Here is a 922,746-nt window from a genome sequence, read left to right as displayed (position 1 = left end):
CCTTTGCTGCGGACATCGATGACCACTGCCAGCCGGGGAATCGACTGCGGGGCGTGGGAGACGAGTTCGGCGAGCGTGCCAAGCATCTGCGGCGGCAGGTTCTCCACGACATACCAGCCGTGGTCCTCCAGCGCGTCCGCGGCGGTGCTTCGTCCGGCGCCGGACATTCCGGTGACCACCAGCAGTTCCGCTTCGAGCGGCTTGACGGGCTCCAGCCCGTCGTGGCCTGCTCCGGATTCCGCCGTCGTGTCTGCCATGAAGCCTGCCCCGTTTCCTCGTTGTCCTGCCGGGCCCCGCGATGGCAGGTCCCGCCCTTTACCCTAGCTAAGTTTCAATGATTTCGCCGGTCGCCATGTTGATGGCGGGCACGGTTACCGCCTCGGGACCCTCTGCGGCAAAGTGGTTGACGATGGCCCCGGCCAGGGCGGGGCCAATGCCCTTCGCCTCGGCGAGCTCTTCCACGGTGGCCGCCTTCACTCCCTTGACCGATCCGAAGTGTGCCAGCAGGGCTTTGCGCTTGGAGGCGCCCAGGCCTGGAACGGCGTCCAGCGCGGACACCGTCATGGCCTTGCCGCGCTTCTGCCGGTGGAACGTAATGGCGAAGCGGTGTGCCTCGTCACGGATCCGCTGCAGCAGGTAAAGGCCCTGTGATGTGCGGGGCAGGATCACCGGGAAGTCGCTGTCGGGAAGCCACACTTCTTCAAGCCGCTTGGCCAGACCCACCACGTACACGTCATCGATGCCCAGGTCCTTCAGGGCGCGGGCAGCGGCGTTGACCTGTGGCTGGCCGCCATCCACCACCACCAGGTTGGGCGGGTAGGCGAACTTGGCCTTGGGCGCAGGAGTGGTGGTGTCCAGGGCAGCGGTGTCCGGTGCCGGGTCCTGGCCGTCCGCTGCCAGCACCGATTCGTCCACCTGAGCCGATTTGTCCTGGAGGTAGTGGCGGAACCTGCGGGTCAGGACGTCATGCATGGCGGCAGTGTCATCGGCGGCCGCGGCGCCGGTGATGGAGAACTTGCGGTAGTCGGACTTCTTCGGGAGCCCGTCCTCCACCACCACCATGGAGGCCACCACGTTGGTGCCCTGGACGTGCGAGACGTCGAAACACTCGATCCGGAGCAGGGGAACGGGGAGGTCCAGGGCTTCCTGCAGCTCCTGCAGGGCCTGCGACCTGACGGTGATGTCCCCTGCGCGGCGTGTCTTGTGGAGTTTGAGCGCGTGTTCGGCGTTTTCGCGGACGGTGGACATCAGCGCCGCCTTGTCCCCGCGCTGGGGCACCCGGATGTCCACTTTTGCGCCGCGGATCCCGCCCAGCCATTTGGCCAGGTCTTCCGGGTTGCTCGGCGCGACCGGAACCAGGACTTCGCGGGGCAGCCGGCCGTGCGTGTCGCCGTCCTCACCGTAGACCTGCTGCAGCAGGTGCTCCACCAGGTCCGGAGTGGTGAAGTCTTCCACCTTTTCCACCACCCATCCGCGCTGGCCGCGGATCCTGCCACCGCGGACGTGGAACACCTGGACGGCCGCCTCCAGCTCATCCTCGTGCAGGGCGAAGACATCGGCGTCGGTGTCCTCGGACAGCACCACGGCATTGCGTTCGAATACCTTCCGCAAGGCGGTGATGTCGTCACGCAGCCGGGCGGCGTGCTCGTAGTCGAGCTTCGCGACGGCGCCTGCCATCTGCTTTTCCAGCTTGTTGATGAATCTCTTGGCTTCACCGCCCATGAAGGAACAGAAATCGTCGGCCAGGGCCCGGTGGTCCTCGGGGCTGATACGGCCCACGCAGGGTGCTGAGCATTTGTCGATGTATCCCAGCAGGCATGGCCGGCCGCTGGCCTGGGCGCGTTTGAAGACGCCGGCGCTGCAGCTTCGGACGGGGAAGACCCGAAGCAGGGTGTCCATGGTTTCCCGGATGGCACCGGCGGTGTAGGGGCCGAAGTAGCGGGTTCCCTTTCGCTTGTCCCCCCGCATGACCTGCACCCGGGGGTATTTCTCGCTCATGGTCACGGCAAGGTAGGGATAGGTCTTGTCGTCCCGGAACACCACGTTGAAGCGCGGCTTGAATTCCTTGATCCAGGTGTATTCGAGCTGCAGCGACTCAAGCTCGCTGCCCACCACGGTCCACTCCACGCTGCTGGCCGCATGGACCATCGCATAGGTTTTCGGCAGCAGACCGGCCGGATTGGCGAAGTAGGAGTTCAGCCGGGACCGGAGGCTTTTGGCCTTGCCCACGTAGATAACCCGGCCGTGCGGATCACGGAACCGGTACACGCCCGGGTTGGTGGGGATTTCACCAGTCTTGGGCCGGTAACTTGCTGGATTTGCCACCTATCAAGTCTACTGAGTCCAGCCGGGTGTCCTTGCCGGCCGGCGCTTCCGCACCGGCCGGGCAGCCCCGGAGCGCCGGACTACTCTGCTGACTTGCTCTGGTTGTAGCTGGCGGACCTCTCCTGGCCGCTGAGGGCGGCAATCGCGTCCATGATGCGGTCCGTCACTTCGCGGCGGGCCGGCAGTGAGTGGTCCGGTCCCGTCTTGTCGAAGTACAGCGGCTCCCCCACCTTCATGGTGAAGTGCTGGGGCCGGACGCCCTTTTCGCCGGCGCGCTGGAGCTTCTCGGTCCCGATCAGGCCGACGGGAATCACGGGTGCCCCGGTGGTGAGCGCGAGCCAGCCGACACCGGTGCGGCCACGGTACAGGATGCCGTCCCGGGAACGGGTCCCTTCCGGGTAGATACCGATGCCACGGCCGGACTCGAGGATGTCCAGCAGGGTTTTGAGCGCCTGGACGCTGGCGGCCTGTTCACCGCGCTCCACGGGAATGGAGCCCACGGACTCGAAGAAGGCTTTCATGACCCTGCCCTTGACTCCGCCCGTGGTGAAGTATTCGGCCTTGGCGAAGAATGCCACGGGGCGGGGCATCAGCGCCTGGACAATCACGCTGTCGAAGAAGGACAGGTGGTTGGGCGCCACGATGAAGGGGCCGTCGGACGGGACGTTTTCGAGTCCGACGACGGTGGGCCGGCAGGTGCCGCCGATCAGGTTGCGCGTGGTCCAGCGGACGGCATCAAACATTTCCATCGTTGCTCACCCCGCTCATGGCCGCGGTGTGGACAGACTGGAGCCGCTCAATGACCGCCACCAGCTCATCCCCCGTGCTGACGACGGCGACGGATCCGGCTTCCTCCAGCTCCCCGTCCGGGGCAAATCCCCAGGCAACGCCAATGCAGTCAAGCCCGTTGGCGATGGCTCCGGACACGTCCTGGGCGCGGTCGCCCACCATGATGGCGTGCTGCGTATCAAGGTCGCGCAGGGCGGTGGCGATGATCTGGGTCTTGCCCAGCGGAACGCCTTCCATTGCCGTTTCGTCATCAGCCGAGCCATGGATGCCGTGGAAGAAGCCGTCGATGCCGTGGTGCGCCAGCAATTTGCGCGCCAGCCGCTGGGGCTTTTGGGTTGCCACCGCCACGGGCCGGCCTGCCTCCGCAAAGGACTCGAGGATCCCGCGGATGCCCGGGTACAGCCTGCTCTGGGCGATGCCCTTGGCGACGTAGTGCTCGCGGTAGAGCCGGACAACCTCTTCAAGGTGTTCGGCCGGGACGTTGGCCACGTTAAGCAGGGAGTCGCTCAACTTGGGGCCGATCATCGCATCGAGCAGGTCCTGGCCGGGAACCGGAAGCCCCAGCCCGCGGAGGGCTGAGGCAATCCCCTCGGTTATTCCACCGGCGGGATCGACAAGAGTGCCGTCCAGGTCAAAGATCACGGGCACTGTTGTTGAAGTCACCGGGCTAGTTTCTCACGACAGCAGGAGTGCCTGAAACTCGCATTCCCGTTGAGGAATACTTCGCTGTGGTTTCGTCCTGTCAGCCCAGTATTTCGGCCAGGAATTTGCCGGTGTGGCTGGTGGCGGACTTGGCCACCTGCTCCGGCGTTCCTGCCGCAACGATCTGGCCGCCGCCGGAACCGCCGTCCGGCCCCAGGTCAACGAGCCAGTCGGCGCTCTTGATGACATCGAGGTTGTGTTCGATGGTGATCACCGTGTTGCCCTTGTCCACCAGCCCCTGCAAAACCATGAGCAGCTTCCGGATGTCCTCGAAGTGCAGGCCGGTGGTGGGCTCGTCCAGGACGTAGATGCTGCGCCCGTTGGACCGCTTCTGCAGTTCAGCCGCGAGCTTCACCCGCTGTGCCTCACCGCCGGAGAGGGTGGTGGCCGGCTGGCCCAGGCGGACGTAGCCCAGGCCCACATCCACCAGGGTGTTCAGGTGGCGTGCGATGGGTGAGAACGCGGCGAAGAATTCGGCCCCCTCCTCGATGGGCATGTTGAGGACATCGGCGATGGTCTTGCCCTTGTAGTGAACTTCCAGGGTTTCCCGGTTGTACCGGGCTCCGTGGCACACCTCGCACGGGACATACACGTCCGGCAGGAAGTTCATCTCGATCTTCAGAGTGCCGTCACCCGAGCACGCCTCGCAGCGGCCGCCCTTGACGTTGAACGAGAAACGGCCCGGAAGGTAGCCGCGTACCTTTGCCTCGGTGGTCTCGGCGAAAAGCTTACGGATGTTGTCAAAAACGCCGGTGTACGTGGCCGGGTTGGAGCGCGGGGTGCGGCCGATGGGGCTCTGGTCCACGTGGACCACCTTGTCCAGGTGTTCCAGGCCCTGGACCGTCTTGTGCCGGCCGGCCACCTGCTTGGCACCGTTCAGCTTGTTCGCCAGCACCTTGTAGAGGATCTCGTTGACCAGGGTTGACTTACCCGAACCGCTCACGCCCGTCACCGCAGTGAACAGTCCGAGCGGGAAGGCGGCGTCGACGTTGACAAGGTTGTTCTCCCGCGCGCCTACGACCTTGATCTCGCGCTTCTTGTCGTACTTCCGGCGCTTCTTCGGTACCTCGATGGCCTTGCGGCCGGACAGGTAATCGCCGGTCAGCGATTCCCGGTTGTCCAGCAGCTCTTTGTAGGTTCCGGAGTGGACCACCTGGCCGCCGTGTTCGCCGGCACCGGGTCCGATGTCGACGATCCAGTCGGCCACATGGATGGTGTCTTCGTCGTGCTCGACGACGATGAGGGTGTTGCCCATGTCGCGGAGCCGGGTGAGGGTTTCGATGAGGCGGCGGTTGTCACGCTGGTGCAGGCCGATGGAGGGCTCGTCGAGAACGTAGAGCACGCCCACCAGTCCCGAGCCGATCTGGGTGGCGAGCCTGATGCGCTGGGCCTCGCCGCCGGAGAGGGTGGCGGAGGGACGCTCAAGGTTGAGGTATTCCAGGCCGACGTCCAGGAGGAAGGTCAGGCGGGCCTGGATCTCCTTGAGGACCTGGTGGGCGATCTGGGCTTCGCGTCCGGTCAGCACCAGGTTGTTCAGGAACTCCGCGCAGTCCCGCATGGGGAGGGCGGCGACCTCGGCGATGGACTTGCCGTTGATCAATACTGACAGTGATGCCGGGTTGAGGCGTGCGCCGTTGCAGGCTGGGCAGGGAACCTGCCGCATGTATTCCTCGTACCGGTCGCGGGCCCAGTCCGAGTCCGTCTCGCCGTGCTTGCGGTGGACGTACTGGATGGCGCCTTCGAAGCCGGTGCTGTACTTGCGTTCGCGGCCAAAGCGGTTGCGGTACTGCACTACCACCTTGTGGTCCTTGCCGTGCAGGACGGTCTGGCGCACGTCCTTGCCCAGCTTCTCCCACGGCGTGGTCATGGAGAAGCCGACTTCCTTCGCCAGGCCTTCCAGGAGGCGGTTCCAGTATTCGGTGGTGGCAGTGCCCAGCGACCACGGGGCGATGGCACCCTCCGACAGCGACAGTTCCGGGTTGGGAACGATGAGTTCCTCATCCACTTCCAGCCGGGTGCCGATTCCGCTGCAGGCGGCACAGGCGCCGAACGGGTTGTTGAACGAGAAGGAGCGGGGCTCGATCTCGTCGATCGCGAGGGGGTGCTCATTGGGGCAGGCAAGATTTTCCGAGAATGCCCGGATACGTTCCGGCGCGTCTGCTTCGACGTCCACGAATTCGGCGAGGACGCGGCCTTCGGCCAGGCCCAGGGCGGTCTCGATGGAATCGGTGAGCCGCTGGCTGATGCCGTCCTTGACCACGAGCCGGTCCACCACCACCTCGATGGTGTGCTTGAACTGCTTGCCCAGCTTGGGAGGATCACTCAACTGGACCAGGTTTCCGTCCACGCGTGCGCGGGAATAGCCCTTGGCGCTGAGTTCCTTGAAGAGGTCCACGAACTCGCCCTTGCGTCCGCGTACCACCGGCGCCAGGACCTGGAAGCGGGTGCCCTCGTCGAGTTCCAGGAGCTGGTCCACGATCTGCTGCGGGGTCTGCTTGGATACCGGCTCACCGCAGACGGGACAATGCGGCCTGCCGACACGGGCCCACAGCAGGCGCATGTAGTCGTAGATCTCAGTGATGGTGCCCACCGTGGACCGCGGGTTCTTGCTGGTGGATTTCTGGTCGATCGACACTGCCGGGGACAGGCCTTCGATGAAATCGACATCGGGCTTGTCCACCTGGCCAAGGAACTGGCGTGCGTAGGCGGACAACGATTCGACGTAGCGCCGCTGGCCCTCCGCGAAGATGGTGTCGAACGCCAGCGAGGACTTGCCGGATCCGGAGAGGCCGGTGAACACGATCATGGCGTCGCGGGGCAGGTCGAGGTCCACGTTGCGCAGGTTGTGCTCCCGCGCGCCCTTCACCACGAGGCGGGAGAGGTCCGGCCGCTGCGGGGCAGCGGAAGGGACGGCGAGGGAAGTGGAGGGGGCAGGGGTTTCTTCAGCTAAGGCTTTAGGCACCCCATAATGCTAATCGAAAACTTTTTCGAACACTGACGGTTCCGCCCTCAGGGAACATCGTAAGCGGCGGCCAGCAGCTTCACGGCTTCGGCGAAGCTGGCACCTTGGGATTTGGCGACGGCGGCGTACGCGGCGGCCGCTTCCGAGAGGCCTCCCAGCCGCTCATCCCGGGCCGAAACCACTGTCCCGTTCCGGCCCCGGGTGGCAACGACACCGGCAGCCTCCAGTTCCTTGTATGCCCTGGCGACCGTGTGCGGGGCGACGTCGAGTTTCTCTGCGAGGGCGCGGACGGCGGGGAGCCTGGTGCCGGGCGCCAGCGCACCGTTGTCCGCCAGGTGGATCACCTGGAGACGCAGTTGTTCGAACAGCGCCACGCTGCTGGCAGGGTTGGGGCGCCAGGTTCCAGGAAACCCGTCCGGGGCGGTCACAGGCCGCCCTCCAGGACCTCATTGCGGCCGTCCCGTTCGGCGAACTGGGCGTCGTAAAGCTTCGCGTAGTAACTGTCGGCGCCGAGCAGGCTTTCGTGCGTGCCTTGTTCGACGATGCGTCCGTGGTCCATGACGAGAATTAGATCAGCGTTCCGGATGGTGGACAAACGGTGGGCGATCATGAAGCTGGTCCGTCCGTGGCGCAGCCGCTGCATTGCTTGGCGGATGAGCAGTTCCGTCCTGGAGTCAACGGAACTGGTTGCCTCGTCCAGCACGAGGACGGCGCGCCCGGCCAGCTGCGCCCTGGCGATCGTAAGGAGTTGCCGCTGCCCCTGACTCAGGGGCTCCCCTCCGTTTTCCAGCATCGTGGCATAGCCGTGGGGCAGGGACCTGATGAAGCGGTCGGCATGAGTGGCTTCCGCGGCCGCGACAATCGCTGCGCCCGGCGCCCCGGGCAGTCCGTAGGCAATGTTTTCCCGGATGCTGCCGTCGAAGAGCCAGGAATCCTGGAGAACCACCCCGAACTGGGCCCGCAACTGGTCGCGCGGTATTGCCGCGATGTCCCGGCCCCCCATGGTGATGGTGCCGGATGCAGGTTCCAGGAAACGCATCAGGAGGTTCACCACGGTGCTCTTGCCTGCACCGGTGTGTCCCACGATGGCTACCGTCTGGCCCGGCTCCACGGCGAAGGTGAGGTTGCGCACGGCGGGCACGGCCCCGGGGTAGCCGAACGTGACGTCGTCGAAAACGATGCGCCCGCCGGCCAGCCCGCCGGTGCCATGGCTGCCCTGCTCCGGCGGGTCCTCGCCCGCGTCCAGGAGCACGAAAACCCTTGCGGCCGATGCTGCGCAGGACTGCATCACGTTGAGCAGCCCGCCGACCTGTCCCACGGGCTGGCTGAACAACCGGCTGAACTGGATGAACGCCTGGACCCCGCCGATGGTCATGGCTCCAGCGATAATCTGGAGGGCTCCCACCACCGCGACCAGGATGTAGTTGAGGTTGGACATGAGCACCATCAGCGGCTGGACCACCCCGGCCGCATACTGCGCCTTGGTGGCCGCCCGCGCCAGGCGTCCGTTGCTGCGGCTGAAGACGTCCGCCGCGTATTCCTGGCGGCCGAAGGCTTTGATGACTTCATGGCCGCTGATGAATTCCTCGACGTGGCTGTTCAGTTCGCCGGTCTCTGTCCACTGCCGGGCGAAGTGCTCCTGGGACCGCCGGGCCACCAGGACGGTGATCAGCGTGGAGACGGGGACGGTGGCGATGGCGATCGCCGCCAGCAGCGGCGAAATCCACAGCATCATGGCCAGCGAGCCGCACAGCATCAGGACGGACACGATGAGCTGCGTCAGGACCTGGTTCAGTGCTTGGGCGATGTTGTCGATGTCGTTGGTGGCACGGCTCAGCACATCCCCGCGGGACCGGCCCCGGAAGTAGGTGGACGGGAGGCGGTGCAGCTTATCCTCCACAGACGCGCGCAGCCGATACATGAGCCCCTGCACCGCACGCGCAGTCAACGCCCCCTGTATCCAGTTGAACAGGGATGCGAATACGTACATCAGGGCAACCGCTGCCAGCAGGGCTCCGAGTCGTTGGTCGAGGCTGCCCTGCATGACGCCGGCCACCACTTCGTCGGTGGCGTCTCCCAAGTACTTTGGGGCTGCCACGTTGAGGACAGCGAAGGCGCAGGTGGCTCCAATGGCCCCGAACATCTGGAGCCGGAAGGGCACCAGGAGGCCGAGGAGCCTGCGCGCAGTGGGCCAGAACCTGTACTCCTTGTCCTTGGCTTCTCCCTCCCCTGCCGTCACAGGGTGCCGTCCAGCGCGAGCTGTGATTCGGCAATTTCCCGGTAGGTTGCCGACGTTTCCAGCAGCTCGCGGTGCGTGCCCCGGGCAACGAGGCGGCCGTCGTCGAGCACGAGGATGAGGTCTGCGCCTGCCACGGCTGAGATGCGTTCGGACACCATGATGACCGTTGCATCGGCAAGCGCCTCATCCAGCGCGAGCCGCAACCTGGTGTCTGTGTCGTAGTCCAGGGCCGAGAAGCTGTCGTCGAAAAGGTAGACGGGTGCCTTCCGCACCAGGGCCCTGGCGATGCACAGCCGTTGCCGCTGGCCGCCCGAAAGGCTGGCTCCACCCTGTCCGACGGGGGTGGCGAGCCCCAGTGGAAGGTCTCCCATGAACCGCATGGTCTGCGCCGACTCCAGTGCCGCCCAGAGCGCGTGGTCGGGGGCTGTGGGTGCTGCCATCCTCAGGTTGTCGGCGATTGTCCCGGTAAACAGATGGGAATGCTGGGGCACCACGGCCGTGGCTGCGCGGAGCTGCTCCAGCGACAGGTTCCGGACGTCATGGCCGGCCAGGGTGACGCTGCCCTCGGTTGGGTCGAGGAAACGGGGGATGAGGTTCAGCAGCGTTGTCTTGCCACTTCCGGTGGAGCCGACAATTGCGGTGGTGGTGCCGGCAGCGGCGGTAAAACTGATATCCGCGAGCACCGGCGCCTCAGCTCCCGGGTAGGCGAAGCCGACACCCTGGAAAGTTACGGCTGCCGGCCGCGTAGTGTCCACCCGGAGCTGCCCCCCGGCCGCGGCTGGGCTGCTGACAGACGGCTCCGTATCCAGCACCGCCTGGATGCGTTCGGCACAAACGGAGGCCCGCGGCGCCGTCATCAGCACATACATTGACATCATGATGGCCAGCAGTATCTGCATGATGTAGGCGATGAATGCCGTGAGCGCGCCGAGGTTCATCAACCCCGCCTGGATGCGGTGGCCGCCGAACCACACCACGGCCACCGAGCTGATGTTGACCACCAGCATGATCATGGGCAGCATCCCGGCCACCAGGAGTGCCGAACGCAGGTTGTTGGCGGTCAGCCGGGCGTTGGTGGCCGCGAACCGCCGCATTTCATGGCCCTGGCGGACAAAGGACCGGATCACATCTGTACCGATGATCTGTTCGCGCAGGATGCCGCCCGACCGGTCCAGCAGCTCCTGCCCTTCCCGGTAGAGCGGGATGAGGCGCCGGACGATCGAGTACATGACCAGCAGGAGCAGCGGGACAATGACGATTACCACCGCGGACAGGGCCACATCCTGCTGGACGGCCAGGACGATCCCGCCGATGCCCATGGCCGGCCCGGCGAAGAGCATGGTGAAGACAAGCAGGGCGAACGCCTGGATCTGCTGGACGTCGTTCGTGGCGCGCGTGGTCAGGCTGTGGGTTCCGAACAGGGCCACATCCTGTGAGGAGAAGGACTGGATCCGGTTGAAGACGTCCGCCCGCAGCCGGTGCCCGATCTTCATCGCAACAAGCGCGCCGACATAGCACGCAGCAATGGCGGACGCCGCCTGCACCACCGCGATGGCTGCCATGAGCACACCGAGCCGGGAGATCACCCGGGGTTGGCCAGCCACGATTCCGTCATCAATGATGGCTGCGTTCACGGTGGGCAGCAGCAGGTTTGCCGCTGCCTGGACCAGTTGGAGGACGATGATCGCCCATACGTGCCCGCGTTGGCCGGCAAGCTGCCGCCTCATTAGTCCGACCAGCAAAATACCCCCTGTACATGCCTACGGCCGACCAGGGGCCAGCGGCTTGACCCCTCAACTACAGAGGCCATTGTAAGCCAGATCACTTTCAGCTGCTGTCACACGCTGTGACTGGTCCGAAAACAGGTTGGGAGGGCGGCGCTAACCCGTCTTCCGGCCCACGGCGAAGATCCGCCTGAAGGGAAACACCGTGCCATGGGGCCCGCCCGGATAGGCCTCCCGCAGGGCCGCCGCGTACTCGGATTCAAAGCGCTTGGCATCCTCGCTCCCAAGGGCGCCCATCACCGGCCGCAGTGCGGTGCCGCGGACCCACTCCAGCACGGGGTCCGGCCCCTGCAGGACGTGCTGGTAACTGGTTTCCCAGGCATCCGCGGCCCAGCCGGCGTCGAGCAGGATGCCCAGGTAGTCCCGCGGCTCCCCCACGGTTTCCCCGCCCCGCAGCACGCCGCCCAGCCTGCCTGACCAACGTTCGGACGCTGCGAGCTCCCGCATCAGGGAATGGGACGGGGCGTTGAAGTTTCCGGGCACCTGGAAGGCAAACCAGGCCCCGGGCGGGAGGACATCGAGCCACCGGCGCATCAGGTCCTGGTGGCCGGGGACCCACTGGAGCGCCGCGTTACTCACCACGACGTCCGTCCCCGCCGGAGGCATCCACGTTGCGATGTCCGCCTGTTCAAACGACAGTCCCGGAACGTCCTTTGCCAGCGGGGCTGCGCGTGCCAGCATCTCGGCGGACGAGTCCAGGCCAACCACCCGGGCTTCGGGCCACCGTTCGGCCAGCGAGGCGGTCAGGTTCCCCGGACCGCAGCCGAGGTCGACGACCCGTGCCGGACGGTCGGCATGGATCCGTCCGGTGAGATCGAAGAACGGCCTGTTCCGGTGGTCATCGAACTGGACGTACTTTGCGGGGTCCCATTTCATGAATTCTCCAGGTTCTAGCATGCACACGGGCAAGGCGAAGCCTAACCCGGCCGGGGCGCCCCTTCGGCCCGCAACGTGGCACTAAGGTTGAAGTCAATGAAACTCGTTGACCAGCTGAGCGATCTGTCCGTCCCCAACGCCGCCGCCGTCGACCCCGACGCCCTGTACAGCCGTTTTGTGGACTGGACCGAATCCCGGGGCCTGTCGCTGTACCCGGCACAGGACGAGGCCATCATGGAGCTGGCAACGGGGGCCAACGTCATCCTCGCCACCCCGACGGGATCCGGTAAGTCACTGGTGGCCATTGCCGCTCACTTCCAAGCCATGGCCCAGGACCGGCGAAGCTACTACACCGCGCCCATCAAGGCGCTGGTGTCCGAAAAGTTCTTTGCGCTCTGCGACATCTTCGGCGCGGAGAACGTCGGCATGATCACCGGTGATTCCGGGGTTAACCAGGATGCACCCATCATCTGCTGCACGGCCGAGATCCTGGCCAACATCGCCCTGCGGGAGGGCTCCGCGGCGGAGCTCGGAGCGGTGGTCATGGACGAGTTCCATTTCTACTCCGACCCGCAGCGCGGCTGGGCCTGGCAGGTGCCGCTCCTGGAGCTTCCGCAGGCACAGTTCCTCCTGATGTCCGCAACCCTGGGCGATGTCAGCCGGTTCGAAGAGGGGCTGTCTGCGCTCACGGGCCGCGCCACCACCACGGTGAGTTCTGCGGAGCGGCCCATTCCGCTGCATTACTACTACCACCAGACCCCGGTCCACGAAACGCTGGAGGAGCTTCTCTCCACCAGGCAGGTGCCGGTCTACGTGGTGCACTTCAGCCAGCTTGAGGCGATCGACCGCGCCCAGAACCTGATGAGCATCAACGTGTGCACCCGGGAGGAAAAGGACAAGATCGCGGACCTCATTGCCAATTTCCGGTTCGCCGCCGGTTTTGGCAAGACACTGAACCGGCTGGTCCGGCACGGAATCGGTGTACACCACGCCGGCATGCTGCCCAAGTACCGCCGGCTGGTGGAGCAGCTGGCCCAGGCCGGACTCCTTAAGGTGATCTGCGGGACGGACACGCTGGGCGTTGGCATCAACGTCCCCATCCGCACCGTGCTGCTCACCGCCCTGAGCAAGTACGACGGCGTCCGAACCAGGCTGCTCAACTCACGCGAGTTCCACCAGATTGCGGGCCGGGCCGGCAGGGCGGGTTACGACACCGCCGGGACGGTGGTGGTCCAGGCGCCCGAGCACGTGATTGAAAACGTCAAGGCCATGGCGAAGGCCACGGCAAAGTTCGGCGACGACCAGAAGAAGCTCCGCCAGGTGGTTAAGAAAAAGCCGCCCGAAGGTTTTGTGTCCTGGGGTGAGCCCACGTTCAAACGGCTGGTGGAATCCGTCCCGGACCCGCTGACGTCCAGCTTCACGGTGACGCACGCCATGCTGATGAACCTGATGGAACGGCCCGGCGATCCCTTCGCAGCCGCCAGGCGGCTGCTCACCGAAAACCATGAGCCGCGCTCCTCCCAGTTGCGGCTCATGAAGAAGGCGCTGGGAATCTACCGCGAACTCCTCGCCGCCGAAGTCATCGAGCGGATCCCGCCGCAGGAACAGGGCCCGGATGGCCGCACAGTGCGCCTGACGGTACACCTGCAGCCCAACTTCGCCCTGAACCAGCCGCTCTCCCCCTTCGCACTTGCCGCACTGGACCTCCTTGACCCGGAGTCGCCGTCGTACGCCCTGGACGTGGTGTCCGTCATCGAGGCGACCCTGGAGAAACCCCGGCAGATCCTCTCGGCGCAGCAGAAGAAGGCCCGCGGCGAAGCTGTGGCGGCCATGAAGGCCGACGGCATCGACTATGACCAGCGGATGGCCATGCTGGAGGACGTCACCTACCCGCAGCCGCTCGCGGAAATCCTTGGCGAGGCCTTCGAGGTGTACCGCAAGGCCGCGCCATGGGTGGGCGACTTCGAACTCGCCCCCAAGTCCGTGGTCCGGGATATGTACGAGCGGGCCATGAACTTCGGCGAATTCGTTCAGTTCTATGGGCTGGCCAGGTCCGAGGGCATCGTGCTGCGGTACCTGGCGGACGCCTTCAAGGCACTCCGGCAGACGGTGCCGCAGGACATGCTCCGTGAGGACCTGGCGGACCTGACCGCCTGGCTCGGTGAGCTGGTCCGGCAGGTGGACTCGAGCCTTCTGGACGAGTGGGAAGAGCTGGCATCCGGTGTGATGCCCACGCCGCACGACGCTCCACCACCCCCGCCGCCGTCGCTCACCTCCAACATCCGCGCCTTCCGGGTGATGGTGCGGAACGAAATGTTCCGCCGCGTGGAGCTGTTCGCCGACGAGGACGCCACGGCGTTGGGAGAGCTCGACGGCGCCGCCGGCTGGGGTGCCGGGCGCTGGGAGGATGCGCTGGATGACTACTTCGACGAACACGACGACATCGGGACGGGACCGGACGCGCGCGGCCCCGGTTTGCTGATCATCACCGAAGAACGCGGGACCTGGAAGGTGCGCCAGATCTTCGACGACCCTGCCGGCAACCACGACTGGGGCATCTCGGCGGAGGTGGACCTGGCGGACTCCGACGCGACCGGAACGGCCGTGGTGCGGGTGACGGATGTGAACCGGCTCTAATACGAAAGTAGGGTTCGTCAGGCTGCGGTGGCCGGGGTGATGGTGACGTTGAAGCCGAGGTTGTTGAGCTTTTTGATGGCGTTGTTTTTGGCTTTGATCGGGTCCAGGTGGGTGAAGTGGTCGGGCCCGGGGTCGGCGTAGCATTCGCCGTCGGCGAGCATGTGCCAAACGGCGGTGAGGATGGAGTGTTCCAGGGCCACGGTGGCTTTCATGGGTCCTCGGCGGGCGGCGATGCGCCAGTATTTTGCGGCCAGGTAGGTGTTCTTGCTTCGGGAAGCGGACAGGGCTGCGATGCCCAGGGCGCCTTTGAGGTATTTGTTGCCGGGCAGGATGTGGGCTGACTTGATCCGTCCGGCGGATTCGTTGGCGCCGGGGCAGACGCCTGTCCAGGAAGCGAGCCGGCCGGGTGTTTCGAAGCGGGACATGTCCGCGCCGGTTTCGGCGATGATCACGTCGGCGACTTTGAGTGAGACTCCGGGGATGGTGGCCAGGAATTCCCTGGCGGCACGAAAGGGCTCCATCGCTTCCTCGATTCGTCCGGTGAGGGCGTCGATGATGCGGGACTGGGCATCGATCTGGTCCAGATGCAGCCGGGCCATGAACGCGTGGTGGGCCTTGAAGCGGCCGGTGAGGGCCTCCACGAGCTCGGGGATTCTTGAGCGGAGGGTGCCTTTGGCGAGGCCGGCGAGGACCTCGGGGTCGCGTTCACCGCTGACAAGGGCCTCGAGCATCGCCCGGGATGAAACACCGGTGAGGTCCGAGACCACGGAGGAGAGCTTGATCCCGGAGCCTTCGAGGAACTTCTCCAGGCGCTGGATCTCGCGGGTCCGGTCACGGATGGCAATGGCCCGGGCCCGGGTCAGGTCCCGCAGTTCCCGGATTGGCTCGGGCGGAACGAACGAGGCCCGAAGCAGTCCATGCGCACCGAGCTGGGCGAGCCAGGCCGCGTCAGAGACATCGGTTTTGCGGCCCGGGATGTTCCGTGCGGCCTTGGCGTTGACCAGCATCACCGGAAGGGTTTCTTCGAGGAGATAGAAGAAGGGTTTCCAGTAATCGCTCGTGGCTTCCATGACGACCGTGGTGACGTGCTCGCCCTCCAGGAAGTCCCGCAGGGCGAGGATCTGGGCTGTGGTTGCGCCCCACGTTGTGACCGTGGAGGTGTAGGTTCCGGCCCGCTGCCCGGGCAGCCGGAGACAGACCTTCGCGTCGCGTTTGGAAATATCCATTCCCGCGGCTCGCTCGTGCACGATATCCATAACTGTTCCTCCTTGACACCCCGACTCGACCTTGGTGGCGTCTGCCGCGGGGAGGACAGGAAAATTCAGGAATCTAACACTCGTGCTCCAAAGGCAACAATCCACGGTTCCCGTGGAAGCCCTCCGCGCCACGCTAGCCCACAGGCTCAACCACGGCACCATAGACGGACCGGCGTCCACCACGGCAGACACCACCATGATCTGCCCAAAACCTCATCCGCGGCCAGAGCCGGCGGCGAGGCAACCGCATACTTTCTCCCACCACGGCGCGCCAGCGACGCTGGACCGCTAGCCCCGGGCTGGCCTGGCGCATCCCCTGCGGCGGGCGCGCCGGAGCCGGCGGTAAGCTCGGATAATGAGTGTAATCCGCCCCGCAAACCGGCAAGACGTACCCGCCATCCTCCGGATGATCCACGAGCTGGCACGTTACGAGAAGGAACCCGATGCTGTCCGGAACACCCCGGAAATGCTGGAGCGGGCCCTGTTCGGATCGAACCCGAGTGTCTTTGCCACCATGGCCGAGGACAGTGCAGGCGAGGTGCAGGGTTTTGCGTTGTGGTTCCTGAACTATTCCACCTGGGAGGGCGTGCACGGGATCTACCTGGAAGACCTGTACGTCAGCCCGGACGCCCGCGGCGAAGGGCACGGCAAGGCCCTCCTCCAGCACCTCGCGTCGACCGCCGTGGAGAACGGCTACGCGCGCGTGGAATGGAGCGTGCTGGACTGGAATGAGCCCTCCATCAACTTCTACCGCAGCCTCGGCGCCCGGCCCATGGACGGCTGGTCCACGTTCCGCCTGACGGGCGTGGAACTGGACCGTTTCGGCCAGGCAACCTCCCTTCCCGCTGCTGCCCGTGGCTGACGTGCGCCGGGCGGCGGCCCCCGCTGCGGGACACGAGGTCAGGGCCAGGCACGAATTCCGCGGGATGCGCACGGTGGAGCACTACTTCACCGTCCCTTTGGACCATGCCGCGCCCGCCGGCGAGGCCATCACGGTTTTCGCCCGTGAGTACGTATCTGCGGCCCACACCCCCGAGGCTGCCGCTCAACTTCCCTGGCTCCTCTTCCTGCAGGGCGGCCCGGGCGGGCGCGGCAACCGGTGGGGCTCCCTGGGCGGCTGGAGCAAGGCCGCAGCGCAGGACTTCCGCATCCTGATGCTGGACCAGCGCGGCACCGGCCTCTCCACTCCCCTTGACCGCAACACCCTTCCCGCCCGTGGGACCGCCGCTGAACAAGCCGCGTTCCTGGAGCACTTCCGCGCTGACTCGATCGTGGCGGACGCGGAGTTGATCCGCCACGCCCTGGATTCCCCTCCCTGGACCATTTATGGCCAAAGCTATGGCGGCTTCTGCGCCTTGACGTACCTGTCCTTGGCCCCGGAAGGATTGCGCGAAGCCCTCATCACGGGCGGCCTGGCCCCCCTCGCCGGCAGCGCGGACGACGTCTACCGGGCCACCTATCAGCGCGTGGCGGCACGGAACGACGAATACTTCGGCTGGTATCCGGAAGACCGGGAGACGGTGGAACGCATCGCCGGCCACCTGCGCCGCACCCCGGAGTTCCTGCCCGACGGCAGCCCGCTCACGGTGGGGCGGTTCCAGATGGCGGGCGCATTCCTGGGCGGCAACACCCGCGTGGACAGCCTGCATTACCTGCTGGAGGACGCGTTCGTGGAAACGTCCGGTGTTCCCCGGCTGTCGGACACGTTCCTGGAACAGATGCAGGCGGTGGTCTCACGACGATCAAACCCGCTGTATGCGCTGATGCACGAGTCCATCTACGGCCAGGACCAGGCCACCAACTGGTCAGCCTGGCGGATGCTCGGCGAGAACCCCTGGTTCAGGCCTGACGCCGAGCCACTGCTCCTGACCGGCGAAATGGTATACCCGTGGTACTTCGAACAGGACCCCGCGCTTGAGCCGCTGCGGGACGTGGCTGACCTGCTGGCGGCCAAGCAGGATTGGACGCCACTGTACGACCCCGCGGTGCTGGCGGCTAACACCGTTCCGGCGGCGGCGGCGGTGTACACGGATGACATCTACGTGGACCGGGATCTGTCCCTGCAGACGGCAACCGCCGTGAACGGGCTGCAGGTCTGGGAGACTGCCGACTTCCATCATGACGGGATCGCCGACGACGGTGAGCGGATTTTTGCTCGACTGCTGGGCATGGCACGCTCAGGCGGCCGCTGACCGCCGGCGTGATGTCCGGGTGACGACGGCGGCGCCCAGGAAGGCTGCTCCGACCAGTCCGCCGAGCAGGTTCAGGCCGAGGTAGCCGGCGTAGCCCAGGACGAGCCCGGACGCCGCCCCGCCTACGGCACCTGCGGCGCCCATCAGCATGTCGGACACGCCCTGCACGGCCACCCGGGCTTCCCTGCCGACGCTTTCGGCCAGCAGCGTGGAGCCGGAGATTGTCGCCGCAGACCAGCCCATGCCCAGCAGGACCAGCCCCACGGCCACCGCGCCGGTTGAGGACTCCCCCAGGCCGGCGACCGCGACGGCAGCGATCAGCAGCATGAAGCCAATCATGATGGTCTCCAGCCTCCCTGCCCTGTCGGTCAGCCATCCCATCAACGGAGACAGCGCAAACATCCCGGCGATGTGCAGGGAGATGGTGAACCCGATGAGCACCAGTACGTCCCCGGCGGTAATGTGGCCCGCGTGCTGGCCCGGCCCCTCCACCAGGTGCTGCAGGTGAAGAGGAGTCATGGACATGACGCCCACCATCACTGCGTGGGCTGCGACGACGGCGGAAACTGCGAGCAGCGCCGTCCGGGAACCGCGAATGGCCTGCAGGCCGCGGTGGAGCGACCCCCGGCCGTGTGGCGGGCTGCGGCCGGGCGTTCCCCTTCCCCAGGCACGGTGGGAACGGTGGATGCCGCTGCAAGTTGGCGTGCCAGCAGGAGCGGGTCCGGCCGCAGGCCCGCGAACAGGAGCACCGCGGCGATGAGGAGACCGGCCCCGGAAATCACGAATGGGCCAGCGATGGGGGGAAGGCCCAGGAGTGTTCCCACGACCGTTCCGGGCTGGATGAGGTTGGGTCCGGCGACGGCGCCAACCGTGACCGCCCAAACCACCGTGGACAGTGCCCGGCCGCGGTGTTCGGCGCCGGCCAGGTCCACGGCGGCAAACCTTGCCTGCAGGCTCGCTGCCGTGCCGACGCCAATGCCTGCCGAGCCGAGCACCAGCAGGACGAAAAGCCCGGACGCAACGGCCAGGACCATGAGGACAGCGCCGGCCAAGGCAGCCGAGAGGCCGGCCACCTGGCCAGCCCGCCGTCCACGGCGTTCCGCCAGCGAGGCCAGCGGCAGGGCCGCCGCGGCGGCGCCCAAGGTCATCACGGTGGCCACCGAACCCGCCCAGGCGCTGGAACCGGAGAGTTCCACGGCGAGGATGGAGCCGATGGACACGGTTGACCCGGTCCCGAGTCCACCAAACACCTGGGCCACGCTCAGCAGCAAAACGGTTCGCCGCTGCACACGGCGCGCGTCCGGATCCATCACAAGCGTGCGGCCCATGATCTGAGCATAGTCCTGCGTCCACGCGTCCCACAGGGGTGTGGACCGATGCGTCCTGCGGAGGCTTAAACAGGTAATCCCGGCCGCGTGGGCGGCCGGGATTACCTGTCGTGTTGACGCGGGCAGGTGCCTACTCGGCGTCGCTGTGGCTCTTCCGGGCGTCCTCTTCGAGCCGCGGATCGATCTTGGCGGCCTGGGCCTTGGAGCTGAGCAGGCTGGCGATAACGGCGACGATGATGGTGCCCACAATCACGGCGAGTGAGACGAAGGTGGGGATTTCGGGTGCCCACTCGATGTGGTGTCCGCCGTTGATGAAGGGAAGCTCGTTGACGTGCATGGCGTGCAGGACAAGCTTGACGCCGATGAACGCCAGGATGAAGGACAGGGCGTGCTTGAGGTAGATGAGCCGGTTCATCAGGCCGCCCAGCAGGAAGTAGAGCTGCCGCAGGCCCATCAGGGCGAACAGGTTGGCGGTGAACACGATGAAGGGGCTCTGGGTGAGGCCGAAGATCGCGGGGATCGAGTCCACGGCGAACAGCAGGTCAGTGAGGCCGATGGTGATGAAGACGATCACCATGGGGGTGAAGACCTTCCTGCCGTTGACGACGGTACGCAGCTTGCCGCCGTCGAACTTCTCCGACATCGGGATAACCTTGCGGATCTTCGCAATCAGCGGGTTCTCGCGGTCCTCTTCCTCTTCACCCTCGTCCTGGGCCTGCTTCCAGGCTGTCCACAGGAGGAAGGCGCCGAAGATGTAGAACACCCAGCTGAACTGTTCGATGACGATGGCACCCAGCGTGATGAAGATGCCGCGCAGGATGAGCGCAATGATGATGCCCACCATCAATACTTCCTGCTGGTATTTCCGGGGCACGGAGAACCTGGCCATGATGATGATGAAGACGAACAGGTTGTCGATGCTGAGGCTGTACTCGGTTACCCAGCCTGCGACGAACTGGCTGCCGAATTCGGGCCCGGTGAATGCGAACATGGCTCCGGCGAATGCCAGGGCAAGGGTGACGTAGAAGGTTACCCACAGGCCGGCTTCCTTCATGGACGGTTCGTGCGGGCGCCGCACCACCAGGAGAAGGTCAACCAAGAGAATCAGGCCGAGGACGGCAAATGAGCCAACCTCAAACCACACAGGCAAATCGAGCACGGGAAAGCCTTTCGCAGGGTACACAAAATGGTGTAAGTCTCTCCGGCCGGCGTTCGCACTGTGTGCTGATGTGGCGGCCCGCTACGCCCGGCAGGGCAGCTTTGCCCTGCGTGTTGACGATCGTAGCGCTTGGGATACTCCCCTACGTGCCTATAACTCTACCCCAGGCACTCGCGGGAGCGCTCCGGTCAGCACCCGCGGGATAACGTTTTCCAATTTTCATTGACGCCCGGCGAAGGCCCTTGCAATAATCGCTCGCAGCGAGAAAGCGGTTTCTCGTCCAACCTGGGTCACTTTCAGAAAGTCAGGGTCAATGAAGACTTCCCTTCGCTCCGGCATCGTGCTCAAAACGCTCGCCGCGGCCGCCACGGTCACCATGCTCGCCGCCGGCTGTACGCCCGCGTCATCGACCGACGGCGGCGGAAACGTCACGGTCCGCTTCACCTGGTGGGGCAACGACCTGCGGAACAAACAGACGCAGCAAGTGATCGACGCCTTCCAGGCCTCGCATCCCAACATCAAGATCCAGGCTGAACCCGGCGTGTGGAGCAGTTACTGGGACAAGCTCGCCACCACCACCGCCGCGAACGACTCTCCGGACGTAATCCAGATGGACCAGGCCTACATCGCTGAGTACGGCGGCCGGGGTGCACTCCTGGACCTGTCCAGGCAAAGCAACATCGACACGTCGAAGATCGACCAGGATGCTTTGAAGTCCGGTCAGGTGGGCGGCAAGCAGTACGGCCTGAGCACGGGGCAGAACGCCAAGGCGGTGATGATCAACACCAAAATGTTCCAGAATTACGGGGTGCCCGTCCCGGACGACAAGACCTGGACCTGGGATGACTACGCAAAGACTGCCGCCGCTGTGGCCGCTGCGGCGGCCAAGGCGGGCCAGACCAACTACGGCAGTTCCTACTCGCTGACGGACTCCGATCTGAACACCTGGGCCATGCAGCACGGCGAGTCGCTGTACTCGGCCGATGGCGGACTTGGCTTCAAGGAGGCCACGGCCACGTCCTTCTTCCAGAACGTGCTGAACCTGCGCAACAAGGGAGCTGCCCCTCCGGCCAACATCGCCACGGAGGACATCAGTGCGCCCGTGGAACAGACCCTGTTCGCCACCGGCAAGACGGCAATGTCCTGGTGGTGGACCAACCAGGTCAACGCCCTGCAGTCCGCGCTGAAGACCGACGTGAAGATCCTCCGCGCCCCCAGCTCCGCCGGCAGCGCCAAGGAGAACGGCATGTCCTACAAACCCTCAATGTTCTGGTCCGTTTCCTCGAGGAGCAAGCACCCGAAGGAGGCTTCAGAAGTTGTCAACTACATGCTCAACAACCTGGATTCGGCGAAAACGATCCTGACCGAGCGCGGCTTTCCCACGAACACGGATGTCCAGGCGGCCATCGACCCACAGCTGACGCCCGCGGATAAGGCCGCTGCGGCATTCCTGAAGGACATCAAACCGGAGCTCAAGAGCGGCCCTCCTGTCCCTCCCACCGGTTCTTCCGGAGTCCAGGCGTTGATCCAGCGCTACAGCACCGACGTCCTCTTCGACCGCAAGTCCCCCGCCGACGCTGCGAAGGGCCTGATGCAGGAAGCAAAGGCCATGATCGACTCGGCCAGGAAGTAAGTCAGGAAGCACATCGCCAACAAGAACGGCGGACACCCCACCAGCAGGGTGTCCGCCGTTCCCGGCTTTCAGGCCGGCGCGCTGGCGGCACAGGGTGCCCGGACCGCCAAGCTAGGCGTGGCCTGCCGCCTGCATCTGGCGCAGCTCCTTCTTCAGTTCGCTGACCTCATCGCGGATCCTTGCCGCCACCTCGAACTGCAGCTCCGCCGCGGCTCCATGCATCTGTTCGGTGAGCTGCCCGATCAGGCCCACCAGGTCCTCGGCCGGTGCGGCCGCCAGCCCGTCGGAACGGACCTGCGCAGCGCCCTTCTTGGCCCCGGGCTTGTTAGCCCCCGTGATGCCACGTTTGCCCTTGCCGTAGTCGAAGCTGCCCAGCAGCGCATCGGTATCGGCGTCTTCCTTGGCCAACTGGTCCGTAATGTCCGCGATCTTCTTCCGCAACGGCTGGGGATCGACGCCGTGTTCCTTGTTGTACGCAACCTGGATGGCGCGGCGCCGGTTGGTCTCATCGATGGCGTTGGCCATGGAGTCGGTAATCCGGTCCGCGTACATGTGCACCTGGCCGGAGACGTTGCGGGCGGCACGTCCGATGGTCTGGATCAGCGAGGTGGAGGAGCGCAGGAAGCCTTCCTTGTCCGCATCCAGGATGCTGACCAGGGACACCTCCGGAAGGTCCAGGCCTTCACGGAGGAGGTTGATGCCCACCAGGACATCGAAGGACCCCAGCCGCAGCTCACGCAGGAGCTCCACGCGCCGCAGGGTGTCGACGTCGGAGTGCAGGTATTCGACTTTCACGCCGTGGCCCAGCAGGTAGTCGGTGAGGTCCTCCGCCATGCGTTTGGTCAGCGTGGTCACCAGGACGCGCTCATCCTTCTCCACGCGGGTCTTGATCTCGCCCAGGAGGTCATCGATCTGCCCCTTGGTGGGCTTGACCACCACCTCGGGATCCACCAGGCCGGTGGGCCGGATGATCTGCTGGACGAAACCGTCCGCCTTGCCCAGCTCGTACTTGCCGGGGGTGGCGGAGAGGTAAACGGTCTGGCCCACGCGTTCCAGGAACTCGTCCCACTTCAGCGGCCGGTTGTCCATGGCAGAAGGTAACCGGAACCCGAAGTCCACCAGGTTCCGTTTGCGGGACATATCTCCTTCGTACATGGCGCCGATCTGGGGGATGGTCACATGGGACTCGTCCACCACCAGCAGGAAGTCGTCCGGGAAGTAGTCGATCAGGCAGTGCGGCGCGGTGCCGGGCCCGCGGCCGTCAATATGCGCCGAGTAGTTCTCGATGCCGTTGCAGAAACCCATCTGCTGCATCATTTCGAGGTCGTACGTGGTGCGCATCCGCAGCCGCTGGGCTTCGACGAGCTTGTTCTGGCTTTCCAGCACCTTGAGCCTGTCTGCCAGCTCATCCTCGATCCGCTTGATGGCCCGAGCCATCCGTTCCGGGCCGGCCACATAGTGGGAGGCCGGGAAGACGTACATCTCTTCCTCGTCGCGGATGACCTCGCCGGTGAGCGGGTGGAGGGTGTGGATGCTCTCGATCTCGTCGCCGAAGAACTCGATCCTGATGGCCAGTTCCTCGTACATGGGAATGATTTCCACGGTGTCACCGCGCACCCGGAAAGTGCCGCGGTGAAAGTCCATGTCGTTGCGGGCGTACTGCATGGAGACGAACTTGCGGAGGAGGTCGTCCCGATTCATCTCGGCGCCGCGGCGGAGGGTCACCATGCCGGAAATGTATTCCTCGGGGGTTCCCAGGCCGTAGATGCAGGACACCGTGGCCACCACGATCACATCGCGGCGGGTCAGCAGCGCGTTGGTGGCGGAGTGTCGGAGCCGTTCCACTTCCTCGTTGATGGAGGAATCCTTCTCGATAAAGGTGTCCGTCTGCGCCACGTACGCTTCGGGCTGATAGTAGTCGTAGTAGGAAACGAAGTATTCCACGGCGTTGTTGGGCAGCAGTTCGCGGAACTCGTTGGCGAGCTGCGCCGCAAGGGTCTTGTTCTGCACCATAACCAGGGTGGGCCGCTGCACCTGCTCAATAAGCCAGGCGGTGGTGGCGCTTTTGCCGGTGCCGGTGGCACCCAGCAGCACAACGTCCTTCTCGCCGTTGTTGATGCGCTCGGTCAGCTCCGCGATGGCGGCCGGCTGGTCGCCCGCGGGCTTGAACTCACTGATCACTTCGAAGGGCGCTACAACACGGTTGATCTCCTGCGCAAGGCTCATGAATCTAATTTACCGCCGGGCACCGACATGGAACGGCCCCGTCCGTTACCGGCGAACATCCGCCGGGCCTGGAGCGGGGTCAGGAACCGTACGACGGCGGTTCCCACCCGGTTGCCTCGGCCCAGGCGGCCATCAGTGGCCATGCGACGTCCGTGAACCACGGTTCCTTCGCCTCCGCGTAGGAGCTGGTGGTGCCCGAACCGGCGTGCGCCGCCGCAAGCTCCGCCTTGTGCGCTTCATAAAGGTTCCGCGCTGAGGCATCGCTCCGCAGCCAGTCGCGGAACATGAGCGCGTACCGCCATCCGGCCGAGCCGGCCGCCCGGACATGGACGTTGACGGCACGGCACGGGTCTGCGTTGGCGTGGAACCGCTTCAACCATTCAGCGGGGGCCGGGGCATTGGGCTTGGGGGTGTCGGCCTCGACGCCCCGTACCGCCGGAAAACCGGCGGCGGACAGCAGCGGTTCGATCGCAGCCGCGGCCGCAAGGTCCGGCACGGCCACCTGCAGGTCAATGACGTCCTTGGCGGACAGGCCGGGCACGGCGGTGGATCCGATGTGGTCCACCGCCAAAATCTGCTCCGGAGCGGCAGCCGAGAGCCGGGCCGCAACCCGGGCCGCCTGCTGCGCCCAGTCAGCCCGGTGCGGTTCCAGGACCGGGCCGCCATTCCGTGCGGCCCGCTGGCCCGCAGCCAGGTTGTGGGCGAAGGGGATCAGCCGCCTGTCCCAGAGCCGGTCCACCTGGTCCAGCAGGTGCTGCACCGTACCGGAATTGTCCAGCACCGCATCGGCAGCGGCCAGCCGGTCACTGCGCGTGGCCTGGGCGTCCATCCGGGCACGCGCTGCTTCCCCGGTCATTCCCCGGTGCTCGAGCATGCGCTGCAGCCGCACGTCGTCCGGTGCATCGACGACCACCACGAGGTTGAAGCTGCTGCCCTGGCCGGTCTCCACCAGGAGGGGAATGTCCTGGACCACCACGGCGTCACCGGGCGCCGCGGCCGTCATGGCTGCGGCGCGGGCGCGCACCAGCGGATGGACGATGCCGTTCAACGCGGCGAGGCGCCCCGGATTGCCGAAGACCGCCGCGCCGAGCCGGGCGCGGTCAAGCCGCCCGACGTCGTCGAGCATTCCTGCCCCGAACTCCTCCGCTATGCGCTGCAGCCCTTCGGTCCCGGGCTCCACAACTTCCCGGGCCAGCGCGTCCGCGTCAACCAGCACGGCGCCGCGTTCCTTCAGCCGCGCGGCCACCACCGACTTCCCCGAGGCGATCCCGCCCGTCAACCCGATTTTCAGCACACCCCCACCCTACTGATCCGCAGCTGCATCCGGTGCCAATGCGGATAGGCTGAAGGCATGACTGCAGGGGGTGCGGCAGTGGAGCCGCTGGTTCATATCGAGGATTTCCGGATGGATTTCGGTGACACCACCGTGGTCCGGAACCTCTCCTTCGATGTCCAGGCAGGTGAGACATTCGGTTTCCTCGGCAGCAACGGATCGGGAAAGACCACAACCCTCCGCGCCCTCCTGGGCATCTACCAGCCGACGTCCGGGATCCTCCACATCGACGGAAAGCCCTTCGAGCCCGGTGATGGGGCCCGGCTTGGGTACCTTCCGGAAGAACGGGGCCTCTACAAGAAGGAACACGTCCTGGATGTCATGGTGTATTTCGGCCGGCTGAAGGGCCTGGGCAAATCGCAGGCCCGCACCTGGTCGCTGGCATACCTGGAACGCGTCCAGCTGGCGGACAAGGCAACCATAAACCTGGACAAACTCTCCAGCGGCCAGCAGCAGAAGGTGCAGCTCGGCGTCACCATCATGAACGACCCCGAACTCCTGATCCTGGACGAGCCTACAAAGGGATTCGACCCGGTGAACCGACGCCTGCTGATGGACATCATCGAGGAACACAAGCGCGGCGGGGCAACGGTGATCATGGTTACCCACCAGATGGAGGAGGTGGAGCGCCTCTGCGACCGGGTGGTCCTCCTCAAGGACGGCACCTCACGCGCCTATGGGACGGTGGCTGACGTCCAGGACCAATTCGGCGGCACGGTCTACCGTCTTTCCTATGGGGGCGACCAGGTCCTGCCCGCCTCCACGCTGTACGACGTGGTCCGGCAGGGAGACGGCCGCGCGGAACTCGCCCCGCGCCCCGGCGGCAATGAGGCAGCAGTCCTTCGGGAGCTTGTTGCCGCGGGACTGCCGGTCACCGGTTTTACCACCTCCAGGGTCTCCCTCGAGGAGATCTTCATCCAGGTGTACGGCGACCAGCACGCGGAAGCAGGGGTTTGACCATGACGACGGCACCGGCCAGGAAACCCTCCCCCAACCGCCACAACCTCGGCACCGTAGTGGGCTTCGAGTTTTTCCGCACCACCAAAAAGCCGCGGTTTTGGATCGCAACCCTCGCGATTCCCGTGGTTATGGCCATCATCTTCGGGTTGATCTTCATCAGCAACAGCTCCACGAGCGCCTCCGCCAATGCGCAGAAAAACGCTGCCCTGGAATTCAGCTATACGGACAGGTCGGGAATCATTCCGGACCAGGTTGCCGCCGCGATGGGCGGCACCAAGGCGGTCAGCTCCACCGACGGGGCTCGCGAGGTGAAGGAGGGACGCATCGATGCGTTTTTCGCTTTCCCGGCCAACCCTGCCACGGAGGCAGTGCAGGTTTACGGCGCTGACAAGGGCGTATTTGAGAACGGCAAGTACGAGGCGGTGGCCAGGCAACTCCTGGTGATGTCAGCCCACGCACGGATCGGTTCGGCGGACATCGCGGCGGCCGCCGGAGGCAACATCAAGGTGGAGACCGAAACCTACCGGGACGGGCAAGTGGCAGGAGGGTTTGGTGCCGCGATACCACCCCTGATGTTCCTGGTGCTTTTCTACATCACGATCATCCTGCTCTCCAACCAAATGCTGAACAGCACCCTGGAAGAGAAGGAGAACCGGGTCACCGAGATGATCCTCACCACCCTGAATCCCACCACCCTCATCGTGGGCAAGATCATTTCACTGCTGCTGGTTGGCCTGGTACAGATTTCCGTGTTCCTGGCCCCAATCGTGCTTGGGTATGCCTTCTTCCGCGACAGGCTCTCGCTTCCGGCCATCGACCTCAGGGATGTCGTCTTCGAGCCGGGACCGCTGCTGGTGGGCGCCCTGCTCCTGCTGGGCGGCTTCACACTCTTCACCGCCGTGCTGGGTGCGATCGGTGCGGTGATGCCGAACGCCAAGGAAGCCGGGGTCATCTTCGGTCCGCTGATGGCCCTCATTTTTGTCCCCTTCTATGCCATCAGCCTCATCCTCAGCGACCCGCACTCCCCCATCGTCCAGGTGTTCACCTATTTCCCCTTGTCGGCTCCGGTAACCGCGATGCTCCGTAACGGCTTCGGCACGCTCAGCCCGGTTGAATCAGTGATCATCATTGCCGAGCTCTTCATCGTGGGAATCCTGGTCCTGCGCCTGGCCATTCATTTGTTCCGCTACGGCTCCATCCAGTACACCGGGAAGCTGTCCATCATTAGCACCTTCCATCGCCGTTCCGGCGACGCACCCCGCCAACCGGCGCCCCACTAGACTGGGCCGGATGCAAGAGCAAGAGAGCCGTGCCACCGCCTACACCACGCTGGCAGCCGGCGGGGACTTCCGGCACGAACTTGAGGTCAAGCGCTCCAGGTTCATCACGGTCGTCCGGAGGGCGGCCAGCGAAGACGCTGCCCGTGACCTTGTGGCAGGCCTCCGTCGCGAGTTCCACGATGCCCGCCACCACTGCTCGGCGTTCATCATTGGACCGGACCGGACCGTGCAACGTTCGAGTGACGACGGTGAACCTGCCGGGACTGCCGGCATCCCCATGCTCGAAGCGCTGTTGAAGAGGGAAACCGCACCCGGGGTGAGTGACCTGAGCGACGCCAGTGCCGTCGTCGTCCGCTACTTTGGCGGCGTCCTGCTCGGGGCGGGCGGACTGGTCCGGGCGTATTCCGAGTCAGTCTCGGCAGCACTGGACCTGGCGCCCCTGGTCCGCCGCAGCAGGCGCCGGATCTGTTCCACGGCCGTGCCGCACGCGGTTGCCGGGCGGTTGGAGAACGAGCTGCGCGCCGCGGGCATGGTGATGGCGGGCACCAGCTACCAGGACCGTTGCACAGTGCTGCGGATTGCCGTCGCAGACGACGCCGCCGCCATCGCTGCCGCATCCGGGCTCCTGCAGCAGCTGACAGCCGGGTCCACCGCGCTCACTCGCGAAGGAACGGAGTGGATCGATGAGCCTTTCAACTGACGTGGCCCTGGCGGACGTTGACGAAGCAATGGCGGACCGGCTGCTCCAATTGGCCAAGGGCGACGCCTCCCCCGACGAGGTGGCGCCCCCGCTCGGCGGCCCCGGCTGGAACCTTGAACGCACCGCCTGGTTCTTCGGATATCACCGGGCCGCAGCCGGCGGGCTGGACGGACCTGCGGCGGAAAAGTCATGGGCCGTGTTGAGGGGCCCAAACCTTGCCGGCTCCGTGCGGCTCAAGCGCGAACCCGGCGCAAAGATCCCTTCAGCGGAGACCGGCATCTGGCTTGGCCGGAGTTTCCGTTCCCAGGGAATTGGCGGCGCCGCGCTGGAATTGGTCCTGGCAGAAGCCCGCCGGGAAGGGTTGCAGCGCGTCACAGCACGAACCCTGGCCGGGAACCATGGCGCCCAGCGGCTGCTCACCGCAGCCGGCGCGGCATTGACGCACGACGACGACGGCACCGTCCACGCCGTCATCGACCTTTAGCCCCGGAAGCAAAGAATACGCCCACGGCGCGGGCCCGCTGCAGCCTCGCGCTTGCCGCTTAAACCACGACGGGCCCCCGCTTTCGCGGAGGCCCGTTGCGTTAGCCCGGGAAATCCGGGCCGGCGGCAATTAGTTGCCGGTCAGCTTCTCACGCAGGGCAGCAAGTGCCTCGTCCGAAGCCAGGGTGCCGGCACCGGAATCGGTGGCAGCAGGCTCGGAGGAGTAGCTGGTGGTGCCGGAATCGCTGTCACCGGACGTTGCAGCTGCAGCGTCGTCGGCAGCGTGCTGGGCAACCTGCTTCTTGTGTGCTTCCCAACGGGTCTGGGCGTCAGCGTACTGCTGCTCCCAGGCTGCACGCTGGTTCTCGTAGCCCTCGAGCCATTCGTTGGACTCGGGGTCGAAGCCCTCGGGGTACTTGTAGTTGCCCTCTTCGTCGTACTCTGCGGCCATGCCGTACAGAGCCGGATCGAATTCGGTGCTGTCGGCGTCGACGCCCTCGTTGGCCTGCTTGAGGGACAGCGAGATGCGGCGGCGTTCCAGGTCGATGTCGATGACCTTGACGAACAGTTCGTCGCCAACGGAGACAACCTGCTCGGCCAGCTCAACGTGGCGCACGGCGAGCTCGGAGATGTGGACCAGGCCTTCGATGCCGTCTTCGACGCGGACGAACGCACCGAACGGAACCAGCTTGGTGACCTTACCCGGAACAACCTGGCCAAGGGCGTGGGTGCGGGCGAAGGTCTGCCACGGATCTTCCTGCGTAGCCTTGAGCGACAGGGAGACGCGCTCGCGGTCCAGGTCGACCTCGAGAACCTCGACGGTGACTTCCTGGCCAACTTCGACAACCTCGGACGGGTGGTCGATGTGCTTCCAGGAGAGCTCGGAAACGTGGACGAGGCCGTCTACGCCGCCCAGGTCCACGAATGCACCGAAGTTGACGATGGAGGAAACGACGCCGGGACGGACCTGGCCCTTTTCCAGCTTGTTGAGGAACGTGGAGCGGACCTCGGACTGGGTCTGCTCGAGCCATGCACGGCGGGACAGGACCACGTTGTTGCGGTTCTTGTCCAGCTCGATGATCTTGGCTTCGATCTGCTGGCCGATGTACGGAGCAAGGTCGCGCACACGGCGCATCTCGACGAGGGACGCGGGCAGGAAGCCACGCAGGCCGATGTCGAGGATAAGACCACCCTTGACAACCTCGATGACGGTACCGGTGACAACACCGTCTTCTTCCTTGACCTTCTCGATGTCGCCCCAGGCGCGCTCGTACTGAGCACGCTTCTTGGAGAGGATCAGACGGCCTTCTTTGTCTTCCTTGGTGAGCACCAGGGCCTCGACCTGATCGCCAACGGAGACAACGTCCCCGGGATCAACGTCGTGCTTGATGGACAGCTCGCGGGAGGGGATGACACCTTCGGTCTTGTAACCGATGTCGAGCAGGACTTCATCGCGGTCGACCTTGACGACGGTACCTTCGACGAGGTCTCCGTCGTTGAAGTACTTGATGGTGGCGTCGACAGCTGCGAGGAAGTCCTCAGCGGTACCGATGTCGTTGATCGCGACTACGGGGGTACCGGGCTTCTCGGTGGAGGTGATGGTCATGTAGTAGGGGCTCCGTTGTGGATAGTTAGTCGGTCAGGCAAACCGGCGCGCCCGCGTTATGGAACGCAGGCGCGATTCTCGGGGAATCCGATGGATTCCCCGGGTCATCCTGATTTGTGGATTGCTTTCAATGCAGTCTTTAAGGGACCGCAAGCGCGTGCACGTGGTACACGCCCGTTCATTCTAGTCGCTGCCGGCAATGGGGGTCAAAGCGGGTGGGCAGCCGTACCGCCCGGCCTAGAAGTGGGTGAGGCAGTGCGTGGCCCGTTCCACCGCGAACATTTGCCGCGCCCGGAACGCAGCCCCCGGCGACGCTTCGACGAGGGTGCCGGCCGCCTTGAGCGTCACGGGGCAAACCCCGCCGAGATAGATGGAGGACAGGGCAGAGACGTCCAGGGCGAGGTCGGCAGGCGCGCCGTCGGGCAGGGGTTCGACGGCGGCCTGGCCGGCTTTGACCTCCAGGGCGAACGTTCCCCGCGCGAAGCCCAGGGAGTCGGCGACCTCGAACACCAGCCGGCCGTCGGCCGGGTAGTGCCGTGCCTCCAGGGCTTGCCGGACATCGAGGATCCGGAGCCAAAGCATGTCCCGGGGTTCGGAGGCTTCAACACAGCGGGAGTCCTCGAGCGCCCATGGCAGTGGATCATCGACCATTGCCTCTTCGCACGTGACACTTTCGACCAGGTCGATGGCGCCCAGGTACTGCCAGAGCTCCAGGTACGCATGGTCGGTGGCTGCCACCAGGTCCACCACCTCCATGGTGAACGGCCGGGTGTCCCAGCCGGCGAACTTATACGAGACGTAGCCGTCAACCACGCCATCGGGCCCGTAGTGCAGCGCCACTTTGACCTTGGGATCCTCGTCCTCGGCCCGGCTGATGGATCCGGACGCGAGCTGGCGGTAGAACTCGTGCCGGCCGATCGAACCGGGCGTGAGGCGGTGCAACTGCTCGAAGACCTTCGGCGCCAGGTCAAGGAGAACCTTGGGATCGGCCACGTCAACGCGGCCCGTGGCGTGGTGGTTGAGGACGAACCGGCGGCTGGTGTCCACCTTGATTGACTGCTCCCGCGTAGCCACTCCGAATCCGAACCTGGTGTAAATCGAGGCCTCCGACGCGGTCAACGCCGCCATCGCCAGCCCCTCCCGGCGGGCCAGTTCCAGCTCCTCCGCCATCATGCGGCGCAGCAGTCCCCTCCGCCGGTGCGACGTCCGGACTGTCACGGCGGTGACGAGGCGGGTGTCGAGCATCCGGCCAAAGCCGATGTTCATTGTCTTGTCGAAGGTACCGAAGGTTGCCACCGGGACGTTGGCTGCCAGGGCGTGGTCGGCCACTGGCCCAACCTGGTAGGCCCCCGTCATCACCCGCCCGTCCGCGCGCTGCATCCCGATGCCCCGGTCCACCCGTTCGTCGCTGCGGCGTGCGTCATGGAACCCGAAGGCAACGGCCCGCATCCAGTCGACGGTCTGCGGGTAGGCAGGATCTTCTCTGGCAGCCGGTTCAAAGCGCCGGATTTCGTAGTTTCCACTCAGATCACCCATTTGTCCGAGCCTAGTCAATGCATCCGGCGCCTGACCAGCATGAACGCATCCTTTATGGCGGGGTGCCGCCGCGTCAGGGCCTAGTGTCCGGCGTCGTACCAGCTGGGCCCGACGCCGATCTGGACTTCCAGCGGCACGCTGAGGTCCGCTGCGGCAGCCATCTGTTCGGTGACGAGCTTCTCGACGGCGGCACGTTCACCGGCGGCCACCTCAAGGACCAGTTCATCGTGGACCTGGAGCAGCATCCGCGATTTAAGCCCCTGCGACTGCAGTTCGGCGTGGACGCCCAGCATGGCACGTTTGATGATGTCGGCGGCGGAACCCTGGATGGGGCTGTTGAGCGCGATCCGCTCGGCGTTCTCGCGCAGCTGGCGGTCCGTGCTGGTGAGGTCCGGCAGGTAGCGGCGGCGGCCCTCAATGGTGGCGGTGTAGCCATCCACCCTGGCCTGGTCCACCACGCCCCGGAGGTAGTCACGGACTGCGCCGAAGCGGTCGAAGTAGTCCTTCATGAGGGTACGGGCCTCGTCGACGGAGATCTCGAGCTGCTTGGACAGGCCGAAGGACGTCAGGCCGTAGGCAAGGCCGTAGGACATGGCCTTGACCTTGGAACGCATGGCACTGGTGACCTGGTCCGTGGGGACGTGGAAGATATTGGAGCCGACGAACCGGTGCAGGTCCTCGCCGTCCTTGTAGGCCTGGATCAGGCCTGCATCGCCGGAGAGGTGGGCCATGATGCGCATCTCGATCTGCGAGTAGTCAGCGGACAGCAGGCACTCATACCCGTCGCTGACCACGAAGATACCGCGCACACGGCGGCCTTCCTCACTGCGGATGGGGATGTTCTGCAGGTTGGGGTTATTGGACGAGATGCGGCCGGTAGCTGCCACGTTCTGGGCGTAGGTGGTGTGGATCCGCCCGTCCTCCGCCACGGACTTCTTCAGCGACTCGATCATCTGCCGCAGCTTGGCAGCCTCACGGTGCGCCATGAGCTGGACCAGGAACTCATGCCCGGTCTTCTCCAGCAGGTTCTTCAGGGACGCGGCATCGGTGGTGTAGCCGGACTTGATCTTCTTGGTTTTGGGGAGCTGGAGTTCGTCGAACAGGACGGTCTGCAGCTGCTTGGGCGAGCCCAGGTTGACCTCGTGGCCAATCGCGGCAAACGCCTGTTCCTGGGCCTGGTCGATCACCCTCGCAAGGTCGGAAAGCTGGTCCTCCATCTTGTCCATGTCGATGGCAATGCCGGCGAGTTCCATGTCCGCCAGGACGCGGCTGACTGGCAGCTCCAGGGTGGACAGGAGTTCCTCGGCGCGGCGGTCCTTGAGTTCGTCCTCGAAGAAGCGGCTCAGGGCCAGCACCACGGCGCCTGCCTGGACCAGGGCGTCGGCTGCCGCCGTGTCGTCGCCGTCGAAGGACAGCTCCAGTTGACCAGCCTTGGCCGTGGCGGCCGGTATGCCCACGTTGAGGTGGTGCTGGGCGAGTTCAGCGAGTTCGTAGGTGCGCCGGTCAGGCTGGATCAGGTAGCCGGAGATGGAGGTGTCGTCCACCACGCCCTCCAGCTCCAGTCCACGGGCCGTCAGTGCCTTGAGCGCAGCCTTGAAACCGTGGATCACCTTGGGCGCCCCGGGATCGCGCAGCCAGGCGGCCAGCACGTTTTCGGTTTCAGCGTCCTGTCCGGAGAGCTCCACATAGACTGCGGCGTCACCGCGGACAATGGCCACTGCGTCAGCGTCCTCACCGATCCGGCCCGGCACGAGGTCCACGGCCAGTGCTGACCGCTGCCCGGCGCCGGCGGCCAGGAAGGCGGCCAGCTCCGCGGCACCGGCGGGGGTGCTGTAATTCGGGGTTTCGATGCTTTCACGCTCCGCAGCGGGGGTGTCGGCGTCGCCGTACAGGGCGAACAACCGGCCGCGGATGGCCTTGAACTCAAGCTGGTCGAAGAGGTCCTCGATGGCAGCCTGGTCCGGGCGCGGCTGGTAGAGGTCCTCCAAGGTTACGGGGAGGTCGAGGTCGGTGTGGAGCTGATTCAGCCGGCGGTTGCGCTTGACGGCGTCAACGTTCTCCCGCAGGGCATCGCCCACTTTGCCGCCGATCGAATCGACGTGCTCCAGGACGCCTTCGAGGCCGCCGTAGAGGTTGATCCACTTGGCTGCCGTCTTGGGTCCGACGCCGGGCACACCGGGAAGGTTGTCCGCCGTCTCCCCCACCAGGGCGGCGAGGTCGGAGTAGCGGCCAGGACTGACAAAGTACTTCGCCTCGATGGCGGCAGCATCCATCCGCGGGATGTCGCTGACACCCTTGCGCGGGTACAGCACGAAGACGTTGTCCGTGATGAGCTGGAACGCGTCCCGGTCTCCGGAGACGAGCAACACCTCGAACCCGGCTTTCTCGCCCATGGCAGCAAGGGTGGCCAGGATGTCGTCGGCCTCGTAGCCGGGCATCTTGATGGTCTTGATTCCCCAGGCCTCCATGACTTGGCCGATGAGGTCGATTTGGCCGCTCATTTCGCGCGGGGTTTCGTTCCGGCCGCCCTTGTACTCGCTGTACTCGGTCTTGCGGTGGGTGGATTCGTCGGAGACGTCGAACGCGACCGCGATGTGGGTGGGCTGCTGTTCCTTGATGAGGTTGATCAGCATGGAGGTGAAGCCGTGGATGGCGTTGGTGTGCTGGCCGTTGGAGGTGGAGAACTTGTCCGCCGGGAGCGCGAAGAAGGCACGGAAGGCCATCGAGTGGCCATCAAGGACCAGCAGCCGCGGCTGGCTGGTGATGGGAACCACCGGCGCTTCGGTGGCTGAAACGGACCCGCCGGCGGCGGGGGCGGCGCTCTTCACTGCAGGCTTCGGGGCGTCGGCGGGGCGCTGGCCGGCAGCGGCCTCATCGATGGCCTGGGACGGGAAGGGAGCCGGTTTGGTTGTTTCACTCACAGGTGCCAGCCTAGTTGCCATGACAGACAATTTCACGCCGGGCCCTTTCGCCGACGAGCTGGCAGCCGCCGGGATTCCCGGCCATATGCACGACTGGCTGGGCGCCTTCGGGGTCGGCGCGCTGGTGGTCAAGATGGGGATACATTTCCTGGAGATGAGCCCGGAGCGCACCGTTGCCACCATGCCGGTTGAGGGCAACACGCAAGTGGCCGGAATCCTGCACGGCGGCGCGCACGTGGTGCTCGCCGAAACCCTGGGCTCCTTCGCCTCGGGCATGCACGCGGGCCCGGGCCGCCACGCCGTCGGAATCGAAGTCAATGCCACGCATCACCGGTCGATCGCTATGGGCCTGGTCACGGGCACGTGCACCGCGGTCCATTTGGGCCGGACCCTGGCCACCCACGAAATCGTCATGACCGATGCCCAGGGGCGGCGCCTTTCAACGGCGCGGATCACCAACCTGCTGCGGGACAACGCCGGCTGACGCGGGCGGCCTCAGGACTGCCGGCCGGTCCCGGGCTGCAGAAGGTACCGCAACTCCACGATCCCCCTGCCCAAGGTGCGTGAGGCAGCCAACTCCAGTGGCGGCGTCGGGCCCTTCATGGGCAGCAACCGCTTCCCCTCCCCCAGCACCACGGGAATGACGGAGAGGATGATCTCGTCCAGCAGGCCGGCGTCCGCGAACTGGGCCGCCAGCTTGCCGCCGCCCACCACCCAGACGTTCCGGCCCCGGGCCGCCTGTCGGAAGTCGGCAGTGAATTCCTGCACGTCCCCGCGCACAAAGGTGATGTCTGCTCCGTCCGGTGCCCGGTGTTCGTGGTGGGTAAAGACGTAGCAGGGCGTACCGTCGTACGGCCAGGTACCGGGCTCATGCTCCATCAGCCAGGCGTAGGTTTCCCCGCCCATGACAATGCAGCCCACACCGGCCATGAAGTCGTTGTAACTGTCGGTCCCGCCGTCGAAACCGTCGAACTGCAGCAGCCAGGCGAGATCGTCCGTGGGTGTGGCGATGAAGCCGTCGAGGGACGCGGCCACAAAGTATTGGATGCGCGGCATGGCCCCAGCCTAGCCAGCAGGCTCCCCTTGGCCAATAGGTCGGCCAACGGTGTCCGCCAGCAGGCCCGGGCCGCTACTTGGTGAAGTACGGGATGATCAGGTAAAGCCCGAAAAGCACGGCCAACCCGCACAGGCCGAAGCACAGGTAGGCGATGGAGCGCTTGACCCCGGGGGACGCCTGCTGGGCATCGCCGGCGATGGCGGTGAACCGGACCCCAAGCGAGTAGAGGGTCACCACAATGGCCGCCGATACGAGCGTGGTGCCTGCAACGGTCAGGAGTTCCAACCACTTCATCGCTGATTCTCCTTGGATTCTTTGGCCTTGGCGTCAGCCTGCGCCTTGGCTTTTGCTTCGGCCCGGGCGCGGGCCAGGGCCTTCTTCTTGGCGAACCGGACGGCCTGGCCGGCTTCCTCGACCTCGACCGCGTTCTGGTGGCTCACGGACGACTTGCGGGAATAGAAGAACATGAACAGGACCGCCGCGGTGCCGGCGATCGCAGCGATCAGGACACCCACGGCGCCGGTACCCACCAGCAGCGCGGTCAGGGCACCGACGACGCCGGCGGCCGGCAGGGTGAAGAGCCACCCCAGCGCGATCTTGCCCACCATGTTCCAGCGGACGGTGGTGCCGCGGCGTCCCATCCCGGAGCCGATGACGGACCCCGAAGCCACCTGCGTGGTGGAGAGGGCGAAGCCGAGGTGCGAGGAGGCAAGGATGGCAGAGGCGGTGCTGGTTTCGGCAGCGAAACCCTGTGCGGGTTTGACCTCGGTCAGGCCCGACCCCATGGTGCGGATGATCCGCCAGCCGCCGGCATACGTTCCGACCGCGATGGCAAGGGCGCAGGAGGTGATCACCCAAAGCTGGGGGCCCGAGCCAGGTGCCTGGCTGTGGGCAGCGATCAGCACCAGGGTGATGATGCCCATGGTCTTTTGTGCGTCATTGGTGCCGTGGGCCAGCGCCACCAGGCTGGAGGTGAAGACCTGGCCGGTACGGAAGCCGCCGCGTTTCTGGGTGAGCTTGGACCCCGTCTCGGGATCCTGGCGCGCGGTGAGGGCGTAGGCCAGGCGGGTGCACACGTAGGCGGCAAGTCCGGCGATAACGGGGGCGAAGACAGCCGGCAGGATGACCTTCTGCAGCAGGCTCTCAAAGTTGACCGAGTTGAAGCCCGAGCCGACAACGGCGGCACCGATCAGTCCGCCGAAAAGGGCGTGGGAGGAACTGGAGGGCAGCCCCTTCAACCACGTGATCATGTTCCACAGAACGGCCCCCATCAGCCCGGCGAAGATGATTTCCGGAGTGATCTGCACCCCCTCGGACCCCTCGCGGATGATGCCGCCGGAGACGGTCTTGGCCACCTCCGTAGAGAGGAAGGCACCCACCAGGTTCAGGACGGCGGCCAGGGCCACCGCTGTCCGGGGCTTGATGGCACCCGTTGCGATGGGCGTTGCCATGGCGTTCGCGGTGTCGTGGAAGCCGTTCGTGAAGTCGAAAAATAGTGCCAGTCCAATGACCAGCGCCACCATGAAGGTGATATCCACCTGTTGCCCAATCTGCAGAGTCGACGTTCAGCAGTTTCTCGTACCAGGCTGCCGTGGACAGCATAGTTCACCGGCTGTTTGCGTGGAATGACTTGTGGTGTTGGCACAACCGGTGGGAAACCTTATCGATCGTACGCGTCCACGGCATGAGGTCAAAACACGGGTTGGGCCAGAAATGCGCGGATCCGGTCGAGTTCCGCGGGCGTGATTCCGAGCCGTGGATGGGGTGAGACGGTGAGGATGCGCCGCCCCAGGAAACCCGCCCATCGTTGCGCTTCGGCCTCGAACGCCAGCTGGTCGTCCACCCAGGCGACGGCCCTCGGCCCGGTCTCTTCGACGTCGTCCTGGATGGCACGGAGTTTCCACCAGCCGGTCCCGCCGGCTGCGCCGTCTGCGGCCAGGTACGGCCACCCGCCGCCCTTGAGGCCGACGGCGGGACACAGGTATTCGGCGGCCAGTTCTTCCCAACTGGTCAGCCAGACGCACCTCAGTCCCGGCATCCGGGCCAGGGAGTTCAGCCCGGCCACGAGCTCGGCCGCGAAGGCGACGGGCAGTAAGCCGGCATCGGCGCGCTGCCAGGGGGAGCCCCACCCGGTGGTCCCTTCGGGGCTGAACGGACAGATGACTCCGTCGACGTCCAGGTAGAGCGTGCACCCACCCGGGGCAGCTCCGGCCCCTGGTGGGTGCAGGCCCGGGACCCGCCGGGCGTCCGGCCGCCGGGAGGTCACGGCGCCGCGGTTGCCTGCCCTGAGTTGACGTTCACCAGCCAGGAGACACCGAAACGGTCCGTGCACATGCCAAAGACGTCACCCCACGGCGCCTGCTCCATGGGGACAGTCACCGTTCCCCCGTCGCCGCTGAGCTTTTCGTAGTAGCCACGGAGTTCCGCCTCGCTGTCGCCGCTCAGGGATACCGAAATGGCAGATCCTGCGTGGTACTCCATGCTGTTCGGGGTGTCGGCGCCCATGAGCACCAGGCCCTGGGTGGTGGTCAGCATGCCGTGCATGATCTTCTCCGCTTCCGCGGGATCCTCGCTGGCCTGGAAGTCGCCGAAAGTGCTGAGCGTCAGTTCGCCGCCGAAAACAGATTGGTAGAAGTTCATGGCATCGCGGGCATTGTCGCGGAAGCTCAGGTAGGGATTGAGGATCGTGGGCATGTCGGGATCTCCTTCACAGTGCCGGAAGTTGCTGGGCCCGAAACCCGGGCCCAGCAACATCCTGCCCGATCCGGGTGAAGACCGGTAGGGGGGAAACAGTCCCCTGTCGGGCCCTCTGTATGGTGCGGCGGGGCGCGGGGAACGTAGGCTCGGGGCATGGCCAGATTCTTCGATGTTCATCCGCACGACCCTCAGCCCCGCGCGATTGCCCAGGCGGTAAAAATCATCCGGGACGGCGGCCTGATCGCCTACCCCACGGACTCCTGCTACGCCCTGGGGGCACAGATGGGAAACCGGGAAGCCCTGGACCGGATCAGGAACATCCGGCACCTGGACGACAAACACCACTTCACGCTGGTGTGCCGGGATTTCGCGCAGTTGGGCCAGTTCGTGAACATCGGCAACGACGTCTTCCGCAGCATCAAGGCGGTGACACCCGGCAGCTACACGTTCATCCTGCCCGCCACGAAGGAGGTTCCCAAGCGGCTGCTGCACCCCAAGAAGAAGACGGTGGGCGTACGCATCCCGGACAACCGCGTGGTCCAGGCCCTGCTGGCCGAACTGGGCGAGCCGCTGCTCTCCAGCACGCTGCTCCTGCCGGACGAGGAGGAGCCGCTGACGGTGGGCTGGGAGATCAAGGAACGCCTGGACCATCAGGTCGATGCCGTGATTGATGCCGGGGACTGCGGCGCCGAGCCCACCACGGTGGTCGACTTCTCCAGCGGCGTGGCCGAGGTAGTGCGGCACGGGATGGGCGATCCGTCACGCTTCGAGTAACTCCCCCGGACCTTCTGCCGGTGCGCCCGGTCAGTCCTGCTTGCGTGCCCTGCTGGGCTGCACCCGCGGGGGCTCTCCGGGCATCTTGGGGTAATCGGGCGGGAAGGGCAACTCCCCGAGGCCCGCTTTGACGTCGCGGTCCCACCACTGCAGCAGGGTGTCGATGGTGCCGGGCGCGGCACTGAAGTCCGCCCACGGGTCGCCCACCGTCTTCAGCCGCTCCGGCACGGTAAGGATGGTGAAGTTCTTCGGATCCGCGGTTTCCAGTTCATCCCAGCCCAGCGGACAGGACACCGGGGCGTGTGGAAGGGCGCGCGGACTGTAAGCGCCGGCGATGGTACGGTCGCGGTTCGCCTGGTTGAAGTCCAGGAACACCCGCCGGCCACGCTCTTCCTTCCACCAGGCCGTGGTGACCTTGTCCGGGATGCGCCGTTCCACTTCCCGGGCTGCAGCGATGACCGCGTGGCGCACGTCGAGGAACTCGCGGGTGGGTTCGATGGGGGCGTAGACGTGGAGGCCCCGGTTCCCGGAGGTCTTTATGAAGCATGCCAGCCCGGCTTCGGCCAGGACGTCCTTCAGCACCAGGGCTGCGGGGATGGCGTCGTCGAAATCGGTGCCGGGCTGCGGGTCCAGGTCGATCCGCAGCTGGTCCGGGTTGTCGGTGTTTCCAGCACGCGACGGCCAGGGATGGAACACCACCGTGTTCATCTGGACGGCCCAGACGGCTGCGGCAGGCTCATCGAACACCAACTGGGGGTGGGACCTCGCACTGGGGTAGACCACCTTGACGGAGCGGATGAAGTCCGGCGTGCCCTTGGGCGGATTCTTGGAGAAGAACATGTCGCCGTCGATGTTGTCGGAGTACCGCTGGAGGGAGACTGGCCGGTCCCCGTTGGCGGCGATGAACGCCTCCCCCACATCGCAGATGTAGTTCGCCAGGTCCAGCTTGGTGAGGCCCAGGTCCGGCCACAGAACGCGGCTGGGGCTGGAAATGCGCATCTCGCGTGGTCCGTTGGGTCCTTGCACGGTGATGGTGGTCTGTTCACTCGCCATGGGGACAACGTACACCCCGCCGCCGGCCGGGATGGGCATATCCGTCCTGGCCTCCGGCATGATGGGTCCATGCCAGCATCCGATAAGCCGCTCACCCTGGCCGTGGGCGAAGCCTCTTTCTCCGCCGTCCATGCCCGCCCCGCGAATCCCACCGCCACCGTGGTGGTGGCGCATGGGGCCGGCGCCGGCATGGAGCACCCGTTCCTTCGCGGCTTCACCGATGCGCTCAACAGCCTGGGCTTGGCCACGCTCCGCTTCAATTTCCCCTACCGGGAGGCGGGACGGAAGTTCCCTGACCGTCCGCCGGCGGCGATCGCTGCCTGGCGGGCTGCCATGGCCGCCGCCCGCGCCCAGGCTGATGCCCACGGTGACGGCGGACCGCTGTGGGCGGCGGGCAAGTCGTTCGGGGGTCGGATGGCCTCCATGGCCGTCGCCGGGGGCATGGACGCCGCCGGGCTTGTATACCTGGGATATCCCCTGCATGCTCCCGGGAAACCGGAAAAACTCCGGGACGAACACTTGTACGGCCTGACGGTGCCCATGCTGTTCCTGCAGGGAACCAGGGACACGTTTGCCACGCCCGGCATCCTCGAGGATGTCGTCGCCCGGATCGGCCGCAACGCCGTCCTGCAGTGGGTAGAGGGCGGGGACCACTCGTTTGCGGTGGCGGGGCGGAAACGGGCCGCCGATGAAGTGGGCGCGTCCCTGGCCGCGCCGGCGGCTGAGTTCATCGCAGCACACACCTAGGAGACTGCTGAACTAAGTGCTTTGTAGGGCTGGTCCGTGGCGTTCGCTGTCGGGCCAGCCCTACCTTTTGTGGGTTGGGGTTTCTGGGGTTGAAGTATTTTGGGTGGTTCCGGGCTTTTGGTGCCTGTTGGCCGGGTAGGGGGTGTTGTTTTGGCTGGCTGTGAGAGGCCTGGTCCTGGTTTCCGGGTTCAAGCGATGGCCCAGGATCCCTGTTCCGCGGTGAGTCCGAGCTTCAGGAGGCGGCGGAGGTTCAGTCCCGCGATCCGTAGCTGGAGCCAGGCGTTGTTCCGGTTGATGCCGCGATGGGGAACGCGTCGGTTGCCGCGGGTGAGCCATGCGATGGACCGCTCGACCATGGGCCGGTGGGTGCGGTAGTCGTCCTGGAAGGCCGGGTTCTTGGCGCGTTGGCGGTGTTGCCGTTGCAGCGCGTCATGTTCGTGGAGAACGATTTTGCGTCCTCGCGGTGAGGCGGTGCATCGGTGCCGGAGGGGGCAGCCTGTGCAGGCGGCGCCGAACGTGACCCGTCGTTTGGTGGTGATGTTGCGGGTGAGTCCGTGCGGGCAGGTCATGGTGCCGGCTGCTTCGTCGACAGTGAAGTCATCGAGGGTGAATCCGCCTTCGACTGCTGGGCGGAGGGGCCAGGGTTTGATCACCGGGGTGTGGCCGGCACGGGTGAGGGCGGCGAGCATGTCCCCCGTGCCGTAGGCCGAGTCGGCCAGGACGTCCAGGCTTGTGCCGGCGATCGTGGAATCCATGCCGATCAGCCGGGCACCGACGGCCCCGTCGCTGTTTTCCGGGCCGGAGGCCTTGGTCAGTTCCGCGGCGGTGATCAGCCCGGTGTCGGGTTCGATCACGATGTGGGCCTTGTATCCGTCCTGCTGCCTGGACTGGGTCTTGTGCGCATGCCGGGTGTCGGGGTCAACGGTGGAGATCATCCGGTCCGGGGCGACCTTCCGGGCGATCCGCCATCGCCCGTCGGTCCCGTCGGAGTCCTCGGCCGGTTCCACGTCCTGCCCGGCGACCAGGGCCAGCAGAGCGTAGGCATCAGCAGCCTTTCCGTCCAGCGTTTCGGGGTCGACCGCGGCCAGCAACGCCAGGGCGTCGGTGACCAGCGCGGAGATCAGCCCGTCTTTGGCGTCCTGGTCATCCCAGGCGATGTCCGGCTTACCGGTGCGGATGTAGTCATAGCCCGTGGCGTGGGCGGTCACGAGTTCTTGTCCGCCCGGGATGTCCCGGCCGAAGCGGCGGACCGCGGCGATCAGCTGCGTGATCGTGTCCTGCCTGGCGACCGCGTCGTTAAGGACCGTTGAATCCACCGCTCTGCGGCGCTTGCCCGTCAAAGCCCCGGTTTCCGCGACGACTTTGGCGATGGCTTCCATGATCCGGTGCGGATCCGACGAGGCGGCCAGCCGCTTTCGCCAGTACGTCAGCGTGCTCGGATGGAACGCGGTATCGGTCAGCCCGTAGCCGCAAGCGGCCTTCCACCTCAGATCAAAAGTCAACGCCTCGGCGGTTTCCCGGTCAGAGAGGCCCTGCAATGCCTGCAGCACCAGCACCGACCCGATGACCGGCGCCGGAACCGACGGCCTGCCCCGCCGCGACGGAAACAAATCCTCCATCATCGAATCCGGAAACAACCGCCCCCGATGTTTGGCCAGAAAAGCGAAAACACTGCCCGGAGCCAACAACTCCCCGGCCAGTGCCTCCACATCCAAATACCCTCGTTGCGCGTCCTCGCGTCCCTGCATATGACAAGTCTTAACCACCAGACCCACCAGTCCAGTCGACGCGCCCCACATCCGCCGATTAGTTCAGCAGTCTCCTAGGGCATCCAGGCGCGGTCCTGGATCCCCGAGCAGCCATGGCGGCGGCCGGGGGCGGTTACTTGCGCTGCTTGGTGCGCGCAGTGGCTGGGGCCGACCACGGGTCCTCCGGCCACGGGTGCTTGGGGTAGCGGCCCCGCATTTCCGCACGCACCTGGCCGTAGGGGCCGGACCAGAATGAGGTCAGGTCATCCGTTACCGCGAGGGGCCGGCGGGCCGGGGAGAGCAAGTGGAACAGGACGGGGACACGGCCGTCCACCAGCCGCGGGGATTCGGCCAGGCCAAAACACTCCTGCAGTTTCACCGCGACGACAGGTGCCGCGCCGGCATCGCCCGGTTCCGGGTAATCGATCCGGACGCGGGATCCACTGGGGACGTCAAGGTTTTCGGGGGCGAGCACGTCCAGCCTGGCGGCTTCCGGCCAGGGCATCAGGCGGCGCAAGGGGTGGGCCAGGTCAATTGAGCCCAGCGGCTTACCGGCGGCAAGGTCTTCCAGTTCCGGCCCCAGCCATTCGTCCAGCCTCTCCAGCAGGGCCTCGTCCGACACATCCGGCCAGGGCTCTCCCGCCTGCCTGTGCAGGAAGGCAAGCCTGCGCCGCAGGGTGGCCGCCGCCGGCGACCAGTCCAGGGCTGTAAGCCCGTTGGACTGAAGCGCAGCCGCCACGGCCATCCTTCCCTGTTCGGCGGTAGGGCGCACCGGCGTCGTGGAGAGGACGATGGAGCCCAGCCGCCTGGTCCTGCGCGCGCTCAGCCGTCCCGCCACGAATTCGGCTTCCACCGTGTCGGCCAGCAGGTGCGAGGCCGCCGTTTCGGCCGTGGCGGCTGTCAGGGGTCCGGCAGCACGGATCACGGCGCCCGTGCCCGCCGCATCCCGGCCCGCGGCACGGGCAACTTCAGCTACCGCGAGCCATTCGTGGCCTGACAAGGTGCTCCCGGCGGGCAGGCCGGCCCGGGTGCCGGACGTCAACAGGTATTGCCCCGCGCCCCCGCTGCCCGACACGCGGCGGGCCACACGGTCCGGAAAAGCAAGGGCAACGACGGCGCCCACAGCTTCGGGGCCGTCGGCAGTGGCCGCAACGGCCGGGGCACCCGCGTCCCGCCGCCGCGCCATGGCAGCAAGCCGCCGGGATTCCTCCGCCCAGCGCCGTCCCAAGGGGCCTTTGTCCGCGCGAAGCTGGGCCAGCAGCCGGGGCAGGTCGCCACCCGGCGCACGGTAATCGCCGGTGAGCGCGGCGACCACTTCGCCGGCGAGCCGGCGTCCGGCGGAGGTGCCGCCGTCGTGCAAAGCCCGGGCCAGCCGTGGATCGGCGGGGATGGCGGCCAGGGCCCGGCCGGCGGCCGTCGCCTGCCCGTCTCCGGTCACGGCGCCGAGCTCCCGGAGTACCTCGACGGCGTCGTCCATGGCCAGGCGGGGCGGGGCGTCCGGCAGCGCCAGGCCCTTCCCGCCGGGCGCTCCCCAGCATGCCAGGGTGAGGGCGGCACCGGTCAGGTCCGCCACATTGATTTCCGGGGTGACGTGTGCGGGGGCCGCCCCGTAGGCCTGCTGCGAGTAGCAACGAACCACCCGCCCCGGGCCCTGCCGTGCGGCCCGGCCTGCCCTCTGGTCTGCTGACGCCCGGGAGCACGAGACCGTGACCAGCCCGCTCATGCCGCGGCCTGAGTCCCGCCGGGGCTCCCGGGCCAGTCCGGAGTCCACCACAAGCCGGACGCCGGGAACCGTCAGGGATGATTCAGCGAGATCGGTGGAGACAATGACCCGAGGGGGATCCCCGGGACGCCGGCCCGAGACGGCCCGGTCCTGTTCCGCGGCTGCCACCTGGCCGTGCAGTTCCAGCACGTCCATGCCGCTGCCCAGCCGGCCGCGGAGGGACGCCGCCACGCGGAAGACCTCCCTGGCGCCCGGCAGGAACACGAGCGCGTCCACGGCGCTGTCGGCGGCGAGGGCAGCGGCGTGGGCGTCCGCCGCGGCCGCGGCCACATGGTCAAGGAAGGCAGGCGCCACTCCCCTGGCGTCCAGCCGGGCGCCCGGTGCCGGGAGCCACTGGATCGCCAGCGGATAATTGACCGCCGGGCAGCCGACGACCGGCGCGGGGCCGCCGCCGTCGGGATCCCCGAGCAGCGCTGCGAACCGGGCTGCATCCAGTGTTGCGGACATCGCAACCAGCGTGAGGTCGCCGCGCAGGGCGCGGACCTCCGCCAGCATGCCGGCCAGCAGGTCGGTTTCAAGGCCCCGCTCGTGCACTTCGTCCAGGACGACGGCGGCTGTCCCGTCAAGGCCCGGATCCGCCAGCAGGCGGCGCAGCAGGATGCCCGGGGTGACGAATTCAACCAGGGTGGCGGGGCCGGCCTGGCGTTCCCCGCGGACCGTGTAGCCAACGCGGCCACCCAGGCCTGTCCCGTCAAGGGCGGCGAGGCGGCGGGCCGCGGACCGGGCGGCGACGCGCCGGGGCTGCGTGACGATGACGCGGCCGTCACGGGCATGCAAATTTGCGAGCAGCGGCGGGACTAGCGTGGTTTTGCCTGTACCGGGAGGCGCCTGGACAACAACAACGCCCCTCTCCGCGGCCCGCTGAAGTTCCGGCAGGGAGGCTTCGAAAGCGAGCCCGGCACCGATGGCGGCGAGTTCGAAAGCACCGGCGGCGGGGCTGCCGTCAGGAGGAATCATCCGTCCATTCTGCCTTGCCGCGGGCCTGATTTTCCGATCGGGTCAGGGCTTGGCCTGGCCCTTGGCCTTGCCCTTGGCTTCCTTGGCGGTGTCCGAACGCTGTGAACCGGGCGCGTCCTTGGCTGGTGCAGGTGCAGGTGCCGGTGCAACGGCTGGAACCACCGGTTCCGCGGCGGCGGGCCCGTCCTGGGCGGTGTCAGCCAGCGCCGGCGCGGCTGAGGTGTCCTCCGCCACGGCGGGAGGTGCCGTGGACGCCGCCGCAACCTGCGTGGCGATGTCAGCCCGGACGGCCGAAAGGGCATCCTCGATACCTCGGTAGCGTGCAGCCGAAATCCGGCCTGCCGAGGCGGCCTCGCCCAGGTCCTTCTCGAGTGCCTGCAGGGCGGCAAGCGCGCCGTCCATCCTGTTCTCCGATGCTGCCTGGCTGATGCTCAGCACGCGGATCTGGAATCCGCGCAGCACGCTGCTGTCCGTATCGCCCGACTGGACTCCTGCCGCTCCTGCGACGAGGCCGCACGCGACCACGGCGCAACAGAGGACCAACAGGGCGCGGACCCGGCGGCGGCGGGGTGCGGGAGTGGGCGCTCCGGCCGCCGCGGGCCCGGCCGGCTTCAGCTCAGGCGGCATGCCTGCCCCGCAGCGGGACGGAAGGTGCGGAACGTACGGGCAGGACCGTGACAGGGGCCGCGTCAACAGACGGCACGGTCGTACCGCGCGCCGGTGGGGTGGGCCGTGCCATGAGGACACGGGCGGCCATCCGGATGGCGGTGGCGATCAGCAGGCCAAGTCCTACTCCGAGCAGTACGTGGCCGGTGAGGTAGTGCCGGGCCGCCCCCGGGCCGCCCAGCGCCGCCACCGCCGCCCCGCCTACGGTCAGCATCAGTGACAGGGCCGTACCGAAAATTGCGCCCATGGCTACTGCTCCCATCCCCTTTTATCAGCAAGCTTACTAAGTATTGCTCAGTAAGCTTACTACCACGTGGTCGCGGCGCAAGGGCGCGGTTGTTGAGTCGGCCTCAGCCTGCGGCTTCGAGCAGGTGGCCGGACGGCTCGAGCCCTGCATAAGCGCCCCTGAAAAAGAGCAGTGGTTCGGCGTCCTGGCGGGCTTGGAGGTGCCGCACGGCTGCCACCACGATGGTGTGGTCGCCGCCGTCATGCTCTGCGTGCAAGTCGCAGTCGATCCAGGCGAGAGCATTGTCCAGCACCGGATTACCCAGCGGAGAGGATGCGTGTCCCACTCCGGCAAATTTGTCCGCCCCGGAGCGGGCGAACTGTCCGGCAAGGTGCCGGTGCTCCGCGGGGAGGATGTTGACGGCGAACGAACCGGCCTTCCGCAGCGCAGGCCAGGTGGTTGACGAGCGGGACGGACTGAACGTTACGAGCGCAGGGTCCAGGGACAGTGAGGCAAAGGACTGGCAGGTGAAGCCGGCCGGCCCGTCAGGGGTGGAACCGGTAACAACAGTGAGACCGCTGGCGAATGTTCCGAAGATATCCCGAAGCCGGCGGGGAGCAAGATCTGATGTGCCTGTCATGGAGGGCCCTCTCGTCTGGATCGTTACCCCACCAAACCATCACCAAACCGGGCCGCCCAAGCCCTCCGAAACACACCGACCCGCACCGCAATGAAAGGTCACGCCCGGACATCCGGAGTCATCGCCAATCCCTCCAGGGGCGGGGTCTACGCCCGCTGGTCCAGCGCGGCGAGGAGCCGGCGGACGGAACCGCCCAGGTTCCAGTCGATGGCCAGTTGCTCGAGTTCGGAGCGCCGGTCACCGGTCACCGGCTGCAGCAGCGCGCCCGCTTGTTCAAGGGTGGGCAGTTTGAGGTCCCGTACCAGGCGGACGACGGCGGGGGCTGCTTCGAGGTAGGCCGCGGCAGCGGAAAGTTTGGCCCGGACGGGACCGGACACCCCGCCGTCGTCCGCCTCCGCCGCCTCCAGCAGCCGTTCCAGGGTGCCGTACTTGAGCAGCAGCGAAGCGGCCGTCTTCTCACCGATCCCGGCCACGCCGGGCAGGCCGTCTGAGGCATCGCCGCGCAGCGTGGCATAGTCGGCGTACTGCTGCGGCAGGACTTTGTACTTGGCCACCACGGTCTCTTCCACGATGACCTCGAGGTTCTTCATGCCGCGGGCCGTGTAGATCACCCGCACCCCGCGGCCGTCGTCGCACACCTGGAAGAGATCACGGTCGCCCGTGACGACGTCCACCGGCAGGCTGGCGTGGCTGGCGTAGGTGCCCACGACGTCGTCGGCCTCGTGCCCGGCCGCGCCCACGATGGCGATGCCCGCCAGCTCCAGCACCCGGCGGATCATGGGCAGCTGCGCTTCCAGGCCCTCAGGCACCACTTCGACGTCCGTGCCGTCGGGTACAACCCGGGCCACCCGGTGCGCCTTGTAGGTGGGGACCAGGTCCACCCGCCATTGCGGCCGCCAGTCGTTGTCCCAACAGGCCACAAGATGGGAGGCCTGGTAGTCCGTGCTGAGGCGAGCGATCATGTCCAGCAACCCGCGAACGGCGTTGACCGGCGTCCCGTCGGGGCGGCGGATGGTGTCCGGGAGTCCGTAGAAGGCGCGGAAGTACAGGGAGGCAGTGTCGAGCAGCATGAGGCGCTGGGGCATACCTCGATCCTCACACGGAATTGCTCCGCAGCGCAGGAGCCTTGACTCCGGCCGTGGCGCCTAGAAGGACTGTGTGCTGAATCCCAGACCCAGCAGGCCCCGTCCCGACTGCTCCAGGATGGCGTCAATGCCCAGGGTGGGGTGGTTCAGGAGCACGCCCATGTCCCGCTGAATGCGCTGGAGCGGGTGTGAGAGCCGGTGCATGCTGCCGCCTGAGCCGCCCACCGCCAGCCGGACCGCTTCCTGGGAGGACTCGGCGCTGAGGGCCAGCGAGAGCCGGAACGAGGCGTGCTGCTCCTCAGCCAGGGCGGGAGCGGCCTGCCCTTCCGGGGGCAGCATGGACAGGGCCGCCTGCCACTGCAGTTGTGCCGCAGCCAAGGCCCCGGTCGCCCTGGCGTAGCGCGCCTGGGCGAGGGTTGAATCCGCCTGCCGCATTTCGATGCCGTTCTTTTGCCTTGGCGCCAGCAGCTGCTCCCGGAAAATTTCCACGGCGTACTCGGCCGAGCCCAGGGCCGCAGCGGGCGCCACCAGGTTCAGCAGCGTGGCCATGGGTGCGTGGATGAGCGGGTCCTGATGGATCAGGCTGCCGGGGTTCGCCGGGCTGCTGAGCAGTGCCCATTCCGCCACGCGGTGCTCCGGAACAAAGAGTCCGTCGGCGATGAGGTCGTTGCTGCCGGTTCCCCGCAGCCCGTCGGTGTGCCAGGCGTCCAGCAGTTCAAGATCGGCCACTGGAACCAGCGCCTGCAGCCGTGCACCATCGAGCTGAACGGCCAGCAGGGCCCACCGCGAGTGCATGACACCCGAAGCAAAACTCCAGTGGCCCGAGACGGCGTAGCCGCCCGGAACCTTCCGCGCCAGGCCCATGGGGGCACTTGTCGCGGCGGCCAGGGGTACCTGGCCGCCCGCAAAGACCTCCTCCTGCACCTCGCGGGGCCAGCGGGCCAGCATCCAGGCGTGTTCGGCGAGGTGGCCGGCAGTCCAGGCGGTGGAGGCGCATCCCCTGGCAAGGACCCTGACAACTTCAGCATAGGTTCGTGCGCCCAGCCCATACCCGCCCACGGCGGCGGGCGCCAGGATGCGGAAGACGCCGGCCTCCTGCAGCTCCTGCACCGTCAAGGCCGGCAGCCGGCGAAGCCGCTCAGTGTCTTCCGCGCGGGCACGCAGGCCCGGAACCAGCGCGGCGGCCCGGGCCGGCATGTCCGGCACGCCCGCCGCGGGCCCGGCGGCGGGCGGCAAGGGACGGTCGACGGCGGCCCGGCCGAGTTCCAGCGTATGGCCGGTGCGGTCGCGCTTGGCGGCAAGGTAGCGGGAGTTGGCATCGGACAGGTGGACGCCGGTGGGAACCTGCTGCTGGATGCCAATTCCCAGCGCCGCCAGCTGTTTGGCCTTGTCCGGGTTGTTGCTGAGCAGCCGCACCGTAGTGGCGCCAAGGGCGTTGAGCATCTGGGCTGCCGCCGTGTAGTCGCGCTCGTCCTCACCATGTCCCAGGGCGAGGTTCGCGTCATAGGTATCAAGGCCCTGGTCCTGCAGCGCGTAGGCATCGAGCTTGGAGTACAGGCCGACGCCCCGGCCTTCCTGCCGGAGGTAGAGCAGGAAACCCCCGGTGGAGGCAATCCTTTCGACGGCTTCCCGGAGTTGTGGCCCGCAGTCGCAGCGCTCGCTGCCAAAGACGTCCCCCGTCATGCACTCGCTGTGCAGCCGGACCAGCGGCGCAGTCCCGCCATCGAGCAGCGCCTGTTCCCACCCTCCCAGGGCCAGCAGGAGGTGTTCCCTACCATCGGCCAGTCCGTGGAACGTCATGACGTCGGCGGAGGCGCCGTAGCCGTCGGGGAAGCGCAGGGGAACGCTGACTTTCGTGCGGACGCTGGCCACGGGCAGTCCCGCCGGCAGGGGTACGGAATGGGCAACTGCGGTCATGGGGGCCTCGATGTTCGAAAGAAGATAGTTGAAGGTTAAAGTAACCGTACCTTTCCCTTAGTTCAACCTTCAAGCTTTTGACGTTTCTTTTCGAAGTCCCGCGGCAGGGGGTCATGCAATAAGGCGCGGAATGTACTCGAGCATCTGGAGCCGTCCGTCGAAGGTCCTGCTGTCCACCATCTCCAGCGCGACGTCCGGATAGCCGTCGAAAATCCGCTCACTCCCGGTGCGGCCGGTGATCAGTGGAAACACCACCAGCCGGAACCGGTCCACCAGGTCCGCAGCCACCAGGGAGCGGCAGAGGCTGAGGCTGCCGAGGGTGATCAACAGCCCAGCGTCTCCCTGTTTCAGCTGCCTGACGGCCTCGACGGCGTCCCCGGCCACGAGCTGGGAGTTCGGCCAGCGGAGGGGTGCCTTCAAGGTGGCGGAAAAGACCACCTTGGGAACGGCGGCGAGGCCGGTCAAGGATTCACTTTCGTCCGCCGAATATTCCGTTCCCGCGGCCGCGGCATCCTCCGACAACCCTGACATGAGGCGGTAGGTATTGGCCCCCATCAAGTAAGTACGCCCGTGACCGGCCTCCTGTTCCAGCCACGCGAGGTACTCCGGACCTTCCAGGCCCCACCAGCCCGGCCACCCCGCACCCGAGGCACACCCATCAAGGGTGATGATCAGGTCCACCATCAGCTGGCCCACGGCAATCAGAACCAGTCGCCGTCGGCGTAGGCGCTGCGGACGTGGGCACGCAGGTACTCCCCCACCACTGCCGCACCAAGGTCGCCCACCTCCGGGGCGACAACACGGCCCTCCACGCGCCGCGCCATACGCTGGATGAACCGCTCCAGGCCGGGATCGCTGCCCAGGCGGAAGAAGGTGGCCTGGACGCCGGCGCGGCCAAGGCGGTCCAGCTCGGCAACCGTTGCGCGGATGGTCTCTGCGTCCGGCGGCCAGTTGAACCAGGAGTCCCCGTCAGGCAGGAGGTGTGCCGTGGGCTCGCCGTCCGTGACCACCAGCAGGACCGGCTGCATGGACGGGTGCCGGCGGAAGAAACGCCCGGCCAGCAGCAGGCCGTGGTGCAGGTTGGTTCCCTGTTCGCGGAAGGCCGGCAGGGCCGTCAGTTCCCCAATGTCCATGGACTGGGCATAGCGGCCGAACGTGATGAGCTCGAGGCGGTCACCGCGGAAGCGGGTGGAGACGAGGTGGTACAGTGCCAGCGCGGTCCGCTTCATGGGAACCCACCGCCCTTCTGCAGCCATGGAGAAGGAGACGTCCACGAGCAGGGCAACTGCGGCCTGGGTCCTGGCCTCCGTCTCCGAGACTTCAATATCGCCCACCGCGAGGCGCAGGCCGCGCGCCGGGTCGCCGCCGTCGGCCATGGTGCGCCGGATGGCGTTGGTCATGGTGCGGGTGACGTCCCACGGTTCGGCGTCCCCGAACTCCCACTGCCGGCTGGAGCCCGTCTGCTCTCCGGCGGCACCGGCCATCCGGGTGTCACGGCTTCCCTGCCTGCCGGAAAGTTGCTTGGCGGCGTCGCGCAGCAACGATTTTCCGAGCCGCCGCATGGCTTGCGGGGACAGCCGGAGGTCACCGTCAGCGCCACGGCGAAGGTAGCCGCCCTCCTGCATTGCCCGTTCGATCTCCGCCAGGGTACGGGCGCTCACGGCGGCGCTTTCCCCCAGCTGCCGGGCCAGGGCGTCGAGGTCCAGGTCATCGAGCCGTGAACCGTTGTAGGACTGGGACAGTTGCTCCGACAGTTCGTCGAGTTCGGCGATGTCCTGCAGCACCCCGGTACCGTCGCCCAGTCCCAGGCCCTCCTGCCCCTCGAACCGTTCCGATCCGGACCAGTCCTCGCCCGGACGCAGGGCCTGGAGGCTGGCATCGAGTTCGCTGAGCTGGGCCGTCAGCTCGGGCGACCCAAAAGCCTGGGCGGAGAGCCGCATCAGCTCATCGCGCTGTTCCGGGGACATGGACTGCAGGAGGCGCTGGGCGGCGGCGGCCCGCTGGGCCAGGGCGTCCACGAGCTCCTCCACGGACTGGGGGTTCTCCGGAAAGTACTGGCCGTGCTTGGCCATGAATTCCTGGAAGTCCGCCTCCGTGTCCTCGCCGCGCCGGTGCTTGCCCAACAGCCCGTTGAGGTCCCGGAGCATGTCGTTCACGGCCTCCCGGTCCGCATCGGTGGCGCTCTCCAGCGCCTGCTTCATGCCCGCGAAGCGCTGTTCGAGGACTTCGCGGCCCAGCAGGTCCTTGATCCGGTCGTAGGCTTCCCGGGCTGCGCTTGACTGCCAGTCGTAGCACGCCAGGTCATTGACTGCCGCTGCCGTGGAGGACGGCAGGTTTTCCAGCTGCATCTCGCGGAAGGCGCGGTCCGTGTTATCCATCATGGCATCCCGGGCCAGTTGCTTGCGTTCCTCCAGCACGGCGGTGTCCAGGAGTTTCTTCACCTCGTCCAGGGTGCCGTCCAGCCGGTGCCGGCCCAGCAGATCGCGCCGCCGCTGCTGCACCCGCCGGGCAAGATCGTCCAGGCCATCGCGGTTGCGGCCGCCGCGCCGCAGGAATTCCTGCAGGGCGTGCCGCGGCGAGTAGCCTGCCATCACGTCCTCGGCGACGGCGTCCAACGCCTCGGCGAGGTCCACCGGCGGGGCGAGCGGGTCCGGACCGCCCGCATACCGGCCGTACCGGGCAGACCTCTTGTGGATGGCCATGGTGCCTCCTGTGCCTAGCCGTAGATGGTTTCCTCGTCGTCGGACTCCTTGGAGATCCGACGGCCGAGGTACAGCCCTTCCAGGGCGAGTTCGACGGCGGCGGCCCGCTGTCCGTCGTTGGCCGCACCCAGGCGATGGCCAATTTCGTCATAAAGGCCGGAGCCGTTCAGCGACGGGAGGTTGCCCAGGAACTCCCGTGCGGTGACCTGTTCGCCCGTGGTGACGGTGCGGTGTCCGTCCAGGGCAGCTACGAGCGGGCCCATGTCCAGGCCCTGGAAGTGGGCCCGGACAGCTTCAGCGGTGGCGGTCCGGAGGAGGTGGTCCAGGATCCCCTGTTCCCGCCCTTCCTCGCCGGATTCGAACTCGAGCTTGCCCGTCAGCACCTCCACGGCGGGCTCAAGGTCGATGATCCGGGCCACTGCCTGGTCCTCCCCCCGCAGGCTGGCCCGGCGCAGGGCCGCTGCGGCCACCGTTTCTGCCCCGGCAATGGCGAACCGTGCGGACACCCCCGAGGTCTGGTTGATGGCAGGGGACTGCCGCAGCGCCCGGGTGTAGCGGGCCAGGATTTCGAGGATGAACGGCGGGACGTCGGCCACCAGCCGCCCTTCCTGCCGGATGACGGCTACTTCGTCTTCCAGCTCAATCGGGTAATGGGTGCGGATCTCGGCGCCGAAGCGGTCCTTCAGCGGCGTGATGATCCGGCCACGGTTGGTGTAGTCCTCGGGGTTGGCAGACGCCACCACCAGCACGTCCAGCGGAAGCCGCAGGACGTAGCCGCGGATCTGGATGTCGCGTTCCTCCATGACGTTGAGCATGGCCACCTGGATGCGTTCAGCGAGATCGGGGAGCTCGTTGATGGCAATAATGCCGCGGTTGGAGCGTGGGATCAGCCCATAGTGGATGGTTTCGGGATCCCCCAGGCGGCGGCCCTCGGCCACCCGCATCGGGTCAACGTCGCCAATGAGGTCAGCCACCGACGTATCCGGTGTGGCGAGTTTCTCCACGTAACGCTCCGAACGGTGCCGCCACGCCACCCGCAACCGGTCGCCCTCCGTCAACGCCCGCGAGCGTGACTGTTCGGTGATGGGTTCAAAGGGGTGCTCGTTCAGCTCCGAATCCTCGATGACCGGCGACCACTCGTCCAGCAGCCCCGCCAGGGTGCGGAGGATGCGAGTCTTTCCCTGGCCGCGCTCCCCCAGGAGGACGACGTCGTGGCCGGCGAGCAGTGCCCGCTCGAGCTGCGGAACCACGGTCCGGCCGAAGCCGTACAAGCCCGGCCACGGGTCACGCCCCGCAGCCAGGGCGGCGAGGAGGTTGTCCCGGATTTCGTGCCTCAGGTCCTTGTGGACGTACCCAGCCGCACGCAGTTCACCAGCGGTGTAAATTTCGGGGCGATCAGTCACCCCTCTACGGTAATCCCCGGCCTGCCGCTAATCGAGGGATTCCGCCAGATTCCTGGCCGGCCGCGGTTACCGCTTACCGCTCCCCACGCCTCGCAAGCTCGGCACGGGGTCCCCTCGCGGCTACCGCTTGCCGCTCCCCACGCCTCGCAAGCTCGGCACGGGGTCCCCTCGCGGCTACGCTTAGACCCAATGACACAGAGCACATTGATCCTTTTGGTCCGCCATGGCGAGACGCCCACCACCGGCACCGTCCTGCCGGGCCGGGCTCCGGGCCTGCACCTTTCCGAACGCGGCCGGGCGCAGGCGGACGCCGCCGCCGAACGGCTCGCCGGCCTGCCCGTGGACGCCGTCTACTCGTCTCCCCTGGAACGGGCACGGGAAACTGCCGAACCCACGGCCGCCCGCACCGGACGGCCGGTCACGGACGAAGCCGGGCTCCTTGAATGCGACTTCGGTGATTGGACCGGCGCCGCGCTCGCCGGACTGGCGGCCCTCCCGGAGTGGCAGACCGTCCAGCACAATCCGTCGGCGTTCCGGTTTCCCAACGGCGAAGGCTTTTCCGGGATGCAGGCACGGATGGTGGCTACGCTGGACGACCTTCGGGCCGCCCACCGTGGTGGCGTCGTGGTCTGTTTCTCCCATGCCGACCCCATCAAAGCGGCCGTGGCCCACGCGCTGGGCACCCACCTGGACCTGTTCCAACGGATCATGATCAGCCCGGCGTCGGTCTCGGTGATCTCCTACACTGACGGGCAGGCTCCGGCCGTGCTGATGGTGAACTCGACGTCGGAACCCCTGAGCGGCCTGAGGTCGCCGTGAGCGGGCCGGGATGCGTATGGGGCATGCGGTGTCCGCGCGGGAGCTGACCCTCCTCACCGAGGGCCGGGTGGAGCTGCTGGGCCGCATCATGAGCGGCAGCAATGCCACGTTCCTCGCGGAGCTTTCCTGCGACGGCGATTCGGCATGGGCCGTCTACAAGCCGGAGGCGGGAGAACGGCCGCTGGCGGACTTCGACGCCGGCCTGTACCGCCGGGAGTGCGCCGCGTTCCTGCTGAGCGAGGCATTGGGCTGGGGTATGGTGCCGCCGACGGTCGTGCGCACGGACGCCCCGCTTGGGGTGGGGTCGCTCCAGTGGTTTGTTGAAGGGGACCAACAGGAACACTATTTCACCCTGTACGCCGACGCCCCGGAGACGCACAGCGAGCTGGCCCGGATGGCCGTGTTCGACTATGTGGCGAACAATACGGACCGGAAAAGCGGCCATGTGCTGCGCGGCAAGGACGGCCGGATCTGGGGCATCGACCACGGCCTGTGCTTCTCCGCCGCCTTCAAGCTGCGCACCGTGATCTGGGACTTCGCCGGCGACCCCATCCCGGACAACCTGCTGGAGGACATCCGTCCCCTGGCCGGCGCGGTTCCGGCCGGAGTGGCCGGGCTGCTCCACCCCGCCGAGGTGGCCGCCCTCCAGCGGAGGGTGCAGCGCCTGCTGCAGGACATGGTGCTTCCGGTCGACCACACGGGGATGCGCTACCCCTGGCCGCTGGTCTAGGCTCCCGCGGGATCCTAGGCGGCGGGCTTGTGCAGGTCCGGGCGGCCTTCCAGTGCAGCCTCTGCCGCCGGCGCAGCCTGCTCGAGGTACGCACCGATATGCTCCAGCAGGTAATGCTGGCCCAGCACGGTGGGGTGGTCGCCGTCGGGGCCGATCAGGTCGTCAAAATCGTCGCTGATCCAGCCTTCCGAGATTGGGTCAACGAATTCTGCGCCGGCCTTGGAAGTGGCGGTCCTGAGCTGGTCGCTGATATCGACCAGTCCGGGGTCGGGATTCGATGTGTACGACGGCGGCCCCACCACGATGATCCTGGCCTCCGGGGCAAGGGCCTCGGCCCTGTCCATCGCCGCCAGCGCAGCGTCGCCTACGTCCGAGGAGGCATAGCCAAGGTCATTCTCCGAGCCGAAGAAGACCACAATTCCGGTGTCCGGGGTGACGAAGTCGTCAACCTGGGTCCCGAAGGTTCCGTTGTAGTCGCCCAAGCTGACGTAGCCGCTGCCGTCCTCGGCCGCGTTGACTACTTCCAGCCCCGCCACGCCCGGATCCGTCCGCATGAGCGCCGGCCACGCCTCCTGCGGGGACGTTCCATGGCCGGTGCTCAGTGAATCCCCCACCACCACAACGCGGACCAGGGGCGCGGTGGCCGGTGGCCGGGTCTGGGCGGCGCTTCCCGACGTCACGGCCAGGAGGATGGCGGCCACCCCGGCGGTCACCAGCCGGGCGGGGTGCCCGTGCAGCAGCACGCTGTCCTGCATCGCACCTCCTCCTGCCTGGATTTACCGGGTGGCCGGGCAGGTGCCCGGCGGCCGTTCGTCTTGTTGTCTGTCCCATCGTAGGCAATTGTGGGATTACTGTAGGGCCAAAGGTGACCGGATCAACAGGATGCACAGCGACTGCACAGGAACGTTTAGGGCATTAGGTACCCCTGGCCGAGGTCCGGGGACCTAGAACTTCCCGTACCTTGCACGCCCCATGGAGTACACGCCGTAGCAGATCAGCCCTGCGGCGATGGCAGCAAGCAGGAACACGCCGTACGGCTGCGACCCGAGGGTCTTCAGCCCGCCGTCGAGGCCGGAGGATTTGGAGGGGTCCGCCGTTGCGGCGGCCACAATAATCAGGACTCCGACGACGGCGAGCACCACGCCCTTGGCGGCGTAGCCGATGGTGCCGATCCACTCCACGGCAGTCCGCGCGTTGCCCGGGTCCTGCAGGTCCTTCATGAACTTCCGGGTGACACCCCGGTACACATAGAAAACGCCCGCTCCGATGATGGCCAGCCCGACCACCACCAGGAGGACCACTCCGGCCGGCGCTCCCATCAACTTTGCGGTGAAATCGCTGGCCGCCTGGCTGGAATTCTTGCTGCCACCGGAGGCGAAGACTGCGAAGGTGAAAGCAAGGAACCCGAAGACCACTGCCTTCCCCGCTGCGCTGGCTGCGGCCTTCAGCTTCTTCTTGGAGTCGGACTCCGTGCGTGCCCCAAAGACCGCCTCGCTGACCATCCACAGGGCCAGGGCGGCACACGCCACGGCACCGGCCCACAGCAGGATCCCCCCCCCGCCGGGCTTGGAGGCCAGGGCACCGATCGCCCCGGACTGGTCCGCTTCTCCCCCCTGGCCCCGGGTCAGCTGCAATGCGATGGCCCCGATCAGGATGTGGACCAAACCGATAAATACGAATCCGGCGCGTGCCAGAATGCGCACTGCCGGGCTGCGGCCCGCAGACGCGGCCTCGGATACTGCCCTGTTAGCTCCCTGCGCCGCGTTGCCCATGGCCGGCCCTTCCACCTATGTAGTTGATCTTCTGTTTTCTGTCCGCTTCCCCTGCCTGCGCCGCGGAATGCTTCAGTGTAAATCCGTCTGCGCCGTCCGGACAGATCCCGGAAGGTTCGGGCCACGCACGGACGGCTACTAGAGTCGAAGCGGTGAATGCCAAACAGAACACCGGGACATTGACCGCGCTGAACACCTCCGCTCCCGCGGCGGACCACGCCGAAGACGGATTCGTCCGCGTGCGCGGTGCCCGTGAAAACAACCTGCGGAACATCAGCGTGGATGTTCCGCGGGATGCGATCGTGGCGTTCACAGGGGTCTCGGGTTCCGGCAAGTCGTCCCTGGCCTTCGGCACCATCTACGCGGAGGCGCAGCGCCGGTTCTTCGAATCGGTGGCGCCCTACGCCCGCCGGCTCATCCAGCAGGGCCACAACCCCAAGGTGGACCACATCACCGGGCTGCCGCCCGCCGTCGCCCTCCAGCAGCGCCGCGGAACCGCAACGTCCCGGTCCACCGTGGGAACGGTCACCACATTGTCCAATTCGCTCCGGATGCTGTTTTCCCGCGCGGGCAGCTACCCGGAGGGCGCGGCGCCGCTGGATTCGGACGCCTTCTCCCCCAACACTGCGGCCGGCGCCTGCCCGGAATGCCACGGGCTGGGTACCGCCCACACCGTGACGGAGGCGTCCCTGGTCCCGGACCCCACGCTGAGCATCCGCGACGGGGCAATCGCCGCGTGGCCCGGTGCCTGGCAGGGCAAGAACCTGCGCGACATCCTGACGCACCTGGGTTACGACGTGGACGTCCCGTGGCGGCAGTTGCCGCGGAAGCAGCGGGACTGGATCCTGTTCACCGAAGAGCAGCCAGTGGTGGAGGTGACGCCCCAGCGGGACCGCGTGGCCAAGCCCTACAAGGGCCGGTTCTGGAGTGCCAAAAGCTACGTCATGCATACGCTGCTCGATTCCAAGAGTCCCGCCATGCGGGAAAAGGTCCTGCGCTTCATGGAGACCGGGCCGTGCCCGCGGTGCGGCGGAACAGGACTCAGGCCCGAAGCCCTCGCGGTGACGTTTGCCGGCCACACGATCGCCGCGCTGAACGCGGTTCCCATGACCGAGCTCGCCGCGATCATCCGCCCCACCACCCTGCTGGCCGCGGCGGCGACAGCATCCCGTAAGCAGTCATCGGAGTCCAACGAAGTGGCCGTGGCCATCACCCGCGACTTGCTCCAGCGCATCACCGTGCTGCTGGAACTGGGCCTGGGTTACCTGGCGCTGGGACGGGCCACGCCGACGCTTTCGCCCGGGGAAATGCAGCGGCTGCGCATCGCCACGCAGCTCCGCTCGGGGCTGTTCGGTGTCATCTATGTGCTGGACGAACCATCTGCGGGCCTGCACCCCGCCGACGCAGAACCTCTCCTGGCCGTGCTGGACCAGCTCAAGTCGTCAGGAAATTCCGTCTTCGTGGTGGAACACAACATGGAGATGGTCCGCCGGGCGGACTGGCTGGTCGATGTGGGACCGCGGGCCGGCGAGGACGGCGGAAATGTGCTCTACAGCGGCCCCGTGCAGGGCCTCGATGAGGTGCCGGAGTCCGTGACCAGGCCGTACCTGTTCCCCGGCGTGCCGCAGGCGGGAGGGGACGACGACGGCGCCCGGCAGGGTGCCCGGCGCGAAGCAGCCGGGTGGCTGGAGCTGCGGGACGTCAGCCGGCACAACCTGCGGAACCTGGATGCGGCTTTTCCGCTCGGCGTGCTGACAGCGGTCACGGGGGTCTCCGGTTCCGGAAAGTCCACCCTGGTAAGCCGGGTCCTGGCCGATGTGGCCGGTGCCGTGCTGCAGGCCGGAGCCGGAACATCCGCCGAGGAGCCGGACGAGGACGCCGGGGAACAGGGCGGACCCGTTGCCGTGGGGCACGTGTCCGGCCTCGAGCGGATCGACCGCCTGGTAAAAGTGGACCAGAGGCCGATCGGCCGGACCCCGCGCTCCAATTTGGCAACCTACACGGGTTTGTTCGATGCGGTCCGCAAGGAATTCGCCGCCACTGAGGCTGCCCGGAGCCGGGGATTCGGGGCCGGCCGCTTTTCCTTCAACGTGGCAGGCGGCCGGTGCGAGACATGCCAGGGCGAAGGTTTCGTGGCCGTGGAGCTCCTGTTCCTTCCCGGCAGTTACGGTCCGTGTCCGGAATGCGACGGAACCCGGTACAACCCCGAAACCCTGGAGGTCACCTACCAGGGCAAAAACGTCGCCGAGGTGCTGGGCATGACGGTCAACGCCGCCTCTGGTTTCCTGGCCGGGGTGCCCGCCGCCGCCCGGTCCATCCAGACGCTCCAGGAGGTGGGCCTGGGCTACCTTCGTCTTGGCCAGCCCGCCACAGAACTTTCCGGTGGCGAGGCGCAGCGGATCAAGTTGGCCACGGAACTGCAGCGCGCGCGCCGCGGGCACACCCTGTACCTGCTGGATGAGCCCACCACCGGCCTGCACCCGGCCGACGTCCAGCTCCTCATGGCGCAGCTGAACCGCCTGGTGGACGCAGGAAATACGGTGATCGTCGTGGAACACGCCATGGATGTGGTGGCGGCCGCCGACTGGGTGATGGACCTGGGGCCCGCGGGTGGCGACGCCGGCGGCAGGATCGTCGCCGCCGGCGACCCGGCCGCCGTCGCGCGTTCCCGCAGCAGCCGCACTGCCCCCTATCTCGCGGCAGCGCTCCGGGCGGCTTCCCCCGGGATGGACCAGTAAGCCGGCACTCTTGCCGTCGCAGCTGCAGCGGCGTAAGACAAAGGGATGCGGATCCAACGGGGCGCGCTCTCCCAGGACATCCTTCGCGGCCGGGTAGCGGTGGTGACTGGCTCATCACGCGGGCTGGGGTTTGCCATGGCCCGCACGCTGGGCCTCCACGGCGCAACGGTGGTGCTGGCAGCCAGGTCCGGCGACGACGTCGCTGCCGCCGTCCGCCTCCTGCTCGATGAGGGGATCGCGGCATCCGGACGCCGCTGCGACACCGCCGAACCGGCGGACGTTGAGGCGCTTCGCGACGAGGCCCTTTCCCGGGGAACACTGGACATCTGGGTCAACAACGCCGGCACGTCGGGGATTTTCGGCCCCACGGCTTCAACGCCCGTTGACGACTTCACGCGCGTGGTGCGCACCAACATCCTGGGTACGTTCCACGGCTCCAGGGTTGCTTTGCCGGTATTCCTGGGCCAGGGGCACGGCGACCTGGTCAACCTCTATGGCCAGGGCGACCGGGGTCCGGTGGCGCTGCAGAACGCCTACGCCTCAAGCAAGCGGTGGGTCCGCCAGTTCACCGAGACACTCCGCCTGGAAACCAAGGGCACCGGCGTCCGGGTTCACGGTATGAACCCCGGACTCGTGGAAACTGCACTCCTGGCGCGGGTGCGGTCCCAGGCGGGCTACCAACAGCGCCTCAGCGGCCTGCAGGTGGTGGTGGGGCTGTGGGGACAAAACGCGGGCGAGGCAGCACTGCCCATCGTGGAACTTGTCACCTCGGACCATCCGGAATTCAGGTTCCTGACCAAGCGGCGGATGGTGGCTCACGGACTCCGCAGCGTGCTGGCCGGACGCCTGCGCAGCGTCAACCGGATGCCTTTGGACATCACGGTGGTGGAGCCGGCGGACCCGCCCCGGCCCGGCGGTGGAGAAAGCCCGTGACCCGGTCCGGGAACTCCACGGGATCCACCGCGGGGCCCTTTGGCGCGCGGCGGCCGGCCTCCGTCAGGAGGCGCAGGCCCTCGTCCACCGCCGCTTTCGATGCCTTCAAGGAAGCCGACGAGACACCCTTCCAGGGGTCGAGGACGGCCGCCAGGGCCGCGTCCGCGTCGTCGTCGGGGGCAAGGGTGGTGACCAGCCCGATGTCCCACGCCTCCCGGGCAGTGAGCATACGGCCCGTGTAGAGAAGGTCCTTGGCCCGGGACGGACCTACCCGGAGTGCCAAGCGGGCGGCGAAGGTGGGTGGAACCAGCAAGCCCAGGCGTGCCACAGGCATCCCCATTCGTGCCGTGGGGGTCAGGAGTTGCAGATCGCAGGCAAGGGCAAGCTGGCAGCCACCGCCGGCCGCAACCCCTTCGACCACCGCCAGGGTTGGGACGGGCAGGTCCTCAAGCGCCTGCAGGGCGGCTTCCAGCACGTCAAAGGTCCGGCCAACGTCCGCGCCCGACGTCCCGTCCCATTCGCGTATGTCGGAGCCGGCGCAAAACACTCCACCGCGGCCGCGCACCACGACCGCGCGCAGGGTCGGGTCGGAGGCCAGGCCGTGCACTGCGCACCGCAAATCCTCCCAGTCCCGCTCCCCCAGGGCATTGAGCCTCCCGCCGCTGCCGAAGGAAATCGTGGCAATGGACTCCGCCCCGTCAACACTGACCGTGGCCATCAGGAGCCTGCCTCCCGCGGGGTGAAAGAACCAGGCCACTGGGACGCGCGGATCCGCGGCAAGTGGCGGACGGGGCCAAGCATGCCCCACTCGTCCCCGCCCAGCCGTGACAGCGGATCAAGCCCGGCCACGTCCGGGTGGTCACCGCTGAGCACCTGGGAGGAGACAGCTGCGTGCACCACCAGGCCGAACACCAGGACGCAGTCACCCATGCGCAGGGTCTGGTGAAGCGAGCATTCCAGCACCGCCGGAGAGTCCTTGACCCGGGGCGGCCGGACCATGGCACTGGGCTCACGGGCCAGGCCGGCGGCATCGAATTCGCTGACGTCGGCACTGAAATTGGTGCCGGTGGCATTGACCTCCTGGATCAACGCTGCAGGCGCGAGGTTGACCACGAACTCCCCAGTCGCTTCGATGTTCCGCAGCGAATCCTTCTCGCCGACGGAGGTGAACTGGATGATCGGCGGGTCCACCGAGGCGACAGTGAAAAACGAGTGCGGCGCAAGATTGTCCACCCCTGCCGGGGAGGTGCTGGACACCCAGGCGATGGGCCGCGGAACCACCACCGACGTCAGTAGTTTGTAGAAAGCCCGCGGCCCCAGGTGTCCAGGCTGGAAGTCCGTCCGCATCCTGCCCTACAGGTTTCTTGGCATCGCGGCGGCAGCGGCATCCTTGGCCAGCGCCCCCTTGGCCCTGGGAAGGAGGATCAGGGCTGCCATGGCAATGACGCAGCAGAGGATGATGTACAGCGAAATTGACGTCGAGTTGCCGTAGCTTGCCAGCAGGGCGGCAGCAATGAGGGGCGCGGGGCCGCCGGCGATGACGCTGGCCAACTGGTAGCCCAGGCCGGCGCCCGTGTACCGGATGTCGGTGTCAAAGCTCTCGGCGATCAGGGCGGCCTGGGGGCCGTACTGGATGTCGTGCAGGATCAGGCTGACCACCACGGCAACGCCAACCCAGAGGGAATCGCGGGTGTTCAGCAGCCCAAAGTAGGGGAATGCGAACAGCGCTGTAAGCACGATCCCGGTTCCGTACACCCGCCGTCGCCCGAAGCGGTCGGAGAGGCGTCCGAACAGGGGGACACTGACGAGCCCGATCGCCGCCGCGATCAGCGTGTCATCCAGGATCGAGTTGCTGTCCAGCTTCAGCTGCTTGGTGGCGTAGGTGATCACGAAGGTGATGAACAAGTAGAAAGGCGCCTGCTCCGAGGTGCGCACCAGGGCCGAAAGGAGGATCTCCTTGGGCTGCCGGCGGATCACCTCGACGATCGGGGCACGCACCACCTTGTTGGACTTGCGGACTTCGTCGAACTCCGGGCTTTCGATGACGCGCAGCCGGACGAACAGGCCTACGCCAATCAGGATGATGCTCAGGATGAACGGGATCCGCCAGCCGTAGGCAGCAAACCCTTCAGTACCCGTTACGGCAGTTGTGATCCTGACGACGCCGGTGGACAGGACCAGCCCGAGCGGCACCCCGATCTGCGGCCAGGAAGCGGACAGGCCGCGGCGGTTCTGGTCGCCCCATTCCATGCTCAGCAGGACCGAACCGCCCCACTCGCCGCCGACGCCGATTCCCTGGATTATCCGGAGCAGGACCAGCAGGACCGGCGCGGCCACGCCGATGCTTTGGTAGGTGGGCAGGCAGCCGATCAGGACCGTCCCAAAGGCCATCAGGAAGAGCGTGGCCATGAGCGTTGTCTTGCGTCCGATCCGGTCGCCGAAGTGGCCGAAGATCGCCGCGCCGATAGGCCTGGCAACAAAGCCGACAAACTGGGTACCGAAAGCCGCCAGCACGCCGGCGAAGGCAACCTGGCCCGGGAAGAACAACTGGGGAAACACCAGGGCGGCGGCAGTCCCGTACAGGAAGAAGTCGTACCACTCGATGGTGGTACCCACCACGCTCGCCACCGTAGCACGCCGTACGGCCTGTTCCCGGGTCACTCCTTGAATACTCATCATCACTCCGTTGGTCAGATGCAGTAGAACGCCCGGCCTTATGGCAATAACAAGGGAAGAAAATGTCAATGCCTGGCGCTGGACCCGCATTGCGGTTCCATTTCCATCGTGCGAGCACTTGGTTGCCCGTGTCAACGGTTTCCCCCGCTGCCGGGCCCTTCCCGCGTACTGCGTGGCCCGCCGTCGTCCGTCTTTTATGGTTGCTGCAGGCAAATATCGGTGCGGCTATGGACTCTTGGGCGGGGCCCAACCAGACTGTCTACAACAGCTTGCCAAGTGAACCGGAATTGACCGCACTTTCATTCTTCGGATAAATGGACGGCTGCATTTACTGGGGCTTTACCGTGATGCCGTTCGCGGCATTGAAAGGATCTGGTTATGCCGGACTTCGCACCGTTCTTCCCGCTTATCGCCATTATTTTGGGGGTGCTTTTTGCCGTCGGCTTTATCTGGGTTGCCACGAAGCTGATGTGGAAAGTGGCTGAACCCAACGAGGCCCTGATCATTTCCGGCTTAACCCGTGGAACCCTTGAAACCCGGGAAGGAATGGATTTCAAAATTGTCACCGGAAAGGGCGCCTTGGTCCTTCCCGGCCTCCAGACGGTGCGGCCCCTCTCACTGACATTGAATGAAACCGAACTCAAAGTCTCCTGCGTTACCTCACAGGGCATCCAGGTGATAGTGGAGGGCGTCGTCATTTACAAGATTGGCGACGCACCGCCCTTTATCGCCAATGCCGCCCGCCGCTTCCTGGGCCAGCAGCCAAAGATGGAAAGCCAGGTTTACAACGTCTTTGAGGGCCACCTGCGCTCCATCATTGGCAGCATGACGATGGAGGAAATCATCCGCGAGCGGGACAAACTCGCCTCGCAGGTCCGCAGCGCCAGCGGTGTAGAGATGGAGAAGCTGGGCCTGGTGGTTGACTCGCTGCAGATCAAGGACCTGCAGGATCCCACCGGCTACATCCAGAACATCGCGAAACCTCATATTGCCCAGGTGAAGATGGAGGCCCGGATCGCCGAGGCCACCCGAAACCGGGAGGCGGCGGAAAAGGAAGCGGAAGCGGCAGCCCTGATCGCGGATGCGCAGAGCGTGTCCGCGATCCGCCAGTCGGTGGCTCAGGCCAATGCCGAACGCGCCCGGGCCAATGCCGCCCAGGCCGGGCCGCTGGCTGAGGCCACGGCGCGGCAGCAGGTGGTGGTCCAGGAAACCGAGGTTGCCAAGCTTGAGGCGGACCGGGAAGAGCAGAAGCTGCAGACGAGTATCCGGAAACCTGCCGACGCGAAGGCCTACGCCAAGCGCACGGATGCAGAAGGCCAGAAAGCTGCGGACATCAGTGCCGCCGAGGCACTGGCCCGCCGCACCGAGCTTGAGGCCCAGGCCAACGCCCGCCGGACCGAAGTGACGGCCCAGGCCAACGCCACGGCAGCGGCGGCCGCGGCCGGAGCCACCAAAGTTACGGGCGAAGCCGAAGCGGCCGCCACCAAGGCGAAGGGCGACGCTGCTGCCTCCGCGATCAAAGCCAAGGCCCTGGCCGAGGCGGACGGCATCAAGGCGCGTGCCGAGGCACTGGCCACCAACCAGGACGCGGTCATCTCCCAGCAGCTCGCCGAAAACATGCCGGCCATCATTGCCGCCGCCGCTGAGCCCTTCTCGCACGTGGGACAAATGACCGTCCTGAACGGCGGTGAGGGCGTCAACAAGATGCTCGGCGGAATCCTGGCCCAGGCCGGTGACTACCTGCCGGCCCTCCGGTCCGCGCTGAAGAACGGCAAGGACGCCAAGCAGCCACCCACCGCCTCCGGGGCGTAGGGATACCGTGCGCAAGGAGGTCGACCGGAGCCTGACCGGCAAGATCGGGCGGGTCACCGGCCGCATCGGCCCGGGCACCATCGGCGAAGTCATGCTGCCCTACCTTGGCGGCACCATGGCATTCCACGCCCATCCGTTCGACAAGACCAGCGACTTCCCGGTGGGCGCTGAGGTCTTGGTGATCTACTTCGACCCGCCGCAAACCGTATACGTGGAGGAGCTACCGGACGTACTCAAACACACCCGGTAAGGGCGGCCCCTGCTTACCCGCCGGCGTGGCGCTACCGTCCGCCCTCCATCTTGCGGCTGCGCTGTTCCTGGGCCATGGGCCCGTAGGGATAGACCCCCGCCTCGGGCCTGCTGGCCTGGGTCAGACGGGTGACCTCCTCAGCGCTGAGCTCCAGGTGGGCGGCCGCCAGGTTGTCGGCGAGCTGCTCCGTGGAGCGGGCGCCCAGGATCACGGACGTCACGGCCGGCCGGTGCGCCAGCCAGGCCAGTGCCACCTGGGCCGGGCTCACATTGTGGTGGGCCGCGATATCTTCGACGGCGTCGATGACCGTCCACGTGCGCGGGTTATCATTGCGTGCCTTCCAGGCTTCCATGCCGCGTTCGGGGTTCTCCCCCAGGCGGGTTGCCCCGGAGGGACGCTGGTCGCGGTGGTACTTGCCGGACAACCAGCCACCGCCCAGGGGCGACCACGGCAACAGGCCGATTCCTGCGTCAAGCGCGGCCGGCACGATCTCGTGTTCGATGTCCCTGACCAGGAGGCTGTATTGGGGCTGCAGGCTGACGGGCGGGTTCCAGCCCTGGCTGCGTGCAACATGGACAGCCTTGGTGAGCTGCCAGCCCAGGAAATTCGAGAACCCGTAGTAGGCGATCTTTCCGCGGCCCACGGCGTCGTCCAGGAACCGAAGGGTCTCCTCCAAGGGGGTGATGGGGTCCCACGCGTGCATCTGGTAAAGGTCGATCTGTTCCACTCCCAGGCGGCGGAGGGAATCATCAAGGGCGCGGGTCAAGTGCCGGCGGGATGTTCCGACGTCGTTCGGTGCCGTTCCCATGGGAAAACGGCCCTTGGTGGCAATCACCGCCTGGTCCCTCAGGCCCGGCCGCCCTGCCAGCCAGCGTCCAATAATCTCTTCGGACACTCCCGAGCTGTAGACGTCGGCGGTGTCGATGAAGTTGCCGCCCGCTTCGAAGTAGCTGTCCAGGATGGCGTGGGATGTTTCCTCGGTCGCTTCCGCGCCGAAGGTCATGGTGCCCAGCGCGAAGCTGGTGACGACGGCGCCGCTGTGGCCCAGGGTCCGGTGCTGCATGGTGTGTCCTCGCGTTCAGTTGCGGTTGGTGGGATGGTTGCGTGCGGCCGCGTCCGTGGTGGTGGTGCGGATCCGGTACAGGCTGGTGGTCGCGGTCAGGTAGAGGTCCTGCCCGTCGGGTCCGCCAAAGCACAGGTTGGAGACGGTCTCCGGCACGGTGATGGTGCCCAGGAGTTTGAAGGACGGTGAGTAGATCCGCACGGAGGGGCCGGCCGAGGTCCAGATCCGGCCCTCGACGTCCACCCGCAGCCCGTCGGCCGGGTGGCCGTCCTCCAACTCGAGCGTGCCGGTCCTGGCGCTGCAGTGGCCGTCACGCACGGCGTAGGCGGCGATCCGCAGCGGGACCCCGTGGGCGCTGCCGGCCGTGTCCGCGACGTAGAGGACAGATTCGTCCGGCGAGAAGGCCAATCCGTTGGGATGCACGAGGTCGGTCACCACGGGGGTCAACGTTCCGGAGGCGGGGTCGAAGCGGAACACATGGCAGCCCCCGTATTCCTGCTCTCCCTCATGCCCTTCTTTTGTTCCCGGAAGGATCCCGTAGGGCGGGTCCGTGAACCAGATGCCGGCGTCGCGGGCAATCACCACGTCGTTGGGTGAATTCAGCCGGCGGCCCTGGAAGGAGTCAACCAGGCCGGTGACGGTCCCATCCCGGTCGCGCTCCACCCGGCGCCGGCCGTGGCTGCACTGCACAACGCTGCCGTCGGCGTCGAGGGTACGGCCGTTGGTGAACTCCACGCCGGTCGCGTATTCCTGGGTCACCCCGGTGTCCGGGTGGAACTCGAGAATGCGGTCGTTGGGGATATCGCTCCACCGCACCGTCTGCGACGACGGCACCCACAATGGCCCCTCCGCCCACACCGTCCCGGTGTACAGGCGCTCCAGCACGCCGGCCGTCAATCCGTCACCCATGAGAAAGCCCCTTCGCCGTCCAGGTTGTTGCCTTAACCGCCTACGCCAGGTGCACGGCGTTCCATTCGAGCAGCTTAGGGTCCGCAAGGCCTTCGGTCACAAAGGGGTCACCGCCAATGAATCGTTCGGCTTCCCCGTACGACGTGAAGATCCCCATCGAGCTCAGGCCGGGCTCCGGAGACTGGAAGGGGCCCAGGGCGAGCAGTCCTCCCCCGGCGGCCCGGAAAGCCTCGTAGTACGCCCTGTGGCGGGGATAGACGTCCATGACTGTGGATCTGTCCACACCCTCGCGCAAGCTGTAGATCACGACACATTCCATGGGCCTGAACTTACCCTAGCCCTGGCCTTGGGTCTGCGGGACGCGTAGGCTGCCGTACCTCACTGCATAACGCACTGCGGTTTCCGTTCCGGCGTGGTGACGCAGGGACATGCTTTGGCTAGGATCAAGGTTCTACGGTCAGTCATTTGACGGCCTGGCGCCCGCCGTGGACGGCCCGGCGCCAGGTGAGCAGGGAGGCCACCATGGATGTCACCCAGTCCGCGCAATACCCGCTTGATCCCTTTCCGCAGTATGAACGCATGCGGGCAACGGCCCCCGTCTTCCAGGATGGCCAGTCGGGCAGCTGGCACGTGTTCCGGTACGACGACGTCCAGCGGGTGTTGTCGGAACACGCCACGTTTTCATCGCGGATGGGCGGGGACAATCCGTCCGGTACCGGGCAATTGTTCGCGGCGAGCCTGATCACCACCGATCCCCCGAGGCACCGCCAGTTGCGTTCCCTGGTCACCCAGGCGTTCACCCCCAAGGCCGTTGACGCGTTGGCTCCCCGCATCGCCGGGCTCACCAACGAGCTCCTTGACGGGATCGCAGCCGGCGGAAGCGCGGACCTGATCAGGGACCTGGCCTACCCCTTGCCGGTCATCGTCATTTCGGAGCTGTTGGGCATCCCCGCGGAGGACCGGGAGCGCTTCAAGCACTGGTCTGATGTCATCGTCAGCCAAACGCGGTCTGGTCCCGCGGGCGAACCCCAGGACACCACCACGTCGGAGATGGTGGAGTACTTCCTCGCCCTGATCGACCAGCGCAGGAGCCGTCCCGGCTCGGACCTCATCAGCAGCCTGCTGGCCGCGGAGATCGACGGCAAAAAACTGACAGTGCCCGAGCTGCTCGGTTTTTGTGCCCTGCTGCTGGTAGCCGGCAATGAGACCACCACCAATCTGATCGGCAACGCCGTTTTGTGCCTGGCCGAGTCGCCCGGCACCCTTGGCCGCCTCCTCGAGGAGCCGGGCCTGCTCCCCCAGGCGCTCGAAGAAGTCCTCCGCTTTCGTTCACCCGTCCAGTCCATGTACCGGGTGGCCGTCGCGGAAACTGTCCTCAGCGGCCAACGGGTTCCCGCCGGCGCTCCGATAGTGGCGTGGATCGGCTCGGCCAACCGCGACGGGCAACAGTTCCAGGCGGCGGCTGAGTTCGACATCGACCGCAGCCCCAACCGGCATCTGGCGTTCGGCCATGGCATCCACTTTTGTCTGGGTGCCCCACTGGCACGGCTCGAGGCCAGGATCGCCGTGCAAGCGCTGCTGACCCGTTTGCCGGGCTTGGCCCTGGCTCCCGGAGCGGAACTGGAACGCATGGAAAGCAGCATCGTTTACGGGCTGAAGGAGCTTCCCGTCATGTGGCAGCCCGCCTGACCGTCCCGGACGCCGTGAGCCCGCTGATTCGTCAGGCTCCCGTCATCGGACCGTGTCCGCTGCCGCTGCGTAGGCGGTGGCCTGGGAGCGCACCTGTCGGAGGTAGGCGTCGGACTGGTTGTAGGCGTGCACGGCAGCCGTCCAGCCCTGGGCAGTGGTGAGGTCACCGCCGTGGACACACAAATAGGTGGCCGCGCTTAGGGCGGCGTCGTCAATGTTGAACGGGTCCGCCGCCCCGTCCCCGTTTCCGTCCATACCGGCGATCCGCCACGTGGACGGGATGAACTGCATTGGGCCCACCGCGTGGTCCCAATGGGCGTCACCGTCCAAGGCGCCGCCGTCGGTATCAGGGATGGCGGCGAACCCCGCTCCGTTGAGGCTTGGGCCCACGATCGGGCCGCTGGCCTGGCCGGCAGAACCCAGGCTGCCGCCCCCGTACGTCCCATGGGCTGATTCGACGAAGCCGACAGCGGCCAAAGTGTTCCAGCCGATTCCACACGCGGGTGCGGCTTGGTTGGCGGTGACGGCGGCATTGACGTAGGCGCGCAGCGCCCGGACGGGGATTCCGGTGGCCGCGGCGGCGTTGCCAAGCCACCCGGCTTCCGGGACCGGTGTGACGTTGACGGCGGTGGCGAGCCCGCCGGCCGCGGCCTGGAGCCTGGCCGCGGCGCGGGGCGGGGCCGGCGTGGCGGCGTTGGCTCCGATACCTGGCTGGCCCATCACCCAGAACGAGAACACTGCGCTGGCACAGAGCACGAACAGGCTGAAGACCACAAAGCGTTTTACACGGAGCACTGACCAATCAAACCATCACAGCCCTCCCGTGCGCCGATACCATCAGGCATGGGCAGGAAGAATTACCTTGTCGAGGGCGGCTCCGGTACAGGTAAGACCGCTGTATGCCATGAACTGCGGCGGCGCGGCTACCAGTCCGTCAACGGAGACCGTGACCTCGCCTACCAGGGTGATCCGGAAACCGGTGACCCGGTTGCGGGGATCACGGGAACCGCTGTACACGGCCATCACCTCTGGCGGGTTGCCGACGTCCGGGCGCTGGCCGCAGACCAGCGGGAACCTGTGACATTCTTCTGCGGCGGCTCCCGGAACCTGGAGTCCTTCATTGACCTGTTCGATGCCGTCTTCGTCCTGGAGGTGGATGTCCAAACCCTGCGCCGGCGCCTTGACCAGCGGCCGCCGGACGAATGGGGCGGGCAGGCGGCGGAACGGCAGCTGATCGAACACCTGCACGAAACCCGGGAAGAAATCCCGCCCGGCGGCATCCCGATCGACGCCTCCGCGCCGCTCGCCCGCGTGGTGGACGAGATCCTGCGCCAGGTCCAGCACCGCCGACCCGGGTAGCCGGGCTTGGCACTTTTCCCGGCCGACGGCGGGTCAGCGCACCACGGTGCGGTGTCCGGCGTCGAGCCTCCTGGTCCAGCCGCGGGCATCAAGGTGTTCCAGCAACGGAACGGCGGTCCGGCGTGTCGTGCCGAGCGCCTGGCGCGCCTGGCTCGTGGTGAAGGGCTGGTCCAAACCGGCGAGGGTGCGCATGGCCAGTGCCGGTGCCGTGGGCAGCAGCACCACCCCGTCGCGGAGCCGCAGGATACGTCCGGTGCGCTCCGCCGCGGCGAGCTCGCGGGCACCCAGGCCCAAGGCCGCCAGCTCGTCGGCTTCGGGTGCGTGGAAGGCATCCACGCCGAGCCTGCCCTCCAGTGTGGCGATGGCCGCCTCGATAGGTCCAAGGTTGCCCTGGCTGCCGGGCAGCCGGACGTGCCCGGCGTCCTGTTCCAGGCCAGCCCCGCGGATGACGTGGGAAAGCAGCTTCTCATCGGGCAATTTGAGCAGGTCCCGCGCGGCGCCCATGGAAAGGCCCGGTGCCAGGGCATCCCGCTCCTGCAGCGACTGGACCGCGCCGCGCAGCTGGTGCTGCCACGCCTCAAAAACGGGAGCGTGCACCCACCAGTCATCAATGACCTGCACACCGGCAGGTGCCTCGGTGTCATGTCCGGACAGCAGTCCGAGCCGGCGCAGATGGCCTGACTGCACGGCCCGGCGGGCCGCCACCTCTCCCAGCACATCACCGGCGGGGTCCATGCCTGCAAGGCGCTCCGCCCAGTGGGCGCCGTCGCCGCGGCGCCGCAGGGCCGGGGGGTCGGCATCGAGGATTCGTGCACCGCCCAGCACGGAGCGGCTTCCTGGGTCCCGCAGCACCAGCCGGTCCCCCAGGACCAGGGGCAGGTGCCGGTCGAGGACCAGCCGGGCGTGGTCGGCCCCGAAGGGACGCAGCCGGGCCGGCACGGACGCGGTGCCAACGTGGACCATGAGTTGTTCCGGTACGTCGGTGTAGGCCACACCGGTGGTGCGGTGGATACCCACCACGGCTGTGGTGGGCCACGCGTCCGGGGAGACCAAGGCGTCTCCGCGCCGGATTTCCGTTGCTGCAATGTCGCGCAGGTTCAATGCCACACGGCTGACCGGCTCCACGGAAGGGTAGGAAGTATCACGGCTCTGCAGGCCACGGACCACCACGGTCCGGGTATCGGTGTGCCCGAGCAGTTCCAGCCGGTCGCCCTGGGTGAGCGTTCCAGCCGCCAGGGTTCCGGTCACCACGGTTCCGGAACCGGTGATGGTGAACGAGCGGTCCACCCACAACCTGACCCGCCCGGTGGTGACCGGCGCAGGCACCCTGGCCAGGACGTCGTCGAGCGTTGCCCGTAACTCCGGAAGGCCGCTCCCGTCAATGGCGGACACCACCACCGCGGGCGCATCCCGCAGCCCTGTCCCGGCCAGCTCTGCGCGGGTCCGCGCGAGCACGTCTGCCACCTGCTGCCCCGTAGCCCGGTCTGCCCGGCTCAGCACCACGACGCCGTGGTCGATGCCCAAGGCAGCGACGGCGTCCCGGTGGTCACTGGACTGGGCCTGCCAGCCTTCGTCTGCGGCAACCACGAAGCAGACCACCGGCGCCGGTCCAATGCCGGCCAGCATGTTGCCGAGGAACCGTTCGTGGCCCGGTACGTCGACAAACGCGACATCCTGCCCGGACGGCAGTGTGGTCCAGGCGTACCCAAGGTCGATGGTCAAGCCGCGGCGGCGTTCCTCCTCCCAACGGTCCGGTTCCATGCCGGTGAGGGCACGGACCAACGTGCTTTTACCGGAATCGACGTGTCCGGCTGTGGCAACGACGTGCACCGCTCAGCCCGCCCTGCCGGCGTCCGCGGCTTCGAGGCTTGCCAGGGCCGCCCGCACCGCCACCGCGATCCGGGCGTCGTCCCGTTCGGGGACGCACCGCAGGTCGACCAGGCAGAAGCCGTCGTGGACGCGTGGCAGCACGGCCGGGTCCCCGGTCCGCAGGAGCCGGGCGGCGCCTTCCGGGAGCCGGACTGCCCACCCGGCCAGGGGAACCCCAGGGGCACCCCCGCCGCCTACCCTGCCGTCATGCGGGACCACGGCTGCGCCAAGTTCCTGGGCCAGCCGGTCAGTTCGGCGGCGCAGTTGCCCCGCGTCGGCGTGCAGCGCCTGGACTACCGGCGGCGGGCCGCCTGCAACAGTCGCCTCCAGGGCGGCAAGCGCAAGTTTGTCGGCCCTGACCGCGCGGGCCAGCGGGTGGCGCGCCAGCCGCGCGATGACTTCCCTGCGGCCCAGCAGCAGGCCGGCCTGCGGGCCGCCCAGCAGTTTGTCGCCGCTGGCAATAACGACGTCGGCCCCGTCCGCCAAAGCGGTGGCGGCATCCGGTTCATCCGGCAGGAACGGGTCCGGTGCCAGCAGTCCGCTGCCGAGGTCGGCCACGAGGGGCACCCCGTTGTCCGTAGCCAGGCGGCTCAGCTCATCCACGGGAACGGCCGAGGTAAAGCCGTCGACGCGGAAGTTGCTGGGGTGGACCTTGAGGATACAGCCGGTATCCGGCCCGAGCGCCCCGGCGTAGTCATGGAGATGGGTCCGGTTGGTGGTGCCTACTTCGCGAAGCCGCGCGCCCGTGGATTCCATCAGGTCGGTGAGCCTGAACCCGGCACCGATTTCCACCAGTTCGCCCCGGCTCAGCACCACCTCGCGGCCGGCTGCCAGGGCCGTGGTGGCGAGCACCAGTGCCGCCGCTCCGTTGTTCACTACCAGCGCGTCCTCGGCCGCAGGACATGCAGCGAGGAGGGCAGCGCGGGCTCCGGCGCCGCGGCGGGAACGGCTGCCGTCCGAAAGGTCCAGCTCCACGTCCACGTAACCACTGGCCGCCACGAGAGCAGCAACCGCGCCTTCGGAAAGCGGCGCACGCCCCAGGTTGGTGTGGACAATGACACCGGTGGCGTTCAGGACCGGGCGCAGGGTTGTCGCCGTCCGGGCAGCGACGGCGGCCAGCAGGACAGGTTCCACCTGGCCGGCCGGGAGGCCGCCGCTCCGGGCCTGCTCCTGGACATCCCGGACGAGTTCGCGGATGATCCGCCCGTTCAGCCGGGTGCGGGCCTCGCGGACCGCCGGCAGTGCCAGCAGGTCATTCGTGCGGGGAATCAGGCGCCGGGGATCGACCTGGTCCACAGCCCTCCTCGTATCGCGGCATTCGTTGCCGAAAGTTGGCGGTGGCGGACGGGAATCGAACCCGCCAGGCCGAGATGCTCAGCCGCACCGGTTTTGAAGACCGGGGGGCCCACCAGGACCCGGACGCCACCGCGCCTCAATATAGCAGGGTTGCCTTGAAGGTACGCTGGGCAGATGAATGAGGCCCAGACATCAATGCAGCGACTCGATGAAGGTGCCGCCAGCGCAGTCCGGCTCACCGACTATGCCCACGGGGGTGGCTGCGCCTGCAAGATTCCTCCGGGCGAGCTCGAAGACGCGGTCCGTGGCCTGATCGGCCAGCCCGGAGCCGAGGTACTGGTGGGCCTTGACAGCGGCGACGACGCGGCGGCGGTCCTGGTGCGCGAGGACCTTGCCGTCCTGACCACGGCCGACTTTTTCACTCCCGTGGTTAACGACGCCTTCGACTGGGGCCGGATCGCCGCCGCCAATGCGCTCTCTGACATTTACGCCATGGGCGGCCGGCCAATCACTGCGATCAACCTCGTCGGCTGGCCCCGCGGCGTCCTCCCCATGGAGTTGATGACCGAAGTCCTGCGCGGCGGGCTCAGCGTGGCCTCGCAGGCGGGTTGCCCGGTGCTGGGGGGCCACTCCATTGATGACCCGGAGCCAAAGTACGGCATGGCAGTGACGGGCGTGGCCCATCCGGACCGTTTGCTGCGCAATGATGCCGCCCGCCCCGGCCTGCCCATCACGCTCACCAAGCCAATCGGCGTCGGACTTCTCAACAACCGGCACAAGCAGACCGGCGAGGTGTTCGCTGAAGCCGTGGAGACCATGGCTGCCCTGAACCGCGACGCGGCCCAAGCCGCAGTGGATGCCGGTGCCAGGGCGGCGACGGACGTGACCGGGTTCGGGCTTCTTGGACACCTCTACAAGATGGTCCGGGCCTCGAACGTCGGGGCAGTGATCGACCTGGCCTCGGTACCGGTAATCGAGGGAGCCCGTGAAGCGCTCCGGGACGGATTCGTCTCCGGCGGCACCCGGCGCAACCTGGACTGGGTCCGGCCGCATCTCAGCGCCGCCGCCGGTGTGAGTGACGACGACCTGCTGCTCCTGGCTGATGCCCAGACCTCAGGCGGCCTGCTGGTGGTGGGCGAGCTGCCGGGGCACCCCGTCATTGGCCACACCACCGCCGGGCAGGGCATCGAGGTCCGCTGAGCCCAAGTCCCTCCTGGGGAAGCCGGTCAGCTGCCGGTGGTAATTGAGTCGCCGGTGACCCCGGCGGCACGGCGGGCTGCGAGCCGGTTCTTCTGCGGTTCAATGGTGTACCGCGGATCCCTGGCCGAGGCGAGGCCCGCCTCGAACACCCCGAACCGGGTCAGCGCCGAAGCAGTAAGCAGCGCCAGTCCCGAAGCAGCTGCCACCACACGGTTCCGTCCGCCGAACAACGCACCGAGGCCGCCGGCGACGGCCAGCCGCTCACTCCATGTGAGCATTGCCCCTGCTTTGCCCTGGTGCAGCGGCTCGGCGGCGACCGGGTCCATCCGGCGCTCCATTACCTTCATGGCCGCAACGTCGCCCAGGACGCCCAGCACGGCGAGATTCCGTGCAGGACCTGTTTCGCGTACCGGCGTCGTGACCAGCGCCAGGCCGGCAGAGGCGAGGCAGGCGGAGCTTACGAAAACAAACGGCAGTTCCTCATGGGCGGCGTTCCATGTCGGTGTGGCAGTATCGCCCAGGAGGACCGCTGTGTAGGCAGCCAGGGGTCCGGCGAAAACGGCGGCTTCAATACCGGCTGGTCCTTCGACCGCCTGCAGCACCTTGCGCAGGGGACCCAATGGCAGCCGGTTTCCGCTCATCCGGTCAATTTCCGCCACGGCTGATACTCCGGCGCCGGCGCTGAAGGCGCTGAGGATCCACGAGCCGACGCTCATCGGCGAGGTCACCTTGAAAGTCCGCAGCATGTGCAGGAACCGCTCGGGCCGGCCCAGGTCCTTCACCAGGAAAACTGCGCCGGCGCCCACTGCCGCCAGGGCACCGAGCCGCGCATTTCTCCGCAGCACCGGGCGTCCGGTCAACTGGCCGCCGAGGCCAAGGAAAGCGGACCCCGCGGCCACGCCCCCGAGGAACAGGTAGATCGCGACGTCGTCTCCCCAGGGTGCGGGCTTAACCACCGCACGGCCGTAGTACGAAGTGAACTCAGGCTCCGGAACCATTGGCATTTCCCGGGAACCATCCCCGTTGTCCCGACGGCGTCCGGTTCCACGTTTGCCGCCCTCACGGCGACGGCGCGCAGGTTCGGATGGCCTGAAACTGTCGAACTCGGAAAGTGTCACGCGCGTCCTCCCAGGAAAGCCAGGGCAGCCGCCGCGGCCATTCCCGCCACCGCCAGGCCGGCCCGCCGGTACATCGTCGGCAGGTCAGCGGTGGGTACCCGTGGGTCCGGCGGAAGTCCATAGACCTCCGGTTCGTCCAGGAGGAGGAACACCGATCCGGTGCCGCCAACGCCGTCGTTCTCATTCGCCCCGTACAGCCTCGCCTCGGTCATTCCCTGTGCATGCAAGGCGTCAACCCGTTCCCGGGCAGTCTCCACCATGGCGTCATGGTCGCCGAACTTGATGGACGTCGTCGGGCACGCCTTTGCACACGCGGGCGTCTCGTCGGCCACCAGGCGGTCGTAGCACAGCGTGCACTTCTGGGCGATGCCCTCATTAGGGACGGCGGGATGCTTGGCGTGCTGATCCTCCCTGCTGGTTGCGACCTTGACGGTGCCGTTGCTGCGGCGCTCAATGACGCCGAACGGGCAACCGGCCACGCAGGTTCCGCAGCCGTTGCAGACGTCGTCCTGCACCACCACGGTGCCGAACTCGGTGCGGAACAGCGCGCCGGTGGGGCAGACGTCCAGGCACCCGGCGTGCGTGCAGTGCTTGCACACGTCCGAGGACATCAGCCAACGGAAGTCGGCGGTGTCCGGTGGCGTGGTATCAGCGTGGTCCATCGCAGCCGGCGCGGGGGGACCGATCCGGGGCATGCCCAGGCTGACCAGGGCCCGTCCCGATTCACGGGCCTCGACAATGCGTTCCTGGCCCTGCTCGATGAAGGCGACATGCCGCCACGTGCTGGCACCCAGCGAACCGGTGTTGTCGTAGGAGGACCCCAGCAGTTCGAGGTTGCCGTCCTGCGGGTTGTGGTTCCACTCTTTACAGGCCACTTCGCAGGCCTTGCAGCCGATACAGATCGAGGTGTCGGTGAAGAATCCCTTGCGCGGATGGTTGTGTTCCCAGTGGGCATCGGCAGTGGGGTCGGTCGGTCCGGACAGCTGGCCCATTCAGTTCTCCAACGTCGGGTCGATGCCCGGAACGCCGCACTGGTGCTGCGTCCCGGGCCGGGCAAGGTTTGTGTCGGCGGGGCCAAAGATGACTCTCATCATCGCGGGCCACCTTCGGCCGGGCCGTTTTCGTCCGCGGGTTCGATGCCCTCTGCGGCAGGGTCGGTGACCGCCTGGTTACCGGTCTGGGGAGTCAGCCCGGCCTTCGCCTGGTACTCGGCCACGAGAGCAAGCAAATCCTTGCCCCGCGGCCGGCGCCCCGGACGGATGTCGCAGGAGGCCACTTTCGATTCCTGGATCTGGACGTTGGGGTCCAGCGTCACACCCAGCAGGTCGTTGGCGGCGTCGCCGCTGACGACTGCATTGCTGCCGACGCCCCAGTGGTAGGGCAGCCCGATCTGGTGCACGGTGTGGCCGCCGACCTTCAGCGGCGCCATCCGGTCAGTGACGAGCACCTTCGCCTCGATCGCGGAGCGGGGCGAGATGATGGTGGCCCACCCATACGGCTCCAGGCCCCGTTCGGCTGCCAGTTCGGGCGAGACCTCGCAGAACATCTCCGGCTGCAGCTCCGACAGGTACGGGAGCCAGCGGCTCATTCCGCCGGCCGTGTGGTGCTCGGTGAGCCGGTACGTGGTGAAGACGTACGGGTAGATGTCCGCACCACGGGTGCCGGCGCTTGGCGCGCTGAGGTTGTCCGCACGGGGGAACACCAGCCTCGCCGGATTCTGCTGTTGCGGGTACAGCGCGTTGGCAACCGGCGATTCCTGCGCCTCGTAGTGCGTAGGAAGGGGCCCGTCCATCAGGCCCTTCGGCGCAAACAGCCAGCCCTTGCCGTCGGCCTGCATGATGAAGGGGTCGTCACCGCTGAGTGCCGCCGGACCGCCGACCGACGGATCGGGTTTGCTGTCCGGCGCCAGGTCGACCGGGAAATCGGGCACGTCGTCGCCCACCCACTTGCCCTGCTCCTGGTCCCACCAGATGTACTTCTTCCGCTCGCTCCAGGGTTTACCTGCAGGGTCGGCCGAGGCCCGGTTGTACAGGATGCGCCGGTTCGCGGGCCATGCCCAACCCCATTCGGGAGCCGCGGGGCCCTGCTCCCGGCCCGGCTTGCGGTTGGCAGCATGGTTGAAACCGTCGGCATAGACGCCGGTGTAGATCCAGCAGCCGGCAGTCGTGGAACCATCGGCGCGCAGTTCGGTGTAGGCGGAGAGGGGCTTGCCGGCGTCCGGACCAGACAGGTGGCGGCCGTTGATTTCGGCCAGCACTGCCTCGGCGTCGGGGTCGCCATGTTCATCCGTAGGGTAGTCCCACGTCAGGTCCAGCAGCGGACGGTCACGCTCGTCCTGCGAGCTGGCCAGCTTCTCCCGGATCCGCTGGCCCAGTTCGAAGAAGAACTGCAGTTCGCTCTGGCACTCCCCCGGCGGTGCCACAGCCTGGTGCCGCCACTGAAGCAGCCGCTGGGTCTGGGTGAATGAACCTGCCTTCTCCACGTGCGTTGCTGCCGGCAGGAAGAACACCTCGGTCTCGATGTCTTCGGTGCGCAGCTCGCCCGACTCGATCTCCGGGCCGTCTTTCCACCACGTGGCGGATTCGATCATGTTCAGGTCCCGCACCACCAGCCACTTCAGGTGCGACATGCCCAGCCGCTGCATCCGTCCGTGTGCCGAGCCCACGGCAGGATTTTGTCCCAGCAGGAAGTAGCCCTCCACCTGGTCTTCAAGCATCCCCATCACGGTCTCATAGGTCCCGTGGGCGCCGGTGAGCCTCGGAAGGTAGTCGTAGGCCCAGTCGTTCTCTGCCGTTGCTGCCTCGCCCCACCAGGCCTTGAGCAGGCTGATGGTGTAGGCGTCCGCGTCAGCCCAGAAGCCTTTTTGCTGCTTGGATCCCACAACGGACAAATACTCTTCCAAGGTGTCGTGGCGGCCGGCGCTGGGCATCGGCAGGTACCCCGGCAGCAGGTTGAACAGGGTTGGGATGTCCGTGGAGCCCTGGATGCTGGCGTGGCCGCGCAAGGCCATGATTCCGCTGCCCGGCCGTCCCACGTTCCCGAGCAGGAGCTGCAGGATGGCTGCGGCGCGGATGAACTGTGTTCCCAGGGAGTGCTGGGTCCATCCCACGGCGTAGGCGAAGCAGGTGGTCCGGTCGCGTCCTGAGTTTTCAGTGATGGTGCGCGCCAGGTAGTCGAAGTCCGCAACGCTGATGCCGCACATGTCCTGGACCATCTCGGGCGTGTAGCGGGCATAGTGCCGCTTCACGATCTGGAAGACGGTCCGGGGGTTCTGCAGGGTGTCGTCACGCTGCACTTCGGCGTGTTCCATGGGCGGACCACCGCTGCCGAATGTGTCGCCATGGGCGCGGGCCCCGGCGTCGGCGCCGTGTTCCGATCCGGAACCCGGGTCCTCGATTGCACCGTCTTCTTTTTCGGCATAGCCCCACGAGGATGTCTCGTAGGCCCCGCGCTCGGGGTCGAACCCGGAGAACAGGCCACCCAGGTCCTCGGCGTCCCGGTAGTCGTCATGGACCAGCGTGGCAGCGTTGGTGTAGGCGCTGACGTACTCCTTGAACCAGAGGTCGTTGGCGATCACGTTGTTGATGAGCGCACCAAGGAGCACGACGTCGGAGCCGGCGCGGATCGGGATGTGCTTATCCGAGACGGCCGACGTCCGCGTGAACCTGGGGTCGATGTGGATGACCTTCGCTCCGCGGGCTTTAGCCTCGGCAACCCACTGGAATCCCACCGGATGGCACTCGGCCATGTTGGAACCCTGGATGATGATGCAGTCGGCGTTGGCCATGTCCTGCAGTGACTGCGTAGCGCCACCGCGTCCAAACGAGGCTCCCAAACTGGGAACCGTTGCGGAGTGTCAAATACGCGCCTGGTTCTCGGTCTGCACCGCCCCGGCAGCCGTAAAGAGCTTTTTGATCAGGTAGTTCTCTTCGTTGTCCAGGGTCGCGCCGCCCAGCGAGGCGATGCCCATGGTCCTGCGCAGCAGCCGGCCGTGTTCGTCTTCCTGCTGCCACGTCCTGCGGCGGGTTTCGATGAACCGGTCCGCGACCATCTCGACGGCGGTGGCCAGGTCCAGGTGCTGCCATTCAGTGGATCGCGGCGCACGGTAAAGGACCTTGGTCTGCCTGCCTGGCGAATTAACCAGTTGCTCGCTGGCGGAACCCTTGGGGCAGAGCCGGCCGCGGGAAATGGGTGAATCCGGATCGCCTTCGATCTGGATGACTTTCTCGTCCTTGACGTAGACGCGCTGCCCGCACCCCACCGCGCAGTACGGGCACACACTTTGCACGACGCGGTCGGCAGTTGCGGTCCGGGGAGCGATTGCCTTCGTCCTGGCCGAGGTAACCGACGGTCCACGGCCCAAAAGGTCGCCCGTGGTCAGCTGACGGACGACCGGCCATTGAAGAAAACTTCGCGGTGCCATTTCTGGAGCATATCCCAGAGAGCGGCACGAGCAACAGGACAGGGCAAGGCGTGTCTCCCGGTCCTGCACGCGTCCAGCTGCAACACCAAGAAAGCCGTTGCAGGCCCGGTCATTCCGGTGCTGCAACGGCCAACGAACAGCCCGGCGGCCCCGGGCTGCATGGTTTGTTTACCGCTCGATGCTGACGCTCAGGTCGAGGTGGATGTTCTCGCTCGCGAGCCGCTCCTGGAGGTACTGGGCGAGGCTGGCATTGGTGGCCGTATGCGCACCCTTCGGAACTGCGCCGCGGAACACAGCCTGGGTGTTTGTTGACCTAAGTACATCCAGGGGCGTTGACCGGAGGTGTCCGTCGGTCAGCCGTTCGATGTCGGTGCGGAAGGTGCGTCGGTGGTCATGCTGCGCAGAGGCGTGCATGGTGAATGGAATGAAAGCTACGGGCAAGGGAGTCCTTTCGAGCGAGGCAGCCAGTGGTCCGGCACCTCACTTCTAACAAGGCAAAAGCGGGCCTAGGTATTCCCTCTGGGACCAATGGAGGCGGATATCACGGGCATGCCTGCATACTGCCCCACTGACCGGCAGAAGATATTCACAGCCCACTAATCATTGCGCAAACGCAACTAACGAACCAGACTGGCTATACGGACTGTCCACTTGAGGAGAGACGATGCATGCACTGACAGTGACACCGGGCTCAACAGACTCACTGCGCCTTCGCGATATCCCGGAACCGCCGGAAAACCAAGGCCAGGTGCTGGTGGAGGGATTGGCGGTGGGGCTCTGCGGAACCGACAGCGAGATCATCAAAGCTGAATACGGGCAAGCGCCCCCGGGCCAGGACTACCTGGTGCTTGGGCACGAGAACCTTGGCCGGGTAGCGGACGCTCCCCCGGCTTCCGGCCTGGAAAAGGGTGACCTGGTGGTGGGAATTGTCCGCCGGCCGGACCCGGAACCCTGCAAGGCCTGCGCCGCGGGTGAATGGGACATGTGCCTGAACGGAAACTACACCGAACATGGCATCAAAGGCCTTGACGGTTTCGCGCGCCAGCACTGGCGGGCGGACGCCGCTGCAATGGTCAAGCTCGACTCCGGGATGGAGGACGTTGGCGTCCTGCTCGAACCCACGACGATTGTTGCCAAGGCCTGGGAACAGATCAACAGAATCGGGCAGCGCGCATTCTTCGACCCCCATACGGCGGTGGTTACCGGGGCGGGGCCTGTTGGCCTGCTCGCGGCACTGCTGGGGGTCCAACAGGGCCTGGACGTCCACGTCTTCGACGTCGTCACGGACGGACCGAAGCCACAGCTTGTCCGCGACCTGGGGGCGACCTACCACAGCGAACCCCTCCCGGAATCAGGCCTGAAGCCCGACGTCCTGGTCGAATGCACAGGAGCCACCCCGGTGGTCCTTGATGCCCTCAAGTGCCGGGACCAGGACGCCATCACCTGCCTCACCGGCGTCTCGGGGACCGGGAAACAGACAAAAGTGGACGTCGGCGCCCTCAATCGGGAGGAGGTGCTCATGAACGGCGTGGTGTTTGGCAGCGTCAACGCCAACCGCCGCCACTACGACGCGGCCGCCCAGGCACTGGCCAAGGCAGACCGCGGCTGGTTGCGGCGCCTCATCAGCCGGCGGGTCCCCTTGGAGGACTTCGCTGACGCTTTCGAGCACCGGCCCGACGACGTCAAGGTAGTCCTCGACCTGCCCCGCTGAAGGAGGCCGCAACCATGACCGGGAAACCAGCCCGTCCCGACGCCCAAGTAGACCGCCGGCTCCCTTCGGGGCAGCAATACGCAATCGCCTCCGGCCGGCACGAGGTCCTCTTGACTGAGGTCGGAGGTGCCTTGCGGAGCTACCTGCACGACGGCCGGAACCTTCTGGATGCGTACGGGCCGGAGGATATGTGCACGGGCGCGCGCGGGCAGTCCCTCATTCCCTGGCCCAACCGGATCGGCAGCGGGCGCTACAACTGGGAAGGCCGGCCCCTTCAGCTTGACCTGAGCGAGCCGGACAAGGGCGGCGCCATCCACGGGCTGACGCGTTGGCGGAACTGGACCGTGCTGCACCATTCGGAGGACGCCATCGCCTTCACCTACACCCTGCACGCCTGCCAGGGCTGGCCCTGGGTGCTCGACTGCCGCCTGGAATACCGGCTTGGCGAAAGCGGGTTGAGCGTCCGAACCACGTCAGTGAACCGCAGCCTGGAAGCGTGCCCCTACGGCACTGGGGCGCATCCCTACCTCAGTACTGGCGTGGGCCGACCGGGTTCCATCGACTCCGCCTTGGTCCAGGTGCCCGGCCGCACCTTCCTGCCGGTGAATGGGCGGGGCATCCCCACCGGGCATGAACAGGTGGACGGCACCGCATATGACCTAAGGGAACTCCAACAGCTGGGTGGACGGCACATCGATGTCGCCTACACCGGACTGGTCCGTGACGGTGACGGCCGCGCCCGGGTCAAACTCCAGCGTCCGGACCATTCCGGAGGAGTCGAACTGTGGGTGGACGAGGCATACCCGTACCTGGAGATCTTCACCGGGGACACCCTCCCCGAGCCGGAGCGGCACCGCAGCGGGCTGGGTGTTGAACCGATGACATGCGCCCCTGACGCCTTCAACTCCGGCGAGGGCGTGACAACCCTCGAGCCGGGGCAATCCCACACGGCCGAATGGGGCATCAGGCCGCTCTAGCGGAACCACTCCGGGATCCGCGGCGCGGGCGCCACAAACCAACCGAGGACATACGACTAACTATTGCGCCAGCGCAAGTAAGGGAGTTCAATGAAATATGGCTTGCCGCAGCAGAAACGGGCCAATTCAGGTGCCGGCTCCCAAGGTAAAACGGCCGTCCGAAGTGCCTTGCCCGCCGGCGGCGGCCGCGAAGGCCTCCAAGGCCGCAGCCAGTGCCGGGCGGCGGCCTGACGGCATCCGCGAAATGACCTCCGCAATCGCCTGCCGTCGGTGGTCCAGCACAGAGTCCACCAAAGTCTTTCCCTTTACGCTGAGCTCCAGGCGAACGTACCGCCGGTCCTCCGGATCCTCCCTCCGCTCCAGCAGGCCTGCAGCGACCAGGCGGTCGCAGATGCGGGTGGCATTGGAGGCATGCACGCCCAGCTCGGCCGCCACCCCGCCAAGGTTCTGCGGTCCACGGGTGTGGATGAGGACCAGGACCCGCAGCTGCGGAGTATTCACGACATCCTCGACCTCGGCAACGGAGCGGGCCACGACGCGCAAAAGGGTGTCGGCTGCCAGCATCACCGCCTCAACTTCCCGGCTCGAAGGTTCCAGCGTGGGCTCAGGTCGACCAGCAGCATCCATGGGGACCAGTTTCCTCCGATAGTTGCTCCCCCGCAAAGTTTGAAGGTTCCACATGACCAGCACGGGACTTTCCGTCAAGGTAAGGAGAATCGTGGGAACACACCAGGCAGAAAAGGCCGTTGCAGGAACAGTCCACGGCATCGACAGGCTCATCATGGATGTGCAGACGGGCCGGTTTGAGCGGTCGTTGTCCGCGCTGACGGCGGTGGGCGCGCTGGTGACTGCCGCGGAGATCTTCCTTGAGCACGACAAAGCGAGTTTCGGCAACAAGTGGATGTGGGTACCCGTGGCTCTTGGCCCGGTAGGCGCGGCCGCGGGCGTTGCCGCGGTTTTCAGCCGCCGGATGGCCAAGACGGCACTCCCGCTGGCCAGCGCTGCCATCGTGGCGAACGGCTTGCAGGGTACGTGGCTGCACCTGCGTGGAATCAGGCAGAAACCAGGGGGCCTGTCCAACCTGCGCTACAACCTGGAGATGGGGCCGCCGCTGTTCGCACCGCTGCTTGTGACGATGGTAGGGGGCATGGGTGTCCTCGCCTCGGTCCTGAGGAGGGAGCCGTGAGCGCGCTCCCCTTGGGCGAAGACGACGGCGGCGTCCGGTACCCAGGCTTCAGCACCCTCGCCCAGGCGCGGCACTGGGATCCGGTGACGGCCGCCGTCGTGCAGTCCAGGACGGCGCTCCCTCCGGACGTGCGCTTCTTCACCCCGGCGGAGGAGGCCGCGGCCCGCGCCCTGTTCGACCAGCTGCTGGGGCAGCATGCGGAACCGCGGGTGCCGGTGGTGAACATGGTGGACGCGCGCCTGGCCGAGGAGCAAACGGACGGCTGGCACTACGGAAACATGCCGCGGGACGGCGAAGCCTGGCGGGCGTCGTTGGCCGGGCTCGACCAGGAGGCCCGGTCCCGGGAGGACTGCACCTTCGCCCTGCTCAGCCGCGAAGCGCAGGCCGGACTGCTGCAGGACATCTGTGACCTCGACCAGGACCTCTGGCACGGCCTCCCCGCGGACCGGGTCTGGAGCCTTTGGACCCGGTACGCGTGCACCGCGTTCTACTCCCATCCGCTGGCTTGGGACGAGATCGGCTTTGCGGGCCCCGCGTACCCCCGCGGCTACAAAAACCTGGGCGTGGACCGGCTGGAGCCATTCGAAGTGCGCGACGTCCGCCCTGGTGCGGACCCCACGCGAAGGACCGGCCAGTGAGCAGCCTGCGCGCGCGCAACGAGTCAGCGTGGCTGCTGCCCACCGGACCGGGCAGCAACCATCGCCTGCGCGCGGACATGCGCCGTTTCCGCGACGGGGACGAGGTGGACATTGTCATCGTGGGCTGCGGTGCCGGGGGCGCCACACTGCTCCAGCGCCTCGCGCGGGCCGGGTGGCGGGCCGTGGGCCTTGACGCTGGGCCGTTCTGGGAACCCGGGCAGGACTGGGTCAGCGACGAAGCCGGCTCCCACCACCTGTACTGGACCGAGCCGAGGGTCATCACTGGCAAGGATCCGGTTCCGCTGGGCTCGAACAATTCGGGCCGGGGCGTGGGTGGCTCCATGGTCCATTTCGCCGGCTACACGCCCCGGTTCCATCCGAGCGACTTCCACACCTGGAGCGTGGACGGGGTGGGCGCCGACTGGCCACTTGAATACGCCGAACTCCGGGAGTTCTACGAGGACATCGAAGCCGAACTGCCCGTCGCCGGCGAGCACTGGCCGTGGGGCGACCCCCACAGCTACCCCCACCGGCCGCACCCGGTGTCCGGCAACGGGGAGCTGTTCCTGAGAGGTGCGAACGCCTGCGGCATCACCGCAAAGGTGGGGCCGGTGGCCATCGCCAACGGCCGCTTCGGCAACCGTCCGCACTGCATCTACCGCGGCTTCTGCCTCCAGGGCTGCAAGGTCAATGCCAAGGCCTCTCCCCTGATCACCCATGTCCCGGACGCCCTGGCACACGGAGCCGAAATCCGGGCGGACTCCATGGCCACCCGCGTGGGGTTCGACGAGCACACAGGCCTGGCGACCGGCGTCGAATACCTCCACGGCGGCGTGCCCCGGTTCCAGCGCGCCCGGATGGTGGCCGTGGCCGGCTACTCGATCGAAACACCGCGGCTGCTGCTGAACTCCGCGTCGTCGCGCTTCCCGGACGGAATGTGCAACGACTTCGACCAGGTGGGCCGGTACCTCATGGTCCAGGGGGCGCCGCAGACCGCAGGAAGGTTCCAGGCGGAAGTCCGGATGTGGAAGGCCCCGCCCCCGGAAGTCAGCACCGAGGAGTTTTACGAAACAGACCCCGAAAAGCCGTACAAGCGTGGCTTCTCCATCCAGACCGTTTCGCCTCTTCCCATCACCTGGGCGGAACACGTTGCTGCGCAGGGCCACTGGGGGGCGGCGCTGCGCCGGTACATGAGCGACTACCCCCACTGGGCCTGCCTGGGCGCGCTCTGCGAGTTCCTGCCCCTTGCAGGAAACAGGGTGACGCTCGCGGAGGAAGCGGACCGCAATGGCATCCCCGTGGCCTGCTTCAGCTACGGCCAGTGCGACAACGACCGGCAGCTGATGTCCGCCGCGCAAAAGGTCATGGAACGGATCCTCACCGCTGCCGGAGCGGAGGAGGTGATCACCATCAACCGCTACGCGCACCTGGTGGGCGGGGCCCGCATGGCCGCCGGTGAGCGGGAGGGAGTGGTGGACCGCAACCTGCGCAGTTTTGCCGTACCAAACCTGCTGGTGACCGATGGCAGCGTGCTGCCCACCCAGGGCAGTGCCAACCCTGCCCTGACCATCATGGCGTTGGCGGCCCGCGCCGCCCGTGTCCTGGTCCAAGGCACCCGCAGGGGTGTCCCGCTAAGCACGAAGGAAGACTGATCATGGCAACTACAGTGGCTGACTACCTGCTCTCCCGCCTGGGCGAGTGGGGCGTGGACAAGGTCTTCGGCTTCCCCGGAGACGGCATCAACGGCATCCTGGCCGCGTTCCGCAAGGCGGGCAACCAGCCGAAATTCATCCAGGCCAGGCACGAGGAGATGGCCGCGTTTGAAGCTGTTGGCTACGCCAAGTTCGATGGACGCCCCGCCATCTGCATGGCCACCTCCGGCCCGGGCGCGATTCACCTGCTGAACGGGCTGTACGACGCCAAGCTGGACCATGTTCCCGTGGTGGCGATCGTAGGCCAAACGGCACGGAGCGCCATGGGCGGGTCCTACCAGCAGGAGGTGGACCTGCTGACGCTGTTCAAGGACGTGGCGTCCGACTACGTCCAAATGGTCACGGTGCCGCAGCAGCTGCCCAATGTCATCGACCGGGCCATCCGCATCGCGGAGGCACAGCGGGCGCCCACGGCCGTGATCATCCCGGCAGATGTCCAGGAACTCGAGTATTCCGCACCCACCCACGAATTCAAGATGGTGCCCTCCAGCCTCGGCATCCGCTGGCCGGACATCCACCCGGACAGCGACTCAATCCGTGGTGCCGCCCAGCTCCTGAATGAGGGCTCCAAGGTGGCCATTCTCCTGGGGCAGGGCGCGAGGGGCGCCGCCGCGGAGGTCCGGGAACTGGCAGAGCTGCTGGGAGCGGGAGTGGCCAAGGCCCTTCTGGGCAAGGACTCGCTGCCCGACGACCTGCCCTACGTTACGGGCTCGATCGGCCTGCTGGGCACCCGCCCCAGCTACGAAATGATGCGCGATTGCGACACACTGCTCACCATAGGCTCGAGCTTCCCCTACACCCAGTTCCTGCCCGAACCAGGCCAGGCCCGGGGCGTGCAGATCGACCTCGACCCGAAAATGATCGGGCTGCGGTACGCGAACGAATTCAACATCGTGGCCGACGCCGGCACCGCCCTGCGAGCGCTCATTCCGCACCTGGACCGGAAGAAGGACCGGTCCTGGCAGGAGGGCCTGGAAAAGTCCGTCAGCCGCTGGTGGGAAACCATGCACGACGAGGCTATGGTCAGCGCCGACCCCGTCAACCCCATGCGGCTGTTCGCGGAGCTCTCCAGCCGGCTCCCGGAAAACGCCATGCTCAGTGCTGATTCGGGCTCATCGGCCAACTGGTATGCCCGGCAGCTGAAGTTCCATGGCGGGGTCCGCGGCTCACTGTCAGGGAACCTGGCCACCATGGGCCCGGGTGTCCCGTATGCCATCGGGGCCAAGTTTGCGCACCCGGACCGGCCCGCCATTGCCTTTGCCGGCGACGGTGCCATGCAGATGAACGGACTCGCGGAGCTGATCACCGTCAAGCACTACTGGCAGGAATGGAGCGACCCCCGGTTGGTGGTGGCTGTCCTGCATAACAACGACCTGAACCAGGTCACTTGGGAAATGCGCGCCATGGGCGGCGTACCGGCCTTCCGCGAGTCCCAGGCCCTGCCCGACGTCGACTACGCAGGCTTCGCGGAAAGCCTGGGACTGCAGGGCATCCACGTGGATAATCCCGACGACGTAGGGCCGGCCTGGGAGAAGGCACTCGCCGCGGACAGGCCCACGGTCTTGGATGTCCGCACCGACCCTGATATTCCGCCCATTCCGCCGCACGCCACCTTGGAGCAAGCCCGCAAGACAGCCGAAGCCATGGTCAAGGGCGATGACAGTGCCTGGGGCGTGGTGAAGGAGGGGGTCAAGACCAAGATCCAGGAATTCCTGCCGCACAAGGAGGGCTGAGCCTTGGCTAATTCCGCTCCGGACCGTGCGGAGGCTCCTGTCACCGCCGTTAAGGCGGCGGCCTACACCGTTCCCACGGAGGGACCGGAAGCGGACGGCACATTCAGCTGGGACTCCACCACCCTGGTGCTGGTCCAGGCAGCCGCGGGCGGGAAGACGGGCCTGGGCTGGACCTACGCTCCCGCGGCAGCAGCAGCCCTGGTGGAGGACCTTCTCGGTCCTGCCGTGTGCGGCGTGGATGCACTCGACGTTCCCGCTTCCGCGGCAGCCATGGCCCATGTCGTACGCAACCCGGGAAGAACTGGCCTGGCGTCCTACGCCGTGTCCGCCGTCGACTGCGCCCTCTGGGACCTGAAGGCCCGGCTCCTGGACCTTCCGCTCCACAAGCTGCTGGGCGCCGTCAGGGACAAGGTGGCGGTCTACGGCAGCGGCGGTTTCACTACTTACACCGCAACCCAGCTGCGCGACCAGCTCGAAGGCTGGGCCCACGGCCAGCACATCCCGAGGGTAAAGATCAAGATTGGCGGGGACAACGGAAGGGACGTCCGGCGCGACCTGGAGCGCATCCGCCAGGCGCGCACCGCCGTCGGCCCTGGCGTGGAACTTTTCGTCGATGCCAACGGCGCCTACACCGCCAAGCAGGCCATCCGCGTGATGCGCGCGGTTTCCGGCGAGGACGTTTCCTGGTTCGAGGAGCCGGTCTCCAGCGACAACCTGCCGGGGCTGCGGGAGGTCAGGGACGCCGTGGACGCCGATGTTGCCGCCGGCGAATACGGGACCGGGCTCCCCTACTTCCAGCGGATGTGCGCCGCCGGCGCCGTCGACTGCCTCCAGGCGGACGTGAGCAGGTGCGGGGGCATCAGCGAATGGCTCCGTGTCGCCGCGGTCGCCGCTGCCCATGGCCTGGAGGTCTCCGGCCACTGCGCTCCCAACCTGAGCGCCGCCGTCGCTGCCGCCACCCCCAACTTCCGCCACCTGGAGTGGTTTGCGGACCACGTCCGCATCGAGAGCCTCTTCTTCGATGGAACGCTGGACCCCGACGGCGGGTGGCTCCGCCCCGGGGCCGGCAACGGCAACGGCCTCTCGCTGAGAACCGCGGAGGTCGACAGATACCGGGTGGGCTGACCAGCAGCCCAGGGCCGCCAACAGATCCCAACACGCCAGGAAGGACCCGTTCAATGGAGATATCCCACAGAGAACCGGCCGGTCGACCCGCACCAAGGGGTGCCTGATGGCGGAGATCAGCGACTATGCGATGGTGGGCGACCTGCACACGGCTGCCCTGGTTGGCCGCAGCGGGTCCATCGACTGGATGTGCCTGCCGAACTTCGATTCACCGGCCTGCTTTGCGGCACTCCTGGACTCCCCGGAGGCGGGACGCTGGCTCCTGGCACCCGCCGGTGCCGGCAACTGCACCCGGCGGCGCTACCGGCCCGGGACGCTGATCCTGGAGACGGAATGGGACACTGCGGACGGCAGCGTACGGGTGACGGACTTCATGCCTGCCCGCGATGACTCCGTCGACATGGTCCGCATCGTGGAGGGTCTCAACGGCAGCGTACCCATGAAGGGCGAACTGCTGCTCCGCTTCGACTACGGGCGCATCGTTCCCTGGGTCAGGCGCATGGATTACGGCATCCGCGCCGTCGCCGGTCCGGACGCCGCTTACCTCAGCACCCCGGCCCCCGTGAAGGGCCAGGACATGCGGACCGTCAGCGAATTCACCGTCAAGGCAGGTGAGCTGGTCCCGTTTGTCCTGCACTGGGCACCCAGCTGGAAGCCCGTTCCGGACCGGACGGACCCCCACCGGGCCCTGGCCTCCACGCAGGCTTTTTGGGATCAGTGGACCGGCCGCAACACCACTGCCGGTCCCTACCAGGACGCTGTCCAGCGGTCCCTCATCACCCTCAAGGCACTGACCTATGCCCCTACGGGCGGCATCGTGGCGGCCCCCACCACGTCCCTGCCCCGAGGACCCCGGCGGCAGCCGCAACTGGGACTACCGGTACTGCTGGCTCCGGGACGCCACCCTGACGCTGCAATCCCTGCTCGCCTGCGGTTATACCGAGGAAGCAAGTGCCTGGCGGGAATGGCTGCTGCGGGCCGTCGCCGGGGACCCCGCCGATCTGCAGATCATGTACGGGATCGATGGCACGCGCCGGCTCCCCGAGGCGGAACTTCCATGGCTCCAGGGCTTCAAAGGCTCGAAGCCGGTCCGGACGGGAAACGCAGCGGCACCCCAGCTTCAGCTCGACGTATGGGGCGAGGTACTCGATGGCTTAGCGCTCACCCGGGCCGCTGCCGCTGATGGGGTGGCTGATGATTCCTGGGACATCCAGGTGGCGCTCATGGAATACCTTGAGGGAGCCTGGGACCAGCCGGACAACGGGCTTTGGGAGATGCGCGGCCCACGCCGCAACTTCACCCATTCCAAGGTCATGGCCTGGGTGGCCGCCGACCGGATGGTCAAAGGAGTACAGCAGTACGGGCTGCCCGGTCCCCGGGAGCGATGGGCGGCGCTGCGGAAGCAAATCCACGATGACGTCATGGCCCACGGCTTCGACGAAAAACGCAACACTTTCGTCCAGTCCTACGGAAGTACCGAACTCGACGCCAGCCTGCTGCTCATCCCCCGTGTCGGGTTCCTGCCCCGCAACCATCCACGCGTCGTCGGCACCGTCGAAGCGGTCCAAAAAGACCTCACCCAGGACGGCTTCGTTCTGCGCTACCACCCGGAAGCGGCCAATGACGGGCTGCCCGGAACCGAAGGCGTTTTCCTGGCCTGCTCCTTCTGGCTCGTCGACGCGCTCCAGGGAATAGGGCGCCGGGAGCAGGCCACCGCCCTGTTCGAACGCTTGTTGGCGCTCCGTAACGACGTGGGCCTGCTCAGTGAAGAATGGGACCCGAAAAACCATCGCCAGCTCGGAAACACTCCCCAGGCCTTCAGTCACTTCCCTTTGATCCACTGCGCACTGCAGCTTGAACACGCACGCCCGGGCCCCGGGGCCGTGCCGGGCTCCGTACCCGCACGGGGGTTGGAAGCCCTGGGAAATCCCTCTGGAGCCGCCTAACTTCCTTGCGTTAACGCAATAGTTGCTATTGAATAAGAGAATAATTCGCGTGGGAGGGCTGCAGGCTAACTGACGGCTGCTGGACTCCACCGCCATGTGGCGCGGCCCCCGCACAAGTCCCGCTCCTTCCGTCCTGCACGGAAAGCTGGCCCTTCCGGGCCCGCGGGAGAGCGTCAGCATGCTGGGGTGCTATCTGATAAGCCATATTGCGAAGGAGCAATCCAATGGCCCGCAACGCCACGTCAGCAACCGCAGTGGGAAACGCCCGGTGGAAGAGGCTGATTCCCGTCGCAATCATCGTCTACATCATCTCGTTCATGGACCGGACCAACATCGGGTTCGCCCTTAACGGCCTCCACCAGGACCTGGGCATCGACGCCGCCCAGCAGGGGCTGGCTGCCGGTATTTTCTTTATTGGCTATCTGGTCCTGCAAATACCAGGCGGCCACCTCGCCGAGCACTGGAGTGCCAAGAAATTTGTCGGCATCATGGTACTCATTTGGGGCGTGTTGGCCGTCCTCTCCGGATTCATCCAGGACTTCACCCAACTGCTCGTGGTCCGCTTCTTCCTCGGCGTGGCCGAGGCCGGAATCTGGCCCGCGATCCTTGTCCTGATCAGCCACTGGTTCCCCGCCGCCGAACGCGCAAGGGCTTACGCGTTCTGGATGATGAACATCGCGATTGCGTCCATCATCACGGCCCCGCTGTCCGGGTGGATACTGTCCTTCTCGGACTGGCGGTGGTTGTTCATCATCGAGGGCATCTTCCCGTTCGTCATCGCCGCGCCGCTGTGGTGGGCCCTGATTGCCGATCACCCGCGGGAAGCGAAGTGGTGCTCCGTCGAGGAGCGCGAGTACATCGAAAATGGACTTGCTGCCGATGCGGCGGCCCATCCACAGCAGGAAAAGCTGGGCCTGCGCCACGTCATCTCCAACTCGGTGGTGTGGCGGCTGACCCTGGTGTACTTCCTCATCCAGATCGGCTTCTACGGCATCAATATCTGGCTCCCGCACGTGATCAAGACGATCACCTCCGGGTCCTCGATCGAGGTCGGCCTCATCACCGCCATCCCGTATGTACTGGCAATGGTGGGCCTCTGGTACAACGCCAAGGCCGCAGACCGCACCGGCCGCTACTCCACCCACGTGCTCCTCTCCATGGCCGTCGGTGCTGTCGCCCTGGTGCTCTCGGTGGCAACCGGGGATAACATTCCGTTCCTTGCAGTCACCCTGATCAGCATCGCCGTCGCCGGAGCCCTGGCCTACGACGGGCCGTTCTGGGCCTCCGCGTCACGCGCCATGCCGGTAGCGGTGGCCGGCACCGCCATGGGACTGATCAATGCGGTGGGGAATCTCGGCGGATTCGTGGGGCCTTACGTGGGCGGGTACCTGCAGGACGTGACGCACGGCAGCTTCCTGGCCACGTCCATCTTCCTGGCTTGCTGCCTGCTCGCCGCCGGCCTGGTGATGCTCAGCCTGCGCCGCGGCGGTGACAGGCCGGTACCGGGCGGACAAGCGGACGGACAGGAGTCCCGGCGCAGGCATGCCGGAAAGGTTAGCTAGTCCACGGAAGCGTCCGTGGCGGGTATTTCTCCGGCAGTTTCACTCAGCGGGCACTTCGTGGGACGGCATCACCTGCGGCACGAGGTGCCCGTGGATCCTCCACCCCTGGGCAGCCGTGAAGCCGGCTAAGGCCGGCCCCTCCCCAAACACACGGCTGTCAGCGGACGCGTGCCGCAGGACCGCGCTGATGCAGGGCAAGCCCATGAGGGCCCTCTGGGCGTACGCCAGCGCTTCATGCAGCGTGCCGCCATTGATGGCAGCCCGGCCCACGGTATGGCTAGTTACGTACTCCAGGAAGTACGGCATAAAACGCAGCTTTGCATATCGCGGAACGCGGTCGTAGAGGCCTTTGTCACGCCCGCGGGCGCACCGCTGCCTTCCTGGACCGTGCATGGATCCATGGCGTGGCGGGTCCGACGAGCGCCCCTCCGTCCATAATCTATAGAGGGCGACGGACTGGCTTCGCTTTATCGTGGAACCGCCGTCCAAGGGGAACGGGAAGTGCGAGGTAATCGGTGGAACAAGGTCATATTTCCGACAACGATGCTCCGATCACGGTGCACAACGATGATCCGGGCAGTCCAGCCGGGAGTCTTACGATCGACCAGTTGCTCCGGGAATGCCGGATCGGGCTGGACCGTGTCCAGCCTTCCGATCTTGAACGGGAAATGGCAGCGGGTGCGCTTGTTGTCGACACCAGGCCGGCCGATCAGCGGGACCGTGATGGAGAACTTCCCGGGGCCATCACCCTCGACCGGAACGTGCTCGAGTGGCGGCTCGACCCATCCAGCCCCCACCGGATCCCCGGCGCCGACGACTTCACCCGGAGGATCGTGGTGGTCTGCAATGAGGGGTACAGTTCCAGCCTCGCCGCCCATACCCTGCAACGGCTGGGGCTGGCTCGGGCCACCGACCTTGTCGGCGGTTTCCAGGCGTGGGCCGCGCTCCGGAAGCAGCCCGGCCAGATGCCCTAAGCCGCGGGACCGGTGGCCTTCCCGCATGGTCCGGACAGGCCCGAAGTCGGAGGGAGCATGAAGATCACAGGACCACGTGGAGACAGCGAAATCCCCGCGTACGTGCGCGCACTGGGCATACCGGGGTTGGCGGATATCCACGTCCATTTCCTCCCGGATCCCATGATGCGCAAAGTCTGGTCGTACTTTGACCATGCAGAGGAGAACTACGGGCGTCCGTGGCCCATCCGGTACCGCACCGATGAGCAAGCCCGGATTGCATCCCTGCGGGGCTTCGGCCTGAAAGCCATCCCGGCGTTGTCCTACGCACATAAACCCGGCATGGCCCAGTGGCTCAACGACTGGAGCCTGGATTTCTCCCGCCGGGTGCCGGATGCCCTCCACTGCGCGACGTTCTATCCCGAACCAGGTGTTGGCCAGTACGTCCGGGGCGCCATCGACGCCGGCGCGAAGCTGTTCAAAGTCCACGTCAAGGTAGGCGGCTTCGCACCCGAAGATCCGCTCCTCGACGACGCATGGGAAGCACTCCAGAGAGCGGGCATCCCTGTGGTAATCCATGCAGGATCGGCCCCACTGGCCGGGACCTTCACGGGCCCCGGGCACATCCAACGGCTGCTGTCCAGGTTTCCGTCGCTGGTGCTGGTGATCGCCCATATGGGCATGCCGGAGTATGACGCCTTCGCAGACCTCGCCACGGACTATCCTGGGGTCTTCCTCGACACCACCATGGTCGGCACCGATTTCACCAACACCTTCGCCCCCATGCCCGGCAGCTACCGGAACCGTCTTTCCGGCTTGCAGGATCGCATTATCCTCGGTTCCGATTTTCCGAACATTCCATACGCCTACGCCCATCAGCTCGAAGCCCTGGACCGGCTGGATCTCGGCGAAGACTGGCTGCGGGCCGTGTTATGGGAGAACGGCGCCCGCCTCCTCGGCCTGCCACGCTCCGGGCCCGCCCTTCCCGGCCCGGGTTAGCCGTCTGGTCGGCGGGACCTAGTCCTCGAGGAAGGCCGGCGTGAACAGCAGGGTCAGGCCTTCAGCCATGGTCGGGTGGGTGATGATTGCATCGCGAACCTTGGTGTAGTCCAGGTCAGCCAGCATTGCCATTTGCACCACGGCAATGGTTTCGCTGGCGTCAGCACCGTACATGGCGGCACCCAGGATCTTATCCGTGCTGCGGTCAACGACCGCTTTCCAGAAACCATCCAGGTGTCCGACCGTCCGGGCGCGGGGAATGGCGGCCACGGGCATCTTTGCGACGCGGACGTTGTACCCGGCATCCCTGGCCTGCTGTTCGCTGAGCCCTACCCGGCCAAGCTCCGGGGTGGTGAACACGCAATAGGGAATCAACCTGCCCTCGGTGCTGCGCGGCCGCCCGTCCCCGTTGGCAGCGGCAATGTTGGTTTTGAGTACGCGGTAGTCGTCATAGGAAGCGTGCGTGAACTGCGGGGTCCCGGCGGCGTCCCCGGCTGCCCACGTTCGGTCAGCAGAGGTGCGCAGCTGGTCATCCACCCTGATGAATCCGTTGTCGTCCAGGTCGACGCCGGCATTCTGGAGATTTGCGCCGTCGGTCACCGGCCTTCTCCCCACCGCCACCAGGACGTCCTCGGCGGTGACGGTCTCCCCTGAGGAGAGGGTGACGACGGCGTTTCCGTCCGCGGCCCTGGTGATTTCCTCGGCCCTCTCCCCCACGAGCACGGTGATGCCTGCTGCCGTGAACTTTTGCTCGACGGCAGCAGCAACGTCCGTGTCCTCCCGGGCGAGCAGTTGACCACGACTTTGGACGATAGTGACGTCGACGCCGATGGTGTTGAGGAGATCGGCGAATTCGCAGCCAATGTATCCGCCGCCCAGAATGACCATGCTCGAGGGCATCGACCGGAGCCCCAACAGGGTGTTGGAAGTCTGGACGCTGGATTCCGCCAGTCCCTTGATGGGCGGCAGGAGCGGCTCGGTGCCGAGGTTCAGCACGACGTCGGCCCCGCGCAGGGTGCGCGTGCCGCCGGCCTCCAGCCGTACCTCCACAGTCCGGGGAGCCACAAACGACGCCTCGCCAAGGATGAAGTCCATGCCCGAATCGGTGAAGGAGGATCGCTGGCCGGCGACCATGGTCTCCACGACGTCCTCTTTGCGGCGGCGCAGCATTTGGAGGTCCATGAGCGGTTGCCCGGTCCCGGAGACCCCGAATTCGGCGGCCCGGCGGACGGTAGCCAAAACCCGGCCGCTGTTAATGAGGGTCTTGGTGGGAATACACGCCACATTGATGCAGGTTCCGCCGACCATGGAGCGTTCGACCATAGCGACCGCCTTGCCGGCCCGGGCAGAGTCCATTGCCAGCGTTTTCCCTGCCTTTCCGCCGCCGATCACCAGCAGGTCCACGTCTTCGATGTCCATACCGTTCCTCCCCTGCCTTCGGTTCCAGCGGCCATAGCGCCCACCAGTACGGTACGCGCCCGCGGCCCGGCCTTACAGGGAACAGGCTCCCGAACGGCACGCAGTTGTGGCACAGGAATACCGCACGGTGCGGGCCCAGGGACATTCATCGCTCCACTGTGTCCCTTCAGGCCGGCCCCGCAGTGGCTTATCCTGCAGGGGATGCATCCGTTTCAGGCATGCTCCACGCAAAGGAACCCGCAAGATGAGCCTTCCCCCAGGAATCGATCCTTCCGCGCGGCCCAGCGGTACGGGCTGTGCAGAGTGCGACAACCAGGGCGGGTGGTGGTTCCACTTGCGCCGGTGCGCCCAATGCGGCCACATCGGCTGCTGTGACTCCTCGCCGTCCCAGCATGCCAGCGCGCACGCGGCCGCCACCGGCCACCCTTTTGTCTGTTCGTTTGAACCCGGCGAGGACTGGTTCTGGAATTACGCCACGGAGGAATACTACGAAGGGACGGTACTGGCGCCGCCCCAACACCGGCCGCTCAGCCAGCCCGTCCCGGGACCGGCAGGACGGGTGCCTTCGGACTGGGAGCGCCACCTGCACTGACGTGCCCATCCTCCGTTCCGCCCACCGCGTGGCCGGCGCCGAGGCCAGCAGGGGACTCCCCCGTGCTGGCGCGGTGGTAGCGAATCCACACCCTGCGTTTGGCGGCCAGCGCCGTGGCACTGGCCGCCTTCCATTACGCCCGGACCGCGGCAGCTCAGCGCACGTTGATCGGCCCCTCCAACCCCAACTGAGGGCACGGATACCAAGGGCCGGGGAAGTCGCCGTAACCGCGGGCGGGAAGAATTCCCGCCCGCGCGGTGCGGAGTTTCACCCGCGTCTGCCCGGCGTGCGGTCCTATGCTGTGGCCATGCACCCCTTAATGGCGATCGGCCTGGTGTTCCTCACCTGGTTTGCCTGGACGGGCACCATACTGACCTTGTTGGTGTCCCTCGCAAAAGCCCGACGGCGGACGTCCGCCCGCCCCGGACACAGTGCTGAAGCTGCCCGGGCCAGACCCGCTGACATGGCGCCAGTCAGGACATAGCAGCCCTTTGCCCGCTCCCCTTCGCCGTCACGGTTATTTGGCCCCGAGAAAGATCGGGTTGGTCAACGCAGCCATCGGGCCCAGCAAGAGCGCTACGCCCATGTTGGTACCGTTGCTGGCTGTTCCGTCGGCCATGGGGTGGCGCACTTCGGCCCTGACATAAGCGGAAAGCTGGGCCGTGGTGACCCAGGTGTGCGAGCCCTGGCCGGAGGCCGGGAGGGTGACTTGCTGGGTCTGCCCCTCGTCGGTGATGATCCGGATGACGCCGTTGGGGATCCCGCTGACTTTCACGCTGACGGTCACGGGAGCATCGGACTTAACGTCGAGCCTCTCCCCTACGCCTGCCTTACGGCCGCCCGCGGATACTTCGAAGTCCAGGGCGATGTCTGCGGATTCGGCTATCCAGCTGCGCCCATTGCGGATGCCGTCGAGGACGGCGTCGTGCGAAAGGGCCGCGGCGTTGACCACGTTGTGTGGCAGGCCGATGACCTGCGGCTCGCTGTGGGCATCGCTGTTGCCCATGGCCGGGATCCAGCGTCCGCCGGTGCGCACCGAATGGGCGAGCATCGAGTCCCATGTGTTGATGGCATACTCGTCGTCCACGGTCCACGGGCCGGTCCAGACTTCGACGGCGTCCGCATCGTCGTAGCCGAACTTCCAGCGGCAGGCGACATACGGGCAGTACGGGTGGGCGGGGACCACCAGGCCTCCGGCGGCGTGGATGTGCTGGGCCTCCTGCTCGAAGCCCTTGTCACGGGCGCGGTAGCGCCAGTCGATCCAGTCGCCTGGTTCGATGCCCAGTGCGAGGTAGTGGCCGTTGCGGGTGGTGACTTCCTCCCCGGTGAGGATGAGCAGGTCGTCACCGGCCAACGGGCCCCAGACTCCGTGGGAGGCAGGAGTGTTGTGGTCAGTGCTGATCATGAAGTCTAGTTTCGCTGCCCTCGCTCCGGCAGCGACTTCCGCAGGGGTGCGCTTGCCATCGGAGTAGATGGTGTGCAGATGGGCGTCTCCGCGGTACCAGCCAGGTCCGCGGCCGTTTACCTGCTTGGCCGGGTACTGGGGACGGAAAGGGGCGCCGTCCGGGCCGTAGGCGAGGGTGACGTTGACGGTATAGTCCATGCCCTGTTCGGCCACCTGGTACGGGCCAAGTGCGATATTCCAGGTGCCTTTGCCCACCGGTCCTGGCAGGTACCCTGGGGTGGCTTCGGCGGCGCTGATGAAGAACTCAGTACGGAAGCCGCCCGACCAGCCGCGGAATCCCTTTCCGGCAAGGCCGGTGCCCTTCTCGTCGAAGACTCCGATGTCGCAGGCGTTGGAAAGGAGTCCCGGAGTAACCGAGGGTTTGCTGTAGCTGTAGGAAACGCTGATCCTGTTCACGCCGGCCGGCACCTCAACTGGCAGGTACACGAAGTCAGCGGCACCAGGATCGAGGTGCCCGGTGATCGTCTTGGTCCTGCTGGCGCCGGTATCGGCAGCGGCAAAGGACATGGGTGCCAGGGTCACGGCGGCACCGGCCAGCGCAGCGGCAAGGAATCCGCGGCGGGAAGGGGACAGGAAGACACTTTCAGCCTCGTGGGCCTTACATGGTGAAGTCACCGCCCGAGTCTCACCATGCGGACTGAACGGCAGGCGACGAGCAGGCGACTACCGGGAGAACCGCTGTACTTAATTAGTAGTCGAGTAGCAGTTTTTGGACCGCCCGGTTTCCATCCGGCATGGTTGCCTCAGTGGGCGGCCACGACCACCATGGAATTGTGGCCATGAACGCCGTCCGGCACCGACTGGTTCTGTCCCTGTGCCTGCTGGTCCCACTGGCAGCAGCGGCGGGGTGCGCCTATGACTACCCGGACCCGGCCAACAGGACGCCGGCCGAACCCGGTGGTACTCCCGTACCCGGGTCCCCCGGGGGAACGGAGGCCGCCACCCCGACGCCGGACCCACTGATCCTTGAACGGGAGGTCCGGAACTACCAGGAGCTGGACGGAATACTTAAGTCCGTGCCGGGGCCGGTCCTTCTCTTTCAGGAAGGGCCGCTTGACGGCCCTGCCCGGGGTTTTGGCACAATCGAGCAGGTGCCTGCGGCCGGCCGATACACAGTGACGGCAGCCTGCGTTGGCGGCGCCAGCGCCAAGATCTTCATCCGGCAGGAAAATCCCAAGGTCACCCTCTGGCCTGTCGAGCTCACTGTGGACTGCCCGGGGGCAGCGTCACAGGTGATCACGCTCCAGGAAGGCTACGTCTCCGCGCACCTGTCCTTGCCGGGGCCCGCAGGGACACCGTGGACGGGCGCGGTCGGCGGAGTACGCGTGACCGGTTGAACCGCCCGGTGGAATAGGAACGTCCGCTGGCATGTTGGCTGTGGGTGTGAAGAGCATCGGATTTTTGTCCTTCGGCCATTGGACCGACCACCCGGAGTCCGGCACACGCAGCGCATCGGACGCGTTATTGCAGGCCATCGACCTGGCCGTCGCGGCAGAGGAACTGGGAGCAGACGGCGCGTACTTCCGCGTCCATCACTTCGCGCAGCAGTATGCATCCCCGTTCCCGCTGCTGGCCGCAATCGGGGCGCGCACGAACCGCATCGACATCGGTACCGGCGTGATCGACATGCGCTACGAGAATCCGCTTTATATGGCGGAGGACGCAGGCGCGGCCGACCTGATTTCCGGCGGCCGGCTGCAGCTTGGCATCAGCCGAGGTTCACCCGAGCAGGTCATCGACGGGTGGCGCTACTTCGGTTTCGCCCCGAATGAGGGGGAATCGGATGCGGACATGGGCCGCCGTCATACTGAGCGCCTGCTTGAGGTGCTCACGGGGAAGGACTTCGCGGCCCCGAGCCCCCGACCGATGTTCCCTAATCCTCCGGGTTTGCTGCGCATTGAGCCGTACTCGGAAGGGCTGCTTGACCGTATTTGGTGGGGTTCCGGCTCGAACGCAACGGCGGTCTGGGCCGCGAAGCTCGGCATGAACCTGCAGAGTTCCACTCTCAAGGATGACGAGAGCGGCAAGCCCTTCCACGTCCAGCAGGCCGAGCAGATCGAACTGTACCGGCAGGCCTGGAAGGAGGCCGGGCACCAACGGGAGCCCCGCGTCTCAGTCAGCCGCAGCATCTTCGCCCTGACGAACGACCTCGACTGGCGATACTTTGGCCGTGACCGCCGGAGTTCCGACCAGATCGGCAACATTGACGAGAAAACCAGGGCGATTTTTGGCCGCTCCTATGCTGGCGCCCCTGATGAGCTGGCTGCGATGTTGGCCAAAGATGAAGCGATCGCCGCGGCAGACACCCTGCTGCTGACTGTTCCCAACCAACTTGGTGTGGATTACAACGCACACGTCATTGAGTCGATCCTGAAGGAGGTGGCTCCGCAGCTCGGCTGGCGCTGAGCCGCCGCTGGTTCGGTCCCAGTCGGACGCCCGGTGCGGGGTTCCACCGGTCTGCATTCCGGTCCCGGACAGCGAGATGCGGACCGGCGTTCCGCCCGGTCCTTAACACGCACCCAATTGACGCGTAGAGGAGCCTCGGTTCCCGCCCGCTCCGGAATCGTTACGCGAATGGCAACCGCCACCGCCACCCTTGGGCACGATGGGTCCGCCACATACGACTTCGATATCCACTGGGACCTGCCACCAACAGCGCCGACCTGCTTCCCCAAAATCCTCCACACGGGTTCCATAGCCAGCTTCCTGAACCCAGGCGCCAAAGCTGTCAAAGCCCTGCTCGAACAAGCCCACGCGCAGTGCACCATCACCTACGATCCGAACATCAGGCCATCCCTGCTCGGCAGCCACGCTGAAACGAAGGCGACCTTCGAAGAACTTCTCTCCCTGACCGACGTCGTCAAGCTCAGCGACGAAGACGCCCATTGGCTCTATCCAGGAAAAACCCTCGACGACATCGCAACCCACATCCTCGAATTGGGCGCGGGCCTGGCGGTGATAACCAAGGGGGCTGCAGGCTCTCAATTCACTTCCCGAACGCAAAGGTCACGGTTCCGGCGGCAAAGGCCACAGTCAAGGACACCATCGGCGCCGGAGACTCCTACATGGCCGCCCTGATCATGGGCCTCTTAGCCCGCGGCACCGAAGGCTTCGCGCCCGCCGTTCTGGAGGAACTGGGACGCACCGCAGCCGCGGCCGCAGCCATCACGGTCCAGCGGGCGGGAGCGAATCCACCGACGCTCGAGGAACTGAGGGCTGCCGGCGAAGCACCCAGGTCGTGGGGTATCGGCTTGTGAGTTGAGGGTGCGGCCGGGTCCTTGTCGACAATCCCATTTCAGCTCGGTAGCACACGCGACTTACCCGAGTTAAGCAAGGGCCAATAGCCCCTGGCAGGTAGGGGCGCCCGCTCCTAAGGTACCCGCAGCGGGCAATGCTGCGGGCCGACGGTCTTCATTACGCATAAGGACGGCCTTCCCCAGCCGTACGATGAGCCCCTGGAACGGGGCACTTTATGTATGGAGAACAGGGCAGGCTCATTGGCTTTCCGCCGGCCACGAATCCAGCATCATATCGGACCGGGAACCCGTCCTCGCGCCCCGCTGCGAACATCTACGGGCTGACCCCGCCGCGGCGTGGCAGCTGCCTTCCTTTGCAGGTGGCTTGGAGAAAGCATCCAGGCACCAGGCGCTCACAGCTATTGGCGTCAAAGTACTGACTGTAAGGAGATCATCATGTATGAACGTACCTGCCGCGGAGTGGAACCTGCCATGCTTGGCCGCTCCCTTGCCTGCATCCTTCCCCCGGACCTATTGATCGAACTGGCCCGGAGCGCTGACCCGGACCATAGGGAGGTGCTGTTGTCCACGCTGGCCATCGATCAAGGACTCCGGGTCTCCCGGGCCGAGGTCGCAGCACGCACTCTCCCGCATCCCACGGCCCTTCAGCGCACGACGGCAGGGGGTGCCCCCAACCGCAGAATCTACGACCAAGCACATTCCAGTGACCAGACACCGGGGAGGCTTGTGCGCTCCGAAGGAGACCCGGCGAGCGCCGACCAATCCGTAAACCAGGCTTATGACAACTTCGGTTACACGTACGCCCTCTACTGGGACATCTTCCACCGTGACTCGATCGATGACCAGGGCATGCCACTCGAGGGATTTGTTCATTTCGGCACAGACTATGACAACGCTTTTTACGACGGAGCCGGGCACATGTACTTCGGTGACGGCGACGGGAAGACACTCACTGACACCACCAAAGGCACCGACGTCGTTGGCCACGAGCTCACGCACGGCGTGACACAGCACGAAGCGAACCTGACCTACTCCGGTCAGTCCGGTGCGCTCAACGAATCGTGCTCGGATGTTTTCGGCGTTCTGGTCAAGCAGTACCACCTCGGCCAATCAGCACAACAAGCGGACTGGCTTATCGGCGCCGACATTGTCGGGCCGCTTCTCTCCCCCGCCCTCCGCTCGATGAAGGCACCCGGTACCGCCAACCAGTACGACCACCAGCCTGCGACGATGGACGGTTACGTCCGGACTACCACCGACAATGGCGGCGTCCACACCAACTCCGGAATCCCAAACCATGCGTTCTATCTCGTTGCCACTGCGATTGGAGGAAACGCATGGGAAGCACCCGGACAGATCTGGTACGACACCCTTGCCGACCCTCGACTACATCCGAATGCAACCTTTAGCTCGTTCGCTGCCCTCACCCTCCGGTCCGCGCGCACCCGCTACGGTGCGGCAAGCGCCGAAGCAAACGCCGTCACGTCAGCGTGGGATGCTGTCAAAGTCCGGGTTCGCTGAAGGGCCTGGCGGGACCAGGCAATTGGAGACGTAGTACACGGCGTCAGTTCGGCTGAAACTCCGAACTCTGGACTTCTACCGTCAAGAGTCGTACCCTACGGGCACCAGCTGGGGAAGCCGCCAAGGAGGGGCATGTCCTCAGCGTTGGAAATTCTCGAGCTTCGCGTCCACGGGGTCCGTAACACCCCGCCCTATGAAATGTTGGGAGTAGACGCCGGCGATGTGGTCCCGTCGGACGCTGACGGCATCAAACTCGTTGACAAATTGGCTGGGTTCTACAAGGTTAGGCAGTCACCCTCAGGCACGACTTCGGTATCGGATTCGAAAACCCGTCTGGAAGCGTACAGCTGGGGCAAGCTGGACCGCTTCGCGCCGAACGGGTTTCTGGGCAAAACCCTCCGGGCGCTCTACAACCTTGGCTGGTTTTTAATTGCCCCGTTCGGTTTTGCCAACGCCGCCTACTGGGCCCGTGTCCTCAAGGCTGATGACCGACGCGGTGACGGTGTCGACCCAGGAACAGGGGCGGCGCTCGTACGTCTTTTCAGTCTGCTGTTGACGCTTTTGCTGGCTACTGCCGTCGCCACCGCCGCCATGGACTTTATCGCCGTCCAGTGCTACCGCGTCGCCGCAAACGGACAGCCCCAGGTCTGCAATGCATTGCCGCACTGGTTCGATGGGCTCCGGGGCTTGACGCGGGGCCAACGACTTGCAGCAGTCTCAACCTTTCCGATCCTCGCCGTGGCTCTAATGGCCGCCATCAGCCTGTCCAGCGATGTTCGTTTTCGCACCCGGTTCACGGATCAGAAACGCGTCCACCGCAATGCCCATCTCCCCAAAAAACGAGAACGCCGCAATACAGAAAACAGGTTGAAAGGCGCCCCCGTCCTCACTGCGCCACGGTTGTGGATCCGGCGGGTGAACTCGCCAACCGGAGTGGCGCACATTGCCGCCAGCGTCCTGCTTGTGACTTTCCTGCTCGCTGCCGACCTCAAAACAAGTTCCGTGGAAGACGCCGGCATCGCCACCACGTTAATAACTATTTCGTGCCTGCTCCTGGCAGTCGTAGCGGGCTCCGTCATGTACTGGGGATCGGAGAGCGTCCGTGCACCTTTGAGAGTCAAGTCCTCGCGGATGGCCTGGGCCGTAGCCCTCCTCCTTTCCAGCTTCGCCGTCTACCTTTATGCGATCGTGGCGATCTGCCAGGCCACCACTGCTGACCCAGCAGCCTCCTTCACCGTGGCCCAACTGGTGCCGACCGTGCTGGTTGCGCTGCTGGCAATACTTGCGACGTCAGGGTCCCTTATGCGCCTGGCCCCGAACGCCGCCGTCGCTTGGGGAACAGTGTTGTGGTGCTGCGCGCTCATCGGCGTCTTGCTCATCATCAGCCGCTGGAGTTCTTCACCTATGTCCGTGACTGCGGCCTTCGGCGTGTGTGCTGCCTGCCTGCTGGCCGTGGCAACATCCCTGATGAATCAGCGTGACAGGGCGCCCGAGCGGCCACTCGGTCGACAGGCTGAAGCGTGGCATGGTCTGGCTCCCGCCGTGATGATGTATCTCAGCCTCCTGCTTGCTGCCTTCTACTCAAGCGCCATCGTCGTAGGTGTCGGCAACTGGTTACAGTCTGGCGGCCTCCTTTGGCAACAGGATGCCACCCATCCGCTATTCCGCACGCTGCTAAAGGACGACGGGGCCGCCATCTCAATCCCTTTCCTCTATTGGGCAGCGGGCGGAGTGATGGTTCTCCTGGTCCTTGCAGCCATACTCATCCTGAGTACGCTCATGCTGAGCAGCCTCTGGATCGGTCAAGGAGTTGCAGATCCCTCGATCGATGACACCGAACGACCCTACGAATCGGAAATTATGGCTGTCCGCCGCAGAAGCGCCTTGCTCCAGCGCGGTGAGCGCGTGGTGGAGCTTGCAGCAGGAGCCACCATGCTCGGTGTCGTCGTGGTCCTGGCCCTGACGATTCTCCATGAGGACGGCGCAGGCCACCAGTGGCTACACCACCTGTGGTTCTGGAACACGCTCGCCCCTGCCGGCACCGGGATAGCCACAAGCGCACTGACAGCGGCGGGGGTGCTGATACTGGGCGTGGCAATCTCCAGCGCTGTCGTCGGAACAGGCAGGCCATTGGGCTTGCTCTGGGACCTGGTGGCCTGGCTGCCCCGGGCAGGCCACCCGTTTGGCCCCGCCTGCTACTCCGAACGCGTTGTACCCGAACTTGCAAACCGAATGCTCCAATGGCTCACCGACCAGAAAAAAGTGGATGATCCGGCGGTGCTCGATCAAGTGCAGCCCGCGCGTCGCATCCTCCTGGCCACACACAGTCTGGGAGCCGTTCTGGGCATCGCCGCGCTGTATCACCTCGCCGCCATAGTCCAACACAGGGAGTTCGAAGCTGCGGCAAACAACATCGATGCCAAAGCAGCCAAGGAGGCCACCAACATAAAGGTCCGGGAACTTCTATCCAGAATCAGGTTGCTTACATTCGGTGTCCAGCTCCGCCCCTACTTCGGCAGGTTCTTCCCCGACCTATGGGGGCCGGCTGTCCTGGGAACCCCCGGTATACAGGGGCCGAGATATTTCGGAAGCGATCCGTGGTCAGGCCGCTTTCTGCCCGCGCCGCCTCTACCGTCCGAAGGCCAGCTCTCGGGGCTGCTTGGCAGCGGCGCAACGGAACCAGGAGTCTGGTTGAATATCTGGCGCCGGACGGACTACCTGGGATTCCCTGTCTACTCGTATCCGCACGACACTTCAGATACGAACTCACTGGACGCCACAGCCTCTGAGATCGAACCTGACTCCTACCAGGCGCTAGTGGCAACCCATGGAAACTACTTCAAAACCAACAGGTATGCCCTCGCCCGCGAGTCGTTACTGGACCAATGGGAACTCTAAGGACACGGACAGCATCCACCATGGAGGCACCCGTGGCTACAGCTGAGACACGGGATGCAGCCGCTTATAGTTTCGTCACGCACGAAAAACACAGGTTGACGTGACTGCCAAATAGGTTTTATCACTCCCAAATCGTTGCGGTGCGGAGGACGTCATGAAGAAAGACCCAGGAACCCGTGAAGAACTTTCCGAGCTGAATGAGCAGCGGCGAGCGAGTATAAGGTCTTTTCTCCAACGGGCCCGGCCCCGTCGGAGCAGGTTAACCAACATGAGCGTCATAGGAAGCGCGCTGGCGGCGGCACTAACTGTCGGACCAGCGGCCGGCGGGACCAAATTTACTGAAGGTGCACAGGCCTGCTGTCATTAGAGGACGACTCGACCGTATGGCGCGTGCTATGCCTGCTGGCAGCACTTTCATCACTGACTGCAGCCGTGTCAACAGGTTTGGCCAACTCCCACGAGCTCGCGGCCCGTGTCAGCGCCGCAGAAGCCTGCAATGCAGAGTTGGCCGGCCTGGAAGGAGCACTCTCTTTCGGCCACCTTCGCCTCGAGGACGCCGTCCAGCTTTACCAGCAATACATCGCCAAGGTCCCCTTTGTCGACGACACACCCCTTCCTTCGTCGACCGGCGCTGGATAAGCGGGCCTCAGCAACCGCGCCCCGAGTCCGGCGGTTGTGCGGTTGTGCGGTTGAGCGCCCCCCTTCTATTCGAGTACACGCTACTCGTGCCATGGACCCCAGCCGGCGGGTAGTCTCCGTCGAGGACCACTTGGACCACCTGGCCCCGTATGAGGAATGAGAAAGAAGATGGGCTCCGTTTCCACATCTGAAGGGACCGCTCGAAACAATGCTGGGTCCCGAATGCGCCTGGCCGTCCTGCCACAGGTACGGCACTGGGTTTTGTGGCCTTTCATGATGGGCGTTGCCGTCCTCGTGCTTGGCTTCGGGATGAAGAACCTCCCGGGACCAACTTCATCGGAATTCACGGTGGACCAGTTCTTCAGCGCCCATCACACCCCCGCGCTCAACGCGGTGGCCCTAACCTTTGACACGGTCTTGGGGGACCTCATCGGCGCGGTTCTGCTCGCCGTCGTAAGCCTCTATTTGTTGGTTGTCCGCCGCGCCCCCGTAAACGCCGTCGCCTTCGGGGCCGTTACCGCAGTCGGTTGGCTTTCCTGCCACCTGGTCAAAGCTGCTGTGGCACGCCCCCGGCCCGATCAATCAATGCTGGCGGATCCGCTAATTGCCGCGCCAGACACCCACAGCTTCCCCAGCGGCCAAGTCTGTCTTGCCACCGCCGTAGCCTTCGCCCTGTACTACCTTGCACGGGGGACACGGTGGCAGAAGCCATCCCTTGGATTGGGAATCATATTCGTCCTGGTGGTGGCCTGGTCCCGGCTCTACCTTGGCGTCCACTACCCCACCGACGTCCTCGCTTCCGTCGCCACGACCACCGCTGCCATCCTTTTCTTCTCGGGCCTCTGGAACCGGTATGCGCGAGCCATCTTGAGCAGAATCAGGCCGCTCGAGTGGTTGGGCCCCATTCCACCCCGCACTGGTACAGCACCGAACCCATAGGCAGGGCGTTCCTCCCCAGCGGCGTGGCGGGCCCTTCGCTCGCGGGATCCGTGCGTGGAATCACGGCTCGAGCGCGACCGTCAGTAAATCACCGACCTGGCAGTCGAGCACTTCACGGATTGCCGTCAGGGTCGAAAACCGGATGGCCTTCGCACGGTCGTTCTTGAGCATAGACAGGTTTACCAGGCTGACCCCGACCCGCCTGCTGAGCTCTGTCAAGGCCATGCCGAGGTCCGTGAGCAGGTCATCCAGGTGGCAGTGGATGTTCGACGGCGCCTCGGAGGGCATCAGACCAGTCCCTCGGTGTCTTTCTGGAGCCGCCGGCCGTACTCGAAGACTCCCGCGATGAGGACCAAGGCAATGCCCACGATTATCGGGGTCAGGTTGATGTCTGCCGAGAAGATCCGGGCCTCCCCTGCAGCCCAGGCCTTCGCACCGATCATTTCGGCAAGCTGACTCCGCCCCGTGCCGTCAAGAACCTGACCGGCCATGCCTGACACAGCGAGCACAACTCCGGCCACACCTACGATGTGCGCAGACCGCGCCGTGAAAAGAGTTCTGCCCTGAAGCCTGTAGGCCAGCAGGAAAACAAGCGCCAAAAACGCCAAGACCCCCACCTGACTCAGCACACCCGCCCAGGCCAGGCTTACGGCAGGACCTGCAGGAAGAACCGGCATCGTCGCTTCCATCGAGATGAAGTGACCAGCCGCCCCCAGCGAAAGATCTGCGGCAGTCTGCTTTGAGCTGGCCACTGGAACGTCCAGCGTCACCGGCCCCGTAAACAGCCCGACGGTACTCGATACAGTCAGCCAAGTAGTCATAAGGGCTGCAACCACTGAACTGGCCGGCCGCCCGCCCCCCCCATTCCCAGGCAGAGGCTCCAGGGGTAGCCGACGGCGGCTCTCCGGAGCCATGATGGCACTATGACTGATCCCCAGCGGAAGCTGTCCGCCGCAGAGCTCTCCGAAGCGGGGCTCACGGGCTGGCGCATGACCGGCGAGACCCTCACCGCCGCCTTCAGGACCCGGAAGTTCTCCACCGGGCTGGAGTTCGTGAACCGCATCGGCGCCTCCGCCAAGGAGGCCAACCACCACCCTGACCTCACGCTCACCTACCCGCAGGTAACCGTCACGCTCTCGAGCCATGACGTCGGCGGGATCACCAGCCGCGACGTCGATCTCGCCCGCACCATCAGCGGCCATGCGGCCGACCTCGGCGTCGCCACCGCGGAGTGAGCCGGAGGGGAACGTCGAGGCGCTGCGCGATCTTTTACGGAATCCTTACTTTCGGCCTTTGAGATACGAATGGGACCCGCAAGAGTCGGAAATCGGCGTAAGGGCTCGCAGGATCTCGTCTGTGAATCGAATCCGAGAGGTTCCGTGCCTACACTCCTGCTATGACCATGGAAAGCGAACAGCAAGCCCGTGCGGAGCATCGCTGGCCAGCAGTCGTCGGCTTGCTGATCGCGTTGGCCCTGTATGCGACGCTGCCCACGACCTTCCTGCCGACTGTTCGCCTGGCTGTCGTCATCGTCGGCGTCGGTCTGCTGATCCCACTCGTTGCCTTGAATCCCCGGCGCCTTACCCGCGAAACGCGCTGGTCCCGGTATCTTTCCGTTGGCCAAGCGCTGCTGCTGGTCACGGCCAATGAGGCCGCCCTTGTTCAGCTGGTCATAGCGCTCACCAAGTCCGCCAGCAGCAACGGACCAACCCTCCTATTGGCTGCACTTCAGGTATGGGTCACGAACGTCATCGCCTTCGCCTTGGTCTACTGGGAGTTGGACCGTGGCGGCCCCGTCTCACGACGGCACACCCCGCGCCACGAACTACCTCGGGCGGACTTCCGCTTCCCACAGGACGAAGACCACGACGCCGTCAAGGAAGTAGCCGCCAGGTCGTCAGTCAAGACCGGCTGGACTGCTTCGTTCGTTGACTACGTTTACTTCTCGCTGTCCAATTCCATGGCCTTCAGCCCCACGGACACCATGCCTCTCTCTGCACGGGCGAAATCCCTCATGGGGCTGGAGGCCTTTGGAGGCTTCGTGCTGCTGGCGCTCGTCATCGCGCACGCAGTATCTCTGCTCGCCCAATAAAACCCTGCCCTGCCGCCAGCGGAACCGGCCGTGGCACATGAGCGGATTATTATGACATCCGGCGTCCACCAAACGATCCCTGCCCCTCTCCGCAGGCGGCCCATTGTCCTTTGCAGTGTCACAGCCGATCCAAAGGTTGATCGAGGCCTGGGCATAGGCTTCAAGCATATTTTGAGCCTGTGGATGTGAAAGAAGATCCCGCAAGCGAAGACGGACATGGCCGAGGGTCCTACCCCGAGCCTGGGAGAGACGCAGCCGGGGGCTGGCCGCACCTGAGCCGGCGCAGGTTCCTTCACGGCGCTTACCTTGTCGGCACGGGGGCCTTGGTGACCGCAGGTTTCTCAAAAGCCGGGTTACTCCCTGTTCTGGCCGCAGGCCAAGTCAGTCAAGCATCTCCCGGAGCTCCGGCCAGGCCCGCGCCCTTGCCAACTGCAGAAGTACTCTCCGCACCACCCGACCGGTCGTTCCTGAGCACCCACCTGACAGCGCCGCATGTGACCGCGTGGTCGACCGCCGCCCCAGCATCTGGGCTGCTTTTTACGGGCCCGATGGGGCATGGTTCCAACGGGCTGATCATGAATGATGCCGGCGAACCGGTGTGGATGGAGCCAACAGGGGCGGGCGTCATGGACCTCAGGGCGCAGACTTTCGAAGGCAAGCCTGTACTCACCTTTTGGACCGGCACCGGAATCGGAGGCCATGGGCTGGGCAAGGGCGTGATCATGGACAGCGCCTACCGCACAATCCACGAAGTCCAGACCGGAAACGGGATCCAGGCAGACCTCCACGAATTCACACTAATGCCCGCCGGGACAGCCCTGTTGACGTCCTACCCAACCATCCAGCAGGACCTGAGCGCGGTAGGTGGCCCCGCTGCCGGCTATATATACAACTGCCATGTACAGGAAGTGGAGGTACGCACCGGCGCTGTCCTGTTGGACTGGAACGCCCAGGACCATATACCGCTCACCGATTCCTACCTGCGACCACAGGATGACCCGAACAGCGACGGAACGAGCGCGGCGAAAGCCTACGACCCATACCACCTCAATTCCGTGGACGCGGACGGAAACTCGCTACTGATCTCCGCACGGCATACGCACACCCTCTATCTCGTTGACCGGACCACCGGAAATGTCAGGTGGCGCATGGGCGGGAAGCACCGCGACTTCAGCCTTGGACCGGACGCTCAATTTGCTTGGCAGCATGACGCGCGCCGGCAACCGGACGGCTCAATCAGCATGTTCGATAACCATTACGACGCCGGCGGCACAGGAATCTCCCGCGGCTTGGTTCTCGCCGTCAACGAAACAACGCGGACCGCCGTCACACAACGGCAGTTCACCCACGCCGGGCACCGCGGCAACGCGATGGGCAGTGTCCAACACCTGCCTAACGGAAACATCCTGGTGGGCTGGGGAACAGACCCCGCCGTCACAGAATTCACAGCAGACGGCACAGCAGTTTACGAGGCCACCAGGGTAGGCAGCGGATCTTACCCCGCCTACCGCAGCCCCTGGACTGCGCAACCCGAAACGCTCCCCGATCTGGCAGCAGTACCGGGAAATGGGTCCACGATGCAGGTCTACGCCAGCTGGAACGGGGCCACAGAAGTCACCAAATGGCGTTTCTTCACCGGAACCACCGCCGACGAACTCAGTGAGGCCGGAACCTTTCCGAAACGCGGCTTCGAAACATCAACAGCGGTCGCCGCCGCCCCCTACCTCGCAGTACAAGCGCTGGACAAGAACGGCGCCCCACTGGCCACCTCCACCACCATCGCCGTCTGACGTTTCACCGCGGCCCTAGACAATGATCCGCACCCCAGCGTCACGTTCCTGCTTAGCCGGCCATCACAAGAGGGTCCGAACAGTCTAAATTCCTGGACGTCACTGACGTGCCTTCACAGGGCCGACGTCTTCACAGGGACCGTGTATGTCATTGGCGAAGCGCCGGTCACAGAGAAGGTGACCGGTGCTTCGGTTCAACAGGCACCGCCGGCGGGGTCTACTTAGCCATACCCCTTTTACGCCCGTGTCACCGACGGAAAGCCGGCTTACACCCGTTGACACCTCCAAGTAACGCGGGTAACCTAGACGTCAGCACCTAGTAACGCGCGTTACTAAAATCGCAGCCCCGGAAGCGCCCCGCGGGCCGTCGCTCGAAAGCTGAAGGTCTTCTGGGAAAACCCGCCTACAAGGCACCCGCACATCAGTTTCCGAGCAGACGACGGCGGGACAGTCACGACTGGAGCGGCGTGAGCCGTAATACTGTCGCGCCCGGAGTGCTAGCAGAGAACATATTGCCGTCGCCCCAGCAGCAGGACAGTCGGTCACTGCCAACCAGCAGTTCATCGACTGCCTGCTGCTGGAACGCTCTTCGGCCAGACCGCGAAATCAACGTCGAAGAGCAATCCCCCACCCACCCTTCACCTTGCAAATGGAGACAGGAGAGAGACAACCATCATGACACAAGCTCCATTCTCAGGCCGCTCCAGCCATGCCCCCAGTTCCAGTTATCCGGAAAGCCCTTAACTGCGGCAGCAACTGCGGCGCGCTCGGGACCGATTCCGGGCTGCTCCACTGGACAAAAGCACTGCTCCTCGGGGGTCCGCGAACTTCCTTCGGCCATGAAACGAGAACAATTGAACAGCACTTCTTCCACCATCGACACCTATCGGCCGGTGATGCATTACGCCGCCAGGGATACGTGGCTCAATGACCCCAATGGGCTGGTCTTCCATGAGGGCACGTACCACCTTTATTACCAGAACAATCCCTTCGGAAACGTGCACGGCAACATGTCCTGGGGCCATGCGACCTCGACGGACCTGGTCAGTTGGAGCGAACAACCGGTCGCGATCCCGTGCGATCAGTCCGAGGAGATCTACTCCGGCAGCATTGTGGTTGATACCGGAAACACCAGCGGGTTCGGCACAGACGGGCACGACCCCTTGGTGGCCATCTACACCAGCGCGTACAAGCCGGGCTCCCTCCATCAAGGCACCCAGGCCCAGTCCATCGCGTGGAGCACGGACGGCGGCTACACCTGGACCAAGTACGCCGGCAACCCGGTCCTCACCCGAAAGTCACCGGAATTCCGGGACCCCAAGGTCTTCCGCTACACCGGCCCGGCGGGCAACTACTGGGTCATGGTGGCCGTGGAAGCACACGACTTCAGCGTCCTGCTTTACCGCTCCTACGACCTCAAGAACTGGGAGTACCTCAGCACCTTCGGCCCCGCCAACGCCACCGGCGGGATCTGGGAATGCCCGGACCTCTTTGAACTGCCCCTGGACAACGACGCGGCAGCAATGAAGTGGGTGCTGACGGTGAACATGAACCCCGGCGGCCCCAACGGCGGGTCCGCCGGGCAATACTTCGTGGGAGAGTTCGACGGCGTCACTTTCAGTTCCGAAACAACCCTCACCGAGGGGATGCAGGATCCGGAGCGCGTGCCCGACTACCAGTGGCTGGACTGGGGCCGGGACTACTACGCCGCCGTCTCGTTCAGCAACGTTCCGGACGGACGGCGGCTAATGATCGGCTGGATGAACAACTGGCAGTACGCCAACCAGATTCCCACGTCGCCCTGGCGCAGCCCCATGAGCCTGGTCCGGGACGTATCCCTCGTTACCGTGAACGGGCAACCGCGGCTCCAGCAGCACCCCGTGCCGGAGTTAAGGGCAACTTCGAGGCCCGGTCCCGTGCAACGGGTCACCGTAAACGGGCCGACGCCGGTTGGGGGCGGCACGGCAGTACAGCTTATGGACATCACCTTTTCCCCTGGCGACGCCGAGGAGTTCGGCCTCGTGGCCAGAGGGTCAGCGGACGGGGCGGTCGGGACACGGATCGGGATCCGCCCCCGCAGCGGGGACCTCATCGTAGACCGCAGCCGCTCCGGTGACACGGGCTTCCACGAAGCCTTCCCGTCCGCCAGCCGCGCCCCAATTGCGGCCGGCGGGGATGGCAACTACACCCTGCAGATCTTCATCGACCAGTGCTCGGTGGAAGTATTCGCGAACGACGGGCTCGTTTCCGTGACCGAATTGATCTTTCCCGAGGCCGGCCAAACATCCCTTGCCCTCTACTCCACCGGCGGTACAGCCAACGCTGTGCTTCAACTCACCAACTTCGGACAGGACGACTCTTAATGGAACACCGCAAACTGGGATCTTCCGGCATGTACATCAGCGAAATCGCCTACGGAAACTGGGTCACCCACGGTGAGCAGATCGACCAGGCCGCTGCGACGCAGTGCGTCAAGCAGGCACTGGAGTTAGGCATCACCACCTTCGACACCGCCGACGCCTACGCTGGAACCCGGGCCGAGGAAGCCCTGGGTGAGGCACTCAAAGGAACACGCCGTGAAAGCGTGGAGATCTTTACCAAGGCCTACTTCCCCACCGGAGATGGCCGGAACGACCGCGGCCTGTCCCGCAAGCACGTCATGGAGTCCATCGACGCATCGCTCCGCCGACTCCAGACTGACTACGTCGACCTCTACCAGGCGCACAGGTACGACTACGAGACCCCGCTGGAAGAGACCATGCAGGCCTTTGCCGATATCGTCAGGGCGGGGAAGGCGCACTATGTCGGGGTGTCAGAGTGGACGACGGACGAGATGCGCGCCGGTGTTGCCCTTGCCAAGGACCTTGGTGTCCAGCTCATATCCAACCAGCCGCAGTATTCCATGCTGTGGCGCGTCATCGAACAGGAAATCGTTCCCTTGAGCGAAGAACTGGGCATCGGCCAGATCTGCTGGTCCCCACTCGCCCAGGGAGTCCTCACGGGCAAGTACACCCCCGGTGCGGCGGCCCCGCAAGGCTCCCGCTTCCGAGGCGACAACGGCGAACTGAAAAATGACCACCGCTTCCTTGACGAGGACATCCTCACCCGTGTCCAACAACTGAAGCCCCTGGCAGAGGAGACCGGACTGTCCATGGCGGCCTTCGCGGTCGCATGGGTACTGCAAAACCCCAACGTCTCGGCAGCCATCGTGGGAGCATCCCGGCCCGAGCAACTCGTCGACAACGTCCGGGCCGCGGGAGTCAAACTCGACCCGGAACTGCTCCTGAGGGTTGATGACATCCTCGGCCCCGTCATCGAAAAAGATCCGGGGAAGGTCGAGTCCTTCAAGACCCGCCCGTAACCGCCACTGAAGAAATGTATTGACACCTCTTAGTAACGCGGGTAACTTAGATCACAGCCGAAGGTAACGCGAGTTACTAAGCGCAAATCACGACGTTACATCCGCATCAAAACTGGCACCCCCAGCTCAATGAAGACCTCTGGAGCATTCAATGGCGAAGACCACCTCCCCCGTCACAGCCGGCACCACCCGGCAGCGTGGCGTCACCATGAATGACGTAGCCAAGCATGCCGGAGTATCCCGGACGGCTGTTTCATTCGTGCTGAACAACCGCGAAGACGCCAGCATCTCGGAGGAGACACGGACCCGCATTGCTGACGCGGTTCAGGCATTGGGCTACCGCCCGAATGCCGGGGCGAGGGCGCTGGCATCCCAGCGCAGCGACTGGTACGGCATCGTTACGGAGATCGTCACCGCACCGTTCGCCGTAGACATCATCAAAGGTGCCCAGGACCAGGCCTGGATTGACCGCCGGTTTCTCCTGATCGCCCCGTCAGACCAGGGTGATACAGACGGAACCAACCAGGGAATGGAAGATGCTGCTGTTGAGAAGCTGCTGGAACAGCGGGTGGAAGGCCTGCTGTACGCCGCTACACACCACCGCGGCGTCCATGTGCCCCGCAGCGCACACGAAGTACCCTCCGTCCTCGTCAACTGCTTCGACCTGGACGGGAAGCTGCCCTCAATCGTCCCTGACGAACGCACGGGCGGACGGGTCGCCGTCGAACGCCTCCTCCACGCTGGCCACACCAGGATCGGTGTGATCAACCTGGATCCGGGAATCCCGGCAGCCGTCGGGCGACTGCAGGGCGTCCAGGAAGCCCTGGCCGGCGCGGGTCTTGACCTCGATCCGGAGCTGGTCGTAGCCGGGTATGCGACAGCAGACGGCGGCTACGACGCTGCCTGCCAGATCCTTGATCGATACCCGGCCAAGGACAGGCCAACCGCCCTTTTTTGCCTCAATGACCGCATGGCCATGGGCGCTTACGACGCCATCAAGGAACGTGGCCTGACCATCCCCGGCGACATCGCCGTGATCGGCTTCGACAACCAGGAACTCATCGCGGCCTACCTCAGGCCCAAGCTGACCACCGTTGCGTTGCCGTTCGAAAAGATGGGCGCTCTGGGAGTCCAGACGCTCGCCGCCCTTACAGCCGGACAGCCGATCACTGCCAACCAGCAGTTGGTCGACTGTCCGCTGCTAGAACGCTCTTCGGTCTGACCGCGAAATCAACGTCGAAGAGCACATCCCCCACCCACCCTTCACCTTGCTGATGAAGACAGGAAGAGATAACCCCATCATGACACAAACCAGGTTCTTCAAGTCCGCCCGCGTTGCCGCGGCCGGACTGGCTGTAGGCGCGATGCTGCTGACCGGCTGCGCCGCGACCGGCAACAAGTCCGGCGGCACCGACGCTGCGGCCAACGCCAGCGCGTTCCTCACTATCCCCCGCGAAGACATGGGCACATTCGTGCAGAACTTCAACCCGTTCGCACCGACCGTGAACCCCATGGTCCAGCAGTCGATTTACGAGTCCCTCCTGGTCTTCAACCCGGCCCAGGGAAACACGGTGCCGTGGCTCGCCACCGACTGGAGGGCAGCCGACGACGGCAAGTCCATCACCTTCACCTTGCGTGACGGTGTGAAGTGGTCCGACGGCCAGCCGTTCGTTGCCGACGACGTCGCCTACACATTCGAGCTTCAGAAAAAGCTGAAGGGCGGCTACGAGTACCTCGATAGCGTGACTGCCGAAGGCAGCAAGGTCACCTTCAACTTCAACAAACCCTGGTCTCCGGCCCTGTACGACGTCGGCCAGCTCAGCATCCTCCCCAAGCACATCTGGTCCGCACTGGCCGACCCGGAGAAGGACGCCAACGCCAAACCGGTGGGCACCGGACCTTACACCGAGGTGGACAACTTCCAGGCCCAGTCCTTCGTGCTGAAGAAGAACCCCAACTACTGGCAGCCGGAAAAGCAGAAGATCGCCGGCATCAAGATGCTTGCCTTCGCAGGGAACGACGGCGCCAACCTCGCCGCCGCCAACGGCGACGTGGACTGGGCCCCCCAGTACATACCGAACATCGAAAAGACGTTCGTCTCCAAGGACAAGGACCACCGGCACTACTGGTTCCCACCCACGGGCGCCATGATCAACTGGCAGCTCAACACCACCAAGGCGCCCTTCAACGATGTGGATGTGCGCAAGGCGCTGAGCATGGCCGTGGACAGGGACCAGGTCACCAAGATCGGCATGAGCGGCTACGCCCAGCCGGCCGACTGCACCGGCCTCTCCGGCAACTACGAGACCTGGAAGAACAGCCAGGTCAAGGACAACTGCACCTGGACCAACCACGACGTCCAGAAGGCCAATGACCTGTTGGACAAGGCCGGCTACCCGAAGGGTCCCGACGGCAAGCGCACGCTCAAGGACGGCAAGCCGTTCGAGTTCAGGATCTCCGTGGGTGCGACTTCGTCCGACTGGCTTTCGGTAGCCAACGTGATTTCCCAGAACCTCGCAGAAGTCGGAGTAACCGCAAAGGTGGACTCCCCGGACTGGGCCGCTGTGGTGTCAGGGTACGAAACGGGCGACTTTGACTCGGGCATCGTGTGGAGCGCCAACGATCCGAGCCCGTACAAGTACTTCAACGCCTCCATGGGCTCCTCAACGGTGAAGCCGGTGGGCACCAAGGCGTCGGATAACTACCACCGTTTCGGGGACCCCAAAGCCGATGCCCTGCTGGCACAGTTCGCTGCCACCACGGACCAGTCCACGCAGAAGGACATCGCCAACAAGCTCCAGGAAGAATACAACGACGTCGCACCACTGGTGCCGCTCTTCTCCGGCCCTGAGTGGGGTGCGTACAACGACACGCACTTCACCGGCTGGCCCACCCCGGACAACCCTTACGCCACCCTCTCGGTCCGCGCACCCTCTACGGTTCTCGTGCTGACCAGCCTGGAACCGCGCAAGTAGCGACCCACCGAGCCTGAGGCCCACCTGGCCCCGCGCCATTTGGCGCCCGACGGCCTGGCCTATGCCACCGGCCGGCCGTCGGGCGTACCCGACAATCTTGACCACTCCCGAATTGGAGGGAAACCGTGCGCTTCATCCTGCGCCGCCTGGGTTTCTACCTGATCGCCTTTTGGGCATCCATTACCCTGAATTTCCTGCTCCCGCGCTTCATGCCCGGGGACCCCGTCTCACGAATGTTTGCCCGCACCCAGGACAGAATGCAGCCCGAACAGCTCGAGGCACTGCGCAAGCTCCTCGGAGTGGACGACCGGCCAATTTGGGAGCAGTACGCCGGCTACCTCCAGAACGTCCTCACCGGGCAGATGGGCGTATCCATAACCCGATTCCCCACACCCGTCACCGAGGTCATCTCGTCCCAGATCGGCTGGACCCTGCTGCTCGGCGGGACAGCACTGGTGATAGCCGCCGTCGTGGGAAACCTGCTGGGCATCCTCGCAGCGTGGCGCCGCGGCGGCGCCGTCGACTCGGCGCTGCCTCCCCTACTGGTCTTCATCGGATCGTTCCCCTATTTCTGGCTCGCAATGGGCGCCCTGTACCTGTTCGGCGTGGTGCTGGGCTGGTTCCCCATCCGGCACGCGTTCACCGACGGCCTCGAGCCCGGCTTCACCACCGAGTTCATTGGCGACGTCGCCGCCCACCTGGTACTCCCGGCGCTCACAATCGTCCTGGTCTCCATCGGCGGATGGATGCTCGGCATGCGGAACACGATGATCGCCACCAACTCCGAGGACTACATCACCATGGCCGAAGCGAAGGGACTGCGCCCGGGACGCATCATGCTCCGCTACGCCGCCCGGAACGCCATGCTTCCCTCCGTCACCAGCTTCGGCATGGGACTGGGCTTCGTAGTGGGCGGCGCGCTTCTCACCGAGGTCGTGTTCGCCTACCCCGGCGTCGGCTACCAGCTCCTCAACGCCGTCCAGGGCCTGGACTACCCCCTCATGCAGGGCCTGTTCCTCACCATCACCGCCGCCGTGCTGCTGGCGAACTTCCTGGTGGACGTCCTCTACGTCCGCCTCGACCCCCGCGTGCGCAGCAACTGAGCCTTGCGTACCCAGTCACCAAGGAATCCATCATGACCAGCGTTATCCTCCAGCAGCCAACCGAAGAAAAAGCTGCCCGCAAGACCAACCGCGGCTTCGTACACGGACTCATCACCAACAAGAAAGCCATGACAGGCACGGCCATCATGCTCGTCTTCATCGTCCTGGCGCTGGCCTCGCCCGTGCTGTTCCCCGGAGACCCTTCCCGGATCACCGGGATGGCCTCACTGGAACCGGACAGCGAGCACTGGCTCGGAACGACTGCCAAGGGCCAGGACGTGCTCGCCCTGACCGTCCACGGCGCCAGAAGTTCCCTGCTTGTGGGCCTTACCGTCGGGTTTGCGTCCACCTTTATCGGGATCCTCGTTGGGCTCGCCTCGGCCTATTTCGGCAAATTCATCGACGAAGCCTTGTCGCTGCTGACCAACGTCTTCCTCCTCCTTCCCGGCCTGCCGCTGCTCGTCATCCTGGCCGCCTTCCTGCCCCCGGGACTGGGAACCGTGATCCTGGTACTCACGGTGACAGGATGGGCCGGATCGGCACGCGTTCTCCGGTCACAGGCCCTGTCCATCCGCTCCAAAGACTTCGTCGCTGCCGCCGTCGTCTCCGGTGAAAGCGCCGGCCGCATCATGTTCCGGGAGATCCTGCCAAACATGGCATCGATCGTGATGGGAACACTGCTTGCCTGCGTCATCTACGGCATTGGGGCCCAGGCAGGCCTGGAATTCCTTGGACTGGGTGATGTCAGCACCGTCTCCTGGGGCAACAACCTCTTCTGGGCCGGAAACGAAGGTGCCCTGCTCACCGGAAGCTGGTGGGTCTTCATCCCCTCCGGCCTGTGCATCGCCCTGGTGGCGTTCGCCCTGGCCCTCATCAACTACGCCGTCGACGAAGTAACCAACCCCCGGCTGCGGAAGATCCGCAAGCCCGCCACCACCGAAAGGAGCGCCCTCAAGTGACCGTTTCCCAAACCTCCTTCGGCTCCCACGAACCGGTTCTCGACGTCAGGAACCTCACCGTCAAGTACATCGGCGACACCCGCTCGACCACGGCTGTGGACGACGTCTCCTTCAGCATCGGCGCCGGGGAAGTTTTCGGGCTGGCCGGCGAATCCGGGTGCGGAAAATCAACCATCGCGAACTCAATCATGCGGCTGCTCAAGGACCCGGCGAACACCGCTGCCGGCAGCATCTCTTTCGGGGGCAAGGACGTGCTGGCCATGAACCAGGACGAACTGCGCCGTTTCCGCTGGCAGGACGTTGCCATGGTGTTCCAGTCCGCCATGAACTCGTTGAACCCGGTGCTGACCATCGGGGAGCAGATGGCAGACATCTTCACGACACATGCCGGCTACTCGCGTCAAGAATCTCTTCGACGCGCAGCACAGCTCCTGGAGCTCGTGCGGATCGATCCGACCCGCCTCAGGTCCTACCCGCATCAACTCTCCGGCGGAATGCGGCAGCGCGCCGTCATCGCCATGGCCGTGGCCCTGAAGCCATCACTGCTCATTCTGGACGAGCCCACCACCGCCCTGGACGTGGTGGTGCAGCAGGAAATTATGGCCCAGATCAAGGACCTCCAGCGTGAACTGGGCTTCTCTGTCCTTTTCATCACCCACGACATGTCGCTGATGGTGGAACTCTCACACCGCATGGCCGTCATGTACGGCGGCCGGATCGTGGAGACCGCCAAAGCCCACGACATCTACACCATGCCCAGGCACCCCTACACCCAGGCCCTCATGGGCGCGTTCCCGCCGCTTACCGGCCCGCGTGTCCCGCTGACGGGCCTGCCCGAAGGCGTCAAGTTCCAGAACATCCCGGACCTTGCCGAAGTGGCGCCCGGCCACTTCGTGGCCCCGTTTGCCGCCGACGCCGAAGCCGCCGTTTATGAAGGAGCAGCACAATGAGCCACGCCGTCCACTCCCCGGCACGCTCCGATGTGTCGGCCCAGACACCTGCACTCGAGGTGCGCGGACTGGGCAAGACATTCCACACCGGCGGCCTGTTTTCCAGCCAGGCAGTCCGCGCGCTGCACGGGGTCGACCTGACCATCGGCCGCGGCGAAATCGTCGCACTCGTCGGGGAATCCGGCTCGGGCAAAAGCACCCTGGCCCGGTGCGTCGCCCGGCTCGAGAAACCCAGCGAAGGCGCTATCCTGCTCGACGGCGTTGACGTTCTCAAACGCGACCGGTTCCAGGCCTCCCGGTCATTCCGCGCCCAGCTGCAGATGGTCTTCCAGGACCCGTTTGGCTCCCTTAACCCCGCCCACCGGATCGAGCACTTCCTCCGGCGGTCCCTCACTATCCACGGCAAGGGCGGCACCGGCCAAGGTTCCGAAGCGCAGACGAGGCGCCGCCTCGAAGAGCTCATGACCACCGTAGGGCTCCAGGCCGACATGCTCGACTCCTACCCCCACGAGCTCTCCGGCGGGCAGCGTCAACGGGTGGCGATCGCACGCGCCTTGGCCGTCGAACCACAAGTCATCCTCGCCGACGAACCGACGTCCATGCTGGACGTATCGGTCCGCATCGGCGTGCTTAACCTAATGCGGAAGCTGCGCGACGAGCAGGGCATTTCCATGCTCTACATCACCCACGACCTCGCCTCCGCCCGGTACCTCGCGGACCGGACGGCCGTCATGTTCGCCGGCGAAATCGTGGAAGAGGGCGAGTCCTTGGACCTGCTGGCCAACCCGGCCCACCCCTACACGCAATTGCTGGTCTCAGCCGTCCCGGACCCAGCCCGGGCCGGATCCTACGACCCCGTTCACCGCGCCAAACTAAGGCAGGCCGTCATGGCTTCCACCACCTGCGCCTTCGAGGACCATCCCGACCAACGCTGTTCAGCAGAGGAACTTGTTCGGCACCAGGTGGGCGACCCGCTGAACCGTCACTGGGTCCGCTGCCACCTCTACCGGCCAAGTGCCGGGGCCGGCGGCCACGCACTGGCGACGGAACCCTTGCCGGAACCTCAGCCTGCAGGCTGAAGTTCTTCTTTCCAGAACTTGCCCTTCCTGTCCCCTTAGCAGGACGCACAAAAGATTCGACCCAAACAGCGGCCCCTTCTGCGCTGCCCAAAAACATCAACATTCACGCACTGGCAGCGCCGAAGCTGCCCACCGAAAGGTCACTGATGGAAAACTCACAGGCCGTCTCCCGGCGTTCCCTCCTGACCGGAAGCGGGGCCGTCGCCCTCACCGGATCGCTCGCACTCTCAACGTCATTCGCCCAGTCAGCGACAGCGGCACCCCCAAACGCTCCTAACACCGCCCCGGCCAAGCCGCCCTTCAAAGGACCAACCCGCATGCGCCCGACCTATCACTTCAGCGTCCCCGACAACTGGAAGAACGACCCCCAGCGGCCCATCTTCATCGACGGCGAATACCACTACTACTACCTCTACAACGGCGATTACCTGCAGGGTGGTGGAGGCACATCGTGGCGGCGCGCGACCACCACCGACCACGTCTCCTTCCGCGACCGCGGCGTCGCCATTCCAAAGTTCAGCAACGACAACGGCGACTGCTGGTCAGGATGCCTTGTCATCGACGAACGAAACACCGCTGGATACGGCGAGAACGCCGTGATCGCCCTCGTAACGCAGGCACCCCAGGGCCGCCAGGCCCAATACCTCTGGTACTCCACGGACCGTGGGCGCTCGTTCCAACCCGGTGGGGCGGCCCCGGTCCTGCCGAACCCCGGAGTACAGGACTTCCGCGACCCGAAAGTGATCTGGGACGCCGACCGGGGTCAGTGGTTCATGGTCAACGCCGAAGGGCAAAAGCTCGGCTTCTATACATCCCCCAATCTGCGCTCCTGGCAGCGGGTCAGCGAATTCATCCGCACTGATCTGGGGCTGCTTGAGTGCCCCGACCTTTTCCGCATGACCGCCGACGACGGTACCTCGCACTGGATCCTCGGCACGAGCGCCAACGGCAAAGGCCGTGGCCTGCCGGCAACCTACGCCTACTGGACAGGGACCTTCGATGGCACGACGTTCGCTCCCGACCGTGCCGAACCGGAGTGGCTGGACTACGGCTATGACTTCTACGGAGCAGTGACCTATCCCCATCACGACCCGTCCGGAGCAGAGGATGCCACCCTGCGCAGGGCGCTCGGATGGGCGAACTTCTGGGACTACCCCCACAACACCCCGACCCTGGCGACTGACGCGTACAACGGCGACGACATGATTGTGCGTGATGTCCGGCTCAAGAAGGAAGGCGCCAGCTACCACCTCGTCTCAGCCCCGACAGCCGGCCTGAGCGACCACGTCAAACAAAGCCACCGCCTTGGTGACGTGACTGTCACGGGCACCCGGGACCTCGATATCAAGTCACTGGCCTACGACCTGAACTGTGAGCTGAGGTGGGATCCGGCCAGCCCGCCAACCAATGTTGGCCTTGAGATCTGTCGAGCAGACGGTGGGGGCCGGCACGTCGCCGCCGGGGCATTCCTCCCCGGCCCCTTCGCGTACGTCAACCGGAGACCCACCATCAACCCAACCGGCGGGGAAAGCCAGACGCCCCTCGACCCATCGGCAGGGCGGCTCACGCTCCGTATCCTCGTGGACCGGACAAGCGTCGAAATGTTCGTAGGAGACGGGCGGGTGGTGCACTCACACCGGGTGTTCCCCCTGGACGGGGACAACGGCATCCGTCTATATGCGCACGAGGGAACTGCCACCTTCGGCAACCTCACGATCAACGAAATCGGCGCGCTGTCCTAGCTGTACTCCCAGCCCAACGCATGACGCTGCGGGCAGGCCATTCCGGCATCGGCCACCGAAGTGCCTGCCCGCTCCCCTACCATCACCTGCCGGAGAGAAGATCATGGCACGCCCCAAAACATATCCCCATGACACCCAACGCTTCCTGGACGTCCTGGTTGTCGGAGAAGCACTCGTCGACGTGGTCACCACTCCGGACGGCCAGGTTGAGCATCCCGGTGGATCGCCGGCCAACGTCGCCTACGGCCTCGGGCTTTTGGGCGTCTCCACCGGACTGCTGACGGCCATCGCCCCGGACCCACGCGGCACACTGATAGAAGAGCACCTCCGCCAGGCAGGCGTGACTCTCCTGCCCGGATCAAAGCTTCTCGCGCGCACTGCAACAGCCGCAGCAATCCTTGGGCCTGACGGCTCTGCGGAGTACAGGTTCGACATCCACTGGGAACTGCCACCAGCAACGCCGGCCTACTTCCCGAGAATCCTCCACACGGGTTCCATAGCCACCTTCCTGGAACCGGGGGCGAGTGCGGTCAAAGCCCTGATCGAACAAGCGCACGCCCAGTGCACCGTCACCTACGATCCGAACATCCGTCCCTCGTTGCTGGGCAGCCATGCGGAAGCGAAAGGGATTTTCGAAGAACTCGTATCCCTGGCCGACGTCGTCAAACTCAGCGACGAAGACGCCCACTGGCTCTATCCCGAGAAGACCCTTGAGGAAACTGCCGACCATATCCTCCGGCTCGGCACCGGCCTGGCAGTCATAACAAAAGGGTCCGAAGGGTCCCAATTCACCTGCGCTGCCGCAGGCATCACAATTCCTGCGGTGAGGGCCACGGTCGTGGACACCATTGGCGCCGGCGACTCCTACATGGCCGCGCTCATCCTGGGCCTTCTCACCCGCGGGACCGAAGGCTTCGCCCCTGCCGTCCTGGAGCAGCTGGGACGCACCGCAGCCACAGCAGCGGCCATCACGGTTCAGCGGACCGGAGCAAACCCTCCCACCCTGAAGGAACTGCAATCCGCGGTCGAAGCACCTTGGCGTCGTCCCGAAGGGCGAGGTGATAGCTGCGAGGTTTCCGATCCGGCGGCCGGTTCACCAGTTGGGCTCCAGCCCCTCGGGCCAGCAACTGGGCTCGTCCATCAGAAGGCTTCTGTCCACCCAGCCGCTTCTCGTTGCAGGCGTTATCTTGATTAAAAAGCTGAGTGCGCTCATAATTGATTAGAGTCAATTAAGAGGAGTACCCGCCATGAAGGCGTTTGTCGTTAGCAAGTACAAGGCCGGGCTACGGATGGCCGAAGTCCCTGAGCCGACCGTTGGAGAGCACGATGTCCTGATCCGGGTCGAGGCAGCGGGGCTCAACCAGCTGGATGAGAAGATCAGGCTCGGCGAGTTCAAGCAGATCCTCCCCTACCCGCTGCCGCTGGTGCTGGGGCACGACCTGGCGGGAACGGTTCTCCAGGTTGGGATGAACGTGCGCGGCTTCAAACCAGGCGACGAGGTGTTCGCCAGGCCGCGCAAGGAACGGATCGGCACCTTTGCCGAACGCATTGCCGTCCACGAGGCGGACCTGGCGCTCAAGCCCGCGTCCCTGTCCATGGCCGAGGCGGGGTCCCTTCCGCTGGTGGCTTTGACGGCGTGGCAGGCCCTGGTGGAGCGCGGCAAGGTGGAGCCGGGGCAGAAAGTGCTCATTCATGCGGGCGCCGGCGGCGTTGGTTCCCTTGCCGTCCAGTTGGCAAAGCACTTGGGGGCGACGGTGGCTGCCACGGCCAGCGCCGCCAACGCGGAGTTCGTCCGAGGTCTTGGCGCCGACGTCGTCATCGACTATCGGAACGAAGACTTCGAGGAGATCCTCAGCGGCTACGACCTGGTTTTGGACAGCCTCGGTGGCCAAAACCTGGAGAAGTCGCTCCGCATCCTCAAGCCCGGCGGTGTGGCAATCGGAATCGCGGGTCCCCCGGACCCCGCCTTCGCCCGGGAACTGGGCCTCAACCCGTTGCTCCGGCTCGCCATCGCCGTCCTTAGCCTCAACGTCCGCCGCCAGGCACGCCGGCTCGGCGTGCGCTACGAATTCCTCTTCATGCACGCCAGCGGAGAGCAACTCCGGCGCATCGCAAGGCTGGTCGACGACGGCGTGCTGCGTGCCGTCGTCGGACGCAGCAGTGCGTTTGCCCAACTCCCGGAGGCCTTGCGGGCGCTGGGCAACGGAGGTTTGCGTGGCAAGGCGGTGGTCATGAATCCGCCTGGCGGGGAGGCCGGGGGCGAAACAGCCGACCAGCACGGTCTTGGGGACCGGGCATGAGCGCCGCGGCCTCTTCCTATGCCGCGGCGCCCACCCGCAGCATCACGGCTGGCGGCATCACCTACGCTTACCGTGAACTGGGGCCAATCGGCGGCGTTCCTGTGGTCTTCTTCCACCACCTGGCCGGCAACCTGGATAACTGGGATCCGCGGATCATCGACCCCATTGCCCAAGAACATCACGTCATCACCTTCAACAACCGTGGGCTGGCCGGCACCACCGGCAAGGTGCCGGCCACCGTCGAGGCAATGGCCGACGACGCAGCCACCTTCATCCACGCTTTGGGGCTGGACAGGGTCGATGTCTTCGCCTTTTCACTGGGCGGAATGGTGGCCCAGGCCCTTGTCGGGAAGCACCCCTCCCTGGTCCGGAAGCTCATCCTCGCCGGTACGGGCCCCAGGGGCGGGAAAGGCATGGACAAGGTTGCCCGGGTCACGTACTCAGACATCCTGCGGGCCACCCTGGTCCGGGCTGATCCCAAGGAGTTCCTGTTCTTCAACCGCAACTCGTCCGGCAAGCGGGCAGCAAAAGAGTTCATCGGACGTCTCCAGGAGCGGAGTGCGGGACGTGACCTTCCGGTACGGATCCAGGCGTTCCGGACGCAGCTAAAAGCTATCAGGAACTGGGGCCGCGCCGAGTCAGCGGACCTGTCCACCATCACGCAGCCAACCCTGATCGACAACGGCGACAACGACCGCATGGTTCCCTCGGTCCTGTCAGAGGACCTGCACCGCCGCATCACAGGTTCAGAGCTGGTCATGTACCCGGACTCCGGCCACGGCAGCATTTTCCAGTTCCACGAGCAGTTCGTTCCTGTTGCCGCCAAGTTCCTGCAGCGCTGACGGCCATGCGCGCCGTTGGCTACACTCGAAGTCAGCCCGTCACCACGACCGTCCCGGAGGACCTCCCTCAATGCATCTTGCTTCCCAGCCCGTCTCCCGGCGGGAGCGGAACAAGCAGGCCAAGCTTGACCGCATCACGGCGGCGGCCCGTGAACTCTTTGCCGAACATGGCATCGACGATGTCACCACCCAGCAAATTGCGGAGAAAGCCGACATCGGCGCGGGAACCCTGTTCCTCTACGCCAAGAGCAAGGGCGAACTGCTCCTGCTCGTCCAGAACTCCGCCTATGCTGATGCCCTCGCCAAGGGAACGGCCGGCGCCGCTGAGGCCCGCGCACCGCTGGACGCAGTCATGGCCATCGTCCGGCCCGTGGTGGAATGCAACCGGACCCAGATCCATAACGGACGCACCTACCTGCGCGAAATTGTCTTCGGCGACCCAAACGAGCCGCACCACCACGCCGCACTCACCCTCGCCGCGGGGACCGAGGCAGCCATCGCCGACGTGCTGCAGCGCGACGGCCGCACGTCCCCCAAAACTGCAGCCACTCTTGCCCGCACCGTCTCCGCCATCATGTTCCTCACCATGGCAGCGTCAACCAACACCTCCCGGGCCACCGACGACCTGATCCTGGACATCCGGGACCAGGTAGCAGCCATCATCCCTGCCTGACCGCCCTACTGAGCGCTGCCTTATGCGGCAGAACTCCTCAGTACCCGGGCACCCTCATAGAAAAGGCAACCAGCCATGACTTCCCTCAACAATGCAATCGTCCTCATCACCGGCGCAAACGGTGGGATCGGAACAGAGTTCGTCCGCGAAGCTCTCGCCCGCGGCGCCGCCAAGGTCTACGCCACCGCCCGCCACCCGCGCACCTGGGACGACGACCGCATCATCCCCCTCACCCTGGACGTCACAGACCCTGCCTCCATCGGGGCAGCGGTAGAAGCAGCACCGGATATTACGGTGCTCATCAACAACGCCGGCGCCTCCCCCGCCAGCGCCAGCCTGCTCACCCTGCCGGAAGACGACATCCGCTCCAACGTCGAAACCAACTTCTTCGGCCCGCTCCGCCTTGCCCGCGCCTTCGCACCCCTGCTCAAAGAACAGGAAGCAGCAGCGATGGTCAACATCCACTCGCTCCTAAGCTGGTACGCAACGGCTGGCGTCTACAGCGTCTCCAAAGCCGGCCTGTGGTCAGCCACAAACGCCCTGCGGCTCGAGCTCGCCCCCGAGGGCGTCCACGTCCTCGGGGTACACGTCGGATGGGTGGACACCGCGATGGCCGCGCACACGACCGACCCCAAGCTCCCGCCCGCAGTCCTGGTAAGCCGGGTCTTCGACGCCCTCGAAGCCGGCGAATACGAGGTGCTCGCCGACGAGGCATCAGCACGCGTCAAGGCCGGCCTCAGCGCCGGCATCGTGGAGCTCTACCCGCAACTCAAAACCCCCACCGCATAAAGGGGCGCGGTTCTGCGCTAACACTCACACGCACAGCCCAAGTCACTGCACTGGTGCTGCGGCGGACAGCGGTCCCAGTTCAGCGGCCTGGGGAGGGTTGGCTCCCGGCCGGGAGCAGGTGATCCCGGCGGCCCGGTTGGCATAGGTCGCCAGGGCACGGAGCTCGTCCGCGCCCAGTGTCTGCAGGCGGCGTCTTCCGGCTGCCCCAAGCGTTCCGAGCTGGGCAAGGCCGGCGATGACAGCAGCCATGAAAGAGTCGCCGGCGCCCACGGTGTCAGCCACGGTGACGGGTTCCGCTTGCATTTCAGCCCGCCACCGCCGGGTGATGATCACCGGGCCAGCGGCGCCCCGGGTCAAGGCTGCAACGGACGGTCCTAGTTCCAGCCAGGCTGCAAGGCTTTCCTCCGGGCTGCGGTTGGGGTACAGCCAGGCCAGGTCTTCGTCGCTGGCCTTGACGATGTCGCTGGCCGCCACGAACCGTTCCGCCCGGATACGGGCTGCGGCAACATCAGGGCTGATGGCCGGCCGGCAGTTGGGGTCGTAGCTGATCGTTGCCCGCTCCCCCGCCGCCTCGAGAAGGCCAAGGACGGCCTGGTCCCCTGGCGCCAGTAGAGCCCCAATTGATCCTGCGTGCACATGGGAGGAAGTCTCGACGGCGGCCAATGCAGGCAATGTTGCCCCCGCCAGGTCCCAGCTGATGTCGAACGCATAAGTGGCGGCACCGCCGGCACCTAACCTTGCGGTGGACGACGACGTCGGTGCGCTGCCGCCCCTGATCACCGTGACGCCGTTGGACTGGAGGTGCTCTTCGATCATGAGTCCGTACTCGTCATCGGCGTAGTGCGTCACCAAATTGCTGGCAAAGCCCAAACGTGCCACCCCGACTGCCACGTTGAGGGGACTCCCGCCCGGGTGTACCCGGGCCGGAGTTGTTCTTCCGGCTTCCCGGACGACATCGACGAGCGACTCACCAAGGACGGTGACGCTGACTCCCCGTTCAGCCGGCAGGCGCGCAGGTGTGGGTCCGGTATCGGTCATGGCTGCTTCCTCGCAGTTCTCTTCATCAGTCCCGGGAGCATGGATCTAGCGGCCCGGGTACACCACGGCTTTAAGCTGGCCACGCTGCTTGCCCGCCTTGAGTGCCTCTTCTGACTCGGCCAGGTTGAATTTGCCCGTGACCAGGACGTCCAGGTCCACTTTCCCGTCAGCAATCAGCTGGATGGCCAGCGGCCAGGTGTTGGTGTAGCGGAAAACGCCAGAAAGCCAGATCTCCCGGTTCTGGATGTAGGAGACGGGCAGCTCCACGTCGTCAGCTCCCAGCCCCACAAGGATGACGCGGCCGGCGGGTGCCACTGCCGTGATCCCGGCGCGGACTGCCTGGGGTGCGCCGGAGGCGTCAATGAACGCATCAACGTCGAGCCCTTCCACACTGTCGGTCTTCGCGTTGAGCGCGTGCGTGGCGCCGTGCTGGAGGGCGAAAGCGAGACGGTCCTCGGCGATATCGGAGATGTAGATTTCGGTGGCGCCGAAGGCGCGGGCGGCTTGGGCGGCGATAATGCCGATGGGCCCGGCTCCGGCGATCAGGACCCTGCTGCCGGGCTTGATCTCTGCGCGTCCGCAAGCCCAGAGGCCCACGGAGAGAGGTTCAATCAAGGCCGCGGCCTCGTCGCTGACGCTGTCAGGGATGTCATAGGCAAAGTCCGACTGGATGGTCACGTACTCGGCGAACGCGCCGTCGACCGGCGGGGTGGCGTAGAACTCGATGTCCGGGCACAGGTTGTAGCGGCCGGCCTTGCACTGCTTGCACGTACGGCAAGGCCGTTGGGGTTCGACGGCGACGCGCTGGCCGATGCGGGCGGGGTCAACGGAGCTGCCGACGGCGGCGATCCTGCCGGAGAGTTCGTGGCCCAGGATGAGCGGGTGGTCCACAATATAGGGGCCGATCCGGCCGTGCTCGTAGTAGTGGACGTCGCTGCCGCAGACGCCGACGGCGGCGACCTGGACCAGGACCTGGTCGGCGTCGAGCTGCGGGAGGGGCAGGGTTTCCATGGCCATGTCGCCCTGGCTTTTGAGGATGTTGGCGCGCATGGTCGCGGGCAGTTTCGCATGGGCATGTGGGCGGAGCCGGGTTGTGGGAGTTGTCATCGGAGCGATCCTTTCGAAGCGGTGTGCAGGTTACTTGACTGCGCCCAGGGAGAGGCCCTGGACGAGCTTGTCCTGGGCAGCGAAGCCGGCGAACAGCACCGGCAGGGAAATGACGACGGCGGCTGCGCAGACTTTGGCGAGGAAGAGGCCCTGGCCGGACACGAAGCCGGTAAGGAACACCGGGGCCGTGCCCGCCACCACGCCGGTGAGGACGCGGGCCAGGAGCAGTTCGTTCCAGCTGAAGATGAAGCAGATCAGTGCGGTGGCGGCGATGCCGGGCATCGCAACGGGTGCCACCACTTTGCGAAGCGTCAACAGTAGCCCGGCGCCGTCTATCTGGGCGGCTTCCAGCATTTCGACCGGCACTTCGGCGAGGAAAGACCGCATCATCCAGACTGCGATGGGCAGGTTCATGGAGGTGTACATCAGGATCAGGAACCAGATGTTGTCCAGGGCCCCCACGCTGCGGGCAAAGAGGTACAGCGGCAGGATCGCCGCGACCACGGGCATCATCTTGGTGGACAGGAAGAAGAACATCACGTCCGTCCACTTCTTCACCGGCCGGATGGACAGCGCGTAGGCGGCGGGGACGGCCAGGACCAGGACCAGGACGGTGGACAGGATGGAGGCCGTGGCGGAGTTGATCAGGGACGGCCACGGGCTGACGCCGGAGGTTTCGCCGAAGAACTCCCGGTAGGCGTCCAGGGTCAGGTTGGCGGCAACCGACGGCGGGTTGGTGGCCGCGTCAGTCTCCGAGTGGAAGGAGGTCAGGATCATCCACACCACAGGTGACGCGAACAGCAGGGCCAGGAGCCACGCAGCGATCCCAGCGGCGGTGCTGTTGCGGGTCGGATCCATGCGGGACTTTCCGCGGCGTGTCCCCGTGCTGCGCGGGCTGGTGCAGGTTGTGCTTTGGGATGCGGCGGGGGTGAGGGTACTCATCGTGCTGCCTCCTTCTTGAAGAGTGAAAAGACGGTCCGGAGGGCGAAGGTGGCGACGATGATGGTGCCGATGACCACCACGACGCCGGCGGCGGAGGCCAGGCCGTATTCGTTGGCGTAGTAGAACGTCTGGTAGATGGCATAGGGCAGGTTGGCGGTGCCCAGGCCGCCTGCGGTGAGGGTGAAGACGGAGTCGAAGTTCTGCACGATGTAGATCGCGCCGAGCAGGCCGCCGAGTTCCAGGTACTGGCGCAGGTGCGGCAGGGTCAGGTGCCGGAAGATGGCCCAGGGGGTGGCGCCGTCCATCTGGGCGGCCTCCACGGTGTCCATGGGGCGGGACTGCAGTCCTGCGAGCAGGATGAGCATCATGAACGGGGTCCACTGCCATACGAGGGAGACGACGACGGCGGCCAGGGGTGCCTGGGAGAGCAGGTCCAGCTGCGGCGGCGCGGTGCTGCCGAACAGGGACCAGAGCCAGGTCAGGAGGCCGTTGACCAGGCCATAAGCGGGGTTGAGCAGCGCGTGCTTCCAAATCAGTGCCGCGGCCACGGGGACCACCAGGAACGGCGCGATCAGCAGGGTTCGGGCCAGTCCGCGGCCGATGAACTTCTTGTCCAGCAGCAGCGCCAGGCCCAGCCCGATGAGGAGGCTGGCCAGGACCACGGAGACGGTGAGGACGATGGTAGTGAAGATGGCCTGGCGGAGGTCGGGGTCGGTGAGGACAATGACGTAGTTTTCCAGGCCGGCGAAGGCTGTCTTGTTCGGGCTCAGGCTGTTCCAGTTCAGGAACGAGATGATCAGCGTCACCACGAACGGAAGCTGGGTGACGACGATGAGGAAGATCAAGGCCGGGAGCAGCGGGGCACGCCGGGCCCAGGCCATGGCGCGTTCACGGGATGGCGCACGTCGTGTGGGTTTGGCTGCGGTGTGTCCCGGTCGGGAGATACGCGCCGTTGCGGTAGTCATGGGATTCTCCTGCGGTTCGGTTGGTGCTACTTGTACTTGTTGCCGATTTTTTGGGCGGCGTCCTGGCCCTTGGCCAAAGCGTCCGCCACCGTGCCCTGCCCCGCGATGGCGGAACTGACGCCCTGCGAAACGTTTGTGCCCAGGGCAGCGAACTCGGGGATGCCCACAAACTGGATTCCGACGGCGGGTCGCGGCTGGGTGCCGGGGTTCTTGGGATCGGCGTTCTCGATGGCGAACCGCTCCGCGGTGAAGAAGGGGGCAGCCTTCTGGAATTCCGCATTTTCATAGGTGGAGACGCGTTTGCCGGAGGGGACTTTGGCCCAGCCGAGCCTGGATGCCACGAGATGTTCGTAGTCCTTGGAGCTGGCCCAGGCTACGAACTTCCCGGCGGCATCCTGTTTCCTGGAGGCGGCCTGCATGGCCCAGGACCAGGTCCAGAGCCAGCCCGAGGACTTGGTCTCCTTAACGGGAGCCTGGGCGTAGCCGATTTTGCCTTTGACCGGAGAGGAGTCGGCTTCAAGGGCACCCGCGGCCGAGGTTGCGTCGTACCACATGGCCGTTTTGCCCTGGCTCATGTTGTTCAGGCACTCGGTGAAGCCTGCCTGGGCGGCTCCTGCTTCACCGTGTTGGCGGACCAGGTTGGTGTAGAACTCGGTGGCGGCGGTGAACTCCGGGCTGTTGACCTGGGCATTCCAGTCCTTGTCGAACCAGGTGCCGCCAAAGGTGTTCACCACTGTGGTCAGGGGCGCGAAGACCTGGCCCCAGCCGGGCTGGCCGCGCAGGCAGATGCCTTTCATGCCGGGTGCTGCGCCGTCTACTTTCGCCGCGATGTCGGCCACTTGGTCCCAGGTGGGTTTGTCCGGCATGGTGAGACCTTTGGCCTCGAGGATGTCCTTCCGGTACATCAGGAAGGACGATTCACCATAGAACGGTTCGCCGTAGAGCCTGCCGTCCGTACCGGTGAGGGAAGCAGTGTAGGCGGGGAGGATATCCGCCTGGTCGAAGCCGGGGTCCCTGGCCACGCTGTCCAGCGGTGCCAGCCAGCCGTTGGCGGAATAGAACGGGATTTCGTAGTTGGACAGCGATGCGACATCGTATTGACCGGCCTGGCTGGAGAACTCCTGGCTGATCTTGGCCCGGACGTCGTTCTCCGGCAGGATCGTGAAGTTGACGTTAATGCCGGTTTCTTTGGTGAAGTTGTCAGCGGTGAGTTTCTGCAGGTCCTCCATTTGGGGGTTGTTGACCATCAGGACGTTGATGCTGTTGGGGTTGCCGGCGGAATTACCTCCGCCGGCACCCGCGCAGGCCGTGGCGCCCAGAGCGATGCAGAGGGCTCCGGCGGACAGGACGGCAGCGCGCGTTTTCGGGCGCATTAAGGACTCCTTTGTTCTTCAGGAAGAATCAGGGCAGATGCACCCGACTGCTGCGTCAGGGTGCCGGTCTAGTGTGCGGCTGGCCTCCGGGATCCCGGTGCCGTGCTCTTGTTCCTCAACAGTAGGTGTGCGGGATGTGCCACAACTAGCGTCACCGTTGCCCGTTTCTGATACTTATTTTCCGATTCGATAAGCCTCAGCAGCCGGTACCCTGATTAGGGCGGAGGGGATGCCGTCCAGAATTCATAACCACCGGACGCGCGGAGACTGCCATGGCCACAGTGGATAATGCCGAGGAGGCGGCTGCCCGGCTGGCCGAAAGGCTTGTGGGCATGCGGGCCAACCGGGAGGTGATTCCCCCGGATCCCAACCACTCGGTTCGGTGGCACCAGCACAGCTACCCAAGCCCACTGGCGCGGTGGAACTACCATCCTGAATACGAGATCCACCTCATCCGCAAGGGCGCCGGAAAATTCATCGTCGGCGACCACATTGGCACCTTTGAGGCCGGCCACGTGTCGATCGTGGGTTCTGGCCTGCCGCACGACTGGGTCAGCGACCTGGAGCCGGGCGAAGTGCTGGAGAACCGGGACGCTGTCATCCAGTTCGACGGGAAGTGGGTGGAGCAGGCGTCGGCCTTGGTCCCCGAGTTGGCTGAGGTCCGTCCGTTGCTCGAACAGTCAGCGCGTGGCATCGAATTCCTGGGACAAACCGCAGTGGCGGCGGCGGAGGCCATTGAGGCCATGGGCCGGACCACCGGCCTGGAGCGCCTCCAGCACCTGTTTGAATTGTTCGCCCTCCTTGGCGCGGCGCCGGAAGGTGACCGCCGGTACCTTGCGGAACAATGGTTCAGGCCGCAGCTGGACAGCCAGGCCGCCGCCGTCGTCGACCTTGTCCTGGAGTACGTGTTCAGCAACCACTCCGGCAGCGTCCGGATGTCCGAGGCTGCTGCCTTGGTGGGGATGCCGGAGCCCACCTTTTCCAAGTACTTTAAGCGCGCCACCGGCCAGAACTTCAGTGACCTCGTCCGCAAACTGCGCCTGGCACATGCCCGGCGCCTGCTCGAGCGCAGCGATAAAGCGGTGTCAGACATTTGCTATGAAGTCGGTTTTACCAACCTCTCCAATTTCAACCGACACTTCCTCAACGACACCGGAGAAACCCCTCGGCACTACCGCCAACGCACGCAAAAGTGAGCGTCGGGGCCCGCTCCCCAGGACCTGCCCGCCGCCGGGAGTGCCGCCGGCTTGGTCGCCATCTCCCTCCCGCCTGTACTGGCAGGTCCGTGGAACGCATCCTTGCTAACTGATCCATGGGGGCGCACACGCTGCCGTGCCCTACACGCTTCTCCAACTCCGCACACGAGGCAGAGACCCGGCCCCTGTTGGCCGAAAAAAAGAGGGCAACGCAGGGGTCATATCCCCTCGACCGGGCCGGCAGGACGGGCCTAATCTTTTGCTCGCGGGACTCCGAACAACAAATGGACTCGGGAGCAGGTCATGGCGGTAGCAATCATCATGGAGTTCGACGAATCAACCCTCGAACAGTATGACGCGATCAACAAGAAGATGGGACTGACACCCGGAGGCCCTGGTCCCACGGGATCCATTTCCCACTGGGCAACGGCGACCGACAACGGCTTCCAGGTCACGGATGTCTGGGAAAGCCGGGAGCAGTTCGATGCCTTTGCCCGGGACACTATGGGACCACTGAGCATGGAATTGGGATTCGCCGCACCACCAAAGATGACCTTCCTCGACGTGCACAACTACTTCACTCCCAACGCCACAGGCTAAAAGCCTTCCGGGCTCTCTGCTTTGTAGGCCATGGAAAATGTCCAGTCAGCCGGGCAGGGTGAAGAAGCTGGCCGGGTTGTCAGCGCCCAGCAGGTCGTGGTGGAACGCGATGGCATCTACTGGCCGGGTGTCCACGAAGAGCACTGCAACGTCCAGGGAGTGAACCACGGTGTACCGCACGGGCCCGTGGAGCCAGGAGTGTATTCCGGTGAACTCTTCCACGAACAACCCTTGACCGAGCAAGCCGCGCTCAGCAAGCAGGTCATAGACAAGATTCCAGGCGAGATCCATCAACTCATGGATGGCTGCGTCCACTGTTGGAGCTGTCATGCCTCCATGGTCCTCCCGGGCACCGACAGGGTTGCGGACGATCCCGGGTGTGTCTTGTCAATGCTCAGGGTGACGACTTTTCCGCCCCGGTACTGCTGCGGAAATCGCATAGGACAGAAAGTCTTCTGAACCTGCTTCCAATCTGCAGGAATCTCGAACCGCCTGGCGCGGAAAGCCATGTCCGCAGAGCTCCGCTGACCATACGAGAAGACGGCGTTGTGCCTGCAAAATTGAGACCACCACGCATACTGTTGGCACCATGACGACCCTCCCTGAGCAGTTGGCCCATCAGAAGCAACTGTCAGCTCAGCAATTGGAGCAGCGCCGCACGATGAATGATGACCTGGCTGCACCACGGCCGGTGGATCACAGCGGCATATTCCCGGACAGGAAGTCAGCCGTTGCCGCCAGCGAGGAACTGGCCAACGCGGGATACGAGACGCAAATCGCGGACGATGGGGGAAACGTCCTCCTTGAAGCCCGAAAGGTCAGCGCCATCGACGGCGATACCGTAGACGGATTCACCAAAGAGGTACTGACCGTCTTCCAGCGGTTTGGCGGCGACTACGACGGGTGGGGCGGCCCGATCGTCACTTCGATGCCCCAGGCTCCCGCCTTGCACCGCTCCTGGATCGAACGGCTCATCCGTCCCCGGAAGTAAGGTGGCAGCCCAACGCAGACGGACACCCATACAGGGTTGCCGTGGACATGCGACCAGACGGCTGCAGCCAGATGTGCCACCCGGCCCGTACGATTCCGTAGGCGATCAGGACCGTCGAAGCGAGTGCAAGCAGGATCCAGACAACAGTTCTGGCCCATCGCCGAGCCGCCTACAGTCCTTCTAATGCCTACCTACTGCTGTTCCACTTCGCGGAAGCGGCGCTGCTCGCGACCGGCGTTACTGAAGGCTTTCGAACACCATGGTCGCCTGGATGCGGTCACCGCCGCCAAGTCCCTTGCTCCCGCTGCTGGACGTGGTGATCGTATGGAGCCGGTAGCCCTTGCGGCCTGAGCGTTGATTGTTTTCTCCAACTCGGTCAGGTTGCCTGAACCGGTTCCCCACAGCTTCTCTTTGAGGATCACCTGCAAAACCACGTAGTGCATGAACAGCTCCCTCCCATAACTGGCCAGTTGTCGGCAATGCTACTTCAAGCCTTACAGCAGCTGCGAAGGATCTGCCGGTGGCTTGAAAGACATCGCGCGTCGCCTGGAGAATAATCCGGCCACTTGTCAGCGAAAGCCCCCGGCCCAGCCGTAGAATCACCCGGAGATCAACACATTGGGGGACGCGTGATTTTTACCGGCAATCTGTCATGTCGAAGACACGGCAGCAAAGATGGCTGCAAAGGGCCTGGGTTTGTCCTCAGTGAGGCCCCGGCATGAATCACGACCAGCAGCAGCCGCCGTATCCCCCGCAGCCGAATCGCCCTCCGCTGACCTACACGGAGTCGGCTCCGTATCAGCACCATCCGTATTACGGTTCCCCGCAGGCCAGGTGGCAGGGGTCGCCACCGCAAAAGAAGAAAAGCAAAACAGGCTGGATCGTCGGTGGAATCGTACTGGTGGTAGCCCTGGCGTGCACTCTGGGTTTCACGGCCTGTAATGCCCTCGTGCAGGGCATCAACGGCGGTGGCGGCTCCCAGGCCGAGAAAGCCGCGGCGATGATGGCCCGGGCGGACAAGATTCCGCAGAAAGGCTGGGTCGAGGTCTACCGCCAGAACCCCCAAGTCGATCCCGGCTGTCTCTCCATCGACACCTCCTGCCTGCGGCTGACTGCCAGATGGACCGTGGACCACAAGGTCAGCCTTGATGAGGTGGCTGGGAGGTTCGGCATGAAGTCCGAAAAAGCCGGCCCGCTGTCGGGGCGGTACATGGGGTGCGTCAGGAAAGCGTTCGATGGCACGAGCGAAGAGTCGCTCTGCATCGACGAATCCGCCGAAGGATCAGACTCCTACGACGTCACCATTCAGATGCGGCGTGACTAGGCCCAGGATCAAGGTCATCTACACCGGCCAGTAATCCAGTGGACCCAAGGGTGAAGATTGGCACCGTCAGCAGCGGGCCGCCCGATGACTCCTCGGCGCGCAGCACTAAAGGTCCGCGGCTCAGTACTTGTAGAAGCCCTCCCCCGAGGCGACGCCCAGCTTGCCCTGGTCGATGTAGTGCTCCTTCAGGTACTGGGCGAATGCCTGGGAGCCGGCATCCGGCGAGGCCGAGGCGATGTTGTACGCGGTGGTGAGGCCGACGACGTCGTAGATCTGGAACGGTCCGCTCGGGGCCCCGGTGGAGATGCGCCAGGTCTTGTCAATGGTGTGCGGGTCAGCGACGCCCTGCAGCAGCAGGCCGGCGGCCGCGTTCAGCAGCGGAACCAGCAGCGAGTTCAGGACGTAGCCGGCCTTCTCCTTCTTGATCTCGATCGGTTCCAGTCCGCTGTTCCGGGCAAATTCGACGACGGCGGCGTACACCGCCGGGTCAGTCTCCGCGGTGCCCATGACCTCGGCGATGTTCTGCGCCCAAATGTTGTTGGCGTAATGGAGCGCGAGGAAGCGGTCCGGGCGTCCGGTGCAGTCTTTCAGGTCACTGGGCAGCAGGGTGGAGGAGTTGGTCGCGAAGATGGCCTTCGCCGGCGCCAGCTCCGCGAGCTTGCGGTAGACGTCCCGTTTGAGTTCCAGCAGTTCGGGAACGGCTTCGATCACGAGGTCCGCGTCGACGACGGCGTCCCCGAGGTCTGCGGTGAGGCGGAGGTTTGCCAGGGCTGCTTCGGTCTTGCTCCCGGAGGCGCCGGCTACTTGTGCCCGGTAGATGCCGGCGAGGCGGGTGAAACGGTCCCGCGCCTTGGAAAGCGCGTCCTCGTCGACGTCGTAGGCGGTGACCGCGAAACCGTGGAATGCCGCCTGGAAGGCGATCTGGGAGCCGAGTACACCGGTGCCGAGCACGGTGAGCGTCTTGATGGAGGGCATTGTGGTTTCCTTTCGGCGCGGGGCTTAGCGGCCGCCGGGGTTGTCGGACCCGTAAATACTGCGGATCCAGATGGTTGACAGGACGTCCAGGGCGGCAGTCTCCGCGATGGCGGGGCTCTCCCGGTTAAGGGCAGCAGTAATGACCCGTTCGTTCATCAGGTTCAGGCTCACCGCAAGGTCGTGCGCGTCGATGCCCGCCGGCGCGGCCCCGCGGGCCTGTTCGGCACGGATGACGTCGCTTGAGAAGTCGACCCAGGACTGCATCGATCTGGACCACAGCCCGCGCACCTCGTCGTTGCGGGCGCGCGCACCGATGGCGGCGGTCGACACAGCGCGGTGCGAGACAAATACCTCTACGAACATTCCGATGGAACGGGTCCACGCGCCCGAGGGGTCGCTCTCGAAATCGCGCGGCAGGTGCCCCACCCGGTGCTCGACCTCGGTGATGACCCGGTCCAGCAGGGCCAGCAGCACGGCGTCTTTCGAGGGGAAGTAAAAGTAGAACGTGGGGCGCGAAATGCCGGCACCCCGGGCCAGGTCCTCGATGGAGACGTCGTCAAAGGCACGGCTGGCCAGGAGGGCCTCCGCGGTCACCAGAATTGCGTCCTGCCGCTCATCCCCCGAAACCCTCGCGCTGCGTCTTCCTCTTTGAACCATGCGTCCAATCCTAGCCTCGGTTATCAACACAGTGTTGACTATCTCAACATTAAGTCGATAACTTGGCGGCATGAGCGTGCACGTAGATGTGTTGATTGTCGGCGCCGGGCTGAGCGGCGTGGGATTCGCCAGCCGGCTGAAGCGCGAGGTACCCGGAAAAACCTTCACCGTACTGGAGTCACGGAGCGCCGTCGGGGGGACCTGGGACCTGTTCCGGTACCCCGGGATCCGGTCCGACAGCGACATGTACACGCTCGGCTACTCCTTCCGGCCCTGGGCCGGCGCCAAGGCGATCGCGGACGGCGAGTCCATCCGCGAGTACATCGAGGCAACGGTCGCCGACGAGGACCTGGCACCGCGGATCCAACTGAACACCAGGGTCATTTCCGCCGCATGGTCCAGCGAAACCGCACTGTGGACCGTGACGGCGGTCCACACCTCCGGCGGCGAGTTCCGGTCCGGCGACACCGCCTCCTCCCGCGAGCCGGTCACCTTCACCTGCTCGTTCCTGTCCGTCTGTTCCGGCTACTACCGCTATGACGAGGGCTTCACCCCGGCTATCGAGGGGGCCGACACCTTTGCCGGAACCATCGTCCACCCGCAGCACTGGCCGGCAGACCTCGACTATGCGGGAAAGCAGGTGGTGATTATCGGCAGCGGCGCCACGGCCGTGACGCTGGTGCCGTCCATGGCAAAGTCGGCGGCCAAGGTAACGATGTTGCAGCGCTCCCCCACCTACATCGCCCCCGTGCCCGCGCGGGACCACCTGGCCGACCGCCTCCGGGGCAAGCTGCCCGCGCAACTGGCGTACGACGTCGTACGCTCCAAGAACATTCTCTTCTCCATGTTCACCTACCAGCTCAGCCGACGGCGGCCCGAGACGATGAAGGCGATCCTGCGCAAGTCGGCAGTAGCCAAACTGCCGGCGGGCTTCCCGGTGGACACACACCTGGCCCCGTCGTACCAGCCGTGGGACCAGCGGGTCTGCGCGATCCCCAACGGGGACCTGTACCGGGCCATCAGCGCCGGCACTGCCGGGATCGTGACCGACACGATCTCCCGGATCACCCCGGACGGGATCGACCTGGCCTCCGGCACATCGCTGCCTGCCGACGTCATTGTCACGGCCACGGGACTGAACTTGCTGGTGATCGGCGGTATCAAGCTCTCCGTCGACGGCGAGCCCGTGGATGTCGGCAGAACCCTCACTTACAAGGGCATGATGCTGGAGGGTGTGCCGAATTTCGCCCTCACCATCGGCTACACCAACGCGTCCTGGACCCTCAAGGCGGACCTGGTCGCCGGCTATATCTGCAGGCTGATCAAGCAGCTCGACCGCAGGAACCTCCAGTGGGTGGTACCCGTGGCACCCGCCGACGTCGCCAAGGGCACGCTGTCCTCACTGATCGACCTGAAGGCCGGCTACATTTTCCGCGGCGCCGACCAATTGCCCCGGCAGGGCGCAGGTTCGCCGTGGCGGCTGCACCAGAACTACTTCCGCGACTTCGCCCTGCTCCGGGCGGGCAGGCTGACCGACCACGTCCGGTTCGGCCGGCGCGGGCAGCCGGTGCGGGAAACCGTCCGGCAACCCGCGGCCCCGGCCAGGGATGCCCTCGCGCTGCCGGGAACGGGCCATGTCACCGTCGCGGGGACACGCCTGCGCTACCGGAGGACCGGCAGCGGGGATCCGGTCCTCCTGCTCCACGGCATCGGCCAGAGCCTCGAGGACTGGAACGAACAGCACGAGCGGCTCTCGGACCGCCACACGGTCTACAGCGTCGACCTTCCCGGCTTCGCGTACTCCGAACGGCTCCCCGGCACGACGACGCTCGCGAAGCTGGCCGGGATCCTGCCGGCCTTCCTGGACGCCGTCGGGGTTTCCGGGCCGCTGCCCGTGATGGGCAACTCACTCGGCGGTGCCGTAGCCATGAAGCTGGCCGCCGACCATCCGGACCGCGTCTCCGCGCTCGTGCTGGCCAACAGCGCCGGATTCGGCAAGGAAGTGGCACTGGTCCTTCGCCTCCTGTCGGTCCGCCCGCTCGCGGCCCTGCTTCTGCGGCCCCACGAGAAAGCATCACGCCGGACCGTCCAGTCGCTCTTCTACGACAAATCGCTGGTCACGGACGACCGCATCGGCCACGCGCTCGCCCTGTCGCAGCGGGAGGCGCACCGCCGGACGCTGCTCGACGTCGCCCGCGACCTGGGAACGGTCTCCGGTGTCCGGGCCGAGTGGCGCACCGCTCTGATCGGCGCGCTCGCCACGTCCGACGTTCCGGCGCTGGTGGTGTGGGGCGACCACGACCACATCCTGCCGTTCAGCCACCTTGAAGCGGCCGCCGCGGCGCTGCCCCGCGCCGAGTCGCACGTCTTCGCCAAGACCGGACACATGCCGCAGATCGAACGGCCTGACGAGTTCGCGGCCGTAGTCGAGGACTTCCTCACAAGGGTCTCCGCAGACCGTCAGGCGGCAAGCATCTAAGGGCGCTTCCCGACGTCGGTAAGGACTTCGGCCGCCACGTCCGCGCCGGCGCCGCTCCCACAAATCCAGCCCGGTCTGTATCGGTGTGGACACTGTACACACCCTCTTTGATAGGACAAAAGACGCAGGCCATCCTTTCCTGCGGTCCTCCAGACCGGCATGCGGCAGCGCCTAAAGCAGGTCCGGAACAGTCATGTTGTCCCGGCTCCCCCGGCTCATGAATAGGTGTAGGCCAATACCGGCCCACCCGGCAGAACCGAAACGAGGAAACGCAAGAACCCAGGAACAGGAAGCGGAAGGCCCACCAGCCAGGGTCCTGAACCCGCCACCCCGCACACCTGAATAGGCCCCCGCGGAGGCCCCGCTACAGCCCGCGAACCTAGCGTCAGAGCGCGACCACAAGCTTTGTACACACTTTAAAGCAGAACCCTTCTGACCTGAGGAAACACTGTGCCCGAGGTTGGACTCGAACTGTCTTCTAAACCTTGAAATGACCGTGAGCCCGCGAAAACATGCGGAATCCTGGCCAGACCGAAGGCTGTTTGGCCCAGTACGAGACGAAAAGCGTGGACTTTGTCCATACCCCCTTTCGGGGGCACTGGAGGACTACCGGGGCACCAGATGCCTGGAAATCTCGGCGGCAGAGTCCAGCAAGTCGATGGTGCCCGCGGCGACTCCGACGACTAGGTCGAAGCCTTCATCCGTGGTGAAGCCATGCCGGTAACCGTTGATCCACAGCAGCAGCACCATGAGCGTCCACGCCGTCCGTTTGTTCCCATCAATGAGTGGATGGAACCAGGCGACCGACTCCAACAAGGCTGCCGCCTTCACCGCCAGTTCCGGATCGATCAACGGGCAATCGCCGTCGTGTTGGGTGTGCCACTGCTTGAATAGGGCTTACGGACTGAACGATCGACTTAGGGGATCTGACGTGACACAAATGATAAAGGAATTACACGATTCCTGGGACCGGGGAAGGTGGCGCAACCCGCCCGTGCGTGTCGTCGCTGATGGTCGGACTCTGCGGGTAACCGCAGCCGAGAACAGTGACGCGTGGAGGCACACCTCGTACGGCTTCGTCCATGACAGTGCGCATGCCCTGTTGGCACCGCTGCCCGCTGAGGGGGCCGTGGAGGTTTCATTCCTTCTGAATTACACCGAGCAGTTCGACCAGGCGGGGATCTATCTTCACGTTTCGGAATTTTCTTGGATCAAGGCCGGCGTGGAGGTGTCCGACGGAGTCCCCCAGGTTGGGGCGGTCGTAACGCATGGGGTTTCCGACTGGTCGGTGGCACCTGTTCCTGAGTGGATCAATCGGGAAATCACAGTGCGGCTGAGCAGGGCTGGTAACGCCGTCACCATCAGGGCCCGCGCCGGGGATGAGTCTTTCCGGCTCATCCGCGTTGCTCCTCTGGATGAAACAGCAAGTGCCGAGGTCGGCCCATTTTGTGCCTCGCCCACTCGGGCTAACCTCACGACCACCTTCACCCGATGGGTTGAGACCGATGCAGATGCAACCCTGCACGCTGAACACGACTAAAGCCGCAGCACTATTCATCCGTGAGTCGTACTGGGAGCGGTGAAGGATCGGCAATCGGTGCCCCGTCTGAAACGATCTTCGGCCATTGGCTACAGTGATCCAGGTGACGCCTGAAAGGAAGCTGTCCTGCAGCCGATCTTTGGTGTGGCTGGCCTGCATAGCCGGTACTGTGCATGCCGGGTTCAGCTTGTACTGGGCCCTGGGTGGGCAGTGGCTCTTAGCCACGGTTGGTCAATGGGCAGTCCAGCTGTCCGTCGAAGCCCCCCTCGAGGCAGGACTAGGGCTCGGAGTTGTTGCGGTAGTGAAGTTGCTGGCAGCGACTATCCCCGTGGCCGTCGCGTATGGGCGAATGCCCCGGCAGAGGTTCTGGCGTGCCGTGAGCTGGGCCGGCGGACTGCTCCTTGTCGTCTACGGGGGCGTGAACACGTTAGTCAGCGGTGCAGTTCTTGGAGGTGTGGTTCGGCCTGCAGGTGGGTATGACCTCAACGCGATGATTGGCCACGCATGGTTGTGGGATCCCCTGTTCTTCCTTTGGGGTATAGCCCTATTGTTATCGCTCTGGTACTCGCGCAGGAGCTCAACGGCAGTTGCGTAAGCCGATCCCCTAACGGCACGGAGTCATTTCGCAGACTGCCTGTCATGCAAGAATCGCAATATGGATCAAGATGAGCGCCACAGGGAAGAATTGATGATCCTCGAAGCTTTGATGCAGGCGATGGATCGGCGCGACGAGGTCTTTCAGGTGATTGAGGATTCAGGGGACGTGGACGAAGCGATTCGTCGGGTGGGTCAACTGTTGGGCGTGGGAGCGGTGGACAGCCGGGCAGTCCTAGATATGCAGGCCAGAAGTTTCACCCGACGCCAGCGCCTGCGCAGCGCTTCTCGTGCAGAAGAACTCAGGTCGATGTTGCCCGATGGGCGTTGATCTGGTCGCGCGCGAGCCGCATAAGGTCGATCGTCATGGCATCGATCCGCATCTCTCCGCGCTATTTAGTGCGTCGTTAATTCAACGGGTCAGAGGTGCCCTTAAGCCGATCCCTCACCGGACAGTGTGTGCGACAAATAGCGCCGTGAACAAGCCGCAATTTTCGCCGAAAGTCACAACACCAGGGCGGCAACTAGTATCGAGGGAAATTCATCCGAACATCACTTTCAAAATTCCCCCCAACGATTCCGTTTACCGGTAAGGTCGCTCAAGCTCGCTGATCTGCCATTTGAAGCCAGCGCCACAAGGCGTCTGCCTCGTTCTCCCGGCCGCGGTGTCGTGAGGCGATTGCGTCCACTTCGATTGTCGTGCCACGGACCTCCACCGTGCAGTAAACCGGTACGGGACCCACGTTTCTCGGGATGATCTGGTCCGTGTCGACGTTGTTGCGTCTGAGCGGGGCTGCTTTGCCGTTAACTGTGGTCAGAGATTGGAGGCCATCAGGTCTTCTCTCCTTTGCGCTCTGGCTGTGGGGCTTGGGCGTTTTAGTCCGCGCGCGGATCTACGAGGACTATGTAGCCATCTGAGTGGTAATAAACCTGTCTGGCCCGCAAGGCGTCCGGGGGCAGCCAGAGGAATGCTCCATTTTTTGTAACGGCGTCGGCGGTGCCTTCGATGCGGTCCTTGTTTCGGGCAATGAGAACCACCGTGTCCCCAGCGATCAGTTCGCGCCAATTGGCGACTACGGTGCGCCTGAACCCGTATCGGGTCGGACTCATTTCTGCAGTTGTCGGGATACTGCCCGTGGTGGCGGCAGCGGAATCTTCGGCAGTCTCTACTGCCGTGGCCATGTTGGTTGTCATGTTGGGGCCGGACGTCAGGCAGGGCTTGAATGAGGTGTGGTCGTTCATTTCCCACCTTGTCTTGGAAAAGCTCTTGGATCGAACCCTGCCACTTCTGTCTTAGCGCAACGTTGACCCCGTCGGGTCCCGATCACTGCAAATTGCAGCGCGGAGTCTCTCGAGCCGGGACGACCGTAAGCCCAATCCCCGCCGCTTGGTCCAAGCACTCGGTGTGTCAGAAGGCGGAGCCCGTTCCTGGGCGTCGTAGTGGCCCGCTCCCCCACAATTTTGTGCGACCTGCAGCCAAGCCTGCTTCGCCTTTATCCTTCTGTTCTTCACTGGGCCGTTCCCCGCCGCAGTCAGGGCGCCACATGGGGCCCTTGATCCGACATGCCCTTCCGTGCTCCTAGCCAGCAGGGACTCTCATAAAGCAGACGTAAGTGTGGACACTGTCCACACCCAATTTGGCAGGACAAATCGAGCGCATACGGCTCCGGCGGCGGTTGCAAGGAGCCCTTCAAGAAAATTGCCGTACCAACGGCGGCTACGTCATGTTGTACCCGCCACCTCGGACCATGAATAGGTGTTGGACAACCACGCCCACCACACAGAACCGAAACGAGGAAGCATCTAACCGCACCACAGCAGGCGGAAGGCCCACCAGCCAGGGACTTGAACCCGCCACCCCACACACCTGAACAGGCCCCGCGGGGGCCAGGCCACAGCCCGCGACCCAACCCGTCAGATGACGCGACCGCAAGCTTTGTTAACACGTCAAAGCAAAATCGCCTCTGACGAGGGAATACACTGTGCCCGAGGTGGGACTCGAACTATCTTCCGGGCCTTGAAAACACTGGGAAACCGCGGAAACATGCGGAATTCGAAGCAATAAGCAGTCTCTACAAGGCAGTCCGAGACGCAAAGTGTGGACAATGTTCACACCCCCCCATTTTCGCCCCGTTGAAGCGTTCAACCTAAGAACCGCATCCCGAAAGGAAGGGATGCGGTTCTTCTTTGTCCTGACTGATTTGGCTCGCCGAGTAGGTCATGCCGCATGGCTCTTTGCCGTCGAGGGACAGGCAGAACTACGAACTGCTTGTCATTCTGCTATGTCCCATGATCGCTGGATGGGTCCTCCGCGCAACCAGGGCGCTACCGCGCCGACCCCGGAACCGAAAACTTCTGCATTGAAAGACCAACGCATTGGTCCCGGACGAAGTTTTCGCCCCGGCGCCGGTTCCCCAAGTTGCACTCCGGCCCCTCAACCCAGCGGGTGGTCCCCTACCAGAACGACGCCCAAAACCAACAACCGCAGAAAATCAAGGCAACACCAGGGTGAAGGGAAACAATGATCATGGAAAAGCTCACGATCACAACACCATCAGATGTCCTCAGCTTCATCGGCCACACCCTGGGCTTCTGGCCCCAGGAAAGCCTGGTCTGCATCACCCTGAACGAGAACAGCATCGGCGCGACCCTGCGCATCGACCTGCCCCGCCAACCCGGCCAGGAACTCCCCTACGCACGCACCGTCGCCCACTACCTCACCAGCGACACCACCGCCACATCCATCCTCTTCGCCGTCTACACCAGCGAAACCAATCAGCCCGGACAGGCCCGACCGTATGCCGGCACGATCGCGGCCCTGACCGGTGTGCTCGCGGAACAGGGCATCACTATTCGGGACGGACTGTTCGTCGGCGACGAAACCTTCTCCCCCTACGACGGCGAACCCGGCACCAGCCTTGCCCTGCCCGTCAGCTCCACCCAGACCAGCGCGATCAACGCCGAGTTCATCTACCGCGGCAGCATTGTTGAACCCAGCGACCGCATCACCCTGCCAACCACTGGTCAGGAAGCCGCCAAAGCGACCGCCGTCGAACGTTACATGGAAACCATTAGGTCGCAAGCGACCGACACCGCGCTCCAGCAAGGCCGAAAACTCTGGTCAGACATACTCGATTCCAAGTCCTTCCCGAACGACGACCACTGCCACGCCTTAGTGGCTAACCTGCAGTTTCCGGCCATCCGTGACCGATTGTTTGCAGACATCTCAGGAGTCGACGAACCCATGCAGCAAATTCTCTTCGCCCAAACCCAAACCGCCCCGAAATGTCACGCATCGAATGGGCACAACAACTGCTCCTGCACGCTTACACCCGCACGAGCGCAGAACATGCAGCACCGGTCCTTACGGCGATCGGCTACATCAACTGGTGGGAAGGCAGAGGCAGCAAAGCCCACCAATTCCTCCACTAGCCCTCGACACCGACCCCGCCTACCGCCTCGCCCGCCTCAGCGACCAAATGATCGGCTCCGGCCTCGTCGCCGGATGGAACATGAACAAAGACACCGCCTTTAAGGCACTGCCCTTCAACTGATCCTCGAAAGGACAAAGACTCAATAGCTCCGACCAGCGTGCCCTGAACTAGGATCCGCGAGAGGTTTACCGCGACGCGTCAACTCTAAAGGGCCACCCGATTGTCCAACAGGCTGTTGGACAATCGCGGTTGAGAAGCACCGGCTTCTTGTGCTTAGACTGCAGGACCATACGCCTTATCTAGCGCCCCTCGGCCACGCTATTTCGGACCTCCTGGTGCCGCCAGCAACTCCGCCTGCTGAATACAGCTTTATGGAATCTCCACTATCGGCGTTTCAAAAACCGTGAGGGAGTGGCTGAAAGAAGGTGCTGCTCTGCGTTTGGCGGCGCGGCCACAACGACCAATGCTGAGGAAATCCGCGAGTTCGCGCTGGCTTTGTCCCGGCCCACCGGAGCCGTCGTGGAAGGCTGGAGGGGAGAAATTGAAGGAATAGACCTCATGCTGCGCCTCTTCGAGGAGAAAATCCGGAATACCGACAACACCAGAGCCAAGACTGTGTACCTCGCAATGCCAGCGTTGCCTTGACTAAGAAAAATCCGTCAAAAATCGCTCAAGAAGTTTTCTCGACGCCGTGAAACCTTTTCGGGTTTCCCGGACACTAAGGGCATGGGGAACAAAGCCGGCCGTCCCACTTCCTTGCAGCTGGGACACCCCGCACGGAACAACCCTCGCTTATTCCTGGGATTCGTGGGAGTGCTTGGTTTTGCCGTCTAGTCTCGTTTGATCATGTCAAGTATTTTTGGCCCCACCATGGCGGCTATATGTGGCCCCACCTCGTAGAGGTTTCCGGTTAGCGGTGGTGGCGGGACCGGACGGTCTCACGGCATAGCACCCCTACCGGGGGGGTCAACGGGGAAGACACAGATGGAGTCGAGAGTGGAGCTATGCGCCCGGATGCCAGGATTAAGGGCTCATCGATCAGTCTCTTGCGAGGGAACACCGGGTCAAAGGGTCAGCGGCTTAAAGAACGCACCCAGCCATATTCCCCTTGGCGAGAAGCCAAGACAGAGGGATCAACGAAATTATGGTCGCCCAGCGATACCCGGCTCGATCCTCCAGCGGCCGCACTGGACGCCGTATCCACCCGAAGCATTGATAAATCCAAGCTATTTAGAATTGGCCAGTATTCACTATTGACCTTCCAGAAAGCTTGGATAAAGTTTGGGCTAGACCGCGTCTTTCGCGGGCTTAGCTTTGGGGGAAGCTACGTAATCCCCTGCGTAAGAGGGGGATTACATGCAGGCAAGATCCTTAAAGGCAAGAATACTTACCGCAATGATGACGGCAGCGATTCTTGTGGTTGGACCGGTCACGGCAGCGAATGCAGGTACCGGAGCGCCGACCGCGACATCTGAGTCCGTTACCGTCTACACGCCCATGGTCGTGGCTGGGTATGACGCTGAGGTGGCCGAGGCAAACGGCTTCAAGATCGTAACTCACGCCGATGGCTCTCAGGAGTCCGTACCGGTAACAGCCGCCGCCGCTGCCCAGCGCGAGCGGGCTGACCAGCTCCGCGCGGCCGACCAAAAAAGTGCCCGTACTTCAGCGGCATTGACGGTCTGTGGTGACTCCTGGCTCTCGGGCGCAAAGGTCGACAACAATGTAGTTGTATTCCAGACAGGCTTTATTGTCTACGGGGCCGCTTACCAACATAGCTGGACGGTATACGCCACAGGAGCGATAACCGGGAACTCCTGGTCCACCAGCGGCCCGGGCCCTGCCTCGGGTAACAAGAGCTGGGAAGGCGCCATAGGCAATGTCATTGGGCCGGGAATCGCAGGTGTTCCGTGGGGCTCAAACTCCGCTTCGGTCATCCTTGTCGATGGCACAGTGTGCTGGTCAGACGGACCCAATTTCGCCTTTGGGTAAATAGGCCAGATAGTGGGGCTGATTCCATCGAATCAGCCCCACAGTCATGCTCCCTCAAACTGCGCTCACCCGTCGTCCTCAGCCTCTGCGTGGAGTGAGGGGGGCGACCCGCCCTTCTGCGTACGCACGTCGCTTCGGGCTTGACCGTCCTCCACGAAAGTAATCCTGATTTGGCTCCCCCACCTAAGAACCGACCCTGGTGAATGATCCTGGGAGGTCACCCAGAACGGCCTCGGCCATGTACGCGTGCGAAGCCCCGGACCCGTCAGGGTCACCGGCTGCGAGACCAAACCCGATGTTCGCCGCACTCTCTTCTGCAATGTGCACAGGCTGCCCAACGAGATCGGGAACAGTCAGCGAATGACGTTCAACCATGTCTGCATCTCCTAGGGCAACTGATAGCCGCAACGGTGTAGTAAAACCCTATTTCACCAGAATAGGGCCGACGGCCGGATGAATCTTCGCCTGGACAATTGGGGGGGCCGAAACCCAATTCCCATTTACAGGTACCCTCGTGTGGTTCATAGTCGAGGTATGCGAGTGGCCGGAATTCTCCCCTCAGACGCTCCTGACCCGCGGGCCGGATGGGCCGAGCGCCTGAAGCTGATGCCCATTCCGGTGATGGGGCTCGCGCCTCAACCATCGTTGGAGGACACCGACAGCGTTGGTGTGACCTATGGCCAAGATGATCGTGGGTACAACGAGATGACGGCGAGCATCACCTATACGCTCTGGCGAAACCCGGATGACCGCTCAGACCCGGTAAACCTCGCGGACCTCAATGAGAAGACACGCAGATCGATCGAGGAAGTTCCGCCATGGCCGCGGCCCCCTTGGCTGATCGAGTACGTGGAGCGCCTGCGTTACCCGCAACTTGAGGAGGCCGTGCGAACCACCTGGCACCGCGATTCATCCGAGCGTTTTTCGGTTCGAAGCCTGTTGGTTGACCATGTCAACCACATCCTCATGAACCAATATCGGCAAGAGCTCTGGCCGGGCAGCAACCCGTGGGACCAGCACGCCCCCACAGTTACAGGCCGGATGGTCAACAGCCAGGCCAGGACCGTCATCAACGGAGTCGATATGCCCGGTGCAGAGGTCGATACGGACCCGTTCGTCTACGGTATCGGAGCCCAACTCGCAGGCGGCGGCGTGGTGACCGCTGTGCTTCCCCGCACTGAGCTCAAGCACATCCAAGTCCAATTCACGCCCCGGACCTAACGGTTCCATTCCAAACACAGCAACACCAAGCTTGACGTGGCCCCCTAGGGGAACCTCGTCCGTAAGCAACGTCTTCCTCATGGCACTCGTGCTGTTCGATATGTGCCGGCAACAGCAAAGCGGTCTTTCCCGGCGAATACCTTCCGGGGTGCTGGTAGGGCTCGCCGCAACCATAAAACTGACCCCTGCCTTGTTCATCGTCTGTTTGATCGTTTCCCGACAAAAACGAGCTGCTCTCGGGAGCTCACTGGCTGCCGTCGGGGCAACGCTCTTTGCGTTCCTGGTCTATCCCGACATGAGCTGGGACTTCATCACCCACGTTCTATGGAATCTCTCTGACAGGGTTTCATTGGACGGTTTCTTCGCGACATCGGGCAACAATTCGATCCATGGGGCGTTGGCGGCCGTGGGCAAATGGAGATCATTTCCGGCACTCCTGTTGGCGGTCTGCCTTGCCGCTCTCGGTCTATATGCTGCCGTTGGCGTTCACCGTCGCGGTAAAACCACCCAGGCAGTGATCCTGGTGGGCCTCACCGCCTGCGTGGTTTCACCCGTGAGCTGGATGCATCATTGGGTTTACCTGCTGCCCGCCATAATCATCCTCTGGAGGGAAGGCGGCCCGAAAACGCGTGCATTCTGCTACTCCAGCGGGGCCATACTCACAGCTACCGGGCCTAACCTCGGCGACGTTCTTCTCGACCTCGAACAGCCCCTACTGCTGCCTTTGGCCATCTAACTTCGTGAATCATTGCTCCTCACAGCCACAATCAGTGCAGTACTGCTCGCAAGAGGGAGTCAGCGCGAAACCATCCAATCGGGACGGTTGACTGTCACGTCGCGTTGATGGTTATGGATGTTGGGCGATGGTGTGGGCGAGTCGGTAGGAATCTGTGCCCGTTTCGATGATGGTGCCGTTGAAGGTGAGGCGGTCCACGATCGCGGCGCAGAGACGCGGGTCGGTAAACGTTTTGGTCCAGCCTGAGAATGACTCGTTAGAGGCGATCGCAATGGAGTTCTTTTCTTCCCGCTCAGTGAGGACTTGAAAAAGCAGCTCGGCACCACGGCGATCAAGCTCCATATAGCCCAGCTCGTCGATGCAAAGCAGGTCCACGCGGCCGTACCGGGCGATGGTCTTGGCCAGCATTTTTTCATCAGCGGCTTCGACGAGTTCGTTCACCAGGCGGGTGGCCAGGGCGTATTTAACCCGGTACCCCTTCTCTGCAGCAGCGGTGCCGAGGCCGATAAGCAGATGGGATTTGCCGGTCCCTGAGTCACCGATAAGGCATAAGGGAGCGCCTTTGCGGATCCAGTCGCCGGCCGCAAGAGTGTGGATCGTTGCGGGATTTATGTTTTGGTTCGCGTCAAAATCGAAGTCTCCAATCCACTTGTCCCTGGGAAGTTTGCTGCTTTGACGCGGCGGATCGAGGAACGTCGGTCACGGTCGTCGCATTCGGCCAGCAGCAGCTCAGCCAGGAACCCCTGATACGACAGCTGCTCTTTCCGGGCAACGCTCAGCGCTTCCTCCAGGACCGCCCTCACCGTGGGCAGCCGCAGGCGGCGGCAAGCTTGGTCCACGGCCGCGATTGCTGCTTGTTCGGTAAGGCCGCGCCTGCGGCGCAGCGTCGGGGTAATGGTGGCTGTCGGGGCTGTTGGACTCATGAGATGTTCTCCTTCGACGCTGTTCCCGCTTCGGTGGTGTGTTTACTGCGTTTGGCCAGCAATTCGTCATAGGCATTGACCGAGGGCAAGGGCCGGCTATCGTGTGGCAGGCCGGCGATCACCGCCGCGGGGTCTGTCAGCCGGCGCTGGGTCAGGCTGACAACTCGTTGCATTTTCACCTCACCGTGATCACCGTGATGACGGTCCGAGGTGGCCCCACCCGAGGAAACAGCTGCTGCGGCATGGCGTCGGGCTTCAACCGCAACAACGTCGGCGCTGACCGCTCCCACGCTGAGCGCAGCGATGATTCCTGCCTCAACGTCGAGAGGATCCATGCATCGGTGCAAGAGGAGGACGTCGATCAGTTCGCGCGTCCCGTCGGCATCACCATTGACCCTGCGGGATGCGGCCCAGAAGGCCTCATGGGCGGTCGTGAACGATCCCGACTCCCTCGCCCGTGCCAGAGCGGTGGACCCAGGCAACGCACCGGGTTTAGTCTTCAAGACCTCTAAATAGTGGTCCAACTGGACGGAGCATCCGGTCCGGGTTGCGATCCGTTGATGTCTGGCGACCATCAGGCGCCCGTCGAAGACCAAAACCTCAGAGGCGCGTAAGGACACCCGTAGCCTCCGGCCGATGAACCGTGCAGGGACGGAGTACTTCACCATCCTCACGGTGATCATTGATGACCGGTCGACCCTCGGGCTCAACGCTAGCCCAGGGTCAAACCCTTCCACCGGTAACGGATTCAGCCGGGAGCGTTCGGCTGCGAAGTCTTCGCCGATAGTGCGGATCCTGTCGTTGATCCGGCGGTTTTCATCGCGGGATTCCCAGTCCTTAATCCTCTCGTTGAGCTCGTTCAAGGAGGCCGCCACGGGCATCGGAGTGAGCCGGTTCCGGCGAAACCATCCCACTTCCCCTGTGTGTCAGGCTGTTGTGTGACAGTTTCGCTGTCGCTGCGGCCGGCGCTCAGGACGGGGAAGGTCCATCATGGATTTCGTTATGCCTGTCCGTGTCACGAATCGGAAGCACTTCACGACCGACCAGAAGCACGCGATTCTGGATGAGTACGACAAATGCCTGGAGTGGGGCTCTAAGGCCGCATTCATCCGGGCGGCCGGCATCACCGAAGGCACCATCAACACCTGGTGCCGGCAGAGGGAAGCCGGTCAGCTGAGGTCCAGATCCGACACGGTAAAGGAGGACCAGCGATTGAACGCAGGCGATAAGCAGTTGCTCAAACGGGTCTTGAAAGAAAACGAAATCCTCAAGGCCAAACTGGCACGGTCCGAGGCTGCCGTGGACATTCTGGGAAAAGCTTCCGCGCTCTTGGACGCGATGGCCAAGAGCGCGGCAGCGACGGATCCGAAACTGGAAGAACCGGAGCCGCAGCGGCCCGAGTGGCTGACGCCAAAATCTGGAAAGACATCGCCCTGACCTTTGCCGGGAAACTGATCACGGCCGGCTGGTCAGCGGTGAAGGCCTGCGCCCTGGTGGGCCTTCACCGCACGGCCTGGTACCGGCACTTGAGCCCGCCCACACCGCCCGGGATCCTGGTGCCCCATGTCCACCGGGCCTACCCGAACCGGATCAGCGACGCCGAAGCCGAGGCGTTCATGGAGCTGTTGAACTCCCGGGAATACGCCAACCTTTCCGTCACCCAGGCCTACTACCGGATGCTCGATGCCGGGCACTGCTTCTTCTCCATCGCCGCCGCCCATCGCATCGTGGCCCGGCACGGACAGAACGGCGACCGCCGCGAACAACGCACGGCAACCGGTCCCAAACGAGCCAAACCGGTCGTGCACGCCACCGCCCCGAATCAGCTGTGGAGCTGGGACATCACGATGCTCCACGGCCCGGGGAAACACACCTACCGGCTCTACACGATGTTGGACGTGTTCTCCCGCAAGGTCGTTGGGCACCGGGTCGAACACACCGAAACCGCGTCCCTGGCCGCGGCACTGATCACCGACGCGGTCACCGCGAACCGGCAGCGCCCAGAGGTGCTTCATGCCGATAACGGGGCACCCATGAGGGCCGGCAGCACCCTTCAGCTGGCCCAGTCCCTGGGCATCACTCTGTCCTACTCCCGGCCAAGGGTCTCGGACGACAATCCCTACTCCGAATCACTGTTCAAGACCGTGAAATACGACCTGGACTTTCCGCGCCGCTTCCGCGACATCCAGCACGCCCGGGACTACATGGCGGCTTTCTTCGCCAACTACAACGCCAACCACCGCCACAGCGGTTTGAACTACTACACCCCGGACCTCGTCCACAAAGGGCGCGGGAACCAAGCACGCCTACAACGGCAAGCCACCCTCGACGCGATCTATGCACGCCATCCGCAGAGATACCGCAACAAACCCACCGCACCAGCTGTGCCCTCCCAGGCCGGCATCAACCACAAAACCACCCCGCTGTCACAGACAGCTTGATATATACCGCTTCTCCTTCGACACCGCCCTTTTCATGAGCCCCGGCGATACCTGGTTGGCAGTAGAACGCATCAAACCCGTAATGGGAGCGGAATAGCACCCACCGGTCGTTTTCTTGCCTGTTCCGGCCCTGCCCGAACAACACCGAGGTAACTGCGCTGGTCAGGTTGTCGTATCGGATGTGTTTGACCGGGACTCCACCGATTTCATTGAAAGCCTCGATATGTCCCTCGAGAAATGCTTCTTGGGCCTGGGTCGGATAAACGCGGTGGATGGACTTACCAGAATGCGACAGTCGGAACACGAACATGTGGCACCTGGTCTTCACGCCATTGAGCACGACAAAGACCTCGCCGAAATCCACCTCAGCTTCAGCACCAGGGGCATGTTCCTGCGGGACGAAGACTTCGACTCGGCGGCCGGCTTCCACATCGATCTGCACCCTGCGGACCCTCACGTAATCCCGGACGGTTGAATACGAGAGCTCCGTCGCCCCGTTCTCCTCTATCAGCCGCTCTAGGATTCTGCGTGCCGTATGCCGCTGTTTACGTGGCGCAGCCGTATCGTCGACAAGCATCTGGTCGACCGCAGCTTTGAACGGCTCCAATCGCCACGCAACACCCCGCCGCGGTTTCCTCTCCGGAGGGGCAGCTGACTCCAACGCCTGACGCACGGTTCTTCGGTGGACCTTGTGCCTGGCCGCCAACGCACGGACCGACAAACCCTCAACACGGGCATCCCGTCGGATCCGCGCAAACAACTCCACTCTCGACTCCATCCGGACCAACCCTCCGTCGCACCCATCCACTGATGAATCCAACGTTGAAGGTGGGCCACATATAACCGTCACAAGAGCCCGGCGAGTCACGAAGTGGGGCCAAAAATAACCGTCCTACCGGGGCCATCCAAACCTGTCATAGCCACTCGTTCCATGTTGGTGCCATAGGGGATGTCGCTGCTTAGATTCACGGTGTACACGCCAGGTTCGTGACGGGTCACGAGTACCCCTTCCCAACCGTCTCTTTTGAGTGGGCGTGGGCCAATCTGACGGCGGTGGTTATGCTGTCCTCGATTTCTGTGGTGGTAAGCCCTGTGATGTGGAAGTAGCGGTCGGCTTCTATTGTGGTGATCATTGGACCTCCGTCGTGGCCGCTTGGTAGTCGACTTTAAACTTTGATGCCGCGGGTCCGCGTCACTGTGCGATGGTCGGCAGGCTCTGGCGGGGAAAGCTGGGTGGTGTTGCGCGCCTGAGGGCGGCCAACTCGGAGAATGGGCCGCCCTCAGGCTTCGCGCTGCTGTCCTCGTGGGGCAGCTGAGATTCTTTGGTTTACGCGTCAGCTGCCGGTTACCTGAAGTGTTTCTGTTTCATTGAGTGCTACTTCAAGTGGCTGGGCCTGACGGAACCGCCTTAGGACGTTCCCTGTCATCTTGGCGATGTTGTTGTCGTAGTTGTTGTGGGAGAGCGCGGCTGTGTAGGCGATGGAACCGACTGAGAAGAAGCCGCCGCCTCCTTCCAGGGGGCAGTAGACGATGTCTGACCGGACGCCTGGGTGTTCGGTGCCGCCAGTGCCGGGCAAGGATTCGTACACTTCTTCTGCGGCCAGGAGGTAAGCGTCCGACAGTGGGCCTGATGTTGCGAGGACGAGTGTTCCGGGGGGCGAGCCGAGACCGGGCTGGTAGCAGTCGACTTCGGCGCCGGCGGCGCCGCCTCCCATGATCCCGAACTCGCCGAGGCGCTCGTCTTCACCGATTCCGTCGAAGATGAATTCTGCGGCTGGGGTGTGACTGTCCTCAAGTCGTTCGTAGTAGGTGCAGCGGTCAAAGCCCTGCGCGGCGAACCCTACTCCGGCGAGCTTCTGCGGCGGTAGGCCTTTGTTCCTCCAGATGCCGGCGAGTTCCCCGGATGTGGCGTGGCGTTTGTCTCCGTACGGGGACTGGTGGGGGCGCGTGCCGCCGTCGGAGCGTCGGAGTTCCATCAGGTGTGGCTGGTCGGGGTCGAAGGAGACGGTGGCGTAGAAACCGTTCCCGCCCAGGTACATCAGCCTTCCGCCGTTGGCGGTGAATTCCTCCAGGGCGGTGAGTTCGTTGCGTGTGACGTATTCGGGGTGGCTGCCTGTTATGACTACCCGGTAGTCGCTGAGAAGGCTGTATCCCTCGCGGTCGAGGTCTTCATCAGTGATGGCGTCGTAGTCGCAGTTCTCGGTTTCGAGCCAGTGAACGATGCACAGGTCTGCGGGCAGCCCCCATACGCCTTCGGCTTGGAACCATGCCCGGTGTTTGGGCTGGAGGGTCAGGATGGGTTTGCGGACGCTGCCGAAGACAACTCCGGAGCCATCGTTGTGGATTTCATAGCAGGAGCGGCCGAATTCGGGGTGATCCTGGAGCGTGAGGTCTTCGCGGTCCAGGATGGGCGTCCGGCTGACGATGATCTCGGCTCCGTCTGCCTCGAAGGCAATGCGGTCGTTGGCGTACGCGAGATATGTTGCTGTGGAGAACAGCACGGCGACGTCGTTCTTCTTTTCGCCGGCCCGGACAAAGAAGGGAAGGTACTGTTCCGCGCCTTCGGCAGTGAGTTTGGCCGCGTATACGCCGCTTGGCAGGTCAGAGGGAACGTTCAAAGTGAACGCTGTTGGCCAGCCGGCGTCGGTGATGTCGTCGTCGTGGAAGTGGATTGCGTCGTATTCATCGGGGACAAGCCGGAAGTCATCCACCAGACCGGTGAAGGAGTGTCCTGCGACGGCTCGGGTTGGTGCGTTGTGACATGTTCCGTGGAGCTGGTTTGGTGATTCGTCGATGACGTCCCACAGGAGCAGTCCGTCATCACGGCTGCTGCGTCCAAAGTGCCAGTCAGCAACGGTCTCCGTTCTGGTGGGAGTGCGTCGCTGAATGGAGACATCGCCGATCTTGCCGTTGAAGCCGTTGGCTGCAAGCCATCGTTCGCCGTCTCGACGCGCTCCGGCGCCGATTCGGAACGGGGCTTCGGGTGCGCTGGCTGCAGGGATGGCGTCTGCGACGTTGTCTTCGGCTTCCAGGGGCAGTGCGTGGTCGGTGTACCGGTTCATGATGTTGGACAACGGTGCCTGCGTCAGATGGATCTGGCCATCTGCGGTGTTCACCTCGACCTGGAGGCTGTACCAATGATGTCCTTCCAGCGGGCTTTCAAGAGCCAGTGACTTCACGGTGCCCTGTTCGCTCCAGAGGAAGGTGGGTCGGCCGGCGTCCAGGACAAGTGCGTAGCCACTGGAGGACTCTTCGTCCCAGTTGCCCAGGATGACCTGCCGGTCGCTGCCTCCTCCGAATGAGTTCTGAGTGACGTGGTAGGCGCCGTAGTTACCGGAGCGGGAGCTCAGGGGCAACGTGGGGTACACCTTGGCTTTGATGACCAGTCCGTCCGGTTTCGTCATCAGCGAGGACGGGTCTGGCACCTCGACATAGGATCCGGGCTGGCATACGTATTGCGTGCCCTGTTTTTGACCATCGAATTCTGATGCAACCGGAGTTTCCAGGAAGCCCGGCCCGGCTTCGCCGGTGAACCCGTGCCGTAGGCGGACAAGTGAGGCTTGGTAAGCGGAGGGTCCCTCACAGCTGACGTGGAAGGAAATGCTTTCACCCGGGCGGGCGGCAAAACGGTCGGTGTAGCCGAAGATTTTCGGTTCGACGAGGATCTCGGATGAGGGGGCGGCTTGGGCAGTCATGGTTCAGCTCTCCAAAAAGTTCTTGCGACGCAGCGCGAACACTCCGCGTAGCGCGTTTTCATAGGTGTAGAAGGTTGAGGGCAGAAGAACCAGGTTTCCGGGTGCTCCTACGGTGATCCTGCCGATCGCCCAGGGACCGTTGGGGCCGAGGTTCAGGACGATCTCTTTGCCGTTGACCGAGGCGTTGCCCAGGGCCCGCAAGACGCGTGCGGTCTTGTCGTCATGAGGTCCCAGCGGGCAGCGGTCGTACGCCGCTGCTACTTCATCGGTGAAGTCGCGGCGAAGCCGGGCGGAGAACCGCTGTTCAAAAATGCTCAGGAGTTCGGATGAGCGGTCCGCGCTGGTACGCATCAGTTCGCTCCCCTCCGGCAACAATTTGCTTGGCCACTTGGTGGACTGGTCCGCGGATTCAAGAGGTTCTCGCTTTCATTCTGAGATGGGATTGCTGTGGAGCGGGCTGGTTCGGGGAACTCCCCCGTTACCTGCGCTGAAGCGTTTTGTGTTCTAGGTAACTTCAACGTTAGGGCCGGGGTGACGGGAAAAATATCGGTAGTTTTGCGTAGTCCAGAGCCTCCTATTGGAGAGTGGAGCCCTCTCCTGCCGGGAGCCTTGGGGCAAAAGACTTCCTGACACGCCACGAAAGCACCGGGCGCTGCTAAGGCGGCAGACCCGGTGCTTTCGCCCCGTCGGTGAACGGCAAGGGGCGCGTGGCTGTCTAGAGACCGTCCTCGCTTTCGAGGGTGCGGCCGGTGCGCTTCAGAACGAGCGCGACGATCGTTCCTATGACCAGCCAGGAGATGCCAATGACTTTGGCCAGAATGTTAGTGCTGTAGAGGGCGTATCCGAGCACGGCAATGCCGAGGATTGGCGAGATCCAGTGCATGAAGTACTTCTTGCTGGACTGCCGGATTCCAAAGTGAATGATGACGCTGACGTGCAGCAGGATGTACGCGGTGAGTGCGCCGAAGGTGACCATCGTGACGATGAGTTCGATCTGGCCTACGGCCAGGACGCCGATAACGGCGGTGAGGATGGTTACGACGATCATGGCAGCGGCCGGAACTTTGTGTTTCTGGGTGACCACTGCCAGACGTCGGGGCAGCTGCCCGTCGCGGGCCATTGCGAAGATCATCTTTGAGGTGGTCGCGTGGGATACCAGCACGTTGGCAAAGAGCGCTATCAAGGCCGTGATCAGGGTGAAGACGATTTTGAACCAAGGCGCCACCACGGTTTCACTGATGTAGTAGAAGGCGTTGTTCACGGCGTCACCGTCGGCGAAGGGTTCGTTGTTCGGAACGAAGAGAGCCGCGAAGTAGACCTGCGCGACAAACATGGCGATGACTAGCCAGAGCACGATCATGGTCGCTTTCGAGACCGCTTTTCCGCCGCCCTTGGCTTCTTCATTGAGCGTCGAGATCGCATCGAAGCCGATGTAGCTAAGGGCAGCGACCGGGATGGCCGTGAACACGAGCTCCCAGGAGAAGGATTCTGGCTGATAGAAGGGTGCGAGGCTGAACTGCGCCCGCCCTTGAGTAATTGCTACCAAGGCTCCGCCCACGAACACGACGAGCGCTGCTCCTTGAATGATCAAAAAAATCATGTTCATCCGTGCCGTGACCACGATTCCGCGGAGATTGATGAAGGCGACCACGGCGATAAAGCCAATGACCCACACCCAGCCTGGAACTTCAGGCATGAGTGCTCCCATGGCGGATGCGGCGAGGATGCACAGCAGCGCCGGCAGGAGGAGGTAGTCGAGGAGGATGGCCCATCCAGAAAGGAAGCCAACGAATTTGCTGGTCCCCAAGCGGACATAGGAGTACACGGACCCTGCCACGGGGTATTCCTTGGCCATCTCCTTGTAGCTGACGGCGCTGAAGAACATGGCGATACCGGCGACCAGGTAAACCAAGGCGGCCATGCCGTGGGAGAAGTTGAAGATGGTACCGAAAACGGGCACGGGGGCCAACGGCACCATGAAGATGAGCCCATAGACAACGACGTCCGTGAGGGTCATGGTGCGATTGAGCTCTTGCTTGTAGCCAAGAGCCCCTAGTTTCTGCTGCTCGACGTCGTTGATCCCGGCGTCACTGGCCGGGGTAGCGTGACTGTCAGTTTTCATGGGCTATCTGTGCCTCTCGGAAGAAATCCTAGCCGTGAATTCGGCTCAGCGGATTCTGTAGGTGGATCGGTGAAAACGAGCGATCGATGGGCGCTCTGTGCTGTGATGCGGCCTCGTGGGCGGACGTTAATGGGACTTGGGCTGTCTTTGCTGCAGTGGGTCGTCAGGTTCCGTTGCGGGTGAGACGACAAAGGGAACAAATTCCTCGACGTTTAAGGCCTTTAGTCGCACGGCGTAGAACCCTGCCTGCAGTGTTTGTGGTATAGGGAGGACGATCCGCGATTTCCATCTCTCTGGATCTGGACGGCGGTCGAGCAGGTGGATGGCACCGTAGCCTTCCGGGGTCGTTCCGATGCCGTCGGCTATGCAGCTGCGGTGACCAGGGACGGCTCTCATCGGGGCGTTAACGCAGTGGGCGGGAAACGAGCCAACGACATCCGGAACCTGGTTTGTGTGGATCCCGCCCTCGGAAAGCCCTTCAGAGAAATCCCACGCCGCTACGAGGTCCGGGGCCTGGAGTCGCCGGGCGTGTAGCCCCCACAGATCAGTTGCCGGCGTGGACTTCGCGATCACGTAAGGCGACTCGATAGTTCCCTTGAAGGACTCTTCTGCGGCCATCCACCCTGAGACGTATTTGGCACTGGTGCCGAGCATCATCGGAACGGCTGGCAGTTGCTCGAGTCTGCGATGTCCGGCCGTTGTTTGGCTGCCGCGAAGTTCCGAATGGACTGATGCGGTACGAGGCTTCAGGAAAATAACGCCGAGACCGGCTGCGAGGTCATACGACGCGGCGACTTCGTACCAGAGGCCAGGACGAAGTTCTTCAGGAAGACTGAGTTCCAACCTGGCGTGACCGTCCCCGACCAGAAGCGTCAGCTTGCGCTGCTGCAGGAAGAGCCCAATGCCGCTGTTGCTGCTTGTATCCCAGGCGGTCACAACACCTTGCCAAGAAGCCTCGGGCTCGTCTGGCCGTATCAACGCTCCCAAGGTGACACCCTGAACTCCGGTAAGCGCACCTTCGCTGCCTGGAACTTCCAGAAACGGGCGAAGACAGGTTGCGTGGACCCGGCGTTCCGTCACCGCGTCAATAGTGCTGGTAACTGGCATGGCATCCATGAAAGATGCGATCGCTTCGCCGCGGTATTTTTCGATCCGCAACAACTGAGACTGAAAGTTGGAAGTTCCGCGGCATACAACTGTGAAACAGATGTCCTCGAGCGGCCCGACGTTGAAACGGTCTGCCTGCCCGTGGATCTCAAGGGAGGACATTGGCTTGCTCCTTGGTGCCAGATGCGTCGCCGGAATCGCTTCTGTCGTTGCAGCCGGCTGGCCGCGTTGCCCTGCCAAAGGGGCACTTCGTCTCACACTTGGTGTGAGTTCCGAGAAGAAGTTTTGGCTCATTGCTTGTCACTTTGTGCTCTTTCACGACTCAGGTGACGCTCATCACTCCGTGTGATCAAGCCTAGGAATACAGAGGTCCTGGCAACATCGGTATTTGTACGTACGCCCTGACGAAACCGGACGGCTGCGGCCTGCCTAGGCGTCCGTCAGGCCCGATACGAAAGAGAGGGCCGTATAATTAGCCCGTACCCGGAGGTCAGGATCCTCCCGTCTTGGAGGCCATCATGGTCAGCGGAAAGTCCCAAATTCTCCTCAAGGCAGCTTTCGCTGCCGGCGCAGCCCAATACCAGCGCGACGGCGCCAACGAGATTCTGCACGTTCTGGCCGACGGAACCAGGCACGACGCCGCCGCACTGATTTTCTGGAACCGTGCGCTATCCAAACACGACGTGCTGGCCAACGATGGCTACCAGCCAGAAACCCTCACAGCACTGGGTGACCCCTACGCTTCAACCAAAGCCCATCGGAAGCTGCTTAAGCTTCATCAACCGTTACGCATCGATGACCTGAAGTACGACTACCGGGATACGGAGCTGTACCAGACGGCGCTGGCACCCGCAGGTTTCGCGGATGGCATGAGCGCCTGCCTCATCTCCGACGACGGCCAATACGCGGGAATGCTCCACCTTTCCGCCTCCCGTTTCCACAACTTCGACGATGATGCCCGCGACCTTATTGGCGCGCTGTCCCCGATCGTCGCAGAGCTGTGCCGAAGGCAATCTTCCGGCTACCCAATACTGCGACTTCGCGAAGACTGTAGAGCAGCGCTCTTCGATGGACAGGATTCGCCTAGGCCCGTCATTTCCAGGGAGATGAGCGGTGTCGTATTTGACTCCCGGTTCAGGGACTTCGTCTCGCGCTTTCTGGCCGGACCGGCAGCTTCCGTGTCCGGGCTTTGGACCTCCGAGAAGGGAAGCGTAGCGCTGGAGATCACCCGCACTGCCGGGGTGGCATCAGGCAAAGGTGACGTCGCTTTGATCGTTGAGACTCCAATGGAGCTTCCCTTCGGGCTGACAGCACGCGAAGCCGAGGTTACCGATCGCATTGCATTGGGGCGCTCTAACCAACAGATCGCATCTGAACTCGGCATTTCCATCCGCACCGTCACAACTCACGTGGAGAACATCCTCGTGAAGACGGCCCAGGAATCCCGAGCCGGTGTTGCTGCAGTAGCGATCAACGCCGGCCTTCGAAGACTCGACTCATACAGTACCTCCCTGTGAGGACCATCTGACCGCCGCAGATCATTAAGCACACGGAATCCGAGCCGCGAAGTGCACACACGGAAATCAGCAATGAAGGGGCGTGGGCTTATGTCCCACTTCCTTGGACGTGGAACAACCTCGTGGCGGAACACTCCCCGAGATCTATTGGTGGATGGCTCGGCGGAAAGCTTCGAAGCACCTGACGAACGCATGGGCCCATGTCACCAGCGGCCGCCAAACAGCCCTCGCGAACACTCCGGTCGTCTCCGCACGCCAGCCGGCAGACGCAGTTGTCATGATCAACCGCGAGACGCTGGCCGCGGACCTCACGGCCACAAAGGATGGCTCTACCGTCCGTGTCCGCCTTGAACCATTCGCGGGGCTCCACAACGACCGCTACACGGTCTACTGGCCAACCGGACCGGTCCCCGAGGTCCGGACCGCCGAACTCGCCATCATGGATGCAGATGCAGCGACATCGGAGGCCGTCACCGACGCCGTCACCGCCGGCGAACAGCAACCAGAAGCTGACCATTTCTTCGCTGGCGAAGGCACGCGCGCCGCTGGACAGGACGGCCTGCACTGGCGAACCGCAACAGGCTGGTTCTCCTGCATCCTCAAGGACCCCCACATTGAAGCAGCCTGCCTCAGGATCAAAAGCCGCAAAAATCCGGGACGTCGCCAGCGGCTCACCCGGCTCACCCTAAACGGTGCGCCTCTGACTAAGGTATTGCGTTCCGCAACGAATGATGGCCACGGGGTAATCGAGTACGCCATCCCGGCGGAAGCAAGAATTCAGGACTCGCAGACACTCGTGCTCGCGGTGCATGCGGAGGCAGGCTCCACCACCGAGGACTTGCTGTCGGTGGAACTGCGAAAAACAGATGACCACGGCTAACGAAGGCAACGATCGCATGCTCTCGAAGCGGGCCACCTACCCCACCCCTTGCTCATTGCATTTGTAGAGACTTAGGTTTGTTGCGAGCACGTGGAAGCCCCCGCAACGAACGTTTCTGACCAGGACGGGTCTCTGACCCGCATTCTGCAAGGTTGGTCGCGACACAGGTTTGCCCATTGCTGAGGAGCTTGGCGAAGGTCACCCGGTTCCCTCCGCTGCTGACAGCGAAGTACACCTGTTCCCCATCCGGAAGTCGTGGCCCATGTAGGCAATAGGTACCCATCTGCTCTATTTGATTGTGGTGTTCCCTGCGGCCCGGCGTCCACGTTGTGATCCCTGCGCTCCCGCGGGGAAGCCAATCGGCTGGAGGGGGCAATGCAGGTATTAGGGACACGCGAGCAGGTCCTGGGGCCAGCGCCGGGCGCGCAGCTCGATCGCAGCGAGGCCCACTTGCCGCGCGGATCTTCTTGACGTGTGGTCCCGCAGGAAGGTGGCGTGATGATTATTCGCCAACACCGGGAGAACGAGGACTAGGAAAGCTTGTCGAGTACAGTGGGACTGCTCGCGTAGTTAGCTGCAGAAAATCGCGTTTTGTTCCACACCCCCGCTACATTGCCTTCTCGTTGACACGGCTGACGGCAGCTATGGGCTCGGCACCTGATTGCCGGTGTGGATGGCTTCCCTGTAGGCGCTGATTTTCCGTTCCAGGGCACCGAGGTGCACATGTACTTCCGCGAGTCGGTCAAGAACCGCCTCGTGGTGCTGCTCAAGCAGGGCGAGCCGGTCTTCTGCAGAGGCCCCGGCCTGGTACGCAACGGCGTACTCACGCATCTGTTGGATATTCATGCCGGTACCGCGGAGCATGAGCACCCCAGCGAGCCAACTCACGGCCGAAGCATCGTATCTGCGCCACCCGCTCGGCCCTCTTCCCGGCGCGGGGGCGATGCCTTCCTTCTCGTAATAGCGGATGGTGTCCACGGTGGTGCCCAGAAGGTCTGCCGCTTCACTGATGGTGAGGCCGGGGTCGGGTCCGGCCGGTGTCAGGGGAGGCATGCTCCCCAGTCTCCCATTTGACATGGTGTGCACACCAGCACCGACGCTGGAAGCATCCGGACGCTCCGGACCTTGATGTGAAAGGGCAGCATATGAAACAGGTTCCACTGGGCTCGCAAGGCCTGACCACCTCCGTCATGGGCCTTGGTTGCATGGGTATGAGCGCTTTCTACGGCGGCGCCACCGAGGACGAATCGTTCAGGACCATCCGCCGGGCGCTGGACCTCGGAGTGACTATGTTCGACACCGCTGAGGCCTACGGGCCCTTCACCAATGAGCAACTGCTGGGGAAAGCGCTTGGCGGTGATCGCGATCGCGTGAGCATTGCCACGAAGTTCGCCATTGAGTTCGACGACGACGGGACGCCTCATGGGCCCAACGGTTCCCCTGAGTACGCACGCCGGGCCCTCGACCGGTCCCTTCGTCATCTGGGAACCGACTATATCGATCTCTGGTACCTGCACCGCGTCGACCCGGCAACACCGGTTGAGGAAACGATCGGGGCGATGGGGCAGGCGGTGGAGTCCGGCAAGGTCCGCTACATCGGCGTCTCCGAAACGTCAGCCCAAACACTGCGGAGAGCTCATGCCACGTTCCCGATCACAGCCATTCAGTCGGAGTACAGCCTGTTCGAGCGGGATGCGGAGCACAACGGAGTCCTTGATGCCGCCCGTGAACTGGGCATCGGGTTTGTTCCGTTCTCGCCGCTGGGCCGGGGCTTCCTCGGCGGCACGATCACCAGAAAGGATGATCTGCCGGAAGGTGATGCCCGCAGGAACCTGCCTCGATTCTCCGATTCAGCCATCGAGGCCAACCTCCGGATCCTGGACGTGCTGCGGACGATCTCGGAGCGAAGGGGCATCACACCAGCGCAGCTCGCACTTGCCTGGGTGATCCACAACGGCACAACCCCCATCCCAGGGACCACCAAGACCCATCGCGTGGAAGAGAACGCAGCCGCAGCCGACGTCGAGCTCACCACGGCGGACCTCGCCCAAATCGAGAAAGCCTCACCCCACGGAGCAGCAACCGGCACCCGGAACACCCAAGCAGCCATGGCGCGGGACCGAGGCTAGCACGACCAGGCGCCATCTTGGGATGTATGTGTCTAGTGGCCGGGTCAGGGCTCCTGCGAACTCCTACACCAAGGTCAGAACGTCGGCAGGCCGCGCCTGCTACAGCGGACATTCCCCTTTCCGTCGGAATAACAATCAGCGGTATGGCCGTGGCAATTCCTCCAGCGCTGCATTAGCACTTAGGAGTTAGCGCCGAAAGCAGTTCGGGATGAGAGGTGGCAAGGGGTGAGTCAGGGCCGCCGCCCGAAGGTGGCCGTCATCATGTATGTCGCATTACTTGTCTGGTATCCCGGATGGGCGGGTTTCCGTCTTGAGTGCCTCGTCTGCGGCTTTCAGGCCAGTTCGACGCGCACGGGCAGGGATTCCCAGGCCCGCAGGGTGTTGTTGTGGTGCCGACGGGTTGGGCCGTTGATTTCAAGGGATGTGATGCGTTTCGCCAGTGTGTTCAGGATGGTCGACGCCTCCAGCCGTGCGACGTGCTGGCCGACGCATTGGTGGATGCCGAAGCCGAACCCGACGTGGCCGGAAGGGTCCCGGTTCAGGTCGAAAATTTCGGGGTTTTCCCAGCGGCGTGGGTCGCGGTTGGCTGAGCCAAGGAACATCAGGATCTTTCTGCCCTCGGGAATGAGGGTTCCGCCCACTTCGATGTCGCGGGTCGTGGTCCGGAAGAACGTCTGCACGGGCGACTCGAACCGTACGGCCTCGTCAAACGCAGTACGCGACAGGGCAGGATTTTCGCGCAGCCGGGCCCACTGGTCTGGGTAGGTGGCGAACGCGGAAAGGACGGCAGCGAGACCGTTCACTGTTGTGTCGACGCCGGCAGTGAGCAGTGACCGCACAATCAAAGGTGCCTGGGCTTCAGTGATGTCTCCCCTGTCAGCCGCTGCCCAAATCTGCGCACCAAATCCATCCGGTGTCAAAACATCTCGGGCGCACTGAGCGGCAATGGACGCCGAAAGCTGGGCGACGCGCGGTGCTCCCTTGGCGACGAGTTCATTGGGAGGGCCGAACGCGTTGAAGACGTGGTCTCCGTAAGGCAGGAGGTTCTCCCGCCCCTCTTGGGGTATGCCGACGGCATCCGGAAAGATCCTGAGGGGGAACGCTGCGGCGAGGTCCGTGACAGCGTCAAACTCGGTGCCCTTCGCCAGTAGATCGTCCACAAGTTCCTCCGCGTCGGCTGCCCAAGACTCGGCCAGCAGGCGGAGCTCGCGGGGCCCAAGTATTTTGGAAAGGATTGCGCGGGGTGCATCGTGGTGAGGAGGGTCAGCTTCCAGGAGCAGGCTCGGCGGCCGCCACGGCTTTTCATAGCGGAAGTTGCTCAGCCCCACGCCGGCGGCAGATTGGAAGGTTTGCCAGTCAGTCAGGGCAGCATGAACTTCCGCGTAGCGGCCCATCGCATAAACATCGTACTTTTCCAGATACACAACAGGACCAGCCTCGCGGAGGGCGGCTTGGAACGGTAGGGGGTCCTCGAGTACGTCGTAGCTGAACGGGTCGACGTTGCTTACGGGGGTATCCGAGGTAATTGGTTGTGCAGTCATCGCGGGTCCTCTCTCAGGAAGCCGGGTTAGAGGTCAATAACTAAGCGGTCACTGCAGGAGCGTGAGACGCATGGAAGCATGCAGTGGCCCGCGGCCCGGTCAGCGTCGCCGAGAATGGAGTCGCGGTGGTCAGGCTCCCCCGCAAGGACGGTCACTTCGCAGGTTCCGCAGGTCCCTTCCCGGCAGGACGTCAAAACGTTTATTCCGGCCCCCTGAAGTGCGTCAAGAACGCTCTCGTCCGGGGAAACAGTAACGGAGAGGCCTGCCCGGGCAAGCTCGACTTCGAAGGCTGTGTCCCGCGCCGGGGCGCCCTGCGCCTTGGCCGCGAAGTGTTCCAGACGCAGCAAGCCTGTCGGCCATTGGGCGCAATGATGTTCGACGGCGGTCAGAAGGCGTTGCGGACCGCAGACGTAGACTTTCGTATCCATGGAGGGCCCGCCGATGAGCTCACCCAGGTGACACGGCCCGGTTTCGTCCTTGGGCATGACCACAACCCGCTCGCCGTAGGCAGCGAGCTCGTCCAGAAAGGCCATAGTGTTCCTTGACCGGCCAAGATAGAGCAGCTTCCAGTCAGCCCCAAGCATCTCTGCCTGCTGGATCATCGGAAGCATCGGGGTTATGCCGATACCGCCAGCGATGAACAGGTACTTTTCGGAAGGCACAAGAGGGAAATTGTTCCGGGGCCCGCCCAGCGCCACCATAGTCCCCTTCGTCAGCTCTTCGTGGATGTAGGCGGAGCCCCCGCGCCCGGTCCGCTCATGCAGGACAGCAATGCGGTAGCTGTAAGCGTCCCACCTGTCCCCGCAAAGCGAATACTGACGAATAATGCGGGAGGGAAGCACTACATCCACATGGGATCCTGGCGTCCAGTCAGGCAACCTCCGCCCATCAGGGCGGGCCAGGTTCAGGGCAACCACGTCTGTCGAAACCCTGATCTTCGCCGTCACGGTCAGCTGGATTTGCGACCCGTCGGCGACGGAATTCATTCCCGTTAACATCTCGGCTCCTTTGCTCGCAGCGTTCTACCCAAGGTTCAACCGAACGTGACCTACACCACTACGCGAGTCTCAATGATTGAGAGAATAAATCTTGGGGGGAGCTATGAAGGAGGGGGCGCCGGGTACTCCATCGCACGGGACACAGCGGAGGAAGCGGCTTGAAGTACGGCGATGCGAGACTTTGCGGCGGCGTCGTTCGGTACAACGATCGCCAAGGCGGCCACTACTTTTCCGGCCGGGTCCTTGACGGGCACGGCGACGCCGGTGGCATCGGGGTGTATGTGTCCGGGCAGGAAGGCATATCCCTGGCGACGCACCTCTGCCAGGGCTGCCCGCAGCTGTGAGGGGGTGCTGATGGTCTGTTCAGTGAACACTTCCAGCGGTTGCCCCAAGATGCGTTCCTGCTGCGCCGGCGGGGCGAATGCCAGGAGCAGCAGACCTGAGGATGAGGCGTGCAGGGGCAGGCGTCCTGCAACCCTCGTGATGTTGATGACGGCTCCGGGGGCTGTGAGACGCTCGACGAAAAGCACCTCGTCGCCTTCCATGACACCCAGTTGGATGTTCTGGCCAACAATCGCATGGAGGTCCTCCATGACAGGCATGGCGGCTTCCCTGAGGCTGAGGGTTGGCGAGGCGCGCGAAACCACTTCCCACATTCGAACCCCGATCCGCACGCGGCGGTCCTCGTCCCTTTGAAGCCACCCAAATCTACCGAGTTCTTCCACCAAGCGAGATGCGGTCGCGATGTGCAGCCCGGACCGCCGCGCAATTTCAGTGATTGTCAGGGCCGTATCACCGGGCCCGAAAGCCTCTACGATGCGGACTGCGCGCGAGAGGACCGATTCCCCTCTTTGAGTACGAGGCATGTTCTATAGCTTCCGGTACTGCCAAGGAAGTGTCGAGCCTGCTTAGACGATGGCGAACGTCAGTCTAGGCGAAGAATCCACCATCGACCGGAAGGCTGGTGCCGGTCACGAAGAGCGCACGGTCTGAGATCAGGAAGGCTGCAGCGTAACCGACCTCCCCTGGCTCTCCCATTCGTTTGATCGTCTGAGGGGCAATCAAACTTTCGATAACCTCCGGAGGCGCGGTCCCGGCAAGAGGTGTGCGAATCGCATTGGGGAGAATAGCGTTGACTTTAATACCGCGTCCCCCATACCCTGTAGCCGCGTTCTTGGTGACCCCATTACGCCGTGCTTGGTTGCGGGTTCTGCCACTCGATCATCTCCCCGCTGCCCTTCTCGGTGATGCGCGAGGTGGTGTCCTTGGAGCCGCTGGCGCCGAACACTTCGGCGAAGTGCGCCGCGATCTCCTCGGTCGTGAGCCCTTTCGGGCTCAGTGACAACACGATCTCTTCAACACCGGTCAGCCGCCGCTGCCGCTTGCGCACGATTGAGGATCGGAAATGGAGCCGGCGTCCCGCGGCGCATCGATCTCCACCGGCCCGATCTCAGTCAGCAGGGTTTTCGTGCGGGTGCCTTTGCCGGAGCTCCCGCTCCCCAGCCCGGCCACGTCGTGCTTTTCGTATCCGAGGTGTTCGTTCCTTTCCGCTTCCAAAGCGGTCTCCAATACGTTCTTCGTCAACGGTTCAACAGCCCGTCAGGGCCGACGAGGCCCATGCCCCGCTCCCTGGCCTGGGCCAGGAGCTGCTGCGCTAACTCTTCCTGATCCACATCAGTCACCATGGGATCCATGGTTACGCTCATGATCAGTCCTCCCCGCCAGATCAGCCAGCCATAGCCTGGGCAATCCGGGAAGGCCGACGGCCAAGGAGATCAGTGATGGTCTGGCCCGCCCGCACTACTGCGTCCAGGTCAACGCCTGTACTTATTCCCAGCCCGTGGAGGAGCCACAAGAGTTCCTCCATGGCCAAGTTGCCCGTCGCGCTTCCTGCGAAAGGGCATCCACCTATGCCGCCGGTAGATGCGTCGAAGCAGGTGATCCCGGCCTGGAGACCGGCCAGGACGTTGGAGAGCGCCTGCCCGTACGTATCGTGAAAATGCAGGGCAAGCCGCTCCAGCGGTACGCCGCCTTGGACGTGCTCATCTATTAGGGCTTTCACGTGCCCGGCGGTGGCGACGCCAATGGTGTCACCGAGGCTGATTTCGTAACAGCCCGCGTCCAGCAGTTGACGCGAAACTTCTGCCACCGTGTCTTTCCCCACCGGCCCTTCCCACGGGTCCCCGAAGCACATGGACACGTAACCGCGGGCTGTCATGCCTCTCTTGATGGCTTCAGCGACGACTTCCATCGCCGTCTCACAGGCTGAGGCGCGGCTCATGTTGAGGTTCTTCCGGGCGAACGTCTCGGTGGCGCTGACAAACACTGCCACGGACTTCGCCCCGCTCTCCCGGGCCCGTTCAAGTCCGCGCATGTTGGGGACCAGAACAGGATGGCTGGTGAGGTCGCCGAGTTCCGCGAGCACCTCCGCAGCGTCGGAAAGCTGGGGCACCCATTTCGGCGACACAAAGCTGGTCGCCTCCACGACTGGCAGGCCAGCCTCAGCAAGCTCTTTAATGAAGCGAACCTTTACATGCGTGGGTACGAGCGTAGCTTCTGCCTGAAGGCCGTCGCGGGGGCCCACCTCGTAGACCCTGACATCCGTGGGGAAGCCTGGAGTGCTGTAGACCGCTGGCCGCGGCCCCGTCACGCCCGGGCTCCGGCGCGGAATTCGGCGAGGACCTTCTCCGCAAAGTCGGTTCGGACGCTCTTCTCTGCAATCATCCGGGCGACGACGGCGTCCACCTCGTCCAGATGCGCTCCGACAGTGACTGCGATGTTGCGCGCGTGCAGGGACATGTGGCCCCGCTGGATGCCCTCTGTTGCCAAGGCACGGAGAGCCCCTGCGTTCTGGGCCAGACCGACGGCCAGGATGATCTCTGCCAGCTCGGTTGCGGTGCCCACACCCAGAACGGCAACATTCGCCTGCGCCACCGGGTGAACCTTGGTGGCGCCTCCGACCAGGCCGACCGGCATCGGCAATTCCAACGTTCCGACGAGGTTTCCCCTCGCTGTCCGTGGAACTGCGAAAAATCTAACGGTCTCGTAGGTAGCTGGCCTCATTAGGTCCGGAGAATCGGCGTCAAGAGCTATGTTTGCCAGGTCGGGCACACCTCAACCTGACGTCCGGCAGCAGTCCCGGATGCTTCTATGTTCGTCAAGCCGTCAACCACCCCCGATCCAAACTCGTACGCACTTCTGTCCGGGCAGCAGCGCGTCAATGCGTTCTGGGCCGATCGCACTTGCGAAGGTAGCCGGGTATGTCGGTCACTTCGCCATGGGTGCCTTGGCCGAGGAAGACCACGTTTCCGTAAAGATGTAGCTCAGCGGCAGGCCGGTTGTCACTCAATGAAAATGGTGATGTCCACTTGGTTCCCGATAGAGAATCCTAAGTCGGACAACTGGGGTTTGCCCTAAGAACTTTGAGGAATTCGACGATGCCATTTTTGACCGAGTGGGACCTTGCGGTAGGGAACTTTCCGCTGATCAGGGATGCGGTCCGCGGGGCCTTGCATGTAGAAGCTGTGGAAGATGGGATTAGCATTTCGCGCCTTCCTGGTTGGACGCGTGCTCAGGACGGTGGGGATCTGATGATCGGGCGAGCATCCTCAGAGAGTTCGGGAGTCCGGCTGGTATTGACGACCGCTGCCAGTTGGATCGAGTTGGAAATGACATTCACCCGAGTCTCGCTGGAGTGGCTCGGATTCCCCGCCCGGCCCGCGGCAGTTTGCCTCACGACCGGAGGCGGCCACGAGGAAAGTGTGTTCTTCGAGGAGGGCGATATTCTGCAGGTCGGTGATCGTGATCAGCCACCTGTCACGGTCCCGGGTTCGCGGAGCATTGTGCGGTTCGAACTACCTCCCGCTGATGGCGATCAGACTGTCGAGATTTGGCTGCCGCACAACTCCAGTATCCGACTTCACCGGCTGCGTGCTGATTCTGAGCTGCGGCCGGGAAATCGGACCGGTCCGCGTTGGATCCACTATGGAAGTTCTATCAGCCAGGCAGCCGCGGCCGACACACCTTTGGGTGTTTGGCCGGTGATCGCCGCGCGTGAATTGGGTTTGGATTTGCTCAACCTCGGGCTGGGCGGTTCGGCACATCTTGATCCGTTCGTTGCCAGATCCATCAGGAATGAACCGGCTGAACTCATCACGCTCAAACTCGGAATCAATGTGGTTAATGGAGCAACCTTTCGAAAGCGCACCTTTGGGCCAGCAGTTCACGGCTTTCTGGACACGATCCGTGAGGGCCAGCCAGAGACACCAGTCGTCATTATCGGCCCAATTTTCTGCCCGGCGCACGAAGAAACACCTGGACCGACGATGTCCGAAAACGGGACCGTTCGTGGCAGCGATATTCCTCGCCGACCCAATGACGGGCAGCTAACATTGGTCGAAATTCGAAAGATTCTTGCGTCCATCGTCGAGTCGAGGGCCGCAAATGACCCGAACCTCTATTTCCTCGACGGGCTCCGACTTTTCGGCGCCGGCGACGCCGAGTACCTGCCGGATGGTCTGCACCCTAATGCTGCGGGATACGAACTCATGGGCAAACGCTTCACAGCGATTACCCGCTCTGAACCGTGGCGCCCGGCCATTTCACCCTCGTAGTCCTGGCTGTGGCTCCAGCCGTAGCCAGCCAGCCTAATCGCTTTCGCGGGCCCCCAAGCCGCGGAAGAGCAGCATCCCTTTGCTGATGTATCTCGCGATGGAAGGCTGTGCTGGCTGACGTAATTACAAACTTCCGGAGGACGCGAGCCCATTAGCCGGCCTGGTCGGAGAGCACGCGACCGAACCTGCTTGTACGCCCAAAATTTACCGGCGTCAAGGTTTGTACACACTAAACAGCAAAAAAGCCTCTGACCCGCGGAAACACTGTGCCCGAGGTGGGACTCGAACTACATTCCAACCCTTGAAAACACTGGGAACCCGCGAAAACATGCGGAGTCCGGGTCAGTCCGAGGGCTGTTTGGCCCAGTACAAGACGGAAACTGTGGACAATGTCCACACTGCTTCTTTCCACTAATACCTGCCTGCTCAGGCTCACGGAAATCTGCGCCGTCAGCCATTCGGTTTGGTCCGCATTCTTACTGTTGCGGCAGTTGCCGCTTATTCGCGGCCTGGCGCAGCGTCCACCACAGGAACTCGCCTGCGTGTGGACCGTGCATGAAGCGATCGCCCACAAGCCCCATCAGCAGGTCGTTGCTCCACACGATCTGCTGACCGATCAGCGACTGGGACTGAGGCGGCAAGTCCAGTCCGAAAAGTGCTCTAGCCGCCATCGACTTGTGTTTATAAGTCAGGAGTGTCAGGAACCTCTCTTGATAAGCGACCGAAAGCACTTTCGAGAGCAGTACTTCCTTGAAGCCCGGGAATGAGAACGAGACGCGATCGTTAATTATGTCTGTGAGCCGATCCTCCAAGGGCTTGTCAGTCCCCCGCAGCAAATAGTTCACCACCTGACGGACCTGAGCTGCACCATACTCCGGGTTCTTGTCGAAAGCACGGAGGAATGCCCTTTGATCGCCTAGGTTGGACCCGCTGGTGTCGGTCCCGAACGCCCGCAGGTCTGCCGGATCTGCAGTGGAAAGGCATTCCTCGCTGAAGATGCGTTTGTACTTGGACCAGAAGCCCGGCACGCGAGGATCGATTCCTGCATCCTCCTGTCGCAGGAACTCGGCCTGGAGGCGCCTGGCGGCCGCTTTGGCCTCCGGGGTGACGTTCTCAGCCGTAGGTAGATCTCTCGGCGGCCACTGGGACGATCGAGGTCCGGGCGTGGGCCGAGCCGCGCCCTGCGCCCAGGCGTAGTCGCAGTCCGGGCACCAGGACCTTTTTCGCCCATCCGGCAGCACCTCGAGGACCTCGACGTCCTCGTGGCTGCCGTTCAGCGGACACATCACCAGTGCCATGGGAAGCTCCCTCAGTTTGTTAGTGGGCATCGCCGCACGTCGGAGACCTAGGGAGCCAGTTTATAACTCAGCTTGAAGCAGGCAGCGTCAGTACAACTAGAGCAGTCCTGCGGATTCTGTTTGGTCCAGCCGGGTGGAAAGGCGTACTTAGGCCACCGTCCGGTGTCAGCCACCGGTGTTCGAAGGCGTGATGAGTCCGGGTGCAGCGTCCCGGGTACGACGGCGCGCTAAGAAATGCAATGCAGAATTGCCACCGTCGTCCCGACTTGACCGATAGCGTGTGGCTGAGGACATCGTAGTCGGGAAGGTGCAAGCAAGTGGATACTCATCCGCGTAGTCCGCGGGACCTCTTCGAGGGTCGCCGCCATTTTGAGATTCCCGCATTTCAACGCCCCTACGTCTGGGACGAGGAGAGCCAATGGTCGCCTCTGTGGGATGACGTGGTCCGGGTCACCGAGAGCTATCTTGCGCCTGGCGGTAAGCCCCCCATTCAAAATCACTTCTTGGGAGCAGTTGTCTACGAGTCCAAGACACCGTCTGCCGGCGATGTGACTCGACACGAAGTCATCGACGGCCAGCAACGCATGACCACCCTTCAACTTTTGCTTGACGCCGCCCACGAAGTTATCGCTAGGCGCGGGCACCAGACGGAAGCGGATCAGCTCGAAGAGCTCATTTTGAATAAGGCGTCCACCTTCAAGGGCCGCATCGAGCGCTTCAAACTCTGGCCCTCCCAGGCAGACCGCAGCGCCTTTGCCCACGCTATGGATCCAGAGGAACCGCGGGTCGAAGAGCACCGTGTCATCGAGGCACACGACTTCTTCCGGTCCGAAGTAGAACGGTGGCTAACTGGGACACCAGACGAAGAAGGGATCGTCCCACCGGGGACTGAAGAACTCCGCGCAAAGGAACTCTGCTCAACGCTTGAACATCGATTGGTAGTGGTCGCCATCGACCTGTCCGGCCACGAAGACTCGCAGCTTATTTTCGAAACTCTGAATGACCGGGGCACCCCGCTACTAAAAGCAGACCTCATCAAGAACTGGGTATTCCGCCGGGGCGAACAAATCGGTGCAGATGTGGACAAGTGGTCGAGGACACACTGGGCCGACTTCGATACCGTATGGTGGCGCGCTGAAATCTCCCAGGGCCGTCAGATTCGGTCCCGTGTAGACATCTTCCTGCAGTACTGGCTCACGATGCGCTTGCAAGAAGAAGTAAAAGCGGAACTGGTATTTAGAGTTTTTGCGGACTATGCAGGGTCGCGACTAACCACTGTCGATCGCGCTGAAGCGTTGCTGACGGAACTGCGGAAGGATGCCGATACTTACCGGGGGCTGAGCGAACTCGATGTATCCACGCCCGAGGGCCGGTTCCGTTCTCGGGTCATTGAAACGATGGAACTGGCGGCCACTACCCCTGTTTTTCTATGGCTCCTCTCGGAGAACCACTCGGTTCCTCGTGACCAGTTACGGATCGCCCTGGACGCTATCGAGAGCTGGGTTATCCGGCGCACACTCCTGCGGAAGACCTCCAAGGATTTAAACCGCTTCATGGTGGCCACTTTGAAGTCGCTTGGAGCAGTCAAAGCCGAGGACGCCGGAATTGCAATCAAAGCCTTTCTTTCGGAACAAACTGCGGAGACACGCTACTGGCCTTCTGATCTAGAACTGATGACGACCCTTCCTGACGTGAAACTGTACGGAAATATCCGCCAGTCACGCCTCCAGGTCGTCCTCCGTGCAGTTGAACAGCAACTTCGTAGCCATAGCACCAGGTACGAAGCAGTGGAACTTCCTCGGGGATTGGAAATCGAGCACGTGATGCCCCAAGGTTGGCGGACTCACTGGGACCCGCAGCCGAGGCTTACACCTGAAGAGGCAGCCGTGCGTGACCGAGTGGTAAACACGATCGGCAATCTTACGCTCGTTACCAAGTCCCTGAATGGTTCCCTATCGAACCGTCCCTGGACCGACAGTGAGGCAGCGGGGCTGATCGACGGTGGTGAGCCGGACAAGGGCAAGCGAACCCTGCTAGACGCATTCAGCCTTCTTGTGCTCAATAAGGAAATCACTCAAGGAAACCCCGATTGCTGGACGGATGGGGACATCAAGAACCGCTCGCTAGCCCTGACCAAGGCGATCACTCAAGTCTGGCCTGGCCCCGCGGTGGAGACACAGGACGCCGCCTTCGAGGCGGCACGCGCCTAAGGCAGGCACAGGACGCCTATCACCATGCCATTCGTGTTTACTCACCCGCCTTTAAGATTGTTTATGCTTCGACCCACGAACTTCACTGATAGAAGATCGTCGTAATCCTAAATTGTGAATCTCAAAATCCGATATCCCTATAGCCCGTCTACGCTCTTCCGACACCAGAAGAGGACAACCATGAGTACCAGTAACATCACAATCGCTGGCCATGCCATCAATAGACCAATTGAAATCTTGACGGACTACAGCCAGCGCTATGCAGGAACCCTGTCCAAATACGACTTTCGCGACAAAGGTGATCCGAACACCCTTACCGCGGAAGAGATTTGGGCCACCAGAATTATCCACTCGCGGATTACCCGATCTGAGCAGGCCGAGCTGGAGAAGCGGTCACGAAGTTGGAGGGCAGACTGGGCGGCAGTCGCGCCTACCGGCCGCCTTGAAGACGCGGACCCGGCCAATAACGGCGGAACCTACGACGCGATGCAAAAACTCTATTCCCACTTCACAGATATACGCGGAGTGAGCTGGGCTAAAGCCTCCAAGATTCTGCACTTCAAGCGCCCGTACCTGTTCCCAATCCTGGACTCGCGTCTGATGAACGTTTACTGCCGAGCGGCAATGACGGCAGCCGAAGAATTCAAGCACCGCGGTTACAGGCGGATGTATTGGGCTGCCATCCGCAACGACCTCATCGCAAACAGAGACAGTCTTGCACAGCTTCGACAAGCCCTGGCCAATCAGGATGCCGGCCACCATGTCGGACCTGAGTGACTTGCGCATCCTTGACATTCTCAGTTGGTCCCATGGCAGCTGACCCACCGTCTGCTTCCATACCCCGCACTCATCAGTCCCGGCCGACACCGGCTTACCCGTCTCGCAACTGATGAAGAATAAACCAATTCGGTGTGAAGGCCATGACCACCGTTAAGGGAAATGCTCTGCCGTCACCATGGCGGGAGCTCTAGAGAACACCGCCGCAGGCTGCAGAGCGTGAGTAGTTGTTGGGATTAGTCAAGACCTGACGTAGAACTTCAACGGGTACCGCGTAATAGCTGTTTCCCTCGCCGGCATAGGCAACACCGACGAGTTGACCTGCGTCGTTTATGAGCGGGCTGCCCGAGCTGCCGTGCTCGATTGGCGCATCATTTACCAGCATGGGCAGTGATGACCACCCGACGGGGTCTGGGGCGTACTTCAAGACCCTTCCGTGCGTTGTCGTCAGCGGGCCTCCAAGTGGGAAGCCTACGGCTGTTACGTTCGCCCCGACTACAGGATTTTCGGTAGCAAGTGGAATCGTGGCTGGCAGCGGTTGCTTCGTCCACACCAAGGCCAGATCGGCTATGACCACGGCGCCTGTGGCTGTGACGTCGATGTCATGGCCATCGTAGGTACTGACCTGAAGAAGGGCAGCGCCTCCGATGACGTGGCGATTTGTGACGAACACGTGGTCTGAAATCGCGAATCCGGACCCCCTTGCGACTTCACCACAGCCAATGTTGCGCACGCGTAGTGCCGCTCGTTCGTAGGCAGTAAATCCGGTCGAGGCAACTGGCCCGGCGACGGGCGTGGCAGTCGTACCGCTGGGGTCATATTCGGCCGGGCGAGTGGAAACCGCGGAAGGCGGAGGCACTGGAGTGAGTCCGCATCCCGCCAATCCCATGGTGCACAGCAATAATCCAATGGGCTTGATTACTGATTTCACAACCTGCTCACCCGCCCAGCTTTTTTGAGAGGGCGTTACTGTCCGCACGTGCGCGATTGCAGTCTGTGTCGGCCTGGCGTGCCGAGTTGATGGCTGAGGTGTACTCGCTGGCGTGGTAATTAGCCAAGTACGACATAAAGTTCTGCTGGTCGCTGATGCACAAGTCCATTTCCTTTGTGACTTGTTGGGACATCACGAGCAGCGTGGCAAACGATGCAGCTTGATCTCCGGCTTGGGCCTTTTCGTTGGACAACGAGCGGATCCGGTCCGTCGCAGTGTTGAACTGCGTGGTCATGTCGCTGAGTTTGGTTTGTAGGTCCCCCGCCTGGGCTTTGAGGCCGTCCCGCTGCTTGGTCATCGTTGCGAGATCATCAGATGTCCTGTTGGCAGAGGCCCGCCATTCCTGAGCCGAGTTGGTGGAGTAAGCGAATCCAGCTCCCAGGCTGGCGGAAATCAAGCACAAAATAACGATCGATACGACATACGGCCACCGTCTGGAGGGTCGCTGCGGTTCCGACGTTGATTCTTGGCTTCCAAACCCCTGCAGCTCGTCCAAATTCCCCCACGATTTAGTCCTAGTACTTCCCGGTTCCCCTAGGGTCTCTGCTGCTTCGGTGATACGGATGAGTGCGGACAGCGTGCGGAAGTAGCGAACCCCATTGATAATTGCGAAAAGCAGGCCACCGCCGATAGCGCCTATGAAGAGAACGTACTGGCCTCCGGGCGATGCCGCGTTGTACGTGGCAAGGGTCAAGAAGCCACCGGCGACGACAAGGCCAACGTTGATCAATGCCCACACCGCATACCCCCGCGCGGCTCGCTCCAGCCGGGCAACGCCGCCCTGGTCCCCCACCATAAATTCCCTCTCAACCTGCGTGGTGTGATCCACCTGTGCCAAGAGTAATGGGGAGCCAGGTTTCCGGAACGAACTGGCCAGATTGTGTCACGGCCCACTGCGCAAATGAAGAGGCTTTTTACGACGGCCGGAAGTGACTGCACGTCGCGGCGGTCCAGGTACCGTGGATGCCGTCGATGCCCTGTCGGATACGGCGGGCGCGTGGGAGGGTTAGCGCCTCACACCGTTCGAAGAGGAGGCCACTCGGTGCCAAAGCTGCATGGGTGGGCGCTGAGTGGACGGAGGGACGCCGCCGACGGGGCCAGCTGGGAGGCGGTCGTGTGGATCCGGTGGCGTGCTCGGGCCTGACGTGCTCAGTGATTTAACGCAGCGCCCCAGTCGGCAGCACCTGGGTGTGGCGGGCTCCTCTTCAACCTCGGTCGAGAGTCTTGTCGAGCTCGCGCCAACGCTCCCATGCAGACTGACGTGTGACTCCTAGCGCAGTCGCAATCTCGGTCCAAGACAGTCCGGCCTTCCGCGCCTGCCGCACAGTCCCCAACTCGGTGCCATCACATTTCTGCCGAATCTCCTGGATGCACCGCAGCGTGAGCAGCAACTCTTGCTGCCACGCCGGATCAGTCATGTCAGAATACCGCTGTCTGGGCCCCGTCAGAGCGCGATGGGTAACAGGCCCTCCACTGTATCTAGCCATAGCGCCAGGTTCACCTTGCAGACACCGCCTGTCAAGACACCCTGACATCGCTCCATAAGCACTCACTGATAGCGACAACTGAACAAAGGAATTGCTGCGACCTTGTCAGGAGGACGGTCCGCCAGTGGGAACCAGCGGGCTTTCCTAAAAAGGGCACTACGGTCATCCATGTTGAACTTCGAGTGGTACCCCGTTGGCTATTGTTTTCGCTTCGTGGCGGCGTTCTTGTCAGTTCGCGGGCGGTCGCCCTGACTAACATGTCTACGTCGTTCTTCCAGCGCTGTAACTCACTGCGGTGGGCGGTCGCATCCACGCTGTCCGATACTGGATCACTCAATGGGACAGTTTGCTATGTCTTTCCGAGCGGACGCGCGGCCTGCCCCGAAAAAGTTCCTGACGTGGGTGAGAATGAGGCATGGCAGCGCGCATCTGCGGCCCGACGGCCGTGATCTACAAGCTGACTCGGCGATTCGTTCCAGTGATCCACCCCGCCTCCTCGTGAAAAAGATGAGACTTCGGTACGCGGGGGTTTGCAGGGCGTGTGAGTCGCCTCTTCCGCAGGGAACAGAAGCGGTCTATGAGAGCGAGACCAAGACCGTCCGCTGTTTGGAGTGCGCCACCGACGCTACGAACACCATGCCTCCCGATGTGGAACGGCGTTCTGATGAGTCCGGAGTAGCCGGGTCGTCCGCACGACGTGAATATGAGCGCCGCAAGGCCAAGGATGAGGCAAGGCTCCGTGAGAAATGGGGCCGCTTCGGTGGCATCGCAGTGGCCCTCGCTGACGAGCGGCAAAGCACCAAAGCGTGGGATCGAGGCGCGGTCGGTGAGGAACGCCTCGGCGCCCGGCTAGATGCCCTGGTCACCAATGACATCGCAGTTCTCCACGACCGCCGTATCCCTGGCTCAAAGGCGAACATCGACCACATCACGATCACTCGCGGTGGAATCTGGGTGATCGACGCCAAGCGGTACAAGGGGCGACCCGAGCTGAAGATCGAGGGCGGCATCCTCCGACCACGTGTCGAGAAGCTCCTCGTAGGCCGGCGGGACTGCACGAAACTGATCGATGGAGTACTCAAACAAGTCGGACACATACGCGAGCACGTCGGGGATGTGCCGGTCACCGGGGTGCTGTGTCTCGTTGATGCTGACTGGCCCCTGATCGGGGGTGCCTTCACGACGCGTGGCATCCACATTGTCTGGCCGAAAAGGCTGGCGAAACTGCTTACAGAAGACATCGGCGGCGACGTCGACGTCGCCGCCGTCCGTGAGTCGGTAGCTTCGCGGTTCAAATCCTTATGACGTCCCTGTCGAGGGCGCCCGCCACCGACACCCTACTTACTGCCCGGACAGGTAGGTGCCATAGCGCTGCCATACTTGGTGGCGAACGCTTTTTGATATTTGTTGGCCCAGCTGCTGCTCTTTTTAACCCGGTTCTTCTCTTCTCAGCTGGACAAGCCACGACACTACCGGGAGGGCGGGGCGGATGTTGACGACGTGGGGACCGTCGGGGTTCGGGAAGCTTGTCACCGGTTCCGGCAGTTGGCAGCTTACCCTCGGTGATGACGGTCTGACTGTCCGCGCCGACGGAGCATCGTTTGCTGTCGGCATGGAGGCACTGACATCGCCGATAGTGCTGCCAGGCGTGTTGTGGTCCAGGCTCGTAGTGCCTTGTCAGGGGCGAAGCATCGTGCTGCGCGGTATTCCCTCCCGATCCGCCCGTGAACTCGGGAGGGCCATCGAACTGCTGCTGGGTGTCGCTGAGGTGAAGGCCTGGGCGGCAGGGTTCTTCGATGCAGCCCTTCCCTCTGCGGCGGGACGGCGATGGCTTAGCCGGGACTTTCGCCTGCGGTGGGAAGAAACGAAACCCGGGGAAAGGCTCGGGAAGCTCCTGCGCGAACCGCTCCTGGGCGGCCACATTGCCGCTCTCGACAACACTGCCCAGAAAGCAATCCGGTTGTGGAGCACTGACCTCGAACAGTACATTGCAGGGTTGAACGCAGATTACATGGGTTCCGAGCTGGAATCCCGTGCTGACTTTTTTGACCGGGTTGAGCGTTCACCTTTGACCCGGGAGCAGGCCCACGCCGTGATCTGTTTCGACAACCGCGTGCAGGTCATTGCCTCCGCCGGTTCCGGGAAGACCTCCACCATGGTCGCCAAAACCGCCTACGCCCTGCACCGAAACCTTGTACCGGCGGAGAAAATCCTGCTGCTGGCCTTCAACAAAGACGCCGCCGAAGAACTCAAACAACGGATCAAGGACCGCCTGCAGCCCCTGGACCTCGACGGTGGCCAGGTCGCCGCCCGCACCTTCCACGCATTCGGACTGGAAGTCATTGGGAAGGCCACCGGGCGTAAACCTGCCCTGGCCCCGTGGCTGGAGAATGGACAGGACCACGAACACTTGATGCGCCTGGTGGACGGGCTCAGGGATACCGATCCCGGGTTCCGAACATTGTGGGACCTTTTCCGCATCGTTCTCGGCAGCGACTTGCCCGAATTCGGGCAGGAACAGGACGATCCAGACCTCTGGGAGACCGCAACGAACGCCCCGGCGCTTCGGACCCTGCAGGGCGAAACCGTCAAAAGCCACGGCGAACGGATGATTGCCGACTGGCTGTTCTACAACGGGGTCCAATACAAATATGAAGCACGGTACGAGCACGACACCACCGACGCTGAACACCGACAATACTGCCCAGACTTCTACTACCCCGACATTGATGCCTACCACGAGCACTTCGCCTTGGACGCACACGGCCGGACGCCCCGCACCGGATTCGAAGGGTACCTCGACGGGGTCACTTGGAAGCGTGCAACCCACCAGCAGTACGGGACCACCTTGCTGGAGACCACCACGGCAGGAACATGGGACGGAACTGCGTTCAGCTACCTGGAAAGGGAACTCACCGACCGCGGCCTCACCCTCGACCCCAACCCGGACCGGCCCGTCCCCGGGCGCCAGGTGATCGAGAACGCGGATCTCGTGCGGACGTTCCGGACCTTCCTGATCCACGCGAAAAGCAACCGCCTCGGCGACGCCGCCCTCCGGGACAATCTGAAATCCCGGCCCGGACTCCGGAACCGGTTCCGGCACTCGATCTTCCTGACCCTGTTCGCGTCAATCCGGAACAAATGGGAGCAGGAACTCGCGGCGGAGAACTACATCGATTTCGAGGACATGCTCAACCACGCCGCCGACCATGTCGAAGCCGGCCGGTGGGACAGCGGATACGAACTGGTCATGGTCGATGAAATGCAAGACGCCAGCCACGCCCGGGCACGACTGGTCCGGGCCCTGGTCAATCATTCCGACAGGTACCTGTTCGCGGTCGGCGACGACTGGCAAAGCATCAACAGATTCGCCGGCGCGGACCTGTCCGTTATGACGGACTTTCACCGCTGGTTCGGCCCCGGTCAGACCCTGCGCCTGGAGCGAACCTTCCGGTCCCCGCAAAGCATCAGTGACATCTCCAGCACCTTCATTCAAAAAAATCCCCAACAACTCCCTAAAAAAATCAAATCCCTGACCCCGGAAATCGGAACTCCGGTCAGAATCATCGGCGTCAGCAACACCAACCGGTTCGCCAACAATGCAGATAGGTTCGCCGGCGCCGTGAACACCTATTTGGAACAACTGAACCGCGAGGTGCGCGCCGGTGCCGTGCCGGCCGGGGCCGAAGGCAAAGTTCAGGTCCGTATCCTCGCCCGATACCGTCACCTGCTCAACAGCATCCCCGCTGGCTACGGAAACGGGTGGGATCACCTGAATATACAGATCAACACGGTCCACGGCGCAAAAGGTCTCGAAGCTGACTACATCGTGATCCTTGGAATGACCAAAGGCAGATACGGGTTCCCCAGCACCATCATCGATGACCCCGTACTCGAACTCGCGATGCCCGACGGCGACACTTTTCCCCTGGCCGAGGAACGGCGCCTCTTTTACGTCGCCCTGACCCGTGCCAGACGCTCAGTGTTGCTCCTCACCGTTGAGGGCCAGGAATCCCCCTTCATCCAGGAATTGGTGCGGGATCACGGCCTGACCGTGCAAAACCAAACCGGACAAACAATACAAACGGTTATCTGCCCTATCTGCGGCAACGGATTCATGACCCAACGCTCCGGCAAATACGGCGCCTTCTACGGCTGCAGTCAATACCCCGCCTGCACAGCAACCATGAACACCGCGACCTACACCCAAAAAATCGCCAACACCAGAGGGACACAAACACGCCAAAAACCCCCAAGCCAACCTCGGAACTCCTAAAGCTCAAGAAACTACCGAAAATCAACGAAGGACTTCTGTTAGCACCCGAGCGATGAGCCCGGCCGACGACCCATTGAAACAGGCCGCGCACTTATCAGAAGGGAGTAGCGGTCCGCGGATTTCCCCGCTCGAAATGTGAGGACCCACCGCCACAATCTGGGCGCTGACGGCAAGCGCGACGCATGACATATCTCTAAGGAATCCAGTGACGGGAGTGGCGGAGTTCGTACGACACCAAATCGCCCTCTCTCATCCACTGCCAGACGGTCCTGAATCAAGTGGCACATTCATCCCTCTGTCCCCGGCACCGCATCTGACAACGAAGGCTCGAACCCACCGGGACAAGAACATTTCAAAGCTGACTCATCCGACATGATCGGGTATTCGCCCCGTGCCGTACCCTCTTACCTGCGGCTCACTATAACCGCTGTAGACGAGTAGAAGCGTTCTACCCGGCGCCACCGACTGGAAGCGGCTTCCTTCGTGTTCGGCCTGGAAGGACTGTCAGCCCCAGTCAGTAGTCTTATAGAAACTGAGCCTAGGGGGAAGCATGTCGGTCAGAGACATCATGGAATCCAACGTCAATTCGATGATGGTTGGAGATTGGCGAATCCAGGACGGGCGCACTGTTCCAGACACGGAATCTATCGGTCTAGGCATCAATGCAGGCGTCAAGTTGGAGGCAACCTACCTCTATGCCGACCTTGCCAAGTCCTCAGACTTCGGTCAAATGCTGTCGCCAATGGATGCCGCCAAGATCATCAAGTCTTTCCTGTTTTGCGCTAGTGCCCTTATCAAGGAGCATGGTGGTCATATTAAGAGCTTCGATGGTGACAGGGTTATGGGCATTTACCACGGTCCCGAAAAAGAGACGCGAGCCGCCAGAACTGCCCTCAAGCTGAACTGGGTGGTTCAAGAAATCATCAGCGACAAGGCGCAACGGTGGGTGAAGTGGCCAAAGGAGCCCATCGTGATCAAGCATGCGACCGGCATTGCTACCGGAGAGGCACTACTGATACGCGGCGGAGTCCGTAACCACAACGACATCGCTTCCATTGGGTCTGCTCCCAACTTGGCAGCAAAACTCAGCGACCTCCGTAATCAAGATGGGCGGACATTCGCCTGCTATAGGACTTGGTTGAATTTCACCGGAGACGCGGCAAACAACTTCTTCGGCGTGAACCGTTGGTCCGATACTAAGAACATGACCGTCGGCGGAGCCTTCAACATCTATAAGGCGACGAATGACCGTACAACCCCGTAACTACAGCCGCCAGTCCCTCAGATCCGGCCCGTAGACTTGAACCAACAAACTATATGCAAAAAAGGGGGCAAATCCTTGACGCTCAAGGAAGACATCGACGGCGCAGTAGAAGACCTGAATAAGGCGTGGACCACAACGACGTGGGGAGCCTCAAAAACTGAAGTACCCGACCCTGACGAGATGGGCTATTCAGAGGGAAAGAAGATCAACGCGACATTCTTCTACGCCGATATGGCAGACTCGTCCGGTTTGGTTGCCGCTGCGAAAAGTAAAGAAGAAGTTGCGAGTGTCATCACCTCCTACTTGAAGGCTTGTGTGCGTGCTATCCGCAACGAAGATGGCCACATCCGTAGCTTCGACGGTGACAGAGTGATGGGCGTGTTCAGCGGCGACTCAGCTCCAACGCGCGCGGCACGAGCGGCATTACGTCTGAACTATGCCGTGACGAACATGCTTGATCCTGCCATTCAAACTACGTTCCCTTCACTCAAAGCGGCGGGATGGCATCTCAGGCATGCTTCTGGCATAGCCATCGGCCCTACCCTGATGGTTCGCGCAGGGATACGAAATAACAGCGACTTGGTATCAATTGGCGTTGGTCCCAACCTGGCGGCCAAGCTTAGCGATGAAAGAGACGGCGACTACCGGACCTTTATCGGGGCTGGCACGTTCAAGGCGCTCGACAATGCTCTGTACAAGGACTCCAAGGGTAATGATGTGTGGCTAGGTCCCTATGACTTCAAAATGGGTGGGAGCAACTACAAGTACTACAAGTCCAGTCACCACATAAAGATCTCATGACTGATAAAGATGCCATTGACAACGCCTGGAAGATTCATGCGGCTCAAGTGGACTGGACCGGCAAGGTGGATGCTAAAGCTTCCTTTGCGTTCGCTCTTGAGTCAGCAGCAATCGTCTCGACCGTGGCCCTGAGCGCAAAAGGCCGGATATTCGGAGATCTCAGCGACCCGGCTGCAGGGTGGTTCTACGGGATCGGATTGGCTCTCATCTTGGTTGGAGCAGTCTTCGCAGTCACCGTAGTTATCCCTAGGCTCAAGTCCGACACGGTGAAGAGCACGGCGCCTGAAAACTTCATCTACTTCGGCCATGCTCAGCACTGGGAACCTGATGAGCTGGCGGTTGCGCTCAAAGACCGGGAGCTTCTGCCAGTTATTAGCCGTCAGATTGTCGTCATGGCTGATATCGCATGGCAGAAGCATCGGTGGGTTCAACTCTCGATGTTTGCCGGGTGTGCTGGCGGTGTCAGTATTGTTCTCGCTGCACTCGTGATCAGGTTTTCCTGACGTAGCTTCTGCCGTATTTACCCCTATTTATGGACACTAGGGCGGAAATTAAAAGGATGTGCAGCATGAATTTGAGAGTTGTCTTCGGCTCATAATATTTAGTCGTTGCTCGGCGCTTGCGCTCATTGAAATCCACGCGCCTTGCAGCATTCTTTAGAAACCCCAATTCGGGACGACCCTGTTCGTTTCACCGCACCTACACCGGGAGCATAACTTGGGTCAAGGCCTTGGGAAGACTTGAAGCAAATATTATTGCGGCCCACTGCTCGCTACGCTGCGGACTAGCACGGAGGCGAAATGGCTAAGGAGAACTGCGCCATTCAACACGCTAAAAGGCGCATACACGCGCCTTCTCGCTAGTTTGGTGACAGCGGGGACGAAATCACATCTTCACCTCGGAAGACCTCCCGGCCCGACACATACCGCCAAATTACATGGTCCAGCCTTCTGGCTTCGGTGGGGTAGCGTTCGGCGACCTGCCTAATGAGGGCTGCAGCGTCAGACCTGCTCAGGTCCCGCTCGCCCAACTCTGCATGCTCCTTGATGAACCTGATGACCATGCGGTCAGGCTTCACGGACTGGAAGCCCGCCAGTATGAGCAGATAGTTGTAGGTGACGCCGGAGCGCTGGCTCGGCAGACGCAGCCAGGCGTCCTTGAGCTCGCTCAGGTGCTCATCTGAGTCGTAGACCCGATGCAGATCAGCCTGTGTCCGATACCCCAGCTTGTGAAGATTTGCAGCGGCCTGCCGGATCACCTCAGCCTTCAACGGGGCGTTCTTTTGGGTGTGTGCCGGCTTACGGTTGTCTGCCACCTCATTAGCCCAAACAGCCGCTTCGTCGTGGCAGTCCTCGAAGGTCTTCAGGAGCTCTGTCGTGCCATCCTGGTCGGCGTCGCCGCCCTCGGCTGCACGGTGCGCCCGGTACCGGTTCACGACGTTGATGACGCTGTTGTAATGAGAGCCCGTGGAGTAGATGGAGTCGATGATGCATAGTGCCAGGCTGTGGGGGTAGCCATCGGCTGTGATCCATTTGGCCTCGTTACCGAAGATTCCCCGACATACCTCCGTCAGCTTTTCCGCTTCAGCGGTGAAGTCAGTCGTCACTCTCGGACTCTAGCAAGCTCAAAGCATGATCCTCGGGATTCAGGTAGTTGTACCAGCGCAGTTCGTCGACAGTGGATGGGTTCAGAGAGAAGCCTGCCACGGGGCCGAAGGAGCAGAGGGGGTCACTCCCCCGGCTTTCGATCGAGCTAGCTCCCCCGCCGGTGGACTCCGTGCCTCCTTTGTCTGTGGTCATCGAGTCAGTTCGACAACTGCGGAAATATAGACCTTCCAGGTTCCCCTTTTGCTCGCTTGAATACTCTTCACAAGAGGAGCAACGAGGTCAGTCTGTATCAGCCGTTTGGGCACTGCCAACAGCGCGGTGCGATGGGTTCGAGTCGTCCAGCTTTGCTTCGTGCTGCCTCTCTTCAAACCACTCCCGCATCTCTTCGTCCTTCTTCTCACCGCTCCTGACGACAACACTCAGCCCGTCGTTGATACCTTCAGTCCATTTCTTCATCTGATCACGCATGTCACTCGCTGCTTGAGCCAGCTCATGAAGGCCATGAACCCTAACCCACATCTTGTCTTTGTAAGCGGCCCAGTCCAGAACGCAAGGTGAGTTGAGTTTCTCGCCATTCAGGCCTTCATAGTAGACAGCTCCCTCGTAACGCGACGGGATCTCTTTGTTCGTTACACGACCTCGGCTGAAATCGAACAGAGTGCGCCACTCTTGCCCAGGAGCGAGAAGGGGTATCTCATCTGGAAGGAAAATCTCTCCATTGTCGCGAGCTCGCGTCAGTGTCGGTTGGAAGACCATGCGGACCTTCTTTGCTGCGGTTTGCCCATAGTTGCGCACTACTAAGTCGATAGCTTCTGGGCCGATCCCAGACTCCGTCATGAAGGCGACAACGTACGGCTGAGCTTTCTCGCGCTCTAGCTTTAGCGCCTGTCTACGAGCCTCTTTCGCCTCGCCCAGTTGTCCATATCCGACCCATGCATGAATATTCGCTCTTGAGGGGTCCATGTGTGGTGCGGGTTAGCGCCAGGGTCCGATCCCACGATTTGCGCTGGTCGGCGCCGGTGTTGGTGTGGTTGAGCGCCACCTGTAAGGCTCCTTCCACCGCGTGACGGCCACGTGGTGGAAGGAGTACCGGTAATGGTACGGAAGATCAGGGCGAAGCTCGTCTTGCAGTTGCGCAATCAGGGCCTGTCCGGCAGAGCGATCTCGCTTGCTCAGGGCATGTCGAGGCACAGCATTCAGGCGGTGATCGACGCTGCGGATCAGCTCGGGCTCGGTTGGGACGACGTTGCGGAGAAATCTGAGGGCGAGGTGTATCTGACGCTGTTTCCCGGTCGCGGGGTGCGGGAGAGCGTGTTCGCGCAACCGGACTGGATTCAGGTGCACCGTGAGCTGGCAAGGGTCGGGGTGACGTTGAAGCTGTTGCATCAGGAGTATCTCGACGGGTGCAGTCGGGCCGGGCAGGCGGCGATGAGTTATGACCGGTTCTGCAGGCTTTATGGCGATTACGCGAATGTCACTGGCGCGTCGTCCCGGGTCGGCCATAAGGCCGGCCGCAGCGTCGAGGTCGACTGGTCAGGGCCTACGCTGCAGCTCGTTGACCCGGCAACGGGAGAGATCTCGAAGGTGTATCTGTTCGTCGCCTGCCTGCCGTTCAGCAGGTATGCGTTCGTGGAGGCGACGTTGGATATGCGGCAGGAGTCGTGGCTGCGGGCGCATGCGGCGATGTTCGCATTCTTCGGCGGCACGGTCCCGCGGCTCGTCCCGGACAACCTGAAGACCGGGGTGATCTCTCACCCGCGCGAGGGCGAAGTCGTCCTCAACGACGCCTACCGGGAGTTGGCGGCGCATTATTCGGCGGCGGTACTACCTGGCCGGGTGCGGCACCCGAAAGACAAAGCGAGCGTCGAAAACACTGTCTCGCACATCGCCACCTGGGTGATTGCGGGTCTGAGGCAGGAGCAGTTCGCCAGCCTGGTGCAGCTGCGGGCCCGGATTCGGGAGCAGATCGATGCCTACAACCGAGAGCCGTTCCAGAAGCGGGAGGGCTCCCGGTTGAGCGTGTTCACGGCCGAGGAGAAGCCGCTGCTGCAACCGTTGCCGGCGGTGACGTTCGAGATCAGCACCTGGACCTATGGGCGCAAAGTAGGCCGGAACGGACACGTGGTCTGGGCAAAGAACTTCTACTCAGTCCCGTTCACCCACATCGGCGCGCATGTTGATCTTCGCGTCACGGACACCATGCTCGAGATCTATCGGGGTGATGAGCGCCTGACCAGCCACCTGCTGCTGCCCGTGACGATGACGAACCAGTATCGGACGAACGAAGCCGACCTTCCTGAGGGGCACAGCTGGCAAGCCTGGGACCGGGCCCGGATCGACGCCTGGGCCTTACGGATGGGACCGGCGACCGGGACCGTGATCGAGAAGATCTTCCAGTCCGTCCGCATCGAGGAAGCCGGCTACGACCCGGCCCTGGCGGTCCTGCGCCTGTCTCGCAGGTTCTCACCAGCCCGGGTCGAAGCCGCATGCCAGCTCGCGTTGCGCGGGCCGATACGATCGCCCCGTTACGCCCACCTGCGGCCGATCCTGGACACCGGGCAAGACAAAACCGGGCACGTCGAGGACCCTGATGACGAAGATGGCGGATACGTGCGCGGCAGCTCCTACTACGCAGGAGGGACCCGATGAGCCGCCTGGACACGGAAACCAAACGCAAGCTGCGGGAGATGAACGCGGGCGAGCTGCTGGAGGCCATCGATACCCAAGATGAGACGCTGAGCATTAGCCTGCCGTTCGAAGATCGTCTCCGGCTGGTCGTCGATGACGCCTACGCCTCGTTCACCCATGCCAAAGTCAGCGGCCTGATCCGGCGAGCGGGGCTGCGCTACCCGAACGCTGACTTGCGCCGCATCGACCTCCTTGACGAGCGAGGTCTTGACCGGCCGCTGCTGAGCCAGCTCGGCACCTGCTCGTTCGTGGCCCGGCAGCAAAACGTTGTCTTCCAAGGGTTCACCGGGTCGGGGAAGTCCTACCTGGGATGCGCGATTGCTAAACGAGCATGCGAACACCGCATCCGCGCGCATTACGTCCGCATGCCCGACCTCGAGGAAGCCTGGGTCGCCGCCCAAGACACCCCTGGCGGATCCGGCAAATTCCTGCGTAAATATGCGGCGTTTACCCTGCTGGTCATTGATGAGTGGCTGCTGGATCGACCCACGGAATCGATGCGCACCATGCTGCTGGAACTGATGGAACGCCGCTACGGTGAGACGTCAACAGTGTTCTGCACCCAGTACTCGCAGAAGGACTGGCACCAGCGGCTCGGCTCCGGGGTTCACGCCGATGCGATCATGGACCGGATCATCCACAACACGATCTGGGTCGAGACAGGCAGCTACAACATGCGCGAGCACACGGCACTCGTAACCGCCTAGCAACCGTCAAGGAGGGCGTCAGCGGTGCCAGGCCACGCGACCGCTGGCGCTCTCCCGCACGAACCCCGGCGCTGAACCGCACGAACAGGTGGCGCTCAAAGCTTCAAATACTCACCATGCAGCGGCACCAGCGATCACCAAAGTCGCAAGGGATAGCCAGAATGCCCCCTGCTCAGCCCAGTTAGGCGAATCAAGCGAATCGGTGATTTTCTTAACCAGTGCGGCCCAGTCGTCAGGATTCATGGGCTCAATTGTCTCAGGTAGCCCCGACAGCCCTCGGACCACTCATTGACGACACATTGGGGACTGCCATAGATTGTCGCCTCGTCAAAGAACAGCACCCAACACTGGCCCCGAGTGCATGCCGCAAGTCGCCCTCAAGCCCGAGCGGGAGAGGCCCACCGGGCGGCGGACGCCCAAACCGTGTTCCACCTCTCGCCCGGCCAGGGACTCGGGTGAGCCTAGTGGAGAGACCTAGCCAGATCGGTGCAGGGATGCTGCGTCATCCAGATCTCATTACCAGAGAGACAGAGCCTCTCCGCCACGGCGAATTCCGAAAAGTCAAGCTTTGTCAACAGTAGAGCGTCTAAAGACTACCTGACCTGCGAAAACACTGTGCCCGAGGTGGGACTCGAACCACATTCCACCCCCTGAAGACACAGGGAAGCCGCGAAACCGTCCTGGATCCGAAGCAGTTCGAAAGCGATAACACCCGATCCGCGCACCAGAGTGCGGACATTGTCCACACCTCTTTTTGGCCATATTTCGGCACCTAGTCCCGCCGGGAGATCTTGAGGGAGAGGAACGTCGAATTTAGTTTGGAGGCGATACAGGCGACGGAACGTCTATTATCGGTACTCTGAGCGCGGCACCGGAAATGGTTGAGTGAAGACCGATTTCCTGCACCTTACCCCTCCCAGTCCGCTTGTTACCGGAGGGCCCCAGCGGAGCTCTTCACCATCTCGGACAGCTTCTGGATCAGGCCCTTACGTAAGGTATCGGCGCCGTCTAGATTGTCTTGATAAATGATGTGACGATACCTGTTGAGGTCGAAAGGAATATCCTTGGTATCTTGGGTTAAGAGTATGACCTTTTTACCCAAAGTATGGGCGATGCCCAACTCGTAGAAGACGTTGGCGTTTCTCCCGGTAATGTCAGCAATTACAAACTCGGAAGCATTGATCATTTCCCAGATATCTTCCATAACGTCGTGGCCGTAGAGATCATCGGCGCGCAGCCCATTTACTCCGAGGCCCACTAAAGTCGGATTAATGACTTTATTCCAAATTCGATCAGACCACTCCTCTGTGAACGGCATGAGAATGCAACACTGCATTGGAACGAGGCGAGTGTTGCGTGATTTGAAAATAGGGTCGATGATCATTTTGTTAAATCTCCTTTGAAATAGAAAACGTGCTTCCTCAGCAACCTGATCGGAATACTTCGCTAATAAGGGTAGAGGGTTTTGTGATAATGTAGGTCGGCTCGACAAAGTTACGATGAGAAAAAATCCGACCACAACATGTTTATACGTTACAGGCATTATCAGACAGTTTGAGTCTTGATCCAGTTCGGGGATCACGGCTTGTATGTCAGACGATCTATCCCAGTAGAAGGGATGACCTCGCCTGATTGCAGCGTTAAGAGGGTCGGACATTTTGGATGGTTGGGAGCGTTTCATCCATAAACTTCGTCCGTTATGCGCCACCTCGACGTAGGAAGGGAATGCGAACTCTTCGTCGATTGAAACGAAGTATGCCGAGTCTGGCTTCAGCGCCGACCAAAGCGCTCCTACCGCGATGCTTAAGACGGTTCCGTGAGGCGCACATCGAGACTTTGCTGAGCCAACCTTTGCCATTGCGGAGGCAATTTGCAAAATACTTTTTCGCTCATAGATGCTTTGGACGTAGGACGCGTAAAGCGCTTCAATAAGTCGTAGCCTCAATAATGTCGATTCGTCGCTCTCGACGATGTCTACATATAGACTAGCCAGTGTGCCCGAAGACGGCCCTAGCGGACGGACAACGATCTCGTGGACGCCCGTTTCGTGTATCCAGCCTGGAGCGGTTCCAACCAGCTCGCCATGATAGATTGTGCGTTTTTCCGGTTCTAGGACTTGCGTCTGGAGTCGACTAGGAATCGCTCTATCGACGAAGAAGTAGAGCCGGTGCACTGCAACCGATCGGACGGTCAGCTCGATGATGTTGGGCAGTATGTTTGTTACTCGGTCATCAATACTTGGGCGTTCAGTCAATTGTGTTGCGACCAAGATAGCGGCATTTATCTTGTCGTATCTTGCAAGGAAGCGCTCCATGCTCATGACTTCGTTTCCATCGCGCCATGGCCAGCGTCTACCCCGCGACTGACGGCGTAGGCGCCGGTGGGTCTCTTGCTCTTCCACAAGCACTCTCTCGACTACGAAATTTCCCCTAATAACGGCATGCGGCATCACTGCCGTCTGGCTGAAGCCTAGCCCAGCGCCTCCAGCTGTCCCAATATTGGAGGCCGACTCACCCGTCGCGTGTCAGTCTTATTGCCGCACGCGAAGCTCTTCCTTGTGCAACCAAAACTGTCGCAATCTGCTACCTTCCAGTCTTTGCCGACAGCAGGGCCGCGAAAACATGAGGAATAAAGGCAGTAAGAGTCAATCCAGAAGAAAAAGTGTGGGCAATGCACACATCCAATCCTGGCCTCATTAGTAACTCAAACCTACGGCCGGACCCTACAAAGGAGCGCTGTTCCTCATGGTCCCGACAAATTCGGCACTCACCAGGTCCAGGTTTCTTGCCGCAACCCGCCACCAAGTCGCACATGTCCTGGATCTGACCCTCTACAGTCAGACCATCCAGCTTAGTAAACGAACCGGTTGGCGATGGTCAGGAAGGCCGCGGTGGCGAAGAACGTCAGGAAGACGGTGAGGATCACCGTTGATCGGTTCCCGCTCTTAGGCCTTCGAAAAGTCGAGCTTTGTCAACACAATAGATGAAAGGCCTTAGCTGTGCGCGAGCGGGCGTGGAAGGAAAAGAACCTCGAGCTCCTGTTCGAGCAGCAGCGCCGCTCGCCACGTTATCGCCGCGACAGCGCCGGCTGGAGTCATTGACGGCCGCCAACCCGTTGGCACTGGAGTTGGCCGGTGCCGACGACGTGGAAGCGCACTGGCAGGAGCTTGACCTGGCCACTCAGCGACGTCATCAGTCCGATCGTCGAGCCGCGGCCCACCCTGTCGGCAAGGGCTGGGCGGGACACAAGGGCGTCCAGAGGGACCCTGTTGAATGCATGTGGCTGTAAGGCAGCCCGTCGCCAGCTACGGCCGCTTGGCCACCCATCGGCCGCTACTCTACTGGGTGCCGCCCTCTTCGCTCTGCCCCGGGACCCTCGTCGCCTTCGCCCGGAACTCAGGAATCTCGAACTCGTAGGCGTCCTCGTCGTCGAACGCTTCGTACGGGGGCACGACGACAGCGACACCTGTCGGCTCGATCCCTTCGAGCTGCCAGTTGTGGTTCCACCTGATCGCAACCGTGACGTCGATGTGCGCCATCGACATGGGTACGACCTCTGGCACCGGCGCGTACTGAACCGGCGCGATCTCGAGCTGCTCGACGACCACGATCGAGATATCCCCGAAGATCCGAAGGTCCGCGAGCCCGTAGCGGTTCCTATCGTCGCGGGCGATCCTGAAGTCGTGGATCTCGGCGATCTCGACTTTCGAGAGCAGGACCGCCGACAAGCGCGGAGACGTGTCGACCGCGAGACGCATGGTGCCCGACTGGAACTCGACGCCTAGGTCGTCGAACGCCATGGCCTGGCCTTGGTCGGCGATCTCTTCGTTCAAGAAGACTGGCAACTGCTCCTCAGCGCTCAGAGCGAGATCCTCTTCGGCAGGCTCGAACTTGTTCAGCTGCGGCAGCAGCTGGCCCACGCCCTTCGCGACCAGGGCGTCTCCGCACTGCGCCCTGCATGCGGCTCGTAGCCCGTCGTCGCTCGTCACCAGTACGACTGCGCCCTCCGCGTTGTCGAGATTGTGCTCGACGCACGCGAGCACCACGGCATCGGCGGCCCCGGTCTTAGTGCCCGCCTTGCGCTCCCCGGTGCCGATCTGGAGCACTTGCTGCCTCAGGGCATCGCGCCACGTCTCTGCGGGAGGCGACCATACGGTAGCCCGGCCAACCAGCAGAGCCTCAATCCTGGCGATCAGCGCGTCAATCGCGGGAATCTCGGGCTTCTGGAGAGGAGTGACGACCGCGGCGTCGACGCGATGGCTCGTCAACATCTCCGCGAGCGACTCCTGAGCCAGGAGAGCGTGCTCTGCCCACTCCCATACGACGACTTCGGGGACAACAATCGACGCCCCGCAGCTCGCGACCTTGATCAGGTTGTTCAGGACGCGTTCGTTGTAGTGCCCGTGCGGAAGAGCATTGGTATCGAGGATCACAACAGTCATGGGCACCGATAAACTTTCAGCCACACCCCAAGCCACCTCTCTACGGAGCCGATTCGCCCTAGTCAGCGCTACTTTCAGTTTGCGGCATGCCAAGGCTTAGAAACACCGCTCCAAGGAACAGGATCCGCGGCTAGTCCTTTCGCAAGACCGCTAACAACAGCGTCAATAACCTCTGCAGCTGTCGTCGCCGAAAAACCGAATTCGGATCATCGAACATATGGCGTCAGGTAAGGGGATCCGTCAGCGTGCCAATGAGGAGGGGCTGTCAGGAATGCCGCCAGGCTGCTATCCGGGTATGTCCTGGAAGTACTGCGCTACGTCGTAGTTGCCAATGAGCCTTGCTAGGCCGACCGGCGTCTGCCCGCTTGCGTTGACGTGCAGCGGGTCAGCGCCGTGGGCACGGAGCAGTCCGATCAGCTCACCCCGACCTTTGGAATTAAATACGGCGATCCAAAGTGATGTGTTGCCGAAGACGTTCTCCGGGTCGACCTTTGCTCCTGCCTCGATCAGAGAGTCAGCCGCCGCAGGGGCGAATTCCTGCGCTGCGAGATGAAGCGGCGTGAAGCCCTGGCGGTCCACAACGTCAGGCGACGATCCCGCGGCTAGCAACCGTCCTATTGCCTCGGCATCGTCTTCCAGCGCAGCGTAGTGGAGTGGAGAACGGCCGGCAGGCTCCACCCGGTGCCTCGGCTCGTTGTCCACGTTCATTCCATATTCTCGATAGCGCCAAGTCGGATGCGCACTTCCGCTGGTCTGAAGTCATAACCTGTCGCCCGAGCACCTGTCCAATTGAGGCCCACGAGAATCCCGTCACCCTCGAGGCCGTCGATCCAGCGGGTGCGCCACGCGCCCAAGCGGATGGCCATCGGTTCGAAGTCCCTGTAGTCGGAGACATTCGCGATAACGCGCTCTGCTCTGCTCCGAAGGGACCAGAAAGGCATGCTGCGATCACCATCCCCGTTGAGCGGGGCCGGGAGGCCACCTGCATCGCGGATCGCCCACACCTCACCGTTCTTGACGATCTCTTCGTAGAAGACAGTTGCATGCGCTGCGCTGACACTCATTCCCACAGCCTATGACGCAAGGCAGGCCAGCAAGCAGCCCACGAAACCCTCATAGGCGCCGGACCGTGGACAGGGCCAAGGCGCGGCCGGGGTGAAGGATCCCGAAATGGAACCCTGTTCTGGTCCATACCGTTCTCATTGCTGGGCACGTTGCCGTCCGTCGGCGTCGAAGAGGGTGCCTCTGCCCGGCGCATTCCCTTATGGCACGCAAGAATAGAGCCTAGGCTGACGTTCGTGGAGGACACCGATAACGGCATCTTTGCTCGGGGAGTGCGATACGAGTTCATCGGCGGGGGCTACAGCAACTACCAGTTTCAAGCCGGCACTCCCTGGCTTCGTTTCGTCGTCACCCCGGAGCAGCTGGAGTTTCACGGACGCGGCCTGGACCTTTTCCGCATCGGCCCCTGGATTGTGCCGCGGAGCCAGGTCAAGGAGGTCTTCTCCAAGCGCCGGCACCGCCTGTTCCCGCCCGTCATCTGGGAAATCGAGATTGTCACCGCGGACCCAAGTGTGTGGTTTACCTTCTGGTCGCCCCACGATTCCGGTCCGGTCCTCCTCTCGATGGAGGAATGCGGTTGTCCCGTGGACTGGACCCCGCACAACTGGGCAGACATGCCGATCGAGTGACCTGGCGAAGCTTTCGTAACTTCATTGTCCCTAGACAACGAATTCTGCTGAAAGGCTTCAGCCTGGCGTGGACCGTGCGTAAGCCGATCCCCCACAGGGCGGGTGAGCCTTTCTTGCTATCACCAGCCCTCGACGGACTACCAATCCATCAACACTTCGTGCGCCGTCTCCACAATCTTGTTGGAAATATCCTCCCGGCTTTGCGGCATGTCGTCCCAGTCGTCACGAAGGACAACCAAATATTTCAACTCCACGGGCTGCCCTAGTTCGTGCCAAGCATGGCCAAGAATGAGATTTGCCCCGTTGTAGGGTTCGAGGACGCCGGCAACGATTTGTTGGAGCCAGTGCCGAACCAATGCGCGCCGGGCTTCGCCGTCGTCCTCATAGGGCTTGCCCAACTCCTCCCGGACCTGGACCCATAAATCAGCGGCCCCACGTGGGTCATTCCGTAGGTGTCCGGCCAGTTCGCGAAGCGTGGGAGAGTCATAGCCCTCAACAAGCAAATCCGCCGCTACATCCGGATAGTTCTCGCTGGGTACCAACCCCACTTGGTCGCGCAAGAACATCAGGCGCACATTTCCAGTTTCCTGTTTCATGGGAAAACCCTAGTCCCGGTGCCGCCCGGCCCCTCACCTCCGGAATGAATGTCCCACAGGGTGATCGTTGAGGGGCGGTCAAGGATCCCCTTACGTACACCGGCTCGTCTTCAGATCTGACTCAAGTGTCTCGTAACCTCTGCGCCTCGAAACCCTAGCGTTTCGAGACAGCGGCCAGCAGGCCAAAGCTGGACTGACTGCCTCTTACAGCCGCGACGGGACATCCGAAGGCGATATGTAGGGCGCGCTGAAGCTCGCCATTCATCGCCGCCCCAAATCACAGCCACGTTGTGGTTCAAGAACTACATTTCAGGCACCGTGATCGAAAGGTTTATGGCCGACCTGACATCGGACTCAAGTCCGCTGGCCCGCCAATATGCAGGCGTGAGTGTGGACACTGTCCACACGCTCTTTGGCAGGACAAAGCTCGGCGCGAGACACGGGTGTGTACGCCTAAGACCGCCTCCTGGGCAAATCCCATAGGGAGATCGCTGAAGTCATGCTGTTCCCACTCCCGCGGCGCATGAATAGGTGTAGGCCACCGCGGCCCACCTAACGAAACCGGAACGAGGAACCGTATAACCGCAGCTCAGCAGGCGGAAGCCCCACCAGCCCGGGACTTGACCCCGCCACCCCACACAGCTGCATAGGCTACGTGGCAGCCAGGCCAAAGCCCGTACACCTAGCGTCAGAAGCGCCCCAGCGCAAGCTTTGTACACACGTCAAAGCAAAAAAGCCTCTGGCGAGGGAAAACTTTGTGCCCGAGGTGGGACTCGAACTACATTCCAGCCCCTGCAAACACTGGGAAGCCGCGAAAACATGCGGAATCCGAAGCCGTCCGACCGATGTTCGACCCATTTCGACGGCGAACGTGTGAACATTGTCCACACCCCCACTTGCCCGTGAAATGGGTCCCACACGCCGGGCCAGTGTGGCCGCCCCGGTATGCCTAGCGGGTTAAGTGGCTGGCGCCGCGACGTCCTCCAGCACTGACCTGTCGAAGAAACGGATCTCGCCCGTTGTCTCGAAGAACACCGGAACTACTGATGTGCTCAGGTCTTTGAACGTTTCGTAGATTTCAGCCGCACTCCCGTGCTTCCTGGCAATTGTTCCAACCAGCTCGGTACCGCGAACCCGAACAGTTCGATATTTGTAGCTCATCGTGACTCCTTCGTCGGCTAGCGCACACCCTACCTCCTTGGAAGTGCCGCTTGAGAGGTTGACTTCTATGGCGCCAACACCACTGGTGGCGGGGGCTCCGGATCACTTCTCCATAAACGCAGCGGAAGCATGGAACTGCACTCGAGTCCTTGCAGTCACCGGAAATCCACGAAAACGAGATCCGAGCCGATATCCGCTCATGATCAGTCCTCCCCGCCAGGCAACCCCCGGAGTGTAAGGCCAACCCCGGATCCACCGTTATTCAGACACTCCCGTTGAACAACGACCACAGCCGTTGCTGGGGTGGCGCGCTAGGGATGACTGCAGGAGGTGTTGCTCATGAAGGATTCCCAGTGTTCGATGCAGTGCGGAGACAGCGGGGCTCCCCGCCCCGCCGTGGCGGGGGCTCTGTGGTGCTGCGGGAAGGTGCCGGCAGTTAGGCACCTTACCGCAGCCTTCCAGACCCGGTTCTTTATTGCACAGACCAGGCACCGTCTGAGGGCAGGACAGCGCCGGAGATGTTCGTTCCGTCATCACTGAGGAGGAAAGTGATTGACGCGGCTAACTGGGACGCTTCTGCTACGGGAGGGATCATCTGCATGAACGGGCCGAGCCGTTTTGCGCCGAGCTCGGAGCTGAAGGTGGCTTCAATTCCTGTCGCTACCGGACCAGGGGCTACTGCATTGACTCTGATACCTTGCGGGGCGTACATGAACGCGGTACTGCGTGTCACTCCGAGTACAGCATGTTTGGAAGCAGTGTACGCCAGACCGGCGGAGTTGCCGCGGAGGGCGGCCTCGGAAGCGACGTTGACGATTGATCCCTGCCCCGCGGCAATCATCGAGGGAATAACTGCCCGGGTCAGGCGGAACATCCCATTGACGTTGACCGCGAACACCCTGCTCCAGACCTCGTCCGAAACCTCATGCAGCGGTGTCATGTCGTCCATAATCCCGGCGACATTTGCCAACGCGTCAATTCGGGCTCCGGCGGCGTCAACGATCCTGGCTATGTCCTGATCCTGGGTGATGTCTGCCTGCACCGGGACGATGTCTTCTTCCGGGTGGGCAGTGACCAGCGCGTCGAGCCGGTCAGCGGCGATGTCTACGGCGACGACCCTGCCCCCTTCCCGCGCGATCCTGGAAGCGGTCGCACGTCCTATGCCCGAGGCGGCCCCTGTGACGATCACGGTCTTGCCGGCGAACCGCCCGTCCGATATGCGTTCCGCCCACTGCCCTCCCTGGGCAGTGGCATGATCGTCCTCCGGTTCGTTCTCCGGGAGCACTCCCCCGTTGACTTCGCGCACCAGATGATCAAGGAGTGTTTGCGGGAACTGGCCGCCGCCGAGTTCGACCAGCTTTTGGAGGGCGAAGTGTTCAATGGGTTTGAGGGCTGTTTCGTCCTGCCCGGCAGCAGCGAGCATTCCCCGCAGCAGCGGGCCTCCTACCGGATGGTCCAGCCATTCCCGGATGGAACGGGAACCGGTCAGGGCTTGTGTGGTTTCGGTCATTTTGCTCCTTCCAGAGCCGGTACGGGGAAGCCGGTTGTCTTTGCGTCGTCGGCTACTGCTGATTCGTTCGCGGAGGGTTTGGTGCCATCGAGGCCCCTCCAGCGCGCGCGGAGGGTGTGGGCTGCTGCTTTCGGCTTGCGGTCTCGGGTGAAGATGCCTTTTCTGTTGCCGTCCACGCGGTGGATGCCGTTGGAGGTTTGGAAGTCGGCGAAGTTCCAAACGTGTTCTCCGATGAAGGCCTCGATCCTGTCAAAGACGCGGTGGTTCATGGTGAGGTAGGACTGCTGGTATTCCTCGCTCCAGGGCATGTCCCACACGGAGTGTTGCCCTGGCATAGTGTCGGCCCCGTATTCGCTCATCATGATGGGTTTGCCGAAGGCCTGCACCCAGCCGCGCAGATCCGTTTCGAGGTACTGTTCCGCCGTTGCAAGGTCACCAGTGAATACGTACCAGCCGTAGTAGCGGTTGATGCTGAGGACGTCGAAGAGGTCGGCGATCTTGTCGTTCTGGAAGGTGGCGAACATAACCGCGGCGTAGGTCAGCGGACGGGTGGGGTCCAGTTCCCGCGCGAGCTTCACGAGAGGTTCGAAGAATTCCCGGGCTCCTTCCTCGTTGGAGGCCGGCTCGTTGGCGATGCTCCACATCACCACGCTGGGGTGGTTCTTGTCCCGGGCGATGACTTCACGAAGGTGCTGCGCGTGGGCGGCCTGGGTCTCATGGTTGAAAGTTTCCGGTGAAAAGGTGGGCTTGGGGCCTATCCCGGTGAGTCCGCCTTGGACTCCCAGGTTCAGCCCGACTGCGGCGGTTTCGTCAACGATGACGATGCCGTGGCGGTCGGCGAATTCCAGCACCTCCTCGGCGTACGGGTAGTGCGAGGTTCTGAAGGAGTTCGCGCCCACCCAGTCGAGCAGCTGGAAGTCGTGTACCAGGTATGCGTTGTCATGGCCCTTGCCGCGGACCGCCGTATCCTCGTGTTTGCCGAACCCGGTGAAGTAGAAGGGCTTGCCGTTGATGAGGAATTCGGTTCCACGGACTTCGACGGTCCTGACGCCGAACGGTTCGGTGTAGCTGTCGATCACCTCGTCGCCGTCGAGGAGCTCGACTACGAGGTCGTAGAGGTAGGCGGCACCCGGCTGCCAGAGCCTGACGGCATCAATGCTGAGGGTCCCGTTGCTTCCTTCTGCTGTGGCGACTTCGTGTCCTGCGGCATCCAGGGCGCGGACGCGGACGCCCGTCTCATGGCTGGCCGTTACGGAATAGTCGACGACACCTGTCTGGCCGATGACACCGGTGACGATGGTGATGTCGCCGATATGGCGCTGAGGCTTGCTGTAGAGCCACACGGACCTGGCCAGACCAGCGTAGTTGTAGAAATCATGCAGGTAAATTTGCTGGCGCCGTCCGTCCCGGGTGGCTGTGATGCTGCCGGGGGGAATGGTCGCGCTGGTCAGCTCGTTGTTCACTCCCACCGTGAGGCGGAATTCTCCGCCGGGGGTGACGTGGTCGGTGATGTCGGCTTCGAAGGGCGTGTAGCCCCCTATGTGGCGGGCAACCAAAACGTCGTCGACGTAAACTTGGCCTTCGTGCGTGGCTGCGTCCAGCCGCAGAAGCACCCGCTCCCCTTTCCAGCCGCGGGGCACACGTACTGTTCGCTGGTACCACACCCACCCCACGTGGTCACGGATCTTCTGGTCGGTAAAGAGGTCGTTGTAACTGGACGGCACCGGGGCCTCAAGGTTGGTTTCCAGAGTCCCGGTCCAGGGCTCCGATACATCTGAGCCGTCAATGGCGAAGCGCCAGAGTCCATCGAGGTTTACAAGTTCTCGGGTAGTTGTAGGGCGGGGCTTTAGCACTGCGTGTCCTCCTGGTGATTATTGGTACGGGTTGATGAACTGGGATAGTTCTGCGGCATCCGGCCATCCCTTGATTCAGACATGTGTGGTTTGGCCATCGCATACAGCCGTTGCGGCTGATTCCTCAACCTGTTGACGGATGGTGTCGAGCGTTTGGAACACCGCAACTGTGTCGGTCGCGGGATGTGTCGGATGCTGCGTTGCTCCGGAGCGGATGGCTTCCCCGGCGGCGCGGAGCATGGGGACGTATCCGTTGCCTTCGCGGTGATGTTCTATTGGCTCCGGTGCGAACATTGCGGCCCAGGACCCCGCGTGGACAAGCAGGGTTGTCGATGTCCAGAACATGCCGGGGAGGGTGATCCATCCCTTGGTGCCGCTGATGGCGGCGGACGGATCGACGAATTCCGTCATTGAACTCGCGCATTGGGCGAATCGGCCGTCCTCGAAGTCAAGGGTGAAGTGTTCAGCGAAGTCGAGGCCGTCGGCTCTGAGCCGTCCGCGGGCATGGATGTTTGTCGGTCCGCCGAAGATCGCGTGGGCCAGCGTGACAGGGTAGATGCCTTGATCCAGAAGTGTTCCGCCGCTGCGTGCCACGTCCCACCTGCTGCCGCTGTCAGGGATCAGGGGAAAGCCGAACCCGGCGCGCAGGCTTGCTGGTTTTCCGATGATCCCGGAATCCAGGAGTTCAAAAAGGTGCTGGAATGCGGGGTTGAATTTCATCCACATGGCTTCCATCAGGAACAGGCCCCGGTTGTCAGCGAGGGCGAAGAGTTCCTCGACCTCGTGTGTGTTCGTGGCCATGGGCTTTTCGATGATCACATGTTTGCCTGCCAGCAGCGCCTGACGGGCCATCGCAGCGTGGGTGGCAAAGGGCGTGGCGAGATACAGCACGTCGACCAGTGGATCCGTGATCAATGATGTGTAGTCGTTGGTCCAACGTGCCACACCAAATTCGTGGGCGAACCGGGCCGCGTTGGCGTGGTCCCTGCTGAAGACGACCTCTATGTGGTTGCCGGGAATGAGCTGCAGATCGGGCACGATGCTGCGGGAGATGGTGCCGGCCCCGGCGATGGCCCACCGTAACAGGCCTTGGGGATGAGGAGGCGTTCGGTCCATGGGTTTCCCTATCAAAGTCGGGGTAAAGGATTGAAGAAACAGCGGCGCGATGGGCACCTGCTGCCTGACGTTGCCGGCTATTCAGGGGCAGCGGGGTCGGTGGCGTCTGCCAGGTATTCAAAGCGCTCCACACGTGCCGGTCCGTCAAGCGCTTCCAGTCCGATGACTCTTCCCGTGAATCCGCCCGCTACTTCCGTGGACAGGTACCGGCCATCGATCGTCGCGAGTAATTGGAACCCGTCCTGTGCATAGCCGAGCTCAACCCTGTCCGGCCCTATACGGACGCCGTGCTGGTGAGGATTTCGCACCGCGCGAAGTGCAAGGGGTGCTGTCGGCGGAATGCCGGTCGCTGATGCGAGAGTCTGGTCCAGCGGCCCAATGACAGTGCGGGCGGATATGACGTCACCGCGGCGCTCAACCCCCGCCCAGTGTGAGTCATCCACGCGGAGGATGAGGGCCAGGTCACCGGCGGGCGCGTCCACGTTAACCTGCCACTCGGCGTCCCTTGCCCTGACCGCCAGCAGCCGCTTGGCTTCCCTGTCCTCGGGCCTCCGCCCAGCATTCAACATGAGGCCTCCGTTTTCGTCTGACCGGCAGAAACTGCCGGGAGGGACGCCCGGGGAGATCCAGCGCGGATGCAATTCCGGCTCGGTGAAATCGTCAATAAAAGAGGTGGCGGGCTGGGTTTCCTGGTATCGGTCCGGGATGATCACCGGCCACTCGTCGCTCCAATCCACGCCGGAGAGGAACGTCTCGCGTCCGTTGACGTGGAAGCGCGGGAATTCCCCTCGCGGGCGTACGCCCAGATAGACCATGGCCCAGGTGCCGTCATGGAGTTCGACCATGTCGGCGTGGCCGGTGTTCTGGACCGGGCGGGAGGTGCTGCGGTGCGTGAGGATCGGGCCCTCAGGATGAGCCTCGTAAGGGCCCGTGACCGAACGGGCGCGACCGATGGTGACCGCATGGCCGGGACCTGTTCCGCCTTCGGCGACCAGGAGGTACCACCAGCCGTTCTTGCGGAAGAGGTGGGGGCCCTCAGGGGAGGAGAGCCCGGTGCCCCGCCAGATCAGTTCGGTCTCGGACAACAACCGGCCGCTGAGTGGGTCGACCAGGGCGTGCCCGATGCCGCCCTGCGGGTCCGCCCAGGCCAGGTGGCAGTGCCCGTCCTCGTCCCAGGACAGGTCCGGATCCCATCCAATGACTCCCCTTGTATAGACCGGTTCGCTCCAGGGGCCGGCCGGGTCCTCGGCGTGAACAATGAGGTGTCCCTTGGCCACGTCTGTGATATTGGTTGTTGTCATCCAGAACCTTCCGCCGTGAAAACGGATGGTCGGTGCGTAGATGCCTTTGCCCGCCCCGGAGAGGCCGGGACTGACGTTGAGCTGGCTTTCGCGGTCCAGGACGTTACCGATCTGTCGCCAGGTGCGCAGGTCCCTGCTGGTGAATATTGGTACGCCCGGGAAGTACTCGAAGCTTGAGTTGATGAGGTAAAAGTCTTCACCTACCCGGCAGATCGAGGGGTCAGGATGGAAACCCGGGAGTATGGGTGTTGTCCCCATCATGCGACTCCTGCCTGAACGTTCTGTTCGCGGTGGAGCTCGGCCAACCGGTGGCGTTCGGCGCGGCGTTTCTCCTGCTCCACTGGGTCTGCTATCGGCGCCGCGAGCAACAGTTTCTGTGTGTAGGGGTGTTCAGGGGTAGACGTAACCAGGTCCGCTGGTCCTGTTTCGACGATGTCTCCCCTGTAGACGACACTGACACGGTGGCTGATGTGGCGCACGACCGCCAGGTCATGGGAAATGAACAGGTAGGCGACTCCGGTCTGGCGTTGGATGTCGATGAACAGGTCCATAACCCGGGCTTGTGTGGAAAGGTCCAGGGCCGAGACCGGCTCATCGCAGACGATGAGTTTGGGCTCGGGGGCCAGGGCGCGGGCGATGGCGACTCGTTGACGCTGTCCGCCGCTGAACTCCCGCGGCAGGCGCTCTGCGGCGTCGCGCGGGAGACCTACCTGGTCCAGCAGCATTTGGACGCGGGTTCTTGCCTCGCTGGCGGTTGCGCCTTGGACTACGAGGGGTTCGCTCAGGGTATCCCCGATGGTCAGTGAAGGGTTCAGCGACGTATATGGGTCCTGAAAGACAACCTGAATGTCTTTGGACAGGATTCGGCGGTCTTTAGGGCTGGCGTGGGTGATGTCGGAGCCTTTGACAGTGATGCGGCCCCCACTGGGCGTTACCAGACCCAGGACCGCCCGCCCGATGGTGGTTTTTCCGGACCCGGATTCGCCCACGACGCCCAGCGTTTCCCCCTCGCCGATGCTCAGGGAAACCCCATGCAGGACCTCGATTGACTTGGGACGGAATCCCCGGCCGGTGAAGGCGACGCGAAGGTCAGTCACGTCCAGTAGTGGCGTCGTCATGAGTTTCTCTCCCCAGAAGCCGCAGCGACGGGCACTGGCGGGTCGGTTCGTACGGTGTGTTCGTCAAGGATTGAGCCAAGGAGCATTTGTGTATAACGGTGCTTGGGTTCGCGGAACAGCTCCAGGGCCGTGCCCGATTCGACAATCTGGCCGTCCTGCATCACGGCGATCCGATCGCAGATGTCGGCGACCACACCGAAGTTGTGCGTGACGAGCAGGACCGCCATGTTCAGTTCAGCCTGGAGGTCCCGGAGCAGGTCAAGGATTTCGGCTTGAACTGTCACATCGAGTGCGGTTGTGGGTTCATCGGCGATGAGAAGTTTCGGACGGCTTGCCACCGCACCGGCAATCAGGACGCGCTGCGCCATTCCGCCGGAAATCTGGTGAGGGTAGGACCCGAACGTCCGTGGGGGATCCTGGATTCCCACGCGCTCCAGCAGTGCGAGCACCCTGGCTTTCGCATCCGCCCCGGAGATGCGGGAGGAGGCGCGGAGGCCTTCCACGAGTTGGGCGCCGACAGTGTACGAGGGGTCCAGGTTCGACATGGGCTCCTGCGGTATGTAGGAAATCCCGCGGCCGCGCAGGGCCCGCAGGTCCTGCTCCCGGAGGCCGAGCAGTTCCCGTCCCTCCAACTTAATGGAGCCACGCACCACCACTGCCTCCGACGGGAGCACCCCAAGGACAGAGAAGGCGGTTTGGGTCTTGCCTGAACCGGACTCACCGACCAGGCCAAGGATCTCCCCTGCGCGGAGGTTGAGGCTGACCCCTTTTACGACCTCCTTCAGTTGGCCGGACGGCGTGGGATAGGCAACAACCAGGTCCTTCACCGACAACAGCTCCCCGGAACCGTCGCTTCCGGCACCCTCGGTCTTGTTCTCAACTTTGGGCCTGGCCAATTTTGACGGTTTCAGTTTCACACCCTCGAAGGCGTCCCGCAGGGAGTTGCCGAGCAGGACGAGGGAAGCTGTGAGGGTACCGAGCAGAACGCTGGGCCAGATGAATTGGGTCGGGTCGACGTACAGGTTGGTGAAGCCGTCCGCGATCATCGCGCCGAAGCTGGGAACGAGGTTCGACCCGACACCCAGAAAGGCAAGCCCGGACTGGAGGCTGATGGCGGACCCGGCCAGGAACGCGGCGGCGATGATTATGGGGCCGCGGACGACAAAGAGGACGTGCCGGGCCAGGATCCTTAGGTTGGACAGCCCGGATACCCTTGCGGCATCCACGTACAACTCATTCTTCACGCCGACGACGAGGTTCCGCACAAGGCGGTAAATCCCAGGTGAAAGCAATACACCAAAGATGAGCATGGTGGCGCGGTAGTCGCCCTTGGTGATCGGCATCAGGACGATGAGCAACAGGAGTCCGGGGAAGGTCATGATGAGGCTGAAGACCCATTCGGTCGCACTGCGCAGCCGCCGTCCGAAGTAGCCGCCGATCAAGCCGAAGGTCACCCCGATGACGAGGGCGACGCTCGCGCCGATCAGGGCTGCGATGATGCTCGTGTTGATTGAATGGAGGAGCCGGGATGCGATGTCGCGGCCGTTCTGATCGGCGCCCAGCGGATAACTGGGCGTTCCTGGCGCGGCGTTGATCGCGTTGAGTTGGGCCTCGTTGGGGTCGTGGGGGCCAATCCACGGGGTCAGGAGTCCGAGGACGATGATGACCAGCAGCAGCACGGAGGTGATGACCGCCTGGGGGTCTTTGAGGAGTTTCCGCACCGGAGATTTCCTTGGCGGGGTTGCCAGTCCGGGGTCAACGCTGAGTTCTTCGATGCTCAATAGATTCTCGCCTTCGGGTTGAGCCAGCCGTTTACTACATCGGTAATGAGGTTCACGGTCACGACGAGCATGACGCCGAACAATGTGATGCCCATGATGACGGGGATGTCGCCCTGAAGGGATGCGTTGAACGCGTACTGGCCATACCCGGGTAGCGCGAACACGTTTTCGATGATGAGCGCGCCGCCCAGCATTTGGATGAATTCAAGGGACAGGACTGTCAGTGCCGGGCTCGCTGCGTTCCGCAGCGCGTGGCGCAGGACGATGGACCGGGTGCGTATGCCGCGTGTTCGCAGCGTGCGTACGTAGTCCTTCCGGAGTTCATCGATCATGGATCCGCGTACTTGGGCGGCCATGTTGGCCACTCCCCCAATGACCAGCACAATCACAGGAATGGTGATCGATGCAGCCCACTTGGCGGGGTTTTGCGCGAAGGGGGTGAAGCCGGTTGCCGGAAGCAGCTTCAGGTTCACGGCCAGGACTGCCACGAGGGCAATGGCAATGAGCAGACCGGGGACGATGTGGCCGACCAGTGACAAGCCCTGGGAAACTTTGTCGGCTACGCCGCCCCGTGAGGCCGCCCAGACACCCAGGGCGACGCTGATGATGACGCTGATGATCAGCGCTGTGACTACAAGGGAAAGGGTGACACCCAAACGGGAAGCTACGGCGGGTGCGACCGGCTGGCTGGTGAAGAGGGAAGTTCCGAAGTTGCCAGTCAGTACTGATCCAAGCCAATCCAGGTATTGGACAAGGGCGGGCCGGTCGAAGCCGAGCTTGGTCATGAGGTCTTTGATGGACTCGGGGGTGGCTGCGCTTCCCAGGCGTTCGCGGGCGACGGATTCCAGGGAGCCGCTGAGGAGGAAGAACGTGATCATGGTGACCAGTAGCGCCAGGACGATGCCGGCGCCAAGGCGACGCAGTGCGTAACCGATCATGCGTTGCCCCGTAATATTTCCGCTGGCATCTTTGATCTCCTTATGGTGTGTAATTCACGGAAAGGGGAATGGTGGGCAAGGCCCGGCGTGTGCGCCGGGCCTCGCCAGGGGTTGAGCTAGTGGCCGGATACCGCGAAGTCGCGGACCGTGGGCAATACGACCACCGAGGGGAGGAAGTCGACGCCGGGGGCGGTCGCCCAGAGCGTGCCGACATACGCGATCGGCGCGTTCAAAGCGTGCTTGACGGTGTACTCGCTGATCTTTTTGTAGAGGTCCGCTCGCGCGCCGTCGTTTGGTTCATTGGCAACGTCCTGGAGCAACTTGTCGAATTCAGGGTCCTCCCACTTGAACGGGTTCAGGAATGCCTGGGGGGTGTACATGTCTCCTACCTCGCGTCCCGCCTCGTTGAGGCCCGCGAACCAGAGCACGGCCGGATACTTCTTCGAGGCGACCGACGCAGCCGTGTTTTGTGGGGGCACGGGCTCCCAGGTCACCTTGATCCCGATGTCAGCCAATGCCTGGCTAATGACGGGTTCAAAGTTTTGCGAGACGACGGTGCTGGGCATCGTCATGGAGAACCCGTTCGGGTAACCTGCGTCTGCCAGAAGTTTGCGCGCCTTCTCCTTATCGAAGCCGTAGGTGTCCTCAAGTGCGGAGTTGTATGCGTCGCCGTTGGGGTTGAACACCTGGACCGTCGGTTTGCCCACCCCGTTGAGGAGTCCTTTCACGATCTGCTCACGGTCAAAGGCCATGTTGATGGCCTGTCGGACCCTCTCATCTGCCAGTGCCGGGACGAGTTCGCCCTTCCGGTCAGCCAGGACGAGAAGGAGCGCAGCAGTCGCCTGCACCTCCTTCACCGTAAAGCCGGCGCCTTCAGCCTGCTTTCGCTGCGGAGCTTGAATAAGAGCCGCTTTCACTTCGCCTGCCTGGAGCGCGTTGTATTGCGCGGTCCGGTCCGCGATGACCCTCACCTTGACAGTTTTGAAGGGGAACGCTGCCGCGTTCCAATAATCGTCGCGTCGCTCCATGACGTACTCGGTACCGTCGACAGTGGCGTCAGACAACACGTAAGGACCCGACCCCGTCGGGCGAAGCTTCGTCGTGGCCGACGACAACGACTGAGCATCCCCGATCACGCCCGTGGCCTGAGCCAGGTAGTTCAACAGGGACGGCTCAGGGGAGGACAGCTGAATGGCAACAGTTGAAGCATCCGGCGCCGATACTGATGTCACTTTTGCAAGTTTGGACTGCTGCTGGCCAGGAGTGGCCCGGGTCCGTTCAAGAGTGGCGACAACGTCTTTTGACGTGACAGGGGCCCCCGTACTGAACTTCAGATCGCCACGAAGTTTGAGGGTCAGAGTGCGCAGATCCTCCGAGTACTTCCAGCTTTCTGCAGCATTCGGTTGGGCCTTCCCGTTCTTGTCGACCATCAAGAGGGTGTCAAAGACCGAGGCCCACACGTAGGACTGCTGTCCCTCGGCAAGCTGGGATGGGTCCAGGGACGCCGGCGGTGCCTGCACGGCAATGCTCAGCTCTTCGTCACGGGACGGCGCCTGCTGTGTGGACGAGCCAGCGGACGGGGATGAGCAGGCCGCGGTCGCCAGCAGAGCAGCAACAGCCGTTGCGGCAGACGCTGCGCGTGTCAGCGATTTCGCTCGGGACAAGACAGAAATCATGTCGGGAGACTCCTTTGTCAATTGGGGATATGGAGGTAGTGCGAATTCAGGGGCTAATCCGTCACCCGGGTTAATCGTGGTGAGCCGCATCACAATGAAAGCATTCAACGCCACTAAAGACAACCGGTTGCCATCAAATTTACTTGCAATATTTTTACCGAGTCTAAAGGTCATATAAAAAGAGGAATTAGACGCGGCAAAGCTGCCCACCGCCGCGGGTTGCGCGCGCTTCATAGGCTCGAATGGAAGAAATATTAAGTAATTGTGGCGCTGGCAAGGTTCATAATCCCTGCGTGCCGCCGGTAATTGCCCGGCGGGGCTAACTAAGGCCCCACGCCGCCCAGATAGAGAGAACTACATTTCTGATATTACCTCTGCGATTTTGCGCTTGGCTTCCATTACCGGTTGCCCTGTCAGCGCCTTGAACGCTTGAGAAACTTCCGAAGCCAAGTCGAAGGATGGATTGATCAGCCATTGCATGCGCAACCCGCTCCAAACAGCCACCACTTTGCGGGCAACGACCTGAGGATCCAGGCCCGGCAGGGCAAACCCGTCCGCCTGCCGTCTTTGGATACCTTTCGCGAACTCGGCAATTGCGCGCTCCTGATGGTCCTTCAGGAACCCGTGTGCCGGATGGTCGGGGTTCACAGCCTCGGCGCTGAGCGCGAAGAAGAGCCGCGTCACTGCAATATCCTCCGAGCTAAGACCCGCAAGCGCCCGTGCCGGCCATTCGTCCCGTTCCGCGTCTCTGCCCAGGAGCTCACGCGTCAGCAACGTCCGGCTGTCCTGATTGGCCAACTCCATGGCCGCAACGAGGATGTGATCCCGCGTAGGGAAGTGATACAGCATTGCGGTCTCACTCATACCTGCCCGGGAGGCAACTTCCGACGTCGTAAGGGCGCGGTGCCCCTTCTCAAGGACGATGTCGAGAGCGGCACGTGCAATGGCCGACCGCCGTTCAACTGTCTTGGCGTACGGCTTTCGTGCACGGGTCGTCGTCGATTCCATAGCTCAAGACTAGGGTAAAACTGAGCCTTACACTATAGTTTCTCCACATTTTGCTGAAAACCTTGTGTGCCACGAGCCCCTATCCCGCCAAAAACCGACTGCCGCTCGGATATTTCCGATGAATGATCGCGCAGGCCTTCTTCCCCGACGGCGCAGCCTGGCGGCACCTCATGCTCTCAGCGGGCGCCCGCTGGAGCCGCGCAGGACGAGTTCAGTATCCGTGAGCAGGGTTTGGGTTTCGCCTTGAGAGCCGCCCAGGAGGTCCAGCATCAGCCGGGTGGCCAAAGATCCGCATTCGCGCAGCGGGGAGCGAATGGTCGTCAAGGATGGGGTGGTGAAATCGGCGCCAAAAATGTCATCAAAGCCCACGATGCTGACGGCGTCGGGCACGTCTATTCCCGCGGCCTGCAGCTCCTGCATTAAACCTATGGCCAGGAGATCGTTGTAGGTCATGACGGCGGTAGCACCGCTTTCCCTTACCGCCCGCGCTACCCGGCGCCCGCCCTCCAGTGTGGGCTTCATGGACTCCAGCCGCGTGGCTGCCAGCCTTGACCATTCACACGCCGCCTGAATACCCTCCCACCGGCGGTCCGACATCCAGGAGCGGGGAGGGCCGGCGACAAATGCCAGTTTCTTGTGGCCCTGAGAGGCCAGGGCGCGCACGGCCTGGCCTATCCCCTTTGCTGCATCCGGAATGACACACGTGACGCCCTCAATCTCCCGGTGGATCACCACGACGTGCTTGTCGCGGGCGAGGATCCGAATATCCTCGTCGTCCATGCGGGGACTGGCGAGGATGAGGCCATCTACAGTCCCGAGCATGCGACGGGCTGCCGTCAATTCCGCGGCCCCCGACTCAGCCGACTCCGCAAGCACCAGAGTGTAATCATGCAGCGCAGCAGACCTCCCCGCCCCCCGGATAATTTCGAAGAACGTTAGATTAGTGATGTCCGCAACGATCAATCCCAAGTTTTTGGTCTGCCCTGTTGGAAGTGCGCGAGCGAATGGATTTGCGCGGAAGTTTAATTCTTCGGCCGCATCAGCGACAAGCTTCTGCGTTTTCGCACTCACCCTTCCTGGCTTATTGAGTGCTCGAGAGACCGTTGAGGGATTAACGCCGGCGATTTTTGCAATGTCGTAAATCGTGGCCGAGGCTTTTCTCTCACCGCCTTTCTCGTTAAGTGCGCTCACATTCGAATGAGATTCCTCGGGTTCGTCGCTACTGCTCATGGGTTTTACGACATTGCTGATTTGGCTAGTTGACCCGTGGTAAAAAAGCGGAGCACTTTTCAGGGCAGAACCCCCATTCCCTGCGTGGATGCGGTCATTCAATTCTCCTCCCCGTGTCTTTTGCTGATCAGATGGTTTGTCCTGCGTCGGCGAGGAGGGTGCTTCCGGTCATGATGGTGGACAGGTCGCTTGCACAGAAGAGGACGACGCGTGCGATGTCGTCCGGGGTGCCTATGCGGCCGATGAGGCTGTTGGTCATCACCGCCGTGGCATGGCCGGAGTCTTCCCTTGGCGGGTTTGCTGCCGCGGCAGCCATGTTGCCCTCGGTGGGCACGAAGGTGGGGGCGACTCCGAGGACGCGGATTCCGAGGGGTGCGAATTCGAGTGCCATCTGTTTCGTCATTCCGCGGACGGCGTGTTTCGATCCAACATAGGCGGATAGCCCGGGAGCCGTGCCCGCGAAACCGGCGGTAGAGACGATGTTGATGATCACCCCACCGCGTTTGCCGCCGGTCATCTGACGTGCGGCTTCGCGAGATCCGTTGAAGACGCCGCGCGTGTTCACGGCGAAGACCTGCTCCCAGGTGCCGTCCGGTGTTTCAAGGACCGGAACGCTGGGGAAGATCCCGGCGTTGTTCACCCAGATGTCGATGCCACCAAATTCTTCGGACGCCGTCGCAGCGGCGGCTCGGACGGATTCGGAGCCGGTGACGTCCATGGCGACGCCGAGTGCCCGCACCGGGAAGCGGGCAGTAATATCTCTCGCCGTGGCACGTGCCCGGTCCGCGTTGATGTCACCGATAAGGACGTTGGCGCCTGCCTCTGCCAGCCGAAAAGCTGTGGCCCTACCAAGCCCCTGAGCCCCGCCCGTGACGACCGCGTGCCGCCCGCCCAGGGAAAGGAGGTCAGCGAGGGGTGCGGCGGAGACGTCGGCGAAAGCGGCTGTCATGAGAGGACCCCGGCATCGAGTGCGTTGTGCTGGGCGACGCGGCCGAGCCACGCCAGGCTTGGCTTGGGGGTGCGGACGAAGGTTTCCCGGTCGACGGCGATAAGGCCGAAGGTGGGCTCCCAGTGTCCCCACTCGAAGTTGTCCAGAAGTGACCAGTGAAGGTATCCGCGTACGTCGATACCTTCAGCCATGGTTTCGAGGAGGCCAGACAGTGCTTCGGTGGTGTAGCGAATCCTTTGTTCGTCATCGGCCGTGGCAATGCCGTTCTCCGTGACCAGGACCGGAACACCCCCGGTAATCTCCCAGGCATGGCGGACGGCCATGCCGAGCGCATCGGGGCGGTACGCGGTGCCGACGAGGGTGTTATCGGGATGCGGCGGGTGCGGGACCAAGCCGTTGGCGTCCACCTCCTGGCTTGAGTAGGCCTGGACACCGACGAAGTCGTCGCCCCGGCTGCCCTCCCAGTAGACATCCTCTTTGCCGTACCTGATTTCAAGGAGCTTCTCTTCACCGCCGGGGGCAGCGGTGAGGGCGCCGGCGGCGATGGTCCATCCGACCTTGGCGTTGGTGCGTGCCCGGACGACGTCACGGGCGGCGTGGTGAATGGTGGTGAAGCTGCGACCGATTTCGGGATCCGCATATGTGAGGAACTCACCGTGCGTCTGCTTCTTCTCCCCTTCACCTTCGACGGTGGGGCTTTGCCACTGGCCGCCCTGCGTCTGCTGCATCCTGCGCATGGCGGTCATGATCGCTGCCTGCATGTTGGGTTCGTTCATGGTGACCACCCACTCAACCCCGTCCAGGATGTCCGTGGCTGCGGTGACATACCGCTGGAACTTTTCGGACGCATCCGGAGCCAGCCAGCCGCCGTCGTTCGCAAACCATTGCGGAGTGGTGAAGTGCTGCAAGGTGACGACAGGGGTCACGTTACGCTCGAAGCAGTACTCGATCATCCGGCGGTAGTGTGCCAGCTCCGCCTTGGAAAAGTGTCCGGGGACGGGTTCGATCCGGGACCACTCGAGGCTGAACCGGTAGGACGTCAGACCGGCGTCGGCGAGGAGGGAGATGTCCTCCCGGTAGCGGTGGTAGCTGTCGCAGGCATCGCCGGAAAGCTCCATCCCGGGCATGGTCAGTTCGCGGGCCCACCAGTCGCTGTTGACGTTGTTGCCTTCAATCTGGTGGCCGGCAGTCGCCGCGCCCCATAGGAAGCCGTCGGGGAAAGTAGTCATATCATCCTCTTCTGTGAGTGTTGGTCCTGGTGCCCTTGGGCGGCCAGGTTTCCTAAACTGGTGCCGCTGAGCGGCTCGGGTCTGCTGTGCTTGTTTGCGCGAAGGCGCCGGCCGCACGGAACCTGCCGGGGCCAGCGGTGTATTCGGTTCCGTCGGGGAAGACGATCCGGGCTTTGGTTTCAGCCGGGATGTCGGCGTCGATACGGAGTTCGTCACCGTCGAGCTGCCAGTGAACCTTGATGGTTCCGTTGGGTGTCTCGTGCGACCCGCGTGCCCACGTGAGGCTTGGGCCCGGGGTTGGGGCAATGAGAACGGAGTTCCAGCCCACCGAACCTGAACCCTGTCTCAAGCCGAGCGTGTGTTCATGGAGGAACCGGAGGACCGTGCCCTTGCTGTAGTGGTTCAGGGACTCGTGGGCGTTACCTTCTTCATCTATTCCTTCCCATGCCTCCCAGATGGTGGTGGCGCCCTTGTCCACCATGTACAGCCACGACGGCGAGCTGCGCTGCAGGAGCAGCTCGTATGCGACGTCCTCCCGGCCGGCCTCAACGAGAACCGGCAGGAGGTCTCCCGTGGAGAGGAAACCCGTTCCGAGATGCATGTCCTCGGAACGGATCAGCTCGACGAGCCGGTCGGCGGCAGGCCCGCGGGCATGGTCGGGCAGGAGGCCGAATGAGAGCGCCCGGACGTAGCTGGCCTGGCTGTCCGTGGCAGTGTTTCCATCCGGATGAAGATAGGCGGCCTGCCACGCCTTCCGGACGGACTCCGCGATGCCCGCATACCGTTCTGCCTCTACTGCGCGTCCCAACACCTGTGCCGTGCGCGCCAGCGTGCCGGCGGATCGGTAGAGGTATGCCGTGCCCACCTCGCCCTTATCTTCCATGAACCATGCCATCGGCTTGTCCTGGACGGGGTCGATCAGGTTCCCGTCGGCGTCGCGCTTTTTTGGCTCGGTCCATTCGCCCCAGTGGAAGGTGCCGTCCCAGAGATACTCCTCAAAGGGTTCCGGGTCGGGTGCAAGCTGGGCGCGGGCGTGGTGGCGGGTGGTGCGTGCCTTCTCGAGGGCCCATTGGACCCATCGGTCCATGGCGTCCCAGTTCTCGGCCAGAACCGCCTCATCCCCGTACTCCTCGTAGAGGGCCCAGGGAACCGCGACAATCGCGTCGCCCCAGCCGGCGGACCCCGTCATCATCGCGAACTGGTCATCCAGGTTGTTCTTGATCCGGCGGCCGTCGGGGGAAAAGTTCGCGATCCGTCCGTCCTCGAGCTGGTCGTCGCGCACCGACCTGAGCCATTTCCGGCTGAAGCCGAGCACGTCCCGCAATCTGGTGGCGGTCGAAATGAACACCTGGTAGTCCCCCGTCCAGGCCAGCCGTTCCCGGGTGGGGCAGTCGGTCGGGACGTCGACGGCGTTCCCGAGGAAGCTCCATTCCCCGATGCTGTGCAGGCGGTTGAGGTCCTCATTGCTGCACGAGAATTCGCCGGTCCGGCGAAGGTCCGTGTGAACAATCTGCATCGACAGCGCCGAAGGATCCAATGTAGTTCCCCCGCGGCTGATGCGAGCGTACTGGAAGCCGTGGACCGTGTGCCGGGGTTCAAAGACTGCGGCCGCCGGTCCTGCTGTCACTTCATCACGCTGGGCAAAGATTCTTGCCGGCTCTCCCGGCCGGTGCGAATCAAGGTGGGAGGTCGAGAGGTCCCCGTCCGGGCCAAGGTGCTCTCCGTACTCGATCACCGTCCGCGTGCCTTCCGCTCCGAGGTCCCCGAGCCGGATCCACCCGGACGCGTTTTGGCCGAAATCTGCCACCCAAACGCCCGGCCTGACCTCACGCACGTCTTTCGGCGCACGGGAGTCAATGACACGCACCGGCGGAGCAGGCGACCAGTCGATCGGAGGTGCCTGGACCAGGTCCACAAGTACTTTTGTCGTTGGTTCAGCAGGCTTGCCGAAGTCAACGCTTTGACCGTCCATCAGGTCGGCGCGGGTCGTCGTCGACGGTGTGCTCGTCCACGTGCCATCCGTGAGGATGACCCGGCGTGTGCCGTCGGTGAGTTCGATGTGCAGTTGTGCACGTGTCCCGAGGGTGGTGCCCCAGCCGGCGGGCAGCCGGAAGGCACCCACCTGGCCTCGGTACCAGCCGTCGGACAGTTCAATGTCCAGACGGTTGCTTCCGGGCACCAGTGAGGAGGTCACATCGAAGGCCTGCGCGTAGAGGGTCCGGTCATACGACGTCGACCCGGGGGACAGTTCCGTGGTACCCGCCCGTTCGCCATTGAGCGCCGCTGTGTAGACGCCGAGTGCGGTGGCGTAGAGGCGGGCGGACTTCACGCCGCCCGGCACTTCGAAGGAGGTGCTGAGGACGTAGGCAGGCCGTTGACCGTAGCCAGGGTCTTCCGGCTCAACCGGGGAGATCCAGGACGCAGTCCAATCCGTGTCCAGCAGCCCGGCTTCGAACCCGGACCACTCAGACCAGTCATCCCGGGCTGCTGCCCGGACCTTCCACTGGACGCGTTGTCCGCTGCGCAGAGCCTGCCATGGCCAGGACACGTACAGTCGCTGGTCCGTCGTTACGGTGGGCTGGAGCGCGCCGTCGATGGTCGCCTCGAGTTCGTACGGAGCGGTGATATCTGCCGGAGTCTTCCATGACAGCCTGGGGGCAGGCCCCGTGACGGGGAACTTGTCTCCGCCGCTGTCGACGGCCAGATTGTAGGGCTGTGCGCCCATGGGTGGTCCTTCTTCCTGGATGTGGCCGGTGCTAGCGGACTGATTTGACCTTGAGTGCGATCACTGTGCCGCCTAGGAGGGCCAGGATGGCGCCCGTGAGGTAGAGGAGCGTGTAGTTCTTCTCCGCCCCGATGGCGCCGATCGTGATGACCAGCGAAGCGATGAGCGGGGCGACGGCGCTCGGGATTTTCTGGGCGAACGCCACGACTGCCATGTATCGGCCGGTTTCGGTGCGGTTGGGCAGGATCGCGAAAATAATGGCTTGGTCGACTGTTGCGAACACCGCGATCGAGGTCTGCATGAGCACGGCGCCGATGATCAGCTGGGGCAGTGACCATGCGGTTGCCTCTGCCAGGGCTCCCCCGACAAAGAGGAGTGCGGAGACCATCACGAACAGCCGGCGGCGCCGCAGCTTGTCCGAGAGGAATCCGCCCAGCAGCGCGCCCGCCGCTGCGGCGACCACGCCCAGCATGCCGATGGTGGCGACGACCCCGGCCACTTCCCGGACGGGGAGATTGAGGCGCTGTGCGTAAAAGAAGGTGCCGAAGGTGGTGTTGAAGTACAACCCCATGAAGAACACGAACCGGCCCAGCCAGTTCCAAGCGAAGTCGGGATACTTGCGCACGTTGAAGCCGTAGCTGGCCACCACCGACTTCGCAGTGACCTGCGAAGTTACTGCAAGGTCCTTCGAGCTGCCCTCCGGCTTGATGATCGGAAACAGAGCCAGGAGCACCGCGCCAATCACGCCCGGGATAACGAAGACCAGCAGCGTGTTCGACGAAACGGCGTAGGCCACCCCGATACCCAGCACGGGCGCGATCTGGGTCATGAGGGATGTCAGTGCTGACACCCGCCCGCGCTGCTGGTCCGGAAGCTTGTCCGCCATCAGATTCTGGATCGCGGCGCCGGAAATGGACCAGCCGGACATGCCCAGGACCCAGCCCGCTCCCACGATCAGCAGGTCCGGGGCAAGCCCCATCACCACCAGACCCGCCAGACCGATGCCCGTCCCCAGGAAGATGAGCGGGGTACGGCGGCCAAAACCGGACCGCATCCGGTCGCTCCAGATACCCACCATCGGGCTGATGACCAGATAGATCAGCTGGGCCGTACCGGTGATATAGCCAAGTACCTCTTCATGGCCTGGAGCCAGTTCGCTGATCCGAACCGCGATCCCGTAGGAGAGCGGCACCATCATGGCGATGGATGCCCCGAAGCTGGCGAGCATCAGCCAAAGAATGTAGCTCCTGCTCACAGGTGACTGAGGTTCCTCGGGGAGGGCCTTAACAGCGTCGGAGGCTTCGCCGGGATTTTGGTTGCCGGGCACCGGCTGCGCGGCCGCAACCCCGCCAGCGAAACGAGAAGCCTCGTGTTCGTTCGTAGTCACCTATGACTCCTTAATCGAATGGCTTCCAGCCCTGCGGCAACGCAGACTCCGGGCGACAACTGTGTCGAAAGCCAAGTAAATAGTAACCACTGTGGTTAGTCTTCGAGAAATAGTAGTCACGATGGTTACAATTGGCAATACCCTCACCAATGAAAAGCGAGCATCAGAAATGAGACGATCTCCGTGACCGCGACTGCAGAGCAAGAGACCGGGACGAAGGCCGCTTCACGACGGCGCGGCCCGTACGCGTCAACGCCCGCACGACGGACGGAAATCGTCAGGGCCGCTTCAGCAAGCTTCGCCGAGCATGGCTACGAAAGGGCATCCCTGCGCGATATTGCTGCCCGGGCAAACCTGACCCATGCAGCATTGCTCCGCCACTTCGCCACCAAGGATGACCTCCTACTGTCAGCCCTCGCCCAACGCGACGCCGACGACGAGGAGTTCGCCCGACGCATCCTTGAATCCAAGGTGCCCAAGGAAAAGGTCATGAGCAACATCCTTCAGGAGGAATTTGCCCACCCTGAACAGCTGCGGAACTGGCTGGCCATCACCATCGCAGCAACAAACCCCAACCACCCCGCCCACGATTTCTTCATCGCCCGCCGAGAACGCATGCGCCAACACTTCACAAGCAAGAGACTCGCCACCACGCAGGACAGTAAAGAACTCAGCGCAGACGACAAAGTAACCATGGTGATGGCGATGGTCGACGGACTCCGGATACAGTTCCTCCTCGACCCCCAACGGCCGACACTTCACCTCATGGACACCCTCATGCAGTTCATCGCCACACCAGAGCAAACCGAATAGGCCTCCGGCGGGCGTCTTCTACCAACAGCGGACAGTGGTGATTCTCAATAGGACGATGACTCCCGGTTTGCTCACACTAAGCCGCGGGAGGTGCGAATGATTGGCTTCGAAAGCGAAGCCAGCATTACAGTTCTGACGTCACAGCGAGCCGCAGCTACGAAGTCCTCGACGGCGACGCCGTCAACGACGAAACCCGCTGGCTGCCCCACAACAGCGGGAATGAACCGGAACGGATGCTTTGCCAAGCGATAGTCAGCGATGACTATGCCGGGCAGCAGGCCCGCACCCCCGCCTCGGGGAGGAGGCCCTGGACGAAAGCCTCGCCTGCCGCACGTCCCCACGGTTTTTGAACGACAAGGACTTAAGTCAGCTTCGCTCGTTGTCCCGCGCCGACCTTCGTGGTTACTGGGCCGTTCCGGGGCGCAGTCGAGCGCCACATGCCGCTCGTGCCCCAAAAGTACCCTAACTGCTCCCGGGCACAAGACGGACTCTCATAGGGCAGACGTAAGTGTGGACACTGTCCACACCCCCTTTGGCAGGACAAAGCGAGTACATGCGGCTTCACGTGACGTCCAAGAGGGGCCCGTCGCGAAGACTTCGCACTCAATTCGGCGACGTCATGTCGTCCCCGCTCCCCTGGTCCATGAACAAGTGTTGGCCACCTCAGCCCACCCGACACAGACCGGAACGAGGAACCGTATAACCCCAGCCACAGCAGGCGGAAGGCCCACCAGCCCGGGACTTGAACCCGCCACCCCACACACCTGAATAGGCTCCGCGGCGGCCAGGCCACAGCCCGCGACCAACTCGTCAGATGACGCGACCGCAAGCTTTGTCAACACGTCAAAGCAAAATCGCCTCTGACGAGGGAAAACACTGTGCCCGAGGTGGGACTCGAACCCACACACCTTTCGATACCGCATTTTGAGTGCGGCGCGTCTGCCAATTCCGCCACTCGGGCGCGGATTACGTGAGCCGAAGTACGCCCACAGCTGACTGTGAGCAACGCGATCGCTTCACGTACGCGGAATTACTCTACATGCAGATAGGCTGAATTCCAGAATCGCGCCGCCGTCGCCGCAAACGAACCCTGCAAGCCAAGTACAGCCGCGGTGGCACCTAAGATAGTGATGTCCCGCCGTACCTTTTCAAGGAGATCCCGTGACTGAACAGACGGAGTCCAAGCCCACGTCCCAGCCGGCGCGCCGCGTCATTGTGGCAGAGGATGAAACCCTCATCCGCCTCGACATCATCGAGATCCTGCGCGGCGAAGGCTACGACGTCGTTGGCGAGGCGGACAACGGCGAGAAGGCCGTCCAGCTCGCCGAGGAACTGAAGCCGGACCTGGTCCTGATGGACGTGAAGATGCCCGTGATGGATGGCATCTCGGCGGCTGAGAAGATCGTCAAGGCCCGCATCGCCCCCGTGGTGCTGCTGACCGCCTTCAGCCAGAAGGAACTGGTGGAGCGTGCCCGCGACGCCGGCGCCATGGCCTACGTGGTCAAGCCGTTCACGCCTGCCGACCTCATCCCGGCCCTGGAGATCGCACTCTCCCGCCACGAGGAAATCAAGGCCCTCGAAAGCGAGGTGTCCGACCTCCAGGAGCAGTTCGCCACCCGCAAGCTCGTCGAGCGCGCCAAGAGCCTGCTGACCACCAAGATGGGCCTGACGGAACCGGAAGCCTTCCGCTGGATCCAGAAGACCTCCATGGACCGCCGCCTCAGCATGCGCGAGGTCGCCGAAACCATCATCAACCAGGTCAACTAGCGCTCCGGCTGGCCCGCGGAAACCCACGAAGGCGGGCCAAGCCTCGCACTGGCAGGTCACCGAACCAGCCAAACCAGCACAACGCAAAGGACCCCTGCCAACCGGCAGGGGTCCTTTTCGTTGAAGCCTAGGCCTGGGCGGCCTGGTTCTTCTTCTTCTTTTCCGGCCAGGGGCCGAGCTTCTCGCGGTTGCTGCCGGGCTCGCCGCCCTGGCTGCCGGCATCGGCGAGGTCGCCCACCTTGTGGACCTTCAGCATGTTCGTGGAGCCGGCTTTTCCGGGAGGGGAACCGGCGGCAATAACCACCAGGTCGCCGTCGTCCACCAGGTCCATTTCCAGCAGGCTGCGGTCAACCTGGGACGTCATCTCATCGGTATGCCCCACCATGGGGACCAGCACCGGCTGAATGCCCCAGGTCAGCGCCAGCTGGTTCCACACGTGCTCCACCGGGGTGAAGGCAAACACGGCCTTGATGGGCCGCAGGCGGGAGAGGCGCCGGGCGGAGTCGCCGGACTGGGTGAAGGTACAGATGTACTTCGCATCCAGCTGGTCGGCGATTTCGACGGCGGCACGGGTGATGGCGCCACCACGGGTCTTGGGCTTGGTCCCCAGCGGAGGAACGCGCTCCAGGCCATGCACTTCGGTGGACTCGATGATCCGGGCCATGGTCTTGACCGTCTCGATCGGGTACTTGCCCACGCTGGTCTCACCGGACAGCATGACCGCGTCAGCACCGTCCAGCACGGCGTTGGCGCAGTCGGACGCCTCTGCACGGGTGGGGCGCGGGTTGTCGATCATGGATTCCAGGACCTGGGTGGCCACGATGACCGGCTTGGCCCAGCGGCGTGCCAGTTCCACGGCGCGCTTCTGGACGATCGGCACTTCCTCCAGCGGCAGTTCCACGCCGAGGTCGCCACGGGCCACCATGATGGCGTCGAACGCGTCGATGATCTCGGGCAGCTGCTCCACGGCCTGCGGCTTTTCGATCTTGGCGATGACCGGAACGCGGCGGCCTTCCTCGTCCATGATCTCGTGCACGCGGGTGATGTCCGAGGCATCCCGGACGAAGGAGAGCGCCACCAGGTCGACACCGCGGCGGATGGCCCAGCGGAGGTCATCCTCGTCTTTTTCGCTCAGTGCGGGGACGTTGACTGCCACGCCGGGGAGGTTGATGCCCTTGTTGTTGGACACCATGCCGCCGACGGTTACCTCGGCGACCACCTTGACGTCGTCGACCTCGATGGCGCGCAGCGCCACCTTGCCGTCGTCGATCAGCAGGGCGTCGCCCACGTTGACGTCCTCGGTGAGGCTCTTCAGCGTGGTGGAGCAAATGTCCTTGGTGCCGGGAACATCCTCGGTGGTGATGGTGAAGATGTCGCCAACAGCGAGGGCGTGCGGGCCGTCAACGAAGCGGCCCAGGCGGATCTTGGGACCTTGCAGGTCGGCCATGATGGCCACTGCCTTGCTCAGGTCGGACGCGGCCTTGCGGACGTTCTCGTAGGTGTTGTCATGCACGGTGTAGTCACCGTGGCTCATGTTCATGCGGGCGACGTCAACGCCGGCCTCCAGCACCGCGAGGGTGTTTTCGTAGCTGGCAATTGCCGGGCCGAACGTAGCCACAATTTTTGCGCGTCTCATATACCTACCCTATTGGTCTCTTGCATTGGTTAAGTTGTCTGCGAGGTGAACCCTCGATGCATCCCCCAGGTCAGCGGTCAGAGGACGGCGATGGCGCGGTCCGTTGGCGCGACGGGTGCAGGAAGGATGGTGCTTCCCATCAGGTACTTGTCCACCGCGGCGGCGGCGGCGCGGCCCTCGGCGATGGCCCACACGATCAGGGACTGCCCACGGCCGGCGTCACCGGCAACGAACACACCTTCGGTGTTGGTCATGTAGTAGCCATCGCGTGCCACGTTGCCGCGGCCGTCGAATTCGGCGCTAACCTGCTCGGTGATTCCGGCCGGTTCAGCGCCCGTGAAGCCCAGGGAAAGGAACACCAGGTCGGCGGGGATGATCCGCTCGGTGCCGGCCTTGGGGAGCCGCTTGCCGTCCACGAACTCGGTCTCGGCCACCTTTACCCCGGTGAGCTTGCCGTTTTCGCCCACGAACTCGACGGTGGAGGCGAGGTAGGTGCGTTCGCCGCCTTCCTCGTGTGCACTGGCAACCTCGAAGAGCGTGGGGAACGTCGGCCACGGCTGGTGGCTGGCCCGCTCGGCCGGCGGCTGCTTGCCGATGGCCAGGGTAGTGACGGAGGCGGCGCCGTGGCGGTGGGCGGTGCCCAGGCAGTCGGCACCGGTGTCGCCGCCGCCCAGGATCACCACGTGCTTGCCGTGGGCGTTGATCTGGTTGTCGATGGTTTCCCCGGCCACCGCGCGGTTGGCGGGCACCAGGTAGTCCATGGCGAAGTGGACGCCGTCCAGGTCACGGCCCGGGATGGGCAGGTCGCGCGGGACGGTGGCACCCGTGCAGACCACGACGGCGTCGTAGCGCCTGCGCAGCTGCTCCCAGGTGACGTCGGTGCCCACGGACACGCCGGTCCGGAAGCGGGTGCCTTCCGCCTTCATCTGCTCGACGCGGCGGTCCACCTGCTCTTTTTCCATCTTGAAGTCGGGGATGCCGTACCGCAGCAGGCCGCCGATCTTGTCGTCCCGCTCGTAGACGGCAACGGTGTGGCCCACCCGGGTGAGCTGCTGGGCGACGGCCAGGCCGGCGGGGCCGGAGCCGACCACCGCAACAGTCTTGCCGGTGAGGCGCGTGGGCGGCAGCGGGCTGACCCAGCCGTTGTCCCAGGCCTCGTCGATGATCGACACTTCCACCTGCTTGATGGTCACGGCGGGCTGGTTGATGCCCAGCACGCAGGACGCCTCGCAGGGGGCCGGGCAGAGCCGGCCCGTGAACTCGGGGAAGTTGTTGGTGGCGTGCAGGCGCTCGATTGCTTCATCGCCCTTGTCCCGCCACATGAGGTCGTTCCACTCGGGGATGAGGTTTCCCAGCGGGCAGCCCTGGTGGCAGAAGGGAACACCACAGTCCATGCAGCGCCCGGCCTGGGCTTTCAGCGTGCCCTTTTCCTGCGCTTCGTAAACCTCTTTCCAGTCCATGATGCGGACGGGAACAGGGCGGCGTGGCTGGGTTTCACGCTGGCGTACTTTCAGAAATCCGCGTGGATCAGCCACCGGTAACCTCCAGGATTCGAGACCATACTTCTTCGCCGTCGGGGTCAAGGCCCTCTTCGATGGCGTCGAGACGGGTTTGCAGCACGGCCGCGTAGTCGCGCGGCAGCACCTTGGTGATGCGGGCAGCGGTGTCATCGAAGTTCTCGAGGAGGCGTGCCGCCAGCTGGGAGTCAGTTTCTTCCTCGTGCTTGACCAGCAGGTTGTGGACGATGTCGCGGTCCTCGGAGTCCAGCTCGCGGAGCTGCAGCTCGCCGGACTCCAGCGCCTGCTTGTTGACGCGGGTGGTCCGCAGGTCCAGGACGTAGGCGGTACCGCCGGACATGCCCGCGCCGAAGTTACGGCCGGTGCGTCCGATGATCAGCGTCTGGCCACCGGTCATGTACTCGCAGCCGTGGTCGCCAATGCCTTCGACGACGGCCGTGGCACCGGAGTTGCGGACCAGGAAGCGTTCGCCCACCTGGCCGCGCAGGAACATCTCGCCGCTGGTGGCGCCGTAGCCGATCACGTTGCCGGCGATGACGTTGGTCTCCGCCTTGAACACGTTGGTACGGTCCGGGCGGACGATGATCCGGCCGCCGGACAGGCCCTTGCCCACGTAGTCGTTCGAGTCGCCGTACAGCCGCAGGGTGATGCCCGCCGGCAGGAAGGCGCCCAGGGACTGGCCGGCGGTGCCGTTCAGCGTCACGTCGATGGTGTCGGTGGCCAGGACGTCGGTACCAAAGGTCTTGGTCACCACGTGGCCCAGCATGGTGCCCACCGAGCGGTCGGTGTTGATGACGTCCACGGTGATCTTGACCGGGCTGCGGTCCGTCAGCGCCTCAGTAGCCATGGTGATCAGGCGCTGGTCGAAGTGCTTGTCCAGCTCGTGGTTCTGGCCGGTCATGTTCCGCAGCGGCGCGTCGTCGTCGAACTCCAGGCCGTGCAGGATCGGGTCCAGGTCCAGGCCGTCGGCCTTCCAGTGGTCCACCGCGTCGCGGGTGTCCAGGACCTCGGCGTGGCCGATGGCCTCCTCGAGGCTCCGGAAGCCAAGCTCCGCCAGGATCTCGCGGACTTCCTCGGCCAGGAACTCGAAGAAATTGACCACGAACTCCGGCTTGCCGCTGAAGCGGGCCCGCAGCTCGGGGTTCTGCGTGGCGACGCCCACCGGGCACGTGTCCAGGTGGCAGACGCGCATCATGATGCAGCCTTCCACCACCAGCGGGGCCGTGGCGAACCCGAACTCCTCACCACCCAGGAGGGCGGCGATGACGACGTCGCGGCCGGTCTTGAGCTGGCCGTCCACCTGCACCACCACACGGTCGCGCAGGCCGTTGAGCATGAGCGTCTGCTGGGTCTCGGCCAGGCCGAGCTCCCAGGGAACGCCGGCGTGCTTGAGGGAGTTCAGCGGCGAGGCGCCGGTGCCGCCGTCATGTCCGGAGACAAGGACGACGTCGGCCTTCGCCTTGGTCACGCCGGACGCCACGGTGCCGATCCCCACCTCGGAGACAAGCTTCACGTGGACGCGGGCCGAGGGGTTGGCGCGCTTGGCATCGTAGATCAGCTGCGCCAGGTCCTCGATCGAGTAGATGTCATGGTGCGGGGGCGGGGAGATCAGTCCGACGCCCGGGGTTGAGTGCCGCGTGCGGGCCACCCACGGGTAGACCTTCTGCGCCATCAGCTGGCCGCCTTCGCCGGGCTTGGCACCCTGCGCCATCTTGATCTGGATGTCGTCGGCGTTGGTCAGGTAGAGGCTGGTCACGCCGAAGCGGCCGGACGCGATCTGCTTGACGGCGGAGCGGCGCTTCGGGTCGAGCAGGCGGTCCACATCCTCGCCGCCCTCACCGGTGTTGGACTTGCCGCCCAGCTGGTTCATGGCGATGGCCAGCGTCTCGTGGGCCTCCTGGGAGATGGAGCCATAGCTCATCGCACCAGTCGAGAACCGCTTGACAATGCTGGAGACCGGCTCCACTTCCTCAAGGGGAATGGAGGGGCGTTCGTTCTTGAACTTGAGCAGGCCGCGGAGCGTCATGAGGTTGGTGGACTGGTCGTCCACTCCCCTGGTGTACGCCTTGAAGATGTCGTAGCGGCGCTCACGCGTGGCGTGCTGCAGCCGGAAGACGGTCTCCGGGTTGAACAGGTGCGGCTCGCCGTCGCGGCGCCACTGGTACTCGCCGCCGCCCAGGAGCGGCCGGTGCGGCTGTTCGATGCCGCCCTCGGGGTAGGCCATCTGGTGCCGGGCGGAGACCTCGGCCGCGATGACGTCCAGGCCCACGCCGCCCAGCTGGGAGTGCGTGCCGGCGAAGAATTCGTCCACCAGGTCCTGGCCCAGGCCGAGCGCCTCGAAGGTCTGGGCACCGGTGTAGGAGGCCACCGTGGAAATGCCCATCTTGGACATGATCTTCAGGACGCCCTTGCCCAGGCCCTTGATGAGGTTGTAGACGCCGTCCTGCGGGGTCACCCCGGTGACGTCGCCGGCTGCGATGAGCTGCTCAACGGATTCCATGGCGAGGTACGGGTTGACGGCGGAGGCGCCGTAGCCGATGAGGACTGCCACGTGGTGCGTCTCGCGGACGTCGCCGGCCTCGACCACAAGGGCGGTCTTGGTGCGGTTGGCGCTGCGCAGCAGGTGGTGGTGCACGGCGCTGACCAGCAGCAGCGAGGGGATGGGCGCCCACTGGGCGTTAGAGTCACGGTCGGAGAGCACGATGTACTGCACGCCGCGGTTGATGGCGCCGGAGACCTGCTCGCAGATTTCGGTCAGCCGGGCGCGGAGCGCGTTTTCGCCGCCTTCGGGGCGGTAGAGGCCGCGGACCTTCATGGCCACGCGGTTGCCGTCGGCGTCCTCGATGTTGGCGATCTTGGCGAGCTGGTCGTTGTTGATCACCGGGAACGGCAGCTGGACCTGGGGCTGGCGGACCTGCTTGGTGTCCAGCAGGTTGCCGTTGGGTCCGATGGCGCAGGTCAGCGAGGTAACCAGTTCTTCGCGGATGGCGTCCAGTGGCGGGTTGGTGACCTGCGCAAAGGATTGCACGAAGTAGTCGAACAGCAGGCGCGGGCGCTTGGAGAGCACTGCAACGGGGGTGTCGGAACCCATGGCACCGAGGGGCTCGGCGCCGGTGCGGGCCATGGGGCCCAGCAAGATTTTCAGTTCCTCGGTGGTGTAGCCGAAGGTGCGCTGGCGGATGTTCACGGACGCGGCCGTGTGGACCACGTGCTCACGCTCGGGCAGGTCGTTGAGGTCGATCAGGTTGTCCTTGACCCACTCGGCCCACGGGTTGGCCGCGGCCACTTCGGCCTTGACCTCTTCGTCGTCGATGATGCGGCCGGCGTCGGTGTCCACCAGGAACATCTTGCCCGGGGACACACGGCCCTTCTTGACCACCTTCGAGGGTTCGACGTCGATCACGCCCACCTCGGAGGCGAAGACGATCAGGCCGTCCTCGGTGATCCAGAAGCGGCCGGGACGCAGCCCGTTGCGGTCCAGGGTGGCACCCACGAGGTTGCCGTCGGTGAAGGAGACGGCGGCGGGGCCATCCCAGGGTTCCATCAGCAGCGAGTGGTATTCGTAGAAGGCACGGCGGGCCGGATCCATGGTGGCGTGGTTTTCCCAGGCCTCCGGGATCATCATCATGATCGAGTGCGTGATGGGGCGGCCGGACAGCCACAGCAGTTCCGCTACCTCATCGAAGGAGGCGGAGTCAGAGGCACCAGGGGTGCAGATGGGGTACAGCTCTTCGGGCGAGTCACCCAGCAGCGGGTTGGCAAGCTGCGACTGGCGGGCGCGCATCCAGTTCCGGTTGCCCTTCACGGTGTTGATTTCACCATTGTGGGCGATGGTCCGGAACGGCTGCGCGAGCGGCCAGGACGGGAAGGTGTTGGTGGAGAAGCGCGAGTGCACGATCGCGAGCTTGGTCTTGAACCGCTTGTCCGACAGGTCCGGGTAGAACGGTTCCAGCTGCGCGGTGGTGAGCATGCCCTTGTACACAATGGTGCGGGAGGACAGCGAGGGGAAGTACACGCCGAACTTGTTCTGGGCGCGCTTACGGATCCGCCAGGCGCGGGAGTCCAGCTCGTTGCGGTCCAGTTCCTCGCCGTTGGCGGAAGCCAGGAACGGCTGGGAGAAGTACGGCATGCAGGCACGGGCCATGGCGCCTACCAGGTCGGCAACCACCGGCACTTCACGCCAGCCGAGGACCTTCAGGCCCTCGTCGGCGGCCAGGCCTTCGATGCCTGCCTTGGCGGCGTCGGCTTCCCGCTGCTCGGCAGGAAGGAACGCGGTGCCTGCAACGTACTGGCCGGGAGCCGGGAGCTCGAACTCGGTGACGGCCCGGAAGAACTCGTCGGGGATCTGCATGAGCAGGCCCGCGCCGTCGCCGGTTCCCTCGTCGGCGCCCACTGCGCCGCGGTGCTCAAGGTTGCGCAGTGCGGTCAGGGCGGCATCGACGATGTCGTACCCGGGTTCGCCGCGGAGCGTCGCAATGATGGCGAGCCCGCAGGCGTCCTTCTCCTGTTCCGGGTTGTACAGCCCGGCGGCCTCCGGCATGGCTGCGAAGCGCTTGAACGGCGACACTGCAGCCTCAGGCTGATCCGGTCCGGACCAGCTGGGAGTGTTAAGAGTTTGGGTCATGGGAGACGTCCTTCCTCCTGATCGTGCGTATGGAAGGGACACCGTTGGCCCCACTCGTCGGCGCCGTTGCAAGGGCACAACAAAGTGTTGATTACTGGAAATTGTAGGTCAGCGCAGCCTGCTGAACTAACGGTTACGCAGGCACCTGCCCGGGGCAACACCGGACAGCAGCTTCACGCTGTCCGGACGGTGCCCCATGCCACGACATTGTGGTTTCGGGCTCTTCGAGCGGTGGCTCTACTGCCCTGCCTGGCCGGCGCCCTACTTTCCGGTGCCGGCCTCCGACGCGGGTCCCGTGGCTGTGCTGCCGGAATGTCCGGCAGCCGCTGCATCCGTTCCGGGCTTTGAGCCGGCCGGTGCCGCCGCGGCTTCTTCCGTGGGGTCGGAAGCATGCCTGGAACCGCTGTGGTTATCAGGGAGATTACCACGCGAATCACTATCTGAGACAACATTGTCCGGATCGCGGACCTCTGTGACGGTCTCAGAATGTGGTCCGGCCGTAACAGGCTGGTCCGGTTCATGGCCCGCAAGATAGACAGTGTCCGGCTCCGGGCGGCCCTTGAGCCCCAGGATGATGAAGGCGGCCAGGGCAGCCAGGAAGACGAAGATGCTGGTCCAGACATTGAGCCGGGTGGTGATGCCCAGGAGGCTGATCTGCTCGGCGTCGTCGATGCGCATGGCTTCGATCCAGACGCGGCCCAGCGTGTAATACATGGCGTACAGCCAGAAAAGCCTGCTCCGGCGGAAACTGAAACGCCGGTCCAGGGCCAGGAGGATCACGACGCCGGCCAGGTTCCACAGCGACTCGTAAAGGAATGTCGGGTGGAAAAGGGTGTCGGCGGGCATTCCGGCGGGAAAGTTGGGGTTGTTGGCGTCGATCTGCAGGCCCCACGGCAGGGTGGTGGGTCCGCCGAAGAGTTCCTGGTTGAAGTAGTTGCCCCACCGGCCGATGGCCTGGGCCAGGAGCAGGCCCGGCGCGGCGGCATCGGCGAAAGCGCTGAGCTTGACGCCGCTGCGCCGGCAGCCGATCCAGGCACCCACGGCACCGAGGACGACGGCGCCCCAGATTCCCAGCCCGCCGCGCTGGATCTGCGGAATCAGGGAGAGGTCTCCAGTGCCGTTGAAGCCGGGGCCGAAGTAAGCGTCCGGGGACGAGACCACATGGTAGAGCCGGCCGCCGATGATGCCGAAGGGGATGGCCCAGATGACGATGTCCCAGACGCTGCCTTCAGGGGCGCCGCGCTTGGCCCAGCGGACGGACGTCAGCCACAGGCCCACCACGATGCCGGCCAGGATGCACAGCGCATAGGCGTGGATCCGCAGGCTGCCCCACGGGAGGGGGATGTCGAAGCCGGACCAGTCAGGGCTGGGGATGCTGGCGGACACCAACGTGGGTGCCAGGGCGGTTGCCTGAAGGAGCGCCTGCACGGTCACGCTCCGGTTTCCTGCGTAAGGCCGGATTCCCGGCTCAGCCCGGTGGCGAGGTCCTTGGTGAGGGCGCCAACGGCGTCCACTCCCCCGTCGCGGAGCGCTGCCACCAGTGCGGTGCCCACGATCACGCCTTCGGCGTAGGCGGCGATCTCGCGGACCTGGTCCGCTGTGGAGACGCCCAGGCCCACGCAGACGCGTTCTGCGCCTGCGCCGTGCGCGGCTGCCACAACATCCTTGGCGGCCGTGCTGACGGATGTCCGGGCACCCGTGACGCCCATGATGGACACGGCGTAGACGAAGCCGCGGCTTGCGTCCACGGTCCGCTGCATGCGCTCGGCCGTGGAGGACGGTGCCACGAGGAATACCCGGTCCAGGCCGTATTTGTCAGAGGCTGCCATCCATTCGGCGGCCTCGTCCGGAATCAGGTCCGGGGTGATGAGCCCGGCGCCGCCGGCCTCCGAGAGCCGCCGGGAGAATTCATCCACGCCCATGCGGACGACGGGGTTCCAGTAGGTCATGACCAGGACGGCGGCATCGGTCTTGCTGGTGATGCCGGCTACGACGTCGAACACCTGGCTGACGTGGAAGCCGTTGGCCAGGGCCTCGGTGGTGGCCGTCTGGATGACCTGGCCGTCCATGACGGGATCGGAGTAGGGGATGCCGATTTCGATCAGGTCGGCACCGTTCTCCGCGAGGGCAATGCCCGCGGCGATGGTGTCCTCCACGGTGGGGTAGCCGGCGGGGAGGTAGCCGATCAGGGCCGAACGCCCCTGGGAGCGCGCCCTGTCGATGGCCGCTGCCGACTTGCTGGTGGTCCCTGCCTGGCTGGCGATGTCTGCGCTGTTCACAGCTGCTCCCCCTCTTTGCCGATTTCAGATTCGGCGGAATTCTTGTCCAGCAGGTCAAACCATTCGGCGGCGGTGGCCACGTCCTTGTCACCGCGTCCGGACAGGTTGACGATCACGATCTTGTCGCCCGCGGAGGCCGGGTCTTCGGCGCCGAGCCGCTGGCCCACCTTGATGGCACCTGCCAGTGCGTGCGAGGACTCGATGGCAGGGATAATGCCTTCGGTGCGGCACAGGAGACGGAAGGCTTCCATCGCCTCACCGTCCGTGATGGGCTCGTAGCTCACCCGTCCAATGTCGGCCAGGTAGGAATGCTCCGGCCCGACGCCCGGGTAGTCCAGGCCGGCGGAGATGGAATGCGACTCGATGGTCTGCCCGTCGTCGTCCTGCATCAGGTAGGAGCGCGCGCCGTGGAGCACACCGGGCTTGCCCAGGGTGATGGTGGCGGCGTGCCGGCCGGTCTCCACGCCTTCGCCGCCGGCTTCGAACCCGTAGATCTTCACGCTGGGATCATCCAGGAACCCGTGGAAGATGCCGATGGCGTTGGAGCCGCCGCCGATGCACGCGCAGACAGCGTCGGGGAGCCGGCCCTCCTGCTCCAGGATCTGGGCGCGGGCTTCCTCACCGATGACCTCGTGGAAGTACCGGACCATGGCGGGGAACGGATGGGCACCTGCCGCGGTGCCCAGCAGGTAGTGCGTGTTGGACACGTTGGCCACCCAGTCCCGGAGGGCTTCGTTAATGGCGTCCTTAAGGGTCTGGGATCCGCTGGTCACGGGAATGACCTTGGCGCCCAGCAACTCCATGCGGGCTACGTTCAGGGCCTGGCGGCGGCAGTCCTCGGCGCCCATGTACACCACGCACTCCATGCCCATCAGGGCGGCGGCGGTGGCACTGGCCACGCCGTGCTGGCCGGCACCGGTTTCGGCGATGATGCGGGTCTTGCCCATGCGCTTGGCGAGCAGTGCCTGGCCCAGTACGTTGTTGATCTTGTGCGACCCCGTGTGGTTCAGGTCCTCGCGCTTGAGGAACACCCGCACTCCCCCGGCGTGCTGGGAAAACCGCTTGGCTTCCGTGAGCAGTGACGGCCTGCCGGAGTAGTTCTTGTTAAGGTCGGCAATCTGCGCCCGGAACTCGGGATCGTCTTTGGCCTTGTTGAAGGTCTCTTCGAGTTCGTCCAGGGCAGCAATGAGCGACTCAGGCATCCATCGCCCGCCGTAGTTGCCGAAGTACGGCCCCGGGGCGTGGCGGAGGGATCCGCCCTGCAGGAATGCTTCCGCGGTCTTGTTGTCAGCGTTTCCCGAGGGTGCGTCAGCCATCAGTCCTGTCCTGTTCGGTTGGTTGTAGTCAAAAGTGTGCGGCTCCGGCCGGTGGCCGGAAATGTGTGCCTGCCCTGCGGGGCCCCAACTGCCGGCCCCGCAGGATGAATGCTGTGTGCCTCAGGCGCGGGCAGCTATGGCGGCTGCGCCGGCAGCGGTGAACTCGGCGATGCGTTCCCGGGGAGTTGCGTGGCTTACCAGCGCCTCGCCCACGAGGATGGCGTTCGCGCCGCTGGCGGCGTAGTGCGTCACGTCGTCGGCGTCCCGGACACCTGACTCGGCCACCACCACGGCCTCTGCGGGGATCATCCCGGCAAGTGAGGCAAAGACGGAACGGTCGACGTCGAGCGTCTTCAAGTTGCGTACGTTGACGCCGATAATGCGGGCGTTGGCCTCAACGGCCCGCTCGATTTCCTCCTCCGTGTGCGTCTCCACCAGGACGTTCATGCCGAGCTCCCGGCTGAGGGCGCTGAACTCGGTGAGCTGGGCGTCCGACAAGGCCGCCACGATGAGCAGGATGAGGTCGGCGCCGTGGGCACGGGCTTCCCAGATCTGGTACTCGTCGAGCGTGAAGTCCTTGCGCAGCAGCGGGATGTCGACGGCGGCGCGCACGGCATCGAGGTCGGCCAGGGACCCGTTGAAGCGGCGCTGCTCGGTGAGGACGCTGATGACGGAGGCACCGCCGTCGGCGTACTGCCTGGCGAGCGACGCCGGGTCCCCGATACTCGCGAGATCGCCCTTGGAGGGGCTGCGGCGCTTGATTTCGGCGATGACTTTCAGCTGTTCCCGGGTTGGGGAGGTTCCACCGAGGGCTGCCCAGGCGTCGCGGGCGGGTGCCGCGGCCTGGGCCAGGTCCTTCAGCTCAGCCAGGGTAACGAGGCGCTTCCTGGCGTCCATATCCTCCCTGACACCGGCGTTGATGTCATCGAGAACAGTGGCCATCAGTGGCCGGAGTTCTTCAGCTTGCTGCCCTCGACGCCGTAGCCGGCCTTGCGCATGACGTAACCGAGGATCAGGCCGATCACCATGACAACGGCGCCGCCGATGAAGATGGGGGTGCTGGCGATGACGAAGGCAATGGCTGCGATGAGCGCGCCGACGAGCATGACGATAACGCAGGTCCATGCGGCCGGGCTGTTGCCGTGGCCAAGTTCCTGGCTGTGGTCAATGGCGCCCGGGGCGACCTGTCGGGTGCCGGACTTGGAAACGGACGCAGGTGCTTTGCTCATGGAAAATCTCCTCAGGGTGGATACTGCTTACATTCTGCCATTTTTTGGCCGCCGCCCGCGTACCGCAGGGCTGGGCGCCCGGCCGGCGGTGGCAGCCGAAGGCCTTAGGTCGGGTCCTCGCCGCGGGAAAGCCGGTCCCAACTGTCGATCTCGTCCACCGGCCCTGCCGCTGCAACGGTCCCGGCGGCGCCGGGTGCGTCATATTTCGTCCGCGTCTTCCAGTAACGCGAGGCGGGCAGGATCAGCAGCGCGCCCAGGGCCAGCAGGCAGCCGGCGACGACGGCTAGCACGGGAAAGGCGGTGAGCTCAACGTGTGCCTGGCTGCCGGAGATCCCGGTGGCCCCTGCGATAGTGCCCTGCGCCGCCGCGAGCGGATCCGCCAGGACCATGGCTGCGGCGGTGACCACCCCGGCTGAAGCAAGAAGGATGATGGCGGTGATGACCCACCGGGCAATCCTGCCCGCGATGGCAGCGGCAAGCCCCCCGGCCAGCGCCACCAGTGCCAGTGCCGTCACGGTGGTGGCGGCCTTGCTGCCCTGCACCTGGATGGCGCTTTGCGTGGCCCCGGCCTGACCCACCTGGTTGGGATCGAGGGTGGCTGTCATCCAGGTTTGGGTGGTGGTGCCGAAGGCGGCCAGCGCGAGGAGCGTGATCAGCAGCACCAGCGTGGACTTGCGCGCCCAGACGGGCGTCCGGCGTGCCTTCCCGGGCGTGCCGGCACCGCCGGTTGTGCCGGCCTTGCCTGCGGGGCCCACCGCTGCTCCGGAATCCGGCATCAGGAATCAGTCCCGCCGGGGAGGGATTCCGCCGAAATGTTGTGCAGGGATCCGGCGGTGTGGACCGCGCGCAGCGGGGCGGCCGCCTTGTTGACCGTTTCCATGGCCTCGGTGGGGTTCACCGAGTCTGCCACGATGCCGCCCCCGGCCTGCACGTAGGCTCGCCCCTCCCGGAGCAGCGCGGACCGGATGGCGATGGCCATGTCCATGTCGCCGGCGAAGTCGAGGTAGCCCACCACGCCGCCGTAGATGCCGCGTCGGTGCGGTTCCAGTTCATCGAGGAGGCGCAGCGCCCTGGGCTTGGGGGCTCCGGAGAGGGTGCCGGCCGGGAACGTGGCCTTCAGGACGTCGTAGGCCTTGGCCTGCGGGGCGAGCCGCCCCACCACGGTGGATACCAGGTGCATGATGTGGCTGAAGCGCTCCACCTCCATGAACTGGGTGACATCCACCGTGCCGGCAACGCAGACCTTGGAGAGGTCGTTGCGGGACAGGTCCACCAGCATCAGGTGCTCGGCGCGTTCTTTTTGGTCGGCCAGCAGCTCCTCGGCCAGCGCCTTGTCCGCTTCGACCGTCTTGCCGCGGGGGCGGGAGCCGGCGATGGGGTGGGTGATGACTTCCTCGCCCGTGACCGTCACCAGCGCCTCCGGGGAGGACCCGACAATGGAGTATTCGCGGCCCTCGGCGTCTTCGAGGCTGAAAATGTACATGTACGGGCTGGGATTGGTGTTGCGGAGCACGCGGTAGACGTCCAGGGCGGAGGCCTTGCACTCCATCTCAAAGCGGCGCGAGATGACCACCTGGAAGACTTCGCCGTCGACGATGGCTTCCTTGCCACGGTCCAGGGCTGCCAGGTATTCGGCTTCGTCCCAGCGTTCCTGGACGCTGGAGGCGAAGTCCAGGGCGGCAGGTGCCAGCACGGACACGGGCTGCACCACGGGAGCGCTGATCCTTGCCAGGAGTTCCTTGACCCTGGCCACGGCGTCGTGCCAGGCCTCATCGACGCGCTCGGAGCTGTTGTCGAAGTTGATGGCGTTGGCGATGAGCAGGACCGTGCCGTCAACGTTGTCGTGCACGGCCATGTCCGTGACCAGGTTCAGGGCCATCTCCGGCAGGTGCAGATCGTCCTCCGGCGGGCTGACCAGCCGCTCCCAGTGCCGGACGGTTTCCCAGCCGAGGAAGCCCACGAGGCCGGACGTGAAGGGCGGCAGCCCTTCGAACCGGTCCGTTCGCAGGGCGTCGATGGTGTCACGGATGGCGTCCACCGGGCTGCCGCTGACCGGTACCCCGGCGGGCGGCTCGCCCAGCCAGTGCGCCTGGCCGTCCTTGGTGGTCAGCGTGGCCCGCGATCTGGCACCGATGAAGGAGTAGCGCGACCAGGCACCGCCGACGGCGGCCGACTCCATGAGGAAGGTGCCGGGCTGCCCCTGGGCCAGCTTCCGGTACAGGCCGATGGGGGTTTCGGCGTCGGCGAGGACCTTGAGCCGGACGGGAATGACGCGGCTGTGGCCGGCGAGTTCCCGGAACTCCTCAAGGCTGGGGCTGATGGTTCCGAGGTCCTGCATGGCTGTGCTTGTCCGCCTGTTCTTCGAAAGGCCCGGCGTCGCCGGTTCCTTGGATGTGCTTTGCTGGGATGCCTCCGGCCGTCTGGGGGCCGGCCCGGGCCGTGTGTTCCGCCTAGCCTGCCTGGCCTGCGACGACGTCAAGGTCCCTGCCGTCGAAGCAGGTCCGGGTGCCGGTGTGGCAGGCGGCACCTACCTGGTCGACGCGCACCAGGAGGGCGTCGCCGTCGCAGTCCATGGCTACGGATTTGACCCACTGGACGTGCCCCGAGGTGTCCCCCTTGCGCCAGTACTCCTGGCGGGAGCGGGAGTAGAACGTCACGCGTCCGGTGGTCATGGTGCGGTGCAGGGCTTCGTCGTCCATCCAGCCGAGCATGAGCACTTCGTTCGTGTCATACTGCTGCACCACAGCGGCTACCAGGCCCGCCCCATCCCGCTTGAGGGCGGCGGCCACCTCCGTGGGAAGCGGGCTCGCCGGTGCGGATCCGACGGACGACGCCGGCACGTGGGACACGGCGGATCCTGCGGTTTGGACGGGGGTTGGCTGCTCAGACATCGCCTCAAGTCTAGTGCCTCGGCCGGACCGTTCTCCTGTTGTGAACAACGGCACGCCACCGGCCGCCGCAGTGCTGCCCATCTCCACACCACTCGTGCTAGTTTCACAAGTGATGCATTTCGTCGAACCGTCCCGAGAAGTCCTGGCCGAAACCCTGCTTGCGGCCGGCCCTGATGCGCCCACGCTGTGCAAGGGCTGGCGTACCAGGGACCTTGCCGCGCACCTTTACCTGCGCGAGCGGAAGGCCGCCGTCGGGCTCGGTTTGATCATCAAGCGACTGGCCAAGGCTTCCGACCAGGCCACCGCGAAGCTGGCCTCCAAGCTCACCACCAACGAGGACTACGCCCGGCTGGTGAACACCTTCCGCGCCGGGCCGCCTGCCCTCTCCCCGATGAGCATCCGTGCGCTGGACGAGAGCGCCAACCTGATCGAGTACTTCGTGCACACGGAGGACGTCCGGCGCGCCGTGGACCGTTGGGCGCCCAGGGCACTGGACGAGGCCTACTCGGATGCGTTGTGGGACGAACTGGTCAAACGCGCTGCCATCCTCTATCGCGGCGTGGACCTGGGCATTGTCCTGGTCCGGCCCTCCGGCCCCCGCCACGTCGCCAAGCGCGCGCCGGTTTCCGTAGCCATCGTCGGTGAGCCGGGCGAACTGCTGATGCACGCCCATGGCCGCACCCGCCACGCCCTGGTCACCTTCGAAGGCCAGCCCGACGCCGTCGCCCTCCTCCAGTCAGCCGAAGTAGGGCTGTAACCGAACCCGGTGATTGAGCCTGTCGAAATCCGGTTTCGACAGGCTCAAGCACAGTCGGCTGGCGCCACAGTTGCTACCTGACTTCGAAGCCTGCTTCGCGGATGGCGTCCTTGACCTGGGACATCATGTTGTCCGGGCCCCAGTGGAAGATTGAGGCAGCCAGGACGGCGTCCGCGCCGGCCGCGACGGCGGGCGGGAAGTGCGCCGGCTCCCCCGCACCGCCGGAGGCGATGATCGGTACCCTGACGGCGGCCCGGACCAGCTTGATGAGTTCGAGGTCGAAGCCGTCCTTGGTGCCGTCGGCATCGATGGAGTTCAGCAGGATCTCCCCGACGCCGCGGTCGGCTGCTTCCCTGGCCCATTCGATGGCGTCGATCCCGGTGCCGGTGCGGCCGCCGTGGGTGGTCACTTCGAAGCCCGAGGGCGTGGGCTTCGATCCGGGCCGGGTGCGGCGGGCGTCAACGGACAGAACCAGCACCTGGGAGCCGAAGTGCCGGGTGATCTCGTCGATGACGTCCGGGCGGGCCACTGCCGCCGTGTTGATGGAGGCTTTGTCCGCGCCGTAGCGCAGGAGCTTGTCCACCTCGGCCACGCCCCGGACGCCGCCGCCAACGGTGAGCGGAATGAAGACTTCCTCGGCGGTGCGCCGAACAACGTCGAAGGTGGTCTCCCGGTTGCCGGAAGACGCGGTGACGTCGAGGAAGGTCAGTTCGTCGGCGCCGGCGTTGTCGTAGCGGTGGGCGAGTTCCACGGGGTCGCCGGCATCGCGGAGGCCCTCGAAGTTGACACCCTTGACGACGCGCCCGGCGTCGACGTCGAGGCAGGGAATGACGCGGACTGCTACTGCCATGGGTACTCCTGGAGATTCAGTGCTGCTGGGGGTCGCCGGTAATCAGACGGGGATCAGATGCGGCAGGCGTGGATGCTGCTGACCAGGATGGCGCGGGCGCCCAGATCGTACAGTTCGTCCATGATCCGGTTGGTTTCCTTCTTGGGGACCATGGACCGGACAGCCACCCAGTCAGAGTCGCGCAGCGGGGAGACCGTGGGCGATTCAAGCCCGGGGGTCAGGCTGGCGGCCTTCTCCACGAGCTCCTTGCGGATGTCGTAGTCCATCAGGACGTACTGGCGCGCCACCAGGACACCCTGGAGCCGCCGGATAAGGACCTCGATCTCCTTGGCCGTGCCGTTGGCTTCCCCGCCGGAACCGGTGCGCCGGATGAGGACGGCTTCGGATTTGAGGATGGGCTCGCCGAAGATTTCCATGCCGGCGGCCTTGAGGGTGTTGCCGGTTTCCACGACGTCGGCTATGGCGTCCGCGACGCCGAGGCGCACGGAAGATTCCACCGCGCCGTCGAGCCGGACCACCTTGGCGTTGATCCCGCGTTCGGCCAGGTAGTTGCGGAGCAGGCCGTCGTAGCTGGTGGCCAGGCGCTTTCCTTCGAGTTCGGCGGCGGAGCTGAAATCGCCCACCGGCCCGGCGAAACGGAACGTGGAGGCGGCGAATCCCAGCGGCAGGAGCTCTTCGGCTTCCACCTCGGCGTCCAGCAGCAGGTCGCGGCCGGTGATGCCGACGTCGAGAGTTCCCCGGCCGACGTAGACCGCAATGTCGCGGGGGCGGAGGAAGAAGAACTCAATGTCGTTGTCGGGGTCCACCATGACCAGCTCGCGGCCGTCGCGCCGCTGGCGGTATCCGGCTTCGGAGAGCATGGCGGAGGCGGCTTCGGACAGGGAGCCCTTGTTGGGGACGGCTACTCGCAGCATGGGGAATTCTTTCTGGGGTGGAAGGGTTGGTTTCAGGCAGTGCAGGCCACAGCGGGCCCGGCGGCAGGGCGCCGGACCGGTGGCTACAGATGCTTGTAAACGTCTTCCAGGGTCAGGCCTTTGGCGAGCATCAGGACCTGCAGGTGGTACAACAGCTGGGAGATTTCCTCGGCCGCAGCTTCATCGGATTCATATTCGGCAGCCATCCAGACTTCGGCTGCTTCCTCAACGACTTTTTTGCCGATGCCGTGAACACCGGACTCCAATTCAGCGACGGTGCGGGAGCCTTCCGGGCGGGTGGCTGCCTTCTCGCTGAGCTCAGCGAACAGCGTCTCGAAATTCTTCACGCCCTCCAGCCTACTTGCTGCGGACGCGGCGGCGCTTCCCGGGCGGTTGCATGACGGGCGCGATGTGAGGGAATACACACCGCGCCCGTGCGGCGCGCCGCGGCTTAGCTGCGGTATTGCTTGAGGACGACGGCGGTGGCCAGCGCCGCGGTGACGGCTTCGTGGCCCTTGTCCTCCTTGGAGCCGGGCAACCCGGCGCGGTCCAGCCCCTGCTGCTCGTTGTCGCAGGTGAGCACGCCGAAGCCCACCGGCACACCGGTGGCTACGCTGACGTCGGTGAGGCCCGACGTCGCAGCCTGGCAGACGTAGTCGAAGTGCGGGGTTCCGCCGCGGATTACGACGCCGAGGGCAACCACGGCGTCAAAGTGCGGTGCCAGGCGTGCGGCTGCCACCGGAAGCTCGAAGCTGCCCGGAACGCGCAGCACGGTGGGCTCGGGGATGCCGGCATCCTTGGCAGCGCGCAGGGCGCCGTCCAGGAGTCCGTCCATAATCTGGGTGTGCCAGCTGGCTGCGATGATTGCCAGCTTCAGCTGTGAGGTCTCAGCAGGGTTGAGGGTGCTGAGGTCGATGTCGGGGGCGCCGTGTCCGCTCATGGGTTTGTTGTGTTCCGTTCGTTCGTAAAGACGTCAGTCTTGTTCGTGGTCGTAGGGGGTTTCGGGGGCGGTCACGGGAACGGGCGCCGCCTGCGTGTCCAGCAGGAGCATGTGTTCCATGCGGTCCTTCTTGGTGCGCAGGTACCGGATGTTCTGTTCGCGGGACGGGACCTCGGTGGGCACCATTTCCACGACCTTCACCCCGGCGTTGGCCAGCCTGTTCTGCTTATCCGGGTTGTTGCTCAGCAGCCGCACCTCGTGCAGCCCCATTTCCGCCAGGATCTGCGCCGCGGCCTTGTAGCAGCGGGCATCAACGGGAAGGCCCAGCTGTTCGTTGGCCTCTACGGTGTCAAAGCCGGCTTCCTGCAGCGCGTAGGCCTTGATCTTGTTGGCCAGGCCGATGCCGCGGCCTTCCTGGCCGCGGAGGTAGAGCAGCGTTCCGCCATTGTCCCGGATCAGCTCCAGCGCGAAGGCGAGCTGTTCCCCGCAGTCGCACCGGTAGGAACCAAAGACGTCGCCGGTCAGGCACTCGGAGTGCAGCCGGACCAGGGGAGCTTTTCCGTCGGTGGGAGCATTGGGCGAGCTGACGGCCAGGTGTTCCACACCGGTCACGAGGTCGGTCCACGCCTGCGCCACGAAGTCGCCAAAGGCGGTGGGCAGTTGCACTACCGGTCCTCCGCTGACGGGATGGGGCGCCTCGCCGGACACCGCGTGGGACTTGCGGTGGCCGTTGTGCTGGCTGTCGTCGCTGGCTGCCGCTGCCGTCATCGTTTCTCCTTTTCTCCACCCGGGACCACCCGGGCATCCTCATCCGGGGCGCCCCCGGCCCCGGCTTCAAGATACGCCACCAGGTCCTCGATGGAGATGAGGGGGCACCCATGTTCAGCTGCGAACGAACGGAGCCCGTCCAGGCGCATCATTTCGCCGTCGTCGTACACCACTTCCGCGATCACCCCGACAGGCTCGAGGCCCGCAAGGCGGCACAGGTCCACAGCGGCCTCGGTGTGGCCCTGGCGTTCCCGCACACCACCATTAACTGCACGGAGCGGGAAAATATGCCCCGGCCTGGTCACGGACGCCGGTCCAGCCTGCGGGTCGGCCAGGATCCGGGCGGTCAGGGCCCGGTCCGTGGCGGAGATTCCCGTGCTGACGCCGATCGCCGCATCACAGGAGACGGTGTAGGCGGTGCCTTTGGCGTCCTCATTGACGGCCGTCATGGGAGGCAGCGCCAGTGCGTCGGCGCGGTCCCCCGTCAGCGGCACGCAGATCACGCCGGAGCTGTACCGGATGGTCCAGCCCATCAGCGCCGGAGTGGCGTGCTGGGCGGCGAAGATGATGTCGCCTTCGTTTTCGCGGTCCTCGTTGTCGACCACCAGCACCGGGCGCCCGGCAGCCATGGCGCGCACGGCGTCCTCAATGGAATCCAGTCCCCGGGCGGGTCCGGATGACGCCACGCCCGTGGCAGGGCCACCGGTGACCGGCTGGTTGGTTTGGGGATCAATCGCGACGGCGGGCGCCAGGCGGACAGCTGCGTTCACAGTGCACCTCCCGCAAGGGCGTCTTCGTCGTGGCTTGCTTGCGCTCCGGCGCCGCGGAAGGCCAGCAGCCGTTCGGTGTATTTGGCCAGGACGTCCACTTCCAGGTTCACCCGGCTGCCGGTGGTCTTGGTGCCCAGTCCGGTTTCGGCGAGGGTGGTGGGTATCAGTCCCACTTCGAACCAGGGTTCCTGCTCCGCGGCAGGGCTGACGGCAGTCACCGTGAGGGAGACGCCGTCGATGGCGATGGAGCCTTTCTCGGCAATGTACCGGGCCAGGTTGGCGGGGACGCCGAACCGCAGCCGCTCCCAGTTGCCCTGGGGCTCCCGTTCCAGCAGGACGCCTACACCGTCCACGTGCCCTTGCACCACGTGGCCGTCCAGGCGGCCGCCTGCGGGGACGCACCGTTCCAGGTTCACGGAGTCGCCGGCGGTGAGCTCGCCGATGGTGCTCCGCACCAGGGTCTCCCCCATAACGTCGACGCTGAAGTCCCTGCCGTCGATGGCGGTTGCCGTGAGGCAGACCCCGTTGACGGCGATGGAGCCGCCCAGCGCGAGGCCGTCGGTCGAGGCGGGCGCGTGCAGCCGCACGGTGGCGCTGGTGTTGCCGTCGCGCTCAACGGACAGCACCTGCCCCTGCTCGGCAATAATTCCGGTGAACATCAGTAGCCTCCCTGGGCCTGGTCCGCGCTGCCGCGGGATGGTGGGTAATCGAGTGCAACTTTGCGTTGCGGTCTGAGGTGGAGCCTGAGGTCCCGGCCCAGCGTCCGGACCGCGCCGCCGTCGGAGGCGTCCCATTCCCATTGCTGGGCGTCGGGAAGGCTGGTGATGCCCAGCCCGTTCAGTGCGGCGGTGCCGGATCCCAGCAGGGTGGGCGCCAGGTACACGATGAGTTCATCCACCAGGCCGGCCGCCAGGAAGGAGCTCAGGATGCTGGATCCGCCCTCAACCATGACGTGGCGGATCCCGGACGTGTACAGCATGGACAGTGCTTCGCGGGGATCACGGGTTGGGAGGTGGACGGCCAGGCCGTCGTCCCCATGGATTGCAGCGTCCTCCGGGATGGCCCGCAGGCCCATGACGGCACGGACGGGCTGCTTGGGCGCCGGATTGCCGGCGGCGTCCCGGGCAGTCAGCCGGGGGTTATCCACCAACACAGTCTGCGTGCCCACCAGGATGGCATCGATGCGGCTGCGGATCCCGTGGTTGTCCGCCAGGGACTCCGGGCTGGAGATCCACTGGCTGGTGCCGTCTTCGGCGGCGATGCGGGCGTCAAGGGTCTGCGCGATATGGAGGGTAACGAAGGGCCGCTTGGCAGCGACTGCCTCGAACCACTGGCGGTTCAGGTCCAGGGCTTCATCGGCGCCCAGTCCGCTCCGGACCCGGACGCCTGCCGCGCGCAGCGTCGCCGCTCCCCCGGCAGCAGGGTCATGGGGGTCATCCACGGCGTACACCACGTCCGTGATTCCGGCGGCGATGATCGCTTCCGTGCAGGGACCCGTTCGGCCCACGTGGTTGCAGGGTTCCAGCGTGACCACCATGGTGCAACCGGACAGATCCAGTCCGACGGCGGCGGCCTGCGCGATTGCGTCGGCTTCGGCATGTGCGGTGCCGGCGCCGCGGTGGTGGCCGGAAACCAGCTGGCGGCCGTCAGGCCCAATGACGACGGCGCCCACCAGGGGATTCGCGCCGCGGGGGCCTTCCAGAGCTGCCTCGAGGGCGTCTTCCATGGCGCCGGTTTCGGCGGCGCTGAAGGCTGTGACCACGCCGGCGTCCGGCTGGAGCTTCGCGGCGCCCGTCATGCGGATGCCACTGCGGAGGAGTTGCCTGCCTTGGAAGCGGCAGTACTTGCGGCATTAAAGAGCCATCGCTGGGGGTTCATTGTGCGTCGTTCCTTCCCTGTCGAACCGCGATGGCTCCGGGGATACGACAGCAGAACGCTGCGGAGCCCAAAGGCTGCGCAGATACAGCTGTACGTGCTTCTCTCATCCAGACTTTAACTGTCGGTACCGGAATTCCACCGGTTCAACCGTCTGCCGGAATCCTCCTGGGAGGACACCGGCTCGCGGGTCGCGGACTGTCACCGCCGGTTCGGACTTACACCGACCCCGGAGCACGTATGTGTGTTGTTATTGTGCCACAACCCGGGCGGCCTCCCGGTTATTCCGTCGCGGCACGTAATGTCCGGCTGCCCTTGGCGCGCAGCAGGTCGATGGCAGCGGACGGATCCTCGGAGCCGTACACGGCGGAACCGGCGACAAAGACGTTGGCCCCGGCTTCGGCGGCGCGGGCAATGGTCTCTTCGGTAATGCCGCCGTCCACCTGGATGGCCACCCCCAGTCCGGAGCCGTCCACGGCCGCCCGGGCCCTGCGGATCTTCGGCAGGGTGATGTCCAGGAACGCCTGGCCGCCGAACCCCGGTTCCACGGTCATGATGAGCAGCATGTCCAGTTCCGGCAGCATGTCCAGGTACGGTTCCACTGCCGTTGCCGGGCGCAGGGCCATCCCTGCTTTGGCTCCCCTGCTGCGCAGTTCCCGCGCCAGCTTGATGGGTGCAATGGAAGCTTCGGCATGGAACGTCACGGAGGCCACGCCGGCATCCGCGAAACCAGGCGCCCAGCGGTCCGCGTCGGCGATCATCAGGTGGGCGTCGAGCGGCACGGGGCTGACGGCCTGGATCCGCTGCACGACGGGTAACCCTATGGTCAGGTTGGGAACGAAGTGGTTGTCCATGACATCGACGTGCACGGCGTCGGCATTGCTGATCCGCTGCAGTTCGGCCTCAAGGTTGACGAAGTCGGCGGAGAGGATGCTCGGGTTGATGCAGCACTGCGTCACGGAAAAAGCCTTTCGCTAGTTGTTCTGGTCCCACGGCATGGATCACGTCGTGGTTGCTGGGTGTCGCGCCGTTCCTGCTGGTCAGGCTTTCTTCCTGATCAGGGCAAGGAACATCGCATCGGTGTGATGGATGTGGGGCCAGAGCTGTGCGGTGAGCTCGTGGCCGGCACCGAGGGACCCGGTCAGGCTGACCGCGTCCAGGGCGGCCCCGGCGTCAAGGAGTTCAAGGTCGGTGCGCTTGCGCAGGACGTCTGACACAACTGCTGTTGTCTCCGCAGGATGCGGTGAGCAGGTCACGTAGGCCACCACTCCCCCTGGCCGGACGGCGGCCAAGGCTGACGCCAGCAGTTCGCGCTGCAATGGCCCGAGGTCCGCGATGTCCTTGGGCGAACGACGCCACCGGGACTCCGGCCTGCGGCGGAGTGCGCCGAGGCCGGTGCAGGGAACGTCAACCAGCACACGGTCATACTGCTCCGGCTGCTCACCGCCCACTTCACGGCCGTCGCCGGTGCGGACCTGCCAGCTGCCGTGCGGCACGGCGCCTAGTGCCTGGCTGACCAGCTTGGCCCGGTGCGGCGCGGGCTCGTTCGCCAGCAGGGTGGCGCCCCGTTGGTGCGCCAGCGCACCAAGGAGCGCGGCTTTCCCGCCGGGACCGGCACAGAGATCGAGCCACGCTTCAGCGCCGCCGTCGGCCGCTGGGGCGCTCAGGGGCTCGCTTCCGTCCACCGGTGCATCAAGGTCCACCGCGGCCAGGGCCCTGGCCACCAGCTGGGAACCGACATCCTGTATACGGGTGGTGCCGGCGCGGACGGAAGCCAGGCGGCCCAGGTCGCCGCCACTGGAGAGCGCTGAACCTTCAACGAGCTCCCCGGAAGTGGCGCCGCCTTCCAGTGCTTCGTCCAGGTTGCCCAGCCCGGGCAGCGCAACGAGATTGACCACCGGGGCGGCGTTGTCGGCTTCCAGCAGCTCATCGATCTCTGCCGCGGAACGGCCGTGGGCCACGAGGGACTGCCGCATGGCCCGGACGATCCACTCGGGGTGGGCGTACTTCACCGCGGCCACCTTCGTGGCGTCGGTTTCGCCTGCCACGAGCAGGTCCAGCCACTCCTCGAGGCTGCGGGCGGCGACCTTGCGCAGGACGGCGTTGATCAGCGTCGACGGTCCGGCGCCGATCACCGCGCGGGCGAGCCCCACGGTCTGGTCCAGTGCAGCGTGGGCGGGGACCCGCATGGCAAGCAGTTGGTGGGCGCCGATGCGGAGCGCATCCAGGATGGCCGGGTCCAGCTGGGCCAGGGGACGGTCCACGCACCGAGCCAGGATGGCGTCATAGGTGCCTTGGTTGCGGAGTGCGCCATAGCTCAGCTCGGTGGCGAATCCGGCGTCCCGCTTGTCCAGGTGGTGGTGCCGGATCCGGGCCGGCAGCACGAGGTTGGCGTAGGCGTCCTCCGCCGCGACGGCGCGGAGCACCTCGAAGGCCACGAGGCGGGCGGGATCCGCGCGCCTGGTGCGCTGGGCCGGAGCCTGCTCGGTGAAGCTCCGCTGCGGACCGCGGTTGCGTTCGCGCCCCTTGGCGTTCCGCCGGCTGGCGTCCCGGGGACCGCCATTGCCACGGCCGCCGCCGGCAGCTCCGCCGCTGCCGCCCTGGCCGCCTTTCCCGGCGCTGCTGCGTCCTCCGGCACTGCCCCGTCCGCCTGTATTGCCTCCGGACCCGGTCATTCGAACACCACGCTCTCCAGTGAAGCCAAACCGCGCGCCCAGTCGGGGGCGGCCATCATCTTTTTCCCGGCAGGCTGGATACGCGTCAGTTCCACCGCGTGCGACCCTGTTCCCACCAGCACGGCCTTGCCGTTAAGTTCCACGGCTCCCGGGGCCAGCCCGGAAACATCCGGCCGCAACCGGACCGGCTCGACTTTGACCCGCTGCCCGTGGAGCACGGTCCAGGCACCGGGCTCGGGGGTGGCACCGCGTGCCTGCCTGCTGATGGCAAGAGCCGGGTGTGCCCAGTTCAGGTGGCCGTCCTCCAACGTCAATTTCGGCGCAAGCGAGACATCCCCGGCCTGCGGCTGCGGCACTGCTTTTCCGGCGTCGATGGCGGACAGGGTCTGGGCCAGCAGGACCGCGCCACTGTGGGACAGCCGTTCCAGGAGGTCCCCTGCGGTGTCCTGGGGCTTGACGGCCTCCGTCAGCGTGCCGAAGACCGGCCCGGTGTCCAGGCCTTCCTCGAGTTGGAACGTCACGGCGCCGGTGACGTCGTCTCCGGCCATGATGGATCGCTGGACCGGGGCCGCGCCGCGCCAGGCGGGCAGCAGGGAAAAGTGCAGGTTGACCCAGCCGTGCCGCGGGATGCCCAGGGCATCAGGGGGAACCAGCCCGCCATAAGCGACGATGGCCGCGACATCCGGCTTTACCGCGGCAATGCCGGCGATGGCATCGGCGTCGACGCGCGCGGCGCGGATGACGTCGATGCCCAGTTCCGCGGCCCGCTGGGCAACGGGCGACGGCGTCAGCACGCGCTTGCGGCCCAGCGGTGCGTCGGGCCGGGTCAGGACGGCAACGACGTCAAAACCGGCGTTGACCAGCGCGTTCAGGGAGGGAACTGCGACGGCGGGTGTCCCCGCGAAGAGGACCCTCACCCGGCTGCGCCGAAGCTGGAGCCGGGGGTGCTGGTTCCGCCAAAGCTGGCGCCGCCGAAGCTTGACCCGACACTCTTGGCGCGTTTGGCTGTGGTTCGTCCGGCGACGGCGTCGTAATTGGCGTTGCGGATGGACCTCAGGGCGGCCTTCCGGTCCTCGCCCTCGAGGCGGTCCGTGTAAAGAATGCCGTCCAGGTGGTCGTTTTCGTGTTGGAAGCAGCGAGCCAGCATCCCTTCACCGTCGATGGAGACCGGGTTGCCGTGCATGTCGACACCGGTGACGCGGGTGGCGCGGAAACGGCGGACCGGGAAACCGAGGCCTGGGATGGACAGGCAGCCCTCCACGTGGTCCGGCTGGTAATCCTCGCTGTTCTCCAGGACAGGATTAATGATGTGGCCCTCGACGCCGTCGATCCGGTAGGTGAAGATGCGCTTGCTGACGCCGATCTGGGGAGCGGCGAGGCCGGCGCCTTCGACGTCCTCCATGGTTTCGGTCATGTCGGCGACCAGTTTGGCAAGGTCGGGTCCGAATTCCGTCACGGGATCGGCGACTGTGCGCAGCACAGGATCGCCGATGATGCGGATATTCAGAATAGCCATGCGCTGTGTGTCCTCACGGTTGGCGGCAAAAGGGAACCTATCCAGTTTAGGTGCAGTCTCTTCACGTGCACCGTTAACCTAGGCGGTGCGGGCCAGGGGTGGAGGTGCGATGGGCAACAGCGCGGTGCCGGCACTGAGGGTATCTGCTGAGAGCTCCCAGACACGGCGCAGTGCGCAGAACTTCCACCAGTGGTGCTTAAGGACTTCCGGGTTGGCGCGGACCGGGCGGACTTCCGTCTCGCCGATGGCCACGGCCAGCAGGACAGGGTCTTCGCCGTACTTCCAGGGTTCCCAGGTTCCCGCTTCAGGATCCACGAGGCTCTCTTCGGCCTTCATCCCGGCCACCAGCTGCATGACCACCTTGTTGTCCAGCGGCTTGACCTGTCCGTCCCGCGTTGTTCCCTTGGTCTTGTAGTCGATCAGGCAGATGCGTCCGTTGATCCTGGCCACGAGGTCAAGGGTTCCGGCGTATCCCACCGATTTGTTCCAGACAGTGATCTCCGGGGCAATCGGCTCCACGCGGAAGAGTTCCCACCATTCGTCGAACCGCACGGCGAAAGCTTCCTCACCGTTGGCGGCCAGCGCGTCGCGGGCTTCCTTCATGGCATGGGGGCGGCCCAATGCCCTCAGCGCCACCTGTTCACAGTAGTTGTGCACACGGTCTCCGCGGCGTGCGGCGTCATCCCGGTACGTTTCAGCAGCTTTGGCTGCACGGTTGATGGCCTGCTTGATCTTGGCAGGGCTCCCCAGGCAGTCGGACAGCAGCGGATCCTTGGCCAGGCTGCTGGCACCCATGTAGCCGAACCAGCCATCGAGCCCGTGCGGCTGCTGGCTGATCACCGTGGTGATGGAAGGCACCGAGAACTGCTCAGACGTTGACCGTGCGTACATCCGGCCGTATTCGGTGGCGTGGGCGAGAAGCGGATCAGTCATACAAAAGACTCTTTCACAGGGGGCCGACAAAAGCTCCGGGGTCCGGAGCCGCACACAAAAAAGGTCCGTTTCCGCTGCTGATGAGCGGAAACGGACCTCTGCGGTGGGCGATACTGGGTTCGAACCAGTGACCTCTTCGGTGTGAACGAAGCGCGCTACCACTGCGCCAATCGCCCCGATGCATTTGAATGCTAGCCCACGACCACCCCAATTCAAAAATCGGCGGTTCCGCAACCCGGCGCGCTCCTTCCGTGGGCCCGCCGCACGCGGCTCCGTCCGATCCCTGGCCCGGGAAGCCCGCCGCCGTCGTCGGAAATTACACGCCTGTAACTCGCGAAAATCCGCGTGGATGCTGGGAAGCGGGACGGTTGGCAGTTCCGCGGCCCGCCCCGATTTGGAGTTTCCCGGAACCTCCTATATTGTTTTTACTCGTTGGAACGCGAGGAAATGCCGGAAACGGCAAGGAATCAAGCCTCCAAAATGCGGACGTAGCTCAGCTGGTAGAGCACCACCTTGCCAAGGTGGATGTCGCGAGTTCGAATCTCGTCGTCCGCTCGCAGGACACTGTCACGGCAAACACTCTTCGGAGTCGGCGCCAGCACGGTGGGTTGGCCGAGAGGCGAGGCAGCGGCCTGCAAAGCCGTATACACGGGTTCGAATCCCGTACCCACCTCGGTGAAAACCATGGTTTCCGGAGTTCCGGATGCAATGGGCGATTGGCGCAGCGGTAGCGCGCTTCCCTGACACGGAAGAGGTCACTGGTTCGATCCCAGTATCGCCCACTCGGCAAAGCAACTTGCCGGCAGTACCACCGGATTCTCCGGAACAAACTGCACAAATGCGGACGTAGCTCAGCTGGTAGAGCACCACCTTGCCAAGGTGGATGTCGCGAGTTCGAATCTCGTCGTCCGCTCTCTTTTATCCCATTAGCCGGTCTTCCGGTTCCGGGCGATTGGCGCAGCGGTAGCGCGCTTCCCTGACACGGAAGAGGTCACTGGTTCGATCCCAGTATCGCCCACACACGAACAGCAGCTCTCCGGAGCTGCTTTTTTCGTTTCCGGGTATCCGCTGCAGGCGAACGTGATTCCCTTGGCACGCCTCCCGCGCCCGGATAGGATCGAATGCGCGAGGAGCGACCTGGCTCCGCGATAGAAGGGAGGTGTCCGTGGGTTTGATTGACGATCTAAAGGGCAAGGCTCAGGGTCTCATCCGCGGCAACGAGCAGGCTATCAAGGACGGCATCACCAAGGCCGGCGATTTCGTCGACACCAAGACCGGCGGCAAGTACGCAGGCCACGTCGACAAGATCCAGGATGGCGCTTCCAAACTCGTTGACAAGAACGGCACCCCGGGGCAGGCACCTGCCACCGAGCAGGTTCCCCCGGCAGCTCCTGGTAATCCGGTTCCGCCGGTCGACAGGGCTCCGTAAAGGATTTGGCCAGGGCTTTTGCCCGGCACGTCAAGGAGGTGCGGGTCCCGCCGGGAGGCGGCACCCGCACCTTTGGCGTTTAAGGACTTCTTCTGAAGCTCCCGATTGCCGGTTGGGAAACCTGCGCCGGTAACCTGCCGGTATGCCCAAGTCCCCCGCACCCGCCCTATCCACCAGGTCCGGACTGGCCCGGACCGATTCCAAGCCGGTCATCGCCGGGATTGTCACAGCATTGGTGGGGTTCACCTCATCGTTTGCCGTGGTCCTGGCCGGCCTCACGGCGGTGGGTGCCAACCCCGCCCAGGCAGCGTCCGGCTTGCTGGCGGTGACTCTCACCGTTGGGCTCGGCGTGTTGTTCCTAGCGTGGCGTTCCCGGGTCCCGGTGACCCTGGCCTGGTCCACGCCGGGCGCAGCGCTGCTTGCTGCATCGGCAGTGCCCGACGGCGGGTGGCCCGCCGCCGTCGGAGGCTTCGTTGGGGCGGGGCTGCTGCTGGCTCTGACCGGCCTGGTGCCCGCGCTCGGCAGGCTGATGGCGCGCATCCCGACATCCCTGGCCCAGGCCATGCTGGCCGGTGTCCTGCTCCAGCTCTGCCTGGCACCCTTCAAGGCCCTTGGTTCGGTGCCCCTCTTCGTGGCACCCGTGATCCTGTGCTGGCTGCTGATGATGAAGTTCGCCCCGCGGTGGGCGGTGCCAGCAGCCCTGCTGGTGGCCCTGGGCGTAATCGGAGTGTCGCTGGCATCGGCAGGAACGACTGTCGCACCGTCCGCCCTGGTCCCGGCCCTGTCGTGGACCATGCCCACGTTCAGCGTGCAGGCCATGGCGGGGATCGCCGTGCCGTTGTTCGTAGTGACCATGGCCTCCCAGAACATTCCGGGGGTGGCCGTACTCAGGTCCTTTGGCTATGAAACACCGTGGCGGCCGGCAATGCTGGTCACGGGAGCGGGGACCCTTGCCGGTGCACCCTTCGGCGGCCACGCCATCAATCTCGCCGCACTCAGCGCCGCCCTTGCCGCCGGGGAGGAAGCTGGCGCGGACCGAAGCCGCCGATGGATCGCCGGCTTCACCTCCGGCGCAGCGTACTTGGTGCTGGCAGCATTCTCGGCCGCCCTGGTATCGCTGGTCAGCAACGCACCCGCCGGGATGCTTGAAGCCGTTGCGGGGCTGGCACTGCTGGGCACCCTGGCCTCGGCCGTCTCGGCGGCGCTGGCGGACGCTGATGACCGGATTGCCCCCGCCGTCACCTTCCTGATGGCCGCCTCCGGCCTGGTATTCGCCGGGATCGGGTCCGCTTTTTGGGCGCTCCTGGCCGGCCTTGTGGTCAGGCTGGTGCTGCAACCCCGGCCCGGTGGCCGGGCCGGCAGGAAGTCCGCCTAGGAGGGTTCGTGGTTTTGGCCTTCGCGGGCCAGGGCAGTGAGGCGGGAGACGGCGCGGAAGTACTTCTTCATGTACCCGCCGGCCATCATTTCCTCGGTGAACAGCTTGTCGAACGGGACGCCGCTGGCCAGGATAGGCACGTCCTTGTCGTAAAGCCGGTCGGCAAGGACCACGAACCGCAGCGCCACGGCCTGCTCCGTGATGGTCTCCACGTTGCGCCACACCACGCCCTCGATGCCGTCGATCAGTTGGCGGTAGCGGCTGGGGTGAACGCCGGCCAGGTGGTGGATGAGGGTGGAGAACTCGTCCTGGGCCACCGTCTTCCCGTCGAACTCCGCCTTCATGTGCGTGTTGAGTTCGCTGTTCTTCAACGGTGCCGGTGCGGCCGGGAGGCCGCGGTGCCGGAAGTCCTCGCCGTCAATGCGGATGACGTCGAACTGGTCCGCAAGAACCTGGATCTCCCGCTGGAAGTCCACGGCGGCGAACCGGCCGTCGCCCAGGGAGCCCGGCAGCGTGTTGGACGTGGCGGCAAGCTTGACGCCTGCGTCTGCCAGTTCACGCATGAGCCGGGACATCAGGACGGTGTCGCCCGGATCGTCCAGTTCGAATTCGTCGATGCACACCAGTTGGTAGCTGCTCAAGGCATCCACCGTTTTGCGGAAGGAGAGGGCGCCCACCAGGTTGGTGTACTCCACGAACGTACCGAAGGCCTTGGGTCCGGGTGATGCGTGCCAGAGGGACGCGAGCAGGTGCGTCTTGCCCACCCCGAAGCCGCCGTCCAGGTAGATTCCCGCCCTGGATTCGTCCTTTTTGCCGAACAGCTTCTTGAAGAGCCCGCCTCCGTTGCCTGACCCCACGCCGTCGGCAAATCCTTCCAGGGCACGCACGGCGGCAGCCTGGCTGGGCTGCTTGGGGTCCGGGCGGTAGCTTGAAAAGGAAACCTCCCCGAACCGGGGCGACGGGTAGAAGCCCTTGAGGAGTTCATCCACCGAAACTGCCGGAGTGCGGGCGGCAAGCTGTTCGATCTGTACCAAGGTGGTCCGTTCTGCTGGTGGTTGGTCCCCAGAAAGGATACCGGCAATGCGGGCCGTACCCGGGTGGAACGCCGTCCAGCCCCCCCGGGCGTGACGAAGGCAACATTTCGCCCTATTAACGGAATACGGACAACCCTGCGGGCGCTGGCTAGGGTGGGAACAGGTTCCATGCATGTTCCACGGTTTCCCGTGCTCTTACTGAAAGGCCAAGCCATGCCCTACCCGGTTGAACAGAATGAGAAGTTCGCAGCCTACGCCCACCCGGAGCGGCTCGTTTCCACCGACTGGCTCGCGGCCGCCATCAGCAACGGCGCAGTGGCCAACGGCGACCTCATCCTGGTCGAATCCGACGAGGACGTGCTCCTGTATGAAACTGGCCACATTCCCGGCGCCGTGAAGATCGACTGGCACACGGACTTGAACGACGAAGTCTCCCGGGACTATGTGGACGGCGCGGCCTTCGCCGAACTCGCGGCCGCCAAGGGCATTTCCCGCGACAGCACCGTGGTCATCTACGGTGACAAGTCCAACTGGTGGGCCGCCTACGCCCTCTGGGTCTTCACCCTGTTCGGCCACCAGGACGTCAGGCTGCTGGACGGCGGCCGGGACAAGTGGGTTGCCGAAGGCCGCGAACTGACCAGGGACCGGCCTGCTCCCGCTCCCGGAAACTACCCGGTGGTGGAGCGCGACGACGCCCCGATCCGCGCCTTCAAGGACGACGTCCTGGCACATCTGGGCACCGGCCCGCTGATCGATGTCCGCTCCCCCGAGGAATACACCGGACAGCGCACCCACATGCCGGCCTACCCGGAGGAGGGCGCCCTGCGCGGCGGCCACATCCCCACTGCCGCGTCCATCCCCTGGGCCCGCGCCGCCGCCGAGGACGGCACCTTCCGGAGCCGGGACGAGCTGGCAGCGATCTACCTGGGCGAAGCCGGCCTGGCCGAAGGCGACGACGTGGTGGCGTACTGCCGCATCGGCGAACGGTCCAGCCACACCTGGTTTGCCCTGAAGTACCTCCTGGGCTTCGAGACCGTCCGCAACTACGACGGATCGTGGACCGAGTGGGGCAACGCCGTGCGTGTACCGATCGTCAAGGGCGCCGAGCGGGGTTCCGTTCCCGTCGCCGTCGGAGCCTGACCACGCTCCCCGCGTAGACTTGGAACGATGACTACTCAAGCTTTGCCTTCCGCCCTGGCGGCAATCGTGGACGACTTCCAGGCCCTGTCCGAACCCGAGAGGCTGCAGCTGCTGCTGGAGTTCTCGGAGGGGCTGCCGGAACTCCCGGACCGGCTCAAAGACCACCCCGAGCTTCTTGAGCAGGTCGTGGAGTGCCAGTCGCCGCTGTTCCTCACCATCGAGACGGAAAACAACGACGACGGCGCGGTCCGCCTGTTCTTCAAGGCACCGCCCGAGGCACCCACCACGCGCGGTTTTGCCGGTGTGCTGCACGAGGGGCTTGATGGCCTGACGGCGGCGGAGATCCTGTCCGTGCCCGATGACATGCCGGAACTGCTGGGCCTTACCCGCGCCATCACCCCCCTGCGCATGCGGGGCATGACGGCGATGCTCGGCCGGATCAAGCGCAAGGTCGCCGCAGCGTCCAGCAACCGGGCCTGACCACGCCGCATGGCACGCAGGAGCAACGCCCAGGGAACCCCGGCTACAGCGGCACTGACCGCGGCCGGGGTTCCCTTTGTGCTGCATCCGTACACCCATGACCCCTCGGCAGCAAGCTATGGCACCGAGGCCGCCGAAGCCCTGGGGATCGATCCGTCCCGTGTTTTCAAGACCCTGATGGTGGACGTGGAGGGCAGGCTCGCGGTGGGCATCGTCCCGGTCAGCGGCACCCTTGACCTGAAGGCCATGGCTGCGGCGCTGGGAGCCAAGAAGGCCGCCATGGCCGATCCTGCGGCGGCCCAGCGGCGCACCGGATACGTACTGGGCGGCATCTCCCCTCTCGGGCAGAGGCAGCCCTCCCCCACCGTGCTGGACTCCAGCGCCCTGGGGCTGGACACCATGTTGGTTTCGGGCGGCCGGCGGGGGCTGGATATCGAGCTGGCCCCAACTGACCTGGCCAGGCTGACGGGCGCCGTCACCGCGCCCATCAGCTCCCTGGCCGCCGGCAATTCCCGGCCGTAGTTGTCCGGTCCTGGTCCAGGCAACTACTTGATGGTGTAGCGCTGCATCATGTCGTTGTCCTCGTGCTCCAGGATGTGGCAGTGCCACACGTAGTCGCCCTTGAACGATGAGCCAATCGCCAGGGGCTTTCCGCCTGCCGCCCCTGCACCAAAGGGAACCCGGATCCTGGTGACTTCGCCCGGCAGCGCCACCACGGTGTCCTTCCAGCCCTGTTCGTTGGCGGCGGCGTCCCTGGGCCGGCCAATGAGGAAACGGTCGACTTCCACCGCTTTACCCCGTCCCGGTGTGACCAGGCCGGTGGCCGGATCAATATAGCCGGTCTCCTCCAGGTAGGCGTCGGCATGGAATTTTTGCCGGTTGAGCACCTGGAACTGGGTGAAGTGCAGGTGGATCGGGTGGGCGTCCTCGGTGGTGTTGATGAGCTCCCACTGTTCCATCGTGTCGCTCTCCACCTCGGTGGTGTCCGGGCTGTCGAACATCCTGTTGTTCAGCAGGGCCATCACAGGAACGTCGTCCGCGTTGGCTACTTCCATGAGCGCCATCCGACGTATCTTCGCCGGCTCTGCCTCCCGCAGGCTGGTGACGTCCGCGCCTTTGTCCCGCAGCCGGGCAGGCAGGGGCACGGTATAGCCGGTGCGCGACGTGACGGTGAACTGCATGATCTGTGGGAGGGGCACCGCGCCGCCCGCCACGGATTCGGGCCCGTCCGGGTACGGAACCCGGGCGCTGTTGCGCAGTACCACCCGGGATCCAGCCCGGAGCCCGGAAAAGTCCGCCACGAGATCCGCCCGTTCCCCCGGGCCGATCACCAGCCGGTCCAGCCGGACGGGCGCGTTGAGGAGCCCGCCGTCGGACCCGATCTGGTGGAAGGCCAGCGCCGGGCCGCCCGCATCAAACGTGAAGTCGTAGAACCGGGCGTTGGAGCCGTTGAGGACTCGGAAGCGGTACTTGCCGCGGGCGACGTCGAGGTTCGGCCGGACTTTCCCGTTGACCGTCGCCACGTCCCCGAAGAACTCGGGCGCCCAAGGGCGCGGGGCCCCGTCCGGGCCTTTGAGGTCCGGGTTCGGGGGGTAGGCGAGCGTACCGTCGGGGTTGAACATCTTGTCCTGGATGATCAGCGGCACCTCGTACGGCGGTGGCGGAAACTGCGTACCGTCCCCGGTGTCGGTCCCGTCCCTGAGCAGGTAGGTTCCAGCGAGTCCTGCGTAGATGTTCAACCGGGTCATTCCCAGCGCGTGGTCGTGGTACCAAAGCCCGGCAGCATCCTGGTTGTTGCCGTAGTGGTACGTGTAGGAGTCGCCGGGAACGAAGGCCTGGTCCGGGCCGCCGTCGGACTGCGGACTGACGTTGCCGCCGTGGAGGTGTACTGACGTCCGCGGCCGCTTCGCATCGTTGCTGCCGCGGGGGACCAGTTCGCTGTCGATGGCGGAGGCGAGGGGATGGCAGTCGGCGGCGTTGCGGACCTTCAGCTCGAAGGGAACTCCTTTCCTGGCGATGATGACAGGCCCCAGGTAGGTCCTCGACGAACCGGCTTCCTGGTAGGCCAGGGTATTTGCCGGGCCCATGTCTTCCTGGAACCGGTGGGCGGCGTTACGGACCCACAGCGTGGTACGGCCCCCGCCCCGCATGTCCAGGACGCCCAACTCGTCCAGGGTGGGCAGTTGCTCGGTGAACATGGCCTGCCGGCCGTCCGCAGGACCGCGTGCCGCGGCCGCAGATATGCCGGGCGGGGCCAGGATTCCCGCCCCGGCCACAGCACCGGCCTGTAACAGTTGTCGTCTTGTGATGCGCGTTTCGGGGCCCCATTTCTTCGCAGGTTTCCCCCCTTGAGCAGCAGGATAGACCTCTGCACCGGCCTGTCACAGGGTCACGGGCCCCCGCATGAAGGTGCGGGCCTACCCGGAATGCCCTCCGCTGCGGCCCGGGGTGCGGCCGGTGAAGTGGTCCATGGTCCGGTTGACTCCCAGCACGTCCATGAGCCGGTCAAAGACGCCGGCCGGAAGCACCCGAAGGACAGGAAGCAGGTTCACGAGGGGCGGCAAAACCAGCTTCCGGTGCCCGGCCTCGATCGCGTCGAGGACCCTGGTTGCCACATCCTCTTCCTCAAGAATCGGGAGCAGGAGGGGCCAGCGGGTCCGGACGCCGTCGAACATCCCTGTGTTGATGTAGAAGGGGCACACCACCAGCGTGTTGACGTCTGTGTGGTCCGCACGGAGTTCCGCGCGGAGTGATTCGTTGAAGCCGACGGCGGCGAACTTGCTGGCGGAGTAGTCCGTCTGCCGGGCGACTCCCACCAGGCCGGCGGCACTGGCTACGGTGACCACGGTGCCGCGCCGGCGTTCCGCCATCCCGCCCAGGAAGGCGCGGGTCACCCAGTACAGGGCCAGGACATTGACGTTCATGGTCCGTTCGATGGCGTCTTCCGTGGCATCGAGGAGCCGCTGGCCGCTGACTACCCCCGCATTGTTGACCAGGACATCCACCGCCCCTGCCTCCACCGCGGCAGCCTCGACCGCGTCCCGGTCAGTCACATCCACGTACTGGGCGTCGGCCCGACCGCCCGCCGCCCGGATCTCGTCGCGGACCGCAGCGCCCGCTGCCGCATCCATGTCCCAGATCACCACCCGGCTTCCGCGCCGGGCGGCGGCGAGCGCCATGCGGCGGCCCAGCCCGCTTCCGCCTCCAGTGACGAGCAGAGTTGCGCCGGCAAGTCGGGTTCCTTTGGCCATCCCAGTTCTCCTCGGGTTTTTGTACTGACTGTGTCAGCGGTTTCGGGGAAAGCGGCCCATCAGCGTGATGGCGCCTTTCATGATCCGCGCGTAGGCGTGGTTGGACATTCCCGGGGCGGGGGCTACCGGGAGCAGCCGCTGCACGGAGATGGTCTGCGGCTCGGTGTATTTGAGGATGCCCTCCCGGCCGTGGCGGCGGCCGGCACCGGAGTCCTTCATGCCCCCGATGGGAGCATCATGGGACGCCCAGGTAGCGGCGTAGCCTTCGTTGACGTTGACAGTCCCGGTCAGCAGCTTTCGGGCCACCTCCTGCCCGTGGCCGGCGGACCAGACGCTGGCGTTGAGCCCGAAATCCGAATCGTTGGCCTGGGCGACTGCGGCGTCGTCGTCTGCAGCACGGTAGACGGAGACCACCGGCCCGAAGGTCTCTTCGCGGGCAAGGAGCATGTCGTCCGTGATCCCCGTCAGGACGGTGGGCTCGTAGAACAACGGGCCCAGGTCCGGCCGGCGCCGTCCGCCCGTGAGCAGTTGGGCGCCTTTGGCGAGCGCGTCCTGGACATGCCGGTCCACCCGCTCCACCTGGGCCGCACTGATGAGGGAACCCATGCCAATCTCCCAGTCCGGCCCGGCGCCCATGCGGATTCCCTCCACCTTGGCGGTGAACGCCGCCAGGAAGCTGTCATGGACGTCGGCGTGCACGTAGATCCGCTCGATGCTGACGCAGAGCTGCCCCGAGTTGGAGAAGCAGGCGTATACGGCGCCGGCTGCCGCCTTGGCTATGTTGGCATCCGCCAGTACCAGCATGGGGTTCTTGCCGCCCAGTTCGGCGGAGAAGCCAATCAGCCGCTCGGCGCATTGCCTGGCGACGGTTTTGCCGGTCTGGGAGGATCCGGTGAACATCAGGAAGTCGACGCGCCCGATCAGGGCAGGGCCTATTGAGGTTCCCGGCCCGGTGACGATCCGGAACAGGTCCTCCGGCAGGCCTGCTTCGCGGAGGAGTTTCAGCATCAGCAGCGCCGTGAAGGGCGTCTGTGAGTCAGGTTTCAGGACGATGCCGTTGCCCGCCAGCAGGGCCGGAATGGCGTCCGAAACGGCAAGGGTCAAGGGGTAGTTCCAGGGGCTGATGACTCCCACCACCCCCTTGGGAACGCGGTACTCGGTGGTGCGGGTCAGGACCGGGGCCGCGCCCTTCCGCCGGCGCGGGCGCAGGTGCCGCCCGGCATTCCGTTCGTAGTAGCGGGCGGTGAGGATTACGTCCGCGAACTCCTCGAAAGCACTAAGCCGGGACTTGCCGCTCTCTGCCTGCACCAGGTCAAGGATGTCCTGCTCCCTGTCCAGCAGCAGCGCCACGAAGCGCCCAACCACGGCCCGGCGTGCGGCCAGGGGCTGGCTTGCCCAGAGCTGCTGCGCCGTCCGTGCAGTGTCGACGGCGGCATGGACGTCTTCCTGCGTGCTGACGGGCACTTCGCCCAGCATTGTGCCGTCGAAGGGGGCGTGTGAGGCCTGGACGGGGCGGCCCCGGGATGACGTGACCAGGGCCGCCAGGCCTGTGGCCAGTTCCCTGCCGCGGTCGGTTACGGCTCCTGCCGGGCGTTGTTTCGGCATCTCACGCTCCCGCCGGCGCCGGCCGGGCCGGCGTGTTTGCAGCAAGGTCCGGGTCCGGGCCGGATCCCGGGTTGAGGCGCGGCGCGAGCTGCTGGCGGAGCCACGCCTTCACCAGCCGCTCCCAGCGCTCGGGGTCCACGTTCCATTCCTTGGTGTGCCGTGCGTGGTTGAACGTCTCGAACGTGACCATGTCGGGGTTCCGTTCGGCCAGCAGCGCCGAGGGTCCGTACGGCACGTACTCGTCGTCGACGCTGTGGATGATCAGGGTGGGCGTCCTCAGCTCCACGGCGCGGGAGACCCAGTCCATGACTTTGAGGTCCACGGGCGCCGAGAGGCCCGTGAGCCGGCGTCCCAGCGGGTGGCCGAGCATCAGCTGTCCGTACTTGCCCACCAGGGACGGGATCCGGTTCAGCTGCGCGTGGTGCGCCAGCACCGTCACCCAGTCAGTGACCGGCGCGTCCAGCACCATCGCTCGGATCAGGTGCCGGTACCGGGAGAGGTCTGCGGTCTGAAGGCAGATGGCCCCTCCCATGGACCAGCCGAACAGGACCACTTCCTCGGCACCGTTGGCCAGTGCGTACCCGATGGCGGCTTCAATGTCCTGCCACTCGGTGGACCCCAGGCCATACCGTCCGTCGTCCGCCGAGGGCGCCAGCCCGTCATTCCGGTAGGACACCAGTAGGCTGGTCAGTCCCAGTTCCAGGGCCGGCCCCACCGCCCGCAGCGCTTCCTGGCGGGTTGCCCCGCGGCCGTGCACCATAATGGCCCAGGTCCGCGCGGCGCCCTTGGCCCGGACCAGCCAGGCGGGGGCTTCGCCGCGCTCAACGGGGATCAGGACGTCCTCGGCTGGAATTCCGACGGCGGCCGGATCCGGGTAGGTGGCCCCGCTCCACCATCCCCAGCGGGCCGTGGAGAGATCCCCGCTGTAGACGGCCTCGACCTCGCGCAGCACGGTCCGTTCCGCCGGCGAGTAGGAAACGATGCGGCCGATCCGTGCATGCCCTTTCCCGCCGTCGAAAAAGAATCCGTAGACCCCGTCCACCGTGGTGTCGTCATTGGCGGCCAGGATGACCTGCTGCTCCTGGCCATCGCGGATCACGGCCAGGACTTCCTTGTCCGCCGTCCGCTGCCGCGCCGGGGTGATGACCCGGCGCGCGAAGTACACGGCGAGCGCCGAGGAGCCGGCACCCAGCAGGCTGGCCACCGACCCGCCTGCGATGGCTCCACCGATGGCCCACTTGGCTCCCGGCGACACGCCGCCGGTGTCCCTGGAAGGTGCAGTCATTGCAGGGCGCGCTCGCCGGAAAGGTGCCATGTGACTATTGTTACCGGCCCTGCCGCAGATGCCCGCATTCGGGAACCGGACGGGCACGGCGCGGCCGGGCGGAACCGGAAGGGGGCCCGGAAGGGGGCCCGGAAACGGCGGAACCGCCGGTCAGTGCATGTGGCATGCGGGCGGGACTAGGCTAAGGCCATGAGTGATCCCATCGTCATCCTGACTGAAGAACCCCTCGGCGCGGACGACCGCGTGAACATTGAACGGCTGGTGGACGGCGCGGACAGCCGCCTGGTGGTCCTGGTGCCGGCGAACACGGAGCGCCACCTGCTGGTGGACTTCCTCGAGAACCTGTCCATGCTGGACGTCGCCAAGGCTTTCCGCGAACTGGCGGCCCGCAACCCGGACGCCGCCACAGAGCGTGCCCATGCCGACGAGACCTTGGCGGCGTCGCTCGCAGCGCTGCAGGGACTGGGCTCCGACGTGACCGGCCAGGTAGTGGACGGCAGGGCAGTGGACGGCCTGGTGGCCAAGGTCCGCGAAACGGGCGCCTCGCAGGCAGTGGTGATCACCAGGCCGCACGCCGTGGCCGATACCTTCCACACCGACTGGGCCAACAAGGCCCAGGACCAACTCGGAGTGCCGGTGCTCCACCTCTATGCGGGTTCGGGATTTATCGGCGACTCCTAGGCGTTGGGAAAACTATGAGCATCTTTGGAAAAAGCATCTTCGGCAACAAGGCACCAGGCGTCGACGGCGGGACACACATGGGCAGCGCGCAAGAGACTGCGGCCCAAGGCGGGTCCGTCCAGAAAAGCGATGCCCAGTGGCGTGAGGAACTGACCCCGGAGGAATACCACGTCCTGCGGCAGGCCGGGACGGAACGGCCCTACACGGGTGAATACTGGGACACGCACACGGAAGGCATGTACCAGTGCCGCGCCTGCGGCGCCGAGTTGTTCACGAGCAACGAGAAGTTCGATTCCCACTGCGGCTGGCCGTCCTTCTGGGCTCCCCTGGCCGAGGGCAACGTCCGCTACATCCACGACCGGACGCTCGGCATGGAGAGGATCGAAGTGCGGTGCGCCTCGTGCGACTCGCACCTGGGCCACGTGTTCGCGGGCGAGGGTTACGGAACCCCCACGGACCAGCGCTACTGCATCAACTCCGTCTCCCTCCGGCTCGTGACCAAGGATGACGCGGAAAACCACGCCGCGGACGATGGGGCCAGGGCTGACGGGGCGCAGCCCTGAATTCGGATCCCACAGCCCAAGCACGGTCTCGACCCAGCCGGCAATAGCACTAGGCTAAGTCCTGCTTACGGTAAGGCCATCCGGGCATAAGTCCTGCTGGTTGCTTGTTACGCTCGCCAGAGAAGCAAGCAACCAGAAAGGCAGCCGACGATGACAGAGACCCTGACCACCGCCGTTACCGGAATTTCCGCGCAGAACCAGGACTGGCTGCGGCTCAAGGGCGCCGCCACCGCCCTGCAGGCCATCCAGGTCCAGGATGGATCGATTCCCGAGCCGGCAGACCACCGTGCGGCCGCACAGTACGTGGAAACCATCGTGGACGCTGTTACGGCCCTGTCCCCTGCCTTCCCGCACGATGCCGCCTACCTGGAGGCCGCCTGCGCCGACTTCCGCGCGTGGGCCGCCTGCGGCTTCGCCGTCCCGGACTTCCTCGCCTCGCTGCTGGCGTTCCAGCCCCAGGAACAGCGCCGCGACGGCCTGCAGCACCTGGTGGTGTTCCCCATGTACACCCAGAACGGCAGCAGCAGCCGGCTGGTGGAGGCCGTGCTGGTGGAAGTGATCTGGCCGGAGTTCATCGCGGGCCTGGAAGCCGGCGGGTACTCCAACAAGCTGTTCGTCCCCATCCGCTTCGTCGACTTCACCCCCGGCTATGACACCAACTCGGCCGTGCTCTTCCCTGAGACCGTGGCCGTCAGCCGGACCCCCACCTTCACCTGGGGCGCCATCTTCGCCGACCGGGAGGCCGCCCGGTTCCGCCGGGTGCTGAAGGCCGCCGCAGAGATCACGTCCCTGGAACTTCCGGAGGGCGCCGCGGAACTTCTCGCTGACCAGGACCTCACCGAGGCCACCTTCGTCATGTGGGACCTGATCCACGACCGGACGCACATGCGCGGCGACCTGCCTTTCGACCCCTTCATGATCAAGCAGCGGATGCCCTACTTCCTGTACTCGCTCGAGGAACTGCGCTGCGACCTCACCGCCTTCCGCGAATCCGTCCGGATCGAAAAAGACGACGACGCCGACCCCGAAGCCCGCCGGCACGCCAAGCTCGTCCAGTACGCCATCATCTTTGACCGCATTTTCCGCTTCGCCATCACCGGCAGCCGGGTCCGCAACTACGACGGCCTCGGTGGCCAGCTCCTGTTCGCCTGGCTGCACCAGCAGCACGTGCTGCACTGGACGGACACACGGCTTACCATCGACTGGGATGAGGTGGCCGATGCCGTGATTGCCCTCGGCGCCAGCATCGATGATCTGTACTGGCGCTCCATCGACCGGCCCAAGACCGCCCACTGGCTGGCGGCCTACCAGCTGGTATCGGCCACGGTCACCCCCAACCCGGCCTCCGTGTGGGCCAAGGGCCCGGATGCGCTGCCGCTCGCCGGGACACCCCGTGGCCTGACGGACCAGGTCCTGGACGACGAATTCCCGCTGTCCATGTTCTACGAGGCATTGGAGAAGAAGATGCGCCCCGTCATCGAGTCGACCGCCGGGATCACCGGCCACTCCGCCCTGTGACCGGCCCCGGCGCTGCCCGCGTCCTGGTCACCGGCGGCAGCGGCGCGTCCGGCGTCGCCGTTGCGCGTGCCCTCGCTGCGGCGGCCCACCGCGTGGCCACCGTGGGCTCGGACCAGGCCAGGATCGCGGCCGCTGCGGAAAAGGCGGGCGACGGCGTCACCCCCTTCACGTGCGACCTCGCGGATTTCGACGGCGTCCGGAAGCTCCGGGAGCAGCTCGGCGAAAGCTTCGGGCCGGTTGACGCGGTGATCCACCTGGTGGGCGGCTGGCGCGGAGCCAAGGGCATCGCCGACCAGTCCGACGAGGACTGGGACTTCCTGGAGCGCGGGGCGGTCACCACGCTCCGCAACGTCTCACGGGTCTTTTTCGACGACATCGCCGCATCGCCCGCCGGCAGGTTCGCCATGGTGTCTTCCACCGCACTGGACAAACCCGCCGCGGCCGTGGCCAGCTACGTGGCCGCCAAGGCGGCCGCGGAGGCCTGGACCATGGCCATGGCGGACGGCTTCCGTCGCGCCGCCGGGGACGGCGGCGCCCGGGCGGCCGCCGTCGTCCTGGTGGTTAAAGCCTTGGTGGACGATGAACAGCGGCGAAGCCACCCGGAACGGAAGTTCCCGGGGGCGACGGACGTAACAGACCTGGCCGCCGCCGTCGTGAACCTCTTCATCCCCCCGGCGGCCGAGCTGAACGGCGCCCGGCTGAGGCTCCCGCCGCTGACGACGGACACCCACCTAGACTTGAAAGCGTGAACAACCCCATGACCACCACAGCAGAAACAGGCCCGGCGCTCCGGCTGCACGATCCGAAGGTGCGCGGCTTTGCCTCCGACAACTACTCCGGCGTCCACCCCGAGGTCCTGGCAGCGCTGGCAGCAGCCAACGAGGGGCACCAGGTGTCCTACGGGGAGGACGACTACACCGCGCGGCTGCAGGAACTGATGGTCGAACACTTCGGCCCGGGCATCGAATGCTTCCCCGTCTTCAACGGCACCGGCGCCAACGTCCTGTCCCTGCAGTCCCTCCTCCCCCGCTGGGGCGCCGTAGTGTGTGCTTCCACCGCGCACATCAACATGGATGAAAACGGGGCACCCGAGCGCATCGGCGGCATGAAGCTGCTGCAGGTCCCCACCCCGGACGGCAAGCTGACCCCGGAGCTGATTGACCGGGAGGCCTGGGGCTGGGGCGACGAGCACCGCGCCCAGCCGCTGGCAGTGTCCATCACCCAGACGACGGAACTGGGTACGTGCTACACCCCGGAGGAAGTGCGGGCCATCGCCGACCACATCCACGCCAAGGGCATGAAGCTGCACATGGACGGCGCCCGACTCGCCAACGCGGCGGCCCACCTGGGCGTTCCCCTCCGGGCGTTCACCAGGGATGCTGGCGTGGACATCCTCTCCTTCGGCGGCACCAAGAACGGGTTGCTCTTTGGAGAGGTAGTGGTGGCGCTCAATCCTGAGGCCGCCCACGGCCTGGTGTACCTGCGCAAGATGAACATGCAGCTGGCGTCCAAGATGCGTTTCATGTCCGCACAGTTCATCGCCCTGCTCGAAGGCGGCCTATGGCTGCGCTCCGCCTCGCATGCCAACGCCATGGCAACCCGGCTGCGTGCCGCCGTCGACACCATTGAGGGCGTCCGGCCCACCCGGAAAACCGAATCCAACGGCGTCTTCGCCATCCTTCCGCCCGGCGTGGCGGACAGGCTGCGGAGTTCCTTCAGGTTCTACGACTGGGATGAGGCAGCAGGGGAGGTCCGCTGGATGTGCTCCTTCGACACCACCGAGGAGGATGTTGATGCCTTCGCCGCCGCCATCCGCCATGAGCTGCGGGATTACCGGGATGGCCGGGCAGGGTGACCGGCCGCTGACGGCGAGCCTTCCTCCCCTGCCGCGCCCCGCCCCGTAATCTGCCAAGGTGAACGCACTTGACCAGGTTCCTCCGGATTTTCTCCACGCTTTGGGAACCCTCAGGAAAGCCCGGTGCCGCAAGGAGCTGCGGCTGGCCGAGATCCCTGCCCCCGCGCGGCTGGCCCCCTTCGCCGTCGCGCTCGGCGCTGAAGTCATGGCGCCCGGCGTCGGTGCCCCTTCGACGCCGGTCCACGGCCCTGCAGCCCTCGCTTTCGCCGCGGCCGCCGGTACAGCCGAGGCGGGGACTGCGGACGAGGACGGGACCGAACTCGCCACCGGACGCTTCATCCTCCTGCATGACCCGGACGGCTCAGCTGTCTGGGACGGCGAGTTCCGCATCGTGACCTACATCCGGGCCGAACTGGAACCGGAAATGGGCAACGACCAGATGCTGGGCACCGTCGCATGGACGTGGCTGGTGGAGGCGCTGGAAAACCACAAGGCCCCGTACCGGGCCGCCGGTGGCACGGCTACCCGTGTCCTGTCAGAAAGCTTCGGCACCCTGGCCGGCCGGCCTGGGTCCATCGACATCGAACTCCGGGCCTCCTGGACCCCCGATTCCTCCGATGTTCAGGCACACCTGGAAGCCTGGTCCGACATGGTGTGCACGTTCGCCGGCCTGCCGCCGCTGCCCGACGGCGTCACGGCCCTCCCGCCCCGGCGGCGGGGCCAGCAGAACGGTTTCGGGGCAGCCCGGTAAACTGGGGGCATCATGACCCCAAACATTCCGGAAAACACCACGGCCGGCGTCCCGGCTGCTGCTGCCGCACCCCACATCACGGTGGAGGGCTTTGACAGCCCCATCCCCGAAATCATCGATCTCGACGCACCCCGGGACGGCGTTCCCCTGGTCATCGAAACCCAGTCCGGGCTGGAACGCTGCGCCGCCGCGATTGCCGCCGGCACCGGCCCGGCCGGTGTTGACGCCGAACGGGCCTCCGGGTTCCGTTACGGCCAGCGCGCCTTCCTGGTCCAGATCCGGCGCGAGGGCGCAGGCACCTGGCTGATCGACCCCGAGCCGTTCGGGAACCTGGACATCATCAACGACGCCCTGCACGGCGTCGAATGGATCCTGCACGCGGCCAGCCAGGACCTGCCCTGCCTGTCCGAACTCGGGATGTGGCCGGACAAGCTTTTCGATACCGAACTCGCCGCACGCCTGGCCGGGCTGCCCCGGGTGGGCCTGGCGGCAGTCATCGAACAGCTCCTGGGATTCGGCCTTGCCAAGGAACACTCTGCGGCCGACTGGTCCACCCGCCCCCTGCCGGAACCGTGGCTCCGGTACGCCGCCCTGGACGTCGAGGTCCTCACCGAGCTGCGTGAGGAACTCATCGAGTTGCTCCAGGCCGACGGGAAGCTCGAATACGCCGAACAGGAATTTGCCGCCATCCTGGCCGCCGGCGTCGCCCCTCCCCGCGTGGACCCCTGGCGGAAAACCTCCGGCCTGCACCAGATCCGGGACCGCCGCCAGCTGGCCGCCGTCCGCGAGCTGTGGCTGGAGCGCGACTCCCTGGCGCAGAAACGCGACGTGGCACCGGGCAGGCTCATTCCGGACTCCGCCCTGGTGGCGGCGGCGAAGGCCATGCCCGCCACCGTCCCGCAACTCCTCAGCACCAAGGGATTCCACGGACGCGCTGCGCAGCGCGAGGCTCCGCGCTGGCTGCGCTGCATCGCCGCGGCACGGGACCTCGAGGAGCTTCCGCCCCTGCACCTGGCCACCAACGCCCCGCCGCCGCCGAGGGTCTGGGCAGACCGCGATCCGGAGGCGGCTGCCCGCCTGGGCACGGCCCGGCCCCTGCTCCAGGCAAAAGCCGAGGAGCTGAACCTGCCGCTGGAGAACCTGCTGACACCCGATTACCTGCGGCGGGTGGCATGGCGGCCTCCTGCAGATGTCAGCGATGACTCGATTGCTGCTGAACTGCGGGCCCTCGGTGCACGGGAGTGGCAGGTGGAGCTCACCGCCCCGTTGATCTCCGGCGCCTTCCTGAACCCGCAGCCGCTGCCGCCCAAGGAAACCAAACCTGTCGCGGCAGCCAGCGGCCAGTAAACTTCCCGACCAAGCCCTTGCAGGCTAAGTTACTCACGAGTAACATCGGTGTGACCGACGCTTGGCTGCTGCCGCCCTCCGGCATGCACCCGGCGCGCCACATCTCGATGAGGAGTTACACGTGAGCCAGCACGGAAGCGGCGCATCTACGCGCACTGTCCGGGACGTCGTCTTTGTGGACGGCATCCGCACGCCCTTCGGCAGGGCCGGTGAGAAAGGAATCTACGCCGGGACCCGGGCCGATGACCTGATCGTGAAATGCATCCGCGGCCTGCTGCGCCGCAACCCGTCACTGCCACCGGAGCGGATCGACGAAGTGGCCATCGCCGCCACCACCCAAACAGGCGACCAGGGCCTCACCCTCGGCAGGACGGCCGCTCTGCTGGCCGGCCTTCCACGGACTGTTCCCGGCTTCGCCATCGACCGCATGTGCGCCGGCGCCATGACCGCTGTCACCACTACGGCCGGCGGCATCGGCTTCGGCGCCTACGACGTGGTTGTTGCCGGCGGCGTGGAACACATGGGACACCACCCCATGGGCTCCGGCGCCGATCCGAACCCCCGGTTCATGTCCGAACGGTTGGTGGACCCGGCCGCCCTGAACATGGGAAACACCGCCGAGAACCTGCATGACCGGTTCCCCGCCATCACCAAGGAACGCACCGACGCCTACGCGGTGGCATCCCAAGATAAGCTGGCAGCCGCCTACCGGGGCGGCCGCATCCAACCCGACCTGGTTCCCGTTGCCGCCCGCAAGCCCGGCGAGGGCTGGACAGTCCACAGCAAGGACGAACCGCCGCGCCCCGGCACCACCCTGGACGACCTCGCCGGCCTCCGCACGCCCTTCCGCGCCCACGGCCGGGTCACCGCAGGAAACGCCGCCGGCCTGAACGACGGCGCAACCGCTGCCGTCCTGGCCTCCGCTGATGCTGCCGCCGAGCTGGGCCTGCCCGTCAAGATGCGGCTCGTCAGCTACGCCTACGCGGGAGTGGAGCCGGAGGTCATGGGCATCGGGCCTGTGCCGGCCACCGAAAAAGCCCTGAAGAACGCCGGACTGACCATCGATGACATTGGCCTGTTCGAAATCAACGAGGCTTTCGCCGTCCAGGTCCTCAGCTTCCTGGACCACTACGGCATTTCCGACGACGACCCCCGGGTTAACCGCTACGGCGGGGCCATCGCCGTAGGCCACCCCCTGGCGTCCTCCGGCGTCCGGCTGATGATCCAGCTGGCCCGCCAGTTCGAGGAAGACCCGTCGGTCCGCTACGGGATCACCACCATGTGCGTGGGCCTTGGCATGGGCGGCACCGTGATCTGGGAGAACCCGCACCACCCCGACTACAGTGGAACTCCCGCCGGGGACACCGCTGCTACCGCTTCCGAAGGAGCCATGGCATGAGCGCCGCAGATTTCCGCACGTTGGCGGACCTCTTCCCCAACGAAACCGTGACCCACTCCTACGTCCAGGACATCGCCCTGCCGGGAACTGCAGGGAAGCCCAGCCCGGGTACCTTTGCCCTGGTCACCCTCGACAACGACCTGGACCACACCAAGCCCACCACCCTTGGCCCCAACACCCTCGTGGAGCTCGGCACAGTACTGGAAGGCCTGCGGGAACGCGCAGCCCGCGGTGAAATCGTGGGCGTGGGCGTCACCGGTAAGCCGCACTACCTCGTGGCCGGCGCGGACCTCTCCGCTGTGAAGTCGCTCGAAAAGCGTGAACACGGACTGTGGATGGCGCAGCTGGGCCACGACGTCTACGCCACCCTGGCCAACCTGGGCGTCCCCAGCTTCGCCTTCATCAACGGAGTCGCACTGGGCGGCGGCCTGGAGATCGCCCTGCAGTCCACCTACCGCACGGTGTCCACGGGGGCGGGCGCCCTGGCGCTGCCGGAAGGCTTCCTGGGCCTGGTTCCCGGCTGGGGCGGCGTGTACATCCTTCCCCGCCTGGTGGGTCCGGAAAACGCAGTCAAGGTCATGATCGAGAACCCGCTGAGCAACAACCGGACGCTGACCGGCACGCAGGCATTCGGCATGGGAATCGCGGACGCCGCCTTCGAGCCCGCCGACTTCCTGGAGCAGTCGCTGGCCTGGGCTGCGGGAGTCATCTCCGGCGAGGTGGTCCCGGAACGGCCCAACGCCGTCGACCCCTCCTCCCCCGACGCCGCCGCCCGCTGGAGCGCCGCCGTGGCCGCGGGGCGGAAGTTCGTGGAAGGCAAGACCTCCAACGCCTCTCCGGCCCCCGCCAAGGTCCTCGACATCCTCGAGGCCAACCGCACCATGACCGCCGCGGAGTCCGCCGCCCTGGAGTGTGAAACCCTCGCCGAGCTCATGCAGACGGACGAGTTCCGTTCCACCGTCTACGCCTTCCTCGACCTGGTGCAGAAGCGCGGCAAGCGGCCCGCCGGCGCTCCGGACCGCAAACTGGCCCGGCCCGTTACCAAAGTGGGCGTGGTGGGCGCCGGACTGATGGCCGGCCAGCTGGCACTGCTCTTCGCACGGCAGCTGAAGGTGCCGGTGGTCCTGACCGACATCGACCAGGCCCGGGTGGAGAAAGGCGTGGCCTACGTCCATGGCGAGGTGGACAAACTGCTGGCCAAGAAGCGCGTCAGCCCGGACGCGGCCAACCGCACCAAGGCGCTGGTGACCGGTTCGGTGTCAAAGGAAGCCTTCGCGGACGCCGACTTCGTGATCGAGGCCGTCTTCGAGGAACTGCACATCAAGAAGCAGGTCTTCGCCGAAGTGGAGGCCATCGTCTCGCCGGAGTGCATCCTGGCCACCAACACGTCATCGCTCTCGGTGACGGAGATGGCCGCGGACCTCGAGCACCCGGAGCGCCTGGTGGGCTTCCACTTCTTCAATCCCGTGGCCGTCATGCCGCTGCTGGAGATTGTCCGTGCCCCGCGGACCGACGACGCCGTGCTCGCCACCGCCTTCGAGCTGGCCAAGGCCCTGAAGAAGACCGGGGTGCTGGTCAAGGATGCGGCCGCGTTCGTGGTCAACCGCATCCTGCTGCGGCTCATGGGCGAAGTGACGGCGGCCTTCGACGAGGGCACCCCGGCGGAGGTGGCGGACGCCGCGCTGCGCCCCATGGGGCTGCCCATGACACCGTTCACGCTGCTGGCCATGGTGGGCCTGCCCGTGGCGCAGCATGTCCAGGAGTCCCTGAACGCTGCCTTCGGTGACCGTTTCCCGGTCTCGGACAACCTCAAGAAGCTCATCGACAACAACATCAAGGCACTGTGGGAGACCGCCCCGGACGGTACCCGGGCCATCCCCCAGTCCACACTTGACCTGATGTCCTTTGGCTCCAGCCCCTCCACGGCGGAGCAGGTGCTGCACCGTGTCCAGGATGCCTTGGCAGAGGAAATCGGCCTGATGCTGGCGGAAGGGGTCGTCGCCGGACCCGAGGACATCGACCTGTGCATGATCCTGGGCGCCGGCTGGCCCATGTTCCTGGGCGGCATCACGCCGTACCTGGACCGGGTGGGTGCATCGGTGCGGGTCAACGGCAAGCGTTTCCTGCAGCCCGGGATCGCGTCGGGCAAGTCCCGGGACTAGGCGTACCGGCGGTCAGGCCGGAACCAGCCGGCCGCCGTCGAGCGTCAGGATGCGGTGCGCCGCCGCGCGTGCATATCCCAGGTCATGGGTGACCAGCACGACGGCGGCGCCCGCCTCCGCAACCGACCGTACGGCAGCGTCAAGCAGCGCGAGTCCGTCCCCATCCAGCGCCACCGTCGGTTCATCCAGCGCCACGACGGCCGGCCTGCGGGCCAGCACGGTGGCCAGGGCCAACAGTCGCTGGGCGGACGCCGGCAGCTCGGCCGGATGCTCCCGGGCCGCGTCCGCCAGGCCGACGGCCTGCAGTGCCGCGCCGGCGCGCTCCGCAGCCAGGGCCGGCCCCAACAGGCGGTCCAGGCCGAACCCGACCTCCCGCAGAACGGTCCGCTCGAACAGTTGGTCGCGGGGCTGCTGGAACAGCAGGCCCACCGATGCTGCTGTTTTTCCCACGGGAGCTCCGACGATGTCACTGCCGCGGACAAGCACAGTGCCCGAAGTGGGGCGCAGCAGCCCGTTGAAGTGCCGCAGCAGGGTCGACTTGCCTGCCCCGTTGGGCCCGGTGACGGCCACGATTTCCCCCGGGTGGACTGCCAGGCGGACGTCCTGCAGCACCATGGCCCGGCGGCCGGGTTCCCGCCTTGGGCGCCTGCGCCGGGATGCCTGCGCGTCCGGGTAACCAAAGGACACGTCCCGGAGCTCCAGCGCTGCGGGCGTCGCCCGCTCCGTGCGGCTGGAGGTCGCGGAGGTGGATGGCAGCGCCGCTGGCGGGGCGTCCAGCCGCCGGATGGCGCGCGGCAGCCTCCCGGAGCCGGGCCCGAAGAAGGCAGGCGGCCCGGAGTTGGTGAGCGAGCCGTCTTCCAGGACCAGCCAGGTGCCGGCCTCCAGCAGCAGCGGATCGACCGCCTGGCTGAGGATCAGGACGGCGGTCCCGCCCCTGATCAGGTCACGGACCAGGGCGGCCAGTTCGTTGGCCCCTGCCGCGTCCAGGGAGGCGAAGGGCTCGTCCATGACCAGCACAGGTGGCCCGGGGATGATCGCGCAGCCGATGGCCAGCCGCCGCAGCTGGCCGCCGGACAGCCTCGCCGGGTCCTGGTCCAGCAGGCTGCCAAGCCCCAGCAGGCCAGCAGTCCGCTCGACGGCGGCTTCCATCCCGGCACGGTCCACGCCGGTGTTTTCCAAACCAAACGCCAGTTCCTCCGCCACCGTGGCCCGGACCGTGGACAGCACCGCGGCAGGGTCCTGCGGCACGAACCCCACGTGCCGGCCCCACTGGGCCGGATCAATCCGCGGGTCCCCCGGGCCGCCGTCGAACTCCAGCCGCGTGCCGGCCAATTCAAGGAAGCCTGCCAGCGTGCCGTGCCCACCCGGTGGCAGCCAGCCGGACAGCAGCCGGCCCAGGGTTGACTTGCCGCTTCCGGATGCGCCGAGGATGGCCATGAACGAGCCCGGTGGACAGGACACGCTGACATCCCGCAGGGCTGGGGCGGGCGCCTCGTGGAAGGTGAAGTCCCTGATGCCGGCAGCCAGGATGGGCGCGGACCCACCGCCGGCGTTGCCGTCACTGACGGGAAGGCCGGGACCGCCCGTGGCCATGTGGTCAGCCACCCGTACCTGCCAGGACCACCCGGAGAACCACTGCGGCCAGGGCCAGCAGCACCAGCACGGACCGTGCCGCCCGCTGCAGCGTGGAATCCGGCACCTCCCGGTAACTGGTCCGCGGCCCGGCGTTACCCAGCCCACGGGCCTCCAGGGCAGCGGCCCGGGTACCTGCATCCTCAATCAGTGAAAGGACCAGCGGAATGGCCTGCAGACGGAACGCCGCCGCCCTGGAGACCAGGCCCCGGGAGATGACCAGGCCGCGGGATTCCTGGGCCTGCCGGATACTGCGGGCCCGCCCCGCGATGGCCGGAAGCAGGGTCAGCGTGGATGCCAGCACGAACGCGAACCGGCCCTGCACGCCCCGGGCGGACAACGCCGCCACCAAGTCCGCGACCCTGACACTGAAGGAAAACACCAGCAGGGCCATGACGACGGCGGCCAGTTGCAGGATTCGCTGCCCGGCAAAGCCCAGGCCCTCTGCCGTGATGCGGGCAGGCCCCCACGCCGCCAGCACTGTCCTTCCTTCCGGGAAGAACAGGCCGTGCAGGACCAGCAGGGACAGGCCGAGCGGGACCATGACCGCGGCCGCCGCAGGCAGCACGCGGCGGCCCGTCCCTGCTGCCAGCGACAGGACAAGGCAGGCGGCAACCACGGTGAGGGACAGCGGCCAGCTTGCCGCCGCCGTCGTCATGACCGCCGTGCTGCCTGCAACGGCGAGGGAGGTCAGCGGGTTGAGCCGCTCCCGCCGTGCCGTTGCCGGTGCTGCCGTGCTGCCTGCCGGGGATGCCGTCACGGTGCCCGGGTCAGCCGTTCCGCGACGAATCGTTGGCCGGCCCGGAACCGTTCCCTTGGGCCGGTGCCTGCGCCTGTGCTGAAGCTTCGACCCGGGTTCCCTCCGCCGTCGAGGCCGGGGTGGTGCCGGCGAGCACCCGGTGGCGCCGGATGAAGGGGAACTGCTGGCGCGCCCGGCGGGGCAACGCGTAGACCAGGACGGCCACGATGGTGAACACGATGGCCTTGTCCATGGGGTCGGACAGGAGTGCCTGCTTGGTGATGGCCGCCAGGAGGGTGTCCCCCATGGCCCGGAAGGCGCTGACGATAGCGCCGGTGGCCACGCCCGACGTTCCGCCGAAGACGAAGGCGGCCACGGGGGCGGACACGACGCCGGCGATGATCCCGGTGACGAAGCCCGCCACGGGTGCCAGGTAGAAGCGGCGGAAGAGGCCGTAGCGTGCCGCGAGCCCGGCCAGGCAGCCGATGAGCGCGGCGCCGGCGGCGAACGGCAGCACGGTGGGATTGAAGAAGGACCAGACAATGCTGCTGAGGGCGCCGGTGGCGGCACCGGCGGCCGGCCCTGCCAGGACGGCGATCAGCACGGTGCCGATGGCGTCGAGGTAGAAGGGAACAAGGGTGCTGCCGACGAATTGTCCCAGCACGATGTTCAGGACCAGCGCGACCGGGATCAGGACCAGGGTGGATGCCGGGAGGGTGGGCAGCACGGCAATGATCAGCAGGACTGCCCCTGCCAGGAACCCGGTGAGGGCGATCAGTGCCGATGCGCTGCCTGGACCGCCGGTGATGTCTGCCGGCTGGTTGAGGACCAGGTAGACGTAGGTGGCCACGATGGCCAGGGCGCCAAGGATCTCCAGCAGCCGGCGGCGTGCCGCGGGGCGTTCCTGGGACGGGAGCGTCAAAGAGGGCGATGACATGGGGAATGTTCCTTTGGGTGCAGGCAGTGGGCCCGGCAGTACCGGGCCGGAGTGTGGCTGCCTATGTCACCTCGGCAGAATCCGGCGGCAACTGCGCCGGGCCGGTCCGGAGCCCATTCTACCGGCGATTGCCCGCGGAGGGCTGCTCCTCATCCCACCCGGCGGGCAAGGCCTCCGACGGCGGAGACGAGCTCACGGAACGCCTGCTCCGGGTTGTTGCCGGACACCACCCGCGCGTTTGGGGGCGCTCCCCACAGTCCCCGGAAGTCTGCCACCGTTGTTCCCATCAGGAGCGGGGAGTCCGTTTCGACGTCCACGGTGGCTGGGCGCGCGGTATATTCGAGCGTGCCCGCCGCCACCCCGGCCGCAAAGAAGTCGTGGACGTGGGCCAGGTAGCCCTGGTCGTAGCGCCGGTGGAACTCGAAGTAGAAGCGCAGGGCATCCGACAGGTGCCTGACCAGTGTGTTGCCGGAGGTGCTGCGGCGCCCCTCCGGGTCCACCGGGAGGACCCGTTCCGGAGCGGAGGCACCTGCCGCCCGTGCCAGCGCGGCGACGTGGGCTGGATGCAGTTCCATCCGCTCGGTGGTGTCCAGGGAGCAAACGATGGGAAGTTTATCCAGCGGCTGGCCGCGGTAGGCGGCGTAGACCTCCTTGGCCGCGTGCGGGTCCACGTGGGTGTTCCATTCGGCGGTGGGGGTGGTGTTGCCCTGGTGGTAGAAGGCACCGCCCATGATCACCACTTTGGCCAGCAGGTTGGGGAGTTCCGGTTCCTGCCGCAGCGCCAGGGCGAAGTTGGTCAGCGGAGCGGTGATGAGGGCAGTCAGCTCCCCCGGGCGGGCCCTGGCTTCTTCGATCCACAAATCCACGGCGTTCCGGCGGCTCGGCTGGCCGGCCGGTTCAGGCAGAACGGCGTAGCCGATGCCCTGGGGTCCGTGGGTTTCCGGAGTGGTAACCAGCGGGACGGACAGCGGCTTTCGGGCCCCCACGGCCACCCGCACCCCTGGCCGGCCGCACAGCTCCAGTAAGGCGAGGGTATTGCGCGCTACCTGGTCGGCGTCGACGTTGCCCGGGGTGGCCGTGACCGCCACGAGCTCCGTGTCCGGCAGGGCGGCAAGGTAGGCAAGGGCAAGGGCATCGTCGATGCCGGTATCGACATCAAGGAGGTAGGCGGGCATCGTGGCCTAGAAGAGGGCGACCTTGGGCACGGCGGGGAAGATGTCGTCGAGTGTGGCGAGGTCCTCAGGGGTGGGGGTCCAGTTAGCGGCTTCGGCGTTCTGCCGGACCTGCTCCGGCCGGGTGGCGCCGGCGATGACGCTGGCCACCGAGGGCTGGGCTGCGAGCCAGGAGAAAGCCACCTCAATCTCCGTGAGGTCGCGTTCTTTCGCGAAGGCGCTGTACCTGCCCAACTGGTCCCAGTCGGCGTCGTCCACCATGTTGGTGCGGGTGTGGCTGAGCCGGGACCCTTCGGGGGCGTGGCCCGGGGAGTACTTGCCGGTGAGCAGGCCGTTGGCCAGCGGGAAGTACGGGAGGACGCCGAGGCCGAACTCCTCCGCGGCCGGGGTCACTTCCAGCTCGGCGCGCCGGTCCAGCAGGTTGTAGTGGTTTTGCGAGGAGATGAACCGGGAGGTCCCCAGTTCGCGGGCCACGTATTCCGCCTGGGCGATCTGCCACCCGGAGCGGTTGGAGTGGCCGATGTAGCGGACCTTGCCGCTGCGGACCAGGGTGTCCAGGGCTGCCAGGGTCTCGTCGATGGGCGTCAGCGGGTCCGGGGTGTGGAACTGGTAAAGGTCGATCCAGTCCGTATCCAGGCGCCGCAGCGAGGCTTCGACTGACTGGATGATGTACCGCCGGGAGCCGCGGGCACCGAAGTCGGGGCCGTTGGCGCCCCGGGTGTCCATCCCGAACTTGGTGGCAACCACCACGTCTGCGCGCCGGCGCCCGAGCGCCTTGCCCAGCATGGTTTCGCTGAGCCCGGGTTCCTTGCCGTAGTTGTCTGCCACGTCGAACAGGGTGATGCCGGCGTCGATCGCGGCATTCACGACGCCGTCCGTGGCGTCCTGCGACTCGGTGGCGGTGTTGGCGCGGCCCAGGTTGTTGCAGCCCAGGCCAACGGTGGAGACGGTCAGGCCTGATTTTCCAACACGGCGGTAGCTGGTCACGAACGTCTCCTAGAGGCTGAAGCTGCTGGCGGGCTTGGCGGAATGCTTGAGTTTGTACTGGTCCGGCTGGCTGTACGGGGCAGCCCCGATGCTGAGCTTGGTGAAGTCGAGGTCCTCGTTGCGGGCGCAGACCTTGATGGCGCTGACGGCCTTGTTCACATCCGGGCACAGGCAGAAGATGTTCAGCTTGTAGTCGGTGAATTCGGAGCGTTCCACCGTTCCCAATCCGCGCCAGGCCAGGTGGCTGATGAGGGAGTCCTTGGCCTTCTGTTCAAGGCGTCGGTCACGGTCGGTGCCGTCCTTGGTCTTGAGGGCGAACTGGACCACCACCCAGGACTGCTCCCCGTTGGGGACTTCGGCGTAGCCGTCCTCCGCGCACTGGGCTGCGAAGGCGTCCAGGAGGCCGTCGGCAGCGGCGGCGTCGGGGACATCCGTTTCCTCAGTCTTGCTCTGGTGCCCCACGGCGCCGAAGTTCATGACGAACTGGGAATACTCTTCGTCGAACCAGGCCTCCCTGAAATGGAGGGCGCCTTCGTCGTCGCGCTTGTAGACCCTGACAATGCCGCTCATGTGGTGCGTCCTTTGGTAAACCATTCGACGTCGGTGCCGTCGAATGGCGCGTGCTGTGCCTTCACGGCGTGGTAGAGCCCGTCCGCGGCAGCCTGGATATCCTCGATCAGCCGCTGGGGGTAGTGCATTGAGACGCTGTGCTCCGCGAACTCGTCCTGGTCGTCGATGAAGACGCCGCGGGCCTCGGTCCGGATGACGTCGAGATCCATGTCGATCACATGGAACTCAGTCACGGCAGGCCGGATGTGTGTCCACTCATGGCCTACCGCGAGGTCGATGTAGACCCGCACTCCACCGGGGTGCGCGGAGTCGTAGAACGTGGCCACCCAGTCACCTTGCCGCGGCACCAGGAGGACAGCATCCGAGCGTGTGTAGAACGCAGCGCCCGGGCGGGAGCAGAATTCGTTGGTGCCCTGGAAGATCCACCACCCGTGTTCGTCTTCGCCGAGGTAGCGCCCGGGTACCACCCAGTGGGCCTTGCCGTTCCATTTCCGGTTCCTGGAGACCACCAGCTGGCCTGGCTCGAGCCCATTCGGAACCCGGGTGGTCGTGGTGTGCAGGACTGGTCCGGATTCCCCCGCCGGCCCGGGATACTTCAGCTCGTCCTCGTCCCTCACAGGATCGGAAGGCTGCCGGTGGTGGGGTGCTGCTGCCCGGGGAGGGGCCGCGCGAAGGGGACCTTGGTTCCCAGGACCTGCGCGACGACGTCGTGCGTGATCTGCTGGGCGGTCAGCCCAACGCGCTCCAGCACCTGGTTGCGGGTGCCATGGTCGAGGAACTCCACGGGCAGGCCTACCTCGTTCAGTGCCGTGTCCACACCGGCGGCGCGCATCTCCTGGCGGATGCGGGAACCGACGCCGCCCGCGCGGACGCCGTCTTCGATGCAGATGACCAGGCGGTGGTGCGAGGCCAACGCGATGATGGAACGGCGGACGGGGAGGACCCAGCGGGGGTCCACCACGGTGGTGCTGATGCCCTGCGCGCCGAGCCGGTTGGAGACATCCAACGCCAGTTCTGCCATGGCGCCGACGCTGACGATCAGGACGTCGTTTTCGGTGGAGCCGGACGGCCTGCGGGCCAGGATGTCCGCGCCGTCGCTGAGCCGTTCCACTGCCTCGACGGCGGGGCCGACGGATCCCTTGGAGAAGCGGACGACGCTGGGCGCGTCATCGATGGCCACGGCTTCGCGCAGTTCCTCGCGGAGCCGGGTGGCGTCGCGGGGCGCGGCGAGGTGCAGCCCGGGGACGATCTGGACCATGGCCATGTCCCACATCCCGTGGTGGCTGGCGCCGTCCGGGCCCGTGACGCCGGCGCGGTCAAGGACGATGGTAACGCCTGCCTTGTGGAGGGCCACGTCCATGAGCAGCTGGTCGAAGGCCCGGTTCAGGAATGTGGCGTAGACGGCCACCACCGGGTGCAGGCCGCCAAAGGCCATGCCTGCGGCGGCGGTCAGCGCATGCTGCTCGGCGATGCCGACGTCGATGACGCGCTTGGGGTGCTTGGCGGCGAACTTGTGCAGGCCCACGGGAATCAGCATGGCCCCGGTGATGCCCACGATGTCGTCGCGCTCGTCGGCGATGGCGGCGATTTCATCGGCAAACACCGAGGTCCAGGACTGGGCTCCCCCGGTGCCGGTGGGCTCGCCGGTTTCGGGGTCGATGATCCCAACGGCATGGAACTGATCCGCTTCATGGGCACGGGCCGGAGCGTAGCCGTGGCCCTTCTCCGTCATGGCATGGACGATCACGGGACCGCCGTAGTTCCTGGCGGTGGACAGTGCATGCTCCATGGCCTGGAGGTTGTGGCCATCCACCGGGCCGATGTACTTCATGCCGAGGTCCTCGAACATGCCCTGCGGCGCCCACCAGTCCTTGATGCCCTTTTTCATGGCGTGCAGGCTCTTGTAGGTGAACTGCCCCACGGGGCCGCCGTCCTGCAGCTTCTTCTTCCACCAGTCGAGGGCGCCCTCGTAGGCCGGGGCGGCGCGGAAGGAGTCGATGGTGGGGCGCAGGGACGCCAGGTAGTCGGCGAATCCGCCAACGGTGGGTGCATAGGAACGGCCGTTGTCGTTGACGACGATAACCACGCGGCGCTTCTTGTCCGCCGCAATGTTGTTGATGGCTTCCCAGGCCATTCCGCCGGTGAGCGCTCCATCGCCGATGATGGCCACCACGTGCCGGTCGCCTTCGCCGGTGAGCTGGCGGGCCCGGGAGATACCGTCCGCCCAGGACAGGGACGACGACGCATGCGAGCTTTCCACAATGTCGTGTTCGGATTCGGCCCGGTCCGGGTAGCCGGAGAGGCCGCCTTCCTGGCGGAGAGTGCTGAAGTCCTGCCGTCCCGTCAGCAGCTTGTGGACGTAGGACTGGTGCCCCGTGTCAAAGACGATGCTGTCGCGGGGGGATTCGAAGATGCGGTGCACGGCCAGCGTCAGTTCCACGACGCCGAGGTTGGGCCCGAGGTGGCCGCCCGTCTGGGAGACGTTCGTGATCAGGAAATCCCTGATCTCCGAGGCCAGCTGTTCCAGCTGTTCCTCGGTCAACTCGTTCAGGTCCTGCGGATTCCGGATGGTGTCCAAGATTCCCAATGACCCCTCCTTCGGGTGGTAGACGTGCCGTTTAACTCTAACGCCTCGGTGTGAATGCAAAGCCGAAGCCCCGGCTGGTCGGTGACCGGCCGGGGCTTCGGGGTGGATGGTGACTGCTGTCGGAACCCGCTAGTTCGCGGAGATCTGGCGCAGCACGTACTGCAGGATGCCACCGTTGCGGTAGTAGTCCGCTTCACCCGGGGTATCGATGCGCAGCACGGCGTCGAACGACTTGGAGGAGCCGTCCTCTGCGGTGGCGGTGACCTTCAGGGTCTTGGGCGTGGTGCCCTCGTTGAGGGCGGTGACGCCTTCAACCGAGAAGGTTTCCGTGCCGGTCAGGCCCAGGCTGGCAGCGTTCTCGCCGGCCGGGTACTGCAGCGGCAGGACGCCCATGCCGATGAGGTTGGAGCGGTGGATACGCTCGTAGCTCTCGGCGATGACGGCCTTGACACCCAGCAGCGCGGTGCCCTTGGCAGCCCAGTCACGCGATGATCCGGAACCGTATTCCTTGCCGGCCAGGACCACCAGCGGGGTGCCGGCTGCCTGGTAGTTCTGCGCGGCGTCGTAGACGTAGGCCTGCGGGCCGTCGGCCTGGGTGAAGTCACGGGTGAAGCCACCCTCGACGCCGTCCAGGAGCTGGTTCTTGATGCGGATGTTCGCGAACGTGCCGCGGATCATCACTTCGTGGTTGCCACGGCGCGAGCCGTAGGAGTTGAAGTCCTTGCGCTCCACGCCGTTGGCCAGCAGGTACTGGCCGGCGGGGGTGTCGGACTTGAAGGATCCGGCCGGAGAGATGTGGTCGGTGGTGACCGAGTCGCCGAGCTTCAGGAGCACGCGGGCGCCCGAGATGTCCTGGACGGGCTCCGGCTGGGCCTTCATGCCCTCGAAGTATGGGGGCTTCCGGACGTAGGTGGACTTCTCGTCCCAGGCAAAGGTGTCGCCGGCCGGGGTGTCGAGGGCCTTCCAGCGGTCGTCGCCCTCGAAGACGCCCTCGTAGCCGCGGGCGAACATGCCCTTGTCGATGGAGGAGTCGATGACCTGCTGGACCTCAACCGGGTTCGGCCAGATGTCCTTCAGGAAGACGTCGTTGCCGGCTTCGTCCTGGCCCAGGGCGTCGTTCTCGAAGTCGAAGTCCATGGTTCCGGCCAGGGCGTACGCGATGACCAGCGGCGGGGAGGCCAGGTAGTTCATCTTGACGTCCGGGTTGATCCGGCCTTCGAAGTTGCGGTTGCCCGAGAGGACTGCGGTGACGGAGAGGTCGTTGGCCTGGATGGCCTCGGAGATCTCGGCGTCGAGGGGGCCGGAGTTGCCGATGCAGGTGGCGCAGCCGTAGCCCACGATGTAGAAGCCGAGCTTCTCCAGGTAGGGGGTCAGGCCCGACTTGTTGTAGTAGTCGGTGACAACCTTGGAACCGGGGGCAACGGAGGTCTTGACCCACGGCTTGGCGGCGAGGCCCTTTTCGACGGCGTTGCGGGCCAGCAGTGCTGCGGCCAGCATCACGGACGGGTTGGACGTGTTGGTGCAGGAGGTGATCGAGGCGATCGACACCGCACCGTGGTCCAGCTCGAATTCGCGGCCGTCGGCGGTCTTGACGGCCACCTTCTTCGCCGGGCGGCCGTTGGACTTCGGACCGTGGGCGTGCGGGGCTTCCTCGGAGAGGTGCGTTGCCGTGGCGGTGAACGACGGTGAGTCGGACGCCGGGAAGCTCTCGTCGATCGCTTCGTCCAGGCTGCCGTCGGCGAGGTCCACCTTGACGTAGTTGCGCAGGTCCTCGCGGAACTGGGCCTTGGACTCGGAGAGGATGATGCGGTCCTGCGGCCGCTTGGGGCCGGAAATCGACGGCACCACCGTGGACAGGTCCAGTTCCAGGTACTCGGAGAACTTGATGTCGCGGGAAGGATCGTGCCAGAGGCCCTGTTCCTTGGCGTACTGCTCGACAAGTGCCACGTTCTGGTCTGAGCGGCCCGTGAGGCGCAGGTAGTCCAGGGTGACGTCATCGATGGGGAACATGGCGGCGGTGGAACCGAACTCGGGGCTCATGTTGCCGATGGTGGCGCGGTTGGCCAGCGGCACTGCTGCGACGCCTTCGCCGTAGAACTCAACGAACTTGCCCACCACGCCGTGCTGGCGCAGCATTTCGGTGATGGTCAGGACCACGTCCGTTGCGGTGGCGCCGGCGGGGATGCTGCCGCTGAGCTTGAAGCCCACGACGCGCGGGATGAGCATGGAGACGGGCTGACCGAGCATCGCTGCCTCGGCTTCGATGCCGCCGACCCCCCAGCCCAGCACGCCCAGGCCGTTGACCATGGTGGTGTGCGAGTCGGTGCCAACGCAGGTGTCAGGGTAGGCGCGCAGCGCACCGTCCACTTCGCGGGTCATGACGGTGCGGGCCAGGTACTCGATGTTGACCTGGTGCACAATGCCGGTTCCCGGGGGAACAACCTTGAAGTCGTCAAAAGCGGTCTGGCCCCAGCGCAGGAACTGGTAACGCTCACCGTTGCGCTGGTATTCGATCTCCATGTTGCGCTCCAGTGCGCCGGAGTTGCCGAAGGCGTCGATCTGGACGGAGTGGTCGATGACCATCTCGGCGGGAGCCAGGGGGTTGACCCGCTTGGGGTCGCCGCCCAGGTCCTTGACCGCTTCACGCATGGTGGCCAGGTCCACCACGCAGGGAACGCCGGTGAAGTCCTGCATGATCACGCGCGCCGGCGTGAACTGGATTTCTGTATCGGGCTCCGCATTCGGATCCCAGCCTGCCAAAGCGCGGACGTGATCGGCAGTGATGTTCGCGCCGTCCTCGGTCCTCAGCAGGTTTTCAAGCAATACCTTGAGGCTGAACGGAAGGTTTTCTGCACCTTCAACGGAGTTCAACCGGAAAATTTCGTACTCGGTTCCGGCTACATTAAGTTTGCCTTTTGAACCGAAGCTGTCCACAGTGCTCATCGCAGGACTCCTCTCGCAACAGTTTCATCTTTGTCGCGCGGTTGACCGCCTGCTAGTTAGGAAGCCCTAAGTAGCTCCAGGGCCCGAAAATTTGCACACGGCCGGCCGAGAATTCGGGCGCGACGTGGGACTACTACGGCCATCGTAGTCGAAAACCGCACCGGCATCACGGAGCCGGAGTCAGCAACGCCACCGTCTCGAGGTGGTGGGTGTGGGGGTACAGGTCGAACGCCCGGAGCCCCGCGAGTACCCACCCGGAGCGGCGGAAGTAACCGAGGTCACGTGCGAACGACGCCGGATCGCAGGACACATAGGCAATGGCCCGGGGCTGGGCGGCCACGAGTTGCCCGACGACGGCTTTCCCGGCACCGGCGCGGGGCGGGTCAAGGACCAGCGCGTCGAAATTCCGCGGTTTCTGGCGAAGGACCCGTTCCACGCGCCCCTGGATTACTTCCACCTGGGGCGCAGAATGCAGGTTCTTCCGGGCGTCGCGGCTGGTGCCCGGGGCCCCTTCGACCGAAAGCACGGACCCTGTCTCCCCTACTGCGTCGGCCAATACGGCGGTGAAGAGCCCCGCGCCGGCGTAGAGATCAGCCACCACCGCACCGGGGTTGAGGAAGTCCCCCTGACGCAGGAATTCTGTGACAGCACCCACAAGCGTCCCGGGCGCGTCGCGGTGGATCTGCCAGAAACCCTCGCCGGTCACCCGGTAGTCATGGCCGGCGGCGGTTTCCTGGACCCAGGTGCGTCCCCGGAGCTGCGTGACGGTGCCGGCCAGCGGATCGAAGGCTGCCACCGAGGCCTCCTCCGGCAGCGCGGCGGCGATGGCCCGCAGCCGCTTGTCCTTGGTTCCGGGCGCGGGGGCCAGGAGCACCAGGGGGCGGGAACCGTTGGCCGGCGCGGCCACCTCGACCCGTTCGATGCCCTGCAGGTCCAGGTCCCAGAGGCGCAGGGCGTTGATTGCTTCGCTTGCCAGGGGCATCTCCCGCACCGGAACGATGTGGTTGGAGCGGTGCGCGTGCATCCCCAGCCTGCCGCCGGGGGTGACCGAAAAACTCGCCCGCGTGCGCCACCCAAGGCCGGTGCCGCCGTCGTCCGCTTCCCCCACGGGTTCCACGGCACCGTCCCACGCGGACGGCACCTGCTCGAAGCCGGCCAGGCGGGTGAGCTGCTCGGCGAGGACGTCCGCTTTCAGGCTGCGCTGTTTGGCCAGCGCCATGTGCCCGAATTCGGCACCGCCCACCGGCGGGTGGCCGTGGCCCCAGGCGCGCAGGGAATCGGCCACGTGCCAGAAGTGCTCCACCCGGTCCGGGGACGCTTCGAGCACCTCGATGACATCGGCGCGCCAGAATTTGGCACTGTCCCCCGCATCGGTCAGCCGGACCCGGACCTTTTCGCCCGGAACGGCGTGCCGGACAAAGACCACCCGGCCCTCATGGCGCGCCACGCAGTGCCCGCCGTGGGCCACGGGTCCGACGTCGAGCAGGGCCTCCTGGCCGGTGTGGCCGGCATGGTCCCCTTCCGCTGGAGCAGTTGCCGGCTGGTCGGCGGGGGAAGTTCTGGCGGTCACTGGACGTCCTGGAGGTTCTTGGCTTCTTCGGAGGATTTGAGCTGCCACGGAACGCTGGCCACCATGACGCCCGGTTCGAAGTGCAGCCGGGTCTTGATGCGGAGGGCTGTCTGGTTGTGCACCAGCTGTTCCCACCACTTACCCACCACGTACTCGGGGATGTAGACCACCACCAGGTCCCGCGGGGAGTCCAGGCGCATCTGCTTGACGTAGTCCATGATGGGCGTGACCGTCTCGCGGTACGGGCTGGCGAGGACGGTCAGCGGAACCGGGATCTCGAGCTTTTCCCAGTCGGCGATGGTGTGCGCCGTCTCGTCCGGGTCGATGTCCACCGTGATGGCGTCCAGCCGGGAGGGCCGGGACGCGCGGGCGTAGGCCAGGGCGCGCAGGACGGGCTTGCGGACGTGCGAGACCAGCAAAACGGCGTGGACCCGGGTGGGCAGGGCGCGGGGCGAGGAGTCCTCGTCCACCGCGAGTTCCTTGGCCACATTGTCGTAGTGGGCGCGGATGCTCCACATGATCAGGAAGAGGATGAACATGGCCAGCAGCGCAATCCAGGCGCCCTGCTGGAACTTTGTGATCAGAACGATGACCAGCACCAGTCCGGTCATGCCGAAGCCGATGCTGTTGATGGTCCGCGACTTGATCATCTTGCGCCGGACGGCCTTGTCCTTTGCCAGTTTCAGTTCGCGGCCCCAGTGCCGGATCATGCCGAGCTGGCTGAGGGTGAAGGAGATGAAGACGCCCACGATGTACAGCTGGATCAGCTTGGTGACGTCGGCATCGAAGGAGATGATCAGGATCAGGGCACCTGCTGCGAGGGCCAGCACGCCGTTGCTGAACGCGAGCCTGTCGCCGCGGGTCCGCAGCTGGCGGGGCAGGTAGCCGTCCTGGGCGAGGATGGAGCCCAGGACCGGGAAGCCGTTGAACGCAGTGTTGGAGGCGAACACCAGGATGACGCCGGTGGCGGCCACCACGATATAGAAGGGGATGCTGCCGGCGCCGAAGATCGTTTGCGCAATCTGGCTGATGGCCGGGTTCTGGATGTAGCCCTCTGGCAGCGGGTTGCCGTTGAGCAGGAATTCCTTGGCGGGGTCCAGCACAATGTGGACCTTGGTGGCGTTGGCCAGGTAGATGATGCCGGCCAGCATGGCCGCGCCGATCACGCCCAGGAGGAGCAGCGTGGTGGCAGCGTTCTTGCTCTTGGGGTGCCGGAAGTTGGGGACGCCGTTGCTGATGGCCTCGACGCCGGTCAGCGCGGCGGCGCCGGAGGAGAAGGCCCGCAGCAGCAGGAAAGCACCGGCCAGGCCCACCAGGCCCTGGTCGAAGCCCTCGGCCGGGACGATGGTGAAGGCAGCCGACGGCGCCTGCCCCAGCTGCCCCGTGGCAGCCTGGAACATGCCCACGGCCGTCATGCCCAGGATGGACGCCATGAAGATGTAGGTGGGGACGGCGAAGACGCTGCCCGCCTCCTTGATGCCGCGCAGGTTCACCAGCGCGAGTATGACGACGCCGATGGTGGCGATGACGGCCTGCTCACCGTGCAGCGAGGGTACAGCCGTGGTGAGGTAGGCGGCCGCCGAGGACATGGACACAGCCACGGTCAGGACATAGTCCACCAGGAGGGCCGACGCCACCGTCAGGCCGGCGTACTTGCCCATGTTCTCGTTGGCGATCTCGTAATCGCCGCCGCCTGACGGGTAGGCGTGCACGTTCTGCCGGTAGGAGGCCACCACGGTCAGCAGCACCACCATCACGGCCAGGCCAACCCAGGGCGAGATGGCCACGGCGCTGACACCGGCCAGCGCCAGGGTGAGCAGGATCTCGTCCGGTGCGTAGGCCACCGACGACAGGGCGTCCGAGGCGAAAATCGGGAGGGCGATCTTCTTGGGAAGCAGGGTATGGGCCAGGCGGTCATTCCGGAAGGGCCTGCCCACCAGCACGCGTTTGACGGCGTTCAGTATTGTCAACACCCCACAAAGCTAGTCTGATTCGCGGTCGATGTCATGACGGGCGCCTGCCAGTCCTAACAGGTGCCATGCCGGTAGAGTTCTAGCTGCACGATCCTGACACAGATACAGAGGAGATACGGTGGCGCATTTCGTGATCATGGGATGTGGCCGGGTGGGGGCAACGCTGGCGCATACGCTGGAGGATGCCGGCCATTCCGTGGCCATCATCGACCAGGATGACCGCGCGTTCCGCCGGCTCCGCCAGGGCTTCACCGGCCGGAAGGTCACCGGGGTGGGCTTTGACCGGGAGACCCTCAAGCAGGCCGGTGTGGGCGAGGCCTACGCCTTCGCCGCCGTCTCCAGCGGTGACAACTCAAACATCCTGGCCACCCGGGTGGCCAGGGAAACCTTCCACGTCCCGCATGTCGTCGCCCGGATCTACGATCCGGGACGTGCCGAGATCTACCAGCGCCTGGGCATCCCCACGGTGGCCGCCGTCCGCTGGAGCGCTGACCAGGTGCTGCGCCGCATCCTGCCCGAACAACACCTCGCCGGTGATTTCCGTGAGCCGTCCGGGCGGCTGGTCCTGGCCGAACTGGACCTCGACGCCGGCTGGATTGGACACCGGATCAGCAGCATCGAAAAGGCTGCCGACGTCCGGGTTGCCTATGTGACCCGCTTCGGCGAGGGCCTGCTCCCTGACGCTGGAACGGCGTACCAGGACGGCGACACCGTGCACGCCATGCTGCAGGTGGACCGCAGCGCCCAGATCGCCCAGATCCTCGCCAAAGCCCCCGCCAAGGAGTACCAGTGAAAGTCGTTATCGTCGGCGCCGGCAGCGTCGGATCATCCATTGCCCGGGAACTGCTGGCGCACAAGCACGAGATCCTGCTGATCGACCTCAAGCCCGAGGTGATCGGCCGCAGCGGGCTGCGGGGCGCCCATTGGCTGGTGGGCGACGCCTGCGAGCTCTCCACCCTGCAGGGCGCGAAGGTGGAGGACGCCGACGTCGTGGTCTCCGCCACGGGCGACGACAAGGTCAACCTGGTGGTGTCCCTGCTCGCAAAGACCGAGTTTGGGGTGGGCCGCACCGTGGGCCGGGTCAACAACCCGAAGAACGACTGGATGTTCAACGACTCCTGGGGCGTCGACGTGGCCGTCAACACGCCGCAGCTGATGACCGCACTGGTGGAGGAGGCGGTGGAGATCGGCGACCTGGTCCGCCTGCTGACGCTGCAGACCGGAGTGGCATCACTGGTGGAATTCACCGTGCCGCACGACTCCCACGTGATCGGCATGACGGTGGGAGACATCCACTGGCCCGAGGACGCCACCCTGGTGGCGATCCTGCGCGACCAGGCACCCATCACGCCCAGCCGGGACGACGTCATCGACGGCGGGGACGAGCTCTTCTTCGTGACCACCATTGCTGCCGAGGACGGGCTGCGTGAGCTCCTGTCCTCCGCCCCGGGCAGCATCGACACGGGCGACGAGGCCTCGGACGGCGCCGAGCCGGCCACCGCGGGCAGCCACGGCCACGCGTTGGACGACGACGGCTTCGACGGTTAGTCGGCCGGCTCGGCCTTGGGTGCCGGCCGGGTTACCAGCCACGCCACCCAGATGCCCAGGATGTACAAGGGTGCGCCCATGATGAGGCGGGTCGTGGCCAGTGCGGCCAGGCCGTCCGTGCCCATAAGGTAGAGCGGCACCTGGACGATGAGCCGGAGGGCCAGGACCGCCACGATGATCCACGTGCCCAGCCGGTAGGCCTTGACCCGCGACGGTTCCTTGCGCCACTCCACGCCCTCGTTGCGGATGAAGCCGAAGAGGAGGCCCGCCACGGGCCACTTGACCGCGATGGAGAGAACCATCGCCAGGATGTACGCGCCGTTGGTAAAGAAACCGGGAAGGTAGAAGTCCTCTGCCTTCCCGGTGGTGTTGGCCAGCCACGCGGAAATACCGACGCCGGCGACGCCCGCCAGCGCCTGGGTCAGCGGGCGCCGCTGCACCAGCCGCACCACGGTGAAGATGGCTGCCGAGGCCAGGGCCGCCACCAGGGACAGCGTGAGTTCGCGGGTGACGGTGAACGCGACCAGGAAGACCAGGCCGGGGACGATGCTCTCGGCAATGCCCTGCACTCCCCCGGCACTCCGGAGGACGTCCACCTGTCCGTCATGGCGGCGGTGAAGTCCGGCCTTGGCCGCGTACTCGGCGGCCAGCCCTGCCACCGGCGATGGACCGGCATCCTGCGGCGTGCCCTGCCGCCCGGCCCTGCCGGGGTTCTCGGGACCGGTTGGTTGTTCGGGCTGCTGGGCGGTCATTCGTTCTCCTGGCGGGACAGTATCTCGTAGCGGGGGTTGAAGATGGTGGGCATGTCCTTGCCGCGGGCCAGCATCCCCTCAACCCGGATTTCCGCCCCGGCTTCGATGCCCGGAACCCGGCGGCGGCCCAGCCAGACAACGCGGAGCCGCGGAGGCCTGCCCTGTCCCGGGCCGGCGGGGCGGACAGCGTCGTCCTCCGAAACGATGGCGCTGAATTCGGCCGTCCGGTCGGCCGGGACGAATGTCACGGATTCGATATGCCCCTGGCACAGGACCCTGCCCCGGTCCGGCAATTGGCCCAGTGGCGTAATTCCACGTCCCGCCTGCGTGCTCCCGTTCTCCGGGGACTCAGCCGATCTGGGTGATTTCGGGACCACGTTCGGGCTCCTCCAAAGTGGGCGCGGCGGGCGGAGGAGTGGTTGAGGCGTCCTTGGGCAGCCGCAGCTGCAGCAGGTCGCGCGGCGGCATGGGGCTGTCTCCGCGGACCACCACGACCTGCCGGAACAGGGCCTCGAGCGGTCCGGCGGCCGGGCGTTCGAGCGCCGCGGGGCCACCCAGGACGCCGCGAAGGAACCAGCGGGGTCCGTCCACGCCAATGAACCGGGCCACGCGGTAGCCCTGGCTGCCATCAGGCAGGCCGGCCGGCAGCTTGGCCACCAGTTCCGTACCGAAGGCGCCTTCCACTTCCTCAACCTGTCCGCCCTGCGCGCCCACCGACTGGCCGATCTGTTCCCGGATCTCGTCCCACAGGGTTTCTGTCTTGGGGGCGGCGAAGGCCTGGAGCTGGAGGCTGGAACCGTTCAGGTCCAGGGTGACAGCCACCACCCGCTGGGTCGCTTCTTCCACCTCGAGACGGAGCTGGAGGCCTTCGCTCGGAGTGATCAGCAGGGCGCCCAGGTCCACGAAGCCGTCACGGCTGCTGATCTCGGCCTCGTCGAACGGACCGTCCTGGCGGCGGGCCGCGGTGCCCGGTTCGCCTTCCCCGTCCTCTGCAATCGTCAGTTCTTCGTCCGGCTGCGCCGGTTCTTCGTTCTTTGCTTTCCTGCCGAGCCCAAAGACCATGGGTGACTCCTTATTCCTGAAAAATGTGCCAGTTCTGGATGGTGCCGGTGGGACCCATGGAGGTCCCGCCGTCGTACGTGCTGGCGTGGCAGCGGTGCGTTTGCGGGGTCAGGCCCCAGGAACGGTGAATCCGCCGGTGGACCCGAAGCCGCCCGTGCCGCGCACGGAACCGCTCAATTCGCTGACAGGAATGAACTGGGCGTACTCAACCCGCTGGATGACCATTTGGGCAATTCTATCGCCGCGCCGCAGCTCTATCGGCTGGGACGAGTCGGTATTCAACAGGGTCACCGAGATCTCGCCCCGGTAGCCCGCGTCCACGGTGCCTGGAGCGTTGACAATGGTGAGGCCGTGCTTGGTGGCCAGGCCGGAGCGGGGGTGGATCAGCGCCACGAAACCCTCGGGCAGCGCAATCGCGACGCCGGTGGGAACCAGCTTGCGCTCTCCGGGCAGCAGGACCACATCCTCGCGGGCACGCAGGTCCGCGCCGGCGTCACCCGGATGTGCGTAGGACGGCGCTTCCAGGTCCGGATCCAGCATTTTCAACTGGACCTCGAGGGTGGGGACGCCAGGTGCTGGCGATGCTGCGTCCGGGGCAAGGTCTACCGTGGCGGGATGATCAGTCACAGTCACTCACTCTAACCCGCGCCCACGGAACACTCATAAGGGGACCCCTTGGCAGACGGAGCTCCAGGCGGCTCCACCCAAGGTGAAATAGCGGGCCAAAGGTGGAAAGCTTGGCCTATGCCCGAATCAAGCTCGCCCGCGTCCGTTCCCAGCTCACCCTCCGCCGGGGCACCCGTTGTCTACCGGGAGAAGCTGTGGCCCAACGCCTGGATCTGGGTCATCGCCGCAGGCGTTTCCGCAGCAGGCATCCTGGTCTTCGCACCTATCAGCATGGCGGCCGGCTACACAGCGGCACTGATACTGCTGGCCATCATCACGGCCCTCCTGGTCCTTTCGACCCCCGCCATCACCGTCACGGCGGATGCCCTCACGGTTGGAAGGGCCACCATCGAACGCCGGTTCGTGGGCGGCGTCCAGCAGTTCGAAGCCGGAGAAGCGACGGCGGAACGCGGCACCCGGCTTAATGGGCTGGCCTACCTTTGCATCCGCGGCTGGATTGATCCCGTGGTGAAAATCGAAATCACGGACCCCGCCGACCGCACCCCCTATTGGCTGGCTTCCACCCGGCACCCCGACAAGCTGACGGCCGCCCTGGTCCGGCAATAACGCGGCCTTCACTCCCCGTCCGGGCCCGGATCCGGCGGAAAATCACGGCGCGCCCTGTTCCTTGAGCCAATTCAGCGCTGCCGGGTGGCAGAGTTTCGATTGATAGTAATGCCAGGGTGGAGGATTTTGTATGCAGGATCTACGGCTTGTAGGCGTGCACGACGACGGGACGCATCTCCTGTTGAGCGGGGCCGGCGGCGAGATGTTCCAGCTGCCGATCGATGAAGCCCTCAGGACGGCCAGCCGGTCCACGGCCAAACCGCGGACGGAGCGGCCTGCCGTTCCCATGTCTCCACGGGATATCCAGGCCCGTATCCGTGCCGGCGCCACTGCTGCCGACGTAGCGGAGCTGTCCGGCATGCCGCTGGCCAAGGTGGAGCGCTACGAAGGCCCGGTCCTTGCTGAACGGGAGTACGTTGCGCAGCAGGCACGGAAGGTTGAAGTCGCGGCACCCTCCCCCGGCCATGACGCTTACCGGTCAGCGTTCGGCGACAACCCGGCAACCCTGGACGACATGGTGGCCCACCGCCTCTCGGCGCATGGCATCGATCCCGCCACTGTCGAATGGGACTCCTGGCGGCGCCAGGACGGTACATGGACTGTCTCGGCTAACTTTGAGGGCAAATCCGGCGGAACCACCGGCATCGGCGAAGAACCTCCCGCGCTCTGGACCTTTAGCCCCGGACGCAAGTCGCTGCAGAACACCAACCGCTGGGCCCAGCAGTTGAGCGAACTCGAACCGTTGGATGGCCCCGTTCCGGCCCGCCGCCTCACTGCGGTTTCCGACCGCCCGTTCGATTTTGAAACTGACGCGGACAGCGCAAAGACATCTACCGGCAGCCAGGGTCCTGTCCAGGAAGCCGGGAAGGAAGCCGACGGCCTCCTGGACATGCTCCGGTCGCGGCGCGGCCAGCGGCTGGGCGTGGACGAGGATTCGGACGACGCCCTGGCGCTGCTCCTGGCTCACGGTGTCCCGGCTGCCCACCCACGGCCTTCCGAGGTAGTCGCCGAGGCGCCTGCCGAGGCGGAACCGGAAGAGACCGAATCCCAGGACGGGCCGCAGGAAGCGCCTGCGGCGCAAGGTGATTCCTTTATCCGGCGCCGTGATGCGAGGCCGTCAATGCTGTCCCGGCTAAGCCTGATTCCGCCGCACCGGGATGGCAACGATGACGCCCTGCGGCTTCACGACGGCGTCAGCACCGACACCCGGGAAATCACCATTGCGGCGTCCCCACAGAAGCCGTCCGGTTCCGCGCCTGCTGCCGGGTCCGGCAACTCCGGCGGAGCCGGGCTTGATGAGCTGCTGGGCAGCAATTCCCGCCGTCCGTCACCCACGCAGAACGACGCGTCCCCCTCTACCGGGCAGTTGCCGGAGGCCGAGGCGCCGGAACGTCCAGCCCGGCCAAAGCGTTCCAGCGTCCCCTCCTGGGATGAAATCGTTTTCGGCACACGGAGCGACTAGGACCTTTCCTTCGTCCCGTTCCTGGGCTGGTTCCCGCCACTGCTGCATGCTAGGCTCCCCGCACCCGATCGGTCAGAAGCTGCACTTACCCCTGGAGGTTCGCTGTGCCGGACACCACCTGCCACATGTCAATGTCCCTGGACGGGTTCGTCGCCGGGCCTGACCAAAGCCGCGAGAACCCGCTGGGCAAGCGGGGGCTGGAACTCCACGGCTGGCACATCGGCGATCCCCGCGCCAACGAGGCCAACGGGATCGCGGCTGACTGGCTGATGCGCCCGCGCGGCGCCTACGTAATGGGCCGGAACATGTTTGGTCCCGTCCGCGGCGACTGGGACGAGGACTGGAGCGGATGGTGGGGCCCCGAGCCGCCCTACCATGCACCGGTGTTCGTCCTCACCCATTACCCGCATGACCCGATCCAGATGGAGGGCGGGACAACCTTCCACTTTGTCACCGACGGCTTCGATGCCGCGTACGCGGCGGCGGTCGAGGCGGCCGGGGGCAAGGGCGTGGATATCGCCGGCGGAGCATCCACCGTCCGCCAGGCCCTGGCCGCCGGCGTGATAGACGAGCTCACCTTGGACATCGCACCGGTTTTGCTCGGTTCGGGTGAACGGATTTTTGACGGTATTGAATCGTTTGGCTTCGAACCCGTCGAGGTACTCCACTCTCCCCTGGCCACCCACATCCGCTACCGCCGGGTGGGCTAGGAGCAGCCTGGCTCCGGGCCCGCCGTGGACACGACACGTCCACACCCATGCAGCATGCGAGAGCACGCGGGTTTGGACTCGCCCGCATCGACCTGTCAGGACGTGAGTTTGAGCTGTTACGAGGCGAAAATCCTCCAAAGTGCTTCTTCGAGAAGGCTCCGATGTCCGAGGAGGCTTCGTTCATGTGAAGGGCACACTTCTTTGAGGGGGCTGCCTACTTGATGTGGTCGCAGTTCCTCGAGCGGGCCCTTTGCGTGAACTAAGAATTTAGACGGCCAGCGTGGTGGTTCCCAGTCCTGGTGTTCGCTCGGGTAGTGGCGGCCGGTGGGTGAGGTCCAGCCGGGTGGTTCGTTCTTGGTGGCCGGGGTGGGTTTCCAGCCGGTGGTGTGGCGGAGTTTGTGGTGTTTGGGGCAGGGCTGTCCCAGGTTGCTGATCCCGGTGGTACCGCCCTTGGCCCAGGCGAGGATGTGGTCGGCGTCGTTATCCAGGGAGTTGTTGCTGCAGCCCGGGAACGGGCATTTCCCGTCCCGCATCCTCAACCAGGACCGCATCGCCCCCGTCACCCGGTAACTTGTCCGGCCGATTTCCAACGGTGCCCCGTCCCGCGGATCCACCAACACGCGGTAGAACGAAGCCGCACCGGAAGCGACGAGTTCCCGGGCCATTGACGGCGGGATGGGACCGTACCCGTCCAGCACCGCCGGTTCGTCAGTCACACCCATCAGCGAGAACACAGGGACCGTGACCAGCACCTGCGCCCGGATCGACGGTGGCAAACCCTTGTGGCCCATACCGTCGCCACCGGCAGCTTCGGAAGCACTGCCCGAGACCGCGGTGTCACCGCCGGCCATGCCGCTGCCGAGGACCGCACCGGCGAAGGTGTCGGCCCGGAGCTGGGTCAGGGTCCTGCCCTCGCCGGGTCCCTGCATGTCCCTGGCGGCCACGGTGAGCCGGTTCCACCCCGCCAACGCCTGGTCCGCGGGAAGGTACGCGGACAGCCACGCCATCCCGTCCTGGTCCGGCCGGAACTCCACCCGCCGCTCCGCAACCCCTTTGGCATGGCGTTTCTCGATGCTCCCGGCCTGGTGGCGTTCCCGCCACGTCCGGGCTTTGGCCCTGAACCGGTGCGCCGGCAATCCACCCACGGGACACCCCCGCGCCCGGTCCGGGGCGTCCGGGTCCAGGAAATGGGCCTCCAACGCCGCCACCCCATCAGGATCAAGGCACGCTGTCTCGTCCGCCATCACCACCGCGTGCTGCCAAGAGATCACCCCGGCCTGCAAAGCCTCCAACGTCCGCGGCAACGTCGACATCACGGCGTGCGCAGTTGCGAGGAACGACGACGCCGCCCGAGGACCCAAGGCCAGCACACACCCGATCTCCGCCGCGACCGCCATCTCCTGCGCACGCACCGGCACACCCGGCCCCGCAACAGCATCGGCGCTCTCCGCGTACGTCACAGCCGCTTTGGCCTTAACCGCAGCGATCCCGGCTTCAACCTCCCGGGACCCGGCCAGAATCTCCAGGCACCCATCCGCCAGACCAGCCAACGGATCAGCCGCAGAAAAGGACTCCGCACCGGCCCCGTCCACCTCAGCCTTCAGCACGGCAAGGGCAGCACGCATGTCCGCTAACGCCTTGACCACCGCCGCCATCCCCATAAACCCATCATGACAAGGGGGTACGACAATGGGGCTGACTCGGACGCTGGCTGGCACACCTGGTGCCGCGGATTTGGCACGGACAGCTCAGCTGACGACCACACGTACGAAGCTGGCCCGGGTGTCACCAATATTCACGTAGGAGTATTGCTGCGACGTCGGGAAGGCAAGATGTTCACCCGCATGGAGTTCGGCATCACCGCTTTCCTGCTCGACGCGGATCGACCCCTCGGAGAGAAGGAGCATTTCAGACCATCCCGCAGGATCCGGCTCCGCATCGTACCGCTCGCCAGGTTCAAGGGCCCAGGACCACAACTGCGCTTCCTTGGCGGCGGGCACGGATGCCAGCAAAACCGCGATGCTGCCTTCCCGCTCTCCGCGCCACGCAACCTCACTGATGGCTCCAGGGTGCGCAGCCGGGGCAGCCACAAGATCGACGAATGTGACGCCCAAAGCGCCGGCGAGGTGGTCGAGTCCGGTCAGGCTGATGTTGGCCTCCCCCGCTTCGAGCTTGACCACGGTACGGCGGCTCACGCCGGCGCGATCGGCCAGGGCGACCTGGCTGAGTTGTGCCGCCATCCGAAACCGGCGCACGTTCTCACTGACATGCTTCAGGACTACGGGCGTTTCCTCAGGTTGCATGTGCACTATTGTGCACCATAAGGTGGGGCATTATGTTGCACATTGGTCCCCGGAGCCTGCTCTCCCGGCAGGAACTCGCCCTCGTCCTGATCACGGCAGTATGGGGTGGCACGTTCCTCGCCGTCCACATTGCCGTGCAGTACAGCGGACCATGGTTCTTCGTAGGCATGCGGTTCCTGACAGCCGGCATTATCAGCGCGGTCGTCTTTGCGCGTGGCCTGCACGGCATCAAGCCGCCGGAGATCGTGGCCGGCTCTGCCATCGGCCTGATGATCTTCCTGGGCTACGGACTTCAGACTGTCGGCCTAGAAACGATCGGCAGCAGCACCTCGGCATTCATTACAGCCCTCTATGTTCCGCTTGTTCCTGTCCTGCAGTGGATGGTGTTCAAAAGGCCCCCGCGGTTTCCCACCTGGCTCGGCGCCGGCCTGGCTTTCGCCGGTCTCGTGCTGCTCGCCGGCCCGGGCAGCGCCGGCTTCACCTTCGGTTCAGGGGAGGTCGCGACAGTCCTCAGCACCCTTCCCATCGCAGCAGAGATCATCCTTATCGGCTGGTTCGCGGGCAAAGTGGACCTCGGCCGGGTCACCGTCCTTCAGTTGCTCGTCGCGGGGGCACTGGGCTTCATGGCGATGCCAATTGCGGGAGAAAGGCTGCCCGCATTCTCATGGATCGGGGTGGGAGCGGCCGTCGCCTTGGGGGCTGCGAGCTGCGTCATCCAGTTGACAATGAATTGGGCCCAGCGATCGGTGTCGCCAGCGAAAGCTACCATCATCTACGCCGGCGAGCCCGTTTGGGCTGCGGTCATCGGGCGGCTGGCGGGTGAACGGCTTCCCCCCATCGCAGTCCTCGGCGCCGGTTTCATTGTGGTCGGTGCCCTGGTGAGCGAACTCAGGCTCCGCAAGCGCGGGGACGCTGACAGCGCGCCCGAACCGCCGCACGTCGTCGGCGTGCCAGCCCCGCTGCAGCGCACGGACTAGCCCCGTCCCGTGCTGCACCAGTGCCACGCCCTGGTGAATCAGTGCCACATCCTGGTTCACCAGGCGGCAGGCCCGGGAGCTCCAGGCTTCAGGCCCTGTCGGCCTGTCCGCGGCCCTCGCCAGGTCCTCCGGAGCCGTGCCAGAGGCAGGCATCGACCTCGAACGGCAGCAACTGGTCCTGCTGTGCCATCAAGGACGCTCCGTGCGCCGTCACGCGCCGCATGAAATGCCTGCGGCACAATGTCTCGTAACCCACCACGGGTACGTGCCCGGCCTCCGGGGCAGCGGCTTCCACCACCATGTCCACGTCGCCCACCACCACCTGCGCACCTTCGGTGACCATCACGCCGTCGACCGTCCTGGCATTGTGGGTAGCGCGGCGGCCGCACCAGCACAGCGCCTCCACCTGGAGCACCTGCACCCGGTCGGCGAGCTCGATCAGCCGCTGGGAACCGGGGAACAGCCGGGTGCGGAAATCAGCGGTGATGCCGAACGCGAAGACATCGACGTCGATCTCGTCCACCACTTTGGCCAGCTGCTCCACCTGTTCGGGCGTGTAGAACTGGGCTTCGTCGCAGATCAGGTAGTCAACGCGCTGCCCCTGGGTGCGGCGCAGCATGACTTCCTCCCAGAAGTCGGTGCTGTCCAGGACCTCCACGGCATCAGTCTCCAAACCGAGGCGGCTCGAGATCCGGGACTCACCGGCGCGGTCGTTCCGGCTGAACCGGACGCCGCCACGGCCGCGGGCCCGGTGGTTGTAGTCCATCTGCAGGGCCAGGGTGGACTTTCCGCAGTCCATGGTGCCAGAGAAAAAGATGAGCTCAGCCACGCCGCCGCGTCCTTCCTTCAGCCGTGAAGCAGAGCAGCGGGACTTCCCGCTCGGCCTTGGTCAGCGAGCCGTGCTGGCCCACTACTTCCATGGCAGTCGGCCGCATGCGCCGTCCGTCGTAAAGCGCGACGGCGTCCCGGGCCGCGATCATGACGTCACCGATCCTGCCTTGAACAGCGGGCCTGACATCGTTGCCGAAGAGTCCCCCGGCTACGGCTTCACCGCGGGTGAAGGCCCAGATCCGGTCGCCGAACCGCGCTTTCCAGGCCGCCATAAGCCGCTCCGCGCCGCCGTCCGACAGGTGACTTTCCTCGACGTACAGGTGGACCATCCGTGGTTCCCCTGCCGTGTGGCGGACGCCCTCCACCAGGGCAGGGTCCGTGGAAAAGTCGATCCGCTGCGGTTCGTCGACGTCGAGCATGCCGTGGTCTGCCGTGAGCAGGATCGTGGTGCCGGCGGGAAGGGTGGAGTTGAGCCGCTTGACCGTGGCATCGAGCTCTTCCAGCTGGTGTTCCCACTGCTCGGAGCGGCAGCCGTAGCGGTGGCCGGCCTTGTCCAGGTCGTTGACGTAGAAATACATGAGGGCCGGGCCGGGGGCTGCCATGGCTTCGGCAGCGGCGGCGGTCCGGGCGTGGGCGGTTGTGCCCGGAATGAACCTGCCGCCCCGGAGTGCGGCCCGCGTCATGGGCGAGCCGTCGAACTGGGAAAGGCTGACGGTGCTGACGTCCACCTGTCCGGAAATCCGTTCAAAAACCGTGGGAAAGGGTTGCCACGCCGCGGGGTCTACGCCGGGATCCCAGTTCCCCAGCAGGTTGACCACCTTGTCCTGGTCAGGGTCCAGGACGTCGTAGCCCACCATGCCGTGCTGGCCAGCAGGAAGCCCGGTCCCAAAGCTGGACAGGGCAGCAGCGGTGGTGGAAGGGAACGCGGAGTCCAGCCACACCGGGACTTCGCCCTGCCCGGCCTGAAGCACAGAGCGCAGGAACGGGGTGTGCGCGGATTTCTGCTTGAGGAGGTTCCGGCCCAATCCGTCCGCGAGTACCACGCAGACCCGTGAGGCGGCAGGGAATCCGAGGGTATTGGCAAAACCTTCCACTCCAAGGCTTGCCGCTGCACTGGTCAGGACTTCAGCAATGGAACGGTGCCCGTAAGCGGGAGCAGGCGGAAGGTCGGGGGTGCGTCCGGGGGCTTGTACGGCGTGGTGGCGGTCTTCCGGCATCAGCGCTGCTGGTGCCCGCGGCTGAGCCGGTTGCCGAACACCCCGGCACGCGGCCGCGGTGGCATGGACTGGGCGTGGGACATGGGGGCCGCGGAACCGGTGTTGACCGCCCGCAGGGCCCTGGCAAACAGCTTGGCGTCCTGCACGGCCTGCAGCCCATCAGCTTCGGCGCTGATGCGCAGCACGATGTCCTCCTGCGCGATGGTTCCGGTGTAGCCGTGGTCCGCTTCGCACTGCGGATCGCCGCAGCTGGCCGGCCCCATGTCCAGCCGCTGGCCGCCGGACCACGCGATGGACAGGGTCAGTTCCCGCACCGGGTCGGAGGGCTTGTAGTTCTGCGGCTGCGCATACATGTAGCTGAGGACCACCGACCGGATCTGTGCCACGGGAACGGACTCCGTGGAGATCTGGGCGACGATCTGCTCCCCCGCCTCATCCAGCTGCTGGTCGTCCACATGGGTGATGACCAGCATGTCCGCGGTGAGGACCAGGACGGTGATGTGGCGGCGCACTTCTGCCCGGTCGAAGTGGGTTTCCAGGTGCACCAGGTGCGCCACGCAGTCCCGGCCATCCAGCGCGTCATCAACAACATCGGACACCAGGCGCGGGTAGAACCCGGCCTTCTGCAGCGCGTCCTCCAGGCTCTGGCCCTGGACTCCGTGGTTGTGTGAGCTGTGCTGGCGGACTGCCTGGTTTTCATTGCCGGGCGTTTCGGGCGCCGAAGCGGAAGGCTGGAAGCTCATGCCCCCATTTTCACAGATCGTCCGGTCACTTGCTAACCGCCTCAGCCCAGCATGGCCCGGCGCGCGCTGTCCGTGCGCTGCGCAGCGTTGCCGATCCGCACGTCGGCGGCAAGGATCGTGGCACCCGCCGGGCCGCACAGGACAGGGTTGAATTCCACCAGCGCGATCTCCGGATGGTTGTCCTTCATCCACGCCAGCCGGCCGGCGAGGTCCTCGAGGGCCTGAACGTCGACGGCGGGCAGGCCCTGGTAACCGAAGAGTTTCCGGGACGCCCTGGGCGCGCGGATGAAGTCGTGGACGTCCGCCGCGGAGAGCGGTGGCACGCGGTGGGCCCAGTCGTCCAGGAGGTTGACGGCGTCACCGGCAAGGCCAAAGGAGATGACAGGCCCCAGCAAGGGGTCCTCGATGGCCCGGAAAGTACACGCCTGGCCCACCGGAGCCATGGCTTGGACTTCGAGGGCCGGATCTCCGTAGGCGGCGAGCGCACGCCGCATCTGCAGCACGTTCAGGCGCAGCGACTCTGCGTCCTCGATGCCAAGCCGCACACCGCCCAGGTCCAGCCTGTGCCGGAGGGCGGGCTCGGTGGTCTTGAGCACCACCGGCCAGCCCAGCGAGTCGGCGGCCGCAACGGCCTCGTCGGGGGTGGTGAACGGTGCCGAGGGCAGGACCGAAATGCCGTAGTGGCCCAACAGTGAGGCCGTCGCCGCCTGGTCCAGCTGCTTGAGCTGGTCGCCTGTGACGTCCCGCAGCAGTTCATCGATCCCGGCAGCCGCCTGCCGCGGGTCGCAGCCGGCGGGCTCCACGAAGTGCCCCTGGTCGCGGGCGGCCCATTCCGCGTAGCGGACCACTGCGGCGAGGGCGGCCACCGCGGCGCCGGGGTTGGAGAAGCAGGGGACGGTGCAGCCCTCTGTTCCCACCAGGCCCTCCACGGTGATGGAGGGGTCCAGGATGCCGGTGAAAGCCGCCACCACCGGTTTCCCGGCTGCTGCCGAGCATTCCGCGAGGACTTGGGCCACAGCGTCGACGGTCAGGCCGCGTGCGGGCAGCAGGGCGGCGACGGCGGCGTGCACGGCGTCGGAGGCCAGGGCGTCAAGCAGGGCTTTCCGGAGCAGGGGCAGGGCCACGGACTGGCCGGCGTCAAGGTCGAGTCCGGAGACCACCTGCGCCACTCCCAGTCCATGGGCGGCCGCGCTGTCCGCCACCACGTTGCCCAAGGCCTGGGAGTTGCTGAAGATGGCGACGTCGGGCCCGGCAGGGAGGGACTGGGCTGATACCACCTGGGCCACGTCCACCAGCTGTTCAACGGTTTCGACGCGGATCACCCCGGACTGGCGCAGCATGGCGTCCAGTGCTCCCGCCGGCGCCTGCGTGGTACGGACAGCATGGCCCGGTGGCAGGCGGAGCCCCATGGTGTCGGATTTGGCCACGATGACCGGCTTGGTCCTGGCCAGCCGCCGTGCGATGCGGGAGAACTTGCGCGGGTTGCCGATCGACTCCAGGTACAGGCCCACGGCGGAGGTGTCAGCGTCGTCCTCCCAGTACTGCATCATGTCGTTGCCGGAGACGTCAGCCCGGTTGCCTGCCGAGAGGAGGCTGGACAGTCCCAGCCTCCGCCGGCTCGAGGCGGCATACAGCGAGACGCCGATGGCCGCCGACTGGCTGAACAGGCCCAGGCTCCCACGCAGCGGCATCGTGGGGGCCATGGAAGCGTTCAGGGACACATCCGGGTGGGTATTGGCGATGCCCAGCGATGCGGGCCCGATCACCCGCATCCCGTTGGCCCTGGCCTGGCGCACCAGGGCACGCTGCCGCTGCAGGCCGCGCTCGCCGTCGTCCGTAAAGCCTGCGGAGGCGATCACCACACCCTTGACGCCGGCCGCCGCACACTCCTCCACCACGCCGGCAACCTCCTCGTAGGGCACCGCGATGATGGCCAGCTGGACCGGCTGGGGAACCTCGGAGAGCTTGCCGTAGGACAGCATGCCCGCCAGTTCCAGCGCCTCCGGGTTGATGGCATACACGGGGCCGTGGAAACCGCCCTCGATGACGTGCTCCAGCAGCTGGTACCCCACGGTCCCCCACCTGCGGCTGGCCCCGATCACGGCAACGGACGACGGCGCCAGCAACTCCCGGACGCTCCTCGCCTCAGCGCGGTGCTCGCGGGATTCCATCACGGCACGGGATTTTTCGGTGGGGTCGACGTTGAACTCAAGGCTGACGACGCCGTCGTCGAAGTGGCGCTTGACGTCGTAGCCGGCGTCGGAGAACACCATCAGCATCTTGCGGTTCTCCGGCAGGACCTCGGCGGTGAACTTCCGGATGCCGTTTTCGTGCGCTGCCGCGGCAAGGTGCTCCAGCAGGATGGAGCCGATACCCCTCCCCTGGTGGGCGTCCGCGATATTGAACGCGACTTCTGCCTCGGTGGGATCGCTCAGCCGGTCGTAGCGGCCGATGCCGATGATTTCGCCGCCGATGGTGATGACGAACGCCACCCGGTCCTTGTAGTCCACTTCGGTGAACCGCTTGAGCTCCTTGGCCGACAACCTGGCCTTGAACGCGAAGAAGCGCATGTAGATTGAATTCTGCGACTGCCCGGTATGGAAGGCCTGGACGGCGTCCGCGTCCGACGGATGGATGGGCCGCAGATGCGCTGTCCCGCCGTCCCGCAGGACGACATCGGCTTCCCAATGTTCCGGATATTCGCCGTCCCCGGGCTGATCCACCATAGGCTTAGCCTAGCCAAAAACTATCGCAGCACACCCTATGGCTGCGCAGTAACCGCAGAAGGATTCACCAAACCCCATGGCCCGCCGGCAAAGTTCAAAACCCATCGTGGACGACGACTACACGGAAAACATCGTCGATATCGACGTGACATCCGAAATGCAGGGCTCCTTCCTGGAGTACGCGTACTCGGTGATCTACTCCAGGGCCCTGCCGGATGCGCGGGACGGGCTCAAGCCGGTGCAGCGCCGCATCCTGTACATGATGAGCGACATGGGTTTGCGCCCTGACCGCGGCCACGTCAAGAGCGCCCGCGTGGTGGGCGAGGTCATGGGCAAGCTGCACCCGCACGGCGACGCCGCCATCTACGACGCCATGGTGCGCATGGCACAGGACTTCTCGCTGCGGTTGCCGCTTATTGACGGGCACGGCAACTTCGGTTCGCTCGACGACGGCCCGGCAGCACCGCGGTATACCGAGGCCCGCCTGGCGGCGGCCGCCCTCACGCTGACCAACCACCTGGACGAAGACGTGGTGGACTTCGTCCCCAACTACGACAACCAGCTGACCCAGCCGGACGTCCTGCCCGCCGCGTTCCCCAACCTGCTGGTCAACGGCGCCACCGGCATCGCCGTCGGCATGGCCACCAACATGGCCCCGCACAACCTGGTGGAGGTCATCTCCGCCGCCCGGCACCTGATCGCCAACCCCGACGCCACCCTGGATGACCTCATGCGGTTCGTCCCGGGCCCGGACCTGCCCAGCGGCGGCCGGATCGTGGGCCTGGACGGCATCCGCGACGCGTACGCCACCGGCCGCGGATCCTTCAAGACCCGCGCCAAGGTGGAGATCGAACAGCTCTCCGCACGCCGCACCGGCCTGGTGGTCACTGAACTGCCGTACATGGTGGGCCCGGAAAAGGTCATCGAAAAAATCAAGGACGCCGTCAACGCCAAGAAGCTGACCGGCATCAGCGACATCGTGGACCTGACGGACCGGAAGCACGGGCTGCGGCTGGTCATCGAGTTGAAGAACGGGTTCAACCCGAACGCAGTCCTGCAGCAGCTCTACCGCTACACGCCGATGGAGGACTCCTTCGGCATCAACAACGTGACGCTGGTGGACGGCCAGCCGCAGACGCTGGGCCTGGTGGACCTGCTGTCCGTCTACGTCAACCACCGGATCAATGTGGTCCGCCGCCGGACCGTCTACCGCCTGGGCAAGAAGAAGGACCGCCTGCACCTGGTGGAGGGCCTCCTGATCGCCATCGTGGACATCGACGAGGTCATCCAGATCATCCGGTCCTCGGACGAGGCAGCGGCGGCCCGCCAGCGGCTGATGTCCATCTACGACCTCACCGAGGTCCAGGCCAACTACATCCTGGAACTGCGCCTGCGCCAGCTCACCAAGTACTCCCGGATCGAGCTGGAAAAGGAGCAGGACGAACTCCGCCGGGAGATTGCCGAACTGCAGGCCATCCTGGACTCCGAGGAACTGCTCCGCACCGTGGTCTCCGACGAACTCGGCGCGATTGCCGAGGAACACGGCACCCCGCGACGGACCGTCCTCCTGGAGTCCGAGGCCGTGTCCCCCACGGTCGCAGCTGCCGAACTTGCCGGAGCCAAAAAGGGCAAGGCCGCGCCGCTGTCCCTGGAAATCGCTGACGACCCCTGCTGGGCAATCCTCACCGCCTCCGGGCAGGTGGCGCGCACCAGCACCCAGGAACCGCTCGCCGAGGCTGGCCCCCGGAGCAGGCACGACGTGTACACCTCGGTGGTCAAGACGTCGGCCCGCGGCGAAATCGCGGCGGTCACCTCGCAGGGCCGGATGCTCAGGCTGCAGGTCATGGACATGCCGGTCCTGCCGCCCGTGGCCGGCCTGCCGAACCTGGCCGGCGGCGTGCCGGCCAAGGAGTTCCTCACCCTGGTGAAGAGTGAGTCCCTGGTGGCGTTCGTGCGGCTGGATGAAGTCCTGGCCATCGGCACCGCCCAGGGCGTGGTGAAGCGCGTCCAGCCGGACTACCCGCTGAACCGGGAAGACTGGGAAGTCATCACCCTGAAGGACAAGGACGTGGTGGTGGGAGTCGCTCCGGCCGGGGCCGATGACACCGAACTGGTGTTCCTCACCCGGGAAGCACAGCTGCTGAAGTTCCCCGCAGCCGTGGTCCGTCCCCAGGGCCGCACCGCCGGCGGCATGGCCGGGATCAAGCTCGCCGCGGGCGACCAGGTGATCTTCTTTGGTGCCGTACAGCCCCAGGATGAGGCCGCCGTCGTGGTCACCATCGCCGGGACCAACGGGGCCCTCCCAGGCACCGCCCCGGGCACGGCCAAGGTCACCGCGTTCTCCGAATACCCGGCCAAGGGGCGCGCTACTGCCGGCGTCCGGTCGCACCGGTTCCTCAAGGGCGAGGACATGCTGCTCCTCGCGTGGGCGGGCCACGGCCCGGCCAAGGCGTCCTCCGCGGCAGGTGTGGCGCGGTCACTGCCGCAGGAACACGGCCGCCGTGACGGCTCGGGCGTCCCGCTCTCCCAGGCCGTGGAGGTAGTGGGCCCGGCCATGGCGTGGATGGATGGCGGCGCAGCCAGGGACACCGCGGAGTAGCGGCGTCGACGTGGCCGGCTCAGCCGGCCACGTCCCGGCGCCGGAATCCGGCGACGGCGAGCGCCACCAGCACCGCGATGGTGACTGCCGATACCGCCACACTGTCCCAGGCGGGGCCGTTGCGGAGGGGGTCGTGGGCGATGTACTGGAAGAACGGCGAGACCTTCTGGATCCGGTCAAAAACGTCCACCATGGGTGCCAGGGCGTTGACGATGTAGGCCAGGACCGCCAGCACGGCAGGGACGCCGCGGCTGAGCGCGGTCCGTCCGGTCGCCGCCGACAACGCCAGCGCCAGCGAGCCGAACACGACGCCCAGGAGCGCCAGGTGCAGCATGGCCCCTGCCACCTTGTCCGCCGGCAGGACCAGGTCCACCAGGTTGCCTTCGAGCACCAGGGACAAACCCATGACGGCCGCCAGGAGGAGGGTGCCCGCCACCAAGGCGAGGAACTTCTCCACCACCACCCGTCCCCGGCCTACGGGGTTGGAGAGCAGCAGGTCCATGGTGTGCCGGTCCTCCTCCCCGCCGATGGCTCCCGCACCGGAGTTGACGGCGTAGATCAGGACTGCGATGGGCCCCATGAAGGACAGCAGTTCCACCTGGATGTATCCGATGGGGGTGGACAGGTCCGCGCTGGAAGTGGCAAAGAGGGAACGGAAGGCCTCCGGCATCTGCGCGATGAAGCCGCTGATGGAGGGCTGGGACTTCACCGAGGGCCAGACGGCCGCGTACATGGCCACGACAAGGGCCAGGGAGACGGCCCAGGCGACCAGCAGCCTGCCCTGGTCCCGGAGTGTTTTCAGCAGGACGCTAGCCAGCATGGTGCGCCACCGTTCCGGCCGCGCGTTCCGTTGGGCCGGCCGCGGCGCCGCCGTCCGCCCGGTCCATCCCGTAATAGCTCAGGAACGTCTCCTCCAGCGGGGCCTCGGAACATTCGAAGTCCTCCACGTCCCGGGCGCTGACCCGTTTCAGCAGGGCGTCCAGGGCCGATTGCGGGGCGTTGCAGCTTAGGGCCCGGCCCTCCACCAGCACATCCCGCACCCCGGGGACGCCGGTGAATTCCGCCGCGGACACGTCCTCGGCGAAGCGGGCGCGTACCCGGTGCAGGGAGCGGGCGGCCAGGTCCTGCAGCCGCTCCACCGCCACCAGCTTGCCGCCGCGCACCACCCCGATCCGGTCCGCGACGCGCTCCACCTCGCCCAGGACGTGGGAGGAGAACAGGGCCGAGCCGCCGTCCGCGGTGTGTTCACGCAGGAGGGAGTGGAAGACCTGCTGGACCAGGGGGTCGATCCCGCTGGTTGGTTCGTCCAGCACCAGCAGCCGCGGCCTGGACATGACCGCCAGGACGACGGCGAGCTTCTGCCGGTTCCCGCGCGACAGCGTGCGGGCCGGTTTGCCCAGGTCCAGTTCCAGCCGGTCCGCCACCTCGGCGGCACGCCCGCCGTCGTCCCGGTGCCGCAGATGGCAGCAGTAGGCCACGTGCTGGTGGCCGGTCAGGCGGTCGTAGAGGGCCGGTTCGCCCGGCACGTAGCCCACCACGCGGTGGACGTCCCGGGATTCGCGCCAGGCATCCAGCCCCAGGACGGACGCCGTGCCGGACGTGGGCCGCAGCATTCCCATCAGCAGCCGGATGGTGGTCGTCTTGCCTGCCCCGTTCGGGCCCAGGTATCCGAAGACCTCGCCCGGTTCAATGGTGAGGGTCACGTCATCGAGCGCTGTGTTGCGGCCGAACCGCTTCGTCAGGCCGGCCAGCTGCACCATGCTTTCCGCGTCCTTGCGCGCTTCCGGACTCATGCGGCCACGCTAGCCGGGACGCTGCCGGCGGCCCAGAGTCTTTTGGCCCGCACAGCTTAGACTGCTCCCATGCCTATCGTGCCTGATGAAAAGGACTGGACCTGGGTCCTGTCACGGCCCTGCCCGGAATGCAATTTCCATGCCTCCACGGCCACGCCCGCCACCGTCCCCGGAAGCATCGAAAGCATGATCCCCCGGTGGCTGGCCGTCCTCCGCCGGCCGGACGCGGCGGAGCGCCCCGACGGGCAGACGTGGTCCGCGGTCGAGTATGCGTGCCACGTGCGGGACGTCTTCACCCTGTTCAACCAGCGGCTGGACCTGATGCTCGCCGAGGACGACGCCCGCTTCGCCGACTGGGACCAGGACCGGACGGCCATCGAGAAGGACTACGCCAACGCCGACCCCGCCGAGGTGGGTCCGGAGCTGGCGGCGGAGGGACACGAGGCCGCCGAGGCCTTCGCCGCCGTTCCCGAAGAGGACTGGGGACGCCGGGGCCTGCGCAGCAACGGCTCCGAGTTCACCATCCTGACGCTCTCGCAGTACTTCCTGCACGACGTGGTCCACCACCTGCACGACGTCGACGGCTGACGGAAGCCCCGCCGGCCCCAAGCTGAGGCGGCGAAGCGCGTCCGGCCCCGCTTAGCGGGAGGGTGCCAGGGACCGCCGGGACTGTCCGGACGGGGCCGAAAGTTCCAGCCGGGCATCACCTTCGTGGATGTCGGCGGGGTTGTGCGTCACCAGCACCACGGTGCGGTCCCGCAGTCCGGTGCGCAGGTCCGCCAGCATAAGGGCCGCAGACTCCGCGTCCAGGTGCGCGGTGGGCTCATCGAGCAGGATCACTTCCGCGCCCGTGAGGAGGGTCCGCGCCACCGCCAGGCGTTGCCGCTCGCCGCCGCTGAGGAAGGCACCGCCGGGACCGATGCGGGTGTCCAGCCCTGCCGGCAGCCGGCCCACCAGCGTGGAAAGTCCGACGGCGGCCAGGACCGCCTCCAGCTCGCGGTCCGCCGCCGGCGCCGCGCCGTCCTGGGATGGCCTTCCCAGCAGCAGGTTTCCCCTGATGGTGGAATCAAACAGGTGGGCCTCCTGGGGGCACCACGCTGCCCGGCCGGTGACCAGGACCTGTCCTGCTGCCGGCGGCAGGAAGCCCAGCAGCACCGACAAAAGGGTGGATTTGCCGGCGCCGGACGGCCCGGTGACCGCCAGCCAGCGCCCGGGTACTGCCACAGCATTGATGCCGGAGAAGACCGGGGGGCCGCCCGGCCATTCCGCGGCCAGGTCCACGAGCTCAACGCCCGGCACCTCCCGGGCCCGGCGGGAAACGGGCTGCAGTCCCTCGCTCGGTACGCTGCCGCCCGCCAGGGCACCCGACTCCCCCACCCGGTGCATGACGGACCGCAGCGCGGGGTACTGGCGCACCGCCGTCGTCATCGCAGCGTAAGGTTCCACTAGGGAAAGCAGCAGGAGGACCACCACGGCCGCAGTCGCCGGTGCCACCTGGCCCGCGAGGACTGCGGGGCCCGCCAGCCACGCAGCGGCCAGCGCTGCCGTCCCGCAGGCCACCGTGGCAACGGCGTGGCCCATCCCGTCCGCCCAGGCGGAGCGCCGCGAAGCTCGGGTGGCGTCCCGGTCCTCCGCCAGCAGCGCCTCAAGCACGCGTGGTGCCACGCCGTTGGCGTGCAGTTCGGCGCGGGCATCGAGGGCAGCGGTGACGCGGCGCAGCACACCCGAGCGCAGGGACTGTTCGGTGGCGGCGGACTTGCGGTCGCCCCATAAGGCCGCGGCGGGCGCCAGCAGCAGGCCGCTGACGGCCGCACCGCCCACGGCGGGAAGGGCGTCGGGCACCAGGACGCCGGTGGCGGCCACGGCCAGGACAGACACCGCCACCGCCGTGACGGGCGGCAGGACCACCCGGGGCAGGAGGTCCCGGACGGTATCGACGTCGTCAATCACCGTCCCCAGCACGTTGCCGCCCTGCAGCAGCCGGCGCAGCGACAGGGCCCGACGGCTCAGCGACTCCCACAGCCGGCCGCGGAGCCGGGTGAGTGCGGCAAACACGGCATCGTGCAGCAGCAGCCGCTCCCAATAGCGGAACACGGCCCGGCCGATGCCGAAGAACCGGACGCCGACGATGGCGGTCAGCAGGTACAGGATGGGCGGTTGTTCACTGGCGCGGATGATGAGCCAGCCGGACAGGCCGGAAAGCGCAACGGCGAAGAGGGCCGCCAGGGTGCCGACGAAGGCCGCGGCCGCAAACTTCCCCCGCACCGGCGCCAGGAGTGCTGCAAGCACTCGGCCGGTGCCGGGGGCCGCCTTTTCCGGGGCACCGGCGGCCGGGTCCGGTGTGACGGGGTTGTACGTGGAAGCGCGGTCCGTGGCCCCCTCGCCTGCCGCGCGGGCTTCTGCGGGGCCGGCGGCGGGGGCGTCCGGCAGCAACGCGGCATCGGCGCCGTCCTGCCGGGCCGCTGCGTGGGTCCGGCCCGCAGGCGCCACCGGTACCAGCAGGTCCGCCAGCTGCCGCGTGCGCTGGTTGTGGGCCACCAGGATCACCGTGACCTGGCCGCGGAGCCGGCGGATGGCGTCCTCCACGATCACGGCCGACGCGTCATCGAGGTGCGCGGTGGGTTCGTCGAGCAGCAGCAGGGTGGCACCGGCCTCGATCCTGGCCAGGCCGCGGGCCAGTGCGACCCGGCGCAGCTCGCCCGGGCTCAGTTCCGCCTGGTGCTTGGAGGCCAGGTGCCCGGCACCGGCACGTGCCAGGCAGCGGCGGGCAGTTACCTCGGCGGCGAAACGGTCCGGGCCGTGGCTGGAGTCAGGCGACAGGTACAGCAGGACCTCGTCCAGGACGGTTCCGGCCACCATGACGGGGTGCTGCGGCACCCAGGCCACCGCGCGGCGGTCAAGCCCGTTGATGGAGCCGCTGACGCTGGTCCCGCCGCCGTGGCCGATGATGCCGGCAAGGACGCCCAAGACGGTGCTCTTGCCGGCGCCGCTGGGGCCGTCCAGTGCCGTGATCCTGTCCTGCGGTGCGGTGAACGTCAGGGGTCCGACGGCGGTTGCGGACCGCCCGGCGTACGTCACGGTGAGTCCGGTGACCTCGAGCGGGGCACCGGGCCTGCCGGCCTTGGCGGCCGGGAGCGGTTCCGGCTCGGGGGCACCGGTCACGGCGGCCGTTTCCGCGAGCGCCACCCGGCCGTCGTCGCTGGCGTGGTGGGCGGTGCCGAGTTCCCGCAGCGGAAGGTAGCAGTCCGGGGCCAGGAGGAGTGCCAGCAGGCCGGCCTCGAGCGCCATGTCGCCATGGACCAGCCGGACGCCGATGAAGACGGCCACCACTGCCACCGAGATGGTCGCGATAAGCTCCAGCGCCAGGGCGGACAGGAAGGCGGTGCGCAGGGTGCCCATGGTGCGGGAGCGGTATTCCTCCGAGATCTCTTCAAGGGCCTTGCGCTGGGCGGTGGCACGTCCCAGCCCCACCAGGACCGGCAGGCCCTTGGCGAGTTCCAGCATGTGGGCCGACAGCCGCGCCAGGGTGGCCTGGGCTTCCCGCACGCTGTCCTCGGTGTAGCGGCCGATCAGCACCATGAACACAGGGATCAGCGGCACCGTCAGCACGATGACGAGGGCGCTGACCCAGTCCGCGAAAAGGATCCGGGCCCCCAGCAGCAGAGGAACGGCGGCGCAGTTGACCAGCGCGGGCAGGAACTGGGTGTAGTAGCTGTCCAGGGCATCCAGGCCGCGGGTGGCGAGGACCGCCAGGCCGCCGTCGCCGGGACCGGATCCGCGCACGCCCGTGCGCAGGGCCCGCTCCAGCAGTTCCGCGCGCAGTTCCTCCTTCACGCCCAGTGCCGCACGGCGGGCCGCGACGGCCTGGCCCCACACGGTCAGGGACCGGAGGACGACGCCGGCGAGTCCGGCGGTCAGTTGGCTCCCCCAGGCCGGGTTCCCGGCGACGAGTCCGGCCAGGACTGAGGCCACCGCCTGGCCGATCAGCACCAGGGACAGGGCCTTGAGCGCCGCCAGGAGTCCCAGCCAGTAGATCGCCGAGCGGGTGGACGGACCGGCGGGAAATGTTGGCCGCACGTCAGCCCTTGGTGGTGAAGGCCCTGGCAGCGACCGCCGGGAGGAAGCTGTGGGCTTCCGGGATGTGCGCTGCGCTCACCCGGCGGCGGAACACCCAGTAGGTCCATGCCTGGTACGCAATGACCAGGGGAAGGCCGAATGCCGCCACGACGCTCATCAGTCCCAGGGTGTAGTCCGAGGAGGATGCGTTGGAGACGGTGAGGTCGAAGGCGCTGTCCAGCGTGGAGGGCAGCACCACGGGGAAGACCGCACCAAAGATGGATGCCGTGCCCAGCACCAGGAAGCCGCCGAGGGCCAGGAACGCCCTGCCTTCAGCACCCTTCCGGGCCAGCAGCCAGGCCGTAACGGCGGCGGCAACGGCCAGGATGACGGCGGCCCAGGTCCAGGGCTTCCCGTCCATGAACTGGATGGCCAGCGCCCACGCGGCGATGGGCAGCAGCAGGACCGGCAGGAGCCGCACAAACCACTGGCGGGCACGGTGCCGGACGTCCCCGTCGGTTTTCAGGGCCAGGAAGGCCAGCGCGTGCAGGAGCGAGAAGCCCACCACTGCCGCGCCGCCAAGGAGGGCGTATCCGCTGAACCAGGCCATGGGGCCGCCTTCGCGGTCACCGTTGGCGTTCAGCGGCAGGCCGGTGGTGGTGAGGGCCAAGGCGGCGCCGACGCCGAATGCGGCGAAGAAGGAACCCAGCGCGATGGCCCAGTCCCAGCGGTTCCGCCAGCTGTCGGTGTCCACTTTGCCGCGGTATTCGAACGCCACCGCGCGGAAGATCAGGGCCAGCAGGACCACCAGGAGCGGGAGGTAGAGCGCGGAGAACAAGGACGCGTACCACAGCGGGAAGGCCGCGAAGGTGGCACCGCCTGCAGTCAGCAGCCACACCTCGTTGCCGTCCCAGACGGGCCCGATGGTGTTCAGGAGCACGCGGCGTTCGGTGTTGTTGCGGGCGAAGAGCTTCATCAGCATCCCGACGCCCAGGTCGAAGCCTTCGAGGAAGAGGTAGCCGGTCCACAGCACCGCAATGGCGATGAACCAGATGGTGGGCAGCAGTTCCATTGTGTGTTTCCTCTGCTAGTAGGCGAAGGCCAGGACGTCGTCGGCGGGTTTGGGGCCGCCGTCGGGGCCCGGGGTTTCATCCTCGTTTTCGTCCGCGGGTGCATGGGCGAGTTCCGGCATCGCGGAGACCACGCCGCCGCGGATGTACTTGACCAGCAGTTTCACTTCCACCACCAGCAGGACGGCGTAGACGGCGGTCAGGGCCACCAGCGAGGCGATCAGTTCACCGGCGGAGACGCCGGGTGATACGGCGGCGGCGGTGAACATGAATACCTGGTCGATGCCGCTCGGATCAGGGTTGGGTGCCACGACGAACGGCTGGCGGCCCATCTCGGTGAAGATCCAGCCGGCGGCGTTGGCACCGAAGGGTGCAAGGATGCCAAACACTGCCAGGCGCATTAGCCACCGGGATTCCGGCACCGTCCCCTTGCGGGTTATCCAGAGTGCCACCAGCGCAGCCAGCGCGGCGAGGCCGCCAAAGCCGATCATCATCCGGAAGCCCCAGTAGGTGACTTCCATGACGGGCACGTACTGGATCTCCTGGCCGGCGCGGTCACCGTAGATCGGGTTGTCCGGGAGGGTGGTTCCGTATTTTTCCTTGTACTCGGGCAGCAGGCTGTTGACGCCCTTCACCTCGGTGGTGAAGTCACCCTTGGCCAGGAAGGAGAGGATGCCGGGGACCTCGATCACTGCCACGACGTCGTCGCAGTTCTTCGAGCCCACGTTGCCGACACTGAGGACGGAGAAGCCGGTGCCGTCGTGGCACGCGGCCTCGGCCGCGGCCATCTTCATGGGCTGCTGCTGGAACATGAGCTTGCCCTGCAGGTCACCGGTGACGGCAGTGCCGGCAAAGGAGATCATGGCCACCACGGCGCCGATGCGCAGGGAGCGGATCCACACCTTGTAGTCGGCCCGGTCGCGGCCGGAGATCCTGGCGTCTTCGCCGGGGATGACCCGGCCGTCGGCACCCACGGTGTCGACGCCGTCGTGCCGTCTCCGCCACAGGTGGTACCAGGCGATGCCCAGGAGGAAGCCGCCGGCCACGGCGAGGGCGCCGAACAGGGTGTGCGGCACGGCAACCAGGGCGGTGTTGTTGGTGAAGACAGCCCAGGCGTCGGTCATGACGGGCCGGCCGTTGATCATTTCCACGCCCACCGGGTGCTGCATCCAGCTGTTGGCGACGATGATGAAGTAGGCGGACAGCGCCGATCCGATGACGGCCACCCAGAGGCAGGCGAGGTGGATGGCGGGTTTGAGCTGCTTCCAGCCGAAGATCCACAGGCCCAGGAAGGTGGACTCGACGAAGAAGGCCAGGAGGGCCTCGAGGGCCAGCGGGGCGCCGAAGACGTCCCCGACGAAGCGGCTGTACTCGCTCCAGGCCATGCCGAACTGGAACTCCTGGACGATGCCGGTGGCAACGCCCATGATGAAGTTGATGAGGAAAAGCTTTCCCCAGAATTTGGTCATGCGCAGGTACTCCGGCTTGCCGGTGCGGTGCCAGGCCGTTTGGATCACGGCGACCACCAGGCCCAGCCCGATGGTCAGCGGCACCATCATGAAGTGGTAGACCGTGGTGATGCCGAATTGCCAGCGTGCGATTTCCAAGGCGTCCATGGCAGTCCCTACTGTTAGCCAATGCAGTTTTCTACGCTTCGTAGAACTGTAACTTCTACACAGTGTAGAACATGGTCGATGGCGGACGAAAACCAATCGCCCTCCCCTAGGATCGCCCACCGGGGCGCGGCGCGCCAGATGTTCTACCCGATGTAGAAGGTTCCGCGTTTTCGGGGTAAATTTAGTTGTGTAGTTGAACAACCGCGTGACGTCACCGGGCGCGCTACAGCGCACGGTGCGGGGAAATAAAGGAAAAGTGACATGGCTAGTCTTGGTGAACTGGAACGGGCAGTGATGGACCTGCTCTGGGCGGGCCAGGAAGCGGCTACGGCCAATACCCTGAGGGATCAGTTGGCGCGCACGTCGGCGGCGCAGGGCGGCCCCGGCCATGAAGGCAAGGAACTGGCTGTCACCACTGTGCTTACCGTACTTTCCCGCCTGGAGAAGAAGGGCCTGGTTGAGCGCGAACGCGGAACCCGCCCGCACCGCTACCAGGCAGTGTCCAGCCGTGCAGACCACACCGCCGAACTCATGCATGAGGTCCTCGGGTCTGCCCCGGACCGCGAGGCCGTGCTGGCCCGCTTCATCGGGTCCGTCTCCGAAGGTGAAGCCGAAACGCTGCGCAAACTGCTGGGCCACCTTTAACACACCATGTTCTGGGCCTCATACCTGCTGGCGGTCCTTGCGATAATCCTGGCGTGGCCGGTGCCGATCCTCCTTTCACGGGCCCAGTGGCCGGCCAGGTCGCCCTTCACGGCCATGCTGTTGTGGCAGGCGATCGCACTCGCAGGTGGCCTCTCCATGATCGGCGCCATGCTGGTCTACGGCCTGGAACCTGTCGGAGATAACCTCATCGCGGGGCTGCGCGCCCTTGCCGGCATGGTGCTCTTTAATGCCCCCACCACGGCGCTGGGGTTCTGGCATATCTTCGCCCTGTCCGCGGCGGCCCTGCTCACGGCCCACCTGGTCTTCACCCTGCTGCTGACGTACTACAAAATCCAGCGGCAGCGGCGCCGGCACCGCGAACTGCTCGCCATCCTTGCCTCACCGTCCGGCCAGGACGCCGGAACGCTGGTCATCAGCCATGATTCCCCTGTTGCCTATTGCCTTCCGGGGGGCGCCCGCTCGGTCACCGTCCTGTCGGATGGGCTGATGGCTGCCCTTGAACCGGCTGAGCTCCGTGCCGTCCTGATCCATGAGAACGCCCACCTGAGCCAGCGGCACCACCTGCTCCTGTGGGCCTTCGCGGCCTGGCGGCAGGCCCTCCCCTGGCTGCCCACCACCCGGCTTGCGCAGGAGTCGGTGAATTCGCTGATCGAGATGCTGGCCGACGACGTCGCCCTTCGGACAGAAAGCAAAGCGACGCTCATCAAGGCCATCGCCATTGTGGCCAGCGGCTCGGCGGGCAACGCCGGCAGCGGCGACATCCGGCCGTCGTCCCCTACGCTTGCCCTTTCGGGCCTGGAGGCGGCGTCGGGCGGACCTGGCTCGGACGCTGTCCGGACGGCAGCTTCCCGGGTCAGCCGGCTCCTGACGCCGCAGCGCCAGCTTCCTGCCGCTGTCCGCAGCGCCGTGCTGGCCGGCTGCATCCTGCTGCTGGCGCTGCCCACCGCCCTGCTGGTGGTTCCCGGACTGCTCGGCTGACGCGCCGCCGGCGCGCACTGCCTCCCGGGGGTTGTGCACCCGGTGGTTGAGCCTGTCGCACCAGGTGGTTGTCAGGCGTCGATGCGCTCCCGGTCCAGGCTGGAGGCGCCGGCAATGATGAAGTCCTTGCGCGGTGACACATCCGAGCCCATCAGCAGGTCGAAAATCTCCTCGGCCTGCTGCGCATTCTCGATCCCCACTTTGCGGAGGGTGCGGTGCCGCGGGTCCATGGTGGTCTCGGCCAACTGCTCGGCGTCCATCTCCCCCAGGCCCTTGTACCGCTGGATCGGCTCCTTGTACCGCTTGCCCTCCTTCGCCAGGCGGGCCAGCAGCACGTGGAGCTCGGCCTCGGAGTAGGTATAGATCATCTCGTTGGCCTTCTGGCCGGCGTTGATGACCTCCACCCGGTGCAGCGGCGGCACTGCAGCGAACACCCTGCCTTCAAGGATCATGGGCCGCATATAGCGGAAGAACAAGGTCAGGAGCAGGGTCCGGATGTGGGCACCGTCGACGTCGGCGTCGGTCATCAAGATCACCTTGCCGTAGCGGGCGGCGCTGATATCGAAGCTGCGGCCGGAACCTGCCCCGACCACCTGGATCAGGGCCGCGCACTCGGCGTTGGAGAGCATATCCCCCACCGAGGCCTTCTGGACGTTCAGGATCTTGCCGCGGATGGGCAGCAGGGCCTGGAAGTCGGAGGAACGGGCCAGCTTGGCCGTACCCAGCGCGGAGTCACCTTCCACGATGAACAGTTCGGAACGCCCGACGTCGTCCGTCCGGCAGTCGGCAAGCTTGGTGGGCATGGAGGAGGTTTCCAGGGCGTTCTTGCGCCGTTGGGTCTCCTTATGCACGCGGGCCGAGATGCGGGACTTCATCTCGTTGACGATCTTCTCCAGCAGCAGTGCCGACTGGGCTTTGTCGTTCCGGTTGCTGGAAGACAGCTTGGCCGAGATTTCGCGCTCCACCACCTTGGCCACGATGGCGCGGACGGCGCTGGTGCCCAGGATTTCCTTGGTCTGGCCTTCGAACTGCGGTTCGGCGAGCCGGACGGTCAGCACGGCCGTCAGGCCGGCGAAGATGTCGTCTTTTTCGATCTTGTCGTTGCCCGCCTTGAGCTTGCGGGCATTGGCCTCCACGGCTTTCCGGAAGGTCTTGATCAGGGCCTGCTCAAACCCCGACTGGTGGGTGCCGCCCTTCGGGGTGGCGATGATATTCACGAAGCTCCGCACGGCACTGTCGTAGCCGATCCCCCACCGGAGGGCCACATCCACCTCGCAGTCGCGCTCCACCTCGGCCAGCTGGCTGTGGCCGCGCTCATCAAGGACCGGGACCGTCTCCTTGAACTTGCCGGAGCCGTGAAGCCGCCAGACGTCCGTGACGGCCGGATCGGCAGCAAGGAACTCGACGAACTCGGAGATGCCGCCATCGTGGTGGAAAACCTCTTCGAAGGGCCCGGACTCCCCCGGGGTGCCGGGGACCCTGCGCTCGTCCCGGACGGTCAGCTTGAGGCCGGGCACCAGGAATGAGGTCTGGCGTGCGCGGGCCACGAGGTCCTCGTAGGAGAACTTGGCGTCGGGGGTGAAGATCTGGCGGTCCGCCCAGTAGCGGATCCGGGTCCCGGTGACGCCGCGCTTGGCCTTGCCCACCACGTCCAGCACGGAGTCATTGACGAACGGCGTGAAGGTAGCTGCCGGGTCCAGGCGGGACCCGGTGTCCTTGAAGCGGCCGGGCTCACCACGGCGGAAGGACATCCTGTACGTCTTGCCGCCCCGGTCCACCTCGACGTCCAGCCGCGAGGACAGGGCGTTGACCACCGACGCGCCCACACCGTGCAGGCCGCCGGAGGCGGTGTAGGAACCGCCGCCGAACTTGCCGCCGGCGTGCAGCTTGGTGAACACCACTTCGACGCCGGTGAGTCCCGTCTTGGGCTCCTTGTCGATGGGGATGCCGCGGCCGTCGTCGTGGATTTCCACGGAGTTGTCCGCGTGCAGGATGATGCGGATGTCGTGGCCGAACCCGGCCAGGGCCTCGTCCACGGAATTGTCGATGATTTCCCAGAGGCAGTGCATGAGGCCGCGCGAGTCGGTGGAGCCGATGTACATGCCCGGGCGTTTGCGGACGGCTTCGAGGCCCTCCAGGACGGAAAGGTGCCGGGCGGTGTACTCAGAGCTGGGTGCCACTGGTGATGAACTCCTTCAGGGACGTCGAAGCGGCGCTGGGACCGCACCTTCTAGGGTAGACCGCCGCAGCGCACAGACCCGCCTGCCACACCGCCGCGCGGTGTGCGGCGCGCCACGGACCGTGGTGACGGGCGGAACTGGGCAGTTCTTGACCGAACCTTGCGGATACGCGCACAGCGAACTTGCCCCATCCTTGCGATGGATTGGATACGAATGCTGGTTATATAGATGTACTGATCTACTAAGGAGGCCGATATGACAACAGCAGTGGCAGACCGCACGCTCAACGCACTGGACCGGTGCGATCGTTGCGGAGCCCAGGCATATGTCCGGGTTGTACTCGAGTCCTCCGGCGGTGAGCTGTTGTTCTGCGGCCACCACGCCCGTGCAGTCGAAGCGACGCTCAAGCCGTTGAGCTCCGACTGGCACGATGAGACGGGAAAGCTTCACGAGAAAGCTGCCGTGGAAATCGACTAGATGAGGCATCGGTAACAACGAACCCTGCGGGACTCTTCCATTCGGAAGGGTCCCGCAGGCGTTTAAGGACGCTAGGCCGGACTGGCCCGGCCGGCACAGAACAGGGCGCCTGCGAACCCGGAGGCAACAGAGCGCAAACAACAGAGGCCGTCCGGGGACCCACTTTTCAGTGGATCCCGGACGGCCTTTGCCTGTCCAGTGCGGGGTCTTAGTCCAGGTAGTCCCGCAGCACCTGCGACCTGGAGGGGTGCCGGAGCTTCGACATGGTCTTCGATTCGATCTGGCGGATCCGCTCGCGGGTCACGCCGTAGACCTTTCCGATTTCGTCTAAAGTCTTCGGCTGCCCGTCGGTCAGGCCGAAGCGCATGGCAACCACGCCGGCCTCGCGCTCGGAGAGGGTGTCCAGTACCGAGTGCAGCTGCTCCTGCAGGAGGGTGAAGCTCACGGCATCAGCGGGAACAACGGCCTCGGAGTCCTCGATGAGGTCGCCGAACTCGGAGTCGCCGTCCTCGCCCAGCGGGGTGTGCAGCGAAATCGGTTCACGGCCATACTTCTGGACTTCGACAACCTTTTCAGGGGTCATGTCCAGTTCCAGTGCCAGTTCTTCGGGCGTGGGTTCGCGGCCCAGGTCCTGCAGCATCTGGCGCTGGACGCGCGCCAGCTTGTTGATGACTTCAACCATGTGCACCGGAATACGGATGGTGCGGGCCTGGTCCGCCATGGCACGGGTGATGGCCTGGCGGATCCACCAGGTGGCGTAGGTGGAGAACTTGAAGCCCTTGGTGTAGTCGAACTTCTCAACAGCGCGGATAAGGCCAAGGTTGCCTTCCTGGATCAGGTCCAGGAAGAGCATGCCGCGGCCGGTGTAGCGCTTGGCGAGCGAGACCACGAGGCGCAGGTTGGCCTCGAGCAGGTGGTTCTTGGCGCGCTTGCCGTCGTGGATGATGAATTCGAGTTCGCGCTTGTACTTCGGATCCATGGATCCGTCGTCCGCGGCGATCTTCTCCTCGGCGAACAGCCCGGCTTCGATCCGCAGCGCAAGGTCCACTTCCTGCTCCGCGTTGAGCAGTGCCACCTTGCCGATCTGCTTCAGGTAGTCCTTGACGGGGTCCGCGGTGGCACCGGCGGACATGACCTGCTGCACCGGGGCGTCGTCGTCGTCCGCGTCGGAGTAGACAAAGCCCTTGCCGCTGCCGGCTGCACCCTTGACGGGATCGGCATCGGTATCGGCATCCTCTACTGCGTCCGGGCCTTCGAGGACGTCGAGGTCTTCCTCAGCGTCCTCAACCTCGTCCGCGTCATCGGCGGACTTTCCTGCGGCCGCTGCCGCAGCCTTGGCGCCGGGCTTGGGCCCTCGCTTCTTGGGCTCGCGCTTGCCGTCCGCTGCAGCCTCGCCTGCCGAAGCCTTGTTGGCAGCCCGTGTGGCTGCCCGCTTGGCATTGGTCGCGGCCTGCTTCTCCTCAGGGGACAAGACATCCTGGGCGGCGGAATCCTTCTTCGTGGAAGACGGGGTCACAGAAAACCTTTCTAGCGGTGGTCTGTGGAATCACCATACGGGCAACACCACTATGACCCTGTCAAGTCCGTGATGAAAACCAAGCACCACCACGGCCGGCAGAGTCACTTAAGACAACTCCCGGAGCGGCTGTAATGTTCCCTTGCGGGGACGCTTACAAGCACTCGATACACGGACCCAACCGGGTCTCGGCATCCATTGTCTCATGATTTGCCCGGATCCGGCCTCTCCTGCCGCTATCCGTTACTGCTGCCCCTCCACGGTGCCGCTGACAGTGACCTTTACAGTGCCACCGCGCCGGTCGGCACCGCACCCCTACCCTGAACGGATTCCGCCGCACCGGGCGGCAGCGCACCCCTATCATGGGCGGATACCTCCGCGCCGGCCGGTCCCCGACTCCGATCACTCCCCGGCCGGGATCTCCGGGAACTTCTGCCAGGCCGCGTCTTTCCGCGCAGCCCAGCCGCAAAGGGTTCCCCTGCCCACAAGGTCCAGCAGAAGTTCCGCCAGCCGGTATCCCGGCTCAAGCTCAAGGGCCCGCCCCAGGTAGGCAGCCGAGTACGATCCGCGGCCCCGGCACCACGAGACCCAGCCCTGGAGCGTCAGGGCTGCCGCGGCCGCAGGGCCGCCCAAAGCAGCCAACTGGGCAAGAACCCGGTCCAATGTTTCCAGGGCCTCCCAATCGGGAACCTCGGGTGCCATGCCCACGAGGACCTCGCCGTAGCCTGCGGGAACGGATCCGGCGCCCGTTCCGGTCTCCCGCACTGGACGCGGCGCCCGTGGACGGACCGCCTTGGGCCCCGCGGCGGCCCCTGCCCGGCCCCGCCCCTGAGATCGGCGCGCAGCTGACGCCGGCGGCAACAGCGGCAGCGGCACCACGCAAGCGTCGTTGCCGTCGGCGGCCGGGTCCTTGAAGACAGCAAACTGGCCGACTCCGGCCGCCGCAGCATTCCTGCCGGCGGCCGCCATCACCAGCACGGCGTCGCGCCAGGTGGGGCAGAGCAGGGTGGCCCTGAGGAAGGCGTCCCGCTCGACGTCCGGGATCCACGGCCCGGACCCGGACCGCTCGAGCAGCATCTCCCAGAAATCGAGCACGGCATTGAACTGCTGCCTGCTCCCGGAGCGCCTGCCAAGCTGTGCTTCCCAGCCCGCCTGAGCCTCGTTGACAGCTGCCAGGTGGATGGCGGGGACGGAAGCTGCCGGGCCGCCGCCTGCTGCCGGAGCCGGGCCGACGCTGCTGCCCCTGTACACCATTTCGGTGTTCAGCGTGCTGTCCCGGATCTGCTGCACCGGGCGCCCCGGAAGCGGGCAGCACGAAGGATCGCTGCACAGTGCGTCGCGCCAGTAGTTCTCCCCCACGAACCAGGCATCCCGGACGGGCATCCCGGCCCTAGCCAGGACTGACTGCACCACCAGGACAAGGCGGTGGTAGGCGGACGGCGGAGCCATCATCGCGTCGCTGGTGAAGACGGCAAGCAACGAGCCGTCAGCTTCCTGGTCGGACGCCAGGTAACTCCGGACGGCGCCGGCAAAACCGGCGGGGTCTGCCTGGACGTCCGGCCCCGGGAGGTCGAGCCGCAGCGTGGCGCCGAGCCTGGTGCCGTGCAGCGTGATGGCCACCAGGCTGGAGGCAGGCCAGTACCCCAGGGAATGTGGAATGAAACCGAGAATATCTTCGGGTCCGCGGACTGTGAGTCGTTCTGAAGCTGTCATGGCTCCAGCTTTTGCCCGGACGCGGCGCCCGGTAAGGGAGTTCCCGCTGTAAGTGGACAAGTGCGGCCGCCCGGGGACCCGGGGTGGTCAAGACCGCATCAAACACGGCCTGTGCAGGAGCAGTCAGTCGTCGCGGGGCGTTGTCTGGCGGCGGCGCGCCAGGCTTTCACGGCGTTGCCGGGCCAGCGCGCTGCGCAGCGGCGGCACCACGATCCCCTGCGCCGCCATCTGCCGGCGCACCTTCCGCCGTGAGGCGATGATGGCGGCGGCGCCGAAGGCCAGGACCAGGAACTGGACGCTCAACGCCAGCCGGAAGGGGTCCAGGCCGTACAGCACCCCCTGGGAGAACCCGGAAGCGTAGAGGACGTCGAGCACCAGGCCGATCAGGAAGATCGACACCAGGGCCGCGATGAAGCCGCCGACGTTGACGATCCCGGTGGCAGTGCCGATCCGGTGCGCGGGATTAAAGGTCCGGGCGAAGTCGAAGCCGATCATGGAGCCCGGGCCGCCGATGGCGAGCACCACCACCAGGCCGGCCAGCAGCCACAGCGGGGCACGGCCGGGCAGCAGCAGCACGGCCGCCCACGCGGCGGCTGTTCCCCCCGCTATCAGCAGCACCATGGTGGAACGGCGCAACGGGTGCCGCGACACGAAGCGTCCAATGAAGGGGCCGACGGCCATGGCGGCAGCGACGTAGAGCGCCATCAGGGCGGCAACGGTTCCGGCATCCAGTCCCTGCCCGGAGATCAGGAACGGATAGCCCCAGGTCATGGCGAAGACGGTGCCGGAAAACTGGATGGTGAAGTGGCTCCACATTCCCAGCCGGGTGCCGGGCTGGCGCCAGGCGCGGGCAAGCGATGCCCCTGTGGCCCTGAGCCCCTGCCGGGCGTGCGGCCGTTCGCTGCCGGGCGGCGCGTCCTGCAGCATCAGGACGACAAGTACGACGGCGAGAGCGGACATTCCGGCCAGCATCAGGAAGGCCGGGGTCCATCCGGACAGGTGCAGCACCAGCGCGAAAGGCAGGACACTGAACAGCTGCCCCAGCTGCCCGGACATCCCTGTCAGCTGCGTGACCAAAGGCACACGGGCGGGAGCGAACCACAACGGAATGAGCCGGATCACGGAGATAAAGGTCATGGCGTCGCCGGCGCCCACGAGCACGCGGCCCAGGACTCCCCCGGGGATGCTTTCGGCAAAGGCGAGCTGCAGCTGCCCGAGTCCCATCAGGACCGCACCGCCGGCGATCATGGCCCGCGATCCGAACCTGTCCACCAGCAGGCCCACGGGAATTTGGAGGCCCGCGTAGACCAGCAGCTGCAGGACGGTGAAGAAGGAGATGGCAGAGGCGGTGGCGTGGAACCGCTCGGTCGCCTCCAGGCCCACCACACCAAACGAGGTCCGCTGCGCCACGGCCACCAGGTACCCGAAAATTCCAATGGTCCAGATAAGCCAGGCGCGGGGTGCAGTCACTCCTTTATTATGCCCGTCCCGCGGGCGCACCCCCGGATGCTGTGACGCCGCGCTACTGCCCGGGGTTCTCCCTGGCCAGGTAGGCCTCCACCGCGGCACCGAGGTCGTCGGCGTCGGGAAGCTCGTCGTTTTCATTGGCCAGCAGCGACCGCCGCACCATGCCGTCTGCCTTCTCGTCATAGCGGGTTTCGAGGCGGGAGACCACCTGCTGGACCTCTTCGGAGGCCTCGATCTGCTCGGCGATTTGGCGGCTGACCTCGCGGCCCGATTCCCGGAGCCGGTCGGTGGGCAGCATGAGGGACGTGGCGGCGCCGAGGTATTCCAGGCCGGCGACGGCGGCGGTGGGGTATTCAGCTTCGGCAAGGTAGTGCGGGACGTGGATGACGTACCCGGCTACGTTGCGTCCGGCCTCGACGAGGCGCAGCTCCAGGATATGGCCGACGGCCGCGGGAACTTCCACGGTGGGCTTCCATACCGAGATGCCCTCGATCAGCTCGGGCCGGTTTCCGTGCACGGTCACGCCCACGGGGCGGGTGTGCGGCACGGGCATCGGAATGGAGTGGATCCAGGTGACCAGGTTGACGTCCAGCTTCTCCACGATGTTAACGACGGCACGGGCAAACCGTTCCCACTGCAGGTCCGGTTCGAAGCCGGCCAGGAGGAGGAACGGCTTCCCCAGCCCGTCCACCAGGCGGTAGAGGGCCAGCCGGGGCTCCTGGTAGTCCTCGATGTGGTCCTCGACGAAGCTCAGGTGCGGCCGCCGGGAGCGGTAGTCAATCAACTGGTCCGCGTCGAAGACCGCGACCGGCTGGGTATCAAGGGAATCCAGCAGTTCCGCGTTGATCTGCTTCACCACGTGGCCGGCGTCGGCAAACCCGGTGAAACCCATGACCAGGTTCAACCCCTGCAGTTCGGGGCTGTGGAACAGCTCGATGTTGCTGGCATAAAGCACGTCGGGGTCCAGCAGGGAGCCGGAAATCCGTTCAAGCACGGCATGTTCCTTTCAGGGTGCGGGTGGACATCATTCATAACGCTGTACGGGCACCCGGCATTCCACGGGCCGGTGTGGCGCACCTCTCAGGAAATTCCCCTGCTGCGCCGGTGAAGGGCTACGATCGGAACTGGCCTGCCAGCCGGGCCTGAACCCACCCGGTGACCGTCCGGAACGGCCGGATCCGGGCCATCATGGCAGCGCGCCCAACATGCATCCCTGCCCGAACGTTTCGAGAATTGAGGACTCATCCCTGTGGTCAAGAATACTGAAGTCAACCTTAGTACCGTCTCGCGGGACCTGAAGAAGAGCCCCAGCGACGCAGTGGTCATCGGGGTGGGGCAGGGAACCGATGGCCCCGTCCTGCTGGAGAACCCGCTGACGGCAAAGTCCGCAGAAGCACTCGCGGACTCACTCAAGGCACTCGGGGTGAGCGGCGCTGCAGACCAGCTGGTCCGCCTGCCGGGCCTGCCCGAGACCGGTGCCGGCATCCTGGTCCTGGCCGGCGTCGGAAAGGTCCCCGCCGCGGGAGCAATCACAGGTGAGGCACTCCGCAGGGCAGCGGGGTCGGCCGTACGGCAGCTGGCCGGCCTGGCCACGGTCACCCTGGCGTTCCCGACGGCGGCAGTGGCGGACGTGGCGGCGGTCGCCGAGGGTGCCGCGCTGGGCGCCTACTCCTTTACCGAGTTCCGGTCCTCAACGGACGGGCTCAAGGATCCGGTCCGCAACGTGATGATCTTCACCGAACTTGCCGGCACCGCAGAACTCGAAGCCGCCCTCAAGCGTGCCGGACTGGTTGCCAAGGCCGTGAACCACACCCGCTCCCTGGTCAACACGCCGCCCAGCCACTTGTACCCGGAATCATTCGCTGAGGCGGCCAAGGACCTGGCCAAGGGCCTCCCCGTCAAGGTCACCGTGTGGGATGAGAAGCGGCTGGAAAAGGAAGGCTTCGGCGGCATCATGGGCGTGGGCAAGGGCTCCACGCGCCAGCCCCGCCTGGTCAAGGTCGAGTACGCCCCAGCCAAGGCGACCGCCAAGATCGCGCTCGTCGGTAAGGGCATCACGTTCGACACCGGCGGGATCTCGCTCAAGCCGGCCCTGAACATGGGTGACATGAAGAGCGACATGGCCGGTGCCGCCGTCGTCCTTAACACCGTCCTGGCCCTCGCGGGACTGGGCCTGCCGGTGAAGGCCACCGCCTGGCTCTGCATTGCCGAGAACATGCCCGGCGGCGGTGCCTCACGCCCCGCCGACGTCCTGACCATGTACGGCGGCAAGACCGTGGAGGTCCTCAACACCGACGCCGAAGGCCGGCTGGTCATGGCCGACGGCATCGTTGCCGCCAGCCGCGAACTCCCCGACGCCATCATCGACGTGGCCACCCTGACGGGCGCACAGCTGATCGCACTGGGCAACCGCACCGCCGGCGTCATGGGCTCGGACAGTGTCACCGGTGCCCTTAAGTCGGCGGCGGACCGTGCGGGCGAGCCGGTGTGGCCCATGCCCCTGCCGGAGGAGCTGCGCCCCACGCTGGACTCCCAGGTGGCGGACCTGGCCAACATCGGCGAACGGCACGGCGGGATGATGACCGCAGCCGTGTTCCTGCGCGAGTTCGTGGGTAAGGACAAGGCAGGCGAACAGATCCCCTGGGCCCACATCGACATCGCGGGACCGTCCTTTAACAATGGAAGCCCTTACGGCTACACGCACAAGCAGGGCACCGGATGCACCGTCCGGACCCTGGTGGCCTACGTGGAAGACATCCTGGCCGCCGCCTGAGAAACCGCTGCAACCCCCGTGCCACGCGGCCCTGCGGCCAGGTGATTCCTGTGCCACAGAGCCGCGTGACACTGGACACAAGCGCTCCACAAACGCAGTGCCAAGGTGGAGCATGGATAGGTGGTTCGCTAAGGTGAACCACGGTAGTCACAAATGCAAGAGAGTTGCCCTGCTGACATAATCACGGCAGTGCAAGTTCCAAGACCAGATGATGCGCGCTGAACGCGTCATCGTTCACGCGAGGGAGCGTTTTAGTGGCCGATCAGGCAACTGCGCAAGAATTCGACATCCTGGTACTCGGTGGCGGCAGCGGCGGATACGCTGCAGCGCTGCGTGCGGTACAGCTCGGCCTCACCGTCGGCCTCGTGGAGAAGGGCAAGCTGGGCGGCACCTGCCTCCACAACGGCTGCATCCCCACCAAGGCCCTGCTGCACTCCGCAGAGCTGGCCGACCACGCCCGTGATTCCGCCAAGTACGGCGTGAACGTCACCCTCGACGGCATCGACATCAACGCCGTCAACGCGTACAAGGACGGCATCATCGCCGGAAAGTACAAGGGCCTGCAGGGCCTCATCAAGTCCAAGGGCATCACCGTCATCGAGGGCGAAGGCAAGCTCCAGGGCACCGACACCGTCGTGGTGAACGGCACCGCCTACAAGGGCAAGAACATCGTCCTGGCCACCGGCTCCTACTCGCGCACCCTTCCGGGCCTCGAAATCGGTGGCAAGGTCATCACCTCCGACCAGGCGCTGACCATGGACTCCATCCCCAAGAGCGCCATCATCCTGGGCGGCGGCGTCATCGGCGTCGAATTCGCTTCGGTCTGGAAGTCGTTCGGCGTGGACGTCACCATCGTCGAAGGCCTGCCCTCCCTCGTTCCCAACGAGGACGCCACCATCGTCAAGAACTTCGAGCGCGCCTTCAAGAAGCGCGGCATCAAGTTCTCCACCGGCATCTTCTTCCAGGGCGTCGAGCAGAATGACGACGGCGTCAAGGTCACCCTGGTGGACGGCAAGACGTTCGAAGCAGACCTGCTGCTGGTCGCCGTGGGCCGTGGCCCCGTCACCGCCAACCTGGGCTACGAGGAAGCCGGCGTCACCATCGACCGCGGCTTCGTCATCACCAACGAGCGCCTCCACACCGGCGTCGGCAACATCTACGCCGTCGGCGACATCGTCCCCGGCGTGCAGCTGGCCCACCGCGGCTACCAGCAGGGCATCTTCGTGGCCGAGGAAATCGCCGGCCTGAAGCCTGTTGTGGTCGAGGACATCAACATCCCCAAGGTCACCTACTCCGAACCCGAGATCGCCACCGTTGGCTACACCGAGAAGGCTGCCAAGGAGAAGTTCGGCGAAGACCAGGTGCAGACCCAGGAATACAACCTGGCCGGCAACGGCAAGAGCTCCATCCTTGGCACCTCCGGCTTGGTCAAGCTGGTCCGCCAGAAGGACGGCCCCGTGGTGGGCGTCCACATGATCGGTGCCCGCATGGGCGAGCAGGTGGGCGAAGCCCAGCTGATCGTGAACTGGGAAGCCTACCCGGAGGACGTTGCGCAGCTGCTGCACGCCCACCCCACCCAGAACGAAGCCCTCGGCGAAGCCCACCTGGCGCTGGCCGGCAAGCCGCTGCACGGCTAGTTCCCCCCAGCATTACCAGGCCCGGTGCACCCGGTCGCGCAGACCGGGTGCACTAGGCTTCCAACAAGGCAGCAATCATTCGCACTAAAGATCAATAAGGAGAACGGGGACGACATGTCTGAATCCGTTAACTTGCCCGCCCTCGGTGAGAGTGTCACCGAAGGAACCGTCACCCGCTGGCTCAAGCAGGTAGGTGACCGGGTAGAGGTGGACGAGCCGCTGCTCGAAGTCTCCACCGACAAAGTAGACACTGAAATCCCCTCTCCCGTAGCTGGCGTGATTGAAGAAATCCTGGTCGCTGAAGACGAGACCGCCGAGGTTGGCGCACCGCTGGTGCGCATCGGCGACGGCTCCGGCGGCGGTTCCGCCCCGGCCGAAGAAGCTCCCGCTGCCGCTCCGGCGCAGGAGGCTCCGGCCCAGGAGGCACCTGCACAGGAAGCACCCGCTGAAGCAGCACCCGCGCAGGAAGCGCCCGCCCAGGAAGCTCCGGCTGCCGGCGGCGAAAGCCACGAAGTAACGCTTCCCGCCCTGGGCGAGAGCGTTACCGAAGGCACCGTCACCCGCTGGCTCAAGGCCGTGGGCGACTCCGTCGAGGTCGACGAGCCCCTGCTCGAGGTCTCCACCGACAAGGTGGACACCGAGATCCCCTCCCCGGTTGCCGGCACGCTGCAGGAAATCCGGGTCAACGAGGACGAGACCGCCGAGGTCGGTTCCGTGCTGGCCGTTATCGGCTCGGGCGCCCCCGCTGCCGCTGCTCCGCAGGCTGCACCCGCAGCTCCCCAGCAGGAAGCTCCGAAGCAGGAAGCCCCCAAGCAGGAAGCACCGAAGCAGGAAGCTCCCGCTCCGGCGGCAGCACCGGCACCTGCCGCAGCTCCGGCGCCCGCCCCACAGGCTGCCCCGGCGGCCCAGGAAGCCGCCCCGGCCGCAGGCTCGGAATCCGGCTACGTCACTCCCCTGGTCCGCAAGCTGGCCAACCAGCACGGCGTGGACATCTCCTCACTGTCCGGCACCGGTGTTGGCGGCCGCATCCGCAAGCAGGATGTCATGGCCGCCGCTGAAGCCAAGGCTGCCCCGGCAGCGGCTCCGGCCGCAGCCCCTGCTGCTTCCGCCCCGGCCGCGTCGGGTGCAGCAGCCTCGTCGCTGCGCGGAACCACCCAGAAGGCTCCCCGCATCCGCCAGGTCATTGCCCGCCGCATGCGCGAGTCCCTCGAGGTCTCCACCCAGCTCACCCAGGTGCACGAAGTGGACATGACCAAGGTCGCCAAGCTGCGCGCCCGCGCCAAGAACTCGTTCCAGGCCCAGAACGGCGTCAAGCTGACCTTCCTGCCGTTCATCGCCAAGGCAGTGGCCGAGGCCCTCAAGCAGCACCCCAAGCTCAACGCTGCGTACGACGAGGACAAGCAGGAAATCACCTACCACAACGCCGAGCACCTGGCGATCGCCGTCGACACCGACAAGGGCCTGCTGGTTCCGGTCATCGCCGACGCCGGCAACCTGAACCTCGCCGGCCTGGCTGGCAAGATTGCCGACGTTGCCTCCCGCACCCGCGATGGCAAGATCGGTCCGGATGAACTGTCCGGCGGCACGTTCAGCATCACCAACATCGGTTCTGTCGGCGCACTGTTCGATACCCCGATCATCAACCAGCCGCAGGTTGGCATCCTGGGCACCGGCGCGATCGTCAAGCGTGCCGTTGTGGTTGCCGACGAAAACGGTGACGACTCCATCGCCATCCGCTCCATGATGTACCTGTCCCTGACGTACGACCACCGCCTGGTGGACGGCGCGGACGCGGGCCGGTTCCTCCAGACCCTGAAGGCACGCCTCGAAGAAGGCGCCTTCGAAGCGGACCTGGGGCTGTAACAGCCAGCCACGAACGACGGCGGCGGGTGCCATCGGTGGGATAACCACCGGCGGCGCGCGCCGCCGTCGTTGTTTAACGGGCTCCGGGCACGGGTGGCCAGCGTGGCTTTGCTACAGGCGGTAGAAGTGACTGGCTAAGCTGGAGCCATGACTATCCTCTTTAACATCCTGGTTTTCCTGCACGTAGTGGGCGCGGCCATGATCGTCGGCTATTGGATCGCCACGATGCGGACCCCTACCGTGCACCCGCGCCAGCGTGACGGTGCCTTCCTGCAGCTTCTTACCGGCATCGCCATGATGGGCATCCTTCCGTTCCTGCCGGACAAGGACCCCAACTACGCCAAGCTGGGCATCAAGTTCGTCATCGCCATCGTGGTTGCCGTCCTGGCCATTATCGGCACCCGCAAGGTCAAGAAGGGTGAACCCGTCTCCACCGGCCTCGCCCACGGTGTAGGCGGCCTGGCCCTGGTCAACATCGCCATCGCCACCATCTGGCAGTAAACCCAAGCCGGGAGCCGGTCATAATCCTCTGAGAGCGGACAATCCGTGCGCGGCAGGGGCTGGATCCCTAGGATGGGAAACGGTGGGCCCGGCCATGCCGCCGGACCCGGACCGAATCGACGTTGAGGAGAGACATGGCTACAACACGCAACGCCCACACCGTATGGACCGGAAGCCTGACCGAGGGCTCGGGCAACACCACCCTGGACAGCTCCGGCCTGGGCACCTTCGATGTCACCTGGAAGGCGCGCACGGAGGCTGCCGGCGGAAAGACCAGCCCGGAAGAGCTGATCGCAGCCGCCCACTCGGCCTGCTTCTCCATGGCGTTCAGCCACGAACTCAGCCAGGCGGGCTTCACGCCGGAAGAGGTCAACACCAAGTCGGAGGTTGGTTTCCAGCCCGGAACCGGCATCACCGGCAGCCACCTGACCCTCAACGCCCGCATCCCCGGCATCTCGGAAGAAGACTTCCAGCGCATTGCCGAGGCCGCCAAGAAGGGCTGCCCGGTGTCCCAGGCCCTGGCCGGAATCGAGATCACCCTCGACGCCACGCTGCAGTCCTAGGTTCCGCACCCCCGCACAGCGCAAAGGCCCTGCCCTTCCGGAATTCCGGAAGGGCAGGGCCTTTGCGTTGCCGGCCGGGGCTAGCCGTCGTGGCGGCGTGCCGGCAGCGGAGCAGGCTTCAGCTTCCGGTAACCGGAACGGGCCGGCGGGCGGTCCGTGGGAAGTTCCTGGATCATCTCCTTCAGCGCCCCGATGCCGTACTCCAGCTGAGGGTCGCGCCCGGCGGCGTACGCGTGCGGCGGGTAGGTCACCTCGATGTCCGGGTCAACGCCGTAGTTCTCCACGCTCCAGCCCACGCCGCCGCCGAACCAGTTGGCATAGCGGGGCTGGGTGACGCCGGTGCCGTCCGCCAGGGTGAACCGGTTGTCGATGCCGACCACACCGCCCCAGGTGCGCGTTCCGATGACCGGGCCGATGCCGCGGAGCTTTGACACCTGGGTGATGATGTCGCCATCGGACCCGGCGAACTCGTCCGCAAGGATGATCACGGGCCCGCGCGGCGCATGGTGGGGGTAGGTGCGCGGCTTCTCGCCGCGTGGCATGCTCCATCCCGTGACCTTGCGGCCAATGAGCTCGGCAACAAGCTGGGAGGTGTGCCCACCGCGGTTGCGGCGCACGTCGACGATCAGGCCATCGAATGCCGTTTCGGTATCCAGGTCGCGGTGGAGCTGGGCCCAGCCGTTGGCCATCATGTCCGGGATGTGCAGGTAACCGAAGGTTCCGCTGGAAGCCTCGCGGACCGTCCGCCGGTTGGCCGCCACCCATTCCTGGTACCGCAGGCGTTCCTCATCCTTGACCGGCACGACGGCGACCCTCCGCTGGCTGCCCTCAGCGCCGCCGTGTCCGGGGCCGTTGAGGAGGGTGAGCTCCACGGCGCGGCCGGCGGCCCCCACCAACTGCATGGCAGGGGTGGTGTTTTCAGACAACGGGACGCCGTCGACGGCCAGCAGGACGTCCCCCGCCTTGGCGCCGACCCCCGGCCTGGTCAGGGGCGACGTCGCGAGCGGGTCAGAGGACTCGCCCGCCAGGATGCGGGTGATCTCCCAGCCGCGGGCGGTGTGCACGAGATCGGCGCCGAGCCTGCCCTGTCCGCGGCTGCCGCGTTCGGTGACGGCCGCGGGGCGCACGTAGGCGTGGGAAGTTCCCAGTTCGCCGTGCAGTTCCCACAGGAGGTCCACGAGGTCATCATGGGAGCCCAGCCGTTCCACCAGGGGACGGTACCGGGCGTGGATGGACTCCCAGTCCTGCCCGGCCATGTCCTCGGCCCAGAAGAAGTCGCGCTGCAGGCGCCAGGCCTCGTCGAATGCCTGTCCCCAGACGCTCAGCGGGTCCAGCAGGACGCGGATCCGGCCCAGGTCCACCTTGACCAGCTTGCCGGATTCCTCGTCCGCCTTCGCGTCGGACGGAGCAACGGTCACCTGCTTGTCGGCGACGACCACCACTTTGCTGCGGTCACCCGAGAGCCGGTAGCTGTCCACGGCATCCACCAGGGTGGCCTGCTTGCGCCGGGCGATGTCATACCGGACCAGGCTGGGACGGGCGTCCTTGTCCTCCTGGCTGGCCTTCCCGTCGCCGGTCACGCCCGCCAGGACGGAGTCGAGCCAGAGGAGCGCGCCGTCAACGGCCTTCAACGCGCTGTAGTTGCCCTGCGGCACGGGAACGCCGATCACGCGGTGGGCAAGGCCCTCCGGATCGACAGTGACGGCGGGCACCGCGCCGTCCCCGGCACCGTCAGCGGCTTCTGGCTCCGTTCCGGCGTCAGGCTCCCCGCCCGCGGGATCAATTGAAGGGCCAAAGGGCGACGGCGTCCCGGCCGCAAGCGCCACCAGGTACGGCTTGATGGGACTGGGGAAGGACAGGTCGAACGAGTGCCCGTCGTACACGGGGTCGAAGCTGCGGTTTGACAGGAAGGCAAGGAATTTCCCGTCCGGGGTGAAGGCCGGGGAGGCGTCGCGGAAGCGGCCGTCGGTAACCTCCACTGGTTCCGCGTCGAGCCGGTCCACGGTAGCCAGGCGCAGCCGGCTGCGCGAACCGAAGGAGGTGACGGGCTCGGACCAGACCAGCCAGCGGGAATCCGCCGACCACCCAAGCTCGGCGATGCTGCCCTCCCCGATGCTGGCTACCTGGGTGAGGTCTCCGGTGCGGGTGTCCACCACGAAGACATCACCAAAGGAGGTCCCGAGGGCAACCCAGCGGCCGTCGGGGCTCGGCTCCAGCGAACTGGCGCGGGACGGCGTGGGCACGGTGACACCCGCGTCCGCCGCGGGAACCTGGGATTCGGTGCCGGGGGCGTCGGCCTGGGGCGCCACGTCCGCCTGCTGCTCGTCATCGGTGGACACGTGGGCCGTTGTTGCCGCCGGCACTTTGGCTCCGGACGCCGGGACAGGCTGGGGCAGGCTGACCGCCTCAGTGTCCTCCCCGACCGGTGATGCCCCGGCCGGGGCATCAGGGGCCTGGCTGCCCGGCTTTCCGGCGGTGTGCGGAACGGGTGCGGCGATGTCCTTGATATGCAGCGCTTCCACGCCGCCGTGGTCGGCGATGTAGGCAATGCGTCCGTCTCCCAGCGGCCTGGGCAACCGGCCGCGGACGCCCGGGGTGGCCTCGATGATGCGCGACGGGCCGTCTTTGTGCCGCAGCCAGTGGATGGTGCCGTGGGATTCGACGGCGCTGGCGGCGCCCGCCACATCAGGCGCCACCGCACCGAGGTGCTTGACGGCGTCGAGCAGTGCGGGGCGCCTCGTCTGGCTGGCGGACCCGAGGCTGATGTCCAGCTTTACCGCATCCGAGCCAAGGTCGTGGAGGACCCAGAGTTCGCCGGCCGATTCAAAGATGACCCGCTTGCCGTCGGTGGCTGCGTGCCGGACATAGAAGTCCTGGTGGTCGGTGTGCCTGCGCAGGTCCTTTCCGCTGGGGAGGACCGAGTACAGGTTGCCGTAGCCCTCATGGTCGGACAGGAAGGCGATGCGGCCGTCCACCCAGAGGGGGTCGGTGAGGTTGCCGTCAAGGTCCGGCAGGAGGCGTTCGAATTCGCCGTTGCCGTCGCGGTCGATCCACAGCTTCCCGGCGGTTCCACCCCGGTACCGCTTCCACCATGCAGGTTCGCGGGAGAGCACACTGGCCAGGACCACGGGCCGTTCATCGCCAACTTCGGGGCCGAAGGCAACGGCCTCCACGGGTCCATAGGGGAGCTCCTGGGCCCAGCCGCCGTCAAGCGGGACGCTGTAGGCGTGGGTGTGCCGGCTTTCGGCCTGGCGGAACGCGCTGGTGACCACCACGGATCCGCCAGTGGTGAATCCCTTGACCTTGGTGGTGCTATGGCCGAAATAGGTGAGCTGCCGGTACCCGCCGCCGTCCACCTGTGCGGACACTACCTCCGGCGCCGTTCCCTGGACTACGGTCCACACCAGGCGCTTGCCGTCAGGGGTAAAACGCGGGTTGCGGGCAGGGAGCTGGAGCGAGGAGACACGCCAGGCGCGTCCGCCGTCCAGGGGCGCGATCCACACGTCGTCCTCGGCCACGAAAGTGACCAGATCACCGTGCAGATGCGGGAAACGGAAGTAGCTGGAAGAGGTCATCGTTCGATCATAGCCATCCCCTCCCCCGCCCCGCGGGAGATACACAACCCGTGCTGCCGTGGTGAGATGGACCATGCATATCGTCATGGCCGGCGCCTCCGGGCTCATCGGTACCTCCATGTCCGCGGCCTTCCGCAGTGCCGGCCACTCGGTGTTGACACTGGTCCGCAGGCCCCCTGCCAGTGCCAGCGAAGTCCGCTGGGATCCGGCGGCCGGGGTCCTGGATCCCGGGGTGCTGTCCGGCGCGGACGCTGTGGTCAATCTTTCCGGCGCCGGCATCGGTGACCGGCCGTGGACACGGCACCGCGTGGAGGAACTGTTCAGTTCCCGGCTGGGACCCACCAGGACCCTGGTGCAGGCTATGGCACGGGCCGACACTCCACCGGCAGCCTTCATCAGCCAGTCCGGTTCGGGCTACTACGGTGACGCGGGCAATACCGTCCTGCGGGAAGACGCGGCGGCCGGCGAGGGGACACTCTCGCAAATCTGCATTGAGTGGGAGCAGGCCGCGCTGATGGCCCCGGCGGGCGTGCGGGTGGTGACGCCGCGGACCGGCGTGGTGTTCAGCCAGTCCGGCGGGGCGCTGGGCAAGCTGCTCCCGCTGCTGCGCCTGGGGGTGGGCGGCCCATTTGGCAACGGCAGGCAGTTCTGGCCCTGGGTGACGCTTCCCGATGTATCGGCCGCGTTCCTGTTCCTGCTGGCCTCCCCGGTGTCCGGGCCGGTCAACGTGGCCGCCCCTGAACAGGCAGATGTGAATACCATCGTGGCGGCCCTGGCCAAGGCCCTGCACCGGCCCGCGTTGCTGCGGGTCCCCGCCCCCGTGCTGCGGACCGTGATGCCCGGCCTGGGTGAGGAACTCCTGCTGCACAGCCAGCGGATGGAACCGGCCGTCCTGGCAGCTGCCGGGTTCCAGTGGCAGTACGGGCATCTGGCAGATGCAGCCCGCTGGGTGGCGGAAAAGTCCGGTGCGGCCCCGCAGGACTAGGCAGTGAGCCAACCGGCAATGCTGTAAGCCAGGGGCTCCCGAGCTATTCACTGGTGGCTGTTCACCGGCCGGGCAGGATGTCGCTGACCCGCCACCGGCCCTCCACGGACTCCAGGACCAGCCGCAGCGGCTGCGGCGGGCTCGCGGGCCCGGTGGCCAGGACGGTGTCGTCCGGGTCCACCACCTGGTAAGCGGAGGTAGTGGAGACGGCCCGCACCACCGCGTGCTCGCCGGTTGCCCCGTCCTCGACAGCCAACCCTGACAGCGTGGTGCTGAATCCGGCGAGCCGCCGGCCGGCGGCAACCTGGCCGGAGATCCTCTGGTCAGCTGCGGCGGCAGCCGACCCGGGGGCGTTTACGTCCGCCAACAGTTCCATTCCCCCGCTGCTGAAGGCGTAGTCGCGAACCGCTGCCAGCCCTTGTGCGGCTATTACTGGATCCGCTGCCCCTGCCTGCTCCCGCGCCGCGTCCAGGGGCCCGGCCGCCCGGTCCCCGCCGCCTGTTGCGGCCGGGGAGGCAGCTTGCGGGACCGGAGCGTGCGCAGGGTTCCCGGGCCACATGCCGTGCCCGGCGGACGCTGACAGCCACCACAGCACGGCTGCAGCCGCGGCAACGAGCGGCAGCACGGACCGCCTCAGAAGCCGCAGCACTTGGCCACCGGCCGGTCCCTCCGCGTGCTTTCCCCTGGCCGTCGCGGTTGTAGTTGTTGCCGCTCCCGGCCGCGCGGACCACCGGGAGGCCACCGCCCGGCGGCGAAGCCCCTGGATTTTGTCCCGGAGTCCGCTGCCCCGAGACGCCGGGGGAACGTGGCGGCGGGTCAGCAGCTCCGGCAGGACGCTGGGGTGGACAGCGCCGGAGAGGTCCACGGGTTGCGGTTCGGCACTGCGGTAGACGGCCGTGGCCAGCCCCAGCGCGTCAGGTCGCAGCCTGCGCTCGTCGTTCAGTCCTGCTTCCAGGGCGGCCACCAGGTCTTTGGGAACGCCGGGGACCAGCAGGGACAGCGGAGGCCGGTCGGCGGTCCGTCCCGGCGCATCACCCGTCAGGCAATACCAGCCCAGGGCTGCCACCGAGTACACGTCGCGTTCCGGCTGGAGGCCGGCGCGGACGGCGTCCACCGGGGACGGATCCACGAATCCGTCGGTTCCTGTGGCCCCGGTACGGCCGGGATCGCCCAGCATCCGGGCGATCCCCAGGTCCGACAGCATCGGTTTTCCCTGCCCGGTGAACAGCACGTTTCCGGGCGAGACGTCAGAATGCGTGAAGCCTTTGCCGTGCAGGTACGCCAAGGCCTGGGCGATCGGCGTCAATACTGTGACCGTCTCCCCCACGCTGAGCCTGCCGCGGGCGGACACCAACTGGGCCAGGGAACCGCCGGCAGCATAATCCATGGTCAGAGCCGTACCATTGCCCGGCTCCCTCCCCTGCACCGCGTCGTGGGCCCGGATCAGGTGCTGGTGGTCCAGGACTGACAGGATGCGGATCTCCCGTCGCACCTCCTCCTCGGTGATGCCCGGGCTGCTGCGCGTCCCCCTCCCGGCCGCCCGGAAGCACTTCAGGGCGTATTCCTGTCCCGTCCGTTGTTCCCTGGCCAGCCACACGTCCGCGCTGCCGCCGCGGCCCAGCAGCCTGCCGACGTCGTAGCCGGGTACGTCGGGTGCCTGTACATCGTCCATGGTCCATGTCTAGCCGAGTTCCGTCCGCCCTGCAGAAGTTATCCACAGCCTTTGGCGTCCGCGGTCACAAAGAGTGCAGCCGGTGAGCTTGGACACTAAACCGGGTCGGTACGGCTGCGGGGTCTAAGCTGGATGCCATGACTCTTGAGTTTTCACAGCTGGGTCTTGCCCCCGACTTCGTTGATTACATGGAAGGCTGGGATGCCCAGCGCGAACTCCATGACAAAGTTGTCGCCGGAAGTGCGCCCAGCACAGTCCTTCTTTTGGAGCACGCCGCTGTCTATACGGCCGGCAAGCTTACCGAGGACCACGAGCGGCCCTTTGACGGTACGCCGGTGGTCGCGGTGGACCGCGGCGGGAAACTTACGTGGCACGGCCCCGGCCAGCTGGTTGCCTACCCAATCCTGAAGCTGAAGAACCGCTCCGGGATCAGGGACTATGTGGAGCGGCTGGAAGAGATCATGATCACCGTCATGGCGGACTACGGCATCAAGGCTGAACGCATCAAAGGCCGCGCGGGTGTATGGATCAAGGCCGATTCCAAGGGCCCCGACCGCAAGATTGCGGCTATCGGCATCCGCGTCCTGAACGGCGTCACCATGCACGGCGTCGCCATCAACTGCAGCAATGATCTGGCGCCCTACGGCCAGATCATCGCCTGCGGCATCACCGACGCCGGAGTGACCACCATGTCCCTTGAAACGGGCAGGGAGATCCATCCCGCGGACATCGCGGAGCGGTTCGTGGAGGAATTCCGCAAGCATGAAGAAGCATTGGTTTCGAGCCCTGAAGGAGCTCTACTGTGACATTGGCACCTGAAGGCCGGAAGATGCTGCGGATCGAGCAGCGCAACGCTGCGGTCCCGGTGGAGCGCAAGCCGGAATGGATCAAGGCCAAGGTCCAGATGGGCCCGGAGTTCGTCGGGCTGAAGAACCTGGTCAAAAAAGAAGGCCTGCACACCGTCTGCGAAGAAGCCGGCTGCCCCAACATCTTCGAATGCTGGGAAGACAAGGAAGCGACCTTCCTGATCGGCGGCTCCGAATGCACCCGCCGCTGCGACTTCTGCCAGATCGACACCGGCAAACCCTCCCCCGTGGACAGGTTCGAACCCACCAAGGTGGCCCGCTCCGTCCAATCCATGCAGCTGCGCTACGCCACCGTCACCGGCGTGGCCCGCGACGACCTCGAAGACGAAGGCGTCTGGCTCTACGCCGAAACCGTCCGCAAAATCCACGAACTGAACCCCGGCACCGGCGTCGAACTGCTCATCCCCGACTTCTCCGGCAACCCCGACCACATCAAGGCGATCTGCGACTCCGCCCCCGAAGTCTTCGCCCACAACGTCGAAACCGTCCCCCGGATCTTCAAAAGGATCCGCCCCGCGTTCCGCTACGAACGCTCCCTGGACGTCATCACCCAGGGCCGGAACCTGGGCATGGTCACCAAATCCAACCTCATCCTGGGCATGGGCGAAACCCGCGAAGAAATCAGCGAAGCCCTCCGCGACCTCCACCAGGCCGGCTGCGACCTGATCACCATCACCCAGTACCTCCGCCCCTCCGAACGGCACCTGCCCGTGGACCGCTGGGTCAAACCCCAGGAATTCGTGGACCTCCAGCACGAAGCCGAAGACATCGGCTTCCTCGGCGTCATGTCCGGACCCCTGGTCCGCTCCTCCTACCGCGCCGGCCGCCTCTGGGCCACCGCCATGCGCAAAAAAGGCCGCGACATCCCCGCCGAACTCGCCCACATCGCAGAAGGCATCCAGGACTCCGGCACCACCCGCCAGGAAGCCAGCACCCTCCTCGCTGCGAACTCGTGACATCTCCTTTGTGAAGTGGCAGAGGGCCGGGCACTGGAAGAATCCAGCGTCCGGCCCTTTGGTTTAAGTCACGTAGAATTGAGGCACTATGGCGAAATCCCCTGACTCCAGCAACTCCACCCCGGCGGGCTCCAGCGCGGTGAAGCGCGGCCTGTTCACGCGCAAGCCCAAGGAAGCGAAGGCCAAGAAGCCCAGCAGGCTCAAGCAGATCGGCGAGGTCTTCACCATGACCCGCCGCCACGATCCCATGGTTCCGTGGCTGATGCTTTTGGTGTTCCTCGGCGTGGTGGCCGTGAGCTTCCTGGTGGGTTTCTGGCTGGACAACTGGATCACGGGCCTGATCATCGGTATCCCGCTCGGCCTGCTGGCCGCTACGTTCATCCTGTCCCGCCGGGCCGAGCGTGCTGCGTTCGCGCAGATCGAAAACCAGCCCGGCGCTTCGGGCGCTGCCCTGGGGACGCTCCGCCGCGGCTGGATTACGGAAGACCAGCCCGTTGCCGTTAACCCGCGCACGCAGGATGCCGTGTTCCGTGCCGTAGGCCGTCCCGGCGTCGTCCTTGTCAGCGAAGGCCCCACCCACCGGGTGAAGCCGCTGCTCGATGCCGAGCGCAAGCGCCTTGCCCGCATCCTCCCCAACGTTCCGGTCCACACCATCCAGACGGGCCGCGGCGAAGGCCAGGTGCCGCTGAGCCAGGTGGCCAAGCAGATGGGCAAGATGAAGAACGAACTGACCAAGCTCGAAGTGAGCACGGTCTCCAAGCGCATCGCGTCCATGGGCACCAGGCTCCCCATCCCCAAGGGCATCGACCCGTACAAGGCCCGTCCCAACCGCGGACGCTAGCTGGTAAGACGCCCCGGTACCGGCACTGCCGGTACCGGGGCGTTTTTCTTTGCGCCTTCCTCGCCGCGCGCAGGCGTCCGCCTCCTGCGGCACCGTTCATCGCACCCACGACAGGACAAGACCATGCCCCTCAGGACAACGACGATCCGAGCCTTCCGCATCCTCGCCGTGGCCGAGGCCTGCAGTTGGGCAGCACTCCTGGCCGGCATGTACTTCAAGTGGATTGCTGGTACCACGGAACTCGGCGTCCAGGTGGCGGGCCCAATCCACGGCGCCCTCTTCATCGGCTACGGGGTTGCCGCGCTCATGCTGTGGCGCGTGCAGCGCTGGCCGTTCCGGGTGGCCGCGCTGGCCGGGTTCTCGGCAATTTTCCCATTCGCCACCCTGTTGTTCGAACGCTGGGCCGGACGCCGCGGGTACCTTACGGCTGCCGGCGCAACGGACGCCCCTGCCCTCGAGTCCAGCCGCGCCTAGCGGACACAGGGACGCCGCTGTGGAATCCGCTGAGCAGAAACTGAAGGCACAGCCGTCTGGCCCAGCGGAGATGCAGGCCGCCGGTCCTCCGCGGCGCAAGCGCACAGTGGCCGTCTTCTCCCTGCTGGGAGCAACGCTGTTCTGGGCCGGCAATTATGTTGTGGGTGCGGGCGCCGTCCACAGCATCGACCCCCTCAGCCTGGTCTTCCTGCGGTGGGCGATTGCGCTGGTGCCGCTGCTGCTGATTGCCCAGTTTGTTGAGCGGCCATCCTGGCGGGCGGTTCTGGCTGCGTGGCCGTGGCTGCTGGCGCTCAGCGTGTGCGGGCTGCTTGGCTACAACCTCCTCCTGTACTTCGCCCTGGACCATACCGATGCGTTCAATGCCTCACTGATCAACGCCTTCAACCCGGCTCTCATCACGCTGGCGGCAGCGGTGTTCCTGCGCGAACGGCTCACGCCCCTGGCGGTGGCCGGCGTCGTGGTGGCGCTGGCGGGCGTCCTCATTGTCATCAGTGGAGGGGACATCGGCAGGCTGGCAACTGCCGGTTTTGGCACCGGGGAAGTATTGATGGCGGGTGCAGTGGTGGTGTGGACGGCCTACACGGTCGTGGGCCGCCTGGCACCGAAGGTCCCGCCAATTACGGCTACGGCGGTCCAGGCAGCCGTGGCTGTGGCCCTGTTGGCGCCCGTCCACCTCGCCAGCGGCGGCCCGGCCCTCCCCGCAACGGGCAGTGCATTGGCGTCCTTGCTCTTCATCGCGATTTTTCCGTCGGTACTGTCCTACGTGCTGTGGAACCGCGCACTGACGGTCCTGCCGGCGGGAGGTGCAGGCGTGTTCCTCAACCTGATCACCGTTTTCACCGCCGTCCTGACCATGCTCGCCGGATACGTCCACACGGCTGCACAGTTTGTGGGTGGCGCCGTCGTGGTTTGCGGTGTGGTCCTCACGAACGCTCCGGCCTTCCGTCGCCAGAATCACGGGACGCAACTGCCCCGCGGCTAGAACGCCGATGCCTGCCGGCGGGTGGGGATCAGCGCCGGATGAGGAGCGTATTCATGGCCTTGTCGTGCAGGCCGCGCTGGTCCGGGTCGAAAATGACGGCCGGGATGACCAGGCAGAGGAGCACTGCCCTCACCAGGCCGGCCAGCGGGCCAGGGGTGCCCCCGCCCGGCCTGATCACGGCTATGCCCATGATGCGGTGGCCGATGCTGTATCCGAGGGTTCCCACCAGCAGGGTCTGTTCGATGGCGAAGACAGCCAGCGTGGCCCAGGAATCGCCGCCAAAGGCAAAGTTGCTGATGAGCAGGGCGATGCCCCAGTCGATCATGATCGCAACGATCCTCCGCCCGGCCCGGGCGATGGACCCCGGACCTGACTCCGGCAGGCCCAGGCGCTCCCCCGGATATTTGGAGATGCCGGAAGTGTCCGGTCCGGTGAGCCAGGAGCCTATGTCTTTGCGATCTACCACCGTCCAAGTTTACCGATCCCGGCACCGGCGGCGCGCCCACACTGTGGATAGGGCTCGACCACAGTGTGGACGGACGATACCGTGGTCATAGCAGGGCATTCTGTAACCTGCCCGAAACAATGCGGACACGGACGGGAAATCCCGGATCCATAGTCTGTTAGAAGTTTCAAGCAATCCCCCGGCAGGTACACGCGACAGGGACAACAGGCGTTCTCCCTGATTTTGGATTGCGCTGGATCACATGGCGTGCATGCCAGATATTTACATATGCGTTAGGAGCATAGATGTTCAAGACTGCGGACGAAGTCCTCAAGTTCATCAAGGACGAAGATGTAAAGTTCGTCGATATCCGCTTCACCGACCTTCCGGGTGTCCAGCAGCACTTCAACGTCCCCGCGAAGAGTGTCGACGCTGATTTCTTCGTCAACGGACAGCTCTTCGACGGTTCCTCGATCCGCGGATTCCAGGGCATCGCCGAATCTGACATGCAGCTGATCCCGGACGTCACCACCGCGTTCCTGGACACCTTCCGCATGGAGAAGACCCTCGCGCTGAACTTCTCGATCGTCAACCCGCGCACCGGCGACCCCTACCACCGCGACCCGCGCGGCGTAGCCGAGAAGGCTGAGGCCTACCTGGCCTCCACCGGCATCGCCGACACCGCGTTCTTCGCTCCCGAAGCCGAATTCTTCGTGTTCGACAACGTCCAGTACCAGTCCTCCCCCGAGGGCAGCTTCTACAAGATCGACTCCGAGGAAGCCCACTGGAACAGCGGCCGCGAGGAAGAGGGCGGCAACCTGGGCTACAAGACCCCCGTCAAGGGCGGCTACTTCCCGGTCTCCCCCACCGACAAGCAGGCTGACCTGCGCGACGCCATGTGCGTCGCCCTGGACGAAGCCGGCCTTGAGGTCGAGCGCAGCCACCACGAAGTTGGATCCGCCGGCCAGGCCGAGATCAACTACAAGTTCACCACCCTGACCCACGCTGCCGATGACCTGCAGAAGTTCAAGTACGTCATCAAGAACACCGCTGACGCCTGGGGCAAGTCGGTTACCTTCATGCCGAAGCCGGTCTTCGGTGACAACGGCTCCGGCATGCACTGCCACCAGTCGCTGTGGAACGGTGGCGAGCCGCTGTTCTACGACGAAAAGGGCTACGCCGGCCTGTCCGACACCGCCCGCTGGTACATCGGCGGCCTGCTCAAGCACTCCTCCGCCGTGCTGGCCTTCACCAACCCGACGGTGAACTCCTACCGCCGCCTGGTCAAGGGCTTCGAGGCCCCGGTCAACATGGTCTACTCGCAGGGCAACCGCTCCGCCGGTATCCGTATCCCCATCACGGGTTCCAACCCCAAGGCCAAGCGCATCGAATTCCGCGCACCGGACCCCTCCTCCAACCCGTACCTGGCCTTCGCTGCCCAGCTGATGGCCGGCATTGACGGCATCCGCAACCGCATCGAGCCCCCGGCTCCCATCGACAAGGACCTCTACGAGCTCCCGGCCGAGGAAGCCAAGGACATCCCGAAGGCTCCGGGCACCCTGGAGGAAGCCCTGGAGGCCCTGCGCGAGGACAACGAGTTCCTGCAGGCTGGCGGCGTCTTCACCCAGGACCTGATCGACACCTGGATCGAGTACAAGTACGAGAACGAGATCCGCCCGCTGTCCCTGCGCCCGAACCCCTACGAGTTCGAGCTCTACTACGGCGTCTAGTCCGCGGCTTGCCCCGCAGGAGCGCTGAAGCAACGAAAGGCGGCCACCGATTCAACCGGTGGCCGCCTTTCGCGTTGTCCGGGCCGTCAGGCCGCGGACGGAGACCGTAAAGGTGGGGGCCCGCCTCCAGACGTGCTGAGACCGGGAGCCGGACCCCCTGACGAATGCCCCCCGAGACGAAGACTGTCCAGCCTTCCCCCCAACAAGGTTGAAGAACACCGCCATCCACATAATCGGGCAAACGCTTGCTAAGCGCAATGCCGGCCCGGCGCGTTACGCCGGCGCGGTGGGTGCGAAGCTGCGGAACATGGTCCGCTGCGGCCCCGCGGAACCGCCCAGGTACGGCCCGGCGTCGACGAAACCGGCGCGGCGGTAAGCAGACAGGCCTCCACGGTTCTCCTCGTTGACGGACAGTACGACGCCGGACTCGCGGCTTTGGTGCCGGGCGGTGAGCCTGTGTGCGGCCTCGACAGCGGCAGTGGCCGCCAGCGTTCCCAGCCCCCTGCCCTGGTGCCGGCTGTCGATGAGGAAGCCCCGCAGGAGCCACGCCGAGGCATCGTCAGGCCACCCGGCCAGGCCGGCCGCCCCCGCCTGGAGCGTCAGGAGGCCGACAGCATCGCCACCGGACTCCACGACACAGGGGTGCCGTGACTCTTCCGCGAGCCCTGCCAGCGCCATGCGCAGGGGGTCGCCCACGAACCGTTCCTGGCCGGGCAGCAGCGACATGTCCGCGACCGCACCGAGCTGGATGGCCCGGGCATCGGCGTCCAGGTCGCGGAGCGGGATGAGCCAGACCCAATCAGTGCCCATAGAAGACACGCTCAAAGACAGCCCTGGCCCGCCGGCTGACCCGGAGGTAGTCCTCCTCCAGCGCAGCGGCATGGCCCGGCTCGTAGCCGCACCAGCGTGCCACGGCCTCGAGGTCGCGGCGCGAGGACGGCAGGAGGTCGGAGGCCTTGCCGCTCCAGATGACATTGGCCGACCGGATGCGGCTGGCCAGCCGCCAGGCCTCGGCCAACAGGTCGGCGTCTGCAGCGTCCAGCAGGCCAAGGTCCGCGGCGGCTTCCAGGGCCTCCAGCGTGGACGTGGTCCGGAGTTCCGGGTGCTTCCCGGCCTGCTGGAGCTGCAACAGCTGCACCAGCCACTCGACGTCGCTGAGGCCGCCGCGGCCCAGTTTGAGGTGCCGGGCGGGGTCGGCGCCGCGCGGCAGCCGCTCCGATTCCACCCGGGCCTTGATGCGGCGGATCTCGCGCACGTCCTGTTCCGCCACGGTCTCCGGGTACCGGATGGGATCGATCAGCTTGAGGAAATCAGCGGCCAAGGCATCGTCGCCGGCCATCGGCCTCGCCCTGAGCAGGGCTTGTGCTTCCCAGATGAGGGACCAGCGGCGGTAGTACTCGGCGAAGGAGTCAAGGGAGCGCACCATGGCCCCGTTCTTGCCCTCGGGCCGGAGGTCGGCGTCCATCTGGAGGACGCGTTCCGCCATGATGGCCGGCTTGAGGGGCTGGGTGAGCAGGCTGGACACCTTTGCCACGATGCGGGCGGCCTGTTCCTGCGCCTCCGCTTCGGAGAAACCCGGCAGGGCACGGTGGACGTACATGACATCCGCGTCGGACCCGTAGCCGATCTCCCTGCCGCCCTGGCGGCCCATGGCCACCACCAGCACGGTGGTCTTGAGCGGTCCGCCGGCCGAGACGATTCCCTCCGCCACCCGCAGCGCGCCGAGGACGGCGGCGCGGTCGGTGTCTGCGAGGGCCCTGCCCACGTGGTCCTGGTCCAGGAGGCCGGCGGAATCGGCGATGGCGATGCGGAGGATTTCCCGGCGCCGGATCAGACGGATCAGGCGCATGGCGCTCTCGGGGTCCTCGTGCCGTGACATCTTGGCGGTGATTTCCTGCCACTGGGCTTCGAAAACCACCGGAACCAGGTCCTTGTCCTGCCCCAGCCACGCCACGGACTCCGGTGAGACTTCCAGCAGGTCGGCGATCAGCCGGGAATTGGACAGCATGTGGCACAGCCGTTCGGCGGCGGCGTTGGAGTCGCGGAGCAGGCCAAGGTACCAATGCGTGGTGCCCAGGGCCTCACTGACGCGGCGGAAGGCCAGCAGGCCTGCGTCGGGGTCCACGCCCTCGGCGAGCCAGTCGAGCAGGATGGGCAGGAGCTGGCGCTGCAGGGCTGCCCTGCGGCTCACACCGGCGGTCAGCGCCTCAATGTGGCGCATCGCGCCTGGCGGGTCCTGGTAGCCAAGCGCCGCGAGCCGTCCCTGCGCCGCCTCGGGCGTGAGCCTGGCGTCCTCGCTGCTGAGCTTGGCCGCGGTGTTGAGCAGCGGGCGGTAGAAGATGCGCTCGTGCAGTTCGCGGACCGAGCGCTTGGTGCGCTGCCACGCGGACAGCAGGGTGTCCGGGGCGGGGCGTTCGTTGGAAAACGGCCCCAGCACCGCCTTGGCCAGGGAGCGCAGCGCCGGCTCCGCCACCGGCATGAGGTGGGTGCGGCGCAGCTGGAACAGCTGGATCCTGTGTTCCAGGAGGCGCAGGTAACGGTAGGCGTTGTCAAAGGCGGCGGCGTCGGAGCGGCCGATGTAACCGCCCGCTGACAGCGCGGCGATCGCCGAGGTGGTGTCCCGCCGTCGTAATGTCTCATCTGCCTTGCCGTGCACCAGCTGGAGCAGCTGGACGGTGAACTCGACGTCGCGCAGTCCGCCGCGGCCCAGCTTGATCTGGCGCTGCTCCTCGGCGGCCGGAATGTTCTCGGTAACCCGGCGGCGCATCGCCTGCACGGATTCCACGAAGCCCTCCCGCCCGGCCGAACTCCAGATCAGCGGGGCCACAGCTTCCTCGTAGGCCCGGCCCAGTGCAACATCGCCGGCGATGGCACGGGCCTTGAGCAGCGCCTGGAATTCCCAGCTCTCGGCCCACCTGGCGTAATACGTCTCGTGTGAGGCGAGGGTGCGGACCAGCGGCCCTGATTTGCCCTCGGGCCTCAGGTTGGCGTCCACCTCCCACAGGCCCGGTTCCCGGGCCACCGAGGAGATGGCGCGGGAGATGCCGCTCGCCAGGGCCGTGCCGATGGTGTTGGCCTGCGCATCCTCGAGGCTTCCGGCGTCCACCACGTAGATGACGTCGACGTCGGAGATGTAGTTCAGCTCCCGGGCCCCGCACTTGCCCATGCCGATGACGGCCAGGCCGACGTCGGCGATGTCGGCAGCGCTGTGCTGCTCCGCGGCTTCCGCGCGGGAGACCGCCAGGGCGGCCTCAATGGCGGCCGCGGCCAGGTCCGCCAGTTCGCCGCCCACCGATGGCAGGAAGTCCAGGGGGTCCGCGGCGCAGAGGTCTTTCACGGCGAGGTCCACCAGCCCGCGACGGTAGGCGGTGCGCAAGGCTGCGTACGCGTCCGTGCCCGTGGCGGCAGCAACGGGCCGGGCAGCGCGCGGGTCGGCGCCGACGGACTGCAGGAGGGTGGCGCGCAGCCGTCCGGGGTCTGCGGGCAGCGGCTCGGGACTGGCCCGGACCTCGAAGGCGTCCAGGTGCTCCGGGTGCCTGATGAGGAACTCCCCCAGCGCCTCGGAGGCGCCCAGCACCCGGTACATGGGTTCGTTTTCCTCCAGGTCGGCAGCGGCCAGGTTCCGGAGTTGCGGGTGCTTTTCAATCAGCCGGACCAGGGACTGCAGGGCGGTGTCGGGGCTGGCGGCCAGCTGCAGCCCGGCAAAGAGCCTGTCCTGGTCCAGCCCCTCGAGTTCGCGCGCGGCAAGGAACCGCTCGCCCTTCTCCAAATCACTGAATCCGGCCGCGATCAGGCGGCGTGCCAGGCTCACGCCGGGCACCTAGAGGATGCCGAGGTTGCGCTGCAGCTCGTAGGGCGTCACCTGAAGCCGGTAGTCCTGCCATTCGGCGCGCTTGTTGCGCAGGAAGTGCTCGTAGACCTGTTCGCCCAGGATCTGCGGCATCAGCTCCGAGTCCTCCATGGAACGGATGGCATCGTGCAGGCTGGCCGGGAGCGGGTCATGGCCCATGGCGCGGCGTTCAGCCGAACTCAGCGACCAGACGTCGTCCTCGGCTGCGGCCGGAAGGTCGTAGCCTTCCTCGATGCCCTTCAGGCCCGCACCGAGCAGGACAGCGTAGGCAAGGTACGGGTTCGCGGCGGAGTCGATGCCGCGGTACTCGATCCGGGCGGACTGGCCCTTGCCGGGCTTGTACAGCGGCACGCGGACCAGCGCGGAGCGGTTGTTGTGGCCCCAGCTGAGGTAGCTGGGTGCTTCGCCGCCGCCCCACAGGCGCTTGTAAGAGTTGACGAACTGGTTGGTGACGGCGGTGAACTCCGGGGCGTGCTTGAGGATGCCGGCGATGAACTGGCGGGCCGTCTTGGACAGCTGGAACTCGGCTCCTGCCTCGAAGAATGCGTTGCTGTCACCCTCGAACAGGGAGAAGTGCGTGTGCATGCCGGACCCGGGGTGGTCGGTGAACGGCTTGGGCATGAAGGTGGCGTACGTGCCCTGCTGCAGCGCGACCTCCTTGATCACGGTGCGGAACGTCATGATGTTGTCCGCCGTCTGCAGGGCGTCCGCGTAGCGAAGGTCGATCTCGTTCTGGCCCGGGCCGGCCTCGTGGTGGCTGAACTCAACCGAGATGCCCACGGATTCCAGCATGGTCACCGCGGTGCGGCGGAAGTCCTGGGCCACACCGCCCGGGACGTGGTCAAAGTAGCCGCCCTCGTCAACAGGTACCGGAGCGCCGTTCGGACCCGGCTCGTGCGACTTGAGCAGGTAGAACTCGATTTCGGGGTGGGTGTAGCAGGTGAAGCCCATGTCCGCGGCCTTGGCGAGGGTCCGCTTGAGCACGTTGCGCGGATCGGCCGCGGAGGGCTCGCCGTCCGGGGTAAGGATATCGCAGAACATCCTGGAGGTCTGCTCGGTCTCGCCGCGCCATGGCAGGATCTGGAAGGTGGCGGGGTCCGGCTGGGCCAGCATGTCGGACTCGAAGACACGGGCCAGGCCCTCAATGGAGGAGCCGTCGAATCCGAGGCCTTCCTCGAAGGCCCCCTCCACTTCCGCCGGTGCCAGCGCCACGGACTTCAGCGAACCCACGACGTCGGTGAACCACAGGCGCACGAAACGTACGTCGCGCTCTTCGATTGTGCGCAGGACAAACTCTTGCTGGCGGTCCATGATGGCCTCTTCTCCGGTCAACGTCCATGCTCCGGGTCCGCGCAAAGGGGAAAGCCGGCAGCAGTTCACCATCACTGTACTAATCATTCGGCGCCGATGCTTGAGCCTGCGCCGTGCGTAACACACCATTAACCTGGCGGTTCCCCAATCGGGCCCGCGTACCGGCCCCTGCTGCGGTTCCCGGCCTCCGTTCGGTGCCGGAGCTATGGCGCTTATCACCTTTTGGCGGGGATGCCCGCGGTAGCTAGGACGGCCGGTACCGCACTACGCTCATCCCATGGCCTCCAACAGCTCCGACTCCAGCGCGTCCGCAGAAGTATCCGCCCCGTACGGCAACGGACCCGGCGTGCCGGTTCCTGCCGAACGGAAGCCCACCAAGGTCCGCATCCACCACCTCCAGCAGGCCAAGCGTGACGGCACCAGATTTGCCATGCTCACGGCGTACGAACAGTACACGGCCGAAATTTTCGACGCCGCCGGCATTGAAGTGCTCCTGGTCGGCGACTCGGCGTCCAACAACGTCTATGGCAATGAAACGAGCCTCCCGGTGACCGTTGACGAACTGCTCCCCCTCTGCCGGGCCGTGGCCCGATCCGCTAAACGGGCCCTGGTGGTGGCAGACCTGCCGTTCGGCAGCTACGAGGTCAGTGCGGAACAGGCTGTCGGCGCGGGCGTCAGGTTCCTGAAGGAAGGGCTGGCCCACGCGGTGAAGATCGAGGGCGGAAAGTACTACGCCCCCACGGTCCGGGCCATGGTGCAGGCGGGCATCCCGGTGATGGCCCACATCGGCTTCACGCCGCAGAGCGAACACGCCCTCGGCGGCTACCGCGTCCAGGGACGCGGCGATGACGCCCAACGGCTGATCGAGGACGCCCGCGCACTCGAAGAGGCCGGAGCGTTTTGCGTGCTGATGGAAATGGTTCCCGCGGAGACGGCCGCGGCAGTCGACGCGGCGCTGACCGTCCCCACGGTGGGTATCGGCGCGGGGAAGGCCACCACGGGCCAGGTGCTTGTCTGGCAGGACATGGCAGGGCTTCGCGGCGGCCGGATGGCCAAATTCGTCAAGCAGTACGCGGACCTGCGCACCACCCTGCACGACGCCGCCACCGCCTACGGGGACGACGTCCGCTCCGGTACGTTCCCCGGCCCGGAACACTCCTTCTAGGCAGGTAACAGCCGCTCAGTCGTCGTCGCCCTTTTCCCAGGCGGCGTTGCGCGCCTTGACCTTCTCGATGGCATGCTCCGCTTCTTCGCGGGTCTTGTAGGGCCCAATGAGCTGGCTCCAGTCCGAGAGCCGGTCTTCTTCCACTTCGTGGGTGTTGACGTTGAACCAGTACTCAGTCATCGTTGCTCCTCGTTCCGGCGACAGGAAACCGGGGTGATCCACGTAACACAAACACTTACGCGCACCCTCCCCAGCTTGTCGGTTGTTAGGCGTTCTGTGGTGCCTTATATGATCAATCTATGCCTTCCCTTGCCTCCACTGCACCCATTGGCACCCTCACCCCGGGTACCTTGAGTCCGCAGCGTCCCGTCCCGGCGTCCATCCCCCGTCCGGAGTACGTCGGCAAGCCGGCTCCGGCCAAATTCACTGGTTCCGAGGTCAAGAGCGCGGAAACCATCGAGAAGATCCGGATTGCCGGGAAGATCGCGGCGCAGGCCATCGTGGAGGTGGGCAAGCACATCCAGCCCGGCGTCACCACGGACGAACTGGACAAGGTAGGCCACGAGTTCCTGCTGGACCACAACGCCTACCCTTCCACGCTCGGTTACCGCGGCTTCCCCAAGTCCCTGTGCTCCTCCCTGAACGAGGTCATCTGCCACGGCATTCCGGACAGCACCGTGGTCCAGGACGGCGACATCCTGAACATCGACATCACCGCCTACCTTAACGGCGTCCACGGAGACACCAACTACACGTTCCTCGTCGGGGACGTGGACGAAGAATCACGGCTGTTGGTGGAGCGCACGCAGGAGTCCCTGAACCGTGCCATCAAAGCCGTGGCGCCCGGGCGTGAAATCAACGTCATTGGCAGGACCATCCAGTCCTACGCCAAGCGCTTTGGCTATGGCGTGGTCCGCGACTTCACCGGCCACGGCGTCGGGGAAGCCTTCCACACCGGGCTGATCATCCCGCACTACGACGCCGCCCCCGCCTATAACACCGTGATCGAGCCGGGCATGGTGTTCACCATCGAGCCGATGCTCACCCTGGGCACGGTGGAATGGGACATGTGGAGCGATGACTGGACCGTGGTCACCCGGGACCACAAGCGCACCGCCCAGTTCGAGCACACCCTGCTGGTCACCGAGGCCGGCGCCGAAATCCTCACCCTGCCGTAGCTTGGCCCATGCCCCACAGCGGGCACGTACCAGGCGCCACCCGGCCACCTGTCACGGGCCGCACCCCAGCAGCCCCCTTTCCTGCCCGCCCCTGTCAAGAACGGAATCACATTGGCCAAGAAGGACGAGAAGTCGCACAAGAACGCACCCCTGATCGGCATCGACATCGGTGGTACGGGCATCAAGGGCGGCATTGTCGACCTGAAGAAGGGCAAGCTCCTGGGCGACCGCTTCCGCGTGCCCACCCCGCAGCCCGCCACGCCTGAAGCCGTCGCCGAGGCCGTGGCCCTGGTGGTGGCCGAACTTTCGGCCCGCCCGGAAGCTCCGGAGGCCGGTTCCCCCGTCGGGGTGACCTTCCCCGGCATCATCCAGCACGGCGTGGTCCACTCCGCCGCCAACGTGGACAAGAGCTGGCTGGACACTGACATCGATGCCCTCCTCACCAAGCGGCTGGGCCGCCCGGTGGAAGTCATCAACGACGCTGACGCCGCAGGCCTGGCAGAAGCCCGCTACGGGGCCGGGGAAGGCGTCGCCGGCACTGTCCTGGTGATCACGCTCGGTACCGGCATCGGTTCAGCTTTCATCTTTGACGGAAAGCTGGTTCCCAACGCAGAGCTGGGTCACCTTGAAATTGACGGCCACGACGCCGAATCAAAGGCGTCCGCCGTCGCCCGCGAACGGGACGGCCTGTCATGGGACGAGTACAGCGTGCTCCTGCAGCGCTACTTCTCGCATGTGGAGTTCCTGTTCTCGCCGGAACTGTTCATCGTGGGTGGCGGCATTTCCAAGCGCGCCGACGAGTACCTTCCTAACCTCAAGCTCCGCACCCCGATTGTCCCGGCGGTCCTGCGGAACGAGGCAGGCATTGTGGGCGCAGCCCTGGAGATCGCCCTCCAGCACAAGCTGGCCAAGTAGGAGTGGTGCCGGTGGCGGCTGCGGCTTCCCCTCCGCTGCCGCCACCGGAGTTTTAGAGGGGGCTCTTCTCGGAGCTCTTTGCGGCACCGGCTGCGCCCTTGGCGCCTTCGCCGGCCTCGTGGCGGAGCAGCGCAATGGCAGTCTCAAAGTCCTCGAGGGAATCGAAGGCCTGGTAAACGCTGGCAAAGCGGAGGTAGGCCACCTCATCGAGTTTCTGCAGCGGCCCCAGGATGACCAGTCCCACTTCGTGGGCTTCGATTTCAGCGGCCCCGGACGCGCGGATCTGCTCTTCGACTTCCTGGGCCAGCATGGCGAGGTCGTCCTCGCTCACGGGGCGGCCCTGGCAGGCCTTGCGCACACCGTTGATCACCTTGCTGCGGCTGAACGGTTCACCGACGCCCGAGCGCTTGATGACGGACAGGCTGGTGGTTTCCACCGTGGTGAACCGGCGGCCGCATTCAGGGCACTGCCGGCGCCTGCGGATGGCCGAGCCGTCGTCCGTCATCCGGCTGTCCACCACGCGGGAATCAGGGTTGCGGCAGAACGGGCAGTACATGGCGTTCCCCCTTTTCGCTTGTGGTGTGCAACGGTGTGGAAGCCAGCAGCACCGCCGGGGGGCGATGCCGTGGCATATCCCAGTTTACGGGCAGATCTTGGGTAATAACAATCCTGTAATTACTACATGTAGTGGTCACAGGTTGCCCGGGAACCGCGCTGTGACGGCGTCCCCATGGGCCGGAAGGTCCTCGGCCCGGGACAGGCTCACGATGTGCCCGCTCACCTCAGCGAGGGCGTCCCGGCTGTAGTTGATGACCTGGATGGCCCGCAGGAAGGTGGTCACGTTCAGGCCGGAGGAAAAAGCGGCCGTACCGCTGGTGGGCAGCACGTGGTTGGAGCCGGCGCAGTAGTCACCCAGGCTGACCGGGCTGTAATCGCCCACGAAGATGGCGCCCGCGTTGCGGATGCGGGCGGCCACGGCGGCAGCATCCCGGGTCATGATTTCCAGGTGCTCCGCGGCGTAGGCGTCACAGGCTGCGATGCCTTGCTCCAGCCCGTCGACCAGCACCACGCCCGATTGCGGGCCGGACAGCGCCTCCTGCACCCTGGCGGAGTGCTTGGTGGCGGCCGCCTGCAGCGCCAGTTCGGCACGCACGGCGGCGGCCAGGTCCTCGGAGTCGGTGATGAGCACTGACGCGGCCTTGGGGTCGTGCTCGGCCTGGCTGAGAAGATCGGCGGCCACCAGGGCGGGCTGGGCGGAATTGTCGGCCAGGATGGCAATCTCCGTGGTTCCGGCCTCGGAGTCGATGCCCACGACGCCCTTGACCAGGCGCTTGGCCGTGGCAACGAAGATATTGCCGGGACCGGTCAACACATCCACCGGCTCCAGCGCCGGGCCTGCCCCGGCGGCTTCGATGCCATAGGCGAACGCGGCGATGGCCTGCGCTCCGCCGATGGCGTAGACCTCGGTGATGCCCAGCAGCGCTGCCGCCGCCAGGATGGTGGGGTGTGGCAGGCCGCCGAATTCCTTTTGCGGGGGCGAGGCCAAGGCAATGGACTCCACGCCGGCCGCCAGGGCGGGCACCACGTTCATGATCACCGACGACGGGTACACGGCGAGGCCGCCGGGAACGTACAGTCCCACACGGGCAACGGGCACCCAGTTCTGGCTCACGACGGCGCCGTCGCCGAGCTCGACGTCGACATTGCGTGGGCGCTGCCCATCCGCAAACTTCCGCGCGCGGCTGATGGATTCCTCCAGTGCGGCCCGCACGGCCGGGTCAAGCTGCTCCAGCGCTGCGGCGATTGCCTCCCCGGGAACCAGCGGGTGCTGCTGCTCTACGCCGTCGAACCGTTCCGCCAGGTCTGCCAGTGCCGCGAAGCCGCGCTGCCGGACGGCGGAAATGATCTGCAGGACCTTCTCCTCGGCGTCCGCCACGGTCTGGCCCTTGGCACGCGGCACCGCGGCCCGCAGGGCCTGGAGGGTCAGGTTGCGGCCCCGAAGGTCGATGGTGCGGAAGTCGACGGCGGCTGTCACGGGGGCGGGGAACTCCGGGGATGTGGTCACCGCTCTATTTTACGGGGCTGTTCGCCCCGGCCGTTTCCATCCCGGCGTCGTCGGGCTTCCTGCCGGTTGCTCCCACCAGTTCCAGGATGAAGACCGATACGGCGGTCGCGGCCGGCCAGAGCAGCAGGACCGGCCAGGCCCGCAGCGAGAAGGCGATGCTGGCATTTGCTCCGGCGTCCACGGCAGGGCCCCACAGCCGTCCGGCCAGGACCCCTGTCCCCCAGGCCACGGCGCTGCCTGCCATCGCCCCGGCCAGCCCGGCCAGCAGGGCCGCCTGCGGGTCGGGCCGTCTGCCGTCGGCCAGGAATACGGCCAGCAGGCAGCCGGCGAGCACCAGGATGCCGGCGAGGGTGAGGTCGCGCGGCAGCCACACCAGGGGCGCCGTTCCCGCCGCCAGGGCCGGATCCCGGGTGATCAGGTTCAACCCGCCCGGCGCCAGGACCCACCAGAGGAGTCCCGCCGGAATGCCTGCCGCCGTCGGGACCAGCAGCAGGGACCAGGGCAGCCGCCGCCTGGCGGGGCGGGCGAAGTTCGTCATGCAACACACCTTAACAAAGGTTCCTGCAAGGTCATCCGCGGCACTGCTGCCGCGGCCTGTTTTCCGGCCATGACCGCGGGCCAATACGCTTGGGGAAAGAGTTACGCCACCTAGTCCAGGAGTTCCGGTGACCGACAACAGCGAGCCGTTCGAGCAGACGTTCAGGGAGATGTTCCGCCGGCATGCCGCGGGCGTCGCCATCATCACCGTGAATTACCAGGATGAGCCGTATGGCTTTACCGCCACATCGGTGGCGTCCCTGTCGGCGAAGCCGCCGCGCTTCACCTTCAACATGGCGCGCAGTTCCAGGTCCTGGCCGGCCGTGGCCAACACGCAGTACCTGGGCGTGCACATGCTGGGCCTGGACAACCAGGAGCTGGCAGCCCGCTTCGCCCGCCCCGGCAACCGCTTCGAAGGCAACCACTGGGAAATCGGTCCCCACGGGGTACCCATCCTGAAGGATGTCGCCGGGTGGCTGATCGGCGAGATCCAGATGCGGCTTTCGTTCGAGAACAACGCCGTGGTGGTGGTCCAGGTGGTGGACGGCCAGGTGGGCGGTGAAGGATCGCCGCTGCTGTACCACGGGGGCGCCTATGGGCAGCCGGTGCCGCTGGACTACGAGATCTGACCCCCTCGGACCCGCGCGGCACAAACGGGCGGCCGACGGCGGGAGGTGATTCCCGGCGTCGGCCGCCTGTTTGTCAGGCGTCCAGGCAGGCAGGGCCCAGCAGGACCTTCAGGTCACCGAACAGCGACGGGCTGGGGTTCACCCGAAGGTGGACGGGCAGGCCCATGATTTCGGTCCGGGTGTCACCTTGCAGGTGCAGCCGGACTTCCGAGTTGCCCCGGTGGGTGCGCAGCACGTCCCCCAGCTCCGTGACCACGGCCTCGGTGGCCTTGTGCGTGGGCATGGTGATCACCAATGGCCCGTGCAGCCCTTCGCTTAGGTCCGGAACGGAAAGCTCCATGCAGTTCAGCGTGATGGCGCCGTCGTCGCGCTTCTGGAGCCTGCCCTTGACCACTACGATCAGGTCCTCGGCGAGCACGGAGGCGATCGGCCCGTAGACCTGGCCGAAGAACATGACTTCGATCGAACCGCCCAGGTCCTCGATCTCCGCCCGGGCGTAGGCGTTGCCGCTGGCTTTGGCGATGCGGCGGCTCAGGGAGGTAATCATGCCCGCGATGGTGATGATGGCACCGTCCTGCGGGCCGTCCTCGCCCAGGATGGTGGTGATGCTCATTTCGGCGTGCTGGGCCAGGAGGCCTTCGAGCCCCTGCAGCGGGTGGTCGGAGACGTACAGGCCCAGCATGTCGCGTTCGAAGGAGAGTTTGTCCTTCTTCTCCCACTCGGGCAGGTCCGGAATCTCGATGCTGAGGGAGGCTTCCGATTCGGCCTCCTCGAAGCCGGCAAAGAGGTCGAACTGGCCGATCGCCTCGTTCCGTTTCAGTGTGATGACGGAGTCGATGGCCTCTTCGTGGATCATCGCCAGCGCCCGCCGGTGGTGGCCCAGGGAGTCGAACGCCCCGGACTTGATCAGGGATTCGATGGTTCTCTTGTTGCACACCACCGCCGGCACCTTCATCAGGTAGTCCTTGAAGGAGGTGTAGGCGCCTTCGCTCTCGCGTGCCGTGACCATGGCCTCGACGGCGTTGGCACCCACGTTGCGGATGGCGCCCATGCCGAAGCGGATGTCATTGCCCACAGGGGTGAAGTTCAATGCGGACTCGTTGACATCCGGCGGGAGCACCGTGATGCCCATGCGGCGGCACTCGTTCAGGTAGATGGCGGACTTGTCCTTGTCGTCGCCCACGGAGGTCAGCAGTGCCGCCATGTACTCGGGTGCGTAGTGCGCCTTCAGGTACGCGGTCCAGTAGGAGATGACTCCATACGCGGCGGAGTGGGCCTTGTTGAAGGCGTAGTCGGAGAAGGGCAGGAGGATGTCCCAGAGGGTCTTGACCGCTTCCATGGAGTAGCCGTTGTCCTGCATGCCCTGGGAGAAGCCGGCGAACTGCTTGTCCAGCTCCGACTTCTTCTTCTTGCCCATGGCGCGCCGGAGGATATCGGCCTGGCCAAGAGAGTAGCCGGCCAGCTTCTGCGCCACGGCCATGACCTGCTCTTGGTACACGATCAGGCCATACGTGCCGCCCAGGATCTCCCTGAGCGGTTCCTCCAGCTCCGGGTGGATGGGAATGACTTCCTGGATCCCGTTCTTGCGCAGCGCATAGTCGGTGTGGGCGTTGGCGCCCATCGGGCCGGGCCGGTAAAGCGCCAGCACGGCGGAGATGTCTTCGAAGTTGTCAGGTTTCATGAGCTTGAGCAGGGACCGCATGGGTCCGCCGTCGAGCTGGAACACGCCCAGGGTGTCGCCGCGGGCCAGGAGTTCGTAGGACGGGGCGTCGTCGAGCTCCAGGTTTTCCAGGTCCAGGTCGATGCCGCGGTTCATTTTGATGTTCTCGAGGGCGTCGGAAATGATCGTCAGGTTCCGCAGGCCCAGGAAGTCCATCTTGATCAGGCCCAGGCCCTCGGACGTCGGGTAGTCGAACTGGGTGATCACCTGGCCGTCCTGGAAGCGGCGCATGATGGGGATGACGTCGATGATGGGGTCCGAGGACATGATGACGCCGGCGGCGTGCACGCCCCACTGGCGCTTCAGGCCCTCGATGCCTAGGGCCGTCTCGAAGACCTTGGCCGCCTCTGGGTCCGTGGCGATCAGCTGCCGGAAGTCGCCGGCCTCGCTGTAGCGCTTGGAGTCCGGGTTTTGGATGTCCGCGAGGGGGATGTCCTTGGCCATGACCGCGGGCGGCAGGGCCTTGGTCAGCGTCTCGCCCATGCTGAACGGGTAGCCCAGGACGCGCGAGGAGTCCTTGAGGGCCTGCTTGGTCTTGATGGTGCCGTAGGTGACGATCATCGCCACGCGTTCGTCACCGTATTTGCGGGTCACGTAGTCGATGACTTCCGAGCGGCGCCGGTCATCGAAGTCGACGTCGAAGTCAGGCATGGAAACGCGGTCCGGGTTGAGGAAGCGTTCGAAGATCAGGCCGTGGCGCAGCGGGTCGAGGTCGGTGATGCGCATGGCGTAGGCGACCATGGAGCCTGCACCCGAGCCACGGCCGGGGCCAACGCGGATGCCGTTGTTCTTGGCCCAGTTGATGAAGTCGGCGACTACCAGGAAGTAGCCGGGGAACCCCATGGACGTGATGACGCCGAGCTCGTAGTCGGCCTGCTTGCGGACCTCGTCCGGGATACCGCCCGGGTAGCGGTACTGCAGGCCCTTGTCCACTTCCTTGACCAGCCAGGAGGTTTCATCCTCGCCTGGCGGGCAGGGGAACCGCGGCATGAAGTTGGCGTCGGTGTTGAAGGACACTTCGCAGCGTTCGGCGATCAGGAGGGTGTTGTCGCAGGCGTCCGGGTGGTCACGGAAGAGCTCGCGCATCTCCTGCGGTGACTTGAGGTAGTAGCCGCTGCCGGAGAAGGCGAACCTCGAGCCGCCGTTGTCGTAGGTGGGTTCCAGCAAGGTGGAACCGGACTGGATGGCCAGCAGGGCCTCGTGCGCTTTGGCGTCGTGCTCGTGCGTGTAGTGCAGGTCGTTGGTGGCCACCAGGGGCAGGTTCAGGTCCTTGGCGAGCCGCAGCAGGTCGCCGGTGACCCGCCGTTCGATGTCCAGCCCGTGGTCCATCAGTTCGCAGAAGTAGTTCTCCGCGCCGAAGATGTCGCGGAACTCGGCCGCCGCCTCGAGTGCTTCGCGGTACTGGCCGAGACGGAGCCGGGTCTGGACCTCGCCGGAGGGGCAGCCCGTGGTGGCGATGAGTCCTTCCGAGTAGGTGTTGAGCAGTTCCCGGTCCAGCCGGGGCCACTTGCCGAAGACCGAGTCCAGAGAAGCGATGGACGAGGCCCGGAAGAGGTTCCGCATGCCCACGTTGTTGTAGCTCAGGAGCGTCATGTGCGTGTACGAACCGCCGCCGGAGACGTCGTCCTTGCGCTGGGACTCTTCGCCCCACCGCACGCGTTCCTTGTCCGTCCGGGCAGTCCCGGGCGTTACATACGCTTCGACGCCGATGATCGGCTTGATGCCCTTGTCCGTGGCCTTGCGCCAGAAATCGAACGCGCCGAACAGATAGCCGTGGTCGGTGGTGGCGAGGGCCGGCATGCCCAGGCGCTCGGTTTCATCGAACAGCTCCCCCAGGCGGGCAGCTCCATCCAGCATGGAATATTCGGTGTGGGTGTGCAGGTGGACAAACGAATCATTGCTGGAACTCACCGCACTATTCTAAGCGCTGCCCCCGGCCGGTCCGGCCAGGCGGCCCGTGTCAGGCCTGGCCCGACTCCAGCACTTCCAGTGCGTAGGCCAGGTCCTGCGGGTACTCGCTGCTGACGGTGACCCGCTCCCCCGTCACGGGGTGGTCGAAGGCCAGCTCACGGGCATGCAGCCACTGCCGGGTCAGCCCCAGGGTGGCGGCCAGGCGGGGATCGGCGCCATAGGTCAGGTCACCGGCGCAGGGGTGCCGGAGCGCGGAGAAATGGACACGGATCTGGTGCGTGCGGCCCGTTTCGAGGTGGACCTCCACCAGGCTGGCCTTGCCAAAGGCCTCCAGGACCTCGTAATGGGTCACGGAGGGACGCCCGTCCTCGATGACGGCGAAACGCCAGTCGTGCCCGGGGTGGCGGCCGATGGGGGCATCGATGGTGCCCGTCAGGGGATCGGGCAGGCCCTGCACCACGGCGTGGTAAACCTTGTCAACGGTGCGCTCCTTGAAGGCGCGCTTGAGGGCTGTGTAGGCGCGCTCGGATTTGGCCACCACCATCACCCCGGAGGTGCCGACGTCGAGCCGGTGCACGATTCCCGCCCGCTCCGGAGCGCCCGAGGTGGAGATGCGGTACCCGGCGGCAGCAAGGCCGCCCACCACGGTGGGCCCCACCCAGCCCGGTGAAGGATGGGCTGCCACGCCGACAGGTTTGTCGACGACGACGAAATCGTCGTCGTCGAGCAGGATATTCAGGCCTTCCACGGCTTCCTCCACGACTTCAAGCGGGTCCCGCCGTTTCGGGACGGTGACCTCGAGGGTGTCCCCGGTGACGAGTTTTGCCGACTTGCCCAGGGCCTTGCCCCGATTGAGCACGTGCCCGTCAGCAAGCAGTGAGGCGGCGACGGACCGCGAGACGCCCAGGATGCCTGCCAGCCCGGCATCGGCACGTGCCCCGCCGTACTCTTCCGGGATAACGACGTGGTCAGTCATGGCCGGGCGTGTCCTTGGGTGCGCTCCCCAGCCGGGTCCCGTCCAGGGCGATCCCGCGGATGGTCAGGATGCAGATGATGGCGACGGCGGACACGACAGCGGAGTCGGCAATGTTGAAGATCGCGAAATTGGGAAGCTGGATGAAGTCCACCACGTGTCCCATGCCGAAGGACGGTTCACGGAAGAGCCTGTCGGTAAGGTTGCCCAGCGCCCCGCCCAGCAGCAGGCCCAGGGCCAGGGACCACCAGGCGGAGCCCAGTCGGCGGACCTGGAAGAGGATGGCGATGGCGACCCCGGCCATGATGATCGAAAACACCCAGGTGACGTTCTCTCCAATGGAGAAGGCAGCCCCGGAGTTCCGGATGAAGTACCAGTGGAGCAGCGGCGGCAGAACGGGGATCCGCTCCCCTTCCACCATGGTGGAGGTGACCCAGAGTTTGGTCAGCTGGTCCAGGACGTAGGCGAAGACCGCGAACCCCGCGAACAGGGACAGCAGCACCGCCCGGCGGGGGCGCGGCGAGGGTGGGACAGGGCGTGCCGCGTCGGCGGCAAGTTCGTCAGTCATGGTGCTTTCAATTCGTGGAACTTGGGTGTAAATGCCAAAAGCCGGTGGCCGAGGAATCCTCAGCCACCGGCTTTCAGAATACGTGCTGCCAGCCTTAGTTGGCTTCGCTGACTTCCGGGGTCGCGACGGAGCCGCGGGCATCCAGGTCGCGGAGCTGGCCCTCGATGTAGGCCTTGAGGCGTGAGCGGTAATCGCGTTCGAAGCCGCGGAGCTGCTCCACCTTGCGTTCCAGGACGGAGCGCTGCTGTTCCAGGGCACCGAGGATCTTGCGGGACTTTTCCTGGGCGTCGTTGACGAGGCTGCTGGCTTCGATCTGCGCTTCGGCGATGATCTTGTCCTTCTGGGCCTGGCCGTCGGCGACGTGGCGGTCGTGCATCTGCTGGGCCATGGCCAGCAGGCCGGCGGCGGATTCAGCAGAAGGCGTGGCGGCAGCGGCGGGCGCGGCCGGTGCGGCTGCAGCCGGGGCGGCCGGCTGGACGTCCTTCTTCTTGTTGGCTTCGGCGGCCTTGGCCTCTGCCTCTGCCTTCTCGCGGGCTTCGTCCTTGTCGGACTTGACCGGCGCGGGGACCTTCTCCACCACGGGAGCGGCGGCAGAGCTTGCCGGAACGCTGGAACCTGCGTCGGCGAGCTTCTTGCGGAGCTCGTCGTTTTCCTGGTTCAGGCGGCGGAGTTCGACGACGATTTCGTCCAGGAAGTCGTCAACTTCGTCCTGGTCATAGCCCTCACGGAACTTGGTGGGCTGAAAGCGCTTGTTGACAACGTCTTCTGGCGTCAAAGCCATCTGGTCACCTCACTGGTCTGGTTAGTCAGTAGGCCTTCCGGCCGTCAAAACTAAGGTACCTAAATTTGGTCTGCTTACTCTAATTCAACACTGCGGTGTCAAACGGGAGGTTTCTTCGCTTTACAGTAGCTGTTCCGGGAGGGAACAGGCTGCATTGCCGTGCCTGGCGGAAAAATCAGGCCAGTCCCCTGGTGACGTTCATTGCGATGCTGACGCCGATGAACAGGATCAGGAAGCCCAGGTCCAGGGAGACTCCGCCAAGCCGGAGCGGCGGGATCAGCCGCCGCAGGCCCTTCAGTGGCGGGTCCGTGATGGAGTAGACGGCGTGCGCTGCCACCAGGGCCGCGCCGCGGGGCCGCCATTCCCTTGCGAACATCTGCACCCAGTCGAACACCAGGCGGATGATGAGGGCCACGAAGAACAGCAGCAGGGCGAGATAGAGAAGTCCGAAAACAATTCCCATGACTTATTTCATATCTCCAGATTCATGCGGCCCATCCGTGGCGGCGGCCGCTGTCGTACTGCTGTTGTCTTGTCTATTTCAGCACAGATGCCAGACAGGTGTCCCTGCCTGGCATCTGTGAACAGCCTGTGGTGCTTAGCTTTGGTTGAAGAAGCTGGCCTGCGTGTCGCTGGCCTTCTTGTCGTCACCGATCACTTCGACGTAGGACGGTGAGAGCAGGAACACCTTGTTGGTGACCCGTTCGATGCTTCCGCGCAGGCCGAAGACGAGCCCTGCCGAGAAGTCCACCAGGCGCTTGGCGTCGGCCTCACCCATGTCCGTGACGTTCATGATCACCGGAATACCGTCCCGGAAGCTCTCGCCGATGAGCTTGGCATCGTTGTAGGAGCGTGGGTGGATGGTGGTGATCTGGCGCAGGCCGGTGTTCTCTTCACGGCTCGAAGCCGCACGCTTTATGGGGGTCACAGGGGCGCGGTATTCCTCTTCAGGGGCGTAGGACGCCTCGCGGCTGACTTCGCGGACCGGCGCCGGGGCACGGCGTTCCTCGCGGTCGACTTCCATCGGTTCGTCCTCATCCTTACGTGTGGTCTGTTGCTCGGGCTCGTAATGCTCATCGCCGTCGGCGAGCCCAAGATAGATCATTGTCTTGCGCAGAGCGCCGGCCATGGTCGACTCCTAATCGTGTCCCGTAAGCGGGCCGCCCAATGATTTGACAGCACTGGAGTCCCCCGCCCATCACTTCCAATAGGTCCGACGCTACCCCACGGCAGGACGGGAACCGAGAATATCGGAACCGATTCGCAGGTGTGTCGCCCCGAACTTGATGGCAGGCTCCAGGTCCTGGCTCATACCGGCTGAGATGGCGCCGGCACCGGGGTACTCCGCCACCAGCCGGGCGGAAACGGCTGCCAGTTTTTCGAACGCCGGCCCTGGCGGGGCACCCAGCGGGGCCACTGCCATGACGCCCGCCAACTTGAGCCCATCGGCACCGGCGATCCGTTCTGCCAGGAGCGGCACGTCGGCGGGTGCTGCCCCGCCGCGGTGGGTACCGGCGTCGTCCTCAAGGCTGACCTGGATGAAGCACTCCAGCTGCGCACGCCCGCTGGAATCCATCTCGTTCCGCACTGCCTTCGCCAAGGCATCCACCAGCTGCGGCCGGTCCACGGAATGGACGGCGGCCGCGTAGCGCGCCACGGACTTGGCCTTCTTTGTCTGCAGCTGGCCGACAAAATGCCACGCCAGCCCAAGATCAGCGAGCTCCAGCGCCTTGGCGGCAGCTTCCTGGTCCCGGTTCTCGCCCACATCCGTGACACCTAGGGCGGCCAGGCGCCGGATGTCAGCTGCCGGGTGGAACTTGGTGACCACGATCAGCGAGGGAAGGTTGTCACTGCGACCCGCGTCGTTGGCGGCTGCGGCGATCCGCTTCCGCACCACGGCGAGCCGTTCGGCAAGCTCTGCGGTGCGGGGATCATGTTCGGGCCTGTCGTTCGGCTGCTCAGTCATGGCACCAGACCAATCCGGCGAAGCGGCCGGTGTTCCGGTCCCGGCGGTACGAGTACAGCGAGTCCGTTTCCAGCGTGCAGGCGCCGGCGTAGTCCACCTGCACCCCCGCAGCCTCCAGTTGCGCGCGGGCACCGGCGGGCAGGTCCAGCGCCGGCGTTCCCCAACTGGTGGTGCTCCGCGTTGCCGGAACCAGGGCTGCCACCTCGTCACGCAGGGCGGCGGGGACTTCGTAGCAGGACCCGCAGATCGAGGGACCCAGCCACGCCCGGATCCGGGCGGCACCCAGGGACTTCATGCTGTCCACGGCGGCCGGCAGGACACCGTTGGCGATCCCGGGGCGGCCGGCATGGACGGCGGAAAGCACGGGCCCGCTCCCGGACTCCCCCGCCAGCAGGACCGGAATGCAGTCCGCCACCATGACCGCGAGGGGCAGGCCGCGGGACACCATGGCATCGGCTTCAGGCGCGGGTGACGCGGCGTCCATGATGGCCACGGTATTGCCGTGCACCTGGTTCATGAAGCGCAGCGAGCCGGGCGCCGCGGCGATGGACTCTTCCAGTCGCAACCGGCGCTCCCGGACTGCGGCGGGATCGTCCCCCACGTGCAGGGCAAGGTTTCCCGCTCCCGCGTCGGTGAATGCGGCCGACACCCCGGGAAGGATGTCGGCACGCCAATGGAACAAGCCGCTGCCTACTTCAGGAAGTCGGGAACATCCAGGTCATCCGGGTGGGTTCCGGTGAGATCCGGCTCCACCACGGAGGGCAGGTCGACGTCGAAGCCGGAGTCAGCGGGAACGGCCTGCGGACGCTGCTGTCCCCAGTTGCTGAGTCCCGCTGCGCCAACACCCGCGTGGATCGGCTGCACGTTCTGCTGGTGGCCTCCGTTGCCCTGGTGGTTCCCGTTGTTCGAGTGGGCCGAGGCGGGAGCAGCAGCAGGGGCGGCGGGCCGCTGCGGCGCGGACTGCGGCTGGGACTGGTCCATGGAGGGTGAGGTTGCCTTCACGTCGTCGAAGCCTGCAGCGATCACAGTGACGCGTGCTTCGTCGCCCAGGGCGTCGTCAATGACGGCGCCGAAGATGATGTTCGCCTCGGGGTGGGCCACTTCCTGCACCAGGCGGGCTGCCTCGTTGATTTCGAACAGGCCCAGGTCCGAGCCGCCCTGGATGGACAGAAGCACGCCGTGGGCGCCATCGATGGACGCTTCCAGCAGCGGGGAGGCAATGGCAAGTTCCGCGGCCTTCACGGCGCGGTCTTCGCCCCGCGCGGACCCGATGCCCATGAGGGCCGAGCCCGCGCCCTGCATGACGGACTTAACGTCAGCGAAGTCAAGGTTGATCAGGCCCGGGGTGGTGATGAGGTCGGTGATGCCCTGGACACCGGAAAGCAGGACCTGGTCGGCGGAGCGGAACGCGTCAAGGACGGACACGTTCCGGTCGCTGATGGACAGCAGGCGGTCGTTGGGGATCACGATGAGGGTATCCACCTCGTCGCGCAGGGCGTCGATGCCTGCCTCGGCCGAACCGGCACGGCGGCGGCCTTCGAAGGTGAAGGGGCGGGTGACGACGCCAATGGTCAGGGCACCCAGCGAGCGGGCGATCCGGGCGACGACGGGCGCGCCACCGGTGCCCGTGCCGCCGCCTTCGCCGGCGGTGACGAAGACCATGTCGGCGCCACGGAGGACTTCCTCGATCTCGTCCGCGTGGTCCTCGGCGGCCTGCTTGCCTACCTCGGGGTTGGCGCCTGCACCGAGGCCACGGGTCAGCTCGCGTCCGACGTCGAGCTTCACGTCGGCGTCGCTCATGAGCAGGGCCTGGGCGTCGGTGTTGATGGCGATGAATTCAACACCCCTGAGGCCGACCTCGATCATGCGGTTGACTGCGTTCACGCCACCGCCGCCGATGCCGACGACTTTGATGACGGCCAAGTAATTCTGCGGAGCTGCCACGTTACGTGTCCCTTGTTCGTGTCTTATTGCGAAAACTGATGGTGAGCTTGAAACCCTCAACCCTAACCCTCCGGTTGAAGGTTAGAGTTATGTCAAGTAACTCTTGTCTGTGACGGTATTTCCTCTGGTTCCGACATTCAATAACCGGGTCCGCGTGTCGGATTAATACCGGGGAAAGAAAGCGCTCAGCGCGTCACGGGGTGCCGGGGCACACTGACATCGTAGACCCTGACCGGGTTCTTGGGGTCCGCCGGAGCCTTGAGGAGGGCGGCCAGGACCTTGGCTTTAAGTTCCTTCTCCGAGGCGTTGCCCCACACGATCGTCTGGCCGTCAACCAGCTTGAGCTCCACGGCATCCACGGACTGCGCGGAGGCATTGGACAGCTTGGCCAGGATGTCTGCCGGGAGCGCACCAAGCACTGCCGCGGTGGCGCGGAACAGGTCCTGGCCGATCGCGCCGGCACCGCCGTCGATGACCGGAATCGACGCTGATCCGGGATCAGCCGTGGTTGCCAGCTGGACGCCGTCGACGTCCACCAGCTGGTACTGCTCCCCCTGCTTGACCAGGGCCACGGGCACCCGCTCATGCACGGCAACGGCGAGGGTGGACGGCGGCCGCGCCTCCACTGATATGGATTTGACCTGGACCATGGACCCCAGGAGTCCCCGAACGTCGTCGTCGCTGATCTGGGGCAGCGGCTTGCCGCGCAGGGGTTCGAGCGCAGTCTGCACCTGGGCAGGGGTCACGAAGTGCGTCCCCGTCACCGAGATGGTCTGCAGGGCCAGGACCGGCGAATAGATGGCGGCGGCCAGCAGTCCCGCCACCAGCGCCAGTACTGTTCCCGCGGCGAGCAGGACTTTCTTCCTGCGGCGCCGGCCTTTGGGCTCGGGGAAGGCGAGGACCGTTGCCCCGGAGGGCTTTTCCGCCTTCGCCTGCTTGGGCGCCGACGGCTCCGGGACGCTGCGGGACGCCGTAATGACGTCGGAACCGGCGGTGCCCTTCTGGGATGCGGCGGACCGTGCCCCCGTTTCCGCGTTGTCCGCGGCCGGCGCGGCGGGACGGCCGTTCCGCTTGGGCGGGGCGTAGGTGGGCCGGCGGGAGCTAGGCACGCAGCGCCTCCACGATCAGCGGGCCGTAGGCGGTGACGTCACCCGCGCCGACGGTGAGCACCACATCGCCGTCCGCAGCGGCTTCCACCAGGGTCCCGACGGCGTCGGCCGCCGCAGCGAGCCGCCCTCCTTCGGTGAGGTGGTCGGCGATGAGCTGGCTGGTGACGCCCGGGATGGGGTCCTCCCTGGCGGGATAGATGTCCAGGACCAGTGCGGTATCGGCAAGGTTGAGGGCGTCCGCGAACTGCTCCGCGAACTCCCGGGTGCGGGAGAACAGGTGCGGCTGGAACAGGACGTGGACCCGGTGGCCGCCCGCTACCGAACGGGCTGCGCTGAGGGCGGCCCGGACCTCCGTGGGATGGTGGGCGTAGTCATCGAACACCCTGACGCCGCGCGCCGAGCCCTTCAGTTCGAACCTGCGTGAGGCGCCGGCGAAGTGTGCCAGGCCGGCGGCGGCTGCCGCCGGTTCCACGCCGAGTTCCATGGCCACGGCAAACGCGGCCGCGGCGTTCAGCGCGTTGTGGCGTCCGGGAACCTGCAGTGACAACCCGTACCGGGCGCCATGCGCCTCCACTGCAACCTGGCCTGGGCCGTCGTCGTGCAGGCGCACGTCCGCAGCCTCGTTGGTGCCATACAGGAGCACCCTGGTGTTGCCCCTGGCCCGGGTCCGTTCCGCCAGGGCCAGCGCCCCGGCGTCGTCCGCGCAGGCCACCAGGAGGCCGTCGGCGGGCAACAAGGCAGTGAAGCGGTCGAAGGACTCGTACACGGCCTCAGCTGTGCCGTAGTAGTCCAGGTGGTCGGGCTCCACATTGGTGACGACGGCGATGCGGGGCCGGTAGTTCAGGAAGGAACCGTCGGATTCGTCCGCCTCGGCAACGAAGATGCCGGACGTGCCGTGCGCGGCGTTGACGCCCAGCGCGGGGATGGTGGCGCCGACCGCGAACGACGGGTCCAGTCCCGCCGCCTGGAGCAGGACTGTGACCATGGACGTGGTGGTTGACTTGCCGTGCGTGCCGGCCACCGTGACCACGGTGTCATCGCCCATGGTCGCCGCAAGGGCCTGGGAGCGGTGCAGCACCGGCAGCCCTGCCTGCCGCGCCGCCGCCAGTTCCGGGTTGTCGTCCCGAATGGCCGAACCCGCCACGACGGTCTGCGCGTCGCCCAGATTGCCGGCGGCGTATCCGACGGCGATGCGCGCACCGGCCGCGGCCAGGTCCGCCATCACGGGGAGGTCTTTTGCGTCGGAGCCGCTGACCGGTACTCCGCGTGCCACCATGATGCGGGCCACGGCGGACATTCCTACTCCCCCGATCCCGATGAAGTGCACCCTGCCGAGGGAGGCCAGCTGGCGGGTGGTGTGGGCGTTCATGCAGATACCGCTTCCAGGACAAGACCAGCCATGCGCTGGTCGGCGTTTCGGATGCCGAGCCGGTAGGACTTCGCCTCCATGGCTGCAAGCCGTGCTTTATCGGTGGCCAGCGGGACCAGTTCCCGGGCGACCCATTCCGGGGTGAAGTCGCGGTCGGCCACCAGTACTGCGCCGCCTGCGGAAACCAGGCCCGCTGCGTTCAGTGCCTGTTCCCCGTTGCCGATGGGCAGGGGCACCAGGACCGCCGGTACGCCGACGGCGGCGACTTCGCATACCGTGGCAGCCCCGGACCGGGCCAGCAGGAGGTCGGCCGCGGCGTAGGCCAGTTCCATGCCGTCGATGTACTCCACCTGCCGGTAACCCTCAGCGGCAAGGGGTTGCCCCGCCTGGTCCAGGACGGTCTTTCCGCGGCCGGTGACGTGGAGGGTTTGGATGCCGGCCTCCGCAAGAAGGGCCAGAGAGGCTGCGATGGTCCGGTTGATACTTTGTGCTCCCGACGATCCGCCGGTCACGATCAGGGTGGGTTGCTGGTGATCCAGCCCAAGGGCCTCGCGTGCGGCGGTGCGGGCAGTCTTCCGGTCCAGGCCGGAGATTTCCTTGCGCATGGGCATGCCGACGTGCACGGCGTTCCGGAGTGGTGTGCCCTCGAAAGCCACGGCAACCCGGCCCTTGAGGAAGGCCCCCACGCGGTTGGCCAGCCCGGGACGGGCGTTGGCTTCATGGATCACGATGGGAATACGGCGTTTCCGCGCCGCCAGGTACAGGGGGGTGCAGACATAGCCGCCGACGCCCACCAGTACGTCGGCCTGCGCACGGTCCAGGATGGCGCCGGCCTGCCGGACTGCCCCGGCAAGCCGCCCCGGCAGGCGGAGCAGGTCTGCGGAGGGCCGGCGTGGAAACGGCACACGGTCGATCGTTGCCAGCTGGACGCCGGCGGCGGGAACCAGCCGCGTTTCCATTCCGGATGGAGTTCCGACCGCCAGGATCGAGGCATCCGGGGCTTCGCTGCGCAGGGCCGCGGCGATGGCGAGGAGCGGGCTGATATGGCCGGCCGTGCCGCCACCTGCCAGGACAATGGAAGGGTGTGTCGGAGTCATAGGGTGTCAGGCACGCTTTCTGGAATTCTTGGGCTGATTCTTGTCCCGCCCCGGCTTCAGCTTGAACTTCAGCATCCGTTTGGGGCGCATGGCAGGAGCCATTTGCTCGCGGGCCAGGGAAAGGACCACGCCTACGGCACACAGTGACATCAGCAGCGCCGAGCCGCCGTAGGAAATAAACGGCAGCGGAACACCGATGACGGGCATCAGGCCGGTGACCACTGACATGTTCACGGTGGCCTGGCCCAACAGCCAGACCATGATGGTGCCGGCGAGGACGCGGTGGAACATGTCTTCCTGTGCCACCACCACACGGTAGATCGCAGCGCCAAGGATGGCGAAGAGCACCAGGACGACGACGGTTCCCACCAGGCCGAGTTCCTCGCCGATGATGGCGAAGATGAAGTCGTTGTGGGCTTCGGGGATCCAGCTGTACTTCTGCCGGCTCTGCCCGAGGCCCACCCCCAGCCAGCCGCCGGAGGCAAGGCCGTACATGCCGTTGGTTGCCTGGTAGTTGGCGTCAATGCCGTCGGCGCAGGACTGTCCTGTCCACCAGGAGGTGATGCGGCACATGCGGTTGGAGCTGGTGACGGCCATGACGGCGGTGCCGGCGGCCGCGATGATGCCTGCAATGCCGAAGAGGTAGAGCGGAACGCCGGCGAAGAACAGAGCCGCCGCCATGATCAGCATGATGATCATGGCGGTGCCAAGGTCGTTGCCCACCAGGATCAGGACAATGACGATGGCCGCCATGGGTATGGCGGGTACCAGCACGTGCTGCCACCGGTTCAACAGCTTGCCTTTCCTCGCCAGCACCGTCGCCAGCCACAGGGCGAGGGCAAGTTTGGCCGCCTCGGAAGGCTGGAACGTGATGCCGCCAAGGTCGATCCAGTTCCGGTTGCCGTTGATCTCGGTACCCACCACCTGGACCAGGCCCAGGAGCAGCACGGCTACCCCGACGGCGGGCCATGCGAGCCGCTTCAGCCAGACGACGTTGATGCGTGAGAGCACGAACATGGTGAAGATGCCGATGGCGGCGAAGACACCCTGCTTGAGGGCGTCGCCATAAGGGGACTTCCCGGCGGCGATGGATTCAACGCTCGAGGCGGAGAGCACCATCATGATGCCAATGGCCGTCAGGGCCAGGGTGGCGCCAAGGATGAGGTAGTAAGTGGACCCGTTCCGGGACTTGCCGGTGCCCTCCAGGGCGGACCAGAACCGGCGGTACAAGGTACGCAGCTGGGCGCCGGCAGCGGCAGGCTGCCGGACGGCGCTTGAGCCGGGCCGGGGTTTACCGCCCTTCGGCGTGGCACCCTGCTGCCGGGTGGGCGTGCTGACCATTGTTACTCCTCGCCGGTCTGGGCCTGCCCTTCCACCAGCTCGCGGACAGCGTCGATGAAAGTACCACCACGGTGAGCGTAGGAAGAGAACTGATCCATGGAAGCAGCTGCCGGAGCCATGAGCACGGTGTCGCCGGATTCGGCGAGCCGGGCCGCTGAAGCAACGGCCCAGGACATTACCTGTTCTCCATTGCCGGGGGTACCGGCAGGGGTTCCACCGGGCGCCGGAGCAGTCTCCACTCCTTCAGTGTCACCTGCCCCCGGTTCGATCACCGGGACATCTGGCGCGTGTCGCTGGAGGGCTTCCCGCAGGTGCGAGGTGTCGGTTCCGATCAAGACAACCGCCTTGAGCCGGGATGCGTGGTCACGGACCAGGTCGTCGTAGCTCACGCCCTTGGACAGGCCGCCGGCGATCCAGACCACCTTGCTGAAGGCCGACAGGGATGCCGACGCGGCATGGGGGTTGGTGGCTTTGGAGTCGTTGACCCACAGGACACCGTTCATGCGGGCGACGGGCTGGATGCGGTGGTCGCCGGGCACGTAGTCGAGGATCCCCTGGCGGACAGCCTGGGCGTCAACGCCGTACGCGCGCACCAGGCCGGCAGCCGCAAGGGCGTTGGCCACCATGTGCCGGGGGGCCAGCGGGCCGAGGTCCGCCATCGAGGCAAGCTCCGCTGCGCTGTCCCGGCGTTCCTCGATGAAGGCCCGGTCCACCAGCAGCCCCTCCACCACACCAAGCATGCTGATGGCCGGCGTCAGCGTGGTGAAGGCAACGGCGCGGCAGCCTTCCACCACGTCGGCGTTTTCCACCATGCGCTCGGTTTCCACCTGCTCGGCGTTGTAGATGCAGGCTTTCTGGGTCCGCTCGTAGACCTTTGCCTTGTCGGCCAGGTAGGAATCGTAGGAGCCGTGCCAGTCGAAGTGGTCTTCGGCCACGTTGAGGCACACGCTGGCTACGGGCGAGACCGATTCAGCCCAGTGCAGCTGGAAGCTGGAAAGTTCGACGGCGAAGACGTCGTACTCCACGGGGTCACGAAGGGCATCGAGGATGGGGGTGCCCACGTTGCCGACGGCGATGGCCTTCAGGCCCGCGGCCCGCAGCATCGATTCGGTGAGGCCCACAGTGGTGGTCTTGCCGTTGGTGCCGGTGATGGCAAGCCAATCCGCCGTCTTCCGGCCTTCCCTGACCCTCACCCGCCAGGCAAGTTCGACGTCGCCCCAGACCGGGATGTGCGCCCGGGCCGCCGCGGCAAGCAGCGCCTGGTCCGGCCGCCAGCCCGGCGAGGTCACGATCAGTTCCGGAAGTTCGCCATCAATCTTCGGCAGGTGGGCCACCGCGTCCGGGCCCAGCAGAACATCGGCGGCACCCACGATCTTCAGGGTGTCGGCATGTGCGCGGGCTGTGTCGCTGGTGGCGGCATCCACCACCACCACGCGGGCACCGAGCTCGATCAGGGTGTCAGCGGCGGCAAACCCGGACACGCCGATGCCCGTCACGGCCACGCGCAGGCCGGCCCAGTCGGAGTCCCAGGAAACGAGGTTTGCCAGGCGCGGGGAAACGGTCACAGCAGTACAACCCATTCAGCGTAGAAGATGCCCAGGCCCGCGGCGACGAACAGTCCGCCCAAAATCCAGAACCTGACCACGACGGTCACCTCGGCCCAGCCCTTCAGTTCGAAGTGGTGCTGCAGTGGCGCCATCTTGAACACACGTTTCCCGCCGGTTGCCTTGAAGTAGCCCACCTGGATGATGACGGACAGCGTGATCAGCACGAAGAGGCCGCCCACGATGCCCAGCAGCAGTTCGGTGCGGGACAGGATGGCGAATCCGGCCACGGCACCGCCGATGGCCAGCGATCCGGTGTCACCCATAAAGATCTTTGCCGGTGACGTGTTCCACCACAGGAAGCCCACCAGCGCGGCGCTGAGGATTGCGGCCAGGAGGGCCAGGTCCAGGGGGTCCCTGACCAGATAGCAGCCGCTGCCGGCTTCCCGGGGGGAACCGCAGGCCTGGTTGCTCTGCCAGATGCCCATGAGGGTGTAGGCGCCGAACACCATGATGGAAGCTCCGGCGGCCAGGCCGTCCAGTCCGTCGGTGAGGTTGACGCCGTTGGTGGCTGCGGTGACGATCAGGTTGGACCAGATCACAAACAGCACCGCACCCAGGACGGTACCGCCAAAGGCGAGGTCCAGCCAGGGAACGTCCCGGACCAGAGAGATCTTCGTTGATGCGGGGGTCAGCCCGGCGTCGTTGGGGAAGTTCAAAGCCAGGACGGCGAAGATGATGCCGACGGCTGCCTGGAGGATGAGCTTGGCCTTGGCGTTCAGGCCAAGGCTCCGCTGCCGTGAGATCTTGATGAAGTCGTCCAGGAAGCCCACCAGGCCCATGCCCACCATGAGGAACAGCAGGATAAGGGCCGAGGCCGAGGGTCCGGGTGAATCCGGGTTCATCATCAGCATGATGAGGTGGGTGAGCCCGTAGCTCAGCAGGACCGCAGCCACCACTACGGTGCCGCCCATGGTGGGCGTTCCGCGTTTGGTGTGGTGCGATGTGGGGCCGTCGTCACGGATGAACTGTCCGTAGCCGCGGCGCACCAGCAGGCGGATGAACAGCGGGGTGCCCACCAGGGCAAAGAGCAGGGCAAGGCCTGCGCCGATCAGCAGAGCAATCACAGCAGAGTGCTCCTTTCGTCGGCAGGGGTCGGGGCTGGGGGTAATGCTATCCGATCGCCCAAGTGGCGGAGTCCCACGCTGTTGGAGGACTTGAACAGCACCAGGTCACCTGGCTCGAGTTCTGCGGCAAGGACGTCGTAGGCCTCCTCAAGCGTTTCCGCGAAGAGGCATTCGTCGCCCCAGGAGCCCTCATTGACGGCCGAAACGTACAGGGCGCGGGCCTCGCGTCCGATCACCAGCAGCCGGGAGATGTTGAGCCGCACCACCTGCGTGCCGACGGCGGTGTGCTCGCGGATGGAGTCCTCGCCCAGTTCCAGCATGGCGCCGAGCACGGCCCAGGTGCGGCGTCCGCGGCCCAGATCGGCCAGGGTCCGCAGCGCGGCACGCATGGATTCGGGGTTGGCGTTGTACGCATCGTTGATGATGGTGACGCCGTCCGGCCGTTCGGTGCGTTCCATGCGCCAACGGCTGGCAGCCGCCTGGTTGCCCAGGGACTCGGCGATGTGGTCTCCCGGGACGCCCGCAGCCCAGGCGGCCGCTGCGGCTGCCAGCAGGTTCCCCGTGTGGTGTGCTCCGATGAGCCTGCTGCTGACGTGCCGGGGCGCGGCCCCGTCGGGCAGCTGGAGGTCGAATTCGGGGCAGCCTCCGGCGTTGGTGTCGGCGTTCAGCGCCTGCACCTGGGCATCCTGGCGGCCTTCCGCGGAAAAGCCGAGGACCTTGGCGTGGGTGCGGCTGCGCATGGCGGCAACCCGTTCGTCGTCAAGGTTGATGATGGCGGTCCCCCCGGCCGCGAGGCCCTCCACCATTTCCCCCTTGGCCAGTGCGATGTTTTCCACTCCGCCGAACTCGCCGGCGTGGGCAGTGCCCACCGCGAGGACGACGCCGATATCCGGTTTGACCATCTCTGCGAGGTAGCGGATGTGGCCGATGCCGGTGGCTCCCATCTCGATCACCAGGTAGCGGGTGTCGGTGCCTGCCCGGAAGACCGTGAGCGGGACGCCCACCTCGCCGTTGTAGGAACCCTGGGGTGCCACGGTGTTGCCCTGCGTGGCCAGGATGCCGGCCAGCAGGTCCTTGGTTGTCGTCTTGCCGGCCGATCCGGTAATGCCGACGACCGTCAGCTGGCTGCCGGCTTCTGCACGCGCGTCGCGGATGCGGCGGACTGCTTCGGCGGCGAGGGCCCCCATTGCCAGGATGGCGTCGGGAACCAGGACGAAGGGGTAGGCGGTGCCGTCGGGTCCGGCCACGGGACGCTCGACCAGGGCCAGGACGGCACCGGCGGCAAAGGCCGCGTCAATGAAATCGTGGCCATCGGCATGCTCGCCCGGCTTCGCGACGTACAGCGAACCCGGGGTGGCTTCGCGTGAATCCGTCACCACCGAGAGGGGCGTAATTCCGGGATCGGCGTCCAGGCGCCCGCTGGTGATTTCGGCGATTTCCGCCGCAGTAAATGCAATCATCTCGGTCTAGGACTCTATCCGGTCGTCATGGAGAACGTTGAATCCCCTGGCTGTCAAGGCGGTCCGCAGTTCCACCCTGTCGTCCAGGGCGATGTTGACGCCTTTCACTTCCTGCCATACTTCGTGGCCGCGGCCCGCGACCAGGATGGTGTCCTGCGGACGCGCCAGCGCCACGGCATGCCGGATGGCCTCCGCACGCGGGAAGACCTCCTGCAGTTCGGCGGCCAGGGCCTCGTTGTCGAGGGCTTCGCGGGCGCCTGCCATGACATCGGCCCGGATTGCCGCAGCATCCTCGTCGTGGGGGTCGTCATCGGTGATGATCACGGTGTCGGCGAGGCGGGCGGCGATGGCTCCCATGGCCGGCCGCTTCCCTTGGTCCCGCTGTCCCGTGGCACCGAAGACAACGATCAGGCGCGAGTCCGGTTCCGGTGAGCGGACCGCTTCCAGCGCCCGCGCCAGGGCGTCGGTGTTGTGGGCGAAATCCACCACGGCAGCCGGCCGGTCGGAGACCAGCTGCATCCGTCCGGGCACCGCCACCGTGAAGGGGTCCGCAGTGTCCAGCGCAGCCTGCAAGGCAGCAGTATCGACGCCGGAGGCCAGGACCATGAGGACGGCCAGGGCGGCATTGGCGACATTGAAGCTTCCGGGCAGTCCGGTGTGGACCTCGAGGGTGGCACCGCCGGGTCCGGTGAGCGTGAACGCGGTCCCGAGGCCGCGGGGAGAGGCAGCCGTGACGGTCCAGTCCGCCGGGCCCGATCCCGTGGTGCTGAGCGTGGTGACCGGCACCGGGGCGCTGCCGGCCAGCCGCCGGCCCCACTCGTCGTCGACCGTTACCACCGCCCGCCGGGCGCGGCCCGGCGTGAAAAGCTCTGCCTTGGTAGCGAAGTACTCCTCCATCGTGTTGTGAAGGTCCAGGTGGTCCTGGGTGAGGTTGGTGAACCCCGCGACGTCGAAGGTGAGCCCGTCCACCCGCTGGTATGAAATGGCGTGCGAGGACACTTCCATGGCTGCAGCGTCGAGCCCGCGTTCACGCATCAGGGCGATGAGTCCGTGCACCTCGGTCGATTCCGGGGTAGTCAGGAGGCTGGGGATCGGCTCTCCTCCGGCCAGGATCTCGATGGTGCCGATCAGTCCGGGCTGCCGGCCCAGGGCACGCAGCAGCGAGGTGATGAAGTAGGTGGTGGTGGTCTTGCCGTTGGTACCTGTAACACCGAAAAGCTGCAGCGGGTCCCCGCCCGGCGGCTGGCTACCGTAAATCATGGCGGAAAGCGGCCCCACCACGTTGCGGGGGTTCTCGACGACGAGCACAGGCACCGGCGTGTCCGCGGAGAGCGCGAGCAGGCGCGCGCCGGCGTCGTCCGTCAAAACCGCCGCCGCTCCGGCTTCGATGGCGTCAGTGGCAAAATCGGCCCCGTGCCTGCTGGCACCGGGCAACGCTACATAGAGGTCCCCGGGCTCCACGGTGCGCGAGTTGAGGGATATGCCGGTGATCTCCATGTCTGCGGCCGGAGAGGGTACCGCCACGCCAAGGGCATTTCCGACGGCGGCCAGTCGGACGGGCGCTACGGCTGCTGGGCGGAAGCGGCCTGCTTTTTCATTCCGGGCAGCGTCGCTGCCGGGCGTGGTGAACTCTGACAAGGGGATCTCCGATGGTGCTAGTGCGAGCCCGGCATGGTTCTCCCCGGGCACTGTGCTGCGCTGGATGCTGCTGGTACTTCCGGCCTGGAACAGCAGCTACTTGGCGTACTGGGGCATCCTGGCCGGCTCGCCGGTTGAAGGCTGGACGTTGTAGGTCCGCAGCGCCTGGCTCATCACGGACCGGAACACCGGTCCGTTGGTGATGCCGTAAATGCTGCCCTTCGGCCGCTGGAGCACCACCTCCACAATAAACCGCGGATCATCCATTGGTGCCATTCCCACGATGGAGGCGGTGTAGCCGCAGTAGCCGGACTTGCCGTCGTCGCAGGGCGATTCGGACGTACCGGTCTTGGCCCCTACCCGGTAACCATCGATGCCGGCATCCTTGATTTCGCCTTCGGTAACGGCACTTTCCAGGATGTCCTGGACCTGCTGGGCCGTACTGTCCGAAACGATCTGCCGGGGCGGCTGGGCGGGCACTTTCTCCTCGGTGCCGTCAGGCGAAATGTAGGAATCGATCAACCGGGGCTGCAGCATGACGCCGTTGTTGGCAATGCTTTGGTAGGCGCGGACCGTCTGGAGCGTGGATTGGGAAACGCCCTGGCCAAACAGGACGGTGTACTGCTGGCGCCCGTCCCACTGGTCCGAGGGTGTCAGGATGCCGGATGCCGTGGCGGGCAGTCCGATGTCCGGGGCCTCGCCAATGCCGAACTTCTTCAACCAGTCGTAGCGCTGTTCCTTGCTCAGCCGCTGTCCGGCCATCACGGTCCCGGTGTTCATGGAGTACCCAATGATGCCGGCCAGCGTCCGTTCCTCCGTGCCATGGGTGAACGCGTCGCTGAAGGTCTGCCCGTCAACCGTGTAGGTGGGTGGAATGGTGAACGTATCCAGCGGCTTGGCCAGGCCCTCATCGATCACGGCTGCCGCCGTCATCATCTTCTCAACCGAACCTGGCTCATAGGCCGCGGTCACGGAGCGGACGCCGCGGTCCTTGGCGGCCACAGCGCCGGGGTTGTTGGGGTCGGGGGCGTTCGTATCAGCCAGGGCCAGCAGGTTGCCCGTCTTGGCGTCCATCACGATGATGACGCCCCATTCTGCACTCAGTTTGTCTGCCTGGCTCTGGATGGCCTGCTGGGCAAAGTACTGGAGATCGGAGTTGAGGGTGAGTTTGACATCCTTGCCGTTCTGGGGCGGTGTCAGCTCGTCCAGGCCAACCGGGATGCGGAGCCCGTCGGCGCCGATCTCGAACAGGCGCTTGCCGTCCGTTCCCTTGAGCTTGTCATCCTGCGTCTGCTCAATACCGGCTTGCCCGGTGGTCCCGTCCTGGAGGAATCCCACTACTCCCCCGGCCACGGCTCCATTGGGGTAGACGCGCTTGCTGACGCCCTCGGCAACGATGCCCGGAACCTGGAGCTTGGAAATCCGGTCCTCGACGTCAGGCTTCACGTCCTTGGCCACAATGTAATACGGCTGCGTTCCGGTGACCGCGTCACGGACTGCATTGGTGTCCATGCCCAGGGCCGCGGCAAGTTCGGAGATGGCCTGGTCGCGGCTGACGTCCACCAGCTTTTCGTGCCCGTCAGTTTGGTCGAGCCGTTTGTAGGACTCAGTTTTGGTGTTGACCCGCTGGTCAACCACGATGTTGTAGCGGATCACACTGTTGGCCAGGACGGTGCCTCGGGAGTCCAGGATGCTGCCCCGCTCGGCGGGCAGGATGGCAGAGGTCATGCGGCTGTTCAGGGCAGCTTCCGCCATGCCGCCGACATCCAGCCCCTGGACCAGGAAGAGCTTGCCGCCCACCACCAGCAGGAGAGTGAGCATGATACCCAGTCCCAGGCGCAATCGCTTCGTGGCGTTGGGTACCCTGCTCTTTACTGCTTTGCCGGTCGTCTTCGCCACCGTGAATTTCCTTGCTGCTCGACGATACTGCCTGGCCTGCGTGCCAGCCTACTGTCCGGGGACCTTTTGCTGGGGAGCCGGAACCGAGCCGCCGTGAAGTTCAGGAGCCGGGGTTGCTGCCGCCTGTGCGGCTGCGGCCTGCGCAGCGGCCTGGGCCTGTGCTGCCGCCTGGGCCGCTTCAGCCGCCGGGGCGGAGGAAGTCCGGCCCGCGACGGGAGCCGTTGCGTTGCCTGCGGCCGCGTCCTTGGGAGACGGTACGATCTGCTGCCCTGCGACTGCCGGCGCGGGGATTACCGCTCCCGCCGGTGCGCCCTTGACCGCGGGGGTGGCCTTGCCGGTTACCGAGAGCGTGGAAAGGTCAATCTGGCCCTTGACGGTGGAGGCGACCATCCCCAGCTCAGTGGCCTTGGCTGCGAGGTTCTGGGGAGCTTCGAAGCTCTGCACCTGCTGGGTCAGGTCCTGGTTGGTCTTGGTCAGGGAGCTCTGCTTGGCGCGCAGCTCCACCAGCTGGTACTGGGCGGTGGACACCGAGATGTTCAGGACCAGCACCGCCACCAGCGCCACTGCGAGCATGGCGAAGCACAGCACGACGAAGGGTGCACGGCGCTTCCGCGGCGCCGAGCGGACCACGGAGAGCGGCGTGCGGGCCTTCTGTCCCCCGCCCGGTTTGCCCGCCGGCCGGGTGTCGGGCGCCGAGCTACCGGAAACAACGGGAAAGTTCTTGACGGCGGCGGTGCTCATGCAGCTCTCCTGGCTCTGATTCGTTCTGCCGCACGAAGCCTGGCGGAGGCAGCACGCGGGTTTTCGGCGATTTCGACGGCCGTGGGCACCTCGGTGCCTTTGGTCAGGGTCTTGAGTTCGGGTTTGTGTTCCTCCAGTTCCACCGGAAAACCGAGGGGAGCCGAAGACTTGGAGCGGGACTGGAAGACACCTTTGACGATCTTGTCTTCCAGCGAGTGGTAGGACATGACCACGATGCGTCCTCCCATGGCCAGGGACTCGACGGCGGCGGGAACGGCCCGTTCCAGGACATCGAGTTCTTCGTTGACCTCGATCCGCAAAGCCTGGAAGGTGCGCTTGGCCGGATGTCCCCCCGACTTGGCAGCGGAGGCCGGTACCACGGAACGGATCTGTTCTACGAGTTCGCCGGTCGTGGTGAATTCCTTCAGGGCACGCGCCGCCACGATCCTGTTGGCGATCCGGCCGGCGAACTTCTCCTCGCCCCATTTGCGGATGATCCGTACCAGGTCTTCTTCGCTGTAGGTATTGACCACGTCCGCGGCAGTTTGGCCACGGCTGGTGTCCATGCGCATGTCCAGTGGCGCGTCGAAGGAGTAGGCGAATCCCCGCTCACGTTCGTCAAGCTGCAGGGAGGAGACGCCAAGATCCATGAGGATTCCATGCACCTCGGCGACGCCGAGGTCAGCCAGGACATCCTGGATCTCGTCATAGACCGCGTGGACCAGGTCAGTCCGGGCGGCAAAGGGTGCCAGCCGCTCCCCGGCGAGTGCCAGGGCTTCCTCGTCGCGGTCAATGCCGATGAGGTGGAGGTCGGGGAACCGCTGGAGCATGGCCTCTGAGTGCCCGCCCATGCCCAGGGTGGTGTCCACGGCAATGGGGGTTTCGCCGCGGAGTCTGGCCGCCTCGAATCCAGGTGCCAACAAATTGATGCACCGGTCGCGAAGGACCGGTACATGGCGTTCGGACGTGGGCTTGGGTTGATCGGTCACGCCTTGTCCTTTCCCGCCGTCGTTGTCCCCTGCTGTTCCTGGGATCAGATCCCCATCCGCGCCTACCGTCCTGCCCGCCTGGCTCCGGGGAAGGTGAGCCAGGTTGGCAGCCGATGGGCCGGCTGGAGATCTCATCCAAGAAACGTCCCTGCCGTTCCCTCCGGAATTCAGAGAATGCCCGGGATGGGATCGTCAGTTTCGGAAAAGGCTGTTTCCTTCTCCGCGAGGTATTCATTCCAGGCCTGGGCGTCCCAGATCTCGGCGCGGGCACCGGCGCCGATGACGGCAAGTTCCCTGCCGAGTCCTGCGTACTCCCGGAGCGCTGGTGGAATTGTCACGCGCCCCTGCTTGTCAGGTACCTCGTCCGAGGCTCCAGAGAGAAAAACGCGGATGTAGTCACGTGCCTGCTTGGAGGAGATTGGAGCCTCCCGCATCTGCTCGTGGACCCGCGCAAATTCCTTCTCACTGAAGACGTAGATGCATCGTTCCTGGCCCCTCGTGAGCACCAGGCCGCTGGCAAGTTCCTCGCGGAACTTAGCGGGGAGAATGATCCGTCCCTTTTCATCCAGACGCGGCGAGTGAGTGCCCAGAAACACTGGCCCACCGCCTGTCCGCCGTCAGGAACTGCACATCCCCTATGTTGCAACCACCCTCTTATGTCCTCCACATTACTCCACTTTCCACCACAGTCAACGCAAAACGGCCCGCCACGAGGGCAAATAATGGGAAACATCCCGCGAAATGCCGCGGATTCGAGGCGGTGGTGGGAAGTGGAGGAATTTTCCCCCAGCGACGCCCGCCGGATGCCACGGGACTGCAGGGTGGATGGCATTCGCAGGAAGGATTGCGGATTAAAAGCGAAAAGACCCGCCGGAGCGGGTCTTTTACATCAATCCCCCGTGGTCAGGGGAGCAAAATGGAGGAGCCTGGAGCCGCAACGCGGCCGGCGTGGCGCCGGGGGTTAGGGTTCACCCCTGCGCCGTTCATCCCAGCGCTCTTCCAGGCTGCTCATGAACGAACTGCGCTGCTTGCCTGGCTTTCCGCCCGCCGCCTTGGATCCGGCCTTGCCGCGCGAGCTGCGCATCGTGGCGAAGTAGACTCCCCCACCCATCACCACGAATCCCAGCACTCCCACGAGGATGCTTTGCAGGGTGACGCCCACCAGCAGCAGGAACACGCCCGCCAGCGCGCCGAGGACACCAATGACCACATGCCTGGTTGACCATGAACGCCCCGGATCCGAACCCATTGAGTTCGCGAATTTCGGGTCGTCCTCGTGAAGCTGCTTCTCAAGCTGCTCAAGCAGCTTCTGTTCGTGCTCCGACAGCGGCATCACGACCTCCTTTTGTAGGCCAACGTCCGGGCTGATCCCAGCCACTACTTCTACTCCGTAGAACGCCTGCTGTTGCTGGAAAGTTCCCGCCTGGCCGGCCTTGGCCAAAACGGGAACCCAGCATGCGGTCGCGGGAGCGGGAGCATGTCCAAGAGGGTCCGGCAGTAAGTCCATTCACTCGAAACTATGTATCTCTAAGGATAGATTGTCGAGGGCTGATCTGAAAGACGGCAATGACTTCGGCGGACCCCGTCAGGCGGGCCGTTCGGTACTGCCGTCCGGCCGGTTTTCGGGCTCCATCAGACGGGCGGGAAGGACCGATTTGTCGCCGAACTTCCGCGCCACTTCGTCGAGCACCTGCTCGGCCGCGCGCCAGTTGTCATCCCTGCGGTCAATGCTCAGCTGGAGCGAGGTCCGGGCTGCTTCCTCGAGCTGTTCAGCCCTGACTCCCACCAGCCGCACGGCCATGGCCCTGGTTCCGACGGATTCGAGGAGCTGGAGTGCCACGGCGTAGAGCAGCTGGGCGCTGTCGACCGGGGTCTGGACGGTCCTGCTGCGGGTGATGGTGGAGAAATCGGCGAACCGTAATTTCAGGGCCACGGTGCGGGCAACCATTCCGGAGCTCCGCAGGCGGCCGGCGGTGCGGTGGGAAAGGCGGAGGAGTTCCCGGCGAAGGAGGGCGTCGTCGTCGGTATCTGTGGCAAAGGTCTCTTCCGCGCCGATGCTCTTTTCAAGCCGTACCGGCGTCACCGGGCGGGGATCGATGCCCCAGGCGAGCTGGTGGACGTGCTCCCCCGTTGCGCCGAGGACCTTCTTTAACGACGACACCGGAGTTGCGGCCACGTCCGCCACGGTACTGATTCCCATCTTCGCCAGCACCTCCTTGGTCTTGGCGCCCACACCCCAGAGGGCACCCACGGGCAGGCTGTGTAAGTACGGCACCGTCTGGTCGGGGCCAATGAGCAGCAGCCCGTCCGGCTTGCACCGTGTGGACGCGATCTTGGCAACGAACTTGGTCTCCGCAATGCCCACCGAGGCGGTGATGCCGAGCTCCGCGGCCACCCGGCGGCGGATCAGCTCCCCGATGCCGCGGGGCGGTCCCAGCCTGCGGAGCGCACCTGTGACGTCAAGGAAGGCCTCATCAACGCTGAGCGGCTCGACCAGTCCGGTGATGGATTCAAAGATGGACATCAGCTGCCCGGACACCTCGTAGTAGAGCTTGTGCCGCGGTTCGATCACCACGGCCTGCGGGCACATCCGCAGTGCCACGGCCATGGGCATGGCAGATTTAACCCCGAAGGCCCTGGCCTCATAGGAGCCGGAGAGGACTACCGAACGCTCACCCGGGAAGCCTACGATCACCGGCTTGCCGCGCAGTTCGGGCCGTGTGCGCAGCTCCACCGAAACGAAGAAGGCATCCATATCGACGTGCATGATGCACGTGCGCCGGCTGCCCTGGAGGCGCGCGGCGGATACCTGGTTCATACCTGCTGGCCCCACGGCTGCAATCCTATCGGTTTGTCCGGGCCGGGCTGGTTTGTGGGGAGCCTATGGCAGGCTGGCTAAACTGGAGGCTGGTTCCGCCAACAACACCAGGAGGAAAGTCTTCGTGACGGCTATTGGATACTTCAAGCCAGCTGGCCTGGCCGCGCTTGCCGCTGTTGGGGCGCTGGTCCTGGCCGGTTGCAGCCAGACACCGTCCGGACAAGCCGAGCCGTCCCCGTCCGTTGCCGCTTCCCAATCCGCCCTTACGGCTTCACCCAGCCCTTCGGCGTCGCCCAACACGTCCGCAACCGTGGGCGCAGTGGTGGAGGGATTCCCGCAGCAGCTCCTTCCCCTCATGCCGGGGGCAACGGTGGTTTCCAGCAGCTTTGACAAGGCGTCCACTCCAGCAACGGCAGCACTTGTGGGCACTGTGACGGCTCCCACCGCAGCCGTCATCGACTTTTACAGCAAGGCTTTGGAAGGCCAGGGGTTCAAGGCCGTCCCCGGCGACAAGGTGGGCGGAGTGGCCTCGAAGGATTTCGTCCGCGGTGACAACGAGACTGTCAACCTCTCCGTGGTTGAAGCCGCGGGCGTGTCCACCTTCACCATCGGTGCCAACGTGGCAGCTGAGTCAGCCAAGTGACGGCCGCCGAGCAGCTGAGGAACGAACAGGCCGACTTTGTGGCGGGGGTGGCCGGTGAGCTCACCGGCTTCCTGACGGCACGGCAATCCGTGATGTCCGGCATCTCCCCCGACATCGAACCCATCATGGGCTCGATCTCCAACCTGGTGACCGGCGGAAAGCGCCTCCGCGCCCTGATGTGCTACTGGGGCTGGCGGGGCGCAGGCGGCGAAGCGGGGGCGGCCCAGGTGGTAACGGCCGGCGCCGCGCTGGAGCTGTTCCAGGCGGCCGCGCTGATCCACGACGACATCATCGACCGTTCGGATACCCGGCGGGGCGGTCCCAGCGTGCACCGCCGATTCAGCCAGCTTCACACCTCGCAGGGCTGGGCCCTGGACAGCGAAAGGTTTGGCCAGGCTGCTGCCATCCTTGCGGGCGACCTTTGCCTGTCCTTCAGTGAGGAGGCCTTCACTGACATCGGCGAGCGGGCCGCATCCGGCAGCAGGGCGCGGCTGATCTTCAACCTCATGCGGGCCGAGGTCATGGCGGGCCAGTACCTGGACATCCTGGAGGAAGTCGCCGGTCCGGTGCGGGACCGGGCCGGTGCCGTCGGCAGGGCACAGTCGATCATCCGGTTCAAGAGCGCAAAGTACTCCACCGAACACCCCCTGGCCCTGGGTGGGGCCCTGGCGGGCGCCACCAACGATCTGCTTCGGGGCTACTCAGCGTTTGCCCTGCCGCTGGGCGAAGCGTTCCAGCTGCGGGACGACGTCCTGGGCGTGTTCGGTGATCCGTTGACCACCGGCAAGCCCGCGGGCGATGACCTGCGTGAGGGAAAGCGGACGGTCCTGGTGGCACTGGCCCTGGACCAGGCGTCCGCGGAAGAGTCGGCCTTTATTGATGCAAGCCTTGGCAGCCCCGACTTGTCCGACGCCGACATCCTGGAAATCCGTCGGATAATCGAGGATTCCGGTGCACTGCAGGCCACCGAAGTGCTCATCAGCGAATTCGGCGCGGCCGCTTTCGAGGCGCTCGACGGGCTTGAATTGGAAGAGCTGCCCAAAACCGCCCTGCGGAGGCTGGCTGAAGCAACGGTCAGCCGAGCCTCCTGACGGGGGCTGTTACCAGGCCAGGGTTTGGGCCCTGCGCCGGATTTCCGTCTTGCGGCCTTCGCGCAGGGCGTCGATCGGACGGCCGCGGAGCGATTCGTCTTCCGTGAACAGCCACACGATAAGGTCCTCATCTGAGTAGCCGGCATCGGCCAGCACCACGATGGTTCCCTTTAAGCTGTCCACCACCTGGCCGTCCTGGATGAACTCCGCGGGCACCGACCGGATTTTCCGCTCGCCCACGCGCAGGGCCGCCAGGGAACGCTCGTCAATCAGGCTGTGCACCTTTGTGACTGAAACATCCAATAAACGGGCGACGTCGGGCAGCGGCAGCCACTGGCCCACCAGGTTTTCTACATTACTCACGGATCAAGGTTGCCACGCCGCCCGCCCCGGCGCCTAGTCGGACTAATGCAATCCGCCCCTGGCCTGCGGACACTCCCAAAAAGAAGCCATTACCCGAATTCCGAAAATTCTTGTGCTATCCGCAAATTCATGAGAGATTCACACACATCACAGTTGTAACACTATTAACTTAAGTCACAGTAGTATCAAGATTGGCAGCGGCATCCCCGTCCGCGTCCGCACCCGCAGTTGAGAAGAGGATTCTTTCCGATGACGATGTCCCGCTCGCGCAAGCAGCCCCCCAAGCCGAGTCTGCCCATGATTGCCGCCACCACCGCGGCGCTGCCAGCGGTCGTTTTGTCATCATTAGCCCTTGCCGAGCCGGCCACGGCCCAGCAGCCCGCGAGGAACATTCCCAGCAGCCTTGCGGCAGCAATGCAGGCCCAGGCCGAAGCGAAAGCGGCCGGAACCTTCATTCCTGCTGCCGTTGTCTCGACCACCATTCCCGCAGCGTTCCAGCCCGCGGAGCCCTCGGCACCCGCGGAGTACACGATCGTCCGTGGGGATACCGTCAGTGGGATCGCCGGCCGGTTCGGCCTGGATACCGGGGACATCCTGAGGCTGAACAACCTGCAGGCCAACACCATCATTTATCCGGGCCAGAAGCTCAAGCTGTCCGGCTCAGCGCAGCCTGCCGCTCCCGCGCCGGCCGCTGCCCCTGCAGCGCCGGCACCCGCGGGCGGGGCAACCTACACGGTGAAGGCCGGGGACACCCTGGGGGCCATCGCCGCGAAGCACAACGTGTCCCTCTCGGACGTCTTCGCCTGGAACAACCTCTCCATGCGCTCCATCATCTATCCGGGACAGAAGGTCAAGGTGGGCGGCGGCGACGCCGCTCCTGCCCCCGCAGCCCCGGCACCGGCAGCCCCGGCCGCACCCGCACCTGCCCTGGCAAACACCGCCGCGCCGGCAACAGGCTCCTACACCATCAAGGCCGGCGACACCCTCTCCGCCATTGCGTCCCGCCACGGCGTCAAACTGTCGGACCTCCTCGCGGCCAACAAACTGGGCATGACTACTGTCATCTACCCGGGCAGCAAGCTGGTCATTCCCGGCGGCTCCGGCCAGCCGGATGCGCAGCCCGCGGCGGCAGCACCCCAGCCGGCTGCCGCACCCCTGGTGCCCAGTTCCTTCCTGGGCTTCAGCTACCCGGCCGCTGTTGTCAGCTCAGCCAACGAAAACAAGGCACTGCTGAACGCCTCTCCCGTTCCTTCCCGGGATGAGATGAAGAACATCGTTGCCGACACTGCACGCCGCATGGGCGTGGATCCCTCGCTGGCCATGGCCTTCGCCTACCAGGAATCCGGCTTCAACCAGCGGTCCGTCTCACCGGCCAATGCAATCGGCACCATGCAGGTCATTCCCAGCTCCGGGCAGTGGGCATCAGACCTGGTGGGACGGAAGCTGAACCTGCTGGACCCGTATGACAACGCCACGGCCGGCGTAGCCATCATCCGGCAGCTGCTGGCCACCAGCAAAGACCAGGACACCGCCATCGCGGGTTACTACCAGGGCCAGTACTCCGTGAGCAAGAACGGCATGTACGACGACACCAAGGCGTACCTCGCCGCCATCAAGGCACACCAGAAGAACTTCAGCTGAGCTTCGGCCACTGACAGCTGCAAGTCTGCGGGTCCGAACCGTTACCGGTTCGGACCCGTTTTCATTTCGGACGCGTTTTGCTGCGGGACTAGGATCGTAAGGTGCAGGAACACGTGTCAGACCCAGTTGTCGGGACGCTGGTGGACAACCGCTATGCAGTCACTTCCAGGCTTGCCCGTGGCGGGATGTCCACCGTCTACCTGGCGGTGGACCAAAGGCTGGACCGCGAGGTGGCGCTGAAGGTGCTCCATCCCCACCTCGCTGCCGACGAAAACTTCCTGGGCAGGCTGGGCCGGGAAGCCAAGGCTGCTGCCCGGCTGTCCCACCCGCACGTGGTGGGAGTCCTCGACCAGGGCAACGACGGCAACACCGCCTACCTCGTCATGGAATACATCAAGGGCCACACGCTCAGGGACGTCCTCAAGGACAGGGGCGCGCTGACACCCCGGCTGGCGCTGGCTCTGATCGATCCGGTGGTTGAGGGCCTCGCTGCCGCCCACGCGGCCGGCTTCATCCACCGGGACGTAAAACCGGAAAACGTCCTGATCGCCGACGACGGCCGGATCAAGATCGGCGACTTTGGCCTGGCCCGTGCCGTCACCAGTTCAACCAGCACCGGCGCGCTGATTGGAACAGTGGCCTACATCTCGCCCGAACTGGTCCTGGGCAAGCCGGCGGATGCCCGCAGCGACGTCTATGCCGTAGGCATCATGCTGTACGAAATGTTGACCGGGCGGCAGCCGTTCGAGGGCGAAGTACCCATCCAGGTGGCCTACCAGCACGTCAACGATGTGGTGGGGCCGCCGTCGGACCTCGTCCCGCAGTTGGCCGGCGAAGTGGATGAACTGGTGCAGTGGTGCACCGCCAACGATCCGGAGAACCGGCCCGTGGACGGCAGTGCGCTGCTCCAGGAACTGCGCCACATCCGCACCAACCTCACCGATGCTGAACTGGACCTGCAACCGCCGGCCGCAGCGGCGGCTGCCGCCATGCACCAGACCGAGGTCCTGGGCCGCGCCAGCAACCCGACAACCATGATGCCCCCTTCCCGGCCAGCTGCACCCGCCTATCCGCCGCGGCAGTACCAGCAGGCGGAGGCAAACCCGACGGAGCAGGTTGCCTACCACCGGCGGCCGGGACTCACGCTGCCCGACGACGACGATGCCGGCAGCGGCTGGTCTCCCCCGCCGCCGCGGCTGGGCAAGCGGGCACAACGCAAAGCGGACAGGGAAAGCGAGAAACTCCGCGCCGAAGCGGCCGCCACGCCGGTGCGCACCCTGCGGGAAGGAAATCCGCGCCGCCGCGGCCTCCTGTGGGTCGTGCTCCTTATCCTCGCTGCCCTCCTGGCAACGGGTGCGGGATGGTTTTTCGGCATGGGTCCCGGTGCCGCCGCCGCTGTCCCCGCGGTGGCCAACAAGACCGTGGCCCAGGCCCAGCAGCTCCTGGACGGGGTGGGCTTCCACTCCACCACGAGCGACGTCTTCGACGACGACGTGCCCACCGGACTCGTGGTGGGCAGCGAGCCGGCGGCGGGGACGGAAATACGGAAGTTCCAGCCGGTCTCCCTGCTGGTGTCCAAGGGGCCACAGCTTTTCCCCCTGCCGGACCTCAGCCGCGGGAACCTGGACGATGCCAAGAAGGCCCTCAACGGGGCGGAGATGGCGCTGGGCACCGTCACGGAAAAGTTCGACGACCAGGCAACGGCCGGAAGCGTCCTGTCCCAGGATCCAGCCGCAGGCACTCCGGCCCGCCACGGGACTCCCGTCGGAATCACCGTTTCCAAAGGCCCGCAGCCACTTCCGGTGCCGTCGGTCGTGGGAAAGAACGGGAACGATGCCGTTGCCGCCATTGAGGCAGCAGGCCTTACGGCCAAGGTGGCGCCGGACCGGGTGTTCGACCGGAATGTTCCGGAGGGCGCAGTTGTCAGCCAATCCCCGGCCGACGGGACACTCACCCGGGGCGGGGCCGTCACCCTGACTATTTCCAAGGGTCCCAAAATGGTGGCGGTCCCGAGCTTTATCGGCAAGCAGGCCACCGAAGCAGAACAGGCCCTGAAGAAGCTGGGATTCGAAGTCCGCCGGAACAACATCCTGGGCGGCTTCTTCGGCACGGTCCGGGACCAGTCGCCGGTGAACCGGGAAGTCCCGGAAGGCTCCGTCGTCACCATCACCGTGGTGTAGCCCGGTGGGCCGGCCAGGCCGGCCCACCGGGACGCGTTGGCTCCGTCGCTAGTGCTTGGCCAGGGCGCCGGCCACCAGGAAGGCCATCTCCAGTGACTGCATGTGGTTCAGGCGGGGATCGCAGACAGACTCGTAGCGGTCCAGGAAAGCATCCTGGTCGATCGGGTCAGCGCCGCCAAGGCACTCTGCCACGTCGTCGCCCGTCATCTCCACATGCAGGCCGCCCGGTACCGTGCCCAGGCCGTGGTGCACCTCGAAGAAGCCACGCACCTCGTCGATGACGTCGTCAAAGTTGCGCGTCTTGTACCCGTTGGGCGAGGTGACCGTATTGCCGTGCATGGGGTCGGTAACCCACAGGACCTGCGCACCGGAGGCGGTGACCTTCTCGACGACGGCGGGCAGCTTCTCGCGGATGTTGCCTGCGCCCATGCGGGTGATGAACGTGAGGCGGCCGGGTTCGCGGTCGGGGTCGAGCTTGTCGATAAGGCGCAGTGCGTCATCGCCGGTGGTGGAAGGGCCAAGCTTGACGCCGATGGGGTTGCGTACCCGCGAAAGGAAGTCGACGTGGGCGTGGTCGAGCTCCCGGGTCCGCTCGCCGATCCACAGGAAGTGCGCCGAGGTGTCATAGGGGAAGCCGGTACGGGAATCGATGCGGGTCAGCGCGCGTTCGTAGTCCAGCAGCAGCGCCTCGTGGCTGGCGAAGAACTCCACGCGCTTGAGGGCTTCGAAGTCGGCGCCGCACGAGTCCATGAACTTGATGGCACGGTCAATGTCGCGGGCCAGCGATTCATAGCGGGCGTGGGCCGGGTTTTCGGTGAACCCCTTGTTCCACTGGTGGACGGAGCGCAGGTCCGCGAAGCCGCCCTGCGTAAAGGCGCGGATGAGGTTCAGGGTGGAGGCCGACGTGTGGTAGGCGCGCAGCATGCGGGCGGCGTCGTGGCCGCGGGACTCGGGGGTAAAGTCGTACCCGTTGACAATGTCGCCGCGGTACGCGGGCAGCGTCACGCCGTCACGGGTTTCGTCATTGGAAGAGCGCGGCTTGGCGAACTGGCCCGCCATGCGGCCCATCTTGATGACCGGCATCGCGGCGCCGTAGGTGAGCACCACTGCCATCTGGAGGATCGTCTTGACGCGGGCGCTGATCTTGTCCGCCGTGGCGGCGTCGAAGGTCTCCGCGCAGTCGCCGCCCTGCAGCAGGAACGCCTTGCCCTGGGCGGCGGCGGCCAGCCGCTCGCGCAGGACATCCACTTCACCTGCAAACACCAGGGGCGGAAGGACCGACAATTCCTTCACGGAAGCCTCAAATACATCCTTGTCCTGCCAGCTGGGTTGCTGGGAGATGGGGAGGTCCCGCCAGTGGTCCAGTCCGGGATAGTTGGCCGCTCCGCTCTGGGCGGTGCTGGACAGAGAAAAGGCTGGTTTTGCAGATAGCTCAGTCACCCTCTAAGACTAGCGGCAGCGCGGCAGCGGCGGACACCGGACCGTCACGGTGCCCGCTGTCCCCGTCACAACCGCCGCCCGGCAGCCGGGGGTTCCGCTATCCCCTGGCCTTTGTGCCGCCGTCGTCCTTCACCACCGGCTGTGGGGCCGCTTCGCCGGAACCGGCCTCCTGGACGAATCCTGCGTCGGACGCCGCAGGGGCGGCAAGTGGCTCGGCGGCGGCAAGGGGCTCCCCGGGCTTGCCGGCGAGCCGCAGCTTCACCACCGCCGCATATTCGTCCACGTACTCCTGGCCGGAGAGCCGCAGCAGGCGGGACATGATCTGGTCCGTTACCTGGCGCTGGACTGCCCGGTCCTCGGCCTGGTCCCGGTACTGGCTGAAATCCAGCGGTTCGCCGAAGATCATGCCAATCCTGCGGATATTGGGCAGCCGCTTGCCAATGGGCTGGACCTTGTCGGTGCCGATCATGGCAACCGGGATCACGGGGACCCCCGCCTGCAGCGCCAGCCTGGCGACCCCAACCTTTCCGCGGTACAGCCGCCCGTCCGGGCTTCGCGTGCCCTCCGGGTAGATGCCGAGCAGGCCGCCGGCATCCAGCACATCCATCCCGGCGTTGAGGGATGCTGCGGAGGCGGCACCGCCTGAGCGGTCCATGGGCAACTGGTTGGTCAGGCGGAAGAACGCGGCCGTAAGGCGCCCCTTAATTCCGGTTCCCGTGAAGTATTCCGACTTGGCAAGGAACACCACCGGGCGCCGCACCATGAGCGGCATGAAGATCGAATCGGAGAACGACAGGTGGTTGGAGGCGATGATGGCGGCCCCCTGCGCCGGGATATTGTCCAGGCCCTTGACCCAGGGCCTGAAAAGCAACTTGATCACTGGACCGAGGAAGATCCGTTTCATGACCCAATAGAACACGTGGTGAACCTCTCCGGAAGGCAGCCCCAGGCCCAGCGTCGGGCCTGGCCAGCGATTCAATGCAACCCTACTCTAGTGAGATTTGGCTGGAACAGTGACACGATGGACTCATGACTGAAAGCAGCACCCCGTCCCGTCCGGCCGCTTTCAGTTACCCGGGCCATGGCGCCAATGCCCGCACCGGGGTGGCCATTTGCCACGGTTTTACGGGCAGTCCCCTGAGTGTCATGCCGTGGGCGGAGCACCTGGCGGACCTGGGATATGCAGTCTCCGTTCCCCTCCTTCCGGGGCACGGCACGGACTGGCGTCAGCTTGCCCGGACAGGCTGGAAGGACTGGTACCGCAGCTACGAGAAGGCCCTGCAGGATTTGTCGGAGCGAACGGATTCCTGTTTCGCCGCAGGGCTGTCAATGGGCGGTGCCGTCGCACTGCTGGCGGCGTCCCGGCATCCGGTGGCGGGGGTCAGCGTGGTCAATCCGGGCCTGAGCTTCTACGACTGGCGGGTCCGGGTCATCGGACTCCTTAAGTATGTCCAGCGCACCACCGTCCCCATCCAGGAGGACCAGACCGGCGCCCCCGCCACCGACGATGGCGACTATTCGCTGACCCCGCTGGCCTCCGTGCATGAGCTCAAGAAACTCTTCGGCGCTGCCGTACGATCCCTGCCGGCCGTGGACGCCCCCGTCCAGGTCTTCAAATCGCGCACGGACGCTGTGGTGCCGCCGACGTCGCTGGCCTTGCTGCGGAAGGGACTGGGCAGAAACCTCGCCGAGGTGGTGGACCTTGCCAGCAGCGGACATGTGGCTACTCTGGACGTTGACGCGCCCTCGATCTTCGCCAAGTCGGGCGAATTCGTCGCCGCCCATGCCCGCCGCACCAGTACCTTGGAGACGCCATGACCTCCGGACCGGACCACAGCCCGTTTTCCAGCGCCTTCAGCGGCGAAGGACCCCGCACCGGGGTAGTCCTGTCCCACGGGTTCACGGGAAGCCCCCATGGCCTGCGCGCCTGGGCTTCGGCGTTCGCTGCCGCGGGTTTCGCTGTCCGGATGCCGCTGCTTCCGGGCCATGGAACCACGTGGCAGGACCTGGCACGCACCCGCTGGCAACAATGGCACGGCGCCCTTGATGACGCTTTCCTGGAACTGGACGCTGAATGCGACCAGGTGTTTGCGGCCGGCCTGAGCATGGGCGGAGCCCTGGCGCTGCGCATAGCCGCCACCCGGTCCGTGGCTGGAGTGCTCCTGGTGAACCCGTGCCTGGTGGTTGACGATCCCCGGGCGCCGTTGGCAGGAATCCTGAAGCTGGTGCTCAAAAGCACCCCGTCCATCGGCAACGACATCCTCAAGGCCGGGATGGATGAGGGCGCGTATGCGCGCACGCCGGTGGCCGCTGCCCACGAACTGAACAAGATGTTCCGGGATACGGTCCGGCTCCTTCCCCGGGTCACCGCGCCCGTGCAGGTCTACCGCTCCACCGTCGACCACGTGGTGTCGGACGCCAGCATGAACCTCCTCCGGCGGGGGTTGACGCACGCTCCGCTGGAAGTGGTGCGGCTGGAGAACAGCTACCACGTGGCTACCCTCGACAACGACGCCGACCGCATCTTCGAAGGGTCCGTGGACTTCATCAAGCGGGTCCAGCAGGATTCAGCCGCCCGCCCGGCGGGACCGGGACAGGAGGTCCGCCGTGAACAGGCCTGACTCCGACCAGCCGGACCAGGGCGCCAACCAGGACGACGCCGTCTGGCTGGACCTCGTGGCCCGGCTCGAATCGGACACCGTGGCCATCCGGCCCGATGCCGCCCCGCGGGAACAAGCACCCACCGGCACGGCGGCCGCTGCGCCCGAGGCGCCGGCACAGCCCTCATTCCGCGACTTTGATCCCCTGGGCCTGGCGGGGACTCCGCCCGCCGAAAAGTCTGCAGCTGAGCGCGAGGCTGCGGCGCAGGCCGGCCCCGAAACGGATATGCCCGCAGAGGGACCCAGGGACTATGACGTGGACGACGAGGGCGGGGAGTTCGTGCCGGAGGAGCCGCCCAGCCTTGCCGGCACGGACCCGTTGACCATGCTCGCCTGGCTCGGGGCCGTGGGTGGACCCGTGGCGCTGCTGCTCTCGGCCATGTTCTGGCGGTCGGCGCCCCTGCTGGCGATCGTTGGCATCGTGGCCATATTCGTGCTGGCAACGGTGTACCTGATCATGAAGCTGCCCGAGGAAAAGAACGGCGACGACGACGGCGCAAGGGTTTAGCGCCCCTGCGGGTGGCCAGCCCGCCGTCGTCCTCAGCCGTGGACGCGGCTGCTGACGCGGGACAGGTCGGCCGCTCCGATGAGGCCCGCGTTGGGGCCCAGGGCCGCCAGTTCGATCCCTGCAGCCGGGCGGAACCCCCGCCCTGTCAGGTTCCGCGCGAACGCCTTCCGGGCCGGCCCTACCAGCAGGTCACCGGCTGAGCAGAGCCCGCCGCCGATGACGAACAGGCCGGGGTCCAGGGCCGCGGCCAGATTGGCCAGCCCGAGCCCTAGCCATTCGCCGACCTCCTCGATCAGCTCCTGGGAGGCAGGATCCCCCGCCAGGGCCAGTTCAGTCACGATGGCTCCGGTGATTGCTTCGGGATGTCCGTCCACGGCTGCCAGCAGGTCCTGGGCCACCGGCGAATTGGACCGGGCCAGTAGCCGGGCTTCCCGTCCCAGTGCGTTGCCTGAGGCGTATTGTTCCCAGCAGCCGCGGTTGCCGCATTCGCAGCGGTGTCCGCCCGGCATGATGATCTGGTGGCCGAACTCCCCGGCGACGCCGAACCGGCCCCGTTCCACCCTGCCGTCCATCACCATGGCCCCGCCGATGCCCGTCCCCAGCGTGATGCAGACCAGGCGGTCCTCCCCCTGGCCCGCGCCGAACCGCCATTCCGCCCAGGCTGCGGCGTCGGCGTCGTTGGTCAGGAGCACCGGGCGCCGGAGGAGCCGCTGGAGGTTTTCCCGCAGCGGCTCGTTGCGCCAGGCCAGGTGGGGGCTGAAGAGGACGGTGCCGCCGGCCAGGTCCATCCAGCCGGCAGCGCCGATGCCGACAGACCAGATGCGGTGGCCCCGGCCCAATTCCTCCACGAGTTCCACGATGACCTGCTCCACCGCCCGCGGGTCGGTCCCGGGCGTGGAGCGGCGGGCCTCGCTGAGGATCCGGCCTTCGGCGTCCACCACGCCTGCGGCTACCTTGGTTCCGCCGATGTCAATCCCGATGGCCAGTCCCTTGCGGCCCAGGCGGAGGTGGCCGCCGACGCCCCCGTGCATTTGTCCGGCACGGTGGTTGGCGGGACGGCGGCGCCAGGGTGCCGGTCTTTTCAGGGGGCCGGCCTGATCGCCGGGCAACGGTCCGTACATAGTCCACCATTCTAGGCCGGGAGGCAGGATTGCCTTGACAAAAGCCGCGCTCCGCAGCGTCCATTGACGCCTAAGTTACTGGCCAGTAGGTTTGTGTACTGCACTGTTCCGCCCTGGGTACTAGTCTTTAGGCAACCCCCTGCGCGGGACTTCGGATATCAAAGGAGCTATAGTGCGCGAATTCAGTGTTCCGCCCCTGGTTGTGGTCCCACCCGAAACCAACATCACGGATCTCGTGTTGCGCCAGGCGGTCAAGCCCAGCAACCCGGCACTGTTTTCGCGCCTGGATCCTGCGAGCACCTGGCGGGACGTTCCCGCCACCGAGTTCCTCGCCGATGTCCAGGCCTTGGCCAAGGGGCTCATCGCCAGCGGAGTGGGCGCCGGCGACCGCGTCGGTATCATGTCCCGCACCCGCTACGAATGGTCCCTGGTGGATTTCTCCATCTGGTTCGCGGGTGCCGTCTCGGTGCCCATTTACGAAACCTCCTCCCCTTCCCAGGTTGCGTGGAACCTCGGTGACTCCGGTGCCGTCGCCGCCTTCGGCGAATCCGGCCACCATGAGAACGTCATCAGGCAGGCGGTCACAGCCGAGGGGCTTACCGACGTGCAGCACGTCTGGCAGCTGGAAGGCCAGGGACTGGACAGCCTCCGCGAGGCGGGCCGCGGCGTCAGCGACGAAGAACTCGAGGCACGCCGCAGCACAGCCGGGCTGCAGGACGTGGCCACCATCATCTACACCTCCGGAACCACGGGACGCCCCAAGGGGTGCGAACTCACGCACGGCAACTTCGTGGAGCTCTCGGACAATGCCCTGGCCATCATCGGCGAGATTGTCCATGAGAAGGCCAAGACCATCATGTTCCTGCCGCTGGCCCACGTGTTTGCCCGGTACATCTCGGTGCTGGCCATGGCCGCCGGAACCACGGTGGCCCACACGCCGGACATCAAGAACCTCCTCGCTGACCTGCAGAGCTACGAACCGACGTTCATCCTGGCGGTGCCCAGGGTATTCGAGAAGGTCTACAACTCGGCCCTGACGAAGGCCGAGGACGGCGGCAAGGGCGCCATCTTCCACCGGGCAGCGGAGACTGCCATCGCTTACTCGAAGGCCAGCCAGGACGGACGGGTGGGGCTGGGCCTGAAGCTGCGGCACGCGTTGTTCGACAAGCTGGTCTACGGCAAGCTCCGCGCGGCCATGGGCGGGCACGTTGCCCACGCCGTGTCCGGCGGCGGTCCCCTGGGTGAGCGGCTGGGCCACTTCTTCCAGGGCATCGGCCTGCAGGTACTGGAGGGATACGGGCTTACCGAAACCACCGCGCCCATCACCGTGAACACCCCGTCGCGGATCAAGATCGGCTCCGTGGGCAAGCCCCTCCCGGGCAACTCCGTCAAGATTGCCGACGACGGCGAGATCCTGGCCAAGGGAGTGTGCGTCATGCGGGGCTACTACAGGCGTGAGGACCTGACCGCGGAAGCCTTCACCGATGGCTGGTTCCATACCGGGGACATTGGGCAGATCGATGACGAGGGGTTCGTCTGGATCACCGGCCGGAAGAAGGAAATCATCGTCACCGCGGGCGGCAAGAACGTCATCCCGGCCCTGCTTGAGGACCAGATCCGGGCCGATGCCCTCGTGTCGCAGGTCCTCGTGGTGGGCGACAACAGGCCCTTCATCGGGGCCCTGGTGACCCTGGACCAGGAGGCCCTGCCGGGCTGGCTCCAGCGCCACGGCCTCCCCGCGGACACCACCCTCGAGCAGGCAGCGGCCAACCCGGTGGTGAAGGCGGCAGTCCAGGACCTGGTTACCGCAGCAAACACCTCGGTCTCCCAGGCCGAGGCCATCAAGTCCTTCCGCATCGTCCCGGCCGACTTCACGGAAGCCTCCGGCCATCTCACCCCGTCCATGAAGGTGAAGCGGGCCCAGGTGATGAAGGACTTCGAAACGGTCATCGAGGAGATGTACTCGGCCCCGCGTCCCTGACGCCGGCAACGATGAAAGGGTCTTTCCGCAAGGGAGGGCCCTTTCCCCATTAACTGTCCACCCCTGGCACGGGATCGGGTACTACAGTGGATGCATGGCTGCCAGCCGCAAACCGCTCGACGACCTGCGTGAAACGCTCGGCCACCTGGCCGATCAGCTCAAGCTGCCCGGATCGGAGCGCGTAGACGACCTTGTGGGCGACCTCATGGGTGCCAGGCCCGGCCCGGCCCGGCCGCTGTCCGAGCTGCAGGCGGAGCTCGATGCACTGGTGGGCCTGGAGACCGTGAAGGAACAGGTGCGCGCCCTCGTCGCACTGCTCCAGGTCCAGGCGCGCCGCAAGGCGCACGGCCTGCCGGAGGTGGCCACCTCCCAGCATCTGGTGTTCCTCGGAAACCCGGGCACGGGCAAGACCACCGTGGCACGGCTCCTGGCCGAGATGTACCGGGCGGTGGGCCTGCTGCAGAAGGGCCACCTGGTGGAGGTGGACCGTTCGGGCCTGGTGGGGCAATACGTTGGGCAGACTGCCATCAAGACGGACCGGGTGATCAGGCGTGCGCTGGACGGCGTTCTGTTCATCGACGAGGCCTACGGCCTGGCCCCGGAAGACGGCAGGATGGACTTCGGACCCGAGGCGATCGAGGTCCTGTTGAAGCGGATGGAGGACCACCGCCACCGCCTGGTGGTAATCGTGGCCGGGTACCCGCGGCTGATGGAGTCGTTCCTGCTCTCGAACCCCGGCCTGCGTTCCCGCTTCGCCCGCGAGATCACCTTCCCCGACTACTCTGTTGAAGCACTCCAGACGATCTTCCACCAGATGCTGGCCCAGCACGAGTACATGCTGGAGCCGGGGGCGGACCAGATGCTGCGCCGAATCTTTACCGGGCTGCACGCGGGCGAGGACTCCGGCAATGCACGGTTCGCGCGCACTTTGTTTGAGCAGGCGCTCAACCGCCAGGCCCTGCGGCTCTCGCTCGACGAGGAACAAAGCCTCGAGGCGCTTGACCGGGAAGCTGTCATGACCCTTACTGCCGACGACATTGCCGGGGCCGCGCTGGCCCTGGGCGAGGAGCCGGATCTGGAACCTGGGCCGGTACCGGAACCGGCGCAGTCACGCTGGTGGCGCTGGCTGGCCTGACCGGCCACCGCCTTGGTTGCCCGCCGTCCCGGGTTCGCGGACAGCGCCTGGTCATGGAACTGCTCCCCGAAGATCTGCACTGGATTTCCAGGTGCAGTCCTCGGGGAGCAGCCAACGAACAGGGTGACCCTTTCGGGGTCCTCGGACCGTCCTACTGTTCGATAACCAGCAGCAGGTCCCCGCCCTGGACCTGCTCCACCGCGGAGATGGCGAGGCGGGACACCTTGCCGGCCACCGGCGTCGTAATGGATGCTTCCATCTTCATTGCCTCGATGGTGGCCACGGTGTCTCCCGCCTTGACCGTCTCCCCCGGTTTGACGGTGACGGTGACGGCCCCGGCGAAGGGAGCGGCCACCTGGCCGGGCTGGGCGGGATCGGCTTTCTCGGCGGCCTTGACGTTGCTGACTACGGAGCGGTCGCGGACCACCACGGGCCGGGACTGGCCGTTGAGGGTGCACATGACGGTGCGCATGCCCTTCTCGTCCGGCTCCGACACCGCCTCCAGGGAGGCAATCAAGCGCACGCCGCGCTCCAGCTGGATCTCGTGCTCGGTGCCGCGCTGCAGGCCGTAGAGGTAGTCGCGGGTATCCAGGACCGAGATGTTGCCGTACGTCTCCACGCTCTTGAGGTAGTCCTTGGTGGGACCATCGAAGAGCAACCGGTTCAGCGTGTGCTGGCGGGTCTTGGAGTCTGACTTGAGCGCTGCGCTGTCTTCGGCGCTGAGCTCCACGTCGCGGACCTTGACGCTCCTGCCCTGCAGGGCCTTGGTGCGGAACGGCTCAGGCCAGCCCCCGGGAGGATCGCCGAGTTCGCCCGACAGGAAGCCGATGACGGAATCGGGGATGTCGTAGTTCTGTGGGTTCGCTTCGAAGTCGGCAGGATCAGCGTTGAGGCCCACCAGGTGCAGGGCGAGATCGCCAACCACCTTGGAGGACGGCGTTACCTTCACCAGGTGCCCCAGGATCTGGTCCGCTGCGGTGTACATGTCCTCGATAGCCTCGAACTGCTCCCCCAGGCCAAGGGCCATGGCCTGCTGGCGCAGGTTGGAGAGCTGGCCACCCGGGATCTCGTGCTTGTACACGCGGCCGGTGGGGCCGGGCAGGCCGGACTCGAACGGCGCGTAGACGCGGCGGACCGCTTCCCAGTAGGGCTCGAGCGAGCTGACGGCGTCCAGGCTGAGGCCGGTGTCCCGCGGCGTGTGGGCCAGGGCAGCAACAAGGGCCGACGCCGACACTTGGCTGGTGGTGCCCGCGAGGGATGCGGAAGCCACGTCCACCGCGTCCACGCCGGCGTCGACAGCCGACAGCAGCGTGGCCAGCTGGCCGCCGGCGGTGTCGTGGGTGTGCAGGTGGACGGGCAGGTCGAAGCGCTCACGCAGCGCGGAGACCAGCTTGGCTGCGGCAGCAGGCCGGAGCAGCCCGGCCATGTCCTTGATGGCCAGGATGTGGGCTCCGGCGTCGACGATCTTCTGCGCCAGCCCCAGGTAGTAGTCCAGGGTGTAGAGCTTCTCTTCCGGGTCCAGCATGTCGCCGGTGTAGCAGAGGGCCACCTCTGCGACGGCGGTGCCGGTGGCCCGGACGGCTCGGATGGCAGGAGCCATCTGGCTGACGTCGTTCAGGGCGTCAAAGATGCGGAAGATGTCGATGCCCGTGGCGGCAGCCTCGTTGACGAAGGCTTCGGTGACTTCTTCGGGGTAGGGCGTGTAGCCCACGGTGTTGCGGCCGCGCAGCAGCATCTGGATGCAGATGTTGGGCATGGCCTTGCGCAGGGCGGCGAGCCGGTCCCAGGGGTCCTCGCCCAGGAAGCGCAGGGCCACGTCATAGGTCGCACCCCCCCAGGCCTCGACGGAGAGCAGTTGCGGCATGAGGGCCGTAACGGCGGGGCCGGCGGCGACGAGGTCGCGGGTGCGGACTCGCGTGGCCAGCAGGGACTGGTGCGCGTCACGGAAGGTGGTGTCGGTGACGGCAACGGCATTCTGCTCGCGCAGTGCCTTCGCGAAGCCTTCCGGGCCCAGCTCAAGAAGCTTCTGGCGTGAACCGGGCCCGGCCTGCATGTCCTTGACGTCGGGGAGCTTGTGGGCCGGGTCCGAGTGCACGGCCAGGTCGCCGTTGGGCTTGTTGACGGTGACGTCAGCCAGCCAGGTCAAGAGCTTGGTGCCGCGGTCGGCCGATACGCGGGCCTTGAGCAGTTCCGGGCGCTGGTCGATGAAGTTCGTGGCCACATCCCCGGCGATGAAGTCGGGGTCATCCAGCACAGCCTGGAGGAAGGGGATGTTCGTGGAGACGCCGCGGATGCGGAACTCCGCCAGTGCGCGGCGGGCGCGGGCAACCGCAGCGGGGTAATCCCTGCCGCGGCAGGTGAGCTTGACCAGCATGGAGTCGAAGTGCGGGCTGATCTCGGCGCCGGAGTAGACCGTGCCGCCGTCAAGGCGGACACCGGCGCCGCCTGCCGAACGGTATCCGGTGATCTTTCCGACGTCGGGGCGGAACCCGTTGGCGGGGTCTTCGGTGGTGATGCGGCTCTGAAGGGCGGCGCCGCGAAGCTTGACGCTGTCCTGGGAAAGCCCCAGGTCCGCGAGCGTCTCGCCGGAGGCGATCCGCATCTGCGCCTGGACCAGGTCCACGTCCGTGACTTCCTCGGTGACCGTGTGCTCCACCTGGATGCGCGGGTTCATTTCGATGAAGACGTGCTGGCCTGCGCGTTCGCCCTCGGTGTCCACGAGGAATTCGACGGTACCGGCGTTGACGTAGTTCAGTGCCTTGGCGAACTTCACGGCATCCCGGTACAGGGCCTGCCGGATGCCCTCATCAAGGTTGGGCGCGGGGGCGATCTCGATGACCTTCTGGTGCCGCCGCTGGATGGAGCAGTCGCGCTCGAAGAGGTGCATGACGTTGCCCTCGGCGTCCGCGAGGATCTGCACTTCGATGTGCCGCGGGCGGAGGACCGCCTGCTCCAGGAACATGGTGGGATCACCGAACGCAGCATCGGCTTCGCGCATGGCCGACTTCAGTGCTTCGGGCAGTGCCTCGCGGGTATCGACCCGCCGCATGCCGCGGCCACCGCCGCCGGCAACGGCCTTGGCGAAAATGGGGAATCCGATCTCATCGGCCGCGGCCAGGAGTTCGTCCAGGTCCTTGGACGGCTCGCTGGACTTCAGGACCGGTACCCCGGCCTCGCGGGCCGCCTTCAGCGCCGCCACCTTGTTGCCGGCGAGCTCAAGCACCTCGGCGGGCGGACCCACGAAAGTGATGCCGGCGTCCTTGGCCGCGCGTGCCAGTTCAGGGTTTTCCGAGAGGAACCCGTAGCCGGGGTAGATGGCGTCTGCGCCGGCCTCTTTCGCGACCCGCACCACCTCGGCCACGTCCAGGTAAGCCCGGACCGGGTGGCCTTCCTCGCCAATCAGGTAAGCCTCGTCCGCCTTCTGCCGATGGATCGAGTTACGGTCCTCCTGGGGAAAAACGGCAACGGTCTTTGCGCCCAGCTCATAGCCAGCGCGGAAGGCCCTGATCGCGATTTCGCCGCGGTTGGCCACCAGAACTTTGGAAAACATACTTCTCCTGCATCATTGCGGGTGGATCGATGAGTGGTCACAGTGTCTAGGACCTGCAAGGACAAACACAAATCTTTGTGGCCACGGTCACAGATTTTCCCGTCATGGACCGAACGCTTTGGGCCTGGCTGGCGGAAACCGCCCGGGCAGCACAGTCGGTGCCATGCCGACGCCCGATAAAGCAGGATTCGCCGACGCATCAACATATGATGAGTAGGGCGGCAGGACCGTCCGGCTTCGGCTCTGCCGAGGCAAACATTACCCCCAACACGGCATCCGGCGTTAGGTTTTGGTCTCTCAAGTGCAAGTAGTCAGCATCAGCAGCCTCAAGGGTGGAGTCGGCAAGACTTCCGTCACCACAGGATTGGCGTCTGCGGCGCTGGCCGCAGGAGTCCGCACGCTGGTGGTGGACCTCGATCCGCACGCCGATGCCACCACGGCCCTCGGCGTCCAGCCCGGTGACCAGCTGGACATTGGCAGGATGCTGAAGAGCCCGCGCCGGGCCAAGCTGGCCGAGAACGTGGTGCGCAGCAGCTGGGCCGACCGCGCCCCCTCCGACGGTTCCGGACCTGCCGTCCTCGATGTCGCCGTCGGCTCCGCCTACACCGGAATCTATGACCGCCCGGATCTTGGCCGCCGCGATCTCCGCCGGCTGTCCTCCGTCCTCGCGGGCGCCGACGCTTACCAGCTTGTCCTGGTGGATTGCCCTCCCTCACTCAACGGCCTGACCCGCATGGCTTGGGCAGCAAGTGACAAGGTGGCCCTGGTTGCCGAGCCGGGCCTGTTCTCGGTAGCCGGTACCGAACGGACCTTGCGGGCCATCCAGCTGTTCAAGCAGGAGTTCGCGCCCAACCTTTCACCCGCAGGAATCGTGGCCAACCGCGTCCGGAGCGGCTCCTCGGAACACACCTACCGCCTGGCGGAGATGGAGTCGATGTTCGGCGAACTCCTGCTCAGCCCGCGGATCCCCGAACAGGCTAACTGGCAGCAGATCCAGGGTGCCGCCCATCCCGTGCACCACTGGCCCGGCGATTCGGCCAAGTCCGCGGCCGGCCTGTTCGATGACCTGCTGTCCAACCTGATGGCCGCAGGATCCGGGCTCCGCAGCCGCGCCCGCTAGGACCACGTTCCAACGAATAAGGGCCACCCTCCGTCAGGAGGGTGGCCCTTACTTCTGGAACTTTGTGTCAGCTGATTTTCCGCGCTGCCCGCCGCTTACTCAGTTCGTCGTCCGGAAAGGACTGCTCGGCGGCGTGCTCGCTGGGCAGCGAGGCAAGGCTTCCTTCGACCTCGCGCCATACGCGTCCCACGGCGATGCCGAAGACGCCCTGGCCACCCTGCACCAGGTCAATGACCTCGTCAGCGGAGGTGCATTCGTAAACGCTGGCGCCGTCGCTCATGAGCGTGATCTGGGCCAGGTCCTCAACTCCGCGCTCCCGCAGGTGTTCCACTGCGGTGCGGATCTGCTGCAGGGACACACCGGTGTCCAGGAGCCGCTTAACCACCTTGAGGACCAGGATGTCGCGGAACCCGTAGAGCCGCTGGGACCCTGATCCTGCTGCGCCGCGGACCGCGGGCTCAACCAGGCCGGTCCGCGCCCAGTAATCCAGCTGGCGGTAGGTGATACCGGCGGCCTTGCAGGCGGTGGGACCCCGGTAGCCGGCGTCCTCATCCAGTACCGGCAGGTCTTCGGTGAACAGGAGGCCCTGTGCACCGCTCACGGGCACAGCAACACCGGCCGTGGGCTGTTTAAGCCCGCCTGCTTCGCCTTTGGGACTCACCTGGATCCTCCTTGTCGTACGCTCCCCCGGAACGACTACAGCAACCGTGGCAGGAAGGCCATGGGTGTAATTTCTCCGCGGGGCGCACTTTCCAGTGTGACTTGCGCGGCTGCCGTAAGCAAGGGAACTTGATACTTCGACGTTAGGCCCGGCGGGTCCCGAGGTCAAAGACCTTGGGGGCTTCGAAGAGGCGTGTCGAAACTTTCAGCCTTAACTTTAACCTTAACGTGACCTTAGCCGTCGAAATCCTCGGGTTCCACGTCATCCAGGAACTCCCGGAAGCGCCGCAGTTCGCGCTCCTCATCGACGGTGGGACCCGGCTCGGCGTCCTCGCCCTCATCATGCTCCGTAATGCGCACACCGGCCTCGTCCATCACAGAGTCGGCGCACCAAATCCGGCACTTGGCCCGCAGGGCAACCGCCAGCGCATCCGAAGCACGGGAACTCACCGTGGTGCCGTTTTCAAACTGCAGCTGGCCATAGAAGATGTTGTCCTCCACGGCGACAATGTTGACGCTGACCACGGAGTGGCCCAGCGACTCCACGACGTCCACGAGGAGGTCATGGGTCATGGGCCTGGGCGGGACCACACCCTGCTGGGCCAGGGCGATGGCACTGGCTTCCGGCGTGCCAATCCAGATCGGGACGTGGCGTTCGCCGTGCATCTCTTTGAGCAGGACCAGCGGCTGGTTGGAAGGCAGTTCAATGCGAACGCCAACAATCTCGACTTCGATCATCAGATGTCCATGCGTGAGATATGGTCCTGCACCAGAGCCCGGTGCAGGGTGAGGCAAAGATCGCTGATCTCGCGCGCCGCCTCCGCCGCGCGTGCCTGTGATGCCGAGTCCTTGCGTGAGGTCAGTGGCGCGACGGCTCGTTCCACCAGGCCGAATTCCCGTTCGGCCGCAGCCTGGAAAGGCCTGAGGTGCCGGGGTTCCAGGCCGTGGCTTTCCAGCTGCACGCAGGCGCGGGCAACCTGCAGGGCATGCTCGTCGAACTGGCCGTTGCTGTGGCTGATGAGGCCGAAGCTCAAGAGCGACTGCAGCAGGGGGACGCTGGCGCCGGACTCGGTGCGGAGCTGCTCCTCGCTCAACTTGCGGCCCCGGTTCTGCAGTTCGGCAGCCAGTTCATCGGAAACAATGCGGGGGGAAACCACGACGCCGGGCGGGAGGTTCTCCGGCCGCTCTCCCCTGTCGATGGCGTCAAGGTAGTCCTTGATGACCTTAAGGGGGAGGTACTGGTCCCGCTGAAGGGCCAGCACGAAGCGCAGCCGCTCCACATCGCCGTCGGAATACTGACGGTAGCCCGCAGGTGTGCGGCGGGGGTTGATCAGTCCCTTTTCCTCAAGGAAGCGGATCTTCGACGCGGTCATGCCCGGGAAGTCGGCGCTCAACTGGGCGAGGACTTCACCAATGTTCAGGACCTGGGGGCCCCGCCGTTCCGGTTGTGCCATTGCCACAGGCAGCGGTCCCCGGTTCAGCTGCGGCCTGCAGCCGTGGCAGGGCTCAGGTAGAAGGTGAGGCGGAACTTGCCGATCTGGACTTCGCTGCCGGACTTCAGTTCCACGCTGTCCACGCGGTCGTGGTTGACGTAGGTGCCGTTGAGGCTGTTCTTGTCCACCACTTCGAAGCTGCGGGCGGTGCGCCGGAACTCCACGTGGCGCCGCGATACCGTGACGTCATCCAGGAAGATGTCCGCGTCCGGGTGGCGGCCCGCAGTGGTGACATCCGAATCCAGCAGGAACCGGGCACCGGCGTTGGGGCCGCTGTGGGCCACCAGCAGGGCCGAGCCAGCGGGCAGGGCCTCCACCGAGTTGCGCTCGTCCGAAGACAGCCTCGGAGCGATGGTGGGTTCGTCGGTGACGGGGGTGAGGTGGATCGAGGTGGTCTCCGACGCCCTAGCCGCACCCGTGCCGTAATCCCCATCGGCAGGGTTGTGTCTGTGGCCAGCCATGGATTCCTCCTCTTAGATGTTGCGGGTATGGAACCCGCAACCAACGGTTAGTCTCCGGCCCTGCCCGGCAGGTCCGGCACCGGCTCCCGATCCGGGCTCTGACGTGCGGAGACGCCATGCCCGCGACGCGGGGCCGGACCGGAAATACCGGTTAGCTTTAGCCTACCTGTTGTTCGTACTCGGATGCACTGAGCAAGGACTCAACGGCGTCGGCTTCGGCCAGTTTGATCTCGATCAGCCAGCCGTCACCGTAAGGATCGCTGTTGATCAGGGCCGAATCGCTGTCCAGGGACTCGTTGCGGGCCACGACTTCACCGGAAACCGGGGCGTAGATGTCGCTGACGCTCTTGGTGGACTCGACCTCGCCAACCACTTCGTTTGCCGTAATCTTCGTGCCGACCTCGGGCATCTGGGCGTAAACGACATCCCCAAGGGCGTCCTGGGCAAAATCGGTGATTCCCACGCGGACCACGCCGTCGGCATTCGGGGAGGTGACCCACTCGTGTTCGGCGGTGTAGGACAGGTCTTCGGGAATGTTGCTCATGGGAGGCCTTTCATCGGGGTACGCGCCTATGTCACAAGGGGCCCGGAAATCGGGCCGCCGCTGAAAGTATAGGCACATCTGCCGGGGCCGCCACCGGCGTTTCTGACAAGATGGGAGCCATGAGCGCAAGCACCGGTGCAGCATCCTTTGGGACAGTGCAGGTAGGCCATGCCGGAACTGCCTGAAGTCGCCGGCCTCGCCGGGTTCCTTGACGAACAGCTGCGGGGCTGTGCGGTCACCAAACTGCAGATTGTCTCCTTCGCCGTGCTCAAGACGGCGGATCCGCCCTTCGACGCCCTTGAAGGCCGCACGGTCTCCGGCGTCCGGCGCTTCGGGAAGTTCATCAGCATCGATACCGGCGGCATTTCCCTGGTATTCCACCTGGCGCGCGCGGGCTGGGTGCGCTTCACCGACTCCCCCGCCGACAGCCAGCTTCGGATGGGCAAGGGCCTCATCGCGGTCCGGTGCGCGTTCTCCGGGCCCAACGGACCGCGCGGCCTGGATCTGACCGAGGCGGGCACCAAGAAGAGCCTGGCCGTCTACGTGGTGCGGGATCCGCGGGAGGTACCGGGAATCGCCTCGCTGGGTCCGGATCCTTTTACGGAAGCGTTCGACGCCGAAATGCTGGCAGAGATCCTGGGCGGCAGTTCGCAGCAGATCAAGGGACTCCTGCGCAGCCAGAGCGTGATTGCGGGCATTGGCAACGCCTACAGTGACGAGATCCTTCACGCGGCGCGGATCTCACCGTTCGCCATCGCGAAGTCACTGGACCGGGAGAGCGTGCGGGTGCTGTACGACGCCATCCACAGCGTGCTGGGCGAGGCACTTAAGGAGGCTGCGGGCAAGCCGCCCAAGGATCTCAAGGACGTTAAGCGCAGCCACATGCGGGTGCATGCCAGGGCCGGCCAGCCCTGCCCCGTGTGCGGTGACACCGTCCGGGAGGTGTCGTTCGCGGACACCGCGCTGCAGTACTGCCCCACCTGCCAGACCAAGGGCAAGGTCCTGGCTGACCGGAGGACGTCGAAGTTCCTGAAGTAGGCAGGCCCGGAATGGCCCGTGGCCGCGCGGGAAAATTCGGGACTTCCGGTCCTGCCCGCGCAAGTCTCCCGGGCGTAACGTCTTGATTAAGGCTCGCAAGTCTCGATCAGCACGAAGGGGCCACAATGCGCAGGTCTCGACCCACCGTCCTCGGAATGGCCTTGGTCCTCGCCCTCGGCGGTGGGCTAGGGGGTACAGCCCTGGGTCCGCCCGTGGCCGGGGCGTCAGCGGCAGCCACGCACCAGAGCATTCCGGCGTCGATGGCGGTCCTGCAGGTTGGCGACGACGCCATCAGCCAGCATTATGAACAACTTGGCGGCGGCGCATCATTCCTCGGCACGCCACTCGGCAGCACCTACGACATCGCAGGAGGTCGTGCCCAGGACTACACGGCCGGCACGATCTACTGGAGCCCCGCCACCGGAGCACACGAAGTGCACGGCGCAATCCGCGGACGCTACCTGGCACTGGGCGGTCCCGCCGGGTTCTTTGGCTTCCCCTTAACGGATGAGACCACCACTCCCGGAGCGGCGGGCCAGTACAACGACTTTGCCCGCGGCAGCATCTACTGGAGCCCCGCCACCGGAGCACACGAAGTGCACGGCGCGGTCCGCGGATGCTATCTGGCACTGGGCGGACCGGGCGGCTATCTGGGCTTCCCGCTCACCGACGAATCCACCACTCCCGGCGCCGCCGGACAGTACAACGACTTCGCCCGCGGCACCATCTACTGGAGCCCCGCCACCGGAGCACATGAAGTGCACGGCGCAATCCGCGGCGAGTACCTCGCATTCGGCGGACCCGGCGGCTACCTGGGCTTCCCGCTCACCGATGAGACGGCCACTCCCGGCGCCGCCGGCCGGTACAACGACTTCGCCCGCGGCACCATCTACTGGAGCGCGGCCACGGGAGCACATGAGGTACACGGCGCGGTCCGCGGACGCTATCTCGAGCTTGGCGGACCGTCGGGCGCGCTCGGATTCCCCGTGACGGATGAGGCCGGCGCCCCCGACGGGGTGGGCCGGTACAACCACTTCAGCGGCACGTCCGCCGGTTCGTCGATTTATTGGTCGCCCACCACTGGGGCCCACGAGGTGTACGGAGCCATCCGCGCCCAGTGGGCGGCCCTCGGTTGGGAACGCAGCAGGCTCGGCTACCCGACCAGCGGAGAGTATGGCATTACGGGCGGGCGCCGCAACGACTTCCAGCACGGCTCGATCCTGTGGCACGCGGACAGCGGCAGGACCGAGGTTATCTATGCCAGCGTCCCGCCGTCGCTCCTGGGCGTGGATCTCGAGCGACTTCCGACCACGCAGAAGATTGTGGCGCTCACCTTCGACGCCGGCGCGAACGACGCCGGCCTCCGATCGATCCTCGCTACCCTCGCAGCGAACGGCGTCCCGGGCACGTTCTTCCTTACCGGAGACTGGGTCGACCAGTTTCCCTCCGACCCGGCGCTGATCTACAACGCGGGACACAGGATCGGCAACCACTCCATGACCCACCCTGACTTCACCACCCTGACCGACGCCCAGATTGCGGGCGAAATCAGCGGCGCGCAGAGGAGCATCGAGGCTGCGGGTGGCGACCCGCTCCCGTTCTTCCGCTTCCCGTTCGGCGCCCGCGATTCCCGCACGATTGCCTCCGTCAACGCCGCCGGCTACGCAGCGGTCCGGTGGACCGTTGACACGCTTGGCTGGCAGGGCACCCTGGGTGGAACGCGCGGACCCGGCTTCGTCGTCCAGCGTGTCATGGCATCCGCGCAGCCCGGGGAGATCGTCCTGATGCACCTCGGTTCCAACCCCGACGACGGCTCAACGCTCGACGCCGGGGCCCTCCCGCAGGTGATCTCCCAGCTGCGGGCGGCCGGCTATGGCTTCGTCACCCTCGACGCCGCCCTCGGCTAGCTGTATAGACCACGGACCCGGAAGAGCGCAGAACACCCCCGTCCGGACAAATCACCCCGGGCCCCCGGGCTCATTTGTCCACGGGAAGGTGCGCGGGCCGGAAATGCCCGCAGAACCCAAAAAAGCGGAAGGCACCGGAGAAATTCTCCGGCGCCTTCCGCTCTCTGGTCGGGCTGACAGGATTTGAACCTGCGACCCCTTGACCCCCAGTCAAGTGCGCTACCAAGCTGCGCTACAGCCCGCTGGTTCCGCCGTTCTCCGCTGAACCCAAACCCGAAGGTTTTCATCAGCAGTCCGGCCGAACCACCTAGAAGAGCTTACACGATCCGGAGGGGTGCCAGTGACACTTTCCGGTGATCAGCCCCAAGGTGTGTCGCAATTAACGCTTGCGGCCACGCTTCTCGCGGACGCGCATGCTCACCTCGATGGGCGTGCCCTCGAATCCGAAGGTCTCGCGAAGGCGCCGCGTGATGAACCGGCGGTACCCGGGATCCAGGAATCCGGTGGTGAACAGCACGAACTTCGGCGGACGGCTGGAGGCCTGGGTGCCGAAGAGGATGCGGGGCTGCTTGCCGCCGCGGACCGGGTGCGGGTGTGCGGCAACGAGCTCGCCCAGGAAGGCGTTGAGGCGCCCGGTGGGGATGCGCCGGTCCCAGTTCTCCAGGGCCAGGTCCAGGGCCGGGACCAGGCGGTCCTTGTGCCAGCCGGTCTTTGCCGAGATGTTGACCCGCGGCGCCCAGTCGACGTGGGCCAGGTCCTGTTCGATTTCCCGTTCCAGGTAGCGGCGGCGTTCGTCGTCCAGGAGGTCCCACTTGTTGAAGGCCAGGACAAGGGCGCGGCCGGATTCGATGGCCAGCTGGAGGATGCGGACGTCCTGTTCGCTGAGGACCTCATCGACGGCAAGGAGCACGACGGCGACTTCCGCCTTCTCGAGCGCGGCCTGCGTCCGGAGGGAGGCGTAGTAGTCCGCGCCCTGCGCCATGTGCTGGCGGCGGCGGATGCCGGCGGTGTCCACGAAACGCCAGGTGCGGCCACCGAGCTCGATGAATTCGTCCACGGGGTCTCGGGTGGTGCCGGCGGTGTTGTCCACCACCACTCGTTCAGAGCCTGCGAGCTTGTTCAGGAGCGAGGACTTGCCCACGTTCGGGCGTCCGATCAGGGCGATGCGCCGCGGACCGCCGGAGCGTTCCACGCCCTCGACGGTGGAGAACTCGGGCAGGACGTCCATGACGTGGTCCAGGAGGTCGGCCACGCCGCGGCCGTGCAGGGCTGACACCGGGTAGGGCTCGCCGAAGCCAAGGCCCCAGAGTGCTGCGCTGTCGGCTTCCTGGGCAAAGTCGTCCACTTTGTTGGCCACCATGATGACCGGCTTCTTGCTGCGGCGCAGCATCTTCATGACGCCTTCGTCCGTGGCGGTGGCGCCGACGGCGGAGTCCACCACGAAAAGGACGGCGTCGGCGAGCTCCACGGCCATCTCAGCCTGCTCGGCAACCCTGGCGTGGATGCCGCGGGCGTCGTGCTCCCATCCCCCGGTGTCCACCAGGGTGAAGTTGCGGCCATTCCAGTTCGCGGAGTACATCACGCGGTCGCGGGTGACGCCGGGGGTATCCTCAACCACTGCTTCGCGGCGGCCCAGGATGCGGTTCACCAGCGTGGACTTGCCCACGTTGGGACGGCCGATGATGGCCAGGACGGGGTCCAGCTTAAGGGGGCCTTCGAGGTCCTCGTCGCCGTACTCGCCGCTCAGCAGGGCTGCGTCGTCCTCGTCAAGCTCGTAGTCTTCCAGGCCGGCGCGGAGCGAGGCGGCACGAAGCTCCGCTTCGTCGTCCCCGATCGCTGCCAGGCGTTCGGCAACCTGGTCGGTGCCGGTGGGGGTGTATTCGTCGTCGGCGCCGGAGTGCCCGGTAGCCTGGGTGGTGTCGCTCATTGCACTGTCCTTAGTGGTCATCTGCCGGCGTCCCCGGCTACTGCTGTCAAGTCTTGGTGTCCAGCGGACGGCAAGGGCTGTCCGCTGAGTTGAATGGTGTCCTGGACGTGCCCTGCCAGCGCTGCACGGATGTCCTGCGCGGCCCTGTCCATTGAAGCACGGCCGGTTTCGCCGGCGCGGCGGGCCAGGGTAAGGGCCGCCCCGAAGCTGACGTGGAAGCGGCGTCCGGGCCGTGGAACGAAGTCCAGGTGCTCCTCGCCCTGCCGGGTGCCCAGGATGGCTACCGGCACCACCGGCGCCCCGGAGTTCAGCGCCAGCCACGCCACTCCGCCGTTGATGTCCGAGGCTGCGCCGCTCCCCCGCGTCCCTTCCGGGAGAATCCCAACGCAGCGCCCGGCGTCGAGCACGTCCTTACAGCGCTGCAGCGCGGCACGGTCACCGCGGCGATCCACGGGCAGCTGCCCGGACGCGGTCAGGACCCGGCCCAGGAAACCCTTGAACATCTCCTGTTTAACCAGGATGTGCATGGGGCGCGGAGCGGCGCCAAACATCACCGGCCCGTCGAGGAAGCTGATGTGGTTGCCGGCGAAGATCACCGGGCCGCCCGTGGGCACGTTGGTCCTGCCGGTCACGGTGGTCCGGTAGACCAAGTGGTCGAGGATCCATCCCACCGGCCTGCTCCAGGCCATGGTCAGCCCGGAGGGCAGGCCCGCGCATGCGTCAGTCACGGTTGAGGACCTTGGTGACAATCACGAGGGCAGCATCCACGGTCTGTTCGAAGTCCAGATCCGAGGAGTCCAGCGTTACCACACCGGAGGCGGCCTGCGTGAAGTTCACTACCGTGGAGTCCTTGGCGTCCCGGTGCGTGACCTGGGCAGCCAGCTGCTCGGCGTCCTGCGTCCCGCCCAGCTGGAGGCCGCGCCGGCGCAGCCGGGCTTCCTCGCTGGCGGTGAGGAGCATGCGCACCTCGGCCCCGGGCGCGACGACGGTGGTGATGTCCCTGCCTTCCACCACCATCCGGCGGTGGTGCTTTTCGATCAGGTCCCGCTGCCGACGGATCAGCTCCGTCCGTGCGCCCAGGGTGGTGGCGACGGCACTGACGGCGGCTGAGATGGCCGGCTCCCGAATGGCGTCCGTGACGTCCACTCCATCCACCCGGACATATTCCTCCAGCGGGCTGGTGCTCAGTTCAAGGACAAAGTCCCGGGATGCCTGCTCCACGGCAGCACCGTCCTCGAGGTCGATGCCTTCGGTGACGCAGTACCAGGTCAGGGCCCGGTACATGGCACCGGTGTCCAGGTAGGCCAGCCGGAGCCTGCGGGCCACTTCCTTGCTCACGCTGGACTTTCCGGAGCCGGACGGCCCGTCGATGGCCACCACCAGCGGGCGGCCGATGCGCAGGGCGCGCATGGATTCGAGGAGTTCCTGTGTCATTACTGAAGTACCCGCCATCCGCGGTCGTTAAGGGCTTCGATCAAGTGGTCGTGCTTGTTCGGCAACACGGAGATTTCAACCATACCTACGTTTTGGCCCGACGAGTGGTCCAGGCGCATGTCCTCCAGGTTGACGCCGATCTCGCCGATCTCGGTGAGCAGCTGTGCGATCTGGCCGGGCTTGTCGTCCACCAGGACGGTGAGCCACGCGTAGGCCTGCGGGGGCCCGCCGTGTTTCCCGGGGATGCGCGCCTGTCCGGCGTTCCCCTCGCTGATGAGCTGGGCGAGGTCCAGCCTGGCGCCGGGCGCCGCGGGGTTCTCCAGGGTGCCGATCAGCCGGTTCAGGTCGTCCCGGACACCGTAGAGGATCTCCACCACCTTGGCCGCGTTGCCGCCGAGGATCTGGACCCACAGGGTGGGGTCGCTAGCTGCGATCCTGGTGACGTCGCGCAGCCCATTGCCCGCCAGGGACAACGCGTGCAGCGGAGTTCCCTGCAGCCGGCTGGCCAGCAGTGAGGACATGACCTGCGGCAGGTGCGAGACCAGCGCCACGGCTTCATCGTGCTCATCGGCGGTGAACTGCGAGACGACGGCTCCCAGGTCCGAGGCAAGCGAGCGGGCCACCTGGAGGGCGGCGCCGGACGTTTCCTCGGACGGGCAGAGCACCCAGGGCATGGAGGTGAAGAGCTCACCGCGTGCAGCCACCGGGCCGGACTTTTCGCGTCCCGCCATGGGGTGCGTCCCCACGTAGCGGGACAGGTCGACGCCGGATTCGCGGAGCCGGGCAAGGATGTCCGCCTTCACGCTGGCGATGTCGATCACCACGGCGTCCGGGTAGGTGGACAGCGCGGCGAGGACGACGTCGGCTGTGACGTCCGGCGGAGCGGCCACCACAACCAGCTGCGGTGACGTATCACCGAGTTCAGGCAGCGGGCTGCCGGCACCGATGTCCACGGCCACCGCCTGGTTGGTGGGCGACGGGTCCGAGAGGAACACGGGCACGCCGCGCCCCCGCAGGCCCAGTCCGATGCTGGTGCCCAGCAGCCCGGTCCCGATGACCACCACCGGGCCGTCCAGGTGGCCGCGGCCCTGGCTCTTGAACGCGGACATGCCTCAGAGCCCTACGGATGCCAGCAGGTGGCCGACTTCCTGCTTGCCCAGGTTGCGGATGCTGCCCTGGCGCTGGTCGCCGAGCCCGATGGGGCCCACCTTGACGCGGACCAGCCGCTGGACCGGGAAGCCCACGGCGTCGAACAGGCGCCGGACAATGCGGTTCTTGCCGGAGTGGAGCACAACCTCGATCAGCACGTGGCCCGGGGTGGAGTCCACCAGGCGGAAGGAATCCACCGAAGCGAACCCGTCTTCGAGTTCGACGCCGGCCTTCAGCTGGGCGCCGATGCCCTGCGGGAACGGCCCGCGGACCTGCACCAGGTAGGTCTTGGGAACCTCGTAGGACGGGTGTGTCAGGCGGTTGGCGAGCTCGCCGTCGTTAGTCAAGAGCAGCAGGCCCTCGGTGGCGACGTCCAGGCGGCCGACGTGGAACAGGCGTTCGCCGGTGTTCTTGTTGTTCTTCAGGAAATCGCTGATGCAGGGCCGGCCCTCGGGGTCCTCCATGGTGGACACCACGCCCTTGGGCTTGTTGAACACCATGTAGACCAGGTTTTCGTCCAGCTGGATCCGCAGCCCGTCAACGTGGATGACGGCAGTCTTGGGGTCCACGCGGACACCGAGTTCGGTAACCACCTGGCCGTCGACTTCCACGCGGCCCTCGGCGATCATCTCCTCGCAGACGCGCCGGGAGGCGACTCCTGCAGAGGCCATGACCTTCTGGAGGCGCACACCGTCGGCATCGTGGAGTTCGGACTGGGGAACGTTGCCCCGGGGGCCCTTCTTCCGGGCGGGCTTGCGGACCGGCCCCAGGTTCTGGCCGAAGCGTTCGCTGCCGAAGGCACGCGAAGCGGCTGCACCGGGAGCGCCGGTACGAGGTTTGGGCTTGGGGGCACCCGGCGTGCCGGGAGCCTTCTTGGCACCGGGCTTGCGGGCAGCGGGCTTGCGTGACGACGGCTTGGCGCCCCGGGCAGCCTCGGCTCCGCGTCCCTGCTGGTCCCCTGCCAGGTCGGGATCGACGAAGCGCTCTTCGCGCGGCTTGGGCGCGCGGTGCGGGCGGTCGCCGCCGAATCCTGAGGCACGTTTGCCTGCTCCGCCGCGGGAGCCCCCGCTGAAGCTGCCGCCCTGTGCCGGGCGCTGAGAACTGTTGCGTTCGTTCCCGCTGCGTCCCGAACCGTTACGTGGTGAACCCTGGCGTCCCGCCTGTGTCATGACCCGTCCTTCAATATGTTTTTGGCCGGCTGAGATGTCCAAAGACAACCTTAGCCAGCCGCGCAGACTTCGTCTGCCCTGATAAATAACCCTTGCTGGATGGACTGGTGCGGGCAGGGGTTGTCCTGCCTACATCGTCTCGGCGTCGTAGAACTCTGCGATCCCGTCGAGCCCCGGTAGGTGCGGCGACAGTTGGGGCAGGTCCCCCACTGAACTGATCCCCATCCGTTCGAGGAAATACGAGGTAGTCCGGTAGAGGATTGCGCCGGACTCGGGATCGGTTCCCGCGTCCTCGATCAGCCCGCGTTGGGCCAGCGTCCGTACGACAGAGTCAACATTGACCCCGCGAATTGCAGACACGCGCGCCCGGGAAACGGGCTGGCGGTACGCGATGACTGCCAGTGTTTCCAATGCCGCCTGGGTTAGCCTGGCAGTCTGCCCCTCAAGCACATACTTGCCCACAATGTCGGCAAATTCCGCGCGGGAGTAGATGCGCCAGCCACCGGCGATGTTCCGCAATTCAAAACCCCGGGGACTGGATCCGATGCCAGCGCTGCTGGCACTCTCCACCTCCGGGGCTTTAACAGTATAGCCGTTATACTCGCGCTCCAGTTCTGCCAGCAGGGAGCGGACCGCATTGACCGTCAGCCCTACCCCGGCGGCGAGCTCCTCCTCAGTGGCCGGCTCGTCCAGAACCATGAGGACCGCTTCCAGGGCAGCCTTGGCCCCGCCGGGAAGGTGGGCGAAGTCCTCCGCGTGGCCGGTGTCGTCCTGCTGTGCATCCTGCGACGGGTTCACAGTTGCTCCTCGAATTCTTCGCTTAGGTTTTCCGCCGACCAGTCCGGGCGGTCCGCCGTCCAGTGGATGGCGAGGTCCGCCAGCGGGGATAGCTGGTCGAATGAGACGGCCCGGTCCCGGAAGAGTTCCAGGAGGGCCAGGAACCTGGCCACCACCACCAGGGTGGAGCCGGCGTCGGCAATCAGGGAGCGGAAGGTCAGCGGCGATTCCTCCCGCAGCCGGCGGCCCAGCACCTCGGCCTGTTCCTTGACGCTGACGTTGCTGCCGTGAAGGTGGCCGAGCGCCACTTGCGGTGGCTGCGCAGGCGCCTTGGGCCTTAGGGCCGCCTCGGCCAGGGCAGCGAACTGGTGGGGTGTGTGCTTCCAGACGAGTTCGGGAAGCATGGCCGCAAAATGCTCTTCGAGAGCCACTTGGCGGGGAAAACGGCGCCCTTCCTGGTCCAGGGTTTCGCCCAGGATTCCTGCAACCTGCTTGAACGCCTTGTACTGGAGCAACCGGGCAAAGAGCAGGTCCCGCGCCTCCAAAAGGGCAATGTCCTCGTCGTCCTCGACTTCACCGGCCGGGAGGAGCCGGGCGGCCTTGAGGTCAAGGAGGGTAGCGGCTATCACCAGGAACTCGCTTGCCTCGTCCAGCGCCCATTCTTCGCCGAGCTGCTGCAGCTTGCGGATGTACTTGATGAACTCATCAGTAACCGTGGCGATGGCAACTTCGGTGATGTCCAGCTGGTGCTTGGCAATCAGTCCCAGGAGGAGATCAAACGGACCCGTGAAGTTGGCCAGCCGCACCTCGAAGCCGGGCTTGGATTCGGCCACAGCGTGGTTAGGGCGCGCCGCCGCGGGAGATCAGCTCCTTGGCGAGCCGGCGGTAAGCGTCGGCACCTACGTGGTTTCCGGCGTAGCTGGTGATGGGCTCGGCAGCCACGGTGGCATCGGCAAACTTGATGGACCGCTTGATCACGGTCTCGAAGACCTTGTCACCGAACGCCTCCACCAGCCGGGTGATCACTTCGCGGCTGTGCAGGGTCCGGGCGTCATACATGGTGGCCAGCACGCCGTCCACCTGCAGCCGCGGGTTCAGCCGGTCCTGCACCTTGTCGATCGTTTCCACGAGGAGGGCAACGGCACGCAGTGCGAAGAACTCGCAGATGAGCGGAATGATGACGCCGTGGGCCGCAGTAAGGGCATTGACGGTCAGGAGGCCCAGGGACGGCTGGCAGTCGATAAGGACGACGTCGTAGTCGTCTTCGACCTTCTTCAGCGCACGGTCCAGGACCTGTTCGCGTGCCACCTCATTGACCAGCTGCACTTCTGCCGCGGAAAGGTCGATGTTGGCCGGCAGCAGGTCGACGTTTTCGACGCCGGTCTGGTGGATGGCGTCGCGGATGTCCACCTTGCGGTCCATCAGGACGTTGTACACGGTGAGGTCAAGCTCGTGCGGGTTGACGCCGAGGCCCGCGGACAGCGCGCCCTGGGGGTCGAAGTCCACGAGCAGGACACGGCGGCCGTACTCGGCGAGCGCGGCGGCCAGGTTGATGGTGGAGGTGGTCTTCCCGACCCCGCCCTTCTGGTTGACCATGGCGATGACGCGGGCCGGACCGTGGGAGGGCAGCGGCGCAGGTTCCGGGAACTCGCGGTATGGGCGTCCCGTGGGGCCCATCACCGCGTTTTCCAGGTCGAATTCCGTGCCCTCCAGAGTTGCTGAACCCTGTTCGCTGCTCACGTATCTGTCCACACTTTCGATGACGGTGATTTCCTGCCGCTGGCGTACCAGCGCCGTTCGTTCTGCTCCCTAGGTTACAGCGCCCGACACGGTATTCGACGGAACTTGACTTTCCGCGAATGTTGAGCCTTGACCCTCTAGCTGAGGTCGAAGGTTCGTTGCCGGGACAACGTAAAACCGCCCCCGCAGCGTGGCTGCGGGGGCGGTTTCGGGTCTCTTGAACGGCCTGGGCTAGGCCTTGGCGGCTTCCCGTGCGCCTTCTTCCTTTGGTGCCATCTCGCCGTGGCCGGCAATCATGGTCTGCTCGTCGAAGGGAACTTCGCCGGAGAGGACGCGGGCAACCTGGCCGCCGTCGATCTCCTTGACCCAGGTGCCCACCAGGACGGTGGCCACAGCGTTGCCGGTGAAGTTGGTCAGCGCGCGGGCCTCGGACATGAAGCGGTCGATGCCGACAATGATGCCCACTCCCCCGAGCAGTTCGGGACGGTGTGCCTGCAGGCCGGCTGCGAGGGTGGCCAGGCCGGCGCCGGTGACACCCGCCGCACCCTTGGAGGCGATGATCATGAAGACCAGCAAGGAGATCTGGGCGCCGAGGTCCAGCGGGGTGCCCATGGCGTTGGCCACGAAAAGGGACGCCATGGTCAGGTAGATGGCGGTGCCGTCCAGGTTGAAGGAGTAGCCCGTGGGAACGGTGACGCCCACGACAGGCTTGGAAACGCCGAGGTGTTCCATCTTGGCGATCAGGCGGGGCAGCGCCGCTTCGGAGGATGAGGTGGAGAAGATGATGAGGTATTCGCGGGCCAGGTACTTCATCAGCTTGAAGATGTTCACGCCGGCAACAACCTGCAGCAGGCCGCCCAGGATGACCACGATGAACAGTGCACAGGTGATGTAGAAGGCAATCATCAGGGTGAACATGCTCACGATGGCCTGGACGCCGGTGGCACCGACGACGGCGGCGATGGCGCCGAAGGCGCCCACCGGGGCGAGCCACATGATCATGATCAGGATGCGGAAGACAAGGGCCTGGGCGTGGCCGATGGCCTTGAGGATCGGGGTGCCCTGGGCGCCCATCTTCTGCAGTGCGAAGCCAACCAGGATCGCGGCCAGCAGGGTGGGCAGCACCGGAATGTCGCTGGGAATGATGCCCATCAGGAAGTCCACGGTGCTGTCCGTGGCGGCCTTCTTGTTGGGATCGTAGGGCGTCAGCTTGAGGCCTTCACCCGGGTGGATCAGGTTGCCCACCACCAGGCCGATGGCCAGGGCGAAGGTGGACATGATGATGAAGTAGCCAAGGGCGAGGCCGCCCACCTTGCCGACGGTGGCCGCTTTGGCGATGGAGCCGATGCCCAGGACGATGGTGCAGAAGATGACCGGCGCGATCATCATCTTGATGAGCTTGACGAAGCCGTCACCCAGGGGCTTGAGCGACTTGCCAACCTCCGGGAAGAGCAGGCCCACCACCGCGCCGAGGACGACGGCGGCGATGACGGCAATGTAGAGGTAGTGGGACTTGTCCAGTCCCTTGCGCCGCGGCGTCGCGGTCTCGAGCGACTCTCCTCGTTGAGAAGCCATGATGTGTCTCCTTGTGGATATTCTGATAGACGCTGCGGCGCAGTCTCTGGGCTCAACACGTCCGTGCAATGTGATATCCATCATTGGGCACCCCGTGATCCAGCTCACCGTTGCGTTCATATTGGTCGCAGTAGTCCCGGGGTTCAGATGGAGGCAGCATGATCCACCGCTGGAGTATCGCCCGCCGGCTCTTCCTGGCGAACCTGCTGATCGTCGTATCCTTCATTGCCATCGTGGGAACTGCGGCCTACGTGGATGCGCGGGACCGGACGTATGACGAAGCCGGCCGCCGCATGGAAGGTGTGGCAGCCTCCATCGCGGCCAACCCCCTGGTGCTCCAGGCCGCGGCCACGCCGGACCCGTCCGCCCTCCTGCAGCCCTATGCCAAGGACGTCACCAGCGCCGCCCACATCGATTTCATCACCATCATGGCTCCGGACCGGACCCGCTGGACGCACCCCAGGGATGAAGAGCTGGGGAGGCCGTACATCGGTTCAATCGACGTTGCCCTGCAGGGCAGGCCGTTCACCGAAGTCACCGCCGGCACCCTTGGGCCTTCGGTCCGGACCATTGTGCCGGTCAAGGACGCGGCGGGAACGGTCAAGGCCCTGGTAGCGGCCGGGGTGACCGTCCGCAGTGTCGATGTTGCCTTCACCGGCCGCCTGCCGGTCCTGCTCGCAGTCGGCATCGCCTTGCTGGTGGGCGGTTCCCTTGCGTCCTGGCTGCTGGGCCGGTACCTCCGCAGGGTCACGCGCGGCTGGGGGCCCGAACAGTTGGCGCAGCTGTTCACCTACTACGAATCGGTCCTGCACTCGGTCCGCGAAGGGCTGATCCTTATCGATGCCAGGAAGCGGGTGGTGATGTACAACGACCAGGCTGCCGAACTCCTTGGCCTGGCCGATACGGGAAGCAACGATCCCACCCGGCCGCCGTCGCTGGCGGACCTCCCCCTGGACAGCGAACTGCGCACCCTGTTTGACTCCGGGCGCACCACCAAGGACGAGATGGTGCTGACCGGTTCCCGCGTGCTGGTGGTTAACCAGGGCCCTGCACGGGGCCCGGAATCCCCCGGGGCGCGCGGGAAGGTTCCGGTCTACGGGACGGTGGCTACCCTGAGGGACCGGACGGAGATCGAGGCCCTTGGCAACGAACTGCAGACCATGCGGACACTGTCCGACGCGCTCCGGGCCCAGACCCACGAGCACGCCAACCGGCTCCACACCATGGTCTCGCTTCTGGAACTTGGCCGGACCGGGGAAGCCCTCGATTTTGCCACCCAGGACCTGGCCTTGAGCCAGCAGTTGACGGACGACATGGTGAGCTCGATTGACGAACCCGTGGTGGGCGCACTGGTCATGGGCAAGGTGGCCGAGGCCCACGAGCGAGGCGTCCAGCTGGATGTTTCCACCCTCGGCTCCGGCGCGGCACCCGGGGTTGCCGTGCAGGACCTGGTGACGATCCTGGGAAACCTGCTGGACAACGCCATCGATGCGGCCGCGGATGCGCCGCCACCGCGGCGGGTGGTGCTGACGCTGGAGGCGGACGACGAGGGGCTGGACATCGCCGTGAACGATTCCGGGGCTCCCATCGATCCTGCGGATTCGGAAAAGATCTTCAGGCACGGATTCAGCACCAAGCCTGCAGGGACGGGCGGCCGCGGCATTGGCCTGGCACTGGTCCGGCAGGCGGTGCAGCGTTTGGGCGGTACGCTGGCCATTGACGGCCGGCGCGGCGCCAAGTTCGAAGTATTCCTGCCTGCGGCGGTGTCCGCGGAGAAGGAGCACAAACAGTGAGCAGCATCCGGGTCCTCGTCGTCGAAGACGAGGCCATCGCTTCGGCGGCGCACGCCGCCTACGTGGGGCGGATGGAAGGTTTCGAGCTGGCGGGGACCGCCCCGGACGGCCAGTCCGCCCTTCGGCTCCTGAATGAATTCGTTACTGCGGGCCAGCCGGTGGAACTGGTCCTGCTGGACATGAACCTGCCCGACCTCCATGGCCTGGACATCGCCCGGCGGATGCGGTCGGCGGGGATCCTGGCGGACATCATCGCCATCACCGCCGTGCGCGAGTTGGCAATCGTCCGCAGCGCTGTTGCCATCGGTGTGGTCCAGTACCTGATCAAGCCGTTCACGTTCGCCACGTTCTCCGACAAGCTGGAGAACTACCGCCAGTTCCGGCTGCAACTGGCAGATCCGGGCCACGGTCCCGGCAAGGGCGGTGCCTCGCAAAGCGAGGTGGACCAGGCGTTCGCCAGCCTCCGGGCGCCCTCGGAACTTCCGCTCCCGAAGGGCCTTTCCACCGCGACCCTCGGCTCCGTCCAGGAGTTTCTCCGCGGGCAGCCCGAGGCAGTGTCCGCTACCGAGGTTATGGATTCGCTGGGCATGTCCCGGGTGACGGCGCGGCGCTACCTGGAGTATCTGGCCGACGCCGGCACGGTTTCCCGGACCGCCCGCTACGGAACCCCGGGGCGGCCGGAAAACGAGTACCGCTGGACCGCCCGCTGACGGGTTCCACGCCTGGTTTCCCCGGCGCTGAAGTCAGCGGGCTTCTGTCCCGCCCCGGAGGGCGCCGATCAGCTGGTCAATGACGCCAGGATCCTCGATGGTGGACGGCACCGTGTATTCGTCGCCGTCGGCGATCTGGCGCATGGTTTTGCGCAGGATCTTTCCGGACCGGGTCTTGGGCAGGGCGTCCACCACCGTCACATGCTTGAAGTCCGCCACGGCACCGATGTCCCGCCGGACCATGGCCACCAGGTCCTTGGCCAGGACGTCTTCGGGGATGTCGACCCCGGACTTAAGCACCACATAGCCGCTGGGGCGCTGGCCCTTGAGTGGGTCTGCGAGCCCGATCACGGCGCACTCTGCGACGGCGGGGTGCTGGCCGATCACCTGTTCCATGGCGCCGGTGGACAGCCGGTGGCCGGCAACGTTGATGATGTCGTCGGTACGGCCCATGACGAACAGGTAACCGTCCTCATCGCGGTAGCCGGAATCGCCCGTGGCGTAGCAGCCGTCGAAAGCCTGGAGGTAGGACGAGATGAAACGTTCGTCGTTTCCCCACAGGGTGGTCAGGGTGCCCGGCGGCAACGGCAGCCCGAGCACGATGTTGCCTTCGATCCCCGGCTCGACTTCCCCGCCCCCGCCGTCGAGGATCTGCAGCCGGAACCCTGGCATCGGAACGGTTGGGGAGCCGGCCTTGATGGGCAGTGGCTCCAGTCCACGCGGATTGGCGCAAATGGCCCAGCCGGTCTCGGTTTGCCACCAGTGGTCCACCACGGGTACGCCCAGGACCCGGGATGCCCAGTGGAACGTGTCCGTGTCCAGCCGCTCGCCGGCCGCGAACAGCGTCCGCAGGCTGGAGACATCGTAGTCCCGCAGCAGCGTTGCTTCGGGATCGGCCTTGCGGATGGCCCGCAGTGCCGTGGGGGCGGTGAACAGCACGTTGACCCTATGGTCCTGCACCACGCGCCAGAACGCCCCCGCGTCGGGCGTGCCAACCGGTTTCCCTTCGTACATCACGGTGGTGGCCCCGGCCAGCAGCGGCCCATAGACGATGTAGGAGTGCCCCACCACCCAGCCAACGTCCGACGCTGTCCACATGACGTCGCCGGGGCCGATGTCATAGATGTTTTCCATGGTCCAGCGCAGGGCGACGGCGTGCCCGCCATTGTCACGGACCACTCCCTTGGGCGCCCCGGTGGTCCCGGAGGTGTACAGGATGTAGAGCGGGTCCGTGGCCTGCACTGCGACAGGGGCCACGGGCTGGGCCGATTCCATGGCCGTGTCCCAGTCCAGCCAGCCTGCGTGGTCCGCAGCCGCAGCTGCGAAACCGTAGCGTGCCTTGACCAGCACGGGGATGTCCGGCGCGCCGGCCAGCGCAAGGGCCTCGGCGACCGCCGGGAGGTACTCGATGCGCCGGGCCGGTTCGATGCCACCGGATGCGGTGACCACCGCAGCGGGGGCGGCATCTCGGATCCGTGCGGCAAGCTCCTTGGGTGCGAAGCCGCCAAAAACCACCGAGTGAACCGCGCCCAGGCGGGCGGTGGCCAGCATGGCGATGGCGGCTTCCGGGATCATGGGCATGTAGATCACCACGCGGTCGCCCTTGCCGACGCCGTGGCTCCGCAGCACGCCGGCAAAGCGTGCCACAAGATCCGTGAGTTCCGCATACGTGTAGCGCTGCTGCGTTCCCAGCATGGCCGAGTCATGGATCAGGGCATCCTGCCCTCCGCGGCCTTCTGCCACGTGCCGGTCCAGGGCGTTATAGCAGGTATTCAGGGCTCCATCGGGGAACCAGCTGTACAGCGGCGCCCGGCTGGAGTCCAGGGCCCGGCCCGGCGGAGACGTCCAGTAAATGTTCCGCGCTGCCTCCAGCCAAAATTCCTGGGGCTGTTCGACACTGCGGCGGTAGCTGTCCCGGTAGCTGTTGGTGACCATGAGGGTATCCCGTCCACGACGTTGTGATGCAGCCCATGGTAGACGCCAACAGGGTCGGCCGACAAGAGTTTTGTATACAGAGTTCCAGCTATACCCGCTATTCGTGGAAAATGCTGGCGTCATTCAGCCTGCTGTGTATACACTGATGTCGTCAACGAGGAAGGAGGGCACCATGCGAGCCAGCGACAAGGCCTATGCTGCCCTGCGGGACGACATCATCGAATGGCGCCTTGCGCCCGGCACCGTCCTGGCCGAGGTGGAACAGTCCGAACGCCTTGGTGTGTCGCGCACGCCGTTGCGGGAGGCGCTGGGCCGCCTCACGGCGGAAGGACTCACGACGGCGGGCGGCCGCGGCGTCGTCGTCACCGACATCTCCCTGGAGGACATCGACGAACTGTTCGAGCTCCGCCAGACCCTGGAGGGCAAGGCCGCGGCGCTGGCCGCCCGGCGCGGGGACACCGCCACCTTCGAGCGCCTGCAGTGCGAACTCCTCAATGCCCCCGCGCTGATCAACGGCGGGGACCCCGCCCTGCATGACTACTACGAACTGGTGGGCAGGCTGGACACAGCCATCGACGCCGCCATCTCCAACTCCTACCTGGCCCAGGCCATGCGCAGCCTGCGCGTGCACCTGGTCCGGATCCGCCGCCTCGCCGCCGACGACGCCAGCCGCCTGACCGCCGCGGCAGCCGAGCACGCCGCCATCGCGGAGGCCATCGCCGCCGGCAACCCGGCCCTCGCCGAGGCGGCAACGATCGTCCACCTGCACCGCAGCCTCTCCCACGTCAAAGCGACCCACGCATCCCACCCGAAGGAGCACCATGGTTAAGGAACACCACGTCCGCGTCTACAAGAGCGAAGAAAACCTCCCCCGCGAGGACCAGCTTGCCTACAAGATCGCGCAGGTGGCGGCAGATCCCGTCGCCGTCACCGACGAAGTGACGGACATGGTGATTAACCGCATCATCGACAACGCCTCGGTCGCCATCGCCTCCCTGAACCGCGCCCCGATCGTCGCGGCCCGGGCCCAGGCGCTCACCCACGGACCCAGCACCGGCGGCAAGGGCTCCAAGGTGTTCGGCATCGAGGAACGGGTGGCACCGGAATGGGCTGCCTGGGCCAACGGGGTGGCCGTCCGCGAACTCGACTACCACGACACCTTCCTGGCCGCCGAGTACTCCCACCCCGGCGACAACATTCCCCCCATCCTTGCCGTAGCCCAGCACGTGGGCGCCAGCGGCCACGACCTGGTGCGCGGCATCGCCACGGGCTACGAGATCCAGGTCAACCTGGTCAAGGCCATCTGCCTGCACAAGCACAAGATCGACCACGTCGCGCACCTTGGTCCCTCTGCGGCCGCCGGGATCGGCACCCTGCTGGGCCTCGACGTCGAAACCATCTTCCAGTCAGTGGGCCAGGCGCTGCACACCACCACGGCGACCCGGCAGTCACGCAAGGGCGAGATCTCCACCTGGAAGGCCCACGCCCCGGCATTCGCCGGCAAGATGGCCATCGAATCAGCCGACCGGGCCATGCGCGGCCAGACCTCACCGGTGCCGATCTACGAAGGCGAAGACGGCGTCATCGCCTGGATGCTCGATGGTCCGGACGCGTCCTACATGGTCCCGCTCCCCACCCCCGGCGAAGCCAAGCGCGCCATCATGGACACCTACACCAAGGAACACTCGGCCGAGTACCAGGCGCAGGCCTGGATCGACCTGGCCCGCAAGCTGCACCGCGAACACCCTGAGGTGACCGACCCGGCCAACGTCGAATCAGTCCTGATCAAGACCAGCCACCACACCCACTACGTGATCGGCTCCGGCGCGAACGACCCCCAGAAGTACAGCCCCACCGCCAGCCGGGAAACCCTGGACCACTCCATCCCTTACATCTTTACGGTCGCCCTGCAGGACGGCGCCTGGCACCACGTGGACTCCTACGCACCGGAACGCGCAGCACGTCCGGACACCGTGGAGCTGTGGCACAAGGTGGCCACGGTGGAGGACGCAGAGTGGACCCGGCGCTACCACTCCCTGGACATCGCGGAGAAGGCCTTCGGCGGCTCGGTGGAGATCACCCTCAAGGACGGCACTGTCATCACCGACCAGATCGCCGTCGCCGACGCCCACCCCCTCGGCGCCCGGCCGTTCGCCCGCGAACAGTACATCAACAAGTTCCGGACCCTTGCCGCAGGACTGGTGGAGGAGGCGGAAATCGAAAGGTTCCTCGCCGCCGTCGAACGCCTCCCCGAACTGGGCGCCTGCGAGCTGGACCAGCTGAACATCACTGCAGCGCCCGGGGTCATCGATCTGGCAGCGGCGCCGAAGGGACTCTTCTGATGCTGTATTCGAAGACCACGCCCGAACAGAAGCGGATCCGCTTCCGCGAGCTCCTGTCCTCCGGCACCATCCAGCAGTTCCCGGGCGCGTTCAGCCCCCTCTCCGCCCGGCTCATCGAGGAAAAGGGCTTTGCCGGGGTCTACATTTCCGGCGCGGTCCTGGCCAACGACCTCGGCCTCCCGGACATCGGGCTGACCACGCTGACCGAGGTGGCCACCCGGGCAGGCCAGATCGCCCGCATGACGGACCTGCCCTCGATCGTTGACGCCGACACCGGCTTCGGCGAGCCGATGAACGTGGCCCGCACCGTGCAGGAACTGGAAAACGCCGGCCTGGCCGGCTGCCACATCGAGGACCAGTTCAACCCGAAGCGCTGCGGCCACCTGGACGGCAAGAACGTGGTGGATCTGGATACCGCCACCAAGCGGATCCGGGCCGCAGCGGACGCGCGCCGCGATCCGAACTTCCTCATCATGGCCCGCACCGACATCCGGGCCACCGATGGGCTGGAGGCGGCGCAGCAGCGGGCCAAAGCCCTGGTTGAAGCCGGCGCAGACGCGATCTTCCCCGAGGCCATGAAGGACCTCAGGGAGTTCAAGGCCATCCGGGACGCCGTGGACGTGCCGATCCTGGCCAACATGACCGAGTTCGGCAAGAGCGCACTGTTTACCGTGGACGAACTGGCCGGCGTGGGCGTGAACATGGTCATTTATCCGGTCACCCTGCTCCGTAGTGCCATGGGCGCTGCTGAGCGTACTCTGGAATCGATCAAATCCGACGGCACCCAGGAGGCACAGGTTCCAAGCATGCTGACCCGTGCCCGGCTCTACGACCTCGTTGACTACGAGGCCTATAACCACTTTGACACCGGGGTCTTCAATTTCCGGATCCCCGGAACCTGACATCCCGCCCTGGCACCACACCGGAACGCCGGCATTTGCCGGACACCAGGCTTTAGGAACAAAGGAGTTTCAGCAATGGCTGAAAATGAGATCAAAAAGGGCCTCGCCGGCGTCGTGGTGGACTACACCGCCGTCTCCAAGGTCAACCCTGACACCAACTCCCTGCTCTACCGCGGCTACCCGGTCCAGGAGCTGGCCGCCCGGTGCAGCTTCGAGGAAGTGGCCTACCTGCTCTGGAACGGCGAATTGCCCACCTCGGAGCAGTTGGCGGAGTTCACCGCGAGGGAGCGTGCGGGCCGCGCCCTCGACCCGGTGGTCAAGCAGGTTATCGACGCCTTGCCGGTGACTTCGCACCCGATGGATGTCTGCCGGACCGCGGCCTCCGTGATGGGCGCCCGGCACCCGCAGGCAGAGGATTCCTCACGCGAGGCCAACATGGCCAAGGCTGTTGACCTGTTCGCCGCCATGCCCGCAGTGGTGGCCTACGACCAGCGCCGCCGCCACGGCCAGGAACTCGTGGAGCCGCGCGATGACCTGGGCTATTCGGCGAACTTCCTGTGGATGGCCTTCGGCGAGGAACAGGTACCGGAGGTGGTGGAGGCCTTCAACGTCTCGATGATCCTGTACGCCGAGCACTCCTTCAACGCGTCCACGTTCACCGCCCGCGTCATCACCTCGACGCTCTCGGACCTGCATTCGGCAGTGACCGGAGCCATCGGCGCGCTCAAGGGTCCGCTGCACGGCGGAGCGAACGAAGCCGTGATGCACACGTTCGACGAGATAGGCATCCGGCAGGAGGAGTCCCTGGAGGAGGCTGCGGCCCGGGCGAAGGCCTGGATGGAGGATGCCCTGGCCCAGAAGAAGAAGGTCATGGGCTTCGGCCACCGCGTCTACAAGCACGGCGATTCCCGGGTCCCCACCATGAAGGCCGCCCTGGACAAAATGATTGCCCACTACGGCCGCCCCGAACTGCTGGGGCTGTACAACGGCCTGGAAACGGCGATGGACGAAGCCAAGGCCATCAAGCCGAACCTGGACTACCCGGCGGGGCCCACCTACCACCTGATGGGCTTCGATACCCCCACGTTCACTCCCCTGTTCGTGGCCAGCCGGATCACCGGCTGGACAGCGCACATCATGGAACAGCTGGACTCCAACTCCCTGATCCGGCCGCTGAGCGAATACAACGGCGTGGAGGAACGGCACCTTCCCTAGCGCATGGCAGGAACGCCGGACGGCGGGGCAGGCACTTTGGTGCCTGCCCCGCCGTCGGCGCTTAACGGCCTGGTGGGGCCCGCCTAGCGCAGGAGGCTGCGGGATGAGGCGACCGACTCGTTGTCTGTAGCCATGGTGACCACCACGTTGACCCTCCGGCCTTCCAGCACTACCGGAAGCCAGTGGTCCGCGTCCTGCCACATCCGGTCCACGGGAAGGGTGTCCACGCGGAACCAACCGGGCAGGATCTCGTCGCTGGGTTCCGGCTCGCCCTCCCAGGTGCGGGCAGTGAACAGGCTGGTTTTCATGTCCCATTCCGGCCGGGACGGGAAGATAAAGTGCACGCTGCCGGCATCACGGAGGTCTTCCTGCCGCAGCACCACCCCGGTTTCTTCAAGGACTTCCCGCACCACGGCCTGCGCGTGCGACTCCCCCGGTTCCACATGGCCGCCGATGCCTACGATTTTGCCTTTGCCGAACCCGGTCTGCTTGAGCCCCAGGAGGACCTCGGAGCCGTTCTCCCCATCGCGGAGCAGGAAACAGAGGGTCACAGCGGCTGCGGTCATGGCTCCAGCCTAACCTCACGACGGGCGCCGGAGAGCAGCCCGGTGCCCCACCCGTTGCTACAGTGAGCCCATGAGCACGGCAGGCGGGGAACGGTCCACGCCCACTCCAGGCGTCAGCACTTCGAGCCGCCGCGCCTTCCGTCTGCCTGCCTGGCTGGTGCGGAGGCCCCTGTACGCCGGGTGGCTATGGACCGGAGCCTGGGCGGTGCTGATCCTCGTCGACGAATTCCTGGACCTGGCCGGCTGGGCCTGGTACGCGTGCGTGGGGATGGCTGCGCTACCCACCCTGGTGTGCACGGTGGCAGTACTGAATGCCACGCCGCGACAATACCTGCGGCCGGCGCGGGAGTCCGTGCTGTCGCATTTTTTCGTCCGGTTCCTGGCGCTGACTGCCGCTTTCCTGGTCTGGGGCATCTCGGTGGTTGCCAGCGCCTCGATTTCGACCACGGTGCAGGCGCTTGCAGGTGACTCGGAGCGGGCGGTCACCTCGCTGGGCCTGAATCTCCTCGTGGCCGCCGTGCCGTTGGTTGTGTCCGTGCTGTGGATGGCCCTGATCGTCCGCTGCGCCTGGTTCCTTGCCCGGCTCCGCGGCTGGCACCAGGCGCCCGGGAATTCGCGCGTCCCGGCAAGATTCCTGAGGCGTTCACCGGAGCTCCGGCGGGTGGTCATCGGCCTCGCCCACCCGGGCTTGCTCCTGGTGGCAGGGCTGGGCACTACCATCCTCGCCCTGTTCCTCAGCGGGCTCGAGCTGACGCTCAACCTGATGGAGTAGTTGCCTTCAGGTCCTAGCCCAGCGCCCGTGGATGTGCCGCGGCGTAAATCTCGCGCAGGGTATCGGCAGTGACCAGGGTGTACACCTGGGTGGTGGTCACCGACGCGTGGCCCAGCAGTTCCTGCACCACGCGGACGTCCGCCCCGCCTTCCAGCAGGTGGGTGGCGAAGGAGTGGCGCAGCGTATGCGGTGACACGTCGCGGGTGATGTTGGCTCTTTCCGCCACCGCTTTCAGGATGGTCCAGGCACTCTGGCGGCTGATCCGCCCGCCGCGGGCATTGAGGAACAGCGCGGGCGTGCCCTTCCCCTTGGCGGCAAGCAGCGGGCGCCCGCGGACCAGGTAGGCATCGAGCGCCCGGGCCCCGTAGGAGCCCAGCGGCACCAGGCGTTCCTTCGATCCCTTGCCGAACAGGCGGACGATCGCGGGCCCGGCTCCCGGTTCGGCAAGGGAGATATCGTCAACGTCCAGTCCCACCGCTTCGCTGATCCTGGCCCCCGTGGAATAGAGGAATTCGAGCAGGGCGCGGTCCCGCAGCCCGGTGGCGGTATCGGTTCCCGCCGCTTCGAGGATCCGGGTCACCTCATCGACGCTGATGGCTTTGGGGAGCCGCTTGCCGGCCATCGGTGGGTGTACCTCGCTGGCTGGATCCGCGGTTGTGTGGCCCTCCAGGGCCCAGAACTTGTGCAGCCCCCGGACAGCCACCACGGTCCGGGCGGCGGACCGCACGCCCAGCGCAGAACCGCCGTCGGACCCGTCTGAAAGGGCACGGACGTACCCCGTCACATGGTGCCGGGTGATGTCACCGGGGCGTGAGCAGCCGGCGGCCGTGAGGTAGCGGGCGTATCTGGCCAGGTCCCGCCGGTAGGCTGCGAGGGTATTCGCGGCCAGCCCGCGTTCGACGCCGAGGTGCTGGAGATAATCGGTGATTCCACGCTCGATCGCGGCCGGGACGGCCGCAGGTGCGGCACCGGCGGTTGCGCCGTCAGCAGGGGCGGCCTCCGGGGCCGGCTCAGCCTCCGGGACCGCTTCCACCGATGGACCAGGCACCATCAGCGCTGGCTGGGGTGGGCGGGCCAGGGGGCGTCGGCGGGACGGAGTCCGTCATAGCTGGAAGAGCGGGCGGCTGCAGCGGCGAGGATCCCGACGACGGCGGAGGGGTTATGCAGGCGGCCGGCCAGGACGGAGGCCACAGCGTCGTCCAGGCTGATCCAGTGGAATTCGATCTCCGCTTCCTCGTCCGTTCGCTCGTGGCGTTCGTGGTGCGGCACTTCGGTGAGGTCGCGGGCCAGGTAGATGCGGATGGCTTCGCTGGAGGATCCGGGGGAATTGAAGACATCGGCCAGGACGTTCCAGGTCCCCGCCGCCAGATCCGCTTCTTCGGCGAGTTCCCGCGCCGCCCCGACCACGAAGTCTTCGCCTTCGACGTCCAGCAGGCCCGCGGGGACTTCCCAAAGGTCCATGCCAACGGGGTGCCGGTACTGCTTCAGCAGCAGGACCTGGCCCTCTTCATTCATAGGCAGGACGGCGACGGCGCCCGGGTGGTCGATGTAGTCGCGGGTGAGGGCATCCCCGGACTCGGAGAGCTGGAAAGTGTCACTGACGACGTCCCAGATCCTGCCCTGGTAGACCTTCTCCGTGGACAAAAGACGGCGCGGGCTTGGTGCATCCGAAACCTGTTTGGCAGGGGTGGCTTCAGGTGTACCAGGCATCGCGCCGTCCTTTTTGTTCTATTGACTACTTAGCGGTAACGCTACCCGATGCTGCAGGCTCCTCCACCGCGGGGGCAGCCGTGTCGGCAGCGGCCTGCTGGCCTGCGCCCTGGTGGTCCAGGGCCGCCTTGATCAGGCCGGTGAACAGCGGGTGCGGGCGCGTGGGCCGCGAGCTCAGCTCGGGGTGCGCCTGCGTTGCAACGTAGTACGGGTGCACGTCCGCAGGCAGCTCAACGAATTCGACGAGCTTGCCGTCCGGGGAGGTACCGGAGAAGACCAGGCCCTTCTCTGCGATCTGCTCGCGGTACTTGTTGTTGACCTCGTAGCGGTGCCGGTGGCGTTCGCTGACCGTGGTCTTGCCGTAGGTGCCGGCAATGACCGAGCCCTCGTCCAGCTTGGCTTCGTAGAGGCCCAGGCGCATGGTGCCGCCCAGGTCGCCGCGGCCTTCGACGAACTCCAGCTGCTCTTCCATGGTGGCGATGACCGGGTACTTGGAATCCGGCTCGAACTCGCTGGAGGAGGCACCTTCCAGGCCCACCACGTTGCGGGCGTACTCGATGACCATGCACTGCAGGCCAAGGCACAGGCCCAGCACAGGCAGCTTGGTCTCGCGGGCGAACTTCAGGGCACCGAGCTTGCCTTCGAGGCCCCGGATGCCGAAGCCGCCAGGCACGCAGATGGCGTCCACGCCGTCGAGCGCCTTGATGGCGCCCTCCCGGGTTTCGCACTCGTCTGAGGGGACCCACCGGATCTTGACCTTGGCCTCGTTGGCGAAGCCGCCGGCACGCAGGGCTTCGGTGACCGAAAGGTAGGCGTCCGGAAGGTCGATGTACTTGCCCACCAGCGCGATTTCGACCTGGTGCTTGGGATTGTGGACGGCCTCCAGGAGGCGGTCCCAGCTGGTCCAGTCAACGTCCTTGAACGGCAGGTCCAGGGCACGGACGATGTAGGAGTCCAGGCCCTGGGTGTGCAGCGTCTTGGGGATGTCGTAGATGCTCGGGGCGTCCGGGCAGCCGATGACCGCTTCGAGGTCGACGTCGCACATGCGGCCGATCTTGGCGCGCATGGCCTCGGGGATCTCGCGGTCGGACCGGATCACGATGGCTTCGGGCTGGATACCGATGGAGCGCAGCGCTGCTACCGAGTGCTGCGTGGGCTTGGTCTTCAGTTCCTGCGACGGTCCGATGTACGGGACCAGGGAGACATGGACGAAGAAGACATTCCCGCGGCCAACGTCCTGGCGGACCTGGCGGGCCGATTCGAGGAACGGCTGGGACTCGATGTCGCCGACGGTGCCGCCGATTTCGGTGATGATGACGTCCGGGGCGTTCTTGCCTTCAGCGGGGAGCCGCATGCGGCGCTTGATCTCGTCCGTGATGTGCGGGATGACCTGGACGGTGTCGCCGAGGTATTCGCCGCGCCGTTCCTTGGCGATCACCGTGGAGTACACCTGCCCGGTGGTCACGTTGGCCGAACCTTCGAGGTTTTCGTCAAGGAACCGCTCGTAGTGCCCGATGTCCAGGTCCGTCTCGGCGCCGTCGTCCGTGACGAAGACCTCACCGTGCTGGAAGGGGTTCATCGTGCCCGGATCCACGTTCAGGTAGGGATCGAGCTTCTGCATCGTGACGGACAGGCCGCGGGCCCGGAGCAGGTGACCGAGGCTGGAGGCCGTCAGTCCCTTACCGAGGGAAGACGCCACGCCGCCGGTGACGAAGATGTGCTTTGTCATCTTGGAGGAGCCCGGGAACCGGGAATTTACACGGGAATTTGATCGCTGCACCACGGAATTCGAGCCTATCATCAATTGTGCCTTCCCGTGGCTGTTCCCGTCAGGCCCGCTGCGGCAGGAGTTTGGCGTCGTCCAGCAGTTCCTGGGCGTGGGCCTGGGCGGACTCGGAGTCTTCCTGGCCCGCCAGCATGCGGGCGAGTTCCCGCACGCGTTCCGGCCCGTCAAGGAGGCGGACGTCACTGGAGGTGAAGCCGGTGGCGGTGCCCCCGTCGGCTCCCCTGACGGATGTCTTGGTGACGGTGATGTGCTGGTCGGCAAAGGCGGCCACCTGGGGAAGGTGGGTGACCACCAGAACCTGCACGTGCCGCGCCAGCATGGCCAGGCGGCGGCCGATCTCGACGGCGGCGCGCCCGCCCACACCGGCGTCGACTTCGTCGAACACAAACGTGGGGACGGGGTCGACGGCGGCCAGCACCACTTCGATGGCCAGCATCACGCGGGACAATTCACCACCGGACGCGCCCTTGCCCAGCGGCCGGGCCGGGGCACCTGAGTGCGGCTGCAGCAGGAAGCTGATGTCGTCCGCGCCGTGCGGACCCAGCTGCCCGGCAGCTTCGAGGTTGATCACCAGGGTGGCGTCTGCCATGGCCAGGGCCTTCAATTCGGCGCTGACCCGGGCAGAAAGGTCCTTGGCCGCCTTGGCGCGGATCTTGCTGATGGCCGCGGACTGCTTGGTCAGTTCTGCTTCGGCGCGGACCACTTCCGCGTCGAGGGCTTCGATGCGGGAGGAGTCGTCCTGCAGCTCGTCGTACCGGACCCGCGCGGTTTCGGCCCACTCCAGCACTTCATCGATGGTGGGGGCATATTTGCGGACCAGCTTGGCCAGGGCTGCCCGGCGGTCCTCGATTTCGGCGAGCCGTTCAGGCCCCTCGGTGTCCAGGCCGGCCTGGTAACTGGCCAGTTCGGTGGCGATGTCGTTGAGCAGGAAGCCCACTTCCGCCAGCCGCACGGCCGCCGAGCCGAGTTCGGCGTCGTGCTCGGCCACATGCTCCAGGGTGCGTTTGGCGGAATCCACCAGGGTGGTGGCGTCGCCGGTTTCGCCGAAGTCCTCGGCGATGAGGGCCTGGTGGGCTGTGCTGGCCGCGATCCGGAGCTCCTCGACGTTGGCGAGCTTGACGGCCTCGGCCTTCAGGAGCTCGTCCTCCCCCGGCTGCGGATCCACCTCGTCGATTTCAGCCAGGGCTGCCTCCAGGGATTCGGCTTCGCGCAGCCTGTCCCGTGCGGCGCTCCGCAGGCTGTCCAGTTCCGCCTGGCTGGCCTTCCACCGGCTGTACAGCTCCTGGTACGCGGACAGCGGTCCGGCGAGGTTGTCTCCGGCGAACTTGTCCAGGGCCTCCCGCTGGGCTGTGGCGCTCTTGAGCCGGATCTGGTCCGACTGGCCGTGCACCACCACCAACGATTCGCCGATCTCGGCCAGGACGCCCACCGGGGCAGCCCGCCCGCCCAGGAAGGCACGGCTGCGGCCGTCGGCACCCAGGCGCCGGGCCAGAATAAGCTCGGCGCCGCCGTCGAACTCCTCCGTGTCAGCACCGGCGTCAAGGGCGCGGGCGATGGCCGGATGACCGGCGTCGAGCTTCAGCACCGCTTCCGCGGTGGCGCTTTTCGCGCCGCTCCGGACGGCTCCGGCGTCGGAGCGCGCTCCCAGCAACAGTCCGACGGCGGTGACCACCATGGTCTTGCCCGCGCCGGTTTCACCGGTCACCACGCTCAGTCCCGGGCCGAGCGGGAGCGTGGCGTCGGTGATGACGCCGAGGTCGCGGATTCTCAGTTCTTCAAGCATGGATTCACTTCGCAGTCGACGGATCGGGATCGCTGCCGGGGTTCTCCACATTCGGGACGGGCAGCGGCGGCATGGGCCGGGGCGTCCGCACAATGGGGATGGGTCCGGTGTGCACGGCATCGGACTTCGGTACCGGGCCGCGCCAGCCGTGGATGGGCAGCTCGAACTTGCGGACCAGCCGTGCCGAGAAGGGCGTCTGGTGGGTGCGGGCCAGCCGGACCGGGGTGGCCGACTTGGTTACTTCGACCCGCGCGCCGGGCGGCAGGTCGACGGAGCGCCGGCCGTCGCACCACAGGACCCCCTGGGCGTCGGTGCGGCCCAGCACCTCGACGGCGAGCCTGGACCTGGGCGATACGACGAGGGGCTTGGCAAAGAGCGCGTGGGCACTGATGGGCACGATCACCAGCGCCTCCACCTCCGGCCACACCACGGGGCCACCGGCGGAGAACGCGTAAGCCGTGGAGCCCGTGGGGGTGGCCAGCACAATGCCGTCGGAGCCGAAGGACGTCAGTGGGCGCTGGTCCACCTCCGTGACGACTTCCAGCATGCGCTCCCGGTTGGCCTTTTCGATGGCAGCCTCGTTTAAAGCCCAGGTGTGCCAAATCTTCTGGCCGCGGACCCAGACCTGGACGTCGATGGTCATGCGCTCTTCGACGGTGTACTCCCGGCTGGCAATCCATTCGACGGTCTGGGCAAGGTCCGCCCGCTCACTTTCCGCCAGGAAGCCCACGTGGCCCAGGTTCACGCCCAGCAGCGGCACATCCACCTCGCGCACCAGCTCCGCGGCGCGCAGGATGGTCCCATCGCCGCCGAGGACCATGACCAGTTCCACGTCGGGCAGCTGGACATGGTCGTGGAGGACCTCCACCGGCTGGGCCAGGTGCCCGAAGAACCGTTCCATGTCGCCCAGCTCGGACTCCTGCATCACCGGGACCATGCCCGAAGCATGCAGCAGGGCGCAGGCTTCCCAGGCGGCCTTCAGTGACTCCTCGCGGCCGGTGTGGGCAAGGACCAGTACACGCCTGCTCATCAGGTTCCGCTCTCTAGTGGTTCTGCCAGATTTGTCCGAGCAAGGCAGCTGCTGCCGCCTCTCGCTCTTCGATCTTAGGCAAGTCTTGGGTGATCCTGCGTTTTATCCACAGGAAGTATTCGACGTTGCCGTCCTGCCCGGGCAGCGGACTGACCGCCAGGCCGCAGAGGTCCAGGCCGGCGTCCAGCGCTGCCCTGGCCACCTTCTCGACGGCCAACCGCCGCTCGCGCTCCGACGTGACGACGCCGGTCCGGCCCAGCCGGTCCTTGCCGATCTCGAACTGTGGCTTGACCATCAGCACCAGGTCGCCGCCGGGCTCGGTGCAGTCAGCCAGCGGCTGAACCACGAGGGTAAGGGAGATGAAGGAGAGGTCGGCGACGGTCAGGGCAGCGGGGCCGCCGATGTCGGCGGGCGCCATATATCGGACGTTCATGCCCTCGTGGACCTCCACGCGCGGGTCGTCCCGGAGGTGCGGCACCAGTTGGCCATGCCCGACGTCGACCGCCACCACGTGCGCGGCCCCCCGCCTCAGCAGGACGTCCGTGAAGCCGCCGGTGGAGGCACCGGCGTCGAGGCACCGTTTGCCTTGGGCCGAAACGCCGGGAAACGCGTCCAGCGCACCGGCCAGCTTGTGCCCGGCACGGCTGGCGTAGGTGTCCTGTTCATCGTGTTCCACGGCCAGGTCCCGGCTCTCGTCAACCTGCAGGGATGCCTTGCCAAGGACCTGGCCGCCGGAACTCACTTTGCCTTCGGCGATCAGTGAAGCGGCGTGCGTCCGCGACCTGGCGAGTCCGCGGGCCACCAGTGCCTGGTCGAGGCGCACCGGCATCAGGCGGCCCCGCCGTCCGGACGAGTGCCCGGGGCAGTAATGTCTGCGGGATCGCTGTTAAGCGCGGCCAGCAGATCATCGTGAAGCAGGTTGTAGACGGCCTCGTGGTCCGCTGCCGGAAGCTGGGGCAGGTCTAGGAGCCGGGCGACGGCCTGCGCCACCGGCGGATCCGTGATGTCCCGCCCGTCGGCCTGCGGCCATTCCGGTGCCGGCTTGGATGTCGGGTCTTCCGGTTCAGTCAGCTCGGTCATGGAACCAGTCTAGTGATCCAGCCACACCAGCTTGGGCGCGTGCGGGGCTGCGGCGTCAGGCGTCGCGGCCCACCATGCGGCACACGCCGCCCGCCACGAGTCGAGGTTGTCCTGGCCGCCAATGACGCCCACCGCTCCGTTGGCAACGCGCGCTGTGGACTGCCCGCAGATGTAAGTGCCGTCGTCGTGCGTTATCTCCGGGTAGGGCCGGTGCAGGTCCCCGAGGTTCGCAATGATGTATTCGGGACGTTCCGCCGCCCTGGCCGCCAGGATGGTTTCGCGCGTGTCGACCCCGGTCAGGACCGCCACCGTGGCGAAGCCGGCATTGTTGCCACCCAGGATATCCGTGTCCAGCCGGTCGCCCACCACGAGGGGACGTTCCGCCCCGAGCCTCTTGGCAGCCGAATGGAACAGCGGCGCTTCCGGCTTGCCTGCCACCCGCGGTTGCTGGCCGGTGGCTGCGGCGACTGCGGCAACCAGGGTGCCGTTTCCCGGGGCGATGCCCCGCGCCTGCGGGATGGACATGTCCGTGTTGGTGGCTACCCAGAGGGCCCCGGCATTGACCACGTACGTGGCCTCGGCCAGGTCCTTCCATCCGATGGCGGGGCTGAACCCCTGGACCACGGCGACCGGGTCCTCATCCTGTCCGGCCACCGGCACCAGGCCCACCAGCTCGATTTCCCGGGCCAGGGCCGGGCTGCCCGTGATAAGGATCCTGGACCCGGGAGCAAGCATCGAGGCAAGCAGCTCGGCCGCCGCCTGGGACGAACTCACCACCTGGTTGTCCTCTGCGGGTGCACCAAGCTCCCGGAGATGCGCTGCAACGTCCGCGGGTGACCGGGATGCGTTGTTGGTGACATAGCCCAGGCCGATGCCCAGGCCCGAGAGCTGCTTCAGCGATTCAACAGCTCCCGGAATGGCGTGCGGCCCGGCGTAGACCACGCCGTCCAGGTCGGCGAGGAGTGCATCGAAGCGGGAAACCAGGGAAACGTCGCTCATATGTGGTCAGTCTTCCCGGCGGTCTTCGTCGTGTTCAGCTCCGGCGTTGTCTTCTGCAGCGGCGTCGTCAGCGGGCACGGCCTCGAGCTCGTCATGTTCCACCGAGTCCTGGTCCGATTCTGCGTCGTCGGAAACGAAGTAGTCGGCGTCCTGGTCGTCGATGCTGGTGTCCTGCGCGGACTTCGCGTCGACTGATCGGTCGCTCTTGGCCGTTGCGTCGGTTGAATCTGCAGCAGGCGCCGCGGCGTCGGAGGCGCGTTCGAGCATCCTGCGGCGTTCAGCCTCTTCCCGGGCCTCTTCTTCCTCGTCCCAGCCGAGGTCGATGATCTCGGGTTCCTGGTCAGCGCCCAGACCCAGGGCGTCTTCTGCCACGACGGCCTGCCTGTTCCACTTGTCTGCTTCTTCCTGCCGGCCCACAGCCGCAAGTGCATCGGCGTAGGCACGGAAGAGGCGCGGGCTGTAAGAGAAGGCACGGTTCATGTCCAGTTGCGGGATTTCAAGTTCGGCTACGGCCGCGTCCAGCTGGCCAAGGTCAGTCCGTGCCCCGGCAGCTACGATTGCCAGTTCTACCTTGCCGGGGGCATCGAGGTCCTGGGCTTCCTCCGACCGGGCTACGTCAAGGGCGCGGTCCGGGCGGCCCAGGCCACGTTCACAGTCGGCCATGACGGGCAGGTGGACGTTGGAGCCACTGATACGGCGGAAGGTGCGGAACTCGCGCAGCGCCTCGCCGTAGTGGCCGGCAGCGTAGGCGGTAAGGCCCACGGCTTCGCGGACGGCGGCGAGCCTGCCTCCACGACGGCTGGCGGCGAGTGCATGCTGGAAAGCCAGCTCCGGCTCGTCGTCAATGAGGCGGCCGGCCATCACCAGGTGGCGGGCCACCCATTCCGAGCTCTTGGCTTCGAGGGTCTTGATCTGGTGCTGCGTTGCGCGGTCCAGTTCCTTGCCCGTGACGTCTTCATCGATTTCGGGAGAGCGTTCCCGGTCCGGCCGGTTGGCGCTGCGGAGGTCGGCAGCGTTGGGCACGCGGACAGGACGGTCTTCCTGGCGGTCGCGGCCAAAGCCGCGGGGACCGGCACCGCGGCCTGATTCGGCCCGGGAATCACCGCGGTCGAAGCTGCGGGGTGCCCGGTCCTGGCGGTCGCCAAAAGGCCTGCGGTTCTCTCCGCCGCCAAAACCACGACGGTCGCCTTCGCCATCACGGCGCGGACGGTCACCAAACGGTTTGCGGTCGCGATCGCTGAACTGGCGACGGTCGCCTTCGCCATCACGGCGCGGACGGTCACCAAACGGCTTACGGTCGCGATCGCTGAACTGCCGACGGTCGCCATCGCCATCACGGCGCGGACGGTCACCAAACGGCTTACGGTCGCGATCGCTGAACTGCCGACGGTCGCCATCGCCGTCACGGCGCGGACGGTCACCAAACGGCTTACGGTCACGATCACCGAACGGCTTACGCTCGCCACCGCCGGCACCGCCGCCAAAACCACGACGATCACCCTCGCCGTCACGGCGCGGACGGTCGCCAAACGGTTTGCGGTCGCGATCGCCGCCGCCAAAACCACGGCGGTCACCCTCGCCATCGCGACGGGGACGGTCACCAAACGGTTTACGGTCGCGGTCGCTGAACTGGCGACGGTCGCCATCGCCGTCACGGCGCGGACGGTCACCAAACGGCTTACGGTCACGATCACCATAGGGCCTACGCTCGCCACCACCGGCACCGCCGCCGAAGCCGCGACGGTCACCCTCACCATCACGGCGCGGCCGGTCACCCTCGCCATCGCGACGGGGACGGTCGCTGAACGGCTTACGGTCACGATCACCATAGGGCTTACGCTCGCCACCACCGGCAGAGCCGCCGCGGGAGAAGTTGTTGCCATCGCGGTCGGACCGGGACCGGAACCCGCGGGGGTCACCACCGGAGTTGTTGTTGCCGCGGAACGCGCCCCGGTCGTTGCCTCGGTTGCCACCGTTATGCTCGGCCATTTGGATTCCTCCTGTTGTGAGCCGACCACTGGCGCAACTGCAGCCGCTCTTTTCGTTTCCTACGCAACCCGAAATCAAGCGCTTCGAAGTCCGTACATCTTCATCAATTCTAGTGGAGCCACCAAATCCCCCCGGACAGCGCGGGCCCTGGGAACGGTATCGTGGCAATCTTCACAACGGGACAGCCTGCGGCAACCATTGCCTTTGCCGCCGGCATGACCCCCGCCTGTCGGATGTCGCTGCTAACCGTCGTTGGCGGGTTTTTGTGTTAAATGTGGGAGGCCCCAACCGTGTGGTTGGGGCCTCGACCATGTAATGATGTTCCGGCGGTGACCTACTCTCCCACACCCTCCCGGGTGCAGTACCATCGGCGCTGTGGGTCTTAGCTTCCGGGTTCGGAATGGGACCGGGCGTTTCCCCCACGCTATGACCGCCGTAACCCTTGTACCCGAACCCCGCAGGGTTGGGAAATCTTGTGGTTACAACGTCCCTGCCTGTGGGCAGGGGGTGGTGTTGTATTTAGTTGTTGGTTCCTGCCGTGCCCCGTGTGTTGACGGGGTTGTTGGTTGGGAACCACATAGTGGACGCAAGCAGAATGTTTTTCTGTGTGGTGTAAGTTGTTGGCCTATTAGTACCGGTCAGCTTCACGAGTCGTTAGTCCTCGCTTCCACATCCGGCCTATCAACCCAGTGGTCTGGCTGGGGGCCTCTCACACATAAATGTGTATGGAAATCTCATCTTGAAGCGAGCTTCCCGCTTAGATGCTTTCAGCGGTTATCCCATCCGAACGTAGCTAATCAGCGGTGCACTTGGCAGTACAACTGACACACCAGAGGTTCGTCCGTCCCGGTCCTCTCGTACTAAGGACAGCCCTTCTCAAATTTCCTGCGCGCGCAGCGGATAGGGACCGAACTGTCTCACGACGTTCTAAACCCAGCTCGCGTACCGCTTTAATGGGCGAACAGCCCAACCCTTGGGACCTACTCCAGCCCCAGGATGCGACGAGCCGACATCGAGGTGCCAAACCATGCCGTCGATATGGACTCTTGGGCAAGATCAGCCTGTTATCCCCGAGGTACCTTTTATCCGTTGAGCGACGGCCATTCCACAATGTACCGCCGGATCACTAGTCCCGACTTTCGTCCCTGCTCGAGATGTCTCTCTCACAGTCAAGCTCCCTTGTGCACTTACACTCGACACCTGATTGCCAACCAGGCTGAGGGAACCTTTGGGCGCCTCCGTTACTTTTTAGGAGGCAACCGCCCCAGTTAAACTACCCATCAGGCACTGTCCCTGACCCGGATTACGGGCCGAAGTTAGATGTCCAAAGTGACCAGAGTGGTATTTCAACGATGACTCCACCCGAACTGGCGTCCGGGCTTCAACGTCTCCCACCTATCCTACACAAGCCACTCCGAACACCAATACCAAACTATAGTAAAGGTCTCGGGGTCTTTCCGTCCTGCTGCGCGTAACGAGCATCTTTACTCGTACTGCAATTTCGCCGAGTTTATGGTTGAGACAGCGGGGAAGTCGTTACTCCATTCGTGCAGGTCGGAACTTACCCGACAAGGAATTTCGCTACCTTAGGATGGTTATAGTTACCACCGCCGTTTACTGGGGCTTAAATTCTCAGCTTCGCCGTGAGGCTAACCGGTCCTCTTAACCTTCCAGCACCGGGCAGGAGTCAGTCCGTATACATCGTCTTGCGACTTCGCACGGACCTGTGTTTTTAGTAAACAGTCGCTTCCCCCTGGTCTCTGCGGCCCCGATCCCCTCCCGGACGCGTAGTCCGTTCAAGGTTGGGGCCCCCCTTCTCCCGAAGTTACGGGGGCATTTTGCCGAGTTCCTTAACCATAATTCTCTCGATCGCCTTAGTATTCTCTACCTGATCACCTGTGTCGGTTTGGGGTACGGGCGGCTAAAACCTCGCGTCGATGCTTTTCTCGGCAGCATAGGATCACCAAATCCCCCCAAACGGGGGTCCCATCAGATCTCAGGCACCATGAGTGGCGGATTTGCCTACCACTCGCCCTACATCCTTAGACCGGGACAACCATCGCCCGGCTCGGCTACCTTCCTGCGTCACACCTGTTAATACGCTTGCCTCCCAGGATCAGGTCCCGCGCTCCACCAAAACCCTTCACCCACAAGGGGTGTCGGGCAGGTCTCGGGCGGTTAGTATCCCCTGTTCAACATGGACGGTTTTTCGCCGGTACGGGAATATCAACCCGTTGTCCATCGACTACGCCTGTCGGCCTCGCCTTAGGTCCCGACTTACCCAGGGCAGATTAGCTTGACCCTGGAACCCTTGATCATTCGGCGGACGGGTTTCTCACCCGTCTTTCGCTACTCATGCCTGCATTCTCACTCGTGTAGGCTCCACCACTGGTTTACACCGCAGCTTCACTGCCCACACGACGCTCCCCTACCCATCCACACTCCTGAACCACGAAGGCTAGGAACATATGTGAATGCCACAACTTCGGCGGTGTACTTGAGCCCCGCTACATTGTCGGCGCGGAATCACTTGACCAGTGAGCTATTACGCACTCTTTTAAGGGTGGCTGCTTCTAAGCCAACCTCCTGGTTGTCTGGGCAACTCCACATCCTTTCCCACTTAGCACACGCTTAGGGGCCTTAGTTGGTGGTCTGGGCTGTTTCCCTCTCGACTATGAAGCTTATCCCCCACAGTCTCACTGCTGCGCTCTCACTTACCGGCATTCGGAGTTTGGCTGACGTCAGTAACCTTGTAGGGCCCATTAGCCATCCAGTAGCTCTACCTCCAGCAAGAAACACGCAACGCTGCACCTAAATGCATTTCGGGGAGAACCAGCTATCACGAAGTTTGATTGGCCTTTCACCCCTACCCACAGCTCATCCCCTCCATTTTCAACTGAAGTGGGTTCGGTCCTCCACGACGTCTTACCGTCGCTTCAACCTGGCCATGGGTAGATCACTTCGCTTCGGGTCTAGATCACGCCACTCACACGCCCTATTCAGACTCGCTTTCGCTACGGCTGCCCCACACGGGTTAACCTCGCGACGTAACACTAACTCGCAGGCTCATTCTTCAAAAGGCACGCCGTCACCAGAATCAGACTGGCTCCGACGGATTGTAAGCACACGGTTTCAGGTACTGTTTCACTCCCCTCCCGGGGTACTTTTCACCTTTCCCTCACGGTACTGGTCCGCTATCGGTCATTAGGGAGTATTTAGGCTTATCAGGTGGTCCTGACAGATTCGCACGGGATTTCTCGGGCCCCGTACTACTTGGGATACTCTCACAGGCGGTACAAACACATTACGGTTACGGGACTAACACCCTCTCTGGCCGGCCTTTCAAAACCGTTCACCTATGCGCGCACATCACACCCCACCAGCCCGGCAGAACTGGTATGGAAAGTCCCACAACCCCGACCATGCAACGCCCGCCGGCTATCACACATGGAACGGTTTAGCCTGATCCGCGTTCGCTCGCCACTACTAACGGAATCACTATTGTTTTCTCTTCCTGCGGGTACTGAGATGTTTCACTTCCCCGCGTTCCCCCCACGCACCCTATGTGTTCAGGTACGGGTCACCAAGTCACTCGCGCGCTTGGCGGGGTTTCCCCATTCGGACACCCTGGGATCACAGTCCGGTTATCGACTCCCCCAGGCTTATCGCAGATTCCTACGTCCTTCTTCGGCTCCTAATGCCAAGGCATCCACCGTGTGCTCTTAAAAACTTGACCACAAAGATCAAAAACAAAAAACACTCGAGAGAACCACAGAAACTGCCCCGCACACCCAAAAGGCACACGAACCAGATCCAGGTTCATATTCTTGGAAATTGCTTCTTATACAAGATGCTCGCGTCCACTATGTAGTTCTCAAACAACAACCCCACACCACACACCCCACACACAAAACGCGCGCAGACCGTCATGACAGGGAAACCAGAAACAAACAAACCCGGGACCTAAACCCCGGCCCTGTTGCCTCAGGACCCAACAGTGTGCCAAACACTACCCGGAACACCAGACCACACAACGTTCCTGAACCCCCGAAGGAATCCGTACTGATCAATGGTCCGTGCCACCAGGCACCTATTTGTTGATATTCCACCCATGAGCACCCGCCGCAGGACAATCGCCTGCGCAACGGGCTTGCTTCCTGACAACACCACCACACAAACCATGCGGCTTGGCGGGGTTGTTGTAGGTGCTCCTTAGAAAGGAGGTGATCCAGCCGCACCTTCCGGTACGGCTACCTTGTTACGACTTAGTCCCAATCGCCAGTCCCACCTTCGACAGCTCCCTCCCACAAGGGGTTAGGCCACCGGCTTCGGGTGTTACCAACTTTCGTGACTTGACGGGCGGTGTGTACAAGGCCCGGGAACGTATTCACCGCAGCGTTGCTGATCTGCGATTACTAGCGACTCCGACTTCATGGGGTCGAGTTGCAGACCCCAATCCGAACTGAGACCGGCTTTTTGGGATTAGCTCCACCTCACAGTATCGCAACCCTTTGTACCGGCCATTGTAGCATGCGTGAAGCCCAAGACATAAGGGGCATGATGATTTGACGTCGTCCCCACCTTCCTCCGAGTTGACCCCGGCAGTCTCCTATGAGTCCCCACCATCACGTGCTGGCAACATAGAACGAGGGTTGCGCTCGTTGCGGGACTTAACCCAACATCTCACGACACGAGCTGACGACAACCATGCACCACCTGTAAACCGACCACAAGTGGGGGACCTGTTTCCAGATCTTTCCGGTTCATGTCAAGCCTTGGTAAGGTTCTTCGCGTTGCATCGAATTAATCCGCATGCTCCGCCGCTTGTGCGGGCCCCCGTCAATTCCTTTGAGTTTTAGCCTTGCGGCCGTACTCCCCAGGCGGGGCACTTAATGCGTTAGCTACGGCGCGGAAAACGTGGAATGTCCCCCACACCTAGTGCCCAACGTTTACGGCATGGACTACCAGGGTATCTAATCCTGTTCGCTCCCCATGCTTTCGCTCCTCAGCGTCAGTTAATGCCCAGAGACCTGCCTTCGCCATCGGTGTTCCTCCTGATATCTGCGCATTTCACCGCTACACCAGGAATTCCAGTCTCCCCTACATCACTCTAGTCTGCCCGTACCCACCGCAGATCCGGAGTTGAGCCCCGGACTTTCACGGCAGACGCGACAAACCGCCTACGAGCTCTTTACGCCCAATAATTCCGGATAACGCTTGCGCCCTACGTATTACCGCGGCTGCTGGCACGTAGTTAGCCGGCGCTTCTTCTGCAGGTACCGTCACCTTGCGGCTTCTTCCCTACTGAAAGAGGTTTACAACCCGAAGGCCGTCATCCCTCACGCGGCGTCGCTGCATCAGGCTTGCGCCCATTGTGCAATATTCCCCACTGCTGCCTCCCGTAGGAGTCTGGGCCGTGTCTCAGTCCCAGTGTGGCCGGTCACCCTCTCAGGCCGGCTACCCGTCGTCGCCTTGGTAGGCCATTACCCCACCAACAAGCTGATAGGCCGCGAGTCCATCCAAAACCACAAAAGCTTTCCACCAACCACCATGCGATGGAAGGTCATATCCGGTATTAGACCCAGTTTCCCAGGCTTATCCCAGAGTCAAGGGCAGGTTACTCACGTGTTACTCACCCGTTCGCCACTAATCCACCCACAAGTGGGCATCATCGTTCGACTTGCATGTGTTAAGCACGCCGCCAGCGTTCATCCTGAGCCAGGATCAAACTCTCCGTTGAAGTAAAACAGACACAACCAAAACCACCGGAAATAACGGCGCCAAAGGCTGCACAAAATTTGAAACCAGCTAAAAACACCAAACCACACCACAGGGGCGGCACGATTCGGCACAATCAACCAATTACATACATAATCGGTATCAACAAACTTGGCACACTATTGAGTTCTCAAACAACAGACACATTCGAATATTCCCGAAAGTAATTCAAAAGAGAATTTCTTTTCCGTATTTCTTCGCTGCGATGTTTTTATCTTATTTCATTCATATTCGCTTTTGCAAATCCGGTTGTTTTCCCGGAATTCACTCTGCGGAATGAATCCGCCCAGCAGAATGGGAAGCATTCTTCGTTCCATGCACCGCATGGCCGAGAATTGCTTCTCAATATCAGTTGGGGGTTTGTCACCACTCAGCGGCGGCGACTCAGAAAACAATACACGCCCCTCCGTGGCCGCGCAAATCGGCCGCCGAGGGGCGTGCAGGTGGTAGGTTTCGCTCCCCCGGTTACGGGACCAGTACCTCGACGGTGGCAAGGTTCTTCTTGCCCCTGCGCAGGAGCAGGTACTGGCCGTGCAGGAGCTCCGATTCGGAGATCACAGCTTCAGGATCCGAGACTTTCTCGTTGTTCACGTAGGCTCCGCCTTCGCCCACTGTCCGGCGCGCGGCGGACTTGCTCTCGGAAAGGCCGGACGCCACCAGCAGGTCGACAATCCCCATCTCATCCACCTGGACTGTGGTGGAAGGAAGCTCGGATGTTGCAGCCTGCAGCGTTGCCTTGTCCAGCGCGGCCAAGTCGCCGTTGCCAAACAGTGCGGCCGACGCGGCGATGACCTTTTCGGTGGCGTCGACGCCGTGCACCAGGGAGGTCACTTCGAAGGCAAGCTTCCGCTGCCCTTCCCGGGCGAACGGACGCTCGGCCACCGACACTGCGATCTCTTCGATCTCGGCGCGCGTCAGGAACGTGAACACCTTGAGCCGGTCCACCACGTCCGCGTCCGCGGTGTTAAGCCAGAACTGGTAGAACGCGTATGGGCTGCACATGCCGGCGTCGAGCCAGATGGCGTTGCCCTCGCTCTTGCCGAACTTGGTTCCGTCCGAGTTGGTGATGAGCGGTGTTCCCAGGGCATGGACGCTCTTGCCCTCCACCTTGCGGATCAGTTCGGTACCGCTGGTGAGGTTGCCCCACTGGTCCGAGCCGCCGGTCTGCAGTACGCAGCCGTAATCGCGGTAGAGCTGCAGGTAGTCCATCGCCTGCAGGATCTGGTAGCTGAACTCGGTGTAGCTGATGCCTTCATCCGAGTTCAGCCGTGACGCGACGGCGTCCTTGCGCAGCATGGTGCCCACCCGGAAGTGCTTTCCCACCTCACGCAGGAAGTCGATGGCGCTCAGCGGCGCCGTCCAGTCCAGGTTGTTCACCATCCTGGCTGCGTTGTCCCCCTCGAAGCTGAGGAAGCGCTGAACCTGGGCCTGCAGGTAGCCAACCCATTCCGCCACGGTGTCCTTGGTGTTCAAGGTGCGTTCCGCCGTCGGACGCGGGTCCCCGATCATGCCGGTGGACCCTCCCACCAGGCCGAGGGGCTTATGCCCTGCCAGCTGAAGCCGCCGCATGACCAGGAGCTGGACCAGGTTGCCCAGGTGCAGGCTGGGCGCAGTGGGGTCGAAGCCGCAATAGTACGTGACCGGCCCGTTGGCGAGGAGCTTTTCGAGCTCCCCTTCATCGGTGGAGACATGGACCAGCCCACGCCACTTCAGTTCCTGCCAAATGTTGGCGAAAGTGGGGTCGTTGCGCTGCGGTTCGAGGTTGTTCAGTTCTGGCACGCTTCCTAAGTTAGCAGTAACGCCGATTGCCCCGTCAGCCGGCAATACCGGCGGGGACCGGTTGCGCCGCGATCAGCCGCAGCCGCTGCGTGGCGCGGGTCATGGCGACGTACAGGTCCCCCACTTTGCCGTGTTCGTGGTTCAGCATCACTGAAGGTTCCAGGACCACGACGCCGTCGAACTCCAGGCCCTTTGCCTCGCGCGGGCTGATGACCACGATGTCCTGCTCGTAGCTGCCGGCCCCGGTGCCGATCCTGCGCCCGTACACGGCGCGCAGGGCAGCCGATGCCTGGGGCAGGAGGTCACCGTCGGCAATCACGGCGAGCAGACCGCCGTCGAGCGCTGCAAGCTCCTCCGGGAGGACCTCCACCAGCCGCTCCACCACGGCGCCTGCGGACACTTCGTCGATGATGGGGTCCCAGCTGCCCTCGCGGACGGCCTTGGGCGCGGACACCACCAAGCCGGCGGCGTTGGCCATCCTGACGGCGGCCTCCGCGATCTGCGAGGGCGTGCGGTAGTTGACGGTCAGTTCCTCCAACTGCCACCGGTCACCGAACATCGGGGCCAGCGCGCCCTGCCAGGAATTGGCGCCGGCCACGGAACTGGTCTGGGCGATGTCGCCCACGATCGTGAAGGACTTCAGCGGGCACCGGCGCACCAAAAGCCGCCACTGCATGGGGGAAAGCTCCTGGGCTTCATCCACCACGATGTGCCCGAAGGCCCAGGTGCGGTCGCTCGTTGCGCGTTCGGCCGCCGTTTGCCGGGCTTCCTGCTCCCGGTTCTGCTCCGCCAGCTCCTCTGCGGACATGAGCGGATCCACCCCGGCGGCTTCCATGTTGACCAGGGTCTGCTTTGCGTTGGCGAGATCCCGGGCACGGTCGTGCTCCTGCTGCGCCAGCCCGCGGCCTGCGGCGGGATCCAGCTCCCCAAGCAGTTCGGCGGCCTCATCCAGCAGCGGGACGTCGGACTCGGTCCACGGCGCATCGGCCGGACGCTGCAGCAGCGCCCGCTCGGCAGGGGTCAGGTGCGGGGTGCAGAACTCCAGCACCTCCGGCTTGCTGAAGAGGTCGGAGATGAGCTTCTCCGGCGTCATGGGCATCCAGCACAGGTTCAGGGCGATCCGCACGTCCCGGGCGGTCCGGACGTCCTCGGCCAGGTAGGAGCGGTCTGCGTTGTTGCCGATGTTTCCGGCCTCGACGAGCTCGGTCATCTGCTCGGTCAGTTCGCGCAGCAGAATCTTCACGAACGTCACGCGGGCCTCGTTGTACGGCTTTCCGGTGGCGCGGGCGCGCTCCCGCGCGCGGCGCACCTGCCGGGGCGTAAGGGTCAGCTTGCGACCGTCCACCTCGAGGATCCGGTTCTGGGCGGGGACGCGCATGCGGTTGGAGACGGCGTTGGCCACGATGGCGGCCATGTCCAGCCGCCCCTTGATGGCGGCGACGTCGGCGTCTGTTTCGGGCACGGCGTGGATGCCGGGCATCAGGCGGCCCAGGCTGGCCATGACCACGCCGGTCTCCCCCAGGGAGGGCAGCACCCGTTCGATGTACTTCATGAACGACGACGACGGCCCCACCAGCAGCACGCCGGCACTCTTGAGCCGGTCACGGTGGGTATAGAGCAGGTAGGCGGCGCGGTGCAGGGCCACAGCGGTCTTGCCCGTGCCGGGTCCGCCCTGGACCACGACGGCGCCGGAGATGGAGGAGCGGATAATCCGGTCCTGCTCCGACTGGATGGTGCTGACGATGTCCGACATGCGGCCGGTCCGCTTGGAGTTCAGCGCGGCCAGCAGGGCACCTTCGCCCTGGAGCGATTCGTCGTCGGTGAGCATCCCGGCGTCCAGGACATCGTCCTCGATGGCCTTGACCTCCCGTCCCTGCAGGATCAGGTGCCGGCGGCGGCGGACGCCCTGCCGGTCAAAGGCCGTGGCCTGGTAAAAGTGCCCGGCCTCAGGGGCACGCCAGTCCACCATGAGCCGCTGGAGGTCTTCGGTGGTGAGGCCGATGCGGCCGATGTACTGCGCTTCGCCGGAGTCCAGGTCCAGGCGGCCAAAGACCAGCCGGTCATCCACCGCATCCAGCTGCGCCAGGCGGTCCTCATACAGTGCGGCAAACGCGTCACGTTCCGAAACGTTCTGCATGGTGCCCACGGCTCCGGCACGGCGGACCTGCGCCAGCTGGCCGCGCTTCTCCTCCCGGAGTTCCTCCAACCGGGCATACAGGCCGGCTACATACTCCCGTTCGTGGGCCAATTCGGCGTCGTGCATTAACGTTCCCCTATCGCGAAAGACAGACCGTCCATTCTACAACCATTTCCGTTAACGCCGGTGTTACCCGGGCGGCGCACCGGCGGCATTCCGGTTCCTCGGTTTTGCCGCCTTGTACTTCGAGACCGTGGGGTCACCGGTGAGCCAGAACCGCCAGGCGTAGTCCGCCGAACCTCCGGCACCGGCCACCCCCACCCGGGGACCGGAACTGACCGGGCCGCCGGGGACGGACGGAAGCTCCAGCCCAAAGGGGGGAGCCAGCGCGTCCCGGCCGCTGTCCGCCGTCGTCAGTCCTAACGCCTTGGCAAGCCGGGCCGGGCCGCTGGCCAGGTCCGCGGGACTTTTCGACGTCGGACGGCGACGCCGGGCAAGTTCCAGCCCGTCCACGATCTCCCCCGCCCGCAGCAGCAGCGCTGACGCGACGCCCGGCGGACCGCAGACGATGTTGGTGCAGTGGTGCATCCCGTAGGTGAAGTAGACGTAGAGGTTCCCGGGCGGGCCGAACATGGGGGCGTTGCGCGGTGTCGGGCCACGGTAAGTGTGCGATCCGGGGTCCGGGTGCAAAGAGTCCTCCGGCCCCAGGTAGGCCTCAACCTCCGTGAGCCGGACGGACACGGCACCGTCGCGGGACTCGTGGGTGAGCACTGCTCCGAGCACCTTTGGTGCGAGTTCCCGGGCGTCGGCGGACAGGAAATCCCGTAGTTGTTCCGTCGCCCCAGCGCTGTGGTTCATTGCTTGACCTTACCCGGATGCTGCGGTCTTCATCCGCCGGAAAAAGGTCCGGGGTGGTTTTGCCCGCCAACGGCCATGTCCGATTTCCGCTAGTAGCAGTAGCCGGCGGCTGGCAGGATGGATACATGGACTTCTGGCAGCGCTACCGGGCAATCGATGCCCGGGATACCCGCTTCGACGGCCAGTTCTTTACGGCCGTCCGCACCACGGGGATTTACTGCCGCCCCTCCTGCCCGGCCCGGACACCGAAGGCCTCCAACGTGACGTTCTACGAGACGTCCGCCGCGGCGCATGAGGCAGGCTACCGCGCCTGCAAGCGCTGCCTGCCGGAGGCGGTCCCCGGCACCCCGGCCTGGAACGTGCGGCAGGACATCGCTGGGCGCGCGATGCGCCTGATCAACGATGGCGTGGTCAACCGCGACGGCGTGGCGGGCCTGGCCGCCCGGCTGGGGTATTCGCCGCGCCAACTGAACCGGATCCTGGGCCAGGAACTGGGTGCCGGTCCCCTGTCATTGGCCCGCGCCGCCAGGGCCCAGACGGCCCGCACCCTCCTGGTTTCAACGTCCATGAAGCTCGCCGACGTCGCGTTCGCGGCCGGCTTCAGCAGTGTCAGGCAGTTCAACGAAACCATCGCCGAGGTGTTCGATATGACCCCCACGGCGCTCAGGAGGACCGTCCGCCATCCGGTGAACGGCGGCGGGGCCACGGCCCTGACCCTGGACCTGCCCTACCGGCCACCCTTCGACCCCGGCATCTTCTCCTTCCTGGCGGTCCGCGCCATCCCGGGGATCGAGGAGGGCACGTCAACCTCCTACGCCCGGACGCTGCGGCTCCCCCACGGCGACGCGCGGTTCCGGGTGGAGTACGACGCCGGCACCCGGGAACGGCCCCTGACCCTCACCATCGGCGCCGTGGACCTGCGCGACCTTCCGGCGCTGCTCAGCCGCGTCCGCCGGCTGTTCGACCTCGATGCAGACCCTGAAGCGATCGACGGCACCCTTGCCGCCGATCCCCGGCTTGCCGGCTCCGTTGCCTCCGCACCGGGGATGCGCCTGCCGGGCGCCGTTGATCCGCAGGAGCTGCTGGTGCGGGCCATGGTGGGCCAGCAGATCACGGTGGCAGCCGCCAGGACTGCCCTGACCCAGCTGTCCGCCGCGGGCAGGCCCAGCAGTGCGCCCGGCGACGGCCTGGACCGGATGTTCCCCACGCCAGCGGAAATCGCGGCCGCCGGACACCTGCTCCGCGGCCCGCGGCGCAGGACCGAATCGCTGCTGCACGCCGCATCGGCAATGGCCGGCGGCCGTCTGGACTTCGGCTACGGCGACGACCTCCCCAGACTCACCGCCGCACTTTTGCCGCTCCCCGGCGTCGGGCCCTGGACCGTGGGATACACCGCCATGCGGGTCCTCGGCGCCCCGGACATCTTCCTTGCCAACGACGCCGCCGTGCGGAACGGGATCCGCGCCCTCGATAATGGGACCAGCGCCCAGAACCCGGACTTCCGGGAGGCCAGCCCGTGGCGCTCCTACGGCACCATGCACCTCTGGCGCGCTGCCGCCCGGCCCGCCACAAGAACCACCATTCCCGCGAAAGGGACGCCATGAAAGCCCAACTGCTTCAGCTGTCGACGCCGGACGGTCCGTTTACCGTCCTCGCCCAGGACGGCGTGGTCCTTGCGTCCGGCTGGACGGCGGGGCTGCCGGAATTGACCGGCCAGGTCCATCCCGCGCTGCGGCCCGATGCTGTGGAAGAGGTAACGGACCTTGGCGGGATCTCAGCCGCCGTGGAGGCCTTCTACGCCGGTGACCCCGCCCCGGCCATGGCAGTGCCGGTCCGCCAGCAGTCCGGACCGTTCCGGGCCCACGCCTGGGATGTGCTGCGGCAGGTCAAGCCGGGCTCACCCGTTACGTACTCGGAGTACGCCGCCCTGGCGGGGAATCCCCGCGCCGTGCGGGCCGCCGCCAGCGCCTGCGCGTTCAACGCCGCTGCCCTGTTTGTGCCATGCCACCGGGTCATCAGGACCGATGGCTCATTGGGCGGTTTCCGCTGGGGCCTGCGCATCAAGGAGAGCCTGCTGGCCCGCGAGGCCGCCTGACCACTCACTCCCCGCGAATGGCTACTTGGGGTCCGGCATCGCCGACGGCCAGGGCATCAGGCCGGGAAGATCGGTGCCGTCCCCGGCGGCCGTGGCCCGCAGGCTGTCCAGCGACGGCTGCCGGCCTGCGAGCCACGCGGCAATGTCCGTCACCATACCGCTGACGACGACGGTGCTGCCGCCGGTTCCGAGGGTCAGCGGCGGAAGTGCCACGGGCTGCAGGACCAGCCGGGTTTCCGCCGGCACGCGGGCGGCGAGGAAGTCGAAGAGGTGGGAGCAGAATGCCCTGTTCCAGGTCTCGGGTCCCGCGCCGGTGTCCAGGTCCGCGGTGTGGATGACCAGCTCGCGCCAGAGCGCCAAACCGGCGTCGAAGATCACGCCGTCGCGGAAGGCGATGCGCGTCTGCCATTCGTCCTCCCCCAGCGCATCGAAGGCCGCCAGTGCCCGCTGCACCGCGGCCGCAACGTCCTTCCGGTGCTCCTCCAGGCTGTGGCCGGCGGCAAGCTCGATGGCCCGGTTGCGGCCGTCTACGCCGCCGTCGTACAGCTCTACCGTCCTGCCGGACCGCCCGTATTCCACCTGGCGGGCCAGCGCACTGCAGATTCCGGCGATGTGGGCCAGGAGGTGGCCGCGGCTCCAGCCGGGAAGGGTGGAGGGAGCCCTTTCGCCGCCGGCGGGAATCCGGTCCACCGCAGCCGTCAGGGCGTCCGCGGCTTTATGCAGTTCAGCGGGGAGGTCGGCAGGAGAAGGTGAGGTCATGCGGCCAGCCTAGCCGAGCAGTCAGTCCAGCGGGCTTCCGTCCGGCCCGACACGGTGGCGGACGTGCCGGCGGTCGTTGCTGGCCTGCCAGAACTCGATTTCGGCCGGCTGGAGGGCGTAGAGCTGCCAGTCAGGGTTGTCGCTGCCGTCGGCCCGGGGCCGCTCGTGCCAGTCGACGGCGGAGGCCTCGGCGGACAGTTCGGTCACCGCTCCCACCACCCTGACCTGCCGGCCCAGGGCCGGCCAGTAGAAGTTCATCGCGGCGCGTGGTGACCCCGTCAGTTCGCGGCCCTTGCGGGAGGTGCGGGATGTGGCGAAGTGCCAGCCGTCGTCGTCAATGTTCTTCAGGATGAGCATCCGCGAGGACGGCTGCCGGGCGCCATCGGTGGCTTCCCCGACCGTGGCGAGGCTGAACGCGTGCGGCTGCTGCTCCCCCGCGTCCAGCGCCTCGTCCAGCCACTGCTTGAAGAGCAGAGCCGGGTCCTGCGGGGCGTTGTCCGGGTCGAAGCCGGGCAGGTCGGAGGGAAAGTCGGGCAGGGTGCGAAGGAACTTGCGGAAGGTTTCGCTCATGGCCCCAGCCTAGCCACAGACAGTTTCGACAAGCTCAACCACCGGCGGTGGTTGAGCTTGTCGAAACCAAGCCAACTACCCGGCGTACTCCCGCACGCCGTCAAGCTCGCCTTCCAGCGCTGCGAGCTGGCGTTCGACGGCGGCCGGTGCCGTGCCGCCCTGGGAGTTGCGGCTGTTGAGCGACCCCTCCGTGGACAGCACGGTGCGGACCTCGGGGGTGAGGTGCTCCGAGATGGCGGCGTACTCTTCGTCCGTCAGGTCCCACAGCTCAACGCCGCGGGACTCGGCCTGTTTGACGGCGGCACCGGACAGCTCGTGGGCCTCGCGGAACGGCACGCCCTGGCGGACCAGCCATTCGGCGATGTCCGTGGCCAGCGCGAAGCCCTGCGGGGCCAGCGATTCCATCCGCTCCGTGTTGAACCTCAGGGTGGCGATCATGCCGGACACGGCAGGGAGCAGCAGCTCCAGCGTGTCGGCGGCGTCAAACACCGGCTCCTTGTCCTCCTGCAGGTCGCGGTTGTACGCGAGCGGCAGCCCCTTGAGCGTGGCCAGCAGCCCGGTCAGGTTGCCGATCAGGCGCCCCGCCTTGCCGCGGGCCAGCTCGGCGACGTCCGGGTTCTTCTTCTGCGGCATGATCGATGACCCCGTGGAGTACGAATCATCCAGCGTGACGAAGGAGAACTCCTTGGTGGCCCAGAAGATGACTTCCTCGGAGATCCGGGAGAGGTCCACGCCGATCATCGAGCAGACCCACGCGAACTCGGCGAAGACGTCGCGGGAGGCGGTGCCGTCGATCGAGTTATGCACAGCGGAGAAGAAACCGAGGTCCGCTGCCACCGCTTCCGGGTCCAGGCCCAGCGAAGAACCGGCCAGTGCGCCGGAACCGTATGGCGAAACCCCTGCCCGCTTGTCCCAGTCCTGGAGCCGCTGCACGTCGCGCAGCAAAGCCCAGGCGTGGGCCAGGAGATGGTGGCTGAGCAGGACGGGCTGGGCGTGCTGCAGGTGGGTGCGGCCGGGCATGGCGACACCGTGGTGCGCCTTGGCCTGCTCCACGAGCGCGTCCACCGTAGCCAGGACACCGCGGGCGATGATGCGGGCGTGGTCGCGCAGGAACATCCGGCCCAGGGTTGCCACCTGGTCGTTGCGGGACCGGCCGGCGCGGAGCTTGCCGCCCAGCTGGGCACCGGCACGCTCGATCAGGCCGCGTTCCAGCGAACCGTGCACGTCCTCATCCGACTCTGCCGGCAGGTAGGCGCCGGACGCCACGTCCTCGTCCAGCTGCGTCAACGCCGCGAGCATGCCTTCCAGCTCCGCACCGTCCAGCAGGCCGGCCTTGTGCAGCACGCGGGCGTGCGCCTTGGAGCCGGCGATGTCGTAGCGGGCCAGCCGCCAGTCGAAGTGCGTGGACTTGCTCAGCGCCGCGAGGGCGTCCGCGGGGCCGCCGGCGAACCGGCCGCCCCACAGGGCACCTGTATTTGTGGCTTCGGTTTTTTGGGTTTCGCTCCCCACCCGCTCCCCTACCTCGCTAGCTCGGCCGGGGACCCCTGCGGATGTGGCCCCATGCTCGACCGATGAATGCTCTCCGGTCACGAAACTTACTTCCCTGCGACGCGGATGTCGCGGCCGGAGGCGACCTTGGCGGACATGCCCCACAGCTCGATGAAGCCCTTGGCCTGTGACTGGTCGAAGGTGTCACCGGTGTCGTAGGTGGCCAGCGAGAAGTCGTACAGCGAGGTGTCGGAGCGGCGGCCGTTGACGATGGCCTGGCCACCGTGCAGGGTCATGCGGATGTCGCCGGAGACGTACTTCTGGGTGTCCTCGATGAAGGCGTCCAGGGAACGCTTCAGCGGGGAGAACCACTGGCCGTCGTAGACAAGCTCGGACCAGCGCTGGCCAACGGTGGCCTTGAAGCGGGCCTGCTCGCGCTCGATGGTGATGTCCTCGAGGTGCTTGTGCGCGGTGATCAGCGCCATCGCGCCCGGGGCCTCGTAGATCTCGCGGGACTTGATGCCCACCAGGCGGTCCTCGACGACGTCGATGCGGCCGACGCCCTGGGCACCGGCGCGGCGGTTCAGTTCCTTGATGGCCTGCAGCGGGGTGACCTTGACGCCGTCGATCGCGACGGGCACGCCGGCTTCGAAGGAGATGGTGACCTCATCCGGTGCCGGCGGGAACTCCGGGGTGGCGGTGTAGTCGTAGATGTCCTTGGTGGGGGCGTTCCAGATGTCCTCGAGGTAGCCGGTTTCGACGGCGCGTCCCCAGACGTTCTGGTCGATGGAGTACGGGTTCTTCTTGGTGGTCTCGATGGGCAGTCCCTTTTCCTCGGCGAAGGCGATGGCCTTGTCGCGGGTCAGGGCGAGGTCGCGGACCGGTGCGATGCACTTCAGGTCCGGGCCCAGGGTCTGGATGCCCACTTCGAAGCGGACCTGGTCGTTGCCCTTGCCGGTGCAGCCGTGCGCCACGGTGGTGGCGCCGAATTCCCGGGCAGCCTTGACCAGGTGCTTGACGATGACCGGGCGGGAGATGGCGGACACCAGCGGGTAGTGGCCCTGGTAGAGGGCGTTGGCCTTCAGCGTGGGGACGCAGTATTCGTTGGCGAACTCGTCCGAGGCGTCGGCGACGTAGGCCTCGACGGCGCCGCAGCCCAGGGCGCGCTGGCGGATGGTTTCCAGCGATTCGCCGCCCTGTCCGACGTCGACCGCCACGGCGATGACCTCGGCACCGGTGGCTTCACCGATCCAGCCGATGGCGACGGACGTGTCCAGGCCGCCGGAGTAGGCCAGCACAATGCGTTCAGTCACTTTAAATGCTCCTTGTTGGGGTTGGATGATGATTTGTCTTCAAGCTTATTGCCCGGCGTCCTCTGCGAGCTGCAGGAAACGGGCGGCGAGGTCCGGGCCGCCCAGCGGGTCGCGGGAGACCAGCAGGACGGTATCGTCTCCGGCGATGGTGCCCAGGATGGACGGCATCACCGAATGGTCGATGGCCAGGGCCAGGAAGTTCGCCGCGCCGGGCGGTGTCCGGAGCACGGCGATGTTGGCGGACGCTTCGGCGGTCACCAGCAGTTCGCTGCACAGCCGCGCGAGCCGGGCGTCCAGGATCTCCTGGGTGACGCCGCTCCTGGCGGCCCGTTCCCCGCCCTCGCCGGGGACGGCGTACACCAGGACACCTTCCTTGCCGCGGACACGGACGGCACCCAGTTCCACGAGGTCCCGGGACAGGGTCGCCTGCGTGACCTGGACGCCCTCGCCCGCCAGCAGTGCCGCGAGTTCCGCCTGGGAACGCACGGACTGCCCGGTCAGGATGGCGGTGATGCGCGCCTGCCGGGCGGTCTTGGTGGCCGGGCTGGTGCCCGCGGAGGACGGCTGGGCGGACACTAGAACGTGCTCTCTCCGGTGCCTTCGACCGGAGCGAGTCCGTCAACGAAAGCCAGGCCGGAGCGGTGCATCAGCCAGGCCATCAGGGCTTTCTGGGCGTGGAGGCGGTTTTCGGCTTCGTCCCAGACGATGGACTGCGGGCCGTCGATGACGTCGGCGGAGATCTCGTAGCCGCGGTAGGCGGGCAGGCAGTGGAGCACGACGGCGTCATCCGCAGCGAGTGCCATGGCTTCCGAGTCCACGGAGTAGTCCCGGAACAACTGCATCCGGGCTTCCTTTTCGGCTTCCTGGCCCATGGACACCCAGGTATCGGTGGCCACGACGTCTGCGCCCTGCAGCGCTTCCTTGGCGTCGGTGGTGATGAGCACGGAGCCGCCGGTTTCGGCCGCACGCTCCCGGGCTGCCGTGACAATGTCCTCCGCCGGCAGGTAGCCCTCCGGCCCTGCGATGCGGACGTGCATGCCGGCGGTGACCCCGGCCAGGAGGTAGGAGTTGGCCATGTTGTTGGCGGCATCTCCGAGGTAGCTCATGGTGAGCCCCTTGAGGGAGCCCTTGTGTTCCTTGACGGCGAGCAGGTCGGCCAGGAGCTGGCATGGGTGGTAGTCGTCGCACAGGGCGTTGATGACCGGGACCTTCGAATTTTCGGCCATGGCCACCAGGCCTGCGTGGGCGCCGGTGCGCCACACGATGGTGGAGACCATGCGCTCGAGGACCTTGGCGGTGTCCTCCACGGATTCCTTGTGCCCGATCTGTGCTTCGCCGGGGTTGATGATCAGGGCGTTGCCGCCCATGTCGGCCACGCCGGTGGCGAACGAGACGCGGGTCCGGGTGGAGGTCTTGTCGAAGATCACGGCCACGGTCTTGCGGCCACTGCCTTCCGCGGCGTAGGGCTGGACGCTGTAGGGGGCTGCCTTCATGCGGGCAGCGAGGTCCAGCACCTCTGCCTGCTCGGCGGGGCTGAGGTCGGTGTCCTTGAGGAAGTGCCGGGTTGCGGTGGTCACTGGGCGTCCTTTGCTGCTTGGAGGATTGCCGGGAAAGCGGAGAGGAAGGTATCGGCCTGCGCTGTGGTGAGGATCAGCGGGGGTGCCAGGCGGATGGTGCGCGGGCCCGGGCTGTTGACGATGAATCCGGCGTCGAGGCCGGCCTGCACCACGGCCGGGGCGACGTCGGCGTCCAGGTCGAAACCAATCAGCAGCCCTTCGCCGCGGACTTCGGTGACGCCGGGGATGGCCGCCAGCGCGGAGCGCAGGTGCTCCCCCACTGCCGCGGCGTTGGCCAGCACGTTCTGGCTTTCCAGGGCATGGAGGGTGGCCAGCGCCGCCGCGGTGGCCACGGGGTTTCCACCAAAAGTGGTGCCGTGCTGGCCCGCCGACAGCAGCGACGACGCCTGCTCGCCAAAAGTGATCATGGCACCGATGGGGAAGCCTCCGCCCAGCCCCTTGGCCAGGGTGATGGCGTCGGGAACGACGCCTGCGTCCTCGCTGGCAAACCACTTGCCGGTCCGGCCGATGCCCGTCTGGACCTCGTCCAGGATGAGCAGGGCGCCTACCTTGCTGGTGGCTTCCCGCGCCGCCTTCAGGTAGCCCGGCGGCAGCGGACGGACGCCGGCCTCGCCCTGGATGGGCTCCAGGAACACGGCTGCCACGGTGTCGTCAACGGCTGCCTCCAAGGCGGCGATGTCACCGAACGGAATGTGCACCACGCCCCCGGGCAGCGGCTCGAACGGTGCGCGGTAGGCTTCCTTGGCAGTGAGCGCCAGCGCGCCCATGGTCCGGCCGTGGAAGGCTCCTTCGAGGGCGATGATCCTGGTCCGCTTCACCGAACCGTCGCCGGTGTTGCGGCGGGCCAGCTTGAAGGCGGCCTCGTTCGCTTCGGTGCCGGAGTTGCTGAAGAACACCTTGGAACCGGCCGGCGCGTGGGCCAGTTCCAGGAGTTTCTCGGCCAGCGCCACCTGGGTGGGGCTGGTGAAGAAGTTGGAGACGTGGCCCAGCGTGGCCAACTGGCTGGCGATGACCGAGGTCACGAACGGGTGGGCGTGGCCCAGGGCGTTGACGGCGATGCCGCCCAGGAGGTCCAGGTATTCTTTGCCGTCGGCGTCCCACACGAGGCAGCCGGCGCCTCGGACCAGGACCCTCTGGGGCGTGCCGAACACGTTCATCAGCGAGCTGGAGTAGCGGGACAGCCACTCTGAGCCGGCGTGGCCCTGGGTTTCGACAAGCTCAACCACCGGACTCTTCTGCCCAACCGTTGGGCTCTCCTGCTCAACCACCGGGGTGTGCTGACTCTCGTTCATCCGTTGATCTCCTCGTCCGGGACTACCTGGGTGCCGATGCCCGCCGTCGTAAATGTTTCAAGAAGCATGGAGTGGGCCAGGCGCCCGTCCACGATGTGTGCCCGCTCCACGCCTTCATCGACGGCCTTGAGGCAGGCGGCCATCTTGGGGATCATGCCCGACTCAAGCTTCGGGAGCATCTTCCGCAATTCCGACGCCGTGAGGGACGAGATCAGGGAGGATTTGTCCGGCCAGTTGGCGTAGAGGCCTTCGACGTCGGTCAGGATCACCAGCTTGGAGGCACCAAGGGCCGAGGCCACGGCGGCCGCTGCGGTGTCGGCGTTGACGTTCAGGACCTGGCCGGTGGGCTGGAACCGCGCGGCTCCCGCCACGCCTTCGCCGCCGTCGACAATTTCCGGTGCCACCGTGGAAATCACGGGGATGCGGCCCGCGGCGAGGATGTCCATGATGCCTGCGGGGTCGACGCCGACCACCTCGCCCACCAGCCCCAGGTCCACTTCTTCGCCGTCCACCACGGTCCCGGTGCGGACGGCGCGGAGCAGCCCGCCGTCTTCGCCGGACATGCCGACGGCGTAGGGCCCGTGGGAGTTGATCAGGCCCACGAGTTCGCGGCCCACCTGGCCGGTGAGGACCATGCGGACCACGTCCATCGCCTCAGGGGTGGTGACCCGCAGGCCGCCCTTGAATTCGGATTCGATGCCCAGCCGGCCCAGCATGGCGTTGATCTGCGGGCCGCCGCCATGGACCACCACGGGGTGGATGCCCACGTGGTGCAGGAAGACGATGTCCTCGGCGAAGGCACGCCGGAGTTCGTCGTTGACCATGGCGTTTCCGCCGTATTTGATCACCATGGTGGTGCCGGCGAACCGCTGGATCCAGGGCAGGGCCTCGATCAGGGTTTCTGCCTTGTCCTGGGCGGCGGACATGCTGGTGGTTTCACGCGTCTGGGTGTTCATGGTGTCACTTTCCACAGCGGCTTGTGCCTGGCGGTATTGCCGTGGCCGGGGCTCCTAGCTGGAGTAGGCGCTGTTTTCGTGCACGTAGTCGTGGGTGAGGTCGTTGGTCCAAATGGTGGCTTCGGCGTCGCCTGCCTGCAGGTCGATTTCCACCAGCACTTCGCGGGGTTCCAGGTCCACCAGGGAGCGGTCATCGCCGATGCTGCCGTTCCGGCAGATCTGGATGCCGTTCATGGCCACGTTGAGTTTGTCCGGCTCGAAGGCGGCGTCGGTGGTTCCCACGGCGGACAGCACACGTCCCCAGTTGGGGTCCTTGCCGAAGATGGCGGCCTTGAAGAGGTTGGAGCGGGCCACGGAGCGGCTGACCGTCTCAGCGTCGGCTTCGCTGGCGGCGTTGAAGGTCCGGATGGCGATGTCGTGGCTGGCGCCTTCGGCATCGGCGATCAGTTTGCGTGCCAGCTCGGCGCAGACCTGGGTGAGCCCGGCACCGAATGCTTCGGCGGACGGCACAGCCCCGGAAGCGCCGGAGGCGAGCAGGACCACGGTGTCGTTGGTGGACATGCAGCCGTCCGAGTCGGCGCGGTCAAAGGTGACGCGCGTGGCGTCGCGGAGGACGACGTCGAGCATTTCCGGCTGCACGTCGGCGTCCGTGGTGAGCACCACCAGCATGGTGGCCAGGCCCGGGGCCAGCATGCCGGCTCCCTTGGCGATGCCGCCGATGCTGAACTCCTGGCCGTCGGCGTCGGTGCCGATGAAGAGCGCTGACTTGGGCACGCTGTCCGTAGTCATGATGGCGGTTCCGGCGGCCGGACCGCCGTCGGAGCTCAGCGCAGCGGCGGCAGCCTCCACCCCGGGCAGGATTTTGTCCATGGGAAGCTGCTCGCCAATCAGTCCCGTGGAGCAGACGAAGACGTCGGTGGCCGAAATGCCGAGGACCTTCGCAACTTCCTCTGCCGTGCTGTGGGTGTTCTGGAAACCTGTGGGGCCGGTGCAGGCGTTGGCCCCGCCGGAGTTGAGGATGACGGCGTCCACCCGGCCGTCGGAGACCACCTGGCGGGACCAGTGCACGGGGGCTGCTGCCACCCGGTTGCTGGTGAAGACGGCGGCTGCGGCCTTGGAGGGGCCGTCGTTGACGACCAGGGCGAGATCGGGGTTACCGGAGGCCTTGAGTCCGGCGGTGACGCCGGCGGCCCGGAATCCCTGGGGTGCGGTGATGGTCACGGGGCTACTCCCTGAAGGTTGAGGCCGGCGGTTTCCGGCAGGCCGAGTGCGATGTTCATGGACTGTACGGCGCCCCCGGCAGTGCCCTTGGTGAGGTTGTCGATGACGCAGGTGACGACGACCCGGCCCGTATGGGCGTCGAAGGCCAGCTGCATGGCGGCATGGTTGGAGCCCTGGACCGATTTGGTCGCCGGCCACTGGCCTTCCGGCAGCAGGTGGACGAACGGCTCGTCGTCGTACGCCTCGGCCCAGGCGAGGCGCAGCTGCGCGGCCGTGGTGCCGGCCTTGACCTTGGCGGTGGCGGTGGTCAGGATGCCGCGGCTCATCGGGGCCAGGGTGGGCGTGAAGGAAACGGAGACCTGCTCCCCCGCAGCATTGGACAGGCCCTGCTCGATTTCCGGAGTGTGCCGGTGGCCTCCGCCCACGCCGTACGGGCTCATGGAGCCCATGACCTCGGAGCCGATCAGGTTGACCTTGGCGGCCTTGCCGGCGCCTGAGGTCCCGGAAGCGGAAACGATCACGACGTCGTCGGGCTCCAGCAGGTGCCCCGCGAAGCCGGGAGCCAGGGCCAGGAGGGCGGACGTGGGGTAGCACCCGGGAACGGCGATGCGTTTGGCGCCCTTGAGGGCTTCACGCTGGCCGGGCAGCTCGGGAAGGCCGTAGGGCCAGGTGCCGGCGTGGGCGGAGCCGTAGAACTTTTCCCAGGCGGCGGGGTCCTCAAGCCGGTGGTCTGCGCCGGCGTCGATGACCACCGTGCCCTCCGGCAGCTGGGCGGCGATCTCCGCGGAGGCGCCGTGCGGCAGGGCAAGGAATACGACGTCGTGGCCGGAGAGGTTCTCCACGGTGGTGTCCTCGAGGATGCGGCTGGCCAGTCCGTGCAGGTGGGGCTGAAGTTCACCGAGGCGGGAACCGGCGTTGCTGTGGGCTGTGATGGCTCCAATGGTCACACCGGGGTGCCCGGCAAGCAGGCGGAGGACCTCTCCCCCGGCGTAGCCGCTGGCTCCCGAAACCGCAACAGAAATAGTCATGCTTCGACTATACAACAATATTTATGCATTGCTACCGATATTTATGCATAGGAGAAGATTGCCCAGGAAGGGCCCGGTACTTGTCCTGCCATCCCCCCGTGTCCCTAGGATGGTTCTGGCAGCCGGGGCCGGAGACACCGGGCCCCGCGAAAGGAGCGCCATGACGCACGCAATCGTCGCACGGCAGGCAGGCGGACCGGAAGTCCTTGACTACACGGACGTGGAAATCCCCACTCCCGGTCCCGGGCAGCTGCTGTTCAAGGTCGGGGCGGCCGGCGTCAACTTCATTGACACCTATAAGCGCAGCGGGATCTACAAGGTCCCTTACCCGTTCACGCCCGGATCGGAGGCCGCCGGTACCGTGGAGGCCGTGGGCGAAGGGGTAACCGGCTTCACCGTGGGCAGCCGGGTAGCTACTGCGGAAGGCATCAACTGCTACGCGGACTACGCGCTGGTGGATGAGGACGCCGCGCTCCCGGTTCCGAAGGGGCTGGACATCTTCACCGCCGCCGCCCTCCCGCTGCAGGGCGTCACCGCCCACTACCTGATGAACTCGACCTTCAGGGTGGAGTCCGGCCACAAGGTCCTGCTGCACGCCGGCGCCGGAGGCGTAGGGCTGTTGCTGATCCAGCTGCTCAAAGCACGCGGGGCGGAAGTCATCACCACGGTCTCCACCGACGAAAAGGAACAGCTGGCACTCGACGCCGGCGCGGACCACGTCCTGCGCTACGACGGCTTCGCGGAGCGGGTCAGGGACATCACCAGCGGAACGGGCGTAGACGTCGCCTACGACGGCGTGGGCAAGGACACCTTCGACGGCTCGCTGTCCGCTTTGCGTGTCAGGGGGATGCTGGTCCTGTTTGGAGCGGCTTCCGGTCCGGTTCCGCCGTTTGATCCGCAGCGCCTCAATGCCGCGGGTTCGGTGTTCCTCACACGCCCCACCATGGGCCACTACCTGCGGGACGCGGCCGAGCGGCGCTGGCGTTCGGATGAAGTGTTCGCCGCCGCTGCAGACGGCAGCCTCAAGGTCCGCATCGGAGCGCGCTACCCCCTCAACCAGGCCGCGCAGGCGCACCGCGACCTCGAGGGCCGCAAGACCACCGGGAAAGTCCTGCTGGTTCCCTAGGCGCCGGCCACATTAACAGCCCGCAAACGCCTGGACCGCCGGAAACGGCGCGTCCGGGCGCGCCGGACACCTGTTGTTCATCTTCTCCCCGGAAAATACGGAGGTGACCCAGCAGCAGGTCCCCTCCGGGGATGCACGTTCCGGCGAGGAGCCAGCCAGCACCATGACAGACGGAGCAGCAGCCCCGGGCAGGTCCCGGACGTCCGACGACGCAGGCCGGCACCCGGCGGTCCACCAGCCCCAGCTGCCCGGCGCCCTCGCGGCACCGCCGGCCAGGACCCTGATCGACATCCTGCAGGAGACGGCCGCCCGTTTCCCCGAGGCGTCCGCACTGGATGACGGCCGCACGTCGCTCAGCTACGCCCAATTGCTGCAGGCCGTCCGGGCCACCGGCCGGCGGCTGCACCTCGCCGGACTGGGCGCCGGCGACAGGATCGGCGTACGGATCCCTTCCGGCACCAGCGAACTGTATGTCTCCATCCTGGCCATCCTCCTGGTGGGCGCGGCCTACGTTCCCGTGGATGCGGACGACCCCGAGGAGCGGGCCCGGCTGGTTTTTGGCGAAGCCCGGGTGGCAGCCGTTCTCAGGGCAGGCGGCGTTATCGAAGCGGGGCCGGCCGGAACCCGGCCAAGCGGTCCCTTCAAAGGGGCCCGGCCACCCGGACCTGGCGACGACGCCTGGGTCATCTTTACCTCAGGATCCACCGGAACGCCCAAGGGGGTGGCCGTCCAGCACCGGTCGGCGGCGGCATTCGTTGACGCGGAAGCGCGGATCTTCCTGCTCGGGGAGCCGCTCGGCCCCCAGGACCGGGTTTTGGCCGGCCTGTCCGTCGCGTTCGACGCATCCTGCGAGGAGATGTGGCTCGCGTGGCGCCACGGCGCCTGCCTGGTGCCGGCGCCCCGGGCGCTGGTCCGCACCGGCATGGACCTTGGGCCCTGGCTGATCAACCACGGCATCACGGCCGTCTCCACCGTGCCAACCCTCGCGGCACTGTGGCCCGCCGAATCACTCGAGAATGTACGCCTCCTGATCTTCGGCGGCGAGGCCTGCCCGCCGGAACTGGCCGAACGCCTTGCCGTCGAGGGCCGGGAGGTCTGGAATACCTACGGACCCACGGAAGCGACGGTGGTGGCCTGCGCGGCACCCCTGGGCGGGCCTGGCCCGGTACGGATCGGCTTGCCCCTGGACGGCTGGGACCTGGCCATCGTTGACGCGAACGCGGAACCGGTGGCCGAGGGCGCGGTAGGCGAACTCATCATCGGCGGTGTGGGCCTGGCCCGCTACCTTGATCCGGCGAAGGATGCCGAAAAGTACGCGCCGATGCCCACCCTGGGGTGGGACCGCGCCTACAGGTCAGGCGACCTCGTACGGTACGAACGGGCGGGCCTGGTCTTCCAGGGGCGCGCCGACGACCAGGTCAAGCTGGGCGGCCGCCGGGTCGAACTCGGCGAGATCGATGCGGCCATGCAGGCACTCCCCGGAGTCGCCGGCGCGGCCGCGGCTGTGCAGACCACTGCCGCGGGCAACCAGATCCTGGTGGGCTACCTCGCGGCGGTGTCCGGCCAGGACCTCAACCTGGCGGCCGCCCGGGAACAACTTTCTGCCAGCCTCCCGGCGGCCCTGGTGCCGTTGCTGGCTGCCGTGGAGTCGCTCCCCACCAAGACCAGCGGAAAAGTGGACCGGCACGCCCTGCCGTGGCCGCTGGCCGGTGCGGGCGCCGCAGAGGCGGATGCCGCTCCGTTGAACCTCCCGGACGATGCCGCATGGATCGTGGAACAGTGGAGCAGCGTGCTGGGCAGCCCCGTCACCTCGCTGGACGCCGACTTCTTTGCCTACGGCGGCGGATCCCTGTCCGCCGCCCAGCTGGTCTCCGCGCTGAGGGTGCGCTACCCCACCATCACGGTGGCCGATGTCTATGCCACGCCCAGGGTGGGCGCGCTCGTGGAGCTGGCGCGGCAGGTCCACCCGGCCGGGGACTCCGGTCCTGCGCGGGAGCGCACCGTGCGGCCCACCGCCAGGAAGTCGCAGGTCTTCCAGACACTCATGGGGGTGCCCCTGCACATCCTGGTGGGCATGCGCTGGCTGACCTACCTCATGGCCATCAACAACCTGTTGGCCGGACTCGCGGGCTTCACCGCGGCGCCCACCGTGTCGTGGTGGTCGGTGGCCGCTTCCTGGCTGGTCTTCGTCAGCCCTGCCGGGCGGATGCTCCTGTCCGTCGCCGCCGCCAGGCTCCTCCTCCGCGGCGTCATGCCGGGGATCTACCCCCGGTCAGGCCGGGTCCACCTCCGGTTGTGGCTCGCGGAACAAATCCAGGACCTCGCCGGTGCGATCAGCCTTGCCAGTGCGCCCTGGGTGCCCTATTACGCCAGGGCGCTGGGCGCGAAAATTGGCCGGGACGTCCAGCTTCACTCATTGCCGCCTGTCACAGGAATGCTGACGCTGGGCAGTGGGGCGAACGTGGAACCGGAGGTGGACCTGTCAGGGTGGTGGATCGACGGTGACAACGTCCATATCGGCGCCATCCGGATTGGCCGGGGCGCCAGCATTGGGGCCCGGAGCACACTGATGCCGGGGGCTTCGATCGGGGCAGGCGCACAAGTGGAAGCCGGCTCTGCAGTGTTGGGGAAGGTGAAGGCAGGCCAACTGGCGGCGGGTTCACCGGCCCGGCGGCAAGGCAAGGCGAAGCACAGCGTGCCGGACACCCCGGTCCAGGGAAGACTGGCCGCACGGGCATGGTTCGTCGGCTTTGCCCTGGCGTCGGCAGTGCTCTCCACCATCCCCTACCTCTCCGCTGCCGCAGGGCTATGGACCGCGTTCGCCTTTATCCAGGGCAGCCCCTCGCTGACAGGGGCCCTGCCCCGGCTCGTGGCAGCCCTGGCTCCGGCGTCGCTGGTGTGGTTCACGGCGACGGCACTCCTGGTCCTGGCCGCCACGCGGCTCCTGTCCATCGGCATCACGGAGGGCTACCACCGGGTCCGCAGCCGCGTCGGCTGGCAGATCTGGGCTACTGAGCGGGTGCTGGACCTGGCCCGGGACCTGCTCTTCCCGATCTACGCCAGCCTCTTTACGCCGGTATGGCTGCGCCTGCTGGGCGCAAAGGTGGGCAGGAACGTGGAGGCATCCACGGTGCTGCTGATCCCGAAGATGACCACCGTGGGTGAAGGGGCGTTCCTTGCCGATGACACCATGGTGGCTTCCTACGAGCTCGACGGCGGTTGGCTGCGCGTGGCTCCCGCAAAAATCGGCAAGCGGTCCTTCCTGGGCAACTCCGGCATGACCGCCGCCGGCCGCAACGTCCCGAAGAATTCGCTGGTGGCCGTCCTGTCGGCCACCCCGGCAAAAGCGAAGTCCGGGACCTCCTGGCTGGGAAGTCCGCCCGTCCGGTTGCGGCGGACGGCCATCGCCTCCGACGACACCCGCACCTTCCAGCCCCCGCCCAGGCTGAAGCTGGCGCGCACCCTGTGGGAGCTCGGCCGGTTCCTGCCGGTCATGCTCACGGTCGCCATCGCGGCCGGCACCATGCTGGCCTTCGACTGGATCGCAGCGACCTGGGGCTACGCCGCCGCCGCCCTGCTCACCGGCGTCGTGATGCTGCTGGCGGGCCTCGTGGCAGCAGGGGCGTCCGTCGCCGCGAAGTGGGTCCTGGTGGGGCGGATCCGGCCCGGCGAACATCCGCTGTGGAGCTCCTTCATCTGGCGGAACGAAGTGGTGGACAGCTTCATCGAACTGGTCACGGCGCCGTGGTTCGCCCGGGCAGCATCGGGCACCCCGGCGCTGGTCTGGTGGCTGCGTGCGCTCGGGGCGAAAATTGGCAGCGGCACGTGGTGCGAGAGCTATTGGCTCCCTGAAGCCGACCTGGTGGCCCTTGGCAGGAATTCCACGGTCAACCGGGGCTGCGTGGTGCAGACGCACCTGTTCCACGACCGTGTGATGAGCATTGACGCTGTTACGCTCGAGGACGGGGCCACCATGGGCCCGCACGGGGTCATCCTTCCCCAGGCCAGCATCGGCGCCGGCGGAACGGTGGGGCCGGCATCCTTGGTGATGCGCGGCGAAGCAGTGCCCGCCGCAACGTACTGGATGGGTAACCCGGTCAGCCCGTGGAGCGGACCCGGATCGCCGTCTGCCACCTAACCGAAGGTCCCATGAGTTCTTCAGCATCAGCCGCCCGGGGCAGCATTTCCGCAGCCACCGGAACCTCTCCCGACCCGTACCTGCCCGGTACCGGGACAAACGCCTTCCGCGTCGAGCGGTACGAACTGGACCTGGACTACCGGGTGGCCAGCAACCGGCTCAGCGGCAAAGCGGTGCTGCACGGCGTGACCTGCGCTCCGACGTCGGCCATTGTCCTGGACCTCGTTGGCCTGCGCACCACCAAGGTCCTGCTGGACGGCCGCAAGCCGCTCCGCTTCGCCCAGCGGGCCGGGCAACTGGTGGTCACCGCGCCCCGCCCCTTCGAAGCGGACCAGCCCTTCACCCTGGAGGTGCGCTATGAGGGCAACCCGCGCCCGCGGCGCGGCCCGTGGGGCGAGGTGGGCTGGGAGGAATTGACCGACGGAGTCCTGGTGGCCGGGCAACCCAACGGCGCACCCTCCTGGTTCCCCTGCAACGACCACTCCGGGGACAAGGCGAGCTACCGGTTCACCGTCACCACGGAGGCGAATTACCGCGTGGTATGCAACGGCGTACTACAGTCGCATACTGCCCGCGCCAGCCGGGAAACCTGGGTCTACGAACAATCGGAGCCGATGGCCACCTACCTGGCCACGGTGCAGATTGGCCGGTACGTGCCGTTGGAGCTGGACGCCGGACGGCACGGGATGCCGGTTCCGCAGTCCGTGGCTGTCTCCCCCGCCCTGGCGGAGCGTGCCAGGACAGGACTGGCCCGGCAGCCTGCCATGATGCGCACGTTCAGCAATTGCTTTGGCCCTTATCCGTTTCCCGCGTACACGGTGGTGGTGACCGAGGACGAACTGGAAATCCCGCTCGAGGCGCAGTCGATGGCAATCCTGGGTCCCAACCACCTGGGCCTGGACTGGGAGTCCCAGCGCCTGATCGCCCATGAGCTGTCGCATCAGTGGTTCGGCAATTCCCTGACGGCGGCGGGCTGGCAGGACATCTGGCTGCATGAAGGTTTCGCCTGCTATGCCGAATGGATCTGGTCCGAGGAAGCAGGCGTTATGAGCGTGGCGGAGCGGGCCGCTGCGGCCTGGCACCGGCTGGCGGAGGAAGACCAGGACATCCTGGTGGGCGATCCCGGTCCCGAGCGGATGTTCGACGACCGCGTCTACAAGCGCGGCGCGCTGGCCGTTCATGCGGTCCGGATGGCTGTGGGCGACCTCGCCTTTTTCGCGGTGCTGCAGGACTGGACCGCCGGCCACCGGCACGGCTCCGTCACGACGCAGGACTTCATCGTTGCGGTCAGCAGCGCCACAGCCGTCGACGCGGAGTCGCTGCTGCATCCCTGGCTTTACGAGGAGCCGCTGCCGCCACTGCCGCTGGCCTGAGCGGGCAGGGAAAGCGCGACGGCGGCCGCAAGGTGTGCGGGCAGCCCGGTTTCAGCAGGGTCCAGGTCCCGCAGGCCGGGGCGCCTGCTGACGTCCACGGTGGACGGCGCAGTCCGGAGTCCGTCACCGGTCATTTTCAGCCAGGCTTCCTTGCGTGCCCAGAGCCTTGCCCTCGCCGCCGGCAGCAGTTGGGCCGTGACGTCCCGGAGGGTCCGGCGCTCTGCCGGCGTCAGGGCGACCCCGTCAAACCCGTCAAAGCCAGTGCGGCCCGGATCCTCCATGTCCGCGCCCAGCCGCGTTCCCGGGGCGGCGTCTGCCACAGCCGCCAATAACGTCCAGCCCGCCGCCCGGGACAGGCTCAGGGCCAGCGGCAACGGCGCGCGACGGTAGCTGTAGCCCGGCCGGCCGTGGCCCAGCTCCGGACCGGTGCCGCAGCGCGGGCAGCTGTAGGCCACTGTGAGCTCTTCGGCGGGAACGGAGAGCAGCTCGGCGGCGAACCTCCGCTGCGCCAGCCGGCCGGCCAGGAAAGCAGTGCCGGCAGCCGGCGACATTGCCCGGGCCCGTGCCAGCTCGACGCCGTCGAGGAGGCGTTCGGCGTCCCGCTGCACCCCACTGTCTTTCCCGGACAGCAGGAAGGGCGGGATGGCGTGCACTTCGCATTGCGCCATGACCCGCCCTTCCCGAAAAGCCTGCAGGAGACCTACCGCTGGACAGCTCCGAAACGTTCGGCAGCCAGTGCAACTGCGCCTTCACGCGCCGTTGACGCCTCGTCAGCGGTCAGGGTGCGGTCTGCGGCCCGGAACCGGAGCCCGAAGGCCAGCGACTTCTTGCCGTCCTCGATGCCCTTGCCTGCGTAAACGTCGAACAGCGCCACGTCTTCCAGCAGCTCTCCGGCGCCTTCGCGCAGGGCGGCAAGGACGTCGTCTGCGGGCACGTCGGCCGGGACCACGAGCGCCACGTCCTGCGTGGCCACCGGGAACGTGGAAATGTGGCGGGCCACAATCACGTCAGGGGCGGCCTCGAACAGGGCATCGGCATCGAGTTCCAGTGCCACCGAACGGGCGGGCATGTCCGAGGCAGCCAGCAGCTTGGGGTGCAGTTCACCGGCGTAGCCGACGGTCTCCCCCGTGCGCAGCGCCAGCCGGGCGGTGCGGCCGGGGTGGAACGCCTGGTGGCTGCCCTGGCTGACCACCAGGTCAACGCCCAGCACGTCGCCGGCAAGCCGGGCCACGTCCAGTGCGTCGGCCCAGTCCCATGCGCGGGGCGTGTGGGCCGCAGCGGCCGGGGAGTCGTGGCCGGTGAAGACTGCCGCGATGTGGAACGGCTGGTTCGGGACGCCGTCGTACAGTGCGTCAAGAACCTCATCGGCAGGCTTGGCACCCAGCGGCGGGATGGAGGCCGTGCCCACCGTCCCCTCGGGCAGGAACACCAGGCCGGATTCGAACAGGGCCAGGTCCCGGAAGCCACGGGAGTGGTTGCGCTTGGCCACCTCGATCAGTCCGGGCAGGATGGACGTGCGCAGGTAGCCGTGCTCCTCGCTGATCGGGTTGGCCAGCTTGAGGGCGGTTCGCGCCCCTCCTTCTTCTGCCACGCCGAAGGTGTCGTTGGCCGCCTTGGAGACGAACGGGTAGGACAGGACCTCGGTGAGTCCGGCGTCGGCCAGTGCCTGGATGAGGCGGCGGCGCTGCTGCTGGACGCGGGTCAGGCCGCGGCCCGGAGGGGCGACCGGCAGCGTGGCGGGGATCTTGTCGTAGCCCACCAGCCGGGCGATCTCCTCGGTGAGGTCTTCTTTGGTCTCCAGGTCGCTGCGCCAGCTCGGCGGCGTCACGGTCCAGCCGCCGTCGTTCTTCACGACTGCGGCGCCCAGGTCCTCCAGCGAGGTGACGATCTGGTCCTCGGTGAAGTCGATGCCGATGCGCTCGGCAGCGAAGCCTGCGGGCAGCTCGATGGTGACGGTGTCCGGGGCGGTCCCGACGTCGGTGCCGGCTTCGTCGGCAGTGCCGCCGGCCAGTTCCACCAGGAGGTCCACCACGCGCTGGGCGGCGACGCCCGCCACCTGCCAGTCCACGCCGCGTTCGAAGCGCTTCGACGCCTCGGACGGCAGTTTGTGCCGGCGCCGGGAGCGGCCGATGGAAACGTCGTCAAAGTGCGCCGCCTCAACCAGGATGTTCGACGTCGAGTCGCTCACCTCGGTGGCCGCCCCGCCCATGACGCCTGCGATGCCGATGGCGCCGGAGTCGTCCGTGATGAGCAGGTCCTCGGCGTCGAGCTTGCGTTCCTTGCCGTCCAGGGTGGTGATCATCTCCCCCGCGGCTGCGCGGCGCACCACGATGTCGCCGGAGAGCGTGTCCAGGTCGTAGCAGTGCGTGGGCTGGCCCAGTTCGAGCATGACGTAGTTGGAGATGTCCACCGGCAGGGAGATGGAGCGGATGCCGGCGAGCCGGAGCCGGGAGACCATCCATGGCGGGGTGGGACGGGTGGCGTCCACGCCCCGGACGGTGCGGGCCACGAACCGGTCGCAGCCGGCTTTGCCGTAGATGGGGGCGTCGTCGTTGAGCTTGACGCCATAGCCGCCGGAAAGTTCGGCCGGTGCCTGGACCCTGGATGCGGGGTCCGTGAAGGCGGTGCCGGTGGCGTGCGCGTATTCGCGGGCCACGCCGCGGATGGAGAAGGCGTAGCCGCGGTCCGGGGTGACGTTGATTTCGGCTGCCTGGTCGTACAGGCCCAGGAGCTCCATGGCGTCGGTGCCCACCTCGGGGTCCAGCCCGATGCGGGACAGCACCAGGATGCCGTCGTGGTCCTCGCCGATACCCAGTTCGCGGACCGAGGCAATCATGCCGGCGGACAGGTGTCCGTACGTCTTGCGGGCTGAGATGCGGAAGTCGCCGGGCAGCACGGCGCCGGGCAGCGTGACCACCACTTTGTCGCCCTCGACGAAGTTGTGCGCGCCGCAGATGATGCCCTGGACGCCGGAGGGGTCGATGCCGTCCCCGGTGAGGGTCTGTTCCTTGCCTTCGGGGACTACGCGGACCTGGCACCAGTTGATGGTCTTGCCGTTGGTCTGCGGTTCCTTGACCAGGCTCAGGACCTGGCCCACCACCACGGGGCCCTGGAGGGTGTCCGTGGGACGGTGGACGGCTTCTTCTTCAAAGCCGACCTTGACCAGGTCTTCCATGACGTCTTCGGCCGTTGCTCCGGCCGGTACTGCTGCGAATTCCCGCAGCCAGGAAAGTGGGATACGCACTGTTAGATCTCCATCCCGAAGTGCTCGCTGAACCGTACATCGCCTTCGATCATGTCGTGCATGTCGGCAACCTCGTTGCGGAACATGAGGGCACGCTCGATGCCCATGCCGAAGGCAAAACCTGAATAGACGTCCGGGTCGATGCCGGCGGCGCGCAGGACGTTGGGGTTGACCATGCCGCAGCCGCCCCACTCGATCCAGCGCGGACCGCCCTTGGCGCCGGGGTGGAAGATGTCCAGTTCGGCAGACGGCTCGGTGAACGGGAAGTAGTTGGGGCGCAGGCGGACCTTCGCCTCCTCGCCGAACATCTGGCGGGTGAAGTGCTCCAGGGTGCCCAGCAGGTCCGCCATGGACAGGCCCTTGTCGATGGCCAGGCCCTCAAACTGGTGGAACACCGGGGTGTGGGTGGCGTCCAGCTCATCGGTGCGGAACACCTTGCCCGGGCACAGCACGTAGATGGGCACCTCGCGCTCGAGCATGGAGCGGACCTGCACCGGGGAGGTGTGGGTGCGCATCAACAGGTGCGCTTCGGGCGGTTCCACGAAGAAGGTGTCCTGCATTTCGCGGGCGGGGTGGTCCGGCTTGAAGTTCAGGGCATCGAAGTTGAACCACTCGGATTCCACCTCGGGGCCTTCGGCGATCTCCCAGCCCATGCCTACGAAGATGTCCGCGACGCGGTCCTGCAGGGTGGACAGCGGGTGGCGCGCACCGGCACGGCGGCGGCGGGGGGCGGCGGTGACGTCCACGGTTTCCTCGACCAGGATCCGGGCATCGTTCTCGGCTTCGAGCACCTCGGCGCGCTCGGCGAGCGCCTTGTTGACCCGGCCGCGGGAGGCGCCCATCAGCTTTCCGGCGAGCGCCTTCTGGTCCTTGGGCAACCTGCCGATTTCGCGGTTGGCAAGGCTGAGCGGGGATTTCTCGCCGCTGTGGGCAAGGCGTACCGCCTTCAGCTCGTCAAGGGTGGCCGCACCGGCGATGGCGGTGATGGCCTGGTCTACAGCGGCGTTGATGGCGGCCTCATCCGTGGGGTTCGGGATGGCGGCGCCCGGCAAAGTTTCAGTCATCTACTGTTCTTAGCTACGAGTCGTGGCTGCCGGCGGCCGGTCAGCCATGCACGGTTTCCCGCGCGGCCCGTCCGTCGCCGGCAGGTCATGGATGAATGCGCTGAACGTCAGTGTCATTCAATGACCAGGTCAGGGCTCGCCGGCAGGACCGGCGGCCACTGCCCTCCAGTCTAGTAGAACCCTCCGGTTACCATGGCCTCATGACTTTGCGGCAGCGCGCGGGTTCCCTTGATGGCACGACGACGGCCCAGCGGCTCAGGCGGGCAGCCAACCTCCTCAACGGGAGCACCCTGGCCGGGCTCGCAGTCGCCCTTGCCGCCCGGACACAGGTCAGCCGCGGCCCGCGCGGACTGCTCATTGCTGCCGGTTACCGCTGGCAGTTGCCGCTTGCGCAGGCCTTCACCCTGGGCAACGTGGTGCTGTGCCGCAGCACAGCGGCGGACCTGCTGTCGCGGCCCGCACTCCTGGGACACGAGGAGCGGCACTGCAGCCAGTACGCGTGGTGCCTGGGGCCGCCGTTCCTCCCGTTGTACCTCGCGGCCGCCGCCTGGTCTTTGCTGCGCACCGGCAATCCGGGGACCGCGAACATCTTTGAACGGCGGGCCGGGCTGGCAGCCGGCGGCTACCCCATCGCGGCGGGGAGGCAGGCGTGACTGCCCAGGATATCCATTCCCGTTTGGATCCCGGGACCATCACCGTCACGGGGACCGGATGGGCGGAAGCCACCCCGGACCTGATGCTGGTCTCCGTAGGCGTGGAGTGCCGCGCCGCCTCGGTGGCTGAAGCGTATGCGGCCGCCGGCACACGCCTGGCGGCAGCCACCTCGGTGCTGCGGGGCCGCGGTGTTGCCCCGGACGATATCCGCTCGGCCGGCCTGGCCGTCCGGGCCGACCTCGCCTGGCGGGACGGTGAAGGCCAGCGGCTCGTGGGCTACGTGGCATCGAGCAGCGTGACCGTCCGGCTGCGGGATCTCGGTACGGCCTCGGCCACAGTCTCCGAGGCTGTCCTCGCCGCCGGGGACGATGTCCGCTTGAACAGCCTCCAGCTGGTCCTTTCTGACGATTCCCCGGTCCGGGCACGGGCCCGTGACGCCGCCTGGCAGGACGCACTCAGCTCAGCCGGGCAGTTTGCCGCGCTGGCCTCGGCCGGGCTGGGGAGGGTCCTGGCTGTCACCGAACCGCGTCCGGCGGCGGGACCGGTGCCGCTGGCCGGCATTCAGCGGGCATCCGCCACGGAGGGCCCGTCGGTGGAACCGGGCGTAAGCCGGGTGGAGGCAAGGGTGGACGTGACGTGGGAGCTGCTGCCCGGCAGCGAGGGCAGGTAACGAAGCTGCGGCGTCGCCAGGAGGCGGTTCCGGACGGCGCGGCACCCTTGACTTAAATTCGAACATGTTTTCGAATGGGTGTCATGAGATGGGAAGCGCAAGCACTGGTGCAAACGCCGGACACCCCTGGTGGACCAGTTCCGGCGCTGCTGCCGCTGGCAGGCCTGGTCCGCTCCGTCACCACCCCGGAGTTCGCCGGGATCACCTTCCACGAGGTCACCGCCAAATCGGTGCTCAACAAGGTCCCGGCCGGATCGAAGATGCCGTTCGAATGGACGGTCAATCCCTACCGCGGCTGCAGCCACGCCTGCGTGTACTGCTTTGCGCGCAAAAGCCATACGTACCTGGACTTCGACGCCGGCACGGACTTCGACAGCCAGGTGGTGGTGAAGGTCAACGCCGCGGAGATTCTCCGGAAGGAACTGAACAAGGCCTCCTGGACCCGGCAGCAGGTGGCGCTGGGCACCAACACCGATCCCTACCAGCGGGCCGAGGGCCGGTACAAACTGATGCCGGGGATCATCAACGCCCTGGCGGAGTCGGGAACGCCCTTGTCCATCCTCACCAAGGGGACCCTGCTGGCACGGGACATTCCCCTGCTCAAGAGCGCCGCAGCCCAGGTACCCGTGGGGCTTGGCATCTCCTTGGCCATGACCGACGAAGCCCTCTCCGAGGCAATCGAACCCGGCACTCCCGGGCCCAGGGCGCGCCTCAAACTGGTGTCACGGCTGCGCGAGGCAGGCCTGCCCTGCGGCGTCATGGCGATGCCCATCCTGCCGTGGCTCTCCGACAGCGACGAAGCCCTGGATGCCCTGTTCGCTTCGTTGGCCGCCGCGGGAGCCACCGGCGTCACCGCCGGCGCCCTCTACCTGAAGCCGGGTACCAGGGAATGGCTCATGAAGTGGATTGCTGCCCACCACCCCGCACTGGCCGGACGCTACCGGCGGCTCTACGGAACCGGTTCCTATGCGTCCAAGGAGTACCGGGTGTGGCTTGCGGGCAGGGTCCGGTATTTCAAGGCCCGTTACGGCTTTACGCAGACCTCCGGCTTCAGCCACCGGGACCTTGACGATCCACGGGCCGAGGAGGCGGCGTACCCGGCGGGGAGCATCCCCACCGCGGCTCCCGACGGTCCCGCGGCTGCTTCAGCGTCGCCGTCCGCGGTGCAGGATTCCCTGTTCTAGGCAGCCTGGCGTATCAGGCGTGGGCCTGGCCCTTCCCCGGCACCATCGCAGCCACGGAGTCCAGGAGTGCGTGCACAATCGGATAGTCGGCCGGTATCCAGGGCAGGCCAAGGACAGCTGCCCTGTCCTCCAGCCGGATCCAGCGCAGTTCGTCGTGGTCTTCGAGCGGCGCTGGCTCGCCACTGGCCACCTCGGCGAACCAGACCCTCATGCTGGCCCGGTCGTTGAGCGGCCAGCCGGCCGGCGCCTCCGCCGGCAGTTCTGCACCCAGCGTTGCGCCGATTCCCAGCTCTTCGGCCAGCTCCCGGACCAGGGCGGCTTCGGGCGCCTCACCCGGTTCCACCTTTCCCCCCGGGAATTCCCACAGACCGGCCAGGTGCTCGGGAGCGCTGCGCCGCGCCACCAGAAGGGCGGTTGGATTAGCCAACCTGTCCACCACGGCTCCGCCTACTACCTGTATCAGTCCAGTCACCGGCCCATTCTATGGGCCACAATGGAAGGGGCCCGGAACAGCATTCCTTCTTCAGGGAACAGATCCTTCCCGCCAAGGGTTGGCTCCACTGTCGGGACCTTCCTGCCCCATAGCCGTGGCGTCCCCCTTTCCAGTTCCACCTTGTGAGAAGCAGGCATATGAGCAGCGTCCTTTCCCAGTCCACGGCAGCCCGTACCAAGACCCCCAACGTCGGCCTGGCCATCTTTGCCCTGGCCATGGGCGGCGTGGGCATCGGCGTCACCGAGTTCACCATGATGGGCCTGCTCAAGGAAGTGGAGCAGGGCCTGGGGATCAGCACCCCGGAAGCCGGGCACCTGATCTCCGCCTATGCGCTGGGAGTGGTGGTAGGGGCTCCCCTGCTGGCCGCCGTCGGCGCTAAGCTGCCCCGCAAGAGGCTGGCCCTGGGCCTGCTGCTGTTCTTCACGGTGGCCAACCTGACCTCATTCATGGCCCCCGACTACGGGTCGATGCTCGTGTCCCGCTTTGCGGCCGGGCTGCCCCACGGGGCGTTCTTCGGAGTCGCGGCCGTCATTGCAGCGTCCCTGGTTCCGCCCACCCGCCGGGGCTGGGCCATCTCCATGGTCATGGCGGGCCTGAGCGTCTCCAACGTGGTGGGCGTTCCGTTCGCCACCTGGCTGGGCCAAACCTTCGGCTGGCGCCTGCTGTTTGTCCTGGTGGGTGCCATCGGCCTGCTGGCACTGCTCATGGTGTGGAAGTTCGTACCGTTCCAGGCCGCCCACCCCGACGCGAGCATCCGCCGTGAACTCGGCGCCCTCAAGCGGCTCCAGGTCTGGCTGGCACTCCTGGTGGGCATTGTTGGCTTCGGCGGCTTCTTCGCCACCTACACGTACATCGCGCACACCATGACCGCAGTGGCAGGTATCCCGTCAGCATGGATTCCCTTGGTGGTTGCCCTGTACGGGCTGGGGATGGTGGCCGGCAACATCGTGGGTGGCAGGTTGGCCGACAAATCGGTCATGGGCACGCTCTACCGGGTCCTCCCCGCCATTGCCGTGGCCCTGGTCGTCTATGCCCTGGCCGCGCACTGGCCGTGGAGTGCCATGGTGATGGTGTTCGTGGTGGGCGCATCCGGATCCATGCTGATCCCGGCCCTCCAGACCCGCCTCCTCGATGCCTCGCCCGATGCCCCGTCGCTGGCATCGTCCCTCAACCATGCCGCGCTGAATGTCGCCAACGCACTCGGCGCATTCCTCGGGGGGCTGGTCATCGCGCTGGGGTGGGGCTTTGTCGCCCCCGCCCTGGTGGGCGCTGTCCTTGCGGTCCTCGGCTTCAGCGTCGCCCTGCTCAGCGGACTGCTGGAGCGCAAAAGGCCGCTTGCTGCCTGAGCCGGCCGGCCACCCGTCCCGGGCGGCCCCATCGCCGGTCCGGCAGCAGTAAACAGGCCACCCGTGACGGGTCTTAACGATGCGGCAACGCCCGCTTTGGAGCTACTGACTTTGCCGGGTGCGTATGTTAGCTTGAGGCTCATCGGGACTATTAATCCCGGTCACAATAAGGAGGAGACATGGGTTTTCTTGCTTGGATTATTTTGGGCCTGATTGTCGGGGCCATCGTTAAGGCCGTTATGCCCGGACGGGTCGGCGGCGGCTGGGTCACCAGCCTCATCCTGGGTGTCGTTGGAGCCATCGTTGGCGGCTGGATTGGCAGCCTCCTGTTCAACAAGGGCGATCTTGCCTTCTTCGACCTCGGCACCTGGATTCTCGCTATCGTTGGCGGCCTGGTTGTCGCCGGCATCTACGGAGCCGTCACCGGACGCGGACAAGCCACTCGCGCACCCTGATTAATCTGTCCAGCAACACTCAACGGGCCCCGGATTTCCGGGGCCTTTCTTTGTGCCCGAGTGCACTATCCGTTGAGGTCCTGGGACGGTGATGCAGGGCGGCGCTGGGAACGGGCACTGGCGTAGAGGCACACGGTGGCCGCCGTTCCAAGGTTGAGGCTTTCGGCCGCGCCGTATACCGGGACCGCAACCCGGTGGTCTGCCAGTGCAAGCTCCTCTTCGGAGAGGCCCTGGGCCTCATTCCCAAAGAACCAGGCGGTCGGCGCAGCAAGGTCGTATTCGGATGCAGGGCCGGCTCCGGTGAGCCGGCGGCGGGCGTTCTCGTCCTGCAGGACATCGAGGTCCAGCTGCCCGTATCCGTCGGCCGCAAGGATCCCGATGCCGCGGGCCTTGCATGCCGCAGCCAGTTCTGCGGGGTCCGCGGCAAGGACCACTGGAAGGTGGAACAGCGAGCCCGCGGTGGAGCGGACGGCCTTGGGGTTGTAGATATCGACGCTGGAGGTGGTGAAGACCACTGCGTCCGCGCCTGCCGAATCGGCTGCGCGCAGGACCGTGCCGGCGTTCCCGGGATCCCTGACCTGGCACAGCACGGCAATCAGGAGGGGTGCGGCGTCGAGCACGTCCGCCAGCTCAACGTCCACGAAACGGCAGACGGCGACGATGCCCTGCGGATTGACGGTGTCCGCCATGGCCGCCAGGACCTCGTCGGTGGCCAGCCGGGCGTCGGTGCCTTCGGCAAGTTCTTCGAATTCGGGGAAACGGTCAAGGCAGCTTTCGCTGGCGAAGACCTCAGTGACGATCCCCTCGGCGCCGGACGCAAGGCGTTGCTGGTGGAGCTTGAGGGCTTCCCGGACCGCCTGCGGCCCCTCGGCAAGGAACTGGCCGCGCTTTAAACGGGCCGGGCGCCCTGCAAGTTTTGCCACGTCCCTGACCCGATCGGCTCGGGGGTTGGACAGTGGAAGATCTTGCGGGCGCCCGGATTCGTTCATACAAGAACTGTAGTAGCTGACGCTTCGAGTTCCTGAACTGGCCCCTCAGGCGAGGGGTGGCAGCGGCTGCTAAGCTGCGGCAACCTTCTTGGCGGAGGTGTCTGCCGGCAGGGAGTCCTTGGCCACCTGGACCAGTGCGGCGAAGGCGTTGGCGTCAGAGACGGCAAGCTCGGCCAGCATGCGGCGGTCAACCTCGACCTCGGCGGCCTTCAGGCCCTGGATGAGGCGGTTGTAGGTCAGGCCATTGGCGCGGGATGCAGCGTTGATGCGCTGGATCCACAGGCGGCGGAAGTCGCCCTTCTTCTTCTTGCGGTCACCGTAGCTGTACACAAACGAGTGCAGCAGCTGCTCTTTGGCCTTGCGGTACAGGCGCGACCGCTGTCCGCGGTAGCCCTTCGCCCGTTCAAGAACAACCCGGCGCTTCTTGTGGGCGTTGACCGCCCTCTTCACACGTGCCACGTGCGTACTCCTTCGAAAATCTGATCCCAAGCATCTGTTGCCGGTGTTCCGGCGGCCTGAGAAGGCTGTTTGGCAGGTGACGGACCACCGGCGGGCGGTCCATCAATAAACTTGGAAACTAGATGCCGAGCATCTTCCGGATGACCTTGGCGTCGCCCTTGAAGACGATCTTGTCGCCGGCAAGGCGGCGGGTCAGGCGGCTGGACTTGTGCTCCAGGTAGTGGCGGCGGTTGGCCTGCTGGCGGCGCAGCTTGCCGCTGCCGGTCAGCTTGAAGCGCTTCTTAGCACCACTGTGGGTCTTCATCTTCGGCATGGGAACCGATCTCCTTACGTTTCTGCGGGCCCGGGGGCCGGCAGTTCTATCGCGCAGCCACCCCCGCGGGCAGCATGCTGGTTGCTGACTGCCGGAGCATGCCCGGCAGCTGTGAACTAGTTGGTCTTCTTACCGGCCGGCTTCGGCACTGCCTTGGGGGCAGGGCGTGCAGCAGGCTTCGGTGCAGCAGGCCTGGCCACCGGCTTGGGCGGCGCAGGCACGCCGGCCGGCTTCGGCGCAGCCGCTTCCGGCTTGGCGGCAACTGCAGGCTTGGGCGCCGGCGCGGCGGCCTTCGGTGCAGCAGCCTTGGGGGCAGCAGCAGCCTTCGGCGCTTCCTGCTTCGGAGCCGGAGCCTTGGGGGCTTCCTGCTTCGGAGCCTCCTGCTTCGGTGCTTCCTGCTTCGGTGCTTCCTGCTCAGGAGCGGCAGCAGGCGCTTCGGCCGGAGCGTTGTCGGCGGCAGGTGCCTCCGGCTCGGTGGAGACGGTGAAGCCTTCCGGCAGGAGGTCCGCCAGCGACTGGGTCATGGGAGCCTGGTCCTTGCCGGAGGTGTCTACCCGGCCCGCAGCCTTGGCTTCATTCTCGGCCTTGGCTTCGGCGCGCTGGGTGGCACGGCGTGCCTCCGCCTTCGCTTCTGCCTTGTTCTTCAGCGGGCCAACCACCATGACCATGTTGCGGCCGTCGATGCGGGGGCTGGACTCCACCACGCCGACTTCGGCGACGTCGTCCGCGAAGCGCTGGAGCAGGCGGATGCCCATCTCCGGACGCTGCTGCTCGCGGCCACGGAACTGGATCATGGCCTTGACCTTGTCCCCGGCGCCGAGGAAGCGCAGGGCGTGGCCGCGCTTGGTCTCGTAGTCGTGGGTGTCGATCTTCAAGCGGAAGCGGATTTCCTTCAGAACAGTGTTCGTCTGGTTCTTCCGGGCCTCACGTGCCTTGACCGCGGCCTCGTACTTGTACTTGCCGAAGTCCATCAGCTTGCACACCGGAGGCTTCGCCTGAGGTGCAACTTCAACGAGATCAAGGTCGGACTCGGCAGCCAGGCGCAGGGCATCCTCAATACGGACGATTCCTACCTGTTCACCTGCAGGGCCGACCAGCCGCACCTCGGGGACGCGGATACGCTCATTGATTCTTGGCTCGCTAATGTTAAAGCTCCTGTGTTTGTTGTTGAGTCCGGCAAATGAAGAAGGCCCCCAATTGCCGGAGCAATCGAAGGCCTCAAAGAGGTTGGACCGGCAACCCGAAAAGGGCTGCACGTGCACAGTCCCGGCAAATGCCGGCTCATGCCCAACCAGGTACCCGGCAACCTTGCGTCCCTGCGGGTTCCAGAGGAACGGGCGGGACAACGGCTGACGCGGGTGGGAGAGAACTCCGCTTGCAAACTGGATGCCATTCTACAGAAAAAATTCCCGTCAACGCCGCGAAGCGCTGCTGGGAACCTGATCGTTTAGGACAATCCCTGAAATAACTACATCCAGTCGGTCTGTGTCAAGCTTACCAGTATGAGCACCCCAGACAGTAATTCATACGTCTTCGAGCCCGGCAACGCAGGCGCAGACGTTTCACAACAGATCCGCGACATCTCCGAAGTTCCCGCCATCGAGGTCATCACCACGGCGGCCGTACACCTGATGAGCGCCGCCGCGGTAAAGCTTGGCCTGGCCGCGGAGGACAACGCAGCCGAACTCAAGGACCTCGACGAGGCCCGGAAGCTGATCACCGCACTGGCCGGACTCGTGACCGCAGCTGCCCCGGAGATCGGATCCCAGCACGCCGGACCCTTGCGCGACGGCCTGCGGTCCCTGCAGCTGGCCTTCCGCGAAGAGTCACTGATTCCGGATGCACCGGGCAAGGGCCCGGGCGAAAAGTACACCGGGGCAGTCAACTAAAGCCCAACTCCCCCAGGCACCGTCCGACGGCGGGACACCCCCTTTGCGGGTGTCCCGCCGTCGCGCTTTAACTCCACGGCTGGGCGGGACCGCTCAGGCGGCCGGCCGGCGGCGCCGCTGTTGGAGCGCAAGCCCTACGACGCAGAGCACCACGCCGGCGGCTCCGACGGAAACGAAACCGCCGGAGGGGCCCATGACGTCGATGAAGACCCCGGCCAGCGGCGAACCGAACGCAACTCCGGCGGTCAACGCGGAGCCGTACCAGCCCATCGCCTCCCCGCGCCGCTCCTCGGACACCAGGTCCGCCACTTTCTCTGAGGCCGCGGACAGCACGGGGGCGCACAGCAGCCCGGGCAGGACGGAGACGAGGGCCAGCGTCCAGGTGTCGTGGGCGAAAGCCATGGGCAGGGTCAGGGCGGCCATGCCGAGCAGCAGGAAGATGGGCGGGACGGGCCGGTGCATGGCCCCGTAGATCAAACCGCCCACCACGGAAGCCGCACACCAGAAGACGAAGACGATCCCGATCTCGCTCTGGTGGCCGCCGATTTCCAGTGCAGCGACGATGCCGACGTCGGTGCCGCTGAGGACCATTCCGGCGCCGGCCGCTACGGCGAAGAGGGCTGCGACTGTTGCGGTGAACCAGGAAAAGCCGCCCGCCAGCTTTCCCCGAAGGCCCTGCGCGGCGCTGGTGGCCGCCCCGGCGGGCGCCAGTTCGGCAGCGGCTTCCTGCACATGCGCCGGGGCCGTGGACACCACCGCGGCCTCGGCAGCATGCTGCTCATCCTCTGCGCATTCCAGGCTCAGGCCCTCGCTGCGGGTGGGCGGGTTGAACCACATGAGGAACAGGCCGGCGAGCGACGTCGAAACGCCCACCACCGTGAGTCCTGCGGTGGTGTAGCCGCTGGTGGCCACCACGGCGCCGGCGGCCGGGCCGATCATGAAGACCACTTCGGTGGTGATGGCGTCGAGGGCAAACGCGGTGCGGCGCTGCTCGCCCTCCGCCAGGACGCCCAGGGATTGACGGACCACGCTGAAGATGGGGAGCGTGAGCAGGCCGCCCACAAAGACCAGCGGAAGGAGCCACTGGTAGGACACGTGGGGCACCACCGACCAGATCACCGTCTCCGAGATCACCGATGGAATGAGCGCGGTCCGAAGACCCACGGTGTCCACGCGCCTGCCACGCCACGGCGCACCCAGCGCAATGCCGATGGTCATGACGGCCGCGGCGGCACCGGCGGCGGCATAGCCCTGGCCCAGGGTGAGGACGATGTGCAGGGTGAGCAGAACGCCGGCGGCCGAGTGCGGGATCCGGGCAACCATGCCCACCAGCAGCAGCCGGCGGATGGGCCGAACGGCAAGCAACTCCCGGTAGAGAGCGAAATTCACGAAAGCGGTCCTTCGGATGCGCCGCAGCCCCGGCGGGGATCACCCATCCGGCTGGCGGCTAGTCGGGCGCGCGCCTCAGTTTGATTTCAAGGGAATCGACGCGCTCCCCAAACAATACATTCCGGGACCACTCCGCCTGCAGGCCGGCTACCAGTTCCTGGACACCGGCCGCGTCCAGGCCGTCCTCGAGGTACAGCACCACCTGCAGTTCCGGCCCGGTACCGCCACCGGGGACTATGGACCCGTCGGCGGCCTGGGCGGCCACTCCCCTGCCGGGCAGCAGTTCGACGCCGCGGACGGCCGCAAAGCCGGCGGCGGCGTTGCCCATTTCGGCGGCCAGGTCCCGGTCAGTGTAGGAAGGGGTCCAGCCGTGCTGCTTGGCAAGGGCCCAAACGCCCGGCCGGCGCACCACGAACGTCACATCCGCACCCGGATCCAGGACCAGGAGTTCCGCCCCTTCGGCAACAGCCGAGAGGGCCGCCCGGGCGGCGTAGACGGCTACCGGCCGGGCCTCGGGATGCCAAGCGGACAGAGCGGCCGCAGAAGTGAATGCCGGCAGCGCGGTCCTGCCGTCGGCGGCCTTCAGCGTTACCAGTGCCATGTCCGCCTGCTTGTCCGCGTGCAGCCCGTGCGCTGTCGCGGCCTCTTCGGCGAGCTGGGCCACGATGGGAATGAAGACACGGGCCGTGGCCAGTGCGGCAACGACGGCTGCCTCGTCGCCCCGCCCCTCCCGGAGCGCGGCAATTGCGGTGAGGTAGCCGGCGTCGGCCGTTCCGTCGTCGTCCTCGAAGTTGTGGATCTTCGCATCGTCCCCAGCCAGGCTGCGGCCGGCCCAAGGCTGGCCCGCGGAATCCGTGGCACCGCCGGCGCCCGCCAGCGCCGCCGCAATATGGCCGGGCAGGTGGCGGGCGGGAGGGCTTACCGGTTCTTCGGAGCTGGGCATGGCCGGACTGCTTCCCCGGGCCTAGCGGCGGCCGGCGACGTCGAGGGCTTCGGGCAGCGTGAAGGCGCCGGCGTAGAGTGCCTTGCCCACGATGGCACCTTCCACGCCCAGGGGAACCAGCGACCGGAGGACTCTGAGGTCGTCCAGGCTGGAAATGCCGCCGGAGGCCACCACGGGCTTGCCGGTCTTCTCCACCATCTGGCGCAGGAGTTCAACGTTCGGGCCCTGCAGGGTGCCGTCCTTGGTCACATCGGTGACCACGTAGCGGGCGCAACCGGCCTCCTCCAGGCGGCCCAGGACGTCCCACAGGTCCCCGCCTTCCTTCGTCCACCCACGGCCGGCCAGGGTGGTGCCCCGGACGTCCAGGCCGACGGCGATCTTGTCGCCGAAGCGCTCGATGGCCCGTGCGGTCCAATCGGGGTTCTCCAGTGCCGCGGTCCCCAGGTTGACCCTGGCGACGCCCAGGTCGAGCGCTGCCTCCAGGGTTTCGTCGTCGCGGAGGCCGCCCGAGAGCTCCACCTTGATGTCCAGCCGGCCCACCACCTCGCGAAGCAGGTCGGCGTTGGAACCGCGCCCGAACGCTGCGTCCAGGTCAACCAGGTGGACCCATTCGGCACCCTGCTGCTGCCAGTTCAACGCAGCTTCGAGGGGGGTTCCATAGCTGGTTTCGCTGCCCGCCTCGCCCTGGACCAGCCGGACGGCCTGGCCGTTGACGACGTCGACGGCTGGCAGGAGTTCAAGTACCGGCAGGTCATGTGCGGTGGTCATACTCATCCTCGGTGTTGGTTCTTCGGTGGGGACTAAATCGGGGGCCGGCCGGGGCCGTTGATGCTCCGTGTTTCCCGGGCGGTTAATTGCCCGGCAGCGTGAGCAGGTAGGCGGCAACCAGTGACATGGCAGCCAGGGCGTAGAAAGACACCTGCAGCCAGAGGGGCCTGGCCTGCTGCCGGAACGAGATGCCGCCGCCAATCAGCAGGCCGGCGAGGCCCATCAGGAGTACGGACCACATCTAGGCGCCACTGCCGGCGTGGGCCGGGGCGCCGGAACCGGCGCCGGCAGGCCTGCGCAGGCCCTCCACCCAGTTGCGCAGGAGCCGCGCGCCGGCATCGCCGGATTTTTCCGGGTGGAACTGGGTTGCGCAGAGCGGGCCGTTTTCGACGGCGGCGATGAACGGGCCGCCGTGCTCGGACCAGGTCACCAGTGGCGGTGCCATCCGTGGCTGGATGACGTCGAAGTTCCACTCCTGCACGCCGTAGGAGTGGACGAAGTAGAACCGTTCGTTCTCGACGCCGGCAAAGAGCTTTGAGCCCTCGGGGACCTTGACGGTGTTCCAGCCCATGTGCGGTACGACCTCCGCTGGGAGGGCCTCCACCTTTCCGGGCCATTCACCGATGCCTTGGGCTTCAGTGCCGTGTTCCACGCCGGCCTCGAACAGGACCTGCAGGCCGACGCAGATGCCAAGCACCGGGCGGCCGCCGGCCACGCGCCGGCCGATAAGCCGGATGCCGTCCACGGCCTTGAGTTCGCGCATCACGGTTTCGAACGCGCCGACGCCGGGCACCACCAGGCCGTCCGCGTTCAGGACATCCTCCGGTTTGGCGCTCAGGATCACTTCCGCGCCGGCGCGCTCGAGGGCGCGCACCGCGGACCTGACGTTCCCGGATCCGTAGTCCAGCACCGTGACGGTGGGCTTGCCCTCGGGCGACGGCAGCCTGCGCGAGGCCGAGGGGTCGATGATTGCCCCGTCCTTCAGTTCCTGGCCGCTCACAGGGCACCCTTGGTGGAGGGGATGCCCTCAACCCGGGGATCCGGTTCGACGGCGGCGCGGAGGGCGCGGGCAAAGGCTTTGAACTGCGCTTCGACGATGTGGTGGGGGTCGCGGCCGGCCAGCACGTTCATGTGGAGGCAAATACCGGCGTGCAGCGTAATGGCCTCAAAGACATGGCGGGTCAGGGACCCGGTGAAGTGGCCGCCGATGAGGTGGTATTCCTGGCCGGCGGGTTCGCCGCCGTGCACCAGGTAGGGGCGGCCGGAAACGTCCACCACCGCGTTGGCGAGGGCCTCGTCCAGCGGGACTGTCGCCTCACCGAACCGGCGGATGCCAGCTTTGTTGCCGAGGGCGGTCCGCAGGACTTCACCGAAGGTGATGGCGACGTCCTCAACGGTGTGGTGGACGTCGATGTGGGTGTCACCGGTGGCCTTGACCGTCATGTCGATCAGGGAGTGCTTGCACAGGGCCGTCAGCATGTGGTCGTAGAACGGCACCGAGGTGTCGATGTCCGAGACTCCCGTACCGTCCAGGTTGATCTCCACGAGTACGGAGGACTCGCTGGTGGCACGCTCCATGCGGGCCGTCCGGGCTGCAGCCGTATTCGATCCGGTTGAACTCATGGTGAAGGATCCTTTGTGCGAGAAGAAGTGGTTCAAGGCGTCCAGCGCCGCAGTATCAAGTCTAGGCGTGAAGCGCGGCGTGGCCGGCAAGGATGCGTTCCAGGGAGGTCAGGAAGGCTGTGGTTTCCGCCTCAGTGCCCGCCGTGACCCGGAGGTGGCCGGGGATGCCCACGTCGCGGATGAGCACGCCGGCGTCAAGGAGTTCCTGCCAGACCTGGTGCGGGTTTTCCAGGCCGCCGAAGAACACGTAGTTGGAGTCCGACGCTGCGGGCTTGAGTCCCATCCTGGTCAGCTCGGCTACGATGCGGTCCCGCTGCTTCTTGATGTCCTGGACGTCGGCCATCAGCGCTTCGCGGTGTTCGAGGGCCGCAAGGGCGGTGGCCTGGGTGATGGCGGACAGGTGGTACGGCAGGCGGACCAGCCGCAGGGCATCGGCGACCTCGGGGGCGGCGGCCATGTAGCCGAGCCGTGCCCCGGCCAGGGCGAAGGCCTTGCTCATGGTGCGGGAGACGATCAGCCGTTCACGGCCGGGCAGCAGGGTCAGTGCGCTCGGCGTTCCGTCGTGTGCGAACTCGTGGTAAGCCTCATCGACGATCACGATGGCCTGGCTGTCCGCGCCGGCGTCATAGACGGCTTCCACGACGTCCAGCCCAAGTCCGGTCCCGGTGGGATTGTTGGGCGAGCACAGGAATACGATGTTCGGCTGGAGTTCCTTGACCTGGCGGGCTGCGGACTCAGCGCTGAGGTCGTAGCCTTCCGCGCGTTCCCCGGTGATGTACTGCGTGTCCGTTCCACTGGCCAGCAGTGGGTACATGGAGTACGTGGGCGGGAAGCCTAGGGCTGTGCGCCCTGGACCGCCGAAAGCCTGGAGGATCTGTTGCAGGACCTCGTTGGAACCGTTGGCTGCCCATAGGTTGGTTTCGTCGAGCCCATGCCCGAGGTATTCCGCCAGGGCCTTCCGGAGCGCTGTGAACTCGCGGTCCGGGTAGCGGTTGAGGCCCGCGGCGGCTTCCGTAACGGCGGCGCTGATGGCGGCCCGCACATCGGCAGGAACACCATGGGTGTTTTCGTTGACGTTCAGCAGGATGGGGACGTCCAACTGGGGAGCCCCATAGGGAGTCAGTCCACGAAGGTTGCTGCGGAGGGGAAGCCGGTTCAGACGTTCTAGCTGCTGGTTCACCTGAACAGTTTAGTTGCCGCGGCAACCGCCGGAAAATGTGACGGTTCCTGTTCGCTCCCGGCACGGCCAGGAGCGAGGCGGTGCCTGCAGCGCACCACACGGATCTCCGTGGCAGCCACTCAGTGCGTGGGAACGAACAGCTGCTGGCCTGGAAGGACGGTGCCGGCCTCAAGGTTGTTGAGCTGGACGATGTCCGCCACGACGTCGCGGGCGTCCCGGCCCGGCGCGACGGCACCGGCAATGGCCCACAACGACTGCCCGGGCTGCACCGTCACCGTAACGGTGGGTGTCACCGCGAGGTCCGCGGCCGAATCCGAGGCCTTGGCCGGGGAATGGAAGAACCCGGAAAGTGACAGCAGGAGAACAGCCAGGACTACAAGCGGAACCCCGATCAGGACGATCCTCCCCCGGCGGGTCAGCCGCAGGGGTGCAGAAGAAGGTGAAACCTGGTGAAGAGATAAAGCTGACATGAACTAAGCCCTCCTGGACTTGCCGTGCTGCCCGGGTGTCCGCCCGGCAACGCCCTTGCCGTTCCATTCCGCCGCCGCGCACATCTTCCGGCTGCGTATTCGAAGGAGGCATCTGCTGGTTAGAACACATATTCGAACTTTGCTGGTTAAGTTTTAGCACCTATCAACGAACATTGTCGAGACTCGCTAGAACAAATGTTTGAAAAAGCACTATGGCTGGCCTAGTTTTGGAACCAAGAACAACCACTCCTGAAGTTGAACAGCAGGGTCTGACAATGACAGTGGGAGTCCTTCCACCGGCACCGCGGAACAGCGTCCGGCGGAAGTTCCGGCGGCAAGCGAAAGGCAATGGCGAAAATGGCAGCAGCAGCCGCCGGGGGCAGGACCGCCCCGCAATCCAAGAGGACCAACAAGGGGTTGACGCCCCGGCAGAAGAAGATCCTCGAGACCATCCAGCGCTCCGTTAATGACAACGGATACCCGCCGTCCATGCGCGAGATCGGCGACACGGTCGGCCTTGCCAGCCTGTCAAGCGTGACCCATCAGCTCTCGCAGCTGGAAAAGCTGGGCTACCTCCGGCGCGACCCCAAACGGCCACGTGCCATGGAAGTGTTGATGCCGCTCACCCTGGACGGCGGGGGCAAAGGCGGGGCCACGTCTCCTGCCCCCCAGGCCGCCGGAGGCAGCGCCACAGTTACAGAGCTGCCCACGGCGCTGGATACGGCCATGGTTCCGCTGGTGGGCCGGATTGCCGCCGGCGGCCCCATCCTTGCCGAACAGCTCGTCGAAGATGTCATGCCGCTGCCCCGCCAGCTGGTGGGCCAGGGCGAGCTCTTCATGCTGAAGGTGGCCGGCGATTCCATGGTGGATGCCGCCATTTGCGACGGCGACTGGGTGGTGGTGCGGCGCCAGGCCGACGCTGCCAACGGGGACATCGTCGCTGCACTCCTGGATGATGAGGCGACCGTCAAGACCTTCCGCCAGCGCGATGGCCACACGTGGCTGCTGCCGCAGAATACCCAATACGAACCCATCCTGGGGGACCATGCCACCATCATGGGCAAGGTCGTCTCAGTCCTGCGTTCGCTTTAGCCTGTGGACGCCTGCGCGGCACCCGCGCAGGCGATGTCCGGCGGTCCTCAGGACGCGTCGGCGCCCAGCCTGGTAAGGGCTGCCAGCGCCTTGGTTCGGTCAGTAGTGGCCCAGAACGGGGGCAGGGCGCCGCGCAGGAATCCCGCATAGCGTTCTGTGGCCAACCGCGAGTCCAGGACTGCCACCACGCCTTTGTCCCCGGTTGACCTGATCAGGCGGCCGGCCCCCTGGGCGAGGCGGATGGCAGCGTGGGTGGCGGAAACAGACATGAATCCGTTCCCCCCTGCCTGCGCCACGGCACGTGAACGCGCCGTCATGAGGGGGTCGTCCGGCCGCGGGAACGGGATGCGGTCAATCACTACCAGCCGGCAGGATCCACCGGGAACGTCGACGCCCTGCCACAGGGACATGGTTCCGAAGAGGCAGGTGTCCGGTTCGTCCGCGAATTGTTTGACCAGGGCGGTCATGGTCGACTCCCCCTGGCAGAGGACAGTCATGTCGAGTTTCGGGCGGAGGGCATCGGCGGCTTCTTCGGCCGCCCGCCGCGAGGAGAACAGGCAGAGCGCTCCCCCGTTGGAGGCTTTGATGAGCGCTTCGAGTTCGGCCAGGGCCTCCGGGGAAACGCCCCGGCCAGGCTTGGGCAGGTGGCCGGCAACGTAAAGGATGCCCTGCCTGGGGTAGTCGAAGGGCGAGCCAACATCCACGCCCGTCCAGCTGGGCGCGCCGTCGCCAATCAGGCCCAGGCCTCCCGCGGCCGGTTCGAAGGCGGAACCGATCGCCAGGGTGGCAGAGGTCAGCACCACGGTGTGGTCTGCGAAGAGCCCCTCCCGCAGCCTGCCGGCGACGGACAGCGGCGCAATGTTGATCAGGACCGGTGCGCTGTCATCGGGCTGCGAATAGCCTTGGCCGGGATCGAAGGTGCTGGCGCGGGAGAACCACACCACTTCCCGGTTTTCCCGGGCAGCGATCAGCCGCTCGCACAGTTCCAGGATGAGCATCAGCCGGGAACGCGCCAGCTGCCGGCCGCCGTCGGCCGTGGTATTGCTGTCCCCTTTGGAATCGGACAACGCAGCCCTGCACGCTTCACGCAGCTGGTCCACGCAGTCAAGCTGTTCATCGTTCAGCCCGTTGGGGAGCAGTCCGTTGGGCGCGGCCGCGATGGCCATTTCGAGGTTGGCAGCTGCGGCGTTGAGGGCATCAACGGTGATGGCGGTATGTTTCCGTGCGCCGGAAGCGGCAGCGTGGACCATGGCCACGGACAGCTGCCCGGACACGGCTCCCGTCACCCGGTCCTGCAGTTCGTGCGCTTCGTCCACCACCACGACGTCGTATTCAGGCAGGACTGCCAGGCCCTCGAACGCGCTGACGGCCAGCATCGCGTGGTTGGTCACCACCACGTCGGCCTCGGCGGCGTCCTGCCTGGCGAGTTCGCTGAAGCATTCGGCAGCCATGGGACATTTTTGGGCCCCCAGGCATTCCATCGAGGTGACCGACACCTGCCGCCATGCACGGTCGGTCACTCCAGGCAGCAGTTCGTCACGGTCGCCGGTGGCCGTTTTCTCCGCCCATTCGCGGAGCCGCACCACTTCCTTGCCCAGTTGCGACGACGGGCCGCCCACCGAGGCCGCGAAGTGCGGAACACTGGTGTCCTCCCCCAGGGAGAACAGCTGCCCCTCCGACGGTTCCTCGGACGGGAACCCGCCTTCAAGCTTGTGGCGGCACACATAGTTGGACCTGCCCTTGACCAGGGCAACCTTGACCGGCCGGTCCAGCGCCGGCGTGATGTTCTTCAGGAGCCGGGGCAGGTCCCTGCCCACAATCTGGGTCTGGAGCGCCAGGGTCGCCGTGGAAACCAGCGCAGGCTTGTTGCTCTCCAGGGCGTGGGCGATCAGCGGTACCAGGTAGGCCAGCGATTTGCCGGTACCGGTACCGGCCTGGACCAACAGGTGGTTGCCGGTTTCGATCGCCCTGGCCACCTGGCGGGCCATTTCGTGTTGTCCGGTGCGGCTTTGTCCGCCCATGCCGGCGACGGCGCGGTCGAGCAGTTCGATAACGAACTGCTCGCCCGCCGTCTGCGCAGCTTCGCCGGCTGCGACGTCAGTCATTGACGACGAATTGTTCCAGTTCGGACGCGAGGCCCTCCCGCACCATCACCGCAGCCCTGGTACCGGCCTCGATGTGGTCCAGGCTAAGGATCTCGGCGTCGGACTCATGAAGCTTGCTGATCAGGTCCCCGCGCTCGTAAGGGATGAGCAGCTCCATCTTGACCGACGGCCGGGGAATGGAGTCGCTGATGGCCTTCAGCAGTTCCGGGATGCCCTCCCCAGTCCTGGCCGAAACCACGACGTGCCGAGGCTCGCGCTGCTTCAGCCGCTCCACCACAAAGGGGTCCGCCGCATCGGCCTTGTTCAGGACGATGATCTCCGGCACCTTGCGCGCGTCGACTTCGCTGAAGACCTTCCGGACCGCGGCGATCTGCCCTTCCGGATCGGGATGCGACACGTCCACCACATGCAGGATCAGGTCCGAGTCCGCCACCTCCTCGAGGGTGGAGCGGAAGGCTTCCACCAGCTGGGTGGGCAGCGAACGGACGAACCCGACGGTGTCCGCCAGCGTGTACCCCAGGCCGTCAGCGGTCTCAGCCTTGCGGACCGTGGGATCAAGGGTGGCGAACAGCGCATTCTCCACGAGGACCCCAGCGTCGGTGAGCCGGTTGAGCAGCGAGGACTTGCCGGCGTTGGTGTAGCCGGCAATCGCCACGGAGGGTACTTCATTGCGGCGGCGGTTGGCCCGCTTGGTCTCGCGTGCCGGCTTCATGGCGGCGATTTCGCGCCGCAGCTTGGCCATGCGCGTCCGGATCCGGCGCCGGTCGAGTTCGATCTTGGTCTCACCGGGGCCACGGGACCCCATGCCCGCGGCGGCACCGCCCACCTGGCCACCGGCCTGGCGGGACATCGACTCACCCCAGCCGCGCAGGCGGGGAAGCAGGTATTCCAGCTGCGCCAGTTCCACCTGCGCCTTGCCTTCGCGGCTCTTGGCGTGCTGGGCGAAGATGTCCAGGATCAGCGCTGTTCGATCGATGACCTTGACCTTGACGATGTCTTCCAGGCCACGGCGCTGGGAAGGTGCCAGTTCGGCATCCACCACCACGGTGTCCGCGCCGGTGGCCGTGACGATGTCCTTGAGTTCCTGCGCCTTGCCGGAACCCAGGAACGTCCCGGGGTCCGGCTTGTCGCGGCGCTGCACCAGTCCGTCGAGGACTTCCGAGCCCGCCGTCTCGGCCAGGGCCGCCAGCTCCCGCAGTGAGTTTTCGGCGTCGGCCAGCGTCCCCTCGGACCAAAGCCCGGCCAGGACCACGCGTTCCAGGCGCAGCTGCCGGTATTCAACCTCTGTGACGTCCTCAAGCTCGGTGGACAGACCTGCCCTGCGGCGCAGGGCGCGCCGTTCCTCGAGGTCCTGCTGGTCGCCGTCGTACGTTGAATGTTCTTCGTCGAGCCGGGAAATGGCTTGCGCCTTGCCAAGCACGGCTTTTCCGCTGCCGCCTTCACCGCCGGACGTGCCGGCATTTTTGGCGGGAACGTCCTTGGCGAGGATCCGGTCGATGACAGCCTGGATCTCCTGCGGACTCATGTCCTGGGCGGCTGGATCGGAACCGGTATTGGGCTGGCTGGTCATGGTCTCCTTTGAAGATTCGGCAGTTCCAGAATAGTGCTGATTGGCTCGAAGTTCATAAGTATTCGCGCTGGGCTGACGGCCTGCGGTCATTCAGTTCTCCTGGTTGTTTCGCCGCCGGCTGCGATGCGGGGGCTCGAAGGCCGCATCAGGACGGCGGCAGGGCTGGAAGACCGGACCAAGGCAGGAAGTGCAGCAACGGGCTGTCTTTCGAGTTTTGTCCGGCGGCCGGCTCAGACGGAACGGTCTGGCCGGTGCGCAAAGCGGAAGGCATGGGAACCTGCATCGCTGCGGGACGCACTGTCGCTGGAGGACAGGCTGCGGACGGGCATGGCCCGTGCCGGCTACTCGAAGATCAGGAACATGCCATCCAGCCTAGCAGAGGGCCTTCAGGCCGGTTTCCCATTACGCTGCAGGGGGAACTACTCTGGCCAGTTATGGAGTCCGCACACTATTTCAGCACGTCCCCTGCCGGCCCCTTTACCCGGAAGCCTTTGACGGTGGAATTGGCCGGGGAGACGCGACGGCTCCAGACCTCCACGGGCATCTTCAGCCCGGACGGAATCGACAAGGGCACCGCGGTGCTCCTCGCCGAAGTTCCGGCCCCGAATCCCCAGGGCAACCTCCTGGATATCGGGTGCGGCTGGGGTCCGGTGGCGCTCACAATGGCGCTGCTGGCCCCCGAATCAAGGGTCTACGCGGTGGACGTCAACGAACGCTGCATCGCCCTGACCAACGAGAACGCCGCCGCACTGGGACTGGCCAACGTGGTCGCCAGCACCCCCGGCGCCGTGGATCCGGAGATCCGCTTCGACACCATCTGGTCCAACCCGCCCATCAGGATTGGCAAGGACGAACTGCACGCCCTGCTCAAACTCTGGCTGCCGCGCCTCGCAGAGGGCGGGACGGCGTGGCTGGTGGTGCAGAAGAACCTTGGCTCTGACTCGCTTCAGCGCTGGCTGGCCGCCGAACTGGACAGCTCCTTCAGCGTGACCCGCGAGTCGACGTCGAAGTCCTTCCGCATCCTGAAGGTCAGGAAAGCGTCCCACTTGCCACAATGACGGCGGGGCCGCTGAGCTCCACATGCTCGTGGCCGCCAGGGCCGGCGAAGAACTTTACGCCCACCACTCCGCCCGGAACGTGGACCTGCCAGGCGTCCGGGGCTTCCGCCCCGGCCCAGTGCCTGATGGCGACGGCGGCAGCACAGGCTCCCGTCCCGCAGGACTGGGTCTCCCCCACGCCACGCTCGTGCACCCGCATCGTTACGGACCCGACGCCGTCATGGACCAGCGGTTCTGCCGGCACCACGAATTCCACGTTGGTCCCGTTCGCGGGTACCGGGTCGACCTTCGGGGCGGTGAAGAGCCGGGTGCCGGTGAGCTCCGAGAGTTCGGCGAGGGCCACCACCGTGTGCGGGTTGCCCATGCTCACGGACAGGGCCGGCCGGGCAACCTCCAGCCCGTCGGCGGTGACCAGGGAATCCATGGCCTTGGCGCTGGCTTCACCGGGGAAGATGAACTCCCAGGGTCCCATGTCCACCGCATAGCCGTCTCCGGTGCGGACCACCGTCTTGACGCCGCCCCGGGTGCCGATGGTGAGCGATCCGCCGTCGGGCAGGTCGATCAGGCCCTCGGTCCGCAGGAAGTGGACGAAGACCCTGACGCCGTTGCCGCACATCTCGGACAGGGAGCCGTCCGCGTTGCGGTAGTCCATGAACCATTCCGCGTCCGGGGCACCGGCCAGCAATTCCCGGCCCTCGGGCAGGAAGCGCGACGGGACCGCCCTGATCAGGCCGTCGGCGCCGATCCCGAGGTGCCGGTCGCACAGCGCCGCAGCCTGGTCCGCGCGGATCATGTGTGTCCCCTCGGGGTCGGCCACCAGGACGAAATCGTTGCCGGTGCCGTGCCCCTTGGAAAAGGGGAGCCCGCTCAGTGTGCGCAGGGCAGGTCCGGTGGTTTCTGCGGGGGTAGCATTCATGATTCCAAGCGTAGCGGCGGAGGCTCCCCCGCCTGAAACCGCTGCTACCGGGCCAGCTCCACGGCCTTGCCCAGGAGCTCCGGATCCTGCCAGTCGAGCCAGGCGATGCGCGGATCGGCACGGAACCAGGTCAGCTGGCGCCGGGCGAACTGCCGGGTGGCCACGATGGTTTCCTCCGCGGCGGCCTCGACGGTGGACCCGCCATCGAGGACGCGCAGGAACTGGGAATAGCCCAGGGCACGGGAAGCGGTTTTGCCGCGCCGCAGGCCGCTGGCGTCGAGCATCCGGACTTCGTCCAGCAGGCCGTCCTCCACCATCCGGTGCACCCGTGCGGCCAACCTGTCCCGCAGGACCTCGCGGTCCACGCTGAGGCCCAGCTGAATGGCGGGCTGGTGGTACTCCCGCCGGGGCATGAAGGAGCTGAAGGGCCGACCGGTAAGTTCGTGCACCTCGAGGGCACGGATGATGCGCCGGGCATCGGAGACGCGGGCGGCGGATGCGGGATCCACAGTCCGAAGCCTGGCCAGGAGTGCTTCGGTACCGAGCTCGGCATGCTCCGCCTCGAGGCGGGCACGCAGCGCTGGGTCGGTCCCCGGGAACTCCAGGACGTCCAGCGCTGCCCGGACGTACAGACCGGAGCCCCCGGCCAGGATGGCGCGTTTGCCCCGCTGATGGATGTCGTCGATGGTTTCGCGTGCCTGGGCCTGGAAGTCGGAAACGCTGGCTTCCTGCGTGACGTCCAGGGTGTCCAGGAGGTGGTGCGGCACTCCCCTGCGCTCGGCCATGGTGATTTTGGCCGTGCCGATGTCCATGCCGCGGTAGAACTGCATGGCGTCGGCGTTGATGACCTCGCCGTCCAGGGCGAGGGCAAGGTTGACGGCGAGGTCGGACTTGCCTGAGCCGGTGGGACCGACGACGGCGACGACGGGCGGGGCAGCCACCTGTCAGCGGGTGCGCAGCGGCAGGGCGGGCATGCCGAGCGAGACGCCCTTGCGTTCCCCTGGCGAGGCCGGAGATGGCGCCCCGCAGGAGTCGGCCTGGGACCTGTCCCAGGCGTCCCCTGCCCGTGACCGGCGCAGGCTGTAGTCCTCAAGGGTGGGGTCGGACACCAGGTGGAAGGCGGCGGCTTCGGTAATGGTGACGGTGACGAGGTCCCCGGGCCTGGGGGCGGGCGCACCCTCTGGCACCGAGAAGTGGACCAGCCGCTGGTCCTGCGACCGGCCGGAGAGCCGGTGGGTTTCCTCCGATTTCCGCCCCGACTGGGCCGTGACCATGACTTCGAGTCGTCGGCCAAGCTGCTTCCGGTTTTCTTCCGCGGCGATGCGGTCCTGGAGGGCGGTGAGCCGTTCGAAGCGTTCCTGGACCACGGCCTTGGGGAGCTGGTCTGGCAGGTCGGCCGCCGGCGTGCCGGGACGCTTTGAATACTGGAAAGTGAAGGCGGTGGCGAAGCGGGACTTTTCCACCACGTCCAGGGTTGCCTGGAAGTCCTCTTCGGTTTCACCGGGGAAGCCGACGATGATGTCGGTGGAGATGGCGGCGTGCGGGATCCTTTCGCGGACCTTGTCCAGGATTCCCAGGAACTTGGTTGACCGGTAGGAACGCTTCATGGCCCGGAGGATGCTGTCCGACCCGGACTGCAGCGGCATGTGCAGCTGCGGCATCACGTTGGGAGTTTCTGCCATGGCGTCAATGACGTCATCGGTGAAGGCGGCCGGGTGCGGGCTGGTGAAGCGGACGCGTTCCAGTCCCTCGATCTCGCCGCAGGCACGCAGGAGTTTGGAGAATGCCTGCCGGTCCCCGAACTCGACGCCATAGGAGTTGACGTTCTGGCCGAGCAGGGTGACTTCGATGGCGCCGTCGTCCACGAGTGCCTGGATCTCCGCGAGGATCTCTCCGGGCCGGCGGTCCTTTTCCTTGCCGCGCAGTGCCGGGACGATGCAGAACGTGCAGGTGTTGTTGCAGCCTACGGAGATGGACACCCAGCCCGAGTAGACGGAGTCACGTTTGGTGGGCAGCGTGGAGGGAAAGACGTCCAGGGACTCCAAAATTTCCAGCTGCGCTTCATTGTTGTGCCGTGCCCGGTCCAGAAGGGCCGGCAGGGCACCGACGTTGTGGGTGCCGAAGACGGCATCCACCCATGGCGCTTTCTTCAGGATGGTCTCGCGGTCCTTTTGTGCCAGGCAACCGCCCACGGCGATCTGCATACCGGGGTTGGCCGCCTTGACCGGGGCCAGGATGCCCAGGTTGCCGTAGAGCTTGTTGTCCGCGTTTTCCCGGACTGCGCAGGTGTTGAACACCACGACGTCGGCATGCTCGCCCTCGGCGGGCACGTAACCGGCGGCCTCCAGCAGGCCGGACATCCGTTCGGAGTCGTGAACGTTCATCTGGCAGCCGAAGGTGCGCACCTGGTAGGTGCGGGGCATCGCTCCGGAGTGCGGCACGGCCCCTGCTTCGACGGAAGGGGTGGCGCCGGATTGGGGGGAAGGAATGGTCAAACTCACCCGTTAAGGGTACCGGCTCTGGAAAGGATCGCTGTCGGGGTCCTGCCGGGAATCGAGGACCTCGTTGACGATCCGGAACGCCTGGGAGGGTTGGTAGCCTTTGCGTGCCAGCATGGACGCCAACCGCCGTACGGCTTTGTCCCGTTCGCCGGGGCCGGCCAGGTCCGTTCCGGGGCGGAGCTTGCGTTCCACCAGGGCACGGGCGGCGGCTTCCTCATCGGCGTCGGTCAGCTGCTCCAAAGCCGAGGCAGCCGTTTCCGGCTCGATGCCCTTCTCAGCGAGTTCCCGCCGGAGCGCGCCCTTGGCCAGCTTCCTGGACTGGGCCCGGCTCCTGACCCACATGTCGGCAAACTCGGCATCGTTGATCAGCCGGACTTCCTGGAACTTGTCCAGCACGGCCTCCGCGACGTGTTCCGGGATGTTCCGCTCCGCCAGTTTCCGGGCAAGCTGCAGCCGGCTCTTCGGCGCCGCTGTCAGCTGCCGGTACACGATGGCCTGCGCCACGGAGAACGGATCCGGTTCGGCGTCCGCGGCCTGCGGGTCCTCAGGTACGGCAAACCCGTCCGACACCCCAGTTGAGGGGCTGCCGGAACGGGTCCGCCGTGTTTGTGGGCCGGTCAAGGGCTAGAACCCGTCGACGGCTTTCAGCTTTGGCGCGTCCTTGGACTCATCCTCGGCAGGCTTGACGCCGACACCCAGCTTCTCCTTGATGAGGCGCTCCAGCTCGGCGGCCAGCTCCGGGTTGTCACGGAGGAAACGGCGCGAGTTTTCCATGCCCTGGCCCAGCTGGTCGCCGTCGTAGGTGAACCAGGAACCCGACTTCTTGATGATGCCGTGTTCCACGCCCATGTCGATGATGCCGCCTTCGCGGGAGATGCCCTGGCCGTAGATGATGTCGAACTCGGCAACCTTGAAGGGCGGAGCCATCTTGTTCTTGACGATCTTGGCCTTGGTCCGGTTGCCGACGGAGTCGGCGCCTTCCTTGAGGGTCTGGATCCGGCGGACGTCGATGCGGACCGACGCGTAGAACTTCAGGGCCTTACCGCCGGTGGTGGTTTCGGGGGATCCGAAGAAGACGCCGATCTTTTCACGGAGCTGGTTGATGAAGATGGCGGTGGTCTTGGTCTGGCTCAGGCGGCCGGTGATCTTACGCAGGGCCTGGCTCATGAGGCGGGCCTGGAGGCCGACGTGGCTGTCGCCCATGTCGCCTTCGATTTCCGCGCGCGGCACCAGGGCGGCAACGGAGTCGATGACAACGACATCCAGCGAACCGGAGCCGACCAGCATGTCCATGATTTCCAGGGCCTGCTCGCCGGTGTCCGGCTGCGAGACCAGGAGGGCATCGGTGTCCACGCCCAGCTTGGCGGCGTAGTCAGGGTCCAGTGCATGCTCGGCGTCGATGAAGGCTGCGATCCCGCCCGCGCGCTGGGCATTCGCCACGGCGTGCAGGGCAACGGTGGTCTTACCGGAGGATTCAGGACCGTAGATTTCGATGACGCGGCCGCGCGGGAGCCCGCCAATGCCAAGGGCGACATCCAGGGCGATGGAGCCGGTGGGGATGACTTCGATCGGAGCGCGGACTTCGTCGCCCAGGCGCATGACCGAGCCCTTGCCGAACTGCTTGTCAATCTGGGCAAGCGCTGCTTCCAGCGCTTTTGCACGATCCGGGGCTGCCGCCATGGTTGACACCTCTAATGCTTTCTCGATGGTGGCCTTCGCGGCCGTTGTGTTGGTCATCTCTGACGCTAAGGGGACCCACTGACATTCCGGCCGGAGGACAACGGCTATGTGGATAAACCCGATGAAAAAATCATAGCCTTATCCGAACAGGTATTCGAAGAGTGGAGCCCCTGCGGCGTGTCCGGCGGCAGGATCCTGGCGCCGGTCAGCGCCCGGTCCCTGCGCTAGTCGCGGCGCGGGGCGATGTCGCGGCCCAGCCGCCGTTCCGACGGGACATCCTGGACGTCGCAGACTGCAAGCCAGACCCGGCGCGGCTCAACCCCGGCCGCCAGGGCCTGGTCAGCGGTGCGCCCACCGACGCCGGCAAGGACCAGGGTGCTGCTCAGCACGCGGGAGTATCCCGCGCCGAACTCGTCATCCATCAGACGCCAGTACTCGCTGATTCGCATCGGTAAATCCTCTCATGATTGTGGACCCTAGAATTGTTGCCATGAGCAACTCCCCTGACCTCCCGCAGCGGCAGGACGCAGGCGACGACGCCGCCGATACCGCGCTGCAGAATGTTGAACACCAGATCAGCCTTTTTTGGCGGCGGGCGCGGGCCATCTCCAACCAGCTTTCGCGCGAGGTACACCCGGACATGGAGCCAGCGGCGTACGGGCTGTTGACGATCATCCGCCGTGAAGGACCCATCCGGCTCACCGAGCTGGCCATGAACATCGGGGTGGGCAAACCGTCGGTCAGCCGGCAGATCGCGTTCCTGGAAGGCCTTGGCCTGGTGTCCAAGGAGGCGGACCCGCTGGACCGCCGTGCTCAGTCGATCCGGTTGACGCCCAAGGGCGAAGAGAAGATGCACCAGGTCCAGGACGCCAGGCGCCAGGTCTTCCAGGAGCGGCTGCGCGAATGGCCGGTGGAGGACCTGGAGGAATTGGCCCGTTGCATGGCCAGGTTGAACTCCACCTATGAGCGTGACGGGTTCCCCAAAGAAGCCGCCGACGGGCCCGCCTCACCGGAGCGGGTGCAGGAGGACTGACCACAGCAGGAAGCCCCCGGCCATGGCCGGGGGCTTCCTGCTGTCCGGCGCCCACCCTGGGGTGGGGCGCCTTACCGGGCTCCGGAGAGGAGGCCCGTGGAGAGTTCGTCGTTCAGTTCAGTGTTGAGGTCGCGTTCCAGGTCACGGCCGTAACGCTGGGAGAATTCCTGCGGAACGGTGTCCGGAACTGCGACGCCTTCGGCTACGGCCACGCGGTCGCTGACCTCGCGGAGCATGCTTGACAGCGGAACATCCAGTGCCGAGCAGATCGAGGACAGAAGCTCTGACGATGCTTCCTTCTGGCCGCGCTCCACTTCGCTGAGGTATCCCAGGGAGACACGGGCACTGTGCGAAACTTCACGGAGCGTGCGCCCCTGACGCTGGCGGACATCGCGCAGGACATCACCGATTTCGTGACGAAGTACAACCATCTTGCGCTCCTTCTGTTCGCTCTTAGCCTGTTCGGCGAGGCCCACATCCTTCCAGCGGACAACGCCGTTTACGGATACGGGCTGCTTTACCATCTGTATCGCCTTGCTCCCTCATTGGTCAGGTCCGCCGCCGGCGAACCTGTCTTGGTCATTTCATCCTAGGCGCCTCCGCTCTCCGGAAGCGACACAATGTAATAACTAATCGGTAGTGGCTTTTGTTCCCGGCAACTTTACGCGCGGTAACTTGGCGGCCTGCAGGGCTCAGCCGGCGAGGGCCTCGAGGAGTCTTTCCAGCGCGGCGGCGCAGGCGGCGGCCCGGATGTCCGGCCGGCTTCCCGTGAAGGTGTACTCGAAACCGGCGGTGCCTGCGGCTGTGGCGATGCCGATGTAGACCCGGCCTACGGGCTTGCCGTCGTGCGCCTCGGGACCGGCGACGCCGGTGGTGGAAAGCCCGACGTCGGCCCCCAGGACAGTGCGCGCCCCGGCCGCCATGGCGCGGGCGACGTCGGGATCGACGGAGCCGGCACGGGCCAGCAGGTCGGTGGGCACCTGCAGCACCGCCTCCTTCACGGAGTTTTGGTAAGCCACCACACCGCCCTGCAGCATGCCGGAAGCGCCCGGGGTGTCAGCCAGGACAGCGGACACCATGCCGGCCGTCAATGACTCCGCGGTGGCAACGGTCCGTCCGGACTCAAGTGCCTGCCGGACGGCCTGTGCCGCCAGCTGGTGAAGGTTGCTCATGCCTGTTCCCGCCCCTCGGTTCCTGCCTCGCGTTTACCCCTCGCGCGCAGGCGCAGGGCCTCCACCACGTACTCGACGCCGGTCCACAGCGTGATCGCCACGGCTGCCATCATGACCGCGAACGCCACCCAGGACATCCAGGGCGCGAATGCCCCGAACGGCAGCAGGTACAGGAAGATCGCCGCGGTCTGTACCACCGTTTTGAGCTTCCCGCCGCGGGAGGCGGGGATGACCCCGTAGCGGATCACGAAGAAGCGCAGGGCCGTGATGCCCCATTCCCGGACCAGGATCACCACGGTGGCCCACCAGGGGAGCTCTCCCAGCAAGGACAGCATCACCAGCGCGGAGCCGATGAGCAGCTTGTCGGCAATGGGGTCGGCGATCTTGCCAAAGTCCGTGACCAGGTTCCGGCTCCTGGCAATGTCGCCGTCGAGCTTGTCGGTGTAGATGGCGACGGCGAACGCCGCCACAGCTGCCCAGCGCCACGGTCCGGAGGTGCTGTGCAGCCCGGGGGCGTCCGCCACGAGGAACCACACGAAGAACGGGACCAGCGCGATGCGGATCATGGTCAGGACATTGGGAAGGTTCCAGACCCCGGCACGGCCCTGGCCGGCGGCGGTTGCATCGGTGCTAGTCACGTTCCTAGGCTACCGGGCTAGCGTCCGGTGAGGGACCAGGCGTCCTCGGAGCCCTCGTCGTCGTCGCCGTAACCGCCCGGGGCGGAATCCGAGCCGTCGTAATATTCGACGTTCTGCTTCCGCTGGTCCAGGTCCGCGGCCACCAGGTCTTCGGCGTAGCCGCCCTGGGCGATGTTGGCGTTGGCGTTGTCGCTGAGGGCCGCGGTCTGCGAGTCCGGCGCGGCCGGGGCTTCCTGGCCCTTCATGGCGGCGAGGACTGCAGCGAGGTCGTCCGGCTTCACCAGCACGTCGCGGGCCTTGGAGCCTTCGGAGGGTCCCACCACTCCCCTGGACTCAAGGAGGTCCATGAGCCGGCCGGCCTTGGCGAAGCCGACCCGGAGCTTGCGCTGCAGCATGGAGGTGGAGCCGAACTGCGTGGTCACCACCAGCTCGGTGGCCTGCAGCAGCACCTCGAGGTCGTCCCCGATGTCGTCGTCGATCTGCTTCTTTTCCGCTTCGGGGGCGACGTCGTCCCGGTAGACAGCCTGCAGCTGTCCCTTGACGTGCTCCACCACTTTATGGATCTCCGATTCGGTGACCCAGGCACCCTGGACACGCATCGCCTTGGAGGCGCCCATGGGGAGGAAGAGGGCGTCACCCTGGCCGATGAGCTTCTCGGCGCCGGGCTGGTCGAGGACCACGCGGGAGTCCGTCACGGAGGACGTGGCGAAGGCCATGCGCGAAGGCACGTTGGCCTTGATGAGGCCGGTGACCACGTCCACGGACGGGCGCTGGGTGGCCAGGACCAGGTGGATGCCTGCGGCACGGGCCAGCTGGGTGATGCGGACGATCGAGTCTTCGACGTCGCGCGGCGCCACCATCATGAGGTCGGCGAGTTCGTCCACGATCACCAGCAGGTACGGGTAGGGGCGGATGACGCGCTTGGAGTCCACCGGCGGCTGGACCTTGCCGGCGCGCACGGCCTTGTTGAAGTCGTCGATGTGCTTGAAGCCGTAGTTGGCGAGGTCGTCGTACCGGGCGTCCATTTCCCGCACCACCCACTGCAGCGCTTCGGCGGCCTTCTTGGGGTTGGTGATGATGGGAGTGATGAGGTGTGGCACGCCCTCGTAGGCGGTCAGTTCCACGCGCTTGGGGTCCACCATGACCATGCGGACCTCATCCGGGGTGGCCCGCATCAGGATCGAGGTGATCATCGAGTTCACGAAGGACGACTTACCGGCACCGGTGGCACCGGCCACCAGGAGGTGGGGCATCTTGGCCAGGTTGGCCACCACGTAGCCGCCCTCCACGTCCTTGCCCACGCCCATCACCATGGGGTGGTCCGTGCGGCGGGCGTTTTGGCTGCGGAGGACATCGCCCAGGGAGACGGTTTCGCGGTCCGTGTTGGGGATCTCGATGCCGATGGCCGACTTGCCCGGGATGGGGCTGAGGATGCGCACGTCGCTGGAGGCAACGGCGTAGGAGATGTTCTTGGACAGGGCGGTGACGCGTTCCACCTTGGTACCGGGCGAGAGTTCGATTTCGTACCGGGTGACGGTGGGGCCGCGGCTGAACCCCGTGACCGTGGCATCGACGTTGAACTGGGTCAGGGTGTCCGTAAGGGCGGCGACGACGGCGTCGTTGGCTTCGGTGCGCTCCTTGGGGATGGATCCGGGGGTCAGGAAGTCCGAGGCCGGGAGGGTGTAGGTCACGTCGCCGGCGAGTGAGAGCTGCTCGGTCCGCTGCGGGATGGGAACGGGCGGCGGCGCGGGCGCCACCGGGTTCGAGGGCACCGTGGGCGCGGCGGCAGGCTTGCCGGGCGCCGCAGCACCCGGGATTACCAGGGGGATGGCTTCGGTGGCGTTTTCCGGCGGGGCCGCCTGCGAACCGGCGCCCAGGCCCTGGGCGGCCTTGATCTTCTCGACGGCGATCTCCGCCTGGGTGGGCCGCCGCACTCCCGGGGCGGGCCGCGCCGGTTCGCCCTCGTCGTCGTCAATGACGGCGTGCTCGAAGGCTTCGTCGCCCACATAACCCTCAAGGCCTGCCTCGGCCTCCTGGTCCTTCCCGAAGAGCTTCCGCTTCTTCTTCCTGGGGGCGGCCGGCGCCGGCCGCTCGAGGTAGCTGCGGTCGTGGACGTCGGCGCCGTCCTGGTCCATCAGGTCGACGCCCATGAGGTGCTCGTACGCTCCCCTGATGCGGCGCGGAATGGCGGTGAACGGGGTGGCCGTGATGATCAGCAGGGACACGAAGGCGAGCAGTCCGTAGAGGGCCACAGGCACGGCGGGATGGATGGCGGCCAGCGGTGCGGCAGCCAGGAAGCCGAGCATGCCGCCCGCTGCGCGGAGCCCGTCGAAGCCGTCGGCCACCGTGGGCTGGCCGCCCAAAATGTGTGCCAGGCCACAGCCCGCGAACGTCATGATCAGGAAGCCGATGCCCACCCTGTTGTTGCCCCGTCCGTCGGAGGGCTGCCGGAACAGCCGGAAGGCGCAGACGAAGAGCATGAGCGGAAGCAGCAGGGATATCCAGCCGAACGTGCCGTTCACCACGGCGTAGACGGCATCGGGGAACCAGCCTGTCAGGCCCCACCAGGCGAACGTGGCGATGAAGACACCGAGCGCCAGGTTGAACAGGGCGGCACCGTCGCGGCGGTCCTCGGCGGGAAGGTCGCTGACGTCGTAGCCGATGCGGCGCACTCCCCCGCCCACCAGGTGGCCCACGCCAAGCCATGCGCCGCCCACCACGCGCAGCAGCCACGGCTGGTGGTGTTCGACGGCGGGAAGCTGGCGGGTGCGTGCGGTGCTGGATGAGCCGCCACGCCCCGTCTTCCCGGCAGTGGAGCCGGTTCCGCGGCCTGTGGAGCTCCCGGATTTGCTGCCGGAGCTGCCCCTGCCGGTACCTTTGGGCGCGGAAGTAGTACGTGTGGCCATAGTAGCTACGCTACCGGAAGCATGCTGTGATTCCGGGGATATCGGGGCCGGGAGCATCCCCGCCGCCCGCAGTTAAAGGCCACCGGCCCGCCCTCCTGCCTGCGGCGGGGAGGACGGGCCGGAGCCGGCGACATGGACCATCAGGCCTCGAGGACAACCGGGATGATCATGGGCTTGCGGCGCAGCTTGCGGTTGACCCAGGTGCCCACGACGCGGCGCACCACCTGCTGGAGCTGGTGGCTGGTGTGGTCGGCATTGTTCTGGACTGCTTCTTCCAGGGCCGCGTTGATCTTGGGGATGATGTCGTCGAAGACAGAGTCGTCCTCGGCAACGCCGCGGGCATGGATCTCGGGGCCGGACACCACCTTGCCGGTGGCGCGGTGGATCACCGTGATGATCGAGATGAACCCTTCGTCGCCCAGGATCCGGCGGTCCTTGAGGTCGGCGTCCGTGATCTCGCCAACGCTGGAGCCGTCCACGTAGACGAAGCCCACCTCCACCTGGCCCACGATGTCTGCCTGGTGGTCGCGGAGGTCGATCACCGTGCCGTTGTCCGCGAGGATGACGCTGGCTTCCGGGACGCCGGACTCGATGGCGATCTTGCCGTTGGCGATCAGGTGGCGGGTTTCGCCGTGCACCGGCATCGCGTTGAGCGGCTCAAGGATGTTGTAGCAGTAGAGCAGTTCGCCGGCCGCGGCGTGGCCGGAGACGTGCACCTTGGCGTTGCCCTTGTGGATGACGTCGGCGCCGAGCTTGAGGAGGCCGTTGATGATCCGGAACACGGCGTTCTCATTGCCCGGGATGAGGCTGGAGGCCAGGATGACGGTATCGCCGTCCCCCACCACCACCCGGTGGTCGCCGTTTGCCATCCGGGACAGGGCCGCCATGGGCTCGCCCTGCGAACCGGTGGACATAAGGACCACCCGGTTGTCCGGCAGGTTGTCGATGTTCTTGATGTCGACGATCAGCCCGGCGGGGACGTCCAGGTAGCCCAGCTTTTCGGCAATGGCCATGTTGCGGACCATGGAGCGGCCCACGAAGGCCACCTTGCGGTTGTGCTTGGCGGCGGCGTCAAGGACCTGCTGCACGCGGTGCACGTGGGAGGAGAAGGACGCCACGATGATGCGCTTGGTGGCCTGGCCGAAGAGCCGCTCCAGGGTCGGCCCGATTTCTTTCTCGGCCGTGGTGAATCCGGGGACGTCGGCGTTCGTGGAGTCGGACATGAAGAGGTCCACGCCCTCTTCGCCCAGCTTGGCGAAGTGGCGCAGGTCGGTGATGCGTCCGTCCAGCGGCAGCTGGTCCATCTTGAAGTCACCGGTGTGCAGGACAGTGCCGCCGGCGGTGCGGATAAACACGGCGAGGGCATCCGGGATGGAGTGGTTGACGGCGACGAATTCGCATTCGAACGGCCCGAACTTCTCCACCTGGCCTTCTTCGACGGTCAGCGTGTAGGGCCGGATGCGGTGCTCCTGCAGCTTTGCCTCAATCAGGGCAAGCGTCAGCTGCGAACCGACCAGCGGGATGTCGTTCCGCAGGCGCAGCAGGTACGGCACGGCGCCGATGTGGTCCTCGTGGCCATGGGTGAGGATGACGGCCACGACGTCGTCCAGCCGGTCCTCGATGTAGGAGAAGTCCGGCAGGATCAGGTCAACGCCGGGCTGGGTTTCCTCGGGAAAGAGGACGCCGCAGTCCACGATCAGCAGTTTGCCGTCGATTTCGAACACGGCCATGTTCCGGCCGATCTCCCCCAGGCCGCCGAGCGGAACGATCCGCAGGGTGCCCTGGGGCAGGCGCGGAGGGGTGACGAGGCCGGTAAGGGCAGTTTGGGTCATAGTGCACTTCTTTCCAGGCGGAAGGGTGCCGGTCTTAGCCTCAGGAGAAGACCAGCCCCGCTTCCGCCAAATCCCCGCGGATGGTTTCGATCTCGGTTTCGTCCGGCTCCACGAGGGGCAAACGGACAATCGAGTTGGGCAGGACTCCCTGCCATTTAAGAATCTGTTTGGCCGCCACGGCCCCCTGGACGCGGGTCATGGTGGCACGGACTACGGGCTGCAGCTCGAAGTTGATCTTGCGGGCAGTCCCAAGGTCATTGGCGTTGACGGCGTCGATGAGCTCGCGGAAGCGGCGGGTGGCGACGTGGGTGGTGACCCCCACCAGTCCGACGGCGCCCAGCGCCATCCAGGGAAGGGTCAGCCCGTCGTCGCCCGAGTAGAACAGGAGGTCGGTTTCGGCCATGACGCGGGTGGCTGCGGCGAGGTCCGCCTTGGCGTCCTTGACGGCGACGATGTTGGGGTGCTGGGCCAGCCGGATCATGGTGTCGGGCTCAATCGGAATGGAGGACCGGCCGGGGATGTCGTAGAGCATGACGGGGACGTCCACGGCGGAGGCGATGGTCTCGAAGTGCGCGCGGACGCCGGCCTGGCTGGGCTTGTTGTAGTAAGGGGTCACCAGGAGGAGGCCGTCGACGCCGAGGGCGGCTGCCTGCTGGGAAAGGTGCACCGAGTGCGCGGTGTCGTTTGTGCCGGTACCGGCAATGATGGCCGCGCGGCCGCCCACGGCATCCTTGACGGCGCGGAACATGCCGAGGTTCTCTTCGTCTGTCAGCGTGGAGGTTTCGCCGGTGGTACCGGTGACCACCAGGCCGTCGCAACCGTCGTCGACCAGTTTGCTGGCCAGCGCTGCCGCCTGGTCGTAGTCCACTGCGCCGTCCTTGGTGAACGGCGTGACCATGGCGGTCAGGAGGGTACCGAGGGCAGGGATGTGCGCGGAAGAGTCAGCCATGGAAAAAACGTTACCCTGTCCCCGGCTGGTTAGGACAATGCCACGGGCGTGACGAGCGTCAAATACCCGGCCGCCCCGGCCGCGGCGCGTCCGCACCGGCATGGCAGTAGCGGCCGACGGCGGACTGGCGCAGGCCCTCTGCCCATGATGCGAGCCGCTGCGCCGCCCGCACATAGTGGAACAACTCCGTGGGCGTCAGCGCATCAAGGTCCGTTTCAGCAAGCCGGCGGGCCAGTTCCGCCCCTTCGGGCTGGGCGGCCAGGCTGATGCCCTCCCGTTCCCATGCCACGTCTTCGGCCGGCCGGCCGGAAACAAGCTGGCGGAACAGGTAATCCACCACTCCCGGACTCATCGCCCTCAGGGGACCGCCGCCGGAGCCGCTATCCACCGCCGGCTGGGTGGTGGGGCCAATACTGCGCGGCTGGCCGGCGGACTGCTGCTTGTCCGCCGGCAGGCTGCCAGGACGCGCGGCCCCGGGCCGCCCGGGTCCATGCTGCTGGAGCCCCTGCTCCCGGGGTACGGGGATTCCTGCTGGTCTGATCTCCATGGCCACCATGATATTCGAACATATATTCGAAAACAAGAATGTCCGGACTCCCCTTGGATGGCGCGTTGTTGCCGGGACGTGCCGGCCTTCCCGGATCTCCGGGCCGGGTCCTGCCTGTTGCTGTGACAAGCTGCGCCGGCGGCGCATGTGAGACGATCTGGTCATGACGTCCCGATCCCCGGCCACCCGGTCCCGCAAGGCCCCTGGAAGCCGGCAACCGGGGCGTCTTCGGGGCATCGACGCCGCCCGGGGCGTGGCCCTGCTGGGCATGATGGCCACCCACCTCCTGCCCACCTTCGAATCGGATGCAAACCTGACGCCGACCTGGATCGGCCTCACCTTCTCCGGCCGGGCCGCTGCCCTCTTCGCCGTGCTGGCCGGCGTGGGGCTCGCCCTCTCCACCGGGAAAAACACTCCGCTCGAGGGTGCCCAACTCTCCGCCGCCCGGCGCGGCGTGGCACTGCGCGCCCTGGTGGTTGCCGCCGTCGGACTTACCCTGGGCGGCCTGGAAGTGAATGTGGCCATCATCCTGGTCCACTACGCCATGCTGTTCCTGTGCATCCTGCCTTTCCTGGGGCTCGGGGTGAAGCCGCTGTGCGCGTGGGCCGCGGGTTGGATCCTTGCGTCGCCGGTGCTGGCGTATCTCCTGCGGCCCTGGCTCCTTGCCCCCGAGCCGCCGCTGAAACTGGGCCACAACCCCGCATGGGAGGACCTGGGTACGCCTTCACGGCTGCTCGCGGATGTCTTCTTCACCGGCTACTACCCCGTGTTCCAGTGGCTGTCCTACCTGCTGGTGGGACTGGTGATCGGCCGCCTGGTCCTCACCAAAGCCGTCATCCCGGTGCTGCTGCTGGCAGGGGGAACCGGGGTGGCAGCGGCGGCCAAGGCCCTGGGTACGGCGGCCATGGAGGACTGGGGCGGCCGTGCAGCGCTGGAGCAGGTCCTCAACGCTCCGGGGTACCCGCTGGGCAGCGTCCTGCAGGTCAACCTGACCGGCATCCAGCAGGAGGGCTCCTGGTGGTGGCTGGCGTCAGCGGCACCGCATTCGGGAACCCCGCTCGACCTGCTCCATACCTCGGCGGTGGCCGCTGCCGTCATCGGCGCCGGCCTGCTCCTGGAGCGGCTGGCCGATTGGGTCGACCTGGACCTGCTGCTGCCGTTGCGCGGGGCCGGCGCCATGACGCTGACCCTGTACACCGTGCACGTCTGGGTTGTCTCCGGCTTCTACCTCAAGCCCCTTCCCTCCGGCTGGACCGAGGACGGGATGTTCTTTGCCCAGGCGGCCACCGCTGTCACGATCGGCATCGTTTTCGCCCGGCTGCGGTGGCGCGGGCCGCTGGAGTGGGTGGGCCATACGGCGTCCCTGGTGGGCCGGGGAGGCTTCAAAGCCCTGCAGTGAGCCGTCCCCGCGACGGGAACTGCGCGCAGCTTCGCCCGGCAACTTCCGTGGAAACGACAAGGAACCCGCGGCGTCACCATGTGGGTGGCGCCGCGGGTCCCCTTGTTTTGCCGTTGCTTGGATCCGGCTAGTTCACCGTGGGGGTGAGAGTGCCGGCGGGGTCGCCGTAGTCGTCATTGATGACAACCTTGACAGGGCCCTTCTTTACGTCGAACGCAATGACCCCTTTGCGGGCGTCGCCTGCGCCGACCTGGTCGGTGGGCAGGGCCCCCAGCCCGTCCTCCAGGTAGACCAGTTCGCCTTCCTTGCCGTCGGCGTCGTAGACCTTGAAGTTGGAGGGGCTGGAGAAGCTGGTGCCGGTCAGGGCCTCCCAGGAGACGTTGAGGGCGAGGAAGCCGCCGTTTTTCGGCACCAGGTAGTCCATGCCCGGGATCTCGGGGGTGTAGAGGGAATCGAGGACGCTGATCTTCGCGGTGTTGCCCTCAGACACGGTGGCCACGACTGAGTCAGCGCCGGCCGCTGATCCGTTGGACGGCGCCGGGGCGGCCTGCGACGCTGACGGGAGGCCGGGAGAAATGGGAACCTTCCGTGCATCGACAGCCGCGCCAATCATGGCCATGGAAGCGATGATCAGCAGGATGGAAGTGATGATGCTCACCAGCCAGAGGATGCCGGTGATGATCCAGGCCTTCTTCTTGTTCTCCGGGTAGCCCTCCAGCGGGCGGCCTTCCTTGTCCCTGGTGTTCCCCGTCAGGGTCATGATCAGGTCAACGAGGGCCCAGACGCCAAGGCCGCCGGCGGTCAAGAGCTTGGCGACACCCGAGCCGGTCTTGCCCAGGTAGAAGCGGTCCGCACCGAACGTTCCCAGCAGGAGGGACAGGATCCAGGTGGTGATGAAGGACTTTCCGGGGCCGCCGGGGTAGAAAGCTGTGCCGTGGGGTCCGGGCTGGTATTCCCCCTGCGGACCTGCAGGGTACTGCCCCTGGAAATTGGGCTGTCCGCCGTAGGGGGATGGTGCCGGTGGAATGGGTGGCGCGGCCGGTCCGTTGTGGGGCGGCTGGGGCAAATTTGGGTGGCTCATTGATGGTCCTTCTGGTCAGAAGTGGGGTGCGGTGCGGGTGCGGGACGCAGGGCGCGGCTGGGCCCAGGGGCAACTGTGGGCGCGCCGGGAAGCCCCCGGCGGCCCGGTGGGGAGGAGCGAAGAGGGTGGGGCTGAAGTGCCGGCCGGCCGATGGGCGGGGTCCGTGATCCTAGGCCTGAAGAGTCCGGACCGTGGCGCAGACATGGCCAGCCTCATGCTTTCCCCCAAAGCTAAAGAGTGTTTACTAAATCAACCTACCGTGGGCGGCGCCGGACCGCGATGGGCAGAAATACCCATGGCACTTAGGTCCGGGCAACCGCGAGGCCGGGCCCGGGCCCGGGCCCGGGCCGGCACCGGGCAGTATCAGGAGGCGGCGGTGAAGAGCTTCACGGCGTCACGCATGGACGCCCGCGCACGTTTGCGGTCGCCGGCCGCGTCGTAGGCACAGCTGAGGCGGAACCAGGAACGCCAGTCGTTGGGGGCGGCTTCGGCTTCGGCCCGGTACTTTTCAAACTCCGCATCTGCCGCGGCCCGGACGATCCGGCCGCCAGGCGTGCGTGGGAGCTCATCGACGGGCAGCCCGCCTTCGGCTTCCAGGACTTTGGCCATCTGCTCGGTGCGGGCGCCGAACATGAGCTCGCGGATCAGGGCCCAGGCACCCACCACCGGCAGCACCAGGTAGGCGGCGCCGATGGCCTTGGCCGTGAGGTTGCTATCGGTCAGGAGCAGGAGGGAACGCTGGAAGGAGACCACCAGGTAGAAGACCAGCAGAAGCGTCACCGCGCCCACCCAGATCTTGGTGCGGTTTTTCCGGAAACCGGCAAGCAGACCGTTCATGGCCTAGAGTCCCAGGTCCAGGTACCCGTCCAGGCCCACTGTCAGGCCCGGGTGTGCCGCAACGTTGCGCACCCCTAGGAGCACGCCGGGCATGAAGGAGGCGCGGTCGAAGGAATCGTGGCGGAGGGTCAGCTGCTCCCCCGGACCGCCCAGGAGCACTTCCTGGTGTGCCACCAGGCCGCGCAGCCGGACGCTGTGGACCCGGACGCCGTCTACCTCGCAGCCGCGGGCCCCGGCACGCTCGCTGGTGGTGGCATCCGGGCTGGGCGGCACCTGCGCCGCCGTGCGCTCGGCGGCGATCAGCTGGGCCGTGCGGACAGCGGTGCCGGACGGGGCGTCAACCTTGTCCGGGTGGTGCAATTCGATGATCTCCACCGATTCGAAGTACTTCGATGCCTTTGCCGCGAAGGCCGAGGCCAGGACCGAGCCCAGGGCGAAGTTGGGGGCAATGAGGACGCCGGTTTCCGGGTGTCCTGCCAGCAAAGACTCCAGGGCAGACAGGCGTCCCGCGTCCCAGCCGGTGGTGCCCACCACGGCGTGGATGCCGTGCTCGACGGCGAAGCGGACGTTGGCTTCGGTGCTTTCGGGAACCGTCAGGTCCACCACATACTGGGCGCCCGAGGCGGCCAGCTGCTCCAGCGAGTCACCCCGTCCCAGGGCTGCGACGAGCTTCATGTCGGGTGCGGCGTCGACGGCTTTGACGGCTTCGGCGCCCATGCGTCCGTTGGCGCCAAGGACGGCCACCAGCTTGGGAACGGAGTGTTGTTCGGTCATGCCGTTAACCCTACCGGCGGGACCGGCGCGCGCAGGAACCGGGCGGCGTGCGTTACCTCGCACCCGGGGGCCGTCCGGGCAGCAGCGTCAGCTGCCTGCGCCGACCCATTCGACGGTGCCGTCCGAGAAGAACTGTTCCTTCCAAATGGGTACCTGTTCCTTGATGCGGTCCACCAGCTCGGAGCAGACGGCGAAGGCCTGGCCGCGGTGCGCGGCGGACACCGCGCACACTAGGGCCGGATCCCCGATCTCCAGCATCCCGATCCGGTGCGCGGCCCAGATCCGGACGGGCTGTCCGGGCCCGGCACCGGCTTCGGCGTTCTGTTCGGCAACCAGGCGCGCGACGACGTCGGCCATCACCTGGTGCGCCGTGGGGTGCGCACTGTAGCTGAGGCGCTCAACAGCCTTGCCGCCGTCGTGGTTGCGCACCACGCCGCTGAAGCTGACCACGGCGCCGGCCGTCTCGCTTTCCACGGCTGCAATCGCCTGGTCAACGGAGATGGGCTCGGCGCTCAGGACCGCGCTGACTACTTCGAATGCTTCAGTGCCCATGTCCGCCCTCCAGTTGGTCGCAAAGATGCCCGATGAGCGGGTCCAGGACGCCCAGGCCGTCCATGACGCCCTTCGGCGAGCCGGGCAGGTTCACGATGAACGTGCGTCCCGCGGCGCCGGCGTACCCCCGGCTCAGGGCGGCGAACGGCGTTTTGGCGGCGCCGGCCCGCCGGATGGCCTCCATGATTCCGGGGATTTCCCGGTCCAGCAGGGGCAGGGTGACCTCGGGTGTCCGGTCGTCCGGGCTGAGGCCGGTGCCGCCGCTGGTGATGACGACGGCGGGGTGCTGGGTAAGGAGCGCCCGGACGGCTGCGCCCGCGGGGTCGCCGTCGGGGACCACCATGGCGGGGAACACGTCAAAACCGTGTTCGGTGAGCCAGTCGGTGATCACGGGCCCGGTTTCGTCGTCGTAGATGCCGGCGGCGGCGCGGGTGGACGCGATGACGACGCCGGCTTTGCGTCCCTGCACATCGCCGTGCCGGTGCGGTTCGGGAACCCGAAGGGTGTTGGGGGTGGTCACAGGGCCCAGTCTCCGCTCTTGCCGCCGCTCTTGGCCAGCACCTTGATGTCCGTGAGGACGGCGTGTTTGTCCACGGCCTTGATCATGTCGTAGACGCTCAGCGCAGCTACGGACGCCGCTGTCAGGGCTTCCATCTCCACCCCGGTAACGCCCCGTGTCTTGACGGTGGAGCTGATGGCGACGGCATCCTCGCCAAGGTCAAAATCGACCGTCACCTTGGACAACGGCAGCGGATGGCACAGCGGAATCAGGTCCGGGGTCTTCTTGGCGGCCATGATGCCTGCCACGCGCGCAACGGCCAAGGCATCCCCCTTGGGGAGCCCGCCGGTGCCCAGGAGCCGCATCACCTCCGGTGTGGTCCGGACCGTGGCGGTGGCCGTCGCCTCGCGGGTTGTTTCTGCCTTGGCGGAAACATCCACCATCTGGGCGCTGCCGTCCTGGCGCAGGTGCGTCAGTGCGGGGGTCTGTTCTGCGTTCACAGCATCCATACTTCCACCTCGTCGCCGGCGGCGAGCTCCGTTACGCCAACGGGGACGTGGACCAGTGCGTTCGACCCCGCGAGCGCGTGCATCAGGTGCGAGCCCTCGCCGCCCTCCAGTTGCACGGTCCCGCCGGGCTGCAGGCTTCCACGCCGGACCTGGTGCTTCTGCCCGGGGGAGTTCAGGGGCTGGGTCAGGCGGGCGCGCAGGGGCAGCCGGGGCGTCGGCGCCCCGAGCAAAGCCGACAGGGCCGGGCGAAGGAACATCTCGAAGGAGACCAGGCAGCTGACCGGGTTGCCGGGAAACCCCAGGAAGGGAACGCCGTCGAACAGTCCTATCCCCTGGGGGCCGCCCGGCTGCATGGCGACGTGGAGGAACTCGACCGGTTGCTCCGCCATGGCCTGGCGCACCACCTCATACGCGCCCTTACTGACCCCGCCCGTGGTCACGATCAGGTCCACGTCATGGCCCCGGGTCCGCAGCAGCGCCTGGAGTTCTGCGGGGTTGTCAGTGGAGAGGCCTGCGCGCCGGACGTTGAGTCCCGCCTGCTGCATGGCGGCTTCCAGGAGGGTTCCGTTGGAGTCGTAGATCTTGCCCTGCGGCAGTGGTTGTCCCGGTTCAACTACCTCGTCCCCCGTGGTGACAAGCAGGACGGACACTGCCCGGTACACCTCCACTTCAGCCACGCCGAGGGCTGCGAGGAGTCCCAGCTGCGCCGGTCCCAGGCACGTTCCGGCGGCCAGGGCCCGCTCCCCCGCCGCGATGTCGCTGCCGGCGGCACGCACGTAGGTCCCCGGAACGGTTGCGGGCAGCGTCACCAGACCGCCGATGCCCTCCGCGCGGAAGTGGTCCGGCACCGCTTTTTCGATAGGTACGACGGCGTCGGCCCCCTCCGGGATCATGGCACCGGTCATGATGGGCGCCGCGGTCCCTGGCTGGAGCGGCTGCGGGCTTGACCCGGCAGGCACGGGCTGCGCGATGCGCACGTCGGTTCCGCCGTCGGGAATGTCCGTGGAACGGACGGCGTACCCGTCCATTTGGGAGTTCGCGAAAGGAGGAAGGCTGATGGGCGCCAGTAAGCCGTGCACCAGCGCCCGGCCGTGCGCATCGAAGAGGGGAAGGACTTCAACGCGGGACTCTGCCGCCAGCCCGGCCAGGAGGTGCGTAACCGCCGCCAGATGCTCAGCAACGGAGCGGGCGTGGTGGGCCGGGCCTGCTTTGCCGTGGGGGTGGCTGGTCATGGGTACGCCTTTGGTCGCGGCCGTCAGGATTTCACGTCCACTCTAACGGTGTGGAATCCCGTGGCTCCGTCCGGTGCCGGAGGCCGCGCGGTTTCGTCCTGGGGCACACCGTTGAGATCGATGGCGCGGACCTGCACCTCATACTGCCCCGGAGTGAGGTCCACGGCCAGCTTCCACTGGTACCAAGTATCAACGGAGATGCCCGGGGCCAGTTCGGCTTCCCGCCACGGCCCCCGGTTGAGCCGCAGTTCCACCTTTTGGATTCCGGTGTGCTGGGCCCAGGCAACCCCGGCCAGGAGGACGGTTCCTGCACTGACTGGACGCCCGCTGCGGGGCACGTCGATGCGTGACGACGTCTTGATGGGACCGCGCGCGGACCAGCCCCGCGGTGTCCAGTACCCGGAGTCCTGCGCAAACGTGGTGATTTTCAGTTCGGTGACCCATTTGGTGGCGGACACGTAACCGTAGAGGCCGGGGACCACCAGGCGGACCGGGAATCCGTGCTCCAGCGGCAAGGGTTCACCGCTCATGCCCACGGCAAGGAGCGCGTCCCTGCCGTCGTCGGTGAGGACCTCCAGCGGCGTTCCGGCCGTCCAGCCGTCGGCGCTCCGGGAGAGGACCATGTCTGCCCCCGGCTGGGGAACCGCAAGGGCCAGCAGTTCGCGGACCGGCCAGCCGAGCCACCGGGCGTTGCCGATCAGGTCCCCGCCCACGTCATTGGACACACAGGCAATGGTGATGTGGCGTTCCACAAGGGGCTTCCCCAGGAGGTCGGCGAAGGAGAGCTGGACTTCCCGGGCCACCATTCCGGAGACTTTCAGGACCCAGGCCTCCGGGTTGACCGTGGGAACAGCCAGGGCTGTGTCGATCCGGTAGAAACCAGGGTTGGGGGTGACCAGCGGCGGCAGGCCGGGAACGCCCGGCTCTGCGGCGGCGGGAATAGGCGGTGCCGCCGACGCAGGAGCCGGCAGGGTGATCCGTGCCCTGGCTTCGGTGGCGGCGATGGCAGCTCCGCGCCAGAATGCCGCCAGCACTCCTCCCAGGGCGGAGGCGGCGGAGGTGGCGGCGAGAGCCTGGAGGAAACTGCGGCGGGAACCGGCGGCGGTTCCTCCGGGCCCTGCTTCCCCCGGAGCGGAGCCTTCCCAGGACTGCAGCCGCCGGACCAGGAGACGCAACAGCACGACGGCGCCCGCCGCGGCCAGGACCGGAAGTACGGGGGCCAAGGGGGTCACCTGGGACCGGGTGAGGACCGCAGCCAGTCCTGCCACCCCAAAAATCCCCATCACCGCGGCCCCGGCAAACCGGCGGCGGAGCTCAAGGACCCCTGCCAAGGCCGCCAGCGCGCCAATGGCCATCCCCATGCCCGCCAGGAGGGCGGCCTTGTCAGAGGTGCCAAAAAGGGAAATGGCCCAGTCCTTGACTCCGGGCGGGACAGCATCGATGACAGCGCCGCCCACTGCGGTCAGCGGCGAAAGCGATGGGCTGGCAAATCCCGCCAGCAGTTCCCCCGCCGCGACGCCGCCGGCGGCCGCTGCGATCCCGGCGGCCGCAGCCCACCGTGCCCCGGCGCGCGGGACTGGCCGGTGCGGGACTGCCTGGTGTTGGACGGAACTTTCCGCATGCTCCCCGGGGCCGGCGCCGTCGTCGTCCGCCCCGTGCTTTTGCGGGGAACTCTTCACAACATCCAGCATAGGTTCGCCGGCGGTCACCGGCGCAGGTTCCGTCCGGGGGTTCTGCGCTGGTCACAGGTGTGATGCACGGCGCAACGTGGCGTAGCCTGAAATCATGAGTGTCCAGCTAGGAATGCCGCAGCCGCGGGAGGAAGCAGCCCCTGCGCTGCCAGGCGTTCCGGCGCGCCGCCCCGCTGACGCGCCGGCCGGGCTGGCGGACCGGTATGGCCGCCGCGCCACGGACATGAGGCTGTCCCTGACGGACAAGTGCAATCTCCGCTGCACCTACTGCATGCCCGCGGAAGGCCTGGAATGGCTCGCCAAGCAGGCTGTGATGTCAGCGGGGGAAATCGTGCGGATCGTGAAGGTCGGCGTGGAGCAGCTGGGGGTCCGGGAGCTGCGGCTGACCGGTGGTGAACCGCTGGTCAGGCATGACCTGCTGGACATTATCGCTGCCCTCCGGGCCAACCACCCGGACCTGCCGATCTCCATGACCACCAACGGGGTGGGCCTGGCCAAAAAGGCTGCCGCGCTGAAGGATGCCGGGCTTACCCGCATCAATGTGTCGCTGGACTCACTCCATGAGGAGACGTTCACCAAACTGACCCGGCGCCCGTTCCTTGACCAGGTCCTCGCCGGCGTGGACGCCGCCTGGGCCGCCGGCCTGGGACCGGTCAAACTGAATGCGGTCCTGATGCGGGGCATCAACGACGCCGAGTCGCCGCAGCTGCTGGCCTGGGCGCTGGAGCGCGGGTACGAACTGCGGTTCATTGAGCAGATGCCGCTCGACGCCGATCACGGCTGGACCCGCCGGAACATGATCACCGCCGCCGAAATCCGCGCCCTGCTGTCCCGGGACTACGTCCTCACCCCCGATCCCAGGGCGCGTGACGGCGCCCCCGCGGAGCGGTTTGAGGTGCGACGGCGGCAGGAAGGTTCCTCCCATTCGGACAGTCCGGTGCTGGGAACCGTGGGGATTATCGCCTCGGTCACCGAACCCTTCTGTTCCGACTGCCGGCGCACCAGGATCACTGCCGAGGGCAAGATCATGAGCTGCCTGTTTTCCCGCGAGGAGTTCGACCTGCTGGGCCTGCTGCGCGCGGGAGCCGGCGACGACGAGCTGGCGCAGCGGTGGCAGGACGCCATGTGGATCAAACCAAAGGCCCACGGCATGGACCACGTGGGACTTGACGCCCCGGACTTCGTCCAGCCGGACCGCAGCATGAGCGCCATCGGGGGCTGACACGGATGCTTGTACGTTACTTTGCTGCCGCGCGCGCTGCCGCCGGCTCCGACGAAGAAACATTCCAGCTGCCGGAGGGCGCCACCGTGGCGGACCTGCTGGCAGCCGTGACCGCCGTCGAGCGTTCCGCGCCTCCGGCGGGTACGCCGCCGCTTCCCCGCCTCCTTGCCCGGAGCAGCTTCCTGCTCAATGAGGTGGCCGTGCGGGACCACGCAACCGTCCTTGGCCCCGATGACGTCGTGGACGTGCTGCCGCCCTTCGCGGGGGGCTGAAGCGGCCGGCCGGTGACCCGGCCGGCGCTCACTGTCCGGCCAGGGCCGCTCGGACGCTCTCCGCAACCGCTGCCGCTCCCGCCTCGCCCATGACGATGGTGTAGTGGTTCACGTCCGGCACCTGCCTGACCCGAAGGTTGGGGAGCTTTGCGGCCCATGACTCCAGGTAGCCGGGGGCGTAGAGGGCCGCCGGCTCATTCAGCAGCCCCCGCGGCGCCCGGAGGACTTCGGTGTCCACGGCAAGGTCCGCCAGCGCCTTCAGCAGTGACGCGCCGCGGTGGAGGTCCGCCGTGTCCTCCGCCATCGCCTCGTAGCGGGTGGCGGGCCGGAGTTCGGGTTCTTCACCAGTGAGGTCGTAGTCCACATAAGCGTCCACCAAGGGGCTCCAGTCGGAACTGAAGGCGGGGTGCTGCCGCCAGAAGGACCGGTAGACCTCGCGGTTCGGGAAGGTGGCATTCAGGCGTTCGGCCGCCGGGCCCAGGACCGAGGAGATGATCTCCTCGTCGCTCAATCCCGCCGGGACCTGAAGCGGCAGGCCCCCGTCCACCAGGACCAGCGAACGGACGAGCTCCGGGAAGAGATCCGCGAGGACCAGCGACGCGAAGCCTCCCATGGAGTGTCCCACCACGACGACGGGTCCCTCCGCCAGTTCCCCAAGGACCGCTGCCAGGTCCTGCGCATGGGAGGTCATCCCGTAGGGTCCGGGCAGCTGGTTGCTTTGGCCGCGTCCGCGCAGGTCCGGCGCGATGATCCGGACGTCGGGCAGGGCGGCGGCGAGGTACGCCCATGACTTGTGCGAGGCGGTGACGCCGTGCACGGCAAGGATGGCCGGAGCGGCAGGATCATCCGGCCCCCAGATGGCGGTATGCAGTGTTCCGCCGCGCACCGCAACGTCCGCCGTGCGGTAAGTTTCCTGGCTGGTTGTCCGGGTCATGGCAACGTCCCTTCCTGGGGCGGGGTGGAGGTGGGGCGGGTATCAGGGGCGAGGCCCCGTTCGATGAACTGCATCATTTCTTCAAACACTTCTTCGGGCACCTCGGGCCTGGCTCCCTCGACCGGCGGTGCGCCTTCCTCATCCCACAGGACCCAGCGCATGCCGATCAGTTCGCCGATTCCCATGAGGGCCCAGGCCGCGACGGTGGGGTCCATGTCCCTGACTTCGCCGCCTGCCTGCGCCGATTTCAAACCCTCGATGTAGCCGTTGACGATCCGGGTGTAGTGCAGCCGCAAAGCGCCCGGGGAGACAAACTCGGCCTGCCGGATGATCCGGTACAGTGCAGGGTGCTGGGCCGTGAACCGGAAGAACGCACGGAACCCGGCCCGTTCCGCCTCCATCCGGCTGGGGGCGTTCCGTGCCGCGTCGGTCATTGCGTGCCTGACCCTGCGGTTGAGGTCCTCCACCACTTCATCGAAGATGGCCTGCTTGCCGTCGAAATACAGGTAGAACGTGCCCAGTCCCACGCCGGCCGCCTCCGTGATTTTCACGATGGAGGCCTCGTGGTAGCCCACCGAGGCGAAGACTGCCTCAGCCGCCTCCAGCAGCTTGGCCCGGGTCCGGTTCCCCCTGGCGGTGCGCGGCGCCGTGCTCATGGCCGGCTTCCCGCCGCGGGTTCAAGTCCCGGTGCGGGACGCCCGGCCAACTCCTGGCGCAATTTGGCGCGCAGCACCTTGTTCAGGGCTGTCCGTGGCAGGGCGGCGACCATCTCGATCCGGGCGGGGACCTTGAAGCGGGCCAGCAGCGAGCTGCAGTGCTCCAGCAGTTCCTGTTCGTCCGTGACCATGCCCGGACGGACCACCACGAAGGCAAGGCCGGTTTCACCCCAGCGGGCATCCTCCACCCCGACCACGGCGGCCTGTTCCACGGCAGGGTGGCCGAGGAGGACAGCCTCGACTTCGGATGGTGCCACGTTCTCCCCACCCGAAATGTAGATGTCCTTGAGCCGGTCCACCACCCTGATGTAGCCCTCGGCGTCCCGTTCCACGAGGTCGCCGGTGTGCAGCCAGCCGCCGGCCAGGACGGCGGCCGTGGCCGCAGGATCGCGGAAGTAGCCGGCAAACACGCCCGGACCACCGACCAGCAGCTCGCCGGCAGCCGCGCCCGCCAGGATCTCCCCGGTGGCCGGGTCCGCCACGGCCACTGAGACATGGGGGTAGGGCTTGCCCGAATAGCCCACCATCCGTTCGGCATCCTCATTCGCCAGGCATAGCACGTTCGGGGACGCCTCCGTGAGGCCGTAGCCCTGGCTCAGCGCCACTCCCCTGCGGTGCCAGATCCGCAGGAGCGGCGCCGGCATGGGCGCGCCACCCACCACGGCGTGCCGGAGGCTGCCCAGTTCGGCGGAGGAAAAGTCAGGATGCTCGGCGAGCATCAGGTACTGCGTGGGCACCCCCATCAGCATGGTGACGCGGCGTTCGGGGATCAGCTGCAGGACCCGGCCGGGATCGAAACCGCGTTCCAGGACCACGGTGGCGCCAACCCACCAGGCCAGCAGCGGCTGGATGTTCCAGCCCCCCACGTGGAATTGCGGCAGTACGGCCAGGACCACATCGCTGCTGCCCATGTCCAGGGTGCGTGAGAGGGACAGGTTGTTCCAGAAACAGTTGGCATGGGTCAGGACTGCTGCTTTGCTGGCCCCCTCCGTGCCGGAGGTGAACACCATCAGCAGGGCGTCGTCGTCGTGCACGTCCTGCCGCACAGTGGTTTCCGGTGCCGGCGCCACCCGCGTGGGCGGCGGCACGGATTTTTCCACCCCGCCCGGTCCCAGCGACGCGGTACGGGGCCGGTGCGGGAGCAGGGCGCATGCCGCCGCGCCCAGCGCCGCAAGGTCATCCTCCACGAGCAGCAGTTGGGGCTCGGCCACCTCGAGTTGCAGGGCCAGTTCCCTGGGCGCGAGCCGCCAGGACAGCGGAACCAGGACCAGTCCTGCCTTGGCGCACGCGAAGAAAGCCACCACGTGGTCCGAGCTGTTGCCGGTCAGGGTCGCTACGCGGTCACCGATCCGGTAACCGGCCGAGCGCAGGCCGGCAGCGAGGTTGGCCGCGCGGCGCTCCAGCTCGCTGTACGCCAGTGTGCAGCCGCGGTCGTCGATGGCGATCCGGTTGGGGGTGGCGGCGCTGCGGTCCGTGGTCCAGCGGCCCAAGGTGTGGAGCCCTTCGGAGGTGGGCAAGGTTGGTTTGGTCATGCAGCGTCCTCCAGGATGTCGCGCGGGGTTTCGGTGCCGGCGCCTGCCTGCGGGCCGCGGCGCCGCCGTGCCAGCCGTTCGGCGGTTCCCGCCAGGCCTCCGGGCAGGAAGAGCACCACGAGGATGAAGAGCGTGCCGAGGATGAATAACGGTTCTGACAACGGTACCCGCAGGATGTCCGGCAGGGATTTGATGCCTTCCGAGTTGGCCAGCGCGGTGAGGCGCTGGTCGAGGATCGTGTAGAACACCCCGCCCACCACCGCGCCCCAGCGGGAGCCCACCCCGCCAAGGACCACCATGACCAGCAGCGTGATGGTCAGGTCGGACGAGACTGCGCGGGGAATGGCACCGCTTTGGAGGAGCAGGAAGACCATCCCGATCACGCACACCAGGACCGCGGAGACGACAAAGACCAGCAGCTTGACCAGATACGGCTGGAGGCCAAGGACGCGGACGCGCAGCTCGTTCTCCCGGACGGCGGCGGCCGCGTGGCCGGCCCGGGACGACTGCACCCAGGTAACCACCACGAATACGGCCACCAGCACGGCCAGCGCCAGCCAATACAGGTTGCGGGTGTTGACCACGCCCACCAGGAAGTCCGGCAGGTTGTCGGTGCGCAGCGTCAGTCCCTCGTCACCCCCGGTGCGGCCGTCGGGATTGCGCCCCACTATGACCGAGCCGGCCTGGGCGAAGGCGAGGGTGACCATGGCGAAGGGGATGCCGCTGACGCGCAGGCTGATGCTCCCCACGACGTGGGCCAGCACGATGACCACCAGCAGGGTGAGCCCCATGGCGGGCAGGAGCGGGATGTCGAGGTTCTGCAGGATGATGGCCAGCCCGTACACCCCGGCGCCGAAGTAGAGTGCGTGCCCGAAGGAGAGCAGGCCGGCAACGCCGAGGAGCAGGTGGTAGGTCAGCGCGGCCGCGGCCATCAGCATGCACATGGCCAGCAGCTGCAGGGACCCGGGCGTATAGGTGGGACCCGGCAGCACACCCGGCAGCGAAATGTTCAGCAGCGGCAGCAGGACCAGGAGCAGCACTCCCGCCACGCTCCCGGCCCATGCTGCGACGCCGCGGCCGGTGAGGCCGGGCCGCCCGGAATCCGGTGTCCCGCCGGGCGAACCCGCGGCACGTCCGCGCCGGCGTTTGGCCGGCTGGAGCGCGGTGCTGCCTCCCGTCGCCGGGCCGCCGGTGCTGTTGGTGTCGGTATCGGTGCTCATGCGGTTCTCCCAAGCAGGCCGGTGGGACGGAAGAGCAGCACCAGCGCCAGCGCCAGCACGACGACGAAGTCACCGGTGCCGCCCAGGTAGAAGTTGGCGAACTGCTGCAGGACGGCGACGACGACGGCGGCGATCGCCGCGCCGGTCAGCGAGCCCAGGCCACCGATCACCGTGACGATGAAGGCGAAGATCAGCAGCGAACCGCCGAGCATCGGTGAGACGTAGCCGAAATAGTGCGAGGCGAGGACCCCGCCCAGCCCCGCGGCCGCCCCGCCGATGGTGAAGACCAGGGTGAAGGCCTTGCGGACATCGATGCCAAGGGCGGTGACCATGGACCGATTTTCGACGCCGGCGCGGATGATCATGCCGTACCTGGTCTTCTTCAGGAAGAACACCAGGGCCAGCAGCACCAGGGCGGCCGCAACGATACAGACGAACCGGTCGTTGGGAATGCGGGCACCAAGGATGTCCGTAGTGTCCTTGAACCAGGCCGGCCCCTGGATGTAGACGGGGTCCGTTCCCCAGATGCCGTCGAAGAGGGCTACTGCGGCAAGCGACAGGCCCACGGTGACCAGGACCTGCTCGATGTGCCGCTGGTACAGCCGGCGGATCAGGACGAACTCGGTGAAGGCGGCAAAGACCGCCCCTGCGGCGGCTCCGATTGCCAGGGACAGCAGGAACGTTCCCCAGTTGTCGGCGCCGGCCCGGCGGGCAATTTCCCAGCCGGTGAACGCACCAAGGGTCAGGAAGGCACCGTGCGCGAAGTTGAGCACGCCCATCAGCCCGTATATCAGGGAGAGACCGGCGGCGACGAGGAAATACAGTGCCCCAAGGCCCAGGCCGGTGAACGTCAGCAGGATGACGGTGCTCATTGCGCAGCCCCTCTCCGGACCGGGTCCCCCTGGGCCGCCGCGTCGGCGGAGACACCAAGATGCCTGTGGATCAGGCCGGCGTCGTCGAGGAAGTCACGGGCCGGGCCGGTGTGGACCACCCGTCCGCCGGAGAGCACGACGGCGCCGCCGGCGAGCTGGCGGACGACGTGCAGGTTCTGCTCGACGAGCAGGATGGGGACGGTCCTGGCGGCTTCGGCGAGGGTCTCCGCCACTTCGCCCACGATCTTTGGGGCGAGGCCCTTGGTCGGTTCATCAACCAGCAGGACCTTGTTGGTGTTCAGGAGGGCGCGGGCCAGGGAGACCATCTGCTGCTGGCCGCCGGACAGTGTTCCGGCCATTTGGCCGGAGCGGGCCAGCAGATCCGGGAAGAGTTCCTCCACCAGTTGCCTGCGCGGGGCGGCATCGCGTTCGGCGAGCCGAAGGTTCTCCGCAACCGTCAGTTTGGAGAAGACTTCACGGTCCTCCGGAACATAGCCCACGCCGCGCTTGATGATTTTGAAGGTGGCGTCCTTGTCTATCCGCTCACCACCCAGTTCCACCACGCCGCTGCGGTCAATCAGGCCGATGATGGCCTTGATGGTGCTGGTCTTGCCCACGCCATTGCGGCCCAGCAGGGCGGTGATGCCTGTGGCCGGCACGGAGAAGGACACATCTTCGACCACCTGCTGCCCGGCGATCCTGGCACTGAGGCCCGCAACCCTGAGGATGGGTGTCGCTTCTCCGGCGGCAGGGCCCGTGGCGGTGTTCATACGGTTTCTCCGAGGTAGGCGCTTTGGACTGTGGGGTTGGCCATGACGGCGTCCGGGGTGTCCAGGGCCAACAGGCTGCCGTGGTGCATCACGGCAACCCGGTCCACCAGGCCCAGCACCACGTCCATGTGGTGCTCCACCATCAGGACCGTGCAGCCGCGGTCCCGGTGCATTCCCCTGATGATTGCCGCCAGGGACGGAACATCCCCCGATGCCACTCCGGCCATCGGTTCATCCAGCAGCACCACGGTGGGATCGGTGGCCAGGAGCACGGCGATCTCCACCTTTCGCTTGTCGCCGTGCGACAAGTCTCCCGCCGCCGTCGCCAATTTCCCGGTGAGCCCCACCTCGGCGATGGTGCCGCGGGCAATCCGGGTTGCCTGGTCCGTGGCCGAGGGAAACCGCAGGATGCTGAAACTGCCCCCGAGTTTTGCCTGGGCCGCCAGCCGGACGTTCTCCAGCACGCTGAGCCTCGGGAAGAGATTGGAAGTCTGGAAAGTCCGTCCCAGCCCTGCCGAGGCCCGGCGGTGGATTGGCGCGGCCGTGATCTCCCTGCCGTTCAGCGTGATGCTGCCTGCCGTGGGCCGCAGGACGCCGGAAATCAGGTTGAACAAGGTGGTCTTGCCGGCCCCGTTGGGGCCGATCACGCCGATCATTTCACCGGCGTCGACGGTGAAGTCCACATCCTGCAGGATGCGTGCACCACCGATCTGGAGACCGAGGCCGTCCACCGCCAGGGCGGGCAGGGCTGGGGTTGCCATCCGGTTCCTACTTCTTTTCCGGCGGGGCGACGGTGTCGCCCGGAACGGCCTTGATGAGCTCGGGCGCCCAGCTGTCACCTTTTTGGACGAGCTTTGCCTGGTACATGTCCTGGATCAGGGCGTGGTCCGAGGCCCGCACGGTTTCCTTGCCCTTGGGGCCGTCGAAGCTGTAGCCCTCGAGCGCCTTGACCATCGCGTCAGGATCGGTCCCCCCGCCCTGCTTGACGGCCTGGGCAATCAGCTGGCCGGCGACGAAGCCGTCGGGAGTGAAGAGGTCCGGCTTGCCGCCGGCCTTCTCGACGGCGGCAATCATCTTCTTCTCCACGTCGTTTCCTGCCGCGCCCGGGAAGTAGTGGTTGAGGAAGCTGATCTTGGAGCTCGCGGGGCCGTAGGCGCCGAACGTGGCGGCATCGCCCAGGCCGGTCACCACCGGCGCGGCGTCGAAGACACCCTGCTGGTTCAGCGCCTGCCACATGGTGCCGGAGGTCGCACCGGCCCAGGCGACGAAGACCATATCCGGCTTCGCATCAAGCAGCTGGCGCGCGAAGGGGGTCAGTTCCTGGTTTTCGGGAACCAGGACAGCTTCCACCGTGGCACCCTTGGCGCCGAGGACGGCCTTGACGGCGGCGACGTTGCCCTGCCCGAAGGCGTTGTCCTGGGCGAACACCACGACTTTCTTGCCCTTGGTGTCGATGAAGGTTCCGGCCGTGGCCACGTCCTGCAGGCTTTGCCGGCCGGAGCGGAAGGTGTACTTGTTGACCCCCTGGATGGCGTCGGTGGCTGCTGGGCCGGAGATGTACAGCACTTTGTTCTGCTGGGCTTGTTCGGCAAGCTTCAGCGCGATGCCGGAGGAGGCGGTGCCGCCGATGATCTTGTAGCCCTTGCCGATCATGTCCTTGGCTGCCGTGACGGCCTTGTCCGGGTCGCCGGCGTCGTCAGCGTACGTCAGGTTGATCTTGGCGCCGTTGACCTCGCCGGTGCCGTTGGTGGCGTAGTCGATCCCTGCCTGCAGCCCCTGGTAGTAGGTTTCTCCGTACGCGGCCAGCGCGCCGGTCTTGGAGTAGATAATGCCCACGTTGACGGGCTCGGCGGCGTTGCCGGTGCCCGCGGGAGCGCCGGCGCCGGCTGTGGGCGCGCATGCGCTGAGGGCCAGCCCGGATGCCACAACGGCGGCCATCAAAAACTTCTTTGTTTCCTTCACGGGATGCCTTTCGGTGAAGATCCGCAGGATGTGCGTTCGTGAGGGGAAATCCCCAAACCTGAAAGGTGATTCAGATTACAGCCAATGTAGAGCGGACCCTCGGTTCTGTCAACGAAATTGGCTGCCAGCGACGTGATGTCGCCGCATTTCCGGGGGCCGGGGCGGGGCCGGGGCCACAGACGGGGCGCCGCGAGGGTGGCGGCACAGACCCGAACTGCGCGCAGCCGGGCGGGCGGACGCAGTTCAGGCCCGGTGGAAGACCGAACGCATGAACGGCCGGAATCCGGGGCTTCGCCCGTCCGCAGCGGCGTCTGCACTGGCCGGACCCCCGCCGTCGTCCTTTGCGGGTGGCCGCAGCTCGGTGACGTGGGTGAGCACCCCGTCCTCAAGCAGGAGGGAGTGGCGTGTCCAGCCTGCGTCGCTGCGGCGTTCGACGCGGAGGACACCGTTGCGCCAGGTGCAGCGCTCGGCGGTTCCGGGCGGCACGCCGGTACTGTCCACGTAGTACCAGAGCACATCATGGCGCACAGGGTCCACGGTGAAGATGCCGTGGCCTTCGAAATGGCTGCCGTCAGGATCGGTGTGGCGGTAGCTCTGCACGACGCCCAGACCCCCGGCCACCTGGCTGTAGGTCACTTCTGCGTCAACGCTGCGTTCGGGCCCCCACGGGCCGGCAGCGACGTGGGTCATCCCCCGCCAGTGACCCAGCATGCCGGACAAAGCCGGATGCCCGTGCTCCATTGCTGAACCGCCCATCGCCGCCCCGGTTGAATCAATCCCCTGCTACTCAGGATGGACTCTTACCGGTGGCGCCGCCAGCTTCCCTGTCCCGCGGGCGCCGGGGAATGCCGGCTCGCTATAGTCCGAACGTCTCGGTTTCCTCGAACGGGCCCACCACCGTGACGGTCCGCGGGGCTGCGGCGAGTTCGGCGGCCAGTTCCTGGACTTGTTCTGCGGTGACGGCCTTGATGAGGCGCAGGGTTTCGTCGATGTCCTGGTATTCGCCCGACACCAGTTCGGCGCGGCCCAGCCGTGACATCCGCGACCCGGTATCTTCAAGGGCCAGGACGATCCCGCCGCCGAGCTGTCCCACGGCCTTGCGCAGCTCGTCGTCGGAGATGCCGTGCTCGGCGAGCTTGTCCAGCTCCACCGCCAGGAGGTCCAGCACCTGCCGTACCTTGGACGGCGTGCAGCCCGCGTACATGCCGAAGTAGCCGGCGTCGGCGTAGGACGAGGCAAAGGAGTAGGTGGAGTACACCAGGCCGCGCTTTTCACGGACTTCCTGAAACAGCCTGGAGGACATGCCGCCGCCCAGGACCGCATTCAGGACACTCATGACGTATCGGCGCTCGTCGGTGGCAACGATCGTGGGGCATCCCATGATGATGTTAGCCTGCTCCACCGCGCGCTTGACCACGTGCAGGCCTGCGGTTCCGGCGATCAGGGCGCGTTCGGTGGAGCGCCGCTGCACCGGTGCCGCGTCGGGCTTCAGCGACCACCCTGCGGTCTGGAGGGCATCCACCACGAGTCCGCAGACGACGTCGTGGTCCAGCCCGCCTGCGGCGGTGATGACCAGTTCTTCGGGCTTGTAGAACCTGCGGTAGTGCTCCCACACGGAGTCTCTGGCCACGGCCTTGATGGCTGCGGGCGTGCCGCCGATGGGGCGGCCCAGCGGGTGGCTGCCCAGGACCGCGGCGACGAAGTGCTCGTGGGCGACGTCGGTGGGGTCATCGCTGTCCATGGCGATTTCCTCGAGGATGACGTCCCGTTCCTGCTCCATCTCGTCAGGGTCCAGCACCGCGCCGGTGATCATGTCCGCTATGACGTCGATGGCCATGGGCAGGTCGGTGTCCAGGACCCTGGCGAAGTAGCAGGTGCTTTCCTTGGCCGTGGCCGCGTTGGATTCGCCGCCGACCTCGTCGAAGGCGGAGGCGATCTCCAGGGCCGTGCGGCGCCTGGTCCCCTTGAACAGCAGGTGCTCGAGGAAGTGGGTGGAGCCGTGCTGGCCGGGAGCCTCGTCACGGGAGCCCACGCCCACCCAGAAGCCGATGGTGGCTGACCGCTGGCCCGGCATCGCTTCGGTCAGAACCCGCACTCCCCCGGGCAGCACGGAACGCCGGACCTCGGACCCGCCGTCGGAGCCGTGGACCAGGGTGTCGCCGGCGTGGTTCTGCTCAAGCGGCAGGGGTACAACAGTCATTGATGCCTTTCGGGACGGGCAGCCGGATCTGGCTGCCATCGTAACAGCGGCGGGACCGGTGGATCATCCACCGGTCCCGCCGCTTCATGCTTGTGCCTGGAAGCCCGGGCTGTTAGACGTCGGCGCCTTCAGCAGGCTCCGTGGCGTGGGCGCGCTCGGAGTCGGCCGGAGCCTCTTCCTCGGCAACCACCGGGGCGAGCGAGAGCTTTCCGCGGTCGTCGATCTTGGTGATTTCCACCTGGATCTTCTGTCCGACGGAGACCACGTCTTCCACGTTGTCCACGCGCTTGCCGTTGGCCAGCTTGCGGAGCTCGGAGATGTGCAGGAGGCCGTCCTTGCCCGGGGTCAGCGACACGAAGGCACCGAAGGTGGTCGTCTTGACGACCGTACCCAGGTAGCGTTCGCCGATTTCCGGGACCTGCGGGTTCGCGATGGCGTTGATGGCGGAGCGTGCTGCGTCGGCAGACGGACCGTTCGTGGCGCCAATGTAGACGGTGCCGTCGTCCTCGATGGAGATGTCGGCGCCGGTGTCTTCCTGGATCTGGTTGATCATCTTGCCCTTGGGGCCGATGACCTCGCCGATCTTGTCCACGGGGATCTTCACGGCGATGACGCGCGGTGCGAACTCGGAGAGCTCGTCCGGGGTGTCGATGGCCGAGTTGATGACCTCGAGGATGTGCAGGCGGGCTTCGCGGGCCTGCTTCAGGGCCGCGGCGAGGACCGAGGCGGGGATGCCGTCGAGCTTGGTGTCCAGCTGGATGGCCGTGACGAACTCGGAGGTACCGGCAACCTTGAAGTCCATGTCACCGAAGGCGTCTTCGGCGCCGAGGATGTCGGTCAGCGCTGCGTAGCGGGTCTGGCCGTCCACCTGGTCGGAGACCAGGCCCATGGCGATGCCGGCGACGGCGGCCTTCAGGGGCACACCGGCGTTCAGCAGGGACAGGGTGGAGGCGCAGACGGAACCCATCGACGTCGAACCGTTGGAGCCGAGGGCCTCGGACACCTGGCGGATGGCGTAGGGGAATTCCTCGCGGGACGGCAGGACGGGCACGAGTGCACGTTCGGCCAGGGCGCCGTGGCCGATTTCGCGGCGCTTGGGCGAGCCCACGCGGCCGGTTTCACCGGTGGAGTACGGCGGGAAGTTGTAGTTGTGCATGTAGCGCTTGCGCGTCACCGGCGACAGCGAGTCGATCTGCTGTTCCATCTTGAGCATGTTCAGCGTGGTGACACCCATGATCTGGGTTTCGCCGCGTTCGAAGATGGCGGAGCCGTGGACGCGGGGCAGGACCTCGACCTCGGCGGTGAGCTGGCGGATGTCCGTCAGGCCACGGCCGTCGATGCGGACCTGGTCCTTGAGGATCCGCTGGCGCACAACGTGCTTGGTGACCGAGCGGAATGCTGCGGAGAGTTCCTTCTCGCGGCCTTCGAACTGGCCGGCGAGGCCGGAGAGGACCTCGTCCTTGAGTGCGTCGGAAGCGTTGTCGCGTTCCTGCTTGTCGGCGATCTGGAAAACGGCGGCCAGCTTGTCGGCAGCGGCGGATTCGACGGCGGCGTAAGCGTCGTCCTCGTAGTCCAGGAAGACCGGGAACTCGACCGTGGGCTTGGCGGCGCGGGCGGCCAGGTCGGCCTGGGCGTCGCACAGTGCCTTGATGAACGGCTTGGCAGCCTCCAGGCCCTCGGCCACAACCTCTTCGGTGGGGGCGGTGGCGCCCTGTTCCTTGATGAGGTTCCAGGAGTTGTCCGTGGCTTCGGCTTCGACCATCATGATGGCGACGTCGTCACCGGCAACGCGGCCGGCAACCACCATGTTGAACACGGAGTTTTCCAGCTGGGAGTGCTTGGGGAAAGCAACCCACTGGGAGCCGTTTTCGTCGTTGACCAGGGCAACGCGGACGCCGCCGATGGGGCCGGAGAACGGCAGGCCGGACAGCTGGGTGGACATGGAGGAGGCGTTGATGGCCACCACGTCGTAGAGCTCGTCAGGGTTGATGGCCAGGACGGTCACCACGATCTGGACCTCGTTGCGCAGGCCCTTGATGAAGGCGGGGCGCAGCGGGCGGTCCATCAGGCGGCAGGCCAGGATGGCTTCGGTGGACGGGCGGCCTTCGCGGCGGAAGAACGAGCCCGGGATGCGGCCGGCAGCGTACATGCGCTCTTCGACATCAACCGTCAGCGGGAAGAAGTCGAAGCCTTCGCGCGGGTGCTTGCCGGCGGTGGTGGCGGACAGCAGCGCGGTGTCGTCGTCGATGTACACCATGGCTGCGCCGGCGGCCTGCTTGGCGAGGCGGCCGGTTTCGAAGCGGATTACACGCTTGCCGAAGCGGCCATTGTCAATGACTGCCTCTGAGAACTGGATTTCGGGACCCTCCAAGAGAGTCACCTCCGTTTCTGTTTCACGGAAGTCCAGCCGCATCAACCCAGCCCAGCATCTGTCTACTGGCCCTGCACCCGGTCATCGATCGAGACCCACGGGCCGCCGGCTTCAGTCAACGAAGCCGTTCCCGGGGATCACTACCGAGGACCGCGAATGCGTGATGCGGTTGATCCTCCTGTTTAGTTTTTCATTTGGAGAAGGCGGCCCGTTCCGGCAGGAAAGGGCCGCCCCAAAGCCAGACTAGCGGCGCAGGCCGAGGCGCTCGATGAGCGAACGGTAGCGGGCGATGTCAGTCTTCTTGAGGTAGCTCAGCATGCGCTTGCGGCGACCAACCATGGCCAGCAGACCGCGCTGGGTGTGGTAGTCGTGCTTGTGCTCCTTCATGTGCTCAGTCAGATCCTTGATCCGCTGGGTCAGGACGGCAACCTGGACCTCGGGTGAACCGGTGTCGCCTTCGGCGGTTGCGTATTCCTTGATGATGGACTGCTTTACAGCGGCGTCAAGTGCCACAATAACTCCTTGGGGATGTGCCGTGAGGGCCCAGGTCAGTAACTCACTGCCGGGTCTGCCGCGGTGGTCCCGCCCCGGTCAACCGGAGGGAACCGACAACAACAGGAACCAGCCGCCACGGACTGCAGCCGGATCCATCGTCCAGTTTACCGGCCCGGGCCTAACCTTGTCGAAACACGCGCGGCAGGACCGCGCTGCGCTCAGCCCTGCAGCCTGTCCCGGATGGCCGCCATGCCCTGCAGCACTTCGGCGAAGCTGGTACTCAGCGGTGACAGCCCCACCCTGATGCCGCGCGGGGAGCGGAAGTCGGGGATGACGTCGCCGTCCCACAGGGCCTCGACGGTGCCCTTCGTGAAGCCCGGATGGTCCACCGTGATGTGGCCGCCCCGCTCCCCCGGATTCCGTGGCGTAGCCAGTTCGGCGCCCAGGGGTGCCAGCCACGCGTCGAAGACCTCAACGGCGAAGGCGGTGAGGTCTTCGGACTTCGAACGGATGGCAGCCATGCCGGCTTCTTCGATGATGTCCAGTGTGCCCTGCATGGCGATCATGCCGAAGATGGCGGGAGTGCCGCTGAGGAACCCGCGGATCCCTTGCGCCGGTTCATAGCCGGCCGCCATTTCGAAAGCGTCCTTGCGTCCCATCCAGCCCCAGATGGGCTGGTTCAGCGAGGGCAGGTGCCGGGCGTTGACGTAGGCGAACGCCGGGGAGCCGGGGCCCCCGTTGAGGTACTTGTAGGTGCAGCCCGCGGCGAAGTCGACATCCGCGCCGTCCAGGTCGATCTCCACCGATCCCGCCGAATGGCAAAGGTCCCACACCACCAGGGCGCCGGCGTCGTGCACTGCCGCGGTGATGCCCGGCAGGTCAGCCAGGTGGCCCGAACGGTAGGCGATCTGGCTAAGGAGGACGACGGCGGTGCGCGGCCCGGTGGCCTGGCGCACCTGTTCAAGGGTGACCCCAGCGGCAGGGTCCGGTTCGATCCAGCGGAGGGTCAGGCCTTCCTCGAGGGCGATGCCCTCCACCAGGTAGCGGTCCGTGGGAAAGTTCTCGGTATCCAGCACCAGTTCATTGCGGTCCGGGTCCGCGACGGCGGCGAGGGCAGCCCGGATCAGCTTGTACAGCACCACGGTGGTGGAGTCCGCGATGATGGTCTGCCCCGGCGCCGCACCCAGGACGGCGCGGCCCAGCTGGTCCCCGATGGCCTCCGGCATGGCGAGCCACTGTTCGTCCCAGCCTCGGATCAGCCGGCCGCCCCAGTCGTCACGGATGAAGGCCGCGACATCGTCCGCCGTGCGCTTCAGCGGCCTGCCGAGCGAGTTTCCGTCCAGGTAGGACAGGGGCGTGTCCGTGCCGATGAAGTGGTCCCGGTAGTGCGCCAGGGCGTCTTTCCGGTCCAGCTCTTCGGCGCGCTGCCGCAGCGTCCCTGCTGCCCCGCCGGCGGTGTCTTCTTGGTGGATCCTCATTGTCCGATCTCCGTCCTGACGGCGAATAATTCCGGGAAGAACGTCAGCTCCAGGGCCTTCTGCAGGAACGTCACACCGCTGGATCCGCCGGTTCCGGACTTCATGCCGATGGTCCGCTGGACGGTCCGCAGGTGCCGGAACCGCCAGAGCTGGAAGTTATCCTCCAGGTCCACCAGTTCCTCGCAGGCCTCGTAGGCCGCCCAGTTGTCCGCCGCATTCTCGTAAATGTGCTTGAAGAGCGGTACCAGTTCCGGGACGAACTCGTGGGCCAGGGTCACGTCCCGTTCCAGGACTGCCGGCGGGACATTAAACCCCTGCCGGGAGAGGTAGGCCAGGAACTCGTCGTAAATGCTGGGGGCGGCAAGCAGTTCCGCCAGCATGGCGTGCGCCTCAGGATCGGATTCGAAGACCGGCAGCATCTTGCGGTTCTTGTTCCCCAGGACGAACTCGACGGCCCGGTACTGCGCAGACTGGAAACCTGAAGAGTTGCCCAGGAAGCCGCGGAACTGCGAGTACTCGGTGGGCGTCAGGGTGGCCAGCACGGACCACTGCTCGGTGAGGGTCTTCTGGATGTGCTTGACCCGGGCGATGCCCTTGAGCGCCGAACCAAGATCGTCCCCGCGGAGCCAGGCGGCCGCGCTGCGGAGTTCATGCAGGACCAGTTTCAGCCACAGTTCAGTGGTTTGGTGCTGGATGATGAACAGCAGCTCATCGTGGTGCTCAGGCTGGCTGACGGGCTGCTGGGCGCTGAGCAGGGTGGGAAGCTGCAGGTAGGAGGCGTAGCTCATCCGGGAGCTGAAGTCGCGGACGATCCCTTCATCCAGCGTGCGGGTGTTCTTTTCGACGGACACGTCCTGCCTTTCGCTTGCTGCCACCCGGGGCAGTATTGTCAGTGGCCGGCCAGGAGCTGGTGGGCCTGCGCCACGTCCAGGCGCATCTGTTCCACCAGGGCCTCAGGGCCACGGTAAGCCACCATGCCCCGAAGCCGTTCCACGAATTCGACGATCACTGTCTGGCCGTACAGATCGAAGTCCTCAACGGCCTCCTTGGGCCGGTCAATCACGTGGGCCTCGACCTGGCGGCTGACGCCGTCGAAGGTGGGGTTGGAGCCTACGGAGATGGCTGCCGGCCAGCGCTTGCCGGCCTGGTCCACCAGCCAACCGGCGTAGATGCCGTCTGCGGGAATCAGCCCCGTGGCGTTGGAGGCGAGGTTGGCCGTGGGGAAGCCAAGCGCCCGGCCGCGGGCGGCTCCGTGGACCACTTCGCCGCGCATCCGGTGCGCCCGGCCCAGGACCGACGCGGCGGTGGTGACGTCTCCGGCCTGCAGGGCTTCGCGCACCCAGGTGGAGGAACAGCGGCGGTCCGTGCCGCCGTCGTCGTGCAGGGGGTAGCCCTCGGCCCCGAATTCGCTGATCACCTGGACATCGAAGCCAAATTTTTCGCCCAGCGCCTTCATGGTGTCCAGGTCGCCGGAGTTGCCGCGGCCGAACCTGGCATCGTGGCCGATGACCACGTGGCTGGCGTGCAGGCAGTCCACGAGGTACTGCTCCACGAACTCTTCGGCCGTGAGGCTGGCGAGGTCCAGCGAGTACTTGACCACCAGGATGGCGTCCAGGCCCAGCTCACCCAGCGCGTCCAGCTTGTCATCGAGCCCCATGATCAGTTCCGGCGCGGCCTCCGGGCGGTGGATTACTGCCGGGTGGGGGTCGAACGTCACGGCCACTGCCTTGGCATGGGACAGGCGGGCCGAGCGGATCAGCTGGGACAGCACCTGCTGGTGGCCGCGGTGAACGCCGTCGAAGTTGCCGAAAGTGACAACGGATGGGCCGAAGTCCGCCGGGACATCGGACGGATCGTTCCAGATGTAAACCATCACCCTCGCCTTAAGCTGCCTGAAAGCATCAACGTTCCCGGACCCTTCCGGCCGCGGAACTCTTCAAGGTTACCCGGATTCACTGCGCAGCTTTGGCGCGCGATGGCCGGCGCCGGTACAGCCACACCAACCCAAGGATGGGCAGCAGCAGCGGGATGAAGCCGTAGCCGCGTCCGAACAGCGACCAGACGGTTTCATGCGGGAACTGCACGGAGTCCAGGATGCTCAGGGTGCCCACCACCAGGACGCCGGCCAGTTCAACCAGCACCGCCGCAACCGACACCTTGAACCACGTGGTTCCGGCCTTGGCCAGTGACACGGTGGCCAGGATGTACACCAGGGCGGCAAAGGCGGAGAGCAGGTAGGCCAGGGGCGCGTCGGAGAACTTGGTGAGGATCTGGTAGCCGGCGCGGGCGGTGGCCGAGATGGCGAACACACCGTACACCGCGATCAGGAGGCGCCCGGGCCCCGTGTTGCGGGTGTTGCGCACGGCTCCTCCGGTGGCCGGCTGGGACTGCTGGTCTTTCATTTTTGCTGCTTCTTCCACTTCAGTACCAGATCTGGTTCATTCGGGCCGCCATCACCAGCGCGGTGACGCCGACGGCGGCCAGGACAAAGTTGCTCCACCGCGTGCGCTCCAGGATGGACCAGTAGATGGCGGCGGGCGGCAGGAGCATCGCGGTGGCCATGTAGCCCCAGAACTCCCAGGCTTCCCCGGCAATCGGTTCGCCGGCGATCACGCGGATGATCGATCCCACCAGGTAGACCACCAGGGCCACCTCCACGGCCACGACGGACAGGATGGTGATGTCGTTGGGTGCCTTCTTCAGGATCCCGGCGCCCAGGCACAGCAGCGTGGACACCAGGCCGACCACCAGGATGATCCAAAAATATGCGTCCATCCGCTATGCCTCCGCCGGCGCGGTCGCGGCCGCACCGGTGCCGGGGGCGAAGACCAGGACCGGTTTGGCGTAACTGCCCGCGTCGGCAAGAAGGGCCACCAGGCTGCCGTCCGGGGCGAAGGCCGCGGCAGGACGCTCCACCGTGGCGGCGCCGGGCATCCCGGCTGCGGCACCGGCCGCGATCCGCCGGCCGAAGGAGATTTCGGCGGTTTCTTCGGCGGTGAGTTCCCGGTTGGGCATCAGCGCCCTGGCGGCGAGGGACATGTCCAGGACGTCGAGTTCCCCGGCGAGCTGTTCGAGGGTACGCGCCTGGTCGAGGGAGTAGGGGCCCACCTGGGTCCGCCGGAGCACCGTCAGGTGGCCTCCCACGCCAAGGCCGTTTCCGAGGTCCCGGGCCAGGGCGCGGATATACGTGCCGGAAGAGCATTCGACCGTCACGTCCAGGTCCACTACCCCTGCTTCATCGTCCCGGCGGATGCCGTGGACATCAAAGCGGTGGATGGTGACGGGGCGCGCGGCGAGCTTGACGTCCTCGCCGGACCGCACGCGGGCATAGGCGCGTTCGCCGTTGACTTTGATCGCGCTGACGCTGCTGGGCACCTGCTGGATGTCCCCGGTGAGCGTCGCAACGCCGTCGTGAATCTGTTGGTCGGTGATGCCGGCCGCGCTGGTGGTGGCGGTGACCTCGCCCTCCGCGTCGTCGGTCACCGTGGACTGGCCCAGCCGGATGGTGGCGGTGTAGGTCTTGGAGGTGCCCACGATGTAAGTCAGTAGCCGGGTGGCTTTGTTGATGCCCAGCACCAGAACGCCGGTGGCCATGGGGTCGAGGGTTCCTGCATGCCCCACTTTCCGGGTCCCTGCGAGGCGCCGCATCCGGCCAACCACATCATGGCTGGTCCATCCCTGCGGCTTGTCCACTATCACCAGTCCAGAAAGCACGCCTCCCAGTATATGGGCGCAGGTTGGGGCGCATGTGCAGGGAACCGGCAGGGAGCGGACGACGGCGGCCCCACCACGGCGGCCGCGTCACCGGGCGGGGCGGAGGCAGAGCAGGGGACGGCTAGGATGGCTGGCATGCCTGAGCTTGCCGCCCATGTCCGCGACGTGCCCGTCAACCAGATCCGTGAGATTACCGAGGCAGCGTGGCGCACTCCCGGCGCCGTGGTGCTCAGCATCGGGGAGCCCGGCTTTCCCCTCCCCCGACACGTCCTGGACGCGGGCATCGCCTGCCTGGACCGGGACGAGACCAACTACACGCCCAACGCCGGGATCCCGGCCCTCCGCGAAGCGTTCGCCGCCAGGTTCCGGGAAGAGCAGGGCGTGGACGTCGGCGCGGAGCGGGTGTACGTGGTCTCCGGCGCGCAGCAGGGCCTGCACTTCGCCATGAGCCTGCTGCTATCCCCCGGCGACGAGATCCTGATCCCGAACCCGGGCTACCCCACGTTCGCCATGACCAGCCGGCTGCTGAACGCCGTTCCGGTGGGCTATCCCCTGCACCCGGACCACGGCTTCCAGCCCCGGGTTCCCGACGTGGAAGCCCTCATCACCAGCCGCACCCGGGTCCTGGTACTCAACTCCCCGTCCAACCCGCTGGGCGCCGTGCTCAGTGAAGACCTGGTCCGGGAGCTGGTGGAGCTGGCCCGCAGGCATGACATCTGGGTCATCTCGGACGAATGCTACGAGGCGTTCACCTACGATGTCCCGCACGTCAGCCCGGCACGGTTCGACGGCGGCACGGCGGAGCAGGCCCGGGTGTTCACCTCGTTGACGCTGTCCAAGACCTACGGCCTGACCGGCCTGCGGATCGGCGCGCTGATTTGCCCGCCGGGGCTTGAACAGAGGATGGACAACGTCATGGAGTCGATCGTCTCCTGCGTGGCCTCCGCCCCGCAGTACGCCGCGCTCGCAGCCCTCACCGGGCCGCAGGACTACGTGCGGCACGCGCACCGGCACTACCGGGAAAACCGGGATGCCGCCTCCGCGGTCCTGGCCGCGAAGGGGATCCGCTACCTGCCGGCCCAGGGCGCGTTCTATCTGTGGGCGGACATGTCCCATGTGACCGGCGGGGACGTGCGGAGCTGGGTCCGGCAGTTCCTTGCCGACTCCGGCGTGGCGCTGGCTCCCGGAACCGCCTTTGGATCCATCGGCGAGGGGTGGGTCCGGATCGCGCTGTGCGGCCGTAAGCAGGACCTGCTGGAAGGACTGTCCCGGCTTCCTGCCGCCGGCAGGTAACAGGGGGGATCAGCGGCGGGCGCCGGCCAGCGCTTTGTCCAGCCAGGTGCGGAGCGCCTCCGCCGGGGCGGCGCCTGCCTGCCGGGCCGCGACCTTACCGTCCACGAGCACCATCAGCGTGGGAATGGCCTGCACGTCGAACCGCCGCGACAGGCCGGGCGATGTGTCCACGTCCACTTTCACCAGCTTGATCTTCCCCGGCCGTTCCCGTGCCAGCTTGTCCAGGACGGGGCTGACCATCCGGCAGGGGCCGCACCACGCCGCCCAGAAATCGACCAGCACCGGAACTGAGGACTGCTCCGCCACGGCAGCGAAGTCAGCATCGCCCGCGGACACGATCCACGGCAGGTCCGCCTTGCAGTTCCCGCAGCGGGGGTGGCCGGCAGCCTGTGCCGGCACCCGGTTGGTCTTCCCGCACTGCGGGCAGCTGAGGAGCGTGGGTTCCATGGCTAGTATTCCTTCCTGCTGTCAAAGTCGCGCCACGCCTGGAAGGGAAGGTCCGACGTCGGGACCTCACCCCTGGTGACCGGCATCAGCTCCGGCGCGGCGCCGCTGAAGTAGTCGTAGAAGAGTGCGTCGTCAAACCCTGCTGCCGCAGCCCCGTGCCGGTCCGCGGCGAAGTAGACGCGGCCGATCCTGGCCCACAAAGCAGAGGCCAGGCACATGGGGCACGGCTCGCAGCTGGCATAGAGGACGGAGCCGCTGAGGTCGAAGTCAGCGGTTGCCGCCGCTGCTGCCCGGATGGCCACCACCTCTGCGTGGGCGGTGGGGTCGTTGTCCCGGGTCACCCTGTTGACGCCGGTGTGGACCCGCCCGTCCGGCGTCACCACCACCGCGCCGAAGGGGCCACCGCCCTGGCCGACATTCTGCACAGCGAGGTCCACGGCCTGCCCGAGATAGCGGCTGGACTCGGGGTGGTTGGCGGGGCTGTTGCCGGGGTCCGCGGAGGTCATAGCACGATCCTAGCCACGGGGACCGCGTTGGGGGATGAATTGGGGGCCAAGAAGGGGAGGCCCACCGCAGGCCTACCGGCTGGTAGCGGCCTACGCTGGCGCCCGGGGGAAGTATTTTGCCTCTACCGAGGCTTCCATATCCTGCCCGCAAGGGCCTCGCACCCGGAGTACCCCATGAAACGCAAACTCACTTTTATCGCCTGCGTGGCCGCCGCAACGGTGGTGCAGGCCGCGCCGGCGTTCGCCTCGGATCCCCACCAGGATTATGAAGTCATGGCCACCGGCCTGCTTTCACCCCTGCACCTGGCGGTAGGCGACGGCGAATCCGTACAGGTCAGCCAGGACTTTTCCGGAATGCTCACGCACGTCGAGCACGATGGAACACGCCACGACGTCTACACCGCCAAGCAAGGGTGGGAAGTTGCCGGGGCGGAGCTCCGCGGCGACAAGACCTATTTCCTGGAAAGTATTGGAGCCGGCCAAGGTGACCCGGCCGCACTGCATGGCTACCTGAAGTCCATCGACGCCAAGGGCCATGTTGACACGATCGCCAACTTCGCCGACTACGAACGGAAAGCCAATCCCGACGCCAAGCAGCATTATGGCCTGGAAGCGGACGCCAGCCAGCAGTGCCTCGCCCAGGCTGGTGGCCTGCCGGACGCTCCCCCGCCGCAGTACAAGGGCACCGTGGACTCGCATCCTTACGCCCTGGCCCTCTGGAAAGACACGGCCTATGTCGCCGACGCGGGCATGAACGCCATCCTGAAAGTCGACCTTGAGTCCGGGCAGATTTCCACGGTGGCAGTCCTTCCGCCCCGTCCGCTGACCCTGACCAAGAAGATTGCTGCCACCCTGGGGGCCCCGGACTGCGCCGGCTTCTCGTACGCTTTTGAGCCAGTGCCCACGGACGTGGAAATCGGTCCGGACGGCTGGCTGTATGTAACGTCGCTGCCGGGTGGACCCGAGGACCCATCCCTCGGTGAACGTGGAGCTATCTTCAAGATCAATCCGTGGAGCGGCGACGCGGACGTGTGGGCGGACCACATCATGAGCCCCACCGGCCTCGCTGTGAGCGACAAGGGTGACGTCTATGTTGCATCCCTTTTCGGCGGAGAAATCCTGAAGTTCAACTGCCAGGGCCACCGTTCACAGTTCCTGGCCGTCAACCAGCCCGCCGACGTTGAGTTCAGGGACGGGGACGTCTTTGCCACCGTTGACGCACTGGTCGGTGCACCCGATCCCATGGCACCCAGCGGCGGTCCGACGCCGCAACCCGGAGGCCGCCTGATCGAAGTCGACCACCGCTAAACCCGGACAGGAAAACGGCAGGACCGCGCGCGGTCCTGCCGTTTCCATGATGCGTGGCTGTTGCCAGGTCCTACTTGTTGCTGTCCTCATCGACATCGCCGTCATCGCTGAGGTCGGTGTCTTCCTCGTCGAAGTCGTCTTCGTCGATCTCCACCTCACCGGAGGCATCGGTCTTGTAGGGGTCGGCATCCCCGGCGTGCTGTGCGTTGGCAGCAAGCGCGGCAACCTCCGCATCGCGCTTCTTAGCCTCACGAAGGAGTTCTTCGAGGTTGGAAGCAACCACAGGGATCTGGTCAGCGACAAACTCGAGGGTGGGGGTCAGGCGCACAGTAATGTTGCGTCCCACCTCCTGCCGAAGCACCCCCTTGGCCTTCTCAAGGCCCTTGGCGGCATCAGCCTGGACGGCCTGGTCACCGAAGACGGTGTAGTAAACGGTGGCATGCTGCAGATCATTGGTCACACGGGCATCGGTGACAGTAATGCCCTCGAGCCGGGGATCCTTGACCTTCCGGCCCAGGGCCTCAGCAACAACAACCTTAATCCGCTGCGCCAACTTGGCAGCACGTGCGGGATCGGCCATGAACAACTCCTAAGAAATTGGGACGTACGACGGCGGTGCGTGGGCTGCGTCGTACGATTCAGTTGAATGCCACGCACCCAAGGCGAGCCAATCGGCGGACCCGGCGGGATTTTTCCGGCGGCCTGGGAGTGGCATCGGGCCTGCCGAAGCTGGGTGGCCGACGTCGTAAGACGTTGGCCACCCAGCGAAGGGGCGGGGCCGCCGGAAAAATTCCGACGGCCCCACGACACACAGACTAGACGCGCGGCTTCTCGCGCATCTCGAAGGTCTCGATGATGTCGCCTTCGGTGATGTCGTTGTACGACCCAAGTCCGATACCACATTCGAAGTCCGTGCGGACCTCGGTGGCGTCGTCCTTGAAGCGCTTGAGCGACTCAACGGTGAGGTTGTCACCGATGATCTTGCCGTCACGGGTGACGCGTGCCTTGGCGTTGCGTCGGATGATGCCCGAGCGGACGATCGAGCCGGCGATGTTTCCGAACTTGGAGGAGCGGAAGACTTCGCGGACCTCGGCGGTGCCGAGCTGGACTTCTTCGTATTCCGGCTTGAGCATGCCCTTGAGCGCTGCTTCGATGTCATCGATTGCTGCGTAGATGACGGAGTAGAAGCGCATGTCCACGCCTTCGCGGTCTGCCAGTTCGGCAACCCGCTCGGCGGGCTTGACGTTGAAGCCGATGATGACGGCGGAGTCGACCGTTGCCAGGTTGACGTCGTTCTGCGTGATGGCACCCACACCGCGGTGGATGACGCGCAGCTGCACGCCTTCGCCGACGTCGATCTTGAGCAGCGCGTCTTCGAGGGCTTCCACGGCACCGGACACGTCACCCTTGAGGATGAGGTTAAGGGTGTCGATCTTGCCTTCGGCGACGGCCTGGTCGAAGTCTTCCAGGCTGATGCGCTTGCGGCGCTTGGCCAGGGCGGCGTTGCGGTCGGCTGCTTCACGCTTCTCGGCGATCTGGCGGGCGGTGCGCTCGTCAGCGGTCACGAAGAAGGTGTCGCCGGCGCGCGGCACGTTGGACAGACCCAGCACCTGGACGGGGCGGGACGGGCCGGCCTCGGTCAGGGCGCTGCCGTCGTCGTCGAACATCGCACGGACGCGGCCGTGGGCCGTGCCTGCCACGATGGTGTCGCCGACGCGCAGGGTGCCGGACTGCACCAGGACGGTGGCAACCGCACCGCGGCCCTTGTCCAGGTTGGCTTCGATCGCGATACCGCGGGCGTCCTTGTTCGGGTTGGCGCGCATGTCCAGGGCAGCGTCTGCGGTGAGCAGGACGGCCTCGAGCAGCTCGTCGATGTTGAGGTTCTGGCGGGCAGAGACCTCCACGAACATGGTGTCGCCACCGTATTCCTCGGGAACCAGGCCGTACTCGGTCAGCTGGCCACGGACCTTTTCAGGGTTGGCGCCTTCCTTGTCGATCTTGTTCACTGCCACGACGATCGGCACGTTGGCCGCCTGGGCGTGGTTGAGGGCTTCAACGGTCTGGGGCATAACGCCGTCGTCCGCTGCGACCACCAGGATGGCGATGTCGGTGACCTTCGCACCACGGGCACGCATGGCGGTGAACGCCTCGTGGCCCGGGGTATCGATGAAGGTGATCTTGCGATCGTTGCCTTCGTGGTTGTGGGTGACCTGGTAGGCACCGATGTGCTGGGTGATGCCGCCGTGTTCGCCCGCCATGACGTCGGACTTGCGGATGGCATCGAGCAGGCGGGTCTTACCGTGGTCGACGTGGCCCATGACGGTGACTACTGGAGGACGGGCCTCGAGTTCCCTCGTCGCCTTCAGCTTCGAGTTCAGCATCAAAGTCGATGTCGAAGCTGGAGAGCAGCTCGCGCTCTTCGTCTTCCGGCGAAACGACCTGGAGCTTGTAGCCCAGTTCCTCGCCGAGCAGGGCGAAGGTGTCTTCGTCCAGCGACTGGGTCGCGGTGGCCATTTCACCGAGGTGGAACAGCACGGTGACCAGTGCGGCGGGGTTTGCCTCGATCTTGTCGGCAAAGTCCGTGATGGACGAGCCACGGCGAAGGCGGATGACGGTGTTGCCGTCGCCGCGGGGTACGCTCACGCCACCCAGCGACGGGGCACTCATCTGCTCAAGTTCCTGGCGCTTGGCGCGCTTGGACTTGCGCTGCTTGCCACGGCCTGCGCCGCCCTTGCCGAAGGCACCCTGGGTGCCGCCGCGGCCGCGGCCGCCCTTGCCGAAGCCACCGCCGGCGGGAGCACCGCCGCCACCGGGACCACCGGTACCGGGAGCGCCACCGGGGCGTCCGGGACCGCGGCCGCCGCCGGGACGGCCTGCACCTGCGGGTGCGGGACGTTCAGTGCGGTTGGGCATCATGCCGGGAGTGGGACGGGGACCGCCGGGACGCGGTGCACCCGGACGGGGTCCGCCTGCGCCTGCGGCGGGGCGGGGGCCACCGGCACCGGCTGCGGGACGCGGCCCACCGGGACGCGGACCGCCGGCACCGGCCGCGGGACGCGGACCACCGGGGCGGTCGCCGTCGCGGCCTCCGCCCGGACGGGGCATGCCCTGGGACGTGGCGAACGGGTTGTTACCGGGCCGCGGAGCGCGGTCACCGTCTCCACCGCGGCCACGGGGCATGCCCTGTGAGGTGGCGAAGGGGTTGTTGCCCGGGCGGGGGCCGCCGGGACGGGGACCGGAACCACCGGGCGTTGAACCGCCCGGACGTGCGGAGGGAGCAGGGGTCTCGGCCTTGGGAGCCGGACGTGCACCGGGCTTGGCGCCGGTGGACGGAGCACCCGCAGACGGTGCTGCCGGGGCGGCCGGCGCTGCGGGAGCCGGGGCTGCCGGTGCATCTGCCTTGGCTGCCGGTTCGGCGGGGGCTGCCGGAGCCGGCGCCTCTGCCTTGGGGGCCGGTGCCTTGGGCGCAGCCGGGCCGGGAGCAGGTGCCGAAGGACGGTTGCCTGCTGCGGGGGCGGGTGCCTTGGGGGCAGCGGCGGGCGCTGCGGCCGGTGCTGCCGACTTCGCGGCGGCGTCGGGGAAGGCGTTGCGCAGTTTACGCACAACGGGGGCCTCGATGGTTGACGAGGCGGAGCGAACGAATTCGCCCAGTTCCTGCAGTTTGGTTACTGCATCTTTGGAAGTTATACCGAGCTCTTTGGCGAGCTCATGTACGCGGACCTTGGCCACATTTCTCCTGTCTCGGTCCGCACCGAGCCAGGCACGAACCGTCTACTTCTTACTGCGGACCCCAGCCGCTGTTGATGCGAAGGGGCCCATTGCAGAGCGCAACAAAGTTGTCATCGTTACGCACTCATCGCTGGGAACTCATCGGGTTTCCATCAGATTTCTGACCCGCTTTCAGGTTGGACGGTTGGTGTTGCAGCCACCGGGGCGGCGTCAACGTTCGGGCCTGACATGATCCGGTGTTCGACGGCGGCAGTCCCGGCCGCGCCCTGGAGGGCACGTCCGAAGGCTCGCCGCTTGATCGCCAGAGCCAGGCACGATGTGCTGGGGTGCAGCCATGCACCCCGGCCAGCCATCCGGCGTCGTTCGTCCACCAGGACAGCGGTTGACCCGCTGCCTTCGGCGACGAGCCGGAGCAACTGCGACCGCGGACCCTTCTTCCGGCATCCGATGCAGGTACGTTGGGGCTGATTCCCGGTGGAAAGCACTTCTGCCACGGTCATCGTCCTGACGTTCTTTCTGCTGGCCGCAGGCTGTCCGCTTCCGCAGTCACGGAAACGAGCACGCCCAAGGCACACGACTGCCGGCCGTTAGGCGCGGTCTTATCTATTCTAGCCCCTTCGGGCCGTTCTGCCCGAAACCGGGGGGCTGCTGCCCTGCATCAGCCACCCGGTCCGGCTTACTTATCGCGGTTGCCCGCGGCGTCGGAGACGATGTCGATGCGCCAGCCTGTCAACTTGGCCGCCAGGCGGGCGTTCTGGCCCTCCTTGCCGATGGCCAGGGACAGCTGGTAGTCCGGGACCACAACCCGGGCGGAGCGCGTGGCCTCGTCCGTGATGGTGACCGAATTCACGCGCGACGGCGACAGGGCGCTGGCAATGAACGTTGCCGGGTTCTCGCTGAAGTCGACGATGTCGATCTTTTCGTCGTTCAGTTCGGTCATGACGGCCCGGACGCGGGAGCCCATTTCACCGATGCAGGCACCCTTGGCGTTGATCCCCGGGGTGTTGGCCTTCACGGCGATCTTGGTCCGGTGCCCGGCTTCGCGGGCCAGTGCCACGATTTCCACCGAGTGGTCGGCAATTTCGGGCACTTCGAGTTCGAAGAGCTTGCGGACCAGGCCCGGGTGCGAGCGGGACAGCGTCACGGACGGGCCCTTGGTGCCGCGGTGCACATCGATGACCAGGGCGCGGAGCCGGTTGCCGTGGATGTACTTTTCGCCGGGAACCTGTTCGGGCGGCGGCAGGAGCGCCTCCAGCGATCCAAGGTTGACCTGGATCATGTGCGGGTTGTTTCCCTGCTGGATGGTGCCGGAGACCAGTTCGCCTTCGCGGCCCTTGAATTCGCCCAGGACGTTATCGTCCTCCACGTCGCGGAGCCGCTGCAGGATGATCTGCCGTGCGGTGCTTGCGGCGATGCGGCCGAACCCTTCGGGGGTGTGCTCGAATTCACCGATGGGGGCGCCGTCGTCGTCAATTTCGACAGCCCAGATGGTGACGTGGCCGCTCTTGCGGTCCAGTTCGGCGCGCGCTTTTTCGAAGGCGCCGGGCGACTTGTGATACGCCACCAGGAGCGCCTGCTCGATGGTGGGGATCAGGAGGTCCAGCGGGATTTCACGCTCACGCTCCAAAAGTCTCAGTGCGCTCATGTCAATATCCATCAGGCCTCCTCGGAAGGTCCATTGTGTTCAGGTTCCAGACCATCCTCCGGGAGGTGGCTGAATTCGATCTCGACTTTTCCGTTGCGGATCCTGTCGAAAGGAAGCGTTACTGGTTCACCCTGCCGGGGCTTCATGCCCTTCTTGACGGGCACTTCGGGGATGAGCGTCACTCCCCCGCCGTCCACCGCCTGGATGCGGCCGGTGACGTTTTCGCCCTGGAGGACGTTGACCTTGACCATCCGGCCGCGGGCGCGGTGCCAGTGCCGGGGTTCGGTCAGGGGACGCCCGACGCCGGGTGAGGACACTTCGAGGTCATAGGGGCGGCCGTCGTCGTTGGGGTCGTTGTCCAGGACATCGGAGAGCACCCTGGAGATATCCGCAATGACGTCCAGGCTGACTCCGCCGGTCTCTTCCTGCGGCAGGTCCACCACCACGTGGACCACGCGGTGGGAGCCGGGGATGATGGCTACATCCTCCAGGTAAAGGCGGTTGGCCTGGACGGCGGGTTCCAGGAGGGCCCGGAGCCGGGCGGCTTCGGGATTGTGGGCCGGCGCGGATCCGCTTCCCGTACCGGTATGGTCTGGTGAAGCTGTGGCTTCTGCATTGCTCACGATGCCGGCCGCCCTCCCTATAGATGATGTGGTGTTTACTAGCGTAGCTATTTTACCGGCCCAGTGGTGCACCCGGGTGCCCCCTCGGCGTGACACCATGGTCTGTTGTGAATGACCGCCGCCAGGACCCCAAGCACAGCATGCGCCCGTTCCGGTATGCCGTCCTTGCCCTTGCCGCCCTGGTTGTCCTGAGCCTCGGTTTTGCCCTGATTCCCGCGGAAAAACCAGCACCTGCCGGGCCGCCGTTTTCCGAGCGGGCCCGCGCGGCGGCCTTGGGTGCGGTCCTGGAGATGCGCACCGCGGGATTGGCCCTCGCATCAGCAGACACCGCTCAATCCACTGCGCTGGGCCCTGTTGTGACCTTGCTGACCATCCAGGCCAGGGCCCTGATGGCCCCGTCCCCGTCCGCACCCACGGAGGCTTCCCCGCCACCGGCAGCGGCATCGCCGTCCGCGGACGCCGGTCCCCACAACACCGTGGAGCTGGTGCGGGCCCTTGCCGGCAGCGGGACATCCCGCCTCAAGGACGCGGAAACGGCCGACGGCGGCATGGCCCGGCTTCTCGCTGGCACCGGCACCGCACAGCTCCTCGCCGCCGCCCGGCTGGCTTCCGCGGCGGGCGTTCCCGTGCCGCAGGAAACGGCAGGACCCGGCACCGAAGGCCAGGCAGCGGCACCGGCCGCGTCGCCGTGCCCGTCTCCATCCACTCCGGCTGCCGCGCCGGCTTCCGCTGTTTCATTCCCCGCCGCCTTGGCCGCCGCCGTGTCCGCCGAACAGCAGGCCGTCTACGGCTACCAGGCAGCGCTCCCCCGCCTCGCCCCCGCCGACGCCGGCCCGGCGTCGGAATTCCTGGGTGCGCACCAGCAACTGGCTGGCGCGGCGGTGGAACGCCTGCGGCTGGCCTGCGGCACGGACGTACCGCAACAGCCCGGGTACGTCCTTGATCCCGGTTTCCTGGCTGCCCCGGCAGCGGCGCTGGGCAGGCTTGAGGCGGCCACGTTGGTGGCCTACGGCGACCTGGTGGCGGCAGCGCAGGGCCAGGACCGGAAGTGGGCGCTGGCAGCCCTTCAGTCAGCCGCAGCCCGCGCCCTGCAGTGGGGTGCGGATCCGGGGCCCGTTCCGGGCCTCGCCCTGGACGCAGGGCAACTGCCGGCCCTTCCCGCCGGGGCCGGCCGTGCTGCTGGATCCCGGCCCTCGCCGTCGTCCGCTGCATCCTGAACCCCGTCCGGAACGGCGCATCTTTCCGGCCCGGAATCCAGGCCCGCAAGGAAGACCATCTGGAGGGTGGCGTTGGGCGGCCCGGGATGGTTTGCTGAAGGGATGAACGGGGACGAACCGGCCGAACTTCCGGAACCCACGGCAGCCGGCCGGGGCCTGGACCGGCACCTTGAGGCGGAACCGCACGGTGATGACACTGCGCACCGGCTCAACTGGCTGCGTGCCGGTGTCCTCGGGGCCAACGACGGCATCGTCTCGGTTGCCGCGATCGTGGTGGGCGTGGCCGGGGCCACCCCCGAAGTGGCCCCCATCCTCACCGCGGGTGTGGCCGGCGTAGTGGGCGGCGCAGTGTCCATGGCGCTGGGCGAGTACGTATCCGTCAGCAGCCAAAGCGACAGCCAGCGGGCGTTGATCGAGAAGGAACGGCGTGAGCTGGCCGAGGATCCGGAAGCGGAACTGGCGGAGCTGGCCGCCATCTACCAGGAGAAGGGCCTTACCGCCGAAACGGCAGCCAAGGTTGCCAGGGAGCTGACGGCCCACGACGTCCTGGCGGCGCATCTGTCCGCCGAACTCAACATCGACGAAGCTGACATCGTCAGCCCGTGGCATGCCGCCTTTGCTTCAGCAATCGCCTTCACCATCGGGGCCATCCTGCCCATGCTGGCCATCCTGCTGCCGCCGCCGGGCATCCGGGTACCACTCACGTTCATCTCGGTACTGGTGGCCCTGGCATTGACGGGCGCCCTCGGGGCCTGGATTGGTGGCGGGTCGAAGACCCGGGCAGCAGTACGGGTGGTGGTGGGCGGTGCCCTTGCGCTGGCGGCGACGTTCGTGATCGGCAACCTGCTCGGCGCCTCCGGTGTTGTCTGATCCCGCTGTGCCACGCCCCATGGCGCCGGCGGTCCCCATTCCGCCAGGGCTCGCTGCCCGCTATGCGCGCAGCAGCGCCGGCCGGGACTGGCTTGGCAGCCTTCCGGGCCTGCTGGCCGACCGCCTGGAGCAGTGGCACCTGGAGGTGGACCTCGAGCAAGGCAGCCTTCCGTGGAGCGGCCACGGCGCCCTCGTGGTCCCGGTGCGGCAGGACGACGGATCCCCCGCGGCGCTCAAAATCGCTTTCCCCCACGACGAGGCCCAAGTGGAGCGGCATGCGCTGGCATTATGGGGCGGCCGCGGCGCCGTTCTCCTGCTGGCCTCGGACGGCGCATCGTGTGCCATGCTGCTGGAGCGCCTTGAGGCCGGCCGCTCTCTGGCCGCCCTGCCGATGGATGAAGCCGTGCACGTGTGGGGCGGACTGGTACGGGAACTGGGGCTGGTCCCGGACCGCCGCCCGGAGTGGCAGGAATTCAGCCACATCGCCGCCCGGGCCGAGCAATGGAGCGACGACCTTCCCGCTGACTGGGACCAACTGGGCCGCCCTTTTCCCAGGTGGCTGTTGGAGGCGGCCCTGGAGGTGTGCCAGACGCGCGGCGCAGTGGGACGCAGGTCCGCACACGATGTCCTGGTCCACACCGACCTGCATTTCGACAACGTCCTGGCGCGGCCGGGAACGGCGGCGGCAACTCCGGCCGGCTACGCGGCGATCGACCCCCAGCCCATGATCGGCGAGCCCGGATTCGCGGTTGCTCCACTGCTGTGGAACCGCCTCAAAGACCTCCCTGCGGGCCGGCCGGGCCCTGCGCTGGTGGAGCGCTGCCATGACTTCAGCACCGCCGCCGGGCTGGACCCGGACGCGGCCCGGGAGTGGGCCATCGCCAGGGAAGTTGACAACGCGCTGTGGTACGCCCGGAACGGCCACCGTGGCGACCTGGCCCGCTCGCTCTGGGTGGCGAGCACCCTCGCGGGGAACACCCTGGCGGACCTTCCGCATCCACATTCCCTTCCGGAGCCCGGACAGGGCGGATAGGGTCCGGCGCCGCAGGAGTACGTTAAGCCGGGTCCTTCACGGCGGCCAGGGCTGACCGGACAGCGTCCACTGCCGTGTCCACGTCCTCCCCCGCCGTGTGCCAGTTGCTCACAGATACCCGGAGGATGTCCCGGTCCCGCCAGTGCGAACCGGACATCCAGACTTTTCCCTCCTCGATGATGCGGGCGGTGACCGCGCGGGTAGTGTCATCGTCCCCGAACGCCAGGCACACCTGGGTGTAGCCGACGTCGTTGAGGACCTCCACCCCGTCCAGAGCCGCCAGCCCCTCCGCGATGGCCCTGGCCGCAGCGGCCAGGCCGCCCACCTGTGCCGCCACACCGTCCCGGCCCAGGCTTTTCAGCGCCGCCCATACCGGCACGCCCCGCGCCCGCCGGGACAGCTCCGGGACCTTCTCGAAAGGATCTCCGGGGCCTTCGGCGTCGTGCACCAAATAGCTCGCGTGCAGTCCCATCGCGGCCCGCAGTGCAGACGGGTCCCGGACGATGGCGATGCCGCAGTCGTAGGGAACGTTCAAGGTCTTGTGGGCATCCGTGCCCCACGAGTCCGCTTCTTCAAATCCCTGGGTGAGGTGCCGCAGTTCGGGCGCGGCGGCCGCCCACAGGCCGAAGGCCCCATCGATGTGGACCCAGGCGCCATGTTTGCGCGCCACGGCGATGGCTTCGGGAAAGGGATCGAAGGCGCCGGAATGCAGGTTGCCGGCCTGCAGGCACACCAGCGCCGGACCGCTCCCGGAGGCAAGGGCAGCATCCAGCGCGGCCGGCACCAGGCGGCCCTGCCCGTCGGCATCGACCTGCGTGGGCTGCCCAAGCCCCAGGTACCGCAGTGCGACGTCCACGGTGTCATGCCGCTCCCGGCCCACGAAACAGCGGATCCGGGGTGCGCCGGACAGCCCGTCCCGGTCAAGGTCCCAGCCCGCGTCGGCCAGCAGCCGCCAACGGGCAGCGGCCATCCCGGTGAAGTTGGCCATGGTGGCGCCGGTGACGAAGCCGACGTCGGCCGTGGACGGCAGGCCCAGCAGTTCCAGCAGCCAGTGCCCGGCGCTGTCCTCGATGGCGGCGGTGGCGGGGGTGGCGTAGCGCAGGCACGCGTTCTGGTCCCAGGCGCTGACCAGCCAGTCCGAGGCGAGGGCGGCCGGCAGGGTACCGCCAATGACCCAGCCGAAAAACCTGCCCGAAGGCATGGCCATGAGGCCGGGCTCGGCGTGCGTGGCCAGGAAATCGATCACTTCAGCGGCCGGGACGCCCGCTTCGGGAAGCGGGCCGCCGAACACCCCGCCAAGGTCTGACGCATGAAGCCGCGGTCCCACGGGGCGGTGCCGGAGGCTGGCCAGCCAGGCCTGCGAGTGTCCCGCTGCGGCCGCCAGGGCCGCGGCATAGTCGTCATCGCCGTGTGCCATACCTGCATGCTACGCCGGGCGTGCGTGTGCCACGAGGACGAGTTTCCGGCCGGGATCAGGCGAAGTTTTCCTGCCAGACGTCGTAGCCGAGTTTGACGATCAAAGCCGCGACAACCACCAGGAAGACCACCCGCACAAACTTGCTGCCCTGCTGCACGGCGGTCCGCGCTCCCAGGTAGCCGCCGGCCATGTTCGCCGCGCCCAGCAGCAGGCCGATCCCCCACAGAATGGACCCGTGCGGCGCAAAGAACAGCAGTGCCCCGGCGTTGGTGGCCATGTTGACGATTTTTGCCTTGGCACTCGCCTCCAGGAAGGCGTACCCCATGGCGGACACCAGTGCGATGACCAGGAAGGATCCCGTCCCGGGCCCGATGAGTCCGTCATAGAAGCCGATCACGGCACCGATGATGCAGGCGACGACGTAGTGGCGGTGGCCTTCGTGCCGGAGCGCCGTCAGTTCACCGACATTCGGTTTGAGGGCGGTGAAAAGCGCGACGGCGACCAGGGCCACCACGATGATGGGCTTGAAGACTCCGGCCGGCAGGGTGGCCGCCAGGCTGGCTCCGCCGAAGCTGCCCGCCAGGGCAATGACGGCCATGGGGACGGCCGTGCGGAGGTCCGGCCCCACTCTCCGGTAGTACGTCGCAGCGCTGGTGGCGGTCCCGAAGATGGAGCCCATCTTGTTGGTAGCAAGGGCCTGGACGGGCGCGATGCCCGGAACCAGGAGCAGCGCCGGAAGCTGGATGAGTCCTCCGCCGCCCACCACCGCGTCAACCCAGCCTGCTGCGAATCCAGCCACCACAATCAGGATGATCGTGGTGAGCTGGATTGACTCGAAGCCGGAGATCACTGGTTGCGGACGGCGTTGACCACGTAGTCGACGGCCTTGTCCACCGCGATGTTCTCGGCCTGACCGCTGCGGCGGTCCTTGATCTCCACCACGCCGTCCACCAGGCCGCGGCCCACTGCCAGGATGGTGGGGACGCCCACCAGTTCGGCGTCGCCGAACTTCACGCCGGGCGAGACCTTGGGGCGGTCGTCGTAGATGACAGAGAGGCCTGCTGCTTCAAGGTCTGCCGAGAGCTTCTCCGCTGCCTGGAAGATGTCCTCACCCCGGCCTACTGCCACCACGTGCACATCGGCAGGGGCCACGGTGCGGGGCCAGACCAGTCCGCGGTCGTCATGATTGGCCTCAGCCAGCGCGGCCACGGCGCGGGTGACACCGACGCCGTAGGAACCCATGGTGACCACGACCTGCTTGCCGTTCTGGTCCAGCACCTTCAGGTCCAGGGCTTCGGCGTACTTGCGGCCCAGCTGGAAAATGTGGCCCATTTCGATGCCGCGGGCGGTTTCGAGGGGGCCGGAGCCGTCCGGAGAGGGATCGCCGGCGCGGACTTCGGTGCACTCGATGACGCCGTCCCACGTGAAGTCGCGGCCTGCCACGAGGCCGAAGACGTGCTTGCCGGCCTGGTTGGCGCCGGTGATCCAGGCGGTACCGCGGACCACCCGCGGGTCCACCAGGTACAGGAGCTTTGTTGCGCTTTCGGCGCCGAGAAGTGCCTGGTCCAGGTTCAGGCCCGGGCCCAGGTAGCCCTTGACGATCAGCGGCTGCTTTTTGAGGTCCTCCTCGCCGGCCTGCTCGAGTCCGATCTCGCCCGCGATGGGCAGGAACGCACCAATGTTTGCTTCGACGCGCTTGAGGTCCACGGCCCGGTCGCCCGGGACGCCGATAACCACCAGCTGCCGCTCGCCCGTCGGCAGGGTGACGGCGAGGACCACGTTCTTGAGCGTGTCAGCCGCAGTCCAGGCGCCGCCGTCGGCCTCCGCCCGCGGGGCGATGTGGTTGGACGCGGCAACCAGGGTATCGATGGTGGGGGTGTCCGGGGTGTCCAGGACTGCCGCGGCCGGGGCGTTGGTGAAGTCGAGCTCCTCGGGAACCACCGTGGTGACAGCCTCCACGTTGGCCGCGTAGCCGCCCGCGGAGCGGACGAAGGTGTCCTCGCCGATCTCGGTGGGGAACAGGAATTCCTCGCTCCTGGACCCGCCCATTGCGCCGGCGGTGGCTGCCACCGGCACAACTTCGAGCCCCAGGCGTTCGAAGATCTTCAGGTAGGCGGCGCGGTGCGCCGAGTAGCTGGCATCCAGGCCGGCGTCGTCCACGTCGAAGGAGTAGGAATCCTTCATGATGAATTCGCGGCCGCGGAGGAGTCCGGCGCGGGGGCGCGCCTCGTCCCGGTACTTGTTCTGGATCTGGTAGAGGCTCAGCGGCAGGTCCTTGTAGGACGAGTACAGGTCCTTGACCAGGAGCGTGAACATCTCCTCGTGCGTGGGCGCCAGCAGGTAGTCTGCGCCCTTGCGGTCCTGCAGCCGGAACAGCCCTTCGCCGTACTCGGTCCAGCGGTTGGTTGCCTCATACGGTTCCCTGGGCAGCAGCGCCGGGAAGTGGACTTCCTGGGCGCCGATGGCAGCCATTTCCTGGCGGATGATCTCCTCGACCTTGCGCAGGACGCTGAGCCCCAGCGGCAACCAGGTGTAGATGCCGGGGGCGGCGCGGCGGATGTAGCCGGCGCGGACCAGGAGTTTGTGGCTGGCGACCTCGGCATCGACGGGGTCTTCGCGCAGCGTGCGCAGGAAAAGCTGGGACAGTCGTAGGACCACGGGTGGTTTCCGTTTCTGGGGAAGTGCTGGGTCAGCAGGGCCGGACAATTCGTCTGGGTACTAATCTACCGGCAGAGAACGGACCGTACGGACTGGCGGGCCGGCAGCCGCCCCGGCCACGCCGGGGAAACAGTAGAGCCACGCCCGGGAATGCAAAGCCCCTGGCCCCCCAATAGGGCTGGTCATCGCATCCGGGCGTGGCTCGACGCCGTTATCGCCTGAGTACTGGTGAGGACTGGTGAGACCGCCCACCCCACTTCCAGCGCAGCTAGATCGAACTTATGTGATCGTGCGCACGTTTGACAAGTGTTTTTATTTTTCGGAATCCGCTTGCCCCGGCTCCCGGGCGGGCATAGCTTTAATTCACCAGGTGATGAATTAGCGGGAAAATTCCGCGCCCCGCCTGGCGGAACGTCCGGAGGCAGCTATGTCCCATTCCGCAGCATCCATGTCATCCACCGTCGACGTTCCCGCGGTGGTTGCCACGGCTCTTTCTGTCAGGCTACGCAGGCGGGCTGTCCTTCACGCTTTGGACTTCAGCATCCCGGCCGGACGTATCACCGGACTCCTGGGACCCTCCGGCAGCGGTAAGACAACCTTGATGCGGACCATTGTGGGAGCTCAACGTATCGCCGGCGGCACCGTGAACGTCCTGGGTCTTCCTGCCGGAACGCCGGCCCTGCGGCGGCAGGTGGGTTACGTCACCCAGTCCCCCAGCGTCTATCCGGACCTGACCGTTGAAGCAAATGTCCGCTATTTCGGCGCCATGCACCGGAAAGGGAAAGCCGACGTAGCAGAGGCGATTGCCGCCGTCGGACTTGAACCGCTGACCCGAAGGAAGGCCGCGGACCTGTCCGGTGGCCAGCTCAACCGGGTATCGCTGGCTTGCGCCCTGGTGGCGCATCCCCGGCTGCTGGTGCTGGATGAACCTACAGTTGGGCTGGATCCGGTCCTGCGGGCCGATCTTTGGGACCGGTTCCGCGCCATGGCAGAAACAGGAACCACGTTATTAGTTTCGAGCCACGTCATGGAAGAGGCCAGCCGCTGCGAAACACTGCTGCTGTTGCGCGAAGGCCGGCTTCTGGCCCAGCTGACTCCTGCTGAACTGGGCCAACGGGGACACAGCAGCAACCTGGAGCAGGCGTTCCTGGCCATCATCCGGGAGCAGGAGACCCACGACGCCAGGCCCTCTCCGAACCGGCGCACTGGCAGCGGCGAGGGAGCCGGCCTGGAACAGAAAGGGAGCGTGCGGTGATGGACATCCGGATGATGATGGCCACAGCCCGCAGGGTGCTCAGCCAGCTGCGGCACGACCATCGCAGCATCGCCCTGATCCTGGTGGTCCCGGCCCTGCTGCTCGCAGCCGTGTACTTCCTCTACGAAAACGAAACGCTCCCGCCGGGGATGCCACGGACGTTCGACCGTGTCGGCCTGATGATGCTTGCCATCTTCCCCTTCGTGGTGATGTTCCTGGTTACGTCCATCACCATGCTGCGGGAGCGAACCTCCGGGACGCTGGAGCGGCTGCTGACCACCCCCCTGCACAAAGCCGACCTGCTGTTCGGCTACGGCGTCGCATTTTCCATCATGGCGGCGTTGCAGTCGTTGGTGGCCACCGCGGTGGCCTACTGGATCTTCGGACTGGATATCTCGGGAGCCCCGGGCTATGTGGTACTGATCGCAGTCATCAACGCCGTCCTGGGCGTGGCACTGGGCCTGTTCTGTTCGGCGTTTGCCAGGACGGAGTTCCAGGCAGTCCAGTTCATGCCGGTAGTGGTGGTGCCACAAATCCTGCTGTGTGGGCTGTTCGTTGCACGTGACCGGATGAACGATGTACTCGAAGCAACCTCCAACGTCCTGCCGCTGACCTATTCAGTTGACGCCCTCCAGGAAGTCGCTTCCCACCCGGAGGCAACCGATAGGTTGTGGCAGGATGCGGGCACCATGACAGCCATCGCGCTGGGCGTCCTGGTCCTCGCCGCGCTCACCCTCCGCCGGCGTTCCCCGTGACGATGCGGGACCGAGGCGCTGCTGCACCGGAAGCCGGGCCAGGCATGCCCCGCAAGGGACGCAGGCGCGGCACGACGGAATCCCGCGACCACATCCTGGACACTGCGCGGCAACTGTTCGCCGAGCATGGCTTCGACGGCACCAGCCTGCGCCAGGTGGCACGCGCCGCGGGAGTCGATCCGGGCATGATCCACCACTACTTCAGTGGCAAAGACGAACTTTTCGCCCTTAGCGTCGAACTTCCAGCCGATCCGGACCAGGTGCTGGCCGGCGTGGCAGGCTCGGAACCGGACCAGCGGGCCGAACTGATAATTCGTGCTGTTCTCCGGCTGTGGGAAAGCCCTGCCCAGGCGGCCCTGATGGCCTTCCTCCGTGGAACGATCGGTTCAACGGCCAGGACCGCGGCCCTGAGGGAAATGGTGTCCCGGAGGGTAATCAACAGGATCATGACCTCCGTTCCCGGAACGCCTGAGGAGGTGGCGCTGCGCGGAAACCTGGTGGCAACCCAAATAGTGGGCCTGATGATGGTCCGTTACGTTGTTCGTCTGGAGCCGCTGGCGTCGGTCCCGCCCGATGAAGTAGTACGGCTTGTTGCGCCCAACGTCCAACGGTACCTCTCGGGCCCACTGCGTTGAGGGAGCCCGGCCACCCTCGACCGCCGGTGTTTACTTGACCAGCGCGCCCGCCGCCTCGAGGAGCGCCCCTGCCCGCTGCACGGCGTCGGCCTCGCTGGCCCCACCGGAAGCCACCGAGGTAAGCACCACGCCCTGCTGGACAACCTGTGCCGTGACCGTCGACTGCTTCTGGCCGTTCGGCAGGGCGGTGTCGGTGCGGTAGGCAAAGGTGCCGGGCCGGCTGCTGACTCCCTGCAGCGCCGTGACGTTGACGGCCACCTCCATCCCCGAGGCTGTCATGGTCATGGAGGAGCACTTTGCCAGTTGGTCCTGCTGGCCCTTGAGCCTGGCAAGGAAGCTTTGGTCCAGGCCGGACACCAGGGAGAGCGCAGTGACGGCGCCTGTGGCAGCGTCGGTGCTCATGCCCACGGCCATGGCGGCGCCGTCGACGGACGGGACAGTACTCGCGGCGGCGAGTTCCTTGCACTCGGCCGGCTTGACGTCGATAGAGGCAAGCATGGCCTTCGTTTGTTCCAGCGTGGTGGCAATGTCTGCGCTGGGCAGGACGGTCAGCCTCCGGTCGGCGGCGTCCCTCACCTGCCCGACGATGGTTGCGAGCTCCCCGGCCGTGTACGCCTTGGCAGTCGGCGTGGGTGTTGGGGTTGGCGTGGGGGTGGTGGCAACAGTTGTGGCGGACCCGGCAGACGCTGCCGGCGTGGACCCGGCCGCTTTCGGTTCGGGTGTTCCACCACAGGCGGAGACTGCTGTGGCAAGAAGGACAGAAACCGCGAAAGTTCCCAGCACCGACGTCTTCAATTTTCCCCCAATATTCTCTTCTGGCGGCGATCGCCGCTAGTAGAGAACTGTAGCGAAGGTGCCTACCTGGCGGAAGCCTACGCGTTCGTAGGTGGACCGCGCCCTGGTGTTGAATCCGTTGACATAGAGGCTGGTCACGGGGGCCAGCTGCTGGGCCTTTTCCACTACCGCGGACATGTAGCCGGCGCTCAGCCCCTGGCCGCGGAAGACCGGGTTCATCCACACCCCCTGGACCTGGGTGACGAGTTCCGTGACCGCCCCAAGCTCGGCCTTGAAAACCACGTCCCCCTTGTCGTTGAGGTGGACCATGGAGTGTCCCTGCCTGATGAGGCCCTCCACGCGGCGGCTGTAGAACTCCCGGCCGCCCAGGTAGGGCGAATAGCCCACCTCTTCCTCGAACATGGCGGCGCAGGCGGGCAGGATGCGGTCGAAATCGGCGAGGTTTCCCAGGCCCAGGCCAGGGTTGGGCTGTACCAACGCCGGTCCCTCAATAACCATCAGGGGCTGGTCGGCACGGACCTCGTGGGCCCGGTGGCCCAGCTCCGCGAGTTGGGCATGGAGTGCAAGCACCGCGTCAGCGGGCCCAAAAGCGGACGCATACCGGCGCCCGGAACTGTTGGCGGCCTCGGCCACCAGCGGGGCCAGGACGGGGTCAAGCTGGACCGGAACCAGGTTGGCTCCAGCCCAGCACGCGCCGGTGAGGATGCCGTCGTCGAAGACCCCGATGACCCCGGCCCCACCGCTGGTGGGCGCCGCCGTCCCCGTGGCACGGAGATGCGCCAGGATGAATACGTTGGCAACCGGATCCCGCTGGGCCAGCAATGCCAGCGCGGGGGTGTCCTGGCCGTCAAGGGTACGGACAGAAAGCCCCGCGGGGTCTGCCGCGTCCCTACGAGACGCTAACCACGGGGCTACCTTTGACAGCATCTTCGCCATCGGCCTCCCCCATCTCTTCCGCGATACGCATAGCCTCTTCGATCAGTGTCTCAACAATTGCGCTCTCGGGAACAGTCTTGATGACCTCGCCCTTAACGAAGATCTGCCCCTTGCCGTTGCCTGAGGCGACCCCGAGGTCAGCCTCGCGCGCTTCACCGGGCCCGTTCACGACGCAGCCCATGACCGCCACGCGCAACGGGATCTCCATCCCTTCGAGGCCGGCGGTGACCTGCTCGGCCAGGGTGTATACGTCCACCTGGGCGCGGCCGCAGGAAGGGCAGGACACGATTTCAAGCTTGCGGGGCCGCAGGTTCAGCGACTGGAGGATCTGGTTGCCTACCTTGATTTCCTCCACCGGCGGCGCGGAGAGGGACACCCGGATGGTGTCGCCGATGCCGCGGGAGAGTAGCGCCCCGAACGCTGTGGCGGACTTGATGGTGCCCTGGAAGGCAGGCCCGGCTTCGGTGACGCCGAGGTGCAGGGGCCAGTCGCCTTTTTCGGCGAGCATCTCGTAGGCGGCCACCATGATGACGGGGTCGTTGTGCTTCACGGAGATCTTGAAGTCGTGGAAGCCGTGTTCCTCAAACAGCGAAGCTTCCCAGACCGCCGATTCGACCAGCGCTTCGGGGGTGGCCTTGCCATACTTCTTGAGGATGCCTGGTTCCAGCGAGCCGGCGTTGACTCCGATGCGGATGGAGGTGCCGTGGTCCTTGGCCGCGGCGGCGATTTCCTTGACCTGGTCATCGAACTTACGGATATTTCCGGGGTTCACGCGTACTGCCGCGCACCCGGCCTCGATGGCCGCGAAGACGTACTTTGGCTGGAAGTGGATGTCCGCGATGACGGGGATCTGGGACTTCCGGGCGATGATGGGCAGCGCTTCGGCATCGTCGGCGGACGGGCAGGCTACGCGCACAATGTCGCAGCCGGACGCCGTGAGTTCGGCGATTTGCTGCAGGGTGGCGTTGATATCCGTGGTGGGCGTGGTGGTCATGGACTGCACGCTGATGGGGAAATCAGATCCGACGCCTACCGAGCCGACTTTGATTTGGCGCGTCTTGCGGCGGGGGGCAAGGACGGGCGGTGGTGCTGACGGCATTCCCAGGCTGACCGAGGTCACGTGGACTCCTTGAGTTGAAAGGGTAGAAAAGCGGCTACGCGGCGATCCCGGCCAGCATGCCGGTTACCGGGGACCATTCCGTGATGCGGGTGCCGGCAATCACGCCGGCTTCGGCGAAAGGATCCTGCTTGAGGATCGAATTGAGGGCGGCTTCATCTGATGCCTTGAAGATCAGCAGGGCACCCGCGCCGTCGCCGTAGGGTCCGCTGGCCACGATGACGCTGTCCTGCGCCAGTCCGCCCGTCCATTCCCGGTGCGCGGGGCGGACCTCGTTGCGGGTTTCGGTGGAGTTGGCGGCATAAACGTACTCAACGGCAAAAACTGTCATACCGCTACCCTATCGCCATGGCGGGCCTGGTACCGTCCCAATCCCCAATACCGGAGGACGTGCCGGGCCGGAGTGCACGCCTGCACCGGGGGCTCCAGTCAGTGCAGGAAGAGGACTTTGGCCGCGGCAGCGGTGCCGGCCGCCCAGAGCATGGAAGTGAGCGTCCCGATGATGAAACGCTCGGCGGCTACCGGCGTCTCCTTCAGTTCGGCGAACCTGCCCAGGCCCTTGATGGCCACGATGTAGGCGATGGCCACGGGCTGGCCGGCGAGGATGGCCAGGCACACCCCCAGCCGCTCCAGCACGCCGATGATGGCCCCGCCGCGGAGGATGCGCTGGCTGGGTGCGGTGGGTCCGCCTGCGGTGTTGTTCGACGGCGTCCGGCCGGGAGGGGCGGTCAGCTCGTTGTCCACTGCCTGGCCGCCTCCGCTTCCGGCGTCGGGGACGGGGAGGGCGTCCAGGGTGACGTCAGCCGAGGGGTCCTCCTCCGCAGCCCGGGCTTCCCCGGCGGCCTTGGCGGCATCGGCCTTGTCGTCGATGGTCCGGGCGAGCCTGAAGACCAGCGCGGTCACCGGCCAGCCGGCGAAACCTGCCACCACCAAGGCCACTGCCACCCACAGTGCGGTCACCTGTCTCCTTCAATCCGGTCCACCGGCTCCTGGCCGGCCGGGACATCCTTCCGGCCTGACGCATCCTCCGGGGATTGGCCGACCCGGGAATCGGCAAACCCAAGAAGCATGGACGCGGCAGGCCTGGCTGCCCATTCTTCCTGCCACCCGGAGCGGATTACGGTTCGGCTCACCGATTGCTCCGAGATTCCGAGTTCAATCGCCACGTGCTTCTGGCTTCCGTGCCGGCCCTGCCCCTGCCCGGGGGTGCCCAGGCGGCGCAGGGCATCCACTACCCGCCACTGGGCCTGCGTGCGGTCCTGGACGAGCCTGCCGAGCAGCCTGAGAACTGCTTCCGCATTGGCGCATGCCTGCACCCCTTCCCCGGCGGCGCCCTTGGCCGCTTCTCCAGCCATAGTGCCGGGCACCACTGACAGCGGCACCTGGGATCCGGCTCCTTTGGCATGCTCAACCGCCCGGCGGGCGGCCACAAAGGCCGTTCCGGTGCCTTCCCGGGGGCTGCCCTGGGGCGGCAGGGCTACAGTTCCGACGCCGATTCCGACGTACCAGCGCCCCTCCCGGAGCGCGTGCAGGGCTATCTCCACCACGGCGGCCGCATCCCGCACGACGCCCTGGACCTCATCCCCCACGGAGCGGTCGAAGATGGGCTTGTCCGTTCCCGGCAGTTCGAGGCGTGCCAGCTGTTCAAGCAGGGCCGGTACGCGGTCCTGGTCTCCAGTGCTTCCCCGCTGGTCGATCGTCATGACGAACATGCCTCAACCATAGACGGTTGATGCCAGACAATCAATCAGATTTGGCTGATTTCTTAAAGTCAACCATGAGGGGGCGATCAGCCGAACAGATTGACCGGCTTGACGATGTCCGCGTAGATCAGCAACGCACTCATGCCCATCAACAGGGCAGCGACCACGTAGGTGACGGGAAGCAGTTTGGCGATATCGAACGCCCCCGGGTCCGGCCGTCCGCGCAGCTTTGCCACCCTGCGCCGGGCACCCTCGTACAGGGCGCCGGCGACGTGGCCGCCGTCCAGCGGCAGGAGCGGGACGAGGTTGAACACCGCGAGTGCGAAGTTCAGGCCGGCCAGCAGGCCAACGAGGGTTGCCACCCGGGACTGCATCGGAACAGCCTCCATGGCCGCCACCTCGCCTGCCACCCGGCCGACGCCCACCACGCTGATGGGGCCGTTGGGGTCGCGCGGCTCTTCGCTGAACGCAGCCTTGGCCACCCCCACTACGCGGGCAGGCAGGTTGAGGACTACGCCGGCCACCTGGCGGATGTTCTCCCCCGCCATGGGCAGGACGGACGACGCCGGCTGGGGCACCAGTGCGGTCTGGGCACCGATGCCAAGGAATCCAACGTCCTGGTACTGGAGGTTGCCGGCGGCGTCGGTGGCCTGGCGGCCATCGCTTCCCATCACCGGCCGGGCCGACAGCACCGGCGTCACGGTGGTGGACACCGTTTGGCCGTCCCGCTGCACCGTAATGGCCACCTCCTTGCCGGCGGACGCGCGGATCCACTCCGTCAACTGGTCCCACCGGGTCACGTGCTTTCCGTCGAAGGAGGTAATGGTGTCATTGGGCTTCAGGCCTGCCGCGGCGGCGGGCGTCAGCTGGCAGTCGGCGGAGTTCGGATCAACGGTTTGTCCCGCCGCCACCTGGCATTTGGAGACGTCGGAAATGGTGGTGGTGGCCGTGGCAACACCGAACCCCATCAGCAGCACGGCGGTGAGCAGCACGCCCAGGATAATGTTCATGGCCGGGCCGCCCAGCATGACAATGACTTTCTTCCAGACGGGCAGCCGGTAGAAGAGCCGGTTTTCATCGCCCGGCCCCACTTCCTCGTGGGCCATGGAACGTGCCTCGGTGGCCAACGTCTGGAACATGCCGGTGCTGGAGGGCCGGACCGAGCCGTCCTCCTTGTTGGGCGGGTACATGCCGATCATCGAGACGTAGCCGCCCAGCGGCACGGCCTTCACGCCGTACTCGGTCTCGCCCTTCCGGCGCGACCAGAGCGTCGGCCCGAACCCGATCATGTACTTGGTGACACGGACCTTGAAGAGCTTTGCGGGGACCAGATGCCCCACTTCGTGGAGCGCGATGGACACGGCAATGCCAAGGGCGACGAAGACGACGCCGAGGATGAAAAGTAGGACAGGGGTCATGGAGGTGCTGCTGCTTCCTAGAGACTGCTGACTGCTAAACGTTCATGGGCCCGGGCACGTGCCCAGCTTTCAGCATCCAGCACCGAATCCACCGTCAGCCCGGAGGACCCTGAGTGTTCGCTGAGCACGCTGTCCACGGTATCGACGATGTCGGTGAACCGGATCCGGCCGGAATGGAACGCCGTGACCGCTTCCTCATTGGCTGCGTTGAAGACAGCCGGATAGGTGCTCCCCTGCTTGGCGGCGTCCTTGGCCAGTCCGACGGCAGGGAATGCTGCGGTGTCCAGCGGTTCGAAGGTCCACGCCGCGGCCTGGGTCCAGTCGCAGGGGCTGGCTGCCTTGGGCACACGGGCGGGCCAGCCGAGCCCCAGCGCGATGGGCAGGCGCATGTCCGGCGGGGAGGCCTGGGCGATGGTGGAGCCGTCCACGAACTGGACCATGGAGTGGACCACGGACTGGGGGTGCACCACGACGTCGATCCGGTCCAGCGGAATATCGAACAACAGGTGCGCCTCAATGACCTCCAGGCCCTTGTTCACCAGCGTGGCGGAGTTGGTGGTGACCATGACTCCCATGTCCCACGTGGGGTGGGCCAGGGCCTCCTGCGGGGTGACGGCGTGGAGTTCCGCCCGGCTCCGGCCACGGAACGGTCCCCCGGATGCGGTGAGGATGAGCTTGTCCACCTCCGCGGCGGTGCCGGAGCGCAGGCACTGGGCAATGGCCGAGTGCTCCGAATCCACCGGGACAATCTGGCCTTCGCGCGCCGCTGCCTTGACCAGGCTGCCACCCACGATCAGGGATTCCTTGTTGGCAAGGGCCAGGGTGGCTCCGGACTTGAGGGCCGCGAGGGTGGGGGCCAGGCCGATTGACCCGGTGATGCCGTTGAGCACCACGTCCGCTTCCATCGCCGCGATGCGGGCGGAGGCGTCCGGGCCCGCCACGATCTCCGGCCGGTACCCCTGGCGGCCTGCCGCAGCAGCGGCGTCGCCGATCAGCGCTGCCAGCCGGGCAGGATCCCCGCCGGCAATCCCCACCGCGGCGGCGCCGGTGTGGACCGCCTGCTGCGCCAGGAGTTCCAGGTTGCCGCCCCCGGCGCTGAGGGCCACTACGTCGAACAGGTGCGGGGCGCCGTCGACGACGTCAATCGCCTGGGTGCCGATGGAACCGGTGGATCCGAGGAGGACGATTCTGCGTGGCTGCATCCTTTAAGTATCCCGCACCCTCCACGGCTCCGTGCGCCCGGCCAGTTGGGAGCAGGAAAGCACCCACCCGGCCCTGACCTGCTGTTGGACCCTTGACCGGCACGGGGCCGCGCGTAACGTGGAAGGCGTGGACTGGCTGTGGTGGTTTGATGCGCCGGAATACCAATTCGCCCGGCAGGTGCTGCAACGGGGTGTCGCGGCGCTCTATTTCGTGGCGTTCCTGTCCACCCTGAACCAGTTCCCCGCCCTGCTCGGCGAGCGCGGGCTGCTGCCGGTGCCGGCGCTCGTGGCCGGGTTCAGCCGGTTGCGGCGCCCGACGCTGTTCCGCTGGCGGTACTCGGACGGGCTGCTGCGCGGAGTTTGCGCCGCCGGCCTGGTGGTGTCGGCGCTGCTGGTGGCCGGGATCCCGCAGCTGGGCCCGCCCTGGGTGCCGCTGCTTGCGTTCCTGTCCCTGTGGCTGCTGTACATGTCCATCGTGAACGTGGGGCAGACTTTCTACGGGTTCGGCTGGGAAATGCTGCTCCTGGAGGCGGGTTTCACGGTGGGCTTCCTGGGTTCCAACCAGACGGAGCCGCCCCGGACCATCCTGATCCTGACCGTGTGGCTGGTGTTCCGGCTGGAGTTCGGCGCGGGAATGATCAAGATCCGCGGCGGCAGGGAGTGGCGCGACCTGACCGCCCTGTACTACCACCATGAAACCCAGCCCATGCCCGGGCCGTTGAGCCGGCAGGCGCACCTGCTGCCCAGGCCGCTGCACCGGATCGAGGTGGTGGGCAACCACATCGCCCAGCTGGTGGTGCCGTTCCTGCTGTTCGCACCCCAGCCGGTGGCGGGCGTCGCTGCTGGGGTGGTGGTGGTGACCCAGCTGTGGCTGGTGGCCAGCGGCAACTTCGCCTGGCTCAACTGGATGGCGATCGTGCTGGCGTTCGCGGCCGTCAGCGACCCCGTGGCGCACGCCGTGTTTCCGGCCATCCCCGCGGACTGGAGCGCCGCCACGGGCGCCAGGCCGGAAACCCCGCTGTGGTGGCTGGCCGTCACCCTGGCGGCGTCGGTCCTGCTGCTGGTGCTGAGCTACTGGCCGTTGCGGAACCTCTTCTCCCGCCGGCAGCTGATGAACGCCAGCTTCAACCGGTGGCAGCTGGTCAATGCCTACGGGGCGTTCGGCACAGTGACCAAACAGCGCATCGAGATCGTGGTGGAGGGCACGCTGGATGAGGATCCCGATGACGGTTCGGACTGGCGCGAGTACGGCTTTAAGGGCAAGCCGGGGGACGTCCGCCGGATCCCGCGGCAGTGGGCCCCCTACCACCTGCGGCTGGACTGGCTGATGTGGTTCCTGCCCCTGCGGACGGTGCACGAGGAATGGTTCTACGCCTTCCTGGGCAAGCTGCTGGCGGCGGACCGGCAGATGTTGCGGCTGCTGCGGAAGGACCCGTTCGACGGCGCCGCGCCACGTTGGGTGCGCGTGCGCAGCTTCCATTACCGCTTCGCCGGCCGGAAGGAGTTCCGGGAAACGGGGAACCGCTGGGTACGGACGCTGCTGTATGAGCCGATCCCGGCCACGTCCCTCCGGCGGCCGGAGGGACGGCAGCGGTAGTTATGCCTCCACGGCGGCGCGCCGGACGATCTCCTGGGCGTGCTTGAGGATGGGGCCGTCGATCATTTTGCCCTGGTACTTGAAGACCCCGGAGCCCGCCGACGCGGCAGCGTCCAGCAGGGCGGTAGCTGCGGCCACCTCATCGGCCGAGGGCGCATAGGCCTTGCGGACCACGGCTGCCTGGCTGGGATGGATGCAGGCCTTGGAACTGAAGCCGGAGGCGACGGCGTCGGCCGCTTCCGCAGCCAGCCCGTCGAGGTCCGGGATGTTGGTGTACACGGCGTCCACTGCTTCCTTGCCGTGGGCGCGCGCTGCCAGGAGCACTGACGAGCGGGCGTGCAGCGCCACTGCCCGGTAGCCGCCGTCGTCCGTCCGGCTGGACGTACCGCCCAGGGAAGCCAGCAGGTCCTCGGCCCCCCACATCAGGCCCACCACGTTGGGGGCAGCAGCGATGGCAGGGGCGTTGAGCACACCCAGGGCCGTTTCGCACAGCGCAATCACCTGGTAGCCCTCCAGCGCCTTGAGCTGGTCGGCCGATTCCGCCTTGGCCAGCATGATGGTGCGGTAGGGCGTGTGCGCCAGGCAGTGCAGGTCCTTTTCGAAATCCTCGGTGCCCACGGGGTTCACCCTGACGATGGTGCAGCTGGGCTCAAGCTCGGGTTCCACGCCGGTGGTTCCCAGTTGGGCCAGGATGGCGCCGCGGGCCCGCTGCTTGTCCGCCGGCGCCACCGCGTCCTCGAGGTCCAGGATGACCGCGTCCGCCCGGGCCGCGGCCTTTTGGTAGCGCTCGGGACGGTCGGCGGGGCAGAAGAGCAGGGCGGGGCCCATCACAAAGGTCATAAGGCTATTCTCCGACGTTTTGGCTGCTCTGCGCGTTCTGATGGGCCTCCCGTGTCCACATCAGGCAGCTGCGGGTGGCCCGTGCCACTACGGCTCCGTCCTGGTTGCGGCCGGTGTGCTCCATGGTCACGATGCCCTGGCCCGGGCGTGAGGCCGAAAGCCTCCTGCCGGTGACGACTGTCTCCGTGTACAGCGTGTCCCCGTGGTACAGCGGGTGCGGGAAGGAAACGTCCGTCAGGCCCAGCTGGGCGATGATGGTCCCCTGGGTCAGCTGGGTGACGGACTGGCCCACCATGGTGGCCAGCGTGAACATGGAGTTCATTAGCCGTTGCCCGAAAGGCTGGCCGGCGCTCCAGGCGGCGTCCAGGTGCAGCGCCTGGGTGTTCATGGTCAGGGTGCTGAACAGGACGTTGTCCGTCTCCGTCACCGTCCTGCCGGGACGGTGGGCGTACACCAGCCCCTCCTCCAGTTCGTCGAAGTACAGCCCGCGCTGCTCGATGACGCGCCGGCCGCCGTCGGGCGCAGCGTTGCCGTCCATGGGGTTGCTGCCGGTCATACGGTGAGTTCCCTGTCTTCCTCGAACAGATCCGCACCGGTGGCGGACACTACATCCTCTACCGAGACGTTGGGGGCCAGTTCGCTCAGGACCAGCCGTGATCCGCTGCCGTCCCGGACGACGTCGATGACGGCCAGGTCCGTGATGATCCGGTCCACGCAGCCCTTTCCGGTCAGCGGGAGGGAGCATTCCGTCACGATCTTGGGTTTGCCGTTGCGGTCAACATGCTCCATCATCACGATCACGCGCTTGGCCCCGAACACCAGGTCCATGGCCCCGCCCATTCCCTTGACCATTTTTCCCGGGATCATCCAGTTGGCCAGGTCACCGTTGGCGGCCACCTCCATGGCGCCGAGCACGGCCACGTCAACGTGGCCGCCGCGGATCATGCCGAAGGACGTGGCCGAGTCGAAGAACGCCGCTCCCCTGTTGACGGTCACGGTCTCCTTGCCGGCGTTGATCAGGTCGGGGTCGATTGCGTCCTCCGCCGGGTAGGGGCCGACGCCGAGGATGCCGTTCTCGGAGTGCAGCACCACCTCCACTCCGTCCGGGATGTAGTTGGGGATCAGGGTGGGCATCCCGATGCCCAGGTTCACGTACTGGCCGTTGCGGAGTTCCTTGGCCACCCGGGCGGCCAGCTCGTTCCGCGTCCAGCCTTTTGTTTCCGCCGCCGATGCCGAATCACCGGCACCGGTGTGCTGCCGGGAACCGGGCCGCCGGTATTCCGGACGTACGGCTTCGGGCCGCGGGGCGTCGGGGCTGTTAGGATCCATGGTCATGCTCCTGCCTGGTTGAGTGCCACCGTCCGCTTTTCGATCCGCTTTTCCCCGTCCTGGGCCAGGACCACCCGCTGGACGAAAATGCCGGGGGTGTGGATATGTTCGGGGTCCAGTTCGCCGGGCTCCACGAGTTCCTCCACCTCGGCGATGGTGATGCGCCCTGCCATGGCGCACAGCGGGTTGAAGTTCATGGCCGTGGCGTGGAAGACCAGGTTGCCGTGCCGGTCGCCCTTCCACGCGTGCACCAGCCCGAAGTCCGGTGTGAGCGACTCTTCCAGGACGTAGTCCACTCCCCCGAAGGGGCGCACTTCCTTCGCGGAGGAGGCCACCGCGATCCCGCCGTTGGCGTCGTACTTCTGCGGCAGGCCGCCGTCGGACACCTGCGTGCCTACCCCCGCCTTGGTATAGAACGCCGGGATCCCGGCCCCGCCGGCCCGCAGCTTCTCGGCCAGCGTGCCCTGCGGGGTGAGCACCACCTCGAGCTCGCCGGCAAGGTACTGGCGGGCGAACTCCTTGTTCTCGCCTACGTAGGAGCTGATGGTGCGGCGGATGCGGCCGTCGCGAAGCAGGATGCCGAGCCCCCAGTCATCCACGCCGCAATTGTTGCTGACGGTTTCCAGGTCCGTGGTGCCGGCCCGGTGGAGGGCGTCGATCAGGGCCACAGGGATTCCGCAGAGCCCGAATCCGCCCACGGCCAGCGAGGCGCCATCGGGGATGTCCGCGACGGCTTCGTCAGCGCTCGCAACAACCTTGTCAATCATCATTGATCCTTTCGGCCGGCTAGAGTCCCAGTTCGCGGGCGATCAGCATCAGCTGGACCTCCGTGGTGCCCTCCCCCACTTCAAGGATCTTGGAGTCGCGGTAGTGACGTGCCACGGTGAACTCGTTGATGAAGCCATAGCCGCCGAATACCTGGGTGGCATCCCTCGCATTGTCCATGGCCGCCTCGCCTGCGACCATCTTAGCGATGGCCGCCTGGGTCTTGAACGGCTTGCCGGCAAGCATCCGGGCGGCCGCGTCGTAGTACGCCAGGCGGGCGGTATGGGCGCGCGCCTCCATCCGGGCGATCTTGAAGGAGATGGCCTGGTACTTGCCGATTTCGTGGCCGAAAGCACGGCGCTCGCGGGCGTACCTGACGGACTGGTCCACGCAGCCCTGCGCGGCACCTGTGGCCAGGGCGGCGATGGCAATCCGGCCCTCGTCCAGGATGGACAGGAAGTTGGCGTAGCCGCGCCCCTCCGTCCCCAGCAGGTTTTCCTCCGGCACTCGGACGTCCTTCAAGGTGAGGGGGTGGGTGTCCGAGGCGTTCCAGCCCACCTTGTTGTAGGGCTTTTCCGCCTTGAAGCCCGGAGTGTCGGTGGGCACCAGGATGGTGGAGATGTCCTTCTTGATGCTGCCGTCCGGGCGTTCCTGCTGTCCGGTGACGGCGGTAACGGTGACCAGGCGGGTGATGTCGGTTCCGGAGTTGGTGATGAACTCCTTGTTGCCGTTGATGACCCAATGGCCGTCCTCCCGCCGGGCGTGGGTCTTGGTGCCGCCGGCGTCGGAGCCTGCTTCGGGTTCGGTGAGCCCGAACCCGGCGAGCGCCTGGCCGGACGCCAGCATGGGCAGCCATTCCTGTTTCTGTGCGTCCGTCCCGAACCGGTACACCGGCATGGCACCGAGGGACACGCCGGCCTCCAGGGTGATGGCGACGGACTGGTCCACGCGGCCCAGCTGTTCCAGTGCGAGGGCCAGGGCGAAGTAGTCCCCGCCCATGCCGCCGTATTCCTCCGGGAACGGCAGTCCGAACAGGCCCATTTCCGCCATCTGCTTCACCACTTCATAGGGGAAGCTGTGCTCTTCGTCGTGTTTGGCGGACACCGGGGCCACCACGTTGTCCGCGAAGTCGCGGACGGTGTCGCTGAGGTCCTGGTATTCCTCGGTGAGTTCAAAACCGGTCATGGTCAGGCTCCTTCGCCTTGTTCTGCAGCTGCGCCTGTAGCGGTGTCTGCGTCGGTGTGTTCGGGTTCCGCATCCGCAGGGTGGATGGTGGCCAGGATTTGGTCGGCCTTGACAAGGTCACCGATACGGGCGGTGAGGTGGACGGTGCCGGCCAGGGGGGCCACCAGATGGTGTTCCATCTTCATGGCCTCGACGGATACCAGGACCTCGCCCGCCTCCACCGCATCTCCGTCGCTGACCGGGACCGCCACGACGGTTCCCGGCATCGGCGACCGCACCTCGGGATCGGCGGCACCTTCCTGGCGCTGGACTGCCGCGAGCACCCGTTCCAGCCGGGCTTCCCGCGTCAGGCGTTCCAGGCGGCAGGACCAGCCGCCGCTGCCAAGGAAGAGTTGCCCGGGGGCCGTGGCCACCTGGTACTCCCGTGCCGCCCCGCCAAGGGTAAGGACTGAGCTGCCGTCCTCCGCCAGGCTCAGCGCCGCGGCCTGCCGGGCGCCGCCGTCAACAGCAACCACGGCGGTGTCCGCACCGGTGGGACTTCCACTGACCTGAACTGTGGCCACACCGCCGTCGGGCGTTCCCAGGCTGATCCGGCGGGGCGCCGGTGCCCCCAACCGCCAGCCGCTCCTGGCCTGCCATGGCCCACTGGCGGGAGTGGGATGGTTCTCTTCCTCCAGCGAGAGTGAGTACAGCGCGGCAGCCACCAGTTCGTGATCCCCAATGCGCCGAAATTCCAGCGCCGGCATTTTCCGTTCGATCAGTCCGGTGTCCAGTCGCCCGGCGCGGACGTCGGGATCGTTGAGCAGGAGCCGCAGGTACTCGACGTTGGTCTCGATGCCCAGTGCCGTGTAGCCGGCCAGCGCCCTGTCGAGGGTTTCCAGGGCCTCTGCACGGTCTCCGCCCCAGGCGATGACTTTGGCGATCATGGGGTCGTAGTTGGCGGAGAGCTCCAGTCCTTCCACCAGCGAGGAATCCACCCGGACCCGGCTGTCAGCGGCGTTGGGCAGCTCGGCCAGCCGGAGCACCGTCCCGGTGGAGGGAAGGAAGTTCTTCTCCGGCACCTCGGCGTAGACGCGCGCTTCCACCGCGTGGCCGGAAAGCCCGACGTCGGACTGCCGGATGGTGAGCGGTTCACCGGCGGCGATCCGCACCTGCCATTCCACCAGGTCGACGCCCGTCACCATTTCCGTGACGGGGTGCTCCACCTGCAGCCGGGTGTTCATCTCCATGAAGAAGAACTCATCCGGTGCGTTGTCCGAGACCAGGAACTCCACGGTTCCGGCCCCGGTGTAGTTCACGCTGCGGGCTGCGTTGCAGGCGGCCTCGCCGATCCGCGCACGCACGTCCGCCCCGTTGGGCAGACCCTCCAGCAGGGGCGACGGGGCTTCCTCGATGACCTTCTGGTGCCGCCGCTGCAGGGAGCATTCGCGTTCGCCCAGGTGGATGACATTGCCGTGGCCGTCCGCCAGCACCTGGACTTCGATATGCCGCGGTGTGGTCACCAGGCGCTCCAGGAAAAGGGTGTCGTCACCGAACGCGGCGGCGGCCACCCGCCGTGCGGTGGCCAGGGCGGCGGGCAGGTCCGCCGGCTTTTCGACGACGTGCATGCCTTTGCCGCCGCCTCCGGCGGAGGGCTTGATCAGGAGCGGGTAGCCGACGGCGCCGGCGGCTTCCTCAAGCTCACTGTCCGTCATGCCGGGCCTGGCGATGCCGGGGACAACCGGCACGGAGTAGCCTGCCACATGGTTTTTGGCGCGGATCTTGTCGCCCATAACGTTCAACGCATCCACGCCGGGACCAATGAAGGCAATACCGGCCTTCCCGAGCGCACGGGCGAAGTCCGCATTCTCGCTCAGGAAGCCGTAGCCGGGGTGGACCGCTTCCGCGCCGGACTGCCGGCAGGCCTCAAGGATGGCGTCAATGCTGAGGTAGCTTTCGGTTGCCGCTGCCGGGCCGATGCGCAGGGCCGTGTCAGCTTCACGGACGTGGCGGGCACCGGCGTCGGCATCGCTGTAAACGGCCACCGAACGGATTCCCAGGGCACGCAGCGTCCGGATGACGCGGCAGGCGATTTCCCCCCGGTTGGCCACCAGGACGGTGCTGAAGAGGGCTGCGCCGCGGTTTTCGGCGCTGCCGGCCTGCGTGCCTGGGGTGGACCGCTGCGTTGCGGTGTTGGTCTGCATGGTCATTGCTGGCTCACATCCGGAAGAGGCCGAAGGAAGTTTCCGGCAGGGGGGTGCGGGAGACGACATCGAGGGCCAGGCCCAGGACGGTGCGGGTATCGGCGGGGTCGATGACGCCGTCATCCCACAGCCGGGCGGTGGAGTAGTAGGGACTGCCCTGGTCCTCGTACTGCCGGCGGATGGGTGCCTTGAAGGCTTCCTCGTCGTCGGCAGCCCATTCCTCCCCCGCCGCCTCGAACTGGTCCCGTTTGACCGTGGCCAGCACGCTGGCGGCCTGGTTGCCGCCCATCACCGAAATCCGGGCCGCCGGCCACATCCACAGGAACCGCGGCGAATAGGCCCGGCCGCACATGGAGTAGTTTCCGGCGCCGAAGGAGCCGCCAATGACCACCGTCAGTTTGGGGACCCGGGCCGTGGCAACGGCGGTCACCATCTTGGCGCCGTTCTTGGCGATGCCGCCCTGCTCGGCGTCCCTGCCCACCATGAAGCCGGAGATGTTCTGCAGGAAGAGCAGCGGGATGCCGCGCTGGTCGCACAGTTCAATGAAATGTGCGCCCTTGAGCGAGGACTCGCTGAACAGCACGCCGTTGTTGGCCACAATCCCTACGGGGTGCCCATCAATCCGGGCGAATCCGGTGACCAGGGTGGTGCCGTAATCCTTCTTGAACTCGTGGAACTTACTGCCGTCCACCAGCCGGGCAATGACCTCGTGGACGTAGTAGGGGGCGTTGACGTCCGTGGGCACGGCGCCGTAGAGCCCTTCCGGGTCCACGGCCGGTTCGACGGCGGGTTCCACCTGCCAGGCGGGCGCGGCCGGAGGCGGCAGGGTGGCAACGATGTCCCTGATGATCTGGAGGGCGTGTTCGTCGTTTTCTGCCAGATGATCGGTGACTCCGGAGATTTTCGAGTGCACGTCGCCCCCGCCCAGTTCCTCGGCGGTGACGATTTCTCCGATGGCTGCCTTTACCAGCGGCGGCCCGCCGAGGAAGATGGTGCCCTGGTTCCGGACAATGACTGTCTCGTCGCTCATGGCGGGGACGTAGGCTCCGCCGGCAGTGCAGGACCCCATGACGGCGGCGAGCTGCGGAATCTTGGCGGCGGAGAGCCGCGCCTGGTTATAGAAGATCCGGCCAAAGTGGTCCTTGTCCGGGAAGACCTCGTCCTGCATGGGCAGGAAGGCCCCGCCCGAATCGACCAGGTAGATGCAGGGCAGCCGGTTTTCCAGGGCGATCTCCTGGGCGCGGAGGTGCTTCTTCACCGTCATGGGGTAATAGGTGCCGCCCTTGACGGTGGCGTCGTTGGAGATGACCAGGACCTGCCGGCCATGCACCAGGCCAATGCCTGCGATGACTCCGGCACCGGGAGCGTCGTCGCCGTACATGCCGTTGGCGGCGAGCGGGGCGATTTCCAGGAAAGGGCTGCCGTCATCCAGGAGCTGGTCGATCCGGTCCCGCGGCAGCAGCTTGCCACGGGCCACATGGCGGTCCCGCGACTTTTGGGGGCCGCCGAGGGCAGCATCTGCCAGCTTCTTCCGCAGCTCCCCCGCGAGCGACGACTGCTCCTCCCGGTTGGCGCGGAAGGACTCGCTTGCCGGGTCGAGCCGGGTGGCCAGGGTCTCCATCGACGCTCCGTCCTTGAGTGGGTCCGGGCGGCCGCCAAGGCCAACTCGGTTAGTGACTAATAACTGAAATTCAGGTTAGTCTCGATTAACTGTGATGTCCAACACAGCATCGCATTGCTAGACTCTGGGACGGCCCAAGGAGGAAAAGTGTCCAGCAATACCGCGCAGCCTGCTCCTGCCGCCCAGGCCCCCACCACCCAGCGCGGCAAGGCCAAGGAGAACCGGCGGCAGGCGTTGCTCTCCGCCGCCGCCTCCCTGTTCGCGGCCAACGGCTTCAACCGGGTTTCACTGGAAGACCTTGGCGCGGCGGCAGGTGTCAGCGGTCCTGCCGTGTACCGCCACTTTTCCGGCAAGCAGGCAGTCCTGGCCGACCTGCTGGTCACCGTGAGCCAGGAACTGCTCGATGGCGGGCGGCAGGTCGTGGAGCGCACGGCCGACCCCCTGGCTGCCCTGCGGCAGCTGGTGGAGTTCCAGGTCAACTTCGCCCTCGGCAAGCCGGACGTGATCCGGGTGCAGGACCGGGACCTTCCGAATCTGTCGGAGCAGGACCAGCTGGCCGTGCGGTCGCTCCAGCGCAGCTACGTGGAAATCTGGGTGGACGTCCTGGCCCGGATCCATCCCGATACCGACGTTTCAGACCTGCGGATGCGGGCCCATGCCACATTCGGGCTCATTAATTCCACCCCGCACTCCGTCCGCAGCCATGGCCGCAGGATGGCCTCGAGGGCCGCGCGTCCCCTCCTGGAGGCCATGGCCATGGCCGCCCTGACGGTGCCCTCGGCCTGATTCGCACCACCCCGGACACCAACGGCCGCTGACCGCACAACCGGCCCCGGACAGCACCGCCTGTGCGGGCCGGGGCCGGTGGTGGGACTCCCTTAGACCATGGTGAGTACCATGCCGGGCTCGGCCAGGATGGCTCCCACGTCCGCCAGGAACCGGGAACCCTGCTCCCCATCCACCAGGCGGTGGTCGAAGGACAGGCTCAACGTGAGCACTTGGCGCAGCGCCACCTCGCCCCGGTATTCCCATGGCATGGTCCGGACAGCTCCGAGGCCAAGGATCGCTGCCTCCCCCGGGTTGAGGATGGGGGTACCGGCGTCGATGCCGAAGACACCGATGTTGGTAATGGAGATGGTGCCGCCGGAGAGGTCAGACGGCGTGGTCTTGCCTGCCCGCGCGGCGTCGGCGAGCGCCCCGAGCTCCTGCGCCAGCCTCGGGAACGGCAGGGCGTCGGCGTCCTTGATATTGGGAACCATGAGCCCGCGCGGTGTGGCGGCGGCGATGCCCAGGTTCACGTAGTTGAAGGTGACGATCTCCTGGTTTTCCTCGTCCCAGCGGGAGTTCAGCGCCGGATTCCGCCCCAAGGCGATCAGCACGGCTTTGGCGGCCAGCGTCAACGGGGTCAGCTTGATTCCCGAGAATTCCCTGCCGGTCTTGAGCTTGGCCAGGAGTTCAAGGCTTGGCGTGACGTCCACGGTCAGGAACTCGGTGGCATGGGGCGCGGTGAAGGCGCTTTGCACCATGGCGGCAGCGGTGTGCTTGCGCACCCCCTTGATGGGCGTCCGGGTCTCCCGCTCCCCCGGCCCGGCTCCAGCTGAAGACGCGGCACCCCGCTCCTGTGGGGCAGGTTCCGCGCCGTGGCCGGAAAACGCCTGCACGTCCTCCCGCGTAATCAGGCCGCCGGGACCGGTCCCCGGAACCTGTGCGAGGTCCAGCCCCAGGTCCTTGGCGAGCTTGCGGACGGGAGGCGTGGATCGGGGACGTTCGGCTGGCCTGGTGTCAGCCGGCGGGGTTTCAGCAGGACCGGTTTCGACGTGCATGGTTTCGACAGGCTTGGTTTCGACAGGCTCAACCACCAGGGGCTTGGTTTCGACAGGCTCAACTACCGGGGCAAAGTTCCGCGCCCGGCGCGTGGGGCGCCCGGAACCTTCGACGACGGCGCCGTACCCCACGAGGTTCGGTTCCCTTTTCGGGGTGTCCAGCGCAGCCTCCCCGGACTCCGCGCCCGCGGCGCCGGACGGCGCCAAAGGTGCGGACCCGGCGTCGTCCGCCACCTCGAAGGAGACAATCGGTTTGCCCACCTCCACCACGGAACCGGGCTGTTCATGAAGTTCTTTGATGACCCCGGCGAAGGGCGACGGGAGCTCCACCACGGCTTTGGCGGTCTCCACCTCGGCGATGACCTGGTTCAGGCTGACGGTGTCGCCGACGTCCACTTTCCAGCTGAGGATTTCAGACTCCGTAAGTCCCTCCCCCAGGTCCGGGAGACGGAATTCCTTAATCATGGTGGCGCTCATCCTTCCAGTCCACTCAGGGAATTGGGGCGGCCAAGGGCACGGTCCACGCCGTCCAGGATGCGGTCCAGGCCCGGGAGGTGGTGCATTTCCAGCTTGGAGTAGGGGTAGGGAATGTCGAACCCCGTCACCCGGACCGGAGCGGCCTCGAGGTGGTAGAAGCACCGTTCGGTGATGCTGGCCGCCACTTCCGCTCCCAGCCCGCCGGACTGGGCAGCCTCGTGCGTGACCACCAGGCGCCCGGTCTTGCGCACCGAGGCCACCACCGGTTCGTAGTCCACGGGGGCCAGCGAGCGGAGGTCGATGACTTCGATGGAGATGCCCTCGTCCGCGGCGGCGGAGGCTGCGTCCAGGGCGGTCTTGACCAGTGGCCCGTATGCCACCAGGGTCACGTCACTGCCGTCGGTCAGCACCCGGGCCTTGTCCATGGGGAGGGTCGAGGCGGGATCTGCGTTCTCGTCCACCTCGCCTTTGTCGTGGTAGCGGCGCTTGGGCTCGAAGTAGAGGACGGGATCGTCACAGGCGATGGCCTGCTGGATGACCGTATAGGCGTCCTGGGGGTTGGCCACGGTGACCACCCGCAGCCCCGAGGTATGGGTGAAGTAGGCTTCCGGGGATTCGGAATGGTGCTCCGGTGAGCCAATGCCGCCGCCGAACGGGACCCTGATGGTGATGGGCATTTTGACGGCCCCACGGGTGCGGTAGTGCAGCTTGGCAACCTGGCTGACGATCTGGTCGAAGGCCGGATAGATGAACCCGTCGAACTGTATTTCCACGACGGGCCGGTAGCCGCGGTAAGCCAGGCCGACGGCGGTTCCCACGATGGCGGACTCCGCCAGCGGGGTGTCCACCACGCGGTGGGTTCCGAAGTCCTTTTGCAGGCCGTCCGTCACGCGGAACACACCGCCCAGGGCGCCGATGTCCTCGCCGAGGAGAACCACCTTGGCGTCGTTTTCCAGCGACTTCCGGAGCCCGGCGTTGATGGCGCGGGCAAAGGTCAACTGGGTCATCAGCGTGCACCTTCCTCTGAAACGGCACCTGCGGGATCGCCGAAGGAGGCCAAATACCGTGCATAGTGGTCCTGCTGGCGTTCCAGCCAGGAATTGGGCGTGCTGTAGACATGCTTGAAGATGTCCATGGGCTGGGGCTCCGGCATGGTGGTGCAGCCGCGGCGCATCTGCGCGGCCACGGTGTCGGCCTTGTCCTTGACGTGCTGCTGCAGCTCCCCGGTCAGCAGTCCCTTGCGCTCGAGGAGGCCGGCCAGCCGGCTGATGGGGTCCTTGGCGGCCCAGTCCTCCAGCTCATTGGCGTCCCGGTACCGGGTGGGGTCGTCGGCGGTGGTGTGCGGCCCCATGCGGTAGCTGACGGCTTCGATAAAGGTGGGGCCGCCGCCGCGCCGTGCGCGGTCAAGGGCCAGCCTGGTGGCGGCCATGACCGCCAGGACATCGTTGCCGTCCACCCGCAGGCTGGGGATTCCGAAACCGGTGGCGCGGTCCGCGAGCTGGATGTGGGACTGCAGGCGCACGGGCTCGGAGATGGCCCAGTGGTTGTTGGTGCAGAAGAACACCACCGGGACCTGGAAGCTGGCCGCGAACACCATGGCCTCGTTCACGTCGCCCTCACTGGTGGCACCGTCGCCAAAGTAGGTGACGGCCACGGCATCGGCACCATCGTTCTGGATGCCCATGGCGTAGCCGGTGGCATGCAGGGTCTGGGCGCCAATGATGATCTGCGGGGTGGCCATGTTGATGCTGTACGGGTCCCAGCCGCCGGAAGCGTTGCCACGCCAAACCCGCAGCAGGTCCGTCAGGTCCACGCCGCGGCAGTAGGCCACGCCGTTCTCGCGGTAGCTGGAGAACACGAAATCGTCCGCGCGCAGCGACCGCCCGGACCCGATCTGGGCTGCCTCCTGCCCCAGGAGCGGCGGCCAGAGGGCAAGCTCACCCTGCCGCTGCAGCGCCGTGGCTTCAACATCGATCCGCCGGATGACGGTCATGTCCTCGAAGAGGGAGCACAGCTGGTCGTCCGTGATGTCCCTGACCCAGAAATCGAACTCCGGGTGGCTGATCCGCTCACCGGCCGGGGTGATCAGCTGGAGGAACTCCGGCCCTGCTGCACCGGCATTTCCTGCGCTTTCGGGGGTACTTGCGCCGCTATGGCCCGTTTGGTCTGTAGACACGATTGCCGCAACCTTCGAACGTCGTTGACCTGTGGTTTTGGGGCTTTTGGCTCCTGCCGCCACCGGCCTTCCGGGCGTCATTGCCCCAGATACTGTGACCCTACTCACAACAGCCAGGAGGTACAACCACTGCTGCCATTACTGAGCAAAGTGCCCTGTCGGGCTCCGCTGCACCGTGCTAGCGTTGCGCATTATGCGAGCTTTGGATGGCACTGACACCCGCCTGCTGGCGGCGTTGGCGCAGGACCCCCGCCGGACGGTGGTGGCCCTCGCCCAGAAGCTGGGCCTGTCCCGCAATACCGTCCAGGCGCGCATGGCCCAGCTGGAAAAGAAGCACGTATTCCTGTCCTTCGAGCGGCGCCTCAATCCGGCAGCCCTGGGCTACCCGCTCATGGCTTTCATTTCGGTCCACGTGCAGCAACAAAAACTTGGGCGGCTGGCAGAGGAAATCGCCGCCATCCCCGAGGTCTTGGAGGGCTACGGGCTGACCGGTTCGGCAGACCTGCTGCTGCGCGTGGTGGCCAGGGACGCGGAGGACCTCTTCCGCATTAACGGCAAGATCCTGGCCTGCGATGGCGTGGAGCGGGCAGACACCGCCCTTGCCATGGGCGAGTTGATCCCCTTCCGGGTGCAGCCGCTGCTGGACCGGGGCTCCGAAGCCGGGTAGCGGCAGCGTCCGGCCACAGCAACAGGGACGACGCCGGCAGGCAGGGTTATAGGCTGGTCCAGTCATGCGCCGGGCCGGGGAGGTCCGGACCACTTCGCCGGCGCCGCAGCGCCTGTTCGACGAAAGGCTTCCCCTTTGAGCAGTTCCCACGGTCCGGGCAGTCCCGAGGATCCGTACCGGCAAGGCCAGGCGGGTTTCACCCCACAGGGGTTGCCCCCGATGCCGGGCCGGCCGGCACCGTTCGGCCTCCCCGGGGAACCACCACCGCCGGGGAGCCGCAAGCGGCTATGGATCATCCTGGGCAGCATTGGCGGGGTGCTGCTCCTGGTGATCCTCGGCGTGGTGATCCTGGTGAATGTGGTGGGCAGTGCCACCAACCAGGCCCGGGGCCTGGCCGATGATTTCACCAAAAAGGTGATTGCCGGTGATACCTCGGGCGCCTACGACCAGTACCTTGACCCTGCCCTGCAGAAGCAGCTTTCCAAGGAGGCTTTCATCTCGGGCGTGCAGAGCCTGGAAATGGACAGTTCCTGCAAGCCCGCCTACACCGACCTCAAGGTGGCCACGGAGAACGGCGTCAAGTCGGCCGAGGTGGTGGGCCAGATCAGCTGCACCGGCAAGAAGGTGGACCTCGCCTACCGGTTCGAGGGCACCGACAAACTGCTGATGACCAACATCAAGCTGCGGCCTGCGGCCTAGGCACCACCAGCCGGACGGTAGAAGGAAAGGGTACTGATCTTTCTACCCATCCGACCCGGTCAATGATCCGAATCGCTTCCGAGGGCCCCACCCAGGGGCCAGTATCCGGCGGGACAATCCACCCGCCCTGAAGGAAGGATTCGGGTCATGCGAAATTCACCCAACCGCCTCGTCGCCTCCGTCTTCGGAGCCGTCTACCTGCTGGTGGGCCTCCTGGGCTTCGCCGTAACCTCAGGCGTCGGATTCGTCGCCACGGAAGGCGCGAACCTCATCATCTTCGAGGTGAACCCGCTGCACAACGTGATCCACCTGGCCATCGGCGCCGCACTGCTCTTCGCCGGACTCCGCGGGATTGACAGCGCACGCACCGTGAACTCCGCCGTCGGCGCCGTCTACCTCCTGGTTGGCATCGTGGGGCTGTTCCTGCTGAATTCGCCACTGAACATCATCGCCCTGAACGGTGCCGACAACGTCCTCCACCTCGCCAGCGCCGTGCTACTCCTCGGCGTGGGCCTGTCCCTGGACAAGTCCCCCGCCGCTGTCCGCGCCTAGCATGCCAAGGTCCGGCATGTCCCCGCTCCGGCCTACGGCACCGGGCGCCCGCCCCGTGATGGTGCAGCCCCCGGCACCCCGGGCGGACTCTTGGGTCCGCCTGGTCACAGGGTTCGCCGGCTTCGGTGCAGCCGCGGTCAACCTGGCCATCTCGTCCAGCTTCTTCGCGGGAGGCTCCCCGGACCCGGCAGGCCTGCTTGCGGGCCTGACGGTCGGCCTGTGGGGCACCGTCCTGCTGGCCGGCGCCGTGGCGTTCCTGGCCAAGGACCGGCTGGCCGGCAACAGGTGGGCGCGGTACGCCCTGGCAGGCGCTGCCGCCGCCCACCTGGCCGCCATTGCGTTCCCCGTATCAACGTCCTCCCGGCTCAGCCTGACGCAGCTGTCGGCGCTGCTGCTGACGCTGATGATCATCGCCTCGCTCGGGTGGCTCCAGCGGCACAGCACACCGCCGGACGGGACGCCGCAGTCAGCAGGGGTCGGCATGCGCCCCGGCAGGCTGTTGTTGGCAGCGTTCGCCGGGGCGGTGCTGGTGGCAGGCATTACGACGCCGGGCCTCGCCGCCTCGACGGCGGGACAGTACGCCGTGCCACACGGTGAACACGGGAACCTGGCACCGGGCGGCCACCACCATCCCTGATCGGCCGCCGGAAAACACACCGGGTCCGTCCCAACGAAAGAGCCTCCGTGCCGCATCCGCGGCAGGAGGCTCTTCACGTGGCACCCGAACAGGTTCCGTGCAGGTTGGCGTGGTCCCTGTTTCCGGGCGCCCCGGTTTAGTGGTCCACCGCCTTTTCGGCACCGATGCCGGTCAGCGAGCGGACTTCCATCTCGGCCTGCTTCGACACGTCCTCACGCCTCTTGTCCAGGGTGGTGCCCAGCCAGCCCAGGAAGAAAGCCAGCGGGATGGAGACGATGCCCGGGTTGCTGAGCGGGAAGAGGGCGAAGTTTGCCCCGGGGATCATGGAGGTCTTCAGTCCCGAGACCACCGGGGAGAAGATGATGAGCAGGATCGCCGAGGCCAGGCCGCCGTACATGCTCCACACCGCGCCCTGGGTGGTGAACTTCCGCCAGAACAGTGAGTAGATGATGGTGGGCAGGTTTGCCGACGCAGCGACGGCAAAGGCCAGCGCCACCAGGAAGGCCACGTTCTGGCCGTTGGCGAAGATGCCGCCCAGGATGGCCAGGATGCCGATGACCACCACGGTGCGCCGGGCCACCCGGACTTCTGTGGCGGCGTCGGCCTTGCCCTTGGCGATGACGTTGGCGTAGATGTCATGCGCAAAGGATGCTGCGGCCGTGATGGTCAGGCCGGCCACCACCGCCAGGATGGTGGCGAACGCCACCGCGGAGATGAAGCCCAGCAGCAGTGGCCCGCCCAGGTGGAAGGCCAGCAGCGGGGCGGCAGCGTTGACGCCGCCGGGGGCGGACTTGATGGTGTCCGCTCCCACCAGGGCAGCTGCACCGTAGCCCAGCACCAGGGTGAACAGGTAGAACAGGCCGATCAGCCAGATGGACCAGACCACGGACTTGCGGGCTTCCTTGGCCGTAGGCACGGTGTAGAAACGCATCAGCACGTGCGGCAGGGCCGCCGTGCCCAGGACCAGGGCCAGGCCGAGGGACATGAAGTCCAGCTTGGAGGTCTCCGTCTTGCCGTACTGCAGGCCCGGGTTGAGGACTGCCGGGTTGTTGGCAGTCTCCACGGCGCCGCCCAGCAGGGCCGAGAGGTTGAAGCCGTAGATGGCCAGGACCCAGAGGGTCATTACGGCGGCGCCGGCGATCAGCAGCATGGCCTTGATGATCTGGACCCAGGTGGTGCCCTTCATGCCGCCGATCAGGACGTACATGATCATGAGGGCGCCGACGACGATGATCACCAGGGCCTGTCCGCCCCAGTCGCTGATACCCAGCAGGAGCGAGATCAGGCTTCCCGCGCCGGCCATCTGGGCCAGCAGGTAGAAGAAGCAGACCGCGAGGGTGGAGATGGCGGCGGCGATCCGGACCGGCCGCTGCTTCAGCCGGAAGGACAGAACGTCCGCCATGGTGAACTTGCCGGTGTTGCGCAGCAGTTCAGCCACCAGCAGCAGCGCCACGAGCCACGCCACCAGGAACCCGATGGAGTACATGAACCCGTCATAGCCGTTGATGGCGATGGCGCCGGTGATGCCCAGGAAGGATGCCGCGGACAGGTAATCGCCGGCGATGGCGGTGCCGTTTTGTGAGCCGGTGAACGAGCGACCGGCGGCGTAGTAGTCGGCGGCGGTCTTGTTGTTCCTGCTGGCGCGCAGCACGATCACCATGGTCACGGCCACGAAGAGGCCGAAGATGCCCATGTTCAGCAGGGTGGTGTCCTTGAGCGCGGCGACATCCACCGCAGCGGGAATTGCGATCATTTGTTGGCTCCGCCCACTCGGTTTGGGTTCTTGTCGAATTCGTGGCCCTCGATCTCGTGCCTGATCTCCGTGGCAATGGGGTCCAGCCGCTTGTTGGAATAGTGGACGTACCAGCCGGTGATCGCGAACGTCGAGACGAACTGGAGCAGGCCCAGGATCAGTCCGATGTTGATGTTGCCCCAAACCTTGGTGGACATGAAGCCCACCGCATAGTCCGCGAGCAGGACATAGGCGAAGTACCACAGCAGGAAGGCCACTGCCATGGGGAAGACAAAGCTGCGGTGACGCTTGCGCAATTCCTGGAACTGCCCGGTCGACTGGACCTGCTCGAAGTCCACGGACGCCGCTGCGTCCGGAGTATGGGCATCATTACCCATCGTTCCTCCTCATTGAGTTGCCGGAACACACCGGGCGGAGGGCCCCGAACCGCCGGACAGGGTCCCTGGCCGGCAGCACCACGCGGGGGCACCGCAGATGTGACACCAATCACTGTGCCGCCCTGGCGTGTCCCTGTTCCAGCACTTCACCGCCCACTGTCGCTCAACGGCTGCGATGCTGCGGCAAGCGGCGCCCGCCGCTACGCTGGGCACCATGCCGGACTCCCCCCTCCTCACCGCCGCAGCCGTTGCGGTGATCGCCATGGCCATTGCCGTCGTCGTCGGCGTGGGCCTGAAGGTGCTCCGCTCCTTCCGGGAACTGGGCACCGACGCTGAGCGCGCCACGTACCACACGCTCCACGCCGCCTCCCAGGCCGGGCAGCACCTCAGGCGCGGCCTGAACCCCGCCGGCGCGGCGAAAGCCAGCCGCCAGCTGCGGACCCTCCTTGCCTGCGATGCCCTGGCGATCACTGACACCTCCGGCGTACTGGCCTGGGACGGGGGCGCCGAGGACATCCGGCCGCGCCTGATGGAACTCGCAGCGGATGTCCTGGCGTCCGGCCGGACGGCTGTGCTGTCCGCCGGCACGGAGGGAACCGGCGGGCACCTTGCCGGGGTCATCGCCCCGGTACGCGCCGGCACCCGCGTGGTGGGCGCGGTGGCAGCCTTCGCGCCGTCCGCTGGGGCAGGCCTGGTCCGGGCAACCGGGGAGGTGGCGGACTGGGTGGCTGTCCAGGTGGAACTCGCCGAACTGGACGCGTCACGGAACCTCCTGATGGAAGCGGAAGTCCGGGCGCTGCGGGCCCAGATCAGCCCGCACTTCATCTACAACTCGCTCAATGCCATCGCCTCCTTCATCAACACCGATCCGGAGCGGGCCAGGGAGCTGGTGGTGGAGTTCGCGGATTTCACCCGCTACTCCTTCCGGCGGCACGGCGACTTCACCACCCTCGCCGAAGAGCTCCGCTGCATTGACCGCTACCTGCTCCTGGAGCGGGCCCGGTTCGGCGAGCGCGTCCAGGTCAGCCTTCGGGTAGCCCCGGAAGTGCTGGGCACCGTTATCCCGTTCCTCAGCCTGCAGCCGCTGGTTGAAAACGCCGTCCGGCACGGGCTCGAGGCCAAGGAAGGCCCGGGGCACATCACCATTAAGGCCGAGGACGCGGGGGCGTTCGCCGAGGTCACCATCGAGGACGACGGTGTGGGGATGGATCCGGAGCACTTGAGGTCCATGCTGGCGGGCCATACCGACGGGGACCACGTGGGGCTGCGGAACGTGGATGCGCGGCTGCGCCAGGTGTACGGCAACGACCACGGGCTGGTGGTGGAAACGGCGCCGGGCGAGGGAACGCTGATCACCATGCGGGTGCCGAAATCCCAGCCGGGGCATGATGCGTGAGGCGGGCCTGCCGCTGGAAGTAACCTAGGAGCATGATTAACGTCCTCGTCGTTGATGATGAGCTGCCCGCCGTTGAGGAGCTGGCCTTCCTGCTGGGCAGGGACGAGCGCATCGGCAGGGTCCTGCGGGCCACGTCCGGCGCAGAGGCGCTCACGGCCCTGTCCGGCGGCAGCATCGACGCCGTCTTCCTGGACATCCACATGCCTGCGGTCTCGGGCCTGGACATCGCCGCCGCCATCGCCCGGAGCAGCAATCCGCCGGCCGTGGTTTTTGTCACCGCCGACGAGGACCACGCCCTGGCCGCGTTCGAACTTGCCGCCGTGGACTACCTGCTCAAGCCCGTGCGTGCGGAGCGCCTGGCGCGTTCGGTGGGACGGATCTGCGAGCTGCGCGACGGCGGAGCGGCGCCGGAGATGATCACGGTGGACCAGGGCGGGACCACCAGGATGATCCGGCGCGACGACGTCACGTACGTGCAGGCCCAGGGCGACTACGCCCGGCTGCACACGGCCGACGCAAGCTACCTCATCCGGGTGCCGCTGGCTGACCTTGAACAGCAATGGGCGGACGCCGGCTTCATCCGCACGCACCGCTCCTACCTGGTGGCACTCAAGCACGTTTCCTCGATGAAGCTGGCCGCCGACGGGCCGCGCGTCACGGTGGCCGGCGCCGGGCTGCCCATCAGCCGGCGGCACCTGCCCATTGTGCGGGAGAAGCTGGAGGCAACCAGGATCAGGCCGCACGCATGACCCGGGTCCGGGTTACGGCCCCGCGGGCGGCTGCCCGTACCGCTGTCCGGGGTGCCCCGCGTGCGTTTGAGTCGCGGGAAGCCGCGCAGGACTCCGAGGTAGGCCAGGTGTTCGTCAGGTCGCTGATCAGGTCCCAGCTGCGGCTGGCCCTGGTGGTGGCCGGCGGCTTCCTGCTGATCCTGGCGGCGTTCCCGCTGACGCTGGTGCTGGTTCCCGGCCTGGCAGAGACCCGGATCGCCGGCATTCCGTTCGGCTGGCTGCTGCTGGGCGTGGGAATCTACCCGGTGATCGGGTTGGGCGCCTGGCTGTATGTCAGGACCGCGGCGCGCAATGAGGCGCGCTACCGGGACCTGGCCGGGGACCAGTGACGCGGCCGTGAATGCCGGCATCGCCATCACCGCCGTCACGGTGGTGTCCCTTGCCACCGCCATCATCGGGTTTTACGGGCTGCGCATTTCACGCACCACCGGGGACTTCTATGTGGCGTCCCGGACTGTGCGGCCCTGGTGGAATGCGTCGGCGATCGGCGGCGAGTACCTGTCTGCGGCCAGCTTCCTTGGCGTTGCCGGGCTGATCCTGGTGTCCGGGACCGACGCGCTGTGGTTCCCGGTGGGCTACACCGCCGGCTACCTGATGCTGCTGCTGTTCGTCGCCGCCCCGCTGCGCCGGTCCGGCGCCTACACCATCCCTGACTTCACCGAGTCCAGGCTCGCCTCCCGGACAGTCCGCCGGGTCACCAGCCTGGTGGTGGTGATGGTGGGGTGGCTGTACATCGTGCCGCAGCTGCACGGCGCGGCCCTGACCATCCATATCGCCACGGGGCTGCCCAACTGGGTGGGTTCGCTGGCCGTCGTGGTGGTGGTATGCCTCACGGTGGTGGCGGGCGGAATGCGGTCCATCACGTTTGTCCAGGCATTCCAGTACTGGCTCAAGTTGACCGCGCTGGCCGTGCCCATCCTGTTCATCATCTTTGTGCTGGCCGGCCAGGGAGCCGAACCCGAGTCCGCTCCCGCGGTGAACCCCACGGGGGCGGCTCCCGCGGGACTCTACCAGAACGTGTCCCTGCTGGTGGCGCTGCTCTTCGGCACCCTGGGGCTGCCGCACGTGCTGGTCCGGTTCTACACCAACCCGGACGGGCACTCGGCACGGCGGACCACGCTGATCGTCCTGGGACTGCTGTCCGTGTTCTACCTCTTCCCCACGGCATTCGGACTGGTGGCCAGGATGTTCGCCCCCGATCTTGCCCGCTCCGGGCAGCCGGACGCCATGGTCCTGCGGCTGCCCGGTGAACTCATTGGCGGGGTGGCGGGCGACCTGCTCTCGGCCCTGGTGGTGGCCGGGGCTTTCGCAGCGTTCCTGTCCACCACGTCCGGCCTGGTGGTCTCCCTGGCAGGTGTCATCAGCCAGGACGTCCTGGGCGGCAGCGTCCGCGGGTTCCGGCTCGCTGCCGTCATCTCCGCAGTGGTCCCGCTTGGGTTTGCGTTCATGACCGGCTCGCTGGCCCTGGCCGGCAGCGTAGGCCTGGTCTTCGCCTTCACTGCGTCCACGGTCTGCCCCGTCCTGCTGCTCGGCATCTGGTGGCGGGGCCTGACCGACGCCGGGGCGATTGCCGGCATGGTGACCGGCGGGGTGCTGTGCGGCGGGGCGATGATCGCCGGTGCATTGCCGGGAACCGGCCCGACGCCGGCCTGGCTGGCGCAGCCGGCAGCCTGGAGCGTGCCGGCCGCCTTCGCCGTCATGGTCATCGTGTCCCGGGCCACTTCACACCGGATTCCCGGGACCATGCCCCGCATCATGACGCGCCTGCACACCCCGGAACGGCCGCTGGCAACCGAGCGGTGATCGGGAGGACAATAGCGCCATGTCCATCGAGGACGGCGGTGCCTCCCGCCAGCAAGGCGGGGTCCCTCCCTCCGTGCGGGCCCAGTTGCTCGCCACGGAACACTGGGGCCTGCTGGCGTCGCGCAGTACGGCCCAGGGCGAGGTGCTGACCCGCATCAGCATGTTCCTGACGTTCACCTCGGCCAGCGTTGTCAGCGTGGCCCTGGTGGGGCAGGCCACGGGCTTTTCGGATGCGTTCGTGCTGCTGGCAGTGGTGGTCCTGGTCATCGACACGGCGATCGGGTTGCTGACACAGCTCCGGGTGATGAACGTGGCCCACGAGGACCTGATGTACGTCACGGCCATGAACAGGCTGCGGGCCGCCTACGTGGACCTCGATCCGGGCGTGGCGCCCTACCTGATGGCCGCGTACCACGACGATGAGGCCGGTTCGAGGCAGACCTATTACTTCTTCGGCAACCGCGGCTCCTTCAGCCACGTCGCGGGCAGCAGCATGATCTTCATGACGACGGCGAACGCTGCCCTGATTGCCATCGTTGCCGGGTTGTTGGTCACCCTGGCAGGGGCGGGGACGTCAGGCGGCCTCATCGTTGGGGCGCTGTGCGGACTGGCGTTCCTGGCGGTGTCCGCCGTGCGGGGGTACCGGAGCTACCAGGAGGTGTGGCGCCGCTTCGCGCCGCTCTCCCCCACCCCGCCGGCCGGGGACTGAGCCCACGCAGCAGTGGCCCGGTCAGTCGATGGCTGCCATCAGCTCGACAACGCGGTCCAGGAAGGCGTCCACCTGCGATTCCTCGTAGCCTTCCCGGCCCACGGCCGGGCGGAAGACTGCGCGGCGCACGCTGTCCACGCTCAGCGGCTTGTCCTGCTCCAGGTACGCGACGAGTTCGCGGCACAGCCGGTCGACGTCGTCGGTGTTGTAGCTGCGCGCCCGGTTCTTGCTGGGGCGGCGGAAGCGCTCTCCGTCGGGCCGGTGCAGGCGTCCACGGAGGATCCCCGAGAGGCTGCCGATTTCCCGCAGCCAGGCTTCTTCCCCGCGTGCGGCGATCAGTTCGTCACGCTCCCGGCGGGCGAACGCGTCCTCGAGCCGGTCCAGTGCGGCGTCCACCACGGCGGCGGAGTAGCCGCCCTTGACGGGGTCGAAGGACACGCACCGCACGTCGGCGCTGTTGACGGGCTCAGTGGCTGACTCTGGCGTCTCCAGGGAGATCCGTGCGCGCTGCAGGAACTGGTCGACCTGCCGGGCGTTGTACCCGTACTCGCTGCGCTGCACGCGCTCAAAGGACGCAGGGATCTGCCGATGAATGTCCAATGCCACTTCGATTCCTTCAATGCTCTTCAGCCGGTAGTGCTTCCGCACCAGTTTAGGGTGCCGGGACCAGCGCGGCCGCGGGTCCCCGTTGTGTGTCATTTCCAGGCGCGGGGGGCGCTGGAGGGATTATGCGCCGGCCACCATGCCGTACAGGATAAAGGCCACCGGTGAAGCGAAGACGATGGAGTCCAGCCGGTCCATCACTCCACCGTGCCCGGGCAGGATGCTGCTCATGTCCTTGACGCCCAGCTCACGCTTGACCATGGACTCGGCGAGGTCGCCGGCGGTGGACGCTGCCACTGTTCCCACGGCCAGCACCGCACCCACCCACCACGGCTTGTCCAGCACGAAGAGGGCGGCCAGGACGCCTATCAGCATGGCACCCGCCACCGACCCTGCGAAGCCTTCCCAGGACTTCTTGGGGCTGATCTTTGGTGCCATGGGGTGCTTCCCGAGGGACGCGCCCACCAGGTACCCAAAGGTGTCGTTGGAGACCACCAGCAGGAGCATGACGGCGATCTCCCACGCCCCGATGGGGGCCAGGCCGCCGGGCCACAGCCCCAGTGGGGTGGTGCCCGCCGCATGCAGCGGCAGCGCCGCGAAGCTGATGAAGAACGGGACCCACCCCAGGGTGAACACCCCGGCGAAGATGCTGTTCGCCGAGCCGGCGGCACTTTCGATCGAGCGCCAGAGCAACACCGCCACGGCACTGAGCAGCAGGGCGAACAGCTGGCTCTCGATGCCGCCAAAATAGGCGGCGAACGGCATTGCGAGCGTGCCGGTCATGACCGGCACGATGGGCATCCTGGTGCCGTTGGCTTCCAGCGCCCGGTAGATCTCCCACACGCCAAAGACGGCGAAGGCAGTGACGATTGCTACGAAGGCCAGCGGGACGAACAGCAGGCCGCCCAGCACGGCGATGAGCATGGCCAGGCCCACCACGACGGCGGCGGGCAGGTTCCGCCCGGCCTTTGGCGTCGGGTTGCTCCTGGGCTGCTTCCCCCGTATGCGCGCCCGTGGTGCGGGAGCCTGATCTGCCTGGCCCATCAGACTTCGAGCAGCTCCGCTTCCTTGCGCTTGAGCAGCTCGTCGATGCCGTCCACGTGGGCCTTGGTGAGGCTGTCCAGTTCCTTTTCCGCGCGCGTGCCTTCGTCCTCGCCGGCCTCGCCGTCCTTGACCAGGCGGTCGAGGGTTTCCTTGGCCTTGCGGCGGATGTTGCGGATGGAGATCTTGGCGTCCTCGCCCTTGGTCTTGACGATCTTCACGTATTCCTTGCGGCGTTCCTTGGTCAGTTCAGGAATGGTGATCCTGATGACGTTGCCGTCGTTGGACGGGTTGGCTCCGACCTCGGAGTCGCTCAGGGCGCGTTCGATGTCCCGCATGGCGGTCTTGTCGAACGGGGTGATCAGGATGGTGCGGGCGTCCGGGATGGCGAAGGAGGCCAGCTGCTGCAGCGGCGTGGGCGAGCCGTAGTAGTCCACCAGGACCTTGTTGTAGAGGCCGGGGTTGGCGCGGCCGGTGCGGACGGCGGCGAAGTCTTCCTTGGCTACCTCTACCGCCTTGTCCATCTTTTCTTCGGCTTCGAGCAAGGTTTCTTCGATCACGGTCTCTCCTGACGGTTCTGGTGCAGTCCGGGGCGCCGGTTCCCTGCACTCACGTGGTTCTATGTTGCCGTTTCCGTCCCCGCCCGGTGGGGCGGGGACGGAACTGTCCTGAAATCATCCTAGCCGCAGCTAGGCGGTGACCAGGGTGCCCAGCTTTTCGCCGAGGATGGCGCGGGTGACGTTGCCTTCCCCTTCCATGCCGAAAACCACCATGGAGAGGTCGTTGTCCTTGCACATGGTCATGGCCGTCTGGTCCATGACGCGGATGTCGCGGCGGAGGGCGTCGTCGTAGCTGAGGGTTTCCAGCCGCTCTGCGGTGGGGTCCTTCTTGGGGTCAGCGGTGTACACGGCGTCCACCCCGCTCTTGGCCATGAGGACCACGTCGGCGTGGACTTCCAGGGCACGCTGGGCGGCCACGGTGTCGGTGGAGAAGTAGGGCAGGCCGGCCCCTGCGCCGAAGATGACCACGCGGCCCTTTTCCATGTGGCGGATGGCGCGGCGCGGTATGTAGGCCTCGGCCACCTGGCCCATGGTGATGGCGCTCTGGACGCGGGTTTCAACGCCCGCCTGTTCCAGGAAGTCCTGCAGTGCCAGGCAGTTCATGACCGTTCCGAGCATGCCCATGTAGTCCGCGCGGGAGCGGTCCATGCCGCTCTGGGACAGTTCGGCGCCGCGGAAGAAGTTTCCGCCGCCCACCACAATGGCCACTTCCACTTCGGGAACGGCTGCGGCGATCTGCTTGGCGACGTTGCGGACGGTCTCGGGATCGACACCGAGCTTCCCGCCGCCGAAGACCTCTCCGGAGAGCTTCAGGAGGACCCGCCGCCGGTTCTTCTCCGAATGCGTGACAGTGTTGACGGCTTCCATGATGCCTTCCCGTTGGTGACTCTGAAAAAAGGGTATCCTGCCGGCTCCGGTGGTCGGAACCGGCAGTGGTCCAAGCGGACTGTTGCTGCGGCCGTTTGGGCGCATGCAAAAGGGGCGGCCACCGAAGTGGCCACCCCCTTGCAGTTTCGACTAGGAGCCGACGCGGAAGCGCGTGAACGCGGTTCCCTTGACACCGGCCTCTTCGAGGACCTGTGCCACGGACTTCTTGGCGTCCTTGGCGAATGCCTGGTCAACCAGGACCTCGCCCTTGTAGAAGCCGGTTACGCGGCCTTCCACAATCTTGGTGAGGGCAGCTTCAGGCTTGCCCTCGGCCTTGGCGGTCTCTTCGGCGATGCGGCGCTCGGACTCGACGAGCTCGGCCGGAACGTCCTCACGGGTGAGGTAGTTCGGGGCCATGGCAGCGATGTGCACGGCGACGTCGTGGGCGGCGGCGGTGGCGGCTTCGCCTTCACCGTCGACGGCGAACAGCACGCCGACCTGGGCCGGGAGGTCCTTGGAGGTCTTGTGCAGGTAGGCGTCAACCGTTGCACCCTCAACGCGGGAGATGCGGCGGACAACGACCTTTTCGCCCAGGATGGCGCCTTCTTCGACGACAACCTCGGAGAGCCGCTTGCCGTCAACTTCGGTGGCCAGCAGGGTCTCGAGGTCGGCAGCGCCGGACTCGACAGCGACGGCCAGGACCTTGTCGGCCAGCTGGATGAACTTGTCAGCCTTGGCAACGAAGTCGGTCTCGCAGTTGACCTCGATCATGACGCCGACGCCGTTGCTGACCTTGGCGGCCACGAGGCCTTCAGCGGTGGAACGGCCTTCGCGCTTGGTAGCGCCCTTGAGGCCCTTGATGCGGATGATCTCGATGGCCTTTTCGGCGTCACCGTTGGCTTCGTCAAGAGCCTTCTTGACGTCCATCATGCCGGCGCCGGTGCGCTCGCGCAGGGCCTTGATGTCAGCGGCAGTGTAGTTCGCCATGTGAACCCCTCTGTCTAGAAATGTGTGGTGGTGTACGGACCGACAGGACGGCAGCCCATGTCGGTGGGCTGCCATCCTGTCAGCAGCTCCGGCTGCGGACAGCGCGGAGAATCCGGATTTTTTGCGTGCCTTACTTGGCGTCTTCGGCGGGAGCCTCGGCAGCTGCCGGTGCTTCCTCGGCGGCCGGAGCTTCAGCGTTCTCTGCCGGAGCTGCGGCGGCTTCTGCCTTGCTGCCTTCGAGGAGCTCGCGCTCCCACTCGGCCAGCGGCTCTTCCGGAGCTTCAGCAGCGCCCGTGCCGCGGTTGTTGCGGGCGATCAGGCCCTCTGCAACGGCGTCGGCAACAACGCGGGTCAGCAGGTTCACGGAGCGGATGGCGTCGTCGTTGCCCGGGATCGGGAAGTCGACTTCGTCCGGATCGCAGTTGGTGTCCAGGATGGCCACAACCGGGATGTTCAGCTTCTTGGCCTCGTCAACGGCGAGGTGTTCCTTCTTGGTGTCAACAACCCACAGCAGGGACGGAGCCTTGGTCAGGTTGCGGATACCGCCGAGGTTGGACTCCAGCTTGGTGAGCTCGCGCTTGAGGAGCAGGAGTTCCTTCTTGGTGTAAGCGGAACCGGCGACGTCGTCGAAGTCGATCTCTTCGAGTTCCTTCATGCGCTGGATACGCTTGGCAACCGTCTGGAAGTTGGTCAGCATACCGCCGAGCCAACGCTGGTTGACGTAGGGCTGGCCGACGCGGGTTGCCTGCTCGGCAATTGCTTCCTGGGCCTGCTTCTTGGTGCCGACGAAGAGCACGGTGCCGCCGTGGGCAACAGTGGCCTTGACGAACTCGTAGGCGCGGTCGATGTAAGACAGCGACTGCTGCAGGTCGATGATGTAGATGCCGTTGCGCTCGGTGAAGATGAAGCGCTTCATCTTCGGGTTCCAACGGCGGGTCTGGTGTCCAAAGTGGACGCCGCTGTCAAGCAGCTGGCGCATGGTTACGACGGGCATTCCGGCGCTCCTTATTTTCCGGCAGGTCATTCATGAGAAAACCCTGAGGTTTCTTACCCTGCCAATAGTTGACGGTTGATCAGCGTGGCCCGGACGGGCCGTGCTCCTGGCATCCCCCGCCCTTCCCATCAGGACGAAAGCCTGACCGCAGGAAGCGCGGTCCTCCATGGACAACGCCGGAGCGTTGGCTGCCGGAAGGCCGGATGCGCGTAGTCAGCCGCCGCTCCCCCACACTCCTGAATGAGATGTGCCGACGCCGTCCGGACACGGCGATACACCGCGGGGGTGGACCACTGGGACGGAAAGCGTTGAGGGCGCAGCAAACTGCTCCATCAAGTGTACTACAGGCACCCCCGCCCGCCGGACACTGCGCGCCCGCACGGGCCGTTGTCCACATAGGCGGAATCCGCCCTGCCGCGGGCGGGCCAGAGCGGGCAGTCTGGTCGCATGAAGACACCAGTCCTGCTGGCAGCAATCCTGCTGCTGCCGGCGTCCGTCGCCTCCGCGGTCTCCGGCACCCCACTCGCGCCGGCCACCACCAGCACGGCGGCCCAGGCAGCCGTTCCGGGCCAGGCAGGAGTTCCGGGCCAGGCAGGAGTTCCGGGCCAGGCAGGACTTCCGGCGACGGCGGGCCGGCCAGGCGCCCGGGCCTCGTGGCAGTGGCCGCTGGCTCCGCGGCCTGCGGTCCTCCGCGGATTCGATCCCCCACCAAAACCGTGGCTCAGCGGACACCGGGGCGTGGATCTCGGCACTGCCGGGGCCGGCGCCGAGGTCCACGCCCCGGCGGCAGGAACGGTCAGCTTCGTGGGCGTGGTGGTGGACCGGCCCGTCATCACCATCGACCATGGCGGTGGCCTGCGAAGCAGTTTCGAACCGGTGGAAAGCATGCTGCCGCAGGGTACCGCCGTGGCTGCAGGCCAGGTGGTTGGCACTGTCCTGCCCGGTCACTGCCCGCCGGCGCAATGCCTCCACTGGGGAGTCCGGGACGGTGCGGATTACGTCAATCCCCTGCAGTTCGTCCTGGACCTGCGGCCGTCCATTTTACTGCCGCTCGCGGGTGGACAATGATCACGGAACGCAGGCATGTACCCATAGCAGCAGCAGCCAGTCAGGCAGTTAGTCAGTCAGTCAACTGCCTGTAGGGAGCGGCCCGCCTACACGATGGCCGAGATGCCGGTGATGGCCCGCCCTGTCACCAGGGTGTTGATTTCAGCCGTGCCCTCGTAGGAATAGATGGCTTCGGCGTCGGCGAAGATTTTGGCCATCCCGTAGTCGGTCACGATGCCGTTGCCACCCAGGATGCTGCGGCCCAGCGCCACACTCTCCCGCATCCGGTCGGTGGCGAACGCCTTGGCCAGGGCAGACTGCTCATCCTTGGCTTCCCCGGCGTCCTCCAGCTGCGACAGCCTTACCATCATGCCCATGGAGCTGACGGTATTGCCCAGGATCCGGACCAGCTGGTCCTGGATGAGCTGGAAGGAGGCCAGGGGCCGGCCGAACTGCTTGCGCTCTACGGCATAGCTGCGGGCAACATCGAAGGCGGCCATCTGGAGGCCCACAGCCTGCCAGGCAACCGACAGGCGGGTGACCTTGAGTACCTTGTTCACGTCGCGGAAGCTGTTGGCGTTGGCGAGCTTGAAGTGGTCCGGTACCACTACGTCCGTCAGGACGATGTCGGCATTCTGGACAGTCCGCAGGGAGATCTTGTTCTCGATCTTTGTTGCGCTGTATCCAGGCAGCGTGGTGTCCACCAGGAAGCCCTTGACCTGGTTGTCCGCCACGTCGCGTGCGTACACCACCACCCAGTCGGAGAACGTGGCATTGCCGATCCAGCGCTTCGCGCCGTTGAGGATCCAGCTGTCCCCGTCCCTGCGGGCCGTGGTGCGCGTTCCGCCGGCGACGTCGCTGCCGCCCAGCGGCTCGGTCAGGCCGAAGGCGCCGATCTTCTTCAGCGCATAGATGTCGGGGAGCCATTCATCTTTCTGCTCCTGGGATGCCAGCAACTCGATGGAGCCGGTGAAGAGCCCGTCATGCACCCCCAGGAAGGTGGCGATGGAGGCGTCTGCCCGGGTGGCCTCGGCGTGCAGCATGCCGGCGAAGAGGTTGGAGTAGCCCTGCCGCCGGACCGGGCTGACCAGGTCCAGCCCGGCAAGTTTCGGAACCAGCTCCATGGGGAACTCTCCACGGTTCCAGCAGTCCACGGCAATCGGCTTGATCTCGCGCGCCAGGAACTCGCGGACTTCGGCCAGCCGGTCCTGCTCCTTGCCGGAGAGAAGCTGCTCAAACGCGAAGAAGTCGCCGTCGGCGTAGGGAAGCTCGGGGAAGTCGGCTGCGGAGGTGGCCATGGTTACCTTCTTTGGTGATCAGCGCTGACCATGCCGACGGAGCGGAGCACGGTATGTTACTGATCAGTAACATACCGCAGGGTGCGGAGTTAACCAAGAAAACCGCGGCCAACAGGAAATTGTCGGCCGCGGTTTATGGGTAGGGCTACTCGGACTTGAACCGAGGACCTTAGGATTATGAGTCCCGCGCTCTAACCAGCTGAGCTATAGCCCCCAGCCCCCGGGAGCAGGCGGTGGACCGCCGTGCTCCGGCAGGGCAAAAACACTCTAGCAAACCCGGGAAAGGGTTCAGACCACTTTGTCCTCGTAGGACGCGCCGCGGTACAGGTCCTCGAAGGTCTGAAGCGTCCCCTGGATGCTGTGGGGTTCCACCATCTGCCGGCTTGCCCGGCCCATGGCGCGTTGTTCCTCCTTGGGCAGTTCCAGGACCTGGGTGATCTTCTTGGCAAGGTCGTCGCTGTCATTGGGCGTGAAGAGGTACCCGTTCTCGCCGTCACGGACCAAGTGCGGCAGCGCCATGGCGTCCGCCAGGACCACGGGGGTGGAAGCGGACATCGCTTCCAGGGTCACCAGCGACTGCAGCTCAGCGGTCCCGGGCATGCAGAACAGGTCGGCACGGACGTAGGCGGTCCGCAGTTCCTCGTCGCTGGCCAGGCCCAGGAACTTGACCCGGCTGGTGAGTCCCAGCCGGCGAACCAGGTCCTCCAGGGCAGACCGCACCTCGCCGCCGCCCACGATCTCCAGGTGCACGTTCAGTTCGGGCGGCGTTTTGCCGATGGCCTCGATCAGCACGTCCACGTGCTTTTCCTCGGCGAGGCGGCCGGCAAACAGGACGGTGGGGTTGGCGTGCGGCTCGATGTGCTCACCGGGCTGCAGCTCGTACGCGGCAGAGTCGATGCCGTTGGAGAGCGGCAGGACCTTGCGGAGGAAGGCGTGCTCGTGCATGGCCCGGGCGGCAAGCGGGGTGGGGGTAGTGACGACGTCGGCCTGGCCCATGACCTTGCCCATGTCCTTCCAGGAGACCCGCCCGATGATGTCCTTGAACCACTGCGGGAACGGCAGGAAGGGGTTTGAGGTTTTCGGGCATGAAGTGGTTGGTGGCGATAATGCGGACGCCGCGTTTCACGGCCTCGTACAGCACGTGCTCGCCAATCATGTAGTGGCTCTGGATATGCACCACGTCCGGCTTGACCCGATCGAACAGGAGGCTGATTTCCTTCTTGATTTCCCAAGGGAAGCAGAGGCGGAAGCTCTCGTGCGTGAACGCCTTGTGCGAGCGGAGCCGGTGCACGGTGGCTTCATCGCGGAATTCGGTGAAGCTCTTTCCCTTGCTGTCGCGGGAGGCCAGGACGTGAACGTTGTGGCCCCGGGCCGTCATCCCCTTGGCCAGCCGGTATCCGAACTGGGCAGCACCGTTTACGTCGGGCGGATAAGTGTCTGCGGCGATCAGGATGGTCAGGGGGCGCTGGTCGGCTGGCGTGGTCATGGGGAGTACTCCTGATGGTCACGGTGCGGACAGCGTGGAACTGACAGCACGGTTGGCCACTGGCGCAGGGGCGCAGGGCTTCGTGGGATGACTGGCGAAGTTGGACGGGAAATGGACTAGTGGGTGGGCTTTCCGGAAGCCTTCCGCGCGTCCTTCTTGCGCTTGGTGACTTCCGGGTGGTGCCGGGAAAGGGCGATGACTCCAACGATAGCAAGGCAGGCCGCCGTTCCCATTGCAATAGCCATGACCGCATGGACGTCCGGCCGCAGTTCACCCAGGATGATGACGCCGATGGCAATACCCACCATGGGGTCGACCACCGTGAGCCCGGCGATTACCAGGTCCGGCGGCCCGGTGGAGTAGGCACTCTGCACGAACCATGACCCCAGCCCCCCGGCGGCGATGATGGCCACCACGGAATACCACTGGACGTTCAGCAGGAAGAGCCCGTTCGGGTCCAGGAGGTGCTTGCCGATGATCCGGGTGAGCACTGCCACGAAACCGAACAGAATGCCGGCGCCGAGGATATAGATAAACGCGTTCATCCGGTGCTTGAACGTTACAGCCAGCGTGCCGAACAGCCCCACCGCCAAGGCAAGGAGCAGCACAATGGTGAGCTCGTCTTCAGGGCTGACATGGTGGTTCTCCTGGGTCACGTTGACCGCCAGGAGAACGAAGAGCGCGGATCCAGTGACGCACGCGGCGATGGAGACGGCCGTGGCGCGGTTGATGGTCAGGTCCTGGTCCCGGGCGTTGACCACTGTGGTGATCACCAGGGCAATGGCACCGATGGGCTGGATCACCGTCAGCGGCGCGGAGACCAGGGCTACGGCATTCATGGCCATGCCGGTGCACAGCAGCAGGAGCCCCAGCATCCACCGGGGGTTGCGCAGGAGGCGCAGGAAACCGTTGGAGCTGAGGGCCAGGCCGCCGGTGTCGGCCTTGACGGCGCTCCCCTGGCGCTGGGCACCCAGGGCAAGGCAGAAGGCGCCAAGCACCGCCAGGCCGACGGCAAGCCACACCATCAGCCGTTCCCGCCGTCGTGCTGTTGTTGTTCCCGGTCCTTGCGCAGCATGGCCCAGAAGTAGTTGTACGCGGCAATCCAGTGGCCCACCAGGCCCAGGCCCAGCACCACCCAGGCGGCAGTGAGGAGCGTGGCGGACATACCGGTATCCAGTCGGGAGAGGAGCAGCAGGGGCGTCCCCAACAACAGCAGCCCGGTCCGCACCTTGCCCACCGCGCTGACCGGAAGGTCCGGGTGTCCGTGGAAGAGGGAGAGCGTCAATACCAGCAGGACGGCATCGGGAATCACCAGTGCCGCCAGGTACAGCCAATGCACGACGCCGGCAATCACCAGCGTGAAGGCCACCGCCAGCAGGGCCAGGCGGTCGGCAATGGGGTCAAGGACCCGCCCAAGCTTGGAGGCTTGGTCGAACCGGCGGGCGATGTAGCCGTCGATCCAGTCCGTCCCCGCCATGACAGCCAGGACGACCACGCCGGCCCAATATTCCTTCTGGGCCAGCACAAGCCAGATGAAGAGCGGAACGCCCATGAACCGCACCACGGTGAGCAGGTTGGGGATGGTAACCACGCGGTCATGGTCCACCTGGGGACGGCCGGGGCGGGCGCCTGCACCAATGAACTTCACCCGTCCCCCTCTCCTTCCTGCTGCGCTGCGGCGCAGTCTTACTGTCATGCCCTGGTGGCCCATGCCTGCAGGGCCGGAAAACGCGTCCGCCGGAACGTGGCTTGCCCGGCCGGGGACCTAGTTGGCGCGGAAAAGCCTGCGCAGGAGGACCACCAGGACCGTGCCTGCCGCGACGAAGGCAGCCAGCGGCTTCCAGCGCCTGGACAGGTCGGCGGAGCCGGACACGGCGGCGAACCGCTGCCCCGCCGATTCCACGCCGTGCCGCGCCAGCACCTGGCCCTCACGCGCCTTGACCTGGGCGGCGGCGAGGAGGTAGCGGGCCTGGGTCTTCACGTCCAGCTCCGTGCCGAGTTCGTCCCGGACTTCGGTGAGGTGGTGGCGGCGCTGGCTCAGGCGGCGTACCAGGTCGGCTTCGGACGCGTGCGGGAATTCCTGCTCGTGCTGGGCGGCCTTGGCTTCCTTCTCCGCCTTGGCCTTGGAAGCTGCCTCGGCCTTGGCGGCCTTGGCAGCCTTGGCCTCGGGGCTCTCCGGGTCAAGGATGGCCGGGTTGAAGGCCGAGCCCTCGCGGGCCACCCCAATATCGTGCCTGATGCCTCGGATGGTCTCTTCCGGCATCAGCGGCATGGCCTTCTTGAACCTTGCGAGGCCAACAAGGCCGCCGATGAGGGCTATCAGCAGGAAAGCGGCGGAGACCAGGAGGGCTGCCAGCCAGGCGGGCATGATGGTGGCCAGGCCCATGATGGCCGCAACGATCAGTCCGACCACCAGGAATGCGAGGAAGAGCAGCGCGACGGCGAAGAAGGCCGCGGCCACCCCCACCTGGATACCCTTGCGCTTGAGTTCGATCTTGGCGAAGGCGATCTCGTCGTTGAGCTGGCGGGGGGCCAACCGGAAAAGGAGTCTTGCCGTTCCGGGCAGCGCAGTGATGCGCAATCCCGGGCTGGTACGCCCGCTGTGACGTCCGCTCATCGGTTCCGCCTTACTGGTTCATGGGTCGATACTGCATCCGTTGGGTGTGGAATGTGCAGCCGCACAGTCCACGCCACCAAAACTACCATTCAGGTTCAGGGCGAACTTGGGGGCTTGCCGGTGGGCGCGGCCTACAACGCTGCAAAAACGGGCCCGGGCGGGCCTAGGATTGTTCTCCGTGACCAATCCCCCCAATCCGGGCGACCTGCTGAGCCGCCGCCGGAAGCTCCTGTACATCCTCCTGTTGGGCGCCCTGACCGCCCTTGGTCCATTTACCATCGACCTCTACCTGCCCGCCTTTCCGGCGCTGGAGGCAAGCCTGGGGGTAACGGAGGCCCAGGTGCAGCTCACCCTGGCCGGCACCACGGTCGGCTTCGCGTTCGGGCAGCTGGTGGTGGGTCCCTTCAGCGACAAGTTCGGCCGCAGGACTCCTCTGATCCTGGCCACGGCACTGCACATCGTGGCATCGCTGGGCGCCGCAGTGTCCGCCGACATCACCACGCTGGGAATCTTCCGCGTGCTGATGGGGGTTGGCGCGGCCGGCGGCGGCGTGGTGGCCATGGCCATGGTCCGCGACCTGTTTTCCGGTTACGCCATGGTGCGCATGTTCTCCAGGATGTCCCTGGTCAACGGGCTGGCGCCCATCCTTGCCCCTGTCATCGGTTCACAGCTCCTCCTGGTGATGCCGTGGCCGGGCATCTTCGTGTTCCTGGCAGCCTACGGAACCCTGGTGATCGTGGCCGCGCTCCTCCTGGTGCGTGAAACGCTGCCGCCGGAGAAACGGGGCCGGACCGGCATGACAGCCGGGCAACGCTACAAGGCGCTGTTCAGCGACCGGATCTTCGTAGGGCTGCTGATGGTTGCGGGATTCAATTTCGGCGGCCTGTTCACCTACCTGTCGGCCTCGCCATTCCTGTTCCAGGACGTCTTCGGGTTCTCGGCCCAGCAGTACGGCCTGCTCTTCGGCGTCAACTCCCTGGGCATCGTGGCCGGCGTGCAGACCAGTTCGCGGCTCATCCGGATCGTTCCGCCCCAATGGATCCTGGCCGGCGCCACGGCATGGATGTTCCTGATGGCCCTGTTGATCGTGGTCTTCGACCGGGCGGGCCTGGGGCTGTGGGGCGTCATGGTCCCGCTGTGGTTCTACATCCTGGGCACCGGCTTCATGTTCCCCTGCTTCCAGGTGCTCGCCCTGGCCGGGCACGCAGCCCAGGCGGGAACGGCAGCGTCGCTCCTGGGCGCCGCGACGTTCCTGATGGCCGGGCTCATTTCCCCGGTGGTGGGCTGGCTCGGCATCACCAGCGCCGCGCCCATGGGCGGGGTGCAGGCAGCCTGCATCCTCCTGGCGGCCGCCGCACTATGGCTGGTGGTCCGGCCGCGCACGGTACCCTCGATCCACTGAGCCAGGCCATCATCGGGGGCGCATGACACCCCCCGCCTCCAATCGAAAGGCAGCCCGTGAGCCGCAAACCGCAACGCAACGGACGGGGACTGTTCCTCGGGGCGGTGCTCGGCGCCGTCGTGGGCTACTTCGCCGGCCGCGCCGTGGGAAACCCGGCCTGGGGCATCATCCTGGGGACGCTGGCGGGCGCCGCGCTCCTGTACCGGGTCAACCCGGGCTCCCGCCGGCGCCGCTGAACTTCCCGCACTGATTGTTGTGGCCGGTCCGGTGCGGCTTTCCCTGCCGTCCGGGTCCCGACCGCGATAAAATGATGCCGTGCCCAACTGGCAGAACCAACCGCCACTTCCGGCCACATGGCAACGGTGCGACGCCCGGATCCTGCCACTGTGGTGGGAGCGGCTGTGTGCGCAGGCAGGACAACAGTCGGCGGCCCTGTACGCCGCGGGACTGTTCACCGAAGACCGGCGCCGGCCCATCGCCCAATGGTTCAATCCCGCCTTCAACGCGGCCCTGCTGGTGGCGCCGGAAACCTCCCCTGAATGGCCGGTGCAGCGGTTCGGCATCTTCTACGCTCCCCCGGACGCCGGCTTCGTGAGGATCCACTCCGCTCCGCACGAATGGAACCCCCGCGAACCCCGGAAGTCGCCAACCGAGCAGGAAGCCTTCCAGGCGGCCATCGCCGAGGCGGAAAGGTTCCTGCAGGTGGAGATGGACTTTGTCTGATCCACTGCAGCGCCGCAAAAGAAAAATCCCCGCTCCTCCAACCGGAGGAACGGGGATTTTTCGTTGCGCTCCTCCTGCTGGACTTGAACCAGCAACCCTTCGATTAACAGTCGAATGCTCTGCCAATTGAGCTAAGGAGGAATGAAGCAGGTATGACATTAGCAAAGGATTCCGGCACAGGGAAATCGGCAGTTTCCGGCGCCCAAACTCCCCTGCCGGGAAACAAAAATCCCCGTTCCGGAGGCCGGAACGGGGATTGGAAGCTCCTCCTGCTGGACTTGAACCAGCAACCCTTCGATTAACAGTCGAATGCTCTGCCAATTGAGCTAAGGAGGAATGAAGCGGGTACCAGCCTAGCAAACACCTGGCGGGGAAATGAAATCGGACGGCCGTGACGTGGCCCACCCCGGGTCCGCGGCCCGGGCCACCACTACGCCTCGGCCCGCAGGGCCCTGCGTTCCATTTCCAGCATCATCAGTTCCCGGTTGAGCCGCTGGTAGGTTTCCGGGTCCGCCGCCGCGTCAAGGCGCTGCAACTGGCCCATTTTGTCCGCCTTGACCCGGGTGATCTGCAGTTCGAACAGCCGGGACAGGATGTCGCGGCAGTACTTCAGGACCGCTTCCTCGGTATGGGCCGGCAGCGGCACGACGGCGAGTTCGGATACCAGCGGCCGGAGGGGCTCAGGAACCTCGTGCATCACGTGTTCCACCCAGCGCACGGGGTCAACGGTCAGGCCGGGGCCGGTGGCGCGCATGGCGTCGTGGACGGCCTGGAAGGCAGGGATGGCGAACCGGGCAGCGGCAAAGCGGTCCCAAACCCCGCCGGCCAGCAGCGCAGGCTGCTGCAGCGCCACCTCCAGCGCCTGCCGCTCCATGGAGGCCACGGGATCGCGGGGGTCCGGCCGGTGGAAGGACGGGACAACACCCGACGACGGCCCGGCAGCTACGCCCGGCGCCCCGGACTGGGCAGGGACCGGGCGGGAGGGGCCGCCTGGCTGCGGCTGGCCCGGAGCCGGGGACCGTCCCGGTTCGCCGCGCTTTCCGGCGTTCGTCACTTCGGCGTTGACCATCCGCAGGACCTCGTTGGGGTCCGGCATGCCCAGCCAGCCGGTCAGCGCCTGGCAATACCCTGTCCGGGTGGAGGCGTCGCGGATGGCGGCCACCACCGGCACCGAGGCCTTGAGGCCCTGGACACGGCCCTCAACGGTGTCGAGGTTGAATTGCTTCAAGGTGCTGCGGATGGCAAATTCGAACAGCGGCCGGCGGGACTGGATCAGGGCGTGCACCGCGTCATCCCCACGGCTGAGGCGCAGGTCGCAGGGATCGGCGCCCGTGGGTTCCACGGCCACGAAGGTCTGGGCGGTGAAGCGCTGGTCCTCTTCGAAGGCCCGCAGGGCGGCCTTCTGCCCGGCGGCGTCGCCGTCGAAGGTGAACACCACTTCTCCCCCGGTGCCGTCGTCGGACAAAAGCCGGCGGGCGATCTTGATGTGTTCGGTGCCGAACGCCGTGCCGCAGGTGGCTACCGCCGTCGTAATTCCTGCAAGGTGGCAGGCCATGACGTCGGTGTAGCCCTCCACCACCACCAGCTGCCGGTCCTTGGCGATGCTTTTCTTCGCCAGGTCGATGCCGTAGAGGACCTGGGACTTCTTATAGAGGGTGGTCTCCGGGGTGTTGAGGTACTTGGGACCCTGGTCGTCCTCGTACAGCTTGCGCGCACCGAAGCCGATGGTGTCGCCGGCCATGTCCTTGATGGGCCAGATCAGGCGGCCGCGGAAACGGTCGTAGATGCCCCGGTTTCCTTCACTGAACATGCCGGTGAGCTTGAGCTCGGCGTCAGTGAAGCCGCGGCCGCGGAGGTGCTTCAGGAGCGCATCCCACCCCTGGGGGGCGTACCCGCAGCCGAAGTGTTCCGCGGCGGCCCGGTCGAAGCCGCGGCCAAACAGGAAGTTGCGGGCCGTGGCCGCGCCGGGCGTGAGCATCTGGGCCCGGAAGAATTCGTCCGCGATCTTGTGTGCGTCCAGCAGCCGCTGGCGGCGGCCCACTTCCTCCCGGTTGGGGCCGGTGCCGCCGTCCTCGTAGCGGAGCTCGTAGCCGATCCGGGAGGCGAGCTTCTCCACGGCCTCCTGGAAGGAGCTGTGGTCCTGCTTCTGGACGAAGGCGATGACGTCACCGTCCTCGCCGCAGCCGAAGCAGTGGTAGCGGCCTACCTGTGGACGGACGGTGAAGGACGGCGAGCGCTCGTCGTGGAAGGGGCACAGACCCTTGAAGGTTCCCAGCCCCGCGCCCTTGAGCGTGACGTAGCCGTCAACCACTTCCTTGATGTCCGTGCGCTGGCGTACTTCGTCAATATCTTCACGTTTAATCAGCCCAGCCACACAGCAATCTTAGTGTCACCGACCGGCTTCACGTCCCCGGCGCCCGCTTCTCCGGTTCCGGCGCCTTTCCCTCGAGCAGGCTCAGGGCCAGCTTGGGGCACAGGATGACGGCCTCCTGCGCCGCTTCCCGGTCGGCGTCACGCAGCGGAATGTCTGTCCGGTCCCGGCCCACCTTCCCTCGTGCCACCGGGTACCCCCAGTCGTCCCGGTCAAGTACGCCGGGAAGCAGCTCCACACACAGTCCGCGGCCGTCGCAGCTGGTCCAATCGATATGCAGGTGGGTTTTCATGCCGCCGCCCCTCCCGGGCCCGTGCAGTAGCCGGAAAGGTGGGCGCGGAAGTCCCCGGCGAAGACCTCGAGGGCGCTGCTGACCAGGCCGGTGGTCCCCTCCGGGTGACGGCACGCGCCACGTCCCGAAACCAGCTTTCCCAGCCGGTCCAGCTCGGAAGCAAGCCGATGGTTGGTTTCCCCGCCGGCGATCCGGTTGAGGATGGACGCCATGGCTGGCAGCCCGAACATGCAGGGGCCGCATTGCCGGGCTGACTGGTCGGCCAGGTAACTGACGATCCTGGCCGTGGCCTGGATGCCGCACGACTGCAGGTCCAGGGCATGGATCACGCCTGCCCCCGGCCGGACGGTCCGGCCGGGCAGCCCCGCTGGAGAGAGCGCGTGGGCGGCGGGCCGCACCCACCGCCCGTGGTAGCCACCCACCAGGACGGCGGACAGGGCGGCAGGGTCCATCCCCGCCTCCTGGAGGACCGCGGAAAGTTGCGCACCGCCGGGCACTTCCAGCACCACGTCCGGTACTGGCGCAGGCCCGGAAACGGACACGAGCCGGGTGCCGGGGTCCGCCGCAGTCCCCATTTGGCGGAACCACGGCGCCCCGTAACGGGCGATCAGGGCAACCTGGGCAAGGGTCTCGACATTGACCACCAGCGTGGGCCGCCCGTTGAGGCCGGATTCGCTGAGGCGGCGCCGCTGGTCCGTGGGGACGGCACTGCCGTTGGCAATCATGTTGACGACGGCGCTCGACTCACCGGAGATAAAGGTTTCAGGAGCCTGGACCATGCGGATCCGCTTGCCCCGGGGACGTTCGCCGACGGCCTGTTCAACGCGGGGAAGACCGGCCGCCGGCGCGTACATGTACATGCTTGCGCCGCCCAATGCTTCGGCGAGGGCCACGAGTCCGTCGATGACCAGGTGGGGTGCATGGGCGAGGAGGGTCCGGTCCTTGAAGCTCAGGGGTTCGCCTTCTGCACCATTCGCAATCACCACCGGCCGGGCAGCAAACATGCCTTTCCGACCGGACCCTGCAGCGGCACTGGCCTTGCGCCAGGTTTCGAACGCGGCGCCGCCCCGGCCGGTGAGCCCGGCCGCGGCAAGGGTGTCCAGCAGCCCTGGTCCGGCAGCCTGCGCTTCCCAGGGCCCAAACGCCTGAACATGCTGCGACCAGCCTGCGTCAGGGCCAGCGGCCAGCAGCCTCGGTTGCTGGCGCAGGCTGTCCTGTTCCGGGTGGAGTGGCACCGGCTGGTGGGTGTCATGGGGGTGGGTCACGGAACGTTTCCTTGCCTGGCATGGGAGGTTTCGAGGAAGGAGGGGCTCAGGCGCCACAGCAGGGCCGCCGCCACGGCGACCGCTGACGCGACGGCCAGCAGGAGGAACCATCCGCTGGAGACGTCGGTGCCGTTGCCGAGGGCGTGCGCCATGGCCACCGGCCAGACGCCGTAGCTGAGCCAGTGCACGGCTTTGAAGCTGCGCTGCCCGATCCGGTGCCGCAGCAGGCCCGTCACCACCACCGCGAGCACGAGGTCCAGGGCCACCGTCCCCAGCCCCTGCCAAAACGGCTGGTACGAGCCCAGGAACGGGACGACGATGTCCACCGGGTTCAGCTTGGCAAACGAGTCCAGGAGCAGGGATCCCACGTGCAGCCCCAGGAACACCGTGGCGAGCAGCGCAATGTTCCGGTGCAGGAGGCTGATGGAGAACCGGGGCAGCACCATCAGCGGGCGGCCGGACCTGTTGAGGATCCCCAGCAGCACGGACGCGGTGAACAGTGCCAGGGACACGAAGCCGCTGACCCGCCCAAAGGCCCACATTGCCTCATCCACGGCGGCCACCCCCGGCAGGGGAGCTTCCGCCGGCGGCCAGGGCCGGGCTGCCGCTTTCGGCGGGCCATTCCCCGGTGGTGATGACCCTGCCCCGGCTGTCCACCAGGCGGGCAGCGATCCCTTCGCTCCGGAACCAGTCCACGGCAGCGAAGCCGCGGACGACTGCCGCCGTGCTGAATGCGTTCGCTTCCAGGCAGGTGGGGGCGGCAACGGTCACCGAACGCCAGACCGGCTCGGCAGGCAGGCCAAAACGGGGGTCAAGGATGTGGTGCACGTCGGTCCCCTGGTGCTTCCAGCGGCGCTTCTGCGTACTGGAGGTGGCCAGGGCAAAGCCCGGGGCCAGGGAAACCTGCTGGCACGGGTCGGCAGGGAGGTCCTGCACCATGACCTGCCACTGGCCCGGCCCGCCGTCCTCCTGCGGCCCCGGGCCTGCGCTGGCCAGGTCACCGCCCAGGCTGACGAGCACCCCGCAGCCCAGTGCTTGGTGCACGGCGGCAGCGGCGAGGTCGGCTGCGACTGCCTTTGCTGTTGCCCCCAGGTCCAGGCGGAGGCCGGGCGGGAGGGTCAGGGTCGAGGTGTCGAGGTCCAGGCGGGACCAGCCGGGTGCCCGCGGTACCGAAGACTGCCGGGGAGGTGCGGGCTGCGGCGACACCGGGATGCTGGTGAGGCCGGGCCTCTGCCATTCCGGGCCATGGCCCAAGGCCGCCAACTCAGCTCCGAGGGTGGGGTCCACATCGCCGCCGGTGAGCCGGGCCGCGTCCAGCGCGCGCTCGAGCAGAAGCCGGAACAGGGGGCTGATGCCAACGCCCTGCGGCATCCGGGACTGGACCCTCATCAATTCGGAGTCTTCCCGGAAGCGGCTGCAGGCGAGGTCGACCGCAGCCACGACGCCGCGAACGGCCTCTTCGGCTGCGGCGAGCATTTCCGGATCGGTGACGGTAACGGATGCCTCAAGTTCCCAGACAGTCCACCTGGCCTGTGCAGTGTTGTCCGCCGGTGGATTGCTTCCCCCGCGTGAACGGTGTTCGGCGGCCCTGGTGCCGGCTGCGCCGGCAGCGGCCCTGCCGGAGCCTGCCATCTCAGGACCCCGAGGACCGGCCATGGACGGTGCTGCCCTTGCCGGGCTGGACCGGTGTGGTGCTGCCGGAACTGCCGTACGTCTTCGAACGGCGTGAGGTGTTGTTCTTGGTGGTCCCGCGGTCGTCGCCGTCGGAGCGGGCCGATCCGGATTGGGGCGTGCTTGGCTGGGTGGTGCTGGTGTCCGTGGCGGGTGTGGTCCTGGCGATCACGGAGGGCGTTGCGGCGTAGACGGCGGATGCCGCTACCCCGGCGGCGGCGAAGCTGCCAACGCCCACGGCCGCGGTGATCCCGGTGGCAAGGCGCTTGCCCCTGCTGCGAGTACTCATGACCAGCTCCCGTTCCTAGCGGCCTGTCTTTCCTCCCATGGTGCGCCTCCTTCCTGTGAAGATGCTTTAAGGAAGCTGTTGATCGGGCGGATGTCCGGCCACACCCGGGCTGGTCACCAGAGCGAGGGCAGGCTTCCCACCAGGCGCTCGTACATGGCCAGGGCGGACCCGTCGGTCAGCGACGCCACCTGGTCGATGACCACGCGAAGGCGCGCGCCGTCGTCGTCCGCCGCCCGCCAGTCCGCCGCGAACATCGGCTCCAGGTGCCGGTCCCCCGTGGCGCTGAGGGCGGTAACCAGGGCGTGGAGCACTTCCCGCTGCCGCTCGTAGATGGGCTGCCGGTGCTCGGTGGTCATCACGAACGTGGTGGCCAAGCCCTTCATCACCGCAATTTCCATGACGGTTTCGTCGGGAACCATCAGTTCTGCGTTATAGCGCGTGAGGTTTTCCGGCCCATAGACGGCGCGGGTGGTTTCCAGGGCGCTCTGGCAGAACCGGCCAATCAGCTGGCTGGTCATGTTCTTCAGCGCGGCCATGGATTTACGGCTGCCATCGGCCTCGCGCACCCAGACGTCCGTGGCCTCCAGCCGGGCCAGGGCGGCATCGATGGCCGCGGGGTCGTTGTGCGGCAGGTACCACTGCTTGGCGTAGCCCACCACGCGGGCGCGGTGGTCCGGGTTGTCCATCCAGCGCAGCTGGAAGTGGCCGGCAACAATCGCGTCCTCCACGTCGTGCACCGAGTAGGAGATGTCGTCCGCGAGGTCCATGACCTGGGCTTCCAGGCAGCTCCGGCGTTCCGGCGCACCTTCGCGGAGCCAGGTGAAGATGGGGAGGTCGTCCTCGTAGGCACCGAACTTGCTGGTCCGCTGGCCGTGGATCACCGGCGCTTCCAGGGCTGACCAAGGGTATTTCGACGCCGCGTCAAGGCTTGCGCGGGTGAGGTTCAGCCCCGCGGGCTGGCCGTCAGCCGTGAGCACCTTTGGCTCGAGCCGGGTGAGCAGGCGGAGGGTCTGGGCGTTGCCTTCGAAGCCGCCGATGGCGTGCGCCACCTCGTTCAGGGCCGATTCGCCGTTGTGGCCGAAGGGCGGGTGGCCGAGGTCGTGGCTGAGGCAGGCCGTGTCCACCACGTCCGGGTCGCAGCCCAGGGCCCGGCCCAGTTCGCGGCCGACCTGCGCCACCTCCAGGCTGTGCGTGAGGCGGGTGCGCACGAAGTCGTCGGTGTCCGGGGCCACAACCTGGGTTTTCGCGCCCAACCGGCGCAGCGCGGACGAATGCAGCACCCGGGCCCTGTCCCGTTCGAAGTCGGAGCGGTACGTGTTCTTGGGCGGTTCTTCCACCCAGCGGGCGGAATCGTGCGTGTCGTAGCCCGGCAGCGCCAGGGCCGCGGTGGGGGTTCCAGTGGACTGGTGCCCGGCAACCGATGCTTCAGCCACCGGACACGTCCAGTTCTGCTGCCGCAATGTCCTTGGACTGGTCCTCGTTGAGTGCCCGGGAGTCCAGCCAGTCCTTGGGCAGGGCCGGCCTTTTCGGCGAGCCGGCACGGCCGCGGGGGCCTTCGGCGTCCACTCCGGGGTAGGGCGAGTCCAGGTCCAGTTCGGCCAGCGTGTCCCGGAGCACCTCCAGGCTGGTCACCAGGGCCAGCCGGGTGCGCAGTTCCCCGCCCACCACATAGCCCTTGAAGTACCAGGCGATGTGCTTGCGGATCTCACGCAGCGCCTTGCCTTCGTCACCGAAGGTCTCCACCATGAGTTCAGCGTGGCGGTACACCCCTTCGGCCACCTGGCGCAGGTTGGGGCGGTGCCGGACGTCGCTGCCTTCGAACGCTGCCTGCAGGTCCCCGAAGAGCCACGGCCGCCCCTGGCAGCCGCGGCCCACCACCACGCCGTCCACGCCGGTTTCGCGGACCATGCGGACGGCGTCCTCGGCGGACCAGATATCGCCGTTGCCCAGCACGGGGATGTCGGGCAGCGCCTCGCGGAGCCGGGCGATGGCAGACCAGTCGGCCTTGCCGGAATAGAACTGGGCGGCGGTCCGGCCGTGGAGTGCGACGGCGGCGACACCGGAGTCGCGGGCGATGCGCCCGGCGTCAAGGTACGTCAGGTGGTCATCGTCGATGCCCTTGCGCATTTTGATGGTCAGCGGAACATTGCCCTTGGAGGCTTCCTTGACGGCGGTCTGCACGATCGAGGTGAAGAGATCGATCTTCCAGGGCAGTGCCGAGCCGCCGCCGCGCCGGGTCACCTTGGGGACCGGGCAGCCGAAGTTGAGGTCGATGTGGTCGGCCCGGTTCTCCTCCACGAGCATCCGCACGGCAGCGCCGACGGTGCCGGGGTCCACGCCGTAGAGCTGGACGGAGCGGACTTTCTCGTCGTCGTCGTGCGAAATGATGCGGAGTGATTCTGGGGTCCGCTCCACCAGCGCGCGGGAGGTGACCATCTCCGCCACGTACATGCCGCCGCCGTATTCACGGCACAGCCTGCGGAAGGCGGAGTTGGTGATGCCGGCCATGGGGGCGAGGATCACCGGGGTGTCAACGGTGAGGGGTCCCAGCTTCAGGGGCGGGAGTTCCAGCTTGGGGGCGGGCGGAGTTGCAGCAACAGTCACCTGTCCATTGTTGCAAAGCCGGGCAAATCGGCGCTTCCGGCCAGTGCCAAAGTACCTGTCCCCCGGTCCGGGCGGCTGTTAGCGTGGCGCGGGGACGGACCACCAGCCAGGACGCTTCAAGGAGACTTACCCATGCTGTCAGAGACCTCGTATCCCGTCATCCGGGCCACCCTTCCCGTGGTGGGCGAGCATATCCAGGAAATAGCGTCCCGTTTCTACCAGCACATGTTCGGTGAACACCCCGAGCTGCTCAACGGCCTGTTCAACCGGGGCAACCAGGCCGATGGCCGGCAGCAGCAGGCGCTGGCCGGTTCGGTGGCCGCGTTTGCCGGTTTCCTGGTCAACGACCCTACGCATCTGCCGGACCACCTGCTGTCCAGGATTTCGCACAAGCACGTCTCCCTGGGCCTGAGCCCGGAGCAGTACCAGGTGGTGCACGACAACCTGATGTGGGCGATTGTGGATGTCCTGGGCGACGCCGTGACTCCTGAGGTGGCGGCGGCCTGGGACGAGGTCTACTGGCTCATGGCCAACATGCTCATCAACAAGGAACGGGGGCTGTACGACGCCGTCCGGCTGAGCCCCGAGACCGTGTGGCGCACCTGGCGGGTGGCCGAGAAGATCCAGGAAACGGACGACGTTGTCAGTTTCGTGGTGGCGCGGACCGACGAGCGCGAAGTCAAGCCCTCCCTGCCGGGACAGTACGTCACCCTCCGGATGGAGATGCCGGACGGCGTCCTGCAGCCACGCCAGTACAGCCTGACGCAGGCCGACGACGGGCAGCACCGGCGCTTCGCCGTCAAGCGGGTGCGCACGGAGGGGGCGCCGGACGGCGAAATGTCCAACCTCCTGCACGACCACGTCAACGTTGGCGACGAGGTCACCCTCTCCGCCCCCTTCGGCGACGTCGTCCTGGAATACACGGACCGGCCCGTGGTGCTGGCGAGCGCAGGAATCGGGATTACGCCCATGGCCGGCATGCTGTCCCACCTGGTCAAGTCCGGCTCGCAGCGGAAGGTCCTGTTCCTGCATGCGGCCGACTCCCCGGCCTCCTTTGCCCTGCGTAACCAGGTGATGGCCGACCTTGCGGCGCTCCCTGACGCTTCCCTTACGTCGTGGTTCCTGGAGCCCGACGGAGAAGGCTCCTCCGCGGGCAGCGGCGGCGGTACGGTGCACTCGGGGTTCATGAACGTCAAGGACATCCCGTTGCCGTCCGACGCCGAGTATTACCTGTGCGGTCCCGTGCCCTTCATGCAGGCCGTCCGGTCCGCCCTGGTGGGGGCAGGTGTCCGGGCGAAGGACATCCAGTACGAAGTCTTCGGCCCGGACCTCTGGCTGGCCGACTACCAGTAGGACAAGAAGCGGCAGTCCGCGCGGGTTCAGCCGCGGTCTGCCCGCCGGCCCCGGCGGGTGGCCGGCTCTTCCCCGGGCAGGCCGCGGGATTCGACGGCGGTGCGCCGGCTGCGCTGCTCAAGGGCGGCTGCGGCGAGCGCCCCGGTATCCGCCACGTCCTCCGGCTGGCTGTGACCGCCGTCGTCCGCGGCCCCCGTTGCCTTGATTCCTGTTGCCTTGACCACCAGTACGGCGATCAGCGTGGTGACCGGAATGGCCAGGACCAGCCCGATGGAACCCACCAGCGTCCGGATGACTTCCTCGGAGAGTTCGGCGCTGGTGAGGGTGTCCATCAGGGGCCGGTCGTAGAGCATGACGATGATCAGGATGGGCAGCGCGGCTCCGGCGTAGGCGAACGCGATGGTGTACACCGTGGACGCGATGTGGTCGCGGCCGATCCGCATGGCGGAGGTGAACAGCTTCCGGGCGCTGCTGGCCGGTGCCAGTTCGTAGAGCTCCCACACGGCCGAGGACTGCGTAATGGTGACGTCGTTGAGGACGCCCAGCCCGGAGATGATGAGTCCGCAGAGGATCACTCCGGAGATGGAGATGTTGGAGGAGGTGTTCACCAGGGTGGCGGCGTCGTGGCTGCCCACGCCGGCCAGGTTGGCGGCGTCCGTGGCCCAGGCTGCGAGCAGCGCGGTGATGGCCAGCCCGAAGACCGTGCCCAGGAGCGCCGTGGACGTGCGGGCGGAGAACCCGTGGGCGAAGTACAGCACCCCGATCATGATCACGGTGGATCCCACCAGGGCGAGCAGGAGCGGCGGTTTGCCCTCCACCAGGCCCGGGAGGAGGAAGTTCGCGAGCACGAAGTATGCGCCCACCAGCCCGATCAGGGCCCGCAGCCCGCGCCACCTTGCAACGGCGATGACCACCACGGCGTAGAGGACGGCGAGCAGGATGATGGGCAGGGTCCGGACGAAATCCACGAAGATGTACGCCGGCGATCCCTGGGACCCGCCGGCCCCCTGGGCGTTGGACAGGTTCAGGTAGCGGATCTGGTCTCCGGGCTTCACCCCGTGGGATGAGGCCACGTCCGGGTTGATGACCACTTTGACCGGGCTGCCGCCTTTGTCCGGCTCGGTGTAGGCGAACGTGCAGGCCGAGCCCTGGCCCGGCGGCTGCTGCGGACCCTGCTGGCTGGTCGCCTGTTGGCCGGGTGCCTGTTGGCCCGGCCCCTGCTGGCTGCTCCCCTGCATGCAGCTCTCGGTCACGACATTCTGGATGGTGCCGGTATCGAAGGTGACGCCGGGGGCGGTGGAATACGGGTTGGCGAGCGACACCCCTTCCTTGCTGCCGGATGGCCAGAGCGCCGCCATCCCGGCCAGGGTCAGCAATGCCAGCGGAATGAGCACAGCGGCCAGGATCCGGTTCGCTTTGCTGCGGGCAGCCATCGCCTGGGGCGTCGGCTCCGAATGATCCAAGGAAGAGTGGGAGTGACCGGCGCCCATCAGCAGTACAACCTCATGGTTGAACTCTACGTGCGGCGCCATAGGGTTTATAAATGGACCATCGGGATGGGGAGGAACCTGGCATGGACAACCGTGGTGGGCATGGGGGCGGCAGCAATGGAGCACCTGGGAAGGGCGGCGTGCAGGCCGGGCAGGTGGCGGGTGTTTCCGCCCACCAGCCGTTCCTGAGCGTCCTTGAAGCATCAGGCAACACCCAGGGCGTGGTCCTGGTCCTGCACGGCGGCAAGGCCCACAGCCGGGATCCGGTGGAGGCCCGGCACCTGAGCCCGGCCAGGATGGTCCCTTTCGCCAGGCACCTGCATCGTGCCGGCAGGAAGCAGGGACTGGCGGTGTGGTCCCTGCGCAACAGCGTCCGCGGCTGGAACGGCCCGGACATGTCACCGCTGCAGGATGCCCGCTGGGCGCTGCAGCAGATCGCGGACCGCCACCCGGGCGTTCCCATTTTCCTGTTGGGCCACTCCATGGGTGGGCTGACCGCCGTGTGCGCGGCCGACCATCCGCAGGTGGAGGCCGTAGTGGCACTGGCACCGTGGCTGAGCCCCGAAACCCCTGCCCACCGGGTCGCCGGCAGGAAGGTGTTGATCGTCCATGGCACCACCGACCATATGACCAGCCCCTCGCAGTCGCTGGCTTTTGCCCGCCGGGCGTCCGCTGACGCGGCGAGCATGCAATACGTCTCGCTCAAGGGCGTGGGGCACTTCATGCTCCGGAAGGTCCGTGTGTGGCACACCCTGGCGACCGGGTTTGTCATCAAATCCTTCGCCGAGAGCACGGGCGCCGGCGTCCAGCCATCCCGTGCGTTCGTGGAGCTGCTTCCCGAGTCCTCCGTCCACGTCACCCTGTAGGGACCGGTCCCGTGACGTGGCGTCCGCCGCCCAACGACCGCTTCTACCGGCTGATCGTCCGCACGGGCCAGTTCCTCCGCTGGGCCCTGCAGCTGGACCTGCATGCCACGGGAGTGGAGCACCTGCCCAGTCCCGGGCGGCGGAAGGGGCCATCCCGGCAGGCGGTCCGCGGAGAAGGGGCCGTTTTTGCCGTGACACACTTCGGGTACGTCGATTTTGCCGTGCTGGAACTGCTCCTGTGGCGCCATGCACGCGCCCAGTTGCGGTTCCTGGTGCACCAGGGCGCAGCGGACCACTGGCTGGCCGGCCCGGCCATCAGCGCCAGCGGCCATGTGGTGGTGGGCTATACGGGCCGTGCAGACGCTTACGCGGCCGCGGTTGCCAGGCTGCGCGAGGGAGAATACCTGGCAGTGTTTCCCGAGGCGGGGGTCAGCAGGAGCTTCACGGTCCGTGAATGCCGTACGGGGGCTGTCCGGATGGCGGCGGAGGCCGGTGTTCCCGTCATTCCGGTGTCCATCTGGGGCGCCCACCGCATCCTGACCCGGGGGCACGGCTTTTCCCTCCGGCGCAGCTGGCGGGCGCCCGTCCGGATCCAGGTGGACGCGCCGCTGGTATATGCGGCCGGCGTTGACGTTGAGGCGGCAACCGAAGCTTTGCGCAGCACCCTGCAGGCGGGAATCGACCGCTGCATCGCCGGCTTTCCACTCCGGCCGGAGCCCGGAGCCTGGTGGATGCCGGCGCGGCTGGGTGGTGGCGCGCCCACGGATGCCGAGCGGCAACTGCTGGACGCTGCCGACGCCGCGGCGGGCCGCCGTCGAGCGCCCCGCAGCAGGTAGGCGGCTTAAACGGCAGCGCCACGCGCCGTCCGGGAACGGCACGCGGCGCAAATCACCGGACGGGCGACGCCTAGTCGGAAACCACCAGGGTTTCGGCACCCGCCAGGCGGGCCTTGCCGCCTGCCAGGAGGGGCTCGACGGCGGCGCGCAGCGCGGTCATCGAATCGTCCAGTTCCAGCATGACGGGGTGCTGGTAGGCGATCAGGGCGAGCATGTCCCGGACAGCCTCGGCCGCGTCGTCGGCATCAAGCGACGGCTCGTGCCCAACGAATACGTCCGTGGGACTGTCCGGCCCGGCGCCCGTTTCCGCTTGCGGTGCGTCGTCAGGGCCGGCAGGGGCTGCATAGCTGACGGCGAACGCCCGGATGCGGCCCTTCTTGCTGGGTGCCACGCCCTGGCCGAACGCCGATTCCGGCTGGGCCCGCAGCACGATGGCGCCGTGGGCTCCCGTGAGCTCATCCAGGAAAAGCTTCTGCACCTGGCCCACGGACAGCACACCGGGTGAGTCCCAGCCGTGGATGGAGGTGTAGTACCGGCCCACCACATCGGTCAGCTCCACCGAACCGGTGGCCAGGTCCATGACGATATCGGAACCGGCGTTTTCACCGTCAACCGGGCGGCCGCCGTGGTCCTTGTCCGGGAAGACGGGCAGCCGGAGGGCTCCAGGCTCCACGACGACCAGCCGGGAACGCTGGATGGGCGCCAGCCCGGCAGCCTCGGCGAACGCGGCCCCGGGAGTGCCCGGTTCCACCTTGGCACGGAGCTTGGAAACGCCCGACGGCGCGTGTTCGGCTTCGCGGCGCAGCATGGCCAGGAGGGTGGCGCCGATCCCGTTGCCGCGGTGGTCCCTGGCGACTTCGATGTAGGTCCAGAGGCGTTCCGGGTGCAGGGACGCTTCATAGACGACACCGGCTGCGACCGGGATGCCGACGCCGTCAACCACGTCCTCGGCCACGATGCAGCGGCGCCATGGCGTGCCGTTCCCTCCGTTGGAGGACACGGCCAGGGCGCCACGGAACTGGCGGGCCTGGGCGGTCTCGGGGCCGCCCCAGATCTCCAGCAGCGCGAGGTCGTCGCCGTCCCGCCATTCGCGGTATTCGATGGCCACGCTCAGGCGCCGATCAGCCGTGCCGCCAGGTAGCCTTCCACCTTGTCCAGGGAGACGCGTTCCTGGCTCATGGTGTCCCGCTCGCGGATGGTGACGGCCTGGTCCTCGAGGGTGTCGAAGTCCACCGTGATGCAGAACGGGGTGCCGATCTCGTCCTGGCGGCGGTAGCGGCGGCCGATTGCACCGGCGTCGTCGAAGTCGATGTTCCAGTTCTTCCGCAACTGGGCGCCGAGGTCCTTGGCTTTCGGGGACAGGGCCTCGTTGCGGCTCAGCGGCAGCACGGCGGCCTTGACCGGGGCCAGGCGCGGGTCCAGCTTCAGGACGGTGCGGACATCCACGCCGCCCTTGGCGTTGGGGGCTTCGTCCTCGGTGTAGGCGTCCACCAGGAACGCCATGAAGGAACGGGTCAGGCCGGCCGCGGGTTCGATCACGTACGGGGTGTAGCGCTCGTTGGTGGCCTGGTTGAAGTAGCTCAGGTCCGTCCCGGAGGCTTTGGCGTGCGTGGACAGGTCAAAGTCGGTGCGGTTGGCGATGCCTTCCAGCTCGCCCCACTCGGAGCCCTGGAAGCCGAACCGGTACTCGATGTCCGTGGTGCCCTTGGAGTAGTGGCTGAGCTTCTCTTTGGGGTGCTCAAAGAAGCGCAGGTTCTCCTCGCGGATGCCCAGGCCGGTGTACCAGGCCATGCGCTCCTTCATCCAGTACTGGTGCCACTCTTCGTCCGTGCCGGGTTCGACGAAGAATTCCATTTCCATCTGCTCGAACTCGCGGGTGCGGAAGATGAAGTTTCCGGGCGTGATCTCGTTGCGGAAGGACTTGCCGATCTGGCCGATGCCGAACGGCGGCTTCTTCCGCGAGGTGGTGAGGACGTTGTTGAAGTTCACGAAGATGCCCTGCGCGGTTTCGGGCCGCAGGTAGTGCAGGCCTTCCTCGCTGGCCACCGGTCCCAGGTAGGTCTTGAGCAGGCCGGAGAACTCCTGCGGCTCGGTCCACTGGCCGCGGGTGCCGCAGTTGGCGCAGGCGATGTCCTTCAGGCCGTTCTCGGCGGGCCGGCCTTTCTTTTCCTCGTATTCTTCCTCGAGGTGGTCTGCCCGGTAGCGCTTGTGGCAGGAGAGGCATTCCACCAGCGGATCGGAGAAGACTTCGACGTGGCCGGAGGCTTCCCATACCTGGCGGGGCAGGATCACCGAGGAGTCCAGGCCCACCACGTCCTCGCGGCCGCGGACCACGGACTGCCACCACTGGCGCTTGATGTTTTCCTTGAGTTCGGCTCCGAGGGGCCCGTAGTCCCAGGCAGAGCGCGAACCGCCGTAGATCTCACCGGCCTGGAACACGAAGCCCCTCCGCTTGGAGAGGGAAATGACCTGGTCGAGGACGGATTTTGCTGCCATGGGTAACTCCAATTTCTACAGGGCCGCTGGGTGCGGTCCGCGGGTTGTCAGGCCCCGGCTGCCATGTGCCTGCGGCACAGCGGCAACGGGTCGGGGCGGATGAAGGAAGATCGTGGAAAAGCTTGTGTCCTAGCGTACCGGCCGCTGCCTGCGCAGCGCGCCCCGGGGCCAGGGCAGTGTGGCCAGGATGATGGCGCCGAGGGTGAGCAGGGTTCCCAGGACCGTGGCCGGCGCTACGACGGTTCCCGGGGCCGGCAGGGCAAGGTCCAGGGCCAGGGAGCCGAGCAGTTGGCCGGCGATCATGCCCAGGCCGGTGACCAGTACGCCCAGGCTGCGGACCAGCAGGGCGCCCAGCCCAATGAAGACGCAGCCCATGGGCCCGCCCAGGTAGTACCACCACTCCCCCGGCAGCGGGTTCGCAGGGCCGGCCACGGCCAGCTTCACAGCGAACGCAATCCACAGCACAACGCAGCCGGCCACAAAGTTCACCAGGGTGGCGGCAATGGGGGTGCCGTAGTGGAGGGTGGCGGTACCGTTCATGGCCTGCTGGAAGCTCATGAGGAATCCCGCCGCCACCGGCAGCAGGAGGGGAACCAGCAACCCGGCCGCCCCGTCCCCGGAACCCGCGCTGCTGAACCTTGGAGAGACCGCCCAAGCCACGGCGGCGATGGTCAGGATGCAGCCGATGATGCGGATGGCGGTGACCGACTTCTTTCCGGCCGGGCCTATGCCCAACCGGTCCACCAGGAGGCCGCTGACGGTCTGTCCGGTAACTGTGGCCACGGTGAACAGCGCCACGCCGAGGATGCCTATGGTGAAGGACTGGGCAAAGACGAACAGTGCTCCAATGGCGCCGGCCACCACGTAGATGCGGGGAAACGCGCGGCTGCGGACCGCCGGGATGATGGCGGCCAGGCCGGCCCGGCCCCGTGGCAGCACCAGGGAAATGGTGAGCATGACCAGCAGGCCTGTGCTGAAACTCACGGCCGCCGCAGCGATTCCGTCGTCCAGGCGTGCCCCCAGGGCACCATTGATGCGGCCCTGGACGGGGATGGCCAGGCCGGAACCCACGGCCAGGGGCAGGCCTGCAAGTGCCGGCAGGCGGGAAGGGGAGGTCATTGAATCCACCTTAGTTCAGGCATTATTGCTCTATGAGCAACCCCATTGAGGACGTCCCCATCCGCGACACCATGATCAGGCTGGGCCAGCTGCTGAAGCTGGCCAACCTCGTTGAGGACGGGGTGGAGGCGGCGGAGCTCATCAAAAATGGGCTGGTCAAGGTCAACGGCGAGATCGATGACCGCCGGGGCCGGCAGCTCCACAACGGGGACACTGTCGCCGTCAATGGCCAGACCGTGCGGGTCGTGGCACCCACGGCCGACTAGCCGCGCGGCTGCCGCGCCGCCGTCGTCCGTCCTATTTCTTCAGCACCTCATGCGTGAGGAATTCCCCCACGTGCCCGATTTCCTGCTGGTTAATGCCGTGCCACATGCCCGTGTAGAGGACCTTGGTGAGCTTGACGTGCCTGCGCACCCACCCCATGGTGAACTCGATCTTGTCCTGGGTGATCACCGGGTCCTGCTGGTCCCGTCCCCAGAACATGGGCACGGTGCCGCCCAGCTCGCCGTCCTTGAAGCTGGGGTCCCCGGCGGCGTCCACCACGAACCCTGAGAGTCCGACGACGGCGGCGAAGTCCGTGGGCCGCTGGCGCAGGAGCGTGGTGGCCATGGCCATGCCCATGGAAAAGCCGAGCAGACTCACCGAAGGGTGGCCGTCGCGGATGCTGTCGATCCACTCCAGCACGTACGCGGACGCCATCTTGACCCGTTCCAGCGAGTACTCGATCGAGGCCGTCAGCGGGAACCAGGTGAAGCCGGGGCCCATGGCGATGGGCGCCCGCAGCGACGCGACGGCGAAGTCCCCGGGCAGCATGTCGGCCAGGCTGAGCAGGTCCTGCTCATTGGCTCCGTAGCCGTGGAGCAGCACCAGCAGCGGCTTGCCGGCGCGCTGGTCTTCCGGATGGGACCACAGGACAACGGGGGCAGGAAATACTTCGGCGTCAGTCATGGTTTCCATTCTTACAGTTACCGGAAAGTAACAACCTACGTTCGCGTAGGCAGCGGAGCGGAAGGCAGGATAGGACCGTGACTGATGCAAGTGCCTTTTCGACTACTCCTTCGCCCGCCGGTTCCCATCCCTGGACCCGGTATGTGGCGATGGGCGATTCCTTCACCGAGGGCATCGGCGACCCCGAACCTTCAAGCCCCGGCGGCCACCGCGGCTGGGCCGACCGCGTCGCGGAGGAACTCGGCCGCACCCAGCCGGACTTCGCCTACGCCAACCTCGCCGTCCGCGGCAGGCTGCTGCAGCAGATCGTGGACCAGCAGCTGGCCCCTGCCCTTGAACTGAAGCCTGACCTGGTCACCCTGTCCGCCGGCGGGAACGACCTCATCCGCCCCGGCGGGGACCCGGACTTGCTGGCCGAGAAACTCGATTCCGTGGTCCAGATCCTGTCCATGGGCGGCGCCACGGTGGTCCTGTTCAACGGGCCGGACACGGGGTCATCGGTGCTGGGCAGGATCCGCAGCAAGGTGGCCATCTACAACGAAAACCTGCGGACGGTGGCAGCCCGGCATGACGCGGTCATCGCCGACATGTGGTCCCTGCGGCAGTTGAGCGACCCGCAGATGTGGGACCAGGACCGCCTGCACTTCTCCCCCCTGGGCCACCACACCATTGCCGCCATGGTGCTGGACGCCCTGAACGTGGAACATTCCCTGGAACCACTGCAGCCCAAGCCGCTGCCGCCGCGGACCTGGCGCGAGGCACGCAGCGGGGACTTCGTGTGGGCGCGCGAGTATTTCGTGCCGTGGGTGCTGCGCCGCCTGCGCCACCAGTCCTCCGGCGACGGCATCACGGCAAAACGTCCGACGCCGGGTCCCGTCTTTGGCCCGGGCGTTCCGTTGGGCTCCGGCGAGGGTCCGCTGGGAACCTCCGAACCCAGCCGCCGGTAAGGCTGCCGGGGTTACGCTGGAAGGACAACACTCGAGAGGCGCGGCACCGTGAGCAGCTTGTTTATCTGGATCATCATCCTGTCCTTCGTTGTCCCCATGGCCATGCGGGCATACCGGCGCTCCATGGCGCGGCGGGACCGGGACCAGGGCCTGCCCGGACAGTTCCCCGGCCCGAACCAGTTCCCGGGTTCGAACCAGTTCCCAGGCTACGGCCAGTTCCCCGGCTCCTCCGGGCCGCAGAGCAACCAGCCGCGTGACGGCTATACCCAGCAGGATTACTTCTCCGGCGGCTTCCGCCAGCCCGGCCAGCCGCAGGGTCCCTTTGGCGGCCAGCAGCTGCCGCCCTACCAGTACGGACAGCCGCCCATGGCGGACCCCCGTTACGGCGCTGGGTCGCAGGACTTCGGGCAGGACCCCCCGTTACAGCAGCAGCAACCGCCTTACCAGGGACACGAGCCGTCCTCCGGGCCGGCCACGCCCCCGCCGCCGGCAGCTCCCCAGGGGTACCGGGCCCGGAAGCTCGCAGAGCTGGACCAGCAGTACAGCAACGGTGAGCTGTCCATGGAGGAGTACATGAAGCGCCGCGGCGACATCATGAACGGCTAGCCACACCTGCACACAGCAGGCCGGGGACCGAATGCCGGTCCCCGGCCTGCTGTTGCTTAATCGTCGCGCTCACTGCACCTGGCTAGTCCACCTGCGGGAAGCCAAGGTCGATCACCGAGGTGGACGGGTCCGGCCAGCGGGTGGTGACTACCTTGCCGCGGGTGTAGAACCGGATGCTGTCGGGACCGTACATATGGGTGTCGCCGAACAGTGAGTTCTTCCAGCCGCCGAACGAGAACGTACCCACCGGGACCGGGATGGGGACGTTGACGCCCACCATGCCTGCCTCGACGTCGAACTCGAACTGCCGCGCCGCCCCGCCGTCGCGGGTGAAGATGGCCGTGCCGTTGCCGAACTGGTTGTCATTGACCAGCTGCACCGCATCGCTGTAGGTGTCCACGCGGACCACGGACAGGACCGGGCCGAAGATCTCGTCGTCGTACACCTTCATGCCCGGCTTGACGTGGTCCACCAGGCTGACGCCGATGAAGAACCCATCGGAGTCGAACTGCTGGGAGCGGCCGTCCACCACCACGGTGGCTCCTTCGCCTTCGGCTCCGGAAACATAGGATGCCACCCGGTCGCGGTGCTCCGCGGTGATCAGGGGACCCATCTGGGACGCCGGGTCGGTGCCCGCACCGATCTTCAGGTCTGCCATGCGGCTGGAGATCGCCTTGACCAGGTCGTCGGCAATGTTTCCGACGGCCACCAGGACGCTGACGGCCATGCAGCGTTCGCCGGCGGAACCGTACGCGGCGGAAACCGCAGCGTCGGCGGCCATGTCCAGGTCGGCGTCGGGAAGCACCACCATGTGGTTCTTTGCGCCGCCCAGGGCCTGCACCCGCTTGCTGTGCTCGGCCGCACGTTTGTAGATCGACTGGGCTACCGGCGTGGAGCCGACGAAGCTGACAGCCTTCACGTCAGGGTGCTCCAGCAGGACGTCCACGGCTTCCTTGTCCCCCTGGACCACGTTCAGGACACCGGCCGGCAGCCCCGCCTCGGCGAAGGCTTCGGCGATGAAGACGGCGGCCGACGGGTCTTTCTCGCTGGGCTTCAACAGCACGGTGTTGCCGCACGCCAGGGCGCTGCCGATCATCCACAGCGGCACCATGGCCGGGAAGTTGAACGGGGTAATGCACGCCACCACGCCCACCGGCTGGCGGACGGAGTGGACGTCGATGCCGCTGGAGACCTGCTCCGAGCGTTCGCCTTTAAGCATGTGGGACAGGCCGGTGGCGAAGTCGATGTTTTCCAGGCCGCGGGCAATTTCACCTTCGGCGTCGGAGAGGACCTTGCCGTGCTCGCTGGTGAGGATCGCCGCGAGCTCGGACTTTCGCTGGGTGAGGATCTCGCGGACCTTGAAGAAAATGGTGGTCCGCTTCGCCAGGCTGGTTGCGCGCCATTCCGGCAGCGCGGCGCGGGCTGCCGCGATGGCCTCCTCCGTCCGGGCTGTGGAGGCGAGGGCCACCTGCTTTTCCTGCTGGCCTGTGGCGGGGTTGAAGACCGGGCCAAAGCGGTCGGCATCGGTGACGCGCGCGCCGTTGATGTAGTGCGGGATGGTTTCCAAGGGAGTCTCTTTTCCTGCGGTGCCGGCGGCGTGGTTAGTTGGACGGTGCCTGGTCGGCTGGCTGGAGCGAGCCGTCCACGAGCTTGATGATCATGGAGCAGTCCTTGCCCGCATCACCGGCATCAATGAGCCGCTGGAACAGCTGCTGGACGTGCTTGCCGATTTCCAGGGGCGTGCCGGTGTCCTCGGCGGCGCTGATGGCCAGGCCGATGTCCTTGTTGGCAAGCTCGGTGGTGAAGGTGGGTGCGAAGTCGTTGTTCGAGGCCGCCGTGGGCACCACGCCGGGGACCGGGTACCAGGTCCGCAGCGCCCATGAGTCCCCCGAGGAGACCGAGGCGATGTTCCAGAAGACCTGCTTGTCCAGGCCCAGCCGGTCAGCCAGGACAGCACCCTCCGCCGTGGAGGCAAGGTTGATGAAGAGCATCAGGTTGTTGCAGATCTTGGCCGCCTGGCCAGTGGTGGGGCCACCCGTGGGAATGATGTTTCCGGACATGGGCCCGATGTAGCCCGAGGCGTCTTTGACGGCACCCTCTTCGCCGCCCACCATGAAGGTCAGGGTCCCCGCTTCCGCGCCGCTCATTCCGCCGGACACCGGGGCGTCCACGAAGCGGAAGCCGGCGGCAGCAGCGGCGTCGTGCAGTTCCTGCGCGGAGGCAATGTCAATGGTGGAGGAGTCGATGAGCAGCGTCCGGGTATCCGCGTGCGCCAGCACGCCGTCGTCCCCGAGGTAGACGGCACGGGCGTGTTCGCCCTTGGGCAGCATGGTGAAGACGGCGTCCGCACCGTCCACTGCTTCAGCGATGCTCGCTGCCCGTTTGACACCGCCTGCCTCAGCGGCTGCCAGTGCCGCGGGGTTGAGGTCGAAGCCGCGCACATCGTGCCCGGCATTGGCCAGGTTCACCGACATGTGGCCGCCCATGTTGCCCAGGCCGATCCATCCGATAACTGCCATGCGTAAGCTCCTTTGCTTCCATTCCGGCATCTGCCGGCATGCCTGTGTCTACGATCACACCCTGCTAGAGTGCAATCAAGGGGAAAAAACACAGACGCTCTGTGCATTGATGCACACACAAGGAAGGTCACGCGTGGACTCGAGACGGTTGCCCAGCCCCGACGACCTCCTCATCCTGCTGACCGTGGCGCGCCTGGGCCGGTTCAACGCAGTGGCCGAAACCCTGGGCACCACCCACACCACTATTTCCCGCCGCATCCTGGCCCTGGACAAACAACTGGGCGGCCGGACCCTGGAACGCAGCCCGCACGGCTGGGAGTTGACGCAGCTCGGCGCAGCCGCTGTCGCGGCGGCGGAAACAATCGAGGACACGATTGGCTCCCTCTCGGGCCTGATCAGCCAGGACCAGAGCACCCTGGCCGGTTTGGTGCGCGTCGCCACCACCGACGGAGTGGGAGCCGTGTTCGTCACCCCGTCGCTGGTGCGGCTCCAGCAGCAGAACCCGCAGCTGAACGTCGAAATGCTGAGCGCCACCCGGAAAGTCAGCCAGAACCGGTCAGGCGTGGACCTTGAAATCGTGGTGGGCCGGGCCGACGTCAGCACAGCGCAGACCATCTTCCTGAGTAACTACTACCTGCGCCTCTACGCCAGCCACGGCTATGCCGCGCGGCACGGGCTGCCGGAAACGCTCGACGACGTGGGGCAGCATGCGTTCGTCTCTTACGTGGAGTCTGCACTCCAGGTGGCGGAGCTTGGGCCCCGGTGGTCATCGCAGCTTCCGACGCCCAGGACGAGCTTCCAGGCCACCAGCGTGTTCGCCCAGGTCGAAGCGGTGCGCCAGGGCGCCGGCATTGGACTGCTGCCCAACTTCATGGTGGCGGACCGTGACGACTTCGTCCCGGTCCTTGCCGGGGACTTCGAGCGCCAGCTGCCCATCTGGGCCGTTGCAAGGCCGGAGTCGCTCCGCTCGGCCCGCGTGCAGGCAGTGATCGCTGCCCTGAAGGACGAGGTGAAGGAGCGCTCGGTGCTGCTGGCCGGGTGAGCCGGCCAGCAGCGGTGACGGCGGGTTAGGTGCGGCGGGTCAGGCCTGACAGTTCAGGCCCGGAAGAGCCGCCGCACTACCTGCCCCGCTGCGAGCGCGTCCAGGCCCTCGTTGATCTCGCTGAGTGGCCGGGTGTCGGTGTGCAGCAGCTCGACCGGCAGCTTCCCTTCCCGCCAGTACGCCAGGTACTTGGGGATGTCCCGCGCGGGAACGGCGTCACCCATGTAGGAGCCCAGCAGCCGCTTGCCGGCCCCGGCGAACTGCAGGGCCGGTACCGTCAACTCTGCAGAGGGGTGGGGCAGGCCCACCGAGACCACCGCGCCACCCCTGGTGACCTGCGCCAGGCAGGACGCGATCACAGCGGCCGAGCCCACCGCTTCGATGGCGACGTCGACGCCGTCGCCGGCTGCTTCCTCAATCAGCCGCCCCGCGTCCTCCGGCGTCCCCACCGCGGTGGCCCCGGCGTCGCGGGCCAGTTGGTGCTTCCCCTGGTTGGGGTCGATGGCGATGACGCTGGCGGCCCCTGCCAGGCGGGCCGCCATCACGGCCGACAGGCCCACGGCGCCCAGGCCGAACACTGCCACGGACTGGCCGGTGCCAACTGCGGCGGTGTTGAACACTGCTCCCATTCCGGTGAGCACGGCGCAACCAAACATCGCCGCGACGGTGTCCGGGACGTCGTCGTCAATCACCACCACTGATTCCCGCGCAACCACCGCGTAATCAGCGAAGGCGGAAACGCCCAGGTGGTGGTTGATCCGCTCCCCCGCCGGCGTCCGCAACAGTGCCGGACCATGGAGCAGGTCACCGGATCCGTTCACCTCAGCTGCCCGGTGGCAAAGCGCCGGCCGGCCGGCCAGGCAGGAGCGGCACTGGCCGCAGCTGGGCACGAACACCAGAACCACATGGTCGCCCACGGACACGTCGGCCACGCCGTCCCCCACGGACACCACCCGCCCCACGGCCTCGTGTCCCAGGGCCATGGGTAGCGGCCGGACCCGGGAACCGTCCACCACGGAAAGGTCCGAATGGCACAGGCTCGAGTAGGTGATGGAAACTCCGAGCTCACCGGCTCGCGGCTCCGGCTGTTCCAGCTCCTGCACCAGCAGCGGCCGGGACTCGGCGTAGCTTTGCTTTCCCCCGGCTGCGGCCGGGGCGGGAACGGTGGAGTAGAGGACGGCGGCTTTCATGGGCCTACTTCCTGCTGGCCGCGAGCAGGTCTGCCGTGCCCTTGGCGTCGGCGGCGTCAACATCGTGCAGCGAGATGCCCCGGGTTTCCTTCAGGAAGAAGACCGCGACGGCGGTAATGGCACACGCGATGAGCAGGTACACCGCTACCGGTACAGAGGACTTGTAGGTGCCCAGGAGCGAGGCAGCGATGATCGGTGCCAGGGAACCCGCCACGATGGACGTCACCTGGTAGCCGAGCGAGACGCCGGAATACCGCATCCGGGTCGGGAACATTTCCGCCATGATGGCCGGCTGCCCGGCATACATGAAAGCGTGGAAAACCAGCCCGATCATGATGGCCGCCAGGATGACGAAGTCGTTCTTGGTGTCCATCATGGGGAAGGCGAAGAAGCCCCAGGTGGCACCCATGACGGCGCCGGCCATGTACACGGGCTTGCGGCCGAACCGGTCCGACAGCTTACCGACCACGGGGACCACCGAGAAGTGGACGGCGTGGGCAACAAGCAGCAGGAGGAGGATCCGCGTGGTGTCGGCCTGCACCACGGTCTTCAGGTACGTGATGGAGAACGTGACCACCAGGTAGTAGAGGATGTTCTCCGCGAAGCGCAGGCCCATGGCGGTGAAGACGCCGCGGGGGTACCGCCGGAACACCTCGGCTACGCCGTAGCCCTTGTGGCCGGCGTCCACTTCCTTGCGGGCCTCCAGGAAGATGGGGGCGTCGTTGACCTTGGTGCGGATGTAGTAACCGATGATGACGATGACGGCGGACAGCCAGAACGCCACGCGCCAGCCCCAGCCCAGGAACGCGTCCTGCGTCAGTGTGGAGGAGAGGACGAACAGCACGGCCGTGGCGAGCAGGTTGCCCAGCGGCACCGCCGACTGCGGCCAGCTGGCCCAGAAGCCGCGGGACTTGCTGGGGCTGTGCTCGGCGACGAGGAGTACCGCGCCGCCCCACTCCCCGCCCACGGCAAAGCCCTGGGCGAACCGGAGGAAGACCAGCAGCGTGGGCGCCCAGTAGCCGATCTGCCCGAAAGTGGGCAGGCAGCCCATGAGGAAGGTCGAGACCCCCACCAGGATGATGCTCAGCTGCAGGAGCTGCTTCCGGCCGAACTTATCTCCGAAGTGGCCAAAGACGATGCCGCCGATGGGACGGGCAACGAAACCGACGGCATAGGTAAGGAAGGCGGCGATGATGCCGTCCAGTTCGGTGCCGGCGTTGGGAAAGAAGGCCTTCCCGAACACCAGCGTGGCGGCCGATGCGTAGAGGAAGAACTCGTACCACTCCACGACCGTGCCGGCCATGGACGCCGTCACCACTTTCTTCAGGCCTGAGGCCTTGACGTCGGTTTCCTCTGTACGCCTTGCGGCGGAGCTTTCCGTACTCATGCGAACTCCTTCGGCGTCGTCGTCGACACCACGGGGACCAGTCAATGGCAGACGGATGTGATGCACACCACGAAAGCCGGATTCGATGAGTATGGTCTGCCCGCGGGGCAACCTCAACGCCGATGAGTGCAGAAGGCATCTGCAGGAATGCACATTGCCGGCTGTTCGCCGGGGGTTTAGACCAGGAAGCTGCTCCGGAGCTGGCCGCCCAGCTGCCCGATTTCGGTCAGGAATCCGTCGTGCCCAATCGGCGCCTGGATGACATGGACATCCACGTCCCCGGGCAGGGCCCGGGCCAGTTCGTGGGACTGCGCCGGGAAATAGAGCCGGTCGGAGTCGACGGCGGCCACGAAGAACCGCGCCGTGGAGGCGGCCAGGGTTTCGGCCAGGGTTCCCCGTCCCCGGCAGACATCGTGGCTCATCAGCGCCTCGGTCAGGGCGATATAGCTGTTGGCATCGAAGCGCTTCACCAGCTTGTTGCCCTGGTGGTCCAGGTAGCTTTCCACCTGGTAGCGGCCCCGGGAGGCCAACACTTCCCCCTGCAGGGGCGACTCCGGCGCCTGGGGCTCCCGGCCGAAGCGGCCTTCCAGCTCCGCGGCGGACCGGTAGGTGATGTGGGCGATCCGGCGGGCGAGGGCCAGCCCCTCCTCCGGACACGGACCGCCGTAGTAGTCTCCGCCGTTGAAGTGGGGATCCTGCCGGATGGCCAGGGTCTGCGCCTGCGCGAAGGCAATCTGCTCGGCAGTACTGGCGGCTCCCACGGAGATCACGGCGCAGCGCTGCACCCGTTCCGGGTACGTCACGGCCCATTCCAGGGCCCGTGCGCCGCCCATGGATCCGCCGAGGACTGCGAACCAGTCCTTGATGCCCAGCTGGTCCGCGAGCCGGGCTTCGGCAACGGTGCTGTCGCGCAGCGTGACCAGGGGAAACCGGGAGCCCCAGGGTTTACCGTCCGGCGCGGGCGAGGACGGGCCGGTGGATCCGTAGCAGCCGCCCACGATGTTGATGGACACCACGAAGAAGCGGTCCGTGTCCACGGGAGCTCCGGGGCCGGCCAGCTGCTCCCACCAGCCCTCTTCGTCGGTGTCGCCGCGGGTCACATGGGTACTGCCGGTCAGAGCGTGCTCGATCAGGATGGCATTGCTGGCGTCCGCGTTGAGCGTCCCCCAGGTTTCGTAGGCCAGGGTCACATCCGGGAGGTATCCCCCGGCTTCGAGTTCCAGACCCCCAATGGAGGCGTAACGGACGATTCCATGTTCAGGGATGGTGGTTCGGGCGACGGTAACCGTCATGGCAAGACCTCTTCTACGCGCTTGCCTGCCGTCGTCTGACCGGCAGGCCAGGTCCTCACCCGGGGCACCCCACCGCGGATGGAGGGTTGCCGGCCAGCAAGCCGGGGCTGTCACTGGCACTCATGACCTGGTTCGAGTGTACGAAACACCCCCCGCTCCTGGCCAAGAGTATGACTGGTTGTGACTTCCCGGCTTGCTGCGCCCCCTGCCGGCCTCCTTACTGGCGGGCCGGCATCTCTCTCATGGGGGCCGGCGTCGTTCCTTAAGCCCCTTCGGTGCCCTTGGCGGCCCGGAAGCCTGCTTCCAGGTCAGCCAGGATGTCGTCGATGTGCTCCAACCCAACGGAAAGCCGGACCAGGCCGGGGTGCACCCCGGCCACAACCTGCTGCTCCGGTGAGAGCTGGCTGTGCGTGGTCGACGCCGGATGGATGACCAGGGAGCGCACGTCGCCGATGTTGGCCACGTGCGAGTGCAGCTCCAGGGCGTCGACAAAGCGCTTGCCGGCTTCCGCGCCGCCGGCCAGGTTGAAGGCGACGACGGCGCCCGTTCCCTTGGGCCCGTACTTGCGGCCTCGCTCGTACCACGGGCTGGACGGCAGCCCCGCGTAGGCGACGGATTCGACGTCGTCCCTTGCCTCGAGCCAGCGCGCCACTTCCGTGGCGTTCGCAACGTGGCGCTCCACCCGCAGGCTCAACGTCTCCAGGCCCTGGGAAATCAGGAACGCATTGAAGGGCGAGACAGCCGAGCCGAGGTCGCGCAGCAACTGCACCCGGGCCTTGAGGATGTAGGAGAGGTTGGCGCCGAGCGCGCCGCCTTCGCCAAGGTCGCGTGCATAGACCAGGCCGTTATAGGTGGGGTCCGGGGTGTTGAAGCCGGGGAACCGTTCCGGGTCCTTGCCGAAATCGAACCTGCCGGAATCGACGATGACGCCGGCGATGGCCGAGCCGTGGCCGCCCAGGTACTTGGTGGCCGAGTGGAGCACGATGTCCGCGCCCCATTCCAAGGGGCGGATCAGGTATGGGGTGGAAAGGGTGTTGTCCACGATGAGGGGCACGCCGGCCTGGTGGGCCACTTCGGAGATGCCTTCAATATCCAGGACGTCCTGGCGCGGGTTGGACACCACTTCACCGAAGAAAAGCTTGGTGTTGGGCTGCACGGCGTCGCGCCACTGGTCCAGGTTGTCAGGATCAGCCACGAAGGTCACCGAGATGCCGAACTTCTTCAAGGTGTGGGCGAACAGGTTGTAGGTTCCGCCGTAAAGGCTGGGGCTGGCCACGATATGGTCGCCTGCCTCAGCGATGTTCAGCACTGCAAAGGTCTCCGCAGCCTGCCCCGAACTCAGCAGCAATGCCGCCAGGCCGCCTTCAAGGCTGGCGATCCGTTGCTCGACGGCATCCTGGGTGGGATTGCCGATGCGCGTATAGATGGGTGCAAGTTCGGCCAGGGCGAAGCGGTTGGCCGCGCTTTCGGCGCTCGGGAACACAAATGACGTGGTCTGGTAGATAGGCAGGGCGCGGGCCCCTGTTGCGCTGTCCGCCTCCTGGCCAGCATGGATCTGGCGGGTTTCAAAAGACCAACCGTTGGACATCCAAATCTCCTTTGACATGGGCCCGGCATGCTCACCAGCAGTGCGGGCCGCGCTTGCTCCCGGCTGTTGCCGGAGAGCCAGGTCTTCACCCGGGGCACCCCACCGCGGATGGAGGGTTGCCGGCCAGCGAGCCGGGGCTTGGCGCTGGCACTCATGACCTGGGCCCAGTCTAGGAACCTGACGGTTGCCGTGGACAGCATTGTGACGAACATGGTCTTGCCCCGGGGCATTTGCACAGGGGCAAGACCACGCGAAATGCCAGTAAGGGTATCCTTAGCTGAGAGCCCGATCACAAAGTGCCAAGATGTTCGCATGCGCATGGATCACGTCTCTTACGCCTGTGAACACGATGGCCTCGCGGCCACTACCGAACGTATTGCAACTGCCCTCGGCGTTGAGGCAGTGAAGGGTGGCGTCCACCCCCGCTTCGGAACCCGGAATATGATCATCCCCCTGGCCGGCCACAAGTACCTCGAAGTCGTCGAGGTCCTGGACCACCCGGCGTCGGACAAGGCACCGTTCGGCCAGGCCGTACGTGCCCGCTCCGCTGCCGGTGGCGGCTGGATGGGCTGGTGCGTCGAAGTGGACGACCTCGCCCCCTTCGAGGAACGCCTGGGCCGCGCCGCCGTGAACGGCAACCGCAAGTTCCCGGACGGCCGCGAGCTGGTCTGGAAGCAGATTGGCATCCTGGGCCTCATCGCCGATCCCCAGGTGCCGTACATGCTCAAGTGGGAGGGCGATCCCTCTCTCCACCCGTCCCACGCGTACGAGAGCAACCTCAAAATGAGCTGCCTGACCATCGCCGGTTCCGCCTCGCGCGTTACCGAGTGGCTGGGCGAGCCCGTGGAGAAGCCGCTTGAGGACGTTGCGGTGGAGTGGGTGGCCCCGCACGGTACCCCAGGCATCCTCTCGGTCACGTTTGAGACCGCCAACGGAGCTGTCACCATCTGACCCTCCCCCGTTCCTCCCCGGACCATTTCGGGGAGGTCCCCGGCGTGTGCCCGGGCAAACTTCGGCCGCCATTGGGTGGTGACAACGGCGTCACCACCCAATGGCGGCCGAATTCACTTAAAAAGGTGCCCCCTGCGCCGTTACCAGGGCGCCAGCGTGAACCGCGCACACTTTGAATGATGCTCCTATAGCTGTCAATTGGTGTGGAGCCAGTCTGAGTAGCGTTGGAAGAAGTGGTCGTCGCAGGTGAGTCCGCGCTCGAATCTGGACAGTGTTGAGGGCCAGATGTGAAGGGTGTCGGCGGCTCTCTGGAGGGTGATGTTCTTGGCTGTGCGTAGGGCCCGGAGTTCCCCGGCTGCGGGCGCGGGGTGCGGGTGGAGCAGTTGATCGTAGATCTCGCGGGCGATGTAGCGTTTGAGGCAGCGGATGATTTCTTTGCTGGTTTTGCCTTCCTGCCGGCGTTTGCTGACGTAGGTTTTAGTGCGCGCGTCACAGCTCATGCGAACGAGTGCGATGTGGTGGATCGCTTTGTTGGCCTGCCGGTCTCCGCTGCGACTAAGGCGGTGGCGGGTAGTCTTCCCTGACGAGGCCGGGATCGGCGCGACGCCGACGAGGGCTGCGAACTTCGCCTCGGTGGTAATTCTTTCGGGGTTGTCTCCAACGGTGACCAGTAGCTGGCTGGCGGTGTCGGTTCCGACCCCGCGCAGGTCCCGGAGCATGGGCGCCTGGGCGGTGACGAGCGCATCGAGTTCGGTGTCGATCAGTGCCAGTTCCTGGTCCAGCGCGCGGTAGCGGCGGGCGAGGCGTTTGAGCACGATCGCGGTGGTGTTCAACGGATCGTTCAGATCCCCGCCAGGGCCGTGATTTTTCCAGCGCGGCGATTATCGCCGTGCCGGTCATGCCCCGGTAGCGGGCGCGCAAGGTGTCTGGGGCGGAGACAAGGATGCTTTTGATCTGGGTGATGACAGCTACCCTGGCCCGCATCGCGGTGGATCTCTCGGCACGCACTACACGCATGGCCTCAACGGCACCGTTACGCGCTTTCGGCAGCGATGTCCCAGAGCCCGCCAGGGCGGCTTCGGCTGCCTGGTAGGCGTCCAATGGGTCCGATTTGCCGTGGAGGCGCCGGTACTGCCGGTTAGGCCGCATGACCTCCAGGACCTGCAATCCTTCGCCGGTCAGGACCCGGGTCAGCTCGGCACCATAGGTGCCGGTGCCCTCGACCCCAATGGCCAGGACGGTGCCGAACGAGGTGATGAATTCGACGATCTTCCGGTAACCGGACCCGACAGCGAGGAATTCCTTGTCCGCGAGGTGCTCGCCGGTGTCGCTGATAACAGCGACGTGGTGCGTGTCGGAGTGGGTGTCGATCCCGGCGATGACTGTCAGAGAGTGCTTTGCCATGATGAAACTGCCCTGGCCTTTCCGTTGCGTGCGGTTGGGACGAATCGGGGCACGCCGGCCGGGTGGGCAGACAAGACAGTAATGGGGACTTATTCGAACAGGCTCCTATTAGGTCATGTCCACCTGGCCGCCGCGTTTCCTGCAGCTCGTGCCACGGTGGGCAGATCATTCACAAGACAAACCCTTCGAGAGGGCGTCAGTCAGAACCCAGAGTCACACCGCAGCACGAGCCAATTCCATCATTACTGTCAGTGCCTCGTTGGATGATGTGCATATGGGAATCAGCGATGGTGTTGGGGTGGTTTTGGAGGGTGTTCGCGCCTCTGTTGCTGCCCTGGATGCGCTCACTCTTGAGGACCAGAGCCTTGAAGATGCTGCATCGACCGCCGGGGGTGCCGGTGTGGATGTGTTGCAGCGGCGGTATGAGCTGTGCCTTGAAGGCTTGGAGCTGATAGCCCGGCTGGAAGCTCGGGTCGCCGCGCTAAAGTCCCGGCAGGCTGCCCGAGCCGTTGAACTGCAGGAGGCGATGACGTCACCTGACGCCTCGGTGCAGGACCGCACTTACGCGCAAATGTCCGTGGTGGAGGAGATCGCCGGTGTCCTGACCATCAGCTCCGCGGCAGCGGGGGCGTTGGTGGAGCAGTCCCGCCGGATTTGTTTCCTGCCGCTGGCGTTCGAGGCACTGGCTGCGGGCGCGATGTCGTGGCAGCACGCCCGGATTGTCGCGGACGAAACCGAGAGCCTCGATGGGACTGGTGCGGCGTCTCTGGTGGCACACTTCTTCGACCCCGACGCACCCCATGCTTCACGGGGTGCCGCTCCGGGTGAGCTCATTTCGTCCCGGTTCCGGGCCAAGATGCGGGGCTGGCGGGAACGCCACCACCCCGAATCGATCGAGAAACGCCATGCAAAGGGGGTGGCTGACCGGCGGATGGAATACACCCCTGACAAGGACGGCATGGCCTGGGTCTCGCTCTACCTCCCCGGCGATACTGCGTGTGCGATCTGGAACCGGACCACCGCCACGGCCCGCGGACTGCAGGGGCCCGATGAACCCCGCACCCTCACCCAGCTCCGTCCCGACATCGCCGCCAGCCTCCTCCTCGCCGGCCAGGCGGCGGGTGGTCGGATCACCGGCACCACAGCCACCGGGACCGGTGCCGCCAGTGTGACCGCGGTGGGGAAGGTTCCTGCTCCGCGGGCCGATGTGCTGGTCACCGTGCCGGTGTTCGCGCTCCTCGGCCTTACCGATGAACCCGGCGTACTGGATGGTTTCGGGCCGATCCCGGCGTCCATGGCACGCAAACTTGTCGCCGACGGGGCGGACTCGTTCTACCGGGTCCTCGTCGACCCCCGGGACGGGGCACCCTTGGAGATCGGCCGCAAAAACTACCGGCTCACCGGGGCCATCAAACACTGGATCCGCATGCGCGACACCACATGCACCTTCCCCGGCTGCACCAACAAAACCCCCGACAACGAAACAGACCACCTACAAGCGTGGGAACACGGCGGCACCACCAACGTCAACAACCTCGCACAGCTCTGCCCCAAACACCACCGACTCAAACACCACAGCCAATGGACACCCGACCCGGCCACGAGCAAGGACCCGCCCGGCTGGACCTCACCCACCGGACGCCACTACAACCCCGAACGCCAGGACCCCGAACCAACCCACTGGCCGCCGGGAATCCTGCCGCTGGAGGCAATCGTGGGGCACACCGATGCGTCAGGTCCGCCCGAACGCACAGCTGGCCGTGGCAACAGTGGTCAACCCAATGACACGCCTGGACTCAGCGACGCCCCAGAACTTGCTGACACCGTTCCACTGGCTGCAGCGCCAACGTGGCGCGGGTTGCATCTGTCGGAAGATATCCCTTGGCAGCAGGTCATCGCATCGATGCCGCTGTGGCCTGATCCGCCTGTCGAAGAACCGCCAGGTGAGAACATGGTGGACCCCGGCGAGCTTTGCCCCGCTGATCCCCTGTGGGATGAGTTCCATGCAAAGTCTTTCGAGCTGCCCGCTGACCCGCAGGCGGACTGGCAGCTGCTGCTGGGCATGTGAAGGTGGGTGGTGTTGGGCATTGCGGGTACACAACACTTGTGCCGCGCAGGTAGCCACTAAGCCCCCCCCTGCCAGGCCGCGGCGGCGCTAGCCCAGCCCTACGGCCTTACCGAAGAGGCTAAAGCCGACGAATGCCACAATGTCCAGCAGCGCGTGGGCGATGACCAGCGGCATGACGCGCTTGGTGCGGGTGTAGAGCCAGGCGAAGACCACCCCCATCACGGCGTTCCCAATGAAGGGACCAAAGCCCTGGTAAAGGTGGTAGCTGCCACGCAGCACGGAACTCACGGCGATGGCCAGTGGCGTGCTCCAGCCGAACTTCCCGAAGCGGTCCATCAGGTACCCCACCACAATGACTTCCTCCAGCACCGCGTGGCGCATCGCCGAGAGGATCAGGACAGGAACGGTCCACCAGTACGCGTCGAGGGCACTGGGGATGATGGCGGTGGTGATGCCGAGCGCCCGGCCGGCCGCGTAGAGCCCCAAGGACGGTATCCCGATCAGCGCGGCCAGCCCCAGACCCTGCAGCAGGTCCTTTCCGGGCCGGGCGAAGTTGAATCCCAGCTTCCGAAATGCTGAGCCGGAGTTCTGTGCGTCTCCGGCGGAAGCCTGGCGCTGGTCGGTGAGGAAATAGAGAACCAGCAGCACAGGCACCAGCGCAAAGATGATGTCGAGCAGCTGATACGTCAGATCGAAGTACTCGCGGGTGCTCTGCGAGCGGTTCAGGGTGGAGGTACCCTCGGCCAGCGGGGCGCGGGTCATCTTGTCGAGCAGCTGCACCACGGAGTAGACAGCGGACTGGCCCAGGGACAGTCCCAGGACGATCCAGACTTCGAGCCGCAGTCGACGGCGTGAGGGAACCAGCATGTTCCCATCTTGCCTTCAGTTTCTGGATCCTGCCTGACGGAACTCCCCCCAGCCTCCCGGGAGTATCAGGCAGGTGCCACGATCACTTCCGTGCCGTTGGCTTCAAAGGCTGCCTTGTCGCGCGCAGAGATCCCGGAATCGGTGATCAGGCGGGTGAAGTCGTACCCGTCCATCGTAGCAAAGGCCCGCACTCCGACTTTGGAGGAATCAGCCAGGACGTAGGACACCCGGGCGCGGGAAGCCAGCAGGGCATTGACGGAGGCCTCGCCCTCCCCCGTGTTGGTGGGTCCCACCTCCGGGTCGATACCGTTGACACCGATGAAGGCGATGTCCAGCACCACCTTCTGCATGATGATGTCCGTGTAGGGGCCCACGAGCTCATACGACCGCGGGTTGAGGATGCCGCCTGTCACCATCACCTTGATATTGGGCCGGACCGCCAACTGGCCCGCAATGTTGATGGCGTTCGTTACGACCGTGAGCGTCGGCTGGTTGGAGGGTGCATTCAGGTCCTCCCGGGTGGCCAGGATCTGTGCAAGCGCGGTGCTGGTGGTGCCTCCGCAGAGACCAATGACGGCGCCCGGCCGGATGAGGGCCGCGGCGCACTGCGCGATCTGTTCCTTCGCTTCGGCATGGTCGTCGCGGTTGTAACGTCCGGGCAGGTCATACGCCAGGGCGCCGGTGGTGGCACCGCCGCGCGTCCGCGTCAGCAGGCGGCGCTTGGCAAGGCTGTCCAGGTCGCGCCGGGCTGTGGCAGGGGAAACGTTGAGGGTGCTGACGATCTCGTCGACTTCTACCTGGCCGGTTCTGGCGAGCAGGTCCAGAATCGCTGTCAGCCGGTCGGTGCGCGTCATGCAAGCGGGCCTTTCGATACATCAGCCACCGCTTCGGGATGACGTTTCCTGATTCTAACCATACGGAAAAGATCAGGAACAATCATACAGCAGGAGACGTGCTAACGCCCGCGCACTCCGGCCCGCCACACAGCGTACGTCAATGGCATCCCGGGACGGTAAGCGAGATGGGTCGCAGAAGGCGCATTCAGCAGGTGCAGGTCGGCCCGGTGTCCGACGGCGATGGACCCCACGGCGCGTTCACCGTCGGCGTCCCGGCCGGCTTCCTTGTGCAACGCCAGCGCGCCGCCGTAGGTGGCGGCCCGGACAGCCTCGTGCACGCTCAGGCGCATCTGGAGCACGGCCGTCGTCACGCAAAAGGCCATGGAACTGGTGTACGACGTGCCGGGGTTGCAGTTGGAGGCCAACGCCACCTGCACCCCCGCGTCGAGAAGTTCGCGGGCGGGAGCCAACGGCTGGCGGGTGGAGAGGTCGCAGGCAGGAAGGCACGTGGCAACGGTGCCCCGCTGCCCGGTTCCCAAGGCCGGATCCCAGCCTGACCAGGATGCGGCCAGGGCTTTCACATCCTGCGCGGCAAGGTAGTTCACGTGGTCCACGCTGGCCGCGCCCAGCTCCACGGCAAGCTGCACGCCGGGACCCTCGCCGAGCTGGTTGCCGTGCACCCTCAGTCCCAGGCCGGCCTCGCGGCAGGCCACCAGCACACGGCGGGATTGTTCGGCATTGAAGGCGCCCTCTTCGCAGAAGACGTCGGCCCACTGGACGTACGGGCGGACCGCAGCGAGCATCGGCCCGCAGGCCAGCTCGGTGTATTCCTCCGGGTCCTGCCCGGCTGGAACCAGGTGTGCGCCGAGGTAGGTCACCTGGTCCGCGATGGTGGAGGCAATACGCGCGCTCCGGGCCTCGTGTTCGACGTCCAGGCCGTAGCCGGTCTTGGTTTCGAGGTAGGTGGTGCCCTGCGAGACTGCCTCGGCAACCCGCCCCATGGCAAGGCGGGTGAGGTCGAAGTCGGAGGTGGCCCGCGTGGCGTTCATGGTGACGGCGATGCCACCGGCAGCGTAGGCCTCCCCCGCCATCCTGGCTTCGAATTCTGCGGTGCGGTCCCCGGCGAACAGCAGGTGGCTGTGCGAGTCCACCCACCCCGGCAGCATGGCCCGGCCTCCGGCGTCGACGGCGTCATCCGCTGCCGGAGCGTCGGCCGCCGCCCCGATCCAGGAGATCCGTTCACCTTCGATGACCACCGCCGCGTCCTTCAAAACCCGGTGTTCCAGGTCCTGCGTCATCAGCTCGGTAATGTTGGTGATCAAGGTGCTCATGGGATCATTCTTCAGCGTCTGACGGACCAGCGCGTGGCTGCCAGGGCCTGCACTGTCCGGGATTCCGGACCGTCCGCAGCCCCATCGGCGGGGACAGCGCTGCCGGAAGAGCCCAACCCCGCAAGGATCTGGCCGGCGGCGAACTCCGCCAGGGCCGCCGACGTCTGGAATCCATAGCCGCCCTGGCCCGCGAGCCAGTAGAACCCGGCCGCTTCAGCATCGAACCCGGCCACCGGCACACCGTCTGCGGCTTCGGTGCGCAGGCCAGTCCAGGCCCGGCGCACACCGGTGATCCCCAGGCCGGTGAACGCATTGAGCTTCTCCACCAGGCGCTCCACATCGCCGGGATTGGGCCGGGCATCCTCGGGCCCGCTGGGCACCGTCTCCGAAGGGGAAATCAGCACGTCCTGGCCGTCGGGACGGAAATAGAACGTGTCGTCCGCCGCCGCCACCATAGGGGTGCCAGCCGGCAAGGGATGGTCGACGGCGGCAATCGCCGCAGTGCGCCGGTACGGCTGGAGGCCCAGCTTCTCGACGCCGCTGAGCACCGCCAGTTCGTCCGCCCAGGCGCCGGCCGCATTGACCACGACCGCGGCCTCAAAACCCTCAGCGCCGGCCCCCACCTGCCACCCGGAACCCAGCCGTTGTGCCGAATGCACGCGGGCACCGGTGATGATGTCGGCTCCGGCGGAGAGCGCCCGCTGGCGGTGGTCCTCCAGCAGCAGGGGTGCGTTGCAGCCAAAGGAGCCGGTATCCAGTCCGGCGGCTTCAAAGGTTCCCGGTTTCAAGGCCGGACACAGCTTGAGGGCACGGTCCACCGTGATGGGCTGCATATGTCCGCTGGCCTCCGCGGCAACATCCTCCGCAGAGCCCACCAGCAGGAAACTGCGCGGTGTCAGGACAGCTTCCGGGGCTTCCGCGTCGCGGGCCGCGAGCAGTTCGAGGGTCCGGACGGTGAGCTCCTGCACCACGGGAGGCCCGTAGCTGGGAATCAGCTGGCGGGCGGAGCGGGAGGACGTGTGGTACGCCAGCTCCTGCTCCGCCTCCACCAGCGCAACGCTGCAGCGGCCGGCGAGCGCGGACGCAAGGGACAGGCCGGCGATGCCGCCGCCCACAATCAGGACATCGTAGTGTGCTGCCATTGGTCCATCCTGACAGAGATCGCGCGTCCGGGGACCCTGCGTTTCAGGGGAAATCCCGTCAGGCTGCCGCCCCGGCACGGCTGGCGACGAAGGCACGCACGCAAGCTTCGACGTCGTCCGCGGAATGGGCAGCTGAAAGCTGCACCCGGATCCTTGCAGCACCGCGCGGGACCACGGGGAAGCTGAATGCTGTGACGAAGACACCGTGCTGCAGCATCCGGTCCGCCACCTTGGCCGCCATGACAGCGTCGCCGAACATGACAGGGACAATGGCGTGTTCGCCCGGGAGCAGGTCGAACCCTTCCTCGGTCATGCGGCGGCGGAACAGTTCGGCGTTCTCGAACAGGCGGCGGCGGAGGTCCGCCGAGTTCTGCACCAGGTCCAGCGCCTTGAGGGTGGCGGCCACGATGGCGGGAGCGAGGGAATTGGAGAACAGGTAGGGCCTGGCCTTCTGGCGCAGCATGGCCACGATCTCGCCGCGTCCGGAGACGTAGCCGCCGGATGCTCCGCCCAGGGCCTTGCCGAAGGTGCCGGTGTAGATGTCCACCCGGTCGGAGACGCCGGCGTGCTCGGGAGTCCCGGCCCCGGTGGCGCCCATGAAGCCCACTGCGTGGGAATCGTCCACCATGACCATGGCGCCGTACTTTTCGGCGAGGTCGCAGATGGCTTCAAGCGGGGCGAGGAAGCCGTCCATGGAGAAGACGCCGTCGGTGACGATCAGTGTCCGGCGGGCGCCCTGCGCTTCCTGCAGGCGGGCCTCGAGCTCGGCCATGTCCTGGTTGGCGTAGCGGTAGCGCCGGGCCTTGCAGAGGCGGATCCCGTCGATGATGGAGGCGTGGTTGAGCGCGTCGGAGATCACGGCATCGTCCGGTCCCAGCAGCGACTCGAAGACGCCGCCGTTGGCGTCGAAGCAGCTGGAGAACAGGATGGTGTCCTCTGTGCCGAGGAACGCGGAGACCTTTGCTTCGAGTTCCAGGTGGAGGTCCTGGGTGCCGCAGATGAACCGGACGCTGGCCATGCCGAAGCCGCGTTCATCCATGGCGGCCTTGGCGGTGCCGATGATGTCCGGGTGGTCAGCCAGGCCCAGGTAGTTGTTGGCGCAGAAGTTCAGCACGTCGGCTCCGGGGCCGCCAATCTGCCCGGCGGTGATGTGGCTGGACTGCGGTGAGCTGATGCTGCGTTCGGTCTTGTACAGTCCGGCGGTGCGGATCTCGTCCAGCTCTTCGCGCAGCCGGTCCTTGATGGAGGTGAACATGGGGTTTCCTTACAGTCGGGTCCAGTCGAGGACAACTTTGCCGCCCACGCCGCTGCGGGCAATATCGAAGCCTTTTTCCCAGTCCGTGGCCGGCAGCGTATCCGTCACCACGGCAGAGATTCCGGCGTGCAGCACGGGGTTGGAGGAGAGCATGGCGCTCATGGCATACCAGGTTTCGTACATCTCGCGGCCGTAGATGCCCTTGAGCGTGAGCATGTGGGTGACCACCTTGCCCCAGTCGATGGTGATCTCCTGGCTGGGCAGCCCCAGCATGGCAATCCGGCCGCCGTGGTTCATGTTGTCGATCATCTCAGGCAGGGCGGAGGGGTGCCCGGACATTTCCATTCCGACGTCGAAGCCTTCGCGCATGCCCAGCTCACGCTGGGCATCGCGCACCCTGGTGGTGGAGACATCGATGGCAAGGTCGGCCCCCAGCTGCCGTGCCAGGTCCAGCCGCGGCCGGGAAACGTCCGTGATGGCAATCTTGCGTGCCCCGGCGTGGCGGGCCACGGCGATGGCCATGAGCCCGATGGGGCCAGCGCCGGTGATCAGCACGTCCTCGCCTACCAGCGGGAAGCTGAGGGCGGTGTGGACGGCGTTTCCGAAGGGGTCGAAAATGGCACCGAGTTCGGGCGTGACGGAGGGATCGTGGTGGACCCATACGTTGGTTTCGGGGATGACGACGTACTCGGCGAAGGCACCGTCGCGCTGGACGCCCACGCTGACCGTGTGGATGCACATCTGGCGGCGTCCGGCCCGGCAGTTCCGGCAGATGCCGCACACCACGTGGCCTTCGCCGGAGACCCTGTCCCCTACCTTGACCTCGCGGACGTCCTCGCCCGCTTCCACCACTTCGCCGTAGAACTCGTGCCCGGCGATCAGGGGAGCTTCGATGATCCCCTGTGCCCAGGAATCCCAGGACTGGATGTGCAGGTCGGTGCCGCAGATTCCGGTGCTCATGACGCGGATCTTCACGTCGGCCGGGCCGGCTTCGGGTTCGGGCCGGTCGACGAGCTCGAAGCCGGCGTGCGGGCCGGCCTTATACAGGGCCTTCATTGGCGTCCTTACTGCTTGGCGTTCACTCTGCGGGGTACCTCCCCATTGAAGCCCCGGCGATGCTTTAGCACAACAGGGATCTTCTCAATCGACGATGTAGCCATTGCTAATGATTAGAGTGGACGTATGGAGGTTCATCAGCTGGAAATCCTGCGGGAACTGGGCGCCCTCGGCAGCGTGAAAGCGGTGGCCGATACGCTCATGGTCACCCCGTCAGCCGTGTCGCAGCAACTGGCGCACCTGCAGCGCACCGTGGAGGTTCCGCTGACGCGCAAGGAGGGCCGGAACCTGGTGCTGACGGAGGCAGGTCAGGTGCTCGCGGACGCGGGTGCCGCCGTCGTCAGCGCCATGGCCGAGGCCCGCGGCGCGCTGGGCACCTATCACGGGTCCCCCGCGGGCAGGGTGACCCTCAGTGGCTTCCACAGCGCGGGGCAGGCGCTGTTCGCGCCGCTGGCCCGCATGCTGGACCGGCCGGAGCACCCTCGCATTGAACTTTCGGACGAGGATGTAGCCCAGCAGGACTTCCCGGCCCTCACCGCCCGGTACGACCTGGTGCTCGCACACCGGATGGACCACAGCCCGCGCTGGCCGGCGGAACGCGTCGCCGTGATCCCGCTGGCACATGAGCCCCTGGACGTGGCGCTGCCGGCAGGCCATCCATTGGCCCAGCAGGAGACGGTCACGGCGGACGACGTCGGCGGCGAGGCCTGGGTCACCAGCCACCCCGGCTACTCCCCCGCCGACGTCCTGTCCGCGGTTGCTGCCCTCTCCAGCCGGGAGCCGAACATCATCCACCGCATCAACGACTACTCCACGGTTGCAGCGCTGGTGGCTGCCGGGGGCGTTGTGGGGCTACTGCCCAGGTACACGGCGGGACCGGTCCTGAACCCGGACATCGTGCTGCGGCCGCTGGAGGGCATCAGCACCCGGCGCAGGATCGACCTGCTGGCCAGGCCGGAGAACCTGAAGCGGCGCTCCGTGGTGATGGTCTGCGAGGCCCTCGAGGACATCATGGCAGGGCTGGTGCAGCACGGCTGAGCCGGGCGGTGCGTTGAAAGCTAGGAGTCTTGGTCGCTGCCCTGCCCCATCTTGTGGCCAAGTCCTTGGCCGTGTCCCGGCGCATGGCCTGGACCCCGCCCCAACCCGCGTCCCAACCCAAGGCCGGGTCCATCGCCGCCGCCCTTCACGATCCGCGTGGCCGTGGCCTTGTCACCGTCCTTGACGCCGGTAATGCGCACGGTGTCCCCGGCGGCGATGTCTGCGATGGTTCCGTCGGCCGGCTTAAGCCGCTTGCCGTCGTCGGACTTTCCACCGGGGCTGGGCGCTGCTCCCGGACTGGGCGTTGCATCTGGGTTGGGCGTTGCACCTGGGTTGGGCGTTGCACCTGGATTGGCGGCCGGAGGAATCGTGGTGACCTTCGTGTCGCCGTTGACCGTGTAGGTCTGGGAGAAACCGTCCCCGCTCTTGACGGTGATGGCCGAACCGCTGACCGATTCCACGGTCCCGTTCTGTTCCAGGACCGTCTGGAACGTACCGTCGGGGTTCTTGGCCACGCCCTCGCCGTGCAGGAGTTGCCCCCGCGCGGCTTTCCCCGGCTTATCAGGCCCCGGAGCGTTGCCTGGGTTGCCAGGCGCTGGTTGTGATGATGGTGAGGGTGCGGGCGTCCCCGTTGCCGACCAGGCGAGGGCGGCCCCCGTTCCGGTGAGTGCCACGGCTACGGCACCGGCCAGCACCGCCTTGCGCATCCTCATAGGTTCCCGGACCACCATGGTTGTTCCTCCCGCACGCAGCCAGGGCACCTGCGCCCTGTGGGCTCCAGTGTAAGTCCGCCACCGACGCGCAGCCACGGGTAGTTTCGCTGACCGCCGGCTGAGTACTTAAAGCCAACCGGGCCGCAGTTAATGCCGTAACGAGGGCTCAAAACGGCAACAACTGCGCCCCGGCTGGGCGGGAATACTAAACGGTGACGCCCAGCTTCTCCAGGATCAGTTCCTTCACGCGGCCGGCGTCGGCCTGTCCACGGGTGGCCTTCATGACCCCGCCCACGATCGCGCCGATGGCCTGTACCTTGCCGCCGCGGATCTTGTCCGCGACGCCGGGCTGCGCGGCGAGTGCGGCGTCGATGGCTTCCAGGAGGGGCCCGTCGTCGGACACGACGGCCAGGCCGCGCTTCGCCACGATCTCCTCCGGGGTGCCCTCACCGGCGAGCACGGCGTCCAGGACCTGGGAAGCCATCTTGTTGTTGATCTTGCCCGCCTCAACCATGCGGCTCAGCTCCACCACCGTGGCAGCCTCAACGCCCAGCTGGCCGGGGTCCACGTCGGCGGCCTTGGCGCGGCCCACGATCTCACCCATCCACCATTTGCGGGCCACGGAAGCCGTGGCGCCGGCGGCGATGGTTTCCTCGATCTCGTCCAGGACGCCGGCGTTGACCACGTCGCGGAATTCGAGGTCGGAGTAGCCCCAGTCGGCCTTGAGTCGCTTGCGGCGCTCGGCCGGCGGCTCGGGCAGGGTGGCACGCAGTTCCTCCACCCATTCGCGGGAGGCCACCACGGGAACCAGGTCCGGTTCCGGGAAGTAGCGGTAGTCGTCGGCGTCGGACTTGGCGCGTCCGGAGGTGGTGGTGCGGGTGTCCTCGTGCCAGTGGCGGGTCTCCTGGATCACCGGTTCACCGGAGTCCAGGACAGCGGCGTGGCGCTGGATCTCGTAGCGGACGGCGTGTTCCACGGCGCGCAGCGAGTTCACGTTCTTGGTCTCGGACCGGATGCCGAACCGCTCACGGCCGTGCGGGCGGAGCGAAACATTCGCATCGCAGCGGACGTTGCCGCGTTCCATCTTCGCGTCGGACACGCCCAGGTTCTTCACGATCTCCCGGACGGCAGCGACGTAGGCCTTGGCCAGTTCCGGTGCGCGGGACCCGGCACCTTCGATGGGCTTGGTGACGATTTCCACCAGCGGAACACCGGCGCGGTTGTAGTCCACCAGCGAGAAATCGGCGCCCTGGATCCGGCCGGTGGCGCCGCCCATGTGGGTCAGCTTCCCGGCGTCCTCCTCCATGTGCGCGCGCTCGATCTCGACGCGGAATACGGTGCCGTCCTCAAGTTCAACATCCAGGTAGCCGTCGTACGCGATGGGCTCGTCGTACTGGGACGTCTGGAAGTTTTTGGGGGTGTCGGGATAGAAGTACTGCTTCCGGGCGAAGCGGCAGGATTCGGCGATCTTGCAGTTGAGCGCCAGGCCGATCTTGATGGAGGACTCGATGGCCGTTTTGTTCACCACGGGCAGCACGCCGGGCATGCCCAGGTCCACCTCGTTGACGTTGGTGTTGGGCTCGTCACCGAAGACGTTCGGGGCGGAGGAGAACATCTTGGTCTTGGTGTTCAGCTCCACGTGGACCTCGAACCCCAGGACAGGATCGTACTTCTCCATGGCCTCTTCGAAGCTCAGGATGTCGTCAGTGCTCATTATTTTGCCTCCTGGGTTTCGAGGGTTGCGGCAGCGGCGGCGGTTTCGACAGGCTCAACCAGTGAAGGAGCCTGTGCCAGCAGCGGGCCGCCCCACTTCGCTTCGAGCAGCGATTCGAGGACCGCACCCACCCGGTACAGGCGGGCGTCCTCGCGGGCCGGGGCCAGCAGCTGGATGCCCACGGGCAGCCCGTCCTCGTCGGCCAGGCCGCCGGGCAGCGACAGGCCCGGGACGCCGGCAAGGTTGGCCGGGATGGTGGCGACGTCGTTGAGGTACATGGCCAGCGGATCGTCCAGTTTTTCCCCGAGCGGGAACGCCGTGGTGGGGGCGGTGGGCGAGATCAGCACGTCAGCCTGCGCAAAGGCGGCCTCAAAGTCCCGCTGGACCAGCGTGCGGACCTTCTGCGCGGAGCCGTAGTAGGCGTCGTAGTAGCCGGCGGACAGGGCGTAGGTGCCCAGGATGATGCGGCGCTTGACTTCGTCGCCGAAGCCGGCGGCGCGGGTGGCACCCATCACGCGTTCGATGGTCATGGGGCCCTCTTCGGGGAGGACGCGCAGGCCGTACCGGACGCCGTCGAACTTGGCCAGGTTGGAGGAGGCCTCGGACGGCATGATCAGGTAGTAGGCGCCCAGGGCGTACTGGAAGTTGGGGCAGGAGACCTCCACGATCTCCGCGCCGGCTTCCTTGAGCAGCTCCAGGGCGTCGTTGAAACGGTTTTCGACGCCGGCCTGGTAGCCCTCGCCGTGCAGTTCCTTGATGATGCCGATCCGCAGCCCCTCGACGTTGCCGGTCTTCGCGGCGGCGACGAGGTCCGCCAGGGGTTCGGGCAGTGAGGTGGAGTCGCGAGGATCGTGGCCGCCGATGACCTGGTGCAGGAGTGCGGAGTCCAGGACAGTGCGGGTGACGGGGCCGATCTGGTCCAGGGAGGACGCCATGGCGATGGCGCCGTAGCGGGAAACGCTGCCGTACGTGGGCTTCACGCCAACGGTTCCGGTGACGGCACCGGGCTGGCGGATGGAGCCGCCGGTGTCCGTGCCCAGGGCCAGGGGTGCCTCGAAAGCGGCGACGGCGGCAGCGGAGCCACCGCCGGAGCCGCCGGGGATCCGGTCCAGGTCCCAGGGGTTGCGGGTAGGGCCGTAGGCAGAGTGCTCCGTGGAGGAGCCCATGGCGAACTCGTCCAGGTTGGTCTTGCCCAGGATGGGCATCTTTGCGGCACGCAGGCGCTCCACCACGGTGGCGTCGTACGGGCTGTGCCAGCCTTCGAGGATCTTCGAGCCCGCCGTGGTGGGCTGGCCGATGGTAACGATGAGGTCCTTAACGGCGATGGGGACGCCGGCCAGGTAGTGCAGGGCTTCGGCTTCCGCCCCGCCGGCGGCACGGATGGCGTCCACCTCGGCGGCGACGGCGAGCGCTTCTTCGGCGTTGACGTGCAGGAAGGCGTTGACCTTCCCGTCGACGGCGGCAATGCGGTCCAGGTGGGCCTGGGTGGCTTCGACGGCGGTGACTTCGCCGGCGTGGAGTTTCTCGGCAAGCTGCGCGGCGGAGAGCCGGATCAGGGTGTCGGCGCTGGTGTTCTTGTCAGTCATGTCTATGCCTCATCCAGGATGGCCGGAACCTTGAAACGGTTGTCGTCGGAGTCCGGGGCGCCGGAGAGTGCCTGTTCCGCCGTGAAGGTGTGGCCCACGACGTCGTCGCGGAACACGTTGGTCAGCGGAATGGGGTGCGAGGTGGCCGGCACGTCGTCCCCTGCGGCCTCGCTGACGGACTTGACCGAATCCACGATGACGGCGAGTTCGCCGGCCATCCTGTCCAGCTCTTCGGCACTCATCTCGATGTGAGCGAGCCGCGCGAGGTGCGCGACGTCGTCACGGTTGATCGCAGCCATGGATCTCCCCTGCAAAGTTCGAATTGTTTTCCGATCCAGTCTAGTGCGGAAACGCAGATGCCCGTCTGACATCCCCCAGCGGGCGTCAGACGGGCACCTTCGATGCCCGCTCCTGCCTCGGGGACAGGGAGCGCGGGCAGCTACAGACTAACCGATACCGATGGCTCCAGTCAGCATCCCGACGCCGAGCATCACCAGGGAGATGACGGCGGTGCGCCACAGGACCTTCTTGTGGTGGTCGCCCAGGTCCACCTTGGCCAGCGAAACGAGCAGCAGGATGGCCGGAACCAGGGGGCTCTGCAGGTGGAAGGGCTGGCCCGTGATGGAGGCGCGGGCCATGTCGGCGGCGCCGACCCCGTAGTGGGCTGCGGTTTCGCTGAGGACCGGCAGGACGCCGAAGTAGAACGCGTCATTGCTCATGAAGAACGTCATGGGGATGCTGAGCACACCGGTGATGACGGCCATGAACGGGCCCATGGAGGTGGGGATGATCTGGACCAGCCAGGCGGACATGGCGTCCACCATGCCGGTGCCCTTGAGGACGCCGGTGAGGACGGCGGCGGCCATGACCATGCTGACCACGGCCACGATGGACGGTGCGTGCGCAATGAGCTGGGCGCCCTGGTCCTTGACCTTGGGGAAGTTGACCAGCAGGGCGATCGCGGCGCCCACCATGAAGACGAACGGCAGCGGGACGACGTTGGCTACGAGCACCACCATGACGGCGACGGTCAGGGCCAGGTTGAACCAGAACAGCTTGGGGCGCAGGGTGCTCCGGTGGGGATCGAGCGCGGTGTCCGCCATGGCGGAATCGTGCTCGTCCACCAGGGTTTCGGTACGGTCCAGGACAGCCACCGAGCCACCGGCGGGGGCTGCTCCGCCGGGGTTGCCGCCCTTGCGGCCGCGGCCGGTTCCGGAAGCGGGGGTCCCGGAGGCACCTGCGGACGTGCCGCCGTCGAACTCTTCCGCAGTGTCCGGCACGCCCCAGATCTCGGGGGCGGTGGCGCGGAGGCGGTTGCGTTCCTGCAGGCCCAGCAGCCAGGAGAAGGCGAAGACGACCACCAGGCCGGCCACGAGGGACGGGATCATGGGAACGAAGACGTCGTTGACGTCGATCTTCAGGGCGGTGGCGGCGCGGGCCGTAGGGCCGCCCCACGGCAGGATGTTCATGGTGCCGTTGGCCAGGCCGGCCACGCAGGTCAGGACCACGGGGCTCATCTTCAGCCGCAGGTAGACCGGCAGCATGGCCGCGGTGGTGAGGATGAAGGTGGTGGACCCGTCGCCGTCCAGGGATACGGCGGCGGCCAGGATGGCGGTGCCCAGGACCACCTTGGCGGGGTCGTTGCCCAGCTTGCGGAGAATGAACTTCACCAGCGGGTCAAAGAGCCCGACGTCGATCATCAGGCCGAAGTAGATGATGGCGAACATCAGCAGGGCCGCGGTGGAGGTCATGGACTTCATGGAGTCCATCACCATGTCGCCGATGCCCAGGCCGGCACCGGCGAACAGGCCGAAAACAGTAGGGACAATGATCAACGCCAGCACTGGCGTCAACTTCTTCGTCATGATCAGCACCATGAATACCGCGATCATGGCGAATCCAAGTATTACCAGCACAGCCGGCTCCTTCTTGTGAACAGCGGCACAGCGGTGTGACGCGTGCTACAGACTGTAGGGTGGCGGCCGTCACGGCAGTGCCTTTGGCTCAATTGATTGGCATACTGCTTATTGGGAGCATTTTGCTCATTGTGCTCACAGCGCTTCGGCGTCAGAACCCTGGCCCGCCGCCACCCGTCAAGGAGGATGAATGCAGCGTTCCGCGTCCCGGCAGCCGCTGCGATTTTCCACCCAGACGCTGCTGCTCCAGCTGGCTGTGGTGCTGCTGGTGGTGCTGCTGAGCACCGCCGTCCATGCGTGGCTGACCTACGACCGGGTGGGCAGCGATGCGGAGAACCAGGCACTGACCCTGGCCCGGACTGTTGCCTCCGATCCGGAGGTCCGCGCCGATGTGCTGGCCATCAGCAACCAGCCCGGCACTCCCCCGCCCGCCGAGCTCCTGGCCGGGCCGCTGCAGGCATCCGCGGAGGCAGCGCGGACCCGGACCGGGGCGCTGTTCGTGGTGATTACCGACGAAACCGGCATCAGGCTGGCCCACCCGGATCCGCAGCGCCTGGGCGAAAAGGTGAGCACCGATCCCTCCGAGGCATTGTCCGGGCAGGAGATCACCACCCGGAACACCGGAACGCTCGGTCCGTCCGCCGGCGCGAAGGTTCCGGTGTACGCGCCCGGGACCGGCACGGTGGTGGGCGAGGTGAGCGTGGGCTACTCCATGGAAACAGTGGCCCAGAGCGTGGCCCGGGATATCGGGCCCGTTGCACTGACCGCCGCTGGCGCCCTGCTGGCCGGGGTCCTGGGCTCCTTCCTGCTGCGCCGCCGCCTGCAGCGCCTCACGCTGGGCCTGGAGCCGGAAGAGATCAGCACCCTGGTGCACGACCAGGTGGCGGTGCTGCAGGGCGTGGACGACGGCGTGATCGGCGTCAGTGCCGACGGCCGGGTCAGCGTCTTCAACGCCGCGGCGCAGCGGCTGCTTGGTTTGCCGGACCTGGCGGGCTCGCGCTGGGAGGACGCACCGGTCCCGGAACAGCTGAAGTCCCTGACCCGCCCGGGAACCGGTGTTGCCGGCCCGGCGGTGGGTACCACCGGATCGACCCAGGACGCCCTCGAGCTGGTCGCGGGCGGCCGGGTGCTGGTGGTAAATGCGCGCAAAGCCCTGCACCGCCGGGAGGACCTGGGCTGGGTGCTCATGCTGCGCGACCGGACGGAACTGCAGGAGCTGACGCGGCAACTCGACGCCGTCGGCACCATGTCCACCGCGCTGCGCGCCCAGCGGCACGAGTTCGCCAACCAGCTGCACACCCTTGCCGGTTTCCTGGGCATCGGGCAGCACCAGGAGGCGCGTGATTACCTCGCAGGGCTCGCCGCCACCGGCCCGCTGAAGTTCCCGGTGGACCAGGCCGAGCTGCTCCAGGACCCGTACCTGCAGGCATTCGTGGGCGCCAAGGGCGTGGAGGCCGACGAGCGGGGCATCGCGCTGCGCATCGGGCCCGAAACCCTGGTCCGCGGGCAGGTGACGGAGGCCCAGGATGTAACCACCGTGCTGGGCAACCTGATCGACAACGCCGTCAACGCCGCCGTGGCGGGGTCTTCCGCGGACCGCTGGGTTGAGCTGGAGGTGCTGGATGAGCCGGGCGACGACGGCGGCACGCTGCACGTCGTGGTGGCGGACTCCGGTGACGGGCTGGCGGAAGGCACCGACACGGAAGCCGTGTTTGCCGAGGGTTTCACCACCGCCTCCGGACCGGTCCGCGCCGGCGGCGGCCAGGGCTTCGGACTGGCGCTGGCCCGCCAGCTGGCGCGGCGCCGGGGCGGCGAGGTGAAGGTGCTGGACCGCGGCGCCAGGGGTGGGCCGGGTGCCGTGTTCATGGCCACCCTGCCGCATACGACGGCAGGAAGCCCTGCCGCAAAGACCACGGGGGAAGCCGGAAAGGAAAAGAATGGCTGACGATTTTCGGGTCCTGATCGTGGACGACGACTTCCACGTGGCCAAGCTGCACGCCGCGTACGTGGATTCGGTGGCCGGGTTCCTGGCGCTGGCCCCTGTCGGTACGGCGTCGCTGGCCCTGCAGGCGATCCACAGCCTGCGGCCGGACCTGGTGCTGCTCGATGTGTACCTTCCGGACGCCTCCGGGCTGGACCTGCTGCAGCAGCTGGACGTGGACACGATCATCCTCAGCGCCGCGTCTGATCCCGCGTCGGTCCGGGTGGCGTTCCGCCGCGGCGCCCTGGGGTACCTGCTCAAGCCCTTCACCGCGGAATCACTGTCCCAGCAGCTGCGCTCCTATGCCCGGTACCGGCGCCTCCTGGGCCAGCCCGGGGCACTGGACCAGGAGGGCGTGGAGCGCGCCAAACGCGCGCTGATTCCGGGGGACGTCACGCCGTCGTCGAAACCACGCTCCGCAACGGAGGCCGCGGTGCTGGAATCGCTGGCCCCCGGCGAGCAGTACTCCGCCGCCGAGGTGGCCGCCCGGGTGGGAGTTTCCCGCGCCACCGCCCAGCGGTACCTGTCCTCGCTGGCGGACGACGGAGCGGTGGACATCCAGCTCCGCTACGGCACCACCGGCAGGCCCGAGCACCGCTACGGCCTGCCGGCACGGTAGGGCCGGAAACTTACTCGCTCTTCTGCGCGACCAGTTCGATTTCGACGAGCATCTTCGGGTCCAGGAACGGGAGCACGTGGACCAGGGAGAGGGTGGGGCGGATCTCGCCGAACACCTCGCCGTGGGCCCGGCCGGCCTCTTCCCACTTGCTGATGTCCGTCAGGTACAGCTTGGATTGCACCACGTCCCCGTAGTCGAAACCGGCGTCTGCCAGGACCTTCCCGAGTTTCTGCAGGATGTACTGGGTCTGGGTGTAGAAGTCATCCCCCACCACTCCTTCGTCGCCGCTGGCCGCGGTGGCAGAGATGTAGAGGGTGTTGTCCACCTGGACGGCGCGGGAATAACCGAGGGTCTGTTCCCAGACGGATCCGCTGCCGAAGGTTTTGCGCATGGGTGGGCCTTTCAAAGCTGGGATGGGTCGCCACCACTGTAGGGCTGCTACAGGTCGCGCCGGTAAACCAGCAGTTTTATGTCGGTTCCGGGGACCAGCCAGTCCCGTGCCGGCACCCGCTGGAAGCCGGTCTTGCGGTAGAGCCCGTGCGCGCTCTCCCAGGTTTGGCCGGTGGTGAGGGCCACCGCACGGATACCGGGAAGCGTCCTGGCATGGCCGATGATGGCCTCCACCATGGCTTTGCCGGCGCCGCTGCGCTGGACGGCCGGGTCCACCACCAGCATCCGGAATTCCAGCTCATCCTGCAGGGCGATATCAGCGTAGGGCTCCCCCGCCAGTGCCAGGGTCACCGAACCGACCACGGCTCCATCGCGCTCCGCCACCCAGATGGTGGCCTGCTCCGCGCGCTCTGCCACATCCATGATCTTGACCATGTAGGGGTGGGCTGCGTCGTCGAAGTAGCCTGCCGAAAGATAGGAAGCTCCGGTGATCCGGGCAATGGCGGGGAAGTCGGCCTCGACGGCGGGACGGATGGTTATCTGCGGCTGCACCCGTCAATGCTAGTGGCGGGCCGGGGCGCCGTACGGCAGGAAGGCACTTTCCGTGACAGAACTATCAGAACGGGCAACCCCGTTCCTTCAATCAGGCCACCCGTGTGCCCGCTCAGAGCGGAAACTTGCCGGACAGCTCCAGGCTGGCGGCGCAGGTCCAGGCGTCCAGGCGCTCGTCGTCCGTGGGTCCGCCGTCGAGCGGGCTGGTCAGGCGCGGCCTGCGCACCCAGCAGCCGGCCTCCTCCGCGATCAGGGCGCCGGCTGAAAAGTCATGCTCGTTCAGCCCCCGCTCACCGTAGGCATCGTGGGTTCCGTCGGCCACCATGCACAGGTCCAGGGCGGCGGAACCAAGCCGGCGGACATCGGCGAAGCCGTCCATCAAGGCGCCGAAGGCAGCGGCCTGTTGGGCTCGGATATCGGGCTCGTAGCTGAACCCGGTGGCCAGGATCTGCCCGGCGCGGCCCGGTACCGGCCCGTCCAGCCTGGTGACAGTGCCGCGCTCCTCCAGCCATGCGCCCTGGCCGCGGGCAGCGTAGTACACCCGCCCCAGGGCGGGGGCGTTGACGACGCCGGCCAGCCAGGCGCCGTCGGCATCGGCGACAGCCACGGAGGTGGCGTAGTAGACGATGTTGCGGATGAAGTTGGTGGTGCCGTCCAGGGGGTCGATGGACCAGCGGTAACCGGTGGGGTCGGCGGCCCGGGTGGTGCCCTGTTCCTCGCCGGTGATGCTGTCGCCGGGGCGGGCGGCGGTAATGACGCCACGCACGGCGTTTTCCGCGGCAAGGTCAAAGGCCGTCACCCAGTCCCCGGCCGCTCCCTTGTTGCTCGCGTCCAGGGCGTTGCCGTCACGGCCGGACAGGACTTTAGCGCCTGCCGCGGCGGCCTGTTTGGCTACCTCCAGCAGTTCCGTTGCGGACGTCATGCGTTCTCCTCCACGGTGCTCTCCCCGGCAGTGTTCTCCCCTGCAGAGGCAGGTACGGTCGCCTCTTCGTTGCCCCCGTCATCCCCGCCCGGTTCCACGGCATCTCCTGCCGCCGCATCCCCCACGGCTGCCGGCCCGCCGTCAAGCAGTTGCCGGAACCCGTCCTCGTCCAGGACGCGGATGCCCAGCTGCTCTGCCTTGTCCAGCTTGCTGCCGGCGCTTTCGCCCGCAACCACATAACTGGTGTTCTTGGAAACGGAGCCGGCTGCCTTGCCGCCGCGGAGCAGGATGGCTTCCTTGGCCTCGTCGCGGCTGAAGTTGGGCAGGGACCCCGTGACCACCACGGTCAGCCCTTCCAGGGTGCGCGGCATGGACTCGTCGCGTTCGTCCTCCATGCGTACCCCGGCGGCGGCCCAGCGGTCGATGATCTCGACGTGCCAGTCCTCGGCGAACCACTCCTTGAGCGCGGCGGCGATGGTGGGGCCGACGCCGTCCACATGCGCAAGTTCCTCCTCGGACGCGGCGCGGATGCGGTCCATGCTGCCGAACGCCTGCGCGAGGGCCCGTGATGCGCGGGGACCAACGTGTCGGATGGACAGGGCGACCAGGACGCGCCACAGCGGCTGGGTCTTGGCCTTTTCAAGTTCCGTGAACAGCTTCTGGGTGGTGGCGGTGGGTTTGGACGGCGACTTGGCCGTGCCCTTGCTGAAGAAGTATGGCACCAGCTCGTATTCGCCGGTGGGAACGCCTTTACTCTTCTTTTCGCGCTGGATCCGGACGCCGGCCAGGTCCTCGGGGGTGAGGTCGAACAGCCGGGCTTCGGAAGTCAGCGGAGGGGTGTCCGGTTCCGCGGGCTGGGTCAGTGCGATGGCCGCTTCCCAACCCAAGGCCTCGATATCGAAGGCGCCACGGCCGGCAACGTGGAACACCCGCTCCCGCAGCTGGGACGGGCAGGACCTGGCGTTGGGGCAGCGGACATCCACGTCCCCCTCCTTCGCAGGTGCCAGCGGGGTACCGCAGGAAGGGCACTCAGTGGGCATCACGAAGTCGCGTACCGGCGGGTCCTGCTGGTCCCGGAGGTTCAGGACCGGGCCCACGATTTCAGGGATGACGTCCCCCGCCTTGCGCAGGACGACGATGTCGCCGATCTTGACGCCCTTGGCCTTGACCACGTCCTGGTTGTGCAGGGTGGCCATTTCCACGGTGGATCCGGCAACCTTGACCGGCTCCATGACGCCGTAGGGCGTGACGCGGCCGGTACGGCCCACGTTGACCTGGATATCCAGCAGCTTGGTGTGGACTTCCTCCGGCGGGTACTTGTACGCCACGGCCCAGCGCGGAACGCGGGTGGTGTTGCCCAGGGCCCGCTGGGTGGCGAAATCATCCACCTTGATGACGATGCCGTCAATTTCGTGGAGCAGCTTGTGGCGCTGGTCCCCGTACCGCTTGATGAAGGCCAGGACGTCGTCCCGGGCGGCCAGGACCTCGAAGTACGGGCTGACCGGCAGGCCCCACTCCTTCAGCAGGCCGTAGGTTTCCGACTGGCTGCCGGCGGCCAGGCCCTCCCGGGCGCCGATGCCGTGGACGAACATCTTCAACGGCCGCTTGGCCGTCTCCGCCGGATCCTTTTGCCGCAGCGAACCTGCTGCGGCGTTGCGTGGGTTGGCCAGCGGAGCCTTGCCGGCCTCGATCAGGGCCTCATTGAACTCGGCGAAGGCCTTGGACGGGATGAAGACCTCGCCGCGCACTTCCATTTCCGCGGGAAAGCCGCTGCCGCGCAGCTCCTGCGGGATTTCCTTGATGGTGAGCAGGTTGTGGGTGATGTCCTCGCCGGTGGTGCCGTCGCCGCGGGTGGCCGCGCGCACCAGCCTGCCGTCGCGGTAGAGGAGGTTGACCGCCAGGCCATCGATCTTCAGTTCGGTCAACCAGGCAGCCTTTGCGCCGCCGTCGCCGATTTTTTCGATGCTGGCCTCGGCCCGGTTGAGCCAGGCCTCGAGCTCCTCCAGCGAGAAGACGTCCTCCAGGCTGTACATGCGCTGCAGGTGTTCCACCGGCGCGAAGGCGGCGGACACCTCGCCGCCCACTTCCTGGGTGGGTGAATCGTTGGCGACGAGCCCGGGGTGCAGCGCCTCGATCTCCTCAAGGCGGCGGAAGAGCGAATCGAACTCGGCGTCCGCTACCAGGGGCGCGTCCTCCTGGTAGTACGCAAACCGGTACTTCCGGACCAGGTCAGCAAGGTTTTCGTATTCCTCGCGGATGGCTTCTGTGGGTACCGCTTCGGGCTGGTGCGGTGCCGTGGTCCGGGTGGCGGTCTGTTCTGCGGGTCCTGGTCCTGTGCTCACAGACCTATCTTGCCCTACACCTCCGACAGCCGTGGGGCAGCACGGCGTGGCACCCGCCCGGGGTCAGTGCGAGCGGAGCCGGTTCCGGTTCCGGTTCCACACGGCGAAGGCACCGGCGGAAGTGCCCACCAGCAGCGTGCCCAGGGCGATGGGTCCGAGGGCCGGTCCACCCGGGCCCTCACCGCCGGCGGGAGCCACGGCAGCCATCTGGGTCGGCCCGCCGGAGCGGGTGACGGGGCTGTTCCAGTCCTGCCCGCTCGAGGGGCCGGTGGGTGGGCGGTAGCCCGCTGTGGCCGACGGCGATTCCGTGGCAGCGGCTCCCTCCGGGTCCGGCGCCACCGTTGCCGGCAGGTTGGCCGGGTCCGGGGCCGGGACGTCAGGCTGCGCCGGTTGGGGCTGGACGGGCTGGACTGTGGGGGCAGGCACTCCGGCGGGAGGTGCCGGCTGGGCTGGCGCCGGGACCGGGTCCTTGGATTTCCGCGGCCGCCCGGTCTGGCCGGCGTCGGGGCTGCCGGCGAGGATGGGTACGCAGACCAACCCGCAGTCTGATGGGGCCTGGGTGTCCGACGCCGGAGTTGGCGAGGGTGCGGTGGCGGCGGCGAGCGCGGGCCCGGCCGGGAAGAAGCCAAGAGCCAGGGCCAGGGCAGCTGCTGAAGCCGTCGTCGAGACGGCATGGCGGATCGGAGCGGACGGGGTCATTGCTACCTTTCGATGCGCGCAGCCCCCCACCGCGGCTTTCTGGTGTCCCCGGTAGTCTTCTACAGCGCCGGGCGGGGCCGCAAATCCGCCGCGGCAGCGGCCCCGCCGTCATTGGTCCTGCTCAGTCCCGGTTTTCAGGCGGCAGGGCCACCTGGATTTTCCGCGCTTTGCCGCGTCCCACCACGTAGCCGCGGCCCGGGATGAAGTCGGGGCTCACCCGGCCCAGCGAGGTGTTGAGCAGGCTGTCGCCTTCGATGTCGCCCGGGTTGAGGAGCAGGCCCCGGCGCCCGGATTTGAAGGGCTGGGCAAGCTGCCAGGCGCTGGACCAGGTGGAGGATTCGGACTCGCCAACCACCCATTGGTCCGCCTTCAATGATGCGGTGACCAGCTGCGCCATCCCTGATTCGGCGATGGTGTCCGTGAACTCCGTCAGGCCTTCGATGAAGAACGCCACAGCTCCGGGATTCCCGGTGGAATGCTCCACCAGGTCCTCCACCACCTCGGCGAGGTCGTCAGGTCCCACCACCGAGCGGTTCCAGATGGGGAGGGAGGCGACGGCGGACCGGCGGGATCCGAGGTAGATCAGCTCGGTGGCGGGGTTGGACCGGCGCAGTGCGTAGGCCAGGGTCACCAGGGCCACGGTCCGGCCGGCGCCTGGGGGGCCTGCCAGCAGCAGCGGGCCGCGGGCCATGATCTCCGCGGGCTGCAGGGATTCGTCGTCCACGCCGACCACCGGCAGGTCCGGGCTGCCGGCGGGCAGGACGTCCAGGTCCACCTGCTCGGGCAGCCGTTCGATTCCAGGTGCGGTATCGAGGCCCTGGCGCAGCATGGCTTCGCTGAGCTTGTGGACTTCCCGGGCCTGCAGCGCCAGGTTGGAGTTGCCGCCCAGCACGGCCAGCTGCACTTCGAGCCCGTCCAGCAGGCCGCGGCCCGGGGGCGACGTGGCGGTGAGGACATCCCTGGGCACGTCCATGGAGATGTAGTCGTCCTCGTTGGAGAGGCGCAGCACGAGCCGGCGCTGGATGGAGGCGAGCAGCGACGCGGGGACGGCGTTGGGCCGGTCCCCCGTCACCACCAGGTGGATGCCTAGGGTGCGGCCGTCGGTGGCCAGCTGCAGGAAGATGTCCCAGAGCCCGGAAAGCTTGCTGTGCTCGTAGGCTTCCCGGAACGCGGACATGCCGTCCACCAGCACGAAGATCCGCTTCTCGTCCGGCCGGTTGGCCAGCTTCCGGTACTCCACGATGGTGGACGCCCGGACCTCAGCGAACTGTGCGGACCGCAGCTCGGCGATGTCCCGGAGGAGGCGCAGCAGCCGCCCAACGCGTTCCACGTCGTCGCCGTTGATGATCTCGCCCACGTGCGGAAGCTCTTCCAGCATCCGCAGCCCGGAGGAGCCGCAGTCGATGCCGTACACGTGGACCGGGCCGCCGCGCGGGGTAACGGCAGCGGCAATGGCAATGCCGCGCAGGGCTGCGGACTTGCCGGAACCGCCCGTTCCGTAGATGGCCATGTTGCCGTCCCGGTCCGGTTCGTAGAACACGGTGGGCTGGTCCTGGTGCACGGGGTCGTCTGCCACGCCGAGCAGGAGCTGTTCGTCGGTGCGGGGGTTGGGCAGCTTGGAGAAGTCGTAGGTCTTGGCCAGTTCGTCCAGCCATGGCTTGCGGGGCGGCTGGATGGCCAGGGTGTCCGCTGCGTGCACGATGGTGGAGGTCATCCGGGCGATGTCGTTGGGTCCTGCCGGTTCCTGGACAACAGGCTTGTCAGGGGCGGGCGCTTCCCAGCTGGGGCCGGAGCCGAAGGCCATTTCCACGATGTCGATCTGCGGCCGCTGCGGCTTGTCGGTGGTCCAGCCGCCGGCATAGCCGGTCTGGAACCCCTGGATGCGGCCCGGCCCGGTCTTGGCGGCGCCGCGCCCCGGAATGGCGGGGTCGAAGTAGGCGGCGTCCGGGACGCCGAGGATATCCGTGGCGTCGTCCTCATCGGCCATGCGCAACGCAACGCGGAGGTTGGTGTTGGCACGGAGGTTGTCCTTGATGACACCGGCTGGCCGCTGGGTTGCCAGGATGAGGTGCAGCCCCAGGGAGCGGCCACGGGCGGCCACGTCCACCACCCCGTCCACGAACTCGGGAACGTCGTTGGCCAGGGCGGCGAACTCGTCCACGATGATGATCAGGTACGGCGGGGCTTCCGGGTCCGCTTCGCGCTGCAGCGCCAGCAGGTCCTTGGCCTTCTTCCGGTTCAGCAGCTGCTCCCGGTAATGCAGCTCCGCACGCAGGGACGTCAGGGCGCGGCGCACCAGGTGCGGGGACAGGTCGGTGACAAGCCCGACGGTGTGCGGCAGGTTGATGCAGTCCGCGAACGCGGCGCCGCCTTTGTAGTCCACGAACAGGAAGCTGACCCGGTCCGGGCTGTAGGCGGCGGCCATGCCCATGACCCATGACTGCAGGAACTCGGACTTGCCGGCGCCGGTGGTGCCGCCCACCAGCGCGTGCGGGCCCTCGTTCTTCAGGTCCAGGTACAGCGGCTCGATGCCCTTGGAGCCCACCAGGGCCCGGAGCGTGCCGTTGTCCTTGCGGTTCGCCACCGCGGTGGCATGCACGGAGTTGTTTTCCGTCCAGCGCTCGGCCACCGACTGCGGGTTGTCCAGGAAGTCCTTGCCGATCAGCGTCGCGTAGGACACCGCGCGCGGCAGGTCGGAGTCGTCGTTGACAGGCTTGCCCACGTCCACCACGGGCGCGAGCATCCGGGCGAGCTGGGCGGCGAGTTCCGCGTCGACGCTTTCACAGCTGACCGGGTAGGTATGGCGGCCCAGGCGTACCTGGCCGGTGGTGGTGCCGTGGTCGCCGTCCACCACCATGAAGTCGCGGCAGGCGGCCGGGAGGGCCTGTATGTCGGTGGCTACCCACAGGACATGGACGCCGGAGTCGGGCCCACGTTCCGCCAGCCGGGTGAGGCGGCCGCGGTCCACGGGAGCGTCGTCCTCCACGATGACCAGCACCGACGGAAGGACGGGTTCTTCGAGTTCGTGTTTGGCGGGGTCGATGCCGGGGCGCAGCTCGGGGGCGGTCCGTTTGGCGGCCGCTTCGCGGGCATCCACCAGGTCCTCCAGCCGGGCCAGCAGGGACGAACCGCCGGCGGAGCCGGCGGCCAGGTGGTCCCCGCCCAGCGGGCTGTGCCCCGAGCCTACGTGCGGCAGCCATTGCAGCCAGTTCCACCGTTCGCGGGACTGGGCGGAGGTGATGGCTGTCAGGACCACCTCGGCCGGGGAATGCAGGCCCACGAGCTGGAGCACCATGCCGCGGGCAACATCATCCACCAGGCCGCGGGCGCCGGCGATGCCAAGGGCCCCGGAGGTGCGCAGCTGGGAGACCACGGGGACGCCTTCGATCTCGCTGAACTGCTTGATGCAGTCCTGGATCTCGCGGGCGTACTGGACCTCGGTGTCATTGTTGGAGGGTTCCTCCAGCGGGATGCGTGACGGCCCGGTCCCCAGCCCGAAGCGCAGGCCAAGGAACGAGGAGTGCTCGGGCCGGTGCGTCCACAGCAGTGGCCCGAGCTTGTAGATGGCATCCACGGTGTCGCTGACCGACGGCGCTTCCTGGAGCCGGACCGCCCGTTCCACCTGCTGCAGTTCGGTCAGGTCCTGCCGGAAGGCGGCCATGGACGCCCGGAACTGCTTGAGCTGTTCCTTCTGCTGCTTCCGCGTCCGCATCTTCTGGTCCACGTAGTGGCCCACGATGAACAGGGGCATCATCAGCATGAACACCATGGACAGCACGTTCTGCGTGACCGCGAAGATGACCGCGCCCATCATCAGGGGTGCCACCAGCATGATGTACGGGAACGGCTGGTCCTCGGGCCGCTTGGGCCCGGCAGGAAGGACGCGCTTGGGCACATCGAAGCGGGGCACCACCCGCGGGGAGCGGTTGAAGTCAACCAGGGGCGACGTCGGCGCTGCCGCGTGGTTGTGCCCCAGCGGCACCACGGTGACGGTGGTGTCCCCCAGGGTCACGGTGTCGGATGAGTTCAGGGTGGCGCGGGTGACGGGCAGTCCGTCCATCAGGAGGCCGTTGGCGGAATTGGTGTCCACGATCTCGATGCTCTCGCCCACGGTGATGCGGGCGTGCCGCTTGGACGTGAGCGGGTCAGTCAGGCGGATGTCCACGTCCCGGTCCCGGCCGATGTAGCTGGTTCCGGTGGGCAGCGAAAATTCACGGCCGACGTCGGGCCCGGACAACACGCGCAGCGTGGCCGCAGCAGGGCCACGGCTGGCTCCGGGTTCGTGGAACTGCCCGCTCACCTGCGCCAGCGAGACCACGGAGCCCGGGCGCAGGCCGGATTCGAGGAGGTTGTCCTCCCGGGCCAGGACGTTTCCGGTGATGCCGGCGCCCACGAAGGCTTCGTCGATGCGCAGGGAAAGGTTGTCCGGTGCGGGCGTGCCCTTGCGGTCGGGGTCGGCCGCCCAGAGCACGGTGGCGATGTCGGCCACGGTGGCCAGCCCGTCCACCGTGACAGCCAGGTCCTTGGCGTCGGCGGGTTCGCGGCGGAGTGTCAGCCGGATCCTCATCCTTCGTCCACGCCCCTCATCTTTTCGAGCAGGTACAGGTCATCAGGGGTCACCAGGTGCGTGGTGACCGCGTGTTCCACCAACCGGGCGCGGCGGTTGGTGGCAAGCTTGCCGCCGCCTCCGCGCAGACCCACCACGCCCACGCGGTCCAGCTTGTCGCAGACGTTGTCCAGCTTGCGGTTGAAGCGGGTCAGCGCCCAGCCCAGGGTCTTGGCGGCGGCCGCCGAGGACGGGATGGTGCTGAAACCGGTGCCTTCGCGCCGGAGCACCGGCTCGGCGAGGGCGACGATCAGCGCCTTCTGGGCGTCGGTGAAGACTACGGGGCCGATGGTGGTGTCGCCGCTGCTGGCGCCTTCCCGGGCTTCCTGCCGGAAGGATGGCGTCTTCAGGTGCACGGCAAACTCGTAGGTGGTGGGCCCGGCCGTGAAGATGACGTTGGTGTGGCTGAACACCAACGGAATCCGTGCACCGGGCGACAGCCACGCCTGCATGCCCCCGGACGCGTCAGCCACGGTAGCGGACAGCATGCTGCCCACGTTGCTGAGCCACCAAATGCCGTCGTAGCGGGCCACCTGCAGGAACTGCCGGTGCAGGTACGGGTTGTCATCCACTTCAAGGTCGCCTTCGCGGCCGATATTGAAGATGTCCTCATCCGATGGCTCGTACCATTCGCCACAGAAATCTATTGCTAGATCCCCCATGATCTGTGCCTCCTCAGTGGGCAATGTGTTTGCGTCATCAGCTGGCTAGTCCTGCAGGCAGGCGATGGAGTCCTGGCCTTCCGGCGAGGCGCTGCCGTCGGCCCGCACCAGGATCACTTCCAGGCAAATGGGAGTGGGGCCGAACCCGGAAACAAAGGTTTTAGGTACCTTTGTGGTTTCGAAGGGCCCGTCCGTCTTGGCCGATTTGGAGCGGTACTTGTAGGAGTCGCCCTCCCTGGGCTGCGGGTTGGTCCAGGAGAAGATGATGGTGTTTGGATCTTCGGGCTTTCGTGATGCCGTGAGGCCTTCAACACTGGGGACGGTGCCGCTGTCCACGGCGTCGGCCGGCGGCTTGCTGACCTGCTGGGTGTCCACTGCCTTGGGCGTCCCGGTCGCAGTGTTGGCCACTACGATGCCCACCACCGCCGCCAGGGCCAGGAGGGTTCCGCCCGCCAGCGCAAGCCAGAGGTTGCGCTTGCCATGGTCTGCCGCCGGCTCTGCCTGGGGCTGGTCCACGTTCACGGGCCGATGCACGGTTGCGTCGGCGGTGTAGGTGTCAGGCCCCGCGCCGTCGCTGACCGGGGCACCATAGTTCGCCGCGCCGGTGCTGCCGCGCAGGACGGTGGACTGTGCCCACTCCCCCTGGCCGCCGCCGTCGGCCGCGCCTGCTCCGGGCCCGTTGGTCCCGGCGGGACCCGCCGGGATGGAGGGCACAGCGGGGGCCTGCCGCCATTGGCCGGGGCCGGCGGGAGTGAAGGACGACGGCGGGAGGGCACCACCGCGGCGTCCCGTGGCGTCGGCACCGGCACCGGTTGCGTTGGGCCGGGTGCGGGCCGGGAAGGTGGGCGCGCTGCCGGTGCGTTCGGGATCGATGGCGGCAATGCTGCGGACGCGCGTCTCCTCCGTGCCGTCGTCCGGGTGGCTCTCCTCCTGCTGGGGTTCTTCAAGGACCTCGAAGGGCGTGACGGAGAGGTTGAGTTCGGCCTGGATGCGCTGGAGGGCCAGGGCGAAGGCGTGGGCGGAGGAGTACCGGGACTGCGGCGACTTGGCCATGGCCGTTGCCAGGGCCAGTTCCAGCGACTCCGGCACATCCGGACGGCCCAGCCGGGGCAGCGGCGAGTTGCTGATCCGGTTGATCAGTTCGCGCTGTGAGTTGTCCGCCCCTGGCATGACGAACGGCGACCGGCCGGCGAGCAGGGTGTACAGCGTGGCGCCGAGGGCCCACACGTCCACCATGACGCCGTCAACGCTGCCGTCCCGGAACTGCTCCGGCGGGGACCAGGGAATGGACATGCCGGAGTCGTCGTCGGAGTCCCCGGCGAGGGTGCCAGAGATCCCGAAGTCGGTCAGCGCGGGACGGTTGTAGTCCGTCACCAGGATGTTCGCGGGCTTGATGTCGCGGTGGGCGATGCCGGCGCGGTGGGCGGTTTCGACGGCGGAGGCCACCTGGATGCCGACGGCCAGGACTTCATCAACGCTGAAGCGCTGGCGCCGGTACCGCACGTCCAGGCTGGGCCGGGAGCAGTACTCCATGGCCAGGTAGGAGTGCCCGTCGTCGGTTACTTCCGCTTCGAAAATGGTGACGATGTAGGGGTGCGAGGACAGCTGGGCCATGAGGTTGGCCTCGGACTCGAAACGCCGGCGGGCGCCCTCGGTCTTCAGGTCCGAGAGCAGCACCTTGACGGCGACTTTCCGGCGCGGCCTGTCCTGCTCGTAGAGGTAGACGTCGGAAAAGCCGCCCGAGCCGAGCAGGCTGATGTAGGTGAACCCCGGAATGCGGGGCGGCGGCGCAACGGGCCGTTTGGAACTCAAGGAATCTCCTCAAAACGCAATGAGATGTTGTCGCCCAGTTCGGCGATGTCGCCGTCGAGCAGGATGGCCATCTCGTTCTGGGCGAGACGGCGGGGCGGTTGGCCTTCGCGGACCAGGACGGTGCCGTTGGTGGCCTTGAGGTCGCAGAGCATCACGTGCCAGCCCTCAAGCCGCACCTCCACGTGGGACCGCGAGATGTCACCGCCCGGGCTTGCCACCTGCACCAGGCGCGGCATCACGCCGCCCTGGACCCGGGACACCGACGGCTGGCGGCCGATCACCATGGACTGGTCGAGGTCCAGCAGGTCTCCGGTGGACAGCCGCATCCGCCCCAGCCGGGGACGAGCCACCTGCACCGCATCGGGCAACAGGGCGGCACCGCAGACGCTGCACTGGGCGCGGGTGGGCGGGTTGGCGTGGCCCTGGGCGCAGACGCGGGCCAGCACCAGCGGACCATCGCCCGCAGCCTGCTGCGCCGCAGGTGCGTTTGAGGCCGGGCACGCGGTTCCGGCGAGGCTGCTCTTCATGACCGTCTGCCCGTCGTGGTCAGGGTCGAAGCCTGGGTCGGGCTGCCGGTCCGGGGCAGGCGGGTGCGCCAGCGGCCCATGGTCTGCGACGGGAGCCTGGACGGGTGCGGGTTCCGGTGCCGGGGCGGGTACCGGGTCGTGGCCGGCTACCGGGGCCGGTACCTGGACAGACGGCTGGCCCTCGGGGCGGGAGGGCGCGGGTGCTGCTCCCCCGTTGCGCCAGGGGACGGAGTCGATGAGCACTCCAGCCGACGCAGGACGGGGCGGACCTGCAGCGGCACCGTCCGGGCTGGTCCGGGGTCCTTCGGCACCGTCCGGGCTGGCAGGCGCGGGGCCGGCTTCCGGTGCTCCGGCTTCCGCTGCCGCCGGTTCTGCGGAGGAGCCCGCCGGGTCCGCCTCCCCTGCCGTCCCGAGGGCGGGCACTGGTTCGGCGGCGCCCAGCGCCGGCTGCTGCTGCGGCACCACGTGCCCGAAGTCGGCGTCGGGGTCCTCGCGGACGGCGGCGTCCTCGATGTTCCGCATCACGGTGCGGTCCCACAGGTGGTCGTAGGACGTGGTCATCTCCACGGCGGGTGCGGCATCAGCGTGGCCCGCCGCGGGGGCGGTTGGTTCCGCCCCGGTTGTACCGGAACCGGGCAGCTCCGGTCCTGGGTCGCCCAGGCCGGCCGAGTCTTCGGCGCCGGTTTCTTCGAGAAGCTCTCCGTCAGCGTCCATGATCGCGCCGGGAGCGATGGTGGCTTCCGGATCAAGGTGGCGCACGGCGGGTTCCGGATCGGGCACCGCGTCAGGTTGCTGCGGGTCAGCGGCGGCTGCGGCCGGCATGGCAGTAGCGGTCCCGACGGGGGAATCGGATGTTTGGCCCCCACCCGTTGGCACTTCCGGGGCAAGGGGCTGGTCGATGTCGGCGGGACCGTCCACCTCCCCGGAAGAATTCACGGCGAATGGGCCGTCAACACCGGCCGGAGTGCCCATGGATGCTTCGCGCTCCGCTGGGGCTGGAGCGGCGACGGCGGCGGGGCCGGACGGCGCGCCCAGGGTCAGGGACTGGAGCAGCACCACGCCCTCCCCCAGGGGAAGCTCGGGCAGTGGCAGTCCAGGCTGTGGCAGCCCGACCAGCGGACGTCCGGGGCTGCCGGCACCGTGCCCCGCGGTATCCGTGCCGCCGGCGATGGTCAGCCGGCACTTTCCGGGCACCACGAACATGCGCTCGGTCCAGGTGGTCACATCGCGCCCGTCGAGATCCACCGGTCCGCCGGGCTGCTCCACGGCGAGGTCGAGCCCGCCGCGGAGGAAGACCCGGAGTGACCCGTTGAAATCGAGGATGCCGAACGACGGTATCCGGGTCAGTGACCCGCCGGAACTGCTGGTGACGGCGGCCAGGACCTCGTGCGGCTCGGGGCGGGAACCCAGGAGGTCCCAGATGGCCCCGGCGAGTTCCGCCGGTGTTTCCGGGGCCAGCAGGACTGCGGTCCCTGACCGGACAATGCCCAGCCAGGTGCCGGGGGTGTAGCTTGCGCCCGTCATCGGCCGGGCTCCCCGTCCTGGTCCGCGCGGGCGTCAACGGGTTCGGGCAGGGGCTCTGTTACCGCCTCCGACGCCGGGGGCCGCGGCAGCGTCACTTCGTCACCGTCCACCGGCGCGTGGCGGGGCGCGGTGGTGCCGGCACCGTCGTCGTGCGCGACGTTCCGGGCGTCCACCACGATTGCCGTCACGTTGTCCCGGCCGCCGCTGCGCAGGGCAGCCTGGATCAGGGCGTCCACTGCGTCCTGCGGCTCCGTGGCGCTGCTGAGGATCCGGAGAATGTCCTCGTCCGCCAGTTCCCCGGTGAGGCCGTCGGAGCAGACCAGCACCCGGTCGCCTTCCTCCACGGGGAGGAGCCAGTAGTCCGCCTCTGTCTCATCGCCCGTGCCCAGGGCCCGGGTCACCACGTGGCGCCGGGGGTGGACGGTGGCTTCCTGGGCGGTGATCTCGCCGGCGTCCACCAGCTCCTGGACCTCGGAGTGGTCCACGCTGATCTGTTCGAACCGGCCCTGGCTGAGCCGGTAGGTGCGCGAATCGCCGATATTCAGGACCAGCCAGTACGGCATGCCCATCTGTTCGACCACTACGGCCCCGGTCAGGGTGGTCCCGGCGCGGGCGCCGGTGGCTTCGCGGATGGAGGCGTCAGCGCGGACCAGGTACTGCTGGAGGAGGGACGCCGTGATGTTCCGCTCCCCGGTGGTGACCTGGGGCATTTCGGCCAGGGCGCGCACGCAGAGTCCGCTGGCTATTTCGCCGGCTTCATGGCCGCCCATGCCGTCGGCCACGGCAAAGACCGGGTCGGCGGCGATGTAGGAATCCTCGTTCAGTTCCCGGCGGAGTCCCCTGTCCGTCCCGTAGCCGTAGGTGAGGCTGAGGCCCGGCCCCGGCTGGATGGTGGGGGAAACACTGGCGGGGTGCTGGTTCATGCCTGTCCTAGGTAAAAGGTGCGGTCTCCAAAGTGCACGCTGGAGCCGGGGGTAACAAACGTGGGGACGCCCGGCACCAGGGGGGTGCGCAGGCCGTCCGGGGTGGTGACGGCGCTTCCATTGGTCGACTGCCGGTCCGTCACCCAGATGCCCGCGCCGTCGGTGAGCAGGTGCAGGTGCGTTTTGGAGATGGAGCGCCCGGGATCGTCCACGGCCAGCAGTTGGGCGTGCTGTTCGCCCGTTTGCCCCACCGGGTTTCGGCCCACCAGGACGCTGCGGTCCAGCTGGAAGTCGCGGCCGTCGTCCAGGCGGATGCGGAGGACGGCCACCTGGGCGGGGCCGCCGGCGCCGGGACGGACCTGGGTGCGTTCGACGTCGTCGTCCACGTGCTGCGAAGGCACCCGGTGCCCCGGGGGAACGCCCTGGGAGCCCGCCGCGGGCGGCGCGAAGGACGCCGGCGACGTGTAGGGCATGGTCTGGGACGGCATGGTGGCCGACGGCGCTGGTGCTTGGGGCGAGGACGCCTGGGGTCCGTTGACCTGCGGCGCCGGTGCCAGCGGCGCCGCGGCGTAGGAGGCCGGAGGCTGCGCTGCCGGGGAGGGTGACGCTTCGGTGGCCGCGGGGTGCCGTGGCTTGGCGCCTGCCACTGGGGAGAGCACCTGCTGCACGGGCGGCAGGTCCATGGGGGCGAAGCTGTAAGGCCCCTGGATGCCGCCGGTGGTGATGGGGTCCCTGCGCGGCCTTGACGTCGAACACCAGGGTCTTGGCAGCGGTGTCGTTCCAGCCCCGGAGGCCGCCGTTCTTGTCCCACCGGTTGGAAATCACCACCAGCACAGCCCACGCCGCACCCAGCAGGAGCAGGGGGCCGAGGATGAACAGGGCGGCGTCAAACCATTTGAAGACCACTACCAGCACTGCCGCGAGCAGGGAAAGGAGGATGCCTGCCCCGGTGATGAGGCCGCGCAGGAAGACAGCGCCCGCGCCGGGTGCGTAGCCGTCCTGGTCCGCGCTGCGGATGCCCATGGCCAGGTTGCCGGGGGTCTTGCCGGTCCGGGCTTCCAGCCCGAGCACCACGAACAGGTAGGCCAGGGTGAGGCCCAGGCCAATGCCGCCAAACAGCACCAGGGACGAGGTGTCGTACACAATGAAGCCACCGCTCCTGGTCCGGGTGATCCCGGCGAAACCGATGGCGAACGCCACCACCAGCACCGCCACCCCGGGCAGCCAGTCGATGACGGCGGCGCCGAGCCGCTTGCCCGCCGTAGCCGGAACAAGCTCAAGGTTTACTGCCATTCCCGTTCCTCCCCCTGGAGCGGCTTCCACCCTGGTGGAACCGCCGGTCATGCCCGGCCCGGTGCCCGCAAGCGCGCTGTTCCTGCCCGCGGGGCCCGTTTGTGCTGTGCCCGCCGGCCGACCTGCCGGGGGGCTTTCTACTACCGGGATAGTACCGGGAATCCCGGGGGCGTGCTCGGGGCGCGCGCCCGGGGCACCACTCCTGTCATAGCCCATCACAGGATCCGGGGTGCGGGTCCGGCGTGCGGCCCGGTTGGGCAGCGGCGCACCGCAGGCAGTGCAAAAGGTGGCGCCCGCACGGATCTGCTGTTGGCAGCGCGGGCAGCGTTCGGGATCGGGCATCACTGCGGGCTGGGTCCTTGCTGGTCTGGCTTCTGCTGTTCGGGTCCGGCGGCTTCGCGCTGCGGGGTCTCCGGTTGGGGTGCCGATGATGGGGTCGGCGTTCCGGCGGCCTTCCCCGCAGCGCTTCCGCCGGCGAGGCGACGGCGGCGCGCAGCCAGGATTCCGCCCACCGCGGGGAGCGCCACACGGCCGCCGCGCAGCTTGAGTCCGTTGCCGGAGTTCATCGCGGTCCGGGCGTCGGCCAGCAGCGAGCGCGGCGAGAACCGTGCCTGCTGCCGCCGCCAGAATCCCATGCCCGTGGTCATTTCCTTGAGTGACCCGTCAACGATGGTCCAGTATTCGCGGACCTCCTCCTCCGTGGGCTCCCCGGCTCCGAAGATGGAGGCGTCAGCCCGCCGCGCCAGCATGGTGGTGGTTCCCTGGGTGGCGGGGAACGCTTCGGCCAGCACGGCGGCGCTTTCGCGCCGCGTCGAGCGGGTGTCGACGGCGGCGCCCAGGTCTGTCGCGAGGCTCACCACCTCGTTCCACCCTCCGCCCACACGCTGGGCGGGGTGCCCGTCGCGGAAACGCGACTTCCGTCGTCGTGCCTTCAACAGGCCGATCAGCAGCAGCGGCAGCGCCAGGATCACCAGCGGGATCGCGACGACACCCAGGGCACCCAGGAGGGCACCCCAGAACAGCCACGGGTTGTTCTTCTTCTGGTCGGCATCCAGCGCGTCCGGTGAAGAGTCCGGCGGCAGGTCCGCCGGTTCCTGCGGCGGGGGCGGCGGCTGCAGCACCTGCGGCTTGGGCTTGGACTTGTTCTCGGGGTCCGGCGGGATGGGAATGTTGTCCTTGGGCGGGGTGGGATCGAAGCTGACCCAGCCGACCCGTTCAAAGGCCACCTCAACCCAGGCGTGGACGTCCTTGCCGGTGATCTTCACCTCGCCGGCGCCGTTCTCCGGGCTGGTCGGTTCAGGGTAGAAACCCATCACCACCCGGGAGGGGATGCCCAGGTGCCGGAGCATCAGGGACATGGCCACCGCGTACTGCTCATCGTCACCTAGCATCTGCTTGGCCGTGAGCAGGCTGCGGATACGGGCCGAGCCATGGCCGGAGACGCTGGGCAGCTGGCCCTCACTGACCAGGCCGTTGCTGAACGCCCCGGTCTTCTGGAAGTGGGCTTCGATCTGGCGGACCCGGTCGATGGCCGTGGGCGCATCGGCGGACAGGTCGTTGGCCTGGGATCCCACCACCGGCGGCACCTCCAGCGCGTCCGGGAGGGAAATCTTGGCGAAGTCGTACTGCGTCAATTGGCCATGCTCGAGCTTGACGGGATCGGAGACCTGGACGCTGTAGGAGTCGCCGCGGGACAGCCCACTGGTGGTCACCGCGGTGTCGGAGCCGGGGTTGAAGTAGAGGCCCGCAGCGGCGGCGGAGCCGGACTGGTCAAAACTGATGCCGGTGGTCTTCCGTCCGCCGGGGACAAAGTAGCCCTGGTAGTCCTCAATGTTGATGCTGATCGAGTAGTCGTTGGTGGGCACCACACCGGAGGAGTCGGCGAGGGTGTTGATGGATTTCGCATCGCCCACCTTGCTGAAGTTTCCGGAGCCGTTGGGGTCCATGTTGTAGTTGGTCCCGTTGAAGGCATCCAGGGCGCCGAGCCGGACCCGGCCGTCCTTCGGGAGGCCCTTGACCACGAACAGGGTGTCGTCCTTTTTGTCCTTCACGTACGTCCGGAAGCTTGCCAGGGGCGTGATGTAGTCCTTGGGGTCGAACGGGGGCACCACCACGTTGCGGAGGACTTTCCGGTCCTCCCCTGCGCTGACGAGCGGAGCGGCCACCGCGGTGACCCCCACGCTGGCGGCGATGACCCCCGCCGCCATGCCCAGCCGGCGGATCCTGGCCCGGCGTGCGGCGGCCGTGTCCGTCTGCGGGTTGTTGACCGCCACCCGGCGGGTGTTGTTCCGCCTTAGGGCGTCGCGGCGGAAGGTGGCCCAGGCGATGCCGAGGACGGTCAGGCCGACGCCGCGTTCCAGTGTCAGGAATGCCGCGTTGGTGCTGAAGGCGATGCCGGTGACGAACAGGACCAGGACCGGCAGGAGGGGCAGGTACGGGCTTTTGGCGCGCCAGGTCAGAAGCGCGGCCACGAGCGCCGTGATCAGCGAGCTGAGGAACGGGACGATGAGCACCCCGCCGGCCGTCCCCACCGGCACGCCCACCGTGAGCATGTCCTTCCAGGCGAAGACGACGCCAAGGAGCAGGGTCCGCAGCGAATCAAGGGTGGGGACGAATCCGGCAATGGCAGCATCGGGCACCGCCAGCCAGGTTCCGAGGACCAGGTACGCGGCGAGGGCCAGGGCCGTGGTGATCAGCAGGCCCAGGCGCAGGTGGGCGTTCGCTGCGCCGATGCCCAGGCCCAGGACGATGCCGCCGAACCCGGACAGCAGGTAGTACGGGTCCCCGCCGAAGCTCAGGCCGAAGCCGAGCAGGCCCAGGCCCAGCAGGACCACCAGCGCCCCGGCGTCGAGCACGAAGTGCCATGGCGGTTGGCCGTCCATGAAGGCCGACTCCGTGGTGGCCGCCTTGCGGCGGGTACGGGTTGGGGGAATCTGTGTTTGCGGGGAACGGCCCGGTGCGGTGCTCATGCGGCCGCCTTTCTCAGCACGATGGCAAGGTCGGCCAGGTCGCCGAGCGTCAGGACAGTAAGGTCTGCGATGTTGGCCCGGGTGGGGGCGGCGCCGGCTTCCACCCGCACTGCCAGGCTGCGGACACCGGGCGGGACGGAGGCGGCGGCGGAGCGGAGCTGGGTTGCCGTCACGTTGCTGCCCACCACGAAGAAGACCACGGAGGCGTTGGGCACCGTGTCGGCCAGGGTCCGGGCGAGGTCGACGGCGGTGCGGCGCATGGGGGCGCCGACGATCCGGGTCATGTCGTCGAGCATGTTGCGGCCGGTTTCGCAGCGCAAGGGGCCCTTTTGGGTCAGGACATCCAGTTCACGCTGTTCGCGGATGGCCTGCCGCCCGATGGAGGCGGCCACGGAGACGGCCATCTCGAACTCGGTTTCGGAGACGTATTCCTCGGTGTTGATGGACAGCGAGATGGCCAGGTGGGCGCGTCGGGTTTCTTCGAACTGGCGGACCATGAGCTTGTTGGTGCGGGCCGTGGTTTTCCAGTGGATGTGCCTGCGGTCATCGCCCGGTACGTAGTCGCGCAGGGCGTGGAAGGAGACGTCGGCGCTGGAGAGGTCCGTGGTAGGCATGCCCTCAAGGTCCCGGATGAAGCCCGCGGCGGAACCGGCCAGGGCTACGGTCCGCGGGTGGACGAAGAGGTCCTCCGGTTCGGTCCAGAGGACCTGGCGGCGCAGCAGGTGCAGCGGGTCCGCACGCACGGAGCGGACCGGTCCCACCACGATGACGGCGCGGCGGGCGGTGGGGATGGTGAACAGGTCTTCATGGACCTGGCCGGGCTTCATGCGCGGCAGGTGGAACACGGCCGTGGTGCTGCCGACCGGCAGTTCCAGCGCGGCCGGCAGGAGGGGACGCGCCGAGGTATTGGACACGGCGATGCTGCCGACGGCGCTGTCCCCCACCGCCACCCGGGTTCGGGCCAGGTCCAGGACCACGCCGTAGGCGGACCGGCCCAGGATGAAGGCAACGGCGATCACGAACATGGCGAAGGCGGCTATGGCCGCTGCCGTGGCTTCCTGCCAACCGAAGGCCTGGCCGGTGGCCCAGAGCAGGATCGCGGCGGCCAGGACGGACCAGCCCAGGATGCTGACCACGGAAAGAACCGGCCACGCATACTTCAGCCAGGTGTCCCGGACGGACCGCCAAGCGGGCGTCAGGGCCTGGAGTGCGGTGCTGCTGGCCTCGGACCACACCGCTGCGGGGTGCAGCCGGGTGGGGCGGCCGTTCCGGTGGAAGAGTTGCTGGAAACGCTCCGCGAACCGGGTCAACGGGGTACCGCTGGACGTGCCGTCGGACATAGGGGTGTGCCTTCGTTGTTGCGCTGGAATGGAATGGCGGGGGCTGCGGCGTTCGGCCGCAGCCGGGCGGCTCAGGCGTTGGTGCGCTGCTGCGGGGCGGCGACGTCGGCCAGGATCCGGGTCAGCACGGCCTCAGCGGTGGCGCCGGAGAACTCTGCTTCGGGGTCCATCACGAACCGGTGGGTCCACACCACGGAGGCCAGTTCCTTGATGTCGTCCGGAAGGACAAAGTTCCGGCCCTGCGAGGCGGCCCAGACCTTCGCGGCCCGCACCATGGCCAGGGCACCGCGGACGGAAACTCCCAGCCGGGTTTCCGGGGCGTTGCGGGTTTCCTCGCAGAGCCTGGAAATGTACTCCAGCACCGCGGTGTCCACGTGTGCCGTTGCGGCGAGGTCGGCCATGTCCGCCACTGCCTGGGTGGTGATGACGGCGGACAGTTCCTTGGAGCGGTCCTTCAGGTTGCTGCCGCCCAGGAGCCTGACGGTGGACGCGTGGTCCGGGTAGCCGATGGAGGTCTTGATCAGGAAGCGGTCCAGCTGCGCCTCGGGAAGGCGGTAGGTTCCTGCCTGTTCGATCGGGTTCTGGGTGGCCATCACCATGAACGGCCGGCCGGCGGAATACGTGACACCGTCCACGGTCACGCGGGATTCCTCCATGACCTCCAGCAGCGCTGACTGGGTCTTGGGCGAGGCGCGGTTGATTTCGTCGGCCAGGACGATGTTGTTGAAGATCGGTCCCTTGTGGAACTCGAACTTCTGCGTCTTCTGGTCGTAGATGGTCACACCGGTGACATCGGAAGGCAGCAGGTCAGGGGTGAACTGGATGCGGTTGTTGGAGCCCTGCACCGTGGCAGCCAGGGCGCGGGCCAGGGAGGTCTTGCCGGTCCCCGGCGCGTCCTCGAACAGGACGTGGCCTTCGGCCAGCATGGCGGTGAAGGTCAGCCGGATGACGTGTTCCTTGCCCAGCACCGCCTGCCCAACGTTGGCAACCAGCTTTTCGAACGTACCGGCAAACCATTCGGCCTGCTCAATGGTCATGGTCATGAAAGTTGTTCTTCCTTTTGATGGATCGGGATTCCTTGCGGGCCCGGGAGGTCCGGGCCCACAGGGGGTGATGCGGTTGCTAGCGGTTGGGCATGCCCTTGGGCGGGGTGCAGCCCACGTTGGAGGTGTCGCAGCGGAGCCAGTTACCGGACGCCATCCCGGAGTTCAGGTGGTACCAGATGCCGCTCGGGTTGTTGGAGGTCTTGTACCAGACCTGGTAGCGGTCCGCCGTGGACGGGGCACCGGCATCGAGCCACTTGCCGGCACCGGTGCACTGGGACGGATTGCCGGCAATGTAGCTGTCAGTCCCCTGGCGGGGCTCCGTGCAGCTGCGCACCGGGCTGGCCGTCACGTACCAGTCCGTGGGCGGGGGCGGAACGTTGTCCGGGCCGGACGTCGAAGTGGCGGGTCCGCCGACTGCGCCTGCCGTGACCGTGAAGGCACGGACCCGCAGTTTGTGGCTCGTGCTCCACCCGCCGGCTCCGGCATCAAACTTGTTCGCTTTGCCAACGTTCTGCCAGCCACCGCCGTCCATGCTCACTTCGTAGTAGCTCAGCGGCCTGCCGTTTGTCCCCGGATCATTCCAGGTCCAGTGCACCTGGCCGTCTCCCCTGGCTGAGGTGGTGCCGTTCACGCTGGGGGCGTTGGCAGGACCATACGGGTTACCTGTACCAATCCCCTTGGCGTCCCCGGACATGTTGTTCTTGGTGGACGTGGCAATGATGGTCACGGTGATGTCCCGGCCGTTGGTCATGCCGCCGATGGTCCCTCCCCCGGCCTTGATCGACCCGGTCTTGCCGTCGGCGTTGTAGGAATAGGCAATCTCGGAGGCGGTGGAGCCGTTGCGTTGCGCATCCGTCAGGGGCGTGAACGTCACGTCCAGCTGGCCGCTGGTCCCGTTCTCTTTGACGGTTCCTGCGTTGACAGTGCCAGGTTTGCCGGCTGCCCGGATCGCCGCGGACTGCGCGCTCGTGGCACTGGTTCCAGCCTTGTTGGTGGCGGATACCGTGAACGTGTAATTCGTTTCCGAATTATCCACGGTGACGTTCTGCGAGGTGCCGGACACCTGCTGGCTCGCCACGGGCGCTCCACCCCGGAGCGTGGTGAGGGTGTAGGAGGAGACGGCGTCGCCGTTGTTGTTCGGGGCCGACCATACGACGCGCAACTGGCTCTGCGAACCGACGGGCGTTGCCTGGGAGACGCTGGGCGCCGTCGGCGTGGCGGGAACTCCGGCGGGCACCTCCGCTGCGGAATAGGGACTCCACTCGGACGGGTCCTTGGCGTCATTGCGGGCCAGGACCCGGACCTTGTAGGAGACGCCGTTCTGCAAGCCCTTCCACACGTAGCTGACTGACGTCAGCCCCTGGATCTGGGCGTTTTGGCCGGCCGGCGCCGGCGAGATTTCCAGGTCGTACGACTTGACCGGGGATCCCTTGCTGGCCGGCGCGGCCCAGTTGACTGCCAGCTGCTTGTCGCCGAACTTCAGCGACGGCGCCTGTGGCGTATCCGGCTTAACGTCCGGCCGGACATCGGCTGACGCCGGGGACGGGTCGGAATCACCGAACTCGTTGGTGGCCGTCACCTGGAAGTGGTAGGTGGTGTTGTTGGTCAGGTTGTTCAGGGTGCACGTGTTGGCCGGGCATTCCTGCCGGAACCCGCCCTCGCCGACCACCGTGTACTTGGTGATGGGCGAGCCCCGGTCGGCCGGCGCGGACCAGGTCAGCAGCGCCGTCTGGTCGCCGACGCTCTGTGCCTGCGGCGTGGTGGGTGCTGCAGGCTTGTCCTTAACGGTCAGCCGGACACGCGCAGTGGCGTGCCGGGACGCATCCCCCGTCTTGTCCTCCACCGTGTAGGCCACCACCATCGTTCCGGTAAAGCCCGGCGCCGGTGTCACGGTCACAGAGTCACCGTTGACGCCCACATTGCCGCTGCCCGTTTCGGTATTGGCGGCGATGATCTTCAGCGGTGTTTCGGGGAACGGATTGGCGTCGTTGGCCAGCACGTTGATGGTCACCGGCTTGCCGGCGGCGGCGTTGTCCTGCACGTCGTCGTTGGCCACCGGTTTGGGCCGGTTGGAGGCGGTCACGGCAAGCTGGTACGTGGCCGTGGCCTCGAGCCCGCGGGGGTCGATGGCCTTGACCTGCACGGCGGCGCGGGTTCCGGTCGCCGTGGAGTCGGCCGCCGAAACTTTAAGCGTGTTGCCTTCGATGCGTGCACTGAAGCCGCCCGGGGAATCCCCCACCAGCTGGTACTTCATCTTCTCGACGTCGTCCTGGTCAGGATCTGAAGTGAGCTTGCCAAGGTCTGTGCTGGCACTGTCACCCTTGGGAACGTCCACGTTGGCGCCCAGCAGCTCCGGCGGGTTGTTCTTGTTCGGGTCCGGCAGGACCTTGGTGCGGATGCTGAGGGTGGACTTGAGTCCGGCAGGATCATCCGGCCCGGTCCCGTCGGTCACCTCGAACGTGAGCGATCCGGGGCCTACGTAATCCGCACCTGCCGTGTATTTCAGGCCGGTGCCGTCGCGCGTCACCGGATCGCCGCCGTCGGCACCAATGAGCTTGATCCGGTCCGCCTGGGTCAGCCGGGGTGAACGTCCTTCCCGGACCTTGACCCATTCCTTCAGGTCGACGTCCACGGACTGGCCTGCCACGACCTCGAGGACCTCGTCCTTGGCCAGGGTGGGAACCTGCTGGCCAAGGCCCGGTACCCAGATGATGGCTGTGGACTGCTGGCCATCAACGTCTTCCACGGTGTACGGGATGAGCTGTGGCTGCTCGGTGAGGTCCACCAGGATGTTGCCGTTGCCGCCGGGCCGGGCCGTGGTGGCGTCCGTGCTGATCTTCAGGTTCTCGCCGACGCCGTCGGGATCCTCGTCGTTTTTCAGGACGGGAACGTCCACGGCGGTCTTTCCCATGGCCTGGGCGGATGTGACCCGGTCATCGCGGGCGATCGGCGCCTTCAGCGGCACGTCGTTGTCAACCACCAGGCGGATGGTGGCCTGGGCGGTGGCGTCCCGGTCGTCGGCGATGGTGTAGCGCACGTTGACGGTTCCGGCCTCGTTGGGGGCCAGGAGGATGATGCGGCCGCTGTTCTTGCTGACGGTGGCCTGCAGGGCGGGGTCGGCCTCGATGCCGTCGGTGAGGATGCGGATGCGGTCGCCGTCGGGATCGGTGTCGTTGGCGGTGGCGTCGACGGCGATCTGCCGGCCGGGGCGCACCCGAACCTCGTCGTCCACCGGGGTGGGCTTTTGGTTCATGTCACCACGGGGCGCGATGCCCACCGTGACGGTTCCCGTGTTCACTGCCCCCTGTCGGTCCACCACCTTGTAGCGGAACGTATCGGTGCCGGCGCCGTCCCCGGCTGCCGTGAAGTCGATGAAGTTGCTGCCCACTGTGGCGGTTCCCATGGCGGGGGTGCTGTCGATGCCGGTCAGCTGCACGGAGTCGCCGTCGGGATCTATGCCGTCCAGGGGAACCGGAATGCGGACGGTACCGGCAGCCACCACACGGGCGGTGAGGTTCCGCGGCTGCGGCCGGGAGTTCTCCGCGCCTTCGAGCGGAAGGATGTGGATGGTCACGGCGGCGGCGCTCTTCTGGCCCTGCGGATCCACCGCGTTGTAGATGGCGCGCACGGTCTTGGGCTGGCTGCCCGCAATGAACCGGAGCGTGTTCTCGGAGACGAAGCTCTTGCCGTCGGCAGGATCAACCGCCTGCGGCAGGACGGGGTCCACGGTCAGTTCCTGCCCCTGCGGGTGGGTGTCGTTGTCCAGGACGGGGATGGTGACCACGTCATTGACGCGGACATTCACCTCGTCCGGCTTGGGCTGGGGTGCTTCCACCACGGCCGGTGCCGGGACCGGCACCACGGAGACCGAGCCGGTGGCCGACTTCTTTCCGTTGGACATGGTGTATTCGAACAGGATGGGGTCCTTGGTCCCCAGGATGTCCGTGATGCGCAGGACGCTGTGGTTGATCACGCTGACGGACACCGTCGCATTGTCCGGAAGCCTCACAGACTGCAGCACCAGGACACCCCCGGAGGGGTCGGAGTCATTGGCCAAGGGGTCCAGCAACACGCTGCCGCCGGTGGGCATCAGGGCAACGTCATGGACCGCCACGGGGTCGCCGCCGTCGTTGCCGGATTCCACGTCCACCCGGATGAGGCCCTGGCTGCTTTGGGGGCCGTTGCTGGCGATGTAGGTCAGGTAGACGGGGCCCGGGGTGCTGCTGCGGAAGGTGAAGGTGCCGCCGTCGGTGACGGGGCCAAGTTCGGCGGGGCCGTTGGCTTCCACCTGGGCCAGGCGGAGGGCACCTCCGTTGGGGTCGACGTCGTTCTTCAACGGGGAGATGACCAGATCCTGGCCCACCACGGCGGTGACGTGGTCGGCGTTGACCACCGGTGCCAGGGCTCCGGGCGGCTGCACGTTGACCACTACCTTGCCCGTGACGGTGGCGCGGCCGTCCCAGATACTGACCTGGACGTTCTTCTTGCCGGCGGTGGCGCCGGAATCCTGGAAGGTCAGCAGGCCGTCGCGCCGCACCTTGACCTGGTCCTGGTCGTTGTCGGCCTTGGCGTCCAGCAGGACCAGGTCGTCGCCGTCGGGATCGATCCAGTCAGTAAGGATGTTCTGGCTGACGGTCTTGCCCTGTTCCACCAGCATGGTGGTGTCTTCCCCGCGCTTGAACTTGGGCGGCTTGTTTTCGTCCGGCCCCACCACGCTGAGCGTGACCTGGCCCGTGGCCGACAGGCCGCGGCCATCCGAGGCGCTGTAGTTGAAGGTCTCGGTGCCCGGCTTGGCGTCTGCGGGGACGGTGATCTGGAAGGCGGTGCCGCCGTAGATGCTTTCCAGCGTTCCCGATTTGGGTCCGGAGTCCCCCACCGCTGCGGTGAGGACGTCGCCGTCGGGGTCGGAGTCATTGTCCAGGACGCTGAGGACGGTGGTGCGGCCCGGCCGGACTCCGACGGCGTCCGGCTTGGTTTCCGGCGGACGGTTGGGTTTGGTGCGGTCCGGCAGGATGTTGATGGTGTTGTTGTCCGCCGATTCCTGGTCCTGGTCGTCGGACTGGTTCTTGGGTGGGATGACGTCGTCCCAGTTGTTCACCAGCTGCATGTTCTGGTTGACCAACCACACATTCCCCGAGTTCACATCGTTCAGGACCACCAGGTCCCGGTTCACCCGGAAAACATACGACGGCGACGCACTCGCCTTCGGCACCGCTACATTCTTATCATCAGCATCATTGACGCAATCCCGGACGTACTTGTTCGCACCCGACCACGCCGCATGCGTACACCCGCCCAACTGCACCGGAGCCGCAGGCACACCCTCACCATCAAACCCCACGGTCTTCGCCGTCCCCCCGTCAAGAGGCTGCTTCAACAACGCCTTCCGCGTCGCCACCGCCACAACATCACTGCCCGGCCCAGGCTGCTGCAACTTCGCATCCCGCGCATTCTCCAACGCCAACCGCTTACCACCAGGCAAAAACAAGCTCCCCGCAGCAGCATCCAACACCACCGGACGGTCCCCCACCACCGTCATCTGCAAATCCCCGGCACCCTTAAGACCATCCCACGTACTGGACTCCGACGACGCAACACCACCCTCGGCATCAACCCCCGTCACCGTCACCACACCAGTCTTCGGATCCGCCGAATAAATCCGGTCATCAGAACCCACCACCGACACAAGACCCGCCGAACCAACCAACACCGGCTCGGACGCTTCCTTATCAAAACCATTCACCGTGGACGGCGACACCGCCCACACCTTCCCCGACGCAGCATCCGTCACCGAAATCGTCCGCGCCCCAAAACTCACATCAGCCGCCCCCGGCAACTGCTTATCCCCACCCAACCGCATATTCGCCGGCGAAACCTGGTTCAACGTCGAACCCGTCTCATCATCAACAAACACCTCACCGGCATGCTGCAACACATCAAACGTCGTCGACGCCGGCGTCACCGCACCATCCAACACCCGCGACGGATAATTCAACCGCCCCACAGCATTCTTCGACTTCGAAACAACCCACACACCACCATCGTTCAACTCCACCTCAGTGGTCTTAAACCCCGGATACAACACAGCACCCGTCACCACCACAGCCACCACAGCACCAAACGCCGTACCAGTGACGAGTTTCCTATGTCGCTTTTTCAGCCCGAGCTTCCCCAGCAGAGTTGTCACAGCGTTACTTTTCCCTCAGATTGTGTAGCCAGATGGCGGCCTGGTCGCAGGACAGGCAGCAGGCTTTCTTTCCCCGCGGCAAGCCTACCGAACCGCTGCAAGGCCCGCGATGGGGACAACTGCCCGCGGCGCTCCGGCATAGCCCGTGTCAGCAATGCGGGGCTCCCAGGCCGGCGGGATCGGCGAGCGTGGTGTGGCCGGCGATCACGTAGCGGCCAACGTTGCGTGCCGAACCGGATTCCACCCGCCACCAGCGGACGATCCCGTTGCCCGACCAGTTGTCGCTCTGGTCGATGTAGCAGGCCACCATGATGCGGTCCTGGTCCGCCTTGTAGAACCAGGGTGGGCTGTCGGCATTGACGCCGTCACAGTCGAAGTAGGGACTTGGCCGGTAGTTCGATCCGCCCAGGGTGAAGGTACAGCTCCTGACGAAGTTGGGGTCGGAGGTCTTGATCCGGGTTTCCCACAGGCCCTGCTTGCCGGCGGTGGCGCTGGCGGTGACCACCGCGCTGCCGGTGCCGACGGAGTTGAAGGTCTGGACCGCGATGGTAACGGTATCGCCGAAGTTGGCCGTGTTGACCGTCCTGCTGCCGGAGGGGGCAACGTTCTCCCAGCCGCCGTTGTTGATCTTGATCTTCGTTTGCGCCACGTCGTTGGTGCTGGTGGACGGGGAGGACCAGTTCAGGGTGGCGGACTTTTGGTTGACACCGCCGTTTTGGCCGGACGCCGAAGGCGTGCCGGGAGATCCGTAGGGTGTTGTCGTCGCGGGTGCACTGGCGTCGGAACTCGGGGCCATCGTGGAGTTGGCGACGACGGTGATGCTGACGGCGTTGCCATTGGCGAAGCCGCCGATGGTCTGGCCGGGCGTGATGGGCCCGCGGGCACCGTTGCTGGCGTTGTAGCTGTAGCTGACTTCGTTTTCTGCTGAACCGTTGCGTTCGGCCGCGGTCAGTTTGCGGAAGTCCACTGTTATGGAGCGCCCTGCTCCGCCGGTGTTGGCCGGTGTGGCCGTCACGCCGGAGACCGGGGACAGCTTGCCGGTGGCGCGGCGGGGGGCCGAGGGCGGACTGACGGCACCCTTGCCTGCCTTGTTCTCTGCCTGCACGGTGAACGTGTAGGCCGCTTCGGAGTTGTTGGCGGTGAAGTTTGCCGTGCGGACGTCGCCGGGGACGGTCTGCGTCTGGGCGGGGGCGTTGCCGCCGCTCATGGTGACGTAGTAGGAGCTGATCGGGTCGCCGTTGGTGTTGGGTTCGGCCCAGCTGACCCGGAGCTGGTTCTGGGTTCCCACGGATGCTGCGACGGCGGACGAAGGTGCTGCGGGTGCCGCCGGGACACCGGCGGGATTGTCCTCCGCGGAGTAGGTCCCCCAGTCGGAGGCGCCGAGTTCGTTGACGGCCTGGGCGCGCACTTTGTACTTCACGCCGTTGGTGAGGCCGGTCCAGGTGTAGTTCAGCCCGGCGACCTCGTTCTTCACCGCTACCCCGCTGGCCGGTGGCGGTGAGATCTCCAGGTTGTAGTGCTTCACCGGTGAGCCCTCGGTCCTGGCCGGGGGCCAGGTGATGGCCATGGTCTTGTCGCCCGCCTTCACGGTGGGGGCGTCCGGCGGCGATGGCTTCTCGTCGGGCCGGATTTCGTTGGACTGCGGCGACGCCTGCGAATCCCCCACCTCGTTGGTGGCCAGCACCGTGAACACGTATTTCACGTTGTTGGTGAGCCCGCTCAAGGTACAGGTGGTGGTGGGGCACTTCTGTTCGAAGCCGTTGTTCGAGCGGACGGTGTACCCGGTGATGGGAGCGCCGTTGTCCGACGGCGGCGCCCACTTGAGCACGGCGGTGCGGCTGCGGACGTCGGTGGCGCTGGGGGCCGAGGGTGCGTCAGGCTTGCCGCGGACGGTGAGGCGCAGGCGGCCGTCCACCTGGCGCGACAGGTCGCCTGTCTTGTCGGCCACGATGTAGCGGACCACCATGACGCCCTTGTACCCGTCGGCCGGGGTCACGGTGATGCTGTCTCCCGATACGGACGGCTGGCCGGCCGCGGAACCGGTCTCGACCGTGGCGCCAACGATCCGCAGGGGCGTATCCGGGAAGGGGTTGAAGTCGTTGGCCAGGACGTTGACCTGCTCTGTCTTTCCTGCGTTGGCCTTGTCCACTGCATCGTCGTTGGCCACCGGCAGGGGCCGGTTGGAGGCTACGTGGCGTGCGGTGATGGAGGCACCGACGGCGGGTGACCTGCCGTCGGTGACCTTGACCTGGATGTTTCCGGTGACGCCGATGCCGAGGGAACCGTCGGCAGTGATGGTGAGCGTGGCGCCGTCGACCTTTGCGCTGAAGCCGGCGGGCAGCGTCCCGTCCAGTTCGAAGCGGAGGTTGTCCTTGTCCCGTTCGTCCGCGTCCTTGGCCAGCCCGGCGAGGTCCACCGTTGCCGTTTCGGCCTTGGGGACGTCCACGGAGGTGCCGCTGAACGTCGGCGGGTGGTTGGCGTTGGGGTCCGGGATCACCTTGGTCATGATCACCAGCGTGGATTTCAGGCCGTCGGCGTCGTCAGGGCCGGAGCCGTCCGTCACTTCGAAGGTGATGGAGCCGGGGCCCACATAGTCCGGTTTGGCCGTGTAGCGCAGGGCCTTGCCGTCGGACTGGATGACGCCCTCCGGGGATCCGCCCTGGACGCGCACGGAATCTGCCACAGTGATCCTGGCACTGCGGCCGCTGCGGACGCGGACGTATTCGGACAGGTCCAGGGTGACGTCCTTGCCGGACATGACCTCGACGGGGTCGGTCTTGGCGAGGGTGGGGTACTGCGCGCCCTGGCCCGGGATCCACATCAGGGCGGTGGAGGTGAGGCCGTCGACGTCCGTGACCGTGTAGGGGATCAACTGGTCTTCCGGGGTGAGGTTCACCACCACGTTGCCCGCGCCGCCGGGCCGGGCATTCGGGTTGCCGTCGGGAAGGCTGATCTTCAGCTCGGAAGCCACGCCGTCGGCGTCGGAATCGTTCTTCAGGACGGGGACGTCCACCGCAGTCTTGCCGAGGGTTTCGGCCACGGTCACGTGGTCGTCCTTGGCGACCGGGCGCTTGAGTTCGGCGTCCGGGCTGATCCGGACCCGGATCACGGCGCTGGCGGATGCCTTCTTGTCGTCCTGGATGCGGTAGCTGATGCTTTCGTTGCCGGCGGTGCCCGGTGCGGTGAACAGCACCTTGGCGCCGTCCGTTGCCTCCACCTGCAGGTCGGGCTTGGCCTCGAAGCCGTCGGAAACCAGGCTGAGCGGGTCGCCGTCGGGGTCTGAATCGTTGGCCAGGGCCTCCACGGCCACCTTGCGGCCGGGCCGGACGTCCACGGCGTCGTCCACCGCGATGGGTTTCTGGTTGTTGGCCTCCGGCGGGGCGATGCCCACAATGACTGTGCCGGTGTTTTCGGCACCGATACGGTCCCGGACCCGGTACGTGAAGCTGTCGGTGCCGGCAGCGTCCCCGGCGGCCGTGAACTCGAGGTAGCCGTCGCGCACCACGGCGGTTCCCATGGCGGGTGCCTTGTCGATGCCGATGAGCTGGACGGAGTCGCCGTCGGCGTCGATGCCGTCCAGCGGCACGGGCACCTTGACGGTCATCCCGGCCACCACGCGCGCGGTCAGGTTGCGGGGCTCGGGCCGGGTGTTCCGGTCATCGTCCCGGGCGCGGATGCGGATGGTCACCTGCTGCGAGTCCACCTGGCCGGAGGCGTTCTGCACCTTGTAGATGGCGTACACGGTTTTCGCCTCGGGCCCGGCCACGAACCGCAACTGGTCCCCCGCCACGAACATCCGCCCGTCGGCTGCATCGGGCTGTTGGGCCAGGTCCGGGAGGAGGGTGAGCTTTGATCCATTGGGGTCGGCGTCGTTGGCCAGGACGGGGATGGTGACGACGTCGTTGACCCGGACCGTTGCTTCATCCGGCTTCGCCTGGGGTGCCTGGAGCTTGGCCGGGGCGGGGACTATCAGCACCGCGATCTCGCCGGTGGCCGATGACCGGCCGTTGGACACGGTGTACCGGACGGTCAGCTGGCCCTCGGCGCGGATGTCGGTGATCCTTACCACCGAGTGGTCCAGCACGGCCACGCTGACCGGCAGGCCGGCGTCGGCGGTTACGGACTGCACCACCAGGACGCCGCCCGAAGGGTCCGAGTCGTTGCCCAGGACGTCCACCAGGACGTCGCCGCCGGTGGGGAGCAGCGCGGTGTCCCGGACGGCGACCGGCGCGCCCTCGTCGGTGCCCGGCACCACATCAACGCGCACCAACTGCTGGGCGCTGGCCGGTCCGTTGGTCACCAGGTAGCTGACGTAGTGGGCGCCAAGGGTCCGGGAGTTGAAGGTGAACGTCTGCTGGTCCGGGTTGAGGGTCGCCGTGGTCTCGGCATCCGGGGTGGCCTGCGCCAGCCGCAGCGTCCCGCCCTGCGGGTCCGAATCGTTCTTGAGCGGGGTGATGACGGTGTCGGTGCCGGCAACGGCCACCACGTGGTCGGCGTTGGCGATGGGCGGCAGGGCCCCGGGGCTCCTGACGTCGACGGTGACTTTGCCTTCCGCGGTGGACTGGCCGTCCGAGACCGACACGGTGAGGACCTTCCGGCCCGGGGCGGCGCCGGAATCCTGGAAGGTCAGCTGGCCGTCCGGGCGGATCCGGGCCTGGTCCAGTGGATCGCTGCTGGACACGGAGACGGCGAACAGGTCATCGCCGTCGGGGTCCATCCAGTCGGTGAGGATGTTTTGCGTGACCGACTTGCCTGACTGGACCACCAGCATGGTGTTCCGGTTGGGCTTTGGCCGCGGCGCATTATTGGTGCCGGGTGGGATGATGTTGAGCGTGATGTCAGCGGACGCTGACAGGCCGCGGCCGTCGTCCACGGTGTACTTGAAGGTTTCGCTGCCGGTCTTGTCGGCGGGCACGGCCACCTGCAGGCCCGTGGAGCCATAAATGGGCGAGACGGCGCCGGTCTTAACGCCTTCGGGGGTTCGGACGGTGAGGACGTCGCCGTCGGGGTCGGAGTCGTTGTCCAGGACGGGCAGGATGGTGGTCTTCCCTGCGCGGATCCCGAACTGGTCGGGTTTGGCCACGGGGGCGCTGTTGGGTTTGGTGCGGTCCGGCAGCACGGTCTGCTGGACCTCGTCGGCGGAGTCCTTGTCGGCGTCGTCCGAGGTTTGCTGCGGGGGGATGACGTCGTCCCAGTTGTTCACCAGCTGCATGTTCTGGTTCACCAACCACACATTCCCCGAGTTCACATCATTAAGGACCACCAGGTCCCGGTTCACCCGGAAAACATACGACGGCGACGCACTCGCCTTCGGCACCGCCACATTCTTATCATCACCATCATTGGCACAGTCCCGCACATACTTATTCGCACCCGACCACGCCGCATGCACACACCCACCCAACTGCACCGGAGCCGCAGGCACACCCTCACCATCAAACCCCACGGTCTTCGCCGTCCCACCATCCAACGGCTGCTTCAACAACGCCTTCCGCGTCGCCACCGCCACCACATCACTGCCCGGCCCAGGCTGCTGCAACTTCGCATCCCGCGCATCCTCCAACGCCAACCGCTTACCACCAGGCAGGAACAAGCTCCCCGCAGCAGCATCCAACACCACCGGACGGTCCCCCACCACCGTCATCTGCAAATCCCCGGCACCCTTAAGCCCATCCCACGTACTGGACTCCGACGACGCAACACCACCCTCGGCATCAACCCCCGTCACCGTCACCACACCAGTCTTCGGATCCGCCGAATAAATCCGGTCATCAGAACCCACCACCGACACCAGACCCGCCGAACCAACCAACACCGGCTCGGACGCATCCTTATCAAAACCATTCACCGTGGACGGCGACACCGCCCACACCTTCCCCGACGCAGCATCCGTCACCGAAATCGTCCGCGCCCCAAAACTCACATCAGCCGCCCCCGGCAACTGCTTATCCCCACCCAACCGCATATTCGCCGGCGAAACCTGGTTCAACGTCGAACCCGTCTCATCATCAACAAACACCTCACCGGCATGCTGCAACACATCAAACGTCGTCGACGCCGGCGTCACCGCACCATCCAACACCCGCGACGGATAATTCAACCGCCCCACAGCATTCTTCGACTTCGAAACAACCCACACACCACCATCGTTCAACTCCACCTCAGTGGTCTTAAACCCCGGATACAACACAGCACCCGTCACCACCACAGCCACCACAGCACCAAACGCCGTACCAGTGAACCAGCGGGAGCGCGGCAGGCGGCGCCATCGGGGCGCGGCGGAAGCAGGGATCTGGGCGCGCGTCTGTCCGCGACGTTTCATGTGTGGAAGTCCCCCGGTAGATCTAGGCTTCGTGCCTGCAGCCGGCGTCACAGGACCCCGGGCACCACAACGATACCGCTATACGCCAACAAGTGGATAAATTCTTTTCAGTCCGGCCCGGTCTGTCCGGGACCCGAAGCTTCCGGAGCTTAGTCCAGGACCAGGCCCTTGCCGCGGCCGCGGGTGAGGCGGACGGGATTGATTTCGCCAAAGCCGCGCACGTTCTCCGGGTCCTGCGGAATCAGGACGAACCGTTCGTCATGTTCCAGGGCGGAGGCCGTCATGGAATCCACCAGGACGGTGCCGGGGTCCGCCAGGGTGGTCAGGCGGGCGGCGAGGTTCACGGTGGGACCGTAGATGTCGCCCAGGCGGGACAGGATCCTGCCCCACACCATGGCTACGCGCGCTTCGGGGAGGATCTCGTCCTCGGTGAAGGCTTCGGCCAGCGCCAGCGAAATCTCCGCACCCGCAGCAGGGGTTTCGGCGATGTACAGGACTTCATCGCCAACGGTCTTGACCAGCCTGCCGCCGCCCACGGAGATGATCTCGGCGCACTTGTTCTCGAAGCGCTGGACCAGCCGGGCCAGCGTCTTTTCGTTCATCCGCCGGGACAGGCTGGTGTAGGACACCAGGTCCGCGAACCCGACCGCGCGGGCCAGGGGCAGCGGCGCGTCGTCCTCGTCGCCCTCCCGGCCTTCCTCGCTGGCCTGGAGCCCGGCTTCGGCGCGGACCGCGAGTCGCTGGACGCCGGCGTTGAGCTGGCGGCGCCAGGAGTAGACCAGGACTTCCTCGAGTGCGTCGACCAGGGCGGGAAGTTCGTTGACCAGGCGCTTGCGGGCCACGGCGTCCGTGACGCCCTGCTCGTGGACCATGTCCTCCACCAGCGCTTCGATCTGCCAGACCACCATGCGGTCGGTCATCTGCCCGATGGAGCGGGTCACCGAAATGGCCGCTTCCTCCGTGAGCTTGCCGGCGCGGACCAGGTCCACCACGGTGGACAGGGCCGCCTGGTCGCGTTCGGTGAAGGCGACGTCCTCGTCGCCGAAGTTGGGGAATCCCAGGGCACGCCAGAGCTTGCGGGCAGAAAGCAGTGAGAGGCCGGCCCCGGCCGCAACTTCACGACGGCGGAGCTTGCGTTCCCCACCCAGCAGCCGGGCTTCGAGCGCCTTCATGGCCAAACGTTCCGCGGACATGGCGCCGGTTGGCGGGTGGCGGTCGACGCCGGGCGGCTCCGCGGCAGCAGCCGGCCCGGTTGCGAAGGGGTCGGCGGAGCCGGCGTCGGACGAGGCGTCGAAGGCGCCGGTTTCGATGCTCTCGACGCGTTCCTGCTGGTCCTCATCGGTCATCCCGTCCACCTTCTCTCATGTCGTCCGGAAATGCACCGGCTGGGTAATACGTCGCGCCGGGCTGGGCCCCGCTGTCCTCCGGCAGTTCCCCGATGGCGTCGAGGATAAAGTCGCGGAACCGGGCCACCTCGGGCACGTCGCGAAAGGTCACCATGCCCTGGTGCCCGGTTTCCAAGGATATATTCCCGGAACGCACCAGTCGCTGCAGCAACGATTCATGGACCGTCAGGTTTCGCACCGATGCCAGGTTCACCTGCTGGTCCCGCCGGTTCAACAGTCCGGACCGGGCCACCATCCGCTGGCTGGTCAGCGTATAGCGGGTGCCATGCCACCGGAGAAGCCGGGGCAGGCAGTAGCCCAGCCATACAGCCACCGCCGCGAGCACGCAGGCACCCACCAGCCAGGGCGTCCACTGGCGGCCAAGGGCAGGCGCCACGCGGGCGGGGCCGCCGCGGATAACCCACGCGCTGGCGAAGGCGGCCAGTGCCGGCGCCAGGACGAAGGCCACGGCGGCACCGGCAAGCTTTCGCGGCTGCGGGCGGGTAGTGACGATGACCTGCTCCCCTGGAACAAGGGACCTACGCATAACCACCCTGCTGCGGCGCGTCCGGCGACGACCAGGGCCGCAGGTGCACCACGTCGCCGGCCGTGACCACATGCTCATGCGAGTCCCGGTCCACCACCAGGAGGGAACCGTAGTCATCCAGGCGGGAGGCATGTCCAATGATTTCGTGGTCGCCGGGAAGCTGCGCGCGCACCTGCTTGCCCAGGGTGACCATCACGGCCTCCACCCGTTTGTGCAGCGACGGCCCCCCGGCCATGCCCGCCGCGGGGTCGCCGTCGGCATTGCAGAAACTGCGGTACAGGACCGCGAAGTGGGACAGGTAGCTTTTCAGCAGCGCCGTGCGGTCGGTGGTGGTGGCACCCTCGATGGCCACGGACGTGGCAGTGGGCACCGGAAGTTCCTCTTCGCGCAGGCTGACGTTGAGGCCGGTCCCCAGGATGACGGGGGGCACGCTGCCGTCCACCATGGGACCAAGCTGGGCCAGGATGCCCGCGATCTTCCTGCCGCGGACCAGGACGTCGTTGGGCCATTTGAGCTCGGCCGGAATGCCTGCCGTTTCCAGGAGCGTCTCGCGCAGGGCCAGGGCTGCGATAAGGGAAAGCCACGAGTAGCTCTGGGTGGGAAGGGGCCTGCCTTCGGCGTTCACCGGGCGCAGGACCACGGAAACCGACACGGAGCTCAGCGGCGGCGCCTCCCAGCGCCGGTCCAGCCGGCCCCTTGCCGCGGTCTGGTACTCCGCCGTCAGGACGGAGAGATCAGGCCACGCCGCAGGGTCCACCGTGACGCCGCGCAGCAGGTCGGCGTTGGTGGAGCCGGTGGAGTCCACCACGTCGATCCGCGGTATCCCCGTGGCGGAGAGGAAACGCTGGTCGGCCAGGTCCCCTCGGTTCAGGGGGGTAGCCGGTGCATGTGCGTCATCCATAGCTAGATCCTACCGAGCCGCGCCTGGTCGCACCCAGCCGGACGCGGTCCCGGAACAGGCGCCGGGGACTGCAGGAGGGCCGCCCTAGAGGAAGATGTCCGGGACCAGGCGGTCTTCGGGCGCACCCAGGCTGTAGGGGCGGAAGTCGGTCACGCCGGCGGCGGCCAGGACCTGCTCATCCGTGTAGAAGTTGCCCGACGGCGGCGCAGCGGCACCGAGATTGCTGCCGGTCAGAACGGCGTGGGCGGCGTCGGCCATGATCTGCGGGCCGCGCGCGGCCATCACCATGGTTTCGCCGTGGGGCATGTTGCGGATGGCGGCCGTGTCGATCAGGGTGCAGGGCCACAGTGAGTTGACCCTGATCCCGTCAGCCTTCAGTTCTTCGGCCAGGCCCAGGGTGGTCAGGCTCATCCCGTATTTGGCCATGGTGTAGGCGAGGTGCTTTCCAGCCCAGGAGGGGTGGAGGTTCAGCGGCGGCGAGAGCGTCAGGATCTGCCCCTGTCCAGAGGCACGGAGCGCCGGGAGCGCCAGCTTGGACAGCAGGAAGGTGCCGCGCACGTTGATGTCCTGCATGAGGTCGTACTTCTTCATCTCCACCTTGTCCGTGGTGGAGAGGTCGATGGCGGAGGCGTTGTTGATGACGATGTCGATGCCGCCGAACCGCTCCACGGCTGCGGCCACGGCGCCGGCCACGTCATCGTCCCGCCGCACGTCACCCACCAGGGGCAACGCCTGGCCTCCGGCCGCCTCCAGCTCCCGGGCCGCGGTGTGGACCGTCCCGGCGAGCTTGGGGTGCGGCTCCCCCGTCTTGGCAAGGAGCACAATGTTGGCGCCATCGCGTGCCGCCCGCAGGGCGATGGCCAGGCCGATCCCGCGGCTGCCGCCGGAGAGCAGGATGGTCCGGCCCGCCAGGGAGCCGGCGGCCCGGTACGGGCTCTCGGAGGCATGCAAAGCATCGTCGCTTGAAGTCATGGGAACACTGTAACCCAACTAAGTTACTCATGAGTAACATTGTGCAGGGGGTGTTGGAACGGCAGAAAATTGTAGGTTCCCTACAGCCGTTGGCTCCCAAAGCGTCACTAGACTTGCCACCAGGGTTCGTCTTTTGTGTGGATGCTACTTAACGCTCCGCGCAGCCAGACCCGCCAGCCGACAGAATTGACCTGCTACAGAGCCGGAGACACTTGATGAGCCACGATCTGACAACGACAGCGGGAAAGATTGCCGATTTCCGCGACCGCCAGGCGCGCGCCGAACAGCCCTCCGGCCCCGAGGCCATCGAGAAACAGCACGCCCGCGGCAAGAACACCGCCCGCGAGCGCATCGCCCTGCTGCTGGACGAGGATTCCTTCGTTGAGTTCGACGCACTGGCCGTGCACCGCTCCAGCGCCTTCGGCATGGAGAAGAAGAAGCCGCTGGGTGACGGCCTGGTCTCCGGCTACGGCACCGTGGACGGCCGGCTGGTGGCGGTCTACAGCCAGGACTTCACCGTCTACGGCGGATCCCTGAGCCAGGTCAACGGCGAAAAGATCGTCAAGGTCCAGGAATTCGCGCTCCGCAACGGCTGCCCCGTCGTCGGCATCCTGGACGGCGGCGGCGCCCGTATCCAGGAGGGTGTGGCCTCGCTGGCCATGTTCGCTGACATCTTCCGCAACAACGTCCACGCCTCCGGCGTGGTGCCGCAGATCTCGCTCATCATGGGCCCCTCCGCCGGCGGCGCCGCCTACTCCCCCGCCCTCACCGACTACGTGGTGATGGTGGACAAGACCTCGCACATGTTCATCACCGGCCCGGACGTCATCAAGACCGTCACCGGCGAGGACGTGGACATGGAAACGCTCGGCGGTGCCCGGCAGCACAACGCCACCACCGGAACGTCCACCTACCTCGCTTCGGACGAGACCGACGCCATCGAGTTCGTGCGCGAACTGCTGGACTTCCTCCCGTCCAACAACCTGTCCGAGGCGCCCGTCCTGGGGCACCAGCAGGAATTGGAAATCGACGACGACGACCTCGCCCTGGACACGCTGGTTCCGGACTCCGCCAACCAGCCCTACGACATGCGCGCCGTGGTGGAGCAGATCGTGGACGACGGGCATTTCCTGGAGATGCAGGCCCTGTACGCCCCCAACGTGATGATCGGCTACGGCCGCGTGGAGGGCCACACTGTAGGCATCGTGGCCAACCAGCCCCTCCAGTTCGCCGGCACCCTGGACATCGCCGCCTCGGAAAAAGCGGCCCGTTTTGTGCGCCACTGCGACGCCTTCAACATCCCCATCGTCACCCTGGTGGATGTCCCCGGGTTCCTTCCGGGCAAGGACCAGGAGTTCCAGGGAATCATCCGCCGCGGCGCCAAACTCCTCTACGCCTATGCCGAGGCCACCGTCCCCAAGCTCACCGTCATCACCCGCAAGGCCTACGGCGGCGCCTACATCGTCATGGGCTCCAAGAAGCTCGGCGCCGACCTGAACCTGGCCTGGCCCACGGCCCAGATCGGCGTGATGGGCGCCCAGGGTGCCGTGAACATCCTTTACCGCCGCGACCTCGCAGCGGTCGCCGAGGACGGCGGCGACGTCGAGGCCCGCCGCGCCCAGGTCATCCAGCAGTACGAGGAAGAACTCCTCAACCCCTACCAGGCAGCCGAGCTTGGCTACGTGGACGCCGTCATCGCCCCCTCGGACACCCGCATCCAGATCATCAAGGGACTGCGCGCCCTGCGTGACAAACGCGCCAGCCTTCCCGCCAAGAAGCATGGGAACATCCCGCTGTGATCAGCACCCCAGGGGCGCCTGAGCCCGCCGAAGCCCCGGAACCCCAGGCCGCGCCGCTGTTCTCTGTTGTCAAAGGACAGCCGAACGACGAGGAACTCGCCGCGCTGGCCGCCGTCGTGCTTTCCCTCGGCGGGGAAACCCCGGCCCCGGCAAAGACCACCAGCGTGCGGCACTGGGTCCGGAGGCAGCAGCTTCGGCTCGCGCCCACGCCGGGCCCGGGTGCCTGGAAGCGCAGCCGGGGCTGACGGCTTCCACATCCTGTCCATGTGGCCGGGTAGGCTCGGGATGTGACTACCGACACTGCACCCGCCGCGCGCCCGCATACCCGGATCGACGACGTCGCTGACAACTACACCGACACCCTGATCAGGCTCAATCCGACCTTTGCCACCACCCTTGGCCTGCCGGGACATGAGACGGAATACCAGGACTTCTCCCCTGCCGGCATCGCCGGGTTCGCCGAGGCGGCAAGGCATGCCCTCGTCTCGCTGGAAGGCCTGGAGCCGGAGGACGACGTGGACGCCGTCACCCTGGACGCCATGCAGGAGCGGCTGGGCCTGCAGCTCCTGATCCATGCTTCCGGGTGGGAGTATGCGGACCTGAACAACATTGCCTCACCGGCCCAGGACATCCGCGCCATCTTCGATCTCATGCCCACTGAAACCGAACAGGACTGGGAGCACATCGCCGGGCGCGCACACAACGTGCCGGCGGCCATCAGCGGCTACACCGAGTCCCTGCGCCTGGCCAGGGATGCGGGCAAGGTCGCCGCCGCCCGCCAGGTGCGCATCGTCATTGAACAGGTGGCCAAGTACGCCGCCGGGGACGGCTTCTTCGCAAAGCTGGCCGCGGGTGCCGCCACGGATGCGGGGCCGCTGCCCACGGCCCTGCAGGAGAAGCTCGACGCCGGAGCTGCCGCCGCCCGCCAGGCCTACACCGGCCTGGCGGAATTCCTGCGCACCGAACTGCTGCCCGCCGCTCCCGAAAAGGATGCCGTGGGCCGGGCCCGCTACGCACTGGCTTCCCGGTCCTTCCTGGGCGCAGAGGTGGACCTGGAGGAAACGTACGCGTGGGGCGTCCAGGAACTCGACCGACTGATCGCGGAGCAGGAACAGGTCGCAGCCGCCATCAAGGCAGGCGCCTCCATTGCCGAAGCCAAGGAAATCCTCGACGACGACCCCGCACGGCAGCTGAAAGGCACCGAGGCGCTGCGGGAATGGATGCAGGACCTCTCCGACAAGGCCGTGGCCGAACTCGCTGGCGTGCACTTCGACATCCCCGACGTCATGAAGAGGCTTGAGTGCCGAATCGCCCCCACCGACGAAGGCGGCATCTACTACACCGGCCCATCCGACGACTTCAGCCGCCCCGGCCGCATGTGGTGGTCAGTCCCCGCAGGCGAGGACACCTTCACCACCTGGGCCGAAACCACCACCGTGTACCACGAGGGCGTCCCGGGCCACCACCTCCAGGTGGCCACTGCCACCTACCGGCGCGAGCTGCTCAACAAATGGCGCCGGAACGTCTGTTGGACCTCCGGCCACGGCGAAGGCTGGGCCCTGTACGCCGAGAAACTCATGCAGGAACTGGGCTACCTGAAAGACCCTGGCGACCACATGGGCATGCTGGACATGCAGCGCATGCGGGCAGCGCGCGTGGTCTTCGATATCGGGGTCCACCTGGAACTCGAGATGCCCGAACGCTGGGGATCCGGCACCTGGACCGCCGACAGGGGCTACGCATTCCTGAAGGAAAACCTCCCCCTCAGCGAAGGCCAGCTCAACTTCGAGTTCACCCGGTACCTCGGCTGGCCGGGACAGGCGCCCTCCTACAAGGTAGGCCAGCGCCTTTGGGAACAGATCCGCGCCGAGCTCGAGGCACGGCCGGGGTTCGACCTCAAGGAGTTCCACACCAAGGCCCTCAACATCGGCTCCGTGGGACTCGACACCCTTCGCCGGGCGCTTCTGGGCTGACAGCCCATCCTCCCGGCCGGATCCCTGGCTGGTGGACCGAGCCCCCGGCATTAGGTGGACAGCGCCCACGGCAATCAATAAGCTTGCTTACTAAATTGCCGTGGCGCGCATCGCCGTATGGACAGGGAGACGACGTTGACCAACCTCCAAGGGACACCGGCCGGGACGGGGGTGCGTGGTGAACTGCGCCAGGACACGACCGTCGGTGGCAAGGACCTCACCAGATGGGACACCCGGACAGGCCGGCACCTGGTCGGAGTGGTCCACCGCATCAGCCAGGTACATGGCCCGCATGGCGCACTGATCCTGACGCTGCTGGTGGGGGCGGTCATTTCCGCCGCCCTGACCGCCGCGTTCAGCGAGGTCTATGAAGCGGTAGTGGCCGCAGACGGGGTGGCCGGACTTGACCATCCGGTATTGGCGGCCAGCAAGGACCTCCGCACCCCTGCCTTGGATGTGGCGGTCACGGCCTTCACCGATGTTGGCGGGACCATCGGGATGCCGGTCCTCGCCGTCGCCATCATGGCGGTGCTCGCGTTGCGGCGCCGCTCCTGGACCCCCGTCATCCTGATCGTCACCGCGGGCCTGGGTTCACTGCTGATGACCATCGCCGGCAAGCGCCTCGTGGGACGCACGCGGCCGGACCTCAGCGACGCCGTACCGCCCTACGAACACTCGGCATCGTTTCCCAGTGGACACTCCCTGAACGCGGTGGTGATTGCAGGCATCGTGGCGTACCTCATCATCCTGCGGCTCCACTCGAACCGCGCCCGCATCCTCACCGCCGCGGCGGCAGCCCTCTTCGCCGTCGCGATCGGCCTGAGCAGGGTCTTCCTGGGCCATCACTGGCTCACCGATGTGCTGGCGGCCTGGGCACTGGGTGCCGCCTGGCTGGCCATCTTGATCACCGCCCACCGGCTCTACCTGACGGTCAGGAAACACCACGAACCACGAGACGTTAAGCACACCCCTGCCGGGAATAAGTAACAAATGCCGCCGTTATCCCTGGTTCTCCGGGGATTTCCGGCCGGGGCCCGCATCCTGTGCACGTAATATTTCTCAATGTTGGTTCGACGTGATATTTAGCAGAGGTCTAGCTTGTTCTGGTGAGCACTCAGACAAGCACCCCCTCCCCCGCAGGGAAGACCGGATTCCAGCTCCCCAAGTGGGCGGGTTCGTTCGGCTTCCAGATCATTGCCGCCCTCGTGGTGGGCCTGGGCCTCGGCCTGCTGGCCAAGTACACCGGCAGCACCAAGACCAGCCCCAACGCCCTCGGCGCCACGCTGCAGACCATCGGCTCAAGCTATGTGTCGCTGCTGCAGACCGCCGTCGTTCCCCTGATCTTCACCGCCGTAGTCAGTTCCATTTCCAACCTGCGCCAGGTGTCCAACGCCGCCCGGCTCGCATGGAACACGCTCCTGTGGTTCGCCATCACATCCCTGATCGCCGTGCTGATCGGCATCGGCCTGGGCGTACTCCTGCAGCCCGGCGCCAACACCGGCATCAACGGAGACGCCAAGTACACCGGCAAGTCCGGTGACTGGTGGGCCTTCCTCGTGGGCCTGTTCCCCAAGAACTTCCTCGGCCTGGGTGCCAGCTCCACTGTCGGCGACTCCGGCGCCGTCACCACCTCCATCAGCTTCAACGTCCTGCAGATCCTCGTCATCGCCATCGCGGTGGGCGTTGCCGCCCTCAAGGTGGGCAAGGCCGCAGAGCCGTTCCTGAACCTCAACGCCTCGGCCCTCGCCGTTATCCAGAAGGTGCTCTGGTGGATCATCCGCATCGCACCGCTGGGCACTGTCGGCCTCATCGGCAATGCCGTGGCCGTCTACGGCTGGGACACCATCGGCTCGCTGGGCAAGTTCACCGTGGCCATCTACGCCGGCCTGGTCCTGGTGCTGTTCGTGGTCTACCCGATCCTGGTCCGCAGCCATGGCCTGTCCGTCAAGCAGTACTTCTCCGGCGTATGGCCCGCAGTGCAGTTGGCCTTCGTTTCCCGCTCCTCGGTGGGAACCCTGCCGCTGACCCAGCGCGTGACTGAACGCAGCCTCGGGGTGCCCCGCGCCTACGCCTCCTTCGCCGTGCCGCTGGGCGCCACCACCAAGATGGACGGCTGCGCTGCCATCTACCCCGCCATCTCGGCGATCTTCGTGGCCCAGTTCTTCGGCATCCACCTGGACTTCAGCCAGTACCTGCTGATCGCACTGGTCTCCGTCCTGGGCTCCGCCGCAACCGCCGGCACCACCGGCGCCGTGGTGATGCTCACCCTGACGCTGTCCACGCTGGGGCTGCCGCTGGCCGGCGTCGGGCTGCTGCTGGCCATCGACCCCATCCTGGACATGGGCCGCACCGCGGTGAACGTGGCAGGACAGGCCCTGGTCCCCACCATCGTGGCCAAGCGCCAGGGCATCCTGGACGAGTCGCTGTACAACGCACCCCGCAACGGCACACCGTTCGTGGATGACAGCGATGCCGCCGCCGGCGGGTCCGCAACGGACGGCACCAGCGCCGGGACCGCATCCCGCGAACTGCAGGATGCCAACGCGTAACGCGCGCCAGCAAAAAGACGTCCCCGGGAGTTTCTCCCGGGGACGTCTTTGCTTAAGGGCTACGCCCCAGGCCGCAACCGGCCTGAAACAGTCAGCGTCCGCCGCCGCCAATCACCCCGTTCTGGACGGCCTTGGTGACGGCGTCGGCTTCAGCCTGCGTCAGCTTGCCGTCCGTCACTGCCTTGTCCAGTCGGGTCTTGAGCTCGGCCGCGTGTTCGGACTGTTCCTCGCTGCGGATCTCCTGGAGGGCTGCCGTCACCTTGGCCTCGTCGATGCCCAGCGAGCCGGCCAGCGATTTGGCGAGGGCGGCCTCGCGGGCGGCGGGGTCCGGCTTCTGGCCGTCGGCCGGCGGCGTGGTGGGCTTGTTGGCTTCGCGGAAGGCCTTCAGTGCGTCGGTCACCTTGGCTTCGTCCACGCCGAGCTTCGCTGCCAGGGCGGATGCCTGCTCCATGCCCTTGCCGTCACGGCCGCCGTGCCTGCCCATGCCGCCGTGGTCAGTGCCAGCGGAGCCATCGGCCGAGGCACTGGCACTTGCACTCGGGGTGGGAGAAGGCGTGGTGGTGGTGGCCGATGCCATGCCGGCCACGCCGATTCCTGCACCGAGCGCCAGCGCCGCGGCTGACAGGCCCAGGGTCATTTTCTTCGTGCGGGTCATTTTCGTTGTCTCCTCATTCGCCGTCGCCTGACGGCTGCTGGTGATACGCCTCGCGGCGGGACATTTCCAGCATCGGCCACCAGGTTCAGGAAAGGCTGTCGGAAACCTTTCGTTCTCCTGTGAATCCAGATTCGGCCCCGAAAATAAGTTGCATTCAGTGCAAAGTTGCACGTAGTGTAATTCCGTGCCAGATCCGCTGTCCGCTCCAGAAACCCCGCAGGATGCGGTGCCCGCCGCGCCATCCCGCCGCGAGCTGAACAAGGCCGCCACCCGCCAGGGCATTACCGACGCCGCTCTGGGCCTCCTGCGGTCCAAGGGCCCGGGCAACTTCACGGTGGAGGACATCGCCGACGCCGCGGGAATCTCGCGCCGCACTTTCTTCAATTACTTCGGCAGCACCGACGCCGCCCTGGCCTCCATCGTCCACGGCTTCCTGGACAACGCCATCCAGCAGCTGCGCCTCCGCCCGGCCGAGGAGCCCATGCTGGAGTCGGCCCAGGCCGCTTTGGTGGCCCTGGCCGACCCCAAGGCCATCGCCCCGCTCGCCGAACTGTTCACGCTGACCCAGCAGAGTCCGCTGATGTCCCATACGGAACTGGAGGCGTGGGACCACTGCCGGGCCCAGGTCTTCACCGTGGCCCGTGAACGACTTGCCGGTAGCCCCGGCGAGCGGGACGAGCTGTACGTCCATGCCCTGGCCGGCTCCATCATTTCTTGCGGAAAGGCCGCCATGGAGGTCTGGTTCAGCCGGCGCGGCCCGGACCTTTCACCCGCCTCCCTTGCAGAACTCCGCCAGCTGCTCATCGATGCCATGGGCTTGCTGGGCGCCGGCTTCACCACCACCGCTTTCCCATCCGCCACCCGTTCCTCCTGATCAGATCGGTCCTCCCGCATGGCACTCCTCCTCTACCGCCTCGGCAAGTTCTCCTACCGCCGGCGCTGGCTTGTCATCTCCCTCTGGCTTGCGGTCCTGGTGGCCGTCGGCGGTTCCGCCGCAGCCTTCCACGGCACGCTGTCCAACAACTTCCAGATCCCGGGCACCGAGACGCAGCGGATCGCGGACAAGCTCAAGCAGGATTTGCCCGCAGCCTCGGGCGGAAGCGCCACGATCGTTTTCGAAGCCCCCGACGGCGGATTCACGCCTGAGAGCCGCGCGGCCGTGACGGATGCGCTGAAGAAGCTGCAAGCCCTCCCCGAGGTCCGCGGCACGGTTGATCCGTTCACCACCCAGGCCCAGGTGGACCAGGCCGGCAAGGCGATCACGGACGGCGAACAGCAGCTGGCGGCCGGCCAGGCACAGCTGGATGCCTCCCGCGCCCAGCTGGAGGCGGGCAAGGCACAGCTGGCAGCGGCTGAACAACAGCTCACCGCCGCCGGCGCGCCCGCAGCAGTAGTCGAGGCCCAGCTGGGCCAGCAGAAGGCAGCGCTGGCTGCCGGCCAGGCCAAGCTCGACGCCGGCGCCCAGGAACTGGAGGCCAACAAGGCGAAGCTGGAACTTGGCAAGCGCCAGGCCCAGGCCGCGTCCGCCATCCGCTTCGTCTCGGAGGACAACAAGGCGGCCGTGGCCCAGGTGCAGTTCAACACCTCCATCAACGGCCTGGCACCAGCGGTCCGCAAGCAGGTACAGGAGATCGCCCACGAGACGTCCTCCGCAGGCGTCCAGGCCTTTGCCAGCAAGGAAATCACCGAGGACATCTCAGCCCTGTTCGGCACAGCGGAAATTGTCGGCATCGCCGTCGCTGCGCTGGTCCTGATCCTCATGCTGGGGACGCTGATCGCGGCCGGACTGCCGCTGCTGATGGCCATCATCGGCGTCGGCGTGGGCGTGGGCATCACGTTCGCACTCTCAGGCCTGTTCGACATGAGCTCCATCTCCCCCATGCTTGCCCTCATGCTGGGCCTGGCCGTCGGCATCGACTACTCGCTGTTCATCGTCAACCGGCACCGGACGCAGCTCCTGGCCGGAATGGACCCTGAGGAGTCCGTGGCCCGGGCAAACGGAACCTCCGGCAACGCGGTGGTCTTCGCCGGGCTCACCGTGATCATCGCCCTTGCAGCCCTGGTGGTCCCCGGGCTGCCGTTCCTCACTGTCATGGGCCTCGCCGCCGCGGGAACCGTGGCGGTGGCGGTCCTGGTCGCCATCACCCTGACCCCCGCCATGCTGTCCCTGATTGGCCGCCGGATCATCTCCAAGCGGGCCTGGGCCAAGTCCGAGGCGCACAACGCCGAACCGGGCCACGAGGCGGCGGATCTTGCCTCCGACCGCGAACGAAGCACCCGCGGGTGGGGCGGCCTGGTCACCAAGCACCCCTGGGTTGCGCTCGTCGCCGGCATCCTCCTGCTGGGCACCCTTGCGTTGCCCGCCACACAGCTCCAGCTGGCGCTGCCTGACGGCGGCTCCGAGCCTGTGGAGTCCGAGGCCTACCAGGCCTACGACCTGACGGCACGCAGCTTCGGCGAGGGCGTCACCGGCCCCATTGTGGCCGTGGGCGAGTTCCCCGCGAACCTGGATGCGGCCCAGGCGCAAAAGCTGCAGTACGACATCGCGGACAAGCTCCGTGCCGTGGACAACGTGGTGGCCGCAGTGCCGGTGGCCCTCAGCGAGGACCGCCGCACCGCAGTCTTCCAGGTCATCCCCAAGGAAGGCCCCGCCAGCGCCAGCACGGTCAAGGTGGTCGCCGAACTCCGCGGCCTGAACGGCGAAATCAAGGCCGACTACGACGTCGCCATGGGCCTGACCGGCCAGACGGCCGGCAACGTGGATGTCTCCACCAAGCTCGGCGACGCCCTGCCGCCCTACCTGGCGATCGTCGTCGGACTTTCCCTGGTCCTGCTCCTGCTGGTGTTCCGCTCCATCGTGGTGCCGCTGCTGGCCACGGGCGGCTTCCTGCTGTCCCTGTCGGCGGCCTTCGGCGCCGTCGTGGCTGTCTACCAGTGGGGCTGGCTGGGGAACGTCTTCGACGTAGCCAACCCCGGTGCCGTGCTGAGCTTCCTTCCCATCATCCTGATCGGTGTACTGTTCGGCCTGGCCATGGACTACCAGGTGTTCATCGCCTCCGGCATGCGCGAGGCCTACATGCACGGCTCATCCGCCAAGGAAGCGGTCAGGGTGGGCTTCCGGCACGCAGCCGCCGTGGTCACCGCCGCCGCCATCATCATGGTCAGCGTGTTCTCCGGCTTCATCTTCAGCCACCTCACCATGGTCCGGCCGCTGGGCTTCGCAATGGCGTTCGGTGTCCTGTTCGACGCGTTCGTGGTCCGCATGACGATCGTCCCGGCCGTGATGTACCTGCTGGGCGCCAAGTCGTGGTGGCTGCCGCGTTGGCTGGACCGGATCCTGCCGGACGTGGACGTGGAAGGCGCCAAGCTCAGCCGCGGCCAGGGGACGCCGGTGTCCGGCGAACTGGTCCACTAGGCTGAAACCGTGCTCCATCTGATCCTCGCCTCCCAGTCCCCCGCCCGCACCAAGCTCCTGGCCGAGGCCGGCATCCGGCACACCGTGCTGGTTTCCGACGTCGACGAGGCGGCCGTCCAGGAACGGTACGGCGTGACGGACCCGCACGACACCGCGCTGTTGCTGGCCCGGGCCAAGGCGGAGGCGGTCGCGTCCCTCCCGGAGGCGGAGGGCGCGCTGGTGCTGGGCTGCGATTCCGTGTTCGAGTTCGACGGCGAGGCGCACGGCAAGCCCTACACTGCCGACGTCGCGCGCGAACGGATGCTCCGCATGAGCGGCAGCGCGGGGGTGCTGCACACGGGGCACTGGCTGGTGGACTGCAGGGACACGGACGACGACGGCGCCGGCCGCGGTTCGGGCGCCACGCTCGGGGCAGTCGCATCCGCCGAGGTTTCCTTCCTGGACATGGCCCCGGAGGAGATCGACGCCTACATCGCCACCGGAGAGCCGCTGCACTGTGCGGGTTCCTTCACCATCGACGGCCTGGGCGGGGCCTTCATCCGGAAGGTCGACGGCGACCCGCACGCCGTCGTCGGACTTTCCGTATCCACCCTGCGCGGCCTGCTTGCCGCCGCCAATGTGCGCATCACTGATCTCTGGCCGCCGAGGTAAAGTCGTCCGTTTTCTGCAGTGCTTGTAGCTTCCCTACAAAGGACGACCGGTTTACACGCGGATTCCGCAAGTAATATCGGCGGAACCTCCAAAACCGCGCTAGGCTCCCTGAAGGAAAGAAGGAGACGCCTTGTCAGCAAATTTGGAGCAGTCCGCAGGAACCACGCAGTCCAGCCTCACAAAGGTGCTGATCGCCAACCGCGGCGAAATCGCCGTGCGGATCATCCGGGCGGCCCGGGACGAGGGCCTCGCCTCCGTAGCCGTCTACGCCGACCCGGACCGCGACGCACTCCACGTCCGGCTCGCTGACGAAGCCTTCGCCCTGGGCGGTGCCACCGCCGCCGAGTCCTACCTGGTGATGGACAAGATCATCGACGCCGCGCGCCAGTCCGGCGCCGACGCCATCCACCCGGGCTACGGATTCCTGGCCGAGAACGCCGAGTTCGCCGCCAAGGTCATTGCCGCAGGCATCACCTGGATTGGCCCCTCCCCGGACGCCATCTCCGCCCTGGGCGACAAGGTCCGCGCCCGGCACATCGCCGAGAAAGTCGGCGCACCCCTGGTCCCCGGCACCGCGGACCCCGTCGAATCAGCCGACGAAGTCCTGGACTTCGTGGACCGGCACGGCCTGCCGGTGGCCATCAAGGCGGCCTTCGGCGGCGGCGGCCGCGGCATCAAGGTGGCCCGCACCCGCGAGGAAATCCCCGAACTCTACGAATCCGCAGTCCGCGAGGCCACGGCCGCCTTCGGCCGCGGCGAATGCTTCATCGAGCGCTTCCTCGACGCCCCCCGGCACGTGGAAACCCAGTGCCTGGCCGACGCCCACGGCAACGTGGTGGTGGTCTCCACCCGCGACTGCTCGCTGCAGCGGCGCAACCAGAAACTCGTGGAGGAAGCTCCGGCGCCGTTCCTCACCGAGGACCAGAACCGCCGGCTCTACGAATCCTCCAAGGCCATCCTGAAGGAGGCCGGCTACCTGGGCGCCGGCACCTGCGAATTCCTGGTGGGCCAGGACGGAACCATTTCCTTCCTCGAGGTCAACACCCGCCTGCAGGTGGAGCACTGTGTTTCCGAGGAAGTCACCGGCATCGACCTGGTCCGCGAGCAGTTCCGTCTTGCCCGCGGCGAGGAGCTTGGCTACGGCGACCCCGAGGTCCGCGGCCACTCCATCGAATTCCGCATCACCGGCGAGGACCCGGGCCGCAACTTCCTGCCCGCCCCGGGCACGCTCCGGGTCCTGAAGAACCCCACCGGTCCCGGGGTCCGCGTGGACTCCGGCGTGGAACAGGGCGACGTGATCAGCGGAAACTTCGACTCCATGCTGTCCAAGCTCATCATCACCGGCGCCAGCCGCCCGCAGGCGCTGCAGCGCGCCCGCCGCGCGCTGGAGGAAATGGTGGTTGAGGGTATCCCCACAGTCATCCCGTTCGACCTCGCAGTGGTCTCGGATCCCGCCTTCGCGCCGGCTGAAGGGCCCTTCAAGGTCCACACCCGCTGGATCGAAACCGAGTTCACCAACAACCTGCCGGCATGGACCCCGGACGCCGCTGCCGACGCCGACGGCTCCGCCGAGGACCGCCAACGCGTGGTGGTGGAAGTGGGCGGCAAGCGCCTCGAAGTAGTGCTTCCCGCATCCCTGGGAACCCTGGGAACGGGATCGTCCGCCGCCGGCAAGCCGGGCAAGTCCAAGAAGCGTTCCCGTTCCGCCGGCCCCACGGCCGCCACGGGCAATGCACTGACCTCCCCCATGCAGGGCACCATCGTGAAGGTGGCCGTGGCGCACGGGGACGTTGTGTCCGAAGGCGACCTGGTGGTGGTCCTTGAGGCCATGAAGATGGAGCAGCCCCTCACCGCGCACCGGTCCGGCACCATCACGGGCCTGACGGCAACGGCCGGCGAAACGGTGTCCGCGGGCGCCATCATCGCCACGATCGAAGACTAGGAAGCCGAATGCTGGCACCAAGTTTCCAGGAAGAAGTGGCCCGCTACCACCAGGCGGTTCCCGAAATCACCCGGGGCAACACCGCCCCGATCAAGGAACTGTACTCCCGGCTGGACGACGTCACCCTGGCCAACCCGTTCGGCGGAATAGCCCGCGGCTGGGCCCAGGTGGAGGCCCGGCTGGACCAGGCGGCGCGGCAGTTCCGCGACGGCGAGATGCTCGGCTTCGATACCGTCACCTCCTACACGGCCCGCGACACCGCCTACCTGGTGGAGACCGAACACTTCCGGGCCCGCCTGGACGGCGCTGCCGCCACGGAGGAGTTCGCGCTCCGCGTGACCAGCATCTTCCGCCGCGAGGAGGGCTACTGGAAGCTGGTGCACCGCCAGGCCGACCCTGCGGCCCGCCCGCAGTCCCGCCGGTCCCTGGCGCAGCCCCCGGCCTGACGCGCCACCCAGCCTGACCGTTTCCGAAACGCCTCCGGCCGTGTGCCGGGCCGGTGCTGGCCGCCGGCGCCGGCAGGATGCAGACTTAGCACATGCTGCCTTTCCTGCTCCTGGCCTCCCGCGCGGAAGACGCCGCCGCCGAGGACGAGTACGCCGCGTACCTGAGGTACGGCGGCCTGGAGGAACGGGAACTGCACCGGATCCGGCTCGAAGCCGCTCCCCTGCCTTCGCTGGACCTCTCCAGGTACTCCGGCGTCATCGTGGGCGGCAGCCCGTTCACGTCCAGCGACCCGCCAGAGCACAAGAGCACGGTTCAGCACCGGGTGGAGCGGGAACTTGCCGCACTCCTGGACCAGCTGGTGGCCCGCGACTTCCCGTTCCTTGGCGCCTGCTACGGAGTCGGTACCCTGGGCAGCCACCAGGGCGCCGTGATCGACCGGACCTACGGCGAGCCCCTCGGCGCGGTGGAGGTGGAACTGACCGATGAGGGACTCCAGGACCCCATCCTGCAGGGCATGCCCCGAACCTTCACGGCACTGACCGGGCACAAGGAAGCCGTCCGCTCGCTCCCCCCGCACGCCGTCCTGCTGGCACGGGCCGCCACCTGCCCGGTCCACATGTTCCGCATCAGGACCAACCTTTATGCCACCCAGTTCCACCCGGAGCTGGACGCGGACGGGTTGGTGACGCGGATCGATATCTACCGGGACGCCGGGTACTTTCCACCGGAATCCGCGGAGGAGCTCATGGCCGCGGCACGGGAATTCACGATCACCGAACCCATGGCGGTGCTGAAGAACTTCGTCGCCCGCTACGCGCGCTGAAAACGGCAATGCCCGGCGTGCCGAAAGGCAGCGCCGGGCATTGGGGCAAACGAAACGTCAGGCGACGTTGTTCTCGTAGTCCACATCGCGGGTTTCGCGGGTGAGGAACAGCGCGATCAGCGTGAGCACTGCCATGGCGGTCAGGTACACACCGACCAGGACGGGGCTGCCCTTGGCCGCTTCCCACAGCGCGACGGCGATGAACGGCGCCACGGCAGCACCCAGGATGCTGGAGAAGTTATAGCTGATGGCCGAGCCGGTGTAGCGGACGTTCGTGGGGAACAGTTCCGGCAGCAGCGCACCCATGGGGCCGAAGGTCAGGCCCATGAGGGAGAACCCGAGGATCAGCAGGCCCATGGTGCCCACGAAGCCGCCGCTGAACAGCGGCACGAACAGCAGGCCGAAGACAAAGATGCCGGCGGTGACGGCCATGAGCATCTTGCGGCGGCCGTACTTTTCGGCCAGCGGCCCGGAGACCAGGGTGAAAATGCCGAAGAACACGACGCCGGCAATCAGCATCCAAAGGAAGTCGTTGCGGGAGTAGCCCAGGCCGGGAACGAACGCGGCGGCTGCGGCCTCGGACATGGGCTTGCCTGCCTTTTCCGCGGCGGCCTGCGCGCCGGCCAGGGTGGGCTTGGTGCCGTAGGTCAGGGTGAACGTGGTCATCAGGTAGAACAGCACATACGTGGCCAGCATGATGAAGGTGCCCAGGATCAGCTGGCGCCAGCTGGACTTGAAGACGCGGCCCAGCGGCAGCTTGGCTACCTCGTTGGATTCCACCACCTTGGTGAAGGCCGGGGTTTCGATCAGCTTGAGCCGGACGTAGAGGCCAAGGATCACCATGGCGGCGCTGAGCAGGAACGGCACCCGCCAGCCCCAGGCCTGGAAAGCTTCCGGTGTCAAGGTGTAGCTCGCCACCAGGAAGATGACGTTGGCGATGATGAAGCCGATCGGGGCTCCCAACTGCGGGAACGTACCGTAGATGGCGCGCTTGTTGGCGGGGGCGTTCTCGGTGGCCAGGAGGGCTGCGCCGCTCCATTCGCCGCCGAGGGCCAGGCCCTGGGCGAAGCGCAGGACCACCAGCATGGCCGGTGCCCAAAACTCCCAGCCCGGAACCAGCGCCGTGGGGAGGCAGCCGATGAGGAAGGTGGCAATGCCCATGGTCAGCAGCGACGCAACAAGGGTTCCCTTGCGGCCGAACTTGTCGCCGAAGTGCCCGAAGACAATCGAGCCGAGCGGGCGGGCAATGAAGGCCACGCCGAAGACGGCAAAGGAGCTCAGCAGCTGGGTGGTTTCGTTCGCGCCCGGGAAGAAGAGCTTCGGGAACACGAGCACGGCGGCCGTGGCATAGACGTAGAAGTCGTAGAACTCCACGGTGGTGCCGATCAGGCTTGCCACGATGACGCGGCCGCGGGAGTTCACCGGCTGGTGCGAACCGGGCACCTTGGTGGTATCGGTGGATGACATGGGTAAACGCTTTCGTGTGACCGGCCGGGCGCAGGCAACGCTGCCTCCCGGCTCGAATAGTTAGAGTTTGATCTTACTTCCCAGCGTCCAGTCAATGGACGAAACGTCCACGATGCGGACCTGTGTTGTGCATCTCATATCGCGGACCCCGGGACCGCCTCACGCCGTCCGGCGGGCCCGGATAGGCAAAAGTCACAGCGCGTTAACAAACCTCGACCGTCCGCGAAACGCGCCGTCCCTACCTTGGAGGAACAACATCCCCCGAAGGAGGTAACCCGTGACTGTTGACCGCACCGTTGATGCCGTATCCGCCAGCGCACAGCCCGGCCCTACCCGCACCACTGACGCCCCTGCCCTTGAATTCCGCCCCGGCCGCTGGATCGCCAACTGGGATGCCGAGAACAAGGAGCAGTGGGAGGCCGCAGGCCGGGCCATCGCCCGCCGCAACCTGAACTGGTCCATTTTCGCCGAGTTCCTCGGCTTTGTCGTCTGGCAGCTGTGGTCCATCGTGGTGGTCCAGCTCCCCGCCGCAGGCTTTACCTTCTCCACCTCGGAAATCTTCTGGCTCATCTCCATGCCAAGCCTGGTGGGCGCCACCCTCCGCATCCCCTACACCTTCATGGTGCCCCGCTTCGGCGGCCGCAACTGGACCATCGTGTCCGCCCTGCTGCTCCTGATCCCCTCCACCGGGCTGGCCCTCTGCGTCTCGAACCCGGGCACGCCGTTCAGCGTCATGCTCCTGGTGGCTGCCCTGGCCGGGTTCGGCGGCGGCAACTTCGCCAGCTCGATGGCCAACATCACGTTCTTCTACCCGGCCCGGGAAAAAGGCTGGGCGCTGGGCCTGAACGCCGCCGGCGGGAACCTGGGTGCCGCCGTCGCGCAGCTTGCGGTGCCGATTGTCATCACCCTGCTGGCCGCCGGCAGCGTCAACCTCCCCATGGCGGGCTGGATGTGGGTTCCCTTCATCCTGCTGGCAGCCTTCGGCGCCTTCAAGTACATGAACAACCTCACCAGTGCCAAGGGTGACGTGGCCGGCTCGGTCGCGGCCCTGAAGGAACCGCACCTGTGGATCATGGCCCTGTTGTACATCGGCACCTTTGGCTCCTTCATCGGCTTCGCCGGTGTGTTTCCCAAGCTGATCAAGGACTACTTCCCCGCGTTCTCCTCCATCGGGGTGGGAAGCGTGGCCCTGTCCCTGGCGTTCCTCGGCCCCCTGGTGGGTTCCCTGGCCCGCCCCTACGGCGGACGCATGGCGGACCGGATGGGCGGCGCCCGGATGACAGTGTCCGCCTTCGCCGCCATGGCCGTCATTACGCTGACCATGATCTGGACGCTGCCGCTGAAGAACTTCCTGCTCTTCCTGGTTCTCTTCCTGATGCTGTTCACCGCCAGCGGCTTCGGCAACGGCGCAACGTACCGGATGATTCCGGTCATCTTCGCCACCTCCAGCCGGGCTGCCCGCAAGGGTGCAAGCTCCGTCGCCACCCAGCGGCTCGCGTCCTCGGCCCTCGGCCTGATCTCCGCGATCGGCGCCTACGGCGGCTTCGTGATCCCCCAGGTGCTCAATGCCTCCAGCACCGCCAGCGGCTCCTACACCCCGGCCTTCTACGGATTCGTCGGCGCCTACGTCCTCATGCTGGTGGTCTGCTGGACCTGCTACATCCGCAACGCCGGCCGGAACGCGATGGGACACGTCTAGCATGACCAAAAGCGCCGACACGCACTGCCCTTACTGCGCCCTGCAGTGCGCCATGACGCTCACGGCCCCGGCGGGCCTGGCCCCGGCTTCGCAGCCGGGGCCGGGCCCCGCGCCTGCCGCCCCCACGGCACCCCCCGTCCTGGACGTGGCAGGCAGGGACTTCCCCACCAACCGTGGCGGCCTGTGCCGCAAGGGCTGGACCTCGGCCAGCCTCCTGAACCATGCGGGCCGGATCACCGAGCCCCAGTTGAAAGGCGCCGACGGCGTCCACCGGCCCATTGGCTGGGACCAGGCCCTGGACCTCGCCGCCGCGGCAGTAAGAGACGCCCGCGCCCGGTACGGTGCGGACGCCGTCGGCGTTTTCGGCGGTGGCGGGCTCACCAACGAAAAGGCCTACCAGCTGGGCAAGTTCGCCCGGCTGGCCCTGGGCACCTCCCGGATCGACTACAACGGCAGGTTCTGCATGTCCTCAGCGGCCGCGGCGGGAATGCGCGCTTTCGGCGTGGACCGCGGGCTGCCGTTCCCGCTGGAGGCCCTGGACACCGCCAGCACCATCCTGATGCTCGGCTCCAACGTTGCCGAGACCATGCCGCCGTTCGTCCAGCACCTGCAGGGCGCCCGCGACGCCGGCGGTCTGGTGGTGGTGGATCCGCGGCGTTCGGCCACAGCGGCCTTCACGGCCGACGGCGCCGGCCTCCACCTGCAGCCCCTTCCCGGCACCGACCTCACCCTGCTGCTGGGCCTCTCCCACGTGGTCATCCACGAGGACCTGGTGGACACCGCTTACCTCCAGGAGCGCACCTCGGGCTACAGCGCCGTCGTCCGCAGCGTGAACGCCTTCTGGCCCGAACGCGTCCAGTCCATCACCGGTGTCCCGGCGGACCTGATCCGCGAAACCGCCAGGATGCTTGCCGCCGGCGCCCGCAGGGGCGGCAGCTACATCCTCACCGGCCGCGGCGTGGAACAGCACGTGGACGGCACGGACACCGCCACGGCGGCCATCAACCTGAGCCTCCTGCTGGGCCTGCCCGGCTCCGCCCGCAGCGGCTACGGCACCCTCACCGGCCAGGGCAATGGCCAGGGCGGCCGCGAGCACGGCCAGAAGGCCGACCAGCTGCCCGGCTACCGCAAGATCACCGACCCCGCCGCCCGCGCGCACGTCGCCGCGGTCTGGGGCGTCTCCGAGGAACTGATCCCCGGCCCCGGCCTGCCCGCCGTCCAGCTGCTGAAATCGCTGGGACAGCCCGACGGCGTCCGGTGCCTTTTTGTCCACGCCTCCAACATTGCCGTGGCGGCACCTGACGCCAACGCCGTCATCGAGGGGCTGCGGAGCCTGGACTTCCTGGTGGTCTGCGACTTCTTCCTGTCCGAGACCGCTGCGGAGGCGGACCTCATCCTTCCGGTCCTCCAGTGGGCCGAGGAGGAAGGCACCCTGACCAACCTGGAAGGCCGCGTGCTGCGCCGCCGCCGCGCCATCTCCCCTCCCGCCGGCGCACGGAGCGAGCTGTGGATCATGGCCCGTTTGGCCGAGCGCCTGGACGCCCCCTCCACCTACAGCGAGGACCCGGAAACGGTCTTCGAGGAGCTCCGCCGGGCTTCAGCGGGCGGCCTGGCCGACTACTCCGGCATCGACTACGCCATGCTGGACCGCGGCGAGGCAGCCTACTGGCCCTTCCCGGCCGGCAGCACCGGAACCCCCCGCCTGTTCCGGGACGGCTTCGCCCACCCCGACGGCAAGGCGGTCATGGTCCCGGTGGCGCCGCGCCGCCGTCGTACTCCCGCAGCTGAAGCCGCCGGGAACCCAACAGGCCCTGCCGGCACAGCCATGACGCTCATCACCGGCCGCCTCCTGGAGCACTACCAGTCGGGGGCCCAGACCCGCCGGGTCCCCGAGCTGGCCGCCGCGCAGCCCGAGGCCAGGATGCAGCTCCACCCCGGGGCGGCCGACGCCATGGGCATCGGTGCCGGAACGCTGGTGTCGGTGTCCAACGGGCGCGGCGAGGTGGTGTGCCGGGCGGAGCTCAGCACCGCCATCCGCCCCGAGACGGTTTTCCTGCCGTTCCACTTTCCCGGGGCTGAGAGCGCCAACCGGTTGACGGAAGCCGCCACGGATCCGGTCTCCGGGATGCCCGAGTTCAAGTTCAACACCGTATGGGTCCGGCCCGTGGCCGCACCCGAATCCGCCCGCATGCTGCACACGACGGAGGCCTCATGAGCGAGCAGATTGTCATTGTGGGATTCGGTCCCGTGGCCGCCCGGCTGGTGGACGAGCTCCTGCCCGCCGTGCGCGGCGGCCACGCCAGGCTCACGGTGGTGGGCCAGGAAGCCGAGGCCGCCTACAACCGCGTCCTGGTGGCGGACCTGGGCGTCGGCCGGACCACCGCCGACGCCCTGGCCCTCGCCGACAGCGCCGAACTGGTCGCCGAGGGCGTGGACGTCCGGCTGGGCGTCCGGGTCAGTCGCGTGGACAGGGCGCGGCAGAAGGTGGCCCTGTCCGACGGCGCGTCCGTGCACTACGACCGGCTGGTGTTCGCCACCGGATCCCGGCCGGTGATTCCCAACCTCACCGGCATCAACCCGGACCCGGCTTCCCCCGTGCTGCCGGCCGGCGTCACGGCGCTGCGGGACCTCCGCGACGCCCAGGTGCTGCGGCAGGCCGTGGCCGGCGGCAAGCGCGTGGTGGTCCTGGGCGGCGGCGTCCTCGGCTTGGAGACGGCGCTGGCGGCCGCGGAGGAAGGTGCCACGGTCACCGTGGTCCACAACGGCCCGCACCCGCTGGGCCGCAGCATCGACCGCGGCGGCGGGGCCGTCCTGGCTGCCGGGCTGCGCCGCTGCGGAGTCCGGGTGGCCGGCAACGCCCGGTCCACCGGCGTTGAGCACAACGCGCCCGACGGCGGATTCTCGGCTTTGCTGCTCGACGACGGCTCAGCGATCGACGGCGACCTCCTGGTCATCTCCTGCGGCGTCCGTCCCCGGACGGAACTGGCCGAAGGCTGCGGCCTCTCCACCGGCACCGGGATCCTGGTGGACCACCGGCTGCGGGCGCACCACGAACCGCACATCTTCGCCGTTGGCGACTGCGCCGAGGTCCGCTGCCCGGATCCCGGCTGCGCCGCCTGCCGCAACGCCACGGGGCCCTCCGGCCTGGTGGGTCCTGGATGGCGGCAGGCCGAATGGCTGGCCGGCTACCTCACCCTGCTGGCCGAGGGGGCGGAAGCGGACGCCGAAGTGCTCCCCGCGCTGCCGCCGGAACAGCCCGGCGTCGTGGTCCTGAAAGCCCGCGGCATGAACATGGCCGTGGCCGGGGACAACGCCGCCGAGCCGTGGGATGAGGAAGCACTCACGGCCGGAGCGGTCAACGGCAGGCCACGCCTGCAGGTGTCCCAGTGGGCGGATCCGGAGCACGGCCGGTACGTGAAGATGACCACCCGGGGCGGTGTGCTGGAAGGCCTGGTGGCCGTGGGCATGCCCCGGACCGCAGCCGAACTGGTGGGGCTTTTTGAACGGGGTGCAGAGCTGCCCGCCGACCGGTCACTGCTCCTGCGCCTGGATGGACCGGACCAGCTGCCCGGGGGCGGAGCTGCCGACCCCGCGGGTACCGTGTGCCGGTGCGCGGGGGTCAGCGGGTCGGCCATCACTGCGGCCGTAACCGGCGGCTGCTCCACCGTGGCGGACGTTTCCAAGGCCACCCGCGCGGGCACCGGCTGCGGCGGCTGCCATGAGGACATCAAAGGGCTCATCGAACAGCACTTCCAGGCGGCAGCGGCCTAGCGGCTGCGGGGCTTTCGCCCCTTGGCACCGGGATTCCACAGGGCTTGAATGGTCACAGGATTCCACCGGCCGCAGGAGGCACCAATGTCCTTGCCCATCATTCTGGCATTCGCCGCGGTGGTGCTCGCCGCCGTGGCCGGAGTTGTCCTGGTCCGGGAGAAGGATCCGCAGCGCCGGGCCCGTGGACTGGTGAAAATGGGCGCGGTGGTCATGACGGTTTTCACCGTGGCCGCTGTGGCTTTCATCGGCGGCTACGCCTTGGATCAGCCCGGCGGCATGGCCGGCCTGATGATGACCTTGTCCTGGTTTGTGCCCATGCTGGCCCTTGCTGCCCTCGCCTGGTTCCGGCCGGCCGCGGCCGCTCCGCTGCTGATGGGGTTGGCCGTGGTCCTCGTCGCGGTCTGCGTCTGGTTCGCCCTCGATCCCGCGGCCGCCCGCAGCCTCCAGGATTCAAACGGGCCTGTCATTGCGGTCGGCGTCATCGCCCTGGCGTTCCCGGCCGCTGTCCTGGGACTTAAACGGTCAGGCCCGGCCGGCTGGTTGCTGTTTGCCATTGGCACGCTGCCGCTGCTGATCACGGTTCTTGGCCGGTCGGGGCCGGCGGCCTCCCTGGCCGCCGCCAGCGCGGTGCCGCTGATAACCGGCATTACCTACCTGGTGGCCGCACGGCTGGCCCGGCGCGACCCGGCCTCCCGGAATACGCTCCCGGCGTCGGCATAAGCCTCTGCACGGATACCGCTGCCCTTGTTTCCCCGTTCATGCCCTTGACGGCGGCGTCCGCACAGCATGTGATGGACGGGACTGACCCGCGCTCCCATCTTCCAGGCCGGACGCCTGACGTCCGGAACAACGAAAGGACCTGCCATGTCCCTGCTCGATTCCGCCCTCTGGGAAGGCAAGATCTACCTCAACGGCTGGCGGGCGGGCGGCGGCGGGACCGGCAGCAGCATGGAACCGGCCACCGGCGGACAGCTCGGCAGCTACGGCGTCGCCTCCGTCGACGACGTCCGGGAAGCTGCGACTGCCGCCGCGAAGGCACAGAAGGAATGGGCCGCCCGCAACCCGGAGGACCGGGCCGCGGTGCTGCGCCGCGCCGGGCAGCTCTGGGAGGAGCACGCAGCCGAGGTCCAGGACTGGATCGTGCGCGAGTCCGGGGGCATCCCGCCCAAGGCGGCGCTGGAAACCCATATCGCAGCCAACGAATGCTACGACGCCTCGGCGCTGCCCTCCCTCCCTGCCGGTGACGTCCTGACGTCCAACGAAAACCGCTGGTCCTTTGCCCGGCGCCGTCCGGTGGGCGTCGTCTCCGTCATCGCGCCGTTCAACTTCCCACTGATTCTCTCCATCCGCGCCGTGGCCCCTGCCCTGGCATTGGGCAACGCCGTGCTGCTCAAGCCGGACCCCCGGACCGCGATCTGCGGCGGCGTGACCGTGATGCGCATCTTCGAGGAGGCCGGACTTCCGCAAGGCCTGCTCTCCCTGCTCCCCGGCGGCGCGGACATCGGAGCCGCCGTCGTCGAAGCCCCCGAGGTCCGGGTGATCGCTTTCACGGGCTCGACGGCGGCCGGCCGGAAGATCGGCGAGACGGCCGGGCGGCTGCTGAAGCGAGCGCACCTGGAACTGGGCGGCAACAACGCGCTGATCGTGCTGCCGGGCGCCGACCTTGCCAAGGCGGCCTCCGCGGCGGCGTTCGGCTCGTTCATGCACCAGGGCCAGATCTGCATGGCTGCCGGCCGCCACATCGTGCATGAGGACATCTACGACGACTACGTTGCCGCCTTGTCGGAGAAGGCGGCCTACCTGCCTGTGGGCGATCCGACGAGCGGCACCGTTGCCCTGGGGCCGGTCATTGACGAACGGCAACTGCAGCGGGTGGACGGGATCGTCCAGGGCGCGGTCCAGGCGGGCGCCCGGCTGGCTGCCGGCGGCACCCACGACGGCCGGTTCTACCAGCCCGCCGTGCTGGTTGACCTGGACACTTCCAGCCCCGCCTGGAAGGACGAAATCTTCGGCCCCGTGGCCCCGGTGATGAAGTTCTCCACCGTGGATGAGGCCGTGGCACTGGCCAACGACAATGAGTACGGCCTGTCGATCGGCATCCTTGGCGACGTGGGCCTGGCCATGACCATCGCGGACCGCCTCGACTCCGGGAAGGTCCACATCAACGAGCAGACCGTCTCCGATGAGGCCAACTCCCCGTTTGGCGGAACGAAGAACTCAGGCAACGGCTCGCGGATCGGCGGCCACCACGCCAACATGGAGTCGTTCACCGAGATCCAGTGGCTCACCATGCGACCGGACATCGCCCCGTACCCGTTCTAGGCCCCTTCCCGTCTTAGGGCGGGCAGCACACCGGTTACCTGTCACAGCCCGAATACTTGCCCGGCGGCCACGTAGATCCCGTATGCCCCCGCAGCCAGGAGGGCACCCAGATAAACGAGCACGAGCCGCGTGTCGCGCAGGAAGCATTTGGACCGCGCCAGGCCCCGCCGTCGTGCCTTCCAGTACCCCGCAAACCCGAGGCCGGCGAAGACCGCCAGGGCGGCAGGTCCGGCCAGCCACCCCAGCAGCGCAACGGTGGCAAAGATGCATAGCCGGAGCGGATCATAGGGTGCCTGGCCGGTGGGTGCGGGGGTGCCGGGACCCTGCGGGTTGGAGTGTGCTGCGGCGTGCCGGCGCACCAGCTGGGACGGGTTGGGTCCGCCGGCAATGCGCCGGGCATCAGAGGCCGGGTCCATGAATCCTCCCTAAACCTGGCGCACCGGAAGCAGCCGTGCGCCGGTCGCCGTGCTCATCCGCTGCCGGGCCAGGGAGGGCCATGCCTGGACGGCGCAGAAGGGCGCGCACTGGTGCTCCCCGTCGTCGCCCTTGGTTCCGACGTGGACGCAGCACTGGGTGAGCCGTTCCTCGATCATGGTGGACATGTCCATGAAGGGCTTGACCATGATCCGGGTGACCCGTTCGGCGAGGAGCCGGCGCAGGCGCTGCTGCTGGCCGGGCAGCTTGCCGGCCGCCAGGGTGGTCAGGGTTCCGATGCCAAGATCGCACTGCGTGCAGATGTTCTTCCAAAGATCCATGGTCCGTGGGTGCGACAGGGACGACTGCTCACTCAGCAGGTCCAGCAGCGAGGTTTTCATCAGGTTCCGCAGTTCCAGTGGGATGGCGCTGTCAGCAATCCGGTTGGCGATGCTGTCAGGATTCAGTTCGAGCCACGCCAGGAGCTGGTCGTGGCCGATGAGCGCTGCCAGGGAACGCCAGGTGCAGGCGTCGTCCTTGAGCATGTAGCCCACCGATGCGCAGTGCGGATGGGAGCACGGCAGTGCCGTGAGGTCGTGCCAGGAGACCACGCCGCCGGTTTGTGATTCAAGCCGGTCCAGGACGCCGGTATGCGTGAGCCGGTCCAGGGGGTCGATGCCGTGCCCGCGCCCGGATCCAAACACGGGCTGCAGCGCCACCCCGCCCACATACGGGGTCTCCAGCGCGCGCATCACCACGTCACCGATCTCACCGTCATTGACGCCCAGGGATGCCGTCATGGTCAGGGTGGTGAATATGCCGGCCGCGGAGAGGCGGGAGATGGCCGCGTCCTTGTAGCGGGTCAGGTCGCCGCCCCGGTGGTGGATCGAGGCCTCCCGGGAAGAGCCGTCGTATTGGAGGTACACCTCCACGCGGTCACGGTGCCGGGCCAACAGGGCAAGCATTTCGTCGTCAGTGGCCAGCAGCACGCCGTTGCTGTTCACCATGATCCGCACGATCGGCCGGGCCACGAGTTCGTCCAGCAGTTCCGCCAGGTACGGGTACAGCGTTGGTTCGCCGCCGGACAACATCAGCACATCGAGGCGGTTGCTCTCGCGTGCCAGGCGGGTATCGACGTTGGCCAGCACCTCCTCCAGCGGAGCCACGCCCTGCAGTTGCGGTCCGGAGGCGGTGAAACAGGTGGGGCACTTCAGGTTGCAGTGCTCGATGATGTCCTGGAGCAGGATGCAGGTGTGCTGGGTCTGCATGGCCGGAAGCCCGTAGGCATACGCCCCGGGGATGGCACGGAAATTGCCTGCCCGGTCAGGAACATGCTGCTTGGTGGGCGCCTGCCATTTCTCCAGGTAGCGCAGGATCTCCGGGGACTCGTCGTAGAGCGTGCGGACCAGACCGTGCTCCGGGCAACCTCGTTCAAGCCACACCCGCCCGTCGCGGACCAGCAGCGCCCCGGACAGCCGGCGGACCTCGCTGAGTGGAGGGTTGGTGTCGTGGCAACGCGGGCAGAACGCCGTGACGTAGCGGTGGATCCGGTCACCCCGCAGCGGCTGGCCAGGCCCTGGCAACTCTCGAGACCTCATTGATCAGTGCTCCCTTCTCAGATTCTGGTCTGTGCGAGGGCTCCCACGCACAGTCCCCCGCCGAGCAACAGGAAGATGCCCAGCCCAATCAGCATCCCGGCCCCGGTCCTCGCGGTGCGGGGGCGGACGGCAAGGGCAATGCCCAGTCCCAGGTAGAGGGCGATGGGGACGAAGGCGGCGGGGCCGGCCAGGATGCTGGTCGGCCAGGTCCCGGGCGGTGGGGTTCCTTCGGAGGGGGGCGGATCCTCCCTGTCGTTGTCCATTTCAGGCCTGGACCTGGACAAGGAAGCCGATGCAGAGGCCACCGCCGAGCAGGACAAAGGCGCCCAGGCCTATCAGCAGCCCCGCACCCCACAGCGCCGTCCGGCGCCGGACTGCAAGCACGATTGCGACGGCCAGGTACAGGATGAGGGGGATGAAGGGAGCCGGCACGGCGAGGAAGGTCGCGGACCAGGCGTAGGGCCCCTGGGCTATGGTTCCCAGGACGTAGACCGCGTACAGCGCCACGGCGCCAACCACGGCCCCCAGCCCCAGGGATCCGCCCCGTGGTTCATTGTCCTGGCGATTCTCCTGCCGCGGTTGTTGCAGTGGCCCGTCGGGGGGTTCTTCGCTCATGCCACGGTCCCTTCCACCTCTCGTCGCAGCGGCGTGCCGAACACGCGCCGGACACACCAGGCCAGCAGGGGAAGGGCCGCCAGCAGGAACAGTTGGGGCCGGCTCAGGCCAAGCCAGAGGACCTCGTTGCCGCGGACGAATTCCACGAAGAACCTGAAGACGGCGTAGGCGCTGACGAAACAGATGAAAAGGTCACCGGGATGGGGCAGGGCGTCGCGGTACCGCCACATCAGGGCAAAAGCGGCCAGGTGGAAGGCGATCTCGTAGGCAAAGGACGGATGGAGGGCCACTCCGGCCGGGGCGCCGGCCAACGCAGCCTGGGCCGGGGTGAGGACAATCCCCCAGGAACCGCCGGTAGGGGTGCCCGGGAGTTCGGTGAGCAGGCAGCCCACGCGCCCGATAACCATGGCAAGTGCCACCGCAGGGGCCAGCAGGTCTCCCGTGGACTCCCTGTAACCGGTCAGCCGCTTGCCAAGGTGGACGCCGAACCAGGCCCCCACCAGTCCCGCAAGGATGCTCCGGTCGCCGTTGCCCCACCAGTCGGCCAGGGACACCTGCCGCGAGATGTCCCAGGTGAGGACCCTCGACCCGATGGCACCGAACGCCACGGCGAAACCGGCGATGGGCCACAAGCGGGGGTCGGTGCGGCCCCTGCGCCGCTTCTCATAGGCGTAAAACAGGAGGGCTGCGCCGATGCCCAGCCCCACCATGCCGGCATGCACCAGCGCGTTTCCCGCGAGGGGAAGCCCAATCATGGGCAGAGTGTAACAACGGACTGCCCACCGGGCGCGGGCCCTTCGGCCCTTACATGTGGACGTGCAGGCGGCGCGCCGCCTCGGAAATGGATCCGGTGAGTGACGGGTACACCGTGAAGGTGCTGGCGACGTCGTCGACGTGCAGCTTCTGCTTGACGGCGATGGAAATGGGGAAGATCAGTTCCGAGGCGTTCGGGCCCACCACCACGCCGCCGATCACGGTGCCCGAACCCTTCCGCGCGAAGATCTTCACGAACCCGTCCTTGGCGTTGCGCATCTTGGCGCGGGCGTTGCTGCGGAGGGAGAGCTTGATGATGTCCGCCTGGTACTTGCCGGACTCGATCTCGGCCTCGGAGACACCCACGTTCGCGATTTCGGGTGAGGTGAAGATGTTGGACGCCACCTGGTGGAGCTTAAGGGGGGTGACGCCGTCGCCCATGAAGTGTGCCACCGCGATGCGTCCCTGCATGGCAGCAACCGAGGCGAGCGGCAGGACGCCGGTGGCATCGCCTGCGGCGTAGATGTTCGGGGCCGTGGTGCGGGAGACGCCGTCGACCTTGATGTGGCCGCTGTCGCTGACGGCAACGCCCGCCTCCTCCAGGCCGATGCCTGCGGTGTTGGGGATGGAACCAAGGCACAGGAGGCAGTGGCTGCCCGTTACCTGGGTGCCGTCGGAGAGGGTGACCACCACGCCGTCGTCAGTGCGTTCCACCGACTGGGCGCGGGAGCGGGACAGGACCCGGACCCCGCGGCGTTCGAAGACTTCCTCCAGGACCACGGCGGCGTCGACGTCCGAGCCGGGCAGCACGCGGTCGCGGCTGGAGACGAGGGTGACTTTGGAGCCGAGGCCGTTGTAGGCGGACGCGAATTCGGCGCCGGTGACGCCGGACCCCACCACGATGAGCTCCTCGGGCAGCTCGTCGAGGTTGTAGATCTGGGTCCAGTTCAGGATCCGCTCACCGTCCGGGCGTGCCGTTTCCAGTTCGCGGGGGTGCGCGCCGACCGCCAGCAGGATGGTGTCGGCCTCGACGGTCTCGGTGCCGTCAGCGGTCAGGACCTCGATCCGGTGGCTGTCCAGGAGCCGTCCGGAGCCTTCGATGATCCGGACGCCCTGCTTCTCGAGGCCGTCGCGGATATCCCTGGACTGGTTGCGGGCCAGGTTGAGGAGGCGGTGGTTGATGTGCTTGAGGTCGGCGTGCATCACGGGGACGAAGTCGCCGCCGTCGACGTCGAACTTCACTCCCAGCTCGCCGGCCTCTGCCACGCGGGTCATCAGGTCAGCCGTGGCAATGAGGGTCTTGGAGGGGACTACGTCGGTCAGTACCGCGGAGCCGCCGAGCCCGGCACGTTCGATCACGGTGACCGTGGCCCCCAGCGAGGCGGCCACCATGGCAGCTTCGTATCCGCCGGGACCACCTCCCAGGATTGCGATCCGGGGGGAACTGAAATCTGGATGCGTAGTCACAGTCATCCATTCTCTCCCATTGGCGGCCCGACCACCAAGAAATCGGGGTGCCGTCCGGGCCTGCCGTGACCGGGGCAACAGGGCGGCAGGATAACTTGTACTGGTGAGTACAACAGACTTCCTGAACACCGACCCGTTCGCCGCCGCCCGCGCCGCCGCGGACTACATCGCGGAAGAAACGGGCGTGGACCGCCACGACACCGCCCTGGTCCTCGGCTCCGGGTGGGGCGAAGCCGCCGACCTGATCGGCGAGACCACCGCCACCCTGTCAGCGGAGGAAGTCCCCGGCTTCCACGCCCCGGCCGTGGAGGGCCACGTGGGCACCATCCGGTCCATCCTGACCAAGGAAGGAAAACGGGCGCTGGTCCTGGGCGCCCGCACGCACTACTACGAGGGCAAGGGTGTCCGCGCCGTGGTGCACGGCATCCGCACCGCAGCGGCCGCCGGGTGCAGCACCCTGGTCCTGACCAACGGCTGCGGCGGCCTCAACGAGGACTGGACCCCCGGCACGCCGGTCCTGATCCGGGACCACATCAACCTCACGGCCACCTCACCGCTGGAAGGCGCCACCTTCGTGGACCTGACGGACCTCTATTCGCCCAGGATCCGCGGGCTGGCCCGGGAAGTGGACCCCACCCTGGACGAGGGCGTCTACGCGCAGTTCCCCGGACCCCACTACGAAACCCCTGCCGAGGTGCAGTACGCCAAGCGGATCGGGGCGGACCTGATCGGGATGTCGACGGCGCTGGAGGCCATCGCCGGGCGGCACGCCGGCATGGAAGTGTTCGGCATTTCACTGGTCACCAACCTTGCGGCGGGCATCAGCCCCCAGCCGCTCAGCCACCAGGAAGTCATTGAGTCGGGCCAGGCAGCGGGGCCGCGCATTTCCCGGCTGCTGGCAGGCATCATCGCCCGGCTGTAGCCGGCCGGGCACCAGGGGTGCGCCACGTGGCCGGGCAATGACGATAGCGTTATGCCCATGACGTCTTCCGATGCCGAACTTCGCCTGCTCACCGAAGCCCGCGAATGGGCTGCCCAGGACCCGGACCCCGCAACGAAGGCGTCGCTCATTGAGCTTGTCCGTCTTGTGGAGGAAGGCGATCCGGCGGCCCGGCAGGAACTGGAAGACAGCTTCCGCGGCACACTGCAGTTCGGCACCGCAGGACTGCGGGCGGCGCTGGGCCCCGGGCCGAACCGGATGAACCGCGTGGTGGTCCGCCGCGCGGCCGCCGGACTTGCGGCGTTCCTGGTGGACGCCGTGGCCAAGGCTGCCGCGGGCACCCGGCCGCGCGCCGTCGTCGGCTATGACGCCCGCCACAACTCGGACGTCTTTGCGGCGGAAACCGCCGCGATCTTCACCGCTGCCGGTATCGAGACGTTTGTGCTGCCGGCCGCCCTCCCCACTCCCCTGCTGGCCTACGCCGTTCGCGCCCTGGGCTGCGATGGCGGCGTCATGGTAACCGCCAGCCACAACCCGCCGCAGGACAACGGGTACAAGGTGTACCTGGGGCGGCACGCGGTAACGGCAGACGGCGACGGCGCCCAGATCGTGGCGCCGTACGACGCCGAAATCGCCGCGCGCATCAGCGCCGTGGGGACCCTGGAGTCCATCGAGCTGGCAGCTGATGGCTGGACCATCCTGGACAACGCGCTCGCCGCTGACTACCAGCGGTCGACGGCGGCACTCGCCATCCCCGGCCGCTTTCCGTCGCGGGACCTCCGGATTGTCCTGACCCCGCTGCACGGCGTGGGCGGCGGAACAGCGCAGGAAGTACTGAAGGCCGCAGGTTTCACGGACGTCACCGTGGTGGCCGAGCAGGCCGACCCGGACCCCGATTTCCCCACGGTCAGCTTCCCCAACCCCGAGGAACCGGGGGCCCTTGACCTTGCCCTGGACACAGCGGAGCGGCTGGACGCCGACCTCGTCATCGCCAACGACCCCGACGCGGACCGGGCTGCCGTGGCTGCGAAGGACCCCGATACCGGGGCGTGGCGCATGCTCCGGGGCGACGAAGTGGGCTCCCTGCTGGGCGCCCACATGGTGGCCCGGCTCGCGGACGGTGACGCCGCAGTGAAGGCTGACGGCCGCGGCCTGTTCGCCAATTCGATTGTTTCCTCGCGCCTGTTGGCACGGATCGCCGCGGCGGCCGGGCTTGCCCACGAGGAGACCTTGACCGGATTCAAGTGGATTTCGCGGGTGCCCGGGCTGGTCTACGGGTATGAGGAGGCGCTGGGCTACTGCGTGGCGCCGGAGCAGGTCAAGGACAAGGACGGCATTTCCGCCGCCGTCCTGATTGCCGAACTCGCTGCCACCGCCAAGGCCGCGGGCAAGACGGTCTTCGACACGCTGGACGAGCTGTACCTCCAGCACGGCCTGCACGCCAGCGACCAGCTCAGCATCAGGGTCGCGGACCTGGGTCTGCTGGACGCCATGATGAACCGGCTGCGGGTTTCCCCGCCGGAGTCGTTCGGGCAGTCGGCCGTGGAGGTCTTCACCGACCTGGCCGAAGGCAGCGCGCAGCTGCCTCCCACGGAGGGCCTGCTCTACATCACCCGGAACCTGACCCGCGTGATCATCCGGCCCAGCGGCACCGAACCCAAGCTCAAGTGTTACCTGGAAGTCATCCACCAGGTGGGTTCCGCGGCGGAGCTGCCGGCGGCACGCCAGGCGGCGCGCGCAGCGCTGGACGAGGTCCGCCACGACGTCAGCGAGGCACTGGGCCTGTAGCCGCCCCAGCCACGAAAAGGGTGCCGGGCTTCACGCACGCCCGGCACCCTTACTTTTTGTGTACTTATGGGTTGCCCCGGTGTCAGAGCTGCACCTCGACGACGCCGTCCCTGACGCGGGTGCCGAAGGCTGCCAGCCGCAGCCCCCGCGTGGTGAAGCATTCACCGGTTTCGAGGTCGTAGACCTCCTTGTGCAACGGCGAGGAGATGGTGGGGCGGGTCCCCTTGGAACCGAGGATGCCGCGGGCCATGACGTGGGCTCCCGTGGCCGGGTCCTGGTGCGCCACGGCGAAGACTTCGCTGGGGCCGGTGCGGAAGAGCGCCACCTGGCGGCCTGCCACCAGGGCTGCCTCACCCCATGCCGGTTCGAGGTCATCCACCATGCAGACACGGTGCCAGCCGGTCCCGAACCCGGCGGTGTCTGATTCGGCGGCGAGCGCCCCAAGTTCAAGTGTTGCCGTCATGTCCGGCTCCTTTCCCTGTGCCTGTTGTCCCTTGCAGTGGCAGCTTTTGCGGCCGTGTCCCACGCTAGGGTCCGGGTGTTTCAAGGGGGTGCGGTGAATGTGTCCGGGGCGTAAAAGAGACCTAACGCGGGCGGAAATGCGTTCGTGATGCAGAAGTTAAGTTGACGAAACAATTGGGAAACTGAGGCGAAACTGCCCCTTCCTAGGCTGGAGGCACAAGCTGCAGAGCACCGTCTGCGGCCCATGCGAAAGGCCCACAGTGACCGAACAGACTTCACGCACAGAGACACCGCGCCGCATCGTCGTCGCCGGCGGCGGCCCCGCGGCCCACCGTTTTGCGGACGCCATGCATGCCCGCGGCCTCGATGGCTGGCATGTCACGGTCCTCACTGAGGAAGCGCACCTCCCCTACGACCGGGTGGCACTCTCCAAAGCCCTCACCGATGCCGGCGTGGACCTCACCCTGGGCACCGCCTCCATGTGGGACCACGGGTCGCTGGCCCTGAAGACCGGCGAGCGCGTGGTGAAGATCAACCCGGAAGCAAAGAGCGTGGAAACCGCCGCCGGCCACCGCTACGAGTACGACCAGCTGGTGGTGGCCACGGGCTCGGACGCCGTGCGCCTGCCCATCCCCGGTGCCGAGTACGCCCACGTGTACCGGACGCTCGAGGACGTGTGGGCCATCAACAAGGCCATTGCCGGGCTCACCGAAAAGCTCGGCCGCAAAATCAACGCGGTGACCATCGGCGGCGGGCTCCTGGGCCTCGAGTCGGCCGCCGGCACCGAGCAGCTCGGCGCCACCCCCGTCGTCATCAACGGTGCGCCCTGGCTCATGAACACCCAGTTGGACGAGGGCGCCGGCCAGGCCCTGGGCCGGCTCATCGAGGCCAAGGGCTTCGAAGTCCACGGCGGCGTGTTCCCGTCCGAAATTGTGACGGACGACGACGGCCAGGTCACCGGAGTGCTCATGGCTGACGGCCGCGTCATCCCGGCGGACCTGGTGATTGTCGCCGTCGGCGTCAAACCCCGCGACGAACTCTTCCGCGCCGCCGACGGCGAAGACCAGCTCTTCAGCCTGGGCCCCCGCGGCGGGGTGGTCATCAACGATTACTGCGCCACCGAAGTACCCGGCATCTGGGCCATCGGCGAAGTGGCCAACTTCGGCGGCATGTGCCTTGGCCTGGTGGCCCCCGCGAACACCATGGCCGAGATCGTGGCCGACCGGCTCCACGGCGGCGACGCCACCTTCCCCGGCTTCGACACCGCCACCAAGCTCAAGCTCTCCGGCGTGGATGTTGCCAGCTTCGGCGATGCTTTCGCCAGGACCGAGCACGCCCTGGAAATCGTCTACGCCGACCCCGCCCGTGGGGTCTACCAGAAGATCGTCACCACCGATGACGCCAAAACCCTCCTGGGCGGCATCTTCGTCGGCGACGCATCGCCGTACATGAGCCTGCGCCCACTCCTGGGCCGCGAACTTCCGGCCGAGCCCGGCGCCTTCCTCTCCGCGGCGGGCGGCGGCGAAGCTCCGGAAACCGAGCTCCCCGACGACGCCACCCTCTGCTCCTGCAACAGCGTCACCGCGGGAACCATCAGGGACACCATCAACGGCTGTGGCGCCTGCGAGGGGAACGCCCCGGTCCAGGAGCTGGGCGAGCTGAAGGGCTGCACCCGTGCCGGCACCCAGTGCGGCTCCTGTGTGCCCATGCTGAAAAAGCTGCTGGAAACCGAGCTGACCAAGTCCGGCGTCGAGGTCTCCAAGGCCTTGTGCGAGCACATTGAACTGTCCCGCCAGGAACTCTTCGACGCCATCCGTGTCCTGGGACTGACCTCCTTCGAGGAGATCATGGCCAAGTACGGCACCGGCGCGGGCTGCGACATCTGCAAGCCCACCATTGCCAACATCCTGGCCAGCCAGAACAGCGCCTACGTCCTGGATGCGGGCCGCGGCACGCTGCAGGACACCAACGACCGCGCCCTGGCCAACATGCAGAAGGACGGCACCTACTCGGTGGTCCCCCGCATCGCCGGCGGCGAGATCACCCCGAAGAAACTCGGAGTCATCGCCGCCGTCGCGGAAAAATACAACCTGTACACCAAGATCACCGGCGGCCAGCGGATCGACATGTTCGGCGCCCGGCTGGAACAGCTCCCGGAGATCTGGAAGGAACTGGTGGACGCCGGCTTCGAATCCGGGCAGGCCTACGGCAAGAGCCTGCGCACGGTGAAGTCCTGCGTCGGGTCCACCTGGTGCCGTTTCGGCGTCCAGGACTCGGTGGCCATGGCCATCCAGCTGGAGCTGCGCTACCGCGGCCTGCGCAGCCCGCACAAACTCAAGATGGGCGTCTCCGGCTGCGCCCGCGAATGCGCCGAGGCCCGCGGCAAGGACGTGGGCGTCATCGCGACGGCGGACGGCTGGAACCTTTACGTCGGCGGCAACGGCGGTGCCACCCCGGCCCACGCCCAGCTGCTGGCCAAGGACCTGGACGACGAAACCCTGATCAAATACATCGACCGCTACTTCATGTACTACATCCGCACCGCCGACCGGCTGCAGCGCACCGCCCGCTGGCAGGAAGAGCTCGACGGCGGCATCAAGCACGTCGAAGACGTGGTGGTCAAGGACACCCTGGGCATCGCCGCCGATCTCGAGGCCGCCATGGCCAAGCACGTGGACACCTACATCGACGAGTGGGCCGACACCCTGAAGGACCCGGAACGCCTGCGCCGCTTCCGCTCCTTCGTCAACGCCCCGGACCAGAAGGACGATTCCATCACCTTCGTCCCCGACGAGCGCGGCCAAATGCGCCCCGCCACTGCAGAGGAAAAAGGCAAAGTTCTGATCGGCGCCTCCATCCCGGTCCGCACCGCCACGACCACCCCTGGAAACGAGGCATAACCATGCAGCTGAGCATCGACCTGGCCGGCCGGAACGTCCTGGTGGCCGGCACCACCACTGCCGCGCGGCAGGCGGTCCGCCGGTACCAGGCCGCGGGGGCCGTCGTCGACCGCCTCACCAGCCCGCACGACGCCCAGGGCACCCCGCTGCCGGAGCACCTGTTCCTGGTGGCCGCTGTCGAGGACGGGCAGCCCGGCTGGGCCGCACTCCTGGACCGCTGCCGGGAAGCCGGCATCCCGGTCGCTGCCGAGCCGGCGGCCGGCCCCGCCGGGCACGTCACCCTGGTGGGCGGCGGCCCGGGCACCGGTGACCTGCTCACCGTGGCTGCGGTCAAGGCGCTCCGGGATGCGGACGTCGTCTTCTATGACCGGTTGGCCCCGTACCAGGAGCTGCCGCTGCTGACCTCCGCGGATCTGGTGGACGTCGGGAAGAAGCCGGGCCACCACAAGGTCAGCCAGTCGGATATCGAGAAGCTGATGGTCGAAAGCGCCCTCGCCGGCAACAACGTGGTCCGCCTCAAGGGCGGTGACCCCTATGTCTTTGGCCGCGGCGGGGAGGAAGTGGCCGCCTGCGTGGCTGCAGGCGTCAAGGTCCACGTGGTATCCGGCGTGACCAGCGCCATCTCCGTGCCGGCAGCGGCAGGCATCCCGGTAACCCACCGGGAAGTCAGCCACATGTTCACGGTGGTTTCCGGGCATGCACCGCTCACCGAGGAGGAGCACCACCACCTTGCCGGGCTGGGCGGCACCATCGTGGTGCTGATGGGCATCGGCACCCTCCACCAGCTTGCGGCAGGGCTGCGCCGCGCCGGCATGCGCCCGGACATGCCCATGGCCGTGGTGGAACGCGGGTACCGGCCCGGCCAGCGCACCACCATCGCCGACCTGGGCACCATCACTTCTGCCGCGGCCGGCTGCAGCAACCCGGCCGTACTGGTCATCGGCGAGGTGGTGCGGGTGGCGGAGGCCAACCAGCAGCACGCCGGTGCGGCAGCGGACCTGGACAGGCTGGCGGCCTCGCTGCTGGGATCATGAAAGGATTGACCCCCATGACTGCACTTGCACCGGCCGAACCCACGCAGGCTGAAGAAGCTCCTGACGCCGCGGAGTCGCCGCTGGAGGGATTCCGCATCGGCGTCACCTCGGACCGGCGGTCCCGCGACCTGATCGAAGCCCTGGAACGGCGCGGCGCCGAAGTGCTGCATGCCCCTGCGCTGAAGATCGCCCCGGTCCAGGAGGACATGCGCCTTATCGAGGACACGCGGGCCATCATCGCCGCCAAGCCCGATCTCTGCATCGCCACCACCGCGTATGGCATGCGCCGCTGGTGCGAGGCCGCGGATTCCTTCGGAATCGGCGACGAACTGCTGGAAACGCTGGGCAGCTGCCGCATGTTCGTCCGTGGACCAAAGGCCCGCGGTGCGGTGCGCGCTGCCGGCCTTGCCGACGTCGGGATCAGCAGCGACGAAACCACCTCCACCCTGGTGGACATGCTGCTGGCTGAAGGGGTCCGGGGCAAGACCGTGGCGATGCAGCTGCACGGCTACACCGACGTCCGCCAGCTCGAGCGGCTGAGGATGTCCGGCGCCACGGTCCTGACCGTCACGCCCTACCGGTGGGTCAAGCCCGACGGCGAGGACCGGCTTCCGCGGCTCATCGACGCTGCCTGCACCGGGAACCTGGACGTCCTGACCTTCACGAGCGCCCCCGCCGTGGATGCCATGTGGAGCACGGCCCACGAGATGGGGCTCTACAAGCAGCTGGTGGAGAGCCTGAAACTGAACGTCACCACGGCCGTGGTGGGTCCCGTGACGGCCCAGCCCCTCCTGGACGCCGGGATAACGCCGCTCATCCCGGAGCGGTTCCGGATGGGTGCGCTGATCCGGCTGGTGTGCGAGCACCTGGCGCTGAACCACGTCCGGCGGCTGGATACCCGTTCCGGGAGCATCGAGCTGCGGGGCCGCAGCCTGCGCATCGACGGGCAGCAGGTGGAACTGGCGCCCGCTCCCCTGCTGCTCCTGCGTGCGCTGCTGGGCGCCGGCGGTGCGGTCCTGTCCCGTGAATCGCTGTCCGACCTGCTGGAACTGCGGGGCTCGGTGCACGCGCTGGACATGACCGTGAGCCGGCTGCGGTCCTCTCTGCCGGACGGCAAGCTGATCGAAACCGTGGTGAAGCGCGGGTACCGGATCCGCGTCTAGCTGCCCGGGCCCGGGCTTTTGTGTCGGCGGGCTGGTGAATGAGAGGTGCGTCACGGGTTCTGTTACCGGCCGGTAAATATTGGCGAACACGGGCCCGCTGAACAGCAACTGAGGGGAAACACTCCGGAAAAAAACGCGGGCCTACGCTGTGTTCCAACACGAAGTTCCGGCCGCTTACCGGCCGCCAGCGAAAGGGCCAGCACATGTCCGCTCCGGCATCCTCACTGTCCACCTCCACCGCCACCCGCATTGTCATTGCGGGCGCCGGCCCCGCGGCTCAGGCCCTTGTGGCGCAACTGGACCGCGCCCGGTTCACCGGGACCGTCACCGTGCTGAGCAACCGCGACGACACCCCCGACGAGCTGCTGGAGCTTGCCATGCTGCCCCAGGTGTCCGTGCGGTTTGGCCAGCCTGCCAGCCACATCGACCCCGCCAACCGCACGGTGGCAACTGTTGACGGCATGGAATTCGCCTACGACCACTTGGTTATCGCCACCGGATCGGCCCCCGTTGCGAGCCCGGTGGACGGTGCCGCGCAGTGCCTGAGCTATGCCACCATCGACGACGCACCAAGGGTCGCGAAGGGTGTGCAAAAGGTGGCCCGGGCGCTGGGGCGCCGTCCGGTGGGGGATCCTGGTGGGCACCGGCGCGGCAGCAGGGCAGGCCGAAGCCGTGCTGCGCGCCAAAGGTGTGCGGCCCATCCGCACCACTGCCCGCCCCGCCGCCATCATCCCCCCCGTCGTGTCCGGCCCATCCGCCCGGCAGGCCGCGTCCGCCGTCGTCTTCGAGGATGGCAGCAGCATGACCGGTGACCTGGTGGTGATGGCCGAGGAGCGGGTGTCGCGCGACGGCCTGGCCGCCAGCGCGGGGCTGCAGACGGCACCCGGGGGCGGCATCGTGATCAGCCGGGACTACCGCACGTCCGTCCAGGGGATCTGGGCGATCGGGGACGCGGCAGCGTTCGACGGCGTGCGGCTGGGGCTGCTGGTGGCGGCGGCTTCGGCGGCAGGCGCCTGCGCCACCCAGTTGCTGAGTGCCGCGGCGGAGGCGCCGGTCCTGCAGGCGGCCTGAGCGGCCACCCCCGCCTGCGGGCCTCCTGCGTGGGGCCTGCTGCGGCGCGGCCCGCTGTGACAAGATGGTTCCCGAAACCGAGTCAACGCCGGGCCCACAAGGCCCTCCGAGAGGACCATCATGAGCAACGAAGCCACCGTTCACGCAGGCACCGCCGATCCGGGCCGGTCCGCGGACATCGCCTCCTACGTCGACCACACGCTGCTCAAGCCCGAAGCCTCGGAAGCCGATGTGCTGAAGGTTTGCGCCGAAGCCGCCGAATACGGCTTCAAGTCGGTCTGCGTCAATCCGGTCTGGGTCAAGACGGTCACCACGGCACTTCGGGGTTCAGGCGTCCTCACCTGCTCCGTGGTGGGCTTCCCCCTCGGCGCCACCCCCACCGACGTGAAGTCATTCGAAGCCCGCGGCGCGGTCCTGGACGGCGCCGCGGAGGTGGACATGGTGATCAACATCGCTGCCGCACGGGCCGGGGACAAGGGCGCCCTCGTCGAGGACATCGCCGCGGTGGCCGAGACGGTCCACGCGGGCGGCGCCATCCTGAAAGTCATCATCGAAACAGCCCTCCTGACGGACGGGCAGAAGGTGCTCGCCTGCCAGGCGGCAGTAGAGGCCGGCGCCGACTTCGTGAAAACCTCCACGGGCTTCAACGGCGGGGGTGCCACGGTCGAGGATGTGGCCCTGATGCGCAAAACCGTGGGCCCGGAGGTGGGAGTCAAGGCCTCCGGCGGCGTACGGTCCCTGGCGGATGCTCAGGCTATGATTGCAGCAGGTGCAACACGAATTGGTGCCAGCTCCGGAATAGCCATCGTCAAGGGTGAACAAGGTTCAACCGCTTACTGACCTTGGCCGGAAGCCGCCACAGATCATGCCCTTTGGGGCCGAGGAGGAACACATGTCCAGCCAGATCAACGCGTCCAGCAGGGACACGGCGTCCAACAAGGAGACGGTCCGGACCCCGCAGAACGAAAACAACCTCGCCACCAGCGTGATCCTGTTCGTGGTCTGCTTCGCCCTGTTCCTCGGCGCCATCTACTCGCTGTCCTTCCTCACCCTGGACAACCCGTGGCCCATGGCCGTGTGCCTGCTCCTCTTCGCGCTGGCGTTCTGGCTTCCGCAGACCATCTTTGGCCGCTCGGACTCCGCCGGCGAGCACTAAAGGCTTTAGTCGCAGCACAGGAAGGGACCCCGGACACTGTCCGGGGTCCCTTCCTCACTTGGTGCCCTTGGTGCGGCCGGCTAGAACCAGAGCCTGATCCACGCCCCCGCGGCCGCCGCTACCCGGCCCCAGTGGTGCTGGGCGATGGCCCAGCCGGCCACTGACATTCCCACCATCGCGTACGCACTCACCGGGATCAGCACCAGCCATTCCCGCTTGGAACCGGCCCGGCCCAGCAGGGGGACGGACAGTGCACCGTTGGCACGCCAGACGCTCCGCAACAGGGGCAGCCGGCGCAGCATCTTCCGCGGCCGCACCACCAACGGCCACAGCAGCGGCACTCCCCCGGTAGTGATGAGGTCCCCGACGATGTGCACCACCACCCCGATCAGCATGGATGTGGGCAGCCACGTCCACTGTTCCGGTGCGTACGCGGTCACCAGGCCTGCCATGACCAGGGCGAAGATCCAGTTGGAGATGAAGCCGCTCTTGGGAAAGAGTTTCAGCGCCTTCGCCGCGATGTTGATCAGGAACATGCACAGCAGCCCGGCGCCGACGGACAGCCGTCCCCAGCCGGTGTCCACGTGGACCTGCGATGCCAGCCCGGCGAGGAACACGAAGAACGCCGCACCCAGGATGGAATGCGTGCCCTGCCGGTGGCCGCCGCTGGCGTTTTCAATGCCGCGGGCGATCACATTGGACAGCGGCGGCAGCGAATGGGCCACCGTGCTGGACCGGTGGTCCCAGTCGCAGACCAGCGCGGTGCCGGCCGTGGCCATGCCGCCGATAAGGATGCCGGTGGGATCCAGCGGGTACCAGCCCAGGGTGTACGGGCCGGTGGACGCAACAGCTACCCACGCCGCGGCTCCCGACGCGGCGTGGTGTCCTCCCATCAAGTGCTAACTCACCGCCAGCGGGGCGTCGGAGAAGATGTTCCGGATGACGCCGTTGGCCCATTCGAGGATCTCGGCATCCTGGAGGTCCCGGCCGCCGATCCGCGCCGTCTTGGGCTTGGGAATGAGGATGGCGTCCATGGCCGGCTTGGACTGCGATCCCGGATACATCCGGTTCAGCCGCATGGTCTTGGACTCCGGAAGCGATGCCGGGGAGAACTTGATGAAGTTGCCCTGCAGGGCCACGTCGGAGAGGCCGGCCTCCCGGGCGGCAACACGGAAACGCGCCACTTCCACCAGGTTCTGCGCGGGCAGCGGCAACTCGCCGTAGCGGTCCACCAGCTCGGCCTGGACCTCGTCGATGGACTCGTTGGTGAGGGCGGCGGCAAGCTTCCGGTAGGCCTCCAGGCGCAGCCGTTCGCCGGGAACGTAGTCGTGCGGCAGGTGCGCGTTGACCGGCAGCTCGATCTTCATTTCCGCAGCCTTCTCTTCGGCTTCGCCGCGGAAGTCGGCCACGGCCTCGCCCACCAGGCGGATATACAGGTCGAAGCCAACCCCCTGGATGTGGCCGGACTGCTCCCCGCCCAGCAGGTTGCCTGCGCCACGGATCTCCAGGTCCTTCATCGCCAGCTGCATGCCCGCGCCCAGCTCGTTGTGCGCCGCTACCGCCTTGAGCCGTTCCAGCGCCACCTCGCCCAGGGGTTTCTCTGATGGGTACAGGAAGTACGCGTAGGCGCGTTCCCGGCCACGGCCCACCCGGCCGCGGAGCTGGTGCAGCTGGGACAGCCCGTACTTGTCCGCGCCATCCACGATCAATGTGTTGGCGTTGGAGATGTCCAGCCCGGTCTCGATGATGGTGGTGCAGACCAGGACGTCGAAGCGCTTCTCCCAGAAGTCCACGATGATCTGTTCCAGCCGGCTCTCGGACATCTTGCCGTGCGCCACCTCCACCCTGGCTTCAGGTACCAGTTCGCGGATCTTCGCCGCCGTCCGTTCGATGGTCGAAACCCGGTTATGGACGAAGAACACCTGGCCCTCACGCATCAGCTCGCGGCGGATCGCGGCGGAGGTCTGCTTGTCCGTGTACGGGCCAACGTAGGTCAGCACCGGGTGGCGTTCCTCCGGTGGGGTGGCCAGGGTGGAAGTCTCCCGGATGCCGGTCAGGGACATCTCCAGGGTGCGGGGAATCGGGGTGGCGCTCATGGCCAGGACGTCCACGTTGGTGCGCATCTTCTTCAGCGCTTCCTTGTGTTCCACACCGAACCGCTGCTCCTCGTCCACGATCACCAGGCCCAGGTCCTTGAACTCGAAGTCCTTGGACAGCAGCCGGTGGGTGCCGATCACCACGTCCACGGCGCCGCTCTTGACGCCCTCGGCGGTCTCCTTGGACTCCTTGGCGGACTGGAACCTGGACAGCGGCTTGACCCGCAGGGGGAAACCGGAGAACCGTTCGGTGAAGGTCTCGTAGTGCTGCTGGGCCAGCAGCGTGGTGGGCACCAGCACTGCCACCTGCTTGCCGTCCTGCACGGCCTTGAACGCCGCCCGTACCGCGATCTCGGTCTTGCCGTAGCCCACGTCGCCGGACACCAGCCGGTCCATGGGGATCTCCCGCTCCATGTCCGCCTTGACCTCGTTGATGGTGGTCAGCTGGTCCGGCGTCTCCACGTAGGGGAAGGCTTCCTCCAGTTCGCGCTGCCAGGGGGTGTCGGGGCCGAAGGCGTGGCCGCGGGAGGCCATCCGGGCGGAGTACAGCCGGATCAGTTCACCGGCGATCTCCTTGACGGCCTTGCGCGCCTTGGACTTGGTGCTGGCCCAGTCCGCACCGCCCATCTTGCTCAGGACCGGGGTGTCGCCGCCAACGTAGCGGGTTACCTGGTCCAGCTGATCCGTGGGGACGAACAGGCGGTCGCCGGGGGCGCCGCGCTTGGCGGGCGCGTATTCGAGCACCAGGTATTCCCGGACGCCGTCGCCGCCGCCGGCCACCTTGCGCTGGATGAGTTCGACGAACCGGCCGATGCCGTGCTGTTCGTGGACCACGTGGTCCCCCGTCACCAGCTGCAGGGGGTCAACGGCGTTGCGCCGTTTGGAGGGCATCTTCCGCATGTCCTTGGTGGACCCGGCGGAGGTACGGCCCAGCAGGTCTGCTTCGGTGAGCAGGCCAAGTTTGAGCCCGTCCAGGACAAAACCGCGGCCGACGGCGGCGGTGGTCACTTCGATGATGCCCGCCTGGGGTTCGTGGTCCAGGCTGTCGACGCGGGCGCAGGGGATGTCGTTTTCGTGGAACAGCTCGGCCAGGCGCTGGGCGGGCCCAGGGCCCTCGGTGGCCACCACGATCCGCCACTGGTCCCGCACGTGCGAGCCGATGAAGTCCATCATCTCGGCGACGTCGCCCTGGTAGCCGCGGGGTTCACGGGCGTGCAGGTTCAGGACATCGATCTCGGGCAGCAGTTCCGCGTCCTGCGCCAGGGACGTGATGGACCACCAGGAGACGCCGTGCGCCAGGGCTGAGCCGCGGGTCTCGGCCAGCGACCGGAAGCTCGCCGAATGGAGCGCGGCCGACGCCTGCGAGCTGAGGTCCAAAGGTGCTGCCCCGCCGTCGGACGCGGTGGACCATGCCGCCTCGAGGAATTCCTCGTTGGTGGCGGCGAGGTCGTGGGCGCGGGTGCGCACCTTCTCCGGTTCGATCACCACGGCGATGGAGTCGGCCGGCAACTGGTCCACAAAGGGGACCATCGCGTCCACCAGTACCGGCGCCAGCGATTCCATGCCTTCCACCGCGATGCCGCCGGCGATCTTCTCCAGCATGTCCGCGGCAGCCGGAAGCTGGGATTTCAACGTCGCGGCGCGGGACATCACGGAGGGGGTAATGAGGATCTCGCGGCAGGGCGGGGCGTGCAGTTCCGTGGGGTGGTGGACGCCCGGGGCGGACAGCGAGCGCTGGTCGGCCACGGCGAACCAGCGCATTTGGTCAACCTCGTCGCCGAAGAACTCAACCCGGATGGGGTGGTCCTCCGTGGGCGGAAAGACGTCGATGATGCCGCCGCGGACCGCGAACTCGCCGCGGTGCGTGACCATGTCCACCCGGGCGTACGCGGCGTCGGCGAGGCTCTTCACCACGCTGGTGAACGGAACATCCTGGCCCACCTTCAGCGTGACGGGAACAAGGTCCCCAAGTCCGGCCACCACAGGCTGTACCACGGCGCGGACCGGCGCGACGACGACGCGCAGGCGGGCCGCCGTCGAACTTTCCGGATGTGCCAGGCGGCGCAGCACGGACAGCCGGCGCCCTACGGTGTCCGAACGTGGGGAAAGGCGCTCGTGCGGGAGGGTCTCCCAGCTGGGAAACTCCGCCACAGAATCCGCGGGCAGGTAGGCGCGCAGTGCTGCGGACAGATCCTCCGCTTCACGGCCGGTGGCGGTGACAGCGAGCACGACGCCGGGTTCGCGGCCGTCCGCGGACGCTGCCAGGCCGTCCGCCATCTCCGCCAGCAGCACGGGGCGCAGGCCGGCAGGAGCGCTGAGCTGGTAGTCCTGGCCGCGGACCTCGAAGCCCCTGGCGGCCTCCGCCCGGACGCGGGCGAACGTCTGGTCCGGTTCCAGGGCACGGCGCAGGCCATCCAGCGTGGGGACCGTGCCGGCGGGTGACTGGCCGGGAAGACTCATGGCAGAAGCTCCTGTGGTGTTCAGCGAAAGCAAGCAGGCAACGCGAAAACCCGAAATTCGCTGCGAATCCCGGGTACTTCCAGCCTACCGCGCAGGAACGGCGTGGCAGCACGGAACCATGCCCGCGGGAATGGATCTAGGCTGGCAATGTCGAGCGATTTCCGCAGCCTTTTCCGCAGCGCAGCCGTCCGCAGGGGCGGCCGCTGCGAATTCCAAGGGACGAACAGGAGCCAGCATGACCGCAATGAGTGCCACACCAACACCCAGGACCGTCCTCGTTACGGGCGCCACCGGCTACATCGGCGGCCGGCTTGTGCCCAAGCTGCTGGAAGCCGGCCACACGGTGAAGGTGCTGGTCCGCTCCCCCGACAAGATCGCCGGCGTCCCTTGGCGCGACAAGGTGGAGGTGGTGCAAAGCAGCCTCGACGACGGCGACGCCCTCCGGGAAGCGCTGGCCGGCGTCGACGTCTTCTACTACCTGGTCCACTCCATGGCGGCCGGGGCCGGGTTCGAAGCGAAGGAAAAGGCCATGGCCAGGACCGCCGCGGACGCTGCCACCGGCGCGGGAGTGCACCGGATTGTGTACCTGGGCGGCCTGCACCCGCAGGGGGTGGAACTTTCCACCCACATGCGCTCGCGCGAGGCCGTGGGAAAGGTCTTCCTGGACAGCCCGGTGGACGCCGTGGTGTTCCAGGCAGGGGTGGTGATCGGCTCCGGCTCCGCCTCCTTCGAGATGATCCGCCACCTCTCCGAAACGCTGCCGCTGATGCCGGCGCCCAGCTGGGTGCGCAACCGGATCGAAGCCATCGCCGTCCGCGACGTCCTCTACTACCTGGTTGCCGCCGCATCCCTGGAGGGGACCATCAACAGCACGTTCGATATTGGCTGCCGGCAGGTCCTGACCTACGCCAGGATGATGCAGGAATACTCTGCGGAAGCAGGCCTGCCCTACCGGGTGGTGCTGGCGCTGCCCATCCCTGCGCCCAAGCTGGCAGGCATCTGGGTGGCGCTGACCACGCCCATCCCGTGGTCCATGGCGGTCCCGCTGGTCCAGTCGCTCCAGCACGACGCAGTATCCAACGAGCACGATATCGACCAGTACATCCCGCAGCCCGACGGCGGCCTGACCCCGTACCGGACCGCGGTGGCACTGGCGCTGGGCAAGGAGCGGGACGGACAGGTGGAGACCACCTGGGCCAATGCCGGCGCGGATTCCGACCCCCTGCCCAGCGACCCGGAGTGGGCCGGACACAAGGTCTACATCGACGAGCGGACGTTCCACGGCGAGGTGGATCCGGCCCACGTGTGGACGGTCATCGAAGGCATTGGCGGGCGCAACGGCTGGTACTCGCTGCCGCTGGCGTGGCAGGTCCGCGGCTGGCTAGACAAGCTGACCGGCGGCGCCGGCCTGCTGCGCGGGCGCCGGCACCCCCACACCCTCGCCGCGGGCGAGGTGGTGGACTGGTGGCGGGTGGAGCGGATCGAGCGCGGCAGGCTGCTCCGGCTTCGCGCCGAAATGCGTGCCCCGGGACGTGCCTGGCTGGAGCTCTCCGTGGAACCGGACGGGACGGGCAGCCGCTACCGGCAGCGCGCCATCTTCTTCCCCAAGGGACTGAGCGGCAGGCTGTACTGGCTCGCCGTCCTGCCGTTCCACAGCCTGATCTTCCCGGCCATGGCCCGCAACATCACCACCACCGCCCGGAAACTGGCCGATGCGGAGCCCGCGGCCACCACCCCGTAGGATGTTGGAGGCTTAATCCGTTCCCCACGTCCCAGGAGGACCCATGGCGCTGAGCGCAACCACCACCCTTCCGCACCCCGTTGACAGCGTTGCCGCTGTGCTGGTGAACGAGGATTTCCAGCGCCACGTCAGCCAGCTGGTGGGCGGCAGCCTGGAATCATTCACCGTGGACGGCGACATCGCCGGGGCCTTCAACACCACCTCCGTGCGCACCCTGCCCACCACCAGGCTGCCCGAAATCGCCCGCAAATTCGTGGGTGAGCACCTCAAGGTGACCCAGGTGGAGAACTGGGAGGCACCCGCCGCGGACGGCTCCCGCCAGAGCAACATCTCGCTGAAGATCGCCGGCGCTCCCGTGGACGTCACCGCCGTCCAGCGGCTGGTGGCCGACGCCGGCGGAACCCGCGTGGAACTTGAGGGCGCCGTGAAGTCCTCCGTGCCGTTCCTCGGTGGCAAGATCGCCGACGCCGCCGAGCCCATGGTGGCCAAGGCGCTGAACCTGCAGGCCGCCCAGGCGCAGGCCTGGCTGGAAAGCCACTAGCCCGTGCAGCTTCCCGTCTTCGCCGCGCTGGTCCTCATTGTTGCCGGTGTCTGGTCGCTGGTGGTGTGGCCGCAGTTCCTGCGCCGCGTCATGAAGGATCCGCGCGCCCGTGATGCCGCCGGCAAGGCAACGAAGTTCCTGACCGTCCACGTGGTGCTGGTGGGCATCTCCATGGTGCTTGGACTGGCCACCGCCGTGATCGGGGTCCTCGGCCTGCTCGGCTGACCCGGCACCGCCCGTAGTGGCACGCAACAGCCCGGGCCTTCCTCCTGCTGGAGGAAGGCCCGGGCTGTTTGCTGTCGGGCTCAGGCCGCCTGGTTGAGCGCGTCCTCGGCCGCCACCCAGGAAATCATGGCGCACTTGACCCGGGCCGCGTAGCGGGCCACTCCCTCGAAGGCGGCGGCGTCCCCCAGCAGTTCGGGATCGGCGTGGACCTTGCCCCGGGAGCGCAGGACTTCCCGGAAGCTGTCGATGACTTCGTGGAGCTCGGCCACCGTCATGCCTTGGGCGAGGTCGGACAGGACAGATGCGGACGCCATGGAAATGGAGCAGCCGGCCCCGTCCCAGGCGATCTGGGCCACCTTTCCGTCCTGGACCGCAAGGCGGAGCGTGACCTCGTCCCCGCACACCGGGTTGAGCTGGTGGGACTGCCCGGTGGACGTGCCATCCGGCGCTTCCGTGGTGGCCAGGCCGCTGCCGTGGCGGGCCTTGGAGTGGTCAAGGATGATCTGCTGGTACAGCTGGTCAAGGCTCATGATGTCAACTTTCGTGTTCTCCGCTAGGCGCGGAAGTAGGCCCGGACGCCGGCCACGGCTTCGAGGAAGCGGTCCACGTCGTCGGTGGTGTTGTAGAGGTAGGCGCTGGCGCGGGTGGTGGCGGTCAGGCCGAGGCGCCGGTGCAGCGGCTGGGCGCAGTGGTGCCCCACGCGGACGGCAATGCCGCGGGAGTCCAGGAACTGGCCCACGTCGTGGGCATGGACACCTTCGACATCGAACGCGGCAAGGCCGATCCGTTCCTTGCCCGCGGCCGGGCCCAGGACCCTGATGCCCGGGATGCCTTCCAGGCCCGCCACCATGCGCTGGCCAAGGTCTGCCTCCCACCGGTGGATGCGGTCCAGCCCCGTTTCGGTCAGGTAGTTGGCGGCGGCCGCGAGCGCAACGGCCTGGGAAATGCGCTGGGTCCCGGCCTCGAAACGCTGGGGCGCCGGAAGGTACTCCGCCCGTTCCATGGTGACCGTTGTGATCATCGATCCGCCGGTGAGGAACGGCGGCAGGATGTCCAGGAGCTCCTGCCGGCCGTACAGCACCCCGATTCCGGTGGGTGCGAGCATCTTGTGGCCGGAGAAAACCGCGAAGTCCACGTCCAGCTCCTTGACGTCCAGGGGCAGGTGCGGCGCGGACTGGCAGGCGTCCAGGACCACCAGGGCGCCGGCGTCATGCCCCAGGGCCGTCAGCTCCTGCACCGGGTTGATAATGCCCAGAACGTTGGAGGCGTGGGTAAAGGCAAGGATCCTGGTGCGCGGGCCGATGATGTCTGCGGCCTGGTCCATGCGGAGGCTGCCGTCGTCCGCGATGGGAATGTAGCGGAGGGTGGCCCCGGTGCGGAATGCCAGTTCCTGCCAAGGAATCAGGTTGGCGTGGTGTTCCATTTCCGTCACCACGATCTCGTCGCCGGGCTTCAGCGCCAGTCCCTTCAGCGCTTGGTCTCCGCGGCCCTGGGCCGCCCAAAGCCCGGCATTGGACAGTGCGTAGGACAGGAGGTTCAAGCCCTCGGTGGCGTTCGACGTCCAGATGGTTTCCACGTAGTCGGCACCAATGAAGTCGGCCATGGTCTGCCGGGCATCCTCGAAGGCTTCGGTGGCCTCCACCGCGAGGTGGTGGGCGCCACGGTGAACGGCGGCGTTCCGCTGTTCGTAGAACTCCTGTTCGGCTTCGATGACGCTCAACGGGTTCTGCGACGTGGCCCCGGAGTCCAGGTAGACCAGCGGCTGCCCATTGACCAGTTGGTCAAGGACCGGGAAGTCGTTGCGGATGCGCAGTACCTCGGCGTTATCCATGGCAGGGACGGCACGTTCCAGCGTGGCTGGCGTTGATACTACGGCCAAAACGAACTCCTTGGGCTGCCAATGGCTGACACCCAATTGTCCCACACACGGCTGTGGCGGCCGCCCGGGAGGGGCAGCCGCCACCGCTGCCCCGGGCTTCAGCCGAGGGAGCAGAGGGCCGGCGACGGCTGGGGGGAGAGTCTTGGTCTCAGAAGACTCTGACGTCGCCGGCCCCGTCTAAGCCCGGCCCCTGCGGGCCGGAAGTTGAGTGGGCCTCAATGTCCTGTCGGCTGCTCCGCGGCGTCCAGCCGGCCGCTTCGCTTTGCCTCCTTAAGTAAATCCCGCGGCGGCCTTCCGTACACGAGTAGGCAGTACTCGAATCCACCGGGCAGTACTACCGGGGCGCCCTGCGGCTACGCGCCGATCCTTTATGGCGCGGGATCGCTTAGGGCAGCACTGGGTGACCGTCCCGGGAACGCCGGAGGCGGCGCGGAGCAGCGGTTGGGCAGGGCGGATTTAACCCGGCCGGGACATTACTTGGGCAGGGCCGGCTTAGCCCGGCCGGGATTTTACTTGGGCAGGGCCGACTCGAGCTCGTCGCGGCTCCGGACCCCAAGCTTGACGTAGGTCCGGTAGAGGTGGCCTTCCACCGTCCGGACGGAGACCATGAGCCGCTGGGCGATCTCCCGGTCGGTCAGGCCCTGCACCGCCAGCTCCACGATGTCCTGCTCACGCCGGGTCAGGCGGACGGCGGGCGCCGCAGCAATGAAGCGGCCTTCCCGGAACCGCTCACCCAGTTCGTGGTCGCACTTCTCCCGCTGGGCAACGGCCTGCCTGGAGCGGCGTCGTTCTCCGGCCTGCTCCAACACGGTGCTGGCACGGGCATAGGCTTCCCGGGCCAGGTTCACAAAGCCTGCCTCCTCCAGCGAGGCAGCCGTTGCCATGAGGGTATCGCCGTCTGCAGCCTCCCAGGCGGTGGCCAGGGTCAGCAGGGCTTCCGCCCACCGGCCTTCCACGCCACGGGCGGCTGACTGCACCATGGGCACCACCGAGGGATCCCCCAGGTCCCAGCACATGGCCAGGACTTCGAGCAGGTTGCCGGTGCGCGCGGAAGCCTCCGTGGTGGTCATCAGGGTCTGCAGTGCGGCCAGCCCCTTGCCGTCACGGGCAAGGTACTCGGCGGCGGCTGCCACGTAGGCTTCGGCGAGGAGATCGTGGGCGGGCCAGCCGGCTGCGGCGTCTTTGTGGTCCTGTTCCAGCCGCCGGGCCTGTTCGGCATCCCCAAGCCGGGCCGCTGAATAGAAGCCCAGTGCGGTACCAAACCGGTACAGCTGCAGGGGGTCGTTGAGCCTCAGCGCCTCCACGGCCGGCAGCAGGACCTGGTAGGCGCGCTCCATCCTCCCCTGGCGGAGCAGCGAATAGCCCTGGAGCAGCTGCAGGCTCCCGTTGAAGGTTGCTGCGCCCGGGCTGTTGGCCGCGGCGTAATGGTTGATCTCCCGCTCCGCCGACTCCCATTCGCCCAGGGCCAGGTAGTCGGAGACGAGCCTCCCGAGCACGAATTCAGGGAAGAAGAACAGGCTGCCTTCCAGCGGTGGCAGCTCCGAGGCTGCCAGCAGGGCGGCTTCGAGCCCCTCCACCGGACGCCCTGCGGAGGCAAGGGCATGGGCAAGGAGCCCCTCTGCCAAGGCCCGCAGCGGTTCCCCACCTGTTCCGGTGCGGCGCTTCCGCATCCCGTTGACGGCGTCCTCCAAAGCCTGGACATTCACGTCGGCGCCGAGTTGCAGGAGGTGCAGGAGCTCTTCCTGCCAGTTGTCTTCCCGGCCGGACAATGCTGAGTGTTTTTCGACGTCCTCTGCCACAACACCCACGGGACGGCCAGTGGCCTGGTGTGCCGAGACCCTGAGCATCAGGACGGCCGGTCCCTCGGTGTCCTCTGCCAACGGGAGCCAGCAAGCGTCCAGCAGAGCCGCTGCGTCCGCATAGGCGCCCTCGTTGTACAGCGCCCGGGCCTGTATGGCCTGGGCCAGCGGAACCAGCGGGGGGTGGTGGATGCGGGCGGCAATGGAACGCGCACTGTGGTTGCGGAACCGCAGCAGGGCCTCTTTCGCTGCCGCAAGCATTTCTTCGTCGCTCACCCGGATGCCACACTCCAGGGCCCATTCCACCGACCGCAGCCGGCCCTCCCCCTGCAGCAGGGTGGGGTTCTGGTGGGCCTTGACCTTTTCGAGCAGCTGGAGGCTGCGGGAGACGGAGACGGTGTTCCGGATGGCCCCGGCGAAAAGCCCGTTCCACATGGAAAGTTCAGCGGGGATACCGGGGGTTTCCACGATCATCTGCTGGTCCAGCAGGGAACGGACCACTGCTGCCCCGCTGATGTCCTCGATGACCTTTCGGCCCACCGGCCCGGCCAGGGCAATGAGCTTCAGGGCTTCCTGTTCCTCGGGCCCCCGCCGGAGATGGTCTTTGGCCACTACGGCCGCGAGCCGGGCACCGTCCGCGGGCAGTGCACCCAGCAGCATCCAGATTCCGTTGCTCTTGGCCAGCACGCCTGCTTCAGCGGCGTCATGGAGCAGGGCATCAAGCAACCGGGGGTTTCCCCCGGAAGCATTCCAGATGGCATCCACGGTGGCACCAGGCACTGTCCCGTCAAGGATGTGGGCCAGGACTTCTTCGATCTGTTCATGGTTGAGGGGACGGAGGTCCACGCGCTCGGCCAGGCCGTCGTACCAAAGCTGGTCCAGCGGCTGCGGCAGGCCCGGACGCGGACGGGCGGCGGCCACCACCGTTGCCCAACCAGCCGAAATCACCTCGGCGAGAACGCCCGCGGAGGCGTCATCCAGGTGGTGGGCGTCATCCACCGCCAGCAGGACCGGCGAGCTGCCGGCACCCTTGAGCTTCTCGAAATAGGACCACATGGAGCGGAGCACTGCCACGGGTGATACCGACTCTTCAGCGGTGAGGTCCCCCGTATAAGGGGTCAGGACCCCGAACGGCACCCCGGCCAGGGCAGAACTGGCATGGATGCGGAGGATGCTCATGGTCCCTGCGAGCCGCTCCGTTACGGCATCCGTTACGGCCGACTTTCCGATGCCCGGGCCGGCCATGATGAACACGGCCTGGTGGGTGCCGTTCCGGACCAGGTTGCAGATCCGCTCCACCGGCTCCCGGCGGCCGGTAAGGAGCCGGTGCGCAGCCGCCGGCTTGTGCCCGTTAGACGAGTCCAGTCAGATCACCCCTTGAAGTCACGCCCAGCTTAGTGAAGACCTGGTACAAATGGCCTTCCACGGTGCGGACCGACACGCCCATTTCCATGGCGATGTCACGGTTCGATGCACCGCGGCCGGCCATTCGGGCAATTTGCCGTTCCCGGCTGGTCAACAGCGGGCTCCCGCTGCTGGGCACGATGGGCAGGTTGGAGACGGTGGCGGCCAGGATGTCCAGCCGGGCCTGGGCGGTCCTTGCCGAGAGGGCGTCCCCGTCCTGGCGGGCGAAATCAACCGCCAACGCCATGCACCGGGCTTCAACGGCGTCCAGCTCCAGTGTCGCTGCGAGCTCGCCGCCGGCAAGGAGTGTCTTGGCGTCCTTCGTCCTGCTCCCGAGGGCGATCAGCCGTGAAACTTCGGCCAGCGGACCCTGCCGATGGCCTGCGATGTCCTCCAGGAGGCGGAAGTCGGTATCGCTGCCGTTCACGGTTGCGGCCAGCAGGTACATGCCGCCCAGGGTGTGCCTGCCTGCTTCGAGGTTGCGGCGGGCACCCTGTTTCAGTCCCGCCACGGCCTCGGAGTCGCCCAGCCAGCGGCCGGCGACGAGGGCACAGAACTCGATGATGCTCTCCGCTGCGAACCCTGCCTTGCCGGATGTCCTTTGCAGCTTAGCCAGGTACTTGCGGGCAAAGGCGGCGTTCCCGGTCTGCGCGTAGGCCAAGGCCGTGGCGGCGTACGCCGTCCGCAGGGCCGCCTGGACTGGCTGCAGTTCCAGCTGCGCAGCGGCGGAGATCAGGGGTTCAAGGGCCGCCTCGCCCCGACCCGAGAAAGCGAAGGCCACTCCGGCCGCGAGTTCGGTGGCGGCGCTCCGGTACGGCAGCCGGTGGGGCTGACCAGTACTGAAGGGGCTGAGGAGGTCGATGCAGCGCCGCCACTGGCCCGCCACCAGCAGCACGAAGTAGGCCTCCCTGGTGTAGCGCTCACGGAGCCCAACGATGTGCGAGGCGTCGGTGAGCTGCCCGCCGAGTTGGCGCATGAGGCTCAGTGCGTCCATCTCCCGCCCGGTCAGCGCCAGGGCGCTCATCAGCGTGATGGCGGACTGGAACCGGAACGCGGTGTCCGGGTTGGCCTCGGGATCGGCCGCCTGTTCCAGTGCCGGAATCATGGCAGCGTAATTGCCGGTGTGGGCCTGGTATTCGAATTCGCTCAAGGAGATGCGGTTGGCCGCAACGGCTGCGGGTGCAGGCCAGACCGGAGGCTGCGCCGTCCTGTCCAGCCATTCCCTGGCGGTGGCCAGGAGTTCGGGGACCTTGCCCTCGTGCTCAGGGAGGTACCGCATCACCCGCGCCTTGGCGGCCATTACCTGGGCATACTCTTCGGGATCGAGGGCATCGAGCTCGGGCCGGGAAATACTTTCCAGGGCTGACAAGGCCTGGTCCGGCATGTCCAGCTGCAGGTATGCCGCGGCCTTTTGGCGCTGCGCCGACGCCCATCCGGCATCGGTTCGCCGCAGCATGTCCGCATAGGTCAGGGCGAACCGGGGGTCGAAAAGCTGGACTGCAGCCTCGGCAGCCGCCAACGCCAGCGCGGGAGCCAGTTCGGCCTCGCACTCATGGGTCCAGGCGGCGAAGGACATCAGTTCATCCACCGTCATGATTGCCGGGTCCGGCTCCCTGCCGCCCAGGAGTACGTTGCGAAGCTCGCGCCGCCGGGAGATGCTCAGCCAGGTCCTGACAACATCCCCGATGTATTTCTCGCGCAGCGACACCCAGCGGTTCTCGGAGTCGTCGATCTCGAGCAGCGCGCCGTCCTCCATGTCCGCAACCACGTCCGCGCCGTAGATCGCGGTGAGGCTGGACAACTCCACGCGCCGGGCGCAGGAGAGCATTTCGATGACCTCGCGGGTCTCGGGAGTTTCCCGCGACCAGCGGGAGCGGACGATGTCATCAAGGCTGGCGGCGCCGTCGAGCACCACCTTGTCCCGCAGCGTCCAGACCGAATCGGAGAGGACCAGGTTTCCGGAGAGCTGCTGTTCGGTGACAAGGGCTTTGAGCAGCAGTGGATTTCCGCCCACCATCTGGTGGTAGGTGCTGACCAGGGAGGAAGCGACCCGGTGGCCCAGCAGGGACAGCAGCACCTGCCTGGTTTGCAGCTCGTTGAGGTTGCTGAGCCGTACTTCGGTCAGCTTCCGGTCCGTAAGGAGCCAGTGGAAATCAGCCGGAAGGTCGCTGGAGTTTGGGGCGACGGCAACGATCTTCGCCGTGCCGGTCAGCAGGACGTTCAGCAGCACGCCCGCGCTCATGTCGTCGATGCAGGCGGAGGTGTCCAGCGTAATAACGCATGGCCTGCCGGCGGCGTCGCTGCGGATCAACGAGGTGATGCCCCGGAGGATGGCGGTGGGCGAGCCCATGTAGGCCTGCGGGAGCCGGGCCAGCAGGAATGAGAGGCAACCGTACGGGGTGGCGGATCCCGAAGGCCCACTCCGGAGCTGCAGGGACCAGATATCCGGGCCGAGGTCCGCCACGGCGGCGCGGGCAAGGGAGGACTTGCCCACTCCCCTGGGACCGGTGACCACCACTCCCAAGGAGTTTTCGCTGGTCAGGGCGGTGCGGACGGCGTCGAGGTTGGCGCTTCGTGCAGGCATGGACCATTGCTGGCCCTCCGGTGCCCCGGAGGATGGCGTGGGCAGCCCGTCACCTTGCGGCGTTGACCCACGTCCCCAGCTGAGTGGCTCGATTGACATGAACTTTTCCCCTACATCCTGCAATAGCGGGATGTAGCCCCATTGCTCCCCCGCATAGGAAGAAGAGTACCCCGTGCCACAGACAGGGAAACAGGGCCAGAGGGAACTTTTACGATTCCGGCTGGCGTATTTCCGTTTTGGCAGGGTGGAACTTCTGCTGCGCCGCCGTGAGTCCCTCCCGGAGCAGGGACTCTACGGCGTCGGCGGCATCGTCCAGCAGGAAAGGTAATTCCTTGTGTTCCGCGGTGCCGAAGTCGCGAAGGACAAAGTCGGCGGTGTCCATCCGTCCGGGCGGCCGTCCCACCCCGACGCGGACCCGCAGGTAGTCCTTGGTGCCGAGTGCCTTGGAGATGTCCCGCAACCCGTTATGGCCGCCTTCCCCGCCACCGAGCTTGAGTTTGACCGTGTTGAAGGGGATGTCGATTTCGTCATGCACCGCGACAACGTGGTCCGCGGGGATGCCGTAGAAGTTGGCCAGGGCTGAGACGGGGCCCCCGGATACGTTCATGTAGCTCATCGGCTTCGCCAGGACCACCCTGGGGCCACCGATGCCAAGCCGGCCTTCGAGGACCTGGGCGCGGGCTTTATGGGTTTTGAATCCGGACCCAATGCGGCCGGCGAGTTCATCGAGCACCATCTGGCCCACGTTGTGCCTGTTGCCTTGGTACTGCGTGCCGGGGTTGCCGAGGCCAACGATCAGCCAGGTGTCAGTCATGGATTCAATCCTAGGGGGATGGCGTGGACAGGATGGCAGCGTCCGGAAGGACGCCCGCCTGCGGACATGGCAGTGGCCGGGCCCCTCGGGGGTCCGGCCACTGCGGGAACTGCGGTGGTTACTCTGCTGCGGCTTCTTCTGCTGCGGGAGCTTCCTCTGCTGCGCCCTCGGCGGCAGCTTCGGTTTCAGTTTCCTCGGCGATTTCGACGGCCTCGGAGATGTTCACCACGAGTGCCTCGGCGTCCGTCAGGAGGACGGTGCCCTTGGGCAGGACCAGGTCGGAGGCGTGGATGTGCTCGCCGGCGGCGCGGCCTTCAACACTGACCACGACGGCGGTGGGCAGGTGGGTTGCCTCGGCCTCGAGGGACACGACGGTCAGTTCCAGGTTGTGGACGGTGCCGGGGGCGGTTTCGCCTTCAACGTGGACCGGAACGTCAACCGTGACCTTTTCGCCCTGGCGGACGGTCAGGAGGTCGATGTGCTCGATGATCTGCTTTACGGGATCGCGCTGGATGTCCTTGACCAGGGCCAGGTGGCCTTCGCCGTTGATGTCCAGGGACAGCAGGGCGTTGGCGGTGCGGACCGCGAGGGTGGTGGCCTTGGCCGGGAGGGTGACGTGGATGGGCTCTGCGCCGTGGCCGTAGATGACGGCGGGGATCAGGTTGGCCATCCGGGCGCGGCGGGCGTAGCCCTTGCCGAATTCGGTGCGCAGTTCTGCTGCGAGCTTCTGCTCAGACATGGAAATCTCCTTGAAGACTAAACGGTGTTCAGCAAGGGCGGAGGTCTGGTGTGACCTTCAACGCCGGGCGGCCCGGAGGCGGCCCTTCAAGAAGGCGGTCCCTGCAAAAGGACCTGCAGACCCAGTCGATAACGGAGGCTATGCCCTCCCTCGCCAAGGTATCGCCTAAAAGCCTACCAGTGGGGGGACCATTTCCTTTAATCCGCACCGCCCCCTGAGCTCGCAAGCTCAGGGGGCGGTGGGGCGCAGACCCAGCCGGCTCCTGCCGGCGGGGTCCCGTCAAGTACTGTCCTAGGCCTTGCCGTCGAAGAGGCTGGTGACGGAACCGTCGTCGAACACTTCGCGGATGGCCCTGGCAATCAAAGGCGCGATGGAAAGCACCGTGAGCTGCGGGAAACGCTGGGACGAATTGAGCGGCAGCGTGTTGGTGACCACCACTTCGCGCGCGCCGGACTCGGAGAGGCGCCGGGCCGCGGGGTCGGAGAAGACAGCGTGGGTGGCCGCGATGATGACATCCTTGGCGCCGGCGTTCTTCAGGACGGTGACGGCGCCGGAGATGGTTCCGCCGGTGTCGATCATGTCGTCGATCAGGACGCAGGTGCGGCCCTCGATCTGGCCCACGACGGTCTTGGAAACGGCCTGGTTGGGGACGGTGAGGTCGCGGCTCTTGTGGACGAAGGCCAAGGGCGCGCCGCCCAGCCGTTCGGCCCACTGTTCGGCGACGCGGACGCGGCCGGTGTCCGGCGACACCACGGTGATGTTGTCCGAACCCACGCGGGTCCGGATGTAGTCGGCCAGCAGCGGGATGGCCATCAGGTGGTCAACCGGGCCGTCGAAGAAGCCCTGGATCTGGGAGGTGTGCAGGTCCACGCTCATGATGCGGTCCGCACCGGCGGTCTTGTAGAGGTCCGCCACCAGCCGCGCGGAGATCGGCTCGCGGCCGCGGCCCTTCTTGTCCTGGCGGGCATAGGGGTAGAACGGCGAAACGACGGTGATCCGCTTGGCGGAGGCCCGCTTCAGCGAATCGATCATGATCAGCTGTTCCATGAGGTGGTTGTTCAGCGGTGCGGGGTGGGCCTGGATCACGAAGGCATCGGTACCGCGGACGCTTTCACCGGCCCGGACGTAGATCTCACCGTTGGCGAAGTCGTAGGCATCCAGCGGGAGGAGTTCGGTGCCGAGCTCCTTGGCGATTTCCCTTGCCAGCTCAGGGTGTGCCCGCCCGGAGGCGAGCACCAGCTTCTTCTCGCCGTGCGCCGTAATTTCGCTCATTGTTACTTGCCCTCTTCTGTAGATGCCGGGGTACTTGAGGAGTCAGGGGTGGCCGCCTGGGCCAGTTCGGCGGACCGGGTCCCCGGGCGGTGCGCCGGGACCCAGCCTTCAGTGTTGCGCTGGGCGGCGATGCTCAGCGCCAAGGCACCGGCCGGTACGTCCTTGCGGATCACCGCGCCGGCGCCGCTGTAGGCGCCGTCCCCCACGGTGACCGGGGCAACAAAGACCGTGTTGGAGCCTGTCCGGACGCCCGAGCCGATCACCGTGCGGTGCTTCTTCTCGCCGTCGTAATTGGCTGTGATGTTGCCGCAGCCGATGTTGGTGTCCTCGCCGATTTCGGCGTCCCCGGCATATCCCAGGTGGGACAGCTTGGAGCCGCGGCCGATGGTGACGTTCTTGGTTTCGTAGAAGGCGCCGATCTTTCCTTTTTCACCCAGGACGGTGCCAGGGCGAAGGTAGGTGAAGGGGCCGACGGCGGCGCGCGGCCCGATCACCGAGCCGGAGCCGTGGGTGCGGACCACCGTGGCACCCTCGCCGACTTCGACGTCGGTCAGGGTGGTGTCGGGGCCCACGACGGCGTCCCTGGCCACCGTAGTGGTGCCGTGCAGCTGGGTGTTGGGCAGGAGCCGGACGTCCTCGTCGAGGGTGACTGACGCGTCGATCCACGTGGTGGCCGGGTCCACCACGGTCACGCCGGCACGCATCCATGCTTCCACGGTGCGGCGGTTCAGCTCGGCACCGAGGGCTGCGAGCTGGACGCGGTCGTTGGCGCCTTCCACCTGCCAGCGGTCAGCGGTGACGACGGCGGCAACGCGGCCGCCTGCCTCGCGTGCGAGTCCCAGCACGTCGGTGAGGTATTTCTCCCCCTGGGCGTTGTCGGTGGTCACCTTGGCCAGCGCCTCGCGGAGCACGGCGGCGTCGAAGGCGTAGATCCCGGAATTGACTTCCCGGATCAGCTTTTCGGACTCGGAGGCGTCCTTGTGTTCGCGGATGCCGGTGACGGAGCCGTCCTCACCGCGAAGGATGCGGCCGTAGCCGGCGGCGTCGTCCAGGACGGCCGTGAGGACCGTGACAGCGTTGCCTTCGCGTTCGTGGGTGGCAACGAGTTCCTTCAGCAGGTCGCCGGACAGCAGGGGCACGTCACCGTAGGTGACCACCACGGTTCCAGCCAGGTCCTCATCCGCGTGCAGGGCATGCAGGGCGGCTTCCACAGCGCGGCCGGTGCCGGGCACGTCGTCCTGGTCCACAATGACGGCGTCGGGGTCGAGGGCCGATACATGGCCGGCCACCAGGTCGCGTTCATGGCGCACCACAATCGCAAGGCGCTGGGGGGCGATGCTGCGGGCCGCGCGGAGGGCGTGGCCCACCATGGACAGGCCGCCGATTTCGTGCAGGATCTTGGGGGTACGCGATTTCATCCGGGTACCGGCGCCTGCTGCCAGAACAATTACAGCGGCCGGGCCGGCATTCTCGGGGATCACGTACGGGCTCTCCTTGCTTCGTTGTGCTGGCGCTTGGCGGAACCCCGCGGGCCAAGCCGCCGGGCACCGGGTGCCATCCTCATGATCGCGCCCCGCGCAGCAGTTCCGCCCATAGGATTCGAACCTATACTCCACGGCTCCAAAGGCCGGGGTGCTGCCGTTACACCAGAGCGGACCGTGCCGGAAGACTCAAGCTCCGGGCACAAGTCCCTATTTTGCCACGGGTTCAGGGCCCTGCGCGACACAGGGCGTCCGGCTGCCGTCCGTCCCGCTGAATCCTGCCGCCGGCGGTGGGGCATGATGGGAAGGTGAGCAACAACCTTCCGCGGATGCGGATGACTGGCCTGCAGCGCCGAAGCCAGCTGATCGACGTCGGCCGCGGCCTTTTCGCCGCCCGGGGGCTGGACGGAACCACCATCGAGGAAATCGCTGCCTGCGCTGGTGTGTCCAAACCGGTCATCTACGAACACTTCGGTTCCAAGGAAGGGCTCTACACCGAAGTGGTGGACTGCGAATTCCACATCCTGCTGGATGCCGTCAATGCCGCCCTGACCGAGCAAGCCAAACCCCGCGTCCTCGTTGAGCGGGCGGCCCTGGCCCTGCTCACCTACATCGAGGAACGCACGGAGGGCTTCCGTATCCTGATGCGCGACGCTCCCCCGTCCCAGCCTGAGGGCGCGTTCTCCACCCTGCTCTCCCACGTCACCGCCCGCGTGGAGCACATCCTCTCCGACGAGTTTTCCCGCCGCGGCCTCAGCGGCGAGGACGGAGCCATGTACGCCCAGATGCTCGTGGGCATGGTGGCCATGACCGGCCAGTGGTGGCAGGACAGCCGCCAGCCCGACAAGCAGACCGTGGCCGCGCACCTGGTCAACCTGGCCTGGAACGGCCTGACCGGGCTCAAGAAGGACCCTGAGCTGCAGTCAGAGGGGTGAGTTGTCACCTTCGTGAGCGGGGCACCTGCGTCCGGTCCGGGTCCGCGGCACAGGAGCCCTTCGCCGTCGCTTAGACACAACGCATAGGGGCACCTGCGGTCGCTGGGCGACCTACGGCGCCCGATGCGCCGCGATGCGCGACTACACGAAGGCCTTCTGCACCGCTGGTGCCCGCGTCGCCTTTGTCAGTCGCCGAGGAGTTCGGAGGCTTCCAGCCACTCCATTTCCAGGGCGTCTTTTTCGTCGGTGAGGTTCTTGAGCTGTTTGTTCTGGTCGGCGAGCTTGTCGAAGTCGCCGGCCTCGGTGGTCTTCAGCATCAGGTCATGAAGCTTCTTTTCCTCCTGGTCCAGCTTCTTGATTTGCCGCTCGATCCTGTTGAGGGCCTTGCGGGCCTCGCGCTTCTCGGCCTCGGAGGGTCCGTTGCCAGCGCCACCGCCGGCCTGTGCCTGGCCTGCGCTGGTGACCGGGTTTCCGCCGCCTGTCACTGTTGAGCCGGCCAGTGCTGCTTCGCGCAGTTCGAGGTACTGGTCCACGCCCCCGGGCAGTCCGCGCAGCTTGCCGTCGCCGAGCAGTGCCATCTGGTGGTCGGTCACCCGTTCAAGCAGGTAGCGGTCGTGGCTGACCACCACCAGGGTGCCCGGCCAGCCGTCCAGGACGTCCTCAACGGCGGCGAGGGTGTCGGTGTCGAGGTCGTTGGTGGGCTCATCGAGCATCAGCACGTTGGGTTCGCCCACCAGCAGCCGGAGGAGCTGCAGGCGGCGCCGCTCACCGCCGGAGAGGTCGCGCACGGGTGTCCACTGTTTCTGGTTGGTGAATCCGAGCTGCTCCACCAGCTGGCCGGCCGTGAATTCCTTGCCACCCACGTTGAACGAACGCTTTTCCCGCTCGATGACCTCGATGACGCGCAGGTCAGCGACGTCGTCGAGCTCCTTGACTTCCTGGGTGAGCACGGCGGTGACAACCGTTTTGCCCTGCTTGCGCTTGCCGGCGTCGGGCGTGATCTCGCCGTTGAGCAGCTTGAGGAGGGTGGTCTTGCCCGCGCCGTTGACGCCCACCAGGCCCAGGCGCTCCCCCGGGGCCAGGCGCAGGGTGACGTTGTCGAAGAGCTTCCTGCCGTCGTCGCCCTGGAAGTTCAGGGACACGTTCTCGAGGTCCAGGACGTCCTTGCCCTGGCGGGCGGTGGCCATCTTGCTCAGCGCCATCGAGTCGCGCGGAGCCGGGACGTCCGCGATGAGCGCGTTGGCTGCCTCGATCCGGAACTTCGGCTTTGCGGTGCGGGCGGGGGCGCCGCGCCGCAGCCAGGCGAGCTCCTTCTTGACCAGCTGCTGGCGCTTGCCTTCCACCACGGATGCCATCCGGTCGCGTTCGGCCCGCGCCAGCACATAGGCGGCGTAACCGCCTTCAAAGGGGTCCACGATCCCGTCGTGCACTTCCCAGGTCTTGGTGCAGACTTCGTCGAGGAACCACCGGTCGTGGGTGACTACGAGGAAGGCGCCCTGGTTGGCCCGCCAGCGCGTCTTCAGGTGCCGGGCCAGCCAGGCCACCCCTTCGACGTCGAGGTGGTTGGTGGGCTCGTCCAGCATGATGACGTCGTGGTCCTCGATGAGCAGCTTGGCCAGGGCCACGCGGCGCTTCTGGCCGCCGGAAAGGGCGTGGACGTTGGCGTGCCAGTCGACGTCGGACACCAGGCCGCCCATGATTTCCCGGATGCGGGGGTTGCGGGCCCATTCGTAGTCCGCCTGGTCCCCCACGATCGCCGCACCCACCGTCAGGTCGCCGTCGAGCACGTCGCTCTGGTCCAGGTACCCCACGTTGACGTCGCCGCGTTTGGTGACCCGGCCGGAGTCCGGGGTGGAACGCAGGGACAGCAGGCGCATCAGGGTGGACTTGCCGTCACCGTTGCGGCCCACCATGCCGATCCGGTCCCCTTCCTCCAGTCCCAGGGTGATGCCGTCCAGGACGGTGCGGGTTGCGTAGGAAACCGTGAGGTTTTCGCCGCCAAGAAGGTGTGCCAAAGGGAACTGCTTTCTGCTGCCGGACTGGAAGTGTTAGAGGAGGGTGTCGGAGATGATTCGTGCGCCCGGGACGGGGCCGTGGACGGCGAGTGCTGTCAGGCCGTAGCGCTGCAGGTCCTCTGCGAGGGCAGCGGCTGCCACGGAGTCTTCGGCCAGCAAAGCCACGGTGGGGCCGGATCCGGAGACCATGCCTGCAATGGCGCCATGGGATTCACCGATTCCCAGCGTATCGCGCAGCGCAGGCGAGAGTTCAATGGAGGCACGCTGCAGGTCGTTCACCAGTACACGGCCCAGGGACTCGGCGTCGCCGCCGCGCAGCGCCGCGAGGATCTGTGGATCAACCCCGGCGGGTTCTTCGGCGTCGATTCCCCCGGCGCCGCGCAGGCGGTCCAGGGTCCGGTACACCTCGGGCGTGGAGAGGCCGTAGTCTGCCACCACCAGCACCCAGTGGGTTTGCGCCTTGGCCAGGGCCGGAGACAGTTCGTCGCCCAGGCCGAGGCCGACGGCGGTTCCGCCCAGGAGCGAGAACGGGACGTCTGCGCCCAGTTCCGCTGCGAGGTGTGCCAGTTCCTCACGGGACAGTCCGCTGTTCCAGAGGGCGTCGCAGGCCAGGAGGGTGGCTGCGGCGTCGGCGGAACCACCGCCCATGCCGCCGGCCACCGGTACCCGTTTGGTGATCTCCAGGTGCACGCCGGTGGCGTGTTCGGAAACGTCGGCCATGATGGCGGCCGCCTTGTAGGCCAGGTTGCTGCCGTCCAGGGGGATGTCGACGTCGTCGAGGTCCAGGGTGCTTTCCGGGCTGAGGCTGATGGTGATGCCGGGGGCAGCGGTACTGGTGGCGGCCACTTCCTCATATAGGGACACCGCGAGGTAGACGCTGGCCACCGAGTGGTAGCCGTCCGGCCGCAGCGGCCCCACTGCCAGGGAGACGTTGACCTTGCCCGGCGCCTTGACCCGGACCGTCCTGGCAGCGAAGCGCCCTGCCGCGCTCACGGGCGGTTTTCCCTGGCTTCGGCGATACGGGCGAACGCTGCGATGTCGATGACTTCGCCGCGCGCGGTGGGATCCACGCCGGCCGCCAGCAGGCAACGCTCGGCATCCGGCGCTCCCCCGGCCCAGCCGGCCAGTGCGGCACGGAGCGTCTTGCGCCGCTGCGCAAACGCAGCATCCACCACGGCAAACACCTGCTCGCGGGTGGCAGTGGTGGCCGGTGGTTCGCGGCGGGTGAAGGCCACGAGGCCGGAGTGGATTTTCGGGGCCGGCCAAAACACGTTCATGCCGATCACGCCGGCCTTGCGCATCTGGCTGTACCAGGCGGCCTTGACGGACGGCACGCCGTAGGTCTTGGATCCCGGCCCGGCGGCCAAGCGGTCCGCTACCTCGTCCTGCACCATCACCAGGCCGTGCTGCAGGCTGGGGAAATGCTGGAGCAGGTGCAGCACCACGGGAACGGCCACGTTGTACGGCAGGTTGGCCACCAGGGCAGTGGGTTCCACCGGCAGTTCGGTGACTTTCATGGCGTCGGCGTGCACCAGGTGGAATGCGTTGGCGGCGGCCGGCCGCCATTCGTTCACCGTTTCGGGGAGCTTCGCGGCGAGTACAGGGTCGATTTCGACGGCGACGACCGCCGCTGCGGCGTCGAGCAGGCCCAGCGTCAGGGACCCCAGGCCAGGACCGACTTCAAGGACCGTCTCGTCCGGCCCCACGCCCGCGGCCGCAACAATGCGGCGGATCGTATTGCCGTCAATGACAAAGTTCTGGCCCAGGGTCTTGGTGGGCCTGACCCCGATTTCCGCTGCCATCCGGCGAATGTCGGAGGCACCGAACAGCGGTGCGGGCACGGCGGGGATCGGTTCAGTCACCTAGGTATCCTATCCCGCGCGGCACGGCGGCCCTTCCGGTTAACGGCGATGGCCGGCCCCGGAGTACCCGGGGCCGGCCATCGCCGTCAGCTGCGCGTTTGTGCCATGCGGATCAGCGGCTGGCCGCCCAGCCGCAGCCCCACGGCGACAGGCCGCGCTGCGCGTAGACGCGGTTGGCGATGTCGATCTGCTGGGCCTTGGTGGCGAGGCTCGCGTTCGGAGCGTAAGCACCGCCGCCGGCGCCGATCCAGGTCTGGATGTCGAACTGCAGGCCGCCGTAGTAGCCGTTGCCGCTGTTGATGCTCCAGTTACCGGTGGACTCGCACTGGGCGATCTTGTCCCACATGGCTTCGTTCATCATGGCCGGTGCTGCCGCGCCGGTGTTGGCACCTGCAGCGGCGGGGGCCGCCGCGGCCTGGACGGCCGGCTTGGCTTTGGTGCCCACGGTGACCTTCTCGGTGACCGGCTGGACTGCGACATTCTCCGACACCAGGGTGCGGGAGGCCTCCCGGCCATCCACGAGCACCAGCTTGAAGGTGCGCTCGATCTTTCCGGCGGATCCGGCCTGGGTCACCTGCTTCTCACCCTTGAGCATGTCTGCGCTTTCGGCGGTGACCGTATCGAAGGGGACGTCCTCGCTGGTGACGGCGGTCTGGCCGGTGTCCACCCTGGAGACCTTGATGACCATGTTGTTCACCACGTTGGCGTTGGCCGGCTGCGAAGAGCGGTCGTTGGCGCCGAGGGTCACTCCGGAGTCCTCGAGGACCTTGCCCACCGTAGGGGCGGTGGTGGTGGAGGTGTTCACTTTGCCGTCGGCAACGATGCTGACGGTCTTGGGCGTGGAGATGGAGACGTAGGAACCGGCCGGCGCGAGGGTGGCATCCTTGGGCGCTGACACGGAGGACGCACTTGCCACACCGAGTTCGGTCACCAGGTCCTCGACGTCCTGCGCCGTGGTGTTGACCGTCTTCTCGGCCCCGTCAAGGCTGACCTTGACTTCCTTGGCCTGGTTGATGTTGATGATGGTGCCGTCCTGGACGGTGGCGTCCAGGGAGGGCGAGACGCGGTCGCCGGGCTTCAGGTCCAGGTTGGCGCTCTTGACCACCTGTGCCACTGTTCCACCAAAGGACTGCACGGACGACGCTTGGCCGTCCACGTTGAGCGTGACTATTTTGTTATTGCCCACGAAGGCTACGAGGCCTGCGACCAGGCCGCAAAGCACCAGCAGCTGGGCGCCAACCTTTATAAAGCTGAACTTGCCGTCCGATGTGAAGAACTTGATCACGATTGCCCGTAACTCTCGGTCCATCCGGGCACGGGGAACGCGCAATAAAATGCCCGGAGCAACCTCGAAAGGAGAGTCCGGGCACCCATGCGCCGCCACACTCCGCGCAGCGGCAGGGCCGATTATTGGTCAAGCCGGACCGGCTGCACGTGGAGTGAAATTACCCGTCGGCCTTCCCCGACCCCGGCTAATAGTTTTCCACTGTAACCGTAGCGTTATAAAGCAGCCAACATTTTTGCATACCAGGTATACAGTCGAGGATTGAGGTTGAGACTGCGGTCAGGACCAGGATCCGTATGCCCGTGCGGTATTTTCGCTGATTGCGGTGCACAGGACGGCAAGGTCGGAGCCTGTCAATTCTGCCATGGCCCGCACGGTGTAAGGGACCATGTAGCTCGCGTTCGGACGCCCCCGGTGCGGGTGCGGCGTCAGGAACGGGGCGTCCGTTTCCACCATGACAAGCTGGCGGTCAGCGACCGCGAGCGCAGCCCGGAGGTTCGCAGCGTTCTTGAACGTCAGGGTGCCGGCAAAGGACATCCACCAGCCCTGCTCATTGCATGTCCTGGCAAGGTCCTCATCCCCGGAAAAGCAATGGAACACCACCCGCTCCGGCGCCCCTTCCTCCCGGAGTACCCGGACGACGTCCAGGTGGGCATCCCGGTCATGGATCTGCAGGGTCAGGTCCAGCCGTTTTGCGATATCGATGTGGCGCCGGAACGAGTACTCCTGGTGCCGCAGCCCCTCGCCTTCCGTGCGGTAGAAGTCCAGCCCGGTTTCGCCGATGGCCCGGATGCGCGGATGCGCGGCCAGCTGTTCGATCTCGGCAAGGGCCGCTTCCAGTTCACCCCGGGCGGCGTAGTGCGGAGCATCGTTAGGATGCAGCGCTACCGCTCCCAGGAGCCGTTCGTCCAGGTCCACCGCTTCCACTGTGAACCGCGAGGACTCCAGGTCGCAGCCAACCTGGACAGCCCCCTGCACCCCGACAGCCGCTGCAGCATCGAGGGCAGCCTTGATCCCTACCGGCCCCTTTCCTTCCGGGAAGTCCAGGTGGGTGTGGTTGTCCATGACCGGGACCGGCAACGGTTCCGGTGCCGGCGGGAAATCCCTGCGGCGTCCTGCGTCAGGATCGGTGGTTGCCTCTGCGGCAGGCGCCCGGTAGGCGGCGGGAATGGACGAATCGCACATCCAATCAGCCTAGCGGCCCCAGGCTCCCCCATATTTGCCGGAACTCTCTGTCAGGCAGGGCAGTTGTGTTAGTAGTCTGGAACGAACACACGCGCACGCCCACCGAGGGGCGAAGGCAGGCTTGCTGTCACGTCCAGGTGAAACCCGGGCTGAAAGGTTGCCGATGGAACCCCACCGACGCACTGCCAACGATGGAAGCGCACCGAACCTCAACCTGGCCGGCGTCGCCGATCCTGTCAGCCACCTGAACGGCCACAGGCCGGCAGCCATGGAGTCCGGAGCCTTCCACGCGGCCGCGCAACGCATCCTGACCACCGTCAACACGGTCATCGACGGCAAATCCGATGCCGCCAAGCTGGCGCTCACCGTCCTCCTCGCCCAGGGCCACCTGCTGGTGGAGGACGTTCCCGGCGTCGGAAAGACGCTGCTGGCAAAAACCCTTGCCCGGACCATCGACTGCACTGTCAATCGAATCCAGTTCACCCCCGATCTCCTGCCCTCCGACGTCACGGGGGTGTCCATCTACAACCAGGCTTCGAGGCTCTTCGAATTCCGGCCCGGGGCGGTGTTCGCCAACATTGTCATCGGCGACGAAATCAACCGGGCGTCCGCCAAGACCCAGTCCGCCCTCCTCGAGTGCATGGAGGAGCACCAGGTGACGGTGGACGGCACATCCTACAAACTCGATGAGCCGTTCATGGTGGTGGCCACCCAGAACCCCATCGAAATGGAAGGGACCTATCCTCTGCCCGAAGCCCAGCGGGACCGCTTCATGGCCAGGATTTCCATGGGCTACCCGGACAAGGACGCCGAGATCGAGATGCTCGAGACCCACCAGGCGGTCTCGCCGCTGGCGAACGTCTCCCCCGTGGTCACGGCCGCCGATGTCGCCGCCATGATTGCCAGCGTCCAGCAGGTGTTCGTGTCCGGTCCCGTGAAGGAATACACGGTGTCACTGGGCAGGGCCTCACGGGAGAGCCCGCTGCTGAGGCTCGGTGCGAGCCCCCGGTCCATGCTGCAGCTGCTGCGCGCCGCCAAGGCCACGGCAGCCCTGGACGGACGCGATTTTGTCCTCCCGGACGATGTGGCTGACGTGGCGGAGGCCGTCCTGGCGCACCGGATCATCCTTGACCGGAAGGCTGCCGGCGCCGGCGAGACCCCGCACAGCGTCCTGCGGGGCATCCTGTCCCGGCTGCCCGTGCCGCAGGCTGCCGCCGGACAGCCCGACCGGGCCGGGGCCGCCGCCGGCAGCAGGAACCGCTAGGCGAATGCCATGGCCCTCCTGGACAAGCTCCCGCGGCACCTGTTCACCAGGCGCGGGTGGGGCATGCTCGCGGGCGGCGCCTCCGCGCTGGCTGCGGCCCAGGTCATGGGACGCCGTGACCTCCTGACCCTGGCACTGCTGCTGCTTCTGCTGCCCCTTGTCTCCCTCGCGGGCGTCCGCCTCGTCAAACCGCGCTTCCGGGTCTACCGGGAGTTCAACCCCTCACCGGTGGAAACCTCAGCACCCGCCGTGGTTTCCCTCGCGGTGGCCAGGACCGGCCCGGGCAGCGGGCGCGTCGTCATGGACGAGCGGCTCCCGGCCCAGTTCGGCCACCCACCCGCCTTCCGGTTCCCGTCCCGCGCCGCCACCGGCGGCACCAGCCGCTACGAATACCACCTCACCTCCAGGTATCGCGGACAGTTCAGGATCGGACCGGTCACGGCCGAGTTCACCGACCCCTTCGGTCTCTCGCTGCACCGGCGGTCCATTGACGACGGCGACGTCCTCACCGTGACGCCTGCCGCCGTCGTCCTGCCTGCCACAGGATTGGCAGGGGCCCGGGGCAACGACGGCGTGACCGCCACCCGGGTGCGGGCAAACCCCAGCGATGACGACGTGATGACCCGTGAATACCGCCACGGCGACCCGATGCGGAGGGTCCACTGGGCGGCCACGGCCAGGCACGGGGCCCTGATGGTCCGGCAGGAAGAATCCGTGACCACGCCGGAAGCGACCATCATCCTGGACCACCGTTCCGGGGCGTTCGCAGGCGGGCCGGGAACCTCGTCCCCGGGGCTGCGGAGCCACGACGGGCATGCACCGGCCACCAGCGACACGTTCGAATGGTCGGTTGTTGCTGCCATGTCCGTCAGCGCCCACCTGGCAGAACGCAATTACGGCCTTCGCCTCCTGGATGCCGGAGGCGAACCGGCGTTCCTGCACTCGCCGTCGTCCACAGAGCCGGCGGCCGAGGAGTACAACGGCCCGTCCGGCCTGCAGTCAATCGCCGAAAGCCTGGCTGCGATCCACCTCTCCGGCCCGCTCCACCCACGGCGGGACGGCGGGCTCCTGGACAAAGGCGGCCGCGCCGCGGAGCACCGGGCCGCGGGAACGCGGACGCACCCTGGCATCGACCAGGGGCCGCCGGCGTTTGACGACCACTTGATGGACAAGCTCTCCGCGCACCGGATGCGGGGGCCGCTGATTGCAGTTCTCGGCCGGATTACCGGCGAGGAGGCGGCGGCCCTGGCTCCGGCTGCCGCCTATGGCACCGACGCGTTCGCCCTCCTGGCCGTGGAACGTCCCGCGGAGTTCCAGCATGTCCTGGAGGTGCTGCGGCAGGGCGGCTGGCGGGCCGTGGCCGCGGGGCCGAATACCCGGCTTTCTGCAGTGTGGGGCCAGTTCGGCCAGGATCCGGCCCTCCCGGTGGCACCGGCGTCGGAGGTCCGCCGGGGAGCGGGGGTGGCCAAATGACCATGGCACCGGCCCGGCCAACAGTGGCCGGGCAGCGAGCGCACGGCAATCCCGGGGTGCCCGCAGGACGAACGGGCGCGGGCGCCTATCCCTGGGCCATGGCGGCAGCCATCGCGGCGGCAGCCTGCGGGGCTGCCCTGTCCCTGAACGGCGTCCTTCGCGGCTGGAACTGGTACTGGGCCGCCATGACCACGGTGGTGGCGGTGGCCTTCACCATGGCAGCACTACGTTCCGTCCGCGCCCAGCCCCTGCTGGTGACCGCCGGCGGGTTCGTTACCCTGGGCGGTGTGCTGACCCTGACGTTCTTCCGCGGTTCCAGCTTCCTATGGGTCGTCCCCACCGGGGCCACACTGCCGGAACTGGACCGGTTGATCCAGCGCGCCAGCGAAACGGTCCTGGCCGAGACAGCGCCCGTGGCGCCGAACGCCGGAATTGTCATGGTGGTCTGCGCCATACTCGGCCTGGCCGTCATCCTGGTCGATGCCCTCGCAGTGCCGCTGGCCATGCCCGCAGCTTCCGGCGTCGGGCTGCTGGCCCTGCTGGTGGTCCCGGCCATGATCAAACCCCAGAGCGTGGGCGTCGGAAGCTTCGTCGCCACGGCGGCGGGGTACCTGATCATCCTTGCCTGCAGCCAGTGGTTCGCGCCGGACGGCAGGGTGCAGGGCGGATCGGCGCGCAGCCCGGGGCTGGTGCGGCGGGCCGCCGTAACCGGCGCCGTGGCCCTGGCCGCCACCCTGGTGTTGCCCCTGGCCATCCCCGGCTTCGACCGTGGCACCTTCCCGCAGGGTTCACGGCTGAACCCATGGGGCGGCTCCACCGGCCTCAACCCGATGATCACCCTGGGCAGCAGCCTGCGCACCCCGGACGGAAGCGGCAGGATCACGTACGCCACCAACTCGCCCGTACCCCTCTACCTGCGCTCGGTGACGGTGGACAATTTCGACGGCGACTCCTGGGGCCCGGATGACCGGACCGGCTCCAGGGTGCCGCTGGACGGCCGGATCGACCCCGGCTATCCGGTCCTCACCGACGAGCAGGTGCGCCTGGTCACCGCCATCGACGCCGGGTCCTTCACCAGCCCCTACCTCCCGGTCCCCTATGCGCCCGAAACCGTCAGCGGCCTCGGCGGACAGTGGACCTGGGATCCTGCCACGCTGAGCATCAAGGCCACTGACACCACCACCCGGCGGCAGGAATACCTGGTGACCTCAGCGGTGCCCAAGCTCACCGCAGCCCTGCTGGCCCAGTCCTCGGGTCCGGCCCGCGGCATCGCCGATGTGTTTACCAGGGTCCCGGGCAACGTGCCGGACATTGTGAAAACCACGGCGCAGAACGTGGCGGGAGGCGCGGGGACCCCGTACCAGAAGGCCATGGCCCTCCAGAAGTACCTCCGGTCCTCCGAGTTCACCTACTCGCTTCAGTCACCGGTGCAGGGCGGCTACGACGGCAACGGGCTCTCCGTCCTGGCCGACTTCCTGCAGCAAAAGAGTGGGTACTGCATCCACTACGCCTCCGCGATGGCGGTGATGGCCCGGCTGGAAGGCATTCCGAGCAGGATTGCCGTGGGTTACGCACCGGGCAGGCTGACCGGGGCCAGCATCACGGTGGCCGGGCAGGGCTCCCTCCCGGAGTACGAGGCCGATGCGCGCGACGCCCATGCCTGGCCCGAACTGTACTTCCAGGGGCTGGGCTGGGTGGCCTTCGAACCGACGCCTTCCCGCGGAGTTGTCCCCGACTACGCCACCGAGGCTTCGGCATCATCCGGTGCCGAGTCCCTGGGCAACAACGACGGACTCATTCCTGATACCGTCCCCGCACCCTCACCGGCTGCCACGGCAACTGCGCAGGCCGTCCCCGGCGCAGGCGGCAGCGGCACCGGCGACGGCGCGCAGTTGATGCCCTGGCTCCTCGGTACCGCCGGAGCCGCCGCCCTGCTGCTCCTGGCCGGAGCCCCGCATATGGTCCGGACCGGCACCCGGTCACGCAGGCTGCACCCCAAACGTCCGGACCTGGCAGTGCCCCTGGCGTGGAGCGAACTGAAGGACCTTGGCACCGATTACGGGCTGCCACCCGGAGAGAGCGAGACGCCGAGGACCTATGCGGCCCGGTTCCGCAGCACGCTGCTGGGCGAGCCCGGCGGCATGGACCGGGACGCCCACGAGGCAGTGGCATCCCTGACCGCGGCCTTCGAACAGCACAGGTACGGCCGTCCCGGCAGTGAAGGTCCAGCCGGTGCGTTGGGCCCGGACCTTGCTGCCGGAGTTGCCGCCGTGGAGGAGTCCCTCCAGGCGAACGCTCCCCGGTCCAGGCGGTGGGCTGCCTCCTGGCTCCCCCGGTCCGTCACGCGCCGCCTGGGGCTGCTGCTGGGGATGCCGTTCAGCGCCGCCGGCCGCGCCATCCGGCGGCTGCCGCGTGCCAGGGCCCAGGTGGGGCCGGCAGCGGACGACGGCGGCAGCAGGTCCCGCGGGGGCTGAACGCAATGTGCCGGCCGGGAAATTTCCCGGCCGGCACATGCAGGTTTCTTGCCGGAATCAGCCGGCGTAAGGGTCAGCGATACCGATGTACTGCGTGTAGAGGTACTCCTCGATGCCTTCCAGGCCGCCTTCACGGCCCAGTCCGGACTGCTTCACTCCACCGAACGGCGCCGCGGCGTTGGAGATGACGCCGGCGTTCAGGCCGAGCATGCCGGTCTCCAGCTTTTCGCCCATCCGGATACCCCGGTTGATGTCCTTGGTGAAGACGTAGGCCACCAGGCCGTATTCGGTGTTGTTGGCCAGGCGGACAGCTTCGTCCTCGCTGCCGAAGGTGATGATCGGGGCCACCGGGCCGAAGATTTCCTCGGACAGGATGCGCGTTCCCTCGGAGACTCCGGACAGGATGGTGGGCTGGTAGAAGTAGCCCGGGCCCTCTACCGGTCCGCCGCCCAGGACGGCCTTGGCGCCGGAAGCGACGGCGTCGGAGACCAGTTCGTGGACCTTGTCCCGGCTCTTGGCGTCGATCAGCGGCCCCACCTTGGATTCGGGCTCAGTGCCGCGGGCGGTGGTCATTTCCTTCATTTTCGCGGCGAACTTCTCCGCGAATTCGGCGGCCACGGACTCGTGGACGATGAACCGGTTGGCAGCGGTGCAGGCCTCGCCCATGTTGCGGAGCTTCGCCGCCATGGCGCCGGTAACAGCGGCGTCCAAGTCGGCGTCCTCGAAGACCAGGAACGGGGCATTGCCGCCGAGCTCCATGGAAGTGCGCAGCACGTTTTCGGAGGCATCGGCCAGCAGCCGGCGTCCAACTTCGGTGGAGCCGGTGAAGGACAGCTTCCGGAGGCGGGAGTCCTTGATCAGGGGTCCGGTGGTAGCTCCGGCCGTGGAGGTGGGAATGACGTTGAGGACACCGGCGGGCAGGCCGGCCTCCTGCATGACGGCGGCGAACAGCTGGGAGGTCAGCGGGGTGAGGTTCGCCGACTTCAGCACCATGGTGCAGCCCGCCGCGACGGCCGGGGCAATCTTGCGGGTGGCCATGGCCAGCGGGAAGTTCCACGGGGTGATCAGCAGGCACGGACCCACCGGCTTCTTGGTCACCAGGAGGCGGGACTTGCCGTCGGGGGAAACGGAGTAACGGCCAAAGGCACGCACTGCTTCCTCGGAGAACCAGCGCAGGAACTCAGCGCCGTAAGTCACCTCGCCGCGTGCTTCGGCCAGCGGCTTGCCCATTTCCAGGGTCATCAGGAGGGCGAAGTCTTCAGCCCGTTCCGTCACCAGGTCGAAGGCCCGGCGGAGGATTTCGCCGCGTTCGCGGGGCGGGACCTTCGCCCAGGACTCCTGGGCTGCCGCGGCAGCATCCAGGGCCGCCGCGCCGTCCTCGGGGCCGGCGTCGGCGATGCTCAACAGCACCTTCCCGGTGGCAGGATCCTCGACGTCGAACGTCTTGCCGGAAGCGGCGTCGCGCCACTCCCCGTTGATGAGCAGCCCGGTGGGAACGGAGGCCAGAAGCCGGGTTTCGCGCTCGGCGGTAACGGCCGGCTGTGCAGTGACAGTCACGATGACTCCCTCGTCGGTAGGGTTTTGGCAGCCCTTCGCCGCGGCCGGAGTGACCGGGATCATGGGGCTGATTAACAGCCAGACTACTGCGGGGCACTGCCATGGTCTACGCCGTTGCGCACTGCGGAATCGCTACTGCGCTGTGCAGCTGCACAGCGCAGCAGCACAGCGCAGCAGCACGGTTCCGGGAGTGCGCCGGGCGGGCCCTGCGGACCTTAGCGGGCGGCGAGGACCGCGGAGTAGAGTTCCCGCTTGCTGACGCGGACGTCCTCGGCCACGGCGGCCACCGCTTCCTTCAGCCGGATGCCCTGGGCCACCAGTTCGTTGACGGCCGCCACGTGGTCTTCCGGGGTCCCTGCTGCCTGTTCGGGAGCGCCGCCCAGGACCACGGCGATCTCGCCGCGGACCTCGTTGTCCTCGGCCCACTGGAGGAGTTCGCCCACGGTGCCGCGGATGACTTCCTCATATGTTTTCGTCAGCTCGCGGCACACTGCGATCCGGCGGTCCGGGCCGAACCTTTCCCGCAGGGCCCGCAGCATTGCCTCGAGCCGGTGCGGGGCCTCGAAGAACACCATGGTGCGCCGCTCCCCCGCCAGGTCCGCCAGGCGGGAGGCCCGCTCGCCTGCCTTGCGCGGCAGGAATCCTTCGAAGCAGAACCGGTCGGTGGGCAGGCCGGAGAGCGCCAGGGCGGTGAGGACGGCGGATGGCCCCGGAACAGCGGTGACGGGGAGTCCAGCCGCGATGGCCCCCTCCACCAACCGGAACCCGGGGTCCGAGACCGCAGGCATCCCGGCGTCGGTCACCATCAGCAGCGTGCTGCCTGCACGCACCTGGTCCAGGAGCTCGGCCGTCCGGGTGGCCTCGTTGTGCTCGTGGTAACTGATGATGCGGCCCGCAACGGCGACACCCAGGCTTTGGACCAGGCGGTGGAGGCGCCGGGTGTCCTCCGCCGCCACGATGTCCGCCGTGCCCAGCAGTTCCACCAGCCGGGCGGAGGCATCGCCCGTGTTACCGATGGGAGTGGCGGCAAGGACAATCCGCCCCGCCGTCGCAGGGCCGGGCTCGGGAAGGGTGCTGGGGTTCGGGTCCACCCACCAAGCCTACTGCCGCCGGGTCTTCCAGCCGCAAAAGGTAGCATGGGGCTCGTGACGCAGACCTCGACGCGGCCCGCCGGGGCCGGGAAACCCAGCCCGGCGGCATCTTCCGGCGGAACCGCCACCACTGCGGCAGGGCCCGCGGGGACCGCTGCCAGGGCCTGGATCAGCCGGCCGGACGAAGCGTTCACCGTCGAAGCGCTCACGGCGAGGCTCATCGGCACCGCCACCTCGTGGCGGGACTATCCCGCATCACTCCGGCTCTGGTTCATGCTGGTTCCGGTCCTCACGGCGGTGGTCGCCGGACTTCTCCGCTTCATCCGCCTCGAAGTGCCGCACAAGCTGGTCTTCGATGAGACGTACTACGTCAAGGATGCCTATTCCTACCTCATCAGCGGGTACGAACGCAGCTGGCCGGACAAGGCCAACGATTCCTTTAACGCCGGAAATCCGGACGTCCTGCTGAACACCCCCGAATATGTGGTCCACCCGCCGGTGGGCAAATGGATGATCGCGGCCGGCATGTGGCTCTTCGGGCCGGAGAACCCCTTTGGCTGGCGCTTCGCCGCGGCCCTCACGGGCACCCTGACCGTGCTGCTGGTCTCACTGATCGCCCTGAAACTGTTCCGCTCGCTTCCGCTGGCCGGCGCCGCAGGGCTGCTCCTCGCCGTCGACGGCCACCACCTGGTGATGTCCCGCACCTCGCTCCTGGACGTCTTCCTCACGTTCTGGGTCCTGGCTGCCTTCGGGGCACTGCTGATGGACCGCGATGACGGGCGCCGCCGCCTGGCCCACCGGCTGGCCCGCGCCGCCGCCGCGAACGGCGGCCAGCCCCCGGCCCGGGCGCTGCTGTCCGGACCATGGCTGGGCGTGCGCTGGTGGCGGGTTGCCGCCGGGGTCTGCATGGGACTGGCGGTGGGAACAAAATGGTCGGGCCTGTTCTTCCTGGCCGGCTTCGGCATCCTCACGGTGCTGTGGGACCTCAACGCCAGGCGTGTGGCGGGCGTCCGCGGCTGGATCAGCGGCGGAGTCATCCGGGACGGTATCCCTGCCTTCCTTGGGATGGTCCCCGTGGCAGGGATCGTCTACTCGGCCACCTGGACAGGCTGGTTCCTGTCGGACAACGCCTACTTCCGCCACTGGGCGGAAAGCAACCCGTCGGCGGAATGGGGCTGGCTCCCCGACTCCGTCCGGTCCCTCATCCACTACCACCTGGAAGCGTACAAGTTCCATCAGGGCCTGAGCTCCGAGCACCCCTACCAGGCCAGCGCCTGGAGTTGGCTGGTGATGGGGCGGCCCACGTCATTCTTCTACGAGTCCCCGCCCCAGGGCACCCCCGGCTGCGACGTGGAGAAATGCACCTCTGCCATCCTGTCCGTGGGAAACCCGCTGGTCTGGTGGCCGGCCGCCATTGCCTTGGTGGTCCTGCTGTTTTGGTGGGCCGGACGCCGGGACTGGCGTGCCGGAGCGGTGCTCGCCGGCGTCGCCGCGGGCTACCTGCCGTGGTTCATGTATCCCGAGCGGACCATGTTCTACTTCTACGCGGTGTCCTTTGAACCGTTCCTGGTCCTTGCCCTGGTGTATTGCCTGGGACTGGTCCTGGGCCGACCGTCGGATCCCCCGTGGCGCCGGCGTTCCGGGCTGTACCTGGTGGTCCTGTTCCTGGCAGCGGCAGTTCTGCTGTCGGCCTTCTTCTACCCGATCTGGACCGCCGAAGTGATCCCATACGTCGACTGGAAGGTGCGGATGTGGATGCCATCCTGGATCTAGGGCAGGATGGCAAGGGAGACCTGAAGGAGCCGCTGCCGCGGCGCGGCAGCGGAAACGGAGACCTGCTGTGAGAGAAGCGAGCACGGAACTGCTGGTTGAGCTTGACGCCAACAGCAATGTGACTGACCTGCTGCTGGAGCAGCACGCCGCCAACCCGGCCCACGCCCTGTACCGGCGCAAGGGGCCCAACGGCTGGGTGGATGTCTCCGCGCAGAAATTCCTGCAGGACGTCAGCGCGCTGGCCAAGGGCCTGATCGCCGGCGGCCTGGAACCCGGCGACACCGTGGCGGTGATGTCCCGCACCTCCTACGAGTGGACGCTGGTGGACTTTGCCATCTGGTTCGCCGGCGGCGTGACCGTACCTATCTATGAAACATCGTCCGCCAGCCAGGTGCAGTGGATCATCCAGGACGCAGGGGTCCGCCGGGTCTTCGCGGGCGATCGCGCCACTGTGCAGCTCGTCAGCGGCGTGGTGGCCGGTTCGGCCGAGCTTAGGGACCGCCTGGTCAACGTGGTGCGGATGGATTACGACGGCGAGGCCCCGGACCTTGCCAGCCTCGCCGCTGCGGGCACGGGAGTCAGCGACGCCGAGCTGGAGCGCCAGCGGAGCCGCGCAGCGCTGGCCGACCCCGCCTCGCTCGTATACACCTCGGGCACCACGGGCAAACCCAAGGGGTGCGAGATCACGCACGGAAACTTCGCCCTGGTGGCCAAGAACATCGTTGCGTTTTTACCGGAAATCCTGCAGAAGGACCAGGCCCGCACCCTGATGTTCCTGCCGCTGGCCCACGTGCTGGCGCGGGCCGTCCAGGTGGTCTGCCTCGCAGCCGGGGCAACACTGGGGCACACCCCGGGCGCGGCGCAGCTCCTAGAAGACCTTGGGACGTTCCGGCCCACCTTCCTGCTGGTGGTGCCCCGTATCTTCGAAAAGGTCCGGGCAACGGCAGCGCACAAGGCCGCCGTGGCAGGCAAGGGCAAGTTGTTCGATGCCGCAGCCGCCGCCGCCATCGAGTACTCCCGGGACCAGGACCGGCAGAGCCGCGGCGACGGTCCAGGCCCCGGCCTGCTCAGCAGGGCCCGGCACGCGGTGTATGACCGCCTGGTCTATCCCCGGCTGCGCCAGGCTTTGGGCGGAGAGGTTGGATATACCGTCTCCGGCGCCAGCCCCCTGGCCTCCGATGACGCACACTTCTTCCGTGGCGTGGGCATTCCCGTTCTCGAAGGTTACGGACTGACCGAGACCACGGCGCCCTGCACGGCCAACACCCCGTCCCGGACCAAAGTGGGAACCGTGGGGATCCCCGTCCCCGGCACCACCATCCGGGTCGCCGAGGACGGCGAAATCCTGGTCAAGGGAATTGGCGTGTTCAAGGGCTACCACAACAACCCCGCAGCCAATGCTGACTCGTTCGTGGACGGCTTCTTCCGCACCGGTGACCTGGGCTCCCTGGACAGGGACGGCTTCCTGACCATCACAGGCAGGAAGAAGGACCTGCTGGTGACCGCCGGCGGCAAGAATGTAGCGCCGGGACCCTTGGAGGAGCAGATCCGCACCCACCAACTGGTGGGCCATGCGGTGGTGGTGGGCGACGGCAAGCCCTTCATTTCAGCCCTGCTGACCCTGGACCCGGAAGGGGTTGCCAACTGGCGGTCAGAGCGGGGACTGCCCCCAATCCCCCTCACTCAAGCTGCCGTCGACCCCCAGGTACTGGCCGCCCTCCAGGAGGCGGTGGACCTTGCGAACCGGATGGTGTCAAAAGCCGAATCGGTGAGGACCTTCAGGCTGCTGGATGCCGAGTTCACCGTGGAGTCCGGGCACCTGACGCCGTCCCTCAAGTTGAAGCGGGCCGCCGTGGTGACGGAGTACCAGGCGGAGATCGCCAAGATCTACGGCTGATCCACCATTTCCGGCTCCGCCGACGCCTTCCTGGCCTCCGGCGCAACGCCGCGGCGGCGCCGGGTGGGCCACGTAAGCACCAGCGTCACGATGGACGCCAGGAGGACCAGGCCCGCGATGGCGATGCCGGCGTCGATCCAGAACTGGCTGGGGAAGAGCCTGATCAGCGTATCGTCCAGGCTGAAGGTCCAGGACCCGTCGGCAAAGAAGACGCGGTGGAATTCGGTGAAGAACTGCTGCCAGCCCAGGGCCGCCAGTGTGCCCAGACCCAGGATCAGGACCAGCGTGATGATGGAGCCCGCGAAGAGCCCGCGCCGGATCCCGCCGGTGCTGCGCCGGCGCAGGTACAAAATGGCGATCAAGGCCAGGAGCAGCAGCAGCGCACCCGCGCCGAAGGTGGAGAGGATGACCGCCTTGACGTCCGCCATGTGGCTGACTTCGCCGTCCTTGAAGAGCTTTTCCCCGCTGCGCTGCACCAGGTCGCCCAGGTACCTGGGGCCGGCCCAGTTGAGGAGGTAATCGACGGCGTAGGAGCCGTAGGTCATCCGGTCGTCGGTGCTGAAGCCGTAGCCGTCGCCGGGGAACCCGGGACGGTTGTACTCCACCCAGAGGAAGAGCGGGGTGGTCACCGCACGGACGGCAAGGATCAGGAGGATGAACGGGTAGATGATGGCGAGCAGGACCTGCATGAAGCGCGGTGCTACGGGCTTGGCGTTCGCGGCGCTTTCACGCTGGGCGTTGCGGCGCTCCACTTCCTCTTCGGGGGGACGGACGTGCAGGGCGGAGGTGGGAAGGGGTTCCTTGAACACGGGTGAGCCGGGGCTTCCGGCCGGCTCATCCGCTGAAGAGGCGGCAGCCGGAGACGCGGCGGCCGGACGTCCGGCTGCGTCGCTTCCGGGGGCGGAGGATTCGACGGCGGCCTCGGCGGCCTTGCGGTGGGCCCGGGTTTCCGGCTGCGGGGCTTCGCCCTCTGCCGCAGGTTCCTGGCGTCCGGCCTTGTCCCGGCCGGCTTCTTCCCCGCGGGGTTTGTCACCGCGGGGTTCTTCCCCACTGTTCTTGTCCCCGTCAGCAGGCGTCAGCCAGGAGAACGCGGGCTCGTCGGAATCCCCGGACGTATCCAGCAAAGGCTCCGGCTGCGGCGCAGCGCTTTTGGCGCGGACCGGTGTTTCGTCATTCACAGCAGCGTCACTTCCGTTGGGTTCCGCACCGGTTCCATTCCGCCGGCACGATTGATTCTGCTGACGAGCCTACCGTCCGGAACTTCTGCTGGGCGAGGAACCACCCCGGCAGGATTACAACGATTCAGGCAGCGATTTCCGTGTAGCCGGCATCTTCCCGGCGGAGGTCTCCGCGTTCCCCGGCGAGGAAAGCGCGCCTGCCCCACACCAGGACGTATGTCCAGTACGCCGCGAGAACTGCCGCGCCGATGCCAATCCTGGCCCAGGCAGGGAGCGGACTCGGAGTGACAAACCCCTCCACCAGCCCGGAAACGAACAGGACCAGGACCAGTCCCAGTGCCACCGTTACCAACGACCTGCCTTCTTCCGCCACCGCCCGACCCCTGGTCCGTGGACCGGGGGCGACCATGGCCCAAAAGATCCGCAGTCCGGCGGCAGAGGCGACAAAAACGGCGGTCAGCTCCATCAGCCCATGAGGCAGGATGTAGCTGAAAAAGACGTCGGACTTACCGGCGGCGGCGAAGATTCCGGCCGCAATGCCCACTCCCTGGGCGTTCCCGAACAGGATCATCGGTACCCAGACCCCGGTGATTCCCAGGGCCACGGCCTGCGCGCTGATCCAGGCGTTGTTGGTCCACACGGCGCCGGCGAAGGACGCTGCGGGGTTTTCCGAGTAGTAGTTGATGAAGTCCTGGTCCACGTACTGGGCGGCAGCGGACTCGGATGCCACGGCCCTCAGCGCGTCCGGCGACGTCCCGATCCATGCAGCGTAGGCGGCGGCGATGAGGACGAAAGCCGTTCCGCAGGCCAGGGTGAGCCACGTGAGCCGGTACAGCGCGGCGGGCAGGGCCGCCACGAAGAACCTGGCGAGGTCGGCCATCGCGTTGGAACGTGCCCCGGTAAAGCGGGTCCTCGCCTGGGCCAGCGTGGCAGAGAGGGAAGCGGAGAGGCCGCCCTCCGGGGCCATGGAGCGGACCAGCGACAAGTGGCCGGACGTTGACTGGTACAAGGTCAGCAGCTCATCCGACTCGGCGCCGGTGAGCCTCCGTTTGCCCGCAAGCTCCTGCAGCCGCGCCCACTTGTCCGCATTAACGGCGGCGAAGGCATCCATGTCCACGGCTACAGCCTAGCGGGCGGCACTAGACTTTGACCGTCCGCACCGTCGGATGGTCCACATCATCAGCCTCGGAGGGCAGGGACGCAGTATGAGCCAGATCATCACCGGCGAGGCCGTGGTCCTCGAGCTTCGGCCCGCGGGCTTTGCCGCCCGGGCACTGGGCCTGGCCATCGACGTCGTTTTCCACGTGGTCCTGCTCGTGCTGATCATGCTTGGCCTGGCCGCCGCCGGCAGGGACCTGGACGATGCAGCCGCGCGTGCCCTCGGCCTGGCCGCCGTCGTCTTCTGCCTGGTGGTGGTGCCCGTGGCAATGGAAACGCTGACCCGGGGCCGGTCGCTCGGGAAACTGGCCACGGGCCTGCGGGTGGTGCGTGAGGACGGCGGTGCCATCCGGTTCCGGCATGCCGTGATCCGCGGGCTGACCGGATTCCTCGAAATCTACCTGACGTTCGGCGGGCTTGCCCTCGCCGTGGCACTCTTCAACGACAAATCCAGGCGGCTCGGCGACCTGCTCGCCGGCACGTACGCCGTGCGAAGCAGGGTTCCCGCCGAAGCGGCCGTCCAGGTTTTCGTGCCGCCCTACCTTCAGGCGTGGGCGGCCGCGGCGGACATCGGGCGGATTCCCGACGCCACTGCGCGCAGGGCCGCCCAGTTCATCCGCCAGGCGGGCCGGATGGCTCCGCTTTCAAGGGCCGGCATGGCGCGGGCTATCGCCGAGGAACTGTCAGCCCACGTGGCCCCGCCGCCACCGCCGGGGACGGGTCCGGATGACTACGTGGCCGCCGTCGTCGCTGAACGCCGGAACAGGGAATTCACGAGGTTGCTGCAGTCACGCCGGCGGAACACGGAGACGGGACGGCGGCTGCAGCGGTTGCCGTTCGCCGAGTGACTCAGTTGTCGTACTCGCTCCAGGGAATGTTCCAGTCGCCATACCCGTCGGTATTCGCCGCGTAGTCACCCTCTGTGTTGATGATCTGGACGACGTCGCCGGTTCCCATGTTGTCGAACACCCAGGCTGCCCCGTCCGGAAGGAACCCGATGCAGCCGTGGGAAACGTTCGCGTTGCCGATATACGGATAGGCGGACTCCAGCGCCTGGTGGATGTAAGCCCCGCTGAGGGTGAGGCGAATGGTGTATTCGACGTCGGCCTCACCGTAGTAGGCGGGATCGTCCGGCTTCAGGCCGATGCTTGCAGCCCTGAAGTGGTCAAACCGGTTCTTCTCCATCAGCACGGCATATCCCTTGGCGGAGGGGAAGCGTTTGTCCCCCATGCTCACGGGCAGCGTCTTGATGGCCTGGTCGTTGACGCTCAGCGTAAACGTGTGGGCCGTGGCGTCCGCGATGGCCACCTTCTTGTCGCCGATGTTGACGTTCACTTTTTTATTGAAGTTGGCGATCTGGCCGTTTCCAAGGTCGACGCCGAAGAGCTGCATGTCCATGGTGATCGTGGAGTTCGCCGCCCAGAAGTTCTCGGGACGGTAGCGGACCATCGTGTCGCTGTACCAGTGGAACGCCCCGGCCTGTCCCGACGTCGTGGTGATCTTGATGGCCTTCTCCACGGCGGCGCGGTTGGTCACCGGCTCGCTGAAAATGATCTGCAGGGGCTGGCCGACGCCCACCTTCATGCCGTTCAGGGGGTAGATGGCGGCGTCCGCCTCATGTGAGCTGGAGACGGTGTTGAAGGACTGGGTGGTGCTGGTCTCCCGCCCTGCACTGTCCTTGACCACGTAGGTGTAGCTGTACTCGGTGTTGAACTCCAGAGGCGCGGTGGCGGACCATGAGGTCCCGCCGGCGTCGATGCTTCCGTCGATGCTCTTCCCCGCGATGCTGGCCAGGGTGACGCGCTGGATGATCCCGTTACCCACCTTCAGGGAAACGGGCGCGGCGGGATTGACCTGCTTGGCGCCGTCGACAGGTGCGGCGTCGACCTTAACCGGCGGGACGACGGGCGATGCGATGCCCGGCGATGTGCGCAGCGCGGAGCCTGCCTCCGATTCAAGGGGCCCACCTGCAAGTCCCGGAGCGACCGCGGCAAAGACCCCGCCCACGGCAGCCAGGATACAGACGGCAGCCACGGCAACGATTTTCTTGGCAGTCCCCCGGCGGCGGGGCTTTACATCAGGCTCCATGTTTTCGATCCTACGTGCAGAAAATAACAGGCCCGGGCACGTTGCGTGCCCGGGCCCTTACGTCTCAGTAACGATAATGCTCGGGCTTGTAGGGGCCCGCGACGTCAATGTCCAGGTATTCCGCCTGGTCCTTGCTCAGTTCAGTGAGTTCAACGCCCAGGGCGTCCAGGTGCAGCCGGGCCACCTTCTCGTCAAGGACCTTGGGGAGGACATAGACCTTGTTCTCGTACTCGTGCTGGTCCCGCTTGGTCCACAGCTCGATCTGGGCAATGGTCTGGTTGGCGAACGAGTTGCTCATGACGAACGACGGGTGGCCGGTGGCGTTGCCGAGGTTGAGCAGCCTGCCTTCGGAGAGGACGATGATGGAGCGCTCGGCGTCCTGTCCCCCGTCGAAGACCCACTCGTGGACCTGCGGCTTGATCTCAACCTTCTTCACGCCGGGGATCCGGGCAAGGCCCGCGATGTCGATTTCGTTGTCGAAGTGGCCGATGTTGCCCACGATGGCCTTGTTCTTCATGCCGGCCATGTGTTCGGCCAGGATGACATCCTTGTTGCCGGTGGTGGTGATGAAGATATCGCCCTGCGCCAGGACGGACTCCAGCTTGGCCACCTGGTAACCGTCCATGGCTGCCTGCAGTGCGCAGATGGGGTCGATCTCGGTGACGATCACGCGCGAGCCCTGGCCGCGAAGGGCCTCGGCGGCGCCCTTTCCGACGTCGCCGTAACCGCAGACGACGGCGACTTTGCCGCCCATGAGCACGTCCGTGGCCCGGTTGATGCCGTCGGGCAGGGAGTGGCGGATGCCGTACTTGTTGTCGAACTTGCTCTTGGTCACCGAGTCGTTGACGTTGATGGCGGGGAAGAGCAGCTTGCCTTGGTCTGCCAGCTGGTACAGGCGGTGGACGCCGGTGGTGGTTTCCTCGCTGACGCCCTTGATCGTGGCGGCAGTGCGGGTCCACTTCTGCGGGTCTGCGGTGAGGGATCGGCGCAGGACGTCAAGGAAGATGCCGTATTCCTCCGAGTCCTCGGGGTCCGCGGAGGGAACATTGCCCACGGCTTCGAACTCCACGCCCTTGTGCACCAGCATGGTGGCGTCGCCGCCGTCGTCCAGGATCATGTTGGGACCAAGCTCGGGGTTGGCCTCCGCGCCCGGCCAGGTGAGGATCTGTTCGGCGGTCCACCAGTATTCCTCAAGGGTCTCGCCCTTCCAGGCGAACACGGGCACGCCCTGGGGATCCTCGACGGTGCCCTTGCCCACCACCACGGCTGCGGCGGCTTCGTCCTGGGTGGAGAAGATGTTGCAGGATGCCCAGCGGACCTCGGCGCCCAGCGCAGTGAGGGTTTCGATCAGGACGGCGGTCTGGACCGTCATGTGCAGGGAGCCGGCAATCCGTGCGCCCTTGAGCGGCTGGGACGCGCCGAACTCCTCACGGAGGGACATCAGGCCCGGCATTTCGTGCTCGGCAAGGCGGATCTGGTGCCGCCCGGCTTCGGCCAGGGAGATGTCGGCAACTTTGTATTCAAAAGTCATGGGTGGTCCTTTGCTTGGTCCGGGTCCTGGTCCAGTCCCCGTGCTGCTGTTTCTGTGCGTGCGGAGGCGGCTGAACTAGTGCTCTGCCGCCTCGGGGTCGTGCTGGTCGGAACCTGCCGAGGCTGCTGCAGCCAGCAGCTCCGGAGGCAGCAGCAAAGGGATCCCGTCCTCGATGGCGTACCGGTTCCTGACGCCCGTATCCCCGGCGGCGGTGGCCACCAGCTCCTCCCCCTCCTGGACCAGGGGCGAGCCGGTCACGGGGCAACGCAGGACGGACAACAGCTCGGGACTGATCTTTGGCATTTGTTCATGCTCCCTGGCGGGCGCGCTCGCGCCGGTAGCGGAAAAGATGTGCAGCCTCCAGCCTACCGCCAGATGGGGCTCAGGAAGGTTCCCGGAGGACCCGCAGGTGCCCCCGACGTGCGCCTTCGGTGCCGGCCGGAGCTTCCAGGGCGGAATGGTGTGCCCGCTGGGCGGCCGCCTGGGGCTCCGGAGGGAGGGCGGCGGCGTCGCGGACAGCGTTGGCCAGCGCCAGCAGGTCATCGGGTCCGGGCTGCTGCGGGGTGGACGGCATGGCCAGCCGCAGTACTTCCCAGCCGCGGGGCACCGTCAAAGAATCAGCGTGCTGCTCGCAGAGGTCGTAGCAGTGCGGTTCGGCGTAGGTGGCCAGCGGACCCAGGACGGCGGTGGAATCGGCATACACGTACGTCAGGGTGGCTACCGCCGACTGGCGGCAGGCAGACCTTGAACATTGACGGATAGCTCCCACGACATCACAGACTACCCCTTCCCCGGCGAAAAGCCGCGCATTGCCGCCCAGGCCGACGCGCCCCCGGGGCACAGCGGATGTATCGCGTAAATCCTCCCCCGGGTTTACAGTCGATGTATGCAGTCATCGAACCATGAATCAGGTTTTTCGGTCCGGTTGGCTGACCCGGATGCCCCTGTGGCAACGGGTGCGGAGACCAGTGGCAGGAGCTTCTCCCGGCGGCGCCGGAACCGCCACGGGCGTGGCCTCCGCGGCGAGGTGATGCTGCCCACCCACCCCGGATACCGGACCCGCGCCGACCGCTTTGACGACATGGTGCTGGACTCGGCCCAGCGGCTGCACGACATCTGGGGCAAGACCCTGGACGGCGTGCGGTTCGGCGTGGATGAAATCCCGCCGGAGCTGGAACAGCTTGCGGCGACTGCGTCCACTCCCCCCATGGGCTCCTACACGCCGGCCGCCGATGGGGACGGCCCCACGATCACGGTGTACCGGCGGGTGGTGGAGCAGGCGTGCTCCAGCGTCGAAGAACTCCAGGACCTGGTCCACGACGTGGTGGTGGAACACACGGCGGAGATGCTTGGCGTTGCGCCGGAAACATTGGATCCGGTCTACCGCCGCCGCTACTGACGCCGCGGCCCGCACGACGGGCTGCCCTGCATCGCCCTTGCTAGTAGCCCAGGCTCACAGGGACGGTTTCCTGCCCGGCTGCAGCAGCCAGGAATGCCAGGGACGAAACGTCATTGCGGCCTTCCTGCCCCACGAGCACTGATCCGTAGGCGGCATCGCCGGACGCAGACACCGCATAGCCAACCACGTCCGCCCCGTCAGCCTGGTCGGGAATGCTGATGGAGGCTGTGGTTCCCCCGGCGATGTCGGCAGTGGCCGCGGCTCGCACCTTTCCGTCGGCTGTGATGGGCGAGTACGTGATAGTGGCCCTGGAGTCCAGGACACCGAACACCAGCTGGCGTTGGCCGCCCTTGGGGACCGGGACCACGTGCTGGCTGCCCAGCCGCACGGCCGATGCCGCCCAGGCCACATCCGAAGGCTGACCGGGCTGGAGGCCGCGGCTCATCCGGGCGGCGGCAAGGAAGGAGACGTCGGAAGAGGCGGCCACCGTGTACTGGCCGGCGGGTACCCCCGCCAGGGAAACCTCAGTTGTTGAACCGGCTTTTGCGGTAATGACGCCGCCGGACGGAAGCGCGTGCTGGCCGTCGCGTCCGTACAGCTTGATCTCCACCACAGCATCAGAGGCGCCAGGCACTGTCAGTTCCAGGGCGGGGCCCGCGTCCCGGTAGCCGGGCTGTGCCGTCAGGGAAGCCAGTCCGGCAGGGTCCTGGATGTCCACTCCCGTCATCACCTGGCGGACGGCGGGAGCAGTCCCCGGGCTGATGTAGTCCACGCCGCCGGGAGTGAGTCCGCGCAGGAAGCTCTGCTGGATGGAGGCTGCGACCGGACCACCGGCGCTGCGGACGTGGACGCTGAGCTGGGACTCGTTGGGGGCGAGCCCGGCGAGGACCACGCTGCGCGTGGTGCCGGGGGCAACCAGCAGGCCACGGCTGCCTGGCGCCTGGATCTGGCCGCGGCCGCCGAACAATTCAAGGCTCACAGTGGCTGGCGTGCTGGAGGGGTTGGTCAGCGCGAGCACGGAGGTGCGGCCGACCGTGGTGCTGGCACCAGCCAGCCACTGGTCATTCGAAGGTTGCCCGCAGGTTGCGGCGGCACTGCCCTGCAGGTCGCCGTCAGTGGCCGTATATTTCATGGCACCGGCGGCCGACGCGTTCTGGTTCGCGACGGCGTTCGCACTCAGGACGTTCACCTGGTCCACGGTCCGGTCTGCCACTACTCCGGCGAGGAGCTCCTGCGGGGCCGTCGCAGTTGGGGCCGGCCCAGGGTCCTTGGCAATTTCGACGGCGGCCGTCCCGTCCAGGTGCGCCAGCCGGCTCCCCGGCAGCACGCCGCCGGCACTCAGCACCGCGGCGCTGACCCTGGTTGCGGCGGTGGCCGACTCCGGCCGGAACTGGGCATCCGTCCCTGCATCCGTACCTTCCAGCAACCGCGCAGGGCCGGGGCACACGCCGACGCTGGCCCCCGCGGGGACGGCAGCTTTGGCTACGGGCACCGTGCGGCTTGATGCAGGCTCTGCCACGAGCGATCCGGCCGCGACCACGGCCCCGCCGCCGGCGAGGATCAGAACGCCTGCGGCCACCCCGGCGATCGCGGCTGCCCGGCTTTTCCCGCCCGGCAGTCGCGTGGCGCCGCGGCCTGGGCTTTTCCGCCCCTTGCCGGTCCCGGGCACGCCAGCGGTGGCTTTGCCGGCTGAACCGGGCTTTTCCGCGGACGGCTCCTGTCCGCCGTCCTGTGGCTGCCCGGCAGCGTCCGGTGTCCCGGCGTCGGGAATCCCGGCCTCCGCGGCCTCCGGGATGCCGGCGCCTTCCTTGGCCTTGGCCTTGCCGGCCGGTGGAGTGTGCTCATGCATGTTGGTGTTCCTTACGCAGGGAGCCCTCGTCCCGTGAGAGGCCGGTCCGCGGCCGCCGGGCCGGCATGGGGATTGCCAGGATGACGGTCAGCCCGATCACCGTGATTTGTCCGGCGGCCGCCCAGAACGACCAGGGGTTCTCGTACCGGACCGTCAGTTGGCCCGCCGACGCAGGCAGGGTGAATGCCTGTGACCAGCCTGAGGTGGTGGAGGTCAGTTTCCGCCCGTCGAGCCAGGCGGTCCACCCGGGATCGGCACGCTCGGCGAGGACCACCAGCCGGCCTTCAGGCCCGGCGGGGACGGCTGTGTCGACGCCTGCGGCACCGGACGCCACCAACGCGGTGGCCGTGCCGCCTGCATCGACAATGCGGACCCGGTGGGCGACGTCGGCGGCCTGGGTGCCGCGCTGGTTCAGCGGGCTGATGCGCCACAGCCAGCCGACGTCGGTCTGTCCCACGGCCACCATGCCAGGGACAGCGTCCATGCGGCTCGCAGTCAGCTGGGCTGCGGTGTCGGCGGAGCGCAGCACCACGAAGCCGACGCCGAGTTGTTCGAGGTCGGAACGGGGGTCTACGCCCTGGCCTGCCACCATGGTGGCCACAACGCGGCGGACGGCTGCGGTGACGTCGTCGTCGTCGCGTACTTCTTCTGATCCGGGGCCGCCGATGATGTTCCTGGCGGAGGCGATGGCGGAGAGACTGTCCAAAGTGGTGCCTGCCCCGCGCATCAGAGAGGCGTTGAAGGTCCCGTCGTCACTCGTACTGAGGAGGAGGGTCCGCGTTTGCTCGGGTCCGGTACCGCGGTCGACGGCGGTGGCGGGAAGGGAGCGGCCGGTGGCAGCCTCCACCAGCCGCGGAACGCCCAGCGCTCCCCCATCCGGGGAAGTTGCCGGAGTTGCGCCGGCGGCAAGGCCCTGCGTTGCCGGCGCGGCGGCCGGGGTGGCCGGACGCAGCAGGTTCTGCGCGGACCAAACGGCCATCCCTGCCAGCGGTCCGGCCAGCACCAGCACCAGGGCAACTGCCAGGCCGGCGCGGGCCGCGGTCCTGGTTTTCACCCCGGCACCGGAGGTCCGGTCCGCAGCGGCCAGGAGCTGCTCCCACCCCAGCAGTGCCGCGGCAAGGAGGGTAAAGGAAGCGGCGGACACGGCAGGTCCCGGGAACGGGGCCACGATGACATTCTGGTTCAGTCCGGTGGCCACGTGGCCCGCGAACCAGCCGCCGGCCAGGGCAATCATCGAAGCGGTCCAGAACCACCTGGCAGTCCGGGCCCGGCGTCCTGCGCTGAAAATCCCCACGACGGCAAGGACCAGCACCGGCCCGGCAATGAGCACGGCGAGCAGCAGGGCCCAGGGCACCCGCCCGCCCGCAAAGGCCGTGAGTCCGTGGAGGCCGCCGGCGGGAGCGAACGACAGGGGTTGGCCCATGAGCTGCTGCCACAGTGGCGCTGCCTCGAATCCCAGCGGGAGGCCCGGGTCTGCCAGAAGGGCACGTGGCCTGTCGAGGGTGGACAATGCGAACGGGACGAACAGGGCTGCGCTGGGCAGCAGGGCCCACCACACCGTTCGTCCGCGCCGCCCCAGCAGGACACCGCACAGCACGATGACGAGGGTCGCGGGAAGAAGGAGGGAGGGCGCAGACGCGGTGGTGACCGCCAGTGCCAGGCCCGCAGCGGCAGCGGCTGTCCACGACGGCAGGCCGTTGATGCCCGCCTTGGCCGGGAGCTGCTCAGGGGCCGGGTAGCCGGGCGCCGCGGTGGCGCTGAACCGTCCGTGGCCAACGGCCGAGCCCGTGGCCCGCAGCAGGCCAAGGACCACCAGCGGCAGCATGATGTGGGCCACCAGGGCACCTGCCCGGCCCTGGTTCAGTGCGGCCTGGAGTGCCGGCGCGGCAGCCCAAAAGAGGGCGGCTGCGAAACGGAGCCGCCGGCGTTCGGTGACGCCGCCGGCGGCGAACCAGGCGGTGAGTCCGGACAGCGGAGCACCGAGCAGGAGCAGCCAGGCCATGGCAGCGTTGGCATCTCCTCCCCCGGCGAGGCCGACAATCCAGAGGACGTAGTCGAAGGGATCGCCGTGGCCGGGAAGGCCCGCTCCGAGGCTGATCCACCAGCTGGAGGCGTTGTGCCAGATGTCCCCGAGGCCTGCGGAGACCGGGATCAGGGCACCGCCGGAGACGGCGCCGGCACGGAACAGTCCTGCCAGCGCCAGAAGCGAGGCCACTGACGCGATGATGACGGCGGCCAGGGCACCGTTGCCTACCCAGCCGCGCTTGCTGGTGGCCAGGGCCGCGAAGTCGTCCGCGGCGTCGCCGGTGGGCTGGTGTGCGAGCGGATCCTGGACAAGGTGGTCCGCGCCTGCCCCGTCCGATCCCAGCGCCTCCATCAATGACCGGCGGTGGCTCCACACCTCCCGGCGGGGGGTCTGGAGCTTGCGGATCACGGACCGGCGGATGCGCCGCGTGCGTTTTGCCGTCCTCCGGGCCTTGGCCACGGCCCGGGGCCGGCCCAGTGCCGCGCAGGTGGCGAGGAGCTGGGAAATGCCATGCCCGGGATCTTTGACCACGATGCTCAGGACAAGCTTGAAGAGGCTGCCGAGCAACGCGCCGATGCCGTGGACAGGCACCATCCAGAGCGGGCTGTGCTTCAGGCGGAGGTGGACCTGCGCTTTTCGGGCGGCTGACGGGTTCCCCAGTGCATGGGGCCGGTGCGCCACGTGGAACATCCGGGCCGCGGGAACCACCACCACGCGGTGGCCGGCAAGCCGGTTCCGCCAGCAGAAGTCGACGTCGTCTCCGCTGCCCGGCAGTGCGGGGTCGAAGCCGCCCAGCTGTTCCCAGACATCCCGCCGCACCAGCATGCCGGCAGAATTCACCGCGAAGGTGTCCGTTCGGCCGTCGTACTGGCCTTGGTCCATCTCATCCGCGTCGATGAGGGTAAGCCTCTCGGCCCAACGGCTGGTGGAAAGGCCCACATCCATCAACTTCCGCGGCGAATGCCAGTCCAGCTGCTTGCAGCCGGCGACAGTAACCGATGGGGCCCGCTCCACGGCGCCCAGGAGTTCCGCGAGTGCTTCCGGCGCCGGCGCCGCGTCGTCGTGCAGGAGCCAGATCCACTCGGTCCTGCCGGAGCCGGCATTTCCATCGAAGGGCACGAGCGCGGCGAGCGCGGCGGAGACCGCGGAACCCATGCCGCCCTTGCCCCGGGCATGGCTGACAACGGCGGCCTCCCCCAGGGACCGGCTGAGCAGGCTGTACGAATCGTCGCCGGAACCAGCGTCCACGCCGACTGCGCGGTCAACCGGGCGCGTTTGGGCGGCCAGTGCCGAAAGGGTTCTGGGCAGATAGGCACTGCCGTTGTGGGCAACCACAACGGCAGTGACATGGACATCCTGAAGAATTAGATTGCTCGCTTCCTAAGCCGCCGGCGCTCACGCTCGGAAAGGCCTCCCCAAATGCCAAACCGTTCGTCATTGGCCAGCGCGTATTCGAGGCACTGGGACCTCACGTTGCACGCGCCGCAAACCTTCTTGGCGTCGCGTGTTGAGCCGCCCTTTTCGGGAAAGAAGGCTTCCGGGTCGGTCTGGGCGCACAAAGCGTCCGTCTGCCAGCCGAGCTCGCCTTCGTCATCGAAGTCCTGCTGCAGCGGCAGTCCAATCCATACTGGCTGGACAGTCCCGGCGGCGGCCAGTTCCATGGGCGGATCAAGGTCGTCCTCCGGCTCGGCGCCGCCGTCCAGGAGGGCTTCATGCGCCGCGAGGAACGCGGTGGCCTGGTCCTCGAGGACACTGGTGGAATTCCTGTTATACCTCTCCGCAGCATCAGGATCTGCGGGATCCACGTACCAGTCACTGGGCACCCCCCGCGCACGGTACTTTGCCGTTGCCTGACCGGCCACGACGGCATCTTCCTGGATACGCTCTGCTTGCCCCACGGCGACCCTCCTGATGTTTCAGCCATTGCCTGGATACGTGGACACTCGGTTGTGTGCCGGTATTTACGCAATTGCTTTAGTTACCTAATTACACGTGTGTAACTAGGGCTAGTCAAGCCGTTGCCGGGATAATAGACAGTCGCTGTTCAGAAGTTTGCGCACGCCACGCCCGGGATTTTTGCCGGTCCGGGCGTGGCGGGAGCCGGGACCGGCCCCGGGCGGGCCGAAAACCCGTCAAACGCACGGCCTGGCGGGGAAAATACCCGGTCTTGGGCAAAATAGCAAGCAAACTTAGCAACGGCAGTGATTAACATCACTTTGGTTGCCGCGCCGTTCAACCGAAGCCGTCGACGGGTGACCCTGTCATTGCGGAGTGGCAGGATGAACCCATGACGACAACCCCCGCAATTGACTTGATGGGCACCCTGCGCTCGGGCAACTCAACGGCACCACGGCTTACCTGGTATGGACCCGATGCAGAGCGGGTGGAGCTCTCGGGGCGGGTCCTGGACAACTGGGTCGCCAAGACCAGCAACCTTCTGCAGGACGAGCTGGACGCCGAGCCCGGCATGCGGCTGCGGCTCGCTCTTCCGGCGCACTGGAAGGCGATGGTGTGGGCGCTGGCGTCCTGGCAGATCGGCCTGGAGACAGTGTTCGACGGCGGTCCGGCGGACTTCCTTGCCACGGACGACCCTGCGGGGGCCACGGGACAGCACGACGCCGTCATTGCCGTTGCACTTCCGGCACTGGCGATGCGGTGGCCCGGGGACCTTCCCGCCGGCTGCCTTGACTACGCTGCCGAGGTGCGTTCCCACGGGGACGTGTTCATGGCGCACACCGACCCGGATCCGGAAGGATGTGCCGTCCGCACCAGCGAAGGACGTGCTGTCGCCCACCGGGACCTGTTGAGCGGCTTTGCCGTGAACCACGAGGAGGGCGCCAGGGTGCATGTCGCTGCGGACCGGGGGCTTGAATCAGCGTTGTCCAGTGCACTGGGGGCCTGGCAGCGGGACGGCTCGGTGGTGCTGACCCATCCCGCCGTGGCGGTTACCGACAAACTGCGGGCGGACGAACGCATCCACGGCAGCTGACCGCCGCGTACGGCTAGGCTTGCGGGCCGCCGTCCACGCTGGTGGACGCTGGACGCTCCGCAGTGCGGGCGGACTCCCGGTGCGGGTGGGCTTCGATGATTTCGTGGTCGTGGGAGAATTCCGGCTCCTGGTCCAGCTCCTGGTTGAAGACCAGGAAGCGGTAGGCAAAGAAGCGGACAACCGTGGCTACCAGGATGCCCGCCACGCCCGCCAGGAACAGCAGGTTCTTGTTGTCGATGCCCATGCCGTACTTGGCCAGCGCCGTAAAGCCGGTGGAAATACCGATGCCTATGCCGTTAATGATGACGAACATGACAAACTCGCGGAGCACGTTGGCCTGGCGGCGGTGGCGGAAGGTCCAGAAACGGTTGGCCACCCACGAGAAGATGGTGGCAACGGTGGCACCGACAAAACGTGCCTTCGCCTCGCTGTCCGACATGGGGCCGTGCATGAGGTAGTAGGTCAAGCCGTTGTCGATGACGAACGCCACACCGCCCACCGCCCCGAACTTGGCCACTTCACGCCAAAAAAGTGAGGCGAGCCCCCGGATACGATCTGCAAGTGCGCTAAACATGACCCTCCATGGCCTGACGAACTGTGGGCCACGTGGCCAAAGCTCCATTTTAGCCCCCAAACCTTTGAGCTGCCCGGGAGAAGTTGGCCACCTGGGCTCCGCCGGGCGGAAATCGGGGTGGCCCGCCGGGTTGCAAAAGCGGGATTGGGCCCGTCTTCGGTAGTCTGGCACATGTGACTTTTCCAGTGATAGGCGTGGTTGGCGGCGGCCAGCTCGCGCGAATGATGGCCCCTGCCGCTACAGCACTCGGCTTTGAACTCCGTGTCCTCGCCGAGGGCGAGGACGTCTCGGCGGTGTCGGCCGTACCCGCCACTCCGGTAGGTGACTACAAGGACCTGCAGACGCTCCTGGACTTCGCCCAGGGCCTGGACGTCATGACGTTCGACCACGAGCACGTGCCGACCGACCACCTCCGCGCCCTGCAGGACGCCGGGGTCAACGTCCAGCCCGGGCCGGACGCCCTGGTCCATGCCCAGGACAAGCTGGTGATGCGTGCCGCCATCGACCGGCTGGAACTGCCCAACCCGGCCTGGGCGTCGGTGGCGGACGTTGCTGACTTGGTCCGCTTCGGCGACGAGACCGGCTGGCCCGTAGTCCTGAAGACCCCCAGGGGCGGCTACGACGGCAAGGGAGTCCGGATCGTCGCCTCTGCCGAAGAGGCTGCAGAGGCCGCAGACTGGTTTGCCGCCATGAGCCCCCTGCTGGCCGAAGCGAAAGTCGAATTTACCCGCGAACTCTCCGCGCTCGTGGCGCGGACCCCCGATGGCGAGGCACGGGCCTGGCCCGTGGTGCACACCATCCAAGTGGACGGCGTCTGCGATGAGGTGATTGCTCCCGCGCTCGAGATCCCGCTGGAAGTTGCCGCCGCCGCGGAGGATGCGGCACTGCGCATCGCCGCCGAACTGGACGTTACCGGCGTGCTTGCGGTGGAACTGTTCGAAACCCCTGGTTCGGGGGCGGGCTTCTTGATCAATGAACTGGCCATGCGGCCCCACAACACCGGCCACTGGACCCAGGACGGTTCCATCACCAGCCAGTTCGAGCAGCACCTTCGCGCGGTCCTAAACCTGCCGCTGGGCGCCACCGATGCCCTGGCTCCCGTTACCGTCATGAAGAACTTCCTGGGTGGCGACAACCAGGACCTGTACGCCGCCTACCCCATGGCACTGGCTGCCGAACCCGCGGCCAAGGTCCACTGCTACGGCAAGTCCGTGCGGCCGGGACGCAAGATCGGCCACGTCAACCTGACAGGCAGCTCCACGACAGAGGTTGATTCGGTCCGCCGCCGCGCCACGGCCGTGGCCGGCATCATCCGTGACGGGCGGGTCACCACCGACGAACCTTCCGCGATTTTCGAGGAGAACGCATGAGCGCCGAAGCCACCCCAGCAGCCGGTACCGCGGCGGGCCCCCTGGTGGGCCTGGTCATGGGCTCCGATTCGGACTGGCCGGTCATGGAGGCCGCGGCGGACGCCCTGGCCGAATTCGGCATCCCGTTCGAGGCGGACGTCGTCTCCGCCCACCGGATGCCCACGGAGATGATCCGGTACGGCCAGACGGCGCACGAGCGTGGCCTTCGGGTCATCATCGCGGGGGCAGGCGGCGCAGCCCACCTGCCTGGCATGCTCGCCAGCGTCACGCCACTGCCGGTGATTGGCGTCCCCGTTCCGCTGAAAACCCTCGACGGGATGGACTCCCTCCTCTCCATCGTCCAGATGCCGGCGGGCGTCCCGGTGGCCACAGTCTCCATCGCCGGAGCCCGGAACGCCGGGCTGCTGGCTGTGCGGATGCTGGCCGCCGGCACCGATGAACTCGCCGACTCCCTGCGGGCGGACCTCATCGACTTCGCCGCGGACCTGAACGCAGTGGCGTCCCGGAAGGGGGCGAACCTTCGGCAGAAGGTCAGCGAAGTCTTCCCAGGCGGCTCGAGCCCCCTTCGGGGCAGCCGTTAGGGCGCCCGGCATGGCCAGCAGCAGCAGCGTCCTCCACACCGGCTCCGGCCCGTCACTGTCGGACCCGGTCCGCTACCCCGTCAGCGCCTCACCCGAGGTCCGCACCAAGCGGGCTTTCGTCCTGGTCCTGCTGACGCTGCTGGTGCCCGGCAGCGCCCAGCTCGTGGCAGGCGACCGCAAGCTGGGCCGGACGGCGCTCCGCGTCACGCTCTCCGTGTGGGCGGTCCTTCTCCTGGCACTGGTCCTGTTGCTGCTGAACCGGAGCCTGGTCATCAACATCGTGACCAACCCCATCACGTCGCTGCTGCTGGTGGTGGTGCTTGCCGCGCTGGCCCTCGGCTGGGCCCTCCTGTTCCTGAATACCCTGCGGCTCATCCGCCCTGTCCTGCTGGCACCGCGGGCCCGCCCCGCCGTCGGCATTGCCCTGGTCCTGGCCCTGGTCCTGGGCAGCGGCTCGGTGGGGTACGCCGCCTACCTGCTGAATGTGGGCCGCAACGCCATCGACAACATCTTTTCGTCAGGGCCCGCCATCGAGCCCGTGGACGGGCGCTACAACTTCCTCATGATGGGCGGCGATGCGGGCGATGACCGCACCGGCCGCCGGCCCGACAGCCTCTCCATCCTCAGCGTGGATGCCCAGTCCGGCCAGACCGCCATCATCTCCGTCCCCAGGAACTTCCAGAACGCCCAGTTCAGCGAAGGCTCCCCCATGCGGGCCCTCTACCCGGACGGCTACAACTGCGGTGACGAGTGCCTGATCAACGCCATCAACACCGAGGTGACCAACGAACACGCGGACCTGTACCCGGGCGTGGAGGACCCCGGCGCGCAGGCCACGATGGAAGCCGTCTCCGGCACCCTGGGCATGAAGATCCAGGCCTACGTCCTGGTCGACATGGAGGGGTTCTCCACCCTGATCGATGCCATGGGCGGCATCAAAATCAAGGCCGGCGGCTGGGTTCCCATGAGCGGCTACTTCGACGAGGCCACCAAGACCCACGGCATGCCCCTGGGCTGGATTCCCGCCGGGGACCAGACCCTCAACGGCGCCCAGGCCCTCTGGTACGGCCGGTCGCGCGAATACGTTGACGACTACTCCCGCATCCAGCGCCAGCAGTGCGTCCAGCAGGCCATGCTGAAACAGCTTGATCCCGCCACCCTGCTGTCCAAGTTCGAGGACATTGCCGGCGCCGGGACCAAGGTGGTGGAGTCCAACATCTCCTCCGCCCAGCTGGGGAGTTTCCTTGACCTGGCCATCAAGGCGCGGGGCAAGGACGTCAAACGGCTGACCATCGGGCCGCCGGACTTTGACGCGTCGTTTTCCACGAACCCCGACTTCGACCAGATCCACGAACGCGTCGACCAGCTGCTGGCATCGGCCTCCGCCAAGGGTTCACAGTCGGCCGGCATTGCCGACGACGTGATGGCCCTTCCCCAGGCAGGCGCCGGACACGTCCAGGCCGCCGGGGCCGTCCCGGCCACCCTGCCGGCCGCGGGCAACGCTGTCCAGCAGCCCTCGCCGTCGGACTTCACGCCTGTGACCACCACGCCCGACGGTGAGCCGATCACCGAAGAAATGCTGACCCAGCTGAAGCTGGAGGGCAACGAAGAGGCCATCCGCCAGCTCGTGGCCACCAACGGGCAGTGCGCCCCGCTGTAGCGGCCACCCGCCATCTCCCACCCACCAAGGAACGGAACGGTTTTGTACGAGATTGAGAACGTCCTGCGTGACTACGCCTGGGGTTCGACGACGGCCATCGCCTCACTGCTGGGGCGCCCCGAGTCGGGGCGTCCGGAGGCCGAACTGTGGATCGGTGCGCACCCTGATTCGCCGTCGGTGGCGCACCTGCCCGGGGACGGAACCCCGAGCCCGCTCGACGCCCTGATCGCATCCGACCCGGAGCATTTCCTGGGCGCGGACTCCGTGGCCGCTTTCGGGCCCCGGCTGCCCTTCCTGGCCAAGATCCTGGCAGCCGCGCAGCCGCTTTCCCTCCAGGTGCACCCGAGCCTGGAACAGGCCCGTGAGGGGTTCGCCCGCGAAAATGGCGCCGGCGTGGATCCGCACGCACCGCACCGGAATTACAAAGACGACAACCACAAGCCGGAGATGATCTTCGCCCTCACGCCGTTCGAGGCCCTCTGCGGGTTCCGGCCGGTCGCCGAAACCCGGCGGATCCTGCAGCACATCGCAGATGCCTTTCGCAGGACCGCCCAGGTCCCCGCGCTGCTCCAGGCCCTCCTTGGGGATCTCGCCGCCACGGACGAAAGCGCAGGACTCCGCCGCGCCTTTGAGCGGCTGATCCGCGGCGGCCAGGGCGTTTCGGAGGAAACAGCGCTGGTGGTGGCGGCCCTGGTGTCCGGCGCTTCCCTCGAGCCCTTCCAGGCAGAGCTGGGCACCGTCATCAGCCTCAACGAAAAGTATCCCGGCGACCCCGGCGTCCTGATCTCGCTGCTGCTGAACAGGATTTCGTTGAAGCCGGGGGAAGCGGTCTACCTTCCGGCCGGAAACGTGCACGCCTACCTGCACGGCCTGGGCGTGGAGGTCATGGCGTCCTCGGACAACGTCCTGCGCGGCGGCCTGACCCCCAAGCACATCGATGTCCCGGAGCTCCTGAAGACCATCGACTTCCACCCGGTGGCCGTTCCAATGCTCACCGCGGAAAATTCCGTGCTGGACCAGGAACTGTTCCGGCCCCCTTTCGGGGAGTTCCAACTGCAGCGCATCGAGCTGGGGCCGGACGCCGGTCCCATCCCGCTGGCGCAGGCAGGCGCCGCAGTGGTCATCGTGGTGGCCGGCGCCGTGTACCTCGATTCCCCCAAGGGCGACCTGGAGCTGGCGCAGGGCGGCAGCGCGTTCATTGCCGCGGCCGAGGCCCCTGTCAACGTCCACCGGGTGGCTGGCAGCACCGGGCCGGCCCTGGCCTTCGCGGTGACCACCGGGCTCTAGCACCTCGGGCAGCCGCAACGGCAAAAAGGGCGACGGCGGCACTTCCGTAAGTGCCGCCGTCGCCCTTTTTTGGCCTTGCCCGGGCTAGCCCTGCAGCTGGTTGCCCGGACGCAACTTTCGAACCAATGGGCGGACCTGCCCGGCTGCGCCTTTGAGCAGCCGGCGCGCCTGCTGGAGGCCCTTGCGCGCCAGCGGCATGGCCTTGGCGTAGGCGGGGTAGAACGGCGACAGCGGCCGCTCCCAGGTCCCCAGGAGCATGTTTTCGTGCTTGGCGAACTGCTTCTTGAAATCGGAAATGCCGTCGTTCAGGAGGCCGTTGAAGTCGTACCGGCTGCAGCCGTCTTCCCGCATGGCCTGCAGGGCCGCCCACTTCACGCCGTAATTCACCCGCTGCTTCTGGCCTTCGGCGGAGACGCCGCCGTAGAGCTCGAACGCGGTGGCGGCACTGCGCGAAAGCCAGGTGAAGGCCAGCATCTGCTCGCCGTCGAACGCGGCGATGATCGGGGAAGAGTCGCCCAGGTTCCGGAAGATGTCCCGGTAGTACTGGTCCTCGTGGATGCCGAAGCCCGCGCGCTCGGCGGTCTGGTGGTAGATGGCCAGCACCTGGTCCAGCTCGGATTCGTTCTTGACCTTGCGGAACTCAACATCGCTGCGCATCGCCTTGCGGATGTTGGCCCGCGTGGACTTGGACATCTCCGCCATCAGCTCGTCGTCGGACCGGGTGAGGTCCAGGATGAGCGTGCGGGGAATGAGGACGGTGTTGGTGGACTCGCGGAAACCGGCGGCGGCCACGGCGCCGGCAAACGCGGAGTCCTTGTCCCAGTCCGGTTCGATGCTCAGGGCCACGCCCCGGTGGCGGAGGGCGGCGTGCTCGGCCAGCCGGTTCAGGACCACCTGCGCGTTCTCCACGGAGCACATGGGGCCCCGGGGAATGTAGGCCAGAGCGCGGAAGGGGACGGGAAGCCTGCGGACCAGGAGCTGGGCGCAGCCGATGGTTTCGTCGCCGTCCTTGACCAGGACCCGGTCCACGGACCAGCCGTGGGCGGCCTTGGTCTCGCCCCAGCCCCACAGCTGCTGCGGATGCCCCTGGAACCGGTCAACGTGCTCGTCCCAGAGGGCGCGGTCAGTACAGGGCACAACAGCAGGAATCATGGCTTAAACCTTATACCAAGGCTTAACGCCAAAGCCCCCGGCGCGTTGTGCGCCGGGGGCTTTCAGTCAACGGGGACCGCGGGTCAGTTCTTGCGGGCGTAGCCTTCCCACTTGCTGGCCTGGTGCTCGCCGTCCACGAAGCGGATGGTGCCGGACTTGGAACGCATCACGATGGACTGGGTCAGGACCTTGTCCTTGGAGTAGCGGACGCCCTTGAGCAGGTCGCCGTCCGTGATGCCGGTGGCGGCGAAGTAGCAGTTGTCGCTGGAGACGAGGTCGTTGGTGGAAAGCACCCGTTCGAGGTCGTGCCCGGCGTCGATGGCCTTCTGCTTCTCTTCGTCGCTGGTGGGCCACAGGCGGCCCTGGATGACGCCGCCCAACGACTTGATGGCGCAGGCCGCAACGATGCCTTCGGGGGTGCCGCCGATACCCATCAGCGCGTCCACGCCGGTGCCGGAGCGGGCCGCGGCAATGGCGCCGGCGACGTCGCCGTCCATGATGAATTTGGTGCGGGCACCGGCCTCGCGGATTTCCTCCACGAGGGGGCGGTGGCGGTCACGGTCGAGGATCATGACGTTGAGCTGGTTGACCTTCACACCCTTGGCCTTGGCGATCAGGTGCAGGTTCTGCTTGACCGGCAGGCGAAGGTCCACCATGTCGGCGGCCTCGGGGCCGGTAACCAGCTTTTCCATGTAGAACACGGCGGAGGGATCGAACATGGAGCCACGCTCGGCGACTGCCAGTACTGCCAGGGCGTTGTTGATGCCCAGGGCGGTCAGGCGGGTTCCGTCGATGGGGTCCACTGCGACGTCCACCTCGGGGCCGGTGCCGTCACCAACGCGCTCACCGTTGAACAGCATGGGCGCTTCGTCCTTCTCGCCCTCGCCGATCACCACGACGCCGTTGAAGTGGACGGTCTGCAGGAAGGAACGCATGGCGTCGACGGCGGCGCCGTCGGCGGTGTTCTTGTCGCCGAAGCCAACCCAGTGGCCGCCGGCAATGGCCGCAGCCTCGGTGACGCGGACAAGCTCAAGGGCAAGGTTGCGGTCCGGCTCGTCGTGGCCCACGGCAAGCGACGGTGAAATCGTGGAGTACTTCTGGGTCATGGACGCTGGTGACACGTGAACCTCTTCTTCGAGTGGCGATCATTGAACCCGCCCGCCGGTGCAGCAGGACGGTGATTCCTCTGTTACCGATCATAGTCGCGGCACCGCGCCGGGGGCGGCCCGTGACGCAACCCCGCAATGTGCGTGGCAGCCCGGGGCGGACTGCCGGCCGGGCCCGAATGGAAGTCCCGCTCCGGGATGGGCGACTATAGAGGGGTGAACGACATGCAGGAAGCCACCAATCCCAGCTCAGGCCCAGCCCGGCCCGACGGCCGCCCGGGCGCCGCGGACAGCAGTGCTGATACCCCCGTGAAGCCCGTCATTCCGGCGGCAGCGGCCAAGCGCGCCAACGCTTCGGTGATCGGCATGATCATTGCTTTGGTGCTCAGCATCGCGGCGTTCCTGCCTGTTGTGCTCATGAACCCGCAGCCGAAGAGCGAGGGCTACCGCCCGGACATCGACGTGGCGTCCGTGGCGCGGAACGCGGCGGATGTGGCCGGATTCACACCCGTCGCGCCGGACACCGGCAACGCCTTCCGCGCGAATTACGCCCGGTGGGAAGCGGGAACGGGCAGCGGAGTCCCCACCTGGGAGGTTGGCTATGTCACCCCCCAAGACGTCGTTCATCGCTTTGGTGCAGACCACGCACGCCAATCCCACGTGGCTGCTCCAGCAGACAAAGAACGCTCCTGTCACCGGCTCACGGAACGCCGGTGGCCAGCAATGGGAACTCCGGGACACCGGCAAGGGCGAAAAGGCGATGGTCCTGAACTACCGGGGCAGCACCGTCATCCTCTTCGGCGCAGCCCAACTGGACGAATTCGCAACCCTGGCGGCCGCCGTCGTCACTTCTCTCGACGCCAGCCCCGCCGTCACAGTTTCCCCTTCCACCACTGCCGCGCCTTAACGTAGTAAGCATGGCTACTAACCTCACACCTGCACTGGCGTGGCGCCGCCTGCGCGAAGGCAACGAACGTTTCGTAAACGGCGGATCCTCCCATCCGAACCAGAACGCGTCACGGCGCTCGGAACTGGTCGAGACCCAGAATCCGTTCGCGGTGATCTTCGGGTGCTCCGACTCCCGGCTCGCCGCCGAAATCATCTTCGACGTCGGCCTCGGCGACGTCTTCGTGGTCCGCACCGCCGGACAGGTGATTGACGACGCCGTCCTGGGCTCCCTGGAATACAGCGTCGCGGTGCTGGGGGTGCCGCTGATCGTGGTCCTTGGGCACGACAACTGCGGCGCCGTAACCGCCACCAGGGACGCCGTGGAGACCGGTGAAATGCCTGCAGGCTTCATCCGCGACCTCGTGGAACGCATTACGCCTTCCGTCCTGACGTCCCTGCGGAACAACCAGCCCGAGGTCAACGACATGGTGGTGGAGAACGTCAAGCAGATGTCCCATCGCCTTGCGGACAGCTCGCGTGTGATTTCCACCGCAATCGAGGAGGGCCGGACCGCGGTCATCGGCCTGTCGTACCGCCTGGCAGAGGGCCGCGCCGACCTTGTTTCCGGAATCGGCGAGCTCTAGGAACCCTGCGCCGGCGGCCCAGCCGGCCGCCGGCAATGCTCCCTTAACGGTTTTCGATGGGGCGCCCGGGAGCCATAAGCTAGCCCCATGACTTCCACTGAAGAGTTCCGCATTGAACATGACACGATGGGCGAAGTCCGCGTCCCCGTGAACGCACTGTACCGCGCGCAGACGCAGCGGGCAGTAGAGAATTTCCCCATCTCCGGCAAGACCCTGGAGCGCACCCACATCGAGGCGCTGGCACAGGTCAAGAAGGCTGCCGCCCAGGCCAACGCTGAACTGGGCGTGCTCGACGGCGAGCTGGCCAAGGCGATTGCCGATGCAGCCGATGAGGTGGCCGCCGGCAAGTATGACGGCGACTTCCCGATCGACGTTTTCCAGACCGGTTCCGGCACGTCCTCGAACATGAACACCAACGAGGTCCTGGCAGAGCTGGCCACGCGCGCACTGAAGGCCGCGGGCAGTGACAAGGTTGTCCACCCCAACGACCATGTCAACGCTTCGCAGTCCTCCAACGACGTGTTCCCCACGTCCGTCCACGTGGCCGCCACCTCCGCGCTGATCAACGACCTCATCCCCGCCCTGGGCTACCTGGCAGAGTCGCTGGAACGCAAGGCCGTTGAGTTCAAGGACGTCGTCAAGTCCGGCCGCACCCACCTCATGGACGCCACCCCGGTGACCCTGGGCCAGGAATTCGGCGGCTACGCCGCACAGGTCCGCTACGGCATCGAGCGCATCAACGCCTCGCTCCCCCGCGTGGCAGAGGTTCCCCTGGGCGGCACGGCCGTGGGCACCGGCATCAACACCCCTGCAGGCTTCCCCGAGCGCGTCATCGAGCTGCTCGCCACGGACACCGGACTGCCGCTGACCGAGGCCCGCGACCACTTCGAGGCACAGGCCAACCGCGACGGCCTGATCGAGGCGTCCAGCCAGCTGCGCAACATCGCCATCTCCTTCATGAAGATCAACAACGACCTTCGCTGGATGGGCTCGGGCCCCAACACCGGCCTGGGCGAGATCGCCCTCCCGGACCTGCAGCCCGGCTCCTCGATCATGCCCGGCAAGGTCAACCCGGTGATCTGCGAGGCCTCCATCATGGTGGCCGCACAGGTCATCGGCAACGACACCGCCATCGCATGGTCCGGCACCAACGGCGCCTTCGAGCTCAACGTCGGCATCCCGGTGATGGCCGCCAACCTGCTCGAGTCCATCCGCCTGCTGGCCAACACCAGCCGCGTCATGGCGGACAAGATGATCGACGGCATCACCGCCAATGTGGAGCGCGCCCGCTTCCTGGCCGAGGCCTCCCCCTCGATCGTGACGCCGCTGAACAAGTACATCGGCTACGAGAACGCCGCCAAGATCGCCAAGACCGCCGTCAAGGAGGGCCTGACCATCCGCCAGGCCACCGAGAAGCTCGGTTTTGTCGGCGAAGGCGAGGGCAAGGTTTCCGAGGCCGACCTCGACAAGGCACTGGACGTCACCACCATGACGGCCCCGGCACACAAGGCGTAAAGCACTCAGCGCCCGACGGCGGCCGGCACCTTTCGCACGAAAGGCGCCGGCCGCCGTCGCACTTTAAGGCAACATCAGCTCGGACTCCAGAAGTTTGCACTTCGGGGTACTTAGTGCAAAAATTTACTTTGTGACTGATAGTGCAACTTCTGACGGCCTGCGCGAGCGCAAGCGGACGGCCACCCGGACCGCCATTACCTCCGCCGCCCGCGCCCTAACCTCCGAAAAGGGCCTCAACGGCTACACCGTGGAGGAAGTCTGCGAAGCGGCCGGGATTTCGCGCCGGACCTTCTTCAACTACTTCCCCACCAAGGAAGACGCCATCATCGGCCACGCCGAGGACGACGTTCCGGCCGATGTCATCGAGGAATTCGTGGCCGGTGCCGCCGGCTCCCGTGCCGGCGAAATTTCGCCCACCCTGTTCAGCGACCTCGTCCGGCTCTCCCTGCGCCTGGCCGAAGGAATGACGGAGTCCGAGGAAGAAACCCGGCAGCTGATCGGGGTCGTCAAAAAGGAACCGCAGCTCATCCTGAAAATCATCGGGGTCACGGAACAGCGCGAAGCCCAGTTCGCCCGGGACGTCGCCAGGCGTGAAGGCCTGGCGCCGGACCACCCAGTGGTGCAGATGGCAGTGGTCCTGCTCAGCACCATCGCGCGCAAAATCAGCATGGCCTACTTCTCAGACGGCAATACCCGCAGCTACCCGGACCTGCTGCTGGAGAACATCTCCGCCGCCAGCCTCCTCTTCTCCCAACCATTCGACAGCACGGCCACCGCCGCAGAAGGACAATCATGAGTACCGCCACCACCAAGGCGCCGGCAGGGCCCCTGCTGCTGACCCAAAAGCGCATCTGGATCATCTTCTCTGCGCTGATCGCCGGCATGCTGCTTTCCAGCCTGGACCAGACCATTGTCTCCACGGCCATGCCCACCATCGTGGGCAAGCTCGGCGGGGTGGAGCACCAGGCCTGGATCACCACCGCCTACCTGCTGGCCACCACCATCGTGATGCCGATCTACGGCAAGTTCGGTGACATCCTGGGCCGCCGCAACCTCTTCCTGGTGGCCATCGCGCTTTTTACCCTCGCATCCGTGGGCTGCGCCCTGGCCGCCGACTTCTGGGGGTTCGTCATCTTCCGCGCCATCCAGGGCCTGGGCGGCGGCGGCCTCATGATCCTCTCGCAGGCGATCATCGCCGACATCGTTCCCGCCAAGGAGCGCGGGAAGTACATGGGTCCGCTCGGTGCCATCTTCGGCCTCTCGGCCGTGGCCGGCCCGTTGCTGGGCGGCTTTTTCGTGGACCACCTGACCTGGGAGTGGGCGTTCTACATCAACATCCCGGTGGGCCTTGCCGCCTTCGCCATTGCCTGGTTTGCCTTGACCCTGCCCAACAAGAAGGCCGAGAAGCGGATCGACATCCTTGGCGTTGTCCTGCTCTCTGCCGCCACCACCTGCCTGATCTTTTTCACCGACTTCGGCGGCAAGAAGGACGAGGGCTGGGACTCCCCCCTCACCTGGGCATTTGGTGCGGGGCTGCTGCTTTCTGCCGCCGCGTTCGTCATGGTGGAGCGCCGCGCCGAGGACCCCATCATCCCGCTGAGCCTGTTCCGGAACCGGATCTTCATCAATGCCACCGCCATCGGCTTCACCCTGGGCCTGGGCATGTTCTCCGCCATCGCGTTCGTCCCCACGTTCCTGCAGATGTCTTCGGGTACGTCCGCTGCAGAATCCGGCCTCCTCATGCTCCCCATGATGGCCGGCCTTATGGGCACCTCCATCTACTCGGGCATCCGGATCTCCAAGACCGGCAAGTACAAGATGTTCCCCATCCTGGGCGCCGTCTTCACCATGGCGGCCATGCTCTGGATGACCACCCTTGCCGCCAGCACCCCCATCTGGGTCATCTGCCTGCAGCTGTTCGTCTTCGGCGCCGGCCTGGGCCTGATCATGCAGGTGGTGGTCCTGGTGGTCCAGAACTCCGTACCTGCCGACCAGATCGGCACCGCCACCAGCACCAACAACTACTTCCGCGAAGTGGGGGCCGCCATGGGCGTGGCCGTCTTCGGGTCCATCTTCACCACCCGCCTCTCCGAGGCCCTGACCAGCGCCTTTACCGGCGCGGGGGCCTCCGCCGAGCAGGCCGGGCAGTCCACCCGGACCCTGGACCCGCAGGCACTGAACCAGCTCCCCGAACAGCTGCGGGACGCCATCGTGAATGCCTATGCCGACTCCCTGGCGCCCGTGTTCTGGTACCTGCTCCCCTTCATCGCCATCGCGCTGCTGCTGGCCCTCACGCTGAAGCAGATCCCTTTGTCGGACACCGCCGGTATGGTGGCCCGTGGTGAGGCCGTGGGCGGCGAGGAGGCAGAACGGCTCGCCGCCGGGCTTCCCGCCGCCGCTGCCGGGGACGCGGAAGCCGGACGTGACGGGGACGTTGTGAAGGACGACGACGGCGAGCTGGTTTCCCAAGGCCGCTGACCGGCGTCGGACGCCTTACTTGGCCCCTGGCCAGCTGTGCGCCAGGCGCACGGCGGGGCCGGCGGGAAGTGACCAACAGGGTCGCCGCAATCTTTGGGGGTTGCGGCGCCCCTGTTTTATTCAGGGTGTGCCGCTGCTGCGGCTAGGGCTCGAAGTGGACTGCTGCGGTGGGGGCCAGCGCCTGCCGGATGCTGGTGAGGTGCCCGGGCATCAGGTCGGGAAGGTCATCAACGGTAAACCAGCCGACAGCAAGGGATTCGTCGTCGTTGACCCTGGCTTCGCCGGAGACGTAGCGGCACAGGAACACCACGTCCAGGAATTCGCAGACGTCACCGTTGGGATACGTGACCGGCCCCACAGCGCCAACCGACACCACGCGCTCTGCCTCGGCCACCACAGCCGTTTCCTCGAAGATCTCACGGACCAGCCCTCGTGCCGGCTGCTCGCCGGGGTCGAGCATGCCGCTGACCAGCGCCCATTGGCCGTTGTCGGCCCGCTGGGCCAGCAGGATCCGGCCGGCGTCATCCACCACCACGCCCCGCACGCCGGGAACCCAGATGGGATCGTTGCCAATCTTCTTGCGCAGCTTCAGGACGTATTCGGGTGCAGGCATAGGGCCAGCCTATCCAACCCCCGGGGGTCGCTTCCCGTGAGTCAGGCGGGAAGCAGCATGGCCCCGGCGGCTCCGGCAAGCATGAACGGCCCGAACGGGATGGACGACTTAAGGGTTCCCTTCCGTGCCGCGAGGAGGGCCAGGGACCACAGGCCGCCCAGCAGGAAGGCCAGGAAGGTTCCGGCGAACAGGTGCACCCAGCTCAGGTAGCCCAGGTACATGCCCAGCACTCCTGCGAGTTTGACGTCGCCGAACCCCATGCCGGGCGGGTATACAAAGCGGAGGACGAAGTAGAACAGCCACAGGATCCCCGCTCCCGCCACCACGCGCACGGCCGGGGTGGAAAGGAAACCGGCGCCGGCCCCCGCATCCGGGAGCGGGCCGGCCCAGGCGACGGCGGCTGCCGCCAGCAGGAGCACGCCGGCCACCGCATAGGACGGAAAGACGATCCGGTTGGGCAGGAGGTGGTGCCGGACGTCGATGACGGTCAGCCGGACCGCCATCACCGCGAAGTAGAGGCAGGCCGCCAGAACCAGCCAAAAGGCCAGCGGGGTGTGCTGCCAGAGTTCACCGAGTCGTCCGATCACCCCTCGGATGCTACTGGATCACACCATTCCCGCCGTAGCGCGCCCGCGTAAACTGTGGATATGTCGACCTGGGACTCACGGCGCAGCCCGGCTCCGGACCCTCCTGCCGCCCCGGCGGACCTTCCCGCCGTGTTCCGGAACCTGTGCCGGTCCTCTCCCTGGAAGTGGCAGTCGCTGCGGTTTGAGTACTGGGACCAGGCCTTTGCGTCGGCCCCCGCCCCGGGCGCCACGTTCGTCCGCGCCTGGCTGCGACGGCCGGGCGCTCTCCGCCTGGAAAGCCCTGAGCGGCTGGTCCTGCACAGCACCACGGGTATCAACGATTCCCGCGACGTTTTCTATGTAAGCGCCACACGCAAATCCTGGCTCCTCCCTCCGCACCTGGTCACCCCCGTCTATGACGACGGCGGGCTGGTACGCCGCCGTCCGGAGGCAGCCTACGGCGAGCCCGGCTTCGGCAACGGACGCTTCTCGGCGGCGCTGGATCCCGTGGAGCTCGCCGGCAACGCCCCGGTGCCCATCGAGTTTCCCGGCAGCAACGCGCTGGACATCCGGGAGGTGCGGTACTCCGACCACGAGGGCCGGACAGTCCTTGAAGCCGTGGTGGCCCCCAACGCCGCGTACCGCCCCGCCGATCCAGCCGCTCCCCTGTGCCTGCCCGGCAGCTCCCTCCTCCGCGTGGACGTGGACACCGGTGTCTGTGTGTCCAGCCAGTCGCTGGAAGCGGAAACGGAAGGATATGGCCACTGGATCCGGATCATCGCCGTGGACGAGTACATGCTCGATGACCTGTTCCTGGCCCAGTCCATGAACCTGACCGATGTCCGCCGGCACATCAGCTGGGACATACCGGCCTGAACGTGACAGGCTGCGTCCGCGCCCGTCGGCTAGGTGTATTGACCTGAGAGGTTGGTGACGCGGCTGGCCGGTGGCTGACCTTTGAGTGAGGTGTGACCTCGATGATGATTGTAGTGATGGAGCCAGCCAGCGAAAGCGGCAACACGCTCGGCCTCTGATCTGTAAGGACGGGCGTAGGCCCATTCGTCGAGCAGGGTGCGGTTGTAGCGCTCGACTTTGCCGTTGGTCTGAGGCCTGTAGGGACGGGTGCGTTTGTGCTTGATGTCCGGGCCCAAGGCGTCTTTGAACGCGTAGGAGCGGTAGCAGGAACCGTTATCGGTCAGGACCCGTTTGACCGTGATCCCGTGGGACTCGAAGTAGGCGTTGGCACGTTCCCAGAATCCGGCCGCGGTGTCCTTTTTCTCATCGGTCAGGATCTCCGTGTAGGCGAGCCGGGAGTGGTCATCGACGGCGTTGTGCAAGAAAGCGTGGCCCGGTCTCCTGTTCGCCGCGGTGCCGGTCTTGTTCCGGTTTCCGGCGGCCCTGCCGACACTGCGGTGGCCCCCGCCGTCGGGGATCCGTCCAAGTGTCTTAATGTCGACGTGGACCAGGTCCCCGGGTCTGTGGTGCTCGTAGCGGCGGATCACCCGGCCCGTGGCCCGGTCCAGCCACGACAGCCTCGCCAGCCCGAATCGGGACAGGACCCGGTGCACCGTGGAGGGGTGGATGCCCAGCAGATAGCCGATCCGTGCCGGGCCCCAGCGGCGGTTGACCCTGATCGCGACGATCCGCCGCTCCCGCCGCATGGAGGTCCGTCGCGGGGAGTTGATGGGCCGGCTGGAACGATCACCCATCCCGTGCTCACCGTGCTCCCGGTAACGGGCCGCCCACCGCGCTGCGGTCGTCACCGACACCTGGAACCGCTCAGCAGCACGGCGCAGCGGCCACCCGTCATCGACGATGCACCGGGCCAGCCGGAGCCGTCCCTTCGGCGTCAGAAGCGCGTTAGCATGGGACATTGAAGACCTCCTTGTGGATCGGACTCTTAGACAAGCCCCACTCCACTTGGAGGTCTTCTTTTTGTCACCTAACCACGCCGCATGTTCCTAACCTCCGTGGTCAATACAGCTAGGCTTCGCGGATGACCACGCTGAGCACACTCTGGCCCCTGTTCGACCTCCGGCTGGCCACGCCCCGGCTGGAGCTCCGTCCCATCACCGACCAGGACATCCCGGCAGCTGTCGTCGCCGCCCGCAACGGCATCCACGATGCCGCCAGGAACCCTTTCAGCACGCCGTGGACAGAACTGCCCGACGACGAGCTTGGCCCCAACATGGCCCGCTGGTACTGGCGTTGCCGCGGCGGGTTCACCCCGGAAGACTGGACGCTGCTCCTGGGCATCTGGCACGACGGGCAGTTCATCGGGTGCCAGGATGTAGGCGCCAGGGAGTTCGCGGTCCGGAAGACCGTCACCACCGGCTCGTGGCTCAAGCAATCCGTCCAGGGCCGCGGGCTGGGCAGCGAGATGCGTGCCGCCGTCGTGCTCTGGGCCTTCGACTGGCTGGGCGCCGAAGTGGCCGAATCCGAAGCCGCGGCCTGGAACAGCGCTTCCCTGGGCGTCTCCCGTTCCCTCGGCTACGAACTGAACGGCACCACACGCAAAGCCTGGGGCACCAAAGTCGAAACACTCCAGCACGTCCGCCTCACCCCCGAAACCTTCAACCGCCCGGACTGGGAGCTGCAGGTCGAGGGCCACGAAGCAGCAGCGAGGTTCTTTCACCTCACGTAAGTGCTTGCCAGTGGCTGGGTACGCCGGGCCTGGGCGTGGGGCAGCCTTCCGGCAGCGTGCGTCAAAGGCGAGGAACGAGCTAGCACGCAGAGGAAGGTTGCCCCACGCACCCCCATTAGCCCTCGAGCAGCTCCGTCACCAGGGCGGCGATTGGGGACCTTTCCGAGCGGGTCAGGGTGACGTGGCCGAAGAGGGGGTGTCCTTTCAGGGTTTCGACGACGGCGGCGATTCCGTCGTGGCGTCCCACTCGGAGGTTGTCACGCTGGGCGACATCGTGGGTGAGGACGATCTTGGAGTTCTGGCCCATGCGGCTCATGACCGTGAGGAGGACGTTCTTTTCGAGGGACTGGGCCTCGTCCACGATCACGAAGGCGTCGTGGAGGGAGCGTCCGCGGATGTGGGTGAGGGGCATGACCTCGAGCATGCCGCGGTCCATGACCTCCTCCACCACTTCCTGGCTGACCAGGGCGCCGAGGGTGTCGAAGACGGCCTGCGCCCACGGGTTCATCTTCTCGGATTCCGAGCCGGGCAGGTAGCCCAACTCCTGGCCGCCCACTGCATAGAGCGGCCGGAAGACGATCACCTTGCGGTGTTCGCGACGTTCCAGCACGGCCTCAAGGCCCGCGCAGAGGGCCAGCGCGGACTTGCCGGTGCCGGCCCGGCCTCCGATGGAAACAATGCCGACGCCTGGGTCCATCAGCATGTCGATGGCCAGGCGCTGCTCGGCGGACCGGCCGTGGAGGCCGAAGACGTCACGATCGCCCTTGACCAGGCGGACCTGCTTGTCCGCGCCCACCCGGCCCAGTGCGGAGCCGCGGTTGGAGAGCAGCACCAGCCCCGTGTTGACGGGCAGTTCGGCGGCGGCGGGGATGAAGACTGGCTCGTGGCCGTAAAGGGTGGCGATCTCCTGTTCGTCGGCGTCGATTTCCGCGACGCCCGTCCAGCCGGAGTCCTTGACCAGCTCATTGCGGTACTCATCGGCCGTGAGGCCCATGGCGGAGGCTTTGACGCGCATGGGCAGGTCCTTGGAGACCACCGTGACGTTGCGCCCCTCGTTGGCCAGGTTCTTGGCCACGGCGAGGATGCGGCTGTCATTGTCCCCGCTGCGGAACCCCAATGGCAGCACCTCAGCGGAGATGTGGTTCAGCTCCACCATGAGGGTGCCGCCGTCGTCCCCGATGGGCAGGGGCTGGTTCAGGCCGCCGTGCTTGACCCGGAGGTCGTCCAGGAGCCGCAGGGCATTCCGGGCGAAATAGCCCAGTTCCGGATCGTGGCGTTTGGCTTCGAGTTCGGTGATGACCACGACGGGCACCACCACCTCATGTTCGGCGAAGCGCAGGAGTGCCCGCGGGTCGGAGAGCAGGACGGAGGTGTCGATGACGAAGGTGTGGATGTCGGCTTCCCTTCCGGAGACAGCAAAACCGGCCGCAGCATCAGTTGCTGCGCCGGCCTCAGAGGTGGCTCGCTCGGCGCGAGAGGTAGCTTTTCCGCCCTGTCCAACAAGGACCTCGGGCAGTTGTTCAGAAGTAGCCACATCGACTCCAGCCCCGGGCGCCAGCCCGGAATTGTTATTGGTGAGGCGGCTCGGCCACGAGGCCGGATCCGGCCTCCCATACACCCGGTGCGATGTTCCGCTCCATGTACTGGCCTCCCCGATCAGCCGGCGGTTTTGCCTGCTGATGGATATAACGTAAATCCACTCCGGGTCATTTCCGCAACTATTTGGCGGCGATTTCTCCGGCGGATGTATGAACTCGTGATGAACCGGGGGTTTCAGGCGCCGAAGCGCCGCTGCCGGCCGGCATAGTCCCGCAGCGCGCGGAGGAAATCGACCTTGCGGAAGGCAGGCCAGAGGGCCTCGCAGAAATAGAACTCGCTGTAGGCGCTCTGCCACATCAGGAACCCGGAGAGCCGCTGTTCCCCCGATGTCCTGATGACCAGGTCGGGGTCCGGCTGGCCGCGCGTGTAGAGAAAGCGTGAGATGTCATCGACGCACAGGTCGTCGGCGAGCTTGGAGATGTCCATGCCCTTGGCCACGGCATCATGGAGGAGTTCCCGGACGGCGTCGACGATCTCCCGGCGCCCGCCGTACCCCACGGCAACGTTTACGTGGATTTTTTCCCGGACAGGAGTCCTGGCGGTGAGCTTGTTCAGCCTCTCGGCCAGGTAGTCCGGCAGCAGTTCCGGGGCGCCCATGGCGTGGACGGAGATGTTGGCGTCTTCGTCCAACCGGTCGAGGGTGTTGGCGATGATCCCCATGAGGAGGTCCAGTTCCTCGCTGGAGCGGTTCATGTTGTCCGTGGAGAGCATGTACAGCGTCACCACTTTGACGCCCAGCTCCTGGCACCAGCCCAGGAACTCGTGGATCTTGTCCGCACCGGCCTGGTGCCCTTGGGCGGTGGGGGCGTTGAACTGCTTGGCCCAGCGCCGGTTGCCGTCCACCATGACACCAATGTGCCGGGGAATGCGGTCACGGGGTAGATCCTTGAGCAGCCGGCGCTCGTAATAGCCATAGAGGAACCCGGGCAACTCCACGCGTCCACTCACCTGACTTTCCTGCCGTACGTACATCCACATCCTAGGCTACCGCCAGCCGTCCCCCGGGACAGGCAGCACGGCAGGACAGGCCTTCACAGGAAGTTACCCGGCGGTAACTTACCGGTCCGTAAGTTATTCTGGTGCCATGAACAGCGACTCTCCGCAGGCCTCCCCGGCGCCCCGCCCGGAGGACAGGAACGCCGGTGCGGATCCGGAGCCCAGTGCAGTGGATGAGGCGGCGGTCCGCCTGGCGGAACTGTTGATGATCAAACCGAAATGGCGCGGCTGGATCCACACGGTCACGGCCCCGCTGGCACTCGTGGCCGGGATCATCCTGGTTGCCCTGGCCCCCACCCCGGACCGGCGGATTACCTCTGCCATCTACGCCGCCACGGGCGTCCTGCTCTTCGGAGTCAGCGCCGTCTACCACCGCGGCAATTGGTCACCGCGGGTCAAGCTCGTCCTGAAGCGGCTGGACCACACCAACATCATGCTGGTGATCGCCGGCACCTACACCCCGCTGGCCTGGACCCTGCTGGAGCGGCAGCAGGCGGTGGTGCTCCTCTGGGTCATCTGGGCCGGAGCCATCCTGGGCGTCCTGTTCCGGCTGCTGTGGACGGATGCGCCGCGCTGGCTCTACGTTCCCATCTACATCGCACTGGGCTGCGGCGCGCTCTTCTACCTGCCGCAGTTCTTCCAGGCCAGCATTCCGGCAGCCGTCCTGGTCTGCGTGGGCGGCGTCCTGTACATCACGGGCGCCGTGTTCTACGCACTGAAGAAGCCCAATTTCAGTTACCACCACTTCGGGTTCCACGAACTGTTCCACGCGCTCACGGTGCTGGCCTTCACGGCCCACTTCGTGGCGATTGCCTTGGCGGTCCTTGCCTAGATTCACCGGAGCCGCCGCCTGGCATTCCCTACTCGCCGGGCCGTGAAAGCCCGTCGGCGGGGCCGTTTCCGTTAGCCTTCGGCACTGCCTGGTGCGTGCCGGCGTCGAGCCCGTCCTGCGCGTCCGCCGCGTCAATGTCTGCCTCGGCAGCGGCCGCCAGGCGTTCTTCCTCGACTTGGGCGCGGTAGCGGACCCGGCGGATGCGGCGCACCATGTCCACGATGAGCAGGGCAGTGGCCACAACGAAGAACGCCGTCATGATGAAGCCCAGCAGGCCCGGCGTTACCTGGTCCTCGGAAATCCCGTCCCGGAGTGTCGGAGTGGGCAGCGGGCTCGGCGTGGTGGCGAGGCTCAAGAGCAGAGAATGCACGGTAAATACCTTCTGGTGGAACGGATGCAGCAGGACGCGGAGGAAACGGCCCGTCGCCGCGTCTGTCTTCTACACAAGATAGAAATAGCCTGCGTATCTATCTTAGCCCGGCGAACAGGTCCTTCTCGGGGAGTTCGGACGGCACCCGCGAGTGGATCAGGGAATAGTCCTCCCAGGGCCAGACCCGGCGCTGCATGTCCGGCGACACCGCGAAAAAGAACCCCAGCGGGTCAACCTGGGTGCGGTGGGCGCGCAGTGCGTCGTCGCGCATTTCAAAGAAGTCGCCGCAGTCCACCTGGGTGGTGGTGGGGTGCGCGGCAGGGGGTGGCGTGTGGCCTTCCGCATCTGACTCCAGCCAGGCCGCCAGGCGCTCGGCGTACGGAGACTGCAGTCCCGCCTCTTCGAGGGCAAAGTGCAGGGCCCGGAACCGTTCCGGGCTGAAAGCACGGTCGTAGTAGAGCTTGCTTGGCTCCCAGGCCTCCCCCGCCTCGGGGTAGCGTTCGGGATCGCCTGCAGCATGGAAGGCTTCCACGGCTACCCGGTGGGCCATGATGTGGTCCGGGTGGGGGTAGCCGCCGTTCTCGTCATAGCTCAGGATCACGTGCGGCTTGAAGGACCGCACCAGCCGAACCAGGGGCGCCGCTGCCTGCTGGAGCGGGAGGGTGGCAAAGGATCCGGCCGGAAGCGGCGGAAGCGGGTCCCCTTCGGGGAGGCCGGAATCAACGAAGCCAAGCCACCGCTGCTTGATGCCCAGGATGGCGGCGGCCTGCTGCATCTCCAGCCTCCGGGCACCGGCCATGTCCCTTTTCGGATGCGGCACGCCTTCCATGGCAGGGTTCTGGATGTCGCCGCGGGAGCCGTCCGTGCAGGTTGCCACCAGGACGTCGACACCGGCTGATGCGTACATCGCCATGGTTGCAGCGCCCTTGCTGGATTCGTCGTCCGGGTGGGCGTGGACCGCGAGCAGCCGGAGCGGAACCTGGGAGTTGCTGGACGCTGTCATGGAGGGGACGGCTCCTTATTCATTGTGCGCGGCTTGTGGCAGCTTACGGTTGTTGGTCGCGGCGCATTGGCCCGGGCGGCAGCCGCAGCCACCGCGAAGAGTCCGGCGGAAAGGGCACTAAACTGGTCTGGTGACTTCCCCGGACCAGCCGGCCCAATCCGCGCCCGCAGACACTAGCCTAGCCAATCGGTATGGTGCTAAAAAGCGCCGGCTCTCCCCCAAAGCTGCCCGGGTGGCCATCGGCGCCGCGCTCGTTGTCGGAATCGGCTTCCTGGCGTGGGTGACCACCTCCAACTCACTGGCAGGGGTGACGTACAAGGACGTGGGATACAGCACCACCGATGCCACGCTGGCGGAAGTGGACTTCCAGGTCACCAGGGAACCGGCCAACCCCGTCAAGTGTGCCGTGAAGGCGCTGGACTCCAAGTTCGCGGTGGTGGGCTGGAAGGTGGTGGACATTCCGCCGTCGGCAGCGGACGGGACGGCCGACGGCGGCAGGACAGTCGCCCAGCGCGTCACGTTGCGTACGGAGTCGGCGTCCGTGTCAGGCGTGGTGGACAGCTGCTGGATTCCCGCCGGAGCGTCGTAAAGGATGTGATGCGCGACGCTTGCTTGTTGGGTTATCTCTAGAGGATTGACTACAATGGAGAGATACCTTTACCCCGCTGAGCTGGTTACTGTTCCACAAGTGGCCACCGTGGCGGGGTCTTTTGCATGTAAGACCACTAGAGGAGAAGTCCGTGTCTACCACCAACAGCGCATCTGCAGCCTGGCTTACCCAGGAAGCTTTTGACCGCCTGAAGGCAGAGCTGGACCACCTTTCCGGCGCAGGCCGGGCGGAGATCGTCCAGAAGATTGAAGCAGCGCGGCAAGAGGGGGACCTCAAGGAAAACGGGGGCTACCACGCGGCCAAGGAGGAGCAGGGCAAGATTGAAGCCCGCATCCGCCAGCTGACGGTCCTGCTCCGGGACGCCCATGTGGGTGAAGCGCCTGCCGATGACGGCATCGTTGAGCCCGGCATGCTCGTGGTTGCAAGGATCGCCGGGGATGAGGAGACCTTCCTGCTGGGGTCCCGCGAGATCGCCGGCGACTCGGACCTGGATGTCTTCAGCGAGAAGTCTCCCCTTGGTGCGGCCATCCTGGGGCACAAGGAGGGCGAGACCCTCAGCTACGTTGCGCCGAACGGCAAGGACATCAAGGTGGAGATCCTCTCCGCCAAGCCCTACGCCGGCTAACGCCAGGACAAGCACCAAGCCGGTCCGGCATAAAGCGGCGGCCGTCCCCACCAGGGGACGGCCGCCGCTTTTGTGTGCGCACAATGTGCCGCGGGGACGCAGGACCGGAGTCAGGCCTCCCGCGGGAGAGCGGGGACGCGTGGACGCAGCAGCAGCGCCGCCACTACACCGCCGGCAGCGCCACCCAGGTGCGCCTGCCAGCTCACGTAGCCCGCCACAAAGGGAAGGGCACCCAGCAGGATGCTTCCATAACCCATGAAGAGGACAACTGCGAGCAGGATCTGCCGCCAGCTGCGGTTGAAGAACCCACGGACCAGGAGGAAGGCAAAGAGCCCGAAGACAAGCCCGGATGCGCCCACCGTGACACCGTCGCCGATAAGCCAGACAGCCACTCCGCTGCCGAGCCAGCTGAAGGCCAGCGCCGTGAGGAAGACCCGCAGCCCGGAAAGGAAGACCAGGAACCCGAAGATGACCAAGGGCAGGCTGTTGGACAGCAGGTGGTTCAGGTTGGCATGCAGGAGCGGGAAGGTGAAGATATCCAGCAGCCCGTCCACGCTCCTGGGCCGCAGCCCGAAGGTGCGCGTAAGGGCACCCATCATCAGCGTGTCCACCACTTCGATGGCAAACAGCAGTGCCACGAATCCGCCAAGCACCAACAGGGCGCCCTTGGCGCGCGACGCGATGGTCTGCCGGTCCGGGCCGCGCCCGCTGCTCCCCAGTCCGCTACCCAGCCCGGCCACGGCCGTTCCTAGTGGACGACAATCGGCTGGAAGCCCTCGGCGCGAAGTGCACTGAGGACCTGTTCGCCGTGCTGGTGGCCCTTGGTTTCAAGGTTCACGGTGATGGAGACATCACCCATGCTGATGGAGCCGCCCACCCTGGTATGGTCCAGGCCGGTGACGTTGGCGTCGTTTTCGGCGATGATGCGGGCAATGGTGGCCAGCGAACCCGGGCGGTCATCGAGCATCATCCGCACCGTCATGTAGCGTCCGGCCGCGGAGAGGCCGCGCTGGATGACTTTGAGCATCAGCATCGGGTCGATGTTTCCCCCGGAGAGGACCACCACGGTGGATCCCGGGTTTTCAATCTTGCCGTCCATGAGTGCGGCGACACCCACTGCCCCGGCGGGTTCCACCACCATCTTGGCCCGCTCGAGCAGGAAGATCAGGGCGCGGGCCAGGGAGTCTTCACTGACGGTGACCACATCGTCAACCAGTTCGCGGATGATGCTGAAGGGCAGCTGCCCCGGTCGTCCCACGGCGATGCCGTCCGCCATGGTGGAGACCTTCTTCAGGGGCACCAGTGCGTCGGCGGCGAGTGAGGGCGGGTAGGCGGCGGCGTTCTCCGCCTGGACGCCGATGATGCGGATCTCCCGGCCGAGTTCCCTGGCGCGGGCCTTGATGGCGACCGCAACTCCCGCCAGGAGCCCGCCGCCGCCCACGCCCATGAGGACCGTGTCGACGTCCGGGACCTGCTCAAGGATTTCCAGGCCTACGGTCCCCTGGCCTGCCACTACGTCCACGTTGTCGAACGGGTGGACAAAGACCATGCCGGTTTCATCGCTGTAGCGCTGGGCTTCGGCGAGCGCCTCGTCCACGTTGTGCCCGTGCAGGATCACTTCGGCGCCGTGGCTCCGGGTGGCGGCGAGTTTGGGCAGCGCTACGCCCAGCGGCATGTAGATACGGGCTTTGATGCCGAGGCTCTTGGCGGCAACGGCAACGCCCTGGGCGTGGTTGCCGGCAGAGGCTGCCACGACGCCCCGTTTCTTCTCTTCCGGGGAGAGCCGGGCCATGCGGACGTAGGCCCCACGCACCTTGAAGGACCCGGCACGCTGCAGGTTTTCGCATTTGAAATGGACGTCGCCGCCCACCATTCCGCCCAGTGCCCGGGAAGATTCAACGGGGGTGCGCGCAATGATCCCGTCAAGCAGCTTCTGCGCCTCAAGGACATCGTCCAGTGTGACGGGAAGGGTTTCAAGGATCTTCACGGACTACTCTCCTCTGGGTTTTGCCCCGCTGCCCTCCGGAGAGGCGGCGCGGGCATCACGGTGCTCGGATGACGTGCCGGCTTCCGGGCCGTTCCCGGAACCGGATGCAGTTGGCGGTTCAACGTCCTCGATGGTGTTGTCCCCGCCCGCTCCGGCAGTGATGGGCCTCCCGGCAATTACCGGCACTTGTTCATGTTCCCACGTTCTGGCGGCAATGTAGCGAACGGCCGAGTTTGCTACGGCGAGGATCGGCACGGAGAACAGCGCGCCGGGAATGCCGGCGAGGTACGAGCCTGCCGCAACGCTGAGGATCACGGCGACCGGATGGAGTGACACTGCCTTGCCCATGACCAGGGGCTGGAGGATGTGGCCCTCGAGCTGCTGGACCAGCAGGACGATGCCCAGCATGATCAGGGCGTTCACGGGGCCGTTGGCGACCAGGGCCAGGAGGACGGCCACGACGCCGGTCACCAGGGCGCCCACGACGGGAATGAAGGAGCCGAGGAACACCAGCACGCCCAGGGGAAGCGCGAGCGGGACACCAATGATGGCAGCGCCCACGCCGATGCCCAGCGCGTCGACGGCGGCCACGAACATCTGGATGCGCGCGTAGCTGACCATGGATGCCCAGCCCTTGTGACCGGCACCGAAGGTTGCTGCCCGGGCTTTGCGGGGAAGCATCCTGACCAGGAAGGCCCAGATCCGGTCCCCTTCCAGGAGGAAGAAGATAAGGATGAACAGCGAGAGCAGCATGCCGGCGGCGAAGTGTCCGGCAGTGCTGCCAAAGGACAGGGCCCCGCTGACGATGCTGCTGCTGTTGTTCTGCAGTGCGTCGGTGGCGTCCTTGACGTACTGGTCGATCTGGGTGGCGGTCAGGTGCAGCGGGCCGGCCGACAGCCAGTCCTGGACCTGCCGCACGCCTTCGAGGGCCTGGGAGTAGAGTTCGCCGAAACCGACCACCAGCTGCCTGCCCACCAGTGCCAGCGCACCGGCAATCACGCCAATGAACCCGATCACGGTCACTGCGACGGCCAGCCCTGCGGGCAGCCCGCGGCGCTTCAGCCATGACGTGACCGGGCTGAGCAGTCCGGCAAGGAGTGCGGCCACCATGATGGGAATGATCAGGAGGGTGATGTGGCTGAGCAGCCACACCAGCGTCCCGGCCATCAGGAGGATCAGGCCCAGCCGCCACGACCAGGAGGCGGCGATGCGGATGCCGTACGGGATGTCCTTGTCCAGCTCACGGTCGGTGAGGACCCGCAGGGGCGCCGCGGCGGTGGCAGGTGCCGGCGCGGGGGGTACCGGTGCTGGAGTGGCAAGGGTAACGTCGTCCTCTTTTGGCGTCATGTACCAATACTTCCCCAGCAACCGCCCCAATGGGAAACTAGTGCCCTGCCGTGCCGGGGGCGTAGTCGATTCCCCATTCCATACTGAAGGACTCCCCCGGCGCGACCCATCGAAGGCCGTCGCCGGAGTTGAAGGCATTGGCCGGTCCCGTCATCGGCTCCACGGCCACCGCCCGCGTCCGGCCCGGATAGACCGTGCTCACGAAGACGTGGACGTACTGGCAGGATTCGTCCTGCCAGAGCGACACGCTGCTGCCGTCACCCGCGGCCAGGGTATGCCTGGCCACTCCGCCCTCAAAGCGGAGGTCCGTCAGGGCAACGTCCACCGCAAGGTCCGCGATGCGGCGGCCGGCCCGGAAATCAACTTCCCCGTCAACCGGGGCCATGCTGCGCGGGATGAGGCGCTCATCGGTTACCAGGCGCGTGCCGGCGGACACTGTCAGCTGCAGGTCCCCGGGCGGAGTGTCACCGACCCGCAGGTAGGGATGCGCGCCGAGGACGAAGGGGGCGGCTGCCGCACCGTCATTGGTGAGGGTCTGCCGGACCTGCAGCCCCAGGTCTTCCGAAAGCTGGTACTCCACCCGGTGACGCACCAGGAACGGGTAGCCGTGCTGCGGAAAGACGGTAGCCTCCAGCGCCACAGCGTGCGGGGATTCAGCTGCTTGAACGTAGCCGGCATTTCGAAGCAGGCCATGGCTGGCGTTGTTGCGGGACACTTCGGTGATGTCCAGTTGTTGCTTCCTGCCGTCGAGGAACCATTCTCCGTCCTCCACCCTGTTGGCCCAGGGAGCCAGCGTGATGCCGGCCCCGCCCGGTGCAATCTCGTCATCGCCATAGGTCTCTGTCAGGAGGACCCCGCCCCGGCTGAACGATCGGAGGCCGGCGGCGAGTTCGGTCACCACGGCCACGGCGTCACCGCGGCGGAGCTCGTATTGCCGGCCTGTGGCGCAGGGCCGGGCGGGGGCGGGGGAAGTGGTTTCCGGTTCGGAAAAGGCAGTCATGGGGATTACCGTACATCGGGCGGACGAGCTCCTCCATCCCACCCTCTGTTACTTTTTGTTCTTAACTATTCATTTTTGATCGTTTGTGCCAAACTTTTTCCATGACAGGGATCACCAGCACCAATCTCTCCGACGGCCGGGAGCTGTTCTACTTCGACGACGCCGGCACCAGCGTCCCGCGTTCGGCGCACTTCACGACCGACCACCGCGGCCTCCCGCCACGGGCGGAACCCGGAGAGGTCCGTTTCGACGCACTGACCGACGAGTGGGTGGCCATCGCAGCGCACCGCCAGGCCCGCACCCACCTGCCGCCGGCGGACCAGTGCCCCATCTGCCCCACCACCCCCGGGAATGCTTCCGAAATTCCTGCCGCCGACTATGACGTGGTGGTTTTCGAAAACCGGTTTCCCTCCCTGGGACCGGCGCTGGGGCCGGTTCCGGAGGATGCCGCGTGGGGCACCAAAGGCCCTGCCTACGGCCGCTGCGAGGTGGTGTCTTTCACTCCGGACCACACCGGGTCCTTCAGCGGGCTGAGCCAGGAGCGGTCCCGGACCGTGGTCGAGGCGTGGGCGCAGCGCACCGCTGCCCTTAGTGCGATGACGGGCATCAGGCAGGTGTTTCCGTTCGAGAACCGCGGCGCGGACATCGGCGTGACCCTGCACCATCCACACGGACAGATCTACGCCTACCCCTACGTGACGCCGCGCGCCGGTGTCCTGGGTGCGGCGGCCCGGAGGTACTATGACGCCAGGGATGGCCGGGATACCCTCACCGGTTCCCTGCTCCGCGCTGAGCGGGAGGACGGCAGCAGGATGGTGGTGGAAGGAAAGCACTTCAGCGCCTATGTACCCTTCGCTGCCCGGTGGCCGCTGGAGATCCACTTGGTTCCGCACCGCCAGGTCCCCGACCTCGCCGCACTGGGCGGGGAGGAGAAGGATGAACTGGCCCATGTCTACCTGGACCTGCTCAAGCGGGTGGACGCCCTGTATCCCACGCCCACCCCGTACATCTCGGCCTGGCACCAGGCGCCGCTGGACGCGGTCCTGCGGCCGGCGGGCTACCTCCACCTCCAGCTGACATCCCCGCGCAGGGCAGCCGATAAGCTGAAGTACTTGGCCGGGTCGGAAGCGGCGATGGGCGCCTTCATCAACGACACCACCCCCGAAGTCGTGGCGGAACGGCTGCGCAGTGTTGCCGTGCCGCCGTCGTCCACCCCTGCTGCCGCCCCCGCGGCCACCACGGAAGGAGCACACGCGTGAGCACCCAGTACCACGGCAACGATGCCGGAGCCGCGGCGAAGGGGCTGGCGGCACGTTTCGAACAGGAGTTCGGCGGCGCTCCCGACGGTGTGTGGCAGGCGCCGGGACGGGTGAACCTCATCGGCGAACACACGGACTACAACGAAGGCTTCGTGCTGCCCTTCGCCATCGACCGCACCGCCCGGGTGGCCGTGGCTGTCCGGCCGGACTCCACCGTCCGCCTGTTGTCGACCTACGGTGACCAGGGCCTGGTCACCACCTCGCTGGAGTCACTGCAGCCCGGAACCGCCAAGGGGTGGACCAAATACCCCCTGGGCGTCATGTGGGCCCTCCAGGAACGGGGCACCGGCGTCCCGGGCCTGGACCTGCTCCTCGACTCAAACGTCCCGCTGGGTGCGGGCCTGTCGTCGTCGCACGCCATCGAATGCGCTGTCATCACCGCACTCAACGACCTCACCGGCGCCGGGCTTGCGGCCGAGGACATGGTGCTGGCAACCCAGCGGGCGGAGAACGACTTTGTGGGTGCGCCCACCGGAATCATGGACCAGTCCGCGTCCCTGCGCGGCTCCAAGGGCCATGCAGTGTTCCTGGACTGCCGGGACCAGGCGGCGCGCCTGGTCCCGTTTCAAACCGAACCCGCCGGCCTGGTGCTCCTGGTGATCGATACCAAGGTGTCGCACTCCCACGCCGACGGCGGTTACGCCTCACGGCGGGCATCGTGCGAGCTCGGCGCCGAGGTAATGGGGGTGAAGGCCCTGCGGGACCTGGAGGTTGCGGACCTTGAGGAGGCCAGCGGGCTGCTGGACGAGGTCACGTTCCGTCGGGTGCGGCACGTGGTCACCGAGAATGACAGGGTGCTCCAGACCGTGGAGTTGCTGGGCGGGCCCGGCCCAAGCGCCATCGGCCCCCTGCTGGACGCCAGCCACGCGTCCATGCGGGACGATTTCGAAATTTCATGCCCTGAGCTGGACCTGGCCGTGGACACCTCCCGGGCCAACGGCGCCATCGGTGCCCGCATGACCGGCGGAGGCTTCGGCGGGGCAGCCATTGCCCTGACCCCGGTGGACGCCGAACAAAAGGTGCGCGACGCCGTCGTGAAGGCTTTCGCGGACGCCGGCTTTGCGGCCCCGGACATCTTCACGGTCTCCCCTGCAGCCGGAGCCATGCGGGTCGCCTAGGCAGGCCTCGCACTAAATGACCGTGGGCCCCACCGGTTCGGTGGGGCCCACGGTCAATTAAAGTACGACGGCGGAAGTTGCCGTAGTGCCTAGTCGTCGCCGCGCAGGATGGCCAGCAGGCGGATGATCTCCACGTACAGCCAGACCAGCGTGACCGTGAGGCCGAACGCCGCCGTCCAGGAGAACCGCTGCGGGGCGCCGCTGCGGACGCCCGCCTCGATGCTGGTGAAGTCCATGATCAGCGAGAAGGCGGCGAGGCCGATGGCCAGCAGGCCGATGAAGACGCCCAGCGGGATGCCGAAGATCTCGAAGGAGGTGCGCAGGCCAAACGGGCTCTGCACGGCGCCAGTCCACATCATGACCATGTTGATCAGCGCAAAGACGGCGTAGCCGATAAGAGCGATCATGAAGAACCGCATGGCCTTCGGGGTGGCCCGGACCTTGCCGCTCTTGAACAGGAGCAGCGTCACGGCGAACACCGAGAGCGTGCCGATGACGGCCTGCAGCCCGACGCCGGGGAACATCCCGTCCAGGATGCGGGTCAGGCCGCCAAGGAACAGGCCCTCCAGGGCGGCGTAGGCCAGGATCAGCGCCGGCGAGGGCTGCTTCTTGAAGGTGTTGACCAGCGCCAGGACGAATCCGCCCAGCGCACCGACCACCATCAGCAGGGAAGCCAGGCCCTGCGCCACCACCAGGGTGACTGCTGCGCCGGCAATCACCGCGGCCAGGCATGCGGCGGTCTTCATGATGACGTCGTCGAACGTCATCCGGCCGGTGTCCGCGGGGCCTGCCGAGGGCTGGCTGTACATCTGCCGCAGCTGCTCGTCGGTCATGCTCTGCGGCTGGGTGCCCCAACCCTGTTGGCCATAAGGCTGCTGGCCGTAGGAGGCCTGGCCGTACGGCTGCTGGCCGTAGGGAGCGCCATAGGGAGCCTGCGGGACAGGCGGTGCCTGGGTGGCTCCACGGAAACTCTTTCCGTTGAAGATCGGGTTGCCGCCAAGTGCCATTGCGGGATTCCTCCATGTGGGTGTGGGTGATGAGCTTTTTGTTACGCTACCAATTCCCACGTGGGGGCCGCCGCGAAAGTTCCCATGGGGCCCGGTTGCAACCGAACCGTGACCGTTGCCACGGTGGGTACCGGGCCCCATCGGGCAGGCTAGCCTACGCCCAGGTACGCCTCCTTGATGGAGGGGTCCTCCAACAACTGCTTGCCGGTGCCGCTGTGGGTGATCTCCCCCGTCTCGAGCACGAAAGCCCGGTGGGCTCCGGCAAGGGCCTGGTTGGCGTTCTGCTCCACCATCAGGACCGTGGTTCCCTGGTTGTTGATCTCCTTGATGATCTTGAAGATCTGGCGGATGAACTGCGGCGCCAGGCCCATGGACGGCTCATCGAGCAGCAGCAGTTTCGGGTTGGACATCAGGGCCCTGCCGATGGCCAGCATCTGCTGCTCACCACCGGACATGGTCCCCCCGTACTGCTTTTCCCGCTCCTTCAACCGCGGAAACAGGTCGAAGACCCGGTCCAGGTCCTTGGACACTCCGCTTCTGTCCTTGCGGCCGAACGTTCCCATGTCGAGGTTTTCCATGACGGTCATGCCAGGGAAAATGCCGCGTCCTTCCGGGGCCTGCGAGATGCCGTGGACCACCCGGATGTGGGCCTTCATTTTGGTGATGTCCTGGCCCTCGAAGGTGATCTTGCCTTCAGTGCAGTTCAGCAGGCCGGAGATGGTCCGCATGGTGGTGGTCTTGCCGGCGCCGTTGGCACCGATGAGTGCCACCACTTCGCCTTCGTTGACGGTGAAGGAGATGTCCCGCAGGGCCTGGATGCGGCCGTAGTGGACGGAAACTCCCTCAAGTTCAAGCAACGTCATCTTCAGGCTCCCCTAGGTAAGCAGCAATAACACGCGGGTCTTCGCGGATTTCGCGCGGCAGCCCGTCCGCGATCTTTTTCCCGAATTCCAGCACGACGATCCGGTCGGTCACGCCCATGACGAGTTTCATGTCGTGCTCGATCAGCAGCACGGTGTAGCCCTCGTCCCTGATGGTGCGGATGAGGGCCATCAGTTCCTCCTTTTCGGCCGGGTTGAAGCCGGCCGCGGGCTCGTCCAGGCAGAGCACCTTCGGGTCAGTGGCCAGGGCCCGTGCAATCTCAAGCCTGCGCTGGTAGCCGTAGGGCAGTTGCCGGGACAGGACATGCGCATGGCTGCCGATACCCACGAAGTCCAACAGGGCCATGCCGCGCTCGATTGCGGATTTCTCCTCCCGGATGTGGGTGGGAAGGCGCAGCAGCGCGCCGCCCACGCTGGTCCGGTGCCGCGCGTCCAGGCCCACCACCACGTTCTCGAGGGCGGTCATCTCACCGAACAACCTGATGTTCTGGAACGTGCGGGACAGGCCCAGCCGGGTGATCTTGTGCTGCTTGATGCCGTTCAGGACCTGTCCCTCCAGCACCACTTTTCCGCTGGTGGGCTTGTACACGCCGGTCATCGCATTGAAGCAGGTGGTCTTGCCGGCGCCGTTGGGCCCAATCAGTCCCAGGATCTCACCGCGCCTGATGTTGAAGCTGATGTTGTCCAGCGCCACCAGGCCGCCGAACTTGATGGTCAGGTTCTGCACCTCCACGATGTTGTCGCCCACCTTGACCGCGATATCGCGGTCCGGGGCCACCTTCTCGGCCAGTTCCTGGTCCACGCCGGCCTCGGCGAGGGCCTCCATGTCCAGCTCCGGCGCAATCGGGGCCGCCGAATCCTCCTGAACCTGGCTGTTCTGGTCCGCGCTGTGGCGTCCCGGGCTTTGCTGGGCCGGCTGCTCCCCGACGCTGCCGGAGCCCGCATGCCTTTCCTCGGAGCTCATGCCTCCGCTCCTCTCTGTCCGGCCAACGGTGTTTCGGGGCCGGCCGGTGGTTGGTCTTTGTCTTTGGGCTCGGAACCTTCACGGCTGGTGACCTTGTTCAGGGCCGTCCTGCCGTAGGCAAGCAGCCGCTGCCGCGCGGGCAACAGCCCCTGGGAGCGGAAGATCATGATCAGCACCAGGGCGATCCCGAAGATCAGGTATTTGTATTCCGCAATGGCCGTGAACCTAAGCGGGATGTAGCTGACCAGGGCTCCACCCAGGATGGCGCCCACCTTATTGCCGGCACCGCCCAGCACGACGGCGGCGAGGAACAGGATGGAGGTGGTGACGTCGAACTTCTGGTTGTTGACGAACCCCACCTGCCCGGCGAAGAGTGCTCCGGAAAGCCCGCCGACGGCAGCACCGATGGCGAAGGCCCACACCTTGTACTTGAAGGTGGGGACACCCATGATTTCGGCGGCGTCCTCGTCTTCGCGGATGGCAATCCAGGCGCGGCCCACCCGGCTGCGTTCCAGGTTGCCCACCAGGAGGGTGACGATGATGATGATGGTCAAGGTCAGCCAGTACCAGGGCACACCGTTTGAGTTGGAGAAGATGGGCGTACCGTCAGCCCCATCACCCGGCGGGTGGCCGACGTTCTGGAAACCCACCTGGCCCTTCATTGCAGGAATGATGGTGGCCAGGATGCGGATGATCTCCCCGAAGCCGAGCGTCACAATGGCCAGATAATCGCCCCTCAGCCGGAGTGTGGGCACGCCCAGCATGACGCCGAAGAACATGGTGACTGCCATGGCCACCGGAAGCGTCCACAGGTAAGGGATGTGCAGGTAGGGCGAATCCGGGCTGGTCAGCATGGCGGCAACGTACGAACCCACCGCAAAGAAGGCGACGTATCCGAGGTCCAGCAGGCCGGCGTACCCGACGACCACGTTGAGGCCGACGGCGATGAGCGCGAACCGGGCCATGTCGAAGCAGGCAAGCGCGAAGTTGTTGCCGGGCTCTGTGGTGATGATGGGCGGGTTGAGCAGTGGAAGCAGGTAGGCCAGAACCACGACGACCACCAGGAAGGCCCACTGCTGCTGGCGGGACAAGGCGTGCCAACGGTCCGAAAAGTAGCCGGACCTGCGCTTTCCGCTCGGGCGGTGGTCGCTCTTGCCGGCGGCCTTCGATGATGCTTCGCGGTCCTCTGCTGCCTGTTGGTCGGCCGCTGTCTGCAGCGGCGTGGGGCCGTCCGTCATACTCATGCCTTGCTCCTTCCGAGGGAGGTTCCCAGGATGCCTTCGGGCCGCAGCAGCAGCACGAGCACCAGGACCACGAACGCCACGACGTCGGTCCACTGCGAGTTGCCCAGCAGGATCTGGCCGTAGTTGCCGATCAGGCCAAGGAGCAGTCCGCCCAGCAGTGCCCCGCGCACGTTGCCGATGCCGCCAAGCACCGCGGCAGCGAAGGCCTTGATGCCCAGGACGAAGCCACCGCTGTACTGGACGCCGGACGGGATCTTCATGACATAGAACAAGGCGGCGGCTCCTGCGAGCAGGCCTCCGATGACGAAGGTGGTAATAATGATGCGCTCTTTGTTGACGCCCATCAATGTGGCGGTGTCAGGGTCCTGGGCCACTGCCCGGATGCCGCGGCCAGTGCGCGACTTGCTGATGAACCTGTCGATGCCCACCATCATGATGACGGCGGCGATGATGATCACCAGCTGCTGCGAATCGACGATGGTACCGAAGACGTCGAAAATGGGGGTGGGCCGGAACATGGTCAGGGCCAGTTCGGGGCTGGGACCGCGCCACAGGTAGATGAGGTACTGGATGGTGAAGGAAGCACCAATGGCCGTGATCAGGAAGACCAGGCGGGGCGCGTTCCGTTGCCGCAGGGGTTTGTAGGCGATCCGCTCCAGCAGGAAAGCTGTCACCGCTGAGGCCACCATGGCAAGGACCAGCGCCAACAGCAGGTTCAGGATGATGGCCCAGATATCGAGCCGGGGTGCCGAGGGGCCGAAGCCAAGGGTGCTGAGGGTAAAGAAGACGGCGTAGCAGCCAACGATGAACACTTCGGAGTGGGCGAAGTTGATCAGGTTCAGAACGCCGTAAACCAGGGTATAGCCGAGTGCTACGAGTGCGTAGATGGCCCCGAAAGTGAGGCCGTCAAAGGTGGCGCTCCAGAAGTTCTGGGCCAGGGACGGTATGTCGAAGGTGATCCAGTCGTTTTCCGTCGGGAGCAGTGGGACGAGAGTGGGAAGCATGGGAACATCCTGATCCAGTTGCACGCGGCCTTGTGGGCCCGGCCGTGGGACTTGTGTCTATTGACGTAGTTCGGTCCTGGGCTGCTGCCAAGCGAAGAAAAGGCTGTGGGGGCCGCTGTTGCTGGCCCCCACAGCCGGTTCCCGCGTGGCTGCTACTCCCCGATGGGGCCGATGGGAACGATCTTTCCGTTTTCCACCTTGTAGCCGTAGACGGTCGGGGCCTGGAGCTCGCCCTTGTCATCCCACTTGTAGTGCTTGCTCAGGCCGTCCTTGTCGTAGGCCTTGACCCAGGACAGCAGGTCCGCACGGCTCTGCTTGCCGGCGTCGATACCGGAGAGCAGGACGGTTGCGGCGTCGTAGCCTTCGATCGAGTACGTTCCGGGTTCTGCTCCCTTGGAAACGTCCTTGTAGGCGGAGGCGAAATCGGGGATGAGTTCGCCGGGGAGGCAGGGGCAGGTGAAGTAGGCGTTGTTGGAAGCGTCGCCCGCCTGCTTGATGAACTGGTCGTCCTTGACACCGTCAGGTGCCACGAACGTACCGTTGAAGCCCTTGCCCACCAGCTGCTGGTCGAAGGGGGCGCCTTCGGCGTAGTAGCCGGCGTAGAACACGGCGTCCGCCTTGGCGTTCATGATCTTGGAGATCACAGCGGAGAAGTCCTTCTGCCCCGTGGTGACCTTCTCGGTTCCGGCCAGGGCGCTGCCCAGGCCGGCGGAGGTGGAGGTTCCCAGGCCAATGCCGTAGTCGGAGTCGTCCTGGACCAGGTACACCTTCTTCGCGCCGAGCTTGCCGGTGAGGAACTTGGCGGCTGCGGGGCCCTGGACGGCGTCATTGCCGAGGCCGCGGAAGAAGGTGGTCCAGCCGTTTTGGGTCAGCGTGGGGTTGGTGGCCGACGGGGTGATGTGGACCAGGCCCTTCTGCTCGAAGATGTTGCCCGTAGCTTTGGACTCGCCGGAGAACGGCAGGCCGATCACACCCACGATGTCCGGCTCGCTCACCAGCTGGGTGACGGGGCCGGTGGCCTTGTTGGGGTCGCCTTCAGTGTCGAACTTCTTGAACTGGACCTGGCAGCCGGGGTTGGACTTGTTGTGCTGGTCGATGGCCAGCTGGATGCCGTTGAAGATGTTGACGCCGAGCTGGGCGTTGGGCCCGGTCTGCGCGCCTGCGTAGGCCAGCGTGGTGGTCGCGGGGCAGGTTGCCTTGCCGTCACCGGCCGGCTTGACCGCACCGGCGGGGACATCGACTTTCGAAATGGCGGGGATGTTCACCTTGCTGGACGAGCCGGAGCTTTCGGTGGTGCCAGGGCCCGCCTGGTTGGCGCAGGCCGACAGCAGCATGCTGAATGTGGCTGCCGCTGCCAACGAGGTGAGGACTTTCTTTCGGTACATTTGTCTGCCTTCCGAAACAGGGCCATGCGATGCGCGTGCGGATCAATGGGGCGCTTCGGCGCCCGGAATTGGACCAGGAATTCCTGATTTAGCTTCAAGCTAATGCATAGACAGCAGCGAAACTAAGTGACAGAGGTCACAGCCTTATAACAGTCGTTTCCTATGTGGAATTAAACGCGGGAAGCCGCCTGCTGGTGCAGGCGGCTTCCAGGTGTGCCAACCCTCCGGACGACGGAAGGGACAAGGTGTACCCCAGGTGGGACTCGAACCCACAACACGCGGATTTTAAGTCCGCTGCCTCTGCCAATTGGGCTACTGGGGCGCCGGGTCAATGGTACCTGCCCGTGACGCATTGGCTGGAAACGCCGACGGCGGCCGGCCCGCAAAGGGGACGGCCGCCGTCGGGCGTGGTGGAGCAGACGCGCTACTTGGCGTTGGCCGCCACGGTTTCCTTGGGAGCGGCGGTGGCGCTGGAGCCGCCGGCCGGCACTGCTGCGGGCGCAGCGGCTGGCTTGGGGGCCGGAGTGGCCGCCGAGACGAAGGCGCCTCGCGGGTTGTCCAGGTCCATCAGCTGCGTGGTGTCGCGTCCGGCGAAGAAGCCGATGATCCAGTTCAGGATGACGCGGAACTTGCGCTCCACCGTGGGCATGGCCATGCCGTGGTAGCCGCGGTGGGCCAGCCAGGCGAGGCCGCCCTTGAGGCCGATCCGGCCCAGCAGGTTGATGTTGGCAACGCCCTTCCACTCGCCGAAGCCGGCCACAGCACCAAGGTTCTTGTGCTTGTAGTCCGCCAGCGGCTTGTCCCAGCGGGAAGCCCACAGGTTCTTGGCGAGGCGTTTGGCCTGGCGCAGGGCGTGCTGGGCGTTGGGGACGCAGGTGCCGTCCGGCAGGCCCTTGCCGGTGAGGTCGGGAACAGCGGCGATGTCGCCGGCTGCCCAGGCGTTCTCCACGATGCCTTCATCGCCGGCGATGCGCAGGTCCGGCAGGACGCGGACGCGGCCGCGGGGCTCGAGCGGGAAGTCGGTGGAGCGCACCATCGGGTTCGCCTGCACGCCGGCGGTCCACACGAGGGTGTCGGCCTCGAACTCCTGGGCGGGGGTCTTGTCCGGAAGGTTGATCAGCTTCAGGCTGCCTTCGGCGCTGTCCAGCGAGGTGTTCAGGAGTACCTCGATGCCGCGGCTGCGCAGGTGCTCAACCACCCAGTCGGCCTGCTTGGCGGTAACCTCGGGCATGATGCGGCCCATGGCTTCAACCAGGACGAAGCGGACTTCCTCCTGCTTGATGCGGGGGTTGTTGCGCACGGCGGCGCGGGCGAGGTCTTCCATCTCGGTGATGCACTCGATGCCGGCGAAGCCGCCACCGACAACGACGAACGTGAGGGCCCGGGCGCGTGCGGCGGGGTCCGTCATGGTTGAGGCAACCTCGATGCGCTCCAGGAGCTTGTTGCGAAGGGCAACGGCTTCCTCGATGGTCTTCAGGCCGATGCCCTTGTCCGCCAGCCCCTTGATGGGGAAGGTGCGGGTGATGGCGCCGGCTGCGAGCACGACGTCAAAGTAAGGAACCTCGAAGTTCTCGCCGCCGTCGGCCGGAGCCACCACGGCCGTCCGGTTGACGTGGTCGATCGACGTCACGCGGCCCTGGATGAGTTCGGTCTGCTTGAGGTGCTGGCGGTGGGAGACCACCGCGTGGCGGGCTTCAATGTTGCCGCCGGCAACCTCGGGGAGGAAGGGCTGGTAAGTCATGTAGGGCAGTGGATCCACGACGGTGACGATGCCACCGGCATTCGCGATCTTCTTCTGCAGTTTCAGTGCTACGTAGAGGCCGACGTACCCGCCGCCGACGACGAGTACCCTGGGACGGTCCTGGAGCTGTGGGGTGGTTGCCATTGTTTAAGGATACAGGAGTTTGTGAAAATCTTCACTAGCCGTCGGACGCCTCCGGAACCTGCGGATTCCGGCGTGGCTGCACGCTTTCCATCACCCCGGTATCCGGTTCTTCAACGGCCGGGGAGCCGTTGCGGGCAGCCCTGCGGAGCTGGATGGCAGCGGCCGCGATGATCACCACGAACAGGACCGCAAAACCGATGACGACGGCGGCGCCAATGGCACTGTCCCGCTGTGACGGGGCCTTGGCTGCGGGAACGGTGGCTTCCGGCAGCGTGGGTGCGGCGCTGGGCACTGACGTTGCGGTTGGCAGCGGGGCTGCCGGAGCGGCGTTGCCGCGCCGGTGCACGCGGATCCACTCGGCGATGGTGCCCAACGGATTGACGGTGGCCTCCGGAACGTCGGCCTTGAGCGCCGCCTCGGCATTGAGGATGCCGTAGCCGTAGAGCGGATCCTTGCCCGGGGCACCGGCGTCCTTGGCCGTTGAGACGATCCTGTTGATGACCTGTTCGGCGCTCATGTCCGGCCACTTGGACCGGATCAAGGCGGCCACGCCGGCCACGATGGGGGTGGATCCGGACGTGCCGGCCCATTCCGCGTAGCCGCCGCCGGGGAGCCCGCCGAGGAGGTTCTCGGCGGGGGCAGCCACCCCGATGCTGATGCCCTGCGACGAAGCGTCCACGCTGGCCACGTTCTTGCGGTCCAGGCCGGCGACGGTCAGCACGCCGGGAATGGTGGCCGGGGCGCCTACCTGGGTGTTGCCGCCTACCCGGTTTCCGGCGGCGGCCACGATGACCACGTCCTTCTGTTCGGCGTAAAGGAAGGCGGCATCCCAGCTTTGCGGCCATTGCGGCGTGGTGCTGCCGAGCGAGATGTTGATGACCTTGGCGCCGTTGTCCACCGCCCAGCGGACCGCCTCCGGAATCTGGTCCTGGTCGCTCTTGCCGGAGGGGTTGGCCGACCCCAGCCAGGTGGAGACGGAGAGCAGCTGCGCTTCGGGTGCCACACCCATGATGCCGTCCGGAGGAACTGCCGGTCCCGGGCTGGGACTGGGGCTGGCGCTGGCGGGTTGGTGTCCGCGCCCTGCCAGCATGGTGGCCACGAGGGTGCCGTGTTCGGGCTTGGAGCCGACGCTCTTCTGGCCGTCCGGCTGGCCCGAGCCGGACGCGTCGTAGCCGCCCACAACGGAGCCTTTGAGGTCCGGGTGCTGGGCGTCGATGCCGCTGTCGATGATGGCCACTTTCACGCCGGCGCCCTTCGACACCTCCCAGGCCTTGGTGATGCCCGAGTCCGCCAGCCAGTATTCCTTGTCCCGCCATTCGTCGGCACGTGCGGACGGGGCGGTGAACAGGCCGGCACAGAGGCAGCAGGCAGCCAGGAGGACCGCCACTGCGGCGGCCACGGTTCGGGAAAGAAACGGGGTTGAAGCTGGGGTGGAATGCATGGGCTACCCGATGCTCAGTGCGATGCCGTCAAGGATGTCGTGCTCGCTTGCCGTGGCTGCGGTGATTCTCCCGCCGGTCAGTTCCCCCATCCGTTGCAGGATGCGCCGCCACACCAGTCCCCCGGCACCGATGACGTCGACCCGCCCGGGGTGCATGTAGGGCAGGGCCGCCCGGCCGGCGCGGGTCATTTCCAGCAGGTCGGTGGCGGCGTCGCCGATCTTCCGAATCGGAAGCTCCACACCGTGGATGGCGTCCGGCGAATATTCCGGCAGGCGCAGCGCATGGGCGGTGATGGTGGTGACGGAGCCGGCGACACCGACGACGGCGGTGGCGCGTTCCAGCGGCACGTCACGGCCGGCGCGGGCCATGGCTTCGTCCACGTCGGCTTCCGCAGCGGCGATCTGTCCGGCGGTGGGCGGATCGTTGCGCAGGTGCCGTTCGGTCAGCCGGACACAGCCAATGTCCACGGACTTGGCGGCCGTGACTCCTGCGGAAGTTCCCAGGACGAACTCGGTGCTTCCCCCGCCGAGGTCCACCACGAGCACCTGCTGGCCGTCGAGGACGGGCAGGACACTGCTGGCCCCGGCAAAGGATAATGCCGCTTCCTCGTCCCCGGAGATAACCTCCGGTTCCAAGCCCAGCAGTTCCCTGACGCCGTCCACGAAGACATCGCGGTTGCGCGCGTCGCGGCTGGCGGACGTGGCAACGAAGCGGACCCGCCCTTCTGCGCCATGTTCCTTGATGAGGCGGGCATAATCGGCTGTTGCGGCGAGGGTGCGCTCCAGCGCCTCCGGGGCGAGCTCGCCGGTGGCGTCCACGCCCTGCCCGAGCCGGACCACGCGCATTTCGCGGTGGACGTCGGTGAGGACCGTGCTTCCGTTGCTGCGGTCGATGTCGGCGATCAGGAGCCGGATGGAATTGGTGCCGCAGTCGATGGCGGCCACGCGGCTCATTCGGGCACCCCCGTGGTGCCGGCGGATTTCCGGACCGGGGCGGGACGGCCCACGATCTCCGGCAGTCCTTGGGGCCCGTGGCGGCTCAGGTCGCGGGAAGGTGCCTCACCGGCGGTGTCCCAGGCGCCGTCGCAGTAGCACTTGTCAGCAGTCCACCACTCGGCGATCATCCCGATCGCCTGGTCGCCCAAGGGGTTGACGCCGCTGCCCGCCGCCAGGGAGTGGCCCACCAGGACGTGCAGGCACTTGACGCGGGCAGGCATCCCGCCGGCGGAGACGCCGTCGATCTCCGGCACCGGGCCGATGCCCGAACGCTGGCCGATGGCTTCACGGGCGGCCAGGTACTCCTCGTGGGCTGCCCGGTAGGCGGCGGCGAGCCCGTCGTCGCCGGCCAGCTGGTCGTTCATGCTGTTCATGACCCCGGCGGCTTCAAGCCTGGAAACCGCGGACGTGATCACCGGGTGCGTCAGGTAGAAGGTGGTGGGGAACGGTGTGCCGTTGCTGAGGCGGGGCGCGGTGGCCGCCACCAGGGGGTTGCCGCAGACGCAACGGGCCGGAATTTCCACGACGTCGCGGACGGGGCGTCCCAGCTGCCTGCTCAGTACTTCAAGATCGTGTGCTGTCGGTTGGCGGGATTCGTCCCGGGCGGCTGCCGTGTTGTGTTCCACTGTCGCGGGCCGTCCTTCCTGTGCGGTTCAGTCTGTGGCCGCGCGCCTGATGGACTCCCACAGGGAATCCACCCACGGCAGATCGGCGGGGTCTTGTGCTGCTGCGCCGGCGGGGCTACTGCTTTCTCCGGCCGGCTCATCGCTGCCAAAAACCCAGTAGCCGGTTTCGCCCGGCATAACCATGTTAATGCGGTCGCGGGCCTGCTGCTTCACGTAGTTGGGATCCTGCCACCGCGAAACCTGCTGGCGGAGGGAGTCACCTTCGGCCTGGCGTGCGGCGATATCGGCGTTCAGGGCGTCGATTTCGGCCTTCTTGTCGAAGAAGACTTTGACCGTGGGCGCCAGCATGATGGTGATGGCAACCATCACCACTGCCAGCGCGAGCATGCGCCCGGAAAACGCCTTCGCGGGGACGGGATGCTGCTCCTCGTCGGCGCGGGCCGGATCCTTGCCGTCAACCGGGCTGCTGCCCTTGCGCCCGGGGGAAGGCTTCGGAGCCTTGGCCTCCCCTGCCGTCCCTGCGCGCTGCCCCGCTGTTGTTGACCGCCCGTGCTGGTCCTTCGATGGTGCAGGGGCGCCCTTGGCCGGCCGGAAATCCGCCCGGATGACTTCGGCACCGGCGGAAGATCCGTCGTCGGCCGTTTCCTTGGCTGGACGGGTGGGGGCGACCTTGGGAACTTTGGGGCGGCGGGTAGCCATGACACTCCTGAAACGCAGCCTGCCGGGCCGCCACTATCTGTGCTGGACAGTCCCAGCAGGCAAACGTTGCTGGAACAAATGCTGCTGTAAACAACAGCGGTGGCTATGGTCTTTCAACCATAGCCACCGCGGATGGGATTAGTCGGTTACTAGCCCTTGAAACGCGGGAACGCGCTGCGGCCTGCGTAGCGTGCGGCGTCGTCCAGTTCCTCTTCGATGCGCAGCAGCTGGTTGTACTTGGCGACGCGCTCGGAGCGGGCGGGTGCGCCGGTCTTGATCTGGCCCGCGTTGGTGGCCACAGCAATGTCGGCGATGGTGGTGTCCTCGGTTTCGCCGGAGCGGTGCGAGGTGATGGTGGTGTAGCCGGCACGCTGGGCCAGGCTGACGGCGTCCAGGGTCTCAGTCAGCGAACCGATCTGGTTGACCTTGACCAGCAGGGAGTTGGCGGTACGGGTGTCGATGCCGCGCTGCAGGATGGCGGGGTTGGTGACGAAGAGGTCGTCACCCACCAGCTGGACCTTGTCGCCGATGGCGTCGGTGAGGGTCTTCCAGCCGTCCCAGTCGTTCTCGTCCAGCGGGTCCTCGATGGAGACCAGCGGGTAGTCGGCAACGAGTTCGCCGTAGTAGGCGCTCATGTCGCTGGCGGACAGGGACTTGCCTTCGAACTGGTAGGCGCCGTCCTTGTAGAACTCGGAGGAGGCAACGTCCAGGGCCAGGGCGATGTCCTTGCCCGGGGTGTAGCCGGCGTTCTTGATGGCTTCGGTGATGAGGTCCAGGGCTGCGCGGTTGGACGGCAGGTTCGGGGCGAAGCCGCCCTCGTCGCCGAGGCCGGTGGACAGGCCCTTCTGCTGCAGCACGGACTTGAGGTTGTGGTAGACCTCAACGCCCCAGCGCAGGCCTTCGGAGAAGGTCTCGGCGCCGATGGGGGCGATCATGAATTCCTGGATGTCGACGTCGGAGTCGGCGTGGGAGCCACCGTTGAGGATGTTCATCAGCGGCACGGGCAGGACGTGGGCGTTGGGGCCGCCCAGGTACTTGTAGAGCGGCAGGTCAGCGGAGGCTGCGGCTGCGTTGGCAACTGCCAGGGAGACGCCCAGGATGGCGTTGGCGCCCAGCTTGCCCTTGTTGGGGGTGCCGTCCAGGTCCAGCATGGCCTGGTCGATGCTGCGCTGGTCGGTGGCGTCGAAGCCGGTCAGGGCGGGGGCGATCTGGTCGATCACGGCGTCGACGGCCTTCTGCACGCCCTTGCCGAGGTAGCGGCCCTTGTCGCCGTCACGCAGTTCGACGGCCTCGTGCTCACCGGTGGAAGCACCGGAGGGAACTGCGGCGCGGCCGATCTGGCCGTCCGACAGCAGGACTTCAACTTCAACGGTGGGGTTGCCGCGGGAATCGAGGATCTCGCGGGCGTGGATGGCATCGATAAGCGCCATGAATTTGCTCCTTATGGGCGATTAACGGGGGGAATCAGGCAGAAAACTCGACGTACTCGTCAGGGACCAGCCTAGTCGAGAGTGCTCCGGGTTACTCAAACCGGTCAAGGCCGGGACGTCATGATGGCGCGGGGTCACTTTCGTCCCACGGGCCACGCTGGTAGCGGCGGACGGCGTCCCGCAGGGCGCGTTCAGCGTCCATGCCGCTGTCCCTGGCAGAACGGACGACGGCGAGCAGCAGGTTTCCGAGCTCCTCCTCGCCTTCAGGTACGGGAGCCCCCTCGGGGAGCTCCAGCCCCGCACGTGCTGCACGGTCCAGTGACTTCTGTGCCCTGGCCAGCGCCGGGAGTGCCTGTGGGATGCCTGCGAAGGGGTCCTGCCGTTCGGGCTTTTCGGCCCGCTTGACGGCATCCCACTTCTGCTCGATCTCCGCCACGGTGGCCGGGAAGGTGTCCTGCAGGGAGCCGTCGGGCCGGAAGACATGGGGATTCCGGCGGATCATCTTGGCACCCAGGCCGCGCGCCACGTCGTCGAACGTGAAGGCTCCGCGCTCCTCCGCAAGGCGGGCGTGCAAAACCACCTGGAGCAGCACGTCGCCCAGCTCGCCCTGCAGTTCGGCGTCGGGGTGGCCTTCCTCGATGGTCTCGGCCACTTCGTAGGCCTCCTCGAGGAGGTACTCCACCAGGGAAGCGTGCGTCAGGGCGCCCATCCAGGGGCAGTGTTCGCGCAGCCGGGCAATTTGGCCCAGCAGTTCTTCGGTTGGAGAACTGCCGGGCCGGAAATCCGGGTCAGCCAAGGTTGGCGTAGGCGTCGTTGATGTACTCCACCAGCGCTTCCTTTTCCTCCAAGGGCAGGAAGGATGCCTCGGCGGCGTTGAGGGTGAGCTCAAGCAGGTCGTCGAGGTCGTAGTCGAAGGTTTCCACGAGCAGGTTGAACTCGTCGGTCAGGGTGACGCCGCTCATCAGGCGGTTGTCGGTGTTGATGGTGACGTTGAAGCCCAGCTGGTAGAGCATGTCCAGCGGGTGGCTTTCAATCCCTGCGCCAAACTCCGCAATTGCGCCCGTCTGCAGGTTGGAGGAGGGGCAGATTTCCAGGGCGATGCCGCGGTCGCGGACCCAGCTGGAGAGGTCGCCCAGGGTGACCAGGCCAACGGTGTCGCCGGCTTCCTCGTCGTCGTCGAATTCCACCATGATGTCCTCGGCGATGCGGACGCCGTGGCCCAGGCGGAGGGCGCGGCCGTCCACCAATGCCGACTGGATGCTCTCCAGCCCGGCTGCTTCGCCTGCGTGCACGGTGGCGGGGAAATTGTGCTGGGCGAGGTAGGTGAAGGCGTCCCTGAACCGGCTGGGCAGGAATCCGTCCTCGGCACCGGCGATGTCGAAGCCCACGGCGCCCTGGTTGCGGTGGCGCACGGCGAGTTCGGCGATCTCCTGGCCGCGGTCGGCGTGGCGCATGGCGGTGATCAGCTGTCCCACCTGGATCTCGCGTCCGGTCTCGGAGACGGCCTCGACGCCGGCCTCCAGTCCGTCCTGGACTGCCTCCACGGCCTCATCGAGGCTGAGCCCCTTCTGGAGGTGCTGTTCCGGCGCCCACCGCACTTCGCCGTAGACCACGCCGTCGTCCGCGAGGTCCTCGACGAATTCCTTGGCTACCCGGAACAGTCCGTCGTAGGTCTGCATGACGGCCACTGTGTGGTCGAACGTCTCCAGGTAGCGGACCAGGGATCCGGAGTCGGCTGATTCGCGGAACCATTGCCCCAGGGCGACGGGGTCCGTTGAGGGGAGCGTGTGGCCAACGGCCTGCGCCAGTTCGATGATGGTGGCCGGACGGAGTCCGCCGTCCAGGTGGTCGTGGAGGGAGACTTTGGGCAGGCTCTTCAGGTCAAAATCGATGGCAGGGGCGGCGTCAACAATAGGCTCAGTCACGTTCCCACCTTAGGGTGGCCCGCAGTCCAAAGCCAGCCGTTCGAAGCCGGCCGCTATTTGGCGGCGGGACCGGCCTTTGCCGACGGCACCACGAGGGCCTGCGTGCCGGCCCTGCCATCCTTTGCTGGAGCGGTGGATTCGTCGGACCGTTCGTCCGATTCCGGTGCGTCGTGGCGGCCCAGCCGTTTATGCCACCAGCGGAGCGTGTGGTCGATGACGACGCCCAGGACGATGGCGAAGACGACGGCGATGCCGGCGCTCAGCAGCGGGTTGTGGTGCAGCCACGGGAACGAGCTGGCCAGCAGGCCGATGCCAAGGGAGTAGCCCACCCAGGTCACGCAGGCAAAGGCGTCGAAGACGAAGAACCTGCGGTGCGAGAATCCGGTGCTTCCGGCCACGTAGTTGACGGCCACGCGGCCCCAGGGGATGTAGCGGGCGGTGAAGATCAGTACCGCGCCGCGTTTCTCGAGTTCATAGCGGGCCCAGGCGAAGACTTTCCGGACCTTGGGCCGGCGCATCCACCCCCAACGGTCCAGGCCGATCTTGCGGCCGAGAATGTAGGCCATGTTGTCACCGGCAATGGCGCCGACCAGGGCAGTGAGGCCCAGGATCCAGAGATTGGGTTCGCCGCTGTGCCGCGAGAAGGCCGCGAGGGCAACGATGAGGGTCTCGCTGGGGACCACCATGGCGAAGCCGTCCACGAAGAAGAACACCAGCAGCGCCGGGTAGATCCACCACTGGCCCGCTGCATGGAGCACGGCCTCATTAATAAACTCCACGCGGTGTTGCTCCTGTATAAAAATGACACAGCCAAAGTGCCGCAGCCAAAGCGGAAATCGTTCCTAAGTGTCCCACGCCCCGGGCCCTGTCCGCTACGCCCCAATGCCCGGAATTACCCCTTAAACGCGCGGGTCATGTCCCGGGTTCCCGGATGCGCTCCACCACGTTGGGCTTGCCGCGGAGTTTGTTGATCAGCAGGTCCACCAGGATGCCCAGCGCTACGGCGCAGACAATGGCAATTGCTGCGCCCAGGATGTGGTTGTCCTCAAACCACTGCCCAAAGAAAAGCCCGATCGCCACCGAGTAGCCTGCCCACAGGCTGGCCGAAAGGACGGTGAGGCCCACGAACCGCAGGTGCGGGTAGTGCGTGACGCCGGCGGTCAGGTTGACCGCCACCCTGCCGATGGGTATGAACCGGGCCACCAGGATCAGCGATGCCGGCCGCTTGCGCAGCTCCTGGCCGGCCCAGCGGAATGCGCTTTGCATCCGCGGCCCGCGCATCCACGACCAGCGGCGGGTGCCCACCCGGCGGCCCAGAAGGTAGGCGATATTGTCCCCGAGGAAGGCACCCGCTGCTGCGACCAGTATCAGCAGCAGCGGATGGGGAACATCCGCGGTGGCGGCGACGGCGGCGAGGCCCACCACCACGGATTCGCTGGGAACCGGCGGAAAGAATCCGTCAATGATGCAGCAGGCCAGCACCAGGACCAGCACCCACGGCTGGCCCGCCGCGGCGAGGATGAAGTCATTGATGGCCTGCATGGGTTCCTACGCGATGCGGTCGATGATGAGCTGCTGTGCGGGCCGCGAACCTTCCGGAGCGATGACCACGGCGTGTTCCAGGGCTTCCCGGGCGCGGGCAAACCGTTCCGGGGTATCGGTGAGCAGGGTCATCAGCGGTTCGCCGGCCCGCACGGTGGCCCCGGGCTTGGCATGCATGCGCACCCCCGCCCCGGCCTGCACGGTGTCCTCCTTGCGGGCACGGCCGGCACCCAGCCGCCAGGCGGCCACGCCGACGGCGAGCGCGTCCAGTTCCACCAGCACCCCGTCCGCGGGAGCGTAGACGACGTCGGATTCCCTGGCCACCGGCAGCGCGGCGCGGGGGTCGCCGCCCTGGGCGGTGATCATCCGGTTCCACACGTCCATGGCCCGTCCGTCCTTGAGGGCAGCGGCGGGATCGGCGTCGTGGACCCCTGCACAGGCGAGCATCTCCTCGGCGAGCCGGACAGTGAGTTCGACAACGTCCTCCGGGCCGCCGCCGGCCAGGACCTCCACGGACTCCGCAACCTCGATCGCGTTGCCGGCGGTCAGGCCCAGGGGCGTGTTCATGTTGGTCAGCAGTGCAACGGTGTTGACCCCGGCATCCTTGCCGAGCGCCACCATGGTTTCGGCGAGTTCACGGGCGCGGGCCTCGTCCTTCATGAAGGCGCCGCTGCCCACCTTGACGTCCAGCACCAGCGAACCGGTTCCCTCGGCGATCTTCTTGCTCATGATCGAGGAGGCGATCAGCGGGATGGCCTCCACCGTTCCGGTGACGTCCCGCAGCGCGTAGAGCTTCTTGTCCGCCGGGGCCAGGCCGGCACCGGCGGCGCAGATGACCGCACCGACGTCCTGCAGTTGGGCGAGCATGTCCTCGTTGCTGAGGTCCGCGCGCCAGCCCGGGATGGACTCCAGTTTGTCCAGGGTGCCGCCGGTGTGCCCCAGCCCGCGGCCGGAAAGCTGCGGAACGGCGACGCCGAACACCGCCACCAGTGGCGCCAGCGGGAGCGTGATCTTATCCCCTACCCCACCGGTGGAGTGCTTGTCGGTGGTGTATTTCAGGCCGCCGTCGGGACGCCGGAGGCTGGAGAAGTCCATCCGCTCCCCGGAGGCGATCATGGCAGCTGTCCAGCGGGCGATTTCGGCGCGGTCCATGCCGTTGAGCAGGATGGCCATGTTCAGGGCGGCCATCTGCTCGTCCGCGATGGCCCCGCGGGTATACGCGTCGATGGTCCAGTCGATCTGTTCCGGGCTCAGGGTCCCCTTGTCCCGCTTGGTACGGATGATGTCGACGGCGTCGAACGCTTCGGCTTTGGTGTCGGTCACCGGGTCTCCTCGAGGTGTTCGGGACCAAAGGCGTCGGGCAGCACCTGGTCCATGGTTTTGATGCCTTGGCCGGTCATCAGTTGCATGCCGTGGGCGCTGAATTCGTACAGCAGCTGCCGGCACCGGCCGCAGGGCATGAGGACGGTGCCCTCCCCGTCCACGCAGTAGAAGGCCCGCAGGAGCCCGCCGCCGGTCATCTGCAGTTCTCCCACCAGGACGCACTCCGCGCAAAGGGTCAGTCCGTAGCTGGCGTTCTCCACGTTGCAGCCGCTGACGATCCGGCCGTCAACCGTCAGGGCCGCGGCTCCCACCGGAAACTTTGAATACGGGGCGTAGGCATTTTTCATGGCGGCGGCCGCGGCGGCCTCAAGGGCTGCCCAGTCCACGGGCTGCGCCCCGCCTGCTGGTGGGTGGCTTTCTTGTGCCTGGTCCACGGCCGTCATCCCTTGACGTAGGGAATGCCGCTGGCGGCCGGTCCCCGGGACTTGCCCACCAGGCCGGCGACGGCGAGGACGGTCACCAGGTAGGGCAGCATGGCCATGAACTGGCTGGGCACCGGCGTGCCGATGATGGTCACGATGCTCTGCAGGTTGTCCGCGAACCCGAACAGAAGTGCCGCGAAGAAGGCGCCCACCGGGTTCCAGCGGCCAAAGATGAGCGCGGCCAGCGCGATGAAGCCGCGGCCGCCGGAGATTTCCTTGGTGAAGCTGTCGATGGCCACGAGGGTGAAGAAGGACCCGCCGATGCCCGCTACGGCACCACCCAGGGTGACGTTCCAGAACCGGGTGGCGTTGACATTGATGCCCAGGGTGTCCGCCGCCTGCGGGTGCTCCCCTACTGCGCGCACGCGCAGGCCCCACCTGGTCTTGAACAGGCCAACCCAGACCACTGCGACGGCCACGTACATGAGGTAGCCCACCAGCGACTGCCGGAACAGGATGGGCCCGATGATCGGGATGGCGGACAGCACGGGGATGTCGATGACGTCCAGGCCCGGCGGGGAGTTGAACTGCGCTTTGTTGGCCTGCATGACAGTGCTGAAGAGGAAGCCCGTCACGCCGGAGACCAGCACGTTCAGGACGACGCCGACGATGATCTGGTTGACCAGGTACTTGATGCTGAACAGTGCCAGGACCATGGACACCACCGCGCCGGCAACGGCGGCCGCCAGCAGCCCGATGAAGGCGTTGTGGGTCATGCTGGCCACGATGGCTGCGGTGAACGCCCCGCCCAGGAGTTGGCCCTCGATGGCGATATTGACCACGCCCACGCGCTCGCACAGGACGCCGGACAGCGAGCCGAACACGAGCGGAACCGCCAGCGTCACGGATCCGGCGATCAGGCCGGCGAGCGAGATGGCTGGCGTGCGGGCCCCGCCCACAACCCAGATGAGGAAGGCCGCCACGAAGACGACGATGAAGGTGACCGCAACCCAGCCGGGGGCCGGCCGGTTCTTTGTCTTGAGGAAGAGCGCGTATCCGGCGAGGCCCAGCAGGAGCACCGACAGGACAATGCCGCCTGCGAAAGCGTTGACTTCCACGGCCGGGAGCTGAAAGAAGTCGCCCCCGGTGGAGATGCCGAAACTGGCCGTCTGGCTGGGCGCCAGGAAGCCGAAGAACACCAGCGAGACCAGGGCGAACACGGCCAGCAGGACCGGGGTCTTCCAGCTGACCGGCTTGGCCGACAACGCTGCGGCAGGTGCAGCCGGTTTGGCACCTCCGGGCTGCGGGCTGCCGGGCCTGGACGAGGAAACTGTTGTGCTCATGCGGCACCTCCGGTTGTGGCTGCCTGCCCGGACTTGGCTGCGCGCGCGGGCTTCCTGCGCCGCGGGTTCAGGCCAAAGACGGCCCGCACCAGCGGCGGTGCGGCGATGAAAAGGACTATGAGGGACTGCACCACCAGGACGATGTCGATGGGGGTGCCGGTCTGGATCTGCATCTGGACTGCCCCGGCGCGGAAGGCGCCGAACAGCAGGCCTGCAGCGAAGGTGCCCCACGGCGTCGAACGCCCCAGGAGAGCCACGGTGATGGCGTCAAACCCGTACGTGGCGGCGACGCCGTCGGTGAGGACCTTCTCGGTGCCGGCAACCTGGGCCACGCCGGACATGCCGGCCAGGCCGCCCGCGATGGCCATGACCAGGATGGTAGACCGGGAGACGTTGATGCCGGCGGTCTGCGCGGCATTGGGGTTAGCGCCCACGGCCCGGAATTCGAAGCCAACGGTGGACCGGTTGAGGAGCCACCAGACCAGGACGGTGGCGGCGATGGCCAGGATGAAGCCGAGGTGCAGCCGGTATTGGCTGCCCAGTATCTGCGGGTAGACGGCGCTGGGGTCCAGGATGGGCGAGATCGGGTTCGACTCCCCCGGCCGCTGGAAGGCGGGGGTGTTCAGCAGGTAGCGCAGGAAGTAGAGCGCGATGTAGTTGAACATGATGGTCAGGATGACTTCGTGGGCTCCGGTGCGGGCTTTGAGCAGGCCGGCGAGGCCGCCCCAGAGGGCGCCGCCGACGATCCCGGCTACGAGTACCAGCAGCAGGTGCAGTCCAACCGGCAGGTGCAGCGCGAAGCCCACCCAGGCGGCAAGAATGCCCGCCACGATGATCTGGCCCTGCGCACCGATATTGAAGAGGCCCGCCCGGAAGGCCAGTGCCACGCCCAGGCCGGCCGTGATGAGCGGCGTGGCGATGGTGAGGGTTTCCATGAAGGGGGCAAACTGTGCTGCCACCCCGTTGCCGCGGGGGTTGAACACCGATCCCTGGAACAGGGCAATGTAGGAGCGGGTGGCAGCGTTCCAGACCGCGGCCAGCATGTCGGTGGGCCGGGCAAAGAAGTAGCCCGCGGTGGTGGCTACCTGCTTGTCGGTGCTCGCGATGAGCAGTCCGCCCAGGATCAGCGCGAGCAGCACAGCCAGCACGGACACCATGCCGCTCCCGGTGAAGATCCGGCGCAGGACAGTGTTGGAGCCGTCAGGCAGCTGCCCGCTCTGGGCCGTGGCCGGAACGGCTGAAGGCTGCATGGCGCCGCCGGCGGTATCGACGGCCACCACCGCTGCTGCCTGGTCCCCGGCTGAGCCGTCCTGGCCCTGGCGGGGCGGCGGTGACGGCTGACCGTCCGGTGCGGGTTCAGTGGGATGCTGTTCAGGCATGTTCGGCTCCCTGGGCGTTGGAGGCAGGGGCCGGGGTGCCGGCCTGCGGGGTCTGTGCGTGTTTTGCCGCTGCGTGTTCTTCCGGCGCGTGTTCTTCCGGCGGGATGCCCGCCATCATGAGGCCCAGGACGTCCCGGCTGGTTCCGGCGGGAACGGTGCCCACCAGTTTGCCCTTGTAGAGCACGGCGATGCGGTCGGCCAGTTCCATGACTTCATCAAGCTCGGTGGAAATGATCATCACGGGTGTGCCCTGGTCCCTTTCGGCGACGATCCGCCGGTGCAGGAACTCGATGGAGCCGACGTCCACGCCGCGGGTGGGCTGGGAAGCGATGAAGAGGCGCAGCGGGCGGGACAGTTCCCTGGCCATCACCAGTTTTTGCTGGTTTCCGCCGGAGAGGGTCCCTGCTGCTGCGGCCGCCGACGGTGTGCGGACGTCGAATTCACCGATGCGGGCCTTGGCGTTCTCCATGATCCGCGCCGGGCTCATGCTGATCCCCTTGGCAAAGGGCGGCTTGTCATAGAGGTCCAGGATCAGGTTTTCGGCCACGGAGAAGGTGCCCACCAGGCCGTCCACCTTGCGGTCTTCGGGGACGAACCCGACGCCGGCATCGAGGACTTCCTTGACGGAGCGGCCCACGAGTTCGTTGCCGTCCAGGACGATGGAGCCGGTGACCCGCTCCTGCAGGCCGAGGATGGCTTCGGTGAGTTCGGTCTGCCCGTTCCCCTGGACTCCAGCGATGGCAAGGATTTCGCCGCGCTTGATGTTGAAGCTGAGGTGGTCCACCACGTGCTGACCGTTGGGGGCGACGACGGTGAGGTCGCGGACTTCGAAGGTGGTTTCCCTGGGCTGGGCGGGGGCTTTGTCCAGGGTCAGGCTGACGGCGCGGCCCACCATCATCGAGGCAAGCTCGGTGGTGGAGGCGGCAGGATCGGCGGTGCCCACCACCTTGCCGCGGCGGATCACGGTGATGGTGTCCGAGACCGCCTTGACCTCGCGCAGCTTGTGCGAGATGAAGACGATGGACGTGCCGCGGGACTTGAGCTGCCGCATGATGTCCAGGAGTTCGTCGGTCTCCTGCGGCGTGAGGACGGCCGTGGGTTCGTCAAGGATCAGGACCTTGGCATTGCGGACCAGCGCCTTGATGATCTCCACCCGCTGCTGCACCCCTACCGGCAGGTCCTCCACCAGGGCGTCCGGGTCCACGTCGAACCCGTACTGGTCCGAGATCTCCTTGATGCGCTGCCGGGTCTGGTCCAGGTTCAGGAAACCGGCGGCCTTGGTGGGTTCGGCGCCGAGGGCCACGTTCTCAGCCACGGTAAAGACCGGCACCAGCATGAAGTGCTGGTGCACCATGCCTATTCCCGCGGCCATGGCATCGCCCGGGCCCCGGAAGGTGACGGGCTTGTCGTCGATGAGGATGTCGCCTTCGGAGGGCTCGTACAGCCCGTAGAGCACGTTCATCAGGGTGGACTTGCCCGCCCCGTTCTCACCAAGGAGGCAATGGATCTGCCCGGGCTCAACCACCACGTCGATGTGGTCGTTGGCCAGCAGCGTCCCAAAGCGTTTGGTGATCCCTCGAAGCTCAAGTTTCAAAACTCTGACCAATCTCGAAGCGTCCGGTGATCAGACCGGACGGGATATCTGGCTGCAGCACCAGCCTAGTAGCTGCAGCACCGGGAGGAGCCGGCCGCGCGCGGTAAACGTTGGGCCAGCAAAAAGCGCCACCGGCCGGCCAGTGGGTGACGGACCGGCGGCGGCGCTTCCTGGAGGGATCAGGCCTTGGGGCTGGCCGCGGACTCGACCTTCAGCTTGCCGTCGACAATGTCCTTCTTGATCTTCTCAAGATCGGTCTTCAGTTCCGCGGGGACCTGGGAATCGAGGTCGTGGAAAGGCGCCAGCTGCACGCCGTCGTTGGCGAGCGTGCCCACGTACGGGGTGCTGTTGAACTTGCCGTCCTTGTCCTCGGAGACCACGGTCTCCACGGCTTCGCCCATCTGCTTCATGACGGAGGAGAGCATGATGCCCTTGTAGTCGGGGGCGGTGAGGTAGCCGTCGGAGTCAACCCAGATGAGCTTGACGTCCTTGCCGGCAGCCTTGGCTTCGTTGAGCGCGGCTCCTGCGCCCTTGCCCACGGGACCGGCCACCGGCATGACGATGTCCGCGCCCTGGTCAAGGAAGTTCTTGGTCAGCTGCTTTCCGACGTCCTGCTTTTCGAAGTCACCGGTGAAGCTGCCGTCCTGGGCATCCTTGTTCCAGCCCAGGAGCTTGACGTTCTTGCCCTTTTGCTGGTTGTAGTACTTCACACCGTCCGCGTAGCCGTCCATGAAGATGGTGACAGTGGGGATCTTGATGCCGCCGAAGGTGGCCACGGTTCCGGTCTTGGTGGTTCCTGCTGCCAGGTAGCCGGCCAGGAATGCTGCCTGGGCGGTGTCGTAGATGATCGGCTTGACGTTGCTGATGGGCTGGTCGTAGCCAAAGTCGATGATGGCGAAGTGCTTGTCCGGGTTGGCGGTAGCCTGTGCCTTTGTGGCGTCGCCCAGCAGGAAGCCGACCGTGATGGTCAGGTTGCAGCCGGCGGTGACCATGGCGCGCAGGTTGGGCTCGAAGTCGTTGTTGGTCTTGGACTCGATCTGGTTGACCTTGATGCCCAGGTCCTTCTCGGTCTTCTTCAGGCCCTCGTAGGAGGACTGGTTGAAGGACTGGTCGTCGAATCCGCCGGAGTCCGAAACGATGCAGCCCGTGTAGTCGCTGGCACCTGCGGATGCGGTACTTCCGGCTTCGGGGGCTGCACCGCAGGCGGTGAGCACGAGCGCGGACGCACCGAGGGTGGCCACGCCGGCCATTGAACCGCGCTTGAAGCTGGCACGCAGTGATTTCTTCAATTTTCCTCCAGGGATGATGCGAGTGGCGCTACGGGCTGGAATTCAATGAGTGTCCGTTTCGGCGCTGAAATTCTGTTTTCACTGAAGGCACGCAGCACTGCGCCGGAGCGCACTGATGGCACTTACTTTAGTGGCCTGCGCCACGTCCCCATAGCACGGCGGGAGCCCATCCGGGAGATTGTTTACAAGTTGTTACCAAGCAGTAGGGGCACCGCGAAAGCGGTGCCCCTACTGCTTGGTACGTTCCTGCTGCGGCTACAGCCGGACCAGCATTTTGCCGGTGTTTGCCCCGTCCAGGAGGTCCATGAATGCCTTCGGCGCGTTCTCCAGCCCGTCCACGATCGTCTCGTCGTAACGCACGGTTCCGTCCGCAAGCCAGCCTGCCATCTTCTCCGCGAACTCCGCCGCGTGCTGCCGCTGGCCGCCCACCAGGAAGCCGCGCAGGGTCAGCTGCTTGCCGATGGCCTGCATCAGGTTGTGCGGCGCGGGAGTGGGCTCGGTGGAGTTGTACTGCGCGATTGCACCGCACATCGCCACCCGGCCGCCAACGTTGAGGACCGCCAGGGCAGCCGCCAGGTGTTCACCGCCAACGTTGTCGAAGTAGACGTCGATGCCGGCCGGGCCTGCGGCCTTCGCCAGCTGCTCCACGACCGGACCGTCGTGGTAGTCGAAGGCGGCGTCGAAGCCGAGCTCCAGGAGGCGGGCCACCTTGGCGGGCGAGCCGGCAGAGCCGATGACCCGTGAGGCGCCCATGGCCTTGGCGATCTGGCCCACCAGGGAACCCACCGCGCCGGCCGCACCGGAGACGAACACCGCGTCCCCCGGCTTGAATTCTGCAACCTTCAGCAGGCCGGCGTACGCCGTCAGCCCGGTCATGCCCAGGGCGCCGAGGAAGGCCGAAGCCGGGGCCAGGTCCGTGCGGGCGGGGGTGGCGGCGCTGCCGTCCACCACGGCGTACTCGCGCCAGCCCAGGGCATGGACGACGACGTCGCCTTCCTGGTGTGCCGACGAACGGGACGCGACCACCTCACCCACGGCGCCGCCGTCGAGCGCTTTGCCCACGGCGAAGGGTGCGGAGTAGGACTTGACGTCGTTCATGCGGCCCCGCATGTAGGGGTCCACGGACATGAACAGGTTGCGCACCAGGATCTGGCCGTCTTCGAGGGCGGGCAGGGCTGACTCGGCCAGCTCGAAGTTGTCATCGGTGGGGCGTCCCACGGGGCGGGAGGCGAGGCGGATTTCGCGGGTGGTGGTTGCGAGGGCTGTGCTCATGCTGCGTACTCCAGGATCTTGAGGTCGACATTGATGTTGCCGCGGGTGGCGTTCGAATAGGGGCAGACCTGGTGCGCCTTGGCCACCAGGTCTTCGGCGGTGGCAAGGTCCAGGGCGGGGAGGGCAATTTCCAGTTCGGCGGCCAGCCCGAAGCCCGCTCCGCCGTCCAGTTGCCCAAGGTGGATTTTTGCCGCGACGGCCGAGTCCGTCAGGTCTGCGCCTGCCTTGCGGCCAACCAGCCGCAGCGCGGAATGGAAGCAGGCGGCATAGCCGGCGGCGAAGAGCTGTTCGGGGTTGGTGCCTTGTCCGCTGCCGCCGAGTTCGGCGGGGCTGGCCAGGTCCACAGCCAGCCGTCCGTCGTTGCTGCGTGCGGTGCCGTCACGGCCTTCGCCTGAAGCCAGCGCCTCGGCGGTATAAAGAGTCTTCACGAAAAGAGTCCGTCCTGTAGATGGAATGGTGCCTGGTTCAGCGGTCAGAGGGATTCGTGCAGCGCGGACGTGAGCTTGCCCAGGGTGGAGCGCAGCTGTTCCAGTTCGTCCAGGGAGAGCCCTGCGGCGTCGGCCAACCGCTGCGGGATGGCCCGGGCCGGTTCACTGAGCTTCCGTCCGGCCGGCGTGAGGTGGATCGCGACGCGGCGCTCGTCCTCGCCGGAGCGCCGGCGTTCCACCAGCCCGAGCGCCTCCAGGCGCTTGAGGAGGGGCGAGAGCGTGCCTGAATCAAGGCCGAGTTCCCCACCGAGTTCCTTGACGCCCCGGGGCTCGCTTTCCCACAACACCAGCATGACCAGGTACTGCGGATAGGTGAGGCCCAGCTCGTCCAGCACCGGCCGGTAAACGGCGGTGGCTGCCCGGGACGCCGAGTACAGCGCAAAACATACTTGCCGGCCCAGGCGGGGTGCTTCGGTCATGCAATAACGGTAACGCACAATTCAGTTGTGCACAACTTACCTATGGCGCCGGCACCCGAGGCATGTTCCGCCGTCGTACTTTCCCGGCGGCGGGCCGGCACCACCTGGCGTGCCCCGGCCCGCGCCCCGGCTAGGACAGGGGTGCCGGCTCCAGGTCGCGGATGGTGCGCAGGGCGGCGGCGGTGAGCACCCTGATGCCGAGGCCCAGGGCGCGCTCATCCAGGATGTAGTCGCCGCGGTGCAGGTCGTAATCCTCGCCGCCGGGCGTTTTGGTGCCCAGGCGCATCATGGCGCCGGGAAGTTCAGCGAGGAACCAGGCGAAGTCCTCGCCGCCCATGGACTGGGGCGTCAGGACCACGGCGCTCTCGCCGATTTCAGCGCGGGCGGCCGCTTCGATGATGGCTGTCTCATGTTCGGAGTTGACCACCGGCGGCACTCCCCTGGTGTGTTCAAGGTGAACGTCAACGCCGTAGGGTGCGGCCACCTGGTGCACCACTTCGTCCAGCAGTTCACCGGCGGCGTGCCACGCGTCCCGGTCCAGGCAGCGCATGGTGCCTGCCATGTAGCCGGTGCCGGGGATGGCGTTGGGGGCCGAGCCCGCCGTGATCTGGCCCCACACCACCGAAACGCCGCTCCGGACATCCACCCGCCGGGACAGGACGGCCGGGACATTGATGGCGATCTGTGCCAGCGCGAACACCAGGTCCTCGGTGAGGTGCGGCCGGGACGTGTGGCCGCCGCGCCCGGACAGTTCGATCCGGATGGTGTCAGACGCGGAGGTGATGGCCCCGATCCGGGTGCCTACTTTTCCCACTTCGATGCGGGGGTCGCAGTGCAGCGCGAGGATCCGGGGGACGCCGTCCAGGACACCCTGCTCGATGCAGGCATGCGCTCCCCCGGGCATGGTTTCTTCGGCGGGCTGGAAGATGATGCGGACGGTGGCGCCGAGGGGCGTTTCCTGGTGCATACGGTGCAGTACCAGGGCGATGCCCAGCATGGTGGTGGTGTGCACATCGTGGCCGCAGGCGTGGGTGACACCGTGGTTCTTCGAAGCGAAGGGCAGGCCCGTCTCCTCGATGATGGGCAGGGCATCGATGTCGCCGCGCAGCGCTGTGGCGATGGGCCCCTCGCCTACGTCCACCGTCAGGCCGGTGCCCTCGAGGCGGCGGGGGCTCAATCCTGCGGCTTCGAGCCGCTCGGCGAGCTTGTCGGTGGTGCGGAATTCCTTGAAGGACAGTTCCGGGTGCGCATGCAGGTCCCGGCGGAATTCGATCAGGTCCGGCAGGAGCGGTTCGAGCCAGGGGGCCACCAGGGCGGTGGGCTCGGCTTCAGTAGTGTAATTGCGCACTGTTTCACTCTAGCGAGGGTGGCGGTTTAGCGCCCATTCCCTGACGACGCATTACATTCCGGCCCTGCCGGCACCGTGGCGCCGGCAGGATTTCCAGTCAGAGGACGTCCGTGTCCCCGCTCGCCTTGAGCGCATCCACGGCGGCCTTCACGCGCTGGGAATTGGCCATGGTGGTCACCAGGAGGGCGTCCGGCGTATCCACGATGACAACATCCTGGATACCGATCAGCGCGATGACGCGCTTGGTGTCGGTGACAACAACGCCGCTTGAGTTCTCGGTGAACACGCGGGCGCCTTCGCCAAGGACAGTGACGTCATCCACTTCCTTGGCGCTGTTGAGGCGGCCAACCGAGGCGAAGTCGCCTACGTCGTCCCAGCGGAAGGTGCCGGGCACGACGGCGACGTCCCCGGCTTCGGCGGCGGGCTCTGCCACCGCGTAGTCGATGGCGATCTTGGGCAGGGTGGGCCAGATCCGGGCCGTCACCTCGTCGCGCTGGGGCGTATCCCAGGCCCGCGCGATTTCCTGCAGGCCCTGGAAGAGTTCGGGCTGGTTGGCTTCGAGGTGCTTGAGCATCAGCGACACGGGCGCCACGAACATGCCGGCATTCCAGACATAGTCCCCGCTGTCCACGTACTGCTGGGCCACGACCTCGTCCGGCTTTTCGACGAACTCGACGACGTCGTGGGCGCTGGGTGCGCCGTCGATGTGCAGGGCCTTGCCGGAGCGGATGTAGCCGAAGCCGGTGGAGGGGTGGGTGGGCTTGATGCCGATGGTCACGATCTTGCCCGCGGCGGCAGTATGGATCGCTTCCCGCACCGCCTCCTGGAAAAGGTCGTCCGGGCTGATCACCTGGTCTGCGGCGAAGGACCCCATGATGGTGTCGGGATCGCGTTCGTGCAGGATTGCCGCCGCGAGGCCGATCGCCGCACCCGAGTCTTTTGGCTCCGACTCAAGGACCAGGTCCGAGTCGCGGACCTCAGGGAGCTGGCGGCACACGGCTGCGCGGTGGGCCTGCCCTGTCACCACCAGCATCCGGTCGCCCGCGAGGGGGTGCAGCCGGTCGTAGGTGGCGCGCAGCAACGTGCTGCCCGATCCCGTGAGATCGTGAAGGAACTTGGGAGCTGCTGCTCGTGACAGGGGCCAGAGGCGGGTCCCCACTCCGCCTGCCGGAATCACCGCAATGAAGCGGTCAATGGGTGAAGCCGGGCTTGTCACTTTGTCTGTACTCATCACGGCTACTTTAGCCGAAGGGCCGCTGGCGGCTCCTGTACCGGCGGATGGGCCCCGCTTTTGGGCCGCTTACGGGCCCGGACGTCCGCAATGATGTGGCGTTTGTCTCATTTCCCCGCAAAATCCGCTCCAGTACTGGGCTCCAACAAACGACTAAATTGAATAAGCTGTTAGCGAAGCCTAGATTTAGGCCTGAGCTACGAGTGCTCTCGCAGCAGGCGTTCCCCCCGCATGGATCTCATGCCAGCGCCGCTGTGTTGCAGGGAGGTTTATCAGTGCCGACAAAACCAGCTGGCACCTTGTACCGCGGCCGTGAAGGCATGTGGTCCTGGGTAGGACACCGTATTACCGGTGTAGTGATCTTTTTCTTCTTGTTGGTCCACGTCCTGGACACCTCCTTGGTGCGTGTGTCACCGGAGGCCTACACCGCCGTGATCGGCGCCTACAAGAATCCGCTGATGGCGCTGGGTGAGACCGGCCTTGTTGCCGCCATCGTCTTCCACGCCTTCAATGGCCTGCGGATCATCGCGGTCGACTTCTGGAAGAAGGGCGCCAAGTACCAGCGGCAGATGCTGTGGGCAGTCCTGGCGCTTTGGCTTGTGACCATGCTTGCCTTCTCCATCCGCCACCTGTCCCTCGCCCTCGGAGGTCACTAAGCCATGACTGCAACGATCGAGAGCCCCCGCAGCGGGCGCGTCGCTCCCCAGTACCGCCGCAGCGGCGGTTCCAAGGGCAACTTCGAGATGATCGCCTGGCTGTTCATGCGTCTCTCCGGCGTGGTGCTGGTGGTGCTGATCTTCGGCCACCTGTTCGTGAACCTCATGGTCGGCGAGGGCATCCACGCCATCGACTTCGGCTTCGTGGCCGGCAAATGGGCGGATCCGTTCTGGCAGTTCTGGGACCTCGCCATGCTCTGGCTGGCCATGCTGCACGGCAGCAACGGCGTCCGGACCATCATCAACGACTACGCCGAGAAGACCTCCACCCGGCGTTGGCTGAAAACCGTTCTTTACGCAGCCGCAGTGGTCATCATCCTCCTGGGCACCCTGGTGATCTTCACCTTCAACCCGTGCCCCGTGGTCAACGGCGTCGCCCTTCCGGGTGGTTTCTGCCCTGCCTAGCACTGGCACATCCCCGGGCCCGCGGGCTTATCCGCGGGCCCTGTTTTGCGGAGCAGGCAAAGCCGCCCCGTTGTTTCATAGCGAATTTTGAGAGAAAGAGCGTCTGGTATGCAGGTCCATAAGTACGACGTCGTCATCGTCGGTGCCGGTGGCGCTGGCATGCGCGCCGCGATCGAATCCGGTCAGCGCGCGCGCACAGCAGTACTGACCAAGCTATACCCCACCCGCTCGCACACGGGTGCGGCACAGGGTGGCATGTGTGCAGCCCTTGCCAATGTCGAGGAAGACAACTGGGAATGGCACACGTTCGACACCGTCAAGGGCGGTGACTACCTGGTTGACCAGGACGCCGCCGAGGTCATGGCCAAGGAAGCCATCGACGCCGTGCTGGACCTGGAAAAGATGGGCCTGCCGTTCAACCGCACGCCCGAAGGCCGCATCGACCAGCGCCGCTTCGGCGGCCACACCCGCGACCACGGCAAGGCCCCGGTCCGCCGCGCATGCTACGCCGCTGACCGCACCGGCCACATGATCCTGCAGACCCTGTACCAGAACTGCGTCAAGCACAACGTTGAGTTCTACAACGAGTACTACGTGCTGGACCTGCTGACGGTTGAAGAGGACGCTGTCCGCGAAGACGGCACCCCTTACAAGCAGAAGCGCGTGGCCGGCGTCGTCTCCTACGACCTCGCTTCCGGTGAACTGCACGTTTTCCAGGCCAAGTCCGTAGTGTTCGCCTCCGGTGGCGCCGGCAAGGTCTTCAAGACCACGTCCAACGCCCACACCCTGACCGGCGACGGCATGGGCATCGCGTTCCGCCGCGGCATCCCCCTGGAAGACATGGAGTTCTTCCAGTTCCACCCGACAGGCCTTGCCGGCCTGGGCATCCTGCTCTCCGAAGCCGCCCGCGGCGAAGGCGCAATCCTTCGCAACTCCGAGGGCGAACGCTTCATGGAGCGCTACGCCCCCACCATCAAGGACCTGGCGCCGCGTGACATCGTGGCCCGCTCCATGGCCAACGAGGTCCGCGAAGGCCGCGGCTGCGGCCCGAACAAGGACTACGTCCTCCTGGACCTGACCCACCTGGAGCCGGCCCATATCGACGCCAAGCTCCCGGACATCACCGAGTTCGCCCGCACCTACCTGGGTGTGGAACCGTACACGGAGCCCGTGCCGGTGTTCCCCACCGCGCACTACGCCATGGGTGGCATTCCCACCAACATCAGCGCCGAGGTCCTGCAGGACAACGACACCGTGATCCCGGGCCTCTACGCCGCCGGCGAAGTGGCCTGCGTGTCCGTCCACGGCTCCAACCGCCTGGGCACCAACTCGCTGCTGGACATCAACGTCTTCGGCAAGCGCGCGGGCATCGCCGCCGCCGAGTACTCCAAGACCGCCGAGTTCGTGGAACTGCCGGAGAACCCGCTGGGCTACACCACCGAACTGCTGGACATTGCCCGCAACGGCACCGGCGACGAAAAGGTGGCCCAGATCCGCAAGGAACTGCAGGACACCATGGACGCCAACATGCAGGTGTTCCGGACCGCGGACACCCTGAACCAGGTGCTGCGCGACATTGCATCCTTCGAGGAGCGCTACAAGCGCATCAACGTCCAGGACAAGGGCAAGCGCTTCAACCTGGACCTGCTCGAGGCCGTTGAACTCGGCTTCCTGCTGGAACTGGCCAAGGTGATGACCGTGGCCGCCCTGCACCGCGAGGAATCCCGCGGCGGACACTTCCGCGAGGACTTCCCCGAGCGTGACGACGAGAAATTCATGAAGCACTCCATGGCGTACAAGGATGACCATGCGCCGGCTGACGGATCGGCGGAATCAATCGCCGGTATCCGCCTGGCCACCAAGCCGGTTGTCTTTACCCGCTACGAGCCGATGGTAAGGAAGTACTAAGATGACCGCTGAAATCGCTGAGCCAGCCTCAAAGGTTGAACTTCCTGCCGGCGTTGGCGGGGCCGGGGAAATCCCCTCGTTCGACGTCCACCTGCGCGTCCGCCGCTACAACCCGGAGGTTTCCGAGGAAGCAACCTGGGACGACTTCCACCTGACCATGTACGGCACGGACCGTGTCCTTGACGCCCTGCATAAGGTCAAGTGGGAAACGGACGGCACGCTGTCCTTCCGCCGCTCCTGCGCACACGGCGTGTGCGGCTCGGATGCCATGCGCATCAACGGCCGCAACCGCCTTGCCTGCAAGACCCTGCTGAAGGACCTGGATACGTCCAAGCCCATCACCGTGGAACCCATCAAGGGCCTCCCGGTGGAGAAGGACCTGATCGTGGACATGGAGCCTTTCTTCCAGTCGTACCGCGAGGTCATGCCCTTCCTCATCAACAAGGGCCACGAGCCCACCCGGGAGCGCCTGCAGTCCGCGGAGGACCGTGAGCGCTTTGATGACACCACCAAGTGCATCCTTTGCGCCGCGTGCACGTCCTCCTGCCCGGTGTTCTGGACGGACGGGCAGTACTTCGGCCCCGCCGCGATCGTGAACGCACACCGCTTCATCTTCGACTCCCGTGATGACGCCGGCGATATGCGCCTGGAAATCCTCAATGACAAGGAAGGCGTGTGGCGCTGCCGCACCACCTTCAACTGCACCGAGGCATGCCCCCGCGGCATCCAGGTCACGCAGGCCATCGCGGAGGTCAAGCAGGCCATCCTGGCCCGCAGGATCTAGCACCTTCAGCTCCAGATAAAACGGCCGACGGCGTCGCTCACCACGTGTGGTGGCGGCGCCGTCGTCGTATTTCCCCCGGTGGTTGAGCCTGTCGAAATCCTGGCTTCGACGGGCTCAACCACCGGACACACGTCACGCACGAAAAGGAAGGGGACACCGTGTCCCGCACAGAGAAGGTCACATTCGCCGGTTCCACCGGCGAGATGCTGTCCGGCATCATTGATCTCCCCGAAGGTCCTGTGAAGGGCTGGGGCGTCTTTTCGCACGGCTTTACGCTGGGCAAGGACAGCCCCTCCGCCGCCAGGATGTGCAAGGCGCTGGCGGACAGCGGCATCGGCATGCTGCGCTTCGACAACCTGGGCCTGGGTGGCTCCGCCGGGGAATGGTCGGCGGGTTCGTTCAGCCACAAGGTGGCTGACACGGTGAAGGCGGCGGAGTTCATGCGCGGTGAGGGCAAGGAAATCTCACTGCTGGTGGGCCATTCGTTCGGCGGCGCGGCTGTCCTTGCCGCTGCACGGGAGATTCCGGAACTCGATGCCGTGGCCACGGTGGGGGCGCCCTTCTCGCCCAAGCACGTGGCCCACGTGTTCGATGCCGCGCTCGACAGGATCCTGAGTGAGGGCAGCGCCGAGGTGGACCTGGGCGGCAAGCGTGTGGAGATCCGCCGGCACTTCGTGGAGGACCTGGAGAATGCTGACCTGACGGACTGCATCAGGCAGCTGCATAAGCCGCTGATGGTCCTGCACTCCCCCACCGACAACACCGTGGGGATCGAAAATGCGAGCACCATCTTCCAGACCGCCCGGCACCCGCGGAATTTCGTCTCCCTGGAGGGAAGCGACCACCTCCTGACCGGCAAGGGCCAGGCTGCCCGTGCGGCGAGGATCATCGCAGCCTGGGCCGACCAGTACCTGGATGCAGCCACTGCCTGACCCCGGCGCCTCCCGCCGCTGGGGGGCTGCAGAGGATCAGGTCTGGGGCGTCGCCCGCCGGGCCCCGAGAATCGCCTTCCGCGGCGCTGCCCCGGACTCCAGGTCGGCCTCGCGGACGGCGGACCACCCTGCCGAGACAAGGTAGACCTGGCTGACCAGGTTGAACCAGATGAGCAGGCCGATAATGATGGCAAACGGCGCCAGGATGGGATTCCGGCTGGCGCCGCCAAGCAGCTCGGTGCTGAAAATCTGCAGGACGGTGGTGCCCACGGCCGCCAGGATGGTGCCTTCGAGCAGGGCCTGGCGGGACAGCTTCAACCCTGCCGCCAGCCGGAACATGATCAGTGCCGTGACCCAGTTCAGGACCAGCGGCACGACGATCTTCACGGACGTGGTGAGGGGGCCGGCGACGGCATCACTGAGGTGCAGGAAGTCCGCGACCCATCCGGCAGCGGTGCCGAAGACCAGGGAGGCGCCGGCACTGATGACCAGGGCCGTGCCCAGCAGCAGCAGGGTGCCGGAGTCGCGCAGCTTCATCAGGATGGGGTTGACCGTCAGCGGCGGCAGCTGCAGGACGCCGCGGAGGCCGTCCCGGAGCCCGTTGATCCAGCCGAGGGACGTGACGATGGTGACCACGGCACTGATCAGCGCAGTCCAGCCCAGTCCGCTGGGATCGAGCAGGTCCTTGGGATCCACCAGGCCCTCCCCGCCGTTGACCTTCAAAAGGCCGGGGGCGCTGGCTGCCACGCTGCTGATGATCGTGTCCAGCAGCGCGGGCTGGCCGCGCAGCACCAGGCCGGCAATGGAGAACCCGGTGGCCAGGAGGCCGGTGATGGAAAAGAACATGTTAAAGCCGATGCCGGCGCTCATCAGCGGGCCGTAGTGGAGGGTGTAATGCCTGAACGCGCGCAATGGCCGCAGGACGTTCAGCCGGGCGGTGAGCCACTGCACCAGAGCCATCAGGGCCCCGAACTTCCCGCCGGACCTGCGGGCCCGGTTCCACTCCATCCGCTTCTGGATGACTTCCAGCTTCAGCTTGGCGTGTTCGGTGGGCAGCGGCTGCTGGTTACCCTGCGTCGGTTGGGGCGTCCTCGGCGGCGTCCGTGAAGCGGGTGCCTGCGTGGTTGTCAGTTTCGGTCCCAAAGTCCAGCTCTTCCCGTAGCTGCCAGATGCCGTCGGCATCATGCTCATAGAGTCCCATGCTAACCACGGGGAAGGTGGCCCTGTAGTTCTTCAGCACCGTTTCGGCCTCATCCAGGCTTTCCGGGGCAACATCGTGGGCGATGGTGACGTGGGGATGGTAGGCGAAGGGCAGTTCGCGGTGGAGCGGACCCTGCTGCAGCTTGCGGTGCAGGTCCACGCAATGATCAAACCCGTCTTCGACGTTGATGAAGACCACGGGTGAGACGGGCCGGAAGGTTCCCGTCCCGGCAATGGTGACCATGAAGGGACTCTGGCAGCGGGCCACCTCGCGGACATGCCGGCGGGTAGCGTCCCAGTCCTGGGTGGGGGTGGTGGTCACCAGCGTGATGTGCGCGGGCACCACGTCGGCCAGGGGATCGCCGAAGGAGGCCCGCCAGCGCTGCAGTTCCTCGGCTATCTCGGCTGGAAAGCCCAGGATGACGCCCACGCTGATTTCCTCGCTTCGGGCCGGCTCATGGTCGGCAGCCGCAGCGCGGCCGGACTCGTCTTCGAAGCGGTCGGCCAGGGTCCGCTCCGCCTGGCCGGCAGAGCAGGCACCTCCCCTGGCGGTGACGTTTCTCGAAGACATGGCGCTAGCGGACCCCTGCGAGGCTGAGGGACGGCAGGAAACCCATGCGCTGGTACACCTGGCCCAATGTGGCCGAGGCGATCTCCCGGGCGCGTTCTGCGCCGAGGGCCAGCAGCCGGTCAAGCTCGGCGGGATCGGCCATGAGCTCGTTGGTCCGGTTGCGGAGCGGGGTGATGAAGTCCACCACCACCTCTGCGAGGTCTACCTTGAGGTGCCCGTACATCTTCCCCTGGTACTCGGCTTCGAGTTCCGCCACCGACTTTCCGGTGAGGGAAGAGTAGATGGTGAGCAGGTTGGAAACCCCGGGCTTCTCCTCGGCGTCGAAGCGGATGTCCGTGCCGGCGTCGGTCACTGCCGACTTGATGCGCTTTGCGGCGATCTTGGGATCCTCCAGCAGCTGGATGGCCCCGTTGGGGGACTCCCCCGTCTTGGACATCTTGGCGCTGGGGTTCTGGAGGTCGTAGATCTTGGCGCTTTCCTTCACGATCGTCGCATCGGGAACCGTGAACGTGTGGCCAAACCGGGTGTTGAAACGCTGCGCGAGGTTCCGGGTCAGCTCCAGGTGCTGCCGCTGGTCCTCGCCCACGGGCACCAGGTCGCTCTGGTACAGGAGGATATCCGCGGCCATCAGCGTGGGGTAGGCGAAAAGGCCCAGCGTTGCGGCGTCAGCGCCGGACTTCTGGGTCTTGTCCTTGAACTGCGTCATCCGGGACGCCTCACCGAAGCCGGTGATGCAGTTCAGCGCCCAGGCGAGCTGCGCGTGTTCCGGGACATGGGACTGGACAAAGAAGATGCTCTTGTCCGGGTCGATGCCGGCGGCGATGTACTGCGCCGCCACAATGCGGGTGCGCTTGGCCAGTTCAGCGGGGTCGAAATCCACCGTGATGGCATGCAGGTCCGGGATGAAGAACACGGCGTCGTATTCCGCCTGCATGTCCACCCAGTTGCGCACGGCGCCGATGTAGTTGCCGAGGTGCAGGGAATCGGCGGTGGGCTTGGCGCCGCTAAGGATGCGTTTCTTGGCGGTGGGGGCAGTCTGGGTGGTCATGGAAAAACTTTCGGGCTCAGAGCTGGTAGTCAACTACCAGCGGGGCGTGGTCGGAGAAGCGGGTGTCCCAGGAGGCTGCACGGTCCACCACGGCCGAAATGGCGGATGCCGCCAGTTCGGGAGTGGCCATGTGGTAGTCGATGCGCCACCCGGTGTCGTTGTCGAACGCTTTGCCGCGCCAGGACCACCACGTGTACGGCCCGTCGACGTCGCCGGCAAGGTTCCGGTGGACGTCATGCCAACCGATTTCCTCGCCAAAGAAACGGTCGAAGTAGGCGCGTTCCTCCGGCAGGTGGCCGGCCTTCTTGAGGTTGCCCTTGGAGTTCCGAATGTCCCGGGGCGTGTGGGCGATGTTCAGGTCCCCTACCACCAGGGCGTGGTCGCTGTGCTTGGTCAGCTCCGGAAGCCGGGTGCTCATGACGTCCAGGAAGCGGTACTTGTCGTCCTGCTTGGGCGTCCCCACCTCGCCGGAGTGGACGTAGGCGCTGGCAACGGTGAGCTGGACCGGGTTCCCGGCGGCGTCAGGGACGCGGAAATCGGCTTCGACCCAGCGCCCGGCGGTGGCGAAGTAGTCATCGCCAATGCCGTTCCGGGTTTCGAGCGGCTCCTGGCGGGAGGCGATGGCGACGCCGGCGCGGCCTTTTGCTTCCGCTTCGGCGTGCAGGATGTGCCAGCCGTCCCCGAGCAATTCCCGGACGATCGCGTCGGGGGCGCGCACCTCCTGCAGGCAGAGGATGTCCACTTCGCGCGGCTCCAGCCAGGCCGCCATGCCGTTCTTGTAGGCAGCCCGGAGGCCGTTGACGTTGACTGATGCGATGCGAAGGTGGTCCTTGTTCAATGCCGAGCTCACCCGTTCCACTCTAGTCGATGATGGTTCCGGTCACCGGCTCTCCGCTGCCGCCGGAGGACTTGATCATGTCCCGGGCGTTGGTGGCTGTGATCTCGATGGTCTCGAGGGCCCGGTTGATGGTGTCCTGGCTGGCGGCGGCGCCCTTGGCACGCTCCTCTTCCACCACGCGGATCTGCACCTGGACGATCTTGAAGGAGTGGTCCAGTTTCAGGTCGCGTACCTCGTCGGCCTCGGTGCGTTCGTAGACCACCCGGGTCCCGCCGTGATCCGCCGAGGCCTGCGCCGGGGCGCGGCCGGTTGCGGTGTGGAAGGCGCTTTGTGCCTCGGAGAGCTTGGCACCGGCCTTCTTGGCGGCCCGTTGGATGCTGAAGACCACGAACGCTGCCAGGGCCAGCCAGAAGGCGGCGATGACGGCAACAACCCAGCCCACGACGTCGTTCTGGTTGGCGGCGAAGATGACGGCCACAATGAACGCCGTCACCAGGACCATCAGGCCCGGCCCACTGATCCGGAACATCGAAAAACCGGCCCTGGCGGGTTTGGCGGATGACGAGGAGCTGCCCAAAGTTCGCATGCACCCATTGTCTCAAATGCCGGCCGGTGCTTCGGCCGCCTTCCACCCCCGGCGAACAGCCCGGCAACCAGCCCCGGCTGGCGGCTCCGCGGTCAGCATCGGGCTGGCCCGGTCATTTCTGCCGTCGGTCTCCGCTGCGCAGGACCTCCAGCCGCTGCCGGTACTCGGTCTCGTCAACCTCGCCCCGGGCATAGCGCTCACGCAGCACTCCTTCGGCCCCCTGGGCTGCCGCCCATTGGTGGTTGCGGCGCCACGTCCTGCGGGCCACGAAGATGAACAGCGCGATGACGAGGATCCAGAAAAGCGGGAACAACAGGAACCAGGGGGAAAAGGCACCGTGCCAGGGACCGTAGACGACCGTGTCGGCCGGCACCGGCGCAGCCGTGGACAGGGCTGCGGTGGACAGGGCTGCGGTGGACAGGCCCGCTGCGGACAGTGCGGTGGTCAGTGAAGTCAACATTTCGATTCTCCAGACTCTTAACCGGCCGGGGATCCGGCCTGTTATCCACTCTGGTTGCAGCGCCCCGCCGCCGCGTCCGGCGGCGGGAGTCACCTGTCCGGGGCCGCGTACTCCCCCGGGAGGCCGGCGGCTGCACCCGGTAAAGGCTTCAGCCTGCCCAGCCCGGCCGGACCAGGCCCGATTCGTAGGCCAGTACCACCAGTTGTGCCCGGTCCCTGACCATCAGCTTCGCCATGATCCGCGAGACATGGGTCTTTGCCGTCAGCGGGGTAATGAACAGCCGCCCGGCAATTTCAGCATTGTTCAACCCCTCCCCCACAAGCTGGAGGACTTCCCGTTCCCGGTCGGTGATGCGGTCCAGTGCCACCGGCGGTTCGGCGGCGCGGGAGTGCCGCGCCAGCTGGGCCATGATCCGACGTGTTACCGAGGGCGACAACAGCGCGTCTCCGTCGTGGACAATACGGACTGCGCGCAGGAGCTCGGCCGGTTCAGTGTCCTTGACCAGGAAACCGGCGGCCCCGGCCCGCACGGCCTCGGCGATGTATTCGTCCAGCTCGAAGGTGGTCAGCATGACCACCCGGGTGGCTGGCAGCGCAGGGTCGGAGAGGATCTGCCGCGTCGCCTCCAGGCCGTCACCGTCCGGCATGCGGATATCCATCAGGACCACGTCGGGGTGCCACTGCCGGGCCAGCCGGACCGCGTCGCGCCCGGTTCCGCATTCGGCCACGACCTTCATGTCGGCTTCGGCGTCCAGCAGCGCCCGGAATCCCGCGCGGATCAGGTTCTGGTCATCCGCCAGCAGGATGCTGATCATCCTGGTTCCTGCCCTCCACGGGCGGGCAGCGGGAGGACCGCGCGGACCCGCCAGCCCGTCCCGGACTGCGCCGGTCCCAGCTCCAACCTGCCGCCCAAAGCCGCCACCCGCTCCCGCATGCCGGTGATGCCGTTACCTTCGGGCGCTGTGCCGGCCCCGGCGCCGTCGTCGTCAATGGCCACCAGCAGCTCCCCTTTCCCCACTTGGATGGACACGTGCGCCGTCCGCGCCCCGGAATGCCGGACCACATTGGTCAGGGCCTCCTGCACAATCCGGTACGCCGCTTCCTGGGCTGCAGCGGCTACGTGGTCAGTGCCCGCGCCGGCCTGGAACCGCACATCGAGCCCGGCCCGCCGCGCATTGTCAACGATTTCCGGGACCCGGCCCAGGCTGGGCCGGCTGGTGGGGCTCAACGGCGCATCTTCCCGGAGCACGCCCAGCAGCTGGCGGACTTCAGCCAGTGATTCCTTGCTCGCTGCTTTGATGGTCTCCAGGGCAGGGCGGAACTGCGCCGGATCCTTCTCGCCCAGGTGCAGCGCCACCGAGGCCCGGACGTTGATCAGGGACAGCGAATGGGCCACCACGTCGTGGATGTCCCGCGCCAGGGCAAGCCGGTATTCGTCGCGGGCAGCCTGCTCTGCCGCGGCCGCCTGGCGGCGCCGCTCAGCCACCCGTTCGCCGCGGAACCGCACCCCTTCCCCAATCAGGACCAGGATGGCCAGCCAGGAGGACCCGGCGAAGGCGCGGACGAACGCCCCTTCATCGCCGCTGCGCACGGCGGCGAGAAACAACGCCAGGATTCCCGCCGCCGCCCCCGACCACGCCACGGAGCGTTTTCCCGCCGCCGCCGTCAGGATCAGTGCCAGCGCGAAGGACAGGACCACCGGACCCCATGCGTAGCCCAGGGCAAGGTAGGCTGCGGTGGCAGCGGCGGCAACGGGCAGCATCACCAGCGGCGCGCGCCGGCGGAAAGCCAGCGCGGCCGGGCCGAGCAGCAGCAACGCCAGTGCCAAAGGGTCCAGTGGCGCGTGGCCGGGCTGCCGCAGGGAAGCGAACGCCGAGCCCGCCACCTGGATCACGGCGACCACCACCACGATGACGGCGGTGGGCGGTCCCCTGAAACGGCGCTGCATGGTCCGAGCCTATTCCCGCGCGCTGCGAAAGTCGTCAGATGGGCGGCGTACCGCTTGTACTCCTCCGGGAGTAGGTGCACGGACCCGCCTGGCCTACCCCTGCTGCGCTTAAACGGCCGACGGCGGCAGGGCACCTTCCGTGCGAAAGGTACCGTGCCGCCGTCGAGCGCTTTGGGCCGGGACTACTCCCCGACGCCTGCTGCGCGTTCCGCAGCCTCCACCACGTTGGTCATCAGCAGCGCCACCGTCATGGGGCCCACTCCACCGGGGTTCGGTGAGATCCAGCCGGCCACTTCGGCAGCGGCGGGATCGATGTCCCCGTAGACGCGGCTCTTGCCGGTCTCCGGATCGGTCTCGCGCGTGACGCCGACATCCAGCAGTGCAGCGCCTGGCTTCACGTCCGCGGCCTTGACGATGTGCTTCACGCCCGCCGCGCCGACAATGACGTCCGCCTGCTTCAGCAGTTCGGACAGGTTGGTGGTGCCGGTGTGGGTCAGGGTCACGGTGGCGTTGACGTCCCGCCGCGTGAGCAGCAGGCCGATCGAGCGGCCGATGGTGACGCCTCGGCCCACCACCACCACGTGCTTGCCGGCCAGGCTGTATCCGTTGCGCTCGAGCAGCTCGATGACGCCGCGGGGCGTGCACGGAAGCGGCGTGGTGATCTTGTTGTTGACGTTCAGCACGAGCCGGCCCAGGTTGGTGGGGTGCAGCCCGTCCGCGTCCTTGGCGGGGTCGATCCGCTCCAGGATGGCGTCCGTGTCCAAGTGCTTGGGCAGCGGCAACTGCACGATGTACCCGTGGCAGGCGGGGTCCGCATTGAGTTCGTCAATGAGGGCCTCCACCTGTTCCTGGGTGGCGTCGGCCGGAAGCTCGCGCTGGATGGAGTTCATCCCGATCTGCACGGACTGCTTGTGCTTCATGGAGACATACAGCTGCGAGGCGGGGTCGGCGCCCACCAGCACAGTGGCGATGCCGGGGGTGACGCCCTTGGCCTTGAGTGCGGCCACGCGTTCGGTCAGCTCGGCCTTGATGGCGGCGGCGGTGGCCTTGCCGTCAAGGATCTGTGCGGTTGTGGTTTCAGTCATGGGTTACCACTGCTCGTGCTGCGGGTACAGCGGGAAGTCGGCAGCCAGCTTGTCCACGCGGGCCTGGAGGGCTTCGACGTCGGCGCTGGTGCCTGCCTTGAGGGCGGTGGCGATAATCTCTGCCACCTCGGTGAACTCGTTGGCGCCGAAGCCGCGGGTGGCCAGGGCCGGGGTGCCGATGCGCAGGCCGGAGGTGACCATCGGCGGGCGGGGGTCAAACGGCACGGCGTTGCGGTTGACGGTGATGCCCACGGAGTGCAGGAGGTCCTCGGCCTGCTGGCCGTCCAGCTGCGAGTTGCGAAGGTCAACCAGGACCAGGTGCACGTCGGTGCCGCCGGTGAGGACGGAGACGCCGGCTTCGGCGACGTCGGCTTGGTTCAGGCGGTCGGCGATGATCCGGGCGCCCTCCAGTACGCGCTCCTGGCGCTCCTTGAATTCCTGGGTGCCGGCGATCTTGAAGGCCACGGCCTTGGCAGCGATGACGTGCATCAGCGGGCCGCCCTGCTGGCCCGGGAAGACGCTGGAGTTCAGCTTCTTGGCCCACTGGTCCTTGGCAAGGATCACGCCCGAGCGGGGACCGGCAAGGGTCTTGTGCACGGTGGAGGTGACGACGTCGGAGTGCGGGACGGGGCTGGGGTGCAGGCCGGCTGCCACCAGGCCGGCGAAGTGTGCCATGTCGGTCCAGAGGAGCGCGCCCACTTCATCGGCGATGGAGCGGAAGGCGGCGAAGTCCAGGTGGCGGGGGTAGGCGGACCAGCCGGCGATGATGACCTGGGGCTTCTCGGCGATGGCCTGTTCGCGGAGCTTGTCCATATCGATGCGGAAGTTGTCTTCCTCCACCTGGTAGGCAGCCACGTTGTACAGCTTGCCGGAGAAGTTCAGCTTCATGCCGTGGGTCAGGTGGCCGCCGTGGGCAAGGGACAGGCCCAGGATCTTGTCGCCGGGGGTGATCATGGCGGAGAGCGCGGCGGCGTTGGCCTGCGCGCCGGAGTGCGGCTGGACGTTGGCGAACTCGGCGCCGAACAGGGCCTTTACCCTGTCGATGGCCAGCTGTTCCGCCACGTCGACGTATTCGCAGCCGCCGTAGTAGCGGCGGCCCGGGTAGCCCTCGGCGTACTTGTTCGTGAGGACCGAGCCCTGGGCTTCCATCACGGCGCGGGGCGCGAAGTTCTCGGAAGCAATCATTTCCAGGGTGCCGCGCTGGCGGCCAAGCTCCTGCTCAAGGACTGCTGCGATTTCGGGGTCAAGCTCAGCCAGCGGCTGGTTGCTGACGGCTGTGGTTGAGGTGGCTGTAGTAGTCACGAAGAACTCCTGGCTAGGGATACGGGCACTGCTATAGGTCAGGCTACCGGCTGGCGCGCTTCCGCACCGCGTTGATGACAGGCGTGAAAGCCCGGCATGGTGCTGCTGCACTGACGCAGGGGCAGCCCCAATTCCGGCAAAACATGACCCTCGGCCCAGGCGTACGATCCGTGGTCTTCGTGATTGCCGCTCCCTGGTGGTTAGCCACCCAACGCCAGTTGCGACCCTCCCAGCCTACCAAAACCGGCACCCGCGGCGCGGGTAGGCTGTTACGCGTGAATCATGAGCAGCTGAACCAAGCGTACGTCGTCACCCTGTCCTGCCCGGACCGCCCCGGAATCGTCCACGCCGTGGCCGGAGCCCTGCTTGTGGCAGGGTGCAACATCATGGACTCGCAGCAGTACGGCAGCCCTTCCACCGGCAACTTCTTCATGCGCGTGGAAGTGACCACGGCGGCCCCTAAGTCCGAGCTGCGCGCCGCGCTGGAACCGGTGGCGGAAGCATTCTCCATGCAGTGGAACCTCGATACCGTCGGTGACAAAGTGCGCACGCTGGTGATGGCCAGCACCTCTGCCCACTGCCTCAATGACCTGCTCTTCCAGCAGCGCTCCGGTACCCTGCCCATCGAAATCCCCGCCATCGTGTCCAACCACCAGGATCTGGCAGGCCTCGCCGAGTTCTACGGCATCCCCTTCCACTACATCCCCGTGACCAGGGACACCAAGGTCCAGGCGGAGGACAAGCTCCGCGCCCTCATCGCCGAGCACGACATCCAGCTGACGGTCCTGGCCCGCTACATGCAGATCCTCTCCGACGAGCTCTGCACCGACCTGACCGGCAAGGCCATCAACATCCACCATTCGTTCCTGCCGTCCTTCAAGGGCGCCAAGCCGTACCACCAGGCGCACGCACGCGGCGTGAAGCTCATCGGCGCCACCGCGCACTATGTGACCGCCGCCCTGGACGAGGGTCCCATCATCGAACAGGAAGTCATCCGCGTGGACCACGCCCGCACGCCCGAACAGTTCGTGCAGATGGGCCGCGACGTGGAAGGCCGCACGCTGGTGCAGGCCGTGCAGTGGCACGCCGAGCACCGGGTGCTGCTGGACGGCAACCGCACGGTGGTCTTCAACTAGGCCGTTGGGTGGAGGGGTGGCTTATGGTGAAGCCATGGCTCCTCTTTACCCTTTCGCCGGCAATTCCCCGGCTGTCCATGAATCAGCGTTCGTGGCCCCGTCGGCCTCGATCATCGGCAAGGCCACCCTGGGCCCGGACGCCAGCGCGTTCTATGGTGTCTCCGTCCGGGCCGACACCGCCGCCATCACCGTGGGCGCCGGCAGCAACCTGCAGGACAACGTGGTGCTGCACGCCGACCCCGGCTTCCCCTGCACGGTGGGCCAGCGGGTCAGTGTGGGGCACGCCGCCGTCGTGCACGGCTGCACGGTGGAGGATGACTGCCTGATTGGCATGGGCGCGACCGTCCTCAACGGCGCCGTGATCGGCGCGGGCTCGCTGGTGGCCGCCGGGGCAGTGGTGCTGGAAGGAACGGTTGTTCCGCCCCGCTCGCTGGTGGCGGGAGTGCCAGCCAAAGTGCGCCGCGAACTTACGGAGGAAGAGTTCGACGGCGTCCGCGCCAATGCGGCGCGCTACGTGGAGCTCGCGGCGAAACACCGCGAGCTCCACGCGTCTGAAGGCTAGTCCAGGCTGATCGGCCCGAACTCCTCCAGCAGGTCGCCCGGACCGGGATTGCCCGGCGCCGACGACCCGCCCAGGTGCTTCACCACGCCCCACACCGCGTTAAGCCCGGTGGTGACGGCGCCTTCCGCCCAGCCGGCGGTGAAGGAGACGTCGTCGCCGGCCAGGAAGATGCCGCGCTGGGGCTCCGGCAGCCTGTCCTGCTTGAAGTGCGTGAACAGCCGCTGCTGGTAGCGGTAGTGTCCGGGCAGGTTGGCCTTGAAGGCGCCCATGAAGTTCGGGTCCGCCTCCCAGGACACAGTGATGGGCTGGCCCACGATGTGCCCGGCGATGTCCACGCCGGGGTAGATCTGCTCAAGCGAGTGCAGCATCAGTTCCACGCGCTCGTCGGCGTCCAGGGCCAGCCACTTCAGGGCGTCGTCGTTCCAGGTGTAGGACAGGAGGATGACCGCCGGCTGGTCCGGGCCGTTGTCCAGCAGGTAGGTGGCGCGGTTCAGCCTGTCCGTCAGCGTCATGGACAGGACCTCATTGCCCGTTTCCGGGTCGATGTCCTTCCAGAAGGGCCGGTCCACCATCACAAAGGTCTTGGAGGACTGCATGTAATGCGATTTCTCCATGGCGGTCCACAGTTCGGCCGGGAACAGGGCCTCCTCGGTGTGGATGCGGGTGGACAGCAGCCACGACTGGCAGGTGGTCACTACTGCCGGGTAGCTGGCCTCGCGGCCCCAACGCTCCCGGACCCGCAGGTTGCCGTCAGAGTCCCGGCTGATCTTCCCCACAGCGCCTCGGGGCGAGCCGGAGTGCAGCGAGGCCAGGGAGGTGCCGGCCGGCCAGTGCGCCAGGTCCGACGGCGCGTGCTGCCAGAGTGCCTCGGGCAGACGCTGCGCTCCCCCGCGGATGAGCCGGTGCTGGTCGTCTGCGTCGGTGTAGACCACGCGCAGGATTTCCAGGATGGAGTTGGGGAAGTCCGTGTCCCAGCCGCCGGTGCCGAACCCCACCTGGCCGAAGGCTTCACGGTGGGCGAATCCCGCCTTCTTAAAGGACTCGCTGGCGGCGATGAAACCGTAGAAGGTCTGTTCATCCATGAGCGGGAGCAGTTCGTTCCAGAGTTCCTTGATCCTGGGCATGTCCCGCGCCTTGATGGCGTCCTGCATCTGCACGAACTTGGCGCCGTCGTTGACTGCCGCCTTCCAGGCCTCGGCCACTTCACGGAAGAACGGCGGCAGGTCGCTTGGCTTTTCGGCATAGTGCTTCTTGCCGGCCAGCTCGATCACGGTGCTGGACGTTGCCTCGGCGAGGGGGTTGGGGAAGTCCTGGGTCTCCAGCCCGAGCAGGTCCACGTAGTGGTAGAACGCCTTGCCGGAGACCGGGAACCGCATTCCGCCCAGGTCGGCCACCACGCCGGGCGCCGCAGGAAAGGCAGCCGTGCGCAGCCGCCCACCGATCTGGTCCGCTTCGTAGACCACCGGCCGCAGCCCGAGTTTCATGAGTTCATAGGCGGTCACCAGGCCGGAAAGCCCGGCGCCGATCACAGCCACCTCCGTGCCGTAAAGCTCCGGCGGGACGGCGCCGAGTCCCTCCGGGTGGGCCAGGTAGTGGTCGTAGCTGAACGGGAAATCGGGGTTCAGCATGGTGATGGGAGCTGCCTGTTCACCGGCGCCCCGCCCGGCCGCGTCCGCCGGCGGCGTGGAGGTGCTGGAGGGGTCGAAGGCAGGCAGTTCGGTGGCGATGGTCATGGTTGTTCTGCTTTCACAGGTTCCTGGCTCGGGGCCTTGGCGGTCAGTTCACGGTAGTCGAGCTCACTGAGCGCCGCTACCTTGGAGTTCCGGCGTCCATAGCCGAAGTAGATGGCGATGCCCACGAGCATCCAGGCTCCGAAGACAACCCAGGTATCGGCTCCCAGGTTCGCCATCAGGTAGGCGCACATGAGCGTGCCCAGGACGGGAGTAATGGGGTACAGCGGCACCCGGAAGCTCCGCTTCAGGTCCGGGCGGTTGCGGCGCAGGTAAACAACGGCGACATTCACCAGCGCGAACGCGAACAGGGTCCCGATGCTGGTGGCGTCGGCCAGGGCGCCGAGGGGCACCAGGCCCGCGGTGAGCGCGACGGCGGTACCCACCATGAGCGTTCCGGCGGCCGGGGTGCCGGTGCGCCGGGAGACCCGGCCGAAGACCTTGGGGACCAGTCCGTCCCGCGACATGGACAGCAGGATCCGGGTCTGCCCGTACAGGACCGTGAGCACGATGCTGGCGATCGCGAGGACAGCGCCGACGGAGAAGACCAAGGCAATCCACGGCTGGTGGGTGGTCTCCTCCAGGATCTGGACCAGGGCGGCCTCGGTGCCGTCGAACCAGCCCCAGGGGCGTGCGCCGATGGCAGCAACCGCCACCAGGACGTAGATGCCGGTGACGATCACCATGGACAGCAGGATGGCTCGGGGAAGGTCGCGCTTGGGGTTCCGGGCTTCCTCGCCGGCAGTCGAGGCGGCATCGAAGCCGATGTAGGAGAAGAACACCCTCGAGGCCGCGGCGGAGACACCGGCCGCGCCCATGGGCAGGAGCGGCTGGAAGTTGCCTGCGTTGAACGCGGTGAAGGCAACGGCGCAGAAGAACAGCAGGATGCCCACTTTGACGATGACGATTGCCGTGTTGATCCGGGCGCTCTCCCGGGCTCCGCGGACCAGTAGGACCATGGCCAGCACCACGATGGCCACCGCCGGAAGGTTGACCAGTCCCCCGTCGCCGGGCGGCTGGGCCACTGCGTCCGGCAGCACCTGCCCGAACGCCGCCAGCGTCTCGTTGACATACTGGCCGGCGCCTACCGCCACAGCGGCTACGGACACGGCGTATTCCAGGACGAGGCACCAACCGCAGATCCACGCCATGCCCTCGCCCAGGGTGGCGTAGGAGTAGGAGTAGCTTGAGCCCGCCACCGGGACCAGGCCCGCCATCTCGGCGTAGGACACCGCGGAGAGGAGGGCGGCGAGGCCGGCAATGACAAAGGAGATCCAGATTGCGGGCCCGGCAAGGGGCACCGATTCGCCGAGGATCACCAGGATACCGGTGCCCAGGGTGGCCCCCACGCTGATCATGGTCAGGTGGAGGACGCCGAAGCTGCGGAGCAGCTTTGGGCCGCCTTCGCCGCTATCGGCTTCGCTGACCATTTGTCCTATTGGTTTACGCCGCAGCAGCTGGGCCCGGAGGCCCGGCCGTCCTGCGCTTGGCGCCATGGGCTTTTCGGTGGTCACAGGCACAGTCACCGTTGACGTCCCTTCAGAGTAGTTGTCGGTTTCCCCTCACCAACACTGGCATGTGAGCCAACTCTCAACATGGTGCAAAATGACTTATAGTGATCCACCGTGAGACTTTATGCACAATGGCAGCGAATCCCCCAATCCGGCACCCCGGCCGCCGGACGCAACCATGACGGTTGAGCCAGGCGAGTCCGGACCGCTGAGTTTTGTCACGCTCCAGCAGTTCCTTGACCAGCTGCCGCCGCTACTGAGGCTCCTTCACGACGGCGGCAGCGGCGGCCGTCTCCTGCGCTGGGTTGAACCCAGCGAGCTGGAGGACCCCACCCCCTATCTTCCGGAGGGTGAGTTCCTGCTCACTGCCGGGCTTCCCTTCCTTGCCGGGGGCGGCACGCCGGCACGGGTGGATGCGTATGTCCAGCGGCTGGTCCAGGCCAAAGTGGCGGCGCTGGGATTCGGGATCCGGCCCTATTTCGATGCTGTTCCCGACGTGGTGGTGGAGGCCTGCCGGCGGCACAACCTCACGTTGTTCGAGGTGCCGGAATCCCTTCCCTTTGCCGCGATCGGCCTCCAGTTCTCACAACTCCTGGAAACCGATAATGCCCGGGTGTTCCGGCAGCTGGCAGAGACCAACCGGCAACTCATGCGCGCCGTCCTCTCCCCCCGGCCCGAGCATGAACTCCTGGCCGCGCTCGTCCAGCGCGTCCCTGTGTGGGCGGTCATGGTGGGTGCGGACGGCCGGGTCCGGGCCCGGGGCACCAGTGCCGGCGGCAGCACCGCCGTCGACCTTTCCCTGCTGGAACCCATGCTGGAACGGCTGCTGTCCGGCCGCGGCCCCCGGGTTGAGATGGACGGCTTTGACCAGCCGGGATCCGCACTGGTGGTGGGCCATCCCCTGCGCAGTACCAAGGACGCCAACCTCGGCGCCCTGGTTCTCGGCTCCGACGCACCGCTGACGCCTGCGCAGAACAACGTGGTCCAGTCCGCCGTCGGCCTGCTTGAGCTGCTGGTGCGGCAGCGCACCAGCGGGTCGCTGGCCCCGAGCCAGCTGGCCACCGCCGTCCTCCTGCACCCCGAAAGCCTCGCTGCAGGCAGCACCCGGCACCTGAACGGCCTCAAGGACCTGCTGGCGCAGAGCCTTTCCTCCACCCGGTCCGCGCCGATGCGAGTCGTGCAGGGCATCAACGTCGAGGCGCCCCAGTGGCCTGCGGGCGACGGCCCGGTCCGGGAGTTGCTGCAGTGGCGGCGGATGCTTGACACCAAGCTCGTGGAGGTTACCGACTACGGGTTCGCCGCCGTGACCCGGCTCAGGGTGGACGATACCCTGCTCGCGGATGTGGAGCGGCTGGGGTGGCGCCTGGTGGTCGGCGAACCGACCGAGCTCACCGGCCTGGCCGCCGCGTACCAGCGGGCCACCTCGCTGCGCGGCCAGGTCCAGCGAAGCGGGCAGAGCATCCGGGCCGATGAGGTGTCCTGGTCCGTCACCGGGCTGCTGGGCCGTGAGGCCGGAACATTGCTGGCCGAACGCCTGCTCCAGCCGGTCCTGGCCCTGGAACCGGACCGGCGCCACCCACTGCTGGCCGTCCTCCGCGGCTGGCTCAGCGAGAACGGCAGCTGGGACGCCTCCGCCAAACTGTTGGGCCTGCACCGGAACAGTGTGCGCCGCCAAATCGGCGTCCTGGGCGAACTGCTGCAGATGGACCTTAACCAGGCCCAGGTGCGCGCGGAACTATGGATCGCGCTGCAATACGCGGACGGCGTGGCCGGGGCGGACTGACCGCAGCCTAGGGCCTGCCGTCCCCGGGCAGCCCCCGTTCCTGCGGCAGGTCCGCCTCCCAGGCCCGGTACACCCCGGGGCGGCGTTCCCGCAGGTACGGCACCACTTCCCGCGCGGCGCGGACCGCCTCCGTCCCCACCTCGGCAAACAACAACGCCTGGCCCTCCCCCGCCTCGGCGAGAAGCGCACCGTCAGGTCCCGCCACCACGCTTCCACCGCCGAAGATGTAGGCGTCCTCGCTTCCGCAGTGATTCGCATAGGCCACGTGGAGCTGGCTTTCCAGCGCCCGGGCACGGACGAGCACCTGAGGTACCGCCTCGAAACCCGCGGACAACGCGGTGGGGACCAGGAGCAGCTCGGCGCCCCGGGCAGCAGCCGCCCGCGCGGACTCGGGGAACTCGATGTCATAGCAAATCAGCAGGGAGGTGCGGATGCCATGGAAATCAGCCACGGCCGGAGGTTCCGAGGCCGCGACGAATGCCCTGCGTTCCTCATCGCCGAAAAGGTGCACCTTGGCGTAGGTGAGGATTTCCCTCCCTCCGGCATCCACCAGGGTGGCCGATATGTGCCACCCAGTGCCACCGGCGGACTCCGTTTCCGCCCCTGCCGGGGCCGGCAGGCTGTACACGAGCGCGATCCCGTTGTGGCGGGCGATCCCTGCCAGCCGGTCACGGATCGCCGGAATCGCCGCCGGATCCAGTTCGCCGCGCAGCCGCAACGGAGCGTAGCCCACGGGAAAGAGCTCCGGCGTGAGCAGGAGGTGGGCGCCGGCCTGCGCAGCCTCGCGGGCGGCCTGGTCAACGGTCTGAAGGTTGGCTTCGATGTCCAGGACCACGGCGTTGGCCTGCAGGAGGGACAGCAGCATCGTTACCACCTTCGTTGTGCGTGTCCACGCGGAGGTGGAGAAGCAGGGTTGTTTCCTTCCAGCCTAGCCAGCCGCCGGCGGTGGTTGGCAGGTCGTTTGGACCCGCAGGAGCGGAGGCCGGGACGGAATGCACGAGCCCTTCCCCACTCTCTCCCACCGCTCCTGGGGGCACCCTTGCGTTAACTTCTTGACTACAAGCGGAGCAGTAGGGCAATCTTCTTAGCATGTCCGCAACTACGCGCTCAACGAGGAGCAAACCCAAGAATCCCGGATCGCAGTCTGCCCTGCGACAGCTGAACCAGCAGCGGATTATCGAGACCCTGATGGGCGGCCCGTCCACCCAGGCGGAGCTGGCGCGGCAGACGGGGCTGTCCACCGCGACGGTCTCCAATATCGTCAAAATCATGCTGGATACGGGCCTGGCATCCACCGAGCCGATTACCAGTTCCGGCCGGCGGGCGTTGAACGTGCGGCTGAACAGCAACGGCGCCGTGGCTGTGGGGATCGACTTCGGCCGGCGGCACCTGCGGGTGGTCCTGGCCTCGCTCAGCTACCACGTGATAGCCGAAGAATCGGTCATGCTCCCGCTGGGCCACCAGGCTGATGACGGGATCCAGGCAGCGGTGTCACTGCTGGAGAAACTGCTGCGCGAAAGCGGCGTTGAACGCACTTCCGTGGTGGGGGCCGGCGTCGGCATTCCAGGCCCCATAGACCGCCGGACGGGGACGGTGGCGCAGGGGGCAATCCTCCCGGAATGGGTGGGCATCAACATCCTGCAGCATCTTGAGGAAACCTTGAGAATCCCCGTGTTTGTTGACAATGACGCCAACCTCGGCGCCTGGTCCGAGGTGACCTGGGGGCAGCACTCCGGGGTCAGCAACTTGATGTTCATGAAAATCGGATCGGGCATCGGCGCCGGGCTGATCCTCAACGGCGCCCCCTACTACGGCAACGTGGGAATCACCGGCGAAATAGGCCACGCCACCATCCACGAGCAGGGGCTGGTGTGCCGCTGCGGCAACCGCGGCTGCCTGGAAACCATCGCCTCCACCACCACCATGATCGAGCTCCTCAGCCGCGGTGAGGACCGGCCCATGACACCGGCGGACATTGTCCGCAAGGCACTGAACAGGGACTCGGCAACCCTGCGCGTGGTGGATGATGCCGGGCTTGCAGTGGGACGCGCCCTGGGCAATGTGGCCAACCTGATCAACCCGGAGGTCATCGTGGTGGGTGGCCCGCTGGCCGGGCTGGGAGACATCCTGCTGGACCCCATCCGCCGCGGCCTGATCCGGCATGCGGTGCCGGTCATCGGAGAGACCACCACCCTCACCATGTCCTCGCTCGGCGACCGCGCGGAGGCCCTTGGCGCTGCCGCCCTGGTGTTCCAGCATGCCGGAATACGCAAGCCCTAGACCATTTCGTTATCCAGCATTTGCGTTAAAGACTTGACGACAACAGCTGTGATCCAGTTTACTTTTGGTTCAGACGGCCCTGCGCTTTGCCGGCCGGACAAAGAAGTCATTGCATTGGAGGGTTAGGGCTCATGACGTCCCAGACCACGCAAACGGATCCGATCATCCTCGAGATGCGGTCCATCACCAAAGAATTCCCCGGCGTTAAAGCCTTGTCGAACGTGAGCCTCCGGGTGAAGGCAGGCGAGATCCACGCCATCTGCGGCGAAAACGGGGCCGGCAAGTCCACCCTCATGAAGGTCCTGTCCGGCGTATACCCGTACGGCAGCTACGACGGCGACATCGTCTACCAGGGGCAGGTCCAGCAGTTCCGGGATATCCGGGCCAGCGAGCACGCGGGCATCGTGATCATCCACCAGGAACTGGCGCTGATCCCCGAACTGTCCATCATGGAGAACATCTTCCTGGGCAACGAGCCCACCAAGCGGGGCATCATCGACTGGGCCGAGGCCCGCCTCCGCTCCCTGGACCTCCTGGCCCGCGTCGGCCTGCGCGACGATCCCGACACCCCCATCAAGGAAATCGGCGTCGGCAAACAGCAGCTGGTGGAAATCGCCAAGGCGCTGAACAAGTCCGTGAAGATCCTCATCCTGGACGAGCCCACCGCGGCCCTGAACGAATCGGATTCCCAGCACCTGCTGGACCTGATGCTGGGCCTGAAGGCCAAGGGCATCACGTCGATCATCATCTCCCACAAGCTCAACGAGATTGAGCAGATCGCCGATTCCATCACCATCATCCGCGACGGCAAATCCATCGAGACGCTGGACGTCAAGAAGGACGGCGTGGACGAGGACCGCATCATCAAGGGCATGGTGGGCCGCACCCTCGAGTCCCGGTTCCCCGACCATACCCCCAAGATCGGCGACGTGTTCTTCGAGGTCAAGAACTGGACCGTGGGCCACCCCACCGTGCAGGACCGGCTGATCTGCAAGAACTCCAGCTTCTACGTCCGCCGCGGGGAAATCGTCGGGTTCGCCGGGCTGATGGGCGCCGGCCGCACCGAACTGGCCCGCTCGGTCTTCGGCCGCTCCTACGGCCGCTTCATCGACGGCCACATCTACAAGGACGGCAAGGAGGTGGTCCTCAAGAACGTCCGCCAGGCCATCGACGCCGGGCTTGGCTACGTCACCGAGGACCGGAAGACCCTGGGCCTGAACCTTCTTGACGACATCAAGACCACCACCGTGGCAGCAGCCCTGAAGAAGATCAGCCACAACTCGGTGGTTGACCCCAACCAGGAGTTCACCGTGGCTGAGCAGTACCGCAAGTCACTGCGCACCAAGACGCCGTCCGTGGAGGAAGGCGTGGCCAAGCTGTCCGGCGGCAACCAGCAGAAGGTGGTCCTGGCCAAGTGGATGTTCACCGACCCGGACCTGCTGATCCTGGATGAGCCCACCCGCGGCATCGATGTCGGTGCCAAGTACGAGATCTACGGGATCATCCAGCAGTTGGCGAACCAGGGCAAGGGAGTCATCGTCATTTCCTCCGAACTGCCCGAGCTGCTGGGCCTGTCCGACCGCATCTACACCATCTTCGAAGGCGCCGTCACCGGTGTCCTGAACAAAGACGAGGCCAGCCAGGAAAGCCTGATGAAGCTGATGACCTCCGCCACCCGAAAAGCCGCCTGACCCTCTGGCCCCTCCAGAACCTTCCGGACACAAGGACTGACACCATGAACGCCCTCAAAAAGCTGTTTGGCGGCAACACCCGCCAATTCGGCATGATCTTCGCCCTCGTGGCCCTGATCATCTTCTTCCAGATCGCCACTGAAGGCCGGACGCTGACGCCCGGCAACGTCATCAACCTCTTCAACGGCAACTCCTACATCCTGATCCTGGCCATCGGCATGGTGCTGGTGATCATCGCAGGCCACATCGACCTCTCGGTCGGCTCCGTCGCCGCGTTCGTCGGCGTCACCGTCGCCCTCGCCATCCGCGACTGGGGTATCCCGTGGTGGGCCGGCGTCCTGCTGGGCCTGGTGCTGGGCGCGATCATCGGTGCCTGGCAAGGCTGGTGGACTGCGTATGTGGGCATCCCCGCCTTCATCGTGACCCTGGCCGGCATGCTCCTCTTCCGCGGCTTCAACCAGTTCGTGGGCAAGTCCAACACCATTCCCGTACCCAACGACTTCCAGTACATCGGCTCCGGCTACCTGCCCGAGGTTGGCCCGGACACCGGCTACAACAACCTCACGCTCCTGATGGGTGTCGCCGTCGCGGTCTTCGTTGTGGTGGGCGAACTGCGCTCCCGGGCCCGGGCCAAGGCGCTCGGCGCCGAGGTCCCCGAGATGTGGGTCACCGTGCTGAAGCTGGTGCTCATCTGCGCCGCCATCCTCTACGCCACATACCTCTTCGCCACCGGCCGTCCCGGGACCTCGTTCCCCATCCCCGGCCTGATCCTGGCCGTGCTGGTCCTGATCTACGGCTTCATCTCCTCCCGCACCATCCTGGGCCGCCACGTCTACGCCGTCGGTGGCAACCGGCACGCAGCCGAACTCTCCGGCGTCCAGTCCAAGAAGGTCAACTTCCTGGTCATGATGAACATGTCCATCCTGGCCGGCCTGGCCGGCATGATCTTCGTGGGCCGCTCCACCGCATCAGGACCCTTCGACGGCGTGGGCTGGGAGCTGGATGCCATCGCCGCCGTCTTCATTGGCGGCGCGGCAGTGACCGGCGGTGTGGGTACCGTGGTCGGCTCCATCATTGGTGGCCTGGTCATGGCAGTACTCAACAACGGCCTGCAGCTCCTCGGCGTCGGCGCCGACCTCACCCAGATCATCAAGGGCCTGGTGCTCCTGATCGCCGTCGCCTTCGATGTCTACAACAAGTCCCAGGGCAAACGCTCCATCATCGGCATGCTGACCCGCAACATGAACCGGCCCTCCGGTGGCCCCAGCAGCCCCGTCCAGCCCGACGAAACCACCTCCACCAAGGAAGCGATCGCCAGGGAAGCCTGAGTTTGCAGCCTGAATACCGTTCCATCACACAAAGAAAGAGAACCAACAATGCGAATGTTTGGTAAAGCAGGAAAGGCCGCAGCGGTAGCTGCCATCGCAGCACTGGCGCTGACGGGCTGCGGCCGCTCGGAGCCGTCCGGCGGGTCCAGCAGCGGTGCCGCGGGATTCGACCAGAACTCCTCCATCGGCGTCGCCCTCCCCCAGAAGACCAGTGAAAACTGGGTCCTGGCCGAGAAGCTGTTCAATGACGGCCTCAACGGTGCCGGGTTCAAGGCTGACGTCCAGTTCGCCAACGGCGGCGTGTCGGAGCAGCAGAACCAGATCAGCGCCATGGTCACCAAGGGCGCCAAGGTCATCATCGTGGGCGCCATCGACGGCTCCCAGCTGGGCACCCAGCTCAAGCAGGCCAAGGACGCCGGCGCCACGGTCATCGCCTACGACCGCCTCCTGCTGAACACGGACAACGTGGACTACTACGTGGCCTATGACAACTTCAAGGTCGGCGTGCTCCAGGGCCAGGCCCTGCTGGACGGCATGAAGGCGAAGAAGCCCACGGGTCCGTACAACATCGAACTGTTCGCCGGCTCCCCCGACGACGCCAACGCCAAGGTGTTCTTCAACGGTGCCATGAGCGTCCTGAAGCCCAAGATCGACGACGGCACCCTGAAGGTCGTCTCCGGGCAGAACAGCTTCGAGCAGGCCGTGACCCAGGGCTGGAAGGCTGAAAACGCCCAGCGCCGCATGGACACCCTGCTCAGCGGCAGCTACACCAGCGCCAACGTGGACGGCGTCCTCTCCCCGAACGACACCCTGGCCCGCGCGATCCTGACCTCGGTCAAGGCTGCCGGCAAGCCGATCCCGGTTGTCACCGGCCAGGACTCCGAGGTTGAGTCGGTCAAGTCGATCATTGCAGGCGAGCAGTACTCCACCATCAACAAGGACACCCGCAAGCTGGTTGAGCACGCCATCACCATGGTCAAGGACCTGCAGGCCGGCAAGAAGCCTGAGGTCAACGACGACAAGTCCTACAACAACGGCAACAAAGTGGTTCCCGCCTACCTGCTGGAGCCGGTCATCGTGACCTCCGCCAACGTCAAGACCGCTTACACGGACGATCCCGTACTCGGCCCGATCACCAAGTAATACCGATAGGCAGAGCCGGCTCCCGCCGGCGCGCGGAAAGCCCGGTCCTTTAGAGGACCGGGCTTTCCTGCGTCCTGCCCCAGCAGCAACACCCCTTCACAGGCCAGACACAGGTGTGGCCGGATTCCCGCACAGGATGCCCGGCGAGGGTTGATGCGAAGCCGGCCCCACGCGCCGGCACCTGAGTCATAGGAGTAACGTGAGCGTCCTTGCCCGAAGCGTAGGCAATGCCTTCAGAAACAAGGTCCGCACCGCAGCAGTCGTAGCGGTGCTGGCCGTCGCCATCGGCCTGGCCTTGGCCATGCTGGTGGCGAACCAGGCGGTCGGAGCGAAGGTGCAGGAGCTCAACGCCTCCGTCGGCACCGTCCTGACCGTCAACCCCGCCGGCGGGCAAGGCTTCGAAGGCGGCGGTGAACCCCTCACAGCCGACCAGGCAGCCACCGCCGCCGGCGTGCCCAACGTCAGTGCCGTCGTCGGGACCTCCTCCCTCAGGCTGAGGAACGCTGCCGCAGCTGCGGCACAGGCGGCAGGCGGGACCGGCCAGGCCGGGCCCGGCGGCCAGACCGGACAGGGCGGCCCCGGCGGCCAGGCCGCAGCCACCCTCACCACCAGCCTCACCGCTGCGGTGGATGCCGGTACCCTGGGCAACCGCAACCAGCAGGCCAATGGAACCACCGGGTCCACCGGGACCACCCAGCAGCCGGTCCGCTCGCTGCCGATCACCGCCACGGGCATCGGCGCAGAGGTGGACACCACCGGCAAAGCCCTGAACATTACCCAGGGCACCGGTCTTGGCGACTACTCGGCAGCCTCCACCGGTGCGCTGCTGGGAACCACCCTGGCGGAGAAGAACAGCCTCTCCGTCGGCTCCACCTTCACCATCAATGACCAGGCCTACACGGTGACCGGACTGTTCGACGCCGGAACGGCCTTTGGCAACAACGCTGTTTACGTCACACTGCCCACGGCCCAAACACTCGCCGGGACACCCGGTGAGCTGTCCAGCATGATCGTCACCGTCAATTCCATGGACAACGTCGCCGCCGCCAAGACTGCCTTGCAGGCCGCCCTCGGCACCGACAAGGCGGACGTTACCCAGGGGCAGAACCTGCAGACCGCCGTCAGCTCCCTTGGCAGCGTCAAGAACATCTCCTTCATCGCCTTTGTCGCCGCGCTGGGGACCGCCGGGCTGATCATCCTGCTCATCATGGTGATGCTGGTCCGCGAGCGCCGCCGGGAAATTGGTGTCCTGAAGGCCATCGGCGCACCCAACCGCACCATCGGCCTGCAGTTCGTTCTCGAAGCACTGGTCCTCGCGGCCCTGGGCAGCGCAGTAGGGGCAGCGATCGCATCCTTCGCCAGCGGCGGGATCGCCTCGGCCCTGATCAGCAGCAACACCACCACTGCCACCGCCGGCCGCAACTTCCCGGCCGGCGCCGCGGGTGGAGGAAGCTTCCGCGGCGGGCAGGGCGGACCCTTCGGCGGCGCCTCCCAGCTGCTGAACTCCGTCACCGCAACCGCGTCCCCGGGAGTGATCGCCGGCGGCATCGCTGCCGTGTTCGGCGTGGCCATCATCGGCGCCCTGGTCCCCGCGCTGCTCACCGCGCGCATCCGTCCCATCGAAGTCCTGCGAGGAGAATAGCCATGATTGAAGTCAAGAACCTGGTCCGCACCTTCAACTCCGGTGACCGCACCATCAAGCCGGTCAACGATGTCAGCTTTGTCCTGGAGCAGGGCACCCTCGCCTCGATCGTGGGCAAGAGCGGAAGCGGCAAAAGCACCCTGCTGTCCCTCCTGGGTGCGCTGGACAAGCCCACCAGCGGCGACGTCGTCGTCAACGGCGTCAGCCTGGCCAGCCTGCCGGACAGCAAGCTGACGGAATACCGGCGCCGGGACATCGGCTTCGTGTTCCAGCAGTTCAACCTGATCCCCAACCTGTCCGCCGTGGACAATGTCATGCTGCCCATGGAATTCGCCGGCATGCGGAAGTCCGCCAGGCTGGAGCGGGCCAAGGGATTGCTGGAACAGGTGCAGCTTGATCCGACCAAGCACGACCGGCGGATCAACAGGCTCTCCGGCGGCGAGCAGCAGCGCGTGGCCATTGCCCGCGCCCTGGCCAACGAGCCGAAGCTGATCCTGGCCGACGAGCCCACCGGCAACCTGGATGAGCAGACCGGAGACCACATCATCGAGCTCCTCAGCTCGCTGAGCCGCGACCACAACACGACCATCCTGGTGGTCACCCACGACAGGGTCCTGGCGAACAAGACCGACCGCAGGTTCCGGCTGCAGCAGGGCAAGCTGACGGAAGAACCGGTCCGGGGACGGACTGCCGTCGCCGCCACGGCCTGACCCACGGAAGGGGGCCAAGGGAAGGGGTGTGCGCTCCAGCCCTTGGCCCCTTTTTGTCCATAACCTCCCCCTCGCAACAGGGTCTCCACTCCCGCGGTACCGCTGTGACAGGATGGCAGCTATGAGCGCTCCCATTGCCACACCATGGCTGTCCACGCAGCCTGACCAGGATCCCCGGACCGCCACCGGGACTCCCCTGCGCTGGGGAATCATCGCAACGGGCAGCATCGCCCGCGCCGTCTCCCAGGATCTGGCACTGCTTGAAGATGCCGAGCTCTATGCGGTCAGTTCCAGGGCGCAGGACACCGCGGATGCGTTTGCCGTGGCGTATGACTTCGCAAAGGCCTACGGGGACGACGGCGGGGTGCCCGGCTACCAGCGGCTGCTCGCCGATGAGGCGGTGGACGTCGTCTACGTCGCCACCCCGCACGCGCAGCACCACGAGATGGTCCTCGCCGCCCTGAACGCGGGCAAGCACGTGCTGTGCGAAAAGGCTTTCACTATCAACGCCCGGGAGGCGGCGGAGCTCATCGAGGTGGCGCGCAGCCGGAAGCTCTTCCTGATGGAGGCGGTCTGGAGCCGGTTCCTGCCGTCGATGCAGCGCGCTTTCGAGATTGCGGCGTCCGGCGAGCTGGGCGATATCCACTGGGTCACCGCAGACCTCGGATTCCCCGCGCCCTACTCCCCCACGGCCCGGTTGTGGGCCCGGAAGGACGGCGGAGGTGCACTGCTGGATCTGTCCGTCTACCCGCTGCTGTGGGCGCTGGGCACGCTTGGCTTCCCGCAGACCGTCAGCGCCACGGGCTTCGTCAACGACGACGGCGTGGACGCCCAGAACGCCCTGAGCCTTGGCTACGGCCACGCCGCCCAGGTCCAGCTCACTTCTTCCCTGCTGGCCCACGGGCCGCGCACCGCCACGGTGGCAGGGAGCCTGGGTTTCCTGCAGAGCGTGGGTTCCATCAACAACCCCCGCGAACTGGTCATCGCCAAGGGGTGGGAGGACCGCCGGACGGAGACCTTCGACGTCGTGGGCAAGGGTTACGCGTACGAACTACGCGAGGTGATGCGGTGTGTCCAGCAGGGGCTGACCGAGAGCCCGGTCATGCCGCTCGAGGACACCCTGAACACGATGCGCCTCTTCGACGGTGTGCGCGCGCAACTCGGGGTGACCTACCCCAACGACAGCCGTTAGCAGGATCAAGAAGGCTGCGTACGACGGCGCCGGGCAGCTTTTGCTCGACGATCCAGTACCGTGACTTCCCGCTTCTTTGCAGTGACAGTTTCTGCGTCCGGTGCCGGCATTTGTAAATTCCTTTGAATGAATGCTGGACTTCCGGCGATAAGCAGTCTTAGCATTTAGGCAGCATCGATTGCGCCGTTCACTGGGGGGTGGTACGCATGGCTCGTAGTAGTTCGCCATGGCCTGCCCTGCGCCCCGTACTTCTTGCCGGAGCGGCAGCCATTACCTGGCTGGCGCTTTCCTCAACGGCTGCCACCGCCGACACAGGTACTGATTCCTCCTCCCTGACCGGCGGCCTCACGAGTTCGGTGGCCTCCCTGACCCACGATCTTGCCTCAACGGTTTCACCAGTTCCTGCCGGCGCCGCGGGCGGGCCGGCTGCCGCGCCCGGGCTGCTGCAGCCTGTCGTAACGCCGGCTTCCGGCCTGGCCGACAACCTCATTGCCGCGGTTCCCGTGGTGGGCCAGGTGGTTCCAGCCGGAACTGTTTCCGGGGTCTCTGCTCCCCTTGTTGAGGTGGCCGACACCGTGGCTGCCGGTGTAGCCCAGGAACTTGCAGCCCCTGCAGCCGAGGCTCTTCCGGTCCTTGAGCCGGTGCTCGAACCGGTTTCAGATCTTCTGACCGGCGCTGCTCCGTTGCCCGTCCCGCCGTTGGATGACGTGCAGGTGGGCCTTCCCGGCACAGTGGTCCCCGCTCCCGCGCAGGAGCAGCCTGGAGCCGTGGAAGAGGCTCCGGATGCCATAGGCGCGGCCACGGGGTCTGCCCAGGCTGTTGAGGCACCACCTATAGCCTCAGCCACCCCTCGTGGGGCGCCCATGGAACCTTCGGCCGCACGCATCCTGGCCAACACGGCATTCGCGCAGGCCGGGGTGTTCGAGACCCCCGGCTCCGCAGCGGAGCAGCCGCTGGCCGTTGACCCGTTGCCTGTTCCTGCCCAGGCTCCCGCAGCCCCGGCATCCGGCACAGGCAGCGGAGGATCAGCGGGCGGCACGTCAGCTGCCGCCGCGTGGCTCAACCCCATCTACTTCGATTTTGAGGGGGCCGGCGCTGTCCGCGCCGACCGGTCCCCCGGGCACGTTCCCTCGCCGGTGTCATTCGACCCCGGTTCTTCCCCTGACTAGTTGAGGCCCCCTGCCCTCGCACGGGCAGCACGCGGCTTTACGGGCAGCTGTCCAGCGCCCGGACACTCAACTATTCCAGGAGTAAACACCATGAACTGCACACTTCGCAGGGGGCTGCTGAGCACCCTCTTCGCCGGCGGCCTCCTGGCCTTCGGCTGCGCCACCGCCAACGCGGCGGACACCACCAGCGGGACGGACCTCTCCGCCTCCGCCCTCATCTCGGCGGCGGCACCCGCTGACTGGACGTCGTTGGGCCTGCTGGGTGACCCAACGCCGGCGGGATCAACAGGTGTCGCCGCCGCAGTGGACGTCAACCTCGGGCTTGGCGGCGTTACCAACCCCACCACCGACGGCACGGGAACCACGGCAGACCTCGCCGTCGACGCCAACGTGGACCTCGGGCTTGGCAACGTCACAAGCACCGACCCCGCAACCACCGCCACCACCGACCTGGCAGCCGCAGCGGACGTCAACCTCGGGCTCGGCAACGTCACAACCACCGACCCCGCAACCACCGCCACCACCGACCTGGCAGCCGCAGCGGACGTCAACCTCGGGCTCGGCAATGCCACAACCACCGACCCCGCAACCACCGCCACCACCGACCTGGCAGCCGCAGCGGACGTCAACCTCGGGCTCGGCAACGCCACAACCACCGACCCGGCAACCACCGGCACGGGAACCACAGCAGACCTCGCCGTCGACGCCAACGTGGACCTCGGGCTCGGCAACGCCACAAGCACCGACCCCACAACCACCGGCACGGGAACCACGGCAGACCTCGCCGTGGACGCAGCTGTAGATCTGGGCCTCGGCGGCATTACCAGCGGCGACGCCGCCGGAACCGCCGGAACCGTGGACGCAGCCCTCGACGTTGTTGTTGGCGGCGTCGCTGCCGGCGACATGGCACCCGCGGTCGATGCCGCCGCAGGCCTTGGGGTTGATCTCGGCCCCGGAACCGCGGGCAGCGGCGGCGTCGATGCCGTCGCCGATCTGAGCATTGACCTGGGCATCGGGCTCACCGGTGACAACACCACGGGAACTCCGGGTACCACCGCCCCGGGTGACGGCACCACCGGCGACACCGGAACCCTTGACCCCGGCACGGAGAACCCGGGTTCGGACAACGCTGCGGACAATGGCGCCGGCAACGGCACCCCAGGCGATGACTCCACCGGCGGGTCCGGCACCACAGGCGTCGACGGCTTCACGGCAGCACCGGCTGGTTCCAGTGCAGTCAGCGGGGCCATCTCTCCTTTGACGGCGCCACGGGCTGCCACTGCTGGCAGCAAGCAGGCGGCCGGCACCGCTAACGGGGCCCACGCGGCCCTCGCCAACACGGGCTGGGACGGATCGCTGGTTCCCCTGGCCCTGCTGCTCCTGGCCGCCGGGATCCTGGTGCTCCGCAGGCGCAAGGTTTCGTAGCGGCCGACGACAGAACGGTACGTGCCCGCACCTGTGCGCCTGAAACGGCAGCACGCCGCGGGCTGGCGGAAGGAGGTCAGCAGCCCCGAAACGCATTACCTGCATGAAACATGTCATCAGCACACATGTCCTTGTAGCCGGTGGTCCGGCGGCGAAGGTGTTCGGAAATCGCCGCCGGGCCGCCGGCGTGCCCGAAGGCGAAAGCCTAGGTCAATCGCCGGTTCTGCCCCACCGCCCGTATAATTTGAGGTACGACAGTGCCGCGGCGCACCGGGAGGAACGGTCATGGTGGCGGAATCGCCTAGCTCCATCAAGAATGAAGTTGTCGGCGGTCGCTACCGTTTGGGTGAGGTCGTAGGCCGCGGCGGAATGTCGTCGGTGTACTGTGCGCGGGACGAAAACCTGGGCCGCGATGTGGCTTTGAAGCTCTTCGCCCCGCAGGCCCCGGACGCGGACGAGCTCAAGCGGCAGGAAGCCGAGATCCAACTCCTGGCAACGCTCAACCACCCCGGCCTGGTGACACTTTTCGATGCAGGCATCGATGACCGCATACCGGATGAGCCCCGGCCGTTCCTGACCATGGAACTGGTGGAGGGCCAGGACCTGCGCGGCCGAATCCGCCACAGCACGGTTCCGTTGGAGGAGCTGTCCGTCATCGGCGCCGGCATCGCCGATGCCTTGGCCTACGTGCACGGCCTGGGCATCATCCACCGCGACATCAAACCGGGCAACATCCTCCTGGTCCAGATCCGGCCGGGTGAGCCGCTGCGGCCCAAGCTCACGGATTTCGGCATCGCGAGGATTGTGGATTCCACCCGGCTTACCGCCACGGGCACCATGGTGGGGACCGCCGCCTACCTCAGCCCGGAGCAGGCACTGGGGAAACCCCTGTCGTCGGCCACGGACATCTATTCTTTGGGACTGGTGCTGCTCGAATGCATCAAAGGCGCCGTGGAATACCCCGGCAGTGCCGTGGAGTCGGCGGTTGCCCGGCTCCACCGGGCCCCGGAAATTCCCGACGACGTCCCCACCGAGTGGGCCGACCTGATCCGTTCCATGACCGCCATCGAGCCGCTGGAACGGCCAGCGGCCGCTGACATTGAAACGGCGCTGCGCCAGGCGCTGGTCTCCCCCGCGTCGACGCCGGGAGAGTTGGCACCGGAAACCACCCGCGTACTGCCGGCCATGCCCTTCCACCCTCCCTCCATCACCGCGGAGGAATCGGTGGATGACGTGCGGGAAGCCGCCGCGGCATCCACGACTACAGATCCTGCCCCTGAAACAGAGGGCGGCAGGTCCGCTGCGAAGCCGCGCCTCACCCGGAGCCGGCGCATCTGGTTGGCCGTGGTGGTGGGTGTCCTGGTGGTCGCCGCAGCCGCCGCTGCGGTGCTGATGAGCATCTCCGCCCGCCCGGCCGACGTCGTCCCTTATCCGACCGTGACCGGCGTCCTGGGTGACCATCTGCAGGAACTCCAAAAGAGCGTGGCGCCGTGATCCTGAGGCCGGCCTCGCCATGCCGACTGCTGCTGGCCTGCGCCGCCGCTGCGCTGGCGGCCGCCCTGCTCAGTGCCTGCGCCGCTCCAGGGACCGGGCTCCAGCGCGAAGCTGCAACCCAGCTCCAGGCACGGGTACTTGAAGTAACGCAAGCTTCGTCCCAAAACGATCCCGCAGCCGCACTGAAGGCACTCGAGGGCCTGGAAGCGGACCTTTCCGCTGCGCAGGCCAAGGGCCAGGTCTCCGAGGAGAGGCGGCGCAGCATCACCACGGTGGCCACAGCCGTCCGGGCAGACCTCAACGAAGCGATCAGCGCGCAGGCAGCGGCCGCGAAGGCTGCCGAAGACGCCCGGATCGCCGCCAGCCAGGCAGCACAGGCGCCTTCACCCGCTCCTGGCCCCGCATCGCAGCCAGCTCCCGCGCCGGCGCCGGCGCAAGGAAACTCGTCGGGCAACGGCGCAGATGCCGGCAAGAACAACAGCGACAAGGGCAAGGGCAAGAACTAGGTCAAAGCGCAGCAGGCGGCAAGCCAAAAAGAAGCGGTGCTCCGGTAAAAACCGGAGCACCGCTTCTTTGTGCCGGAGCGGCGGGTACTAGGCCAGGCTGGCGATGACCTTGTTCAGCGTGGCGGAGGGACGCATGACGGCGGACGCCTTGGCATCCTCCGGGCGGTAGTAGCCTCCGATGTCCACCGGTGAGCCCTGGACCTCGGCCAGCTCGCCCACGATCGTTTCCTCCTGGGTGGACAGCTCGTTGGCGACCGGGCTGAACGCGGCGGCCAGCTCGGCGTCGTCCGTCTGCTTGGCCAGTTCCTCTGCCCAGTAACGGGCCAGGAAGTAGTGGCTGCCACGGTTGTCCAGCTCGCCGGCGCGGCGGCTGGGGGACTTGTTCTCCAGCAGGAACGTGCCGGTGGCGCGGTCCAGCGTGTCGGCCAGGACCTGGGCCCGGGCGTTGCCGGTGGTGGTGGCCAGGTGCTCGAAGCTCACGGCCAGGGCCAGGAACTCACCCAGGCTGTCCCAGCGGAGGTGGTTTTCCTTCAGCAGCTGCTGGACGTGCTTGGGGGCGGATCCGCCGGCGCCGGTCTCGAAGAGTCCGCCGCCGTTCATCAGCGGAACAACCGAGAGCATCTTGGCGCTGGTGCCCAGTTCCAGGATGGGGAACAGGTCCGTGAGGTAGTCGCGGAGCACGTTGCCTGTGACGGAGATGGTGTCCTCGCCCTTGCGGATGCGCTCGAGGGTGAAGGCGGTGGCCTTGACCGGCGACATGATCTGCAGGTCCAGGACCTCGGTGTCGTGGTCCTTCAGGTACTCGTTGACCTTGGTGATGAGGTTGGCGTCATGGGCGCGCTCCTCGTCGAGCCAGAACACGGCCGGGGTCTGGGAGGCGCGGGCACGGGTGACGGCCAGCTTGACCCAGTCGCGGATGGGGGCATCCTTGGTCTGGCAGGCGCGCCAGATGTCACCGACGGAAACCTCGTGCTCCAGCAGGACGTTTCCGGAGCCGTCCACAACCTGGACGGTGCCGGCTTCCTGGATTTCGAACGTCTTGTCGTGGCTGCCGTACTCCTCGGCTGCCTGTGCCATGAGGCCCACATTGGGGACCGTGCCCATGGTGGTGGGGTCGTAGGCGCCGTTGGCGCGGCAGTCGTCGATGACCACCTGGTAGATACCGGCGTAGGAGCTGTCCGGCAGGACTGCCAGGGTGTCGGCTTCCTTGCCGTCCGGGCCCCACATGTGGCCGGAGGTGCGGATCATGGCGGGCATGGAGGCGTCCACGATGATGTCGGAGGGCACGTTCAGGCTGGTGATGCCCTTGTCGGAGTCCACCATTGCCAGTGCGGGGCCGCCTTCCAGGCCCTTCTTGATCAGGTTCTGGACGCCTTCGCGGACATCGGCCGGCAGGTCCTCGAGGCTACTCAGGATGGCTGCGAGGCCGTTGTTGGGGCTGATGCCGGCGGCGGAAAGCTGCTTGCCGTAGGTTTCGAACAACTCGGAGAAGTACGCCTTCACCACGTGGCCGAAGATGATGGGGTCCGAGACCTTCATCATGGTGGCCTTCAGGTGTGCGGAGAACAGCACGCCCTCTTCCTTGGCGCGGGCAACCTGGGCCTTGAGGAACTCGTCCAGGGCGGCGGCGCGCATCACGGTTCCGTCGATGACCTCACCGGCCAGGACCGGGAAAGCTTTCTTCAGGACCTTGACCGAGCCGTCTTCACGGACCAGCTGGATGGCGATGGTGCCGTCGTTTTCGATGACGACGGACTTCTCGTTGGAACGGAAGTCGTCCTGGGCCATGGTGGCCACGTTGGTCTTGGACTCCGGGGTCCACGCGCCCATGGAGTGCGGGTTCTGGCGGGCGTAGTTCTTGACGGACAGCGGAGCGCGGCGGTCCGAGTTGCCTTCGCGCAGGACCGGGTTCACGGCGGAGCCCTTGATCTTGTCGTAGCGCGAGCGGATGGCGGTCTCCTCGTCCGAGGAGGGGTTGTCCGGGTAGTCCGGCAGCTCGTAGCCCTTGCCCTGCAGCTCTGCGATGGCGGCCTTCAGCTGCGGGATGGAGGCGCTAATGTTGGGCAGTTTGATGATGTTGGCTTCCGGCGTCTTCGCCAGCTCACCGAGTTCAGCAAGGGCGTCACCGATCTGCTGCTCGGGGGTCAGGTAGTCACCGAAGACGGCGATGATGCGGCCGGCGAGCGAAATGTCGCGGGTCTCCACCTCCACACCTGCTGTCGAAGCGAACGCCTCGATGATGGGCAGGAACGAATAGGTAGCCAGCATCGGCGCTTCGTCGGTGTGGGTGTAGATAATCTTGGACATGCGCGGGCGTCTCCCTGTGGGTCGGCTTGGTTGTGAAAAATTCGGTCTATTTCACCATGTACAACTTACCCGAGGACCCGGCTTTGAACCGTACCGGGGGCCCAGCGTTACCCCGGCGGTGAGCAGGATTACAGCGATGGAGAACGGACGACGCCGGCACGCGGCCTGGGTGCCGGGGCCTACGGCCTGCGTACGGCGCGGATGGGGAGGGGAAAAGGGTCCGGGACGCTATTTGATATCTCACTACTGTGTACAAACTTGCCGGGTGACGATAAGTTCGCTAAGTCACTCCCGCCCCAGGGCCCACCCCCCTTTCAGACAGGACAACAATGACACGCACCAGGTCTCTGGCTTCCGGCCTCCTGACTCTTTCGGCGGCCGCCGTGCTCGCACTCACTGCTGCCGGTGGCGCCTCCGCCGCGCCGGCTTCGTCGGACGGAAACGAATCTCCGTCGGTGGCCAGCGTCACGCTCGATGCCGGCGCTGCAGCCGATTACTGGACTCCGGAGCGGATGCAGGCCGCCGTTCCTGGTGACACGCTGGCCGGCAAGGCCCTGGAACGCGGAAACCGCTCGAACCCTGCCCTGGTGGAGAAAGGCAAGCCGTCCTCCACCAAGGGCACCAAGGGCAAGCCCACGCTTGCCCAGAGCGCAAGCCCCGTCTCCCACATCGGCAAGGTCTTCTTCACGCTCGGCGGAACGAACTATGTCTGCTCCGGCAACGCCGTCACCTCGACCAACCGCAGCGCTGTGGCAACGGCCGGGCACTGCGTGAACGAGGGCCCGGGCGCGTACGCCACCAACTTCGTCTTCGTCCCCGCCTATGACAACGGGGCGGCCCCCTACGGCAAGTGGACCGCCAAGGCCCTTTATGCCCCCACCCAGTGGGCTTCCACCGGCGACATGACCTATGACACGGGCTTCGCCGTGATGAACCCTGATACCAAGGGGCGGAAGCTGACCGACGTCGTCGGCGGCTCCGGCACTGCCTTCAACCAGGCCCGGGGCCTGACCTACACGTCGTACGGCTACCCGGCAGCGGCGCCCTTCAACGGTGAGACCCTCAAGAGCTGCACCGGGACAGCGTCCAATGATTCCAACAACCCCCAGTTCAACACCCAGGGCATTCCGTGCGACATGACCGGCGGTTCATCCGGCGGTCCGTGGTTCATCGGCAAGGGTTCCGATGGCCTGCAGAACTCCATCAACAGCTACGGCTACAACGGCTCCGCAGTGATGTACGGCCCGTATTGGGGCGACGTCATCAAGGCCACCTACACCAGTGCAGCCAAGTCCTAAGGCATCTGATCCGGACCAGGATCCCGCCGTCAGCCACGCGGACCTGACCCAGTCGCCCGGGGAAGTCCTCGAGTACTGGACCGAGGAGCGGATGACGGCAGCTAAGCCCCGGGAGATTCAGCTTCCGGAGCCCGAACCTCCTACCGACCAGGACTAAGCCGAAACAACAACGACGGCGCCCGCCCCCTATGCAGGGGGCGGGCGCCGTCTCGTTAATCCGGGCCCACGCCGCCCGGTTTCCCTGCCGGGCGCAGCGGGGTCAGGGCGGCGGTGGGGCTCAGTGGAAGAAGTGGCGGGCTCCCGTGAAGTACATCGTGATGCCGGCAGCGTTCGCTGCGGCAATGACTTCCTCATCCCGGACAGAACCGCCCGGCTGCACCACGGCGCGGACACCGGCGTCGATCAGGATCTGGAGGCCGTCGGCGAACGGGAAGAACGCGTCCGAAGCAGCAACGGCACCGCGGGCACGCTCAGGTGCGCCGCTCGCGTCCGCGTTGGAGGCACCGCCGGCACCCTCGACGTCGGACTCCACCGTGACGCCCAGCGTGTTGGCCCGCTCCACGGCGAGGCGGCAAGAATCAAGCCGGTTGACCTGGCCCATGCCGATACCCACAGCGGCGCCGTTCTCTGCGAGGAGGATGGCATTGGACTTCGCGGCCCGGCAAGCGGTCCAGGCGAAGGCAAGGTCCGCGAGGGTCTTTTCGTCCGCGGCTTCGCCGGCGGCGAGGGTCCAGTTGGCGGGGTTGTCGCCGTCGGCGTCCACCTTGTCGCTGACCTGCACCAGCATGCCGCCCGAGACCTGGCGGAACTCCGTGGGGTACCGGCCGTAGCCCTCGGGCAGGGCCAGCAGGCGGATGTTCTTCTTCTTGGAAAGGATCTCCACCGCCTCCGGCTCGAAGCCGGGTGCGATGACCACCTCGGTGAAGATGTCCTTGACGGTGTTGGCCATGCCGGCGGTCACCGTGCGGTTCGCGGCGATGACGCCGCCGAACGCGGAGACCGGATCGCAGGCGTGGGCCTTGGCGTGGGCATCGGCGATGGGGTCCGCGGCACCGGCGGATCCCACGGCCACGCCGCACGGGTTGGCGTGCTTGATGACGGCGACGGCGGGCTCGGCGAAGTCGTACGCGGCGCGCAGGGCGGCGTCGGCGTCAACGAAGTTGTTGTAGCTCATGGCCTTGCCGTGCAGCTGGTCCGCCTGGGCGATGCCGACCGGCGCAGCCTTGTCCACGTACAGGGCAGCCTGCTGGTGCGGGTTCTCCCCGTAGCGGAGGACCTCGGAGCGTTCCAGGGACAGGCCGGCGTAGGCGGGCCAGTCGATGACGCCGTCACCGTCCTCGTCAAGGAACTGGCTTGCGGTCCAGGTGGCCACCGCATTGTCGTAGGCGGCGGTGTGGGCGAAGGCCTTCGCGGCGAGGCGGCGGCGGGTTTTCAGGTCGAAGCCGCCTTCCGCGGCGGCCTCCACCACCTGCCCGTAGAAGGACGGGTCCACCACGATGGCGACGGCGGCGTGGTTCTTTGCGGCCGACCGCACCATGGCGGGGCCTCCGATGTCGATCTGCTCCACGACGTCGTCCTGCGCGGCACCGGACTTGACGGTTTCCACGAACGGGTAGAGGTTCACCACCACCAGATCGAAGGCTTCGATGTCCATGCTGGCGAGGGTTTCCATGTGGGCCGGGACGCGGCGGTCCGCCAGGATGCCGCCGTGGACGCGCGGGTGCAGCGTCTTGACGCGGCCGTCCAGCATCTCGGGCGAACCGGTGACTTCCTCGACCTCCTGCACGGGAATGCCCGCGGCGGCGATCTTCTTGGCCGTGGAGCCGGTGGAGACGAGCTTCACGCCCGCTGCGTGCAGGCCGGAGGCGAGCTCCTCCAGACCGGTCTTGTCGTAAACCGAGATCAGGGCCCGGCGGATGGGTACACGGTCAATGGATACGCGCTCATGCTGCGTGAAGCTCACAAATGTCTCCGTCTTATCTCGCGGAACAAGCCGCGGTTGGTGGGGATAGGGCCAGTTTATCGCGAAGGGCGCGGTTGGCCGGTGTCGGCCGGAGTGTGAACACCGTGGGCGCGGGCTAGAGTTTTGACCAGGAGGCGGCGATGAACACTTACACCACTGTGCCCAGCGGCGAACAGGTGGTCCAGGAACTGCCCTGGCGATGGAAAGTCCAGGGCAGGATCTTCCTGATCGGGGGTCTCGGCTTCATGTTCGATGCCTGGGATGTGACCCTGAACGGCATCCTGATACCGCTGCTGTCCAAGCACTGGTCGCTGTCCGCCGGAGAGGCGGCCTGGGTAGGGACTGCGAACCTGATCGGCATGGCGCTGGGCGCGTTCATCTGGGGAACCATCGCGGACACCGTGGGGCGGAAGAAGGCGTTCACCGCCACGCTGCTCCTGTTTTCCATCTTCACCGTGCTGGGCGCCTTCTCCCCCGACTTCATCTGGTTCTGCATCTTCCGGTTCATGGCCGGGTTCGGCCTGGGCGGCTGCATCCCGGTGGATTACGCACTGGTGGGCGAGTTCACCCCGCGGAAGCAGCGCGGCAAGGTGCTCACCGCCATGGACGGCTGGTGGCCGGTGGGCGCAGCCCTGGCCGGGTTCGTCTCGGCCGGCCTGGTGGCCCTCTACGGTGACTGGCGCCTGACCATGCTGGTGATGGTGCTGCCCGCCCTGCTGGTCTTCTGGATCCGGCGGAGCGTGCCGGAGTCCCCGCTGTTCCTGATCCGGAAGGGCCGAAGGGAAGAGGCAGCCAAGATCATTGACGGGCTGGTGGAAGCCACCGGCGCGGAACCGCGGGCATACAGCCTTCCCGATGCCCGGGATGTCCCGCGGCTTTCCGCCGGCAGCGCCTGGACCCAGCTGCGTTCGGTGTGGCAGTTCAACTGGAAGATCACAGCCGCCGCCTGGTCCCTGTTCTTCAGCATCCTGCTGGTGTACTACCTGTCCCTGACGTGGATGCCCAGGATCCTCATCGGTGCCGGCTTCGCCGAATACAAGGCGTTCCTCACCACGGCGTCCATGGCCGCCGTCGGCTTCCTGGGCGTGGTGGTGGCCGCCCTCCTGGTGGAGCGGGTGGGGCGCAAATGGATTCTCGCCATCACCGGTCCGCTGTCCGCGCTGACGTTGGTGATCGTGGCATTCGTAGTGGACATTCCCACGGCCGCGGTGTTCTGGCTGCTGGTGTTCGGGTTCGTGGTGCAGGTAGCCATTCCGGTGCTCTACGCCTACGTGTCAGAGCTCTACCCCACCGAGTTGCGGGGCACCGGGTTCGGTTGGGCATCCACATTTTCCCGGCTGGGTGCGGGGTTTGGCCCGCTGGTCTTCGCCAACTACTTCTGGCCGGAACTCGGGCTGGCCACTTCCTTCGCCCTGGCCGGCGCCCTGGTGCTGGCCTCCGTGTTGTGGATGGCGTTCTTCTCCCCCGAAACACGCCAGGCCCGCCTGCAGTAACCCGCGCTAGGCGGCGGAATACTCCGGGTCCGCGGCGAGGGCTGCCAGGGTGGAAACCAGGAGCCGCCGTTCCACCACCTTGATGCGTTCGTGCAGGGTTTCCTCGGTGTCCGAGTCCTCGATACCCACGGCTTCCTGGGCAATGATGGGGCCGGTGTCCACGCCGGCGTCAGCCCAGTGCACGGTGCAACCGGTGACCTTGACGCCATAGGCCATGGCGTCGCGCACACCGTGGGCGCCCGGAAAAGCGGGGAGCAACGCGGGGTGTGTGTTGAGGTACCTGCCATTGAACGCGTCGATGAAATCCGGGCTGACAATCCGCATGAACCCGGAGGACACCACGACGTCCGGCGCGTAGGCGGCGACGGCCCTGGCCAGCGCGGCGTTCCAGTCGGCACGGTCCGGGTAGGCCTTGAAGTCCACCACAAAGGTGGGGATGCCGGCGGCAGCGGAGCGTTCGACGCCGTAGGTTCCTTCGCGGTCGGCGCCCACCGCCGCGATTTCCACGTCGAGCTCCCCTGCTTTGACGGCGTCGATAACTGCCTGGAGGTTGGACCCGGTGCCGGAAACGAGGACGACGATACGCATTGGTCCAGCTTAGGTGCAGGCTCGCGTACGCTGGAAAACATGAACAGCGAACCGGGTCGGGGCGGGCGGCAGCAGGCCAGGCGCCCGCTCAGCGAGGCAGCGAAAGCCTCGCTCGCCAAGACCCACACCCTGTTCAGGACGTTCGTGGTCACGGTCCTCGGCGCGTTCTTCGTGTACCAGCTGGATGTGGGCTACCTGTGGTTGACCATCCTGCTCACCGCCGCGAGCCTGGTCCTGGGCATAGTCCTGCTGGTCCGGTCCATCCGGTTGAAGGAATCCAAGCTGGTCCTCGTGGGCACCATTTCCGGGTTGGTGGTGGCAGCCGTGATGGTGCTGCTGATCGTCACCACGCTGGTCCTGTTTGACCAGGTGCGCGAGTACCAGGCCTGCCTGGGCCGGGCGCTCACGGACCGGGCCACCCAGGCGTGCATGGTGCAGTTCCAGGACGTCCTGCCCGCCAGGGTTCCCTAGCCCCGGAGTGGTCCTAGTGGACCAGTTCCCCTTCGCGGTCGGCCGCGCCGGTCTTCTCCCGTTCCAGCCAGGGTCCTGCCGCGTAGCCAATGACGACGCCGGCACCCACCTCCGCAGCCACCCACAGGGCCGTCCACAGCGGGTCAGGACCAATCGCGGTCAGGCGTCCCAGTCCTGCTGACCCCCGCGCAATCCAGGCCAGGCCCATAACCAGGAGGCCGGCTGCCAGCCCCGCGAGCACACCAAGGACCAGGGTGGAGACGGTGGCGGTGAACCAGCGGGCGTGGACCTTGATGGCGAGCCACTCGTCAAAGTGGTTTTCCCCCTCCCGCAGGAACCACCATCCCGCCATGACTCCCGCCAGCACGGGGACGATCAGGGCGACGGCGGCGTAGTCCAGGGATCCTGACGGGATGGCGGCCAGGACAGGTATTGATGGCAGCGGCCCCACGGCCGTGCCCAGCGCCCCTGCCTGGGATCCGGCGCCGAGGGCAAAACCGGCTCCTGACGTCCATGCGAGCGCGAAGACCACAAGGTTGGGCAGGAAGCCCAGCTGCGCGATGGTGAGGGCGGCACCTCCCACCGGGCCGGCGTCGAGCGCTTCATACACGGACACCACGAGGTTCCAGTGGATGAACAGGTCGACTGCCAGCAGCGCAGCGGCCAGGGTGAGGGCGGCGGCGACGGCGACAAAGCCTGCCTTCGCCGCGGAGGCGAAGTAGGAGCCGGCCCAGCGGGAATGCTGGCTGGTGCGGGAGATCCAGTCCACCGCGTCGACGCCGATAAGCCGGCTCCAGGAGCCCGCTTCCCTTCGCGCCCCGACCACCATGCCGAGGCCGAAAGGGACCAGGGGAACCAGCATGGCGTACCAAAGATTGATGACGACGTCGCTGCTGCGGCAGACGAACCCGGTGGCTGCGCCGAACGCTGCATAGACTGCCCACGAGCCCAGCAGGGCCTGCCACAACTGGTCCGTATAGGAGGCCCGCGCGAGCCTCCGGCCGGCCCGCCACGCCAGGAGGAAAGGGATCAGGGTCAGGCCCAGGGGAATCAGGCTCAGCGTGCCGGACCCGCCGTGGGTGGCGGTCCCCGGTCCGGCGCCGGCAAGCTCCAGCGGCACCCCATGGACCAGGAGCCAGGACTGCCCTGCCAGGCGTGCCAGGACTTCGAACTGCCCGTTCTGGAACCCCGCGGTGGCCCAGACTGCCACGATGGGCGCCACGACCACCAGCGCTGAGATGATGGCCGCCTGCGCCGCTTCGAGGGCACCCTGCAGCCACAACGGCATGGGAAGGCCACGGTCTCCGGTCTGATCAGCGCGCAGTTTCATCGTGTTCCATGGTGTCACGCCGGGTGTGCCGTGTCCGCTAACGACAGGCTCGCCGGCGGCACTGATCAAGATCCAAATGCCCGGCGGTCCGGCGCTTTTTGCCCTGCCCCGCCGTAAAATTGGTAGAAACCAACACCTGCGCCCCCGCGGGGGCATCCTGCGTTTTCTGCTGGCCGTGGGCGTGAACCGGACCAGCCTCGCACCCGGATACCGTCAACCGGGAAAACAGGAGCCGCGAATGAGAGATGAACCGTAAGTTCTGAAGATATTCGTCCTACTGGCTGGTGCAGCTTCCGCCTTCAGCGCGGCTGCACCAGCGTTGTTAAACTGTGCGGCGCCGGGAGCCTCCAACCAGGCTCCCGGCGCCGTTCACCGTGTCGGGCCCGCTGCTCCAGCCAGCCGGCCCTGCGGACTTAGCGGGAACAGAGTTCCCCGGTCCGGTCAGCGACGCTTGTCGCCGTCCGTTTCGATGTTTTCCTTGCGGACTTCCTCGTTGACGGTGACGTCGTCGCGGACTGTCTCTTTGTCCAGCCGGACCCGTTCGACGGGAACGGTCTCCTTCTCCACCACGGGGCGTTCCTCATGCAGGACCACCTCGTGCTCTTCCTCGCTGATACCCGGACCGTCCATGGCGGAGCCGCGGTTGGCGTCCGTGATGGGCTCGCGCTCTACGCGGACCTCTTCGCGTTCCACCGGGATCGTCTTGGTGACATTCTCGGTGGTGACGTACTTGCGCAGGCGGGCCCGGCCCGCGGTCTCGCGCTCCTTGCCCACGTGCAACTGTTCTTCGGACCGGGTCATGGCGTCGTCCGTGGTGGGGCCGGACGTATCGTGGCCCACGGTCCCGTGCGTGTGGGTGTCCCGGTCGGGAGTAATCCCGGCGGTTGGCGTGCCGGCGTTCAGGTCCGCATCGCCCTGAAGGTCGACGTCGCCGGCGGTGTCCCTGGTCGCCTCGGTGTAGGTCCGTGCGCCGCGGTCGTAGTACGTGTACAGCCGGTCCTCTTCCTCGGGGGTGAGGTGGCCGTCGGCATCAACGCGGGGGGCGTCCTTGACGTGCTCCTTGGTGAAGGGCACCACCAAGTCCTCGCCCTGGTTGTGGGCACCCTCAACCGGCACGAAGGATTCAGACGTGCCGAAGAGGCCGGTCTTTACGGTGACCCAGGTGGGTTCACCCGTATCGTCGTCTGCGTACAGCTGTCCGATTGAACCGATCTTCGTGCCGTCGGAACCGACCACGTGGCCGCCCTTCGTGAGCAGGTTTTCAAGGTTTTCCCTGTTGAGCATGACGTCTCCTTGGATGGTCGTTGCACTGGGTCTGCCAGCAGTGGATGTTCCGGACCGGGGCTTTCTCCCGTCATCCGGCTTCCGCCCCGGCTGCTTGAGGCTCTGCGCTGACTGCCCCACTACCGTAAGCATGCTTAGCATCAAATGCCAAGCCTACTTAGTAATTTTCTTGGCGGCCGGGGCAGCTGTTCACCCGACCTTCTCCTCCGGGTAACGCTTTTTCCCCCGCCATTTCAGGGACGGCGCGCACGGTGAAGGGGTGAGGATCGCAATCGTCGCCGAATCATTCCTGCCGTTGATGAACGGCGTCACCCATTCAATCCTTCGGGTCCTGGACCACCTCCAGGAGCGCGGTGACGACGTACTGGTCATCGCCCCGTCAGCGCAGGAGGGAGCCGAGCCGGGCCAGGTCAAGGGAGCGGAGGTCCATCGGCTCCCGGCGGTCCCGCTGGCCGGTTACACGAATGTACGGGTGGCACTGGGAGGTGTGTACCGGGTCAAGCGAATCCTTGCCGAGTACGCGCCGGACGTGGTGCATCTCGCCTCGCCGTTCGTCCTGGGCTGGCGCGCAGCGCAGGCGGCGCACCAGCTCGGCATCCCCACGGTGGCGATCTACCAGACCGAAGTTCCCAGCTACGCCGCCCGGTACGGCGTTCCCTTCCTGGAGAACTGGGCCTGGAACAGGGTGGAGAATATCCACCTGCTGGCCTCACGCACCCTGGTGCCCTCCACGTTCGCGCTGAACCAGTTGCGCGGACGGGGCATCCCGCGGGTGCGGATGTGGCGCCGCGGCGTGGACACCGCCCGGTTTTCGCCGGAAAAGCGCGACGACGGGTGGCGGGCTTCGGTTGCCCCGGACGGTGAACGCATCATCGGCTACGTGGGCAGGCTGGCCGTCGAAAAGCAGGTGGAAGACCTTGCGGCCCTCGCCGGCATTCCCAACACCAGGCTGGTGGTGGTGGGCGACGGCCCGCAACGGGCAGCCCTGGAGGCGGCCCTCCCCCAGGCGGTATTCACCGGTTTCCTGGGCGGTGAAGACCTGGCGCGGACGGTGGCATCCTTCGACTTGTTCGTCCATCCCGGCGAGTTCGAAACCTTCTGCCAGACCATCCAGGAGGCCATGGCGTCGGGTGTACCGGTGGTGGCGACGGGCCGGGGCGGGCCCTTGGACCTGGTGGAGAATTCACGCACCGGCTGGCTCTACGAACCGGGTGACCTGTCCGCCATGCGCGCCCGGGTGCAGGACCTGATGGGCGACGACGCCAAACGCCGCGCCTTCGCAGCCGCGGCCCACGCCTCGGTCCAGGACAGGACATGGCCGGCGCTTTGCACGGAACTGGTACGGCACTACTCGGACGTCATCGCGGCAGTCCCCGCACCCCCGCGGAAGGCCTCAAAGGCAGGAGCAACATCATGAAAATATCCGTGATCGGCTGCGGGTACCTTGGTGCCGTCCACGCGGCAACCCTCGCGTCCATGGGCCACAGCGTTGTGGGCATCGACGTGGATCCCGGCAAGGCGGCCCAGCTGGCACAGGGAGCCGCACCGTTCCACGAACCGGGGCTTGACGAACTCCTGGCGCACGGCCGCGCCACCGGACGGCTGCGCTTCTCTACGGATCCGGCTGAGGCGCGCACTGCCCAGGTGCACTTCCTGTGCGTGGGGACGCCCCAGGACAAGAAGTCCGACGCCGCCGACCTGACCTTCCTGGTCTCCGCCGTGGAAGGGCTGCTGCCGCACCTGGCCGCGGGCGCCGTCGTCGTCGGTAAATCCACGGTGCCCGTCGGCACTGTGGACATGCTCCGGGAGATCCTCGCACAGCGGCCGGACGTGCTGCTCGGCTGGAACCCCGAATTCCTGCGGCAGGGCACTGCCGTCAAAGACTCACTGGTCCCGGACCGGCTGGTCTACGGCGTTGACGGCGGCCGCCCAGCCGCTTTCGACCCCTGCACCGGGGCACCGACAGGAGTGACTGCGGCCCTGGACGCCGTGTACGAACCACTCCTTGCTGCCGGCATTCCCCGGCTGGTCTGCAACTTCGCCACCGCGGAACTCATCAAGTCCGCCGCGAACGCGTACCTGGCCACGAAGGTGAGCTTCATTAACGCCGTGGCCGAACTGTGCGACGCAGCGGGCGCCGACGTTACGGAGCTCAGCGAGGCAATGGGGCTGGACCCGCGGATCGGCAGCCGGTACCTGCACGCCGGGCTCGGTTTCGGCGGCGGCTGCCTGCCGAAGGACATCCGCAGCTTCCGCACCCAGGCCGCCACCCTGGGCGTCCCTGCGGTGGAGGACTGGATGCGGCTGGTGGATACGGTGAACCTCGGCCAGCGGGAGCGCACGGTGGGACTTGCTGCAGAGTTGTGCGGCGGAACCCTCGCCGGGCGTTCCATCACCGTGCTGGGCGCATCCTTCAAGCCCGACACCGACGATATCCGCGACTCCCCCGCCCTGGATGTTGCCGACCGGCTGGCCGCTGCGGGGGCCCACGTGACCGTCACGGATCCCAAAGCAGTGAACCTTGCCTGGCGCCGCTATCCGCGGCTTCGGTTCGAGGCGTCCGCTGCGCGGGCGCTCCAGGATGCCGAGCTGGTGCTGCTCCTCACCGAGTGGGATGAGTACCGGCAGCTGTGTCCCGCCGCGGCCGGGCAGCAGGTACGACGCCGGGTGGTCCTGGACGCACGCAACGTGCTGGAAGCGGCGGCCTGGCAGGAACAGGGCTGGGTGGTGCGCGGGCTCGGAACGTCCGCCGACGCCCTGGCGGCGGCCGCAGTGCGTTGAGGGCCGGCCCCGCGGAGGGCTAACCCAGCAGCCCGAGCTCCGCGAATGCCAGCGCCACGCCGTTGCCCGCCGGCGGGGCGGTGATCCGGTCCGCCACGGCAAGCACTGCGGGATGGCCACCTTCCACCCCGATGCCCACGGCCGCGTACTCAAGCATTTCGATGTCGTTGGCGCTGTCGCCGATGGCCACGATGTCCGCCCGGTCCAGGCCGAGCCGGGCCTCCACTACCTGGATGCCCACCGCTTTGTGGGTGCCGGCCATGAAGATCTCCCCGGCCCGGTCCCCCAACGCCGACAGTGAACTGGGGATCAACCCCACCCCTGGCCCGAAGTCCGCCATCAGGCTGGTCAGCGGCACCGGTGAGTCAAAGCAGGAGATTTTGGCGTAGGAGGTGGCACGGAGATCGTCGGAGTACTGCATCGGTCCCAGGATGTCCTCCAGCGGATCGACATCCGTACTGAGGATGCCGTCATGCTGGGGACGGCCGGCAAAGATGGGCCCCAAAACCTCCCGGAGCCGGCGGTCCACGCCTGTACGGCCGTGCAGCGCCTCCGGCGCTTCCAGGATGTAGGCGGCACCGTGGGCATCAAGCGTTTCAACGAGGCGCGCCGCGAGCCCAGGTTCAAAACGCGCGTCCCGAAGGATTTCACCGCCCACCTCCACCCTGGCACCCGCTCCGGTAATGGTGCCGTCGAAGCCCGCGTCCAGGATGTGCCCGGGGACCATGGAGAGGGGACGCCCGGTGCAGACGAACACCCGGTGGCCCAGCTTGCGGGCGGTCCGGACGGCGTCGACATGCGCCTCGGGAGCCAGCCCATGGTCGGCGTAGGTGCCGTCGACGTCAAGGAATATGGCCCGCGGCCGCTGGGTCTGGCTGGACATGCGAGCTCCTTCAACAAAAAGCAGGGACACCCAGATCCTATCGGCAGCGGTTTCTCGACGGCACGGGGTTCTCCCACGTCAGGGGCCAAACTGATAGTCATCCTGTGATATTGGAGGTCTTGCAGATTAGTAAGCCTGCTGATTGAATGAGGGAACCGGAAATGGGGGCCCGGCACAACTGACTGACAAGGAGTGGCAACATGGGCATTATCGGATTTCTCATTTTGGGCCTGATTGCTGGAGCCATTGCAAAGGCCATCCTGCCGGGCCGCCAGGGCGGGGGCTGGGTGGTCACCATGGTCCTCGGCGTTGTCGGAGCCATCCTGGGCGGCTGGATCGGATCGTTGATCTTCGGCGGCGGCCTGGCGGAGTTCTTCGACCTCAGGACCTGGCTGCTGGCTATCCTCGGCTCGATCGTCGTGCTGCTGATCTACGGCGCCGTCGCCAACCGCAGCGGCCGCCGGGCGTAGCCGCTTCCACATAAACCATCAGTAAGAGGCGCCGGACTCCGCAAGGAGGACGGCGCCTTTTACGTCCCGCCACACGCTGGTGCGGACTCAATATGAACCCGCCGGCACCCACCCATTTCCCCCCTCCTGCCTTTATGATGGCGAAGGGGTGGTGTGATGACCGGTTTTCTTGGCCGTGACAACAATGTGGCATTACAAACTTTTGGTGCGGTCATGGATGCAAGTCCGGACGCACTTCTGGCCCTTGCTGCGGACGGTGCCGTACTGGCGGCCAACGCCGCGGCCGCCAGGATGTTCGGACTGCAGCAGGAAGCCTTCTCCGGCCTGCACTACCGGATGCTTATCGGACAGGGCTTCCACGACGAAGTGGCCCTTCTGCTTCACCGGCTGCTGACCCTGCCGGACGAGCTTCCGCCACCGCAGGAAATCACTGCGCTGGGACGGGACGGGACCGAGATCCCCGTTGAACTTGCCGCCGCGCCCCTCCCCCACCCGGAACCGCACGGTCCCGGCGCCAACCCGGGCGGGAGCGTGCCGCCGATGGCCCGGCTGCTGCTCTCCATCCGCGGGACGGCACACCGCAAGGCAGCCGATGCCAACCTCCGCGAGGCGATGTCGCTGCTGACAGCCACCCTTGAATCAACGGCAGACGGCATCCTGGTGATCGGGACCGACGGCAGCGTGGCCGGGTTCAACGACCAGTTCCTCACAATGTGGGGCATCCCTGCCGAGATGATGGAGGCCGACAGCGAGGAGCCCGCGCTTCGGCTGGTCATGGCACAGATTGCGGATCCCGTGCCCTTTGCCGCGCGGCTGGGCCAAGTCCAGGAGGACCCGTCAGCCGAAAGCCATGACGTTGTGGAACTGCGCGACGGCCGGACCTTCGAGCGGTACTCGCGCCCGCAACGGGTCGGCGAGAAAATCGCGGGCCGGGTGTGGAGCTTCCGCGATGTGACACCGCGGCGGAAGGCGCAGGAGCAGGCACACCAGGCCATGATGGACCTCGCGGTCCAGGCGGAGAAGCTCCGTGCCATGGCCTTCCAGGACCCGCTGACCGGGCTCGCCAACCGTGCGGTGTTCAACGATGCCTTGGCCGAATCACTGCAGGAACCCCGGCTGAAGACGGTGGATGTCCTTCTCCTGGATCTGGACGACTTCAAGGAAGTCAACGACATCCTCGGCCACCAGGCGGGTGACGACATGCTCGTCGAGGTTGCGCGCCGGCTCCGTGGCTGCGTCCCGACGGCCGACGTCGTGGCCCGGCTGGGCGGGGACGAGTTCGTGGTGCTCCTGACGGCCTGCCCCGACCCTGACGCCATCGCGGCGTGCATTGTGCGCTGCCTGCATGTCCCGGTGACCATCAGCGGCACCGTCCTCCGTCCCAGCCTGAGCCTGGGGGTGGCCTCCCTGGGCCAGGACAGCATGGGACCTTCCGAGCTCCTGCGGCACGCCGACATTGCGATGTATGCGGCCAAGGCGGCCGGAAAGAACCGGTTCCTGCGGTTCCACCCGGACATGATGCAGGCGCTGGTCCAGCGGACGCACATGGAAAGCGGCCTGCAGCTGGCCGTCCCGCGCGGCGAGATTACCGTCGACTTCCAGCAGATCGTCTCGCACCGCATGGGGCAGGTGGTCCAGCTGGAGGCGCTGGCCAGGTGGGACCGGGGCGGCGAGCGGGTACCGCCGTCGATCTTCATCCCGCTCGCCGAGCGCACCGGGCTGATTGGTGAGATCGGGGCCGAAGTGATGGCCACCGGCATGGTGCAGCTGGCACGCTGGCTCAGCGAGGATCCGTCACGGTCCCTGGCCGTGAATGTCTCCGGCGTGCAGCTGCAGGAACCGGACTTTGCCGAGGGCGTCCTGAAGCTGGCCGAAGCCAGCGGCGTTGCACCCTACCAACTGGTGGTGGAAGTTACCGAAAGCGTGTTTTTCGACGCCGACTGCAGCCTGATCCAACAGCTCAGCGCGCTGCGGGACGCCGGTGCCCGGGTGGCGCTGGACGATTTCGGCACCGGCTATTCGTCGCTGGGCCGGCTGCAGGACCTGCCCGTGGACACCGTCAAGATCGACAAGACCTTCGTATCCATGGTGCGGACCGGGAACGAGCGGCTGCCGATCCTCAGTTCGATGATCAACATGGCGCACAGCCTGGGCCTGACCGTTACGGCGGAAGGAATCGAGACGGCCGATCAGGCGGATTACCTGACGGCGCTGGAGTGCGATTCGCTGCAGGGGTATCTGTTCTCGCTGCCGGAGCCCGGTGAGCGGCTGGGCCAGGCGTTGAACCACGCAGAAGAGGCCCTCCATGCCTTGAAGGGCAGGTAGCCGGGGCTGCCCGTCGGCCTAGGCTGCTTCCTGGCGGCCGGGACGCTGTGGCTTTCCGGGCGCAGCATGGGAATCCTGGGGCTGGGCGGGGTGCGGTGACCCGCCGGCAGCGGCGGACGCGACGGCCGGCCCGGCGGTGGCGGCAGACGCGGCAGCACGGTTGCGGCGCCAGCGGCGCACCAGGTCGACGGCGGCGAGCAGCCCGGCGAGCGGGGTCAGCACGGCTGCGGCGTAGACGAACAGCATCCACGTCAGCGTGGTCAGCGGCGGCTGGTTGTTGTTCAGCAGCGACAGCCCGCCCAGCATGCCAACCACCCAGAACAGCAGGACGGCCGTCAGCACTGCGCCGGCAGGGAAATACTGGTTGGTCACGATTTTCTTCAGGGTTTCCATGCACTTCCTCCTGCCTGGCCGGGGGGACCGGCTAAAGCCGTTCAATGACCAGTATGGGCCCCGGCAGGCAGGAAACTGCGCAAGACGACACGGCGAGTGATGAAGCTAACGCGGCCGCCCGCCGTCGTACGATTTGCGGGGCCGGACCGGTGGTCCTTCCCCTTCCCGGAACGCGTCAGGCCGAATACCGTAATGCCTGTCCGCTCATTATTTGGAGGCTCCCATGCGCAAAGTCACCGCCGGCTTGTTCCACTCCGTGGACGGCGTGGTGTCCGAACCGTTCAAGTTCCAGTTCGACAGCTTCGACGCGGAGCTCGGCGAGGGCCTGACCAGGATGATCAACGCCGTGGACACAGTCGTCCTGGGCCGGGTCAGCTACCAGGAGTGGGCCGGGTACTGGCCTACCGCCCCGCAGGACCAGGACTTCGCGGCGTTCATCAACCCCGTGGAAAAGTTCGTCGCATCGCGCACGCTGGCGGGGCCGCTGGAATGGGAAAACTCGCATTTGATGGATGCACCACTTGAGGATTTCGTGGCGGGCTTGAAGGAGCGCGACGGCGGCGAAATCGCCGTGTGCGGGAGCATCTCGGTGGTGCGGCAACTGCTGTTCGCCGGACTGCTGGACTCGCTGCAGCTGATGACCCACCCGGTGGTTGCCGGCAGCGGGCGGCGGCTGTTCGAGGACGGCGACCCCCTGACCCGCCTGGTACTGCAGGACCAGTCCACGACGAGCAAGGGCAACGTGCTGAGCACCTATGGGGTGCGCGCCGGCGATTAAGCGGCCAGCGGCGCCCCGAACAGCTCCTCCGCGAGCCGGGCCAGATGGTCAGGGATGTCCGCCTCGGACGCGTGTTCGCCGCGGCCCAGGAAGACTGCGGTGCCACGGATCCCGTCAAGGTCCAGGCCGCATTCGTGCATCAGCTGCCCGGCGCGGAAGTTGGCCGGGAGGACCATGGTGCCGCTTTCAGCATTGAGGTAGACGTGCCAGTCACCGCGGATCACCGATTCCAGCGGGCCGCCCACCAGGGATTCAAGGGCCTTCAGGTCCGGGCCCACCTTCTCCAGGCGCATTGGCTCGGCATTGCCGGCCGGTACGACGAGTGCTGTGTAAGTTCTGGTGTCCATCGTTCGTGTCTCCACTGGGTTTAACACCTGTAGAGGTGGCGGTGTTCCCGGAGAAGCTACGCCCGCGCGGCCAATTCGGTGATGTCCCGGGGCGTGGTCCGGCAGCAGCCGCCCAGGATTCGTGCGCCTGCCTGCTGCCATTCACCGGCGCGGGCCGCAAGGCTTCCGGAGGCCCCTCCCCCGGCCGCACCGCCCCGGCCTTCGCTTGCCTGGCCCCAGGTCTTGGTTGCGGCATCGTAGGTCTCGCCCGAATTCGGGTAGGCCACCAGGGGCTTGTCCGTGTGCCGGCCCAGGGCGGTGAGTGCCGGGCCAACCAGGTGAAGCGGCACGCAGTTCACTCCTACCGCGGCGACGCGCGGCTGCCCGTCCACAAGCTGTGCTACAGCCGCCAGGGGCGTGCCGTCGCTGATGTGGCCGCCGTCGCGCAGGGAAAAGGAGAACCAGGTGTCGACGCCGTGTTCCCGGCTGAGTGCCAGCAAGGCCTCCGCCTCGGCGAAGGAAGGCAGCGTCTCGAATGCGAGGAAGTCCACGCCGGCCTTGGCCAGTGCCGCTACCCGGGGCGCATGGAAGTCTTCGAACTCCGCGGGGGCGAGGCTGTAGTCCCCCCGGTATTCCGAGCCGTCTGCGAGATAGGCGCCGTATGGGCCCACGGAGCCACCCACCAGCAGCGGGCCGGCCTCCGGATGCTCCGTCAGGTACTCCCTGCGGGCTTCATCCGCCAGCCCGACAGAAAGTTCCACCAGGTCAAGGGCTTCCTCCTCAGCCATTCCACGCGCCGCAAACCCCCGGGGCGTTGCCTGGTAGCTGGCGGTGGTGGCGATGTTCGCACCGGCCTCGAAGTAGTCGCGGTGCACGTCCCGGATGAGTGCCGGCTGCTCCAGCAGGACCTTGGCCGACCACAGGGGGTCATCCAAGTTGCAGCCGCGCGCTTCCAGTTCGGTGGCGAGCGCACCGTCGGCAATCAAAGTACGACCGGACTCCAGTGCGGCGGAAAGGGAAAACGTGGCAGGCATGAGCTCACTATAGGCATGAACTCATGCTTTTACTGAGTGTTACCGCCGCCAGCAACTGCCCGCATCTGAGGGCCCGTTCGGATCGCTAGACTCACTTTTATGTCGAAGACCTCCAGCATGGGCCGTGGAGTGCAGGCCCTGCTAGCTGTTGGGGAACGCCATGCACGGGGGTTTCCCGGGGGCACGGCCGCCGAGGTCGCGGCCGATCTCGACCGGGACCGGAGCCAGGTGTCCCGCAGCCTGCGGACCGGCGGGAAGGAAGGCTTCCTGGCCCGCAGTGCGGCCCGCACCTACGTCCTGGACTGGTCGGTCTTCACCGACGCGCAGCTGCTGACCGAACGCCGGCTCCAGGCCGACGGCGCCACCGCCCTGGACGCCCTGGCCGCCGGGACCAACGAGGCGTGCTTCCTGGGTGTGCTGCGCGGTGACAGCACGGTGACCATCGGCGAGAGTGTCCCGGCCGGCAGCAACCTGGTGGGTTCATGGCTGGGCCGCCCCTATCCCGCCTACTGCAGTGACGCCGGCCAGGCGGTCCTGTGGGAGGCGCCGGAAGAGGAGGTCCGGAGCGTGTTTTCACAGGTCGTGTTCACGCGCCACGGCCCCAATACGCCCGCCAGCGTAGATGGGTTCCTGGCGCGGCGGGAGGCGGCGCGCGCCCGCGGCTACTCGATCGTGGATGAAGAAGCCGAGCCCGGGCTGTACTCCCTGGCCGTGCCGGTCCGCGACTTCAAGGGCGACGTGGTGGCGGCCCTGCAGATCGTGGGTATCAAGGACCGGCTGGAACCACGGCGGGAACCGTGCGCAGCCGCCCTGATGGCCCAGGGATGCTGGCTCGAGTCAAGGCTCGGCTACCGGAGCTGAGCCTCAGGTCCCGGGTGCACCGAGGCGCGTGGCGGCGGCCGAAAGCACAGCTGCCGCGGCGGCGGAATCAGCCACGAACTCTCCGCGGCTGCCCAGCACGCTGAGCGCCCCCAGGATGGAACCGCCGGCGTCCCGCACGGGCACGGCAAGCTCCACCACGCCGTGTTCAAACTCCTCCTCGGCGGCGATGAAACCGGCAGTGCGGTCCCGCACCATGAGGTCCCAGATACCGTCGGTAGTGTGGGCAGCGCCGGGTCCGCCGATGCCGATGTAATTCACGTCCGCGAGCAGTTCGGCCAGGGCGGACCGGTCGAGGTCCCACAGCAGGGCCCTCCCGGCGCCGGTGCACCAGACGGGCGTGACCATGCCGGGCACCACGAAACTGCCGGGCACGGCTTCATTGCTCGAGGCGCGGAGAAGGATGACCCGGTAGCCGTCGCGGACCGAAAGCCGTGCGCGCACTCCCAGCCCGGCCACCAGCTCCTCAAGCAGCGGCTTCGCCTCCCGGACCCAGCCCGTATTCAGGGCGGCGGCCAGGCTGAAGAAGCGGGGGCCCGTCCGGAACGGCCCGCGGTCAAAGCGCTCCAGCAGGTCCAGGGCGCACAGCTCCTGGGCCAGGCGGGACACCCGGCTTTGCTCCATGCCAAGCTCGGCGGCGAGCTGCGAAACGCCCAGCGGCGCCTGCCCCCGCTTTTCCCGCTCCACCACGTGCCGCAGGATCCGCAGTCCCTGCGCCATCGAGGACGCCTCGGCGGTTGATTCCACGCTTTCCTGCCCTCCCGGCTGCCGACAACGGCCCCATTGTTCCACGGGCGCTGCTTGTTCCACCCAGGGCGCTGCCGTCGTCGTCCGAGCCCTGCCTACCGGACTGCCCGCGCTGCGCTGCGTCCGTGCCGGAAGTGGAAGTAGGCGTAGCAGGCGGCGACGAAGGGAATGCCGAAGTAGAGCGCCGCCGCCTGGGCCGGGTCGAGCGCAATGCCGACCAGGGAGATGACGCAAAGGGAGAACGCGAGGATGGGGACCAGCGGGAACAAGGGCGCCCGGTAGGCAAGGGTGGAGACGTCGCCGCCGTCGCGAATGAAGGCGCGGCGGTGGAAGTAGTGCGACGCGGTGATGGACATCCAGACACCCACCACGGCGAAGCCTGCCACCGAGACGAGGACCAGGTAGACGGTTTGCGGGGCCACCACGCTGCTGAGCAGGGAAGCGAGGCCGCCCACCATGCTCACGGAGAGGGCCACCATGGGAATGCCGCGGCGGTTCAGCTTCTTCAGGGCGCGTGGTGCATGCCCTTCGTCCGCGAGTGAATAAAGCATCCGGGCGCAGGAGTAGAGGCCGCTGTTTCCGGCGGACAGCAGGGCCGTGATGATGACGAAGTTCATGATGTCCGCAGCGAACGGCACGCCGATGGCGGAGAAGACAGTAACGAACGGGCTCTCGTCCAGCCCCACCTCCGTGTAGGGGATGGTGGCGGCGATAACGGTAATAGCGCCCACGAAGAAGATCAGCAGCCGGATCACGGTGGTGCGCATGGCCTTGGGAATGGCGGTTGCGGGGTCCTTGGTTTCCCCGGCGGCGACGCCGATCAGTTCCGACCCGGAGAAGGCGTAGAAGACGGCCAGGACCGTGACCAAAATGCCGGTGAATCCGTTGGGGAAGAGGCCCGATTCCGTGGCGAAGTTCTGGAGCAGGAAGGGGTGGTTGCCGCCGCTGCTGAGCGGGTGGAAGCCGAACAGCGCCGCCCCGCCCAGGACGATCAGCCCGATGATGGCGGCCACCTTCACGATGGCGAACCAGAACTCGGCCTCGCCGAAGAACCGGGAGGAGACGGCGTTGAAACCAAAGAGGATGGCGGCAAAGACCAGGCACCAGACCCACACCTCAACGTCCGGGAACCAGCGCTGCATGAGGAGCCCGGACGCGGTGAACTCGGAGCCGATGGCCACGGCCCAGCACAGCCAGTACAGCCAGGCGGTGGCGAACCCCGTAGCCGGCCCGATGGAGCGGGCTGCATAGATGTGGAAGGCGCCGGACACGGGATAGGCGATGGCCAGTTCGCCCAGGCATGCCATCACCAGGTACACCACGAAGGCACCCACCAGGTACGCGATGACGGCACCAAGCGGACCGGCCTGGGAGATGGTGTACCCCGAGCTGACGAAGAGGCCGGAGCCGATCACCCCGCCCATGGCGATCATGACCAGATGGCGCGGGCCCATGGAACGCCGCAGGGACGACTCCACGGGCTGCGGCGCTGCGGGCCGGGGATCGAGGGCAAGCGGGGGTGTGGGTTCCACGGGTCTCCAAACGAAGAAAAGCACGGTGTCAGTGCCGAAAGTAGCACGGCCGCCGAATTTAGCAGCATCAAAAGCATGGAAGCATGTTCATATTGCACGGCATTACGGCTGCGTCGGGGATCGAAGGTACGACGGCGGCACTTGGCCGGGCGACGTCGCGGTGCCTTCCCGTCGTGGCCGGGAAGGCGACCGGGTAAACTTGACCAGTCATGCGCTGTTCCTACTTTGATGCCGGCACCTGCCGCTCCTGCACCCAAATGGGCAGGCCGTACGGCGAACAGCTGGCCGGCAAGCACCTGCACTGCCAGACCCTCCTTGCCGGACACACGGACCTGGAGTGGCTGGAGCCCGTGGCCAGCCAGGAGTCCGGCTTCCGCAACAAGGCCAAGATGGTGATCGGCGGGACGGCACAGAACCCCACCATCGGCATCCTCGACGCCGACGGCCACGGCGTGGACCTGCGCAAATGCGGTGTCTGCTCCCCGGGCCTGCGCGCCGTCTTCCCGGTGTTGGCCACCTACATCCGCCGCCTCCGCCTGACGCCGTACAACGTCCCGAAACGGACCGGGGAACTCAAGCACGTCATCATCACCGAGTCCCCGGCAGGTGAGATCATGCTCCGCCTGGTCCTCCGCTCCGAGCAGACCCTGCCGCGTATCCGGAAGCACCTCCCCGATCTCCTGGCCGACCTGCCGCAGGTCAAGGTGGTCTCCGTCAACCTGCTTCCGGAGCACAAGGCGGTGCTCGAAGGCGACCGCGAGATCCTGCTGACGGAGCAGTCCACCCTGGAGATGCGGGTCAATGACATCAACCTGCACCTCCGCCCGCAGAGCTTCTTCCAGACCAACACCGCCATGGCCGCGGCCCTGTACCGGCAGGGGCGGGAGTGGGTCAACGAACTGGCGCCGGCCTCGGTGTGGGACCTGTACTGCGGTGTGGGCGGCTTCGCCCTCCACAGCGCCGACCCGTCCCGCACGGTCACCGGCATTGAAGCCAGCAGCGAGGCCATCGTCTCGGCGCGGCTCAGCAGTGACGAGGCCGGCCTCGCGGGCATGGACTTCCAGGCCGGGGACGCCACCGCGTTCGCCCTCGCGGCGGAGCAGTCGCCGGAGCTGGTGATCGTGAACCCGCCCCGGCGCGGCATCGGCAAGGAGCTGTGCGGCTGGCTGGAAACCTCTGACGTGCAGCACGTGGTGTACTCCAGCTGCAACGCCCAGTCGCTGGCCCGCGACCTGGCCGCGCTCCCGTCCTTTACTGCCCGGCGGGCCCGGGTTTTGGACATGTTCCCGCAGACCACGCACTACGAAGTGATGGTGCTGCTGGAACGGACGGCCTAGCGCCGCCGGTTCCCGGGGTTCAAGTGCGGACGCGTTCGACGGCGGCCGCGCCGGCTTCCCGCCCGATCGACCGGAGGCCGGCCGCCACCCCCGCGGCGTCGGCGGCGGAGCGGTTCTGGCTCAGTTTCTCCTTCGCCTCGATCCGGGTGATCACCAGTTCCACGCCCACAATCGCGCGCAGCTGCCCGGCGATGAATTTCTCCGGGGCGTCGTCCACGGCCCACGGATCCGCCCGGCAGCCCTCGTGCAGGCCGGTCAGGTGCCGGACATGCCGGGCCAGCCAGCCGGCGTCGTCATGGACCACCAGTTCGCCGTAAACATGTGCCGTGCCGTAGTTCCAGGTGGGGACCACCCGGCCGTGTTCGGCTTTGGAGGCGTACCACGACGGTGAGACGTAGTTATCGGGGCCCTGGATAATGGCCAGCGCTTCACCGGCTGGCGCGGTGGACCACTGCGGGTTGTTCCGGGCCATGTGCGCCTGGAGGGCGCCGTGCTCCCCCACGCCCGGATTGAAGGCGACGGGCAGCAGCGTTGCCAGCAGGCCGGCGTCGGTCATGGTCACCAGGTTGGCGGCGCCGGGATGGGCCAGGAGGTTCCGGACGGCGTCAGGTTCGGCGGCGAAATGGGCAGGAATGTACATGGGAGTCCTTTCGAAGGTCAGGGGGTCTTGATCCGGGAGCGGACCGCAGCGCCGGCGCACAGGATGACGGCAAGGGCGCCGATGGCGGTGGCCCACGTCAGTGCCTCGCCGAGCAGGAGTGCGGCCCAGCAGATACTCAGGACGGGCTGGAGCAGCTGGACCTGGCTCACCTGTGCCATGGGGCCGATGGCCAGCCCCCGGTACCAGGCGAAGAAGCCAAGGAACATGCTCACCACGGCAAGGTAGCCGAACGCCGCCCACTGGACTGGAGTGGCCGACGGCGGCTGGCCCTGGACGGATGCCGCGGCCAGGACCAGCATGGCCGGCGCGGCAAGGACCAGTGCCCAGGCAATGGTCTGCCACGAGCCGAGTTCCCTGGCCAGCAGGCCTCCCTCCGCATACCCGACGGCGGCGCACGCCACGGCGCCGAGCAGCAGGAGGTCCGCCCAGTGCAGGTGGCCGATACCGCCCGACTGCAGGAAGGCGAAGGAGATGGCCGCCAGGGAGCCAAGCACCGTGACGGCCCAGAAGGGCGCCGGTGGCCGCTCCCCCGTCCTGAGGACCGCGGCGGTGGCCGTGGCGGCGGGCAGGAGGGCAATCACCACGGCGCTGTGCCCGGCGGGCACGGCGGTAAGTGCATAGGACGTGAGCAGCGGAAAGCCCGCGACGACGCCGCCGGCCACGAGGGCAAGGCGCAGCCAGGCGCGTGGGCGCGGCAGCCGCTGCCGGGTGATCACGAGTGCTGCGGCGGCAAGGACGGCGGCCACCACTGCACGGCCGGAACCGATGAACAACGGCGGCAGGCCGGCGACGGCCACCTTGGTGAAGGGAACGGTGAAGGAGAAGGCCGCGACACCCACCAGGCCCCACCAGATCCCGGAGGACCGCCGGGGCAGTATCACTGGGCCCACCAGCACAGTAGCGCTACTATGTTCTTTCATGAACAACGATAGCAGTTCGCGGATCGTGGCGGCACTCCGGCAGTGGGTTGCGGGAGCGGCGCCGGGAGCCAGGCTGCCCTCCACCCGCTCGCTGGTGGCCGAGTACCAGGCCAGCCCGGTGACAGTCCAGAAAGCCCTCCAGGCGCTGGCCTCGCAGGGACTGATCGAAAGCCGCCCCGGCGTCGGGACGTTTGTCCGTGCCGTCCGCACCGCCCGCCCGTCGGACTACGGCTGGCAGACCGCGGCCCTGCGGTCCCCCTCATCTCCGCTGCCGCCGTCGTCGAACACCATGCGGAACGTCCCCGCCGACGCCATCTGGTTCCACTCCGGCTACCCGGACCGGGAGCTGTTGCCGGAGCGGCTGGTCCGGTCCGCGCTGGCCCGGGCCGCCCGCGGCGACGCGGCCCTGTCCCGGCCACCTGCCGCCGGCATGCCGGAACTGCAGCAGTGGTTCGCCCAGGAGCTCGGCTCCGCAACCCCGGTGGGGACCACGCCCCCGACGCCCAGTGAGGTGATCGTGCTGCCGGGCAGCCAGAGCGGACTCAGTTCCATCTTCCGGGCCCTGGTGGGCGCCGGGCAGCCGCTGCTCATCGAATCGCCGTCGTACTGGGGTGCCATCCTCGCCGCCGCCCAGACCGGGGTGCGGCTGGTCCCTGTGCCCACGGGGCGGGACGGCCCGGACCCTGCCGACGTTGACCGCGCCTTCACGGAGACCGGAGCGCGGGCGTTCTACGTGCAGCCCAACTATTCCAACCCCACCGGCGCGCAGTGGGCGGCGGGCCGTGGCGACGAGATCCTTGACGTTGCCCGCAGGCACGGGGCGTTCCTGGTGGAGGACGACTGGGCCCACGACTTCGGCATCACGTCAAACCCCCTTCCGCTGGCCACGCGCGATGATTCCGGCCACGTGGTCTACATCCGGTCCTTGACCAAGAGCGTGTCCACGGCCATCCGCATCGCCGCCGTGATCGTGCGCGGGCCCGCCCGCGAACGCATCCTGGGCCACCGCGCCGCCGAGTCCATGTATGTCAGCGGGTTGCTGCAGGCGGCGGCACTGGACGTGGTAACGCAACCAGGGTGGCAGACCCACCTGCGGAGCCTCCGCCAGCAGCTCCAGTCCCGCCGCGACCTGCTGGCCGCCAGCATCCGGGAACACATCCCGCAGGCCCACATCGACAACCTGCCCAAAGGCGGGCTCAACCTGTGGGTGCGCCTCCCGGACACCACCGACCTTCCCCGGCTGGCGCGCCACTGCGAGGACGCCGGTGTGATCATCGCTGCCGGCACCGAGTGGTTTCCGGCCGAGCCCGCCGGAGCGTTCATCCGCCTCAACTTCTCCGGCCCGAATCCGGGCGCCTATCCCGAAGGCGCCCGGATCATCGGTGAGGCCCTGGCCCGGAACAGCGGCTAGGAGACTGCTGAACTAATCGGCGGATGTGGGGCGCGTCGACTGGACTGGTGGGTCTGGTGGTTAAGACTTGTCATATGCAGGGACGCGAGGACGCGCAACGAGGGTATTTGGATGTGGAGGCACTGGCCGGGGAGTTGTTGGCTCCGGGCAGTGTTTTCGCTTTTCTGGCCAAACATCGGGGGCGGTTGTTTCCGGATTCGATGATGGAGGATTTGTTTCCGTCGCGGCGGGGCAGGCCGTCGGTTCCGGCGCCGGTCATCGGGTCGGTGCTGGTGCTGCAGGCATTGCAGGGCCTCTCTGACCGGGAAACCGCCGAGGCGTTGACTTTTGATCTGAGGTGGAAGGCCGCTTGCGGCTACGGGCTGACCGATACCGCGTTCCATCCGAGCACGCTGACGTACTGGCGAAAGCGGCTGGCCGCCTCGTCGGATCCGCACCGGATCATGGAAGCCATCGCCAAAGTCGTCGCGGAAACCGGGGCTTTGACGGGCAAGCGCCGCAGAGCGGTGGATTCAACGGTCCTTAACGACGCGGTCGCCAGGCAGGACACGATCACGCAGCTGATCGCCGCGGTCCGCCGCTTCGGCCGGGACATCCCGGGCGGACAAGAACTCGTGACCGCCCACGCCACGGGCTATGACTACATCCGCACCGGTAAGCCGGACATCGCCTGGGATGACCAGGACGCCAAAGACGGGCTGATCTCCGCGCTGGTCACCGACGCCCTGGCGTTGCTGGCCGCGGTCGACCCCGAAACGCTGGACGGAAAGGCTGCTGATGCCTACGCTCTGCTGGCCCTGGTCGCCGGGCAGGACGTGGAACCGGCCGAGGACTCCGACGGGACCGACGGGCGATGGCGGATCGCCCGGAAGGTCGCCCCGGACCGGATGATCTCCACCGTTGACCCCGACACCCGGCATGCGCACAAGACCCAGTCCAGGCAGCAGGACGGATACAAGGCCCACATCGTGATCGAACCCGACACCGGGCTGATCACCGCCGCGGAACTGACCAAGGCCTCCGGCCCGGAAAACAGCGACGGGGCCGTCGGTGCCCGGCTGATCGGCATGGATTCCACGATCGCCGGCACCAGCCTGGACGTCCTGGCCGACTCGGCCTACGGCACGGGGGACATGCTCGCCGCCCTCACCCGTGCCGGCCACACCCCGGTGATCAAACCATGGCCCCTCCGCCCAGCAGTCGAAGGCGGATTCACCCTCGATGACTTCACCGTCGACGAAGCAGCCGGCACCATGACCTGCCCGCACGGACTCACCCGCAACATCACCACCAAACGACGGGTCACGTTCGGCGCCGCCTGCACAGGCTGCCCCCTCCGGCACCGATGCACCACCTCACCGCGAGGACGCAAAATCGTTCTCCACGAACATGACGCGCTGCAACGGCAACACCGCCAACGCGCCAAGAACCCGGCCTTCCAGGACGACTACCGCACCCACCGGCCCATGGTCGAGCGGTCCATCGCATGGCTCACCCGCGGCAACCGACGCGTTCCCCATCGCGGCATCAACCGGAACAACGCCTGGCTCCAGCTACGGATCGCGGGACTGAACCTCCGCCGCCTCCTGAAGCTCGGACTCACCGCGGAACAGGGATCCTGGGCCATCGCTTGAACCCGGAAACCAGGACCAGGCCTCTCACAGCCAGCCAAAACAACACCCACTACCCGGCCACAGGCACCAAAAGCCCGGAACCACCCAAAATACTTCAACCCCAGAAACCCCAACCCACAAAAGGAAGGGCTGGCCCGACAGCGAACGCCACGGACCAGCCCTACAAAGCACTTAGTTCAGCAGTCTCCTAGGGACCGGCCCCCTGCGCCAACCGGTCAGCGCGGCGCCAGCAGTCGTTCACCGGGCCGCCATTCCCGGTTCACTACCCATTAGTAACTTGAGAGCTCCTGTTGAGACCCCAACCTTAAGAGGCCCCCTCCATGAGCTCCACACCAAACCGGCGCGCCCTGACCCTGGCTGCGTCGCTGATAGTTGCCGCCTGCGCGGCCGCCGGCACTGCCGCAGCGCAGGCCAATGTCCCGGAGCAGGGCAGCAGCCCCGCCGACGGAATCCACCATGAAACCACCACGGAACTGGCCAACGCGTTCGACGCCGTCAGCCGCAACACCGCCTGGCAGCAGACGTCCAAGCTGAAACTGAACTTCCCGACGTACCACACCGAGGGAATCGCCTACAGCCAGGACCACATCTTCCTCTCGGCCGTGCAGATCCTCGAGCCCACCGCCAAGTACCCCACTCCGCAGGGCGGGTACGACCGCACGCCCGGCAAGGGCATCGGCCACCTGTTCGTCATGGACAAGGCCGGCAACCTGCAAAAAGACATCACCTTGGGTGAGGGCGACATGTACCACCCCGGTGGCATCGACTTCGACGGGACCAACGTCTGGGTTCCCGTGGCCCAGTACCGGCCGGACAGCAGCGCCATCATCTACAAGGTTGATGCACAGACCCTGGACGTGCACAAGCAGTTCGAGGTCAAGGACCACTTCGGCGGCATTGTCCTGGACAAGCAGACCGGACACCTGGTGGGCAACACCTGGGGTTCCCGGCGGTTTGCCGAGTGGGACCTCCAGGGCAAGGAACTCGCCACCTGGGAGAATCCGAACTATTTCATTGACTACCAGGACTGCCAGTACGTGCCCAATGCGAAGATGCTCTGTGGCGGAGTGACCAACCTCCCGCAGACTCCCTCCGCCGGCGGCACGGCAGCCACCTATGAACTGGGCGGCATGGCAATGATCGACCTCAAGTCCCATGCCGTGACCCGCGAAGTACCCTTCCAGCAGTGGTCCACCGCAGGGCACGCAGCCACCCGCAACCCGTTCAAAATGACCGCCGACGGCAACCACCTCAGCATGACGGTCGCCCCGGACAACGGCGATGAAGGCAACGGCACCGAGATCCTCACCTACGAGGCCGACGTCACCCCGGCCAAGTAGCAGCAGAACCCTCCCTGCACCTGCCCCGTCCGGCGGCAGGTGCTCCCCTGAGCAGGAACGATTGGATACCCCATGCCTTATACGGCACCAAGATTCACCAGAAAAAGAGTCGCTGCGGCCACCGGCGCGGCCGTGCTGGCTGCTTCGGCAGTGACGGCCGGCCTGGTCGGCGTCAGCGCCGTCCCGGCCACCGCCGCCGGCACGCAGGACGCCACGGCCACTCCGATCAAGCACGTGGTTGTCCTCTTCCAGGAAAACGTGTCGTTCGACCACTACTTCGCCACCTACCCCAAGGCGGCAAACACCCCGGGCGAGACGCTGCAGGGTTCAGGATCCCCCGCCGCTTCCTTCACCGCTTCCGTGGACACTCCCAAGGACATCAATACCCTGGCCGGCGCCGGCCTGCTGGCGCCGAACAACCCCAACTCCGCCCAGCCCGCACGGCTCTCCCCGATGCAGGCCGTCACCTGCGACCAGGACCACGGCTACAAGGCCGAGCAGAACGCCTACAACGGCGGCCTGATGGACAAGTTCGTCCAGTTCACCAGCCGCGACGCCTGCGGCACCAACCAGTACGGCCGGCCCGGCCTGACCATGGACTACTACGATGGCAACACGGTCACGGGCATCTGGAACTACGCCCAGAACTACGCCATGAGCGACAACCATTTCAGCACCGTTTTCGGCCCGTCCACCCCCGGCGCGCTGAACCTGATCTCCGGCCAGACCCACGGCGCCAAGGAATTCACTGCCGCCGGCCAGCCCGTCGCCACGCCGGCCACGGGAAGCAGCGCGGTCCGCCAGCCCGATGCCAACGGCGTGGGAACGGTCATCAATGACCCGGACCCGGTCTACGATGACTGCTCCAACAACAGCCACGCCAAGGCCAACAACCTTGCGGGCATGACCGGACGGAACATCGGCGACCTGCTCAACGCCCAGGGCACCTCCTGGGGTTGGTTCCAGGGCGGCTTCGCCCCCACTACCGCTGCTGCCGGCAGCACCCCGGCATCATGCCTTGCCAGCCACACCAACGCCGCCGGCGCCTCCGTGGTTGACTACTCCCCGCACCACCAGCCCTTCCAGTACTACGCGTCCACCGCCAACCCGCACCACCTGGCGCCGGCATCGGACGCGGAGATCGGGCACGACGGCCAGGCCAACCACCAGTACGACCTGACCGACTTCAGCAAGGTGGTGGACAGCGACAACATGCCTGCCGTGTCCTTCCTCAAGGCCTCGGAATTCCAGGACGGCCATGCCGCCTACTCGGATCCGGTCGACGAGCAGAACTTCATCGCCAAAACCGTCAACCAGATCCAGCAGTCCAGGAACTGGGACAACACCGCCGTCGTCCTCGCCTATGACGACTCCGACGGCTGGTACGACCACGCCGCCGCGCAGCCCAAGAACGCCTCTACCGGCACAGACGACGCCGCATGGTGCCAGAACGCCGCAGCGAACGGCGTCCCCGTGGCCGGCGGCTACGCAGACCGTTGCGGACCCGGCCCCCGCCAGCCGCTGGTGGTCATCTCCCCGTTCGCGAAGAAGAACTTCGTGGACCACACCGAAACCGACCAGGCCTCGATCCTGAAGTTCATCGAGGACAACTGGCACACCGGCCAGATCGGCGACTCCTCCGCCGATGCGACCGCCGGGTCAGTGGAAGCAATGTTCAACTTCCACCACGAACGCAACGACAAGGTCCTGCTCAACGAACAGACCGGTGCCGTCGCCTCCATCACCCACAACGGGCACCCCGCAGGGCAATGACCTGACCCTCCGCACAGCAGTAACGGCAGGAGCGCTGCCCGGCAGGAACCGGGCAGCGCTTCTTTCTTTAATGGCTCAAGATTTGCGCTTAATCCGTTCTCCGCCAGCAGGCGAAGCTACGCTGGCCGTGCCATCCGCATCCAGCACACGCCATTGGGGGACGCATGCCTGCCAACCGAGACTTTCCCTTGCCTTCCCGCGCGTACCGCAGGGACGGGACGCCTGCCGCGTCGGGGCCCCGGCAGGCGATATTGCGGGTGGGGGCCGCGGCCGCCGTCGTCCTCCTGCTGACCGGCTGCTCAACCCAGGCGTCACTGTCCATTGCCGCCGCCCCCGCCAGCGAATCAGCCACGGCATCTCCTGCCGCGAAAGCGGCCGCAGACAAGGCCGCAGCCGATCAGGCGGCCGCGGCGAAAGCTGCGGCAGAGAAGGCTGCTGCTGAAAAAGCTGCAGCGGACAAGGATGCAGCGGACAGGGCTGTCGCGGACAAGGCCGCGGCGGAGGCTGCAGCCCGGCAAGCCGCCGAAACGAAGGCGGCGCAGGATGCGGCCGCTGTAAAGGCGGCAGCGGAAGCGGCCGCCAAGGCCGCTGCGCCTCCCGCACCGGCGGCCCAGCCGGTGCCGGGGACGAATCCGGGCTGCGACCCGAACTACTCAGGGTGCGTGCCAATCGCTTCCGATGTGGACTGCGCCGGTGGCAGCGGCAACGGGCCGGCGTACGTGCGCGGCCCCGTCCAGGTCATTGGCCGTGACATCTACGGCCTGGACGCGGACCACGATGGCGTGGGCTGCGAGCGGTAGGACCGCAGCGGCTCAGGCGGAGACTTTGACCAAGTCTTCGCTCTTCTCCCACAGGCCGCGCGCCAGTTCGGCGTCGTAGGCCTGGGAGGAGGCCTTGGCCAGGGCGCGCTTGGCGTAGTAGGCGCCGGAGATCCAGTCCGTTCCTGCGGTGCCGTTGATGAGCCAGAGCATGGTGTCGGCACCCTGGTCCGGGCTGAGCATGAAGCGGTTCAGCAAGGTGGTGTAGGCGTGCCGCCACGGGCTCCCGGACTCCGCTGCGAAGTTGGTGCGGACCACGCCCGGGTGGAATGCCGCCGTCGTGATTCCCTGGTCGTGGAAACGGCGGTGCAGTTCGGACGTGAACAGGATGTTGGCGAGCTTGCCCGTACCGTAGGCGCGGTTGGTGCTGTAGCCGTATTCGGCGTTGAGGTCGAAGAGGTCGAGTTTGCCGAAGTTGTTGGCGGCGCTGGACGTGTTGATCACCTTGGCGTTGCTGGCAGTGAGGGTGTCCATGAGGAGGGTGGTCAGCAGGAACGGTGCCAGGTGGTTGACCTGGAACGTCGATTCGTTGCCGTCCACGGTGAGCGTCCGCTTGCCCATGATCCCGCCGGCGTTGTTTGCCAGGACGTCGATGCGCGGGTACTTTTCCTTGATTTTCGCCGCAAGGTCCCGGACCTGCGACAGCTGGGCGAAATCGGCCAGGTAGTAGTCGGCGCCGATGTCCCCGGCCAGGGCGCGGGTCTTCCCAGCGGAACGGCCCACCACGACCACCTGTTCCCCCGCCTTGGCAAGCGTCCGCGCGGCTGCGGCTCCGATGCCGTCGCTGGCGCCGGTAATCACGATGGTGCGGGGAGCAGTCACGGGGGTGTCCTTTGGTTGGCAGGCGGCGCGCCGGTATGGCACGCCAAGGGGGATAACGACGGCGGGACGGCGGGTGTTCCCGGACAGTAGCCTTCCGGTGCCCGCGTGCCTGCGTCCGGGCAGGGCAGGGAGGCCAGGCCGGCGCCGTCAAAAAGGCGAAATGTCCTACTTATTCACTTTTAGGGTGTCATACGTCATACTTATTGCGGCGGCCACCAGTTTCGTTGGCTGCCCTACCCCATATCGAGGAAGCAACATGCAATCCCTTCTCCTTCCCGCCGCCACAGAGCCGTGGAACGGACACGACACCCAACTGGTCGTGGTCGCCGCCATCGGCATTGCGCTGATCGTATTCCTGATCGTCAAACTCAAGCTCCATCCCTTCCTGTCGCTGGTCCTCGGATCGGCGTTCGTCGGCCTCGCCTCCGGGGTTGAACTGGGGAAGGTCATCAGCAACTTTGAAGACGGCGTGGGGGGCACGCTGAAGGAAGTTGGCCTGCTGATCGCCCTCGGCGCCATGCTGGGCAAACTGTTGGCAGACTCCGGCGGCGCCAACCGCGTCGTGGACACCCTGCTCGGCAAGGTCTCTCCGAAGGTCCTCCCCTGGGCCATGGCCCTGGTCGCCGTCATCATCGGTTTGCCGATGTTCTTCGAGATCGGCCTCGTGCTGCTGCTGCCCGTCATCGTCCTGGTGGCCCAGCGGTCGGGCCGGAAGCTGATGCGCGTAGCCATCCCGGCCCTCGCCGGCCTCTCCGTCCTGCACGGCCTGGTCCCGCCGCACCCCGGTCCCCTCGTGGCCATCTCCAGCCTGAACGCCCCGTTGGGCATCACCCTGGCACTCGGGCTCCTGATCGCCATTCCCACGGTCATCATCTGCGGCCCGCTGTTCGCCATCTACGCTGCGCGTTGGGTCCCCGTGGATGCCCCGAAGGTAGCCGGCGGCATTGATACAGAACACACCCAGGCCGATCCTGACGCCAAGCGCCAGCCCACGTTCCTCGTCACCCTGCTGACCATCGTCTTCCCTGTCGTGTTGATGCTCCTCAAGGCCGTGGTGGACATCGTCGACCCCAACGCCAAGAACCCGAGCGCCGCACGCGTCTTCTTTGACTTCATCGGTGAACCGCTGGTTGCCATGACCCTGGCGGTCCTGCTGGCCCTGGTGACGTTCGGCTACGCGGTCGGCTTCACCGGCACCAAAATCGGCGCCAAGATCGGCGCCTCCGTTGGGCCCATCGCAGCCGTGATCCTGATCGTGGGCGCAGGCGGCGGCTTCAAGCAGACCCTCATCGGGGCCGGAGTGGGCGATGCGGTTGCCAAATGGGCCACCGGAGCCAATATCTCCGTCCTGGTCCTGGGCTTCCTCATCGCGGTCGCCATCCGGCTCGCAACCGGGTCAGCCACCGTGGCAACCGTGACGGCGGCGGGCATCGTGGCGCCGCTGGCGGCCAGCCTCTCCCCCGGGCATGCAGGCCTGCTCGTCCTCGCTGTGGGCGCCGGTTCCCTGTTCCTCTCCCACGTGAACGATGCTGGTTTCTGGCTGGTCAAGGAACTCTTCGGCTTGACTGTTGGCCAGACCTTCAAGACCTGGTCCGTCATGGAAACCCTCATCTCCGTGGTCGGATTCGCCCTGGTCATGATCCTGTCCGTGGTGATCCCTTGATGGATGCCGCACAGACCCCCGAGTCCGTCCAGCAGCCGGTCCTGGTCGTCATGGGCGTGTCGGGCTCCGGTAAGTCCACGGTGGCAGGAATCCTGGCCGGCCAGCTCGGCTGGGACCTGGAGGAAGGCGACGACCTGCACCCGGCCGAAAACGTGGAAAAGATGGCGTCCGGCATTCCCTTGACCGACGAGGACCGTTGGCCGTGGCTGGACACGATTGCCTCGTGGATCATCGAACACACCATGGCAGGGATCCCCGGGATCATTACCTGCTCGGCGCTGAAGAAGACCTACCGGGACCGGCTTCGCGAGAAGAACGTCGTCTTCGTGCACCTGTCAGGTTCCAAGGAACAGATCGGCCGCCGGCTGACGGCGCGGATGGACCACTACATGCCCCCGTCCCTGCTTGATTCGCAGATCGCGACCCTCGAGCCGCCGGGACCGGATGAGAACACCATCGTGGTGGACGTGGGGCGGACCCCCGCGGAGGAGGCTGCGGAGGTGGTCAGGCGGCTGGGGCTCTCCCCGGCTTCCGGTTCATCCGCCCTGGGGCACCCCCACCCGGGTACGTCCTCCGCCGCAGGCCAGCCAGAGGACCCTGCCGGCGTATAGGCTTCTCCGCCCGGCAGGCTGTAACGCCACCGTGCCCGGCTGGGGCAAACGCTCCAGCCGGGCACGGAAGCTGATTCATTAATCGACGACAATCACCTTGCCCACCATGCCCATGTAGTCATGGAGCGCGCAGATGTATTTGAAGGTTCCGGTTGCCTTAAACGTCACTTCGAATGACCCCTGTGGGGGGATAATTCCCGAGCTGAGGTCGCCGCCGGTGAAGTCGGCAGGCGTGCCGGACGGGGCGAAAATATTCGCCGGTTCGTTGCCGAAGGTCACGGTGTGTGGAGCACCCATACCGTTATTGACGAAGTTCACCTTTTCACCAACATGTACCGTCACGCTTGGCTGGACGAAGCGCATGACCATCGCCACGCCGTCGTCACCACCCGCCATGACCTGGTGGTTGCTGGCTTGTTCGGCCAGCGAGGCGTCGAGGTGCTGCCCATCGCGGATGACGGACCGCGCCGCGTCCCGTGCTTGCCTGTTGTAGTCACCCTGGTTATAGGGATAATCCGTGCCCTGCTCGCGCACATGGACGGTTCCCTTCATCATCTTGCCGTGAACCAGGCAGTAGTAGGTGAAGTTTCCCTCGCGCGGGAACGTCAGGCTGTAGTCCTTGACAGCCGGGAAGCCCGGCACGTCAACGTTGGCCATGATGCCCGAGTTGTAGTACGACTTGCCGTCGTAGTAATCCTTTCCGCGCTGCTGCAGTTCATTGGGATCGAACGGATTGAAATCCTGCAGCGGCTGACCCGACGCCAGGAAGGTCACCGTGTGGATCTCCGCGGAGTTTGCGTGCCACATAATGGTGTCCCGCTCATTGATGAAGATTTCCGAGGGAAGGAATGCCATCCCCTGGATCTCCTGGTCGTGGGATTCAGAACCCACCTGCACGTGCCAGGTCCGGTGCCCCCAGTCACCGGCCGCGGCCGGGCCGGCAAGCCCCAGTGAAGCGAGCAGTGCAACAGCGAATGCAACGATAAACGACAGTTTGTTGAATCTTCGAGTTATTCCCCGAGTGTGCTTCATAGCGATGCTTTCTCGAACTGCCATCGGCCAGAGGCGATAAGCAGCTGCAGCCAGTCCAACGCAGTGGACAACTGGCCAGACGGGCCGCTGTTTTCGGAGTGAAGGTGCCGGCTGCCGATGCCGGGGAGCGCGGGCAGCTGGTGCCGGCCGACTTACGTGCCGGACATGCACCACCCCATCTGGTGCCGCGTCATTGGAGATTTCCAAACGCCGCCGTGGGCGTGGGATTGGCACGCTGCGTACGTACGCACATTACAGAATGCTCCTTCAACCGTCCTTTGTCGAGGAGGAAATATTTCCCAGATCCTGGCCGTCGCGCAAAAGAAAAGCAGGGCCTGCCGTTGAACGGCAAGCCCTGCTTGGAAACCTAACGGTCCCGGATCCCTAGGAAATTAGAGAGCCTGGATGTTGGTGGCCTGGGGACCCTTGGGGCCCTGCTCGGTGTCGAAGGAAACCTTCTGGTTCTCTTCGAGGGAGCGGAAGCCGGAGGAGTTGATCGCGGAGTAGTGCGCGAAAACGTCCTGCGAGGAGTCGTCCGGGGAGATGAAGCCGAAGCCCTTTTCAGCGTTAAACCATTTGACGGTACCAGTAGCCATTATTTTGTCCTTCGTGAAGGTGGAGGGAACGTCCCGACTTTCGGGCCCTCCGGCGTGGGGTGTTCAAAAACCGCTACTTCAGAAGAACACGGACTTTCGACCGCGCGTACTGCCTGAACTACCAACTGCATAAACACAACAACAGGTCCTACACTACAGGAGATTTGACGCTCGCCTAATTGCATGCCTGCCGGGCCCGGCTCACGCCTCCGTCGCGCCCTGCAGCGCAGGGCTGTAACGGGTGTACCCGGGCCGGAGCCGCACCGATCGCGGGCCCACCATGGCGATGTCTTCCCACAGCACCAGGAATGACCCGCGGTGACGCCAGCGGAGGATCTGGGCCACCAGCCGGGGCCGCATGAGGCCGTTCCGGTCGTAGCCCATGAAGGAGGCCGTGCTGTGCGGGCCGATGACCAGCCCAAGCAGGCGCGGCTCCGCCATCAGCTGGTGCGGGGTGCCGTCCAGGACGAACCGGACGTCTGCCACCCGGCCCAGCCTCCCGCCGTCGGCGTCCAGGACGGGGGTGCCCAGCAGGTCACCGAGGATCATGGCGGCCTCCCGGAATGCGCGCAATGATCTTGTCCCGGACCCACCGCTCCACCCAGCTCGCATCCAGCGGCTCCCCGCTGATGCCAAGCCGCAGCACCACGCCCACCTCCGCTATGTCTTTCCACGGGATGCGGATCAGCCGGGACGACGGCGGCCTGCCGCCGAAAATGCGTGTACCCAGAACCGGCCCGGTCAGCAGCGACTTAAGGACAGGCGCGGCCGTCCCGGGCTCGATGGCCTCATCCACCGCTGGGCCGCTCAGTTCAAGGTCGTCGACGGTGGTGACCGGAACGCCGTTGTGGTCCAGAACCTGCCGGTCCAGCAGGTGCAGCTGGGCGTCCAGGACGCGCCCGGCCACTTTCGGGGCGGGAGGCAGCGGGTCGTGCGACGATGTCATGAGCCGGCTCCTGTCACGATCATGAGGGGGATGGCGGCGATGGAGGCCACCAGGATGATCACCAGGTAGACCATGCCCAGCCCGTTGACCACCCGCCCGTTCACGTGCTCGCGCATGTACTGGGGGTCGTTGGCCACAATGAGGATGGGCAGGTAGGTAAGGGGCAGCGCGATCGCGGAAAACACCACCGAGTACTCGGTCACCAGGACCGGATCCACGCCGGTAGCCAGAACCGCGATGCCCACCAGCAGGCACACGATCATGGACAGGTGGAAGCGGGCGGCCTCGGCTGGACGGCGGAACTTGCCCCAGGACCAGCCGAAGAACTGGGCCAGGGTGTAGCCGCTGGAGAGGGTGGTTTCCAGGGCTGCGCCGAAAGTCGCCGCCACGATCCCCACCAGGACCAGCGCCAGGCCGACCTTCCCCGCGCCCTCGGCCACAGGCAGGATCACCTGGGACAGCGACGTCACCGAAATGCCGGCGGGCAGCAGGACGACGGCGGCGCACGCGGCGATGGAGACGGACAGCAGGCCACCCAGCGGGAATCCGATGAGGACGTTGATCCTCTCCTGGAGCAGGTCCTTCACCGTCCACCCCTCCTCCACAGCGCCGGAGGAGAAGAAGAAGACCTCATACGGGGTCATGGCCGCGCCGAACAGGGCGATGGCGTAGTAGCTGTAGGTCCACACCGTTTCCTGCGCCGGCACGGCGGGCGACAGCTGCCCTGCCAGCGAGCCCCAGTCCGGCTTCAGCAGGAACAGTGCCACGGCAAAGATGACCAAGGTCAGCCCCAGCAGGCCCGTGACGTTCTCCATGACGGTGAACCGGACGCGCCAGACCACCAGCCACACGGCCAGCGCCGCCACAGGAATCCACAGCAGGTAGTACACGCTGCTGGCCAGCTGCAGGGCCAGGGCTACGCCGCCGATCTCCGCGGTCACGGTCATCAGGTTGATCAGGAAGGACGCCGCCAAGTTGGCCAGCCCGGCCCGCGCGCCCAGCCGTTCGCGGATCACTTCAAAGGTGGCCCGGCCGGAGGCCGCAGCCACCCGGCCGGACATGTTGGCGAACAGGCAGATCCCTACGACGCCGACGGCCACCACCCACACCAGGGACAGGCCAAATCGGGATCCGACGACGGCGTTGGTCACCAGGTCCCCGATGTCCACAAAGCCGCCGATGGCGGTGAGGACCCCGAGTGCGACGCCGAGGAGCCGCTTCACGGTTCAGCCTTCATGGTGACCCCACCTTGCCTTCGAGTTGCTTGAGGGCGTCCTGCGCGCCGGCGAGCGCCTTGTCCCCGTCGGACACGGAGGGGGTGCCGCCGTCGCCCGCTGCCAAAGCCGCGCGCGCCGTGGCAAAGCCCGCGGCGCACTGGTCCAGTACGTCCAGTGCCTGCTTCTGGGTTTCGCGGTCCTCCGCGGTGGCCGGGGAGAGCTTCAGGACGGTGCTTCGGCTGGACTGGAGTTCCTTGAGCTCGTCATCGAGCGTGGTGGAGGTGGCGGCACGGGCCAGCTTGCCGTCCATGTCCTGGCGGAGCGCGATCCGGGCGGTGGCGACGGCAGAGGAACTGTCCTTGACGGCTGTGGACACCGACTGGCTGGTGCCGCCGCTGCAGCCGGTGAGGAGGGCCACCGCCAGGACGGCGGGCGTGGCAAGGGCCAGGGAACCCAGGTATGTCCGGCCCGGCCGCGTGTTGCGTCCTGCCGGCCCCGGAGCTGGAGTTGCCAGCACCGTTGCCTCCAACCTTCCGGGAAATCCCGGGTCCTCGGAATCCGCCCTTTTCGCGAGGCAGCCGCAATTAGTTGCCTATGGTCAGGTATAGCACCGGCCGGGGAAGTTTGACCTGCTCAAAGCGGGATTTGTTCCCGGGAAGTGGCCTCCGGCAACGGCCCCTCGACCCCACCGCCAAACGGGCATATCCTGCATCCAGATCCTGCGGACAAACCCTGCCAACGGGAGGCAAAGCCATGGAGATGCCCAAGGCGACCGAGGAAGAAAAAGAGCGGTTCCGCCGCGTGGTCCCCGACCACCCCGGGGTGGTGGTCAAACCCATGTTTGGCAACCTGGGAGCGTTCGTCAACGGCAACATGTTCGCCGGGCTGTTCGGGTCCACCATTGGCGTGAAGCTCTCCCGTGAGGACAAGGAACTGCTGGAGTCCTCCGAACGCACCATGCCGTTTGGACCCGCGGAGAGGCCCCTGGGCGGGTACACCGGCCTGCCCGAGGTGTGGAATGAAGAGGGCGACGGCGACGACACCCGGGCGCGGGCATGGGCCGAGAAGGCTCTGGCGTACGTCGGCTCCCTGCCGGCCAAGGAGCCCAAGGCGCCGAAGGCACGGGCACCCCGGACAGCCGGCTGACCGTGTCCGCCCCCGCTGTCTCCCGCGAGGCGACCCACACCGTGGTGGTGGGCGCTGGCCAGGCGGGCCTGGCCACCAGCTACTGGCTGGCGCAGCGCGGCGTCGAGCACGTGGTCCTCGAACGGCGGGACGCCCTGGGCGGGGCCTGGCAGGACCGGTGGGACTCCTTCTACCTGAACACCCCCAATTTCTCGGTCACGGCGCCTGGAAAGTCCTACGAGGGGACCGAACCGGACGACTTCATTTCCCGGGATGCCACCATCGATTTCTTCCGCCGCTACGCGCAGCACATCAACGCCCCGGTGCAGCTGCGCACGGAAGTCACCAGGATTTCGCCCACGGATACCGGCTTCACCGTGGAGACGGGCCAAGGCAGCTGGTCCGCCCGCAACGTTGTCCTGGCCAGCGGTGCGTTCCAGCGCCCGCGCATGCCGGCCGCCGTCGGCATCTCCCCCGCCGTCCTCCAAATGCACAGCCATGAGTACCGCAACCCCGCCCAACTGCCGGACGGGGCGGTGCTGGTGGTGGGGACGGGGCAGTCCGGTGGCCAGATCACCGAGGATCTGCTCGACGCCGGGCGGACCGTGCACCTGTCAGTTTCCTCGTGTCCCGAGGCGCCCCGGCGGTACCGCGGCCAGGACATTTTCCACTGGATCATGGCGGTGAACATCCACGGACCGGAGTACGGAATCAACGCGCTCCAGGTGCATGGACTGCCCTCCCCGGCCGGGCGGTTCATGTGCAACCCGCTCCTGTCCGGCAATGGGGGCGGCCATAGCGTGCACCTGCGGGGATTGGGGCGCCGCGGAGTCAGGCTGCACGGCCGCTTTGAGGGAGTGGACGCGGGCGCGCTGGTGTTCACCGACGACCTCCCCCAGCGCCTGGCCCTGGTGGAAGCCGGGTTCCGGCAGCGGCTCGGGATGCTGTCCGACGCTTACATCAGGGCGGCCGGGCTGGACGCGCCGGAGGCCGACGTCCCGGAGGAGGACCCCTGGCTGCCTGCGGACACCGGCGCCCGCCTGGACCTGGCTGCGGAAGGGATCACCTCCGTCATTTGGTGCACCGGCTATGGCCTGGACTTCGCCATGCTGGACCTTCCCCTCCTGGATGAGTGGGGCTACCCCCGCCACGCCAAGGGCGTCACTGAGCACCCGGGCGTCTACGCCGTCGGACTCCCCTGGCTGACGCGGCACATCTCCGCCACCCTGGTGGGCGTGGGTCCGGACGCCGAGCACGTATCCGAACATCTGGCGGCGCGCGGCTGACGCGCCGCCCCTGGAGGTCTTTGCCGTGGAACCGTACCGCGTGATCCTGCTGCCGGGCAGTGTGCTGCCCGCCGGTCCCGCCTATGGCGCGCTGCTGGGAGCCCTGGGGGAAAGTGCTGATGCCCTGGCCAAGGACCTGGAGCTTTATCAGGATGACGCGCCACCGCCTGGTTGGAACCTGGACACCGAAGGGGACGGCGTGCTCCGCGAGGCCGACGCCCGCGGCTGGGACAGCTTCCACCTGCTGGGCTATTCGGGCGGCGGCGCAGCGGCCCTGGCGCTCACTGCCCGGCACCCGGAACGGCTGCTGAGCCTGGCCCTGCTGGAGCCGGCCTGGGCCGGCACCTGGGACTGGAGCCCGGAGCACACGCGGCTGTGGCACCGGTACGGGGAACTGGCTGCCCTGCCGCCGGAGGAATTCGTGGCGTCCTTCATGCGGCTGCAGGTGAAGCCCGACGCCGTCCTGCCGCCTCCGCCGCCCGGCCCGCCACCGCAGTGGATGGCCAAGAGGCCGGCGGGCATCAGCGCCTTCCTGCACGCGTTCGAAACGTATGACCTGGACCGCGGCCGGCTGGCTGCCTTCGACAAGCCGGTGCTCTTCGTGCTGGGCGGCATGAGCAGCCCGGATGAGCAGGGGGACAACGCCGGCCGCCTGTCCCGCGTCTTCGCCGATTACCGGCTGGAGGTGTTTCCCGGCCGGCACCACTTCGATCCCCCGCACCGTGCGGAACCCGGGCGGGTCGCCGCGCTGCTGCGGGCGCACTGGGACCGGGCGGAGGCGCAGGTGGAACGCCGCACCGGTGCGCCCTGAGCCAGCCTAAGCTGGGTGCCATGGACACAGCCACGGATGCCCCGGATTCCCTGGGCTCCCGCGCCGGCGAGGCAGTACGGACGCTGACGCCCGGCTACTTCGCCCTCACGATGGCCAGCGGGATCATCTCCGTGGGCCTCGAACTCGAGGGCTTCCACGCGCTTTCCGTGGCGCTCCTGGTGGTCTGCGGGCTCTCCTACGTCCTGATCCTCGCCCTCAGCCTGCTCCGCCTGGCAAAGTTCGCCGCCGACATGCGTACTGACTTCATGGATCCCGGGCGCGCCTTCGGATTCTTCACCTTCATCGCCGGAACAAACGTGCTGGGGGCGCGGCTTGGCATGGCGGGATGGCAGGGCACGACGGCGGTCCTGCTTGCCGTCGCCGTACTGGCCTGGGTGGTGCTCGGCTACGTCGTGCCCTGGACTGCGGTGCTTGGCCGGTCAGAGCGGCCCGTGGTCAAGGATGCGAACGGTTCCTGGTTTATCTGGTGCGTGGCCAGCCAGTCCGTGGCGGTTGCGGCGGCGTCGATCGAGCCTCTTGCCGGGCCGGAGTGGCGCGCCGCCCTGGCGCTCGTCGCCGTCGTCGCCTGGTCCGTGGGACTGATCCTCTACGCGGCCGTGGGGATCTTTGTCTCGCTGCGGCTCATGACCTACCCCATCCGGCCGGAGGACCTGCGCCCGCAGTACTTCGTGGCCATGGGCGCCATGGCCATCAGCGTCCTGGCAGGTGCCCGGATCGTGGAGATGGCGGGCGCACCCATGGTGGACGCAACGCGCGGGCTGGTGGCCGGGGCTTCGGTGGTGTTCTGGTCGTTTGCCTCCTGGCTTTTCCCGGTGCTCCTTGCGGCGGGGTGGTGGCGCCATATGGTCCACCGGGTGCCGTTGTCCTACGAGCCGGGCCTGTGGAGCGTCATCTTCCCCCTGGGCATGTATGCCGTGGCCGGGATCTACCTTGGCCGCGCGGACCAGCTGCCCCTGGTGGCGGCGATCGGCCGCGCCGAATTGTGGCTGGCAGTTGCGGCCTTCCTGGCCACCCTCGCCGCCATGCTCTGGCACCTGTGGGCCACGCTGCTTGCGCCGGTTGTCCGCGGGGCCGGCCGTTAGCCCGCCCGCGTTCCCGGGCCGTGGGCCTTCTGCCGTCCGTCGCGGTGGGCGAGGTAGGCGTAAACCATGAGGGCGAGTCCGGCGAGGATCATCACCGCGGGGAAGGCAACGTCCACCGGGATGAGCAGCGCCGTCGCCTGGAGGATGAAGATCAGGCCCATGACGGCGAGGATGCCGGCCGGGATCAACGGCCATCTCATCCGCTCGGCGTGGCCGCCGGCCTCGTCCGCGGTGTGGACCGGGACCACTGACAGCACCCCGAAAGTGGCGGCCAGGCCCAGGAAGAGGATGGCGGCGGTGGGCGTGCCCTGCAGTTGCGGCGGGAGGGCCACGATGAGAGCCAGCGTGAACATGACGCCGGAAGGGATCAGGGCCCACCAGTTGGTGCGTTCGCGCACGAAGACGGCCGCGAATCCGGCAGCCATGAAAAGGAACAGGAAAGCGGCCCCCCAGGCACCCCCTGTGAGCTGGGTGGCGGTGACTACGGCTGCCAGGCCAAGGAACACGGACCCGGGGATGGCCGCCCACCAGTTCTCCCGGCGGCGGACGAACAGGGACAGGAACAGAACCCCCACGGCCGCGAAGATCAGCGGTGCCGTGAATGCGGCGGTGTCCATGACGCCCAGCCGGTCAAGGAGCAACAGCACGCCCAGGGCGATGAGGATCACGCCCGCAATGACGCTCGTGTTTGCAGATTTCACCGTGTGCCTCCCGGTTCGGCAGGCGGCCGTGCACCGCGCCGCCCATTTCAGGCTAGGGCGGCTCCAAAGCCCGCAACAGGGCACTAAGCCCCCGTCCGCCGTGATCGGTCGCGGGAGTCCCGGCGATGACGGGACCTTCAGCCCTATAGCCAGCTGGGGATGCTTGGCATTCTGGTGAGGGCAGTCTCCGGGTCCCCACTGTGCGGGGCCGGAGCGGCCCATCAAACCCCCAGTGACTTTCCACCCGAGGCATCCACGGGATGCCCGCCGGTGCGCAGCCGCATCCGGCCGGCTGGATTTTGAAAGGACCGGCATGTCCGCTGACATCCTCACGTTCCGCCCCGCCCGAATGCGGCAGGCGGAAGCTGCCCGCCGGCGCGCGATGCTCCTCCACCCTTCCAATTTCATCCCCGAGCCAGTTCCTGGCGGTGACGCCGGGAAGGAAGCTGAACAGCTCGCCATCCGGTTCGATTCGCTCTATCAGCACTTCCTGGACCACGGATTGCCGGCGAACCAGGCCCGGACAGAGGTGGCGCGGACGGCAGCACGGGACATTTGGGACGGTTTTGCCTCCCGGTTGCGCGGCCACCGGGCAGCCGGCCAGCAGCTAGACGCCAATGTCCTGGCCGTTGCCCTTGCGTCAATCCAGTGCATGAACATCGCCCTGCCACGGCGCCCGGACGACCTTGACCACGCTGTCCGCGCCGTCAGTACCGCCCGGCGCCGCCTCCAGTACAACGGCGGCCTGCTGGCGCGCCTGCATCCGCACCGAAACCCGGCGTTCCATGATGCCGTGGCCACGCTCCAGGCGCTGGAGGTATTCCTCACACCGCAAAAGAAAGCCGCCTGAGACGGGACGGGGTGGTCAGGAACATGGCAACCGAGGACGAATACAGGGCAGTGTACGGCGGCGGCTTCCCGGCGGCAGGCCTGGGCGCCGCGGCCGGGCTGGGCGACGGCGGATGCAATGCCATTTCCAGGGACAACGGCGGGCTGGTGGGCCGCTGGAGTTCATGGGAAACTGCCAGCGTGGCACTGAACCGGCTCCAGGAGCTCGGCGGGCGGTATGAATACCGCCTGGAGGAGTCCCATCAATGGGTGACCGGTCCGGAACACAACACCATCTGCGCTGTCTGCAGCATCCCCCGGGAGGCTCCGGTACCCACCGTTACAGCGCTGGGAATGGAGTGGCCACAAGTGCTGGATGAATAAATGTGGTTCCTTCCGGAGGGGCGGCTGCAGGGAGAGGGCAGCCGGGGAGGGCATCGAACCGATGAGAGCGTCTTAATGAACACACCTGCAGAACCCCCTGGAGAGGCTGCGTTCCCCGCCTTGCCCGTCCGGGTGTTCATCCTCAATGACCACGAGATGGTCCGCCGAGGCCTGGGCGACCTGCTCGAGCATGCGGGATTCGATGTTGTTGGCGCAAGCGGATCGGCTGCGGAGGCGGCCCGCCTGATCCACATCCTGCAGCCGGACATCGTCGTGCTCGATGACAGGCTGCCGGACGGAACAGGCATCGAGGTGTGCCGTGACCTGCGCGCAACTGCCCCGGACGTGAAGTGCCTGATCCTTACCGGCTGGGACGAACAGCACGCGGTGCGCGCAGCGGTTCTCGCGGGCGCGTCAGGGTATGTGCTCAAGCGGATCGGAGACCATAATTCTTTGATCAACTGCCTCCGCATCACCGCCGCCGGCATACCGCCCATGGGTCCGGGGGTCAGGGAGCGGGTGGCCGAAAGCCTCCATGCCACCGCTTCCGCGCCCTGGCTCAAAGCCATGACACGGACGGAGCGGAGCGTGCTCGCCCTCATGGCGCGCGGGCTGACCAACCACCAAATCGGGCAGGAGATGGTCATGACCGAGGCTGCCGTCGCCGCCAGCGTCTCCTCCGTGCTCCAGAAGCTCGGCTTCCGGCGGCGGGCCCACCTGATACCCGCGCCCATCCCCCGGGCCTGGGAACTGCTGCACTGACCAAACCGCCGGTCAGCCGGCAGCGGGCGCCCTCCACGTCACGCTGGTGCCTTTGCCGGGGACGCTGTCGATGATGCATTGACCGCCCAGGCGGGCGGCCCGGTTCCTCATGTTGGTCAGCCCGCTGACCCGCTGGGGATCCTTGAACCCGCGCCCGGTGTCGCGGACCGTGAGGACCACGTCGCCATCCTGGACGGCGAGCAGGATGGCGATGTCCTCCGATCCCGAATGCCGGACGGCGTTGCTGACGCTTTCGTGGAGTACCGGGAGCAACTGTGCGGCGACATCGTCGTCCACCGCATCGTCCACCGGCCCGGAAAACTGGATCCTGGGGAGGAATCCGGACGCGTTGGCGGCTTCCTGGACGGCGCGCAGCACCCGCCCGCTGAGCAGTTCCCTATCAGGCTCACGGGCCTGCAGGGAGTAGATGGTGTCCCGGAGCTGGTGGATGCAGTCGTCGAGTTCCGCGGTGATCCCGGCGATGCGCCGCTCGTGTGCCTGCGGATCCGCTGTGTAGCGGCGCAGCCCCTGGATGCTCAGCCCGGCAGCGAAGAGCCGCTGGATCACCAGGTCGTGCAGGTCCGCCGCGATCCGTTCCCGGTCGATGAACAGGGCGTGCTCCTCGCGCAGCTGGTTCGCCTTGAGCAGGTCCAGCGTCAGCCCGATCCGGGAGGCAAACACTGCGCTTTGTTCAGCATCGACGTCCGTATAGCGGGCGCCGCCAACGGCCCGGGCCAGGACCAGGACGCTGTCGCGGTGGCCGTCACTGTTGCTGCCCAGGGCGGCCACCAGGACCGGGCCCAGCTTCTCGGCCGACGTCGGATCGAACACCTGGAGCGGGTCGGCCAGGACCCTGGACTCCCCCGTCTCCAGCACTTCGGACAGGATGGCGGCGGCGGGCAGTTCCTGGCCGCCAGGCATCGACTGGGCACCCACCGAGGTCCGGCACCTGATGGTTCCGTCCTGCCCCACCGATGCGATCAGGGACAGGACAGAGGAAGAGGCGTTGAGGGCGCGTTCGGCGATCATGTCCAGGTTCTCGGTGTCCGATCGCGGCTGGTCCTTCAGGCGGTCGCTGACTTCCATGCCCGCTTCCAGCCAGCGCTGGCGGCGCCTGCTGTCATCAAACAGCTTTGCGTTCTGGATGGCCACACCGGCGGCGGCCGCCAGGGCAACCGCCAGGTCCTCGTCCTCACCCGTGAAATCCTGGCCACCGATCTTTTCCGTCAGGTACAGGTTCCCGAAGACCTCGTTACGGACCCGGACCGGGACGCCCAGGAAGGTGCTCATGGGCGGGTGGTTGGGGGGAAACCCCACCGCGATGGGGTGTTCGCCCAGATCGTGGAGCCGCAGGGGCTTGGGTTCGCGGATCAGCTGGCCCAGCACGCCGTGGCCGGTGGGCAGGTCGCCGATCACCCGGGCGCCTTCTTCATCGATGCCCACGGTGATGAAGTGGCTCAGCTGCTGGTCGTCACCGATGACGCCCAGGGCCCCGTAGCGCGCCCCGACAAGTTCGCACGCAGACTGCACCAACCGGTCCAGCACTGCCTCCAGGCTCAGGTCCTCCGTCATGGAGACGACTGCGCCGAGCAGCCCCTCAACGTGTTCCTGTGCCCGGACAAGATCATCTGCCCGCTCTACGAACTCCCGCAGGAGTTCCCGGGTCCGTCGCCTAATAGGTTCACGCCACATGTAAAAACGCTCCGATATCGAACGCATCCACGGCGGGCTGCCTCACCCCGGATCCGATATTTGAAAGCCCCCAGCGTCCCGTTCACCACTCTAACAACCCGTGGCGCCGCGCGCCCTAAAGGTTACGGCCGGCCCCGGCCCGCCGTGCCCTGCCTCCCCTCAGGACGCGTCCCCGGGCGGCAGGAATCGGGAGCGGGGGTACCTTGACGGGGATGCTGAACCGGAACGCCCGCCGGGCAATGTGGTGCGTATCCCTACGGCGCCGGACGGGCGGCGGCGGGGCGGGCAGCTGCTGGGCGTCGCGTGCGAAGAACCATTGCTTGGCCACCTCCACCAGCACCAGGTACACCACCACCATGCCCATGAGGGCCAGGAAGAACGGCACCGGCAAGGGGTCGAAGCCCAGCACTGCGGCCACGGGTGACAGCGGCAGGAAGATGCCGAGGGCCACCACTCCCAGCGAGGCGGCGATCAGGCCTGCTGAGGGCCGGCTCCGCAGAAAGGGGACCCGCCGGGTGCGGATGGCGAAAATGATCAGCGTCTGGGTGGCGATGGATTCGATGAACCAGCCGGCCCGGAACTCCCCCGGAGCTGCGGTAAACACAAACAGCATCAGCGCGAACGTCGCGAAGTCAAACAGCGAACTGATCGGCCCGAAGAGCAGCATGAACCGCCGGATAAAGGCAATGTCCCAGTGCGACGGCGCCCGCAACTGCTCCTTGTCCACCCGGTCCCCCGGAATGGCCAGCTGCCCGGAATCGTACAGCAGGTTGTTCAGCAGGATCTGGCCCGGCAGCATGGGCAGGAAACTCAGCACCACCGAGGCCACTGCCGCGCTGAACATATTGCCGAAGTTGCTGGAGGTGCCCATCAGTACGTACTTGATGGTGTTGGCGAAGATCCGCCGGCCCTCCATCACGCCCTCAGCCAGCACGCCCAGGTCCTTGTCCAGGAGGACGACGTCGGCCGCGTCCTTGGCAACGTCAGTGGCGGTATCGACGGAGATGCCGATGTCCGCCTTGTGGAGTGCCAGCGCGTCATTGACGCCGTCACCCATGAAGCCCACGGATCCGCCGCTGAGGCGCAGCAGGGCGATAATGCGTGCTTTTTGTTCGGGCGAGACACGCGCGAAGATCGTTGCCGTTCGGGCGGCGGCGGCGAGGTCGGCGTCGGACATGGCTTCAACCTGGGCACCGGTGAGGGTGCCGCCTGAGATCACGTCCAGGTCCGCACAGACCTTCTCCGCCACCTTGGCGTTGTCCCCGGTGGCGATCTTCACCGAGATGCCCAGTGCTTCCAGGAGGTCCAGGGACTGGCGGGCACTGGCCTTGGGGCGGTCCAGGAAGACGAGGAAACCGGCCAGGGTCAGGTTGCGCTCGTCCGCCGGCATCAGCCTGTCCAGCCCCGGGGCCGGGCGGGTGGCCACGGCAACCACTCGGGAGCCGGCGTCGAACTGTTCGTCCAGCAGTGCCTGCACGGCGGGCGGGGTGGATCCGCAGAGGGCCAGGATGTCCTCCGGGGCGCCCTTGGTGACCAGCTGCGCGGGGCCGCCGTTCTCCCGGACCAGCACTGTGGTGCGGCGCCGCTGGTGGTCAAAGCCGATCAGGTCCACCCGCTCGAAGCGCCCCGGGTCGAAACCGGACGCCCCGGGGCTGTCCCACAGGGCGGCATCCAGCGGGTTCTGCCCTGCCGGGGAATTTTTGGCCTCCGCGTAATCGGTCTCGGTGGCCAGCAGGCCCAGGGTGAGCAGGCCGTCGTCGGACGTCTCCGCGGCGGCTGGCAGCGCACCGGTGAAGCTGATCCTGCCCTCCGTCAGGGTGCCGGTCTTGTCCGTGACCAGGATGTCCATGTCCCCCAGGTCCTCGATGCATACCAGGCGTTTGACCAGCACCTTGCGCTTGGCCAGCTGCCGGGTGCCGGTGGCCAGGGATGTGCTGACCACGGCAGGGAGCAACTGCGGGGTGATGCCGACCGCGATGGCCAGCGAGAACAGCAGCGATTCCAGGAGGGGCCGCTCCAGCAGCAGGTTGGCCACGAAGATCAGCGAGGTGAGCACCATCGCTACCTGCAACAGCAGGAAGGAGAACCGCTTGAGTCCCAGCTGGAATTCGGTCTGCGGCTGCCTCTCGCCCAGCCCGAGGGCGATGCGCCCGAATTCGGCCCGGCCGCCGGTGGCCACCACCACCCCGGTGCAGCCGCCGGACTGGACCACCGTGCCCATGAACACGCAGGAAGTGAGGTCCCCCAGTGCTGAACCGGGTGCTACGGGGGAAGCTTCCTTGGCCGCAGGCTGGGACTCCCCGGTAAGGATGCTTTCATCGCAGAGAAGGTTGTTGGTGGTCAGGAGCCGGATATCCGCGGGGATGATGGCACCCAGGGAGAGATGGACGACGTCGCCCGGTACCAGGGCGGTAACGTCCACTTCCCTGGTGCTTCCCCCGCGGAGTGCCACGGCACGGTGCGTGACGCGGTCGTGCAGGGCCTCGGACGCCCGTTCCGCGCGGTATTCGTTGGTGAAGCCGAGGCCGACGCTGACCAGCAGGATCACGCCGATAACGATGGAGTTGGTGGCGTCGCCCAGGAACAGGGACAACCCCGCGGTGACGATCAGGAGGATCAGGATGGGGCTGGCGAACTGCCGCCCCAGGACTGCCCAGGCGTTGGCACGGTGCGTGCGGACCGCATTGGGGCCCAGCTGTTCCAGGCGGGCGGCGGCTTCCTCCCCGGTGAGGCCGCCCGGCCCGGATCCCAGGCGTGCCAGCGTTTGCTCCGCCGTCAGGCTTGCGGCATCAGTGATGGCCAGCTGGAGGGAGCTGCGCTCCCGGACGTTCACGTCTGTCATGCCGATCCGTTCGGACGCGTGGGCTTCTTGGCTTTAACCTAAGGCAAGGGTACGACGGCGGCGGCATTCCACCTTGGCAGTTACTTCAGGCTGAGCACCTCGTCAATCGGCCGGCCGTTGACGTACACCTGCGCGCTGGTGGCTCCCGATGCGGCCATGGCGGTGTACTCCAACTGCGCCTTCACCCGCGGATCATCGCATTCCCCGGCCAGCATGAACTGCCCGGAGAGCCAGATGGTGATGGTGCTGCCGTTCAACTCTCCGCCCAAGTAGGTCAAGTTGGACTGGTAGAGCGCATTTACCAGCCCGGACATGCCCACGTCCCGGCTCTTATTGGCCAGCAGCGTCCCCACACTGGGGCCTACCTGGTCGGTGAAGCGGACGGGTGCCGTGGTGGTGGCCACCAGGCTGTCACCGCAGCCGATCATGGGCCCCGAGACACCGTTGTCCCCCACCGCCACGTAATAGATGGTCAGCGGGGCAACCTGTTCCGGGAGCCCGGTGGGGGCAGGCTCCTGCGTTGGCTCCTGCGTGGGCGGCGGGCTTGCCGGGGCGGACGACGGCGGCGCGGCAGCCGGGGTGGTGGGCGCGGCTGAGGTGCTGCCCGGCGTCGTCGGGGCCGCCGTCAGGGTGGGGCCCGCCGTCGTACTGGGACTGGTACTGGCCGTGGGGCTCGGGGCCGCGGAACTGGTCGTGGGACCGGGCGACGGCGTGCCGGAGCAGCCCGTGAGGACCAGCAGCCCGCTGAGGCCGAGAACGCTGAGTACCGAAAGCCTGGGCTTGGTCATGATGCCCCCTTGGATGTGGGTCCCGCGGCCGTGGGACCCACATCCAAGCTACGCCCGGGGGTTACTCCAGAACAGGGACTAAAGTCCGAGCACTCCAGGCTACGGATGCACCAGCACCTTCACCGCCGTGTCCTTGTGGTTGATGAGGGTGTCGAAGCCCTGCTCCACCAGGTCCTCCAGCGCGATCCTGCCCGTGATGAACGGCTTGAGGTCCACCTTGCCCTCCTGCACCATCCTGATCACCGCTGGGTGGTCGCGGACGTAGGCGATGGTGCCGCGCAGGTCGATCTCCTTCAGCACCAGCTTCTGCATGTCGACGGTGGCGGGCGCGCCCCAGATGGACACGTTCACCACCACGGCCCCGGGCCGGACGGCGTCGAGCATGGTGTCCAGGACGGCGTTCACGCCGGCGCATTCGAAGGCGACGTCCGCCCCGGTGCCGCCGGTGAGTTCGCGCACCCGCGCCGGGACGTCCTCCTTGCTTGGGTCCAGGACGTGGTCCGCCACGCCGCTGGAGGTGGCCTTCTCCTTGCGGGCCTGGGTGAGCTCACTGATGATCGTGGTCACGCCCATGCCTTTGAGGACCGCCGCGGTGAGCAGGCCGATCGGCCCGGACCCGCCCACCAGCGCGGTGTCGCCTGCCTTGACGCCGCTGCGCGCCACCGCGTGGTGCGCCACGGACAGCGGTTCAATCAGTGCGGCCTCATCCAGCGGGATGTTGCCGACGGGGTGCACCCAGCGCTGGTCCACCACGATCTTCTCGCTCAGCCCTCCCCCGCCGCCGGACAGCCCGATGAACCCCATCTGCCGGCACAGGTGGTAGCTGCCCGCCTGGCACATGTCGCAGGTCCCGTCCACGAAATAGGGTTCGACGACGACGTTGTCACCCACTTCCAGCCCCTCCACGCCTTCGCCGACTTCAGCCACGGTCCCGGAGAATTCATGCCCCAGGGTCACCGGGGATTCCTCGTGGGACAGCGGGTGCGGATGCCCCGGCGCGGGACAGAAGATTGGCCCCTCCAGGAACTCGTGCAGGTCCGTGCCGCAGATGCCGCACCACGCGACGTCGATCTTCACCGCCCCCGCCCGCAGCTCCGGCTCCGGGATGTCCTCGATCCGGATGTCCTTGCGGGCGTGGAAACGTGCTGCCTTCATGATGGTCCTTTCATGTGGGTTTCGACAGGCTCAACCGCCGAGTCAGCGGGTGTGGTGGCTGGGCTGCAGTTCGTAGACCGGTGTGTCGAGTCCTTCCATCCGGGCCTTCAGCTGCAGCGCCAGGTAGGCGGAGTAGTGCCGGCTCTGGTGCAGGTTGCCGCCATGGATCCAGAGGTTGGGCACATTGGTGGGCTTCCACATATTGCGCAGCTCCCCCTCCCAGGGACCAGGGTCTTTTGGCGTGTCTGAGCCATATCCCCAGCATTTGCCCACCCGGTCCGCGATTTCGGGCGAGACCAGGTCCGCCAGCCACCCGTTCATCGACCCGTACCCGGTGGCGTAGACAATCAGGTCCGCCTCCAGTTCGGTGCC

Annotated in this window: 792 protein-coding genes, 14 tRNA genes, 3 rRNA genes, 16 pseudogenes and 4 riboswitches (2 of these 829 only partly in view); of the genes and pseudogenes, 303 read left to right on the top strand and 522 right to left on the bottom strand. The window is 66.4% G+C overall.

Annotation, left to right across the window (positions count from 1 at the left end; translation table 11 throughout):
- The 9 genes from rapZ to ACZ9J7_RS16700 form a co-directional block, all read right to left on the bottom strand.
- On the bottom strand, positions 1-257 hold the 5' portion of the coding sequence (gene rapZ, locus ACZ9J7_RS16740) for an RNase adapter RapZ (RefSeq protein ID WP_476210978.1). 667 nt of this gene lie to the left of the window's left edge; the window shows 257 of its 924 coding nt (coding positions 1-257); its start codon is at positions 255-257; its stop codon lies off the left edge, out of view.
- A gap of 67 nt (positions 258-324) precedes the next feature.
- The gene (uvrC, locus tag ACZ9J7_RS16735; RefSeq protein WP_476210977.1) at positions 325-2,325 is read right to left on the bottom strand and encodes an excinuclease ABC subunit UvrC; all 2,001 of its coding nucleotides are present in this window, start codon (positions 2,323-2,325) and stop codon (positions 325-327) included.
- Between the two features lie 80 nt (positions 2,326-2,405).
- Positions 2,406-3,074, bottom strand: a complete 669-nt coding sequence (locus ACZ9J7_RS16730) for a lysophospholipid acyltransferase family protein (RefSeq protein WP_476210975.1) — start codon at positions 3,072-3,074, stop codon at positions 2,406-2,408.
- Positions 3,061-3,777, bottom strand: coding sequence for an HAD hydrolase-like protein (locus ACZ9J7_RS16725; protein ID WP_476210974.1), 717 nt, complete (start codon positions 3,775-3,777; stop codon positions 3,061-3,063). The genes ACZ9J7_RS16730 and ACZ9J7_RS16725 overlap by 14 nt, the downstream gene beginning before the upstream one ends.
- A gap of 79 nt (positions 3,778-3,856) precedes the next feature.
- Positions 3,857-6,778, bottom strand: coding sequence for an excinuclease ABC subunit UvrA (uvrA, locus tag ACZ9J7_RS16720; RefSeq protein WP_476210972.1), 2,922 nt, complete (start codon positions 6,776-6,778; stop codon positions 3,857-3,859).
- A 47-nt stretch (positions 6,779-6,825) separates the two neighbouring features.
- Entirely contained in the window at positions 6,826-7,206 is a 381-nt protein-coding gene (locus tag ACZ9J7_RS16715) for a GntR family transcriptional regulator (RefSeq protein WP_476210970.1), read from the bottom strand.
- On the bottom strand, positions 7,203-8,921 hold the full coding sequence (locus ACZ9J7_RS16710; RefSeq protein WP_476211886.1) for an ABC transporter ATP-binding protein: 1,719 nt from the start codon (positions 8,919-8,921) through the stop codon (positions 7,203-7,205). The genes ACZ9J7_RS16715 and ACZ9J7_RS16710 overlap by 4 nt, the downstream gene beginning before the upstream one ends.
- Positions 8,922-9,013: 92 nt before the next feature.
- Positions 9,014-10,744 (bottom strand): ABC transporter ATP-binding protein, encoded by a 1,731-nt coding sequence (locus tag ACZ9J7_RS16705; protein ID WP_476210969.1) that lies wholly within the window; start codon positions 10,742-10,744, stop codon positions 9,014-9,016.
- Positions 10,745-10,897: 153 nt separating this feature from the next.
- Entirely contained in the window at positions 10,898-11,677 is a 780-nt protein-coding gene (locus ACZ9J7_RS16700) for a trans-aconitate 2-methyltransferase (RefSeq protein WP_476210967.1), read from the bottom strand.
- Between the two features lie 96 nt (positions 11,678-11,773).
- On the opposite strand from ACZ9J7_RS16700, the gene ACZ9J7_RS16695 reads away from it, so the two are divergent.
- Both ACZ9J7_RS16695 and ACZ9J7_RS16690 read left to right on the top strand, forming a co-directional pair.
- Positions 11,774-14,314: a DEAD/DEAH box helicase gene (locus ACZ9J7_RS16695; RefSeq protein WP_476210966.1), complete on the top strand. Its 2,541-nt coding sequence runs from the start codon at positions 11,774-11,776 to the stop codon at positions 14,312-14,314.
- Between the two features lie 39 nt (positions 14,315-14,353).
- Positions 14,354-14,455, top strand: a complete 102-nt coding sequence (locus ACZ9J7_RS16690) for a hypothetical protein (RefSeq protein WP_476211885.1) — start codon at positions 14,354-14,356, stop codon at positions 14,453-14,455.
- Between the two features lie 14 nt (positions 14,456-14,469).
- Here the strand turns inward: ACZ9J7_RS16690 and ACZ9J7_RS16685 are convergent.
- A pseudogene (locus ACZ9J7_RS16685) lies at positions 14,470-15,540 on the bottom strand (IS110 family RNA-guided transposase); the annotation flags it as partial.
- Between the two features lie 385 nt (positions 15,541-15,925).
- Between ACZ9J7_RS16685 and ACZ9J7_RS16680 the strand changes: the two are divergent.
- Together ACZ9J7_RS16680 and ACZ9J7_RS16675 are read left to right on the top strand one after the other, a co-directional pair.
- On the top strand, positions 15,926-16,432 hold the full coding sequence (locus ACZ9J7_RS16680; RefSeq protein ID WP_476210964.1) for an N-acetyltransferase family protein: 507 nt from the start codon (positions 15,926-15,928) through the stop codon (positions 16,430-16,432).
- A gap of 64 nt (positions 16,433-16,496) precedes the next feature.
- Positions 16,497-17,762, top strand: coding sequence for an alpha/beta fold hydrolase (locus ACZ9J7_RS16675; RefSeq protein WP_476211884.1), 1,266 nt, complete (start codon positions 16,497-16,499; stop codon positions 17,760-17,762).
- Here the strand turns inward: ACZ9J7_RS16675 and ACZ9J7_RS16670 are convergent.
- The 3 genes from ACZ9J7_RS16670 to ACZ9J7_RS16660 all read right to left on the bottom strand — a co-directional run bounded on the left by ACZ9J7_RS16670 (position 17,748) and on the right by ACZ9J7_RS16660 (position 20,249).
- Positions 17,748-18,281, bottom strand: a complete 534-nt coding sequence (locus ACZ9J7_RS16670) for an MFS transporter (protein WP_476210962.1) — start codon at positions 18,279-18,281, stop codon at positions 17,748-17,750. The genes ACZ9J7_RS16675 and ACZ9J7_RS16670 overlap by 15 nt on opposite strands.
- Positions 18,282-18,298: 17 nt before the next feature.
- Complete coding sequence (locus ACZ9J7_RS16665; protein ID WP_476210960.1) at positions 18,299-19,090, bottom strand: MFS transporter; 792 nt, start codon at positions 19,088-19,090, stop codon at positions 18,299-18,301.
- A gap of 130 nt (positions 19,091-19,220) precedes the next feature.
- Complete coding sequence (locus tag ACZ9J7_RS16660) at positions 19,221-20,249, bottom strand: TerC family protein (RefSeq protein ID WP_476210958.1); 1,029 nt, start codon at positions 20,247-20,249, stop codon at positions 19,221-19,223.
- A 313-nt stretch (positions 20,250-20,562) separates the two neighbouring features.
- On the opposite strand from ACZ9J7_RS16660, the gene ACZ9J7_RS16655 reads away from it, so the two are divergent.
- The gene (locus ACZ9J7_RS16655; protein WP_476210956.1) at positions 20,563-21,882 is read left to right on the top strand and encodes an ABC transporter substrate-binding protein; all 1,320 of its coding nucleotides are present in this window, start codon (positions 20,563-20,565) and stop codon (positions 21,880-21,882) included.
- A 111-nt stretch (positions 21,883-21,993) separates the two neighbouring features.
- Here ACZ9J7_RS16655 and uvrB read toward each other — a convergent pair whose 3' ends face one another.
- Together uvrB and coaE are read right to left on the bottom strand one after the other, a co-directional pair.
- Positions 21,994-24,108, bottom strand: a complete 2,115-nt coding sequence (gene uvrB, locus ACZ9J7_RS16650; protein WP_476210955.1) for an excinuclease ABC subunit UvrB — start codon at positions 24,106-24,108, stop codon at positions 21,994-21,996.
- A 79-nt stretch (positions 24,109-24,187) separates the two neighbouring features.
- Positions 24,188-25,402 (bottom strand): dephospho-CoA kinase, encoded by a 1,215-nt coding sequence (coaE, locus tag ACZ9J7_RS16645; protein WP_476210953.1) that lies wholly within the window; start codon positions 25,400-25,402, stop codon positions 24,188-24,190.
- 57 nt (positions 25,403-25,459) lie between these two features.
- Here coaE and ACZ9J7_RS16640 point away from each other — a divergent pair, with 57 nt between their 5' ends.
- Genes ACZ9J7_RS16640 through ACZ9J7_RS16625 form a run of 4 tightly spaced genes read left to right on the top strand, consistent with a single transcriptional unit; the run spans position 25,460 to position 28,865 of the window.
- Positions 25,460-26,398, top strand: a complete 939-nt coding sequence (locus tag ACZ9J7_RS16640) for an ABC transporter ATP-binding protein (protein WP_476210951.1) — start codon at positions 25,460-25,462, stop codon at positions 26,396-26,398.
- Between the two features lie 2 nt (positions 26,399-26,400).
- Positions 26,401-27,681 carry an ABC transporter permease gene (locus ACZ9J7_RS16635; RefSeq protein WP_476210949.1) on the top strand — a complete coding sequence of 427 codons (1,281 nt, stop codon included), beginning with the start codon at positions 26,401-26,403 and terminating at the stop codon, positions 27,679-27,681.
- A gap of 10 nt (positions 27,682-27,691) precedes the next feature.
- A complete protein-coding gene (locus ACZ9J7_RS16630) occupies positions 27,692-28,381 on the top strand; it encodes an IMPACT family protein (protein WP_476210947.1) in 690 nt (229 codons plus the stop codon).
- Complete coding sequence (locus tag ACZ9J7_RS16625; RefSeq protein ID WP_476210945.1) at positions 28,365-28,865, top strand: GNAT family N-acetyltransferase; 501 nt, start codon at positions 28,365-28,367, stop codon at positions 28,863-28,865. The genes ACZ9J7_RS16630 and ACZ9J7_RS16625 overlap by 17 nt, the downstream gene beginning before the upstream one ends.
- Positions 28,866-28,994: 129 nt before the next feature.
- Here the strand turns inward: ACZ9J7_RS16625 and rpsA are convergent, their stop codons facing one another.
- The 3 genes from rpsA to polA form a co-directional block, all read right to left on the bottom strand.
- Positions 28,995-30,470, bottom strand: a complete 1,476-nt coding sequence (gene rpsA / locus ACZ9J7_RS16620) for a 30S ribosomal protein S1 (protein WP_159632080.1) — start codon at positions 30,468-30,470, stop codon at positions 28,995-28,997.
- A 237-nt stretch (positions 30,471-30,707) separates the two neighbouring features.
- Positions 30,708-32,006 carry a GNAT family N-acetyltransferase gene (locus ACZ9J7_RS16615; RefSeq protein WP_476210941.1) on the bottom strand — a complete coding sequence of 433 codons (1,299 nt, stop codon included), beginning with the start codon at positions 32,004-32,006 and terminating at the stop codon, positions 30,708-30,710.
- An 80-nt stretch (positions 32,007-32,086) separates the two neighbouring features.
- Positions 32,087-34,729 (bottom strand): DNA polymerase I, encoded by a 2,643-nt coding sequence (gene polA, locus ACZ9J7_RS16610; protein WP_476211883.1) that lies wholly within the window; start codon positions 34,727-34,729, stop codon positions 32,087-32,089.
- 217 nt (positions 34,730-34,946) lie between these two features.
- Between polA and ACZ9J7_RS16605 the strand changes: the two genes are divergently transcribed.
- Positions 34,947-35,411, top strand: coding sequence for a hotdog fold thioesterase (locus tag ACZ9J7_RS16605; RefSeq protein WP_476210940.1), 465 nt, complete (start codon positions 34,947-34,949; stop codon positions 35,409-35,411).
- A gap of 11 nt (positions 35,412-35,422) precedes the next feature.
- Here ACZ9J7_RS16605 and ACZ9J7_RS16600 read toward each other — a convergent pair whose 3' ends face one another.
- The 5 genes from ACZ9J7_RS16600 to ACZ9J7_RS16580 form a co-directional block, all read right to left on the bottom strand.
- Entirely contained in the window at positions 35,423-35,983 is a 561-nt protein-coding gene (locus tag ACZ9J7_RS16600; RefSeq protein ID WP_476210938.1) for a dihydrofolate reductase family protein, read from the bottom strand.
- A 73-nt stretch (positions 35,984-36,056) separates the two neighbouring features.
- On the bottom strand, positions 36,057-36,278 hold the full coding sequence (locus ACZ9J7_RS16595; protein WP_476210936.1) for a hypothetical protein: 222 nt from the start codon (positions 36,276-36,278) through the stop codon (positions 36,057-36,059).
- On the bottom strand, positions 36,275-37,522 hold the full coding sequence (locus ACZ9J7_RS16590; RefSeq protein ID WP_476210934.1) for an inorganic phosphate transporter: 1,248 nt from the start codon (positions 37,520-37,522) through the stop codon (positions 36,275-36,277). The genes ACZ9J7_RS16595 and ACZ9J7_RS16590 overlap by 4 nt, the downstream gene beginning before the upstream one ends.
- Before the next feature lie 152 nt (positions 37,523-37,674).
- Positions 37,675-38,163: an HAD domain-containing protein gene (locus tag ACZ9J7_RS16585; RefSeq protein ID WP_476211882.1), complete on the bottom strand. Its 489-nt coding sequence runs from the start codon at positions 38,161-38,163 to the stop codon at positions 37,675-37,677.
- An 83-nt stretch (positions 38,164-38,246) separates the two neighbouring features.
- Complete coding sequence (locus tag ACZ9J7_RS16580; RefSeq protein WP_476210932.1) at positions 38,247-38,678, bottom strand: VOC family protein; 432 nt, start codon at positions 38,676-38,678, stop codon at positions 38,247-38,249.
- 156 nt (positions 38,679-38,834) lie between these two features.
- On the opposite strand from ACZ9J7_RS16580, the gene ACZ9J7_RS16575 reads away from it, so the two are divergent.
- On the top strand, positions 38,835-39,455 hold the full coding sequence (locus tag ACZ9J7_RS16575) for an L-threonylcarbamoyladenylate synthase (protein ID WP_476210930.1): 621 nt from the start codon (positions 38,835-38,837) through the stop codon (positions 39,453-39,455).
- 30 nt (positions 39,456-39,485) lie between these two features.
- Here ACZ9J7_RS16575 and ligD read toward each other — a convergent pair whose 3' ends face one another.
- Positions 39,486-40,508, bottom strand: coding sequence for a non-homologous end-joining DNA ligase (gene ligD, locus ACZ9J7_RS16570; RefSeq protein ID WP_476211881.1), 1,023 nt, complete (start codon positions 40,506-40,508; stop codon positions 39,486-39,488).
- A gap of 69 nt (positions 40,509-40,577) precedes the next feature.
- On the opposite strand from ligD, the gene ACZ9J7_RS16565 reads away from it, so the two are divergent.
- Positions 40,578-41,255, top strand: coding sequence for an alpha/beta hydrolase family protein (locus tag ACZ9J7_RS16565; RefSeq protein WP_476210928.1), 678 nt, complete (start codon positions 40,578-40,580; stop codon positions 41,253-41,255).
- Between the two features lie 188 nt (positions 41,256-41,443).
- On the opposite strand, the gene ACZ9J7_RS16560 is transcribed toward ACZ9J7_RS16565, so the two are convergent.
- The 10 genes from ACZ9J7_RS16560 to ACZ9J7_RS16515 form a co-directional block, all read right to left on the bottom strand.
- Positions 41,444-43,003, bottom strand: coding sequence for an IS1182 family transposase (locus ACZ9J7_RS16560; protein ID WP_476210927.1), 1,560 nt, complete (start codon positions 43,001-43,003; stop codon positions 41,444-41,446).
- 133 nt (positions 43,004-43,136) lie between these two features.
- The gene (hrpB, locus tag ACZ9J7_RS16555) at positions 43,137-45,743 is read right to left on the bottom strand and encodes an ATP-dependent helicase HrpB (protein ID WP_476210926.1); all 2,607 of its coding nucleotides are present in this window, start codon (positions 45,741-45,743) and stop codon (positions 43,137-43,139) included.
- Between the two features lie 42 nt (positions 45,744-45,785).
- Positions 45,786-46,370, bottom strand: coding sequence for a hypothetical protein (locus ACZ9J7_RS16550; RefSeq protein WP_476210924.1), 585 nt, complete (start codon positions 46,368-46,370; stop codon positions 45,786-45,788).
- The gene (locus ACZ9J7_RS16545) at positions 46,360-46,656 is read right to left on the bottom strand and encodes a hypothetical protein (protein ID WP_476210923.1); all 297 of its coding nucleotides are present in this window, start codon (positions 46,654-46,656) and stop codon (positions 46,360-46,362) included. Before ACZ9J7_RS16545 ends, ACZ9J7_RS16550 begins: the two co-directional genes overlap by 11 nt.
- 103 nt (positions 46,657-46,759) lie before the next feature.
- The gene (locus ACZ9J7_RS16540) at positions 46,760-47,275 is read right to left on the bottom strand and encodes a flavin reductase family protein (RefSeq protein ID WP_476210922.1); all 516 of its coding nucleotides are present in this window, start codon (positions 47,273-47,275) and stop codon (positions 46,760-46,762) included.
- A 146-nt stretch (positions 47,276-47,421) separates the two neighbouring features.
- Positions 47,422-48,360, bottom strand: a complete 939-nt coding sequence (locus tag ACZ9J7_RS16535; RefSeq protein ID WP_476210920.1) for a 5'-3' exonuclease — start codon at positions 48,358-48,360, stop codon at positions 47,422-47,424.
- 60 nt (positions 48,361-48,420) lie between these two features.
- Complete coding sequence (ribA, locus tag ACZ9J7_RS16530) at positions 48,421-50,277, bottom strand: GTP cyclohydrolase II RibA (protein WP_476210919.1); 1,857 nt, start codon at positions 50,275-50,277, stop codon at positions 48,421-48,423.
- A 111-nt stretch (positions 50,278-50,388) separates the two neighbouring features.
- Positions 50,389-50,961, bottom strand: a complete 573-nt coding sequence (locus ACZ9J7_RS16525; protein ID WP_476211880.1) for a dihydrofolate reductase family protein — start codon at positions 50,959-50,961, stop codon at positions 50,389-50,391.
- Positions 50,962-50,978: 17 nt separating this feature from the next.
- Positions 50,979-52,979, bottom strand: coding sequence for a vWA domain-containing protein (locus ACZ9J7_RS16520; protein WP_476210917.1), 2,001 nt, complete (start codon positions 52,977-52,979; stop codon positions 50,979-50,981).
- A gap of 14 nt (positions 52,980-52,993) precedes the next feature.
- Positions 52,994-54,382, bottom strand: coding sequence for a sigma 54-interacting transcriptional regulator (locus ACZ9J7_RS16515; RefSeq protein ID WP_476210916.1), 1,389 nt, complete (start codon positions 54,380-54,382; stop codon positions 52,994-52,996).
- Positions 54,383-54,571: 189 nt separating this feature from the next.
- On the opposite strand from ACZ9J7_RS16515, the gene ACZ9J7_RS16510 reads away from it, so the two are divergent.
- Positions 54,572-55,201, top strand: a complete 630-nt coding sequence (locus ACZ9J7_RS16510; RefSeq protein ID WP_476210915.1) for an MSMEG_4193 family putative phosphomutase — start codon at positions 54,572-54,574, stop codon at positions 55,199-55,201.
- A gap of 28 nt (positions 55,202-55,229) precedes the next feature.
- Positions 55,230-55,931, top strand: a complete 702-nt coding sequence (locus ACZ9J7_RS16505) for an SCO1664 family protein (RefSeq protein ID WP_476210913.1) — start codon at positions 55,230-55,232, stop codon at positions 55,929-55,931.
- Positions 55,932-55,945: 14 nt separating this feature from the next.
- Here the strand turns inward: ACZ9J7_RS16505 and ACZ9J7_RS16500 are convergent, their stop codons facing one another.
- Both ACZ9J7_RS16500 and ACZ9J7_RS16495 read right to left on the bottom strand, forming a co-directional pair.
- Positions 55,946-56,686, bottom strand: coding sequence for an SGNH/GDSL hydrolase family protein (locus tag ACZ9J7_RS16500; RefSeq protein ID WP_476210912.1), 741 nt, complete (start codon positions 56,684-56,686; stop codon positions 55,946-55,948).
- A 189-nt stretch (positions 56,687-56,875) separates the two neighbouring features.
- Positions 56,876-57,703 (bottom strand): DUF1206 domain-containing protein, encoded by an 828-nt coding sequence (locus tag ACZ9J7_RS16495; protein ID WP_476210910.1) that lies wholly within the window; start codon positions 57,701-57,703, stop codon positions 56,876-56,878.
- A 179-nt stretch (positions 57,704-57,882) separates the two neighbouring features.
- On the opposite strand from ACZ9J7_RS16495, the gene ACZ9J7_RS16490 reads away from it, so the two are divergent.
- Positions 57,883-60,441 (top strand): excinuclease ABC subunit UvrA, encoded by a 2,559-nt coding sequence (locus ACZ9J7_RS16490; protein WP_476211879.1) that lies wholly within the window; start codon positions 57,883-57,885, stop codon positions 60,439-60,441.
- Between the two features lie 45 nt (positions 60,442-60,486).
- Positions 60,487-61,374 carry an SDR family oxidoreductase gene (locus ACZ9J7_RS16485; protein ID WP_476210908.1) on the top strand — a complete coding sequence of 296 codons (888 nt, stop codon included), beginning with the start codon at positions 60,487-60,489 and terminating at the stop codon, positions 61,372-61,374.
- Here ACZ9J7_RS16485 and ACZ9J7_RS16480 read toward each other — a convergent pair.
- Genes ACZ9J7_RS16480 through ACZ9J7_RS16470 form a run of 3 tightly spaced genes read right to left on the bottom strand, consistent with a single transcriptional unit; the run spans position 61,319 to position 64,050 of the window.
- Complete coding sequence (locus tag ACZ9J7_RS16480) at positions 61,319-62,092, bottom strand: enoyl-CoA hydratase/isomerase family protein (RefSeq protein ID WP_476210906.1); 774 nt, start codon at positions 62,090-62,092, stop codon at positions 61,319-61,321. The two genes, ACZ9J7_RS16485 and ACZ9J7_RS16480, sit on opposite strands and share 56 nt — an antisense overlap.
- The gene (locus tag ACZ9J7_RS16475; protein ID WP_476210904.1) at positions 62,092-62,721 is read right to left on the bottom strand and encodes a flavin reductase family protein; all 630 of its coding nucleotides are present in this window, start codon (positions 62,719-62,721) and stop codon (positions 62,092-62,094) included. The genes ACZ9J7_RS16480 and ACZ9J7_RS16475 overlap by 1 nt, the downstream gene beginning before the upstream one ends.
- A 6-nt stretch (positions 62,722-62,727) precedes the next feature.
- Positions 62,728-64,050, bottom strand: coding sequence for an MFS transporter (locus tag ACZ9J7_RS16470; protein WP_476210902.1), 1,323 nt, complete (start codon positions 64,048-64,050; stop codon positions 62,728-62,730).
- A gap of 378 nt (positions 64,051-64,428) precedes the next feature.
- Here ACZ9J7_RS16470 and ACZ9J7_RS16465 point away from each other — a divergent pair, with 378 nt between their 5' ends.
- Positions 64,429-65,862 (top strand): flotillin family protein, encoded by a 1,434-nt coding sequence (locus tag ACZ9J7_RS16465; RefSeq protein ID WP_476210900.1) that lies wholly within the window; start codon positions 64,429-64,431, stop codon positions 65,860-65,862.
- 7 nt (positions 65,863-65,869) lie between these two features.
- Entirely contained in the window at positions 65,870-66,112 is a 243-nt protein-coding gene (locus tag ACZ9J7_RS16460; RefSeq protein ID WP_141160562.1) for a hypothetical protein, read from the top strand.
- Positions 66,113-66,143: 31 nt separating this feature from the next.
- On the opposite strand, the gene ACZ9J7_RS16455 is transcribed toward ACZ9J7_RS16460, so the two are convergent.
- The 3 genes from ACZ9J7_RS16455 to ACZ9J7_RS16445 are packed head-to-tail and all read right to left on the bottom strand — an operon-like array spanning position 66,144 to position 68,391.
- Positions 66,144-67,175: an aldo/keto reductase gene (locus tag ACZ9J7_RS16455; protein ID WP_476210897.1), complete on the bottom strand. Its 1,032-nt coding sequence runs from the start codon at positions 67,173-67,175 to the stop codon at positions 66,144-66,146.
- Between the two features lie 15 nt (positions 67,176-67,190).
- A complete protein-coding gene (locus ACZ9J7_RS16450; RefSeq protein ID WP_476210895.1) occupies positions 67,191-68,084 on the bottom strand; it encodes an SMP-30/gluconolactonase/LRE family protein in 894 nt (297 codons plus the stop codon).
- 40 nt (positions 68,085-68,124) lie between these two features.
- Positions 68,125-68,391 (bottom strand): YciI family protein, encoded by a 267-nt coding sequence (locus ACZ9J7_RS16445; protein ID WP_476210893.1) that lies wholly within the window; start codon positions 68,389-68,391, stop codon positions 68,125-68,127.
- A gap of 215 nt (positions 68,392-68,606) precedes the next feature.
- On the opposite strand from ACZ9J7_RS16445, the gene ACZ9J7_RS16440 reads away from it, so the two are divergent.
- On the top strand, positions 68,607-69,773 hold the full coding sequence (locus tag ACZ9J7_RS16440; protein WP_476210891.1) for a cytochrome P450: 1,167 nt from the start codon (positions 68,607-68,609) through the stop codon (positions 69,771-69,773).
- A gap of 42 nt (positions 69,774-69,815) precedes the next feature.
- Here ACZ9J7_RS16440 and ACZ9J7_RS16435 read toward each other — a convergent pair whose 3' ends face one another.
- Entirely contained in the window at positions 69,816-70,568 is a 753-nt protein-coding gene (locus ACZ9J7_RS16435; RefSeq protein ID WP_476210889.1) for a lytic transglycosylase domain-containing protein, read from the bottom strand.
- A 48-nt stretch (positions 70,569-70,616) separates the two neighbouring features.
- Here ACZ9J7_RS16435 and ACZ9J7_RS16430 point away from each other — a divergent pair, with 48 nt between their 5' ends.
- Positions 70,617-71,132: a DEAD/DEAH box helicase family protein gene (locus tag ACZ9J7_RS16430; protein ID WP_476210887.1), complete on the top strand. Its 516-nt coding sequence runs from the start codon at positions 70,617-70,619 to the stop codon at positions 71,130-71,132.
- A gap of 33 nt (positions 71,133-71,165) precedes the next feature.
- Here the strand turns inward: ACZ9J7_RS16430 and selB are convergent, their stop codons facing one another.
- From selB to ACZ9J7_RS16415, 3 genes are all read right to left on the bottom strand, one after another.
- Positions 71,166-72,962 carry a selenocysteine-specific translation elongation factor gene (selB, locus tag ACZ9J7_RS16425; protein ID WP_476210886.1) on the bottom strand — a complete coding sequence of 599 codons (1,797 nt, stop codon included), beginning with the start codon at positions 72,960-72,962 and terminating at the stop codon, positions 71,166-71,168.
- A 3-nt stretch (positions 72,963-72,965) separates the two neighbouring features.
- On the bottom strand, positions 72,966-74,297 hold the full coding sequence (selA, locus tag ACZ9J7_RS16420) for an L-seryl-tRNA(Sec) selenium transferase (RefSeq protein ID WP_476210884.1): 1,332 nt from the start codon (positions 74,295-74,297) through the stop codon (positions 72,966-72,968).
- 36 nt (positions 74,298-74,333) lie between these two features.
- Positions 74,334-74,428: transfer RNA gene (locus ACZ9J7_RS16415), tRNA-Sec, on the bottom strand.
- Positions 74,429-74,492: 64 nt separating this feature from the next.
- Between ACZ9J7_RS16415 and selD the strand changes: the two genes are divergently transcribed.
- A complete protein-coding gene (selD, locus tag ACZ9J7_RS16410) occupies positions 74,493-75,497 on the top strand; it encodes a selenide, water dikinase SelD (protein WP_476211878.1) in 1,005 nt (334 codons plus the stop codon).
- A gap of 26 nt (positions 75,498-75,523) precedes the next feature.
- Here selD and nrfD read toward each other — a convergent pair whose 3' ends face one another.
- From nrfD to ACZ9J7_RS16390, 4 genes are all read right to left on the bottom strand, one after another.
- Positions 75,524-76,615 carry an NrfD/PsrC family molybdoenzyme membrane anchor subunit gene (gene nrfD / locus ACZ9J7_RS16405; RefSeq protein WP_476210882.1) on the bottom strand — a complete coding sequence of 364 codons (1,092 nt, stop codon included), beginning with the start codon at positions 76,613-76,615 and terminating at the stop codon, positions 75,524-75,526.
- Positions 76,612-77,607 carry a 4Fe-4S dicluster domain-containing protein gene (locus ACZ9J7_RS16400; protein ID WP_476210880.1) on the bottom strand — a complete coding sequence of 332 codons (996 nt, stop codon included), beginning with the start codon at positions 77,605-77,607 and terminating at the stop codon, positions 76,612-76,614. The genes nrfD and ACZ9J7_RS16400 overlap by 4 nt, the downstream gene beginning before the upstream one ends.
- 98 nt (positions 77,608-77,705) lie before the next feature.
- Positions 77,706-81,038: a formate dehydrogenase gene (gene fdh / locus ACZ9J7_RS16395; RefSeq protein ID WP_476210878.1), complete on the bottom strand. Its 3,333-nt coding sequence runs from the start codon at positions 81,036-81,038 to the stop codon at positions 77,706-77,708.
- 168 nt (positions 81,039-81,206) lie between these two features.
- Complete coding sequence (locus ACZ9J7_RS16390) at positions 81,207-81,479, bottom strand: hypothetical protein (RefSeq protein WP_476210877.1); 273 nt, start codon at positions 81,477-81,479, stop codon at positions 81,207-81,209.
- A 223-nt stretch (positions 81,480-81,702) separates the two neighbouring features.
- Between ACZ9J7_RS16390 and ACZ9J7_RS16385 the strand changes: the two genes are divergently transcribed.
- Both ACZ9J7_RS16385 and ACZ9J7_RS16380 read left to right on the top strand, forming a co-directional pair.
- Positions 81,703-82,749, top strand: a complete 1,047-nt coding sequence (locus ACZ9J7_RS16385) for a glucose 1-dehydrogenase (protein WP_476210875.1) — start codon at positions 81,703-81,705, stop codon at positions 82,747-82,749.
- Positions 82,750-82,763: 14 nt separating this feature from the next.
- Positions 82,764-83,726 (top strand): aldose 1-epimerase family protein, encoded by a 963-nt coding sequence (locus tag ACZ9J7_RS16380; RefSeq protein WP_476210873.1) that lies wholly within the window; start codon positions 82,764-82,766, stop codon positions 83,724-83,726.
- Positions 83,727-83,852: 126 nt separating this feature from the next.
- On the opposite strand, the gene ACZ9J7_RS16375 is transcribed toward ACZ9J7_RS16380, so the two are convergent.
- Positions 83,853-84,353 carry a MarR family winged helix-turn-helix transcriptional regulator gene (locus tag ACZ9J7_RS16375; RefSeq protein ID WP_476210871.1) on the bottom strand — a complete coding sequence of 167 codons (501 nt, stop codon included), beginning with the start codon at positions 84,351-84,353 and terminating at the stop codon, positions 83,853-83,855.
- Between the two features lie 52 nt (positions 84,354-84,405).
- On the opposite strand from ACZ9J7_RS16375, the gene ACZ9J7_RS16370 reads away from it, so the two are divergent.
- From ACZ9J7_RS16370 to ACZ9J7_RS16340, 7 genes and pseudogenes are all read left to right on the top strand, one after another.
- Positions 84,406-84,912 (top strand): hypothetical protein, encoded by a 507-nt coding sequence (locus tag ACZ9J7_RS16370; RefSeq protein WP_476210869.1) that lies wholly within the window; start codon positions 84,406-84,408, stop codon positions 84,910-84,912.
- Positions 84,909-85,550: a gluconate 2-dehydrogenase subunit 3 family protein gene (locus ACZ9J7_RS16365; RefSeq protein WP_476210868.1), complete on the top strand. Its 642-nt coding sequence runs from the start codon at positions 84,909-84,911 to the stop codon at positions 85,548-85,550. The genes ACZ9J7_RS16370 and ACZ9J7_RS16365 overlap by 4 nt, the downstream gene beginning before the upstream one ends.
- Complete coding sequence (locus tag ACZ9J7_RS16360; protein ID WP_476210866.1) at positions 85,547-87,202, top strand: GMC family oxidoreductase; 1,656 nt, start codon at positions 85,547-85,549, stop codon at positions 87,200-87,202. Before ACZ9J7_RS16365 ends, ACZ9J7_RS16360 begins: the two co-directional genes overlap by 4 nt.
- A gap of 2 nt (positions 87,203-87,204) precedes the next feature.
- The gene (locus tag ACZ9J7_RS16355; protein WP_476210864.1) at positions 87,205-88,995 is read left to right on the top strand and encodes a thiamine pyrophosphate-requiring protein; all 1,791 of its coding nucleotides are present in this window, start codon (positions 87,205-87,207) and stop codon (positions 88,993-88,995) included.
- A 3-nt stretch (positions 88,996-88,998) separates the two neighbouring features.
- A complete protein-coding gene (locus ACZ9J7_RS16350) occupies positions 88,999-90,120 on the top strand; it encodes an enolase C-terminal domain-like protein (protein WP_476210862.1) in 1,122 nt (373 codons plus the stop codon).
- Positions 90,121-90,226: 106 nt separating this feature from the next.
- A pseudogene (locus ACZ9J7_RS16345) lies at positions 90,227-92,066 on the top strand (glycoside hydrolase family 15 protein).
- Positions 92,067-92,290: 224 nt separating this feature from the next.
- Positions 92,291-93,628 (top strand): MFS transporter, encoded by a 1,338-nt coding sequence (locus ACZ9J7_RS16340; protein ID WP_476210861.1) that lies wholly within the window; start codon positions 92,291-92,293, stop codon positions 93,626-93,628.
- Between the two features lie 39 nt (positions 93,629-93,667).
- Here ACZ9J7_RS16340 and ACZ9J7_RS16335 read toward each other — a convergent pair whose 3' ends face one another.
- On the bottom strand, positions 93,668-93,934 hold the full coding sequence (locus tag ACZ9J7_RS16335) for a hypothetical protein (RefSeq protein WP_476210860.1): 267 nt from the start codon (positions 93,932-93,934) through the stop codon (positions 93,668-93,670).
- 209 nt (positions 93,935-94,143) lie between these two features.
- Between ACZ9J7_RS16335 and ACZ9J7_RS16330 the strand changes: the two genes are divergently transcribed.
- Both ACZ9J7_RS16330 and ACZ9J7_RS16325 read left to right on the top strand, forming a co-directional pair.
- Entirely contained in the window at positions 94,144-94,602 is a 459-nt protein-coding gene (locus ACZ9J7_RS16330) for a rhodanese-like domain-containing protein (protein WP_476210858.1), read from the top strand.
- A gap of 57 nt (positions 94,603-94,659) precedes the next feature.
- A complete protein-coding gene (locus tag ACZ9J7_RS16325) occupies positions 94,660-95,580 on the top strand; it encodes an amidohydrolase family protein (RefSeq protein WP_476210857.1) in 921 nt (306 codons plus the stop codon).
- Between the two features lie 18 nt (positions 95,581-95,598).
- Here the strand turns inward: ACZ9J7_RS16325 and ACZ9J7_RS16320 are convergent, their stop codons facing one another.
- Complete coding sequence (locus tag ACZ9J7_RS16320) at positions 95,599-96,999, bottom strand: dihydrolipoyl dehydrogenase family protein (protein ID WP_476210855.1); 1,401 nt, start codon at positions 96,997-96,999, stop codon at positions 95,599-95,601.
- A 244-nt stretch (positions 97,000-97,243) separates the two neighbouring features.
- Here ACZ9J7_RS16320 and ACZ9J7_RS16315 point away from each other — a divergent pair, with 244 nt between their 5' ends.
- Positions 97,244-97,591: a UBP-type zinc finger domain-containing protein gene (locus ACZ9J7_RS16315; protein ID WP_476210854.1), complete on the top strand. Its 348-nt coding sequence runs from the start codon at positions 97,244-97,246 to the stop codon at positions 97,589-97,591.
- Between the two features lie 517 nt (positions 97,592-98,108).
- Here ACZ9J7_RS16315 and ACZ9J7_RS16310 read toward each other — a convergent pair.
- On the bottom strand, positions 98,109-99,671 hold the full coding sequence (locus tag ACZ9J7_RS16310; RefSeq protein WP_476210853.1) for a CehA/McbA family metallohydrolase: 1,563 nt from the start codon (positions 99,669-99,671) through the stop codon (positions 98,109-98,111).
- A gap of 119 nt (positions 99,672-99,790) precedes the next feature.
- On the opposite strand from ACZ9J7_RS16310, the gene ACZ9J7_RS16305 reads away from it, so the two are divergent.
- The 7 genes and pseudogenes from ACZ9J7_RS16305 to ACZ9J7_RS16275 all read left to right on the top strand — a co-directional run bounded on the left by ACZ9J7_RS16305 (position 99,791) and on the right by ACZ9J7_RS16275 (position 108,310).
- Entirely contained in the window at positions 99,791-100,393 is a 603-nt protein-coding gene (locus ACZ9J7_RS16305) for a hypothetical protein (protein WP_476210852.1), read from the top strand.
- 46 nt (positions 100,394-100,439) lie between these two features.
- Positions 100,440-101,462, top strand: a complete 1,023-nt coding sequence (locus ACZ9J7_RS16300) for an LLM class flavin-dependent oxidoreductase (RefSeq protein WP_476210851.1) — start codon at positions 100,440-100,442, stop codon at positions 101,460-101,462.
- A gap of 168 nt (positions 101,463-101,630) precedes the next feature.
- A pseudogene (locus ACZ9J7_RS16295) lies at positions 101,631-102,313 on the top strand (PfkB family carbohydrate kinase).
- 435 nt (positions 102,314-102,748) lie between these two features.
- Positions 102,749-103,834 carry a M4 family metallopeptidase gene (locus tag ACZ9J7_RS16290; protein WP_476210850.1) on the top strand — a complete coding sequence of 362 codons (1,086 nt, stop codon included), beginning with the start codon at positions 102,749-102,751 and terminating at the stop codon, positions 103,832-103,834.
- 132 nt (positions 103,835-103,966) lie between these two features.
- Positions 103,967-106,732, top strand: coding sequence for a hypothetical protein (locus ACZ9J7_RS16285; protein WP_476210848.1), 2,766 nt, complete (start codon positions 103,967-103,969; stop codon positions 106,730-106,732).
- Positions 106,733-107,164: 432 nt separating this feature from the next.
- Positions 107,165-107,371: a hypothetical protein gene (locus ACZ9J7_RS16280; protein WP_476210847.1), complete on the top strand. Its 207-nt coding sequence runs from the start codon at positions 107,165-107,167 to the stop codon at positions 107,369-107,371.
- A gap of 276 nt (positions 107,372-107,647) precedes the next feature.
- Positions 107,648-108,310: a phosphatase PAP2 family protein gene (locus ACZ9J7_RS16275; protein ID WP_476210845.1), complete on the top strand. Its 663-nt coding sequence runs from the start codon at positions 107,648-107,650 to the stop codon at positions 108,308-108,310.
- 60 nt (positions 108,311-108,370) lie between these two features.
- Here the strand turns inward: ACZ9J7_RS16275 and ACZ9J7_RS16270 are convergent, their stop codons facing one another.
- Both ACZ9J7_RS16270 and ACZ9J7_RS16265 read right to left on the bottom strand, forming a co-directional pair.
- Positions 108,371-108,598 carry a helix-turn-helix domain-containing protein gene (locus ACZ9J7_RS16270; RefSeq protein WP_476210843.1) on the bottom strand — a complete coding sequence of 76 codons (228 nt, stop codon included), beginning with the start codon at positions 108,596-108,598 and terminating at the stop codon, positions 108,371-108,373.
- Entirely contained in the window at positions 108,598-108,753 is a 156-nt protein-coding gene (locus ACZ9J7_RS16265; RefSeq protein ID WP_476210842.1) for a hypothetical protein, read from the bottom strand. Before ACZ9J7_RS16265 ends, ACZ9J7_RS16270 begins: the two co-directional genes overlap by 1 nt.
- A 480-nt stretch (positions 108,754-109,233) precedes the next feature.
- Between ACZ9J7_RS16265 and ACZ9J7_RS16260 the strand changes: the two genes are divergently transcribed.
- From ACZ9J7_RS16260 to ACZ9J7_RS16180, 17 genes are all read left to right on the top strand, one after another.
- Positions 109,234-109,545, top strand: coding sequence for a 4a-hydroxytetrahydrobiopterin dehydratase (locus tag ACZ9J7_RS16260; RefSeq protein WP_476210840.1), 312 nt, complete (start codon positions 109,234-109,236; stop codon positions 109,543-109,545).
- Positions 109,546-109,706: 161 nt separating this feature from the next.
- Positions 109,707-110,402: a hypothetical protein gene (locus ACZ9J7_RS16255; protein WP_476210839.1), complete on the top strand. Its 696-nt coding sequence runs from the start codon at positions 109,707-109,709 to the stop codon at positions 110,400-110,402.
- A gap of 575 nt (positions 110,403-110,977) precedes the next feature.
- On the top strand, positions 110,978-112,192 hold the full coding sequence (locus ACZ9J7_RS16250; RefSeq protein WP_476210837.1) for an arylsulfotransferase family protein: 1,215 nt from the start codon (positions 110,978-110,980) through the stop codon (positions 112,190-112,192).
- Positions 112,193-113,031: 839 nt separating this feature from the next.
- Positions 113,032-114,555 (top strand): glycoside hydrolase family 32 protein, encoded by a 1,524-nt coding sequence (locus ACZ9J7_RS16245; protein WP_476210835.1) that lies wholly within the window; start codon positions 113,032-113,034, stop codon positions 114,553-114,555.
- Positions 114,555-115,553 (top strand): aldo/keto reductase family protein, encoded by a 999-nt coding sequence (locus tag ACZ9J7_RS16240; RefSeq protein WP_476210833.1) that lies wholly within the window; start codon positions 114,555-114,557, stop codon positions 115,551-115,553. Before ACZ9J7_RS16245 ends, ACZ9J7_RS16240 begins: the two co-directional genes overlap by 1 nt.
- A 151-nt stretch (positions 115,554-115,704) precedes the next feature.
- Positions 115,705-116,775: a LacI family DNA-binding transcriptional regulator gene (locus tag ACZ9J7_RS16235; RefSeq protein WP_476210832.1), complete on the top strand. Its 1,071-nt coding sequence runs from the start codon at positions 115,705-115,707 to the stop codon at positions 116,773-116,775.
- A 79-nt stretch (positions 116,776-116,854) separates the two neighbouring features.
- The gene (locus tag ACZ9J7_RS16230; protein WP_476210830.1) at positions 116,855-118,528 is read left to right on the top strand and encodes an ABC transporter substrate-binding protein; all 1,674 of its coding nucleotides are present in this window, start codon (positions 116,855-116,857) and stop codon (positions 118,526-118,528) included.
- Between the two features lie 125 nt (positions 118,529-118,653).
- The gene (locus ACZ9J7_RS16225; protein WP_476210828.1) at positions 118,654-119,631 is read left to right on the top strand and encodes an ABC transporter permease; all 978 of its coding nucleotides are present in this window, start codon (positions 118,654-118,656) and stop codon (positions 119,629-119,631) included.
- Between the two features lie 32 nt (positions 119,632-119,663).
- A complete protein-coding gene (locus ACZ9J7_RS16220) occupies positions 119,664-120,590 on the top strand; it encodes an ABC transporter permease (RefSeq protein ID WP_476210826.1) in 927 nt (308 codons plus the stop codon).
- The gene (locus ACZ9J7_RS16215; protein WP_476210824.1) at positions 120,587-121,540 is read left to right on the top strand and encodes an ABC transporter ATP-binding protein; all 954 of its coding nucleotides are present in this window, start codon (positions 120,587-120,589) and stop codon (positions 121,538-121,540) included. The genes ACZ9J7_RS16220 and ACZ9J7_RS16215 overlap by 4 nt, the downstream gene beginning before the upstream one ends.
- Complete coding sequence (locus tag ACZ9J7_RS16210) at positions 121,537-122,619, top strand: ABC transporter ATP-binding protein (RefSeq protein WP_476210822.1); 1,083 nt, start codon at positions 121,537-121,539, stop codon at positions 122,617-122,619. Before ACZ9J7_RS16215 ends, ACZ9J7_RS16210 begins: the two co-directional genes overlap by 4 nt.
- 317 nt (positions 122,620-122,936) lie before the next feature.
- Complete coding sequence (locus tag ACZ9J7_RS16205) at positions 122,937-124,361, top strand: glycoside hydrolase family 32 protein (protein ID WP_476211877.1); 1,425 nt, start codon at positions 122,937-122,939, stop codon at positions 124,359-124,361.
- A gap of 103 nt (positions 124,362-124,464) precedes the next feature.
- Positions 124,465-125,556 (top strand): carbohydrate kinase family protein, encoded by a 1,092-nt coding sequence (locus ACZ9J7_RS16200; RefSeq protein ID WP_476210820.1) that lies wholly within the window; start codon positions 124,465-124,467, stop codon positions 125,554-125,556.
- Between the two features lie 52 nt (positions 125,557-125,608).
- Positions 125,609-126,661, top strand: a complete 1,053-nt coding sequence (locus ACZ9J7_RS16195) for an NADP-dependent oxidoreductase (RefSeq protein ID WP_476210819.1) — start codon at positions 125,609-125,611, stop codon at positions 126,659-126,661.
- Positions 126,658-127,503, top strand: coding sequence for an alpha/beta fold hydrolase (locus ACZ9J7_RS16190; protein ID WP_476210817.1), 846 nt, complete (start codon positions 126,658-126,660; stop codon positions 127,501-127,503). Before ACZ9J7_RS16195 ends, ACZ9J7_RS16190 begins: the two co-directional genes overlap by 4 nt.
- 70 nt (positions 127,504-127,573) lie before the next feature.
- Positions 127,574-128,176 (top strand): TetR/AcrR family transcriptional regulator, encoded by a 603-nt coding sequence (locus ACZ9J7_RS16185; protein ID WP_476210815.1) that lies wholly within the window; start codon positions 127,574-127,576, stop codon positions 128,174-128,176.
- 75 nt (positions 128,177-128,251) lie between these two features.
- Complete coding sequence (locus ACZ9J7_RS16180) at positions 128,252-128,965, top strand: SDR family oxidoreductase (RefSeq protein ID WP_476210813.1); 714 nt, start codon at positions 128,252-128,254, stop codon at positions 128,963-128,965.
- A 42-nt stretch (positions 128,966-129,007) separates the two neighbouring features.
- Here the strand turns inward: ACZ9J7_RS16180 and ACZ9J7_RS16175 are convergent, their stop codons facing one another.
- Genes ACZ9J7_RS16175 through ACZ9J7_RS16155 form a run of 5 tightly spaced genes read right to left on the bottom strand, consistent with a single transcriptional unit; the run spans position 129,008 to position 134,390 of the window.
- Entirely contained in the window at positions 129,008-130,003 is a 996-nt protein-coding gene (locus ACZ9J7_RS16175; protein ID WP_476210812.1) for a carbohydrate kinase family protein, read from the bottom strand.
- Between the two features lie 45 nt (positions 130,004-130,048).
- The gene (locus ACZ9J7_RS16170) at positions 130,049-131,110 is read right to left on the bottom strand and encodes an NAD(P)-dependent alcohol dehydrogenase (protein WP_476210810.1); all 1,062 of its coding nucleotides are present in this window, start codon (positions 131,108-131,110) and stop codon (positions 130,049-130,051) included.
- A 30-nt stretch (positions 131,111-131,140) separates the two neighbouring features.
- Positions 131,141-132,052 (bottom strand): carbohydrate ABC transporter permease, encoded by a 912-nt coding sequence (locus ACZ9J7_RS16165; protein ID WP_476210808.1) that lies wholly within the window; start codon positions 132,050-132,052, stop codon positions 131,141-131,143.
- Complete coding sequence (locus tag ACZ9J7_RS16160) at positions 132,049-133,017, bottom strand: carbohydrate ABC transporter permease (RefSeq protein ID WP_476210807.1); 969 nt, start codon at positions 133,015-133,017, stop codon at positions 132,049-132,051. Before ACZ9J7_RS16160 ends, ACZ9J7_RS16165 begins: the two co-directional genes overlap by 4 nt.
- A gap of 26 nt (positions 133,018-133,043) precedes the next feature.
- Positions 133,044-134,390 (bottom strand): ABC transporter substrate-binding protein, encoded by a 1,347-nt coding sequence (locus ACZ9J7_RS16155; RefSeq protein ID WP_476210805.1) that lies wholly within the window; start codon positions 134,388-134,390, stop codon positions 133,044-133,046.
- A gap of 272 nt (positions 134,391-134,662) precedes the next feature.
- Between ACZ9J7_RS16155 and ACZ9J7_RS16150 the strand changes: the two genes are divergently transcribed.
- Both ACZ9J7_RS16150 and ACZ9J7_RS16145 read left to right on the top strand, forming a co-directional pair.
- Positions 134,663-135,586, top strand: coding sequence for an AraC family transcriptional regulator (locus tag ACZ9J7_RS16150; protein WP_476210803.1), 924 nt, complete (start codon positions 134,663-134,665; stop codon positions 135,584-135,586).
- A gap of 303 nt (positions 135,587-135,889) precedes the next feature.
- Positions 135,890-136,186, top strand: coding sequence for a hypothetical protein (locus ACZ9J7_RS16145; protein WP_476210801.1), 297 nt, complete (start codon positions 135,890-135,892; stop codon positions 136,184-136,186).
- A gap of 45 nt (positions 136,187-136,231) precedes the next feature.
- On the opposite strand, the gene ACZ9J7_RS16140 is transcribed toward ACZ9J7_RS16145, so the two are convergent.
- Positions 136,232-136,516, bottom strand: a complete 285-nt coding sequence (locus tag ACZ9J7_RS16140; protein ID WP_476210800.1) for a hypothetical protein — start codon at positions 136,514-136,516, stop codon at positions 136,232-136,234.
- A 259-nt stretch (positions 136,517-136,775) separates the two neighbouring features.
- Between ACZ9J7_RS16140 and ACZ9J7_RS16135 the strand changes: the two genes are divergently transcribed.
- Positions 136,776-137,177 carry a ribonuclease E inhibitor RraB gene (locus ACZ9J7_RS16135; RefSeq protein ID WP_476210799.1) on the top strand — a complete coding sequence of 134 codons (402 nt, stop codon included), beginning with the start codon at positions 136,776-136,778 and terminating at the stop codon, positions 137,175-137,177.
- A 191-nt stretch (positions 137,178-137,368) separates the two neighbouring features.
- On the opposite strand, the gene ACZ9J7_RS16130 is transcribed toward ACZ9J7_RS16135, so the two are convergent.
- On the bottom strand, positions 137,369-137,620 hold the full coding sequence (locus tag ACZ9J7_RS16130; RefSeq protein WP_476210798.1) for a hypothetical protein: 252 nt from the start codon (positions 137,618-137,620) through the stop codon (positions 137,369-137,371).
- Positions 137,621-137,895: 275 nt separating this feature from the next.
- Here ACZ9J7_RS16130 and ACZ9J7_RS16125 point away from each other — a divergent pair, with 275 nt between their 5' ends.
- The gene (locus ACZ9J7_RS16125) at positions 137,896-138,501 is read left to right on the top strand and encodes a hypothetical protein (protein WP_476210797.1); all 606 of its coding nucleotides are present in this window, start codon (positions 137,896-137,898) and stop codon (positions 138,499-138,501) included.
- Positions 138,502-138,621: 120 nt separating this feature from the next.
- Here ACZ9J7_RS16125 and ACZ9J7_RS16120 read toward each other — a convergent pair whose 3' ends face one another.
- Together ACZ9J7_RS16120 and ACZ9J7_RS16115 are read right to left on the bottom strand one after the other, a co-directional pair.
- Entirely contained in the window at positions 138,622-139,476 is an 855-nt protein-coding gene (locus ACZ9J7_RS16120; protein WP_476210796.1) for a 3-hydroxyacyl-CoA dehydrogenase, read from the bottom strand.
- A 24-nt stretch (positions 139,477-139,500) separates the two neighbouring features.
- A complete protein-coding gene (locus ACZ9J7_RS16115) occupies positions 139,501-140,070 on the bottom strand; it encodes a TetR/AcrR family transcriptional regulator (RefSeq protein ID WP_476210795.1) in 570 nt (189 codons plus the stop codon).
- A gap of 133 nt (positions 140,071-140,203) precedes the next feature.
- On the opposite strand from ACZ9J7_RS16115, the gene ACZ9J7_RS16110 reads away from it, so the two are divergent.
- Positions 140,204-142,612, top strand: coding sequence for an alpha/beta fold hydrolase (locus ACZ9J7_RS16110; RefSeq protein WP_476210794.1), 2,409 nt, complete (start codon positions 140,204-140,206; stop codon positions 142,610-142,612).
- 606 nt (positions 142,613-143,218) lie between these two features.
- On the opposite strand, the gene ACZ9J7_RS16105 is transcribed toward ACZ9J7_RS16110, so the two are convergent.
- Complete coding sequence (locus ACZ9J7_RS16105; protein WP_476210793.1) at positions 143,219-143,464, bottom strand: type II toxin-antitoxin system death-on-curing family toxin; 246 nt, start codon at positions 143,462-143,464, stop codon at positions 143,219-143,221.
- On the opposite strand from ACZ9J7_RS16105, the gene ACZ9J7_RS16100 reads away from it, so the two are divergent.
- The 3 genes from ACZ9J7_RS16100 (at position 143,361) to ACZ9J7_RS16090 (ending at position 145,077) form a co-directional block, all read left to right on the top strand.
- Positions 143,361-144,152: a DUF1349 domain-containing protein gene (locus ACZ9J7_RS16100; protein ID WP_476210792.1), complete on the top strand. Its 792-nt coding sequence runs from the start codon at positions 143,361-143,363 to the stop codon at positions 144,150-144,152. The two genes, ACZ9J7_RS16105 and ACZ9J7_RS16100, sit on opposite strands and share 104 nt — an antisense overlap.
- Positions 144,153-144,246: 94 nt before the next feature.
- Positions 144,247-144,747 carry a DUF3995 domain-containing protein gene (locus ACZ9J7_RS16095; protein ID WP_476211876.1) on the top strand — a complete coding sequence of 167 codons (501 nt, stop codon included), beginning with the start codon at positions 144,247-144,249 and terminating at the stop codon, positions 144,745-144,747.
- A 60-nt stretch (positions 144,748-144,807) separates the two neighbouring features.
- Entirely contained in the window at positions 144,808-145,077 is a 270-nt protein-coding gene (locus tag ACZ9J7_RS16090) for a DNA gyrase subunit A (RefSeq protein ID WP_476210790.1), read from the top strand.
- A gap of 545 nt (positions 145,078-145,622) precedes the next feature.
- On the opposite strand, the gene ACZ9J7_RS16085 is transcribed toward ACZ9J7_RS16090, so the two are convergent.
- On the bottom strand, positions 145,623-145,988 hold the full coding sequence (locus ACZ9J7_RS16085) for a hypothetical protein (protein ID WP_476210788.1): 366 nt from the start codon (positions 145,986-145,988) through the stop codon (positions 145,623-145,625).
- Between the two features lie 1,285 nt (positions 145,989-147,273).
- Between ACZ9J7_RS16085 and ACZ9J7_RS16080 the strand changes: the two genes are divergently transcribed.
- The 4 genes from ACZ9J7_RS16080 to ACZ9J7_RS16065 all read left to right on the top strand — a co-directional run bounded on the left by ACZ9J7_RS16080 (position 147,274) and on the right by ACZ9J7_RS16065 (position 152,126).
- A complete protein-coding gene (locus ACZ9J7_RS16080; RefSeq protein ID WP_476210787.1) occupies positions 147,274-148,281 on the top strand; it encodes a DUF4192 family protein in 1,008 nt (335 codons plus the stop codon).
- 310 nt (positions 148,282-148,591) lie between these two features.
- Positions 148,592-148,825 carry a hypothetical protein gene (locus ACZ9J7_RS16075; RefSeq protein ID WP_476210785.1) on the top strand — a complete coding sequence of 78 codons (234 nt, stop codon included), beginning with the start codon at positions 148,592-148,594 and terminating at the stop codon, positions 148,823-148,825.
- A gap of 1,878 nt (positions 148,826-150,703) precedes the next feature.
- Complete coding sequence (locus tag ACZ9J7_RS16070) at positions 150,704-151,390, top strand: hypothetical protein (RefSeq protein WP_463961823.1); 687 nt, start codon at positions 150,704-150,706, stop codon at positions 151,388-151,390.
- Positions 151,391-151,469: 79 nt separating this feature from the next.
- Positions 151,470-152,126, top strand: a complete 657-nt coding sequence (locus ACZ9J7_RS16065) for a glycosyltransferase family 87 protein (RefSeq protein ID WP_476210784.1) — start codon at positions 151,470-151,472, stop codon at positions 152,124-152,126.
- 111 nt (positions 152,127-152,237) lie between these two features.
- Here the strand turns inward: ACZ9J7_RS16065 and istB are convergent.
- Both istB and ACZ9J7_RS16055 read right to left on the bottom strand, forming a co-directional pair.
- Positions 152,238-153,049, bottom strand: a pseudogene (gene istB / locus ACZ9J7_RS16060) (IS21-like element helper ATPase IstB).
- Positions 153,046-153,969, bottom strand: a pseudogene (locus ACZ9J7_RS16055) (Mu transposase domain-containing protein); the annotation flags it as partial. The pseudogenes ACZ9J7_RS16055 and istB, both read right to left, overlap by 4 nt.
- 70 nt (positions 153,970-154,039) lie before the next feature.
- Here ACZ9J7_RS16055 and ACZ9J7_RS16050 point away from each other — a divergent pair.
- Both ACZ9J7_RS16050 and ACZ9J7_RS16045 read left to right on the top strand, forming a co-directional pair.
- Entirely contained in the window at positions 154,040-154,486 is a 447-nt protein-coding gene (locus ACZ9J7_RS16050; RefSeq protein WP_476206620.1) for a transposase, read from the top strand.
- On the top strand, positions 154,450-155,490 hold the full coding sequence (locus ACZ9J7_RS16045) for an IS3 family transposase (RefSeq protein ID WP_476210783.1): 1,041 nt from the start codon (positions 154,450-154,452) through the stop codon (positions 155,488-155,490). The genes ACZ9J7_RS16050 and ACZ9J7_RS16045 overlap by 37 nt, the downstream gene beginning before the upstream one ends.
- 10 nt (positions 155,491-155,500) lie before the next feature.
- On the opposite strand, the pseudogene istA (ACZ9J7_RS16040) reads toward ACZ9J7_RS16045, so the two are convergent.
- The 6 genes and pseudogenes from istA (ACZ9J7_RS16040) to ACZ9J7_RS16015 form a co-directional block, all read right to left on the bottom strand.
- Positions 155,501-156,268 (bottom strand): annotated as a pseudogene (istA, locus tag ACZ9J7_RS16040) (IS21 family transposase); the annotation flags it as partial.
- Between the two features lie 217 nt (positions 156,269-156,485).
- Entirely contained in the window at positions 156,486-156,623 is a 138-nt protein-coding gene (locus ACZ9J7_RS16035) for a hypothetical protein (protein ID WP_476210782.1), read from the bottom strand.
- A gap of 201 nt (positions 156,624-156,824) precedes the next feature.
- Positions 156,825-159,185 (bottom strand): N,N-dimethylformamidase beta subunit family domain-containing protein, encoded by a 2,361-nt coding sequence (locus ACZ9J7_RS16030; RefSeq protein WP_476210781.1) that lies wholly within the window; start codon positions 159,183-159,185, stop codon positions 156,825-156,827.
- A 3-nt stretch (positions 159,186-159,188) separates the two neighbouring features.
- Positions 159,189-159,536: a N,N-dimethylformamidase alpha subunit family protein gene (locus tag ACZ9J7_RS16025; RefSeq protein WP_476210779.1), complete on the bottom strand. Its 348-nt coding sequence runs from the start codon at positions 159,534-159,536 to the stop codon at positions 159,189-159,191.
- Between the two features lie 364 nt (positions 159,537-159,900).
- On the bottom strand, positions 159,901-161,307 hold the full coding sequence (locus ACZ9J7_RS16020) for an APC family permease (protein ID WP_476210778.1): 1,407 nt from the start codon (positions 161,305-161,307) through the stop codon (positions 159,901-159,903).
- 126 nt (positions 161,308-161,433) lie between these two features.
- Positions 161,434-162,576, bottom strand: coding sequence for a hypothetical protein (locus tag ACZ9J7_RS16015; RefSeq protein ID WP_476210777.1), 1,143 nt, complete (start codon positions 162,574-162,576; stop codon positions 161,434-161,436).
- A 344-nt stretch (positions 162,577-162,920) separates the two neighbouring features.
- Here ACZ9J7_RS16015 and ACZ9J7_RS16010 point away from each other — a divergent pair, with 344 nt between their 5' ends.
- On the top strand, positions 162,921-163,931 hold the full coding sequence (locus ACZ9J7_RS16010) for a helix-turn-helix transcriptional regulator (protein WP_476210776.1): 1,011 nt from the start codon (positions 162,921-162,923) through the stop codon (positions 163,929-163,931).
- Positions 163,932-164,085: 154 nt separating this feature from the next.
- Complete coding sequence (locus ACZ9J7_RS16005; RefSeq protein ID WP_476210774.1) at positions 164,086-164,811, top strand: DUF6805 domain-containing protein; 726 nt, start codon at positions 164,086-164,088, stop codon at positions 164,809-164,811.
- 642 nt (positions 164,812-165,453) lie between these two features.
- Here ACZ9J7_RS16005 and ACZ9J7_RS16000 read toward each other — a convergent pair.
- Positions 165,454-165,864 (bottom strand): MerR family transcriptional regulator, encoded by a 411-nt coding sequence (locus ACZ9J7_RS16000; protein WP_476210773.1) that lies wholly within the window; start codon positions 165,862-165,864, stop codon positions 165,454-165,456.
- A gap of 92 nt (positions 165,865-165,956) precedes the next feature.
- Here ACZ9J7_RS16000 and ACZ9J7_RS15995 point away from each other — a divergent pair, with 92 nt between their 5' ends.
- Entirely contained in the window at positions 165,957-166,940 is a 984-nt protein-coding gene (locus ACZ9J7_RS15995; RefSeq protein WP_476210772.1) for an aldo/keto reductase, read from the top strand.
- A gap of 332 nt (positions 166,941-167,272) precedes the next feature.
- On the opposite strand, the gene ACZ9J7_RS15990 is transcribed toward ACZ9J7_RS15995, so the two are convergent.
- The 7 genes and pseudogenes from ACZ9J7_RS15990 to ACZ9J7_RS15960 form a co-directional block, all read right to left on the bottom strand.
- Complete coding sequence (locus ACZ9J7_RS15990) at positions 167,273-168,481, bottom strand: cytochrome P450 (RefSeq protein WP_476210771.1); 1,209 nt, start codon at positions 168,479-168,481, stop codon at positions 167,273-167,275.
- Between the two features lie 26 nt (positions 168,482-168,507).
- Positions 168,508-169,479, bottom strand: coding sequence for a PDR/VanB family oxidoreductase (locus ACZ9J7_RS15985; protein ID WP_476210770.1), 972 nt, complete (start codon positions 169,477-169,479; stop codon positions 168,508-168,510).
- A 101-nt stretch (positions 169,480-169,580) separates the two neighbouring features.
- Positions 169,581-170,345, bottom strand: coding sequence for an IclR family transcriptional regulator (locus ACZ9J7_RS15980; RefSeq protein WP_476210769.1), 765 nt, complete (start codon positions 170,343-170,345; stop codon positions 169,581-169,583).
- Between the two features lie 64 nt (positions 170,346-170,409).
- A pseudogene (locus ACZ9J7_RS15975) lies at positions 170,410-170,655 on the bottom strand (SDR family oxidoreductase); the annotation flags it as partial.
- 31 nt (positions 170,656-170,686) lie between these two features.
- Positions 170,687-171,173 (bottom strand): annotated as a pseudogene (locus ACZ9J7_RS15970) (transposase); the annotation flags it as partial.
- Positions 171,174-171,205: 32 nt separating this feature from the next.
- Positions 171,206-172,129, bottom strand: a complete 924-nt coding sequence (locus ACZ9J7_RS15965) for a hydroxymethylglutaryl-CoA lyase (RefSeq protein ID WP_268157888.1) — start codon at positions 172,127-172,129, stop codon at positions 171,206-171,208.
- Positions 172,126-172,542, bottom strand: a complete 417-nt coding sequence (locus ACZ9J7_RS15960) for a hypothetical protein (RefSeq protein ID WP_476210767.1) — start codon at positions 172,540-172,542, stop codon at positions 172,126-172,128. Before ACZ9J7_RS15960 ends, ACZ9J7_RS15965 begins: the two co-directional genes overlap by 4 nt.
- Positions 172,543-172,916: 374 nt before the next feature.
- Between ACZ9J7_RS15960 and ACZ9J7_RS15955 the strand changes: the two genes are divergently transcribed.
- The gene (locus tag ACZ9J7_RS15955; RefSeq protein ID WP_476210765.1) at positions 172,917-174,092 is read left to right on the top strand and encodes a GDSL-type esterase/lipase family protein; all 1,176 of its coding nucleotides are present in this window, start codon (positions 172,917-172,919) and stop codon (positions 174,090-174,092) included.
- Between the two features lie 476 nt (positions 174,093-174,568).
- Here ACZ9J7_RS15955 and ACZ9J7_RS15950 read toward each other — a convergent pair whose 3' ends face one another.
- Positions 174,569-175,390: a hypothetical protein gene (locus ACZ9J7_RS15950; protein WP_476210764.1), complete on the bottom strand. Its 822-nt coding sequence runs from the start codon at positions 175,388-175,390 to the stop codon at positions 174,569-174,571.
- A 317-nt stretch (positions 175,391-175,707) separates the two neighbouring features.
- Between ACZ9J7_RS15950 and ACZ9J7_RS15945 the strand changes: the two genes are divergently transcribed.
- Complete coding sequence (locus ACZ9J7_RS15945) at positions 175,708-177,600, top strand: DUF262 domain-containing protein (protein ID WP_476210763.1); 1,893 nt, start codon at positions 175,708-175,710, stop codon at positions 177,598-177,600.
- 180 nt (positions 177,601-177,780) lie between these two features.
- Entirely contained in the window at positions 177,781-178,377 is a 597-nt protein-coding gene (locus tag ACZ9J7_RS15940) for a DUF6308 family protein (RefSeq protein WP_476210762.1), read from the top strand.
- A 190-nt stretch (positions 178,378-178,567) separates the two neighbouring features.
- On the opposite strand, the gene ACZ9J7_RS15935 is transcribed toward ACZ9J7_RS15940, so the two are convergent.
- On the bottom strand, positions 178,568-179,110 hold the full coding sequence (locus ACZ9J7_RS15935) for a S1 family peptidase (RefSeq protein ID WP_364399817.1): 543 nt from the start codon (positions 179,108-179,110) through the stop codon (positions 178,568-178,570).
- 205 nt (positions 179,111-179,315) lie between these two features.
- Positions 179,316-180,197, bottom strand: coding sequence for a hypothetical protein (locus ACZ9J7_RS15930; RefSeq protein WP_476210759.1), 882 nt, complete (start codon positions 180,195-180,197; stop codon positions 179,316-179,318).
- A gap of 994 nt (positions 180,198-181,191) precedes the next feature.
- Between ACZ9J7_RS15930 and ACZ9J7_RS15925 the strand changes: the two genes are divergently transcribed.
- From ACZ9J7_RS15925 to ACZ9J7_RS15905, 5 genes are all read left to right on the top strand, one after another.
- Positions 181,192-182,160: a nuclease-related domain-containing protein gene (locus tag ACZ9J7_RS15925; RefSeq protein WP_476210757.1), complete on the top strand. Its 969-nt coding sequence runs from the start codon at positions 181,192-181,194 to the stop codon at positions 182,158-182,160.
- A gap of 388 nt (positions 182,161-182,548) precedes the next feature.
- Complete coding sequence (locus ACZ9J7_RS15920; protein ID WP_476210756.1) at positions 182,549-185,131, top strand: UvrD-helicase domain-containing protein; 2,583 nt, start codon at positions 182,549-182,551, stop codon at positions 185,129-185,131.
- A 550-nt stretch (positions 185,132-185,681) separates the two neighbouring features.
- Positions 185,682-186,395: an adenylate/guanylate cyclase domain-containing protein gene (locus ACZ9J7_RS15915; protein WP_476210755.1), complete on the top strand. Its 714-nt coding sequence runs from the start codon at positions 185,682-185,684 to the stop codon at positions 186,393-186,395.
- A gap of 75 nt (positions 186,396-186,470) precedes the next feature.
- Positions 186,471-187,196, top strand: a complete 726-nt coding sequence (locus ACZ9J7_RS15910) for an adenylate/guanylate cyclase domain-containing protein (RefSeq protein WP_476210754.1) — start codon at positions 186,471-186,473, stop codon at positions 187,194-187,196.
- Entirely contained in the window at positions 187,193-187,699 is a 507-nt protein-coding gene (locus tag ACZ9J7_RS15905; protein ID WP_476210752.1) for a Pycsar system effector family protein, read from the top strand. The genes ACZ9J7_RS15910 and ACZ9J7_RS15905 overlap by 4 nt, the downstream gene beginning before the upstream one ends.
- A 356-nt stretch (positions 187,700-188,055) precedes the next feature.
- On the opposite strand, the gene ACZ9J7_RS15900 is transcribed toward ACZ9J7_RS15905, so the two are convergent.
- Both ACZ9J7_RS15900 and ACZ9J7_RS15895 read right to left on the bottom strand, forming a co-directional pair.
- On the bottom strand, positions 188,056-188,802 hold the full coding sequence (locus ACZ9J7_RS15900) for a hypothetical protein (RefSeq protein WP_476210750.1): 747 nt from the start codon (positions 188,800-188,802) through the stop codon (positions 188,056-188,058).
- A 280-nt stretch (positions 188,803-189,082) separates the two neighbouring features.
- Positions 189,083-189,766 (bottom strand): hypothetical protein, encoded by a 684-nt coding sequence (locus ACZ9J7_RS15895; protein WP_476210749.1) that lies wholly within the window; start codon positions 189,764-189,766, stop codon positions 189,083-189,085.
- Between the two features lie 132 nt (positions 189,767-189,898).
- On the opposite strand from ACZ9J7_RS15895, the gene istA (ACZ9J7_RS15890) reads away from it, so the two are divergent.
- Together istA (ACZ9J7_RS15890) and ACZ9J7_RS15885 are read left to right on the top strand one after the other, a co-directional pair.
- Positions 189,899-191,452, top strand: coding sequence for an IS21 family transposase (gene istA, locus ACZ9J7_RS15890; RefSeq protein WP_476206828.1), 1,554 nt, complete (start codon positions 189,899-189,901; stop codon positions 191,450-191,452).
- On the top strand, positions 191,449-192,198 hold the full coding sequence (locus tag ACZ9J7_RS15885; protein WP_476206829.1) for an ATP-binding protein: 750 nt from the start codon (positions 191,449-191,451) through the stop codon (positions 192,196-192,198). The genes istA (ACZ9J7_RS15890) and ACZ9J7_RS15885 overlap by 4 nt, the downstream gene beginning before the upstream one ends.
- 111 nt (positions 192,199-192,309) lie before the next feature.
- Here the strand turns inward: ACZ9J7_RS15885 and ACZ9J7_RS15880 are convergent, their stop codons facing one another.
- The 5 genes from ACZ9J7_RS15880 to ACZ9J7_RS15860 all read right to left on the bottom strand — a co-directional run bounded on the left by ACZ9J7_RS15880 (position 192,310) and on the right by ACZ9J7_RS15860 (position 197,703).
- A complete protein-coding gene (locus ACZ9J7_RS15880) occupies positions 192,310-192,441 on the bottom strand; it encodes a hypothetical protein (protein WP_476210747.1) in 132 nt (43 codons plus the stop codon).
- Between the two features lie 685 nt (positions 192,442-193,126).
- Positions 193,127-194,518: a hypothetical protein gene (locus ACZ9J7_RS15875; RefSeq protein WP_476210746.1), complete on the bottom strand. Its 1,392-nt coding sequence runs from the start codon at positions 194,516-194,518 to the stop codon at positions 193,127-193,129.
- 1,017 nt (positions 194,519-195,535) lie between these two features.
- On the bottom strand, positions 195,536-196,639 hold the full coding sequence (locus ACZ9J7_RS15870; protein WP_476210745.1) for a hypothetical protein: 1,104 nt from the start codon (positions 196,637-196,639) through the stop codon (positions 195,536-195,538).
- A 285-nt stretch (positions 196,640-196,924) separates the two neighbouring features.
- Positions 196,925-197,347: an ankyrin repeat domain-containing protein gene (locus ACZ9J7_RS15865; protein WP_476210743.1), complete on the bottom strand. Its 423-nt coding sequence runs from the start codon at positions 197,345-197,347 to the stop codon at positions 196,925-196,927.
- Positions 197,344-197,703 carry a DUF2750 domain-containing protein gene (locus ACZ9J7_RS15860; protein WP_476210742.1) on the bottom strand — a complete coding sequence of 120 codons (360 nt, stop codon included), beginning with the start codon at positions 197,701-197,703 and terminating at the stop codon, positions 197,344-197,346. Before ACZ9J7_RS15860 ends, ACZ9J7_RS15865 begins: the two co-directional genes overlap by 4 nt.
- Before the next feature lie 234 nt (positions 197,704-197,937).
- Here ACZ9J7_RS15860 and ACZ9J7_RS15855 point away from each other — a divergent pair, with 234 nt between their 5' ends.
- Positions 197,938-198,330: a hypothetical protein gene (locus ACZ9J7_RS15855; protein ID WP_476210740.1), complete on the top strand. Its 393-nt coding sequence runs from the start codon at positions 197,938-197,940 to the stop codon at positions 198,328-198,330.
- A gap of 137 nt (positions 198,331-198,467) precedes the next feature.
- On the opposite strand, the gene ACZ9J7_RS15850 is transcribed toward ACZ9J7_RS15855, so the two are convergent.
- The 16 genes from ACZ9J7_RS15850 to ACZ9J7_RS15775 form a co-directional block, all read right to left on the bottom strand.
- On the bottom strand, positions 198,468-198,926 hold the full coding sequence (locus ACZ9J7_RS15850; RefSeq protein ID WP_476210739.1) for a hypothetical protein: 459 nt from the start codon (positions 198,924-198,926) through the stop codon (positions 198,468-198,470).
- 957 nt (positions 198,927-199,883) lie between these two features.
- A complete protein-coding gene (locus ACZ9J7_RS15845; protein WP_476210738.1) occupies positions 199,884-200,087 on the bottom strand; it encodes a hypothetical protein in 204 nt (67 codons plus the stop codon).
- A gap of 472 nt (positions 200,088-200,559) precedes the next feature.
- Positions 200,560-201,597, bottom strand: coding sequence for an SDR family NAD(P)-dependent oxidoreductase (locus ACZ9J7_RS15840; RefSeq protein WP_476210736.1), 1,038 nt, complete (start codon positions 201,595-201,597; stop codon positions 200,560-200,562).
- The gene (gene uidA / locus ACZ9J7_RS15835) at positions 201,594-203,450 is read right to left on the bottom strand and encodes a beta-glucuronidase (protein ID WP_476210735.1); all 1,857 of its coding nucleotides are present in this window, start codon (positions 203,448-203,450) and stop codon (positions 201,594-201,596) included. The genes ACZ9J7_RS15840 and uidA overlap by 4 nt, the downstream gene beginning before the upstream one ends.
- A gap of 75 nt (positions 203,451-203,525) precedes the next feature.
- Positions 203,526-204,623 carry a Gfo/Idh/MocA family protein gene (locus tag ACZ9J7_RS15830; RefSeq protein ID WP_476210734.1) on the bottom strand — a complete coding sequence of 366 codons (1,098 nt, stop codon included), beginning with the start codon at positions 204,621-204,623 and terminating at the stop codon, positions 203,526-203,528.
- A 20-nt stretch (positions 204,624-204,643) separates the two neighbouring features.
- Complete coding sequence (locus ACZ9J7_RS15825) at positions 204,644-206,125, bottom strand: glycoside hydrolase family 43 protein (protein WP_476210733.1); 1,482 nt, start codon at positions 206,123-206,125, stop codon at positions 204,644-204,646.
- Positions 206,125-206,985: an ATP-binding cassette domain-containing protein gene (locus ACZ9J7_RS15820; RefSeq protein ID WP_476210731.1), complete on the bottom strand. Its 861-nt coding sequence runs from the start codon at positions 206,983-206,985 to the stop codon at positions 206,125-206,127. Before ACZ9J7_RS15820 ends, ACZ9J7_RS15825 begins: the two co-directional genes overlap by 1 nt.
- Positions 206,982-208,766, bottom strand: coding sequence for a dipeptide/oligopeptide/nickel ABC transporter permease/ATP-binding protein (locus tag ACZ9J7_RS15815; RefSeq protein ID WP_476210730.1), 1,785 nt, complete (start codon positions 208,764-208,766; stop codon positions 206,982-206,984). The genes ACZ9J7_RS15820 and ACZ9J7_RS15815 overlap by 4 nt, the downstream gene beginning before the upstream one ends.
- Positions 208,763-209,704, bottom strand: coding sequence for an ABC transporter permease (locus ACZ9J7_RS15810; RefSeq protein WP_476210729.1), 942 nt, complete (start codon positions 209,702-209,704; stop codon positions 208,763-208,765). Before ACZ9J7_RS15810 ends, ACZ9J7_RS15815 begins: the two co-directional genes overlap by 4 nt.
- A gap of 116 nt (positions 209,705-209,820) precedes the next feature.
- Positions 209,821-211,614, bottom strand: coding sequence for an ABC transporter substrate-binding protein (locus tag ACZ9J7_RS15805; RefSeq protein WP_476210728.1), 1,794 nt, complete (start codon positions 211,612-211,614; stop codon positions 209,821-209,823).
- Positions 211,615-211,734: 120 nt separating this feature from the next.
- Positions 211,735-212,388: a TetR/AcrR family transcriptional regulator gene (locus tag ACZ9J7_RS15800; protein ID WP_476210727.1), complete on the bottom strand. Its 654-nt coding sequence runs from the start codon at positions 212,386-212,388 to the stop codon at positions 211,735-211,737.
- Positions 212,389-212,556: 168 nt separating this feature from the next.
- Positions 212,557-213,720 carry a LacI family DNA-binding transcriptional regulator gene (locus ACZ9J7_RS15795; RefSeq protein WP_476210725.1) on the bottom strand — a complete coding sequence of 388 codons (1,164 nt, stop codon included), beginning with the start codon at positions 213,718-213,720 and terminating at the stop codon, positions 212,557-212,559.
- Positions 213,721-213,745: 25 nt separating this feature from the next.
- Positions 213,746-214,567: an SDR family NAD(P)-dependent oxidoreductase gene (locus ACZ9J7_RS15790; protein ID WP_476210723.1), complete on the bottom strand. Its 822-nt coding sequence runs from the start codon at positions 214,565-214,567 to the stop codon at positions 213,746-213,748.
- On the bottom strand, positions 214,564-215,796 hold the full coding sequence (locus ACZ9J7_RS15785) for a glycoside hydrolase family 1 protein (RefSeq protein WP_476210721.1): 1,233 nt from the start codon (positions 215,794-215,796) through the stop codon (positions 214,564-214,566). Before ACZ9J7_RS15785 ends, ACZ9J7_RS15790 begins: the two co-directional genes overlap by 4 nt.
- A 52-nt stretch (positions 215,797-215,848) precedes the next feature.
- Entirely contained in the window at positions 215,849-218,521 is a 2,673-nt protein-coding gene (locus ACZ9J7_RS15780; RefSeq protein WP_476210719.1) for a family 78 glycoside hydrolase catalytic domain, read from the bottom strand.
- Positions 218,522-218,552: 31 nt separating this feature from the next.
- Entirely contained in the window at positions 218,553-219,908 is a 1,356-nt protein-coding gene (locus ACZ9J7_RS15775; protein ID WP_476210717.1) for an MFS transporter, read from the bottom strand.
- Between the two features lie 183 nt (positions 219,909-220,091).
- Here ACZ9J7_RS15775 and ACZ9J7_RS15770 point away from each other — a divergent pair, with 183 nt between their 5' ends.
- Entirely contained in the window at positions 220,092-220,721 is a 630-nt protein-coding gene (locus ACZ9J7_RS15770; protein WP_476210716.1) for a TetR/AcrR family transcriptional regulator, read from the top strand.
- Positions 220,722-221,600: 879 nt separating this feature from the next.
- Here the strand turns inward: ACZ9J7_RS15770 and ACZ9J7_RS15765 are convergent.
- Positions 221,601-221,682 (bottom strand) — tRNA-Leu (locus ACZ9J7_RS15765).
- 200 nt (positions 221,683-221,882) lie between these two features.
- Here ACZ9J7_RS15765 and ACZ9J7_RS15760 point away from each other — a divergent pair.
- Positions 221,883-222,488 (top strand): ANTAR domain-containing response regulator, encoded by a 606-nt coding sequence (locus ACZ9J7_RS15760; protein WP_009358190.1) that lies wholly within the window; start codon positions 221,883-221,885, stop codon positions 222,486-222,488.
- A gap of 127 nt (positions 222,489-222,615) precedes the next feature.
- Here the strand turns inward: ACZ9J7_RS15760 and pyk are convergent, their stop codons facing one another.
- The 11 genes from pyk to hisI form a co-directional block, all read right to left on the bottom strand.
- Positions 222,616-224,124, bottom strand: a complete 1,509-nt coding sequence (gene pyk, locus ACZ9J7_RS15755) for a pyruvate kinase (RefSeq protein ID WP_224025746.1) — start codon at positions 224,122-224,124, stop codon at positions 222,616-222,618.
- Positions 224,125-224,201: 77 nt separating this feature from the next.
- The gene (locus ACZ9J7_RS15750; RefSeq protein ID WP_476210710.1) at positions 224,202-225,659 is read right to left on the bottom strand and encodes a glutamate synthase subunit beta; all 1,458 of its coding nucleotides are present in this window, start codon (positions 225,657-225,659) and stop codon (positions 224,202-224,204) included.
- Positions 225,652-230,265 carry a glutamate synthase large subunit gene (gltB, locus tag ACZ9J7_RS15745; protein WP_476210708.1) on the bottom strand — a complete coding sequence of 1,538 codons (4,614 nt, stop codon included), beginning with the start codon at positions 230,263-230,265 and terminating at the stop codon, positions 225,652-225,654. The genes ACZ9J7_RS15750 and gltB overlap by 8 nt, the downstream gene beginning before the upstream one ends.
- Before the next feature lie 261 nt (positions 230,266-230,526).
- Positions 230,527-231,693 carry a prolipoprotein diacylglyceryl transferase gene (gene lgt / locus ACZ9J7_RS15740; protein ID WP_476211875.1) on the bottom strand — a complete coding sequence of 389 codons (1,167 nt, stop codon included), beginning with the start codon at positions 231,691-231,693 and terminating at the stop codon, positions 230,527-230,529.
- Positions 231,694-231,695: 2 nt separating this feature from the next.
- Positions 231,696-232,544: a tryptophan synthase subunit alpha gene (trpA, locus tag ACZ9J7_RS15735; protein WP_476210706.1), complete on the bottom strand. Its 849-nt coding sequence runs from the start codon at positions 232,542-232,544 to the stop codon at positions 231,696-231,698.
- The gene (trpB, locus tag ACZ9J7_RS15730; protein ID WP_476210704.1) at positions 232,541-233,860 is read right to left on the bottom strand and encodes a tryptophan synthase subunit beta; all 1,320 of its coding nucleotides are present in this window, start codon (positions 233,858-233,860) and stop codon (positions 232,541-232,543) included. The genes trpA and trpB overlap by 4 nt, the downstream gene beginning before the upstream one ends.
- Before the next feature lie 120 nt (positions 233,861-233,980).
- Positions 233,981-234,802 (bottom strand): indole-3-glycerol phosphate synthase TrpC, encoded by an 822-nt coding sequence (gene trpC, locus ACZ9J7_RS15725; RefSeq protein WP_476210702.1) that lies wholly within the window; start codon positions 234,800-234,802, stop codon positions 233,981-233,983.
- The gene (locus ACZ9J7_RS15720) at positions 234,802-235,089 is read right to left on the bottom strand and encodes an HGxxPAAW family protein (protein ID WP_141160741.1); all 288 of its coding nucleotides are present in this window, start codon (positions 235,087-235,089) and stop codon (positions 234,802-234,804) included. Before ACZ9J7_RS15720 ends, trpC begins: the two co-directional genes overlap by 1 nt.
- Before the next feature lie 104 nt (positions 235,090-235,193).
- The gene (locus ACZ9J7_RS15715) at positions 235,194-235,865 is read right to left on the bottom strand and encodes a Trp biosynthesis-associated membrane protein (RefSeq protein ID WP_476210700.1); all 672 of its coding nucleotides are present in this window, start codon (positions 235,863-235,865) and stop codon (positions 235,194-235,196) included.
- Positions 235,865-237,427, bottom strand: a complete 1,563-nt coding sequence (locus tag ACZ9J7_RS15710) for an anthranilate synthase component I (RefSeq protein ID WP_476210698.1) — start codon at positions 237,425-237,427, stop codon at positions 235,865-235,867. The genes ACZ9J7_RS15715 and ACZ9J7_RS15710 overlap by 1 nt, the downstream gene beginning before the upstream one ends.
- A 112-nt stretch (positions 237,428-237,539) precedes the next feature.
- The gene (gene hisI / locus ACZ9J7_RS15705; protein ID WP_476210697.1) at positions 237,540-237,980 is read right to left on the bottom strand and encodes a phosphoribosyl-AMP cyclohydrolase; all 441 of its coding nucleotides are present in this window, start codon (positions 237,978-237,980) and stop codon (positions 237,540-237,542) included.
- Positions 237,981-238,092: 112 nt separating this feature from the next.
- Here hisI and ACZ9J7_RS15700 point away from each other — a divergent pair, with 112 nt between their 5' ends.
- Positions 238,093-238,737 carry a TIGR03085 family metal-binding protein gene (locus tag ACZ9J7_RS15700; RefSeq protein ID WP_476210695.1) on the top strand — a complete coding sequence of 215 codons (645 nt, stop codon included), beginning with the start codon at positions 238,093-238,095 and terminating at the stop codon, positions 238,735-238,737.
- Between the two features lie 73 nt (positions 238,738-238,810).
- On the opposite strand, the gene hisF is transcribed toward ACZ9J7_RS15700, so the two are convergent.
- The 14 genes from hisF to ACZ9J7_RS15630 form a co-directional block, all read right to left on the bottom strand.
- Positions 238,811-239,587 carry an imidazole glycerol phosphate synthase subunit HisF gene (gene hisF / locus ACZ9J7_RS15695; protein WP_476210693.1) on the bottom strand — a complete coding sequence of 259 codons (777 nt, stop codon included), beginning with the start codon at positions 239,585-239,587 and terminating at the stop codon, positions 238,811-238,813.
- Positions 239,588-239,640: 53 nt separating this feature from the next.
- Positions 239,641-240,501: an ATP phosphoribosyltransferase gene (hisG, locus tag ACZ9J7_RS15690; RefSeq protein ID WP_476210692.1), complete on the bottom strand. Its 861-nt coding sequence runs from the start codon at positions 240,499-240,501 to the stop codon at positions 239,641-239,643.
- Between the two features lie 83 nt (positions 240,502-240,584).
- On the bottom strand, positions 240,585-240,848 hold the full coding sequence (locus tag ACZ9J7_RS15685; RefSeq protein WP_009358176.1) for a phosphoribosyl-ATP diphosphatase: 264 nt from the start codon (positions 240,846-240,848) through the stop codon (positions 240,585-240,587).
- A gap of 104 nt (positions 240,849-240,952) precedes the next feature.
- Positions 240,953-241,441 (bottom strand): 6,7-dimethyl-8-ribityllumazine synthase, encoded by a 489-nt coding sequence (gene ribH, locus ACZ9J7_RS15680; RefSeq protein ID WP_476210686.1) that lies wholly within the window; start codon positions 241,439-241,441, stop codon positions 240,953-240,955.
- Positions 241,442-241,474: 33 nt separating this feature from the next.
- Positions 241,475-242,209 (bottom strand): GTP cyclohydrolase II, encoded by a 735-nt coding sequence (gene ribA, locus ACZ9J7_RS15675; protein WP_476210685.1) that lies wholly within the window; start codon positions 242,207-242,209, stop codon positions 241,475-241,477.
- A complete protein-coding gene (gene ribB / locus ACZ9J7_RS15670) occupies positions 242,206-242,979 on the bottom strand; it encodes a 3,4-dihydroxy-2-butanone-4-phosphate synthase (RefSeq protein WP_476210683.1) in 774 nt (257 codons plus the stop codon). Before ribB ends, ribA (ACZ9J7_RS15675) begins: the two co-directional genes overlap by 4 nt.
- Positions 242,976-243,638, bottom strand: a complete 663-nt coding sequence (locus ACZ9J7_RS15665; protein WP_476210681.1) for a riboflavin synthase — start codon at positions 243,636-243,638, stop codon at positions 242,976-242,978. The genes ribB and ACZ9J7_RS15665 overlap by 4 nt, the downstream gene beginning before the upstream one ends.
- Positions 243,638-244,777: a bifunctional diaminohydroxyphosphoribosylaminopyrimidine deaminase/5-amino-6-(5-phosphoribosylamino)uracil reductase RibD gene (gene ribD, locus ACZ9J7_RS15660; RefSeq protein WP_476210679.1), complete on the bottom strand. Its 1,140-nt coding sequence runs from the start codon at positions 244,775-244,777 to the stop codon at positions 243,638-243,640. The genes ACZ9J7_RS15665 and ribD overlap by 1 nt, the downstream gene beginning before the upstream one ends.
- 170 nt (positions 244,778-244,947) lie before the next feature.
- Positions 244,948-245,096, bottom strand: a riboswitch (FMN riboswitch).
- Positions 245,097-245,135: 39 nt separating this feature from the next.
- Entirely contained in the window at positions 245,136-245,813 is a 678-nt protein-coding gene (gene rpe, locus ACZ9J7_RS15655) for a ribulose-phosphate 3-epimerase (protein ID WP_476210677.1), read from the bottom strand.
- An 81-nt stretch (positions 245,814-245,894) separates the two neighbouring features.
- On the bottom strand, positions 245,895-247,529 hold the full coding sequence (locus ACZ9J7_RS15650; RefSeq protein WP_476210675.1) for an RsmB/NOP family class I SAM-dependent RNA methyltransferase: 1,635 nt from the start codon (positions 247,527-247,529) through the stop codon (positions 245,895-245,897).
- Positions 247,526-248,446 carry a methionyl-tRNA formyltransferase gene (gene fmt / locus ACZ9J7_RS15645; RefSeq protein ID WP_476210674.1) on the bottom strand — a complete coding sequence of 307 codons (921 nt, stop codon included), beginning with the start codon at positions 248,444-248,446 and terminating at the stop codon, positions 247,526-247,528. The genes ACZ9J7_RS15650 and fmt overlap by 4 nt, the downstream gene beginning before the upstream one ends.
- Positions 248,443-249,045, bottom strand: coding sequence for a peptide deformylase (gene def / locus ACZ9J7_RS15640; RefSeq protein ID WP_476210672.1), 603 nt, complete (start codon positions 249,043-249,045; stop codon positions 248,443-248,445). Before def ends, fmt begins: the two co-directional genes overlap by 4 nt.
- Before the next feature lie 78 nt (positions 249,046-249,123).
- Complete coding sequence (locus tag ACZ9J7_RS15635; RefSeq protein ID WP_476210670.1) at positions 249,124-249,978, bottom strand: cytochrome; 855 nt, start codon at positions 249,976-249,978, stop codon at positions 249,124-249,126.
- Between the two features lie 104 nt (positions 249,979-250,082).
- Positions 250,083-250,154, bottom strand: a tRNA-Val gene (locus ACZ9J7_RS15630).
- Between the two features lie 306 nt (positions 250,155-250,460).
- Between ACZ9J7_RS15630 and ACZ9J7_RS15625 the strand changes: the two genes are divergently transcribed.
- From ACZ9J7_RS15625 to ACZ9J7_RS15595, 7 genes are all read left to right on the top strand, one after another.
- A tRNA-Gly gene (locus ACZ9J7_RS15625) sits at positions 250,461-250,533 on the top strand.
- Between the two features lie 47 nt (positions 250,534-250,580).
- Positions 250,581-250,651, top strand: a tRNA-Cys gene (locus tag ACZ9J7_RS15620).
- A gap of 37 nt (positions 250,652-250,688) precedes the next feature.
- Positions 250,689-250,760 (top strand) — tRNA-Val (locus ACZ9J7_RS15615).
- Between the two features lie 58 nt (positions 250,761-250,818).
- A tRNA-Gly gene (locus tag ACZ9J7_RS15610) sits at positions 250,819-250,891 on the top strand.
- A 33-nt stretch (positions 250,892-250,924) separates the two neighbouring features.
- Positions 250,925-250,996, top strand: a tRNA-Val gene (locus tag ACZ9J7_RS15605).
- Positions 250,997-251,143: 147 nt separating this feature from the next.
- Positions 251,144-251,407 (top strand): antitoxin, encoded by a 264-nt coding sequence (locus tag ACZ9J7_RS15600; RefSeq protein WP_476210668.1) that lies wholly within the window; start codon positions 251,144-251,146, stop codon positions 251,405-251,407.
- Positions 251,408-251,549: 142 nt separating this feature from the next.
- Positions 251,550-252,782 carry a benzoate/H(+) symporter BenE family transporter gene (locus ACZ9J7_RS15595; RefSeq protein ID WP_476210667.1) on the top strand — a complete coding sequence of 411 codons (1,233 nt, stop codon included), beginning with the start codon at positions 251,550-251,552 and terminating at the stop codon, positions 252,780-252,782.
- On the opposite strand, the gene zapE is transcribed toward ACZ9J7_RS15595, so the two are convergent.
- A complete protein-coding gene (gene zapE / locus ACZ9J7_RS15590) occupies positions 252,779-253,816 on the bottom strand; it encodes a cell division protein ZapE (protein ID WP_476210666.1) in 1,038 nt (345 codons plus the stop codon). The genes ACZ9J7_RS15595 and zapE overlap by 4 nt on opposite strands.
- A 213-nt stretch (positions 253,817-254,029) precedes the next feature.
- Between zapE and ACZ9J7_RS15585 the strand changes: the two genes are divergently transcribed.
- The 3 genes from ACZ9J7_RS15585 to ybaK are packed head-to-tail and all read left to right on the top strand — an operon-like array spanning position 254,030 to position 255,958.
- Positions 254,030-254,956, top strand: coding sequence for a sulfurtransferase (locus ACZ9J7_RS15585; RefSeq protein WP_476210664.1), 927 nt, complete (start codon positions 254,030-254,032; stop codon positions 254,954-254,956).
- 27 nt (positions 254,957-254,983) lie between these two features.
- The gene (locus ACZ9J7_RS15580; RefSeq protein WP_476210663.1) at positions 254,984-255,436 is read left to right on the top strand and encodes a SufE family protein; all 453 of its coding nucleotides are present in this window, start codon (positions 254,984-254,986) and stop codon (positions 255,434-255,436) included.
- 9 nt (positions 255,437-255,445) lie between these two features.
- Positions 255,446-255,958 (top strand): Cys-tRNA(Pro) deacylase, encoded by a 513-nt coding sequence (gene ybaK / locus ACZ9J7_RS15575; RefSeq protein WP_476210662.1) that lies wholly within the window; start codon positions 255,446-255,448, stop codon positions 255,956-255,958.
- A gap of 23 nt (positions 255,959-255,981) precedes the next feature.
- Here ybaK and ACZ9J7_RS15570 read toward each other — a convergent pair whose 3' ends face one another.
- From ACZ9J7_RS15570 to ACZ9J7_RS15555, 4 genes are all read right to left on the bottom strand, one after another.
- On the bottom strand, positions 255,982-257,712 hold the full coding sequence (locus ACZ9J7_RS15570; protein WP_476210661.1) for a multicopper oxidase family protein: 1,731 nt from the start codon (positions 257,710-257,712) through the stop codon (positions 255,982-255,984).
- A gap of 141 nt (positions 257,713-257,853) precedes the next feature.
- Positions 257,854-258,687, bottom strand: coding sequence for an SDR family NAD(P)-dependent oxidoreductase (locus ACZ9J7_RS15565; protein WP_476210660.1), 834 nt, complete (start codon positions 258,685-258,687; stop codon positions 257,854-257,856).
- 33 nt (positions 258,688-258,720) lie between these two features.
- A complete protein-coding gene (locus ACZ9J7_RS15560) occupies positions 258,721-260,292 on the bottom strand; it encodes a succinic semialdehyde dehydrogenase (protein WP_476210659.1) in 1,572 nt (523 codons plus the stop codon).
- A gap of 1 nt (position 260,293) precedes the next feature.
- Positions 260,294-261,577: an alpha/beta hydrolase family protein gene (locus ACZ9J7_RS15555; protein ID WP_476210658.1), complete on the bottom strand. Its 1,284-nt coding sequence runs from the start codon at positions 261,575-261,577 to the stop codon at positions 260,294-260,296.
- A gap of 189 nt (positions 261,578-261,766) precedes the next feature.
- On the opposite strand from ACZ9J7_RS15555, the gene ACZ9J7_RS15550 reads away from it, so the two are divergent.
- The 9 genes from ACZ9J7_RS15550 to ACZ9J7_RS15510 all read left to right on the top strand — a co-directional run bounded on the left by ACZ9J7_RS15550 (position 261,767) and on the right by ACZ9J7_RS15510 (position 271,853).
- Positions 261,767-262,258 (top strand): hypothetical protein, encoded by a 492-nt coding sequence (locus ACZ9J7_RS15550; RefSeq protein ID WP_476210657.1) that lies wholly within the window; start codon positions 261,767-261,769, stop codon positions 262,256-262,258.
- A gap of 77 nt (positions 262,259-262,335) precedes the next feature.
- Positions 262,336-262,821, top strand: a complete 486-nt coding sequence (gene msrB, locus ACZ9J7_RS15545; protein ID WP_476211874.1) for a peptide-methionine (R)-S-oxide reductase MsrB — start codon at positions 262,336-262,338, stop codon at positions 262,819-262,821.
- Positions 262,822-262,971: 150 nt separating this feature from the next.
- Entirely contained in the window at positions 262,972-264,339 is a 1,368-nt protein-coding gene (locus ACZ9J7_RS15540; RefSeq protein WP_476210656.1) for a DUF6421 family protein, read from the top strand.
- Entirely contained in the window at positions 264,336-265,088 is a 753-nt protein-coding gene (locus ACZ9J7_RS15535) for an SDR family NAD(P)-dependent oxidoreductase (RefSeq protein WP_476210654.1), read from the top strand. Before ACZ9J7_RS15540 ends, ACZ9J7_RS15535 begins: the two co-directional genes overlap by 4 nt.
- An 8-nt stretch (positions 265,089-265,096) precedes the next feature.
- On the top strand, positions 265,097-266,194 hold the full coding sequence (locus ACZ9J7_RS15530) for a threonine aldolase family protein (RefSeq protein WP_476211873.1): 1,098 nt from the start codon (positions 265,097-265,099) through the stop codon (positions 266,192-266,194).
- A gap of 58 nt (positions 266,195-266,252) precedes the next feature.
- On the top strand, positions 266,253-266,945 hold the full coding sequence (locus tag ACZ9J7_RS15525) for a DUF3000 domain-containing protein (protein ID WP_476210652.1): 693 nt from the start codon (positions 266,253-266,255) through the stop codon (positions 266,943-266,945).
- Positions 266,946-266,957: 12 nt separating this feature from the next.
- Complete coding sequence (locus tag ACZ9J7_RS15520; RefSeq protein WP_476210650.1) at positions 266,958-268,292, top strand: HRDC domain-containing protein; 1,335 nt, start codon at positions 266,958-266,960, stop codon at positions 268,290-268,292.
- 121 nt (positions 268,293-268,413) lie between these two features.
- Positions 268,414-269,691, top strand: a complete 1,278-nt coding sequence (locus ACZ9J7_RS15515) for a thiolase family protein (protein WP_476210649.1) — start codon at positions 268,414-268,416, stop codon at positions 269,689-269,691.
- Positions 269,688-271,853 (top strand): 3-hydroxyacyl-CoA dehydrogenase NAD-binding domain-containing protein, encoded by a 2,166-nt coding sequence (locus ACZ9J7_RS15510; protein ID WP_476210647.1) that lies wholly within the window; start codon positions 269,688-269,690, stop codon positions 271,851-271,853. Before ACZ9J7_RS15515 ends, ACZ9J7_RS15510 begins: the two co-directional genes overlap by 4 nt.
- Positions 271,854-271,865: 12 nt before the next feature.
- On the opposite strand, the gene ACZ9J7_RS15505 is transcribed toward ACZ9J7_RS15510, so the two are convergent.
- The 11 genes from ACZ9J7_RS15505 to ACZ9J7_RS15455 all read right to left on the bottom strand — a co-directional run bounded on the left by ACZ9J7_RS15505 (position 271,866) and on the right by ACZ9J7_RS15455 (position 286,963).
- The gene (locus tag ACZ9J7_RS15505) at positions 271,866-273,446 is read right to left on the bottom strand and encodes an ABC transporter ATP-binding protein (RefSeq protein WP_476211872.1); all 1,581 of its coding nucleotides are present in this window, start codon (positions 273,444-273,446) and stop codon (positions 271,866-271,868) included.
- Between the two features lie 4 nt (positions 273,447-273,450).
- Positions 273,451-274,245: an energy-coupling factor transporter transmembrane component T gene (locus ACZ9J7_RS15500; RefSeq protein ID WP_476210645.1), complete on the bottom strand. Its 795-nt coding sequence runs from the start codon at positions 274,243-274,245 to the stop codon at positions 273,451-273,453.
- A 10-nt stretch (positions 274,246-274,255) separates the two neighbouring features.
- A complete protein-coding gene (locus ACZ9J7_RS15495; protein ID WP_476210644.1) occupies positions 274,256-275,161 on the bottom strand; it encodes an ECF transporter S component in 906 nt (301 codons plus the stop codon).
- A 149-nt stretch (positions 275,162-275,310) separates the two neighbouring features.
- Positions 275,311-276,336 (bottom strand): nucleoside hydrolase, encoded by a 1,026-nt coding sequence (locus ACZ9J7_RS15490; RefSeq protein ID WP_476210642.1) that lies wholly within the window; start codon positions 276,334-276,336, stop codon positions 275,311-275,313.
- A 6-nt stretch (positions 276,337-276,342) separates the two neighbouring features.
- On the bottom strand, positions 276,343-277,320 hold the full coding sequence (locus ACZ9J7_RS15485; protein ID WP_476210640.1) for an aldo/keto reductase: 978 nt from the start codon (positions 277,318-277,320) through the stop codon (positions 276,343-276,345).
- A 9-nt stretch (positions 277,321-277,329) separates the two neighbouring features.
- Positions 277,330-277,890: a hypothetical protein gene (locus tag ACZ9J7_RS15480; protein ID WP_476210638.1), complete on the bottom strand. Its 561-nt coding sequence runs from the start codon at positions 277,888-277,890 to the stop codon at positions 277,330-277,332.
- Positions 277,887-278,507 carry a DUF402 domain-containing protein gene (locus tag ACZ9J7_RS15475; protein ID WP_476210636.1) on the bottom strand — a complete coding sequence of 207 codons (621 nt, stop codon included), beginning with the start codon at positions 278,505-278,507 and terminating at the stop codon, positions 277,887-277,889. Before ACZ9J7_RS15475 ends, ACZ9J7_RS15480 begins: the two co-directional genes overlap by 4 nt.
- The gene (dxs, locus tag ACZ9J7_RS15470) at positions 278,504-280,477 is read right to left on the bottom strand and encodes a 1-deoxy-D-xylulose-5-phosphate synthase (protein ID WP_476210634.1); all 1,974 of its coding nucleotides are present in this window, start codon (positions 280,475-280,477) and stop codon (positions 278,504-278,506) included. Before dxs ends, ACZ9J7_RS15475 begins: the two co-directional genes overlap by 4 nt.
- Before the next feature lie 129 nt (positions 280,478-280,606).
- Positions 280,607-283,420 (bottom strand): aconitate hydratase, encoded by a 2,814-nt coding sequence (locus ACZ9J7_RS15465; protein WP_476210632.1) that lies wholly within the window; start codon positions 283,418-283,420, stop codon positions 280,607-280,609.
- Positions 283,421-283,586: 166 nt separating this feature from the next.
- Positions 283,587-284,990: a class I SAM-dependent RNA methyltransferase gene (locus ACZ9J7_RS15460; protein WP_476210630.1), complete on the bottom strand. Its 1,404-nt coding sequence runs from the start codon at positions 284,988-284,990 to the stop codon at positions 283,587-283,589.
- Positions 284,987-286,963 (bottom strand): APC family permease, encoded by a 1,977-nt coding sequence (locus ACZ9J7_RS15455; RefSeq protein ID WP_476210628.1) that lies wholly within the window; start codon positions 286,961-286,963, stop codon positions 284,987-284,989. Before ACZ9J7_RS15455 ends, ACZ9J7_RS15460 begins: the two co-directional genes overlap by 4 nt.
- Before the next feature lie 118 nt (positions 286,964-287,081).
- Here ACZ9J7_RS15455 and ACZ9J7_RS15450 point away from each other — a divergent pair, with 118 nt between their 5' ends.
- Together ACZ9J7_RS15450 and ACZ9J7_RS15445 are read left to right on the top strand one after the other, a co-directional pair.
- A complete protein-coding gene (locus ACZ9J7_RS15450; RefSeq protein ID WP_141160783.1) occupies positions 287,082-287,756 on the top strand; it encodes a potassium channel family protein in 675 nt (224 codons plus the stop codon).
- The gene (locus ACZ9J7_RS15445; RefSeq protein ID WP_476210625.1) at positions 287,753-288,511 is read left to right on the top strand and encodes a potassium channel family protein; all 759 of its coding nucleotides are present in this window, start codon (positions 287,753-287,755) and stop codon (positions 288,509-288,511) included. Before ACZ9J7_RS15450 ends, ACZ9J7_RS15445 begins: the two co-directional genes overlap by 4 nt.
- Here the strand turns inward: ACZ9J7_RS15445 and ACZ9J7_RS15440 are convergent.
- From ACZ9J7_RS15440 to dut, 4 genes are all read right to left on the bottom strand, one after another.
- The gene (locus tag ACZ9J7_RS15440) at positions 288,508-289,263 is read right to left on the bottom strand and encodes a DUF3159 domain-containing protein (protein ID WP_476210623.1); all 756 of its coding nucleotides are present in this window, start codon (positions 289,261-289,263) and stop codon (positions 288,508-288,510) included. The two genes, ACZ9J7_RS15445 and ACZ9J7_RS15440, sit on opposite strands and share 4 nt — an antisense overlap.
- Positions 289,260-289,511: a single stranded DNA-binding domain-containing protein gene (locus ACZ9J7_RS15435; RefSeq protein ID WP_476210621.1), complete on the bottom strand. Its 252-nt coding sequence runs from the start codon at positions 289,509-289,511 to the stop codon at positions 289,260-289,262. Before ACZ9J7_RS15435 ends, ACZ9J7_RS15440 begins: the two co-directional genes overlap by 4 nt.
- 100 nt (positions 289,512-289,611) lie before the next feature.
- Positions 289,612-290,325 carry a DUF3710 domain-containing protein gene (locus ACZ9J7_RS15430; protein WP_476210619.1) on the bottom strand — a complete coding sequence of 238 codons (714 nt, stop codon included), beginning with the start codon at positions 290,323-290,325 and terminating at the stop codon, positions 289,612-289,614.
- A gap of 108 nt (positions 290,326-290,433) precedes the next feature.
- A complete protein-coding gene (gene dut, locus ACZ9J7_RS15425) occupies positions 290,434-290,952 on the bottom strand; it encodes a dUTP diphosphatase (RefSeq protein ID WP_476210617.1) in 519 nt (172 codons plus the stop codon).
- Positions 290,953-291,069: 117 nt separating this feature from the next.
- Between dut and ACZ9J7_RS15420 the strand changes: the two genes are divergently transcribed.
- From ACZ9J7_RS15420 to ACZ9J7_RS15410, 3 genes are all read left to right on the top strand, one after another.
- Positions 291,070-291,558: a DUF3093 domain-containing protein gene (locus ACZ9J7_RS15420; RefSeq protein WP_476210616.1), complete on the top strand. Its 489-nt coding sequence runs from the start codon at positions 291,070-291,072 to the stop codon at positions 291,556-291,558.
- A gap of 130 nt (positions 291,559-291,688) precedes the next feature.
- Positions 291,689-293,020, top strand: coding sequence for a septation protein SepH (sepH, locus tag ACZ9J7_RS15415; RefSeq protein ID WP_476210614.1), 1,332 nt, complete (start codon positions 291,689-291,691; stop codon positions 293,018-293,020).
- A 125-nt stretch (positions 293,021-293,145) separates the two neighbouring features.
- Complete coding sequence (locus tag ACZ9J7_RS15410; RefSeq protein WP_476210612.1) at positions 293,146-293,730, top strand: dihydrofolate reductase family protein; 585 nt, start codon at positions 293,146-293,148, stop codon at positions 293,728-293,730.
- 116 nt (positions 293,731-293,846) lie between these two features.
- Here the strand turns inward: ACZ9J7_RS15410 and ACZ9J7_RS15405 are convergent, their stop codons facing one another.
- Together ACZ9J7_RS15405 and ACZ9J7_RS15400 are read right to left on the bottom strand one after the other, a co-directional pair.
- Complete coding sequence (locus ACZ9J7_RS15405; RefSeq protein WP_476210610.1) at positions 293,847-295,391, bottom strand: HNH endonuclease signature motif containing protein; 1,545 nt, start codon at positions 295,389-295,391, stop codon at positions 293,847-293,849.
- Positions 295,392-295,478: 87 nt separating this feature from the next.
- On the bottom strand, positions 295,479-296,033 hold the full coding sequence (locus ACZ9J7_RS15400; RefSeq protein ID WP_476210609.1) for a helix-turn-helix domain-containing protein: 555 nt from the start codon (positions 296,031-296,033) through the stop codon (positions 295,479-295,481).
- A gap of 32 nt (positions 296,034-296,065) precedes the next feature.
- Between ACZ9J7_RS15400 and ACZ9J7_RS15395 the strand changes: the two genes are divergently transcribed.
- Entirely contained in the window at positions 296,066-297,010 is a 945-nt protein-coding gene (locus tag ACZ9J7_RS15395; RefSeq protein WP_476210607.1) for a DMT family transporter, read from the top strand.
- Between the two features lie 88 nt (positions 297,011-297,098).
- Here ACZ9J7_RS15395 and ACZ9J7_RS15390 read toward each other — a convergent pair whose 3' ends face one another.
- Genes ACZ9J7_RS15390 through ACZ9J7_RS15375 form a run of 4 tightly spaced genes read right to left on the bottom strand, consistent with a single transcriptional unit; the run spans position 297,099 to position 302,527 of the window.
- On the bottom strand, positions 297,099-297,839 hold the full coding sequence (locus ACZ9J7_RS15390) for a thymidine kinase (RefSeq protein WP_476210606.1): 741 nt from the start codon (positions 297,837-297,839) through the stop codon (positions 297,099-297,101).
- Positions 297,832-299,058 (bottom strand): alkaline phosphatase family protein, encoded by a 1,227-nt coding sequence (locus ACZ9J7_RS15385; protein ID WP_476210605.1) that lies wholly within the window; start codon positions 299,056-299,058, stop codon positions 297,832-297,834. The genes ACZ9J7_RS15390 and ACZ9J7_RS15385 overlap by 8 nt, the downstream gene beginning before the upstream one ends.
- Positions 299,058-299,801: a DUF5998 family protein gene (locus ACZ9J7_RS15380; protein ID WP_476210603.1), complete on the bottom strand. Its 744-nt coding sequence runs from the start codon at positions 299,799-299,801 to the stop codon at positions 299,058-299,060. Before ACZ9J7_RS15380 ends, ACZ9J7_RS15385 begins: the two co-directional genes overlap by 1 nt.
- A gap of 41 nt (positions 299,802-299,842) precedes the next feature.
- Positions 299,843-302,527: a bifunctional acetate--CoA ligase family protein/GNAT family N-acetyltransferase gene (locus tag ACZ9J7_RS15375; RefSeq protein WP_476210601.1), complete on the bottom strand. Its 2,685-nt coding sequence runs from the start codon at positions 302,525-302,527 to the stop codon at positions 299,843-299,845.
- Positions 302,528-302,603: 76 nt separating this feature from the next.
- Between ACZ9J7_RS15375 and ACZ9J7_RS15370 the strand changes: the two genes are divergently transcribed.
- Positions 302,604-305,126: a DNA gyrase/topoisomerase IV subunit A gene (locus tag ACZ9J7_RS15370; protein ID WP_476210599.1), complete on the top strand. Its 2,523-nt coding sequence runs from the start codon at positions 302,604-302,606 to the stop codon at positions 305,124-305,126.
- Between the two features lie 19 nt (positions 305,127-305,145).
- On the opposite strand, the gene ACZ9J7_RS15365 is transcribed toward ACZ9J7_RS15370, so the two are convergent.
- Together ACZ9J7_RS15365 and ACZ9J7_RS15360 are read right to left on the bottom strand one after the other, a co-directional pair.
- A complete protein-coding gene (locus ACZ9J7_RS15365; RefSeq protein ID WP_476210597.1) occupies positions 305,146-305,946 on the bottom strand; it encodes an ABC transporter permease subunit in 801 nt (266 codons plus the stop codon).
- Positions 305,936-306,919 carry an ABC transporter ATP-binding protein gene (locus tag ACZ9J7_RS15360; protein WP_476210595.1) on the bottom strand — a complete coding sequence of 328 codons (984 nt, stop codon included), beginning with the start codon at positions 306,917-306,919 and terminating at the stop codon, positions 305,936-305,938. The genes ACZ9J7_RS15365 and ACZ9J7_RS15360 overlap by 11 nt, the downstream gene beginning before the upstream one ends.
- Before the next feature lie 69 nt (positions 306,920-306,988).
- On the opposite strand from ACZ9J7_RS15360, the gene ACZ9J7_RS15355 reads away from it, so the two are divergent.
- Positions 306,989-307,507: a DinB family protein gene (locus tag ACZ9J7_RS15355; protein WP_476210593.1), complete on the top strand. Its 519-nt coding sequence runs from the start codon at positions 306,989-306,991 to the stop codon at positions 307,505-307,507.
- Between the two features lie 51 nt (positions 307,508-307,558).
- Here ACZ9J7_RS15355 and cydD read toward each other — a convergent pair whose 3' ends face one another.
- From cydD to ACZ9J7_RS15340, 3 genes are read right to left on the bottom strand one after another with little or no spacing between them, the layout of a single operon-like run.
- Positions 307,559-310,996 (bottom strand): thiol reductant ABC exporter subunit CydD, encoded by a 3,438-nt coding sequence (gene cydD / locus ACZ9J7_RS15350; RefSeq protein ID WP_476210591.1) that lies wholly within the window; start codon positions 310,994-310,996, stop codon positions 307,559-307,561.
- A 1-nt stretch (position 310,997) separates the two neighbouring features.
- Positions 310,998-312,047, bottom strand: coding sequence for a cytochrome d ubiquinol oxidase subunit II (cydB, locus tag ACZ9J7_RS15345; RefSeq protein ID WP_476210590.1), 1,050 nt, complete (start codon positions 312,045-312,047; stop codon positions 310,998-311,000).
- A gap of 15 nt (positions 312,048-312,062) precedes the next feature.
- A complete protein-coding gene (locus ACZ9J7_RS15340) occupies positions 312,063-313,661 on the bottom strand; it encodes a cytochrome ubiquinol oxidase subunit I (protein ID WP_476210588.1) in 1,599 nt (532 codons plus the stop codon).
- A 261-nt stretch (positions 313,662-313,922) separates the two neighbouring features.
- Here ACZ9J7_RS15340 and ACZ9J7_RS15335 point away from each other — a divergent pair, with 261 nt between their 5' ends.
- Together ACZ9J7_RS15335 and ACZ9J7_RS15330 are read left to right on the top strand one after the other, a co-directional pair.
- Positions 313,923-314,306 (top strand): BlaI/MecI/CopY family transcriptional regulator, encoded by a 384-nt coding sequence (locus tag ACZ9J7_RS15335; protein WP_018769682.1) that lies wholly within the window; start codon positions 313,923-313,925, stop codon positions 314,304-314,306.
- 6 nt (positions 314,307-314,312) lie between these two features.
- Positions 314,313-315,305 carry a M56 family metallopeptidase gene (locus ACZ9J7_RS15330; protein WP_476210585.1) on the top strand — a complete coding sequence of 331 codons (993 nt, stop codon included), beginning with the start codon at positions 314,313-314,315 and terminating at the stop codon, positions 315,303-315,305.
- Between the two features lie 71 nt (positions 315,306-315,376).
- Here ACZ9J7_RS15330 and ACZ9J7_RS15325 read toward each other — a convergent pair whose 3' ends face one another.
- Positions 315,377-317,485, bottom strand: coding sequence for a DNA gyrase/topoisomerase IV subunit B (locus ACZ9J7_RS15325; protein ID WP_476210584.1), 2,109 nt, complete (start codon positions 317,483-317,485; stop codon positions 315,377-315,379).
- Positions 317,486-317,740: 255 nt separating this feature from the next.
- On the opposite strand from ACZ9J7_RS15325, the gene ACZ9J7_RS15320 reads away from it, so the two are divergent.
- The gene (locus ACZ9J7_RS15320) at positions 317,741-317,962 is read left to right on the top strand and encodes a DUF7455 domain-containing protein (RefSeq protein ID WP_013600696.1); all 222 of its coding nucleotides are present in this window, start codon (positions 317,741-317,743) and stop codon (positions 317,960-317,962) included.
- Between the two features lie 208 nt (positions 317,963-318,170).
- On the opposite strand, the gene ACZ9J7_RS15315 is transcribed toward ACZ9J7_RS15320, so the two are convergent.
- From ACZ9J7_RS15315 to ACZ9J7_RS15300, 4 genes are all read right to left on the bottom strand, one after another.
- The gene (locus ACZ9J7_RS15315; protein WP_476210579.1) at positions 318,171-319,478 is read right to left on the bottom strand and encodes an RNA polymerase sigma factor; all 1,308 of its coding nucleotides are present in this window, start codon (positions 319,476-319,478) and stop codon (positions 318,171-318,173) included.
- Between the two features lie 402 nt (positions 319,479-319,880).
- The gene (locus ACZ9J7_RS15310) at positions 319,881-321,191 is read right to left on the bottom strand and encodes a DUF4192 family protein (RefSeq protein ID WP_476210578.1); all 1,311 of its coding nucleotides are present in this window, start codon (positions 321,189-321,191) and stop codon (positions 319,881-319,883) included.
- A gap of 123 nt (positions 321,192-321,314) precedes the next feature.
- On the bottom strand, positions 321,315-322,661 hold the full coding sequence (locus ACZ9J7_RS15305; protein ID WP_476210576.1) for an MFS transporter: 1,347 nt from the start codon (positions 322,659-322,661) through the stop codon (positions 321,315-321,317).
- A gap of 52 nt (positions 322,662-322,713) precedes the next feature.
- Positions 322,714-323,652, bottom strand: coding sequence for a proteasome assembly chaperone family protein (locus ACZ9J7_RS15300; protein WP_476210575.1), 939 nt, complete (start codon positions 323,650-323,652; stop codon positions 322,714-322,716).
- Positions 323,653-323,907: 255 nt separating this feature from the next.
- Here ACZ9J7_RS15300 and ACZ9J7_RS15295 point away from each other — a divergent pair, with 255 nt between their 5' ends.
- The 5 genes from ACZ9J7_RS15295 to ACZ9J7_RS15275 all read left to right on the top strand — a co-directional run bounded on the left by ACZ9J7_RS15295 (position 323,908) and on the right by ACZ9J7_RS15275 (position 329,995).
- Positions 323,908-325,431 (top strand): leucyl aminopeptidase, encoded by a 1,524-nt coding sequence (locus ACZ9J7_RS15295; RefSeq protein ID WP_476210573.1) that lies wholly within the window; start codon positions 323,908-323,910, stop codon positions 325,429-325,431.
- Between the two features lie 254 nt (positions 325,432-325,685).
- A complete protein-coding gene (gene lpdA / locus ACZ9J7_RS15290; protein WP_476210571.1) occupies positions 325,686-327,068 on the top strand; it encodes a dihydrolipoyl dehydrogenase in 1,383 nt (460 codons plus the stop codon).
- A gap of 114 nt (positions 327,069-327,182) precedes the next feature.
- Positions 327,183-328,931, top strand: coding sequence for a 2-oxoglutarate dehydrogenase, E2 component, dihydrolipoamide succinyltransferase (gene sucB / locus ACZ9J7_RS15285; RefSeq protein WP_476210570.1), 1,749 nt, complete (start codon positions 327,183-327,185; stop codon positions 328,929-328,931).
- Positions 328,932-329,078: 147 nt separating this feature from the next.
- Positions 329,079-329,432 (top strand): hypothetical protein, encoded by a 354-nt coding sequence (locus tag ACZ9J7_RS15280; RefSeq protein ID WP_141160817.1) that lies wholly within the window; start codon positions 329,079-329,081, stop codon positions 329,430-329,432.
- Between the two features lie 134 nt (positions 329,433-329,566).
- Positions 329,567-329,995: an OsmC family protein gene (locus tag ACZ9J7_RS15275; protein WP_175319382.1), complete on the top strand. Its 429-nt coding sequence runs from the start codon at positions 329,567-329,569 to the stop codon at positions 329,993-329,995.
- 80 nt (positions 329,996-330,075) lie between these two features.
- Here ACZ9J7_RS15275 and ACZ9J7_RS15270 read toward each other — a convergent pair whose 3' ends face one another.
- Positions 330,076-333,570 (bottom strand): S41 family peptidase, encoded by a 3,495-nt coding sequence (locus tag ACZ9J7_RS15270; RefSeq protein WP_476210568.1) that lies wholly within the window; start codon positions 333,568-333,570, stop codon positions 330,076-330,078.
- Positions 333,571-333,643: 73 nt separating this feature from the next.
- Between ACZ9J7_RS15270 and ACZ9J7_RS15265 the strand changes: the two genes are divergently transcribed.
- Positions 333,644-334,555 (top strand): TIGR01777 family oxidoreductase, encoded by a 912-nt coding sequence (locus ACZ9J7_RS15265; RefSeq protein ID WP_476210567.1) that lies wholly within the window; start codon positions 333,644-333,646, stop codon positions 334,553-334,555.
- Positions 334,556-334,616: 61 nt separating this feature from the next.
- Here ACZ9J7_RS15265 and ACZ9J7_RS15260 read toward each other — a convergent pair whose 3' ends face one another.
- On the bottom strand, positions 334,617-336,227 hold the full coding sequence (locus ACZ9J7_RS15260) for a serine/threonine-protein kinase (RefSeq protein WP_476210566.1): 1,611 nt from the start codon (positions 336,225-336,227) through the stop codon (positions 334,617-334,619).
- Positions 336,228-336,355: 128 nt separating this feature from the next.
- Between ACZ9J7_RS15260 and lipB the strand changes: the two genes are divergently transcribed.
- The 5 genes from lipB (at position 336,356) to ACZ9J7_RS15235 (ending at position 340,367) form a co-directional block, all read left to right on the top strand.
- Positions 336,356-337,033 (top strand): lipoyl(octanoyl) transferase LipB, encoded by a 678-nt coding sequence (gene lipB, locus ACZ9J7_RS15255; protein ID WP_263422201.1) that lies wholly within the window; start codon positions 336,356-336,358, stop codon positions 337,031-337,033.
- Positions 337,030-338,049, top strand: coding sequence for a lipoyl synthase (gene lipA, locus ACZ9J7_RS15250; protein ID WP_476210565.1), 1,020 nt, complete (start codon positions 337,030-337,032; stop codon positions 338,047-338,049). The genes lipB and lipA overlap by 4 nt, the downstream gene beginning before the upstream one ends.
- Positions 338,050-338,137: 88 nt before the next feature.
- Entirely contained in the window at positions 338,138-338,890 is a 753-nt protein-coding gene (locus tag ACZ9J7_RS15245; protein ID WP_141181254.1) for a DUF4191 domain-containing protein, read from the top strand.
- 123 nt (positions 338,891-339,013) lie between these two features.
- Positions 339,014-339,364: a DUF3817 domain-containing protein gene (locus ACZ9J7_RS15240; protein WP_476210564.1), complete on the top strand. Its 351-nt coding sequence runs from the start codon at positions 339,014-339,016 to the stop codon at positions 339,362-339,364.
- 19 nt (positions 339,365-339,383) lie between these two features.
- Entirely contained in the window at positions 339,384-340,367 is a 984-nt protein-coding gene (locus ACZ9J7_RS15235; protein ID WP_476210563.1) for a DMT family transporter, read from the top strand.
- Positions 340,368-340,395: 28 nt separating this feature from the next.
- On the opposite strand, the gene ACZ9J7_RS15230 is transcribed toward ACZ9J7_RS15235, so the two are convergent.
- Entirely contained in the window at positions 340,396-340,833 is a 438-nt protein-coding gene (locus tag ACZ9J7_RS15230; protein ID WP_476210561.1) for an RDD family protein, read from the bottom strand.
- Positions 340,834-341,117: 284 nt separating this feature from the next.
- Between ACZ9J7_RS15230 and glnA (ACZ9J7_RS15225) the strand changes: the two genes are divergently transcribed.
- Positions 341,118-342,542 (top strand): type I glutamate--ammonia ligase, encoded by a 1,425-nt coding sequence (gene glnA / locus ACZ9J7_RS15225; RefSeq protein WP_476210560.1) that lies wholly within the window; start codon positions 341,118-341,120, stop codon positions 342,540-342,542.
- Between the two features lie 273 nt (positions 342,543-342,815).
- Here glnA (ACZ9J7_RS15225) and ACZ9J7_RS15220 read toward each other — a convergent pair whose 3' ends face one another.
- Genes ACZ9J7_RS15220 through glnA (ACZ9J7_RS15210) form a run of 3 tightly spaced genes read right to left on the bottom strand, consistent with a single transcriptional unit; the run spans position 342,816 to position 347,703 of the window.
- Positions 342,816-343,352: a GNAT family N-acetyltransferase gene (locus ACZ9J7_RS15220; RefSeq protein WP_476210559.1), complete on the bottom strand. Its 537-nt coding sequence runs from the start codon at positions 343,350-343,352 to the stop codon at positions 342,816-342,818.
- Positions 343,342-346,353 carry a bifunctional [glutamine synthetase] adenylyltransferase/[glutamine synthetase]-adenylyl-L-tyrosine phosphorylase gene (locus tag ACZ9J7_RS15215; protein ID WP_476210557.1) on the bottom strand — a complete coding sequence of 1,004 codons (3,012 nt, stop codon included), beginning with the start codon at positions 346,351-346,353 and terminating at the stop codon, positions 343,342-343,344. The genes ACZ9J7_RS15220 and ACZ9J7_RS15215 overlap by 11 nt, the downstream gene beginning before the upstream one ends.
- 9 nt (positions 346,354-346,362) lie before the next feature.
- A complete protein-coding gene (gene glnA / locus ACZ9J7_RS15210; RefSeq protein WP_141160830.1) occupies positions 346,363-347,703 on the bottom strand; it encodes a type I glutamate--ammonia ligase in 1,341 nt (446 codons plus the stop codon).
- A 277-nt stretch (positions 347,704-347,980) separates the two neighbouring features.
- On the opposite strand from glnA (ACZ9J7_RS15210), the gene panB reads away from it, so the two are divergent.
- Positions 347,981-348,868 (top strand): 3-methyl-2-oxobutanoate hydroxymethyltransferase, encoded by an 888-nt coding sequence (gene panB, locus ACZ9J7_RS15205; RefSeq protein WP_476210555.1) that lies wholly within the window; start codon positions 347,981-347,983, stop codon positions 348,866-348,868.
- A gap of 15 nt (positions 348,869-348,883) precedes the next feature.
- Here panB and ACZ9J7_RS15200 read toward each other — a convergent pair whose 3' ends face one another.
- Positions 348,884-349,048: an SPOR domain-containing protein gene (locus tag ACZ9J7_RS15200; protein WP_476210553.1), complete on the bottom strand. Its 165-nt coding sequence runs from the start codon at positions 349,046-349,048 to the stop codon at positions 348,884-348,886.
- A 119-nt stretch (positions 349,049-349,167) separates the two neighbouring features.
- On the opposite strand from ACZ9J7_RS15200, the gene map reads away from it, so the two are divergent.
- Positions 349,168-350,046: a type I methionyl aminopeptidase gene (map, locus tag ACZ9J7_RS15195; protein ID WP_476210552.1), complete on the top strand. Its 879-nt coding sequence runs from the start codon at positions 349,168-349,170 to the stop codon at positions 350,044-350,046.
- A gap of 111 nt (positions 350,047-350,157) precedes the next feature.
- The gene (gene ppgK, locus ACZ9J7_RS15190) at positions 350,158-350,961 is read left to right on the top strand and encodes a polyphosphate--glucose phosphotransferase (RefSeq protein ID WP_476210551.1); all 804 of its coding nucleotides are present in this window, start codon (positions 350,158-350,160) and stop codon (positions 350,959-350,961) included.
- Between the two features lie 52 nt (positions 350,962-351,013).
- On the opposite strand, the gene nrdR is transcribed toward ppgK, so the two are convergent.
- The 3 genes from nrdR to ACZ9J7_RS15175 form a co-directional block, all read right to left on the bottom strand.
- Complete coding sequence (gene nrdR, locus ACZ9J7_RS15185; protein ID WP_141160835.1) at positions 351,014-351,517, bottom strand: transcriptional regulator NrdR; 504 nt, start codon at positions 351,515-351,517, stop codon at positions 351,014-351,016.
- Positions 351,518-351,652: 135 nt separating this feature from the next.
- A complete protein-coding gene (hisD, locus tag ACZ9J7_RS15180) occupies positions 351,653-353,026 on the bottom strand; it encodes a histidinol dehydrogenase (protein WP_476210548.1) in 1,374 nt (457 codons plus the stop codon).
- A gap of 4 nt (positions 353,027-353,030) precedes the next feature.
- Positions 353,031-353,564: a hypothetical protein gene (locus ACZ9J7_RS15175; protein ID WP_476210546.1), complete on the bottom strand. Its 534-nt coding sequence runs from the start codon at positions 353,562-353,564 to the stop codon at positions 353,031-353,033.
- 127 nt (positions 353,565-353,691) lie between these two features.
- Between ACZ9J7_RS15175 and ACZ9J7_RS15170 the strand changes: the two genes are divergently transcribed.
- On the top strand, positions 353,692-354,192 hold the full coding sequence (locus ACZ9J7_RS15170) for a flavin reductase family protein (RefSeq protein ID WP_141160838.1): 501 nt from the start codon (positions 353,692-353,694) through the stop codon (positions 354,190-354,192).
- A gap of 73 nt (positions 354,193-354,265) precedes the next feature.
- Here ACZ9J7_RS15170 and dnaE read toward each other — a convergent pair whose 3' ends face one another.
- From dnaE to dinB, 23 genes are all read right to left on the bottom strand, one after another.
- Positions 354,266-357,823: a DNA polymerase III subunit alpha gene (gene dnaE / locus ACZ9J7_RS15165; RefSeq protein ID WP_476210545.1), complete on the bottom strand. Its 3,558-nt coding sequence runs from the start codon at positions 357,821-357,823 to the stop codon at positions 354,266-354,268.
- 49 nt (positions 357,824-357,872) lie between these two features.
- Positions 357,873-358,799, bottom strand: coding sequence for an RluA family pseudouridine synthase (locus ACZ9J7_RS15160; protein ID WP_476210543.1), 927 nt, complete (start codon positions 358,797-358,799; stop codon positions 357,873-357,875).
- Positions 358,792-359,364 (bottom strand): signal peptidase II, encoded by a 573-nt coding sequence (lspA, locus tag ACZ9J7_RS15155; RefSeq protein ID WP_476210542.1) that lies wholly within the window; start codon positions 359,362-359,364, stop codon positions 358,792-358,794. The genes ACZ9J7_RS15160 and lspA overlap by 8 nt, the downstream gene beginning before the upstream one ends.
- A 94-nt stretch (positions 359,365-359,458) precedes the next feature.
- Positions 359,459-360,145 (bottom strand): DivIVA domain-containing protein, encoded by a 687-nt coding sequence (locus ACZ9J7_RS15150; protein WP_476210540.1) that lies wholly within the window; start codon positions 360,143-360,145, stop codon positions 359,459-359,461.
- Positions 360,146-360,320: 175 nt separating this feature from the next.
- The gene (locus tag ACZ9J7_RS15145; protein ID WP_141160843.1) at positions 360,321-360,608 is read right to left on the bottom strand and encodes a YggT family protein; all 288 of its coding nucleotides are present in this window, start codon (positions 360,606-360,608) and stop codon (positions 360,321-360,323) included.
- Positions 360,609-360,743: 135 nt separating this feature from the next.
- Entirely contained in the window at positions 360,744-361,274 is a 531-nt protein-coding gene (locus ACZ9J7_RS15140) for a cell division protein SepF (protein WP_141160844.1), read from the bottom strand.
- Positions 361,275-361,364: 90 nt separating this feature from the next.
- Positions 361,365-362,111, bottom strand: a complete 747-nt coding sequence (locus ACZ9J7_RS15135; RefSeq protein WP_476210538.1) for a YggS family pyridoxal phosphate-dependent enzyme — start codon at positions 362,109-362,111, stop codon at positions 361,365-361,367.
- Complete coding sequence (locus ACZ9J7_RS15130; protein ID WP_476210537.1) at positions 362,104-362,793, bottom strand: purine nucleoside phosphorylase YfiH/LACC1 family protein; 690 nt, start codon at positions 362,791-362,793, stop codon at positions 362,104-362,106. Before ACZ9J7_RS15130 ends, ACZ9J7_RS15135 begins: the two co-directional genes overlap by 8 nt.
- Before the next feature lie 8 nt (positions 362,794-362,801).
- Entirely contained in the window at positions 362,802-364,055 is a 1,254-nt protein-coding gene (ftsZ, locus tag ACZ9J7_RS15125; protein WP_476210535.1) for a cell division protein FtsZ, read from the bottom strand.
- A 185-nt stretch (positions 364,056-364,240) separates the two neighbouring features.
- The gene (locus ACZ9J7_RS15120) at positions 364,241-365,164 is read right to left on the bottom strand and encodes a cell division protein FtsQ/DivIB (RefSeq protein WP_476210533.1); all 924 of its coding nucleotides are present in this window, start codon (positions 365,162-365,164) and stop codon (positions 364,241-364,243) included.
- Positions 365,157-366,533: a UDP-N-acetylmuramate--L-alanine ligase gene (gene murC, locus ACZ9J7_RS15115; RefSeq protein WP_476210532.1), complete on the bottom strand. Its 1,377-nt coding sequence runs from the start codon at positions 366,531-366,533 to the stop codon at positions 365,157-365,159. The genes ACZ9J7_RS15120 and murC overlap by 8 nt, the downstream gene beginning before the upstream one ends.
- The gene (murG, locus tag ACZ9J7_RS15110; protein ID WP_476210530.1) at positions 366,530-367,630 is read right to left on the bottom strand and encodes an undecaprenyldiphospho-muramoylpentapeptide beta-N-acetylglucosaminyltransferase; all 1,101 of its coding nucleotides are present in this window, start codon (positions 367,628-367,630) and stop codon (positions 366,530-366,532) included. The genes murC and murG overlap by 4 nt, the downstream gene beginning before the upstream one ends.
- A gap of 6 nt (positions 367,631-367,636) precedes the next feature.
- Positions 367,637-368,971, bottom strand: coding sequence for a putative lipid II flippase FtsW (gene ftsW / locus ACZ9J7_RS15105; RefSeq protein ID WP_476210529.1), 1,335 nt, complete (start codon positions 368,969-368,971; stop codon positions 367,637-367,639).
- Between the two features lie 2 nt (positions 368,972-368,973).
- On the bottom strand, positions 368,974-370,551 hold the full coding sequence (gene murD, locus ACZ9J7_RS15100; protein WP_476210528.1) for a UDP-N-acetylmuramoyl-L-alanine--D-glutamate ligase: 1,578 nt from the start codon (positions 370,549-370,551) through the stop codon (positions 368,974-368,976).
- Positions 370,533-371,642: a phospho-N-acetylmuramoyl-pentapeptide-transferase gene (gene mraY, locus ACZ9J7_RS15095; protein WP_476210526.1), complete on the bottom strand. Its 1,110-nt coding sequence runs from the start codon at positions 371,640-371,642 to the stop codon at positions 370,533-370,535. The genes murD and mraY overlap by 19 nt, the downstream gene beginning before the upstream one ends.
- A complete protein-coding gene (locus tag ACZ9J7_RS15090; protein ID WP_476210524.1) occupies positions 371,639-373,102 on the bottom strand; it encodes a UDP-N-acetylmuramoyl-tripeptide--D-alanyl-D-alanine ligase in 1,464 nt (487 codons plus the stop codon). Before ACZ9J7_RS15090 ends, mraY begins: the two co-directional genes overlap by 4 nt.
- A gap of 6 nt (positions 373,103-373,108) precedes the next feature.
- Entirely contained in the window at positions 373,109-374,740 is a 1,632-nt protein-coding gene (locus ACZ9J7_RS15085) for a UDP-N-acetylmuramoyl-L-alanyl-D-glutamate--2,6-diaminopimelate ligase (protein WP_476210522.1), read from the bottom strand.
- A 96-nt stretch (positions 374,741-374,836) separates the two neighbouring features.
- On the bottom strand, positions 374,837-376,639 hold the full coding sequence (locus ACZ9J7_RS15080; protein WP_476210520.1) for a peptidoglycan D,D-transpeptidase FtsI family protein: 1,803 nt from the start codon (positions 376,637-376,639) through the stop codon (positions 374,837-374,839).
- A 48-nt stretch (positions 376,640-376,687) separates the two neighbouring features.
- Complete coding sequence (ftsL, locus tag ACZ9J7_RS15075) at positions 376,688-377,380, bottom strand: cell division protein FtsL (RefSeq protein WP_476210519.1); 693 nt, start codon at positions 377,378-377,380, stop codon at positions 376,688-376,690.
- Positions 377,377-378,369, bottom strand: coding sequence for a 16S rRNA (cytosine(1402)-N(4))-methyltransferase RsmH (rsmH, locus tag ACZ9J7_RS15070; protein ID WP_476210518.1), 993 nt, complete (start codon positions 378,367-378,369; stop codon positions 377,377-377,379). The genes ftsL and rsmH overlap by 4 nt, the downstream gene beginning before the upstream one ends.
- A gap of 167 nt (positions 378,370-378,536) precedes the next feature.
- Positions 378,537-378,965 (bottom strand): division/cell wall cluster transcriptional repressor MraZ, encoded by a 429-nt coding sequence (gene mraZ, locus ACZ9J7_RS15065; protein WP_476210516.1) that lies wholly within the window; start codon positions 378,963-378,965, stop codon positions 378,537-378,539.
- Positions 378,966-379,330: 365 nt separating this feature from the next.
- Positions 379,331-379,702, bottom strand: a complete 372-nt coding sequence (locus tag ACZ9J7_RS15060; protein ID WP_476210514.1) for a DUF3040 domain-containing protein — start codon at positions 379,700-379,702, stop codon at positions 379,331-379,333.
- 252 nt (positions 379,703-379,954) lie between these two features.
- Positions 379,955-381,187, bottom strand: a complete 1,233-nt coding sequence (gene dinB / locus ACZ9J7_RS15055; protein WP_476211871.1) for a DNA polymerase IV — start codon at positions 381,185-381,187, stop codon at positions 379,955-379,957.
- A gap of 124 nt (positions 381,188-381,311) precedes the next feature.
- On the opposite strand from dinB, the gene ACZ9J7_RS15050 reads away from it, so the two are divergent.
- Together ACZ9J7_RS15050 and ACZ9J7_RS15045 are read left to right on the top strand one after the other, a co-directional pair.
- The gene (locus ACZ9J7_RS15050; protein WP_476210513.1) at positions 381,312-381,830 is read left to right on the top strand and encodes a hypothetical protein; all 519 of its coding nucleotides are present in this window, start codon (positions 381,312-381,314) and stop codon (positions 381,828-381,830) included.
- A complete protein-coding gene (locus tag ACZ9J7_RS15045; protein ID WP_476210511.1) occupies positions 381,827-382,921 on the top strand; it encodes a polyprenyl synthetase family protein in 1,095 nt (364 codons plus the stop codon). The genes ACZ9J7_RS15050 and ACZ9J7_RS15045 overlap by 4 nt, the downstream gene beginning before the upstream one ends.
- 9 nt (positions 382,922-382,930) lie before the next feature.
- On the opposite strand, the gene ACZ9J7_RS15040 is transcribed toward ACZ9J7_RS15045, so the two are convergent.
- Positions 382,931-383,284, bottom strand: a complete 354-nt coding sequence (locus tag ACZ9J7_RS15040; RefSeq protein WP_168223113.1) for an Rv2175c family DNA-binding protein — start codon at positions 383,282-383,284, stop codon at positions 382,931-382,933.
- 249 nt (positions 383,285-383,533) lie between these two features.
- Here ACZ9J7_RS15040 and ACZ9J7_RS15035 point away from each other — a divergent pair, with 249 nt between their 5' ends.
- Positions 383,534-384,925: a lytic transglycosylase gene (locus tag ACZ9J7_RS15035; RefSeq protein WP_476210508.1), complete on the top strand. Its 1,392-nt coding sequence runs from the start codon at positions 383,534-383,536 to the stop codon at positions 384,923-384,925.
- Between the two features lie 101 nt (positions 384,926-385,026).
- Positions 385,027-387,105 carry a Stk1 family PASTA domain-containing Ser/Thr kinase gene (gene pknB / locus ACZ9J7_RS15030; RefSeq protein ID WP_476210507.1) on the top strand — a complete coding sequence of 693 codons (2,079 nt, stop codon included), beginning with the start codon at positions 385,027-385,029 and terminating at the stop codon, positions 387,103-387,105.
- Positions 387,106-387,153: 48 nt separating this feature from the next.
- On the opposite strand, the gene ACZ9J7_RS15025 is transcribed toward pknB, so the two are convergent.
- Positions 387,154-388,545 carry a class II 3-deoxy-7-phosphoheptulonate synthase gene (locus ACZ9J7_RS15025; protein ID WP_476210505.1) on the bottom strand — a complete coding sequence of 464 codons (1,392 nt, stop codon included), beginning with the start codon at positions 388,543-388,545 and terminating at the stop codon, positions 387,154-387,156.
- A 97-nt stretch (positions 388,546-388,642) separates the two neighbouring features.
- The gene (locus ACZ9J7_RS15020) at positions 388,643-389,464 is read right to left on the bottom strand and encodes a lysophospholipid acyltransferase family protein (protein WP_476211870.1); all 822 of its coding nucleotides are present in this window, start codon (positions 389,462-389,464) and stop codon (positions 388,643-388,645) included.
- Positions 389,465-389,574: 110 nt separating this feature from the next.
- On the opposite strand from ACZ9J7_RS15020, the gene ACZ9J7_RS15015 reads away from it, so the two are divergent.
- The 3 genes from ACZ9J7_RS15015 to ACZ9J7_RS15005 are packed head-to-tail and all read left to right on the top strand — an operon-like array spanning position 389,575 to position 391,713.
- Positions 389,575-390,363 carry an alpha/beta hydrolase gene (locus ACZ9J7_RS15015; RefSeq protein WP_476210503.1) on the top strand — a complete coding sequence of 263 codons (789 nt, stop codon included), beginning with the start codon at positions 389,575-389,577 and terminating at the stop codon, positions 390,361-390,363.
- Positions 390,360-391,166 (top strand): alpha/beta hydrolase, encoded by an 807-nt coding sequence (locus ACZ9J7_RS15010; protein ID WP_476210501.1) that lies wholly within the window; start codon positions 390,360-390,362, stop codon positions 391,164-391,166. The genes ACZ9J7_RS15015 and ACZ9J7_RS15010 overlap by 4 nt, the downstream gene beginning before the upstream one ends.
- Positions 391,153-391,713, top strand: coding sequence for a hypothetical protein (locus ACZ9J7_RS15005; RefSeq protein ID WP_476210500.1), 561 nt, complete (start codon positions 391,153-391,155; stop codon positions 391,711-391,713). Before ACZ9J7_RS15010 ends, ACZ9J7_RS15005 begins: the two co-directional genes overlap by 14 nt.
- 32 nt (positions 391,714-391,745) lie before the next feature.
- Here the strand turns inward: ACZ9J7_RS15005 and ACZ9J7_RS15000 are convergent, their stop codons facing one another.
- A complete protein-coding gene (locus tag ACZ9J7_RS15000; RefSeq protein WP_476211869.1) occupies positions 391,746-392,744 on the bottom strand; it encodes an ROK family glucokinase in 999 nt (332 codons plus the stop codon).
- A gap of 262 nt (positions 392,745-393,006) precedes the next feature.
- Here ACZ9J7_RS15000 and ACZ9J7_RS14995 point away from each other — a divergent pair, with 262 nt between their 5' ends.
- Both ACZ9J7_RS14995 and ACZ9J7_RS14990 read left to right on the top strand, forming a co-directional pair.
- On the top strand, positions 393,007-394,815 hold the full coding sequence (locus ACZ9J7_RS14995) for an AMP-dependent synthetase/ligase (RefSeq protein WP_476210498.1): 1,809 nt from the start codon (positions 393,007-393,009) through the stop codon (positions 394,813-394,815).
- Between the two features lie 94 nt (positions 394,816-394,909).
- On the top strand, positions 394,910-395,950 hold the full coding sequence (locus ACZ9J7_RS14990; RefSeq protein ID WP_476210496.1) for an AAA family ATPase: 1,041 nt from the start codon (positions 394,910-394,912) through the stop codon (positions 395,948-395,950).
- A 151-nt stretch (positions 395,951-396,101) separates the two neighbouring features.
- Here ACZ9J7_RS14990 and ACZ9J7_RS14985 read toward each other — a convergent pair whose 3' ends face one another.
- On the bottom strand, positions 396,102-399,500 hold the full coding sequence (locus ACZ9J7_RS14985) for a pyruvate carboxylase (RefSeq protein ID WP_476210494.1): 3,399 nt from the start codon (positions 399,498-399,500) through the stop codon (positions 396,102-396,104).
- A 301-nt stretch (positions 399,501-399,801) separates the two neighbouring features.
- Between ACZ9J7_RS14985 and ACZ9J7_RS14980 the strand changes: the two genes are divergently transcribed.
- Complete coding sequence (locus ACZ9J7_RS14980) at positions 399,802-400,620, top strand: ParA family protein (RefSeq protein ID WP_476210492.1); 819 nt, start codon at positions 399,802-399,804, stop codon at positions 400,618-400,620.
- 67 nt (positions 400,621-400,687) lie between these two features.
- Here ACZ9J7_RS14980 and ACZ9J7_RS14975 read toward each other — a convergent pair whose 3' ends face one another.
- The 5 genes from ACZ9J7_RS14975 to gcvH form a co-directional block, all read right to left on the bottom strand.
- Positions 400,688-401,281, bottom strand: a complete 594-nt coding sequence (locus ACZ9J7_RS14975; RefSeq protein ID WP_018763528.1) for a MerR family transcriptional regulator — start codon at positions 401,279-401,281, stop codon at positions 400,688-400,690.
- 233 nt (positions 401,282-401,514) lie between these two features.
- Positions 401,515-402,018: a bifunctional nuclease family protein gene (locus ACZ9J7_RS14970; RefSeq protein WP_056331728.1), complete on the bottom strand. Its 504-nt coding sequence runs from the start codon at positions 402,016-402,018 to the stop codon at positions 401,515-401,517.
- Complete coding sequence (gene ftsR / locus ACZ9J7_RS14965; RefSeq protein ID WP_476210488.1) at positions 402,018-402,734, bottom strand: transcriptional regulator FtsR; 717 nt, start codon at positions 402,732-402,734, stop codon at positions 402,018-402,020. The genes ACZ9J7_RS14970 and ftsR overlap by 1 nt, the downstream gene beginning before the upstream one ends.
- 23 nt (positions 402,735-402,757) lie before the next feature.
- Positions 402,758-403,234, bottom strand: coding sequence for an FHA domain-containing protein (locus ACZ9J7_RS14960; protein ID WP_141160875.1), 477 nt, complete (start codon positions 403,232-403,234; stop codon positions 402,758-402,760).
- Positions 403,235-403,391: 157 nt separating this feature from the next.
- Positions 403,392-403,778 carry a glycine cleavage system protein GcvH gene (gcvH, locus tag ACZ9J7_RS14955; RefSeq protein ID WP_141160876.1) on the bottom strand — a complete coding sequence of 129 codons (387 nt, stop codon included), beginning with the start codon at positions 403,776-403,778 and terminating at the stop codon, positions 403,392-403,394.
- Between the two features lie 168 nt (positions 403,779-403,946).
- Between gcvH and ACZ9J7_RS14950 the strand changes: the two genes are divergently transcribed.
- On the top strand, positions 403,947-404,816 hold the full coding sequence (locus tag ACZ9J7_RS14950) for an Fpg/Nei family DNA glycosylase (protein WP_476210485.1): 870 nt from the start codon (positions 403,947-403,949) through the stop codon (positions 404,814-404,816).
- A gap of 125 nt (positions 404,817-404,941) precedes the next feature.
- Positions 404,942-406,723: a polysaccharide deacetylase family protein gene (locus ACZ9J7_RS14945; RefSeq protein ID WP_476210484.1), complete on the top strand. Its 1,782-nt coding sequence runs from the start codon at positions 404,942-404,944 to the stop codon at positions 406,721-406,723.
- Positions 406,724-406,888: 165 nt separating this feature from the next.
- On the opposite strand, the gene ACZ9J7_RS14940 is transcribed toward ACZ9J7_RS14945, so the two are convergent.
- The 10 genes and pseudogenes from ACZ9J7_RS14940 to ACZ9J7_RS14895 form a co-directional block, all read right to left on the bottom strand.
- A tRNA-Pro gene (locus tag ACZ9J7_RS14940) sits at positions 406,889-406,965 on the bottom strand.
- A 137-nt stretch (positions 406,966-407,102) separates the two neighbouring features.
- The gene (gene der / locus ACZ9J7_RS14935) at positions 407,103-408,650 is read right to left on the bottom strand and encodes a ribosome biogenesis GTPase Der (protein WP_141160902.1); all 1,548 of its coding nucleotides are present in this window, start codon (positions 408,648-408,650) and stop codon (positions 407,103-407,105) included.
- Between the two features lie 10 nt (positions 408,651-408,660).
- Positions 408,661-409,339, bottom strand: a pseudogene (locus ACZ9J7_RS14930) (lysophospholipid acyltransferase family protein).
- A 31-nt stretch (positions 409,340-409,370) separates the two neighbouring features.
- Complete coding sequence (gene cmk, locus ACZ9J7_RS14925) at positions 409,371-410,084, bottom strand: (d)CMP kinase (protein ID WP_476210482.1); 714 nt, start codon at positions 410,082-410,084, stop codon at positions 409,371-409,373.
- Positions 410,084-411,193, bottom strand: a complete 1,110-nt coding sequence (locus ACZ9J7_RS14920) for a prephenate dehydrogenase (RefSeq protein WP_476210480.1) — start codon at positions 411,191-411,193, stop codon at positions 410,084-410,086. The genes cmk and ACZ9J7_RS14920 overlap by 1 nt, the downstream gene beginning before the upstream one ends.
- Before the next feature lie 3 nt (positions 411,194-411,196).
- Positions 411,197-412,402, bottom strand: a complete 1,206-nt coding sequence (locus ACZ9J7_RS14915; RefSeq protein ID WP_476210478.1) for a pseudouridine synthase — start codon at positions 412,400-412,402, stop codon at positions 411,197-411,199.
- 129 nt (positions 412,403-412,531) lie between these two features.
- On the bottom strand, positions 412,532-413,200 hold the full coding sequence (gene scpB, locus ACZ9J7_RS14910; RefSeq protein WP_476210477.1) for an SMC-Scp complex subunit ScpB: 669 nt from the start codon (positions 413,198-413,200) through the stop codon (positions 412,532-412,534).
- Positions 413,197-414,012: a segregation and condensation protein A gene (locus tag ACZ9J7_RS14905; protein WP_476210476.1), complete on the bottom strand. Its 816-nt coding sequence runs from the start codon at positions 414,010-414,012 to the stop codon at positions 413,197-413,199. Before ACZ9J7_RS14905 ends, scpB begins: the two co-directional genes overlap by 4 nt.
- A 7-nt stretch (positions 414,013-414,019) precedes the next feature.
- The gene (locus ACZ9J7_RS14900) at positions 414,020-414,919 is read right to left on the bottom strand and encodes a ParA family protein (RefSeq protein WP_056331794.1); all 900 of its coding nucleotides are present in this window, start codon (positions 414,917-414,919) and stop codon (positions 414,020-414,022) included.
- 231 nt (positions 414,920-415,150) lie between these two features.
- Positions 415,151-416,494: a cation:dicarboxylate symporter family transporter gene (locus tag ACZ9J7_RS14895; RefSeq protein ID WP_476210474.1), complete on the bottom strand. Its 1,344-nt coding sequence runs from the start codon at positions 416,492-416,494 to the stop codon at positions 415,151-415,153.
- Between the two features lie 158 nt (positions 416,495-416,652).
- Here ACZ9J7_RS14895 and ACZ9J7_RS14890 point away from each other — a divergent pair, with 158 nt between their 5' ends.
- Together ACZ9J7_RS14890 and ACZ9J7_RS14885 are read left to right on the top strand one after the other, a co-directional pair.
- On the top strand, positions 416,653-418,287 hold the full coding sequence (locus tag ACZ9J7_RS14890) for a sensor histidine kinase (protein WP_476210473.1): 1,635 nt from the start codon (positions 416,653-416,655) through the stop codon (positions 418,285-418,287).
- Positions 418,284-418,997, top strand: coding sequence for a response regulator (locus tag ACZ9J7_RS14885; RefSeq protein ID WP_476210471.1), 714 nt, complete (start codon positions 418,284-418,286; stop codon positions 418,995-418,997). The genes ACZ9J7_RS14890 and ACZ9J7_RS14885 overlap by 4 nt, the downstream gene beginning before the upstream one ends.
- Positions 418,998-419,030: 33 nt before the next feature.
- Here the strand turns inward: ACZ9J7_RS14885 and ACZ9J7_RS14880 are convergent, their stop codons facing one another.
- On the bottom strand, positions 419,031-420,932 hold the full coding sequence (locus ACZ9J7_RS14880) for a propionyl-CoA synthetase (RefSeq protein ID WP_476210469.1): 1,902 nt from the start codon (positions 420,930-420,932) through the stop codon (positions 419,031-419,033).
- A gap of 172 nt (positions 420,933-421,104) precedes the next feature.
- On the opposite strand from ACZ9J7_RS14880, the gene ACZ9J7_RS14875 reads away from it, so the two are divergent.
- The 4 genes from ACZ9J7_RS14875 to ACZ9J7_RS14860 all read left to right on the top strand — a co-directional run bounded on the left by ACZ9J7_RS14875 (position 421,105) and on the right by ACZ9J7_RS14860 (position 425,391).
- Entirely contained in the window at positions 421,105-421,761 is a 657-nt protein-coding gene (locus ACZ9J7_RS14875; protein ID WP_476210467.1) for a GntR family transcriptional regulator, read from the top strand.
- Positions 421,754-423,274, top strand: coding sequence for an MmgE/PrpD family protein (locus ACZ9J7_RS14870; RefSeq protein WP_476210466.1), 1,521 nt, complete (start codon positions 421,754-421,756; stop codon positions 423,272-423,274). The genes ACZ9J7_RS14875 and ACZ9J7_RS14870 overlap by 8 nt, the downstream gene beginning before the upstream one ends.
- Complete coding sequence (prpB, locus tag ACZ9J7_RS14865; protein ID WP_476210465.1) at positions 423,274-424,176, top strand: methylisocitrate lyase; 903 nt, start codon at positions 423,274-423,276, stop codon at positions 424,174-424,176. The genes ACZ9J7_RS14870 and prpB overlap by 1 nt, the downstream gene beginning before the upstream one ends.
- Positions 424,177-424,251: 75 nt before the next feature.
- Entirely contained in the window at positions 424,252-425,391 is a 1,140-nt protein-coding gene (locus tag ACZ9J7_RS14860; protein WP_476210463.1) for a bifunctional 2-methylcitrate synthase/citrate synthase, read from the top strand.
- Positions 425,392-425,474: 83 nt separating this feature from the next.
- On the opposite strand, the gene ACZ9J7_RS14855 is transcribed toward ACZ9J7_RS14860, so the two are convergent.
- Complete coding sequence (locus ACZ9J7_RS14855; protein WP_476210461.1) at positions 425,475-425,957, bottom strand: 8-oxo-dGTP diphosphatase; 483 nt, start codon at positions 425,955-425,957, stop codon at positions 425,475-425,477.
- 70 nt (positions 425,958-426,027) lie between these two features.
- Between ACZ9J7_RS14855 and ACZ9J7_RS14850 the strand changes: the two genes are divergently transcribed.
- A complete protein-coding gene (locus tag ACZ9J7_RS14850; RefSeq protein ID WP_476210459.1) occupies positions 426,028-426,729 on the top strand; it encodes a hypothetical protein in 702 nt (233 codons plus the stop codon).
- Positions 426,730-426,742: 13 nt separating this feature from the next.
- Here the strand turns inward: ACZ9J7_RS14850 and xerD are convergent, their stop codons facing one another.
- The 15 genes from xerD to ACZ9J7_RS14775 form a co-directional block, all read right to left on the bottom strand.
- A complete protein-coding gene (gene xerD / locus ACZ9J7_RS14845; protein ID WP_476210457.1) occupies positions 426,743-427,780 on the bottom strand; it encodes a site-specific tyrosine recombinase XerD in 1,038 nt (345 codons plus the stop codon).
- Positions 427,780-428,439 (bottom strand): NUDIX domain-containing protein, encoded by a 660-nt coding sequence (locus ACZ9J7_RS14840; protein WP_476210455.1) that lies wholly within the window; start codon positions 428,437-428,439, stop codon positions 427,780-427,782. Before ACZ9J7_RS14840 ends, xerD begins: the two co-directional genes overlap by 1 nt.
- 25 nt (positions 428,440-428,464) lie before the next feature.
- Positions 428,465-430,240: a CTP synthase gene (locus ACZ9J7_RS14835; protein ID WP_476210453.1), complete on the bottom strand. Its 1,776-nt coding sequence runs from the start codon at positions 430,238-430,240 to the stop codon at positions 428,465-428,467.
- A 28-nt stretch (positions 430,241-430,268) separates the two neighbouring features.
- Positions 430,269-432,008 carry a DNA repair protein RecN gene (gene recN / locus ACZ9J7_RS14830; RefSeq protein ID WP_476210451.1) on the bottom strand — a complete coding sequence of 580 codons (1,740 nt, stop codon included), beginning with the start codon at positions 432,006-432,008 and terminating at the stop codon, positions 430,269-430,271.
- Between the two features lie 4 nt (positions 432,009-432,012).
- The gene (locus ACZ9J7_RS14825; protein WP_476210449.1) at positions 432,013-433,038 is read right to left on the bottom strand and encodes an NAD kinase; all 1,026 of its coding nucleotides are present in this window, start codon (positions 433,036-433,038) and stop codon (positions 432,013-432,015) included.
- A 13-nt stretch (positions 433,039-433,051) separates the two neighbouring features.
- Positions 433,052-433,867, bottom strand: a complete 816-nt coding sequence (locus ACZ9J7_RS14820) for a TlyA family RNA methyltransferase (RefSeq protein ID WP_476210447.1) — start codon at positions 433,865-433,867, stop codon at positions 433,052-433,054.
- Entirely contained in the window at positions 433,867-434,118 is a 252-nt protein-coding gene (locus ACZ9J7_RS14815; protein ID WP_476210445.1) for a hypothetical protein, read from the bottom strand. The genes ACZ9J7_RS14820 and ACZ9J7_RS14815 overlap by 1 nt, the downstream gene beginning before the upstream one ends.
- Positions 434,119-434,127: 9 nt before the next feature.
- The gene (locus ACZ9J7_RS14810) at positions 434,128-435,117 is read right to left on the bottom strand and encodes an HAD-IIA family hydrolase (RefSeq protein ID WP_476210444.1); all 990 of its coding nucleotides are present in this window, start codon (positions 435,115-435,117) and stop codon (positions 434,128-434,130) included.
- Positions 435,118-435,123: 6 nt separating this feature from the next.
- The gene (locus ACZ9J7_RS14805; RefSeq protein WP_476210442.1) at positions 435,124-437,106 is read right to left on the bottom strand and encodes a hypothetical protein; all 1,983 of its coding nucleotides are present in this window, start codon (positions 437,104-437,106) and stop codon (positions 435,124-435,126) included.
- Positions 437,107-437,427: 321 nt separating this feature from the next.
- Positions 437,428-437,544 (bottom strand): 5S ribosomal RNA (rrf, locus tag ACZ9J7_RS14800).
- A 169-nt stretch (positions 437,545-437,713) separates the two neighbouring features.
- Positions 437,714-440,842: ribosomal RNA gene (locus tag ACZ9J7_RS14795) — 23S ribosomal RNA — on the bottom strand.
- 480 nt (positions 440,843-441,322) lie between these two features.
- A 16S ribosomal RNA gene (locus tag ACZ9J7_RS14790) occupies positions 441,323-442,846 on the bottom strand.
- The 16S, 23S and 5S rRNA genes sit together here, the layout of an rRNA operon.
- A gap of 503 nt (positions 442,847-443,349) precedes the next feature.
- Positions 443,350-444,663 carry a tyrosine--tRNA ligase gene (gene tyrS, locus ACZ9J7_RS14785; RefSeq protein WP_476210440.1) on the bottom strand — a complete coding sequence of 438 codons (1,314 nt, stop codon included), beginning with the start codon at positions 444,661-444,663 and terminating at the stop codon, positions 443,350-443,352.
- Between the two features lie 34 nt (positions 444,664-444,697).
- A complete protein-coding gene (locus ACZ9J7_RS14780) occupies positions 444,698-446,926 on the bottom strand; it encodes a HelD family protein (protein ID WP_476210438.1) in 2,229 nt (742 codons plus the stop codon).
- A 63-nt stretch (positions 446,927-446,989) separates the two neighbouring features.
- A complete protein-coding gene (locus ACZ9J7_RS14775; protein ID WP_476210436.1) occupies positions 446,990-447,658 on the bottom strand; it encodes a DNA-3-methyladenine glycosylase in 669 nt (222 codons plus the stop codon).
- 125 nt (positions 447,659-447,783) lie between these two features.
- Here ACZ9J7_RS14775 and ACZ9J7_RS14770 point away from each other — a divergent pair, with 125 nt between their 5' ends.
- Positions 447,784-449,262, top strand: coding sequence for an AlkA N-terminal domain-containing protein (locus tag ACZ9J7_RS14770; RefSeq protein ID WP_476210434.1), 1,479 nt, complete (start codon positions 447,784-447,786; stop codon positions 449,260-449,262).
- The gene (locus tag ACZ9J7_RS14765; protein ID WP_476210432.1) at positions 449,259-449,753 is read left to right on the top strand and encodes a methylated-DNA--[protein]-cysteine S-methyltransferase; all 495 of its coding nucleotides are present in this window, start codon (positions 449,259-449,261) and stop codon (positions 449,751-449,753) included. The genes ACZ9J7_RS14770 and ACZ9J7_RS14765 overlap by 4 nt, the downstream gene beginning before the upstream one ends.
- 21 nt (positions 449,754-449,774) lie before the next feature.
- On the opposite strand, the gene ACZ9J7_RS14760 is transcribed toward ACZ9J7_RS14765, so the two are convergent.
- The 10 genes from ACZ9J7_RS14760 to argC all read right to left on the bottom strand — a co-directional run bounded on the left by ACZ9J7_RS14760 (position 449,775) and on the right by argC (position 459,957).
- Entirely contained in the window at positions 449,775-450,512 is a 738-nt protein-coding gene (locus tag ACZ9J7_RS14760) for a maleylpyruvate isomerase family mycothiol-dependent enzyme (protein ID WP_476210431.1), read from the bottom strand.
- 21 nt (positions 450,513-450,533) lie between these two features.
- A complete protein-coding gene (locus ACZ9J7_RS14755; RefSeq protein WP_476210430.1) occupies positions 450,534-451,082 on the bottom strand; it encodes a pyridoxine/pyridoxamine 5'-phosphate oxidase in 549 nt (182 codons plus the stop codon).
- A gap of 75 nt (positions 451,083-451,157) precedes the next feature.
- Positions 451,158-452,591 (bottom strand): argininosuccinate lyase, encoded by a 1,434-nt coding sequence (gene argH / locus ACZ9J7_RS14750; protein ID WP_476210429.1) that lies wholly within the window; start codon positions 452,589-452,591, stop codon positions 451,158-451,160.
- 86 nt (positions 452,592-452,677) lie between these two features.
- Positions 452,678-453,883: an argininosuccinate synthase gene (locus ACZ9J7_RS14745; RefSeq protein ID WP_175319496.1), complete on the bottom strand. Its 1,206-nt coding sequence runs from the start codon at positions 453,881-453,883 to the stop codon at positions 452,678-452,680.
- Positions 453,884-453,928: 45 nt separating this feature from the next.
- Positions 453,929-454,459 carry an arginine repressor gene (locus ACZ9J7_RS14740; protein WP_476210427.1) on the bottom strand — a complete coding sequence of 177 codons (531 nt, stop codon included), beginning with the start codon at positions 454,457-454,459 and terminating at the stop codon, positions 453,929-453,931.
- The gene (argF, locus tag ACZ9J7_RS14735; protein WP_476210425.1) at positions 454,459-455,460 is read right to left on the bottom strand and encodes an ornithine carbamoyltransferase; all 1,002 of its coding nucleotides are present in this window, start codon (positions 455,458-455,460) and stop codon (positions 454,459-454,461) included. The genes ACZ9J7_RS14740 and argF overlap by 1 nt, the downstream gene beginning before the upstream one ends.
- Positions 455,457-456,752: an acetylornithine transaminase gene (locus ACZ9J7_RS14730; protein WP_476210424.1), complete on the bottom strand. Its 1,296-nt coding sequence runs from the start codon at positions 456,750-456,752 to the stop codon at positions 455,457-455,459. Before ACZ9J7_RS14730 ends, argF begins: the two co-directional genes overlap by 4 nt.
- Positions 456,749-457,708, bottom strand: a complete 960-nt coding sequence (gene argB, locus ACZ9J7_RS14725; protein WP_476210422.1) for an acetylglutamate kinase — start codon at positions 457,706-457,708, stop codon at positions 456,749-456,751. The genes ACZ9J7_RS14730 and argB overlap by 4 nt, the downstream gene beginning before the upstream one ends.
- Positions 457,709-457,762: 54 nt before the next feature.
- Complete coding sequence (gene argJ / locus ACZ9J7_RS14720) at positions 457,763-458,929, bottom strand: bifunctional glutamate N-acetyltransferase/amino-acid acetyltransferase ArgJ (RefSeq protein WP_476210420.1); 1,167 nt, start codon at positions 458,927-458,929, stop codon at positions 457,763-457,765.
- Positions 458,926-459,957, bottom strand: coding sequence for an N-acetyl-gamma-glutamyl-phosphate reductase (gene argC / locus ACZ9J7_RS14715; protein WP_476210418.1), 1,032 nt, complete (start codon positions 459,955-459,957; stop codon positions 458,926-458,928). The genes argJ and argC overlap by 4 nt, the downstream gene beginning before the upstream one ends.
- Positions 459,958-460,117: 160 nt before the next feature.
- On the opposite strand from argC, the gene ACZ9J7_RS14710 reads away from it, so the two are divergent.
- From ACZ9J7_RS14710 to ACZ9J7_RS14700, 3 genes are all read left to right on the top strand, one after another.
- Entirely contained in the window at positions 460,118-461,083 is a 966-nt protein-coding gene (locus tag ACZ9J7_RS14710) for a quinone oxidoreductase family protein (RefSeq protein ID WP_476210416.1), read from the top strand.
- A gap of 163 nt (positions 461,084-461,246) precedes the next feature.
- Positions 461,247-465,221 carry a Pls/PosA family non-ribosomal peptide synthetase gene (locus tag ACZ9J7_RS14705; RefSeq protein ID WP_476211868.1) on the top strand — a complete coding sequence of 1,325 codons (3,975 nt, stop codon included), beginning with the start codon at positions 461,247-461,249 and terminating at the stop codon, positions 465,219-465,221.
- Between the two features lie 11 nt (positions 465,222-465,232).
- The gene (locus ACZ9J7_RS14700; RefSeq protein WP_476210414.1) at positions 465,233-466,594 is read left to right on the top strand and encodes a M1 family metallopeptidase; all 1,362 of its coding nucleotides are present in this window, start codon (positions 465,233-465,235) and stop codon (positions 466,592-466,594) included.
- On the opposite strand, the gene ACZ9J7_RS14695 is transcribed toward ACZ9J7_RS14700, so the two are convergent.
- The 3 genes from ACZ9J7_RS14695 to pheS are packed head-to-tail and all read right to left on the bottom strand — an operon-like array spanning position 466,558 to position 470,902.
- Positions 466,558-467,262 (bottom strand): 4'-phosphopantetheinyl transferase family protein, encoded by a 705-nt coding sequence (locus tag ACZ9J7_RS14695; RefSeq protein ID WP_476210412.1) that lies wholly within the window; start codon positions 467,260-467,262, stop codon positions 466,558-466,560. The two genes, ACZ9J7_RS14700 and ACZ9J7_RS14695, sit on opposite strands and share 37 nt — an antisense overlap.
- Before the next feature lie 32 nt (positions 467,263-467,294).
- Complete coding sequence (gene pheT / locus ACZ9J7_RS14690) at positions 467,295-469,838, bottom strand: phenylalanine--tRNA ligase subunit beta (RefSeq protein WP_476210410.1); 2,544 nt, start codon at positions 469,836-469,838, stop codon at positions 467,295-467,297.
- Positions 469,839-469,840: 2 nt separating this feature from the next.
- Positions 469,841-470,902, bottom strand: a complete 1,062-nt coding sequence (gene pheS / locus ACZ9J7_RS14685) for a phenylalanine--tRNA ligase subunit alpha (RefSeq protein ID WP_141160940.1) — start codon at positions 470,900-470,902, stop codon at positions 469,841-469,843.
- A gap of 200 nt (positions 470,903-471,102) precedes the next feature.
- Between pheS and ACZ9J7_RS14680 the strand changes: the two genes are divergently transcribed.
- The 3 genes from ACZ9J7_RS14680 to ACZ9J7_RS14670 all read left to right on the top strand — a co-directional run bounded on the left by ACZ9J7_RS14680 (position 471,103) and on the right by ACZ9J7_RS14670 (position 473,410).
- The gene (locus tag ACZ9J7_RS14680) at positions 471,103-471,555 is read left to right on the top strand and encodes a hypothetical protein (protein ID WP_476210408.1); all 453 of its coding nucleotides are present in this window, start codon (positions 471,103-471,105) and stop codon (positions 471,553-471,555) included.
- Positions 471,552-472,226: an SIMPL domain-containing protein gene (locus ACZ9J7_RS14675; protein ID WP_476210406.1), complete on the top strand. Its 675-nt coding sequence runs from the start codon at positions 471,552-471,554 to the stop codon at positions 472,224-472,226. Before ACZ9J7_RS14680 ends, ACZ9J7_RS14675 begins: the two co-directional genes overlap by 4 nt.
- Positions 472,227-472,309: 83 nt before the next feature.
- Positions 472,310-473,410: an Rv2578c family radical SAM protein gene (locus tag ACZ9J7_RS14670; RefSeq protein ID WP_476210405.1), complete on the top strand. Its 1,101-nt coding sequence runs from the start codon at positions 472,310-472,312 to the stop codon at positions 473,408-473,410.
- 13 nt (positions 473,411-473,423) lie between these two features.
- On the opposite strand, the gene ACZ9J7_RS14665 is transcribed toward ACZ9J7_RS14670, so the two are convergent.
- Positions 473,424-473,882 carry a (deoxy)nucleoside triphosphate pyrophosphohydrolase gene (locus ACZ9J7_RS14665; protein WP_476210404.1) on the bottom strand — a complete coding sequence of 153 codons (459 nt, stop codon included), beginning with the start codon at positions 473,880-473,882 and terminating at the stop codon, positions 473,424-473,426.
- A 158-nt stretch (positions 473,883-474,040) separates the two neighbouring features.
- On the opposite strand from ACZ9J7_RS14665, the gene ACZ9J7_RS14660 reads away from it, so the two are divergent.
- Positions 474,041-475,249 (top strand): MFS transporter, encoded by a 1,209-nt coding sequence (locus ACZ9J7_RS14660; RefSeq protein WP_476210402.1) that lies wholly within the window; start codon positions 474,041-474,043, stop codon positions 475,247-475,249.
- A 179-nt stretch (positions 475,250-475,428) separates the two neighbouring features.
- On the top strand, positions 475,429-475,704 hold the full coding sequence (locus ACZ9J7_RS14655) for a GlsB/YeaQ/YmgE family stress response membrane protein (RefSeq protein ID WP_476210401.1): 276 nt from the start codon (positions 475,429-475,431) through the stop codon (positions 475,702-475,704).
- A gap of 65 nt (positions 475,705-475,769) precedes the next feature.
- On the opposite strand, the gene ACZ9J7_RS14650 is transcribed toward ACZ9J7_RS14655, so the two are convergent.
- The 4 genes from ACZ9J7_RS14650 to infC form a co-directional block, all read right to left on the bottom strand.
- Positions 475,770-476,693: a TrmH family RNA methyltransferase gene (locus ACZ9J7_RS14650; protein ID WP_476210400.1), complete on the bottom strand. Its 924-nt coding sequence runs from the start codon at positions 476,691-476,693 to the stop codon at positions 475,770-475,772.
- Between the two features lie 69 nt (positions 476,694-476,762).
- Positions 476,763-477,152 (bottom strand): 50S ribosomal protein L20, encoded by a 390-nt coding sequence (gene rplT, locus ACZ9J7_RS14645; protein WP_018763610.1) that lies wholly within the window; start codon positions 477,150-477,152, stop codon positions 476,763-476,765.
- A 118-nt stretch (positions 477,153-477,270) separates the two neighbouring features.
- Complete coding sequence (rpmI, locus tag ACZ9J7_RS14640) at positions 477,271-477,465, bottom strand: 50S ribosomal protein L35 (RefSeq protein ID WP_009358635.1); 195 nt, start codon at positions 477,463-477,465, stop codon at positions 477,271-477,273.
- Between the two features lie 116 nt (positions 477,466-477,581).
- Positions 477,582-478,568, bottom strand: coding sequence for a translation initiation factor IF-3 (gene infC, locus ACZ9J7_RS14635; protein WP_476210382.1), 987 nt, complete (start codon positions 478,566-478,568; stop codon positions 477,582-477,584).
- A gap of 399 nt (positions 478,569-478,967) precedes the next feature.
- Here infC and ACZ9J7_RS14630 point away from each other — a divergent pair, with 399 nt between their 5' ends.
- The gene (locus ACZ9J7_RS14630; RefSeq protein WP_476210380.1) at positions 478,968-479,354 is read left to right on the top strand and encodes a DUF1844 domain-containing protein; all 387 of its coding nucleotides are present in this window, start codon (positions 478,968-478,970) and stop codon (positions 479,352-479,354) included.
- Between the two features lie 93 nt (positions 479,355-479,447).
- Here ACZ9J7_RS14630 and ACZ9J7_RS14625 read toward each other — a convergent pair whose 3' ends face one another.
- The 8 genes from ACZ9J7_RS14625 to ACZ9J7_RS14590 all read right to left on the bottom strand — a co-directional run bounded on the left by ACZ9J7_RS14625 (position 479,448) and on the right by ACZ9J7_RS14590 (position 485,727).
- A complete protein-coding gene (locus ACZ9J7_RS14625; RefSeq protein WP_476210379.1) occupies positions 479,448-480,743 on the bottom strand; it encodes an MFS transporter in 1,296 nt (431 codons plus the stop codon).
- Between the two features lie 58 nt (positions 480,744-480,801).
- Positions 480,802-481,686 carry an SseB family protein gene (locus ACZ9J7_RS14620; RefSeq protein WP_476210378.1) on the bottom strand — a complete coding sequence of 295 codons (885 nt, stop codon included), beginning with the start codon at positions 481,684-481,686 and terminating at the stop codon, positions 480,802-480,804.
- A gap of 21 nt (positions 481,687-481,707) precedes the next feature.
- Positions 481,708-482,454: a bifunctional 1-(5-phosphoribosyl)-5-((5-phosphoribosylamino)methylideneamino)imidazole-4-carboxamide isomerase/phosphoribosylanthranilate isomerase PriA gene (priA, locus tag ACZ9J7_RS14615; protein WP_476210377.1), complete on the bottom strand. Its 747-nt coding sequence runs from the start codon at positions 482,452-482,454 to the stop codon at positions 481,708-481,710.
- Positions 482,455-482,536: 82 nt separating this feature from the next.
- Entirely contained in the window at positions 482,537-482,695 is a 159-nt protein-coding gene (locus ACZ9J7_RS14610; RefSeq protein WP_168223112.1) for a hypothetical protein, read from the bottom strand.
- Complete coding sequence (gene hisH / locus ACZ9J7_RS14605) at positions 482,696-483,454, bottom strand: imidazole glycerol phosphate synthase subunit HisH (protein ID WP_476210374.1); 759 nt, start codon at positions 483,452-483,454, stop codon at positions 482,696-482,698. It abuts the gene before it with no gap.
- Positions 483,451-484,077, bottom strand: coding sequence for an imidazoleglycerol-phosphate dehydratase HisB (hisB, locus tag ACZ9J7_RS14600; RefSeq protein WP_141160952.1), 627 nt, complete (start codon positions 484,075-484,077; stop codon positions 483,451-483,453). Before hisB ends, hisH begins: the two co-directional genes overlap by 4 nt.
- Before the next feature lie 61 nt (positions 484,078-484,138).
- Positions 484,139-485,257 (bottom strand): histidinol-phosphate transaminase, encoded by a 1,119-nt coding sequence (locus tag ACZ9J7_RS14595; RefSeq protein WP_307492916.1) that lies wholly within the window; start codon positions 485,255-485,257, stop codon positions 484,139-484,141.
- A gap of 119 nt (positions 485,258-485,376) precedes the next feature.
- The gene (locus tag ACZ9J7_RS14590) at positions 485,377-485,727 is read right to left on the bottom strand and encodes a LysM peptidoglycan-binding domain-containing protein (protein ID WP_476210372.1); all 351 of its coding nucleotides are present in this window, start codon (positions 485,725-485,727) and stop codon (positions 485,377-485,379) included.
- Positions 485,728-486,084: 357 nt separating this feature from the next.
- On the opposite strand from ACZ9J7_RS14590, the gene lexA reads away from it, so the two are divergent.
- Positions 486,085-486,819 carry a transcriptional repressor LexA gene (lexA, locus tag ACZ9J7_RS14585; RefSeq protein ID WP_476210371.1) on the top strand — a complete coding sequence of 245 codons (735 nt, stop codon included), beginning with the start codon at positions 486,085-486,087 and terminating at the stop codon, positions 486,817-486,819.
- A gap of 47 nt (positions 486,820-486,866) precedes the next feature.
- Here the strand turns inward: lexA and ACZ9J7_RS14580 are convergent, their stop codons facing one another.
- Both ACZ9J7_RS14580 and hflX read right to left on the bottom strand, forming a co-directional pair.
- Positions 486,867-488,924 carry an ATP-dependent DNA helicase gene (locus tag ACZ9J7_RS14580; RefSeq protein WP_476210370.1) on the bottom strand — a complete coding sequence of 686 codons (2,058 nt, stop codon included), beginning with the start codon at positions 488,922-488,924 and terminating at the stop codon, positions 486,867-486,869.
- Positions 488,917-490,494 carry a GTPase HflX gene (gene hflX / locus ACZ9J7_RS14575; RefSeq protein WP_476210368.1) on the bottom strand — a complete coding sequence of 526 codons (1,578 nt, stop codon included), beginning with the start codon at positions 490,492-490,494 and terminating at the stop codon, positions 488,917-488,919. Before hflX ends, ACZ9J7_RS14580 begins: the two co-directional genes overlap by 8 nt.
- Before the next feature lie 434 nt (positions 490,495-490,928).
- Between hflX and ACZ9J7_RS14570 the strand changes: the two genes are divergently transcribed.
- Positions 490,929-491,552 carry a class I SAM-dependent methyltransferase gene (locus ACZ9J7_RS14570; protein ID WP_476210367.1) on the top strand — a complete coding sequence of 208 codons (624 nt, stop codon included), beginning with the start codon at positions 490,929-490,931 and terminating at the stop codon, positions 491,550-491,552.
- Here ACZ9J7_RS14570 and dapF read toward each other — a convergent pair.
- The 6 genes from dapF to ACZ9J7_RS14540 form a co-directional block, all read right to left on the bottom strand.
- Complete coding sequence (gene dapF, locus ACZ9J7_RS14565; protein WP_476210365.1) at positions 491,524-492,468, bottom strand: diaminopimelate epimerase; 945 nt, start codon at positions 492,466-492,468, stop codon at positions 491,524-491,526. The two genes, ACZ9J7_RS14570 and dapF, sit on opposite strands and share 29 nt — an antisense overlap.
- 44 nt (positions 492,469-492,512) lie before the next feature.
- Complete coding sequence (gene miaA / locus ACZ9J7_RS14560; RefSeq protein WP_476210364.1) at positions 492,513-493,409, bottom strand: tRNA (adenosine(37)-N6)-dimethylallyltransferase MiaA; 897 nt, start codon at positions 493,407-493,409, stop codon at positions 492,513-492,515.
- 3 nt (positions 493,410-493,412) lie between these two features.
- The gene (gene miaB, locus ACZ9J7_RS14555) at positions 493,413-494,969 is read right to left on the bottom strand and encodes a tRNA (N6-isopentenyl adenosine(37)-C2)-methylthiotransferase MiaB (protein ID WP_476210363.1); all 1,557 of its coding nucleotides are present in this window, start codon (positions 494,967-494,969) and stop codon (positions 493,413-493,415) included.
- A 3-nt stretch (positions 494,970-494,972) separates the two neighbouring features.
- On the bottom strand, positions 494,973-495,473 hold the full coding sequence (locus ACZ9J7_RS14550; RefSeq protein ID WP_476211867.1) for a regulatory protein RecX: 501 nt from the start codon (positions 495,471-495,473) through the stop codon (positions 494,973-494,975).
- A gap of 120 nt (positions 495,474-495,593) precedes the next feature.
- On the bottom strand, positions 495,594-496,649 hold the full coding sequence (gene recA, locus ACZ9J7_RS14545; RefSeq protein WP_026266121.1) for a recombinase RecA: 1,056 nt from the start codon (positions 496,647-496,649) through the stop codon (positions 495,594-495,596).
- A gap of 224 nt (positions 496,650-496,873) precedes the next feature.
- Entirely contained in the window at positions 496,874-497,098 is a 225-nt protein-coding gene (locus tag ACZ9J7_RS14540) for a DUF3046 domain-containing protein (protein ID WP_141160961.1), read from the bottom strand.
- 41 nt (positions 497,099-497,139) lie between these two features.
- Here ACZ9J7_RS14540 and ACZ9J7_RS14535 point away from each other — a divergent pair, with 41 nt between their 5' ends.
- Complete coding sequence (locus ACZ9J7_RS14535) at positions 497,140-497,682, top strand: MarR family winged helix-turn-helix transcriptional regulator (protein ID WP_476210361.1); 543 nt, start codon at positions 497,140-497,142, stop codon at positions 497,680-497,682.
- Positions 497,683-497,753: 71 nt separating this feature from the next.
- Here ACZ9J7_RS14535 and ACZ9J7_RS14530 read toward each other — a convergent pair whose 3' ends face one another.
- The 7 genes from ACZ9J7_RS14530 to ACZ9J7_RS14500 all read right to left on the bottom strand — a co-directional run bounded on the left by ACZ9J7_RS14530 (position 497,754) and on the right by ACZ9J7_RS14500 (position 505,726).
- Positions 497,754-498,206: a helix-turn-helix domain-containing protein gene (locus ACZ9J7_RS14530; protein WP_018771597.1), complete on the bottom strand. Its 453-nt coding sequence runs from the start codon at positions 498,204-498,206 to the stop codon at positions 497,754-497,756.
- A gap of 168 nt (positions 498,207-498,374) precedes the next feature.
- Positions 498,375-498,854, bottom strand: coding sequence for a CinA family protein (locus ACZ9J7_RS14525; RefSeq protein ID WP_476210359.1), 480 nt, complete (start codon positions 498,852-498,854; stop codon positions 498,375-498,377).
- Positions 498,851-499,492 carry a CDP-diacylglycerol--glycerol-3-phosphate 3-phosphatidyltransferase gene (pgsA, locus tag ACZ9J7_RS14520; protein ID WP_476210357.1) on the bottom strand — a complete coding sequence of 214 codons (642 nt, stop codon included), beginning with the start codon at positions 499,490-499,492 and terminating at the stop codon, positions 498,851-498,853. The genes ACZ9J7_RS14525 and pgsA overlap by 4 nt, the downstream gene beginning before the upstream one ends.
- A gap of 17 nt (positions 499,493-499,509) precedes the next feature.
- Positions 499,510-502,398 (bottom strand): FtsK/SpoIIIE family DNA translocase, encoded by a 2,889-nt coding sequence (locus tag ACZ9J7_RS14515; RefSeq protein ID WP_476210355.1) that lies wholly within the window; start codon positions 502,396-502,398, stop codon positions 499,510-499,512.
- Between the two features lie 140 nt (positions 502,399-502,538).
- A complete protein-coding gene (locus tag ACZ9J7_RS14510) occupies positions 502,539-504,230 on the bottom strand; it encodes a ribonuclease J (RefSeq protein ID WP_141160966.1) in 1,692 nt (563 codons plus the stop codon).
- Positions 504,231-504,270: 40 nt separating this feature from the next.
- Entirely contained in the window at positions 504,271-505,179 is a 909-nt protein-coding gene (gene dapA / locus ACZ9J7_RS14505) for a 4-hydroxy-tetrahydrodipicolinate synthase (RefSeq protein ID WP_457949351.1), read from the bottom strand.
- A 58-nt stretch (positions 505,180-505,237) separates the two neighbouring features.
- Positions 505,238-505,726: a hypothetical protein gene (locus tag ACZ9J7_RS14500; protein ID WP_476210354.1), complete on the bottom strand. Its 489-nt coding sequence runs from the start codon at positions 505,724-505,726 to the stop codon at positions 505,238-505,240.
- A gap of 163 nt (positions 505,727-505,889) precedes the next feature.
- Between ACZ9J7_RS14500 and ACZ9J7_RS14495 the strand changes: the two genes are divergently transcribed.
- Positions 505,890-507,125 carry a heparan-alpha-glucosaminide N-acetyltransferase domain-containing protein gene (locus ACZ9J7_RS14495; RefSeq protein ID WP_476210352.1) on the top strand — a complete coding sequence of 412 codons (1,236 nt, stop codon included), beginning with the start codon at positions 505,890-505,892 and terminating at the stop codon, positions 507,123-507,125.
- 127 nt (positions 507,126-507,252) lie between these two features.
- On the opposite strand, the gene ACZ9J7_RS14490 is transcribed toward ACZ9J7_RS14495, so the two are convergent.
- The 8 genes from ACZ9J7_RS14490 to ACZ9J7_RS14455 all read right to left on the bottom strand — a co-directional run bounded on the left by ACZ9J7_RS14490 (position 507,253) and on the right by ACZ9J7_RS14455 (position 514,288).
- Entirely contained in the window at positions 507,253-508,206 is a 954-nt protein-coding gene (locus ACZ9J7_RS14490; protein WP_476210350.1) for a TM2 domain-containing protein, read from the bottom strand.
- Between the two features lie 363 nt (positions 508,207-508,569).
- A complete protein-coding gene (locus tag ACZ9J7_RS14485) occupies positions 508,570-509,043 on the bottom strand; it encodes a hypothetical protein (RefSeq protein WP_141160970.1) in 474 nt (157 codons plus the stop codon).
- A gap of 3 nt (positions 509,044-509,046) precedes the next feature.
- Positions 509,047-509,817: a 4-hydroxy-tetrahydrodipicolinate reductase gene (dapB, locus tag ACZ9J7_RS14480; RefSeq protein WP_476210348.1), complete on the bottom strand. Its 771-nt coding sequence runs from the start codon at positions 509,815-509,817 to the stop codon at positions 509,047-509,049.
- A gap of 87 nt (positions 509,818-509,904) precedes the next feature.
- A complete protein-coding gene (locus tag ACZ9J7_RS14475) occupies positions 509,905-510,369 on the bottom strand; it encodes a molybdenum cofactor biosynthesis protein MoaE (protein ID WP_476210346.1) in 465 nt (154 codons plus the stop codon).
- The gene (locus ACZ9J7_RS14470) at positions 510,359-510,889 is read right to left on the bottom strand and encodes a MogA/MoaB family molybdenum cofactor biosynthesis protein (RefSeq protein ID WP_476210344.1); all 531 of its coding nucleotides are present in this window, start codon (positions 510,887-510,889) and stop codon (positions 510,359-510,361) included. Before ACZ9J7_RS14470 ends, ACZ9J7_RS14475 begins: the two co-directional genes overlap by 11 nt.
- Entirely contained in the window at positions 510,886-511,377 is a 492-nt protein-coding gene (gene moaC / locus ACZ9J7_RS14465; RefSeq protein ID WP_476210342.1) for a cyclic pyranopterin monophosphate synthase MoaC, read from the bottom strand. The genes ACZ9J7_RS14470 and moaC overlap by 4 nt, the downstream gene beginning before the upstream one ends.
- Complete coding sequence (locus tag ACZ9J7_RS14460) at positions 511,365-512,609, bottom strand: molybdopterin molybdotransferase MoeA (RefSeq protein ID WP_476210341.1); 1,245 nt, start codon at positions 512,607-512,609, stop codon at positions 511,365-511,367. The genes moaC and ACZ9J7_RS14460 overlap by 13 nt, the downstream gene beginning before the upstream one ends.
- Before the next feature lie 23 nt (positions 512,610-512,632).
- Positions 512,633-514,288, bottom strand: a complete 1,656-nt coding sequence (locus ACZ9J7_RS14455; protein ID WP_476210339.1) for a molybdopterin-dependent oxidoreductase — start codon at positions 514,286-514,288, stop codon at positions 512,633-512,635.
- Positions 514,289-514,394: 106 nt separating this feature from the next.
- On the opposite strand from ACZ9J7_RS14455, the gene moaA reads away from it, so the two are divergent.
- Together moaA and ACZ9J7_RS14445 are read left to right on the top strand one after the other, a co-directional pair.
- Positions 514,395-515,522: a GTP 3',8-cyclase MoaA gene (gene moaA, locus ACZ9J7_RS14450; protein ID WP_476210337.1), complete on the top strand. Its 1,128-nt coding sequence runs from the start codon at positions 514,395-514,397 to the stop codon at positions 515,520-515,522.
- 5 nt (positions 515,523-515,527) lie between these two features.
- Positions 515,528-515,794, top strand: a complete 267-nt coding sequence (locus tag ACZ9J7_RS14445) for a MoaD/ThiS family protein (RefSeq protein ID WP_476210335.1) — start codon at positions 515,528-515,530, stop codon at positions 515,792-515,794.
- 28 nt (positions 515,795-515,822) lie between these two features.
- On the opposite strand, the gene ACZ9J7_RS14440 is transcribed toward ACZ9J7_RS14445, so the two are convergent.
- From ACZ9J7_RS14440 to truB, 18 genes are all read right to left on the bottom strand, one after another.
- Positions 515,823-516,728 carry an alpha/beta hydrolase gene (locus ACZ9J7_RS14440; protein ID WP_476210333.1) on the bottom strand — a complete coding sequence of 302 codons (906 nt, stop codon included), beginning with the start codon at positions 516,726-516,728 and terminating at the stop codon, positions 515,823-515,825.
- On the bottom strand, positions 516,725-517,384 hold the full coding sequence (locus ACZ9J7_RS14435) for a TetR/AcrR family transcriptional regulator (protein WP_476210331.1): 660 nt from the start codon (positions 517,382-517,384) through the stop codon (positions 516,725-516,727). Before ACZ9J7_RS14435 ends, ACZ9J7_RS14440 begins: the two co-directional genes overlap by 4 nt.
- Positions 517,381-518,976 (bottom strand): class I adenylate-forming enzyme family protein, encoded by a 1,596-nt coding sequence (locus tag ACZ9J7_RS14430; protein ID WP_476210329.1) that lies wholly within the window; start codon positions 518,974-518,976, stop codon positions 517,381-517,383. The genes ACZ9J7_RS14435 and ACZ9J7_RS14430 overlap by 4 nt, the downstream gene beginning before the upstream one ends.
- On the bottom strand, positions 518,973-520,196 hold the full coding sequence (locus tag ACZ9J7_RS14425; protein ID WP_476210327.1) for a branched-chain amino acid ABC transporter permease: 1,224 nt from the start codon (positions 520,194-520,196) through the stop codon (positions 518,973-518,975). The genes ACZ9J7_RS14430 and ACZ9J7_RS14425 overlap by 4 nt, the downstream gene beginning before the upstream one ends.
- Complete coding sequence (locus ACZ9J7_RS14420; protein ID WP_476210325.1) at positions 520,193-521,068, bottom strand: branched-chain amino acid ABC transporter permease; 876 nt, start codon at positions 521,066-521,068, stop codon at positions 520,193-520,195. Before ACZ9J7_RS14420 ends, ACZ9J7_RS14425 begins: the two co-directional genes overlap by 4 nt.
- Complete coding sequence (locus tag ACZ9J7_RS14415; RefSeq protein WP_476210323.1) at positions 521,065-521,838, bottom strand: ABC transporter ATP-binding protein; 774 nt, start codon at positions 521,836-521,838, stop codon at positions 521,065-521,067. The genes ACZ9J7_RS14420 and ACZ9J7_RS14415 overlap by 4 nt, the downstream gene beginning before the upstream one ends.
- Complete coding sequence (locus tag ACZ9J7_RS14410) at positions 521,835-522,599, bottom strand: ABC transporter ATP-binding protein (protein ID WP_476210321.1); 765 nt, start codon at positions 522,597-522,599, stop codon at positions 521,835-521,837. Before ACZ9J7_RS14410 ends, ACZ9J7_RS14415 begins: the two co-directional genes overlap by 4 nt.
- Positions 522,600-522,606: 7 nt before the next feature.
- A complete protein-coding gene (locus ACZ9J7_RS14405) occupies positions 522,607-523,800 on the bottom strand; it encodes a substrate-binding domain-containing protein (RefSeq protein WP_476210320.1) in 1,194 nt (397 codons plus the stop codon).
- 243 nt (positions 523,801-524,043) lie between these two features.
- The gene (locus tag ACZ9J7_RS14400; protein ID WP_476210318.1) at positions 524,044-524,490 is read right to left on the bottom strand and encodes a DUF1579 domain-containing protein; all 447 of its coding nucleotides are present in this window, start codon (positions 524,488-524,490) and stop codon (positions 524,044-524,046) included.
- Positions 524,491-524,656: 166 nt separating this feature from the next.
- A complete protein-coding gene (locus ACZ9J7_RS14395) occupies positions 524,657-526,000 on the bottom strand; it encodes a M16 family metallopeptidase (protein WP_476210316.1) in 1,344 nt (447 codons plus the stop codon).
- A 112-nt stretch (positions 526,001-526,112) separates the two neighbouring features.
- Entirely contained in the window at positions 526,113-528,371 is a 2,259-nt protein-coding gene (locus tag ACZ9J7_RS14390; RefSeq protein ID WP_476211866.1) for a polyribonucleotide nucleotidyltransferase, read from the bottom strand.
- Positions 528,372-528,614: 243 nt separating this feature from the next.
- A complete protein-coding gene (rpsO, locus tag ACZ9J7_RS14385) occupies positions 528,615-528,884 on the bottom strand; it encodes a 30S ribosomal protein S15 (RefSeq protein WP_043452786.1) in 270 nt (89 codons plus the stop codon).
- Between the two features lie 200 nt (positions 528,885-529,084).
- Entirely contained in the window at positions 529,085-530,344 is a 1,260-nt protein-coding gene (locus ACZ9J7_RS14380; protein ID WP_476210313.1) for a kynureninase, read from the bottom strand.
- Complete coding sequence (gene kynA, locus ACZ9J7_RS14375) at positions 530,341-531,195, bottom strand: tryptophan 2,3-dioxygenase (RefSeq protein WP_476211865.1); 855 nt, start codon at positions 531,193-531,195, stop codon at positions 530,341-530,343. Before kynA ends, ACZ9J7_RS14380 begins: the two co-directional genes overlap by 4 nt.
- Before the next feature lie 38 nt (positions 531,196-531,233).
- Positions 531,234-532,217, bottom strand: coding sequence for a bifunctional riboflavin kinase/FAD synthetase (locus ACZ9J7_RS14370; RefSeq protein ID WP_476210312.1), 984 nt, complete (start codon positions 532,215-532,217; stop codon positions 531,234-531,236).
- A gap of 79 nt (positions 532,218-532,296) precedes the next feature.
- On the bottom strand, positions 532,297-532,746 hold the full coding sequence (locus ACZ9J7_RS14365; RefSeq protein ID WP_476210310.1) for a hypothetical protein: 450 nt from the start codon (positions 532,744-532,746) through the stop codon (positions 532,297-532,299).
- A 19-nt stretch (positions 532,747-532,765) separates the two neighbouring features.
- Positions 532,766-533,119, bottom strand: a complete 354-nt coding sequence (locus ACZ9J7_RS14360; protein WP_476210309.1) for a hypothetical protein — start codon at positions 533,117-533,119, stop codon at positions 532,766-532,768.
- Between the two features lie 3 nt (positions 533,120-533,122).
- Positions 533,123-534,058, bottom strand: coding sequence for a tRNA pseudouridine(55) synthase TruB (gene truB / locus ACZ9J7_RS14355; protein ID WP_476210307.1), 936 nt, complete (start codon positions 534,056-534,058; stop codon positions 533,123-533,125).
- 135 nt (positions 534,059-534,193) lie between these two features.
- Between truB and ACZ9J7_RS14350 the strand changes: the two genes are divergently transcribed.
- Complete coding sequence (locus ACZ9J7_RS14350) at positions 534,194-535,351, top strand: pyridoxal phosphate-dependent aminotransferase (protein ID WP_476210306.1); 1,158 nt, start codon at positions 534,194-534,196, stop codon at positions 535,349-535,351.
- Positions 535,352-535,360: 9 nt separating this feature from the next.
- Here the strand turns inward: ACZ9J7_RS14350 and trxA are convergent, their stop codons facing one another.
- Both trxA and ACZ9J7_RS14340 read right to left on the bottom strand, forming a co-directional pair.
- Positions 535,361-535,798, bottom strand: a complete 438-nt coding sequence (gene trxA / locus ACZ9J7_RS14345; protein ID WP_476210305.1) for a thioredoxin — start codon at positions 535,796-535,798, stop codon at positions 535,361-535,363.
- Between the two features lie 2 nt (positions 535,799-535,800).
- The gene (locus ACZ9J7_RS14340; RefSeq protein WP_476210303.1) at positions 535,801-536,304 is read right to left on the bottom strand and encodes a nucleoside deaminase; all 504 of its coding nucleotides are present in this window, start codon (positions 536,302-536,304) and stop codon (positions 535,801-535,803) included.
- Positions 536,305-536,478: 174 nt separating this feature from the next.
- On the opposite strand from ACZ9J7_RS14340, the gene ACZ9J7_RS14335 reads away from it, so the two are divergent.
- Positions 536,479-537,612 carry a ScyD/ScyE family protein gene (locus tag ACZ9J7_RS14335; RefSeq protein ID WP_476210301.1) on the top strand — a complete coding sequence of 378 codons (1,134 nt, stop codon included), beginning with the start codon at positions 536,479-536,481 and terminating at the stop codon, positions 537,610-537,612.
- Positions 537,613-537,682: 70 nt separating this feature from the next.
- On the opposite strand, the gene rbfA is transcribed toward ACZ9J7_RS14335, so the two are convergent.
- The 5 genes and pseudogenes from rbfA to ACZ9J7_RS14310 all read right to left on the bottom strand — a co-directional run bounded on the left by rbfA (position 537,683) and on the right by ACZ9J7_RS14310 (position 543,609).
- The gene (gene rbfA, locus ACZ9J7_RS14330; RefSeq protein ID WP_476210299.1) at positions 537,683-538,192 is read right to left on the bottom strand and encodes a 30S ribosome-binding factor RbfA; all 510 of its coding nucleotides are present in this window, start codon (positions 538,190-538,192) and stop codon (positions 537,683-537,685) included.
- 235 nt (positions 538,193-538,427) lie between these two features.
- Positions 538,428-541,341: pseudogene (infB, locus tag ACZ9J7_RS14325) on the bottom strand (translation initiation factor IF-2).
- A gap of 152 nt (positions 541,342-541,493) precedes the next feature.
- Positions 541,494-541,841: a YlxR family protein gene (locus tag ACZ9J7_RS14320; protein ID WP_476210298.1), complete on the bottom strand. Its 348-nt coding sequence runs from the start codon at positions 541,839-541,841 to the stop codon at positions 541,494-541,496.
- A 176-nt stretch (positions 541,842-542,017) separates the two neighbouring features.
- Positions 542,018-542,998 (bottom strand): transcription termination factor NusA, encoded by a 981-nt coding sequence (gene nusA / locus ACZ9J7_RS14315; RefSeq protein WP_457949314.1) that lies wholly within the window; start codon positions 542,996-542,998, stop codon positions 542,018-542,020.
- On the bottom strand, positions 542,998-543,609 hold the full coding sequence (locus tag ACZ9J7_RS14310; protein WP_476210295.1) for a ribosome maturation factor RimP: 612 nt from the start codon (positions 543,607-543,609) through the stop codon (positions 542,998-543,000). The genes nusA and ACZ9J7_RS14310 overlap by 1 nt, the downstream gene beginning before the upstream one ends.
- Positions 543,610-543,716: 107 nt before the next feature.
- Here ACZ9J7_RS14310 and ACZ9J7_RS14305 point away from each other — a divergent pair, with 107 nt between their 5' ends.
- The 3 genes from ACZ9J7_RS14305 to ACZ9J7_RS14295 all read left to right on the top strand — a co-directional run bounded on the left by ACZ9J7_RS14305 (position 543,717) and on the right by ACZ9J7_RS14295 (position 546,729).
- On the top strand, positions 543,717-544,826 hold the full coding sequence (locus ACZ9J7_RS14305; RefSeq protein ID WP_476210293.1) for a DUF4439 domain-containing protein: 1,110 nt from the start codon (positions 543,717-543,719) through the stop codon (positions 544,824-544,826).
- A gap of 102 nt (positions 544,827-544,928) precedes the next feature.
- Positions 544,929-545,696 (top strand): VIT1/CCC1 transporter family protein, encoded by a 768-nt coding sequence (locus ACZ9J7_RS14300; protein ID WP_476210291.1) that lies wholly within the window; start codon positions 544,929-544,931, stop codon positions 545,694-545,696.
- 19 nt (positions 545,697-545,715) lie between these two features.
- On the top strand, positions 545,716-546,729 hold the full coding sequence (locus ACZ9J7_RS14295) for an aminoglycoside phosphotransferase family protein (RefSeq protein ID WP_476211864.1): 1,014 nt from the start codon (positions 545,716-545,718) through the stop codon (positions 546,727-546,729).
- Between the two features lie 22 nt (positions 546,730-546,751).
- Here the strand turns inward: ACZ9J7_RS14295 and ACZ9J7_RS14290 are convergent, their stop codons facing one another.
- The 3 genes from ACZ9J7_RS14290 to ACZ9J7_RS14280 are packed head-to-tail and all read right to left on the bottom strand — an operon-like array spanning position 546,752 to position 550,804.
- The gene (locus ACZ9J7_RS14290) at positions 546,752-548,146 is read right to left on the bottom strand and encodes a pyridoxal phosphate-dependent decarboxylase family protein (RefSeq protein ID WP_476210289.1); all 1,395 of its coding nucleotides are present in this window, start codon (positions 548,144-548,146) and stop codon (positions 546,752-546,754) included.
- Positions 548,147-548,201: 55 nt separating this feature from the next.
- The gene (locus ACZ9J7_RS14285; protein ID WP_476210288.1) at positions 548,202-548,996 is read right to left on the bottom strand and encodes a sulfite exporter TauE/SafE family protein; all 795 of its coding nucleotides are present in this window, start codon (positions 548,994-548,996) and stop codon (positions 548,202-548,204) included.
- Positions 548,993-550,804 (bottom strand): proline--tRNA ligase, encoded by a 1,812-nt coding sequence (locus tag ACZ9J7_RS14280; protein ID WP_476210287.1) that lies wholly within the window; start codon positions 550,802-550,804, stop codon positions 548,993-548,995. The genes ACZ9J7_RS14285 and ACZ9J7_RS14280 overlap by 4 nt, the downstream gene beginning before the upstream one ends.
- Positions 550,805-551,231: 427 nt before the next feature.
- Between ACZ9J7_RS14280 and ACZ9J7_RS14275 the strand changes: the two genes are divergently transcribed.
- The 3 genes from ACZ9J7_RS14275 to ACZ9J7_RS14265 are packed head-to-tail and all read left to right on the top strand — an operon-like array spanning position 551,232 to position 553,449.
- Positions 551,232-552,059 (top strand): ABC transporter ATP-binding protein, encoded by an 828-nt coding sequence (locus ACZ9J7_RS14275; RefSeq protein WP_476210286.1) that lies wholly within the window; start codon positions 551,232-551,234, stop codon positions 552,057-552,059.
- Complete coding sequence (locus tag ACZ9J7_RS14270) at positions 552,059-552,814, top strand: ABC transporter permease (RefSeq protein ID WP_476210284.1); 756 nt, start codon at positions 552,059-552,061, stop codon at positions 552,812-552,814. The genes ACZ9J7_RS14275 and ACZ9J7_RS14270 overlap by 1 nt, the downstream gene beginning before the upstream one ends.
- 44 nt (positions 552,815-552,858) lie before the next feature.
- The gene (locus ACZ9J7_RS14265) at positions 552,859-553,449 is read left to right on the top strand and encodes a TetR/AcrR family transcriptional regulator (protein WP_476210283.1); all 591 of its coding nucleotides are present in this window, start codon (positions 552,859-552,861) and stop codon (positions 553,447-553,449) included.
- Positions 553,450-553,479: 30 nt separating this feature from the next.
- Here the strand turns inward: ACZ9J7_RS14265 and ACZ9J7_RS14260 are convergent, their stop codons facing one another.
- From ACZ9J7_RS14260 to dxr, 8 genes are all read right to left on the bottom strand, one after another.
- Positions 553,480-554,244, bottom strand: a complete 765-nt coding sequence (locus ACZ9J7_RS14260; RefSeq protein ID WP_476210282.1) for a hypothetical protein — start codon at positions 554,242-554,244, stop codon at positions 553,480-553,482.
- 36 nt (positions 554,245-554,280) lie between these two features.
- Complete coding sequence (locus ACZ9J7_RS14255) at positions 554,281-555,171, bottom strand: GNAT family N-acetyltransferase (protein ID WP_476211863.1); 891 nt, start codon at positions 555,169-555,171, stop codon at positions 554,281-554,283.
- Positions 555,134-556,300 (bottom strand): flavodoxin-dependent (E)-4-hydroxy-3-methylbut-2-enyl-diphosphate synthase, encoded by a 1,167-nt coding sequence (gene ispG / locus ACZ9J7_RS14250; RefSeq protein WP_018771945.1) that lies wholly within the window; start codon positions 556,298-556,300, stop codon positions 555,134-555,136. The genes ACZ9J7_RS14255 and ispG overlap by 38 nt, the downstream gene beginning before the upstream one ends.
- A 34-nt stretch (positions 556,301-556,334) precedes the next feature.
- Positions 556,335-556,628, bottom strand: a complete 294-nt coding sequence (locus ACZ9J7_RS14245; RefSeq protein ID WP_387560272.1) for a YciI family protein — start codon at positions 556,626-556,628, stop codon at positions 556,335-556,337.
- A 98-nt stretch (positions 556,629-556,726) separates the two neighbouring features.
- Entirely contained in the window at positions 556,727-557,257 is a 531-nt protein-coding gene (locus tag ACZ9J7_RS14240; protein WP_476210280.1) for a hypothetical protein, read from the bottom strand.
- Positions 557,254-558,009, bottom strand: a complete 756-nt coding sequence (locus ACZ9J7_RS14235; protein ID WP_476210278.1) for a MarR family transcriptional regulator — start codon at positions 558,007-558,009, stop codon at positions 557,254-557,256. Before ACZ9J7_RS14235 ends, ACZ9J7_RS14240 begins: the two co-directional genes overlap by 4 nt.
- Positions 558,010-558,086: 77 nt before the next feature.
- Positions 558,087-559,418 (bottom strand): M50 family metallopeptidase, encoded by a 1,332-nt coding sequence (locus tag ACZ9J7_RS14230; protein WP_476210277.1) that lies wholly within the window; start codon positions 559,416-559,418, stop codon positions 558,087-558,089.
- 17 nt (positions 559,419-559,435) lie between these two features.
- On the bottom strand, positions 559,436-560,620 hold the full coding sequence (gene dxr, locus ACZ9J7_RS14225; RefSeq protein ID WP_476210276.1) for a 1-deoxy-D-xylulose-5-phosphate reductoisomerase: 1,185 nt from the start codon (positions 560,618-560,620) through the stop codon (positions 559,436-559,438).
- A gap of 127 nt (positions 560,621-560,747) precedes the next feature.
- Here dxr and ACZ9J7_RS14220 point away from each other — a divergent pair, with 127 nt between their 5' ends.
- Positions 560,748-562,217: a lipase maturation factor family protein gene (locus ACZ9J7_RS14220; protein ID WP_476210275.1), complete on the top strand. Its 1,470-nt coding sequence runs from the start codon at positions 560,748-560,750 to the stop codon at positions 562,215-562,217.
- Here ACZ9J7_RS14220 and ACZ9J7_RS14215 read toward each other — a convergent pair whose 3' ends face one another.
- Genes ACZ9J7_RS14215 through ACZ9J7_RS14185 form a run of 7 tightly spaced genes read right to left on the bottom strand, consistent with a single transcriptional unit; the run spans position 562,218 to position 570,140 of the window.
- Positions 562,218-563,057, bottom strand: a complete 840-nt coding sequence (locus ACZ9J7_RS14215) for an HpcH/HpaI aldolase/citrate lyase family protein (protein ID WP_476210274.1) — start codon at positions 563,055-563,057, stop codon at positions 562,218-562,220.
- Between the two features lie 4 nt (positions 563,058-563,061).
- Positions 563,062-563,613, bottom strand: a complete 552-nt coding sequence (locus ACZ9J7_RS14210; protein ID WP_476210273.1) for a MaoC family dehydratase — start codon at positions 563,611-563,613, stop codon at positions 563,062-563,064.
- On the bottom strand, positions 563,610-564,392 hold the full coding sequence (locus tag ACZ9J7_RS14205) for a CoA transferase subunit B (RefSeq protein ID WP_476210272.1): 783 nt from the start codon (positions 564,390-564,392) through the stop codon (positions 563,610-563,612). The genes ACZ9J7_RS14210 and ACZ9J7_RS14205 overlap by 4 nt, the downstream gene beginning before the upstream one ends.
- Positions 564,389-565,153, bottom strand: a complete 765-nt coding sequence (locus ACZ9J7_RS14200) for a CoA transferase subunit A (protein WP_476211862.1) — start codon at positions 565,151-565,153, stop codon at positions 564,389-564,391. Before ACZ9J7_RS14200 ends, ACZ9J7_RS14205 begins: the two co-directional genes overlap by 4 nt.
- Before the next feature lie 19 nt (positions 565,154-565,172).
- Complete coding sequence (locus tag ACZ9J7_RS14195) at positions 565,173-566,336, bottom strand: acyl-CoA dehydrogenase family protein (RefSeq protein WP_476210271.1); 1,164 nt, start codon at positions 566,334-566,336, stop codon at positions 565,173-565,175.
- A gap of 2 nt (positions 566,337-566,338) precedes the next feature.
- Positions 566,339-568,525 (bottom strand): acetyl/propionyl/methylcrotonyl-CoA carboxylase subunit alpha, encoded by a 2,187-nt coding sequence (locus ACZ9J7_RS14190; RefSeq protein ID WP_476210269.1) that lies wholly within the window; start codon positions 568,523-568,525, stop codon positions 566,339-566,341.
- Positions 568,526-568,532: 7 nt separating this feature from the next.
- Positions 568,533-570,140 carry a carboxyl transferase domain-containing protein gene (locus ACZ9J7_RS14185; RefSeq protein WP_476210267.1) on the bottom strand — a complete coding sequence of 536 codons (1,608 nt, stop codon included), beginning with the start codon at positions 570,138-570,140 and terminating at the stop codon, positions 568,533-568,535.
- A gap of 147 nt (positions 570,141-570,287) precedes the next feature.
- Between ACZ9J7_RS14185 and ACZ9J7_RS14180 the strand changes: the two genes are divergently transcribed.
- Positions 570,288-570,926 carry an SACE_7040 family transcriptional regulator gene (locus ACZ9J7_RS14180; protein WP_476210265.1) on the top strand — a complete coding sequence of 213 codons (639 nt, stop codon included), beginning with the start codon at positions 570,288-570,290 and terminating at the stop codon, positions 570,924-570,926.
- Between the two features lie 92 nt (positions 570,927-571,018).
- Here the strand turns inward: ACZ9J7_RS14180 and ACZ9J7_RS14175 are convergent, their stop codons facing one another.
- Genes ACZ9J7_RS14175 through pdhA form a run of 3 tightly spaced genes read right to left on the bottom strand, consistent with a single transcriptional unit; the run spans position 571,019 to position 574,616 of the window.
- Positions 571,019-572,440: a dihydrolipoamide acetyltransferase family protein gene (locus ACZ9J7_RS14175; RefSeq protein WP_476210263.1), complete on the bottom strand. Its 1,422-nt coding sequence runs from the start codon at positions 572,438-572,440 to the stop codon at positions 571,019-571,021.
- Positions 572,437-573,447, bottom strand: a complete 1,011-nt coding sequence (locus ACZ9J7_RS14170; protein WP_476210262.1) for an alpha-ketoacid dehydrogenase subunit beta — start codon at positions 573,445-573,447, stop codon at positions 572,437-572,439. Before ACZ9J7_RS14170 ends, ACZ9J7_RS14175 begins: the two co-directional genes overlap by 4 nt.
- Positions 573,447-574,616: a pyruvate dehydrogenase (acetyl-transferring) E1 component subunit alpha gene (gene pdhA, locus ACZ9J7_RS14165; protein WP_476210261.1), complete on the bottom strand. Its 1,170-nt coding sequence runs from the start codon at positions 574,614-574,616 to the stop codon at positions 573,447-573,449. The genes ACZ9J7_RS14170 and pdhA overlap by 1 nt, the downstream gene beginning before the upstream one ends.
- A gap of 193 nt (positions 574,617-574,809) precedes the next feature.
- Here pdhA and ACZ9J7_RS14160 point away from each other — a divergent pair, with 193 nt between their 5' ends.
- The 4 genes from ACZ9J7_RS14160 to ACZ9J7_RS14145 all read left to right on the top strand — a co-directional run bounded on the left by ACZ9J7_RS14160 (position 574,810) and on the right by ACZ9J7_RS14145 (position 577,171).
- Positions 574,810-575,283: an Lrp/AsnC family transcriptional regulator gene (locus ACZ9J7_RS14160; protein ID WP_476210260.1), complete on the top strand. Its 474-nt coding sequence runs from the start codon at positions 574,810-574,812 to the stop codon at positions 575,281-575,283.
- A gap of 135 nt (positions 575,284-575,418) precedes the next feature.
- Positions 575,419-575,982 (top strand): hypothetical protein, encoded by a 564-nt coding sequence (locus ACZ9J7_RS14155; RefSeq protein WP_476210258.1) that lies wholly within the window; start codon positions 575,419-575,421, stop codon positions 575,980-575,982.
- A 147-nt stretch (positions 575,983-576,129) separates the two neighbouring features.
- Complete coding sequence (locus ACZ9J7_RS14150; protein ID WP_476210257.1) at positions 576,130-576,534, top strand: DUF4383 domain-containing protein; 405 nt, start codon at positions 576,130-576,132, stop codon at positions 576,532-576,534.
- A gap of 16 nt (positions 576,535-576,550) precedes the next feature.
- Entirely contained in the window at positions 576,551-577,171 is a 621-nt protein-coding gene (locus ACZ9J7_RS14145) for a hypothetical protein (RefSeq protein WP_476210255.1), read from the top strand.
- A gap of 136 nt (positions 577,172-577,307) precedes the next feature.
- On the opposite strand, the gene ACZ9J7_RS14140 is transcribed toward ACZ9J7_RS14145, so the two are convergent.
- Complete coding sequence (locus ACZ9J7_RS14140) at positions 577,308-578,924, bottom strand: solute symporter family protein (protein WP_476210254.1); 1,617 nt, start codon at positions 578,922-578,924, stop codon at positions 577,308-577,310.
- Positions 578,921-579,301: a DUF485 domain-containing protein gene (locus ACZ9J7_RS14135; RefSeq protein ID WP_476210253.1), complete on the bottom strand. Its 381-nt coding sequence runs from the start codon at positions 579,299-579,301 to the stop codon at positions 578,921-578,923. The genes ACZ9J7_RS14140 and ACZ9J7_RS14135 overlap by 4 nt, the downstream gene beginning before the upstream one ends.
- 214 nt (positions 579,302-579,515) lie before the next feature.
- Between ACZ9J7_RS14135 and ACZ9J7_RS14130 the strand changes: the two genes are divergently transcribed.
- Genes ACZ9J7_RS14130 through ACZ9J7_RS14110 form a run of 5 tightly spaced genes read left to right on the top strand, consistent with a single transcriptional unit; the run spans position 579,516 to position 583,997 of the window.
- Complete coding sequence (locus tag ACZ9J7_RS14130; RefSeq protein ID WP_476210251.1) at positions 579,516-580,697, top strand: sensor histidine kinase; 1,182 nt, start codon at positions 579,516-579,518, stop codon at positions 580,695-580,697.
- Between the two features lie 32 nt (positions 580,698-580,729).
- Positions 580,730-581,446, top strand: coding sequence for a LytR/AlgR family response regulator transcription factor (locus tag ACZ9J7_RS14125; RefSeq protein WP_476210249.1), 717 nt, complete (start codon positions 580,730-580,732; stop codon positions 581,444-581,446).
- Entirely contained in the window at positions 581,443-581,814 is a 372-nt protein-coding gene (locus ACZ9J7_RS14120; protein ID WP_476210247.1) for a DUF485 domain-containing protein, read from the top strand. Before ACZ9J7_RS14125 ends, ACZ9J7_RS14120 begins: the two co-directional genes overlap by 4 nt.
- A gap of 7 nt (positions 581,815-581,821) precedes the next feature.
- The gene (locus ACZ9J7_RS14115) at positions 581,822-583,288 is read left to right on the top strand and encodes a sodium/solute symporter (protein ID WP_476211861.1); all 1,467 of its coding nucleotides are present in this window, start codon (positions 581,822-581,824) and stop codon (positions 583,286-583,288) included.
- A 19-nt stretch (positions 583,289-583,307) separates the two neighbouring features.
- Positions 583,308-583,997, top strand: a complete 690-nt coding sequence (locus tag ACZ9J7_RS14110; protein WP_476210246.1) for a hypothetical protein — start codon at positions 583,308-583,310, stop codon at positions 583,995-583,997.
- A 21-nt stretch (positions 583,998-584,018) separates the two neighbouring features.
- Here the strand turns inward: ACZ9J7_RS14110 and ACZ9J7_RS14105 are convergent, their stop codons facing one another.
- The 6 genes from ACZ9J7_RS14105 to rpsB all read right to left on the bottom strand — a co-directional run bounded on the left by ACZ9J7_RS14105 (position 584,019) and on the right by rpsB (position 589,049).
- Entirely contained in the window at positions 584,019-584,603 is a 585-nt protein-coding gene (locus tag ACZ9J7_RS14105) for a DivIVA domain-containing protein (RefSeq protein ID WP_476211860.1), read from the bottom strand.
- Between the two features lie 120 nt (positions 584,604-584,723).
- On the bottom strand, positions 584,724-585,644 hold the full coding sequence (locus ACZ9J7_RS14100; protein ID WP_476210244.1) for a phosphatidate cytidylyltransferase: 921 nt from the start codon (positions 585,642-585,644) through the stop codon (positions 584,724-584,726).
- Positions 585,644-586,201, bottom strand: coding sequence for a ribosome recycling factor (gene frr / locus ACZ9J7_RS14095; protein WP_306631816.1), 558 nt, complete (start codon positions 586,199-586,201; stop codon positions 585,644-585,646). Before frr ends, ACZ9J7_RS14100 begins: the two co-directional genes overlap by 1 nt.
- A 129-nt stretch (positions 586,202-586,330) precedes the next feature.
- Positions 586,331-587,068, bottom strand: a complete 738-nt coding sequence (gene pyrH, locus ACZ9J7_RS14090) for a UMP kinase (protein WP_141161027.1) — start codon at positions 587,066-587,068, stop codon at positions 586,331-586,333.
- A 150-nt stretch (positions 587,069-587,218) separates the two neighbouring features.
- The gene (gene tsf, locus ACZ9J7_RS14085) at positions 587,219-588,055 is read right to left on the bottom strand and encodes a translation elongation factor Ts (protein WP_476210242.1); all 837 of its coding nucleotides are present in this window, start codon (positions 588,053-588,055) and stop codon (positions 587,219-587,221) included.
- 130 nt (positions 588,056-588,185) lie between these two features.
- Complete coding sequence (rpsB, locus tag ACZ9J7_RS14080) at positions 588,186-589,049, bottom strand: 30S ribosomal protein S2 (RefSeq protein ID WP_141161029.1); 864 nt, start codon at positions 589,047-589,049, stop codon at positions 588,186-588,188.
- A 447-nt stretch (positions 589,050-589,496) separates the two neighbouring features.
- Here rpsB and ACZ9J7_RS14075 point away from each other — a divergent pair, with 447 nt between their 5' ends.
- Entirely contained in the window at positions 589,497-590,117 is a 621-nt protein-coding gene (locus tag ACZ9J7_RS14075) for a murein hydrolase activator EnvC family protein (RefSeq protein ID WP_476210241.1), read from the top strand.
- A gap of 86 nt (positions 590,118-590,203) precedes the next feature.
- Here the strand turns inward: ACZ9J7_RS14075 and ACZ9J7_RS14070 are convergent, their stop codons facing one another.
- The 6 genes and pseudogenes from ACZ9J7_RS14070 to ACZ9J7_RS14045 form a co-directional block, all read right to left on the bottom strand.
- Positions 590,204-591,394 (bottom strand): acyl-CoA dehydrogenase family protein, encoded by a 1,191-nt coding sequence (locus ACZ9J7_RS14070; RefSeq protein WP_476210240.1) that lies wholly within the window; start codon positions 591,392-591,394, stop codon positions 590,204-590,206.
- 140 nt (positions 591,395-591,534) lie between these two features.
- Positions 591,535-591,608 (bottom strand) — tRNA-Ile (locus ACZ9J7_RS14065).
- A gap of 74 nt (positions 591,609-591,682) precedes the next feature.
- A pseudogene (locus ACZ9J7_RS14060) lies at positions 591,683-592,880 on the bottom strand (glycosyltransferase).
- Positions 592,881-592,996: 116 nt separating this feature from the next.
- Positions 592,997-593,905: a DMT family transporter gene (locus tag ACZ9J7_RS14055; RefSeq protein WP_476210239.1), complete on the bottom strand. Its 909-nt coding sequence runs from the start codon at positions 593,903-593,905 to the stop codon at positions 592,997-592,999.
- The gene (locus ACZ9J7_RS14050; protein ID WP_476210238.1) at positions 593,905-594,528 is read right to left on the bottom strand and encodes a CDP-alcohol phosphatidyltransferase family protein; all 624 of its coding nucleotides are present in this window, start codon (positions 594,526-594,528) and stop codon (positions 593,905-593,907) included. The genes ACZ9J7_RS14055 and ACZ9J7_RS14050 overlap by 1 nt, the downstream gene beginning before the upstream one ends.
- 117 nt (positions 594,529-594,645) lie before the next feature.
- A complete protein-coding gene (locus tag ACZ9J7_RS14045; RefSeq protein ID WP_476210237.1) occupies positions 594,646-595,497 on the bottom strand; it encodes a phage holin family protein in 852 nt (283 codons plus the stop codon).
- A 178-nt stretch (positions 595,498-595,675) separates the two neighbouring features.
- Between ACZ9J7_RS14045 and ACZ9J7_RS14040 the strand changes: the two genes are divergently transcribed.
- The 3 genes from ACZ9J7_RS14040 to ACZ9J7_RS14030 all read left to right on the top strand — a co-directional run bounded on the left by ACZ9J7_RS14040 (position 595,676) and on the right by ACZ9J7_RS14030 (position 597,622).
- Entirely contained in the window at positions 595,676-596,899 is a 1,224-nt protein-coding gene (locus ACZ9J7_RS14040; RefSeq protein WP_476210235.1) for a multidrug effflux MFS transporter, read from the top strand.
- 56 nt (positions 596,900-596,955) lie between these two features.
- On the top strand, positions 596,956-597,135 hold the full coding sequence (locus tag ACZ9J7_RS14035) for a glycine zipper 2TM domain-containing protein (protein WP_476210233.1): 180 nt from the start codon (positions 596,956-596,958) through the stop codon (positions 597,133-597,135).
- A gap of 79 nt (positions 597,136-597,214) precedes the next feature.
- Positions 597,215-597,622 (top strand): hypothetical protein, encoded by a 408-nt coding sequence (locus ACZ9J7_RS14030; protein ID WP_476210231.1) that lies wholly within the window; start codon positions 597,215-597,217, stop codon positions 597,620-597,622.
- Positions 597,623-597,690: 68 nt separating this feature from the next.
- Here ACZ9J7_RS14030 and ACZ9J7_RS14025 read toward each other — a convergent pair.
- The 10 genes from ACZ9J7_RS14025 to dusB form a co-directional block, all read right to left on the bottom strand.
- Positions 597,691-597,763: transfer RNA gene (locus ACZ9J7_RS14025), tRNA-Asn, on the bottom strand.
- 122 nt (positions 597,764-597,885) lie between these two features.
- Positions 597,886-597,958: transfer RNA gene (locus ACZ9J7_RS14020), tRNA-Asn, on the bottom strand.
- Between the two features lie 94 nt (positions 597,959-598,052).
- Positions 598,053-599,996 (bottom strand): DNA primase, encoded by a 1,944-nt coding sequence (gene dnaG, locus ACZ9J7_RS14015; RefSeq protein ID WP_476210230.1) that lies wholly within the window; start codon positions 599,994-599,996, stop codon positions 598,053-598,055.
- 28 nt (positions 599,997-600,024) lie between these two features.
- Positions 600,025-600,285, bottom strand: coding sequence for a ferredoxin (locus tag ACZ9J7_RS14010; protein ID WP_476210229.1), 261 nt, complete (start codon positions 600,283-600,285; stop codon positions 600,025-600,027).
- The gene (locus ACZ9J7_RS14005) at positions 600,282-601,550 is read right to left on the bottom strand and encodes an NADH-ubiquinone oxidoreductase-F iron-sulfur binding region domain-containing protein (RefSeq protein WP_476210227.1); all 1,269 of its coding nucleotides are present in this window, start codon (positions 601,548-601,550) and stop codon (positions 600,282-600,284) included. The genes ACZ9J7_RS14010 and ACZ9J7_RS14005 overlap by 4 nt, the downstream gene beginning before the upstream one ends.
- A complete protein-coding gene (locus tag ACZ9J7_RS14000) occupies positions 601,547-602,104 on the bottom strand; it encodes a ferric reductase-like transmembrane domain-containing protein (RefSeq protein WP_476210226.1) in 558 nt (185 codons plus the stop codon). Before ACZ9J7_RS14000 ends, ACZ9J7_RS14005 begins: the two co-directional genes overlap by 4 nt.
- The gene (locus tag ACZ9J7_RS13995) at positions 602,097-603,182 is read right to left on the bottom strand and encodes an FAD:protein FMN transferase (RefSeq protein ID WP_476210225.1); all 1,086 of its coding nucleotides are present in this window, start codon (positions 603,180-603,182) and stop codon (positions 602,097-602,099) included. Before ACZ9J7_RS13995 ends, ACZ9J7_RS14000 begins: the two co-directional genes overlap by 8 nt.
- 1 nt (position 603,183) lies before the next feature.
- Positions 603,184-603,510: a hypothetical protein gene (locus ACZ9J7_RS13990; protein WP_476210224.1), complete on the bottom strand. Its 327-nt coding sequence runs from the start codon at positions 603,508-603,510 to the stop codon at positions 603,184-603,186.
- A 113-nt stretch (positions 603,511-603,623) separates the two neighbouring features.
- Entirely contained in the window at positions 603,624-604,943 is a 1,320-nt protein-coding gene (locus ACZ9J7_RS13985) for a deoxyguanosinetriphosphate triphosphohydrolase (protein ID WP_476210222.1), read from the bottom strand.
- On the bottom strand, positions 604,936-606,114 hold the full coding sequence (gene dusB / locus ACZ9J7_RS13980) for a tRNA dihydrouridine synthase DusB (protein WP_476210220.1): 1,179 nt from the start codon (positions 606,112-606,114) through the stop codon (positions 604,936-604,938). The genes ACZ9J7_RS13985 and dusB overlap by 8 nt, the downstream gene beginning before the upstream one ends.
- Positions 606,115-606,246: 132 nt before the next feature.
- Here dusB and ACZ9J7_RS13975 point away from each other — a divergent pair, with 132 nt between their 5' ends.
- Positions 606,247-607,467 carry a globin domain-containing protein gene (locus tag ACZ9J7_RS13975; protein WP_476210219.1) on the top strand — a complete coding sequence of 407 codons (1,221 nt, stop codon included), beginning with the start codon at positions 606,247-606,249 and terminating at the stop codon, positions 607,465-607,467.
- A gap of 26 nt (positions 607,468-607,493) precedes the next feature.
- Here ACZ9J7_RS13975 and ACZ9J7_RS13970 read toward each other — a convergent pair whose 3' ends face one another.
- Positions 607,494-608,900 (bottom strand): YibE/F family protein, encoded by a 1,407-nt coding sequence (locus ACZ9J7_RS13970; RefSeq protein ID WP_476211859.1) that lies wholly within the window; start codon positions 608,898-608,900, stop codon positions 607,494-607,496.
- A gap of 140 nt (positions 608,901-609,040) precedes the next feature.
- Here ACZ9J7_RS13970 and ACZ9J7_RS13965 point away from each other — a divergent pair, with 140 nt between their 5' ends.
- Positions 609,041-609,823: an alpha/beta hydrolase gene (locus tag ACZ9J7_RS13965; protein ID WP_476210217.1), complete on the top strand. Its 783-nt coding sequence runs from the start codon at positions 609,041-609,043 to the stop codon at positions 609,821-609,823.
- A gap of 11 nt (positions 609,824-609,834) precedes the next feature.
- Positions 609,835-610,659: a lysophospholipid acyltransferase family protein gene (locus tag ACZ9J7_RS13960; RefSeq protein WP_476210215.1), complete on the top strand. Its 825-nt coding sequence runs from the start codon at positions 609,835-609,837 to the stop codon at positions 610,657-610,659.
- Positions 610,660-610,729: 70 nt separating this feature from the next.
- Here ACZ9J7_RS13960 and ACZ9J7_RS13955 read toward each other — a convergent pair whose 3' ends face one another.
- The 3 genes from ACZ9J7_RS13955 to ACZ9J7_RS13945 all read right to left on the bottom strand — a co-directional run bounded on the left by ACZ9J7_RS13955 (position 610,730) and on the right by ACZ9J7_RS13945 (position 614,274).
- The gene (locus ACZ9J7_RS13955; protein ID WP_476210213.1) at positions 610,730-611,767 is read right to left on the bottom strand and encodes a GNAT family N-acetyltransferase; all 1,038 of its coding nucleotides are present in this window, start codon (positions 611,765-611,767) and stop codon (positions 610,730-610,732) included.
- Between the two features lie 2 nt (positions 611,768-611,769).
- Positions 611,770-613,155 (bottom strand): glycine--tRNA ligase, encoded by a 1,386-nt coding sequence (locus ACZ9J7_RS13950; RefSeq protein WP_476210211.1) that lies wholly within the window; start codon positions 613,153-613,155, stop codon positions 611,770-611,772.
- Between the two features lie 129 nt (positions 613,156-613,284).
- Positions 613,285-614,274 carry a DMT family transporter gene (locus ACZ9J7_RS13945; protein ID WP_476210209.1) on the bottom strand — a complete coding sequence of 330 codons (990 nt, stop codon included), beginning with the start codon at positions 614,272-614,274 and terminating at the stop codon, positions 613,285-613,287.
- Positions 614,275-614,306: 32 nt separating this feature from the next.
- On the opposite strand from ACZ9J7_RS13945, the gene ACZ9J7_RS13940 reads away from it, so the two are divergent.
- The gene (locus ACZ9J7_RS13940) at positions 614,307-614,540 is read left to right on the top strand and encodes an RNA-binding S4 domain-containing protein (protein WP_141161052.1); all 234 of its coding nucleotides are present in this window, start codon (positions 614,307-614,309) and stop codon (positions 614,538-614,540) included.
- 31 nt (positions 614,541-614,571) lie between these two features.
- Here the strand turns inward: ACZ9J7_RS13940 and ACZ9J7_RS13935 are convergent, their stop codons facing one another.
- On the bottom strand, positions 614,572-615,222 hold the full coding sequence (locus tag ACZ9J7_RS13935; protein WP_476210208.1) for an alpha/beta hydrolase: 651 nt from the start codon (positions 615,220-615,222) through the stop codon (positions 614,572-614,574).
- Between the two features lie 149 nt (positions 615,223-615,371).
- Here ACZ9J7_RS13935 and ACZ9J7_RS13930 point away from each other — a divergent pair, with 149 nt between their 5' ends.
- Together ACZ9J7_RS13930 and ACZ9J7_RS13925 are read left to right on the top strand one after the other, a co-directional pair.
- Positions 615,372-616,169: an SGNH/GDSL hydrolase family protein gene (locus ACZ9J7_RS13930; RefSeq protein WP_476211858.1), complete on the top strand. Its 798-nt coding sequence runs from the start codon at positions 615,372-615,374 to the stop codon at positions 616,167-616,169.
- A 48-nt stretch (positions 616,170-616,217) separates the two neighbouring features.
- Entirely contained in the window at positions 616,218-616,775 is a 558-nt protein-coding gene (locus ACZ9J7_RS13925) for a hypothetical protein (protein WP_476210206.1), read from the top strand.
- 82 nt (positions 616,776-616,857) lie between these two features.
- Here ACZ9J7_RS13925 and ACZ9J7_RS13920 read toward each other — a convergent pair whose 3' ends face one another.
- The gene (locus tag ACZ9J7_RS13920) at positions 616,858-618,342 is read right to left on the bottom strand and encodes a CoA-acylating methylmalonate-semialdehyde dehydrogenase (RefSeq protein ID WP_476210204.1); all 1,485 of its coding nucleotides are present in this window, start codon (positions 618,340-618,342) and stop codon (positions 616,858-616,860) included.
- A gap of 34 nt (positions 618,343-618,376) precedes the next feature.
- Positions 618,377-619,294, bottom strand: a complete 918-nt coding sequence (mmsB, locus tag ACZ9J7_RS13915; RefSeq protein WP_476210203.1) for a 3-hydroxyisobutyrate dehydrogenase — start codon at positions 619,292-619,294, stop codon at positions 618,377-618,379.
- 109 nt (positions 619,295-619,403) lie between these two features.
- Here mmsB (ACZ9J7_RS13915) and ACZ9J7_RS13910 point away from each other — a divergent pair, with 109 nt between their 5' ends.
- Complete coding sequence (locus ACZ9J7_RS13910) at positions 619,404-620,336, top strand: LysR family transcriptional regulator (protein ID WP_476210201.1); 933 nt, start codon at positions 619,404-619,406, stop codon at positions 620,334-620,336.
- A 53-nt stretch (positions 620,337-620,389) separates the two neighbouring features.
- Here the strand turns inward: ACZ9J7_RS13910 and ACZ9J7_RS13905 are convergent, their stop codons facing one another.
- The 4 genes from ACZ9J7_RS13905 to ACZ9J7_RS13890 form a co-directional block, all read right to left on the bottom strand.
- A complete protein-coding gene (locus ACZ9J7_RS13905) occupies positions 620,390-621,526 on the bottom strand; it encodes a zinc-binding dehydrogenase (protein WP_476210200.1) in 1,137 nt (378 codons plus the stop codon).
- A gap of 4 nt (positions 621,527-621,530) precedes the next feature.
- A complete protein-coding gene (locus tag ACZ9J7_RS13900) occupies positions 621,531-622,913 on the bottom strand; it encodes an MFS transporter (RefSeq protein ID WP_476210198.1) in 1,383 nt (460 codons plus the stop codon).
- Positions 622,914-623,089: 176 nt separating this feature from the next.
- Positions 623,090-624,205: a homoserine O-acetyltransferase MetX gene (gene metX / locus ACZ9J7_RS13895; RefSeq protein WP_476210196.1), complete on the bottom strand. Its 1,116-nt coding sequence runs from the start codon at positions 624,203-624,205 to the stop codon at positions 623,090-623,092.
- 12 nt (positions 624,206-624,217) lie between these two features.
- A riboswitch (SAM riboswitch) is annotated at positions 624,218-624,333 on the bottom strand.
- A 134-nt stretch (positions 624,334-624,467) separates the two neighbouring features.
- Positions 624,468-625,793, bottom strand: a complete 1,326-nt coding sequence (locus ACZ9J7_RS13890) for a bifunctional o-acetylhomoserine/o-acetylserine sulfhydrylase (RefSeq protein ID WP_476210194.1) — start codon at positions 625,791-625,793, stop codon at positions 624,468-624,470.
- Positions 625,794-625,837: 44 nt separating this feature from the next.
- Positions 625,838-625,952: riboswitch (SAM riboswitch) on the bottom strand.
- A gap of 153 nt (positions 625,953-626,105) precedes the next feature.
- Between ACZ9J7_RS13890 and ACZ9J7_RS13885 the strand changes: the two genes are divergently transcribed.
- The gene (locus ACZ9J7_RS13885; RefSeq protein ID WP_141161063.1) at positions 626,106-626,744 is read left to right on the top strand and encodes a VOC family protein; all 639 of its coding nucleotides are present in this window, start codon (positions 626,106-626,108) and stop codon (positions 626,742-626,744) included.
- 194 nt (positions 626,745-626,938) lie between these two features.
- Here ACZ9J7_RS13885 and ACZ9J7_RS13880 read toward each other — a convergent pair whose 3' ends face one another.
- Positions 626,939-627,559, bottom strand: coding sequence for a transposase (locus tag ACZ9J7_RS13880; protein ID WP_476210193.1), 621 nt, complete (start codon positions 627,557-627,559; stop codon positions 626,939-626,941).
- Between the two features lie 181 nt (positions 627,560-627,740).
- Positions 627,741-628,148 (bottom strand): annotated as a pseudogene (locus ACZ9J7_RS13875) (IS110 family transposase); the annotation flags it as partial.
- Between the two features lie 274 nt (positions 628,149-628,422).
- Between ACZ9J7_RS13875 and ACZ9J7_RS13870 the strand changes: the two are divergent.
- Positions 628,423-630,216: an HNH endonuclease signature motif containing protein gene (locus tag ACZ9J7_RS13870; RefSeq protein ID WP_476210191.1), complete on the top strand. Its 1,794-nt coding sequence runs from the start codon at positions 628,423-628,425 to the stop codon at positions 630,214-630,216.
- Between the two features lie 87 nt (positions 630,217-630,303).
- Here ACZ9J7_RS13870 and ACZ9J7_RS13865 read toward each other — a convergent pair whose 3' ends face one another.
- From ACZ9J7_RS13865 to tdh, 6 genes are all read right to left on the bottom strand, one after another.
- The gene (locus ACZ9J7_RS13865; RefSeq protein ID WP_476210189.1) at positions 630,304-631,083 is read right to left on the bottom strand and encodes a CPBP family intramembrane glutamic endopeptidase; all 780 of its coding nucleotides are present in this window, start codon (positions 631,081-631,083) and stop codon (positions 630,304-630,306) included.
- A 65-nt stretch (positions 631,084-631,148) separates the two neighbouring features.
- Entirely contained in the window at positions 631,149-631,937 is a 789-nt protein-coding gene (locus tag ACZ9J7_RS13860) for a DeoR/GlpR family DNA-binding transcription regulator (RefSeq protein WP_476210187.1), read from the bottom strand.
- Positions 631,938-632,038: 101 nt separating this feature from the next.
- Positions 632,039-633,250, bottom strand: a complete 1,212-nt coding sequence (gene hutI / locus ACZ9J7_RS13855; protein WP_476210186.1) for an imidazolonepropionase — start codon at positions 633,248-633,250, stop codon at positions 632,039-632,041.
- Between the two features lie 11 nt (positions 633,251-633,261).
- Positions 633,262-634,392 (bottom strand): NAD(P)/FAD-dependent oxidoreductase, encoded by a 1,131-nt coding sequence (locus ACZ9J7_RS13850; RefSeq protein WP_476210184.1) that lies wholly within the window; start codon positions 634,390-634,392, stop codon positions 633,262-633,264.
- Positions 634,393-634,450: 58 nt separating this feature from the next.
- Positions 634,451-635,647 carry a glycine C-acetyltransferase gene (locus tag ACZ9J7_RS13845; RefSeq protein WP_476210182.1) on the bottom strand — a complete coding sequence of 399 codons (1,197 nt, stop codon included), beginning with the start codon at positions 635,645-635,647 and terminating at the stop codon, positions 634,451-634,453.
- Positions 635,648-635,656: 9 nt separating this feature from the next.
- Positions 635,657-636,703, bottom strand: coding sequence for an L-threonine 3-dehydrogenase (gene tdh, locus ACZ9J7_RS13840; RefSeq protein WP_476210181.1), 1,047 nt, complete (start codon positions 636,701-636,703; stop codon positions 635,657-635,659).
- 126 nt (positions 636,704-636,829) lie between these two features.
- On the opposite strand from tdh, the gene ACZ9J7_RS13835 reads away from it, so the two are divergent.
- Positions 636,830-637,741, top strand: coding sequence for a LysR family transcriptional regulator (locus ACZ9J7_RS13835; protein WP_476210180.1), 912 nt, complete (start codon positions 636,830-636,832; stop codon positions 637,739-637,741).
- Positions 637,742-637,761: 20 nt separating this feature from the next.
- On the opposite strand, the gene ACZ9J7_RS13830 is transcribed toward ACZ9J7_RS13835, so the two are convergent.
- The 5 genes from ACZ9J7_RS13830 to ACZ9J7_RS13810 form a co-directional block, all read right to left on the bottom strand.
- Positions 637,762-638,448, bottom strand: coding sequence for a hypothetical protein (locus ACZ9J7_RS13830; RefSeq protein ID WP_476211857.1), 687 nt, complete (start codon positions 638,446-638,448; stop codon positions 637,762-637,764).
- Positions 638,449-638,659: 211 nt separating this feature from the next.
- Positions 638,660-640,168, bottom strand: coding sequence for an Asp-tRNA(Asn)/Glu-tRNA(Gln) amidotransferase subunit GatB (gene gatB, locus ACZ9J7_RS13825; protein WP_476210179.1), 1,509 nt, complete (start codon positions 640,166-640,168; stop codon positions 638,660-638,662).
- A complete protein-coding gene (gene gatA / locus ACZ9J7_RS13820) occupies positions 640,168-641,754 on the bottom strand; it encodes an Asp-tRNA(Asn)/Glu-tRNA(Gln) amidotransferase subunit GatA (protein WP_476210177.1) in 1,587 nt (528 codons plus the stop codon). Before gatA ends, gatB begins: the two co-directional genes overlap by 1 nt.
- Before the next feature lie 2 nt (positions 641,755-641,756).
- A complete protein-coding gene (gene gatC, locus ACZ9J7_RS13815; RefSeq protein WP_018763018.1) occupies positions 641,757-642,053 on the bottom strand; it encodes an Asp-tRNA(Asn)/Glu-tRNA(Gln) amidotransferase subunit GatC in 297 nt (98 codons plus the stop codon).
- A 147-nt stretch (positions 642,054-642,200) separates the two neighbouring features.
- Complete coding sequence (locus ACZ9J7_RS13810; protein WP_476210174.1) at positions 642,201-643,670, bottom strand: CitMHS family transporter; 1,470 nt, start codon at positions 643,668-643,670, stop codon at positions 642,201-642,203.
- Between the two features lie 190 nt (positions 643,671-643,860).
- Between ACZ9J7_RS13810 and ACZ9J7_RS13805 the strand changes: the two genes are divergently transcribed.
- Both ACZ9J7_RS13805 and ACZ9J7_RS13800 read left to right on the top strand, forming a co-directional pair.
- Positions 643,861-645,615 carry a sensor histidine kinase gene (locus ACZ9J7_RS13805; protein ID WP_476210172.1) on the top strand — a complete coding sequence of 585 codons (1,755 nt, stop codon included), beginning with the start codon at positions 643,861-643,863 and terminating at the stop codon, positions 645,613-645,615.
- On the top strand, positions 645,608-646,270 hold the full coding sequence (locus ACZ9J7_RS13800; RefSeq protein ID WP_476210171.1) for a response regulator: 663 nt from the start codon (positions 645,608-645,610) through the stop codon (positions 646,268-646,270). The genes ACZ9J7_RS13805 and ACZ9J7_RS13800 overlap by 8 nt, the downstream gene beginning before the upstream one ends.
- A gap of 10 nt (positions 646,271-646,280) precedes the next feature.
- On the opposite strand, the gene ACZ9J7_RS13795 is transcribed toward ACZ9J7_RS13800, so the two are convergent.
- The 16 genes and pseudogenes from ACZ9J7_RS13795 to ACZ9J7_RS13720 all read right to left on the bottom strand — a co-directional run bounded on the left by ACZ9J7_RS13795 (position 646,281) and on the right by ACZ9J7_RS13720 (position 673,089).
- Complete coding sequence (locus tag ACZ9J7_RS13795) at positions 646,281-646,661, bottom strand: RidA family protein (protein WP_476210169.1); 381 nt, start codon at positions 646,659-646,661, stop codon at positions 646,281-646,283.
- A 47-nt stretch (positions 646,662-646,708) separates the two neighbouring features.
- Positions 646,709-647,212, bottom strand: a complete 504-nt coding sequence (locus ACZ9J7_RS13790; protein WP_476210167.1) for a GNAT family N-acetyltransferase — start codon at positions 647,210-647,212, stop codon at positions 646,709-646,711.
- Between the two features lie 112 nt (positions 647,213-647,324).
- Positions 647,325-648,134: an inositol monophosphatase family protein gene (locus ACZ9J7_RS13785; protein WP_476210165.1), complete on the bottom strand. Its 810-nt coding sequence runs from the start codon at positions 648,132-648,134 to the stop codon at positions 647,325-647,327.
- Positions 648,131-650,476, bottom strand: a complete 2,346-nt coding sequence (gene ligA, locus ACZ9J7_RS13780; protein WP_476210164.1) for an NAD-dependent DNA ligase LigA — start codon at positions 650,474-650,476, stop codon at positions 648,131-648,133. Before ligA ends, ACZ9J7_RS13785 begins: the two co-directional genes overlap by 4 nt.
- Positions 650,477-650,539: 63 nt before the next feature.
- Positions 650,540-651,175 (bottom strand): hypothetical protein, encoded by a 636-nt coding sequence (locus ACZ9J7_RS13775; RefSeq protein WP_476210162.1) that lies wholly within the window; start codon positions 651,173-651,175, stop codon positions 650,540-650,542.
- A gap of 121 nt (positions 651,176-651,296) precedes the next feature.
- Entirely contained in the window at positions 651,297-655,742 is a 4,446-nt protein-coding gene (locus ACZ9J7_RS13770; RefSeq protein WP_476210160.1) for an FtsK/SpoIIIE domain-containing protein, read from the bottom strand.
- Positions 655,739-656,443 (bottom strand): hypothetical protein, encoded by a 705-nt coding sequence (locus ACZ9J7_RS13765; RefSeq protein ID WP_224025519.1) that lies wholly within the window; start codon positions 656,441-656,443, stop codon positions 655,739-655,741. Before ACZ9J7_RS13765 ends, ACZ9J7_RS13770 begins: the two co-directional genes overlap by 4 nt.
- 45 nt (positions 656,444-656,488) lie before the next feature.
- A complete protein-coding gene (locus ACZ9J7_RS13760) occupies positions 656,489-658,255 on the bottom strand; it encodes a serine/threonine-protein kinase (protein WP_476210158.1) in 1,767 nt (588 codons plus the stop codon).
- Positions 658,252-660,306, bottom strand: coding sequence for an FHA domain-containing protein (locus ACZ9J7_RS13755; RefSeq protein ID WP_476210157.1), 2,055 nt, complete (start codon positions 660,304-660,306; stop codon positions 658,252-658,254). Before ACZ9J7_RS13755 ends, ACZ9J7_RS13760 begins: the two co-directional genes overlap by 4 nt.
- A complete protein-coding gene (locus ACZ9J7_RS13750) occupies positions 660,303-661,229 on the bottom strand; it encodes a PP2C family protein-serine/threonine phosphatase (RefSeq protein WP_476210156.1) in 927 nt (308 codons plus the stop codon). The genes ACZ9J7_RS13755 and ACZ9J7_RS13750 overlap by 4 nt, the downstream gene beginning before the upstream one ends.
- Positions 661,226-662,522 (bottom strand): annotated as a pseudogene (locus ACZ9J7_RS13745) (RDD family protein). Before ACZ9J7_RS13745 ends, ACZ9J7_RS13750 begins: the two are co-directional and overlap by 4 nt.
- Before the next feature lie 288 nt (positions 662,523-662,810).
- A pseudogene (locus ACZ9J7_RS13740) lies at positions 662,811-662,864 on the bottom strand (hypothetical protein); the annotation flags it as partial.
- Positions 662,864-665,491: a transglutaminase-like domain-containing protein gene (locus tag ACZ9J7_RS13735; protein ID WP_476210154.1), complete on the bottom strand. Its 2,628-nt coding sequence runs from the start codon at positions 665,489-665,491 to the stop codon at positions 662,864-662,866. The gene ACZ9J7_RS13735 and the pseudogene ACZ9J7_RS13740, both read right to left, overlap by 1 nt.
- Positions 665,488-666,831, bottom strand: coding sequence for a DUF58 domain-containing protein (locus ACZ9J7_RS13730; protein ID WP_476210152.1), 1,344 nt, complete (start codon positions 666,829-666,831; stop codon positions 665,488-665,490). The genes ACZ9J7_RS13735 and ACZ9J7_RS13730 overlap by 4 nt, the downstream gene beginning before the upstream one ends.
- A gap of 71 nt (positions 666,832-666,902) precedes the next feature.
- On the bottom strand, positions 666,903-667,874 hold the full coding sequence (locus tag ACZ9J7_RS13725) for an AAA family ATPase (RefSeq protein WP_476210151.1): 972 nt from the start codon (positions 667,872-667,874) through the stop codon (positions 666,903-666,905).
- Positions 667,875-667,953: 79 nt separating this feature from the next.
- Entirely contained in the window at positions 667,954-673,089 is a 5,136-nt protein-coding gene (locus ACZ9J7_RS13720; protein ID WP_476210149.1) for an Ig-like domain-containing protein, read from the bottom strand.
- A gap of 532 nt (positions 673,090-673,621) precedes the next feature.
- Here ACZ9J7_RS13720 and ACZ9J7_RS13715 point away from each other — a divergent pair.
- Positions 673,622-673,867, top strand: coding sequence for a hypothetical protein (locus ACZ9J7_RS13715; RefSeq protein WP_476210146.1), 246 nt, complete (start codon positions 673,622-673,624; stop codon positions 673,865-673,867).
- A 345-nt stretch (positions 673,868-674,212) separates the two neighbouring features.
- On the opposite strand, the gene ACZ9J7_RS13710 is transcribed toward ACZ9J7_RS13715, so the two are convergent.
- On the bottom strand, positions 674,213-679,381 hold the full coding sequence (locus tag ACZ9J7_RS13710; protein WP_476210147.1) for an Ig-like domain-containing protein: 5,169 nt from the start codon (positions 679,379-679,381) through the stop codon (positions 674,213-674,215).
- A 532-nt stretch (positions 679,382-679,913) separates the two neighbouring features.
- Between ACZ9J7_RS13710 and ACZ9J7_RS13705 the strand changes: the two genes are divergently transcribed.
- Positions 679,914-680,159, top strand: coding sequence for a hypothetical protein (locus ACZ9J7_RS13705; RefSeq protein ID WP_476210146.1), 246 nt, complete (start codon positions 679,914-679,916; stop codon positions 680,157-680,159).
- A 376-nt stretch (positions 680,160-680,535) separates the two neighbouring features.
- Here the strand turns inward: ACZ9J7_RS13705 and ACZ9J7_RS13700 are convergent, their stop codons facing one another.
- The 4 genes from ACZ9J7_RS13700 to ACZ9J7_RS13685 all read right to left on the bottom strand — a co-directional run bounded on the left by ACZ9J7_RS13700 (position 680,536) and on the right by ACZ9J7_RS13685 (position 684,191).
- Entirely contained in the window at positions 680,536-681,732 is a 1,197-nt protein-coding gene (locus ACZ9J7_RS13700) for an adenylate/guanylate cyclase domain-containing protein (RefSeq protein ID WP_476210144.1), read from the bottom strand.
- A complete protein-coding gene (locus ACZ9J7_RS13695) occupies positions 681,722-682,318 on the bottom strand; it encodes a PH domain-containing protein (RefSeq protein ID WP_476210142.1) in 597 nt (198 codons plus the stop codon). The genes ACZ9J7_RS13700 and ACZ9J7_RS13695 overlap by 11 nt, the downstream gene beginning before the upstream one ends.
- Positions 682,311-683,219, bottom strand: coding sequence for a biotin--[acetyl-CoA-carboxylase] ligase (locus tag ACZ9J7_RS13690; protein ID WP_476210140.1), 909 nt, complete (start codon positions 683,217-683,219; stop codon positions 682,311-682,313). Before ACZ9J7_RS13690 ends, ACZ9J7_RS13695 begins: the two co-directional genes overlap by 8 nt.
- Before the next feature lie 84 nt (positions 683,220-683,303).
- Positions 683,304-684,191 (bottom strand): SDR family oxidoreductase, encoded by an 888-nt coding sequence (locus ACZ9J7_RS13685; protein WP_476210138.1) that lies wholly within the window; start codon positions 684,189-684,191, stop codon positions 683,304-683,306.
- A gap of 215 nt (positions 684,192-684,406) precedes the next feature.
- Here ACZ9J7_RS13685 and ACZ9J7_RS13680 point away from each other — a divergent pair, with 215 nt between their 5' ends.
- The 5 genes from ACZ9J7_RS13680 to ACZ9J7_RS13660 all read left to right on the top strand — a co-directional run bounded on the left by ACZ9J7_RS13680 (position 684,407) and on the right by ACZ9J7_RS13660 (position 690,512).
- On the top strand, positions 684,407-685,990 hold the full coding sequence (locus tag ACZ9J7_RS13680) for an acyl-CoA carboxylase subunit beta (protein WP_476210137.1): 1,584 nt from the start codon (positions 684,407-684,409) through the stop codon (positions 685,988-685,990).
- Positions 685,990-686,235, top strand: a complete 246-nt coding sequence (locus tag ACZ9J7_RS13675) for an acyl-CoA carboxylase subunit epsilon (protein WP_476211856.1) — start codon at positions 685,990-685,992, stop codon at positions 686,233-686,235. The genes ACZ9J7_RS13680 and ACZ9J7_RS13675 overlap by 1 nt, the downstream gene beginning before the upstream one ends.
- A 42-nt stretch (positions 686,236-686,277) precedes the next feature.
- Positions 686,278-687,963 (top strand): DUF885 domain-containing protein, encoded by a 1,686-nt coding sequence (locus tag ACZ9J7_RS13670; protein ID WP_476210135.1) that lies wholly within the window; start codon positions 686,278-686,280, stop codon positions 687,961-687,963.
- 117 nt (positions 687,964-688,080) lie between these two features.
- Positions 688,081-688,950, top strand: coding sequence for a phosphatase PAP2 family protein (locus tag ACZ9J7_RS13665; protein WP_476210133.1), 870 nt, complete (start codon positions 688,081-688,083; stop codon positions 688,948-688,950).
- 119 nt (positions 688,951-689,069) lie between these two features.
- The gene (locus ACZ9J7_RS13660; RefSeq protein ID WP_476210131.1) at positions 689,070-690,512 is read left to right on the top strand and encodes a dicarboxylate/amino acid:cation symporter; all 1,443 of its coding nucleotides are present in this window, start codon (positions 689,070-689,072) and stop codon (positions 690,510-690,512) included.
- A gap of 91 nt (positions 690,513-690,603) precedes the next feature.
- Here ACZ9J7_RS13660 and ACZ9J7_RS13655 read toward each other — a convergent pair whose 3' ends face one another.
- Complete coding sequence (locus ACZ9J7_RS13655; protein ID WP_476210130.1) at positions 690,604-691,167, bottom strand: hypothetical protein; 564 nt, start codon at positions 691,165-691,167, stop codon at positions 690,604-690,606.
- 184 nt (positions 691,168-691,351) lie between these two features.
- Between ACZ9J7_RS13655 and ACZ9J7_RS13650 the strand changes: the two genes are divergently transcribed.
- From ACZ9J7_RS13650 to ACZ9J7_RS13625, 6 genes are all read left to right on the top strand, one after another.
- Entirely contained in the window at positions 691,352-692,041 is a 690-nt protein-coding gene (locus ACZ9J7_RS13650; RefSeq protein ID WP_476210128.1) for a TetR/AcrR family transcriptional regulator, read from the top strand.
- An 18-nt stretch (positions 692,042-692,059) separates the two neighbouring features.
- Positions 692,060-694,582 carry an MMPL family transporter gene (locus tag ACZ9J7_RS13645; protein WP_476210126.1) on the top strand — a complete coding sequence of 841 codons (2,523 nt, stop codon included), beginning with the start codon at positions 692,060-692,062 and terminating at the stop codon, positions 694,580-694,582.
- Between the two features lie 9 nt (positions 694,583-694,591).
- Positions 694,592-695,233 carry a Maf family protein gene (locus ACZ9J7_RS13640; RefSeq protein WP_476210124.1) on the top strand — a complete coding sequence of 214 codons (642 nt, stop codon included), beginning with the start codon at positions 694,592-694,594 and terminating at the stop codon, positions 695,231-695,233.
- Positions 695,234-695,363: 130 nt separating this feature from the next.
- A complete protein-coding gene (locus ACZ9J7_RS13635) occupies positions 695,364-697,175 on the top strand; it encodes an acetyl/propionyl/methylcrotonyl-CoA carboxylase subunit alpha (protein WP_476210122.1) in 1,812 nt (603 codons plus the stop codon).
- An 8-nt stretch (positions 697,176-697,183) separates the two neighbouring features.
- Complete coding sequence (locus ACZ9J7_RS13630; protein ID WP_476210120.1) at positions 697,184-697,621, top strand: YybH family protein; 438 nt, start codon at positions 697,184-697,186, stop codon at positions 697,619-697,621.
- Between the two features lie 92 nt (positions 697,622-697,713).
- On the top strand, positions 697,714-698,445 hold the full coding sequence (locus ACZ9J7_RS13625; protein WP_476210119.1) for a glutamine amidotransferase: 732 nt from the start codon (positions 697,714-697,716) through the stop codon (positions 698,443-698,445).
- A gap of 57 nt (positions 698,446-698,502) precedes the next feature.
- On the opposite strand, the gene ACZ9J7_RS13620 is transcribed toward ACZ9J7_RS13625, so the two are convergent.
- Complete coding sequence (locus ACZ9J7_RS13620; RefSeq protein ID WP_476210117.1) at positions 698,503-699,912, bottom strand: MFS transporter; 1,410 nt, start codon at positions 699,910-699,912, stop codon at positions 698,503-698,505.
- Positions 699,913-700,189: 277 nt separating this feature from the next.
- Here ACZ9J7_RS13620 and ACZ9J7_RS13615 point away from each other — a divergent pair, with 277 nt between their 5' ends.
- The 5 genes from ACZ9J7_RS13615 (at position 700,190) to ACZ9J7_RS13595 (ending at position 707,704) form a co-directional block, all read left to right on the top strand.
- Positions 700,190-701,611 carry an MFS transporter gene (locus ACZ9J7_RS13615; RefSeq protein WP_476210116.1) on the top strand — a complete coding sequence of 474 codons (1,422 nt, stop codon included), beginning with the start codon at positions 700,190-700,192 and terminating at the stop codon, positions 701,609-701,611.
- Between the two features lies 1 nt (position 701,612).
- Positions 701,613-703,826 carry a molybdopterin oxidoreductase family protein gene (locus ACZ9J7_RS13610; RefSeq protein ID WP_476210114.1) on the top strand — a complete coding sequence of 738 codons (2,214 nt, stop codon included), beginning with the start codon at positions 701,613-701,615 and terminating at the stop codon, positions 703,824-703,826.
- Positions 703,823-705,382 (top strand): FAD-dependent oxidoreductase, encoded by a 1,560-nt coding sequence (locus tag ACZ9J7_RS13605; protein ID WP_476210113.1) that lies wholly within the window; start codon positions 703,823-703,825, stop codon positions 705,380-705,382. The genes ACZ9J7_RS13610 and ACZ9J7_RS13605 overlap by 4 nt, the downstream gene beginning before the upstream one ends.
- Positions 705,383-705,466: 84 nt before the next feature.
- Positions 705,467-706,102: a hypothetical protein gene (locus tag ACZ9J7_RS13600; protein WP_476210111.1), complete on the top strand. Its 636-nt coding sequence runs from the start codon at positions 705,467-705,469 to the stop codon at positions 706,100-706,102.
- Between the two features lie 144 nt (positions 706,103-706,246).
- Positions 706,247-707,704, top strand: coding sequence for a benzaldehyde dehydrogenase (locus ACZ9J7_RS13595; RefSeq protein ID WP_476210109.1), 1,458 nt, complete (start codon positions 706,247-706,249; stop codon positions 707,702-707,704).
- A 41-nt stretch (positions 707,705-707,745) separates the two neighbouring features.
- Here ACZ9J7_RS13595 and ACZ9J7_RS13590 read toward each other — a convergent pair whose 3' ends face one another.
- From ACZ9J7_RS13590 to ACZ9J7_RS13565, 6 genes are read right to left on the bottom strand one after another with little or no spacing between them, the layout of a single operon-like run.
- Positions 707,746-708,120 (bottom strand): hypothetical protein, encoded by a 375-nt coding sequence (locus ACZ9J7_RS13590; RefSeq protein WP_476210107.1) that lies wholly within the window; start codon positions 708,118-708,120, stop codon positions 707,746-707,748.
- A 9-nt stretch (positions 708,121-708,129) separates the two neighbouring features.
- Complete coding sequence (locus ACZ9J7_RS13585) at positions 708,130-709,716, bottom strand: radical SAM protein (RefSeq protein WP_476210105.1); 1,587 nt, start codon at positions 709,714-709,716, stop codon at positions 708,130-708,132.
- 17 nt (positions 709,717-709,733) lie between these two features.
- Positions 709,734-709,979: a hypothetical protein gene (locus ACZ9J7_RS13580; RefSeq protein ID WP_476210103.1), complete on the bottom strand. Its 246-nt coding sequence runs from the start codon at positions 709,977-709,979 to the stop codon at positions 709,734-709,736.
- Between the two features lies 1 nt (position 709,980).
- Complete coding sequence (locus ACZ9J7_RS13575) at positions 709,981-710,331, bottom strand: hypothetical protein (protein ID WP_476210101.1); 351 nt, start codon at positions 710,329-710,331, stop codon at positions 709,981-709,983.
- Positions 710,328-711,086, bottom strand: coding sequence for a prolipoprotein diacylglyceryl transferase (locus ACZ9J7_RS13570; RefSeq protein WP_476210100.1), 759 nt, complete (start codon positions 711,084-711,086; stop codon positions 710,328-710,330). The genes ACZ9J7_RS13575 and ACZ9J7_RS13570 overlap by 4 nt, the downstream gene beginning before the upstream one ends.
- 49 nt (positions 711,087-711,135) lie before the next feature.
- Positions 711,136-712,551 (bottom strand): NAD(P)H-quinone dehydrogenase, encoded by a 1,416-nt coding sequence (locus ACZ9J7_RS13565; RefSeq protein WP_476210098.1) that lies wholly within the window; start codon positions 712,549-712,551, stop codon positions 711,136-711,138.
- A 103-nt stretch (positions 712,552-712,654) separates the two neighbouring features.
- Between ACZ9J7_RS13565 and ACZ9J7_RS13560 the strand changes: the two genes are divergently transcribed.
- Positions 712,655-713,473: a purine-nucleoside phosphorylase gene (locus tag ACZ9J7_RS13560; protein WP_476210097.1), complete on the top strand. Its 819-nt coding sequence runs from the start codon at positions 712,655-712,657 to the stop codon at positions 713,471-713,473.
- A 57-nt stretch (positions 713,474-713,530) separates the two neighbouring features.
- Positions 713,531-715,279, top strand: coding sequence for a phospho-sugar mutase (locus ACZ9J7_RS13555; RefSeq protein WP_476210096.1), 1,749 nt, complete (start codon positions 713,531-713,533; stop codon positions 715,277-715,279).
- A gap of 82 nt (positions 715,280-715,361) precedes the next feature.
- Here ACZ9J7_RS13555 and nirD read toward each other — a convergent pair whose 3' ends face one another.
- Positions 715,362-715,742 (bottom strand): nitrite reductase small subunit NirD, encoded by a 381-nt coding sequence (nirD, locus tag ACZ9J7_RS13550; RefSeq protein WP_476210095.1) that lies wholly within the window; start codon positions 715,740-715,742, stop codon positions 715,362-715,364.
- 259 nt (positions 715,743-716,001) lie between these two features.
- Between nirD and nirB the strand changes: the two genes are divergently transcribed.
- From nirB to ACZ9J7_RS13520, 6 genes and pseudogenes are all read left to right on the top strand, one after another.
- Positions 716,002-718,641 (top strand): nitrite reductase large subunit NirB, encoded by a 2,640-nt coding sequence (gene nirB, locus ACZ9J7_RS13545; protein ID WP_476210093.1) that lies wholly within the window; start codon positions 716,002-716,004, stop codon positions 718,639-718,641.
- A gap of 2 nt (positions 718,642-718,643) precedes the next feature.
- Positions 718,644-719,675: a uroporphyrinogen-III C-methyltransferase gene (cobA, locus tag ACZ9J7_RS13540; protein ID WP_476210092.1), complete on the top strand. Its 1,032-nt coding sequence runs from the start codon at positions 718,644-718,646 to the stop codon at positions 719,673-719,675.
- Positions 719,676-719,689: 14 nt separating this feature from the next.
- Complete coding sequence (locus ACZ9J7_RS13535) at positions 719,690-720,838, top strand: uroporphyrinogen-III synthase (RefSeq protein WP_476210090.1); 1,149 nt, start codon at positions 719,690-719,692, stop codon at positions 720,836-720,838.
- A gap of 203 nt (positions 720,839-721,041) precedes the next feature.
- Positions 721,042-721,909, top strand: a pseudogene (locus ACZ9J7_RS13530) (FAD-dependent oxidoreductase).
- Between the two features lie 120 nt (positions 721,910-722,029).
- Complete coding sequence (gene deoC / locus ACZ9J7_RS13525) at positions 722,030-722,749, top strand: deoxyribose-phosphate aldolase (RefSeq protein WP_476210088.1); 720 nt, start codon at positions 722,030-722,032, stop codon at positions 722,747-722,749.
- A gap of 52 nt (positions 722,750-722,801) precedes the next feature.
- Positions 722,802-723,065, top strand: a complete 264-nt coding sequence (locus ACZ9J7_RS13520; protein WP_141161127.1) for a hypothetical protein — start codon at positions 722,802-722,804, stop codon at positions 723,063-723,065.
- An 80-nt stretch (positions 723,066-723,145) separates the two neighbouring features.
- On the opposite strand, the gene ACZ9J7_RS13515 is transcribed toward ACZ9J7_RS13520, so the two are convergent.
- Positions 723,146-723,958, bottom strand: a complete 813-nt coding sequence (locus ACZ9J7_RS13515) for a metal-dependent hydrolase (RefSeq protein ID WP_476210085.1) — start codon at positions 723,956-723,958, stop codon at positions 723,146-723,148.
- 6 nt (positions 723,959-723,964) lie between these two features.
- Positions 723,965-727,621, bottom strand: coding sequence for a transcription-repair coupling factor (mfd, locus tag ACZ9J7_RS13510; RefSeq protein WP_476210083.1), 3,657 nt, complete (start codon positions 727,619-727,621; stop codon positions 723,965-723,967).
- A gap of 235 nt (positions 727,622-727,856) precedes the next feature.
- On the opposite strand from mfd, the gene ACZ9J7_RS13505 reads away from it, so the two are divergent.
- Genes ACZ9J7_RS13505 through ACZ9J7_RS13495 form a run of 3 tightly spaced genes read left to right on the top strand, consistent with a single transcriptional unit; the run spans position 727,857 to position 730,128 of the window.
- Entirely contained in the window at positions 727,857-729,362 is a 1,506-nt protein-coding gene (locus tag ACZ9J7_RS13505; RefSeq protein WP_476210081.1) for an SDR family oxidoreductase, read from the top strand.
- Between the two features lie 43 nt (positions 729,363-729,405).
- Entirely contained in the window at positions 729,406-729,903 is a 498-nt protein-coding gene (locus tag ACZ9J7_RS13500) for a DUF2505 domain-containing protein (RefSeq protein ID WP_476210079.1), read from the top strand.
- Between the two features lie 3 nt (positions 729,904-729,906).
- Positions 729,907-730,128 carry an SCO4848 family membrane protein gene (locus tag ACZ9J7_RS13495; RefSeq protein ID WP_476210077.1) on the top strand — a complete coding sequence of 74 codons (222 nt, stop codon included), beginning with the start codon at positions 729,907-729,909 and terminating at the stop codon, positions 730,126-730,128.
- 80 nt (positions 730,129-730,208) lie between these two features.
- Here the strand turns inward: ACZ9J7_RS13495 and sufU are convergent, their stop codons facing one another.
- The 9 genes from sufU to ACZ9J7_RS13450 all read right to left on the bottom strand — a co-directional run bounded on the left by sufU (position 730,209) and on the right by ACZ9J7_RS13450 (position 742,275).
- Positions 730,209-730,658, bottom strand: coding sequence for a Fe-S cluster assembly sulfur transfer protein SufU (gene sufU / locus ACZ9J7_RS13490; protein WP_476210075.1), 450 nt, complete (start codon positions 730,656-730,658; stop codon positions 730,209-730,211).
- Positions 730,659-730,681: 23 nt separating this feature from the next.
- Positions 730,682-732,007 carry a SufS family cysteine desulfurase gene (locus ACZ9J7_RS13485; RefSeq protein ID WP_476210073.1) on the bottom strand — a complete coding sequence of 442 codons (1,326 nt, stop codon included), beginning with the start codon at positions 732,005-732,007 and terminating at the stop codon, positions 730,682-730,684.
- Between the two features lie 509 nt (positions 732,008-732,516).
- Positions 732,517-735,105, bottom strand: coding sequence for a LuxR C-terminal-related transcriptional regulator (locus tag ACZ9J7_RS13480; protein WP_476210071.1), 2,589 nt, complete (start codon positions 735,103-735,105; stop codon positions 732,517-732,519).
- A gap of 52 nt (positions 735,106-735,157) precedes the next feature.
- Positions 735,158-737,893: a helix-turn-helix transcriptional regulator gene (locus tag ACZ9J7_RS13475; protein ID WP_476210069.1), complete on the bottom strand. Its 2,736-nt coding sequence runs from the start codon at positions 737,891-737,893 to the stop codon at positions 735,158-735,160.
- A 109-nt stretch (positions 737,894-738,002) separates the two neighbouring features.
- On the bottom strand, positions 738,003-738,608 hold the full coding sequence (gene pth, locus ACZ9J7_RS13470) for an aminoacyl-tRNA hydrolase (RefSeq protein ID WP_476210067.1): 606 nt from the start codon (positions 738,606-738,608) through the stop codon (positions 738,003-738,005).
- 118 nt (positions 738,609-738,726) lie between these two features.
- Positions 738,727-739,347, bottom strand: coding sequence for a 50S ribosomal protein L25/general stress protein Ctc (locus tag ACZ9J7_RS13465; RefSeq protein WP_476210065.1), 621 nt, complete (start codon positions 739,345-739,347; stop codon positions 738,727-738,729).
- Between the two features lie 291 nt (positions 739,348-739,638).
- Positions 739,639-740,619 carry a ribose-phosphate diphosphokinase gene (locus tag ACZ9J7_RS13460; protein ID WP_188569849.1) on the bottom strand — a complete coding sequence of 327 codons (981 nt, stop codon included), beginning with the start codon at positions 740,617-740,619 and terminating at the stop codon, positions 739,639-739,641.
- A 2-nt stretch (positions 740,620-740,621) separates the two neighbouring features.
- Positions 740,622-742,100 carry a bifunctional UDP-N-acetylglucosamine diphosphorylase/glucosamine-1-phosphate N-acetyltransferase GlmU gene (glmU, locus tag ACZ9J7_RS13455; protein WP_476210063.1) on the bottom strand — a complete coding sequence of 493 codons (1,479 nt, stop codon included), beginning with the start codon at positions 742,098-742,100 and terminating at the stop codon, positions 740,622-740,624.
- Positions 742,101-742,203: 103 nt separating this feature from the next.
- Positions 742,204-742,275, bottom strand: a tRNA-Gln gene (locus tag ACZ9J7_RS13450).
- 133 nt (positions 742,276-742,408) lie between these two features.
- On the opposite strand from ACZ9J7_RS13450, the gene ACZ9J7_RS13445 reads away from it, so the two are divergent.
- A complete protein-coding gene (locus ACZ9J7_RS13445; protein WP_476210062.1) occupies positions 742,409-743,035 on the top strand; it encodes a TetR/AcrR family transcriptional regulator in 627 nt (208 codons plus the stop codon).
- A gap of 185 nt (positions 743,036-743,220) precedes the next feature.
- Here the strand turns inward: ACZ9J7_RS13445 and ACZ9J7_RS13440 are convergent, their stop codons facing one another.
- The 5 genes from ACZ9J7_RS13440 to ACZ9J7_RS13420 all read right to left on the bottom strand — a co-directional run bounded on the left by ACZ9J7_RS13440 (position 743,221) and on the right by ACZ9J7_RS13420 (position 749,382).
- Positions 743,221-745,050 (bottom strand): ABC-F family ATP-binding cassette domain-containing protein, encoded by a 1,830-nt coding sequence (locus ACZ9J7_RS13440; RefSeq protein ID WP_476210060.1) that lies wholly within the window; start codon positions 745,048-745,050, stop codon positions 743,221-743,223.
- A 33-nt stretch (positions 745,051-745,083) separates the two neighbouring features.
- Positions 745,084-746,043 (bottom strand): 4-(cytidine 5'-diphospho)-2-C-methyl-D-erythritol kinase, encoded by a 960-nt coding sequence (locus ACZ9J7_RS13435; RefSeq protein WP_476210058.1) that lies wholly within the window; start codon positions 746,041-746,043, stop codon positions 745,084-745,086.
- Complete coding sequence (gene rsmA, locus ACZ9J7_RS13430; RefSeq protein WP_476210056.1) at positions 746,040-746,912, bottom strand: 16S rRNA (adenine(1518)-N(6)/adenine(1519)-N(6))-dimethyltransferase RsmA; 873 nt, start codon at positions 746,910-746,912, stop codon at positions 746,040-746,042. Before rsmA ends, ACZ9J7_RS13435 begins: the two co-directional genes overlap by 4 nt.
- Positions 746,913-747,024: 112 nt before the next feature.
- Positions 747,025-748,221, bottom strand: coding sequence for a transglycosylase family protein (locus ACZ9J7_RS13425; RefSeq protein ID WP_476210055.1), 1,197 nt, complete (start codon positions 748,219-748,221; stop codon positions 747,025-747,027).
- Positions 748,222-748,476: 255 nt separating this feature from the next.
- On the bottom strand, positions 748,477-749,382 hold the full coding sequence (locus ACZ9J7_RS13420; protein ID WP_476210053.1) for a TatD family hydrolase: 906 nt from the start codon (positions 749,380-749,382) through the stop codon (positions 748,477-748,479).
- Between the two features lie 163 nt (positions 749,383-749,545).
- Here ACZ9J7_RS13420 and ACZ9J7_RS13415 point away from each other — a divergent pair, with 163 nt between their 5' ends.
- The 3 genes from ACZ9J7_RS13415 to ACZ9J7_RS13405 are packed head-to-tail and all read left to right on the top strand — an operon-like array spanning position 749,546 to position 754,593.
- The gene (locus ACZ9J7_RS13415) at positions 749,546-750,646 is read left to right on the top strand and encodes an AAA family ATPase (RefSeq protein ID WP_476210051.1); all 1,101 of its coding nucleotides are present in this window, start codon (positions 749,546-749,548) and stop codon (positions 750,644-750,646) included.
- A 9-nt stretch (positions 750,647-750,655) separates the two neighbouring features.
- Complete coding sequence (locus tag ACZ9J7_RS13410) at positions 750,656-752,119, top strand: DUF58 domain-containing protein (protein WP_476210049.1); 1,464 nt, start codon at positions 750,656-750,658, stop codon at positions 752,117-752,119.
- The gene (locus ACZ9J7_RS13405; protein WP_476210048.1) at positions 752,116-754,593 is read left to right on the top strand and encodes a transglutaminase TgpA family protein; all 2,478 of its coding nucleotides are present in this window, start codon (positions 752,116-752,118) and stop codon (positions 754,591-754,593) included. The genes ACZ9J7_RS13410 and ACZ9J7_RS13405 overlap by 4 nt, the downstream gene beginning before the upstream one ends.
- Before the next feature lie 57 nt (positions 754,594-754,650).
- Here ACZ9J7_RS13405 and ACZ9J7_RS13400 read toward each other — a convergent pair whose 3' ends face one another.
- Both ACZ9J7_RS13400 and rsmI read right to left on the bottom strand, forming a co-directional pair.
- A complete protein-coding gene (locus ACZ9J7_RS13400; RefSeq protein ID WP_387559850.1) occupies positions 754,651-756,150 on the bottom strand; it encodes an NAD-dependent succinate-semialdehyde dehydrogenase in 1,500 nt (499 codons plus the stop codon).
- A gap of 215 nt (positions 756,151-756,365) precedes the next feature.
- Positions 756,366-757,241, bottom strand: a complete 876-nt coding sequence (gene rsmI / locus ACZ9J7_RS13395; RefSeq protein ID WP_476210046.1) for a 16S rRNA (cytidine(1402)-2'-O)-methyltransferase — start codon at positions 757,239-757,241, stop codon at positions 756,366-756,368.
- 45 nt (positions 757,242-757,286) lie between these two features.
- Between rsmI and ACZ9J7_RS13390 the strand changes: the two genes are divergently transcribed.
- A complete protein-coding gene (locus ACZ9J7_RS13390) occupies positions 757,287-759,014 on the top strand; it encodes a dolichyl-phosphate-mannose--protein mannosyltransferase (protein WP_476210045.1) in 1,728 nt (575 codons plus the stop codon).
- A 67-nt stretch (positions 759,015-759,081) separates the two neighbouring features.
- A complete protein-coding gene (locus tag ACZ9J7_RS13385) occupies positions 759,082-760,911 on the top strand; it encodes an AMP-dependent synthetase/ligase (protein WP_476210043.1) in 1,830 nt (609 codons plus the stop codon).
- On the opposite strand, the gene ACZ9J7_RS13380 is transcribed toward ACZ9J7_RS13385, so the two are convergent.
- Positions 760,902-762,089 (bottom strand): TIGR01906 family membrane protein, encoded by a 1,188-nt coding sequence (locus ACZ9J7_RS13380; RefSeq protein WP_476210041.1) that lies wholly within the window; start codon positions 762,087-762,089, stop codon positions 760,902-760,904. The genes ACZ9J7_RS13385 and ACZ9J7_RS13380 overlap by 10 nt on opposite strands.
- Positions 762,090-762,213: 124 nt before the next feature.
- Entirely contained in the window at positions 762,214-763,206 is a 993-nt protein-coding gene (locus ACZ9J7_RS13375) for a stage II sporulation protein M (protein ID WP_476210039.1), read from the bottom strand.
- Positions 763,207-763,294: 88 nt separating this feature from the next.
- Between ACZ9J7_RS13375 and ACZ9J7_RS13370 the strand changes: the two genes are divergently transcribed.
- Positions 763,295-764,095, top strand: a complete 801-nt coding sequence (locus ACZ9J7_RS13370; RefSeq protein ID WP_476210038.1) for an RDD family protein — start codon at positions 763,295-763,297, stop codon at positions 764,093-764,095.
- A 1-nt stretch (position 764,096) separates the two neighbouring features.
- Here ACZ9J7_RS13370 and ACZ9J7_RS13365 read toward each other — a convergent pair whose 3' ends face one another.
- The 4 genes from ACZ9J7_RS13365 to ACZ9J7_RS13350 all read right to left on the bottom strand — a co-directional run bounded on the left by ACZ9J7_RS13365 (position 764,097) and on the right by ACZ9J7_RS13350 (position 767,635).
- Positions 764,097-765,335, bottom strand: coding sequence for a L,D-transpeptidase (locus ACZ9J7_RS13365; protein WP_476210037.1), 1,239 nt, complete (start codon positions 765,333-765,335; stop codon positions 764,097-764,099).
- A 64-nt stretch (positions 765,336-765,399) separates the two neighbouring features.
- Positions 765,400-766,866 (bottom strand): adenosylhomocysteinase, encoded by a 1,467-nt coding sequence (ahcY, locus tag ACZ9J7_RS13360; protein WP_476210035.1) that lies wholly within the window; start codon positions 766,864-766,866, stop codon positions 765,400-765,402.
- A gap of 75 nt (positions 766,867-766,941) precedes the next feature.
- Positions 766,942-767,169, bottom strand: a complete 228-nt coding sequence (locus tag ACZ9J7_RS13355) for a Trm112 family protein (protein WP_476210034.1) — start codon at positions 767,167-767,169, stop codon at positions 766,942-766,944.
- 79 nt (positions 767,170-767,248) lie between these two features.
- Positions 767,249-767,635: a DUF3499 domain-containing protein gene (locus ACZ9J7_RS13350; protein ID WP_476210032.1), complete on the bottom strand. Its 387-nt coding sequence runs from the start codon at positions 767,633-767,635 to the stop codon at positions 767,249-767,251.
- Positions 767,636-767,752: 117 nt separating this feature from the next.
- Between ACZ9J7_RS13350 and ACZ9J7_RS13345 the strand changes: the two genes are divergently transcribed.
- Entirely contained in the window at positions 767,753-768,265 is a 513-nt protein-coding gene (locus ACZ9J7_RS13345) for a metallopeptidase family protein (protein ID WP_387559819.1), read from the top strand.
- Between the two features lie 40 nt (positions 768,266-768,305).
- Here the strand turns inward: ACZ9J7_RS13345 and ACZ9J7_RS13340 are convergent, their stop codons facing one another.
- From ACZ9J7_RS13340 to ACZ9J7_RS13330, 3 genes are read right to left on the bottom strand one after another with little or no spacing between them, the layout of a single operon-like run.
- A complete protein-coding gene (locus ACZ9J7_RS13340; RefSeq protein ID WP_476210030.1) occupies positions 768,306-770,114 on the bottom strand; it encodes a DUF5719 family protein in 1,809 nt (602 codons plus the stop codon).
- A complete protein-coding gene (locus tag ACZ9J7_RS13335; protein ID WP_476210029.1) occupies positions 770,107-773,475 on the bottom strand; it encodes a glycosyltransferase in 3,369 nt (1,122 codons plus the stop codon). The genes ACZ9J7_RS13340 and ACZ9J7_RS13335 overlap by 8 nt, the downstream gene beginning before the upstream one ends.
- A 29-nt stretch (positions 773,476-773,504) precedes the next feature.
- On the bottom strand, positions 773,505-774,038 hold the full coding sequence (locus ACZ9J7_RS13330) for a WhiB family transcriptional regulator (protein WP_476210027.1): 534 nt from the start codon (positions 774,036-774,038) through the stop codon (positions 773,505-773,507).
- A gap of 389 nt (positions 774,039-774,427) precedes the next feature.
- On the opposite strand from ACZ9J7_RS13330, the gene ACZ9J7_RS13325 reads away from it, so the two are divergent.
- The gene (locus ACZ9J7_RS13325) at positions 774,428-775,129 is read left to right on the top strand and encodes a TIGR03089 family protein (RefSeq protein WP_476210025.1); all 702 of its coding nucleotides are present in this window, start codon (positions 774,428-774,430) and stop codon (positions 775,127-775,129) included.
- Positions 775,130-775,142: 13 nt separating this feature from the next.
- Here ACZ9J7_RS13325 and ACZ9J7_RS13320 read toward each other — a convergent pair whose 3' ends face one another.
- Positions 775,143-775,703 (bottom strand): GtrA family protein, encoded by a 561-nt coding sequence (locus tag ACZ9J7_RS13320; protein ID WP_476210023.1) that lies wholly within the window; start codon positions 775,701-775,703, stop codon positions 775,143-775,145.
- Between the two features lie 173 nt (positions 775,704-775,876).
- Between ACZ9J7_RS13320 and ACZ9J7_RS13315 the strand changes: the two genes are divergently transcribed.
- Genes ACZ9J7_RS13315 through manA form a run of 4 tightly spaced genes read left to right on the top strand, consistent with a single transcriptional unit; the run spans position 775,877 to position 780,601 of the window.
- The gene (locus ACZ9J7_RS13315) at positions 775,877-777,073 is read left to right on the top strand and encodes a 5-(carboxyamino)imidazole ribonucleotide synthase (protein ID WP_476210021.1); all 1,197 of its coding nucleotides are present in this window, start codon (positions 775,877-775,879) and stop codon (positions 777,071-777,073) included.
- The gene (gene purE, locus ACZ9J7_RS13310; protein WP_476210020.1) at positions 777,070-777,654 is read left to right on the top strand and encodes a 5-(carboxyamino)imidazole ribonucleotide mutase; all 585 of its coding nucleotides are present in this window, start codon (positions 777,070-777,072) and stop codon (positions 777,652-777,654) included. The genes ACZ9J7_RS13315 and purE overlap by 4 nt, the downstream gene beginning before the upstream one ends.
- A gap of 10 nt (positions 777,655-777,664) precedes the next feature.
- Complete coding sequence (locus ACZ9J7_RS13305; protein ID WP_476210018.1) at positions 777,665-779,314, top strand: LCP family protein; 1,650 nt, start codon at positions 777,665-777,667, stop codon at positions 779,312-779,314.
- A 42-nt stretch (positions 779,315-779,356) separates the two neighbouring features.
- Positions 779,357-780,601 (top strand): mannose-6-phosphate isomerase, class I, encoded by a 1,245-nt coding sequence (manA, locus tag ACZ9J7_RS13300; RefSeq protein WP_476210017.1) that lies wholly within the window; start codon positions 779,357-779,359, stop codon positions 780,599-780,601.
- An 84-nt stretch (positions 780,602-780,685) separates the two neighbouring features.
- On the opposite strand, the gene ACZ9J7_RS13295 is transcribed toward manA, so the two are convergent.
- Both ACZ9J7_RS13295 and glpX read right to left on the bottom strand, forming a co-directional pair.
- A complete protein-coding gene (locus ACZ9J7_RS13295) occupies positions 780,686-781,753 on the bottom strand; it encodes a lipid II:glycine glycyltransferase FemX (protein ID WP_476210016.1) in 1,068 nt (355 codons plus the stop codon).
- Between the two features lie 83 nt (positions 781,754-781,836).
- Positions 781,837-782,859, bottom strand: coding sequence for a class II fructose-bisphosphatase (gene glpX / locus ACZ9J7_RS13290; protein ID WP_210411426.1), 1,023 nt, complete (start codon positions 782,857-782,859; stop codon positions 781,837-781,839).
- A gap of 225 nt (positions 782,860-783,084) precedes the next feature.
- Here glpX and ACZ9J7_RS13285 point away from each other — a divergent pair.
- From ACZ9J7_RS13285 to ACZ9J7_RS13265, 5 genes and pseudogenes are all read left to right on the top strand, one after another.
- Positions 783,085-783,766: pseudogene (locus ACZ9J7_RS13285) on the top strand (DUF4245 domain-containing protein).
- Between the two features lie 10 nt (positions 783,767-783,776).
- Positions 783,777-784,391: a carbonic anhydrase gene (locus ACZ9J7_RS13280; RefSeq protein WP_476210014.1), complete on the top strand. Its 615-nt coding sequence runs from the start codon at positions 783,777-783,779 to the stop codon at positions 784,389-784,391.
- Positions 784,392-784,478: 87 nt separating this feature from the next.
- A complete protein-coding gene (locus ACZ9J7_RS13275) occupies positions 784,479-785,906 on the top strand; it encodes a class II fumarate hydratase (protein ID WP_476210012.1) in 1,428 nt (475 codons plus the stop codon).
- Positions 785,907-786,036: 130 nt separating this feature from the next.
- On the top strand, positions 786,037-786,702 hold the full coding sequence (locus ACZ9J7_RS13270; protein WP_476210010.1) for a TetR/AcrR family transcriptional regulator: 666 nt from the start codon (positions 786,037-786,039) through the stop codon (positions 786,700-786,702).
- Positions 786,699-788,384 (top strand): MDR family MFS transporter, encoded by a 1,686-nt coding sequence (locus ACZ9J7_RS13265; protein ID WP_476210009.1) that lies wholly within the window; start codon positions 786,699-786,701, stop codon positions 788,382-788,384. The genes ACZ9J7_RS13270 and ACZ9J7_RS13265 overlap by 4 nt, the downstream gene beginning before the upstream one ends.
- Positions 788,385-788,526: 142 nt before the next feature.
- Here the strand turns inward: ACZ9J7_RS13265 and ACZ9J7_RS13260 are convergent, their stop codons facing one another.
- The gene (locus ACZ9J7_RS13260) at positions 788,527-788,997 is read right to left on the bottom strand and encodes an NUDIX hydrolase (protein WP_476210007.1); all 471 of its coding nucleotides are present in this window, start codon (positions 788,995-788,997) and stop codon (positions 788,527-788,529) included.
- 41 nt (positions 788,998-789,038) lie between these two features.
- Positions 789,039-789,584 carry a prepilin peptidase gene (locus ACZ9J7_RS13255; RefSeq protein ID WP_476210006.1) on the bottom strand — a complete coding sequence of 182 codons (546 nt, stop codon included), beginning with the start codon at positions 789,582-789,584 and terminating at the stop codon, positions 789,039-789,041.
- 60 nt (positions 789,585-789,644) lie between these two features.
- On the opposite strand from ACZ9J7_RS13255, the gene ACZ9J7_RS13250 reads away from it, so the two are divergent.
- Positions 789,645-790,439 (top strand): hypothetical protein, encoded by a 795-nt coding sequence (locus tag ACZ9J7_RS13250; RefSeq protein ID WP_476210005.1) that lies wholly within the window; start codon positions 789,645-789,647, stop codon positions 790,437-790,439.
- A 29-nt stretch (positions 790,440-790,468) separates the two neighbouring features.
- On the opposite strand, the gene ACZ9J7_RS13245 is transcribed toward ACZ9J7_RS13250, so the two are convergent.
- Positions 790,469-791,437 (bottom strand): IS481 family transposase, encoded by a 969-nt coding sequence (locus ACZ9J7_RS13245; RefSeq protein WP_476210004.1) that lies wholly within the window; start codon positions 791,435-791,437, stop codon positions 790,469-790,471.
- A 122-nt stretch (positions 791,438-791,559) separates the two neighbouring features.
- On the opposite strand from ACZ9J7_RS13245, the gene ACZ9J7_RS13240 reads away from it, so the two are divergent.
- Complete coding sequence (locus ACZ9J7_RS13240) at positions 791,560-792,207, top strand: GNAT family N-acetyltransferase (protein ID WP_476210003.1); 648 nt, start codon at positions 791,560-791,562, stop codon at positions 792,205-792,207.
- 115 nt (positions 792,208-792,322) lie between these two features.
- Here the strand turns inward: ACZ9J7_RS13240 and ACZ9J7_RS13235 are convergent, their stop codons facing one another.
- Both ACZ9J7_RS13235 and ACZ9J7_RS13230 read right to left on the bottom strand, forming a co-directional pair.
- On the bottom strand, positions 792,323-793,741 hold the full coding sequence (locus ACZ9J7_RS13235) for a PhoH family protein (protein ID WP_476210001.1): 1,419 nt from the start codon (positions 793,739-793,741) through the stop codon (positions 792,323-792,325).
- A 239-nt stretch (positions 793,742-793,980) separates the two neighbouring features.
- A complete protein-coding gene (locus ACZ9J7_RS13230) occupies positions 793,981-794,742 on the bottom strand; it encodes an isoprenyl transferase (RefSeq protein ID WP_141161648.1) in 762 nt (253 codons plus the stop codon).
- A gap of 148 nt (positions 794,743-794,890) precedes the next feature.
- Here ACZ9J7_RS13230 and trhA point away from each other — a divergent pair, with 148 nt between their 5' ends.
- Entirely contained in the window at positions 794,891-795,634 is a 744-nt protein-coding gene (gene trhA / locus ACZ9J7_RS13225) for a PAQR family membrane homeostasis protein TrhA (protein ID WP_476210000.1), read from the top strand.
- 28 nt (positions 795,635-795,662) lie between these two features.
- Here trhA and ACZ9J7_RS13220 read toward each other — a convergent pair whose 3' ends face one another.
- Together ACZ9J7_RS13220 and mca are read right to left on the bottom strand one after the other, a co-directional pair.
- Positions 795,663-796,004 (bottom strand): hypothetical protein, encoded by a 342-nt coding sequence (locus tag ACZ9J7_RS13220; RefSeq protein WP_476209998.1) that lies wholly within the window; start codon positions 796,002-796,004, stop codon positions 795,663-795,665.
- A 97-nt stretch (positions 796,005-796,101) separates the two neighbouring features.
- Positions 796,102-797,007, bottom strand: coding sequence for a mycothiol conjugate amidase Mca (gene mca / locus ACZ9J7_RS13215; protein WP_476209996.1), 906 nt, complete (start codon positions 797,005-797,007; stop codon positions 796,102-796,104).
- Positions 797,008-797,137: 130 nt separating this feature from the next.
- Between mca and ACZ9J7_RS13210 the strand changes: the two genes are divergently transcribed.
- Entirely contained in the window at positions 797,138-797,596 is a 459-nt protein-coding gene (locus tag ACZ9J7_RS13210; RefSeq protein ID WP_476209994.1) for a DUF4307 domain-containing protein, read from the top strand.
- A gap of 151 nt (positions 797,597-797,747) precedes the next feature.
- Entirely contained in the window at positions 797,748-798,242 is a 495-nt protein-coding gene (gene greA, locus ACZ9J7_RS13205; RefSeq protein WP_159632538.1) for a transcription elongation factor GreA, read from the top strand.
- 110 nt (positions 798,243-798,352) lie between these two features.
- On the opposite strand, the gene ACZ9J7_RS13200 is transcribed toward greA, so the two are convergent.
- Genes ACZ9J7_RS13200 through ACZ9J7_RS13185 form a run of 4 tightly spaced genes read right to left on the bottom strand, consistent with a single transcriptional unit; the run spans position 798,353 to position 802,576 of the window.
- Entirely contained in the window at positions 798,353-798,973 is a 621-nt protein-coding gene (locus ACZ9J7_RS13200) for a rhomboid family intramembrane serine protease (protein WP_476211855.1), read from the bottom strand.
- 17 nt (positions 798,974-798,990) lie between these two features.
- Positions 798,991-800,229 (bottom strand): threonine ammonia-lyase, encoded by a 1,239-nt coding sequence (gene ilvA / locus ACZ9J7_RS13195; RefSeq protein ID WP_141161183.1) that lies wholly within the window; start codon positions 800,227-800,229, stop codon positions 798,991-798,993.
- 3 nt (positions 800,230-800,232) lie between these two features.
- The gene (locus tag ACZ9J7_RS13190; protein WP_476209991.1) at positions 800,233-801,576 is read right to left on the bottom strand and encodes an AI-2E family transporter; all 1,344 of its coding nucleotides are present in this window, start codon (positions 801,574-801,576) and stop codon (positions 800,233-800,235) included.
- 37 nt (positions 801,577-801,613) lie between these two features.
- Positions 801,614-802,576: an aldose 1-epimerase family protein gene (locus ACZ9J7_RS13185; RefSeq protein ID WP_476209989.1), complete on the bottom strand. Its 963-nt coding sequence runs from the start codon at positions 802,574-802,576 to the stop codon at positions 801,614-801,616.
- Between the two features lie 101 nt (positions 802,577-802,677).
- Between ACZ9J7_RS13185 and galT the strand changes: the two genes are divergently transcribed.
- Both galT and galK read left to right on the top strand, forming a co-directional pair.
- Positions 802,678-803,835, top strand: a complete 1,158-nt coding sequence (gene galT / locus ACZ9J7_RS13180) for a galactose-1-phosphate uridylyltransferase (RefSeq protein ID WP_476209987.1) — start codon at positions 802,678-802,680, stop codon at positions 803,833-803,835.
- Positions 803,832-805,013 carry a galactokinase gene (gene galK / locus ACZ9J7_RS13175; RefSeq protein WP_476209985.1) on the top strand — a complete coding sequence of 394 codons (1,182 nt, stop codon included), beginning with the start codon at positions 803,832-803,834 and terminating at the stop codon, positions 805,011-805,013. The genes galT and galK overlap by 4 nt, the downstream gene beginning before the upstream one ends.
- An 89-nt stretch (positions 805,014-805,102) precedes the next feature.
- Here galK and ACZ9J7_RS13170 read toward each other — a convergent pair whose 3' ends face one another.
- The 28 genes from ACZ9J7_RS13170 to ACZ9J7_RS13035 all read right to left on the bottom strand — a co-directional run bounded on the left by ACZ9J7_RS13170 (position 805,103) and on the right by ACZ9J7_RS13035 (position 834,150).
- Positions 805,103-806,020, bottom strand: a complete 918-nt coding sequence (locus tag ACZ9J7_RS13170) for a Bax inhibitor-1/YccA family protein (protein WP_476209983.1) — start codon at positions 806,018-806,020, stop codon at positions 805,103-805,105.
- A 149-nt stretch (positions 806,021-806,169) separates the two neighbouring features.
- Complete coding sequence (locus tag ACZ9J7_RS13165; protein WP_476209981.1) at positions 806,170-806,883, bottom strand: ABC transporter ATP-binding protein; 714 nt, start codon at positions 806,881-806,883, stop codon at positions 806,170-806,172.
- Positions 806,870-807,865 carry an ABC transporter ATP-binding protein gene (locus ACZ9J7_RS13160; protein ID WP_476209979.1) on the bottom strand — a complete coding sequence of 332 codons (996 nt, stop codon included), beginning with the start codon at positions 807,863-807,865 and terminating at the stop codon, positions 806,870-806,872. Before ACZ9J7_RS13160 ends, ACZ9J7_RS13165 begins: the two co-directional genes overlap by 14 nt.
- Positions 807,862-809,109 (bottom strand): branched-chain amino acid ABC transporter permease, encoded by a 1,248-nt coding sequence (locus tag ACZ9J7_RS13155; protein ID WP_476209978.1) that lies wholly within the window; start codon positions 809,107-809,109, stop codon positions 807,862-807,864. The genes ACZ9J7_RS13160 and ACZ9J7_RS13155 overlap by 4 nt, the downstream gene beginning before the upstream one ends.
- The gene (locus tag ACZ9J7_RS13150; RefSeq protein ID WP_476209976.1) at positions 809,106-810,113 is read right to left on the bottom strand and encodes a branched-chain amino acid ABC transporter permease; all 1,008 of its coding nucleotides are present in this window, start codon (positions 810,111-810,113) and stop codon (positions 809,106-809,108) included. The genes ACZ9J7_RS13155 and ACZ9J7_RS13150 overlap by 4 nt, the downstream gene beginning before the upstream one ends.
- Positions 810,114-810,265: 152 nt before the next feature.
- Positions 810,266-811,498, bottom strand: coding sequence for a branched-chain amino acid ABC transporter substrate-binding protein (locus tag ACZ9J7_RS13145; protein ID WP_476209975.1), 1,233 nt, complete (start codon positions 811,496-811,498; stop codon positions 810,266-810,268).
- A 248-nt stretch (positions 811,499-811,746) separates the two neighbouring features.
- Positions 811,747-811,820, bottom strand: a tRNA-Leu gene (locus ACZ9J7_RS13140).
- Between the two features lie 102 nt (positions 811,821-811,922).
- Entirely contained in the window at positions 811,923-813,383 is a 1,461-nt protein-coding gene (locus ACZ9J7_RS13135) for an NAD(P)/FAD-dependent oxidoreductase (protein ID WP_476209973.1), read from the bottom strand.
- A 34-nt stretch (positions 813,384-813,417) separates the two neighbouring features.
- Entirely contained in the window at positions 813,418-814,824 is a 1,407-nt protein-coding gene (locus tag ACZ9J7_RS13130) for a S8 family serine peptidase (protein ID WP_476209972.1), read from the bottom strand.
- Between the two features lie 3 nt (positions 814,825-814,827).
- Positions 814,828-815,778 (bottom strand): Ppx/GppA phosphatase family protein, encoded by a 951-nt coding sequence (locus ACZ9J7_RS13125; RefSeq protein ID WP_476209970.1) that lies wholly within the window; start codon positions 815,776-815,778, stop codon positions 814,828-814,830.
- Positions 815,775-816,446 carry a DUF501 domain-containing protein gene (locus ACZ9J7_RS13120; protein ID WP_476209969.1) on the bottom strand — a complete coding sequence of 224 codons (672 nt, stop codon included), beginning with the start codon at positions 816,444-816,446 and terminating at the stop codon, positions 815,775-815,777. Before ACZ9J7_RS13120 ends, ACZ9J7_RS13125 begins: the two co-directional genes overlap by 4 nt.
- A 27-nt stretch (positions 816,447-816,473) precedes the next feature.
- Positions 816,474-817,145 (bottom strand): FtsB family cell division protein, encoded by a 672-nt coding sequence (locus ACZ9J7_RS13115; protein ID WP_476209967.1) that lies wholly within the window; start codon positions 817,143-817,145, stop codon positions 816,474-816,476.
- Between the two features lie 149 nt (positions 817,146-817,294).
- Positions 817,295-818,575 carry a phosphopyruvate hydratase gene (gene eno / locus ACZ9J7_RS13110; RefSeq protein ID WP_307429247.1) on the bottom strand — a complete coding sequence of 427 codons (1,281 nt, stop codon included), beginning with the start codon at positions 818,573-818,575 and terminating at the stop codon, positions 817,295-817,297.
- Between the two features lie 118 nt (positions 818,576-818,693).
- Complete coding sequence (locus tag ACZ9J7_RS13105) at positions 818,694-819,284, bottom strand: MazG nucleotide pyrophosphohydrolase domain-containing protein (RefSeq protein WP_476211854.1); 591 nt, start codon at positions 819,282-819,284, stop codon at positions 818,694-818,696.
- A 79-nt stretch (positions 819,285-819,363) separates the two neighbouring features.
- Positions 819,364-820,500 carry an adenosine deaminase gene (locus ACZ9J7_RS13100; RefSeq protein ID WP_476209965.1) on the bottom strand — a complete coding sequence of 379 codons (1,137 nt, stop codon included), beginning with the start codon at positions 820,498-820,500 and terminating at the stop codon, positions 819,364-819,366.
- 53 nt (positions 820,501-820,553) lie between these two features.
- Positions 820,554-821,279: a DedA family protein gene (locus ACZ9J7_RS13095; protein WP_476209964.1), complete on the bottom strand. Its 726-nt coding sequence runs from the start codon at positions 821,277-821,279 to the stop codon at positions 820,554-820,556.
- A 133-nt stretch (positions 821,280-821,412) separates the two neighbouring features.
- Positions 821,413-822,042, bottom strand: coding sequence for a DedA family protein (locus ACZ9J7_RS13090; protein ID WP_476209962.1), 630 nt, complete (start codon positions 822,040-822,042; stop codon positions 821,413-821,415).
- Positions 822,043-822,048: 6 nt separating this feature from the next.
- Positions 822,049-823,365: a thymidine phosphorylase gene (locus tag ACZ9J7_RS13085; protein WP_476209960.1), complete on the bottom strand. Its 1,317-nt coding sequence runs from the start codon at positions 823,363-823,365 to the stop codon at positions 822,049-822,051.
- Positions 823,362-823,808: a cytidine deaminase gene (locus ACZ9J7_RS13080; protein ID WP_476209958.1), complete on the bottom strand. Its 447-nt coding sequence runs from the start codon at positions 823,806-823,808 to the stop codon at positions 823,362-823,364. The genes ACZ9J7_RS13085 and ACZ9J7_RS13080 overlap by 4 nt, the downstream gene beginning before the upstream one ends.
- A complete protein-coding gene (locus tag ACZ9J7_RS13075; protein ID WP_476209956.1) occupies positions 823,805-825,130 on the bottom strand; it encodes an ABC transporter permease in 1,326 nt (441 codons plus the stop codon). The genes ACZ9J7_RS13080 and ACZ9J7_RS13075 overlap by 4 nt, the downstream gene beginning before the upstream one ends.
- Positions 825,127-826,509 carry an ABC transporter permease gene (locus ACZ9J7_RS13070; protein WP_476209954.1) on the bottom strand — a complete coding sequence of 461 codons (1,383 nt, stop codon included), beginning with the start codon at positions 826,507-826,509 and terminating at the stop codon, positions 825,127-825,129. The genes ACZ9J7_RS13075 and ACZ9J7_RS13070 overlap by 4 nt, the downstream gene beginning before the upstream one ends.
- Positions 826,502-828,103, bottom strand: coding sequence for an ABC transporter ATP-binding protein (locus ACZ9J7_RS13065; protein WP_476209952.1), 1,602 nt, complete (start codon positions 828,101-828,103; stop codon positions 826,502-826,504). Before ACZ9J7_RS13065 ends, ACZ9J7_RS13070 begins: the two co-directional genes overlap by 8 nt.
- 179 nt (positions 828,104-828,282) lie before the next feature.
- Positions 828,283-829,392 (bottom strand): BMP family lipoprotein, encoded by a 1,110-nt coding sequence (locus ACZ9J7_RS13060; RefSeq protein WP_476209951.1) that lies wholly within the window; start codon positions 829,390-829,392, stop codon positions 828,283-828,285.
- A 255-nt stretch (positions 829,393-829,647) separates the two neighbouring features.
- Positions 829,648-830,664, bottom strand: coding sequence for an NADP-dependent oxidoreductase (locus ACZ9J7_RS13055; RefSeq protein ID WP_476209950.1), 1,017 nt, complete (start codon positions 830,662-830,664; stop codon positions 829,648-829,650).
- Positions 830,661-831,092, bottom strand: coding sequence for an organic hydroperoxide resistance protein (locus ACZ9J7_RS13050; RefSeq protein WP_387559671.1), 432 nt, complete (start codon positions 831,090-831,092; stop codon positions 830,661-830,663). The genes ACZ9J7_RS13055 and ACZ9J7_RS13050 overlap by 4 nt, the downstream gene beginning before the upstream one ends.
- Before the next feature lie 44 nt (positions 831,093-831,136).
- The gene (locus tag ACZ9J7_RS13045; protein WP_476209948.1) at positions 831,137-831,571 is read right to left on the bottom strand and encodes a MarR family winged helix-turn-helix transcriptional regulator; all 435 of its coding nucleotides are present in this window, start codon (positions 831,569-831,571) and stop codon (positions 831,137-831,139) included.
- 130 nt (positions 831,572-831,701) lie between these two features.
- Positions 831,702-832,919, bottom strand: coding sequence for an amidohydrolase (locus ACZ9J7_RS13040; protein ID WP_476209946.1), 1,218 nt, complete (start codon positions 832,917-832,919; stop codon positions 831,702-831,704).
- 97 nt (positions 832,920-833,016) lie between these two features.
- On the bottom strand, positions 833,017-834,150 hold the full coding sequence (locus ACZ9J7_RS13035; protein WP_476209944.1) for a mannose-1-phosphate guanylyltransferase: 1,134 nt from the start codon (positions 834,148-834,150) through the stop codon (positions 833,017-833,019).
- Positions 834,151-834,425: 275 nt separating this feature from the next.
- On the opposite strand from ACZ9J7_RS13035, the gene sdhC reads away from it, so the two are divergent.
- The 5 genes from sdhC to ACZ9J7_RS13010 all read left to right on the top strand — a co-directional run bounded on the left by sdhC (position 834,426) and on the right by ACZ9J7_RS13010 (position 838,895).
- The gene (gene sdhC, locus ACZ9J7_RS13030; RefSeq protein WP_476209942.1) at positions 834,426-834,806 is read left to right on the top strand and encodes a succinate dehydrogenase, cytochrome b556 subunit; all 381 of its coding nucleotides are present in this window, start codon (positions 834,426-834,428) and stop codon (positions 834,804-834,806) included.
- A gap of 3 nt (positions 834,807-834,809) precedes the next feature.
- A complete protein-coding gene (locus ACZ9J7_RS13025; protein ID WP_141181015.1) occupies positions 834,810-835,271 on the top strand; it encodes a succinate dehydrogenase hydrophobic membrane anchor subunit in 462 nt (153 codons plus the stop codon).
- 108 nt (positions 835,272-835,379) lie between these two features.
- Complete coding sequence (gene sdhA, locus ACZ9J7_RS13020) at positions 835,380-837,179, top strand: succinate dehydrogenase flavoprotein subunit (RefSeq protein WP_476209941.1); 1,800 nt, start codon at positions 835,380-835,382, stop codon at positions 837,177-837,179.
- Between the two features lies 1 nt (position 837,180).
- Complete coding sequence (locus tag ACZ9J7_RS13015) at positions 837,181-837,963, top strand: succinate dehydrogenase iron-sulfur subunit (protein ID WP_476209940.1); 783 nt, start codon at positions 837,181-837,183, stop codon at positions 837,961-837,963.
- 158 nt (positions 837,964-838,121) lie between these two features.
- On the top strand, positions 838,122-838,895 hold the full coding sequence (locus ACZ9J7_RS13010) for an alpha/beta hydrolase family protein (protein ID WP_476209939.1): 774 nt from the start codon (positions 838,122-838,124) through the stop codon (positions 838,893-838,895).
- Between the two features lie 36 nt (positions 838,896-838,931).
- Here the strand turns inward: ACZ9J7_RS13010 and ACZ9J7_RS13005 are convergent, their stop codons facing one another.
- The 10 genes from ACZ9J7_RS13005 to glyA all read right to left on the bottom strand — a co-directional run bounded on the left by ACZ9J7_RS13005 (position 838,932) and on the right by glyA (position 847,932).
- Positions 838,932-839,903: a YihY/virulence factor BrkB family protein gene (locus ACZ9J7_RS13005; protein ID WP_476211853.1), complete on the bottom strand. Its 972-nt coding sequence runs from the start codon at positions 839,901-839,903 to the stop codon at positions 838,932-838,934.
- Positions 839,904-839,961: 58 nt separating this feature from the next.
- Positions 839,962-840,666 (bottom strand): 2'-5' RNA ligase family protein, encoded by a 705-nt coding sequence (locus tag ACZ9J7_RS13000; RefSeq protein WP_476209938.1) that lies wholly within the window; start codon positions 840,664-840,666, stop codon positions 839,962-839,964.
- Positions 840,667-840,670: 4 nt separating this feature from the next.
- Complete coding sequence (gene trpS, locus ACZ9J7_RS12995; protein ID WP_476209937.1) at positions 840,671-841,714, bottom strand: tryptophan--tRNA ligase; 1,044 nt, start codon at positions 841,712-841,714, stop codon at positions 840,671-840,673.
- Positions 841,715-841,730: 16 nt separating this feature from the next.
- Positions 841,731-842,564, bottom strand: a complete 834-nt coding sequence (locus ACZ9J7_RS12990) for an exodeoxyribonuclease III (protein WP_476209935.1) — start codon at positions 842,562-842,564, stop codon at positions 841,731-841,733.
- 10 nt (positions 842,565-842,574) lie between these two features.
- On the bottom strand, positions 842,575-843,138 hold the full coding sequence (locus tag ACZ9J7_RS12985; protein WP_476209933.1) for a hypothetical protein: 564 nt from the start codon (positions 843,136-843,138) through the stop codon (positions 842,575-842,577).
- 112 nt (positions 843,139-843,250) lie between these two features.
- Complete coding sequence (locus ACZ9J7_RS12980; RefSeq protein ID WP_476209932.1) at positions 843,251-843,598, bottom strand: SHOCT domain-containing protein; 348 nt, start codon at positions 843,596-843,598, stop codon at positions 843,251-843,253.
- A gap of 148 nt (positions 843,599-843,746) precedes the next feature.
- Positions 843,747-844,412 (bottom strand): response regulator, encoded by a 666-nt coding sequence (locus tag ACZ9J7_RS12975; RefSeq protein WP_476209930.1) that lies wholly within the window; start codon positions 844,410-844,412, stop codon positions 843,747-843,749.
- Positions 844,409-845,545 carry a sensor histidine kinase gene (locus ACZ9J7_RS12970; protein ID WP_476209929.1) on the bottom strand — a complete coding sequence of 379 codons (1,137 nt, stop codon included), beginning with the start codon at positions 845,543-845,545 and terminating at the stop codon, positions 844,409-844,411. Before ACZ9J7_RS12970 ends, ACZ9J7_RS12975 begins: the two co-directional genes overlap by 4 nt.
- Positions 845,546-845,727: 182 nt before the next feature.
- Positions 845,728-846,630, bottom strand: coding sequence for a bifunctional methylenetetrahydrofolate dehydrogenase/methenyltetrahydrofolate cyclohydrolase (locus tag ACZ9J7_RS12965; protein WP_159632580.1), 903 nt, complete (start codon positions 846,628-846,630; stop codon positions 845,728-845,730).
- 3 nt (positions 846,631-846,633) lie between these two features.
- Positions 846,634-847,932 (bottom strand): serine hydroxymethyltransferase, encoded by a 1,299-nt coding sequence (gene glyA, locus ACZ9J7_RS12960; protein WP_476209927.1) that lies wholly within the window; start codon positions 847,930-847,932, stop codon positions 846,634-846,636.
- 146 nt (positions 847,933-848,078) lie between these two features.
- Positions 848,079-848,164, bottom strand: a riboswitch (ZMP/ZTP riboswitch).
- Between the two features lie 43 nt (positions 848,165-848,207).
- On the opposite strand from glyA, the gene purU reads away from it, so the two are divergent.
- Both purU and ACZ9J7_RS12950 read left to right on the top strand, forming a co-directional pair.
- A complete protein-coding gene (purU, locus tag ACZ9J7_RS12955) occupies positions 848,208-849,068 on the top strand; it encodes a formyltetrahydrofolate deformylase (RefSeq protein WP_141181009.1) in 861 nt (286 codons plus the stop codon).
- 34 nt (positions 849,069-849,102) lie between these two features.
- Positions 849,103-849,630: a gamma carbonic anhydrase family protein gene (locus ACZ9J7_RS12950; RefSeq protein ID WP_476209925.1), complete on the top strand. Its 528-nt coding sequence runs from the start codon at positions 849,103-849,105 to the stop codon at positions 849,628-849,630.
- Here ACZ9J7_RS12950 and ACZ9J7_RS12945 read toward each other — a convergent pair.
- Positions 849,627-851,363 (bottom strand): flavin monoamine oxidase family protein, encoded by a 1,737-nt coding sequence (locus ACZ9J7_RS12945; protein ID WP_476209923.1) that lies wholly within the window; start codon positions 851,361-851,363, stop codon positions 849,627-849,629. The two genes, ACZ9J7_RS12950 and ACZ9J7_RS12945, sit on opposite strands and share 4 nt — an antisense overlap.
- Positions 851,360-852,856, bottom strand: coding sequence for an amino acid permease (locus ACZ9J7_RS12940; RefSeq protein ID WP_476211852.1), 1,497 nt, complete (start codon positions 852,854-852,856; stop codon positions 851,360-851,362). The genes ACZ9J7_RS12945 and ACZ9J7_RS12940 overlap by 4 nt, the downstream gene beginning before the upstream one ends.
- 193 nt (positions 852,857-853,049) lie before the next feature.
- Between ACZ9J7_RS12940 and ACZ9J7_RS12935 the strand changes: the two genes are divergently transcribed.
- Positions 853,050-854,654, top strand: a complete 1,605-nt coding sequence (locus ACZ9J7_RS12935; protein WP_476209921.1) for a PucR family transcriptional regulator — start codon at positions 853,050-853,052, stop codon at positions 854,652-854,654.
- Positions 854,655-854,661: 7 nt separating this feature from the next.
- Here the strand turns inward: ACZ9J7_RS12935 and ACZ9J7_RS12930 are convergent, their stop codons facing one another.
- The gene (locus ACZ9J7_RS12930) at positions 854,662-855,519 is read right to left on the bottom strand and encodes a nitrilase-related carbon-nitrogen hydrolase (RefSeq protein ID WP_476209919.1); all 858 of its coding nucleotides are present in this window, start codon (positions 855,517-855,519) and stop codon (positions 854,662-854,664) included.
- 224 nt (positions 855,520-855,743) lie between these two features.
- Between ACZ9J7_RS12930 and ACZ9J7_RS12925 the strand changes: the two genes are divergently transcribed.
- The 11 genes from ACZ9J7_RS12925 (at position 855,744) to ACZ9J7_RS12875 (ending at position 869,234) form a co-directional block, all read left to right on the top strand.
- Positions 855,744-856,934 (top strand): ROK family transcriptional regulator, encoded by a 1,191-nt coding sequence (locus ACZ9J7_RS12925; protein WP_476209917.1) that lies wholly within the window; start codon positions 855,744-855,746, stop codon positions 856,932-856,934.
- Between the two features lie 131 nt (positions 856,935-857,065).
- Positions 857,066-858,625, top strand: a complete 1,560-nt coding sequence (gene mmsA / locus ACZ9J7_RS12920) for a multiple monosaccharide ABC transporter ATP-binding protein (RefSeq protein ID WP_476209916.1) — start codon at positions 857,066-857,068, stop codon at positions 858,623-858,625.
- A 44-nt stretch (positions 858,626-858,669) separates the two neighbouring features.
- Positions 858,670-859,953, top strand: a complete 1,284-nt coding sequence (gene mmsB / locus ACZ9J7_RS12915) for a multiple monosaccharide ABC transporter permease (RefSeq protein WP_476209914.1) — start codon at positions 858,670-858,672, stop codon at positions 859,951-859,953.
- Positions 859,954-860,001: 48 nt separating this feature from the next.
- A complete protein-coding gene (locus tag ACZ9J7_RS12910; RefSeq protein ID WP_476209913.1) occupies positions 860,002-861,096 on the top strand; it encodes a substrate-binding domain-containing protein in 1,095 nt (364 codons plus the stop codon).
- 199 nt (positions 861,097-861,295) lie between these two features.
- Positions 861,296-862,738, top strand: a complete 1,443-nt coding sequence (locus ACZ9J7_RS12905) for an ABC transporter permease (protein ID WP_476209911.1) — start codon at positions 861,296-861,298, stop codon at positions 862,736-862,738.
- A 2-nt stretch (positions 862,739-862,740) separates the two neighbouring features.
- Positions 862,741-863,448, top strand: a complete 708-nt coding sequence (locus ACZ9J7_RS12900; RefSeq protein WP_476209909.1) for an ABC transporter ATP-binding protein — start codon at positions 862,741-862,743, stop codon at positions 863,446-863,448.
- A gap of 121 nt (positions 863,449-863,569) precedes the next feature.
- Positions 863,570-864,640, top strand: coding sequence for a Gfo/Idh/MocA family protein (locus tag ACZ9J7_RS12895; RefSeq protein WP_476209907.1), 1,071 nt, complete (start codon positions 863,570-863,572; stop codon positions 864,638-864,640).
- A 206-nt stretch (positions 864,641-864,846) separates the two neighbouring features.
- Positions 864,847-865,809: a hypothetical protein gene (locus ACZ9J7_RS12890; protein ID WP_476209905.1), complete on the top strand. Its 963-nt coding sequence runs from the start codon at positions 864,847-864,849 to the stop codon at positions 865,807-865,809.
- 90 nt (positions 865,810-865,899) lie between these two features.
- A complete protein-coding gene (locus ACZ9J7_RS12885; RefSeq protein ID WP_476209904.1) occupies positions 865,900-867,234 on the top strand; it encodes a hypothetical protein in 1,335 nt (444 codons plus the stop codon).
- A 285-nt stretch (positions 867,235-867,519) separates the two neighbouring features.
- Complete coding sequence (locus tag ACZ9J7_RS12880; protein ID WP_476209902.1) at positions 867,520-868,728, top strand: serine/threonine-protein kinase; 1,209 nt, start codon at positions 867,520-867,522, stop codon at positions 868,726-868,728.
- On the top strand, positions 868,725-869,234 hold the full coding sequence (locus tag ACZ9J7_RS12875) for a hypothetical protein (protein ID WP_476209900.1): 510 nt from the start codon (positions 868,725-868,727) through the stop codon (positions 869,232-869,234). Before ACZ9J7_RS12880 ends, ACZ9J7_RS12875 begins: the two co-directional genes overlap by 4 nt.
- An 87-nt stretch (positions 869,235-869,321) precedes the next feature.
- On the opposite strand, the gene ACZ9J7_RS12870 is transcribed toward ACZ9J7_RS12875, so the two are convergent.
- Positions 869,322-871,541 carry an NADP-dependent isocitrate dehydrogenase gene (locus ACZ9J7_RS12870; RefSeq protein WP_476209899.1) on the bottom strand — a complete coding sequence of 740 codons (2,220 nt, stop codon included), beginning with the start codon at positions 871,539-871,541 and terminating at the stop codon, positions 869,322-869,324.
- Positions 871,542-871,870: 329 nt separating this feature from the next.
- On the opposite strand from ACZ9J7_RS12870, the gene ACZ9J7_RS12865 reads away from it, so the two are divergent.
- On the top strand, positions 871,871-872,839 hold the full coding sequence (locus ACZ9J7_RS12865; protein ID WP_476209897.1) for a trypsin-like serine peptidase: 969 nt from the start codon (positions 871,871-871,873) through the stop codon (positions 872,837-872,839).
- Positions 872,823-872,996, top strand: a complete 174-nt coding sequence (locus tag ACZ9J7_RS12860; RefSeq protein WP_476209895.1) for a hypothetical protein — start codon at positions 872,823-872,825, stop codon at positions 872,994-872,996. Before ACZ9J7_RS12865 ends, ACZ9J7_RS12860 begins: the two co-directional genes overlap by 17 nt.
- A 120-nt stretch (positions 872,997-873,116) precedes the next feature.
- Here ACZ9J7_RS12860 and purH read toward each other — a convergent pair whose 3' ends face one another.
- A complete protein-coding gene (gene purH, locus ACZ9J7_RS12855) occupies positions 873,117-874,802 on the bottom strand; it encodes a bifunctional phosphoribosylaminoimidazolecarboxamide formyltransferase/IMP cyclohydrolase (protein WP_476209893.1) in 1,686 nt (561 codons plus the stop codon).
- A 140-nt stretch (positions 874,803-874,942) separates the two neighbouring features.
- Between purH and ACZ9J7_RS12850 the strand changes: the two genes are divergently transcribed.
- Complete coding sequence (locus tag ACZ9J7_RS12850; protein ID WP_476209891.1) at positions 874,943-876,295, top strand: MFS transporter; 1,353 nt, start codon at positions 874,943-874,945, stop codon at positions 876,293-876,295.
- Between the two features lie 6 nt (positions 876,296-876,301).
- On the opposite strand, the gene purN is transcribed toward ACZ9J7_RS12850, so the two are convergent.
- Positions 876,302-876,883, bottom strand: coding sequence for a phosphoribosylglycinamide formyltransferase (purN, locus tag ACZ9J7_RS12845; protein ID WP_476209889.1), 582 nt, complete (start codon positions 876,881-876,883; stop codon positions 876,302-876,304).
- 39 nt (positions 876,884-876,922) lie between these two features.
- Here purN and ACZ9J7_RS12840 point away from each other — a divergent pair, with 39 nt between their 5' ends.
- Positions 876,923-877,354, top strand: coding sequence for a hypothetical protein (locus ACZ9J7_RS12840; RefSeq protein WP_476209887.1), 432 nt, complete (start codon positions 876,923-876,925; stop codon positions 877,352-877,354).
- Positions 877,355-877,367: 13 nt separating this feature from the next.
- On the opposite strand, the gene ACZ9J7_RS12835 is transcribed toward ACZ9J7_RS12840, so the two are convergent.
- Positions 877,368-878,684: a cell division protein PerM gene (locus ACZ9J7_RS12835; protein ID WP_476209885.1), complete on the bottom strand. Its 1,317-nt coding sequence runs from the start codon at positions 878,682-878,684 to the stop codon at positions 877,368-877,370.
- Between the two features lie 441 nt (positions 878,685-879,125).
- Positions 879,126-879,968, bottom strand: coding sequence for a PRC and DUF2382 domain-containing protein (locus ACZ9J7_RS12830; protein WP_476209884.1), 843 nt, complete (start codon positions 879,966-879,968; stop codon positions 879,126-879,128).
- Between the two features lie 259 nt (positions 879,969-880,227).
- Here ACZ9J7_RS12830 and ACZ9J7_RS12825 point away from each other — a divergent pair, with 259 nt between their 5' ends.
- Together ACZ9J7_RS12825 and ACZ9J7_RS12820 are read left to right on the top strand one after the other, a co-directional pair.
- Positions 880,228-881,385, top strand: a complete 1,158-nt coding sequence (locus ACZ9J7_RS12825) for a glycosyltransferase family 4 protein (protein ID WP_476209882.1) — start codon at positions 880,228-880,230, stop codon at positions 881,383-881,385.
- Positions 881,382-882,749, top strand: a complete 1,368-nt coding sequence (locus tag ACZ9J7_RS12820; protein ID WP_476209881.1) for a UDP-glucose dehydrogenase family protein — start codon at positions 881,382-881,384, stop codon at positions 882,747-882,749. Before ACZ9J7_RS12825 ends, ACZ9J7_RS12820 begins: the two co-directional genes overlap by 4 nt.
- Positions 882,750-882,768: 19 nt before the next feature.
- Here the strand turns inward: ACZ9J7_RS12820 and ACZ9J7_RS12815 are convergent, their stop codons facing one another.
- A complete protein-coding gene (locus tag ACZ9J7_RS12815) occupies positions 882,769-883,632 on the bottom strand; it encodes an HAD hydrolase family protein (protein ID WP_476209879.1) in 864 nt (287 codons plus the stop codon).
- A gap of 200 nt (positions 883,633-883,832) precedes the next feature.
- On the opposite strand from ACZ9J7_RS12815, the gene ACZ9J7_RS12810 reads away from it, so the two are divergent.
- Positions 883,833-884,102, top strand: a complete 270-nt coding sequence (locus ACZ9J7_RS12810; RefSeq protein ID WP_476209878.1) for a GlsB/YeaQ/YmgE family stress response membrane protein — start codon at positions 883,833-883,835, stop codon at positions 884,100-884,102.
- A gap of 156 nt (positions 884,103-884,258) precedes the next feature.
- Complete coding sequence (locus ACZ9J7_RS12805) at positions 884,259-886,427, top strand: putative bifunctional diguanylate cyclase/phosphodiesterase (protein ID WP_476209876.1); 2,169 nt, start codon at positions 884,259-884,261, stop codon at positions 886,425-886,427.
- An 18-nt stretch (positions 886,428-886,445) separates the two neighbouring features.
- Here ACZ9J7_RS12805 and ACZ9J7_RS12800 read toward each other — a convergent pair whose 3' ends face one another.
- On the bottom strand, positions 886,446-886,820 hold the full coding sequence (locus tag ACZ9J7_RS12800; RefSeq protein WP_476209874.1) for a hypothetical protein: 375 nt from the start codon (positions 886,818-886,820) through the stop codon (positions 886,446-886,448).
- 223 nt (positions 886,821-887,043) lie between these two features.
- Here ACZ9J7_RS12800 and ACZ9J7_RS12795 point away from each other — a divergent pair, with 223 nt between their 5' ends.
- Positions 887,044-887,598: a dihydrofolate reductase family protein gene (locus ACZ9J7_RS12795; RefSeq protein WP_476209872.1), complete on the top strand. Its 555-nt coding sequence runs from the start codon at positions 887,044-887,046 to the stop codon at positions 887,596-887,598.
- Here ACZ9J7_RS12795 and ACZ9J7_RS12790 read toward each other — a convergent pair.
- On the bottom strand, positions 887,595-887,945 hold the full coding sequence (locus tag ACZ9J7_RS12790) for a DUF3846 domain-containing protein (protein ID WP_476209871.1): 351 nt from the start codon (positions 887,943-887,945) through the stop codon (positions 887,595-887,597). The genes ACZ9J7_RS12795 and ACZ9J7_RS12790 overlap by 4 nt on opposite strands.
- A gap of 56 nt (positions 887,946-888,001) precedes the next feature.
- On the bottom strand, positions 888,002-888,958 hold the full coding sequence (gene mmuM, locus ACZ9J7_RS12785; protein WP_476209870.1) for a homocysteine S-methyltransferase: 957 nt from the start codon (positions 888,956-888,958) through the stop codon (positions 888,002-888,004).
- A 99-nt stretch (positions 888,959-889,057) separates the two neighbouring features.
- Between mmuM and ACZ9J7_RS12780 the strand changes: the two genes are divergently transcribed.
- Positions 889,058-889,819 carry an IclR family transcriptional regulator gene (locus ACZ9J7_RS12780; RefSeq protein ID WP_476209868.1) on the top strand — a complete coding sequence of 254 codons (762 nt, stop codon included), beginning with the start codon at positions 889,058-889,060 and terminating at the stop codon, positions 889,817-889,819.
- Positions 889,820-889,822: 3 nt separating this feature from the next.
- On the opposite strand, the gene ACZ9J7_RS12775 is transcribed toward ACZ9J7_RS12780, so the two are convergent.
- Both ACZ9J7_RS12775 and ACZ9J7_RS12770 read right to left on the bottom strand, forming a co-directional pair.
- Positions 889,823-890,584, bottom strand: a complete 762-nt coding sequence (locus tag ACZ9J7_RS12775; protein WP_476209866.1) for an IclR family transcriptional regulator — start codon at positions 890,582-890,584, stop codon at positions 889,823-889,825.
- 95 nt (positions 890,585-890,679) lie between these two features.
- Positions 890,680-892,116, bottom strand: coding sequence for an amino acid permease (locus tag ACZ9J7_RS12770; RefSeq protein ID WP_476209865.1), 1,437 nt, complete (start codon positions 892,114-892,116; stop codon positions 890,680-890,682).
- 209 nt (positions 892,117-892,325) lie between these two features.
- On the opposite strand from ACZ9J7_RS12770, the gene rlmC reads away from it, so the two are divergent.
- Entirely contained in the window at positions 892,326-893,453 is a 1,128-nt protein-coding gene (rlmC, locus tag ACZ9J7_RS12765) for a 23S rRNA (uracil(747)-C(5))-methyltransferase RlmC (RefSeq protein ID WP_476209863.1), read from the top strand.
- 19 nt (positions 893,454-893,472) lie between these two features.
- Here the strand turns inward: rlmC and ACZ9J7_RS12760 are convergent, their stop codons facing one another.
- Together ACZ9J7_RS12760 and ACZ9J7_RS12755 are read right to left on the bottom strand one after the other, a co-directional pair.
- Complete coding sequence (locus ACZ9J7_RS12760) at positions 893,473-894,093, bottom strand: FMN-binding negative transcriptional regulator (RefSeq protein WP_476209861.1); 621 nt, start codon at positions 894,091-894,093, stop codon at positions 893,473-893,475.
- Between the two features lie 17 nt (positions 894,094-894,110).
- Entirely contained in the window at positions 894,111-895,034 is a 924-nt protein-coding gene (locus ACZ9J7_RS12755) for a DMT family transporter (RefSeq protein WP_476209860.1), read from the bottom strand.
- Between ACZ9J7_RS12755 and ACZ9J7_RS12750 the strand changes: the two genes are divergently transcribed.
- The 5 genes from ACZ9J7_RS12750 to ACZ9J7_RS12730 all read left to right on the top strand — a co-directional run bounded on the left by ACZ9J7_RS12750 (position 895,033) and on the right by ACZ9J7_RS12730 (position 901,992).
- On the top strand, positions 895,033-896,445 hold the full coding sequence (locus tag ACZ9J7_RS12750; protein WP_476209859.1) for an aminotransferase-like domain-containing protein: 1,413 nt from the start codon (positions 895,033-895,035) through the stop codon (positions 896,443-896,445). The genes ACZ9J7_RS12755 and ACZ9J7_RS12750 overlap by 2 nt on opposite strands.
- A gap of 74 nt (positions 896,446-896,519) precedes the next feature.
- The gene (locus ACZ9J7_RS12745) at positions 896,520-898,079 is read left to right on the top strand and encodes an IS1182 family transposase (protein ID WP_476207720.1); all 1,560 of its coding nucleotides are present in this window, start codon (positions 896,520-896,522) and stop codon (positions 898,077-898,079) included.
- A 320-nt stretch (positions 898,080-898,399) separates the two neighbouring features.
- A complete protein-coding gene (locus tag ACZ9J7_RS12740; protein ID WP_476209858.1) occupies positions 898,400-899,419 on the top strand; it encodes a DUF6454 family protein in 1,020 nt (339 codons plus the stop codon).
- Between the two features lie 72 nt (positions 899,420-899,491).
- The gene (locus ACZ9J7_RS12735) at positions 899,492-901,192 is read left to right on the top strand and encodes a phospholipase C (RefSeq protein ID WP_476209857.1); all 1,701 of its coding nucleotides are present in this window, start codon (positions 899,492-899,494) and stop codon (positions 901,190-901,192) included.
- A 164-nt stretch (positions 901,193-901,356) separates the two neighbouring features.
- A complete protein-coding gene (locus ACZ9J7_RS12730) occupies positions 901,357-901,992 on the top strand; it encodes a hypothetical protein (RefSeq protein ID WP_476209856.1) in 636 nt (211 codons plus the stop codon).
- Positions 901,993-902,004: 12 nt separating this feature from the next.
- Here ACZ9J7_RS12730 and ACZ9J7_RS12725 read toward each other — a convergent pair whose 3' ends face one another.
- On the bottom strand, positions 902,005-902,832 hold the full coding sequence (locus ACZ9J7_RS12725; RefSeq protein ID WP_476209855.1) for an SDR family NAD(P)-dependent oxidoreductase: 828 nt from the start codon (positions 902,830-902,832) through the stop codon (positions 902,005-902,007).
- A gap of 256 nt (positions 902,833-903,088) precedes the next feature.
- Between ACZ9J7_RS12725 and ACZ9J7_RS12720 the strand changes: the two genes are divergently transcribed.
- Positions 903,089-904,495 (top strand): GntT/GntP/DsdX family permease, encoded by a 1,407-nt coding sequence (locus tag ACZ9J7_RS12720; protein WP_476209853.1) that lies wholly within the window; start codon positions 903,089-903,091, stop codon positions 904,493-904,495.
- A complete protein-coding gene (locus tag ACZ9J7_RS12715; RefSeq protein ID WP_476209851.1) occupies positions 904,495-905,106 on the top strand; it encodes a gluconokinase in 612 nt (203 codons plus the stop codon). The genes ACZ9J7_RS12720 and ACZ9J7_RS12715 overlap by 1 nt, the downstream gene beginning before the upstream one ends.
- A gap of 78 nt (positions 905,107-905,184) precedes the next feature.
- Here the strand turns inward: ACZ9J7_RS12715 and ACZ9J7_RS12710 are convergent, their stop codons facing one another.
- The 6 genes from ACZ9J7_RS12710 to ACZ9J7_RS12685 all read right to left on the bottom strand — a co-directional run bounded on the left by ACZ9J7_RS12710 (position 905,185) and on the right by ACZ9J7_RS12685 (position 909,414).
- A complete protein-coding gene (locus ACZ9J7_RS12710; protein WP_476209850.1) occupies positions 905,185-906,162 on the bottom strand; it encodes a plastocyanin/azurin family copper-binding protein in 978 nt (325 codons plus the stop codon).
- A 368-nt stretch (positions 906,163-906,530) separates the two neighbouring features.
- Complete coding sequence (locus ACZ9J7_RS12705) at positions 906,531-906,734, bottom strand: cold-shock protein (protein WP_015936345.1); 204 nt, start codon at positions 906,732-906,734, stop codon at positions 906,531-906,533.
- Between the two features lie 201 nt (positions 906,735-906,935).
- Entirely contained in the window at positions 906,936-907,283 is a 348-nt protein-coding gene (locus tag ACZ9J7_RS12700) for a PRC-barrel domain-containing protein (RefSeq protein ID WP_476209845.1), read from the bottom strand.
- Positions 907,270-907,680, bottom strand: a complete 411-nt coding sequence (locus ACZ9J7_RS12695) for a hypothetical protein (RefSeq protein ID WP_476209844.1) — start codon at positions 907,678-907,680, stop codon at positions 907,270-907,272. The genes ACZ9J7_RS12700 and ACZ9J7_RS12695 overlap by 14 nt, the downstream gene beginning before the upstream one ends.
- Positions 907,677-908,903, bottom strand: a complete 1,227-nt coding sequence (locus ACZ9J7_RS12690; protein WP_476209842.1) for an Nramp family divalent metal transporter — start codon at positions 908,901-908,903, stop codon at positions 907,677-907,679. The genes ACZ9J7_RS12695 and ACZ9J7_RS12690 overlap by 4 nt, the downstream gene beginning before the upstream one ends.
- A gap of 10 nt (positions 908,904-908,913) precedes the next feature.
- On the bottom strand, positions 908,914-909,414 hold the full coding sequence (locus tag ACZ9J7_RS12685; protein WP_476209840.1) for a hypothetical protein: 501 nt from the start codon (positions 909,412-909,414) through the stop codon (positions 908,914-908,916).
- 236 nt (positions 909,415-909,650) lie between these two features.
- On the opposite strand from ACZ9J7_RS12685, the gene ACZ9J7_RS12680 reads away from it, so the two are divergent.
- From ACZ9J7_RS12680 to ACZ9J7_RS12665, 4 genes are read left to right on the top strand one after another with little or no spacing between them, the layout of a single operon-like run.
- The gene (locus tag ACZ9J7_RS12680) at positions 909,651-910,043 is read left to right on the top strand and encodes a TfoX/Sxy family protein (protein ID WP_476209839.1); all 393 of its coding nucleotides are present in this window, start codon (positions 909,651-909,653) and stop codon (positions 910,041-910,043) included.
- Between the two features lie 2 nt (positions 910,044-910,045).
- A complete protein-coding gene (locus ACZ9J7_RS12675; protein WP_476209837.1) occupies positions 910,046-911,308 on the top strand; it encodes a flavin-containing monooxygenase in 1,263 nt (420 codons plus the stop codon).
- A 25-nt stretch (positions 911,309-911,333) separates the two neighbouring features.
- Positions 911,334-912,119 carry an alpha/beta fold hydrolase gene (locus ACZ9J7_RS12670; RefSeq protein ID WP_476209836.1) on the top strand — a complete coding sequence of 262 codons (786 nt, stop codon included), beginning with the start codon at positions 911,334-911,336 and terminating at the stop codon, positions 912,117-912,119.
- A gap of 20 nt (positions 912,120-912,139) precedes the next feature.
- Positions 912,140-913,222 carry a tellurite resistance/C4-dicarboxylate transporter family protein gene (locus ACZ9J7_RS12665; RefSeq protein ID WP_476209834.1) on the top strand — a complete coding sequence of 361 codons (1,083 nt, stop codon included), beginning with the start codon at positions 912,140-912,142 and terminating at the stop codon, positions 913,220-913,222.
- Here the strand turns inward: ACZ9J7_RS12665 and ACZ9J7_RS12660 are convergent.
- On the bottom strand, positions 913,219-913,923 hold the full coding sequence (locus tag ACZ9J7_RS12660; RefSeq protein ID WP_476209832.1) for a LiaF transmembrane domain-containing protein: 705 nt from the start codon (positions 913,921-913,923) through the stop codon (positions 913,219-913,221). The genes ACZ9J7_RS12665 and ACZ9J7_RS12660 overlap by 4 nt on opposite strands.
- Positions 913,924-914,236: 313 nt before the next feature.
- Between ACZ9J7_RS12660 and ACZ9J7_RS12655 the strand changes: the two genes are divergently transcribed.
- The 3 genes from ACZ9J7_RS12655 to ACZ9J7_RS12645 all read left to right on the top strand — a co-directional run bounded on the left by ACZ9J7_RS12655 (position 914,237) and on the right by ACZ9J7_RS12645 (position 915,897).
- Entirely contained in the window at positions 914,237-914,773 is a 537-nt protein-coding gene (locus ACZ9J7_RS12655) for a hypothetical protein (protein ID WP_476209831.1), read from the top strand.
- 23 nt (positions 914,774-914,796) lie between these two features.
- Positions 914,797-915,135 carry a hypothetical protein gene (locus ACZ9J7_RS12650; RefSeq protein WP_476209830.1) on the top strand — a complete coding sequence of 113 codons (339 nt, stop codon included), beginning with the start codon at positions 914,797-914,799 and terminating at the stop codon, positions 915,133-915,135.
- A 75-nt stretch (positions 915,136-915,210) separates the two neighbouring features.
- The gene (locus tag ACZ9J7_RS12645) at positions 915,211-915,897 is read left to right on the top strand and encodes a response regulator (RefSeq protein ID WP_476209829.1); all 687 of its coding nucleotides are present in this window, start codon (positions 915,211-915,213) and stop codon (positions 915,895-915,897) included.
- Positions 915,898-915,909: 12 nt separating this feature from the next.
- Here ACZ9J7_RS12645 and ACZ9J7_RS12640 read toward each other — a convergent pair whose 3' ends face one another.
- The 5 genes from ACZ9J7_RS12640 to ACZ9J7_RS12620 all read right to left on the bottom strand — a co-directional run.
- Positions 915,910-917,589 (bottom strand): GAF domain-containing sensor histidine kinase, encoded by a 1,680-nt coding sequence (locus ACZ9J7_RS12640; RefSeq protein WP_476209827.1) that lies wholly within the window; start codon positions 917,587-917,589, stop codon positions 915,910-915,912.
- A 115-nt stretch (positions 917,590-917,704) separates the two neighbouring features.
- Positions 917,705-920,431, bottom strand: coding sequence for a magnesium-translocating P-type ATPase (mgtA, locus tag ACZ9J7_RS12635; RefSeq protein WP_476209825.1), 2,727 nt, complete (start codon positions 920,429-920,431; stop codon positions 917,705-917,707).
- A gap of 80 nt (positions 920,432-920,511) precedes the next feature.
- Complete coding sequence (locus tag ACZ9J7_RS12630; RefSeq protein WP_476209824.1) at positions 920,512-921,219, bottom strand: hypothetical protein; 708 nt, start codon at positions 921,217-921,219, stop codon at positions 920,512-920,514.
- A 99-nt stretch (positions 921,220-921,318) separates the two neighbouring features.
- Positions 921,319-922,374, bottom strand: coding sequence for a 2,3-butanediol dehydrogenase (locus tag ACZ9J7_RS12625; protein ID WP_476209823.1), 1,056 nt, complete (start codon positions 922,372-922,374; stop codon positions 921,319-921,321).
- Between the two features lie 42 nt (positions 922,375-922,416).
- A protein-coding gene (locus ACZ9J7_RS12620; protein ID WP_476209822.1) for an NAD(P)-binding domain-containing protein crosses the window boundary here: on the bottom strand, positions 922,417-922,746 show its end. 1,461 nt of this gene lie beyond the right edge of the window; only the last 330 of its 1,791 coding nucleotides appear in the window; the start codon falls outside the window, past its right edge; the stop codon is at positions 922,417-922,419.

The organism is Pseudarthrobacter sp. TE9888 (assembly GCF_056279345.1).
The sequence above is the reverse complement of the archived record's forward strand: the minus strand, read 5'-3'. Positions and strand labels throughout refer to the sequence as shown.

Coding starts and splice junctions, on each gene's coding strand:
- ACZ9J7_RS16730 (WP_476210975.1), bottom strand. CDS start 3,074: ATGGAAATGTTTGATGCCGTCCGCTGGACCACGCGCAACCTGATCGGC.
- ACZ9J7_RS16710 (WP_476211886.1), bottom strand. CDS start 8,921: ATGTTCGGGGCCATTGGAGCCACCTGCGCCTTCGCTGTCCTCAACGTG.
- ACZ9J7_RS16705 (WP_476210969.1), bottom strand. CDS start 10,744: ATGAGGCGGCAGCTTGCCGGCCAACGCGGGCACGTATGGGCGATCATC.
- ACZ9J7_RS16700 (WP_476210967.1), bottom strand. CDS start 11,677: ATGAAATGGGACCCCGCAAAGTACGTCCAGTTCGATGACCACCGGAAC.
- ACZ9J7_RS16695 (WP_476210966.1), top strand. CDS start 11,774: ATGAAACTCGTTGACCAGCTGAGCGATCTGTCCGTCCCCAACGCCGCC.
- ACZ9J7_RS16690 (WP_476211885.1), top strand. CDS start 14,354: ATGGTGACGTTGAAGCCGAGGTTGTTGAGCTTTTTGATGGCGTTGTTT.
- ACZ9J7_RS16680 (WP_476210964.1), top strand. CDS start 15,926: ATGAGTGTAATCCGCCCCGCAAACCGGCAAGACGTACCCGCCATCCTC.
- ACZ9J7_RS16675 (WP_476211884.1), top strand. CDS start 16,497: ATGCGCACGGTGGAGCACTACTTCACCGTCCCTTTGGACCATGCCGCG.
- ACZ9J7_RS16670 (WP_476210962.1), bottom strand. CDS start 18,281: ATGACTCCTCTTCACCTGCAGCACCTGGTGGAGGGGCCGGGCCAGCAC.
- ACZ9J7_RS16665 (WP_476210960.1), bottom strand. CDS start 19,090: ATGGGCCGCACGCTTGTGATGGATCCGGACGCGCGCCGTGTGCAGCGG.
- ACZ9J7_RS16655 (WP_476210956.1), top strand. CDS start 20,563: ATGAAGACTTCCCTTCGCTCCGGCATCGTGCTCAAAACGCTCGCCGCG.
- uvrB (WP_476210955.1), bottom strand. CDS start 24,108: ATGAGCCTTGCGCAGGAGATCAACCGTGTTGTAGCGCCCTTCGAAGTG.
- ACZ9J7_RS16640 (WP_476210951.1), top strand. CDS start 25,460: ATGACTGCAGGGGGTGCGGCAGTGGAGCCGCTGGTTCATATCGAGGAT.
- ACZ9J7_RS16635 (WP_476210949.1), top strand. CDS start 26,401: ATGACGACGGCACCGGCCAGGAAACCCTCCCCCAACCGCCACAACCTC.
- ACZ9J7_RS16630 (WP_476210947.1), top strand. CDS start 27,692: ATGCAAGAGCAAGAGAGCCGTGCCACCGCCTACACCACGCTGGCAGCC.
- ACZ9J7_RS16625 (WP_476210945.1), top strand. CDS start 28,365: ATGAGCCTTTCAACTGACGTGGCCCTGGCGGACGTTGACGAAGCAATG.
- rpsA (WP_159632080.1), bottom strand. CDS start 30,470: ATGACCATCACCTCCACCGAGAAGCCCGGTACCCCCGTAGTCGCGATC.
- ACZ9J7_RS16615 (WP_476210941.1), bottom strand. CDS start 32,006: ATGGGTGATCTGAGTGGAAACTACGAAATCCGGCGCTTTGAACCGGCT.
- polA (WP_476211883.1), bottom strand. CDS start 34,729: ATGGCCTTCCGTGCCTTCTTCGCGCTCCCGGCGGACAAGTTCTCCACC.
- ACZ9J7_RS16605 (WP_476210940.1), top strand. CDS start 34,947: ATGACAGACAATTTCACGCCGGGCCCTTTCGCCGACGAGCTGGCAGCC.
- ACZ9J7_RS16600 (WP_476210938.1), bottom strand. CDS start 35,983: ATGCCGCGCATCCAATACTTTGTGGCCGCGTCCCTCGACGGCTTCATC.
- ACZ9J7_RS16595 (WP_476210936.1), bottom strand. CDS start 36,278: ATGAAGTGGTTGGAACTCCTGACCGTTGCAGGCACCACGCTCGTATCG.
- ACZ9J7_RS16580 (WP_476210932.1), bottom strand. CDS start 38,678: ATGCCCACGATCCTCAATCCCTACCTGAGCTTCCGCGACAATGCCCGC.
- ACZ9J7_RS16575 (WP_476210930.1), top strand. CDS start 38,835: ATGGCCAGATTCTTCGATGTTCATCCGCACGACCCTCAGCCCCGCGCG.
- ligD (WP_476211881.1), bottom strand. CDS start 40,508: ATGGCGAGTGAACAGACCACCATCACCGTGCAAGGACCCAACGGACCA.
- ACZ9J7_RS16565 (WP_476210928.1), top strand. CDS start 40,578: ATGCCAGCATCCGATAAGCCGCTCACCCTGGCCGTGGGCGAAGCCTCT.
- ACZ9J7_RS16560 (WP_476210927.1), bottom strand. CDS start 43,003: ATGCAGGGACGCGAGGACGCGCAACGAGGGTATTTGGATGTGGAGGCA.
- hrpB (WP_476210926.1), bottom strand. CDS start 45,743: ATGATTCCTCCTGACGGCAGCCCCGCCGCCGGTGCTTTCGAACTCGCC.
- ACZ9J7_RS16550 (WP_476210924.1), bottom strand. CDS start 46,370: ATGCCGCCTGAGCTGAAGCCGGCCGGGCCCGCGGCGGCCGGAGCGCCC.
- ACZ9J7_RS16545 (WP_476210923.1), bottom strand. CDS start 46,656: ATGGGCGCAATTTTCGGTACGGCCCTGTCACTGATGCTGACCGTAGGC.
- ACZ9J7_RS16540 (WP_476210922.1), bottom strand. CDS start 47,275: ATGACAGGCACATCAGATCTTGCTCCCCGCCGGCTTCGGGATATCTTC.
- ACZ9J7_RS16535 (WP_476210920.1), bottom strand. CDS start 48,360: ATGCCCCAGCGCCTCATGCTGCTCGACACTGCCTCCCTGTACTTCCGC.
- ribA (WP_476210919.1), bottom strand. CDS start 50,277: ATGACCGCAGTTGCCCATTCCGTACCCCTGCCGGCGGGACTGCCCGTG.
- ACZ9J7_RS16525 (WP_476211880.1), bottom strand. CDS start 50,961: ATGGTGGACCTGATCATCACCCTTGATGGGTGTGCCTCGGGTGCGGGG.
- ACZ9J7_RS16520 (WP_476210917.1), bottom strand. CDS start 52,979: ATGGCCATCCACAAGAGGTCTGCCCGGTACGGCCGGTATGCGGGCGGT.
- ACZ9J7_RS16510 (WP_476210915.1), top strand. CDS start 54,572: ATGACACAGAGCACATTGATCCTTTTGGTCCGCCATGGCGAGACGCCC.
- ACZ9J7_RS16500 (WP_476210912.1), bottom strand. CDS start 56,686: ATGCAGGACAGCGTGCTGCTGCACGGGCACCCCGCCCGGCTGGTGACC.
- ACZ9J7_RS16495 (WP_476210910.1), bottom strand. CDS start 57,703: ATGGGCAACGCGGCGCAGGGAGCTAACAGGGCAGTATCCGAGGCCGCG.
- ACZ9J7_RS16485 (WP_476210908.1), top strand. CDS start 60,487: ATGCGGATCCAACGGGGCGCGCTCTCCCAGGACATCCTTCGCGGCCGG.
- ACZ9J7_RS16480 (WP_476210906.1), bottom strand. CDS start 62,092: ATGGCCACGGTCAGTGTTGACGGGGCGGAGTCCATTGCCACGATTTCC.
- ACZ9J7_RS16475 (WP_476210904.1), bottom strand. CDS start 62,721: ATGCGGACGGACTTCCAGCCTGGACACCTGGGGCCGCGGGCTTTCTAC.
- ACZ9J7_RS16470 (WP_476210902.1), bottom strand. CDS start 64,050: ATGAGTATTCAAGGAGTGACCCGGGAACAGGCCGTACGGCGTGCTACG.
- ACZ9J7_RS16465 (WP_476210900.1), top strand. CDS start 64,429: ATGCCGGACTTCGCACCGTTCTTCCCGCTTATCGCCATTATTTTGGGG.
- ACZ9J7_RS16455 (WP_476210897.1), bottom strand. CDS start 67,175: ATGCAGCACCGGACCCTGGGCCACAGCGGCGCCGTCGTCACCAGCTTC.
- ACZ9J7_RS16450 (WP_476210895.1), bottom strand. CDS start 68,084: ATGGGTGACGGATTGACGGCCGGCGTGCTGGAGCGCCTGTACACCGGG.
- ACZ9J7_RS16440 (WP_476210891.1), top strand. CDS start 68,607: ATGGATGTCACCCAGTCCGCGCAATACCCGCTTGATCCCTTTCCGCAG.
- ACZ9J7_RS16430 (WP_476210887.1), top strand. CDS start 70,617: ATGGGCAGGAAGAATTACCTTGTCGAGGGCGGCTCCGGTACAGGTAAG.
- selD (WP_476211878.1), top strand. CDS start 74,493: ATGCAGCGACTCGATGAAGGTGCCGCCAGCGCAGTCCGGCTCACCGAC.
- ACZ9J7_RS16400 (WP_476210880.1), bottom strand. CDS start 77,607: ATGGGCCAGCTGTCCGGACCGACCGACCCCACTGCCGATGCCCACTGG.
- ACZ9J7_RS16385 (WP_476210875.1), top strand. CDS start 81,703: ATGCATGCACTGACAGTGACACCGGGCTCAACAGACTCACTGCGCCTT.
- ACZ9J7_RS16380 (WP_476210873.1), top strand. CDS start 82,764: ATGACCGGGAAACCAGCCCGTCCCGACGCCCAAGTAGACCGCCGGCTC.
- ACZ9J7_RS16375 (WP_476210871.1), bottom strand. CDS start 84,353: ATGGATGCTGCTGGTCGACCTGAGCCCACGCTGGAACCTTCGAGCCGG.
- ACZ9J7_RS16370 (WP_476210869.1), top strand. CDS start 84,406: ATGACCAGCACGGGACTTTCCGTCAAGGTAAGGAGAATCGTGGGAACA.
- ACZ9J7_RS16355 (WP_476210864.1), top strand. CDS start 87,205: ATGGCAACTACAGTGGCTGACTACCTGCTCTCCCGCCTGGGCGAGTGG.
- ACZ9J7_RS16340 (WP_476210861.1), top strand. CDS start 92,291: ATGGCCCGCAACGCCACGTCAGCAACCGCAGTGGGAAACGCCCGGTGG.
- ACZ9J7_RS16335 (WP_476210860.1), bottom strand. CDS start 93,934: ATGCCGTACTTCCTGGAGTACGTAACTAGCCATACCGTGGGCCGGGCT.
- ACZ9J7_RS16325 (WP_476210857.1), top strand. CDS start 94,660: ATGAAGATCACAGGACCACGTGGAGACAGCGAAATCCCCGCGTACGTG.
- ACZ9J7_RS16320 (WP_476210855.1), bottom strand. CDS start 96,999: ATGGACATCGAAGACGTGGACCTGCTGGTGATCGGCGGCGGAAAGGCA.
- ACZ9J7_RS16315 (WP_476210854.1), top strand. CDS start 97,244: ATGAGCCTTCCCCCAGGAATCGATCCTTCCGCGCGGCCCAGCGGTACG.
- ACZ9J7_RS16305 (WP_476210852.1), top strand. CDS start 99,791: ATGGTTGCCTCAGTGGGCGGCCACGACCACCATGGAATTGTGGCCATG.
- ACZ9J7_RS16290 (WP_476210850.1), top strand. CDS start 102,749: ATGTATGAACGTACCTGCCGCGGAGTGGAACCTGCCATGCTTGGCCGC.
- ACZ9J7_RS16285 (WP_476210848.1), top strand. CDS start 103,967: ATGTCCTCAGCGTTGGAAATTCTCGAGCTTCGCGTCCACGGGGTCCGT.
- ACZ9J7_RS16275 (WP_476210845.1), top strand. CDS start 107,648: ATGGGCGTTGCCGTCCTCGTGCTTGGCTTCGGGATGAAGAACCTCCCG.
- ACZ9J7_RS16270 (WP_476210843.1), bottom strand. CDS start 108,598: ATGCCCTCCGAGGCGCCGTCGAACATCCACTGCCACCTGGATGACCTG.
- ACZ9J7_RS16265 (WP_476210842.1), bottom strand. CDS start 108,753: ATGATCGGTGCGAAGGCCTGGGCTGCAGGGGAGGCCCGGATCTTCTCG.
- ACZ9J7_RS16260 (WP_476210840.1), top strand. CDS start 109,234: ATGACTGATCCCCAGCGGAAGCTGTCCGCCGCAGAGCTCTCCGAAGCG.
- ACZ9J7_RS16255 (WP_476210839.1), top strand. CDS start 109,707: ATGACCATGGAAAGCGAACAGCAAGCCCGTGCGGAGCATCGCTGGCCA.
- ACZ9J7_RS16250 (WP_476210837.1), top strand. CDS start 110,978: ATGAATGATGCCGGCGAACCGGTGTGGATGGAGCCAACAGGGGCGGGC.
- ACZ9J7_RS16245 (WP_476210835.1), top strand. CDS start 113,032: ATGAAACGAGAACAATTGAACAGCACTTCTTCCACCATCGACACCTAT.
- ACZ9J7_RS16240 (WP_476210833.1), top strand. CDS start 114,555: ATGGAACACCGCAAACTGGGATCTTCCGGCATGTACATCAGCGAAATC.
- ACZ9J7_RS16235 (WP_476210832.1), top strand. CDS start 115,705: ATGGCGAAGACCACCTCCCCCGTCACAGCCGGCACCACCCGGCAGCGT.
- ACZ9J7_RS16230 (WP_476210830.1), top strand. CDS start 116,855: ATGACACAAACCAGGTTCTTCAAGTCCGCCCGCGTTGCCGCGGCCGGA.
- ACZ9J7_RS16220 (WP_476210826.1), top strand. CDS start 119,664: ATGACCAGCGTTATCCTCCAGCAGCCAACCGAAGAAAAAGCTGCCCGC.
- ACZ9J7_RS16210 (WP_476210822.1), top strand. CDS start 121,537: ATGAGCCACGCCGTCCACTCCCCGGCACGCTCCGATGTGTCGGCCCAG.
- ACZ9J7_RS16205 (WP_476211877.1), top strand. CDS start 122,937: ATGCGCCCGACCTATCACTTCAGCGTCCCCGACAACTGGAAGAACGAC.
- ACZ9J7_RS16200 (WP_476210820.1), top strand. CDS start 124,465: ATGGCACGCCCCAAAACATATCCCCATGACACCCAACGCTTCCTGGAC.
- ACZ9J7_RS16195 (WP_476210819.1), top strand. CDS start 125,609: ATGAAGGCGTTTGTCGTTAGCAAGTACAAGGCCGGGCTACGGATGGCC.
- ACZ9J7_RS16190 (WP_476210817.1), top strand. CDS start 126,658: ATGAGCGCCGCGGCCTCTTCCTATGCCGCGGCGCCCACCCGCAGCATC.
- ACZ9J7_RS16185 (WP_476210815.1), top strand. CDS start 127,574: ATGCATCTTGCTTCCCAGCCCGTCTCCCGGCGGGAGCGGAACAAGCAG.
- ACZ9J7_RS16180 (WP_476210813.1), top strand. CDS start 128,252: ATGACTTCCCTCAACAATGCAATCGTCCTCATCACCGGCGCAAACGGT.
- ACZ9J7_RS16175 (WP_476210812.1), bottom strand. CDS start 130,003: ATGACCGATACCGGACCCACACCTGCGCGCCTGCCGGCTGAACGGGGA.
- ACZ9J7_RS16170 (WP_476210810.1), bottom strand. CDS start 131,110: ATGACAACTCCCACAACCCGGCTCCGCCCACATGCCCATGCGAAACTG.
- ACZ9J7_RS16165 (WP_476210808.1), bottom strand. CDS start 132,052: ATGAGTACCCTCACCCCCGCCGCATCCCAAAGCACAACCTGCACCAGC.
- ACZ9J7_RS16160 (WP_476210807.1), bottom strand. CDS start 133,017: ATGACTACCGCAACGGCGCGTATCTCCCGACCGGGACACACCGCAGCC.
- ACZ9J7_RS16155 (WP_476210805.1), bottom strand. CDS start 134,390: ATGCGCCCGAAAACGCGCGCTGCCGTCCTGTCCGCCGGAGCCCTCTGC.
- ACZ9J7_RS16150 (WP_476210803.1), top strand. CDS start 134,663: ATGGCCACAGTGGATAATGCCGAGGAGGCGGCTGCCCGGCTGGCCGAA.
- ACZ9J7_RS16145 (WP_476210801.1), top strand. CDS start 135,890: ATGGCGGTAGCAATCATCATGGAGTTCGACGAATCAACCCTCGAACAG.
- ACZ9J7_RS16140 (WP_476210800.1), bottom strand. CDS start 136,516: ATGACAGCTCCAACAGTGGACGCAGCCATCCATGAGTTGATGGATCTC.
- ACZ9J7_RS16135 (WP_476210799.1), top strand. CDS start 136,776: ATGACGACCCTCCCTGAGCAGTTGGCCCATCAGAAGCAACTGTCAGCT.
- ACZ9J7_RS16130 (WP_476210798.1), bottom strand. CDS start 137,620: ATGCACTACGTGGTTTTGCAGGTGATCCTCAAAGAGAAGCTGTGGGGA.
- ACZ9J7_RS16125 (WP_476210797.1), top strand. CDS start 137,896: ATGAATCACGACCAGCAGCAGCCGCCGTATCCCCCGCAGCCGAATCGC.
- ACZ9J7_RS16120 (WP_476210796.1), bottom strand. CDS start 139,476: ATGCCCTCCATCAAGACGCTCACCGTGCTCGGCACCGGTGTACTCGGC.
- ACZ9J7_RS16110 (WP_476210794.1), top strand. CDS start 140,204: ATGAGCGTGCACGTAGATGTGTTGATTGTCGGCGCCGGGCTGAGCGGC.
- ACZ9J7_RS16100 (WP_476210792.1), top strand. CDS start 143,361: ATGAGCGTCCACGCCGTCCGTTTGTTCCCATCAATGAGTGGATGGAAC.
- ACZ9J7_RS16090 (WP_476210790.1), top strand. CDS start 144,808: ATGGATCAAGATGAGCGCCACAGGGAAGAATTGATGATCCTCGAAGCT.
- ACZ9J7_RS16085 (WP_476210788.1), bottom strand. CDS start 145,988: ATGAACGACCACACCTCATTCAAGCCCTGCCTGACGTCCGGCCCCAAC.
- ACZ9J7_RS16080 (WP_476210787.1), top strand. CDS start 147,274: ATGGAAAAGCTCACGATCACAACACCATCAGATGTCCTCAGCTTCATC.
- ACZ9J7_RS16070 (WP_463961823.1), top strand. CDS start 150,704: ATGCGAGTGGCCGGAATTCTCCCCTCAGACGCTCCTGACCCGCGGGCC.
- ACZ9J7_RS16065 (WP_476210784.1), top strand. CDS start 151,470: ATGGCACTCGTGCTGTTCGATATGTGCCGGCAACAGCAAAGCGGTCTT.
- ACZ9J7_RS16050 (WP_476206620.1), top strand. CDS start 154,040: ATGGATTTCGTTATGCCTGTCCGTGTCACGAATCGGAAGCACTTCACG.
- ACZ9J7_RS16035 (WP_476210782.1), bottom strand. CDS start 156,623: ATGATCACCACAATAGAAGCCGACCGCTACTTCCACATCACAGGGCTT.
- ACZ9J7_RS16030 (WP_476210781.1), bottom strand. CDS start 159,185: ATGACTGCCCAAGCCGCCCCCTCATCCGAGATCCTCGTCGAACCGAAA.
- ACZ9J7_RS16025 (WP_476210779.1), bottom strand. CDS start 159,536: ATGCGTACCAGCGCGGACCGCTCATCCGAACTCCTGAGCATTTTTGAA.
- ACZ9J7_RS16020 (WP_476210778.1), bottom strand. CDS start 161,307: ATGAAAACTGACAGTCACGCTACCCCGGCCAGTGACGCCGGGATCAAC.
- ACZ9J7_RS16015 (WP_476210777.1), bottom strand. CDS start 162,576: ATGTCCTCCCTTGAGATCCACGGGCAGGCAGACCGTTTCAACGTCGGG.
- ACZ9J7_RS16005 (WP_476210774.1), top strand. CDS start 164,086: ATGGCTCGGCGGAAAGCTTCGAAGCACCTGACGAACGCATGGGCCCAT.
- ACZ9J7_RS16000 (WP_476210773.1), bottom strand. CDS start 165,864: ATGCCTCCCCTGACACCGGCCGGACCCGACCCCGGCCTCACCATCAGT.
- ACZ9J7_RS15995 (WP_476210772.1), top strand. CDS start 165,957: ATGAAACAGGTTCCACTGGGCTCGCAAGGCCTGACCACCTCCGTCATG.
- ACZ9J7_RS15990 (WP_476210771.1), bottom strand. CDS start 168,481: ATGACTGCACAACCAATTACCTCGGATACCCCCGTAAGCAACGTCGAC.
- ACZ9J7_RS15985 (WP_476210770.1), bottom strand. CDS start 169,479: ATGTTAACGGGAATGAATTCCGTCGCCGACGGGTCGCAAATCCAGCTG.
- ACZ9J7_RS15980 (WP_476210769.1), bottom strand. CDS start 170,345: ATGCCTCGTACTCAAAGAGGGGAATCGGTCCTCTCGCGCGCAGTCCGC.
- ACZ9J7_RS15960 (WP_476210767.1), bottom strand. CDS start 172,542: ATGAGGCCAGCTACCTACGAGACCGTTAGATTTTTCGCAGTTCCACGG.
- ACZ9J7_RS15955 (WP_476210765.1), top strand. CDS start 172,917: ATGCCATTTTTGACCGAGTGGGACCTTGCGGTAGGGAACTTTCCGCTG.
- ACZ9J7_RS15950 (WP_476210764.1), bottom strand. CDS start 175,390: ATGGCACTGGTGATGTGTCCGCTGAACGGCAGCCACGAGGACGTCGAG.
- ACZ9J7_RS15940 (WP_476210762.1), top strand. CDS start 177,781: ATGAGTACCAGTAACATCACAATCGCTGGCCATGCCATCAATAGACCA.
- ACZ9J7_RS15925 (WP_476210757.1), top strand. CDS start 181,192: ATGGGACAGTTTGCTATGTCTTTCCGAGCGGACGCGCGGCCTGCCCCG.
- ACZ9J7_RS15915 (WP_476210755.1), top strand. CDS start 185,682: ATGTCGGTCAGAGACATCATGGAATCCAACGTCAATTCGATGATGGTT.
- ACZ9J7_RS15905 (WP_476210752.1), top strand. CDS start 187,193: ATGACTGATAAAGATGCCATTGACAACGCCTGGAAGATTCATGCGGCT.
- ACZ9J7_RS15895 (WP_476210749.1), bottom strand. CDS start 189,766: ATGGACCCCTCAAGAGCGAATATTCATGCATGGGTCGGATATGGACAA.
- istA (WP_476206828.1), top strand. CDS start 189,899: ATGGTACGGAAGATCAGGGCGAAGCTCGTCTTGCAGTTGCGCAATCAG.
- ACZ9J7_RS15885 (WP_476206829.1), top strand. CDS start 191,449: ATGAGCCGCCTGGACACGGAAACCAAACGCAAGCTGCGGGAGATGAAC.
- ACZ9J7_RS15880 (WP_476210747.1), bottom strand. CDS start 192,441: ATGAATCCTGACGACTGGGCCGCACTGGTTAAGAAAATCACCGATTCG.
- ACZ9J7_RS15875 (WP_476210746.1), bottom strand. CDS start 194,518: ATGAGCATGGAGCGCTTCCTTGCAAGATACGACAAGATAAATGCCGCT.
- ACZ9J7_RS15870 (WP_476210745.1), bottom strand. CDS start 196,639: ATGACTGTTGTGATCCTCGATACCAATGCTCTTCCGCACGGGCACTAC.
- ACZ9J7_RS15865 (WP_476210743.1), bottom strand. CDS start 197,347: ATGAACGTGGACAACGAGCCGAGGCACCGGGTGGAGCCTGCCGGCCGT.
- ACZ9J7_RS15860 (WP_476210742.1), bottom strand. CDS start 197,703: ATGAGTGTCAGCGCAGCGCATGCAACTGTCTTCTACGAAGAGATCGTC.
- ACZ9J7_RS15850 (WP_476210739.1), bottom strand. CDS start 198,926: ATGAAACAGGAAACTGGAAATGTGCGCCTGATGTTCTTGCGCGACCAA.
- ACZ9J7_RS15845 (WP_476210738.1), bottom strand. CDS start 200,087: ATGAGCTACAAATATCGAACTGTTCGGGTTCGCGGTACCGAGCTGGTT.
- ACZ9J7_RS15840 (WP_476210736.1), bottom strand. CDS start 201,597: ATGACCGAAACCACACAAGCCCTGACCGGTTCCCGTTCCATCCGGGAA.
- ACZ9J7_RS15825 (WP_476210733.1), bottom strand. CDS start 206,125: ATGGGGACAACACCCATACTCCCGGGTTTCCATCCTGACCCCTCGATC.
- ACZ9J7_RS15820 (WP_476210731.1), bottom strand. CDS start 206,985: ATGACGACGCCACTACTGGACGTGACTGACCTTCGCGTCGCCTTCACC.
- ACZ9J7_RS15810 (WP_476210729.1), bottom strand. CDS start 209,704: ATGATCGGTTACGCACTGCGTCGCCTTGGCGCCGGCATCGTCCTGGCG.
- ACZ9J7_RS15805 (WP_476210728.1), bottom strand. CDS start 211,614: ATGAAGCGCGCGCAACCCGCGGCGGTGGGCAGCTTTGCCGCGTCTAAT.
- ACZ9J7_RS15800 (WP_476210727.1), bottom strand. CDS start 212,388: ATGGAATCGACGACGACCCGTGCACGAAAGCCGTACGCCAAGACAGTT.
- ACZ9J7_RS15790 (WP_476210723.1), bottom strand. CDS start 214,567: ATGACAGCCGCTTTCGCCGACGTCTCCGCCGCACCCCTCGCTGACCTC.
- ACZ9J7_RS15785 (WP_476210721.1), bottom strand. CDS start 215,796: ATGACTACTTTCCCCGACGGCTTCCTATGGGGCGCGGCGACTGCCGGC.
- ACZ9J7_RS15780 (WP_476210719.1), bottom strand. CDS start 218,521: ATGGGCGCACAGCCCTACAATCTGGCCGTCGACAGCGGCGGAGACAAG.
- pyk (WP_224025746.1), bottom strand. CDS start 224,124: ATGAGACGCGCAAAAATTGTGGCTACGTTCGGCCCGGCAATTGCCAGC.
- gltB (WP_476210708.1), bottom strand. CDS start 230,265: ATGACCCAAACTCTTAACACTCCCAGCTGGTCCGGACCGGATCAGCCT.
- trpB (WP_476210704.1), bottom strand. CDS start 233,860: ATGGCTGACGCACCCTCGGGAAACGCTGACAACAAGACCGCGGAAGCA.
- trpC (WP_476210702.1), bottom strand. CDS start 234,802: ATGGCCACTGTTCTCGATGACATCAACGCCGGTGTCAGGGAGGATATG.
- ACZ9J7_RS15720 (WP_141160741.1), bottom strand. CDS start 235,089: ATGAGCAAAGCACCTGCGTCCGTTTCCAAGTCCGGCACCCGACAGGTC.
- ACZ9J7_RS15715 (WP_476210700.1), bottom strand. CDS start 235,865: ATGCCGGATTCCGGAGCAGCGGTGGGCCCCGCAGGCAAGGCCGGCACA.
- ACZ9J7_RS15710 (WP_476210698.1), bottom strand. CDS start 237,427: ATGCAGGACCTCGGAACCATCAGCCCCAGCCTTGAGGAGTTCCGGGAA.
- hisI (WP_476210697.1), bottom strand. CDS start 237,980: ATGTCTGAGCAGCCAACCCCCGTCCAAACCGCAGGATCCGCCGTGTCC.
- ACZ9J7_RS15700 (WP_476210695.1), top strand. CDS start 238,093: ATGCATTTCGTCGAACCGTCCCGAGAAGTCCTGGCCGAAACCCTGCTT.
- hisF (WP_476210693.1), bottom strand. CDS start 239,587: ATGGCAGTAGCAGTCCGCGTCATTCCCTGCCTCGACGTCGACGCCGGG.
- hisG (WP_476210692.1), bottom strand. CDS start 240,501: ATGCTGCGAGTAGCCGTCCCCAACAAGGGCTCCCTGTCCGAAGCCGCC.
- ribH (WP_476210686.1), bottom strand. CDS start 241,441: ATGAGCGGACACGGCGCCCCCGACATCGACCTCAGCACCCTCAACCCT.
- ribA (WP_476210685.1), bottom strand. CDS start 242,209: ATGACGGCAGCGGCAGCCAGCGACGACAGCCAGCACAACGGCCACCGC.
- ACZ9J7_RS15665 (WP_476210681.1), bottom strand. CDS start 243,638: ATGTTCACCGGAATTATTGCCGAGCAGGGGCAGGTGCTGTCCGTTGAG.
- ribD (WP_476210679.1), bottom strand. CDS start 244,777: ATGACGGGCGCCGCGAAGCTCCAGCCGGACGCCGGCGTGGTCACAGCC.
- ACZ9J7_RS15650 (WP_476210675.1), bottom strand. CDS start 247,529: ATGACCGGGTCCGGAGGCAATACAGGCGGACGGGGCAGTGCCGGAGGA.
- def (WP_476210672.1), bottom strand. CDS start 249,045: ATGGCTATTCTGAATATCCGCATCATCGGCGATCCTGTGCTGCGCACA.
- ACZ9J7_RS15635 (WP_476210670.1), bottom strand. CDS start 249,978: ATGACTGATCCGCTTCTCGCCCACGCCACCGAATACGGCCGGATGTAC.
- ACZ9J7_RS15595 (WP_476210667.1), top strand. CDS start 251,550: ATGCCCAAGTCCCCCGCACCCGCCCTATCCACCAGGTCCGGACTGGCC.
- ACZ9J7_RS15585 (WP_476210664.1), top strand. CDS start 254,030: ATGCCCTACCCGGTTGAACAGAATGAGAAGTTCGCAGCCTACGCCCAC.
- ACZ9J7_RS15580 (WP_476210663.1), top strand. CDS start 254,984: ATGACTACTCAAGCTTTGCCTTCCGCCCTGGCGGCAATCGTGGACGAC.
- ybaK (WP_476210662.1), top strand. CDS start 255,446: ATGGCACGCAGGAGCAACGCCCAGGGAACCCCGGCTACAGCGGCACTG.
- ACZ9J7_RS15565 (WP_476210660.1), bottom strand. CDS start 258,687: ATGGCCAAAGGAACCCGACTTGCCGGCGCAACTCTGCTCGTCACTGGA.
- ACZ9J7_RS15560 (WP_476210659.1), bottom strand. CDS start 260,292: ATGCCGAAACAACGCCCGGCAGGAGCCGTAACCGACCGCGGCAGGGAA.
- ACZ9J7_RS15555 (WP_476210658.1), bottom strand. CDS start 261,577: ATGACTGCACCTTCCAGGGACACCGGCGGCGTGTCGCCGGGAGCCAAG.
- ACZ9J7_RS15550 (WP_476210657.1), top strand. CDS start 261,767: ATGAGTGATCCCATCGTCATCCTGACTGAAGAACCCCTCGGCGCGGAC.
- msrB (WP_476211874.1), top strand. CDS start 262,336: ATGGGCAGCGCGCAAGAGACTGCGGCCCAAGGCGGGTCCGTCCAGAAA.
- ACZ9J7_RS15540 (WP_476210656.1), top strand. CDS start 262,972: ATGACAGAGACCCTGACCACCGCCGTTACCGGAATTTCCGCGCAGAAC.
- ACZ9J7_RS15530 (WP_476211873.1), top strand. CDS start 265,097: ATGACCACCACAGCAGAAACAGGCCCGGCGCTCCGGCTGCACGATCCG.
- ACZ9J7_RS15520 (WP_476210650.1), top strand. CDS start 266,958: ATGACCCCAAACATTCCGGAAAACACCACGGCCGGCGTCCCGGCTGCT.
- ACZ9J7_RS15510 (WP_476210647.1), top strand. CDS start 269,688: ATGAGCGCCGCAGATTTCCGCACGTTGGCGGACCTCTTCCCCAACGAA.
- ACZ9J7_RS15505 (WP_476211872.1), bottom strand. CDS start 273,446: ATGGCCACGGGCGGTCCCGGCCTTCCCGTCAGTGACGGCAACGCCGGC.
- ACZ9J7_RS15495 (WP_476210644.1), bottom strand. CDS start 275,161: ATGTCATCGCCCTCTTTGACGCTCCCGTCCCAGGAACGCCCCGCGGCA.
- ACZ9J7_RS15490 (WP_476210642.1), bottom strand. CDS start 276,336: ATGCCCGCCTACCTCCTTGATGTCGATACCGGCATCGACGATGCCCTT.
- ACZ9J7_RS15480 (WP_476210638.1), bottom strand. CDS start 277,890: ATGAGCGGCATTGTCAGGGTCTACAAGCGCGACGACGAAGGCGCCCTC.
- ACZ9J7_RS15465 (WP_476210632.1), bottom strand. CDS start 283,420: ATGAGCACTGTGGACAGCTTCGGTTCAAAAGGCAAACTTAATGTAGCC.
- ACZ9J7_RS15440 (WP_476210623.1), bottom strand. CDS start 289,263: ATGACCGCCCAGCAGCCCGAACAACCAACCGGTCCCGAGAACCCCGGC.
- ACZ9J7_RS15430 (WP_476210619.1), bottom strand. CDS start 290,325: ATGGTCTTTGGGCTCGGCAGGAAAGCAAAGAACGAAGAACCGGCGCAG.
- ACZ9J7_RS15420 (WP_476210616.1), top strand. CDS start 291,070: ATGCCCGAATCAAGCTCGCCCGCGTCCGTTCCCAGCTCACCCTCCGCC.
- sepH (WP_476210614.1), top strand. CDS start 291,689: ATGCAGGATCTACGGCTTGTAGGCGTGCACGACGACGGGACGCATCTC.
- ACZ9J7_RS15410 (WP_476210612.1), top strand. CDS start 293,146: ATGTCAATGTCCCTGGACGGGTTCGTCGCCGGGCCTGACCAAAGCCGC.
- ACZ9J7_RS15405 (WP_476210610.1), bottom strand. CDS start 295,391: ATGGGGATGGCGGCGGTGGTCAAGGCGTTAGCGGACATGCGTGCTGCC.
- ACZ9J7_RS15400 (WP_476210609.1), bottom strand. CDS start 296,033: ATGCAACCTGAGGAAACGCCCGTAGTCCTGAAGCATGTCAGTGAGAAC.
- ACZ9J7_RS15395 (WP_476210607.1), top strand. CDS start 296,066: ATGTTGCACATTGGTCCCCGGAGCCTGCTCTCCCGGCAGGAACTCGCC.
- ACZ9J7_RS15385 (WP_476210605.1), bottom strand. CDS start 299,058: ATGCCGGAAGACCGCCACCACGCCGTACAAGCCCCCGGACGCACCCCC.
- ACZ9J7_RS15380 (WP_476210603.1), bottom strand. CDS start 299,801: ATGAGCTTCCAGCCTTCCGCTTCGGCGCCCGAAACGCCCGGCAATGAA.
- ACZ9J7_RS15375 (WP_476210601.1), bottom strand. CDS start 302,527: ATGGTGGATCAGCCCGGGGACGGCGAATATCCGGAACATTGGGAAGCC.
- ACZ9J7_RS15370 (WP_476210599.1), top strand. CDS start 302,604: ATGGCCCGCCGGCAAAGTTCAAAACCCATCGTGGACGACGACTACACG.
- ACZ9J7_RS15365 (WP_476210597.1), bottom strand. CDS start 305,946: ATGCTGGCTAGCGTCCTGCTGAAAACACTCCGGGACCAGGGCAGGCTG.
- ACZ9J7_RS15360 (WP_476210595.1), bottom strand. CDS start 306,919: ATGAGTCCGGAAGCGCGCAAGGACGCGGAAAGCATGGTGCAGCTGGCC.
- ACZ9J7_RS15355 (WP_476210593.1), top strand. CDS start 306,989: ATGCCTATCGTGCCTGATGAAAAGGACTGGACCTGGGTCCTGTCACGG.
- cydB (WP_476210590.1), bottom strand. CDS start 312,047: ATGGAACTGCTGCCCACCATCTGGTTCATCGCCATTGCGGTGCTGTGG.
- ACZ9J7_RS15340 (WP_476210588.1), bottom strand. CDS start 313,661: ATGGACGCCTTGGAAATCGCACGCTGGCAATTCGGCATCACCACGGTC.
- ACZ9J7_RS15335 (WP_018769682.1), top strand. CDS start 313,923: ATGGCTAGTCTTGGTGAACTGGAACGGGCAGTGATGGACCTGCTCTGG.
- ACZ9J7_RS15330 (WP_476210585.1), top strand. CDS start 314,313: ATGTTCTGGGCCTCATACCTGCTGGCGGTCCTTGCGATAATCCTGGCG.
- ACZ9J7_RS15320 (WP_013600696.1), top strand. CDS start 317,741: ATGACAACAGCAGTGGCAGACCGCACGCTCAACGCACTGGACCGGTGC.
- ACZ9J7_RS15310 (WP_476210578.1), bottom strand. CDS start 321,191: ATGACAGCTTCAGAACGACTCACAGTCCGCGGACCCGAAGATATTCTC.
- sucB (WP_476210570.1), top strand. CDS start 327,183: ATGTCTGAATCCGTTAACTTGCCCGCCCTCGGTGAGAGTGTCACCGAA.
- ACZ9J7_RS15280 (WP_141160817.1), top strand. CDS start 329,079: ATGACTATCCTCTTTAACATCCTGGTTTTCCTGCACGTAGTGGGCGCG.
- ACZ9J7_RS15275 (WP_175319382.1), top strand. CDS start 329,567: ATGGCTACAACACGCAACGCCCACACCGTATGGACCGGAAGCCTGACC.
- ACZ9J7_RS15270 (WP_476210568.1), bottom strand. CDS start 333,570: ATGACCTCTTCCAGCTACTTCCGTTTCCCGCATCTGCACGGTGATCTG.
- ACZ9J7_RS15265 (WP_476210567.1), top strand. CDS start 333,644: ATGCATATCGTCATGGCCGGCGCCTCCGGGCTCATCGGTACCTCCATG.
- ACZ9J7_RS15260 (WP_476210566.1), bottom strand. CDS start 336,227: ATGGACGATGTACAGGCACCCGACGTACCCGGCTACGACGTCGGCAGG.
- ACZ9J7_RS15245 (WP_141181254.1), top strand. CDS start 338,138: ATGGCGAAATCCCCTGACTCCAGCAACTCCACCCCGGCGGGCTCCAGC.
- ACZ9J7_RS15240 (WP_476210564.1), top strand. CDS start 339,014: ATGCCCCTCAGGACAACGACGATCCGAGCCTTCCGCATCCTCGCCGTG.
- glnA (WP_476210560.1), top strand. CDS start 341,118: ATGTTCAAGACTGCGGACGAAGTCCTCAAGTTCATCAAGGACGAAGAT.
- ACZ9J7_RS15220 (WP_476210559.1), bottom strand. CDS start 343,352: ATGGGCACTGATTGGGTCTGGCTCATCCCGCTCCGCGACCTGGACGCC.
- glnA (WP_141160830.1), bottom strand. CDS start 347,703: ATGGACCGCCAGCAAGAGTTTGTCCTGCGCACAATCGAAGAGCGCGAC.
- panB (WP_476210555.1), top strand. CDS start 347,981: ATGGCCTCCAACAGCTCCGACTCCAGCGCGTCCGCAGAAGTATCCGCC.
- ACZ9J7_RS15200 (WP_476210553.1), bottom strand. CDS start 349,048: ATGACTGAGTACTGGTTCAACGTCAACACCCACGAAGTGGAAGAAGAC.
- map (WP_476210552.1), top strand. CDS start 349,168: ATGCCTTCCCTTGCCTCCACTGCACCCATTGGCACCCTCACCCCGGGT.
- nrdR (WP_141160835.1), bottom strand. CDS start 351,517: ATGTACTGCCCGTTCTGCCGCAACCCTGATTCCCGCGTGGTGGACAGC.
- ACZ9J7_RS15175 (WP_476210546.1), bottom strand. CDS start 353,564: ATGACGAACTTCGCCCGCCCCGCCAGGCGGCGGCTGCCCTGGTCCCTG.
- ACZ9J7_RS15160 (WP_476210543.1), bottom strand. CDS start 358,799: ATGACTGACCACGTCGTTATCCCGGAAGAGTACGGCGGGGCACGTGCC.
- lspA (WP_476210542.1), bottom strand. CDS start 359,364: ATGACTGACGAACTTGCCGCCGACGCGGCACGCCCTGTCCCACCCTCG.
- ACZ9J7_RS15150 (WP_476210540.1), bottom strand. CDS start 360,145: ATGGCTTTGACGCCAGAAGACGTTGTCAACAAGCGCTTTCAGCCCACC.
- ACZ9J7_RS15145 (WP_141160843.1), bottom strand. CDS start 360,608: ATGGGAATTGTTTTCGGACTTCTCTATCTCGCCCTGCTGCTGTTCTTC.
- ACZ9J7_RS15140 (WP_141160844.1), bottom strand. CDS start 361,274: ATGGCCGGCGCTCTGCGCAAGACAATGATCTATCTTGGGCTCGCCGAC.
- ACZ9J7_RS15135 (WP_476210538.1), bottom strand. CDS start 362,111: ATGACTGAGCAGCCGAACGACAGGCCCGAACATGATCCCCGCACCGCA.
- murC (WP_476210532.1), bottom strand. CDS start 366,533: ATGAACGCCCACACCACCCGCCAGCTGGCCTCCCTCGGCAGGGTGCAC.
- murG (WP_476210530.1), bottom strand. CDS start 367,630: ATGACTCCGACACACCCTTCCATTGTCCTGGCAGGTGGCGGCACGGCC.
- ftsW (WP_476210529.1), bottom strand. CDS start 368,971: ATGGTCAGCACGCCCACCCGGCAGCAGGGTGCCACGCCGAAGGGCGGT.
- murD (WP_476210528.1), bottom strand. CDS start 370,551: ATGGGTTGTACTGCTGTGACCGTTTCCCCGCGCCTGGCAAACCTCGTT.
- ACZ9J7_RS15090 (WP_476210524.1), bottom strand. CDS start 373,102: ATGATTGCATTTACTGCGGCGGAAATCGCCGAAATCACCAGCGGGCGC.
- ftsL (WP_476210519.1), bottom strand. CDS start 377,380: ATGAGCACCGCCGCCGTCAAGAACTTTCCCGTTGTTTCCGGTAGCTCG.
- ACZ9J7_RS15060 (WP_476210514.1), bottom strand. CDS start 379,702: ATGCCGCTGTCGGAGCACGAACAGAAGCTGCTTGAGCAGCTTGAGAAG.
- dinB (WP_476211871.1), bottom strand. CDS start 381,187: ATGAACCAGGTATCCGCCGCGCGCCTCCAGGGCAGCCGGCGCACGTGC.
- ACZ9J7_RS15035 (WP_476210508.1), top strand. CDS start 383,534: ATGACGATGTCCCGCTCGCGCAAGCAGCCCCCCAAGCCGAGTCTGCCC.
- ACZ9J7_RS15015 (WP_476210503.1), top strand. CDS start 389,575: ATGACTGAAAGCAGCACCCCGTCCCGTCCGGCCGCTTTCAGTTACCCG.
- ACZ9J7_RS15010 (WP_476210501.1), top strand. CDS start 390,360: ATGACCTCCGGACCGGACCACAGCCCGTTTTCCAGCGCCTTCAGCGGC.
- ACZ9J7_RS15000 (WP_476211869.1), bottom strand. CDS start 392,744: ATGCACGGGGGCGTCGGCGGCCACCTCCGCCTGGGCCGCAAGGGACTG.
- ACZ9J7_RS14990 (WP_476210496.1), top strand. CDS start 394,910: ATGGCTGCCAGCCGCAAACCGCTCGACGACCTGCGTGAAACGCTCGGC.
- ACZ9J7_RS14985 (WP_476210494.1), bottom strand. CDS start 399,500: ATGTTTTCCAAAGTTCTGGTGGCCAACCGCGGCGAAATCGCGATCAGG.
- ACZ9J7_RS14970 (WP_056331728.1), bottom strand. CDS start 402,018: ATGATCGAAGTCGAGATTGTTGGCGTTCGCATTGAACTGCCTTCCAAC.
- ftsR (WP_476210488.1), bottom strand. CDS start 402,734: ATGGCACAACCGGAACGGCGGGGCCCCCAGGTCCTGAACATTGGTGAA.
- ACZ9J7_RS14960 (WP_141160875.1), bottom strand. CDS start 403,234: ATGGCTGGCCACAGACACAACCCTGCCGATGGGGATTACGGCACGGGT.
- gcvH (WP_141160876.1), bottom strand. CDS start 403,778: ATGAGCAACATTCCCGAAGACCTGTCCTACACCGCCGAACACGAGTGG.
- ACZ9J7_RS14950 (WP_476210485.1), top strand. CDS start 403,947: ATGCCGGAACTGCCTGAAGTCGCCGGCCTCGCCGGGTTCCTTGACGAA.
- ACZ9J7_RS14945 (WP_476210484.1), top strand. CDS start 404,942: ATGCGCAGGTCTCGACCCACCGTCCTCGGAATGGCCTTGGTCCTCGCC.
- der (WP_141160902.1), bottom strand. CDS start 408,650: ATGAGCGACACCACCCAGGCTACCGGGCACTCCGGCGCCGACGACGAA.
- cmk (WP_476210482.1), bottom strand. CDS start 410,084: ATGACACAGGAACTCCTCGAATCCATGCGCGCCCTGCGCATCGGCCGC.
- ACZ9J7_RS14920 (WP_476210480.1), bottom strand. CDS start 411,193: ATGTCCGCGTTCAAGAGCCAGGGCCGCGGCCACCTGGACGGCCCGGTG.
- ACZ9J7_RS14915 (WP_476210478.1), bottom strand. CDS start 412,402: ATGACACAGGCGGGACGCCAGGGTTCACCACGTAACGGTTCGGGACGC.
- ACZ9J7_RS14895 (WP_476210474.1), bottom strand. CDS start 416,494: ATGGCTTCTCAACGAGGAGAGTCGCTCGAGACCGCGACGCCGCGGCGC.
- ACZ9J7_RS14890 (WP_476210473.1), top strand. CDS start 416,653: ATGATCCACCGCTGGAGTATCGCCCGCCGGCTCTTCCTGGCGAACCTG.
- ACZ9J7_RS14880 (WP_476210469.1), bottom strand. CDS start 420,932: ATGGTCACCAACAGCTACCGGGACAGCTACCGCCGCAGTGTCGAACAG.
- ACZ9J7_RS14875 (WP_476210467.1), top strand. CDS start 421,105: ATGCGAGCCAGCGACAAGGCCTATGCTGCCCTGCGGGACGACATCATC.
- ACZ9J7_RS14870 (WP_476210466.1), top strand. CDS start 421,754: ATGGTTAAGGAACACCACGTCCGCGTCTACAAGAGCGAAGAAAACCTC.
- prpB (WP_476210465.1), top strand. CDS start 423,274: ATGCTGTATTCGAAGACCACGCCCGAACAGAAGCGGATCCGCTTCCGC.
- ACZ9J7_RS14860 (WP_476210463.1), top strand. CDS start 424,252: ATGGCTGAAAATGAGATCAAAAAGGGCCTCGCCGGCGTCGTGGTGGAC.
- ACZ9J7_RS14855 (WP_476210461.1), bottom strand. CDS start 425,957: ATGACCGCAGCCGCTGTGACCCTCTGTTTCCTGCTCCGCGATGGGGAG.
- ACZ9J7_RS14850 (WP_476210459.1), top strand. CDS start 426,028: ATGAGCACGGCAGGCGGGGAACGGTCCACGCCCACTCCAGGCGTCAGC.
- xerD (WP_476210457.1), bottom strand. CDS start 427,780: ATGGTGCCTGGTCCATCGGTGGAAGCGGTCCCGGAGGCTGAGCCGGCC.
- ACZ9J7_RS14840 (WP_476210455.1), bottom strand. CDS start 428,439: ATGCCTGGTACACCTGAAGCCACCCCTGCCAAACAGGTTTCGGATGCA.
- ACZ9J7_RS14835 (WP_476210453.1), bottom strand. CDS start 430,240: ATGATAGGCTCGAATTCCGTGGTGCAGCGATCAAATTCCCGTGTAAAT.
- recN (WP_476210451.1), bottom strand. CDS start 432,008: ATGCTTGAAGAACTGAGAATCCGCGACCTCGGCGTCATCACCGACGCC.
- ACZ9J7_RS14825 (WP_476210449.1), bottom strand. CDS start 433,038: ATGAGCAGGCGTGTACTGGTCCTTGCCCACACCGGCCGCGAGGAGTCA.
- ACZ9J7_RS14820 (WP_476210447.1), bottom strand. CDS start 433,867: ATGCCGGTGCGCCTCGACCAGGCACTGGTGGCCCGCGGACTCGCCAGG.
- ACZ9J7_RS14815 (WP_476210445.1), bottom strand. CDS start 434,118: ATGACCGAGCTGACTGAACCGGAAGACCCGACATCCAAGCCGGCACCG.
- ACZ9J7_RS14810 (WP_476210444.1), bottom strand. CDS start 435,117: ATGAGCGACGTTTCCCTGGTTTCCCGCTTCGATGCACTCCTCGCCGAC.
- ACZ9J7_RS14805 (WP_476210442.1), bottom strand. CDS start 437,106: ATGGCCGAGCATAACGGTGGCAACCGAGGCAACGACCGGGGCGCGTTC.
- ACZ9J7_RS14780 (WP_476210438.1), bottom strand. CDS start 446,926: ATGCACGACGCCGAATTGGCCCACGAACGGGAGTATGTAGCCGGCCTG.
- ACZ9J7_RS14775 (WP_476210436.1), bottom strand. CDS start 447,658: ATGAACCACAGCGCTGGGGCGACGGAACAACTACGGGATTTCCTGTCC.
- ACZ9J7_RS14770 (WP_476210434.1), top strand. CDS start 447,784: ATGGACTTCTGGCAGCGCTACCGGGCAATCGATGCCCGGGATACCCGC.
- ACZ9J7_RS14765 (WP_476210432.1), top strand. CDS start 449,259: ATGAAAGCCCAACTGCTTCAGCTGTCGACGCCGGACGGTCCGTTTACC.
- ACZ9J7_RS14760 (WP_476210431.1), bottom strand. CDS start 450,512: ATGACCTCACCTTCTCCTGCCGACCTCCCCGCTGAACTGCATAAAGCC.
- ACZ9J7_RS14755 (WP_476210430.1), bottom strand. CDS start 451,082: ATGAGCGAAACCTTCCGCAAGTTCCTTCGCACCCTGCCCGACTTTCCC.
- ACZ9J7_RS14730 (WP_476210424.1), bottom strand. CDS start 456,752: ATGAACGAGAGTCAGCACACCCCGGTGGTTGAGCAGGAGAGCCCAACG.
- argB (WP_476210422.1), bottom strand. CDS start 457,708: ATGAACACCCAGACGCGTGAAACCACCAGCATGTCCGCCGCCCAGGAC.
- argC (WP_476210418.1), bottom strand. CDS start 459,957: ATGACTATTTCTGTTGCGGTTTCGGGAGCCAGCGGCTACGCCGGGGGA.
- ACZ9J7_RS14710 (WP_476210416.1), top strand. CDS start 460,118: ATGACGCACGCAATCGTCGCACGGCAGGCAGGCGGACCGGAAGTCCTT.
- ACZ9J7_RS14705 (WP_476211868.1), top strand. CDS start 461,247: ATGACAGACGGAGCAGCAGCCCCGGGCAGGTCCCGGACGTCCGACGAC.
- ACZ9J7_RS14700 (WP_476210414.1), top strand. CDS start 465,233: ATGAGTTCTTCAGCATCAGCCGCCCGGGGCAGCATTTCCGCAGCCACC.
- ACZ9J7_RS14695 (WP_476210412.1), bottom strand. CDS start 467,262: ATGGCGCAATGCGAAGTGCACGCCATCCCGCCCTTCCTGCTGTCCGGG.
- pheS (WP_141160940.1), bottom strand. CDS start 470,902: ATGACTGAAACTTTGCCGGGCGCCGCCATCCCGAACCCCACGGATGAG.
- ACZ9J7_RS14680 (WP_476210408.1), top strand. CDS start 471,103: ATGACTTTGCGGCAGCGCGCGGGTTCCCTTGATGGCACGACGACGGCC.
- ACZ9J7_RS14670 (WP_476210405.1), top strand. CDS start 472,310: ATGAGATGGGAAGCGCAAGCACTGGTGCAAACGCCGGACACCCCTGGT.
- ACZ9J7_RS14660 (WP_476210402.1), top strand. CDS start 474,041: ATGAGCAGCGTCCTTTCCCAGTCCACGGCAGCCCGTACCAAGACCCCC.
- ACZ9J7_RS14655 (WP_476210401.1), top strand. CDS start 475,429: ATGGGTTTTCTTGCTTGGATTATTTTGGGCCTGATTGTCGGGGCCATC.
- ACZ9J7_RS14650 (WP_476210400.1), bottom strand. CDS start 476,693: ATGAACGAATCCGGGCGCCCGCAAGATCTTCCACTGTCCAACCCCCGA.
- rpmI (WP_009358635.1), bottom strand. CDS start 477,465: ATGCCGAAGATGAAGACCCACAGTGGTGCTAAGAAGCGCTTCAAGCTG.
- ACZ9J7_RS14630 (WP_476210380.1), top strand. CDS start 478,968: ATGAGCACCCCAGACAGTAATTCATACGTCTTCGAGCCCGGCAACGCA.
- ACZ9J7_RS14620 (WP_476210378.1), bottom strand. CDS start 481,686: ATGCCCAGCTCCGAAGAACCGGTAAGCCCTCCCGCCCGCCACCTGCCC.
- priA (WP_476210377.1), bottom strand. CDS start 482,454: ATGACCACCGCACATGACCTGCCGGTACTTGAACTCCTGCCAGCCGTC.
- ACZ9J7_RS14610 (WP_168223112.1), bottom strand. CDS start 482,695: ATGTGGTCCGTACTCCTGATGGGCCTCGCCGGCCTGCTGATTGGCGGC.
- hisB (WP_141160952.1), bottom strand. CDS start 484,077: ATGAGTTCAACCGGATCGAATACGGCTGCAGCCCGGACGGCCCGCATG.
- ACZ9J7_RS14590 (WP_476210372.1), bottom strand. CDS start 485,727: ATGTCAGCTTTATCTCTTCACCAGGTTTCACCTTCTTCTGCACCCCTG.
- lexA (WP_476210371.1), top strand. CDS start 486,085: ATGGCAGCAGCAGCCGCCGGGGGCAGGACCGCCCCGCAATCCAAGAGG.
- ACZ9J7_RS14580 (WP_476210370.1), bottom strand. CDS start 488,924: ATGACTGACGTCGCAGCCGGCGAAGCTGCGCAGACGGCGGGCGAGCAG.
- hflX (WP_476210368.1), bottom strand. CDS start 490,494: ATGACCAGCCAGCCCAATACCGGTTCCGATCCAGCCGCCCAGGACATG.
- ACZ9J7_RS14570 (WP_476210367.1), top strand. CDS start 490,929: ATGGAGTCCGCACACTATTTCAGCACGTCCCCTGCCGGCCCCTTTACC.
- dapF (WP_476210365.1), bottom strand. CDS start 492,468: ATGAATGCTACCCCCGCAGAAACCACCGGACCTGCCCTGCGCACACTG.
- recA (WP_026266121.1), bottom strand. CDS start 496,649: ATGGCGGCAGCCCCGGATCGTGCAAAAGCGCTGGAAGCAGCGCTTGCC.
- ACZ9J7_RS14540 (WP_141160961.1), bottom strand. CDS start 497,098: ATGCGAATCAGCGAGTACTGGCGTCTGATGGATGACGAGTTCGGCGCG.
- ACZ9J7_RS14535 (WP_476210361.1), top strand. CDS start 497,140: ATGAGCAACTCCCCTGACCTCCCGCAGCGGCAGGACGCAGGCGACGAC.
- ACZ9J7_RS14530 (WP_018771597.1), bottom strand. CDS start 498,206: ATGGTAAAGCAGCCCGTATCCGTAAACGGCGTTGTCCGCTGGAAGGAT.
- ACZ9J7_RS14525 (WP_476210359.1), bottom strand. CDS start 498,854: ATGAGCAACCTTCACCAGCTGGCGGCACAGGCCGTCCGGCAGGCACTT.
- ACZ9J7_RS14515 (WP_476210355.1), bottom strand. CDS start 502,398: ATGGCCACACGTACTACTTCCGCGCCCAAAGGTACCGGCAGGGGCAGC.
- ACZ9J7_RS14510 (WP_141160966.1), bottom strand. CDS start 504,230: ATGACCCAAACTGCCCTTACCGGCCTCGTCACCCCTCCGCGCCTGCCC.
- dapA (WP_457949351.1), bottom strand. CDS start 505,179: ATGGCTGACTCTTCCGCGCACATCCCTGCCCTCGGTACCCTCCTGACC.
- ACZ9J7_RS14500 (WP_476210354.1), bottom strand. CDS start 505,726: ATGGAGATCAGACCAGCAGGAATCCCCGTACCCCGGGAGCAGGGGCTC.
- ACZ9J7_RS14495 (WP_476210352.1), top strand. CDS start 505,890: ATGACGTCCCGATCCCCGGCCACCCGGTCCCGCAAGGCCCCTGGAAGC.
- ACZ9J7_RS14490 (WP_476210350.1), bottom strand. CDS start 508,206: ATGAGCCACCCAAATTTGCCCCAGCCGCCCCACAACGGACCGGCCGCG.
- ACZ9J7_RS14485 (WP_141160970.1), bottom strand. CDS start 509,043: ATGAACGGTCTGCTTGCCGGTTTCCGGAAAAACCGCACCAAGATCTGG.
- dapB (WP_476210348.1), bottom strand. CDS start 509,817: ATGACCGAACAACACTCCGTTCCCAAGCTGGTGGCCGTCCTTGGCGCC.
- ACZ9J7_RS14475 (WP_476210346.1), bottom strand. CDS start 510,369: ATGGGCACTGAAGCATTCGAAGTAGTCAGCGCGGTCCTGAGCGCCGAG.
- moaC (WP_476210342.1), bottom strand. CDS start 511,377: ATGGATGCTGTGAACGCAGAACAGACCCCCGCACTGACGCACCTGCGC.
- ACZ9J7_RS14460 (WP_476210341.1), bottom strand. CDS start 512,609: ATGACCAGCCACCCCCACGGCAAAGCAGGCCCGGCCCACCACGCCCGC.
- moaA (WP_476210337.1), top strand. CDS start 514,395: ATGAGTGTCCAGCTAGGAATGCCGCAGCCGCGGGAGGAAGCAGCCCCT.
- ACZ9J7_RS14445 (WP_476210335.1), top strand. CDS start 515,528: ATGCTTGTACGTTACTTTGCTGCCGCGCGCGCTGCCGCCGGCTCCGAC.
- ACZ9J7_RS14440 (WP_476210333.1), bottom strand. CDS start 516,728: ATGACCCGGACAACCAGCCAGGAAACTTACCGCACGGCGGACGTTGCG.
- ACZ9J7_RS14435 (WP_476210331.1), bottom strand. CDS start 517,384: ATGAGCACGGCGCCGCGCACCGCCAGGGGGAACCGGACCCGGGCCAAG.
- ACZ9J7_RS14430 (WP_476210329.1), bottom strand. CDS start 518,976: ATGACCAAACCAACCTTGCCCACCTCCGAAGGGCTCCACACCTTGGGC.
- ACZ9J7_RS14425 (WP_476210327.1), bottom strand. CDS start 520,196: ATGAGCACCGATACCGACACCAACAGCACCGGCGGCCCGGCGACGGGA.
- ACZ9J7_RS14420 (WP_476210325.1), bottom strand. CDS start 521,068: ATGAGCACCGTCATCCTGCTGACGTTCACCGGCCTGGGCCTTGGGGCA.
- ACZ9J7_RS14415 (WP_476210323.1), bottom strand. CDS start 521,838: ATGAACACCGCCACGGGCCCTGCCGCCGGAGAAGCGACACCCATCCTC.
- ACZ9J7_RS14410 (WP_476210321.1), bottom strand. CDS start 522,599: ATGGCAACCCCAGCCCTGCCCGCCCTGGCGGTGGACGGCCTCGGTCTC.
- ACZ9J7_RS14400 (WP_476210318.1), bottom strand. CDS start 524,490: ATGACCCACGTCGCTGCCGGCCCGTGGGGGCCCGAACGCAGCGTTGAC.
- ACZ9J7_RS14395 (WP_476210316.1), bottom strand. CDS start 526,000: ATGACTGTTGTACCCCTGCCGCTTGAGCAGAACCACGCCGGCGACACC.
- ACZ9J7_RS14380 (WP_476210313.1), bottom strand. CDS start 530,344: ATGAGGATCCACCAAGAAGACACCGCCGGCGGGGCAGCAGGGACGCTG.
- ACZ9J7_RS14370 (WP_476210312.1), bottom strand. CDS start 532,217: ATGGTTTACATCTGGAACGATCCGTCCGATGTCCCGGCGGACTTCGGC.
- ACZ9J7_RS14365 (WP_476210310.1), bottom strand. CDS start 532,746: ATGAAAGACCAGCAGTCCCAGCCGGCCACCGGAGGAGCCGTGCGCAAC.
- ACZ9J7_RS14360 (WP_476210309.1), bottom strand. CDS start 533,119: ATGGACGCATATTTTTGGATCATCCTGGTGGTCGGCCTGGTGTCCACG.
- ACZ9J7_RS14350 (WP_476210306.1), top strand. CDS start 534,194: ATGCCTGAGCTTGCCGCCCATGTCCGCGACGTGCCCGTCAACCAGATC.
- trxA (WP_476210305.1), bottom strand. CDS start 535,798: ATGGAACCCACGCTCCTCAGCTGCCCGCAGTGCGGGAAGACCAACCGG.
- ACZ9J7_RS14340 (WP_476210303.1), bottom strand. CDS start 536,304: ATGACCTCCGCGGACCCCGGCAACAGCCCCGCCAACCACCCCGAGTCC.
- ACZ9J7_RS14335 (WP_476210301.1), top strand. CDS start 536,479: ATGAAACGCAAACTCACTTTTATCGCCTGCGTGGCCGCCGCAACGGTG.
- rbfA (WP_476210299.1), bottom strand. CDS start 538,192: ATGGCCGATCCCGCACGTGCTGCCAAGTTGGCGCAGCGGATTAAGGTT.
- ACZ9J7_RS14320 (WP_476210298.1), bottom strand. CDS start 541,841: ATGACCGTGGCAGAAGTGCTTTCCACCGGGAATCAGCCCCAACGTACC.
- nusA (WP_457949314.1), bottom strand. CDS start 542,998: ATGGATATTGACATGAGCGCACTGAGACTTTTGGAGCGTGAGCGTGAA.
- ACZ9J7_RS14300 (WP_476210291.1), top strand. CDS start 544,929: ATGAACGGGGACGAACCGGCCGAACTTCCGGAACCCACGGCAGCCGGC.
- ACZ9J7_RS14295 (WP_476211864.1), top strand. CDS start 545,716: ATGGCGCCGGCGGTCCCCATTCCGCCAGGGCTCGCTGCCCGCTATGCG.
- ACZ9J7_RS14290 (WP_476210289.1), bottom strand. CDS start 548,146: ATGGCACACGGCGATGACGACTATGCCGCGGCCCTGGCGGCCGCAGCG.
- ACZ9J7_RS14275 (WP_476210286.1), top strand. CDS start 551,232: ATGTCCCATTCCGCAGCATCCATGTCATCCACCGTCGACGTTCCCGCG.
- ACZ9J7_RS14270 (WP_476210284.1), top strand. CDS start 552,059: ATGGACATCCGGATGATGATGGCCACAGCCCGCAGGGTGCTCAGCCAG.
- ACZ9J7_RS14265 (WP_476210283.1), top strand. CDS start 552,859: ATGCCCCGCAAGGGACGCAGGCGCGGCACGACGGAATCCCGCGACCAC.
- ACZ9J7_RS14255 (WP_476211863.1), bottom strand. CDS start 555,171: ATGCTGTCAAAGGTAGCCCCGTGGTTAGCGTCTCGTAGGGACGCGGCA.
- ACZ9J7_RS14245 (WP_387560272.1), bottom strand. CDS start 556,628: ATGACAGTTTTTGCCGTTGAGTACGTTTATGCCGCCAACTCCACCGAA.
- ACZ9J7_RS14235 (WP_476210278.1), bottom strand. CDS start 558,009: ATGTTCGTCATGACGATCGACCAGCGGGGAAGCACTGGAGACCAGGAC.
- ACZ9J7_RS14230 (WP_476210277.1), bottom strand. CDS start 559,418: ATGACCCCTGTCCTACTTTTCATCCTCGGCGTCGTCTTCGTCGCCCTT.
- dxr (WP_476210276.1), bottom strand. CDS start 560,620: ATGCAGCCACGCAGAATCGTCCTCCTCGGATCCACCGGTTCCATCGGC.
- ACZ9J7_RS14215 (WP_476210274.1), bottom strand. CDS start 563,057: ATGACCTTTGTGATGGGCCCCGCCCTGCTCTTCTGCCCCGCCGACCGT.
- ACZ9J7_RS14210 (WP_476210273.1), bottom strand. CDS start 563,613: ATGACCGGCAGCAACCCCATGGACGGCAACGCTGCGCCCGACGGCGGC.
- ACZ9J7_RS14205 (WP_476210272.1), bottom strand. CDS start 564,392: ATGACCATGGATCCTAACAGCCCCGACGCCCCGCGGCCCGAAGCCGTA.
- ACZ9J7_RS14200 (WP_476211862.1), bottom strand. CDS start 565,153: ATGATTGACAAGGTTGTTGCGAGCGCTGACGAAGCCGTCGCGGACATC.
- ACZ9J7_RS14195 (WP_476210271.1), bottom strand. CDS start 566,336: ATGACCGGTTTTGAACTCACCGAGGAATACCAGGACCTCAGCGACACC.
- ACZ9J7_RS14190 (WP_476210269.1), bottom strand. CDS start 568,525: ATGACCATGCAGACCAACACCGCAACGCAGCGGTCCACCCCAGGCACG.
- ACZ9J7_RS14185 (WP_476210267.1), bottom strand. CDS start 570,140: ATGGAGACCCTGGCCACCCGGCTCGACCCGGCAAGCGAGTCCTTCCGC.
- ACZ9J7_RS14175 (WP_476210263.1), bottom strand. CDS start 572,440: ATGAGCGCCACCATGATTAAGGAATTCCGTCTCCCGGACCTGGGGGAG.
- ACZ9J7_RS14170 (WP_476210262.1), bottom strand. CDS start 573,447: ATGACCCAGTTGACCTTTGCCCGCGCCATCAACGCCGGGCTCCGGAAG.
- ACZ9J7_RS14160 (WP_476210260.1), top strand. CDS start 574,810: ATGCGAGCTTTGGATGGCACTGACACCCGCCTGCTGGCGGCGTTGGCG.
- ACZ9J7_RS14150 (WP_476210257.1), top strand. CDS start 576,130: ATGCGAAATTCACCCAACCGCCTCGTCGCCTCCGTCTTCGGAGCCGTC.
- ACZ9J7_RS14145 (WP_476210255.1), top strand. CDS start 576,551: ATGTCCCCGCTCCGGCCTACGGCACCGGGCGCCCGCCCCGTGATGGTG.
- ACZ9J7_RS14140 (WP_476210254.1), bottom strand. CDS start 578,924: ATGATCGCAATTCCCGCTGCGGTGGATGTCGCCGCGCTCAAGGACACC.
- ACZ9J7_RS14135 (WP_476210253.1), bottom strand. CDS start 579,301: ATGGGTAATGATGCCCATACTCCGGACGCAGCGGCGTCCGTGGACTTC.
- ACZ9J7_RS14130 (WP_476210251.1), top strand. CDS start 579,516: ATGCCGGACTCCCCCCTCCTCACCGCCGCAGCCGTTGCGGTGATCGCC.
- ACZ9J7_RS14125 (WP_476210249.1), top strand. CDS start 580,730: ATGATTAACGTCCTCGTCGTTGATGATGAGCTGCCCGCCGTTGAGGAG.
- ACZ9J7_RS14120 (WP_476210247.1), top strand. CDS start 581,443: ATGACCCGGGTCCGGGTTACGGCCCCGCGGGCGGCTGCCCGTACCGCT.
- ACZ9J7_RS14110 (WP_476210246.1), top strand. CDS start 583,308: ATGTCCATCGAGGACGGCGGTGCCTCCCGCCAGCAAGGCGGGGTCCCT.
- ACZ9J7_RS14100 (WP_476210244.1), bottom strand. CDS start 585,644: ATGGGCCAGGCAGATCAGGCTCCCGCACCACGGGCGCGCATACGGGGG.
- pyrH (WP_141161027.1), bottom strand. CDS start 587,068: ATGGAAGCCGTCAACACTGTCACGCATTCGGAGAAGAACCGGCGGCGG.
- tsf (WP_476210242.1), bottom strand. CDS start 588,055: ATGGCGAACTACACTGCCGCTGACATCAAGGCCCTGCGCGAGCGCACC.
- rpsB (WP_141161029.1), bottom strand. CDS start 589,049: ATGCCCGTCGTAACCATGCGCCAGCTGCTTGACAGCGGCGTCCACTTT.
- ACZ9J7_RS14075 (WP_476210241.1), top strand. CDS start 589,497: ATGAAGACACCAGTCCTGCTGGCAGCAATCCTGCTGCTGCCGGCGTCC.
- ACZ9J7_RS14070 (WP_476210240.1), bottom strand. CDS start 591,394: ATGGCCACCTCCGCAGCCGACTTCCCCGAGCTTCCCTACGCCGACGGC.
- ACZ9J7_RS14055 (WP_476210239.1), bottom strand. CDS start 593,905: ATGGTGTGGCTTGCCGTCGGCCTGGCGGTGCTTGGCGCCTTCTGCCTT.
- ACZ9J7_RS14045 (WP_476210237.1), bottom strand. CDS start 595,497: ATGAGCGGACGTCACAGCGGGCGTACCAGCCCGGGATTGCGCATCACT.
- ACZ9J7_RS14010 (WP_476210229.1), bottom strand. CDS start 600,285: ATGAAAACCCACCTGCATATCGATTGGACCAGCTGCGACGGCCGCGGA.
- ACZ9J7_RS13995 (WP_476210225.1), bottom strand. CDS start 603,182: ATGGCAGGCTCCGGCAGGGCCGCTGCCGGCGCAGCCGGCACCAGGGCC.
- ACZ9J7_RS13990 (WP_476210224.1), bottom strand. CDS start 603,510: ATGAGTACTCGCAGCAGGGGCAAGCGCCTTGCCACCGGGATCACCGCG.
- ACZ9J7_RS13975 (WP_476210219.1), top strand. CDS start 606,247: ATGCTGTCAGAGACCTCGTATCCCGTCATCCGGGCCACCCTTCCCGTG.
- ACZ9J7_RS13970 (WP_476211859.1), bottom strand. CDS start 608,900: ATGGCTGCCCGCAGCAAAGCGAACCGGATCCTGGCCGCTGTGCTCATT.
- ACZ9J7_RS13965 (WP_476210217.1), top strand. CDS start 609,041: ATGGACAACCGTGGTGGGCATGGGGGCGGCAGCAATGGAGCACCTGGG.
- ACZ9J7_RS13950 (WP_476210211.1), bottom strand. CDS start 613,155: ATGGCAGCAAAATCCGTCCTCGACCAGGTCATTTCCCTCTCCAAGCGG.
- ACZ9J7_RS13945 (WP_476210209.1), bottom strand. CDS start 614,274: ATGACCTCCCCTTCCCGCCTGCCGGCACTTGCAGGCCTGCCCCTGGCC.
- ACZ9J7_RS13940 (WP_141161052.1), top strand. CDS start 614,307: ATGAGCAACCCCATTGAGGACGTCCCCATCCGCGACACCATGATCAGG.
- ACZ9J7_RS13935 (WP_476210208.1), bottom strand. CDS start 615,222: ATGACTGACGCCGAAGTATTTCCTGCCCCCGTTGTCCTGTGGTCCCAT.
- ACZ9J7_RS13930 (WP_476211858.1), top strand. CDS start 615,372: ATGGGCGATTCCTTCACCGAGGGCATCGGCGACCCCGAACCTTCAAGC.
- mmsB (WP_476210203.1), bottom strand. CDS start 619,294: ATGGCAGTTATCGGATGGATCGGCCTGGGCAACATGGGCGGCCACATG.
- ACZ9J7_RS13910 (WP_476210201.1), top strand. CDS start 619,404: ATGCACACACAAGGAAGGTCACGCGTGGACTCGAGACGGTTGCCCAGC.
- ACZ9J7_RS13905 (WP_476210200.1), bottom strand. CDS start 621,526: ATGAAAGCCGCCGTCCTCTACTCCACCGTTCCCGCCCCGGCCGCAGCC.
- ACZ9J7_RS13900 (WP_476210198.1), bottom strand. CDS start 622,913: ATGAGTACGGAAAGCTCCGCCGCAAGGCGTACAGAGGAAACCGACGTC.
- metX (WP_476210196.1), bottom strand. CDS start 624,205: ATGACGGTTACCGTCGCCCGAACCACCATCCCTGAACATGGAATCGTC.
- ACZ9J7_RS13890 (WP_476210194.1), bottom strand. CDS start 625,793: ATGTCCAACGGTTGGTCTTTTGAAACCCGCCAGATCCATGCTGGCCAG.
- ACZ9J7_RS13885 (WP_141161063.1), top strand. CDS start 626,106: ATGCGCATGGATCACGTCTCTTACGCCTGTGAACACGATGGCCTCGCG.
- ACZ9J7_RS13870 (WP_476210191.1), top strand. CDS start 628,423: ATGGGAATCAGCGATGGTGTTGGGGTGGTTTTGGAGGGTGTTCGCGCC.
- ACZ9J7_RS13865 (WP_476210189.1), bottom strand. CDS start 631,083: ATGCTGGTTCCCTCACGCCGTCGACTGCGGCTCGAAGTCTGGATCGTC.
- ACZ9J7_RS13860 (WP_476210187.1), bottom strand. CDS start 631,937: ATGACGCGCACCGACCGGCTGACAGCGATTCTGGACCTGCTCGCCAGA.
- hutI (WP_476210186.1), bottom strand. CDS start 633,250: ATGAGCACCTTGATCACCAACATTACCGAGCTGATGACGCAGGACCTG.
- ACZ9J7_RS13850 (WP_476210184.1), bottom strand. CDS start 634,392: ATGGCAGCACACTACGATGTCCTGATTGTGGGCGGCGGCATCGCCGGC.
- ACZ9J7_RS13845 (WP_476210182.1), bottom strand. CDS start 635,647: ATGTTCACCTCCATCAAGGACCGGCTGCGCGAAGAGCTGGACGAGATC.
- tdh (WP_476210181.1), bottom strand. CDS start 636,703: ATGAAGGCCCTGTATAAGGCCGGCCCGCACGCCGGCTTCGAGCTCGTC.
- ACZ9J7_RS13835 (WP_476210180.1), top strand. CDS start 636,830: ATGGAGGTTCATCAGCTGGAAATCCTGCGGGAACTGGGCGCCCTCGGC.
- ACZ9J7_RS13830 (WP_476211857.1), bottom strand. CDS start 638,448: ATGCGCAAGGCGGTGCTGGCCGGTGCCGTAGCCGTGGCACTCACCGGA.
- gatB (WP_476210179.1), bottom strand. CDS start 640,168: ATGAGCACTGACGACATCCTGAGCTTCGAAGAGGCCATGGAGAAGTAC.
- gatA (WP_476210177.1), bottom strand. CDS start 641,754: ATGACTGACAAGAACACCAGCGCCGACACCCTGATCCGGCTCTCCGCC.
- gatC (WP_018763018.1), bottom strand. CDS start 642,053: ATGGCTGCGATCAACCGTGACGACGTCGCGCACCTCGCGCGGCTCGCT.
- ACZ9J7_RS13805 (WP_476210172.1), top strand. CDS start 643,861: ATGCAGCGTTCCGCGTCCCGGCAGCCGCTGCGATTTTCCACCCAGACG.
- ACZ9J7_RS13800 (WP_476210171.1), top strand. CDS start 645,608: ATGGCTGACGATTTTCGGGTCCTGATCGTGGACGACGACTTCCACGTG.
- ACZ9J7_RS13795 (WP_476210169.1), bottom strand. CDS start 646,661: ATGCGCAAAACCTTCGGCAGCGGATCCGTCTGGGAACAGACCCTCGGT.
- ACZ9J7_RS13785 (WP_476210165.1), bottom strand. CDS start 648,134: ATGACGTCCGCAACGGAACTGCTGGAGGTAGCCAAACAGGCCGCCGCG.
- ACZ9J7_RS13775 (WP_476210162.1), bottom strand. CDS start 651,175: ATGACCCCGTCCGCTCCGATCCGCCATGCCGTCTCGACGACGGCTTCA.
- ACZ9J7_RS13770 (WP_476210160.1), bottom strand. CDS start 655,742: ATGAGGATCCGGCTGACACTCCGCCGCGAACCCGCCGACGCCAAGGAC.
- ACZ9J7_RS13765 (WP_224025519.1), bottom strand. CDS start 656,443: ATGGGGGATCTAGCAATAGATTTCTGTGGCGAATGGTACGAGCCATCG.
- ACZ9J7_RS13755 (WP_476210157.1), bottom strand. CDS start 660,306: ATGACGGGCGCAAGCTACACCCCCGGCACCTGGCTGGGCATTGTCCGG.
- ACZ9J7_RS13750 (WP_476210156.1), bottom strand. CDS start 661,229: ATGAACCAGCACCCCGCCAGTGTTTCCCCCACCATCCAGCCGGGGCCG.
- ACZ9J7_RS13735 (WP_476210154.1), bottom strand. CDS start 665,491: ATGAGCACCGCACCGGGCCGTTCCCCGCAAACACAGATTCCCCCAACC.
- ACZ9J7_RS13730 (WP_476210152.1), bottom strand. CDS start 666,831: ATGTCCGACGGCACGTCCAGCGGTACCCCGTTGACCCGGTTCGCGGAG.
- ACZ9J7_RS13725 (WP_476210151.1), bottom strand. CDS start 667,874: ATGACCATGACCATTGAGCAGGCCGAATGGTTTGCCGGTACGTTCGAA.
- ACZ9J7_RS13700 (WP_476210144.1), bottom strand. CDS start 681,732: ATGACCGATGAGGACCAGCAGGAACGCGTCGAGAGCATCGAAACCGGC.
- ACZ9J7_RS13695 (WP_476210142.1), bottom strand. CDS start 682,318: ATGCGTAGGTCCCTTGTTCCAGGGGAGCAGGTCATCGTCACTACCCGC.
- ACZ9J7_RS13690 (WP_476210140.1), bottom strand. CDS start 683,219: ATGGATGACGCACATGCACCGGCTACCCCCCTGAACCGAGGGGACCTG.
- ACZ9J7_RS13685 (WP_476210138.1), bottom strand. CDS start 684,191: ATGACTTCAAGCGACGATGCTTTGCATGCCTCCGAGAGCCCGTACCGG.
- ACZ9J7_RS13680 (WP_476210137.1), top strand. CDS start 684,407: ATGAGCCACGATCTGACAACGACAGCGGGAAAGATTGCCGATTTCCGC.
- ACZ9J7_RS13665 (WP_476210133.1), top strand. CDS start 688,081: ATGGACAGGGAGACGACGTTGACCAACCTCCAAGGGACACCGGCCGGG.
- ACZ9J7_RS13655 (WP_476210130.1), bottom strand. CDS start 691,167: ATGACCCGCACGAAGAAAATGACCCTGGGCCTGTCAGCCGCGGCGCTG.
- ACZ9J7_RS13645 (WP_476210126.1), top strand. CDS start 692,060: ATGGCACTCCTCCTCTACCGCCTCGGCAAGTTCTCCTACCGCCGGCGC.
- ACZ9J7_RS13630 (WP_476210120.1), top strand. CDS start 697,184: ATGCTGGCACCAAGTTTCCAGGAAGAAGTGGCCCGCTACCACCAGGCG.
- ACZ9J7_RS13625 (WP_476210119.1), top strand. CDS start 697,714: ATGCTGCCTTTCCTGCTCCTGGCCTCCCGCGCGGAAGACGCCGCCGCC.
- ACZ9J7_RS13620 (WP_476210117.1), bottom strand. CDS start 699,912: ATGTCATCCACCGATACCACCAAGGTGCCCGGTTCGCACCAGCCGGTG.
- ACZ9J7_RS13610 (WP_476210114.1), top strand. CDS start 701,613: ATGACCAAAAGCGCCGACACGCACTGCCCTTACTGCGCCCTGCAGTGC.
- ACZ9J7_RS13605 (WP_476210113.1), top strand. CDS start 703,823: ATGAGCGAGCAGATTGTCATTGTGGGATTCGGTCCCGTGGCCGCCCGG.
- ACZ9J7_RS13600 (WP_476210111.1), top strand. CDS start 705,467: ATGTCCTTGCCCATCATTCTGGCATTCGCCGCGGTGGTGCTCGCCGCC.
- ACZ9J7_RS13595 (WP_476210109.1), top strand. CDS start 706,247: ATGTCCCTGCTCGATTCCGCCCTCTGGGAAGGCAAGATCTACCTCAAC.
- ACZ9J7_RS13590 (WP_476210107.1), bottom strand. CDS start 708,120: ATGGACCCGGCCTCTGATGCCCGGCGCATTGCCGGCGGACCCAACCCG.
- ACZ9J7_RS13585 (WP_476210105.1), bottom strand. CDS start 709,716: ATGAGGTCTCGAGAGTTGCCAGGGCCTGGCCAGCCGCTGCGGGGTGAC.
- ACZ9J7_RS13580 (WP_476210103.1), bottom strand. CDS start 709,979: ATGGACAACGACAGGGAGGATCCGCCCCCCTCCGAAGGAACCCCACCG.
- ACZ9J7_RS13575 (WP_476210101.1), bottom strand. CDS start 710,331: ATGAGCGAAGAACCCCCCGACGGGCCACTGCAACAACCGCGGCAGGAG.
- ACZ9J7_RS13570 (WP_476210100.1), bottom strand. CDS start 711,086: ATGATTGGGCTTCCCCTCGCGGGAAACGCGCTGGTGCATGCCGGCATG.
- ACZ9J7_RS13555 (WP_476210096.1), top strand. CDS start 713,531: ATGACGTCTTCCGATGCCGAACTTCGCCTGCTCACCGAAGCCCGCGAA.
- nirD (WP_476210095.1), bottom strand. CDS start 715,742: ATGACGGCAACACTTGAACTTGGGGCGCTCGCCGCCGAATCAGACACC.
- cobA (WP_476210092.1), top strand. CDS start 718,644: ATGCAGCTGAGCATCGACCTGGCCGGCCGGAACGTCCTGGTGGCCGGC.
- ACZ9J7_RS13535 (WP_476210090.1), top strand. CDS start 719,690: ATGACTGCACTTGCACCGGCCGAACCCACGCAGGCTGAAGAAGCTCCT.
- deoC (WP_476210088.1), top strand. CDS start 722,030: ATGAGCAACGAAGCCACCGTTCACGCAGGCACCGCCGATCCGGGCCGG.
- ACZ9J7_RS13520 (WP_141161127.1), top strand. CDS start 722,802: ATGTCCAGCCAGATCAACGCGTCCAGCAGGGACACGGCGTCCAACAAG.
- ACZ9J7_RS13515 (WP_476210085.1), bottom strand. CDS start 723,958: ATGGGAGGACACCACGCCGCGTCGGGAGCCGCGGCGTGGGTAGCTGTT.
- mfd (WP_476210083.1), bottom strand. CDS start 727,621: ATGAGTCTTCCCGGCCAGTCACCCGCCGGCACGGTCCCCACGCTGGAT.
- ACZ9J7_RS13505 (WP_476210081.1), top strand. CDS start 727,857: ATGACCGCAATGAGTGCCACACCAACACCCAGGACCGTCCTCGTTACG.
- ACZ9J7_RS13500 (WP_476210079.1), top strand. CDS start 729,406: ATGGCGCTGAGCGCAACCACCACCCTTCCGCACCCCGTTGACAGCGTT.
- sufU (WP_476210075.1), bottom strand. CDS start 730,658: ATGAGCCTTGACCAGCTGTACCAGCAGATCATCCTTGACCACTCCAAG.
- ACZ9J7_RS13475 (WP_476210069.1), bottom strand. CDS start 737,893: ATGTCAATCGAGCCACTCAGCTGGGGACGTGGGTCAACGCCGCAAGGT.
- pth (WP_476210067.1), bottom strand. CDS start 738,608: ATGACTGACACCTGGCTGATCGTTGGCCTCGGCAACCCCGGCACGCAG.
- ACZ9J7_RS13465 (WP_476210065.1), bottom strand. CDS start 739,347: ATGTCTGAGCAGAAGCTCGCAGCAGAACTGCGCACCGAATTCGGCAAG.
- ACZ9J7_RS13460 (WP_188569849.1), bottom strand. CDS start 740,619: ATGAGCGAAATTACGGCGCACGGCGAGAAGAAGCTGGTGCTCGCCTCC.
- ACZ9J7_RS13425 (WP_476210055.1), bottom strand. CDS start 748,221: ATGGACCGAGAGTTACGGGCAATCGTGATCAAGTTCTTCACATCGGAC.
- ACZ9J7_RS13420 (WP_476210053.1), bottom strand. CDS start 749,382: ATGTGCGATTCGTCCATTCCCGCCGCCTACCGGGCGCCTGCCGCAGAG.
- ACZ9J7_RS13415 (WP_476210051.1), top strand. CDS start 749,546: ATGGAACCCCACCGACGCACTGCCAACGATGGAAGCGCACCGAACCTC.
- ACZ9J7_RS13410 (WP_476210049.1), top strand. CDS start 750,656: ATGGCCCTCCTGGACAAGCTCCCGCGGCACCTGTTCACCAGGCGCGGG.
- ACZ9J7_RS13405 (WP_476210048.1), top strand. CDS start 752,116: ATGACCATGGCACCGGCCCGGCCAACAGTGGCCGGGCAGCGAGCGCAC.
- ACZ9J7_RS13390 (WP_476210045.1), top strand. CDS start 757,287: ATGGGGCTCGTGACGCAGACCTCGACGCGGCCCGCCGGGGCCGGGAAA.
- ACZ9J7_RS13370 (WP_476210038.1), top strand. CDS start 763,295: ATGAGCCAGATCATCACCGGCGAGGCCGTGGTCCTCGAGCTTCGGCCC.
- ACZ9J7_RS13365 (WP_476210037.1), bottom strand. CDS start 765,335: ATGGAGCCTGATGTAAAGCCCCGCCGCCGGGGGACTGCCAAGAAAATC.
- ahcY (WP_476210035.1), bottom strand. CDS start 766,866: ATGACTTTTGAATACAAAGTTGCCGACATCTCCCTGGCCGAAGCCGGG.
- ACZ9J7_RS13355 (WP_476210034.1), bottom strand. CDS start 767,169: ATGCCAAAGATCAGTCCCGAGCTGTTGTCCGTCCTGCGTTGCCCCGTG.
- ACZ9J7_RS13345 (WP_387559819.1), top strand. CDS start 767,753: ATGCAGTCATCGAACCATGAATCAGGTTTTTCGGTCCGGTTGGCTGAC.
- ACZ9J7_RS13340 (WP_476210030.1), bottom strand. CDS start 770,114: ATGCATGAGCACACTCCACCGGCCGGCAAGGCCAAGGCCAAGGAAGGC.
- ACZ9J7_RS13325 (WP_476210025.1), top strand. CDS start 774,428: ATGACGACAACCCCCGCAATTGACTTGATGGGCACCCTGCGCTCGGGC.
- ACZ9J7_RS13320 (WP_476210023.1), bottom strand. CDS start 775,703: ATGTTTAGCGCACTTGCAGATCGTATCCGGGGGCTCGCCTCACTTTTT.
- purE (WP_476210020.1), top strand. CDS start 777,070: ATGAGCGCCGAAGCCACCCCAGCAGCCGGTACCGCGGCGGGCCCCCTG.
- ACZ9J7_RS13305 (WP_476210018.1), top strand. CDS start 777,665: ATGGCCAGCAGCAGCAGCGTCCTCCACACCGGCTCCGGCCCGTCACTG.
- ACZ9J7_RS13295 (WP_476210016.1), bottom strand. CDS start 781,753: ATGATTCCTGCTGTTGTGCCCTGTACTGACCGCGCCCTCTGGGACGAG.
- glpX (WP_210411426.1), bottom strand. CDS start 782,859: ATGACCCAGAAGTACTCCACGATTTCACCGTCGCTTGCCGTGGGCCAC.
- ACZ9J7_RS13280 (WP_476210014.1), top strand. CDS start 783,777: ATGGCTACTAACCTCACACCTGCACTGGCGTGGCGCCGCCTGCGCGAA.
- ACZ9J7_RS13275 (WP_476210012.1), top strand. CDS start 784,479: ATGACTTCCACTGAAGAGTTCCGCATTGAACATGACACGATGGGCGAA.
- ACZ9J7_RS13265 (WP_476210009.1), top strand. CDS start 786,699: ATGAGTACCGCCACCACCAAGGCGCCGGCAGGGCCCCTGCTGCTGACC.
- ACZ9J7_RS13260 (WP_476210007.1), bottom strand. CDS start 788,997: ATGCCTGCACCCGAATACGTCCTGAAGCTGCGCAAGAAGATTGGCAAC.
- ACZ9J7_RS13250 (WP_476210005.1), top strand. CDS start 789,645: ATGTCGACCTGGGACTCACGGCGCAGCCCGGCTCCGGACCCTCCTGCC.
- ACZ9J7_RS13245 (WP_476210004.1), bottom strand. CDS start 791,437: ATGTCCCATGCTAACGCGCTTCTGACGCCGAAGGGACGGCTCCGGCTG.
- ACZ9J7_RS13240 (WP_476210003.1), top strand. CDS start 791,560: ATGACCACGCTGAGCACACTCTGGCCCCTGTTCGACCTCCGGCTGGCC.
- trhA (WP_476210000.1), top strand. CDS start 794,891: ATGAACAGCGACTCTCCGCAGGCCTCCCCGGCGCCCCGCCCGGAGGAC.
- mca (WP_476209996.1), bottom strand. CDS start 797,007: ATGACAGCGTCCAGCAACTCCCAGGTTCCGCTCCGGCTGCTCGCGGTC.
- ACZ9J7_RS13190 (WP_476209991.1), bottom strand. CDS start 801,576: ATGACGCCAAAAGAGGACGACGTTACCCTTGCCACTCCAGCACCGGTA.
- ACZ9J7_RS13185 (WP_476209989.1), bottom strand. CDS start 802,576: ATGACTGCCTTTTCCGAACCGGAAACCACTTCCCCCGCCCCCGCCCGG.
- galT (WP_476209987.1), top strand. CDS start 802,678: ATGACAGGGATCACCAGCACCAATCTCTCCGACGGCCGGGAGCTGTTC.
- ACZ9J7_RS13170 (WP_476209983.1), bottom strand. CDS start 806,020: ATGGCACTTGGCGGCAACCCGATCTTCAACGGAAAGAGTTTCCGTGGA.
- ACZ9J7_RS13165 (WP_476209981.1), bottom strand. CDS start 806,883: ATGACGTTGCTTGAACTTGAGGGAGTTTCCGTCCACTACGGCCGCATC.
- ACZ9J7_RS13160 (WP_476209979.1), bottom strand. CDS start 807,865: ATGAGCTCCGAGGAAAGGCATGCGGGCTCCGGCAGCGTCGGGGAGCAG.
- ACZ9J7_RS13155 (WP_476209978.1), bottom strand. CDS start 809,109: ATGAGTATGACGGACGGCCCCACGCCGCTGCAGACAGCGGCCGACCAA.
- ACZ9J7_RS13150 (WP_476209976.1), bottom strand. CDS start 810,113: ATGCTTCCCACTCTCGTCCCACTGCTCCCGACGGAAAACGACTGGATC.
- ACZ9J7_RS13145 (WP_476209975.1), bottom strand. CDS start 811,498: ATGTACCGAAAGAAAGTCCTCACCTCGTTGGCAGCGGCAGCCACATTC.
- ACZ9J7_RS13135 (WP_476209973.1), bottom strand. CDS start 813,383: ATGGCAACCACCCCACAGCTCCAGGACCGTCCCAGGGTACTCGTCGTC.
- ACZ9J7_RS13130 (WP_476209972.1), bottom strand. CDS start 814,824: ATGCATTCCACCCCAGCTTCAACCCCGTTTCTTTCCCGAACCGTGGCC.
- ACZ9J7_RS13125 (WP_476209970.1), bottom strand. CDS start 815,778: ATGAGCCGCGTGGCCGCCATCGACTGCGGCACCAATTCCATCCGGCTC.
- ACZ9J7_RS13115 (WP_476209967.1), bottom strand. CDS start 817,145: ATGGCTACCCGCCGCCCCAAAGTTCCCAAGGTCGCCCCCACCCGTCCA.
- eno (WP_307429247.1), bottom strand. CDS start 818,575: ATGGCGCTTATCGATGCCATCCACGCCCGCGAGATCCTCGATTCCCGC.
- ACZ9J7_RS13105 (WP_476211854.1), bottom strand. CDS start 819,284: ATGGGCGCCCTGACGCACGCTTCCCTGGTGGAGTACCTCCTCGAGGAG.
- ACZ9J7_RS13090 (WP_476209962.1), bottom strand. CDS start 822,042: ATGCAGGCCATCAATGACTTCATCCTCGCCGCGGCGGGCCAGCCGTGG.
- ACZ9J7_RS13080 (WP_476209958.1), bottom strand. CDS start 823,808: ATGACGGCCGTGGACCAGGCACAAGAAAGCCACCCACCAGCAGGCGGG.
- ACZ9J7_RS13075 (WP_476209956.1), bottom strand. CDS start 825,130: ATGAGCACAACAGTTTCCTCGTCCAGGCCCGGCAGCCCGCAGCCCGGA.
- ACZ9J7_RS13070 (WP_476209954.1), bottom strand. CDS start 826,509: ATGCCTGAACAGCATCCCACTGAACCCGCACCGGACGGTCAGCCGTCA.
- ACZ9J7_RS13055 (WP_476209950.1), bottom strand. CDS start 830,664: ATGAGCACAGCCCTCGCAACCACCACCCGCGAAATCCGCCTCGCCTCC.
- ACZ9J7_RS13045 (WP_476209948.1), bottom strand. CDS start 831,571: ATGACCGAAGCACCCCGCCTGGGCCGGCAAGTATGTTTTGCGCTGTAC.
- ACZ9J7_RS13035 (WP_476209944.1), bottom strand. CDS start 834,150: ATGAGTACAGACAAAGTGACAAGCCCGGCTTCACCCATTGACCGCTTC.
- ACZ9J7_RS13025 (WP_141181015.1), top strand. CDS start 834,810: ATGACTGCAACGATCGAGAGCCCCCGCAGCGGGCGCGTCGCTCCCCAG.
- sdhA (WP_476209941.1), top strand. CDS start 835,380: ATGCAGGTCCATAAGTACGACGTCGTCATCGTCGGTGCCGGTGGCGCT.
- ACZ9J7_RS13015 (WP_476209940.1), top strand. CDS start 837,181: ATGACCGCTGAAATCGCTGAGCCAGCCTCAAAGGTTGAACTTCCTGCC.
- ACZ9J7_RS13005 (WP_476211853.1), bottom strand. CDS start 839,903: ATGGAGTGGAACCGGGCCCGCAGGTCCGGCGGGAAGTTCGGGGCCCTG.
- ACZ9J7_RS13000 (WP_476209938.1), bottom strand. CDS start 840,666: ATGTCTTCGAGAAACGTCACCGCCAGGGGAGGTGCCTGCTCTGCCGGC.
- trpS (WP_476209937.1), bottom strand. CDS start 841,714: ATGACCACCCAGACTGCCCCCACCGCCAAGAAACGCATCCTTAGCGGC.
- ACZ9J7_RS12985 (WP_476209933.1), bottom strand. CDS start 843,138: ATGCGAACTTTGGGCAGCTCCTCGTCATCCGCCAAACCCGCCAGGGCC.
- ACZ9J7_RS12980 (WP_476209932.1), bottom strand. CDS start 843,598: ATGTTGACTTCACTGACCACCGCACTGTCCGCAGCGGGCCTGTCCACC.
- ACZ9J7_RS12975 (WP_476209930.1), bottom strand. CDS start 844,412: ATGATCAGCATCCTGCTGGCGGATGACCAGAACCTGATCCGCGCGGGA.
- ACZ9J7_RS12970 (WP_476209929.1), bottom strand. CDS start 845,545: ATGCAGCGCCGTTTCAGGGGACCGCCCACCGCCGTCATCGTGGTGGTG.
- ACZ9J7_RS12965 (WP_159632580.1), bottom strand. CDS start 846,630: ATGACTGAAACCACAACCGCACAGATCCTTGACGGCAAGGCCACCGCC.
- ACZ9J7_RS12950 (WP_476209925.1), top strand. CDS start 849,103: ATGGCTCCTCTTTACCCTTTCGCCGGCAATTCCCCGGCTGTCCATGAA.
- ACZ9J7_RS12945 (WP_476209923.1), bottom strand. CDS start 851,363: ATGACCATCGCCACCGAACTGCCTGCCTTCGACCCCTCCAGCACCTCC.
- ACZ9J7_RS12940 (WP_476211852.1), bottom strand. CDS start 852,856: ATGGCGCCAAGCGCAGGACGGCCGGGCCTCCGGGCCCAGCTGCTGCGG.
- ACZ9J7_RS12935 (WP_476209921.1), top strand. CDS start 853,050: ATGACGGTTGAGCCAGGCGAGTCCGGACCGCTGAGTTTTGTCACGCTC.
- ACZ9J7_RS12930 (WP_476209919.1), bottom strand. CDS start 855,519: ATGCTGCTGTCCCTCCTGCAGGCCAACGCCGTGGTCCTGGACATCGAA.
- ACZ9J7_RS12925 (WP_476209917.1), top strand. CDS start 855,744: ATGTCCGCAACTACGCGCTCAACGAGGAGCAAACCCAAGAATCCCGGA.
- mmsA (WP_476209916.1), top strand. CDS start 857,066: ATGACGTCCCAGACCACGCAAACGGATCCGATCATCCTCGAGATGCGG.
- mmsB (WP_476209914.1), top strand. CDS start 858,670: ATGAACGCCCTCAAAAAGCTGTTTGGCGGCAACACCCGCCAATTCGGC.
- ACZ9J7_RS12910 (WP_476209913.1), top strand. CDS start 860,002: ATGCGAATGTTTGGTAAAGCAGGAAAGGCCGCAGCGGTAGCTGCCATC.
- ACZ9J7_RS12900 (WP_476209909.1), top strand. CDS start 862,741: ATGATTGAAGTCAAGAACCTGGTCCGCACCTTCAACTCCGGTGACCGC.
- ACZ9J7_RS12895 (WP_476209907.1), top strand. CDS start 863,570: ATGAGCGCTCCCATTGCCACACCATGGCTGTCCACGCAGCCTGACCAG.
- ACZ9J7_RS12890 (WP_476209905.1), top strand. CDS start 864,847: ATGGCTCGTAGTAGTTCGCCATGGCCTGCCCTGCGCCCCGTACTTCTT.
- ACZ9J7_RS12885 (WP_476209904.1), top strand. CDS start 865,900: ATGAACTGCACACTTCGCAGGGGGCTGCTGAGCACCCTCTTCGCCGGC.
- ACZ9J7_RS12880 (WP_476209902.1), top strand. CDS start 867,520: ATGGTGGCGGAATCGCCTAGCTCCATCAAGAATGAAGTTGTCGGCGGT.
- ACZ9J7_RS12870 (WP_476209899.1), bottom strand. CDS start 871,541: ATGTCCAAGATTATCTACACCCACACCGACGAAGCGCCGATGCTGGCT.
- ACZ9J7_RS12865 (WP_476209897.1), top strand. CDS start 871,871: ATGACACGCACCAGGTCTCTGGCTTCCGGCCTCCTGACTCTTTCGGCG.
- ACZ9J7_RS12850 (WP_476209891.1), top strand. CDS start 874,943: ATGAACACTTACACCACTGTGCCCAGCGGCGAACAGGTGGTCCAGGAA.
- purN (WP_476209889.1), bottom strand. CDS start 876,883: ATGCGTATCGTCGTCCTCGTTTCCGGCACCGGGTCCAACCTCCAGGCA.
- ACZ9J7_RS12840 (WP_476209887.1), top strand. CDS start 876,923: ATGAACAGCGAACCGGGTCGGGGCGGGCGGCAGCAGGCCAGGCGCCCG.
- ACZ9J7_RS12835 (WP_476209885.1), bottom strand. CDS start 878,684: ATGAAACTGCGCGCTGATCAGACCGGAGACCGTGGCCTTCCCATGCCG.
- ACZ9J7_RS12830 (WP_476209884.1), bottom strand. CDS start 879,968: ATGCTCAACAGGGAAAACCTTGAAAACCTGCTCACGAAGGGCGGCCAC.
- ACZ9J7_RS12820 (WP_476209881.1), top strand. CDS start 881,382: ATGAAAATATCCGTGATCGGCTGCGGGTACCTTGGTGCCGTCCACGCG.
- ACZ9J7_RS12815 (WP_476209879.1), bottom strand. CDS start 883,632: ATGTCCAGCCAGACCCAGCGGCCGCGGGCCATATTCCTTGACGTCGAC.
- ACZ9J7_RS12810 (WP_476209878.1), top strand. CDS start 883,833: ATGGGCATTATCGGATTTCTCATTTTGGGCCTGATTGCTGGAGCCATT.
- ACZ9J7_RS12805 (WP_476209876.1), top strand. CDS start 884,259: ATGACCGGTTTTCTTGGCCGTGACAACAATGTGGCATTACAAACTTTT.
- ACZ9J7_RS12800 (WP_476209874.1), bottom strand. CDS start 886,820: ATGGAAACCCTGAAGAAAATCGTGACCAACCAGTATTTCCCTGCCGGC.
- ACZ9J7_RS12795 (WP_476209872.1), top strand. CDS start 887,044: ATGCGCAAAGTCACCGCCGGCTTGTTCCACTCCGTGGACGGCGTGGTG.
- ACZ9J7_RS12790 (WP_476209871.1), bottom strand. CDS start 887,945: ATGGACACCAGAACTTACACAGCACTCGTCGTACCGGCCGGCAATGCC.
- mmuM (WP_476209870.1), bottom strand. CDS start 888,958: ATGCCTGCCACGTTTTCCCTTTCCGCCGCACTGGAGTCCGGTCGTACT.
- ACZ9J7_RS12780 (WP_476209868.1), top strand. CDS start 889,058: ATGTCGAAGACCTCCAGCATGGGCCGTGGAGTGCAGGCCCTGCTAGCT.
- rlmC (WP_476209863.1), top strand. CDS start 892,326: ATGCGCTGTTCCTACTTTGATGCCGGCACCTGCCGCTCCTGCACCCAA.
- ACZ9J7_RS12760 (WP_476209861.1), bottom strand. CDS start 894,093: ATGTACATTCCTGCCCATTTCGCCGCCGAACCTGACGCCGTCCGGAAC.
- ACZ9J7_RS12750 (WP_476209859.1), top strand. CDS start 895,033: ATGAACAACGATAGCAGTTCGCGGATCGTGGCGGCACTCCGGCAGTGG.
- ACZ9J7_RS12755 (WP_476209860.1), bottom strand. CDS start 895,034: ATGAAAGAACATAGTAGCGCTACTGTGCTGGTGGGCCCAGTGATACTG.
- ACZ9J7_RS12745 (WP_476207720.1), top strand. CDS start 896,520: ATGCAGGGACGCGAGGACGCGCAACGAGGGTATTTGGATGTGGAGGCA.
- ACZ9J7_RS12740 (WP_476209858.1), top strand. CDS start 898,400: ATGAGCTCCACACCAAACCGGCGCGCCCTGACCCTGGCTGCGTCGCTG.
- ACZ9J7_RS12735 (WP_476209857.1), top strand. CDS start 899,492: ATGCCTTATACGGCACCAAGATTCACCAGAAAAAGAGTCGCTGCGGCC.
- ACZ9J7_RS12730 (WP_476209856.1), top strand. CDS start 901,357: ATGCCTGCCAACCGAGACTTTCCCTTGCCTTCCCGCGCGTACCGCAGG.
- ACZ9J7_RS12720 (WP_476209853.1), top strand. CDS start 903,089: ATGCAATCCCTTCTCCTTCCCGCCGCCACAGAGCCGTGGAACGGACAC.
- ACZ9J7_RS12715 (WP_476209851.1), top strand. CDS start 904,495: ATGGATGCCGCACAGACCCCCGAGTCCGTCCAGCAGCCGGTCCTGGTC.
- ACZ9J7_RS12710 (WP_476209850.1), bottom strand. CDS start 906,162: ATGGCAGTTCGAGAAAGCATCGCTATGAAGCACACTCGGGGAATAACT.
- ACZ9J7_RS12705 (WP_015936345.1), bottom strand. CDS start 906,734: ATGGCTACTGGTACCGTCAAATGGTTTAACGCTGAAAAGGGCTTCGGC.
- ACZ9J7_RS12700 (WP_476209845.1), bottom strand. CDS start 907,283: ATGATCCTCGGTGACCTGCTGGGCACCCCCGTCCTGGACGCCGACGGC.
- ACZ9J7_RS12695 (WP_476209844.1), bottom strand. CDS start 907,680: ATGACATCGTCGCACGACCCGCTGCCTCCCGCCCCGAAAGTGGCCGGG.
- ACZ9J7_RS12680 (WP_476209839.1), top strand. CDS start 909,651: ATGGAGATGCCCAAGGCGACCGAGGAAGAAAAAGAGCGGTTCCGCCGC.
- ACZ9J7_RS12665 (WP_476209834.1), top strand. CDS start 912,140: ATGGACACAGCCACGGATGCCCCGGATTCCCTGGGCTCCCGCGCCGGC.
- ACZ9J7_RS12655 (WP_476209831.1), top strand. CDS start 914,237: ATGTCCGCTGACATCCTCACGTTCCGCCCCGCCCGAATGCGGCAGGCG.
- ACZ9J7_RS12650 (WP_476209830.1), top strand. CDS start 914,797: ATGGCAACCGAGGACGAATACAGGGCAGTGTACGGCGGCGGCTTCCCG.
- ACZ9J7_RS12645 (WP_476209829.1), top strand. CDS start 915,211: ATGAACACACCTGCAGAACCCCCTGGAGAGGCTGCGTTCCCCGCCTTG.
- ACZ9J7_RS12640 (WP_476209827.1), bottom strand. CDS start 917,589: ATGTGGCGTGAACCTATTAGGCGACGGACCCGGGAACTCCTGCGGGAG.
- mgtA (WP_476209825.1), bottom strand. CDS start 920,431: ATGACAGACGTGAACGTCCGGGAGCGCAGCTCCCTCCAGCTGGCCATC.
- ACZ9J7_RS12630 (WP_476209824.1), bottom strand. CDS start 921,219: ATGACCAAGCCCAGGCTTTCGGTACTCAGCGTTCTCGGCCTCAGCGGG.
- ACZ9J7_RS12625 (WP_476209823.1), bottom strand. CDS start 922,374: ATGAAGGCAGCACGTTTCCACGCCCGCAAGGACATCCGGATCGAGGAC.